This is a genomic window from Peribacillus sp. NJ11 (genome assembly GCF_030348405.1).
Lineage (GTDB): Bacteria > Bacillota > Bacilli > Bacillales > DSM-1321 > Peribacillus.
In genome coordinates, this window is record NZ_JAUCFO010000001.1 from 4,266,911 (window position 1) to 5,189,656 (window position 922,746).

Annotated in this window: 858 protein-coding genes, 42 pseudogenes, 7 riboswitches and 2 other annotated features (2 of these 909 only partly in view); of the genes and pseudogenes, 168 read left to right on the plus strand and 732 right to left on the minus strand. The window is 39.3% G+C overall.

Translation table 11 applies throughout. The features are described from left to right. Both parE and QUF86_RS20905 read right to left on the minus strand, forming a co-directional pair. A protein-coding gene (parE, locus tag QUF86_RS20900; RefSeq protein WP_289335506.1) for a DNA topoisomerase IV subunit B crosses the window boundary here: on the minus strand, positions 1-708 show its start. 1,278 nt of this gene lie to the left of the window's left edge; the window shows 708 of its 1,986 coding nt (coding positions 1-708); its start codon is at positions 706-708; its stop codon lies beyond the left edge, outside the window. Positions 709-1,092: 384 nt separating this feature from the next. Continuing rightward, positions 1,093-1,503 (minus strand): CoA-binding protein, encoded by a 411-nt coding sequence (locus QUF86_RS20905; protein WP_289316619.1) that lies wholly within the window; start codon positions 1,501-1,503, stop codon positions 1,093-1,095. Between the two features lie 501 nt (positions 1,504-2,004). Between QUF86_RS20905 and plsY the strand changes: the two genes are divergently transcribed. Beyond that, positions 2,005-2,592, plus strand: coding sequence for a glycerol-3-phosphate 1-O-acyltransferase PlsY (plsY, locus tag QUF86_RS20910; RefSeq protein ID WP_289316620.1), 588 nt, complete (start codon positions 2,005-2,007; stop codon positions 2,590-2,592). A gap of 52 nt (positions 2,593-2,644) precedes the next feature. Here the strand turns inward: plsY and QUF86_RS20915 are convergent, their stop codons facing one another. Beyond that, entirely contained in the window at positions 2,645-3,943 is a 1,299-nt protein-coding gene (locus tag QUF86_RS20915) for a globin-coupled sensor protein (RefSeq protein ID WP_289335507.1), read from the minus strand. Between the two features lie 330 nt (positions 3,944-4,273). On the opposite strand from QUF86_RS20915, the gene QUF86_RS20920 reads away from it, so the two are divergent. Then, on the plus strand, positions 4,274-4,423 hold the full coding sequence (locus QUF86_RS20920; RefSeq protein WP_230156354.1) for a YycC family protein: 150 nt from the start codon (positions 4,274-4,276) through the stop codon (positions 4,421-4,423). 159 nt (positions 4,424-4,582) lie between these two features. Here the strand turns inward: QUF86_RS20920 and QUF86_RS28675 are convergent. Together QUF86_RS28675 and QUF86_RS20925 are read right to left on the minus strand one after the other, a co-directional pair. After that, positions 4,583-4,702 (minus strand): annotated as a pseudogene (locus tag QUF86_RS28675) (PadR family transcriptional regulator); the annotation flags it as partial. A gap of 293 nt (positions 4,703-4,995) precedes the next feature. Further along, positions 4,996-5,484, minus strand: a complete 489-nt coding sequence (locus QUF86_RS20925; RefSeq protein WP_289316622.1) for an NUDIX hydrolase — start codon at positions 5,482-5,484, stop codon at positions 4,996-4,998. 88 nt (positions 5,485-5,572) lie between these two features. On the opposite strand from QUF86_RS20925, the gene QUF86_RS20930 reads away from it, so the two are divergent. Continuing rightward, the gene (locus QUF86_RS20930; RefSeq protein ID WP_289316623.1) at positions 5,573-5,869 is read left to right on the plus strand and encodes a HesB/YadR/YfhF family protein; all 297 of its coding nucleotides are present in this window, start codon (positions 5,573-5,575) and stop codon (positions 5,867-5,869) included. A gap of 37 nt (positions 5,870-5,906) precedes the next feature. On the opposite strand, the gene QUF86_RS20935 is transcribed toward QUF86_RS20930, so the two are convergent. The 7 genes from QUF86_RS20935 to acnA form a co-directional block, all read right to left on the minus strand. Further along, the gene (locus tag QUF86_RS20935) at positions 5,907-6,200 is read right to left on the minus strand and encodes a hypothetical protein (RefSeq protein ID WP_289316624.1); all 294 of its coding nucleotides are present in this window, start codon (positions 6,198-6,200) and stop codon (positions 5,907-5,909) included. A 25-nt stretch (positions 6,201-6,225) separates the two neighbouring features. Continuing rightward, the gene (locus tag QUF86_RS20940; protein ID WP_289316625.1) at positions 6,226-6,657 is read right to left on the minus strand and encodes an acyl-CoA thioesterase; all 432 of its coding nucleotides are present in this window, start codon (positions 6,655-6,657) and stop codon (positions 6,226-6,228) included. A 146-nt stretch (positions 6,658-6,803) separates the two neighbouring features. Then, a complete protein-coding gene (locus QUF86_RS20945) occupies positions 6,804-7,049 on the minus strand; it encodes a small acid-soluble spore protein Tlp (protein ID WP_289316626.1) in 246 nt (81 codons plus the stop codon). A gap of 64 nt (positions 7,050-7,113) precedes the next feature. After that, positions 7,114-7,257, minus strand: coding sequence for an acid-soluble spore protein N (locus QUF86_RS20950; protein ID WP_057275900.1), 144 nt, complete (start codon positions 7,255-7,257; stop codon positions 7,114-7,116). Between the two features lie 141 nt (positions 7,258-7,398). Continuing rightward, positions 7,399-7,527 (minus strand): FbpB family small basic protein, encoded by a 129-nt coding sequence (locus QUF86_RS20955; RefSeq protein WP_289316627.1) that lies wholly within the window; start codon positions 7,525-7,527, stop codon positions 7,399-7,401. 372 nt (positions 7,528-7,899) lie between these two features. Then, a complete protein-coding gene (locus tag QUF86_RS20960; RefSeq protein ID WP_289316628.1) occupies positions 7,900-8,433 on the minus strand; it encodes a TlpA disulfide reductase family protein in 534 nt (177 codons plus the stop codon). Positions 8,434-8,636: 203 nt separating this feature from the next. Further along, positions 8,637-11,348, minus strand: a complete 2,712-nt coding sequence (gene acnA / locus QUF86_RS20965; protein WP_289316629.1) for an aconitate hydratase AcnA — start codon at positions 11,346-11,348, stop codon at positions 8,637-8,639. Between the two features lie 385 nt (positions 11,349-11,733). On the opposite strand from acnA, the gene sspO reads away from it, so the two are divergent. Next, entirely contained in the window at positions 11,734-11,886 is a 153-nt protein-coding gene (sspO, locus tag QUF86_RS20970; RefSeq protein WP_289316630.1) for a small acid-soluble spore protein O, read from the plus strand. Between the two features lie 117 nt (positions 11,887-12,003). Here sspO and QUF86_RS20975 read toward each other — a convergent pair whose 3' ends face one another. Beyond that, complete coding sequence (locus tag QUF86_RS20975) at positions 12,004-12,267, minus strand: hypothetical protein (RefSeq protein ID WP_061462981.1); 264 nt, start codon at positions 12,265-12,267, stop codon at positions 12,004-12,006. Positions 12,268-12,383: 116 nt separating this feature from the next. Here QUF86_RS20975 and QUF86_RS20980 point away from each other — a divergent pair, with 116 nt between their 5' ends. Continuing rightward, positions 12,384-12,527: a small acid-soluble spore protein P gene (locus QUF86_RS20980; RefSeq protein WP_063233544.1), complete on the plus strand. Its 144-nt coding sequence runs from the start codon at positions 12,384-12,386 to the stop codon at positions 12,525-12,527. Between the two features lie 188 nt (positions 12,528-12,715). On the opposite strand, the gene QUF86_RS20985 is transcribed toward QUF86_RS20980, so the two are convergent. The 15 genes from QUF86_RS20985 to QUF86_RS21055 form a co-directional block, all read right to left on the minus strand. Next, positions 12,716-13,735 carry a thiazole biosynthesis adenylyltransferase ThiF gene (locus QUF86_RS20985; RefSeq protein ID WP_289335508.1) on the minus strand — a complete coding sequence of 340 codons (1,020 nt, stop codon included), beginning with the start codon at positions 13,733-13,735 and terminating at the stop codon, positions 12,716-12,718. Continuing rightward, positions 13,732-14,499: a thiazole synthase gene (locus tag QUF86_RS20990; protein ID WP_289316632.1), complete on the minus strand. Its 768-nt coding sequence runs from the start codon at positions 14,497-14,499 to the stop codon at positions 13,732-13,734. The genes QUF86_RS20985 and QUF86_RS20990 overlap by 4 nt, the downstream gene beginning before the upstream one ends. Before the next feature lies 1 nt (position 14,500). Then, positions 14,501-14,704 carry a sulfur carrier protein ThiS gene (thiS, locus tag QUF86_RS20995; protein WP_289318398.1) on the minus strand — a complete coding sequence of 68 codons (204 nt, stop codon included), beginning with the start codon at positions 14,702-14,704 and terminating at the stop codon, positions 14,501-14,503. Positions 14,705-14,718: 14 nt separating this feature from the next. After that, the gene (thiO, locus tag QUF86_RS21000; protein ID WP_289316633.1) at positions 14,719-15,843 is read right to left on the minus strand and encodes a glycine oxidase ThiO; all 1,125 of its coding nucleotides are present in this window, start codon (positions 15,841-15,843) and stop codon (positions 14,719-14,721) included. A gap of 1 nt (position 15,844) precedes the next feature. Then, positions 15,845-16,456 carry a thiazole tautomerase TenI gene (gene tenI, locus QUF86_RS21005; protein ID WP_289335509.1) on the minus strand — a complete coding sequence of 204 codons (612 nt, stop codon included), beginning with the start codon at positions 16,454-16,456 and terminating at the stop codon, positions 15,845-15,847. A 32-nt stretch (positions 16,457-16,488) separates the two neighbouring features. Then, complete coding sequence (locus QUF86_RS21010; protein WP_289335510.1) at positions 16,489-17,271, minus strand: energy-coupling factor transporter transmembrane component T family protein; 783 nt, start codon at positions 17,269-17,271, stop codon at positions 16,489-16,491. After that, positions 17,272-18,741: an ABC transporter ATP-binding protein gene (locus tag QUF86_RS21015; protein ID WP_289316636.1), complete on the minus strand. Its 1,470-nt coding sequence runs from the start codon at positions 18,739-18,741 to the stop codon at positions 17,272-17,274. A 12-nt stretch (positions 18,742-18,753) separates the two neighbouring features. After that, complete coding sequence (locus QUF86_RS21020; RefSeq protein WP_289335511.1) at positions 18,754-19,338, minus strand: ECF transporter S component; 585 nt, start codon at positions 19,336-19,338, stop codon at positions 18,754-18,756. Positions 19,339-19,351: 13 nt separating this feature from the next. Then, complete coding sequence (tenA, locus tag QUF86_RS21025; protein ID WP_289316638.1) at positions 19,352-20,035, minus strand: thiaminase II; 684 nt, start codon at positions 20,033-20,035, stop codon at positions 19,352-19,354. A 136-nt stretch (positions 20,036-20,171) separates the two neighbouring features. Then, a riboswitch (TPP riboswitch) is annotated at positions 20,172-20,300 on the minus strand. A 135-nt stretch (positions 20,301-20,435) separates the two neighbouring features. Next, positions 20,436-21,182, minus strand: coding sequence for an SDR family NAD(P)-dependent oxidoreductase (locus QUF86_RS21030; RefSeq protein ID WP_289335512.1), 747 nt, complete (start codon positions 21,180-21,182; stop codon positions 20,436-20,438). A gap of 52 nt (positions 21,183-21,234) precedes the next feature. Then, complete coding sequence (locus QUF86_RS21035) at positions 21,235-22,872, minus strand: AMP-binding protein (RefSeq protein WP_289335513.1); 1,638 nt, start codon at positions 22,870-22,872, stop codon at positions 21,235-21,237. Between the two features lie 18 nt (positions 22,873-22,890). Beyond that, the gene (gene menB / locus QUF86_RS21040; RefSeq protein WP_289335514.1) at positions 22,891-23,691 is read right to left on the minus strand and encodes a 1,4-dihydroxy-2-naphthoyl-CoA synthase; all 801 of its coding nucleotides are present in this window, start codon (positions 23,689-23,691) and stop codon (positions 22,891-22,893) included. 170 nt (positions 23,692-23,861) lie between these two features. Further along, positions 23,862-25,016, minus strand: a complete 1,155-nt coding sequence (locus QUF86_RS21045; protein WP_289335515.1) for an acyl-CoA dehydrogenase family protein — start codon at positions 25,014-25,016, stop codon at positions 23,862-23,864. 271 nt (positions 25,017-25,287) lie between these two features. Further along, the gene (locus QUF86_RS21050) at positions 25,288-26,613 is read right to left on the minus strand and encodes a sigma-54 interaction domain-containing protein (protein ID WP_289335516.1); all 1,326 of its coding nucleotides are present in this window, start codon (positions 26,611-26,613) and stop codon (positions 25,288-25,290) included. A 5-nt stretch (positions 26,614-26,618) separates the two neighbouring features. Continuing rightward, entirely contained in the window at positions 26,619-27,047 is a 429-nt protein-coding gene (locus tag QUF86_RS21055; protein ID WP_289335517.1) for a MaoC/PaaZ C-terminal domain-containing protein, read from the minus strand. A gap of 129 nt (positions 27,048-27,176) precedes the next feature. Here QUF86_RS21055 and QUF86_RS21060 point away from each other — a divergent pair, with 129 nt between their 5' ends. Next, a complete protein-coding gene (locus tag QUF86_RS21060; RefSeq protein ID WP_289335518.1) occupies positions 27,177-27,413 on the plus strand; it encodes a hypothetical protein in 237 nt (78 codons plus the stop codon). On the opposite strand, the gene QUF86_RS21065 is transcribed toward QUF86_RS21060, so the two are convergent. Then, the gene (locus QUF86_RS21065) at positions 27,410-27,766 is read right to left on the minus strand and encodes a flavin reductase family protein (protein WP_289335520.1); all 357 of its coding nucleotides are present in this window, start codon (positions 27,764-27,766) and stop codon (positions 27,410-27,412) included. The two genes, QUF86_RS21060 and QUF86_RS21065, sit on opposite strands and share 4 nt — an antisense overlap. 405 nt (positions 27,767-28,171) lie before the next feature. Between QUF86_RS21065 and QUF86_RS21070 the strand changes: the two genes are divergently transcribed. Then, entirely contained in the window at positions 28,172-28,957 is a 786-nt protein-coding gene (locus QUF86_RS21070) for a protein kinase domain-containing protein (protein ID WP_289335522.1), read from the plus strand. On the opposite strand, the gene QUF86_RS21075 is transcribed toward QUF86_RS21070, so the two are convergent. The 18 genes from QUF86_RS21075 to QUF86_RS21160 all read right to left on the minus strand — a co-directional run bounded on the left by QUF86_RS21075 (position 28,941) and on the right by QUF86_RS21160 (position 44,657). After that, on the minus strand, positions 28,941-29,072 hold the full coding sequence (locus tag QUF86_RS21075; RefSeq protein ID WP_289316640.1) for a hypothetical protein: 132 nt from the start codon (positions 29,070-29,072) through the stop codon (positions 28,941-28,943). The two genes, QUF86_RS21070 and QUF86_RS21075, sit on opposite strands and share 17 nt — an antisense overlap. A gap of 502 nt (positions 29,073-29,574) precedes the next feature. After that, complete coding sequence (locus QUF86_RS21080; RefSeq protein ID WP_289335523.1) at positions 29,575-29,772, minus strand: hypothetical protein; 198 nt, start codon at positions 29,770-29,772, stop codon at positions 29,575-29,577. Positions 29,773-29,979: 207 nt separating this feature from the next. Next, on the minus strand, positions 29,980-30,252 hold the full coding sequence (locus QUF86_RS21085) for an HU family DNA-binding protein (RefSeq protein WP_063233522.1): 273 nt from the start codon (positions 30,250-30,252) through the stop codon (positions 29,980-29,982). A gap of 187 nt (positions 30,253-30,439) precedes the next feature. Beyond that, on the minus strand, positions 30,440-31,957 hold the full coding sequence (locus tag QUF86_RS21090) for a cobyric acid synthase (RefSeq protein WP_289335524.1): 1,518 nt from the start codon (positions 31,955-31,957) through the stop codon (positions 30,440-30,442). 12 nt (positions 31,958-31,969) lie between these two features. Then, a complete protein-coding gene (locus tag QUF86_RS21095) occupies positions 31,970-32,506 on the minus strand; it encodes a cob(I)yrinic acid a,c-diamide adenosyltransferase (RefSeq protein ID WP_289335525.1) in 537 nt (178 codons plus the stop codon). A gap of 14 nt (positions 32,507-32,520) precedes the next feature. Next, on the minus strand, positions 32,521-33,084 hold the full coding sequence (locus QUF86_RS21100; RefSeq protein WP_289335526.1) for a nitroreductase family protein: 564 nt from the start codon (positions 33,082-33,084) through the stop codon (positions 32,521-32,523). Beyond that, positions 33,063-33,872, minus strand: coding sequence for a uroporphyrinogen-III C-methyltransferase (gene cobA / locus QUF86_RS21105; RefSeq protein ID WP_289316644.1), 810 nt, complete (start codon positions 33,870-33,872; stop codon positions 33,063-33,065). Before cobA ends, QUF86_RS21100 begins: the two co-directional genes overlap by 22 nt. A gap of 14 nt (positions 33,873-33,886) precedes the next feature. After that, on the minus strand, positions 33,887-35,302 hold the full coding sequence (locus tag QUF86_RS21110) for a cobyrinic acid a,c-diamide synthase CobB (RefSeq protein WP_289335527.1): 1,416 nt from the start codon (positions 35,300-35,302) through the stop codon (positions 33,887-33,889). A 16-nt stretch (positions 35,303-35,318) separates the two neighbouring features. Next, a complete protein-coding gene (locus tag QUF86_RS21115) occupies positions 35,319-36,443 on the minus strand; it encodes a cobalt-precorrin 5A hydrolase (protein ID WP_289335528.1) in 1,125 nt (374 codons plus the stop codon). Then, on the minus strand, positions 36,440-37,216 hold the full coding sequence (gene cobM / locus QUF86_RS21120; protein ID WP_289335529.1) for a precorrin-4 C(11)-methyltransferase: 777 nt from the start codon (positions 37,214-37,216) through the stop codon (positions 36,440-36,442). The genes QUF86_RS21115 and cobM overlap by 4 nt, the downstream gene beginning before the upstream one ends. Continuing rightward, on the minus strand, positions 37,213-37,920 hold the full coding sequence (gene cobI / locus QUF86_RS21125; protein ID WP_289316648.1) for a precorrin-2 C(20)-methyltransferase: 708 nt from the start codon (positions 37,918-37,920) through the stop codon (positions 37,213-37,215). The genes cobM and cobI overlap by 4 nt, the downstream gene beginning before the upstream one ends. After that, entirely contained in the window at positions 37,913-39,127 is a 1,215-nt protein-coding gene (cbiE, locus tag QUF86_RS21130) for a precorrin-6y C5,15-methyltransferase (decarboxylating) subunit CbiE (RefSeq protein ID WP_289335530.1), read from the minus strand. Before cbiE ends, cobI begins: the two co-directional genes overlap by 8 nt. Continuing rightward, positions 39,090-40,223, minus strand: a complete 1,134-nt coding sequence (locus QUF86_RS21135; protein ID WP_289335531.1) for a cobalt-precorrin-5B (C(1))-methyltransferase — start codon at positions 40,221-40,223, stop codon at positions 39,090-39,092. Before QUF86_RS21135 ends, cbiE begins: the two co-directional genes overlap by 38 nt. Positions 40,224-40,228: 5 nt before the next feature. Next, complete coding sequence (locus tag QUF86_RS21140) at positions 40,229-40,876, minus strand: precorrin-8X methylmutase (protein ID WP_230156409.1); 648 nt, start codon at positions 40,874-40,876, stop codon at positions 40,229-40,231. A gap of 15 nt (positions 40,877-40,891) precedes the next feature. Then, the gene (gene cobK, locus QUF86_RS21145) at positions 40,892-41,659 is read right to left on the minus strand and encodes a precorrin-6A reductase (protein WP_289335532.1); all 768 of its coding nucleotides are present in this window, start codon (positions 41,657-41,659) and stop codon (positions 40,892-40,894) included. Next, entirely contained in the window at positions 41,656-42,600 is a 945-nt protein-coding gene (locus QUF86_RS21150; protein WP_289335533.1) for a sirohydrochlorin chelatase, read from the minus strand. Before QUF86_RS21150 ends, cobK begins: the two co-directional genes overlap by 4 nt. A gap of 18 nt (positions 42,601-42,618) precedes the next feature. Beyond that, a complete protein-coding gene (cobJ, locus tag QUF86_RS21155; protein ID WP_289335534.1) occupies positions 42,619-44,274 on the minus strand; it encodes a precorrin-3B C(17)-methyltransferase in 1,656 nt (551 codons plus the stop codon). Between the two features lie 14 nt (positions 44,275-44,288). After that, complete coding sequence (locus QUF86_RS21160; protein ID WP_289316654.1) at positions 44,289-44,657, minus strand: (2Fe-2S) ferredoxin domain-containing protein; 369 nt, start codon at positions 44,655-44,657, stop codon at positions 44,289-44,291. 149 nt (positions 44,658-44,806) lie between these two features. Then, positions 44,807-44,995, minus strand: a riboswitch (cobalamin riboswitch). Between the two features lie 205 nt (positions 44,996-45,200). Next, a riboswitch (cobalamin riboswitch) is annotated at positions 45,201-45,396 on the plus strand. Between QUF86_RS21160 and QUF86_RS21165 the strand changes: the two genes are divergently transcribed. The 5 genes from QUF86_RS21165 (at position 45,380) to QUF86_RS21185 (ending at position 48,255) form a co-directional block, all read left to right on the plus strand. Continuing rightward, the gene (locus QUF86_RS21165; RefSeq protein ID WP_289335535.1) at positions 45,380-45,538 is read left to right on the plus strand and encodes a hypothetical protein; all 159 of its coding nucleotides are present in this window, start codon (positions 45,380-45,382) and stop codon (positions 45,536-45,538) included. It overlaps the preceding riboswitch by 17 nt. Positions 45,539-45,571: 33 nt before the next feature. Further along, positions 45,572-46,315, plus strand: coding sequence for an energy-coupling factor ABC transporter permease (locus QUF86_RS21170; protein WP_289335537.1), 744 nt, complete (start codon positions 45,572-45,574; stop codon positions 46,313-46,315). A gap of 1 nt (position 46,316) precedes the next feature. After that, positions 46,317-46,628, plus strand: coding sequence for an energy-coupling factor ABC transporter substrate-binding protein (locus QUF86_RS21175; protein WP_289316656.1), 312 nt, complete (start codon positions 46,317-46,319; stop codon positions 46,626-46,628). Further along, entirely contained in the window at positions 46,615-47,391 is a 777-nt protein-coding gene (gene cbiQ / locus QUF86_RS21180; protein WP_289316657.1) for a cobalt ECF transporter T component CbiQ, read from the plus strand. Before QUF86_RS21175 ends, cbiQ begins: the two co-directional genes overlap by 14 nt. A gap of 18 nt (positions 47,392-47,409) precedes the next feature. Further along, a complete protein-coding gene (locus tag QUF86_RS21185; protein ID WP_289316658.1) occupies positions 47,410-48,255 on the plus strand; it encodes an energy-coupling factor ABC transporter ATP-binding protein in 846 nt (281 codons plus the stop codon). A 102-nt stretch (positions 48,256-48,357) separates the two neighbouring features. Here QUF86_RS21185 and QUF86_RS21190 read toward each other — a convergent pair whose 3' ends face one another. The 8 genes from QUF86_RS21190 to QUF86_RS21225 all read right to left on the minus strand — a co-directional run bounded on the left by QUF86_RS21190 (position 48,358) and on the right by QUF86_RS21225 (position 60,082). Then, positions 48,358-48,579 (minus strand): YozQ family protein, encoded by a 222-nt coding sequence (locus tag QUF86_RS21190; protein ID WP_289316659.1) that lies wholly within the window; start codon positions 48,577-48,579, stop codon positions 48,358-48,360. A 232-nt stretch (positions 48,580-48,811) separates the two neighbouring features. Further along, on the minus strand, positions 48,812-50,239 hold the full coding sequence (locus QUF86_RS21195; protein WP_289335538.1) for an alanine/glycine:cation symporter family protein: 1,428 nt from the start codon (positions 50,237-50,239) through the stop codon (positions 48,812-48,814). Positions 50,240-50,706: 467 nt separating this feature from the next. Beyond that, positions 50,707-52,281: a class I adenylate-forming enzyme family protein gene (locus QUF86_RS21200; RefSeq protein WP_289335539.1), complete on the minus strand. Its 1,575-nt coding sequence runs from the start codon at positions 52,279-52,281 to the stop codon at positions 50,707-50,709. Between the two features lie 27 nt (positions 52,282-52,308). Further along, entirely contained in the window at positions 52,309-53,484 is a 1,176-nt protein-coding gene (locus tag QUF86_RS21205; RefSeq protein WP_289335540.1) for an acyl-CoA dehydrogenase family protein, read from the minus strand. Positions 53,485-53,653: 169 nt separating this feature from the next. Beyond that, the gene (locus QUF86_RS21210) at positions 53,654-54,559 is read right to left on the minus strand and encodes a LysR family transcriptional regulator (protein ID WP_289335541.1); all 906 of its coding nucleotides are present in this window, start codon (positions 54,557-54,559) and stop codon (positions 53,654-53,656) included. A gap of 123 nt (positions 54,560-54,682) precedes the next feature. Further along, on the minus strand, positions 54,683-55,921 hold the full coding sequence (locus QUF86_RS21215; protein ID WP_289335543.1) for an MFS transporter: 1,239 nt from the start codon (positions 55,919-55,921) through the stop codon (positions 54,683-54,685). A gap of 295 nt (positions 55,922-56,216) precedes the next feature. Next, on the minus strand, positions 56,217-58,208 hold the full coding sequence (locus QUF86_RS21220; protein WP_289335544.1) for an alkyl/aryl-sulfatase: 1,992 nt from the start codon (positions 58,206-58,208) through the stop codon (positions 56,217-56,219). Positions 58,209-59,203: 995 nt separating this feature from the next. Then, positions 59,204-60,082, minus strand: a complete 879-nt coding sequence (locus QUF86_RS21225) for a LysR family transcriptional regulator (RefSeq protein ID WP_289335545.1) — start codon at positions 60,080-60,082, stop codon at positions 59,204-59,206. Positions 60,083-60,336: 254 nt separating this feature from the next. Here QUF86_RS21225 and QUF86_RS21230 point away from each other — a divergent pair, with 254 nt between their 5' ends. Together QUF86_RS21230 and QUF86_RS21235 are read left to right on the plus strand one after the other, a co-directional pair. Beyond that, positions 60,337-60,966, plus strand: coding sequence for a chromate transporter (locus QUF86_RS21230; RefSeq protein ID WP_289335546.1), 630 nt, complete (start codon positions 60,337-60,339; stop codon positions 60,964-60,966). Between the two features lie 86 nt (positions 60,967-61,052). Then, on the plus strand, positions 61,053-61,595 hold the full coding sequence (locus tag QUF86_RS21235) for a chromate transporter (RefSeq protein ID WP_289335547.1): 543 nt from the start codon (positions 61,053-61,055) through the stop codon (positions 61,593-61,595). A 199-nt stretch (positions 61,596-61,794) separates the two neighbouring features. On the opposite strand, the gene QUF86_RS21240 is transcribed toward QUF86_RS21235, so the two are convergent. The 4 genes from QUF86_RS21240 to hutG all read right to left on the minus strand — a co-directional run bounded on the left by QUF86_RS21240 (position 61,795) and on the right by hutG (position 65,867). Next, positions 61,795-63,111 carry a Na+/H+ antiporter NhaC family protein gene (locus tag QUF86_RS21240; protein WP_289335548.1) on the minus strand — a complete coding sequence of 439 codons (1,317 nt, stop codon included), beginning with the start codon at positions 63,109-63,111 and terminating at the stop codon, positions 61,795-61,797. 173 nt (positions 63,112-63,284) lie between these two features. Further along, positions 63,285-63,393, minus strand: a riboswitch (SAM riboswitch). 335 nt (positions 63,394-63,728) lie between these two features. After that, complete coding sequence (locus QUF86_RS21245; protein ID WP_289335549.1) at positions 63,729-64,400, minus strand: SOS response-associated peptidase; 672 nt, start codon at positions 64,398-64,400, stop codon at positions 63,729-63,731. Positions 64,401-64,460: 60 nt separating this feature from the next. Beyond that, on the minus strand, positions 64,461-64,616 hold the full coding sequence (locus QUF86_RS21250; protein WP_155727292.1) for a hypothetical protein: 156 nt from the start codon (positions 64,614-64,616) through the stop codon (positions 64,461-64,463). Between the two features lie 294 nt (positions 64,617-64,910). Then, positions 64,911-65,867 carry a formimidoylglutamase gene (gene hutG, locus QUF86_RS21255; RefSeq protein ID WP_289335551.1) on the minus strand — a complete coding sequence of 319 codons (957 nt, stop codon included), beginning with the start codon at positions 65,865-65,867 and terminating at the stop codon, positions 64,911-64,913. 124 nt (positions 65,868-65,991) lie between these two features. On the opposite strand from hutG, the gene QUF86_RS21260 reads away from it, so the two are divergent. Beyond that, on the plus strand, positions 65,992-66,894 hold the full coding sequence (locus QUF86_RS21260; protein ID WP_289335552.1) for a LysR family transcriptional regulator: 903 nt from the start codon (positions 65,992-65,994) through the stop codon (positions 66,892-66,894). 239 nt (positions 66,895-67,133) lie between these two features. Here the strand turns inward: QUF86_RS21260 and QUF86_RS28680 are convergent. The 5 genes and pseudogenes from QUF86_RS28680 to QUF86_RS21290 all read right to left on the minus strand — a co-directional run bounded on the left by QUF86_RS28680 (position 67,134) and on the right by QUF86_RS21290 (position 71,240). Then, a pseudogene (locus QUF86_RS28680) lies at positions 67,134-67,681 on the minus strand (SF0329 family protein). 289 nt (positions 67,682-67,970) lie between these two features. Beyond that, a complete protein-coding gene (locus QUF86_RS21275; RefSeq protein ID WP_241588816.1) occupies positions 67,971-68,726 on the minus strand; it encodes an amino acid ABC transporter ATP-binding protein in 756 nt (251 codons plus the stop codon). Between the two features lie 20 nt (positions 68,727-68,746). Beyond that, positions 68,747-69,460, minus strand: a complete 714-nt coding sequence (locus QUF86_RS21280; protein ID WP_241588817.1) for an amino acid ABC transporter permease — start codon at positions 69,458-69,460, stop codon at positions 68,747-68,749. Positions 69,461-69,472: 12 nt separating this feature from the next. Continuing rightward, on the minus strand, positions 69,473-70,180 hold the full coding sequence (locus tag QUF86_RS21285; RefSeq protein WP_289335555.1) for an amino acid ABC transporter permease: 708 nt from the start codon (positions 70,178-70,180) through the stop codon (positions 69,473-69,475). Positions 70,181-70,367: 187 nt separating this feature from the next. Further along, on the minus strand, positions 70,368-71,240 hold the full coding sequence (locus QUF86_RS21290; protein ID WP_289335556.1) for a transporter substrate-binding domain-containing protein: 873 nt from the start codon (positions 71,238-71,240) through the stop codon (positions 70,368-70,370). Positions 71,241-71,617: 377 nt separating this feature from the next. Here QUF86_RS21290 and QUF86_RS21295 point away from each other — a divergent pair, with 377 nt between their 5' ends. Further along, positions 71,618-72,802: an acyl-CoA dehydrogenase family protein gene (locus QUF86_RS21295; protein ID WP_289335557.1), complete on the plus strand. Its 1,185-nt coding sequence runs from the start codon at positions 71,618-71,620 to the stop codon at positions 72,800-72,802. Positions 72,803-72,946: 144 nt separating this feature from the next. Here the strand turns inward: QUF86_RS21295 and ggt (QUF86_RS21300) are convergent, their stop codons facing one another. The 4 genes from ggt (QUF86_RS21300) to QUF86_RS21315 all read right to left on the minus strand — a co-directional run bounded on the left by ggt (QUF86_RS21300) (position 72,947) and on the right by QUF86_RS21315 (position 78,800). Further along, on the minus strand, positions 72,947-75,022 hold the full coding sequence (ggt, locus tag QUF86_RS21300) for a gamma-glutamyltransferase (protein WP_289335558.1): 2,076 nt from the start codon (positions 75,020-75,022) through the stop codon (positions 72,947-72,949). Between the two features lie 224 nt (positions 75,023-75,246). Beyond that, on the minus strand, positions 75,247-77,241 hold the full coding sequence (locus tag QUF86_RS21305; RefSeq protein WP_289316680.1) for a TRAP transporter permease: 1,995 nt from the start codon (positions 77,239-77,241) through the stop codon (positions 75,247-75,249). Then, on the minus strand, positions 77,234-77,740 hold the full coding sequence (locus tag QUF86_RS21310; RefSeq protein ID WP_289335559.1) for a DUF1850 domain-containing protein: 507 nt from the start codon (positions 77,738-77,740) through the stop codon (positions 77,234-77,236). Before QUF86_RS21310 ends, QUF86_RS21305 begins: the two co-directional genes overlap by 8 nt. Positions 77,741-77,825: 85 nt before the next feature. Further along, positions 77,826-78,800 carry a TAXI family TRAP transporter solute-binding subunit gene (locus tag QUF86_RS21315; RefSeq protein ID WP_289316682.1) on the minus strand — a complete coding sequence of 325 codons (975 nt, stop codon included), beginning with the start codon at positions 78,798-78,800 and terminating at the stop codon, positions 77,826-77,828. A gap of 452 nt (positions 78,801-79,252) precedes the next feature. Between QUF86_RS21315 and QUF86_RS21320 the strand changes: the two genes are divergently transcribed. Beyond that, the gene (locus QUF86_RS21320; RefSeq protein ID WP_289316683.1) at positions 79,253-80,170 is read left to right on the plus strand and encodes a LysR family transcriptional regulator; all 918 of its coding nucleotides are present in this window, start codon (positions 79,253-79,255) and stop codon (positions 80,168-80,170) included. Positions 80,171-80,367: 197 nt separating this feature from the next. Here the strand turns inward: QUF86_RS21320 and QUF86_RS21325 are convergent, their stop codons facing one another. Next, the gene (locus QUF86_RS21325; RefSeq protein WP_289316684.1) at positions 80,368-82,410 is read right to left on the minus strand and encodes a sigma-54 interaction domain-containing protein; all 2,043 of its coding nucleotides are present in this window, start codon (positions 82,408-82,410) and stop codon (positions 80,368-80,370) included. A 268-nt stretch (positions 82,411-82,678) separates the two neighbouring features. Here QUF86_RS21325 and QUF86_RS21330 point away from each other — a divergent pair, with 268 nt between their 5' ends. Next, on the plus strand, positions 82,679-84,100 hold the full coding sequence (locus QUF86_RS21330) for a YfcC family protein (protein ID WP_289316685.1): 1,422 nt from the start codon (positions 82,679-82,681) through the stop codon (positions 84,098-84,100). A 35-nt stretch (positions 84,101-84,135) separates the two neighbouring features. Continuing rightward, positions 84,136-85,308: a beta-aspartyl-peptidase gene (gene iadA, locus QUF86_RS21335; protein WP_289316686.1), complete on the plus strand. Its 1,173-nt coding sequence runs from the start codon at positions 84,136-84,138 to the stop codon at positions 85,306-85,308. Positions 85,309-85,876: 568 nt separating this feature from the next. Here iadA and QUF86_RS21340 read toward each other — a convergent pair. The 9 genes from QUF86_RS21340 to QUF86_RS21385 all read right to left on the minus strand — a co-directional run bounded on the left by QUF86_RS21340 (position 85,877) and on the right by QUF86_RS21385 (position 94,095). Further along, positions 85,877-86,095, minus strand: coding sequence for an aldo-keto reductase family protein (locus QUF86_RS21340; protein ID WP_289335560.1), 219 nt, complete (start codon positions 86,093-86,095; stop codon positions 85,877-85,879). 4 nt (positions 86,096-86,099) lie between these two features. Beyond that, positions 86,100-86,255: an aldo/keto reductase gene (locus QUF86_RS28685; protein WP_353957674.1), complete on the minus strand. Its 156-nt coding sequence runs from the start codon at positions 86,253-86,255 to the stop codon at positions 86,100-86,102. A gap of 742 nt (positions 86,256-86,997) precedes the next feature. Beyond that, positions 86,998-87,327: a carboxymuconolactone decarboxylase family protein gene (locus QUF86_RS21355; protein WP_289316688.1), complete on the minus strand. Its 330-nt coding sequence runs from the start codon at positions 87,325-87,327 to the stop codon at positions 86,998-87,000. A 582-nt stretch (positions 87,328-87,909) separates the two neighbouring features. Continuing rightward, the gene (locus QUF86_RS21360; RefSeq protein ID WP_289335561.1) at positions 87,910-88,902 is read right to left on the minus strand and encodes an NAD(P)/FAD-dependent oxidoreductase; all 993 of its coding nucleotides are present in this window, start codon (positions 88,900-88,902) and stop codon (positions 87,910-87,912) included. 209 nt (positions 88,903-89,111) lie between these two features. Beyond that, entirely contained in the window at positions 89,112-89,360 is a 249-nt protein-coding gene (locus tag QUF86_RS21365; protein ID WP_289316690.1) for a ferredoxin, read from the minus strand. A 45-nt stretch (positions 89,361-89,405) separates the two neighbouring features. Next, on the minus strand, positions 89,406-90,200 hold the full coding sequence (locus QUF86_RS21370; protein WP_289316691.1) for an alpha/beta fold hydrolase: 795 nt from the start codon (positions 90,198-90,200) through the stop codon (positions 89,406-89,408). 587 nt (positions 90,201-90,787) lie between these two features. Next, complete coding sequence (locus QUF86_RS21375; protein ID WP_289335562.1) at positions 90,788-92,068, minus strand: MFS transporter; 1,281 nt, start codon at positions 92,066-92,068, stop codon at positions 90,788-90,790. Positions 92,069-92,675: 607 nt separating this feature from the next. Continuing rightward, complete coding sequence (locus QUF86_RS21380; protein WP_289335563.1) at positions 92,676-93,092, minus strand: DUF2690 domain-containing protein; 417 nt, start codon at positions 93,090-93,092, stop codon at positions 92,676-92,678. Between the two features lie 442 nt (positions 93,093-93,534). Beyond that, positions 93,535-94,095 (minus strand): HPP family protein, encoded by a 561-nt coding sequence (locus tag QUF86_RS21385; RefSeq protein WP_289335564.1) that lies wholly within the window; start codon positions 94,093-94,095, stop codon positions 93,535-93,537. 398 nt (positions 94,096-94,493) lie between these two features. On the opposite strand from QUF86_RS21385, the gene QUF86_RS21390 reads away from it, so the two are divergent. Then, positions 94,494-95,516, plus strand: coding sequence for an NAD(P)H-dependent amine dehydrogenase family protein (locus QUF86_RS21390; protein ID WP_289335565.1), 1,023 nt, complete (start codon positions 94,494-94,496; stop codon positions 95,514-95,516). A 365-nt stretch (positions 95,517-95,881) separates the two neighbouring features. Here QUF86_RS21390 and QUF86_RS21395 read toward each other — a convergent pair whose 3' ends face one another. The 26 genes from QUF86_RS21395 to QUF86_RS21520 form a co-directional block, all read right to left on the minus strand. Further along, the gene (locus tag QUF86_RS21395) at positions 95,882-96,637 is read right to left on the minus strand and encodes an IclR family transcriptional regulator (RefSeq protein WP_289336274.1); all 756 of its coding nucleotides are present in this window, start codon (positions 96,635-96,637) and stop codon (positions 95,882-95,884) included. 337 nt (positions 96,638-96,974) lie between these two features. After that, positions 96,975-98,705 carry a sensor histidine kinase gene (locus QUF86_RS21400; protein WP_289335568.1) on the minus strand — a complete coding sequence of 577 codons (1,731 nt, stop codon included), beginning with the start codon at positions 98,703-98,705 and terminating at the stop codon, positions 96,975-96,977. Positions 98,706-98,728: 23 nt separating this feature from the next. Next, the gene (locus QUF86_RS21405) at positions 98,729-99,190 is read right to left on the minus strand and encodes a GAF domain-containing protein (RefSeq protein WP_289316697.1); all 462 of its coding nucleotides are present in this window, start codon (positions 99,188-99,190) and stop codon (positions 98,729-98,731) included. After that, a complete protein-coding gene (locus QUF86_RS21410; RefSeq protein WP_098371816.1) occupies positions 99,180-99,833 on the minus strand; it encodes a response regulator transcription factor in 654 nt (217 codons plus the stop codon). The genes QUF86_RS21405 and QUF86_RS21410 overlap by 11 nt, the downstream gene beginning before the upstream one ends. Positions 99,834-99,931: 98 nt before the next feature. Next, the gene (locus tag QUF86_RS21415) at positions 99,932-100,582 is read right to left on the minus strand and encodes a sensor histidine kinase (RefSeq protein WP_289316698.1); all 651 of its coding nucleotides are present in this window, start codon (positions 100,580-100,582) and stop codon (positions 99,932-99,934) included. A 199-nt stretch (positions 100,583-100,781) separates the two neighbouring features. Continuing rightward, complete coding sequence (locus QUF86_RS21420; protein ID WP_098371814.1) at positions 100,782-102,287, minus strand: nitrate/nitrite transporter; 1,506 nt, start codon at positions 102,285-102,287, stop codon at positions 100,782-100,784. Continuing rightward, positions 102,280-102,567, minus strand: coding sequence for a hypothetical protein (locus tag QUF86_RS21425; protein ID WP_289316699.1), 288 nt, complete (start codon positions 102,565-102,567; stop codon positions 102,280-102,282). Before QUF86_RS21425 ends, QUF86_RS21420 begins: the two co-directional genes overlap by 8 nt. Continuing rightward, on the minus strand, positions 102,554-102,865 hold the full coding sequence (locus QUF86_RS21430; protein ID WP_289335569.1) for a hypothetical protein: 312 nt from the start codon (positions 102,863-102,865) through the stop codon (positions 102,554-102,556). Before QUF86_RS21430 ends, QUF86_RS21425 begins: the two co-directional genes overlap by 14 nt. Positions 102,866-102,870: 5 nt before the next feature. Continuing rightward, positions 102,871-103,062, minus strand: a complete 192-nt coding sequence (locus tag QUF86_RS21435; RefSeq protein ID WP_289335571.1) for a hypothetical protein — start codon at positions 103,060-103,062, stop codon at positions 102,871-102,873. Further along, positions 103,052-103,579: a QcrA and Rieske domain-containing protein gene (locus tag QUF86_RS21440; protein ID WP_289335574.1), complete on the minus strand. Its 528-nt coding sequence runs from the start codon at positions 103,577-103,579 to the stop codon at positions 103,052-103,054. Before QUF86_RS21440 ends, QUF86_RS21435 begins: the two co-directional genes overlap by 11 nt. A gap of 11 nt (positions 103,580-103,590) precedes the next feature. Then, positions 103,591-104,151 (minus strand): 4Fe-4S dicluster domain-containing protein, encoded by a 561-nt coding sequence (locus tag QUF86_RS21445; protein WP_061462858.1) that lies wholly within the window; start codon positions 104,149-104,151, stop codon positions 103,591-103,593. Then, positions 104,152-106,320, minus strand: coding sequence for a molybdopterin oxidoreductase family protein (locus tag QUF86_RS21450; RefSeq protein WP_289316702.1), 2,169 nt, complete (start codon positions 106,318-106,320; stop codon positions 104,152-104,154). Beyond that, positions 106,307-107,389 (minus strand): hypothetical protein, encoded by a 1,083-nt coding sequence (locus tag QUF86_RS21455; RefSeq protein WP_289316703.1) that lies wholly within the window; start codon positions 107,387-107,389, stop codon positions 106,307-106,309. Before QUF86_RS21455 ends, QUF86_RS21450 begins: the two co-directional genes overlap by 14 nt. Positions 107,390-108,140: 751 nt before the next feature. After that, positions 108,141-109,130, minus strand: coding sequence for a 5-oxoprolinase subunit C family protein (locus QUF86_RS21460; RefSeq protein ID WP_289335576.1), 990 nt, complete (start codon positions 109,128-109,130; stop codon positions 108,141-108,143). Further along, positions 109,127-109,885: a 5-oxoprolinase subunit PxpB gene (gene pxpB / locus QUF86_RS21465; RefSeq protein WP_063233465.1), complete on the minus strand. Its 759-nt coding sequence runs from the start codon at positions 109,883-109,885 to the stop codon at positions 109,127-109,129. Before pxpB ends, QUF86_RS21460 begins: the two co-directional genes overlap by 4 nt. Before the next feature lie 27 nt (positions 109,886-109,912). Next, positions 109,913-110,704, minus strand: a complete 792-nt coding sequence (locus tag QUF86_RS21470; RefSeq protein WP_289335578.1) for a putative hydro-lyase — start codon at positions 110,702-110,704, stop codon at positions 109,913-109,915. Between the two features lie 79 nt (positions 110,705-110,783). Next, entirely contained in the window at positions 110,784-111,923 is a 1,140-nt protein-coding gene (locus tag QUF86_RS21475; protein WP_289318402.1) for an NRAMP family divalent metal transporter, read from the minus strand. A gap of 119 nt (positions 111,924-112,042) precedes the next feature. Continuing rightward, positions 112,043-112,804 (minus strand): 5-oxoprolinase subunit PxpA, encoded by a 762-nt coding sequence (gene pxpA, locus QUF86_RS21480; protein ID WP_289316707.1) that lies wholly within the window; start codon positions 112,802-112,804, stop codon positions 112,043-112,045. Positions 112,805-113,257: 453 nt separating this feature from the next. Then, positions 113,258-114,385: an N-methyl-L-tryptophan oxidase gene (gene solA, locus QUF86_RS21485; protein ID WP_289335580.1), complete on the minus strand. Its 1,128-nt coding sequence runs from the start codon at positions 114,383-114,385 to the stop codon at positions 113,258-113,260. A gap of 92 nt (positions 114,386-114,477) precedes the next feature. Further along, complete coding sequence (gene hutH, locus QUF86_RS21490) at positions 114,478-116,037, minus strand: histidine ammonia-lyase (protein WP_289335581.1); 1,560 nt, start codon at positions 116,035-116,037, stop codon at positions 114,478-114,480. Between the two features lie 82 nt (positions 116,038-116,119). Further along, on the minus strand, positions 116,120-117,505 hold the full coding sequence (locus QUF86_RS21495; protein ID WP_289316710.1) for an MFS transporter: 1,386 nt from the start codon (positions 117,503-117,505) through the stop codon (positions 116,120-116,122). Positions 117,506-117,830: 325 nt separating this feature from the next. Continuing rightward, a complete protein-coding gene (locus tag QUF86_RS21500; protein WP_289335583.1) occupies positions 117,831-117,983 on the minus strand; it encodes a hypothetical protein in 153 nt (50 codons plus the stop codon). A gap of 246 nt (positions 117,984-118,229) precedes the next feature. Further along, positions 118,230-119,528 carry an imidazolonepropionase gene (gene hutI, locus QUF86_RS21505; protein ID WP_289335585.1) on the minus strand — a complete coding sequence of 433 codons (1,299 nt, stop codon included), beginning with the start codon at positions 119,526-119,528 and terminating at the stop codon, positions 118,230-118,232. Beyond that, positions 119,525-121,201 carry a urocanate hydratase gene (gene hutU / locus QUF86_RS21510; protein WP_289316713.1) on the minus strand — a complete coding sequence of 559 codons (1,677 nt, stop codon included), beginning with the start codon at positions 121,199-121,201 and terminating at the stop codon, positions 119,525-119,527. The genes hutI and hutU overlap by 4 nt, the downstream gene beginning before the upstream one ends. A gap of 192 nt (positions 121,202-121,393) precedes the next feature. Then, complete coding sequence (locus QUF86_RS21515; RefSeq protein WP_289335588.1) at positions 121,394-123,001, minus strand: helix-turn-helix transcriptional regulator; 1,608 nt, start codon at positions 122,999-123,001, stop codon at positions 121,394-121,396. A gap of 209 nt (positions 123,002-123,210) precedes the next feature. Next, positions 123,211-124,530, minus strand: a complete 1,320-nt coding sequence (locus QUF86_RS21520; protein WP_289316715.1) for an MFS transporter — start codon at positions 124,528-124,530, stop codon at positions 123,211-123,213. A gap of 480 nt (positions 124,531-125,010) precedes the next feature. Between QUF86_RS21520 and QUF86_RS21525 the strand changes: the two genes are divergently transcribed. The 3 genes from QUF86_RS21525 (at position 125,011) to QUF86_RS21535 (ending at position 127,746) form a co-directional block, all read left to right on the plus strand. Beyond that, positions 125,011-125,616 carry a TetR/AcrR family transcriptional regulator gene (locus QUF86_RS21525; RefSeq protein WP_289335590.1) on the plus strand — a complete coding sequence of 202 codons (606 nt, stop codon included), beginning with the start codon at positions 125,011-125,013 and terminating at the stop codon, positions 125,614-125,616. 145 nt (positions 125,617-125,761) lie between these two features. Further along, positions 125,762-127,192: an FAD-binding oxidoreductase gene (locus tag QUF86_RS21530; protein ID WP_289335594.1), complete on the plus strand. Its 1,431-nt coding sequence runs from the start codon at positions 125,762-125,764 to the stop codon at positions 127,190-127,192. Beyond that, complete coding sequence (locus tag QUF86_RS21535) at positions 127,189-127,746, plus strand: MFS transporter (RefSeq protein WP_289335596.1); 558 nt, start codon at positions 127,189-127,191, stop codon at positions 127,744-127,746. Before QUF86_RS21530 ends, QUF86_RS21535 begins: the two co-directional genes overlap by 4 nt. Positions 127,747-128,031: 285 nt before the next feature. Here the strand turns inward: QUF86_RS21535 and QUF86_RS21540 are convergent, their stop codons facing one another. Both QUF86_RS21540 and QUF86_RS21545 read right to left on the minus strand, forming a co-directional pair. Further along, entirely contained in the window at positions 128,032-128,916 is an 885-nt protein-coding gene (locus tag QUF86_RS21540) for a DMT family transporter (RefSeq protein ID WP_289335598.1), read from the minus strand. Next, complete coding sequence (locus tag QUF86_RS21545) at positions 128,917-129,867, minus strand: DMT family transporter (protein ID WP_289335600.1); 951 nt, start codon at positions 129,865-129,867, stop codon at positions 128,917-128,919. A gap of 117 nt (positions 129,868-129,984) precedes the next feature. On the opposite strand from QUF86_RS21545, the gene QUF86_RS21550 reads away from it, so the two are divergent. Continuing rightward, on the plus strand, positions 129,985-131,328 hold the full coding sequence (locus QUF86_RS21550; RefSeq protein ID WP_289335601.1) for an aminotransferase-like domain-containing protein: 1,344 nt from the start codon (positions 129,985-129,987) through the stop codon (positions 131,326-131,328). A 515-nt stretch (positions 131,329-131,843) separates the two neighbouring features. Here QUF86_RS21550 and QUF86_RS21555 read toward each other — a convergent pair. From QUF86_RS21555 to QUF86_RS21605, 11 genes are all read right to left on the minus strand, one after another. Further along, positions 131,844-132,443, minus strand: a complete 600-nt coding sequence (locus QUF86_RS21555) for a nitroreductase family protein (RefSeq protein WP_289335602.1) — start codon at positions 132,441-132,443, stop codon at positions 131,844-131,846. 110 nt (positions 132,444-132,553) lie between these two features. Continuing rightward, positions 132,554-133,531, minus strand: coding sequence for a ring-cleaving dioxygenase (locus tag QUF86_RS21560; RefSeq protein ID WP_289335603.1), 978 nt, complete (start codon positions 133,529-133,531; stop codon positions 132,554-132,556). A gap of 495 nt (positions 133,532-134,026) precedes the next feature. After that, complete coding sequence (locus QUF86_RS21565; protein ID WP_289335605.1) at positions 134,027-134,950, minus strand: DMT family transporter; 924 nt, start codon at positions 134,948-134,950, stop codon at positions 134,027-134,029. A 146-nt stretch (positions 134,951-135,096) separates the two neighbouring features. Further along, positions 135,097-135,249, minus strand: coding sequence for a hypothetical protein (locus QUF86_RS21570; RefSeq protein WP_289316725.1), 153 nt, complete (start codon positions 135,247-135,249; stop codon positions 135,097-135,099). Positions 135,250-135,357: 108 nt separating this feature from the next. Further along, a complete protein-coding gene (locus QUF86_RS21575) occupies positions 135,358-135,801 on the minus strand; it encodes a MaoC/PaaZ C-terminal domain-containing protein (RefSeq protein WP_483313931.1) in 444 nt (147 codons plus the stop codon). Positions 135,802-135,996: 195 nt separating this feature from the next. Beyond that, positions 135,997-137,463 carry a GntP family permease gene (locus QUF86_RS21580; RefSeq protein ID WP_289335606.1) on the minus strand — a complete coding sequence of 489 codons (1,467 nt, stop codon included), beginning with the start codon at positions 137,461-137,463 and terminating at the stop codon, positions 135,997-135,999. A gap of 254 nt (positions 137,464-137,717) precedes the next feature. After that, positions 137,718-138,512, minus strand: a complete 795-nt coding sequence (locus tag QUF86_RS21585) for an enoyl-CoA hydratase/isomerase family protein (protein WP_289335607.1) — start codon at positions 138,510-138,512, stop codon at positions 137,718-137,720. Positions 138,513-138,699: 187 nt separating this feature from the next. Beyond that, positions 138,700-140,253, minus strand: a complete 1,554-nt coding sequence (locus tag QUF86_RS21590) for an acyl-CoA synthetase (RefSeq protein ID WP_289335608.1) — start codon at positions 140,251-140,253, stop codon at positions 138,700-138,702. Between the two features lie 447 nt (positions 140,254-140,700). After that, the gene (locus QUF86_RS21595) at positions 140,701-142,071 is read right to left on the minus strand and encodes a sigma-54 interaction domain-containing protein (RefSeq protein ID WP_483313932.1); all 1,371 of its coding nucleotides are present in this window, start codon (positions 142,069-142,071) and stop codon (positions 140,701-140,703) included. 316 nt (positions 142,072-142,387) lie between these two features. Then, the gene (locus tag QUF86_RS21600; RefSeq protein WP_289335611.1) at positions 142,388-143,371 is read right to left on the minus strand and encodes an alpha-ketoacid dehydrogenase subunit beta; all 984 of its coding nucleotides are present in this window, start codon (positions 143,369-143,371) and stop codon (positions 142,388-142,390) included. A gap of 12 nt (positions 143,372-143,383) precedes the next feature. Then, positions 143,384-144,379: a thiamine pyrophosphate-dependent dehydrogenase E1 component subunit alpha gene (locus QUF86_RS21605; RefSeq protein WP_289335612.1), complete on the minus strand. Its 996-nt coding sequence runs from the start codon at positions 144,377-144,379 to the stop codon at positions 143,384-143,386. 511 nt (positions 144,380-144,890) lie between these two features. Here QUF86_RS21605 and QUF86_RS21610 point away from each other — a divergent pair. The 3 genes from QUF86_RS21610 to QUF86_RS21620 are packed head-to-tail and all read left to right on the plus strand — an operon-like array spanning position 144,891 to position 148,947. Next, positions 144,891-145,370, plus strand: coding sequence for a MarR family winged helix-turn-helix transcriptional regulator (locus QUF86_RS21610; protein WP_289335613.1), 480 nt, complete (start codon positions 144,891-144,893; stop codon positions 145,368-145,370). Further along, positions 145,367-147,091, plus strand: a complete 1,725-nt coding sequence (locus QUF86_RS21615) for an ABC transporter ATP-binding protein (RefSeq protein WP_289335614.1) — start codon at positions 145,367-145,369, stop codon at positions 147,089-147,091. Before QUF86_RS21610 ends, QUF86_RS21615 begins: the two co-directional genes overlap by 4 nt. Next, complete coding sequence (locus QUF86_RS21620) at positions 147,088-148,947, plus strand: ABC transporter ATP-binding protein (protein WP_289335615.1); 1,860 nt, start codon at positions 147,088-147,090, stop codon at positions 148,945-148,947. Before QUF86_RS21615 ends, QUF86_RS21620 begins: the two co-directional genes overlap by 4 nt. Positions 148,948-149,074: 127 nt before the next feature. Here the strand turns inward: QUF86_RS21620 and QUF86_RS21625 are convergent, their stop codons facing one another. After that, complete coding sequence (locus QUF86_RS21625) at positions 149,075-149,527, minus strand: MarR family winged helix-turn-helix transcriptional regulator (protein ID WP_289316735.1); 453 nt, start codon at positions 149,525-149,527, stop codon at positions 149,075-149,077. A 124-nt stretch (positions 149,528-149,651) separates the two neighbouring features. Between QUF86_RS21625 and QUF86_RS21630 the strand changes: the two genes are divergently transcribed. Together QUF86_RS21630 and QUF86_RS21635 are read left to right on the plus strand one after the other, a co-directional pair. Further along, positions 149,652-150,092, plus strand: coding sequence for a GNAT family N-acetyltransferase (locus tag QUF86_RS21630; RefSeq protein WP_289335616.1), 441 nt, complete (start codon positions 149,652-149,654; stop codon positions 150,090-150,092). Between the two features lie 40 nt (positions 150,093-150,132). Next, positions 150,133-150,563 (plus strand): annotated as a pseudogene (locus QUF86_RS21635) (DUF6198 family protein); the annotation flags it as partial. A 302-nt stretch (positions 150,564-150,865) separates the two neighbouring features. On the opposite strand, the gene QUF86_RS21640 reads toward QUF86_RS21635, so the two are convergent. Together QUF86_RS21640 and QUF86_RS21645 are read right to left on the minus strand one after the other, a co-directional pair. Beyond that, the gene (locus tag QUF86_RS21640) at positions 150,866-152,134 is read right to left on the minus strand and encodes an erythromycin esterase family protein (protein ID WP_289335618.1); all 1,269 of its coding nucleotides are present in this window, start codon (positions 152,132-152,134) and stop codon (positions 150,866-150,868) included. Positions 152,135-152,164: 30 nt separating this feature from the next. Next, positions 152,165-152,536, minus strand: a complete 372-nt coding sequence (locus QUF86_RS21645; RefSeq protein WP_289316738.1) for a hypothetical protein — start codon at positions 152,534-152,536, stop codon at positions 152,165-152,167. Positions 152,537-152,789: 253 nt separating this feature from the next. Here QUF86_RS21645 and QUF86_RS21650 point away from each other — a divergent pair, with 253 nt between their 5' ends. Further along, positions 152,790-153,278: a divergent PAP2 family protein gene (locus QUF86_RS21650; RefSeq protein WP_289316739.1), complete on the plus strand. Its 489-nt coding sequence runs from the start codon at positions 152,790-152,792 to the stop codon at positions 153,276-153,278. A 302-nt stretch (positions 153,279-153,580) separates the two neighbouring features. On the opposite strand, the gene QUF86_RS21655 is transcribed toward QUF86_RS21650, so the two are convergent. The 12 genes from QUF86_RS21655 to QUF86_RS21710 form a co-directional block, all read right to left on the minus strand. Then, on the minus strand, positions 153,581-154,291 hold the full coding sequence (locus QUF86_RS21655) for a GntR family transcriptional regulator (RefSeq protein ID WP_289316740.1): 711 nt from the start codon (positions 154,289-154,291) through the stop codon (positions 153,581-153,583). A 255-nt stretch (positions 154,292-154,546) separates the two neighbouring features. Then, positions 154,547-155,608 carry a YeiH family protein gene (locus QUF86_RS21660; RefSeq protein WP_483313661.1) on the minus strand — a complete coding sequence of 354 codons (1,062 nt, stop codon included), beginning with the start codon at positions 155,606-155,608 and terminating at the stop codon, positions 154,547-154,549. 41 nt (positions 155,609-155,649) lie between these two features. After that, positions 155,650-156,399, minus strand: a complete 750-nt coding sequence (locus tag QUF86_RS21665) for a PIG-L family deacetylase (protein ID WP_289316741.1) — start codon at positions 156,397-156,399, stop codon at positions 155,650-155,652. A 140-nt stretch (positions 156,400-156,539) separates the two neighbouring features. After that, on the minus strand, positions 156,540-157,892 hold the full coding sequence (locus tag QUF86_RS21670; protein ID WP_289318405.1) for an aminotransferase: 1,353 nt from the start codon (positions 157,890-157,892) through the stop codon (positions 156,540-156,542). Positions 157,893-158,042: 150 nt separating this feature from the next. After that, positions 158,043-159,806 carry a sulfoacetaldehyde acetyltransferase gene (gene xsc, locus QUF86_RS21675; RefSeq protein WP_289316742.1) on the minus strand — a complete coding sequence of 588 codons (1,764 nt, stop codon included), beginning with the start codon at positions 159,804-159,806 and terminating at the stop codon, positions 158,043-158,045. Between the two features lie 181 nt (positions 159,807-159,987). After that, positions 159,988-160,818: a phosphonoacetaldehyde hydrolase gene (gene phnX / locus QUF86_RS21680; protein ID WP_289335620.1), complete on the minus strand. Its 831-nt coding sequence runs from the start codon at positions 160,816-160,818 to the stop codon at positions 159,988-159,990. Positions 160,819-160,910: 92 nt separating this feature from the next. Further along, positions 160,911-161,366, minus strand: coding sequence for a hypothetical protein (locus QUF86_RS21685; protein WP_289335621.1), 456 nt, complete (start codon positions 161,364-161,366; stop codon positions 160,911-160,913). A 173-nt stretch (positions 161,367-161,539) separates the two neighbouring features. Further along, on the minus strand, positions 161,540-162,952 hold the full coding sequence (locus tag QUF86_RS21690; protein ID WP_289316745.1) for an amino acid permease: 1,413 nt from the start codon (positions 162,950-162,952) through the stop codon (positions 161,540-161,542). Between the two features lie 365 nt (positions 162,953-163,317). After that, on the minus strand, positions 163,318-163,938 hold the full coding sequence (locus QUF86_RS21695; protein ID WP_289335622.1) for a YitT family protein: 621 nt from the start codon (positions 163,936-163,938) through the stop codon (positions 163,318-163,320). 537 nt (positions 163,939-164,475) lie between these two features. Continuing rightward, positions 164,476-165,177, minus strand: coding sequence for a twin-arginine translocase subunit TatC (tatC, locus tag QUF86_RS21700; RefSeq protein WP_483313961.1), 702 nt, complete (start codon positions 165,175-165,177; stop codon positions 164,476-164,478). Positions 165,178-165,340: 163 nt separating this feature from the next. After that, positions 165,341-165,553 (minus strand): twin-arginine translocase TatA/TatE family subunit, encoded by a 213-nt coding sequence (locus QUF86_RS21705; RefSeq protein WP_289316748.1) that lies wholly within the window; start codon positions 165,551-165,553, stop codon positions 165,341-165,343. A gap of 69 nt (positions 165,554-165,622) precedes the next feature. Further along, positions 165,623-167,365 carry an alkaline phosphatase D family protein gene (locus QUF86_RS21710; protein ID WP_421155222.1) on the minus strand — a complete coding sequence of 581 codons (1,743 nt, stop codon included), beginning with the start codon at positions 167,363-167,365 and terminating at the stop codon, positions 165,623-165,625. Between the two features lie 883 nt (positions 167,366-168,248). Between QUF86_RS21710 and QUF86_RS21715 the strand changes: the two genes are divergently transcribed. Beyond that, the gene (locus tag QUF86_RS21715; RefSeq protein ID WP_289335624.1) at positions 168,249-169,511 is read left to right on the plus strand and encodes a beta-propeller fold lactonase family protein; all 1,263 of its coding nucleotides are present in this window, start codon (positions 168,249-168,251) and stop codon (positions 169,509-169,511) included. A 599-nt stretch (positions 169,512-170,110) separates the two neighbouring features. Here the strand turns inward: QUF86_RS21715 and QUF86_RS21720 are convergent. The 6 genes and pseudogenes from QUF86_RS21720 to nikA form a co-directional block, all read right to left on the minus strand. Further along, positions 170,111-170,587: pseudogene (locus QUF86_RS21720) on the minus strand (ATP-binding cassette domain-containing protein); the annotation flags it as partial. 77 nt (positions 170,588-170,664) lie between these two features. Continuing rightward, positions 170,665-170,859 carry a hypothetical protein gene (locus QUF86_RS21725; RefSeq protein WP_289336277.1) on the minus strand — a complete coding sequence of 65 codons (195 nt, stop codon included), beginning with the start codon at positions 170,857-170,859 and terminating at the stop codon, positions 170,665-170,667. Next, entirely contained in the window at positions 170,789-171,010 is a 222-nt protein-coding gene (locus QUF86_RS21730; RefSeq protein ID WP_289336308.1) for a hypothetical protein, read from the minus strand. Before QUF86_RS21730 ends, QUF86_RS21725 begins: the two co-directional genes overlap by 71 nt. A gap of 19 nt (positions 171,011-171,029) precedes the next feature. Further along, positions 171,030-171,860, minus strand: a complete 831-nt coding sequence (gene nikC / locus QUF86_RS21735) for a nickel transporter permease (RefSeq protein ID WP_289324740.1) — start codon at positions 171,858-171,860, stop codon at positions 171,030-171,032. 2 nt (positions 171,861-171,862) lie between these two features. Next, positions 171,863-172,801, minus strand: a complete 939-nt coding sequence (nikB, locus tag QUF86_RS21740) for a nickel ABC transporter permease (RefSeq protein ID WP_289335626.1) — start codon at positions 172,799-172,801, stop codon at positions 171,863-171,865. A gap of 37 nt (positions 172,802-172,838) precedes the next feature. Next, positions 172,839-174,470, minus strand: a complete 1,632-nt coding sequence (nikA, locus tag QUF86_RS21745) for a nickel ABC transporter substrate-binding protein (protein ID WP_289335627.1) — start codon at positions 174,468-174,470, stop codon at positions 172,839-172,841. 154 nt (positions 174,471-174,624) lie between these two features. After that, positions 174,625-174,813: riboswitch (cobalamin riboswitch) on the minus strand. Between the two features lie 591 nt (positions 174,814-175,404). Here nikA and QUF86_RS21750 point away from each other — a divergent pair. After that, entirely contained in the window at positions 175,405-175,572 is a 168-nt protein-coding gene (locus QUF86_RS21750; RefSeq protein ID WP_289335628.1) for an aspartyl-phosphate phosphatase Spo0E family protein, read from the plus strand. Positions 175,573-176,071: 499 nt separating this feature from the next. Here the strand turns inward: QUF86_RS21750 and QUF86_RS21755 are convergent. The 4 genes and pseudogenes from QUF86_RS21755 to QUF86_RS21770 form a co-directional block, all read right to left on the minus strand. After that, positions 176,072-177,053 (minus strand): annotated as a pseudogene (locus QUF86_RS21755) (2-hydroxyacid dehydrogenase). 24 nt (positions 177,054-177,077) lie between these two features. After that, entirely contained in the window at positions 177,078-178,376 is a 1,299-nt protein-coding gene (locus QUF86_RS21760) for an MFS transporter (protein WP_289335630.1), read from the minus strand. A gap of 558 nt (positions 178,377-178,934) precedes the next feature. Next, on the minus strand, positions 178,935-179,117 hold the full coding sequence (locus QUF86_RS21765) for a hypothetical protein (protein WP_289335631.1): 183 nt from the start codon (positions 179,115-179,117) through the stop codon (positions 178,935-178,937). A gap of 350 nt (positions 179,118-179,467) precedes the next feature. After that, the gene (locus QUF86_RS21770) at positions 179,468-180,388 is read right to left on the minus strand and encodes a patatin-like phospholipase family protein (protein ID WP_289335632.1); all 921 of its coding nucleotides are present in this window, start codon (positions 180,386-180,388) and stop codon (positions 179,468-179,470) included. 654 nt (positions 180,389-181,042) lie between these two features. On the opposite strand from QUF86_RS21770, the gene QUF86_RS21775 reads away from it, so the two are divergent. Beyond that, positions 181,043-181,546, plus strand: coding sequence for a DinB family protein (locus QUF86_RS21775; protein ID WP_289335633.1), 504 nt, complete (start codon positions 181,043-181,045; stop codon positions 181,544-181,546). Between the two features lie 213 nt (positions 181,547-181,759). Here the strand turns inward: QUF86_RS21775 and QUF86_RS21780 are convergent, their stop codons facing one another. The 3 genes from QUF86_RS21780 to QUF86_RS21790 all read right to left on the minus strand — a co-directional run bounded on the left by QUF86_RS21780 (position 181,760) and on the right by QUF86_RS21790 (position 184,813). Further along, positions 181,760-184,174, minus strand: coding sequence for a heavy metal translocating P-type ATPase (locus QUF86_RS21780; protein ID WP_289335634.1), 2,415 nt, complete (start codon positions 184,172-184,174; stop codon positions 181,760-181,762). A gap of 77 nt (positions 184,175-184,251) precedes the next feature. Next, on the minus strand, positions 184,252-184,458 hold the full coding sequence (gene copZ, locus QUF86_RS21785) for a copper chaperone CopZ (RefSeq protein ID WP_289335635.1): 207 nt from the start codon (positions 184,456-184,458) through the stop codon (positions 184,252-184,254). A 16-nt stretch (positions 184,459-184,474) separates the two neighbouring features. Beyond that, positions 184,475-184,813, minus strand: coding sequence for a metal-sensitive transcriptional regulator (locus tag QUF86_RS21790; protein ID WP_289336278.1), 339 nt, complete (start codon positions 184,811-184,813; stop codon positions 184,475-184,477). Between the two features lie 339 nt (positions 184,814-185,152). On the opposite strand from QUF86_RS21790, the gene QUF86_RS21795 reads away from it, so the two are divergent. Next, positions 185,153-185,407, plus strand: a complete 255-nt coding sequence (locus QUF86_RS21795; RefSeq protein WP_289335636.1) for a nitrilase-related carbon-nitrogen hydrolase — start codon at positions 185,153-185,155, stop codon at positions 185,405-185,407. A 47-nt stretch (positions 185,408-185,454) separates the two neighbouring features. Here the strand turns inward: QUF86_RS21795 and QUF86_RS21800 are convergent, their stop codons facing one another. From QUF86_RS21800 to QUF86_RS21810, 3 genes are all read right to left on the minus strand, one after another. Then, positions 185,455-186,342 (minus strand): S8 family peptidase, encoded by an 888-nt coding sequence (locus tag QUF86_RS21800; RefSeq protein ID WP_483313933.1) that lies wholly within the window; start codon positions 186,340-186,342, stop codon positions 185,455-185,457. Between the two features lie 273 nt (positions 186,343-186,615). After that, positions 186,616-186,876 (minus strand): dihydrofolate reductase family protein, encoded by a 261-nt coding sequence (locus QUF86_RS21805; protein ID WP_289335638.1) that lies wholly within the window; start codon positions 186,874-186,876, stop codon positions 186,616-186,618. Positions 186,877-187,049: 173 nt separating this feature from the next. Then, positions 187,050-187,946, minus strand: coding sequence for a LysR family transcriptional regulator (locus QUF86_RS21810; RefSeq protein ID WP_289335639.1), 897 nt, complete (start codon positions 187,944-187,946; stop codon positions 187,050-187,052). Between the two features lie 116 nt (positions 187,947-188,062). On the opposite strand from QUF86_RS21810, the gene QUF86_RS21815 reads away from it, so the two are divergent. Together QUF86_RS21815 and QUF86_RS21820 are read left to right on the plus strand one after the other, a co-directional pair. Next, complete coding sequence (locus QUF86_RS21815; RefSeq protein ID WP_430102539.1) at positions 188,063-189,106, plus strand: YeiH family protein; 1,044 nt, start codon at positions 188,063-188,065, stop codon at positions 189,104-189,106. Positions 189,107-189,638: 532 nt separating this feature from the next. Next, positions 189,639-189,815: a hypothetical protein gene (locus QUF86_RS21820; protein WP_289335640.1), complete on the plus strand. Its 177-nt coding sequence runs from the start codon at positions 189,639-189,641 to the stop codon at positions 189,813-189,815. Positions 189,816-190,429: 614 nt separating this feature from the next. Here QUF86_RS21820 and QUF86_RS21825 read toward each other — a convergent pair. From QUF86_RS21825 to QUF86_RS21885, 13 genes and pseudogenes are all read right to left on the minus strand, one after another. Further along, the gene (locus QUF86_RS21825) at positions 190,430-191,614 is read right to left on the minus strand and encodes an acetyl-CoA C-acetyltransferase (RefSeq protein WP_289335641.1); all 1,185 of its coding nucleotides are present in this window, start codon (positions 191,612-191,614) and stop codon (positions 190,430-190,432) included. A gap of 225 nt (positions 191,615-191,839) precedes the next feature. Continuing rightward, complete coding sequence (gene meaB, locus QUF86_RS21830) at positions 191,840-192,874, minus strand: methylmalonyl Co-A mutase-associated GTPase MeaB (RefSeq protein ID WP_289335642.1); 1,035 nt, start codon at positions 192,872-192,874, stop codon at positions 191,840-191,842. Beyond that, positions 192,875-195,055 carry a methylmalonyl-CoA mutase gene (gene scpA, locus QUF86_RS21835; protein ID WP_289335643.1) on the minus strand — a complete coding sequence of 727 codons (2,181 nt, stop codon included), beginning with the start codon at positions 195,053-195,055 and terminating at the stop codon, positions 192,875-192,877. It abuts the gene before it with no gap. Further along, a complete protein-coding gene (locus tag QUF86_RS21840; RefSeq protein WP_289335644.1) occupies positions 195,052-197,133 on the minus strand; it encodes a methylmalonyl-CoA mutase family protein in 2,082 nt (693 codons plus the stop codon). The genes scpA and QUF86_RS21840 overlap by 4 nt, the downstream gene beginning before the upstream one ends. Before the next feature lie 150 nt (positions 197,134-197,283). Next, entirely contained in the window at positions 197,284-198,834 is a 1,551-nt protein-coding gene (locus QUF86_RS21845; RefSeq protein ID WP_289335645.1) for an acyl-CoA carboxylase subunit beta, read from the minus strand. A 39-nt stretch (positions 198,835-198,873) separates the two neighbouring features. Continuing rightward, positions 198,874-199,365 carry an acetyl-CoA carboxylase biotin carboxyl carrier protein gene (gene accB, locus QUF86_RS21850; protein WP_289335646.1) on the minus strand — a complete coding sequence of 164 codons (492 nt, stop codon included), beginning with the start codon at positions 199,363-199,365 and terminating at the stop codon, positions 198,874-198,876. Positions 199,366-199,573: 208 nt separating this feature from the next. Further along, on the minus strand, positions 199,574-200,929 hold the full coding sequence (gene accC, locus QUF86_RS21855; protein ID WP_289335647.1) for an acetyl-CoA carboxylase biotin carboxylase subunit: 1,356 nt from the start codon (positions 200,927-200,929) through the stop codon (positions 199,574-199,576). A gap of 120 nt (positions 200,930-201,049) precedes the next feature. After that, a pseudogene (locus tag QUF86_RS21860) lies at positions 201,050-201,334 on the minus strand (electron transfer flavoprotein subunit alpha/FixB family protein); the annotation flags it as partial. A 141-nt stretch (positions 201,335-201,475) separates the two neighbouring features. Continuing rightward, a complete protein-coding gene (locus QUF86_RS21865; RefSeq protein ID WP_289335649.1) occupies positions 201,476-201,724 on the minus strand; it encodes an FAS1-like dehydratase domain-containing protein in 249 nt (82 codons plus the stop codon). A gap of 68 nt (positions 201,725-201,792) precedes the next feature. Beyond that, positions 201,793-202,935 carry an acyl-CoA dehydrogenase gene (locus QUF86_RS21870; RefSeq protein ID WP_289335650.1) on the minus strand — a complete coding sequence of 381 codons (1,143 nt, stop codon included), beginning with the start codon at positions 202,933-202,935 and terminating at the stop codon, positions 201,793-201,795. A 139-nt stretch (positions 202,936-203,074) separates the two neighbouring features. Then, on the minus strand, positions 203,075-203,857 hold the full coding sequence (locus tag QUF86_RS21875) for an SDR family NAD(P)-dependent oxidoreductase (protein WP_289316775.1): 783 nt from the start codon (positions 203,855-203,857) through the stop codon (positions 203,075-203,077). A 221-nt stretch (positions 203,858-204,078) separates the two neighbouring features. Beyond that, positions 204,079-204,555, minus strand: coding sequence for a 2,4'-dihydroxyacetophenone dioxygenase family protein (locus QUF86_RS21880; RefSeq protein WP_289335651.1), 477 nt, complete (start codon positions 204,553-204,555; stop codon positions 204,079-204,081). A 188-nt stretch (positions 204,556-204,743) separates the two neighbouring features. Continuing rightward, complete coding sequence (locus QUF86_RS21885; RefSeq protein ID WP_289316777.1) at positions 204,744-205,532, minus strand: SDR family NAD(P)-dependent oxidoreductase; 789 nt, start codon at positions 205,530-205,532, stop codon at positions 204,744-204,746. Between the two features lie 145 nt (positions 205,533-205,677). On the opposite strand from QUF86_RS21885, the gene QUF86_RS21890 reads away from it, so the two are divergent. Beyond that, complete coding sequence (locus QUF86_RS21890) at positions 205,678-206,583, plus strand: LysR family transcriptional regulator (protein ID WP_289335652.1); 906 nt, start codon at positions 205,678-205,680, stop codon at positions 206,581-206,583. Positions 206,584-206,684: 101 nt separating this feature from the next. Here the strand turns inward: QUF86_RS21890 and QUF86_RS21895 are convergent. From QUF86_RS21895 to QUF86_RS21915, 5 genes and pseudogenes are all read right to left on the minus strand, one after another. Next, positions 206,685-207,303, minus strand: a pseudogene (locus tag QUF86_RS21895) (CoA-transferase). Between the two features lie 117 nt (positions 207,304-207,420). After that, positions 207,421-208,101 (minus strand): annotated as a pseudogene (locus QUF86_RS21900) (CoA transferase subunit A). Between the two features lie 328 nt (positions 208,102-208,429). Then, the gene (locus QUF86_RS21905) at positions 208,430-208,588 is read right to left on the minus strand and encodes a hypothetical protein (protein WP_289335653.1); all 159 of its coding nucleotides are present in this window, start codon (positions 208,586-208,588) and stop codon (positions 208,430-208,432) included. Between the two features lie 345 nt (positions 208,589-208,933). After that, the gene (locus QUF86_RS21910; protein WP_289316780.1) at positions 208,934-210,223 is read right to left on the minus strand and encodes an MFS transporter; all 1,290 of its coding nucleotides are present in this window, start codon (positions 210,221-210,223) and stop codon (positions 208,934-208,936) included. Positions 210,224-210,338: 115 nt separating this feature from the next. Continuing rightward, a complete protein-coding gene (locus QUF86_RS21915) occupies positions 210,339-211,394 on the minus strand; it encodes a TauD/TfdA family dioxygenase (protein WP_289316781.1) in 1,056 nt (351 codons plus the stop codon). Positions 211,395-211,873: 479 nt separating this feature from the next. Here QUF86_RS21915 and QUF86_RS21920 point away from each other — a divergent pair, with 479 nt between their 5' ends. Beyond that, a complete protein-coding gene (locus QUF86_RS21920) occupies positions 211,874-212,647 on the plus strand; it encodes an SDR family NAD(P)-dependent oxidoreductase (protein WP_289335655.1) in 774 nt (257 codons plus the stop codon). A 128-nt stretch (positions 212,648-212,775) separates the two neighbouring features. Here the strand turns inward: QUF86_RS21920 and QUF86_RS21925 are convergent, their stop codons facing one another. From QUF86_RS21925 to QUF86_RS21960, 8 genes are all read right to left on the minus strand, one after another. Then, complete coding sequence (locus tag QUF86_RS21925) at positions 212,776-213,723, minus strand: alpha/beta hydrolase (protein WP_289335656.1); 948 nt, start codon at positions 213,721-213,723, stop codon at positions 212,776-212,778. Positions 213,724-213,905: 182 nt separating this feature from the next. Then, entirely contained in the window at positions 213,906-214,904 is a 999-nt protein-coding gene (locus QUF86_RS21930) for a TauD/TfdA family dioxygenase (RefSeq protein ID WP_289335657.1), read from the minus strand. Between the two features lie 161 nt (positions 214,905-215,065). Then, entirely contained in the window at positions 215,066-216,367 is a 1,302-nt protein-coding gene (locus QUF86_RS21935; protein WP_289335658.1) for an MFS transporter, read from the minus strand. 94 nt (positions 216,368-216,461) lie between these two features. Then, positions 216,462-217,517 carry a TauD/TfdA family dioxygenase gene (locus QUF86_RS21940; RefSeq protein ID WP_289335660.1) on the minus strand — a complete coding sequence of 352 codons (1,056 nt, stop codon included), beginning with the start codon at positions 217,515-217,517 and terminating at the stop codon, positions 216,462-216,464. Positions 217,518-217,560: 43 nt separating this feature from the next. Next, positions 217,561-219,081 (minus strand): long-chain-fatty-acid--CoA ligase, encoded by a 1,521-nt coding sequence (locus tag QUF86_RS21945; protein WP_289316787.1) that lies wholly within the window; start codon positions 219,079-219,081, stop codon positions 217,561-217,563. A 442-nt stretch (positions 219,082-219,523) separates the two neighbouring features. After that, positions 219,524-219,826, minus strand: coding sequence for a hypothetical protein (locus QUF86_RS21950; protein ID WP_289316788.1), 303 nt, complete (start codon positions 219,824-219,826; stop codon positions 219,524-219,526). Positions 219,827-220,002: 176 nt separating this feature from the next. Continuing rightward, entirely contained in the window at positions 220,003-221,253 is a 1,251-nt protein-coding gene (locus QUF86_RS21955; RefSeq protein WP_289335662.1) for an ABC transporter permease, read from the minus strand. Continuing rightward, positions 221,246-222,145 (minus strand): ABC transporter ATP-binding protein, encoded by a 900-nt coding sequence (locus tag QUF86_RS21960; RefSeq protein WP_289335664.1) that lies wholly within the window; start codon positions 222,143-222,145, stop codon positions 221,246-221,248. The genes QUF86_RS21955 and QUF86_RS21960 overlap by 8 nt, the downstream gene beginning before the upstream one ends. A 433-nt stretch (positions 222,146-222,578) precedes the next feature. On the opposite strand from QUF86_RS21960, the gene QUF86_RS21965 reads away from it, so the two are divergent. After that, entirely contained in the window at positions 222,579-223,337 is a 759-nt protein-coding gene (locus tag QUF86_RS21965; RefSeq protein WP_289316791.1) for a GTP cyclohydrolase II, read from the plus strand. 577 nt (positions 223,338-223,914) lie between these two features. On the opposite strand, the gene QUF86_RS21970 is transcribed toward QUF86_RS21965, so the two are convergent. The 6 genes and pseudogenes from QUF86_RS21970 to QUF86_RS21995 form a co-directional block, all read right to left on the minus strand. Beyond that, entirely contained in the window at positions 223,915-224,142 is a 228-nt protein-coding gene (locus QUF86_RS21970) for a hypothetical protein (protein ID WP_289316792.1), read from the minus strand. 1,108 nt (positions 224,143-225,250) lie between these two features. Continuing rightward, entirely contained in the window at positions 225,251-226,264 is a 1,014-nt protein-coding gene (locus QUF86_RS21975) for a bifunctional metallophosphatase/5'-nucleotidase (protein WP_289335666.1), read from the minus strand. A 47-nt stretch (positions 226,265-226,311) separates the two neighbouring features. Continuing rightward, entirely contained in the window at positions 226,312-226,539 is a 228-nt protein-coding gene (tatA, locus tag QUF86_RS21980) for a twin-arginine translocase TatA/TatE family subunit (RefSeq protein ID WP_289316794.1), read from the minus strand. Positions 226,540-226,596: 57 nt separating this feature from the next. Next, positions 226,597-228,042 carry an alkaline phosphatase PhoX gene (locus tag QUF86_RS21985; RefSeq protein ID WP_289335668.1) on the minus strand — a complete coding sequence of 482 codons (1,446 nt, stop codon included), beginning with the start codon at positions 228,040-228,042 and terminating at the stop codon, positions 226,597-226,599. A gap of 406 nt (positions 228,043-228,448) precedes the next feature. Next, positions 228,449-228,799 (minus strand): annotated as a pseudogene (locus QUF86_RS21990) (DUF6434 domain-containing protein); the annotation flags it as partial. A gap of 1,004 nt (positions 228,800-229,803) precedes the next feature. Next, positions 229,804-230,787 (minus strand): tRNA dihydrouridine synthase, encoded by a 984-nt coding sequence (locus QUF86_RS21995; protein ID WP_289316796.1) that lies wholly within the window; start codon positions 230,785-230,787, stop codon positions 229,804-229,806. Between the two features lie 797 nt (positions 230,788-231,584). On the opposite strand from QUF86_RS21995, the pseudogene QUF86_RS28950 reads away from it, so the two are divergent. Together QUF86_RS28950 and QUF86_RS28955 are read left to right on the plus strand one after the other, a co-directional pair. Further along, a pseudogene (locus tag QUF86_RS28950) lies at positions 231,585-232,108 on the plus strand (site-2 protease family protein); the annotation flags it as partial. Between the two features lie 70 nt (positions 232,109-232,178). Beyond that, positions 232,179-232,652, plus strand: a complete 474-nt coding sequence (locus QUF86_RS28955) for a hypothetical protein (RefSeq protein WP_483313934.1) — start codon at positions 232,179-232,181, stop codon at positions 232,650-232,652. A gap of 799 nt (positions 232,653-233,451) precedes the next feature. Here the strand turns inward: QUF86_RS28955 and QUF86_RS22005 are convergent. The 10 genes from QUF86_RS22005 to QUF86_RS22050 all read right to left on the minus strand — a co-directional run bounded on the left by QUF86_RS22005 (position 233,452) and on the right by QUF86_RS22050 (position 246,223). Continuing rightward, entirely contained in the window at positions 233,452-234,942 is a 1,491-nt protein-coding gene (locus QUF86_RS22005) for a sodium:solute symporter family protein (RefSeq protein ID WP_289335671.1), read from the minus strand. Continuing rightward, positions 234,939-235,139, minus strand: a complete 201-nt coding sequence (locus QUF86_RS22010) for a DUF3311 domain-containing protein (protein ID WP_053346183.1) — start codon at positions 235,137-235,139, stop codon at positions 234,939-234,941. The genes QUF86_RS22005 and QUF86_RS22010 overlap by 4 nt, the downstream gene beginning before the upstream one ends. A gap of 141 nt (positions 235,140-235,280) precedes the next feature. Further along, entirely contained in the window at positions 235,281-236,906 is a 1,626-nt protein-coding gene (locus QUF86_RS22015) for an amidohydrolase (RefSeq protein ID WP_289335672.1), read from the minus strand. A 43-nt stretch (positions 236,907-236,949) separates the two neighbouring features. Next, a complete protein-coding gene (locus QUF86_RS22020; protein WP_289335673.1) occupies positions 236,950-238,569 on the minus strand; it encodes an amidohydrolase in 1,620 nt (539 codons plus the stop codon). 83 nt (positions 238,570-238,652) lie between these two features. Beyond that, on the minus strand, positions 238,653-239,972 hold the full coding sequence (locus QUF86_RS22025) for an aspartate aminotransferase family protein (RefSeq protein ID WP_289335674.1): 1,320 nt from the start codon (positions 239,970-239,972) through the stop codon (positions 238,653-238,655). 45 nt (positions 239,973-240,017) lie between these two features. After that, entirely contained in the window at positions 240,018-241,478 is a 1,461-nt protein-coding gene (locus tag QUF86_RS22030) for a CoA-acylating methylmalonate-semialdehyde dehydrogenase (protein WP_289335675.1), read from the minus strand. A 184-nt stretch (positions 241,479-241,662) separates the two neighbouring features. After that, positions 241,663-241,944, minus strand: a complete 282-nt coding sequence (locus tag QUF86_RS22035) for a cupin domain-containing protein (protein WP_289316804.1) — start codon at positions 241,942-241,944, stop codon at positions 241,663-241,665. Between the two features lie 45 nt (positions 241,945-241,989). Further along, positions 241,990-243,408, minus strand: coding sequence for an MATE family efflux transporter (locus QUF86_RS22040; RefSeq protein ID WP_289316805.1), 1,419 nt, complete (start codon positions 243,406-243,408; stop codon positions 241,990-241,992). A gap of 42 nt (positions 243,409-243,450) precedes the next feature. Continuing rightward, positions 243,451-244,923 carry an aldehyde dehydrogenase family protein gene (locus QUF86_RS22045; protein ID WP_289335676.1) on the minus strand — a complete coding sequence of 491 codons (1,473 nt, stop codon included), beginning with the start codon at positions 244,921-244,923 and terminating at the stop codon, positions 243,451-243,453. Positions 244,924-244,936: 13 nt separating this feature from the next. Further along, positions 244,937-246,223, minus strand: coding sequence for an NAD(P)/FAD-dependent oxidoreductase (locus QUF86_RS22050; protein ID WP_141993366.1), 1,287 nt, complete (start codon positions 246,221-246,223; stop codon positions 244,937-244,939). 186 nt (positions 246,224-246,409) lie between these two features. Between QUF86_RS22050 and QUF86_RS22055 the strand changes: the two genes are divergently transcribed. Then, entirely contained in the window at positions 246,410-247,642 is a 1,233-nt protein-coding gene (locus QUF86_RS22055) for a MerR family transcriptional regulator (RefSeq protein ID WP_289335677.1), read from the plus strand. A gap of 160 nt (positions 247,643-247,802) precedes the next feature. After that, positions 247,803-248,053: pseudogene (locus QUF86_RS22060) on the plus strand (DDE-type integrase/transposase/recombinase); the annotation flags it as partial. 361 nt (positions 248,054-248,414) lie between these two features. Here the strand turns inward: QUF86_RS22060 and QUF86_RS22065 are convergent. From QUF86_RS22065 to QUF86_RS22075, 3 genes are all read right to left on the minus strand, one after another. Further along, entirely contained in the window at positions 248,415-249,059 is a 645-nt protein-coding gene (locus QUF86_RS22065) for an Ig-like domain-containing protein (protein WP_289335678.1), read from the minus strand. 291 nt (positions 249,060-249,350) lie between these two features. Then, a complete protein-coding gene (locus tag QUF86_RS22070; RefSeq protein WP_054397148.1) occupies positions 249,351-249,767 on the minus strand; it encodes a hypothetical protein in 417 nt (138 codons plus the stop codon). 232 nt (positions 249,768-249,999) lie between these two features. Next, positions 250,000-250,239, minus strand: coding sequence for a hypothetical protein (locus tag QUF86_RS22075; RefSeq protein WP_289335679.1), 240 nt, complete (start codon positions 250,237-250,239; stop codon positions 250,000-250,002). 546 nt (positions 250,240-250,785) lie between these two features. Here QUF86_RS22075 and QUF86_RS22080 point away from each other — a divergent pair. Then, complete coding sequence (locus QUF86_RS22080) at positions 250,786-251,268, plus strand: DUF456 domain-containing protein (protein WP_289316811.1); 483 nt, start codon at positions 250,786-250,788, stop codon at positions 251,266-251,268. A 259-nt stretch (positions 251,269-251,527) separates the two neighbouring features. Here QUF86_RS22080 and QUF86_RS22085 read toward each other — a convergent pair. The 4 genes and pseudogenes from QUF86_RS22085 to QUF86_RS22100 all read right to left on the minus strand — a co-directional run bounded on the left by QUF86_RS22085 (position 251,528) and on the right by QUF86_RS22100 (position 254,383). Then, positions 251,528-252,069 (minus strand): annotated as a pseudogene (locus QUF86_RS22085) (recombinase family protein). 307 nt (positions 252,070-252,376) lie between these two features. Continuing rightward, positions 252,377-252,574: an IDEAL domain-containing protein gene (locus QUF86_RS22090; RefSeq protein ID WP_289316812.1), complete on the minus strand. Its 198-nt coding sequence runs from the start codon at positions 252,572-252,574 to the stop codon at positions 252,377-252,379. Between the two features lie 552 nt (positions 252,575-253,126). Next, a pseudogene (locus tag QUF86_RS22095) lies at positions 253,127-253,813 on the minus strand (IS110 family RNA-guided transposase); the annotation flags it as partial. 297 nt (positions 253,814-254,110) lie between these two features. Next, positions 254,111-254,383 carry an HU family DNA-binding protein gene (locus QUF86_RS22100; RefSeq protein WP_289335680.1) on the minus strand — a complete coding sequence of 91 codons (273 nt, stop codon included), beginning with the start codon at positions 254,381-254,383 and terminating at the stop codon, positions 254,111-254,113. A gap of 934 nt (positions 254,384-255,317) precedes the next feature. On the opposite strand from QUF86_RS22100, the gene QUF86_RS22105 reads away from it, so the two are divergent. The 3 genes from QUF86_RS22105 to QUF86_RS22115 all read left to right on the plus strand — a co-directional run bounded on the left by QUF86_RS22105 (position 255,318) and on the right by QUF86_RS22115 (position 256,858). Beyond that, positions 255,318-255,746, plus strand: coding sequence for a MarR family winged helix-turn-helix transcriptional regulator (locus tag QUF86_RS22105; RefSeq protein WP_056529680.1), 429 nt, complete (start codon positions 255,318-255,320; stop codon positions 255,744-255,746). A 77-nt stretch (positions 255,747-255,823) separates the two neighbouring features. After that, positions 255,824-256,465, plus strand: coding sequence for a nitroreductase family protein (locus QUF86_RS22110; RefSeq protein ID WP_289316825.1), 642 nt, complete (start codon positions 255,824-255,826; stop codon positions 256,463-256,465). Between the two features lie 99 nt (positions 256,466-256,564). Next, positions 256,565-256,858, plus strand: coding sequence for a putative quinol monooxygenase (locus tag QUF86_RS22115; RefSeq protein ID WP_289335681.1), 294 nt, complete (start codon positions 256,565-256,567; stop codon positions 256,856-256,858). 616 nt (positions 256,859-257,474) lie between these two features. Here the strand turns inward: QUF86_RS22115 and QUF86_RS22120 are convergent. Together QUF86_RS22120 and QUF86_RS22125 are read right to left on the minus strand one after the other, a co-directional pair. Then, positions 257,475-257,624: pseudogene (locus tag QUF86_RS22120) on the minus strand (IS110 family transposase); the annotation flags it as partial. Positions 257,625-258,095: 471 nt separating this feature from the next. Then, a complete protein-coding gene (locus QUF86_RS22125) occupies positions 258,096-258,302 on the minus strand; it encodes a hypothetical protein (RefSeq protein WP_289335682.1) in 207 nt (68 codons plus the stop codon). Positions 258,303-258,364: 62 nt separating this feature from the next. On the opposite strand from QUF86_RS22125, the gene QUF86_RS22130 reads away from it, so the two are divergent. Next, on the plus strand, positions 258,365-258,922 hold the full coding sequence (locus QUF86_RS22130) for a tyrosine-type recombinase/integrase (RefSeq protein ID WP_289335683.1): 558 nt from the start codon (positions 258,365-258,367) through the stop codon (positions 258,920-258,922). 41 nt (positions 258,923-258,963) lie between these two features. Beyond that, positions 258,964-259,326, plus strand: coding sequence for a tyrosine-type recombinase/integrase (locus tag QUF86_RS28695; RefSeq protein ID WP_353957701.1), 363 nt, complete (start codon positions 258,964-258,966; stop codon positions 259,324-259,326). Between the two features lie 552 nt (positions 259,327-259,878). On the opposite strand, the gene QUF86_RS22135 is transcribed toward QUF86_RS28695, so the two are convergent. From QUF86_RS22135 to QUF86_RS22240, 21 genes and pseudogenes are all read right to left on the minus strand, one after another. Beyond that, the gene (locus tag QUF86_RS22135) at positions 259,879-260,436 is read right to left on the minus strand and encodes a DUF5381 family protein (protein WP_283901614.1); all 558 of its coding nucleotides are present in this window, start codon (positions 260,434-260,436) and stop codon (positions 259,879-259,881) included. 13 nt (positions 260,437-260,449) lie between these two features. Then, complete coding sequence (locus QUF86_RS22140; RefSeq protein WP_289335685.1) at positions 260,450-261,247, minus strand: hypothetical protein; 798 nt, start codon at positions 261,245-261,247, stop codon at positions 260,450-260,452. A gap of 9 nt (positions 261,248-261,256) precedes the next feature. Then, a complete protein-coding gene (locus tag QUF86_RS22145; RefSeq protein WP_289335686.1) occupies positions 261,257-262,504 on the minus strand; it encodes a hypothetical protein in 1,248 nt (415 codons plus the stop codon). A 465-nt stretch (positions 262,505-262,969) separates the two neighbouring features. After that, entirely contained in the window at positions 262,970-263,272 is a 303-nt protein-coding gene (locus tag QUF86_RS22150; protein ID WP_283901611.1) for a WXG100 family type VII secretion target, read from the minus strand. Positions 263,273-264,088: 816 nt separating this feature from the next. Further along, entirely contained in the window at positions 264,089-264,382 is a 294-nt protein-coding gene (locus QUF86_RS22155; protein ID WP_289335687.1) for a hypothetical protein, read from the minus strand. Between the two features lie 2 nt (positions 264,383-264,384). Beyond that, complete coding sequence (locus QUF86_RS22160) at positions 264,385-264,618, minus strand: hypothetical protein (protein WP_289335688.1); 234 nt, start codon at positions 264,616-264,618, stop codon at positions 264,385-264,387. 29 nt (positions 264,619-264,647) lie between these two features. Next, positions 264,648-265,427 (minus strand): sulfite exporter TauE/SafE family protein, encoded by a 780-nt coding sequence (locus QUF86_RS22165; RefSeq protein ID WP_289335689.1) that lies wholly within the window; start codon positions 265,425-265,427, stop codon positions 264,648-264,650. Positions 265,428-265,478: 51 nt separating this feature from the next. Then, positions 265,479-265,706 carry a sulfurtransferase TusA family protein gene (locus tag QUF86_RS22170; protein WP_230162787.1) on the minus strand — a complete coding sequence of 76 codons (228 nt, stop codon included), beginning with the start codon at positions 265,704-265,706 and terminating at the stop codon, positions 265,479-265,481. A 36-nt stretch (positions 265,707-265,742) separates the two neighbouring features. Continuing rightward, complete coding sequence (locus QUF86_RS22175) at positions 265,743-266,870, minus strand: MBL fold metallo-hydrolase (protein WP_289335690.1); 1,128 nt, start codon at positions 266,868-266,870, stop codon at positions 265,743-265,745. A gap of 48 nt (positions 266,871-266,918) precedes the next feature. Further along, positions 266,919-267,041, minus strand: a pseudogene (locus tag QUF86_RS22180) (DsrE/DsrF/DrsH-like family protein); the annotation flags it as partial. Between the two features lie 7 nt (positions 267,042-267,048). Further along, entirely contained in the window at positions 267,049-267,621 is a 573-nt protein-coding gene (locus QUF86_RS22185; protein ID WP_289335691.1) for a sulfurtransferase TusA family protein, read from the minus strand. A 54-nt stretch (positions 267,622-267,675) separates the two neighbouring features. Next, positions 267,676-267,972 (minus strand): rhodanese-like domain-containing protein, encoded by a 297-nt coding sequence (locus QUF86_RS22190; RefSeq protein ID WP_289316842.1) that lies wholly within the window; start codon positions 267,970-267,972, stop codon positions 267,676-267,678. 21 nt (positions 267,973-267,993) lie between these two features. Then, positions 267,994-268,359: a rhodanese-like domain-containing protein gene (locus QUF86_RS22195; protein ID WP_289335692.1), complete on the minus strand. Its 366-nt coding sequence runs from the start codon at positions 268,357-268,359 to the stop codon at positions 267,994-267,996. Positions 268,360-268,386: 27 nt separating this feature from the next. Further along, complete coding sequence (locus QUF86_RS22200) at positions 268,387-268,866, minus strand: DsrE/DsrF/DrsH-like family protein (RefSeq protein ID WP_289335693.1); 480 nt, start codon at positions 268,864-268,866, stop codon at positions 268,387-268,389. A gap of 118 nt (positions 268,867-268,984) precedes the next feature. Then, positions 268,985-269,290 carry a monooxygenase gene (locus QUF86_RS22205; protein ID WP_289335694.1) on the minus strand — a complete coding sequence of 102 codons (306 nt, stop codon included), beginning with the start codon at positions 269,288-269,290 and terminating at the stop codon, positions 268,985-268,987. A gap of 38 nt (positions 269,291-269,328) precedes the next feature. Beyond that, entirely contained in the window at positions 269,329-269,589 is a 261-nt protein-coding gene (locus QUF86_RS22210) for a metal-sensitive transcriptional regulator (RefSeq protein WP_289316846.1), read from the minus strand. Between the two features lie 284 nt (positions 269,590-269,873). Continuing rightward, positions 269,874-270,275 carry a YybH family protein gene (locus tag QUF86_RS22215; protein ID WP_289316848.1) on the minus strand — a complete coding sequence of 134 codons (402 nt, stop codon included), beginning with the start codon at positions 270,273-270,275 and terminating at the stop codon, positions 269,874-269,876. Positions 270,276-271,020: 745 nt separating this feature from the next. Beyond that, a complete protein-coding gene (locus QUF86_RS28700; protein ID WP_483313935.1) occupies positions 271,021-274,557 on the minus strand; it encodes a GH32 C-terminal domain-containing protein in 3,537 nt (1,178 codons plus the stop codon). A 30-nt stretch (positions 274,558-274,587) separates the two neighbouring features. After that, a complete protein-coding gene (locus QUF86_RS22230) occupies positions 274,588-275,574 on the minus strand; it encodes an ABC transporter permease (RefSeq protein WP_289335695.1) in 987 nt (328 codons plus the stop codon). A gap of 2 nt (positions 275,575-275,576) precedes the next feature. Further along, positions 275,577-277,073 (minus strand): sugar ABC transporter ATP-binding protein, encoded by a 1,497-nt coding sequence (locus QUF86_RS22235; protein WP_289336280.1) that lies wholly within the window; start codon positions 277,071-277,073, stop codon positions 275,577-275,579. Between the two features lie 144 nt (positions 277,074-277,217). After that, on the minus strand, positions 277,218-278,204 hold the full coding sequence (locus QUF86_RS22240) for an ABC transporter substrate-binding protein (protein ID WP_289335696.1): 987 nt from the start codon (positions 278,202-278,204) through the stop codon (positions 277,218-277,220). Positions 278,205-278,493: 289 nt separating this feature from the next. Between QUF86_RS22240 and QUF86_RS22245 the strand changes: the two genes are divergently transcribed. Next, a complete protein-coding gene (locus QUF86_RS22245; RefSeq protein WP_289335697.1) occupies positions 278,494-279,267 on the plus strand; it encodes a DeoR/GlpR family DNA-binding transcription regulator in 774 nt (257 codons plus the stop codon). 407 nt (positions 279,268-279,674) lie between these two features. On the opposite strand, the gene QUF86_RS28960 is transcribed toward QUF86_RS22245, so the two are convergent. The 5 genes and pseudogenes from QUF86_RS28960 to QUF86_RS22270 all read right to left on the minus strand — a co-directional run. Continuing rightward, positions 279,675-279,890, minus strand: coding sequence for a helix-turn-helix domain-containing protein (locus QUF86_RS28960; protein ID WP_483313962.1), 216 nt, complete (start codon positions 279,888-279,890; stop codon positions 279,675-279,677). Then, positions 279,882-281,093: pseudogene (locus QUF86_RS22255) on the minus strand (sigma-54 interaction domain-containing protein); the annotation flags it as partial. The pseudogene QUF86_RS22255 and the gene QUF86_RS28960, both read right to left, overlap by 9 nt. A gap of 114 nt (positions 281,094-281,207) precedes the next feature. After that, the gene (locus QUF86_RS22260) at positions 281,208-281,540 is read right to left on the minus strand and encodes a PfkB family carbohydrate kinase (protein ID WP_289335698.1); all 333 of its coding nucleotides are present in this window, start codon (positions 281,538-281,540) and stop codon (positions 281,208-281,210) included. Further along, positions 281,524-282,627: a spore germination protein gene (locus QUF86_RS22265; protein WP_289335699.1), complete on the minus strand. Its 1,104-nt coding sequence runs from the start codon at positions 282,625-282,627 to the stop codon at positions 281,524-281,526. Before QUF86_RS22265 ends, QUF86_RS22260 begins: the two co-directional genes overlap by 17 nt. A 3-nt stretch (positions 282,628-282,630) precedes the next feature. Beyond that, positions 282,631-283,157: pseudogene (locus QUF86_RS22270) on the minus strand (spore germination protein); the annotation flags it as partial. A gap of 884 nt (positions 283,158-284,041) precedes the next feature. On the opposite strand from QUF86_RS22270, the gene QUF86_RS22275 reads away from it, so the two are divergent. Continuing rightward, the gene (locus QUF86_RS22275) at positions 284,042-285,676 is read left to right on the plus strand and encodes an acetolactate synthase large subunit (RefSeq protein WP_289335700.1); all 1,635 of its coding nucleotides are present in this window, start codon (positions 284,042-284,044) and stop codon (positions 285,674-285,676) included. A gap of 27 nt (positions 285,677-285,703) precedes the next feature. After that, the gene (locus QUF86_RS22280; protein WP_289335701.1) at positions 285,704-287,137 is read left to right on the plus strand and encodes an aldehyde dehydrogenase family protein; all 1,434 of its coding nucleotides are present in this window, start codon (positions 285,704-285,706) and stop codon (positions 287,135-287,137) included. Between the two features lie 577 nt (positions 287,138-287,714). Here the strand turns inward: QUF86_RS22280 and QUF86_RS22285 are convergent. From QUF86_RS22285 to QUF86_RS22330, 9 genes and pseudogenes are all read right to left on the minus strand, one after another. Next, positions 287,715-287,813, minus strand: a complete 99-nt coding sequence (locus QUF86_RS22285; protein ID WP_289335702.1) for a hypothetical protein — start codon at positions 287,811-287,813, stop codon at positions 287,715-287,717. A gap of 402 nt (positions 287,814-288,215) precedes the next feature. Beyond that, entirely contained in the window at positions 288,216-288,644 is a 429-nt protein-coding gene (locus QUF86_RS22290; protein ID WP_289316855.1) for an Rrf2 family transcriptional regulator, read from the minus strand. 205 nt (positions 288,645-288,849) lie between these two features. Further along, positions 288,850-289,233, minus strand: a complete 384-nt coding sequence (locus QUF86_RS22295) for a YkvA family protein (RefSeq protein ID WP_289316856.1) — start codon at positions 289,231-289,233, stop codon at positions 288,850-288,852. Between the two features lie 391 nt (positions 289,234-289,624). Beyond that, on the minus strand, positions 289,625-290,740 hold the full coding sequence (gene menC, locus QUF86_RS22300) for an o-succinylbenzoate synthase (protein WP_289335703.1): 1,116 nt from the start codon (positions 290,738-290,740) through the stop codon (positions 289,625-289,627). Between the two features lie 108 nt (positions 290,741-290,848). Then, complete coding sequence (locus tag QUF86_RS22305) at positions 290,849-291,679, minus strand: GNAT family N-acetyltransferase (protein WP_289335704.1); 831 nt, start codon at positions 291,677-291,679, stop codon at positions 290,849-290,851. Positions 291,680-291,827: 148 nt separating this feature from the next. Then, positions 291,828-293,312, minus strand: coding sequence for an amino acid permease (locus QUF86_RS22310; RefSeq protein ID WP_289324632.1), 1,485 nt, complete (start codon positions 293,310-293,312; stop codon positions 291,828-291,830). 232 nt (positions 293,313-293,544) lie between these two features. Continuing rightward, entirely contained in the window at positions 293,545-294,399 is an 855-nt protein-coding gene (locus QUF86_RS22320; RefSeq protein ID WP_289316860.1) for a MurR/RpiR family transcriptional regulator, read from the minus strand. A gap of 276 nt (positions 294,400-294,675) precedes the next feature. Beyond that, positions 294,676-295,184, minus strand: a pseudogene (locus QUF86_RS22325) (FMN-binding negative transcriptional regulator). 202 nt (positions 295,185-295,386) lie between these two features. Beyond that, the gene (locus QUF86_RS22330; RefSeq protein WP_289335705.1) at positions 295,387-296,289 is read right to left on the minus strand and encodes a DMT family transporter; all 903 of its coding nucleotides are present in this window, start codon (positions 296,287-296,289) and stop codon (positions 295,387-295,389) included. Positions 296,290-296,449: 160 nt separating this feature from the next. Between QUF86_RS22330 and QUF86_RS22335 the strand changes: the two genes are divergently transcribed. Next, on the plus strand, positions 296,450-297,826 hold the full coding sequence (locus QUF86_RS22335; RefSeq protein ID WP_289335706.1) for an aminotransferase-like domain-containing protein: 1,377 nt from the start codon (positions 296,450-296,452) through the stop codon (positions 297,824-297,826). Between the two features lie 352 nt (positions 297,827-298,178). Here the strand turns inward: QUF86_RS22335 and QUF86_RS22340 are convergent, their stop codons facing one another. Further along, complete coding sequence (locus QUF86_RS22340) at positions 298,179-298,352, minus strand: YjcZ family sporulation protein (protein WP_289316863.1); 174 nt, start codon at positions 298,350-298,352, stop codon at positions 298,179-298,181. 486 nt (positions 298,353-298,838) lie between these two features. After that, positions 298,839-298,997, minus strand: coding sequence for a hypothetical protein (locus QUF86_RS22345; RefSeq protein WP_156324934.1), 159 nt, complete (start codon positions 298,995-298,997; stop codon positions 298,839-298,841). Between the two features lie 1,456 nt (positions 298,998-300,453). Here QUF86_RS22345 and QUF86_RS22350 point away from each other — a divergent pair. Then, positions 300,454-300,870: a PaaI family thioesterase gene (locus QUF86_RS22350; protein ID WP_289316865.1), complete on the plus strand. Its 417-nt coding sequence runs from the start codon at positions 300,454-300,456 to the stop codon at positions 300,868-300,870. Positions 300,871-301,080: 210 nt separating this feature from the next. Here QUF86_RS22350 and QUF86_RS22355 read toward each other — a convergent pair whose 3' ends face one another. Further along, positions 301,081-301,653, minus strand: coding sequence for a hypothetical protein (locus tag QUF86_RS22355; protein WP_289316866.1), 573 nt, complete (start codon positions 301,651-301,653; stop codon positions 301,081-301,083). 552 nt (positions 301,654-302,205) lie between these two features. Between QUF86_RS22355 and QUF86_RS22360 the strand changes: the two genes are divergently transcribed. Next, entirely contained in the window at positions 302,206-302,961 is a 756-nt protein-coding gene (locus tag QUF86_RS22360; RefSeq protein WP_289335707.1) for a hypothetical protein, read from the plus strand. A gap of 108 nt (positions 302,962-303,069) precedes the next feature. Here the strand turns inward: QUF86_RS22360 and QUF86_RS22365 are convergent, their stop codons facing one another. The 10 genes and pseudogenes from QUF86_RS22365 to QUF86_RS28965 all read right to left on the minus strand — a co-directional run bounded on the left by QUF86_RS22365 (position 303,070) and on the right by QUF86_RS28965 (position 315,184). Next, on the minus strand, positions 303,070-304,668 hold the full coding sequence (locus QUF86_RS22365) for a long-chain-fatty-acid--CoA ligase (protein ID WP_289335708.1): 1,599 nt from the start codon (positions 304,666-304,668) through the stop codon (positions 303,070-303,072). A gap of 75 nt (positions 304,669-304,743) precedes the next feature. Beyond that, on the minus strand, positions 304,744-305,148 hold the full coding sequence (locus tag QUF86_RS22370) for a PaaI family thioesterase (protein ID WP_101221671.1): 405 nt from the start codon (positions 305,146-305,148) through the stop codon (positions 304,744-304,746). Positions 305,149-305,230: 82 nt separating this feature from the next. Next, the gene (locus QUF86_RS22375; protein ID WP_289335709.1) at positions 305,231-306,415 is read right to left on the minus strand and encodes a thiolase family protein; all 1,185 of its coding nucleotides are present in this window, start codon (positions 306,413-306,415) and stop codon (positions 305,231-305,233) included. Positions 306,416-306,529: 114 nt separating this feature from the next. Continuing rightward, a complete protein-coding gene (locus tag QUF86_RS22380) occupies positions 306,530-307,678 on the minus strand; it encodes an acyl-CoA dehydrogenase family protein (RefSeq protein WP_289335710.1) in 1,149 nt (382 codons plus the stop codon). Between the two features lie 155 nt (positions 307,679-307,833). After that, positions 307,834-309,006 carry a thiolase family protein gene (locus QUF86_RS22385; protein ID WP_289335711.1) on the minus strand — a complete coding sequence of 391 codons (1,173 nt, stop codon included), beginning with the start codon at positions 309,004-309,006 and terminating at the stop codon, positions 307,834-307,836. Between the two features lie 98 nt (positions 309,007-309,104). Further along, positions 309,105-310,382, minus strand: a complete 1,278-nt coding sequence (locus QUF86_RS22390) for an MFS transporter (RefSeq protein ID WP_289335712.1) — start codon at positions 310,380-310,382, stop codon at positions 309,105-309,107. Positions 310,383-310,478: 96 nt separating this feature from the next. Continuing rightward, a complete protein-coding gene (locus QUF86_RS22395; protein ID WP_289335713.1) occupies positions 310,479-312,089 on the minus strand; it encodes a long-chain-fatty-acid--CoA ligase in 1,611 nt (536 codons plus the stop codon). A 672-nt stretch (positions 312,090-312,761) separates the two neighbouring features. Beyond that, positions 312,762-313,073, minus strand: a pseudogene (locus tag QUF86_RS22400) (adenine deaminase C-terminal domain-containing protein); the annotation flags it as partial. A gap of 52 nt (positions 313,074-313,125) precedes the next feature. Continuing rightward, positions 313,126-314,688, minus strand: a complete 1,563-nt coding sequence (locus tag QUF86_RS22405) for a benzoate-CoA ligase family protein (protein ID WP_289336282.1) — start codon at positions 314,686-314,688, stop codon at positions 313,126-313,128. A 337-nt stretch (positions 314,689-315,025) separates the two neighbouring features. Next, positions 315,026-315,184, minus strand: coding sequence for a PaaD-like zinc ribbon domain-containing protein (locus tag QUF86_RS28965; RefSeq protein WP_421157058.1), 159 nt, complete (start codon positions 315,182-315,184; stop codon positions 315,026-315,028). A 567-nt stretch (positions 315,185-315,751) separates the two neighbouring features. Here QUF86_RS28965 and QUF86_RS22410 point away from each other — a divergent pair. Next, positions 315,752-316,159: an Hsp20/alpha crystallin family protein gene (locus tag QUF86_RS22410; protein WP_289335714.1), complete on the plus strand. Its 408-nt coding sequence runs from the start codon at positions 315,752-315,754 to the stop codon at positions 316,157-316,159. A 64-nt stretch (positions 316,160-316,223) separates the two neighbouring features. On the opposite strand, the gene QUF86_RS22415 is transcribed toward QUF86_RS22410, so the two are convergent. The 8 genes and pseudogenes from QUF86_RS22415 to QUF86_RS22455 form a co-directional block, all read right to left on the minus strand. Beyond that, positions 316,224-319,355 carry an AAA family ATPase gene (locus QUF86_RS22415; RefSeq protein WP_289335715.1) on the minus strand — a complete coding sequence of 1,044 codons (3,132 nt, stop codon included), beginning with the start codon at positions 319,353-319,355 and terminating at the stop codon, positions 316,224-316,226. Next, entirely contained in the window at positions 319,352-320,497 is a 1,146-nt protein-coding gene (locus QUF86_RS22420) for an exonuclease SbcCD subunit D (RefSeq protein WP_289335716.1), read from the minus strand. Before QUF86_RS22420 ends, QUF86_RS22415 begins: the two co-directional genes overlap by 4 nt. Before the next feature lie 163 nt (positions 320,498-320,660). Next, complete coding sequence (locus QUF86_RS22425) at positions 320,661-321,089, minus strand: DUF2621 domain-containing protein (RefSeq protein WP_034312903.1); 429 nt, start codon at positions 321,087-321,089, stop codon at positions 320,661-320,663. Between the two features lie 80 nt (positions 321,090-321,169). Continuing rightward, positions 321,170-321,475, minus strand: a complete 306-nt coding sequence (locus QUF86_RS22430) for a DUF3219 family protein (protein ID WP_289335717.1) — start codon at positions 321,473-321,475, stop codon at positions 321,170-321,172. Positions 321,476-321,600: 125 nt separating this feature from the next. Further along, positions 321,601-321,816, minus strand: coding sequence for a sulfurtransferase TusA family protein (locus QUF86_RS22435; protein ID WP_289335719.1), 216 nt, complete (start codon positions 321,814-321,816; stop codon positions 321,601-321,603). A 52-nt stretch (positions 321,817-321,868) separates the two neighbouring features. Then, positions 321,869-322,925 (minus strand): annotated as a pseudogene (locus QUF86_RS22440) (YeeE/YedE thiosulfate transporter family protein). A 205-nt stretch (positions 322,926-323,130) separates the two neighbouring features. Continuing rightward, positions 323,131-323,607 (minus strand): CcdC family protein, encoded by a 477-nt coding sequence (locus tag QUF86_RS22445; RefSeq protein WP_289324595.1) that lies wholly within the window; start codon positions 323,605-323,607, stop codon positions 323,131-323,133. Positions 323,608-324,237: 630 nt separating this feature from the next. After that, entirely contained in the window at positions 324,238-324,945 is a 708-nt protein-coding gene (locus tag QUF86_RS22455; RefSeq protein ID WP_289316882.1) for a cytochrome c biogenesis CcdA family protein, read from the minus strand. A 257-nt stretch (positions 324,946-325,202) separates the two neighbouring features. Between QUF86_RS22455 and QUF86_RS22460 the strand changes: the two genes are divergently transcribed. The 3 genes from QUF86_RS22460 to QUF86_RS22470 all read left to right on the plus strand — a co-directional run bounded on the left by QUF86_RS22460 (position 325,203) and on the right by QUF86_RS22470 (position 327,737). Then, positions 325,203-325,376, plus strand: a complete 174-nt coding sequence (locus QUF86_RS22460) for an aspartyl-phosphate phosphatase Spo0E family protein (RefSeq protein ID WP_289316883.1) — start codon at positions 325,203-325,205, stop codon at positions 325,374-325,376. A gap of 548 nt (positions 325,377-325,924) precedes the next feature. Continuing rightward, positions 325,925-326,323 (plus strand): DoxX family protein, encoded by a 399-nt coding sequence (locus tag QUF86_RS22465; protein WP_289316884.1) that lies wholly within the window; start codon positions 325,925-325,927, stop codon positions 326,321-326,323. A 1,018-nt stretch (positions 326,324-327,341) separates the two neighbouring features. Then, positions 327,342-327,737 carry a hypothetical protein gene (locus tag QUF86_RS22470; protein WP_289335721.1) on the plus strand — a complete coding sequence of 132 codons (396 nt, stop codon included), beginning with the start codon at positions 327,342-327,344 and terminating at the stop codon, positions 327,735-327,737. Between the two features lie 678 nt (positions 327,738-328,415). Here the strand turns inward: QUF86_RS22470 and QUF86_RS22475 are convergent. The 6 genes from QUF86_RS22475 to QUF86_RS22500 all read right to left on the minus strand — a co-directional run bounded on the left by QUF86_RS22475 (position 328,416) and on the right by QUF86_RS22500 (position 331,537). Continuing rightward, positions 328,416-329,540, minus strand: coding sequence for an NADH-dependent flavin oxidoreductase (locus QUF86_RS22475; protein WP_289335722.1), 1,125 nt, complete (start codon positions 329,538-329,540; stop codon positions 328,416-328,418). A gap of 93 nt (positions 329,541-329,633) precedes the next feature. Beyond that, complete coding sequence (gene trxA / locus QUF86_RS22480; protein ID WP_289316887.1) at positions 329,634-329,948, minus strand: thioredoxin; 315 nt, start codon at positions 329,946-329,948, stop codon at positions 329,634-329,636. Positions 329,949-329,992: 44 nt separating this feature from the next. Next, positions 329,993-330,382, minus strand: a complete 390-nt coding sequence (locus tag QUF86_RS22485) for an IDEAL domain-containing protein (protein ID WP_289316888.1) — start codon at positions 330,380-330,382, stop codon at positions 329,993-329,995. Between the two features lie 100 nt (positions 330,383-330,482). After that, a complete protein-coding gene (locus QUF86_RS22490) occupies positions 330,483-330,902 on the minus strand; it encodes an RrF2 family transcriptional regulator (RefSeq protein ID WP_289316889.1) in 420 nt (139 codons plus the stop codon). Between the two features lie 162 nt (positions 330,903-331,064). Next, positions 331,065-331,274, minus strand: coding sequence for a spore coat protein (locus QUF86_RS22495; protein ID WP_289335723.1), 210 nt, complete (start codon positions 331,272-331,274; stop codon positions 331,065-331,067). Beyond that, a complete protein-coding gene (locus tag QUF86_RS22500; protein WP_289335724.1) occupies positions 331,271-331,537 on the minus strand; it encodes a hypothetical protein in 267 nt (88 codons plus the stop codon). Before QUF86_RS22500 ends, QUF86_RS22495 begins: the two co-directional genes overlap by 4 nt. A 165-nt stretch (positions 331,538-331,702) precedes the next feature. Here QUF86_RS22500 and QUF86_RS22505 point away from each other — a divergent pair, with 165 nt between their 5' ends. Further along, positions 331,703-331,918, plus strand: a complete 216-nt coding sequence (locus QUF86_RS22505; RefSeq protein WP_289335725.1) for a spore coat protein — start codon at positions 331,703-331,705, stop codon at positions 331,916-331,918. Between the two features lie 769 nt (positions 331,919-332,687). Here QUF86_RS22505 and QUF86_RS22510 read toward each other — a convergent pair. From QUF86_RS22510 to yneA, 6 genes are all read right to left on the minus strand, one after another. After that, on the minus strand, positions 332,688-332,903 hold the full coding sequence (locus QUF86_RS22510; protein WP_034312934.1) for a YneF family protein: 216 nt from the start codon (positions 332,901-332,903) through the stop codon (positions 332,688-332,690). Positions 332,904-332,987: 84 nt separating this feature from the next. After that, entirely contained in the window at positions 332,988-333,428 is a 441-nt protein-coding gene (gene sirA / locus QUF86_RS22515; RefSeq protein ID WP_289316892.1) for a sporulation inhibitor of replication protein SirA, read from the minus strand. Between the two features lie 299 nt (positions 333,429-333,727). Further along, on the minus strand, positions 333,728-335,731 hold the full coding sequence (gene tkt, locus QUF86_RS22520) for a transketolase (RefSeq protein ID WP_289335726.1): 2,004 nt from the start codon (positions 335,729-335,731) through the stop codon (positions 333,728-333,730). 227 nt (positions 335,732-335,958) lie between these two features. After that, the gene (locus tag QUF86_RS22525; RefSeq protein WP_289316894.1) at positions 335,959-336,192 is read right to left on the minus strand and encodes a DUF896 domain-containing protein; all 234 of its coding nucleotides are present in this window, start codon (positions 336,190-336,192) and stop codon (positions 335,959-335,961) included. 65 nt (positions 336,193-336,257) lie between these two features. After that, entirely contained in the window at positions 336,258-336,914 is a 657-nt protein-coding gene (locus tag QUF86_RS22530) for a YneB family resolvase-like protein (RefSeq protein ID WP_289316895.1), read from the minus strand. Positions 336,915-336,933: 19 nt separating this feature from the next. Further along, on the minus strand, positions 336,934-337,245 hold the full coding sequence (gene yneA, locus QUF86_RS22535; protein ID WP_289335727.1) for a cell division suppressor protein YneA: 312 nt from the start codon (positions 337,243-337,245) through the stop codon (positions 336,934-336,936). 155 nt (positions 337,246-337,400) lie between these two features. On the opposite strand from yneA, the gene lexA reads away from it, so the two are divergent. Beyond that, positions 337,401-338,024, plus strand: coding sequence for a transcriptional repressor LexA (gene lexA / locus QUF86_RS22540; protein WP_289316897.1), 624 nt, complete (start codon positions 337,401-337,403; stop codon positions 338,022-338,024). A gap of 250 nt (positions 338,025-338,274) precedes the next feature. On the opposite strand, the gene QUF86_RS22545 is transcribed toward lexA, so the two are convergent. Further along, the gene (locus QUF86_RS22545) at positions 338,275-338,889 is read right to left on the minus strand and encodes a glucosaminidase domain-containing protein (protein ID WP_289335728.1); all 615 of its coding nucleotides are present in this window, start codon (positions 338,887-338,889) and stop codon (positions 338,275-338,277) included. A gap of 352 nt (positions 338,890-339,241) precedes the next feature. Here QUF86_RS22545 and QUF86_RS22550 point away from each other — a divergent pair, with 352 nt between their 5' ends. Beyond that, positions 339,242-339,529 carry a hypothetical protein gene (locus QUF86_RS22550; protein WP_289335729.1) on the plus strand — a complete coding sequence of 96 codons (288 nt, stop codon included), beginning with the start codon at positions 339,242-339,244 and terminating at the stop codon, positions 339,527-339,529. A gap of 201 nt (positions 339,530-339,730) precedes the next feature. Here the strand turns inward: QUF86_RS22550 and QUF86_RS22555 are convergent, their stop codons facing one another. After that, entirely contained in the window at positions 339,731-341,263 is a 1,533-nt protein-coding gene (locus QUF86_RS22555; protein ID WP_289336283.1) for an esterase/lipase family protein, read from the minus strand. A 1,011-nt stretch (positions 341,264-342,274) separates the two neighbouring features. Beyond that, positions 342,275-342,499 (minus strand): helix-turn-helix transcriptional regulator, encoded by a 225-nt coding sequence (locus tag QUF86_RS22560; RefSeq protein ID WP_289316901.1) that lies wholly within the window; start codon positions 342,497-342,499, stop codon positions 342,275-342,277. A 134-nt stretch (positions 342,500-342,633) separates the two neighbouring features. Between QUF86_RS22560 and QUF86_RS22565 the strand changes: the two genes are divergently transcribed. Both QUF86_RS22565 and QUF86_RS22570 read left to right on the plus strand, forming a co-directional pair. Further along, positions 342,634-343,272, plus strand: a complete 639-nt coding sequence (locus tag QUF86_RS22565) for a LexA family protein (protein ID WP_289316902.1) — start codon at positions 342,634-342,636, stop codon at positions 343,270-343,272. A gap of 239 nt (positions 343,273-343,511) precedes the next feature. Beyond that, the gene (locus QUF86_RS22570) at positions 343,512-343,688 is read left to right on the plus strand and encodes a hypothetical protein (protein ID WP_289316903.1); all 177 of its coding nucleotides are present in this window, start codon (positions 343,512-343,514) and stop codon (positions 343,686-343,688) included. A gap of 271 nt (positions 343,689-343,959) precedes the next feature. Here QUF86_RS22570 and QUF86_RS22575 read toward each other — a convergent pair whose 3' ends face one another. Then, the gene (locus QUF86_RS22575; protein WP_289335730.1) at positions 343,960-344,649 is read right to left on the minus strand and encodes an N-acetylmuramoyl-L-alanine amidase family protein; all 690 of its coding nucleotides are present in this window, start codon (positions 344,647-344,649) and stop codon (positions 343,960-343,962) included. 540 nt (positions 344,650-345,189) lie between these two features. Continuing rightward, positions 345,190-345,951 carry an alpha/beta fold hydrolase gene (locus QUF86_RS22580; protein ID WP_289335731.1) on the minus strand — a complete coding sequence of 254 codons (762 nt, stop codon included), beginning with the start codon at positions 345,949-345,951 and terminating at the stop codon, positions 345,190-345,192. 267 nt (positions 345,952-346,218) lie between these two features. Here QUF86_RS22580 and QUF86_RS22585 point away from each other — a divergent pair, with 267 nt between their 5' ends. Next, positions 346,219-347,133, plus strand: coding sequence for a phosphotransferase family protein (locus QUF86_RS22585; RefSeq protein WP_289335732.1), 915 nt, complete (start codon positions 346,219-346,221; stop codon positions 347,131-347,133). A 272-nt stretch (positions 347,134-347,405) separates the two neighbouring features. Beyond that, positions 347,406-347,654, plus strand: coding sequence for a CotD family spore coat protein (locus QUF86_RS22590; protein ID WP_289336284.1), 249 nt, complete (start codon positions 347,406-347,408; stop codon positions 347,652-347,654). Between the two features lie 69 nt (positions 347,655-347,723). On the opposite strand, the gene QUF86_RS22595 is transcribed toward QUF86_RS22590, so the two are convergent. Further along, the gene (locus QUF86_RS22595; RefSeq protein ID WP_289335733.1) at positions 347,724-348,185 is read right to left on the minus strand and encodes a GNAT family N-acetyltransferase; all 462 of its coding nucleotides are present in this window, start codon (positions 348,183-348,185) and stop codon (positions 347,724-347,726) included. Between the two features lie 1,097 nt (positions 348,186-349,282). Here QUF86_RS22595 and QUF86_RS22600 point away from each other — a divergent pair. Beyond that, entirely contained in the window at positions 349,283-349,714 is a 432-nt protein-coding gene (locus QUF86_RS22600) for an ATP-binding protein (protein WP_289335734.1), read from the plus strand. A 196-nt stretch (positions 349,715-349,910) separates the two neighbouring features. On the opposite strand, the gene dnaN is transcribed toward QUF86_RS22600, so the two are convergent. Continuing rightward, complete coding sequence (gene dnaN / locus QUF86_RS22605) at positions 349,911-350,936, minus strand: DNA polymerase III subunit beta (RefSeq protein ID WP_289335735.1); 1,026 nt, start codon at positions 350,934-350,936, stop codon at positions 349,911-349,913. Between the two features lie 656 nt (positions 350,937-351,592). Here dnaN and QUF86_RS22610 point away from each other — a divergent pair. Continuing rightward, positions 351,593-351,922 (plus strand): DMT family transporter, encoded by a 330-nt coding sequence (locus QUF86_RS22610; RefSeq protein ID WP_289316911.1) that lies wholly within the window; start codon positions 351,593-351,595, stop codon positions 351,920-351,922. 25 nt (positions 351,923-351,947) lie between these two features. After that, positions 351,948-352,295, plus strand: a complete 348-nt coding sequence (locus QUF86_RS22615; protein WP_289335736.1) for a DMT family transporter — start codon at positions 351,948-351,950, stop codon at positions 352,293-352,295. 220 nt (positions 352,296-352,515) lie between these two features. Here QUF86_RS22615 and treR read toward each other — a convergent pair whose 3' ends face one another. The 3 genes from treR to treP all read right to left on the minus strand — a co-directional run bounded on the left by treR (position 352,516) and on the right by treP (position 356,465). Beyond that, complete coding sequence (gene treR / locus QUF86_RS22620; RefSeq protein WP_289316913.1) at positions 352,516-353,229, minus strand: trehalose operon repressor; 714 nt, start codon at positions 353,227-353,229, stop codon at positions 352,516-352,518. 31 nt (positions 353,230-353,260) lie between these two features. Continuing rightward, positions 353,261-354,931, minus strand: a complete 1,671-nt coding sequence (gene treC, locus QUF86_RS22625; RefSeq protein ID WP_289335737.1) for an alpha,alpha-phosphotrehalase — start codon at positions 354,929-354,931, stop codon at positions 353,261-353,263. Between the two features lie 82 nt (positions 354,932-355,013). Then, positions 355,014-356,465 (minus strand): PTS system trehalose-specific EIIBC component, encoded by a 1,452-nt coding sequence (treP, locus tag QUF86_RS22630; protein ID WP_289335738.1) that lies wholly within the window; start codon positions 356,463-356,465, stop codon positions 355,014-355,016. Positions 356,466-356,827: 362 nt separating this feature from the next. Here treP and QUF86_RS22635 point away from each other — a divergent pair, with 362 nt between their 5' ends. Both QUF86_RS22635 and QUF86_RS22640 read left to right on the plus strand, forming a co-directional pair. Next, the gene (locus QUF86_RS22635; protein WP_289316916.1) at positions 356,828-357,412 is read left to right on the plus strand and encodes a CGNR zinc finger domain-containing protein; all 585 of its coding nucleotides are present in this window, start codon (positions 356,828-356,830) and stop codon (positions 357,410-357,412) included. Positions 357,413-357,798: 386 nt separating this feature from the next. Then, positions 357,799-358,353, plus strand: coding sequence for an HPP family protein (locus QUF86_RS22640; protein ID WP_289335739.1), 555 nt, complete (start codon positions 357,799-357,801; stop codon positions 358,351-358,353). A gap of 135 nt (positions 358,354-358,488) precedes the next feature. Here the strand turns inward: QUF86_RS22640 and QUF86_RS22645 are convergent, their stop codons facing one another. After that, complete coding sequence (locus tag QUF86_RS22645; RefSeq protein WP_289316919.1) at positions 358,489-359,601, minus strand: DNA alkylation repair protein; 1,113 nt, start codon at positions 359,599-359,601, stop codon at positions 358,489-358,491. A 98-nt stretch (positions 359,602-359,699) separates the two neighbouring features. On the opposite strand from QUF86_RS22645, the pseudogene QUF86_RS22650 reads away from it, so the two are divergent. After that, a pseudogene (locus QUF86_RS22650) lies at positions 359,700-359,797 on the plus strand (IS6 family transposase); the annotation flags it as partial. Positions 359,798-360,136: 339 nt separating this feature from the next. Here the strand turns inward: QUF86_RS22650 and QUF86_RS22655 are convergent. The 8 genes and pseudogenes from QUF86_RS22655 to QUF86_RS22685 form a co-directional block, all read right to left on the minus strand. Then, positions 360,137-360,931: an XdhC family protein gene (locus tag QUF86_RS22655; RefSeq protein ID WP_063234629.1), complete on the minus strand. Its 795-nt coding sequence runs from the start codon at positions 360,929-360,931 to the stop codon at positions 360,137-360,139. A 26-nt stretch (positions 360,932-360,957) separates the two neighbouring features. Further along, positions 360,958-361,824, minus strand: a complete 867-nt coding sequence (locus tag QUF86_RS22660; RefSeq protein ID WP_289316920.1) for an FAD binding domain-containing protein — start codon at positions 361,822-361,824, stop codon at positions 360,958-360,960. Next, positions 361,821-362,285 (minus strand): (2Fe-2S)-binding protein, encoded by a 465-nt coding sequence (locus QUF86_RS22665; protein WP_034312987.1) that lies wholly within the window; start codon positions 362,283-362,285, stop codon positions 361,821-361,823. Before QUF86_RS22665 ends, QUF86_RS22660 begins: the two co-directional genes overlap by 4 nt. Then, complete coding sequence (locus QUF86_RS22670) at positions 362,282-364,441, minus strand: xanthine dehydrogenase family protein molybdopterin-binding subunit (protein WP_289335740.1); 2,160 nt, start codon at positions 364,439-364,441, stop codon at positions 362,282-362,284. Before QUF86_RS22670 ends, QUF86_RS22665 begins: the two co-directional genes overlap by 4 nt. Positions 364,442-364,576: 135 nt before the next feature. Next, a complete protein-coding gene (locus QUF86_RS22675) occupies positions 364,577-365,176 on the minus strand; it encodes a nucleotidyltransferase family protein (RefSeq protein WP_289335742.1) in 600 nt (199 codons plus the stop codon). A gap of 386 nt (positions 365,177-365,562) precedes the next feature. Then, positions 365,563-365,788, minus strand: a pseudogene (locus tag QUF86_RS22680) (IS4 family transposase); the annotation flags it as partial. Positions 365,789-365,872: 84 nt separating this feature from the next. Beyond that, positions 365,873-366,076 carry a LysR substrate-binding domain-containing protein gene (locus tag QUF86_RS28710; protein WP_353957675.1) on the minus strand — a complete coding sequence of 68 codons (204 nt, stop codon included), beginning with the start codon at positions 366,074-366,076 and terminating at the stop codon, positions 365,873-365,875. Further along, positions 366,027-366,236 carry a hypothetical protein gene (locus QUF86_RS22685; RefSeq protein WP_289316922.1) on the minus strand — a complete coding sequence of 70 codons (210 nt, stop codon included), beginning with the start codon at positions 366,234-366,236 and terminating at the stop codon, positions 366,027-366,029. The genes QUF86_RS28710 and QUF86_RS22685 overlap by 50 nt, the downstream gene beginning before the upstream one ends. Before the next feature lie 578 nt (positions 366,237-366,814). Here QUF86_RS22685 and ftsZ (QUF86_RS22690) point away from each other — a divergent pair. Next, entirely contained in the window at positions 366,815-367,828 is a 1,014-nt protein-coding gene (gene ftsZ / locus QUF86_RS22690) for a cell division protein FtsZ (protein WP_289316923.1), read from the plus strand. 438 nt (positions 367,829-368,266) lie between these two features. Here the strand turns inward: ftsZ (QUF86_RS22690) and QUF86_RS22695 are convergent, their stop codons facing one another. From QUF86_RS22695 to QUF86_RS22710, 4 genes are all read right to left on the minus strand, one after another. Continuing rightward, positions 368,267-369,409, minus strand: a complete 1,143-nt coding sequence (locus QUF86_RS22695; protein ID WP_289335743.1) for a M20 peptidase aminoacylase family protein — start codon at positions 369,407-369,409, stop codon at positions 368,267-368,269. 19 nt (positions 369,410-369,428) lie between these two features. After that, the gene (locus tag QUF86_RS22700) at positions 369,429-370,847 is read right to left on the minus strand and encodes a YfcC family protein (protein WP_289316925.1); all 1,419 of its coding nucleotides are present in this window, start codon (positions 370,845-370,847) and stop codon (positions 369,429-369,431) included. A 29-nt stretch (positions 370,848-370,876) separates the two neighbouring features. Beyond that, positions 370,877-371,983 carry a mandelate racemase/muconate lactonizing enzyme family protein gene (locus tag QUF86_RS22705; protein WP_289335744.1) on the minus strand — a complete coding sequence of 369 codons (1,107 nt, stop codon included), beginning with the start codon at positions 371,981-371,983 and terminating at the stop codon, positions 370,877-370,879. An 84-nt stretch (positions 371,984-372,067) separates the two neighbouring features. Beyond that, positions 372,068-373,384, minus strand: coding sequence for a MarR family transcriptional regulator (locus tag QUF86_RS22710; protein ID WP_289335745.1), 1,317 nt, complete (start codon positions 373,382-373,384; stop codon positions 372,068-372,070). Between the two features lie 499 nt (positions 373,385-373,883). Here QUF86_RS22710 and QUF86_RS22715 point away from each other — a divergent pair, with 499 nt between their 5' ends. Beyond that, positions 373,884-374,345 (plus strand): VOC family protein, encoded by a 462-nt coding sequence (locus QUF86_RS22715; protein WP_289335746.1) that lies wholly within the window; start codon positions 373,884-373,886, stop codon positions 374,343-374,345. A 106-nt stretch (positions 374,346-374,451) separates the two neighbouring features. On the opposite strand, the gene QUF86_RS22720 is transcribed toward QUF86_RS22715, so the two are convergent. Next, the gene (locus QUF86_RS22720) at positions 374,452-375,354 is read right to left on the minus strand and encodes an aldo/keto reductase (protein ID WP_289335747.1); all 903 of its coding nucleotides are present in this window, start codon (positions 375,352-375,354) and stop codon (positions 374,452-374,454) included. A 424-nt stretch (positions 375,355-375,778) separates the two neighbouring features. On the opposite strand from QUF86_RS22720, the gene QUF86_RS22725 reads away from it, so the two are divergent. Further along, on the plus strand, positions 375,779-376,321 hold the full coding sequence (locus QUF86_RS22725; protein WP_289335749.1) for a TetR/AcrR family transcriptional regulator: 543 nt from the start codon (positions 375,779-375,781) through the stop codon (positions 376,319-376,321). Between the two features lie 181 nt (positions 376,322-376,502). Continuing rightward, positions 376,503-376,796, plus strand: a complete 294-nt coding sequence (locus tag QUF86_RS22730; protein WP_289335750.1) for a ribbon-helix-helix domain-containing protein — start codon at positions 376,503-376,505, stop codon at positions 376,794-376,796. Between the two features lie 87 nt (positions 376,797-376,883). Here the strand turns inward: QUF86_RS22730 and QUF86_RS22735 are convergent, their stop codons facing one another. Next, positions 376,884-377,306, minus strand: a complete 423-nt coding sequence (locus tag QUF86_RS22735) for a VOC family protein (protein WP_289335751.1) — start codon at positions 377,304-377,306, stop codon at positions 376,884-376,886. A gap of 214 nt (positions 377,307-377,520) precedes the next feature. Here QUF86_RS22735 and QUF86_RS22740 point away from each other — a divergent pair. Further along, positions 377,521-377,867, plus strand: a pseudogene (locus tag QUF86_RS22740) (potassium channel family protein). Positions 377,868-378,509: 642 nt separating this feature from the next. Here the strand turns inward: QUF86_RS22740 and QUF86_RS22745 are convergent. From QUF86_RS22745 to QUF86_RS22805, 13 genes and pseudogenes are all read right to left on the minus strand, one after another. Then, positions 378,510-379,772, minus strand: coding sequence for an MFS transporter (locus QUF86_RS22745; protein WP_289316933.1), 1,263 nt, complete (start codon positions 379,770-379,772; stop codon positions 378,510-378,512). 401 nt (positions 379,773-380,173) lie between these two features. Then, positions 380,174-380,410 carry a chromate transporter gene (locus tag QUF86_RS28715; RefSeq protein ID WP_353957676.1) on the minus strand — a complete coding sequence of 79 codons (237 nt, stop codon included), beginning with the start codon at positions 380,408-380,410 and terminating at the stop codon, positions 380,174-380,176. A gap of 157 nt (positions 380,411-380,567) precedes the next feature. Next, complete coding sequence (gene ggt, locus QUF86_RS22755) at positions 380,568-382,184, minus strand: gamma-glutamyltransferase (protein WP_289316934.1); 1,617 nt, start codon at positions 382,182-382,184, stop codon at positions 380,568-380,570. Between the two features lie 242 nt (positions 382,185-382,426). Next, positions 382,427-382,871: pseudogene (locus QUF86_RS22760) on the minus strand (Lrp/AsnC family transcriptional regulator). An 18-nt stretch (positions 382,872-382,889) separates the two neighbouring features. After that, a complete protein-coding gene (locus tag QUF86_RS22765) occupies positions 382,890-383,018 on the minus strand; it encodes a hypothetical protein (protein WP_289335752.1) in 129 nt (42 codons plus the stop codon). 115 nt (positions 383,019-383,133) lie between these two features. After that, entirely contained in the window at positions 383,134-383,367 is a 234-nt protein-coding gene (locus tag QUF86_RS22770; RefSeq protein WP_289335753.1) for a SunI/YnzG family protein, read from the minus strand. Positions 383,368-383,481: 114 nt separating this feature from the next. After that, a complete protein-coding gene (abc-f, locus tag QUF86_RS22775; protein ID WP_289335754.1) occupies positions 383,482-385,110 on the minus strand; it encodes a ribosomal protection-like ABC-F family protein in 1,629 nt (542 codons plus the stop codon). A gap of 433 nt (positions 385,111-385,543) precedes the next feature. Then, positions 385,544-386,413 (minus strand): cation diffusion facilitator family transporter, encoded by an 870-nt coding sequence (locus tag QUF86_RS22780; RefSeq protein WP_289316937.1) that lies wholly within the window; start codon positions 386,411-386,413, stop codon positions 385,544-385,546. A 196-nt stretch (positions 386,414-386,609) separates the two neighbouring features. After that, a complete protein-coding gene (locus tag QUF86_RS22785; protein ID WP_289335755.1) occupies positions 386,610-387,608 on the minus strand; it encodes a sensor histidine kinase in 999 nt (332 codons plus the stop codon). Then, the gene (locus QUF86_RS22790; protein ID WP_289335756.1) at positions 387,605-388,276 is read right to left on the minus strand and encodes a response regulator transcription factor; all 672 of its coding nucleotides are present in this window, start codon (positions 388,274-388,276) and stop codon (positions 387,605-387,607) included. The genes QUF86_RS22785 and QUF86_RS22790 overlap by 4 nt, the downstream gene beginning before the upstream one ends. Positions 388,277-388,299: 23 nt before the next feature. Continuing rightward, entirely contained in the window at positions 388,300-389,265 is a 966-nt protein-coding gene (locus QUF86_RS22795) for an alpha/beta fold hydrolase (protein ID WP_289335757.1), read from the minus strand. Between the two features lie 212 nt (positions 389,266-389,477). Further along, positions 389,478-390,029 (minus strand): dihydrofolate reductase family protein, encoded by a 552-nt coding sequence (locus QUF86_RS22800; protein ID WP_289335758.1) that lies wholly within the window; start codon positions 390,027-390,029, stop codon positions 389,478-389,480. Positions 390,030-390,229: 200 nt separating this feature from the next. After that, positions 390,230-390,889, minus strand: a complete 660-nt coding sequence (locus QUF86_RS22805) for a nucleotidyltransferase domain-containing protein (protein ID WP_289335759.1) — start codon at positions 390,887-390,889, stop codon at positions 390,230-390,232. Between the two features lie 351 nt (positions 390,890-391,240). Here QUF86_RS22805 and QUF86_RS22810 point away from each other — a divergent pair, with 351 nt between their 5' ends. Further along, positions 391,241-391,567 carry an antibiotic biosynthesis monooxygenase family protein gene (locus QUF86_RS22810; protein WP_289335760.1) on the plus strand — a complete coding sequence of 109 codons (327 nt, stop codon included), beginning with the start codon at positions 391,241-391,243 and terminating at the stop codon, positions 391,565-391,567. A gap of 566 nt (positions 391,568-392,133) precedes the next feature. Here QUF86_RS22810 and QUF86_RS22815 read toward each other — a convergent pair. After that, on the minus strand, positions 392,134-392,703 hold the full coding sequence (locus QUF86_RS22815; protein WP_289335761.1) for a GNAT family N-acetyltransferase: 570 nt from the start codon (positions 392,701-392,703) through the stop codon (positions 392,134-392,136). 149 nt (positions 392,704-392,852) lie between these two features. Further along, complete coding sequence (locus QUF86_RS22820) at positions 392,853-393,617, minus strand: class I SAM-dependent methyltransferase (RefSeq protein WP_289335762.1); 765 nt, start codon at positions 393,615-393,617, stop codon at positions 392,853-392,855. 456 nt (positions 393,618-394,073) lie between these two features. On the opposite strand from QUF86_RS22820, the gene QUF86_RS22825 reads away from it, so the two are divergent. After that, complete coding sequence (locus QUF86_RS22825) at positions 394,074-395,858, plus strand: laminin G domain-containing metallophosphoesterase family protein (RefSeq protein WP_289335763.1); 1,785 nt, start codon at positions 394,074-394,076, stop codon at positions 395,856-395,858. A 283-nt stretch (positions 395,859-396,141) separates the two neighbouring features. Here the strand turns inward: QUF86_RS22825 and QUF86_RS22830 are convergent, their stop codons facing one another. From QUF86_RS22830 to QUF86_RS22860, 7 genes are all read right to left on the minus strand, one after another. Next, positions 396,142-396,567, minus strand: coding sequence for a cytidine deaminase (locus tag QUF86_RS22830; RefSeq protein WP_289335764.1), 426 nt, complete (start codon positions 396,565-396,567; stop codon positions 396,142-396,144). Positions 396,568-396,601: 34 nt separating this feature from the next. Next, positions 396,602-396,754, minus strand: a complete 153-nt coding sequence (locus tag QUF86_RS22835) for a hypothetical protein (RefSeq protein WP_289335765.1) — start codon at positions 396,752-396,754, stop codon at positions 396,602-396,604. Between the two features lie 92 nt (positions 396,755-396,846). Continuing rightward, positions 396,847-397,743: a DMT family transporter gene (locus QUF86_RS22840; RefSeq protein ID WP_289335766.1), complete on the minus strand. Its 897-nt coding sequence runs from the start codon at positions 397,741-397,743 to the stop codon at positions 396,847-396,849. A 601-nt stretch (positions 397,744-398,344) separates the two neighbouring features. Next, positions 398,345-399,109: an ABC transporter permease gene (locus QUF86_RS22845; RefSeq protein WP_289335767.1), complete on the minus strand. Its 765-nt coding sequence runs from the start codon at positions 399,107-399,109 to the stop codon at positions 398,345-398,347. Positions 399,110-399,189: 80 nt separating this feature from the next. After that, positions 399,190-400,005 (minus strand): ABC transporter ATP-binding protein, encoded by an 816-nt coding sequence (locus tag QUF86_RS22850; protein ID WP_289335769.1) that lies wholly within the window; start codon positions 400,003-400,005, stop codon positions 399,190-399,192. A 27-nt stretch (positions 400,006-400,032) separates the two neighbouring features. Continuing rightward, positions 400,033-401,088, minus strand: coding sequence for an ABC transporter substrate-binding protein (locus tag QUF86_RS22855; RefSeq protein ID WP_289335770.1), 1,056 nt, complete (start codon positions 401,086-401,088; stop codon positions 400,033-400,035). Between the two features lie 437 nt (positions 401,089-401,525). Then, entirely contained in the window at positions 401,526-402,770 is a 1,245-nt protein-coding gene (locus QUF86_RS22860) for an MFS transporter (RefSeq protein ID WP_289335771.1), read from the minus strand. A gap of 171 nt (positions 402,771-402,941) precedes the next feature. Between QUF86_RS22860 and QUF86_RS22865 the strand changes: the two genes are divergently transcribed. Beyond that, a complete protein-coding gene (locus QUF86_RS22865) occupies positions 402,942-403,826 on the plus strand; it encodes a LysR family transcriptional regulator (protein ID WP_289335772.1) in 885 nt (294 codons plus the stop codon). A gap of 158 nt (positions 403,827-403,984) precedes the next feature. On the opposite strand, the pseudogene QUF86_RS28720 reads toward QUF86_RS22865, so the two are convergent. Then, a pseudogene (locus QUF86_RS28720) lies at positions 403,985-404,095 on the minus strand (type I restriction enzyme endonuclease domain-containing protein); the annotation flags it as partial. 65 nt (positions 404,096-404,160) lie between these two features. On the opposite strand from QUF86_RS28720, the gene QUF86_RS22870 reads away from it, so the two are divergent. From QUF86_RS22870 to QUF86_RS28725, 3 genes are all read left to right on the plus strand, one after another. After that, positions 404,161-404,373, plus strand: a complete 213-nt coding sequence (locus QUF86_RS22870) for a hypothetical protein (protein ID WP_289335773.1) — start codon at positions 404,161-404,163, stop codon at positions 404,371-404,373. Between the two features lie 65 nt (positions 404,374-404,438). Further along, a complete protein-coding gene (locus QUF86_RS22875; protein ID WP_289335774.1) occupies positions 404,439-404,570 on the plus strand; it encodes a hypothetical protein in 132 nt (43 codons plus the stop codon). Positions 404,571-404,608: 38 nt separating this feature from the next. Beyond that, positions 404,609-404,731, plus strand: coding sequence for an ATP-binding cassette domain-containing protein (locus QUF86_RS28725; RefSeq protein ID WP_353957678.1), 123 nt, complete (start codon positions 404,609-404,611; stop codon positions 404,729-404,731). 659 nt (positions 404,732-405,390) lie between these two features. On the opposite strand, the gene QUF86_RS22880 is transcribed toward QUF86_RS28725, so the two are convergent. The 11 genes from QUF86_RS22880 to QUF86_RS28970 all read right to left on the minus strand — a co-directional run bounded on the left by QUF86_RS22880 (position 405,391) and on the right by QUF86_RS28970 (position 415,220). Continuing rightward, positions 405,391-406,779: an Ig-like domain-containing protein gene (locus QUF86_RS22880; RefSeq protein ID WP_289335775.1), complete on the minus strand. Its 1,389-nt coding sequence runs from the start codon at positions 406,777-406,779 to the stop codon at positions 405,391-405,393. A gap of 1,707 nt (positions 406,780-408,486) precedes the next feature. Continuing rightward, the gene (locus QUF86_RS28730; RefSeq protein WP_353957704.1) at positions 408,487-408,651 is read right to left on the minus strand and encodes a helix-turn-helix domain-containing protein; all 165 of its coding nucleotides are present in this window, start codon (positions 408,649-408,651) and stop codon (positions 408,487-408,489) included. 217 nt (positions 408,652-408,868) lie between these two features. Beyond that, positions 408,869-409,042, minus strand: coding sequence for a hypothetical protein (locus QUF86_RS22885; RefSeq protein ID WP_289335776.1), 174 nt, complete (start codon positions 409,040-409,042; stop codon positions 408,869-408,871). A gap of 884 nt (positions 409,043-409,926) precedes the next feature. Further along, complete coding sequence (locus tag QUF86_RS22890; RefSeq protein WP_289335777.1) at positions 409,927-410,451, minus strand: DUF1036 domain-containing protein; 525 nt, start codon at positions 410,449-410,451, stop codon at positions 409,927-409,929. An 843-nt stretch (positions 410,452-411,294) separates the two neighbouring features. After that, on the minus strand, positions 411,295-411,576 hold the full coding sequence (locus QUF86_RS22895) for a hypothetical protein (RefSeq protein ID WP_289335778.1): 282 nt from the start codon (positions 411,574-411,576) through the stop codon (positions 411,295-411,297). Between the two features lie 147 nt (positions 411,577-411,723). Next, positions 411,724-411,987, minus strand: coding sequence for a hypothetical protein (locus QUF86_RS22900; protein WP_289335779.1), 264 nt, complete (start codon positions 411,985-411,987; stop codon positions 411,724-411,726). Beyond that, positions 411,957-412,124: a hypothetical protein gene (locus QUF86_RS22905; RefSeq protein WP_289335780.1), complete on the minus strand. Its 168-nt coding sequence runs from the start codon at positions 412,122-412,124 to the stop codon at positions 411,957-411,959. Before QUF86_RS22905 ends, QUF86_RS22900 begins: the two co-directional genes overlap by 31 nt. 1,174 nt (positions 412,125-413,298) lie before the next feature. Next, positions 413,299-413,760 (minus strand): M15 family metallopeptidase, encoded by a 462-nt coding sequence (locus tag QUF86_RS22910; protein ID WP_289335781.1) that lies wholly within the window; start codon positions 413,758-413,760, stop codon positions 413,299-413,301. 81 nt (positions 413,761-413,841) lie between these two features. Continuing rightward, positions 413,842-413,991: a hypothetical protein gene (locus QUF86_RS22915; protein WP_289335782.1), complete on the minus strand. Its 150-nt coding sequence runs from the start codon at positions 413,989-413,991 to the stop codon at positions 413,842-413,844. An 844-nt stretch (positions 413,992-414,835) separates the two neighbouring features. Continuing rightward, the gene (locus QUF86_RS28735; RefSeq protein WP_353957705.1) at positions 414,836-415,021 is read right to left on the minus strand and encodes a zinc-ribbon domain-containing protein; all 186 of its coding nucleotides are present in this window, start codon (positions 415,019-415,021) and stop codon (positions 414,836-414,838) included. Between the two features lie 82 nt (positions 415,022-415,103). Continuing rightward, positions 415,104-415,220: a zinc-ribbon domain-containing protein gene (locus tag QUF86_RS28970; RefSeq protein ID WP_483313936.1), complete on the minus strand. Its 117-nt coding sequence runs from the start codon at positions 415,218-415,220 to the stop codon at positions 415,104-415,106. Between the two features lie 201 nt (positions 415,221-415,421). On the opposite strand from QUF86_RS28970, the gene QUF86_RS28975 reads away from it, so the two are divergent. Both QUF86_RS28975 and QUF86_RS28980 read left to right on the plus strand, forming a co-directional pair. Further along, positions 415,422-415,775 (plus strand): hypothetical protein, encoded by a 354-nt coding sequence (locus QUF86_RS28975; protein WP_483313937.1) that lies wholly within the window; start codon positions 415,422-415,424, stop codon positions 415,773-415,775. After that, a pseudogene (locus QUF86_RS28980) lies at positions 415,676-416,095 on the plus strand (DDE-type integrase/transposase/recombinase). The gene QUF86_RS28975 and the pseudogene QUF86_RS28980 overlap by 100 nt, the downstream one beginning before the upstream one ends. A 106-nt stretch (positions 416,096-416,201) precedes the next feature. Here the strand turns inward: QUF86_RS28980 and QUF86_RS28740 are convergent. The 3 genes and pseudogenes from QUF86_RS28740 to QUF86_RS22930 form a co-directional block, all read right to left on the minus strand. Further along, positions 416,202-416,270: pseudogene (locus QUF86_RS28740) on the minus strand (DUF3967 domain-containing protein); the annotation flags it as partial. 451 nt (positions 416,271-416,721) lie between these two features. Then, the gene (locus tag QUF86_RS22925; protein WP_289335783.1) at positions 416,722-417,333 is read right to left on the minus strand and encodes a hypothetical protein; all 612 of its coding nucleotides are present in this window, start codon (positions 417,331-417,333) and stop codon (positions 416,722-416,724) included. Between the two features lie 579 nt (positions 417,334-417,912). Continuing rightward, a complete protein-coding gene (locus QUF86_RS22930; protein ID WP_289335784.1) occupies positions 417,913-418,224 on the minus strand; it encodes a hypothetical protein in 312 nt (103 codons plus the stop codon). A 162-nt stretch (positions 418,225-418,386) separates the two neighbouring features. Here QUF86_RS22930 and QUF86_RS28985 point away from each other — a divergent pair. Continuing rightward, positions 418,387-418,554 (plus strand): annotated as a pseudogene (locus QUF86_RS28985) (NADP-dependent oxidoreductase); the annotation flags it as partial. Here the strand turns inward: QUF86_RS28985 and QUF86_RS22940 are convergent. The 4 genes and pseudogenes from QUF86_RS22940 to QUF86_RS22955 all read right to left on the minus strand — a co-directional run. After that, positions 418,542-419,099 (minus strand): annotated as a pseudogene (locus tag QUF86_RS22940) (transposase); the annotation flags it as partial. The pseudogenes QUF86_RS28985 and QUF86_RS22940 sit on opposite strands and share 13 nt — an antisense overlap. 385 nt (positions 419,100-419,484) lie before the next feature. Continuing rightward, entirely contained in the window at positions 419,485-419,967 is a 483-nt protein-coding gene (locus tag QUF86_RS22945; protein ID WP_353957706.1) for a caspase family protein, read from the minus strand. A gap of 8 nt (positions 419,968-419,975) precedes the next feature. Further along, a complete protein-coding gene (locus QUF86_RS22950) occupies positions 419,976-420,206 on the minus strand; it encodes a caspase family protein (protein ID WP_289335786.1) in 231 nt (76 codons plus the stop codon). 906 nt (positions 420,207-421,112) lie between these two features. Next, complete coding sequence (locus QUF86_RS22955; RefSeq protein WP_289335787.1) at positions 421,113-422,957, minus strand: S8 family peptidase; 1,845 nt, start codon at positions 422,955-422,957, stop codon at positions 421,113-421,115. A gap of 235 nt (positions 422,958-423,192) precedes the next feature. On the opposite strand from QUF86_RS22955, the pseudogene QUF86_RS22960 reads away from it, so the two are divergent. Next, positions 423,193-424,298, plus strand: a pseudogene (locus tag QUF86_RS22960) (IS3 family transposase). 990 nt (positions 424,299-425,288) lie between these two features. On the opposite strand, the gene QUF86_RS22965 reads toward QUF86_RS22960, so the two are convergent. The 5 genes from QUF86_RS22965 to QUF86_RS22980 all read right to left on the minus strand — a co-directional run bounded on the left by QUF86_RS22965 (position 425,289) and on the right by QUF86_RS22980 (position 430,776). Next, positions 425,289-425,855: a hypothetical protein gene (locus QUF86_RS22965; RefSeq protein WP_289335789.1), complete on the minus strand. Its 567-nt coding sequence runs from the start codon at positions 425,853-425,855 to the stop codon at positions 425,289-425,291. Positions 425,856-425,953: 98 nt separating this feature from the next. After that, positions 425,954-426,166, minus strand: a complete 213-nt coding sequence (locus tag QUF86_RS28745) for a peptidoglycan-binding domain-containing protein (RefSeq protein WP_353957679.1) — start codon at positions 426,164-426,166, stop codon at positions 425,954-425,956. Further along, on the minus strand, positions 426,108-426,341 hold the full coding sequence (locus QUF86_RS22970) for a hypothetical protein (protein ID WP_289335791.1): 234 nt from the start codon (positions 426,339-426,341) through the stop codon (positions 426,108-426,110). The genes QUF86_RS28745 and QUF86_RS22970 overlap by 59 nt, the downstream gene beginning before the upstream one ends. Positions 426,342-426,758: 417 nt before the next feature. After that, positions 426,759-428,993: a DUF8189 domain-containing protein gene (locus tag QUF86_RS22975; protein ID WP_289335792.1), complete on the minus strand. Its 2,235-nt coding sequence runs from the start codon at positions 428,991-428,993 to the stop codon at positions 426,759-426,761. Positions 428,994-429,009: 16 nt separating this feature from the next. Further along, positions 429,010-430,776 (minus strand): S8 family peptidase, encoded by a 1,767-nt coding sequence (locus tag QUF86_RS22980; RefSeq protein ID WP_289335793.1) that lies wholly within the window; start codon positions 430,774-430,776, stop codon positions 429,010-429,012. Positions 430,777-430,937: 161 nt separating this feature from the next. On the opposite strand from QUF86_RS22980, the gene QUF86_RS22985 reads away from it, so the two are divergent. The 5 genes from QUF86_RS22985 (at position 430,938) to QUF86_RS23005 (ending at position 440,086) form a co-directional block, all read left to right on the plus strand. Continuing rightward, complete coding sequence (locus QUF86_RS22985) at positions 430,938-432,170, plus strand: hypothetical protein (RefSeq protein WP_289335794.1); 1,233 nt, start codon at positions 430,938-430,940, stop codon at positions 432,168-432,170. Then, the gene (locus QUF86_RS22990) at positions 432,139-434,565 is read left to right on the plus strand and encodes a lanthionine synthetase LanC family protein (protein WP_289335795.1); all 2,427 of its coding nucleotides are present in this window, start codon (positions 432,139-432,141) and stop codon (positions 434,563-434,565) included. The genes QUF86_RS22985 and QUF86_RS22990 overlap by 32 nt, the downstream gene beginning before the upstream one ends. A 184-nt stretch (positions 434,566-434,749) precedes the next feature. Beyond that, positions 434,750-436,900: a hypothetical protein gene (locus QUF86_RS22995; RefSeq protein ID WP_289335796.1), complete on the plus strand. Its 2,151-nt coding sequence runs from the start codon at positions 434,750-434,752 to the stop codon at positions 436,898-436,900. Positions 436,901-437,539: 639 nt separating this feature from the next. Then, the gene (locus QUF86_RS23000) at positions 437,540-438,460 is read left to right on the plus strand and encodes a patatin-like phospholipase family protein (RefSeq protein WP_289335797.1); all 921 of its coding nucleotides are present in this window, start codon (positions 437,540-437,542) and stop codon (positions 438,458-438,460) included. A gap of 303 nt (positions 438,461-438,763) precedes the next feature. After that, positions 438,764-440,086: a hemopexin repeat-containing protein gene (locus QUF86_RS23005; protein WP_289335798.1), complete on the plus strand. Its 1,323-nt coding sequence runs from the start codon at positions 438,764-438,766 to the stop codon at positions 440,084-440,086. 1,005 nt (positions 440,087-441,091) lie between these two features. On the opposite strand, the gene QUF86_RS23010 is transcribed toward QUF86_RS23005, so the two are convergent. The 7 genes and pseudogenes from QUF86_RS23010 to QUF86_RS23035 form a co-directional block, all read right to left on the minus strand. Continuing rightward, the gene (locus QUF86_RS23010) at positions 441,092-441,820 is read right to left on the minus strand and encodes a glycoside hydrolase family 25 protein (protein WP_289335799.1); all 729 of its coding nucleotides are present in this window, start codon (positions 441,818-441,820) and stop codon (positions 441,092-441,094) included. A gap of 809 nt (positions 441,821-442,629) precedes the next feature. Next, complete coding sequence (locus tag QUF86_RS23015) at positions 442,630-442,995, minus strand: hypothetical protein (RefSeq protein ID WP_289335800.1); 366 nt, start codon at positions 442,993-442,995, stop codon at positions 442,630-442,632. After that, positions 442,949-443,923: a diadenylate cyclase gene (locus tag QUF86_RS23020; RefSeq protein WP_289335801.1), complete on the minus strand. Its 975-nt coding sequence runs from the start codon at positions 443,921-443,923 to the stop codon at positions 442,949-442,951. The genes QUF86_RS23015 and QUF86_RS23020 overlap by 47 nt, the downstream gene beginning before the upstream one ends. A 127-nt stretch (positions 443,924-444,050) precedes the next feature. Next, on the minus strand, positions 444,051-444,863 hold the full coding sequence (locus QUF86_RS23025; protein WP_289335802.1) for a hypothetical protein: 813 nt from the start codon (positions 444,861-444,863) through the stop codon (positions 444,051-444,053). 736 nt (positions 444,864-445,599) lie between these two features. After that, positions 445,600-445,701: pseudogene (locus tag QUF86_RS28750) on the minus strand (peptidoglycan-binding domain-containing protein); the annotation flags it as partial. Continuing rightward, the gene (locus QUF86_RS23030; protein ID WP_289335803.1) at positions 445,697-445,822 is read right to left on the minus strand and encodes a M15 family metallopeptidase; all 126 of its coding nucleotides are present in this window, start codon (positions 445,820-445,822) and stop codon (positions 445,697-445,699) included. The gene QUF86_RS23030 and the pseudogene QUF86_RS28750, both read right to left, overlap by 5 nt. Next, positions 445,768-446,202 (minus strand): M15 family metallopeptidase, encoded by a 435-nt coding sequence (locus QUF86_RS23035; protein WP_289335805.1) that lies wholly within the window; start codon positions 446,200-446,202, stop codon positions 445,768-445,770. Before QUF86_RS23035 ends, QUF86_RS23030 begins: the two co-directional genes overlap by 55 nt. Positions 446,203-446,659: 457 nt before the next feature. Between QUF86_RS23035 and QUF86_RS23040 the strand changes: the two genes are divergently transcribed. Beyond that, positions 446,660-447,499 (plus strand): SMP-30/gluconolactonase/LRE family protein, encoded by an 840-nt coding sequence (locus QUF86_RS23040; protein WP_289335806.1) that lies wholly within the window; start codon positions 446,660-446,662, stop codon positions 447,497-447,499. Between the two features lie 456 nt (positions 447,500-447,955). Here the strand turns inward: QUF86_RS23040 and QUF86_RS23045 are convergent, their stop codons facing one another. The 9 genes from QUF86_RS23045 to QUF86_RS23085 all read right to left on the minus strand — a co-directional run bounded on the left by QUF86_RS23045 (position 447,956) and on the right by QUF86_RS23085 (position 460,053). Further along, positions 447,956-448,891, minus strand: a complete 936-nt coding sequence (locus tag QUF86_RS23045) for a patatin-like phospholipase family protein (RefSeq protein ID WP_289335807.1) — start codon at positions 448,889-448,891, stop codon at positions 447,956-447,958. A gap of 288 nt (positions 448,892-449,179) precedes the next feature. After that, on the minus strand, positions 449,180-450,364 hold the full coding sequence (locus QUF86_RS23050) for a hemopexin repeat-containing protein (protein ID WP_289335808.1): 1,185 nt from the start codon (positions 450,362-450,364) through the stop codon (positions 449,180-449,182). Between the two features lie 1,511 nt (positions 450,365-451,875). Next, a complete protein-coding gene (locus tag QUF86_RS23055; RefSeq protein ID WP_289316952.1) occupies positions 451,876-453,288 on the minus strand; it encodes a DHA2 family efflux MFS transporter permease subunit in 1,413 nt (470 codons plus the stop codon). Positions 453,289-453,993: 705 nt separating this feature from the next. Further along, the gene (locus tag QUF86_RS23060) at positions 453,994-454,992 is read right to left on the minus strand and encodes an ROK family glucokinase (protein ID WP_289335809.1); all 999 of its coding nucleotides are present in this window, start codon (positions 454,990-454,992) and stop codon (positions 453,994-453,996) included. A 484-nt stretch (positions 454,993-455,476) separates the two neighbouring features. Continuing rightward, a complete protein-coding gene (locus QUF86_RS23065) occupies positions 455,477-456,616 on the minus strand; it encodes an ABC transporter ATP-binding protein (protein WP_289335810.1) in 1,140 nt (379 codons plus the stop codon). A gap of 134 nt (positions 456,617-456,750) precedes the next feature. Further along, a complete protein-coding gene (locus QUF86_RS23070) occupies positions 456,751-457,719 on the minus strand; it encodes a sugar phosphate isomerase/epimerase family protein (RefSeq protein ID WP_289335811.1) in 969 nt (322 codons plus the stop codon). A 62-nt stretch (positions 457,720-457,781) separates the two neighbouring features. Further along, entirely contained in the window at positions 457,782-458,834 is a 1,053-nt protein-coding gene (locus tag QUF86_RS23075; protein ID WP_289335812.1) for a Gfo/Idh/MocA family protein, read from the minus strand. A gap of 23 nt (positions 458,835-458,857) precedes the next feature. Next, positions 458,858-459,583 (minus strand): ThuA domain-containing protein, encoded by a 726-nt coding sequence (locus QUF86_RS23080; RefSeq protein WP_289335813.1) that lies wholly within the window; start codon positions 459,581-459,583, stop codon positions 458,858-458,860. Between the two features lie 269 nt (positions 459,584-459,852). After that, positions 459,853-460,053, minus strand: a complete 201-nt coding sequence (locus QUF86_RS23085; RefSeq protein WP_230162930.1) for a hypothetical protein — start codon at positions 460,051-460,053, stop codon at positions 459,853-459,855. A gap of 1,168 nt (positions 460,054-461,221) precedes the next feature. Here QUF86_RS23085 and QUF86_RS23090 point away from each other — a divergent pair. From QUF86_RS23090 to QUF86_RS23110, 5 genes are all read left to right on the plus strand, one after another. Next, a complete protein-coding gene (locus QUF86_RS23090; RefSeq protein WP_289316957.1) occupies positions 461,222-462,214 on the plus strand; it encodes a LacI family DNA-binding transcriptional regulator in 993 nt (330 codons plus the stop codon). A 149-nt stretch (positions 462,215-462,363) separates the two neighbouring features. Further along, positions 462,364-463,593, plus strand: coding sequence for an ABC transporter substrate-binding protein (locus tag QUF86_RS23095; RefSeq protein ID WP_289335814.1), 1,230 nt, complete (start codon positions 462,364-462,366; stop codon positions 463,591-463,593). A gap of 46 nt (positions 463,594-463,639) precedes the next feature. Continuing rightward, on the plus strand, positions 463,640-464,473 hold the full coding sequence (locus QUF86_RS23100; protein ID WP_230162282.1) for a carbohydrate ABC transporter permease: 834 nt from the start codon (positions 463,640-463,642) through the stop codon (positions 464,471-464,473). Beyond that, positions 464,473-465,294, plus strand: coding sequence for a carbohydrate ABC transporter permease (locus QUF86_RS23105; protein ID WP_063234577.1), 822 nt, complete (start codon positions 464,473-464,475; stop codon positions 465,292-465,294). The genes QUF86_RS23100 and QUF86_RS23105 overlap by 1 nt, the downstream gene beginning before the upstream one ends. Before the next feature lie 52 nt (positions 465,295-465,346). Further along, positions 465,347-467,020 carry a glycoside hydrolase family 13 protein gene (locus tag QUF86_RS23110; protein WP_289316959.1) on the plus strand — a complete coding sequence of 558 codons (1,674 nt, stop codon included), beginning with the start codon at positions 465,347-465,349 and terminating at the stop codon, positions 467,018-467,020. Positions 467,021-467,426: 406 nt separating this feature from the next. Here the strand turns inward: QUF86_RS23110 and QUF86_RS23115 are convergent, their stop codons facing one another. Beyond that, positions 467,427-468,191 carry a hypothetical protein gene (locus QUF86_RS23115; protein WP_289316960.1) on the minus strand — a complete coding sequence of 255 codons (765 nt, stop codon included), beginning with the start codon at positions 468,189-468,191 and terminating at the stop codon, positions 467,427-467,429. A gap of 1,034 nt (positions 468,192-469,225) precedes the next feature. Here QUF86_RS23115 and QUF86_RS23120 point away from each other — a divergent pair. Continuing rightward, entirely contained in the window at positions 469,226-469,912 is a 687-nt protein-coding gene (locus tag QUF86_RS23120) for an ArsR/SmtB family transcription factor (protein ID WP_289335815.1), read from the plus strand. A 93-nt stretch (positions 469,913-470,005) separates the two neighbouring features. Here the strand turns inward: QUF86_RS23120 and QUF86_RS23125 are convergent, their stop codons facing one another. The 6 genes from QUF86_RS23125 to QUF86_RS23150 all read right to left on the minus strand — a co-directional run bounded on the left by QUF86_RS23125 (position 470,006) and on the right by QUF86_RS23150 (position 474,990). Then, positions 470,006-470,893 (minus strand): DMT family transporter, encoded by an 888-nt coding sequence (locus QUF86_RS23125; protein ID WP_289335816.1) that lies wholly within the window; start codon positions 470,891-470,893, stop codon positions 470,006-470,008. Positions 470,894-471,183: 290 nt separating this feature from the next. Continuing rightward, positions 471,184-471,570 carry an SMU1112c/YaeR family gloxylase I-like metalloprotein gene (gloA2, locus tag QUF86_RS23130; protein WP_289335817.1) on the minus strand — a complete coding sequence of 129 codons (387 nt, stop codon included), beginning with the start codon at positions 471,568-471,570 and terminating at the stop codon, positions 471,184-471,186. A 642-nt stretch (positions 471,571-472,212) separates the two neighbouring features. Further along, positions 472,213-472,389: a small acid-soluble spore protein H gene (locus tag QUF86_RS23135; protein WP_289316964.1), complete on the minus strand. Its 177-nt coding sequence runs from the start codon at positions 472,387-472,389 to the stop codon at positions 472,213-472,215. A 264-nt stretch (positions 472,390-472,653) separates the two neighbouring features. Further along, positions 472,654-473,085, minus strand: a complete 432-nt coding sequence (locus QUF86_RS23140; RefSeq protein WP_289316965.1) for a CBS domain-containing protein — start codon at positions 473,083-473,085, stop codon at positions 472,654-472,656. A gap of 355 nt (positions 473,086-473,440) precedes the next feature. Further along, on the minus strand, positions 473,441-474,184 hold the full coding sequence (locus QUF86_RS23145) for an SDR family NAD(P)-dependent oxidoreductase (RefSeq protein ID WP_289318421.1): 744 nt from the start codon (positions 474,182-474,184) through the stop codon (positions 473,441-473,443). 53 nt (positions 474,185-474,237) lie between these two features. Further along, positions 474,238-474,990, minus strand: a complete 753-nt coding sequence (locus QUF86_RS23150) for an SDR family NAD(P)-dependent oxidoreductase (protein ID WP_289335818.1) — start codon at positions 474,988-474,990, stop codon at positions 474,238-474,240. Positions 474,991-475,257: 267 nt separating this feature from the next. Here QUF86_RS23150 and QUF86_RS23155 point away from each other — a divergent pair, with 267 nt between their 5' ends. Further along, entirely contained in the window at positions 475,258-476,397 is a 1,140-nt protein-coding gene (locus tag QUF86_RS23155; protein ID WP_289335819.1) for a LuxR C-terminal-related transcriptional regulator, read from the plus strand. 156 nt (positions 476,398-476,553) lie between these two features. On the opposite strand, the gene QUF86_RS23160 is transcribed toward QUF86_RS23155, so the two are convergent. The 6 genes and pseudogenes from QUF86_RS23160 to blaOXA all read right to left on the minus strand — a co-directional run bounded on the left by QUF86_RS23160 (position 476,554) and on the right by blaOXA (position 483,753). Then, positions 476,554-477,693: a Ger(x)C family spore germination protein gene (locus QUF86_RS23160; protein ID WP_289335820.1), complete on the minus strand. Its 1,140-nt coding sequence runs from the start codon at positions 477,691-477,693 to the stop codon at positions 476,554-476,556. Further along, positions 477,693-479,201 carry a spore germination protein gene (locus QUF86_RS23165; RefSeq protein ID WP_289335821.1) on the minus strand — a complete coding sequence of 503 codons (1,509 nt, stop codon included), beginning with the start codon at positions 479,199-479,201 and terminating at the stop codon, positions 477,693-477,695. Before QUF86_RS23165 ends, QUF86_RS23160 begins: the two co-directional genes overlap by 1 nt. Then, positions 479,173-480,276, minus strand: a complete 1,104-nt coding sequence (locus tag QUF86_RS23170) for an endospore germination permease (RefSeq protein ID WP_289335822.1) — start codon at positions 480,274-480,276, stop codon at positions 479,173-479,175. Before QUF86_RS23170 ends, QUF86_RS23165 begins: the two co-directional genes overlap by 29 nt. 291 nt (positions 480,277-480,567) lie before the next feature. Continuing rightward, a pseudogene (locus tag QUF86_RS23175) lies at positions 480,568-481,413 on the minus strand (BCCT family transporter). A gap of 464 nt (positions 481,414-481,877) precedes the next feature. After that, a complete protein-coding gene (locus QUF86_RS23180) occupies positions 481,878-482,627 on the minus strand; it encodes a TerC family protein (protein ID WP_289335823.1) in 750 nt (249 codons plus the stop codon). A gap of 319 nt (positions 482,628-482,946) precedes the next feature. After that, positions 482,947-483,753, minus strand: coding sequence for a class D beta-lactamase (gene blaOXA / locus QUF86_RS23185; protein ID WP_289335824.1), 807 nt, complete (start codon positions 483,751-483,753; stop codon positions 482,947-482,949). 197 nt (positions 483,754-483,950) lie between these two features. On the opposite strand from blaOXA, the gene QUF86_RS23190 reads away from it, so the two are divergent. Continuing rightward, a complete protein-coding gene (locus QUF86_RS23190) occupies positions 483,951-484,130 on the plus strand; it encodes an H-type small acid-soluble spore protein (protein ID WP_289316969.1) in 180 nt (59 codons plus the stop codon). Positions 484,131-484,175: 45 nt separating this feature from the next. Here QUF86_RS23190 and QUF86_RS23195 read toward each other — a convergent pair whose 3' ends face one another. Continuing rightward, complete coding sequence (locus QUF86_RS23195; RefSeq protein ID WP_289335825.1) at positions 484,176-484,949, minus strand: GH25 family lysozyme; 774 nt, start codon at positions 484,947-484,949, stop codon at positions 484,176-484,178. Between the two features lie 445 nt (positions 484,950-485,394). Between QUF86_RS23195 and abc-f (QUF86_RS23200) the strand changes: the two genes are divergently transcribed. Then, positions 485,395-487,032, plus strand: a complete 1,638-nt coding sequence (gene abc-f, locus QUF86_RS23200) for a ribosomal protection-like ABC-F family protein (RefSeq protein ID WP_289335826.1) — start codon at positions 485,395-485,397, stop codon at positions 487,030-487,032. Between the two features lie 529 nt (positions 487,033-487,561). Here abc-f (QUF86_RS23200) and QUF86_RS23205 read toward each other — a convergent pair. Beyond that, entirely contained in the window at positions 487,562-487,750 is a 189-nt protein-coding gene (locus QUF86_RS23205; protein WP_289316972.1) for a hypothetical protein, read from the minus strand. Positions 487,751-488,212: 462 nt separating this feature from the next. On the opposite strand from QUF86_RS23205, the gene QUF86_RS23210 reads away from it, so the two are divergent. Then, the gene (locus QUF86_RS23210; RefSeq protein ID WP_289335827.1) at positions 488,213-489,049 is read left to right on the plus strand and encodes a DUF2935 domain-containing protein; all 837 of its coding nucleotides are present in this window, start codon (positions 488,213-488,215) and stop codon (positions 489,047-489,049) included. A gap of 238 nt (positions 489,050-489,287) precedes the next feature. Here the strand turns inward: QUF86_RS23210 and QUF86_RS23215 are convergent, their stop codons facing one another. Then, positions 489,288-489,626, minus strand: coding sequence for a hypothetical protein (locus QUF86_RS23215; protein ID WP_289335828.1), 339 nt, complete (start codon positions 489,624-489,626; stop codon positions 489,288-489,290). Between the two features lie 326 nt (positions 489,627-489,952). Between QUF86_RS23215 and QUF86_RS23220 the strand changes: the two genes are divergently transcribed. Then, a complete protein-coding gene (locus QUF86_RS23220) occupies positions 489,953-490,420 on the plus strand; it encodes a DUF2306 domain-containing protein (protein ID WP_289335829.1) in 468 nt (155 codons plus the stop codon). A gap of 599 nt (positions 490,421-491,019) precedes the next feature. Continuing rightward, positions 491,020-491,418, plus strand: coding sequence for a large conductance mechanosensitive channel protein MscL (gene mscL / locus QUF86_RS23225; protein WP_289324493.1), 399 nt, complete (start codon positions 491,020-491,022; stop codon positions 491,416-491,418). Positions 491,419-491,867: 449 nt separating this feature from the next. On the opposite strand, the pseudogene QUF86_RS28990 reads toward mscL, so the two are convergent. The 19 genes and pseudogenes from QUF86_RS28990 to QUF86_RS23315 all read right to left on the minus strand — a co-directional run. Next, positions 491,868-492,068, minus strand: a pseudogene (locus QUF86_RS28990) (YjiH family protein); the annotation flags it as partial. Between the two features lie 187 nt (positions 492,069-492,255). Beyond that, positions 492,256-493,206 (minus strand): sugar phosphate isomerase/epimerase family protein, encoded by a 951-nt coding sequence (locus QUF86_RS23230; protein WP_289335830.1) that lies wholly within the window; start codon positions 493,204-493,206, stop codon positions 492,256-492,258. Between the two features lie 738 nt (positions 493,207-493,944). Further along, complete coding sequence (locus tag QUF86_RS23235; RefSeq protein WP_289335831.1) at positions 493,945-494,265, minus strand: DMT family transporter; 321 nt, start codon at positions 494,263-494,265, stop codon at positions 493,945-493,947. Between the two features lie 33 nt (positions 494,266-494,298). Beyond that, positions 494,299-494,628, minus strand: a complete 330-nt coding sequence (locus QUF86_RS23240) for a DMT family transporter (protein WP_289335832.1) — start codon at positions 494,626-494,628, stop codon at positions 494,299-494,301. Positions 494,629-494,657: 29 nt separating this feature from the next. Next, positions 494,658-495,530 (minus strand): Cof-type HAD-IIB family hydrolase, encoded by an 873-nt coding sequence (locus QUF86_RS23245; protein WP_289316980.1) that lies wholly within the window; start codon positions 495,528-495,530, stop codon positions 494,658-494,660. 123 nt (positions 495,531-495,653) lie between these two features. Then, complete coding sequence (locus QUF86_RS23250; protein WP_289335833.1) at positions 495,654-496,436, minus strand: DeoR/GlpR family DNA-binding transcription regulator; 783 nt, start codon at positions 496,434-496,436, stop codon at positions 495,654-495,656. A 26-nt stretch (positions 496,437-496,462) separates the two neighbouring features. Continuing rightward, positions 496,463-497,476, minus strand: a complete 1,014-nt coding sequence (locus QUF86_RS23255) for an ABC transporter ATP-binding protein (protein ID WP_289335834.1) — start codon at positions 497,474-497,476, stop codon at positions 496,463-496,465. A gap of 69 nt (positions 497,477-497,545) precedes the next feature. Then, positions 497,546-498,349 (minus strand): ABC transporter permease, encoded by an 804-nt coding sequence (locus tag QUF86_RS23260; protein WP_289335835.1) that lies wholly within the window; start codon positions 498,347-498,349, stop codon positions 497,546-497,548. Next, positions 498,346-499,200, minus strand: coding sequence for an ABC transporter permease (locus QUF86_RS23265; RefSeq protein ID WP_289316984.1), 855 nt, complete (start codon positions 499,198-499,200; stop codon positions 498,346-498,348). Before QUF86_RS23265 ends, QUF86_RS23260 begins: the two co-directional genes overlap by 4 nt. Positions 499,201-499,316: 116 nt before the next feature. Beyond that, positions 499,317-500,150 (minus strand): alkaline phosphatase family protein, encoded by an 834-nt coding sequence (locus tag QUF86_RS23270; protein ID WP_289316985.1) that lies wholly within the window; start codon positions 500,148-500,150, stop codon positions 499,317-499,319. Further along, on the minus strand, positions 500,140-501,252 hold the full coding sequence (locus QUF86_RS23275; protein WP_289316986.1) for an ABC transporter substrate-binding protein: 1,113 nt from the start codon (positions 501,250-501,252) through the stop codon (positions 500,140-500,142). The genes QUF86_RS23270 and QUF86_RS23275 overlap by 11 nt, the downstream gene beginning before the upstream one ends. Before the next feature lie 581 nt (positions 501,253-501,833). Next, a pseudogene (locus tag QUF86_RS23280) lies at positions 501,834-502,277 on the minus strand (Tn3 family transposase); the annotation flags it as partial. Positions 502,278-502,476: 199 nt separating this feature from the next. Next, positions 502,477-502,641, minus strand: a complete 165-nt coding sequence (locus tag QUF86_RS23285; protein WP_289316987.1) for an aspartyl-phosphate phosphatase Spo0E family protein — start codon at positions 502,639-502,641, stop codon at positions 502,477-502,479. Between the two features lie 234 nt (positions 502,642-502,875). Then, positions 502,876-503,664: pseudogene (glyA, locus tag QUF86_RS23290) on the minus strand (serine hydroxymethyltransferase); the annotation flags it as partial. A gap of 95 nt (positions 503,665-503,759) precedes the next feature. Then, positions 503,760-503,853, minus strand: a riboswitch (glycine riboswitch). Continuing rightward, a riboswitch (glycine riboswitch) is annotated at positions 503,854-503,954 on the minus strand. Between the two features lie 162 nt (positions 503,955-504,116). Then, positions 504,117-505,118: an agmatinase gene (speB, locus tag QUF86_RS23295; RefSeq protein ID WP_289335837.1), complete on the minus strand. Its 1,002-nt coding sequence runs from the start codon at positions 505,116-505,118 to the stop codon at positions 504,117-504,119. Positions 505,119-505,546: 428 nt separating this feature from the next. Then, positions 505,547-507,019 (minus strand): aldehyde dehydrogenase family protein, encoded by a 1,473-nt coding sequence (locus QUF86_RS23300; protein ID WP_289335838.1) that lies wholly within the window; start codon positions 507,017-507,019, stop codon positions 505,547-505,549. 269 nt (positions 507,020-507,288) lie between these two features. Beyond that, positions 507,289-508,467, minus strand: coding sequence for an iron-containing alcohol dehydrogenase (locus QUF86_RS23305; RefSeq protein ID WP_289335839.1), 1,179 nt, complete (start codon positions 508,465-508,467; stop codon positions 507,289-507,291). Positions 508,468-508,556: 89 nt separating this feature from the next. Next, on the minus strand, positions 508,557-510,029 hold the full coding sequence (locus tag QUF86_RS23310; RefSeq protein ID WP_289335840.1) for an aldehyde dehydrogenase family protein: 1,473 nt from the start codon (positions 510,027-510,029) through the stop codon (positions 508,557-508,559). A gap of 142 nt (positions 510,030-510,171) precedes the next feature. Further along, a complete protein-coding gene (locus QUF86_RS23315; protein WP_289335841.1) occupies positions 510,172-511,527 on the minus strand; it encodes an APC family permease in 1,356 nt (451 codons plus the stop codon). Positions 511,528-511,576: 49 nt separating this feature from the next. On the opposite strand from QUF86_RS23315, the gene QUF86_RS23320 reads away from it, so the two are divergent. Further along, complete coding sequence (locus QUF86_RS23320; protein WP_289316993.1) at positions 511,577-512,482, plus strand: MerR family transcriptional regulator; 906 nt, start codon at positions 511,577-511,579, stop codon at positions 512,480-512,482. 980 nt (positions 512,483-513,462) lie between these two features. On the opposite strand, the gene QUF86_RS23325 is transcribed toward QUF86_RS23320, so the two are convergent. After that, entirely contained in the window at positions 513,463-513,669 is a 207-nt protein-coding gene (locus QUF86_RS23325) for a hypothetical protein (protein WP_289316994.1), read from the minus strand. Between the two features lie 304 nt (positions 513,670-513,973). Here QUF86_RS23325 and QUF86_RS23330 point away from each other — a divergent pair, with 304 nt between their 5' ends. The 4 genes from QUF86_RS23330 to QUF86_RS23345 all read left to right on the plus strand — a co-directional run bounded on the left by QUF86_RS23330 (position 513,974) and on the right by QUF86_RS23345 (position 517,905). Continuing rightward, a complete protein-coding gene (locus QUF86_RS23330) occupies positions 513,974-514,483 on the plus strand; it encodes a DinB family protein (protein WP_289316995.1) in 510 nt (169 codons plus the stop codon). 42 nt (positions 514,484-514,525) lie between these two features. Continuing rightward, the gene (locus tag QUF86_RS23335; protein ID WP_289335842.1) at positions 514,526-514,690 is read left to right on the plus strand and encodes a hypothetical protein; all 165 of its coding nucleotides are present in this window, start codon (positions 514,526-514,528) and stop codon (positions 514,688-514,690) included. A gap of 837 nt (positions 514,691-515,527) precedes the next feature. After that, positions 515,528-517,033: a DHA2 family efflux MFS transporter permease subunit gene (locus QUF86_RS23340; protein ID WP_289316997.1), complete on the plus strand. Its 1,506-nt coding sequence runs from the start codon at positions 515,528-515,530 to the stop codon at positions 517,031-517,033. Between the two features lie 290 nt (positions 517,034-517,323). Next, positions 517,324-517,905 carry a YitT family protein gene (locus QUF86_RS23345; protein ID WP_289335843.1) on the plus strand — a complete coding sequence of 194 codons (582 nt, stop codon included), beginning with the start codon at positions 517,324-517,326 and terminating at the stop codon, positions 517,903-517,905. Between the two features lie 187 nt (positions 517,906-518,092). On the opposite strand, the gene QUF86_RS28760 is transcribed toward QUF86_RS23345, so the two are convergent. Further along, a complete protein-coding gene (locus QUF86_RS28760) occupies positions 518,093-518,278 on the minus strand; it encodes a DUF2512 family protein (protein WP_353957680.1) in 186 nt (61 codons plus the stop codon). Between the two features lie 399 nt (positions 518,279-518,677). On the opposite strand from QUF86_RS28760, the gene QUF86_RS23350 reads away from it, so the two are divergent. Both QUF86_RS23350 and QUF86_RS23355 read left to right on the plus strand, forming a co-directional pair. Next, the gene (locus QUF86_RS23350; protein ID WP_289335844.1) at positions 518,678-519,064 is read left to right on the plus strand and encodes a hypothetical protein; all 387 of its coding nucleotides are present in this window, start codon (positions 518,678-518,680) and stop codon (positions 519,062-519,064) included. Positions 519,065-519,254: 190 nt separating this feature from the next. Continuing rightward, positions 519,255-519,653: a DoxX family protein gene (locus QUF86_RS23355; RefSeq protein ID WP_289335845.1), complete on the plus strand. Its 399-nt coding sequence runs from the start codon at positions 519,255-519,257 to the stop codon at positions 519,651-519,653. Between the two features lie 116 nt (positions 519,654-519,769). Here QUF86_RS23355 and QUF86_RS23360 read toward each other — a convergent pair whose 3' ends face one another. The 3 genes from QUF86_RS23360 to QUF86_RS23370 all read right to left on the minus strand — a co-directional run bounded on the left by QUF86_RS23360 (position 519,770) and on the right by QUF86_RS23370 (position 523,093). Then, positions 519,770-520,426, minus strand: coding sequence for a class D sortase (locus QUF86_RS23360; protein ID WP_289335846.1), 657 nt, complete (start codon positions 520,424-520,426; stop codon positions 519,770-519,772). A gap of 1 nt (position 520,427) precedes the next feature. Continuing rightward, positions 520,428-521,840, minus strand: coding sequence for a processed acidic surface protein (locus tag QUF86_RS23365; RefSeq protein WP_289335847.1), 1,413 nt, complete (start codon positions 521,838-521,840; stop codon positions 520,428-520,430). A gap of 284 nt (positions 521,841-522,124) precedes the next feature. After that, positions 522,125-523,093, minus strand: a complete 969-nt coding sequence (locus tag QUF86_RS23370; protein WP_353957681.1) for a sulfite oxidase — start codon at positions 523,091-523,093, stop codon at positions 522,125-522,127. Positions 523,094-523,998: 905 nt separating this feature from the next. Between QUF86_RS23370 and QUF86_RS23375 the strand changes: the two genes are divergently transcribed. Beyond that, positions 523,999-524,463, plus strand: a complete 465-nt coding sequence (locus QUF86_RS23375; protein WP_289335849.1) for a hypothetical protein — start codon at positions 523,999-524,001, stop codon at positions 524,461-524,463. A gap of 613 nt (positions 524,464-525,076) precedes the next feature. On the opposite strand, the gene QUF86_RS23380 is transcribed toward QUF86_RS23375, so the two are convergent. Further along, positions 525,077-525,391: an MTH1187 family thiamine-binding protein gene (locus QUF86_RS23380; RefSeq protein ID WP_289317007.1), complete on the minus strand. Its 315-nt coding sequence runs from the start codon at positions 525,389-525,391 to the stop codon at positions 525,077-525,079. A gap of 1,370 nt (positions 525,392-526,761) precedes the next feature. On the opposite strand from QUF86_RS23380, the gene QUF86_RS23390 reads away from it, so the two are divergent. Then, on the plus strand, positions 526,762-527,079 hold the full coding sequence (locus QUF86_RS23390) for a hypothetical protein (RefSeq protein ID WP_289317008.1): 318 nt from the start codon (positions 526,762-526,764) through the stop codon (positions 527,077-527,079). 541 nt (positions 527,080-527,620) lie between these two features. On the opposite strand, the gene QUF86_RS23395 is transcribed toward QUF86_RS23390, so the two are convergent. The 14 genes and pseudogenes from QUF86_RS23395 to QUF86_RS23465 all read right to left on the minus strand — a co-directional run bounded on the left by QUF86_RS23395 (position 527,621) and on the right by QUF86_RS23465 (position 541,520). Then, positions 527,621-528,958 (minus strand): YjiH family protein, encoded by a 1,338-nt coding sequence (locus tag QUF86_RS23395; RefSeq protein WP_289335850.1) that lies wholly within the window; start codon positions 528,956-528,958, stop codon positions 527,621-527,623. A 100-nt stretch (positions 528,959-529,058) separates the two neighbouring features. Continuing rightward, positions 529,059-529,277 (minus strand): annotated as a pseudogene (locus tag QUF86_RS23400) (urocanate hydratase); the annotation flags it as partial. Positions 529,278-529,797: 520 nt separating this feature from the next. Then, positions 529,798-530,007: pseudogene (locus QUF86_RS23405) on the minus strand (phage major capsid protein); the annotation flags it as partial. Between the two features lie 227 nt (positions 530,008-530,234). Beyond that, complete coding sequence (locus QUF86_RS23410) at positions 530,235-530,825, minus strand: YdeI/OmpD-associated family protein (RefSeq protein ID WP_289335851.1); 591 nt, start codon at positions 530,823-530,825, stop codon at positions 530,235-530,237. 524 nt (positions 530,826-531,349) lie between these two features. Further along, positions 531,350-531,490: pseudogene (locus QUF86_RS23415) on the minus strand (iron chaperone); the annotation flags it as partial. Next, a complete protein-coding gene (locus tag QUF86_RS23420) occupies positions 531,454-531,891 on the minus strand; it encodes an SMI1/KNR4 family protein (protein ID WP_289335852.1) in 438 nt (145 codons plus the stop codon). The gene QUF86_RS23420 and the pseudogene QUF86_RS23415, both read right to left, overlap by 37 nt. 180 nt (positions 531,892-532,071) lie before the next feature. After that, on the minus strand, positions 532,072-532,827 hold the full coding sequence (locus tag QUF86_RS23425) for a class I SAM-dependent methyltransferase (RefSeq protein ID WP_289335853.1): 756 nt from the start codon (positions 532,825-532,827) through the stop codon (positions 532,072-532,074). Between the two features lie 255 nt (positions 532,828-533,082). Beyond that, positions 533,083-534,171, minus strand: coding sequence for a DUF4179 domain-containing protein (locus QUF86_RS23430; RefSeq protein ID WP_289335854.1), 1,089 nt, complete (start codon positions 534,169-534,171; stop codon positions 533,083-533,085). After that, the gene (locus QUF86_RS23435; RefSeq protein ID WP_289317014.1) at positions 534,168-534,689 is read right to left on the minus strand and encodes a sigma-70 family RNA polymerase sigma factor; all 522 of its coding nucleotides are present in this window, start codon (positions 534,687-534,689) and stop codon (positions 534,168-534,170) included. The genes QUF86_RS23430 and QUF86_RS23435 overlap by 4 nt, the downstream gene beginning before the upstream one ends. Positions 534,690-534,942: 253 nt before the next feature. Further along, positions 534,943-535,290 carry a VOC family protein gene (locus QUF86_RS23440; RefSeq protein ID WP_289335855.1) on the minus strand — a complete coding sequence of 116 codons (348 nt, stop codon included), beginning with the start codon at positions 535,288-535,290 and terminating at the stop codon, positions 534,943-534,945. A 454-nt stretch (positions 535,291-535,744) separates the two neighbouring features. Continuing rightward, positions 535,745-536,602, minus strand: a complete 858-nt coding sequence (locus QUF86_RS23445) for an MBL fold metallo-hydrolase (protein WP_289335857.1) — start codon at positions 536,600-536,602, stop codon at positions 535,745-535,747. A gap of 712 nt (positions 536,603-537,314) precedes the next feature. After that, positions 537,315-538,523, minus strand: a complete 1,209-nt coding sequence (locus QUF86_RS23450; RefSeq protein ID WP_353957682.1) for an LVIVD repeat-containing protein — start codon at positions 538,521-538,523, stop codon at positions 537,315-537,317. Between the two features lie 1,135 nt (positions 538,524-539,658). Next, positions 539,659-540,510, minus strand: a complete 852-nt coding sequence (locus tag QUF86_RS23460; protein WP_289335859.1) for an aldo/keto reductase — start codon at positions 540,508-540,510, stop codon at positions 539,659-539,661. Between the two features lie 26 nt (positions 540,511-540,536). Beyond that, positions 540,537-541,520: an aldo/keto reductase gene (locus QUF86_RS23465; RefSeq protein ID WP_289335860.1), complete on the minus strand. Its 984-nt coding sequence runs from the start codon at positions 541,518-541,520 to the stop codon at positions 540,537-540,539. Positions 541,521-542,007: 487 nt separating this feature from the next. Between QUF86_RS23465 and QUF86_RS23470 the strand changes: the two genes are divergently transcribed. Beyond that, positions 542,008-542,910 (plus strand): AraC family transcriptional regulator, encoded by a 903-nt coding sequence (locus QUF86_RS23470; RefSeq protein ID WP_289335861.1) that lies wholly within the window; start codon positions 542,008-542,010, stop codon positions 542,908-542,910. Positions 542,911-542,989: 79 nt separating this feature from the next. Here QUF86_RS23470 and QUF86_RS23475 read toward each other — a convergent pair whose 3' ends face one another. From QUF86_RS23475 to QUF86_RS23485, 3 genes are all read right to left on the minus strand, one after another. After that, on the minus strand, positions 542,990-543,682 hold the full coding sequence (locus QUF86_RS23475; protein WP_289335862.1) for a DUF4405 domain-containing protein: 693 nt from the start codon (positions 543,680-543,682) through the stop codon (positions 542,990-542,992). A gap of 70 nt (positions 543,683-543,752) precedes the next feature. Next, on the minus strand, positions 543,753-544,448 hold the full coding sequence (locus QUF86_RS23480; protein ID WP_289335863.1) for a cytochrome P460 family protein: 696 nt from the start codon (positions 544,446-544,448) through the stop codon (positions 543,753-543,755). Positions 544,449-545,074: 626 nt separating this feature from the next. Continuing rightward, positions 545,075-545,587, minus strand: coding sequence for a GrpB family protein (locus tag QUF86_RS23485; protein WP_289335864.1), 513 nt, complete (start codon positions 545,585-545,587; stop codon positions 545,075-545,077). A 143-nt stretch (positions 545,588-545,730) separates the two neighbouring features. Between QUF86_RS23485 and QUF86_RS23490 the strand changes: the two genes are divergently transcribed. Continuing rightward, positions 545,731-546,048, plus strand: a complete 318-nt coding sequence (locus tag QUF86_RS23490) for a dihydrofolate reductase family protein (protein ID WP_353957707.1) — start codon at positions 545,731-545,733, stop codon at positions 546,046-546,048. A 244-nt stretch (positions 546,049-546,292) separates the two neighbouring features. On the opposite strand, the gene QUF86_RS23495 is transcribed toward QUF86_RS23490, so the two are convergent. From QUF86_RS23495 to QUF86_RS23530, 7 genes are all read right to left on the minus strand, one after another. Next, entirely contained in the window at positions 546,293-546,682 is a 390-nt protein-coding gene (locus QUF86_RS23495) for an SRPBCC family protein (protein WP_289335865.1), read from the minus strand. Between the two features lie 3 nt (positions 546,683-546,685). Then, complete coding sequence (locus tag QUF86_RS23500; RefSeq protein ID WP_289335866.1) at positions 546,686-547,009, minus strand: ArsR/SmtB family transcription factor; 324 nt, start codon at positions 547,007-547,009, stop codon at positions 546,686-546,688. A gap of 128 nt (positions 547,010-547,137) precedes the next feature. Next, on the minus strand, positions 547,138-547,410 hold the full coding sequence (locus QUF86_RS23505) for a hypothetical protein (protein ID WP_289335867.1): 273 nt from the start codon (positions 547,408-547,410) through the stop codon (positions 547,138-547,140). Positions 547,411-548,581: 1,171 nt separating this feature from the next. Beyond that, the gene (locus tag QUF86_RS23515) at positions 548,582-548,812 is read right to left on the minus strand and encodes a hypothetical protein (RefSeq protein WP_289335868.1); all 231 of its coding nucleotides are present in this window, start codon (positions 548,810-548,812) and stop codon (positions 548,582-548,584) included. 15 nt (positions 548,813-548,827) lie between these two features. Further along, entirely contained in the window at positions 548,828-549,508 is a 681-nt protein-coding gene (locus tag QUF86_RS23520) for a hypothetical protein (RefSeq protein WP_289335869.1), read from the minus strand. A gap of 1,542 nt (positions 549,509-551,050) precedes the next feature. Beyond that, entirely contained in the window at positions 551,051-551,266 is a 216-nt protein-coding gene (locus tag QUF86_RS23525; protein ID WP_289317055.1) for a hypothetical protein, read from the minus strand. A gap of 97 nt (positions 551,267-551,363) precedes the next feature. Continuing rightward, positions 551,364-551,558, minus strand: a complete 195-nt coding sequence (locus QUF86_RS23530; protein ID WP_289317056.1) for a hypothetical protein — start codon at positions 551,556-551,558, stop codon at positions 551,364-551,366. A gap of 94 nt (positions 551,559-551,652) precedes the next feature. Between QUF86_RS23530 and QUF86_RS23535 the strand changes: the two are divergent. After that, positions 551,653-551,874, plus strand: a pseudogene (locus QUF86_RS23535) (tyrosine-type recombinase/integrase); the annotation flags it as partial. 105 nt (positions 551,875-551,979) lie between these two features. Here the strand turns inward: QUF86_RS23535 and glnA are convergent. The 4 genes from glnA to hflX all read right to left on the minus strand — a co-directional run bounded on the left by glnA (position 551,980) and on the right by hflX (position 556,517). Next, positions 551,980-553,314 carry a type I glutamate--ammonia ligase gene (gene glnA, locus QUF86_RS23540; protein WP_289317062.1) on the minus strand — a complete coding sequence of 445 codons (1,335 nt, stop codon included), beginning with the start codon at positions 553,312-553,314 and terminating at the stop codon, positions 551,980-551,982. Positions 553,315-553,353: 39 nt separating this feature from the next. Next, positions 553,354-553,758 carry a MerR family transcriptional regulator gene (locus QUF86_RS23545; RefSeq protein WP_053345434.1) on the minus strand — a complete coding sequence of 135 codons (405 nt, stop codon included), beginning with the start codon at positions 553,756-553,758 and terminating at the stop codon, positions 553,354-553,356. Positions 553,759-553,943: 185 nt separating this feature from the next. Beyond that, a complete protein-coding gene (locus tag QUF86_RS23550) occupies positions 553,944-555,212 on the minus strand; it encodes a methionine gamma-lyase family protein (protein WP_289317063.1) in 1,269 nt (422 codons plus the stop codon). 12 nt (positions 555,213-555,224) lie between these two features. Continuing rightward, the gene (gene hflX, locus QUF86_RS23555; RefSeq protein WP_289324462.1) at positions 555,225-556,517 is read right to left on the minus strand and encodes a GTPase HflX; all 1,293 of its coding nucleotides are present in this window, start codon (positions 556,515-556,517) and stop codon (positions 555,225-555,227) included. Between the two features lie 129 nt (positions 556,518-556,646). On the opposite strand from hflX, the gene QUF86_RS23560 reads away from it, so the two are divergent. After that, positions 556,647-557,255 carry a trimeric intracellular cation channel family protein gene (locus QUF86_RS23560; protein ID WP_289335870.1) on the plus strand — a complete coding sequence of 203 codons (609 nt, stop codon included), beginning with the start codon at positions 556,647-556,649 and terminating at the stop codon, positions 557,253-557,255. A 36-nt stretch (positions 557,256-557,291) separates the two neighbouring features. Here the strand turns inward: QUF86_RS23560 and spoVK are convergent, their stop codons facing one another. From spoVK to QUF86_RS23600, 8 genes and pseudogenes are all read right to left on the minus strand, one after another. Further along, positions 557,292-558,248: a stage V sporulation protein K gene (gene spoVK, locus QUF86_RS23565; RefSeq protein ID WP_289318428.1), complete on the minus strand. Its 957-nt coding sequence runs from the start codon at positions 558,246-558,248 to the stop codon at positions 557,292-557,294. A 407-nt stretch (positions 558,249-558,655) separates the two neighbouring features. Continuing rightward, positions 558,656-558,889, minus strand: coding sequence for an RNA chaperone Hfq (hfq, locus tag QUF86_RS23570; protein ID WP_289317066.1), 234 nt, complete (start codon positions 558,887-558,889; stop codon positions 558,656-558,658). A gap of 3 nt (positions 558,890-558,892) precedes the next feature. Further along, positions 558,893-559,813 carry a tRNA (adenosine(37)-N6)-dimethylallyltransferase MiaA gene (gene miaA / locus QUF86_RS23575; RefSeq protein ID WP_430101820.1) on the minus strand — a complete coding sequence of 307 codons (921 nt, stop codon included), beginning with the start codon at positions 559,811-559,813 and terminating at the stop codon, positions 558,893-558,895. A gap of 524 nt (positions 559,814-560,337) precedes the next feature. Then, positions 560,338-561,660, minus strand: a complete 1,323-nt coding sequence (locus tag QUF86_RS23580; protein WP_289335873.1) for a sensor histidine kinase — start codon at positions 561,658-561,660, stop codon at positions 560,338-560,340. 565 nt (positions 561,661-562,225) lie between these two features. After that, complete coding sequence (locus QUF86_RS23585) at positions 562,226-562,852, minus strand: hypothetical protein (protein ID WP_289335874.1); 627 nt, start codon at positions 562,850-562,852, stop codon at positions 562,226-562,228. 235 nt (positions 562,853-563,087) lie between these two features. Further along, entirely contained in the window at positions 563,088-563,372 is a 285-nt protein-coding gene (locus QUF86_RS23590; RefSeq protein ID WP_289335875.1) for a hypothetical protein, read from the minus strand. Beyond that, positions 563,369-564,075, minus strand: a pseudogene (locus QUF86_RS23595) (response regulator transcription factor). Before QUF86_RS23595 ends, QUF86_RS23590 begins: the two are co-directional and overlap by 4 nt. Positions 564,076-564,196: 121 nt before the next feature. Beyond that, entirely contained in the window at positions 564,197-564,652 is a 456-nt protein-coding gene (locus tag QUF86_RS23600; protein WP_289335876.1) for an SMI1/KNR4 family protein, read from the minus strand. 1,206 nt (positions 564,653-565,858) lie between these two features. Between QUF86_RS23600 and QUF86_RS23605 the strand changes: the two genes are divergently transcribed. Then, entirely contained in the window at positions 565,859-566,296 is a 438-nt protein-coding gene (locus QUF86_RS23605) for a helical membrane plugin domain-containing protein (RefSeq protein WP_289335877.1), read from the plus strand. Positions 566,297-566,331: 35 nt separating this feature from the next. Then, on the plus strand, positions 566,332-567,513 hold the full coding sequence (locus tag QUF86_RS23610; protein WP_289335878.1) for an NAD(P)/FAD-dependent oxidoreductase: 1,182 nt from the start codon (positions 566,332-566,334) through the stop codon (positions 567,511-567,513). Positions 567,514-567,600: 87 nt separating this feature from the next. Here QUF86_RS23610 and chbG read toward each other — a convergent pair whose 3' ends face one another. The 5 genes from chbG to QUF86_RS23635 are packed head-to-tail and all read right to left on the minus strand — an operon-like array spanning position 567,601 to position 571,696. Next, positions 567,601-568,332, minus strand: coding sequence for a chitin disaccharide deacetylase (gene chbG, locus QUF86_RS23615; RefSeq protein WP_289335880.1), 732 nt, complete (start codon positions 568,330-568,332; stop codon positions 567,601-567,603). After that, positions 568,329-569,672 (minus strand): 6-phospho-beta-glucosidase, encoded by a 1,344-nt coding sequence (locus tag QUF86_RS23620; RefSeq protein ID WP_289335881.1) that lies wholly within the window; start codon positions 569,670-569,672, stop codon positions 568,329-568,331. The genes chbG and QUF86_RS23620 overlap by 4 nt, the downstream gene beginning before the upstream one ends. After that, positions 569,669-570,016 carry a PTS sugar transporter subunit IIA gene (locus QUF86_RS23625; protein ID WP_289317078.1) on the minus strand — a complete coding sequence of 116 codons (348 nt, stop codon included), beginning with the start codon at positions 570,014-570,016 and terminating at the stop codon, positions 569,669-569,671. The genes QUF86_RS23620 and QUF86_RS23625 overlap by 4 nt, the downstream gene beginning before the upstream one ends. A gap of 17 nt (positions 570,017-570,033) precedes the next feature. Continuing rightward, positions 570,034-571,383 (minus strand): PTS sugar transporter subunit IIC, encoded by a 1,350-nt coding sequence (locus QUF86_RS23630; protein ID WP_289335882.1) that lies wholly within the window; start codon positions 571,381-571,383, stop codon positions 570,034-570,036. Positions 571,384-571,387: 4 nt separating this feature from the next. Then, entirely contained in the window at positions 571,388-571,696 is a 309-nt protein-coding gene (locus QUF86_RS23635; RefSeq protein ID WP_289317080.1) for a PTS sugar transporter subunit IIB, read from the minus strand. Between the two features lie 288 nt (positions 571,697-571,984). On the opposite strand from QUF86_RS23635, the gene QUF86_RS23640 reads away from it, so the two are divergent. Beyond that, positions 571,985-572,701 (plus strand): GntR family transcriptional regulator, encoded by a 717-nt coding sequence (locus QUF86_RS23640; protein WP_289336289.1) that lies wholly within the window; start codon positions 571,985-571,987, stop codon positions 572,699-572,701. 357 nt (positions 572,702-573,058) lie between these two features. After that, positions 573,059-574,948, plus strand: coding sequence for an asparagine synthase (glutamine-hydrolyzing) (asnB, locus tag QUF86_RS23645; protein WP_289335883.1), 1,890 nt, complete (start codon positions 573,059-573,061; stop codon positions 574,946-574,948). A gap of 102 nt (positions 574,949-575,050) precedes the next feature. Here asnB and QUF86_RS23650 read toward each other — a convergent pair whose 3' ends face one another. The 3 genes from QUF86_RS23650 to QUF86_RS23660 form a co-directional block, all read right to left on the minus strand. Further along, complete coding sequence (locus QUF86_RS23650; protein WP_289335884.1) at positions 575,051-575,659, minus strand: methyltransferase domain-containing protein; 609 nt, start codon at positions 575,657-575,659, stop codon at positions 575,051-575,053. A 163-nt stretch (positions 575,660-575,822) separates the two neighbouring features. Next, positions 575,823-576,182, minus strand: coding sequence for a PqqD family protein (locus QUF86_RS23655; protein WP_289335885.1), 360 nt, complete (start codon positions 576,180-576,182; stop codon positions 575,823-575,825). After that, complete coding sequence (locus tag QUF86_RS23660; protein ID WP_289317084.1) at positions 576,172-578,064, minus strand: OPT family oligopeptide transporter; 1,893 nt, start codon at positions 578,062-578,064, stop codon at positions 576,172-576,174. Before QUF86_RS23660 ends, QUF86_RS23655 begins: the two co-directional genes overlap by 11 nt. 443 nt (positions 578,065-578,507) lie before the next feature. Here QUF86_RS23660 and QUF86_RS23665 point away from each other — a divergent pair, with 443 nt between their 5' ends. Then, positions 578,508-579,161 carry a cupin domain-containing protein gene (locus tag QUF86_RS23665; protein ID WP_289335886.1) on the plus strand — a complete coding sequence of 218 codons (654 nt, stop codon included), beginning with the start codon at positions 578,508-578,510 and terminating at the stop codon, positions 579,159-579,161. A gap of 384 nt (positions 579,162-579,545) precedes the next feature. Here QUF86_RS23665 and QUF86_RS23670 read toward each other — a convergent pair whose 3' ends face one another. The 28 genes from QUF86_RS23670 to QUF86_RS23805 all read right to left on the minus strand — a co-directional run bounded on the left by QUF86_RS23670 (position 579,546) and on the right by QUF86_RS23805 (position 612,405). Further along, positions 579,546-579,968 carry a DoxX family protein gene (locus QUF86_RS23670; protein WP_289335887.1) on the minus strand — a complete coding sequence of 141 codons (423 nt, stop codon included), beginning with the start codon at positions 579,966-579,968 and terminating at the stop codon, positions 579,546-579,548. A gap of 627 nt (positions 579,969-580,595) precedes the next feature. Next, entirely contained in the window at positions 580,596-582,536 is a 1,941-nt protein-coding gene (gene mutL / locus QUF86_RS23675) for a DNA mismatch repair endonuclease MutL (protein WP_289335888.1), read from the minus strand. Positions 582,537-582,559: 23 nt separating this feature from the next. After that, a complete protein-coding gene (mutS, locus tag QUF86_RS23680) occupies positions 582,560-585,193 on the minus strand; it encodes a DNA mismatch repair protein MutS (protein ID WP_289335889.1) in 2,634 nt (877 codons plus the stop codon). Positions 585,194-585,445: 252 nt separating this feature from the next. Next, entirely contained in the window at positions 585,446-585,985 is a 540-nt protein-coding gene (locus QUF86_RS23685; RefSeq protein ID WP_289317089.1) for an outer spore coat protein CotE, read from the minus strand. Between the two features lie 212 nt (positions 585,986-586,197). Next, positions 586,198-586,626 carry a YlbF/YmcA family competence regulator gene (locus tag QUF86_RS23690; protein ID WP_289317090.1) on the minus strand — a complete coding sequence of 143 codons (429 nt, stop codon included), beginning with the start codon at positions 586,624-586,626 and terminating at the stop codon, positions 586,198-586,200. A gap of 1 nt (position 586,627) precedes the next feature. Next, entirely contained in the window at positions 586,628-588,172 is a 1,545-nt protein-coding gene (miaB, locus tag QUF86_RS23695; RefSeq protein WP_289317091.1) for a tRNA (N6-isopentenyl adenosine(37)-C2)-methylthiotransferase MiaB, read from the minus strand. A 389-nt stretch (positions 588,173-588,561) separates the two neighbouring features. Next, positions 588,562-589,602 carry an L-threonine 3-dehydrogenase gene (gene tdh, locus QUF86_RS23700; protein WP_289336290.1) on the minus strand — a complete coding sequence of 347 codons (1,041 nt, stop codon included), beginning with the start codon at positions 589,600-589,602 and terminating at the stop codon, positions 588,562-588,564. Between the two features lie 237 nt (positions 589,603-589,839). Continuing rightward, positions 589,840-590,238: a hypothetical protein gene (locus QUF86_RS23705; protein ID WP_289335890.1), complete on the minus strand. Its 399-nt coding sequence runs from the start codon at positions 590,236-590,238 to the stop codon at positions 589,840-589,842. Between the two features lie 40 nt (positions 590,239-590,278). Beyond that, complete coding sequence (locus QUF86_RS23710) at positions 590,279-591,145, minus strand: 2-oxoacid:ferredoxin oxidoreductase subunit beta (RefSeq protein WP_289317093.1); 867 nt, start codon at positions 591,143-591,145, stop codon at positions 590,279-590,281. Next, positions 591,132-592,889, minus strand: a complete 1,758-nt coding sequence (locus QUF86_RS23715; protein WP_289317094.1) for a 2-oxoacid:acceptor oxidoreductase subunit alpha — start codon at positions 592,887-592,889, stop codon at positions 591,132-591,134. The genes QUF86_RS23710 and QUF86_RS23715 overlap by 14 nt, the downstream gene beginning before the upstream one ends. Before the next feature lie 230 nt (positions 592,890-593,119). Continuing rightward, positions 593,120-594,043: a dipeptidase gene (locus tag QUF86_RS23720; RefSeq protein ID WP_289335892.1), complete on the minus strand. Its 924-nt coding sequence runs from the start codon at positions 594,041-594,043 to the stop codon at positions 593,120-593,122. A gap of 138 nt (positions 594,044-594,181) precedes the next feature. After that, complete coding sequence (gene spoVS, locus QUF86_RS23725) at positions 594,182-594,442, minus strand: stage V sporulation protein SpoVS (RefSeq protein ID WP_029281188.1); 261 nt, start codon at positions 594,440-594,442, stop codon at positions 594,182-594,184. Positions 594,443-594,616: 174 nt separating this feature from the next. Further along, positions 594,617-595,414 carry a TIGR00282 family metallophosphoesterase gene (locus tag QUF86_RS23730; protein WP_289317096.1) on the minus strand — a complete coding sequence of 266 codons (798 nt, stop codon included), beginning with the start codon at positions 595,412-595,414 and terminating at the stop codon, positions 594,617-594,619. Positions 595,415-595,571: 157 nt separating this feature from the next. Next, a complete protein-coding gene (gene rny, locus QUF86_RS23735; protein WP_289317097.1) occupies positions 595,572-597,131 on the minus strand; it encodes a ribonuclease Y in 1,560 nt (519 codons plus the stop codon). Between the two features lie 350 nt (positions 597,132-597,481). Next, positions 597,482-598,528, minus strand: coding sequence for a recombinase RecA (gene recA, locus QUF86_RS23740; RefSeq protein WP_289317098.1), 1,047 nt, complete (start codon positions 598,526-598,528; stop codon positions 597,482-597,484). A 347-nt stretch (positions 598,529-598,875) separates the two neighbouring features. Then, positions 598,876-600,108, minus strand: coding sequence for a competence/damage-inducible protein A (locus QUF86_RS23745; protein WP_289335893.1), 1,233 nt, complete (start codon positions 600,106-600,108; stop codon positions 598,876-598,878). Between the two features lie 22 nt (positions 600,109-600,130). Then, on the minus strand, positions 600,131-600,715 hold the full coding sequence (gene pgsA / locus QUF86_RS23750) for a CDP-diacylglycerol--glycerol-3-phosphate 3-phosphatidyltransferase (protein WP_034313524.1): 585 nt from the start codon (positions 600,713-600,715) through the stop codon (positions 600,131-600,133). 162 nt (positions 600,716-600,877) lie between these two features. After that, positions 600,878-601,786 (minus strand): helix-turn-helix domain-containing protein, encoded by a 909-nt coding sequence (locus QUF86_RS23755; RefSeq protein WP_353957683.1) that lies wholly within the window; start codon positions 601,784-601,786, stop codon positions 600,878-600,880. A gap of 8 nt (positions 601,787-601,794) precedes the next feature. Further along, positions 601,795-602,586: a DUF3388 domain-containing protein gene (locus QUF86_RS23760; RefSeq protein WP_289317100.1), complete on the minus strand. Its 792-nt coding sequence runs from the start codon at positions 602,584-602,586 to the stop codon at positions 601,795-601,797. 239 nt (positions 602,587-602,825) lie between these two features. Continuing rightward, the gene (locus QUF86_RS23765; protein WP_289335895.1) at positions 602,826-603,083 is read right to left on the minus strand and encodes a DUF3243 domain-containing protein; all 258 of its coding nucleotides are present in this window, start codon (positions 603,081-603,083) and stop codon (positions 602,826-602,828) included. A gap of 80 nt (positions 603,084-603,163) precedes the next feature. Beyond that, the gene (gene ymfI, locus QUF86_RS23770; protein WP_289317102.1) at positions 603,164-603,889 is read right to left on the minus strand and encodes an elongation factor P 5-aminopentanone reductase; all 726 of its coding nucleotides are present in this window, start codon (positions 603,887-603,889) and stop codon (positions 603,164-603,166) included. Positions 603,890-603,908: 19 nt separating this feature from the next. Beyond that, a complete protein-coding gene (yfmH, locus tag QUF86_RS23775) occupies positions 603,909-605,195 on the minus strand; it encodes an EF-P 5-aminopentanol modification-associated protein YfmH (RefSeq protein WP_289317103.1) in 1,287 nt (428 codons plus the stop codon). After that, positions 605,195-606,481, minus strand: coding sequence for an EF-P 5-aminopentanol modification-associated protein YfmF (gene yfmF, locus QUF86_RS23780; protein WP_289317104.1), 1,287 nt, complete (start codon positions 606,479-606,481; stop codon positions 605,195-605,197). The genes yfmH and yfmF overlap by 1 nt, the downstream gene beginning before the upstream one ends. Before the next feature lie 221 nt (positions 606,482-606,702). Further along, positions 606,703-607,662, minus strand: a complete 960-nt coding sequence (locus QUF86_RS23785) for an ABC transporter permease (RefSeq protein WP_289317105.1) — start codon at positions 607,660-607,662, stop codon at positions 606,703-606,705. After that, positions 607,663-608,706 (minus strand): ABC transporter permease, encoded by a 1,044-nt coding sequence (locus QUF86_RS23790; RefSeq protein ID WP_289317106.1) that lies wholly within the window; start codon positions 608,704-608,706, stop codon positions 607,663-607,665. Next, a complete protein-coding gene (locus QUF86_RS23795) occupies positions 608,699-610,234 on the minus strand; it encodes an ABC transporter ATP-binding protein (protein WP_289317107.1) in 1,536 nt (511 codons plus the stop codon). The genes QUF86_RS23790 and QUF86_RS23795 overlap by 8 nt, the downstream gene beginning before the upstream one ends. Before the next feature lie 201 nt (positions 610,235-610,435). Beyond that, on the minus strand, positions 610,436-611,527 hold the full coding sequence (locus QUF86_RS23800) for a BMP family lipoprotein (RefSeq protein WP_289335896.1): 1,092 nt from the start codon (positions 611,525-611,527) through the stop codon (positions 610,436-610,438). Between the two features lie 152 nt (positions 611,528-611,679). Further along, positions 611,680-612,405: a GntR family transcriptional regulator gene (locus QUF86_RS23805; protein ID WP_289317109.1), complete on the minus strand. Its 726-nt coding sequence runs from the start codon at positions 612,403-612,405 to the stop codon at positions 611,680-611,682. Between the two features lie 316 nt (positions 612,406-612,721). Between QUF86_RS23805 and QUF86_RS23810 the strand changes: the two genes are divergently transcribed. Then, the gene (locus QUF86_RS23810) at positions 612,722-613,021 is read left to right on the plus strand and encodes a DUF6509 family protein (RefSeq protein WP_289317110.1); all 300 of its coding nucleotides are present in this window, start codon (positions 612,722-612,724) and stop codon (positions 613,019-613,021) included. 30 nt (positions 613,022-613,051) lie between these two features. Here QUF86_RS23810 and QUF86_RS23815 read toward each other — a convergent pair whose 3' ends face one another. From QUF86_RS23815 to QUF86_RS24320, 103 genes are all read right to left on the minus strand, one after another. Beyond that, positions 613,052-615,382 (minus strand): DNA translocase FtsK, encoded by a 2,331-nt coding sequence (locus QUF86_RS23815; RefSeq protein WP_289335897.1) that lies wholly within the window; start codon positions 615,380-615,382, stop codon positions 613,052-613,054. Between the two features lie 240 nt (positions 615,383-615,622). After that, entirely contained in the window at positions 615,623-615,850 is a 228-nt protein-coding gene (locus QUF86_RS23820) for a YlzJ-like family protein (protein WP_289317112.1), read from the minus strand. Further along, entirely contained in the window at positions 615,847-616,596 is a 750-nt protein-coding gene (locus QUF86_RS23825) for a ClpP family protease (RefSeq protein WP_421157044.1), read from the minus strand. Before QUF86_RS23825 ends, QUF86_RS23820 begins: the two co-directional genes overlap by 4 nt. A gap of 123 nt (positions 616,597-616,719) precedes the next feature. Then, positions 616,720-618,390 carry a ribonuclease J gene (locus QUF86_RS23830; RefSeq protein WP_289317114.1) on the minus strand — a complete coding sequence of 557 codons (1,671 nt, stop codon included), beginning with the start codon at positions 618,388-618,390 and terminating at the stop codon, positions 616,720-616,722. 276 nt (positions 618,391-618,666) lie between these two features. Beyond that, positions 618,667-619,536 carry a 4-hydroxy-tetrahydrodipicolinate synthase gene (dapA, locus tag QUF86_RS23835; protein WP_289317115.1) on the minus strand — a complete coding sequence of 290 codons (870 nt, stop codon included), beginning with the start codon at positions 619,534-619,536 and terminating at the stop codon, positions 618,667-618,669. A gap of 49 nt (positions 619,537-619,585) precedes the next feature. Continuing rightward, positions 619,586-620,812 carry an aspartate kinase gene (gene dapG, locus QUF86_RS23840; RefSeq protein WP_289317116.1) on the minus strand — a complete coding sequence of 409 codons (1,227 nt, stop codon included), beginning with the start codon at positions 620,810-620,812 and terminating at the stop codon, positions 619,586-619,588. An 89-nt stretch (positions 620,813-620,901) separates the two neighbouring features. Next, entirely contained in the window at positions 620,902-621,957 is a 1,056-nt protein-coding gene (gene asd, locus QUF86_RS23845; RefSeq protein ID WP_289317117.1) for an aspartate-semialdehyde dehydrogenase, read from the minus strand. A 214-nt stretch (positions 621,958-622,171) separates the two neighbouring features. Beyond that, positions 622,172-622,774, minus strand: coding sequence for a dipicolinate synthase subunit B (locus tag QUF86_RS23850; protein ID WP_289317118.1), 603 nt, complete (start codon positions 622,772-622,774; stop codon positions 622,172-622,174). Next, positions 622,771-623,673: a dipicolinic acid synthetase subunit A gene (dpaA, locus tag QUF86_RS23855; RefSeq protein WP_289318432.1), complete on the minus strand. Its 903-nt coding sequence runs from the start codon at positions 623,671-623,673 to the stop codon at positions 622,771-622,773. Before dpaA ends, QUF86_RS23850 begins: the two co-directional genes overlap by 4 nt. 227 nt (positions 623,674-623,900) lie before the next feature. Next, positions 623,901-624,167 carry a YlmC/YmxH family sporulation protein gene (locus QUF86_RS23860; protein WP_289317119.1) on the minus strand — a complete coding sequence of 89 codons (267 nt, stop codon included), beginning with the start codon at positions 624,165-624,167 and terminating at the stop codon, positions 623,901-623,903. A 170-nt stretch (positions 624,168-624,337) separates the two neighbouring features. Further along, complete coding sequence (locus QUF86_RS23865; RefSeq protein WP_289317120.1) at positions 624,338-625,564, minus strand: M16 family metallopeptidase; 1,227 nt, start codon at positions 625,562-625,564, stop codon at positions 624,338-624,340. Positions 625,565-625,611: 47 nt separating this feature from the next. Then, a complete protein-coding gene (locus tag QUF86_RS23870; protein ID WP_289317121.1) occupies positions 625,612-626,571 on the minus strand; it encodes a polysaccharide deacetylase family protein in 960 nt (319 codons plus the stop codon). 156 nt (positions 626,572-626,727) lie between these two features. After that, the gene (gene pnp, locus QUF86_RS23875) at positions 626,728-628,845 is read right to left on the minus strand and encodes a polyribonucleotide nucleotidyltransferase (RefSeq protein ID WP_289317122.1); all 2,118 of its coding nucleotides are present in this window, start codon (positions 628,843-628,845) and stop codon (positions 626,728-626,730) included. 320 nt (positions 628,846-629,165) lie between these two features. Then, positions 629,166-629,435 (minus strand): 30S ribosomal protein S15, encoded by a 270-nt coding sequence (gene rpsO, locus QUF86_RS23880; protein WP_053345367.1) that lies wholly within the window; start codon positions 629,433-629,435, stop codon positions 629,166-629,168. A 147-nt stretch (positions 629,436-629,582) separates the two neighbouring features. After that, positions 629,583-630,533 (minus strand): bifunctional riboflavin kinase/FAD synthetase, encoded by a 951-nt coding sequence (gene ribF, locus QUF86_RS23885; protein ID WP_289317123.1) that lies wholly within the window; start codon positions 630,531-630,533, stop codon positions 629,583-629,585. A 33-nt stretch (positions 630,534-630,566) separates the two neighbouring features. Further along, positions 630,567-631,487 carry a tRNA pseudouridine(55) synthase TruB gene (gene truB / locus QUF86_RS23890; protein WP_289335898.1) on the minus strand — a complete coding sequence of 307 codons (921 nt, stop codon included), beginning with the start codon at positions 631,485-631,487 and terminating at the stop codon, positions 630,567-630,569. A gap of 167 nt (positions 631,488-631,654) precedes the next feature. Further along, positions 631,655-632,023 (minus strand): 30S ribosome-binding factor RbfA, encoded by a 369-nt coding sequence (gene rbfA, locus QUF86_RS23895; RefSeq protein ID WP_289317125.1) that lies wholly within the window; start codon positions 632,021-632,023, stop codon positions 631,655-631,657. 17 nt (positions 632,024-632,040) lie between these two features. Further along, a complete protein-coding gene (locus QUF86_RS23900; protein ID WP_057913375.1) occupies positions 632,041-632,322 on the minus strand; it encodes a DUF503 domain-containing protein in 282 nt (93 codons plus the stop codon). Further along, positions 632,319-634,475: a translation initiation factor IF-2 gene (gene infB / locus QUF86_RS23905; protein ID WP_289317126.1), complete on the minus strand. Its 2,157-nt coding sequence runs from the start codon at positions 634,473-634,475 to the stop codon at positions 632,319-632,321. The genes QUF86_RS23900 and infB overlap by 4 nt, the downstream gene beginning before the upstream one ends. Before the next feature lie 19 nt (positions 634,476-634,494). Next, on the minus strand, positions 634,495-634,800 hold the full coding sequence (locus QUF86_RS23910) for a YlxQ family RNA-binding protein (protein WP_061144653.1): 306 nt from the start codon (positions 634,798-634,800) through the stop codon (positions 634,495-634,497). 4 nt (positions 634,801-634,804) lie between these two features. Then, complete coding sequence (rnpM, locus tag QUF86_RS23915) at positions 634,805-635,080, minus strand: RNase P modulator RnpM (RefSeq protein ID WP_061462443.1); 276 nt, start codon at positions 635,078-635,080, stop codon at positions 634,805-634,807. Positions 635,081-635,097: 17 nt separating this feature from the next. After that, positions 635,098-636,225: a transcription termination factor NusA gene (gene nusA / locus QUF86_RS23920; protein ID WP_289335900.1), complete on the minus strand. Its 1,128-nt coding sequence runs from the start codon at positions 636,223-636,225 to the stop codon at positions 635,098-635,100. Between the two features lie 46 nt (positions 636,226-636,271). Beyond that, positions 636,272-636,745, minus strand: a complete 474-nt coding sequence (gene rimP, locus QUF86_RS23925) for a ribosome maturation factor RimP (RefSeq protein WP_289317128.1) — start codon at positions 636,743-636,745, stop codon at positions 636,272-636,274. Positions 636,746-636,938: 193 nt separating this feature from the next. Then, positions 636,939-641,261, minus strand: coding sequence for a PolC-type DNA polymerase III (locus QUF86_RS23930; protein WP_289335901.1), 4,323 nt, complete (start codon positions 641,259-641,261; stop codon positions 636,939-636,941). A gap of 168 nt (positions 641,262-641,429) precedes the next feature. Beyond that, entirely contained in the window at positions 641,430-643,130 is a 1,701-nt protein-coding gene (locus QUF86_RS23935) for a proline--tRNA ligase (protein ID WP_289335903.1), read from the minus strand. A 274-nt stretch (positions 643,131-643,404) separates the two neighbouring features. Next, positions 643,405-644,673 (minus strand): RIP metalloprotease RseP, encoded by a 1,269-nt coding sequence (gene rseP, locus QUF86_RS23940; protein ID WP_289335905.1) that lies wholly within the window; start codon positions 644,671-644,673, stop codon positions 643,405-643,407. A gap of 7 nt (positions 644,674-644,680) precedes the next feature. Continuing rightward, entirely contained in the window at positions 644,681-645,841 is a 1,161-nt protein-coding gene (dxr, locus tag QUF86_RS23945) for a 1-deoxy-D-xylulose-5-phosphate reductoisomerase (protein WP_289335906.1), read from the minus strand. Between the two features lie 43 nt (positions 645,842-645,884). Continuing rightward, positions 645,885-646,682 carry a phosphatidate cytidylyltransferase gene (locus QUF86_RS23950; RefSeq protein ID WP_289317133.1) on the minus strand — a complete coding sequence of 266 codons (798 nt, stop codon included), beginning with the start codon at positions 646,680-646,682 and terminating at the stop codon, positions 645,885-645,887. Positions 646,683-646,707: 25 nt separating this feature from the next. Beyond that, the gene (locus QUF86_RS23955) at positions 646,708-647,481 is read right to left on the minus strand and encodes an undecaprenyl pyrophosphate synthase (protein ID WP_289317134.1); all 774 of its coding nucleotides are present in this window, start codon (positions 647,479-647,481) and stop codon (positions 646,708-646,710) included. Between the two features lie 399 nt (positions 647,482-647,880). Further along, a complete protein-coding gene (frr, locus tag QUF86_RS23960) occupies positions 647,881-648,438 on the minus strand; it encodes a ribosome recycling factor (RefSeq protein WP_289317136.1) in 558 nt (185 codons plus the stop codon). Positions 648,439-648,441: 3 nt separating this feature from the next. Continuing rightward, a complete protein-coding gene (gene pyrH / locus QUF86_RS23965) occupies positions 648,442-649,164 on the minus strand; it encodes a UMP kinase (RefSeq protein ID WP_057913387.1) in 723 nt (240 codons plus the stop codon). Between the two features lie 125 nt (positions 649,165-649,289). Then, a complete protein-coding gene (gene tsf / locus QUF86_RS23970; protein WP_289317137.1) occupies positions 649,290-650,174 on the minus strand; it encodes a translation elongation factor Ts in 885 nt (294 codons plus the stop codon). A 308-nt stretch (positions 650,175-650,482) separates the two neighbouring features. Then, positions 650,483-651,196, minus strand: coding sequence for a 30S ribosomal protein S2 (gene rpsB, locus QUF86_RS23975; RefSeq protein WP_289318433.1), 714 nt, complete (start codon positions 651,194-651,196; stop codon positions 650,483-650,485). Positions 651,197-651,348: 152 nt separating this feature from the next. Then, a complete protein-coding gene (locus tag QUF86_RS23980; protein WP_289335907.1) occupies positions 651,349-651,987 on the minus strand; it encodes a hypothetical protein in 639 nt (212 codons plus the stop codon). Between the two features lie 476 nt (positions 651,988-652,463). After that, entirely contained in the window at positions 652,464-653,231 is a 768-nt protein-coding gene (locus tag QUF86_RS23985) for a FliA/WhiG family RNA polymerase sigma factor (RefSeq protein ID WP_289335908.1), read from the minus strand. A 129-nt stretch (positions 653,232-653,360) separates the two neighbouring features. Then, positions 653,361-653,864 carry a chemotaxis protein CheD gene (locus QUF86_RS23990; RefSeq protein ID WP_289335909.1) on the minus strand — a complete coding sequence of 168 codons (504 nt, stop codon included), beginning with the start codon at positions 653,862-653,864 and terminating at the stop codon, positions 653,361-653,363. Continuing rightward, a complete protein-coding gene (locus QUF86_RS23995) occupies positions 653,857-654,495 on the minus strand; it encodes a chemotaxis protein CheC (RefSeq protein WP_289335910.1) in 639 nt (212 codons plus the stop codon). Before QUF86_RS23995 ends, QUF86_RS23990 begins: the two co-directional genes overlap by 8 nt. 4 nt (positions 654,496-654,499) lie before the next feature. Continuing rightward, positions 654,500-654,955, minus strand: a complete 456-nt coding sequence (locus QUF86_RS24000) for a chemotaxis protein CheW (protein ID WP_289335912.1) — start codon at positions 654,953-654,955, stop codon at positions 654,500-654,502. 109 nt (positions 654,956-655,064) lie between these two features. After that, positions 655,065-657,104 (minus strand): chemotaxis protein CheA, encoded by a 2,040-nt coding sequence (locus QUF86_RS24005; RefSeq protein WP_289335913.1) that lies wholly within the window; start codon positions 657,102-657,104, stop codon positions 655,065-655,067. 19 nt (positions 657,105-657,123) lie between these two features. After that, positions 657,124-658,221, minus strand: coding sequence for a protein-glutamate methylesterase/protein-glutamine glutaminase (locus QUF86_RS24010; protein WP_289335914.1), 1,098 nt, complete (start codon positions 658,219-658,221; stop codon positions 657,124-657,126). A 10-nt stretch (positions 658,222-658,231) separates the two neighbouring features. Then, positions 658,232-659,098, minus strand: a complete 867-nt coding sequence (locus QUF86_RS24015; RefSeq protein ID WP_289335915.1) for a MinD/ParA family protein — start codon at positions 659,096-659,098, stop codon at positions 658,232-658,234. Beyond that, the gene (gene flhF, locus QUF86_RS24020; RefSeq protein ID WP_289335916.1) at positions 659,082-660,239 is read right to left on the minus strand and encodes a flagellar biosynthesis GTPase FlhF; all 1,158 of its coding nucleotides are present in this window, start codon (positions 660,237-660,239) and stop codon (positions 659,082-659,084) included. The genes QUF86_RS24015 and flhF overlap by 17 nt, the downstream gene beginning before the upstream one ends. After that, complete coding sequence (gene flhA / locus QUF86_RS24025; RefSeq protein ID WP_289335917.1) at positions 660,236-662,272, minus strand: flagellar biosynthesis protein FlhA; 2,037 nt, start codon at positions 662,270-662,272, stop codon at positions 660,236-660,238. The genes flhF and flhA overlap by 4 nt, the downstream gene beginning before the upstream one ends. A gap of 40 nt (positions 662,273-662,312) precedes the next feature. After that, on the minus strand, positions 662,313-663,395 hold the full coding sequence (flhB, locus tag QUF86_RS24030; protein WP_289335918.1) for a flagellar biosynthesis protein FlhB: 1,083 nt from the start codon (positions 663,393-663,395) through the stop codon (positions 662,313-662,315). Between the two features lies 1 nt (position 663,396). Next, positions 663,397-664,173 carry a flagellar biosynthetic protein FliR gene (gene fliR, locus QUF86_RS24035; protein WP_289335919.1) on the minus strand — a complete coding sequence of 259 codons (777 nt, stop codon included), beginning with the start codon at positions 664,171-664,173 and terminating at the stop codon, positions 663,397-663,399. Between the two features lie 3 nt (positions 664,174-664,176). Next, positions 664,177-664,446 (minus strand): flagellar biosynthesis protein FliQ, encoded by a 270-nt coding sequence (fliQ, locus tag QUF86_RS24040; RefSeq protein WP_230158060.1) that lies wholly within the window; start codon positions 664,444-664,446, stop codon positions 664,177-664,179. Between the two features lie 14 nt (positions 664,447-664,460). After that, a complete protein-coding gene (fliP, locus tag QUF86_RS24045; protein ID WP_289318434.1) occupies positions 664,461-665,126 on the minus strand; it encodes a flagellar type III secretion system pore protein FliP in 666 nt (221 codons plus the stop codon). After that, on the minus strand, positions 665,119-665,778 hold the full coding sequence (locus QUF86_RS24050) for a flagellar biosynthetic protein FliO (RefSeq protein ID WP_289335920.1): 660 nt from the start codon (positions 665,776-665,778) through the stop codon (positions 665,119-665,121). Before QUF86_RS24050 ends, fliP begins: the two co-directional genes overlap by 8 nt. Before the next feature lie 15 nt (positions 665,779-665,793). Further along, positions 665,794-666,156, minus strand: a complete 363-nt coding sequence (locus tag QUF86_RS24055; protein ID WP_063231856.1) for a chemotaxis protein CheY — start codon at positions 666,154-666,156, stop codon at positions 665,794-665,796. Between the two features lie 17 nt (positions 666,157-666,173). After that, the gene (gene fliY, locus QUF86_RS24060) at positions 666,174-667,391 is read right to left on the minus strand and encodes a flagellar motor switch phosphatase FliY (RefSeq protein WP_289335922.1); all 1,218 of its coding nucleotides are present in this window, start codon (positions 667,389-667,391) and stop codon (positions 666,174-666,176) included. Beyond that, positions 667,381-668,379, minus strand: coding sequence for a flagellar motor switch protein FliM (fliM, locus tag QUF86_RS24065; RefSeq protein WP_289317152.1), 999 nt, complete (start codon positions 668,377-668,379; stop codon positions 667,381-667,383). The genes fliY and fliM overlap by 11 nt, the downstream gene beginning before the upstream one ends. Before the next feature lie 52 nt (positions 668,380-668,431). After that, entirely contained in the window at positions 668,432-668,860 is a 429-nt protein-coding gene (gene fliL, locus QUF86_RS24070; protein WP_289335924.1) for a flagellar basal body-associated protein FliL, read from the minus strand. Next, on the minus strand, positions 668,857-669,072 hold the full coding sequence (locus tag QUF86_RS24075) for a flagellar FlbD family protein (RefSeq protein ID WP_289318435.1): 216 nt from the start codon (positions 669,070-669,072) through the stop codon (positions 668,857-668,859). Before QUF86_RS24075 ends, fliL begins: the two co-directional genes overlap by 4 nt. A gap of 49 nt (positions 669,073-669,121) precedes the next feature. Next, positions 669,122-670,387: a flagellar hook protein FlgE gene (locus tag QUF86_RS24080; RefSeq protein WP_289335925.1), complete on the minus strand. Its 1,266-nt coding sequence runs from the start codon at positions 670,385-670,387 to the stop codon at positions 669,122-669,124. Between the two features lie 75 nt (positions 670,388-670,462). Then, positions 670,463-670,528 carry a hypothetical protein gene (locus QUF86_RS28765; RefSeq protein WP_353957708.1) on the minus strand — a complete coding sequence of 22 codons (66 nt, stop codon included), beginning with the start codon at positions 670,526-670,528 and terminating at the stop codon, positions 670,463-670,465. A 330-nt stretch (positions 670,529-670,858) separates the two neighbouring features. Further along, a complete protein-coding gene (gene flgD, locus QUF86_RS24085; protein ID WP_289335927.1) occupies positions 670,859-671,494 on the minus strand; it encodes a flagellar hook assembly protein FlgD in 636 nt (211 codons plus the stop codon). An 8-nt stretch (positions 671,495-671,502) separates the two neighbouring features. Then, on the minus strand, positions 671,503-672,813 hold the full coding sequence (locus QUF86_RS24090) for a flagellar hook-length control protein FliK (protein WP_289335928.1): 1,311 nt from the start codon (positions 672,811-672,813) through the stop codon (positions 671,503-671,505). A gap of 28 nt (positions 672,814-672,841) precedes the next feature. Then, positions 672,842-673,462 (minus strand): MotE family protein, encoded by a 621-nt coding sequence (locus QUF86_RS24095; RefSeq protein WP_289335929.1) that lies wholly within the window; start codon positions 673,460-673,462, stop codon positions 672,842-672,844. 4 nt (positions 673,463-673,466) lie between these two features. Next, positions 673,467-673,913 carry a flagellar export protein FliJ gene (fliJ, locus tag QUF86_RS24100; protein WP_289335931.1) on the minus strand — a complete coding sequence of 149 codons (447 nt, stop codon included), beginning with the start codon at positions 673,911-673,913 and terminating at the stop codon, positions 673,467-673,469. A gap of 2 nt (positions 673,914-673,915) precedes the next feature. Next, positions 673,916-675,235: a flagellar protein export ATPase FliI gene (gene fliI, locus QUF86_RS24105; RefSeq protein ID WP_289335932.1), complete on the minus strand. Its 1,320-nt coding sequence runs from the start codon at positions 675,233-675,235 to the stop codon at positions 673,916-673,918. 2 nt (positions 675,236-675,237) lie between these two features. Next, positions 675,238-676,002: a flagellar assembly protein FliH gene (gene fliH, locus QUF86_RS24110; protein WP_289335933.1), complete on the minus strand. Its 765-nt coding sequence runs from the start codon at positions 676,000-676,002 to the stop codon at positions 675,238-675,240. Then, on the minus strand, positions 675,995-677,014 hold the full coding sequence (gene fliG / locus QUF86_RS24115) for a flagellar motor switch protein FliG (RefSeq protein WP_289335934.1): 1,020 nt from the start codon (positions 677,012-677,014) through the stop codon (positions 675,995-675,997). The genes fliH and fliG overlap by 8 nt, the downstream gene beginning before the upstream one ends. A 12-nt stretch (positions 677,015-677,026) precedes the next feature. After that, positions 677,027-678,625, minus strand: a complete 1,599-nt coding sequence (fliF, locus tag QUF86_RS24120) for a flagellar basal-body MS-ring/collar protein FliF (RefSeq protein WP_289335935.1) — start codon at positions 678,623-678,625, stop codon at positions 677,027-677,029. 95 nt (positions 678,626-678,720) lie between these two features. Then, positions 678,721-679,029 carry a flagellar hook-basal body complex protein FliE gene (gene fliE, locus QUF86_RS24125; RefSeq protein ID WP_483313938.1) on the minus strand — a complete coding sequence of 103 codons (309 nt, stop codon included), beginning with the start codon at positions 679,027-679,029 and terminating at the stop codon, positions 678,721-678,723. Between the two features lie 22 nt (positions 679,030-679,051). Continuing rightward, on the minus strand, positions 679,052-679,510 hold the full coding sequence (gene flgC / locus QUF86_RS24130; RefSeq protein WP_289335937.1) for a flagellar basal body rod protein FlgC: 459 nt from the start codon (positions 679,508-679,510) through the stop codon (positions 679,052-679,054). Continuing rightward, on the minus strand, positions 679,510-679,905 hold the full coding sequence (flgB, locus tag QUF86_RS24135; protein ID WP_289335938.1) for a flagellar basal body rod protein FlgB: 396 nt from the start codon (positions 679,903-679,905) through the stop codon (positions 679,510-679,512). The genes flgC and flgB overlap by 1 nt, the downstream gene beginning before the upstream one ends. A gap of 758 nt (positions 679,906-680,663) precedes the next feature. Next, positions 680,664-681,443 (minus strand): GTP-sensing pleiotropic transcriptional regulator CodY, encoded by a 780-nt coding sequence (codY, locus tag QUF86_RS24140; RefSeq protein WP_053345318.1) that lies wholly within the window; start codon positions 681,441-681,443, stop codon positions 680,664-680,666. 106 nt (positions 681,444-681,549) lie between these two features. Continuing rightward, on the minus strand, positions 681,550-682,959 hold the full coding sequence (hslU, locus tag QUF86_RS24145) for an ATP-dependent protease ATPase subunit HslU (protein WP_289317165.1): 1,410 nt from the start codon (positions 682,957-682,959) through the stop codon (positions 681,550-681,552). Between the two features lie 12 nt (positions 682,960-682,971). Further along, positions 682,972-683,499 (minus strand): HslVU peptidase proteolytic subunit, encoded by a 528-nt coding sequence (gene hslV / locus QUF86_RS24150; protein ID WP_289317166.1) that lies wholly within the window; start codon positions 683,497-683,499, stop codon positions 682,972-682,974. 20 nt (positions 683,500-683,519) lie between these two features. Continuing rightward, positions 683,520-684,422, minus strand: a complete 903-nt coding sequence (gene xerC / locus QUF86_RS24155) for a tyrosine recombinase XerC (protein WP_289335940.1) — start codon at positions 684,420-684,422, stop codon at positions 683,520-683,522. Positions 684,423-684,481: 59 nt separating this feature from the next. Beyond that, positions 684,482-685,789 carry an FADH(2)-oxidizing methylenetetrahydrofolate--tRNA-(uracil(54)-C(5))-methyltransferase TrmFO gene (gene trmFO / locus QUF86_RS24160; protein WP_289317168.1) on the minus strand — a complete coding sequence of 436 codons (1,308 nt, stop codon included), beginning with the start codon at positions 685,787-685,789 and terminating at the stop codon, positions 684,482-684,484. A gap of 401 nt (positions 685,790-686,190) precedes the next feature. Then, a complete protein-coding gene (topA, locus tag QUF86_RS24165; protein WP_289317169.1) occupies positions 686,191-688,266 on the minus strand; it encodes a type I DNA topoisomerase in 2,076 nt (691 codons plus the stop codon). 266 nt (positions 688,267-688,532) lie between these two features. Beyond that, entirely contained in the window at positions 688,533-689,399 is an 867-nt protein-coding gene (gene dprA / locus QUF86_RS24170; protein WP_289317170.1) for a DNA-processing protein DprA, read from the minus strand. A 132-nt stretch (positions 689,400-689,531) separates the two neighbouring features. Continuing rightward, positions 689,532-690,434, minus strand: coding sequence for a succinate--CoA ligase subunit alpha (gene sucD, locus QUF86_RS24175; protein ID WP_289317171.1), 903 nt, complete (start codon positions 690,432-690,434; stop codon positions 689,532-689,534). Positions 690,435-690,452: 18 nt separating this feature from the next. Further along, positions 690,453-691,613, minus strand: a complete 1,161-nt coding sequence (gene sucC / locus QUF86_RS24180; protein WP_289335941.1) for an ADP-forming succinate--CoA ligase subunit beta — start codon at positions 691,611-691,613, stop codon at positions 690,453-690,455. A 488-nt stretch (positions 691,614-692,101) separates the two neighbouring features. Continuing rightward, on the minus strand, positions 692,102-692,374 hold the full coding sequence (locus QUF86_RS24185; RefSeq protein ID WP_289317173.1) for an EscU/YscU/HrcU family type III secretion system export apparatus switch protein: 273 nt from the start codon (positions 692,372-692,374) through the stop codon (positions 692,102-692,104). Then, complete coding sequence (locus QUF86_RS24190) at positions 692,371-693,198, minus strand: hypothetical protein (RefSeq protein WP_289335942.1); 828 nt, start codon at positions 693,196-693,198, stop codon at positions 692,371-692,373. The genes QUF86_RS24185 and QUF86_RS24190 overlap by 4 nt, the downstream gene beginning before the upstream one ends. Then, complete coding sequence (locus tag QUF86_RS24195) at positions 693,198-693,674, minus strand: hypothetical protein (RefSeq protein ID WP_289335944.1); 477 nt, start codon at positions 693,672-693,674, stop codon at positions 693,198-693,200. The genes QUF86_RS24190 and QUF86_RS24195 overlap by 1 nt, the downstream gene beginning before the upstream one ends. A 59-nt stretch (positions 693,675-693,733) precedes the next feature. Beyond that, a complete protein-coding gene (locus tag QUF86_RS24200; RefSeq protein WP_289335945.1) occupies positions 693,734-694,288 on the minus strand; it encodes a hypothetical protein in 555 nt (184 codons plus the stop codon). 13 nt (positions 694,289-694,301) lie between these two features. Then, positions 694,302-695,087 carry a ribonuclease HII gene (locus QUF86_RS24205; protein WP_289317176.1) on the minus strand — a complete coding sequence of 262 codons (786 nt, stop codon included), beginning with the start codon at positions 695,085-695,087 and terminating at the stop codon, positions 694,302-694,304. Positions 695,088-695,274: 187 nt separating this feature from the next. Next, a complete protein-coding gene (gene ylqF, locus QUF86_RS24210) occupies positions 695,275-696,147 on the minus strand; it encodes a ribosome biogenesis GTPase YlqF (protein ID WP_289317177.1) in 873 nt (290 codons plus the stop codon). A 17-nt stretch (positions 696,148-696,164) separates the two neighbouring features. After that, complete coding sequence (lepB, locus tag QUF86_RS24215; RefSeq protein ID WP_289317178.1) at positions 696,165-696,725, minus strand: signal peptidase I; 561 nt, start codon at positions 696,723-696,725, stop codon at positions 696,165-696,167. Positions 696,726-696,944: 219 nt separating this feature from the next. Beyond that, complete coding sequence (rplS, locus tag QUF86_RS24220; protein ID WP_034313702.1) at positions 696,945-697,292, minus strand: 50S ribosomal protein L19; 348 nt, start codon at positions 697,290-697,292, stop codon at positions 696,945-696,947. A gap of 130 nt (positions 697,293-697,422) precedes the next feature. Then, positions 697,423-698,157 (minus strand): tRNA (guanosine(37)-N1)-methyltransferase TrmD, encoded by a 735-nt coding sequence (gene trmD / locus QUF86_RS24225; RefSeq protein ID WP_289317179.1) that lies wholly within the window; start codon positions 698,155-698,157, stop codon positions 697,423-697,425. Then, on the minus strand, positions 698,157-698,675 hold the full coding sequence (gene rimM, locus QUF86_RS24230) for a ribosome maturation factor RimM (RefSeq protein WP_289335946.1): 519 nt from the start codon (positions 698,673-698,675) through the stop codon (positions 698,157-698,159). The genes trmD and rimM overlap by 1 nt, the downstream gene beginning before the upstream one ends. Positions 698,676-698,685: 10 nt before the next feature. Then, on the minus strand, positions 698,686-699,072 hold the full coding sequence (locus QUF86_RS24235; RefSeq protein ID WP_230158129.1) for a YlqD family protein: 387 nt from the start codon (positions 699,070-699,072) through the stop codon (positions 698,686-698,688). Positions 699,073-699,296: 224 nt separating this feature from the next. Further along, entirely contained in the window at positions 699,297-699,527 is a 231-nt protein-coding gene (locus tag QUF86_RS24240) for a KH domain-containing protein (protein ID WP_289317181.1), read from the minus strand. Positions 699,528-699,539: 12 nt separating this feature from the next. Continuing rightward, positions 699,540-699,812 (minus strand): 30S ribosomal protein S16, encoded by a 273-nt coding sequence (gene rpsP, locus QUF86_RS24245; protein WP_034313715.1) that lies wholly within the window; start codon positions 699,810-699,812, stop codon positions 699,540-699,542. 152 nt (positions 699,813-699,964) lie between these two features. Beyond that, on the minus strand, positions 699,965-701,305 hold the full coding sequence (ffh, locus tag QUF86_RS24250) for a signal recognition particle protein (RefSeq protein WP_289317182.1): 1,341 nt from the start codon (positions 701,303-701,305) through the stop codon (positions 699,965-699,967). A gap of 11 nt (positions 701,306-701,316) precedes the next feature. Further along, the gene (locus QUF86_RS24255; protein WP_061462382.1) at positions 701,317-701,649 is read right to left on the minus strand and encodes a putative DNA-binding protein; all 333 of its coding nucleotides are present in this window, start codon (positions 701,647-701,649) and stop codon (positions 701,317-701,319) included. A gap of 269 nt (positions 701,650-701,918) precedes the next feature. Next, entirely contained in the window at positions 701,919-702,935 is a 1,017-nt protein-coding gene (ftsY, locus tag QUF86_RS24260) for a signal recognition particle-docking protein FtsY (RefSeq protein WP_289317183.1), read from the minus strand. 26 nt (positions 702,936-702,961) lie between these two features. Next, entirely contained in the window at positions 702,962-706,525 is a 3,564-nt protein-coding gene (gene smc / locus QUF86_RS24265) for a chromosome segregation protein SMC (protein ID WP_289335948.1), read from the minus strand. A gap of 20 nt (positions 706,526-706,545) precedes the next feature. Continuing rightward, positions 706,546-707,289, minus strand: coding sequence for a ribonuclease III (gene rnc / locus QUF86_RS24270; protein ID WP_289318437.1), 744 nt, complete (start codon positions 707,287-707,289; stop codon positions 706,546-706,548). Between the two features lie 240 nt (positions 707,290-707,529). Further along, positions 707,530-707,763, minus strand: a complete 234-nt coding sequence (locus QUF86_RS24275; RefSeq protein ID WP_034313729.1) for an acyl carrier protein — start codon at positions 707,761-707,763, stop codon at positions 707,530-707,532. Between the two features lie 57 nt (positions 707,764-707,820). After that, entirely contained in the window at positions 707,821-708,564 is a 744-nt protein-coding gene (fabG, locus tag QUF86_RS24280; RefSeq protein ID WP_289317185.1) for a 3-oxoacyl-[acyl-carrier-protein] reductase, read from the minus strand. Continuing rightward, complete coding sequence (gene fabD, locus QUF86_RS24285) at positions 708,561-709,508, minus strand: ACP S-malonyltransferase (protein ID WP_289317186.1); 948 nt, start codon at positions 709,506-709,508, stop codon at positions 708,561-708,563. Before fabD ends, fabG begins: the two co-directional genes overlap by 4 nt. Positions 709,509-709,538: 30 nt before the next feature. After that, the gene (gene plsX, locus QUF86_RS24290) at positions 709,539-710,525 is read right to left on the minus strand and encodes a phosphate acyltransferase PlsX (protein WP_289317187.1); all 987 of its coding nucleotides are present in this window, start codon (positions 710,523-710,525) and stop codon (positions 709,539-709,541) included. A gap of 24 nt (positions 710,526-710,549) precedes the next feature. Continuing rightward, the gene (gene fapR, locus QUF86_RS24295; protein ID WP_289317188.1) at positions 710,550-711,107 is read right to left on the minus strand and encodes a transcription factor FapR; all 558 of its coding nucleotides are present in this window, start codon (positions 711,105-711,107) and stop codon (positions 710,550-710,552) included. A 118-nt stretch (positions 711,108-711,225) separates the two neighbouring features. Beyond that, on the minus strand, positions 711,226-713,277 hold the full coding sequence (recG, locus tag QUF86_RS24300; protein WP_289317189.1) for an ATP-dependent DNA helicase RecG: 2,052 nt from the start codon (positions 713,275-713,277) through the stop codon (positions 711,226-711,228). Next, positions 713,274-714,158 (minus strand): L-serine ammonia-lyase, iron-sulfur-dependent, subunit alpha, encoded by an 885-nt coding sequence (sdaAA, locus tag QUF86_RS24305; protein WP_289317190.1) that lies wholly within the window; start codon positions 714,156-714,158, stop codon positions 713,274-713,276. The genes recG and sdaAA overlap by 4 nt, the downstream gene beginning before the upstream one ends. Positions 714,159-714,195: 37 nt before the next feature. After that, complete coding sequence (gene sdaAB, locus QUF86_RS24310; protein WP_289317191.1) at positions 714,196-714,858, minus strand: L-serine ammonia-lyase, iron-sulfur-dependent subunit beta; 663 nt, start codon at positions 714,856-714,858, stop codon at positions 714,196-714,198. 223 nt (positions 714,859-715,081) lie between these two features. After that, positions 715,082-716,752, minus strand: coding sequence for a DAK2 domain-containing protein (locus QUF86_RS24315; protein WP_289335949.1), 1,671 nt, complete (start codon positions 716,750-716,752; stop codon positions 715,082-715,084). 18 nt (positions 716,753-716,770) lie between these two features. Beyond that, a complete protein-coding gene (locus QUF86_RS24320) occupies positions 716,771-717,133 on the minus strand; it encodes an Asp23/Gls24 family envelope stress response protein (protein ID WP_289324360.1) in 363 nt (120 codons plus the stop codon). Positions 717,134-717,386: 253 nt separating this feature from the next. Here QUF86_RS24320 and rpmB point away from each other — a divergent pair, with 253 nt between their 5' ends. After that, the gene (gene rpmB / locus QUF86_RS24325; protein ID WP_034313767.1) at positions 717,387-717,575 is read left to right on the plus strand and encodes a 50S ribosomal protein L28; all 189 of its coding nucleotides are present in this window, start codon (positions 717,387-717,389) and stop codon (positions 717,573-717,575) included. Between the two features lie 205 nt (positions 717,576-717,780). Here rpmB and spoVM read toward each other — a convergent pair whose 3' ends face one another. The 17 genes from spoVM to QUF86_RS24410 form a co-directional block, all read right to left on the minus strand. Beyond that, on the minus strand, positions 717,781-717,861 hold the full coding sequence (spoVM, locus tag QUF86_RS24330) for a stage V sporulation protein SpoVM (RefSeq protein ID WP_034313769.1): 81 nt from the start codon (positions 717,859-717,861) through the stop codon (positions 717,781-717,783). Positions 717,862-717,983: 122 nt separating this feature from the next. Beyond that, positions 717,984-718,637, minus strand: a complete 654-nt coding sequence (locus QUF86_RS24335) for a thiamine diphosphokinase (protein ID WP_289317194.1) — start codon at positions 718,635-718,637, stop codon at positions 717,984-717,986. 102 nt (positions 718,638-718,739) lie between these two features. After that, positions 718,740-719,387 (minus strand): ribulose-phosphate 3-epimerase, encoded by a 648-nt coding sequence (gene rpe, locus QUF86_RS24340; RefSeq protein WP_289317195.1) that lies wholly within the window; start codon positions 719,385-719,387, stop codon positions 718,740-718,742. Between the two features lies 1 nt (position 719,388). Further along, positions 719,389-720,270 carry a ribosome small subunit-dependent GTPase A gene (rsgA, locus tag QUF86_RS24345; protein ID WP_289317196.1) on the minus strand — a complete coding sequence of 294 codons (882 nt, stop codon included), beginning with the start codon at positions 720,268-720,270 and terminating at the stop codon, positions 719,389-719,391. A 23-nt stretch (positions 720,271-720,293) separates the two neighbouring features. After that, positions 720,294-722,324: a Stk1 family PASTA domain-containing Ser/Thr kinase gene (gene pknB, locus QUF86_RS24350; protein WP_289317197.1), complete on the minus strand. Its 2,031-nt coding sequence runs from the start codon at positions 722,322-722,324 to the stop codon at positions 720,294-720,296. Between the two features lie 5 nt (positions 722,325-722,329). Further along, a complete protein-coding gene (locus tag QUF86_RS24355) occupies positions 722,330-723,079 on the minus strand; it encodes a Stp1/IreP family PP2C-type Ser/Thr phosphatase (RefSeq protein WP_289317198.1) in 750 nt (249 codons plus the stop codon). Positions 723,080-723,083: 4 nt separating this feature from the next. Then, the gene (gene rlmN, locus QUF86_RS24360) at positions 723,084-724,178 is read right to left on the minus strand and encodes a dual-specificity RNA methyltransferase RlmN (RefSeq protein WP_289317199.1); all 1,095 of its coding nucleotides are present in this window, start codon (positions 724,176-724,178) and stop codon (positions 723,084-723,086) included. Further along, on the minus strand, positions 724,178-725,530 hold the full coding sequence (gene rsmB / locus QUF86_RS24365) for a 16S rRNA (cytosine(967)-C(5))-methyltransferase RsmB (protein WP_289335950.1): 1,353 nt from the start codon (positions 725,528-725,530) through the stop codon (positions 724,178-724,180). Before rsmB ends, rlmN begins: the two co-directional genes overlap by 1 nt. Continuing rightward, complete coding sequence (gene fmt / locus QUF86_RS24370; protein ID WP_289335951.1) at positions 725,517-726,476, minus strand: methionyl-tRNA formyltransferase; 960 nt, start codon at positions 726,474-726,476, stop codon at positions 725,517-725,519. Before fmt ends, rsmB begins: the two co-directional genes overlap by 14 nt. Further along, positions 726,473-726,958: a peptide deformylase gene (gene def, locus QUF86_RS24375; RefSeq protein ID WP_289317202.1), complete on the minus strand. Its 486-nt coding sequence runs from the start codon at positions 726,956-726,958 to the stop codon at positions 726,473-726,475. The genes fmt and def (QUF86_RS24375) overlap by 4 nt, the downstream gene beginning before the upstream one ends. A 95-nt stretch (positions 726,959-727,053) precedes the next feature. Further along, positions 727,054-729,465, minus strand: a complete 2,412-nt coding sequence (gene priA / locus QUF86_RS24380) for a primosomal protein N' (RefSeq protein ID WP_289317203.1) — start codon at positions 729,463-729,465, stop codon at positions 727,054-727,056. Between the two features lie 6 nt (positions 729,466-729,471). Continuing rightward, positions 729,472-730,680 (minus strand): bifunctional phosphopantothenoylcysteine decarboxylase/phosphopantothenate--cysteine ligase CoaBC, encoded by a 1,209-nt coding sequence (gene coaBC, locus QUF86_RS24385; RefSeq protein WP_289317204.1) that lies wholly within the window; start codon positions 730,678-730,680, stop codon positions 729,472-729,474. A gap of 262 nt (positions 730,681-730,942) precedes the next feature. Beyond that, positions 730,943-731,149, minus strand: coding sequence for a DNA-directed RNA polymerase subunit omega (gene rpoZ / locus QUF86_RS24390; protein ID WP_101224607.1), 207 nt, complete (start codon positions 731,147-731,149; stop codon positions 730,943-730,945). A gap of 3 nt (positions 731,150-731,152) precedes the next feature. Next, positions 731,153-731,767, minus strand: a complete 615-nt coding sequence (gene gmk, locus QUF86_RS24395) for a guanylate kinase (RefSeq protein ID WP_034313809.1) — start codon at positions 731,765-731,767, stop codon at positions 731,153-731,155. A gap of 10 nt (positions 731,768-731,777) precedes the next feature. Then, positions 731,778-732,041 (minus strand): extracellular matrix/biofilm regulator RemA, encoded by a 264-nt coding sequence (remA, locus tag QUF86_RS24400; protein WP_034313813.1) that lies wholly within the window; start codon positions 732,039-732,041, stop codon positions 731,778-731,780. Between the two features lie 54 nt (positions 732,042-732,095). Further along, complete coding sequence (locus QUF86_RS24405; RefSeq protein WP_289317205.1) at positions 732,096-732,971, minus strand: YicC/YloC family endoribonuclease; 876 nt, start codon at positions 732,969-732,971, stop codon at positions 732,096-732,098. 155 nt (positions 732,972-733,126) lie between these two features. After that, the gene (locus QUF86_RS24410; protein ID WP_289318438.1) at positions 733,127-735,805 is read right to left on the minus strand and encodes a calcium-translocating P-type ATPase, SERCA-type; all 2,679 of its coding nucleotides are present in this window, start codon (positions 735,803-735,805) and stop codon (positions 733,127-733,129) included. A 415-nt stretch (positions 735,806-736,220) separates the two neighbouring features. Here QUF86_RS24410 and QUF86_RS24415 point away from each other — a divergent pair, with 415 nt between their 5' ends. After that, positions 736,221-737,942, plus strand: a complete 1,722-nt coding sequence (locus QUF86_RS24415) for an Rqc2 family fibronectin-binding protein (protein ID WP_289335953.1) — start codon at positions 736,221-736,223, stop codon at positions 737,940-737,942. A gap of 57 nt (positions 737,943-737,999) precedes the next feature. On the opposite strand, the gene pyrE is transcribed toward QUF86_RS24415, so the two are convergent. The 42 genes from pyrE to QUF86_RS24625 form a co-directional block, all read right to left on the minus strand. Next, positions 738,000-738,635 (minus strand): orotate phosphoribosyltransferase, encoded by a 636-nt coding sequence (gene pyrE / locus QUF86_RS24420; protein WP_421154907.1) that lies wholly within the window; start codon positions 738,633-738,635, stop codon positions 738,000-738,002. Then, entirely contained in the window at positions 738,632-739,345 is a 714-nt protein-coding gene (pyrF, locus tag QUF86_RS24425) for an orotidine-5'-phosphate decarboxylase (protein WP_289335954.1), read from the minus strand. Before pyrF ends, pyrE begins: the two co-directional genes overlap by 4 nt. Then, the gene (locus QUF86_RS24430) at positions 739,317-740,258 is read right to left on the minus strand and encodes a dihydroorotate dehydrogenase (RefSeq protein WP_289317208.1); all 942 of its coding nucleotides are present in this window, start codon (positions 740,256-740,258) and stop codon (positions 739,317-739,319) included. Before QUF86_RS24430 ends, pyrF begins: the two co-directional genes overlap by 29 nt. After that, positions 740,255-741,034 (minus strand): dihydroorotate dehydrogenase electron transfer subunit, encoded by a 780-nt coding sequence (locus tag QUF86_RS24435; RefSeq protein ID WP_063231913.1) that lies wholly within the window; start codon positions 741,032-741,034, stop codon positions 740,255-740,257. Before QUF86_RS24435 ends, QUF86_RS24430 begins: the two co-directional genes overlap by 4 nt. Next, positions 741,031-744,237: a carbamoyl-phosphate synthase large subunit gene (gene carB, locus QUF86_RS24440; protein ID WP_289335956.1), complete on the minus strand. Its 3,207-nt coding sequence runs from the start codon at positions 744,235-744,237 to the stop codon at positions 741,031-741,033. The genes QUF86_RS24435 and carB overlap by 4 nt, the downstream gene beginning before the upstream one ends. After that, a complete protein-coding gene (locus QUF86_RS24445) occupies positions 744,216-745,322 on the minus strand; it encodes a carbamoyl phosphate synthase small subunit (RefSeq protein ID WP_289335958.1) in 1,107 nt (368 codons plus the stop codon). Before QUF86_RS24445 ends, carB begins: the two co-directional genes overlap by 22 nt. Beyond that, positions 745,319-746,605, minus strand: a complete 1,287-nt coding sequence (locus tag QUF86_RS24450; RefSeq protein ID WP_289335959.1) for a dihydroorotase — start codon at positions 746,603-746,605, stop codon at positions 745,319-745,321. The genes QUF86_RS24445 and QUF86_RS24450 overlap by 4 nt, the downstream gene beginning before the upstream one ends. After that, positions 746,568-747,503, minus strand: a complete 936-nt coding sequence (locus tag QUF86_RS24455) for an aspartate carbamoyltransferase catalytic subunit (protein WP_289317212.1) — start codon at positions 747,501-747,503, stop codon at positions 746,568-746,570. The genes QUF86_RS24450 and QUF86_RS24455 overlap by 38 nt, the downstream gene beginning before the upstream one ends. A 200-nt stretch (positions 747,504-747,703) precedes the next feature. Continuing rightward, the gene (locus tag QUF86_RS24460; RefSeq protein WP_289335960.1) at positions 747,704-748,993 is read right to left on the minus strand and encodes a solute carrier family 23 protein; all 1,290 of its coding nucleotides are present in this window, start codon (positions 748,991-748,993) and stop codon (positions 747,704-747,706) included. 177 nt (positions 748,994-749,170) lie between these two features. Beyond that, complete coding sequence (gene pyrR / locus QUF86_RS24465) at positions 749,171-749,716, minus strand: bifunctional pyr operon transcriptional regulator/uracil phosphoribosyltransferase PyrR (protein ID WP_289318440.1); 546 nt, start codon at positions 749,714-749,716, stop codon at positions 749,171-749,173. Between the two features lie 193 nt (positions 749,717-749,909). Further along, the gene (locus tag QUF86_RS24470; RefSeq protein WP_289324343.1) at positions 749,910-750,827 is read right to left on the minus strand and encodes an RluA family pseudouridine synthase; all 918 of its coding nucleotides are present in this window, start codon (positions 750,825-750,827) and stop codon (positions 749,910-749,912) included. After that, the gene (lspA, locus tag QUF86_RS24475) at positions 750,820-751,290 is read right to left on the minus strand and encodes a signal peptidase II (RefSeq protein ID WP_289324342.1); all 471 of its coding nucleotides are present in this window, start codon (positions 751,288-751,290) and stop codon (positions 750,820-750,822) included. The genes QUF86_RS24470 and lspA overlap by 8 nt, the downstream gene beginning before the upstream one ends. A 237-nt stretch (positions 751,291-751,527) precedes the next feature. After that, positions 751,528-754,296: an isoleucine--tRNA ligase gene (gene ileS / locus QUF86_RS24480; protein ID WP_289335961.1), complete on the minus strand. Its 2,769-nt coding sequence runs from the start codon at positions 754,294-754,296 to the stop codon at positions 751,528-751,530. Positions 754,297-754,690: 394 nt separating this feature from the next. Further along, positions 754,691-755,206: a DivIVA domain-containing protein gene (locus tag QUF86_RS24485; protein ID WP_057913479.1), complete on the minus strand. Its 516-nt coding sequence runs from the start codon at positions 755,204-755,206 to the stop codon at positions 754,691-754,693. Between the two features lie 85 nt (positions 755,207-755,291). Further along, positions 755,292-756,065, minus strand: a complete 774-nt coding sequence (locus QUF86_RS24490; protein ID WP_289335963.1) for a YlmH family RNA-binding protein — start codon at positions 756,063-756,065, stop codon at positions 755,292-755,294. 138 nt (positions 756,066-756,203) lie between these two features. Further along, positions 756,204-756,470: a YggT family protein gene (locus QUF86_RS24495; RefSeq protein WP_289317218.1), complete on the minus strand. Its 267-nt coding sequence runs from the start codon at positions 756,468-756,470 to the stop codon at positions 756,204-756,206. Between the two features lie 6 nt (positions 756,471-756,476). After that, positions 756,477-756,941 carry a cell division protein SepF gene (locus tag QUF86_RS24500; RefSeq protein ID WP_289324338.1) on the minus strand — a complete coding sequence of 155 codons (465 nt, stop codon included), beginning with the start codon at positions 756,939-756,941 and terminating at the stop codon, positions 756,477-756,479. Between the two features lie 21 nt (positions 756,942-756,962). After that, on the minus strand, positions 756,963-757,634 hold the full coding sequence (locus QUF86_RS24505; RefSeq protein WP_289317220.1) for a YggS family pyridoxal phosphate-dependent enzyme: 672 nt from the start codon (positions 757,632-757,634) through the stop codon (positions 756,963-756,965). Beyond that, positions 757,635-758,462, minus strand: coding sequence for a peptidoglycan editing factor PgeF (gene pgeF / locus QUF86_RS24510; RefSeq protein ID WP_289324336.1), 828 nt, complete (start codon positions 758,460-758,462; stop codon positions 757,635-757,637). It lies immediately after the preceding gene. 55 nt (positions 758,463-758,517) lie between these two features. Next, a complete protein-coding gene (locus QUF86_RS24515) occupies positions 758,518-758,787 on the minus strand; it encodes a YlmC/YmxH family sporulation protein (RefSeq protein ID WP_053345249.1) in 270 nt (89 codons plus the stop codon). A gap of 231 nt (positions 758,788-759,018) precedes the next feature. Then, entirely contained in the window at positions 759,019-759,798 is a 780-nt protein-coding gene (gene sigG / locus QUF86_RS24520) for an RNA polymerase sporulation sigma factor SigG (protein WP_034313871.1), read from the minus strand. Positions 759,799-759,948: 150 nt separating this feature from the next. Next, positions 759,949-760,668 carry an RNA polymerase sporulation sigma factor SigE gene (gene sigE / locus QUF86_RS24525; protein WP_053345247.1) on the minus strand — a complete coding sequence of 240 codons (720 nt, stop codon included), beginning with the start codon at positions 760,666-760,668 and terminating at the stop codon, positions 759,949-759,951. A gap of 58 nt (positions 760,669-760,726) precedes the next feature. After that, positions 760,727-761,653 (minus strand): sigma-E processing peptidase SpoIIGA, encoded by a 927-nt coding sequence (gene spoIIGA, locus QUF86_RS24530; RefSeq protein WP_289335964.1) that lies wholly within the window; start codon positions 761,651-761,653, stop codon positions 760,727-760,729. Positions 761,654-762,177: 524 nt separating this feature from the next. Beyond that, on the minus strand, positions 762,178-763,335 hold the full coding sequence (gene ftsZ, locus QUF86_RS24535; protein ID WP_289317223.1) for a cell division protein FtsZ: 1,158 nt from the start codon (positions 763,333-763,335) through the stop codon (positions 762,178-762,180). 44 nt (positions 763,336-763,379) lie between these two features. Further along, positions 763,380-764,678 carry a cell division protein FtsA gene (ftsA, locus tag QUF86_RS24540; protein ID WP_289317224.1) on the minus strand — a complete coding sequence of 433 codons (1,299 nt, stop codon included), beginning with the start codon at positions 764,676-764,678 and terminating at the stop codon, positions 763,380-763,382. A 262-nt stretch (positions 764,679-764,940) separates the two neighbouring features. Continuing rightward, positions 764,941-765,306, minus strand: coding sequence for a small basic family protein (locus QUF86_RS24545; protein WP_289317225.1), 366 nt, complete (start codon positions 765,304-765,306; stop codon positions 764,941-764,943). After that, on the minus strand, positions 765,306-766,016 hold the full coding sequence (locus QUF86_RS24550; protein ID WP_289317226.1) for a DUF881 domain-containing protein: 711 nt from the start codon (positions 766,014-766,016) through the stop codon (positions 765,306-765,308). Before QUF86_RS24550 ends, QUF86_RS24545 begins: the two co-directional genes overlap by 1 nt. Positions 766,017-766,058: 42 nt before the next feature. Beyond that, positions 766,059-766,751: a DUF881 domain-containing protein gene (locus tag QUF86_RS24555; RefSeq protein ID WP_289317227.1), complete on the minus strand. Its 693-nt coding sequence runs from the start codon at positions 766,749-766,751 to the stop codon at positions 766,059-766,061. Beyond that, a complete protein-coding gene (locus tag QUF86_RS24560; protein ID WP_289317228.1) occupies positions 766,738-767,520 on the minus strand; it encodes a cell division protein FtsQ/DivIB in 783 nt (260 codons plus the stop codon). Before QUF86_RS24560 ends, QUF86_RS24555 begins: the two co-directional genes overlap by 14 nt. Positions 767,521-767,657: 137 nt before the next feature. Further along, positions 767,658-768,566, minus strand: coding sequence for a UDP-N-acetylmuramate dehydrogenase (murB, locus tag QUF86_RS24565; RefSeq protein ID WP_289317229.1), 909 nt, complete (start codon positions 768,564-768,566; stop codon positions 767,658-767,660). A 354-nt stretch (positions 768,567-768,920) separates the two neighbouring features. Beyond that, a complete protein-coding gene (spoVE, locus tag QUF86_RS24570; protein WP_095389937.1) occupies positions 768,921-770,021 on the minus strand; it encodes a stage V sporulation protein E in 1,101 nt (366 codons plus the stop codon). A gap of 161 nt (positions 770,022-770,182) precedes the next feature. Next, complete coding sequence (gene murD, locus QUF86_RS24575; RefSeq protein WP_289317230.1) at positions 770,183-771,535, minus strand: UDP-N-acetylmuramoyl-L-alanine--D-glutamate ligase; 1,353 nt, start codon at positions 771,533-771,535, stop codon at positions 770,183-770,185. Then, on the minus strand, positions 771,536-772,513 hold the full coding sequence (mraY, locus tag QUF86_RS24580; RefSeq protein ID WP_289317231.1) for a phospho-N-acetylmuramoyl-pentapeptide-transferase: 978 nt from the start codon (positions 772,511-772,513) through the stop codon (positions 771,536-771,538). 93 nt (positions 772,514-772,606) lie between these two features. Continuing rightward, positions 772,607-774,079 (minus strand): UDP-N-acetylmuramoyl-L-alanyl-D-glutamate--2,6-diaminopimelate ligase, encoded by a 1,473-nt coding sequence (locus QUF86_RS24585; RefSeq protein ID WP_289335965.1) that lies wholly within the window; start codon positions 774,077-774,079, stop codon positions 772,607-772,609. 158 nt (positions 774,080-774,237) lie between these two features. Beyond that, the gene (locus tag QUF86_RS24590; RefSeq protein WP_289317233.1) at positions 774,238-776,160 is read right to left on the minus strand and encodes a stage V sporulation protein D; all 1,923 of its coding nucleotides are present in this window, start codon (positions 776,158-776,160) and stop codon (positions 774,238-774,240) included. A gap of 115 nt (positions 776,161-776,275) precedes the next feature. Then, positions 776,276-778,432 carry a penicillin-binding protein gene (locus tag QUF86_RS24595; RefSeq protein WP_289335966.1) on the minus strand — a complete coding sequence of 719 codons (2,157 nt, stop codon included), beginning with the start codon at positions 778,430-778,432 and terminating at the stop codon, positions 776,276-776,278. Positions 778,433-778,434: 2 nt separating this feature from the next. After that, a complete protein-coding gene (gene ftsL, locus QUF86_RS24600) occupies positions 778,435-778,791 on the minus strand; it encodes a cell division protein FtsL (RefSeq protein WP_289335967.1) in 357 nt (118 codons plus the stop codon). A gap of 33 nt (positions 778,792-778,824) precedes the next feature. Beyond that, positions 778,825-779,757: a 16S rRNA (cytosine(1402)-N(4))-methyltransferase RsmH gene (rsmH, locus tag QUF86_RS24605; RefSeq protein ID WP_289335969.1), complete on the minus strand. Its 933-nt coding sequence runs from the start codon at positions 779,755-779,757 to the stop codon at positions 778,825-778,827. A gap of 52 nt (positions 779,758-779,809) precedes the next feature. Then, positions 779,810-780,241 carry a division/cell wall cluster transcriptional repressor MraZ gene (gene mraZ / locus QUF86_RS24610; protein ID WP_053345229.1) on the minus strand — a complete coding sequence of 144 codons (432 nt, stop codon included), beginning with the start codon at positions 780,239-780,241 and terminating at the stop codon, positions 779,810-779,812. Positions 780,242-780,582: 341 nt separating this feature from the next. Further along, positions 780,583-782,211 (minus strand): bacillithiol biosynthesis cysteine-adding enzyme BshC, encoded by a 1,629-nt coding sequence (bshC, locus tag QUF86_RS24615; protein WP_289335970.1) that lies wholly within the window; start codon positions 782,209-782,211, stop codon positions 780,583-780,585. Between the two features lie 110 nt (positions 782,212-782,321). Next, positions 782,322-782,714 (minus strand): DUF3397 domain-containing protein, encoded by a 393-nt coding sequence (locus tag QUF86_RS24620; RefSeq protein ID WP_289317238.1) that lies wholly within the window; start codon positions 782,712-782,714, stop codon positions 782,322-782,324. Between the two features lie 4 nt (positions 782,715-782,718). Beyond that, positions 782,719-783,603: a 2-dehydropantoate 2-reductase gene (locus tag QUF86_RS24625; protein WP_289335971.1), complete on the minus strand. Its 885-nt coding sequence runs from the start codon at positions 783,601-783,603 to the stop codon at positions 782,719-782,721. A 457-nt stretch (positions 783,604-784,060) separates the two neighbouring features. Between QUF86_RS24625 and QUF86_RS24630 the strand changes: the two genes are divergently transcribed. Then, positions 784,061-784,549 (plus strand): N-acetyltransferase, encoded by a 489-nt coding sequence (locus tag QUF86_RS24630; RefSeq protein WP_289317240.1) that lies wholly within the window; start codon positions 784,061-784,063, stop codon positions 784,547-784,549. Between the two features lie 42 nt (positions 784,550-784,591). Here QUF86_RS24630 and QUF86_RS24635 read toward each other — a convergent pair whose 3' ends face one another. The 4 genes from QUF86_RS24635 to QUF86_RS24650 all read right to left on the minus strand — a co-directional run bounded on the left by QUF86_RS24635 (position 784,592) and on the right by QUF86_RS24650 (position 786,965). Beyond that, positions 784,592-785,212: an RsfA family transcriptional regulator gene (locus QUF86_RS24635; RefSeq protein ID WP_289317241.1), complete on the minus strand. Its 621-nt coding sequence runs from the start codon at positions 785,210-785,212 to the stop codon at positions 784,592-784,594. Between the two features lie 78 nt (positions 785,213-785,290). Next, complete coding sequence (locus tag QUF86_RS24640; protein WP_289335972.1) at positions 785,291-786,055, minus strand: enoyl-CoA hydratase/isomerase family protein; 765 nt, start codon at positions 786,053-786,055, stop codon at positions 785,291-785,293. Between the two features lie 149 nt (positions 786,056-786,204). After that, positions 786,205-786,378, minus strand: a complete 174-nt coding sequence (rpmF, locus tag QUF86_RS24645; protein WP_034313929.1) for a 50S ribosomal protein L32 — start codon at positions 786,376-786,378, stop codon at positions 786,205-786,207. 65 nt (positions 786,379-786,443) lie between these two features. Continuing rightward, positions 786,444-786,965, minus strand: a complete 522-nt coding sequence (locus QUF86_RS24650; protein WP_048684570.1) for a YceD family protein — start codon at positions 786,963-786,965, stop codon at positions 786,444-786,446. Between the two features lie 218 nt (positions 786,966-787,183). Between QUF86_RS24650 and QUF86_RS24655 the strand changes: the two genes are divergently transcribed. Beyond that, positions 787,184-788,389 carry a nucleotidyltransferase gene (locus QUF86_RS24655; RefSeq protein ID WP_289335973.1) on the plus strand — a complete coding sequence of 402 codons (1,206 nt, stop codon included), beginning with the start codon at positions 787,184-787,186 and terminating at the stop codon, positions 788,387-788,389. 92 nt (positions 788,390-788,481) lie between these two features. On the opposite strand, the gene QUF86_RS24660 is transcribed toward QUF86_RS24655, so the two are convergent. Continuing rightward, positions 788,482-789,507 carry a SepM family pheromone-processing serine protease gene (locus QUF86_RS24660; protein WP_289335975.1) on the minus strand — a complete coding sequence of 342 codons (1,026 nt, stop codon included), beginning with the start codon at positions 789,505-789,507 and terminating at the stop codon, positions 788,482-788,484. After that, positions 789,497-790,294: a patatin-like phospholipase family protein gene (locus QUF86_RS24665; RefSeq protein ID WP_137018809.1), complete on the minus strand. Its 798-nt coding sequence runs from the start codon at positions 790,292-790,294 to the stop codon at positions 789,497-789,499. The genes QUF86_RS24660 and QUF86_RS24665 overlap by 11 nt, the downstream gene beginning before the upstream one ends. 311 nt (positions 790,295-790,605) lie before the next feature. Between QUF86_RS24665 and ylbJ the strand changes: the two genes are divergently transcribed. After that, complete coding sequence (gene ylbJ / locus QUF86_RS24670) at positions 790,606-791,823, plus strand: sporulation integral membrane protein YlbJ (protein WP_289317245.1); 1,218 nt, start codon at positions 790,606-790,608, stop codon at positions 791,821-791,823. 41 nt (positions 791,824-791,864) lie between these two features. Here ylbJ and coaD read toward each other — a convergent pair whose 3' ends face one another. Together coaD and rsmD are read right to left on the minus strand one after the other, a co-directional pair. Then, entirely contained in the window at positions 791,865-792,350 is a 486-nt protein-coding gene (gene coaD / locus QUF86_RS24675) for a pantetheine-phosphate adenylyltransferase (protein ID WP_289317246.1), read from the minus strand. Continuing rightward, entirely contained in the window at positions 792,351-792,926 is a 576-nt protein-coding gene (gene rsmD / locus QUF86_RS24680; RefSeq protein ID WP_289336292.1) for a 16S rRNA (guanine(966)-N(2))-methyltransferase RsmD, read from the minus strand. A gap of 456 nt (positions 792,927-793,382) precedes the next feature. Here rsmD and QUF86_RS24685 point away from each other — a divergent pair, with 456 nt between their 5' ends. Continuing rightward, positions 793,383-793,772, plus strand: coding sequence for a DUF7147 family protein (locus QUF86_RS24685; RefSeq protein WP_289335976.1), 390 nt, complete (start codon positions 793,383-793,385; stop codon positions 793,770-793,772). A gap of 52 nt (positions 793,773-793,824) precedes the next feature. Here the strand turns inward: QUF86_RS24685 and QUF86_RS24690 are convergent, their stop codons facing one another. Then, a complete protein-coding gene (locus QUF86_RS24690) occupies positions 793,825-794,100 on the minus strand; it encodes a YlbG family protein (protein ID WP_048684554.1) in 276 nt (91 codons plus the stop codon). A 138-nt stretch (positions 794,101-794,238) separates the two neighbouring features. On the opposite strand from QUF86_RS24690, the gene QUF86_RS24695 reads away from it, so the two are divergent. Next, positions 794,239-794,562 carry a hypothetical protein gene (locus tag QUF86_RS24695; protein ID WP_289335977.1) on the plus strand — a complete coding sequence of 108 codons (324 nt, stop codon included), beginning with the start codon at positions 794,239-794,241 and terminating at the stop codon, positions 794,560-794,562. A 207-nt stretch (positions 794,563-794,769) separates the two neighbouring features. On the opposite strand, the gene QUF86_RS24700 is transcribed toward QUF86_RS24695, so the two are convergent. The 5 genes from QUF86_RS24700 to QUF86_RS24720 form a co-directional block, all read right to left on the minus strand. Then, complete coding sequence (locus tag QUF86_RS24700; RefSeq protein ID WP_289318441.1) at positions 794,770-795,219, minus strand: YlbF/YmcA family competence regulator; 450 nt, start codon at positions 795,217-795,219, stop codon at positions 794,770-794,772. A 60-nt stretch (positions 795,220-795,279) separates the two neighbouring features. Further along, the gene (locus QUF86_RS24705) at positions 795,280-795,705 is read right to left on the minus strand and encodes a hypothetical protein (RefSeq protein ID WP_289317250.1); all 426 of its coding nucleotides are present in this window, start codon (positions 795,703-795,705) and stop codon (positions 795,280-795,282) included. A gap of 60 nt (positions 795,706-795,765) precedes the next feature. After that, positions 795,766-796,008: a YlbE-like family protein gene (locus tag QUF86_RS24710; RefSeq protein ID WP_289317251.1), complete on the minus strand. Its 243-nt coding sequence runs from the start codon at positions 796,006-796,008 to the stop codon at positions 795,766-795,768. A gap of 12 nt (positions 796,009-796,020) precedes the next feature. After that, positions 796,021-796,452, minus strand: a complete 432-nt coding sequence (locus QUF86_RS24715; protein WP_289335978.1) for a YlbD family protein — start codon at positions 796,450-796,452, stop codon at positions 796,021-796,023. 261 nt (positions 796,453-796,713) lie between these two features. Further along, a complete protein-coding gene (locus tag QUF86_RS24720) occupies positions 796,714-797,748 on the minus strand; it encodes a CAP domain-containing protein (protein WP_289317253.1) in 1,035 nt (344 codons plus the stop codon). A 344-nt stretch (positions 797,749-798,092) separates the two neighbouring features. On the opposite strand from QUF86_RS24720, the gene QUF86_RS24725 reads away from it, so the two are divergent. After that, a complete protein-coding gene (locus QUF86_RS24725) occupies positions 798,093-798,455 on the plus strand; it encodes a YugN family protein (RefSeq protein ID WP_289317254.1) in 363 nt (120 codons plus the stop codon). A gap of 111 nt (positions 798,456-798,566) precedes the next feature. Here QUF86_RS24725 and QUF86_RS24730 read toward each other — a convergent pair whose 3' ends face one another. From QUF86_RS24730 to cyoE, 7 genes are all read right to left on the minus strand, one after another. Further along, on the minus strand, positions 798,567-799,028 hold the full coding sequence (locus QUF86_RS24730; protein ID WP_289317255.1) for a DUF420 domain-containing protein: 462 nt from the start codon (positions 799,026-799,028) through the stop codon (positions 798,567-798,569). 207 nt (positions 799,029-799,235) lie between these two features. Next, complete coding sequence (ctaG, locus tag QUF86_RS24735; RefSeq protein WP_289335979.1) at positions 799,236-800,138, minus strand: cytochrome c oxidase assembly factor CtaG; 903 nt, start codon at positions 800,136-800,138, stop codon at positions 799,236-799,238. A gap of 138 nt (positions 800,139-800,276) precedes the next feature. Next, the gene (gene ctaF / locus QUF86_RS24740; protein ID WP_289317257.1) at positions 800,277-800,612 is read right to left on the minus strand and encodes a cytochrome c oxidase subunit IVB; all 336 of its coding nucleotides are present in this window, start codon (positions 800,610-800,612) and stop codon (positions 800,277-800,279) included. 3 nt (positions 800,613-800,615) lie between these two features. After that, complete coding sequence (locus tag QUF86_RS24745; protein WP_289317258.1) at positions 800,616-801,245, minus strand: cytochrome (ubi)quinol oxidase subunit III; 630 nt, start codon at positions 801,243-801,245, stop codon at positions 800,616-800,618. Further along, complete coding sequence (ctaD, locus tag QUF86_RS24750) at positions 801,245-803,116, minus strand: cytochrome c oxidase subunit I (RefSeq protein ID WP_289317259.1); 1,872 nt, start codon at positions 803,114-803,116, stop codon at positions 801,245-801,247. The genes QUF86_RS24745 and ctaD overlap by 1 nt, the downstream gene beginning before the upstream one ends. Positions 803,117-803,140: 24 nt before the next feature. Then, positions 803,141-804,223, minus strand: coding sequence for a cytochrome c oxidase subunit II (gene coxB / locus QUF86_RS24755; protein ID WP_289335980.1), 1,083 nt, complete (start codon positions 804,221-804,223; stop codon positions 803,141-803,143). A 261-nt stretch (positions 804,224-804,484) separates the two neighbouring features. Next, positions 804,485-805,423: a heme o synthase gene (gene cyoE / locus QUF86_RS24760; protein ID WP_289317261.1), complete on the minus strand. Its 939-nt coding sequence runs from the start codon at positions 805,421-805,423 to the stop codon at positions 804,485-804,487. Between the two features lie 607 nt (positions 805,424-806,030). Here cyoE and QUF86_RS24765 point away from each other — a divergent pair. Beyond that, on the plus strand, positions 806,031-807,017 hold the full coding sequence (locus tag QUF86_RS24765) for a COX15/CtaA family protein (protein WP_289317262.1): 987 nt from the start codon (positions 806,031-806,033) through the stop codon (positions 807,015-807,017). Between the two features lie 192 nt (positions 807,018-807,209). Here QUF86_RS24765 and pyc read toward each other — a convergent pair whose 3' ends face one another. Beyond that, a complete protein-coding gene (gene pyc, locus QUF86_RS24770; protein ID WP_289335981.1) occupies positions 807,210-810,647 on the minus strand; it encodes a pyruvate carboxylase in 3,438 nt (1,145 codons plus the stop codon). Between the two features lie 605 nt (positions 810,648-811,252). Continuing rightward, positions 811,253-811,534, minus strand: coding sequence for an Fpa/YlaN family protein (locus QUF86_RS24775; RefSeq protein ID WP_034313996.1), 282 nt, complete (start codon positions 811,532-811,534; stop codon positions 811,253-811,255). 220 nt (positions 811,535-811,754) lie between these two features. On the opposite strand from QUF86_RS24775, the gene QUF86_RS24780 reads away from it, so the two are divergent. Further along, positions 811,755-812,258 carry a peptidyl-prolyl cis-trans isomerase gene (locus QUF86_RS24780; protein WP_289335982.1) on the plus strand — a complete coding sequence of 168 codons (504 nt, stop codon included), beginning with the start codon at positions 811,755-811,757 and terminating at the stop codon, positions 812,256-812,258. 56 nt (positions 812,259-812,314) lie between these two features. Here QUF86_RS24780 and QUF86_RS24785 read toward each other — a convergent pair whose 3' ends face one another. After that, entirely contained in the window at positions 812,315-813,646 is a 1,332-nt protein-coding gene (locus QUF86_RS24785; RefSeq protein ID WP_289317265.1) for a PhoH family protein, read from the minus strand. Positions 813,647-813,912: 266 nt separating this feature from the next. On the opposite strand from QUF86_RS24785, the gene QUF86_RS24790 reads away from it, so the two are divergent. From QUF86_RS24790 to QUF86_RS24800, 3 genes are all read left to right on the plus strand, one after another. After that, complete coding sequence (locus tag QUF86_RS24790) at positions 813,913-814,515, plus strand: YhcN/YlaJ family sporulation lipoprotein (RefSeq protein WP_289335983.1); 603 nt, start codon at positions 813,913-813,915, stop codon at positions 814,513-814,515. Positions 814,516-814,675: 160 nt separating this feature from the next. Next, complete coding sequence (locus tag QUF86_RS24795; protein ID WP_081112824.1) at positions 814,676-814,876, plus strand: YlaI family protein; 201 nt, start codon at positions 814,676-814,678, stop codon at positions 814,874-814,876. Then, positions 814,860-815,291 (plus strand): hypothetical protein, encoded by a 432-nt coding sequence (locus tag QUF86_RS24800; protein WP_289317267.1) that lies wholly within the window; start codon positions 814,860-814,862, stop codon positions 815,289-815,291. Before QUF86_RS24795 ends, QUF86_RS24800 begins: the two co-directional genes overlap by 17 nt. Positions 815,292-815,328: 37 nt before the next feature. On the opposite strand, the gene QUF86_RS24805 is transcribed toward QUF86_RS24800, so the two are convergent. Genes QUF86_RS24805 through typA form a run of 3 tightly spaced genes read right to left on the minus strand, consistent with a single transcriptional unit; the run spans position 815,329 to position 817,796 of the window. Continuing rightward, entirely contained in the window at positions 815,329-815,613 is a 285-nt protein-coding gene (locus QUF86_RS24805; protein ID WP_289317268.1) for a hypothetical protein, read from the minus strand. 4 nt (positions 815,614-815,617) lie between these two features. Next, positions 815,618-815,926, minus strand: a complete 309-nt coding sequence (locus QUF86_RS24810; RefSeq protein ID WP_289317269.1) for a YlaH-like family protein — start codon at positions 815,924-815,926, stop codon at positions 815,618-815,620. A gap of 22 nt (positions 815,927-815,948) precedes the next feature. After that, the gene (typA, locus tag QUF86_RS24815; RefSeq protein WP_289317270.1) at positions 815,949-817,796 is read right to left on the minus strand and encodes a translational GTPase TypA; all 1,848 of its coding nucleotides are present in this window, start codon (positions 817,794-817,796) and stop codon (positions 815,949-815,951) included. 124 nt (positions 817,797-817,920) lie between these two features. On the opposite strand from typA, the gene QUF86_RS24820 reads away from it, so the two are divergent. Further along, complete coding sequence (locus QUF86_RS24820) at positions 817,921-818,103, plus strand: YlaF family protein (RefSeq protein WP_289317271.1); 183 nt, start codon at positions 817,921-817,923, stop codon at positions 818,101-818,103. Positions 818,104-818,242: 139 nt separating this feature from the next. Here the strand turns inward: QUF86_RS24820 and QUF86_RS24825 are convergent, their stop codons facing one another. Continuing rightward, entirely contained in the window at positions 818,243-819,046 is an 804-nt protein-coding gene (locus QUF86_RS24825) for an inositol monophosphatase family protein (RefSeq protein WP_289335984.1), read from the minus strand. 413 nt (positions 819,047-819,459) lie between these two features. Continuing rightward, positions 819,460-819,657, minus strand: coding sequence for a hypothetical protein (locus QUF86_RS24830; RefSeq protein ID WP_034314018.1), 198 nt, complete (start codon positions 819,655-819,657; stop codon positions 819,460-819,462). 200 nt (positions 819,658-819,857) lie between these two features. On the opposite strand from QUF86_RS24830, the pseudogene QUF86_RS24835 reads away from it, so the two are divergent. Beyond that, positions 819,858-820,076 (plus strand): annotated as a pseudogene (locus QUF86_RS24835) (DUF1054 family protein); the annotation flags it as partial. 94 nt (positions 820,077-820,170) lie between these two features. Beyond that, positions 820,171-820,788 carry a YktB family protein gene (locus QUF86_RS24840; RefSeq protein WP_289317273.1) on the plus strand — a complete coding sequence of 206 codons (618 nt, stop codon included), beginning with the start codon at positions 820,171-820,173 and terminating at the stop codon, positions 820,786-820,788. 317 nt (positions 820,789-821,105) lie between these two features. On the opposite strand, the gene trpA is transcribed toward QUF86_RS24840, so the two are convergent. The 9 genes from trpA to QUF86_RS24885 all read right to left on the minus strand — a co-directional run bounded on the left by trpA (position 821,106) and on the right by QUF86_RS24885 (position 829,580). Next, positions 821,106-821,885: a tryptophan synthase subunit alpha gene (trpA, locus tag QUF86_RS24845; RefSeq protein WP_289317274.1), complete on the minus strand. Its 780-nt coding sequence runs from the start codon at positions 821,883-821,885 to the stop codon at positions 821,106-821,108. Continuing rightward, complete coding sequence (gene trpB, locus QUF86_RS24850; protein ID WP_289335985.1) at positions 821,878-823,083, minus strand: tryptophan synthase subunit beta; 1,206 nt, start codon at positions 823,081-823,083, stop codon at positions 821,878-821,880. The genes trpA and trpB overlap by 8 nt, the downstream gene beginning before the upstream one ends. Positions 823,084-823,087: 4 nt before the next feature. After that, positions 823,088-823,702, minus strand: coding sequence for a phosphoribosylanthranilate isomerase (locus QUF86_RS24855; RefSeq protein ID WP_289335986.1), 615 nt, complete (start codon positions 823,700-823,702; stop codon positions 823,088-823,090). 10 nt (positions 823,703-823,712) lie between these two features. Continuing rightward, on the minus strand, positions 823,713-824,489 hold the full coding sequence (trpC, locus tag QUF86_RS24860) for an indole-3-glycerol phosphate synthase TrpC (protein ID WP_289317277.1): 777 nt from the start codon (positions 824,487-824,489) through the stop codon (positions 823,713-823,715). Beyond that, the gene (gene trpD, locus QUF86_RS24865; protein WP_289335987.1) at positions 824,490-825,512 is read right to left on the minus strand and encodes an anthranilate phosphoribosyltransferase; all 1,023 of its coding nucleotides are present in this window, start codon (positions 825,510-825,512) and stop codon (positions 824,490-824,492) included. A 29-nt stretch (positions 825,513-825,541) separates the two neighbouring features. Continuing rightward, entirely contained in the window at positions 825,542-826,147 is a 606-nt protein-coding gene (locus QUF86_RS24870; RefSeq protein ID WP_289335988.1) for an anthranilate synthase component II, read from the minus strand. Further along, the gene (trpE, locus tag QUF86_RS24875; protein ID WP_289335989.1) at positions 826,144-827,538 is read right to left on the minus strand and encodes an anthranilate synthase component I; all 1,395 of its coding nucleotides are present in this window, start codon (positions 827,536-827,538) and stop codon (positions 826,144-826,146) included. Before trpE ends, QUF86_RS24870 begins: the two co-directional genes overlap by 4 nt. Before the next feature lie 170 nt (positions 827,539-827,708). Next, positions 827,709-827,946, minus strand: a binding site (T-box leader). Between the two features lie 35 nt (positions 827,947-827,981). Then, positions 827,982-828,212: a binding site (T-box leader), on the minus strand. A gap of 76 nt (positions 828,213-828,288) precedes the next feature. Continuing rightward, entirely contained in the window at positions 828,289-828,564 is a 276-nt protein-coding gene (locus QUF86_RS24880) for a UPF0223 family protein (protein WP_289324287.1), read from the minus strand. Between the two features lie 56 nt (positions 828,565-828,620). Further along, positions 828,621-829,580, minus strand: coding sequence for an NAD(P)H-dependent flavin oxidoreductase (locus tag QUF86_RS24885; protein ID WP_289317282.1), 960 nt, complete (start codon positions 829,578-829,580; stop codon positions 828,621-828,623). A gap of 412 nt (positions 829,581-829,992) precedes the next feature. Here QUF86_RS24885 and QUF86_RS24890 point away from each other — a divergent pair, with 412 nt between their 5' ends. Further along, a complete protein-coding gene (locus tag QUF86_RS24890; RefSeq protein ID WP_289317283.1) occupies positions 829,993-831,450 on the plus strand; it encodes an aminotransferase class I/II-fold pyridoxal phosphate-dependent enzyme in 1,458 nt (485 codons plus the stop codon). Positions 831,451-831,640: 190 nt separating this feature from the next. On the opposite strand, the gene QUF86_RS24895 is transcribed toward QUF86_RS24890, so the two are convergent. Next, positions 831,641-831,766, minus strand: coding sequence for a GapA-binding peptide SR1P (locus QUF86_RS24895; RefSeq protein ID WP_072272684.1), 126 nt, complete (start codon positions 831,764-831,766; stop codon positions 831,641-831,643). Positions 831,767-832,171: 405 nt separating this feature from the next. Here QUF86_RS24895 and QUF86_RS24900 point away from each other — a divergent pair, with 405 nt between their 5' ends. Continuing rightward, positions 832,172-832,606 (plus strand): DUF1885 family protein, encoded by a 435-nt coding sequence (locus tag QUF86_RS24900; RefSeq protein WP_289317284.1) that lies wholly within the window; start codon positions 832,172-832,174, stop codon positions 832,604-832,606. 26 nt (positions 832,607-832,632) lie between these two features. Here QUF86_RS24900 and QUF86_RS24905 read toward each other — a convergent pair whose 3' ends face one another. The 7 genes from QUF86_RS24905 to QUF86_RS24935 form a co-directional block, all read right to left on the minus strand. After that, positions 832,633-833,466 (minus strand): polysaccharide deacetylase family protein, encoded by an 834-nt coding sequence (locus QUF86_RS24905; protein ID WP_289335990.1) that lies wholly within the window; start codon positions 833,464-833,466, stop codon positions 832,633-832,635. Positions 833,467-833,514: 48 nt separating this feature from the next. Further along, on the minus strand, positions 833,515-833,772 hold the full coding sequence (locus QUF86_RS24910; RefSeq protein WP_353957684.1) for a hypothetical protein: 258 nt from the start codon (positions 833,770-833,772) through the stop codon (positions 833,515-833,517). A 274-nt stretch (positions 833,773-834,046) separates the two neighbouring features. Continuing rightward, positions 834,047-835,459 carry a dihydrolipoyl dehydrogenase gene (gene lpdA / locus QUF86_RS24915; protein ID WP_289317286.1) on the minus strand — a complete coding sequence of 471 codons (1,413 nt, stop codon included), beginning with the start codon at positions 835,457-835,459 and terminating at the stop codon, positions 834,047-834,049. A gap of 3 nt (positions 835,460-835,462) precedes the next feature. Continuing rightward, a complete protein-coding gene (locus tag QUF86_RS24920) occupies positions 835,463-836,821 on the minus strand; it encodes a dihydrolipoamide acetyltransferase family protein (protein ID WP_289317287.1) in 1,359 nt (452 codons plus the stop codon). A gap of 121 nt (positions 836,822-836,942) precedes the next feature. Continuing rightward, positions 836,943-837,920 carry an alpha-ketoacid dehydrogenase subunit beta gene (locus QUF86_RS24925; protein WP_289335991.1) on the minus strand — a complete coding sequence of 326 codons (978 nt, stop codon included), beginning with the start codon at positions 837,918-837,920 and terminating at the stop codon, positions 836,943-836,945. 3 nt (positions 837,921-837,923) lie between these two features. Further along, positions 837,924-839,039, minus strand: coding sequence for a pyruvate dehydrogenase (acetyl-transferring) E1 component subunit alpha (gene pdhA, locus QUF86_RS24930; protein ID WP_289335992.1), 1,116 nt, complete (start codon positions 839,037-839,039; stop codon positions 837,924-837,926). Positions 839,040-839,682: 643 nt separating this feature from the next. Then, positions 839,683-840,342 carry a YkyA family protein gene (locus QUF86_RS24935; RefSeq protein WP_289335993.1) on the minus strand — a complete coding sequence of 220 codons (660 nt, stop codon included), beginning with the start codon at positions 840,340-840,342 and terminating at the stop codon, positions 839,683-839,685. A 212-nt stretch (positions 840,343-840,554) separates the two neighbouring features. On the opposite strand from QUF86_RS24935, the gene QUF86_RS24940 reads away from it, so the two are divergent. Together QUF86_RS24940 and def (QUF86_RS24945) are read left to right on the plus strand one after the other, a co-directional pair. Beyond that, positions 840,555-840,710 (plus strand): YjcZ family sporulation protein, encoded by a 156-nt coding sequence (locus tag QUF86_RS24940; protein ID WP_289335994.1) that lies wholly within the window; start codon positions 840,555-840,557, stop codon positions 840,708-840,710. A 238-nt stretch (positions 840,711-840,948) separates the two neighbouring features. Beyond that, a complete protein-coding gene (gene def, locus QUF86_RS24945) occupies positions 840,949-841,503 on the plus strand; it encodes a peptide deformylase (RefSeq protein ID WP_289317291.1) in 555 nt (184 codons plus the stop codon). A 52-nt stretch (positions 841,504-841,555) separates the two neighbouring features. Here the strand turns inward: def (QUF86_RS24945) and QUF86_RS24950 are convergent, their stop codons facing one another. Beyond that, complete coding sequence (locus QUF86_RS24950; protein ID WP_289335995.1) at positions 841,556-842,323, minus strand: Cof-type HAD-IIB family hydrolase; 768 nt, start codon at positions 842,321-842,323, stop codon at positions 841,556-841,558. Positions 842,324-843,266: 943 nt separating this feature from the next. Between QUF86_RS24950 and QUF86_RS24955 the strand changes: the two genes are divergently transcribed. Both QUF86_RS24955 and rnjA read left to right on the plus strand, forming a co-directional pair. Further along, complete coding sequence (locus tag QUF86_RS24955; RefSeq protein ID WP_289317293.1) at positions 843,267-843,476, plus strand: DNA-dependent RNA polymerase subunit epsilon; 210 nt, start codon at positions 843,267-843,269, stop codon at positions 843,474-843,476. A gap of 3 nt (positions 843,477-843,479) precedes the next feature. Continuing rightward, positions 843,480-845,150, plus strand: a complete 1,671-nt coding sequence (rnjA, locus tag QUF86_RS24960; protein WP_289324277.1) for a ribonuclease J1 — start codon at positions 843,480-843,482, stop codon at positions 845,148-845,150. A 52-nt stretch (positions 845,151-845,202) separates the two neighbouring features. On the opposite strand, the gene QUF86_RS24965 is transcribed toward rnjA, so the two are convergent. From QUF86_RS24965 to QUF86_RS25000, 8 genes are all read right to left on the minus strand, one after another. Next, positions 845,203-845,862, minus strand: a complete 660-nt coding sequence (locus QUF86_RS24965; RefSeq protein ID WP_063231996.1) for a potassium channel family protein — start codon at positions 845,860-845,862, stop codon at positions 845,203-845,205. A 62-nt stretch (positions 845,863-845,924) separates the two neighbouring features. Then, positions 845,925-847,055 (minus strand): N-acetyldiaminopimelate deacetylase, encoded by a 1,131-nt coding sequence (locus QUF86_RS24970; RefSeq protein WP_289335996.1) that lies wholly within the window; start codon positions 847,053-847,055, stop codon positions 845,925-845,927. Positions 847,056-847,123: 68 nt separating this feature from the next. Beyond that, on the minus strand, positions 847,124-847,834 hold the full coding sequence (gene dapD, locus QUF86_RS24975; RefSeq protein ID WP_289317295.1) for a 2,3,4,5-tetrahydropyridine-2,6-dicarboxylate N-acetyltransferase: 711 nt from the start codon (positions 847,832-847,834) through the stop codon (positions 847,124-847,126). Between the two features lie 125 nt (positions 847,835-847,959). After that, entirely contained in the window at positions 847,960-848,844 is an 885-nt protein-coding gene (locus QUF86_RS24980) for a transcriptional regulator CcpC (RefSeq protein ID WP_063231999.1), read from the minus strand. A 183-nt stretch (positions 848,845-849,027) separates the two neighbouring features. Then, entirely contained in the window at positions 849,028-850,563 is a 1,536-nt protein-coding gene (locus QUF86_RS24985) for an MDR family MFS transporter (RefSeq protein ID WP_289335997.1), read from the minus strand. A 120-nt stretch (positions 850,564-850,683) separates the two neighbouring features. Beyond that, on the minus strand, positions 850,684-851,121 hold the full coding sequence (gene cbpB / locus QUF86_RS24990) for a cyclic-di-AMP-binding protein CbpB (RefSeq protein ID WP_289317297.1): 438 nt from the start codon (positions 851,119-851,121) through the stop codon (positions 850,684-850,686). A gap of 122 nt (positions 851,122-851,243) precedes the next feature. Continuing rightward, positions 851,244-851,390 carry a hypothetical protein gene (locus tag QUF86_RS24995; protein WP_089362373.1) on the minus strand — a complete coding sequence of 49 codons (147 nt, stop codon included), beginning with the start codon at positions 851,388-851,390 and terminating at the stop codon, positions 851,244-851,246. A 122-nt stretch (positions 851,391-851,512) separates the two neighbouring features. Next, entirely contained in the window at positions 851,513-851,752 is a 240-nt protein-coding gene (locus QUF86_RS25000) for a YkuJ family protein (RefSeq protein WP_034314086.1), read from the minus strand. A gap of 183 nt (positions 851,753-851,935) precedes the next feature. Here QUF86_RS25000 and QUF86_RS25005 point away from each other — a divergent pair, with 183 nt between their 5' ends. Together QUF86_RS25005 and QUF86_RS25010 are read left to right on the plus strand one after the other, a co-directional pair. Continuing rightward, positions 851,936-852,895: an MBL fold metallo-hydrolase gene (locus QUF86_RS25005; RefSeq protein WP_289317298.1), complete on the plus strand. Its 960-nt coding sequence runs from the start codon at positions 851,936-851,938 to the stop codon at positions 852,893-852,895. Positions 852,896-852,988: 93 nt separating this feature from the next. Further along, the gene (locus QUF86_RS25010; RefSeq protein WP_061462251.1) at positions 852,989-853,222 is read left to right on the plus strand and encodes a glutaredoxin family protein; all 234 of its coding nucleotides are present in this window, start codon (positions 852,989-852,991) and stop codon (positions 853,220-853,222) included. A 95-nt stretch (positions 853,223-853,317) separates the two neighbouring features. Here QUF86_RS25010 and QUF86_RS25015 read toward each other — a convergent pair whose 3' ends face one another. From QUF86_RS25015 to QUF86_RS25030, 4 genes are all read right to left on the minus strand, one after another. Beyond that, positions 853,318-853,797, minus strand: a complete 480-nt coding sequence (locus tag QUF86_RS25015) for a DUF3993 domain-containing protein (protein ID WP_289335998.1) — start codon at positions 853,795-853,797, stop codon at positions 853,318-853,320. A gap of 181 nt (positions 853,798-853,978) precedes the next feature. Beyond that, positions 853,979-854,206: a hypothetical protein gene (locus QUF86_RS25020; protein WP_289336000.1), complete on the minus strand. Its 228-nt coding sequence runs from the start codon at positions 854,204-854,206 to the stop codon at positions 853,979-853,981. Between the two features lie 76 nt (positions 854,207-854,282). Continuing rightward, entirely contained in the window at positions 854,283-855,488 is a 1,206-nt protein-coding gene (locus QUF86_RS25025; RefSeq protein WP_289317301.1) for an EAL domain-containing protein, read from the minus strand. 210 nt (positions 855,489-855,698) lie between these two features. After that, the gene (locus QUF86_RS25030) at positions 855,699-857,555 is read right to left on the minus strand and encodes an SLC13 family permease (RefSeq protein ID WP_289336001.1); all 1,857 of its coding nucleotides are present in this window, start codon (positions 857,553-857,555) and stop codon (positions 855,699-855,701) included. Positions 857,556-857,718: 163 nt separating this feature from the next. On the opposite strand from QUF86_RS25030, the gene QUF86_RS25035 reads away from it, so the two are divergent. Continuing rightward, the gene (locus QUF86_RS25035; RefSeq protein ID WP_289336002.1) at positions 857,719-858,582 is read left to right on the plus strand and encodes a metallophosphoesterase; all 864 of its coding nucleotides are present in this window, start codon (positions 857,719-857,721) and stop codon (positions 858,580-858,582) included. A gap of 153 nt (positions 858,583-858,735) precedes the next feature. On the opposite strand, the gene crcB is transcribed toward QUF86_RS25035, so the two are convergent. Together crcB and QUF86_RS25045 are read right to left on the minus strand one after the other, a co-directional pair. After that, positions 858,736-859,107 (minus strand): fluoride efflux transporter CrcB, encoded by a 372-nt coding sequence (crcB, locus tag QUF86_RS25040; protein ID WP_289317304.1) that lies wholly within the window; start codon positions 859,105-859,107, stop codon positions 858,736-858,738. Further along, a complete protein-coding gene (locus QUF86_RS25045; protein WP_289317305.1) occupies positions 859,104-859,484 on the minus strand; it encodes a fluoride efflux transporter FluC in 381 nt (126 codons plus the stop codon). Before QUF86_RS25045 ends, crcB begins: the two co-directional genes overlap by 4 nt. A 117-nt stretch (positions 859,485-859,601) precedes the next feature. Between QUF86_RS25045 and QUF86_RS25050 the strand changes: the two genes are divergently transcribed. Together QUF86_RS25050 and QUF86_RS25055 are read left to right on the plus strand one after the other, a co-directional pair. After that, a complete protein-coding gene (locus QUF86_RS25050) occupies positions 859,602-859,970 on the plus strand; it encodes a hypothetical protein (RefSeq protein WP_289336003.1) in 369 nt (122 codons plus the stop codon). Between the two features lie 287 nt (positions 859,971-860,257). Beyond that, entirely contained in the window at positions 860,258-860,764 is a 507-nt protein-coding gene (locus QUF86_RS25055) for a YkyB family protein (RefSeq protein ID WP_289317307.1), read from the plus strand. A 62-nt stretch (positions 860,765-860,826) separates the two neighbouring features. On the opposite strand, the gene QUF86_RS25060 is transcribed toward QUF86_RS25055, so the two are convergent. Together QUF86_RS25060 and corA are read right to left on the minus strand one after the other, a co-directional pair. Next, positions 860,827-861,732, minus strand: coding sequence for a chemotaxis protein (locus QUF86_RS25060; RefSeq protein ID WP_289336004.1), 906 nt, complete (start codon positions 861,730-861,732; stop codon positions 860,827-860,829). Positions 861,733-862,364: 632 nt separating this feature from the next. Next, entirely contained in the window at positions 862,365-863,339 is a 975-nt protein-coding gene (corA, locus tag QUF86_RS25065) for a magnesium/cobalt transporter CorA (RefSeq protein ID WP_289336006.1), read from the minus strand. A gap of 158 nt (positions 863,340-863,497) precedes the next feature. On the opposite strand from corA, the gene QUF86_RS25070 reads away from it, so the two are divergent. Further along, on the plus strand, positions 863,498-864,640 hold the full coding sequence (locus QUF86_RS25070; RefSeq protein ID WP_289317310.1) for an aminotransferase A: 1,143 nt from the start codon (positions 863,498-863,500) through the stop codon (positions 864,638-864,640). 100 nt (positions 864,641-864,740) lie between these two features. Here the strand turns inward: QUF86_RS25070 and QUF86_RS25075 are convergent, their stop codons facing one another. The 7 genes and pseudogenes from QUF86_RS25075 to QUF86_RS25105 all read right to left on the minus strand — a co-directional run bounded on the left by QUF86_RS25075 (position 864,741) and on the right by QUF86_RS25105 (position 870,785). Continuing rightward, a complete protein-coding gene (locus QUF86_RS25075) occupies positions 864,741-865,106 on the minus strand; it encodes a hypothetical protein (protein WP_061462238.1) in 366 nt (121 codons plus the stop codon). A gap of 65 nt (positions 865,107-865,171) precedes the next feature. Beyond that, positions 865,172-866,056 (minus strand): annotated as a pseudogene (locus QUF86_RS25080) (NAD(P)-dependent oxidoreductase); the annotation flags it as partial. Positions 866,057-866,077: 21 nt separating this feature from the next. Further along, the gene (locus tag QUF86_RS25085) at positions 866,078-866,863 is read right to left on the minus strand and encodes an SDR family oxidoreductase (protein WP_289336007.1); all 786 of its coding nucleotides are present in this window, start codon (positions 866,861-866,863) and stop codon (positions 866,078-866,080) included. A gap of 322 nt (positions 866,864-867,185) precedes the next feature. Further along, positions 867,186-868,904, minus strand: coding sequence for a phosphoenolpyruvate--protein phosphotransferase (gene ptsP, locus QUF86_RS25090; RefSeq protein WP_289317312.1), 1,719 nt, complete (start codon positions 868,902-868,904; stop codon positions 867,186-867,188). Beyond that, entirely contained in the window at positions 868,904-869,170 is a 267-nt protein-coding gene (locus tag QUF86_RS25095; protein ID WP_230157562.1) for a phosphocarrier protein HPr, read from the minus strand. The genes ptsP and QUF86_RS25095 overlap by 1 nt, the downstream gene beginning before the upstream one ends. 200 nt (positions 869,171-869,370) lie before the next feature. Further along, positions 869,371-870,156, minus strand: coding sequence for an ABC transporter permease (locus tag QUF86_RS25100; RefSeq protein ID WP_289336009.1), 786 nt, complete (start codon positions 870,154-870,156; stop codon positions 869,371-869,373). Then, positions 870,156-870,785, minus strand: a complete 630-nt coding sequence (locus tag QUF86_RS25105; RefSeq protein WP_289336293.1) for an ABC transporter ATP-binding protein — start codon at positions 870,783-870,785, stop codon at positions 870,156-870,158. Before QUF86_RS25105 ends, QUF86_RS25100 begins: the two co-directional genes overlap by 1 nt. Positions 870,786-870,972: 187 nt before the next feature. Between QUF86_RS25105 and QUF86_RS25110 the strand changes: the two genes are divergently transcribed. Then, positions 870,973-871,797, plus strand: coding sequence for a thermonuclease family protein (locus QUF86_RS25110; protein WP_289336010.1), 825 nt, complete (start codon positions 870,973-870,975; stop codon positions 871,795-871,797). A gap of 473 nt (positions 871,798-872,270) precedes the next feature. After that, positions 872,271-872,765 (plus strand): sigma-70 family RNA polymerase sigma factor, encoded by a 495-nt coding sequence (locus tag QUF86_RS25115; RefSeq protein ID WP_289336011.1) that lies wholly within the window; start codon positions 872,271-872,273, stop codon positions 872,763-872,765. Positions 872,766-872,812: 47 nt separating this feature from the next. Here the strand turns inward: QUF86_RS25115 and QUF86_RS25120 are convergent, their stop codons facing one another. Continuing rightward, positions 872,813-873,007: a hypothetical protein gene (locus QUF86_RS25120; protein WP_289317316.1), complete on the minus strand. Its 195-nt coding sequence runs from the start codon at positions 873,005-873,007 to the stop codon at positions 872,813-872,815. A 455-nt stretch (positions 873,008-873,462) separates the two neighbouring features. On the opposite strand from QUF86_RS25120, the gene QUF86_RS25125 reads away from it, so the two are divergent. Further along, positions 873,463-873,639: a YkvS family protein gene (locus tag QUF86_RS25125; protein ID WP_064505160.1), complete on the plus strand. Its 177-nt coding sequence runs from the start codon at positions 873,463-873,465 to the stop codon at positions 873,637-873,639. Positions 873,640-873,844: 205 nt separating this feature from the next. Then, on the plus strand, positions 873,845-874,471 hold the full coding sequence (locus tag QUF86_RS25130; RefSeq protein ID WP_289336012.1) for a hypothetical protein: 627 nt from the start codon (positions 873,845-873,847) through the stop codon (positions 874,469-874,471). A gap of 44 nt (positions 874,472-874,515) precedes the next feature. Here QUF86_RS25130 and QUF86_RS25135 read toward each other — a convergent pair whose 3' ends face one another. The 3 genes from QUF86_RS25135 to QUF86_RS25145 form a co-directional block, all read right to left on the minus strand. Beyond that, positions 874,516-875,559: a YkvI family membrane protein gene (locus QUF86_RS25135; protein WP_289336013.1), complete on the minus strand. Its 1,044-nt coding sequence runs from the start codon at positions 875,557-875,559 to the stop codon at positions 874,516-874,518. 302 nt (positions 875,560-875,861) lie between these two features. Further along, positions 875,862-877,556: a M3 family oligoendopeptidase gene (locus tag QUF86_RS25140; protein ID WP_289336014.1), complete on the minus strand. Its 1,695-nt coding sequence runs from the start codon at positions 877,554-877,556 to the stop codon at positions 875,862-875,864. A gap of 224 nt (positions 877,557-877,780) precedes the next feature. After that, entirely contained in the window at positions 877,781-878,218 is a 438-nt protein-coding gene (locus QUF86_RS25145) for a MarR family winged helix-turn-helix transcriptional regulator (protein WP_289317320.1), read from the minus strand. A 156-nt stretch (positions 878,219-878,374) separates the two neighbouring features. Here QUF86_RS25145 and QUF86_RS25150 point away from each other — a divergent pair, with 156 nt between their 5' ends. The 3 genes from QUF86_RS25150 to QUF86_RS25160 all read left to right on the plus strand — a co-directional run bounded on the left by QUF86_RS25150 (position 878,375) and on the right by QUF86_RS25160 (position 882,099). Next, positions 878,375-879,901, plus strand: a complete 1,527-nt coding sequence (locus QUF86_RS25150; protein ID WP_289336015.1) for a PAS domain-containing sensor histidine kinase — start codon at positions 878,375-878,377, stop codon at positions 879,899-879,901. A gap of 107 nt (positions 879,902-880,008) precedes the next feature. Next, positions 880,009-881,232: an MFS transporter gene (locus QUF86_RS25155; protein ID WP_289336016.1), complete on the plus strand. Its 1,224-nt coding sequence runs from the start codon at positions 880,009-880,011 to the stop codon at positions 881,230-881,232. Positions 881,233-881,367: 135 nt separating this feature from the next. Continuing rightward, positions 881,368-882,099, plus strand: coding sequence for a ZIP family metal transporter (locus QUF86_RS25160; RefSeq protein ID WP_289317323.1), 732 nt, complete (start codon positions 881,368-881,370; stop codon positions 882,097-882,099). 332 nt (positions 882,100-882,431) lie between these two features. Here the strand turns inward: QUF86_RS25160 and QUF86_RS25165 are convergent, their stop codons facing one another. Beyond that, positions 882,432-882,674 carry an aspartyl-phosphate phosphatase Spo0E family protein gene (locus tag QUF86_RS25165; protein ID WP_289317324.1) on the minus strand — a complete coding sequence of 81 codons (243 nt, stop codon included), beginning with the start codon at positions 882,672-882,674 and terminating at the stop codon, positions 882,432-882,434. A 509-nt stretch (positions 882,675-883,183) separates the two neighbouring features. After that, the gene (locus QUF86_RS25170; RefSeq protein WP_289317325.1) at positions 883,184-885,343 is read right to left on the minus strand and encodes a PAS domain-containing sensor histidine kinase; all 2,160 of its coding nucleotides are present in this window, start codon (positions 885,341-885,343) and stop codon (positions 883,184-883,186) included. Positions 885,344-885,621: 278 nt separating this feature from the next. Here QUF86_RS25170 and QUF86_RS25175 point away from each other — a divergent pair, with 278 nt between their 5' ends. Continuing rightward, positions 885,622-886,647, plus strand: coding sequence for an acyltransferase family protein (locus QUF86_RS25175; RefSeq protein WP_289317326.1), 1,026 nt, complete (start codon positions 885,622-885,624; stop codon positions 886,645-886,647). 203 nt (positions 886,648-886,850) lie between these two features. Further along, positions 886,851-888,611 carry a B12-binding domain-containing radical SAM protein gene (locus QUF86_RS25180; RefSeq protein ID WP_289336294.1) on the plus strand — a complete coding sequence of 587 codons (1,761 nt, stop codon included), beginning with the start codon at positions 886,851-886,853 and terminating at the stop codon, positions 888,609-888,611. A gap of 45 nt (positions 888,612-888,656) precedes the next feature. On the opposite strand, the gene QUF86_RS25185 is transcribed toward QUF86_RS25180, so the two are convergent. Continuing rightward, positions 888,657-888,800 (minus strand): hypothetical protein, encoded by a 144-nt coding sequence (locus QUF86_RS25185; protein WP_289317328.1) that lies wholly within the window; start codon positions 888,798-888,800, stop codon positions 888,657-888,659. After that, complete coding sequence (locus tag QUF86_RS25190; protein ID WP_185148035.1) at positions 888,800-888,958, minus strand: hypothetical protein; 159 nt, start codon at positions 888,956-888,958, stop codon at positions 888,800-888,802. Before QUF86_RS25190 ends, QUF86_RS25185 begins: the two co-directional genes overlap by 1 nt. A 123-nt stretch (positions 888,959-889,081) precedes the next feature. On the opposite strand from QUF86_RS25190, the gene QUF86_RS25195 reads away from it, so the two are divergent. Continuing rightward, a complete protein-coding gene (locus QUF86_RS25195) occupies positions 889,082-889,417 on the plus strand; it encodes a DUF3905 domain-containing protein (protein WP_289317329.1) in 336 nt (111 codons plus the stop codon). A 70-nt stretch (positions 889,418-889,487) separates the two neighbouring features. Here the strand turns inward: QUF86_RS25195 and QUF86_RS25200 are convergent, their stop codons facing one another. From QUF86_RS25200 to QUF86_RS25265, 14 genes are all read right to left on the minus strand, one after another. Further along, the gene (locus QUF86_RS25200; RefSeq protein ID WP_289336017.1) at positions 889,488-890,465 is read right to left on the minus strand and encodes a quinone oxidoreductase family protein; all 978 of its coding nucleotides are present in this window, start codon (positions 890,463-890,465) and stop codon (positions 889,488-889,490) included. Positions 890,466-890,480: 15 nt separating this feature from the next. Beyond that, the gene (locus tag QUF86_RS25205; protein ID WP_289317331.1) at positions 890,481-891,260 is read right to left on the minus strand and encodes an enoyl-CoA hydratase/isomerase family protein; all 780 of its coding nucleotides are present in this window, start codon (positions 891,258-891,260) and stop codon (positions 890,481-890,483) included. A 17-nt stretch (positions 891,261-891,277) separates the two neighbouring features. After that, the gene (locus QUF86_RS25210; protein ID WP_289336018.1) at positions 891,278-892,057 is read right to left on the minus strand and encodes an SDR family NAD(P)-dependent oxidoreductase; all 780 of its coding nucleotides are present in this window, start codon (positions 892,055-892,057) and stop codon (positions 891,278-891,280) included. Between the two features lie 29 nt (positions 892,058-892,086). Then, the gene (locus QUF86_RS25215; RefSeq protein ID WP_289336019.1) at positions 892,087-892,845 is read right to left on the minus strand and encodes a 2-phosphosulfolactate phosphatase; all 759 of its coding nucleotides are present in this window, start codon (positions 892,843-892,845) and stop codon (positions 892,087-892,089) included. 4 nt (positions 892,846-892,849) lie between these two features. Then, positions 892,850-893,911, minus strand: a complete 1,062-nt coding sequence (locus tag QUF86_RS25220) for a phosphotransferase family protein (RefSeq protein ID WP_289336020.1) — start codon at positions 893,909-893,911, stop codon at positions 892,850-892,852. A 30-nt stretch (positions 893,912-893,941) separates the two neighbouring features. Continuing rightward, positions 893,942-894,343, minus strand: a complete 402-nt coding sequence (locus QUF86_RS25225; protein WP_289336021.1) for an acyl-CoA thioesterase — start codon at positions 894,341-894,343, stop codon at positions 893,942-893,944. 15 nt (positions 894,344-894,358) lie between these two features. Continuing rightward, positions 894,359-895,138, minus strand: a complete 780-nt coding sequence (locus QUF86_RS25230; RefSeq protein WP_289336022.1) for an enoyl-CoA hydratase/isomerase family protein — start codon at positions 895,136-895,138, stop codon at positions 894,359-894,361. Beyond that, a complete protein-coding gene (locus QUF86_RS25235; RefSeq protein WP_289336023.1) occupies positions 895,135-896,022 on the minus strand; it encodes a 3-hydroxyacyl-CoA dehydrogenase family protein in 888 nt (295 codons plus the stop codon). Before QUF86_RS25235 ends, QUF86_RS25230 begins: the two co-directional genes overlap by 4 nt. Positions 896,023-896,065: 43 nt before the next feature. After that, complete coding sequence (locus QUF86_RS25240; RefSeq protein ID WP_289317338.1) at positions 896,066-896,629, minus strand: TetR/AcrR family transcriptional regulator; 564 nt, start codon at positions 896,627-896,629, stop codon at positions 896,066-896,068. Positions 896,630-896,701: 72 nt separating this feature from the next. Further along, positions 896,702-898,312: a long-chain-fatty-acid--CoA ligase gene (locus QUF86_RS25245; RefSeq protein WP_289318446.1), complete on the minus strand. Its 1,611-nt coding sequence runs from the start codon at positions 898,310-898,312 to the stop codon at positions 896,702-896,704. 37 nt (positions 898,313-898,349) lie between these two features. Beyond that, positions 898,350-899,123, minus strand: coding sequence for an SDR family oxidoreductase (locus tag QUF86_RS25250; protein WP_289317339.1), 774 nt, complete (start codon positions 899,121-899,123; stop codon positions 898,350-898,352). Further along, positions 899,120-900,349: an acyl-CoA dehydrogenase family protein gene (locus tag QUF86_RS25255; RefSeq protein ID WP_289336025.1), complete on the minus strand. Its 1,230-nt coding sequence runs from the start codon at positions 900,347-900,349 to the stop codon at positions 899,120-899,122. The genes QUF86_RS25250 and QUF86_RS25255 overlap by 4 nt, the downstream gene beginning before the upstream one ends. A 91-nt stretch (positions 900,350-900,440) precedes the next feature. Further along, positions 900,441-901,769 carry an ATP-binding protein gene (locus tag QUF86_RS25260; RefSeq protein ID WP_289336295.1) on the minus strand — a complete coding sequence of 443 codons (1,329 nt, stop codon included), beginning with the start codon at positions 901,767-901,769 and terminating at the stop codon, positions 900,441-900,443. Positions 901,770-901,971: 202 nt separating this feature from the next. Further along, the gene (locus tag QUF86_RS25265; protein WP_289317341.1) at positions 901,972-903,324 is read right to left on the minus strand and encodes a TrkH family potassium uptake protein; all 1,353 of its coding nucleotides are present in this window, start codon (positions 903,322-903,324) and stop codon (positions 901,972-901,974) included. Positions 903,325-903,564: 240 nt separating this feature from the next. Here QUF86_RS25265 and QUF86_RS25270 point away from each other — a divergent pair, with 240 nt between their 5' ends. Next, positions 903,565-903,756, plus strand: coding sequence for an alpha/beta-type small acid-soluble spore protein (locus QUF86_RS25270; protein WP_034314196.1), 192 nt, complete (start codon positions 903,565-903,567; stop codon positions 903,754-903,756). A 56-nt stretch (positions 903,757-903,812) separates the two neighbouring features. Here the strand turns inward: QUF86_RS25270 and QUF86_RS25275 are convergent, their stop codons facing one another. The 4 genes from QUF86_RS25275 to QUF86_RS25290 all read right to left on the minus strand — a co-directional run bounded on the left by QUF86_RS25275 (position 903,813) and on the right by QUF86_RS25290 (position 908,754). After that, positions 903,813-905,060 carry an anti-sigma factor domain-containing protein gene (locus QUF86_RS25275; protein ID WP_289336026.1) on the minus strand — a complete coding sequence of 416 codons (1,248 nt, stop codon included), beginning with the start codon at positions 905,058-905,060 and terminating at the stop codon, positions 903,813-903,815. After that, positions 905,057-905,800, minus strand: a complete 744-nt coding sequence (sigI, locus tag QUF86_RS25280) for an RNA polymerase sigma factor SigI (protein ID WP_289324234.1) — start codon at positions 905,798-905,800, stop codon at positions 905,057-905,059. Before sigI ends, QUF86_RS25275 begins: the two co-directional genes overlap by 4 nt. 352 nt (positions 905,801-906,152) lie before the next feature. Continuing rightward, the gene (locus tag QUF86_RS25285; protein WP_289317344.1) at positions 906,153-906,935 is read right to left on the minus strand and encodes a TerC family protein; all 783 of its coding nucleotides are present in this window, start codon (positions 906,933-906,935) and stop codon (positions 906,153-906,155) included. 259 nt (positions 906,936-907,194) lie between these two features. Beyond that, a complete protein-coding gene (locus tag QUF86_RS25290; RefSeq protein WP_289336027.1) occupies positions 907,195-908,754 on the minus strand; it encodes an aldehyde dehydrogenase family protein in 1,560 nt (519 codons plus the stop codon). 890 nt (positions 908,755-909,644) lie between these two features. On the opposite strand from QUF86_RS25290, the gene QUF86_RS25295 reads away from it, so the two are divergent. Next, positions 909,645-910,838 (plus strand): FtsW/RodA/SpoVE family cell cycle protein, encoded by a 1,194-nt coding sequence (locus QUF86_RS25295; RefSeq protein ID WP_289336028.1) that lies wholly within the window; start codon positions 909,645-909,647, stop codon positions 910,836-910,838. Between the two features lie 117 nt (positions 910,839-910,955). Here the strand turns inward: QUF86_RS25295 and nhaC are convergent, their stop codons facing one another. Together nhaC and QUF86_RS25305 are read right to left on the minus strand one after the other, a co-directional pair. Beyond that, the gene (nhaC, locus tag QUF86_RS25300) at positions 910,956-912,335 is read right to left on the minus strand and encodes a Na+/H+ antiporter NhaC (protein ID WP_289336029.1); all 1,380 of its coding nucleotides are present in this window, start codon (positions 912,333-912,335) and stop codon (positions 910,956-910,958) included. 368 nt (positions 912,336-912,703) lie between these two features. Beyond that, positions 912,704-914,278, minus strand: coding sequence for a peptide chain release factor 3 (locus QUF86_RS25305; protein ID WP_289317348.1), 1,575 nt, complete (start codon positions 914,276-914,278; stop codon positions 912,704-912,706). A gap of 909 nt (positions 914,279-915,187) precedes the next feature. Between QUF86_RS25305 and QUF86_RS25310 the strand changes: the two genes are divergently transcribed. Continuing rightward, positions 915,188-915,391 carry a cold-shock protein gene (locus QUF86_RS25310; RefSeq protein ID WP_061462203.1) on the plus strand — a complete coding sequence of 68 codons (204 nt, stop codon included), beginning with the start codon at positions 915,188-915,190 and terminating at the stop codon, positions 915,389-915,391. Positions 915,392-915,491: 100 nt separating this feature from the next. Here QUF86_RS25310 and QUF86_RS25315 read toward each other — a convergent pair whose 3' ends face one another. Genes QUF86_RS25315 through QUF86_RS25325 form a run of 3 tightly spaced genes read right to left on the minus strand, consistent with a single transcriptional unit; the run spans position 915,492 to position 918,707 of the window. Beyond that, the gene (locus tag QUF86_RS25315; RefSeq protein WP_289336030.1) at positions 915,492-917,453 is read right to left on the minus strand and encodes a DUF6449 domain-containing protein; all 1,962 of its coding nucleotides are present in this window, start codon (positions 917,451-917,453) and stop codon (positions 915,492-915,494) included. After that, a complete protein-coding gene (locus QUF86_RS25320) occupies positions 917,428-918,327 on the minus strand; it encodes an ABC transporter ATP-binding protein (RefSeq protein ID WP_289336031.1) in 900 nt (299 codons plus the stop codon). The genes QUF86_RS25315 and QUF86_RS25320 overlap by 26 nt, the downstream gene beginning before the upstream one ends. Beyond that, positions 918,324-918,707: a GntR family transcriptional regulator gene (locus QUF86_RS25325; protein WP_289336032.1), complete on the minus strand. Its 384-nt coding sequence runs from the start codon at positions 918,705-918,707 to the stop codon at positions 918,324-918,326. The genes QUF86_RS25320 and QUF86_RS25325 overlap by 4 nt, the downstream gene beginning before the upstream one ends. Positions 918,708-918,877: 170 nt before the next feature. Here QUF86_RS25325 and QUF86_RS25330 point away from each other — a divergent pair, with 170 nt between their 5' ends. Beyond that, positions 918,878-919,294: an organic hydroperoxide resistance protein gene (locus tag QUF86_RS25330; RefSeq protein ID WP_289336033.1), complete on the plus strand. Its 417-nt coding sequence runs from the start codon at positions 918,878-918,880 to the stop codon at positions 919,292-919,294. 54 nt (positions 919,295-919,348) lie between these two features. Here QUF86_RS25330 and QUF86_RS25335 read toward each other — a convergent pair whose 3' ends face one another. Beyond that, a complete protein-coding gene (locus tag QUF86_RS25335) occupies positions 919,349-920,665 on the minus strand; it encodes an MFS transporter (protein WP_289317353.1) in 1,317 nt (438 codons plus the stop codon). 224 nt (positions 920,666-920,889) lie between these two features. On the opposite strand from QUF86_RS25335, the gene QUF86_RS25340 reads away from it, so the two are divergent. Continuing rightward, entirely contained in the window at positions 920,890-921,711 is an 822-nt protein-coding gene (locus QUF86_RS25340; protein ID WP_289336034.1) for a glycerophosphodiester phosphodiesterase, read from the plus strand. A gap of 295 nt (positions 921,712-922,006) precedes the next feature. On the opposite strand, the gene QUF86_RS25345 is transcribed toward QUF86_RS25340, so the two are convergent. Further along, a complete protein-coding gene (locus tag QUF86_RS25345; protein ID WP_289336035.1) occupies positions 922,007-922,213 on the minus strand; it encodes a hypothetical protein in 207 nt (68 codons plus the stop codon). A 320-nt stretch (positions 922,214-922,533) separates the two neighbouring features. On the opposite strand from QUF86_RS25345, the gene QUF86_RS25350 reads away from it, so the two are divergent. Continuing rightward, positions 922,534-922,746, plus strand: the 5' portion of a protein-coding gene (locus QUF86_RS25350) for a hypothetical protein (protein ID WP_289317356.1). The gene runs 75 nt beyond the window's last position; the window shows 213 of its 288 coding nt (coding positions 1-213); the start codon lies at positions 922,534-922,536; its stop codon lies off the right edge, out of view.

Genomic DNA, 922,746 nt, shown 5'->3' on the forward strand with positions numbered 1-922,746 from the left:
TTTTTCCTCATTTAAGTAATCCACAAACGCTTCAATTCCATTTTCATAGTGAAAAGTTTCATTATGGTCGTTTCGTTCATCCGTCAATTCTATCTTCATGCCTTTTAAAAGAAAAGCTGATTCGCGAAGACGCTCACATAGGATATCATAATTGAACGTTGTCACCGAAAATATTTTTGGATCGGGCTTGAAGTGGATTTTGGTACCAGCTTGATTGGTTTTACCGATTTTCTCCAGGGTCGTTTCCGGCTTACCGCCATTGAAAAACCGTTGTTCGTAAATGAACCCGTCCCTTTTGATCGTCACGACAAGCCATTCAGACAACGCGTTAACGACCGAAGCACCAACCCCATGAAGGCCTCCGCTCGTTTTATATCCGCCTTGTCCAAATTTACCCCCGGCATGAAGAATCGTCAAAATGACTTCAGGCGTCGGTTTACCCAATTTATGCATACCGGTAGGCATTCCACGGCCTTTATCTGACACACTTACACTGTTATCTTTATGTATTTTCACACTAATTTGGTCTCCATATCCAGCCAAAGCCTCATCTACGGAGTTATCGACAATCTCGTACACTAAATGATGAAGTCCGCGTGCATCAGTACTGCCGATATACATACCGGGACGTTTTCTGACCGCTTCGAGTCCTTCCAGTACCTGAATTGCATCATCATTGTACTCGATTGTTTTTACTTTCTTTGCCACAGAAATTCCCCTTTCCTTACTAAACACAATTTCCGGGCCAAATCATACTGCAATGAAATGACTCACTAGCTTAACAAATTCATTCATACGTTAATATCATATAAAAAGTATAATACTTTCACGAACAAAGAACAAGTGTTCTATTTTTTTCGTCCCTTTTATTAGCGTTAGCACCTTTGTTTGGAACTGTTCACTTTTTTGAAAACGTATCATAGCTACCTTTCTAATTGTAGCGGTAAATTTTCATTTGGCAAATATACTTTTACTATTTTAATCAAATTAAGCTTAAATGGCTTAAATTTGCCCTGAAGCTCAATCCCCACTATTTCTCTGGTTGAGACACTGCCATCCTTAAAAAAGAGCGGAAGTTCCGCTCTTTTCATTTTACTTAGTAAGGGCGTGTTCGACTTTAATGCATCGATTCATGATGACAGTATATCCTTTTTCTTTCAAAAAATTATAGGCTTCTTCATTTTCCACCCCTAGCTGTGCCCAAAAGATATCAGCATCGATTTCTGCAAATTCCTTGGCAATCTCCGGAAGGAACTCTGAACGGCGGAAAACATTGACGATATCGATGTGCCCTTCAATATCTTTCAGGGCTTTTACTGCCTTGACACCCAGCACTTCAGATACAGCAGGGTTTACCGGGATGATTTCATAACCGCTTTCCTGCATGGCCTTTGATACCATATAAGAAGTTCGCTCAGGGTTATTTGATAAACCAACGACAGCGATGCGCTTTGATTTTTTCAACATCTGACCCATTTCTTCTCTGCTTGGATTCTCTATCATTCTTTTCAATCCCCTTTATAATAAAGTGTAATATTTGCATAAAGAGTATTCCTTAACACGGGTATTATTTAAGAGAAAAGTTGTTTATTACCATTATTAAGAAAGACCATTATACAAGAAAGAATATGTTTCGAAAAGGTGTGACCCACTTATCTTAACTGTCTTTCTGTTCATACAGACTACCACGTATTGTAATAATTTATACAAGGAGGCTTCCTTCAATTTATATTTACGAAAATAAGGAAGCGCAAACCTTTAACCCTTCATGAACTTAACGTATATCAAAAGATATAAGTTCATCAAGGAAAATTCATTTTTTCAGTGGATTTTTTTTTGGACAGCCGTACCATTTTGTCACGAAAATGTTACAATAAGAGAAGCTTAACAGGTAGTTTAAGGCTGTTTTTAGCTATTTCTACACGTTTATTTTTGAAAAAAGGAACAATCAGCTTCTTAAACGTGATAAAAAAGAAGATTTTTCTTTAAAGAAAGGATCATAGAATGTTTACATTTATCACTCTACTGTCAGCCTACCTGATCGGTTCGATTCCTTCCGGTTTAATAATAGGTAAAACCTTTTACAAAATCGACATTCGGGAACATGGCAGTAAAAATCTAGGCGGGACAAATACCTTCAGGACACTAGGTGTCAAAGCAGGGCTTACCGTTACCATCATGGATATACTTAAGGGTACCCTAGCAACGTTTCTTCCGTACTTGCTTGGCGTGGAAATGCATTTATTGCTAGCCGGCGTTTTTGCAGTCATCGGTCATATGTTTCCCATTTTCGCTAACTTTCGTGGCGGGAAAGCGGTGGCAACTTCAGCTGGTGTCATTCTTGCTTATGAACCATTGTTTTTTGTCTTTGCCGTTATCATATTCTTTATATCCTTATACATATCCAAATATGTCTCGCTTTCTTCCATGATTGCTTCTCTACTTGCTCTCATCTACAGTTTAGTGTTTCATGCCGGTGATTGGCCGCTTATTATTGTAATCGGTATATTAACGATTTTCATTTTTTACCGGCATCGTGCAAACATCAAGCGGATTATCAATAAAACTGAACCAAAAGTAAAATGGTTGTAAGAGGATCATATGTCCATCGAAATAAGCCCGTATACACGGGCTTATTTCCATTCTACAATTGATTTGCCGTGTTATTCAGTATACTGGCATGCCCTGACACCTTTTCCGTAGAGTTTCCGATTTCCTGAATGACTGATACTAATTCCTGAATTGTCCTTTCCATTTCAGTTGAATCCGTTATATTCCCTTCGATCACTCCGATTATTTCATTGAAGGCCTTTTCGGTTAACTCAGATTCTTCCTCGCCTGCTTTAACGACCGCCTTGACCCTTTGGACAGATTCAACAACTTCTTTCATATATTCACCGGAAGTATGGACGATTGCGTCTATTTCAGTGATTGAATTTTTAGTCTGTTCAGCAAGCTTCCTGACTTCATTCGCAACAACTGCAAATCCTTTACCATGTTTACCTGCACGCGCTGCCTCGATGGCTGAGTTCAATGAGAGTAAATTTGTCTGGTCGGCCATCCCCTGTACAAGCTTTACAAACTCGGTAATGGTTAGGAAGGATTGGTTTAACAAATCGATGTTTTCATCAACATTTTTCATGAATATAACAAGGTTTTGTATCTTTTCCGTCAAGATCTGCATACGATCCTGACCCTCTTCAGCTATCGTTCTTGAACGAAGGGATAGATTAGCACGCATTGCGATCTGCGCTTTGACAAAATGCCCATTTTCTATCAATTGTTTAACGGATACATCCGTTTCTTTACTTAATAATAGTACTTCTTCACTAATCAATGAGATTTTCTTTTTCACTTCCTCCTTGATTTCTTTGTATTTATTTTCCCTTGCTTTTAAATTTTCCGCTTCATAGGCTTCAATGACTAACTGCTGTTCGAGATTGAGTATTTTTCCTATCGCTGATATCAATGCACGCTGCTCTTCTTCATTCTTGGTTTGCTCAAAGACAATCTTTTGCAAAAAATTCTGTACATTTTGAAAACCGGATGAATACCAGCGTGGCTCTAATCCAATTCGATAATGAGTCTTCGCCACCTTCGTTCGCAATGCAACAAATTCATCGTCGATCACACCATTGAATAATGATAGCATATGAGAAATTAACGTTTTTCTCAATTTTCCCACTGTACTGTGCTCCGTGATTATCCCTTTCAATTCCGGAACCTGCAGAATCGTTTGGTAAAAGGAATCCACAACACTTTCGACCTTAGGTTCGATTGCCTCCCTAAAAGCATGAATCAGCTTTAAATCGAATTCTTTTAAATCAATGATATTTACCTGAAGTCTCACCTGTTCACTGCTTACATCCAATATACCATCCGTCTCTTTTGCCTTTTGAAGCCAGATTGCTTTTTCCGGCTTCGCTTTCGTGAAAATCCCCATTTCCTACTCCCCCTGATCATGTAATTCGCGTTAAGGTCAATCTTAACCATCAAATCAACATGAACCTTTATACCTATTTTATTGAAAATAAATAAAAATACATAAATTACAAATGGTCTTTATAGTTCATCCGGACTACCACTTATCTTATTCTGACTTCAACCACACTCTATGTCAAGGTAAAATATACTGAAAATTCTTACAATAACTTCCATTCATATGTAAAGCATGGATTTTGTTTGATCGAGAAATGGTCAAGTAAGGATTGTATAATTGTAGAACAAAGGCTAAACTGGAACTAGCTAATAACCATCGATAGGAGAAAGTGCCATGAAACCATTGCAAATATCACCGGAAACGGCATTAAAGTTATCCAAGTCGCTTAACTTGCCTTTAGAACAAATCATGCATATGCCTACCCCCATCTTGCTGAGAAAGCTTGCAGAGGCTGAAGCAAAAGAAAAAGAAAATACAAAATAGCTGCAGAAATCTGCAGCTATTTTTGTGTGTGTCCATATGTTTGCGAAACGACCTTACGGATAAGTTCTTGAAATCCGTTCCATTCCTTCCATTATTCTTGAAACTGAGTAACACCTTATTTGGTCGCATAATAGTATTTCCTTTCGATCCTTCTAAAGAATCCCGCAAGTAACTTTTTAATTTCTCTTTCTCTTCCAGCCTTTTTAAAGTTGGGTAAAGCATCCCTTCTTTATAATGTAAATAACTTTCACTTAATAACTGTTTGAGCTTTTCGATCATCTCATACCCTTACATATCCTTTTAAGCTAATAATGATAATAATGAAAGCAACACCATTTTTAACAGCTCCGTTTTCCGCAAATCAGCAGCATCCTCTATATAAGGTAATTAAATAAATGGTATTATCGCTATATCTTCATACAAAATAGTTTTCGGTTTTGTCCTTTTGTATACGACGATATATATCTTCCTTACCTCATTAAATGTACCTATATTCTGAATACTCCTATGCCACTTTTTGATATATAGCTTACTAATCGGAATACTGCAAAAAAACCGCATATGGGCGGTTTTCAATTGGTGAGCGTCAATTCTTTTGCCAAATCAGGCAAAGGCTTCTTTTTGACGGATATTAAGTGTTCATTTTCATAGATACAGGCAAATTCCAGTGGTGGGTCATCCTGTAAAATATCTTTTAGATAATACTTTATATTGGACACCACTTCATCTGCCTCCATAACCCATTGATATGGCTTCCAGGCAAGTTCTCCTTCATCACAGGCACCAAGCCCGCCCCCAGCATCTTCAGCTCGGTAAACATACATTCCACCCGTTTGATTCCATGTCACAATCCCTCGAAAGGCCAACCCCTTGACCTTCAATCCAGTTTCTTCAAGAATTTCGCGCTCCATCGATTCATCGATGGTTTCACCTTGTTCTAATTTCCCACCTACTCCATTCCATTTATGCCTATTCGGATTCTTTTTGCGAAATAGCATCAACACTTCAATTTCGTTGGATATTTTTCGAGTTATGAAACAAATATTATATATGATCTCCATAGTTGTTTCCTTTCTAAAACGCACATTATTCGCATCTACTTCATAATTACTTTATACTTAAATAACGAACCTCAGGAAGGAGAATTTTATGAAACTGACCATTTCCGATCAGGCAGCTAAGTGGTATATTGATGAACTGGGGCTTCAAGAAGGCTCTCATTTGCGCTTTTATGTAAGGTATGGTGGACATAGTTCCGTCCAAAGCGGCTTTTCATTAGGTATCATGCAAGAAGAACCAGAAACTACAGGAGCCGTAACAACATTGAATAAGATTAATTTCTATGTAGAAGAGAAAGATATCTGGTACTTTGATGGTCATGATTTAATTATTACCTTAAACGAAAAACTGTCTGAACCTGAATTTCACTATGAAAAAGGTGCTTGACAATGTGCAGCGGTGTAAACTGCTGTTTTTTCTTGTTTCAATCGAGCAGACGCTCTTTAATCTCTTCCGCCTCAAGAATTTCCTTTTGCTTGTCCCCTAATAGATCGAAATGAGAGTAACCATCCTTCCTGTGGTGAATCCACTCTTTTTTAAGGCCGTATTTCTTACCCCACTCCGATAAACGCCCTAAATCTTTGCAGCCCACTTTTGTAACCGTCTTGCAACCAGGAAATCGGTCATCGATCCAATAATGAGTTAAAAAAGCTATTTGGCCTTGATCAATTCGCTGTTTCCAGGTTACGACGTCTACCCGTTTAATCCCAAAAGCCATTTCTTGATCACCTCAATAATTGTTATTAAACCAATTCATCCTGCTTTTTATTTTTTTCATAGGCCTCATGCCAATCAGGAAACATGCGTTTAATGGATATCGGGCGGAAGCTCTCCTTTTTAACGCAAACGTGAGAAGAATGACCTGTAGCCGCCACTTCATTTTTCCCATTAACAATCTCATATCCATAAATGACCCGTAAGCCGTCATACTTTTCAATCCAGGTTTTAACCTTTACCTTATCACCATATCGGACAGGGGTTTTATACGAAGCCTGAATATCCATAACAGGTGAGAGGATGCCATCCGCTTCCATATCAGCATAATAAAAACCTAAATCATTTATCAATTTTGTCCTGCCCAGTTCCATCCATATAAAATAATTCGCATGGTAAACGACACCCATTTGATCCGTCTCTGCATACCGCACTTCAATTTCGTTTTCTGCTATGAACATTTTGTTTCCCCACTTTCATGTCTATTGCAATAAACATTTTACCATAATAACTATTCAAATTTCATTTAAGCTGTTTCAACGGTCTGCTTCGCAATATAAAGAAGGGGAGAAAGATTTCGCGCCTCTTTCTCCCCATTACCCATTTGCTACATATTATCGTTACTATAACCGCTTTCCCGTGCTTCTTGCTCTTCTTGCATTTCTTCCTTCATCCCATCGATGCTCTTTCTTCTTCGTTCATTTTTGTCCTTAATTGCCTCTTTTTCCGCCCCTGAAGAGAATGATAACGTTTCATTTGCTGCGATTATGTTTTCTTCTGTATTTTGAATCGCATCCTGAATTTTTTCAACATTATCCAAACGGTTATCCTGATTGTGTTTATATGAGCCCATTAATTTCACCTCATGTTATTTTGTTTACATAATATTATTACGATTACTTTATTAAATCCCTTGATTACTCACCTTTAGTTTGAATGACTTGAGGATGTTTCCCTGATTTGTCCTGCATTTTCTTCCCGTTATTCCCACCTGCTGCTATTGGTTGTGTCCCCAGATGGCTTGGTCTAAAGTGTTTGGAATCTTTTTTTGGATTACCCATTCTATATCGCCTCCTTCTCTTATCATGGATATAAAAGAGGAAATTCATGAATGCCAGTTTTTGAAAAATCCAAAAAAAAGAGCCAGCACTCTGAAGGGACCTTCATGGCACTGACTCTTATTTCGAAATCTTTTGCAAAACTTATTCAGCTTTAAGCATATGTTTTTTTTCAAGACGTTCCTCAAGTCTTTCCATTTGTTCCAGATCCATCAGCAATTCTTTTTTGTTTTCTTTAATTAATTCTTCAAATGTCCTTTTTCTTTTTTTCATGGTTTTCACCTACTTATATTTAGTATATTATTCAGCATTGCCAAATTAATGTAAAATTATGACTATATGGTCTCAATCCATAAATTGTCATAATTATCAGATTTTTAATCCGATAAAAATTCAATTACTACACTCTCTATACTTTAACCCTTTTTTCATGAACATTAACCATATTTTTTTATTTTTTTTGATTTTTCCATTAACTTTTGACAACTTTGTTAACATTACAAAAAAGGGAACCTCATAAAGGTTCCGCTGGATTGTATTCAATCTCGAAGAATATCGAGTTTACCTAGAGTATGAAGAGAAATCCATATGACCATTCCAAGCCACCTTTTGTAGACAAACTAACTGAACCTCAAAAAGGTTTCGCTATTGCATGCTATTGATGTTACGTTCCATATCTTTAAGTTGCATGGCAGAAATTACCTTGTTCCTGATAATGCCTTTTTTGTCGATGAAGTAAGTTGTCGGAATGCTAAGAATCTTATAGCGCTCATTCACTGGATTTTTTGCACTTTGACTATCCAGCGGTATGGTAAAAGTAATTCCATTATTGTCTACAAAGGATTGTACATCATTTTCCGGGTCTATATTGACAGCAAGAACAACAACATCATCACCCGCTTGTTGTGAATATTTCTCCATATCCGGCATTTCCTTCTTACAAGGCGGGCACCACGTTGCCCAAAAATTCAGCATTACCTTTTTCCCCTTATAATCCGATAATTCAACTTGTTTCCCATCCAAAGTTTTCAGGGAGAAATTCGGTGCTTTAGCTCCAATTTTCAATCCGCCCAGTGAATCCTTTTCATCATTTTCCTTCGGTTCATTATCCATCGCCTGCACGATCGCTATCGTAAAGAGTGACAGTAAGACAACCGAGGCAATAATTTTTTTAAGCATACTCGTCCCCCTAGTCCCATTACAATAAAAATATTAGTCCATTTCCAGAAATAGAACTACTTCCCTATTTCATCTTATCAATAAATGGACAGTCGGAAAAGTGAAATTCCTATCATTTTATCATGGTATCCCCTGTTTTCATAAACTTGACACAAAAAAAGCGGTAAACCTATCAAGTAGGTTTACCGCTTCCTAAGCAGAAATTAGCCTTTTAATTTATTGCGTAATACCATTTGAAGGATACCACCGTGACGGTAGTAATCGATTTCGATTTCGGAATCGAAACGAACAAGTACATCAAATTCTTTTACGTTTCCAGCTTCATCAGTAGCAGTAACTGTTACGATATCACGTGGTTTAACCGTTTCGTCGATTTTAACTGCAATCGCTTCTTTACCAGTCAATCCAAGTGTTTCAGCGTTTTCGCCTTCTTTGAATTGAAGTGGAAGAACACCCATTAACGCAAGGTTAGAACGGTGAATACGTTCAAAGCTTTCAGCGATGACTGTTTTGATGCCAAGAAGGTTAGTACCTTTCGCAGCCCAGTCACGAGAGCTTCCCATACCATAGTCTTTACCAGCGATGACTGCAAGACCTGTTCCATCAGCTTTGTATTTCATACAAGCATCATAGATAGCCATTACATCGCCTGTTGGCCAGTAAGTTGTGTATCCACCTTCTGTACCTGGAGCAACTTGGTTACGGATACGGATGTTTGCGAACGTTCCGCGCATCATCGCTTCGTGGTTACCACGACGAGAACCGTAAGAGTTAAAGTCACGTGGTTTCACACCGTTTTCACGAAGGTAGATACCAGCTGGTGTATCTTTACCGATTGCACCTGCAGGAGAAATGTGGTCAGTTGTAACTGAGTCACCGAATTTACCTACTACACGCAAACCGGAAAGCGGGTTAACTGAACCTGGTTCTGGTGATAATCCTTCAAAGAATGGAGGATTTTGAATATATGTTGATTTAGAATCGAAAGCATAAATCGCTTCGTTGCTTGTTTGGATTTCATTCCAACGTTTGTTATCGTTGAATACTGTTTCGTATTCTTTACGGAATAATTCCGGTGTAACTGTTGCTTTAACAGCAGCGTTAACTTCTTCTTGTGATGGCCAGATATCAGCAAGATATACATCGTTACCATCTTTGTCTTTACCAAGTGAATCATTGTTAAGATCGAAGTCCACAGTACCAGCAAGTGCATATGCAACAACCAAAGTTGGAGAAGCAAGATAGTTTGCTTTCACTAGTGGATGAATACGACCTTCAAAGTTACGGTTACCAGAAAGTACTGAAGTTACTAGAAGATCTGCTTCAGCAACTGCTGCTTCGATTTCGTCCGCCAATGGACCTGAGTTACCGATACATGTTGTACAGCCGTAACCAACTACGTTGAATCCTAATTGATCAAGGTATGGTTGAAGACCTGCATCACGAAGGTAACCAGTAACAACTTTAGAACCTGGTGCCAATGATGTTTTTACATAATCCGGAACAGTCAAGCCTTTTTCAACTGCTTTTTTAGCGATAAGACCTGCTCCAAGCATTACGTACGGGTTAGAAGTGTTCGTACAGCTTGTGATTGCAGCAATTGCAATCGCACCTGTTTTCATTACCGTTTCTTTACCATCGGCAAATTTAACAGTTACTTCTTTATCCAATTCGGAATTGTCCATGCCAAAACCTTGGTTGCCCATAGGTGCATTGATAGCGTCATGGAAAGATGTTTTCATTTGAGAAAGTGGAATCAAATCTTGCGGGCGTTTAGGGCCTGAAAGGTTTGGTTCAATTGCTGAAAGGTCGATTTCCACAACATCATTGTATGCTGGATCTTCGTTTTCAGGAGAGTAGAACAATCCATTTTCTTTGCAGTAAGATTCAACCACTTTAATTTGTTTTTCATCACGGCCTGTTAAACGCATATAATCGATCGCTTCTGCATCAACAGGGAAGAAACCAACTGTAGCACCGTATTCAGGAGCCATGTTAGCGATTGTTGCACGGTCAGCAAGTGGAAGGTATCCTACTCCAGGGCCGTAGAACTCAACAAATTTACCAACTACGCCGTGTGCACGAAGAACTTGTGTCACTTTCAATGCAAGGTCAGTAGCTGTTGTACCTTTAGGAAGTTGGCCAGTCAATTTAACTCCAACTACTTTTGGAACCGGGAAGTAAGAAGGCTGTCCTAGCATGCCTGCTTCTGCTTCGATACCGCCGACACCCCAACCAAGAACACCAATACCGTTGATCATTGTAGTATGTGAATCTGTACCGAATACAGAATCAGGGAATACTTCGAAGTCGCCGTTTGGAGTTTCAACAGCATGAACCACGTTCGCAAGGTACTCAAGGTTAACTTGGTGAACGATACCAGTTGCCGGTGGAACTGCACGATAGTTGTTGAATGATTTTTGAGCCCAGCTTAGGAACTGGTAACGCTCTGCATTACGTTCGAATTCAAGATCCATATTGGCATCAAGGGAATCCATTGTACCTGCTTTATCAACTTGTACAGAGTGGTCAATTACAAGGTCAACCGGAATTTCCGGGTTGATTTTGTCTGGATCTCCACCAAGTGCTGCGAATGCATTACGTAAAGAAGCTAAATCCACAACAACTGGAACACCAGTGAAATCTTGTAGGATTACACGTGATGGCTTGAACGGAACATCTATATCTTGTTGCTCGCTTGTTCCCCATTTAGCAAGGTTCGCAACGTGTTCTTTTGTGATGACTCTTCCGTCTACTTGGCGAAGTACCGCTTCAAGTAATACTTTGATGGAATATGGAAGGCGTGATACTTGGCCATCCCCTGCATTTTCAATAGCGTCTAGGCTGTAGTAGTTGTAGCGTTTTCCTTCAATTTCAAAGGACTTACGCGCTTGGTATACGTCATTTTTCGTCATGAATATTACCCCCTATTAAACTGTCAGAACTTATTCTGCACATAAAAGTAAAACCTGGTTCACTGAAACCATGTTTACTATAAATATAAATAAAAAAGTTAGTTTGTCGAATTTTCTCTCTCTTCTCCCACCCTAACTCTTCCTTCAACTTAATACTAATATAGAAATGAGTATAAGTAAATAACAAGAAAGTTATTGTTTTTGATAAGTTTCTCTTATAGAAAAAAATTCCCCACATGTTAAAGTGCATTTAGGAAGCCTTACCAACGTGGTTTTCATTGAAAATACTACCATTTACGACCTGATAAATTATACCAGTAAAACATATTAGTCATACATACATAATCATTCCGCATTATCACATTCTATGGGTGGAGGTGTCGAAATGACAAAACAAAAGGCAAATCATGTTATACCAGGAATGAATGCTGCAAAAGCGCAAGGTAATGGAACAGGTTACAATGATGAACTGGGAAATGAACCCCCATTATCGGAAATGCAAAGGCAAAATAATAAAAAAAGAAAGAAAAACCAATGATCTCCCTCTTTTCTAGGCTTTAAATAGGATAGGCTTTTTGAAATTGCAGATGTACTGCTCTTTTCAAAAAGCCTATTCCATTATAAAAATCAGGAAAATCCCGATAGACCTAGGCACTCAATAGTCCTCTGAATTGACCTCATTGACGATAGCCTGAATATCCTGCTCGAATTGCTTCAATTGTTCTCTCTGATGCTCGGAAGCGGTGACTAAAGCAGATTGTATTTGCTGATAGGCCTCATTCACTTCCTGCTTCACATGTTTCAATTCCGTTCCGTAATTCGGTGCGTTTTTCTCGATCGATGAGTATACATCAAATACTTGTTGATAACTTTGCTGGGCTTCCTGGAAAGTCCTTCGCTTATCCTGTTTATCCTGCATTTGGGTTCAGCTCCTTAAATATAGTGTCCATCCATAGCATGTACGAGGTTTGCAAATATATGTATGTGAATAAAATTTCACGGACTGATTATCTTAAGTAGTAGGAGGGATCGCAAATGAACAAAAATGATGGTAAAGATATTCGAAAAAATGCACCTAAAGGAAATAACCCAGGTCAACCTGCACCGTTAAGCGGTTCTCATAAGGTAAAAAATAGACAGCACACCCGTCAGAAGCATAACAGCAGTCATGATATGTAAGCTGCTTATATAATCGATCCAAAGCGAAGCGGTGCCGCCCTTAAAGGCAGACACCGCTTTCGTTTTATGTTTTCACTGCAATCAAGTCGCAAGAAGAATGTTCGATAACTTCCTATTATAATGCCAAATTTATTTGGCACCTCTTTCAATACGCTTGTTCATATCAGGTCAGTGCCATTCTCGTTTCTTCACCCAACATAACGATGATATAATGTTTTGGCTTCTGCAATATCTTTTGTTCCATGGATCAATGCCCGTCCATCTTTAAAAATAACCAACCGATGGGTTCCGTTCGTAAATGAAAGTAAGTAAGGATTTCTAACGATTTTCCCACCTTGTGCAAGAAGATTTTTTTCCAGTTCCGCTAGGTCTCTTTCAAGTTTCATCGCCGGCCGGATCTGAACAGAATCCCTCCCGCATAATACGGCAGTCTTTGTTTGATTTGAAAAGGAAAGATGTGGATAAGTACGATTTTCCCCGCATGACAAACAACTGTCTTTTTTTAATTTCGTTACATCAATGGACGAGTGCTCATTTTTCCAAAGGTCGAATGATACAATCTTGTTTCTAAGGGATGCATAATCTTCGACAAGGATTTTTAATGCTTCCGCCATTTGATGGGCAACGACCGTTTGAACGGCAGGGCTAATGATCCCAGCCGTATCACAGGTCAGCCCTCCAATTGGAACCGTTTCAAGCAAACAATTCAAACATGGGGTCACCTCTGGAATCACCGTGTAACTTATCCCATAACTCCCTACACAGGCTCCGTAAATCCAGGGTATTTTATATTTTTGTGCACTATCATTAATGATCATCCTGGTATCGAAATTATCAGTGGCATCCAATATTAAATCCACGTCTTCAACGAGCTTCGCCAGTTCATCAACCGAGACATCCGCCACAAGCGATTTTACGGTAACATCTGAATTTAACGCATTCAAACGATTCTTCGCTGCCACTGCTTTAGGTATTCTTTTTTCAGCATCTTCTTCACAATAAAGCTGTTGTCTTTGAAGGTTACTCCACTCCACATAATCCCTGTCTACAATGGTCAGCTTCCCAATTCCTGCTCGTACAAGGCCTTCCGCACTTCCTGTACCAAGAGCACCCGCTCCAATCACTAAAACGTGTTTTTTGCGAATTTTCAATTGCCCTTCTTCCCCTATAGGGCTAAAAAGTTCTTGACGTGAATAACGTTCATTCATCCAATGCTCATTCCTTCAACTGGACTGCTTGCAATGGCGTATTCATTTTTTTCAATTCTTCCTGCTTCATACCCTAATCGACCTGCTTCAATGGCAAGCTTCATTGCTTTCGCCATTTTGACGGGGTCTTTTGCTCCGGAGACTGCAGTGTTAAGCAATACGCCATCCGCCCCTAATTCCATGGCGATTGCCGCATCGGAGGGCGTTCCAATCCCTGCGTCAACAATAACCGGAACCTCTGATTGTTCGATGATGAATCGTAAGTTCAGTGGGTTTATAATGCCTTGACCAGAGCCAATCGGTGAAGCACCAGGCATGATTGCATGACATCCCACTTCTTCCAGGCGTTTAGCAAGCAACACATCATCCGAGGTATAGGGTAAAACAGTGAATCCCAGTTTCACTAATTCTTCAGCAGCTTTTAAGGTTTCAATCGGATCGGGCAGAAGGGTTTTTTGACAGCCGATGACTTCTACCTTAATCATGTCACATAAACCTGAAGCCTTAGCAAGGTGGGCTATACGCACTGCTTCTTTAGCCGTTTTAGCTCCTGCTGTATTGGGAAGGAGTGTATATTTTTTCAAATCAAGCTTTTCTAAGAAATTAGGCTGACTGGCTTCAAAAATGTTCATTCTCCGGACCGCAAACGTTAATATTTCCGTCTCTGAAACCTCCACTGATTGCTTTTGAACATCGAAATTTGGATATTTCCCAGTACCTAATAATAACCTTGAAGAAAATTCATAAGAACCTATCTTTAACATTTCATCCGCCTCCTACAAAATGTACAATCTCGACCTTGTCTCCATTTGACAAAAGTGTTTCACTTAGATTTTCTTTTGTTAATATTTCATCATTCAATTCAACGATCACTACTTTTTGATGTAAATTAAAGTGTTTCAAAAGCCCTGTAACTGTTGATTCATCAGCAGGTATCCGTATTTTTTCCCCGTTAATAATCAATTCCAATTCATCCACCTCCATTAAGAAAAAAGGGTCTGTATCGAACGATCCAATCGAAAAGCGGACCATTCAGGATTTGTCTTCCTTTCCACCATATCCGCTATAAGTACACCTGTAATTGGAGAAAGCAGGATGCCATTCCTGAAGTGCCCCGTTGCAATGAAAAGTCCTTTACATGCTGGGTGCTCACCAAAATATGGCAATCCATCCCCTGTTTGGGGGCGTATACCTGCCCATGTCTTTTCCCACTCGGTTCCTTTAATTGCCGGAAGCAATTGCGTTGCCTTTTCTATTAACGTTGAAATCCCTTCCAAACTTACCTTTTGATCGAAAGTGTTCGCTTTAACCGTTGCTCCGACAATGATTCTTCCGCCAACTTTGGGCACAAGATAGCAGCCATGTGAAAAGATCGTTTTTTCAAGTAATGGACGATCAGTCAGGACGGAAAAGCACTCTCCCTTTACCGGATATGTATCGAGGTTTATCCCTGATTTTTCAAGGAGGAAGGCACTCCACGCACCACTTGCCACAATTACATTTTCACTTGAAAATTCGCCTATATTTGTGACCACTCCTTTTACACATCCGTTTTCCGTACATAAATCAGAGACATGGACAAATTCCTTTATATCTACACCAAGGGAAGCTGCAGATTTAGCAAAAGCGAGCGACAGCCTGGTGGCTGAAACTTGTCCATCCTTCGGAATGAACATGGCTCCCTTAATCTCATCCGAAAGAAGCGGTTCCATTTTCCTTATTTCGGCAGTCGATAACCATTCCGCATCTAGTCCCGCATCTTGCTGGACTTTGATCATGTCCTTCAATTCGGCTACCTGATCATTCGTTAGCGCCACCTTAAACATACCCTTATTCACTAATTCGATGTCAATTCCACTTAAGTCCTTTAATTCTTCCGACAGTGCAGGAAACATCCCCCTGCTTCGGCTTGCCAAACTAAAAAGCGGGTTATCAGCATCTAATTCGGCTTGTGCTCCTAACATCCCGGCTGCAGCACTGGATGCTTTACTGGCAATTCTATCTTTTTCCAATAAAAGGACCTTTTTACCTCGTTTGGCTAATTGAAAAGCAATGGATCCACCAATTACTCCTCCCCCAACAATGATTGCATCATATATGGAATTCATTTTATATCTCCTTTCCTAAAGACTTCGAATATTCTTTAACGGCTCTAACCGGGTTTTCAGCTTCAAGCACACCTGACATGACCGCAATTCCGTGTGTGCCCGCATCCTTTACAACTTGGCAATTGGAAGGAGTTATTCCGCCTATCGCAATAATCGGAAGATTGACATTTCTTGTGATTGCTTGAAGTTCCTCCACTCCCTTAGGAGGTAGGCCGCGTTTTGAATTTGTTTCAAAAACATGTCCATAGATCGCGTAATCGGCCCCGTTACGGAAAGCGGCTTTCGCTTCATCCATGGAATGGATCGAACAGCCAACACTCATCCCTGGAAATGCTCCTTTTACGACTCCTGCATCTAAACTATGAAAAGCCAATTGCACACCAAATACTTTGTGTACCCAGGCTACATCCACCCGATCATTTATGATGATCTTAGACAGCGGAATCTTATTATCATGTAATAGGGTCACTGCCCGATAGAGTTCTGATGCATTCATGTGCTTTTCCCTTAGATAGAAGAAATCAACATGTTCCTGAATCCTAGAAGCGATTTCTACGAACTTTTCAATTGGCTGTTTCCCAGTAGAAATAATATGCAATTCTAGTGCATTCATACTAAGAACCCCTAACTAGTAAAGTTGCAATCTCATAAAATCAAAGATAGTAACGGGAATTGAATCGATAGATAAAACCCAGCCAACAGCAGGATGAAAAAATACAGAATGAATCCATGGTCCTTTCTTGAAAACCCAAATTCATAATAGTATGTTCGATCCCGCGTGTCTGTAAATCGCTTGGCCTCCATCGCAACCGCGATTCGGTGAGCACGTCTGATGCTTCCGGATAACAACGGGATGGAATAAGCTTTCATTTTAAAATATACCGATCTAATCCCTTTTTCCCTTTTGAAACCACGTACCTTCATTGCGTTTCGTATCGTTTGGAATTCCTCCATCATGATGGGGATGAGCCTTAATGCCGCCATGAAACTATAGGCATATTTCGGTTTAAGCTTTACTTGCTGCATTAAGGAATAAAACAAGTTCACTGGTCTCGTCGTTAAGGAAAAAGTTAAACCTAGTGCCGCGAAAAGCAAAGCTCGAAAGCCTACCAGTAATCCCCTCATGAAACTTTCTTCAGAAATCGATATGAGACCCCACTCAAACCAAACCGTTTCACCTTGTCCGAATAATATCATTGCGGAAGAGGTGGATATAAAAATGAAACAAAAAGGGATCGACAAAAGTAAGATGCGTTTTATCGAATGCCCGGTAAAAAACAAAAATAAAAGTAAAACGCCAATGGTAATATTCATCATGTAATTCAGGTCATGAATGAATAGCGCCACGATGCATAACACGAGCAATACACAAAGTTTAAGGCTTGGATTAACCTTATGGAGCCATGTTTCTGTATTTGTAACATTCATCTACATGACACTCCTTTTAACTTTTGTCTCCATAAATCCTGATTGCGTGATGTTTTCATCCCTTATTACGTATCCGTCTTTAACCGTCCAGATCCTGGTTGCAAAGTTGTTTGAAATATGATCGTCATGAGTTACCATGATCACTGTTGTTCCGCGCCTTCGGTATTCCTCAAACCATTCCAGTAATGCAAAGGTATTTTTCGAATCTTGGCCAAAGGTTGGCTCATCCAGGAGAATGATTTTTTTGTCTATTACGATTGAGGCAGCTACACTTAAGCGACGCTTTTGACCCATTGATAATTGAAACGGATGTTTATCCCGATGTGCCTCAAGGCGGAACACTCCAAGCAATGATCGGACTCTCTCCTCGATTTCTTGTTGCGGCCTTTTTTCAATTCTCAATGAATAAGCAATTTCTTCATATACAGAATTTGCAACGAACTGAAACTCAGGATTTTGAAAAACAAACGTCATATGATCCGTTAGATTTTTCACCCTTCTAATAGGGGACCCCATTAATTCATACTTACCACTCGTTTTTATGAACTGCATCAGTGAATGTAAAAGAGTACTCTTCCCCGCGCCATTTTCTCCACTGATTACAATCCATTCCCCTGAATTGACCTGCAGCTCTTCAACCTTGATTTTCGCTTCCTTTTTCCGGAATCCGCTAAAACCTTGCACATGCATAAGGGGGGAACCAACACTAAATGGGTTTTCACGAATGAGCTCATGGTCATGTACATACTCATCCCAAACACCAGGGAACCAAATTCCATGTTCTTTCATTTCATTTTTATATAGGGAAAGAATGGTATCTTTTGGACCATCAGCTATGATTTGACCGTCATCATTAAAAAGCACGATTCGTTCGATGAATTCTAAAACATGATCAATTTTATGTTCCACGATAATAACCGTCTTGTCTCGTCCGACTCCCTTCAACAAGTCCCAAATTTCTTTTGTTCCTTCCGGATCGAGCATGGCGGTTGGTTCATCTAAAAATATCACTTCCGGTTCAAGGGCCAATACTGAAGCAATGGCCAGACGCTGTTTCATCCCGCCTGATAATGTATCAATACTTGTATGGATATCTTTTAGGTTCAATCCTACCTCATGGATATGTTTTTGGATCTTCTCTTTCATTTCTTTCTTAGGGACGGAAAGATTCTCAAGGACGAAGGCAATTTCCTCATCCGCAAATGGCATGCAAAACTGACTATCAGGGTCTTGAAAAACATATCCCCATGAAGAAGGACACTTCAATTCTTCCGCCTTCATCGGAACTTCGATGGAATTCGGAATTAATCCGCTTAATACTTGCAAAAGAGTCGACTTACCACATCCTGATGGTCCCAACAATAGAACTTTTTCACCTTTATCAAATGAGACGGATAAGTCCTTGAAAATCAAGGACTCATCACCTGGAAATTTCATTCTTAACTTCTCAACATGAACGATTCGTTCCATGGCCATCAACCTCTACTTTTGGTCCAGTTCTGCATAATCTTTACTTGAAACTGGACGAACAAGATTAGTTACTCCTGTTGCTTCCAGGACTTTAACTAGATAATAAGCTGTTACACCTGCAAAGAATATGGAACCCAAGAACCTCGCAATCATGAATAACGATAGATTCCAAAGGGAGAGCGCACCTATTTCCCCGTATGCAAAATCCATGATGACTGATCCCAGGCAGGAAGCCACCGCAGCTAAAACGGCCACCGACATATTGAATTTTTTATATCTGAACGCCATGAACAGCAGTTCAGCGAACAAACCTTGGACCACCCCATATAAGAGTACGGTCAACCCCCATGGTGAACCCAGAAAGAATTCACCGGAAGCTGCAGCTATCTCTGCCAGAAGTGCTACACCCGGTTTCCGTAAAATCAAAAAGGCAACGGGGCCAGCTATAAACCACATTCCATAAATAAGTTGATCTAGATGTAATCCGAATGGTTTAACGGAATAATAAATCGAACCCCAAAGGATATAAACGATTCCAAATGCTACGGCAATCACGATAGTGACTAATATATCCGTTAATTTCAATCCTTTTTTCATGTTTCATTCTCCTTTATACTTCCAGTATTTCCTTATGAACAGGCCATGTCTCTAAGCGATAAGCCATTTCCCAAAATGAGTATTCATATTGGCTGCTAAGGATAAAATGTTCCTTCATTCTTTCCTTATCTTCATCTGTTACTTTTTCAGCAATCTCATCAAGCCTCGCAATTTGTTCTTCCACCAAAGAGCGGAACCACTCTCCTCCGTAAGCCGCTATCCATTCTTGATAAATCGGCTCTTCCGGTTCACACCCTTGCAGCTTTTCGCCAATTTCATAATACAGCCAGTAACATGGCAAGATAGCTGCAATAACATCCCCTAAATGTCCAGAATACGCCGCACGATACATATGGGAAGTGTAAGCATAAGCAGTCGGGGCGGGTTTGAAATTTTCCCTTTCTTCTTTTGTGATGCCTAATCTCTCAGAAAAATTTTCATGAAGCTTCAACTCCGCTTCATATGTTCCTTGTGCGTGGCCGGCAAGCCTGCTTGTTGTATGTAAGTCTGTTGCCTTTACTGCTCCTAAAGCTTGAACTCTAGCAAAATGAGATAAATAATAGGCATCTTGCATGACATAAAAACGAAAACACTCTAATGGCAATGTGCCATCTCCAATTCCTGCAACAAACGGGTGATTAAAACTAGCTTCCCAAATATGATCAACTTCCTGGCGGATTTCCTCTGAAAACTTCATGTCCATTACCTCCAAATTCTATTTTTCAATGAATGATACGGGATAAAAAACTTTAATCACCTCTTTTTTTGCAAATAAAAAACCACTTTCTTTAACGTAAAGAAAGTGGTTGTACTTGAAATAATACAGAAACGTATTGTCCCAGACCCCACTTCCCTACGCTGGTATAAACCAGATCAGGTTCTAAGAGTCTTAAAGTCATACTTTAATCTCAGCTTCTCAGGTAAAATCAAATTTCACCTATAAAGCACCCCTAGTGGTACAAATTGTATATATAATTCATTTGCCTTTATATTAACACGATAAATCCAATTGTCAAACGATTAGAAAAAGTTTTCAAGCTATATTGCTTTAGGATTACTAGCCTTTCAATCTTGCATACCCGCCTAACCACGATCAATTAAACCATTGTTAATCCACCATTTACGGAAAGAGTTTGCCCCGTAATATACCCTGCATCTTCCGAAACGAAATAGGCAACAGCACTGGCAATGTCCTCGGGTTGAGCTAGCCGACGAAATGGAATAGCTTTTTCCAAGGCGCTTGCTATACCATCATTATAAGAGCCTATTTCTTGAAATAGAGGAGTATCAGCAGGGCCTGGTGCAACACAATTGATGTTGAGTTTGTGACGTGCCATTTCTCTTGCTATCGTTTTTGTGAAGGCAATCACCCCTCCCTTAGCAGCCGAATAAACTGCCTCTCCACTTGATCCGACCCTAGCTGCATCTGATGCAATATTTACTACCTTGCCGTAACCATTTTCAATCATGAGAGGTAAAATTTCCTTGCAAGTATGGATCTGCCCAAGTAAATTAATATCGATAATCCTTTTCCAAGTGCTGGGATCACTTTTTAAAAAAGGTTCCACCTTATCCCAGCCTGCATTATTAACCAATATATCTATTCTTTGATAATGGTTCACTGATTCTTCAACGGCTTTTTTAACACTTTCTAATTTCGTTACATCACAATGGACCGCTCTGGCTTCAAAACCCGACTTTTCGATTATAGAAACCGTTTCCTCTGCATTTTTATGATTTATATCAGCCACGATGATGTTAAAATTGCGAGAAGCCAATTTTTTTGCAATCTCTCTGCCAATTCCGCTTCCGGCACCTGTGATAAATGCCATTCTTTTATTCATCATATTCCCCTCCACTTTCACCATTTAGTCAATATGGATTTATTTAAGCTGCTTATATATTGTCTATTATCTTTTCATTTATCATTTCCCGGAGCCGGAATTTCTGGATTTTCCCGCTTGCCGTACGAGGAAAGTCATCCATTATTTCAAGAAATTCAGGCCAATATTGTTTGGCCAAACCCTTTTCCGAGAGAAATTCCTGCATGGAATCCATCGTGATCGGGCTCTTCCCCATTTTCATGCTGATACATGCACATGCTTTTTCCTGAAGACGAGAATCTGGAACAGCGATAACCTGAGCGCTAGAAATATCCGGGTGTTCATACAATACATTTTCTACATAAGCGACTGGAATATTTTCGCCACCACGTATGATTATGTCTTTGTTTCTTCCAGAAATCCGGATAAATCCATCTTCATCAATAAATGCTCGATCACCGGTAATGAACCATCCGTCACTATACTCAGCTAAAGTATCATCGATCCGTTTAAAATAGCCGACAAAAAGAGCCGGACCCCTTACTAATAAAGAACCTTCTATATTCGGAGCACAGATCTCCCCTTCAAGATCCACTACTTTTAGCTCCATCCCCGGAAAGGGAATTCCGTCGGTATTCATCAGTTTTTCTTCTGGATCCTCAAGTCTCGTCAAGGTTACCAAGCCATCTTCCGTTTGTCCCCATCCTGACAATATCTTGAACGGTACTTTTTCCACGGCTTCCTTTACTAAATGCCTGGGAATCGGGGCACCTAAAGCTACGAAGACTCGTAGCGAATTGAGGTCATAACTTTCTATCCCTTCCATTTGAACCGTATCTTGCAGAAAAGGAGTAGCTCCCGCCGTAAACGTTATCTTTTCCTTCTCAACCCATTCAATAAACTCTCTCGGATTCCAAATGTCTTGATAGACTCCCGTACCTCCAATATGAGTAGGGAGCCTAACTCCATAACCAAAACCTGTTTGATGAGCGAACGTTGACGCCATGAAAAGAACGTCATCGGAGGTTAAATGTAAGTGGTCAATCCAATAATCCGTTGATATACAAAGAGTATTATGTGTATGCATTACTCCTTTTGGACTTCCAGTGGTTCCCGAGGTAAAGATAATTTCAGTCACATCATTGGGGTCATGTGTGATTTCATCCAAAATGGATGAATCCATCCGGTCTTCCCAAGTTTCCTCAAATAGTGAGGAGAACAGTTTCATCCCCTTCGGCGCCTTGTCCCCAATCACATATATATGTTTCATTGATGGCCATTGATGGCTTAGTCTCTCAATCATGTCAGGGTAATAAAACCCACGGAAATAATCTGGTACAACAATCATTTTTGATTCTGCCATCCCAACCATATAGCCAATTTCCCTATCCCGATAAATCGGTATCAAGGGATTGCTAATGGCACCGATTCTTGTAACAGCATAATGTAAGATTATAAATTCATTCCAGTTAGGCAGTTGAAAAGAGACAACATCCCCTTTACCCAATCCTATATGCAAGAGACCCAAAGCGATTCGATCGACCAACTTACCAAGCTGCTTGTAAGTAAAACTACTTTTTTTATCGATAATCGCTATCTTATCTGGATGCTTTACTATAGCATCATTCAAATAATCCAAGATCGTTCGGTTTGGCCAAACGCCTTGATATTTCCCCACATATTCCTGAGTCAAAATCGTCTCCAATTTCACCAGTTTCCATCCCCCTCATCAACCTCTGAATTTTTTAAAATCTACAGGCCTCTTTTCCAGGAAGGCATTTTTTCCTTCTTCCGATTCTTGTGTATTGTAAAACATCGCTAAACTGCCCATCGATAGCTGAGAAATCCCTTGAATGTTTGCACTATCTGCATTAAAGGAATATTTAAGCATCTTTAGCGCAGTTGGACTCTTATCAAGGATCTTTCTTGCCCATTCTTCTGCTGCCTCGTGCAGTTGTTCTGGGGCAACGATTTTGTTCACAAGTCCCATTTCCTTTGCTTCTTGTGCAGAATATTGTTCACACAAATACCAGATTTCCCTTGCTTTCTTTTCTCCGACAATTCGTGCTAAATAAGCTGAACCAAAACCTGCATCATAACTACCGACCTTTGGCCCGCTCTGGCCGAATTTTGCCGTGTCAGATGCAATTGTTAGATCACAAATGACATGAAGGACATGTCCGCCTCCGATGGCAAACCCATTAACCGCTGCAATGACCGGCTTAGGAATGTTGCGGATCGTTTGGTGCAGCGTTTCGATTTCCAGTCCCATTCCACCACCTAAACCACCCGAATGATCATATCCTCCTTCTTCTCCCTTTTCTTTTTGATCCCCACCTACACAAAATGCCTTCTCACCTGCTCCAGTCAGAATCACTATACCAACACGATTATCATCCCAAGCGTCCCGGAAGGCCCAAATTAATTCCTGAATGGTTCTGGCACGAAAAGCATTGTAAACTTTAGGTCTGTTCATTGTTATCTTTGCAATTCCAGCTTTTTTTTCATAGATTACATCTGTTAATTCCATCGTTTTTCATTCCCTTCATTGTCCTAGTCCATTAAGGATGATTTGCCCTGTATCACATTAATTCTCTGTTCAATACGAACTTAATCGGTACCTATTTCGACTGTAAATATTTTCTATTTCTTCTGTATCGTTTCGGTTTCAACTGAATCAAAAATACTAATCCCATTGGATTAATGAGAACGGAACTCCTTTCCTATTATGTCCTTTGCAATGACCATCATATTGGCTTGTGCAGTGCCATCACCAATTTCCAACCCAATCACGTCACGCAAGCGTTGCTCAAGAGGCATTTCCTTCGTATAAGCATAATGACCATTCAACAGTAAACATTCATGGATAGCTTCTACACTATATTTAGGACCTAACCACTTAACAGAAGCCGATTCTTTACTATGATTCAACCCTTGGTCACGAAGCCAAAGTCCTCGATAGGCTTGCCACTTCACCAGTTCTAATTGGGTATAGTGGGTCACAATGGGGAAGGAGACCCCTTGATATGTCGCCAACGGTTTACCAAATGAATGTCTGATTTTTACATGTTCGATGGTTTCATCGATACTTTGTGAAGCGGTGCCCACACATTGCAGCCCTATTAACAGCCGACTTAAATCAAACCCATTCATCACTTGGGAAAACCCTTTATTTTGAAGACCGATCATATACTCTTCCGGAACCTCGACATCGGTTAAATATATCGAACCTCTTCCAATCGGGATATTCCCCATGTCTGTGTACCCTCTACATTCAACTCCTGGAATATCGGCAGGAACCATGAAAGCACTTATCCCTCGATTTCCCCATTCAGGTTCCGTTTTTGCAAATAAAACAAAGGCATCTCCACACATAGCTACACTAATTCCAGACTTTTCTCCATTAAGCACATACTTATTTCCTTTATGGACAGCTGTTGTTTTAATTCCACCTGCATCCGTACCGGCGGATGGCTCCGTAATGGCAATGCCAACAATTTTTTCACCACTTGAAATTTTGGGAAGCCACTCTTTTTTCAGTTCCTCGCTAGCGTGATTATTGATAATTTCACCGATTAATGCATTCAACATCACTGCGTAAGTAAGATTGAAATCACCACGACCTATCTCCTCAGCAGCTATCCCAGTTGTCACACAATCCGCACCGCTTCCTCCATATTCCACTGGAATCCGAAGGCCATTCACGCCAAGATCCCCCAGCCTTTCCCACAAATGTTTTGGAGTAATCCCTTCGCGATCCCATTTTGTATAATGTGGAAGCAACTCTTCCTTAGCAAATTCTTTCAATATTTTACGAAAATAATCTTGCTCTTCCGTAAAAGAAAAATTCAGCATATCATTCCCTCCTTGTTTAATTACTAATTTATCTGATACCTATATTTTGGACATGCTATGAAACATGAAACCTCTTACATGAAAAACTATTATTGCAAATTGTGTGCCAACTAGAATTCGCTACAAATTTGGCTATTGTTTCCTAAAGCTTTCGCAAGTTTGCATTTTTTCGCAATACTGCAAATCGAATTTGCGAAACTTCACAAAAAAATACACACTTTATAAGTGTGCCCTAATGGTTAACCTGATTACCTTTCATTGGATGATTCTGCTATTTCAATTTGTATTTGGCAATTTTCCTATATAAACTAGCAACATGAATTTTCAGCTTTTGAGCTGCTAAAGAACGATCCCCTTTCGAATCTTTTAATGCTCGCTGAATGGCTGATTTTTCAGCATTACCTACAACTTCATCCAACGTACCGGACATGGAATCATCCATTCCAGCTGAGGGAACCTCCATTTTGAAATTAGGTGTAAAATATAAAGAATCCAGTGTTAGGGTCCCTCCATCCACGATATTCATTCCGCGTTCGATTATCGCTTTGATTTCACGGATGTTACCAGGCCAATCATATTGGATAAGCCAATCTTGGAGTTTAGGATCAATTTCTTTCACATTGGACCCTAACTTGATATTGAAATACTCGACGAAATGATATGCCAGAGGAAGAATATCTTCGTGCCGCTCCCTTAAGGAAGGAATTTTCAATTCAAAAACATAAAGTCGATAATATAAATCTTGGCGGAACTTCCCTTCTTGAATAAGGGTTCTTAAATCCCTGTTCGTCGCCGCAATAATACGAATATCAACATTTTTAGTCCCCGTCCCGCCTAGTCTTTCCACTTCCCTTTCCTGTAAAACTCGTAAAAGCTTACCTTGAGCCTGATAAGGCAATTCAGAAATCTCATCTAAAAACAACGTACCATTTTGGGCTAATTCTATTTTTCCAGGCTTACCTTCTTTTTTCGCCCCGCTAAAAGCACCAGCTTCATAACCAAAAATCTCCGATTCAAATAATTCATCTGGAATCGCAGCACAATTGACCGGCACAAAAGGCTGTGCTTTTCTTGTACTCAAACCATGGATCGCTTGTGCAAAAAGTTCCTTTCCCGTTCCCGTTTCCCCTGTAAGCAATACGGTTGAACTGCTAGTAGCTATTCTGGCGGCCAGTTCTTTTACCCTCTCTATCTCCTTACTCTTTCCAACAATCTCTTCAAAGCTATATCGACTTTGAACCATGGAATTTTTCTTGGCTTTATTCTTCTCCAAAGAGTTCGCAAAAAACACTATATCACTGTATTCCAGTTCATCTTGGCGGATGATTATTGTATAAAGGGTATCAGCTTCTCGTCGAACTACCCTTATGAAACAAGAGTGTCCGCTGATCACACCAGAAAATACATGTTTGTGGGCAAGACCTTTCAAAGAAAAGGTGGAAGAAGTGTGAATGACCCTTGTTATGGACTCTCCTATCAAATCAGTCGGCATAATCATGAAATATTCATAAAAATCAGCAGTGGCGCCTATAACTCTTCCATTTTCATCAACTTCAATCGATCCCCAATTCCTTAACACGTTTTTGACATTTTCCATTCACATCACCTAATATCTTGATTACTTAAAACAAAAATTACAACTTGCCCCTTAATGACTTCAATTCCTTCCTGATTAAAACAAGTCACCTTTTGCGTAACCCAATCTCTATTCAAATTAATATCAATGATCTCCAGCTCAGCTGAAATCATATCGCCTATATGTACTGGATGATAAAAGACCAATTCCTTTTGTAAAAGTATACAGGCACTACCAGGGAGTTTTTCACTGATCACTTGAGTGATAAGGCCTTCCGTTAACAAACCAGGTACAACCGGCTTGCTGAAATTACTTTTCCATGCTTCTTTATTCACTTGATAAATCGGACTGTAATCTTTTGTTAGTTCATTACATAATTTTACGTCAGATTCATTAAATGTGCGTTGCAAACTAGCAACCTGGCCGATGAACAAATCAGTGATTGTTAAACTCATGACATCGCTCCTTAACTTTTCAGAATATTCAATTTTAATATAATACTAACTATACATAACTTTCCAAGCAAATACTATAAAATGGTAGTTTATTTGTTGTTTTACTCGTGAATTTGGATGGGTTTACTTGTGAATTCAGCAACTTTACTCGCGAGTTTCGTCGGGTTACTCGTGAATTCAGCAACTTTACTCGCGAGTTTCGCCGGTTTACTCGTGAATTCAGCAACTTTACTCGCGAGTTTCACCGGTTTACTCGTGAATTCAGCAACTTTACTCGTGAGTTTCGTCGGTTTACTCGTGAATTCAGCAACTTTACTCGTGATTTTAATGCCCATAAGAATCCCCCTTATTTTACGAGTTGTTTAGCAGACCCCATTTTCCCTTGATAGAAAGTAAACGCTTCCAAATCTTCGAAATGTGATTCTTGGATTTTCACCTATGAACAAAATATGATCACCAGCATCATACTCTTTCCATGGTTTGCATTCCATCCAGGCGACACTTCCATTTATTTTTGGCGAAATCCCATTGTTATCCCAGTCAATTTCAAGTGTTTCCTGTTTGCTGCCCGCAAATTGCCATGCAATGGATTCTTGTTCATCCGACAAAATAATAATGGTAAATGATCTATCTTTCATGCTATTGCAAGCTTTTGCTTCTTTATGAATTGACACTAAAGCAAGCGGGGGATCCAATGAAACCGAGGTGAATGAATTCACAGTAATGCCCTTTTGAACTTCACGATCGTAACTCCGGTTGGGAATTTACCAAAGCAATTTCTTAACTCTCGCCCATCCTTCTTTTCACCTCCTGCTCTTTTATAATGAATTCATTATAGTAAAGGTAAAAATTTAAAAAATCCGATAATTTCATAATATGAAATTACGTAAAATTTTTAATAGTTTTTTAATACTTTTTTCATTGATGGGAATTCTTACGATTGGTATTTTTTCAATATTTTATTGGATATCGATAAAGGAACACCCCGAAGAAAAGAGTTTCATTACCGCATTACCAAAAATCAGTGTTAAACTATCCATGAACATTCATATTTCCAGCTTAGTTAATCAGTATGGTGTATTCTTGACTCAAATAAAATGAAAGTGGTGAGGGAAGTTTCAATTTTGCGTTCCATTCGAAAGATCTATCAATTTTTTGTGGATATACCTTTAAAAAAAGGAGTGGTTTTGAATAACCGCTACAAGGTAACGTCTGTAATAGGAACAGGTAGCTACGGCATTGTTTATCTTTGCAATGATTTGAAAACGAATGAAAATATAGTGATCAAACAGCTCCGGACAAGTAAACGCCGCAGCAAAAAAGAGCTTGAACAGTTTGAGAGTGAAATCTCCATATTACGAATGTTAAACCACAAAAACATGCCCAAATTTCACGAGAAATTTTCACAAGACGGAAATGTTTATTTTGTGATGGATTTCATTGAAGGGGATAATTTAGAAGATCATATTTTCTTGAATCATATAACGTTCACTGAGAAAGAGTCTCTACTTTTTCTTGATGACCTGGTCGGGTTGGTATCCTTTCTACACAACCATGACATTTTCCATCAAGATTTACGTATACCAAATATTTTACTTAAAGACCATCATCCCATCTTGATAGACTTTGGTTTGTCTAAACGGGCCGTTTCGGCCAATCTCGCAAAAGAATCCATTTTGGAGATGAAAAGGCAGGATTTTTACGATTTGGGGGAAATACTCTTATATGTACTTTATACGACGTACGCTTCCAAAAGTAAAAAGGCTCTTCCTTGGACAGAAGAGCTTTCGTTAGAAAAAGAAACCGTGCATATACTGAAAAGGTTATTAAGCATCCAAGAACCTTATTCAGATATTAAAGAACTCTCAATGGACCTGCATGCTGCATTAGAGTCTAAGAATTTGAATTAGCTGCTACTGCCTCGTCCTTTTCTTTTGTAGCGGTCGCTTCCACCCATGGGAGATCGTTTATACCCTCTGCTGCTACTGCTGCTGCCTCGGCGATAATGACCATGTCTTCGCTCACTGCTGCCTTGGGAAAGTTGTTTGATTTTTTTCATTATTTTCTTCAACATATCTTTCACCTCTTTTATATTGATTTTAAAGCTTGTTATTCATTAGCCTAACATAGTCACAGTATAAACCTTATTAATATGTACTATAAATTTTTTTCATTTGAGTTAATTCCATTACTGCCTTACTTTTCTGGTGGGGTGAGATTATTTTCATTGTTGGTGAAATGATAATGCCCTTACTGCCATCCATTTAAAAGGACATTATTAAAAAGAATCGATAAACCGAATTGTATATTAGACCTCTTCTCCTTAAGTGGACTAATTAGGTATGCCTTGCTGTTTCATCTTGAACGAAGGCTTTACATAAATGAAATATATCAAAACAATCATTGACCAAATCGAATTTCCAATAAAAGGCTGTTGATTGTGTGATATTAATAAAGTCAAACTAATCATTCCGAACAGGGCTGAATATCCAATCATCATCCAAAATCCCCACATTTCCAACCTCATCTATCCGTAGATCATCACGATGGATATAAGCGCCACTAATACTCGAATCAAGCGTTCCGGTACATCAGCAAATCCAAATCTTGTCACCAAGCCTATATGATTGGCATTAGGATCATAGAAAACTAATGTAAACAGTAAAATGCTCGCGCCGAAAATATAAAAATAACCAATAAAAGAAACTCCTATTGGCCTTTTCATAACTATATCCCGCCTCATAAAAAGAATAACAGATCGTTATCGACATTTTCCATTTCAGTGGATTCTTGGTAACTCAAGAATAGCATAAACCGGGTTAATTGAAAATAATCTACCGTTTTGGCGAATCGCCCTGCTCATGAATGAGTATCAGGCAGTAAATAAAAAACCTGGCGAATATTTCATCGCCAGGTTTTTCTTCGTTCATTTTTATTTTACAGCTTCTTTTAATTCCTTACCTGCTTTAAAAGCGGGTACTTTACTAGCTGCAATTTGGATTTCTTCGCCAGTTTGCGGGTTTCTTCCTGTACGAGCTGCACGGTCACGCACTTCAAATGTACCGAAACCAACTAATTGGATTTTTTCTTCTTTAGCAAGAGTAGCCGTGATTGTTTCAAACAATGCATCCACTACTTTTTTTGCGTCGTCTTTTGTCAGTTCAGCTTGTGCTGCCACACTACTCACTAATTCTGTTTTATTCATATGAACACCTCATCCTTTTATATTCTTTAAAGTATGTAGAGAAGACAACATAACATATCTTATATGCGTCTGTCACTTAATATGGCTAAATAAAAGGAAGTGTAACCCTATACTGATTTGTTTTTTAGTCATTTTTTAAGGATAAGGGCTTTGATTAACTCATAATTTGATTCTGTCGGACCATTTTTCAACTTTCTGTAGTTTCCAGCTGCAGCCATTGATAGATGGTATCCATATCAATGTTTTCTTCCAAATGGGAAGCCAAGAGATTGTACGCTTCCTCCCTACGCTCCGAGTCGCTTTGAACGTTTTCATTCACTTCATCCAACCCCTTGTTCCGCCGAATTTGGTTAACTAGTAATCTAGTGAACAAGCGATTATGGAAAATCCCATGAAGGTATGTTCCCATTACCTTGTTGTCAGTGGATATGGCTCCATCCTCTCTTCCATCCTTCAATAAAAGAAAGGGCCTTAATTGTGACTTCAATGTCGTTCTGCCTAAATGTATTTCAAAACCGTTAAGATTCATTTGACCTTCCATTATCCCAGCAGAAAGTACACCTTCCATTTGTACTGTTTTCTTTTCTGCTTGAAATACGGTTTCCACCGGAAGAAGCGAAAGCCCTTCTGCGTTCTCACCATTACCTTCTACAGCGTCAGGATCGAAAAGTTTAGTCCCAAGCATTTGAAAACCGCCGCATATACCAAAGATCATCGTCCCTTGTTCACGCAGTTGATTGATGGCTCCATCCAACCCCACATGTTTCATCCACTCTAAATCTTCCATCGTGTTTTTTGTACCCGGCAAAATAAGAAGGTCAGGATTACCTAACTCATTGACACTGCTTACTAGCCGGACACCTACTCCAGGTTCATCAAAAAAAGGATCCACATCTGTAAAATTGGAAATCCGCGGAAATCTCAAGACGGCTACATCAATCGGAAACTCAGCCTTTTTAGGTTTTTTAAAACGTAAGGAAGAAAGTGCAAGTGAATCTTCCGCTTCAATATTCACATCTAAATAGGGAAGCACCCCGAGAACCGGAATCCCGGTTTCCTTTTCCAACCATTCAATGCCATCGTCCAACAGTTCTCGCATGCCACGAAATTTATTGATGATGATCCCCTTTACACAATCGCGTTCATCTTTATCCAATAAGGCAAGCGTCCCCACGATTGACGCAAATACTCCACCACGATCAATATCGGCCACTAAAATGACAGCCGCATCCGCGAGTTTGGCCATTCGCATATTCGCAATATCCCGGTCCTTAAGGTTAATTTCAGCCGGACTTCCTGCACCTTCGAGTACGATGATGTCATATTCATCTTGAAGCTTTTCCACCGATTTACGGATGATGGGCATGGCTTCTTGGACAAATTGATTCCGATAGCTTTTTGCATTCATATCAAGAAAATGCTTACCGTGCACGATGACTTCCGAAACCATATCCTGCTTCGGTTTCAGTAATATCGGATTCATATCCGTTGTTGGCGTGATCCGTGCTGCCTCCGCCTGTACTCCTTGAGCCCTTCCGATTTCACCGCCATCCAAGGTTACATAAGAATTCAAAGCCATGTTTTGTGATTTGAATGGGACAACACGTAATCCTTTATTGGAAAATACCCGGCAAAATGCCGTACAAATCAAACTTTTCCCTACATCGGATGACGTCCCTTGTATCATGATGGATCGTGCCTTCATTCCGCTCACCCCCTAAAACTCTAATCCTTTGACAGCACCGATACCCTCGTCATAATAATGCTTGGTCGCCTCAATGGATGAAACCAAATCCGCCATTTCCATAAGCTCTTGCTTGGCATCCCTACCGGTAATGACTAAATGCATATGAGCGGGACGATTACGAATCGCATCGATGATTTCAGCCAATGGCAAGACATCTTCTATCGGGAATTTGGAGATGGCTAACGCATTGTTCAACTCATCCAGAACAAGTAAATCAATGTCCGGATCACTAAGGGCCTGTTTCGCCTTTTCCCAAGCTAACTGTAATGCGCTGCGATGCTCTTCAGGTGTTTTGGTCCATGTAAAACCAATACCTAGCTGTTCCATTTCAACTCCTAATTTCTTTAAAGCCAATGCTTCCCCATATGTACGCTCTGGAGATTTTATGAACTGAAGAAATTTGACATTCATTCCTCTGCCGATCGCCCTTAAAGTCACCCCTAATGAGGCAGTTGTCTTCCCTTTCCCATTTCCCGTATAAATAAGGAATAATCCTCTGCGTGCCACTCACTCACCTACCTTCATAGCCATACTGTTTTCTCTATGTATGAAGTCCTTTTAGTAGCAGGAGCTGGTTGGTCGGCTTTAGGGTATCCGACAAAAATGGTGCCGATCACTTTTTTATTTTCCGGTGAACCGATGAAACCGTGCAGGCGTTCATCCCTGACAAGACCCACTCCCCTAGTACGCCAAACGAATCCAAGACCAAGTTCTTTTGCGGCAAGCCACATCGAATGGACGGCACAACAAGAAGCAAAAACATTGTCTTCGGATGAATCCGGATCGTCAGGCAATATATCGGAAGTCACGACAATGATAAGCGGTGTCGTCTTTACGACTTCCAGTGAACTATCAATCAATTTTGGTTTGGTCGGGAAGCGTTCATGTAAATACTTTTCTGCCAATCTTTCATAACGTTGTTTCGCTTCTCCCTTGATCACATAAAAACTCCAAGGTTCACGTAAACGGTCATTAGGGGCATAGGTAGCCGCTTCCAATAACTGCCTTATTTTTTGGTCTTCTACTTCTTTTTCTTCGTAATTCCTTATTGCCCTGCGTTCCTTCAATTCTTGAATGATGGACATTCCGACTCATTCCCTTCAAAAGTGGACTCTGATTCAATCACTCTTTCAAACCATTGGATTTTCTCCCTTAATTGGACGACATCGCCTACTAGAAAGATTGACGGATTTTGAATTTCCTCTTTTATAGCCAGCAAAGAAATCGAACTCAATGTACCGGTAATCGTCCTCTGTTTATCTGTCGTACCCCATTCGATGACAGCCACTGGCGTTTTACCGTCCCTGCCATGCTCCATCAATTTTTCACAGATAAACGGCATATTACCTATTCCCATATAAAAAGCGATGGTATCGATGCCTTGGGCCAATGCCTGCCAATTCAGGTTATCCTGCCCCTTGTAATCACGGCCATGTCCTGTCACAATGGCATAACTTGAGGCATGTTCACGGTGGGTAACCGGGATGCCCGCATAAGCCGGAGCTGCGATTCCCGCTGTGATTCCTGGGACGATATCAAATTCAATTCCGTTAGCAGCCAGTATCTCTGCTTCCTCACCGCCCCGACCAAAGACAAATGGATCTCCACCTTTTAGACGAGTGACGTTTTTCCCCTGTAAGGCTTTTTCCACTAAAAGTTCATGTATTTCATTTTGAATGAGATGATGTTTCCCTGGTGATTTTCCGCAATATACCAGTTCTGCATTTTCTTTTGCATAGGTTAATAGTTCTGGATTGACAAGCCTGTCATATGCAATGACATCCGCCTTTTGGATACATTCCAGCCCATATACCGTAATCAGTTTCGGATCTCCGGGACCCGCACCGACCAGATGTACTTTTCCCGGTTTCATGCTCGCGCCTCCTCTTAATCTTCAAAAAATATCTTTTCCATGTTGATGGTTTCTTGTGTGAATCTGTTTTTTTGTTTTAAGCAAGCATTGATCCAGTTCTTTGCCAGTATTGGATTGGAAGCAAAATGAAAGTGAGTATACCCTGCAACAAGGTTACCTAATACACACCCCTCTTGTTTGGAACCGAATCTGCCTTTGGCTTCGTAAGCATGTGTAAGATCATCATCCGCTTCAAATGTCGAGTAGTGGAATTCATGGCCTTTTGCCTGTTCAGTTTCACTGATCAAAAAATTGCTTGGAGTTCCTGTAATTTCACGATACCCAAGTGCCGCAAGTTTTTTCTGCATTTTAATCCTGCCTGGTATCATTCCTGCCATCTGATGCGTTTCTCCTGAAGTTGTTTCAATCGATTTGCTCAAAAACATGAAACCCCCACATTCCGCCAGGGTCGGCATCCCCTTTTCAATGGAGGTTCTGATGGATCTGATAGCACCCACGTTCCCGGAAAGTTCATCCGCAAATTCCTCAGGAAAACCGCCTCCAAGGTATAAGCCATCCGCATCCAATGGAACTTCTTCCCCTTTTAATGGAGAAAAATACTTGATGTTCGCCCCATATGCTTCAAGCAACTCAAGGTTTTCCTGATAATAGAAATTGAAGGCTGCATCTTTTGCGACAGCAATGCACACGTCCTTTTCATTTTGGGGTTGAAATATATTTGAGTTTCCACTGGAAACTGCCCTTGTCTTTGACAAACGGTATAACTGATCGATATCGATCGTTTCCATGACCAATTGTGCAAGCTTATCGAAAAACGGGTTAAGTTCACCGCGTTCAATTGCAGGAATCAAGCCCAAATGACGGCTAGGAATATCAATATCCATTTCCCGTTTCATATATCCCAGCACCGGTACATCGCATTCTTGCTCAATGGCTGATTTGACGATTTTGTAATGGCCTACACTTCCCACTTGATTGGCAATGACCCCAATGATGTTCGGACCAGTCGAAAAGTCCTGAAATCCTTTTACGATGGCAGCCGCACTCCGTGCCATGCTGGCACAATTGACTACCAACAGGACAGGGCTTTGCGTGATGACGCTGATTTCAGCGGTCGATCCTGTATTGGATAAAGGACTTTTGCCATCGAAAAAGCCCATGACTCCTTCGATGATCGATATATCAGCTCCAGTAGCTGCTTTGTTAAGAATTTCCTTGACGGTGTCATGTTCGAACATCCAACTGTCAAGATTACGTGAAATTCGTCCTGTAACTGCGGTATGATAGGTTGGATCAATATAGTCAGGACCACACTTGAACCCTTGAACTGTATAGCCTTTCTTCTGAAGGGCTGCCATGATTCCGATGGTCAATGTCGTTTTTCCGACACCGCTTCCGGTACCGGCAATTACCAATCTTCTATCGTTCATATAGGTTTCTGCCTCCTTAAAAAGGAATGATCCCAACTGATATGGTTACGTTCCCCGATTTTTTCTTAACCAGTTCCAATTGTTCGGCTTTCGTATAAATCCTGACAGCCGGTTCACTCACACCATATGCACCTGTATATTTAAATACTGTATCGGATGGCGCTTCGATCTGAGCTTGATTAAGCTCTTCCGGTTCATAATAAACAAATTCCCAGCCATATTTTTTAACAACTTCAATTAAGCCAATTTCGTCTTTCTTTAAGGAAATGGTACAGATCGCTTTAACGCTTTTTAAGGAAAACGATAATTCCGCTAGTGTTTCTTCAATCACCTGCTCAATTTCGGCAGCCGCTGTTCCTCTATTGCACCCGATACCGAGAGCAATGACTTGAGGGCGGTAGACGATCCCATTTTCCAAGATTTTCCTTTCCGACTGGCTAAGCATGCGGTGAGTCACGACCAGGGCTGCTTGTGGCTTTGCTTGAAGCGCTTCTTCAATGGACGGGTATACGATTATCCGTTCAGGTAATGCCGTTTCATACGACCACCAGTTCCGTTCACCTGACTCCTGTACAACGGCAACATGCTCTTCATTTACAACGGACGCACTTACTGGCGTCAATTTTTCTGCAGAATCCCAAACCCAGCCAAAACGCTGGCCGAATAAGTCGACAGGAATCGTTTTTTGTACATCCGAAGCCGTAGTGATTATAGCTTTTGCGTCAAGGGCAGCAGCAACTTCCTTAGTCAGTTCATTTGCTCCCCCAAGATGCCCTGACAGTACACTGATGACATTTTCCCCTTTGTCATCAATGACAACCACACCTGGATCCGTTTTCTTATCCTTCAAAATTGGTGCAATCATCCGCACGACTGCACCGAGTGAAATAATTAAAATGATTCCTTTATATTCCTTGAATAAAGCTGGTAAAAGCATACGGACACTTCCCGAAAAAAGCTGGATCTGTTTATGCTCTTCGTCCCCTTTTTCAAATTTGCTCATGTAATAAAGATCGGAATTCGAAAAAACGGTATGTAATTTTCGTGCCAGCTCGACACCATGCTTTGTAATCGCCACGATCGCATAAGTATGTGACCGTTTAATGGGAGCAAGTTCCTCTTCCTTCAATTCAATGATCATGGCTTAACACCTTTTCTGAAACCGTGGGTAAAACTCGCATCATATAGTTTGGAACGGTATTCATCTTTATCATGGATAGTAGGGTCTAACGCCCATCCAGCCAAAATCATTGCATGCTTGCGGATACCATTTTTACGCATATCATCATCTAAATTCACTAAAGTGGTACGGACGATTTTTTGGTCCGGCCATGTTGCCCGTTGAATGACTGCGACCGGAGTATCATCCTGCCAACCGGCTGCCTGGAGTTCTTTAACGATTTTTTTAGTCAAGGTCGCACTCAAGAAGAGGGCAATCGTACAGTGATGACTAGCCAAATCACGTAACTTCTCAAATTCCGGAACAGGCGTACGTCCTTCAGCCCTCGTCAATATGAGTGTCTGGGTTAAATCCGGGATAGTCAGCTCTGCTCCTATTGCCGCTGCCGAGGCAAACACCGAACTTACGCCAGGGATCACCTCATAACCAATACCTTCTTTCTTCAATAGGACAATTTGTTCCATGATTGCGCCGTACATGGCAGGATCCCCTGTATGGATCCTGGCAACCAGCTTTCCTTCTTTAACTCGATTAACCATAATGCCAACAATTTCTTCTAAATGCATTCCAGCCGTTTTTAGCACCTCGGCATCCGGTTTTGCCTTAGCAATCAATTCCTCATTCACTAATGAATCCGTATATAAAATCACATCCGCCGTTTGAAGAATGTTCAATCCTTTTACAGTAATCAAATCCGGATCTCCTGGGCCAGCACCTACGATAAATATCTTCATTTTCTCACCACCATCAATGTTAAGTATTCTAGTTCAAGTCCTTCCAATTCACTCACTTTCCAAATCACTTCTTCATCGGATGTGACTTTGGTAACGACCGAGGCCTTTTCAAGCAAGTCTAAATCTTTTAAAACAGTAATCATTAAATCGATGACTTTTGCCACTTTAATGAACACCACGGCATCATGATCTTCAATTGCCTTCTTCATCGCTTCATAATCATCCCTTGCCGGAACAATCGCGACATGATCATCACCATCCGCCAAAGCGATGCCCAACCTTGACGCCGATCCATTAAACGAAGAAATACCCGGGACTGTCTTGATTTCGACTTCGGGATGCAGCTCCTGCATCAATTTCATCATATGTATGAACGTACTATATAAAAGAGGATCACCTTCCGTAACGAAAGCAACATCTTTTCCTTCGTATAACTTTTGCCAAACCTTTTCAACCGTTCCGTTCCATTCCCGATCCAAAATCGCTTGATCTTTCGTCATCGGAAAAACAAGGCCCAGCATATCCTTCTCTTCAGGACGGATGTAAACCTCAACGATGCGGTGGGCGTAGCTTTTACTGCCTTTTCTTTTTTTTGGATATGCAATGACCGGAGATTCCTGAATCACGCGAAATGCCTTTACTGTAATTAGCTCTGGATCGCCCGGGCCAACGCCAAGGCCATATAATGTACCAAGATTACTCATTCATGTCTTCCTTTCTTTGTGCAGTAATGATATAAACCGGATTAAGTGGTACAAATCTGTTCATTCCCAATATTGGCTTACTTCGGGAAATTTGCGCATGCATGATGGAAGTGTGAAAACCAGCTTCCGCAAATGCCTCATTAGCCCGGTAAAGATTCTCAATCGTTGCAGCATTTAGAACGATCCTGCCGCCCTCTTTTAGCCGTTTACAGCAAGTATTGATTAGATCTACCATTTCGCCGCCAGTCCCCCCAATAAAGATCGCATCAGGATCTGGAAAAGTTTCCAATCCTTGCGGAGCTTTACCATGAATGGCTGTTATATCGGTACGGAATTTACGTTGGTTTTGATAACAGTTTTCTAAGTCAGGCTCATTTTTTTCAATTGCGAAGATTTGTCCTTCGGATGCAAGCTTAGCCGCTTCAATTGCCATTGACCCCGTACACGTCCCAACATCCCAAACTATGCTGTTTTTTCTGAGCTTCAGCGCATGCAGGCTTAATACTCTAATTTCCTTTTTGGTTATGAGTCCTTTATCCGGCTTACGTTGTGAAAATTCTTCATCTTCTATCCCTAAAGACCAACTTGGACCTTCAGATTTTCTTTTCAAAATGACCACATTCAACGGGGAGAATTCCCGCTCCATCATTTCCTCAAGTTCATACCAGCCTGAGTTTTCAGTTTCTCCTTGAAGATTTTCAGCCACGAATGCCCGATATTCAGTCATTCCGAATGAAAGGAGATATTTAGCCAGTTGGTTGGGAGTATTTTCGATGTCAGTAAGCAAGGCAACTTTCGCTTTCCCATCAATCCTTTGGGCTAGCCCTTTCATACTGCGGCCATGAACACTAACTAGAAAAGCATCTTGCCAGCTTTCACCCATTTTTGCAAAAGCAAGCTGAATGGAACTGAAATATGGGTAAACCTCCATGTTGATTTTGCTGGAAAGATAGCCTCCCATTCCATAAAACAATGGGTCACCGGAAGCCAAGACAACCGTTGGACGAGTTTCATCCTGCAATTGTTCTACCACTTTTTTCAAACCGCCCTTTATGACAATCTTCTTGCCGGAATAGTTCGGAAAGAAGGATAAGACCCTCTCACCCCCGACCAGCACTTCACTTTCTTCTATCCATTGGGCATATTGAGGCAGTAAGCTTTCCTGACCGTTATCCCCTATCCCGATTAATTTCATCGATTGACTCAATTCCAACAGCCCTTCCCAGTAATTGTCCTTTCAACGAATAAATCGCCGTTTCCATTTCAATGCCACCCTTCACTTGCTTTATAGCAGAGTGACAGCAGGATTCACATAGTTTATTAAAAAAATCAAAATTATTGATTGCTGACATCATATCCCCGACTTGTGACGCTGTATTTGCATTCTTGATTTCAAGAACAAGATCATCTTCAGCTCCGACGCTTTGGGCTATTTCCGATAGAAAACCGAAGTCGACCGGAGCGCTTTTTGAATGCACCATCATCACACCTTGGGCAACTTTGGAAAATTTACCCATCATACCGATCAGTGATACCTTTTTAATTCCCTGCCTTTTACATTGCTTAAGTGAGAAGCCTACAAAATCACCCATTTCAATAAAGGCTTCCTCAGGTAAATCCTGAAGAAGGCCCATTGCATACTTTTCACTGCGCCCGCCAGTGGTTAAGACAAGATGCTCACACCCACTCGCCTTGGCGACACTGATAGCCTGGACGATACTTGCCATATAGGCGGAACTGGAAAAAGGGACGACGGTGCCCCTTGTTCCCAAAATGGAAATGCCTCCTACAATCCCAAGGCGGCCATTTAATGTTTTTTTCGCTATTTCTTCACCTGCAGGCACGGAGATAACGACTTTCACTCCTCTATTAATCTTAAATTCTTCCAAGGTTTGTTGCACAGTGGTTAATATCATTTTGCGCGGTACAGGATTAATGGCCGCTTCCCCTACAGGAACGGGAAGCCCGGGTTTGGTCACTCGCCCCACACCAATCCCTCCATCCAAGATGATCCCAGGTGCATCCGACCAGCTGACAGTAGAAATGATATGTGCCAAATGGGTGGCATCTGGATCATCTCCGGCATCTTTAATCGTTTCTGCACTAACCGAATTTTCCGATATATCATATCTCTCAATGGTGAAAGTGGCATCACGGCCGATAGGCAAGGAAATCGTAGCCTCCTCAAGGGCATCCCCCGTTATCAAAGCGGTCAATGCCGCTTTAGTCACGGCTGTCGAACATGCCCCCGTCGTATACCCATGGCGCATTTGTGAGGGATCTTTTTTTACTTTCTTTTCCATGTTTATTAACTATCAGCTAAAAGGGAAATTGCGTTCAATGCTGCAACCGTGACAGTACTTCCACCTTTTCGGCCAATATTCGTAATGAATGGCACTTCTGTGATCTTAGCCAGTTCCTCTTTCGATTCCGCTGCAGAAACGAACCCAACAGGCATTCCAATAATTAAGTCCGGCTTTGCAATCCCTTCTTTAATAAGGCGAATGAGCTCAAGTAAAGCTGTAGGTGCATTGCCAATGGCATAAATGCCCCCTTCATTTTCCTTTACGGCTTTTTGCATCGAAATGATCGCTCTTGTCGTATTCAAACGTTTTGCTTCGACCATCACATCTGGATCTGAAATGTAGCAATGAACGTCCCCGCCGTGTTTTTGAAATCTTTTTTTGCCTGTACCGCTCTCGATCATTTGCACATCCGCAATGACATGTCTCCCTTTGCGAATGGCTTCCACACCAGCTTGAATGGCATTTGGATGGACGATGACACTTCTTCCCAATTCAAAATCAGCTGAAGCATGAATGACCCGGCGGACGATCTTCCATTCATCCTCAGAAAAATCATGATCGCCCATTTCTTCAGCTATCATTGAAAAACTATAATCATATATTTTGTCTGGATCTACCGTTAGTGGTTTGAAATCCGTTTTAAAATCCATCTTGCATTCCTCCTATTATTTATTCAACTGATTATTCAACTCGGCAATGACATGATTAAAACTGGAATGAACATTTTGATAGTCAACATCTGGCCTTGATATCATAATCGTCTCTATTCCACATTCCAACGCGGCTTCCAATTTCTCATCAACCGCACCGACCTTGCCACTTTCTTTCGTTATCATCAATGTGACGCCATACTGTTTATATAGGGCTTTATTTAATTCTTTGGAAAATGGACCTTGAATCGCAACGATATTTTTTTGTTCAATGCCTAGCTGAGCACATTTTTCCATATTATCCATGCGTGGCAGCATTCTTGCTATGACTCTGGTATTCTCGAGCCCTACCAATTCTTTTGCGAACACCGCTAGGGTTTTACTTCCGGTCGTGAGCATGATGACTCCCCGTTTTGCAGCAGCCAGCTTGGCAGCTTCCTCATAATCACGGACAACTATCAATTTGTCATTCTGAAACCGTTGGCTTTCACGCTCATAACGAATATAAGGAACATTTGCTGCCTTTGCTCCGTTAAGAGCGTTTTTGGATGCTTCTTCCGCAAATGGGTGACTTGCATCAACTACAGCCTGAAAACCTTTTTCAGAGATTAAAGAGGTCATATCCTCTGCAGTTAATCGGCCAATCCGGGTGGATATCCCTGCATCTTGCAAACTCTTCGCCGCCGACTCGGTTACAACAGTTGCCAAAACCTTGAATCCCACCTGCTGCATCTCAATCGCTAATTCCCGCGCATCACTTGTACCCGCCAAGAACAAAATCATTTTGACGTACCCACCTCTTGCCCATCGTGCTGATGGTCGTGGTCATGATGGTCGTGGTCATGATGGTCATGGTCATGGTCGTGATGGTCGTGATGGTCGTGGTCATGGTCGTGATGGTGATGATGGTGGGCATGTCCATGTTCCTCGACATATTTTCGATAGTTTTCCAAATCACGTGCCCCACTTGATCTGCCTTCACTAGCTTCAATTACTCGTTCTTGCAGAATGTTCTGTAAGGTTGGATGATACCCAAAATACTTCGCCAAAATAAATTCCCGATCAAGATATTGCTCTTGATAGCCTTTCAGCATATCCTCCATTCTTTCCATTAACACCCCCGTGAAGAGGAAATATGGCAGCATCACTATTTTTTTTGCCCCCAACCGGATGCATCGTTCAATGCCTTCATCAACATGCGGGTCTGTTACACCCATGAACGCTGTTTCGACCCATTTAACGTTTAATTTTTCCCATAATAATCGTGAAATTTTATATATATCACTATTTGCATCAGCATCACTGCCCCCTCGGCCAATTAGCAATATTGCTGTCTCAGCCTGTTCCGAGGATGTATCGAAGCCGGCTTCCTCAAGTCGGTCTGTCAGGATCGTCAATACATCATGGTGGACCCCGATCGTTTGACCATATGTGAATTTCACTTCTGGATATTTGGTTTTCCCATCCTCTATTTCAGCTGGGATATGTAATTTCGAATGTCCTGCATGCAACAAAATGATCGGTATGACGATAACTTCCGTAGCCCCTCGTTTTACACAATTATCAATGCCTTTTGATATATTCGGTGTCGCAAATTCCAGGAAGCACGTTTCTACCAAAAAACTGTCATCCATTGCCGGAATCATATTTTTAATAAAATGAACGACTTCTTCGTTTCCCGAAGCCAGGCGGCTTCCGTGTCCTACAAACAAAACTGCTTTCATTTACTTTCCCCCTCTTGATTAGTCTTCACAAGGCGCAGGCTCTATGTTTATTTTGGGAGCAATGTCCTGATAAGAAAAATTCTGTATCTTTTTTGAACGTTTGAAGTATTTAAAAAGCCGCTCATTTGGATGGGCATTTTGCTTATACTCCCCGACAATGTCCGTAATCAATTCAACAAGCCGTTCCGGTTCAATGCCTTCAGCTACCGGCTGACCTGGATGGGCCGTTCTTCCAACCGGTTTAGCTCCAAGAAATAAGTCGAACTTCCCTTTTCGGAAGACAATCCCGATGTCATCCATCACGGCACTATAACAAGCCATTCCACACCCATTAAATCCGATGTTCAGTTCCTTAGGCATTTTCATTCCGCCAAGCACCCGGTGTATTTCATCCGCATATGGTATGGATTCCGCTTTTTCACCATCACAGAAATCACAGGCTTTTAACGTCAGTACATCTCCAATCGGCGATAATAGAAAGTTTGCTGATTGCAATTTCCCCGTAATGACTTCCGGGTCCGTTGTCGGGATCTTTAAAACGATCTTATGATTTGGCGTGTATTCCATCGTTCCCTTTTCCCCGACAACTTCCGCAAGTGTCATCATTTGTTTGGGAGTGAATTGTTTATTCGCCACACCTGGACTTACGGCAAGTTCGAATACCGACTCCATTTTTTGCTGGACAATCGGCTTAATGGATTGCTGAACGGTTTGACCCTTCACTCTTGACAAGGCTTCCATTGCCATTTCAAAAGAAGTGGACTTCTTTTCTGGAGCTTTTGTAAGTAATCCAACTCCTCCAGCAGACTTCGTAGAGGTTTCTTGCATGGAATCGGCTTCTTGATCTAATGCCCACGGTTCCGCTTCTTTTTGCAGACGCTGATGCGGCTTCAATGTTTGCTTTTCCGAATTCAATGTATATTTCCTCTGATAGCCTCTTGGTGTGATTATTTTGTCATCGTATAAAAAAGTGGATGAATTACCGATAATGACGGTGGTCAACATTCCAATATCGTGATTCAACATATCTTTCAAATTGGTTATGACAATATCCTGCCGATCGCGATAAGCACTTTTCACCAACCCGACAGGTGTATCTGGCGAACGGTAGCGAAGGAGAATTTTCTGTGTTTCAACAATTTGCCTAGTCCGCCTGCCGCTGCGCGGATTATAAAGCGCAATGACAAAATCAGCCATTGCAGCTGCTTCCACCCTTTTAGCGATTAGGTCCCAAGGAGTTAAATGATCACTGAGGCTGATCGTACACGAATCGTGCATGACTGGTGCCCCAAGTAAAGACGCACAAGAGTTGATTGCAGAAATACCAGGAATGACTTCAATGCCCACTCCAGTTTCTTCTTTCCAACCTTTTTCAATCAATACTTCATAAACCAACCCTGCCATCCCGTACACTCCGGCATCCCCACTGGAAATGACAGCCACTTTTTTTCCCAACTCCGCTTGTTTTACTGCTTCCTGAGCACGTGATACCTCTTCAGTCATCCCCGTACTAATGATCGTTTGATCTGTAAGCAGTCCCTGAATGAGTTCAACATAAGTTTTATAACCAATGATGTAGTCACTTTCTTGAAGGGCTTCGACAGCACGTTTGGTAATGTGTTCAAAATTCCCTGGTCCAAAGCCCACGACGAATAATTTACCGTTTGTACTCATTAAGACATCTCCTTTTACGATTTGTTCTTTGAAATACCCGTATGAGCAGGAAAATCCGGATTAGGCGTCATTTCCCCATCACTGAATTGGTAGATCATCTGTGGAACATATTCCCCATCTTCGATATTGCTGACAATCTCCCGACCGAAATCAGGCGTATCCACTCTATACCATTTCCCTTGGGGATAGGCAATCACAACGCAGGCATCCTTACATCTTCCGTTACAGCGTGTCCTTGTTGTATGAATTTTCAAATCCAGTCCCTTTGAAGTAATTTCATCGCGAATCGCTTGAGTTACTTCTTCCCCGCCCTTTTTCATGCAACTGCTTCCATTGCAAATCAACAAATGCGTATTTGTACCCTTCAAGTTCCAAGTAGTCATCTTCTTCCTCCTGAGTTCAGGGAAAAGGCAAAATAAAAAACCTTAACATAAGAGTCAAGGTTTAAAAAACTATATGAATGAGGAGCCCTCCGCAAATATGCTGAATCTCCCAAAATCGTCATAGTCCTTCTACCTTTCCCTCCGAAAAGTATCATACAATTTCAAAAGCAGGTTTCCTGGCTTACGCTTCATTTTACTTTGTCCCTTCCCGGCTTTAAGCCAGTGGTTATCGACAATTCATCAGCGTTTACAGTAGCGGGGGCTGCATCGGATTTTCACCGATTTCCCTATTATCCCTTGGAAATTCACACAAGAGCACTTTTAAAATGAAATATTTGGTTTTATTATACAATTATAGCTAACCTTATCTATCATATAACAACTTTAGCAAAATTCAATAGTTTATTCCGACTGTTTAGAAAAGTTTAATAGTGTAAATCCAGCCATAAGCCTTTCCTCTCTGCATTCTTAGTCAAAAAAAAAAAAAAAGAGAGTGTAGCTGGAATTATTTCTTTATGGTACACTATACGAGAATTTTCGAAATAATTACATAAGTTTTATGGTGTTGAATTTCTCGGAATTCAGCTTAAAAGGGAAGCCGGTGAAAGTCCGGAGCGGTCCCGCCACTGTAAAGGGAAGTCCTATTACGTTAACATTAATCCACTGTCAAATGAGATGGGAAGGATGTAACGGGACAATGAACCTAAGCCAGGAGACCTGCCATGAAGCGTGAAACTGTTTCAACCTACGAGGATGGGTGTGCGGATCAGGCAGAATGGCCCATATTGGTTTATGCTGCAAAATTCCTGTTCATTACGCACTTCTTTCTTTTGAGAGAAGTGCTTTTTATGTTGGGCGCCGCTTTTCTTCTAAAGTTTTGATCAGAAAAATTAAAGGTGTTGAAAGGAGAAAGAATGAAAAGAGTCAATTGGAAAATTCTTTATTTTGTCATTTTACTGCTTCTTGTCCCAAAACGTGCGATGGCCATGCATATCATGGAGGGCTTTTTACCAATTGAATGGGCCATATTTTGGTGGGCCGTGACCCTTCCATTTTTAATCTTGGGTTACCGGTCCATTAGGTCCAAAGTAAGGGAAAACCCAGAAACAAAAATGATGCTCGGTCTATCGGGTGCATTCGTATTCATATTATCTGCCTTGAAGATTCCTTCCGTTACTGGAAGTTCTTCACACCCTACCGGAGTTGGTTTAGGTTCCATATTATTCGGGCCATTGGCCATGAGTGTCTTAGGCTCCATCGTTCTATTATTTCAAGCTGTTCTACTGGCTCACGGTGGATTGACGACATTAGGGGCCAATGCATTTTCCATGGCTGTATGCGGACCTTTCATTGCTTACTTTGTCTTCAAGGGCGCAACTAAATTGGGGTGGTCTTTTTCGCTGGCCGTTTTCTTGGCAGCTGCTTTTGGCGATTTAGGAACCTATGTGGTAACTTCCGTTCAACTTGCACTTGCTTTTCCATCCGAGGTAGGTGGATTCATGGCCTCATTCAATAAATTTGCAGGAATATTTGCCCTGACCCAAATTCCCTTGGCAATCAGCGAGGGATTATTGACAGTGGTTGTGATGAATTTCCTAAAAAAATACAATCTAGGCGAATTGAAATTGCTGCGAGTTTTATCTAAGGAGGCCCGTTAACATGAAAAAAAGTTTATTGCTGCTTTTCCTGGTCGTCATTCTTGCCACCATACCGTTAATCACCCAGCAAGGAACGGAATTTGGCGGTGCCGACGGCGAAGCTGAAGAAGCCATCACTAAAATCCAGCCGGAATACAAGCCTTGGTTCAATAGTATTTGGGAGCCGCCAGGTGCAGAAACCGAGAGCTTATTATTTGCGCTGCAAGCTGCAATCGGAGCTGGTTTCATTGGATACTTCATTGGCGTAATGAGACAAAGGAAAAAACAAACCAAACAAGAAATGAACGAAAAATCGAAACATGTTACTCATTGATAAATATGCCTATTTCAATGGGCTAAAGGATGTACATCCGTTGGAAAAGATGATTTTTGCACTCTCCCTTATGCTGTTTTCGTTAACGGTAAGGGATTTGGCCGTTTCGCTCATCACTTTTATGGTGATGAGCGCTTTAATCCTTTTTGTGGCAAAAATCCCGCTTTCGTATTATCTGAAATTACTCTTATTACCAGGATTCTTTCTATTATCAGGCACACTTACCATCCTTTTTTCTATCTCCAGTACATTTACTTCGATGCCGAATATTTGGTGGTCCTGGAAAGTCGGAAATTGGCAAATTTTCATCAGCGATGGCAGCATTGGTACAGTGATCAATTTGATCACTGTCGTATTTAGCAGTATAAGCTGTTTATATTTCTTAACCTTGACTACACCCATTACCGTCATTCTATCCGTACTGCGAAAACTTAAAGTGCCTTCCTTATTGATCGATCTAATAGAATTGACCTATCGCTTCATCTTTATTTTTTTAGATACAGCTTTGGCCATCCACCTAGCACAAGCTTCACGACTGGGATATGGTTCGGTAAGGCAAGGCATTCGATCTCTCGGGTTACTAACCTCATCATTATTTTTGGGAGTATTCCAGCGCTCTGGGCAATTGACGATGGCCATGAACGCAAGAGGATATCAGGATAACCTTTCTTATATCGAGGATACTTACACCTTTTCCTCACGCAATTGGCTAATCGCCATTGTAATACTAGGAAGTTTAATCCTTATTTATGGATATATGTAAATTGGAGGCAATTCAAAAATGGAAGAGCATATCTTTAATATAGAGGGCCTCACGCATCAATATGCAGATGGGACGTTCGCGATAAAAGATCTTTCACTACTGATTCAACAAGGTAAAAAGATTGCATTATTAGGCAATAATGGAGCCGGCAAATCGACTCTATTCCTCCATTTAAATGGTCTTTTACAACCAACATCAGGAACAATCAGATTTAAAGGCAAGAAAATGAAATATGACCGTAAAGCATTATTATCATTACGAAAACAAGTCGGAATCGTTTTTCAAGATCCCGACTCCCAGCTTTTTTCCGCTAATGTTCAACAGGATATATCGTTTGGACCGATGAATTTAGGATGGGATAGAAATGTAGTCCAGGAGAAAGTGCAATGGGCGATGGATCAAACGGAAGTAACGGAAATGAAAGACAAACCTACCCATTTTTTGAGCTTAGGGCAAAAAAAACGTGTCGCCATTGCCGGGGTACTAGCCATGGAACCCGATGTCTGGCTCTTGGACGAGCCTACCGCTGGATTGGATCCTTATTTCTCCAGACAGATCATGGCTCTGTTGGACAGTATCCACCACCCAGACAAAACGATAATTCTATCAACTCATGATGTTAATTTAGCCTATCAATGGGCTGATGAAGTCGTTGTCATGAACGATGGAAAGGTCATATACCAAGGGGACCCTGTATCCGTTTTTCATGATGAAGACATTTTGATGAAGGCTCATCTCGAGAAGCCGTGGGTTTTTGAAATGTTTCAAGCCCTTCTTCAATCAAGAATACCCGGAGAAAAGGAACTTGTCCCAAGAACGAAGGAAGAGTTGCTTCAAAAAATCGAGACAGAAAAAATTTATTAATTAAAATCCCTAGCTTGTTTCATCATTCAAAAAGCTAGGGGATTAAATCGTTGTATCCTTAAAATATCAGCCGGAAATTCTTGACCCTAACCAATAAACAAGTCATTTCCTTTCTTCCTCAGATCCTTCTTTTTTAATCTCGATATCCTTTCCGTTTACATCATCAATGACAGCTTTTATCTCGCCTTCCGCATAAGTATCCGAAACTTGTTCGTGGGTTGTGGCCAATCCAGAAGATAAAGTATCTTCCCGTTTATAGTCACTGGCATCATATGTTCTTCCTGCGATTTCTGAAGATTCATTTTTTGATTGCTTGCTATCCATTGTTTTCACTCCCAGTTTTCAATTTGTCCAATCATCGATTGACAGCAGTAATCGATTGACAGCAGTAATAGAGACAAAGGTATTTTGTGTAAAAAACAAAGCAATATTCAATAATGATAAAAAAAGGAGGAAAAAAGGCTGACTCTACTTATTTTCAATCAATTGATTTCACAAAAAAAACTTACAAGCAAAATCCCTTTTCAAGGATTTTACATGTAAGCTTAATAAGAGGTTAGGCCTCCTTCTTCACATCCATATTATCGTTTGGGTCACCCCAACATTCCACATTCTTCAAACCTTTAATATTGTTCACATGGAAGACAGGATTTTTCCCACATTTCTTTTGCTTTTGATAATCCGCCAGTGCAGCAAATGCAATCTTCCCTAGTAATGCTATGGCTATCAGGTTGATAATGGCCATAAGGGCCATCAGCAAGTCAGCCAGTCCCCAAACAAATTTCAGTGAGGCAAGCGAACCGAATATCACCATCCCTACAACTGCGATACGATAGATGTTTAACCAAACCTTATTTTCATTGATGAAGCCGATGTTCGACTCCCCATAATAATAGTTACCCACAATGGAACTAAAGGCGAATAACAGTACAATGATGGCAAGGAAAATACCAGCCCAAGATCCCAATGCGGTTCCAAGGGCATTCTGGGTAAGGACGATTCCATCCGTTTCCTTCGATGTATAAAGACCTGAAAACAAAATGATGAAGGCAGTCGAACTGCAAATGATGAGCGTATCGACAAAAACACCTAGAGACTGAATGAGACCTTGTTTGACAGGATGACTGACATCAGCTGTCGCGCCAGCATTAGGTGCACTACCCATCCCGGCTTCGTTTGAAAACAAGCCGCGCTTGATTCCCTGCATCATGGCTGCTCCCAGTACTCCGCCAGCCACTTCTTTTATTCCATCGAATGCACTTTCAAAGATCAAAGCAAAGACACTCGGTAACTCGGTAATATTCATGATGATGATGATCAACGCCACTATCACATAGGCTCCTGCCATGATGGGAACGATGACTTCAGATACCTTTGCAATCATTTTTATCCCGCCAAAAATGATGACAGCCGTTACGATAGCCAGGATGATTGCCGTAACCCACTTTTCAATTCCAAATGATTCGTTGAATGCGCTTGTAATCGTATTGGCTTGTACCGAATTGAAAGCAAGTCCAAATGTAAGCGAAATCAACACAGCGAACGTGATCCCCATCCAACGGGCATTCAATGCTTTTTCCATATAATAGGCAGGACCGCCACGGAATGCATCCCCATCCTTGACCTTATAGATTTGAGCAAGTGTACTTTCAATAAAAGCCGAAGCAGCTCCGATCAGTGCTATTAACCACATCCAGAAAACTGCTCCTGGACCTCCCATCGTGATTGCGATGGCGACACCTGCAAGGTTACCCGTTCCTACCCGTGATGCCGTGCTTATGCAAAATGCCTGAAACGATGTCACACCTTTTTTATCAGCTGTGGCCCCTTCGCCCAATAGCCTGAACATTTCCCCTACCATTCGGAATTGGACAAACTTCGTGCGGACGGAAAAATAAAGACCCAATCCAATCAACATGATGATCAATATGGAAGACCATAACACATCATTTGTCTCACTAATAAATTTTTCTAACATCTCCATTAAAACAAACCCCTCTACTTAACTCTAAATATTATTTCAAAAACATATACAACTATAATTTATTTCCCGATTCATCAGGGAGATAAACAAATGAAGCCCATAAAAAAAGGAAATTCCAGAATGAATCTCCAATACAATAATATATTATATCCTAACTCACATTTTTTTTCATTCATGATTTGGTGGAATCAATCGAAAAAATATAATATTTCAATATCATTCTCTAATAATAATAATCTTTCTGACTCACTATATTTAACATTCACTACATCGTTAATTAAATTCCATTGTTATCCTTAATATTCAAAAAACACCTTAGATATAGTGCATAAAAGCCTCACACGTCCCGGTTCCAGGTTAACGTGCGAGGCTTATATTTGCATTCATCTGCTCTCTCTTATATTCTAGTTTGCTGTAGGTCTCAATGTTGAAATTAGGTCTTTTATGATATCCTTGTTCTACCTCTCCTAGATGGTTAGAATACCTTGTGCAAACACCTTTCTTAATTCTTTCTTATCAATTTTTCCAATCGGCGTTAATGGAAACTTATCAATAAAATAGGCTATTTTAGGAACCATATACTTAGAGGTTCTTTGTTTGCAGAAATCAATTAATTCCTCACTAGTACAGGTCAATCCTTCTCGCAGTGTTACCACGACACAAACTACTTCTCCCCAATCTGGATGGGGAACGCCTATGCAAGCACTTAATGCAACAGAAGGGTGCTGGTTCACCACTCGTTCCACTTCTGAAGAATATACATTCATCCCGCCTGTAATGATCATATCTTTCTTCCTATCTACAATATAAAGGTAACCGCTTTCATCCCATTTACCAATATCACCAGTGTAGAACCAACCATCACGGATGTATTCCTGAGTAAGATCAGGTCTTTGATAATAGCCTACCATCATTGCTGGTGATTTTACGATAATTTCTCCAAACTCGGATGGTTTTACATCATTTCCATCTTTATCAATCAGTCGAACTTCGGTAAAAATGCACGGTTTTCCACAGCTCTTCAAAATTTCCGAATTGTTATGATAAGCCCATAAATGAGCGCTTTTCGATAATCTTGTAATGACAATATTACACTCTGTCATGCCGTATTGCTGGCGCATGATAGGCCCGAATACTTCAAAAGCTTCTTTAAGGCGCTTTTGTGAAATTGGTGACGCGCCATAGAAGATATTGCGCATGGAGCTCATATCATATTCCATCTTCTTTGTCTGATCAAGGAGTCTGTATAACATTGTCGGTACCATGAATGTCGTCGTAATTTTATGTTCCTTTATCGCCTGTATGAATGCTGCAGCGTCAAATGAGCCCATCACATAAACATGGACGCCCGAAACAAGGGATCTCCAAAGTAATGAACCGGCAGAATGCACAATTGGCGTACTTAGCAATACCCGGTCTCGGTCATCTAGCGGGTCTTCGATAGCCGCAGAAAGTATGGCGGCGCCGAGTCCTTTCTGGGAATGCATGACGCCTTTGGGTGTACCCGTCGTCCCGCCTGTGTATGACAGAAGGGCAATGTCTTTTGCTTCAGCTAATGGCAAGTCCATATTTTTTATTTCACCGGGCCATTGAAACTGTTCAAACTCCTCCGGATAATTAATATTAAATCCAGGAAGCCCAATGATATGGACACCATCCTTCTTCATTTCTTCTAAATACTCAAATAAGGTGTCAAAGTGTGTCTGCGTAGCTATTATGACCACTTCTGGTTTTGCTTCCTTTAAAATGAATTTTATTTCTCGTTTCCCCAGTTTTTCACTTAATGGCACTAGGGTAGCTCCACATTGCTGGATAGCCAAACCAAACATCACACTTTCCAAACTGTTTGGGATGATAGACGCTATGCGGACACCCCTTCCGGCACCCAAGCGAAGTAAATAAGAAGAGATAAGTTCTGTTTTTCTCCATAACTCTTCGTAAGTTATCGTTTCTCCGTTTGGCAACAAGGTAATGGCCGGCAGTTCTCCAAATCGTTTCATTCCTTGATTCAACAGTGACTGAAATGTCAACTTATTCAGCATAGATCATTTCCTCCCTCGATAAAGGTTTTACCCTTTTAATAATGCTTTGGCAATTGTATTTTTTTGAATTTCTGAGGTTCCGCTTAATATCCGATACATTCGTGCACTCCTGTACATTTTTTCTACCGGATGCCCTTTTACCAAGCCTTTAGAGCCAAAGATTTGGATAGCCTTATCGGCCACACGGCTATTTACTTCTGAAGCAAACAGTTTAGCCATGGAGGTGCCGGCCCGATCCTCTTCTCCTTGATCGATTTTTTCAACCACATCATAGACCATGCACTTTGCCGCGTAGATTTCCGTCGCCATTTCTGCGAGCATATGCTGAATTGCCTGGAAGTCACCGATAGTCCGGCCGAATTGGACTCGCTTTTTAGCATGTTCAATAGATAAATTGAGGAGGTGTTGAGCCATCCCGATGAAGCCGGCCGCATGGGAAGCGCGATTTGTGTTTATTCTTTTCAATCCGAGCAGTAACCCTTTTCCTCTTTCTCCGATTATATTGGCGGCAGGAACTCGACATTGATTGAAATTCAATTCAGCATGTATGCGTTCTCCTGATAGTGGGACTTGAATGTCTCCTAGTTCAAACCCCGAATGATGGGGTGTTTTTTTATCTACCAGGAAAGCAGTGATTCTATCTTCTTTTTCTCCTTTCTGAGTTTCTTTCGCTATGACAATGGCGAAATCAGCATAGGGGGCCGCACTGATAAAATGCTTTTTACCATTTAATATATAATCATTCCCGTCTTTAACGGCTGTTGTTTCGATAGCAAAAGCATCTGATCCAGCATTTGGTTCTGTAAGGGCAAAGCAGCAGCTAGCTTCTCCCGTCACCACGGGCATCACATATTTTTCTATTTGCTCCTGTGTAAAACTTTCCAACATCTGACCAATTCTTAGCGGCCCGCCAATCTCCCCTATAACCTGCCCCCATAAAACCGCTCCGGAACGGGCCAATTCTTCCTTAAACATGCATAGCCCTTTTAAGCTAACATCTTGTCCCCCATATTTTTCAGGGAGGTTAATCCCGTAAAAGCCCAATTCCCTGGAGCGTTTTCTTACCCATTGTATGGCTTCCATCGGGATATCCTCTTCAGCGTTTAATTCATGCTCCTGTTCGTAGGGAAGCAATTCATTTTGAATAAAATCCTGTAACTTTGTTTGAAGCACCTCTAATTTCTCTTCCTTCATAGTTACCATAGTTTTCCCCTTTCACCTTTGAATTTCGCATTTAATTTAATATTCAAAATGTTATAAAATTAATTTTAAATGTAAATTATATTTAAGTAAATTAAAGAAATATGATACAAACATAAGAAATATTGATGTAAATGCAAAAAAATATTAGTTTCCCAATTACCATAGGAAACTAATATTTAAGAGTAGTGTAGAATTCGAGACATTTAATAAACTCTCTTGCAGCTTTTGAAAAATGTTGCTTCTTAGAGCGAACGTAACCGAATTCCATTGAATTATTTTCTAGCTCCACCAAAGGAATAGCCACAAGTTCCCCGCTTAGGAAATAGGGATCGCTGTTAATTCCAATATCATACGAAAAGGAAATGGCTAATCCTTCAGCGACCGTTTTTTTGATAATCTCTGTATTATTTGTGAAAAACAAAATATTCATCTCACCGTAAAGAGTAAAAAATTCTTTAATAAATGTCTTCATTCTCGGTCCATTGTAGACGACTAAATCTTGGTCCAGCAGCTCTTGTGGGGTTATGCTTTTCCGGTTCACTAGAGGGGAATTCTTACTGACCGACACAATCACTTTTGCTTCCATTAGGGGCTGAAATTCCAACTCATTTTCTTTCGGTTTAACCCTTGGAATATTTAATAGTCCGATGTCTATCTTATAATTCAGTATATCTTCGGTTATCTCTTGTCCCCCTTTCTCTTCAATCATAATTTTCACCTCGGGATACTTCTTCTTAAATAACGCTAATGATTTAGGTAAAACCGTAAGAAATAAACCTTGTGTAGATGATAGGCGTAACTCTTTTTCCATCGTATCTGAATGTATTTGGGCACTGTCTCTTATTTCTTCCAATTTGCTTAATACTTCAAGAGCTTTCTGGATGATTTCCTTTCCATCTTCTGTAGGAATGGTTCCTAATCGTGACCTCTTGAAGATTTTTATACCTAATTCCTTCTCCAAACTCGTAATGGCCATGCTGATTCCAGATTGAGAGATATGAAGGCTTTCTGAAGCCGTGGAAATCGAGTTAACCTCGGCTACCTTAATGATATATTCCAATTGTTCAATATTCATGGTTCATTCTCCTTCTATCCTAATACAAATATAATACCTCTAACGGAAAGCCCTTTCAATTATAGAGAAGGAGAATCAGAACCCATCACAATATCTGACCAAAGCAGGGCTCCATTCCTAGTTTTAAACTATGGTAGTTGTTTTTTCGTATTCTTTAGCTGGCTGTGCCCGATTATTTTTAATAGATACGGCAACAACCGTTCCCAATAGCGCCGTTATTACCAAAAACAGGAAAGCTGCATTATAGGAGTCATTAAACAAACTGATAATCAAACCGAGGGCTAAAGGAGAAACCGCACCTGCAATTTGACCGGCAAAAGTTACGAGTCCGGAGGCAGAGCCCGTAAGTTCCTTTGGTGAGTATTTTATAATGATCGTGTATAGAACGGTTCCAAAGAAGGACAGCGCTACGGAGTTGAGAGTGAGATAAGTGATGATAAGTGCTATAGACGTGGCGTTAGACATTAAAAAGAGAAATATTGCCGATAATAAAGCACCTGCAGCGGCAAGATACTTCTCCCGGTTAGCCATATGCTTATCCAGAAGCCAACCGCTTACATTAAACATCAAGAAACCAAAAATATAAGGGATTGCCAATAAACCCCCGGCGGCTATTAAATCAACCCCTTTTTCCTTAACCAAATATATAGGCATCCAAGTGATCAGACCATAGTTGATAATATTTGATATAAACTTGAAAGTTATGAGTTTCCAAATGTTTTCGATTTTAAATAATAGTTTCAGAGCAACCTTTTTTTGTTTCGGTTTGTCTTTTTTAACCTCTTGAGTTTCTTGAGGCTTTAGAATGAACCAAATTCCGAAAGAAATTAATATCCCTATAATTCCGGCAATGGTAAACATGCCCCTCCAACCGAAAGCCACCACCATGGAAGCGGCAAGTGCAGTACCTAATATCCCGCCAATATTCTGGGCAGACAAGAAAAACGAATTTGCCCGGCCCCGTTCTTCTTCCGGGAAGTTATCTCTTATAGTGGACATACTGGCAGGATAGAAAGGCCCTTCACCTAACCCGAACAGGAAACGGATGAATAATAAAGACATAAATGACCAAGCAAACCCCGACATTACCGTGAACAAAGACCAACTGAATAAAGAAACAGTAACCATGACTCTGGCTCCGTACTTATCGGTCATCCATCCACCAAGCGGTTGCATGAGAGAGTAACTAATAAAAAATATACTGATTAAAAAACCTGTCTGGGACGTATTGAGATGAAACTCATCTGCAATTGGAATAATACCGACATTTATGGCAACACGATCAAAAAAGCTTAAAATCATTCCAACAAATAAAAGGCCGCTAATCATTAATTTTCGTTTCTTACTTGCATACAGCTGCATTCCCCATCACTCCATCTTTTATATTTTCACAAAACTCCCCCCTTACAGGAAGCGCTTACAATTCCTTTCAAATTACAAGACTTGAAATTTTTCTTTTTATGGTTATTGATTTTTGTTCTGTGACTTTTAGGAGCGTTTCATTCATTAATAAACAATGAATGAATTTATTAAAACGAAACTGGAAGCCTACAGGATTAATTGATACATTCAAACCCACGAGACTATATATTAGACTCGTGGGTACAGATATTGGTCACCGATCCATCCTGCTTACAGAATATAAAGTGATAGATTATCACGGAGTAACGATATTAATCTTTGGTTGAAATTGATCCAGCAAAGACAAGAAATCTTCGAATTTTTCTTTATTACCGGAAATGGAAACTTTCCCGGCCGCCTCCATTTTGGATAAATCTTCACGTCCTAGAGCAATCTGATAGAAGGTTATTCTATCTAAAGTTAATGTTGCATCAGGGGTGGACGCCATTTTCCCTTTTTTGAAATTTAACACAGAATTATCCAGATCAATCATGTAATTAGTTTTCGAATCTGTAAATGTCATATTGAATGTCATTTTTTTATTTTCCGCTTTTGTTCCGTTTAATTTAATGGATAAGAATTTCAGGAAATCATCCATTGGCATATTGAGAAGCGTATCGAGATTCATCATTCCGCCACTTCCCTTCGAGTCTGCCACACCATTCCTTAACTCATCTGCGCCGGTAAGATAGAAGTTACGCCACACAGAAGATTCAGCCGAGTATCCTAATTGCTCATAAGCTTTAGCAAGTAAATTTTTTGCTTCTGTATTTTTGGGATTGGCCATGACTACATGCTTTAAGACTTGAGCAACCCAGCGATATTCCCCTTTTTTATAATCAAGTTTTGCCCGCTTGATGACCTTCTTTTCCCCACCCATATATTCTATATATTTATCTCCCGATTCCACTTGTGGTAATGGATCCAAGTCGGATGGATTACCGTTGAAATATCCTAAATAAAAGTTGTACACCGCTTTTACGTTGTGTTTCAATGTTCCGTAATACCCCCGATTGGCCCAGACTTTATCCAACTTTTCAGGAAGCTTTAACTTTTCCGCGATTTCATCTGGTGTGAGACCTAAATTAGCTAATCTTATGGTTTGGTCATGAATATATTTGTACAAATCACGTTGACTTTCCAACTGTTCCAGAACACGGTCTTTCCCCCATATAGGCCATGTATGGGCGGTAACCATAGCATCTATATCTTCATTTCCAAACAGATCAACTGTTTCATCAAGTGCCTTTACCCATTTTAAGGTATCTCTGGTTTTAGCTCCCCTTAATGTATAAATATTATGTAACGTGTGTCCGGTATTTTCGGCTACCACCAAAGTTTTGTAATCATTGATATAGTAATGCATCTCAGATGGAGCTTCTGAATCCGGCGTCAATAAAAATTTAAATGTTATTCCGTCTATTTCCACCGTTTGAATATCATCCTTTACTTCAATTGTTGGAGGTAAATAGCTAAAAGTTCCGTTACTTAATCCCGGGCCAATACCAGAAGTTACAAATCCTTTTTCATTTGCAGGTAAAAGATTTCCGAACATATAGCCTGCACGCCGAGACATTATATTACCTAAAAGAATGTTCTCACTTAGCGCTTCTTGGTTAAATCCTTCTGGGACAATAATGGGCACCTTTGCTGGATTTTCAGCGTATTGAGCAATGCCTTTTATACCACCAAAGTGATCCGCGTGACTATGACTAATAACTATTGCACTTACTGATTTTTTGGGTCGATGTTCAAAATACAGTTCCATGGCTGCATTGGCTGTTTCAATTGTAGAAAGTGTATCCAAAACGATTAATCCTGTTCTTCCTTCAACTATGGTAAGCACTGATAAATCCTGTCCCCGAACTTGATAAACTCCATCTACAACTTTAAATAAGCCCGTTATATTTTGTAATTGAGCCTGTCTCCACAAGCTAGGGTTTACAGTATAACTTGCCGGCTGATCTTCTTTGATGAATGAATATCGATTGCTATCCCATACTACGTTACCTTTTGAATTTTTAATTGGATTCATATTTAAAGGTGAAATAAATCCCTTATGTGCATTTTCGAAATCTTCCTTATCTGTAAAATCCAACTGTTTATAAACAGCCTTATTTGCTGAAATTGTTGAATGTGTTGCGGGCATTGGCATATCGGGCGCAGCATTTGTAACAGAAGGTCCTACTAGTAAAACAAAAACAAATGGAACGGAAACAATTCCTTTAATAAAAGATTTATTAGACATTCCATACCCCTTTCCCTTTTGAGTTTTTAGATATCAAAGTTGTAATTTCTTCCTTATATTGAAACGATAATTCTTCTATTTTTTTAAATATTTAGAATAATGTAACTTTATTTTATAATTGATTTGTCATTAAGTAAATTTACTATTTTTCATAGTAACTTCAATTTTATTTATATAAAATCCACTTGTATCCATTAATACAATTCGCTTTTTAGCTATGGCTCGGAAGCTAAAAAGCATACATGCATACTTAATTTCCGGTATATTTTGAACATAAAGATATTATGAGATAGTTTTTTCTATAGAAAATATGTAATGCCCCATTTTGTTATACATTTCATATAAAGGTGCGTAAGCTGTATATCAAAATGCAAAAAGGCCCCTCTCTATTGAGAAAAACCTTTATCCAATGTAAAAACCTCTAACTTTTTATATTGTAGAAGTCTTTGCTTTTGCATCTACTAATTTGAACCTTTAAGCTGGTTTAACGAAGATTGAGAACTCAATTCTAAAAATTAGAAGAAAGCCCGCGGCAAAAAAGAAGGAATACACAAAACCAAGTGATACGTTTTCGTATGCGATTGTCAAGCACACTAGTGATAAATGGCCTCCCTGCTATATTCATAAACGATGCGCTTTGGCTCGTCATTAATCCTGATCGGCCAGGAAGTACCTACATTAAAACCTGAAGGCTAGTCATTAAAAAAGTATAGGCACAGCCTTTTGCCATGCTTTGAGCGATGGTTATCCAGGTAGGGGCATGAAAATCGTGATGGAAGCCAAGACCATGCCTGTTTTCAATACGCTATATCCCAATTTCATCTCTGCAATTCTAGTTACGTAACCTGGCATCCATAGTCCCAGCCACATCGTTAACCAAAACCATGAAAACGCTGCCAATAAACTGTTTTCAAAAATTATTTGAACACTTTGTCACCTACCAAAATTTTCACTTAAAATGTAACCAAACGATGAGAGGTGACGTAATTCATTCACTATCGAAGAAATTCCACAAAATTTGACACCCCTATTTTATTAAAACGCTTGTTTTTCCTGACCAGCCACAGATTTCTTGTTATATCTATTCTGGAAATACCCACTTCCCGCAAAAAACCTTGTTCCAATTCCCTGGCAACCGTCAACCTTGGCAAAATGCTGATCCCAAGTCCAGCCTCAACCGCACTTTTTATCGCTTGAGTACTACCAATCTCCATGTAGCTTTCTATTTTTTCTAAAACCCCATGCTCCCTTAACATGTTTTCTACGATAAGTCGTGTCCCTGATATGGATTCACGCCATATCATCCTTTCATTTCCCAATTCCTCTAGCTGGATTTCTTTTCTGTCTTTCCATGGGTGGTCAAATGGACAAACCAATATCAATTCGTCTTCGGCGAACTTGTCTACAATAAAATCGGTGTTTTCCACAAGTCCTTCCACCAAGGCCAAATCAATGACATCGTTTGATAAATCCTCAAGAACCCGGGGGGTATTTTTTATCGTTAATGTCACTTTTATTTCAGGCTGTTGTTTTTTGAATTTCCCAAGCAAGCTCGGCAACAAATACTCGCCGATTGTCAAGGATGCACCTACTATGAGGTTAGCATTGTACTCGCCAGTTGATTGCTGAATCACTACTTTTGAATGGTTAAAGTCATTTACAATAGCGTTTGCAAAAGGGTATAACAACTTTCCTGCTTCCGTCACTCTCAGCCTCCCTTCCTCACGGTCGAATAACAAAGTATTATAAAAATTTTCCAATTGATGAATCTGTCTTGTTGCCGCGGGTTGAGATAAGAAGCTTAACCTCGCTGCCTGGCTTATACTTCCTTCATCCACCACTAAACAAAACATTCTTAGATTTTCTATTTTCAAGAAACCGACCTCCTTGTCTTTAAATGGTTTAATAAAATGATAGCATCATATAGCTAAATGGTGAAATGGGAAAACGACGCTATTTCCCCTGATTAGGTGGACCTATTCATTCTTTGGTGAAATTCTATATAAAACGGATAAAGTTTCTGGGTATAACGTTTTGTTATACCCGATGATTTTGTTGCAATTTACCCAGTCCTTTTTCTTTGATATGTTAATGATAAGAATTAAACAGAGCAGCAAAGGAAGTGAGGATGTCAATGAAAGGACAATGGAAAACACTGTTCCAATTATTTTGGACCTTTTTTAAAATGGCACCTGTGACATTCGGAGGCGGTTTTGCGATGATCCCCTTAATCGAAAAAGAAGTAGTGGAGAAGAGAAAATGGCTGTCAAGCGAAGAAGTTACGGATGTTTTTGCTTTATCTCAATCCGTACCGGGAGCTGTCGCCATTAACTCCGCCACCTTTATCGGCCATCGAATTGCCGGAATGAAGGGCGCAATGGCAGCCATGATTGGTGTTTCATTACCTACATGTTTAATTGTTCTACTCCTCGGCATTTTGTATTTTTTCATTCACGATAATCCGAAGATAGAATCCGCTTTCATATCGATTAGAGCTTCCATAGTGGCCATCATCGCATATGCGGCTATCAAGATAGGAAAAACGGCTATTGTTGACAAATCAACTTTCTGTATTTTGATAGTTGGAATCCCAGTCCTTTTCTTCGTTCACCCTGTTTTGGCTATATTAGCAGGAGCTATAACAGGTATTGTGACCATCTCTATTAAGAGGAAATTAGGTTTCGATGTCAAGATGGACCGAAAAGAAAAGAAAATAGAAGAAAATGATTTCGAATACTTCATGGGTGCTGGCATATAGGTTCCATGAAAGATCAAAGTTATTTTCTGAAGGTTATAGGAATAAACGATCTAACTAATTTTCAAGAAAGTGAGTGATGTATAATAATGGAATTGTGGGAGTTGTTTAGCACCTTCTTTATTATAGGCTTTATATCGTTTGGAGGCGGATACGCCATGATTCCGGTAATAGAATCGGAAGTCTTACAGCATGGGTGGATGACGACGCAACAATTTACCGATGTAATCGCTATTTCCGGCATGTCTCCCGGGCCTATCACCACTAATAGTGCCATTCTCGTAGGCTATTCGACTGCTGGATTAGCAGGAGCCATATCATCCGTTCTCGGAATCTTGCTTCCTGCCATTATACTCGTAACCGTTATAGCCACCTTCTTCAGCAAATTGAATCATTATCCAGTTATTCAATCGATGTTTTATGGATTAAGACCCGTTGTCACTAGTTTAATCCTCTTTGCAGCTATCAGCTTTGCACTTTCCAATCATTTGATAGCCCTGAACTTTTCATGGCATACGATAAGCTTATTACTCGTTTTTGGATTATCGTTATTTGCCCTATTGAAATTACGCTGGCACCCAGCCTATGTCATTATTCTTTCTGGTTTAGTTGGTGTTGTCCTCTATTCATAACGACTAGCTCACACAACCATTATGCGTTGGGTTAATCAATATGAATCGTAATTCCTAAACATTGATAACACTTAAACTGATGGAAGATCGAGGGTACATCGCTCTTTTTAATTATTTTTCACCAATGTTTCCATACACCTTACAAAGTAAAACCCTGAATCTAATGATTCAGGGTTTATTTTCATGCTTATTCTCATTATTAAGAAGTACGTTTCTTCGTTTCTTTATCTACCGGCTGAAATCGCGGATAACCAATCAAGATGGCTATGACTCCACAAAGGCCAATTAGTATTGGGTAATATGAATACGGCAAGATGCTTAACGGAGAAATATGTGCTACCCCAGCTGCAACAAGCAGTTGTGCCCCATATGGAATTAACCCCTGAATGCAGCATGCAAAAACATCAAGTAAGCTCGCCGATTTACGCGGATCGATTCCATACTTTTCAGCAATATTTTTGGCAAGTGGCCCGGCAATGATAATTGATATCGTGTTATTTGCCGTGGAAAGGTTCGTCAAACCAACAAGCCCGGCAATGCTGAATTCAGCCCCTTTTTTAGTTTTGCTGTTTCGGGTTACGAGGTGGAGAAGATAATCGATACCGCCATTATGCTTGATTACAGCTACCATTCCTGCGATTAAAATGGCCAGGAAAGAGATTTCATACATTCCCGCCATCCCTTCTCCGATTTTTTGAATGACACCCAACGGTTGATAACTTCCATCCGCCAAGCCGATAATTCCGGCAAATACGATTCCGATGGATAGGACCAGGAACACATTGACACCTGCCAATGCAGTGATCAATACACAAAGATACGGAAGGATCTTCACCCAATTATAAGAATGTTGAGCGATGGCAGCTTGTTCACCCATTGTTAAAATTCCAAGGATGACACATGTGATGATGGCCGCAGGTAAAACAATGAAAAAATTCACTTTGAACTTATCCTTCATTTTCGTTCCCTGCGTACGAACTGCAGCGATTGTCGTATCTGAAATGAAGGAAAGGTTATCCCCAAACATCGCACCACCAATAACGGCCGCCATTGAAAAGGCAAGCGAAATATCGGTTTGCTCACTAATTCCCACCCCAATAGGTGCTAGTGCTACAATCGTTCCCATGCTCGTCCCCATGGATAGAGAGATAAAGCAAGCGATGATGAAAATCCCTACCATTAATAGATTTTGCGGAAAAACCGCTAAGGCAAGATTCACCGTAGATTCAACTGCCCCCATGCCATTTGCAACTTCGGCAAAAGCGCCTGCCAAAAGGAAAATGATAACCATTAACATAATATTGGCATCCCCGGCGCCTTTACAGAAAATTTCAACCTTTTGATTGAAAGACTCTTTCCGATTCATTGCCAATGCAGCTGCCGATGCAATTGAAATCGCTACAATCACCGGAAAAGAATAAAAATCTTTTGTAATGATTCCGGACCCTATAAATAAAATCAAAAAAACGACAAATGGGATCAATGCCCACGGATTCCCTTTATTGTTTGCACTCATGATGTACACCTCTTTTTATTTTTCCCATGACATGTGTCACAGCACTTATTCTTCTAACATTTTTCGTAAATAACACCTTCATGGAAGCTATAGCTAAAAATACTTTCAGCATAAAAAAGACCTCTTCCATTAAACACAACAAGAAGAGGTCTTTTAATTTATAAAAAACGCCCTCCTTATCTTTCAGGCAAAAATCAGCCTGCTGGATTTGGCACAGCACTCCTATTAAAGTCTGCTGCCGAGACATCTTCGGGCCAGTCCCTCCGTCTCTCTTGATAAGAAGATTTAAATTATATAATGATATTATCAAATGCACCGGTGTCCAAGAGAAAAGAAGCAGGCTGGTAACTTGCTATAACCGCTCCAAGTTTACCTCTGTCCACTCTCGGAAAGTGACATCGAAAGCCTTATTGAAAAGCAAATATAAGAGTACAGCATTTTATGTATTTTCGCAAGGTTTAGTTTAAAAGTATTTCAAATGTGGACCTTAATATTTTAAACGGACTTTTACATGTACAGTAAATAAGGTATTTGGGTTAATTGTGATATTTGGATGAAATCTCAAATAATGTCATTTGTCTGGACGGAACTAAAATAAAAAGAGGTCAAAGGACCTCTTAGCAAATTTGTTGTATTAGGTTTGGTGAATTATTTTTAGTTGAGTTCACATCAGTCGATACCTCAAATGCTTCCATTTGTTCAGAATCGAATGATTTTAAATACTGCTGTAGAAAGGCAGGATCATTAATGGATGGATTCAACCAATCTTTTTCATCTTCAGGTTTAAGGATGACAGGCATGCGGTCATGAATGCTGGTCATTAGCTCATTAGGAACGGTTGTTATAACTGAGCACGAATAGATGTTGATTCCTTCTGGAGATTTCCAGGATTCCCAGAGACCTGCCATTCCAAATGGCGCATGATTTTTAAGCTTTATTCGCATGGGTATTTTTCGCCTGGGTTCCTTCTTCCACTCATAAAATGAATCAGCGATTATCAAGCATCGTTTCTTCTTATACGCATTCTTGAAGCTTGCCTTCTCAGCAATGGTTTCCGCTCTGGCATTGATCATTTTGTAGCCCAGTTTTTCATCTTTTGCCCAGAAAGGAATGAGTCCCCACCGAAGATATCCAAGTCGATTCCTTGCTCCGTCATTAATGACGGATAGCACGGAGTGGGAAGGTGCAATATTGTAGCTGAATTGGTATTCTTCATCAAAAGGTCCTTGAATATTAAACCGTTCTTTTATTTCTTCAATGTCCGTGAAAAGCGTGAAACGTCCGCACATAATATCGCCTACCGTTTTAGGATTTATTACAGTGTAACAAATAGGACGGGCAGGTACAAATCAGCGTTCTAAAATCCTGATGTCGGTAAATGGTTGATTAAATAATTCGCTGGAAATCAAAAGTGTGCCCAGGACTTCTCTCTCATCTTCAGCTTTAATGATTTCTGACAAAATTAAGGTACTGCCATTCCTGACCGTTACATTATATTCATTCATAGGATCCCCCTCATTAGGCTAGATGGTTGTTATTATAAACCAAAAACCCACAAGTATCATTATTGACCTTTAGTAGAGTCGTAGTTAATCCACTAATGATGAGTCTATATAGGAGTACACCGCTATTTACATATACATAAAAAAGACTGTCCATGAATGATCACAGACAGTCTGGTCAACAGGTTTTTCACTTCAACAAATTTTTACCGGTGATGATAATGGGGATAGCAAAAAGGTCGATGAGGAATGCCTCTTGTTATTCCGTGGGAGTTACCCATAATCCATGTCCATTTATTATTTAAAATTCAGCAAAACCTCATTTATTAAATGTGCTGCCAATGTAACCGTTTTATTATTTTCGTCCAACGAAGGATTCACTTCCGAGATATCAAAGGAGAGGATCTTTTCATTTGATACGACATGCCTAATAATCGCACGGACCAATTTCGGATTAAGTCCAAACGGAGAGGGTGCACTTACCCCAGGTGCGTAGGCTGAATCAATAACGTCCGTACATAATGTAAGAATAATGAAGTCATTTTTCTTAACGAATTCATTTATCCGCTGCTTGGTTTCATCCATTTCGTTCAATGACAAATCTTCTTCCAATATGTAATCGACCTTATTCCTCTCAGCAGTTTCAAACAGGGCCTTCGTATTTCCCTGTTTCTGAATTCCGACACATAAATATCCACAACTTTGATCCTCATCCAAAATCTGCTTAAACATCGTTCCTGATGAACTTTCTTTTTCATAAGGCCTCATATCAAAGTGAGCATCAATATTAATGATTCCTAACCTAGCCTTTGGGCCAATGTATTTTCTAATCCCAAGATAATGGCCATAAAAGGTTTCATGTCCTCCGCCAAGTATGATAGGAATCGCTTTACTCTCCAATATTTTGGAAACAGCTGATCCCAGTTGAGTTTGGGCAGCCTCCATCTCTGGACCTTCACACGTTACATTTCCAGCATCCAACAGCTCGGTTTGGGAAGATAAATGACATGGTAATTTTGCCAAGGACTGCCTAATGTGATCAGGACCCTCTGCAGCACCAATCCTGCCTTTATTCCTTTTGACTCCTTCATCACATTTGAAGCCAATCATTCCAAAGGTTCTGGATGCTTCGGAAGAGATGGGTAATTCCGAAATCGGTGCCAAACGCACTCGTTGGTGATATCTAAAGCTGTCCATGTCAGTATGGGAATCAACCCTTCCATTCCAATAATCCAAATTCGGTTTAATATACATAATTTTCTCCTTTATTTTAAAAATTCCGAAATATCTTTTTTAAAAATTATAAATGAGATAATATATAATTACCAATACTAAATTTTAATATATCTATAGTTTAAAGCTATAGAAAGGAGAATATATGGATTTGCGCCAACTTCGTTATTTCACTACCATTGTCCAAGAAAAGAATTACTCCCAAGCTGCTAAAATACTACATATATCTCAACCTTCCTTAAGCAATGCCATAATGAAATTGGAAAAAGAAGTTAGTTTGCAGCTTTTGGAACGTAATACAAGGGGGCTAGAGCTTACGGAAGCAGGGGAGATTTTTTATACGAGATCTGTTGACCTGTTAAGAAAATTCAATAATATGCAAGTGGAACTTGAGGAAATGAAAGATGTTGGAAGTGGAACAGTATCAATAGGTTCCATTGAATCATTCAAATTTTGGTTCCCGAAGTTAATCAGGAACTTTAAAGTCAATTATCCTAATATTCATATAAAAGTCAGGGAAATATTAGGGGAAGAGAAAGTTATCGATTCGTTAAATCGGTATAATGTTCATTTCACCATCACGAACCAGCCCATTAATAACGAGGAAATCGTGTCCATCCCCCTATATAATGAAAAATTCATGCTTTTGATCCATAAAGATGATGAGTTAAACAAAAAAGAGTCCATCACTTTCCAAGACCTTGCAAAGAAAGAATTGATCATCAGTACAACTGGATTTCAAACAAGAGATGATATCTTAAAAGCATTTAAGAATGAAAATGCAATTCCCAATATCTTATACGAAATAGAAAGGCTTGAAGCAGCTTGCAGTTTGGTGGAAGAAGGACTTGGGGTTACAGTTTTACCGGAAAGCTATATAAAATCCGCTGCAACACGCAATACTGCAATTCGTGCAATAGATTCGAATTCTTTGGAAAGGACTGTTTACCTGGCCTATTTGAAAGATCGATATCTGTCTCCTGTAGTATGTAAGTTAGTAGAAGAAATACTTAGCTTTTTTAAGTGGGATGTTAGGAACGATGCCTAAATGCTGATTCTCTAATTTAACGGAAAAGACACCATTGCTCATTTTGATTTACTTTATATAAAGAAAATACTTTAGACTTCCTGTCAATGAGCTAGGTTTCCCACTCATATTTGCAGGAGGTTCATGTGTTTTCACTATCCATATTGTTTTTCCTCACTAATAAATAACGTCCTAACGCTCACACTTCCACGCCAAGTAAAATACTTGTTCAATAAAAATTCATTATAGCATAGCGCTTTTTAGGAAGTTCTTATTCCCTCTGCTTCACATCGCAAGTTATAAAAATACTGGATAAGTTCCTTTTCATTCAGGATAGATTTTTTAAGTCCCTTGTAACGTACGCATCCCAACTCTTCTATCTAACAGAGAAAGAATCTTTATAATCATATCATCTGATTTTAAGGAAATTTCTATTGGTAAATTAAAATATTCTTCAACCGCATTAAAAAAGTCATACTGTGCAAAAATCCCCTCTGCTTTAATCATTTCATGTGCTTGTATCCCTATCCTCATAGTTCTGATTTCCATTATAGACATCGTATTCAATACTTTTGGCTTTTCTTATTTCATTTTCTTTTCTGAACATTTTTCTATCAGATGTTATCGTATACATATTTAGGATTTCCTTTTTATCAACAGTAATAAAAGCTCGTCCTAAGCGGTCGTGAGCCTTTCGATAATTCGTAACAGTAAACTGAACTCTATTTGTTAGAGAGTCACAGATAAAACTCTCTAACTTTTTCTTTACTTTACTCCATGGTTGATTACGCAAGTTTTTATTCTCCATTACAGTTTTCAATTTCCACAAAAGTATATTTCTTTCATTATTCTATTCTGCTTGTTAATGAACTGTAGAGGTATATGTTTAAAGAGTCAAAATCTACACAAGTTTAGCCATCTTTATTTTTGCGTTCGGTCACTTCTTGAAATGCTTGTTCACTTGCAGAAAATGATGATGCAAGTAAATGGATAAAGAATTCTTTCAACTGATGTATTTTTGCTTAATTCAATTTTTGAATTTTTACTATCAATTCACTTAACGACATTCTGAAACCCTCTAACAAATGTAACATAACCTAAATATAAAAAATATAATCCTCCGGCAAGACTCTTTTTAAGAACCTCTTCGTTCTTTCTTCTTTTGGATTCACAAAAATTTCTTTAGGCGATCCCTCTTCCACTATTACACCTGCATCCATAAAAATCACTCTGTTTGCAACATCCTTTGCAAAAGACATTTCATGCGTGACGACTAACATCGTAGTTCCTTCTTTGGCAATTTGCTTCATCACCGTCAGTACTTCACCGACCAATTCCGGGTCCAATGCCGAAGTTGGTTCGTCAAATAAAATAATGTCAGGGTTTAAAGCAACCGCTCTCGCAATGCCCACCCTTTGCTGCTGCCCGCCTGAGAGTTCACTAGGGTAAGCATCATATTTTTCTGACAAGCCTACTTTATCCAATGCTTTTTTACCAATCTCATATGCTTCTGCTTTCGCAATCTTCCTTCCAATAACCAGTCCTTCCGTTACATTTTCCAATGCGGTTTTATTAGTGAAAAGATTATAATTTTGAAAAACAAAGGCTATCTTTTGCCTTATTCCATGAATCACTTTTTTAGATGCCGTTTTAAGACTTACATCAATATCTCCAAAAACGGCATGTCCTTGATCTGCTTTTTCAAGAAAGTTAATGCATCGAAGTAAAGTTGTCTTACCTGAACCACTTGGACCCAGAATTACCACCACATCTCCCTTGTCTATATTTAAATCCACACCTTTTAAAATCTCATTCTCACCGAATGATTTATGAATATTTTTAATCTCTAGCATTTCGGCCACACCTCCTCATTTCAGATACTCACGGCTTTAAACCTGCTTACTCGTTTTTCATACCTTTTAAACAAGTATTCCACCAAACTACATAAAATTAGGTAAACAAGAAAGATATCAATATATGCTTCAACATAATTGTAGCCAACATTGGCAGCTACCTTGGCTTTTAAAGTGATTTCCTGCAATGACAAAGCATAACCTAATGATGTCGCTTTAATCAGATTGACTGTTGCTGTACATATATTCGGTAATGCCACTACCAATGTCTGTGGAATGATAATTCTTCTAAATGCTTGCACAGTTGTTAATCCGACAGCATACGAAGCTTCAAGCTGCCCCTTACTCACTGTGCTAATTGCCGAACGAAACACCTCTGTGAGAATAGCTGTCGTATTCAACGAGAAAACAATGAATGCGTACCATATCGGATTAACATCGTATACATTCATTTCGACAGCATACTTTTCAAATATCGAAGTCAGCATTAATGGCACACTGCTATATATAATGAAAATTTGGATAATGACGGGCGTTCCTCTGACAAATGAAACGTATATCTGTGCTAAGCGATTCAATACCGGGATTTGATTTATTCTTGATAAAGCAAGTAAAAACCCTAATGGCAAGGCTATGATCAAAGCAACAATTGTAATGAATAATGCGGTCGGCACCCCCGATAACGCTACAAAAAAGGTTTCCACTAAAAACCTATAATCCAGACCTTCTGACATTCTGTCACCCCTCTATGCAGTTGTTATCACTTGTTTTCCTTTACTGAATGCCTTTTCCAATTTTAAGAACAGTTGTTCAATGGCAATCGACAATGTCCAGTAAATAACCGCCAATGCAAGATAAATTTCTAATGCATGTGTATTATAGTTCCCGGCGATTATAAGCTCTGCCTTCCCCATGATATCTATCAAGCCGATTGTATATGCTAAAGACCCTTCTTTCATTAATTCAAGTAAGCTGTTACCGAAGTTTGGTAATGCCACTACGAAAGCCTGGGGTAAAATAATTCTCCGGTAAGCTTGCGTATTGCTTAATCCAACGCTTACTGCCGCTTCAAATTGCCCTCTATCAATAGATTCAAGCGATGTTCTGATCACTTCTGACATTGCAGCCGCAAATTGAAGCGAAAAGGTTATGACTACAAATACTGCTTTATCAATATCATTAAGATTTATGCCAAAATTCCCTGCAATTGCAGGGATACCATAATAAGTCAAAAAAAGCAGAACTATAGAGGGCGTGCATCTCAGTACCGTTGTATATCCATAGGCAATTTTCCTGGCGATTTTACTATTTCCAAGTTTCATGACTGCTAAGATGAAACCTATGATTGTCCCGAACAAGACCGATAGACCCGTAACGATTAATGTTACTTTTAGAAAAGGAACTAACATTGGTACCGACTCTACTATGTAAGCTATATCAAAGTATTTTTCCATGTTTCACCTCCATCTGCTTTCATTGAAGATTCCAATTTTCAAATCCAATCATTCTATTGAAGGCCAGTACCTTGAAACTTGCCATCTCTTAAAATACCAAGAGTTATCCAAGAAAACCCATATTAAGAAAATGACAAGTCATAACCTATTGATTGACATTTTAATGCTTGTTTTGCTAAGGACTTCGTTATCTCTCTACAGTTCCCAAAACTTCGAATAAATCTCGGCCATAAAACTTTTTGCTTAACTCATTCGTCTTCTTTTCGTCTTTAATTTTTTTAATCGCTTCATCATAAGCATCTGCGAATTTTTGTTCTTTTTTGTTGAATAATGGCCAGGTTTTAATGACTGCAAATTCATTGTAAACTAGATCATCCACTAAATTATGATAGGGGCCATCGTCGGCCACTTGCTTCTTAAAAGCTCCCTCGATCGCTATTCCACCGTCGACACGGCCTTCATTTACCCATTGAATTACATCTACAGTGAATGCATCTCCGGCTTTCAATTTCACCTTATTGTCTGGATTCGCCTGATTATACTCATCAACGATCGTGTATTGAGCGTTGTTTGCTGCGATTGGTGCTAAGGAGAAGCCCGCTGAAGCAAAGTCCTTGAGATTTTTGATCTTTGAATTTTCTTCCTTTAAAACAAGGCCCGCACTGCTTAATCCAAGGAATTCTTTAGGAAAGATGAACTTCTCAGTCCTTTCCTCTGTCCAGAAAGCATTTTTAACCCCCACTTGATATTTACCTTGTTCAATGCCTACTAACAGGTCATCGCTTGATGTGCCAATATATTCGAATTCGTATGCCGGTAGTAATTCATCAACCAATTTCATAACTTCCACATCATATCCAGTTGGATTTCCCTTCTCATCCAGCCAAGACATAGGTTTTGACGCTTGGTCATATGCTACTTTTACCTTTCGGACACCTGAAGTGCTACCTGAATTTGCATCGGCTTCATTACTCGTTGATGTACCTGATCCACACCCCGCTAATATGGTTACCAACGCTAAACCGATAGTTAAAACATGGCGAAATTTTTTATTTTTCATAGTGAATCCCCTTTCGTTTTACGAAGTTTTTTTACTTGCATTTGTATTTCCTGAAATTCAAAGGAAATACATACATCACCTTCACCACTCAATACCAACTATTTCGGTAGGTTAAGTAAGTCATTTGGTTATAAACATAATAGATGGATACTTTTGTAAAGTCAATGTGTATATTTAAAATTTTCAAGCAACTGCACACATCTGTTTTATTAAAAGAGTTGTAGTTATATGAAAATACAAAGAGTCTTTCCGGAGGCATCGTTTATCTGCAAATCCTTAATTTCCTTGACAACTAAACACACCTTAATTATTATTTAAACCAATAAGATTAATAGGGATTAAAACAAAAACAGAAGGTAATAGAAGGAGGGAACCGTGTGATTAACCTATTCATTAAGACGGAAAGTCAAAAAGCGTGGCTGAAAAAATTATATGAAGTAGAATCAAAATTCAAAAATAATTCTGCTCAAATTGATGAATTGGCCTTTTTTCCGAAAGAACATATTCAAGATTTAATTCGTATGGGATATACAAGTTCAACTCTTCCCAAATCCTATGGTGGCGGAGGGTTAAAAGTTTATGACATGATTCTCCTTCAAGAAACATTGGCTAGTTTTGATTCAGCGACTGCGCTATCCATTGGTTGGAACCTTGGAGTGATAGGAGACCTTTTTGAACAGGAAAGTTGGACAAAAAAGAACTTAGATTTTATCGCTGGGGAAGTTCTAAATGGCGCTTTAGTGAACCGTTCCGTTAGTGAAGCGCAAACAGGCAGTCCGACTCGCGGGGGACGCCCCGGAACGAAGGCAGTAAAAAAGGGAGATTACTGGGTTATTTCCGGACGTAAAATCTATACAACCATGTCCCCAGTTTTAACTTATTTCCTAGTTTCAGCATGGATCGAGGAAAGGCAAAAGGTTGGATTTTTTCTCCTGCATAAAGATCTGGACGGGCTCTACATAGATGAAACATGGGACGTAATTTCAATGAGGGGGACAGGAAGTCATGATTTGGTCCTTAAAGATGTTGAAGTGGATGATTCAAAACTTGTTGAGTTACCTGAAATGCCAAGTGGAAACAGATTCAATGCGTGGATCCTTCATATTCCAGCCTGTTACCTTGGCATTGCGCAAGCTGCAAGGGATTACGCCATACACTTTGCCAATAACTATTCTCCAAACAGTATAAATGCACCTATCAGCCAGCTGGCTAATGTCCAACAACTGTTAGGAGAAATTGATTTGGAATTAATGAAAGCCAGGCATTTCTTATATAGCGTTGCCGAGGCTTATGATGATGAATCACGAAGAATTCATTTCACAAATGAGCTGGGGGCTGCAAAACATATTGTTACAAACGCAGCCATTACAATTGTCGATAAAGCCATGCGAATAGTCGGGGCAAAAAGTCTTCAACGCAATAATCCACTCCAAAGGCACTATAGGGATGTAAGAGCTGGTTTACACAATCCTCCGATGGACGATGTAACGATAAAGAATTTAGCAAAATTGGCAATTGAACAGACAAAATCCAATTTAAGCGGCCATCCACTTTTGAAATGATCAGATTTGATAAAAGAAACGCTATGAACTATAAATAACCCCTGAATTCTCTTTTCATAGAGAATCCAGGGGTTTTCCATTTTTTGAGTCATACAGAATTCGATTTTATTCTTGGAGCAGGCTAGGCTCCCTCAAGAAAAGAAATTAATTGGTGACACTACCATCATCGTCTGGATCCTCAATATCCGCCGGATCTTTTTCCAATAGTGCCTCTTTGTCTTTTTCGTTCCATTTTGCTTTATATCCTAGGGATTTCGCTACTCTTAACACCGGTAAATACGATTTTTTATCTGGTTTAAATGTTTCTAAGTCCCCTGTTCCAATTGCACCCAAACCAAGTAGCAATTTGTCTGATTGGATATAGGGTTTTTCATCTATCAGTTTCATTTGTTCAGCTGTATAAGGATAAACGGCTCCATTCACTTTTAAGGTAAACGGTCCTTTCTTTTCTTCTTTTATTTCTTTTGGCTGTTTCGATTTATAGGATACATTATACACTCCTTGAACAGTTCCTTCTCTCGTATTATCGGCTCCGCCATACATTTTCCCCTTTTCATAATCAAAAATAACAGCTTGCACATTTCCGATATGTTGGGGTTTTTCTTCATAAACATGGCCTTTTGCCATTAACTCTAACCTTGTATTTTGTTCAATTCCCGGTTCCCATCTAACTGTCGGATAACCCGCAGAGTAAACACGTGGCGCAAGTATCGCATCTTGAATTAGCATTTTATGATCAAGCACGTTCATAATCGTTTCAGATACCGATGCTATTATCGTCGCTCCGCCTGGTGAACCAATGGCCATGAAGGGATTACCATCTTTTAATACGAAGGTCGGGGACATACTGCTTCTCGGTCTTTTTCTTGGTTCCACCTGGTTAACTCCACCCGGTGTGGCATCAAAATCGGTCATTTCATTATTAAGCATGAATCCATAATCAGGTACCATGATACCTGATCCGAACACTTGCTCGATTGTAGTCGTATAAGCAACCATATTTCCCCACTTATCCATTACAGAAAAGTGAGTCGTTTGTCCGATTGGGGTTTTCTCTTCTTTTACCTTCTCCATTGATGTGGGTTCTTTGCCCTCATACTTCCATGGATCACCTGCTTTGACATCAGCTGTTGATCTATTTGGATTAATTAGTTTTCTTCTTTCTTTTATATAATCTTCATCCAATAGTCCCTTTGTTGGTACATCATAAAAATCTTCATCTGCCATATAGGCAGCGCGATCGGCAAATGCTAGATGCATGGCTTCAGTTAGATAATGAAGATACTCAGGGGAGTTTGCCCCCATCTTTTGTACATCGAATCCTTCCATTAGCTCCAGGATTTGTTGGACAGTCAAGCTGCCTGAACTTGGTGAAGCTGCCCCCACCACTTCAAATCCCCTATATTCCGATCTAATTGGCTCTCTCTCTTTCACCACATAGTTTTCCAAATCCTCGGTTGTCATCGTTCCTTCACGTTTTTGAACTTCTTTCGTAAGGGCATCCCCGATTTCGCCTTTATAAAAAACGTTAGAACCTTGTTTTTTTATTAACTTAAGAGTCTGTGCCAGATCTGGCTGAACAAGGGTATCTCCCTCTTCCAATGGTTTTCCATTTGGTACAAAAACGTTTGCAGCCGCTTGGTTATTTTCAAGTTTTTTTACATTTTCACCGATATATTGAGCTGTTGCCCAATTGACTTTCACCCCATTTTCAGCTTGTTTAATGGCCGGGCCCATAACTTGTGATAATTTCAATGTACCATATTTATCAAGAGCCGTTTCCATCCCCTTTAGGGTTCCAGGAACAGCAACCGCTTTCCCGGACGTGTGCCGTTTACTAAAAGGAATAGGTTTTCCCTTTTCATCTAAAAAAAGTTCAGGCGTAACATTTTGCGGTGCCATTTCGCGGCTATCGATCATCGTTATTTTATTTTCCTTTTTATTATAAATCATGATAAAACCACCGCCGCCGATTCCAGACATCATTGGCTCAACTACATTTAATGATAATTGAATGGCAGCTGCTGCATCGACTGCATTTCCACCTTGTTTTAGTATCTTTATACCCGCTTCAGCTGCTAAAGGGTGGGAAACTGATACGATTCCTTTTGTTGCTCCCCTTCCCATTGACTCATCCACTCCAGGGACACTTGCAAAAGCTGGTGTGATCATACAAAAGAAACTGAAAGTAACTAAAATAAAACTTTTTAAAAACTTCATGAATTAGTCTCCTTTCAAAATAAAACAAATTAGGGTTTTATCATAAGGCAAGTGGAAGTACGAACAGATGACTTTAGTAGGAATATGCTGGTTGATCTCGATATAAAGGCAGAATGCACATTCCCATTAGGCGTTGCGTTCTCAATGATGTTTTTCACTTCAAAAAATCACCCCCCAAATGGTTCAGCTCTAACCTTCTCCTTCCGGTTTGATAATCCGAAGGCTCAATTCTTCTCTAGACTTTGCTTATGATCCAGGATATTGGGAGTGTCGTGTTTGTCACTCTTCCAAAGGTATTGTAAAGCCAGTAATACGATAAATGCAGATAACCCAACGATATCCGATATCGTTTCAGGATAGATTAATAGTAAACCAACGATTATGGCGAGGACTCTTTCTAACCAGTGCATCTTCCTCATCCAGTAACCTATAACACCCGCACCAATTGCAATCATGCCGGACATTGCTGTAAGAACGACCCAGGCAACCTCCATCCAAGTTGTATCGATCATTAGCATTTGTGGGGAGAGAACAAAAATATATGGAATGATGAATGCCGCGATTGCAAGTTTTGATGACTCAATCCCCGTTTTTATCGGTTCACCTCCTGCTACCCCCGCCGCTGCAAATGCCGCTAATGCAACTGGAGGGGTTATATCCGCAATAATGCCAAAATAGAAGACGAATAAATGTGCAGATAAATCAGGAACACCAAGCAAAATTATCGCAGGTGCCGCAATCGTCGATGTGATAACATAGTTGGCGGTTGTAGGTGAACCCATTCCCAAAATAAGTGCTGCTACCATCGTTAGCATCAGTGTTGGAATCAAATATCCACCAGACAAATCGATTAAACCATTAGCCAGCTTCAGCCCTAACCCTGTTTTCGTAACTATTCCTACAATAATGCCGGCTGCTGCGGTAGCAGCTGCCACCGCAAGTGCTGTCCTGGCTCCATCCACCAATGCATAAATGATATCGATGAATTTCATGCGGACATCCTTGTTTATGAATCCTACGAGAACCGAAATAAGGATGGAATACAAGGCTGCATGTGTAACCGTGATATTCAGCATGAGCAAGATGATAATGGCGATGATCGGAATTAATAAATAAAATTTGCCGAACACTTCCTTTTTACTTGGCATTTCTTCCTTCGTCAATCCACGCAATCCCAGTCGTTTCGCTTCAAAATGGGTCATGATCCAAATTCCTGAAAAGTAGAGGATAGCTGGAATCGCAGCCGCCTTTGCTATATCCCAATACGTTATCCCGTTCCCGATGAACTCCACCATTAAAAATGCCGCTGCCCCCATTATCGGAGGCATCAATTGACCGCCTGTCGAAGCCGCTGCTTCCACTGCCCCAGCGAATTCCTTCTTATATCCAAGATTTTTCATCATTGGTATCGTAAATGCACCTGAAGTGACAACATTAGCTACAGAGCTCCCGCTGATCGTTCCTTGCAGAGCACTGGAAAAAATCGCAACCTTTGCGGGTCCCCCTATCCTTCTACCGGCAATAGCCGTTGAAAGATCATTGAAGTATTGACCAACACCCGTTCGGACAAGAAAGGAACCGAACAATAAAAATAGGAAGATGAATGTCGATGACACCGCTAACGGCGTACCCAAAATGCCCTCTGTCGAGAAGAACATCGTTTGTACCAAACGTTCCAGAGTTAAACCGCGATGGGCTAGGAAGCCCGGCATATACTGTCCAAAAATCCCATAGAAAACGAATAAAATTGCGATGACCATTATCGGAAGCCCTACTGCACGCCTCGTTGCCTCTAAAACCAACAGAATGGCCATTAAACCAACTGCAAAATCCAAAGCTCCTAAGCGCCCGACATTCATGACGATATCCTCGAAAAATAATGGCCAATAGGCACCTACCCCAATACTAAGGATCGCTAAAAGGATATCGTACCAGGCAATTTGAAACTTTCCTTTTTGACGCTTTTTCCGGTTAGCAGGAAATAGTAAAAAAATCAGGGAGAGTGCAAACCCTAAATGTATCGTCCGTTGGATTTGTGCTGTAAAAACACCAAAAATAGCAGTATATAATTGGAATAGAGAAAAAGCTAAGAGTCCAAAAAATGCAATGTGTCCCAAGAATCCAGTTAATTTCCTTGTCCCAGCTTCAGGATCGTACTTTTCCAATAACTCCTGTTGTTCCGCTTCGGTTAAATACTTCACTTTTTCTTTATCAGCCATTAATCTTCACTCCTTTCAACTGTTCCCATATTGAAATTTTTTCTGATGAAATCCTGACCCATGTTCCTGGCTTAATAAAGTCTGCCAATGTATATGTTTTTTCATCATATACTAATCGATGGTTAGCTCTGACTTGTCCTAGCCGTAAATCTATATAAGCGAAACTGCGATTCATATTTTTTATGAAGTAGGTCCCGTCTTTCTCTTCGAATACTTCCTCCCCCTCTGCATTAGAAGGCATACCGACTGCAAAATCGTAAAAAGCAAGTTCGGTTTGTTTGATTTGCCTACCGGAAAAACGATATGATTCCAGTACATCCGAGAGGTGGATGGAGTGTGTATACTTAATTTGGAAATTTTTTTCACTTTTCAATGGCAAGTACGCGACTAATTCCCCTTGGTCCTGGTAGGAAAATGCAATGACATGTTTATACGGAAAAAATAATAGAAAAGCGATGATCAGAGGTATACCAAACGCCATGAATTTCTTGAATTTCATAGGTACCCCTTTCAAAATAAGAAATCCCATTCAGAAAAAAATGAAGCCGATAGGCCACAATAAGCGAGCTACCGACCAAATTGCCTTACTTGGAAACACCTTTTTCTTTAAAGTATTTTGCTGCGCCAGGATGAACTTCCATATCCCCTAACCCTTCAAGTGCAGTTTCTGCTGTAATGAAATCGCCTTTTGCATGTGTGATTTGATCTGTATTGTCATAAACAGCTTTAGTCATTTCATAAACTAAATCTTCATCCAGATCCTTTTTAACCACTAACATCGCTTTAACAGCAACTGTTTTTACCTCGGATTTGATTTTGTACGTACCACTTGGAATCGTATCTTCAGCGTAGTATGGGTACTTGTTGACCAATGCTTGAATCTTGTCTTCTGCAATAGGCAGGATGATAATATCATTTTGGACGGATAGCGCTTCAACTGCACCAGTCGGTGTGCCGGCCGTAATGAAAGCTGCGTCAATATTGCCTGCTTGGATTCCTTCCGCCGACTCATCGAAAGATAGATTTTGCCCTTTAATATCTTTCTCTGACAACCCATGAATTTCCAGAATTTGCATAGCATTGATGTAAGCACCAGAACCCGGTGCACCCACTGATACCTTTTTACCCTTCAAATCCTCGACTGATTTAATTCCACTTTTTGCAGTCGTTACAATTTGAACCGTTTCAGGATATAAAGTACTGATCGCTAATATATTGTCTATGGGCTTCCCGTCGAACATTTCCTTGCCTTCAAGTGCATATGCAGCGATATCCGTTTGCGAAAAAGCGATTTCAGCTTCTCCAACTCTTAAAGTTTCCATATTTTCAGCAGAGGCACCGGATGTCTGAGGTGTTATATTCGCTTTTGTTTTATCGGAAATGATTTTTCCAATTTGTCCTCCGAGTGGATAGTATGTACCTCCCGTTCCACCAGTCAACAGACTCAGGTTTTGGTTTCCACTGCCGGATCCACCTGTTTTACTGTCACCGCAGGCCGTGATAATACTGGTGACCGTCAAAATAATAACCAATATAAAGCACTTATGAAATTTTCTCATAAAACTCCCCCTCATACGTTTTCATCATCTACAAGAAATGATATTGTTATTATTCTACCGAGCACCTTACTTTTCCTTTTTTTACAAAATTAGACACCACAATCAAAAGCACTAGTAATCGATTAAGAAGTTTTATCTAAATCAAAAAAAAAACAGTATAAATGAGCAAAAAAGCCTATTAAAACCAAGGAAATCCAGTTATTTATTGGGAGTATTTTACCTTTTATTACTTATTATTCCTTTCTTCAAGGATAATATTGACTCTTCCATTTTAGAAATATATTATTGTTATAAACTTATAAGTCTATATTATAAAATGACCTTCCTTGCATTTTTCTAGCATTCAATAATTATATTCAGGTATTTTTTGAGAGGGAATATTAGAAGTCCACCCTTCCTTTTACCAGCTATTTAACAGTGTATTTTCAAATCAAACTGAAGTGGGTGATTGTTTGAATTTCCTGTCCCTCCGCTATTTCATAGAGGTTTCTAACCATCTTAGTTTCAGTGAGGCTTCCAAAACCCTGCATATCTCCCAGCCCGGACTTAGCCAACAGATTTCATCCCTCGAAAAACAATTAGGCTTTAAACTATTAAATCGAACGACAAGAAAAATCACTTTGACGGAAGAAGGAGAGTACATCTATAAAAAACTTGCTCCTTCCTTTGAAGATATCGAGAAAACAGTGAATTACATAGTTGAAAATAAAACCATCCCCAAGCCTAAAATGAAGATTGCTACCGTCCCCTCTGCAGCTAGCATATATATCCCGAAGTTATTGAAAAAGGTAGTGGAGGAATACCCTGAAACAGAATTTTACGTGCATGAAACAACATCCTCAAGAGCTGTGAAACTCGTAAACCAACAAAATTATCATATCGGATTCATCCGAACGCCCATACACAATAACATCATCGCAAATGAAGGATTAAGCATGATTGAATTCCTGAGGTTTCCTTTACAATTAGTTGTTTCCATTGATCATCCACTAGCCCAGAAGGATTCCATACACTTATACGAAGCAAAAGACGAACCTTTTATCCATTATGATGCCGTTCAAGCACACTCCCTTCAATTCCTTTTGGAAAAAGCTTGTCTGACTGCTGGATTTTCACCTAAGGAATTATGTAAAGGATCCGAATTACTGACGATCGCCAATCTTATATCCAATAACTTAGGCGTTGCTCTCATGCCTGAAGATATGGTGAGCTTGTTGGGAAAAAGCAAAGTTAAAGCCTTGAACATCGATAACTCTGAATTATCCAGTTCCATTTCCGCAGTTTGGAAAAACACGGATGCATCAATGCTGACTAAGCATATTTTGAAAACATTAAAAAATGAACATGCTTTTAACGATATATTTGGCTAAAATAGCAGCGAAACAACTCGGAATGAGAAGATCAAAAGTAAAGGTTTTACGCATTATGAAGTAAAAAAAGCCCAATTTCTCGTTTATGACGCTGAGAAATTGGGCTATACTAATTTTTCTTCTATACTCCGCTAAGTAATATCATTTTCAAAACGTTCAAATATTCGGACCACCCCTATAGGTAGTGCCTAAGAATATCAATGTATCCCATGCTCTGACTTAAGAAAATATAAATACTCTATTCCGGCAACGGTGATTTTCGTACCGGCCCGTCCTCTGCCTTTGACGACAAACCCTTCGCTTTCTAAAATATTTAAGCGGCGTCGGATCTGCTGGGGGGACAAGAAAATGTCGGAATCTTGACTGTTACTTGAAATCAGTTCTCTACTTGCCGCTTTTCCTTTTTCGTTGCATTGCTTGATTACTTCCAGGATGAAAGCACGCTCCTGCATTTCCAGCATACTTTCACATGCGGGATATTCAGAAGGCACACTGTTTCCCGTAAGCCCGTGAATGAACGGAAGGTCACTTTTCGTCACGACATTTCCCTCACAGACAGTCAGCATGTAATCAATTGTGCTTTTCAGTTCTCGTATGTTGCCGGGCCATTCATATTGCATGAAATACTCCAGAACTCCTTGCTCCACCTTTACCCACTTCCCGCTTTTTGTGATGAGATGCTTTATCAAAAGCGGAATATCCGCTCTTCTTTCTTTAAGTGAAGGAATGTTCAGATTGAGTACATTCAGCCGGTAAAACAAGTCTGTTCTGAATGAACCGTCCCGCATCTTTCCTTGAAGATCTTTATTCGTTGCGGTAATCACTCTAACATTAATGGGAATGATTCTTTTTCCGCCAATCCTGCGAATTTCCCCCTCCTGCAGAACTCGAAGCAGATGGGATTGAACGGTGAGACTTATGTCGCCAATTTCATCTAAAAAAATGGTCCCATTATCCGCCATTTCAAACAGTCCTTTCTTGCCTCCCTTTTGTGCTCCTGTAAATGCCCCTTCTTCGTAGCCAAACAATTCGCTTTCAAGTAGCGTTTCTGTTAATGCGCTACAGTTCACAGCCAGAAACGGCCCGTTTTTTCGCAAGGAATGCTCATGAATGGCATGAGCAAACAGTTCTTTTCCTGTACCTGTCTCGCCCTGAATCAAAATCGGATGCTCCGATAAGGCAAGCTTCTTGGCAATTTGTTTACGCTTTTTCATTACTTCATCCTCGCCGATAATATCATCAAAGCAGTATTTCGTATAGAATCCTTTATTTCGCATTTCTCTTTGTGCTGTCTTTTCTATTTCTAAGGCTTGATGTACACTTTTGAAGGTTGCAACGATTGTATGTTCTTTGATCATTTGCAATCGAAAAATTACGACATCCACGCTGTCTATTTCGAAGAACTTGCTTTCATCATTACCTTCCATGATGAATTGGGTAATATCCCGGCGATTCATTACTTGCTCTAGATACTTATTAACCACCTCTTGTGCCTCAACATGGAACAATGCCGCAAGCTGGTTATTGAATACTGAAATCAGTCCTTCTCCGTTAACGACCAATATTCCATCATCGACTGTTCCCAACACATTTTGGATGTGTTCGCTCATTTGCTTGGCATCCCGCTCTGCATATACGAGCTTACGTTGTAATTCTATGATATTGCTAATATACCTTTCTGAAATCTTCGAGGATATATCCTTGTGCAAACCACAACTTTCTACTACTTCCAGAATTGTTGTTATATCGAAAAGACGCACGCCTATATCGATTACTTCTTTTATATAAGGTGGACACAGATGTGTTTCTCCTGGTGAAACGGCAATTTGGACATCCTCATAAAACAATATACCCTTCCGAAAAGGGATAAATTGAATATGATCGACACCAAGCTGATATAAGGATTCAATAAGATTTATAGTTGCATCATCATCATCATTCACCAGAAGAACTGATGAACCATCTGGTATTCTTAAAAGTTTGTCAATGTACTCATGGTTAACCGTTCTTTTTCCCACAATTATTTTCCCGGCATTTACGCTATACATACCCTTTTTATTAACATAAGCGGCATCTGATGAATACAAGATGATTTCATCTTCCAGAGAATGCGGTAAACCCTCATCTGCAGCATGGCTTTTGACATGAACATAGTCTCCAAGCAATTGTTCCAGCTGTTCCTGCAAGGCTTCCTTTGTTTTTGTGCTTCCCGCTATAAGTGTAAGTGAGGATCCTGACATAAAAACACCTACCTGTCTTTAAATTGGTTCTATTATATCACCAAAAAAGACCAATAAAGTCCTTATACTCTAATTCCGACAATTAAGTTTCCGTAAATATCAATCTCCCCTTAATGGCACAAGATTTGCATATATAAAGGATTGAAGTGCCTATGGATAAGGAGGGGACGGCATAATACTAGGAAACTGATGATATCCCATAGGCCGGGAATATATTGTAAGCGTGTTAATTCCATGCATTTATTTTAAAGACAAAGGAGAGACACTGATGAGCCAAATAGAAGAGAAGGTTGTTTCGCTTGGAACAGCGGGAAAAAAAGAGAGAAAAATCAATGTTTTTGTATTGCTGCTCTGCATTCTCGCAATAGCAACTCTATTCACCTACATTTTGCCTGCCGGGGAATATGCACGGATCGAAGCCGATGGACGGACAACTGTAGATGCCAGTTCTTTTAAATGGATAGAATCTGCACCGGTCGGAATGTTCGATATGATAAAAGCTATTCACACCGGAATGGTGGAAGCCGGAAATATTATCTTTTTCTTATTGATTATCGGAGGATTTTTTGGTGTTTTAAGAGCAACAGGAACGGTTGATGTACTTATCGCTACAATGGCTCGGAAGTTGGCGACGCGTGAAAAGCTATTGATTCCTGTCGTGATGCTGTTTTTCGCAGTAGGCGGCTCCTTAATGGGGATGGCGGAAGAAACACTTGCATATCTTCCTCTTATCATTCCGTTGGCGTTGGCCCTGGGATTCGATACAATTACAGGAACCGCCATCGTCATAGTGGGGGCATTGTCAGGGTTTACGACTGCCATCATGAATCCATTCACAGTAGGACTTGCGCAAGGAATTGCAGAATTGCCGATGTTCTCGGGCATAGGGTTGCGCCTTATTTTATTTTTTATCGTCTATATTGTTTCTGTTCTTTATATCTATCGTCATGCAATGAAGGTAAAGAAAAATCCTTCTATAGGAATATACGGAAAATATACAAAAGAAGAAGCGAAAAAACTGCTGCAATCAAGTGCAAAGTTAACAGCCAGACACAAGTTCATCTTAGGCGCCTTTTTAATTAACTATATCGTCTTGGCGTTTGGAGTCATCAAGTTCCAATGGTACATGACAGAAATAGCTGCCTTATTCATTGTATTGACAATCGTTATTGGAATCATCGGGAAACTGTCTGCAGATCACATTGTCAACTCCTTTACCAATGGATCTGCAGCCTTGCTCGGCGGCGCTCTGATAATCGGCGTATCACGCGCCATTCTTGTCGTATTGAATGAAGGACATATCGTTGACCCAATGCTGCATCAAGTAGCTGAATCCATCCAGCATATTCCGGCCTATTTAAGCGTTGCCGGCATGTACAGCTTCCAAACCATTATCCATTTCATTCTAGCGTCAGGCACCGGTCATGCGATGCTAACCATGCCAGTTATGGTGCCGCTTGCAGACTTATTGGATATTACACGCCAAACTGCAGTGCTGTCTTTCTCTTTTGCGGACGGAATTGGAAATATGATTTTCCCGACCGCTACCACCTTGATGGCGGGCTTGGCAATCGCAGGCATTCCTTGGACAAAATGGGCGAAGTGGATTCTGCCGCTGGTGCTCATTCAATATCTCATCGGATTAATAGCTGTCATCACAGCTCACTTCATCGGATATGGTCCATTCTGATATAGATCACGACTTATTACAGGAGGAGAAACGCATTGCTTACTTTAATCAAAAATGGCGAGATATACTCACCCAATTACTTAGGACGGAAAGACATATTAATTACAGATGATAAAATCGCATTCATAGATGATAGAATCGAGATTCCTGACAACTTTGCTCCTATTCAAATCATCGATGCGACTAATCTTTTGATTGTTCCGGGTTTTATAGATTCACATGTTCATATTATTGGCGGAGGCGGCGAGGGCGGATTCAAAACCCGCACCCCCGAGCTGATGCTCACGGATATTACAACTTCAGGTATTACTACGCTGGTCGGCTTACTTGGTACGGACGGAACTACACGTAGAATGGAAAGCCTCCTTGCCAAGGCACGGGCCCTTGAAGAGGAAGGTATTTCCTGCTTCATTCATACAGGCTCCTATCAAGTACCCGTTAAAACATTGACAGGAAAAATCGAAGACGACATTATTCTAATCGACAAAATTATCGGTGTCGGGGAGATTGCCATCTCCGACCATAGATCATCAGAACCCACATTCGAAGAAATTATAAAAATCGCCACAGCGGCACGCAACGGCGGGATTCTATCAGGAAAAGCCGGTATATTGGAAGTTCATGTAGGGGACGGAAATGGAGAGCTTTCATTGTTACATGAAGTCGCAGATAAAACCAACATTCCCATACGGCAGCTCCATCCGACACATATTAACCGAAATGAAAAATTATTCAGGGCGGGAATTGATTACGCGAAACGAGGCGGATACGTAGACTTCACTACAAGCACCATTCCTCAGTTTTTAGAAGATGGCGAAGTGAAGTGCAGCATGGCCTTACGCATCATGCTTGAAGAAGGGATTCCAGTCGGACACATCACCTTCTCTTCAGACGGGCAAGCAAGCCTTCCATTTTTCAACATTCATGGAGAATATGCAGGCCTTCAAGTAGGAAAAGTATCATCCTTATATCACGAAGTCCGTGATTCTGTTTTAGAAGAAGGCATCCCTCTTGAAACGGCACTGAAGGTCATCACCACGAATCCCGCACAAGTGCTGAAGCTTTCAAACAAGGGCAGTATACAAATCGGGAAGGATGCTGATATCGTATTGTTGCAAAAGGAAACATTATCAATCGCCACTGTAGTGGCGAGAGGAAAAGTTATGGTAGAAAAAGGTGTTCCGTTGATAAAAGGAACATTTGAATGAGGAGACAGGATACCCGTTTATCGGAATCACGTCGTCTCACAGTGATTCGATTCCGTAATAGGTATCCATCGCAATGTTGAAAATGGCATGCCACTCGCCAATTTGGAAATCTGCATTTCGACCGGTATCGGGTACGCAATCATTCTGGCTACCGAAGAAAAATCATAGCGGGAATGCTGAATGACCAGTCCGTTGCGGATCCGAGGTGCGGGAAATTCTCGGCAGGAGCAAAGAATCATCTATTGGTAGATTTATGTCCACATCGGTACTAGCGTTTCTCCTAGGTCCGTTGCAGGTGCAGGAGTAATAGATAATGAAGATATTTCATTCCGCCATTCCAGGGTAATGTCCACATCAAAAGCAGCAAGGAAAGACTCGAGTTGTTATAAATTTCTTGACCCGATAATGGGTGCTGTTATTGCAGGCTCCGACATAACCCAGACAACTGCAAGTGTTTAGGTGTCAATGCCATGTTCTGCAGCATACCCATTAAATCGGTCAGCTCAGCGATATTCATTTCATCCAAATAGCGATCAGAATATCGTTTATCTTCCACTAACCGTCTTTGCTATGTTCGTTTATCCACCCCATGTTTCCCTTTAAGAAGTCCAGCTCCTAAAGGGCTATAGCTATAGAATACTCCAACCTGTTCGGAAGCGGGCAGAGGTAAAATTCCGACCTTAGCTTGACGTTTAACCAAGTAAAACATAGGTTGTATTACTTCAAAACGGGCAAATTGTCCTTTTGTAGAAATCCTCATGCCTTTATAATTTGCTAAGCAACCCAATTGCTTACCCCAGGATAGAGAATTTCCCCTTGTGCTTTTTAAAGTCATCAAGTGGACGATGTGTTTCTTCCATAGGAATATTTTCGTCGAACATATGCACAAAGCGAAAGTCAATGCAATCCGTTTTTAAGTGTCTTAAGCTATTTCGAACTTCAAGCATGACCGCCGGATAAAAAGTTGCAAGTACATCTCGCCCCTACAATCGGCCATCATTCCCCCAGTATTTGTTCAGAACGCCCAAGCTATTTACGTTTGCCATATCAAAAAAGTTAATGCCAACTTCCCGACATCGCTTAAACATGGCTTTGGATGTTTCTTCATCAGCGTTTCCGACAAAAGACATCGTACCAAAACATAAATTCGTGACTTGATGCCAGTTTTCCCTACAGTGGGATAATTCAAAGTAACCCCTCCCAATCATTTTTTTTAAACAAATAAAGTATTAAATGTCTATGTTTGCCCCAAAACTTAAAGTGGGGCAAACTCATCATTAATGATTTGACCGGATTTCTGTTCCCTCTTTGTAGGCATAACAGCTGCGATGCCATAAAGTACGCCTTTGATGTTCACATTGATCATCATATCCATTCATCGATTTTTTTCTTAAATGGAATGATTGTGGCATCACTCCTTCATTATTCACTAATACATCGATTTTCCCAAACTCATTAAGCGCATACGAAGCCAGTACTTCCTTTTGTTCATGCCAAGCCACATAAGCTTACAGTCGAATTGAAGAAACTACTGCCAAAGAACTTGCATCTAAAGGGGCAAAGTTGGTGCCAGCGGCTCGACGTGAAGATTGATCAACGAAATTCCCGTAATAATGACAACTTTACCTTGAATATTAGCCATATTAATTAACATCCTTTCTTAAATAAATGACTTTTAAAATTTCATTACTATTTTTCTTTCGAAAACAATTCTTTAGCAACCATGATTGCAGACATTGCTTTTGGCCAGCCGGCATAAAAAGCAAGATGGGTAATGACTTCAATAAGTTCTTCTTCAGAAAGACCGTTTTCCTTTGCTTTGTTTAAGTGAAATCCTAGTTGTTGTGTATTTCCACCGGTTATTAAAGAAGATACGGTAATTAAACTACGGTCACGGGGATTGAGTTCCCCACGCTCCCATATATCCCCAAACAAAACATCATCGTTTAATTGTACAAGCTTGGGAGCAATATCTCCGATCATTTTCTGTGCTGGAGTAGGTTCTATTGAATTTGACATTTAATATCCCTTCTTTCATTTTTTACTCTTCTATTTTGCCGTAGGTAGTTAAATTTGATGCCCAATAAAAAACATATTGATAAGATATCGCTTTTCTGGAATTTGTCATTGAAGAATTAAAAGGAGATGTGAAAATAAACGCAGGAAAAAATCAAGGATTAAATAAAGAGGTTATTCTTAAATTCTTTGGATCAGCTATCGGAGGGGTAGTGGAATTCTACGATAGCTGACCCACCCTAAGTCGTGGCAGAACAAGTAGGGATTTCGTTAGATAGGAACCTATAGTTATTTTCTATTAATAGCCTATTCAATACTATTTTTTACTTACGAAGAAACATATTGTGAAGAATCGCTATGGGGGACCTTACTTAAACGATCTAAAAAGTCGAATTCCTATCTTTGAAGAAATTCGACTTTTATTTTTGAATGTGTAGCTTTGAATGTAATATTCGTCTTGACGTAGCGTTTATGTAAGCAGGACCTATAATGAAGGCAATTGGACTGATTATTATTTATATAAGCTGTTACCAATTAGTACCTTACTATATTAAATTTATTAAATCTTTATATTCCCTTTTCAGGTTAATTAAATAAGGAAGTACTATGCATCGGCTGAACTTTCGCTTTGGGATCAATGTAGGCTTTAGCATTATTGACAGCCGTAGGACCTTCACCAAATCCAGAAGCAATCAATTTAACCTTTCCATCATACGTACAAATATCGCCGGCTGCATAAATGCCTGAAATATTCGTTTCTTGTTTGGAATTAACGATAATTGCATTTTTATTGATGTTTAGACCCCATTCTTTAATCGCGCCAAGAGAAGAGACAAAGCCGTAATTAATAATTAAATCATCTACGTCCACCACTTCTTTTTGTTGAGTCTTTACGTGTTCCAAAACAATTTGAGTAATCTGATCCGACCCTACCAGTTCGGAGGGAATATATGGTGTTTTGACCTCAACAGAGGAATTCACTAATTGTTCTACACTATGTTCATGGGCACGAAATTTTTCTCTTCTGTGTATCAATGTTACTTTTTCAGCAATGGGCTCTAACATAAGGGCCCAATCAACTGCAGAATCTCCACCGCCTAGAATCGCAACTTTTCTTCCTTTAAATTGGTTCATATCATTCACGAAATAATGCAAATTCTTATTTTCGAACTGTGTTGAATCTTCCAATTCTAGTTTGCGGGGCTGAAAAGCTCCATTCCCAGCAGTAATAATTACTGATTTAGAGAAATGAGTATCGAGGTTTGTAGTGATCTTAAATGTTCCATCAGCTTGCTTTTCCATCTGCTCAACTGCTTCTTCAAGACAAATTGTTGGTTTGAATACTTTCATTTGTTCTTTTAAATTATCTATCAATTCCTGAGCCCTTACTTTTGGAAATCCAGCTATATCATAGATGAACTTTTCGGGGTATAGAGCCGTGAGCTGTCCTCCCAATTGAGGAAGACTCTCAATGATTTTCACCTTTGCTTGCCTCATTCCCCCATAAAACGCCGTAAACAAGCCAACTGGGCCGCCGCCAATAATTGTTATGTCATAAACCTTATTTTCTTCTGTCAAATTAATCACTCCTTGTTCTTCATGTTGTTGGTTGATCATACTGAACTTAGACCCATTAAGGGATAGACCTGTACAAGTAACCCTTCCATTTCCCCGTTCCAAAAAATAATAAATGTTGAATTTCCACCCTTTAAACCAAACTAGAGATGTTATCTCCATAGTTAAAAAAATCTAGAAATCTATAATTGCAACCATCTTATCTAGAAATGTTATTCAAATTTATTAGGATTACCATCAAAGGACACTTGAGCTATTTTAATAGATTCGGTCGGACATCCTTCTGAAGCATCCAGCATATCCTCCTCGAGTTCATCAGGTATGATTGCTGCCCCATCATTATTATCCAATATAACAAACGCTATACCTTCATCATCGTAATCATAAATCTCCGGAGCTGTAGCACCACATGCTCCGCAAGCAATACAAGTTTCTTTATCCACGATTGTATATTTAGCCATTTTCACTATCATTCCCCTCTTTAATCTAAGCTTGTTTTTTTTTCCTTATTCACTTTTGTTCAAAAATTCTAGAATGCTTGAGTTAAACTTCTCTGGATTTTCTTGATAACACAGATGACCGCCTTCTGGAATTATAACTAGCTGGGAGTTCATTAATTTTTCATGAATTGCTTCCGACTCCTTTATAGGAGTTACAGTATCCAACTCACCACAAATAATAAGAACGGGAACATCTATATGAGATAACAAATTCATTTGATTTAGATGATAAAGTGAATATGCTACCGAACGATATCCTGCCGGCCTTACCTGTGTCATAATCTCTTTTACGCGCTTATGGACTTTTTCTGATGCATAGGAAGATAGCAATGCTTGTATCCTTTTTTCCGCTATCTCCCCAGGAGAAAGGTTTTCAATTGAAAATAATCGATTTTTCAATTTCATCTCGTTTTCTTCTGGGGTTAGGGCAGCAGCCCCTCTTGTCGAATCGGCTAATATAAGTTTATTAATCTTATTAGGGTACAGGCTACAGAACTCTATCGCAATTGCTGCTCCCATTGAATGGCCGAGCAGATGGATTTTTTCCAACTTTAGCTGATCAAGCATGCCGTTCAGAATACGTGCAAACTCTTTAAAATTTCTAAATTCTTCTGCCGGATCTGAACTTTTCCCATAACCCGGAGCATCCCATGCAATTACCGTGAAATGTTCCTTTAAATCATGAATTTGTTCCATCCATGACTGAGAATTATTACTCATACCATGCAACAATACTAAAGGTTCTCCATTACCTTCTATTTGATAATGAATACTTAAATCTTCAACTTGTACATAAGGCATGCAATCAGTCCCCCTTATTTGTTTTTGGCAAAGGCAAATCTATAAAACCTTTTTACAGAATTAAGTGTACGGTCTTGTAAGCGAGCCACAAATTCCTTATTCTAAAAGGTTTCTTTTGCCACTTTAAATATCCTCAATAAATTAAACCTCACAAACCTAGTTGTTTCACATACAAAACATTGTTTTTTATATATTAACAATTTTAAAATGTAATCGCTTTATTGTCAATGTAAGTTATAAAAAAGGAAAAGTGTATTGGTTTTAACGCTCTGTTTTTTTATAGTCAACAAAAGATGATTTACACATTTATAATACTCAACTTGTTCTTTCACTCGTGAGTCTAAAAATATATCAACCCATTGGCACTCTATCTTTAAGACTTATATGGCTTCTCAGTAAGAATCCGGCACCCCTTCTTACTGAGAAACCATTTCTAACTACGGTTTATTGAACACCAATTCCACTTGAACTGAGACAGGCTATTCCACATTCGGTTCTTCTTTTACGGCGGGTGTCTGCGCATGTACTTTCACAACATTTGCGCTGTTTCTGCCAATCGTGTCGCTGCTGTCCCTTGATCCATCCAATTAAAAAGTTACTTTATTTCCGGTCGTATTACTTAGGTGATATTCAGCAGCCTCTCTTTTAATCATAAACAAGTAAGCCACAAACCCAAGCATAGCTGCCACAATCAGCATGCCGATGGAAGGACCAAAATCACCGCCAGACAAATCGCGACTCCACCCCATAATATAGCTTGAAAAACCACCCATAATATTTGTGAAACCCATTAAACCGGCTGCGCGGCCAGCTGTTTCAGGTGTCGAAAATTTGATGATGAAAAAATTGGTCAGATGAAACATTCCTCCCTGGGTTCCCATAGCGAGTCCCATAGAAACGCCTGCGACAATAGGATTTGGTGCAATAACGGCAATTGTCAAAAATACAGCTGTTAATATGAAAAGAATCGTCGCTAGCAAACTCGGGCGTTTCGTTTTGTCCGCCAGAAATCCACCGGCCAGGACAAATCCAAGAGCAAATAGCCACGATAATGAAGTAATCCCCGTCATTGCTTCTCTTTCAAATCCTTTGGCTTCAACGAGATAGGTTGGCAGCCAAATGCTGATTCCAAAGAATAGAAAGGACGACATCAAATTGCCAAACCAGACAATCCAATAACGATAATCCTTAGCGAAGAATTGCTTCTGCTCCGCATCATTTGCTTCGTCTTTTTGGCGAATGTAGGAGACCTCTTCTTTACTGAGACGTGGATGTTCTTCTGGCGTATTGCGAGTCAAGAAAAGGAACATTGGAATATTAATGAATAAATTAAAGGCGGCGAGAACAAAGAATGCAGCCTGCCAATGAAAAGTTGAAATTATAAGAATGAGCATAACAGTACCCACTGCTGGGCCTAAATAGTTGCCGGTAATCCAGAATGACTGTGCCCGACCAAGCTCTCGTTTATGAAACCAATTCGAAATAAATTTTCCCGATATCGGAATCATCATCCCTTCCCCAATTCCGAGGATGACCCTACTAATTAAAAACATTTCATATGAAGTAGACAGCCCCCCCATAACCATGGTCGCTGTCCAAACCAGCAAACCTAAAACGGCTGTTTTCCGTGCCCCTAACTTGTCAATAATACCCCCCCAAAAAATGTTGGAACACGAGTATGAAATCATGAATATAAAGGAGATTAAGCCAATTTTCGCATTTTTATCCGGGCCAGTTAAACCAAGGTCACTTAAAAATCCCGGATCAGTTTGGATAACAGAGATACCCACTTTATCAATCTGACCGAAAAACCAGAAGAAAAAAATAGGAACCGCAATGTACAACCACCTTTTTTGACCTTGTAACATGTTATTACCCCCTTTTAATACTTTTTTGAATACGCTTTCATTATTAGTGATAAGATAATGCCTCACATACTATTAAACTTATCCAACTCCCCCTTTCAAAATAAATAGCAGCAACTTCATGTTTTATATAAAAAACATTGTTACCAATATTTAATGTTATATTGAATTTTCTAAATAGTCAATATTATTCAGATAATATTTTTTCAATAAAAAAAATAGTTTTATATGAAAAAAACAAAAAAAGTATTGTTTCGTTGACAACAACACGAAACAATACCGTCTTCACCATTATTGATTATGGATTCTAAGATCGCACCAACACTACGCGGCAAGGAGTAACCGGATTTACAACCATCCATACAACTCGAGATCGCAAAAAATAAAAACGTGCCTATTTGTGGACACGTTTTTCATATGAAGGAAGGAATAGTTCCTTCCTGTATTTTAATTCGCATATAAGCATTGGTCGCTTAATGTATCTCCTTTACCGTAAATATAGGCTTTAGAGCCGGATGTATAGGAAGAATTGTCGTACTTCCATTTGTTTCTGAGGCCCATGTTTCCGCCTGCTCCATATGTTTCATTGCATTTCTTCTTATATAACCTACTAATAACGACTGGTGTTCGCAGAAATAATTAGAGCCCCAGTTGAAGAATAAATACCTGCTTTGGCCAAAGCATTATACGGATCTAAATTCCATAATTGTGAAGTATAACAGGACGTCTGACCTCTCATTATCCAACCGTTTCCACCGGAACTAGCACAACTTGTATATGCTCTCTTAGTCGTGCCATTAAAACTATCAACCCAAACATTTGCATAATAATCGTACGGAGCAGTTGAATAAAACTTTAAGTATCCCCAAGCCGTATGACAATACGCACTTCCTTTTAACTGCACATATCCAATTTTCACACCGTTTTTATAGATATATTCTGTTTCATAGGTGATTGGACTTTTATTCGCACAGCCTGTCGAATAAGGATTTGTATTATCATAGGACAGGGCATATGCTTTATTCATGGGTGCAATCGCAAAAAACAGTCCAAAGACAAGAGTTACTGCCATCCCAATATTTAATAATTTTTTAATAATAACCTCTCTCCTTTCCTTCTTCTAGACTCCACCATACAATAATTGGAATTTCCATGTACTATGGAATTATTTACCATTTGTATAAATATTACCATTTTTCGGCTAACTACGAAGTAAACGGATAATCCCACATGCCCAGCATGGATATGGCGGCTTCTGCTAATAGTAAAAAAATCCGACCTATATTGGTCGGATTTTTTTTATTTAATATAAGTATAATCAATGTTTTTGAGTTTTTTATAACTTCCAGTTGTATTTTCCCCAAGACAGGTCCTTTCGGAAACTCCTTGCCAAAATACACCCTCACTTCCCGATTTATATATAATTATATATTTCTAATCATCTAAATAATACAGACCATATTAGTTTTTCATAACCAGTGTTTTGGATATTGTCTAGTTTGAAATAAGTTATTATAAATCATCGATATTAAAACTAATAATATGGTACCTATTACAATCGATAGAAGGAATCCCCACCCTGCTTGAGAATTGACAGCCACAAGGGCACTTGCTGCTGCGGGAGGATGTACAGTTTTTGTAAGGGTCATTATAATTAATACTATAGCTAACACTAGGCCGATAATGAATAGGCTCTTGCCAAATATGCTCCAAATAATAAGTGCTGAAGTTGTCGAGATTATATGTCCTCCAATAACATTACGAGGTTGGGACAAGAGACTATTATGGGCACCAAAAACAATTACACAGCTGGCCCCAAGCGGAGCTAATGCCATAGGATATCCTAAATAGACAGCTATGAAACTAATAATGATAATTGTAATGAGCCCACCTATAGCTGAAATAAACGAATCAATATAATCAATATTATCTTTTGATCTAGCTTCACCCTTCATTTTCTTTAAATACGCTGTTAAACCTATGTTTGGTTGATTACTCCATCTTTTCTCAAGGCTTTTTTCAAAATCCATAATTTATGTTTTCCTCAAGCTTTCTATGTAATTTGATACGTTCCGAAGTTTTTATCTATAAAGTTATCTTACAGGAAAACAAGAAATGTTTAAATATATCTCTGAATTTTAATTTTTAGGGATTAATTCTTTACTTTGCTCGGTTAGAATAGCGACACGCTTTGGAATGGTTGTTTTGCTTCAATCCCTTGCAACCGATAGCCACTTCGTTCAGGCACAAAAAGTTGGGACTTTTCTTAATAAAACCTTTTGAAGCCTCTTTTACATACATCCGCCCATTCATTACTGTCATTCCTTTTATAACGATAATTTATAAATATATAAAAATTAACTATTTTTATTATTTATCTATCAATGTTAGCCTTTTCTTATACGTTATTTGAAAGGATGAGAGATGAATGGCTAAACAATATTCTAAATTTACAGTATTCGGACTCGGCCCCATTGGTATTGAAATTCTACGCAGTGCTTATCAAACCAATCCACAATCGATTATCGGCGTTGTCGATATTGATCCCGATAAGGTGGGTAAGGATATTGGTTTACTCATCAATGAAAAAGAAACGAACAAGTGTGTAGTAACCCACATACAGGAAGTGAATTCTGCAGCTGACCACCCTATTGCCCTTCATGCAACCGGTTCAAACGCACAAAAAGTATGGCCACAAATCAAAGAGCTTTTAGATCATGGTTTTTCAGTTGTTTCCACCTGTGAGCAGCTTTCTTTCCCTTGGCATCGCTACCCTGTACTTGCAAAGGAAATAGATGATTACGCTAAAGCAAAAGGACTTAGTGTCATTGGAACCGGAATCAATCCAGGCTACATAATGGATACTATGGCCATTTCTTTTTCAACAATATTGACGACGGTTAACAAAATCAGGGTCAATCGTAAAGTGGATGTATCCAAAAGGCGCCTTCCCCTACAAAAAAAAGTCGGAATCGGTATGACCAAAGAAGAGTTTGAATTTTTAGCTGAACAGGATAAAATTGGTCATGTAGGACTTGAGGAGTCTGTAAGATTGATTGCTTATGGGCTCAATTGGAAACTTTCAAGCGTAATCAATATAATTGAACCAACGATTGCAAGTGAAAATATTACAGTTCCCCTAACTCCATTAAAACCTGGGGATGTTAAGGGGCTCCATCAAATTTCCACGGGCAAGACAACGGACGGAAAGGAAATTTCACTGGATTTAACGATGTCTGCAGGTATTAAGCAAGAAGATGAAATCGTTATTGAGGGAAACGAAACCCAGAGGTTGATTGTCCCAAACGGCATTTTTGGCGATACCGCAACCGCAGCAATGATTATCAATACCGCAAAGCAAATTGATTCCCTCCGTAAACCAGGTTTACTTACAATGGCTGACATCGGCGTGCCGAGAAATATAAATCAATTAGACTTTGTGCGTATTTAGGGGCTAACTAACGATTATCCATTTAAGTGTAACCAGATTCCAAAGTAGCGATATTAGCAAAGGTGAACCATCTCGGATGGTTCACCTTTGCGTCTTGGGTCAGTTAAATTTCACTTCCCTATGTTCATGAAATGGTTGATGATAAGCCCCTCCTTAATAAAGCTGCTATCATTACACCGTTACTACTGAGCATGTCAAAATGACAAAAAAACCACCATAATCCGGTGGCTTTGCAGATTATTCCTTTTTTTAAAACCGGGGACCCCTACTTTTTTGTCTACTATCATATGTAAGTCATCCTAATTAAGTAAACTAATCGATTTCGTAAATGATGATAGTTTGAAAAAAATCATTTTCTATTTTCCTTAATGAACTTGAGAACCAAGTTTCATGGAAATTGCCTTGGCAGCATTCGTTACTTTGTCAATCAATTCAGGCAGGCGATCTTCCTGAAACCTTGCTTCAATACCGGCCACACTAATACCAGCTACTATTTGACCTTTGCCATTGAGTATCGGTGCACTCACCGCTTTTGTATAATCTTCAAGTTCTGATGAAGTTATCGTGTAACCATTCATTCTAGCTTCATCCAAAGCATGACGGAGTTTAGTTTTATCCGTTATCGTTCCCATGGCGATTGGTTTTAATTGAATACTTCCCAAATAATTTTCACGCTCTTCTTCTGGCAAATTTGCTAAAATGATTCGAGAGTCGCCAGCGTACAATGGCGAACGCCTTCCAATAGATGTATAAAGACGAACAGGATGCAGGGTGTCCACCTTTTCGATGTACATCGCTTCATCCTTATCCCTCACAATTAAATTCACTGCTTCTTCAACATCATCCCGAAGGTCTTTCATGATGGGATAAGCGATTGACCTGATATCCAAACGCTCCCCTACCAGTTGACCAAACTGCAAGAATATCAGTCCAAGTGAATAATGGCCATCATCGTCCTTTGTTAAAAATCCCATTTCTTCCAATGATCCCACCATACGGTGTAACGAGGTTTTCGGCAAATGGGAAAGCTCCATCATTTCATTAAAGGTCAGTTTCGGATGATTTATGAAAAGTGTTAGGATTTGCATGGATTTCACGACCGTTTTGTTATGTGCCTGCATGATTTCTCCTTTCATGATACATGTTTTCCTTAACTATCATTCTATTATAAAACATGGAAGAAAGGATGTATTGTAGTATAGCCGTTTCCATATGTGGTTTTTTCGAAAATGCTCTGACCATGCTTTCGCATTAGATTTTCTGACTTACTCTCATTCTGATCGAATCATTTCATCATCACCCAAGCATATGAATCACCCTTAGGTTTTGATTTCCCCACGCATTGCAAACTGGAATTACCAATGGGTTATTGGCTAATCAAGCTCATAGTAAGAGCCTGATTTGGGAGGTGCTGCAGCGTTAGCGAGTTAATTTGCTTGAGAATTACGAAAAATCCATTCACCACAAAGGCATTTTCAACATTACTTTTGTCCCTTTCCCTTCACCAGAATGAAGGATAAGGTTGCCATCGGAAGCTCTGGCTCTTTCCTCCATACTGAATAAACCTACCCCACGGGTAACTTTTTCTATGTCAAATCCTTTTCCTTTATCTTCAATTTCCACTAGAACTTCTTCCTCTATTTCCCGGATTGTCACTGTAGCTTCTTCGGTTTGAGCATATTTCCGAATATTTGTTAATGCTTCTTGGATAATACGGTAAATGGTAATTTCTTTGTTTGTATTCAGACGGCAATTCAAATAGCAGTCAAAATGGACCTTGATATGATGATGCTCTGAAAATTGCACCAATAAAGATCGAATGGCAGGGAACAGACCAAGATCATCAAGTACGGATGGCCTTAATTCCCACGATAGATGCCGGAGTGCTTCGATAATTTCGGTCGCTTCATCCTGCATCTGATCTAACAGGGGATGATCCATTTCAGTCTGCAGTCTGTTAATTGTTATGAGGTGGCTGTATAAGTTTTGACCGATATCATCATGAAGCTCTCGGGAAATGCGTTTTCTTTCTTCTTCCTGCACATCAATGATTTTCCCGGTCATTTTCTGAATCTCTTCTTCCGCAAGCTTACGCTGGGTCACTTCATGACGAATCGCCAAATATTGGTAAGGTTTATTGAACTCATCAAGAAATGGAACGATTGTCGTATCCACCCAATAATAAGTACTATCTTTGGACTTATTTTTAATCTCGCCTTTCCATACTTCCCCTGCTGATATTGTTTTCCAAAGATTGTTGAAAAACTCTCTCGAATGAAAGCCCGAGTTAATAATTCGATGATCCTGTCCGATCAGCTCTTCTTTTGAAAACTTTGAGATCCGGCAAAATTGATCATTGACATATTTGATCGTCCCTCTTTGATCGGTTATTGCCACAATTGAGGAAGAATCCAAAGCAAATTGAAAATCGGCCATTTTATTAACGGATTTTCCTAATTCCTCTAAAACTCGTTTATATTCGGTTATTTCCTTCCGGATTGCCAAGTATTTATAAGGGTTCCCGTCTTCATTTAAGAAAGGGACAATTGTGGTATCCACCCAATAATAGGTTCCATCCTTCGCTTTGTTCTTAATTTCACCCCGCCATACACTTCCTGATGAAATTGTTCGCCAAAGATCTTGCATAAATCCCTTTGAATGAAAACCTGAATTGATAATTCGGTGGTCCTTCCCAATGAGCTCTGCTGCTGAATATTTGGATACCTCACAAAATTTCTTATTCAAGTATATTATCTTGCCTTTTTCATCGGTAAATGCAACAATCGTTGATTCATCAAGTGCGTAAATTAAATCAACCAGCTCATTTATCGGATAGGTTTGCTGCTGGTTAATCCGTGATTGGTCTTTCACTTTATGGACCACGATTAAATAATAGAGCTCTTTCGCAAGCTGAAAGGAGTTCACTCTGAAAAAAAGCGAAAAAGCATGACCATCCTGGTGAATTCCAAAATGGTGGATAATTTCCCCTTCCCCACTTGACTGAAGGTTTACCCCTGGTATAAGATTCAGGAGCTTTTCCCCATTCAATTCTTGATGTTCATAACCAAAGTTTTCATATACTTGTTGATCCGCAAAAGAGATGACTCCTGATTCATTGACAAGGATTGTCGCATCGCTAGATCCAGGAGAAATCCCTTTTTTCATTTCCAAATGTTTATTCAAGTCCATACATAATCCTCCTTGTTGCCTTGTTAAATCGAGCTGTTCATTTCCTTTTCCAATTTTTTCGCTGCATCAAGGATCGTATGCTGGTCACTTTCAGAAATAGGCTGATCTGTTCGTTTACCTACTAATAATACCCCTTTAGGAACACCTTTAAAATGAATGGGAACTGCGAAAGCGCAATTGAGATTTTCCGCAAGCATGATGGGGTACTCTAAGGCTTTGCCGTGAATATTATTTGGAAAACCCTCGATTTTCATCGGCCTCCCCGTTGATATGACCTTACCTGCTATTCCTTTTCCATATCGAACAGTTATCCTTTTGTATTTATCATTTCTGTTTCCGGCGGCATAATGCCAGCTTATGTCAGGACCTTTCCTGTTTTGTAAGGCAAGGCCTACAAAGTCACAGTTCATTTCTTCTAATGCATGTTCACACGCTTCTTTAAACGGTTGATCCTCTTTCGATTTACTGCCCCCGCTAAATTCCATACCCTAATAACCCCTTTTTTAAAGCGAATGCAACAAGCTCATGCCTTGTTTTCATCTTGAGCTTTTCCATTAGGTTTCCTTTATGGCTTTCAACCGTTTTCACGCTTATGACAAGCTGTCCTGCAATCTCTTTGTTTGAAAACCCTTTCGCTATCAAGGTCAGTACCTCTTTTTCCCGGTCAGACAACAGATTGAAAGAATCAGCTGCCCCCTGCTTCACACTGCCTAAGTATTCTTCCATTACCCTTTTTGTTGCAGATGGATGAAGGTACGCATTTCCGTTCGCTAAAGATCGGATGGCTACCAATAATTCTTCATGTGGTGCACTTTTTAAAATACAGCCTGAAGCCCCCGCTTGAATAGTTCTGAACAAATATTCATCATCATCATGCATGGTAAGTATTAATATGGCTACCTCAGGCATTAGTTTTTTTAGTTCGGAAGTCGCCGATAAGCCATCTTTCCCATGAGGCATGCTTAAATCCATGACTACCACATTAGGCTGAAGCTCTAGTGCTCGTTGTATTCCCTCGTTCCCCTCTGAAGCTTCCCCTATCACTTCCATATCCGCATGATTGTTTAATAGCATCTTTAAGCCCATTCTTACAACGGCGTGATCATCGCAAAGCAAAATTTTTATCAAAGCGGCTCCCCCTTAGCTTTGTTCGTATTTCTATCGTTATTAATGAATATGAAACAACAATGGGGATTGCAAAATTCGCAAACCCCTTGTTTAGCATTTTAATATAATGGCAGAGAAATCTCTATAGATGTCCCGTCATCTATTTTCGAAACAATGGTACAATTTCCGCCGATCAAATGCATTCTTTCACACATGGCAGCAAGCCCGCTCAACTTATTCATAGCGGCTTCAACCTCAAACCCTTTCCCTGAATCTTTAATCAAAACCAATAACCTGCTTTTTTCCCATTTAAATATCATACATGCCTTCGTTGTGTCAGCATACCTTGCTATATTCACCAATGCTTCTTGGCAGACCCTGAAAAGTGTAATGCTTTCTCTATCAGAGATTTGCGATTCAATACCATGGTTCTCCAGCTCAACCTCAAGGCCGTAGGTTGAAGTGTATAATTTTATGTAGCTTTTTATAGCTGAAATAAGCCCAAGAGTTGTAAGGGTAGGAGGATGCAATTCTACAGCCAAAAGCCTGATTTCTTGAATGGCCTTTTCCAATAACTGATTCATATCACCTGCATAGCTTTTCATGGCAGGCTGTTCGATTGCCGATTCAATGAGCTGCATTCCAGAAAAGAGACTGGAAAGGGACTGCCCCACACCTTCATGAAGCTCCATGGCAATTCTTTTAATCTCTTCTTCATGTGTTTGTATGATATAAGAACTGAGGTTGTTTTTGAGTGGCTTAGTATTCATTCCCACCCTCCTTCTTCGATTGTCGCTGATTATTGGCCATTCAAAATATGACATGCTCTCCCAATTACACTTTCGGTCTAGCGGTTAAAACACTGACGTATACCTTCTCTCCCACCGGAAACTTAGCAATTAAAATTTCTCGTTCTTGAAAACTCCAATTCAGCCTTCAAATCCAATGATTTCATGCACGCAGTTCATTTTATGCCTTTTTCACTCTATGACTTGAAATGTCACTAAACATTCCTGCATATTGAACGACATCCCCCGCATCATTCTTTATCGAACTAATGGTCAGCCATTGTAGATATTGCTGTCCATCCTTTCGGCTATTCCAGATTTCACCTTGCCAGAACCCGTTTATCTCAATGGATTTCCACAAATCCTCATAAAAAGTTTGAGGCTGTCTGCCTGACTTAAGTATACTAGGGTTCTTCCCTATTACTTCATTTTCCTGATAACCCGTAATACTGCAAAACGAAGGGTTTACTGAAATGATTTTGCCGGTGGTATCGGTAATAAGAATCCCTTCTATTGTATGATCAATCACTTCTTTGGCAAGCCCCATTTTGCCTTGGAAATACATCCAGACAACTAAAATCAAACTTGCAAGGGCAACTTCTGACAATGCCATGAACCCGATTGCATAATGTCCTGTGATATTGAATAACAAGGATAAAATTAATGGCGGAAAAAAACCTCCCAAACCGCCCATTGCGGAAACAATACCATTCACAATACCAGCCTGCTTTTGGAAATACATGGGCACCAGTTTAAAAATGACACCATTTCCCATTCCCGCACAGAGGGCAATACTCAAACAACCAAAAGTGTACCAGCCAATCGATGGAGCAAAGGATAGAATCATCGCTGAAACCGTATACACTCCGAAAACGAACATGAGCAGAATGAGGGAATGAAAGCGATCTGCAAGCCATCCGCCAATTGGTCTCATTAGGGTAGCAAGAACAATAAAGCCTGCTGTCCTCAAACCGGCGTCAACTTTATCCAAACCAAAGTTCGCTACAAGAAAATTTGGCAGATAGATAGTAAATGCAACAAAAGAACCGAATGTAATAAAGTAGAATAAACTTAGCAGCCATAGTTTTTCATTTTTGTAGACACTCTTCACTTGTTCTAAAAGCGGTGTTTTTACTTTCAGCTCTTTTTTATCCCCTAACAGAAAGTTACCTGCGATAAAGACAGCCAAAATCACAAGATAAAGCTGTACAGTTGTTGACCAGCCAAAATTCTCAGCTACAACAGGTGCAGCAAAAGCCGATACTGCCGTTCCAAGGTTCCCTGCACCGTAAATGCCGTTTACAAAGCCATGTCGCTCCTTTGGATAATACTTAGGTAAAGAGGTTACTCCAACAGAGAATACGGCTCCTCCAATACCAAGGAAAAGTCCTCCAATCAATAAGTCGGCAAGGGAATCGGCGATACTGATATAATAAACAGGGAACAATAGTAAAATAAAGCTAATCAGGAAAATTTTCCGTGCCCCGAACTGATTGGCGTAAAAGCCAAGGGGGATACGAAGTACTGATCCCAATATAACCGGAACGGCTGTCACCAGTGCAAGCTGGCCTTCAGGTATAGCAATATCTTCTTTAATAAAAGGCATCAGGGAAGAAATTAATACCCACACCATAAATCCTACTACTAAGTTTAAAGTCTGTAATGGAAGCTGTATTTTCCTAATCATTCTGATCACACTCTCTTCTAATTACATATTGTAACCCTGTGCTTTCGTCAAAAGCTGACCACTCATTTTTATTTTTAGCCATATTGCATGCCAAAGGGACAGCGAAAAAATTATGGTGGTCAAAATATATCCGTAGATGTGTCATGTCAGGACAAATCTCCACCTTAACAATCGTTTTAGAAACAAAGTGCGCTTTATCCTGCCCACCATCATCCAAGATTGCCACTCTAGCTTTTTCCGAGACTAATGATTGTAAACCTTCCAATTTAATGTGTTCCACATGTATTGCACCCTCTCTTTGAACTGTATACATATACTTGATAACCATGCAAATATTCCCATAATCTATCATCTGCATGATTCTCGATAAATTCAATTGTTTCTTCTTCAGATTCCCAACCACTCATTCCCTTTACTTCTGCAACTACAATATCTAACCCATCTATTGACTTTTCATCCAAATACCAGTTAAGGCGGGAGCCTTTAAATAGGTCTGAAAGGAGCTTATCGATTTCAGAAGAAAAGTTTACGGATGCTACTTTTACAAAACATAAATCAATGTAAGTTTCACTGTTCATTTGATTCACGCCTTTTCGTATTTAGTTTTTTTATACGTAAATAACGCTAAGGGAAACACAACAATGTTCAATCCACCAAATATTAGAACATTTATATAATTTTCATAATAAAATTGGTGAACCATGAATTGGGTGAATACAATATTCATCATCAAGAAGGCACAAAGCAACGCGACACCGATAAACTTAAACTTCATAACGCTTCACCCTTACTGCGTATACCGCCCCATTTTCCACTTTCACCTGAATCTCAGGCAGCGGCCTTCTTGGCGGCCCTGCAGTCGGAACGCCTGTTTTAACATCAAATTTCCCATGATGGCAAGGGCAGATCATCTCGCCCTCTTCCTTCACCCAGAAAACTGGGCAGCGAAGATGTGTGCATGCATTTTGGTATGCTACGTATTTCTTTTCTGACAATCTGATCAAAATAGCATCATCATGATCACCTGGAAATTTAAAATTCTTTGCGTCACCAATTGCAAGTTTGCTTACATCTGTGATTTTTTTGTGAGGATACTCCTTCTCCCCAAGCCCCATCAATTCTTTAGCCGCTACCGCCCCCCAAGGGAGGGAGGAAATGGCGAATACGCCAGCAGCACCCACCAATGTTTTCATGAACCCACGTCTGTCAAGCTTTCTTTCATTATTCCGTTCAATATTATGAGTGTAATTATCTTCATTAAAGGGAATTTTATTATTTTTATCTGACGGCATCTTAATCCCTCCTAATATAGCTTGGTTATCCCCTGTAAAATACCTGGGAGATTTACCTTAACGTTCGTTTCACTTTCAAGATAAGGAAGGCTAGTCACCCATTTTCCATTATCTAGATTAAATTGTTTTCTCTTATTTTCAATTTCTTCATCTGTCAACCATTGAAGTGTATTGGATGGGCAAACACTTGCACACATTGGCGGGATACTGTCTTTTGTCCGGTCGATACATAAATCGCATTTGTACATTAAGTTTTGTTCAGTGTCAAATTTCGGTATTCCATATGGGCAAGCAATCGTACAATTTTGGCAGCCGATACATTTTTCAACGAGTGCTGATAACACGGCCCCTGTCTCATGGATTTGGATTGCCTGGGCCGGACAACTCCTTGCACAGGCAGGATTTACGCAATGAAGGCACATAAGAGGCATCGTTTGCCGATTGACCAGAGGGTTTACATCATATACATAGTTTCTGTTCCGCTCTTCATGCCCTCCGCATTGTGTACAAGCCGCTAGACATGACCTGCATCCTATGCAGTTTTCAAGTTCTAAGTAGAGCCTCTTTTTCATTTATTGCACCTTCTTTATTTCGACTTTTTCCATTTGGGCTGCACAGACCTTAAATTCCGGCATACGGGACATTGGATCAAGCGCTGCAATGGTTAATAGATTGATAGATTGCTCGTGCCCAAAGTGGTATGGAACAAATACAGTGTCTTCACGAATTGCTTCTGTAATTTTCACTTTATAGATTGCCTCACCTCTTCGGGTATACAGGCGGACCTTATCCTCATGGTCCATATTGTATTTTTTTGCTGTATCCGGATGTACTTCCACGTAAGGTTCCGGACACATATCACGAAGGAACTGAATTCTTCTCGTCTGGTTCCCTGATAGATAGTGGTAAACGACACGTCCAGTTGTTAAACGAAGCGGATATTTTTCATCTGGCTCCTCAGCAGGGGGACGGTAAGGAAGTGCACAAATTTTCGCTTTACCGTCTGCATGATAGAATTTTTTATCCAAGAACATATGCGGCGTTCCCTTGTCATTTGCATCCTTACACGGCCAAAATACCCCGTCCTGTTTGTCAATCTTATCCCATGTGGCGCCGTAATAATCGGCATTTCCGCCTTTACTGGCCAGTCTGAATTCATCTGCCACATCTTTTGCAGTTTTCAAATGGGAAAAATATCTTCCTCTCCCAAGACGTTCTGCAAGCTCTACTTGTATTTGCCAATCGGGCTTAGATTTTCCGATTGGTTCTTGTGCCTTATTTATCTTAATAATTCGCCCTTCAAGGTTTGTAACTGTTCCTTCATCTTCTGACCACGTTACGGACGGCAGGATCACATCCGCAAACTCTGCTGATTCAGAAAGATAGAAATCCGAACACAGCATAAAATCCAGGTTTTTCATCGCTCTTCTGACAAAATTCAGGTTAGGCGCAGATACTGCAGGATTAGAACATAGCAGATATAATCCGCGAATCGTTTTTTGCTCCATCAGTTCAAACATTTCATAAGCCGAAACACCAGGCTTAGGCATTTCTTCCGGAGTGATATTCCATACGTTACAAACTTCTTCCACATGTTCAGGATTCGTAATTTTCCGGTATCCTGGCAATAAATCCGCTTTCTGACCATGCTCGCGTCCACCCTGTCCGTTTCCTTGACCAGTGAAAGTTGCTACACCAGACTTCGGACGGCCAATCTTACCTGTTACAAGCGCCATGTTTGTATATCCAGATACATTGTCAACGCCCTTATGCTGCTGTTCAATTCCACGGGCAAACATGACAACTGCATTCGGTGATCTTCCATAAATCTCTGCTGCGCGAATGATCTTTTCCGGTGCAACACCTGTAAGCTCACTCGTATATTCCGGCGTAAAATCTTTTACAAGCTCTTTTGTTTCTTCAAATCCATTTGTATGATTATTAATAAATTCTTCATCAGCATAACCATTTTGAATTAATTCATTTAAGATTCCATTAGCAAGGGCAAGGTCCGTTCCCGGTTTCAAGTCAAGATGAACATCCGCTCTTCTCGCAACAGGCGTTTCGCGGGGATCCGCCACGATAATGTAACCGCCTCTTTCTTGAACGTTCCAGACTCTGAACATAGAAGTTGGATGGCATTCTGCTGTGTTGCTTCCTGCAAGAAATAAGCAATCAGTTTCATGAATATCTGTCCAAGGTAATGTTGAACCTCTATCTACGCCGAAAGAACGAAGGAATCCCCCGGCCGCACTAGACATGCAGAATCGGCCATTATAGTCAATGTAGCGCGTGCCAAGAGCCACACGTGCAAATTTCCCTGTTAAATAACATTTTTCATTCGTCATTGATACGCCGCTGAAAACGGATAATGAATCTTTTCCATATTTTTTTTGAAGCTCACTGAATTTTTTCGCGATTAAATCATATGCTTCATCCCAGCTGGCTTCTCGGAAGCCTTCCTTTGTTCCCTTTAATGATGCATCATCACGAATAAGCGGTGTTAAAATGCGATCATCATGGTTCGTCTGCTGGTAAGCTGTAACCCCTTTTGGACACATTTTCCCAACAGTTACGGGCCAGTCATAACGTGGTTCAACCCCAATGATTTTATTTGTCGCTCTATTTACCCTTAAATTCATTCCGCACTGCATTCCGCAATAAGCACAATGGGTTTTGACCAATGTTTCATTAGGGTGTATCACATTCTTTTCTTCTTTGAAAAACTTATCCTTTTGCATTCTGGTTTGCCTCCTTAACTTTTACCTCATGGCTGGGAAACCCGGAAAATTGGGCAATCCGGTATTTTCTTCGACAAGGAAGGCACATTTCAGCGAGGTGGTGGCCATCCTTCGTTTGGAATTCTATATCATTCTTACCGAGAACCTCTATGACATCTTTTGATTGTTCTGTTGAAACAAACTCATTACCGCAGACTTTGCATTCTTTCATGGATTGTTCCGCATAATGCTCTCTGTAGTTTCTGGCAAATACACTCAGTGGGCGGAAAGGTATGTGAGCAAGTTTTCCGAACGGAAGATAAATCAGTGTAATAATGACTGACCACTGGTGAATCAGGGACATGGCTGGCTGTCCTGCACCGTGCAAAAAGATGTTCATGAACGTTAATGCCAATCCTGTAACGCTGACCAATAACAGCATGAATAATGGAAGGAAGTCATACATGAATTGTTGTTCTGCTCTTGCCTGCATATTTTTCAAGCGGCGGTAAAGAGCCATGCATACTCCGGCAATGACCATTACAGCAGTAATGTTCAGAGCGTTATATGATATGTACGCAATGATCCCATTAGCTGGTACTGTCATTACCTGGATCCCCATTGCGATGATGTTGTAGTAACCGTTGTCGTCCATGGTGAAGTACATCCATCCAAATACGAGGGGAAATGTCACGAAGCAGGAAAGAATGCATCCCCAGCCCATTAGAACGTGCTGAGTCCATCGGTAAATTCCCCTGTTCCAGATGAAATTGTATGTTGCTAAATGTTCAACTGTAGTTTTAGGCGTTGATTTTCTAAATAGAATCTTGATTCCTTTCTTTATAAAAACCTTTGTTGGCGGCCTTTCTCCCCATGCGATAAATCTGTAAAAGAAACCCCCAATAAAAATAAACGTCCCCACCATATATCCATAAAGGTTTAAATCTACATGTGTAAACATTCTCGTACCAATAAACGATAAAAAAACAAGTCCGCAAACTGCTAGAAACATAGACTTGGCAAAATGTGATGCAAAAGCATCATCAATCGATTTTCCTGTTTTTTGATTTACTGCGACTTTTGCCTGCATTACTATTCCTCCTTATCACAAACAATTACCATACCCTTATTGTAAGGTCTTCCCCGATTGTTCTATATCGGGGAACTTCCCTATCCTAAGGGGAAAATTCCCCTATCTTTTAAAATAAAAAAACAGTTCTGATGTGCAGAACTGCCTGTACTATATTTCAATGTTCAAGTTTTCTCTTTTCCAGTTTTTATATTTTATTTTGCAATGGAGGAAATGCTGATGGAAGTTTTTCTAGAGGTTAGTATGATTAAGGGATGTTTGTTGTTTTTGCAGTCTTTGCATATGATAAAATCGATTACCGAAAACAAATGTTTTTTAATGAAAATAAGTACATAGAGGTGAAATTATTGAGACATAATCTCACAAAAAGATATTAGTATTCAAGATTTTTATTGACTGAAAGAAGAACTGCACATACATAGTAAAAGTGGGATAGAGAATTCTGATAGATCGAAACATTTAATCAGATAGGAGCGATAAAAATCCACATAGAAATTCAACGGTTAATACTAAACTTAAACGCAAGATAAAGTAATTCTTGATACAGTCATTACCTTAATACTTGTTGGAGTCACATCAGCCATCAAGTATTAAGGTAAAATAAAGCAACAATTTATTTGAAAAACTCCCTTGAATAAAGAAAATAAATCGAGGCTCCATCTTTCACTTATTATGTATTAACAAAAAAAGAAAGTACCCTTTTAATAAGAGTACTCTCTTCCTTTTGTTACTTCTTGATGAAGTAACTATATTACATGATGTTTTTTAGAGCTAATGAAATCGAAACCTTTAAATCTTTTAATTGTTGTTCTTTTTGAAGGAAATGCTGCTCGGCTTCTTTTAAGGTTACTCTTGAAAATTGAATAGCTTCCCCTGGTTTGACCTGAGCAATTAATGGTAAATCTGCAGTAATCACTTGAGCTATCTTAGGATACCCTCCCGTTGTTTGGCTATCCGCAAGAAGAATGATAGGGTTTCCATCAGGAGGAACTTGAACAGACCCGTTAGTTACTGCTTCAGACAATAGCTCCCTTTTATCCTGTAACTCTAACAAAGGACCTGATATTCTATAGCCCATACGATCAGATTGGTTTGAAACTTTAAACAAATTCTCTGCAAAACTAACTTTACTAGAGTCCGTAAAATAATCATACTGGCTTCCATCTATGAAACGAATAACTGGCATGCGACTTGGCATAAACTCCTTTTCATTGACAAACCACTTTGGAGCGATAAACGCTTCTTTAAACTCCCGTTTATCTAGAATCGTAGAAGTTTCATTAAAATCCACAACATCATCTACTTTTAATGCTCTTCCCTTATAGCCCCCAATTTCCCCTCTTAGATATGTACTTTTACTATTCATAACTGTAGAAATAGCGTATCCTCCCGCTACAGACAAATAAGTCCTACAACCTGTTTTACATCCCGCGAATCGAAGAATAGAGCCTTTTTTTACATAAACAGGCTTCCACATTGGAACAGCTTGACTGTCAATAGTAGGTGATAAATTTCCACCTGTTATCGCGATCAAGCAATTTTTTTCTATTTTAAGAGTCGGACCCATTAACGTAATTTCTATGGCCGCTTCACCTTCTTTATTGCCAACTAACATATTGGCAATTCGTAGGGAATATGCATCCATTGCGCCGCTTACAATCACTCCATGTTGCTGAAACCCTTTTCTTCCAAGATCCTGAATACTAGTTAATAATCCCGGTTTGATTACGCACAGGCTCACTGTAACCCCTCCTTAAGAATAATTTCATTATACTCTTGATTAGAAATTGGATGGAATTTCACAATGTCTCCTGCTTGTAATAGGCTTGGAGGATTTACATCTGGTAAGAATAGTTTGGTTGGCGTTTGTCCAATTAATTGCCACCCTCCAGGCGTAGATATTGGATATACACCCGTTTGCATACCTGCAATTCCAACTGCTCCTGTTGGTATGGTCATTCTAGGAGAAGATCTTCTAGGTGTTGCAATTTTTTCTGATAGTCCACCGAGAAACGGAAAACCTGGAGCAAATCCAATCATATAGGCTAAGTACTCACCATTTGAATGAATATGGATGACTTCATCAGTAGTTAAATTATTATAACGAGCTACATATTCCAAATCCGGGCCATATTCCCCCCCATAACATACAGGAATAGAAACAGTTCGATGTGTCAGCTTTTTATCTTCTTTTAACCACTGTAGTTTCCTTTCCATGATAGAACGAACCACTTCATATGGAGAAATAAATTCATCATTATTGCTTTGTTTTTGTTTCTTATAGATAACTAGAGGATCATAAAAAACTGTCAAATTTGTAAAAGCCGGCACACATTCTATAAATCCAACAAAAGGTTCATCTTCAAGCAAATCCATAAACATTTTAATTTTTTTGTGAATGTCGTATTTAATTTCATTCCCAAATGTAATCACGATTGCGGAATCGCCTAAGGGAGACAGTATGCATGTAGTTTTATTCAAAAGCTTTTCCGGCATAGAGCTCAACTCTTTCTGTTAGTAATATTATAAAACGCCTAATTTTTCATCACGGATATCCGTTATAAACATATGTCCTGGTGCATGCGTAATCATAATCGCCGGTTTTGTTTCCATTGCGATAGATTGAGGCGTTACTCCACAAGCCCAGAAGACCGGCACTTCTCCTTCACGTATCGTTACTGCATCACCAAAATCAGGTTGCTGTATGTTAGAAACACCAATCGCCTCCGGATCTCCAATATGGATTGGACCACCATGAACAGCAGGAAAACGTGATGTAACTTGAGCCGCTCGCACCACATCTTTCTGAGGAATCGGACGCATGCTCGCTACCATTTTCCCGTGAAATATCCCTGCTTCAACACATGAAATATTCGTTTTATACATCGGTACATTACAGTTCTCTTCAATATGACGAATGGAAATATCGTTGTTTAAAAGGGCATGTTCAAATGTAAAGCTGCAACCGATTAAAAACCCAACCATATCATCTTCCCAATAATCTGAAATATCCGTTACTTCTTCCATTAATTCACCATATTTATATATCCTGTATTTTGGAATATCTGTACGTATATCACCAGACTGAGCAGCAAATTTAGGAATAGGAGAACCAATTTCTGTTACGTCTAGAAGTGGACAAGACTTAGGATTACGCTGACAAAACAATAAAAAATCAAAAGCATGCTCTTTTTTTAAGATGGCCAAGTTTGCTTGTGCATATCCGTTTGCCATTCCAGCAGTTGGCTTAATCAATTCATTGTTGCGGATCAATGCGCGCAATTCAGCCGGGGTAGCTTGAGAAAGATCGATCATTAATATTCATCTCCTATTAAGAACTGGGAGTCAGTGACAAACTCGCACGCCACTTCCACCCCGTTTTATTGATGTATCATTAAAAAAGAGCGGGCAGTTGTTTCATTAATGTATATACGCCCATTAACGCCATGACGATTACCACAAATACACCTGAAATCGTCAACCATAAAGGATGTTTATAATCACCCACAATATTCTTCTTATATGCCGCAATTAAAAGTGTACCAAGTGCAATTGGTAAAATCAGACCATTAATTGCCCCTACTACAAGTAGTACTTTAACCGGTTGACCAATTAATAGAAAGCAAATGGTCGATACGACTATAAAGCCAATGATAATCCAGTTAGCCTTTTTATTTATTTTTTCGCTGAATGTTCTGATAAACGAAACGGAAGTATATGCAGCACCAACTACTGATGTGATTGCTGCAGCCCACATGACGATACCAAACATTTTATAACCTACATTTCCAGCAGCAAGTTGAAAAACGGATGCCGCAGGGTTTTCTGAATCAATTTGCAAGCCTTTAGATACAACACCTAGAACTGCTAAAAATAATGCAACTCGCATAACTGTGGTTATTAAAATACCCATTACTGAACTCTTTGTTACTTGTGGCAGTGCTCCGACACCTTTCACTCCTGCATCCAATAGACGATGACCGCCAGCAAATGTAATATAGCCACCCACAGATCCTCCAACTAATGTAACGATTGCGATAATATCAATCTTATCAGGTGCAAATGTCTTCACAACTGCTTCTCCAACTGGAGGAGCAGTTGTCCATGCAACATATATCATCAAGCAGATCATAAAAATGCCTGCAATTTGTGTAAAGCGGTCCATGGCTTTTCCTGCTTCTTTTACTACAAATATTAATACTGCAATAACTGCACTAATTGCTGCTCCAGTTGTTGGGGAAATTCCAATCATCGCATTTAGACCAAGTCCAGCTCCTGCGATGTTCCCTATATTAAATGCTAGCCCCCCCATAACTATGAGTGCCGCTAGAACATAACCTAGTCCTGGAAGAACCATGTTTGCAATCTCTTGTCCTCGTTTTTCAGATACAGCAATAATGCGCCATACATTTGTTTGTGCAAAAATATCAAGAATAACTGAAATAAGGATAACAAACCCAAAACTTGCTGCAAGACTTTGGGTATAAACAGTTGTCTGCATTAAAAAACCTGGTCCTATGGCTGATGTTGCCATAAGAAATGCTGCACCTAGCAATAAGGTCCTGTTAGTTTTTGGCTTAGAATGATTTTTTTTCGGGTCAGTTGAATTCTTGATTTGCTCCAATGGAATCTGCCTCCTAGATGTTTGTGATTTTATTTAGAAATAGACTTAACTGTAATTTCAGATATTTCTAAGGATTTTTTTACATGACGAGCAAAGGTTAAAGCATGTGCTCCGTCCCCATGAATACAAATTGTATCTGCCTTTAAAGTCACATCAGTTCCTTGCTGTGACAAAACCTTTCCTTCTTTAACCATTCGAATTACTTGTGCAACAGCATCATCATCATTTTCTATCATTGCATGCGCTTTCATACGAGAAGTCAAAGAACCATCTTGTTGATATGTCCGATCTGCAAACACTTCACTAGCCGTTTGTAATCCAATGGTCTGTCCAGCACGTATTAATTCACTGCCCGACAAGCCAAATAAAATGAGCTCAGGATTAATTTTGTATACAGCTTCAGCTATGGCAAGAGACAACTCTTTATTCTTTGCCGCCATATTGTACAAAGCACCATGTGGTTTAACATGTTGCATATTCCCGCCTTCAGATTGCAAAAAGCCATTTAATGCTCCAATTTGATAGACAACAATATCATAAGCTTCCTGTGGTGAAATATTAATATTGCGGCGGCCAAAACCTATTAAATCTTGTAATCCAGGGTGGGCACCAATTTTTACATCTTTCTCTAAAGCAAGTTGAACCGTTTTTCTCATAACGGTCGGATCGCCCGCATGAAATCCACAAGCAACATTGACAGATGTTACATAATCCAAAATCTCTGCATCATTTCCAATTCGATATGTGCCAAAACTCTCTCCTAAATCACAATTCAAATCAACTGTATTCATTGTAGACTCCTCCTATTTACAGAAATTTCGAACAAAAAAAACTATAAATATGTAGATAAAAAAATAAGTATTTCACTTTCATTAAATTCCGAAATTCGGAATTTGTGTTTCATATTTCGGAATATTCTTATTCTAGCATGTTTTTTTTATTTCGACAATACAATTGTTAGCTAACCTAACATATGTTTATGTATTTTTTCATTTATCTTGAATATCATTGATGTTTACTTCTAATATTATCTTTGATTAAACAGAAGATTATGTACATAGATGTAATATCAATAAACCGGCAAAAACATATACTAAACCTTTTTTTGCTGATAAAAAAAGTCGTTGATTCCTATGATAAGGAATCAACGACTTTAATTTTCATTCTATATGTTGGTTCAAGTTAAACTTGCGACTTTGTATTTTCATTACTATGGCGAAATATCTTTTCAAGTCTTCTCATTTTTAATTAAATCGATTTATAGAAAATAGTGAGATATCATTCTCACTTTTACCTGAAATAATAAGGTCACTTAAAATCTCTCCAATAACACTGCTGAATTTAAAACCGTGTCCAGAGAAACCCGCTGCTATAGCAATGTGTGGGTAATAAGGATGTTTATCCACTATAAAATGCTCATCAGGGGTCATGGTGTAGATGCAAGTTTTCCCATATTTCATTTTTTGATCAGTAGGCATATATTTCCGTAAAAACTTCACCAAATCTCCCTCATCTTCATCCAATTCACCAAAACCCTCAATATAGCCATCAGGATTTATACGGTTTCCTCCATCATGTCTCCCTATTTTCAATCCAGAACCATTTATACTAGGAAAGCCATAGTATGTACCCACTGAAGTATCAAAAGTAAAAGCTGGAAAATCATTATGATTATATAATTTCTCATTTGCATGAAACCAGGCAAATGTTTTTCTAATGGGTTCTAACGGCAGATGTAAATCTAACATCGCCAGTATTTTCGGGGCCCATGCCCCAACTGCAACCACTAAAGATTCTGAGTGGAATGTCTGTTCATCCGTTTTAATCGTGACCCCATTGCCATGAACAACTATCTTTCTTACCTCGCTGTTTACAATGATGTCGGCACCATGGGATTTCGCAAGTTGTTGATACGCTCTTAAGCACTCTTCACTTTTCAACACGCCCGAAGTCGATTCAAAGCACCCAATGTAGTCTTCTGGCAGTGTTATTCCAGGCCATCTATCATGAATTTCATGTGAATCCAAGATTTTCATAGGTAAACCATATTCCTTTGACCCCGCTTTCACTTGTTTAATGAAATCCGAATTGTCGCTTCCGGCATTCAGGACCCCTGTTGGAAGGAATAATTGTTTCCCCGTATCTCTTTCCAATTCACCCCATAGCTTTTGGGATTTAAGTGCCAAAGAAATATACTCCCTGCCTTCACCATAAGCATGTCTAATAATTCTTGTTGCCCCGTGATGGCTGCCCTTATTATGGGGAGGAGCAAAGGAATCTATTAATAATACTTTTTGTCCACTTTTTGATAGATAATAACCTGAAGACATACCCATAGATCCAGCTCCAATTACAATTACATCATAGTGCATCTTACATCCCTCCTCCTTTTAATATGATCCTTCATATTAAAAAAAGGAAGCCATTACCTTATTAAATAAAGGAAAACAGCTTCCATATGGTTTTAGAACTCTATTTCCCCGATCGCCATTTCAACGAGCTTCACTATTTCACCTTCATGAATTTGCCTATGAATCGCTTCAATGTCAGGATGGAAAAAGCGATCTTCTTCAACCATCGGCACTTCGCTCCGAACTAAATGATATACCGCCTCCGTAGCCGGTGACGGTTTCAAGGGTAGATGAAAATCCATCGCTTGTGTTGCCATCATCAGTTCAATGGCTAAAATATATTCAAGTTTCTTCGAAATCCGATAGGCTTTCTTCGAAGCGAAATAGGCAAAACTTATCACGTCTTCTTGATTTGCGCATGTAGGGATATTATCTATTGTGGCTGGATGCGAGAGCACCCTGATTTCATTTAAAAGCCCGGCAGCTGTATATTGTGGAATCATGTAGCCACTATTTAAACCTGGATTAACCACTAAGAAATTAGGTAATTCACTAAGGTGATGGTTTACAAGGCGATCTATTCTGCGTTCTGTTATTTTTGCTAAGTTTGCTAACGCAATGGAAATCGTATCCGCGTATATCCCAACAAATGACCCATCAAAATTCCCAGCCATTAGTGCAATTCCATCTTCCTCTTCCGGAAAAATCAGAGGATTGTCACTTACAGAGTTCATTTCATTCTCAATTGAAACAGCAGCGTCTTTCAATACTCTTTTTATGGCTCCATGGACTTGTGGAATGCATCGTAAGCTAAGTGCATCTTGTAATCTATGTTCCTTGTAAGTATCAATGATTTGGCTGCCTTCAAGAATCCTTGTTACATTTCTGGCTGTCTTAGCCTGTTCCTCATGTTTTTTCAATGCATGTGGACGGGGATCAAATGCTTTTATTGTACCTTTTAGCACTTCTAATGACATAGCTCCCGTAATGTCCGCGGTTTTTGCTGCTTGCATGCTATTGTATAAAGCCAGGACAGCCATCGCAGTGACGGAAGCAGTTCCGCTTATTAAAGCAAGTCCTTCCTTACACCCAAGCGTAACTGGCTTCAATCCAGATTGTGCTAACGCATCCTTCCCCGGAAGAAGCTCATCATTGTACCACGCCCGTCCCTCCCCGATCACCAATAAGGACATGTGGGCTTCAGGAGACAGATACCCCACTGACCCCTCACCTGGAACATAGGGAAGTATATCGTGATTTAACAGTGAAGCGATAAGCTTTAAAACTTGTAAACGGACCCCTGAATAACCCTGGCCTAAATTCACGAGTATCATCAATTGAATGGCTCTTACGACTTCTTTTTCAAGAGGTTCCCCTACTGAAACAGCATGTGAACGAACAATATTCCGTTGAAGGGTTTCTGCGTCTTGTGGAGAAATCACTTCTGTCATATTACTGCCAAAACCTGTCGTTACACCGTAAATCAATCTATTATCTTCTAAAAACTTTTCTATTAAGCTTCGTGATTTATCCACCCTTTCACAATATACCTCAGTGAAAGTAACTTTTGCACCATATCTTGCAACCGCTATTATCTCTTCGATTGAGACTGCACCATCACCTAGTGCAACCTCTTTAATATCTTTAGGATGTAAAAAATCGGTCGTTATCATCCTTACACATCTCCTCACCTATGACTCATCAAGAAGGAGAAAAAAAATTTGGTCCTTCTCATTTATTAACTGGAAATTAATCTTATGTTATTTTCTTATTTTCTGTAAAGGGAATATCGGTTCCCTTCGAAAAGTTTCCCGCTTCTAGCAAAGGGTCACTTGCTTCATGCAAAGAAAGATTCTTCGTTTCAGGTGCCCAGGCTATCGATACGATCAAGCCAATCAGCAGAATTGCTGCCATTCCTGCCATTGAAGCACTTAATCCAAATGAACTTAAAGAAACAGGCAGCAGAAATGTTCCAATCGCAGAACCAATTCGACTAATTGCCGTAACCATACCTATTCCAGACCCACGAATCTCAGTTGGAAAAAGCTCTGCTGGGTATACTAATGTAAGGTTTGATGCTGCTGACATGAAAAAAGTAAAGATCAAGAAGGCTATCAACATTAAGAATTGAGAACCATTGTGTAAGAAGCTGAGTGAAAACAATGAAACGGTAAGTATCGTGAAAGCCCCGATGGTAAATCCTCTACGAGAAAATTTTGCAAGCAACCAAAGACCAAAAATTGCCCCAACAAGCAAGAATAGATTTAACATGGTATCGGCAAAAAAGTTTTGTTCAAAACCCATTGTACTTAGTATGGACGGAAGGAAAGTGTAGATTGCAAAGTATGGAATAACAAGAGTTAATTTGAATATTCCACCAAAAGCCGTACGCTTACGAAGCTTTTTACTGAAAAGTCCACGAAATCCCAGAGTCCTTTGATTTTCAGTGCCAGTAATCGTTTCTCCCATTTCAACGTTTGATCCAAGGTGTTTTTTTACAATCTGGCGAGCTTCTTCGACACGCCCCATGCTGACAAGCCATCTTGGTGATTCAGGGGTTCCTATTCTTAAGATTAAAACCAGAATAGCGGGAATAGCAGCACTAACAAGCATCCAACGCCATGAGTCTGAACCAACCTGTCCCAGGTAATGACCAACAAAGTTTGATGCTACATATCCAAGCGTCCATACTACGTTTATAGACGCGAGAAGCGAGGAGCGATACTTTTTTGGTGAAAACTCGGCGAGTAAAGTCGTACCGACAGCGTAATCTCCACCAAGTCCAAAACCAATTAACAAACGTAAAATGAAAAGCTCTTCTGGACTACTAACAAAAAATTGTAAAAGAGTAGCAACCGTGATAAGTAAAAAGTTTACGAGAAAGATTTTCTGTCTGCCTACACGATCAGAAAGTCTTCCAAGTATTAAAGATCCGGCAAACAGACCGATTAAAGCGGAACTGCCGATCAGTCCTGTCCACATAGCATTCATGTTCATTTGAGGCCCGAATACTGTCAATGCCATCGCAATGATCCCAAGGGAATAGCCATCACAGAAGCTTGAACCGAATGTAAGTCCAGCAATTCGAAAATGAAACTTATTAAATGGGGCATCGTCTATAGTGAATTTTTGTTCGTTCAAAGAATCCCCTCCATTTTTTGATTTATCAGATTTATGTATCAAAAAACTATTACTGTAATACTCCGGCAGTGTCCCTGAAATTAAATGAACAGATTTCAGTTCCACTAAATAATGATATTTTACTGACTTTACCTAACAAGGAATGTACACCTGCATGCATGTTAGAAATTAATTTACAGTTAGCTTTTCATTTTATGATTAAGCTTAATACTAAAAAGAAAATCCAGCAATGAATTATGAAATAATAATCTTTCTATAATTTATTTCATATTTTTCTACCTTTTTTGTCTTTTAAGCTATGAATATATAGTTTCTCTTCTTAATTTTAAGATTCAACTAACCATAAATCATTGAAATAAATGACTTCACTAAGGATTTTACAGCCTTCTATTACCTCGAATTTTTCCCTAGCTTCCTTTTCTGAGGTAAACTCAAACATTTTTATGCCATTTTTCAAATGGATAGTGATTATCCACATAAAATTCCCTCCACATGGAAGATTCATTTCCACGATTTACTTAAAATACTTTCATTAAATCTCACTGTAAAGCAGTAAAGTATTTAACGCTGGCAATGGGTAGGATGATAAACCACCATCCTACGATTCAGCACCATTACATTTGATAAATACTTCTAAAAGCCCATTCCATCCCCTGAATTTTTCAGCGGATGGAATGGGTAGACATTGATTAAGAATCGAGGTCGTATCTTTTTTTAGTGATTTTTAAAGGCCCGTCAGGCTTTTGGAATCATTCTTCACTCTATCATTCACAACTTGAACACCGTTTTTCCATACAGTCTTAACGTGATTAACCCCAAACAAATATTGCAATTCCTGATAGTTTTCAACATTCCATAAAACGACATCCGCTTGTTTTCCTACTTCAAGCGAACCTATCTTTTCTTGTCTGTTGATTGCACAAGCAGCATTGTATGTTGCCGCCGTAAGCGCTTCAGCAGGGGTAAGCCGCATCGAGATGCATGCCAGATTCATGACAAGTGGCATAGAAGTCGTCGGTGAGGATCCGGGATTGCAATCGGTAGAAATGGCAACAGCTACACCTTCATCAACCATTCGGCGTCCTGGGGCCGCATCTTCTCTTAAATACAAAGCTGTGGCTGGAAGCAAGCAGGCAATGGTTCCTGACTTAGCCATGGCTTGAATTCCCTCTTCGGAAGCCTTTAATAAATGCTCAGCTGAAATCGCCCCTATTTTGGCAGCTAGTTCCGCTCCCCCGTATGGCTCAATTTCATCGGCATGAATTTTAGGGATCAAGCCGTACTTTTTCCCCGCCTTTAAAATCCGCTCTGATTGTTCAGGGGTAAAAACCCCCTTTTCACAAAATACATCATTGAATTCAGCAAGCTTTTCTTCAGAGACGATTGGAAGCATATCATTAATCAGATGATCGACAAATTCATCCTCACGGCCTTTATAATCCTTTGGAACCGCATGGGCTCCCATAAAGGTAGGAACTAAATCAATCGGATGCTCTTCCTGTAACTTCTTCATCACCCGCAACTGCTTCAATTCGGTTTCCAAATTCATTCCATAACCGCTTTTACCTTCTACTGTAGTCACGCCATGAGCGAGAAACGAATCAAGGCGTCGTTTGGTTTGTTCCATCAACTCTTCTTCACTTGCTTCCCTGGTCATGCGGGTGGTTGCATGAATGCCTCCACCTCCATTCATGATGTCCATATATGTTGCACCTTCAAGACGCATTTCAAATTCACGCTCACGACTCCCGCCATATACCACATGCGTATGGGGATCAACAAGCCCTGGTGTCACCAAATGGCCAGAAGCATCGAAAACTTCAGCTTCATGCATTCTATCAGCATAAAGTTCTTCCAATTCCTTGGTCGTACCTACAGCTTGAATCAAACCAGACTCCATCCATATACTTCCATCTTTTATCAAACCAAGCTCCGACATTCCCTCTTTGGAACGAGGACCTTTCCTTTCAGAGGTAAGGGTGGCAAGTTGAGCGGCATTTTTTATCCAAATTGGTTTTGTCATTGTTTATCAATTCCTTTATCAAGCATCGGGATATTAATACCTTTTTCACGAGCTGTTTCCTCTGCCAGTTCATACCCTGCATCAACATGACGCACTACGCCCATCCCAGGATCCGTTGTCAACACTCGCTCAATCCTTGCTCCTGCTTCTTTTGTGCCGTCTGCCACAATTACAACACCTGCATGCATGGAGTAACCCATTCCTACGCCGCCGCCATGATGTACGGAAACCCAGGTTGCACCGCCCACTGCATTCACCATTGCATTTAAGATAGGCCAGTCAGCCACTACATCGGAACCATCCTTCATGGCTTCCGTTTCACGATTCGGCGAGGCGACAGAGCCTGAATCCAAATGGTCACGCCCAATCACTATTGGTGCCTTCAATTCACCGCTTGCAACCATATCATTGAGGATTTTACCAAAACGGGCGCGCTCCCCATAACCAAGCCAGCATATGCGGGAAGGCAGACCTTGGAACTGAATTTTTTCTTGAGCCATTCTGATCCAGTTACATAAATGTTCATTATCAGCGAATTCGCGTAAAATCGCTTGGTCTGTTTTATAAATGTCTTCTGGATCACCAGATAAAGCCACCCAGCGGAATGGACCTTTACCTTCACAAAATTGTGGACGGATATAAGCTGGAACGAAGCCTGGGAAGTCAAAAGCATTCTCTACCCCTTCATCTTTCGCAACTTGACGGATATTGTTGCCATAATCAAACGTCACGGCTCCTTTTTCCATCATTTCAAGCATCGCTCTTACATGTTTGGCCATTGAAGCTTTAGAGAGTTTAATATACTCTTCTGGATTCGCATTCCGTAATTGTGCAGCTTCCTCCATTGACATACCAGATGGTGTATATCCATTTAACGGATCATGGGCGGAAGTTTGATCTGTCAAGACATCCGGAATAAAGTTTCTGGCGATCATTTCAGGAAGAAGATCGGAAGCATTCCCAATCAAACCAATCGATAATGCTTTTCCTGCAAGTTTTGCTTCTTTGGCTAAACGAATGGCCTCATCCAAAGAATCCGTTTTCACATCGGTATAACGAGTCTCAATCCTCCTGTCAATTCTTGTCTCATCTACATCGATCCCGATACAGACACCACCGTTCATCGTAACTGCTAGCGGCTGTGCTCCTCCCATTCCGCCTAAACCTGCCGTTAGAGTAATGGTGCCTTTTAACGAGTTATTGAAATGTTGTTTTGCAAGCTCGGCAAAGGTCTCGTATGTACCCTGGACGATTCCTTGAGAACCAATATATATCCAGCTGCCAGCTGTCATCTGCCCATACATCATCAATCCCTTTTTATCAAGTTCATGGAATGTTTCCCAGTTCGCGTAAGCAGGGACGATATTTGAATTTGCAAGCAGGACACGTGGTGCATCCGAATGCGTTTTAAAAATGGCCACCGGTTTCCCTGATTGGACCAATAAAGTTTCATCTTCTTCAAGCTCTTTTAGTGATTTGACGATTGCATCAAAGCATTCCCAGTTACGAGCTGCTTTCCCAATCCCTCCGTATACCACCAAATCTTCTGGACGTTCAGCGACTTCAGGATCCAAATTATTCATTAACATTCTAAGCACTGCTTCTTGTTGCCATCCTTTTGTATGCAATTCTGTTCCAGTATAACGGATAACCTTGTTTGTAATCGTGTTCATTTTCATTTCCCCCTTGTTTTTGTTATATTTTCATTCTATAAGAAAAATTCAGAATAATTCATTATAATTTAATGATTATTTTATAAATTATTTCAAGTTTTTGTAGTTAACTTTATTTTTTTATGAATAATATTGAAAATTATATTGTTATGAAATAAAAAAGGACGATTCAATATTACTGAATCGTCCTTTTTATAATCCAGACCGATAAGCTGATGGAGTACAAGCTTCAAGCAGTTTGAATTTTGCATTAAAATAGGTCTGATGTGAATAACCGGCTAATTGTGCGATTTCCTCCAATGATAAATCCGTTTCCTTTAATAGGCGTTTAGCTTCCCTAATTCGAACTTGATGCAGCGTATTGCGAAAAGACTCGCCGGATTCAGCCGCAAAACGACGGCTGAGTGTGCTTTTATTGACACGCAGAGTATCTGCACAGGTCGATAGATTCCACTGGGAATCCCAATAGTTGGACTCGATCAGCTCTCTTGCTTTTTCGCTAAGAGTGCGTGCTCCTTCCTGTAATTGCCCGTGATCCTGAAGGAGCAAATGGGTGGTGAACGTATGCAGTTCTTTTACTATTTGATGAATGACTGGTTTATGTACGATTTGCTGAAATACATCATAGTATATTGCTTCTAGAGACGCATTTTGCAAGTTGTATGATTTCATATGCCTTCGGATCTGTGCGAGTACGCTTGTAAGGCGAATACGAACGATTTCCGGGTCAGGGTATGGTTGTTGAAAAGTTAGGAATTCACGTTCGATCCAGTTCCTGATGGCTTTCGCATCCCGTCTTTCGAGCATTTCTATCCAAAGCCTTTGTTCAAGAGGAGTGAGGAATGGATCCATCTCTTGAGGGGAAGTTTGTTGACTTTCCGCTAAAATGATATCATATCCATCGAAAAAGATTTGCCTCGTAAATTCACGTGTTTGCTGGTACATCCTTTTCAAAGACTCATCAGGCGTTGCCACTTTTATTATGATGGCAAGAGGCTCATCCATTCTTTCTTTCCAGTGAGCCAGGAACGCTTGATATTCTTCCTTATATACATCAATTTCCTTTGTTTCCTGGACGCATAAAATAAAATCCGATAAAGCGAATATTTGATGCTTCCCAGTAAAAGAATATCGTTGCAGTTCATCATATACTAAAGGGAGGGCCCTATTATCAGGTGTCAAAAATGCCACCATGGTTATTCGACTATCATGCCTCCGGTCTGTCAAGAAGAAATCTGGATAACCAATATCAAGTGTATTCTCTTCATCCATGGTGCTTGTCGAGGAAAAACCTTGACCATTTCTTAATTGAAAACGCAATTGTTGGATATGCTTTACCAAATCCGCTGAAGAAAAAGGACGGAATAAAACATCATCCGCTCGAAAACGTAAGGCCCGATAAGCTGTTTGAAAGATTCGCTCAGATGAAATCCCTAACCAACGAATTCCCCTCCGCTTTAACGAAGCGCCCATCGCCTCACTTTCATTCGTCCAAATATCCATATCTAAAATGACGAATTCCGGATGCTGATTGCGCATGCCCTTTTCAAATTCTTCAATCGTTTTCCATAGGATCAGTCGGACTCCCGTAAGGTGGGATTCAACTATCCAACGAATTCCTTGAGCCTCTATCTCATCTTTTGCCACCAAATGAATTTCCACATCATCACCCATTTCTCTCGCTGATATCCTTTTCATCGAATAAATGTGACGTTTGAAAGAAAAGGAATCCCTGTTCTTTACAAAGCAACTTGCATCTCCTCTCCATTCTAATCCTGCCGAATCCTTCAAACAAGTCATATTGAGAAGAACCTGCGATCAAGATTAAATTTGGACATGCTCAAAATGGGAAGCATCCATATCTATTTCGTTTACTTCCATCATTTAAAAATTACTTTTCTTTAATAATATGACTATATGAAAAAAGAAACACCATGGACCTTTGTGATTTCCACTGATGTTTCTATTTTAGTACTTTACGCTTTAATTCAATTTTCATTTAGAATTTTTTATAATTGCTTAATATTGACTTGAACTTCTTTTCCAATATTTTCATCTGAAACATTAGTCAATTTTAATGATAATAAAGTTATGACTCCCATCACAAGTAATCCAGATAATATAAACATACCTTGAGTAAATGCAACAGTTCCAAGAATCATCGGTCCTACAAAACCACCTAAAGCCGCAAATGAATTGACTAGGGCTATGCCAACTGGTGCAGTCGACTCAGTAAAGAAAAATGTCATATAGGCAAAAAAACATCCACTGAAACCGTATAACCCGAAAGATGTAATCGTTAACATAAGCACCATCATAAAGACACTATCTGAAAAGCCGCACCCGATAAATCCGATAACTGATATCATGAGACAAACAAGCAAGTGTGGTTTATGTTCATTGGTCCGATCTGAATTCCAGCCAACAAATATAATGGCAGGTATGCCGACTAATGATGGAATCATCGCTAACCAGCCTATTTCTAAATTGGTTGTTGCATTTTCCGATAAAGATTTAATGATGGTTGGCATCCAGAATGACAATCCATAGATAGATGTGTACCCTGCGAAATAAAAAAGGGCCAACTTCCAGATTTTCGAATCTTTCAGCATATCAAGCTTAGTGACTTTATTTATTTTCGAGCTAGCTTTTCTTTCCGCACTCAATTCCCCTTCTAACCAATCACTTTCTTCCTTAGATAACCATTTAGCGTTAGTCGGTCTATTAGTTAAATAGAAAACAACAACAATTCCTATGATAATGGCCGGAATGCCTTCAAGGATGAACATCCATCTCCAGCCTGCCATACCAAACCAGGATATATTGTCAAGAATCCACGTCGACACAGGCGCACCAATCAATCCGCCAATCGGTAAGGCTAAAAGCAGGACCGCTGTTGCCCTTCCTCTTTCGCGGGCCCTGAACCAATAAGTTAAATATAAGATTATACCTGGGAAAAAACCAGCTTCGGCGACACCTAATAAAAAACGGAGAATGTATAAATGCATAGTTGTTTGCGCAAAACCTGTTAATATTACCACGAGCCCCCACGAAATCATTATACGGGCAATCCATATCCGAGCTCCCACTTTATGCATGATCATGTTGCTTGGAACTTCAAAGAAGAAATAGCCTATAAAGAAAATACCAGAAAGTAATCCAAAAACCTCAGCGGATAAAGCTAATTCCGCATTCATTTGTAAAGCAGCATAGCCTAAATTGACCCTGTCCAAATATGCAATGATATAAAGGATCAAGATGAATGGAAGAATGCGTTTCATCGTTTTACTGATCGTCCTTTTCTCTATTTCACCACTGGAATGATTCATGATTATTTCCTCCCTTTTCAAGCTACATTTTCCACATGAAAAAATGCGATTCCCGCTGATCATTTCTTTCCTAGCTTCCCGACTCTCCGGTTCATTCCCGGTACCTTCAATACCACCTCCTCTCCATTTACATTTACTGATTCCCAACAATAGTACAAAACGCATATCATCCAGGTAAAAAAGAAATACCTTTTCTACCTGACAGTAACTGATTGGAAAGGGATCTTACGAACTCTAACCACCCTTTTTAGGTATTCTCCTTTTTTTTAAAAATCCTCCTGATTTTACTAGATTGACATCACCCCTACTGACCAAGAAACATCGTAAGCGCTTTCCCGACATGCCAAATGAATTAGGAAAGCGTTGTGAATATTCATAATCTACGTTAAATTAAATAGACCATAAATTTCCTAAACCAGACTGTAGTCTGATAGTAAACTATATAGGAATATTCTGTCAATTATCACTAGGAGGTTTTTTATGATTGAACCTAAAAAAAAACAGCTTAGGGGAGAAAAGACTCGTGAAAAAATTTTAAACATCTCTTTAAAGCTATTTAGCGAAAAGGGTTATGATAAAGTTACAGTAGACGAAATCGTGAAAAAAAGCGGCACGTCGAAAGGGTCATTTTATCAACACTTTTCAGCGAAATCGGACATTTTTTTAGCGAGGTTCACAGAAGTCGATGATTACTATCGTGAAGTCTTCCATTCGTTCCCAGCCGATATGGACGCTACCGAGAAATTGTTTGTTTTCATACGCAAATTGATGCGTTTTCTGGAAGAAGAGATGGGCAAAGATCTAATGAAAGTTATTTACAGTTCCGCATTAGATTCAAAAGAACATACATACTTTACAAATTCAAATCGCTCACTCTTACAAATTATTCGTTCATTAATTGAAGAGGCGAAAAAACAAAACAGCATAGGCACGGAACAGTCAATAAATGAGATTTCAACACTCCTCACCCAAAGCCTGATGGGTATCATCTATCATTGGGGTTTAAACAACACAGAACGAAGCTTGGAATCTTTATCCATACCTCTAATCGAAACTATCATTAATGGGCTGAAAATGAAGCACTAATGCATAAAAAGTTCAACATTATTTAAAGAATATTAAACCCAATCTCAATGAATGGCGAGGTAACTCAATTATTCAATAAAGTTCATGCATTAATATATCTCTTGAGTGTCAAGCATATTTAACGAGGAGTCGAAAGCTAGTTATTATGAAACGATTTTTCTTTATCATCCCATATGCAATATTATTTGGTTTATCCCTGCAGGCTTTTAATTTCAAGCTTGACCACCCCATTGCAGAAGATATCAGCCGTCTGATGCCAGTTAAAATGAAAGCAATAAAAGCAGAAGATAGTGAAGAAGCAATCAAAAAGGTCCTTAAAGAAGCTGTAAAAAACGGTGATTCCATTTCCATTGCCGGAATGCAGCATAGCCAGGGGGGACAGACATTATATCCAAACGGGATCCTGCTAGATATGAAACATTATGACAAAATCCTTGATTTGGATGTAAAAGAAAAACACATCACGGTTCAAAGCGGAGCAACCTGGGCTGATCTACAGGAATATATCAACCCATATGGACTTGCACTGAAGGTCAGTCAATCTCAAAACATATTCACCATTGGCGGTTCTTTGAGCGTTAATGTCCATGGCCGTGATATCCGCCATCATGCCTTGATAGAAACCGTGGAATCTTTTAGATTGCTTAACGCGAAAGGACAAATCCTAACGGTGAGCCGCGAAGAAAACTCGGAGCTCTTCTCTTCGGTTATTGGCGGATATGGTTTGTTTGGAGTAATACTTGATGTTACACTCCAGCTAACCGATGACGAACTTTATAAAATTAAAACGAAATCACTCAATTATGATGAATATACTTCGTATTTTAAAAGAGATGTCCTTCAAAACGATGCTGTTAAAATGCATCTGGCAAGAATATCGGTTGCTCCTGGCTCCTATTTGGATGAAATGTATGTAACGGATTATTATTGGGCAAATGACCAAGCACAGCTATCGAACTACAATACTCTCAAACGGGAAACAATCGTTGCCGTGCCTAAATTCTTTCTTGGCCTATCACGTTATAATGACTGGGGGAAAAAGAGGTTTTGGGAAACTCAAGAGACCTACATGGCCAATATTGATGGTAACTTGGTTTCCAGGAATAATGTGATGCGGTCGGACTCTGCCTTTATGGATTACAGCAATCCCTCCAAAACAGAAGTGTTGCAAGAATACTTCGTTCCGATAGATCAATTTACTGATTATATCGATGATCTAAGAAAAACTTTATCACATGAAAAAGATTTCAATTTATTAAATATTACAATTCGTTATGTGGAACATAATGATGAATCACTCATGTCCTATGCCAAGGATGATATGTTCGCTCTTGTTATGCTAATCAATCAAGGGACAGATAACGAAAGTAAGGAAAATACGGGAAGGGTCATCCGTAATATGATTAATGTGACGCTTGACCATAACGGCAGCTACTATTTGCCCTATTATGGTTATCCAACCAAGACACAATTATTTGAAGCGTATCCGCGTGCTGAGGAATTCTTTCAATTAAAGAAGAAATATGATCCTGATAATCGCTTCATGAATCTTTTCTACAAGGAGTATCAGCCATGAATTATAAACGTTTTGTTATTTACCAAGGCACTGTTGGTATGGCTGCCAGCATGATTTTCCCTTTTTATATTTTGCTAATCAAGAATGTAGGTACCAGCTATTCGCAATTCGGATGGGCATATGGAATATTCTCACTGACAGCAGCACTTAGTTACCCTTTAATCGGAAAATTCGCTGACAAAGCCGGTGACAAAACATTTCTCATTATCTATTCATGGGGGATGGCACTAATCCTTCTTGCCTTTCCTCTCGCATATGAAATTTGGCATGTCTATCTCCTGCAGATTATAATGGGGGTCCTTGGGGCTGTACAAAAAAACACTGAAAAAACGGTACTTGCAAGATATGTTACGAAAACTACAGCGGGTAAGGAAATTGGAAACTACCATGTTTGGACATCCATTGGTACTGCAGCTGCCGTGATAGCAACCGGATATTTAGTCGACTTTTTAACGATTGGAAGCATCTTTTACCTTGCATCCTTAATGTTTGCCTGGTCTGGATTTATTATAATGAAGATGGACAAAAACGCTTCACTATCTAATGCGGAATAAATAAAAACATAAGGATTATTGCTAGTTAGTGATAATTTTCAGTAGAAGAAGCATATGCTTTAACCTAAGTAGATGCTTCTTCTACTATATAAAAGTATATAAATCATTTGCGGATCAAAAACCAAAAACCACATATTCTTTCAAAAAATGAATTTCCATCCTACAAAGATAAAATATTATCTACTTCTCTTTTCTCACTTTTACTGCGGTATTTTTACGAAATTCTAAAATCTGCGGTTTATTAGTACAATTAAAGACTACGGACAATAGCACATATATTAAATACTACTTTCTTATCAACTTGGTTATTATTTTTTTGTCTGAAAAAACCAATGACATCATAATTATACCCATCCCAATCATCTGATGAATAGACAACGCTTCATGTAAAAAGAAAAAGCCTAAAATCATTCCGATGACAGGCACTATATAATTACTGAATGACGTAAATAACGCGCCTTCTTGCCGAATCAGCCTATTAAATAACGCATAAACTACTCCTGCATGGAAAATGCCTAAAATCGCTAAGTAGATAGATTGAGATCGTTCTAAATCCAATTTGAAAGATTGCTCAAATAAAAGGGACATTGGGATGAGAAATGCACTGGCAATCAATAATATATTTCTCATATGAATAACGGAAGATCCCTCGTTTAATTTCTCCATGATAATCAATGATAATCCAAAACTCATGGCAGCCAATATCAATAGGATATTACCCTGAATACTGGTGAAAAGGTCATGGAATCCTTGTGTTGGCCAGGAAAGGAAGACAATACCTGCAAATCCGAATAGTATACTTGTAATCTCCGGCATTGTGCTTTTTCTTTTGTAAAATGTTATTAAAAAGAGGATGGTAAAGACAGGAACCATTCCAATCAACATCGATGCGACACTGCTTGGTACCGTTTTCTGACCTTGCGCAATAAATACGAATGGTAGTACAACTTCGAAAACCGCAATGATTATATACCATTTATAATAACTCCTATTTACTCTTCGCTCTTCTTTTGATAAGAAAAAACCAATGAAGAGTAAACAGATACCACCGATACATGCTTTGATGGCTGACAAAGTAATAACCCCAACATTATCTATAACTAATGCAATAAAGAAGAATTGAGATCCCCATATACAACTAATCACCAGTAATAACACATATTTATTCATTCACTTTACCTCTCTTTTCAGATCGCCAATAGCCTTACTGATATGCTTTGACCGATTTCCACCAAAATAGTTCGTGCCGATTACACCAACAAGAATAATCATTGCACCAATAACGTGATAATAATGTATGGATTCATGTAAGAATATCACCCCTGCCATAACCGTAATCAATGTTGCTAAATTACTGAAAACGCTCATCTTAGATGCTGGTAATATAGATAATGCATAGTTTGATAAAAAAGCAGTAAGCAGTGACGATAATGCACCAAGATATATGATTGAAATGAGAAATGCACTACTTGTATAGGGTAAAAAAAAGCTACTAAAAGATTGGTTAATGATATGATTGATGATGGCCATACTATTAAAAGCAAAAAAACCATAGAACGTCATCACATAAGTTAACGTAAATAGTGAATATCGCTTTGTTAACCTTCTTGCTACCACATTATAAAGAGCCGCAGCAATCGAAGATAATAAGATCAGGATCGTTCCTTTCAAACTGTGAGCCTCAAGTTGCAAGTCATTCATGACAAAGATAAAGATAACCCCCATCACAGATAAATAAAGAAAAAATTTCTGACTTTTACCAGCGTATTCCTTCAAAAATAATGAAGCTGATAATAACGTGAAAATTGGTATGGTCGCTTGGATGATACCCGCTTCTGAAGATGAGGTATAAACGAGACCAAACACTTGGAATGTAAAGAATAAAATTGGATAAAGGAACACCAACGGAAGAGTTTTCAAAGTATCCTTTGCACTCATTTTCACTGATGTCCTCCTATACAGCTTAAAAATTATAGCGATCAAAAAAGCCATCGTAAATCGATGTGCCAATGTGTCTAACGGACTCGCTTCCATTAATGATATTTTTGTAAAGATAAATGAAAATCCAATAATAATGGCATATAGTATCGCCGCAAAATAGGCTTTTTTATGTTCTGGCATATTGAGTAAATCCTCCTTTTCAACACCCGGCCGGTTGTTAGTATCGTATTAAAAGTTCGACTACGATACAATACAAATAAAAAGCATCTGTAACGGTACAGTTTTTAGGAGGTATTCATGTTAAAATACGTAGCTTTGTTTAATGAATTTGAATCTCTCATCCAGAATGGACAGCTCAAAGCAGGCTTTAAACTCCCATCAATTCGTCAACTAAGCGCTCAACATCATTGTAGTAAAAGTACAGTCTTGAAAGCCCTGCAAGAATTGGAAAAGAGGCATTTAATCTATGCGGTACCTAAAAGTGGATATTATGTCGTTCAAAAAGAATTTAATGGTAAAAGTGAACCAACTGCGGAAATCGATTTTGTTACCTCCGCTCCCGCTTGGCATCAATTTCCGTATCATGACTTTCAACATTGCATCAACAAAGCCATCGATACCTATCAGCAAGAATTGTTTATCTATGGCACTCCAAAAGGACTACCCTCTTTAATTAAAGTGATCCAAAAGCAATTAGAGCAATATCAGGTTTTCGTAAAGGAAGAACAGATTTTCATTACTTCTGGCGTGCAACAAGCACTTTCCTTATTAACGCTTATCCCCTTTCCAAATGAACGTACCCACATACTTGTTGAACAACCTAGTTATCATTTATTTGTGGAGCAATTGAAAGCGTACAAGATTTCCGTGCTAGGAATCCAACGAACTGCAGAAGGTATTGATTTAGGGGAATTAGAACGGATTTTTAGTGGTCAGGAAATTAAATTCTTTTATACGATGCCTCGTTTTCATAATCCTTTAGGGACTTCTTACTCTAAAAAGGACAGGGAAGAGATACTAAAACTTGCTGTAAAGTATGGTGTTTATATTGTCGAAGATGATTTTTTAGCAGATTTCGAAGAAAATATGAAGGTAGACCCTATTTTTTCCGAGGATACACATCACATGGTCATTTATTTAAAAAGCTTCTCTAAAATAATGTTTCCAGGATTACGTATAGGTGTTGCCGTATTGCCTAAACCATTAGCGAACAGCTTCCAACTATATAAAAGAACATCTGATATCGATAGTTCCATGATTTCACAAGCAGCCCTTGAAATCTACATAAAAAGCGGTATGTTTGAACGCCATAGAAACAAAGTGCGCCTGTCCTATTTAGTGCGTGCAAACTTGCTATATGATGCTCTAGAAAAGCACTCGACTTCAGGCTTTCATCGCCCAGCATCCATATGTATGAACGCTCATATCGTACTACCTCATCGTTTAAATAGTGCTCAACTAATCAAAAACTTACATAATCAACAAGTACTGGTAGAGACGATAGAGCAAAATTATATAGATGGCTTTCACCAGGAAAAAATATTAAAATTAAACGTTTCCAATACAAATATACAAAAACTTGACCAAGGAATAGCACTCATTTATAAAGAATTGAATAACAAGCAGAACTATTACTTATAAAGCTTTTACATAAGGTATAGTCACTTTCCACTCAGAACATTTATCAAAAAAGCAGTAAAAATATTTTTTCTGATAACAACGCAAAGCCATTAATATCTGTAAATTACATCCATTAACATTTGTAATTCTGAAAAGCATATGCAAAATGAGCTCAACTAAAAAAGAGCTAAATAGAGTTGGCTCTCGGTTTGTATACAAAAGGGGGGCGGGATGGTCTCTTCCCGAATCATTTTGACGATTTTATCGAGGGGATCATTACCATAATTTCAAAACAAGACTTGGCTATATTCCATGATTTTTTACTGGTTTTATATGGGATGGAACTCTCGCTAGGTTGAAGAAATTTGCGACACTCCTGCCGAATAACTGGCTAGCCGGGACACCAAAGACGCTTGCGGCGAGGGAATGTTTTTTAAAGAAAAAAACTGTAGACAAACTCGCTTTTCTTCGAGTTTGTCTACAGTCTGAGAGCCCGTTAGACTTGGCTTTAATAAAGTTTCTCTTACTAGTCCACTTTATTTATAATATTTTATACGATCCTCAAGTGGTTTGAATTCTTTATCACCCGGTTGAGCTGTTGGATTACCGTATGGCATTTGCGCAATCAACTTCCAATTACTTGGAACATCCCATGCTTTTTTCACTTCATCATCAATTAGAGGATTATAATGCTGTAAAGTTGCTCCCAATCCTTCTGCTTCAAGGGCAGTCCAAACAACTAATTGATGCATTCCTGATGTTTGTTGTGACCAGATTGGGAAGTTATCGGCATAAGTAGCAAATTGTTCTTGAAGTGATTTCACAACAGATTCATCTTCAAAGAATAAGATGGTTCCGTATCCCGCTTTAAATGAATCCATTTTTTGTTGAGTGCCAGAGAAATCTCCCTCACCGACCGCTTTCCTTAACGCTTGCGTCGTAATATCCCATAATTTATCATGTGCTGAGCCTGATAAAACAATAAGGCGGGAAGATTGGGAATTAAAAGCCGATGGCGTGTGTTTAACGGCAAATTCAACAATTTCTTTTATTTTCTCATCAGATACTTGGACCTCTTTATTGATTCCATAATATGAACGTCTCTCTTTAATGGCCGTGTAAAAATCTTTTGTCATGATTCATTCCTCCAGATCATTTTTTCTATTTCAAATGATTATTCCATGTTTTATTTCTACCTGTTTTAGTATGGGCATAAACCAATATATCATTCACTTAAGGTTACCAATTATTCTTTAATGAATTCCTTTGTGCTTCTCACTGTATCAATGGGACGGACCAATTTTTCGATTTGATCCCTTTTAGGTTCTAAGAACGGTGGTAAGGATAACTTTTCCCCAAGGGTTTCATATGGTTCATCCCCCATAAATCCAGGACCATCAGTGGCAAATTCGAATAAAATTTGCGGCGCCACCCGTACGTAAAGCGACTCAAAAAAGTGACGATCAACATAACCAGACGTTTGAAATTGGAAGCTTTCCATTCGTTCGATCCATTCTTCCAGAACGGAACGGTCTTCTACCCGGAAGGCTGTATGGTGAACAGTCCCAAAACCTTGCCGTGCCTGAGGAAGGCTCGAATTATGCTCGACAATTACTTGTGCTCCATTCCCGCCTTCCCCTACTTCGAATAAATGAAAGGATTCTTCTTCGGCTATTTCTTTGAATAATAGAACTTTTTCCATCATTTCTTTAAAGTAATCGAAGTTGGCGATACGAATGAAAATTGGTCCTAATCCTGTAATGGCGTACTCCAGAGGAATCGGTCCTTTTTGCCAGGGGATTCCAGCTGCTACCCCTTCATTGTTTTCATCTGAGATCAATTGATATTGCTGATCATCAAAATCGACAAAAGAAATGACCTTTTTACCAAATTGTTCTTGGATTCCTGTATTCCCCACTTCTAAACGGTCGAAACGCTTAACCCAATACTCTAATGCGGCATCATTCGGTACACGGAAGGATGTTTTTGAAATCTCATTGGTCCCATGCACACCTTTTGGAATACCAGGGAAATCGAAGAAAGTCATGTCAGTACCTGGACCCCCAACATCATCTGCAAAAAATAGGTGATAGGTTTGGATATCATCTTGGTTAACTGTTTTCTTGACTAAACGCATACCTAAAATATCAGTGAAAAATTCATAATTCTTTTCTGCGCTGCTTGTTATGGCCGTTACGTGGTGTATACCTTTTAATCCATTCATACTTGATTCCTCCCATTAAAACGATTCAACTTATGGTTGTTCAGCTTTTTCATTAGTTCCCTACATTTTCCCTTCAAGCAGAGTGGTCTATTCATTAAAGGAGTTTGTATAGGGTTTTACACTTTTTAATATCTCGAATTAAATTATCTTTACTTAAAGGTAATTTATCATGAATTAAATTTACTGTCAACAGCATTATCTCATATTAATATATCTCAACATCAAAATAATTTCAGGCAAAAAAAGCACTGTCAATTTCACTTTCTATATATAATAGGAGAAATTAATTCTAAATATTCTACGCTAGAATATCCATTCTAATGCAAATGCCCTTCTGTATAAGGGTTAATGTCATAGCTATAAATGCGGCAAAGACAATCAATCACTTCTTTGGCAAAATTGGATTAGAATAAGTAAAACTATTAATGCGATTCAATACGAAAGCCCCCAGGAAAAAACAAAATCTTTACGTGAGGGCTATTTCGTTTTGGTTTCTTATTTTACGTGATGCAATTCCGCTTGTTTTCCGGATGAAGAGTTTGTGCCATCATTTTCTTTTGACTTCTTAGAAGAAAGATAAACTCCTGCGAAAATAATCAGCAGGCCAATAATTACGTTAGGATTAATCGCTTCTCCAAGCAGGACGTAGCCCCAAACCATAGCTGTTGCAGGAATAAGGTATGTAACCGATGCGGCTAACTCTGGGCTGCCATTTTTATTGATGTAGAAATAGATTAGCTGGCCAAGCCCAGAGCCAAAGCACCCAAGACCGACTATGGCGAAAATCGTCAGCGGTTCCATCAACATCACTGGCTTAAACGGCTCTGTTATTAGCATCCCGATCAAACCGATAACGGCACCCGTAAGCAGCGTAAACGTCGTAATGACCAATATGCTGGTACTGGAAAGAAATCTTTTCGTAAAATGACCAGCAAAACCATAACAGATGGACGCTAGCAGCATTGTCCCAATCCCGATGAATTCCTTTCCGAAAAGCTGACCGATTTGAAAATCCATCAATACTAGAATTCCGAAAAAACCAATTAGAATGCCCATCCATTGTCGGGCGGTTAGAACGTATGAAAAAAGGATAAATCCGATGATCCCCGTCCAGATGGGTGTGGTTGCATTTAGAATCGATGCCGTGCTGCTGTTAATCTTTGTTTCACTTAAAGGTATTAATCCCCATGCTAATCCGCAATTGAAGATTCCGACAACGACCAGTGCTTTCCACGGCAATTTCCAGTTGATTTCCCTGCGCTTCCACCATAACACGGGAAGCAGAACAACAGCACCCGCAAAACAGCGGAGAAACACAATGCCCCAAATTCCCGCTGGCGGGAGCATCCACTTCATAAAAACAAATGATAAACCCCATATCAAACTAAGGCCGATTAAAGCCCCGTATAATCGAAGCATGATGTTCCCCCTTCCTACTTTCTTATTATGACAAAAATTGTTAGGGATTTCATATAAAATCTTGCTATATAAGATAAACTTGAAATTTTTTTCTGCAAAAATCGAAACAACACCCTATAAAGGCAAGATAAAGATGTCTTAAAAAACTAAAGAGGCTTGAGTTCATCAAAGAAGGCAAGCCAGTGTGCAGGCTTGCCTTCTTCTGAAAAATGAAGTAAAAAAACGCAGCTTGTTATTTCGTTTCTTCCGCCTACCGCCCGTTTAAATTCCGTGCTAAAGTTTGGGATAATACCTTTCACTTCGAATTTCCTCTTATACCCAAAAGCTAATTTGATATTGATAGTAATAATAAGTACGTTTTATCTGCTCGAATATTTAAGTTTGTCGCCTAATAAATCAAGTGATTATTATATTTTTACTTCGGCATCAGAATTGACCATTATTTTCATATTGGCGATGGCTACAGTTTCTCCGTTTTGTTTTTTTATTTCTTGGATGACTGTTACAACACCTTGATAGCCCTTTTCAAAAAGGTCAATCACCTTTAATTCTACATGTATCGTGTCCCCAATAAAGGTAGGGTTTGTAAATCGAACTTTCTCCAAACCATAAAATGCAACGACGATTTCTGGTTCAAATTGAAATAAGCCGGTTGCAGCCGAAAGTATAAGCATTCCGTGGGCTATCCTTTGCTTAAATCGTGTATTTGCTGCATACTCCTTATCAGTATGGAGGGGAAACCAGTCACCGCTAAATGCAGAAAACATTACTAGATCTGCTTCGGTTATAGTACGTCCTTTCGACACCCATGTTTCTCCGATTTCATATTGATGGAAATATTTATTAAACATTATTCCAATCTCCTTTATTTGGGCTTAAATTAGTTGGCGGAAAATTCAGATATTAAATACTATATACTATATAATTTAGTGATAGTTTTTAAAATCAACACTATAAAAAATGTTTTTCGAAGACGTACTATTCGATGTAAATAGCGTTTAAAGCTAGAAATCGAAATGTATTTTCCAATGCTCACCGGCAAATATTTAAACGATGGCAAACAAGCTGAATATACCAATTACAAAGAATACAGCAAGTGTCTTTATAATGGTAATAACAAAAATGTCTTTATATGCCTGGCGATGTGTGAGTCCAGTAACAGCTAGAAGAGTAATTATAGCTCCGTTATGTGGCAAAGTATCAAACCCACCTGCTGACATAGCAATGACACGATGTAAAACTTCCAACGGAATGTCAAAATGAGCAGCTGTTTGTATATACGTATCCGCCATTAGGCTCAACGTAATGCTCATCCCGCCAGATCCTGAACCAGTAATGCCGCACAAAACATTTGTCATGATTGCCCCATTAATTAAAGGATTCGAAAACATTCCAGTAAGATAATCTTGTATCACAGTAAAGCCGGGTAACGCAGCAATCACACCCCCAAAACCATATTCGGTTGCCGTATTCATGGTTGCAAGCAATGCCCCACTAATCCCTATATTAATACTCGAATTGAAATTTAATTTGACAGCTTTTAAGTTTAATAAGACGGTTGCTATTATTCCGAGAATAAGAGCCATCTCTACAGACCAAACACCAATAACTTTAGACATATCAACATTTCCATAATCTTTTAACCCAATTGTAGAAAAATCAAATCCTTTGGCATACCAAAGAGGAAAAGACTCAGTAAAAAACTTATTCATCACTCCAACTAACACCAACGGAATAAAAGCAAGCCAGTCTTTTCTACTTATAGCTTTTTCAGAATCCATTCCCAACTTATTAGTCGTTTCCAGCGATATAGCAGAACTAGCTGCCATTTCTGCTTCAGCAGCTTCCTTATCAATAGCTTTATCCCCAATTCCAAAATACCCTTCACCATTTCTAGCTGCCTTATGTCGACAATGATTTAAGTATAAAAGGCTCAAGGAAATGATAAATATGGCCCCAATAATTCCTAATGTCGGTGCAGCATAGATGTCAGTTTTAAAGAACCCCGTTGGAATGACATTCTGAATTTGCGGTGACCCTGGAAGTGAATCCATGGAAAAGGTAAAAGCACTAACTGCAATTGTCGCAGGAATTAAACGCTTTGGAATATTAGCTTCGCGAAACAGCTGAGCAGCAAATGGATAGATGGCAAACACTGCAACAAACAAACTAACTCCGCTATAAGTCAAGATTGCGCCCATTATCACAATGGCTAGAATGGCTTGTTTAGCCCCGATAAAACGGACAATAATTTTAGCTATGCTCTTTGCAACACCGCTTATTTCAACCAATTTCCCAAAAATAGCACCTAGTAGAAAAACCGGGAAATATAATTTAACAAATTCAACCAACTTAACCATAAATATATTAGAGAAGAAAGGTAAAACATGTCCAGGATCCGTTAAAAATACAGCAAACAAAGCGCACAACGGTGCAAAAAGTATAACAGAAAATCCTCGATATGCTAGAAACATAAGTAATCCTAGTGAAATAATAATAATCATTACATCCATATTGATTTCCCCCTTTTTCTCAAAATATAATATGTTATCATTTGTTGCTGGTTTGAATGCATTGCCCCAAGACTTCTTGGGCATCATAATTCACTTTTCTAGTGAACATAGTAAAGAACTCTAATTAATTTCCCGAATAAATCCATTGTTTTTTTAAAATAACTTTATCGATTTAGTTTATAAACAAAAATTAGTCACAGCAGAATCTTCTTTTTTTCAAAAATTGGACTTGACTCTGGTTTTATCATGAAGGATTACTTATCAACGAAGTTAGGCTCTCTTTTATTAATAAAGGCTTCAACGCCTTCCTTAACGTCCCTCGTCTGAAAAACATGGCCAAAATTTTCAGCTTCAATCACAAGTCCATCCTCAAGTGTTTGTTCATAACCATAATCAATAGAGTGCTTTGCAAAAGTTAAAGATTGTAAAGAATAATTGCAAATACATTTTGCGATTTCCATTGCTTTTTTTATGGATTCCCCCTTTGGCACGACATGATTAACAAGTCCTATTTGTTTGGCCTCTTCAGCATTCAGTGGCTCACCAGTAAAGATCAATTCTTTTGCTTTTGCTTTACCTATCAGTCTAGGAAGTCTTTGAGTTCCCCCAGCCCCTGGAAACAACCCCAATTTAATTTCAGGAAGCCCAATCCTAATTTGTTCCTCCGCAATCCGAATGTCACAACTTAAGGCAAGTTCACATCCTCCACCTAATGCTAATCCGTTGATTGCAGCAATGGTTGGTCGAGATAGACGTTCAATTTTATTAAGTGGTTCCTGAAGCCAAAGTGATTTCCCCTTTCCTTCTTCGACTCCTTTTCCTATCCATGCTGGAAATTCTTTAATATCTCCACCAGCAACAAAAGCTCTTTCGCCTTCACCTGTAAGGATAATGACCTTAACATTGTAATCGCTTTCAATTTCATCCACCACAAGATTCAATTGTTCTATAACATCTGCGCTTAATACATTAACAGGTGGATTATCAATAATAATCGTTGCAATATTACCCTGTTTCGACCATGAAACAACTTGATTTTTATTCTTCATCGGCTTTCCTCCTCAACCTTATGTGTACTTGTGGGGTTCCAGATGTTCTTGCATTGCTGAAAACGTGCATCAGTGGGTAAACCAGTTATCTTTATAGAATCCTTTGTGGTTATGTGCATTTTATAAACAAATTGAAATAATGTATTTAAAAAACCTGTACCTTTTTAACCTATGGGAAATTCCTTATTTATTCCATACCACTAAACTGTTTTCGAAGAATAAACTTTTGAACCTTTCCGGATGGGGTACGTGGAATTTCATCAACAAATGTGACCTTTCTAGGTTTTTTGTAGCTAGCAAGATGTTCCTTACAGTAATTAACAACATCTTCTTCCGTAAGTTTGGCTCCTTCTTTTTTAACAATAACAGCACATACAGCCTCAATGTATTTCGGATCAGGAATACCAATTATAGATACTTCCTTCACTTCCTCATGGCGGTATAAGACATCTTCAATTTCCGCTGAGTAAATGTTTTCACCACCGCTTCGAATCATATCTTTTTTTCTGCCTGCAATTGATAGATACCCATCATGATCGAATTTTCCCATGTCTCCTGTTTTACACCACCCATTCACAAATGTTTCCATTGTGGCATCAGGTTTCCTCCAATAACCCTCAGAAACCGCTGGACTTTTAATAGCAATTTCACCAATTTCACCAACAGGCAAGGGCGTTCCATCCTCATCGATAATATTAATTTCTGTAAGTGGCATCGGCTTTCCAACGGTATGGCCTTTTGTAAAAGCATCCTGTGGTTCAAGCGAAGCCGCAATTGGTTGTCCTTCAGTTAACCCGTAAACTTGAACAACTCCAATTTGAGGAAACCTCTTTTTTAATTGTTCTAATGCCCATGGCATTAGCGGGTCACCACCTGTATAAATAGTTTTTAAAGATTTTAGCTGATACTCTTCAATTTCAGGCAAATTTAGCATTTCATAAATCATAAAAGGGAATAAAAAAGCATCGGTCACATTTTCCTGTTCAATAACGGAAAGAATTCTTCCAATCTCGAATTCTTGGCTTTTTGTAATTATTACGCTTCCACCCATCATAAGAATAGGAAGTGCGATATCTTCCATCGCTCCAACATGATATAGTGGTCCTGTCGTCATCGCAACTTCTCTCCCTGTAAATTTCCATTTCAGCGCTTGTATCGTGGAAAACCAGAAAGTTGTATCATGAGTCCAAATCGCACCTTTAGGTCTTCCCGTTGTGCCTGATGTGTACATAAGCATGACCGGATCGTTTAATTTAATGTTATCGACTTTGACCTCATCTACCGAACCACTTTCTAAAACACTCCATGACTCAGACCAACCTGGGATTGAGCCATTTCTATGAGGAAGACAAAAATATCGCTCAACAGAAACATGATTACAAACTGATTCCAGCTGATTGGCTAAGTTCGAATGGAAGCATAATATTTTTGTCTGTGAATCATTTAATGCATACTCAAGCTCAGCACTTGATAGCCTAAAATTAAGTCGAACGGCAATTGCGCCGATTTTCGCAATGGCAAAATATAGACTAAAATATTCGAGACAGTTGTAAAGTAAAATACCGACACGATCCCCTTTTCGAACTCCTAATTCGTAAAGCTTGTTTGCATACGCATTTGATATATGGTGGAGATCCATGTACGTCATTGACTTTTCTGCTTCTTCTTTTATTGCTATTTTTCCATGATTTATATTATTTAAATCATTTGCCATTTTTCTTGTTATAAAACCGACATCCAATGAAATTCCTCCTTTTCAATGTAAGCAGATTCAAATTACAGATATCGAAGCGCTAAATTCAATAATGTTCAAAGTAATTCTTACTAAACAAGTGCCTCTTAAATACCATTAAATTGACCACTCGTCTTTATCGATTCCTTTCCTCCTTTCTTCTAATTTGAATGCAAGATTCATTCCAAAACGTAAACCCCCCTTTACTGACTCACTTTTCCTAATTATTGAGGAATATCTAATTATTTATTTTCTGATTTTTCAGAAAAGAATCAAAAAAAATCAACTGAAGTTAGATCAGTTGATTTTTTATTCATTAATTTTCATAATTTAAATAAAAATTAAATCTGTTCTATAGCCTTTTTTCTCCTTTAATGTGAACTTTATCTACACTAATACGGAAATTAAAATTAAATCCGGGATTTCGGAATGAATTCTGAAATCCCGGATTTATTTTTATTGGTCAGAAATTCGATATTTTTTTATTTTATCGTAAAGGGTAGAATTCCCTATTCCAAGAGTTTCCGCAACCCGCTTTTTATCAAACTTAAACCTCCTTAACGCTCTTTCGATTGCCTTCTTTTCTGTTTCTTCCACAATATCCTTTAAACTTTCTTCTTTCATTTTAACCTTAAGACCTTTTAGATAATCAGGTAAAACATCTTTTCCGATTACTTCGTCATTTGATAGGTGAACACCTGCATCAATCACATTCTCTAGTTCTCTGATATTCCCTGGCCAGTTATATTGCTCTATTAATGAAAGCACCTCAGGATGTACAGAGGTTACTCGTTTTCCTATTCGAGCTGTGACTTTTTTAAAAAAATAATCTACAAGTAAAGGGATATCTTCAATTCTATCTCTTAAAGGAGGAACAAATAATTGGACAGCATTAATTCTATAAAATAGGTCTTCACGAAATAGTTTTTCTTCAACCAATTTTTCTAAAGGGCGATTTGTTGCAGCAATCACTCGAACATTTAGTTTTTTTGGATAAAGCGAACCTACAGGCTCAAATTCCTTCTCCTGAAGAACCCTTAATAACTTGACTTGCATTTGCTGAGGCATATCACCAATTTCGTCAAGGAAAATAGTCCCACCATCAGCAAATTGAAACTTTCCTATTTTACCTCCCTTGTTTGCCCCTGTAAAGGCACCTTCTTCATAACCGAAAAGTTCAGATTCTAACAAGTGTTCCGGAATTGAAGTACAATTTATTTTCACAAGTGGTTTGTCGCTTCTCCCACTTAACTGATGAATGCTATGTGCTATTATTTCCTTGCCTGTACCGCTTTCTCCTCTAATTAGTACAGAGATATCACCTCTAGCAACCCTTTTCACACGTTCTTTTAACTGTTGTATTTCTTGTGAATTTCCAATTAAATTGTGTAAGGAATACTTTACTCCATTTGTAACATCTCTTTCATTTGTGTAAAAATTATGTTTTGTCAGTATTTCCTTAATGTGGCTATTCATTTTGTTCCAGTCATCTAGATCACGAAACATTATTGTCCCAATCGCACCAATTATTTCCTTATTTTCGATAATAGGAATGCGATTAGCGATAACAAAATCACCACGAAGAAAATGTATATCAGCGATTTCCGATTTACCTATTTGCACTACTAGGTGTAGCCTTGTATTTTCAATTATATTCGTCACATGTTCACCAATCACTGTACTGCGTTCAACATTTAAAAATTCACAATATTTATTGCTAATATATTGAATTTTTGCGTGACTATCGACAATTACAATTCCATAATATGTACTTTCAAACACCATATCTAATAGTTTATTATTGGATAATTGTCCAGTATTCATCATTATTTCTCCTTTACCTAGAATGCTTTCCCATATAATACCACGCATTTCTATTTAATATATATTTATGAAGTGAAAATTCCCCAAAAATCACTGCTAAATAAAGTGTTCATTAAAAAGAATTCGGTGGAGTTTTATATATTCCCTCTCTAGCGTAATCAAACGGATTATTTTTTCACTATAGATGATTTATATAGCGCAAAAAAAAAGCCTGGCAACCTTTTTTATAGTTGCTAGACTTAAGTTCATTTTTAAGATCAATCCCAATATAAACAACAATTTATACGGATGCGCAAGGTCGTTCCTCCATGCCGATCATTTAATAGGCAACCAGATCCCGCAGTGCCTTTTCCACTTTTTCAGGATTCACCATGAAGGATTTCTCTAATGATGGTGAATATGGCATTGCTGGAACATCCGGACCCGCAAGTCTCATGATTGGGGCATCGAGATCGAAGAGGCAGTTTTCTGCAATGATCGCCGATACTTCACTAATGATGCTCCCTTCCTTATTATCTTCAGTAATCAATAGGACTTTTCCTGTTTTAGATGCAGCTTCCATAATGGCTTCTTGATCTAATGGATAAACGGTTCGTAAATCAAGTATATGAACAGATATGCCATCACTGGCCAGCCTTTCAGCTGCCTGTAACGCAAAATGAACACAAAGGCCGTAAGTAATCACTGTAACGTCCTCGCCTTCACGTTTTACATCCGCTTTACCAATGGGTAAAACATAATCATCAGACGGCACTTCTTCTTTAATAAGACGATAGGCACGTTTATGTTCAAAGAAAAGGACTGGGTCGTCATCGCGAATGGCTGCTTTCAATAACCCTTTCACGTCATACGGTGTTGAGGGCATGACAATTTTAAGTCCCGGTTGATTGGCAAAAATGGCTTCAACGGATTGTGAATGGTATAACGCCCCATGTACGCCCCCACCGTATGGTGCCCTGATGACGATTGGGCATTGCCAGTCATTATTGGAGCGATAACGGATTTTTGCAGCTTCTGAAATGATTTGGTTGATTGCAGGCATGATAAAATCAGCGAATTGCATTTCCGCAATCGGCCTCATTCCATACATGGCCGCACCGATGCCAACTCCTGCGATTGCGGATTCAGCAAGCGGGGTATCAATGACACGCTGTTCCCCGAATTGTTCGTATAACCCTGAAGTCGCTTTAAAAACGCCGCCTTTTACCCCTACGTCCTCACCTAATACAAATACACGGGAATCACGTTCCATTTCTTCCCGCATCGCCATTATCACCGCATCTATATAAGATATCACTGCCATTTTCTTTCCTCCTTACCTTTCTGCGTAAACGTATTTTGAGAGCGTGTCTTCATTCGCAAATGGAGCATTTTCTGCATAATCCGTCGCTTCGTTCACAACTTCCATTATTTCCTCGTTCAATTTTTTCTCCATTTGATCATCCATGATTCCTGTTGCTTTTAAATAGGCACCGAATGTAATGATCGAATCTATTTTTTTTGCCTCCGCTACTTCATCAGGCGACCTGTATTGACTATCATCATCATCGCTTGAGTGTGGTGTAAGCCTGTATGAAACCGTTTCGATTAAGCTTGGGCCTTCACCACGCCTTCCTCTCTCAGCCGCTTCTTTCACCACCCGGTATACTTCAATCGGATCATTTCCATCAACCGTCACCCCTGGCATGCCGTAACCAATGGCCCGGTCCGAAACTTTCTTGCAAGCCAATTGCTTTTCTATTGGGATGGAAATGGCATACTGATTATTCTCGCACATCAAGATGACCGGAAGCTTATGTACACCTGCGAAATTCGCTCCTTCATGAAAATCACCTTGGTTTGATGAACCCTCTCCGAATGTAACGAATGAAACAATTTCTTTTCCTTCCATTTTTGCAGCGAGTGCAATCCCCACTGCATGTGGCACTTGAGTGGTAACTGGCGAAGATCCCGTCACGATCCGATTCTTTTTTTGCCCAAAATGCCCAGGCATTTGACGCCCGCCTGAATTTGGATCTTCCGCTTTTGCAAAACTTGATAACATCAAATCCCTGGCGGTCATCCCAAACGCAAGCACCACTCCTAGATCCCGATAATAAGGAAGGACATAATCCTTTTCACGATTCAATGCAAACGCTGCACCCACTTGCGCTGCTTCTTGTCCTTGACAAGAAACCACGAATGGGATTTTTCCAGATCTGTTCAACAGCCACATCCGTTCATCTATACGTCTTGCCAACAACATAACTCTATACATCTCAAGCACTTTTTCGTCACTGAGACCTACCTGTAGATGACGGTTTTCAACCATATGTCATCATCCCTCCTATTACCTAATAATTAAAACATTTCCCCGTTAAAACCAGAATATTTCCCTCATATTGGCACCTTATTTAAAATGGGGCTCTGTATCACAAATTACCAATCTTTCTTATTAGCTGTCTGTTTGTCTCGCAAACTTAAGTCCTGTTATGTTCTACGGAAGAAAAATTCTATTATGTATACATGCTTGCCATTTAACACCCGTACATTCTCATTTACGTTATCATCTACTATTATTACCTGGTACTAACTCAATATTATCCTAACACTTATCAGTTCACATTTTCAAGTTAATTTCACATTGTATGGTTTGTTTTCACGCGAAAGCCTCGCCTGACTTTAAAACTCATTTCCATGTATGCACCAAAGTCCAGAAAACCCCGGGGTGTTGAAGTCGTTTTTTTGTTGACGAAGCGGAAAGATAGATGTAAATTAAAATGATTCATAAAATTAAATGTTCAATATGGAACAGTTCGAAAAAGAAAGAATGGTGATGTTGAGTGAAGAATGAAAAACAGTTGATGCGTTCCGTACAACTTTTGCGTTCATTTTGGAACGTGCAGAAAAATATAATGCGGTTCGTTCAAAAGACAACGGCAGAAAATGGATTGACAGTTCCGCAATATTCCATTTTGATGGCCATCACTCTTCAAACGGAGATGACTCAAAAAACCGTTGGGGAGAAAACATTTCTTCCAAAAAGCACCTTGAGCCAAGCGGTTGATGGCCTCGTTCGGGCAGGTATGCTCCATCGCGAGCTTGTGGAGGGCAACCGGCGTGAGATTCAGTTGTCAATCACCGAACAGGGGAAAAATTTATTACAAACGATCCATTTTCACGAAGGAAGCATTCATCAAATTTTCCAATCGGCCATTGAATTACTTTCGGAAGAACAGTTTGAAGAGCTGCTTGAAACGCATCTTCAAATTACAAACTTTTTAGAAGCACAAGCTACCGAACAGGGAGAGTGTACAAAATGATAAAAATACTGAAAAATTTATCCGTTTATAAGTGGATTATTTCAGCAGTCATCGGACTGGTTTTTATTCAATCGATGTCGGACCTCTTTTTGCCTACATTAATGGCCGATATTATTGACAAAGGCGTCGTTCGAGGAGACATTCCATACATTTGGAAAATTGGTGGTTTGATGCTGCTGGTTTCCGCTCTTGGCGCTTGCGCTTCCATAATCGCAAGCTACTATTCGTCCAAAGCGGCTATGGGAATGGGACGCGATCTCCGGCTGAAAGTCTTTAATCATGTTGAAAAATTTTCCTTACAAGAATTTGATGAAGTAGGTACCGCATCATTGATTACTCGGACGACCAATGATATAACACAAGTCCAGCAGGTGGTTATCATGATGCTACGTATGGTTATCAGTGCACCTATCATGTTAATCGGCGGTTTGATCATGGCAGTATCCATGGATGCAAAATTATCTCTTGTCATTGTTGTCACAATGCCTTTGTTGATTGGGTCGATCCTGCTTATTCTATATAAAGGTGTGCCACTCTTTCAAACGGTGCAAAAACGATTAGACAGGTTGAACCTTGTATTACGGGAAAATTTAACTGGTATTCGCGTCATTCGTGCCTTCAATCGTGAAACACAAGAGAAGGAACGTCTTAAGAAAGCGAATAAAGAATTGACGGATGTCTCGATCAAGGTCAATAAAATCATGGCATTCATGATGCCTGTAATGATGCTAGTAATGAACTTGACGGTTGTTGGTATCATTTGGTTTGGTGGAATTCGTATTGATAACGGCGGTATGCAGATCGGGGACTTAATGGCCTTTATCCAATATGTTATGCAAATTATGTTCGCCCTCGTTATGGCATCCATGATGTTCGTTATGGTTCCACGTGCGGCCGTGTCGGCAACAAGGATAAACGAAGTCCTTGACATGAAACCTTCATTCCTGGATGAGGGTACAGAAAAGGCAGATCGTGAACATGGTACACTTGAATTTGAACATGTGACGTTCAGTTACCCAGGTGCAGAAGAACCTGCATTATCGGATATTAGTTTTTCTGCAAGTCCTGGTGAAATCACCGCAATAATCGGTGGAACAGGCTCAGGGAAAACGACGCTCGTCAATTTGATCCCTCGCTTCTATGATATTTCAAGTGGAACGATTCGCGTCAATGGTGTTGATATTCGTAAGTCATCACAAGATGAAGTTCGCTCAAAAATTGGCTTTGTACCACAAAAGGCCATCCTCTTTACTGGTACTATCTCTGAAAACATTCGCTTTGGAAAACAAACAGCCACACAAGATGAAGTCGAGCATGCGGCTCGGATCGCCCAAGCGGAAGATTTTATCAGCAAAATGAAAGACGGCTATCAGGCAGAAATTGAACAAGGCGGTTCAAACCTATCAGGAGGGCAAAAACAACGACTTTCGATCGCACGGGCACTCATTCGGAAACCCGATATTTATATATTCGATGATAGTTTTTCTGCACTTGACTTCAAGACGGATGCCAACCTTCGCGCAGCCCTGAAAGATGAAACGAAAAATTCGACAGTACTACTCGTTGCCCAGCGTGTCAGTACGGTCGTGGACGCTGACCGAATCATTGTGTTGGACGAAGGCCACATTGTAGGTATGGGAACACACCAAGAGTTGCTTAGTACAAACGACATTTACCGTGAGATCGCCTTATCACAGCTCACAGAGGAGGAAATTGCATGAGTAATCAAAAAAAACCTCAAAGCGGCGGTCAGGTTGGGCATGGTCCCGGTGGCGGTAACATGATGATGATGGGTCAAAAAGCAAAAGATTTTAAAGGAACACTAAGACGCCTCTTGGCCTATTTAAAACCGCGGCGCAACAAATTGATTTCCGTGTTCTTCGCTGCAATCATGAGTACTATTTTTATGATTGTTGGACCAAAGATCATGGGAAATGCAATTACAGAATTATTCGAAGGAGCTTACGGGAAATTCCAGGGAATACCAGGAGCAGCTATTAACTTTGATAAAATTGGCCAGATCCTTCTACTGCTTGCCGGACTTTATGCCTTAAGCAGCCTTTTCAACTATGTACAACAATACATTATGTCAAGTGTTGCACAGGACACAGTATATGATTTACGAGAAGATGTTAACGAAAAGCTCGCGAAACTTCCTCTCAAATATTTTGAAGGACGTCCAAACGGGGAAACACTTAGCCGAATGACAAATGATATTGATACGATCGGAAGCACCCTTCAGCAAAGCTTAACGCAGTTCATCACTTCGATCGTAACGATTTTGGGGATTATCATCATGATGCTTTCGATTAGCCCGTTATTGACATTAATCTCGATAGTAAGCTTACCTTTGTCAATATTTGCAATCCGGCCTATTTTAAAAAGATCCCAAAAACATTTCGCCGATCAACAGCGTACACTCGGACAATTAAATGGCCACATTGAAGAAATGTATACTGGCCATCAAGTCGTTAAAGCATTCGGACATGAAAAAAAGGCGAGTGCCCAGTTTACCATGGTTAATGAAGAGTTGTATAAAGCGGGAAGCAAAGCTCAGTTTATATCCGGTATCATCATGCCCATGATGTTCTTTATCGGAAATTTGAGTTATGTACTCATCAGCGTTGTCGGCGGAATATTGGTAACGCAACGTTCGATCTCGATTGGTGATATTCAGGCATTCATCACATATTCAAAGCAGTTCACCCAGCCGATCACACAGACAGCTAACATCGCAAACATTATTCAGTCGACGGTTGCAGCAGCTGAGCGTGTCTTTGAGCTACTTGATGAAGAAGAGGAAATGAAAGAAAAAACCACAGCTAATATAAAGAGAGCAAATGGTGCTGTCACTTTTGAACATGTGGACTTTGGCTACGGGAAAGAAATGTTAATTAAAGATATGAACATCGATGTCTTGCCTGGACAGACGGTCGCAATTGTTGGACCGACTGGTGCTGGAAAAACGACCATGATAAATCTCCTGATGAGATTTTATGAACTCAATGGCGGAAAGATTAATATTGATGGTCTTGATACACGGAATATGTCCAGGAGTGATCTTCGAAAAAACTTTGGGATGGTGCTTCAAGATACCTGGCTCTTTAATGGCACGATTAAAGAAAATATCGCTTATGGCAAAAATGGAGCAACTGATGGAGAAATTTTTGCAGCTGCCCGCACGGCACATGCCGACCATTTCATTCGGACACTGCCAGATGGGTATGAGACAATCTTAAACGAAGAAGCTTCTAACATCTCACAAGGACAAAAGCAGCTTTTGACAATCGCCCGAGCTGTTCTAGCAGATCCACCAATCATGATATTGGATGAAGCGACGTCTAGTGTTGACACTCGGACCGAAGTCTTTATTCAAAAGGCCATGAACCGACTCATGGAAGGACGAACTAGCTTTGTCATTGCCCATCGTCTCTCAACGATTAAGGATGCAGATTTGATTCTAGTTATGGATCAAGGAAAAGTGATAGAGAAAGGAACACATTCAGAACTTTTAAGGGTGAATGGTTTCTATGCAGATCTATACAATAGTCAGTTCACTGAAAATGTAGCTGGATAATATGAAAGAGGCTCAATTTCCAAACGAAATCGAGCCTCTTTTTATCAATTTATCTCCACAACCAGCTTAAGTGCTTTAACTAATGCTCCAATCAGTCATCCATGAAGCGAATAACTTATAAGATGTGTCAATACTCCCTTTTATTCCCTTTTTTTACAAATTCCCAATCTACCTCAATATTTTTTCTGACCCTTTGAAGAAGATGAAAAATCAATTCCGTTTCGTCCCTAGAAAATCCGGTTAATGCCACCTTGTCGGTATACTCCCCTTCTTTCTGTAAAAAGGGATATACTTTTTCACCTTTATCAGTAGGATATAACTTTTTGATTTTTTTGTTGTCAGCATCATCTTTCTTTTCAATAAAACCTTGTATCTCAAGTTTTTTAATTGCACGAGCTGCTGTCGTTCGGTCAACCTTTATCATTTCTGCTACCTTTTCTTGAATGATTCCTGGATTTTCACATATTCGTACAAGATACAAATACTGCCCTTTTGTAAGGTCTAATTCTTTAAATTCGATATTACTTATAGAATCCAATGCCCTTGCTATCATTCCAATTTCACGGAGTATTTCCTTCATTCAAAAAGCCCCTGACTTTTTTTGTTGTATTTACAACAAAAATATTTTCGTATATACTATAAAAAGGATATACATATATTATGACTTGTCTTACTGAATAAATCTAGAAAAGGGATGAAGAACATTGGATTCAAAGAGAATAACTACAGAAAATGATTTAAAAATAGCCTTTCAAATCAGAAAAGAAGTATTTGTCGAGGAACAAGGTTTCCCTTTAGAAAGTGAATTTGATGAATTTGATACACTTAATGCTATATCTGAACACATATTAGTCTATTATAATGAAAAACCAGTCGGAACTGGTAGGTTAAGAGTTGTTGATGGTTTAGGTAAATTGGAGAGGATTTGCATCTTAGAGCCTTACCGTAAATTTGGTCTTGGAAAAATAATAATTAAAACGTTGGAAGAAATTGCAAATAAAAAGGAAATATCCCAGATTAAATTACATGGGCAAACACAGGCAGAGGGTTTTTATAAAAAACTTGGCTATCACACTTCATCCGATGTCTTTATGGAAGATGGCGGTCCACATCTTTTGATGATAAAAGAATTAGTTAATGAATAAGTGTGTTAAATGTGAGTAAAACAAATATTAACCTTTACTGATGGGGATCATACTTTTAACCCTTGGTTGTTCTTTAACCATTCAATCAGACCTATCATGATATTTTTAAATTCGCTTTTAAAAAGGCAATGACCAGAATTATTGGGTCTACTAACTGCTTTAATATTAGGTCTTGGTATCGATATATGGCTTTTTTTACTGAATAACTTGGTAAAGCCAGAACAACTGCTCATTAAACATGTTTGTTTAACGTTTGGGTTAATGGTTATTGGACTAGTAGGAACGGCTATCTACTTACATGCACAAATTTCGCCCCAAATCCTGTAGACCTTTTGATGCTGATCATTCAAGATTTAACTGGAAGAAATACACCATATTCAAAAACATTCATTTATCTTTTCTTCTTAGTTATGGCAGTCATTTTCAGGACCAATCGGTTTCGGAACTTTATTAACCGTCTGTTTAGGAGGCCCTTAATTATTCACCTTATTAATTGGAGGTTCATTTAAAAAATCCAGTCCATCCGCAAATAGATATCAAGATAAAAACCATTCTTTATAGAATGGTTTTTATCTTAAATATTTTAATCCCTTTGTACGAACGATTCATTAGCTATTCATAAAGCTTCAAAAACAGAAGTGATCGAACGCAAAGACTTTGGTTTCCGTCGAGATGATAAGACCACATTAGGTAGCATTAAGAATTAGCACGAACAAAAAGGCAAAGCCCTTTATAACTCGACATGTTATACAGGGCTTGTATATTTATATTTTTTACATAACGGGTGCTTTTTCATGAACAAGCGGGTGAAGGGCCTGAGTTTCATCAATGTAAACAAAAGCATCATATCTATCTGACATTACAGAAGGTACATAGTTTCCATATTGTTCATATTCCGGTCTGTATACAACTCCAATCGCCCGATGTCCAATCCTATCTTGGAATAGCTGACGATTTTCATCGGTGAAAATGAGCAACTTATCATACGCCCCCGAAAGATGCATTGCCTCCTCCCAACTTCCATTCGTTGCCCGGGGTACTGTTTTTATTTCAAATTCCATACCCCATTCATCTGCTGCAATAACAGTTCCACTGTAGGTTCCGAAACCTGTGATAAATACATCTTCAGTTGGGTTTTGCTCACGAATGACCTGGCCGACATTAATCATCCCTGAATCCTTCATATCAGTAGCGCTGGCATCGCCGACATGGGTATTATGTTCCCATACAATCGCCTTGCCTTCTGAACCGTAAAAATCCATAATTTCATTAAGTGCATCCACCATATGCATATCTCGAATATTCCATGATCTATCGTCATGAACCACCATAGTCCTGTAATAATTTTCGGCATTATACGCTACCAATGCATTCACTTGAAGATTCAAATTCAATTCCTCGTGATGGGGGTATTTTTCTTTTTTTCTCTGAATGGTTGTCAGTAATTTGGCTACTTCCTCTATGCAATCTTCAGAAAAAATGCCTGCGGAAACTGCGTACTCTTCGTTATTCCGATTAAATGGCTCAAAGCATGTGAATGCCTGTCTGGCAGCTTCGAGGTCAGGTGAATCTATTTGTTTTAAGTAATGGATGACTTCATCCATGGATTCCCAAAGACTATAGATATCTATCCCATAAAATCCAACTTTCGTTTGTTTTTGTCCAGACTCATTGTATTCTTTCATCCATTCAATCAGATCGATCATTTCCTCGTTTGCCCACATCCAGGTCGGCCAGCGGTTAAAACTTTTAAGAACATCGTGTGCGGATTTAGTTACTTGATCATAACCTTTAACATATCTATTAATTGCCTGGCATGCGGGCCAATCGCCTTCAACGGCTACAAAGGTGAACCCTTTTTCTTTAATAAGTTTTTTTGTTATTTCAACTCGGGCCGTGTAAAATTCGGATGTTCCATGTGATGCCTCTCCCAGCAAAACAAATTTTGAATTTTTAACTTGTTGAACGAGCTTACCCCAATCACCATCACTTGTAAGCGGGACTGAATGTTCGATTATTGATTGAACCAGATTATGATGCACTGTTTTTCCTCCTTATTCTTCTTACCACCATTACCGTTTGTACTCAGCATTATAAGAATTTGAACCTGCGTGCACTGACAGCAAAGTATCAGCGTATCCTACCAGTCGATTTACAAGTTCATCACATATAGAGTAAACCAGTTGAAAGTTTTCTTCCTCAAATAGAACAGGGTCATCCAGAATGACCGTTGTGTTAATGAACATATCTTTGTTTCCATATAGATTGTAATGAACTATAGCCTTTCCAGCAGCACCCCCAGTAACTGGATCCTTAAAGCCGGGAATGAAAACAAACCATTCTTCAGCAGTAGCAGACCTGAAGTTTTTTGTGAAAGACAATTGCTTGGTTACAGTCTGAATCCTTTTTAACTCTTCCGGATTTATATCCTTGATCTTGTTCATTCCATAGCCACCTTAACACCGTGTTAATAATATTCCGTTATAGATTTTCCTTAAGGGACCAATCCTATAAATATTAATATGAAACAACGCCTTTCCCCGTAAAAACTGAAGCAAAATAACACAAGTAGACTTTTAATAAATGCTGATAAATCATGGATGACTTCCGCATATTAAGATTATATTTTGGGTATCAAAAGAGAGAAGACAAATTCCCGGATTGGATTGGGACTGGTCTGGAGTGGAGGAGTTGCTCATGGAAAAGATGAATCGGGGAATTTTAACGGCGCTGTCGGCAATTGGCATTGCGCAAGGATTGAAAATTTTAACGCATAATAGGCTTACGGGAAAGTGGGACTTGAAGCAGGCTTTCACAACAGGCGGCATGCCTAGTTCGCACTCTGCGGGTGTGGCAGCACTGGCATCCTATGTGGCAGCCAATAAAGGATGGTTGCATACGGAGACATCACTTGCGACAGTGTTTGGCGTGATTGTGATGTATGATGCTCAGGGGATTCGGCGCCATACAGGCGAAATTGCAAAGCTTGTGAATGATCTTGAAGATAATCTGGCGAAATTTTCTGGTGAGTTTCCAAGTTTTGAGTATGTGGAGCGTGAGAAAGAACTGAATGAACTGCTCGGACATCAGCCTGTGGAAGTGGGAGCAGGTGCGCTGCTTGGAGTTGTACTTGGGCTTATTTCGGCTAAATTGGAGGATGGTAAGACCACTAATTCGGCTGAATAAAAAAACCATCTCATTAAAGGTGTTCTTTCTTAGTTATCCATCCGGAAAAATGTACAGTCACGAATAATTTTGTTGATCATATTTAATAAAAAAATATGTCGATGTTATTAATGTAGACAATCTCTCCAATCTTTGTGTACGTTTAATACTATAAAATAATTACGTGGATAATGGGTTTAAATAGAATAATTTGACTGGTGTTTTTAAACTGTTAAAAACCAACCATCTTAATGATTTGAGAACCGAAAATGACCTAAACCACTCTAAAGGCTTAGGTCATTTTTTGCGTCGGAAAAATAAAATCAGTTATTCTTCCGCGACATTTTCATAGCGAATGAGTACATATCCGACCTGAATAAACCTTTATAATATTCTACTAAATTACCATCAGAATCAAAAATCATTCTTTCTGTAATCAGCAAGCACATCGTTTCTGTTATACCTAAATGTTCAGCATCTTCTTTTGTTGGAAAGCCGCATGTTATAATTTGTTCCGCTTCACAAAAGTTAATGTTAAGATCACCTTCGAGCGCGTCATATAATACTGTGGTGCTTAAATCGAATTTCGTCAATTTTTGTCCTAAGTCCAAAGAATAATAATGTAATTCTATCGCTATGGGGACATCTCCCTGCAGCCGCAGCCTTTTAATATGGTAAGATTCATCTTCAAAACCATTTGCATCAGCTATATTTTCTGGTGTCAAAACACGGCCATGGTCCAGTAATTTAATCCCCATGCTTTTAGTGGTTTCAGTGAAACTTATCATCTTAAGCCATTCCTGTACAGGTTTAAGGGAAACGAACGTTCCCTTCCCATGCCTTTTTTCCAATATCCCTTCACGAACCAGGATGGATACGGCTTCCCGTACAGTGCTCCTGCTGACAGAATACATATCCATGAGTTCCCTTTCGCTCGGGATTTTGTCCTTATAGTAACCTTCTAAAATCTGGTTTTCCAATATGGTTTTTAATTGTGCGTGTAATGGGATTGGATTTTTAAAGTCTAACTCCATAAAATTTCCTCCAAACAGAAAAAGACATCGTAATGTTCGTATCAGTTCTTATATTGTAAACCAAATAGTTATAATTTTCAAACACGCCAGCGTTCATTTTTTTCCATAAATTAGAAAGTCGCAAGTTTCCTTTACTCCTTTTCCAATACATCACGTTCAAAAACCGTTTTCTTTTGAAGAATAAATAAGCCCGAATAATACCGCGTATTCAAGGTTTATCAGGCCTGCTTAGTGGGGCCACAATGGATAAATATATTAAACGATAAAGTATGAGATAATCGAAAGCAACAAAGAGGTAATGGTCATGGCTAAAAGAGGACGCATGGCTTTTGTGCGAAGTGCCTGCAGGCTGACATTCAGTCCAAGACCGATCATGGCCATCGTTAATATGAATGTAGTCGTTTTCGAAATACCATCCATTACAATTGGAGACACCGTAATATAAGTTCCAAACACATAACTTCCTATTAGACTCATGATTATAAAACCAACGAGGAACCATGGAAAATCAATTTTGGCATCATGGCCCATTTTCCCGGATGTACGTTTTTTCATCCAATACATAAAAATGAAACATAAAGGGATAAGTAAAAAGACACGGCCCAATTTCGCGAGGAGTGCAATCGCTAGCGCATCTTCACCAGCCGGGGCTCCTGCCAATGCAACATGGGCGATTTCATGGAGACTGATCCCGGACCATATACCATAATCCAAAGCAGAGATCGGAAGGATCGGACGTAAAAGGGTATAAATAATGGAGAAAAGTGTTCCCATTAAAGCGATTATCCCAACGCCTATGGCTGTATCTTCTTCCTTAGCTTTCACTATTGGAGATATTGCAGCGATGGCTGCTGCACCGCATATCCCAGTTCCAACAGCAAGAAGAAGGGAAATGGAGGCATCTGCCTTAAACCACTTTGCAATCAGGACCATCACGACTATAGCAAATGTTACTGTCCCTATATCACGGACCAACAATGGCAAACCCTGATTGAAAATCACATCGATATTTAATTTCAATCCGTATAAAATAATGGCAAAACGCAAAAGTTTTTTAGCGGAAAATTCAATTCCCGTCCGGAACCTTTCTGGATATCCAGCGATTTGACGATAAATCACGGCAATGATGATCGAACACGCAAGAGGGCCGATTCGATTGAATCCTGCAATCTTGGACAGCCCCAAGCCTAAAAGTGCAATAAAAAAGGTGAAAGCGATACCGCTCATCCACATTAGCACTCTATTTTGAAGCGGTGATTTCGAATTTTGCTGTTCCTGAATTGTTTCTTCCAGTGGTTCATATTTTTCTAATTCCATACATTCCTTCCCCCTTTCCGGATAAACCAAAGCATTACGAATCATCTCATTCTTTCTATCGTTTGAAAAAGATCGTTGTCTTCCATATCATTAGGAGAATTACCTTTGATAAAATACTCGAATTTCTTTAAAAAAGGCAAGCTTGGAATTTGATTCCCCCACAATTCAGGAACGGCTAGAGTCTGGGAACGATGGGACCTTAGGGCACGGATCTTTTTCTGTAAAGTCCCTGCTATATTCACTCTTGTGATACTGCTCAGCCCGTTTTCCTTTAACCATTTTTCATGAAAAGCATGCCAAAGGACAAAGTACAGGCTATGAACCTTAATAGCGGGAAAAACGGGATCTGGATAAAAACCGGGATCACCGGATTTTAAAAAAGCCAATTCTGCTGCACGACCAATCGCACAATGGTCTGGGTGTCCCCCATATTTCTCATGGAATGTGACTAGTGCATCCGGTCGAACTTCACGAATCACCTTTACGATTCTCTCTGCTAATAAATCGATGGATTCAAATTCAATGGTTTTATCCCTTACATGTAAAAATCGAAGGTCGTTGATCCCTAACTCTTCACAAGCGCTGTTTAACTCCTTTACTCTTAATCCAGGCAATGACTCTCTCGTTGCAAGAATCGGATTCCCCATCCGCCTACCCATTTCGCCTTTTGTCGCACATAGTAAAGTTATATGAACACCTTGCTCGGACATTTTGGCAATGGTTCCGCCACACAAGAATGATTCATCATCGGGATGTGCAAGAACCACTAATAACCTTTGTTGTGATTGCATATTTCCTCCTACTTCGGATCCAGTTTCCCCACACTGTGAAACCCAATATGAAAAAATGGACATGGATGTCAAAACGGTTAGACATATCATGCCCATCTTCAAATTCGTCTATAAATATAGCACCCTAAAGCTAATCATCTTTAGCATAATTCATATAAAACGGATTTAACCGTTTCTATGACAAAGCGTAAATCTTCAACGGTCGAAGATAAAGGCGGTGCAATGATCAATACATTTCCATATCCAGGAACTGTATCACCATTACGACCGATGATAAGACCCTTTTCCTTGCAAGCCCCTATTATTTTACCCATGAATTCATCGGAAACTGGCGTTTTTGTCTTTTTATCTTTCACTAATTCAATACCATATAAAAACCCAACTCCCCGAACTTCCCCTACTTTATCCAGGGCTGTCAATTCAAAGAGCTCACTTAGTGTCGATTCACTAAGTTCAGATACTCGTTGCACGATTTTTTCATTTTCTAAGATTTCAATGTTCTTTAGCGCAACTGCGCAAGATGCAGGATGGCCTCCATATGTTGACACATGCCTGAAATGATTTAAATTTCCATTATCCTTGAATTTCTCATAAATCCTGGAATTCACTGCCGTTGCTCCAAGTGGAAGATAACCACTAGTCAAACCCTTTGCCATCGTTACAATATCCGGTTGAACCCCATCGGAGTGCATGAACCCAAACATTTTTCCGGTTCTTCCAAAACCTGAAACCACTTCATCCACAATTAAAAGAACATCATGCTTCTTACAAATTTCCGAAACCCTCGTTAAGTATTCCTTCGAAGGAATAAGGACCCCGCCACCAGAAATGAATGGTTCAAGAATAACACCTGCTACAGTTTCAGCTCCTTCAAAGTTAATGACCTGATCGATATATTCAGCTGCAAGCAAATCGGAATTTTCAACGTTTTCCCCAAACGGACTTCGATAACTGTACGGTGGTGGCACATGCAGGAAACCTGGAACCGCCGGATCATATTTCACTCTCCGATTAGCCTGTGCTGTTGCACTAAGCGCGCCGAAAGTATTACCATGATAAGCTCTATACCTTGAGATGAATTTGTATTTACCCTGATTCCCATTTTGAGAATGATATTGCCTTGCTATTTTAAAAGCTGTTTCATTCGCCTCAGAGCCGCTGTTCGTAAAAAAGGTAGTATAAGAGCCCTTTAAATGTTCACTAATTTTTGCAGATAATTCGATTGCCGGCTTATGGCTTAACGTTAAAGGGAAGTAAGATAAGTTAATCATTTGTTCATAGGCTGCCTGGGCAATTTCTTTTCGTCCGTGACCCAGGTTCAAGCACCATAAACCGGAAACCCCATCTAAATATTTATCACCTTTAGAATCTGTGAACCATGAGCCGGATCCTTCTGTAGCCATCATGGGAGCATCCTTCTCATTATAGCGATGCATCGCATGCCATAAATGGTCTTTATCCATTTGAACAAGGTCTTTCGTTTCAGTTTCCATCTTCACTATTGAAACCCCCTTATTTTTCATTGAATGCAATTAAGTTAAGTTCCCATGCTGTTACAGATCTTTTAGGCGAATTGGTGATGATACGATGACCCGAATAGTTCACCAAGTCATCGCACAAGTCATATCACTCTTTTCACACCATTATTTATCCCAGTTTTTATGATCTAAGTGAGAATATTTTTCTAATAATCTAGTAGGCATTTTTAATGCATCTTTTCTAAAAGGAGGAGCTAATTGTGTTCCATCCACTTGTATATCAATCACAGTCGGTTTGTTTGATTTTATTGCTTTTTCAATGACAGAGCCTAACTCCTCAGGTTTTTCCACTCTTATACCAACAGCACCCATAGATCGCGCAACTTCTGCAAAATCAGGATTTTGGATATCCGCCCCTACAAAACGGTTATTATAAAAATCGACCTGGTTCTTTTTCTCTGCGCACCATGCATTATTATTGAAGACACATGCAATGACCGGTATGTTTTCTTCAACAGCCGTACTCACTTCATGTAAGCTCATACCCCACGCTCCATCTCCAACAATGGCTATAACAGGCGTATTCGGCTCAGCTAATTTGGCACCTAGTGCGGAAGGGTAAGCAAATCCCGTATTCCCGAATGTAAGCGCAGCGATATGCCTGCGGCTCTGATTGAATTTCAAGTAAGCGTTTGCAGTTGATGATACATTACCGATATCTGTAGTGACGATGGCATTTTCAGGCAACACTTTAGTCAATTCCAGTAGGGCTCGACGCGGATTGATCGGGGTTCCATCGATCATCGCAAGTTTCACCAATTCTTCTTCCCATTTTTGTTTTTCATTCGTTATTTCGACTATCCGCTTTTTTTCTTGTTTTAGATTAGGTTTACTTGCCTTCAAGCGTTTCAAGATTTCACGACTCGCTTCACGGGCATCTCCGATGATCCCGACTTCCACAGGGTGCGTCCTCGCTATTTGCCTTGGGTTAATGTCTATTTGAATGATTTGTGCATCTTTAGGAAAATAATCAATGTCATAGCATGGTAACGTTCCAAATACCGATAATCTTGTACCGACCGCTAAAATGACATCCGCTTTCTTAAGTGTATTCATGGCAGCCTTTGAACCCATGTAACCGATTGGGCCGACTGACAATGGGTGATCAGCAGGAAAGGCATCATTATGCATATAGGAGACAGCTACCGGAGCTGTTAAATATTCTGCAATATTCTTAATTTCCTCAATGCCATCTGAATCAACGGTTCCCCTACCGGAAATAATGACAGGATACTCAGCCTTAGCTAAAATTTCAGCCGCTCTATCCAATGATGCAGAAGATCCGCAGCCGCGTTCATCTACGCGATATTGATGTGGTTGCAGTATTTGATCTTCCACTTCACCATAGAAATAATCACGGGGGATATCGAATAAAACCGGCCCCCTCTCTGCATAGGCAATCCGAAATGCTGTCCTAAGGCAATCAGCGACCCTGCCTGGATGTGTCACTCTAACCGTTTCTTTCGTGATGGCCTTGAATATGGAAACCTGATCACATTCTTGAAAACCATCCCATCCAACCGTTGGTGTACCAGCTGATGGAGAGATGACCACCATAGGAGTATGAGCTTGATTGGCCGCTGCAACAGAGGTGACCATATTGGTCATTCCAGGTCCGTTTTGCCCGATGACAACCCCTGCAACACCTGAGACCCGACAATAGGCATCTTCCATATGTGCAGCACTTTGTTCATGGCGGACACCAATGAAACGGATACCTGCAGTTGGCAATAAATCAAGCATATCCATGAAAGCGGATCCCAGGATTCCCGAGATATGTTTAACTCCCTCAGCCACCAATGTCTCAACGATGGCTTCACTTGGTGTCATTTTAACTTTCGTTCCTCTTAACATTTTTGTTTCGACCATAGCACATTCTCCTTAATTATATTTATTTCTGATAATGACGTTGCAACGTCCGTACCAGTTATAAGATGTATAATACTACCATTGGATGAAACAGTCAATGAATAAATTGAATATTTTGAATTTAAACAAGATCATTATCCATCAAAGTCACAAACTTATGCATTACATCAATGATTTTTCTTTAAACAATAAATATATCCTTTTTTTCTGTCAATCTGTAGTTGATCCTGTCGATGATCTCCAATAAATCGCCTATTTCATCAATTACGAAATCGGCACCTGCATTCAGAAAACGGTTTTCTGCATGTTTCATCCGTTTTTGCAGATCATATGGGTCCATATCGTTGATTTCTGTTTCTGAAAGACCGATTTCACTTCCGCCTTTCAATACGGCAACAGTCCACATTCCTGCAGAAATGCCTTCTTTGATGTCACTGATCGTATCGCCGACTTTAACAATTTTACTGAGGGGATACACTTGGAGATTCATCGCCGTCTGAAAGCACATCCAAGGGGCAGGCCGTCCTGCAGGCACTTCGTTGGATGCAACAATGGAATCCGGGTGATAGCCCCATTTTTCCGCCTCTTCTTTAACAACATTAATCATTTCACGAGTATACCCTGTTGTCGAACCGATTTTTATTCCTTGCTGCCTTAAACGGCTGACTAATTCAATTACGCCTGGTATTGGCTTGGCGTTCTCCTTAAGAACCTTAAAAAGCAAAGCCTCAAAGTCCTTATATAACGATCTAAGCTCAATTTCATCCGGTTCTTTTCCATATTTCGAAATCCATAACTTGGATATTCTATTGATTTTCAAGAGTTCCCTTAGATGATCCATTTTCAATAACCCCATAGGTTCCCTTGCTTCCTCAATGGTAATATCAATCCCCCTTATCCTGAATATCTCGACAAATGCCTGTACCGGTGCAAAACAACCATAATCCACCGTAGTTCCTGCCCAATCAAATATTACTGCTTGAACTTCTTTGCATTTTTTTGCACTTTCCAATCTATACTCCCCTCCTCATCCTTACCTCCTTCAAAACCACCATAGACACCCGTAAATTCTCCACTGGTGTTCAACCCGGGTATAAAGTGAATTCATTTCATTTCTTCCAAAAATAGCTGTAGGTCTTCTTTAGTAGCTTCAGAGAGTCGTTTAATTTTTTCCGGGTCTTTATCAGGATTCCCTGACTCCCCAATTAATGGGTATAGGTTTTTCTCAATTCGTTCATACCAATCGGGATATTCATCTTCCACTTGCTTTTCTATCGAATCCCAGGCAGAACTGATCTCTTTTCCCACTTTTTGAATTTCCTCAACATCCGCCTTTGTGCTTACTTCTGTTTCCAATGCGTTAATGGATTGAAGCACCTCGCTGACACCTTTTTTAATAACCTCTGCATTTTGGGCTTCACCTGGATTTGGATCCGACTTTTCTTTTATTACTGGATTTTTTTCTTGTTGGCCTTCTTCCGGTTTAGCTGAATCGTTGCAGCCTGATAACAATATGGCTCCAAGGATGAACCCATTAGTTAATACACGGAAACCATTCAACATAATCCCTCCTTCATGATTTAAAAGACAGATGCCATCTAGTTGGCACAACTCTCTTTTTCTATGGGAATCATATTCTAGGTGAAATGTGATTGAAGAATTTTGTCTGAGGAATTCCATAGAAGTAAACGAAGCATTACTTTAAGTTAATAATGGATGGTATAGAGCTAAAGCTATAACTTTTCAGAATTAGGGGAACCAGAAACAATATTTAATTCATTCTCGATATATTTCGCTTTTTTACGTCGTATGAAAAAGAATGAACAGATAATGATCAAGCTAAATAGCATGGTAAAGATAAACTGTGGACGCTGTGAATCGATAAATGCCATTAATATCAACACGGAAATCATGGAAAGAATGGTTGCATACGTCAAATACGGGAACAGCCACATCTTGATCTTGAAAATTCCGGGATTCTCTTTCTCCATTCTCTTCCTTAATCGGAGATGGGAAACCGCAATGGCCAGATAGACAAGAATTCCGACCCCACCCGAGGAATTCACTAAAAAGAAAAAGATTTTATCAGGTGAAACGTAACTGAAAATGGTGCTGATAAAGGCAAATAAAGTAGAACCGACTACAGCAAATATAGGGACACCATTCTTGCTCACTTTTGAAAATACCCTTGGAGCGTCCCCCTTTTGTGCAAGTGAAAACAACATGCGTGAGCTTGTATATAATCCTGAATTTAAACAGGAAAGCAATGCAATGAGAATAACTATATTCATGATTAGCGCAGCAGAAGGGATTCCTAGCATTTCAAGTACGGCAACAAATGGACTTTTCAGCAAGGAAGCTGAATTCCAGGGTAAAAGCGTCACTAGTACGGCTATGGACCCAATATAGAAAATCAGGATTCGCCAAACCACGCTATTCAATGCACTTCTAACTGACTTGACCGGATCACTCGTCTCACCAGCAGCTATCGCAGGAATCTCCACTCCAACAAATGCATGAAAAACGATTGCGACGCCAACAAGTACAGAACTTATCCCATTTGGAATAAAACCGCCAAAATTCAAAAGATTGGAAGTTCCGGGTGGTTTTATCGTTGGGATAAATCCTAAGATCACTGCCACACCCAGACACAAAAATAAGATGATACTGATTATTTTAATGATAGAAAACCAGTATTCAAACTCACCAAACGATTTTACGGAAAATATATTCGTCAGTTTCAATAGGATTATCAATGATAGACTTATGACCCAGACGGGAACGGAAGGAAGCCATCCATGTATGATCGCAGCTCCAGCTGTTGCTTCCAATGCAATTACGATAACCCAAAAGAACCAATATAACCAACCTGTAGTGAAACCGGCCCATTCACCAATCCCATCCCTTGCATATACGGCAAAAGATCCAGTATCGGGATTCACTGTAGCCATTTCCCCCAGCATCCTCATGACTAAAACAACGATCAAGCCTGCCAAAACATAGGATAAAATCGCCCCGGGACCCGTTTGACCAATAATGATACCGCTTCCTACGAATAAACCAGCGCCTATGACACCACTCAAAGATATCATCGTTAAATGTCTTTGTTTCAGACCTGGTTTCAGTTCTTCCTGTTGATGTTTCATACCCTCCACCAACTTTCAATATTTTGGGGAATCAACTAAAATAATCGCTAAAAAACAAGGCTTTACAGCTGCCTGTCCTTTACATGTACACAAAGATAGTGGGAACTTGGAAACATGGTATATTCAAACAACACAGGAACACTATGAACTAAAGAGTCTATAACTCACTTCTTCCCCCTTCCTCAGGCTATTTTAAAATTCGAAGCGAACATAACATCACTACGTCATGATGTTAGTACCACTTTCTATGTGTATAATACACTCTGACATTTTTAAAGTCAATTTAAAATCTGAATATTTAGATAACGAAATAAAAAAAACAAATGGCGGCCATTAATACAGATCTCTTCAAACCTCTAATTTTTTCATTTTACTTCTTTCACACTGGAATTTTCATCGAACGCACTATCCGTTCCTACCTTTCGGGCCTTCGGCTTCCTATCCAGCATTTTTTTTAAAAGGTATGAAAAAAGCAATGTATACGCAACACCCTTAATAATCGATGTATAGCCATAAACGAGAAGACCCAACACCAGTACGATAAGATTAATGATCCTTATTGTCACTGCAATATCTATTTTTTCATTTTTATGATGTAGAATTAAGGCGAGCACGTCAAAGCCAACAGTGGAGGCATTTGCTGTTATACATAAATAGTATCCTATCGCTATCAAAATCGACGAAAAGATAATCACTAAAAAGATATTTACATCAAAATTAATATTCAATGAATAAAAAAAATTGAAAAAAAGCATATAGCTAAGGGAACTTACAATCGACTTAAAAAAGTACTCTTTCCCTAGAAAAACTAAACAAATGATTAATAGTAATCCTGTAACGAAATTGGCGAGCATGGCAATGTTATAACCCGATAATGCATGCAATAATAAGGCCGAGCTAGTTACGCCTCCATTAATAATTTCATTGGGAACGATTAAAAAGGCATAGGCAAAGGTCATTGAAATGTTTCCTGCGATAATTTTCATTAAATCCCTCATAAACTTCTCACCATCCCTTTCAATATTTTGATTATGCTTTTCCCCCCTAGATATATATTTATACTTGAACGATGTAATCAACATTCATTTCTGCATCCCAATTTTTCCGGATCATTCACCTTTCTAATCAAATTAATTTTCAAAATTCCCCCTTACCTCATTCCTGTTGGAATGGGCGAAATGAAGATTACTGGTTTTATGTTCAAGTGATTACATTTATTCGCTAACCAGAATCCTCGCTCCTTCTAAAATATAAAATAAAACATGCCCCATTTTATCAGGAGCATGTTTTTACGAAAGACAAAGATACAAATCCAAAAGATCTGGGAACCTGACAATTTTAAAATGGGTTACGCAATTCAAAAAGTCCACTTAGAGGAAGCAAAAGCTTATTTTTTAAGGGTAAGGCACTTACTTAATCCATCAAGTATTATTCCGCAATAAAAAAAGTTGAGGAATCGCCCCCTCAACTTTTAAGTATGTTCCATTAACTATTTCCCAAGAAATGTTTTTTCAGAATGCATTTCATGTTACAGGTAATGCTGACTCATCTTTCATCAGCCTTTTTCGATAAACCATATTGGACAGCTGTACACTCACTTCATAAAGCACAAGCAATGGGACGATAACCAAAATGTCCGAAATTATATCAGGAGGCGTAATCAAGATTGAGATGATGACCAGGACGAAATAAGAAATCTTACGCGACTTTTTCAACACTGTTGGATTGATGATTCCTAATCTGGTCAGGAACATGATCACAAGCGGCATTTCGAATAAAACCCCGAATGGTAAGATTAAATTAATCATGAACCGAAAATACTTTTCCGCTGTGAACATCATCTCGAACTGCCCTGCGGATAGGGAAGTGAGGAAACCCAGCACTATCGGGAACAACACAAAATATCCAAATGAGATACCTGTTATGAATAGAATGAACAGCCCCGGAATGAACCGAAATGTAACTTTTCTCTCTTCAGGTTTTAACGCTGGAGCCACAAAGCGCCATAACTGATAGGCAGCTAGCGGAATTGTTGCGGCTATTGCGCAAACCGCGGCAATTATCATATATACCCACAGAATTTCACTTGGACCAAGCACAGCAAGCTTCCCATCTAAATCCTTAATGAGTAGTTCATAAATATCCTGTACAAATATGAAACTCACTATGAAGAAAACAAGAAAGCCTATCAGTGTTTTAATGATTCTTCCTCGTAGTTCCTCCATATGCTCGATAACGTGTAAATCCTTGCTCTCCACTTTCACTCCTCCTTTTCAGACAATTTCCAAGCCATATTATCTGGATTAAAATGGCTTAATGAATTCCTCCTCGAACTCTTCTCATGAAAAGAAGCAGGCGAGTCTTTCCGCCCGCTCTATCTCATAAAATTCATCCCTCTTTTTTAACCGCTCTTAACGCAGCTTTATTCTCGTTTTCATCCTCTTTATCTGAATCATTCACCAATCCTTTGGTTGCACTTTTGAATTCCGATAACGTCCGACCAAATGCACGGCCGATTTCCGGCAGCTTGGACGGTCCAAAAATAATCAGTGCAATCACGAGGACGATGACTAGACCGGGTATCCCTATATTAGAAAGCATTCTTATTCACTCCTTTGATCTTCTCATTTTTCTTTATCATATCCTTGTCAAGCATCATGATTGTTCCTATCAATTAGTGACTTTACCCTGCTTGTTCATTCTTTGTTTTTCATGTGCGCGATTATGGGCACGTGTCCGATCTTCCTCGACTTCGTTCGTTTTTTGTACACCTTCCATAACTGCTGCTGATGCAACCTTTCGCAACCCAGTTTGATCTTTATCAAAAACAAAGGAGGCTCTTGTCGATATATCTGCACCTGGTTCTGTCACGAATGGGACTACACGGTAGTCCGCCTTCCATTGTTCTGGTGTTACTTTGCAACGGACATATCCCCGATAATCATTAAAGAACTTTATATGTGGATTTTGACTTAGTATTTTATCCGTATCCGCACGCTTATCTGCTCCATTTCCACCAGATGTAATGGATGTGCCGACAAACTCCACTCCGAAAAGCTTTGAATTTGGATCATTAAAATCCGTCTTTAAATTGGCCGCCCAGCTTGCATGTACATCACCGGTCAAAACAACCAAATTTTCCAGGTTGTTACTTTTTATTACATCAATCAAACGATCGCGTGCAGCCGGGTAACCATCCCAAGAATCCATACTGAATTTGGGAGCGGTAGGTGTTCCATAATTCCGTTGTGAAAAGAAAATCTGCTGCGGCAGTACATTCCACTTCGTTTTTGATTTCGAAAGATTATCAGTTAGCCACTGTTCCTGTTCTGGACCTAGTAATGTTCGTTTCGGATCAAGTGACTCAGGCGTTTGCGGTGAACTGACATCGCCGTTTGCCTGATCATCCCGGTATTGACGTGAATCCAGTACAAAGAAAGAGGCCAGGTCTCCATAAGTGAAATTTCTGTATAACCGCATATCCGCTCCCTTAGGCAATGACGATTTACGAAGGGGCATATGCTCATAGTAAGCCTGATAAGCGGCTGCCCTTCTCTTGATGAATGCTTCAACCGATTGTCCTTTTTCCGGGATGACATTTGCATAATTGTTCTCAACTTCATGATCATCCCAAGTCACGACCCATGGGAAAGCCGCGTGTGCCGCCTTTAAATGGGTATCAGAGCGGTATTGAGCGTATCTATTTCGATAATCCTCAAGCGTAATGATCTCCGGACCATTATGTACACGGACATTACCTGTTGAAGAAACATATTCATTTGCACCATATTCATATATGTAATCGCCAAGGTGAAAAACAATATCCAGATCTTCTTTTGCCAAATGTTTATACGCCGTATAATAACCATGCTCAAATTGCTGACATGAAACAAACGCGAATGACAAGCTCGAAACACTTGAACCTATTGACGGAAGTGTTTTCGTTTTCCCAGTCTGACTTACTTCCCCACCACTTTTAAAACGGTAAAAATAGACCTTATCAGGTTTTAACCCGCTTACTTCCACATGAACGGAATGGCCCAGTTCAGGCCTGGCTATTTCCTTGCCCTGTTGTACAATCTTTCTGAAATTCTCATCCTTTGCCACTTCCCATTTAACGGAAATGGCTTCTTGTGGCATTCCTCCGCCATTCAACGGATCAGGTGCCAACCTTGTCCATAAAACTACACTATCCGAGAGTGGATCACCTGAAGCTACACCGAGAGTAAATGGATAATCACTGAACTTCGGGGCTGCATTCACTTCAATCCCGCCCATTGATTGGGCAAGGGCAAGACCTAATGAAAGTCCGGCAAGCTTACTTGCTCCCTGGATAAAGTTCCGGCGGTCCATATTCTTACCTAATTCGCTCCAATTCTTGATTAAATCATCCATTGCTCTATCATTATTCATTGATCTTTCCCTCCTATTGTTTGAATCTGGTTCAAGTATAAAAGGACAATTTTAAAGGTGTATGAAGAAGTGTAAAAACAACACATACCCAATTAGGAATTTTCATGCAGGACTTATGGATCCCTTTGAACAAAAAAAGGAGCAGATTCACGCATACACTTACATAGACCTACAAACTTTTACAAACAACGACAGTCTTTCAACCTATTTTTCTTCATGAATCATTTATTTATTCGTTACAAATAACTGGGTTTAAGCTCAATTAGGATGCAGCAATTAATGCTTCATATTATTTGATAATCGTATTTAAAAACCGAAGGATACGATTATCGTTTAAGTTTTATTCACTTTTATCTGCGAATCATTTTCGTACCCTAAACAAGTTGGATAGTTTTCTGATTTTTAATAATTAGCACTCTTTGCTGATACCGAGTATTTGTTTGTTTCGCTTGACATTAACTTTCTTCAGAGCTGCAATACTCAATTATCATTTTTGGTCAAATTTTGTTAAGAGTCTATCACCATATCAAATTCTAATTAAAATGGGGACAATACAATTCACTCTACACATGAACCGCAAAATTTTTATTAATAATCAAACCAATATCCTCATCTATACGTTTATTTATAGTGAAGGGAGTCCGACTTGATTGAAATTTCAAAGGAAGGTGGTTAAGAACCAGCATATTGACAGGTATTCGATTCTCCTGTTCAACCATCTGGCTTAATGGATCATATTTTAACAATTATCAAGAAAAATATTTAACGAGGTGAAGAAATGTTGAAAAAAATGAAGTTTATTATTGTATGGATTATCGCCTTACTATTTATGGCTATTCTACCAAATGTAATTGGTGCTTCTTCTACTTTAGGTAAAATCCCAGTGTCAGAGATAGGCTTTGACAGCCACATCACCAACAATTCCCTTGCCGTAAGTCCGGATGAGCAAATAGCGGTTGTCTCAGACAGCCGTGAACAATCCGTACTAGTCTACGATCTTACCAAGGGCAAGTTGCGCAAAAAGATCGGCGGCTTTGGTTCACCGAGAAATATTGTGTTTATTGATGGAGGCTCAGAATTTGTCGTCTCAGACAGCACGCTCGGTATGCTTCGTTTTTACAGAACAAAAAACTTCACCTTGAAAGATGAAGTCGCCGTTGGTCCAGGTGCATTCGGGACTGCTGTCAGCCCTGATGGAAAGACATTATATGTGAACAATCAAGCACACAGTTCCGTCACTGTCGTGGATTTGGAAACACGAAAACCGATGGCAGTCATTACCGGTTTCGCCCAACCAAGACAGGGCATTAAAGTCTCTCCAGATGGAAAATACATCTTTGTCACGAACTTTCAAGGAGATAAAGTAACCGTCGTTGAAGCCGCAACACAGAAAATCATTCGTGAAATATCAGGATTCTCTATGATTCGCGGAATCTCGATCACCGCTGATGGAAGTACATTGTATGCCGCGAACAGCGGACGTAACAGCATTTCTGCAGTTGATACCCTAGACGGCAATATAAAGAGTGAAATCAAAGTGGGGCGTGAACCATATGGTGCTGCTCTTTCGCCTGATAACAAGCTCCTTTTTGCAAGCAATAAAACTGACAATACGATCGACGTAATCAATATAGCTGATCACCGTGTAGTTAAAACAATTGACGGTTTCAACGAACCAAGACAAGCAATTGTCTTTAGCCACGACGGGGAACGGGCTTATGTATTAAATCGGGATCTCTCTATTGCGCGTGTGAATGTTAAAACCTTCTCCATCACGGATATAATTCAGGATGAGTCAAAAAAGTACAAGCTTAAAACGCTAAGATCAAACAAAGTAGGGAAATATTTAGCAGACCAAGATGGAATGACACTTTATTATTTCACAAAAGATGATTCTAGCGTCAGTAATTGCAAAGGTCAATGTAGTGAAATTTGGCCGACTTTCCATGCAGATAACATCATCACCACTAGAGGTTTCGATAAAAAAGAGTTTAAAACAATCATAAGAGATGACGGTCAAAAGCAAACAACGTATAAAGGGCATCCACTTTATTACTTTGTGAAAGATAAGCAGGCAGGTGATATAAATGGACAAGGCGTCAATAATGTCTGGTTTGTTTTAGGCAAAAAGGTTTTTGAGGAATAATTATTTAGTTTTGCACAAAATGATAGAAAACTCTAAAAAAAAACATTCATATAATGAACAGAAGAAAAAAAAGGTTTGTGTTTCACAAATAATGGTCCTAGGGTATAATAAATGTCACTTTTTTATTCTGGAATTTGCATAGCGCATATTTTCCGTAAAAAACTACCGAGAACCCCTTATACAAAAACTGATTTTTAATGAAGTACCGTTATACCAAATCGAATAAGCTGTTGCTGTTGAATAAAGATTGTTAATAATAGTTTCTTATTCTTGAATAAAAATCTAATAAATCAAAGCCACCTTCTAGGTGGCTTTGATTTATTAGAATAAGGTACAGGTTTATAATCTTCATTAAATCCCTACTTGATGGTGATAGGTTCTGCCGACAAAACACAGATATTATACGCTATCGCGTTTCTCACTATAGACCCCATTAAAGAATAAAACGGTTCTTAGTTTATTGATAATAGCCACGGAGAAGGGAATCCCATATAGATATCCCAGTAAAATAGATGGAATGGCTTTAAACCGGTGTTAAACCCCTGATTTTTCAGATATTTCATTACCAACCTAATTTCCACATCACAACCTATAACGTATCACAATATTCCCGGATATGTAGGCAACACAGAAGACAATAACTTTTTAGAAACAGGATGTTTTAATCGTTCAAGTTGTTCCATATCTTCCAACCATTCTACAACCTCACCCTTGTACATTACCGCTAGATGGTCTGCGATGTAATTGACAGCCTGTAAATCATGAGAAATAAAGAGATATGAAAGTTGAAACTCTTCTTTTAATTGTGCCAAAAACTTTAATATCTGTACTTGAACTAGAACATCTAGAGCACTTACAGCCTCATCAAGTATAATTAACTTTGGCTTTAAGGCAATCGCTCTTGCGATATTGATTCTTTGTAACTGCCCTCCACTGAACTGATATGGGTATTTATGAATATCTTCCTGGCATAACCCAACAATCTCCAAAAGCTTTCTTACTTTCTTTTTCACTTGAACAGACGAGAGCCTTTCGTAATTCCTTATCGGCTCAGCAATGATTTCCCCTATAGTTAGTCTAGGGTTAACAGCGCTATAACAATCTTAAAAAACAACTTGCAGATTTCGCCGTACCTCCTTTAATTCTTTTTCTTTTAAACAATAAAGACTCTTCCCCAGAATAATTTTGCCCAGATTGGGTTTTGCATAATCATTGCGATTTCACTGCCCCGTACTTTCTTTATGTCTTCAATGGAAACATTTAAAAGGTCTATATTATTAAACTTGATGCTCCCTTGCACCACCTTTGCCTTGTCTGGTAAAAGATTTAGCAAAGACATGCATGTCATCGTTTTCCCTGATCCACTTTCTCCGACAATGCCCAACACTTTCCCAGCCTCGAGTTAAAAAACTGACATCATTGACAGCCTGAGTCACTCCATACGGTGTCGATACAATAACCTTCAAATTTTCTACAGTTAGAATGGGGTGTTGTCCCATCTTCCATCCATCCTCCCTTCTATTCCTTTTTTAGGTCTAGAGCATCCCTCAAAGCTTCGCCAAACAAGTTAAAAGCAAACACAACGATGAAGATCATCAACCCAGGGTAAAGCATCAATGAAGGGGTTTCTCTAAAAAATGGCTTACTATCATTGATCATCATTCCCCACTCTGCCTCTGGCGGTTGTATGCCTAGACCAAGAAAAGAGAGTCCAGAAATTGCTAAAATAACTCCTCCGATGTCCATAAAGATTAATACAACAACTTGAGAAATGATGGCAGGTAAAATATGTTTGATGACAATGACTCTCATTGGTGTCCCACATATTTTGGCTGCTAAGACAAAGTTTTGCTCCTTTACACTAAGAACCATTCCTCGAATGACGCGTGCATAAAAAACCCATTGGACAAGCACCATCGCCAAGATCAGATTGCCAAGACTCGGTCCTAAAATTCCGATTAAAGCTAAGGACAGCAGAAAGCTTGGAAATGCCATGAGAATGTCACACATTCTCATGAAGAGATAATCAACTTTACCCCCTATAAAGCCTGCATAAATACCAAGTGGGATACTAATAATCATCATTAATCCCATGACAAGGAAAGCTGTTCCCAACGAGGTTCGTGTTCCATAGATTAATCGGGACAATATACATCTCCCTAAATGATCAGTCCCCAATGGAAACTGAGAGGAGGGCCCTTGCAGCTTCTGAACGATATCAATCAAGTTCGGATCATTAGGAGCCAAAAAAGGAGCAAAAAGAGCCAATACTGTCAGGAAGGAAATAATCATGATACTGATCATCATGAGCATATGTGTCATCAGCATTCTTTTCATGTTTTGCACCATTCTTATTTCTCTCCTTCCCAGCGTATACGGGGATCCAGGAAAGAATAAGTAAGATCCACAAGAAGATTGCAGAGCACAAAGATCACACCCATAAACAATACACACCCCTGAATCATTGGATAATCTTGATTTAAAATAGATGTGACAAATAACTGTCCCATGCCGGGCCAAGAAAAAATTGTTTCAACAATGACCGCTCCGCTTAGCATGTTCCCGAAGCTCATTCCAAGTCCAGTTATCACAGGTAATAAGGACATTTTTAAGACATGTCTGATAACGATTAGTCTTTGGCGTAACCCTCTCACTCTAGCATACACAACGAATGGCTCATTCAAATTTCCTAGCATACTAGCTCGAAGCAATCGCATATACGTCCCTATATAGGCAAAGGCCAATGTCAAGGAAGGAAGCACTAGATGCGCCAAGGTCCCCCTTCCCAATACAGGAAATAAATCTAACTTTACAGATAAAAAATAGATCAAAAGAAACCCAAACCAAAAGGTTGGCATAGAGACACTTACAAAGGCTGCTATTCTGCTAAACTGATCAACAAATTTCCCCTTGTAAATAGCAGAAATCATGCCTATAGGTAAACTAATAACAACAATTAAGATAAGCGAAGCAAATGTTAATTGAACTGTTGGGAAGAAATGTATCACAATTTCTTCCCATACGGAGTTATTGGACACGTAAGACATCCCTAAATCCAATTGCAACACTTTTCCCAGCCATCCAAAATACTGGACATATAAAGGCTTGTTTAAACCAAGCTCAACTCGAAGGGCTGCCACTGTCTCATTCGTAGGAGGAATATGTGACGCCCTTAAGTAAGCTACTGCCGGATCTCCAGGAATTAAGTGAAGCAAGATAAAAGTAATGAGCGAAACTCCGAATAATATTGGAATTAAACTTGTGAGACGTTTAAAAATAAACCAACTCATGTAGCACTCCTTAAGTTGTTTTTAAGTATCCCCTATTTCAATTAACATCAATTGAAGTTAAAGGGACCTCAGCTTCTTGAGGTAAAAAATCTACTCCACTAATGTTTTTTTGATACACCGCTATATTAGACTGATAAGATATCGGTAAATAAATGGCTTGTTCGTGCAATGTCGTTAATATATCTGAATACAGTATTTTTCTATCTTCCTCGTCAGTAGTTAATAATACCTTCTTAATTTTCTGGTCTATTTCTTTTTTTACTGGCAACCCTAATTGAGCGTTATAATCTGGACTACCATTTTCCGAATTAGTCGTCATAGAAGCTAAATAGGAATGTGGATCAAACGGTACTGACCATGTTGCTGTAAATAATAAATCAAACTTACCTTGAAATGCCGTTGTCCAAAAAGTATTAGTTTCCTGACTGGTCAACTTAACATCTATTCCCAGTTTTCTAAAATCACCTTGTGTAAATTCTGCGATTGACTTTTGGATGTTATCTGTACTATTAAACAGTAATTCCAATTGCAATTCTTTTCCGTCTTTTTCTCTAAATGGTTTCCCCTTCACTTGTTTCCATCCAGCTTCATCCAATAACATTATTGCTTTTTCTGCATCATATTCATATGGCTCTATATTAATTTTCGTGTAAGGCAAAATAGGTGGAAACAAAGTATCAGCCTTTTTTTCCATACCATAAAAGATCTTATCGATAACAGCTTGTTTATTAAAAGCATGTTGGAGAGCTAACCGAACTTTAAGATCTTTAGTCGCTTCTCTGTTTGAGTTAAGAAGCAGCGTTCTTGTAGCTGTAGGTTCTGACAATTTGGTTTCATATTGCCCTGAATTCTTCAAAAATTGGAATGAATCTTGGCTGATGACCCCGTTTCCAAATATAAAGTCGAGTTCCTTTTTCTCAAAAGCTAACACTCTTGACTCTCCATCAGTAATGACTTTAACAACCACCTTATCTACTTTAGGCTTAGTGCCCCAATAATGTTCGTTCCTTTTGAAAACAGCAAACTCATTTTTCTTATACTCGCTCAATACCCACGGTCCTGTGCCAATCTGAGACTTGAGTCCGTCCTTAAATGTGTTTTGGCTGTCAGGAAAAGCAGCTTCTCCTACAAATCTCAAAGGTCTGATGTAAGTTAGTTCTTGAAGAGTTGGATAATACGCGTTGTTCAAAATAAGTTTAATAGTATATTCATCTATTATTTTTGTACCTTTGATTTGGTTAATTAATCCCACCCATTCATGTTGTTTGCGATTATCTAAAATGGTATCAAAGTTTTTCTTGACGATTGAAGCATTAAATAGCGAACCATCGGAAAATTTAACATCTTTTCTTAGATGGAATACATATTCTTTTCCATCTTTCGATATATCCCAGCTCTCCGCAAGCCAAGGCTGAATTTCTCCACCTTTACCGTAATAAACAAGGGATTCATATACCATAGCCTGGGAAAAAAACTCATTTGGAAAATATGTGTGTGGATTTAAGTCACCTATATCCCCAGGCCATGAAAAAGTAACAACTTTTTGCTTTTCATTATCTGATGTATTTTCTTGATCTATTGTTGTGTTGCTGCAACCTGTAACTAAGATTGTGAATATTACTAGTAGTCCAACAAAAGAATGGAATAAATTAGACCGTTTTATAAACATGCTTTCTCACCTTCAATTATGGAATTTTAACTATTTGAAAAATCACGAAATACAAAAAAGCATTTCCAACCAGATTTAAAGGTCAGAAATGCTTATATATTAAGAACAAATTCGTCTTCTAGCACTCTAACACCTCCCTATCTCCCGTAGGTTAACAGCATTTCTAGAACAGGCAGGTCTTCTGACTTAGGTTCATCATCTCCATGCGTCTTCCCGGATATTATCCAGTGACTTTCTTGCATAGGACTCACCCTTACAGCGGCGGGACCGTGCCGGATTTTGCACCGGCTTCCCTTTTAAATATTCGCTATTAAACGAATATACCCATTCCAATAAAATATGAAATTTTCCCTCATCTTCAGTAAAATATAGAGCTTGTCCATCTTAAAATTATTAAGTCAAAACCTTTTGATGCTTCTTAACACTTTAATAGTTTCATCTCTAATTAATTTTTGATAAACTCAGCAACTAATCATTTCCATCCTAGCAATAAACGAAAAACAGTTAGTAAAAAAGAGAATAAATATCTATTCTTAAGCATTTAACAAATATTAAAAACTCTCCTATATTATACGGTTTTACGATTACAACTCTCTAAAAATGGATATTAATTATATGAAAATAAAATCAAAAGTTTACCTAATACAAATTATATTCCTTATCGCAAATTTATGCCATATCAAATTAAGATCCTGATGTTTTTTAACGGTTCGTTTTGTACGGAGGCAATAATCTTATACATACAGTTATTTGTAACGACATATATGAATGATAGTGTGTAGATTTTTCATTTTCAGATTTGTATTGCCTCCCTCCCGAATAAGCTATTTTTTATAAGTGAACACTCACTTTTCATTTGAAAGCAACCTAATTTAGGTAATAATAGATTCATAAAAAAAAAAGAAAGTACTTGAGGGATTCTACATTGGAGAGTATGGAAGAATTACATGAAAAAATTGAGATATTGAGGAAAGAATTAATAACTACGGGATTGATATATGGATTTACTTCCTCAAAAACATTACATAAAAGCCAGGAACTAGATAAACTGTTGAATTTACTTGGGCATGAAAAAGAATCAATTGGTTTAGAATATGTCTAAAATCCGGAATGAAACCTGATTTGATTTTTCTACTAATACTTCATGGGATCATTACAACTGCAGGAACTATTACCCCCGGAGTTATTTTGAAATTACTTTTAATAATCACTGTGCAGTTCATGCAGCATATTTCCTTTACTTAATCACCTCGTATTCTTTTCTTGGACTCTTGGACTTATTTTTTCTGTAAAATTTATTTAAATGATCATCCCTTCTTACCTAATGCTTCTTAGTTTAGTTTTCTACGTTTTATTTTGTTTATTGGAATTGTGCCGTGAACAAATTGTTTAGGGTCATTTTGATCACATTCTTTCTCCCCATTAAAAAGCATCCAAAATGAATGGATGCCTTTTTATCGAATTTTTCTTTTATGTCCTGCATTTAATAACAAACAATCTATCTCATCTAAGTTTATGAATGGTGTGAGTTTTCAAATATCAACGATTCATTTAAATTGTCATGGACAACCTAATATTTCTGCTGAGTTAATGAATTTTTACTATTTTAGTGACTGAAGTCCTTTCAATTCAGGGACAACATTGCTTATCTCCCTTCCAGTAACCGCTGCAACCAGGTTCTTCGCCGCAAGCATGGCCAAAAATCGTGTTTGATGAGTAGCTGAACCTATATGCGGCAGGGTAACCACGTTCGGCATGGCTAAAAGCGGATTGTCAGGCGATACGGGTTCCTGTTCAAATACATCCAAACCAGCTGCAAGGATTTCCTTAGTTCGCAGTGCTTCTATGAGGGCCTTTTCGTCCACCGTCTGACCGCGGGATGTATTGATAAAGATCGCAGATTTTTTCATCAGTGCGAATTGCTCCCGACCCATAAGATGCCTCGTTTCCGGAGTATAAGGGACCATTAAAAGAACGAAATCGGCTTCCCGTAAAAGGTGCTCTAAAGAGGAATAGGTTGTACTGAGCGTTTCCTCCACTTCGAATTTCCTTCGCCGATTATGATATAAAACTTCCATGTTAAAACCGAATTTTCCTCGTCTTGCAATAGATTCCCCAATCCTCCCCATACCGATGATGCCCAATGTTTTTCCATGAACATCAACGCCAAAGAGGGGTTCATCGCCTTTATTTCCCCACTTGCCATCCTTTACAAGCTTGTCCAGTTCCGTTATACGACGGGCTGCTGAGAGCATTAAGGCTAAAGCTAAATCGGCCACGGTTTCATCGAGAACATCAGGTGTATTTGTACCGATTATGCTTCTCTTTTTCATTGCCTCTAGATCAAAGTTGTTGTAGCCTACCGAGATATTGCTGACAGCCTTTAGACATGGTGCATGGTCCAGAAGTTCATCATCTATTTTTTCTCCGGTGATGAGCAGTCCCTCCGCATCGGAAATTTGCTTAAACAGCTGGCTTCTGGTAATGGGTTCAGCGCCGTTCCCATTTTTCATACTGGCAATACTTCGAAATATATGCCTCTACCTCGGCCGGTACTGGTCTTGCAATATACACTTTTGGCATCAATTTATGTCCTCCTCGGTTACACTATTCTTGAATAGGATGTTTTACAATAAACCAATAACAGATTGCGGCGCATCCGGCGATTAAACCGCCAGATATAAATGCAAGGGAGTAAGAGCCAGTAGCATCCACTATCATGCCTGCCACAACAGGGGAAAAGGCTCCTCCAAAATAACCGCCAAAATTCTGAATTGCACCTACAGAAGCAACCATAGAAGGAGGGGCAATGTCACCGGCAAGTGCCCACGCGCTGCCTGTAATGGCAGAAATAAAACAAAGAGCAAGGGTCAGTAATGTTAAGGTAATTGCGAGCCCTTTGACAAATGGAACTGCACATACAACAATTGCGGCCGAGATGGCACATATACTAATTAAGGCACGCTTTGCTTTAATAGGTGTAGTAATTTCCTTGTCAACCAATTTTTTAGTAAGATATCCTCCGAAAATATTGCCAAAGATTCCGCCAAGCCAAGGAATACCAGCATATATACCCATTTCTTTAAGTGAGACATGATGGACATCAAACAAATAAAGGGGAAGGAAGACAAGGAAAATATTCCAGATCCAAATGGTACAGAAGAAGCCCAGAATCATCCCCCACACGCTTCGATATTTAAATAACGAACCCCATTTTATGTTTGATGATTGAATGCCTTGCTCTACTCCACCACCTTCCGACTTAATGTATTCAAATTCCTCCTTGGAAAGTTTTTGGCTTTTTTCAGGATTTTTATAAAAAATAACAAAACCGATTGCGAAGATGATGCCGATCACACCCGTTATATAAAACAACGCTCTCCACCCAAAAGTCACCATAATGAAAACGAGAAGTGGCGGTGCAATGGCTGGTCCCCATTTGGACGAAGAATCCCAAATTCCAGTTGCCAAGCCTCGTTCCTTTTTAGGGAACCAATACGATGTGATCTTAGCCATCGTAGGAAAACACGGTGCTTCTCCCACTCCAAGTAAAATCCGTGCAGCAATAAATGAACTCATTTTATGAACGGCTCCCGTTAAAATGGTCGCACCACTCCACCAAATAAGCGCGATTGTATACACCTTTTTGGTCCCGAACCGATCGATCAGCCATCCGGAAGGAAGCTGCATTAATGCATAACTCCAAGAAAAAAAGGTTCCCAACAACCCGATTTCGGTCACGCTTAGTCCGAGTTCCTTCATCATTTCGGGAGCTGCAATGGAGAGGTTGGCCCGATCAAGATAGTTGATTATTCCCCCAATCAATAACCAGATGACAACTGTCCAGCGAAATTTCCGGCCAATATTTAATGGCTTTTCTTGCTTTGTTTCCACTCTTGCTTCCATACCTTATCCCCCCTTGTTATATAAAACGCCATAATTGGCAGCGTTTCCAAAATAAGAAAAAGCCAGAGTTAACGCTTGGATAATATGTATATACAAGGAGGTTTTTGTTTTATAATATAAAACTCAGTTTTTGTTTTATGACAAAAAATAAAAAAAGATAATTCTGTTTATTCTGTAAAGTATCGTATTATGAGGATTTGTGATTGTCAATCTTTATTCTTATTTTCAGGATTATATTCCTAGTTAACGTTTTATGCCAAATGGCGAAAATTGATTGACGGTTTTTTGAATAGTAAAATCATAACAAACTTTAGCCCACGATTCATTTCCATCTCTAGTTTTGCTACCGGAAGGGCTTAGAGACCATTGTCTCTCAAAAATCTCGGGCAACGTTAACCGGCGGTTAAGTTTTTTTATTATTTTTCTATAAGAAAAGCAAGGGCTCCTGATACATGCGGGACGTCCATAGACGTACCTGATAAAGCAGTATGTAGTTTACCAGATAAATGGGACATTAATTGTTCGCTTGGCGCTGCTGAATCCACTTTTCTATTGGTATTACAATATCTTAATGGAAGCTAGGATGGTTAACGGAGCTTCCACTACTTCCTGATAAGCACCCGGAATACTGTTTTCATTTGTTTTGGAGATTCCATCCCTTCGTACATTTACTACAACTATATTTTTTATGAAGGGCTGGCTCATCGTCCAATCCTCACAGTGACATTGAGTTACTCCCACCTCTTCTCCTTGAGGATCTGTTCATTAAATTTCATAATTTATAGCGGAAACGATTTATTCGATTGATCCATCTCCTGAATCTGGTAAGGGAATTCATTTATGGTATATATTTCTTCCAACGTTGTTTTCTTTTTTTAATCTTTTATTTCCGTTTATCCATTTAAAAAATTCTAAAATAATATCTCTTGTTAATTTTTTATGATTTCGTATTTCCATTTATTGCTTTTAAGCTCAAGACAACTATGCCTCATATTAAACTATTGATCGTTAGTTCAATAAGAAAAAGAGCCGTTGTAACAGCTCCTTGTCCCACTCTTTCACCCTTTTGAAAAGATAGGGTAATGTTTCTCCTACTTATTTTTTACTCTTTGCATCCGTTTGTGCTTATATTGTTCAAAATCCCACTCAGACAAAAATTCTTTTGCAGAAGTATAGCCTGATTTATAGAGAAAGTCGATTTCATCCTCATTCAGTTCAAAGTCCGTTGCGTTGATGCCGCCAGTAGGAATTTGAATCGTGCGTTCAATCGTTTCTTCGTTCATATGTCGTAAATCATGGGCTTGAAGCATCGTTTTAAATATATTTTTGAAAAGGTGGATTGGCGTTGGTATAACCGGATCTATGTTAACTTCATCTTTCACAAAATGGAATCCGAATGTTGGAAAACGAGGATTGTCTGTATCAAATATCCATATTGGGAAGTTACTAAGTAAACCACCATCTAAAATGTAGGATTTTTTCCGGTCTTTTGATTTCCAAATAACCGGACGGAAGAAAAATGGTAGAGAGGCACTCATCATTACGGCAGTTGAAACTTTTAAATCAGCAGGAGACATCCCATAGCGTTCCAAATCATCTGGCAAAATAAGCATCTGACCATTCGAAACATCAGACGCAATTATCTTCAACTTTCCATCTGGAAGATCTGCGAATGTCTTAATCCCTTTTTCTGAAAGAAGAGAATCCACCCATGTTTCCAAATAATCGTTTTTGTAAATCCCAAGATGAACCATTAGTTCCAAAAAGAAGCCCAAAATGGGAATTCGATTCAGAATTGTCCTGCCTCGAATCTTTGAGTAATTGATTTCAGTAAACCGTTCTCTAATTTCATGGCTTTTATAGCCACTAGCCAAAAGAGCAGCTATTACTGCTCCTGCTGATGTCCCAGCAAGTCTTTCCCATTCGACTTTTTCCTCTTCCATTGCTTGAATCGCTCCAATAAAAGCAATTCCCCTGGCCCCCCCACCTTCAAAAACGGCATCTGCTTTCATTTTTTTCCACCTCTCGATAAGAGTTATTATTATTATTAACAATATTTTTAAATAAAGCGAATTTTCACACTCTTAGATACCAAAAATCAGCCCCGTCAGTTGAAGAATAAAACCGCTTGCCATCCATGATTGGAATTAATGACGGTTCTATTTTTCTAACAAATTAATTCGCTAACAGTAGCAAGAATCACATGAGTTTAAAAGGTTGTGTTTTTTAATCTGTAACACAAATTCTGTAATGTCATGTTCTTTGACCTTGCCAGCTTTTCAGGTTGTTCGCAGAATTAACCGTACTTCTAATCTCTGTTTAAGCTTTCCATCCCCGATTGACAATTGGTTGCATATCTATCCAATTTCCTTTTTTATTTTTTATCACCTTTATTATTACTTCATGTCTGTGGATTCCCTACTTGAGAAACCCTTAATCATTTACTCTGGCTCTACTGCAAATATTATTAAAAGAGGATAGACTCCCTTAACGCAACTTTGATGGTAATCAAACTTAATAACAGTAGTAGGATAGCATCTATTATCATGGTATGCATAAAACGAGGCATTTGCATGGACAAATTATCATATAAGGAATTAGCTTTGATAAAGGTATTCTTTAAATTATGTCGAAAGGGATTTAGTAACAATGGAAGGAGTGAGAAAATGGAAAAGGACCGTGCCAAGAAAATGTATGATTACCATGTTTGGGCTAATCAGCAAGTGTTCCAAAACCTAAAACAATTACCGGACGGAGTCTATGGCGACACGATAAAAAGTGTCTTTCCCTCCATTAAGGAAGTCCTGGTTCACCTTTACGCAACAGATGTCACATGGTTGGAGATAATGAAAGGAAGCACCATTCAAGATACTTTTAAGAAAGTTGAAAGCCGACGGGAAGAATTGGATGGAGTTTCAATAAATGAACTTGAATCCTACTATGATGAACTTGCAAAGGATTATGACGTTTTTCTTGCTACGCAGCCTGATCTTGAACGGACCATTGTAACCGAACATCCCAAAATGGGGGCTTGTGAGTTTGTACTTGCCGACCTCATCCATCATGTAGTGAATCACGGGACCTATCATCGCGGTAATGTGTCGGCGATGCTCCATCAACAAGGCGAGCGTGGCACACCTACAGATTATGTATTTTACTGTTTAAAATAAGATCGGTATGGCACCTCGAAAACAAAGGAACATCAATTAGGGGTAGCTGTAAATATCTAAAGCTCATTCCAGATGAAAGCAGATGATCCCCTTTCCAGGATCATCTGCTTTTTTACTATAAGGAATGACAATCCGATTGCTCGAGGCGTATGGCAGATAGAAAAAAAGCATTGATATAAGTAACAATGCCTTCAATATATGGTTACATGCTCTTCAGAGCTTTACACGTTGGAGGCGAAGTGCATTTAATACGACTGATACAGAACTGAAGGCCATGGCAGCACCCGTTAACCATGGGGCAAGCAGTCCGATTGCTGCAATTGGTATCCCGATTACATTATAGGCAAAAGCCCAGAATAGGTTTTGTTTGATATTCCTCATCGTTTTCCTGCTCATTAGGATTGCATCTGCAATACTGTTCAAATCCCCCCGGATCAGAGTAATATCAGCAGCTTCCATGGCTACGTCCGTCCCGGTTCCTATCGCCATTCCTATATCGGCTAGTGCAAGCGCGGGTGCATCATTTATCCCATCACCGACCATTGCCACTCTTTTACCAGCGGCCTGCAGTTTTTTCACTTCTTCCGCTTTCCCTTCAGGAAGGACTTCTGCAATCACTTGGTCAATGCCAACTTGATGGCCGATGGCATTTGCTGTCCTTTGATTATCCCCTGTTATCATGATTACCTGGATATCCATCGCTTTTAACCTTTTAATCGCCGTTAGCGAGGTATCTTTTATTGTATCCGCAACCGCAATGAGTCCTGCATATTCCCCTTCAATGCTGGCGAGCATTGCGGTCTTCCCTTGCTCTTCAAGTTCTACCATAGCTGTTAGCGCCTTAGTAATATCCACGTTGTTTTGCTTCATCAATTTACGCGTTCCGACGAATAACACTTTTTGATCCACTACAGCTCTCACCCCGTATCCAGGAATCGCTTCAAATTCCTCAACCGCAGCAAGTGCTATCCGCCTTTCCTGAATTCCTTGAACGATTGATTGGGCAAGAGGGTGTTCAGATTGTTTTTCAGCGGCACCGATAAGAGATAAAAACTGTTCTTCCTCCATACCATTCTCGATGAGGACATCGGTTAACACTGGTGTACCATTCGTTACCGTTCCCGTTTTATCCAAAATGACCGTATCAATATGGTGAGTGGTTTCCAAGTGTTCCCCGCCTTTAAATAAAATACCGAATTCGGCGGCTCGCCCTGATCCTGCCATGATGGATGTAGGAGTGGCCAGACCTAAAGCACAAGGACAGGCTATGACTAGCACCGCAATCATCGCTTCAAAAGCTGGTGTGAATTCTCCTGGGTTAACCCAGATCATCCAAACCAGAAAAGTTAACAGGGCGATTCCGACAACAATGGGAACGAAGACGCCGGAAATTTGGTCAGCAAGCCGTTGAATCGGAGCTTTGGACCCTTGCGCATCTTCGACGACTTTGATGATTTGGGAAAGAGCTGTATCCCTTCCGATCTTTGTCGCTTTCATTTTGAGAAAACCATTTTTATTCAGTGTTGATCCGATCACAGGATCCCCGTTTGTTTTATCTACCGGAATGCTCTCACCCGTTAACATGGATTCATCGACTGCAGAGTTCCCTTCGATCACTTCTCCATCGACAGGGATCTTTTCACCCGGCTTCACCAAAACAGTATCCCCTACTATGACTTCTTCAAGCGGTATTTCACGTTCTTCCCCATTCCTTAACACCAATGCGGTTTTGGCCTGAAGCCCCATCAATTTTTTGATGGCCTCGGAAGAACGCCCTTTTGCTTTTGCTTCAAAAAGCTTCCCTAAAAGAATGAGGGTGATAAGAATCGAACTAGTTTCGAAGTAAAGTTGTGCTGTATTGTGATGGGAACCGCTTGAGATGATCGCCTGATAGACACTGTAAAAATAAGCAGCGGATGTTCCCATTGCAACCAATACATCCATATTGGCACTTTTGTTTTTCAAGGCTTTATAAGCACCAACATAAAACTGCTTCCCAATGATGAATTGCACAGGGGTGGCAAATGCCATTTGCACCCAGGGATTCATGAGGAAATCAGGCATATAGATGAACGAAGTAAAACTGAAATGACTTACCATCGCCCATAACAATGGAAAAGATAAAATCACCGAAAAAATGAAGTTATTCTTTTGTTTTTGAATTTCTTTCTGACGGAAATCCACTGAATCCCTATTATCTTCCTTGATGATCGCCCCATACCCCAACTTCTCCACTCGTTGAATGATATCAAGTGGTGAGGCTTCAGAAGGATCATACTCGACGGTCGCATTTTCGAGCGCAAGATTCACATTAGCCATACTCACTCCATCCAACTTATTTAACCCTTTCTCAATTCGGGTTGCACAGGCAGCACAGGTCATGCCAGTAATCGTAAATTCCTTTTTCTCTTTCACTACATCATAGCCAAGGTCTTGTATTTTCTTTTCAAAGTCATGGGTGCTTAATTTTTCCGAATCATATTTAATGACCGATTTCTCAAGGGCCAAATTAACGGTGGCTTCCTCAACGCCTTCCATCCTGTTTAACCCTTTTTCAATCCTGGTTGCACAGGCAGCGCAAGTCATGCCTGAAATCTGCATACTTGTTTCTTTTATTTTGCTGCTCACATCATCCCCGCCTCCCTATACCACTATGGGGTATAATTCTTTGTAAAAAAGAAGTGCTTTAACAGCACCCACAAATCTTACTCGACATCGTAGCCTTGATCATCGATCGTTTCTTTTATTTTTTCAAGTGATAGTTTTTCATTATCAAACGCTACATCCACTTTGCCTGCATCCAAATGCACTTTTACGCTTTCAACACCTGCCAATTTACCTACATTCCCTTCAACTGCATTCACACAATGACCACAAGACATTCCACTTACATTCAATGTAACATTTTCCATTTTAACCACTACTCCTTTATTTTTTCATTAATTTTTGTATCGTTACAAGCACTTCATCAATAACCTCTGTATCCCCATCATTCAGGCGTTCGACCACACAATTCCTTAGATGGCCTTCTAATAAAATCTTGGCCACACTATTCATCGCGCTTTGTGTAGCTGCTATTTGGGTAATCACATCATCACAGTACGTATCTTTTTCAATAAGACCCTTAATACCGCGAATTTGACCTTCAATTCGATTTAACCGGGTCGTTAAATTCTTTTTTACTGCTTCTGAGTGATGACTCTTTCGGCCGTGGGAAGAGGTCGTACAGCATTCTTCTTCATTCACAGAATCTTTACCATTCAACATTTCATCCATTTCCCATCCCTCCTTGGAATTAATATACCATACCCTCCTATCCTATGAAAAGAGAAAAGCTATTGTGTCAATATTTCTTTATTCTTTGCTTTATAAGTATATCTATTCCTTAGTCTGTTTAACAAAACTACACACAAAATACCCCATGCGAAGCTAAACAAAAAAGGATGAACTACATGTGTCTACTAGGGATGCAAATAAAAACACTCATCTCTGGAGAAATGAGTGTTTATGGATCTTAATACCCTACGCTGGCAAAATCCCGATAAAGTTTAACGGTTAACGGGCGGTCATAATCAAGTTAAAGTATTCGAACCTGAAGGTGTGGAAATGGGGATTATTATTTGTTACGATTTACGATTCCCTGAAATTATTCGTGACTTAGGATTACAAGGTATTCAAGTGTTACATATCGTAGCAGAATGGCCACTCGTAAGGGAAACACATTGGAATATATTACTTCGTGCGCGCGCAATTGAGAACCAAATGTATGTTGTTGCATCAAAATATTGCGGGCACACAGTTAGGAGTGGAATTCGCAGGTTCCTCACAAATTGTAGATCCCTGGAGAGTCCGAGTTCCTAACACAATATGCAATGAAATTAGGATCATATACTTTTCTGTTCTCTATCTTACCTAAACTCCCTTAAAACTTTTTTTATATTTTCTAATTTCTGGTGATTTAGTTTCAGCATTCCATGCCCTTCTTGAGTCTTTGGTTTGCCCAGCGAAACTGTATTATTTAAGAGTTCATTAAATTCTTCTAACTCTGTTAATTTACGCCCAAGTATTGTTTCAAATTTATTTATCAAAAGCGCAACAGCCCCTGACACATGTGGGGCAGCCATGGATGTACCTGATAAGACGGCAAATTGGTTACCAGGAAAGGTTGATATCACTTTCTCCCCAGGGGCTACTAAATCCACTTCACCATTAGAATTACTAAATCTGGAAATGCGTTCACGCCGGTTAACTGAGCCTACTGCCACAACTTCCGGATATGCAGCTGGATAACTGTACTCGTTTGTTTCGGCCTTACCATCGCCTTCATTTCCCGCGGCACACACGACCATTATATTAGATTGAACGGCGTTTATAATCGACGAATGTAAGGCCGGATCATCATCCGGCCCCCCTAATGACATCGAGATAACCCGTACTTTTTCGCCATTAGGACCTGTCCAATTGACAGCGTAATTAATAGCTGACGTAATGTTTTCTGTTGTTCCTTCTCCTGATCCATTTAAAACCTTAAGTACCAGCAACTTCGCTTTAGGTGCTGCACCTACAACTCCAAAACCATTTTCTGCTGCTGCAATGGTTCCGCAAACATGAGTCCCGTGTCCGTTATTATCGGCAAATTTGACAGGATCACCATAATAATCGTCCGTGAAATTATATCCACCAATAATTTGACCAATCAAATCAGGGTGATCTGACTGGCATCCTGTATCGATTACGGCTACTACTATGTTCTCACCCTTAAACCCTTCTCTCCAAATAGAGCGTGCACGAATCATTCTAATACCTCGTGGAACTTCCAAGGTATTTTCTGTTATTCCTTCTACTTGGAAGGGTACTAATTGAACATTTGGCAATTCTATCCTCTCCCTTCATATTAACCCTAAGACGGGCAGAAACACCTCCTTTTGTAATAACAATTGAGGGGAATCCACACTTAAAACCCGTTTAGGAACGCTGAATCCAATAACATTGATTACAGCCTTTCTTTATCCTATGAATGGAGACAAGCTTTTGCTATAAACCTTAGTCTAATTTGATATTTTAGTTTACTAAAACAAAATACATTTAACAGATTTAGAAAATACATAATTTTTATAATCACTATAAGGATAATTCATGTCAAATCCACGAATGACATCATAAGTTCCTTTTCCCATAACAACAGTGTAAATTCTTTCCAGGAGTGAATTGTAGCCAGAATCTCCTTCTACTTCTGTTGATTCTAACCACTCCAATGTACCATCATCATTTGCAATATAGCCATCAATTGAAGTACCAATGTATAGAATAATGTTACGCTGTTTTTTCATCAACCAACTGATCCTATATTCTTACTCATAGACCCCACCCCCCGTCAATTCTCATTACACCTATTAAAACAAAACCCCGGATAAGGGACACTTTCTTATGTGTGTCCGTTATCCGGGGTATAGTTCAAAGAGCTTTGTCTTTTTTTATATTTTTGTTAATTTATAAAATAGAGCTATTGCAATAATTGGTTCTTTAGATATTTTTCTATTAACTCAATAAACAAGTTCATAGATTTCGTATGCAATTCCACAGATTCTGTTATAACTGAAAAATTTCTTTTTATCGGTGTCCCTTTTACATTTAATACTTGAATGGTACCAAGCATTCTTTCTTTTTTTACAGTAAGTTCAGATAAGTAACTAATGCCAAGCCCGGCTTCAACTGCTTCTTTTATAAGTTGTGTGCTTCCGAACTCCATTAACTTGGAAGGACGTATTTGTAAAGATTGAAATAATGTTTCTGTTGCCTCTCTTGTACCAGAACCTTCTTCACGGACAATCCAATTCTCTTGTTCTACCTGTCTCCGTGTAACTTCCTTATTGAAATAAATTGGATATTTACCCCCTGCCACGATATACATTTGGTCGGTGGAAACGGATTTTATATATATATTTCGAAGAGAAATTTCCCCCTCTACAATTCCTACATCGATCTCATGACTTGTGATTGCTTTGGCAATATCCCTTGTGTTGCCAATCTGTACCGAAGGGAAGATATTAGGAAATAGTTTTTTCATTCTTGCAAGTATATGTGGTAATACATACTCTCCAAAGGTATAGCTGGCACCAATTTTTAATGGTCCTGTTGGCTCGTTATTTAATTCATTCACTAATATTGACATTCGTTTATATAAACCTGTTATTTCTTTAGCATGTAAATAGACTATTTCTCCTGCTTTAGTTAGCTGGACAGATTTGTTTGTTCGCAGAAGTAATTTTGCACTTACATGTTTTTCCAATTGTTGAATTTGCTGGCTGACTGCAGGCTGAGTCATATGAAGCTCTTCCGCTGCTCTGGAAAAGTTTCTTTTATCAGCTACAGATATAAATACAGATAATAGTTGATCCATATGTTCCCCTTCTCACTATCGTATTTACTTATTATTACTATAATAATCATTTATTTTCCTTATTGTAAAACATTAGTTACGATAAATTATAAATAATCCAAATAAGGGGTTGAAAAATATTGGAACAAAAAGCGTTAATAACTCCCAGTCCAAATAAGCAAAAAAAAGCGGCAAAAAAGCTAAATGTTTCTTTGATTTCTGGAATTGGTTTTACATTGATCATAGCCGTGTTAGGTTTTATTTTGGCAGCGTTGCCAGGTCTAAATCATATTGGACCTCTTGCGTGTGCCATTTTACTAGCTGTAGTTTATAGACAGGTTTTTGGATATCCAATAAAATTACGTACTGGTATTCAATTTTCATCAAAAAAACTATTAAGATTTGCCATCATACTTTATGGATTAAAGCTTAACATGATTGTGATATTTCATCAGGGTTTACCTCTATTGCTAAGAGGGACAATAACGATCATTTTTTCAATTGTTGTTCTTATGATCATTGCAAAATGGCTGAAGGCAGATTTTAATCTTTCTTTATTATTAAGTGTCGGCACAGGCATTTGTGGTGCGGCTGCCATCGCGGCCGTATCGCCAATTATAAAAGCAAAAGATGAAGATACGGCTATGGGAGTAGGCATCATCGCATTAGTCGGCACAGTGTTTTCAATAATCTATACGTTAATATATCCTTTTTTATCAATTGGTCCTATGAACTACGGAAATTGGGTTGGCATCAGCCTACACGAGATAGGCCATGTTGCATTAGCTGCTGCCCCGGCAGGCCAGGATGCTCTTGCTCACGCATTACTTGCCAAACTTACACGAGTATTCCTATTAATTCCGGTTTGCATTATCCTCATGCTTTGGATGAAAAAGAAAGGAAAAATAGAAGGGGAGGCAAGATTCGAGTTTCCATGGTTTTTAATTGGCTTTATCGTTATGAGTTTTGTGGGAAGCTATATCATTGGTAATAAGGTATTGGTATCACAAAAAGTGATGTCTTATATTGCAGACTTCACGTCATTTATGTTAACAATGTCAATGACCGGATTAGGATTAAATATTAGCTTGAAAGAATTACGTACCAAAGCAATACGTCCACTTATTGCCATTATTATTACATCAGTTCTTTTATCATCGCTAACGTATATTAGTCTTTAACAAAGAATAAAAAGGTAAATTTTTACCCACTGCAATACATATATGACCGTCATGAATATGTTCAAACCGAATATTTTTTTCTTTTTTTAACTCATTATAGATGCATGGATCATAGCAAAATCGTAATTTCCCTTGTTGTAATTCTGAATAATATCTGTAGGGTTTTGCTCAACTAACTCAAATTCAAATGTTATTTCACTATTTTTTGAATTAAACTTTACCATGATTTCTTGAAGTATAAAAGAAAAAGTAGGCCCAGTAATTAAATGAGTTTATTGATATTTTTATAATCATAAACTTCTTTGTTTAGTTCTTTAATGGTGTTTAGTAAAGTTATTGCTTTCGAAATAACTATTTTACCTTCGAAAGTGGGAGTAACTCCTTGTTTTGAACGGATTACCGCACGATTGCTTACAAGGTCTTAACAGGTCATTTCAACGCATTCCTGTCATCATATTTTTTAGCATAAAATTAAAATATTTAGGGAATAAATAATTACGTTAATCTGATAAAAAAGGAGATGATTATGATTATGAGTATGATTAATAACCCATTGAATAAAGAGAATGACGAAACCTCTGTAGAGTCAGTTGGAGGTGAAGCTGCTATCAACTCTCCTAATGGGCGATCCGACGCCCCTCCAATGACTCAGTCAAAAGATCCTGAATTCGATCTTTTCGGCACAGGATTAAATGGGTATCCGTTTTAATTCAGTAAAAAACATTACTAAATTAAAACCCATTATTAGTAAGACAAGATTCAGTCAACTTACTAATAGATGAAATATCTAAGTATATAGATATAAGTAAGGCTATTCAGGACGAGTCGTTATCTTATGTCGAACGTTTCCAAAAAATCTATGAATAGTCAGTTAAATGTGTAATTCATAAATCTGATGTGTTTTTATATGCTCTTAAAGAATCTTATCCATTTTGTATGACACCCTTTCAGTTGCACGACAAAAACGCTAGAATAACTTACAAACTTGCTGGCGGTACATTTTTTATTATTGTTTAACCTCTTTGAAGTTCAATCAAAAGTAATAAATGCGGAATGAAACTAATAGCCTGAATTTTGTAAAAATAATGTGAGTCTAAATCATGAACTTTGATTATAAAAGTTTAAAGGACCATCTGAGATGGTCCTTTAAGCATGTAGGCCTACCATTATCCAAAGGATCCTGGTGCAAATATGTCATGTTAGAAACATAGAATCTCCATATCCTTTCATCTATGAATTATGAGGCTAATCCAAATAATTCATGTATGAATTGTAGCTGTAAACTATTCATAACCATCACCTCGTTTTATTTTATTCACATGTTCATAGAGCCTCAATGATTACTGAGATTCCTTGTCCTCCTCCAATACAGAGGGAGGCTAGTCCAAACTTCTTTCCTCGATTCCTTAACTCTAGGGCCAATGAATATATAATTCTAGCTCCACTAGCCCCAACTGGATGACCTAATGCGATTGCTCCACCATTGACGTTAACTTTTTCCCGTTTCAATCCAAGCTCTCTCTCTACTGCAAGATACTGGGCAGAGAATGCTTCATTGATTTCGAACAAATCGATATTTTCAATATTGAGTCCTACTTTCCGTAAAGCTAATTGACTAGCAGGAACTGGTCCGATGCCCATAATATTTGGGTCTACCCCCGCAATCCCCCAGGATATGATTCTTGCCAATGGCTTCACATTGTGATTGTTTTGAAGGAAGGATTCACTTCCAAGTATTAAGGCAGCTGCCCCATCATTAATACCACTGGCATTACCTGCCGTTACGGTCCCATCCTTTTTAAAGGCTGGTTTCAGTTTCGCTAATCCTTCAATTGAAGCATTTTGGCGAATATGTTCATCTTCTAAAATGGTTATTTCCTTGCCTTTTTTGGTGAATATCGTGACAGGGGAAATCTCTTGTTGAAATCGCCCTGTCAGTTGGGCCTTTGCTGATTTTTGGTGTGATTGGACAGCCAAACTATCTTGATCGTCTCGGGTTAGTTCATATTTTTCTGCAAGAGTTTCCGCTGTTACTCCCATCCCACACCCTATATATTCATCGCTCAAAGTCGCCCAAAGCATGTCGTCCATTTGTGGAGACTGTAAACCCGTACCAAAGCGGACATCTCGTAATACGTGAGGAGATTGACTCATATTTTCGGTTCCCAGGGCTAGGGCGACTTCAGCATCCTTTAAAATAATCGACTGAGCTGCCGATACGACCGCTTGCAATCCAGAACCGCATAAACGATTGAGAGTTAAAGCGGGGCTCTCGATAGGAATACCAGCTTTCAAAGCAATATGCCTGGATAGGTAGGAGGCATTTTTCGAAGTATGTATCACATTCCCTGCAAAAACATGCTCAACCTCTTCAACTGAAATATTACTTTTTTCAATGGCTCCTTTACTTGCGATGACTCCAAGATCGATGGCAGAAACATCCTTTAATACCCCTCCAAAACTCCCGAATGGCGTCCTAGCTCCACCTAAAATATAAACATGACTCATAATTCATTCTCCTTTATTGAAGGTTGTTTGATTCGATTTGAGGGATGGAAAACATCTTTTCCATTTCTTTATTTTTACTTCTGATTTTATACTGTTATTAGGGACATGATATTAATTAACGGTATATTGTATATTTTAAAGGTTCCGTTAATTAACTTTTGTAAATAAACGTCAAAATAAAAGATGCATGAGTACAATTGATTGCGAACCCATTCCTTCTTTTTCCTATCCATTTTCATCATAAATGTTGAATAATTGTTGGACTGCGAGTGTGGGAGAAGTATGGCCGTTAAGAAGCAATCCTTCCATTTTAGTAATGTTTTTTTTCATCGATGGATTACCATAAAATCTCGCCTTTAATTGGTCCTCTATCATAGAATGAACCCAGTCAATCATTTGTTCTTTTCTTCTTTTTCCAATGAATCCATTCCTACTGGTAACTTGTTTATATTTCTGAATGACCTTCCAAATGTGAGATACGCCTTCACCCGTTAAGGCAGACACAGTAAATGCTTTTGTTTCCCAACCCTCGGTGATTGGCTGTAAGAAATGAAGGAGGCGATTGTATTCCACCTTTGCATTCATGGCAGCTTGTTTGTTTTCGCCATCCGCTTTATTAATGAAAATAGCATCAGCTAATTCCATCACCCCTTTTTTCATTCCTTGTAGCTCATCCCCTGCACCAGTCAGCATAATAACTAGGAAAAAATCCACCATGGACCGGACGGTTATTTCACTTTGGCCAACTCCGACGGTTTCCACGATTATTACGTCATACCCTGCTGCCTCACAAATAAGAAGGGTTTCACGGCTTTTTCTAGTGACCCCTCCTAACGTCCCACTCGACGGTGACTGTCGAACATATGCATGTGGGTGGCGTGAAAGATGCTCCATTCGTGTTTTGTCACCTAGAATACTTCCTCTAGATACACTGCTAGTTGGGTCAATGGCTAATACCGCTACACGGTGATTTTGCTCACAGAGCATCATACCAAAGGATTCAATTAACGTGCTCTTACCAGCCCCAGGAACGCCTGTAAAGCCGACCCGAATTGATTTTCCTGTATATGGAATCAGTTCTTTCAGCACTTTTTGTGCCATTTCCATGTGTTTGGGTAAATTGCTTTCAACTAAGGTGATCGCTTGAGCAATAATTGCACGATTTCCATTCATCACACCCTGCACATAATCATCAACCGTAAGGTGTCTTCGTCTTGTCGATAAGAGTTGCTTGGATTGAATGCTTTCTTTTTCTGTCATTTAAGTAACCAATCCGAGACGACGATTTAATTCTTCTATAACCTGTTGTGCGGCAATCGGGATAACCGTTCCTGGTCCAAATATGGCAGCTGCTCCTTTTTCTATTAAGTAACTGTAATCTTGAGCAGGAATAACACCGCCAATCACGACGGCAATATCTTCACGGCCTAAATGCTTCAGCTCTTCCACGACTTGAGGAAGTAATGTTTTATGACCAGCCGCAAGAGAGCTCATCCCTAGAACATGTACATCATTTTCCACGGCCTGTAAGGCTGCTTCCTCTGGGGTTTGGAATAAGGGACCAATATCAACATCAAAACCAAGGTCTGCAAAAGCAGTCGAAATCACTTTAGCTCCACGGTCATGTCCGTCCTGTCCCATCTTTGCAATCATAATTCGAGGGCGTCGGCCTTCATTCTCTTCAAATTGATTGGACATTTCACGGACAATTTTCACTTGTTCCTCTTCCCCAAACTCTGCACTGTACACTCCGCTAATCGAACGAATAACTGCTTTATGTCTCCCTACTACTTGTTCATATGCAATCGAAATTTCTCCTAGGCTTGCTCTAGCGCGAGCTGCATTTACCGCTAGCTCTAAGAGGTTTCCTTCTCCAGTTTCAGCCGCTTTTGTAATCGCTTGAAGTGCTGCTTCTACCTTTGCTTTATCTCTTTCTGCCCGGAGCTGCTCTAAGCGGCGAATTTGCGCTTCACGGACAGCAGTATTATCAATATCTAATATCTCAAGAGGGTCCTCTTTTTCTAAACGGCATTTATTCACTCCAATGATCGATTCTTTACCAGAATCAATATGCGCTTGTCTTCTAGCAGCCGCTTCTTCAATTCTCATCTTTGGCAGGCCTGTTTCAATGGCTTTTGCCATTCCGCCAAGTGCTTCGATTTCTTCAATATGTTCCCAGGCTTTTTCAAGTAATTCAGCCGTAAGTGACTCCACGTAATAGGAGCCGCCCCATGGGTCTAATACGTTGGTTATCCCCGTTTCATCCTGAAGGTATAATTGGGTATTTCGAGCTATTCGGGCAGAAAAATCGGTCGGTAAGGCAATCGCCTCATCCAGTGCGTTCGTATGTAGGGATTGTGTATGACCAAGAGCTGCAGCCATCGCTTCAATACAGGTACGTGAAACATTATTGAATGGGTCTTGCTTTGTTAAGCTCCATCCAGATGTTTGCGAATGGGTTCGAAGTGCTAACGACTTTTCATTTTTCGGGTAAAACCTTTTCATTAGCTTCGCCCAAATTAAACGAGCTGCGCGCATTTTAGCCACTTCCATATAGTAATTCATTCCGATTGCCCAGAAGAAGGAAAGACGTGGAGCAAATCGATCAATATCAATCCCTGCTTTTAAACCCGTTTTGACATACTCTAATCCATCTGCAAGGGTATAGCCCAACTCTATATCGGCCGTAGCCCCCGCTTCTTGCATATGATAACCGGAGATGCTAATGGAATTAAATTTCGGCATATGCTGGGACGTGTATTCAAAGATATCTGCTATAATTTTCATTGACGGTTCTGGAGGATAAATGTACGTATTACGAACCATATATTCTTTTAAAATATCATTTTGAATTGTTCCAGAAAGCTCCTCTTGGGGAACTCCTTGTTCTTCAGCTGCCACGATGTAAAAAGCCATGATGGGCAGGACAGCTCCGTTCATCGTCATCGAAACAGACATTTGGTCTAATGGGATTCCATCAAATAAAATCTTCATGTCTAGAATGGAATCAACGGCAACGCCGGCTTTTCCCACATCGCCTACGACTCTAGGATGATCCGAATCATACCCACGATGTGTAGCTAAATCAAAGGCGATCGAAAGCCCTTTTTGTCCTGCAGCTAAGTTTCTGCGGTAAAACGCATTACTTTCTTCCGCCGTAGAAAAGCCAGCATATTGACGAACCGTCCAAGGTTGTGATTTATACATAGCTAGGTAGGGACCTCGAAAGAATGGTGCAATTCCCGCCACATAATCTAAATGATTCATTCCTATTGTGTCCATATTTGTATAAAGTGACTTTACATCAATTTTTTCATAAGTCGGAAAAGCTAAATTATCAAAATACATTCCAGAAAGTTTCTCGGCATGTTTACTCCACTCGCTAAATTCTCCTTCTATTTCATCTGTATATGCTACTTGGGTAAAATCTGGTTTTGTCATGAAACAGCCACTCCTTTCTCCTGTAGAAGTTGACTTAATATGTCATAGCAATTTGAGCCAACATGAACAAATTCAGCTATTCCAGCCTCTTTAAATCTGACTTCATCTACTTCGCTAGGCTTTCCTGCTAATAATACGGTTATTTGTGCATCCGTTTTTTTAATAGACATTGCAAGTGGAATGGCAGCTTGTTGATAGTCTTCATCTTTTCCACAAATGATTACAAAATCTGCCATGGACGCAACGATTGCCTCGGCTGCTTCTTTTATAGAACCAAATCCATTGTTTTGAATAACATCGAAACCTCCTACTTCAAAAAATCCTGTAGCAAAATCTGCTCGCACTTTATGATCTGAAATAGGTCCTAAGTTTGCTAGATATACAATCGGTCGATTTCCAGTTTTCTCTGCCATTTTATCAATGGATTGACGAAGTTCTTCAAACTGAAGTGCACCTCTGGTTGGCTTGATTGCTTTAACACAAACCGCAGCTTCTGACTTCCTACCTGTTGCTTTGGCTATTTCACCTAATGATGCACCTTGTTTTGCTGCTTGGATCGCGGTCTCTGTTTTATTTGAGCTTACGGCTAAACTTCCTACCGATATATGTGCTCGGCCTACTACTTGATTAATATGATCATTAATTTGGAGCGTTTCATTTAACGCTATCCAATCTACCTCTTTTTCTGCCAAATTCACATACATATTGGTACCAACGAATATATCTTTTCGGTGAGCGATGTTCCTCACTCGCTTTGAAGCTGTTTGTTGAACAACATTTTGTGGGAATTCTTTTATTAATGACTGGAAAATCCCACCTTTTCGCTCTGTTTCCTGGAAAAGTCCCCATGCCTTTTGGGCAACCTCATTTGTCAGTACTTCTACGTACCAAGAGCCACCGGCTGGATCGATTGTCCTCGCAATATGAGCTTCTTCTTTTAATATAATGGAGGCATTCCGTGCAATTCTTCGTGAAAAAGCGGTGGACTTTTGAATCGCTTCATCAAAGCAACTAACATGAATGCTGTCAGCTCCTCCGACTGCTGCAGAAAATGCTTCTGTTGTAGCACGCAGCATATTCACATAGGGATCAAAAACAGTTTTTGTCCATGCAGATGTTCGTGCGTGCATCGTCATCTTCTGGGCTTCTTCATTCCCACCAAACGTTTCTACAATTCTGGCCCAAAGAGTTCTTGCGGCCCGAAGTTTGGCAATTTCCATAAAATAACCGGAACCGATTGAGAACGAAAAACGGATACTGCTGGCGGCTTTATTTATATCAATTCCTTGGGAAGTTAGTGCTTGTAAATATTCGACACCTGTTGATAAGGAAAAAGCTAATTCTTCAACCGCACTACTTCCACCGTCATGATAGATATTTCCATGGATTAGAACTGTTTGTAAATGGGGGGTATTCTCATTTGCCCATTTTGTTATGTCGGCCATCAATGTATAACAATCTTCCAACTCATAAGCCAATGTTCCATTTGCTACCAGTTCCGCGACTGGATCCATTCCTATACACCCATGTAATTCCTCCACTTGTCGTCCGGACTGTTCTAGATGAGCAATAATCAAAGCGAGGATTGGCAATGAATTTGCACCAGCTCCTACGTGAATAGGAACATTTTCAAAGTCAATACCTTTTAGTGCATCGGCTATATCGGTTACCCCTGAAATCGATAGTCCTGCTTTCCCTACTTCTGAAGTAGCTTCACTCGCATTTATTCCACGTTTCGTTGGTGTATCAAGGACAATATTTAATGAAGTTTGCCCCTCGCTAAGGTCATGCCGTGCTACTTTATTAAAAGAAGTGGGTATTCCAACATTGATTTCCTGATTGATTTCCCATCCATTTATAAGCGTTTTAGTGCCGCGAGTAAAAGGAGCCATACCTGGCAAAGACTGCAGAAAAGGAAGATTGGCGGCATCCTCCTTTCGATACATCGGCTGAAGTAAAATTCCTTCATATGTTTCTGTAATAAGTCTTTTTTCAAAAGAAGCTCCTTTTAAAGATTTTTCTGTTAGGTCACGCCACTGTTCATAACTTGGGATCTCAAATTCTGAAAATCGGTCCACTATTTTTTTATCCATTTTAAGTTGCGGTAAGCATAAATCACCATGCTATCGCTCTCTCCCTTCTATACCATTTTACGATAGGCGTTTTTTCATCTTTACACGTTTTTCTTCTATTAATATAGGTAGTTCATAAACTATTAAAGAAAAGGTTTATAAAGGGATATTTCCATGCCTTTTCTTAGGTAATGCTTTCTTCTTGTTTTTTAGCATTTCCAATGCACTAGCGATACTTTTTCTCGTATCCCTTGGGTCAATTACATCATCAACAATGCCATTAGCTGATGCGACGTAAGGATTGGCAAACCGTTCGCGATATTCATTGATTTTTTCTTGCCTGAAGGCCTCCGGATCTGTACTTTCACTAATCTCTTTTGCAAAAATGATATTGGCCGCTCCAGCTGGTCCCATAACCGCAATTTCTGCATTAGGCCAAGCAAATACTAAATCTGCCCCGATTGCTTTACTGTTTAAGGCAACGTAAGCCCCACCATATGCTTTTCGAAGAATCACGGTAATTTTGGGAACCAAAGCTTCCGAATAGGCATATAAAATTTTCGCTCCATGCCGGATAATCCCGCCATGCTCTTGTTGAATTCCTGGGATAAATCCACTCACGTCTTCAAACGTAATTAATGGAATCTTAAAGCAATCACAGAATCGGATAAAGCGAGCACATTTGTCAGATGAATCAATATCAAGACCACCAGCCATCATCTTCGGATTATTTGCGATAATACCGACTGTATCGCCGTTTATACGGCCAAAGCCAATGACAATGTTTTTAGCGAATTTCGGCTGAACTTCCATGAAATTTTGATCATCGACAATTAAATAAATCACCTTACGCACGTCATAAACCTTCGTTCCGTCAATCGGGACAACATCAAGAAGTTCATCAATTCTTTCATCCAAAGGAATTTTATTTACTGGCTCTTTGTAAGGTGGCTTTTCTTCATAGTTTGATGGCAAGTAGCCAATTAATCTCCTGACTTGGTTTAATACGTCTTCTTCTGTTGGTCCAGTAAAATGGGCATTTCCACTTATTGTGGAATGAACGGACGCGCCACCTAAATCCTCACTATTAATTTTTGCTCCCGTTACCGACTCAATTACCTTTGGACCTGTAATAAACATTTGACTTGTTTTTTCTACCATGAAAACGAAATCTGTAATCGCAGGAGAATAAACAGCCCCCCCGGCACAGGGTCCCATAATCACGGAAATTTGTGGAATTACGCCTGAATAAATGGAGTTTCGATAGAAAATGTGTCCATATCCGTCTAGTGATAAAACACCTTCTTGAATTCGTGCTCCACCTGAGTCATTTAACCCGATTATAGGTGCTCCATTTTCTGCTGCTAAATCCATGATATTGGTAATCTTCGTCGCATGCATTTCGCCAAGGGCTCCGCCGAAAACAGTAAAATCTTGAGCAAAAAGGAAAATAAGGCGCCCACCAACCTTACCGTATCCTGTAACAACCCCTTCTCCAGGAGCCTCACTGGATCCATATTCAAGGCCGCGATTTTCTATGAATGGGTTTATTTCAACGAATGTCCCTTCATCCACTAATATTTCGATACGCTCTCTAGCAGTAAGCTTCCCGCGTTCATGCTGGGCATCAATCCGTGTATAACCGCCCCCCAGCTTCACTTTTTCCCGTCGTTCTTCCATGATCTCGATTTTATCGAACATATCCATGCTGTGAGTCCTCTCCTATCAGTGTTTAAATTTTATTGCTTATGCTGTTTTTACGAGGAACAAGGGCTGACCATATTCAACAACCTGGCCATTTTCCACAAAGATTTCAACAATTTCACCACTAACTTCCGCTTCCAGCTCATTCATAAGCTTCATGGCTTCCACAATACATAGCACTGTGTCTTCTTTTATTTGATCTCCCACTCTTACATAGGCATCAGAATCAGGTGATGGAGCCGCAAAAAATGTTCCCACCATTGGCGAAGTAATTTTATGAACCGATGTGTCCTCAGTAATTGTCGATGGTGTTTGTATTCCTTCCTGCTTTTGAACGGGGGCGGCTTCCACTTTCACAGGTGCGACAGCAATAGTCGCTGGGACTTGTGTTTCTTCTATAAGCGCTACTGGTTCGACATTCATTTGTTTGCTAATCGTTATTTGCTGATCATTTTCACCTTTAATCGTTAATTCTCCAATTGAAGAACGGTCCACTGCCCGAATTAATTCTTTAATGTCATTCATTTTAAACATGAGGAAACACTCCTTCTACAATTTATTTTCTGTTATTTTTTCTTTACTCATTTCATATTTCTTAGAATCTATGAAATCTCAACCCCATAGGTTCAGTCCCGATTTTCCGGTCATTCTCATCAACAATTGCAAAAAATTGTTTTTCCACCATTACCTCTTCTCTTTACTAAATAATCTAGTGCTACTGAATACTTCAAAGCACCACTAGTTACTTAGTGGAAACCGTTAAATCATTCATCTCTAAAAATTTCGTGTTAAAATTACCAGCTTTAAAATCCGGATGCTCTAATAAGCGAAGGTGGAAAGCGATTGTTGTATCAATTCCTTCAATGACGAACTCGCTTAAGGCTCGCTTCATCCTTGCAATTGCTTCTTCCCGATTTTTTCCATGTACGATTAATTTGGCAATCATCGAATCATAAAATGGTGAGATCGTATATTCTGGATAAACTGCGCTATCGACTCGGATTCCAAATCCACCTGGAGGTAGGTATAATCCAATTTTCCCAGGGGATGGCATAAAGTTTTTATCAGGATTTTCTGCATTAATCCGGCATTCGATCGCCCAACCATTGATATGAATATCTTCTTGTTTGACAGATAGCCTATGACCTGAGGCAACTAGTAATTGTTCTTTGATTAAGTCTACTCCTGTTATAAGTTCTGTTACAGGGTGTTCAACTTGAATACGGGTATTCATTTCCATAAAGTAAAAATTTTTATGTTTATCTAGTAAAAATTCAATCGTACCTGCACCTGAATATTGTACGGCCTTCGCGGCTTTTAATGCCGCCTCTCCCATTTTCGTTCTTAGTTCTTCATCAAGTGCAGGGGATGGCGCTTCTTCAATTAGCTTTTGATGGCGTCTCTGGATTGAGCAATCACGTTCCCCTAAGTGCACGACATTGCCAAAGGAATCACCCATAATTTGGATTTCAATGTGTCGAGGCTCTTCAATGTACTTTTCTAAATAAACACCTGCATTACCAAAAGCTGTAGATGCTTCTTGCTGCGCCATTGAAATCGCTTTTTTTAACTCTTCCTCGCATTCAGCAACCCGCATCCCTTTTCCACCACCACCAGCAGTGGCTTTAACAATAACGGGATACCCGATACTTCTTGCTGTAAACTCAGCTTCCTCAATATCTTCAATAATCCCATCAGTACCTGGAACAATTGGTACGCCAGCGGCTTCCATCGTTTCTCTCGCTACCGCTTTCGCCCCCATCTTACTGATTGCCTCAGGTGATGGTCCAATAAAAATGATATCGTTTTCAATACATATATTAGCAAATTCTGCACTTTCAGCTAAAAATCCATAGCCAGGATGGATAGCATCTGCATTTGATACTTGAGCAACAATTAACAAATTTTTCATATTCAAGTAGCTCTTAGATGATAGGTGTGGTCCAATGCAATAGGCTTCATCTGCTAGACGTACATGCAGAGCTTCACGGTCTGCTTCAGAATATACAGCGACCGTAGATATCCCCATTTCCTTACACGCCCTAATGACTCGGACAGCAATTTCCCCTCGATTAGCAATAAGAACCTTTTTAAACATATACAATTTCCTTTCCAAAAGTTTATTATTGTCTATCAATCACTCCATTGATAGCAGTTTTTTATTGAGAAGAGATGCACTTATTAATCAGAAGTAATGCATGTTCTATCCTGGATTTCTTTAAGAATTTACTAGTACTTTTGTAATTTCTTTCGTTAGAAGCGGGATCACCTCAAACAAATCCCCCACAATACCGTAGTCCGCTACTTGAAAGATAGGGGCTTCGGGATCTTTGTTAATCGTAACGACAACTTTAGAGTTAGACACCCCGGCTAAATGCTGAATGGCACCTGAAATTCCGCAGGCAATGTACAAATCAGGGTTTACGACTTTTCCCGTCTGTTCGATTGGAAGTGAGTAATCTCAGTATTCAGCACCTAGCACATCCGCCAATTCCTGAAGCGGTTATGTTCCATCCATTCGGTCAGCAACGAGCTATAAGATTGGATTTACAAATCGCTTGATGGCAAAACCGCTTCAAAAATCCCAGAGACTTTTATGTCACCTTCACTGTTTTTCGCCTGTACTTCACCCACAACTACGTTGTCAGCCTTTTTCTCTACCACTTTGCCAACAAACCTCCATTTTCTCTTGAAAGCCATAACCGCCATGGTAATCAATGATTTGCAAGAAAGTGAGCGGAACAGGAATACCATCATAACCAGCATCCTTAGCTGACTCCAAGCTGTAGAAAATTGGGTTATCATCCCCTATTGCAATCGCCAATTCTTTTATTTTTCCTTTTTCCAATGCCATGCTGTAAGGCTCTAACTCGTGCCCAAGTAAATCTTTCACCTTTGACTAGCCCATTCGCCTCTTTTTAATTGATTACCATTCCTGTTTTCGTTAATTTTGAGTTTTTTCTATGCTTTAAGTAGCTTTCCGGCAATAACAAGACGCTGAATCTCTTGCGTCCCTTCATAGATTTGGGTGATTTTAGCATCTCTCATATATCGTTCTACCGGGTATTCCCTTGTGTATCCATATCCGCCGAATACTTGAACAGCCTCCACCGCTACTTCCATGGCGGTGTCTCCAGCAAATAGTTTGGACATTGCAGATTGAAGGCCGTAAGGAATTCCTTGATCCTCACGCCATGCTGCCTGATACGTCAATAAACGGGCAGCTTCGATTTTTGTGGCCATATCGGCTAATTTGAATTGAATAGCTTGAAGTGAGCTAATCGGTTTTCCAAATTGGACGCGATCCTTTGCAAATGCGACAGCATTATCAAATGCTCCTTGAGCGATTCCAACAGCTTGGGCAGCGATTCCGTTCCGACCGCCGTCGAGAGTCATCATGGCAATCTGGAACCCTTCACCCACTTGGCCCAAAAGATTGTCCTTTGGAACGCGGCAGTCCTCAAAAATGACCTCTGTCGTGGCGGAAGAGCGAATGCCTAGCTTTTTTTCCTTCTTTCCTACCGAGAAACCTGGGAAGCCCTTTTCCACAATAAACGCAGAAATGCCTTTATGCTTTAGTGCCGAGTTTGTCTGTGCGAAAACGATATAAGTGTCGGCATAGCCTCCGTTGGTGATAAAAATCTTCGATCCGTTCAAGACCCATTCATCTCCGTCTAGAACGGCTGTTGTTCTCATTCCACTGGCATCAGATCCGGATCCAGATTCCGTCAAACAATACGCACCCATGTTTTTTCCTTCCGCCATGGCCCGCAAATATTTTTGCTTTTGATGTTCCGTTCCAAACTTGTAAACCGGCCATCCGGCTAACGATGTATGTGCGGAAAGTGCGGTCCCAATTGAAGCGTCCACCCGAGACAATTCCTCCACCGCGATCACATAACTCAAGTAATCGGCACCTGCACCTCCGTACTCTTCTGGCCAAGGAATGCCGCATAAACCAAGTTCCGCCATCTTGTGCCAAATCTTGATATCAAAGTATTCCTCTTCATCACGTTGAGCAGCAGTAGGTTCACATTCGTTTAGAGCAAACTCTCGCACCATTTTTTGCATCATTTGATGTTCCTTAGATAATAAAAAATTCATCATTAGTCCCCTTTTTTGATTTTGTTATTCCAAACATGATATCTTCTGAAAAACTATGTAAGCTATTTGCCATAGTAAATCTATAAAGATAATACTTTTAAAAACTCCAACCCTTTCAAGGATGGGACTTTAATTCTATTTACACTTTTTGTTCGATAAGCTTTCGGGTATAGATGGTTACCCATTTCCTTGGCAGCAATCCCACAGATTTAGCCATGAGTTTATTTTTAAAGCCTGGAATGATCACAGTTTTATTCTTCATTAAACCTTCAAATCCGCACTTGGCAACAGCTTGCGGTTCTATTAAGTTCTTAATGAAAATTTTTGTTCTTGTTGAAGCCAACCCTTGCGTGAGCGGCGTTTTGGTAGAAGGGGGACATAATACAGAAGCTTGAACTCCGGTTCCTTTAAGTTCTTCCGCAATTGCTTCCGTAAAGAATAAGACGTAAGATTTGCTGGCACCATACATCGACATTCGTGGAGTTGGCTGAAAGGCTGCTGTTGAAGCCACGTTTAAAATTTTACCTTGCTTTCGTTTCACCATGTCATCCGCAATAAGTCTAGTTAAATACGTGAGCGAGATCATGTTGAGCTGCAGGTATTCCATTTCTTTTTGAATATCCAATTCCGTCATCAACCCTAATCCGCCAGCTCCAGCATTATTAATCAAAATATCGATGTCGATTCCTTCGCTTTTCAAGTATCGATGCAAGCTCTCTACGGTTGTATGACTGCTCAAATCGCCGGCAAAAATATTCACTTGCACGCCATATTCCTTTTTTAAACTCTCGGCTTGTTGTTCCAACAACGCCGAATCTCTGGCAACTAATACCAAGTTATAACAATGCTCTGCAAAAACTTTTGTGAATTCATATCCGATCCCTTTTGTAGCACCAGTAATCAAAACCGTCTCTGCTGTCATTTATCATTATTCCTCCTAACGTTATTATCTGTTAAATTAGAATATTGGAAATTTTAAAAATATTATCATGTTAATGATTATACTTATAAGTTTTAATTAAATAAAATTAAAAATATTAATATATAAATTATTATTACTAATATTAAAAGAAAAGGCCCCAAAAAAAGAGAAAAGCCTCTTCGTCATTTGGACGCCGGGCTTCTCCTTTTTTATAAATCTAACTAAAATTTAGTCACATCAATAGGTTCAATTCCTTCAGCCGCGCAATGTTCATAGTATCTTTTCAGGAATGTTTCCCAATTGTCTCTGGCAACAATTTCTCCTTCTTCACCCAAATAGTCTAATGTTCCTTCTACAATATTGAAAGTTATAACATCTTCATCCCCTACAGCTATCGGCGTATGTTTGGAGCCTGCAGGCTCATAAACCATGTCACCAGGTTTGGAAATCCAAGGCTCCTCGAGATATCTCCAAGTCCCTTGGACGGTATATACAATGACTGTTCCAGGATGGAAATGGGCCGGAAGCTGCATTTTCGCAGGAACACATAATAACGTAACCGTCTGTCCTGTCACAGGGTTGGCTTTAAGCAATTTAAATTTCGAATCTCCAAAATATGGAATCCAAGGCAATTCATCTACACTAACATTACCTGCATGAAATACTTCTACTTCTTTTACATCTTTTAAATTACTCACTTAAAATCCCCTCTTCCAATAAATATTTATTAAATTCGCTTATTGTTTTCGCTTTCATCAACAAGCAAATTAAATAGTTCAAATTTATTAATTTCAGTATATTCTTAATTATAAATTAAGTAAAATCGATATTTTTTAATTGCAATTAAGAATGATTAATTTACGCAACCACGTTATTTGGATGAAATTTACTTAGCCCCAAGTCCACCATCAAGAGTCAAAATATGTCCAGTACAATAATCAGATGCTGCTGAAGCAAAGTAAAGGAGTGCACCTACCAAATCATTGTCACTGCCTAATCTTCTAACTGGAACTTGTGAGGCAATGAAAGGGCCTGCTTTGTGTACAAGCGTTCCCGGTATTTCTGGGTTATTCATTCCTGTAGTGAAAACTCCAGGAGCAATAGAATTTACATACACTCCATGTCGGCCCCACTTAACTGCTAGATCCTTCGTTAAAGTCATCACTGCACCCTTACTAGTTGTATATCCGACAGAATCAACAGCTTCCGGGTCAACACCTTTAAAGCCGATACTAGAAGAAATATTAATGATTTTACCGTATTCATTATTAATCATATGTTTTCCAACTGCCTGACACATCAAGAATGTTCCTGTCACATTTGTATCCAGCATAGCTTGCCATTGTTCTAAAGGCATATCCGTAGCAGGAGACTCAAAAACTGTTCCGCTGCTGTTGACTAAAATATCGATTTCCCCAAAATGAGAAACCGCTTTCTCCACACCTTGAACGACAGATTCCCGATCTGTGACATCCAATGATAGAACAAGTGCCTGTCTTCCTAACGCCTCGATTTCTTTTACAACTGCTTCGCAAACCTCTAAACGCCGTGAACATACTACAACGTTTGCTCCGGCTTCTGCCAACGCCAGTGCCATTACACGCCCTAACCCGCTGCCTCCTCCGGTAACGATTGCTGTCTTACCATTTAAATCAAACATTTGGTTCAATGACATTTTAGTTCTCCTCCCGTTTTTAGAATATTCAAAGATTTTTAAATATTGTTGATATTGATTATACTAATAAATTATAATTAAATAAAATTAAAGATTTTAATGTGGTAAGTAAGTATTACTAATATTTAAAAAAAGGAGAACAGTCATGAATATTGAACAATTACTATATATCGTAGAAGTCGCAAAATACAGTTCTCTGTCTATCGCAGCACAGAATTTACATGTGACTCAATCCAACATCAGCCAGTCCATAACCAACTTGGAAAAGGAGTTGGGGATTAAAGTTCTTAAGCGGTCACGGGGACACGGCGCTGTCCCAACCGATGAAGGAAGAATCATTCTGAAACTCGCCTATGAAGTACAAAAAAAACTTGAGGAAATAAAAGTGACTGCTAACTTATTGAATTCCACGGATGTGGGGGAACTAAAAATATCGTCATTACCCGGATTGATGACGTTCCTGGTAAAAGCGATAGCATCGTTTAGACATGATTATCCGCACGTAAATTTGGAGGTTGCCGATAAAAGTGGATCTGCTGTAATTGAAGATGTTCGACAGCATAAGACTGACATTGGACTGATTACGTATTCAAGTGATTTGAACATAAACATGGAGGGAATAGCTTATGAAGCATTAATCGAAGGGAAGCAGAAAGTATATGTTTCTAAGCATTCTCCCTTAGCCATCATTGGTACTATAACTCCGCATGATATACTTGATCAAACTCTCGTGACATATAAGGGTGAATTTATGCAGTATTTTGTACAAGATTTCTTTCATAAATATAAGCCATTGAAAATCTTATTCACTTCAAATAATATGGATGGAGTTCTCCAAGCCATCAATGAAAATTTGGCAATTACATTTGCTCCTGATTTCGTAATGAAAAACTATCCCCTTATCATTAATGGCGATATCGTTCCAATTGATTTGGTGTATCATCCGACTGTAAATATTTCTTTAGGATTAGTTCGATCAGAGAATAAACATTTGTCCACTTTTGCCAACAAATATATTCATTATTTAAAATCAGAAATTATTAAGAATTAAAAAAGAAAAAAAGAGAAGGTTCTTCGTCTCAAGGTGGGCGAAAAAGCTTCTCTTATTACAAATCTATCTTTACCCTAACAGGAATTAGCAGTGTTATCTCTTTACCTTGTAATAGAAGCCTTTTGGCGATCCCCTTTACCACATGTCAAATTGGCGCTGATCGTAAAGGAAGCCTCCGTTTTTTCCATCACTACATCAAGTGAAACACCTTCTTGAGTTTCCACAAGAATCATTCCCTCGGGAGTAAAATCAAATACAGCCAAGTCCGTAATCAGTCGATTTACAACCTTTTGACCTGTCAATGGAAGGGATCAGTTTTTTTTGAACTTGAATTCATTGTACTAATTGGTGTGCTCCATTATGACCACAATTCTTTTGGCACCATGGACAAGATCCATCACACCCCCATCCCTTATCCGGGATCATCCAATTTGCCGAGTCACCTTGTTCGGAAACCTCCATCCCACCCAATACAGCCAGATCAATGTGTCCCCCACAAATAGTCATAGCAAAGGACTCAGCACTGTCATAGAAAGATCCACCGATTACCGCTGTAACCGTTTCTTTCCCTGCGTTAATAAGATCAGGATCTTCCATCCCTTCACCTGGATAAGGTCCGATGCCAAGCAACCCATTTTCGGATTGCGATAATTCATGTAATTCTTTCGGTATTTCGTTCGCAAGTAAAGTAGGCATTCCAATTCCTAGATTCACGATCATCCCATTTTGAATCTCTTGAACCGCACGCTTAATGATTTTTTCCTGGTATCCATTCTGTTAATCCTCCTAAAAAATTGCATTGTAATTTTTTGCGGTAAGTTACCCTTTAAAGGTAAGTTAAGTAGGTATGACGGTACGGCGTTCAATTTTTTTCACATAATTTTTTCCTTCCAATATCCTTTGGACATAGATCCAAGGTGTATAAATCTCATCCGGATCAAGAGCAACCACTTCAACCATTTGCTCCACTTCGGCAATCATAATCCTGCCTGCCGTTGCTGCGAGTGGATTAAAATTCCGCGCTGTCTTCCGGTAAATAAGATTTCCTAACGGTTCACCTTTCCATGCCTTGACGAAGGCAAAATTCCCAACAATTCCTGCTTCAAGAATATGCGTTCTGCCATTAAATAATCGGTGTACCCACGCCAGTCGGGGTATAGAAACCAGGAATGCCAGCTCCTCCTGCCCGAATTCTTTCCGCCAGTGTACCTTGGGGAACAAGCTCTACTTCCAATTCTCCACTTAAAAATTGCTTGTCAAAGATCTTGTTCTTACCTACATAGTTTGCCACCATTTTCTTAATCTGTTTATTGGTAAGCAGTAAACCCATTCCCAATCATCCACCCCACAATTGTTACTGACAATCGTTAGATCTTTTGTTCCCTTTTCACGCAATGCTAGAATTAGATTCTCGGGAATTCCCGACAGACCAAACCCACCAACAATGATGGTTGCTCCCTCTTGAATATCTTGAATCGCTAAATAAAATGTTGTGTTTAACTTTCCATGCCCAGCCAATTTGCATAGATAGGAAACAGCCTTCTTTAACTGGTATGTCCTGATCGTTCTTTCAATCAGATAGGACTTCTCAGTTGCAGTTAGAATTATTTCTTTTTCAACGCACGCCTTTCTAACTCTTCCAGCTTTTTTAGAAAGTCATTTTCTGCTTCAAGGAATTTGATTCTCGCTTCGGCCTTCCTAAGTTGATCCTCTACAGACTGTGGCTTGGAAGAAGGGCGTCCTGTACTTCCTTTCCAAAGCCTTCCTCACCATACCTTTCAAAGGCATCACGCAAGCGCTGTAGACAACTGTTCCTTACCAATTATTTCGAGATTAAATCCATGTTCTATGAAAATTTGAAAGGGGATTTCCCCTTTTTATACTCCTTAACAACTTTTGTTTTAAATTCCGGATTATAGGAAATAGAACGCTCTGAAGCACTTATGATATTTGGATTCTTTTCAAGTTCTTTAATTTGAAATTCAGTATATATATTCTTACTCATAGAAACCCTCCGTCCATACTCATTACACCTATTGAAACAGAAAAAAAACCGGATAAGGGACACTTTTTTATGTGTGTCCGTTATCCGGGGTATAGTTCAAATAAAGAAGGCCCTTTACAGTTCAAATCATGTTACGAAACTAACTAAATTACTTAATCCTCCACTTCAATATGATCATCAGCGTAAGTCTCGCATATCTTATCCTGACAACTCCAGCACTTACTGCGATTTCGCTCCATAATAACTAATTCTTCATGACACAATACACAACAGTCCATCTCAGAAACGGCCTTTTCATTTTTACACATAGTTTATTTCCCTCCTTGATTCACCTATTAATGATTTTTATACAATAACTTGTTCCTCAGGTTTTGTCGTTGTTTGACTTTGGTTCACGGGACGGACAATGGTCCAAAACAATAATCCGATTACGAACATAACCAAAGAAGTTACTTGGAAGCCATAACCATATCCAATTGCCTCTGTACCTGCATACTGGATAAGATACCCGAAAATGAGTGGAGCAATAATGCTTGTTGAACTTGATAGAGCCACATAGGTCCCTTGAGCCTTTCCAATGTTTTTGGGAGAAAAGAGTTCCATTAATATGGCGGGTGCGAGTGAAAGAATAACAATCGCAAAACCTGGAGCAAGGATGAAGAATAGAATGGAAATAGCACTAGAATTAAAGGCATTTGCAAGAAATAAACAAATAGCGGATAGCACCATCGTAATCCCTGCAACATTTATTCGTGCTTTACGAATATCTCCTGTTTTGCGATAAAGCCGATCCGATAACAAGGCAAATACAATTTGGCAAATGGCAGCAAATAGAAAAGGTAAAGACACCGCAAGTTTTAACATTTTCCCATCAAAATGTTGAATTTCGGTAAAATATGCAGGAAACCATACCGCTTGAACGGACAATAACCAATAGGCACAACCTGCACACAAAACGGTAAAAATAAAATTTTTAGATAAAAGATACGGAAGAAACTGACGCCAAGAAACATTAGAAGAAAATATTGAGTGCTTATCTTCTTGATCAAAAGTATACGAACCAATTTCTTTTGGGCTTTCTTTTCCAAGAATCAACCATAAAACTAGCACCATTAATCCAACAATCCCCATTGCTATAAAAGCAGATCTCCATCCATATCCATTGATCAAGGAGATTAATAATGGCGAAGCAATCGCGGGCCCGATTGTTGCTCCAAAGAGAACAGCGCCAAAGCCTATACCATGTCTATGTTTAGGGAACCATTTTCCTATTATTGAAGTTGATATAGCAACTGCAGGACCTTCTCCTGCTCCCAAGACCATTCTTGTTATTACTAGCAGAGACAGACTGGAAACAAAAGGTGTGGTAAATTGAACAATCAACCAGACAAACGAGATCCAAGTAAACATTTTTTTCGTATTTCTTGAATCGGCCATTCCCCCTAGAATGAAAGAGGAAAAGGTAAAGAACCAAAAAAACGAACTGCCGACAATTCCCCATTGTGAAGGACTTAAATGTAACTCTTTCATTAGAGGAACAGAAACCAAACCAATGATAATTTTATCAACCTGGTTGATCATACCTGAAGCTACAAGAATTAATAATATGATCCAAGAATATTTAGGTGTTTTCAAATTAATAATCTCCCCTTCTATTCCGTTAACATGAATCAATTGGTGTTTTAAAAGTTTTTAAAGGTAAATCTTCCGTGTTTAACCTCGTCTAAACTCTTTATATTTATTAATCCCATTACCTCATTTTATCTGCAATACCTCCAGCTGTTTTTTCACGTACCGGAATACCGCCGCGACCCACATTACCTGTTTTCTCATCAATGAACATCGCGAAGTCTGGCGCAATTTCTCGCCCATTTGGCATCGTGAGCCACAATCTTAATAAATGACGTTTGCGTTCAGGTTCTTCATAGTCTTCGTATACAGTACGTGAATGAAGAACAGAATAATTATTAACAAATTGCATATCACCCGGTTCCATCATCATATCAATATGCATGTTTTCATCATAAAGGAGGGAATCTATTAAGTCATATGCTTCAGTTTCAACTTTTGACAAATATCTACCTGTTTTCGCTTGTGCCGATTCGACATATCCGCGGTTATATCTGCAGCTTAATTTACCTGCGTAATAACTAAAGACTGGTGATGAATAAACAGGAGATTCACCTGGTGTTTCCTCACCACGACGATCCAAGAAATATGGAAGATAGAGAATTCCAAGATACTCTGGGTACCTATCCAGAATTTCATTGTAAACCGCGATGGAACTTACGATACTACTGTAACCGCCAGCTTTAGCTTTTCGAAGACTTAATAATCCGACTACGTCAGATCCATCTGGGTGAAAGGGAAGATGAGCATTCGTTTGGTAACCACGTACATTTGAATCATTGATGTCGAGACCTTGGTCAACAACATGCCCTAATAGATCACCTTTTGCGTTTTGTGTTACCGGGATGCCCAGGTGGACTCCGAGACCCCAGTAAATGATGCTTGCTTCATCATCTGTATACTTTTCAATTGGTAAGCCACGAATTAATAGAAAACCTCTCCCATTTTCCAGCTCGTTTATAAAGTAGGCTATTTCGTCAGAAAGATCCGGAATTGGAAAGTCCTCCTTGTTAAAATCAGGTGCCTTTAACCCTTTTTGTTTTACATAGAATAAAGCGCTTTCAAGAACTGCAATCGTTTTCTCTGACAAATAATAAATCCATGAATCATCTTTTGTTAAATCAATACCTTTCCAAGCCACTGGTCCTTGAATTTTTTCCTTTAAAATAGACGGCACCGAGAATCCTCCTTCGTTTACTATTGCAATTTTACCTATAGTTCCTAATGAAAAAAGTTTGGGCTGTTTTCCTACTTTAAAAGCGACTGCCACTATCTTTCAAACCCTTATACAAACAATTATTGCTTAATAAATGATGTTCCTTGTTCCCCCCTTCCTTTCCATGGAAGCGCTTTAAATAATTTCTGACTGTTATAATTGTTATTCCGTTAATTATATTCATAATTTTCAGTTAAATAAAATTAAAATTTTTAATCTGCAAATAAACTTTACTAATAAATGGAAAATACAACACACTTGTACATGCAATCTTACTACACATATCATTATATTAATAAAACTTAAGTGCAATTTAATATTTTTAATTTTATATAATTATCATTTATAGGTAGAATCAAAGATAGAAATGATTAAATATTCTAATAAATAACTTTCAAGCAGAGTCTAATACAAGTTAATTCGAAACAGGAGGTTGAACTATGGACTTAAAATTATCTGGAAAAAAAGCACTTATCGTTGGAGGAAGTAGGGGGATTGGCAAAGCTATTGCCCGTCAGTTGGCTTTGGAAGGTGTAGATTGTACGATTTGTTCAAGAAACGAATCTTCACTAAAGAATGCAGCAGACGAATTGGCCAAAGAAACCAACAGAAGTATTTATCCAATCGTGGCAGACACTAATGATCCTGACTCTATCCTAAATTTAGTTGAAAAATCAGCAGCAGAAATGGGAAGCATTGATATTTTAATCAACAGTGGAGCCCGTGTTGGAGGACATGAACCAGAGGAATTTAACAGCATTAAAGATGAACTTATCTTGAAAGATTTTGAAGAAAAGTATTTGGGCTATTTTCGTTGTATCCGGGCTGTTGCTCCTTATATGATTCAAAATAATTGGGGACGTATTATCAATATAAGTGGACTGGCAGCTAGAATTGGCGGCAATTATTTTAGTTCCGGACCTCGTAATGCATCTGTTGTCCATATGACAAAATCCGCTTCATTAGAATTAGGAAAGCACGAAATTACTGTCAATGCTGTTTATCCAGGGATTGTCGATACGGAAACGTTTAGAGGCCGTGTCACTAATGAGGAAGCTATACGCCAGGCAGCATCAATGAATGCCCTCGGCCGCTTGATTACACCAGAGGAAATTGCTCATGTCGTTACTTTCCTAGCCTCACCTTTGGCGGCATCGATAACTGGCGATGTCATTTCGGTAACCGGTGGAATTGGAAATACCGTTTATTACTAAATGCCTAGGGTTGCTATTGTTACTGTTTCGTTGATTATCAATAATTTCTATTTTTAAAAATAAATAAGTTATTTTAAAAAGCGAGCCTCACTAAATTCTGAGGCTCGCTTCATTTAGTACATTTTCTTTCAATCTATCCCTATTTTATATTTTAAGGAACTCAAGAACTTCTCGATCCTAGAAACAGTCAATTCTATGTTCTTTGAGAAAATGGCCATTTGTACAAAAAATCCGTGGACCATCCCGGGTTCACATTCATATTCAACTTGAACACCAAAATCTTTCAGACGTTCAGCATAGGCCATTCCTTCATCCCGAAGCACATCATTTTCCGCTGTAATAACAATTGCTGGCGGGAGACCACTTAAATCTTGAGCTACCAAGGGGGAAGCATACTCATTACACCTGTCCTCATTATTCCTTAAATAATGATCACGGAACCAAATCAAGTGTTCGCGATCAAGACCAAATCCTTTTGCAAAGGTTCGATGGGATTCCGTATTGAACTCAAGATTTGTCGCAGGATAGATTAAGACCTGTGCAGTGATTTTTGGACCTTTTTTGTTTCTCGCCATCATCGTAACTACAGTCGCTAGATTTCCACCTACGCTATCCCCTCCAACTACCAATCGAGAAACTTCTCCGTTAAATGAAGTCCCTTTTTCAAAAACCCATTGCAATGCGGAATAGGCGTCTTCTACTGGAGTAGGAAACTTATACTCTGGAGAAAGACGATAGTTTACGGATACAACAATACTTTCCGTTCGATTCGCTATCATTCGGCAGCTAGCATCCGTTGATTCAATGTCTCCTAGAACCCATCCTCCACCATGGTAGTAAATAAATAGAGGGAAAGGACCTTGCCCTTCCGGTATATATACCCTGCATTTGATTGTTTCATCCTGGCTTACCGGAATCATGAAATCCTCAACTTTTGAAAGCGGTTCTAGTTTTACAGCAGGTCGCGGTGCTTTAGAAAGCAGCTCTCTTACTGACCTATGATCCATCGTATGAATAGATGGCAGCTGATAAAATGCTTGTAAATATTTTTCTGCTTGCGGATCTAAATTTGCCAAAAAACATCATCCTCACTTCAGGTTATTTTTAAATTACCCAGTCTAAATGCGAAACCATTATTCCTGGTCACGAAACTCTCAGATTAACTTCAAAATAAAAACATAAAATGGTGATTTTATTCATCATTTTCGTTGAATAAAATCACCATACAAGAAATATTGGTGATTTTATTCACCGGTTTTTATCTAATTACAGGTGCTCCTCCTATATAAAACTCGAAACCTGGGGCAATTTTTCGGCCATTTGGCATCATGAGCCATAATCTTAATAAATGACGTTTGCGGTCATCTTCTTCATAATCCACAAATAGTGTCCGTGAATGAAAAACGGTATAATTATTAACGAATTGCATATCACCCGGTTCCATCATCATATCAATATGAAAGTTTTTATCAGCAGTAAGGGAATCTATAAAATTAAATGCTTCGATTTCCTCTTTCGACAAAGAGATACCTGTTTTCGTTTGTGCTGATTCGACATATTGACGCATATATCTGCAGCTTAATTTACCATCATAATAGCTAAAGATCGGTGATGGAACTACTGGAGATTGACCTGGTGCTTCTTCCCCACGAAGATCATGGGCAAATGGACGATAGAGAATTTCAAGGTACTCTGGGTGATTATCCAAAACTTCATTATAGATAGACATCGCACTAGCGATACTGCTTAAACCGCCAGATTTCGCTTTACGAAGACATAGTAATCCGACAACATCAGCGAGATCTGTGTGATAGTCAAGACGTACATTCGTTTGGTAACCTCTTACTTTTGTATTATCATTAAAGTCTTTACCCATGTTTTTGATATTCCCTAAGAGTTCACCCTTTTTTCCTTGAATGATCGGTAGGCCCAAGTGAAGTCCAAGACCCCAGTAAATAATACTAGCTTCATCGTCGGTATATTGATCCATTGGTAATCCACGAATCAATATAAATCCTCTCCCATTCTCCAGCTCGTCAACAAAATAAGTAATTTCATCAGCGAGATCAGGAATTGGGAAATCCACCTTGTTAAAATTGGGTGCCTTTAACCCTTTTTGTTGAACATGTAATACAGCCTTGTCAAGAGCTGCAAGGGTTTTCTCTGACAAATAATAAATCCATGAATTATCTTTTGCTAGTTCGATACCTTTCCAAGCTGAACGCCCTTGAATTTTTTCCTTTAAAATAACTGACATACATATTCCTCCTTTATATTTGTTATATCGCTGTAATTGACCGAATATTTTGAATTTGTTATTCATGGTACACTTATTAATTATTAATTAAATGAAATTATCATTTGTAACTTAATTAAGTTAGATTAATATAATCTTACTAAGAATCTTTCAATCTACATTTATATCTCTTTAATACTCACTTGCTCATCTGTTTCAATTATTGTGTGGCTTTCCTTTGCGGGACGTACACCGATCCAAAACAATAATCCGATAATGAGCATCCCTAAAGAAGAGGCTTGAAATGCGTATCCGTATCCGATAGCTTCAGTCGCTGCATTTTGAATAAGATAGCCAAATACGAGTGGAGCAATAATACTTGTAGTACTCGCAAGTGCAATGAACGTCCCTTGTGCCTTTCCAATATTCTGGGGAGAAAAAAACTCCATCAATATTGCGGGTGCGAGTGAAAGAATGACATACGCAAAACCCGGAGCAAGGGTGAAGAACAATATGGACATCGCCGTGGAATTCGCGGCATTTGCTAGGTATAAGCATAGAGCGGATAACATCATCGTTAAACCGGCAAGATTTATTCGTGCTTTGCGAATATCTCTGGTTTTACGATAGAGCCGATCTGATAGAATGGCAAATCCTAATTGGAAAAAGGCTGCAAAAAGAAAAGGTAAAGACACGGCTAATTTTAATGTTTGACCATTAAAATGTTGAATTTTGGTAAAATAGGCTGGTAGCCATACCGCTTGTACGGACAATAACCAATAGGCACCCCCCCCGCACAAAACGATCAGAATAAAATTTTTAGATAATAGATGCGGAAGAAACTGACTCCAAGAAACTTTAGAGAGACTGGATGATTGCTGCTCCTTTTGCTGTATCGACGGCCAGCCGATTTCTTGAGGACTTTCTTTACCAAAAATCATCCATAAAACCAGCACAATCAATCCCAGAATACCCATCGCTATAAATGCAGATCTCCATCCATAATGATCAATCAAGGAGATTAATAATGGTGAAGCGATCGCAGATCCCCCTGTCGTTCCTAATAGAACCGCACCAAAGCCGATGCCGTGCCTATGTTTCGGGAACCATTTTCCCATGATTGCCGTGGATAGAGCGGGGGCAGGACCTTCACCGGCTCCCAAAATCATTCTGGTTAACAAAAGCATAGACAAACTGCTAACGAAAGGGGTGAAAAATTGAACTATCAACCAAATCAATGACATCCAAGTTAACATTTTTTTCGTGTTTTTTGAATCGGCCATGCCGCCAAGAATAATAGAGGAGAAGGTAAAGAACCAAAAGAAAGAACTTCCTACGACTCCCCATTGAGATGGACTTAAATGTAACTCTTTCATTAAAGGAACGGAAACCAATCCAATAATTATTTTATCCACTTGGTTGATCATCCCGCTAAGAACTAGAAATAATAAGATAATCCAAGAATATTTTGGAGTCCTTGTCATGTAAATCTCCCCACGTTTTCCTATATAAGGAACACCTTTTTCTGAACTCTGAAAAGGTGTTCCAACTCGTTCTTACTAAACGTTTTATAAAAAATCACTTCAGGGTTTCTACAATACCGCCTGAAGTTGTTTTACGTTGCGGTACACCGCCGCGACCTGGTTTACCCGTATTCTCATCAATAAACATCGCGAATTCCGGGGAAATTTCCCGACCATTTGGCATCGTGAGCCACAATCTTAAAAGATGACGTTTGCGTTCCGGCTCTTCATAGTCTTCGTATTGAGTACGTGAGTGAAGAATCGTATAATTATTGACGAACTGCATATCCCCTGGCTCCAACATCATGTTATAATGTAAATTCTCATCATGAAGGAGGGAATCCAGTAAGTCTAATGCTTCAATTTCCACTTTTGACAATTGGATGCCAGTTTTTGCTTGTGCTGATTCGATAAATAAACGGACATATCTACAGCTCAGTTTACCATCATAATAATTAAAGATTGATGATGTAAATACTGGAGGTTCTCCCGGCGCTTCCTCTCCACGGCGATCAAAGGAAAATGGACGACAGAGAACTCCTAGATATTCCGGGTTCTTCTCCAGAATTTCATTGTAAACAGTCATCGAACTGATGATACTGCTGTGACCTCCAGATTTCCCTTTTCGCAGGCTTAATAATCCAACAACATCAGATCCATCAGCATGAAATGGAAGATGCAGTTTCGTTTGGTAACCACGTACATTAGAATTTTCTAGGCTAAAACCTTGATCTTTGACGTGCCCTAAGAGGTCACCATTTGCGTTTTGCGATACCGGAATGCCCATGTGAAGTCCGAGACCCCAGTAAATGATGCTTGCTTCTTCATCTGTATACCTTTCAATAGGTAATCCACGAATTAATAGGAACCCTCTCCCATTCTCCAGCTCTTCAACAAAGTAAACGATTTCTTCATATATATCAGGAATCGGAAAATCCTCTTTGTTAAAATCAGGTGCTTTTAAACCCTTTTGTTTAACATGAACTAAAGCGTTCTCAAGAGAGGCAATCGTTTTTTCAGACAAATAATAAACCCATGAATCATCTTTAGCCAGATCAGTGCCTTTCCACGCTACTTGCCCTTTAACTTTTTCCTTTAAAATGGTTGACATAATTAATCCCCCTTTAATAAGTTGGTTCATTTCTTACTTCACTTCACTTCACTTCAGTCAATTCTCTTAACTCTCTGCGCAAAATCTTCCCTGTTGAGTTCTTTGGCAGCTCTTTAAAAAATTCTACTCGTTTAGGAAGCTTGTACTTCACCAGTTTATCCTGACAGAATTGGATAATGTCATTCATGGTGATCTGCTCATCCTTAACTACGACAAAAGCTTTAACACTTTCTCCGTATTCCCCATCTGGAACTCCGATTACGGCCGCCTCTACCACAGCAGGATGTTGATACAGGACTTCCTCCACTTCACGAGGATATACATTGTAGCCTCCAACAATAATAATGTCCTTCTTGCGGTCAACAATGTAGATGTATCCTTCTTCATCCATTGTTGCGAGATCACCAGTGTAAAACCACCCGTCATTAAAAGCAGCTGAAGTAGCTTCCGGCATCCCAAAATATCCCTTCATTACATTTGGCCCTTGAACAACTAATTCTCCGACTTCTCCTCTCGGCAATTCTTTTCCTAACACATCTACAACTTTGCTTTGGACAGCTGGAATATTCAAGCCGATAGAACCTGGCTTGCGAGTTCCTTTTAAAGGATTAATAGCGACAAGAGGAGCAGTTTCCGAAAGCCCATAGCCTTCCAAGATAGAAACATTAAACTTGTTTTCAAATTTATGCAGCAGCTCTGCCGAAATTGAGGCACCTCCAGAGATACACATGCGAATAGATTGGCAATCCTCCGCAATCGCTTCAGGCAATTGATTGATAAAACTGTACATCGTAGGAACTCCAGCAAACACGGTTGCCTTTTTTTCTCGAATGGTGCTGACCACGTCATGAGGGCTGAATTTAGGCTGGATCAGGACTGTTGCCCCACAAGCAATTGGCGCATTCAGACAAATTGTCATACAGAATACATGGAACATTGGCAGAACAGCTACGACACGATCTTTAACATCGAGTTCTAGTAATTTTGAAATGGAGTCCGCATTTGAAGCCAAGTTCCGATGCGTTAACATTGCACCCTTTGGTTTCCCGGTTGTTCCTGATGTGTATAGAATGACTGCAAGATCTTCATCATCAATGTAAGGGCTTCCACAAGCATTAATGCTTGTGCTTGTTTCCATGAGATGCTCCCATGTCGACTCCTGATCCTCGGCTTCGGTATAAACCACAAGCTTCAGATTTTCCAATTGCTTTTTTACTTCTGATAACATCGGTTCTACAGATACATGAGTAATGACCGCTTTGGCTTGACAATTGTCTAATAAGTAGTTGATTTCCCCTTGGGTATAAAAAGGATTGATCGGAACAACAAATGCACCAAGCCGTAAAATACCGTAGTACGCAATGAGAAATTCAGGGCTATTTCCTAAAATAAGAGCCACTCCATCTCCCTTCCTGATTCCTTGTACATACAGACCAGCAGCCAATTGATCCACCTTCTGATTTAGTTCTTGATAAGTAACACTTTTATCTCCATAGATATAAGCGATACTTTCTGGGAAATTACTTGCGCTTCTTTTTAGATTTTCGTTTAAGTTATAACTCATTAAATGAATTCCACCCCTTTTCTCACATAGGAGGCATTGAATACCTACTATTTTGAATATTTAAACTATTATTACATTTTAAGTATACTCATAAATTAAAATTAAATAAAATTAAAGATTTTAATTTGTATGTAAGTATTAATAATATTAAAAAGGAACTTCAGGATAACAGAAGGGCTACTTCGATGATCTCTCCATCTACTTCTAAGTAAAAAAACACAGCCCCAGTAAAGTGAACTACGCCTCATTTTTCGGACAGTATAACAAAGCGCCTATGCGGCTAATAGGTGGTCCCGGTATTGTACCGGGGCTTACACCTATTGAAACAGAAAAAACCCCGGATAAGGGACACTTTTTTATGTGTGTCCGTTATCCGGGGTATAGTTCATGTTTCCTCAGCGTTTTTATTTTCATTTAATTTAAAGATTCCAAAATGTGATACTTACTGTTCTTTTGAAATATTATTATTCCTTTTCTTTTTCACTAAAAGAATGATGGCAATGATAAAGGCTACAACGCTATAAATCCAGGTAAACATAAAGGCAAGGCCCAATCCGATATTTGCATCCATATAATCATTTTTCACATGATCTATGGCTAAATATAGAAGCGGTGCACCTCCAATGATGAGCAGGATGACAAAGAGAACATTCATTTTCGGATTCCTGGTTGATAAAATAATAATGATGAAAGATAGCAAGAGAAACGCTTCTGAAGCTATCGTCAAAGTTACTGTATTACTCATGATAATTCACTCCTAATCATGGTTGCATAAATGAATTCATTTTACATGTGTTCCCTTATATCTATGTTACTTTTCGTTCCTTTTTCATTAATCTCATAATATTTTTTATTTGAATGGTATTATCTTATTAAAAAACCTGAATACCTCCAACAGGAAATGAAGGATTCAGGTTTATTTTAATTTTTCTTTGATAATTGCAGGGCATTCTTGATGCTTTTCAGTGATTTTGAGCTGCCGTACATCAAGACTCCGCCACGATAGATTTTTGCTCCGATTATTCCAAGTAAAACAATGGTTAGAATTAACACTGCAATGCTGATGGCGATTTCCCAGAATGGAACATCAAGCATGCCTACGCGCAAGAACATGATCATAGGCGTGAAAAATGGAATGAATGATGTTATCGTAATATAACTCGCTGACGGATTCCCCAGTCCAAACATCGCAATCATGAAGGCAATGACAACTAACATGGTCATCGGTGAAATCATTTGCTGGACATCTTCAATTTTGCTGACAACGGACCCAAGGCATGCCGCAAGAGTCGCGTACAGAAAATAACCAAGCAAAGCGAAAATGATTGCATAAATGATCGTTGAGATATCGGTGCTGCCGAAACCAAAAAACGAGAAGAATCCTTCATCCATTCCTGTCAAGTTTTGTTTAATCGAGAAATAACCCACTCCAAAAAATAAAATCATTTGAGTAAGACTAAGCAAAGCAACACCCATTATTTTGGCAAACATCTGTGTGACTGGCGGAACACTTGAAATCAGGATTTCCATGACTCGGGATGTTTTCTCAGTTGCCACTTCCATGGCAATCATCGTTGCATACATCAACACACCGAAGTAAATGACAAATAGGAGCACATACACGAGACCGCGTGCCTGATTGAGATCCTCTTCCGTTTTTGCATTTTTCTGAAGCGCAATCGTATCAAATGCTGGTGGCGTATTCAATTGAGCGATTTGCTGCTCTGTCAAATTCAATTCCTTCGCAGTTATTTGACCCTTCAATTGGGTAAGCGCTAAAAGCAAATCATTACTAACCGCAGAATCTGAAATTTGATTCGCTTTATACGTTCCCTTGAAGCCTGGGGCATCATCCTTTTCGATTACCAGATACCCAACGATTTCTTCTGCGCTGACCATTTCCTCCGCTTTCTTTTCATCCTGGGCGGAAATGATCGAGATTCCATCGTTCACACCTGCTACCGCATTTTTATATGAAGCAAATAAGCCAGCTTCAGTCTGATCGATGACGGCAACCTTTTCCTGATCATCACTATCGAATGAATCTATAAGTTTCGAAATATTCGTAAGGACAAGAATCAATGCCATCATAATGATTGTAGAAATGATGAAGGATTTCGTTTTTAATTTTGATAGATATGTATGGGAAAGGACAATCCAAAATTTATTCATAGACAGCACCTACTTTTTCAATGAAAATATCCGTCAGCGATGGTTCTTCCAATTCGAATTTCCGAACGAAACCCCTTGGAACAAGATCACGAATCATGTTCTCAGCTACATCTTCACCAGTGACTTGAAGAATTTTCCCTTCCATCGTGTTCTTAACTTTTGTTACACCTGAATAAGTATCCAAGAAAGATAAATCAAAATCAGCTTTAATTGACACATTTTTTTTACCAAAAGAACGCTTAATTTCTTTTAATTTACCAGCTACAACAGGGGAACCTTTATGCATGATGCAAAGATGCTCACACATCTCCTCAACATGCTCCATGCGATGGCTCGAGAAAACGATCGTAGTGCCTCCGTCCTTTAAGTCGATGACCGCTTTCTTCAGTATTTCCACATTAACCGGATCCAGCCCACTGAAGGGTTCGTCAAGGATAAGTAATTCAGGTTTATGAATCATGGAGGCGATCAGCTGGATTTTTTGCTGATTTCCCTTTGAAAGCTCTTCAACTCGCTTGTCAATATACTCGGGGACCATAAATCGGTCCAGCCAATACTCCAACTCTTTCAAGGCATCCCGTTTGTTCATCCCTCTTAATCTTGCCAAATACACAATTTGATCGCGCACCTTCAGTTTTGGATATAGCCCTCGTTCCTCGGGAAGATAGCCAATCAATGAACTGGTCGTATAATCTATTTTCTTACCATCCCAGACCACTTCCCCTTCAGTGGGGTCAAGCAGGCCGAGAATCATCCGGAACGTGGTCGTTTTCCCCGCTCCATTCCCACCTAAAAAACCGAACATTTCTTTCTCGGGAATAGTTAAATCAAGCTGATTGACAGCTGTGAAATCCCCGAACTTTTTCGTAACTTGATTGATTTGTAAAGCCAATGTATAACCTCCTAATATATGATTCTTATCCCATGTTAACGGAAAGGTTTTCCAATTTCAACTATCACCAAGGACCAAATAACTCCTTTTCACCTTCGATTATATGCATGTTCCAGAAAAAAATTTCACTATCTAGCCCCTTGAATAAAACAATGGGTACAAACTGCAGTTCTGCGTCATTGAGGTTGTTGTATGAGTTTTTGTTCAAGTTTTACAGTATATAGATAGGGTTTTTCACACCAAAAAAGGGATTTTTGCTCTTGTCTTTCGCTGTTGTTAAATTTGGGAAATTTTTCTTCTATTTATAAAAAGATTCACAAAGAATGGATTGGGTACAATATGAAAAGAACTATTAAGCGTAGTATAAATTGTCCAAAATATTATTTTGCCAAACAGTATACTAAATATTTTGAAGCAACAGGAGGAAGTTTATATGATTAATGAAAAAGTGGCTTTGATATTAGAGGATAAAATTAACGTTATTAAAAGTGATGAAACATCCATTTATTTAGTCGGACCTATCAAATTACCCGTTAACTTAGAGGGCGAAACAATTACATTCCAATGGTATTGCTGGTTAAGATGTGAGAATATGGCAGGTCATTTTTGTAATGAAGGCTCTTATAATATAGAAAAGATCATTGAAACTTTAGCCTCTTCAAACTTAGCGGAAATGCAGCAATCGAGTGTGTTACTGTATGGAGATTTTCAAAGTTCCTCCGATGCCCTTATCCGGATGCATAGTATTTGTCATACTGGGGATATATTTGGCAGCAAACGCTGTGATTGTGGCTTTCAATTAAAGCAGGCTATGAAAATGATTGCGACTCATGGATCTGGTGCTTTATTTTATTTAGCGAATCACGAAGGAAGAGGCATCGGATTATTCAGTAAAGCCATGGCTTATGTTCTGCAAGAAAAAGGCTTGGATACGGTGGAAGCGAATTTGGAGCTTGGATTTGTAGATGATGCACGTAACTATGATGACGCCATTCGAGTGTTAAAAAACCTGCGCTCTAATCCAGTGACTCTTATCACCAACAATCCGAGAAAATTAGAAGCCCTTCAAAACTCAGGTGCCAATGTTGCAGGCAGAGTTCCGTTGTGGGGAGATATTTCCGAGTTTAATGAAAAATATTTAAAAACTAAAGTCGTTCGTTCCGGTCATTTAAAAGATATTAAAAATGAATGACTGATTTGTTTCATATGAAATTGGTTATACCCCTGAATAGGTTTTACGAATCCGAATTGTTGGAATAACCAGGGGAACCACAAGAATTGTTGAATGTATCCTGTAAATATCCTTTAAAAAATCATTTGTCATGGAAATCAAATGTGTAAAAGAGTATTTGATAAAAAGTAAGAAAAGATTTTCGATTCGACCAAACTAGTTGTTGAAGAAGAAATTTATTCCATAAAGACATATCCAATACAGAGTTCCTCACAATGTCATTCAATTCAATCGCAGATTTTTGGATGAATTAAAAAAAGAGGGCATATCCCTCCTCTTTTTATATCATATTATATGTTGTTGTTATATACCCTATGTCCAAATAGCTACAAGTTTGATGACCTTACCTTCCTTATTTGCTTATGCTGCTCAGGAATGGGAATCATCCCTATAACAATTGTGGTGGTCCTGCCAAATCGCAGTGATTCCTTGTCATTATTTCTTTATTAAAAATTGGATTGTAGAAATCTTTTAATTGAAGATGAGCTTGAGTTAAATTAATAAAGAAATCCTTAATGTTTTTCCTAACTCTTCTCTGTTAATTTTGGACTTTTCCATTAATGACAACACGCTTCCCATTTGTAGGTTGCTTTATCATCCTTCCATCCTTGATGTATACAGTGTAAGTATTATTGACTTTAGCATCTAATCTTGCTAGGTCTCCCATTCCTGCTATGATATTTTTGACAGCTTCCTTCTTCAGATTATTCATAAATTGCTTTTTCCATTGTTCCCGTTTGTTTTTTTGTTTATTTTCATCAACCATCAGGATCCCATCCTTCTTGTTTGATTTATGCCTTCTCCGATATTAGTGTATTATTTTTTTATCATCTTGTTACACATATGCTTTTCCTTATTGTGTTCTTTTTATAACATAAAAGAGCTCACCCTAGTGATAACAAGAAAAGAAAATACATAAAAACAGGATGCAACGGAAAGTTGCACCCTGTCTGAAAAAGGGGTTTGCTTCATTTCGAATCAGCATAAATTCTCTGCGATAAACACCTCATCTACATTAGAGTAAATACTGGTATCTGACTAGAGTTTACCATCCAAAGCAACCATCCCCTATATCTTAAAAGTATTATCAACTTTCAAAGCATAAATGACAATTATTGAATGAGTTTTCTGCTTTTACGTGCAAGAGAACCATCTCCTTGCTCGAATCGATTTTTTAATGAAGCTTCCAGTAGTTAAGTTAAACGTCTTTAACCGACACCTCATTTACTATATGATGTGAATCATACGTAATCACTAGCCCCTTCTTCTTTATTTATTATGACCATCAGCGGGCAAAATATAATTGGTTGTTTATGGATATCGAGAATTGTTTAAAATCAGGTTATCTCTATATGAATGAACTCATTAGTACTATTTCAATCGATTTTCAGCAAATAAAAAAGACTGCACCGTCTACACAAATCGAAAAGGAATAAATTATTTTTCACTCCGATTATTTAGGAACTTTTGTAGATGAATAAAAGCCTATAGTGATTCATTAGTTAAGGGGATTTTTATTTGTTCCATTATTTACGGAATGGAATGGGTCTTCTTTGGTATTGTCTTTTTTATCAGTTAAAGAAGTTTATTTTCATGGTAATTTAAGTAAAATCCTTCACAATCTCCATGGCATAAAAAAACTAACGAACCTTTTTAATTAAGTAGCGGAATTAAGCTAAAGGACACAGATAAAATCTACACTAAGCTCGACGCTCGACCGTGGAAAGTGAGTGAAATGATCAAAAATAAAAAGGCCGCCAGTCAGTTAGTTTTCACTGACTTTCTGGCCCCCCCCCTTGCATTCCATAACTAAGAAACGACAAAGCGAATAACCTCGCTTTGTCCATACCTCAATTATGAAGACTTTATTTGGATTATTGCGCATTCAACTCTGCACGATAATCGTCTATAATCGCTTGTATCTCCGGATCTGCCGGAACATTTGTGACGTCGTAGAGGAATCCATCGGATTCGACCAACGTCATTTTGCCGTCAACGACTTCAAAAGCCAAATCCAGGCGGCCCAAATAATGTTCTTGTTCTCCGCCGGCTTGAGTAATTGGCACCATCACCTCTCCGTTGAATTCGTATTCGGGAGTTTTGATGACCTTGTGTGTATCTGCGCCGATTACCGCCGAAACTCCGGGAACCTGAGCCAACTTATGGTCTTCAGGGTTTCCGGCATGCGAAAGGACAATGTTAATGTCCGACTTTTCATTCACTTCAGGAAGCAACGCATTCAACGCTTCAACCGGTTCGATGAAATCGAGATCTGCTACATCATCCCAACCGCGAATTTCCGGCTTCATCGAAGTAAGGCCGATCATGCCGACTTTAACGCCAGTGAAGGTATAACTCTTCCAAGGCTTGACATTCTGTATGTACTTTCCTGTTTCCCTGTCAATGACATTACCAGTAAGGATGGGGAAATTCACGTTGCGGTGGTAATCCTTTAACTGTTCATAACGGCTGTCCGGTGTGCCCTCTCCGGCAGGGTAAACGCGGAAATCGTTGTTTCCGAGAGCCATCGCATCATAGTTCAAAGTTTTCAAAAGAGACGTCTCCAACTCACCTTGACCCGCCTGAAACTCGCCGCGCAGGAAGACATCCCCGCCATCGACGAGAAGAACATTCTCCTCTTCATTGCGCACATTTTCAATGATGGTGGCATATTTCGCAATAGAATTGTGATGAACGGTTCCATCATCCAGCGTGACGATGTCATCCAAATGACCATGAAAGTCATTCGTCTGGAGAATGGTGAGTTCAAACTTCTCTCCCTCCTTGAGCTTTTCCTCCGCATCTGCCGTAACGGGCATTCCGACGAAAGCGGCAGCCATCGCCAGCGAAAAGCAGCCCGTCAATAAATTATTTTTCATTTTATTCATACTATTTCCTCCAAGCAATTACGCTATTAAATTGTAAAACAAGTTATTTAGTTTCCAGTCTTTTCGGATTTTTCAAGCGCTACTAGTTTATTTTTTTCTTCAGAGTTAGTTCTTTCCTCTTTGTCATTGCTGATCAAATCATTTGTTGCTTTTTTAAATTCTTTTAAAGTGTTTCCAAAAGACCTTCCAATTTCCGGTAATTTAGAAGGACCAAAAATGATTAACGCAATGACTAGAATGAGAATTAATCCAGGAATGCCAATGCTAGATAACAAACGTCTCACCTCCTATACAATGATGGTTTGTTAGTACTTAAAAAATGCGATCATTACTTATAAAATTGGCATACCATGACGTTCTAAAGCTGCTGCTTCTAATAAAGACATGCCTTGTTCTTCTGCGAATGCAGTAAGTTTATCCGAAACAACAGGAGCAAGACTAGCTGGCGGTAGAGCCTGGTTCATAGCTCGTCTACGGGTAGAATTTCTGCGTGCAAATGGTCCCCAAATCGCAAAGGTGATACCTGGTGTTTGCATATTTACAAAGAAAGTATTTCCATCTGGAGAAAATGTAGGGCCAGCAAATTCAGAACCATTCATCATATTTTCAGCGAAAGTATAAATTTTTCCGTCAGGAGTTAATCCGACAATACGGTCATTACCGCCACCATCTTCGGCGATCCAAAGATCTCCCCAAGGTGTGATTGTAATGTTATCTGGTGCTTCTAAATCATTTTTATCAGTAGACTCATAGAATAGTTCTAAGGTATTTGTCGCTGGCGTGTAGCGATAAACACGGCCAAGGCGTGCTGAACCTGCACTTGTATCATCAAACCATAAAGTACCTTCAGAAAAATAAGCCCCTTCTAAGCGGCTAAACTGAATACAGCCTTTATCCTTAGCATCTTGCTGTGCGATTTCAGGATTTAATTTTTTCCAAACGATCCCGAATTTTTGTCTAGTACTAAATTGACTTGCAGCTGCAGCTGGTAATTCATCAATCGCTGCTGCTTCAAGGGTACCGCCCTTTTGAAGGGAACCTAGCTTTTGGCTTCGGTCATGTGGTGTAAAACGGTACAAGAAGCTTGGACTTGCGTCTTCCGTTAAATACCAAATTCCTGTTGAAGGGTCAACATGCCCAGCTTCATGGGAGAAATAACCCATATCACGGATCGGTGTTCTTGACATTTCGTTTTCAGGATCAAGCGGATTTACTTCAAATACAAAGCCATGTCCCATATCACGAGTTTCTTCCATTGTTAACCAAGTACCCCAAGTCGTAGCTCCACCCGCACAGTTACGGATTGTCCCTGAACTTGATACATACTGATCAATGACATTGTTATTTTGTCCAACGATTAATGTGGTTGTGCCGCCGGCAGCACCAGCGCTCCAAGGTTTTTTTCCGTTTACAGGGTAATCTGAATTTGTTCCATTTTCATGGTTTCTTACAAGAATGGTTGTACCCTTCTCTCCTTTATAGGCAGCCATTCCATCGTGAGCAGAAGGGACAAGGTCACCATTAGGCATGATATCACCAGTTCGTGAAAGCATTTTGTAATGAAATCCCCTTGGTAGATCAAGAACTCCATTTGGATCCTTTACTAGTGGGCCATATCCACCAAATCCGCTTGTTGGATTGCTAGATTTCGCTGCAAATCCTTTTGTAGTTCCCGCAAGAGAAAATAGCCCCGTTGAACCAAGTGTTAATGCTAAAGTACTCATTCCACCGACTTTTAAGAAATTACGTCTGTTTAAACCGCTATTGCTAGATATCATCAACATTACCTCCAAATTTTTTTTGAGGAATGCTATATTCCTAATAGCAAACTCTACCCTCAAAATTAACAGACCTTTTTAAATGCTCTGTTAATCCCATGTGATTTTATTCCTTCGCATGAAAAATAAACCAAAAGTCACGGTTTATACGAATAAAGAGGATGGTTACAACCAAATTTTCACATGAAATAGGTGGTATGAGTCCAAATTGGAGAAAAAACTAAGGATTTTGTCATAAAAAGACCGATGCAGATTATTAAAGCTTATTAATAGTTTGTAAATATATGAGATACACACTATTGCAAACTAGATAAAAATAGCCTTTGATGAACGTGTCAAACAAATGCTTATTTCTGCCTGCCGAAAGTCAAATCACACAACAGTAGAAATGTTGAGATGTGCTTAACTAATTAAAAGGAGTATATTTATTGCTTCCAGGAAGTTTCTTGATTTCATTCCAGGCTTCAATCGATTCTTCACGACTTTTCCCTTGATTTATCGGGTCAGCAAAAAAGTCACTAATGAATTGATTGTATTCAAATTGAGGTGCAATGTTTTTATTGTACGAGGGGTCTTTCTTTCGCTCTTCTTCTTCATACCAAGCGTCTACAACATCACGATACGTTTTTCCAACGTTGTTTTTAAAATAGTTTTGAATATAGGTGGAAAAATGAAATTTCCGGATAACTGTCTTAAAGAATGCTCTTACATTTTGACTACAACGATGGTTTTCTGTAATGACTGTATCAAAACTCATAAATTACACCTCCATATTTAATTTACTTATTTTTAATACAGAACAATTGTTCTTATTTGGCGAAATATTCATAATCAAAAACAACAAAGTTTACGAAAATAGCCTTAAAAATAAAATAAATGCCCTTCTCTAATCAGAAGGGCAACTATTAATTATATGGATAGTCCAAAAAACTTTGCAAAAGTCGATTTCATGACTAGAATGTACTGATAAAAAAGCAGCAGAACACTTTGATAACTCGTTTAAAATTAAAATATAAAATAGAAAAAATGTGAGTAAAGTAATATTGGGAATCTTAGTACAACTACCTCTTTTTTTTAATTTAAGATTTTCGCCACCAATTCACCTGTATTACTTCAAACTAAATATCCTATTACAACGAAAAAACCTTGATACCATCAGGGGTACCAAGGCTCAGTTATAGTACCTGTGAGGGATACGAACCCACGACCCCTTCCCTGTCAATTTGTACTTTTGCAACGCAAGTGGAGGTGTAGTAAAAATAAAAAACCCTACCTTTCCTCTCAATTGATAATTATTGATAAGGATTGCACAGAAATGGTACAGAATTTCTAGAACAATGGAATTAAGAGAATTTATTTGTATAAATAAACATTGCAATCTTGAATTATATGAATTTCAAATTAAAAGTACGTAAATGGGGAAGACCATTATTTTCTTCAATATTTTAGATAAATTATCAGCCTACAAGTTAAAAACACAGCTAAAATGGCGTCTTAAATGAAATATTGCTAACAGAATCAGGTGATACTGGTTCCGTTAGTTTTTTTGTAAAATCACCAACACCCCTTATGTTGTCAATTACAGTCCAACCTAATTTAGATCACTATAATAACAAACATATAAAGCAAAAATTGGCGGGAAAGAGTCCGGTTCAATACCGCCTTCACACCAGCCAATTAACTGCTTTGTATAAACTCTAACTTTTTGGGGTCACACCAGTTTAACCTCCTACTTCGCTTTTACCTTGAATTGGGACACTTCTACTGTTCACCCATTCCATCAAGATTCTTTGACCCAAAGTTATCGAGCAATGCACGCACTTCATCTGTTGACTCTGTGCTCATTAATTGATTTCTTAATTCACTTGCCCCTCGAAACCCACGGACATATATCTTAAAAAAGCGATGAAGAGCCTTGAACGGACGTAGCCCTAATTTTGAATATTTATCATGGAGATCCAGATGCAACCTTAAGAGATCAAGCAATTCCTTACTACTATGATCTTTCGGCTGCTTTTCAAAGGCAAATGGATTATTGAAAACACCACGCCCAATCATAATCCCATCAATACCGTATTGATGAGCGAGTTTTAAGCCAGTTTGACGGTCAGGTATATCCCCATTGATCGTCAAGAGTGTATCTGGTGCCACCTGGTCACGAAGTTTCTTAATCTCCGGGATTAGTTCCCAATGAGCATCTACTTTGCTCATTTCCTTTCTTGTACGCAGATGAATGGAAAGATTAACAATGTCTTGTTTCAATATGTGTGTTAGCCAGTCGTGCCATTCGTCTACATCCGTGTAACCAATCCTTGTCTTTACACTTACGGGCAATCCTCCTGCTTTTGCTGCTTGTATTATTTCTGCCGCAACTTCTGGACGACGGATAAGGCCACTTCCCTTCCCATTCTGTGCCACATTAGGTACAGGACAGCCCATATTGATATCCACACCCCGATAGCCTAGTTTCGCCATACCAATACTCATTTGCCGAAAGTATTCAGGCTTATCCCCCCATATATGGGCTACAATTGGTTGTTCATCCTCTGTAAAAGTCAAACGCCCACGCACACTATGGATGCCCTCTGGGTGACAATAACTCTCCGTGTTTGTAAACTCTGTAAAAAACACATCAGGTCTGGCTGCTTCACTCACTACATGGCGAAAAACAACATCCGTCACTTCTTCCATTGGTGCCAGTATAAAAAAAGGTCGTGGTAAATCACGCCAAAAATTATCTATCATATTCAAATTCAAATCCTCTCAAAATGGGATACCAGGCCAACCCCTTATCCCAAAATTAAAAAAGCAAAATGTACCTGCTTCTTTTACACTTATACCATGCTTAAACACTTTTTATCAAACTGCTCAAAAATGTTTATTTTCACGAAATCGGGGTTTGTATCGGAAATATTTATTATAACTTCACAAACTCTGTACCACAACCAAAATATCTCCTGCTGAAATCCACCCCATCAACCAGCATTCCACTGTTCGAGTTAAAATAAAGGTTTGCTAAAAAGACTGAAAATAAAATTGGAAGAACACTGGATTGACAAGGGGTTAACAGGATAAAGACCCCGAAATCGCAAAAGTATTTTTTAACGAAATCAGGGTCGGACTGGCAAATGTTTATTTAAACTAACAAGAGCGTTTTTTAATTAGACAGCTTCAATTCCAAATCCGTCACGACTTCTACATGTCCAGAGTGTATGTGGCAACACATGGGGTGCTCGGGAAATAATTTTTGATTAATAAATCATCCTGATGAATATTCGTACACCGCTGCAAGTGCTACATTACGAAAAAAAGGGGTTGTTTTCAATGATGGTAAGTTACGCAAGAATTTCAACGATTACGATATAATAAGGATATTAGCAAGTTGAAGTAAAATCAATCAGGACATCAGATAGAAATACTTAGTTGAATAACTAGGATTATCTGAATTCCCATTATCTCTAGGAGGTACATATTTGAAACAAACTAAATCGAATAAAGGTTGGTTAAGTCTTGGGGCAATCGGTTTATTTTTTCTTGGGAAAATGAAATGGTTGTTTGCATTATTAAAAATAGCAAAAGTAGGTTCGTTGATTTCTATTTTTATCTCATTAGGAGCCTATGCCCTGGTTTACGGTTGGAAATTCGCTGTAGCTCTTATCTATTTAATTTACATCCATGAAATGGGTCATTTACTTGCTGCTAAGAGAAAAGGAATCAAAACATCTAATGCTATTTTCATACCGTTTGTTGGAGCTTTAATTTCCCTCAAAGAAGAACCAAAGAACGCAAATCAAGAAGCTTATCTTGCCTTCGGAGGTCCTTTATTAGGTACATTAGCTTTTCTACCAGCCATTCCCCTATTTATGATGACGGAAAATCCATTTTGGCTTTTAGTTATTACACTTGGAGCCATGATTAACCTATTTAATCTAATGCCTGTGCATCCTCTTGATGGTGGACGTATAGTGGGAGTCATCTCCACAAAGCTTTGGATATTAGGGATTATCGGAATGGTTGTATATTTGTTTCTCCATCCAAATCCATTTTTAATTCTTTTCTTATTATTGGGTATTTCTAAGTGGTGGAAAGAATTCCGTAGCGAGACAACCAGAAATCAAAGAGACAACATCATTGAATTGAATCAATTTGGTTTAAGGCAACTAGAACAATATGCAGGTGCAACAGATGAAGAAAAAATTCGCCTGGTTAATATTTGGAATATGGAATTAAGCCAACTACATGAAAAGTTTAACAACATGAAGAATTGGCATATCCCGCTATTTGATGATAATAAGCTAAAAGAAAAACAGCTGACCGAGGTAAAATTAAATATTTATAGATCCTTAATGGATGCTGCTAATTCGAATGAATACCAGTACGGACCGACCGATTTTGAAAATATAGGCACGCATGAACGAATAGTAGCAACGCTCTTTAAAGAAGTGCAAGAACAAACTGAAATTAGGAATAAAGAGAAATCCTATTACTCATCGAGTCTCAAAACAAAAGTCATCTGGTTTTCATTATACATTGGGCTTGCCATTTTCTTAATGATAACAAGCTTATATGCAGGTGATTTAATGGAACAATATAAAACGTTTTTGCCTTAATTTATTATCTAAGGGGACCTATTATGATGGTCCCCTTTTAACTTATACTATTTATTGTTGTTTAAGCATTGTAAATCATTAATATTGATTTTGTACAAATAAAAGAGACCGCTTGTGTTTAACGGTTCAGTTTTCGAGTACAAAAAGAGAATTCGCATAAGTATTAGCACGGATTTAATATATAAATTTGTTGCTTTATTTTTGTTGGTATATCAATGTTTATTCAGCTTTGGGAGTCAAAACGACACCTTAATTACAAAACAAATTGGCAACAGTCGGATAGACAGCAGACTTAGTATAAAACTGTTGTTAATTTGAATGTTAATCCGTTGACCATATTAAATTTAAAACTCATTTTTTATCACAAAAAGTACATTTAATGTAAAATTTTAAATGGTAAATAAGAAACACAGTAGACTATTATAACGAAGTAAGAGAGGAAAATAGTATGGAACAATGCTCTTTTTGTAAAATAGAAAAACTTGAAAATGAATAATAGCACAAATGCTCTGTCTTCTAATTCATATGAAAGTTGCTGCAAGTATTCATTCATGAAGGCATCCCCTTTTTCATTTTCAAAAATGAGCATGCAAACAATAGAAGAACGCAATTCATCTGAGGAATTGCTAACGCTTTTTATCATTTGTTCCTTTATCAACACTTCGGTAATTTTGGTCAGTAAAAGCCCTAATGACTTACATCCTTTTGGATCTCCGGATATGCCGATAAAGGGCGGTACATATTAGTCATGTTCAATATGTACCGCCCTTCATTTTTAAAAGTTTTTTAATTTTTGATCTTAATAACGTATACTTTCTGCGTTTTGTTGGTGGGACCCCTTTTTAATCGGTATATTTTTTGAAGCTAAACTTACAATAATGGTTATTACAATATTTATAAATAATGCTATTGCTCCTGTACTAATGTCGTTAATAGTGTGTGGGACTGTTGGAAAAAAGGTTGCGATTTTTATATTAAAAATCGTAGCATACAATACAATGAGCACTCCTGTAATAATTCCTGTCATTGCGCCATATTTATTAATATAATTTTTAGGGGAAAAGCTAAGGAATAATGCAGGTGCCAATTGTGCGATAAGACTGTATGACATGATGTTTAACAGTGCAAGTGCTGCCCCGCCAGATACGGTGAAAATTAAAGCAGTCAAAGAAAGGATAATGATGAATATTTTTGAGGCTACTAATTGTTGTTTTTCGGTAGCTTTTGGAAAAATAACATTGTAAACCCCTTTTGTTAAGCCAACAGATGCAGACAATAACATAACAGATGCTGGTACTAAAGCCGTTAGTAAACCAGCTGCTCCAACTATTCCAATGACCCAAGGATCAAATGTTTGAATAGATAATCTTAAAAGAGAAAGATCTCCATCAGCTCCTTGTAAACCAGGGATTTTTACGATAGCTGAAAAGCCAATAAAAAAAACAAACAGTAATAATATAGTGTATAAAGGTAGGGTAATTGCATTTTTGCGAAGTGATTTTTCACCATTTGCTGAGAAAACCACTGAGAAAGAAGTCGGTAATAAATAAAAAGATATTGCATTTAAAAGAATAGTAGAGATAAACCACGGTATACTTAGTCCCTGATTGGCTAACGTTAACAATTCAGGTTTAACATCCTGAACAGACTTAAACATTTGCTGAATTCCGCCAAAATAGTGGATAGGGATGTATATACCTAAAAAAATAACTACACCCAAAATCATAATATCCTTAAGCACAGCTGTCCAAGCTGAGCCATGAATACCAGAGAATATTACATATGTTGTAATAACTATTGCACCTATAACACTTGCAACTACAGGTGAAATAGCTCCGTAAGAAGCTTCTGAAACAATGATCCCTAACCCTTTCATTTGTATACAAATATATGGTACAATCGATAAACTTCCCACAATAGCTACTATAATCCCCATTGCACGACTATCGTATTTAGATGCAAAATAGTCAGGTTGTGAAAGAATTCCATGTTCTTTACCGTATCTCCAAATTTTGGGTGCAATCCAATAAGATATGATATATGCTAGAAATATATACGTTGGCACATAATATGCAGCGGCACCTTTGGAATACGCCCAACCACTTGCGCCTAGAAAAGTAAAAGTCGTATAAACCTCTCCAGCTATTAATAGAAATAAGAACAAGGTTCCAAAACCTCTGCCACCAACTGAAAATTGCTGCAAATTCATTTCTTTTCCTCTTTTTGCTGCTATCCCTATATAAAGAGCTAGGATTAAGAAAATGAAAATAATAAATAATGATATATTCATTCTGTCTCACTCCCTTGATTATCAGGATCAAGCTTATAAACAATGGTTAAAATAATCGAGGAAAGTACCATCCAAAATACAATCCAAAATAAAAGAAAAGGCATTCCTAACACGTAAGGCTCAATTTTATTTGCAAATGGCAAGAATCCTACAAACCCTATAAAAGGGATTAAGAGTAAGAGTTTAATATATTTCAAAATATGCTCGACCTCCTATTTCATAGTTTGAATTTTTATGGATTAAGAGCAAATATCATAAAAGGATTTGTTAATAGAATTATGTGAAATTAATAGAATTGTAATGAAACTCCTTTTATTAACAAATCCTTTTGCTTAGATCTAATTTTTCATTATTAAACCATTCTCCTTTTGATAGATAATTTCTCCATCAATAATCGTTGTCTCCACTTTCAAATCCTTAATACGGTCTGGTTCAGCTTTTAAAATACTGTCATTTAATATAACTAAATCAGCTAATTTCCCTACCTCTAGGCTGCCTTTTATATCTTCTTCAAAACTTGCATAAGCGCCATTCCATGTGTAAAGTTTAATAGCTTCTAGTACACTAATGGATTGATTAGTGCCAATTTCGGCTCCAAATTGGCTTTTTCTATTAACTGCAGTATGAATTCCTAATAAAGGGTTATAGTCAGTAACCGGTGCATCTGAACTACCCGCTGCAACAATATCTTTATCTATATAATCACGAGCAGCGTACATATAATTAACACGTTCGCCATAATTGTGAACATATATCTCGCCATATTCATATGGAAATGGTGGATTTGGAATAGGGATGACTTCAAGTTTTTTCATTCTTTCTTGTAAATCTGGGGTTGAAATCCCTGCATGCTCGATTCGATGACGGTGATTTTTCCTTGGAGCTTCTTTTAACGCTCTTTCTACGCAATTTAAATACATTTCAATGGCTTTATCACCTTGAGCGTGTACGGTAATTTGATAGCCTTTTTTATGTGCTTCACCTAGAACTTTGTATATTTCTTCCTCACTATAATAAAGAATCCCGGAATTGTTAGGATCGCTGGAGTAGGGTTTTCGAGTTGCAATCGTTGGGCCAGAGCTACTTCCATCTAAAAATATTTTAGCCGGCCCGACTCTAAATTTCTCATCCCCTGTACCGGTTACTATCCCTGCATTCATCATTTTATTTACAAATTTATCGGATTCATTTATGGTACCAATTATTGCATATACCCGAACACGGATTTCTTTGTTTTTTATAGATGTTTGTAACAAACGATAACAATTAGAATCAAAAGTACCTGCTTCATGAATACTCGTGATACCCCCTGAAATGAAATGATCCGACGCGATTTTAACAGCTTTCATAAGTTCATCATCTGTATAGCTCGCTACATCATTCATCTTCATATTTGCAGCTTCAAATAATTTACCTGTAAGTTCCCCCTTCTCATTTTTTTCAATTACTCCACCTTGAGGATTCGGTGTCTTTTCGTCAAATCCAGCCTTCTCCAAAGCTGCTGTGTTTACGATACAGATATGTCCACATGTACGAGTAATGATGATTGGATGATCAGTTGAAATGGCATCTAGCTCAGCAATCGTTGGATACCGCTTTTCCTTTACTGTGGTTTCATTAAACCCCCATGCTCTTATCCATTCACCTTTCGGGGTTTCCAACGATTTTTTCTTAAGCTCATTCAGCAAAGCTGCAACAGAGTCAATGTGACTTTCTTTACAACTGATATTCAACTGAAAAACCCCATATAAAACCAGGTGTGTGTGAGAATCAATAAATCCAGGAAGAAGAGATTTGCCTGCTAAGTCAATAACTTCAGTCTTCTCCCCAATGAATTCCTTCATTTCTAAATTTGAACCGACCCCAATTATTCGATTATCCTTTATTGCTACAGATTCTACTATTGAGTTTTGTCTGTCTGATGTAATAACTTCACCATTGATAAATACTAGATTTGCATTCATAAATACACCATCCTTTTTTCATTTTTATGCAAACTATGATATATTAAATTTTCACTGATTGTTCTTCTTGATAGATAATTTCACCATCAATAATAGTTGTTTCTACTATTAAATCTTTAATTTGGTTTGGATTGACACTTAAAATGCTGTCATTTAATATAACTAGATCCGCCAACTTTCCGACCTCTATGCTTCCTTTTATCTCTTCTTCAAAACTCGCATAAGCGCCATTCCAGGTGTATAGTTTAATAGCTTCCATTACGCTTATAGATTGATCAGCACCAAACTCCATTCCAGACTGGCTTTTTCTATTGACAGCAACATGAATTCCTAATAAAGGATTATAGTCAGTAACTGGCGCGTCCGATCCACCTGCTGCCATGATGCCACGATCAATAAAATCACGAACAGCGTACATGTGATTAACACGATCACCATAGTGTTGGACATATATCTCTCCGAATTCATATGGAAATGGGGGATTTGGAATAGGAACCATCTCGAGTTTTTTCATTCTCTCTTGTAAATCTGGTGAAGAAATTCCCGCGTGCTCAATCCGATGACGATGGTTTTTTCTTGGTGATTCCTCCAACGCCTTTTCTACACAATTTAAATACATTTCAATGGCTTTATCACCTTGTGCATGTACAGTGATTTGATAGCCTTTTTTATGTGCTTCACCTAAAACCTGGTAGATTTCTTCCTCACTATAATAAAGAATGCCATAATTGTTAGAGTCACTGGTGTACGACTCACGGGTTGCAATTGTAGGCCCGGTGCTACTTCCATCTGTAAACAATTTAACTGGTCCAACTTTGAATCTCTCATCTCCGGTACCAGTTAGCACACCAGCTTCGACCATTTTATTAACAAATTCATGGGAGTTATTTACCTGACATATCATTGCATATATTCGGACACGAATATCCTTACTCTTCACAGCTTGTTGAAGTAAACGGTAACTCTCAGGACCATTTCCACCTGCCTCATGTATACTTGTAATGCCCGCTGCAACGAAATGATCTGATGCAATTTTCACAGCCTTCATCAGTTCACTTTCTGTATAACTTGCAACCTCGTTCATACCCATATTTGCTGCTTCAATTAACTTTCCTGTAAGCCTTCCTGTCTGATTCTTTTCAATAACTCCCCCATTAGGATCCGGTGTGTTCTCGTTAATTTGCGCAATTTCTAATGCTTTGCTGTTCACCACGCTTATATGGTTGCAAGTACGGGATACAATAATGGGGTGTTCAACTGAAATTTCATCCAGCTCAGCGATTGTTGGATAACGCTTTTCCTTCACAGTGGTTTCATTAAAGCCCCAAGCACGTATCCATTCACCTTTAGGAGTTTCTAAGGCTTTCTTTTTCAGGTCATCTAACAATGCCTCGATAGAATCGATATGTTCAGCTTTACAACTTACCGCCAACTGATTCACCCCATAAAAAATGAGGTGAATATGAGAATCAATGAATCCAGGAAGAAGCGTTTTTCCTTGCAGGTCAATTACATCCGTTTTTTCTCCTATAAAACTCTTAACCTCCTGATTTGAACCAACAACTGCGATACGATTATCTTTTATTGCTACAGCTTCGACTACTGTATTCTTTTGGTCTACTGTAATAACTTCCCCATTTATCAATACAACATCAGCTTTCATAAACTCATCCCTTTCGTAATTACTCTTTTAGAGTGATCAGTTCAGTATTTAAAGCTATATCTCTCAGCATGCTATTTCGCTTTTTAACAAGATTTAACAATAAAAGTAAAGTCTTCTTCTGTGATGCTTAATGGAGGAGAAAGCTGCAAAATATTATTGTAACCTGCAACAGTGTCACCATTTTTACCAATAATTAAACCTTTTTCTTTACAAGCATTGATGACTTTGTTCACCTTTTCAATGGCAGCCGGTTCTTTTGTTTGCTTATCTTCCACTAGTTCAATACCTAAAAGAAGGCCTTTTCCACGAACATCTCCTACGTTTGGATGCTCTTTTACATCCTCTAGTTCATATAACAGTCGTTCACCCAATTCTTTGGAACGTTCAATAAGTTTCTCATTCTCCATAATTTCCAAATTCTTCAAAGCTAGGGCGCAAGCAGCAGGATTTCCTCCGAACGTATTCACATGGCGGAAGCGATCATAATCTTCACTGCCTATGTATGCCTCATAAATCTCTCGTCTGACTGCTGTTGCTGACAAAGGAAGATACGCACTTGTAATACCTTTTGCCATTGTAATGATATCTGGTTTGACGCCATAGTTCATAAATCCAAACGGCTTCCCTGTCCGGCCAAATCCACATATAACTTCATCACAAATGAGCAACGCACCGTGCTTCTTGCAAATTTCTTTTACTTTTGCCATATATCCATCAGGAGGCATTAAAATTCCGCCCCCGGTAATAATCGGCTCCATAATCACGCCGGCTACTGTTTGGCTTAACTCCCATGTCATGACACGTTCGATTTCATCAGCACTTGCCAGTGTATGAACATCATCTGGATTGCGATACGTATCAGGCGGTGTTACATGCAGAAATCCTTGCCCCAATGGTTCATATTTGTACTTTCGTTGTGCTTGACCTGTTGCTGCAAGAGCCCCCATTGAATTACCATGGTAAGCGCGATAGCGTGAAATAAACTTATAGCGTCCATGATCCCCTTTTTGCTGATGATATTGACGAGCAATTTTAAACGCCGTTTCATTCGCTTCCGACCCACTGTTAGAAAAGAAAATGACGTAATCACCACCAAGCCATTCATTTAATTTTTCTGCTAACTTAATAGCAGGAACATGGCTTTGTGTCAGAGGAAAGTACGGCATTTCTTCAAGCTGTTCAAAAGCCGCTCTCGCAAGCTCTTTGCGGCCATACCCAACATTCACACACCAAAGACCGGACATACCGTCTAAATAACGATTTCCATCAATATCCGTCACCCATGCCCCTTCTGCTTTTGTGATAATTAAATTCGTTGGACTAGGAGCTGCTCCTCTCATTGCATGCCAAAGGTACTTTTCATCTGCTTTTTGCAAATTTTGTGTTTGTTCTGTCGCTTGCACAATCACCAACTCCATTCTATCCTTTTATGATTTTACATCACCCTTTTAATAACGAGCGGTAAGCATTTTCTTGCGAGTATAGAATTCTACGCCATCTTTTCCATTTGCATGGAGATCGCCATAGAAGGATTTCTTATAACCTGAGAATGGGAAGAATGCCATTGGTGCAGGAACTCCAAGATTGACCCCAAGCATACCTGCATCAATTTCTTCACGGAATTCACGAATGGCTTTAGCACTATTAGTGTACAGGCATGCACCATTTGCGAATGGCGATGCATTAGCAACTTTTATCGCTTCCGTCAAGTCTTTTACGCGTACAACAGAAAGAACCGGTGCGAAGATTTCATCCTGCCAGATTTTCATTTCCTGTGTCACATTGTCAAAAATCGTTGGGCCAACAAAATAACCTTGGCCGTTTGCTGCATCGTCTTCACGTCCGTCACGAATAAGTGTCGCTCCCTGCTCAACACCGGATTGAATGTAGCCGAGTGTCCGCTCTTTATGTCCTTCACGAATAACGGGACCAAGGAAAACACCTTCTTCCAGGCCATTGCCAATAGTAATAACATTAGCCGCTTGAAGCAGTCTATTAACGAGCTCATCTGCAACGTCTTCTTCCACGACAACAACAGCCGCCGCCATGCATCGTTCACCGGCTGAACCGAAGGCAGCATTTGTAATTTCTTTCGCTGCAGAACTAAGGTCCGCATCTTTTAATACGATCGAATGATTTTTTGCCCCTGCAAGAGCTTGTACACGTTTGCCGTTAGCTGCTGCTGTTTTATATATATACTCAGCCACAGGTTGAGAACCCACGAAAGATACAGCCTTCACATCCTCATTGTCAAGAATGCCATTAACAACGTCATGTGCACCATGCACAACATTTAGTACTCCATCTGGAAGACCTGCTTCTTTAAACAGTTCAGCTAAGCGATTAACCAGTAACGGTGTTCTTTCAGATGGTTTTAATACAAACGTGTTTCCGCATGCAATCGCGAGTGGAAACATCCAGCATGGAACCATCATCGGAAAGTTAAATGGCGTTATTCCTCCGATTACTCCGATCGGGTAACGATACATCCCCGATTCAACACCAGTAGCAATATCCGGAAGTTGCTGACCCATCATTAAAGTTGGTGCACCTGCGGCAAATTCAACGCATTCAATCCCGCGTAACACTTCACCGTAAGCTTCTTCATAACTTTTTCCGTTTTCTAGCGTAATGAGTTTAGCTAACTCATCCCAGTTTTCAACTAATAATTGTTGATAGCGAAATAGAATACGAGCACGTCGAGGTACAGCGACCTTCCTCCATGTTTTGAATGCTTCATTAGCAGTTGTAACAGCTCTATCTAAATCTTTTCTAGTCGAAAGCGGTACACGAGCAATGATCTCTCCTGTTGCTGGATTTGGTACATCTTCAACTTGTTTACTTGTGGATTCTATCCATTGTCCGCCAATATAATTTTTCATCGTTTGTACATTTTTCGTTACTGCCATGGTGAAACCTCCTATTTTTAGATAACCGTCCTATGTATTTATTGCACCTTTAAAAGAAAGCGCATTCATCAGACGGTATGTAAATTTATTCACTTAAATTTCACTACATTTCGTCAACATCTAGTATAAATATTGACAACAGGTGCAGTCATCTGCTTAGCATTTACCCACTCCCCATTTCACATTATTTCAGATTGATCTCATGGTTCATTTTATAATTCTTTTTCAAAAATACTGGACAATCCCATTCACAGACAAGGTCCTTAGCCAAGGAAACGACCCAGTCCTTTGTAATATGATACTTTTCTCCATCAACAGTAATAAACACTTCACCGTCTGTCACAAAGAAAACTTCCTGTTCTTCTAAATGCCACGTTCCTTTATCCGGTTCACCTACCCATGGTTCCCACGTGTCAACACCTAGTTGTTGTGCTTCTTCTGCTGTAAGTTTTTTCGCAAAAAACATGATGATCCTCTCTCTTTCTTATAGGTAATTTTGAAGGAATAGGTTTTATAAACGTACTGTCTTAACATTTGTATCATTTAAACGTTTGAACTCTTTTTTCATAAAGTATATGGCAATGAGAAGGCCTGGAATTTCTGCAGCAGGAGCTGCGTACCATATACCTTCTACACCCCAGAATTTCGGGAAAATAAATAGAAACGGGAACATGAACAACAGCATTTTGCTAACACTAATAAACGTTGCGGACCAGTTTCTCTCTTGTGCTTCGAAATAACCGGAGATAAGCAAGCTGACTGCATTAAGCGTAAACAAAGAATTGAATACAACTGTCGTCCAAATGCCCAGTTTCTGCAATTCAGGATTACCAACGGAAAAAAATGACACAATTGGATCTGCAAAAATGATTAGTATAGCTGTCACAATCACAAAGAAGGCAACCGTAAAAATGAGTCCCATCTTAATTGCTTGTTTAACACGATCAAGGTTGCCTGCACCGTAATTATAACTAATGATCGGTTGAAGTCCTGTCATCCCACCGAGCGCTGCTAAGGCGAGCATATTTGTAATGTAACCGTTTTGAATAGTGAAAGCGGCAACGTGCAGCCCACCACCGTAGCTTTGCAGCATGTTGTTGAAGAAAATAATGGCAAAAAACATCATGAACAGACTCGAGAAAGATGCAAAGCCCGTCCAAGCCACTTCACCGATCGTCTTGAGATTAATCATCATATCTTTCATTTTTGGCTTAAGTTTTGTTTTACCAAACCAGAAATAACAGATCAGGAAAACAGGAATCGATTGCGAAATCGTATTGGCCCATGAGGAACCCATCATCCCCATGTCATACTTCGTTACCATAATCCATTCTGTAATCCCACCAACAACTGCTGCGACTAACCAACTGTTCATTGATAATACAGGTTTTTCATCGATATTTGTTAAAACACTTAATACAACGGCCAATATCGTTAATGGCAATGAAATCCAGAGCAGTCGGCTATATTGCACCGCATATGGAAGCGCTTCATCACTTGCTCCGAATAAGGTCATAATTTGATTTTCAAAGACCACTCCAATTACAGCTAGCAAAATGGAGAAGAAAAGAGTAAACCATAATGTTTGTCCCATAATACCTCTAGCTTCTTCGATTTTCCCTTTACCAAGTCGAAGTGAAATGACCGCTCCGGCTCCCACACCCAAAAGAACGCCAAGCATACGGGTAATAACCATGACCGTAAATCCAATTCCAATCCCTTCGACTTCCAGCTCCTGAAAGCCACTGACGAAATAGCCATCGACAACCGCTGCAACTCCTAGAATCGCGTTAGCCATAATTCCTGCCAAAGCAAATCGTAAATATAGTAACGGAATACTTTTGGTTCCCAGCACTGAATCATACGCTGGCTTATTCATTACTTCTACTTGCTCTTTCTTCGATGACGGACGGTTGTCTGCTATTTCCATGAGCATGTCCCCCTATAAATAATTGATGTAAGTTAAGCTCAATTAATTCGCATACCAACCTACAGGCTTGGCATGCTGGTGGATATTGATTTGCTTCGTTTCCATAAAGTGCTCCAGCCCAGCAGCACCTAGCGCTCGGCCGATTCCACTTTGCTTATATCCTCCCCAAGGACCTTCAACATAAGCGAGATGATAACTATTAATCCAAGTAATTCCCGCACGCAATTTACTAATGACACGTTTTGCTCGATCCATATCTTCAGTAAATACAGCACCGGCTAATCCATAAATGGAATCATTCGCTTTTTGGATGGCATCTTCCTCATTTTTAAATTTCTGTACAACAAGGACTGGACCAAAGATCTCTTCCTTAACAATACGCATATTCGCATTTACGTCAGCAAAGATCGTTGGCGCAATAAAAAATCCTCGATCAAGCCCATTTTCTGTTAAGCGCTTACCACCACAAACTAATTTTGCACCCTCTTCGATTCCGCTCTTGATGTAATGTAAAACTTCATTCATATGAGGCTCGTTTGTGAGGGCTCCCATTTCAATGTTTTCGCTTTCCCCGTTGCCAACTACAATTTTGCTTGCACGCTCGGCCAATCTTTCAACAAACTTATCGTAAATGGACTCCTGTACAAGCAAACGAGATGCAGCTGAACAAACTTGCCCAGCATTGTGGAAAATACCAAACATCGCATTCTCGACTGCAGTTTCAAAATCCACATCGTCGAACACAATAAGTGGAGATTTACCACCCAGTTCAAGTGTGATTTTTTTCATATTGCCCGCAGCTGCGCGCATAATGCTTTGGCCTGTTTTTGTTCCGCCGGTAAAGGCAACCTTGTCAACATCATGGCTCTCGGCAAGCTCATTCCCAACTTTTGATCCAGGTCCCAATACCAAGTTTGCCACTCCTGCCGGAAGTCCAATCTCTTCGATAATTTCAAATAATTTGAATACGCTTACAGGAGTGACCTCAGCAGGCTTAAGTACAATTGTATTCCCTGCGGCGAGTGCAGGAGCAATTTGCCAAACAGCTAACATAAGCGGGAAGTTCCAAGGTACAATAAGTCCACAAACACCAATCGGTTCATGAATAATAATTGTTTCCGAAGAATCAGCACGAGTGTAAGATTCCTTTTTCATGCCTTTGATTAAGTCAGCATAATATCGGAAGCATTGAATCGATACCGGAATATCCGCATAAGTGGTTGCGCGAATAACCTTACCGTTATTTGCAGTTTCCAAACGAGCAATTTCAGCTGCCTTCTCTTCAAGACGGTCTGCAATCTTATAGAGATAGTCAGCTCTTTCTTCAGCTGATAAATTCGACCAGATCCCGCTGTCAAACGCTTTACGAGCCGCCTTGATTGCAATCTTCGCATCGTCTGCTGATCCATCAGCAGACGTTGCGATCACCTCTCCGGTTGCAGGATTGATAATGTTTCGTCTAGCACCGGATAACGCTTCTACCCATTTCCCGTCAATGAACATGTTAATTTTCATAAACAAGTCTCCTTTACGCAATAATATCTTTCAGTTTGAAACCAATATGTGCTAGATTTACCAGCATAGTTTTCTGATTATAGAACGGGAATGATTTGAGGCGTTCCTTTTCAAATCGATATCCACCTGCACTCCCCGTAACGATCCATTGTGCCAATAACTTACCAAACAATGTCGAGAGGGAAGCGCCGTGGCCCGTATAACCCGTTGCGAAATATGCTCCTTCTTTGGATCTGCCGATAACCGGGAACGTATCAATTGTAACCCCGATAAAACCACCCCAACGGAAATCAATCTTGCTTCCTGCTAGTTTTGGCATTATTTTAACCATGGCATCGTAAACACTTTGATAAACGGTATCGCCTAAGTTTGGACGAATATCGCCACCGCCAAATACGATCCGATTATCTGGTGTACGTCGGAAATAGTAAAGGAAATTGCTTGTATCAAAAACCATGCGATCTTTAGGAATGACGGTACTCACCAGTGATTCTGGAAGCTGTTCAGTAGCAATAATACGTGCCGATATTGGCAGTACGCCTTTGTTCAGTTCATTCATGATTTTTCCGGAGTAACCATCTGTAGCGACAATAATGTCTTTCGCAGTAACAGCACCTTTTTCTGTTACAACTTTCACACTGTTTTGACCGTACTCAATAGATAGTGCTTTCGAATGCTCAAAGATTTTTGCACCAATCGATTTAGCTGCTTCTCCCAAACCAATTGCATAGTTCAGTGGCTGGAACGAGTAACTCGAGTTGTCGACTAAGCAGCCATAATAAAGTGGGGAATCGATCTCTTGATGCAACTGACTTCGATCAAGCACGCTTGATTCGTACCCGAAATTTTTGTTTAAGTATTCGCTTTCATGTTTCAACCCTTCAAAATGCTTGACTTTGTAAGCCGCCACAATGTGACCTGTCTTTCTAAAGTTACAGTTGATTTGATGCTCGTCAATGATTTTTTTAACCAGTTCAACACTAAACAGGGAGAGATCGTTAAGCTGTCTCGCCTCGTCGACACCATACTTTTTGGCAAGCTCCTGCACCGTTGGCTTATAGCCTGGCAATACCATCCCGCCGTTACGACCGCTGGCGCCATATCCGATCGTTTCTTGCTCAAGGACAATGACACTCTTCCCTAATTTTTGCAAATGATAAGCAGAAGAAAGACCTGTGAAACCTGCGCCAATAATGACAACATCCGCCTCTTCATTTCCTTCAAGAAGCTTTTCTTTTTCATAGCTGTTTGCAGTCGCTGCCCACAGTGAGAGAGCATCCATTCGATCCATCTTATCCATAGCTAGTTCTTCTCCTTTTGTGACATGTATGCTATAATACAGTCGAATTTTATTCGCAATATTCACACTTCTTGAGTCCATCATATGACTTGGAGTTTCCTCCATGTCAATAGCCATTTGAGAGTTTTTTGAATTCATTTTCGTAAAAAAGTGGAGTAACTCCACTTTCTTCATTGGGGGGCATCTATGAAAATTGGTACATTTGCAAAGCTTTTTCATGTTACGACCGATACCGTTCGTTATTACATTGAACAGGGATTATTAATACCAGACAAAAAAAACACCCAGTATCAAATGAACCAATTGTGTCTTGACGACATGGCTTTTATTACTGAGCTGAAAAAATTTCAGTTTACACTGCTAGAAATTCAACAAATTTTATCGTATCGGCGTGTCACAAACTTCTCGGACCATGAGGATATCGACTACTATAACAACTTACTCATTGATAAAAAAAACTCGCTGACCAAGAAAAAAGAAGACATTTCAAAAGCTATCCAATTGATTGAAAAGGCGGTTCAAACCAGCTCTCCTTCATCCAAAGAAGAGAATTTTACAGGGATCCCACTTTCCTTTGTAAATCTGCTCTATTGTCCGAAGTGCCACATTCCACTTGAAATGAAAGATATAACGATTAAAAAAGTCTACATTCAAACCGGGAGTTTAACTTGTACCTGTGGATACGAGGCAGCTATCGAGGAAGGTATTATCATTACCGCGAACTTGTACGAGACGTCTCCTTATCCATCTTATTTTTACGATAAAGAAACGATTAAAGAGATCAATCCCAAAATGATTAACTTATTTGAAAAAAGTAATTTTTGGTTTCAAAAAGTTCTACAAAATGTAGATTTAAAAAACAAGTTAATCGTGGAAACAAACGTTGACGCTTTTGTGTCACTACCCAAATATATCGATGTTCTTGAAACGAGCGCATCCTATGTATTCAGTGGCTATTCGCTTGCGATGCTCAAGAAGGTTAGAAAAAGAATTGAGCGTATGAATCCGAAGCCAAATGTCCTTTATATTTTGAATTCTGATTTAAATCTTCCATTGAAACCGCTTAGCATCGATGTTTTTGTGGATAGTTTTACAGCAAATGATTTTTCACTGCTCAATCCGCAGTTCCCAATTCATGTTCTAAAAAACTATTTCCATAGCAGTTCAACAATTGTCGGCGGGTACTCCTATTATGATAACTCGGCCAAATCCTTGAAAAATATTTCAGCCTTATATCCAAATTCCCACGAGCATATTTTATATCCAAAATACATAGAAGAAAATATATCAGTCAACGGATTTCAAATTACGCAAAGTGAAAATATCGGTTTCTGTACAGATCCAGGACCTTTTTTTGATTATCATGTAATAGACGAAAAATTCCACATGCTAATGTATTTGGCTAGTACGAAAAAATAGCACACAAAAAGAGGCTGTCCGAAAAGTAGGCTAGTTCACGGATGAGACAGCTCCCATGTAGCTAAAATGGTTCTGGTACGAAAACTTCAAGATTATTGCAAGTAATCTCTAAATCTTGGACATACTGATACTATTACTCTAAAAAAGGTGCGTGATCAGTATGGAAAAGCGAAATTTATTTAAATGGAAACATGATCATCATGACAAACGAATCCGTCGTCATCTCAAGCAAACCAATGACTATTGGAGAGTCGATGAAACATATATCAAAGTAAAAAGTCAATGGATGTACCTTAACGTGCTGTCGATTCGAAAGGCAATACCATCGATTTTCACCTAAGCAAAACAAGTAACCACAAGTCTGCAAAGCTATTCTTCAAGAAAGCTTTGCAGACTTTAAATCGTAGCCGGTAGATTGTTTGATGGATGTATTTAATGTAAACGTAGACATTTCAAGAAAAACGATATTTGGTTCAGAAAATGGAAAAGAAAATCGATGGCGATATGGTTTGGTCACAACATATGGGACCCGCTTTTTAGGCAAAGGAAATAATAAAAAGTATCGTCTACCAAATGGAGGAATAGACGTCGTTCTAATTTATATATCCTTACAGATGAATGATTTTATATGCAGCAGCTCTTTTTTGTATTAAGCGTTGAATCTGTTCTAATAATCTAGTGCACCAACATTATTGTTTAATAGAATATACAAAAAGAAGAACGGTAATACTTGGAAAAGTATTACCGCTTTTGATATTGTCTTTGGTTAATATTAGCTTACCTTCGTTGTTTTACTTTTACTCTTGTTACCTGATTTATCTTGAGCGTATACCTTTATAGTAGAACCCTTCTTTTGTGCCTTGATTTTCACTTTATAATTTCCTCGGCTATCTACTACACCTTGTCCGATTTTCTTGCTTCCATTGTAAATATAAATGGATGCGCCTTTTTCACTCTTACCAGTAACCGTTACAGTCTTACTAGTTATTTTATTAACCGTTGGGATCGGTGGAGCTGTTTTGTCTATTACCTTAACTGTTTTGCGGGCGCTCTTATTTTCTGAAGCATCTAAGGCATAAACGGCAATAGAAATTCCTGCTTTTTGCTTCGAAATCTTCATGGTATACGAACCGCTTTTTGATGTGGCTTCTCCAATTGTCTTGGTTCCCACCACCGCATATACTTTTGCATTGGTTTCGGCTTTACCAGTTATAGAAGTCGAAGAATCATAGACGGTATTGACACTTGGGGCAGATGGAGCTGTTTTATCGATTACTTTAACCGGCTTACTTGCGCTCTTATTTCTTGCTACATCAACCGCATAAATAAGAATAGACGTACCAGCTTTTTGTTTAGCAATCTTAATGGAATAAGCACTGTTTTTCGCTGTTGCTTCCCCGATTTTATTGCTTCCCACCATCTCGCTTTTCAGCTTCTTCCCCCTACAAAATCACCTTTCTGAAAGTAACTGCCCATAATTTCACATAATTCTACTAGCTTCTTTTTCGATACCGCACATGTTTTTGAGTTCATATATTCTGAAATTTCAATTCCCCAATGACTTGATACCTCATAAACGTAAGGAGAGTAATGATATTTCTTTACATTTTGCAAGTCAAACTCAAAAGTCAGCTCCAGAGAGATTCTCCAAGGAGGCTTCTTTTTCTTGTTTTAGTTTAAAGTCGGCTCTCCATTTTCTTAGAGTACATTAATTTATTAGCATTTTATCTAATTCACGAACTTTATCATATGACTCCAATAGTTGTTCAGGTATTAATGTTCTCCCATAATCCCAAGCATTAGTTTCTATTTCAGATTTTAGCTTTTCTTTTTCTTCTTCGTGACCATACATTAAAATCCTTAAATCATGTTTGTTTTTCTTAAAATCTAAATAATAACCAATCATACGATAAAGAATAATTTTAACAAAGTCTTCCTCTGTCTCTTTAATTCTAATTTTCCCTTTATAACCGTTAACTTGAAGGTAATTGAATTTTATAGTATTGGTCGATACGTTATAACTCATAGGTGCACTTAGATTATTGTCAAATTCATAAATAATATCCAAATTGTGCTCATTTAATGTGTTATTAATTATCTTTTCGATATCGCTTATATAAAGCATTTAACTATCACTTCCCTTTTAAAGACTTACTTCATTATAGTTGTAGATAAGGTTTTTCTTCCTTTATTAATATAATAAACTGTTGAGATATTAAAATCACACAGTTAAAAACAAAGGAAATATTTACTATATAATACTGAAGTGGAGGGTAAGTCCTACGAGAAGTGTGATTAATCCCCTAATAGGAAAGGAATTTGCTTTTAATTACTCTTCCATACTTTCCTCCTTCTATTTATTTCACTTTAAAACTTTCTATCATTGGTTGTAATTCTTCTTGATATTGTTCTACCATCATTTCAAGTGAAGGCATTGTATTATACTTTTCAAGCCAAGAAACGTAATGAAGTGCTACATTATGCGCAATATCAAAGTAGGGGACAGGATCGTTGTAACCACTCTCTCTGTGAGCTGAAAATTTATCTCTGAAGTCTTTCATCGTTTGCCAATATTTTGCATAGTCTTCATGCGTCATGTTCAGAGCTTCCAAGAAGTATTCCCGTGCATGGTATTTGGTAGTAAAGGTAATCCAACACATTATAGTAAAGTGGATTTTACCTAAGAATATGATTATGTACCTTAGAAAAGCCAAAAATACGGTCTTATTTTTAACATCCATCGTGATCTGAATAAGCAAAAGGCTTTACCTACAGTACCTTGAAATATTAATTATTACAAATAATTGTCCTGTAATACGTTTTAATCCTTCTCTATCCGCCACCAATTGAGTAAATAATACATAAGAACTATATCTTTAAAAACAAAAAAAGACCCAAATCCTTGTTATATCAAGGATTTGAGCATTTGTTAGTTGATGACCTGTGAGGGATTCGAACCCGCGCCCCTCCCTGTCAATTTGTTTCATTAAAACTGGTAAGTGCTTTTGTTTAAAAAAGGTTGATGTTGAAGTATTAAGTCTGCTTCTTTTTATATACAAAGAAAGAATAAATGGTTTTTGTCCCTAAATAGAAATATAATTTAGTAGATATATGATAAGTAAGTATGAAAAGGTGGAGTTTTATTGGATATTTTATGGTGGGGATTAACGATCGTCTTATTTGCTTTAAGTTTTGTAGGAATTGTCTATCCTATTATTCCCTCGGTTGTTGCCATTTGGGGAGGATTTGCAGTTTATCAATTCCTCATTGATTCTGATGAGTTATCCTTATGGTTCTGGATCAGTATGGTTGTGTTGAGCGGTGTATTAATCGCGGCAGACATTATCGCAAATAGTTATTTCGTCAAAAAGTATGGGGGGTCAAAAAAATCCGAGACAATAGCAGCTATTGCCACGATTGTTGGTTCATTTGTCTTCCCTCCTTTTGGAATAATTCTCGTACCATTTTTAGCAGTCCTCGTTTCGGAATTAATCATTCAAAAAGATATAAAGAAGGCTACTAAAGTTGGGTTTGCTACTATAATCGGTTTTTTAGGCGGCAGTTTAGCCAAAGTATTACTTCAATTATTGATGATCGTTTTTTTTATTTTAGCGGTAATTTTTTAATTACTTATCAACGGCCAAATTAGGAAAAAGCTGACTTTCAACAGTCAGCTTTTTCTATGAACAGAAGTCCCATTGACCTATCCGGTACAAGATAATAAGAGAAAAAAGTGATGGAGGAAAAGGAACTATTAGTGAGTAAGTAGATTGAAAGGATGCCACTTTAGGCGATAATTTGCACTTATTTTAAGTGCCATTTTGCACATGCAACTTTAAAACCCAGCTACCTTCATAAGAGAAGATTAGCAGGGTTTCTTCATTATTACTGCTTTTCTAAATATCGATAAATCGTTGTTCGAGATACGCCCCAACTTTCTGCGACGTCTTTAATCGGTGTACCATTTTCAATTAGGGACTTCATCATTTCAATATCTTTCGGTCCAAATTTTTCAGGACGTCCACCAAGACGACCACGTGCTCTAGCTGCAGCTAGTCCGGCAGCCGAACGTTCCTCAATTAAATTACGTTCAAATTCCGCAAACAAATGAAACATCAATTGGCCAGTGGCATTGCTTTTTTCCATTGTTAAATTTTCTTGTAGACTGTGGAAGCCTACACCACGTTCATTTAAGCTATTCACAATTTGAATTAAATCTTGCATATTGCGTCCTAATCGATCCTATCGCCAAACTACAATCGTATCGCCTTCACGTGCATACTGAAGTGCTTCCTCTAAACCAGGACGCTGTCTTTTTGCCCCACTCATTTTATCATGAAAAATTTTGGAACAGCCATATTGCGTAAGTCCATCTGTAAATGTAAATTTTGTAATCCCGTCGACACACGTGTATATCCAATTAACACTCAAATCACTCTTTCTTATTTTCCCTTTTATATTTATTGTAACAGAAGATAAAAATAGATAGGTTATTGAACGTAGAATATTGAACAAAGTTTTGTTACGCTAAAGGCAATAAAAAACGTCCTTTACAAATCGAACAGTGGTGTGTTCAGAAAAGGACGAGTTTTGGAACAAATAATAATTTATTTATAATATCGTGCTTAATCGATAAAAATCAAATAAACGCCAATCCCTTATAGATATGGGATTGGCGTTTTGGCGTACTTCTTAAAGTTACAAATATGTTAAGTTCATTTTATAAACAACATTTCAAGAAATATTTTTCAATTCCTCTGTTAATCGTAGGAATTCTTCTTTGTTTTGATCCTGTAATGACTGGTCAATCTCTTTTCGGATTTGCTCTTTTCGGAAATCAAGAAGGGCTTTGTTTATCACCATTTCAGCAAATTCAGAATCCTTGACGTTTATTTCAGGTTGTGGTGGTGTATTAGCCAAATTCTTTTCCATAGGAAACCAACTCCTTAACCTTTTTTCTATTATACCAAAAGTTTTCAGATTATTCAAATAATTAGACAAGCAGCTCCAATGAAATAATCCGTTTGCTCAATGAAAATGAGTCAGTGAAAAATATAATTGAAAAAACAGGTAATAAGAATGACTATCTATAATATAAAGAAGAAAATATGAATTTGTGTAATTGTACAATTGTGTAGTTGTGTTAGAATTACAAAGTACAAATAAAGACTACATCCCGATTAAGGATGTAGGCTGGTGATACTTCTGGTTGTTACTTTCCAATTATCCAGTTGAAAAGCCTATATTCTTTAAATATATATAAGAACAATTAGTTGCCTAAATATAAAGCCTGTATCTTAGATTACCGAGTAATCATTGATACAGGCTTTTTTTATACTCCTTCTTGAACTAAACCAGCTAATAGGATGTCAATATCTTTCTCTAAAATTTTCATTTCCCTTATGATATACTATTTTTGGCCACGCCAAATACCCCTCCAAAACCCTTTTGGAAGGATTTTTCTCTGTTTCACAAAACCGTTAATTAGGCTAAATCTAGGAACGTTTCTTTTCTCTTTAATAGAGCGTAAATCCAATGAAGAACTTATTCATACAGGCAACGATTGACACTTTGGCCGGTTTTCCTTCTGATTTTTTCTTATCATAGAATTCTTTAAGCTTTTTGTTCCTTGAACTTCTTATGCCGCATAGTACGGCAAGATACAGAGAATGACGTAGTCTGCTCGAACCTCTTTTTGTCATACGATTAATGGTTGCCGTAAACTTACCCGATGAGTGAACACTTGGATCTACTCCAGCGAAGGCAACCAGTTTTTTCGGATGATTACCGATCGATTTCACCAATTTCAGAGATAATGGTGGCTGCGATTTTTTCTCCGATACCGGGAATCGATTGGATGATCTTATATTCTTCCAGTTCATTTGCCAGGGCCACTATACGATCTTCCAAATCAGAAAGGTGTCCCTGGTAATGAAAAAGCAACTCAATATACATACGAAGATTGATTACGTGACTTTCATACACGCTTTTTGAAATGGATTTCGAGATGCGGAATCCATTATTTTTTTGCTTTTTCCCATGCCCATTCACCCGATCGGCTAGAACAGAACTCTATAACACTCTCCGCTAGTCTACTTTCTCCGGCTTTTAATACGCCTCTGAAGTAGGATATTACTTTAACATCGATAAAGAAACCTCTGAATATATATCCTAATTTGTTCCGTTACTTTTAGCTTTATTAAAATCTTGCAATAGCATTTGATGTTCTAGTCCTCTCGCTATTTTTTCACCTCAATTTTCTGCTGTAAAATCTTCGACTTTATTTCAAATCCACAAGCCTAAAAACACTTTTCCCATTGCAGGGTGTAAGTCTATCCATCAAGTTACTGGTGTAGATTGTCGGTATGCTGCTCTAGCTTTCTACTATCTCAATAACCAACGTTTAAATAGAAAATACTCTGGAGACTCATCTCCAGAGTATTTTCACACTATTATAAATATATATATTTATTTAACGGCTTCTTTTAATTCCTTACCTGGTTTAAAAGCTGGAACTTTAGAAGCAGCAATGCTTATTTCTTCACCAGTTTGTGGGTTTCGGCCAGTTCTTGCTGCACGTTCACGTACTTCAAACGTACCAAATCCAATTAATTGGATTTTTTCTTCCTTAGCAAGGGTGTTAGAAATCGTTACAAATAACGCATCAACTGCTTTTGCAGCATCTTTTTGTGTCAGTTCAGCTTGTGTTGATACAGCTTTCACTAATTCAGTTTTATTCATTTAGACACCTCAATTTTATATATACAATAGACCCAAACATAACAAATATCCCCTTTGTTTTCCACTTCAAGGAAGGAAAGAAACTGGACTGACTGTTAATAATCAGTATTATGTAAACTAAAATGAGCTCACTTTTCTGTAACCTTATATTGAGCATAGTAAACAGAGCAAACCACAAATGTTGAACTTCCGTACTTGGACCTGTAAATTCAATTCATATTCATTATTGCATCCTGCGAAGAAATCCCGAAAGGACTATTATAATACTCCTAGACCACAGTTTATAAAAAAGCAACCGTTTTATATCCAAACGGTTGCTTTTTTTCATTGCTATAAACGATTCCAAATTCTCTTTAAATCTATTGGTACGAATACTTTATCCCCATGTGTTCCTTATGTATGATGAGATGTGAAAAGTATGGTTCTAAACTTAACCCTTCTGTTTTATGTCTAGCTGGATTTATTGATGATAGGAGCCCATTCAGTGCACTTACACCATTAGATTTAAATCTCCACACACATAACTTACAAAGAACTTGAATACCATTTACAGGCATCATACTCAATGAAATTTAATTGATTGAAGTAGCATACAGAAAAGGATGGAGCATTCGCTCCTTCACTTTCTGTATTATGGCACATAAATCGAAGAATAGTCTTGGTCTACGACTATCAGATGAACTTTTCCACTTTATTTAAGGGCAGTTTTATTATACTTATACCTTGGCTAAAAGCTCCAAAGGTTTACTGAGCTTTCTTGAAAAGATTGCCTAATCAAAAAGGAGATAGAGCAACATTTTGGTATAGATCATATTTAAGCAAAAGTTGCAGTACTAAAATACTTGCTTTATTATTTAGGGTATAGTATATTAATTGACGCATCAACTATTGAGCTATCAATCATTTTGTCTAACGTATGAAAAGAGGGTGTTTCTTGACGAATTCATGTTCTAATGAATCTTTTATTTTATATATAATGAACTGCCTTAACAAACAGATAAGTTCAAAATTTGAAAGTTGTACCGGCATTAGTCAATCAAGACATGATATCTTATATCAGCTTTATCAAGTTGATGAAATTAGTCAAACAGCACTTCAAAAAGAGGTTAACATTGACGGTGCAGCGATTACCCGGCATTTAAAACAACTTGAAGCGACTGGGATGATTTTAAGACGCAAAGATCCGGAGGATAATCGATTTACTCTTGTCTGTCTTTCAGATCATGGCCGCAAACAAATTATTCTCTACCAAGCTGAAAAGGCTCGTTTTGTCACTTTGATGCTTAAAGATTTTAAAGAAGAAGAACGTCAAGAGTTAACAGATATGCTGACACGCATTCAAAAAAATATAAGCCAAGTCTAACACTTGATTCGTTACAATTTGAAATGAGAATAACTATAAATTAAACTACTAAAGTTAAAAAGAGGAGACTAACAACTATGACTACTACAGCACAATTAACAAATGATTTCAAAGAAATTGTCACTGGACGCCGCTCCATAAAAAATTACGACAAATCCGTAAAAATCAGTAGGGAAGAAATGGAGGAAATACTTACCTTAGCGACACTTGCTCCTTCTTCAGTTAATATGCAACCATGGCGCTTCCTTGTAATTGATAGTCCTGAGGGAAAAGCAACACTTGCACCTCTTGCTCGCTTTAACCAAAATCAAGTCGAAACATCTTCCGCAGTAATTGCCGTATTTGGTGATATGAACAATTTTGATAACGGCGAAGAAATCTACGGTAAAGCTGTAGATTTAGGGCTTATGCCTTTAGAAGTAAAAGAAAACATATTAGCCTCATTTACTGGATATTTCGAAAAAATCACTAGTGAAGAAATGAAAGAGGTCGTTCTAGTTGATGGTGGCCTTGTATCCATGCAACTAATGCTTGCCGCTCGTGCTTATGGCTATGATACAAATCCAATCGGTGGCTATGAAAAAGACCAAATCGCAGAAGCTTTTGGATTAGATAAAGATCGATACGTACCAGTTATGCTAATTTCAATCGGTAAAGCAGCAGATAATGGCCATCAATCAGTTCGTCTTCCAATTGATAAAGTCGCACAATGGAAGTAATGTAATAAAGAATTCATTAAATTTCAACCGAGTATGTTATTTTTACTATAATTATATATTACGTTTATTAATGCTTAACAAAAGAGAGGATGACGTTTAATGATTATCATTCATGCCGTATTCAATATTAATCCAGCAAAACAAGATGCATTTCTAGAGGAGATTCAACCGCTAATCGTAGCTTCAAGAGCGGAAAGTGGAAATGTTTCTTACACTCTTCACAAAGCTACAGAAAAAGACAATGAATTTACAATGGTTGAAGTTTGGCAAGATCATCTAGCGGTTACAAGCCATAATTCAAGTGAGCACTTCACCTCGTTTGTTGGTAAAGCTAAAGAATTCCTCTCTTCACCTTTAAATGTTAACGCATTTGAAGGACAACCATTAAAATAATGAGTTAAAATGTATGGGATTTCCTATATCCCATCTTATAAAACAAAGAGTTGCTGCTTCGGTAAAACAAGCTGCAACTCTTGTTTATTTCTATTCCATTTTCTCGAACATCACGCGCTTATTCGGCGTACATAATCTGTGTGACAATTTCCATGGAAAGAGGAATGCAAATAGTTCCATTTATTTATCGAATTCAGTTTTCCAAAGCATCCGCCAATGTTGTATTAATCGGTTCTTCTTTATTTTGCTTCTCCATTAAATTGGAGATTTCGTTGTTTGACACTTTTTGATTTTTGTTGTTAATTATTTTGATGTTCATGCGAATTCTAAAAGGAGGGCTGAAAGTGTATATGCTTCATTCACCCAGGATGGGTATCATCCACAATGAAGCGAAATATCTAGGGATGGCCGGCTAATTTTTTGACGATTTTCTTCTATTATAAAATAATCTTTTTAAAGTCATTTTCATACTCTTTAACTAGTTTATAAAAAGACGTCTTTTTAACCCCTAATTCCGACATGGCTTTAACAGCTGTCATCTCTCCTGCTTTTTATAAATCATAGACTTCTTTAAACTCTTCCGTTACTTGAGCTTTCGGTCGCCCAAAGGCACACCTTCAATTTCTTTTAGAAATTCTAAAAAATGCTCTAACTCCTCTTTGATATGCTTCATTGAAAAGCTCTTCCCATAGGGTTTAGATTGATCTAAGAATGCCTGAACTTGACTCTCTCCTTTTGCCACATCCAGACCAACAACTGGATTCATTATCTTTACCTCCTCTACTTATTAACCAGTACCCCTAGTCCTCCATGTAGTGTCATAGCTTCGCTTGTTATACGAGATCTGCGTCCCAACCAGCCTCAAACATGTTTCTACAAGTAGGGGGCGGACAGTTTAGTTCACGGGATCAAGCCCCACGCACCCGTACGTCCTACCCTGGCTACTGATATAATAGATTCTATTAAAAAAAGGTCAACCAGTAAAAACTGGCTAACCTTATAATACGAACGCACCCGTTAGCCATCCATGAATCGCAAAAATCGGCGATTCACCACAAAGAATGAAAATGGTTAGGAAGTGTCAATACTGATACTGACCTTAATCCAGTCAACCCTAATCTATAGACTAATTAATTAACGCTCTCCTCTTTTTTTAAAACGATTGAGCAGGGTCTTCTTAAGTATTGTCATTTTTCATTTTTAAAGAAACTTATTTTCATGGTAGTTCTATAAGCTCTTAAAGTCCACCATCTAAACCGTCAATTTTCACCCCTCTACTCCAATCACGAGTGATTTTTAATTCATTATCTTTAGTGGAGATAGTTAGCTCTCCTTCTTTATTATAAACTTTAGATGACTCCTCGTCATAAAGCTTTAATTTTATAGTGTATTTATAATCAATTGTACTATCATCATTTTTACTTTGTTCTTCAAGGTTAAGCAAAGGCGGCAGCACGCCTTGTAGAATTAGAAATACAAAATGGGACATTTACCAAAGAATCCGATATGTCTTTTGAGCAATTCTCCCAGGACTGGCTTAAAACGTATGGCCGCAGTGGTGTGAAGATTAGCAGCGTAAGAGCTAGCGATAAGGAAATGAAGCATTTTATTAGTGTTTGGGGGCCGTATCCTATAAGCCGCATTACTAAGAAAATGTATGAAGAAAGGCTCCTAGAGTTAAACGAAAAATACAGCCAAAATTATATGGATGGTATTCATGCTTCCGGAAGAATGATTTTTCGGAAAGCATTAACTCAAGGGCTGATAAAAATTAATCCTACTGAGGATTTCAAAATGCCTAAAAAGCAGCAAAGTGTTGAGGAGCTGGAGAAAGCAGAAGAGGAAATTGTCTTTCTTGAAAAAGAAGAGCTTGCTCATTTTCTTAAATTAACCTATACAGATGGACTAGAAATGGATCCTCTTATCTTCACGGTACTTTCCTATACCGGATTACGAATAGGCGAATTATTAGCCTTAAAATGGGGTGACTTTAACGAAACACAAGGCACTTTTCGAGTTACTAAAACTCTTTATAACCCTAACAATCATTTTGAAAAATATTAGCTTTTAACGCCAAAAACAAGGGCTCTGTCCGTACGATTAAGATTGATGAAATGCAGCTCAACATGTTAAAAAAGCACCGGATTAAACAGAATGAGATTAAATTAAAAAACGGCCTCGTTTACCAGGATAACGGATTTACTTTTGCTCGAGAGGATGGGCACCCCCAATTAAGAAAAGTAGTGGAGACCCGGCTTAAACGACTGCTAAAAAAGGCAGAGATTAAAAAAAACATAACACCTCACTCATTCTGGCATACCCACACATCTTTATTAATAGAGGCAGGTGTAGGAATTAATGAGATACAGCAAAGATTAGGACATACTGACATAAATACCACAATGAATATCTATGCTCATATGAACTCCAATATGGAAGAAAAGGCCTCCCAACAGTTTAGCAACTGATGAAAGACCTTCTCCTATAGTTAGCTTTTTTATGTCATGGGTTGCCCGTTATTTTGGATAACGAGGACAAATCTGAGGACAAGAAAAACATCATATCAAATGAAACATTGATATAAAAGGGTTTTTAGACCCTAATTACATCATGCCGCCCATGTGGTTTCAAAGTGTAATATGTTTAACAACAGTAGAAAGAAACAGCATGAAATCAAAGTTTTACTCGTGCTAGCTGTACATCTTTAACTTGGATTTAACATAATTTATTATATTTCGTTAGCAGATATTCGATATGGAATTACTCACAAATCAACAAAGCGATGCAAATTCTACATGCATCGCTTTGTTGTAATGATTACACACTCTACATGACTTGTAGAGACCGCAAACAAATTGATGTAGAAGTTGTTTTTACCGCTCAATTTTTGTTTAAACTCTTTGACATAAAAGTACTAGCATATGAACAATCCTTTTTACATTGTGTATCATCGATAATGAAAAAGACAATTGGACGCGTATCACCAGCTTTGGACTGAGATCTTTTAATTTGAATGATCGTTAATCAATTTTCTGCTCTTGCCGCTCGTATTTGGCTACTCTTTGCAATTTATCTAAATCCACCTTACGATCCCATACTTTTTTTGCATTTTCTGTAATATAGGGATAAAGATATTGATCAACGACAACCTGATAATCCAGGTCATCAAGTAAATTATACGTACGAATTTTTATGGTTTTGTTATCAAGGGTGTCGATGACTATATCATTGATTAAATTCAGTGGATTTCTTACTATATCGATATTCCGGATATTCTTAATATAAACTGTACCTTTCTTCGACTTAATCGTACCATTTTCACCTTGGACAATCGTGAACAGGACCTTTCCTGGAATAAAACCTGGAAGTGACCAAAGCGTTAGGTAAAGGTAAATAGGAGTAAAGATGAGACCACCACCAAGGTAAAATAAAGAATACTTGGACTCAAATTTCAAACCGTGTATGATTAAGAAAAAACAAGCAATTAAAAAACCTACAGTCGCAAAAAACATCCACCCGTACATGAACTTTGACCCTTTTATCTGAATGGCGTTATTTTCTTTCTTAACGTTTACCAAATAATGTACCTCCTTATGCTGGAAGAATCTTGTTGGTCAATAATAGTTGATTAATAGATGCCTCATTTGCTGTCTGAATACTCAGGTCAAGGTTGTTGTCCCTTGTAGCTAGCCAACATTCATTCTTTCCTGGAATCATAAAATAAAAATCTTTTAAGTCAGGGTTATTCTCTGAGTTATACGTTAAGCTTACTAAACTGTCCATTTTACCGTTTCTATTTGAAATATCATTTAAAAACTCTAAGATACTAGTAGAATCTCCCTTTTTACTTACCCATTTCTGAACAATTGACTCCGGTAAAGAATGAGATTGACTTACATCTTCTAAAAGTTCTTCAAATTCTTCACTTTTTAACTTAAGAATAACTTCACCTTGCTTTTCTAACGTATGGAAATGGAAAAAACCGCTTATAACTGAAAGGATTTCTTCTTTCTGGAGCTTAGAAATAGAGTGAACTTGATGATCGTACAATACTTTATGTAAATAAACCTCTTCATTTTTAAAATGAAAGGAAATACTATCTTCTCCTTTAAAGTCTGGCTGATGTTTAGAAGCCTTTACGGTACCTTCTGCATTATTCAACGTATGAATATAGGCAGCAAATTCATCTTTTAGCTTATATTGATTAGCTACTTCCTTTAACATATCTTTTGCTAACAAAGAACGAGAAGCAATTTCTAGCATTAATTTCAACTCTGCATCTTGAAGCGTTTGAAAATACGCTTCCTTAATCGACATTCCTTGTTCAAAAAGTCCTTCACTATAAAATGAAAAAATTAACTCTTCAATACTTAATTGAATGGTATTCATAGATCCTCCTTAAAAAAATGAAAATTTATCCTCAATAAAATCCTTTGCTCCATCGGCAAGGGAACTGGCTGTTTCTTTTGCTTTCGATAATCCATTACCAATCTCCCTAACCTTCCCTAGTGGGTCAGCAATAGTATCTTTAATTTGATCATTTATGAAATCGGCACCCTTATTAACACCTTCAACAACTTTCCCAGCATTCTCCAAACCACCTTTTATCAGTTCAAGCCCATCATGTATAGGTTCTTTAATGACAATCGCTGCTTTCTCTGCTATCCCTGCCGTAAGTTTAGCCGCTTGCTCTCCAACAAGTCCTCCTACAAATGAACCTGCAGCGGCTCCTACAACCGTACCAACTGGGCCTAATAAGCTTCCTAGAGCACCTCCTACAAATGCTCCCGCAATGGAACCTCCAGAAATCGCTACGGTATTATTCACTGCATTTCCTACCGCTTTTGCATTTTCTCGCTTTAAGACCTCTGGATTATTTCCATATTTCGCATAGTTCCCAGAAATTCCCAGTCCCATTCCTCCTACTTCCATTACTCCTGTTACTAGTACTGCACTAACAGCGTTGGTTTTGGCAAATTTCGCTCCCGTCTGAAGAAATGATTTAAACGTTGTAGAGTCCAATGCTCGATACTTAATCCCTTCAAATAATGCCTTTGAACTATCTGTATACTTAACAACATCACCAGGAAGATATTTAGCAACCTTTTTGTGAACTAAATCAGCAAATGGAACATCTCTATATTTTTTCAATAAAAAGGTTGGATTTAAATAGGCTCTTGCTACATTACGAAATTTGGAATTATCGACTACATCTGTTAGTTTATTTAGGGCATTCATATGTTTATACATATAGACATCATCACTATTTTTGATGAATTGCGTAAAACCTAGCCCATAAAATGCCAGCTGCTTTGATACTAAAGCACCCATCGCAGTGAGCGCTCCATATTTCTCATGCAGTTTATAAAGTTGACCGACTAAGTTATCAGCATCGGAAAATTTATTGGCGGTCATTCGAAGGTCGATCTCCATTTCACTCAGAAGGTCAACTAATTGATTTCCTGTTCCCCACGGATCTCCTACTTGATAAAAACAATGACTATACTCTGCTGGAGCACTACTAATTAGGTTCACTAGTTCCAAATGAAGACTCTTGTATTCTTCTTCAATTTTTGACAAGTGCGAGACAAACTCATTTGCTAAATCTTCTAAACGATCTGGGTCTACTGAAATTTTATTCCCCACTGTATCATCCTCTTTTCTTTTCCTTTATGAACTATTTCATCTATATACTATGAAAAAAGTGATGTCCTAATAGAATAATCTGTAAAGGCAGGATAAATAGGTCGACACAACCCGGTACCCAATTTTCATCCATTCCTTGCTTACCGTCATCTTCTTTTTTTCTTTCCTTGTCTCTACTTATTACGAACCATTTTAAACCTCTCAAAACAATTATCATAATCGGCAAGTACAGTTATAAAACTTTAGCGGACATAAGATAGACTTAAAAAAGAGTAATTATTTGATGTACCAAAACACCAAATTGAATGAACAAAATAAAAAAACCACCGCAGCCGGGGAGTAAACTACCATCTTTATTTTGCTTATTCTTATCCGGGAGGATCCAACCTTCCTCTTCCAAACTTTTACGATCCCTATTCTTCGGTTTCATATGACACCTCTTTATATCCTTCATTCATTTTGTTTCTACTCATCCTTCATACAAGCAAGGCGCTCTAATTCTCTTTGTCTTTCAATCTCTTCTCTCACTCTGTCAACATCATTTGCTGCGCTTTCTAATTCTCTACTTATTTGATAAAGATTGTCTGAATGTCTTTGAAATAGGACAGCGGCTTCATCTAGTATTGAATCAAATTTTTTCCGGGCTTCGCCATCCCATTTCTCCGTATTTGTATGTATACTCTGCATTAATTTTGATTCATCTAATTTTAACTCCTCAGAAGATTCCTGAAACACTTTTGTTAATGCTCTGACTTTATCCGAATTCATCTTTTCACCTCATTATTGAATCAACGTACTTTTTCTCTATTTATTCTCAAATACCATTTTAATACAACAATTCCCTATTTTAGATAAGTAAATGTTACTATAATTACTAAGTCACTTCCATAGGCCCCCAGTATTGAAATAAGATATAGATATAGGAAGAATGTTTTATTTTATTAACATAACGAGTGTAGTTGGCAAATATGCCATTATATAACGAGGAAAACTGCAATTTCCCTCATGCAGAGGAAGAAGGTTTATCCATTTCTGCCGTTAAAAATGAAGATGGTTGGAAAGCTATAGAAGTATTCGGTTGAGGAACTTTTGAGTAATAGATGAATTGAGACTTGCAGTTTCATTCAGGAGGGGAACAGTTTGGTTCCTTATTTAGGCAAAACAGCTCTCTTTTTAAAGTAAAACTACGCATTTGCTTCATTTCGATTCTTTTTTTGCCTTTCTTCTATCTGTCTTAACACTCTCCAAATCGTGATGAGAGAATAAAACAGCAGCAGCATCGAGTGCCCAGCTTTACACTAAAGTTATATTCCTCGTATGAATACCACTCCTCTATCCTAGAATCCCTATGATTCTTAAGATAGGGGTGGGTATTTTTATTTCTGATCCCGTTGCGTTATTGATAGATAAAGAATCTGCTGATGACTTGGAATTTGCTTATGAACCATTTAAGTGGCGAAGATATGAAGTGGAAAATGATTGTTACCCTTGCAATAACCACGGGAATGCGACGAGGAGAAATAGCTGGTTTAGAGTGGGATCTAAGTCCTGATAATTATGAGAGTCAACAAACTTTCGGATCCTTTAGGGCACTGGTTTTTCCTTTTTAAAACTCATATACTCTTCATCTATAAATTTATATGGTATTTCTGTTTCATTTTTTGTTTTCAATTTTAACTTATTCAATAAACGATTTTTAAGTTTTCTATCTTCAATCTCCTTTTCTATTTTTTCATGACACGCCCTGCATATTATTTCATAATCCACTTTATAAGTTTCAACTTTAGCAAACATCGATTGTATATTCAAATGCTTTGCAATACAAGTCCTATGTTGTCCATCGGTAAATTCGAAGTGTCCACAATCTCTAGGGTGCATTCTTATCTTTCCCCGATTTCATGCCTTATCGTTTCATCGGGATTATATGTTTCTGTTTCTCGATGTTCGTCCATATACCTAGCAATTTCTTTTCGTAGTAACTCGTTATATGCTTCTGCATTCATTTTTGAAGGCTTTGTTATAGGCTCCATCGTTTCAATAGCTGCCAGCAATTCCTTTTCTATAGCAGCTGCCTTTTCAAAATTGTTCATGAAAAGGGAACAAGCAAACTCCAAATTTCCCTTCAAGGAAGCAGTAAAGTGCCTCAAAACATGATCCCTATCCAAGTTTTCACAGCCGTCGCTAAAATCAAGAGAGCAAGTATGACTTGCAGGACTTTTACATTCATTTTTTTACCGGCCATTGCCCCAAGCGGAGATGCAATTAAACTAGCAACAACCATGATTAATGCCGGATAGTAATCAACTTGTCCCGTTGAGATTTTCCCTACTGTTGCACCAATGGATGAAATGAATGTGATGGCTAAGGAAGACGCGATCGTAACCCTTGTTGGAATTCTTAAAACGATGAGCATGATGGGAACTAATAGGAAGCTCCCTCCAGCCCCGACTATACCAGCACCTAAACCAACGATTAAGGCTAGGATGGACGCAAGCCATTTGTTAAAGGTTACTTGATCCAAAGGAATGTCATCTATGCCTTTCTTCGGAATGAACATCATGACAGCCGCTATTAACGCCAAAACGCCATAGACGATATTCACTCCGTTTTCCGACATCGATTGTGATCCAAAACTTCCAATAACACTACCTATTAACACGCTGATCCCCATATAGAGAATGAGCGTGTTATTCAAATGTCCGCTCTTCCGATAGCTCCATACACCTCCGATGGAAGCGAATAAGACTTGTACAGCACTTATACCTGAAACATCATGGGCACTGAACGCCACTAAACCGAAGATGGGGGGAATAAACAGCAGCATTGGATAATTTATTATCGAGCCACCGATGCCGAGCATTCCAGAAACGTATGAACCTATAAAACCAATCAAAAAGATGGTCATGATAAAGGTGATATCCATTGTTAGTGCCTCCCTTAAAAGAAGGGAACCCTCATGGTTCCCTTCTTTTTATCAGCCTTTTCTGATCCAAAATTTCAGTATATCATTTTCTTCAGCCGTTTCCATCAGTTCATGGCCACCGGATCTTGACCAAGCCGCTAAGTCGGCTTTAGCTCCTTTATCGGTTACATGTATTTCCAGCACTTGCCCGGTTTGCAAATCATTCATGGCTTTTCTCGTTTTAACAATCGGCATTGGACAAGCTAGTCCCTTAGCATCTAATACTTTATCTGAATGCATTTTTCATCTCTCCAATTTTTCAATTTTTTATTAAACTTAACGAACGGCACAGCGATTTGGTCCGATTTCCATTTCGCGCTGTTTTTCATCATCAGGTTCGATTTTCCCCATATTGGTTTCGCGAATTTCTTGATAAGCGTTTGGTTGAGGTGGTAAATTACCTGTTACCAGCGCTCTGAATTCCGTTTCATCGGCAATGTTCAATCCATGATTGTCTACAAACAGCGCATCCAACTTTTTAGCGACACTTCCGTCTTCATTCAATTCATCGATGATCATGAAATGAGATGGCAGTACGATTAACTCGTCTGATAATTCCCTATAACGTGTATACAGTGTTTCTCTTAAGTCCCCTACCCAATCCTCAGCCAATCCAGCTAGGTCCGGTCTGCCAATGGAATCGATGAATAGTATATCCCCGGAAAGCAAGTATTTTTGATCGACCACAAATGAAGTGGATCCAATTGTATGGCCCGGGGAATATAATGCTTGGATATCAATCGATGTATGACCGATCGTTATCACTTTACCGCTTTCTAATGGCTGATATTCAAAAGTTACTTCAGCCGCATCTTTTGGCGGCAGCCAGTAATCTGCATTTGTTTTTTCCGCTATTCGTCTTCCACCTGAAATATGATCGGCATGTAGGTGCGTATCAAGAACATGCGTAATTTTCACCCCGATATCATCGGCGAAATCAAGGTATGCATCAATCATTCTAGTAGAATCAATAACGGCAGCTTCACCATTGGAAACGGCCATGTAAGATAAACAGCCCTTACCAAGACGAACGAATTGGTAAATTTCTCCACCATTGGTCAATTCGCCGATTTTCACTGGTTCCAAGTGTTCACTCCATGCTTTCATGCCGCCCTTTAAATAAGAAACATCCAATCCAGCTTCAGATAGCATTTCAGCTACCATAATAGATGAGCCTTCCTTTGCACATACTACCAGGATTTCTTTATTGGACGGAATTTGATCGAGAATTTCTTCTACGCCATCCAGTAGATCGAAGTAAGGGATATTAAGGAATTCAACATTCTCACCTTCAATTTTCCAATCGTTAAAGTCACTTTCATTTCGAACATCCAAGATGAATAAGTCCGTTTTATTGATTACTTTCTTTGCTACCTCAGCGGCTGTCATTTGCTTAAACGCCATCTTTTATACCCCCTATAGTATTTAATATTTCAAAAATTTTTACCTTCATTAAAAGGTTAATGTAACATCAGCATCTATAGCGAACTCTAAAAATGTGACCGCTCCACCTACTTCAATGCCGTCAACGAAAGCTTCTTTTTCCATGCCCAAAACGTCCATGGTCATTTGACACACCCTTTTATTCATTTACGGATTTTTGTATAGGACCACTCCATTGGCTCATGCCAGGTTCAACATTGAATACCTGTTCAAATCCAGCTGCCGTCAGTTTTTGTGCAGCAAGATCACTTCGGCTGCCAGTTCGGCAAACTACGAAAATCTCTGACTCTTTATCCAGTTCACCCATACGTTGTTCCAATTCACCCAATGGAAGGGATTTAGCTGCAGGAATATGATTAAAAGCGTACTCTGCAGATTCTCGTACATCCAGGATGATCGTATTACGATTTTCTTCCATTACTTGTAGAAGTTCTTCATTTGAAATGATTTTTTCATGCTTCTTCAATTCTGTTTCTTCTCCGCTTGCTTTCCGAAGATAATGTTTTAGTGTGGTTCCTTCTTCAACGGTACCCAAATATTGATGACCTGTACTTTCCGCCCAGGCTTTCATATCGGCAGTTGACCCTTTATCAGTCGCTTGAACTTCCAGCACTTCCCCTGCTTCCAATCCGTTCATGGCTTTTTTCGTTTTTACGATTGGCATTGGACAAGCTAAACCTTTAGCATCCAAAACGGAATTTGTTTTAATCATTTTTATTTCCTCCTTGCATTAAAATAGGGATAGGGGTATATTTAGATTTAAAAATTATTCTATGGGACCTTCCCATTCATTCATACCTCCCATCATGTTCACCACTTTATATCCATGATCCTCTAGTAACTGTGCAGCCCTTGAACTTCTTCCCCCTGATCGGCAGACCATGATATACTCGTTTGATTTATCCAGATCCTGCATTCTAAATTCCACTAGCCCCAACGGGATATTCAAAGCATTTGGTATTTTCCCTGCCTTTACTTCATCGACCTCCCGCACATCAATAATATGGACTGGCGAGTTTCCCTTCAATAATGCCTTCACTTCATTCGGTAAAATTTCTTTCATCTTTTGGAGACCCTCCTTTTATTAGCGCCAAGAACTCATGCCGCCTTTTACGTTGGTGACTTCTTTAAATCCGAGTTTTTTCAATGCTTTACTTGCATGACTGCTTCTCATCCCGCTTTGGCAGATCACAACTACTTCTTTATCTTTTGAAAGTTCTTGCGCCCTTTTACCAAGATCATTTAAAGGTATATTTCTAAATTCCTTAATGTGGTTGCCCCTATATTCATTAGGCGTACGGACATCAATGAATTGCTTATCTCCTTTGTTATTCAACTCCGCTTTTAACTCAGTCGCATTTATATTTTTTATCCCTTTTGCCGGGACAAATCGCTGATATAGAAACCAAACGATGACACCCAATATGATGATATTAAATATAGTTCCCATTTAGCCTAATCCCTCCTGTACCCATATTTAAATAAATAAGTTTACATTTCCATCCTCTGCTTCAGCTAAATAAGCCGCAACACCAGCATACTCAATTCCATCCAATAATTCCTCTTGCTGCAAGCCCAATAAATCCATTGTCATCGTACAGGCTATTAGTTGGATTTCCTGTTCTTGGGCCAACTCAATTAAATTCGGGAGTGACATGGCGTTATGTTTTTTCATCACATGTTTGATCATTTTAGGACCCATTCCTGCAAAGTTCATGTTGGATAGACCCATTTTTTCAGAACCACGGGGCATCATTTTTGCAAACATTTTTTCAAGAAATCCTTTTTTTAATATCATCGGCTCATCTTTCCTTAAAGCATTCAATCCCCAGAATGTATGGAAAATGGTCACTTCATGATCGTAAGCTGCCGCACCATTGGCAATGATATATGCAGCCATTGCCTTATCATAATCACCACTAAATAAAATGATCGTCGTTCTTTTCTTTTCAGTCATATATGTTTTCCCCCTGAATGATATTTAATTCCACTTATACCCTAAGGGGTATAAGTTATACTAAAAAATATAGTTCGTCAACCCTATTCACTAAAAAATGAACGGAATGGGGTTTTCTTTATTTAATTGGTCCATGATTGATTTGAGTCAAAATTTCATTCACTTCGAATATTTTTCCATTGACCTTCTCGATGCCAAACCCTTTTAACCGAGCTGTGTGCATAGTCAAGTACTTACATGCGGATTCCTTCGTTTCAAACAGATAAATGCCACCAGCTTCCTTTGCCTCACTGTCTTCGGTCCAAATCTTCCAGATCAAGCCATCTTCATCATTAATGCTTTTTGCTAAATCAGTAAATTCTTTTACCATTTCTTGACCAAATGGTCCCTCCATTTTAAAATCCACTTGTAAAATATAAGACATGAATAACACTCCTTTTTTTACGGTCAGGTCAAATTCTTTTACCTGCTTTTAATCAGTAACTCAACCGCTTCCTTGACTAGATGTTCAGTGCCTTCGCCTTTCTCGACGTTTTCCCGAACGCATTTCTCAAGATTGTCACTTACAATAACGCCCATGGTCCTATCGATGGCATTACGTGCAGCAGACAACTGAGTGACGACTTCCCTGCAATCTTTTCCCTGCTCCATCATTCCAAGAACACCTTTAATTTGTCCTTCAATCCGCTTCAAGCGATTAATGACATTTTTATCATACTCCATACTCTACCCACCCATCTATTTACAAAGACAATCACTAATCTCATAACTGGTTACCTTAATTCCTTTGCCAATTATGAAGCGCAGCCCCAAGTTCACTTCCAATTTATTAGAAGCAATGACTAGAATTGTGCGCTTTACTCGTGAGTTTGGACATTTTACTCGTGAGTTTATGCGTTCTTAACTTATGAGTTCATATTATACCTATAGGGGTATGTTGTCAAGCCGATTAATTCATACTTTTATTAAAAAAATAAAAAGCCACCTAGTACGGCAGCTTTCACTAATTACTTTAATTCTTCAATTATTTCAGCACCATAAGAGTTGTCGATTATACAGCGCCATGTACCCGTGGAATCCTTTTTAAATACATATGTCGCGGTTCTTTCCATAGAGAATTCGGAATCGTCTTTTTGATTGGCACTAAGCTGGGCTTTTGCCACAACCAATGCCGTATCACCCGTTTCGATTATTGCCATCTTTTCTTGATTGACTATTAAACTATGATTAAAGTAATCAGCGATAGCAACGAATGCCCGACGTATTTCTTCTTTCCCTTTTGCGAAAGTTCCAGGTTTGACAATTAAAGTTGCATCCTCTGAATAGAAATCCATCAAATGATCGAAATCCTCGTTATTTATTGCCCTGTCTGCATTTTTTATGACTTGTTCTAGTTCATGATTTTGCATATTCACCCTCCTATTCAACCTCTCGCAAATGAGACCGGTCTTACTAATAAATATTCGACTGCCTTGTTGGGGTATCCTGCTCATAAAGTGAATAAGAAAAATAAACAATACAGTGATGCCATCTCTTCTATCATCAAGATTCAACTCACGACAAGAACTGTAAATTCCAGGAAATCACCCTAGTATCACGAGAGAACCCGTCCGCACTTCCTCTAGATATACTTCTGCCCGTACTATTTTCAATTGGTGCTTGAGTTTTTTGCTACCATCATACATTATAGTGAATGTTTTTATGATAATGTTTTTTTTCGCTTTGATACAAGAAGGTATGGAAAAGGCAAATCAATTCACAGATAAAGCTATTGATGATTTGGTGTGATTAGATGCGTGAGGTTGGCTTCTTTCTAGCCCCTTCAATACCTTGCCTTCTATAGCAGCATTACTTGTATGGCTTATACATAACAGTCATTACGCCCCTAGGTTTGGGGAATACATTCGGGTTTATAGTTTACTAGTTAACAGAATTTAACTTAGAAATAAAGTTATAAAAAGGTACAAAAATACGTCTTCAAAAGTCTATAGGAGTTCGTGAACGTTTGTAATGTACTTTGGCAATTTAACGGATGTGAAAATTGGCTGTTTTGTGAAAAAATAGACCCATCCGTAAAAGTGTAATTATATGAACGACACTGATGCTTATTTTCCCTGATAAAGAGCTGCTGGCTATGCCAACAGCCCTTACTTATCATTTTTTATTTTGTGTCTCTAAAGAAAGATGATTAAAGACAGTAGTTGAATTCCATACATTTAACCCTACACGCCCATTGTTAAAAGTCGTATCAGACTTTTCTAGGATCAGATTATCATCCAAATAAGTTTGGATGAGACTGCCTTTTGCTGTAACTTTTAATTTGTATGTTTGATTAGGATTAAATACCATATGTTCTTCCTGTAGAACTTCAATCTTCCCATCTACAATTTTAAACAATTTCAATATATCATTACGTACATCCACTGTAGCTATATAACCATTTTCGGCTTTTTCATCTGCTCGGAATAAAAGAGCTCCAGCTCCCTCGTTTAATACCTTCACCTCGGTTTTGTATGTGAAATCACTTGCGGTTTGAGAGGCAACTATAAAGCTGTCAGCATCGCTGCGGCCTTGTTTCCCTTCTCTAGTGTCTCCCCATTCACCATTGATTGTAGTCCATCCAGATAGATTGGAAACAATCGGACTGATTCCCCATATACTTTTTAATGTATACATTTCAAGAGTGTCTAAATGAGCAGTACCGCCAAGGCTATAAAGTTCGACACCCTGATTCTCTGGTGATGAGAAAATTTGATCAGTTAACACTTGTTTTCCTTCATTAACAAACACTTCGATGGACGAACGATCTAGAAGAAATTTCAATTTCACTTTTCCATTTGTATTTTGTACGGGGGCTTCGTGTATTTTTTTTACATTCGGGCCAAAATCATATCCTGAATGGGTTCGGTCAATAAACACTGTTTCATTGCTAGGATTGTATCCGATGGTCGTATATTGATCGTTACCATTTCTTACTTTAAATCCAACTTCACTTGCTTTATTTGCTGAAAATTCCGCTTCGATTTCTAACGTATCTCCCTTAACATTTTTCAATAGATTTTTACCAGGGATAATAGATTGGTTGCTTAACTTAAGACCTTTATCTCGTAAGGTTATTAATTGTTGTACAGGTGTTTGTTTCAATTGTAACCCCTTCTCTGTCTGCACTAACGATAATTCACGTGGAACAGTGGTTGAGCTTCTCCATGGGGAAGTTGGGGTGTCGTTCGCATATTGCCAGTTACTCATCCATCCCAACCATAACGGCTTGCCTTTATTCCCAGTATTGTTCCATGTCACACCTGCATAAAAGTCTGCCCCATAATCCGTCCATAGAACCTTGTCTGACGAATTATTATTCGTGAATTTTTTTCCATCAAAGTCACCCACAAAGTATTGCATTCCTGAACCCCCGGCTGCTGCTCCATCATTTATACTTACAGACAACACCCACTTTTTCTTATTCGATTTCCCTTCAACCGGCACCTGAATTAATTCTGGACATTCCCACACTCCGCTATAAGATCCTTGTGTCCCTTCTGTCCATTCACCATTTATAAAGTCCCATTCCTTAATTAAGCCCTTTTTCTTACCTACGAAAGGTGTATCAGCCTTAGTTGGATCATTGTCAACAACAATAGGCAGTGACCCTTGATTGTATACATGAAAATCGTCCACATTAATGTGTCCCCAACCTCCAGTTTTATTGTCCACCACTTTCATATAGACGGTCTCTCCAATATATTTTGTAGCATCCCATGTCACACGGCGATACTTTTCATCCTCCGCCCACTTGGTGTTTTCTGCACGAATTAATTCCTTATTATCAGAGGCGCGGACGAGCGCTACATAAAGGTTTTTATCATATCCCCCACCAATCAAGAAATTAATTTCGCCGCTTCCCCCCAGTGTAAAATAGGAAGATCGAATCGAACCGGTTGCATCATCCCCTTTTTCTGCTGTATATCCCCATAAATGATATTTATCCTGTTGTCCGAATGAACCACCCCAATAAGAAGTAGCTTTTGTAACATTTGCTGCCCCAAAAGCATCACCGTCAAGAACGTTCCATCCCTCTAGACTTCCTGACTCGAAATCAGGATTAGCAATATTTTGTTCCTTTGCCACAATGTAATTTTCTTTATTCACGTCTTGAAAGGTTACATTTGAATTACTTACAGTTAAACCAAAATGCCCGCTCTCATACGTTGTATCAACCTGTTCTATGATTTCTTTATTATCTATCTGTACCTTTATCTTGCTGCCATTAGTATAAACAGAAACATCATACACTTGATTTGAATCAATATTTATGGATTTTTCAGCTAAGATAGTAGGTCTATCGTTTTCAATTTTTAAAAGACTAACCTTACCCTTCCCAGCATCCAATTGGGCAATGTACCCATTTTCACCGTTTTTGTCAGCTCTGAAAAGAAGTCCACCTCTCGCACTTTTCCCATTTAGTATAACGTTCGCTCTATAGCCAAATTGATCACCAACCTGTGAAGATACGTAATTACCGTTTGTTTTAGAATTCCCTACCTTCCCTTCCAACGTACTTTCCCATTTTCCATCTATAGCTTTCCAGCTAAGGATATTTGTTTTAAAGTTTGTCGCATTTTCAAAGAAAACATTCCTAAAAACAGAAACAGCATTTCTATTATATAAGCCAAAATTTCCACTTTCATACGAATTATCAGTTATTTTTATAACCGGTTTGTTTCCTATAGAAAGTTTTATGAAATCCTTTTTAGTTTCCACTCTCAACTTAGTTGAATCTTCATCCATCACTTTAATTTTCTTTTCCTGAAGGACGATTTTCTTTCCATCAACCAATTTGCTTAAAGTCACTTTCCCGGATTTGGCATCCACTCCAGCAAGATAAGCATTTTTTAAGGTAGAATCAGAACGAAAGACCAGTTCCCCGGAACCCTTTCGACCATTTTTTTCTCGTACACTTATATCCGCTTCATAAACAAAGTCACTGCCTGTTTGTTTGGATAACACTGATCCATCCTTATCTAGGCTTGTGGCTTGCACCGATGTGGGATCAACACCAAATGAACTCCCGTAGCTCCAGTCCTTTAAATTGGGTGAAGTGTAAATCATAACATCGTTTTTAGCTGCAAGCGTCATCACCCACTTTTTTGATTGGTCATGCCAAAAAACCTTTGGATCGCGCCAATCAGAAATAGGAGGATTCGGCATAACCGGGTTCCCTTCATATTTTTTCCATGTTCTTCCTTTATCATTGCTATAAGCAAGACTTTGCACTTGCTTTGACCCATCAGCATGAGTAAAAATCGCCACCATTGCTTCTTTTCCAAATCCTGCAGTATTGTTATAATCAATCACAGCGCTTCCTGAGAATATCATGCCATTTTCATCTGGATACAGAGCAACAGGCAAATGCTCCCAGTGAACTAAGTCTTTACTAACCGCATGTCCCCAATGCATAGGACCCCATTTAGAACTATAAGGATCGTTTTGATAAAAAAGGTGGTATTCCCCATCATAATAGACCATCCCATTCGGGTCATTCATCCAACTTGCTTCAGGTGAAAAATGAAATTGATTTCGGTTACTTTCATTATAATAATTTGAATCGGCTGCAAATGTCGGAACAACTGGGATTAATGCTAGAGTACAAATTACACCACATGCTAAAAGTTTGTCTATTGCTTTTTTCAACGGCCTCACACCTTTGCAATTTGTTTTACTTTATAATGATTGAGACTGGCTTCTTAATCGGTCAATAAGTACAGCAGCAATGATCACACCGCCTTTAACAACGAGTTGCCAGTAATATCCAACATCCATTAACGTTAGTCCATTGCTTATTACACCCATTATTAAAACTCCTATAATGGTCCCTTGTATCCTCCCAACACCACCCGTTAAACTCGTGCCGCCTAATATTACTGCGGCAATAGCATCAAGTTCATACCCTAAACCTGCTGTTGGCTGTCCAGAAAATAATCGACCTGCCAGAACAACACCCGCAAGACCCGCTAATAGCCCGCTTAACGAATAAACTTTCATTAAAGTACGCTCTACTTTAATACCTGTAAGACGTGCCGCTTCCTCACTTCCACCAATTGCGTATACATGACGACCAAACATAGTATATTTCAAGACAAAGAACATACCAATATACACAATAACCATGATATAGATAGGAGTGGGGATTAAAAACAGCCGACCAGCTCCTAAAAATTTAAACAAATCTGACTCCACAACAATAGGGTAGCCACCGCTAATCACGTATGCAAGCCCTCTTACATATGTGAAACTTCCAAGGGTGACAATAAAGGACGGCAATTTAGTTTTTGCTGTAAAAAATCCATTTACAAGTCCAAAGAAAGCCCCCACTAATAGTCCAGCAGAGATTGACACCAACGGATGTACTCCCCCTTGAGAAATCATTACGGAAACAACACCTGATAAAGCAACAATGGCACCTACAGATAAATCAATTCCGCCTGTTAAAATGACAAGCGTCATTCCAGCTGCCAGTACGCCATTTATTGACACTTGTTTAAGTACATTTAACAAGTTCGACATCTCCAGGAAATTTGGTGCAGTAAAAGCCAGCACAACACATAATAATACTAAAATAATGAGCATTCCTAAACGATTCCAAATTTGTAGAGCTTCCTTTCCATATCGGGCTTTATCAGTGGCCACAACCGTTGTATTCGTTTTCATTTTCATTGCCCCCCTGTAGCAAAAAACATGATTTTTTCTTGTGTTGCTTCTTGCCTTGTTAAATGCCTTTGTAATTTACCTTCATGCATTACTAGAATTCGATCACTAATTCCCAAAATTTCAGGCAGCTCGGAGGAAACTACTAACACTGCCAATCCAGCTTCAGCTAACTTTGATACAATTTTATGAATCTCTGTTTTTGCCCCAATGTCCACACCTCTAGTTGGTTCATCGAGAAGTAGCACCTTTGGACCAATCGAGAGCCACCGTGCGATGACAACCTTTTGCTGGTTTCCACCGCTTAAATTGGCAACAAGCTGTTCAGACGAAGAAACCTTTACTCCTAATTCTTTTATAAGGTAATCTGCTTTTTGATCAATTTCTTTCCAGTTCAATTTACCAGCTTTGCGAAATTTTTTTAATTCATTCATAATAATATTTTCTTTGACACTCATGTTCAGAAACAATCCTTGCTCCTTTCGACTTTCCGGCACATGGGCAATTCCATGTCGGATTGCATCATTCGGAGAGGTAATATTCACTTTTTCTCCATTAACCAGAATTTCACCACCTGTTTTTTGAGAAGCTCCAAAGATAGTTCGAATTAATTCGGTTCTACCTGCCCCTACAAGACCGGCAAGTCCTACAATTTCTCCAGGATATATTTTAAACGAAACATTTTTCACAACCCTTTTATCAGATATTCCATTTATTTCGAGGGCGGGCTTCGTGTCATCGACACGAGATGTAGCTACTTTTGTGTGCCTCTTAAAAAGGGAGTTTAATTCCCTTCCGACCATTAACTTTACAAGATGCTCAGGATTTGTTTCCTTGATTGGTCCGCTATTTATCCACTCGCCATCTCTTAGAACGGTATACCTGTTTGAAATTCGAAAAATTTCATCCATTCGATGAGAGATGTAGACAATAGCAACACCTTTCTTTTTTAAATCCTCAATTATCTCAAATAACTTTTCAATTTCTTTATCAGTTAACGACGCCGTCGGCTCATCCATAATTAACACGTCTGCATTATATGAAAGAGCACGAGCAATTTCTACAACTTGTTGCTGTGCCACACTTAATGTGGATACTATCGTTTTGGGATTTAATTCAGATCCCATTGAATGTAAAATTTCTTTTGCTTTATGATAAACATCATCCCATTTAACCATGCCAAATTTATTTTCAGGAAATTTAGTACCCATTAAAATATTTTCACTTATTGTCAAATTTGGAGATAGCTTCAGTTCTTGGTGAATCACACTAATTCCTTGTTTCTTCGCTTCCACTGGACCACTCCAAGTGACAGAATTATTCTTATATATGATGCTGCCACCATTTGCATCAGGCTGATAGATACCTGATAATATTTTAATAAGTGTAGATTTCCCTGCTCCATTCTCCCCCATTAATGCATGAACTTCCCCCTTATAGAGTTCAAGATTAATATTTTTTAAAACAGTAACTCCTGAAAATGTCTTACTGGTCCCTTTCATTTTGAGAATGGGAGAGGGAGAGTCAGATACCGAAACAACATCATTCTCAATTAATTGTACACTGTTCACATTATTGTCCCCCTTAATGAATTAATTTCTTAAAAAAGATAAGACCTTCTAAGGAAGATCTTATTCAGCATCTCATTACCAACCTTTATAGTTGTTCACATTCTCTTGAGTAACTAATTCAACAGGAACTTTGACTAACTTATCGACTTTCTTTCCATCCAACACATCTTTCCCAATTTCCAATGCTTTTTTCATCATCTCATCTGGATGCTGTGCAGAAGTAGCTGTTAAACTTTTTTTCTCTTTTAAAGCTTCGACTGCTTCTGGAGCACCATCTACACCCACTATAAAAAATTCCTTCTCACGTTCTGCTTGTTCTTGAGCAATCTTTACTCCAAGTGCTTCAGGATCATTAATAGCAAAAATTGCATCAATTGAGCCTTTCGAATGTGCTTGCAAGATATTTTCTGTTGCAGATAACGCTTTTTCTCTATTTCCTTCTCCATTTTGTTTAGCAATCACCTTAATCTCTGATTTCTTAATCGCTTCTTCAAAACCTTTTATACGATCAGTAACTGCAGATACCGGTGGTCCTTCAATTATTGCTATATTTCCTTTCCCTTTTAATTGTTTGATCATATACTCACCTGCAATTTTGCCTGCTTGGTAATTATCAGATGTAACGACACTGTCCACTCCGCCTTCTGCAGCTACATCAACTGCAATAACCGGGATACCCGCTGATTTGGCTTGTTGTACTGCCGCAGCAATTCCTTTTGAATCGACTGCATTTAAAAGAATTAAATCAACTTCTTTTGTAATGAAATCTTCAATTTGAGAAGTTTGCTTCGCCAAATCATAGTCTGCACTCACCGTAATTAACTCAGCCCCCATTTCTTTTGTCGCTTCCTTCGCTCCTTTTGACATAGAAACAAAGAAAGGATTAGAGAGCGTTCCTAGTGTTAACCCTATTTTTAATTTTTGGTCACTTTTATTTTTTTCAACACTTCTCGCACTGTTTGATTGTGAATCTGATCCTGTATCAATTACGCTACAAGCAGTCAAAACAACCAGAAACAACATGATAATCAGAATAAATGACGATTTTAGATAAGTTTTCATAAAATCCTCCTGTTTTTTGAATTTCGCCTGTTAATGAGTTAGATTCTTAGTTAAAAAATGTATCACCTCCCCACTATATATTTGGAATCGCTTTCACAATTGATCATTTATGATTTTTTTTGACCAACTATGATTATATATGACCATTTTATGAGAATCTTAAATAATTGTCAATGTTTTCTAAAAATTTAGAATTCTTTTAAAAATAATGTATTGCTCTGCTTAATCGTGTACAATTATGATGTACACTGTGATATTACGATGTACACTGTTATGGAGGTAGATTTTTTTGTACAGTGAAGAGAGAAAATTAAAAATTATTGATTTTATTACTAACTATTCTAGAGCCTCAGTCCAAGATTTAAGTGATTTTCTAAAAGTATCGCAATCAACGATTCGAAGAGATTTGAAAGAACTTCAAACAACTAACCAGATTCAAAGAACTCATGGGGGAGCTGTTTCTTTACAAGCTGTTAATTTTGAACCAAAGATTATGGATAAAGAAGTTGAATATGTACAAGAAAAAAAAGCCATCGCAAAAAAAGCTGTCGAATTTATAGACGATGGAGATACAATTCTTTTAGATGCTGGAACAACTACTCTGCCAATCCTCGAAGATCTTCAACAGTTTTCCCAGTTAACAATAGTCACCAATTCCATACTGATTATGAGAAATTTCAAACCCTCTGCAGGTATAGAAATATTGTTTTTAGGCGGAAGCCTGCGAAATGAAACGCTTGCATCGGTAGGACCGTTTGCTGAGCACAACTTGGAAATGATCCGTGTGGACAAAGCTTTTGTGGCGATAAATGGTGTTCATTTAACTGAAGGTTTGACAACACCAAATTTAATTGAAGCTAGGATAAAAAAATTGATGATCCAGAATGCACAGCAAGTCATCCTATTAAGCGACTCTAGCAAAATGGGAAAGGTTTCTTTTGCAAAGGTTGCAGACTTACAGGAAATTGACAAATTTATTGTGGATGATAGACTCCACCCTTCCTTTAAAAAATCATTGGAAGACCTTGGGGTTGAGGTTATTTCTGTTCAGACTCGACCTTGAAGCTATTTAACAGAAAAAACACTCCTTAATCTAAGAAGTAACTGACGATTGACCCTTAGACAGTGATTGAAATTGAAAAAAATTCATTTTTATATCGAGTCATTTATTTGTTCTACCTGCGGCTGGAGTGTTTTACAAGTTACTCATAAGAGGAATTACAGACAAGAAACTAAGTGAATTACAGAATACTCAATTCATATTTTAAAAAGGGATAAATTTAATATCTTCCTACCGGTAGAATGGTTTGTTATAAAAAAAAGAAAGCGTTGTCAATCAATCGCTTTCTTTTTTTCTTTTTCTAATATTTTAGAAAAGATATTCAACCATTTTTTAGAAAACTCTATCAATGCTATATATCTTATTTTCCTAGAGAATTAGATTTCTTTCTAATTGTTCTCATCAATGTTTCACACGTTAATATTATACTTTTTGATTTTGTTATATAAAGTAGCCAGGGAAACTCCTAATGTCTTTGCTGCCTCTCTCTTTTCTTTAATATCATTGCCAAATTTACTTAAAGTCTCTTGAATGAATTTCTGTTCCGTTTCTTCTATTACTTCATGCAATGTTTGAACAGATTGTTTTTGATCTAACTTTAAAAGGTTCTTTTCTTGTTTCATCATCAACTCTGGTAAATGATGAATTTTAATTTCTGTGCCTTCAACCATGCAAATTGCATAATTAATAACGTTCTTTAATTCTCGAACGTTACCTGACCATTCATACGATTGTAGAAACCTTAAAGTTTGTTCATCAATGGTGTACATAGACGAATCTGTAGGTGAATGTGTTATAGCCGATTGAATTAACGAGTAAACGAGATCAGGTATATCCTCTGTTCGTTCTCGAAGAGGTGGTATCTGTAACCGTATCACATTCAATCTATCAAATAACGGTCTAAAAAATTGATTTTTATTTACAAGATGGTGCAAATCGCGATGTGTTGCAGCAATGACCCTTCCATCAATATCACGCACTATCATTTCTCCAACTCATCGAATCTTCCTTTCTTGTAGAACCTTTAATAACTTAGCTTGAAGATCATAAGACATATTACAAATTTCATCTAAAAAAATCGTTCCATGATTAGCTATTTCAAATAATCCAGCTTTAACACATTTTTTTACATTTGTAAATGCTCCTTCTCCGTACCCAAACAACTCGCTTTCTAAAAGTGTCGAATGTATTGCCGTACAGTTTACAGATATGAAAGGTTGATCTTTTCGGTCACTTTTATTGTGAATAGCTTGAGAAAATAATTCTTTTCCTGTACCACTTTCTCCAGTAATTAATATAGGCAAATCCGATTCTGTTACGTTTTCCGCAGCATAAAAAACTCCTTTTAACCCCGTATGTTTACCGATAATTTGTTCAAAGGTATACTTTGCTTCGTATAGAGATCCCATCTGTCTTTCTAACTGCTTTAATTTTTCACTTTGTTTCTTCAGCTCTTGAGAGAACCTATGAACCTCAGTCAGGCTCTTACAGACAGATACAGCTCCAATGACTTCATCATTGACAATAATAGGAGCCATATCTACCATATACTCTCTATTCTCCGTTTTTCGGTAGACGCCTATCCTGCACTTTTTATCTTCCAATGTATCTGGCAATTGTGCACTAGGATGATATTCACGTAATGGCTTTCCAAGAATTTCAGAAGATACCCCAGTAATTCTTGTATATTCAGGATTAATTAATTTAACAAGACCTTGTCTGTCGATCACGAGAATATCGTCATTAATAGAATTTATGACGGCATTCCACCACTCCACTTCTTTTTCAGAAGAAAAAACCTTTGAATGATTTTTAAATAATACACCCATGGATTAGTAAACTCCTTTCTTTTATATTTCATTCTTTCACCCTTGTTTTTGCCCGTTGAGTAGAAATAAAGTTTAATACATATCGTTTTCCAGGTGCTGCCTGAATAGCTCCTTTTACGGAAGCAGTGAGTGCTTCACTTGCATTTGCAAAAGTAAGTAATCGTTGATCACTCTTTCACATAGATTTTCATTAGATATTTCCAGTGACACTAGTTCGGATAAGAAACCTCCGATAAATGCATCACCTGCCCACGTTGTATCTGAAACAATTACTTTAAATCCTTTGTCTTCATATTCCTCTCCATTTTTCAAATAAATATTTGCGCCATCGCTTCCTTTTGTATATACGACTACTTTCACGTTACCGACAAAAAGGGATTTAATCGCTTCTTTTTCCTTATTATGCGTAATGAAGAGGGGGCGTATATTGTTATGTGATTGTTTCATATTTTCCTCCCTTTACTCTTGAGATAATAAGCAGGAGAAGCGGGAGTAAACCAAATAAAAACAATGCGACATTGCCTATGATATCTCCAAGTTTAAATAGGTCATTGATATTTTTCGGAATCATGGCAATGATGTATAGAATGGGAAGCAACCCAAACATGAATGGGTGAATGCTCTTTTTTGAAAGTTGAGCCAGCCCTAAAGCAGCTGCATAGAATGTTATGGTAAATGTGGCGAATATTTGCATGATCCATACTACCAGTAATAAAGATTCAAACCGTTCAAAGATCAAACCGGCGACTTCAAAACTTCGTATAAGATCAAGTGTCGGCCATGTTCTCGTGAGCACTCCATCCACAGATAATGCTCCGATAACCATGACGACCGTTATCACGTAAAACATCAAGGGAATGAAAACTCCAACAAGCAGGACTTTTACTGCTTTTTTGGGCTGATTCATAAACGGGATAAGCAGTAACATGATTTCAGGTCCTGTAAAAGCGAGAGCTGTCGTTTTTACTCCTTTTAGTACAGGGATGACTCCTTCTCCTAATACCGGGCGCAGATTATCGATCTCGAATATTTTAAAGCTCATAAAGGTAACGACCAAAAAAAGGATTACCGTCAAAGGTAAAATAATTTCAAAAAGGCGGGCAATCGGGTTAATACCACCAATGATCAGATAGAGACCTACCCACATGAAAATCATCATAATTGCCCATGTCGGGGTACCTTCCAGAAGCAAATATTTTATTACTTCCGCCATTGCAAGAATCTGAAACCCGGAAGTTGTAAGAAAATAAAATATTATAGCTAAACTATGTAACCTCCCCATCCATTTTCCTACAATTTCATTGCTGTATTGATAAAAGGTTTTTTCAGGAAACCGTTGGCTTAATTTCACCATGATAACCCCCGCCATTATGGTGATAACCCCTCCTAAAATAACGCTTATCCATACATCTGGTGTATGGACCTTCACCGTAGATGATCGGGGCAGGGTGAGTAGTCTTGTACCAAGTATATAGTTGATAACAATGACCGCTGCCTGAGGAGTTGTAATTTGGTCTTTCGGACTGAGAATCATTCGTTAACCACCTTTCAACGATAGGTTATCATTTACGTATGTTTTTTTTTTATGCCTCATCTTTGGACGGAGTTTCATCATCATGAGTGGCATGCGAACCATCAAGTCTTTCCATTCACTTAAGCGATAAGGAACGGCTGGACTCATATAAGGCACACCAAAGCTTTTTAATTTCACTAAATGGCTGGCCATGAAAAGAAAAAAGAGACGTATAAACCAAATGTGGCAGCACAAAACATAGCTGGTAATAGTCTTCTGGTGATTGTAACATCATGCTTAATGTTACTGGTTACTGGAGCTACCAAAGCAAATGGCTTCCCATCTAATAAGATGGCCACTCGCCCTTCCATCAAAGCAGCAATCACACGATTAGGACGCTCTGTATTCTGTACCTGCGGAAAAGGACTAAGGTAATTATCTTCGATAAGTTGCTCTACATAACCTGATTCCGGTACATTATCAATATCAATTTTCTTAATTCGGTTTTCTACCTCTTGAACTAATTCGGGATCAACAATACCTTCTATGTAATATTCCAAGAACTTTAATTATGTTAAGTGAATACTAAAATGTTTCATAAGAACTGATAAATCTTTCTATTCAAACGTCTAATCACTTATGGAATGCCTATGGGCATTCCAGTTAAATTACATAAGTGAGCGATCAGGATGTACAAAGAACCATAATACTATAGCCATGATAATTGGAATAATACTAACTAATAACACGCCTTCCCCTCCAATAGGTTGGGCATAAAACCCTATTACATCATCATGGTCATGCAATATGTAAGCAAACGATTCCTCATTCTCCCATTTTCCCTGTCACTGCGTAAGAAGCGTATCTCTCAATAAGATATATCTATTGGTCATCACCTTCGTTTCTCTATCAATTTTTCTTCTTCGACTAATTCTGGGAACATGGCATTCCGAACAAAAAGACCTTCTTCATCAAAATCATGTTTTGAACCAAACCCAATTACATCTCGCATATACTTTGCGTTTTTAACAATATGTTCGTAGTCATCCCTTGAAAATGGCTTCCCTCCAGTTTCGTCGTTAAATAAATATTGCCGAAATTCCTAAAAAATAGCGCCCCCTGCCTAGTTCTGGATAATTCCGTAGTATGGCCTGATGCTTCTGATTTCGATCAAATATTAATAAATTGATAAGAAAAAGGACAAGTGCTATTACAACAAGTGCAACAGTAATAAATGAGATGATAATTAATCGACTTGCGATATCCATTTTACCCAACCTAGTTATGACTATTGAGGTTAATTTACTTGAACCTGAATTTCTTTATACAGAGTTGCAAATGTTCGAAATGGTTTTAATATACGCAAGTACATAATTTCTAGTAGGCAAAGCCAACATATAGGGAAAGAAATTGAAATGGTTGAGGAGGGAATAATTTGAAGGCATCTGATTTGTTCGTAAGATGTTTAGAGAATGAAGGGGTTCAGTATATTTTTGGGATCCCTGGTGAGGAAAATACGGATCTTATTGATTCTCTAATAAGTTCTGATATTAAATTTATCTTGGTTCATCATGAACAAGCTGCAGCTTTTATGGCAGACATCTATGGCCGGCTAACTGGAAAGCCTGGCGTCTGCTTGGGTACATTGGGACCGGGTGCAACAAATTTATTGACAGGGATAGGAAGTGCTTATCTGGATTATTCCCCTGTTGTCGCGATTACAGGTCAGGCGGGCCTTGATCGAATTCATAAGGAGTCGCATCAATATGTGGACATTATTGGGGTTTTTAAGGAAGTAACGAAATGGAATCAACAAATTAAGGTGCCGCATACGATTCCGGAAATTATCCGTAAAGCATTTAAGACTGCAGTCATAGAAAAGCCGGGAGCTGTTCATATCGAACTCCCCGAAGATGTGGCGATGATGGATACAGAAGGTGAACCTCTTCCGGTTACACCAATGCCTAGATCCCGCCCAGCCGAGGAAGAAATCAAAAAAGCCGTCGAATTAATAAATCGCGCAAAAAAGCCTATAATTCTAGCTGGTAATGGCGTAGTCCGCGATGGAGCTGCCGAGTCCTTACGGAAATTTGCAGAAGAGAAGCAAATTCCCGTTGTGAATTCGTTCATGGCCAAAGGAGTTTTACCTTCCAACCATCCATTGACCCTTTTTACAGTAGGGATGCAAGCAAGGGATTATGTTCTATGCGGGTTTGATTTGGCCGATCTTATTATCACCGTCGGTTATGATTTCGTCGAGTATTTGCCAAAGTATTGGAACGATGAGGCAATGAATCCGATTATTCATATTGATGCTCGACCGGCTGAGATTGATGCTTATTACCCAGTTCAAGCTGAATTGGTCGGGAACGTTTCGGAGGGACTTGAAGCCTTGTCCACTGGTGTAGTAGAAAAGGAGCTTTGGCCTGAAGTGAAAAGGTTAAGGTCTCAAATCATAGAAAAATTTCATTCTTCGGATGATGTATCAGGAAGTCCTATCATCCCTCAGCGAATTATCGCCGATTTGAAAAGGGCGGAAAAGGGCAATGCCATTGTCATTTCGGATGTGGGAGCCCATAAATTATGGATGGCTCGGATGTATCAGCCGGAAATGCCTAATCACACTATCATTTCTAATGGCTTTGCATCGATGGGAATTGCCATTCCTGGCGCAATTGCAGCAAAACTGGCAAAACCTGATAAACCTGTCATTGCGGTTACAGGGGATGGTGGATTTCTGATGAATGGGGTTGAATTGGCAACTGCAAAACGTCTAGGTCTTGCCTTCGTGATAGTCATTTTCCATGATTCAAAATACGGCTTAATTGAGTGGAAGCAATTGAATAAATTTGATCGTACGAATGCGATTGAATTTACAGACCCAGACTTTTTAAGCTTCGCTAAAAGTTTTGGTGTTAAAGGAGTGAAAGTAACCCACTCCGATGAATTGCTTCATGCATTAGAAGAAGCAATTTCGAGTCAGGAAATTGTCTTGATTGATGTGGATGTCGATTATTCGGAAAATGTAAAGCTCTCGAAAACACTAGGTGATTATATTTGTAAACTATAAAGGCAGATATTATTGGAGGGATTTCAGATGAAGAAAAAGTGGCAATTGTGGATTGGTGGTAAATGGCGGGAGGCAAAATCATATGAGCCATTATATAATCCCCATTCAAACGAAGAAATTGCACAAATCGGACAAGCTGAACCAGCGGATGCCATTGAAGCAATTGTTGAGGCAAATTCCGCTTTTCAGAAATACCGATCCTACCCGGCACATGCACGAGCCGAAATTTTAGTAAAAGCGGCAGCGATCATGGAAGAACGTAGTGAAGAACTTGCGAAAATCGTTTCTCTAGAGGCCGCGAAAACGATTCGAAATGCTCGTGAGGAAATCAATCGTACAGTTCAGACCTACCGTTTTTCTGCAGAAGCGGCAAAGAACAACTATGGAGAACAAATTCCGATGGATGCAGCACAGGGTGGAGTAAACCGTTTTGGTTTCACGATTCGTACCCCGATTGGCGTCGTAACGGCAATTACCCCATTTAACTTTCCATTTAATCTTGTTGCCCATAAAGTTGGTCCAGCTATTGCGGCTGGAAATTCTATTGTATTAAAACCTGCCGAACAAACGCCTCTTAGTTCGCTCGTGCTTGCAGAAATTTTTAAAGAAGCAGGCCTTCCAGAAGGAGTATTGAACATCATACCGGGCAAAGGGGATGTATTAAGTGAAGCGTTGACGACCCATCCACATGTAAAAAAAGTGACATTCACAGGCAGTGTAGAGGTCGGACACCTTATCCAGCAGCAGGCAGGCTTCCGCAAGCTTACCCTTGAACTCGGATCCAATTCGCCGTTCATTATTGATGAAGGAGTCGACATAGATAAAGTCATAGAACGAAGTGTGATGGGCTCTTTTACGAATAATGGGCAGGTGTGTATATCGATTCAAAGAATTTATGTCCACAATTCACTGTATCAACAATTCTTAGAGCGATTCGTCAGTAGGACAAAACGACTTGTCATCGGATCCCCTCTCGAGGAAAGCACTAATATTACTGCGGTCATTTCGAAAAAATCATTGGAACGGTTACAAAGTTGGATTGACGAGGCAGTACAGGAAGGAGCAAAAATTGAGTGCGGCGGTACAGTGGAAGGCAATGTACTATTGCCTACCGTCTTAACCAATGTAAATCGTGACTCAAAGGTATTTCGTTTCGAAGTATTTGGTCCGATTGTCTGCATTTTCCCATTCGATACGCTGGATGATGCCATCACTGATGCAAATGATTCGCGTTACGGATTGAACTCAGGAGTGATGACACCGAGTATAGAACGAGCTTTTTATGCGGCAGAACGCTTGGAAACAGGTGGGGTCGTCATCAATGATATCCCAACATACCGAATTGATAATATGCCTTATGGTGGTTGGAAGGACAGCGGCGTTGGCCGGGAAGGCGTCAAATATGCAATGCATGAAATGATGGAGCAAAAGTTTATCAGCTTTAAAATAAGCGACAATTGAACATAGGGGAAATTATAAACCCGTAGTATATGAGACGGCGATATCTTAAAGATTTCGTCTTCTTGTTTTGTCGTAAATTAATGTTTTTATTGTAGTCTTTGTTCTTATTATTAATGGGCACAATCAGAAATTATAATTTCCTTAACGTTACAAATCCGGTTTTTCCTGCCTGTACCCCTATAGGCTTAACTCATCGCTGTTAATTACAATAAATCATTCATCCTGGCAAATCCAGCCCGCAAAAAATCCAGGAGAATAAAATCTGGTTATATTCGAAAAGCCGGCTTCTGCCAAAAGCCTTTCAATTTGATTTTCAGGTACAAAGGAAAATTTTCGTAATGCTTTTGTTAACAAGCTCGTCAAGTTTGGATGAATTGTATCTCGCATCTAAAAAAAAGGTTTTCCAAACATTTATTCTGTCTTGAAATTCTGCATCACCTCGGTCTCCGTACGCACTAACGAGAACGAAAGGAGCCCCTGATTTCAAATTACCCTTAATGGTTCGGAGTAGCTTCACCTTCTCATGTTCATCATCAATGAAGTGAAGAACCAAGATACAACTTGCCGCATCGAACTTCTAGTCTGAAAGTGGTAAGTCGTCAATTGTTCCATGAAAGAGTCTGACGCGACTTTCCAAGCCTAGCTGAACTACTTTATTTTCAGCAATCTTAAGCATCTTTTCAGAAGGATCAACTCCAGTGAATGATCATTTTGGGTTAGACGGGCCCCATGCCGAAAGTTCATTTCCGCCACCTGCACCGATCACAAGCAGTGATGCCTCTTTTTCGCCCATTTTAGCTCGATAATAGGATTGAACCATCTCAAATAAGGTATCATATGTGGGAACCGAATTTCGAGTGTTTCTCTCGTATGCAAGAGCCATTTCAGAATTAAATTCAATTTCTTCATTGGTCGATTATGCAATGCCCGTCAATACTCACCTGCCCTATATCTTTATTAACAGCAGGCATCCCGGCATTTTGGATGACTATTCGTGAGGGTCCCAACATTTCACCCCATGTTTAAATTAAGTGTTTTACAGACACTTAATATCTACAATTAATATAAAAAAATAGAATCATAAACCTTCATGGTTCTTTGTTGATTTGATTTGTTTAGCAATATCAATAATATATCGATTATTTAGTTCATCCTTCATCTTTTTTTCTGCTTCAATCATCACATTTTCAATTAAACAATCTTCATTATTAAAAACCTCATGTTCCAATGAACAATTGAATAAAGTTGCCTTACCTTCGATTGCATGAATTACATCTAAAAAAGAAATCTCGTGAGATTGTCTTACTATACTATATCCGCCATTAACACCAGGATTGGATTCAATTAGTCCTGCTTTAACAAGCTTTGTTAAAATCTTAGAAAGGTATGTTGGTGAGAGCTCCTGTAATTTGGCTAATTGTTCTACTCCAATAGACTTTCCCTTTGGAGTTATAGTTAAATATACCATTGTGTGTAAAGCATAATTAGTGGCTCTTGAATATTTCATGGTTTCTCTCCCTTATAAATACATTAAAGACCCTCAATGTCTGTAATTGATTATAATTTAAGAGGAGATCAATAACAAGGTATTGATCTCCTCTATTCGTAAATCCGACTCAATCAACTAGGAACCTCTTCACCTTTCCTGCCCCGATAGCTGCATATAAATAAGAGCCGATGAACAGCTCCTCCGTCATGAAGTAAAGCACCTGTTAGTTGAGTAAGCGATAAATATTAATAATTGCCCATATTAAAATTAAGCCCCAAATCAATACTATTATTGAACCGACTATCCAATTCTTTGGCTTACCGTTTTTCATCATTTTTTCTGCCTTACATTCACAGTCGGTTAAAACAGTCTTTGGTATCATCTTTAATGCAATAATTATCCCTAATGGCACGAGAATTACATCGTCTAAGTAACCAAGAATGGGTATAAAATCTGGTATTAGGTCAACCGGACTGAATGCATAAGCTACAACACAAGCCGTAAACACTTTTGCATACCAAGGCACCCGTTCATCTTTACAAGCAAAGTAAAGGATAAAAATCTGTCGTTTTAAATTTCTCGTCCAAGTCTTAATTTTCTTAAGCATCTTATCTCCTATAATGGTTAATATTTTATTACCATTATAACAAAATAAGATTTACAAAAGATTATTATTGCCCTAACCTCCCTCAATGAAGATAGCAAAAGCTGACTTAAGGATAGCCCCGATCTTAAGCTAAAGCTCCATTAGGTCATTAAGGAATTCGATTTTAGTTAAAATAAAAGACTCAATATATCAAATATACATAGTCCTATAAGCCAAAAAGAGATTCCTATTTATCAAGATAAGAAGGAAGAAAAGTTAGTACGATAAACTATAGAAATACCCCTCACTACATAAAAAGGCATGTTCCCTTTTTAGGGAATCATGCCATTAATGAAAGGAAACTAGATGTTGAACCAAGGAACTGCCCTAGACGTGTCTTTTAAACCCTATTCTAACTTAAATTAAAAGTTTGACTATGTATTGTATACTTATTGATTTTTTCCAAACTTGGTTCATAGCCAATTCCGGGCAATTCTGGAACCATGATCATTCCGTTTTCCACTGTAACTTCAGGGTCAATAATATCTTCTGCCCAGTAGAGGGAGGAAGCTGCGGTATCTCCAGGAAGAGTGAAGTTTGGTAGGGATGTGATTGCGATATTATGCGCTCTTCCGATGCCGGATTCTAGCATCCCCCCACACCAAAGTGGAATTTCATGTTCAAGACATAAATCATGGATTTTCTTGGATTCAGTCAAACCTCCGACACGGCCAATCTTGATATTAATAATTTTACAGCTGCCTAATTTAATCGCTTTCCTTGCATCCTCTAATGAGTGAATGCTTTCATCCAGGCAAATAGGTGTTTTTAACCTTGACTGTAAATCTGCATGGTCAATGATATCGTTATAGGCAAGCGGCTGTTCAATCATCATTAAATTAAATTCATCCAAGGCGGATAGCCGGTCTATATCTTGTAAGGTATAAGCTGAATTTGCATCTGCCATGAGAGGGATTTCAGGATATACTTTTCGGACCTTGTCTATCAATTCAACATCCCAGCCCGGTTTGATTTTTAGTTTAAAACGCTTGTAGCCTTCACCGAGGCGAGCCTCGATCATATCTAGAGTCGAATCAATCGAGTCCTTTATTCCGATGCTTACCCCCACTTCAATTTCTTTCTTTGTTCCACCCAACACACTCGATAGAGAAGCATTTTGCCTTTTCGCATACAAATCCCAAACAGCACCCTCTAAAGCAGCTTTTGCCATATAATTACCGCGAATATGAGAAAAATATTTTTCGGAGATTTCATCAGGATGCCGGATTTCGTTTTTTAGAATAATTGGAATTAGATAATCTTCGAGTATGTGCCAGTTTGTTTTAAGGGTTTCTTCATTATAAAGAGGGTCGAGCATCGCAACAGATTCGGCCCATCCGGATATGCCATCATCGCTTTTGGCTTCAACAAGGATAAAATCCCTATTGTATTCCGTCCCAAAGCTAGTTGTAAAAGGTTGAAGCAAGTCTAGCTTCAGATGCCTCAAAATAACTTGTTTAATTTTCATTAGAAAATTCTCCTTTTGGTTATAAAACCGTTAAAAAACAGTCTTACCATTTTGTATTTTAGGCTGACAGCAGCCTGAATTTTCGAACTCTCATTAAAATCAACTAGTTTATTTTCTTGATAGTACATAAAAATGAACGGGAATTTCTGTTTTAGAATTCTTTATAAAATCTGTTACCTGCCATCCTTGCTGAAATAGATTGGTGAAAATTTCACTAGTTTTCATTCGCCATTCTGTGGCCGCTTGAATATTTGTATCTCTTATTGTTCGGAAATCCTTTGGTATGGCCACAAAAGCTGTGCCACATTCCTGTATAGGCAACGGAAGAGTTAGAGAAGGAACAGGCAATCCTTTTTTATCGGTATCCCATTGAATTAGCGAGTTCTCCATCACATAGTCCAGCGCGATTCCCTGTCCTCTATAATCCGTTGTTTCCTGCTTTTCAATATGCCAATCGACAAGGAAGCGGTCTGTAGGAATTCCACTGTTTAACAGGTCATCCATTTCACCATAGCAGTTTGCGATATAAGTAGAACAGACCCCACCAAGCTTGGCTATATTTAAATACCCATTTACACTTTCCAACGGATCGTATGTCCAGGTAATAACGGAATAGCCGAGCTTTATCGCTTCCTCACGTTGTGCCAGCTTTAGCTTTTCCCCTATTCCTTTGTTGCGAAATTGCACATCTATACCTAGCATATGTGAACAAAGATAGGCTGATTGCCCATTGAATCCCGGAAAGCTGTATTGAAATCCAACCAGCTGTTCCTCCCAATAAGCTCCTAAAACCAAACCACCGTTTTTCACAGCTGTTATGGTTTGGTGTGAGGGGGTTGAATCGGTTTCTCCCCAAATGGTAGATTCTAGCTTTCTTACGTCCTCTAGCTCTTCAATTCGATGAAGGGAACGAATTACAATTTCCTGTGTTTTCGTCATGGTCATCCTCCTTGGAATAGCACAAGTGCCTTGATAAACCCAACCATAAGATGGAAAAGTTAGTTTCACAGCTGACGGCTTGTCGTGGCTAGGCACTGAAGCTATCATTTAAATATATTATTTTTAAATGGAATACTTTCCATAGAACTTATTCCACTTTACTGAAATCAGCCTCTTGCAATGGAATCATTTTTGTTCTCTTAAAGATTTTATAGCCTAGAAAAGCCAGGAAAAATAACGGAAGCCCGATATAAGAAATTAAAATTCCATACCAGTCAATCTCAGGGCCGAAAAAAGCAGAGTAATTTTGTCCCAGGATAGCCGTTACACATAAAATTGTGGCTAATATCGGACCGAATGGATACCATTTTGATACATAAGGCAAATCTTTCAAATCTCTTCCTTGTGCAATATACGCCTTCCGGAAACGATAATGTGTAATCGAAATTCCTAACCAGGATATAAAGCCGGATAATCCTGCAGCATTTAATAACCAAGTATAAATAGTGCCTTCACCAAAAAGAGAGGTTAGAAAAGCTGCCATCCCAACGATGGTAGAAAAGTACACAGCGTTCACTGGTATGCCGCCTGCATTCACTTTTTTTAGAAACGAAGGGGCTTTTCCTTCTTTCGCAAGCACCCAAAGGACACGAGAAGCTCCGTACATCGCAGAATTGCCTGCAGAAAGAACCGAAGTAAGGATTACCACATTCATAACGGAGGCAGCGATGGCAAGCCCTGCGTTTTGAAAAACTAGAGTGAAGGGACTTACCGCAATATCTTCAATATCCGAGCTTAACAAACGCGGATCATTATAGCTGATTAAAAATCCAATCACAATTATCGCCAAAACATAGAACAAGAGTAGTCTCCAGAAGATTTGCTTAATAGCCTTGGGAATATTTTTGCTTGGGTTTTCACTCTCCCCGGCCGCAATTCCTACTAACTCGGTGCCTTGAAAGGCAAACCCAACCACCATAAAGACGCTTATAACGGATAAAAAGCCTCCTTTAAACGGTGCCTCTCCTTTGGTGATATTTTCAAAACCTACGGCATCCCCTCCCATGATTCCTACAATCATTAATAACCCTACCGCTATAAAAATGATAATCGTCAAAACCTTTATTATGGCAAACCAGAATTCTGATTCTCCATATCCTTTTACCGATAAAATATTCAGGCCAAATATGATTGCAAGAAATAATGCGCTCCAAATGATGCCCGGAACAGAAGGCAGCCAATATTTCATAATCAGGGAGGAAGCTGCTAATTCAAGAGCGACTACGATTGCATTGTTATACCAATAGTTCCATCCGATCGCAAATCCTAATGCCGGGTCGACAAACCTTGATGTATAGGTACTAAAAGAGCCTGTAATAGGAATAAGGGCAGCCATTTCGGCTAAACTTGTCATCAGAAAGAAAACCATGATTCCGGCAATTATATAGGCAGCTACAGCTCCTCCAGGACCCGCAGTATGAATGATGGAACCGCTTGCTAAAAATAGTCCCGTTCCAATGGTTCCACCGATTGCAATCATGGAAAGATGCCTTGGTTTCAGCTTGCGCTCCAGTTGTTTTTCATCAGTAGCTGCTTGGCCACCGGTTTGTGATGTTTGTGCGATATTTCCCATAAAACACCCCTTCATTAATTTTTAAAGTGAAAAATTTTATTCTGCTGCCGCCATAATTACTGTGTTAATTAAAATTTTCGTTCCATAAATAAGTGCTTCTAGATTAAATTTCATATCAGGATGGTGCAGACCAGGCGTTAAATCGCAGCCTAAACCTATCATGGTTGCTGTAATATCAGGATTTTGGTCTGTATATTCACCTCCTTTACATGAATTTTAACTTCATTAAAACTCATTCATTAAACACTTCATAGCTTGAATATAGATTTTCTAATTTTTGCTGATGGGTATGGATCCGTTTTGCGTCTTTATCATGTATGCCTGCAATAACCAAGTCCAATAAGCTAATAACTGAAGCGATTGAATTGGTTCCGGTTTCTGCGTTCTCTTCAGTTGTCAGTGCAATATCAGAGATACGACCAACAGGTGACAGGAGGCGGTCTGTAACTGAGATTAAACAAACTCCTTGTTCTTTGGCGCACTCAGCAACTTTTAATGTTTCATTCGCATATCTCGGAAAGGAAAAAACAACTAATGCAGACTTGTCAGTGAGATTACAAAACTTTTCATAGAAGTCACCTGTTGGTGAACATAAACTTACATTTTCCCTTAATGAACTTAGCGTATAGGAGAACCAATAGGCGGCGGCATGGGAAATCCGATGCCCTGCAATTAATATTTGGTCAGCCTGTATCAGGACATCGACTGCTTTCCATATATCCTGAACGTTCGTATGATCTAATAGATGTCGTAAAATATGTACTTCGTTTTCTATCACTTTGGTAAATGGATCTTGCTTGTCATCCATGCGAAGAATGGCATCCCCATTGGACATATCTATTTGGGTTTGGTGCAGCAGCTGTTTTTGAATTCTGTCCTGCATTTTACTAAACCCTTCAAATCCTAATGAATAGGAAAACCGAATGACCGTTGTTTCACTAACCTCCGCTTTCCGACCAATTTGAAAAGCCGTTTTAAAGGCGGCTTCATCCAAATTTTCAATCAGGTAAGCGGCAACTTTTTTTTGACCTGTCGATAAATGGTGAAATTTTTCTTTCACTAATAATTTAAAAGGAAGATGTTCCATAATATAACTCCTATTCTGATGAATTAAATACTTCTTTATAAAAAAATGTTGAAGTTAATACTTCTGTATTTTATACATTATCACAATTAAATTAGAAAAAGAAGAAGTTTTTAGATTTTTTTGATAATTATTAATATCAGTTACGGCAACAAATTTGTCATTAAGATCGTATTAAGTTTTGGAATCCAGATTTTGATTATGATCAAGTTTTTCCCACAAAAAGAGTGTTAATCCTTAATGGATCAACACTCCCCGATAGTGCAGTAACATTCAAGGTTATTTTTTTAGGTTTCCTTTCATTAATAGTGAAATCTGTTGCTCATCTGTATTTGTAATCTGTTCCAGTTGATTAACGATCAGCTCTTGTCTTTGCAATGGATGGTTTTGACTTAACTTTGCTTTCCCTTCTATTTTGTTGATTTTTATTTTGAATCCTTGAACTCCTTTGTTCATGCCAGCGAGAAACACAGTATCTACATCTTGCAAACTGTATGAACTGTCAGGAGCTTCGTACTTCGACACCATATCATGTAGAGAGCTCATTAACTCATGTTCATTCTCTTGCAGTTCTACTTCTCCGTAAACATGAACGGTCACATAATTCCATGTTGGTACGGCATTATTCGTCTCATACCATGATGGGGAGATATAACAATGCGGACCATGAAAAATAGCTAAGACGGTTTGATTTTTGATGTCTTTCCATTGAGGATTAGGACGAGCAAAATGTCCATATTAGTATGAATTATCCTTGTTTAAAATTAACGGTAACTATATTCCCTCATAATATCGAAGGCAAGTGTTTCGTCATTAATTTTAAAATGTGCAGGAATATACATGTTTTTTCTCCTCTTAGAATTTTTTCTTATCATTAAGATTTATATAAGTTAACCGTTTTTTAACCACAATCCTCAATATTCATGACAACACCCATTACAATTCGATCGTTCCATAAGCCATATTTAGCTATCTGAATTGAACATGCAGTTAGTTTTTCTCTGATACAGCTCCTTTTATTGATACTTGAGCATTTTTGCCTAATATAACAGAAAAGACAACAATCACTGCTATTCCAAGAGTGAAAAATGTGATGGATTCATCTAGAAATACTGTTGCAAATAGAATCATCAAAAATGGTTGTAAGTATTGAATCTGACTAACTCTTGCTATTCCTCCCATAGCCATTCCGCTATACCAAGCAACATATGCTAGAAATTGACTAACCACTGCGAGATAAATTAAACTTACCCAAGCTTGTAAAGGGGCATGGAGCATATCAGTTGTAAGGTTTAGTCCTACTGGAATAATGAAAAATGGAGCACCAATCATAATTGCCCAAGCAATCACTTGCCAGCTACCTATTTCTTTCGCTAATTTCCCCCCTTCTGCATAACTAAGTCCCAGTATAATTACTGCTGCTAATAAAGCTAAATCGGCAAATTGCAATTGACCGAATCCAAGATGAAGTGCATACATAATGACAGCTAAAGAGCCGATCATACTTGAAACCCAGAATTTGCGAGAAGGGATTTCACCTGCCCTAAACATAGCAAATCCGGCTGTTGCTAACGGTAACAGGGCTAATTCCACAGCCCCATGAGAAACAGGCAAGGATTCCATTGCCCAAGAAGTGAGGAGAGGAAATCCTAAAACTGCACCAACAGCAACAATAAGTAGACTCTTTAATTGCCCTGAAGAAGGTAGTTTTTCTTTTCGAACGATCAATACCACAGCTACTAAAATAGCAGCAACAACTGTTCTTCCTAAACCGACGACCGTAGTCCCAAAATACGCTACAGCAATACTTGTAGCAGGGAGCGTTAAGCTAAAACAAATGACACCCACTAATCCCAAAAATAAACCTAATTTCGCTCTGGTTTCTCCCTGCATCTTACCCAACCCCAGTCTTTATATTTTGTATCAAATCTGTACCATCGTTTACTTATCTTAAAAACAGTTCTGATATAATTAACATACTATGAGTACATACAATAAAAATAAACCATTTTTTTACCTATCTGTCCTGGTACAGTTGAAGGGGGATCAATAAATGAACTCAAAATATATTAAGATAATGGAAGAAATTAAGCTTCGACTAGCAGAAGGTTCGCTAATTGCAGGTAGTAAACTCCCTTCTGTTCGTCAGTCATCCGAGTATTTTTCATGTAACAAAAATACAGTCATTAAAGCATACGCCGAACTTGAAAAGGAGCATTTAATTTATTCTGTTCCTAAAAGCGGCTACTATGTTGTGAATGAATTTCAAAAAGCGACGGAAGAAAATGAGGTGATTGATTTCTTGTCTGCAGGTCCAGATAAAAATGTTATGCCTTATGTGGAATTTCAACATTGTATGAATCAAGCAATTGACCAATATAAAGAAGAGCTTTTTACATACTCTGATCAACAAGGGCTTTACTCACTACGAGTACAGTTAGTGAAATATTTGCAAAATTTACAGGTGTTCACTCAACCTGAAAGGCTAGTCGTTGTGTCTGGCTCGCAGCAGGCCCTTAATTTATTGGTTTCTATGCCATTTCCAAATGGGAAAAACAATATTCTGATTGAACAGCCTACTTATTTCGGATTCATTGAGTCCATCAATCTGCATCAAGCTACTACTTTTGGGATTGAATTATCGATGGAAGGGATTGATCTTGATCGTCTGGAATACATTTTTCGAAATAATGATATAAAATTTTTCTATATTATCCCGAGATTTCACAATCCACTTGGACATTCTTACACGAATGGCGAAAAGAAGAAAATCGTTGAGTTAGCTGAAAAATACGATGTGTATATAGTGGAGGATGATATTTTAGGAGACCTTGATCCAAATCCAAAATCAGATCCTTTATTTTCTTTTGATCCTTCTGGGAGAGTGATTTATATTAAGAGCCTTTTGAAAATTTTTCTCCCAGGGTTAAGGATTGGTACTGTCGTTCTTCCTGCATTAATGATTAACAATTTTTTACGATATAAATTCAGTTCGGATTTTAATAGTTCAGCACTTTCTCAAGGTGCGCTAGAAATCTATTTAAAAAGTGGTATGTTTAATAGCCATCTCAAAAAAGTAAAAGAGGTATATCGTACTAAAATGCAACTCCTTCAAGAAGCATGTGAATTATTGCTGCCGGCTAATACTTCTTTTTCCAAACCAACTTCAGGATTCTATCTATCCATCAGTTTGCCCGAAAATGTGAAAGCAAAACAGGTAATTCATATGCTAAATGAGCAGCATATATATGTTGATGATGCCTCTAGAATGTTTTTAGCTGAATATAAAAAGGAAAATCTCGTTCGATTAAGCATCTCTCAAGTGAACGAAAGCCAAATTAAACCAGGAGTAGAGCGATTGGCTCACTGTATTGCTTTAATTGACAGTAGAAATAATCATATTACTCCAAATAACTTTTTCCTCATTTAGCATGGGTAAGTTTAAATTGAGGGTATCATCACAGGATTATGCCGCTTAAGTAAATATGATCAAAATGGTTGTTTATGTGACTTAGAAGTTGAGCAATCAATTGAGAGACCCAAATCTACAACTTTTAAATAAAATAAAACCCTCTCAAACCGATGATTTTTGGAGGGTCTTTTTATTTAACTTGTCTCCGAAGTCTTGAAAACTGCCACGTTATGAAACTAAACTCCCCATATAGTTGCATTAGAGGTTTAGCTCCTCAAATCATCACCTTCTTTCAAGCTATGTAACAAAGGGACAGATTAATTGAAGAAGCCGACCAATAAAGAGTCGGCTTTTTTTTCATATACTAATTTTAGCAGAAACCGCCATACCCTTGAACGGCACCATGACCGCCACCGTTACCGAAGCAAGCAGCTCCAACAATGATTAAGAGTATGAACAATACAACTATAAAGGCGAAACCTCCACCAAATCCACCAACACCGTTATCACAACCACAACTTGATTCATGACCACAACTTGACAATAGAAACATCTCCTTTTTTGTTTAAGGGGGAAAATAATTAAATGGGTTACACCACCTTATGTTCTAATTAAGATAATGACACAATAATACCCAAAAACTTATGCGAAATTCACATTCCTTTTATTGACCATCCTTACGAACTGAAATCACCTGACACGGCATCGACCATATCTTCATGAGCCGATTCTTACGGTTTTCGGTGTTCGATTTGGCAGCAGCAGCCGTAAATGGTACAGGAACCTACTGAGTGTAGGCGAAGCATCATACAGTTAGTCGTTATCTCATCATTTAATGCCGAAGCGAAACGTACAGAATGTAAGGAAGCGGTTCTTTCCTTTCTGTACAGTCTGTAGTGCCAAGAAGGAAGTTCAATAAGAAAAAGCGTCCATACTTTCTCGTAGAGACGCCCCATTGTTAAAAATTTGAATGGTAAAAAACAAAATTAACCTATCGTTCAAGTCGTGTATTCTTAAAACAAGAAACTATTTATTCCATCATCTTCCTCATATTCTGTATCTCTATATTAATCTTCCGTATTTGCTTGTCAATTTCATCAATTTGAAGGTCAGTGGCTCCCTGTTTTCTTTTTTCCAACAGTTCATCTCGTAATCTTTTTAAAAAAACCACTCTACCTAACAAGCCCATCTCATACCCACCTTTGTTTATAAATTTCTTTAACCAAAGAGGACTAGTTTAAATTTGTTAACTTTCTGGACCATTGCCTCGAATGAATGTTTATTTCCCCATTCATATTTCCTTTATAACTAACCACTTCAATAAAACTCTTTTCTGAGCTCTAGTCAGACATAACAGAAGGTATTTTAATAAATATAATTGGTAATGGAAAAAAAAGCAATTGGCATGTCAGGTTAAGTAACATAGTTTCAATGACCATAATAATCAACTAATATATTTTCTGGTTTAACTAGTACGATGAAAGACTTTTTAGTAACTATCAAATTATATCGACCGAGGGATAATTTCTTATTTTTTAAATGCAGTTTATCTATAACTTAAAATGGAAAAAGACGTTTAATTACAAATAATCAATAGAATTGATCATTACTTTTAACACAATAGAAATTATATACCATCGTGGAAAGAACAAGATTATAAAGGAGAACCCAGGATTTAAACCTAAAGGGTGCTGCAGGTTAGTGGGATACTTTAAAAGTTTTGGTACTCCTATTAGTACGATATATGCTTTAAGCAGGAATTAAAATTCATTTTTGGCCATGCGAAATAACCCTCCAAAACCCTTTTTGGAAGGATTTGTCTCTATTTCACAAAACCGTTAATTAAGCTAAATCAAGGAGCGGACTTTTCTTTTAATAAAGCATAAATCCAATGAATTAGTTTATTAAAACAGGCAACGATCGTCACTTAGGCCGCCGTTTTTCTTGTTGAACATTCCCCCCCCACCCTTGAGCCATTTTAGTTAGGGTATCCATAGGGAGCATTTTCACACTAAAAATTTTAAATATCAATTTATTTTTTAAACAAATTATGGTAATTAATGATATTATTAACACTAAGAATAGATAATCAGAAGGAGTTTTCAATTGTGTCTAGGAGTGCAGATTATACAATACAGGTTTCATGTATCAATTTAATAAGACTTTGTTAGAAGTGTTAGGGGATACTGAAGACTCTGAAATAGCTATTGAGGGAATTATTGAAGATATTGAAGTTAAATCAGAATTACAAACTACGGCAATACAATTCATGAAGGATAACCAAGTCTTCTTTTTATAATCATGGTTCGGGATAAGTCCATTCCGAACCTCTTTTTATAGACAATTCGAAGAAAAGCCAGTTTGCCAACGTTAATTTCCACTCCAGGCACTCGCTTTCCGCGGGCGGTCCGCCCTCGGCGCTCTTTGCGCCTGTGGGGTCTCCCTTGGACACGCTTTTCCCGCAGGAGTCTCGGACCTTCCGTTCCAATCAACTTGAATGTTATTATAGAAAAAAACTGTAATCCGCTCCCTTCTTCATTGTTTAATTACTTTATTTGTAAAGTTAACAACTTCATTGACATTTAATATCAAGGTATATGTTAGAATATTCTGTAGTTTCAACTTATTCAAAGGGGGGCAATTTAATGGGGGAATTATTTAAGGAAAACGAACTTTTACAAGTTTTAACAGAGGGAAAGCAGCCTCCGAATTGTGATTTAACGTTACAGATTAAAGCAAATTATGCCCAGGATGGAATTGCTAGGGGACTATGGAAAGTAGATGAAAAATTTATAAACGGAAATGGTGTAGCAATGGGTGGATTTGTCACTTCTGCAGCAGATATTATTATGGCTTATGCGATATCATCTAAATTAAGTATCGGACAATCCTTCGCATCCATTGATTTACATACTACCTTTCATCGACCAGTAACGTTAGGAGACGTAAAGGTTGAAGCAAAAGTAGACCGAATCGGAAAAAAAACTGCTTATGTACTCGCAGATTTATTTCAAAATGATAAAAAAGTGGCAAGCGTTGTGTCATCAGTTATGGTCCTTTAAACCGGATAAAAAAGCATGTTGCACAAACAATCCCTTCGTAACATGCTTTTTTCGTTTAGATAATTCGATAATATCTCTTCACCAGTTGCAATTAGATAAACTTATTTCAAGGAATTAAAGAACTCTGAAGAACGGCTCACAAGATTCACCGCTTCGCCTAATCACTTCATTGTAATCTCCATTATATATTTTCTTTGGAAAGACCCATCATCAAACTAACCATCGCAGCACAGGACTTTTGAGATCCATGGTGAAGAGACCGTAATCAATGACAACCATTTCATCATTCTCGGTAAATCCGACATTAGCTATACGCAAATCTATTGGAATGATACCGTACCTTAGGAACTTTAATTCCAACTTGATAAGTTTCGGATATTCCATGATTGCACGTGGCATATTAATGTCCATCTTCTTCATGATGATCCAGCCAGTCCCATACTCCTTAACCGGACATAAATACTTTTTGACTTCCTCATTACAGTTATTATAAATATAGGCTTCATTTGCAGTGCTTATTAATCCTACTTCTGACAATGCAATTTTTAATATATAGCCATTATTTAAATCAAAGACGACCCGGTTAAATCCATGTCCAACCATTTTATACTTGAACTTTAGCGTTTTTCTAGCAGTAGACACCTTTTGTCTTGCGGTTTTATAAAATTGAAATGGCCCCATTTGAGATATCCAGGACTCAATGGCCTTAATCTCTTGCCGGGACAGCATTATACTTTTATTCGGCTGATGTATCCGTTCCTTACCATTGTTAATTGGCCACATTCCCTAAACGTCTCCTTTTTAATTTTTTTAGAAGATGGATTCCAGGGAGATGAAAAAACAAGTAAATAGAAGAATCTATAATAAGCAAAAGATTTAGTGTTGGAAACCCCAATCCTGAATGCTGAGAAAGCAAAAATAATGTCCAGGAAAGAGCAATAGCAGCAGTTTCACGCATAAGTCATTTTCATCATCCATGGATCCCTTACCAAGCATGTCTTCAGTTTCTCTTTCCTAATATGATATGACTTTAATATAAAATGGCTTGTACTGTAGCTGAGATACATTATCATGGACAGGAAACATTGATTATTTGGGCGAGCAAATGAAAAAACAAGCTTTTTTTCTCTCTCCATCCTTTCTGTGATAGGAACAGGTAACATGTCTATTGTTCTAGTAATCAAAAGGGGCAATATGGAGGTACTCTTTCCTTCATTTGCGAAAAAAATGGTATATTATAGTTTATGACTTCAATGGTTTATGACTTCAATGGTTTAAGACAAGGAGTGATGAATTATCCGTAAAAGATGGATCATTTCAACAATTGTTGGATTATTGCTTATTTTTTTAAGTGTATTAGCCTTCAATTATATCGACAGCGATAATAAAACGGAAAAAAGGAAAATTGCAGAAGCCAAGGGGGACAAAATTCCTGAGGTTCAGGAATATGGCGGGACCAAGCTTGAAAAAGTCGGAGATAAGGTCCGCCAAAAAGATTGGGGAACATTCACATTACTAGAAACGAAGTCTATATATAAGTCATTTGAATTGGCTCCCATGGTCATCACAATCAACGATATCCGCAGGATTCAATTATCTTCACTCACAGATGAAGTAAAGGAGGAGCTCAAGTCCTATACAGGTTTGAGTTTTGAAGAAGCTTATTCGATATACTATAAAGAGAATTTATCCATGGAGGAAATCGACCAACAGACTGTGTTGTCTAAAACGGATATTGGTGAAGAGGTTTCTTATCTGGAGATCACTTATTCTGTGGAAAATAAAGATTCGAAGGAACTTCAGTTCTTCAGCATGGAGCAAGTTACTTTCAATGATGATCTTACATATAATGTGCCTTCTAAAAATTTCATCCACTCCGGGGATACTTTTATGGGGACAAAAAAAGTAAGTCGATCAGATTACCAGCCCGGAGAAACTAGAAAAGGCACAATCGGCTTATTAGTTGATCCTGATGAAAAATTCAAAGGGCTCGATTCCTTTTCATTCACTACCGATGATATAGCAGATGGTGAGTCTCACGAATTATTGGTGGATGGGACTTCATTTGAAATCCCCCTAAATGGAAAGTAGTTTTATAGACTATAGGGATACGGTAAAAAACCCTATATAAGGGGAACTTCGAAAAAAGCTTTCCCTTATTAGGGTTCCATACAAACTCTCATACTATAACAGTTATGCTTATCTCCCCCCGACAGTGGGGCTCTGAGTTTCTTCTTCCAATAATAATCGCCGTAAAACTTTCCCTACAGCTGATTTCGGCAGCTGTTCCCTGAACTCAAATCTTCGCGGCACTTTAAATCTGGCCAATCGCTGCAGGCAAAACTCCCTGATTTCCTGCTCTGAGACAGACTTTCCTTTCTTTAAGACTATGGCCGCTTTTACCGTTTCCCCACGGTATGTATCCGGCACACCATATACACATGTCTCTTTCACGGCTGGATGCTCATAAATACTATCTTCGACTTCGTTTGGATAGACATTATAGCCGCTTGCAATGATCATATCTTTCTTCCTGCCCACTATATAAAAATATCCATCCTCATCCATCTTCGCTATATCCCCGGTGTATAGCCAGCCGTCCCGCAATGCCGTTGCCGTTTCCTCTGAATTTTTCCAATATCCCTTCATTACTTGCGGGCCTTTAATGAGCAGTTCGCCTATTTCGCCGGTTGGCAATTCATCAATGCCTGTTTTCAGATCAACGATTTTGGCATCGGTATTAGGGTATGGAACTCCGATACTTCCTGGCTTTTTTTGTCCTGTAACTGGATTGCGGTGGCTTGTAGGTGAAGTTTCCGACATTCCGAATCCTTCCGATATCGAAACACCTAATTTTGTTTCGAACTGATGAATGATCTCCATAGGGAGCGGGGCTGAACCACAGCTGCAGTATTTAAAGCAACTTAAATCGTCCGCCGTTAAATCCGGATGATTCAGTAAAGCAATATACATGGTCGGGACCCCAGGAAAAATGGTTGGCCGATGTGTGCGAATCAAATCGACCACTTTGTTTATTTCAAATTTTTCTAATGTGATATAAGTCGATCCGGCATATATGGCACTATTCAATCTCCCATTTCCAAACACATGGAATAATGGGGTCAATCCAAGCATCCGTTCGCCAGGCCTTTGGAGTTGAAGGGCATCTGCCGTAAAGGCAAAGTCTTGGAAGACATTGGAGACCAAATTAAAATGCGTAAGCATGACCCCTTTCGATTTCCCTGTAGTCCCTCCTGTATATTGAAGTACGGCCAGAGCTTCCTTTGGGTCGATGGCCAAAGCAGGAAGTGCCATATCTATCCTTGATAAATCCGTTCCGGTTTCGATTAATTTTTCGGCAGAAATGAACGTTAACCTGTCAGAAAAACCCGTTAGCACTAATTTTTCCTGTTGTTCCTCACGCCCAATGAACCAATCGGCTTCCGAATCCCGTAATATATAATCCAATTCACTTGACTGATAGAGGGGGTTTACTTGAACGACCACACCACCCAAACGATGAATGGCATAATAGGCAATGATATATTCTAGACAATTTGGCAGCATGATCGCTATACGATCGTTCATTTGAAATCCACGGTTGTATAATTTCACGGCAAAACGATCTGAGGCATCCTTCAATTCCATATATGTCATTTCCCGTTCTCCATCTATGACCGCTTTGCAGGTTGGGTAATGTCGGGCCGAACGTTCTAAAAGTCCGTATAATGACATCAATGGAATGTCAATTTCTGCAGGAGTTTCAATTGGATAAAATCCATGCCAAGTTCTAGTCAATTTTTTTCACACCTCATTCTTTTCTAATTAAATGAAATATAGCCATTTATCAGCCAATTTTGATCTTCCTTGCTTTCATTTATCACGAATGATTTTAAATATTCCTGTGCCCTTTGCAATGATGTTGCCTTCAGTATCCTTTATTTCTCCTTCAGTAAAGGCAATTTTGTACCCTTTTTGAAGGACTTTTGCTTCCGCAAATAATTCACCGCTCGATATGCTGGCTAAATAATGTACAGTTAAGCTTGTCGTTACAACTTTAGATTTGGTAACGGAACGAGTCACCATTCCTAGAATGGTATCCAGCATGGTAGCATGAATGCCGCCGTGCAGTGATCCGTTAACATTAAGTAAATGTTCTTCTATGTTTAACTTTATCGTAACATTCCCTTCTTCAAACCGAATGATTTCAAACCCTATATGTGAAAAGAATGCACTACTTTCGAATTGATTGCGAATATCCTCCACTTCAACAGGCAATCTTCTTCCCCCTCACTTTTGCGCGATTCAACTTATGGAAAGGAGCAGAAACACATTGGGTTTCCACACCTTTATCGTTGGCCTATATCGTTTCAACCATGATGGCCATTCCCTGTCCGCCGCCAACACAAAGTGTGGCAACTCCATATCTTTCTTTCCTGCGAATCAGTTCATATATTAGCGTTGTCACGATCCGGGCTCCCGTCGATCCGACTGGGTGTCCAAGTGCTATGGCTCCCCCATTCACATTAACCTTATTTTCATCAAGCGATAAATCCCGGATTACGGCCAATGCCTGTGAAGCGAACGCCTCATTCAGTTCAAAAAGCCCTATCTCCTCTAGCTTTTTTCCGGTGCGTTCCAAAAGTTTTCCAACGGCTGGTACTGGACCAATTCCCATCACTTCAGGGGAAACTCCCGCAGTCGCCCAATCCACAATCTTTGCGATTGGCTGTACTTGTAACCGTTCAGCTTCACTAGCTTTCATTAATACCATGGCAGTAGCCCCGTCATTACGGCCACAGGCATTCCCTGCAGTGACGGTTCCATTTTCCTTGAATGCCGGTTTTAAGCTTGCAAGCTTTTCCATTGTGGTCTCCGGGCGGGGATATTCATCCGTTTCAATGGTAACCGTACTCTTCCTGTCAAATAGCTGGACAGGAACTATTTCATCCTTGAACTTTCCTTCTTCCATCGCTTTTGCCGCTCTTCTTTGACTTTCCACTGAAAAGGCATCTTGTTCTTCCCTGGAAATGTTGTATCGCTGTGCGACATTTTCAGCGGTGATTCCCATCCCCAAGTTTTCCCCATAAATTTCTTGAGGTTGCTGGCCTGCTTCAGTATTAGAGTCCACTAGTTTGGTCCGGTCTCCCCCAAAACGGGCACTTCTTAAATAAAGGGGGGCACGGCTCATGCTTTCCGTACCGCCGGCAACGATTATATTGGCTTGGCCTGAGCTTATTTGCTGTGCAGCTGATGTGATGGCCTGCATTCCAGATGCACATAATCGATTTACCGTAAAAGCAGATACAGTATCGGGAATCCCTGAGCGCAGCGCTGCCACTCTCGCTACATTCGAGGATTCGGTCGTTTGCCTAACCTCCCCGAAAATGACTTCATCCACTTGTTCAGCTGCAATATTAGCCCGCTTGATCGCTTCTTTGATGGCTATGCTCGCCAAATGACCGGAACTAATCTCTTTAAATGCGCCTCCGTACCTTCCAATTGGCGTTCGCACAGTACTCACGATTACAATATCTTCTCCCATTTCGTTCCTCCCCCTTGAAATTACAGATACATGAGCAATAGAATACCTGCCAGCACACTTTTTCTAATAGCGCTCAAAGTTCTTTACGTTTTTGCTAATTAATGCAAAAATCGCCTAACACTCTTCCAAGACATTACGAGCAATGATTAATCGTTGGATTTCATTCGTTCCTTCATAAATCTTCGTTATGCGGGCATCACGATAAAAACGTTCAACTGGATATTCGGCCATATATCCCATTCCGCCATGAATTTGAACCGCTTTATCCGCCACCCGATTAAAAACTTCTGAAGCGAACAGTTTTGCCATTGATGCTTCCTTGATCACTTTTTTTCCTTCATCAATCTTTTGTGCCGCCATCATCGTCAATGCTCTTGCGGCTTCCGTTTCGGTTGCCATATCAGCAAGCATCCATTGAATTGCTTGGTTGTCCGCGATTGGTTTACCGAATTGAATGCGCTCTTTTGCATATTTAGCTGACAATTCAATCAATTTCCCGCTTGATCCCACTGCTCTTGCAGCCAATCCTACCCGCCCTTCACCTAAAATTTTAAGGGCAGAGATATATCCCATTCCAACCTCGCCGATAACATTTTCTTCAGGTATGATACAATCCTCAAAAATGACCTGTGAGGTATATGATCCCCTTAAACCCATTTTTTTGTCCTTTTTGCCGACTGTCAAACCGGGAAAATCTCTTTCTACTAAAAAAGCAGTAATCCCTCCCTTTGCCCCTTTATCTTTATCCGTTAAAGCGAATACTGTATAAACATCAGCTATCGGCCCATTCGTGATGAAATGTTTCGTCCCGTTCATCACCCAGTAATCACCCTTCTTTTCTGCACTTGTTGCCAAATTGGTTGCATCCGATCCCGCTCCGGGTTCAGATAAAGCAAAGGCGCCAATTTTAGTGCCTGCTGCCATTTCAGGCAAGTATTTATTTTTCAAATGTTCGGATGCAAGCTTTACCAGACCTGTACTGCCAATCCCGGTGTGAGCGCTTATTAATGAAACAAAACCATTATGGGTCCTTCCTAACTGCTCCAATACGGTAGCCTTTCCAACCGCATTTAAGCCAATTCCACCGTATTGTTCGGGAATGCTTATCCCAAATAAGCCAAGGTCTTTTGCTTTTTCCACCAAATGCTGCGGGATGGCATCTTCTTCTTCAATTTGTATGGCGTAAGGCTCCACTTCCCTTTCAACGAAATTACGGATCATTTCCTTCATTTGCTGCATTTCCTTGGTTAAAGTGATTGTCATGAGTTACTCCTCCTTAGATCTGTTCATGTAAAGTGAGCCATGGATAAGGTTTTTTCATATTATGGGGCTTCATTTGAATGTCGTGTTATCACCTAATCAGTCAATTGACCAAATACTTAATTTTCTAGTTAACTAGAGTCCTCACACTAACAAAATCAGGCTTCACGCTCAATTATCGTAGCAATCCCCTGCCCGCCTCCAATGCAAGCTGTAATAAGAGCAAATCTTTCCGCAGAACGCTTCAATTCGTAAACCGCTTTCGTAATGAGAATTGCGCCAGTCGCACCAAGTGGGTGTCCGTGTGCAATGGCTCCCCCATTCACATTCACTCTGGCGGGATCCATATCAAGCTCCCTATTACAAGCAATGACTTGAGCGGCAAAGGCTTCATTAATTTCTATGATGTCCATATCATTTAAGGAAAGCCCTGACTTTTCCATTACCCTTCTTATAGCGGGAACAGGTCCTATTCCCATATAATTTGGATCTACCCCTGCAACTGCCTGAGCCCTGATCGTCGCTAAAGGCTTTATCCCCAATTCCTCCGCTTTGTCCCTCGACATTATCACCAGCGCTGATGCGGCATCATTCAATCCTGAACTATTTCCTGCAGTCACGGACCCACCTTCTAAAAACGCCGGAGATAATTTGGCTAGCCCTTCCTTCGTTATTTGCGGTCGTGGATGTTCATCCAATTTAAATTCGCCGGCTTCACCTTTTCTGACCGGAATGGAAACTGGCACAATTTGTTCATTAAAACGGCCCTCTTCCAGGGCTCTGGCCATATTTTTTTGGCTTTGTAGAGCGAATTCATCCTGTTCTTCCCTGCTGACCTCATATTTTTCAGCTAAGTTTTCAGCTGTGATTCCCATTGGGGGATCGCCAATTTCTTTTGGGGACAACCGGGATTTCCTGAACTGCGGTGGCTTTGCACTGTATGTTTTTTCCGGACGGTCCATCAAGTAAGGCGCCCTGCTCATACTCTCTACCCCACCGGCGATATAGACATCGCCTTCGCAAGCACGGATCGCTTGTGCAGCCAGATTGACAGCATTTATTCCCGAGCCGCATTGACGGTCAATAGTCAGTCCCGGAAGATGAATGGAAAGGCCAGTTTCCAACGCGGTTAACCTGGCTATATTTCCACCCCCGCTCAATACATTCCCCATGATGACATCATCTATCATTTCAGGGTCGACATTCGCTCGTTTTATCGCTTCTTTCATCACTTCTGCTCCAAATACGTGGGCAGGTACAGACGCAAGTGCACCTCCCTGTTTTCCAATAGCTGTTCGTACTGCAGAAACTATGACGGCATCTCTATTCATTTCAACATCCGCTCCTTTTCCTTTTCTTTCATAACATTATTTGATGGCCCTTCCTTCATTTCACTAGTTTCATTGAATTTAAGCAGGTTCGACCCTGCTTATGAGGACTTAAGATCAAAGTTATCCGAACTTTTATTTTTATGATTCCCTTTTGATTTGGCAGGTTTTACGAATATCGCAAATAGGATGCCAAAAGCCAAGACTAGGATGGCCATGAACAATATCGATAAGTTATAACCCAATAGTTGATTTCCTCCAGCTAAACTTATGATATAGCCAGTTAATAGAGGTGCGACAATGCCTGCTAAATTTCCAGACGATGTTAAAATGCTCGTCATCAATCCCCCCCGCTCTTGCATTTCATTGATCATGATCGTTGGTCCAATCGGTAAAATGGCGTATGTCAGGCCCTTTGCCAAACACATGGCGACTATCACCCAGATTGGATTTTGAAACACCATGATCGAGGAAAAGAACAATGCACCAAGAATCATTGCGCCCGCGACCACAAATACCCTTGATGACCGCCAATTCTGATTCTTTTTGAATAAATGATCGGACACCATCGAAACACCCATATAAATGCATACGGAAACGACTCCGATTATGGCAACACTGCTCCCCATCTGACCGGGAGTCATTTTTACGGCTTCCACTAAATAAATCGGGAGCCAAACTGAAAACCAAACAACTAATATATAAGTTGAAAAATATGCGAGGGTAGTAAATAAAGCAGTAGGTGAAGCCAGTAGCAACAAAAAGTCTTTCACTTTTATTTTTTCAAGTTTTACTTTCTTTTTCTTTTGTACATTTTCATATACTTCAACTGGATTCTCCTTTGTTAAAAATTGAAAGAGGAAGAACCAAATTAGGCTTGCTGCACCAAGAGTGGCAAAGGCAACCTTCCAACCGAATATCGTAATTAAGGAAACGAGGATCGGCGCCACGATCATCGCACCAACCGTTCCTCCGCCAACCACTACCGAATTGGCAAAGCCTTTTAATTTCGGCGGAAACCACTTATCTGCATGACTATAAGCAATTGGGCTATAGGGCCCTTCGAATGCGCCCAGTAAAATCCTGTATAAAATTAATAATGGAAGTGCGGTAATGGCTAAAACACCAAATTGCAAAACAGTCCATGTCAGCATGATGAATCCAAGCACTTTTTTAGCACCCAGCCGATCAGCCCATGCTGCCCCAAAAATCCCCGTTACTGGATAGAGCCAATAATAACTGCTTCCGACAAGACCCCACTCCGCATAGGAAAGATCGAATTCCTTCATGATAGGAACAGCTGCAAGTCCTACGATCGATTTATCTGCAAAATTAATCACGGCTCCAAAGAACAATAGAATGAGAACAACCCAACGCATAATGAATCCCCTCCTCTTCTTTATGTGTGTTTGACATTCCATCCACTGCAGGTTTCAACCTGAATGGTTGGAATGATCAAACGAACTGCATCCCCCTTAGTCTTTTCTTCCTTCCTTTTCAAGTTCTTCTTTAACTAACAATCTTTTTAATAGTTTACCCACCGTATTTCGCGGCAGTTCTTTTCTCACTTCAAATACTTTCGGCACCTTATAAGGCGTCAATTGGGAATAGCAATAACCTTCTATTTCTTCAAGGTCTACGGAAGCGCTTTCTTTAGGGACGATGAATGCTTTCACAACTTCGCCTTTTTCTTTATGGGGAATACCCACCACGGCTGCCTCTTTAATTGCCGGATGTTCATATAGAACACCTTCCACCTCCTGCGGGTAAATATTGAATCCTCCGACGATGATCATTTCTTTTTTCCTGCCGACAATGTAGAAATATCCTTCGTCATCCATAACAGCAAGATCGCCGGTATATAGCCAGTCATTCTGTAAGGCTTTTTTTGTTTCGGCTTCGTTATTCCAGTATCCCTTCATGATTTGCGGGCCTTTTATCAGCAGCTCCCCGACACCTGTGTTAGGCACTTCATTATTTTCATCGTCAATGATCATACAATCCGTGCCTGGAAAAGGGATTCCAATGCTTCCAATTTTCCTTTTTCCGAAAGGCGGATTACGATGAGTGGAAGGTGAAGCTTCCGACAAGCCGAAACCCTCTCCTATTTTGGCACCAGTCAACACCTCAAATCGCTTGATCACTTCAACTGGAAGGGGGGCCGAGCCACAAGAACAACTTTTTAAACAATCCAGTCCATAGTTTTCAATTCCTGGATGATTGACGAAAGCATTATACATCTTTGGAACACCTGGAAAGAAAGTCGGGTGATATTTTTTAATGTTTGTAAGGACATCTTGAAGATCGAATTTGGGAAACAAGAGAATGGCTGCTCCAATATAGATACCTAGATTCATCGCACTTGTCATTGCATAAACATGATAAAGTGGCGTAGCTGCCAACACGATTTCTTCACCAGGTTTCAAGGAATCCCCATACATTTCAAAGCTCTGCACGACGTTGGAGGTTAAATTATGGTGAGTGAGCATGGCCCCCTTAATCTTCCCAGTTGTGCCGCCTGTGTATTGGATGACTGCAATATCTTCATGAGGGTTTATGATTTCGGACTCTTTAATGGCCTCTCCGGATTGAATCAACGTTTGAAGGGAGTATGAGCCATTTTGATCATCTTCCGTTTTCATGCAGACATCAAATTCATATATCGCTTTCGTTTCTTCGATTGTATCCGCGGCCGTATGATCAAATACAATATACTTAGCATCCGAGTCTATTAAAATTTGCAAAAGTTCCCTCGGTTTATACATGGGATTCATCTGTACAACTATCAGACCAAGAGCCTGCGCGGCGTAATAACTGATTATGAAATAAGGGTGGTTGGCCAGCATCAGACCAATCCGTTCACCTTTAACAAAGCCCATTTCACGCCATTTCCCTGCAAGTTTATCTACCTGCATTTTAAGATTCATATAATCCAATAAATCGTCTTCATAAATGATGGCTGTATGGTGAGGAAACTTACTTGCTGTTATATCAAGCAGGGAATAGACGGATATTTCCGGTAGCTTCATAGTTTTCATTCTTTCAACATACCATTGCTCCCATGGTTTATTTATCGTTTTTCGCACCATTTATCCCTCCACACATAAACGAATGTCATATCGTACATGTTTGATTTATACTTATTTATTATGCAACTTCCATGCCAAGTCCTATAAAGGAGTAAAACAGCAAGATTTTTCGTATAACTCAATTCATTTATGAATTTTATTCACAAATAAAGCCTTTCTGTAGAGGATTCATCGAAATGCCAATAATTCATTATTGAATTTTCACAGGCTCTGGTTGGTTTTCTAACGATCGTGAAAAGTAGGTTTTTACCATATTATAGATTATACCTACTCACAAATCATAATTTTGATTATATCCATGGTGTATTATTAAATTTGAAAAGCCCATCTAAGGATGGGCAAGTTCATTGTTTATTGAAAGTTGGCTTACGAGTAAATAAATAAAAAATCTATAGCTTATCTCCTTAATTAAAACACTCAAAAATTCCAGGGTGGGCGCATCCCTAAATAATACATATGGCAGTAAATATGAACGAATATAGATTGGGATAATCGGCATTTTGAAGTATTTCTAAACATCGATTTGGAGTTCCCTGGGAATTTTTATATGAGCCACATTAACGAAAATCAGGCTGCCGTTTCCCGAAATACTTTGGTGAAACGGCAGCCCCGCAAGCCCGCTAATATCATCTGTTCTTTTCTACGCTTTCCTTTCATTTAAAAAGTTCGTCATGGATGTGGAAGGAAATAAGATTCTATGTTTTTCACATCGTATAGCCCAAAGGGTTTTAAACGCAGCCCAGGAAGAAAGTAGCAAGTTAAAAATAATAATGTATACAAAATGGCTTGAAAAGGATAGCCTCTCGCTTGAAGCATCTTTAATTATTTTTCATTAAATTCTACTGCCCTATTAAATGAAGGATCAGAAGTCACCGTAAGCTGTAATGGAATTTCAAGTATTATTTCATTTCCATCGACAATTACGATTCCTCCTCCCAGTTCATGGACACGTGAAGCAGCTTTTGCCATCGCCTCTGGATTTCAGACATTCATTTTCAGTCCACATTCAAGGAGATGGAATCATCCTTCTTGTTTACGATTGTGATTTGATCTCTGGCTCTCTTAATTTAAATCTTTTTATCTTTCCTGTCGAAGTCTTTGGTAACTCGTTCACGAATTCAATGTCGCGAGGAACTTTATATGACGCTAACACTTTTTTGACAAATCCTTTTATTCCTGCTTTTACTCCTTCACCTGATTCCGCACTTTCTTTTAATACTATGAAGGCTTTTGGTTTTATTAAACCATTTTCATCCTTTACAGCAACAACAGCAGTTTCCAGTATATCGGGATGTGATAAGAATGCGTTTTCTATTTCTATTGGCGATACCCAAATTCCATTTACCTTCATCATGTCATCATTGCGGCCCGCGTACCAATAGAAGCCACCTTCATCCTTAAAGTATTTATCTCCTGTCACCAGCCAATTACCGAAAAACTTCTTTTTGTTTTCATCATCAAGATTCCAATAAGAGGCTGCAATGCTTTCTCCCTTAATTAAAAGGTCTCCCACTTCATTCACCTGAGTTTCATGACCTTGTTCATCCACAATTTTAGCTTCATAACCGGGAACGATTTTTCCTGTGCTTCCTTGCCGAATATCATCTACTTGATTGGAAATGTATATATGAAGTGATTCGGTCGAACCAATTCCGTCTATAATATCCAATCCAAAAACTCTCTTCCATTGTTCAATATAAGTAGCCGGCAGTGCCTCTCCTGCTGATACGCAAAGTCTAACTGAAGAAAGATCATAGGTTTCCTTCGTCTTCTCAAGGTAATTGAGCATCGATCCATACAGGGTCGGGACACCAAAAAAAATGGTTGGACGATACTTTTCTATCGTCTCGAACACCTTTTCTGCAGTCGGTCTGTCCGGCATTAAAACAGTAGTAGCCCCGACTCCAAAAGGATAATACATCGCATTTCCCAAACCATAAGCAAAGAAAAGCTTCGAAGCCGAAAAAGTAATGTCATTTTCGGTGATTTGCAAAATGTTTTTGGCGTAGTTTTTGAAAGCTTCTTCCATATCGGTTTGAAGGTGTATAACCCCTTTTGGCTCACCTGTACTTCCTGATGTATAGAGCCAGAACGCTTGATCATTAATGTTGCTAAAACAAGGCGGCAGATCTTTATTTTGTCTGCGAGTAAGATCCTGAAAAGAATGTTCGTTATCTTCCTCGAAATTGTGATCAACCCCATCAACCAAGATGACATGCCTTAAGAAAAGTAATCTATTTTTAATAAGCTTTAACTTCTCCCACTGTTCATAAGTAGTGACCAACACTTTTGAACGGCTATTATTCAAAAGATACTCATAATCCTTTGTAAGCAAAAGCGTATTGGATGGAATCGGGATTACCCCAACTTTTATTGCACCGAAGAAACTAATGATAAATTCTGGAGAATCATGTAATAAAAGTAGGATGCGCTGTTCCATCTCTATGCCCAGATCTTTTAATGCCGCACCAAATTGATTGACAAGGGTGTCGATTTCTTGATAAGGATAAGATTGATTTCCATAATAAATAGCGGTTTTTTCTCCTCTGCCTGCTTCAATATTTTTCTGTAAGAAATTATAGGAAGCATTGTACATCGAGCCTAACCCTCTAATTTTACATTCGGTTTTTATCACACATTTATCCTCCTCAAAAAGTTACTGGTTTTAAAAGCGTCATCCCACCGTCTTCTTTTATTCCAAAAAGAAGAAGGCTTCCATTACAAAGCCGGATAAATTCCTTAACCTTCCATTTTCATTCATTTGGAAACGCCATACGAACTAATTTGAGCGAATTCCCTTCCTGACAATGCTCTTTTTCATTCAGTTAATCAAGGGTAAGTGATTCCATCAAGCTATGAAACTTATATTCTGATAAGCCATCCTCCTTAACAGGTATTGACACCCATTCATATCGGTTGGCTCATGAGGTCGATCAGTAGAAAGAACCTTTCCATCGTATATTTTTAAAAAAAGTTTTACAGTTTAAGCAATAGTATTGCCTAACGAGCTGTGCAGTACCGAAGGATGAATATAATTCCACATGTTTGCCATCACAAAATGGACATGTCGGATTTTCCTTTTCAACGGAAATAAAGAAATACTTTAATGCAGGTTTACGAACATTTTATACCTTCTTGATTTTTTTGCCATTATCATTACCTCCTAACTATATATCTAGTAAATCTATAATAAACTAAGTTTCAACTTGATAAATTCCAAAAGTGATCAGTGGGATTTCAGAAATGATACGGTTCTTCTGAATTTGTAACAAAGTTTGCTTAAGAGGAAACAGATCGAAGGTATTTTCAGAATTGAAATGGTGAATTATTTTAAAAATACATTTAATATGACATTTGAAATTGTATTAACTTTAATGGCAGTAGGGTGCGGGCATGATCGATCAACACGATTGTTTATAAAAAAATGACCAATTCATTTAGAATTGGTCATCATTTTTTTATTGAATTCTTTCTACTTTTTGATTCCCTTTTATACCCACATACCATCGTTCCTTTGCTTTGATTACTTTTCTACTGCTTTTTATATTTTTTGAACCACGTTTTCGGAAATCTTTTTATCATCATCCATTTTCACTTTTTCAAGCACCATTTTCTTACTCCAACATATAATGTAACAAAGGAAAACCGGGGGTATCAACATGCAAGACAATCAACATGTAAAGCAAATGAATGAGGTTGAAAAGTTTGATGAATGGGTAAAAAAATTTTTTCTGGATCCGGAAACTTGTGCGTTGGATCATCAACTTTTTTCAATTGATATATACGAAAGTGACGATGAGTATATGGTGGAAGCGGTTTTAGAAAATCATGATTTGAAAGATATTAAAGTTTGCTTAAGTGATAATGAGCTATCGATCATCGTTGACGATACTCATAAACCATTTCTTGAAAATAAAGCGGATACAATACCCACACAGAGAAAAATCCCTTTCCCCTTTTCGATTTGCTCTCGAAGAATTACCGCTGAATTCTCAAATCCGATATTGGTGATTCGCATCCATAAGTTTTCCCCCGGAATAACAGCTGATGATATTAACATAGAGTAGTTCATTCATAATAAAAAGAATGGCCTAGGGAGCCACTTTCTCCTTAGCCATTCTTTTTTTTGATTTATCCAGCAAAGTAAAAGGAAGTACGACTTCCTTTTTGTGTCGAAATGACTTGGAGCTGGGCATCGATTCTTTCTTTCAGCTCTGGAACATGAGAAATTATCCCGACTAATCTCCCGGTACTTTGTATATCCATCAATGCTTCTATCGCATGATCAAGAGATTCGGGGTCTAGCGTACCGAACCCTTCATCGATGAACATCGTTTCGAGTGAGATCCCGCCTGCATTCTGCTGGACAACATCCGCAAGACCCAAAGCAAGTGCAAGGGATGCCTTAAAGCTTTCGCCTCCCGAAAGGGTTTTGACATGCCTCTCCTGTCCTGTATATTGGTCGTACACGGATAACTCCAGACCGCTCTGGATATTCCTGCGTGTAGGATCCAGCTTTCGCAACAGCTGATATCTGCCGCTTGTCATTTTCAGTAATCTTGAATTGGCTTCTTTTAGGATATCATCTAAAAAGGCTGCCAATACATACCGTTCAAAAGTTATTTTGAAGGAGTTTTGGCCTTTGGAAATCTCAGACAGGTGACCGACGATACTGTACCTTTCATCCAGACTTTTCTGATCTTCCCTGATTTGCGCCAATTTCCTTTCGATTTCTTCGTTAGTCCGTTTTTCTGCATGTATTTCATTCTGATTTTGGCGTAACGACTCCAATTCCACATCTATGAAATCAAAAGTCTTTTTCAATCCTTCAAGGTCCGGTTTGATCATATCTTTCAGCTTCATTTCCAAATCATGAAACAGACTTAAAACACTTTGCCAATTTTGATTATACTGCTGGATTTGGTCCTCCAAATTTTCAAGTGCCGCTTCCGATTTTTTTGCGGCTGTATATTCTTTATAATTGGAAAAGCCTTGATTGGTCAGATCCGTAATTAACTTTTCCCGTTCTTCTTTCAATTCTTGATTTAAAGCCTCTATATTTCCAATTAGAGATTCTTTTTTTGCATTGATGACCGATTCTTTTTCTTTAACCAATTGAAGGTTTTTTTGTGCATCTTCCAAGGCAATTTGTAAGTTTTTCTGTGTTTTTACAGCCATTTGGTAGGCTGCATCATATTCTTCCTCTGTCCGTATTCCATCTGGAAGGGAATCGGTTAATCCTGTCAGTTTTGTAGAGTTCTCAATATACCTGGTTTTCCCTTGGTCCTCTTTTCTTTCTAGAGAGGCCAGATTCTCCTTTAGCTTGGATGCTTTCTCTTTTAATTCCAGCAACTTTCTTTCCAGATCATTAAATAAAGACTTTTTCCGCATCAATTCATTTAACTGCTCTTGGAGCGCTTTTCCTTTTTCAGCAAATTGTTTCAAATGACCAGCAAGATCTTCAAACCTAAACTCCGGCAGGTCATTTTGTAAGTCCCTAAGCTTTTCTTGTGACGAATCGACTAGTGCATCATATTTGGATTTTGCTTGATAAAATTCACTTTCGGCTTGGCTTTTTTGTTGTTCTGCAGTTTTCAGCTTGTTTTCTTGCTCTTTCAGTTCCATATCCGTTGGCATATCCTCATGCATTCGGGCTGGGTCAGGATGACTTAGCGAACCGCACACAGGACAATTTTCTCCTGGGTGTAATAAGGTAGCAAGCATGCCCGCTTGGCCTGATCGCCAATTTTGATTCAGAGCATCCAGTTTTCCCTTTTCCTGAATATGAATTCCTTGAATCTCTTGAAACCGATTATTCTTTTCTTCCAGAACCCGCTTCGCATTCTGAGTCTCGGAAAGAACTTCTTGAAGCTTTTTCATTTTCAATAACGATTGATAATTTCTTTCAGCTTCGATTTCCTTATCGCGATGAAGAACCGCCGCTTTTTCCGCTTCTGTTTTTTCACGAGCAACTCTCTCTGCTTCCTCTTCAATTGCCAGATGTTCCGAAACATTTTTTTCACGAAGCCCTTTACTGCTTCTCCACTCTTTTTCATCCAATGCAACTTGTGCTTTTAAGCTTGCAAAAGTCATGACAGCATCTTTTACCTGGTCAAGCTGATGTACAGTCCGTACGGCCTGATCCCTCTGGTTTTCCTTCAGCATTTCCTGCTCATAGGAAGCCTGCTTCTCTATACGCTCAGTCCGTAACTTCTCGGCCTGCTCACTTAACTTTTGAAGTTCAGCATTCGCATCTTGTACTTGTTTGCCAATTCGCAAATAGTATTGTTCCTGCTTTTCAAGCGAAGCCGCTTTGTGTGCCATTTTAATTTGGCCTTTCACTAGTTCCATTTCAGGCTGTTTTGCTTCAAGGTCCTCCTTTTCTTTTCGTAGCTTTTCTTTTTCCGAAAATCTATTTATTAAATCGACCGCCTTTGAAAGCTCTTGATTTACTTGATCGCGAGCTTTCTGCTTTTCCTGTATTTGTTTATTTACACACTCATTTTTTTCTGTTGCTGCCAAAATGACTTCCTGTAACAGTGGTAAAACCTGTTGTTCGTTAGGCTCTTCCGCTTGCAATTGTGCCTGCAATTCTTCATGGTTGCCTGGTTTGATACCTTTCATTAATTCAATTCGCCGCTGAGCGCTTTTTTCACTTTTCTTTCTAAGGATGGAAGCCTCTTCTTTTAATTTTTCTTCAATTCGTTTATAAAGTTCAGTATGAAATAATTTCTGGAGAATCTGTTCCTTATCTTTGCTGTCGGAAGTTAACAGTTTTCGGAATTCATTCTGTGGAATCATCAGGATTTGCCGGAATTGATTGGCATCAAGTCCAATAAGTAATTTGATTTTTTCCTCAACCTCACGCACATTTGCCCCAAGTAATTTTTTCCCTTCCGCCAATATCTCATATAATTCAGCCTTTGCTCCAACCGTCGTCGTTCCTTCTCCTGATTTTTTCTTTCGTTCCTGCTGCGGTGACCGGGTCACCAAATACGTTTTCCCACGCAGGGTAAATTGCAGCGAGACTTCCGTCAACATATCATCTTCGGCAAACTGACTTCGTAAATCTTGCCCGCTTCGGTCTTCTCCACTGGCTTTTCCATATATAGCAAAACTGATCCCATCAAATATCGTTGTTTTCCCTGCGCCTGTCTTTCCAGAGATGACAAACATGGTCCGTTCTCCAAGGGAATTAAAATCGATGGTTTCCCTTCCTGCATATGGTCCGAATGCCTGCATCGTTAAAATATGAGGTCTCATTTCAATGCCTCCTCTTTCTTCACGGCCTCAATTACCGAAACCATCAAATCCTGCTTTTGAGAATCAAAGTCCCTATCTGTCATTTCTTGATAAAACGTTTCGAACAGGTCCAATTCTGATTTTCGTTCATCCTTTATAGAAGAGAAGGATTTTTTTCTTCTAAGGTCGGTCAAATCCCATTTTCGCTCTAGATGAAGTATATTCGGGTAAATCTGGCGCAAGCGATTAATCGGATCGATGAGCGAACCCTCATCATTAAGTGTTATTTTCAAGTAGTCATCCTTTTTTTGCGATTGATAAAAAGAAGGATCGAGTAACTCTTCCATCGTTCCGGATATTTCCCTCATATCCAGCTTGGGTGCCAATGATCGATAGTTTATTTCGAAGCTTCCATCTTCGTGCATATCGACAATGGAAAGCGACTTTTTTTGCTTGGCCTCTGAAAAAGAGTATTTTAATAGTGATCCAGAGTAAAACACCTTAGGATGACGTATCGCATCTGGACTATGTAAATGTCCAAGTGCCGTATAATCGAACGCATCGAATAAGTCAGATGAAACACAGCCAGAACCACCCACCGACAAGACTCGTTCTGAATCGCTTGTTTTTCCGCCTAATACAAAAGCATGTCCTACGAAGACATTCGGTTCATCCTTATTGAAAGTCTCCGTAATCGTTCCGGTTATCCGCTTCATCGCTTCTTGGTGGGAATGGATACTGTCATCTTCAAAAAGATGGCGAACCGTTCCAGGTTCTGCATATGGAACACAATAAAAATTCACACCCTTGATGCGAACCGGCTCACATGCCTTTGTCAATTTCCCATGAATGTATAACTGGCTATGACGATACCATGATGAACCGAATGCAAGCCTTTCCGCAGAATCATGGTTTCCTGATATTGCAACGATCGGTGTATTCATTTTCACATTAATCGTATAGAGGATTTCATCAAGAAGCTCTACCGCTTCAGTCGGCGGAACGGAACGATCATATAGGTCACCGGCAATCACAACCGCATCAGGTTTTTCTTCCTCGACAATTTCTATGAATTGCAAGAGTGCATGCCTTTGGTCATCTGTCATATGCACCCCGTGAACGATTTTTCCTAAATGCCAATCGGCCGTATGGATAAATTTCATAGTTTCACTCCGTCCTCATTTTTACTTACTATTATTATATCAAAAATTTAACGAATAGCATGGTTTGGGTACAAACGTTCTAATTTTTACCACACTGCCCTATTATTTTCAATTATTTAGAATAAAAAAAGGCAAACTCCAAAAGAGTCTGCCTTTTTCAGCATTAGCTGAATAAGTGTTCATATGGACCCATATTCACTTTTCTTTCAGCTAATTTTTTTTGTAAAAATTTATGGTCACGTTTTGGTGTGGCAATGATATAGCCGCGTATCACTAAATCTTCCGTAATATCTCCCGCTTTTTCTTTTAATGCCAATTCACCGATTTTCCCCGCAATTTTATGACGTGCAACATCACGAAAAAGTTCTGGTACAGGGCTCACTAAATCTTCGAGTAATTCTTTTTGCTGCTTTGACCATAAGTGCTTTGTTTGGTCCAAATAGTATTCTTCCCAATCCATATCGGATTTCCCATCTTCTTTGGGAAATCTTTTCAGGAACTTCCGAAACATGAAAAAGCCACCTATGCTCATCAATATAATTAAAAGGGCTACCCAAAATAGAATAAACCATAAAAACCATCCACTAAGCAAAGTACCACCTCATATGTATAGAATGATCGTCACTATTATTATAGACAGTAACCCATATCTTTACAAGACTGGCAATGTAATCATTCGGGCTCGTTCACTTCCAACAAGACCAGCGAAAAATCCCCTACGGCATTTTCTTCATAAAGGTTCGTGACCGAAGTCGCATAGTTAAAGATCTCTGCTCGAAACTCCTCGTTTGTCTGAGGGATCTTTAAATCAAATACCATTTGATAAAGCAGTGTTGTAATATCATGATATTCACTATGTGTAACCTTGAAATTGAAACTGACTTTTCTGACTTCCTTACCTTCAGAATCCTTTACAGTTTCAGAAAGAAAATCAGTAACATGCAGGGGAACATCGTTTAAAATGACCTCGTCTACCATTATCAGCATCTCCTTAAAAAGTAGTTAAAGACATGTTATCACTAGAAACTTTCAGCGCCAATGATTCAGCCTTGAAAAATTCGAAAAACGTGCACAGGAACCCTGGCACGTTTTCTTTGATCAATTTAATTTCCCTTTTTGACGATGATACGCCATTTAGCGTCATCGATTTGCTCAAACTCCGTGATTTCATGACCTTCAGTTGCGGCCCAACGCGGAATGCTCTCCGTTGCTTGTGTGCAATCGAAATTAATGATCAATTCCTCTCCTTTTGCCATATCCACTATCTTTTCTTTTGCTTCCACTAAAGGGAATGGGCATACCATTCCAGTCGTTTCCAATACTTACGCCATTTATATTCCACTCCTTGATTAATGTTTTTTGCCTTTTACCTTAAGCCGCTTTTGATGTAGCTGCTGCCTGCTTTTGCTTACGGATAATCGTGAAATAAGTTGCTACCCATGTACCTAGTAGGAAAAAGACAATCGCGATCCAGCCTTGCCAAGCAAATAACGCCGAGTTCACCAGACCATTACCGATTGTGCACCCTCCTGCAACACTTGCACCGAACCCCATGATTACACCACCGATTGCATTTTTACGTAACGTCTTTATATCAGGCAAGCGCCAACGGAATTCCCCACTTCCTTTGGCAGCAATGAAGGCACCAAGGAAAATGGCCAATACCAAAAACGTACCCCAATCGATTAATGCATCATCGCCTGTAATAAGGAAGGTTAGAATGTTCGCGGAAGGTACTGTAATTCCAAGTCCGAACATTCTGCCTGTCATAGCACTTAGCGGCCATGCCATGATTGCAATAAGGCCAACCAATAAATGCTGTAACAAAGGGATGCCACCGTTTTTCGAATAAGATGTGGGCCAATCCCGTTTTTTTCGGTTTCATTTTAAAGATTGGCAGTTTCGGTTTTCTCAATTCACGAATCACCAAGATGACAACCAAAAGTGTCACAATAATCACAAGCACCCACGGCGAAACGTTAAATGTTTCATGAATGTACGTATCACTCGTACGATAGGACAACAAATTATCCCCAGCAACTTTCCATACACCATATTTCGTCATGGCAGCCCCTAGCTTATATCCAAAAAGGGCAACCCAACTCCCAATCATGCCCTCTCCGGCACGATACCATGTTCCAGTGGCACAACCGCCTGCCAGAACCATTCCAATACCAAAAATGAAGCCACCCACGATTGTTCCCAACCATGGAAAACCATCATTTCCAAACTGAATGACCCCTGAATCATTCAATGCATAAACACCAATACTTTGTATTGCTATAACAACGAATGTAGCTAAGAACATCCGTCCATCTTTAGCTAAAATCAAATCACGATATGCACCAACAACACAGAAACGGCCTCTTTGAAGCACAAACCCCAGCATTAAACCACAAATAATCCCGAACACAATCATTTGTAACATTAACCGTTTCCTCCTTAAGTAAAATAATTATATAATATAATCCGGATGGAATTACTTGGTTTTTGATTGTGTTTTATAGAATCTAGTAAACATGAATGTCTTCATTGACTCTAAAGGTTCCCAGGCAAATTAAAAAACCTAAGTCATTTTAATATCGACTCAGGTTTCCTGGATTGTCCCTTTTATCCATTCTCATTTACTTTTATCACACCATATTACTTCCACTAAAACTGGCTGCTTTAACTTTTTTGTATTGGTATAGCATGGCAATTCTCCATGGAACGATCATGGCAAAAGCAAGTAAGAAAAACATTCCGCTCAAGACACCGATTTCAATCGTACTTCCCAGCATCAGTTTCGCCACCAGCCGAACCACCATGAGACCAATCAATATGAATATGAAAGCTTTAGAGCGCTGAATATAAATTTTTTCATCTCTAACTTCGAATTTTGATGTTTTAATTAATAGGATGGAAAATAACATCCCTGCAACAAGAGCCTCCAAAAATTCGTATCGAGTCACCCGGAACATAGGAAAAATAAACATCAAAGCACCCGTACTCATAAAAAGCGGCGGTAAGATGATTTTCTTTTCGTTCACTGGTTTTTTTGTTTCCTTCATCCGGAACATGAAAACACCCATAGCCATCACAATCGCTATACCTGTTGATATATATATCATCTCTTAACCATCCCTTTTAACTAAAAATAGGTAAGTACCATTAAAAATTATATATGACTTCAATTTATAAACAAAGTATATATTACCTACTTAAGATAAACAAGGTGAGGGTTTTTAATTACGCGCCCTATTGAATCATTCAATTCCCTGCTCTCGTCAAAAAGATTGACCATAAAATCTTTCGTCCCGGCTTCTATAGCTCGACAACCATTTTTTTGCTGACCCATAGCAGAGCACATTATACCCTTTTTAACGGCGTCCAGACGGCTAATGATTGGCGGTAATATCCATCGTCACTGGGTCAGGATTCAAATTTCGATATTATTCAATGGCTTCTCGCCCACACCAATCACTACTTGTCCTGATTTTGATAAAATATTTGAAAGTATCATTCTCATAAACTTTGGCATCATCAACTATTAATATTTGGGCCATGGCCTTTCATCTTCATTTCAAACAACAGTATTATAAAACCTTATTAGAAATGTAGTGATTCTATAATAAGCAAAGATTATGTGACTTTAGACACAAAATAACAAGAAAAACGAATAAAAAAATAATATACCAATATTAAGTCCTGACGAAGGGTAATGCCATTTGAATATTTTTGAAAAAATAGCTTTTTATGGACTAAAACCCCGTAAAGCCACCGAATAGTCTAGACAGGACTGCAATTATTTTGGTCATCCAATCAAAAAACAAAATCACACCCATTACAATCATTAAATATCCGCCAATCTTCATGATGTATTGGCTGTACTTTTTGATCCATTTCAACTTTCCGACAAAGAAAGATAATATGAAAAACGGTATGGCAAATCCTAATATATAGGCAGTCATATAGCTCATGGCAGCGCTAGGGTTAGTTGCACCCAAAGAAACGACCGCACCTAATAGTGGACCTGCACAAGGCGTCCATCCAGCCGCAAAGGCAAGTCCGATTAGAATGGAACCAATATATCCGCTAGGTCGGTTTTTAAATTCAAAGCGACTATCTTTCATCAATGATTTCGGCTGAAAGATTCCAACAACGAATAAACCAAAAATGATAATCAGGATGGCACCAATCTGACGAATCAATTCTTTGTAATTCGAGAAAAAAGAACCTAGATAGGTCGTACTAAAACCAATTGCAATGAAAACCAGAGAAAAACCAAGCAGGAAGAATAAAGTATGCAGCATACTTCTTCTTTGGAGCATGGCGTTCTCGGATTTGATTTCACCAACGCTCATACCAGTGATATAAGATAAAAAGGCTGGATATAGCGGTAAGCAGCATGGTGAAATAAAACTCAAAAAGCCTGCCCCAAAAGCTAAAAACATATTTATATCATTCAAATGAGCTCACTCCTATGTATGTCAACCTATAAACATTGTAACAAATAAGATAAAAAAATACATTTATGGAACTGTGAATATTTCATGACAACTAAATGGCTGACATCGGAATGGGCCACGGGTTAAATTTTCATTAAGTTAACTTATTTGAATTCATTGGTCCAAGTCGATATAATTGTTATATTCATACAAATTTTACAACGAAAACATAAATAAAAGGTACCTTGAAAAAAAGTTGGGGCCAGAAAGGAAATATAATGGCTAAGAAGAATGAATTTCTCGAACAGATCGAATTAAAGAGAAATGAGCTTATCAAAATTGTTGCTAAAGATGGTTTAAACTCCCATGTTGCCGTTGAATATAGCCAGCAACTTGATCAATTATTAAATAAATATAATGAACTTTTTTATAAAACTGGTACAGGTCTTTAATCCCCTAATCTCTTACCGGTTCATCTCCCATTGATAACCACCATGTCATTATATGCTTAATTTGAACGGACTATCTCCTCTTTTTCCTTTTCGTTCCACAAATGAATACATAAGCATATCCTTTACTATCCTAAAAAACAGGCAAACGCCATCGGCACTGCCTGTTTTCTTGTTTTTTCATTTAATATCATGTACATGAATTACGTAGCAATATCAACATCTGATGTCGGTGCATAGTTTGTAACGACAAGAATAATAGGAGACCCTGCCAAGATGGAAGAACCGTCCGGAAAAGTAATCACTAAACGACTATGAATGTGTTAGGGTTTCTAATTTATTGTAGGCCTCCAAGCTGAAATCACCCGGTTTTTTCAGTACCTTTCCCGATGAAAGAGCCTTAAGCGTTAAAATAAAGTTTGACAAATCACTCAAAAGATATTATCTTTAATTAAAGATAAATTAATTCGAGATATTACAGTATTTTTTTTAAACACAAATCTCGAATTAAAGATATCTAAATTTAAAACAAATTCCAGGAGGAATCATAAATGATTGGTATCGGTTTATTAGTTATACGTGTAGTAATTGGATTATCGTTTGTTGGACACGGGGCGCAAAAACTGTTTGGATGGTTTGGCGGTCATGGCTTGAAAGGTACTGGAGGCTGGTTTGACTCAATTGGCATGAAGCCGGGAGTTACCATGGCCCTATTTGCTGGTCTATCAGAGCTTATTGGCGGAGCCTTATTTGCTTTAGGTCTCCTTACACCCTTTGCAGGTATATTGATTGCACTTACAATGCTCGTTGCGATTGTTAAAGTTCACGGCGCAAATGGCTACTGGGCAACTCAAAACGGTTATGAATATAATCTTGCCATCCTTGCAGTGGCGATTGGTGTAGCGATGACCGGAGCTGGCCCATACTCACTTGATTCCTATCTATTTTAAGGAAATCGCTTGGATATGCTAATGCCTATTATCGAAAACACGGAGTGGATTAATCCACTCCGTGTTTTTTCATTTCCCCCATTTTCTCTATAAAACAACAGATCATACTTTCTCCAAACCTAATCTTCGGTACGAATGCTTAAGCATCAAACTTCGAACCATTGAATTTTAAACTTTATATGCTTATTTATATTGGCATAAATACTAGTTTCCTTTTTCACCTCTTATACGTAAACATTTTCTCGTATATCCCAAATATAAAATAGATGGTTTCAATTATGACACGCAAACCGCCTTTGCATCATGGATGTACGGTAGGATTTATAACCGTAAATGACTTTCTTTGTCATACTTTAACTTTAAGTTCCTCTAACAAGCTGGGTTAATGCCATTAAATTATGGTGTTCTATCTATTTCATTCTGTTCCTCCTCTTCCGTTTAGGTATGAATTTTTCACAGGACTAGTGCCTATATAAATAAAATATAAATTTTGGATAAAAACAAAAGTTCCTAATTTGAAATATCATGTCTAAAAACTAAAACTAAAAATCAGGAAAAATAGAGTACAGTAATAATGAGAATGATCATAACCTCATGTTTTTTTATCTCCGGAGTGTCCTCACTAAATCAAAAGATCCGCTATAAGTTAAATATTCCCTCAGATACAGTTAAAGTGCTCCAATTCAATCTGAGGATAATAGAAATCAATGGTACTTTAATTTAAATACGATAGATATTTAGACTCTAGTAAAAAAATATGAAATTACTACTAAGTTAAACAATATAAATCCCCGAGTGATGACATTATTATTTACTGTTTTATAAACTTTACTTCGATTAATGATTCAGAAGTTAATAGCCCATGGCAAATCAGTACTTTTGATATATCGCTGCAACAACTTTAAAATTAGGTGGAACTGTATATAAAGTAAAAAGTAATCGTTCAAAAGAAGATAAATTTTATATATACGGTAATTTTCAATGGTTAAAAACACCTTCATATACTTTAGTGGATAAAATGACAATTGGTTTCCCTTCAAGTTCAGGACTGTACCTGCCATCCAGTGGAGGAAAAGTAAAACAACACCAGCACAGATATTCTCAAGATCAACAAGGAAATGGACGTTGGATTGATTATGCAATCAAGTATTCTCCAAGTAATTGGGAACCAAGTGCCGGTGTGGCTGGTTCATATGATTTAAAAGCTTCTACTAGTAAAACCAAGCATAAAGGGTATATTGGACAATATGTATATGTTCCCACATCCAAAAATGGTAAAATAAACATTAAAATAACTTATGGTCATAGAAGAATTGCTGGTACACCTTCTGTGTCAGTTTATCCGGCCGGTTTATCTATTACACCAACAACAGCTACAGATACAAGGTCATATGCATTAACACTATCTTATTGATCTGTTGTTAGAATGGGGGGACCATGAGGCAAATCATTATTAATTTCATTTTCATTTTAGTAATATCAGTAATCTTATTTTTTATCTTTAGCTATGATGCATCTTTAGATAGTGATTTTATGTTGTCACTTTTACTTATCATTACTCTCCAAATATCTTTGATTTTAGCTATTCTTTTGAAAAGAAGATAACATCAGAAGAGCAGCCATTAATGGTTGCTCTTCTATGTTATTGAATAGCGGTCTTCTTAAGTTGGTCCACTACAGACTGTGACTTGGAAGAGCTGTGTGCTCCTTCCATATCCACGGCGTTCCGTAAAGGTAGCCCCCTTTACTCACAGAATTTTCCGAATGTCTCTGCCGTTGAGACTTAATTGCTCGTCAATGAAAATTCGTAAGTCTTTCCCCTTTTTATTTTCCGAAACAGCTTAGAAATAGAATACTCGGTTATTCATTCCTTTAAGGATTCAATCTGAAAATCACTATATAGATTCTTTACTCTTTTCAATGACCCTTCCATAAACATAAAAACCCCCGGATAAGGAACACTTTTTTATGTGTGTCCGTTATCCGGGGTATCGGTCAATTCGATTGGGATTTTCATTATCCAAGTACAATCATTCCATACTATTTTGCACACTATTAGCATCGTTTAATTCATTAATATATGAACGTCTACCTATTCAATGCCTGGAAACCAGCCTGGGGAATGGATGATCGCTTGCCATAATGGATCTGGTATATCAAGTTGCTGCTGATTATCCTTGTTTATTTTTGTCACGATTTCTGTCTCTTTTCCTTGTTCCACTTTTTGTACCCACTCTGGATCGATTATGAGTTCACGTCCTAATGCGATTAATGGAACGCCAGATTGAAGTGCTTCGATCGCATCATCCGCTGTATAGATGGAACCAACACCGATGATAGGAACTTGATCTCCGACACGTTCTTTTATAATTTCTATCCGAGGTCGGTCAACCTCTGCTCCCCGTCTTGCTTTCGACCAAAATTCCATTAATGAAACATGGAGATAATCCAGTTCCTTTGTCGCAAGTCCATCAATTAATGAGAGTGTATCATCCATAGTGATTCCTGGTGTTTCCGGCTCCTCCGGTGAAAAACGATATCCTACGATGAACGGATCCTTGGCATGTTCTGCAACAGCCTTTTTCACTTCATCCACAACAGCTAATGGGAAATTCAGCCGTTTTTCCAGAGATCCTCCCCACTTGTCTTCACGACGGTTTGAATGTGGCGAAAAGAATTGCTGAAGCAAGTAACCATTCGCACCGTGAATTTCGACACCATCAAATCCCGCTTCTATGGCACGTCGGGTGGTTTCACCAAAATCCAGAATGATTGATTCAATTTCCTTTTCAGATAGTGGACGCGGAACTGCTTTCCCTTCTCCTTCCGATGGAATATTGCTTGCACTGACTACATCGCCATTTGGTATTAATTCCGGTGGAACCTCGCGTCCACCATGAAAAATCTGGAGGATTGCTTTTGCACCTTTCGCTTTAATCGCTGAAGCTAAACGACTTAGGCTAGGAATCAATTCATCTTGATCACCGCCAAATTCACCATGAAAACCTTTTCCATTTGCCGTCACGTAGGTACATGCCGTTATAACCATGCCTACCCCGCTTGACCGTCGTTCATAATAAGTAATTTCGGCATCGGTTACAGTGCCGTCAGGATTCGAAGAGAAATTTGTCATAGGCGCCATCACCAACCGATTTTTCACCTCTATCCCCTTTCCTAAATTGAACGATTCAAATAATGGTGTATATTTAGAATTCATTTATTAATCCTCCATTTAGTTACCCACCCTTTACGGTGTTGGTTGGTATAAGTCCTTACATTACAATACACAGCACGCATGTTAAAATCTTAATCATGCATGTTTTGCAATTAATTCCGCAATGGCTTCTTTTGGCTGGAAGCCAATTGCCTGATCTACCTTTTCTCCATCTTTGAATAGGATAAGAGCTGGAATCCCCATAACTCCATATTCGCTTGTCGTATCTGAATTTTCATCCACATTAAGTTTTACGATTTTAACCCGATCACCCATTTCAACATCAATTTCATTAAGCACTGGGGCAATCATTTTACATGGACCGCACCACGGTGCCCAAAAATCAACCAGTACCAACCCTTCCTTGATTTCACTAGCAAAATTATCATCCGTTACATGTTCTATTGTCATGTTCATTTCCTCCTTGTATTATCCGAAATATTTAAGGTTTTAACTCATCTATTTAAATCTAATTTCCCGATTCTATTTCCCTGGATAAGAAACTCCTCGGATTTCCTGGCATTTATTTTTGGATGGATTTTGATGGATTCCAATTTACCGGATAACTCCATAAACCATGTTTCATCCTTGGAAAGCAAAGCTAAATCAATTAATGCCAAAAGATGACTATCGTTACTGATTTCTAGATCCGGCAGCTTTTCGGTCCATTTACTCGGGATCCAAATCGATTTCCCTACCGTTTTTTCATTGTCACTTTCCACCACGTTCACTTTAACGATTTCTCGATCCGCGCTTACTTTTTCAATGAAACCATGGATAAGTTCCCCTTCTCTTGATCTTCCCTGTACCCAATCCTCATTTTTGAACTGATTATTTTCAGCCATATCCTTAACACCCCTTTTATGTTCAATTAATATTAAAACTATAGTTATTAACTGTATTAATAAAATATACATTTTGTGCAAAGAAAAAACTAAATCAATATCACGGACATTGTTTAATTTTTTCCAAAAAAGTGCTAAGTGTTATATTTTCTAAATATTTTTCAAAATATAACTCAGCTTCATCGAATATTTGATCCATGACCACCTGGGTGTTGGAAGATATGACACATTTTTTCTCGGGATCACCTGTACACCACTTAGGCTTCAAAGTTCCATGTGATACCGTTATATAAATATCCGCCAAACTCACCTCTTCAGGATTACAGTCAAGAATATAGCCTCCGCCCACACCTTCTTTAGTCTTAACAAATCCTTTATTCCTTAAGCAGCTCATCATTTTCCGAATCCTTGCAGAGTTTGTACAAACGTTTTCTGCGATAGACTCACTGCTTGCCATATGATCTGGTAGATAAGCTAAATAGACCAAACTATGCACAGCTATTGTAAAATCACTATTCACTTTTGCATCCTCCTCAAGGGGATTACTGTAATATTAATATTTACAGTTGATAAAGTCAACTTAAAAAACTCAACAGCCTACTCATCTTTGTTGATTAGTTTATAAATGCAGTGAAATTCCCCCTATCAAATAATAGAAGGCTTTTGTTGGAAAATGAAAACCTTATTTTTGAGAAAGATTCAATGCCGTATTAGCCGCTTTTAAATTCACCTGCGACTGCTCACTTATATCCTGTGGATGATGTGTTTTTACAGCAGATCTCAGCTGTTCCCGTAATGCAGCCCTCAATTCAGGTGAAGCTGTTTCTGTTATGGCGAAAGCCGTATTTCTTATTCCTGATTTGGCAGAATTCAGAAAGTCAGTAGCAATCACCTGTTCTGTCTTACCGCCATATTTTGCAAAAAGTTAGTCATTATTTTTTCCTCTCCTTGATTAACCAGGATTTCCTGTAATCTTTGAGTTTGCTCTCTGCCGCTGCTCATGTCCTGTAAAAGAATGTTTTTCAATTCCGTATCTTGGACTAATACGTTCATTGTAGAAGCTTTTGATAGACAAAGGCTTTTGAAATTCAATATTTCATGCAATTCTAACGTTTCATGCAATCCTACTTTTCCACTAAGTATCTCTCCTTTCATTTAAATTCACTTACTTATCTTTCGTTGTTCAAAATGTCTTATTCATTACTTTTCATTTTTTTATAAAAGGTTACAACCATTAGAAAAACAACATGTAGCCCTCTATATACCTGAGAGTTGAATAGGGAAAATCACCTTTGTTACATAGACTGAGGAGGTGATTGAATGGAAAATGAAAAGTTGGCCCTTCACGAGACCATGGAAACCCATGAAATATTAAATTTTAAAACAATATGCTTAATGAAATCCAAATTAATGCAAGGAATTTGTTTTGACAATGATTTAAAAGCATTAATGGAAAAAGACGTACAGCAATCTATAATAGCCAGTAATGAGCTTAAGACTTTTTACGAAGGTGCCCGAACAAACTATATGCAATGAGGTGAGCTTTAGCATTTCCCTTTATCTTGTCCCATTTTAATAGTTTGATTGTACTTCTTATTTCTATATACCTGCTTCTTACACTAACTATATAGCACTAACTTTAAATTACTTTAACCAATTATATAACCTTACCAGATTTATCAGGTAACGTAACTCAGTCTTTTTAGATCTATATAGCTGATTTTAATCATTATCTCAATTATTTATATTCATTAACGAACTGTTGGGAAATGCTTTATTTGATAATGGTGTGTAAATATCGCTCTGATACTTGAATATCTCCTTGTCCTAAAAGTCGTGAGAGACTATAGATATCTATATTACCAACTCTAAAACACTTCACAGCCCTTCCCGTTGACAATAATACTCGTATCGCTAACATTCTCGAAGGGTAATTCCCGTTAATCCATAGTTCTTAGCCCAGTATTAGATAAAGTGGAAATTATAACCTTAATACGCGCTTCTATGACCGTCTTAGTATCGAAAGCATTAATCATGTCTCTGACTTCATCTTGGGTAAATCCTTTTGCTAAACAATGGTAATCATACTCTTTTAATCATATCTATTAATTCCAAAACAAAAACCACCTTTTCTGAATCATTCATTCAGAAAAAGTGGCTTTAGGAACAACAATGAAAGATAAACCAAAATTTTATATAAAATCGGCGGAAGGATTCAGCCTGAATGAAGCTACCATTTCGATATTATATAAAATTTTGCATCCAATCTTCCAATAACATTGATATATCAAGGTTTCATGCTATCTTATTTTGTTTGTTGTTTATTCATGGCGCTCATCATTTGATTAATTTTCTTTTGGGATGGCTTCATACCCATTTGCATCATCATCATTTTTAACATCTGTTCGTTAATTGGCGGATTTTTCTTTAAGTAATCCATCATGTATTTACGAGCGATGAAAAATCCCAGCACTACTCCAGCAATCAATGCCAGTACGCCAACTAGAATGTAAACCCACATACTATTTCCTCCTTCGTGTTGTCTAACATCAGTGTACTAGACCAAAGGTTATTATACAATACCCGCTACCCAAAAGTCCCCCATTTAGACAAATTTTCTTTCTTTTATCGGTTTTAACCAACCGTATTTTTCGTGTTCAAAATCAATGGCTAGAAAACTCGCTTCATATTTTCGAATGCACTCAAAGAAGGCCGTTTCCGCTTCATAGTCTCCTTCAGCTTTAAGCATAATGGAATCATCCTGGATGATTAAAACGGCTTTACTGGATCCGTTTGTTTTTTCTAAATAGTATTTTCCATTTTGAGACCAAAAATTCATCTTTTTTTGCAAACGTTGTTCAATAGCTACCTGCAACTGGATAATAGGGACTGTTTTGGTGACATATTCGATTTGTTTTTGCAAAATACTCTTCAGTCTGCCCCTAGCTTGAATATACTCCAAAAACAAATTGAAAAACAGCTTTTCTCTACCATAATAATGATGGGCAAATTCATCTTCGATTAAAAAAATTTCATAGGTTCTCATCAGCCAATGCCTCCTAGCATTCCTATTTTGGTTTGGTCACCAGAACAATTAACAATCAGGACCTTTCCATCTTTCTCCACTCTTGATGACTTTCCCCTTTAACTGACACATTCAAACGAAATTTATTTATTCTCATTATATATTGACAAACTGAAAAGATATGTTGTTTGCTGGAGAAATTTTCTTCTTTTTTTGTCGAATGGAAGATTCCCCATAGAATAAGAGCACTTTCAACATACAATACGAAGTTTTGATAAAAAAACTGACACCAAACTAGTTGGTGTCAGTCCCCATTACGATTATTTTAGCATTTCTTTAACACGAGCAACTACATTTTCTACTGTGAAACCAAATTCTTGCATGATTTTACCGCCTGGTGCCGAAGCTCCAAAATGATTGATGGCCAATATTTCACCCTCATCACCTGCATAACGATCCCAGCCAAACGGTGAAGCCACTTCAATGGCCAGACGTTTTTTCACTGCCGGATTGATTACACTTTGTTTATATTCTTTAGATTGAGTTTCGAATCGATCCCATGATGGCATGCTGATTACCGAAACATCAATTCCTTCGTTCGCTAAAGCTTTTTGTGCTTCGACAGCCAAGTTCACTTCGGAACCAGTCGCAAGAAGTAATGCATCGGCTACTTCTTTCTTAGAAGCGGAGATGATGTAAGCCCCTTTTGAAACACCTTCATACGCAGTTTCGGAAGAGTCTTTTATTGTTGGCAATCCTTGACGAGTCAGTACAAGGGCAGTTGGTTTATTTGTAGACTCCATTGCCACTTTCCAGGCTGCTGCCGTTTCATTGCCATCAGCCGGACGGATGACCCCTAGGTTAGGCATTGCCCGTAATGATGCTAATTGTTCGATTGGCTCATGTGTCGGTCCGTCTTCCCCAACAGCAATGCTGTCATGGGTAAATACATACGTTACAGGAAGTCCCATCAGTGCTGCCATTCTTATAGCAGGACGCAAATAATCAGAGAATACGAAGAATGTTCCTCCGTACACTTTTAATCCACCATGAAGGGTCATACCATTTAAGGCCGCACCCATAGCGAATTCACGTACACCAAACCAAATATTACGACCACTGTAATTACCAGGTAATAGGTCTGTCTCACCTTTAATGGCAGTATTATTAGATCCGGCTAAATCTGCAGAACCACCAATGAAGCTAGGCACCCTTTTGGCAATCGCATTTAACACTTCTCCACTTGAAGCACGGGAAGCTAATGTTTTTCCTTCTTCATAGACCGGAATTTCCTGATCCCAGTCAGCAGGCAGTTCACCTTTGATTGCCAGCTCCAATTGCTCGGCTAACTCAGGATGTGCTTCTTTGTAATTTTTGAACAATTCATTCCAAGCTTCTTCTTTTTGAGCGCCTGCGTCCACAACAGATTCATTGAAGTGTGAATACACTTCTTCTGGAACATGGAAATCCGCTTCGAATGTCCATTTATATGCTTCTTTAGTCAACTTAAGCTCATCTGCACCAAGCGGAGCGCCGTGAACAGCTGATTTACCTGAACGGTTTGGTGAACCGTAACCAATAACCGTTTTGACTTCTATTAAAGTTGGGCGTGCTTCGTCGGTTTTCGCTTCTTCAATTGCTTTGGCTATTTCCTGAAGATCGTTCCCATCCTCAACGCGGATATATTGCCATCCATAAGATTTGAACCGGTTTGCTACGCTTTCACTAAATGATTGACTTAAGTCGCCGTCAAGGGAAATATCATTAGAATCATATAAAACAACAAGCCTTCCAAGTTGTAGATGTCCAGCTAATGAAGCGGCTTCAGCAGAAACCCCTTCCATTAAATCTCCATCTCCACAAATGCTATATGTATAATGATCGACTACATTATAAGAATCACGGTTGTAGCTTTCTGCCAAGTGGCGTTCTGCCATTGCCATGCCGACTGCCATTGCGATACCTTGTCCAAGCGGTCCCGTCGTTGCATCTACACCTGCAGTATGTCCGAATTCAGGATGTCCCGGAGTTTTACTTCCCCATTGGCGAAAGCTTTTCAAGTCATCGATAGATAAGCCATAGCCCGATAAATGAAGAAGGCTGTATAACAGCATAGACCCATGACCAGCTGAAAGAACAAAGCGATCCCTATTAAACCAATCCGGATTTTTCGGGTTATGATTCATATATTCAGTCCATAGTTTATACGCCATCGGCGCTGCCCCCATCGGCATACCTGGATGGCCGGAATTAGCCTTTTCAATTGCATCAATCGATAATGTACGAATCGTATTGATAGAAAGTGCATCTAATTTATCTAACATATCGTAAAACATCCCTTCCTGTAATGTACCTCTTTATATTATAGTGACCAGCATAATATCACAACTAAAATCACTATTTACTAACCCAATATTACAATTTTCTACAAATTAGAGAAGGCCCCTATTTAGATTAAGCTAAATAGGGGAATACATACATGAATGCACTCTCTTTTTATTCCTAAAAAAAGAATCCTCAAATGGAGTGTTCCATGAGAATAGTCCAAGCATTAATGTAAGTTTCTTTTTTCTTTAATACTCTTTATCTTTTGAGGAGTGACGTCATTACCTTCTGGATCAACGACTTTCACATGCTCCAACGTATCGGACATGGACCGTCTGAATGTCTCCAAATACTCACTTCTTAATTGGGTTTGCTCTTTCGCCTCAACTTCCGTCAAACCTTCACCCTTGGCCTTTTTTGAAAGTTCATTAATACGGGCTAATTTTTCTTTTGATAGCATAATTTCGCTCCTTCGTAATCTGCGGATATTGTCATGGTATTAAAAAAAAAGCGAAATTACAAGTTCTATGATTGACTTTCCTCTGTATTTAGTTGATGTTCGAGAAAACGCCTGTTTACAGTGGCTTTAGATACATTGTATCCAAAGCCCCTTAAAGTGGCTGCGATTTCTGCAAATGTCAATCCATTGGCCCGGAGTTTAATAATTTCTTCAATTGGAATCTCCATACGGTCCCTTCCAGTGGAATTCCTTTGGTTATGAAGATTTTTTTGCGGACGGTATCCCTTTTCAACGGCTCTTATCATCCCGCGTTTTATTTTTAGATTATGTAGTTTCCTTTGATATTCTTCTACAATACCAACTATCTGGATGACCATGGCATCCGAATCAGATAACTCAAGTTCTCCATCGTGTGAGAGCGTATAAATTTTCACGTCTTCTTTAAGGATGACATGGAAAAGGGCTATTTTGGCATTTCCCCTCCCCAGTCTAGTTTCGTCCTGGATTAATAGAACTTCAGCTTCTTTGGTTTTAAATAGTTCAAGCATGTCAAATATGCCATCCCGATTTAACTCATAACCACTTGCCTGTTCTTTTATTATGGAAACAACTTCCACATCCATCTTTTCCGCCAATTTAACTAATTCATCTTCCTGCCTTGCCAATGATGTTTCCTGGGATTCTTTTTCTGTGCTAACCCTACAATAGATTACTGCCTTCATAATACCCTACCTTCACTACTTACTGCTGACTGGCCAAATTCTGAACAAGATCGTCCCCTTTAACCGGTATGACAATGACTTGACCAGGTTTAATCGTATCCGCCCTGACTCCATTATGCTCTTCTATCCAACCAATGAATTCTTTTTTTGTCAAATCAGCTTCTTCATACTCTTCGGCAATTTCCCATAGGGTGTCGCCTTCACTTACTTCTATAGAAAGGAAATCCTTTTTTTGATCATTGTCTAATGTACAAGAGAATAAAATTGAAAAGATGAATACCGATCCCGCTAATAGAATCGTAGAAATATAATTTTTGTATAATTTTTTCATAAATATCCCTCCAAAGCGAATGTTCGTTCGTATGTTACGTCCAAATTATAATACGAACGTTTGTTTCAGTCAACAACAAAATTCGAACTTATGTTTGTATAGAGTTGGGGGCCATGCTATAATGTAGCAAAGAACATTGGAGAAGAGGTGCACATATGACTAAACTATCAAAACGGCAGCAAGATATCCTTGATTTCATTAAAGAAGAGGTCCGCCAAAAAGGGTATCCACCTTCCGTACGGGAGATTGGCGAAGCAGTTGGACTTGCATCAAGTTCAACAGTACACGGACATTTATCCCGCCTGGAAAGTAAAGGCCTGATAAGACGTGACCCAACCAAGCCGAGGGCCATTGAAATACTGAATTTGGAGGAAGCGAACAATATCCCCAAAGTTAATGTCGTGAACGTTCCGTTACTTGGAAAAGTAACAGCGGGCATGCCGATAACGGCCATCGAAAACATAGAAGAATACTTTCCGCTTCCCGAAAGCATGGTTCCGCATGATGACCATGTATTCATGCTGGAAATCATGGGTGAAAGTATGATCGAAGCAGGAATTCATGATGGAGATTATGTCATCGTGAAACAACAAAGCAGCGCCAATAATGGAGATATCGTCGTGGCCATGACGGAAGATGATGAAGCCACTGTAAAACGATTCTTTAAGGAACCGGATTACATAAGGCTTCAGCCTGAGAACTCGAATATGGAACCAATTATTTTAAGAGATGTTTCGATACTTGGAAAAGTTATAGGCTTATATAGACAAATACACTAAAAGCGCTAACCGCGCTTTTTTTGTTTGTTTAATTTATGTCCCGAATTCTCTCATTATGCATATGGAAGACTAGGTTTTGATATATTTTTTTGATAGAATCGAGTTTTCCTAAGATTATTAACATCCTTTCTCATTTATGCCGGATGAAAGGGAAACTAACGTCTTTCTGGATATATGTATTTTGAAAAATAGGAAACCCTCATTCCAATAAAAAAAAGGGAGCGTTAAAATCCCGCTCCCTGTTAAAAGTTCATTTCACTCTTAATCTTTGGTTCACTTTAATGAGGTTAAGATCGGCCAACCCATTCCACTGTTGAATCTGTACCTGTGTAGAACCATATGCTTTGGCAAGCGCAGAGACAGAGTCCCCCTTTTTGACTATATGATAGACCTCTTCGTTGCTTGCGTCATATTTAGTTAAATCACTTGTTTCGATAAGATTCACCAGTTTTTCTATATATTTCGGGTCCGAGGCGTAGCCCGCATCGAATATTGCTTTAAGTGCCTTTTTGTAATCTTTTTCCCCAATGACAGCTGTATACAAACTTCTATTCCATGAAGTCCCCTTTACATATAGATAGGCAAGATCTTGTAGACTTTCTGCCCATGTTGGATATTTTCTGAATTTGGACCATACTTGAACGGGCGCATCGTTGACATATTCGATTGTTTGAATAATGACAGAATCTCCTTTATAGTCACCTTTTGTACCGAATATATTTTTCCCTTGATTTGCTAAGAAGCTTGTCCCATAACCACTCTCCAAACAAGCTTGTGCAATGACAACAGAAGGTAATATTTTAAATTCCTTTTGAATTTTTTGGGCATAAGGAGCAATTTCCTTAATAAACGATTCCTTACTCATTAGAACCTCCCATTATTAGTTGGATATCTTCATTCTTATCGTATTCTAAACTATGAGAAAGGTTACAGCTTGTCCAGCAAAAAAATGTTATTAATTGTTTTTCACTAAGATCAATATGGTGATAACTTACTAAGTACGGCTTCAATTTGGATTATCATTCTCCCTCTCTAGTAAAAGCCATCAAACCCATTAATATTCAATGGATTGATGGCTTTTTAATTGAACGCTGAAAATTTCAAAACCATTTGCATCAACTTTATTTGATCAATCATTTAATGAATTACTATGTATAAACCTTTTATAAATGGTAAAAATTAATTTTGTAAAACTTCTAATATAAGGTGGTGACATTATGGACTACCCAACCATCCATACAAACTTTTGGGATGCAGTGATAGCCATTCCTACCATCATGATTCTTACTCAACTTATTAAGGTCATTTTTCATATTCCACCAAAATTCATCCCTACCATCGCTTTGGGTATTGGCTTATTCATTTCCATTTTCATTAGCCACCGACATCATTTGGTTGCAGGAATTTTCATGGGCTGGTTTTATGGCTATGCAAGCATTGGCAATTATTCAGCACTCAAAACTTGTATTTTAACTTATAGGGAATCTTATCAAAAGACGGATTAAATCCTAGATGGCACTCGTTGGATTTCATGAATCTTTTTTGTTGCAGGGGGATCTGACTTGCTAAATGCCCTTCGATCAACCGCTAACTTAGGACCAATATGAAATACGGCCTGGCTGTTTCCTTTTGCTGAATCATTTCAATACATTTCACCCCAAAAAAAGACCTCTCAATTAAGAGAAGGTCTTTTCTAATCATTTTTACTATTTTTCTATATAGACCGAACGAATCAATGTACGGGTTCTTTCAGTACCATTCACATTTTTTTCCTTGACATCAATCGTTACATTATAAACACCTGATTTAGGTACTTCTGGAAGAGTACCAGAAAAATTTCCGGCGTCCATTACCTTAATTGAGCTTTTTTCACGAATTTCATTACCGTTTTCATCTATTAGATGAACCGAAAATGTTGTGCTGATTGGCCTTTTGTTATCATTCATTGGATTCTTTATTAAAAATTTTGCATCTTTTTGCTTAACTTTTCCGGCCATACTTAATGTAATGGGATTCTTTTCGTTAAAATGTGCTGTGAACAGGTATGCGTCTTTTGGCGATTTAGTCTTCAGTCGAACTCTCCAGTCACCAATTTCAAGGTTATTTCTATTAAATGTTTGGATGGTGGCACCATTAAAAAAGGAAGTTTCATTTTTTGCATAATGAACTTTTAAGGAAGGTGCATACTTTTTATTGGAAGGAGAAATTAATTCGACCTCGACATCATTTGAAGCTGTATATATGGTTATATTACCTGGGGCTGCTTCATTTACATGGAAAATTTTTTCGTTCCAGACATTTTGTTGCAGGACATCTCCCAGGACGGTTTGAGAGAGTGCGGTTGTGATGACATCATCTTCAACCCGTTCTTTATAATTGACATTTAAACCAGGAATCCCAGCAGTAGAAGTGCTTCTTAAATAGGGTTCAATTCTTGAAAATACTGCTGAACCTACTCGAATATTGTCGTGATCATAGTTGGGATCCGTAAATAAATGTGATGCGTAGGGAATTTTTGTACTCCAAACATTCACTAGACCATCATTTTCTCCATATGAAGATAAATATTGTCCACCCATTGATAAAGCTGAAAGAACCGGCCCCCTATTCATACCGGCCACGGTGAAATACATATTTTTACGGGAGTTAACATGGTTATCCGTGACAGATCGAAATTCCGCCATTTTACCAACTTGTAAAGAATAAGTTCCTTCATCTTTTTGACCCAATAGGGAACCAAGCCAGCCTGCATACCAGCTATAAGCCAAATCAGCTAGGTTAGAACCGTGATGAGGGGCCGCTAAAGTGATGACCCTTCCGACATATTGGTGCGCTCCATAGTGTACTAGAGCCGCTTGGGTGTCTGGTCCCCCTTTACTGTGGGCTATTATATTTACTTTTTCGCCGCCGAAATGGTTACTGATTTCTGCAAGCATTTGAGCTAACAGCCTTCCATTAGCATATTGGCTCACTGATCCATTTCCAGCTGAATCATAAAGCTGAACAAAAACCGTTTGGTAACCGGCTTCATATGCTTTGGTATACATATCATTGACACCATGATAGTCCGTTTCACCGTACCAGCTGGTTGAACTGCCATTTTTCCCTTGGACAAAAACGATCGGAGGTCTATTTGTGTCAAGATTGGGAGGGATACTTCCCAAAAACCAATCCCCTGGGTTGAAAGTTTCGGACGGCGGCTTCAATTTTCCTGCTGAGGAAATGTTAGGCTTAGCCATAATTAATATGGTAAGAATGAGGACAAGAAAAACGACATAATTGATTATCTTCTTTTTCAATTGCTATCTCCCCCTATATCCTATGGAATTTTTCGAATTCGCCTATTATCAATGCCCTCCTTCACAGGTCTTCTATAGCATTCATTAGTTTATATTTGTACTATTGCATGCCATTACCTGCTGAATTCATAAAAGATGGGAGAAAAAAACTAGAAGAAATTCATTAACATAGAGATAAAGTATGAAGATTTCCTTGAATTCATTTTCATTTATGTAGATGTTGATGGGGTTTACCTTGGCGATACTGATTTAGTTTGTTTTCCTTACTTGGGTTTACCTGGTCTACCACATTACATACCTGATTGGGCTCCAGAACAAATTATTAAGTAAATACTTAACAGCGATTGTTATATAAATACAAAAATAGAACAAGCCCTTCTCCTGCAAGGGATAGAGGGCTTGACTTTTTTATGAATATCCTTATAAATTTCCCCTTCGAATGTGCCACTGTCCAATTGCCCCTAATCATGATTCTTCATCAATAAAATTTCCCCATTACAATTGGGTCCCCCATCGAAATTGCATTTCCATCAAAATCACCACCATCATGTTCCGATTGGAGGTTTACATGCAAGCGACCCTTTTTTTGGTTAAAAACTCCTTGTAGCCCCCTCCTCCCACATACCCGTAATTCACCCTGAGAACTGGATAATTAATTTCATTTATAAGCTCGTCCTTTCGATTGAACAAATTTGAATACACCGTCGTGTACGATAATATCATCAATGACCTCTCCACGAATTTCCTTTCAAATCGCAAAGGTGCTAACGGCAGCTCCTACTGCAACTTCAGAGGACCTAATTTCCCTTTCCACTTTTTTCACCTTCTTTCCATCCTCACTTGAATCATCATAATCATGAATTTTGTCCCTTGGCAGGTCAGTGCTATTGATTAAATTTTTCAACCCAGGAATGGTCACACTAGTAACGGAAACTGATAACCTTTAAATATTCAACTACATTTGAAGTGTAGGTCAGGATCAAAAAAAATGATATCGTCGATCGAGAATCCTACACATTCAGCGAACATATACGCCTTATCAATTCGCAAAGGAATCTTATATTGTTCATAATCAATGTAGGTCCTCTTGGCCATCTTTAGCACTTTAGCCATTTCGTCTTGAGTTAATCCTTTATACTTCCTCGCTTGTTTAAGTGTGAACTTAACGTTTGTCATATCTTGTCACCACCTGTCTAAAAAAATGATATCACACTTGAAGTATAGTTTCCAACAAATTTTTGTAAAATTCACGCACTTCAAGTTTACTCACTTTCACTCATAGTGTATATTCAAGTGAGAGGTGAAGAAATATGCACATTGGTGAACGCATTAAAATGTTAAGAAAAGAAAGAAAAATGACACAAGAAGATTTGGCAAATATATTAAAAGTGGCCCCAACGGCAGTATCAGCTTGGGAATCCGGACGGAATAAACCTTTAATGGATAAATTGAGCATGATGTCCTCATGCTTTGAAATCCCGCTGTCCCACCTTATTGAAGGAGCACCAATCGTTAGAAACGATCCTACAATGGAATTTTTAAATGAAAAGAATGTAAGATTAATTGGTGTCTACGGAAATATCCCTGCTGGAGAGCCTAATTTCACCAACGAATATATAGAAGCGTATATGCCGACATTAAATTCCATGCTAAAATCGAATAAAGAGTATTTTTTCCTTAGAGTGAAAGGCAACAGCATGAACAAAGAATTCAGTGACGGATCATTGATCCTTGTTGAAAAAACAACCTACGTCGAAAGCGGAAAAATTGGTGTGGTTTTGGTAAATGGTCACGATGCCACAGTCAAAAAAGTGAATATTAATGAAGAAAATATCACACTCATGCCCTGCAGCACGGATCCTTTTTATGAAGAAAAAACCTATAACATCAAAAATGATAGAGTCCGAATTTTAGGAAAAGTGGTTCAAGCCATTAAAATATACGATTAATATCCATACTAGGGTTTCAATTGCGGCAATGAATAAATTAATGACAAGCAATAATACATTAATTAGATTCAATTCGTTCAGTTCAGGCCTGTATTCCCTGATACATATTAGGTACAAATCATTTTGGTTTGTGCTTTTCAGTATTGTTTTTAGATGATTTGCCTTTTCCAAAAGATATAAATTTGTGTCAACCTATTAAAAAAGCATACCTTACATTAATAAAGGAGTGAAATGATTGCATGCAATATGATCGATATGATACCAGGATACCGTCTCCTGGGCATCATTCCCATATTAGCAACTTTACGGATACGATGAAAAGTTCATCACCAACTTATACAATTCCTACAGAACCAGTTTTCTTTGACCATTTACTGATGAATTTAGGAAAAACAATAACTGCCGTACCAATCTAAAAATAATAAGAATCTTTGTTTATCAGTTTTAAGAATGGTTTTTAATAGACTTTGTAAAAAATCTACTATAGGTTAATAATATTTTAGTCATAAAATACAATTCCTCTCTTTTTTAACAAAGATTTTCTCTATTATCGAAAGAATGGACATGATTATTTCTTAACTTGAATATTCCAGAACCAGAAAAAGCCCTCTCTTTTAGAGAAGGGCTTCCCTGCGTGGTGTGCTTACTGGAAGTTATAAATAATTTAACCAGTCAATTATTAATTATTCATTTCACCCGCAATTTCTGGTTTACTGTAATGGTGAACTGACTGTCAAGACCATTCCAATCTTTAATTTGCTGAACAGTACTGCCATAGGTCATACTTAAGGAATATACGGTGTCCCCACTAACGACATTGTGGTATACAGCAGTACTTTTCTTTGTAAGATTGAACCATTTAACTAAACCGTTTACATGTCCGCGAGCCAGTGATTCGATAAAGGATGACGTTTTCAATTTGGCTGCGTCATTGACATTATCGATAAATCCATTTTCAGTCAGGAGTGCAGGCATATCCGTTTCACGGAGTACATGTAGATCTCCTGTTTTTTGTCCTCTGTCTTGGATGTTGATAAGCTTCATGACCTCTGAATGAATATAATCTTGATACGTTTTCGTTACCTGATTAGTGGACGTATAAATGTAATCCTCATACCCAGTGCCGCCGCCAGCATTAATGTGGATGGAGAGGTAGAAGTCAGCTCCCCAAGCGTTCGCTTGATTCGTCCGATCGTTTAAAGAGAGGGACGTATCTTGGGTCCTGCTCATTTTTACAAAAACGTTATTATATTCTATTAATAAGATGTCTTTGATTCGAGTTGCAATGGATAAAGTTAAATCCTTTTCTTTCAATCCATTCCCCACCGAGCCTGGATCCGTACCGCCGTGGCCGGGATCAATAAACACTTTTACCATTTTGATCACCTCTATTAATCTTATGTTACGTATAAACAAATGCTTGTACACATAACCATCGGATTAAAGAAATTTCATAATAATAGAGATTCTTCTTCGTTTTCCTTACAAGCTGTCTCTATTAACAAGAAATGAGGCCTTCCTTCTCCCTTTCGTTCCAAAAAAAATACACCAATGCTAGTGTACTTTTACAATCACCCTATGGACGAGAATCTTTCGACTTCTTGAAAAAGATTCATTCCATTATTTCACTTTGGTAAATTCAAACAAGAGTAATTGCCATCAAGCTTTCAACAAGGTGATGGAAGGAGATAGAGGGCTTAAGGATTATTTTTAAATTGAATTGGATTAGAGACAAAGATGAACGACAATTAAAAATTGTTCAGAGCTAAACTATAATAAATAAAAATAGGACCTTAAGGAGGTCCAATACTTTTTGAATATTATCAACGTTTAGAATGAACATAGGCTAAACATAGTTTAACCTTTATCTTTAACATAGCATTTAAACAACAATACTTTAAATAAAAGTCTTTGCATTTATTGGCTATGGTTTGTTATTTTTTCTGCACAATCTTTTATTGAGTCAATCACTACAGTTGGTTCGGTTAATTGTGGAAAATGTCCACTTTTTTCAGTGACAATGTGTTTGCTGTTTCTTGACAATGAAAGTAATTCCAATTGATTCTCAAGTCGTTTTTTTCGAACTTCCTCTGGCATCATTCGATTTTCTTGTCCACCTGTAATGACAAATACAGGTATATCGGGAAAATCATTAAATTGATGGATTTGATTTATAGTTTTTTTCACAAAATTAACTTCATTGAATTGTTTATGTGAAGATAAGGAATCCAACATCTTGAAGATCTTATTAATGATTTTTACTGCCTTGCCTTGATATTCATTAAGGCTTATATCTTTTGGGTGGCTGGATTCCAAAAAAACAATTCCTGCTACTTCATTTGGGTAAAGTCTGGCATATAAATTAGCATATAAGCCGCCTAACGAATGTCCAACCAATAAGAAAGGAGGTTTAAAGCCCACTAATGTAAGTGCTTCACGTAAAGTGTTAACAATATTTATCCCGTCTTGGTTTTCCTTCGGTTTATCGCTGCCAGCAACACCCAAACGATTATAGGAAAATACTGATGATGATTCCGAAATTGCCGGTAGGATTTTCATCCACCCCTCTATCGGTCCCGAACCACCGTTAATCAAAACTATATTTGGTTTTCCGTTTCCACTAATATTATATTGTAAGGTCCCTTGCGGTGTTTCCACTTTATATTTCTCTATTTTCAATGTATGACACCTCACTTTGTTTACATTGCGTTACGTGTGTAACAAGCGATTGGTTTCATTTATTGAAGTTCTAGCCAAATACTAATGTGATTCTAAGAAATACAACTTTTACGAAAGTAATAGGAAAACTCGACATTGGTATCATTCAATTGGTTTTCAATTTATATTTTTTATAAATCAACCTTACCTTTAACATTGCCAAAAAGAAAAAGTGCTGAATGATACCCATATAAAATGTGAACTTAAACCCTTAAAAGGAGTGGACCTATGAATAATGAATGTAGTAAGTTTGAACAATTGGTTCAAAAGTTGGATCCAGGAAATAAGCTCATTCGCACATGGGAATTAAAAGGCGGGATTTCTGCACAGGTGACAGGACTTGAATTGTTACAATCTACAGGGCAAATCATAAAAATGGTCATTCGTCAGCATGGTGATAATGACTTGAAACGGAATCCAAATATTGCGGCAGATGAACACAAGCTCTTAGGGATATTGAAATCTGCAGGTTTGCCTGTACCGATTCCCTATTACTTCGAATCCTGCGGGGTTTTTTCCAAACCATGTATACTTATCGAGTTTATTGAGGGCAAGCCAGAGTTCACCCCCTCAAATCTTAATGATCATATCTTACAAATTGCAATCAATCTAGCAAAGATCCATCGTGTTGATTGTGCAAATCTATCTTTATCATTCCTGCCCAAACTAGAAAATTCATATGTAGAAATGTTAAATAAAGAAAGGGTAATCAAGGACGAAGGATTAAATCTGAGCTTAATTAGAGATGTGTTAAAATCATTCATGCCATTATCCTCAATGAATAAGGAAGTGATCCTTCATGGTGATTATTGGCCTGGAAATATATTATGGAAAGAGGATAAATTAGTTTCCATTATTGATTGGGAAGACTCAGGCTTAGGGGACCCTTTGGCTGACCTTGCCAATAGCCAACTCGAAATTTCATTTCAATATGGAATGGAAGCAATGAATGACTTCTCCAATCAATATAAATCCATGATGCCTGAAGTGAATTTTACCAACTTACCCTTCTGGCAATTATTTGCTGCATTACGATTATCTTCATTTCCTGAATGGGGCTTGGAAAAAAGCAAGGAAAATATCTGGCGGGAAAGACACAAGTCATTTGTTCATCAAGCGATTACCCAGATTGGCAAAAATTAATAACCGTTTAATGAGTGAAAGATATTATTCCTTAGATAAATTCTCTTTCCCCAACTACGGGAAAGTTTATGATCTCGTAATCTATTTTAAATACAGTGTCATGATGCAGCCATTATTTTTGATAAAGGCATTTATACTAGTCCCTTTATCAATTATTTTCATAAACTAACAATGAGTTTCAAAAAAATATAGGAGGTGTTGAAATGTATAATAAGCCTTGGAGACATCCGAAAGGCGGTCAATGTCCACCACAATATTGCGCACCTCAAACAATGCCTACTCAGTATAATCCGCCACAAACCTCTCTAACAAAGCAATATGTTAAAACCAATGTCATTAACACTGTGATTCCAGTTTTTCATCCGACACATACAACTACCGTGAATAAGCACTTCATCACGTATAAGCATAATTTTCCGCATACCCGAAGTGTCGTGGCAGAGTGTTATACCCAAAGCCAAAGATTTATTTGTGGAGTTCCTCAACCCCCCTGTTTTTCAAAGAGAATGTTAAGAAATTAATTAAAAAACCCCGATTCGGGGTTTTTTTCCCTTCCTCCAAACCTCTAAAAAATGGGAAATCCAAAGTGGTTATAACTGTCTAAATGCAAACTCCCTATATCTTTTAAAGTGTTGCTTCTTATAAAACTCTTTTGCATCATTGTTTCCAAACCAATAATCCAGTTCAATTAAATCTATATCATTCTTTTTCGCAATTTCATATACCTCATTCATTAGTTGCTTACCATAACCTTTTTGGGTTTGACTTTCAACGATACTAAGCTGATGCACATATACAGATTTATACCCATATTTAAAAGCATTTTCTGGATAGCTTTTTATTTCAATCCAAGCGTAACCGATCGGTTCCTCATGTTCTTTTAATAGAAGAAAAACAAATCTGTCATTTTTAATCAAATTTTTAAAAGTTTCTTCCATTGCGCTATACTTATATTCTTTAAAATACTTAGGATATAGTTTCTCATGCAGGCTGTGAACAGTTTGATTTAATTTTGCAATTACTACATGATCCCAGGTTTGACTAACATACATAATAATTATCCCCCTTTAAAGCATGAACGGATACGGCGATTAACGACACGTGCCAAATGGACAGTGGACAGCATTAAATATATGAATATACTTTCTGTGGAGTTAGTTCACGAAGCCAAAAATGCAGTTCCACCGATACCGACTCTGGAGACTACAAACACCCTCCACCCCAAGTTGCTAAGTTAATAAAAATATGGATATTGAAGAACTTGTCTAAATAACGTATATTATTTTTTTAATTAGCAGATATGGAGGCTTCTGATGAATCTCCCAAAGTTTTTTCCGAAAGCTCACTTGTCTGCTGCTGGTTTATTAAGAAAGTCCAAGCCATACCACATTCAAATGAAATACTAACGTTTATCATAAGCATTAATTAATTTTTTATCACTTTACTATTCCGAAGATTCATAGAAAAAAGATTCCGCTGCCCCGAATAAGGGACAAGTCCATCAAAATTCAATCCATCCGTGAACTTAGTGTTATAATTAGTAGTAATCAGAAGAATAAACAACATTTTGAAAGACTTTAGTGCCTTTCATTAAAGCAGGCTTACCGGAAATTTTAGGGCGAAGAAACAAAATTTCTTTAATAACTTGATGAAGTCTCACAATATGTTGCTGTTTAGGAATGTCAGATAGGATTCTAATGTAATTCCCTTTTAATTTTAAAAGGGAACCTATTATAATGGGCTTTTATTACCCTTGGCAATCCGTATGACATAGGAGGAATAATATTGAACAATATGAAAGAAAAAAGCCAACTTTAGCGAGAGCGTTTAAATGCTTTACAGCGGTATCAAATACTTGATACACCGCCAGATGGCGCTTTTGACAGGGTTACAGCCCTGGCATCGCAACTACTCAATGTCCCTATCGCAATAACAAGCCTCGTCGACACGGATCGGATTTGGTTCAAGTCCCATCATGGTTTGGATGTGGAGAAAATAGATAGGGAGCCAGGGCTTTGTGCTTCGGCCATTCTTAATAATGTTCCTTATATTCTTAATGATGCTAGTTTAGACCCCCGATCATTAGCGAATCCTTTGGTTGCAGGTGAAAACGGATTTCGTTTTTATGCAGGCATCCAATTGAATACCCATGATAACCACAACCTTCCTAGTGGAAATCGATTCTAATATTCCTATGGTATTATTGGGCGATGATCATAAGATTCGTCAAATCCTCGTTAATCTAGTAGGAAATGCCATTAAATTTACGAATAACGGGGAAATTAACATTGCCGCCGCTTTGATTCCCGATGAAAAAAAACTTGATTTCATTCGTATATCCTTCACTGTGAGGGATACAGGAATCGGTATCCCAACTGACAAAATCAATGGATTATTCCATTCTTTCAATCATATGCATCCCCAAGGATATGAAGAAATGAACAGAGGAACCGGATTGGGGCTTTCCATTTACAAACGTTTTACGGAATTGATGGACGGACGCATTTGGCTTGCTGGGACAAGCGAAAAAGGTTCTACCTTTACCTTCGAAATAAAGTTGCCGGCATTAAGCCAGGAATGAAACCCTATAGTAAACTATTACTTCAATCGATATGAATTACAATGGGCCAAGACTTTTATAAGTTTTCTACTGGGTCTCTTTTCTTTGTTCTTTTTTATGGTGGATGCTATTGACCATTCCCCATCATAATTTTCTATTAATTGCTGCTCCGTTAATCGATTTAACCTTTTATTCGTTTCCTTTATACTTTAATCCTTTATTTTGTTCTCACTGGTGAAATAAGATGACGATATGAAGAATTACCGCTTGGCTCGATTAAGACAGGTCTCATTGGACCACCAAAACTTAGTCTGACCTCTTTTTCTTTTATCGCTTTTAAGGCATCCATTAAAAAACTTCCATCTAGTGATATACTTAGCCCCTCCTCTCCTGTGATTGCCATGATGCTTTGCGTTTCTTCTATTTCCCCTAGTTCTGCTGTAGTAGAAGAAATTCTTAACTTAGTATTATCCAGGATTTCCAGATGTACATTGTTATTCCTCGATTCACTTGCAAAAAGGCAGGCTCTGTCAATACCTTTTAACAGTAGATTTGTATCCAAGGTGATGATCGTTTTTAAATCTTTTGGCAGCAACCCTGATACATTAGGATAATTACCTTCAATCAGCCTAGAAAAAAGTGAGAAGTTGTTTGATTTAAACACCATATGGCTTCTCGAGATGAAAATATGTATAACACCCGATTGATTATTAATTAACTTGGTTAACTCATTAAGGCTTTTACTTGGAATGATGAACGAACCATTCACCTTCGATTCTAACGCAAGTTCTCTTACCGCTAAACGATGGGTATTTGTTGCAACACAAGAAAGTATGTTATCCCTGAATGTCATATTGACGCCTGTCAGAACGGGTCTGGCCTCAGTTTTAGAAACGGCAAACGCAGTCTGCTTAATGATTTCCAGTAATTCAACACTTGGGATTTTAAAATGACCATCTTCATCAACTTGAGGAAGGTTTGGGTATTCCTCCGAATGGAATCCATTTAGATTCGTTACAATTTCATTTGATATAATGGTAACTGATTGATTTTCGTTCAGCTTTACATGGATATCATCAGGTGATTTTTTAACGATCTCACTTAAATATTTTGCCGATAATACGACAGTACCCTTTTCGTAAACCTCCAATACCCTTACTCCATCAATCGTTAAAGGAATGTTTTTTTCAATGACAATATCGGAATCACTGCCAATAAGAATTAAGCTATCGTCATTAGCCACTATCATTATTCCTGATAAAATGGGTATTGGTGTTTTTTATGGAAACTGCATGGCTGACTTCAGAAATCGCTTTAATGAAACACTCTTTTTTTATTAAAAATTCCATGAAAGAAGTTCACCCCATCATAATCGTTTAATGAACTTAATTCGACAAAATTCCTAAAAATCCCTGTTTGACCTTATTATTAAGCCAGTCTTGTAAAAGAAAACTCCCCAGCAACATTTCTATAATAGGAAGGGCAAGCATGCAATGCATATCTCATAACGATACTCTTAATCTTTCTATACATATTTCCAAATTTCCATACTTTAACTGGAAGATGTGGAATTACAAGAGTACTAGATGCACTTGACAAGTAACCTGCAGGTATCGTTAAATCTAAAAAGACCGTCTGGACGGTTTTGTGATTATATGTTACTCATGGATTCAATTGACTAAAAGGAATTTGTTCTTTTATCGTAAGAACGGCTGCAAAACAAGCTTTAATAGCTGAAGTGGCTAATTATATCCTTTTTCAACTAGGATAGGATATATTTTTTAACGATAGAAAATATTAGACTCGCAATAAGGTTTTAGTTTAATATGGGGACTTTAGATGATAAGATGCTTGGGAATGTGATTGAAAAGAGTAATGAATATACAGGAGGAGATTATCTTGAATCCTTATGCATTTTTGGCAATAGCCATCATAAGTGAAGTTTTTGGTAGTTCGATGTTAAAAGTATCAAACGGATTTAAAAAGTTATACCCTTCCATTGGTGTGGTAATGGGAATGGGGTTGGCTTTTTATTGCCTGTCTTTATCTCTTATATCCATTCCGCTTGGGACGGCTTATGCCATTTGGTCGGGAATAGGGACTGCTTTAACTGCTTTAGTGGGAGTTATCGTTTATAAAGAAAGCTTTAACCTGAAAAAATTTTTAGGTCTAGCCCTAATCATTGGAGGAGTGGTTGTTTTGAAACTCTCCAGTGGCGGATCTCATTAACATTTTAATAATCGGAGGTAATAATATGAAAGGGTACATAGCCTTAGGAGTATCAATCATAAGTGAATTATTTGGTACGACAATGCTTAAGTTCTCTGAAGGATTCACACATTTATTCGCTTCATTTGGGGTTATTATAGGATTTGGAATAGCATTTTACAGCTTATCTTTATGTCTTAAAACAATTCCGTTAAGCTTGGCATATGCCATTTGGGCAGGAATAGGGACAGCTTTAACAGCATTAATTGGCGTATTATTATGGAATGAGCCATTTAGTATCATTACGTTGGGTGGCTTGGTATTGATCATTGGTGGAGTGGTTTTACTAAATGCTTCACACACCCCGATACAAGCAGGAGAAACGTCAAACTAATGGTTTGACGATCCTCTTTCCCCGCTCGTTGAACAAGAAAAAGAGCTGATGTCCTCTTTACTCCTTACATTTTCACCTTACACCTTGAACCGCATTAGAAAAGGCCGCCATGGCGACCTTCTCTTTTTGAGTATTGAATTTAATGCTTAGACCTTTTTTCTGATAACCTAATTGGTCATCACATTTCTTCCTTAGCCTTTTCAGCTTATGGCTTAGGCTTTCACCAAGTCCTTCGTGCAAAGTCCGTGAACTTGAATTTATCAGGTCTATGCCTTGATTCGCTATATTGAAACAAGCTTCCATCGATTAAATGGACGGTACTTTTCACAACTGCCACCATATCGTAGTCTTCTATGTCCAATAATTGTTTATCTTCTTCACTGCATGGCTCCACGGTAATTTCCTTATTGGAAAAACCAATCTGGAGCCCGAGTTCCTTTTCGATATAACCATAAATTGAATCCTCACAAATTTCCTTTGTCAGGTTAGTTACGAACTCACTATTGAAATAGTCTTTGTCCAAAATGATTTTCTTCCCATTAATTTGTCGAACCCGGAACACTTTCCATACTTCCTCACCTTCAGTTAAGTCAAGAAGCTTGATCATGCTTGAGTCGGGGGTCTCAAGCTCCATGGTATGGATGATCGTTTTGGAATGCAGATTCAACTTTTCCACCATTTCTTTATAGGAAATCAAGCCTGCTACAGGAAAATTAAATTTGCTGAAATCCAACACAAAGGAACCCTTGCCTTTGATTTTATGGATATACCCATTTTGTTCGAGCAAATGTAAGGACTTTCTCACAGTATCCCTGGATATGTCGTACTCTTCCATGAAGCTGCTTTCGGAAGGAAGCTTTGAATTTGTCGGAAAGGTTCCTTCTTCGATTTTTGAAACAATATCACCATAAAGCGATAGGTATTTGCTGTTCATTTCATCACCACAATATATTTTTTGTTAGTCCCTACTCGTCCTTTTTCAACAAATAGACAACCGATTCATAGGGACGAAGGATAATATCATTTGCAAGGTCTTTCGAATCGATATAATTTGAAAGTAGAAGCTCTGACTTGAATCCGGATAGGTCAGCATCTTTTGGAATTTCAAAGGACGCTTCTTTTGCATAAAAGTTATTGATGACCAAAAGTTTCTCATCTTCATAACTGCGTATATAGGAGAACAATTGATCATGATCTCCTAGAATTTCCTTATAGTCCCCATATGCAATGATATCATGTTTCTTCCTTAAGAATATAAGTTTTTGGTAATGATGAAAAATGGAGTCCTTATCCTTCAGTGCTTGTTCAGCGTTGATGATCCTAGCATTATCAGGCACTGTAATCCATGGCGTCCCTTTTGTAAAGCCTGCATGCTCCGTATTTTCCCATTGCATGGGAGTTCGCGAGTTATCACGGGATTTAGCTTGAAGGATTTCGATTATTTCCTTTTCATCCTTGCCTGCCTCTTTTAAAATATTGAAATAATTAATCGATTCCACATCCCGATATTGTTCAATATCATTGAATTTCGGGTTGGTCATCCCTATTTCTTCCCCTTGATATATATAAGGGGTCCCCCTGAGCATATGAATGGCTGTTGCCAGCATCTTGGCCGATTCCTTTTGATACTCTTGATCATTTCCAAACCTGGACACGATCCTTGGCTGGTCATGGTTACACCAGAACAGGGCATTCCACCCATTTCCCTCTTGCATCCCATATTGCCAGCTGCTTAGGATATCCTTTAACTTCCTGAAGTCAAAATCTGCAAGTGACCACTTTTCCCCATCCTTGTAATCCACCTTTAGATGATGGAAACTGAATACCATGGATAGCTCCTTTTCATCTGGAGATGAATATTTGATGCAATGGTCAATGGTCGTCGATGACATTTCCCCCACTGTCATCACCTCTTCATCCTTACCAAAAGTTTCTTCATTCAGCTCTTTAAGGAATTGATGAATTTTTGGGCCATCTGTATAAAAGCAACGTCCATCTCCATCTTTGTCATTTTCAAATAAATCGGGTTTCGATATAAGATTGATGACATCCAACCGGAATCCTTTGACACCTTTACCCATCCAAAAGTTTACTACATTGAAAATTTCCTCCCTTACTCTGGGATTTTCCCAGTTAAGGTCAGCTTGTGTCCGATCGAACAAATGAAGATAGTATTCATCATGTTCCGCTAAATATTCCCATGCAGAGCCTCCAAATTTCGAAATCCAATTCGTAGGGGGCTCTCCATCTTTCGATTTCTTGAAAATATAATAGTCTTTATATTCTTTCTCTCCAGCCAATGCTTTTTGGAACCATTCATGCTCCGTTGATGTATGGTTGAATACCATATCCAGCATGATGTGGATATCCCGTGAATTAGCTTCCTTCACCAATCTCTCGAAATCATCCATTGTCCCAAACGCAGGATCTATAGATGTGTAATCCCCTACATCATATCCATTATCATTTTGAGGTGAACGATAAAAGGGGGTCAGCCAAATATAATCCACTCCCAGTTTGTCAAGGTAATCAAGTTTTTCAATTACACCATTTATGTCACCGATGCCGTCACCGTTTGAGTCCTTAAAAGACTTCGGATAAATTTGATATATGGTACTTTTTTTAAAATCCTTCAATTTATATCCTCCTCTGCTGTCCCGGATGTATCTTTTTGGTCAGTATGGTAAAAAGGAGGGAGAATGCTCTCCCTCCGCAATATTAAGCATTTAATTTCGTTGGTTTCGTTCTTGTTTTCAAGTTCATTTGTGGACGCTTGGAGAATGCTATAGTCAAAATGAATGGGACAACGAAAGCAACCAACATCGCGAGTGCAAACATTCCCATATGCTGTGGCTGGATGGAAAGGATACCTGGAATACCTCCGACACCGATTGAGTTTGCCATTACTCCAGATCCGACAGAAACGATTCCTGCGAAAAGTGAACCGATCATACCGGCTAAGAACGGAAAGCCGTACTTCAGATTAATACCGAACATGGCTGGCTCTGTTACACCGAGATAACATGAAATCGTGGCGGGAATCGAAACTTGTCTTTCCTCCTTATCCTTTCTGTTGATGTAAATCATCGCAAGCACTGCTGTACCTTGTGCAATATTGGATAAGGCGATCATCGGCCATAGGTTCGTTCCACCCAATTCACTCATAAGCTGAAGATCGATTGCGTTTGTCATGTGATGCAGTCCTGTGATGACAAGCGGTGCATAGGCAAACCCGAAAACGGCAGCAAATAGCCAGCCCACTGATGAATTCAATCCGGAATATACAACCGTAGAAATGACTGAACCGATTTTCCATCCTAAAGGCCCCAGAATGGTATGGGCAATGATTACAGTTGGTAGTAAAGCAAAAAATGGAACGACGATCATGGAAATGGAATTGTGTACTTTATCTCTTAAGAACCGTTCTAAATACGCTAAAACGAACCCTGCAAGTATAGCTGGGATGACTTGGGCCTGATAGCCGATCATATCGACCTGGGCAAAACCGAAATCCCAAAAAGGTATGTCACTTGCCTTTGTGCCTGCAACTGCATATGCATTAAGAAGTTGTGGGGAAACCAGAGTTAACCCAAGGACGATGCCGAGAATTTGAGTCGTGCCCATTTTCTTTGAGATGGACCAGGTAATCCCAACTGGAAGAAAATGAAAAATAGCTTCACCTATCAGCCAAAGGAAGGCGTGTACCCCTGCCCAAAATTGGGAAATATCCACAAGGGTCTTTGTGCTATCATCGAACATTTTAATATCGCCAATGATATTGCGGAATCCAAGAATGAGTCCGCCAACGACTATGGCAGGAATCAGTGGGGTGAAAATATCCGCAAGATGTGCAATCATTCGCTGCAGCCAGCTCATATTCTGTTTAGCTGCATTTTTCACATCTTCTTTTGACGCTTCCTGAAGACCAGCTATGGAAACGAATTCATTATAAAACGATGATACTTCGTTCCCGATAATGACCTGGAACTGGCCAGCCTGTGTAAACGTTCCTTTCACAAGCTTAATCGATTCGATATTCGTTACATCCGCCTTGGAGGGGTCTTTCAAAGCAAAACGCATTCTTGTCGCACAATGCGTAACCGTCGCAATATTCTCTTTCCCTCCGACATGTTGAAGCAAATCCGTTGCTGGTTCTGTGTATTTACCCATTTCACTACTTCCTTTCCCTAGAAAGCAAAATATAGTTGTTTTTATAACCTGTACGTATAGGTTCTGTATACGCTTTCATATTATCCTGTACGTACAGGTTCTGTCAAGAACTTTTTTCCTCTCTTGCATTTATCTTTTAAAACGATTGATTCTCACGGGCTTTGATTTACCGATCTGGAAATTGATAAAAAAGTTGTTAACACGATTCATGTTATCCCGTAAAAGTTGCATGCAATACAATAAGTTCTTCCTAACATGATAAGTATCTCTGAGAAATGCCTAAATAGGGTATAATGATGATATAACCTCTTAAATAACATTTCAATGGTTAGAATATAAAAGGCAAACGGGGGATGAATTTTATGTCTGAAACTAATAAATTCCCACTTATATCCGGTTATCTATCTCTGGATTTAGTGAACACAGAACTTGTAAGTCGTGGTCAACGTCAAGACTTATTGCTTTCAGAAGGCGATGCACTGGACTGGATTCAGGTAATAAAAGGGGAAAACTCATTTTGGGATGATCAGCTAATCCTAAAAATAAAAGAGAGAATCGGACAGGTATTAGAAAGTATTCTAGAAATGCGTACTATTTTAAGAATACAATTTGAATCAATAGCAGATGGGAATCCAATTCCTGATGAATTTATCGCTTTTTTAGAAAAAAAAATCAAAAAATCACCTTTCACTTATAAATTAATGGATCAAAAACTGATTGCCATACCTGTTGGAGAAGCCGAAGATATCCTGCAAGCTTATATTGCCTTTGACTCATTAAGTTTAATTGAAGAAAATAAGCTGTCATCATTAAAGCGATGCTCGAATGATGATTGCGTCCTGTTATTTATCGATGAAAGCGGAAGACGCAAATGGTGTTCAATGAAAATATGCGGGAATAGGAAAAAGGTAGCCCGATTTCAACACCGGAAATCTGATGATGAATGAAGAATCTACCTTATTAAATAAGTTTGTCAGTCTGTAAACAAATTTGATGTAAACTGGTTGCCTGCAGTTTCATTATAAAACGGTTCCAGTTAATTTCAGAAATCCGCTCCCTTTCCGCCGACTGTCTGTCAAGCCTCCTCAAAGCGAGCGACTGTGGGGTCTTGGCTGTCCAGTTATTCGGCAGGAGTGTCGCAAATTTCTTCACATCCATTTAGGATTTCATACAACAGTAAAATGATTCGGGATGAAATTATTCTGAACCTCCTCTTGTCGACACATTGAGTTGGCTTTTTTTATGGCTTTTAAAACTAACCATTAAAATTAACTTTGACAGGTTAGTTTATTTCATGTAAAGTCTAATTATATAAAATAGGGGAGGGTTCACTTTGGACCGTATTTCAGTAGCGAGGCATAAAGAAAAACGCTTTTTTCATATTCGTTATTTATCGAAGATGAAGGGAAAAGGAAGAAGCCCTTTACAGATAAATGTAAAGGATGCAATAACGGGGTTGATTGGGGGATTTTTAACTATATTCGCTTTAATTCTCTTAACAAAAATAACATCAGCAGTGTGGTTAATGGCTCCATTTGGTGCCAGCTGTGTACTGGCGTTCGGTCTGTGGAACGCACCATTATCACAGCCGCGGAATATTATTGGCGGCCATTTTGTTTCAACATTCGTAGGTTTAACTTCCTATCATTTTTTTGGCGATGAACCTTGGGCAATCGGCTTGGCTGTCGGATTAGCAATTGCGGTGATGATGCTGACAAAAACGACGCACCCGCCAGCTGGGGCAGACCCGCTAGTTGTCATGCTTGGCCAGTATGGCTGGAGTTATTTATTTACTCCTGTTTTAACTGGTGCTGTGATAATCGTTTTACTGGCATTGTTAATTAATAATTTGCGCAGCAATCGGAGCTATCCAACTTTTTGGATTTGATTGCTTTTTAATGTGTTATTTGCAATGTTTCACTATCATGAAATAATTAAAAACGAGGAACTCTCAGCTCCTCGTTTGTCAGATATAAGTGCTCGTAATCCTGTTAATTAAGATTTCCCAAACTTTTTAGTATCCTTATCTTCCATCGTTTAGTTTTACATGCGTTTCGGCAACTTCCACTCCGTTTATGAGAAGGGAGATTTGATGGATCCCCATGTAATGTCGACGTGTCGTTAGGTCTTTCCAATTGTGAATCCTCACTTTTTCAACTTCTTCACTACTTGAGAAATCCCTATCTGCCAAAAGGAAAATTTTACGGGAAGTTTTCTGATTTGCTTTCACAAAATCGATGGCATACTCGATGCGAAGTTTCACAGAGTTCTTTTCTTGAACTCGAAAGCCGAAATGAAGTTCACTCGTTTCCCCAATAAAAATCGAGTCTGGTTCATTTCTAATAAATGCGTTTGTAATGATATACGGATTATTCAATATATCCGTATATCCAAATAAAGAAAGGACTTCTGGATCTGCTTGACGAACTAAGGTCCTGCATCCCCGTCGAATAATCCAAATCGTGTTGGGTTCTCCGCTTTCACGCCAGCGCTTGGCTGTTTCTATTACGGTTTTTGGATGGTCTTTGGCAATATCATTCAAGTTATTGGCAACACTTTTGCGAACATATAGGGATGGATCGTTTTTCAGGTTCTCAAGTAATTCCAGGACGGGTGCCGGATCGGATTTGAACATCGGTAAAGCTTGGCCCCAAGGTAACCTGGGCCTGCACCCCTCACTAGCCAGCCTGCGGACATGCTCATCATCATGATTGGTCCATTCCTTCATCTTCTCGATCATAAAAACGGGATCAAGCAAGATAAAAGCACGGATTGCAAATTCAGAGGAGGACCTTGCTGTAAAATGCTCCAACGCATCTAGCGATAACGGCCAATCTTTCTTATTCAATCCATGTACCTCTACAAAATCCGGGAAAAATAAATATCTAAAACCCTCACAATCCTTATCAAGCCGATACAAAATATCCAAAGCCTCTTGATAATCACTTGGAAGATGCTTTCCAAGAGTAATGGAAATGTGCCTAATTCGTTCCTTTAACTTTCTTTCGTCCCAATGCTCATCCATAACTTTCCCAATGAACGATTCAGTAGAAAAAGACGAATACACGCCTCTTACTTTTTCACTGAATTCTCGAATGAACGTTTCATTATATAAATCCTTTAAGGGTTCAGCCATTTTTTTCACTTCTTTTCTTCAGGTTAAATTTGCTTTTGGATACTTGCACTACCTATCAGCTATCATTTCAAACTATGTTATGCACTCTCATCCATAGAGCGATGCATATCATTAAAAAAGGACAGCTTACTTTACAGAACAAGTCTGTCCAAAATCAAGTGAAGTTCATTCATCATTATTTGGAATGGCTGCATAATAGCTTATTCTATAGGAATCTATATACCTCTTTCCAATAGATGTATTCTTTGCACCAGAACCCGTTTCCCATAAGTCCATCTAATATCCCCATACAAAATCCCTCCCGGAGTTTTCTTTTGTGTATAGTATGATAGTAGTAGCGTATAAAGTAAAATATTCCTACCATATTAATGAATTAATCAAAACGACAAAAAGCCCACTCTGAAGAGCAAGGGCCTGCTTCTAGCTTTTATCAAAGAAAAAGGGTCAGTCCCACTGAGTTTATACTTTAACACAGTGGGGACTGACCTCATTGTCTATTAGACATTTTTATTTTAGCTTTATATGACCTTTCTACTTATCTATTTAATTGTTTCACTTTTACAGGCTTTTTTTCCTTGCTTAATTTGATGATTTGACCGATAATACTGATTGCAATTTCTTCTGATGTTTCCGAGTCAATTTCCAATCCGATTGGAGAATGGACCTGCTCCAACTGTTCTTGCGTGACCCCTTCACTTTTTAACTTTTCAAATATGCTTATGACCTTGCGCTTACTGGCTACCATCCCAACATATGCAATCGGAAATTGCAGTGCCGTTTTTAATACAATATCATCACAATCTTTTGTAACAATTACCACATATGATTTTTCATTTAGGTTGGCTGCGAGCAAAGCCTTTCCAATATCCTCGTTCACAAAAAGGTTTGTCGCATTCGGAAAGCGTTCCTTTGTACAATAACCAACGCGATCATCGACAATGCAATAAGGATATTCGAGGAAATCAGCGAGCTTTGCCAACGCATGGCCTAAATGACCGGCCCCAGCCAGAATGAGTTCAGGCCTGCTTGTATAGACTTCAATAAAGACCCGTAACGTGCCGCCACAATTCATCTGAATTCCGTCTTTTGCATGTTTATTCAACTTATATTCAACGATTTTCGATTGGCCATTTTGGATCGCCTTTACACTATCTTCGATCACATAGTGTTCAGCCAAGCCCCCTCCGACAGTCCCTTCAATGGTACCATCCCGGTAGACAATCATTTTTCCAACATGCCTGGGAGTCGAGCCCTTTGATTCAATAATCATGGCTAAAGCAAAGGTTTCGTTTTGACGCGTCAGCATGGCCACTTTTTCCATCAGCTGCATGAAAAGCTCCCCCCTATCTTTAAACATTAATTCGGTTGATATTGCTTCATGCTAAGAAAATAACGTAAAAGATGTAAAGCAACGGTTTTTCTGTAAGCCGCAGTGGAGCGTTGATCGTCGATTGGTCTAATGATCTTATCGAAGGCTGCCACAATTTCAGCGATGTCTGCATCGGCTAATGGTATCGTTTTTCCAACCAGCTTCTTCTCAATATCAATGGAACGAACCATCGTAGGTCCGACCGCCCCGAAGGCAAATCGAATGTCATCGATTCGATCTTTGCTTATCCGGACGAAACCCGCAAACGATACTTTGGCAATGGCATCTGCGTTGCGGTTACCGACTTTCTCGAAAACGACATGTGAATCTCCTAATACGAACGGCAGAATAATCTCCGTTACTATTTCATTGTGAAAGCGTTGAACCTGTCGTGGACCTTGAATGAAATCGCTAATCGCAACCATGCGATCACCATTTACGGAGCGCAACAGAAGCTTTGCATTGTATACATATAATAAAGGAAGCATGTCACCGGCTGGAGAGGCGTTGCAAATATTACCGCCTAATGTTCCCCGGTTTCTAATTGCCGGGGCAGCAATTGTTTTAATTGCATTCTTTAAAGCAAAAGGAATCAACGGATTTTCAAGTAATTCACTATAGGTACAGCAGGCCCCGATGTGGAGATCCTTGTGATGTTGATACACCTGCTTTAATTCGGAAAGATGATTAATAAAAACAATCGGTTTAGGGATTTTTGGAGGTACTCCCCTTCTACTTTTGTGAAGAACCATAACATCGGTGCCTCCGGCTATGATTGCACAATCATCTCTATTCAATTGGCTCAAAGTTTCGTCTAAACCCTCGAAGCGATACGCTGTTATTTTCTCTATCATAAGCCATCACCTTTTTTAGCTGCTAGGTTAATCGCCTCAACAATCATATTGTAGCCCGTACATCGGCACAGATTTCCGGAGATGCCCTCACGAATTTCAGCCTCTGAAGGATGAGGATTTTCAGATAACAAAGCTGCACTTGCCATAATCATTCCCGGTATGCAATAACCGCATTGCACTCCCCCGGCTATGGAATAGCTTTCATCTAAAATTTTAAATTGTTCCGTTTCAATGATGCCTTCGATCGTTTGAATATCGGCACCAGCAATCGAGCCAATTGGAATAAGGCAGCTGTTTTGCAGGAGGTTATTCACAAAAACACTGCAGGCTCCGCACTCCCCTTCACCACAGCCTTCCTTTGTTCCGATTAACTCAAACTCATCTCTTAATAAATCTAGTAATCTTGCTGTAGCAGGGGCGTCAGTTTCTACCGTTCTTCCATTTAGTGTGAATTTAATCAACCCTCTTCACCTTCTTTCATCCAAAGACTTTCAATAATGACTTCCGGTGTAATCGGAATTTGCTGAAAAGAAGTTTGCAGGGCATCCTCGATCGCAGCTTGGACTGCTGGAGCGCCTCCGATTAAAGTCAATTCACCTGCGCCCTTCGCCCCGTATGGACCATCAGCATAGGGGTTATCAAAGACCTTGCTTTCAATTGAAACAACATCCAATGAAGTCGGCGGTCCATAATCCGATATGCTTTTTTGTTGGATTCTACCTTGGTTTGACGTCATCTTTTCTAGATAACCGTATGCTAGCCCTTGAGCCAAACCACCGTCAATTTGGCCTTTCATAATCCGTTCATCGATGACCTTCCCAACTTCATAATTGCCGTATACTTTTTCTAACTTTATATTTCCTGTTAACGTATCAACTTCTACTTCAACGATATTAACGCCCCATGAATAAGCCGGGTAGGCATCTCCAGTGAAGGTTTTCTCGTCCCAAGGAATCATTTCACGGTGAACATAGTGCTCAACTACTTCCTGTTCCACCCCTGTTTGCCACTGATCCTTAAGTTTTTTTGCGGCCCGTTCAAGCAATTTTCCGACAATCATCGTCGTCCTGGAAGCTACGGTCGGACCCGAGTCGGGAACCTCTTTTGTGTCGGGATAAGGGTACAAAATATCTTCGAACGGGAGGTTAAGTTCTTTGGCGACAATTTTACACAACGTCGTCAAAATACCTTGTCCCATATCAGAGTTTGAGATTTTTAGTGATACCTGGTCGTCCTTTGATTTAACCAGCTTCACCGTTGCTTTAATATGATCTCTTTCGCCACTGCCTGTAAATCCACAGCCGTGGAGGAACAACGAAGTTCCTATGCCTTTTTTATAGCGCTGATTTTGTTGATTTAAGCGCTGAAAGTCTTCTTTTTTCTTTTTGTATTCTGACACGTTGAGTACGTCCTCAATCATTTCTTCCACTAATATCGGGTCGCGGAATTTGCCTTTGGTGATGGTGGGGTCTCCTTGTTTGACTAGGTATTTTCGTTTATATTCAAGCGGGTCGATTTTTGCCAGTTTACTAAGATGTGCAATATGACTTTCGATTCCGGCAAAGCTTTGTGGAGCACCAAAGCCTCTGAAGGCGCCGTTCGGAACGGTATTGGTTTTTAAGACATAGCCTTTTGCATGAAAATGCGGAATTTTATAAACACCGGCACCGTTTATTAATGCGCGCTGCAGCACGACAGAGCTCAATCCCACATTTGCCCCTCCATCGAGAAAGATGTCAACACACATGCTCAGAATATTTCCTTCCTTATCAAGGGCCGTTCGATATTTGAGTTTGGCCGGATGTCTTTTCGTCGTAACCAGCATATCCTCAGAACGGTCGAACACGAGCATTACCGATTTTTTGACTGCTCTTGCGGCAACGGCTACGTGACAAGCCATCATCGAAGGATAATCTTCTTTGCCGCCAAAACCGCCGCCGGTAGGACTTTGAACAACTCTGACTTCATCGTCACCACAGGCTAACGCGCTTAGCAATGCATTTTTTATATAATAAAGACATTGCATCGATCCCTGGACGACAATTTCATCATCCTTATAAACGGCGAGCATTCCTTGCGGCTCAAGGTAGACATGCTCCTGATAACCCGTATCATATTCTTCTTCGATGATTTGATGGGCTCCCTGCTCGATAGCTGAAATGTTCTCTAAGCTTTCCCCAAATTCATAGCTTGCCAAAACTAAGGATGCTGATTTTTGCTTGATCGCTTCGTCCAATGTATAGATAGCCTGATGTTCTTCAAATTCAACCTCCACTTCATTTAACAAACTGTACAGGATATCCAGGTCTTTGCCCGTGAGCATGAGAATCGGCTCACCAATATAATTGACCCACTCATTGGCAAAAATGGGCTGATCTTCTTTGATAATTTTGACATAATTCGGTCCGGGGATATGCTCTGCTCCAACAGCTTCATACCCTTCCGGAAGGTTAGGTAATTGAATGGATATGATTTTTCCATGAGCAATTGGCGATCGATACAAAACACCATAAACCATATTTTCCAATTTCACGTCACTAATATAGGGCAACTGGCCCGATACTTTACCTTTATGGTCCTTTTTGGGCACTGAGGTGCTTATGTCTTTGAGATTCATTGCAACAACACCCTTCGACTCATTTTTTTAAAGGGACATATTCTGAATAGAAACCTCTTCCTACGATTTTATAAATGAGAATGATCTTTTATGATTCATTTCTATTCAAGATTTTCGTAGATTTTAATTATATTTTTACTTCGAGAAATTTAAAGCTTTATCATAATCAATGGCTTTTTGGTAATCCTCCGGTGTATCAATATCCATTAATACTCCCGCATCATCTACATTCATGTATTGCTTTTCGTAACCGCCCAGGACCACACGTAAATTACTCTCTGGATTGGTTTCGAGAATTTTCTGTTTCACTTCGCTTGATAATTTAATGGGATGGCCGCCTTTATAGTCAAAGCTGGGAATAACCACGTTTCCTTTGTGTTTTGCTAGTAGCTGAACAGTCTCTTTTTTTACAAACGGACAATCTCCGGGTGTTATAAAGAAGGTTGGGGCATTTACTTCGTTGCAGCCCTTTTGAATGGAATGAAACATTCCCTGGTTAAAGTTTTCATTATAAACAAACTTGATCTGAAATGAATAGGCATTTTCACTGATGATTTTGGCAATTTCCTCTTGGATGATTTTCGCTTGAAATCCAGCTACGACGATGACCCTGCTGCATAATCCTTCAAATTTAGAGATCGTTTGCTCCAACACGCTCATTTGCCCCATCGGCAAAGTCATTTTAAATGCATTCGCTCGGCTGGAATATCCAGCGGCTAGGACGATTGCTTCCATGTTTGTCACCTTCTTCCTATCATTTTTCTTAATTCTCACAATAAAAGCACAAGCGGAGTAAGGATTTTCTGTATGGACTATTAAGAGAACATTGATTGTTTATGTTTTGAATTTTTAATTAAAGAATCTGGATAGTGTTTTTTCTTTATATGCGTAAAAGCCTCATTATATTACTTATTAACCAACTTGATACTATTTTTAAATTATCAAAAGATATAAAGAGACAATACATAGTCCTTATTTTAAGAGAAAGAGTGTCAAGTATTGACTAAGGTTTAATCGAAGAAGCTAAAATTATTGAATTATCAGAGAATGATAAATTTTTTAGAATATAAAGAAGCCTTTGCTCTAATGAGCAAAGACTTTTTTTTGACGAGTTTCTTCTATAGTACACCCGTCGAAGCCTCTAATCGACTACATATTTGCGCAAGTGATGTACGAACGCTTCTTGGCTGAGCCAAACACAAAGAGAGATGAGTTCATCTGCTTGATACTTACTAGATCGCTGTACAAAACCATTTGTTTGGCGATTTCTTGTAGGACTATTGGAGATAAAAAGCGTTGTAATTCTTGTGCGGAAAGTGTTAGTTCACTAGAGATGATAGGATCTATAAAAAAACACCATCCTTTCACTCGTATAATTAGGGGTATTAGATTAATCAGTTTCGATTCAATATTATTATATATTTTTCGCTATCAGATAAAGCTGGGATTCTCTGATAATAGTTGTTGAGAAATATCTATAAATCTCTTAATTGCAGGATTTGAGAAAGAATCTTCCTTATACATTAAATAAGTCTCTCTCTTCAGCTTATCATCTTGCGGAAAGGGAATTTCAACCAAAACCCTGTCATTCAATTCTTTCTGGACTGCGGACTTTGACAAGAAGGAAATCCCCATGTTCTACTGCATCATCCCAACTAGGAAAGTAATACAATGCGTTTTTCATTAACTCAGGATTTGACTTCTTTACCTCTTTCTTCAGAGGTGGCTTCCCTTCTTTTTCTACTAATTCAGAAATTTGATTCACGACTTCTTCAACACTCATATTCACTTCCATGTTTTTCCTCCTTCTCGTTCTTGGTTATATATTTTCCCAATTTTTGCACATACAACTTTAAAACCCAGCTACCTTCACATGAGAAGATTAGCTGGGTTTCTTAATTATTTACATCTACTTATTTATAGAACCATTCGGATTCGACTATAAAAGCGACTCTTCATTGTTCAGCAATCGCGCGATTGCCAATAATATATTTTGGAAAATAAGTATCAGTTTTAAACTCATTTTAGTACACTTTTAATTATTTTTGTATCAGAGCCATCTTCATGAATACGTATTTGTTTGTAATAATGTATATATATTGATTTAAAAGTGGAATTACCTTAGAATAAAAAACAAAGATTACCTTTTTAGGATATCGAACCCACCCACCTTTTGCAAAGAATGGAAGGGTTCAATGAAAGGCATTGTCGTTAGAAGTCTCCTTTACGGGACTGCTAACGACAATGCCTTTTTCTTTAACTAAATCTAAATATAAGAAAGACAAAACATTTCGAATAAAATGAATGAGTGTTTCCGCTATTTATTTGAATAATTTGAACAAGGTAATTTCAATGACTAGGAGGTCCTATAAAATGGAGTTTGTTACAAGTGTAAACTCATCAGTCAACATTAAAGTAATTGGTATTGGCGGCGGAGGAAATAACGCCGTTAACCGTATGATCGAACATGGAGTTAAAGGTGTAGAATTTATAGCTGTTAATACAGATGCACAAGCTCTTAATTTATCAAAAGCAGAGATCAAGATACAAATCGGTGCAACATTGACAAAAGGTTTAGGATCAGGGGCAAATCCAGAGGTAGGTAAACAAGCAGTTAAAGAAAGCAAAGAGCAGATCCAAGAAGCATTAAAAGGTACAGACATGGTACTCGTTACAGCCGGAATGGGCGGCGGTATAGGAACGGGTGCTGCCCCTGCTATTGCTCAAATTGCCCGTGAGCTTGACATACTAACCATTGGCGTTGTAACACTTCCGTTTGCGTTTGAGGGCAATAAGCGTGCAACACAAGCAGCAGGCGGAATCGCCTCAATGAAGAAAGCAGTGGACACATTAATTGTTATTCCAAACGATCGCTTATTGGAGATTTTACATAAAAATACACCCATTCTTGAAGCATTTCTTGAAGCGGATAATGTTATTCGCCAAAGTATCCAAGGTATATCGGATTTAATTGCTGTACCAGGTTTAATCAACATTGATTTTGCAGACGTGAAAACAATCATGTCCAATAAAGGGTCTGCCTTAATAGGCATTGGCAGAGCAACAGGTAAACATCGCGCTGCGGAAGCTGCAAAGAAAGCCATTTCCAGTCCTTTACTTAACACTTCCATCGACGGAGCCCAAGGTGTGCTAATGAAACTCACAGGCGCCAATATAAGTCTATATGAAGTACAAGAGGCAGCAAATATTGTTACTTCTGCGGCAGACTCAGAGTTAAATATGATTTTCGGTTCTGTTATTAATGAAAACTTAAAAGATGAAATTATAGTAATTGTCATTGCTACTGGCTTGAATGATCAGGAGGTTCCAACATTAAAAATGTCTGCACGTGCTTCAATAACAGAAATGGAAAAACGACTGTCATAAGAGTTCTGATGCAAATTTTACCGTTTAGTATTTGACCGAACTGGAAGTGTAATACCATTGTAATTAACCATAATTAAACCAGCGTCTAATGTTGCTTTTGTATAATGTTTGATCAAACTAATACTAATAACCTAAACGAACAAAAAGAAAGAGCGTGTTTTGAAAAAGAGTTTGATCAAAACACGCTCTTCTTATATTAAGTTGAATCATCTTTGTAATCTTTCCTCAATTAAAAAGCCCGATTGTTGAATATTTAATTTGAAGAAAGTAAAATTACAATTTGGTGACCTAACGTTAATGTGTTCAAAAAAATTCTCTGCCAAGACCAATCTTTAATTAGCAAAGGCCACTAACTTTAATAACAAAAATAAGTCTAATTCCTAGCAATTTAAGCATTTTCGGAGAACTTAGCGGGCTAGAAATTTAGTGGTGACTTTTTTACTTGTTATATTTAGAAAAGGTTTCAATGACTGCCCTGGTTAATATTTCAATACCTGTGAAAATGGCTTCCTGATTAAATGCCATGTTGGGATGGTGTAACCCTGGCTTTAAATCGCAGCCCACTCCAAGCATCGTGGCTTTGATTGCAGGTCTTTCCTTTGTATAAAAATGGAAATCCTCCCCGCCGGGGGTAATGATGGGCTTAACGAGCCCTTTAGCCCCTAAGGTTTTTTCGATTGCCTTCTCCATAAATCGTTCCGCTTCTTGGTCAATGCATGCGGCATAAACTCTTTCTTTGTGCTTGAAGCTAATTTGACATTGATGGAAGACCGACATTTTCGTCAAGACATCGTCCACCTTCTCGATCAATTCATCCATCGCTTCATTCGTTTGGGCGCGTAAGTCAAGACTGAACTTGGAGGACCCAGGTATAATATTCGCATTTTCCCCTCCTGCAGAAACCTGTGTCATTTTTACTGAATAGGATAATTGCGGGTTTAGCCGTATTCCTTTAAGCTGTTCAACGATGTCAGTGATCACTTCAATGGCATTTAAAGTCAAATGGGGTCTGGCACCATGCCCGTCAAATCCGTGAATCTCACCGAACACTGTATCGGCTGACCCGTGAATGATTCCTGAAGCAGCTTGTCCATGCTTAATTTCCTGTATGGGGCGCAAATGAAGACCATAGAGAAAATCAATATCATCCAATACCTGTTTTTCAATCATCTTTAAAGCACCTTCACCAACTTCCTCGGCAGGCTGAAAAATAAACTTCAACGTACCAGGAAGATTGGTCTTCATTTTTCTTAATAACAGCAAGACACCCAATACAATCGTCATGTGAGCATCGTGCCCACATGAGTGGTTGGCACGTATTGTCCCGTCGACCTCCTGAAGGAGAGCATCCATATCAGCCCGCAATCCGACCGTTAACTTATTTCGCCCTTCCTTTGGATACCAATTGCCCACGATCCCAGGCATATCCCCAAAACTTGTCACCTCAAGATCGCTTTTCATGAGAATCTCTGAAATATAAGCTGTAGTCTGATATTCATTCCAGCTCACTTCAGGATTCTCATGAAGATGGTGGAAAATCTCCAAAACTTGAGGTTTAATTTCATTCAATAATTCCTTCATCAAACCACTCCTTATTCTCTCAGGAGATACCGAGGGCCACTGCTGCAATTAATGCGATGCAAGCAATCAAAGTCCACCCGAGAATTAATTTCCAAATGAATTTTACCCATCGCTCATAGGGAATCCCAGCGATGGCCAAATATCCCATTAACGCTGATGACGTTGGGATGATGGAATTCGTAACCGAATCCCCATATTGGAAGGCAAGTACGGCAAGCTGTCTTTCCAAACCCAATATATCCGTAATGGGAACCATGATCGGCATTGTTGCCGCAGCTTGTCCGCTACCCGAAGAAATGAATAAGTTCAGGATTGCTTGGGTGAAGAACATGCCTACGACATTCAACGTTTGCGGTAAATGACTTATCCCGGACGCCGCCATGAAGACCAATGAATCTATGATTTTCCCTTCTTCCAGCACTACTGTTATAGCCCTTGCAAAGCCGACGATCAATGCCCCAAATGTTACCGCTTTGGCTCCCTCGATAAATGAATCGAATATTTTCCCAAGCTGTAAACCGCCGACAAGCCCGCTAACGATACCCATAATCAAAAATGAAGCGGTGAGCTCGGTTAAAAACCAACCCCATTTAAACACGCCATAAATGTTAAAAGCCAGCCCAAAGATCATCGCTATGAAGACTAGCTTGTGACGCGCCGTCAATTCAGGGAAATCGACCAAACCAACCGTGCGTTTTTCTTTTTGTTCAATATCGTAGATTACGCTTTTTTCAGGATTCAGCTTTACCTTATTTGCATAACGGCTAACATACCAAATGGCAAATGCCAGTACAAAAATATAGACTGCAAAGCGAAAACCGATTCCAGAGAATAAAGGTACTTCAGCCAGTGATTGTGCCACCCCGACCGTAAAGGGATTGAGCATGCCTCCGAAAAACCCGCTGGCTGCCCCAAGTGTAATCATGGCCGTTCCAGTAACTGCATCAAAGCCCATCGCCCTTGCTATAGCGATACCAATTGGTACAAAGATGATGGTCTCTTCTGCCATCCCCATGCTAAAACCGCCAATTGAAAAAATCAGCATACTCAACGGAATTAAAAGCTTCTCCCTCCCCTCAAGTGATCGGACCCCTTTGTAGACCCCCGCTTCAATGGCCCCAGTAGTGCGTATGATCCCGAATGCACCACTTACAAGAAAAATGTAAAAAATAATTTGGGCTCCCTTTTCCAATCCCAATGGAATGGAGGTGAAAAGGTCAAAGAAGCTCACAGGGTCTTGTTCAATAGCATGATAGCTTCCGTCGACTACAAGCATTCTACCCGATTCTTTATCTTCAACCCGGTCAAATTCACCGGCCGGAATTACATACGAGGCTAGTCCTGCCAAGATGATTATGATGAAGATAAGCGTGTATGTATGCGGTACTTTCAACCTTGTCTTTTTCTTGACCGGTACACTATTTTTTTCGGTTTCCATCCATTCACCTCATCATGTACGAATTATATTTAAACCTGTTCTTTTTTTATGGTTAATTGCTCAAGAATTTCCTCGTTAATTATTATTCCAAGCCCAGGTTCCTTTGTTAGATGGACGTATGGAATTTCATAATCAAGATTTCCAATATCGAGACTGAATAGCAGAGGACCCGTCAATTCAGTACTGGTAATGTTTTTTCGTGAAATGGCTGTATGGTACCCTGCTGCGGACCCGATTGATGATTCTACCATTGAACCGATTTGGCAGCTGATTCCTGCAAATTCTGCTGTTTTTGCCAATTGGATAGCCTGATAGATTCCGCCGCATTTCATTAGTTTAATATTGATTATATCTACGGCATTCTTTTTAATGATTTCTTGTAAATGGGTTCCGTGATGGATGCTTTCATCAGCCATAAGTGGTATGGTCGTTTTTTCCTTAAGCTTTGCAAGACCGTCAATGTCCCCCATTCTAATCGGCTGTTCCAACCATGAAAGGTTAAATGGTTCCAGAGCCTTCACTGCTGGAAGTGCATTGGCATAAGTTCCCCATCCTTGATTGGCATCGACCCGAATTGGAACCTTCTTCCCGACTTGTTGTCGAACCGCAGCAATCCGTTCCACATCTGAGTCAATATCCCAACCGACCTTAAGTTTTAATGAACTATAACCTTGGTCGACGGCTTCCTGTGCTTTTTCAGCCATAATCCCCGGTTCGTCAATACTTAAAACCTTAGCGAAAGAGAGGGATTCATGGAATTTCCCACCTAATAAATCATAAATCGGTAATTTGGTATATTTCCCCATCAAGTCATAGCAAGCTATATCAATGGCCGCTTTTGCGGAGGGGTTTCCAATGATGGCAGAATTCATGATATCGTGTATCTTTTCTAAATTAAAAGGATTTTCCTGTTTTACAACCGGTAACAGGACATGCTTCAGTACTTCGAATGTCGCATAAAACGTTTCCCCAGTCACATGTTCATCAGGCACTGCCTCCCCATATCCCACCATCCCGTTATCAGCTATTAATTTTACGATAATAGAGGGCATATGCTTGTATGTTTCATAGGAAATGACAAATGGCTCTTTTAATGGCAAATGAGTGGCATGAATTTCACAACGTTCAATAAACAAAACTAACCTCCCCCTTCACTGTCGCTATATGTCGTTAATAAAAACAATATATACCAATCTACTTTTTCTGTAAAGTCTGAAAATTTAATTTTCAGTAATTTTCTTGAATTTTTCCGCAGGTACATATAAATTCCGAGGTCTTCCTTGCCCATATGGGTGTTCCTCTCCAATTTTGTTGAGACAGCCTCCTTCAGTGAGTCTTTTAACGAATCTTTCTGCCGATCTTCTGGTACAGCTCATGTATTCCTCCAGCTCTGCTGCAGAAAAAGCCCGAAAATAATTTATCGAAATGAACTGATGAATCATTTTTATATTTTTCGCACTCATTTTTAGTTCCCTGGCTAGTTTTTGAATGGATTCATCTTCATTTTTCAATTCCACCTGTCGATTTCCTTCAAATAATGGTCCCTGAAGTTTTTGATCTTCATCAACTAAGCAAGCTACTGTTTTTCTCTTTAGAAATTTATTGGTAAAAAATAATGCTTGTGCCGAATGTTTTTCCGCCTCTTGAATCGTATATCCAAATCCAATGCCAATTTGGAAGAAAGTTTGAAACTCTTGTTCCATTTGTCCGATGATTTCATCATAAATTTCTGATTCAAACGCCTGCAATGCTCCGCGTGTAGTATAAATCAAATGTGGATTTAAGTATTCAAGAGAAACACGAGCCTGTAATCTCTTACTCACTTTCTGTAAAAAATTTAAAAATAGATCACTTTCTTTAAGATTTTGTTGATAATCTTGAATGGAAATGACAGCAATCTGGGATTCTTCCGTTTTCTTTAGCTTCAACAAGGAAATACCTTTTGTGAGACTGTCCATTAAAGTATGTTTGGGCTGAACCATATATCTACAAGGAATTGATAGCCTTTGAAGCTCCTGATAAACAGCATGAATGCTCGTTAGTGCGAAATGGGTTTTTCCTTCCTTATGCATATTTCTGTGGAATTGAACGAATTCTGCTATGTTTAGGATCTGGGTATCTTCTTCCCTCTTGTATATCCAAGGGTAATCCTTCACATAAAGGGGTTTTTCTGCGATTTCTGATTCTTCCAATACCCTCATTAACCGGTTTTTGTCCGGTAAATCGATTGAGATTTCGTTTATAGTAACCTGTTCCCTATGAGAAATCGATAACAACGAAAGCGCAACTGTCAATTCATCAAAAGGGACATAGATAGCTTCTATTAAATTCCGTTTAACTTGTTCGTATCCATAATAAAAAGGGATGGAACCTGAAAACAGTACTAGATCGGTTTGTTTGCCCGCATTTTCAATTAATAGACTTGTTTCTTCCGGCATATCATATTGAAAGGAAATGAATTGAACCTCAGGAAACATGGGAAAGTGGACAGATAAGGATTCCAAAAAATACTTTGAGCCTATAACACCGATTTTCATGTTGTTTCACCTCTAAAATGAAATATTATTTTTATTATAACGCTAGAATCTTATTAGTAGCTAAAAAACATTCACCAAAATCATGCTTGCAAGTGGTAGTCCATCACGTTCCCCAAGAACTTATGAAAATGGTAATGTCAATTACGATAAACTAACATCGCCCATATTTGTATTTTTTAGTATATTATGAATAAGGAATGGAGAATCGGGAGAAATAAGGAAGTATTAATGACTTTGTCATTTCCTCCTTACAACCCTATCCTTCTTTTCCGTTTGATCATGATAATTGGAACCATTTCTGCTATCCTTTTAGTTTACTTTAGTCAGAAAAGTACATGGAGTAGCTTTTCCATTGGCATGCTTATTTCACTTAGCATGGTGTATTACATTTCTGCGGAATTATCGGGATGCTTTTTCGGATTACCGGCTTTTAGCTTCCACATATAAAGTATTCATTTCTAATTCACCAACAAAACATTTGTTCTGAAGGGAGTTCAAGATGATCAAAGGTCTCTATGAAGCACATTTACCAGTATCAGATTTGCAAAGGTCGATTGATTTTTACCACAAACTTGAATTAGAGCTTGCCTATCGAAGCGAGAGGGTCGTTTTCTTCTGGCTTGAGAAAGGGAAAAGTTGGCTTGGTCTTTGGAAAACGGACCAAGTGGAAATCCCCTATCATCCTTCCATCCGTCATGTGGCTTTACAAATTGATTTAGGTGACATGCCATCTGCGAAGGATTGGCTGAAAGATAGAGGAATTGACATTCGCCCATTCTTTAATTTTACGGAAGGACAGCAGCCTTTAGTTCTCGATAATAACCCTCAAGCTCATGCTGCCGTTTATTTTGATGACCCAGACGGAAATGTCCTTGAATTGATTGCTCCATTAAGGTTGGACTTTGAAGAAAGTTTTGGGGAGATGTCATTAGAAGATTGGTATAAACGATTCCCAATATAAATGGAGAGATGATTCCCAGTTGTTTGTTGCAGTTTAAGAATGGGGACCTCCTTACGGAAGTCCCCATTGATCTAGGCAAAGGATTCTTGTGCAAATATATAGACCATTACGGGATATCATGTCCCATCGAGCTAGTTAAAATGTTAAACCACTGTTCTTTTTTCATGCTAAGGTTTAGTGAATCAATGGCGCTGTCCAGACGTTCTTTCTTACCGGACCCAACGATAGGAACGATTTTTGCAGGATGTCTCAACAGCCATGCATACATAACTTCATCTATTCCTTTAGCACCGATTTCCTCTTTTACGATTTCTAACGTTTTTCTTAAGCGGACAGCCTTTTCATTCGATTCCTCAAAGATGCTTCCTCCTGCAAGCGGTGACCATGCCATCGGAGCCACTCTCATTTCCTGACATAAGTTAATGGTTCCGTCTTCGAAGTTTTCAAGATTGTATGCAGAAAGTTCCAGTTGATTCGTCACAAGAGGAAAATCAAGGTAAGATTGAAGCATATCCCATTGCGTTTTTTTGAAGTTCGATACTCCAAAGTTACGGACCTTTCCTGATTCTTTTAATTGATTAAATGCTTCAGCCGTTTCCGCCGGGTCCATTAGGGGATCCGGACGATGGATAAGTAATAAATCAATATAATCAGTTTTAAGATTTATAAGAGATTGTTCAACAGACTTTATTATGTGAGTTTTATCGGTATTGTAATGGTGACTTTTATGAGAAGGACGGTTTTCTGATCGGATGACTATGCCACATTTTGTGACAATCTCCATTTTATCGCGTAAAGATGGCTTTAATGAAAGTGCGTTCCCAAAAATCCCCTCACATGTATAGCTACCATATATATCAGCGTGATCGTATGTAGTGACCCCCCGATCCATTCCATGTTCAATAAGAGATAGGATTTCCTCGTTGGAAAGTTTCCAATCTGCCAATCTCCACATACCGTGAACAATGCGCGAAAGACTAAGATCTTCAGTTAGATTGACTCTTTGCATGTTTTTTCTCCCCTTTTATATCATGATCAGCTAGTTAATTAGTTGTTTGTTATGGCTTACCTGTGTTCTTGTTTTTATTTTTATGCCAGTATTTTTCGCTACTGCCATGAACCTTAGTATAATTTAAAATTCCGAAGAATCATAATCTTGAGTGACCCTTTAATGCCACATTTATTTGGCTTAGCTTCACCCTTTCATGGATTCCTTTTAACAATGGAACTTTTTATACTCTTAAGACTATTACTATTGCACATTACAGCCCTACTTCTCTAAAATGTTCTTAAAATGCGTGAGTGTACGTTATTCAATGATTTCCCCAGCTTTTTACACGCTATTATTTTTGGAACCAATTTGATGAAAAAACATCTAAAGGTATAATAAATAAAAGACCGTCTGGTCAGTTGTTTTATAAGGAGCGAACCATATGGAATCAAAAGCCAGTATCAAGCGTCAACATATCTTAAAATCTGCAACAGAATTCATTCTCCAAAATGATTTTAATTCATTAACTTTAGACTCTGTGGCAAAACAAGCAGGAGTCAGCAAAGGTGGATTATTATATCACTTCCCAAGTAAGGAAGCTTTGATGATCGGTTTAGCGGAATGTATTTTCGAAAAATTCAATATACGGTTTAATGAGCATGCAGAGAACGTAGACCCTATTGAAAAAGGTAAATGGTGTCGTGCATTAATCGAAGTTTCCAAATGGGATTTGGAACATAACGCCGAATTGAATATTGGAATAATTGCTGCCTCCATGTTAAATCCCGATTTATCTGAGAGCATTTCACAAAGGTATCAATATGTTCAAAAGAAAGTGGAACAGGATAATATTGATCCGATAACAGCAACCATTATTCGATTGGCAATTGATGGTCTTTATTACTCAGAACTTTTCAATATAGCCCCGTTGGATGAAGACTTACGTGAAAAAGTGATTCAGCAATTAATGACTATGACAAAATAGGCAAATCTATATTTTCATCAGAATGTTTAGAATAAAAAGCGTCACCCACTCTTTTTTAAATATACATCCCATGATTGGGGGGTTCCTTTATGCTCTCTGATTCTTTCGATTCTGTACAAGCCCATTCCTACATACATATCCCTGCATTAATATTTGTTTACCTTCAATTGTAGGTATATAATTGATAAAAAGACTAAAGGTGGAACGACCTATTAATTCCGAAACGAGAAAACCAATAAACATTACACTCAATCCGTATTTGAATAATAGACTTACTAATCTGGTTGAAGAAAGAAATATCCCCATCGAAAGACTGATGGACAAAGCTGTAGACTTGCTGCTTGAATACATGGAAGATAACGATACCGTTAATGCGCAGATGAAATACAGTAATAACGAAGCGATTGAAAAGAATAAAGAAATGATTGCAAAAAGCAGGGAATTCATTAATAAAAAACAAGCACTTAACCTCTAGGTAAAGTGCTTGTTTCATTTTATTAACCTGTTTGCTTTCTGCATTAATCCCCTAGATTTGGAGATGGTGCTTCCAACACTGAATACATTATTCGTTGATGTCCCACTGCGGATTCCAAACTACTTCCCATAGGTGTCCATCCGGGTCTTGAAAGTGTGCAGAGTATCCTCCCCAGAAAGTGTCATGTGCCGGATCGGTTATAATCGCGCCAGCTTTTCTTGCTTGTTCCAATACGATATCCACTTCTTCCTTGCTACCTACATTGTGACCAATGGTAAATTCAGTAGGACTTGCCAGGGACAAAGTGACCTTGGCCTCATGTGCTATATCCTCTCGACCCCATATGGCAAGCTTAAGGCCAGCTTGTAGATTGAAAAAGGCAACGGCGCCATGCTCAAATTCTTTGCCCACTATCCCTTCTGTTTGAAACCCCAGGCCATCCCGATAGAATTCCAGTGATTTTTCCAAGTCATCCACACCTAATGTAATGACAGTAATACGTGGTTTCATGATCGGCTCCCTTCTTACTTTATCCCCTATCATTCATTCCCAATTAGACAATAATAAAATTGAGACTCAATCAAAGTCCTTGTTCAAACCAGACCAAAATGAAAACGTTTTTTTTGTAAATCTGAACTGGCTTCCTGTATAGTAGAATGATTAACTAATCAAGACGAATAACATTTACTACTTGTATTGAAACCGAAAAGAAAAGCGATTACCAATGATTTCATTTATCCTCACCTTGAAACGTTCTTAAAAGCGCTTTGGTCCGCTTTTAAATTGAAGAACTTCCAAGTTCTTTTCGTATTGGTCATGGTTATGTTATTTTCCGGCACCATCTTCTATGTTAAGCAGGAAGGTTTAACTGTAATTGAATCCCTTTACTTCTGTGTTGTCACTCTTAGCACGGTTGGGCACCCGAGTTTTGAACCGCAGACAAACTTCGGAAAAGTGTTTACAATGATTTATATTGTAGGTGGCACCGGATTGTTCATGGGCTTAATAGGATACCTTGCATATTCCATCATAAAGAAACCGGAAAACGAGAGCAACAGTAGCAAAATCTAAATGAATAGGAATAGGAATGCTTATCAAAATTGGCATTCCTATTTGATGTCCTAATTCAAACCTTCACTACTAGTACTCTGCACATCATTGATCTTACTATACGTATAAAATTGTCTCTTTTCCCCGTGGATTTACTACAAAAAAACAGGTGCTTTAAGGACCCAAATTCCTCTATTTATTCGTCCTTTCTGTTGTCAAGTGTTTGTCTACGATTTGCAAACTAAACGATAGACTTTACGCAAGAGTTATACTGGGCCTTACCTCTTGAGGGGATACCCCAACATTTTTGTCTCTGTCAGTTCCACCCAAATCGGAATCCCATTACTGTAGTACCATCTAACAGTCAGATGAATATATTTTCAGGCTGATAATGCTTTCACTTAAACAAATTTTCATTGCCATATTTGATCCACATCTCTTTTAGATTAGTATCAGTATGTTCAGATTTAAAGATTAATTTGCACTTGTTGTGAAGGTTTTGCACCAGAACGCTACACAAAAACCCTCGATAATTCCTATTGGAATCGTCAAGGGCACTAAAGCGTCTATGAAAGATATTCTATTCTGGATTTAACTTAATTGAACCGCCGTTACCAGACGGTTTTTGGAAAGGTCGGTTGTTAGCTTTCCTTTTTTGAATTTCTATAAATTTACAACTTTAGAAGATGATGATATTTTTTTAACGGGTTTATCAGGTTTAGTAAAAATGCTGAAAATAAGACTGGCAATTAATAATAAAGTGGCAGTCATTATAACAGAGTAATTAAATCCGGTCTTAATGTTATCGCCTGCAGATTGGACAACAAAACCTGTTACAGCTGGGCCAATAATTCCTGACAAGTTTGCAAGCCCTAGCAAAACACCCGACATTAATCCTCTTCGTTCAGGAAGTAAGTGATTCACAATCTGGGGTGCAAGTGGGAACATACCATTTACAAACGCCATTCCCAAAAATAAGGCAATAATTGCTCCAAATTCATTTTGGATTAATGTTGTAGAGTAAAAGCATACAGCTGCTAATATTAGAGATGGTCCAGCAACAAGCACACGGGATTTTCGAAGATTTTTTGTCTTTTTAAGTAACCGATCTGAGATAAATGAGATAAGTATACCACCAATAGCAGAACCAAGACCTATGAACATAACTGCATAGCCCATCTGTGTTTGTGTTAAATGCACAATTTTAACAAGATAGGTCGGCATCCATATAAACGACCATGTGAGAATCCAGTAAGCCATGAATAGAGCAAGGCAAGTAAAGATAAAAGTTGAAGATAGAAAAAGTGGATATATCTCTGACCATTTTACTTTTTCGGAAACTATGGTAGATTCACTTTTCACTATATTTCCCTCATTTTTCCCTTTAAAAGTTAATAGCCACAGAACTGCCCAAACCAGGCTTAATACTCCTAAAAAAACCATTACCATTCGCCAACCATAAATTCCAATCATGTAAATAAGAATAGGGACCATAAATTTAGCGAGCATGCTTCCTGTATTCATAATGGAAATCGCAAGGCCTCGCTGTTCAGGAACGAAATGTTTGCTTATATGGCTAATAGCAGTTGCATGAAACGGTCCTTCAATTGCACCTAGAAGGACACGACACATAACTAGCATTGGCAACCCGTAAATTGTCAATGCTCCAAACTGTACTATTGACAAACCAATAGCCATGAAAACGAGCATTTTACCCGTTCCAATTCGATCTGACAATGCAGCTCCAACTATAGACATTATTGAAAAGAACCAAAAGAAGCTGCTTCCAACTATACCCCATTGACCATAATTTAGATCCAAATCTTCCATAATAGGAATAGCTGCGTACCCGATAATCGCCTTATCTGTAAAGTTAATCAAGTAAAGAACAGACAAAAAAGCTATAACAACCCATTTTAATTTCATAACAGTAAACACATCCTTTTTTGATAATAAAATGATATTGGTTCAATACATGAGACAACTTAGATAAGGAAGCACAATAGACTTTATTAATTTTAATTAAGATCAATACGGCTGGATTTTTTATCATAATTTAAAAATGAAAGCGCTTTAAGTTTTGATAATTATGAATATAAAGTGTAATACTCATCTGTGATTTTAGTAGTAGGGTTTAAGAACATACCCTATTGTGTAATCTGTAGAGCCTATAAATAGAGACTCTAGAGATTACACTACAAATTGATAGCACCATATATGAGTGAAGCAAATACTACTAATCCAGGGTGTACTTTCACTTTTTTTCTTTAATAAATAACTGCCTATTCCTATTTGAAAGTAAGATTAATAGAATGATTGAAATGCCATCATTCCAAGAAGCACCGCAATTGTCGGTTTAACATAAGCGTCATGCGTTTAACTTGCGGATAAGTTCCAAATTTATACAGAAGAACCATTAGAGTTAGCATGAGTATTAGAGACGGAGCAACTGTTGCAAATACTGCTGCCAGGAATGAGCCAAGGTATCCACCTTCTTGAAATCCGATGTAGATTTCCATCTTTGTTGCGATTGGACCAGGTAACGTATATCCAATCCCTAACACTTCGCCAAATTCCTCATTGTCATCTATTTAATCGCTCTACTACCTCTTTTTGAACGAGAGGAATCGTTGTAGGTCCCCCACTATATCCAAGCATGCTGCTGCGAAAAACGCGATAAAAATGTCTAGTTGTTTAATGAAATTAATCCTTTACTGTGGATTACCAACTGGCAATTGCCCCATCTGTCCTTGATTCTGTGCCACCAATCAGTACACCTGTTTCAGGATTTCGCCATATAATTTGACCCCGTCCAAACGAACCTGAGTCTACCGCCACTTTAATATCATGTCCTTTTCGTACTAATTCTTCTGCAATGTGGGATGGGAATGTTTTTTCTACTTCAACTGTTTTTTCATTCTTCCACTGCCATCTTGGTGCATCTAAAGCAGCTTGAGGATGTAAGTGAAAATCTATTGTATTCATAATGACTTGAACATGCCCTTGCGGCTGCATATATCCTCCCATTACACCGAATGGTCCAACAGGTTGATTATCCTTCGTTAAAAATCCTGGAATAATCGTATGGTATGTTTTCTTACCGCCCTTAAGGCAGTTATAATGAGTAGGATCAAGGCTGAAATCATGTCCTCGGTTTTGTAAGGCAATTCCTGTTCCGGGTACTACAACCGCAGAACCGAAGCCCATGTAATTACTTTGGATAAAAGATACCATGTTGCCCTCTCCGTCTGCTGTTGCAAGGTACACTGTTCCTCCACGTGGCGGTACACCTGGAGCCGGCATGCATGCTTCACTTCCAATCTGTGCTTGACGCTGCTGGCCATACGAAGTACTTAATAGCTCTTCTGCAGTTACACCCATATGCTTAGGGTCTGTAATGTATTGCTTGCCGCAAGTATAAGCAAGTTTCATTGCTTCGATTTGTTTGTGGTATGTATTTGTTTCTTCTTTTGCTGTAAAATCAAATCCTTTTAGTATGTTTAGTGCCATAAGAGCTACGATACCTTGTCCATTTGGTGGGATTTCCCAAACATCATAGCCGCGATAGTTTACCTTAATGGGATCAACCCACTCTGGTTTAAAGTTTCCTAAATCATCTTTTGTTAAATAGCCCCCGTAAGTCGCAGAAGCTGCTGCAATTTTTTCTGCAAGTGCCCCTTTGTAAAAGCTTTCTCCGTTTGTTCTTGCGATTTCTTCTAGTGTGTCAGCGTGGTCAAGAGACGACCATATTTCTCCGACTTCAGGTGCTCGTTCCTTAGGAGCAAAGGTCTCAAACCAAGCTTCGAACTCTGCTCCTGTACATTCCTGTTTATATTGTTCAAATGCCTTTTTCCAAAAGCGACCTAGCGTAGGTGAAATAGGAAAGCCGTTTGCAGCATATTCAATTGCTGGCTTCATAACTTCTAAAAGCGGTAGTCTGCCAAAACGTTTTGATAATTCTACCCAAGCTGCCGGAGCACCTGGTACAGTTACCGGCAGCCAGCCGTACTTTGGCATACTTTCGTGTCCATTTTCTTTTACCTTCTCTATAGAGATATTCATAGGTGCTGGACCGCTTGCATTTAGTCCGTGTAATTGTCCTTTAGTCCAAACAAGCGCAAAAGCGTCCCCCCCAATTCCGTTTGAGGTAGGCTCTACTACTGTCAAACAAGCAGCTGTTGCAATGGCTGCATCAATAGCATTACCGCCTTTTTTCAAAATATCTAACCCTGCTTGTGCAGCTAAAGGCTGAGACGTAGCGACCATTCCATTCTTGGCATATACTACATTTCGTTGTGATGTGTAAGGTGAATAATGTGGATCTAACTGTAAAGCCATTATAATACCCCTCCCTTTAAACGTAATATCACTCATTTCCAAGTAAAAAATAACAAAACGAACGAAAAAAATGTTTTTTCTAACGTTTGTTAATTAAAATGCAATTTTTTATTAACAATTGCACGATTTCAAAATAACTATATACTATTTTCCGGAAAAACAAAACATTTTTTTACAAAAGTTTTTAATTTTCAATAAAATCACTTAAAAAAAATAAACTCCCCGATTATAAGAAGAGTTTATTATAGTTTTAATCCTGATCTGCTTTTGAAACGACGTAGTAAAATATGACTTTCCACTCGAGAAATACCTTCTATTCCGTATAGTTCAATATTGATAAAGAATTCCAAGGAAGAAAAGTCCTCAACTAAAACGTGCATATGTAAAGTACTAGGTCCTGTAACAACTTGCAACATTTGGATTTTTAGCTAGTTTTTCTGCAACTTTCACTAAGTCTGCAGGTTCGCAATCCACTTCAAAAAAGGCCGATACTTTTTTACCTACAGCTTCAGCGTTGACAACAGCGCTGATTTTTTCAATAACACCCTTTTCCATTAGTTGCTGCACACGATCACGTACAACATTGCGTGATAGATTTAGTTCTTTTCCTATATCTATCCGAATACGAAGTCGACCATTTTGCATTAATATCTCTAAGGTTTTTTTATCAGTATCGTTAATTTCCATCTGCTTCACACACCTTGCCTAGTGATCGGGATTCCTAAGACAAGCATCTTGAATTGGTATCCCTTTTTCTGTAATCATGTACCTTAAATCATTATTATCTTTTGCAACCTCTACCCGAATGCCATAATGGTGCAGACTATTTGCCAATAGATGCCCCCACCCTTTTAATAAATCGAATACACTTTTAAATCTGTCTACTAATTATATCTTCCTTATTTAACAGCTTTTAAGCTTTAGTGTAAACTATAAATCTATCGTTTACTTAATAGTAACAGAACGAGACCGTCGTACTTTCATTAATAAATGATGTTAATCTGTTCTTAAGTGAAACGGCATTCGAAGTGAACAATATATATTTCTCTTCAGTTGTTTTGATCATGATTCTGTCCGTGGCAGGATACGGAGAACCGATTCTAATCGCACTCTTCCCTTCTCCCCCGTACGTATCATCATTAGTTATTGCTAAGTCCTTAAAGTATCTGGTTAATTTTAACATTCCCTAACCGTTTTTCACCTTCATGTTTTGAGGAACCAAATTCTTTACTTACTATAGCTTTTTATCCATTAAAAGGCCCTTCTCGAATGAGATGGGCCTTTTAATGGATTGCATTTAACCTTCAAGCTCCTTTTTCTTTTTCAAGAGTTGTAGGAATTCCCTATCCAATTCCTCTTTTTCCTCTTCATTCATAACGCTGGACAGTTTTCCTAGTGTCTCGATGATTTGCACTTCAATCATAAGGAATTCAGCCTGTTTATCTTGATGACCTTCCTTGCCCGTATTCAAATTTGTTGATTCATGATTTACAGCCCTTACTCTCGGAGTTTCATCTTCAAATGAAAGTGCATGTGTTGCAAGTGATTGAATCAATGAACGATCATGAGTCACAAAAATGATGGTTCCTGGATATGCTTTTAACACTTCGGTTAAAGCCTCTTTAGTATGAATATCCAAGTAGTTTGTTGGTTCATCCAAAACCAGTACATTATAGTTTCCCAAAAAAACTTTTGCTAAAGAAGCCCTGACTCTTTCCCCACCGCTTAAGACTGTTACTTGTTTGTGAACGTCATTTCCTTTAAAAGCTAATCGTGATAATACTGTGCGAATAAAGGCTTGATTGTAGGGACTCTCCTCCAAAACATTTTCAAGTACCGTTTTACTTTCATTCAAATTTTCTTGTTGTTGTGCAAAAAAACCTACCTTTGCTGGCTTCGCAACATATAAACCTGCATGTCGTTCCACTATCTTTTTCAGCAATGTGGTTTTTCCTGAACCATTTTGACCATTGATGGCGAGTCTGCATGCTAGGGGTACATCTCCATAAATATGTTGTTTCAGCATTCTAGATCCGACGCTCAGGGAACAGCCATTAAATCGAATGACCCTTTTGCTGTGCAGAGATGGAAATTCTGAAATATCAAAAATGATGGGGGTATCTTCCTTAGGTTTTTCTTTTTTTGCTAACTTATCGATTCGAGTTTCAATCGCTTCAGCAGAACGGTTCAATTTCGCCTTCTGTTTTCCAGAGCTGCGTTTATGGAGCCTTGCTTCTGAATTGCCCATTCGTTTAGGGGCTTTCCTGATTGAATCAGATTTGGCTTGGAGGTTTTGTGCAGCCTGTTTCAACCTATTCTTTTCGCGAGTATACTCTTCATATTCCTTATTTTCCTTTTCTGTTTTTGCTTGCTTTTGTGAGGTATACGCTTCGTAATTCCCTTCAAATACAGTAACTTTGCCTTTCTCAACTTCCCATATTGTCGTACACAGATTATTTAAAAATGATTGATCATGTGAAGTAAGCAATATAGCGCCATTAAATGACTTTAAATCCTTTTCCAATTGTTCAATTCCGAATACATCTAAATGGCTGGTAGGTTCATCCGCGATCAATACATTCGCATTGGAAGTCAGCGCTGCGGCAATTTTTCTTCGAGTACGTTCGCCGCCACTTACCATTTCTTGATTCTCATTGGGCAGTTTCCATATGCTCGTTAACTCCCCGCTTATTTCTTGTTCAGTTTCTTCTATCTGTGGGATATAACTGACTGTCCCATAGCTCTCTATATAACCGGAATCAGGTTCCTTAACGCCTGCCAAAATAGAAAGCAGAGTCGTTTTACCCTCTCCATTTTTACCAACCAAGCCAATACGGTCATGACTGTATAGATGAAGTGAATCAACGGAAATGACTTCACGATTCCCGTAGCTTTTCTTTAAATCATTAGCTTTTAAAAATAACATGAAAAATCCCCCTCTATTTTTCTAGAGAGAGATCGCCTGTTACTAAATTAATATACATAAACCAAATATACCTCTCCGATTTCGATAACGGAAAAAGTATTTGTATATGAATTAGTACCTATAAACGAACAGACGAATCCCATCTCTAAACATAATCATTAAAATCTCACAAGGGTATCTAAAAAGAATCTTGTTCAAATGAAAAAGTGATGCTCACTTTACTCACCAATATCAGGAGAGCTAACAAGCGTACTTCCATTGAACATCCTAACCGTTTACACCCAGTGAAATAGATTTAGATTTACTGTTTATTAGATAAGATTACTGCTTCATTGTATGAGGTACCTTTTCCTTCCAATGTAATGAATTAATGATTGCATAGTATCATATGTTTGTAAAGCATGATTGATGCCCGTTTTCCTTAAAGTTCATGTTAATTGGGCTCTACATGGACATGAACATCGTAAACTCCATGATCTTTCATCATCACTTTTTCTACATGGGTCGCTATATCATGAGCTTCTTTAATATCTAACGTAGAATTGACAAGGATGACAACATCAATCACTTCATTATTCCCGTAATTTCTCCCTTTAATTTCTTTTATCCCCTTGACCCCATCCACATTTGTAATTACATCCTTATAAAGGTGAATTTTATTTTCATCGAATCCGTCAGAAAGTTCATGAGAGGCTTGACTGAATATATCCCAAGCTGTTTTGCATATTAATAGTCCAACAATGATTGCAGTCAGGGAATCCAGCCAAGGCATGTCTAATTGGGAGCCGAAAATCCCTATAGCTGTTCCGATACTTACCCAAGCATCGGAAATATTATCTTTTGAAGCTGCCATAACGGCTTTACTATTAATTTTGAGAGCAAGCTTTTTATTATATCGGTATACAAAATACATGGCTATTGCAGATAAAACGCCTACATATCCTGCAATAATGTCAGGTGATTCCTTTCCACCTTTAAGCATGGAAGCAACTGCATCTATTAAAACTTGTACACCAACGGCAAACATGATAAATGAAGCTACCATTGAAGCAATCGTTTCACTTTTCCAATGACCATAACCATGATCTTTATCCGGGGGTCTTTGAGCTAGCCTTAAACCGATCAATACAGCAATCGATGCGATAATATCAGTGGTATTGTTCAAACCATCCGCTTTTAAAGCGGCTGAGTCGCTTATGTATCCTATAGCCAGTTTCATGATAGATAGACAAATATAAGCAATTATACTAATGATTGCACCACGTTCGCCTAATTTGAGGTCATTATACTTCTGTTCTTCCATTCAACTTCCCCCCACAATTAAGTACATGAATATAATATCAACTTAAAAATGGGTGGGTCTATAGCAACCTTTTTGTATCGTTTTATATAAGTAAGTGATAGATAACTATGTTGCACACGGCAAACTATCTGAAAAGAATAATATTGAAGTACCCTTGACGATGCCCTCACCACAAAATAACGAATTTTAGTGAGATTTATATCGTTTTTTCGACTGTAAAACAAAATAAAGTTCCGCTTTCATTTGATTGTAAATTATATTTTATATGTAGTGTCTTAGCTATATCCTCAATTATTTTTAAGCCAAGCCCCTTACTTTTACTATCAATATCAAAACCAATCCCATTATCCTTGATACTTACCACATTATTTTCAATGGTTATCACAAGTCTATCAGCCCTCGAGTGATTCAACACATTTTGGAAAACGTTATCAAATAACCTTTGGAGCCATAAGTCATTACTTATCCATTCCAACTCTCCATTTAATGGATGATATATTAATTCAATGCCATGCATGTTATACAAATAATCCCATTTCTTAACCATCGTTTCTAATAAATCGTGCATATTCACTTCATCATTCAAGATATAAGAATTATCTAGCGCATCTGTGGATTGAATATTATATTCATTTGTTAATTCGGAAATATAATTTATTTGTTGATATAGTGATTGTAATAGTGGAGCTTGATCTTTATATTGACCTTCTAAATAAAATAATTGTAATCTTACTGCTGTTAAAGGTGTATTGATGTCATGCCTTAATTTATTTAAGAGTTCTTTTTTCATTTCCTTTTGTTGTTTTAGTTCCAATTCCCGATAGGTCGTTCTTTCAATTAGCAAGTTCACCGATTTAGTTAATTTCCCGATTTCATCATTGCCTTTAACCTCTAATTTATTCGGAATCTCCTCATCACTAGCTAAATTCCTGATGGTTTCATTCAATATATTTATTTTATTTAATACCGAGTTAATAGATTTGGAAAATAAGAAGGCTAACAATAATAATGATAAAATAAATACTCCCAGCATTGTAGGATATGCAAAAGATTCATGAAAAGGAATGTCATTATTTTTGGTTTTAAAGGCCATATCATAAATTACTGACATAAGGATACTGATTAACAGTAATATGAATGGCACGCTAATAACGGCGATAAGTAACAATATCTGGTATTTTTTCTTTAATTTCATTTCTTTATATAGGTATTCAATCTATACCCTTCTCCATATATATTTTGGATGATCTCACCGGTATTATCATTGATTTTTGTTCTAACTTTTTTTATATGTACATTAATGATATTTTGATTTCTATCTTCGAGCTGCCATAAATATTCAAAGAAATGTTCTTTCGTTAAAATACGATCCCTATTTTCATATAAATAGAAAAATATTTTACGCTCTATCGCAGTAAAAACCACTTCATTTTGCAAGTCATTATTGAATACCTTTTTATGCTCGGCATCAATATATAAATGTTTAATTTGCGTGAAAGTACCATATTGATTATCCAGCAATTTCTGCATTCTTAGTAATAGCTCCCTAGGATCAAAAGGCTTAGTCATATAATCCTCACCAATTGTCAAACCTTGGAGTTTGCTATCCATATCATTTCGGGCGGATAGAAAAATAACTGGAATGTTTAATCCTAGACTTTTTACTTTCTTGGTAATTTGATAGCCATCATCTCCTGGTAGCATAACATCCATAATGACTAAATCCATCTCATGGATTAAATCCATAATATCTTTTCCTTCTTTTATCCAACATACATTGTACTCTTCGCGTTGCAAAATTTTTTTCAATAAATCACCAATCATCAAATCATCTTCAACAATTAAAATATTATATCTTTTCATCACAGGGCCTTTCTTTTTTCAATTCATTTAATAAATTCCATGGCAAGATCATAAATCTCATCAGGCTCGTATAAATAAATACTGTGCGTCCCTTTCAGCTTTATTACATCGCCTTTTAATAGTTTCTCTGCAAACTCCTCATAATCTTGATTTTTTTGTTTTGTATATGTTGAATTTTTATTTTCATCGGCAATCGCATCTAAAAATAAAATGGGTGTTTCTTTTGGAACCGGCAAGTTAACTGATTTTTTCCCATTATTGTAACTCTGTAAAATCTCTTGCTCCATATCATCATTAAAAAACTGTTTGTAAGATAGTGCTTTATACATTTCTTTTTCATAGTCCGTTAAGAATGATTGCCTAATCACTTCGGGATTATAAGTAGCAGAAGGAACAAGACGGTGCAAACCCATTTTCGTTAAAATATTCACACCTCTTACAGTCAATGAATCAACCAGGCCCATTTTATGAGTTACATATTGGTGCGGTAAACCAATATCCAAAGCAATAATTCCCTTTACTTCACTTGGGTATTTTTGTGCCCAGTAAATCGCTTCGATACCTGATACTGAGTGTGGAACCAAAATATAAGGAGGTTTATTTCCACTTCCCATTAACGATTTCCTACTTTGCTCCAATATTGTATCTATATCCCTATCATCATGAAAAACATCACTGTTTCCATATCCAGCTCTTTCAATTACTGCAATCTTATTTTCTTTTGTAAACTTACTATATAATCCTTTCAATTCATAAACAGGGGCAGCAATTCCGGAACCGGACATAAAAACGAATGTATCCTTACCGCTGCCTTCAGTATATACATTAATTTTTTTGTTATTAAAATCAACGGATATTCCTTCACTAATTAATGATGATTCCTTGCCCTTCTGATAATTATGGTAAATAAAAACAGCTATAGCTACAAATAAGATAATAGCAATGAAGGTAAAAAATAAATTCTTTGATACTTTCAACATTTTTTCCATATAGAACACTCCTTCCAAGATATATTGAAAGGATATATGTTAAAAATAAATTTCTAATTAATTTTCATTGTATATTTTCACTTTTCACTTAAGAAAAGTTCAACTTCCAATGACCAGTGAATTTACAGCAGAAAAAGGCTGCGCCAGCGCAGCCATAACTATTGAAGGAAAGCTATTTACGAATGAAGTTTTAGTAGCCCTCCGCCATATTCCTAAGTATAAATAATATTATATGTGGGTTTGATCACTCCGTTTGGATATTGTTTCATTTCAACTAAATCTAATTTTAGACTCGGCTTAACGCTGCCGAAAAGAGGGATGCCTTCACCGATAATGACTGGATTCACTTTCAACACCAATTGATCAATGAGTTTATGTTTTAATAACGTTCCAGCCAGTTCACCGCCCCCGCAAAGCCATAGCTTTCCGTCAGCTTGCTGCTTGAGGTTTTCAATAAACGCCACAGCGTTTCCTTTGATAAGTTCTACCTCCTCATTCGATTCAAACTGAAGGGAGCTCGAGAATATATAATGTTTCAAACCCTTATAGCCTGGTTCACCCGGTTTAGCTCCGAATTGAAATCCAAATTCATATGTTTTACTTCCCATCAACACCGCTTCATAATGCTGGATATCAGATAAAAAGTCTGGGACATGATCTCCTTCAAATAAGAAAAAAGAATGATTGATATCCCCTTCCAACATTGCTTGATCGGCAATGAAATTGTCCTGTGAAACGGCTACATGATATACCAATTCTGCCACCTATTCATCCCTCCAAAAGTGATTACACTAATGTTATTTCCTGAACTCCAAATGTACGATGTCCCTTAACCTTTAGCAAAAGTATCAGATAGCCATATCCATTATTCGTTTGATATGGTCTTCATTTGCTTCTACACCCACTTGTGTGCAAAGGTATTTATTAAGTCTAAGGAACTCTGGGATCATACCTCTTAACGTTTTCATGATTTCATTTGTATTACGGCCACAATCCCAACCTCCAAAAGGGATAATTGCTTTTCATCTAATTTACTTCTTTCACCTTCGATTTTCGTCCATACTCCATAGGGTCCATCTACGTGTTCTTCCATTTCCATATACCAACCAGACACAATCAACCATCGTATCCTATCAAGATTGGATAGTGCATGAAATATTTCTTCCCTCATAATAGCTCGGTAGGTTTCGTGGACAAATGCAAGCAGCTTTCCTCTCCAATGGTCAACTTCTTCCGGTGAGGGTTTATACACTTGCTTAGCGGATTCCTTAATAACATGGCTCATAATATTTAGGGGATCATAAAGGACTTCAACCTCTTTTAACCAAATGGAAGGTACCATTTCCTCAGGTGAGTGATACCAGCTATCCACTTTCACAAAGGACTCATAATGAGAGACGACGTACGGTGATGAAGGATTGTAGTCTTCGTGAAATGAAACATATCCCCAGTTATTGGCTCTATTCCTTTTTTCCTTTAAAAAACCTGCTTTCCGTTCTGGTATAACAATGGTATGCAAATCGATATCAGAGTAATTATCATAGTTTCCTTTTGCTAATGAACCGGCTAGGTAAATAGCCAAAACATCTGGATCTGCCGATAAATCTTTTAATGCATTTCCCAAAAGAATTTCGCGATGTTTCGGTAAAAATGCACCCCTTTCTATATGTTTACTGACGAATCCCGCACAAGAAAACCATCTCCTTTTTTTGTAAAACCTTCAAATTAATATATTCGTGAATCAGAAAAAAATCCCTTCTTCCTATGAACTGCGGATTAGTGAACTTTCTGTCTTATGGTAGTTTCTTGGCTGGAGATCAACGCCCACCATCACCTTCATTGGCTGTCTGAAAATGGTTACTTTCCGGGAATGGCTTTTCATATTGCAATCAGCTTTATCAGGAGACAGACCCTCCCCATGTTCTTCCGGATGTGTTATTATTTTGAATATTAAGTTAGAAGGAGGCATTATTTCATGTTTTTTGCAAATACACCTGAACCGCCCTATTACGCTTGTATTTTCACTTCTGAAAGAAGCGATAAGGATGACACAAGTTACAATTCAACCGCTGATTTCATGGATGAACTTGCCGCTCAACAAGATGGCTATTTAGGAGTCGAAAGCGTAAGAGATCAAAACGGGTTAGGAATTACCGTATCCTATTGGAAGTCCTTGGATGCCATAAGGATTTGGAAGGAAAATGCTGCTCACAAGAAGGCACAAGAAAAAGGTATGAAAGATTGGTACTCGTCATACACTACCCGAATTTGTAAGGTTGAAAGAGATTATACCAGCAAGTGAGGAAACTAAAATTTAGTACTTGAATCGTTTTTTATGGTTTTTCAGTTTTAGAAAAAGACCGCTTTTTTTAGGGTTTGTAAATTTGAACGTTGATTTCCATTCCAGGCACTCGCTTTCCGCGGGCGGTCCGGGAGCCTCCTCGGCGCTCTTTGCGCCTGTGGGGTCTCCCTTGGACGCGTTTTCCCCGCAGGAGTCTCGTACCCTCCATTCCAATCAACTGGAATGGTTTTTACTTTAGGCTGTTCTCATCCCGAACCATGTTTAAGACTAGTTAATCCTTTATGGATTTTCACTATTTTATGAAACGCTTATTAGATTGAAAATTTGCGACACCCCTGCCGAGTAACTGGCAGACAGTCGGCGAGAAAGGAAGCTGATTTCTGAAAACAACTGGAACGTTCTTTAAAACTGAAGGCAAATTTGATTACCATGCAGTTTGTCTTAAGTCTGAGGCCGCTAAAATCTCCTTTTAAAGAATGGTAATAATCCCCTTGGTAAAATTGAAAAAGGGTTTCAGGATGACTGCATTCCGAAACCCACTTTGTCGATAAACTGTGACCGCGTACTTAGCGGTCTTCACAATGAATGATGTCATTAAGATCTTCTTTTATGAGTGAGTACATATATAAATCATCGAATTTGCCACAAGTATATTCATAGTGCCTTAGCAATCCTTCTCTTCTAAACCCTTGCTTTTCCACTAGTTTTTGGGATGGGAGATTATCCGGTTCAATCAAGGCTTCAATCCTTTCCAGGTGAAAGTGACGATAACCATACATAACGACGGCTTCCAACGCTTCACTCGCAATGCCTTTTCCCCATTGATCTTTAGTTAATTCATATCCAATTTCAGCTCGATGATGTTTGGTGACCATATTCAGAAAACCACAACTTCCTATAACCTTACCGGAGTTCTTTAATGTAATTCCCCATCTGATTCCCGTACCCTCCCGGAATATAGATTCATACCAATTAATTTCATCGCATACGTCATTCATTGTTTGGCATGGTTCTAACCCCATTGGCTTCACTACATCTGTATCAGATAGATATTTAAACATATCAACCGCGTCTTCTATCGTTACTTCCCTTAAAATCAATCGTTCTGTTTCAATAAGCGGAAATACCTTCTCCATCCAATTTCCCTCCTCTAAATCCCCTTTTCCATATATAACTATTTTAATCATTACCTAATTAAAGCCGATAATCAACGCATTATTGCTTAAAAATTAATGTTAATAACTAAAAAGGCGTCCCTACTTTCGTAGAAACGCCTTTTTCCCGTTTATTTGATTCCTTCATTAAAAGAATTTATTGTTTCCTTTACTGCTGAAATGATTAAAAACATGGGCCTTCGATTTTCATCTAACATTTCAGGAACACTTTTTAACATTTCATCTGAAGGCATCGGTTCCTTTACTGCTTTAATGCTGAAACCAGCACAAATCAAGTCATTCATATATGTTGAAATCGTACGGTGATACTTTACTACGTTTTCGGTTAAGAAGGTTGTTTCTCTCACACCTTCGGATTGATAGTTGTCAACTGGCCAATGCAGATGATTTCCGTGATCATCTACATACCATGCTTGCTCGTTTCGAGAAGTAAAGATTGGATGTTCAACCGAGAAAACAAAAGTGCCTCCAGGCTTTAGACAATCATGGACCTTTTTGCAGATTGCCTCATACGACTCAATGTAATGAAAAGCCAACGAACTGATGACCACATCAAATTCAGAGCCGGAAAAATCGATGTCTTCAATTGGCATCTTAATATACGAAATGAAACGGTCATCCGTTTTTTCACGAGCTCTTTGAAGCATATTGTCCGAAATATCCACACCAATCACGGAACTAGCTTGTTGCTCACGGGCAAATCGGCAATGCCATCCGAAACCGCAGCCCAAATCAAGTACACTCTTATTGCGCAGATTTGGCATTAGTTCTTTTAATACATGCCATTCTCCCGCAGCTTCAAGTCCCTTGACTGATCGTGGCATTTGCTCATACGCAGAAAAGAAATTTGTATCATCATATTTGTTTTGTTTCATTATTCATACATCTCCTATAAATTAAGATAGCCTCCTAAGATTAATACCACATCTATTTCAGGAGGCTACCTATCTCCTTCTTACCATTTCTTTCACCTCGTTATCTTGATGAATCACTGTCCTTATAGTAGCACATCGCTTGTCTACCTTCCGGCTGTCAGAAGTTCAATTTTATATTGAATCTTCATATTGATCCTATTTTCAATTACCTAGTAATCCTTGATTAGAGCGAACCTTCAAAAAGTCAAATTGAATCCACTAGGACTTATTTCCTAATGGATTTTGTAGGAATAAGTCTTTTTTACTCATCGTTAATAAGTTATCAAAAAGATAAGCAAACTATACCATATTGCAGCTTATACGGGATCTACCTAGGCTTAGTTCACTACAAATTATCCAGGTAGTAAAAAGAAGAAATGTATATCGCTTAATCAAAATTAATGGGGTGAATGTTTTATGAGAATGAAAAAAGCATTAATAGGTCTCTCACTCTTATGTATGATTGTTCCTGGTATTGCCAAGTCGGCTGATTCCGTTGCTGAAAATAATCGAAGCAGTATCGTGGCAAATTGGAAATTCACAAAACAACATGTTAAAAGCGGTTCAATCGATAAAGGTAATTTAATTATAGAAGATACGAGCAAACATGGAAATGATTTAGAGTTAGTGACGATAGGTGATCCTGCCTCGCCTGAAGTAAAAAATATGATTCAATGGTCTGAAGAAGATTATCATGATCTCGAAAAAGTGGATAGCTTGGCGTTCGCTAATTACGAAAACGCCCCTTCAGGGAGATATTTCGAAACCAAAAAGGGTTCACCTATCAATTCGGAGAAATTCGATAAGGGTTTTACCATTGAAGCGATTTTTAAGTTGCCAAGTGATTTTAAGAGTGTCATGGGGCTTTTTTCTAGACAAGGACAGGCTGCCGATCTTAATAAATTGGAAGGTGAGAAGAAAATCCTTTCTGCTTTAACTGTATCCAGTGATCAAAAAATCCAATGGACCAGCCATCCATCTAATTTAAATTACAATGTAAGCAATTGGTCTCGATCATTAAATGCTGATGAATGGTACCATTTGGCGGTTGTTAATGACGGTAACACGACGACTTTAACTTTGAATGGCGTTAGTGATTACGGAAAATCAGAAAAAGTAATAGGTATTGCAGCAGTTAAAGGTAAAGGCTGGAACATCGGAGCAACTGAGTGGGGAAATAAGTTCAATGCTCTATTCAAAGGGAATATCCAGGAAATAAGAATTGCTAATAAGGCTTTGACTGAAAAAGAATGGCTTGTGCAGGATGCTCGTGACGATGAGCCATTTGAAGGATCAAACAAGGCTTTACCCTTTCTAACGAATAAAAAGAATTACAATTTCCTTTTCATTCCAGATACCCAGAAATATTCAAGCCAAAATCCAGAGATTTTCAATAGCCAAATGAACTGGATTTCCAATAACACTAAGAAGAACAATATCGTTATGAATACATTTGTTGGGGACATTGTCGATAGTGATTCAGAAAAACAATGGCAGATTTCCCTCGGAGCCATTTCCCATCTGGATAAAAATCAAGTTCCATATATGATGGCTGCAGGGAATCATGACTATGCTGACGGAGATCCTTTCTTAACACATTATGGGCCGCAGCGTTTTACGAATAAAAATTACTATAAGGGGTCGTCTCACTCTGGGTATAGCTCATATGCAATAGCTAAGGCAGGGAGTTATGAATACTTAGTCTTAATAGTGGATATGAAAAATTTGCATAAGGACTTGGAATGGTCAAAACAGGTTCTGAATCATCATAAAGATAAACCCACCATCCTCGTCTCACATGATATTATTTTTCCAAAGCTTAAGGATGATAAAACCAATGCCGTCGAGTCATCTAATGGCAAACTGATTTGGGATGAACTTGTAAAGAACCACAATCAAGTGTTCATGACTGTAAATGGACATTATTACGGGATAGCACATCGTGTAAAACAAAACACAGCAGGAAATGATGTCATTCAAATGCTAGTCAATTACCAAACGAATTATCGAGGGGGAAATGGCTGGCTAAGACTAGTAGAATTTGATGAAAAGAAGAACAAACTGTTTTTCCGTACCTATTCCCCATTTGTCGATGAAATGTCTAAAAAAGAAAAATCCTACGTCGATTATAAATTTTTAACAGGTGAAAATAATTCATTTAAATTAGATTGGGACTTTAAAAATAGATTTAATTTTAATTAATTTAAAAGACGAAAAAATCCAATTCCCCAGGTATAATTAACGATCCCATCAACCTGGGGGGATTCCTTTATTTTGGAGCCCAATATAATGTTGAATCGTTCAAACCGTCATGCTCTAATCATCATTTTGTTTTTTCCAAAACCAGTTATCTTTAGATTTAGATGTTATTATCTCTTTTTCATTAGCGTAATCTCAATATCTTTTAAGACCTGAAACACCTTTCTCTTTTCTAAATAAGCTCGCACCCTATCAAAGACTCAACCGACATTGCACTTTCTTGAATTTATTTTTCAGTCCATTTTTCCTTATATTCATCATAAGCTGCAGTCCAATGATACGGTTGCACTTCTGCTAATGTTTTGAAAGTTAGGTCGTGTCTTGGTAGACTAACTGCCACTTTAACTGACGGACCCCAGTAAAAAAGCCTTTCTTGACATATTCCACAAGGAGAAAGCACTTTAAATTCTGACTTCTCATCATCACGAACTACACATATCGAATGCGTAATTTTCTTATTCAATTTATGAGCCTCTAATATGGCTCCTGTTTCCATACAAAGATTTGTTGAATCATTTATTATATCAGGAGCTACGCTGGTTAAAGCCGTACCATCTTCTAACCAAACTGCCGCTGCACCGCCCCATCCTTCAGGGTATCTTTCCTTTATTAAGTCAATGACCATTTCGTACAGTCTTTGTTCAATATCCAAGTGATTGCCTCCCATGAATCTTTAGGATCCCATGTCATTTCCGACTACTTTCCCAGGACTTTAAACAGTCTTTGATAAACCAAGCACAGTCTGCAACCTTGCGAGTAGCTATTTGATGATTAACAACTTCAAGCAGCTTTTCGATTGCTTCTTTCATATCTGTATCCATGAATTTTCGTTTTACCAATTTTACCTCCCCACTTTTCTTTAAAACATTGCATCCTTTATATCCATCATTTCATCTCCAACTCCCGCTTTCCCGTGTTTGGAAAAACGTTTTCATGCTGCTTTTTTCATCACTGATTTGTACTTTCCGAACCCATTAACGACAAGGACCCCTAATATCGCAATCACGCCGCCTATGACCGAAAGAGTACTGGGTACCTCCTGCAGCCAAACCCATGCGATGAAAATGGCAATTACAGGTTCAATGTATAACAGACTAGATACGGAGCTGGCCTTTCCTAACGAGAGTGCGACTGCCCATGTAACATAACCGATGGCTGCTGGGAAAATACCAACAAAAATCGCTGACAAGTGACCTTCCAGTGTAGCTTGTTGCATTTCTTGAAATAGGCCAGGAAAGAATATGAAAAATGGTATTGTACCGATCCATGTGAAATAAGCTGTCAATTCAATCGGATTATAGCGGCTAAACAACGGCTTTTGGAAAACAAAAAACACCGCAGAAGCAACAGCAGACATCAGCACTAGAAAGGCTCCTTCAGAAATATTTAGCGAAGGGCCTGCAGTACCCAATGTAATTAAGGTAATCCCTGTGAATCCTATTCCTAAACCAATCCATCCGAATAAGCCGAGGCGTTCTTTTAAAACGATAGCAGCAATGATCGCGATGAAAACGGGTGCTGAACCAATCAGCATTCCAGCGGTTCCCGCCGAAACGGTAAGTTCCCCGAATGTCACCCCGATATGGTAAATACTAATACCAATAAATGCAAGGATCGATATTCTCAACAAATCCTCTTTTTTCGGGAGTCGAAATTTCACGCCAGGCCATAGAGCATAAAGGACAAAAATCCCTGATGCGATAAGATAACGCACAAGTACCAAATGACCAGCTGAATACCCGCCATGTAAGCCTGCACGAATAGCAGCGAATGTAGATCCCCAAATAATAACTGTAATGGATGCCAATAAAAATGCTTTAGTGTTCAAAACCAATTCCTCCCATACCATTGACTATAACCTGAAGGTATCATGGATACGTAAGAACTTCAATAAAATTCCTATCTCGCTGTGAAGTGGCATAGTAAGAAAAGGACTTTGTGTTCACTCTGGGCTGTAATCATCGCTGAAGAAATTCTATTCCATATGGGATTGGATTGGAAATCTTCATTTAAAGATGGATTAGGTTTGAAAAGCATGCTAAACAAAAGGTGCTTCGTATAGGAAGCACCTTTTGTTCAGACTGTAGACAAACTCGATATTAAGATTGCCTACATTTTTTTGAGGGAGTGTAAAATATGAACGTTGATTTCCACTCCAGGCACTCGCTTTCCGCGGGCGGTCCGGGAGCCTCCTCGGCGCTCTTGGCGCCTGTGGGGTCTCCTTGGACGCGCTTTTCCCGCAGGAGTCTCGTACCTTCCGTTCCAATCAACTTTGTTTAAAAATTCAGATAGAAACCCTTTTGTCTACAAACTTGTTTACAATTACCTTTTCCAAATTTAAGCTTACTTGAAATATTGTCTTGAAGCTTTTACACTGTAACCGTTTTGTGCTGCAATACTGAAAAATAACGTTTAAAGTGTAAATTTAATTAATTATTTTCTGGTTTCCAAGATGAAAAGCGTCTTTCAATAATGCCTAATAAAGAAGTAAGAATGATTCCCGTAATCGTAATGACTAACACGCCAACAAACATGCGATCTGTTTGGAGATTTTGACCATTGCTTGTCAATTGATATCCGATACCAGCCGTTGAAGCGAATAATTCACCTACAACTACAGCAATTAATCCTTGACCTATACCTAAGCGAATACCGTTTAAAAGGAATGGTACCGTCGAAGGCAAAGCAATTGTTTTAAAAATTTGAAATTCACTTGCACTAAATGTTCTTGCTGCTTTTATTAAGTTTTGATCTAATGTTAACATAGCTTTTTGAGCGCTCATCACTATTGGAAAGAAGGCCATCAAAAATACTATAACAATTTTTGATGCGGGTCCTATTCCGAATGCAATGATGATCACTGGTAAAAGGGCGACTTTAGGGGTCACATATAGTCCTGAAATGAAGGGGTTAACTACAGCATTAAAGGTAGAATTCCAGCCCGATAACACACCAAGCGGAATTCCAATAAGTATTGCTAAAACAAAGCCTGCAATAAATTCGTAACCACTTACTTTCATATTTTCCCAAAAGGATACTTCTTGGACCATTAAAACTGCAGCTTGTGCAATTTCAATTGGTGAGCTAATGAACAATGGATTTATCCATTCATTTCGAGAGGCAACTTCCCAAAGCGACAGGAATAGTAAAACAGATGCAACACTGATAAAAAATGACTTCTTTTCTTTTTTCATTTTCTTCGCCTTTTGTATCTTATGCTTTGATTGTGTAAGCTGAATCGTACCCTTCGTCATATTATCCTCCTTTCACTTTATTATTTTTCTTTATTATCGAAACCTTGTTTTGAAGACTCCTGTTCAATAATGGACCATATATGATCTACAAACTCTAAAAATTCAGGGCTGCGCTTCACGTGGAGATCTCTCGGTCTAGGTATATCAACATCGACAACCTCCACTACACGTCCTGGTCTTGCCCCAAAAACAAAAACTCTATCAGCTAAAAATATTGCTTCATCAATTTGGTGTGTAATAAAAAGACTTGTCTTTTTTGTCTCATCCCATATTCTAAGTAACTCACCTTGCATAAATTCCCTAGTTTGTGCGTCTAATGCCGAAAATGGTTCATCCAGTAATATTAATGACGGGTTTACCGTTAATGCTCGAGCCAAGTTTACCCTTTGCTGCATCCCTCCTGACAATTCGTGGGGATAATGATTTTCATAACCTTTTAAACCGACCATTTCAATAAATTCTTTGGCCTCTTTCTTTTTCTCTGTGGTTACTTGCTTTTGCAGTTCAACTCCATAGAGAACATTTTCCAAAACTGTTCTCCAAGGTAATAGACTTGGGTTTTGAAAAACCATTGCCCTGTCCTTGCCGGGACCATCAATTTTTTGCTGATCTAATAGAATTTCTCCCTTACTTGGCTTCAGTAATCCAACTACTGTATTTAAAAAAGTGGTTTTCCCACAGCCGCTCGGCCCTACAATACATATAAATTCACCATCTTTGATATTTAAATTTATATTCTGCAGGGCAATCACTTCTGCACCAGTTTTATTGTTTACGTAAGTAACATCCAAAAAACGAGTCGACAATTTGAACTTTTCAAGTTGTGCATTTTCCATCTTGACTATCATCTCCTTTCCATCTAACTATTTTTTAAAAGCTTCTTCTATATAACTATTTGTCCAAATAACATCTTCAGTAGTATCCTGTTTAGTAGAAACCCCTGACAACTTGCCAAATTCAACTAATGGATCCTGGGCATTATCCCAAGCTTCTTGATTCATTTCCCCATAGCCTTTAAAAGTGTTTTTCATTCCGATTAGTGATTCCTCTAGAATATCAACATCAATTCCATCAAAATAAGAAACGATTGATTCGGCTGCCTCTCTTGGATTATTACGTGTGAATTCCATACCTTTCCCTATCGCCCGAACTACTTTCAAAGATGTTTCGTGATTTTCTTCTAAATATTCCTTTTTAGCAAAAACAGCTTCCCAGACCATATTCCCATACATTGGCTCTTCACTTGTATTGATTACAATTTCACCAACATCTTTACTTTCCGCTTGTAAACCCATCGGAGGTGATGCTATTCCCCCGTCAACAACCCCCTCCTGCATACCGCCAATCTTCGATCCATCTCCTGCCAATTTGACGGTTTTAAGCGTATCGGGATCAACACCATGCAATTGCATTAAATACCGGGTGTATACGTCTCCAGAATCGCCGACAAGGTTTGTACCAATAGTTGCACCATTCAATGAAGCAACTCTATCTTCAAATGATGAGTCTTTAGAAACATTCTTTTTCTTTTGATATTGTTTAGAGAGAGTAATTTGATAGGTTAGCGCTGAATTTAAAGATTGAATCGCCAATAATTCTTCACCTTTATCAAGAGGAGTAAACATACTTCGAGGACCTGAGACCGCAAACTGAGCTTCACCTGATAATACAGAAGCAATTACTTGTGCTCCTCCACCACCAGACACAATCTCAGCTTCAATTCCTTCCTCTTCAAAATATCCTTGCTCAATGGCTACGTACAATGGGGCAACCGACAACAACCGTGCAGGTTCTGTAAAAGTAAGCTTTACCGCTTTTCCTCCTGAATTCCTCTTATCTGTAGTAGTTTCGTCACTTGAACTGCATCCAGATACTATAAACACCAAACAAAGCAGAACGAACCATTTTTTCTTAAACATATTACTTACCTCCCTCAATCAAATATTTTTAACACTTCATTCACTAACTAACTATATTCCTCCTTTAATTTAGTTTTATATACAAAACACAATTTCATATACATATCAATTCTAAATCAGCTGTCCCATTTGGGTCAATTGTAATTTTGGAAAATTTAGATAATTCGGTGGATTACAGCACAAAAAAACACTCATTTAGATTGAGTGTCTGGTTCCTTTAACTCTCCGGATACAACCTACCTTTCATATATTTCAAGAGGCAAATCATCCGGATCGACTAATACAGTTCTATATAGTACTCGAAAAGGCGACGAATATATATTGCATTTGTTGAATGTATGTTCGGGTTATTATTAGCTGGTTTAGTTTATTATAAGATAAAAGGAGAGTACATATTATAAAAGGCTAATATGTGCTCCCCTTTATTTATTGACGATTCATGGGTTACCCGAGGTTTGTTTCAATGGGTTCTGAGGTCTTAAAACATCATAATGTTTGTATCGGTATTGGCGCTTTGAAAGGTATACTGAAAGTATAAGAGCAAGTAATAAGAATCCCGCAATCATGCCAATTAGTCCATCCCATCCGAATATGGACCAAAACACACCTCCGACTGTTCCGCCTACACTCGATCCAGCGTAGTAAAGAAATAGATATAATGAAGATGCTTGTGCCTTGTTATGTGAAGCACGTTGTCCGACCCAACTACTAGCAATCGAATGACAGGCAAAGAATCCAAAAGTAAACAATCCAAGTCCTAGTATCTTCACAAACAAATCAGAATCCAAAGTTAAACAGACTCCGACGAACGAAATCAAAAGATTAATGATTAATATTTTTTGCTTACCGTGTCGATCTACCAATTTCCCTGTCCAGGCAGAGCTAAACATTCCAACAATCATAACTATAAATATCCAGCTTACTAACGTTTGACTTAATGAATAAGGTTGGGCAATTAATACATAACCAATATAATTGAACAATGCTGCATTACTTCCTAAAAGCAAAAACCCCATCGTATATAAGCTAAGTAATTCTGGATCCTTGAGATGGTCAATTAATGATTTCCCTAACCTTCCAATCTCTAATTTACGATGTTGGAAATTTTTCGAAGGTGGTAAGCTAATCCAAAAAATCAATGTGGCCACTAAGCTTATTAGACCGATTCCGCCTATTGCTATGTGCCAACCAAGGTAGTCGCTCAGCATACCAGAGATAATTCTACCACACACAGCGCCAATTGCATTGCCACTGATATATAGGCCCATTGCGGTTCCAAGGCTTTTAGGCTCTATTTCTTCCCCAAGATAGGCCATTGCAATGGAGGGAAGGCCAGCCAATGCAATTCCTACCATAGTTCGAAACATCAGTAAAAGATGATAATTAGGGCTGAATGCTGTAAGAATACAAAGCAACGAAGCAACGATCATAGAAATAACCATGATGGGCTTACGTCCCCATACTTCAGATAAAGAACCAAAAACCAGCATGCTGATGGCCAGAGCTATTGTTGTGACCGAAAGTGACAGACTTGCAGTAGTTGGAGAAATACTAAACTCTTTAGTGAACTCTGGCATTAAAGGCTGCGCACAGTAAAGAATAGCAAATGTATTGAAACCAGCCGCAAAGAAAGCAAAGCTAGTTTTGCGAAAGACAGGTGTACCTTGTTGAATATATCTCATAATACAATCAACCTATACCATCTATATTGCATAAAAAATCATTCCTTTTAACAAATTCTGTTCTTGAATTTTATATTACCACCGATATCTTATGATGTATAATTCATTATAATAATGGTTTTAATGATTATATGGAATGAATGAACAGATTTATGAAAGAGGTGTCTATGGATGGAATGGCAACAGTTTGAATACTTCCAAACTCTAGCACGTATGCAACACGTAACGCGTGCGGCAGAAGCGTTATCAATCACCCAGTCTGCCCTTAGCCGATCTATTGCTCGTTTTGAGGATGAAATAGGAGTTCCATTATTTGAACGTCAAGGGCGTTCAATTAGATTAAATCAATATGGTCACATCTTTTTAAAGAGTGTGGATAGTATGATGAAGGAATTCCATAAAGGTAAACAAGAAATTCAAGAGTTGCTCGAGCCAGAGCAAGGACAAGTCTCGCTTGGTTTTCTACACACGTTGAGCACGAATCTTATTCCAGATTTAATCGCTTCTTTTCGTGTGCACTATCCAAAAATCAATTTTCAACTCACACAAAGCCCATCCCATACTCTTCTTGAGCAATTACAATTAGGAGAATTGGATCTTTGTCTAATTGCGCCTATGGGAATGAAAGCGCCAATCCAATGGGCGCAACTTTGGACGGAGGAACTCTTTGTTATAGTCCCTAGAGGCCATAAATTCGCTAATTATGAAACGATCACGTTAGAAGAAATTGCAGCAGAATCGTTTATTCTTTTAAAAAAAGGATATTCCCTCCGCATAACTGTCGAGCAATTGTTTGAGGAAGCAGGGATTACACCTAATATTACATTTGAAGGAGAGGAAGCAAACACCGTAGCAGGGCTTGTAGCTGCCGGGCTGGGAATCTCAATTCTACCGACCCTGAAAGGGACAGACCAAAGTGAAATATCGCAAATACGTATTCAATGGCCGCAGTGCCAACGGGTAATTGGAGTTTCTTGGGTCGAGGGAAGATATTTATCACCTGCAGTTCGACAATTTAAACAATTTGTCTTTGATCATTTCTCCGGAGAGGAATAAGAATTTCTGTAAAGGAAGTTTTATATAAAATAACTGACTGAGTTACTAATAGAAAAACTATAGCAGTATGTAAAATATATAGTTTTTCCTTTTTTATATACAGTTATGAATTAAGGGGATTTGAGGGATATTCGCTTGAAAAGCCCGTTCGGGTGCCTTTAAATTAGGAGTTTATGCGATATAAGTAATTTTTGAAGGTCAGGTGGATAACCATACTTCATTAACAGTCTTCTGATAGTAATCCTTATTTTAGCTCTTGCTGATGATCTTTCCAATCAATATTTATATTGATTGGATAGCCTTAGTCCCGAAAATAAGGTTGCTGGATCAATCAATGGCCAATACCAGACAACATCAAGTCCATGAGCAGAAATTGGAACAGCTGGTTAAGTCCATGCCTTTCTATATCGTTGAATATGTAGACAATAAATTGGATACTCGGTCTCCTTCCACCCTCTTGAATTACGTTCTTGATTATAAATTATTTTTGGAGTGGCTGATTGCGGAAGGCATTGCTGAGCAGGAGCATATCAGTATAATATTTTAGCATTGTTACGGACGCTACAAAACCAAGAACAACTAACAATGCTTTTAATTACACAGGATCTTGGAGTGATTGCAGCATTAGCAGATGATGTTGCAGTAATTTATAATGGCGAAGTAATTGAATATACCGATGTTTATACTTGCTTTGATTCTCCTAAACACCCACATACGAAACAACTACTCGAAGCAGGATTGTAGGGGGCCACTAAAAAATTTGAAACGAATTGATTTACTTATTGGATACTCTCGGATTAGAACCATCTTTGCTCCAGCGCTATCCAGAAGAATTGAGTGGTGGTCAACAACAACGTTTGGCCATTGCTAAAGCAATAGCCACTAAACATCTATACTTATATTAGATGAAGTAACAAGTAGCTTAGATCTAGTATTACAAAAAAAAATATTACAACTGCTTCAACTATTGCTGAGAAACAACAACTGAGTTTATTATTTATTACACACGATATACAAGTAGCTCGTTTTATAGCTTCACAAATTCTTGTATTAGATCAAGGTGAAATTATTGAACAATTTTCCAAGCTTCAACAGCCTTGTCATTCGTTAACTAAACAACTATTTCAATCTGTATTACCTAGTCATCCATCTAAACGTTAATAAAATCAATTCTTTTGTAGTTGCCAGCAACATACACAAAACTTCCTTTCTATATTATAGGGAGAGAATGAGCATTGGAATTCCCAATGGCTTGTATTTAAAAAAATTTTGATTTCTATAAATTGTTTTCAAACATCTATATTTTCTCTATATAATGGTCGCAAAGCATTCTCAATCACTTATCGTACCTCTACCTCAATACGAATGGGTTCTGATTTTGACAAACAATCATATAAAACATGTAACTCTCTTTAGGTATAGTACTCCCTTATCCCTTATAGAGACACCTACCATTCTACATATTGGGACAAATTAAGATGTGCTAACGAGTATTATTATGACTCACTAAGGCCTTCCAAATGAAAAAAGGGAACCACCAGGCTCCCTTTTTGTTATATTGAACTTAATGTTTTACAACTTTAGTAGTTGCCTTTGAACTAGTATTCCCTGCTTTATCCTTTGTAGTTATTGAAAGTGTAGTTCCTTTTTTCTGTGCTTTAATCTTGACTGAGTAGCTCCCCTTAGAACTTGCTTTTGCAGAACCTAACACTTTATTTCCACTTTTAACAGTTACAGTTGAATTAGCTTCTGCTTTACCAGTAACAACTTTATCATTGTCATCGACTTTATTTACTGTTGGCTTATTTGGTGCAATAATATCTACAACAGTTACCGTTGTACTTGAACTCACATTCCCTACACTATCTTTAGCTGTGCTTGCCAATTTAGTACCTGCTTTTTGAACTGCAATTTTAACAGAGAACGTTCCTTTAGATGTTGCTTTTGAAGAGCCTAACATTTTACTTCCACTTTTAATAGTTATAGTTGAATTAGCTTCTGCTTTACCAGTAACAACTTTATCATTATTGTCAACCTTATTTACTGCTGGCTTACTTGGTGCAATAACGTCCACAACAGTTACCGTTGCACTTGAACTCACATTTCCTGCACTATCTTTAGCTGTAATTGTCAGTTTAGTACCTGCTTTTTGAGCTGCAATTTTAACAGAGAACGTTCCTTTAGATGTTGCTTTTGTAGAGCCTAACACTTTACTTCCACTTTTAACAGTTATAGTTGAATTAGCTTCTGCTTTACCAGTGACAACTTTGTCTTTGTCGACCTTATAAACAGTTGGCTTAGATGGGTTAACATTGTCTACAAATGCTGTTGCGGTAGCATAAATGTCGTATTCAGTATTATCGTCAATGTATTCGTTATCTTGGTCTATAACTCCCACATAGTAGGTTCCTTTTTTAGCTTGGTACGCTTGTACTTCAACACCATCCTCAAATTCACTACCTAAATATTCTAAGTTACTATTTGTAACAAAATCTTTTTGCACAGCCGCAAATACTAGATCAATAACATATGAGTCAGATAATCCAGCCACTAATAAAACTCCACTACTAGGAACATCTATTTTATGAAAATCCACATCATTCAAAGGAAGCAATTGACCGATTGTTCCTTTTTCGTATGATGCGTTGTCTGCTGAGTCAAAGTCATCATTGTACTCAGTTTCAAAAATATATTCATCGCCGGAAGAACTACTCATTCTACTCATTTTGTTAGAACCTTTAACTGATTGCGGTTGAGAACCATTTACTTCTTTTTCAAGTTGTTTAAATGTTTTAGAATCAACGAAACCTTTTTTAAGTGTTTTTTCCACTTGACGTTCAATAGCTTTCCTTGCCAATCCGTTTTCGTTTCCTTCGGCCTTCACAACACCTACAGACAATAATGAAGCAAATAGGCCTACAGCAACCAAAGATAAAACACCTTTATTACGCACGTTCCCCCCTCCGATATTCGTTATTAAGAACTATTTACTTTTACATACTAATACATAAGTCCCTGAATTACCATAATTTTCTTTATCTTAATTTTGACAAGAAACGCCATATAAGAGAGAGAGTAGTAGGTGTTTGAAATAATTATCCTTGATTGTAAGACCGTACTCATACTATTTTTTAGCTAATTGAAACTTAGTAAATGGCAACATATCCTCTATATCATCAAGATAAGTATAAGGGCTGCGCTGTAATAGCTGATAGTTCTGAAGATTGATCCGTAAATGGGGGAGCGTAGTCTCTAGATTACACTTTTTATATTTTAAGTTTTTTTATTTTACATAAGATAAATTATAGGAAGTTGTAAATATATAAAATCCACTGTCTCAAATTGACAAGTAATCTTGTAGTAGTGAGACAGAATAAAAGTGTTCAAAAAAAGTACACATCTTACACGTATCATTTCACAGAACATTCACACTTGTTCATTGTATAATATAGGTACTCCTTATTTTGATCTCTGAATCTGAATACGATTGTCCAGGACCAGTCTCATTCAGAGGTAAAAGCCTCTAAGCCATTTCCTTAGAGGCTTTTATTGTATCTCATTGCAACGAGTAATCTTATATTTTGAGACGAAATAAGAAATTTTACACTAATTGACATTGTTATTTTTGTATTTCTTCTGTTGATGGTGTATCCGCTTTATCTATAGTGATATCTACTGCATCCACTACTTCCTTAGTCATTGGTTCAGCTGCCTCAGTTTTATTTTTTACCTTTCCAACCTATTTTCCGTGTTTTTCCACTTCTTTATTCGCCTTTTGAATTTCTTTTTCAAGTTCAGCGACTAACTTATCAGCTTGTCCAGCCTTTTCTTCTGCGTATTTAAGTGTAGCATTAAGTTATTAATTGTATTGTTAGCTGTAGCAATCTCTTAAACTTTTGCGTCATATTCAGCTGTTTTGATGGCCAACTGATCCTTAGTGGCTTGGTGGTTAGCTGTTTCAGTATTTAATTTTGTAACCAATGCTACAATTTGTTTACTTAAATCAGACATTTGATTATTCAGTTCATTAATTTTATTATTTAGTTCTATTTTTTGAGCTTCTAGATCAGCTTTTTGATCCTTTAGATCAGCCTTTTCACCCTCTAGATTAGCAATTGAAGCATTTGCTAGTCCATTTCATGGTTAGCATTAATTTTTAGTGAGTTAATTTTTTCTATAAATGATCCTTCGTTTTCTTTGAATTGCACTAAGCGATTTCCAAAATCTTTAACGTCCTTCTTAGCGTCATCTAGAATTGGAGATCCTGTGAATGGTAATCCTAAACCCACTAATCAAATTGTTGAACCTGTGATAATAACTCCTGCAATCTTACTTGTAAATAAACCTATTTTATATTTCCCCCTGTTAGTTAAATGATAGTTTGGTTAAGTTTCCACCAGATTAATTAAGATAATTTGTCAATAAACAAGGACCTTGCAAACTAGTTGCAGGTCCTTGTTGCTTATGCGGACCCGTGCTGAAGCCAATGATTTCACGGTTAAAGAGGTCGACAAAGATACATACATAATGCCATATGTTTTTGACTCTAACATCTGTTAAATCGCTCATGATCACTTTTTTCACTTCTGCCTGCTGAAACTCGTTTCAATTCATTTCCCTAGGCTGACTCATTGCAAGATGTTTTCTGCGGTTTAAACAGTCAGTCGTGTACGAAAGAAACAAGTCCTTGTTCATTCATAATGCGGCGTCTGGACGTAGTGAATCCACGTTTGTGCAGCTCAACTTTAATCTTGCGAGTGCCGCAGGAATTCCGATTTTGTTCGAAAATATCAATAATTGCGCCTGTTACATCATCTTCTGACAGCTTAGTCTACTTTGTAACAGGCCTTAGTTCATAATCGATCCCATAACTTAAATTCAATATATAATATGCTAGTTTCAATATAACAACTCAATCCAATATGTTGATTGTACTAGTTGATGTTTTCTATATTAACCCAAACGAAACTCCTTGATATACAAGGAGTTTCGTTTGGGTTAATATATTTGTTCCAATACAATAAAATCGACTTAGATGTCCTTTACACTGTCAAGCGCACAGAAAGTATCCTAGTGCCTTGATTTTCTAATATAAAAGATTTAACACCTTGTGCCATTCCAAGCGTTGCCTCCAAATGCTTCTCCACTGCCATATGATCCTCTAAATGATGTTGCTTCAAATGTAAATAAAAATCTTCCGCTTCCTCCACCTTCATCTATCCATTGTCCTCCTAATGTATTTCCCCAAAGCGCACCGCCAACAATTCTACCCGTTATGGTTCTACCTTGGGCGTCTTTATAATTATATGTGCCGCTTACACTGAAGCCTGTTTGGCTAAAATACATTTTTCCACCACGGCGTCCCTTCTAGGAGTGCGAGACTTGGGAACGGTTGGCACATTGCACTCAAGTAGTCGGGAGTATAAATCCAACCTCTCCACCAATCTCCATCTCTTGCAACCGGAAAAAATGTATTGATTTACCAGTTATTAGACCTAGCCTGTTCCACGTGCCACTAGGCTCAACTGCGGTAGTGTAATCTCCAGGATTAATAAGCCCTAAGACAACTCTGCTTTGAATTTGCTGAGTTAAGTCTAACGGCATGAACCATGTTCCTTCATTAGTATTCAGCCTGAGCCGTGTCCATTGGTTGAGACATCCGGCTTTAAAAATCTGCTGTCGCAATTCGTGAGTAAGTTCGCTTTGATTGAACAACTTAATCACTCCCCTTTTTAAATTTTAAATGGTCACATACGAAATGGGTAGCATGAGTCTTATTGTTCTTTGTGTCTGCTTTCCTTTTGTTACTACACTTACAGAACGAGTACCTGAGCCATCTCTTAAAAAAAGAAGTCCTCTAATACGTCATTTCCTACATGAATGACCTTCATCAATTTTTTTCGATCCGGATTGGACCGAAGGAGATAATATAGGCGGACTGCTCCGCAATACTCGAGGCTTTTCCCTCCTTCACCCAATACTCTGTTAGCAGTACAACATAAAACAGGGCTAGCAACACATGCCGATTAAGCCTTAAAAATCCTATATCTCTAAAAATGATAAACACTATCCATTGACTAGATAATGAATGAATAGCGTATTATCTTTCCCTTAATTTAAAACCCAATGTGAAGCTCTCGTCAAACGGGCTGATGATCTCCTTCTTCAGCCCTAGATTTCTACTGTTGGTACTGCCCGTGTTCCAGCACCAATGGAAAGAATTACTAGGGATTTGGGTGAAGCACTCGCCAGACCACTTGTGTCCGATATCGTCCTCTGCGTAGTAGAGAAACTCGTGATTCTTGATCGGCATGCTCACCATGTCCCCCATTCTCACGTCCAACACATTCATCTTCACCATCACCTGCTTTCCGGGGTCCACCTTGTACCAGCCATGCTTCTTCCATTGGACACGCCCCTCACAGTTGTTCTCGTAGTCGGCATAGACAACCCACAAGGTTGCATTGGTCTTGTTATGGAAATAGAGATCCCTCGTCTTCACACTACCGCCGATAACAAAGGGGGCTGAGGGGGGGGAGCAGTCTGCTCTACCCCAATATTGAGATGGATAAAGAAGTGAATACGGACCATTATTCAGGATTGGTCTAATTAATTTTTTATACAAAGTATATTCCTCCTGTTATCAATCAACTTTTTCTTTTATAATATTTGGCCATAGATATTTTGGATAATTGTCCATATACAATTGGGTGAATATCTACCATACATAGTAAGGGCAAGGCTTATATGGTCTTATTAATAAAAGTATTGCTTCAGGAGAGGAATTACTTTAAGGGATTCAGTCTACAATTCTCCAACGTTAACAAAAAAAATATAGTTATTTTTTTAAATCAAAAAGAAAGAGTGTGATAAAAAAGTCAGCGTCTATGTTAAAGATGGGTATTAAACGGCTATTGATGATAAACAGCAAACCGATTTGCCTGTGACATAAATTAATGTAAGTGCCATTCAAGTTACAGCAAGGAATAAGCTCGCAGCACCGGTTGTTATTGGTAAAGACCGTATTCGTCTACAGAGGTAATCGATAACTCTATGTTTTGCCATGAGGAAGATAGGATTAAACTTATATGAGAGCTTAGATGGGATGCTTGTCCAAGTAGACAATGCAAAAATTGTTGCACCGTATAATTACGGTGAGGTTGTTGTTATACTGGGAACAATAGAAACAAATACAAAAACGGGTGGTCTAGGTATATCTTAAAATGACTTTAACCCTGAAAGAATTGATCGACATTAATGACAAAAACTTTATACTAAAATGGGAAATCGATTTTAAGGGTCGATGCACCCAGTTTCATACGTTGTTTTTGTGGATGCGCTAATACCCGTTAATACTCCCATTCTATCGTTTCAATCAATGCATAAAAGCCCTTCATTTAGAAAGGGCTTTTATCAAAATATTCGTCCTATTATCCTTACTTCAAACGCTTGTTACTACTCGGCCTTGTTAAACATGTAAAGGAGATGGAATTGGCGCTACATTGATATCACTTTCAAAGGCAGGCTCTAAAACCATGTCATATTTTGAGGTGTCCATGAAAAGAGTGTCCCCATAGACAGATCCATTGCCATTTGCTATTGCCAATTTGTGCACACGGTAAGAGGCTTGCCATCTACTAGTAACGGCGTCTGCTCGGCGGTTTGCAATGATTCGCATTTTCTCGGTTGCTCGCTGTTCTCTTGATAAGGTCGGACTTAACCCTTGAAAATCGGCTTTGATTAAGTCCATGGTAGCTTGGTCGATTGACCCACTTTGTACGGCAATATCAAAAAGCAGGGCATAACCTCGCCTACTCCAAAGTCCAAATTCATTTTTCCAAATTCCTGCTAGGTCATAATACCCTTCGGCGCTCTGTACTTGCCTATCCTGACTTTCTTAAGCGCGTCCCAAGTTCATAAAGTTTGTTTTCCATGGCTCAATAACTCTATGTTTGTTTGTAGGGTCAGTGATTTTTTTTCCAAAGGTTTTTAAGTCTGCATAAACGTTTGCAAGAATGAGATTTCGCCAATAATCATAATCAGCTTGCTTGCTGAATGCTCCCCTTGTTACTGTCGGGTGCTTGTTTATTAAATCCTGCCAAACTGGGGAAAGCGTGTTTTTGGGTGCGGTCAAACCAAAATTAAACTGAAGAGCTCCCACGAAAGCCCTGCGCCATCAAAATTTCCTGCTGTAACCCCAAAGGTATCAGGTTCGATGGTTGACGTTTCATAATAAGACGTTAAAGCAAGCATTTTTCTTTTAAGGGTTGCCAATGGTAAAACAGTGTTTGTTGCCAATTCATTTCACCTACTTATAAGAATTTTTTACATCAATAAACTCTGCTTTAGTAGTCTCCGTTCCAATTAGATTTTGATTTTCAATCTTTTTTACGCTTGTCCCAACTTCAACCTAAAAAAAAACGCCTTCCGAGGCAAGGTTTCTTATTATGTTTTCTTTGGTTGAATCGTGGAAAATTTGATTTGTCTCTATCGCAAAAACTAAAGGAAATAAGGCAAACATTCTATTTTAGTATTACTTTTCCCTGTTGTCGAGTTAGTGAATTATAATTAAGTGCTGTCCACTATCGGTAAAACTCTAAACCTTATTTAATTACCTCACATTTCCATTGTTATTAATAGAAATAGTGTTTTGTTCTTTATCCATTGGCTTGGGTTGGTGAGATCATATAGAAAGGGCAACGGTTCCTTTTTGCTGTTTCAGCATCCTGATGTACCGCATCAAAGTCAATGCCCACAACAAAGTTATTCTTGCGGATTGCTGTTGCCCTACTCATATTAAGGATATCTGGAATTGGTTCTGGTTACTTTAAACATACTTATCCTCTAACTTAGGAGCTTTTTTAAGCTACTTCCAGTTGAAAATGGCAACTATTATGGAATTAGTACCAAAGGGTTCTGGATGGTCAAGTTCTATAGTTTATCTTCCTAGCCCTCGATAAACTCCTTCCCTTTAACAGTTAGGGGGAGGCGAACCGTCTTAATAAAAAATACAGGCATTGACTAAACTTATTAGGCCCGGTATTAGGATCTATATTCCAGCTTACATAGGTATAGGGTTAGAAAACTATAAACATCTAGTCCAAATAAAGCAGATTACGAACAGACCATACATTGACGGGAGACAGTGGAAATCTATCCAAGATATAAATCAAGACCCCTTCTCCTAATCGAGAGGGGCTTACTCTATCTCTGTTTTAAACCATCCTTCAGTTTTTTTCTATTAAAAACATCTTCATCATATTTTTTCGTAGTGCTTTATATTCCTCATTTTCAATCTTTTACTCCACTATAAAATGATTAACTAAACGAGTTGGAGTTAGTTATGGTCGAACAAATGTAGTAACTTGCCGGGCGCAGTTATTTTCACCCCATACACTACCAACTAAGACCTGTACTAAAAGACATGTTTAAAGCCTTTGTGGCGCTTTTACGTTGTCGTTTCCGGTACTGTTTATACAGTTATTGGAGCAGTTCCCCATGTGTTTTTGAAGTTGTCAAAATTTCCGTAAGTTGATTTCAGTCTGCTTGGTGTACTTCCCCAATCTGGAAGCTGGAAGTGCGGCTTGTCCACGGGGGATCTCCAATTTCCGCCCCATTCAAGACCGATGCTGACACCGATCTGACCAACCTTTGTGAAGAAATCGCCGGATTCATTATAATTGCCCTCACCGTCATTTCTGTAAAAGTCAAAGGCAACGCCCCACTGGTGCATACTGGAATAGGTGCTTCCCCTTGCATTTGTCACTATATCTCCGGGTCTTGTGCGTCCCTGTGCATACAAAGCATCCTGTTCTGCTACACTTCTAAAACATTCACCAATTGCAATTTTAAGACCCTGATTTGCACATTCCTGAATCAATTTCTTTGCTAAGGCCTGTAAACTTGGATGACATTGTGTAATATCTCTTCCCATATATTTATCCCCCTTTGGATTATTATAAGTCCGTCAGCTGACATCAAGTCTCTTTACATTGCAAAATAAATTCAACCAGTTTCACCCTTTGTTCGGCATATAGCAGTGTGTCATCATTTCATCCGCAATTTCTGCAAGTACAATGATAAACGCCCATACTTCCTTTGTATGTTGATTTTTCAACCATCCATTAACGGCAGTGATAGTAGCAATGGAAAGAATTATTTTCATCGATAAAGGATCCGTAGGGCCTTCTTTCCACCTGTTAATTTCCTTGACATATTCGACCAATTTCTTCTTGAAATCATGGTGTCCTGAACATCTTCTATACAGTTTACCTCTTATAGTTTGACCGGTGAGAAATATTTAATACGTGAATCTTGTCTACACCTTGTCCACCCTGACTAAGTTCTTATATAAGATTTAAGATGTCACGAAATGGTAATAAATGATTTTTTTATAATCCAAATGTTTCAGCTGGACTCTGTTACCTTCCTTAACCCCATTTACCAAGTTCCTCATTATTAATTCATATTTGAATCTCTCCCATTTTGAAAAAAATATCCCCTTGTTATTAAAAGAAAAATAAAAAAGACCTAAATAAAATATACTTTCCTCTTAAGAAAAGTATATTTTATTTAGGTCTTGCCTGCTTTACTAGTAATAGCCTAATTGGCGAAGTTCATCCAGTTTAGCTTCACGTTGTAATGACCATCATCGGGAAGAGAACTTTGGTAACCACTTTAAAATACCTCTGTCGCGGATTGCCATTTCGTTCAACTCCTTGAAGTAATATAAACAAATATATTCAGTTATCTAACAAAAAATCGAGAAACCAAAGGTAACTAAAATTATTTCCAAATCTTAAAGCGATACTCTAATACGGGTCTGAATTGGATAAGAGAATCCGGCGTCATCCCAAACAAATTATTCGTGCAAAGTAGATGAAACGGACATAAAAGTAAAAGGATAATGGATGTACATGTATTGTCACGCTTTAAGGTCCTTATATCAATTAAACAATAGGCTCTTTAAGCATATCACTGAAAGTGATAACAGTTTTCCCTTATGCTCCTTACTTTCTATCGTTATGACTGTTCTCATAACAGTTCGGACATCCACTACGATTACCATTTCTATTGTATATTCGTGCACCCCATTCGTGAATGCACTTTTTACATAAATAACCACCAAACTTTAAAGTAAGAGTTTGCAAAGTAATCTTGTGGGCCTTTTTCATTTTTAGTTGGATACCATTCATTCGCAAGTGTAGGATTTACATCAGCTAAATTTTTAGGTGTATTTATTCTTCTGTTTCCACTTGCATTTCCTTCTTTGCATTTTCACCATACATGCTGTCTTCCTTTTGGAGGAACATCACTAGACTTTATATCACCGTTTAATTCATAGTCCCATTCATTGGCCAATTCTGGATATACACTTGCTAGACTTTTCTTCATTTATACCACTCCAAAAAAAACACAGATTCTTAATTCATTCATAAACAAAATTTACAACAATTAGACTATGGAGGAGTGTTCTTACTTTTCCTTCTTGTCAACTACTGTAGCTTCGAAAGAAGGCTTGAGCAACCACGGTTCTGTTGCAAAGTTCTCTAAACCACGTTACATTTTAGAAAAAATGAGTTGGAGCACGACAAGATGAGATATTTTAAAGGAAAACAGTTTAAGAAAGATATCATTTTAGTAGCCGTTGGCTACTATTGTCGTTTTTCTCTAAGCTATCGTGATGTGTCTGAAATTCTGAAGGAACGTGGTATTTCAGATCATCCCACAACGATTATGCGCTGGGTACATGAATATGGCAATCTGATGTATCAGATTTGGAAAAAGAAAAACAAAACGGTACAGTTATCTTGGCGTTTGGATGAAACCTATATTAAAGTCAAAGGAAAATGGTGTGTTATTTATATCGTGCCATTGACAAAGAGGGGCAAACGCTTGATATTCAACTGCGTAAAAAGAGAGATACACAAGCGGCATATGCTTTTATGAAAAGACTGGTTCAATGGTTCTGACTACAGATAAGGCTCCTTCTTTCATTTGCTCATTTAAAAAAATTACAGAGGATAGACTTTTACAAAAATACCTTTCATCGTACAACAAAATATCTCAATAATCTCATTGAGCAAGATCATCGACACGTGAGGCGCCGTTTCGCTCGTTCCTTAGGATTTCAAAGTCTTCGTCATGCCTCACGTACGATAAAAGGGATAGAAACGCTTCATGCCATATACAAACAAAGACGAAGTCTTCAATCAGACTCCGTCTTTTCGGCGTATAACGAATTACAGAATTTATTAACGGTTTCATAAAATTTGACCACAATTTCCCCATGTCTCTATGTGTAAAAAAACTTTGCAACAGACCCCTGCCAATCTGTTTGCCTTTGGGCACTCCTTTCTTTTATGGATGGCTGAATCAACGCTTCCACCACGGCCTCTTTTCTTCAGCTGCAGCAATCAAGCGTTTTATTTCTTGTTGCTCACGGTCAGCTCCATAAGATGCTTATGACAACTCTGAATGTACCCATCACGCTCCTATAACCAATCCGTGCAGCAAAAATAAATATAGAGGTAACGCTCCCTCTCCTGGCAGCGTAGAGGTCAGGGGTTTGAGCCCCCTATGCTCCATTCAAAAAAGAAACGGGGAAATCCTTAATATATAAGGGTTTCCCCTTTTTATTTGTTAATGTCTTGCAACCAATCAATTCCTTTTTTAAATAATTCCAAAATAGGCGTATTTCTTGTAAGTTCAAATGGTCAAGTTGATTTTATTTCTACACGGGATGTATAAATTTGAAAAGGTCTGTTTTTTTGTTTTACCCTATTACCCTCTTCAAATTCCAAGTGTCAATATAAACAAATCTGGCAATTCTGATTGAACACTCCCCAGCCGATTTGTTTCAGAATCTGTTCAGTTGCGCTAGAAATCCTAGCTATTACTGTCCCTGACCTGGCCAGACTGCTCCACAACTTCCTTCAGGAACAGAGCAGCGGGCGACAAACGCCTCGGCATGTTCATGTGCCTGCATATCCGCCAAGGCATCGGAAAAGAATTGGTGTCCCTGACCTGCCCAGTAACCTTCGTTGGTAACTCCATGCATAACCAGCGGGTGATCCTCCCGCGGGCATATGGCGACGTAGATGTCGTCGGGCTGATCCGCAGGCCCACTCCAGTCCTCCTCAAGCGGTTCAATTGGGGTATCGGTGGGAATCGTCAGAGCAGTCAGCACCAGAGAGATGAGCCCTCCGGCTTCCTTGAAAATCATTTCCAAGAACCCGTGGCCGAGGGTATGGAGACCCAGTTCCTTGGCCACTTCGGCCAGGTCGCTATGCCCGCCCTGTTCATCAATTCCCCCGCCATCGGGCGGAGGCGGAAGGCTACGGCGATCATCGCGACCGGTCTGTTCGCCTTCCTGATATACCTGAAGAAGATCGGGAGCAAACGGACGGAAGTGATCGACCTCGGGCTCGGTAAAGCCGGCCAAATATCCTTGCTCCCATGCATTTCCTAATACACTATCATCTGTATAAGGATTCTGAATTGCCATAGTAAGTAACCTCCAGAAAGATTTTGTCGACTAACTTTTCTTGAAAATAGGGGACAACTGCGCAGCTCAAGGAAGTAAGACTGCAACATTTTGCTCGAATCGTACCACAGCCAGACCTTCAACCATTTAGGGTTCATCAATGCTTTCTATGGATTCAATCTAGATGACTGAGCACGGTCAGCATATCTGGCTAAAATGTCCGCGTTTCCCCAAAAGTTAAAATTGGAGCTAATTTCGAAAATAAACATCTTATTGTACGTTGCAATCTTGTCCATAAGCCTGTTCAACTATAGATGTTAAGATAGGTCCCGCTTGTTCCATTACTTGGTTTGCCCATATCCAGTTTCCACTTTGGTGTCCCTTAATCGCTAAGGCTTAACCTTCATATTTGGAAAGATCCATTTCTTTTGGTATCACAGCTTCCATTTTGTTTCTGTCAATGTGACAGAAAGACAGTGTGACTCTGGTACTAGAATCTGGAATTTTCCGTTTTTTACAATGCCAACAAATTGGTCACTTCCATATTCGCCTATCTAATACTCCCCTACTTATATATTATGTTTTTTTGCAACCCCCTACTTATATGTTTTTTGCAACTATGAAATATAATACCCTTATTCTACTCAATTTATTTTTCAACCAACTGGAAAAATATAAACTTCCTGAATCCGAGATGTCATTAATTAATAATTGGTTTTCTTTTTTGAAAACAGCATGAATTCTAATGAAAATTGGTTCAAATCTGATGCCATTTCCTAGGGATATTGAAAGATTCCTTGCAAAGTTTATTATTTGTTGTTTCCCAACGTCCAAAGCAATAAATTTTTCTGATGGCTCAAGTTCTGGTTTTGCAATACTCCATTGACCTGTCCACCCAAAAGGTTGTTTCATTTCATCAGAAAAAATATCTACTGCTGCATTAGCATAAAACGCTACTAAATTATTATTCTTATTCGCATGCTCGGGAAAATGTTCTAAATAACCCTATTTAGTGAAGGCGAATTAAAGAAAGGTGAAAAGGTACTGATTCATGGGGCAGCCGGTGGGTTTTGTATGATTGCTGTCCAATTGGCCAAATGGGAGGAAGCACATGTCATTGGAACCTGTTCAACGAAAAATGTAAATTTTCTGTACTCATTAGGAGTTGACACTGTAATTGATTATACCTCTGAATCATTTGAGAAAATTGTCCAAGATGTAGATCTAGTTGTCGATACTGTGGGAACTGATACATTAGAACGTTCCTGGTCCGTCGTAAAAAAAGGAGGAAGACTTCTAAAAAGAGTATTACCGCTTGCGCGATTACTTAGTAAATCATATTCCAATTGGATTTTCACTCCTCCCGTATTACTACTCCCACCTGAACCTTGATAGTCAGTGGCGAAATGATCAGCAGTTAAAACACTGTCGCATCTAAAATACGGATACGATTGAAAGAAGAAATCATGTGTGCAGAAAGCGATTGATTTGAACAGAGTTTTTGTGTGAGAAGAGAAGTAAAGACTTCTCGAAGAAATGTGACGGTTGCTGGATTAAAGCGTTGATTCAGTCCTTCTGGGCTCATTAGTACCCCAGTATAAGCTTCTAACCGACTGCACAATTATGTAAGTGATGTGCTAGCAATTTCCGACTGAGCCATACGCAAAGGGCAATGAGTTCGTTTGTTTGATACTTACTAGATCGCTGTACAAAGCCAACTTGTTTAGCTATGTCTTGTAGGACTACTGGAGATAAAAATATTGTAGCTCTTGTGCGAAGAGATTCAGTTCATTTGAATGATAGGATACATCAGAAACGCCTTCCTTTCTCGTAAACTTCTTTCGATAAGCATAGCGTTTTTTCCTTATATGGGTACAAATTCATCTTAACACTTGGAACCCTTTGGAATAAGTATGGCAAGCGAATTTAAGAATCACGAACGACAGAAATCACTACCAGCCCCTTCCGATGGTATTGCTCGAGTTGGGGTGCCATCTTCCTGAGCCGTCGGGACGATTTTCCCCGTCGCCATCATATTTGTCCCAGCGTAGATTGCCGTTTGGTTCCACGCCGAAGATTTGACCGTTTCCGCTGTAGACTACGTATATAAAACTCATCGTCATTCCTCCCTTAATCAATCTAATTATTAAAAATAATAATATTTAAAATTAACTAAATGACAAATGGTTGATTATCAAAAGTTGGATTACTCTTTCCAATATCTGGAAGGTTTGGAGTTTGATCAGGCGGCATGGATTCTACAATTTTCCTGTGGGATTTTTGGTAGTTCCCTTCATATACTCCACTTCTCCATACTGATAATAAATTTGCAGTGAATAATCCATTAAAAGCTCCATCTGCTGAAAGTTGATTGTCTTGGCAACCAGATATTAATTTAACTGAGCACTTTAATTCATTATCATTTCTTTCATTAACTTGAGTCTTTCTTTCAGCATAAAAACTTCTATTTTTTTCAAAGGTTCTATTTCTAATACCAAGTGGCATAAATCGATAGGTTATATGATTTACTGGATCAATATTGGAGAAATCATTTAAACCGTAATAATGAGCTCTAGTTATTGTTCCACTATGACAAGAATCTGATAAGACAATAATTCTTACATCTTCCTTAAAAAAATGCCAAAGAGCGTGTATTTCGTAGTCTAAGAATTGCCCATCATATAAACACCGGGTTTCGTCAAAACCGTCGGCTTCATCATTTTATTGATCAGAACACGCCCACCATGTCCGGAATAAGAAAGGAAAAAAATATCTCCACTTTCTAAAGGTAATGCGGCTTTTTTAACTTCATTAACAACATTATCGATTGTAGCATCGGCTGTTAAGAGCGTATTGGTATTATCATAATGTAATGATTTTGCTATTAATTCCATATCTTCAGCATCTGCTTCGCAGGTATTTAACTTCCCATCCTAACCAGAATAATTTTGTGGATCAACTGAATTTAATCCAATATGTAACGAGTATCCTTTAGGCACTTTATTTGACCTCCAATTATAGAATTTTCACACTAATATCATTTGCTACTATTATTGAAACTATTCAGCTAAAAAAGCGGAAAGAAAAACTCCAATAGTTAAGTTGTGATTACAATAATAAAATTCTTCCAGAGTTATTCAGTTTTCCTGATTTATTGGCGGCACCAAACTTTAATCTCGGACTACTGCTACATCGAACTGGCTAAAGGCTAGAAAGTTCCTGTCGGGTATTTCTTCACCCCATTGCATTGGGCAGTCTTATTAGCGAAATCTCTAAGTAGACTAATCTCTAGATGTTACATGTCCGAGAATCGTTGCTGATGCAAGTCATAAAAGTACTAAACCAAGGCATTTATCGTTCACAGATTGTCCATCGTATGAAGAGATCCTATAGTATCTTCATAAAAGGATGAAACCACTGGGATTTCATCCTTTAAATTTTTAATTTTTAATTTAATTTTACTAATAACGGAATCCGTAGGAACAACCCAGCTTTAGAAAAATTCTATACTTTACACAGCATAGGTCGACGAAATTAATTTATCATTCTTTGATACGGCTTTCTTCTTAAATTTGACAAGTAACGGAAACTGTACTGCAAGCATCAACGTCCTTTATTCTTGGCTATAACCGATACATTTCTCTCAGTAGCGGTTTCAATTGCTCGAGTATCCATCTCTAGTTGACTTTGTTCCATAATTCTTTGTAATCTTGAATCTATATTTGTGGGAATCTGTTCCAAAGTCTTTTTAGACGCATAGTTTTTCTCTCTGCAAATCAAAGTAGCTGTGGAACACTCAGTTATGAAGGCGATACTGGCACCATCTCTTTTACTACTTTGATAACTTTACTTGCGTCAATTCTTCCTAGACCGTATCGATCATCCCATCCTTCGTCTGCTGGAGGATTTCTTCTTGCTGCTTGCGCTATAATATCACGAATTTGGTCAATAGTGAGACTAATATCGTTAGCTTGAGCTTCAGCAAGCATCAACGCTATAACGCCTGTTACTGCTGGTGCCGCCATACTCGTACCTGACTTTTGAGTCGTTCCATTAAGAGTACCGGAAGCTGCTGCAATTACTTTATGGCCTGGTGCGCTAATTTCCGGTTTTTGTCGACCATCACGTGTTGGTCCAGCACTTGAAAAGGATGAGAGAGGAGCATTAGGAACGTGGGCGTCATAGGACCCCACTACAATACTTTTATGTCCACAAGAGATTGAACCTAAGGTATGGGTATTATCATGAGGTGGTGCAAAACTAGATTGAAAATCAGGATGATCCCGTTCAATCCAAGCATGAAAAACACCGTGATTTACTTTAGTACCATGAAGCCGAATGATCCAGGTACCTGTAGGTAATCCCCTCTCTAAAAAGACACCAATTTCATTGTCACCATTGGTAGAGTCGCTTTTCCGATTGGCCACAAAAACTAGAGTTTCCCCCTTATCATCCAGTACTCCATTTTCCCCAAGCTGAATCTTACCTACGCTATCTCCATCAGGTGTAATAATCTCGACAGCAAATTCATCCTCACCGTTATACCAAACTTCAAGTTCATTGAATGTAAAATCTCCATTTTCAACTTGCCAGTGAAGATCAACAGAGTCTCCTTGGCGTACTGTACCCTCAGCATGAATACCATCGTTATATGAATTTGCCGCCGCAATAACTATTGCCCGATTAGGTTTTTCAATTAATAACCCGTCTATCGCCTGTTCGACAAGAGTTGTTCCGTCATGTGGACCACCATTTGTCCCTAAGCTGAGATTGATCACACAAGGACTTTCTCCAGCTGCATCAAAAATGAATTTTACCGCATCAAGAAGTTTCTTAGAGTCTCCAAACATGGAATTAACAACATCTTCCACTCCCCTTGGAATGTCACTTCCAAGTTCCACAAATACTAAATCAGCATTCGGAGCCACACCAGGGATACCAGTTCCGCTACCATTTCCGGCAGCTATATCCATGACATGTGTACCATGTACATAACCGTTTGGAGTGGGTGGATTGCTTGGAAAAGGTCCACTTTCAGGGTAACCTAGGGCTTCATATGGCTGGGGAGAATTCAGGGCATCATTGATTTCGTCCCTAGTGAAGACCCTGCCATTTTGATCTGAACTACCAGTGACTTTCTCATCACCCTGATCCCAGAGGGCGAGTATCCTTGTGGAATTGTCTTGATTTCGAAAGTTTTGGTGAACGAAATCACAGCCATAATCTACTAAACCAACGACTATCCCCTCTCCTCCATGTTCCTTTGCCGTGCCTGGCGGCAGGAAATCACTCCCGGCTTCAATCTCTTCCGTTGTTTTATTTAGTAAGGGTTTAACTGGTCGAGTGGCTTTCAAGCTTAACACACCGGGTGATTGTCGTATGTTCTCTAATTCATTTACGGACACTTTACTTGTCACGATTCGACCGGATTTATCTGGTGCTATAGAGATATCATTAGTTTGGTGGACACCGGCAAGTGCGCTCCAAGCTTCAACGTCCTTAACTTTTGCGATAACCGATACCTTACTCTCAGCATCGGTTTCAAAAGTTCGAGTATCCACCTCCCGTTGACTTTGTTCAATAATTCTTTGTAATCGCGGATCTATATTTGTGGAAATCTGTTCCGTCGTCTTTTTTAAACGCATAGTTTTTCCTCCTTCTAATTAGGTAGATTCATGAATGTCCATGTCTTCAAATTAAGTATGAATCATCATTGCTGCTTTTATGTGCATTTTTAAGAATTGGGGTTATCTGCCATAGTGGTATATGTAACATAGCTCTAATATAGAAATCTTGTTTATTCTTTTTTCAAAAGCCGACCACAGTTGAACTGCACCCCAATTGTTAGACACCATCTAACAATTGGGGGTGCTATTTTTTATGACAAAATATTCATTAGAGTTAAAATTAAAAGCTGTCCTTGCTTATTTAGAAGGAGTTGACTCATTTAGAACTGTCGCAAAACAATTTAATACCAGTTTGACTCCTTTAAAGCATTGGGTGGCGCATTATAAAGAACATGGTATAGAAGGGCAAATGTCTACCTATACAAATTATGATATTAGCTTTAAGATGGATGTACTAAACTATATGAACGATTTTGGAGTGTCTAGTACCCATGCAGCTGCTGTGTATAACATTGCTTCTCCTTCTACTATTAATAAGTGGCTAAAGCAAAGCTACTTCTGTCCGTCGTAAATCTCGCACGGAGTACCTATTATTATTGGATAAACACCTTCGGGCGTCAGGATAAATACGAAGAAATTAAGCCAGTTATCAAAGAGATATTTCATACGAATAAAGGGAGATACGGGTATTGACGCATTACATTGGAATTACGTAATAGAGGGATTCAAATGAACCATAAAACGGTTCTTCGATTGATGAAGGAGTTGGGGCTAAAGTGTCTGGTCCGTATGAAGAAATACCTTCATACAAAGGTAAGATTGGAAAGGTTGCACCCAATATTCTCAATCGCAATTTTAAAGCAACAAAGCCCAATCAAAAATGGGTCACGGGCGTAACTGAGTTTCATTTATACGGTGAGAAGTTGTATTTATCACCTATTCTAGACTTATTTAAATGGAGAGATCATTGCTTACAATATCGAATCACGTCCTATTTATCCCTTAGTCTCCAAGATGCTCGACCAAGCCTTTATTCGATTGGAATCCAAAGATTCCCCCATTCTTCATTCGGATCAAGACTGGCATTACCAAATGAAATCTTATTCACAAGCCCTGAAAACACATGGTCTTACTCAAAGTATGTCCCGAAAAGGAAATTGTTTAGACAATGCGGTCATAGAAAACTTCTTTGGCTTACTAAAATCTGAATTACTTTATTTACAGAAGTTCGAAAGCATGGAGCATTTCAAACAAGAACTTGAGGATTATATCCATTATTATAATCACCGACGAATCAAAGTGAAATTAAAAGGTATGAGCCCAGTAGATTACCGGGTTCATGCCCTCAAGGCTGCCTAATTAAATAAAGTGTCTAACTTTTTGGGTTCACTTCAAGTAAATAGCAGTCGGCTTTTGCAGTATACTTCCAAAATCATTTTATTAAGCACTTCTTTTGTCTTTTGCTTTATCAAGAGCTAGATTTGTATATAAGATAAGATGTTGTATTCGAAGGGTTATAGTTATGTCCGAACTGAATCATCAGCAAGACTCTAGTAAAAATTTTTATAATCATAAATACTTGTTTATTCCGGTATATAACAATTTAATATAACCTCTTGGTTTGGAAATTTTAATTGTAATTGAAGGCAAAAATACTTAAGCATAGATTGGAAATATCCATAGTCCATGATTGTTACATTATTTTTGAGAAATTCGGTGGAGTGTCCTGAACTCATTCTACCCCACACTCAAGTTTTTTGCGGAATTTTCGGAGAAAAAGCAGAAGCTAAAGATTAGTATGTTTGAAGGTATAAAGATAAGGCAATTATAAATATCTCAATAATATCGTGAAGCAAGATCATGGTTTCATAAAGAAAAAAGGGTCATTCCAATTAGGATTGAATCGTTTCATAGTAGCAACCCTGATTTTAAGAAGCACCGAAGCTATTCATATGATGAAAAAAGGGCAACTTCACCATAGGGAGAAATCCGCCCAAAATAATTTAGTTTCATCCCTACTTATAAATGTTTTACCTTCATGGCTTAATTAGACGAATTTATAACCATTTTCATCTGAATTGATCTAGGAAAACGTCAATCATGGGCGATCATAGATAAGCAGATTATTGAGAAGATCTAAAAAAATCTAGCCCCATCGGGATGGCATCGGTCGTTTCAAATTGCGGCTGTGCAACAGCAAACTCATTGTTAATCAGGGTACGGACCTCGTTATTCTTGGTCATATCGTCGTGGAACAACATGCGTGTCACGGACTTGAACCAAAAAAGTCCTACCTGGTGATTAAAGTCACGCCGCGGTGGCCCTAGGTTAGCCTCCATATAGCTGTTGTCAGAATAAGTATGCAAAGTTTCGGCCAATTTTAGTGCCGCACGAAATTAAACTCCCAACAGTAAGATTTGACTTCAAATCTTCTAGTGCATGTGGTCGAACAATGACGCCAGCATTAATTCGTTGTCTAGCGTGGTCTTCAATTAAATCCTGATGAACGCGCCAGGAAACATGACGACAACAGATTTCCTCAATGAATTTCGTCCGTACACTTTCAGTATTAACACCATGATCTAGGAAAGAGCTTTCTGCAAGTACTGGATTCACGTAATCGTCAGCTGTGATCGGTTCTGATAATAAGTCTTGACTCAATACTCGATTACGGAAATGCGTCAGTTCATGAGCCAGAACTAGCATGGCCTCAATGTGCTTTTCGTCTCCAGGTTTCGATAGAGTAAGCAAATCATCACTGATAAGTATAAATCCCCTAATCCAATTGGGCTGTTGAACTATACCTGTAATTGCCTGAATAGTATGGTTACTATTCATCACAACTATGGCTTGATCTATCCTTGCTTGATGAATAAGATCATTTAGTTGGTCCTTAAGATGTTGAGCTTTCGACAATCGAACAATTCCGACCAGATTATGGTTGTCCAATTCATGCAACGCAAAATCGGCCGTTTTACCGGCCCAGGTTAAGAACGAAAATCCCCGTAATTGGTTCAGCAAGTCTGCAATATCGGTGTCCAATCGCTTTTTGGTGACGAACGAAGTAATCGGTCCGGAATTAGTAGGGAGGTCGGAAACTCTGCGTCCAAAGCGGCGGAAGTCTTCCGTCCCACCACCCCGTCAGCAGGAAGTAGTTGGCGATCAAATTTAAATCGGGAGATCGCATTGCTTGTTTTTGGTCCGAACCTGGCCGTCGACTTCATCATAAGTTGTCAAATAACCCAAGTCGACTAGCGCCTGTTGTACCATCTTTACTGCCTTTGTATCTGTTTCGATTTCCTGTCCGTTTTTGGGTGGCATTGTTCGGTTACCGTTCATACAATTTTCCAGTGTAGTAGTGGCATTGCCCCTGTTTATAAATCGCGGTGAATTTAACTCCATTTAAACACCACCAAATAGGGTAAATAATAGCTAGCCTTTTACTATAAAGAGTATGGTAGCCCATATAATAAAAGTTTGCCCTGCGTTTGTGTAATTGATAAGTGAAAAATTCCCTGCCTGACCAATCCATTTGACTGGTTCTATAAGAACCTCGGGCTTTGTATGAAAAAATTTTTCGAATTTATGGAAATGTTACAATACCCCCCGATACTATTAAAAAATTAACGCAGTTCTCCGCTGAATATGAAAAGAATCAATTTTAATCATTCATTTTTTCAAAATGGATTCTTTTTATATTCGAAAAAATGCGATTTGTGAGATCTTTTTGATCAAAGTTTATCATTTGATTCGAATTAGTTACGAAACGAAAAGAGCTGGAAGATGCGCCGCTGGACTTAACAAATTATATTATCCACTTCATACTATTGTAGACGAATGCAACAAATTACCGGAATTGCTACGCATAAATATATCAGCTGAACCATTTTCACGAAAGAAGGCTACAGGAGTATCGACTGAAACAAATGGAGTCTCAATCCAATCAGTCCATTCTGAGTGATTCCATACCTTTTGAAGTACTTTATCATCTTTACCCACTGCAAAAACTTCCAAACGATTAACGTTACTTGAAGCAACTGATACACCCCGAAGTGGAGTTTCACCTAATATTGACCAAGAACTCCAAACCGAGCCGTTCCATGATTTATGATTCAGTTTTGACTCAAGTCCAATGACAAATATATCTATTTGATCTACTCCCATCGACACAGCCATCGGTGCTGAAAAACAAACACCACCGAGTGACTCCCATTTACTCCATTCTACTCCATTCCAATACTTATGCCACATTTCACTATTTAATCCGACCGCAAAAACATCCAATCGATTCTCACCCCATGAAGAGACAGCAGCACCGTACTGGCAAAGACCTCCAAGACTTGTCCATTCCTCTGATACTCCGACCCCCAATTCTTTACGCCATACTGAGTTATCTGGGCCAAGCACAAATACATCTATTTTATCAGCTGATCTCGCAACTGCCGAAGGTGCTGAAAGACATGCGCCACCTATCTTGCTCCATTCACTCCATGAAGTTTCGTTCCAACTTTTACGCCAAAGAGCACTATCCAAACCTACTGCAAAAACATCAATCTTCTTTTCGTTAAGTAAAACAGCTGAAGGATTGTGAACCACCCTACCCCCAATATTTTCCACAGGATTCCACTCAAGACTCTCTCCTTTTAATATCTGATCGAAAGCAGCTTTTGCTTGAATAATTCCAAATCCCGAAAAAGTGTCCCATCCCTCTTCGCCTACGCTTTTAGCCGTTTTCATAAGCACTTGTTTTGCTTGTTCTTGCGTTAAAGTTGGTTTAGCTTGCTTAAGCAAGCTTACCACACCGGCAACAATCGGGCAGGCTGCTGATGTTCCGCCGTCTATAGGATTATATCCCATAAAATGAGCAATGCCGCAGAAATCCGGTTTTTTGGGGTCTAATGCAGACGGCCCCATACTGCTGTATCCCAACACCTTTCCTTCGATACTTGCGGCTCCCACAGTCATTACACTTGGGTGACCGTTCGCTCCCCAGATGCTTTTACCTTCACCAATGTCGTTCTGACATCTCCAATCTGGACAGGATTGTCCACAGTTCCCAGCGGAAAACAGGACAAGAATCCCTTCATTAATTGCTTCCTCTACCTTACGTGTGAAAGGATGGTTCGGATCTGTTGCATACCGTTCTTCCCACACTTTCTGATACATTCCCCAACTATTTGATAAGATATGAGGGGTACCGTCTGAACGGTGTTGGTTAATTGCCCAAGAAAAAGCTTGAAGTGCATTACTTATCATACCCGTTGTGTTACCGTTTGGATCAGCAATTCGCAAGTCATATAGTTGAGCTTCTGGAGCCATGAACAATGCATCTATTGCAGTCATGTTACCATGCCTCTTCCAGCTCCAATCTGACATCGTACCCCAACTGTCAATAGGAAAACCGCCAATTACATTCGGAACAGTACCGTTTATCGCACGCCCAATCGCTTCAATTCCACCATCTACAATTCCGATGACAATTCCTTTCCCTCGAAATCCTTGTCTCCAAATTTGATCGATACCTAAGTAAACAGCGGCATCAAAAACATTCCCTTTAGCTGTTTGTGTGTTACATTCAAACACTCCATCTATTACAGAGGTATCCATAACTGTTCCCGCAGAAGAACCACTGGGAAACGGGGCAATCATTGCGTCTGGGTAGACATCTATTACATTTGGATGGGATTTTATTTCTTCGATCCCCCTTCTATTGATTTCTCCACGAACGATTACGGCTTTTTCCTCAGCTACAGACATAGCTCCTACTAGACCCTCCTTGGGTTTTATGTTAACCGGGTGAAATTCACGATCTAGGCTAAATCCATAACTGTCCAAGGTCGATTCTGCAGTAGACATTGCAAAGGTTGACTTGTTTTTTTGGGGAATACGCATTTCAATAAGAACATGAACAATTTCTTTTTCGGTATTTTCGTTTGATGGGTTTGACAATTTATTTTCTAAAATGGGGTTACTTTTTATATTAGAAAAAGAATCGGATTTATTTTCTGACATTTTTGTACTTCCGTGGTAATCATTCATATTAAAATTTTTCATTTCTTTATTCCTCCAATTAGTCACTTGTCGAACGCGCTCGTAACATTTCCGCACCAGAACTACTGGAAAACGGAGCAACCATTGCGTCTAGGTATACATCAAATACATTTGGATGGGATTTTATTTCTTCGATCTTCCTTTTTTCGATAGCTCCACGAACGATTACGACTTTTTCCTCAGCCCCAGATATAGCTCCTTCTAGATGCTTCTTCGGCTTTATGTCAACCGGGGAAAATTCACGATCTAGGCTGAATCCATATCTATCCAAGGTTGATTCTGCAGTAGACAGTACGGAAGTCAGTTTGGCTTCTTTGGGAATACGCATTTCAACAAGAATATTCGCAATATCTTTTTCATTTTTGTTTTTTTCGTTGGAAGGGTTTGATAATTGATTTTCTAAACTTGGGTTACTTTTCATATTAGTAAAAGAATCGGTTATACTTTTTGGCAATTTAGTACTTCCGTGGTAATCATTCATATCAAAATTTCCCAATTCGTTATTGCTCTGATTATTCACTTTGTCGAAAGCTTTCTTTGCATGAATCATCCCCGCTCCAGCATTTGTATCCCATCCCCTTATTCCCAGGTCTTTAGCAGTTTCGATTAGTGCTTGTTTCACTTGTTTTGGTGAAAGTGCCGTATTGGCCTGCTTACATAATGCGACAACCCCTGAGACGATCGGACATGCGGCCGAGGTTCCAAGTTCCATAATGGGATGATATCCTTTAAAATGAACTGGTGCACAGACATCTGGTTTGTGGGGATCTAAGGCGGCAGGTCCCTGACTGCTATATGTGGCTACGTTTTCTTCAAGGTCAGCAGCACCTACAGTGATAATCAGCGGATGGCCATTTGCTCCCCAAATATCTTTACCTCCACCGACATTTCCATTGCAATCAGCGTCTGCATGACCACACGGTTCTCCGCAGTTCCCTGCCGAAAATACCACAACGATGCCTTCCTCAATGGCTTCTGCTACGATCCTATTAAATGGATGATTAGGGTTTGTTGCATAATCCATACAGTCGCTTGGATTATAAATTCCCCAACTGTTAGATAGAATGTGTGGTGTACCATCCTTGCGGTGACGCTCAATTGCCCAATGGTAAGCGGCAAGCGCATTTGATAAAAGGGCCTCTACCTCTTCTTGCGGTTTTTCCGCAATCCGCAAATCATAAAGGTTAGCCTCTGGTGCCATAAACAACACATCACTTGCCGTCATATTACCGTGAAGCGGCCAAGACGACTTTTTTCCCCAATTATCTGTAGGAAAACCGTCGATTACTCGGTTAACCTGTCCGTTTTCCGCCCTACCTACGGCTTCTATCCCGCCATCAACTATCCCAACAACAATTCCTTTCCCCGTGTACCCATTACACCAAATTTCATGAACTCCAAGATAGCGTATTACATCGGAAACAGTACCTGTCAGTTTTGGCACTACTGGACACATCGAGGTTTCAGTTGGCGGCATTTCAGGAACAAACGGCTTGATCACTGGGTCTGAATAGACTTCTAAAACTTTTTCATGAGCCCTTAGATGATCCATCTTCTCTTCCGTAACCTTTCCACGAATAATCACTACATTTTCATGATTCAATTCCATAATTAGTCCTCCACCTTGTGTATGTGGTGGTAAAAGGATCGGGCTGAAACTAATATCCCTCTGAAATCCATTCAAGACAAAAGGATTTAATTCTTCGACCATAAGCGAATGATGATTTTCGTGAGATACAATCATTTCAACCATGACCGAAATCAAACGATCAGTATCTGATTCCACATAAATCTCTCCTTTTATTTTTTTTGTTCACACATTATTGAACCCAATTGGCATCTGATTTATCCCATCAAAGTTAGGAAAATAATTCCTCAGCAAGATGTTTAAAACAACTTTGGATGGAAACACTATAAATTAGTAATTAAATTTAAGGGGGAATATTCGTGCAAACTGGTTCATTAAAAAATATAGAGCTTATGGTTTTTCGATCGAATCCAAATTATGGGATCGCTATGCTCGAACAATTACCTTCCCAAATAAAACAAGGGTTCCCTCATTTAGAGAACGATGAGAACCATTATGCTATCCTTTATCCGCTTTATTCGTTGCAACTTGACATAAAGTCTATTTGCAAAAATACAGCGTTGCTTTTCTATTCTCTGCAACAGCCAAGTATATTACCTTCTAGTCTTAAACTAATGTTCGGGGATAACTTTCTAGAATCAATCGCTAAGATGGTTTTAGACGGGATTTTAGAAATCAAGACCAATGGCTCTTTTATTTCTGGAACAGCTGCGTATCCTCTCCTTTTCGAATCTATATTTGAAGGGAAAATGGATTCATTGATCCCCCGACTATCTGTTGAGGCTTTGAAATATGCTGATTCACTTGATGGAGCCGATTTTAAAACGTTAATAGCCCGCATGTACTTCTATAATCGGATTCCCAACTCGCCAGAATGGGAAAAAATGTATCCGTCTTCCGAATCCATTTTCAAAACTGTTGGTCTTGATAGCAGGGAAAGTTTTCAATCCCTGTTTGATCAAAAATGGTCTTACCACAAGCAAAGTTCTATTCAGTCTGGTTGGTTATCGTTTTCTGCTAAAGAGAAACACACTTCCCAGACAGAAAACCCGAGTAAGTTCAAATTGTATATTAGTCCTTTTCCTAAACCTCACTTGATACGAGAGGTTTTCCAAGCAACAGCAGACGTACTTGGAGATATGAACGTACAGAATTTTAAGATTGGTCAAGATGTCATCGGCTTATTAAGACCAGATAAAATGGTTGCCTACTTTTCAAATTTTGAGGATTGTGAGGAAGCTGCTCTTCGTATTCGACAAAAAATAGATGGTACACCTGCTCATGGGGTACCATTTACTGCTGATTTTTCTAACGATGGATTACTTTCATGGGGAATGGACCCACCACCAACAAACTCGTTGCCATGGGGACGGTTTAGCTGGCGTCTATGGATAGTTACCCAACTGACCAATTTCCTTCTGGAATCGAAACTATATCGAGCAAACAATGTGGAACCTTGGAAATATGCACTCGAGCGTTTACAAACCATGGGCATTGATCCTTCCACATGGGCTCCACCTCACCATTTATTTACTAGTACTTTATTAGGAGGTATTGATCATGGATATTCAAGAGGCTTTAATATTGCCTGAGGATGTGGAACTTATTCCTGCAAAGGAGCTTTCTGATGACATAAGAGCCAAAGTACAATGTAGTGTGGACTCTTATGTACTCTCACGCCCACGCTCCCGAACTCAGTCAACAATCGTTGACCCGGAAGGTGCTGCGCTGCTCCAAGAATTTCGAAATCCATTGACCATTTACGAGGCTGTTACCCGCTACAGTAAATTGAAAAAAAAAGATCCCAACAAAATTATGGAACTGGCTTTTCCCTTGCTTATTAACTTTAGGAATTCCAACATTCTCGTACCATCTAATTCGGAGCAAGCAAAACCAATCCAACCATCGTTTACTGAGGGAACCCAGTTTAACGGACTCGAACTAAAAAAGTGCATTCAACTGGTAGAAGACAGTGAAATTTATCAAGCAAAAGATAAAGAGGGCAATCTAGTTGCACTTAAAATTATGCGGCCTTGTCATAACAATGCACTTTTTCAAGTGTATGAGCGGGAAACGATTATCCTAAAACATCTGGATGGTACGTTTACTCCAAAATATATTACCACTGGCGTTACTGATAACCGCAGCTACATTGTAATGGAATTTTGCTCAGGTGAGCATGTCGCCAGAGTTGCGAAACGATTTCGCGATCTTCCTATGAAAGAAAGTCGTAAAAAACTGCTGGATCTTTGCCAAAAAATTGTATCAGCTTATGTTCATCTACATACAAATAATGTAATTCACGGAGATGTCCATCAAGGAAATCTTCTGTTTGGGGAAGACGGTTCGCTAAAAGTAATTGATTTTGGTCTTGGTCGACTAGAAGGTACAGATAAAGATTTTTACCAACCATTTTGTGGAGGACATTTCTTTTATTCTTCACCTGAGTATACAAAGCATGAACAGATAACACCTAGGGAACGGAAAGCTACATTTGCTTCGGAACAGTATTCACTAGCGGCCATGTTGTACTTCCTGATCACTGGTGAAAATTATCAAAAATTCTCGTTGGATCGTAACGAATTGTTCCGACAAATACGGGAGGAAAACATATTACCCTTTGCCGAATACGGACAAGAACCTTGGCCGGAAATGGAAGAAATTCTAAAAAAATCCTTACATAAAGAGCCTGCTGGTCGGTTCCCTTCTATGGCTCATCTAGCTAAACAATTAAACACGGTGAAGGTGGGTAATGAGTCTTTTACATCCATAGAAAAGGAGACTATGAAAAAAACGGAATATGTCGGTTTTAATCTTGCTCACAATTTCCTGGATACCATCCTTAAGCGAATTGATACTCCAACGGAAAACTTGTTCGCCGTCACAACTGGAATGCAATTACCATTATGCTCGATACACAGTGGGATGACTGGAATTGCCTATGCACTTTATCGCATTGCTAGTATCCAGGGAGATGCCAGTTTACTCGCATTGTCAGATCGCTGGCTTCATAAATCGATCGCTAGTATGGGAATATCTAACGCCTTTTATTCTAATGAGAATCATATGGTCCCTGAGGTATTAGGTCGTATTTCTCCGTTCCATACTCCAAGCGGGATTTATATGGTGCAAGCACTCATCAGTCATGCAATGGGGGATTTTGTAACACAGAATTCCGCTCTTGATAAATTTGTCATGACATCTTCCGCACCTTGCGATAATTTGGATCTCACACTTGGAAAATCAAGCACGCTCCTTGCCTGCTCACTTTTAATGGATACAACGCATGACAATGAATCAGTAAACAACAGCTCATTGCTTGCATTAGGAGATGCAACCATGCAAAGCATGTGGGAGAAATTGAATCGTTTCCCTACGATTCAGGACTGTCCAGAAATGAAACATCTAGGTATTGCCCACGGATGGGCTGGTGTGATATACGCCACCATGCGCTGGTGTCAGTCAACAGGTAAACCTATCCCTGATTTCATCCCAATTCGTCTACGTCAACTAGCCGAACTGGGGGAACCTGTAGGCCGCGGTTTACGCTGGAAAAGCATTTGGTCTCATCAAGAAATTCCTTTCAATTATATGTCAGGTTGGTGTAACGGAACGGCTGGAATGGTTCATTTATGGACTCTTGCTCACAAAATGCTCAAAGAGCAAACATACCTGGATCTTGCAGTAAAGTCGGCCTGGAATGTCTTGGAAGATCCTGCTCAGATCATTGGACTTTGTTGTGGACACGCTGGGCAAGCTTACTCTCTACTTACTTTATATAAGCACACTGGTGAAGAGATTTGGCTCCAGCGGGCCCAAGAATTGATGTTAAAAGGAGTTCACACAGCCACTTCAGCCCCACAAGAATTGCCAAATAGCCTATTTAGAGGTGAAATTGGTTTAGCCGTATTAATTGCTGATCTCGCAAAACCAAAATCCGCTTGTATGCCGCTGTTTGAAGCAGAGGGATGGAGAAACCAAGTTTGATGTATTAAATATGGTACGAATACCTCTCAAAAATCATTGAGGGGTGTTCGTTTTTGTAATATGGTTTTTATTTTCATGATTTGTAAAATTTTTACTAAAGAGTATATTACATTAAATATATACTCATACTTTGTTTGTAGTCCCCTACAGGTGTCTTCAAAAAAATCTTGAAAGGATGTTTAATATGCAAAACTTTAATTGGTCAAATCTTTACAACGCAGGGCAAAACGCTGGACAGGCTTTCTCTGCTCAGCCTATGGCTACTAACCTTGCGGCTGGGCCTCAATGTCCCCCGCCGCAATGCCCGACGATAATCTCTGGAGTAGTAACGACTGGGCCTCAATGCCAGTTTATCTCTGCCGTTTCACCACTTTGTAACGTTGGGCTAAGCGCTGGACAGGCTTTCTCTGCTCAGCCTATGGCCGCTAACCTTGCAGCTGGGCCTCAATGCCCGATTGTCTCAGCCTTTGTTACTCCTGTAACACCAGGGATCCCAAATCTTATTTCACAACTAGTTTGCAACGCTGATCAAAGTGCTGGACAGGCTTTCTCTGCTCAGCCTATGGCTGCTAACCTTGCGGCTGGGCCTCAATGCCCGATTGTCTCAGCCTTTGTTACTCCTGTAACACCAGGGATCCCAAATCTTATTTCACAACTAGTTTGCAACGCTGATCAAAGTGCTGGACAGGCTTTCTCTGCTCAGCCTATGGCTGCTAACCTTGCGGCTGGGCCTCAATGCCCGATTGTCTCAGCCTTTGTTACTCCTGTAACACCAGGGATCCCAAATCTTATTTCACAACTAGTTTGCAACGCTGATCAAAGTGCTGGACAGGCTTTCTCTGCTCAGCCTATGGCTGCTAACCTTGCGGCTGGGCCTCAATGCCCGATTGTCTCAGCCTTTGTTACTCCTGTAACACCAGGGATCCCAAATCTTATTTCACAACTAGTTTGCAACGCTGATCAAAGTGCTGGACAGGCTTTCTCTGCTCAGCCTATGGCTGCTAACCTTGCGGCTGGGCCTCAATGCCCGATTGTCTCAGCCTTTGTTACTCCTGTAACACCAGGGATCCCAAATCTTATTTCACAACTAGTTTGCAACGCTGATCAAAGTGCTGGACAGGCTTTCTCTGCTCAGCCTATGGCTGCTAACCTTGCGGCTGGGCCTCAATGCCCGATTGTCTCAGCCTTTGTTACTCCTGTAACACCAGGGATCCCAAATCTTATTTCACAACTAGTTTGCAACGCTGATCAAAGTGCTGGACAGGCTTTCTCTGCTCAGCCTATGGCTGCTAACCTTGCGGCTGGGCCTCAATGCCCGATTGTCTCAGCCTTTGTTACTCCTGTAACACCAGGGATCCCAAATCTTATTTCACAACTAGTTTGCAACGCTGGGCAAAGCGCTGGACAGGCTTTCTCTGCTCAGCCTATGGCCGCTAACCTTGCGGCTGGGCCTCAATGCCCGTTAATCTCTTGCCCGATTATCAGTAACTTGGATCCAATTTCCTTACTTTGCAACGGTGGGACAAACGCTGGACAGGCTTTCTCTGCTCAGCCTATGGCTGCTAACCTTGCGGCTGGGCCTCAATGCCCGATTGTCTCAGCCTTTGTTACTCCTGTAACACCAGGGATCCCAAATCTTATTTCACAACTAGTTTGCAACGCTGGGCAAAGCGCTGGACAGGCTTTCTCTGCTCAGCCTATGGCCGCTAACCTTGCGGCTGGGCCTCAATGCCCGTTAATCTCTTGCCCGATTATCAGTAACTTGGATCCAATTTCCTTACTTTGCAACGGTGGGACAAACGCTGGACAGGCTTTCTCTGCTCAGCCTATGGCTGCTAACCTTGCGGCTGGGCCTCAATGCCCGATTGTCTCAGCCTTTGTTACTCCTGTAACACCAGGGATCCCAAATCTTATTTCACAACTAGTTTGCAACGCTGATCAAAGTGCTGGACAGGCTTTCTCTGCTCAGCCTATGGCTGCTAACCTTGCGGCTGGGCCTCAATGCCCGATTGTCTCAGCCTTTGTTACTCCTGTAACACCAGGGATCCCAAATCTTATTTCACAACTAGTTTGCAACGCTGGGCAAAGCGCTGGACAGGCTTTCTCTGCTCAGCCTATGGCCGCTAACCTTGCGGCTGGGCCTCAATGCCCGTTAATCTCTTGCCCGATTATCAGTAACTTGGATCCAATTTCCTTACTTTGCAACGGTGGGACAAACGCTGGACAGGCTTTCTCTGCTCAGCCTATTATGACCCTATCTGATTTAAAGGAAGGATTGAAAAAAGCTATCGAACAGATCGAAAATCTGGAAAAAACAAATGGGAGCACTAACTAACAAAGTAGATAAATAAAAAAGTTCAAAATACAGCAACCGTTTCTCGGTTTTTCACCGGGGAACGGTTGTAACATTCATGGTTGTAAAAAGTTATATAATCCTATACAAAATCGCTTAATTGTTCACCGTTTATGGTCTTTTCAGAAATACACTCTGTCTTTAAGTGTGAAAAGAACAACTTAATATAGACAAACCTGCGATCAAGGAAACACCATTTTGTGGTCGCCGAGCCAAGAATTATTGTATTTCCTAATATCTTAAATCAAGAGTTTTTATGCAGAGATTCCTTTTTAAAAACTTGTTAAGCATTACGTGTTATTACATTTACCTAATACTAGACCTGTGTTAGTTACAACAGCATTTTCTTCTAAACCTATTCCAAAAGTAAATGCAATAAAAAGAAAACCAAAGCCGTATTTATCACATACTTAAAGGCGCTTATTATGAAGTTCAAAGGCTAAAGGATGGTTTTTCTCTACTCTTCAAAGTTAATTCTTAAAATTTCCTCTTATTTGTTTTCCTGCCGCTTTCATATGTACTAAGTCACTGATATTAAATAAGAAAAGTAATAGTAAAAAAGGTTATATAGAGAACAATATTAAAGTCAAAATCATTTAATCCAAGGAGGTATTACTTAAAATGAAAGCAGATGCCGTTTTTGAAGGTGGAGGTGTTCGTGGGATTGGACATGTTGGAGCAGTCCAATTCTTGGAAGAACAAGGTTATGAATGGAATAAATTATTGGGCACCTCCTCTGGTTCAATTGTTGCTGCACTTCTAGCAAGTGGGTACTCAGGAAAAAAATTAATTGATATTATGAATAACTTAGATTACCAAAAATTCCTTGGAGACACATGGCTAGATAACATCCCTTTGGTAGGAGAAGGGTTAGAAGTTTGGTTTCAAATGGGCTTACATGATAATGATTATTTAGAAAAATGGTTAGAAAATTTATTAGCTAAAAAAGGCATTCATTCGTTTGCTGATTTACCAGATGATAACCTTAAAATTATTGCTTCTGATATTACTAATGGGAGAATGATAATATTCCCAGATAGTCTCGATTATTATGGTATACCTAAAGAAAAAATGTCCGTTGCAAAAGCTGTAAGAATGAGCTGTTCCATTCCGTTTTTCTTTAAACCAATCAAATGGAAAACAAGTAAGAATACTTGTTATATAGTAGATGGTGGTGTACTTAGTAATTACCCAGTTGATATCTTTGATAGATCAGATGGTCCACCTCGATGGCCAACGTTTGGTTTTCGTTTGTCACAAGAAAATATCCAAAGTAAACCAGCAGAAATTGATGGACCTATTTCATTTGGTAAAGCGATTGTTCGGACAATGTACCAAGCACATGATACCCGTCATATAGAAAAGCATTCAGAAGTTCGGACTATCTTTATACCCACAGGAACTATTACAGGCACTAAATTTTCTTTAAGCGAAAGGGATCGTAAGTTTTTATATGAATCAGGTTATCATGCTGCCCAAAAGTTTCTTGAAACCTGGGATTTTGATGATTATAAGACAAAATATAGGAAGAACTTCAATTGATTTAAAACGTTATTGCAGATTAGTTTAAGCTGTGGTCAAAAGTATTTTTCAGTCAAAAAAGACCCCCGACCAAAAGATCTGATGAACTTGAAATGAATATATTAACATTTTGAGAACTGAAGTACGTTCTCCCTATTGTTGCACAAACTTTCTAAAGATCATCTCATACTAATTTCGTATAGAAAAAGATGCCTTGATAATATCAAAGTGAAGGAGGTATTAGTAAGATTAGGTTTCTTCTGCACTTAAAATCTAACAAGTGAAATATCTCATTTTTATCTTTTTTCGAAAGGAGAAACAACAATGTCACCAATTAAAGCTGCTATTCCGTGGCCTAATGGCAAAGGGTACCTCTTTGATGGGGCCAACAACCAATACCTTAGATACGATTTCCATAGCGGAACGCAGGATCAAGCCCCTCAACCCATTGCCCCTATGTGGCCAGGTCTACGTCCAAATGTGCCTGATGCTGCAGTCTATTGGGGCTTCGGCAAGGTTTACTTCTTTTACGGCGACGAATATGTCCGTTTCGATATCGGAAACAATGCAGTAGACCCCGGCTATAGCCCCCCGCTTAAAATTGCCGGAAATTGGCCGGGGTGGCCAGGGCATTGGACTGATTTCATCGATGCCGCAGTCAACTGGGGAAACGGCAAGATCTACTTTTTTCGCAAATCTGAATATCTGCGCTATGATATCTCTCAGGACCGCGTCGACCCTGGTTATCCAATACCTATCAATCCCAACTGGCCTGGAGTCTGGCCAGACAATCTTGACGCCGTACTCTATCAAGGCGGAGAAAAGGCTTACTTCTTTAAGGGCAGCGAGTACCGCCGCTTTGACCTAACGACAAACAACGTTGATCAAAGCGGGCATATCAGTACTTTGACCTTGGATCGTGTACCGCCAGGGATTTGGACGCCCAGCCGTGACTTGACTCTAGATCAGGCGAATCTGATAATAGGTTACCTAATACAGAACGGAAAATTCTCCCTTAGTTCCACTCAGACCCCATATGCTGGTAATTGGATGAACACAATAGTTTCGCCTCAACCCGCTTCTAAAGTTGTGGTGAAACCTGCTAACATCGATGGTGTTGATTTTATCCATGAAGCTGGTCCTGCTCCAGTAATCGACAACTTAGATCAACGCATGCTAATCTGCCTATACCGCCTGACTCGGTGGGTAAATTCCTCGGAGCCGAACGTCACTGTTATTCGGCACATGGGCATTGGACATGGCAGTGGACCGCCCACCGACTGTCACAACCAGGGGAGGGCTCTCGACCTTTCTGGCCTTGAGGGCTCCAGTATGGGAGTGCCTTTCATCCGCAAGGTCTTACACGATTGGGGGACAAAACCAGTCATACTGGAAAATCCCATGCGCCTAAACCAATTGGCAGATCCGTTGGCACATGATCTCTTTCGGACGGTGTTCCTCTTCGCAACTTTTGAGTGCGAATGTAACGGTATCGGACCAGGAAACAAGTGGCCGCCAAAGGAAATTAGTGATGTAGGTGGTTTTGTAATACATCCCGATTACATTGACCATCCACCGCCCGCTCAGCAGTTACGGTTCAATCATCAGGATCACATTCATATGCAGATTGGCCCCACGAGAATTTAGCGAACCAGTAGTGGAGGAAATAAGTATCCGCCCGTAGAATGAACGGGCGATTTTGGTTTCATGCTATAAGGGCCTTTTACCAACAAAGAAACCTAAGTGAGCGTTAACCATTTATCTCTCTTATATAACATATTCTCTCTTACTCATGTTATATTGCAAACAGTCTTCCGCTTTTTGATCTGGAATGTAGTTTTGCTATGGCCTTTTCATTTTAGACCGACCCTACTAACCGTCCTAAACCACATGTAGTGTTTTTTAAAAATTGTATTTTAAGCAATGTAGAGTAAAATTATTGGAAGGATTCAATTAAACCCGCAAATAGTTACTTTTAGTTGAAGGAATTTAAGAAGCTAATGATCGTGGTTTAATGGATATCTGTGCTAGTAAAGGAGGTATGTTTGTAATAACAATGAAAAGCACCTGTAGAATCGATCTGTACGAGGTTAGATGGTTGTGAAGAAGAAAAACCGCTTTTTCCTTGGTAAGATTTTTTCGGAATAGTGATTGAAGCTTAACAGCTTATTGACTAATGAATTTGCGGCAAAGAGTATCTTGTGTTAAAGAAACTCTAAAAAGGTCAATAAGAGAAAATCAAATAATAGGCCCCGTTAAGAAAGATGAGGATTTTAAAGATATTTCTGGTTATTAAACTTGGGAAGATAAAGGTTAAAACCAATCTAGCTATTTAGAAATTAAGTGAGCTTGAGTATTTGTTTTAATTGAAACACTTTAAAGGACAAAATTATCACTTATCAATATCGAATGTAATAAATTATAGTATATTTTTCCTATAAAGAATAAGCCATAATATAACAAAAAGTTAGATAGAGCTTTTATATTATGGCTTGCACTATTTTTAGGTTCTTCAAGAATAGCTCTAGTTTGTTGAAAATACTAGAAGAAATTTTCGTTCAAATCAACATCTTTCGCTTCGAGGAGTTATCAAGCCTTTTAATATAGAGATATTTACCTAATTCAACAGGTTCCCTTAAACAATAGAAGGGGTTAGTTTTTTTCGCAAATAGCTTCTAAAGAAAGTGAATAGTTAAGGTCTACTTTTTCTGATTCGCACCCCCAATACCGACCGTCCCCATCTTCTCTATGTTGCCAAATATGCCAAGAAGTCCATCCTCCAAAATTATTAGGGCTTTTTTTGCCATCTGGCCAATATTTGGTGTATTCTGCAATCCATAAAGGCATATCTTTAATAGGATTAGCGGTAGGCAGTCCATTACGCATTTGCTCATTCCAAAAAAATGATGAACAATAAATACCTAGTCTTGTTTGAGTTGCATCCTCAAAATATCTTCTAAATTCTAAAATCCATTGAATTAATTCGGAAACTTTTAATAAACGAATAGATTGCCCTTCCCCTACATGCCCGGTATCATCTTCAATGTCCAGCATTGGAATTAAATCTCCAAAATCATTCCCATTTCCAGTACCAAAAATAATCTTATCTATAAATTGTTGTGCTTGGTTACGTGCATCTTGCAAATCAAGGGGAACTTTAGGTGTAGCGAAATAATATGTACCTACTTTTAATCCAGCGGCTCTTGCATTTTTTACATTCTGTTCAAACCTTGTGTCACCATTACCACGATGATCAGTACCATAAGTGCGGCATATCACCCAACTTGCACCATTTTCTTTTATTTTTTTAAAGTTTACAGTTCCTTGATATTGGCTAATGTCTAAACCAATCAGGTGCTTACTTGAATCGAAGGTTTGCATAAAGAACACCTCTTTTATTTTTTTGAACGAGTTCAAAAATATTATTTAGAACAGTGGCTAAAAAAGTAACATTATCTCATCAACAGTACCATCACATTTTCAAAAAATATGTCCCTTATTAATTTCTTTAAATTGATGCTTTTTCTATGGTGACTTGACTATTCACCAACTTTTGTAGCAAGTGAAATAAAGTTATTGTCATTAAGTCTTGCCCATGTGTTGGTAATATGGAAATTATTAAAACTTAATCTGTATTTTATCTATATATTTAAAATTATTATTCGAATACTAAAAGGTAAGTTTATTAGTTATTGTTAATCTACCTAGTTATAATCGAACCGGAAAACTTTTTTCAATAACTCTTTGTAGTCGTGGATCTACATTTGTTGAAATCTGATCAGTCGTCTTACTTCAATGCATAGTTTTCTCACTTCCATTTAGGTACTTACAAGATTATTACATATAAAGTATTGACTACCCCGACTGCCTTTATGTATGTTTTTTAAGAATTTAGTTTTCCTAATTCCGGTTTGTTTGTTCGTTCATAAACAGCTATGTATAAAATCCTGCATAAACGATAAATTTAGGACATGATAAAACCCCTTGGGGGACAAGAGGTCTTATGTTTCGGGAGTTCTGAAAATTGGGATTATGTTAACTATTTTTGTATATGATATGCATTTGTTTTTTTGCTTTTTAGTATGTTCAATCAAATTTGATGAATTTCTTGCACCACAACTCAAAAAAGATCCAGATCACTTAACTGTAAATCACCACAAAATGGAGGTCTGTTTTATTGTGCAAGTTCACTATAGTTGTTTTGTCCAAACTGAACCACCAAAACCTCCCGTTTTTTGTATTGCTCTTAATTTTCTTCCATCATCTTCCACGCGAAGAGTTATGCTACCTAAGCTGTTAGCCCTTGCGTAAGGAACATCTGTCCACTTTCCAGTAATAACTCCTGCTGGATCGAGAACTCCTCTAAAAACGTTAGCAAAATGATCGCCAACTCCTCGTTGACTCAATCCTACCCAGTATATCAGTGAACTATTCTGAATTTGTCGAATATAGTATTCACCACCATCATCACATACCCATGTACCAGTTAAATCAGTACGGAATAAGTATTCACGCAGGCGAGGCATAGGGATAATTTGACGAGGATAAGCTAGCATTTCCCAGTACAAGCCCTCGGCTTGCATCTCCTTTACTTTCTATACCATCTAAAATTGTACCAAAAGCATGGCAATTACCTTTAATATCTAAAATAACAGCTCCATCAATACTAGATAAATCATGAATAGTAGATGAATTAATGGATTGAGGTGAAATAATAGTAGATGAATATCTTAAACGGCTTATCTCCTTTTTGGCAAAGTCTTCATCTAATATTACTAGCAGAGCTCCACTTTTTTGCTTTGAAACTGACTTTACAATGGAAGTAAGGGAGTTAATTATTTCTTCAGAAATGGTTTCTTTTTCTAATGAACTGTACTTCTCAATCGCCATTTTTAATTTATTAATACTCACACCATCATCTGTATTATAGGGGAATTTAGCACACATTTTTTCGAAGTCAAAAATATGGAGTCCATCTACTTCACAACTCCAAGAAAACCATCCATTAAATTTAATAAAAATAGTACCAACTATTCCCTTTATGTTTTCCATATATTTATATCCACGAACTTTCCCTCGAGTATTAACTAATAATATAAGATTCTTCCCCGTTGTTTCTAAAAGTTTTCTTACCCTTTTATGTTCTTTTATATCAATTTCTTCTTCAAACTTAATATCAGGTTCTTCATATCCCACAAGTAAACAGCCATGACAATCATTATTCTCATATGTAGTGGATGAAATAATATGTACGTCATTTATTATTAAATTTAAATCATTGTCACATAGTTCTGCAGCCCTTCGTCCAATTTCATCATAATTTGAAAAGAACCATGATTTTTGCCATTCACTTATAAACTCTACAAAAAAAGGGTTATCCTGTAATTCATCCGAGAAGTGTTCCTCTAAGTCTAAAACTATAAATGTTTTTTTATGGAGTTTCTCGATATCTTCATGTATACGATAATTATTTTGTTGCTCCACATGAAATAATCTGCCATTAGTAAATTTTAGAAGCTGTTTCCCGAGACCCCCTTATAAATAAAAGCCCTTCTTATGAAGGGCGTTAAAAGTTACACTGTTAATTTCATAGCTCTACTAAAATGTATCTTTAATGGACTGGTACATAAATATCACTTTCAAAAGCAGGCTCTAAAATCATGTCATATTTTGCAGTGTCCATGAAAAGTGTACCCCTATAGACATTTCCACTACCATTTGCAATAGCTAATTTACGCTCACGATAAGAGGGTCGCCATTCACTATCAACGGCGTCTGCCCGTCGATTTGCAATTATTCGCATTTTCTCGGTTTCTAGCTGCTCCCTTGATAGGGTAGGGCTTAACCGTTGAAAATCGGCCTTGACTAAGTTCATTGTATCTGGCTTAATACCACCACTTTGTACCGAAATATCAAAAAGAAGTGCATAACCTCGTCTGGACCAAAGTCCAAACTCATCTTTCCACATTTTTGCTTGTTTATAATATCTTTCGGCACCCTGTAATTGCCTATCTTGCGCTTCAAGAGTGCGGCCCAAGTTCATAAAATACGTTTTCCATGGCTCTTTAACTTTACGTTCGCTTGTAGGGTCGGTTATTTTTTTTGCAAAGGTTTTTAACTCTGTATAATTGTTTCTAAGGATGAGATTTCGCCAAAGATCGTAATCTGTTTGTTTTGTAAACGCTCCCTTTGTTACTGCTGGGTTATTGTTTATTAAATCTTGCCAAATCGGGGAAAGGGTGTTATATTGCTCAATTTTTCCAAAATTAAACTGAATCGCTCCCCATGAAATTCCCGCCCCATCAAAATTTCCTGCCGTAACCCCATAGTTATCCGGTTCCGTGGTTGATGTTTCATAAAAAGAGGTTAAAGCAAGCATTTTTCTTTTGAGGGTTGTTAATGGTAAAATAGTGTTTGTTGCCAAATCTTTTCACCTACTTAGAATAATTTTTAGGCTAACAAAAAATAGCCCTTTGCTCTAAAACTCATGTTCCTTTTTCATTTGATTTTAAATATTTATAACGTTTTTCTTTATCTTAAATGGAAATAAAGCTTTTCCTAGGTAAGGTTTTAATTAATGTTAAAAAATGTTAAAAAAACAAAATTTTATTCTAATTTCTCTATCTTTCCTAATTTCGTTTAGGTCAACTTTTCCTGTAAATCTACATTCTAACTACAACTTGTTTATTGTAAGAATTTCCACTCAATTCACCTAGCAAAATCTTCAGGTTACTGAATATCCCGCAAACCACAATGGATATTGCCCAAATAATTCATTAAGATTTCTATGGTTGAAATCCAGATATGTGGTTTTACCAACCTTTTCTACCACACGAACCATCCATATTCTCGGCATTCATAAAAATTGATCTTTATTCAGGTCCCCCTTGATGGTTTCAAGATCAAGCGCGGGTTTTAAAATTGCCGTTAAAACCTCTAGTATTCATAACTATATTAATTTAACGGTTTGCCCCTTCTGTTGTTTTATAAAAACAAACGACTTTGCGGATTCTAAGACTGAAGCCCAATTTATATTTCCTTGATGTAGTGAAACATAAATTCCCTGTACATTTTCAGGATTTCACGGGTGCACTTTTATCTTACCCTTCTAATATTCATTCAATGAATTTTCAAAATAGAATATAAAAAATCTTCTTTCTCTAGTATCGATTAAGGGCTTCCCAAGTTATTGGACCAACTATTCCATCACAAGATCCGGTAAAAATCCCAGCCCTTGTCAGTGCTTCTTGAAGGTATTTAACTGACTCCCCGGTGTTCCCCTACACGAAGCAAAGGACGTAAGGAATTTGGGTTTATTTCCTGCATTTCTAAATGAGGATAGTCTTTAAATGAAGTCCAATCGCCTCCCCATTTAAACCCCAATTCTTTACCAATTTCGCCACTCTTATCCACTTGTCATTAACATCCCAAAGTGCTCGATTACCTTCATCACTAACTAGAACAAAGTCAATCGCTATTCCAAAATTATGTTTGGATTGCCCAGGTTTTACATATGTTACAATTGGCTTAGATGGATTCCCATATTCTTTTTCATTGTAAATAAACGATTCTCTCCCCTGGCCATATAAAGCTGCCTGTTCTTCCATTCCCCTAAATCCAGAAGTAATTTGAACAAATTTGTTCTCTTCATAAGCGCGTTTAATTAACTCCAGTGCAGATTCCTTAACCATTTGATTGATGCCATCTTTCATATTCATAATAGAGCGATCTATTAGAGTATTTAAGGCTACAGTTATTTTCAAAACCTCCTTAACGACTATTTTTTCTTAATTGACTTTATTTATTATTGGAAATAATTAAAGATTAGCTTAAGACTACTTCATTTTTAAGTTTAAAGGTGAATAAAATAATATATAAGGTAGCTTTCTATTCAAAGTCCAGGAGATAAATTCAAACTGGGGTCTAGATAAAATGTCCCCATAATCGAAAGGGACATTTTATAAGAATACCCATAATTTTCTGCTAGAAGGGTTAAACCTAGATTATGGCAACAGGTCCTAGGCATTCTAAATATAGAACATTTTCTAAAATGTTAAGAAAAATGTATTTTTAAATTTAAAGTTTTGTTAGCTTGCGGATAAATAAATATTGGAATGGGAATTCTTTAGAAATGAAGAAGATTGTAAACACGGATCTACTTGTTAAATGGAATCCTTCAAAATAAAAAAACGATTTAGTGTTGGAAAGGAGAATTTATCCGTGAGTTTCGAATCATTGAAAAGCAAAATACTAACTATACCACACGGATTTACAGCTCGAATAGAAGGTCCTTCTTGTGATAGAAAAGGAAATATTTACGCTGTTAACTTTGAAAGAACAGGCACGATTGGCATAGTAACCCCAAATGGAAATAGTAGTGTCTTTATGGAATTACCTACGGGTAGTATCGGAAACGGGACACGTATAGACCGTAATGGAACCTTGTTCGTTACTGATTATAATAAACATAATATATTCGCGGTTAATATTGAAACCAAAGAATTAAGGGTGTTTGCTCATAACCCTGCTATGAACCAGCCTAACGATTTAGCGATAACCGCTCAAGGAGTTTTATTCGCTAGTGATCCTAACTGGACAGAATCAACGGGACAATTATGGCGTATTAATAAAAATGGGGCCACTGATTTATTAGAAACCAATATGGGGACGACTAATGGAATTGAAGTAAGTCCTGACGATAAAAAACTATATGTAAATGAATCAGTACAAAGAAAAATATGGGTATACGATCTATCAAGTAAATATGAATTAAGTAATAAACGCTTATTTATAGAGTTTACTGATTTTGAACTTGATGGAATGCGTTGCGATATGGCAGGCAATTTGTTTATAACACGCCCTGGCAAAGGTGTGGTGGCAAAGATATCACCTGATGGTCATCTTTTAAGTGAAATTCAACTTACGGGTAAAAATTGTACTAACCTTACATTTGGAGGGCCTGATGGAAAAACCTGTTATGTGACAGTAGCTGATACAGGAAACATTCAAATGTTTCAAACAGATGTACCCGGAAGGTGTTGGAGTTTATTACATAATTGAAAGAGATGGTTCAATATTATCTCACAAAACATGAATTATTTTATTTAGTAAATTGATAATGTGTATGTACTTACTTTAATGTAAACGGTTAAATGATATAACATTAAGAGAGTTAGCTTTTTATCTAAAATACATAAAAACCTGGAATTTTAGAAGAATGTGCTGATTGATTCGAAAGAAGCATTACGGAGGTTACTCGAAAGGTTAACAAAAGATTAAAGGAATTAAAAGAAAGGGAAAAGCACTACATTCGTAATGGCGAAATTATTTAGTTAAATAACGAGGAATGATTCGATTAGGATCGAACGAAACATGACAGGAAAAGGACAGATTGAAATAAAAACAAACTACCCTTTTCATGAATGAGTGAGGTAAAAAGTAAAATTTACTTATTGAAATATTGCTGTTTATTTTCGAATGTAATCTGATTGTATATCCTGGTTTTTATATAGGTATCTAGGGTTCGGGCTTAATATTTCCTCCCCTGTATTCCACCTTGTATTCTTCAAAATTCCATTGATCAAGAAACTCTTCAGCTTTCTTGAATCCAGACAAGTATAAATACTTTATCTCCTTTTCATTTAAGGAAAATTCAGTCGTTGAAATATTTCCGGTTGGAATAAAAATTGTTCGTACAGCATCTTGTTCCTCTACATGACGAAGGTCATGAGCTTGCATCATAGTTCTAAACATAGCTTTAAACATTGAAACTGGTCCCTGTATAGGAGATGGGCCTTTTTGGATGGATGGTTTAGTTAAGCGAAAACCAAAGGTTGGCCATCGTGGAATGCCTTTAACATCAAAAATCCATACAGGATAATTACTGAGTATTCCACCATCAACGATATATTGGGGTTTGAAACGTCCTTTGGTGGTTAACTTGACTGGTTTGAAAAAAAAAGGGATTGATGTGCTCATTCTTACAGCCCTTGCCAAAGGAAATTCCGATTCCGATAGACCGTACTTTTCTAAATCGTCCGGAATGACCAGCATTCGGCCGCAACTAATATCAGAAGCAATAATTTTTAATTTGCCTGAAGGAAGATCTGCAAACGTATGAACTCCTTTTTTGGCAAGCAGATCATTAATCCATTGCTCTAAATAGTCATTTGAATATATACCAAGATTTAAACATATATTGATCAAATTCCCTAATACCGGGATATTATTTAACCAATTCTTTCCCAAAAGTTTTTGATAATCTAGATCCACCATAAAACCTTTAATTTCTTTTCCAGAATACCCACTGGCAAGTAAGGTTGCTATAATTGATCCAGCAGACGTTCCAGCCAATCGCTCCCATTCATACCCGTTTTCTTCGAGTACTTCAATCGCTCCAACAAAACCGATTCCCCGTACCCCTCCGCCTTCAAAAACAGCATCAACCTTCATTTAATCCTCCTTAAAAGTGGGACTTTTATAAAAAGCAATTTTATCGAAAATTCGTTTACAGTATTGATTTCTCTGATTTTTCTTTAGACATAGGAGCTAATATTAACAAAATTGTTCTAAACATAATTATCATTGTATAAAAGTAGAAAAAAACAATCTTGCATTATAAGTTAACGAACAAAAGAATATTTTATTGAAAACTTAATAAAATTCGAGATTAGGTAGACAAGTACCAAGATAATTAAATAAATTTTTAGAACTCAATCTTCTTGATTTAGGGATGAACAATCAAGTAGGTACTATTTGCATATGAATGTGATTCCGATGAAGGCTCCTTAACGGCTTCGCTGGTGGTGGCGGGTCAATATAATCTGGATGTATAACAAACCCGCCTACATCCCCTATTTCTTTTGGTGGCCACTTGTTCTGCAAGCCGATTCCATTACATTCGCACTCGAAAGTTCCAAAGCGGAATACCGTTAAAAAAAGGCTGTGCGCAAGCGGATCACTTATAGGATCCAAGCGCAAGGTTTTTCCACTAATGTCCTGCTTATTCCCCCAATCTTGTAGAACTTTACGGACAAAAGTCACCCCTGAACTGGTACCCTCAAGACCACTAAAATCAAGAGCTCTACCTTGATTGTGGCAGTCGGTAGACGGTCCATTTCCATGACCAATACCGAGGTGTCGAATAACCTGAATGACAGGTTCCGAGGCATTAACCCACTGAGTCAGTCGATAAAGACACACTAGCATGCGTTGATCCAAGTTATCTATCACCGGAGAAGGGCCAGCTTCATTTATAAAATTAACTCCATCAATGGTAGCAGGCTTCACCACAACTCTGGTAGTAGGTTTAGGTGATGTGATCCCGGTTAACCAATCACCAGTATAAGGGGTTTGTGTGGAACTTAGAGACAATTTTCCGCTCTGAATTAGATAACCCATTACCTCATTCGCCTGATCTAGAGTCAATTCATGGCTTGGCGTCCACATTCCTTGTGGCACTGGATCCAGGGACAAACTACTGATTTGTCCAACCTTATCAACAGTGCTTGTTGCTAAGTCAAATTGACGATACTCGCTGTCTTTAAAAAAATAAGCCTTATTCCCACCCTGATAAAGTACCGTATCAACTTTGTCAGGCCAGACATTGGGCCAGCCGGAGCTGATGGGTATTGGATAACCTGGGTCTACATGGTCTTGAGAGATGTCATATCGCAGATATTCTGAATCACGGAAAAAATATATTTTTCCATTTCCCCAGTTGACCGCGGAATCGATGTGTCCAGTCCAGTGTCCTGGCCACCCTTTCCAGTTCCCAGCAATCTTAAGAGGAGGAATATAGCCCGGGTCTACTACATTTTTGAATATGTCAAAACGGACATATTCGTCACCGTAAAAAAAGTAAACCTTGCCAAATCCCCAATAAACAGCAGCATCGGGTGGGTTGTCAGGCAGTCCAGGCCACATCGGGGCGATGGAATTCGGTGCTTAATCCTGCAATCCGCTGCGGAAATCAAATCTTATGTATTGGTTACTGGTACCATTAAATAAGTAGACCTTTCCATTTGGCCACGGAATGGCAGACTTTACTTGACTCATAGTTATTTCTCCTTTCAAAAAGAAGAACAGAATGTCTTATCTTATAAAATTCAAATATTTAACAACCGATCATGAAATTATATTGAATATTTGCTGAAAGTCCTTAATTAGTTTCTGTTGGGAACTAAGTTATATTCATGGTATTTACAAATTCAAATATGTATTATTTCATAGTTAGTAAATAAGCAATTCTTTAGCCTTTTTTTCGATGTGCCCATATAAACAAACACCATAACTAATAAATCGGACCTTCCTTTATCAGTTCCTACAAAGAATTTGTTTTTCCTGCCTTGTCATGAGAAATAGTTGGTAATTTTTATAATATATATTGCCCTATTAAATACTTGTCTATACGCCATTATTGATTTAAAATTCAGCTATCCAAAGACACCCTCATACTACAGCAGAACCAAAATACAGTGGCTATGGACACTTGCGAAACCAGTAGTTTAATACTAGTAGTCCAGTAAACGACAATACACATTTATAGGGTGTTTCACTTACTACTGGATCAATAACACCCTCTCTCCTGCTGAACTACAAAAGCAGGTTCGGCCACGCGCCAAAAATGATCTCCAGTAATCGTGTTTTATAAAGGCTTCCATGTTATAAATAAAATCTTTATATAGAATTTATTTAGGACCTCATACCTTTAGGGATGCTTTTGCCATCATTTCTCACTTAAATGGAGTGGATGTCTATCAGATTATGTAGAGTCTGGGCCATGAGTAGCTTTCCACTTCAGAGATATATTTGGAGAAAGTTTTAGAAAAAGAACGCCATGCGATTCATTTGTGGTTTGGAGAGTATATATAGAAGAAGATCTTCATATTCAGAGGGGTTTTTGTGATTTTTGGCGCGCTCTTAAAAGATCCAGTTTCGAAAATGGTTTAAAGATTAAGGATTTGAAAAATAGTCCAGATTTAATAAAAGATATTTTAACACCTACATTTAATTCATGTATGTTTTCTTCTTTTTATAAAGAAAGAAAATGATAAAAGAGGGAGAACAAATCATCGGGATGACTTGTTCCCCCTCTTTTTTAGAATCCCTTAGATAGGCATGACGAAGGAATGATAGGACATGTGAGGGAATGCCTCCAAGGGCGGCGTTGGAAAATGTTCATAACATAGTAAAAAATAGAGTTATTTCACGATGCTTTAATGTCCCTAACTTACTTCGTTTATTCGTTAACATACATTCAATATGGAACCCTGCGAATAAGCGGGTATTTGCGAGAAAATCGTATTAAACTGAGGGAGTTCAATTAGGTGAGCGAGCCTGGCGACGAAAATAGGATATTTAGTTAAAAAAGAATCACAAGTAGATGAATCTATATTGTGATTCTTTTCAAGCTTAAAAAACTCATATTCAAATATTTAATTCTTCTCCCCGAACTCTTTTCCTGCTGATTTTTGATCCTTTATTTTAAAAGAAATGAGGAAGCTAATTAACGAAAGTACAGCGATGACAATAAATGAGATTTGCGCGCCATACATATCAGGATGGACTATCTCGGGACGCTGCTGAGCATTTTCGGTAGCTGATGTCATCACAGTAACAAGTATTGCTGTACCTACAGATGCGGCAATCATTTTCATCGTATTATCCATTGCTGCACCATGGGCGATTAATCGTTTAGGCAGCTGGTTTAAGGCGGCCGTTGAAACCGGCATCATAACCATGGCTAATCCGAACATCCGTATACTGTACATAACCATAATAAATGTAAAACTTGTCGAAGGACCCACATCGATAAAAGTAAAGGAGGAAGCGGTTATGAGGAGTAATCCGCCAATAACCAACCACCTGGCTCCAATCCGGTCAAAAATACGTCCAATGAACGGGGACATTAACCCGGTAATAAGTGCTCCAGGGAGTATCGCTAATCCAGCTTCAAACGCAGTAAATCCTCGCATGTTTTGCATAAATAGCGGGATGAGCGTTTCGGCACCTATCAGACCCATAAAGGTAATGGCTCCAATAATGATAGCAATCGGGAATAATGAATACGTGAACACACGGAACTCCAGCATTGGATGCTTCAATCGCAATTGCCTGTTGATGAACCAAACAAGTGAAATTGTCCCAATGCCTAGGGATATGATGGTACTCTCGTCTGTCCAGCCATAATTACCTGCAGCTGTAAAACCATACAATAATCCACCGAAACCTACGGAAGATAAAACAATCGAAAGCACATCCACTTTTGGCCGTGTAACTTCTGTTACATTTTTTAAAGCGAAGAACGCAACTATGATATCAATAATAGCAATTGGAAGAATGATAAAGAATAAAACCCTCCATGAGTAGGTCTCCGTAACCCAGCCCGACAAAGCGGGACCAATAGCCGGCGCGAAGGAAATGACCAGACCGACCAGTCCCATGGCTGCACCCCGTTTATGAACAGGGAAAATCATTAGGAAGACTGTTTGCATTAACGGGAGCATGATTCCTGCTCCGCTCGACTGAATCATCCTTCCTAGCAGCAGCATTCCAAAATTTGGAGCTAGCCCCGCTACCAATGTACCAATAGCAAAAATCCCCATCGCGGAAAGAAAAAGCTGTCTGGTGGTAAAGCGCTCCAGTAAAAACGCGCTAACAGGGATCATGATCCCATTAACCAGCATAAAAACGGTTGTTAGCCACTGTGCACTATTTGCCGTAACATTCATCTCCTCCATTACAGGAGGAATGGCGGTAATCATTAATGTTTGATTCAAGATCGCAATAAATGTACCCGCAAGCAAAAGAGCAACAATTGTTGTCTGTTTACGATTTGTTGAACTCAATTATGGTCCCCCTTTACGATTTGGAAAAAACATACTTTTGTAGATTACACGAATTTACATCAGATTTCCAGTAATTTGCTGTTAAAATGAAAGCAATAAAGTCGGCCATTAAATAATTACTTTCCCTACAAATAAAAGGGGATTTCCTTTGAAGAACCAGCTGCAATTGATGTACTTTCTATTGGCCTAGTCATAGGGTTGCTGTCACAGACCGCAAAGTAGCAGATAAGTAGAGAGATGATGGGGAACACAGGAGCAAAGTGTATGCTCCTTATGTTGTTTATAGGGTCCGTTTCTGAATAGCTCTGTATAAAAAAACCTATTAAATAATTCCTTTAATGGAGTATTCCTTACTGTCATACATTCGTAGGACCAAGACTATTTTATCCTTGGTTATATATGATCTCATCTTTCAAGTAATTTTTCGTTTCTCGGTTTCTTCTTGTATAAATATTGTCAACTAAGGATAATGTCATTTTATAAAGCAGGTTACCTTGTTTCGTTAGTGGCTTGATGAATGGCCAGAGTGTTCTTAACTTTAGTCTTCCCTACCCATTTCGTCATTTACATTGTATCCCCTTGTAGAATATAAGTTTTGTGCTGAAATTAAAAAAGAGCACTTTGAAAATACCGATGCTCTTTAAATAGTAAAAAATAAAATTATTATTTATTATTTTCTGATTCTTATACCTTTTCATTGTGCTATCACAAATATAAAGGTGTATTTCCATTCCTGTTTAGTAATCTTTTTTTCACCAACCAAGCGCCTCCCATAATTCCTGCATCATTTCCTAACGTGGCATTGGCTAACTCCACTCCTTGCAATACTCTTGGAAAAGCAAAACGAGTAAATTGCTCTTTTAAAGGTACTAACAGTGCATCCCCTGCTTTGGAAACTCCTCCACCAATGATAATTTTCTCAGGATTTAAACCATTCGCAAGATGAGCTAATGCTAATCCTAAATAAAGGGTAACTTTCCCAATCACTCTATTAGCTAATTCATCACCCTCATTCGCTACTTCAAATACTAGCTCAGATGATAATATTTGATGTTCATTGTAAAAATCCCTCAGTCTACTTGGTGTCTCGGTAAAAGATAATTCTTCAATCGCTAAACGAACAATACCTGTGGCAGATGCTATGGTTTCAATACATCCCGTTTTCCCACAATTACAAGGTGCCCCATCCTCTACGAGAGAGGTAATATGCCCTATTTCGCCACCTGCCCCATTTATTCCATGTACAATTTGCCCATTGGAAATAATTCCACCACCAACGCCCGTTCCCAAGGTGATACATAATAAATCTTTTGACCCTTGTCCAGCACCTTTCCACATCTCCCCAATGGCTGCTGCATTTGCGTCATTATCAACTATGACTGGCAAAGATGTTCCCATTTCAAGAAGATCCTTCAAAGGAAAGTTATTCCACCCTAAGTTAACTGCGACATCAATAGAACCATTCCCCAAGTTAACAGGACCGGGTGCTCCAACCCCAATACCAATTAATTTCTGTTTTTCTTGCCCCAACTCACTTAATGTTTGATCTATTGATTTAGCCATCTCCTTAGGAATATTTTTCCCTTTTTCATTTATATTGGTAGGAATTCCCCATTTATATATAATCTCACCCTTTTGATTGATAAATGCCATTTTAATAGTTGTACCGCCTATATCTGCACCCACTAACCATTTTTCATCCATCAATACTCACCCTTTTTCATTCAAGTTGGCAAGGAACTGTATGCCTTAACCTTACGGCAAGTTAAGATTAAATTCGTTAATCTTGTAAAAGCTATCGACTATACAGCTTTACTTTTTTATATAGTAATTAAGAAGTTTAACTCCTATCTTTCCTTGTTCAATAGAAATTTTTCTATAGCTACGATAGCCCTTTGTTCATCGTCTCCATCTGCAGTAAATTTAAACTCCTTTGCCATGTCTAACTGTCAGGGCTATTCCCCCGATATTACTTTTCTCAACTACCTTTTTTCCTTTTTCACAATATTAATGTCACTGTTAAAAGATGATGCTCTTCCTACAAATTTCAGCACCAGATCGAGATTGGAGTCCATGACGAAGAAGTACGTCAATTTTTTTCTACCATTAATCCTCACTCTACCCTTACTAATTTATCTATATTTTTAATTGAAATTAAAAAACTTATTTCTCGTAGTTCATACATCTGTTATAAGACACCAGCTTCTCTTCTTTTATGTGTTTTCATAGGAAGTGGAATACGAGTCTCCGTTTTACTATCAAAGAAGTGTACCTTGTTCATGTCTATAGCTAATTTCATTTGTTGACCTGCTTTCACTTCTATACGAGCATCCACGCGCGAAACAAAGTTCTGATCATTAATTTGTGAATAAACCATTATTTCAGCACCCATTAATTCTGCCACTTCCACTTTAATATTTATTGTTGTATTCGGTGAGGCATCAACGAAAATCAGCTCATCATGAAAATCTTCTGGACGTACACCTAAAATTATTTGTTCACCTATATATCCTTGCTCACGTAATCCTTTCATTTTTCCCTCTGGCACCTCAATACGTACCGGTCCGATATGGAAGATACCCTCTTTTAAGGTACCAGTAAAGAAGTTCATCGCAGGAGAACCAATGAACCCGCCAACAAATACATTTGCAGGTTCGTCATATACTTCTTTTGGTGCACCCACTTGTTGAACAATTCCATCTTTCATAACAACAAGACGAGTTGCCATGGTCATCGCTTCTGTTTGATCATGCGTTACATAAATCGTGGTGGTTTGTAAGCGTTGATGTAGTTTAGCAATTTCAGAACGCATTTGGACACGCAGTTTTGCATCCAAATTGGACAAAGGTTCATCCATTAAAAATACTTTTGCATCACGAACGATTGCACGACCTAAAGCAACACGTTGACGTTGCCCACCCGAAAGGGCCTTTGGTTTACGCTGTAAGTATTGCTCTAGACCAAGGATATGGGCAGCCTCTTGTACACGACGATCAATTTCCTCTTTCGCGAATTTACGTAATTTCAGACCGAATGCCATATTGTCATAGACGCTCATATGGGGATATAAAGCATAGTTTTGGAAGACCATTGCAATATCTCGGTCTTTTGGTGCCACGTCGTTGACACGTTTACCATCGATAAAAAAATCGCCTTTTGAAATCTCTTCAAGTCCTGCAATCATGCGAAGAGTAGTTGACTTACCACAACCAGATGGACCAACAAAGACAATAAATTCTTTATCTTCAATCTGAAGGTTAAAATCTTTCACTGCTGTTACGTTTTTATCGTAGATTTTATAAATATGATTTAAACTTAACTCGGCCATTGTTTTCTCCTTCTTGAATCAGATTTTTTAATTTGTAATAGACTAGAATTTTATGATAATTTGATTTTGAAAAAATATTGTGATATGGATCAAGTAGATTCATACCACAACGATCTTTCAATAAAATTAACTTGTTATGCCCACCACATCTGTGAAGGTGATTTCTCAATTAAAACCGTTTGTAAGTTTGTCACTGCACGTTCGAAACCCTCATCAATAGACATGATCGCATCTTCATGCTCGATACTTACCACATAATCATACCCGTATGTGCGTAATGCACTCATCATATCTGACCATTCTTTTAAACTATGTCCACAACCAACTGAACGGAACGTCCATGCCCGCGAGCGAACTTCTCCATATGGTTGCATATCGGTTAACCCAAACATATTAATATTTTCTTGATCTAAATAAGTATCTTTGGCATGAAAATGATGAATGGCATTTTCTTTGGCTAAAATCTTAATGGCTGCCACTGGATCAATTCCTTGCCACCATAAGTGACTTGGATCTAAATTCGCTCCAATTGCATCACATGTTTGTTCTCGAAGTTTTAACAAGGTATAAGGTGTATGAACTAAAAATCCTCCGTGCAATTCTAATCCGATTTTCACGTTATTCTCTTTTGCATACTCTCCTACCTCTTTCCAATAAGGAATGAGCTTTTGTTCCCATTGCCAAGTTAAGATCTCACCATATTCATTTGGCCATGGAGTAACCGGCCAGTTTGGGTATTTAGCCCCCTCGTGATCACCAGCTGTTCCTGAAAAGCAGTTGACAACAGGTACATCAAGTAAAGAGGCCAGCTTAATCGTTTTACGTAAGGTTTCATTGGATTCTTTTGCAAACCCTTCTTCTGGTGAGATAGGATTTCCGTGACAACTAAATGCACTAATCGTCAATCCACGATCCGCTACTTTCTTTTTATAGCTTTCTCTCGCATTCGCATCTTCTAATAATTCATCTAACGGGCAATGATGGTTTCCTGGATAGCAGCCTGTCCCAATTTCCACGGTATGTAACCCAGCTGTTTGCACTTTATCTAGCATGTCTTCAAATGAATAGTTTGCAAATAGAACAGTAAATACACCCAATTTCACGTTGTTTTCCTCCTATAGGTCCCAAATTCTTAATATGGTAAGATATTTTTATAAAGCAGATTTTAAACTGCTGGCTCTTTTATCGCTAAAAAGGTACTTACAATTTGTTTGGTTTCATGAGATTCAATAGCGGCTAGAATAACAAATAGAGATTTTGCCCCTTCCTCTCCTGAAACGGCTGGCTCTTTATCCTCTACGATAGCATTTACGAATTGTTCAATCACATGTGAGTTGTCTTGGCCGCCCTCATCGTTTGATTGAATTTTGCCAAGCTCATAATTTGCAACCTCACCTGTTGCGTATTGAACGATTAAGGAATACGTTGGATGATCTTCTAAACGAAGAATTCCTTTCTCACCGTAAATAATCGTGGAGTTATCTTCTTGACCCACGTACGCCCAACTAGATGCGAGCGTTCCAATAATTCCACTTTCTGTTTTTAACACACATACTGCGTTGTCATCGACATTAGCAAAATCTTTAGCGTTCGTTTGCACAAATGCACCTACTTCAACGATTTCTTCACCAAGAATGTAACGAAGTAAATCTGTTTTATGCACACCTAAATCTCCCATGGCTCCAATAAACGCTTCATTCTTTTTAAAGAACCAACTCTCTTTACCGTCAACACTCCATTGCTCAGGTCCTCCATGACCAAATGCAGTACGGAAGCTATATATTCTTCCAATTTCACCACATTCAATAAGCTGACGTGCTTTTTGATGGGATGAAACGAAGCGTTGATTGTGACCGATCATAAGTTTTTTGCCACTTTCTTTTGCTGCTTGAATCATAGCCTGAGCTTCTTCTTTTGACGTAGCCATTGGTTTTTCACACAATACATGAACGCCTTTGTTTAAAGCTGCGATTGATATGGGCGCATGCAAATAATTTGGTGTACAAACACTCACTGCATCTACCGTTTTGCTTGCGAGTAATTCTTCATAATTTTTATATACTTTTGCACCATACTGCTTGGAAACTTCAATGGCGCGCTGTTCATTTATATCACAAACTGCTACAATCTCTACTTCTTTATTCATTTTATATTCTGGTAAATGACGAAGTTGAGCGATACTTCCACAACCTATAATCCCTACTTTTACTGTTTTCATAATCAGTTTCCCCTTTAATATCCTTAATTTTTCACTGCAATTCGTTCCAGTGGTGTTGCATTTCCGTATATAGGACGTTTTCTGTCAACTGGGTGTGCCCATTTCACGCCATTTATAATGACACGTTGAATATCTTTATTGTGATATGTTGGATACGTTTCATGGCCTGGTCTAAAATAAAAGACTTTTCCATTGCCTCGTTTATATGTGCAACCACTGCGGAAAACTTCCCCACCTTCGAACCAACTCGTAAAGACTAATTCGTCTGGAGCCGGGATATCAAAATGTTCCCCGTACATTTCTTCGCGTTCTAGCTCGATATATTCTGAAATACCTTCAGTAATCGGATGACTAGGATCTGTTACCCAAAGACGCTCTTTTTCATCTGCTTCGCGCCATTTTAAATCACAACTTGTACCCATTAATTTTTTGAAAATTTTGGAGAAATGGCCTGAATGCAATACGATTAAGCCCATTCCATCTAATACACGCTGCTTTACCTTTTTAACAATTACATCGTCTACTTCATCGTGAGCTAAATGCCCCCACCAAATCAGCACATCTGTTTCTTCTAATACAGCATCTGTTAAACCGTGTTCGGGATCATCCAATGTAGCTGTTTTTGCATCAAATCCGCTTTCTTTTAAAAATGCTGCAATAGCACCATGAATACCTTCAGGGTAGACTTCTCTTACAACTGGATTTTTTTGTTCATGTCGATTTTCATTCCATACAGTTACTTTTACCATCATAAATACTCCCTCTCATTTTGATTTGATGTATTGAAATTATTATCCGTAAATCTCCAACTTCACAATACATAAGCTGTCGATTTGACTGCCCAACCGCTTTCTAAAGTATTTGCTTTAGAGGTCTGCCTGCCAACCTATCACTCTATGGACTGCACTGAATTAAGTCGTTAAAAACAACGTAAACGTTTACGTTAATGGTACTGTAGTCTTCCTCATAGCGGATAGCGGATAACGGCTGTCAATGCCCGTGAGTTGTGGAACAGCCATTACATCACTTGAACAGAATACGGCTGTAAATGTTGGATAGTCCAAACTTGAACCACCCTTTCTATTCCACGTTGAAGACCATAATACCCATATGTACTCATTTGAATGGTTACCGTAACACCAACATCATTTATAGCGTCCTTAAATCCATTTACACGAGGAATTGTCGAAATGACATCTCCTTTTGTTCCGGCAATCATCCCAACATCAATTCCTGTTAAAACTTCACTTGTTAATTGTTTCGATACTTTGAGAACCAGTAAGCAATATATCTAGTACAACAGCCTTAGCCTGATAACCAATCTCGTCAATCACTTTTCTGAATGCCAGAAACAGATAAAACTGGCTTTCTTTGCTGCATCAATAATTGTAATTTCCACCAACTTTCTACGTAAACGTTTTCTAAAAACACACTAGCACATGTGTAAAACCTTTTCAACGATTTTTCAGATATTTTTGAATTTTATAAGATATTCTGTTACTGCAAAAAAAAGTGGTATCACCCCTTTATGGGTATATTTGTATAGTGTTTATGGAAAATGAGTGTCTAAGCTTGAAAAGCATGTACAGACAGAAAAATTACTATAAAAAAGGGAACTATTCTTGCACAAATAGCTACTTCAAATCAAAGGATAGAATGACTTATCTGGGGCTTAGATTCAAAGGTGAAAATTTTTTATTCGATTGATGATCAGTCCGGATAAACTATGCTTCTTCCTTCTTGAATAAAACCCGCGCCCGTTAGCTGAAAGAATGTTGTTTTACCTGTACAATTAGCATTAGCAATCTTTTAACTATCTCACGTGAACTTGCGGAAGTTGCGCTTACTTTTATCCACGAACTTGGGCTTTCTAAAGACACATCTTCTATCCTGGAGACTCTTCTTTTTATAGGCTGTGCTTCCTATGATTTCTTTCATTTCCCATCTCCAACGAGTCTGTTTCTCTCCCCTAAGATGGCAGAAATAGTCGCCTATTTTGTGTTGGTAATTTCGGTTTTCTGTGAATGTTTTTTTGATTTCGCTTATGTTAACCTCTCTTCACTCCAACTATTTGCAACTGTATATTTATCATTGTGTATGTGTGTAACATCACATCATATTATGTTTTCGTTTTCTATCTGGGGCATTTGTTTTCGAAAACCTTCATTTACATATACATCCACCTCTATTAACCCTTTTTTCAAAATATATGCTTCATATATTTTTCATTCACATAATCGTGAAATTAACGGATTAAATGTTTACATATGAAACAAGTCGTTTGACGAAAGTTAGAATATTCAAATTTTGAAATAAATTGTATTGAAAACGCTTTATTTATATGTTAAGGTTTTTTAGAAAACGTTTACGTAGAAAGTTGGTGAAACATGTCGATTACCATTAAAGATGTAGCAAAGCAAGCAAATGTATCCGTTGCGACTGTTTCTCGTATTTTAAATAATTTGCCTGGCTACTCGGATGAAACACAACAACGAGTAAAAAAGGTAATCAAAGAACTTGGTTATCAACCTAATGCCGTTGCAAGAGGTTTAATTAATCGCAAAACAAAAACGATAGGTGTACTCGTTCCCAATGTATCTGATTTATTTGCAAGTGAGGTTTTAGCCGGAATTGAGGAACAAGCTCATGAGTTTGGTTACAGTGTAATGATATGTAAAACCAATCATGATGGTAAACGAACGATCAACTACTTGCAGGCATTGTATGAAAAACGGGTGGATGGAATTATTATCGTCAGTGAATTTATCACGCTAGATTACTATAAAGCGATTGAAACAAACAATGTACCGGTTGTATTAGTGGCAACACAATCAGACTATCCCCTTCCCTTTATTAAAGTAGATGATTATCAAGCTGCTTACGATGCCACGACCTATTTAGTAGAAAAAGGGCATTCACATATTGGAATGATTGCAGGAACAAAAAGCGATATCATTTCAACAACTCCACGTGTAAAAGGCTTTACAGACGCATTAAATCACGTGGGAATAACAGTGACCAATGAAATGATCACGTATGGAGATTTTTCTTTCAAGAGTGGTATTAAGGGGATGGACGATTTATTGAAAAGTTACCCAAAAGTAAGAGCTGTATTTTGTGCAAGCGATGAAATGGCTGTAGGAGCCTTATCACTTTTATATAAAAAAGGAATTAGAGTACCGGAAAGTATATCCATTATAGGATACGATAATACAGCTACAGCTGAGAAGGCCATTCCCCCACTTACGACGGTAGCGCAGCCCTTATATAAGATGGGTAAAGATTCCATTCAACTTTTATTGGATCCATCTTTAAAAATAAACCAGCTTTATCCTCATCATATTGCTGAGCGTGATACAGTCCATTCATATAGCGAATAAAGGTTAAGTTACAAGTTGGGGTGATTACACTATTATCACTCCAATTATAAACGGCTTAACGTAAACGTTTACTATCATTGATGATTCCATTAGAGTAAACGTTTACTTATGCATAAAATAGACGAAATTTTCAGACGGGAGATACGTATATGAAGAATAAGTGGCGTTACCTCTGTACTACAGCATTTATAGCCAGTTTACTTACAGGATGTACTAATCAAACAACAGCTGATGAAAAAATCCATATTGAATTTTTTCAAAATAAGCCGGAAGCTGTAGCGACATTTGATCATTTAATTGAAAGGTTTGAAAAATTGCACCCCAATATTGATATTGAACAGAATAACGTTCCTGATTCCGAGACGGTATTACGGACGAGATTGGTGAAAGAAGATGTACCAGACCTTTTAGCGATCGGAGGCAATGCTACGTATGGCGATATTGCAGAAGAAGGATTATTTTATGATTTTTCAAAGGATTCAGCCATCAATAAAGTTATACCAGACTATGTTAATATGCTTAATTTATTAGGTAGAACGAATAATGAGGATAATGGAATTCCCTTTGCGACGAATGCAAATATGCTTTTATATAACAAGGATAAATTTAAAGAGTTAGGGTTACAAGTTCCCAAAACATGGGATGAGCTAATTAACGTTTCAAAACGGATTCAAAAACAAGGAGAATTACCTTTTTATTTTACGTATAAAGATGCTTGGACTGCAATGGTCTCATTTAATGCCTTAGCAGGAAACTTGCAAGGTGACAACTTTATCCAGGATCGCAATTCCAATAAAACAACTTTTACAGAGCATTACAAGGAAACTTTAGTAAAAATGCTTACATTGCTCGATTATGGTCATAAGGATAATTTTGGCCGTGACTATAATGCAGGCAATCGGGCGTTTGCAAATGGTGAATCAGTTATGTATATCCAAGGAAGCTGGGCAATCTCATCAATTAAAGCAATTAACCCAAATATAAAACTCGGTTCCTTTCCCTTACCTGCATCCAATGATTCATCTCAAAACAAACTCGTATCAGGTGTAGATACTGCATTAACGATGTCAAAAGATACACCACATAAAAAAGAAGCGTTAATGTTTATTCATTTTTTATTAGAAAAGGAAAATTCACAGTATTACATTAAAGAACAAAACAGTTTTTCTGCAGTTAAAAATGTTTTACAAAATGATGAAACTTTAAAAGAGTTAAACCCTTATTTTGTACAACAAAAAATCACTAGTTTTCCGGAACACTATTTCCCTGCTAGTATGCAAGCAGCCAATTTAATACAGGATTTTCTAATTAAAGGAGAAGTCAAACCGTTCCTTTCAAAACTGGATGATGAGTGGAATAAAGTCAAAGCGAGAGAATAACAAGGGGGAAAAACGAGTGGTTAAACAATCCAAAGCCTATTACTGGATGGTGCTTCCAGCATTTTTAATATTTTTTGTATTTCATACAGTTCCAGTTTTTCAAGGAATGATTTATAGTTTTACAAATTATAAAGGGTATGGGGATTTTAATTTTGTTGGCTTAAAAAACTATGTGAATTTATTCCAAGACCAACGTATTTTGGCTTCCTATGGCTTTACATTTAAATTTGCCATTGTTTCCACTTTACTCGTAAATATCATTAGTTTGGCAATTGCCATAGGACTTAATGCAAAGATTAAATTTCAAAATACACTTAGAGCTGTGTTTTTTGTGCCGAATATTCTAAGCGTATTAATCGTTGGGTTTATCTTTAATTATTTATTTGCATTTTTTATCCCTCAAATTGCTGAAAAGTTGGGCATCACATCTTTAACACAAAATATTCTTGGTAACCCAGATTTAGCATGGGTTGGAATTGTGATTGTGGCTGTATGGCAAGCCGTTGCATTTAATACCATTCTCTATTTAGCAGGATTACAAACGATTCCAACTGAATTGTACGAAGCTGCTAGTTTAGATGGTGCGGGAAAATGGAAAAGTTTTAAACACATTACATTTCCACTTATTGCATCTTTCTTCACCATAAATATGGTGCTTGCGATGAAAAACTTTTTGATGGTATTTGACCATATTATTGCAATGACAAATGGAGGTCCAGGTCAATCTACGGAAGCCATTTCGGTATTGATATATAAAGGGGGCTTCTCAGGGGGGGAGTTCGCTTATCAGGCAGCAAATTCTGTGATCTACTTTATTTTAATTGTGGTTATATCAATCCTGCAAATTAAATTCCTTCAAAAACGTGAGGTGGATATGTAATGGAAAGTAAAAAAGTAAATTGGCCTATAACCATACTGCTAATTTTTTGCTCACTGGTTATCTTATTTCCCCTCTACCTAACAGTCGTGACAGCATTCAAGTCACCAGATGAAATGAGTAAATCCCTTTTGTCTCTGCCTCATACATTAAGATGGGAAAACTTCGCTGAAGCCATTCGCCTGACGAATTTTTTTCAATCTATTAAAAATAGCTTTATCGTTACAGTTTTTACAGTTGCTCTTACATTACTGACAAATTCGATGGTGGCTTATGCCATTGCACGGAATATGCATAGACGATTCTTTAAGTTGCTTTATTACTATTTTGTTAGTGCGATGTTTGTACCTTTTCCGATAATTATGTTGCCTGTTGTAAAGCAAACTAGCCTATTCGGATTAAATAATATGACAGGACTTATCTTTCTGTATATTGTATACGGTTTGGCTTTTAATATTTTTATTTATGTGGGCTATATACGTTCGATTCCCAAGTCATTAGAAGAAGCAGCTTATGTAGATGGAGCAAGTATTTGGACAGTATTTTGGAAAGTTATTTTTCCATTATTAAGCCCAATAAACGCAACAGTCGGAATTTTAACATGTTTGTGGGCATGGAATGATTTTATGTTACCACTTGTTATTTTAAGTGATCGTGATTCGATGACATTGCCGCTTGTTCAATATGTATTCCAGTCACAGTTTACAACAAATTATAACTTAGCATTTGCCTCCTATTTAATGGCACTCTCCCCTATGGTCCTTGTTTATATCATAGCTCAAAAATGGATTATTAGTGGTGTGACAAAAGGTGCTGTTAAATAAGGGGAATATGAGACTGATTAAGAAACAAATTAGAAGTGAAAGGAAGATGAAATTGGAGAAAAAATGGTGGAAAGAAAGTGTTGTTTATCAAATTTATCCTCGGAGTTTCATGGATAGTAATGGGGACGGAATTGGAGATTTACGTGGAATTATTTCAAAACTTGATTATTTAAATGAATTAGGAGTTAATGTCGTTTGGCTATCACCTGTTTTCAAATCTCCAAACGATGATAATGGCTATGATATTAGTGACTATCAAGACATTATGGATGAGTTTGGTACCCTGAATGACTGGGATGAACTTTTGGAAGGATTACATTCACGCAATATGAAATTAATGATGGATCTAGTTGTTAATCACTCATCAGATGAACATAAATGGTTCATTGAATCCCGATCATCAAAAGATGATCCGTACAGAGACTACTATATTTGGCGCCCCGGCAAAGATGGAAAAGAGCCAAACAATTGGACATCAGTTTTTAGTGGTCCAGCTTGGCAATATGATAAAGAAACAGATGAATACTACCTTCATCTGTTTAGCAAAAAACAGCCTGATTTAAATTGGGCAAACCCTACAGTAAGAAAAGAAATTCATGACATGATGATATGGTGGCTTGATAAGGGCATTGATGGTTTTCGAATGGATGTGATTAACCTCATTTCCAAAGCGGAAGGATTGCCCAGCACTCCAGGCGGAAAGCGATACGACTGGGGTGGCGATTTCTTTATGAATGGTCCTCGTGTGCATGAGTATCTACAAGAGATGAATCGTGAGGTACTTTCGAAATATGACATGATGACAGTCGGCGAATGTCCTGGGGCATCCGTTGAAGATGCCACTAAGTATGCGAATAGTGAAGGTACTGAACTAAATATGATTTTCACATTCGAACATATGGATTTAGACTCAGGACCAGGCGGAAAATGGGATGTAAAGCCTTTAAAGCTGGACGATCTTAAAGAATGCATGACAAAATGGCAGAAAGGATTGGAAGGAAAAGGATGGAATAGCCTTTATTTAAACAACCATGATCAACCAAGAATGGTCTCTCGCTTTGGCAATGATACATCTTACCGAGTAGAATCCGCAAAAATGCTTGGAACATTCCTTCATATGATGCAGGGAACGCCTTATATTTATCAAGGTGAGGAAATAGGTATGACAAATGTTAAATTTGGTCTTGATGATTATAAGGATATTGAGATTCTGAATATGTACCGTGAAAAAGTTATAGAGGGTCAAGAGGATAAAGCTAAAGTAATGGAATCCATTTATATTAAAGGCCGTGATAACGCTAGAACTCCTATGCAATGGGACGATAGTAAAAATGCTGGTTTTACAACAAGTACTCCTTGGTTAAAAGTAAATCCAAACTATAGAGAAATTAATGTGAAACAATCATTAGAAGACTCGAATTCTATCTTTTACTACTATCAAAAACTAATTAAGTTAAGAAAAAAATATGACGTAATTGTGTACGGTGCATATGATCTTATTTTAAAAGAAAATGAGCAAATTTATGCGTATATACGTACTTTAGATAACGAAACATTACTTGTTATTTGCAACTTTACAGGGGAAGCAGCCTACTTTGAATTACCAGAACACATTAGCTGTGAAGCTAGACAACTGCTAATCAATAACTACGCGGATCAAAACAGTGATGAAATTTCTTCTAATACATTAAAACCTTATGAAGCGCGCGTTTATCTCTCGAAGTAACGAAAAAAAGTAACCTCGATCGTTTTTGACTTTATGCAGAGTTCACCTTTTTATGAACCTATTCTTTTTAAGCATATGCATCGTAAGGTTCGTGTGCGAGGACTTACAATTAATATTCTAAAACTAGATATACGGATACTTTCAGATTAAAAAGGCATGTGTATAGGAATAAAAAATAACTTTATATCCAAAAAACTTACCCATTAGGTAAGTTTTTCTTTTTTTTCGTTTTAAATTACCGATAACAATACTAGTGAATTTAAATGAGTTATTATAATTCATGTTTTTTGCCTTAACCATGTGGATGCAATAACCCTAGAATTTCCGGTTAATTTAACTCTTCTTTTTAATTCTTTAAAGAGCTCAATATTTTCTTTATCCCTCCTGCAAATAAAAAGCACCCAATTTAATGGATGCTTAGATTTCCTTTCTTTCGTAATCTTATTTCAAATTTATCACTGAAAAATTCATTGGCATTAAAAATAGTACTAATGTCTGAAATATCACCTATGTTCACAATTAAGGCTTCATCAACTTCTTGATCTGTGAGAACTATGCGATATTCATATTGATTTTCAAAATATTTATCTTTCCAAAAATAAATATCAGTCCCTTGATTTTTATAAGAGCTCATCCTAGCTGAGGAATTGATGTTATAATCATCATATTTTACCAAGCCCCCTCTGTAAGCATAACCTTTTTCATTGAGTGTTCTAGTAATTCTGTCAATAAATTGCGATGGGGTAACAAAAATTAAGCTATCTCCGAACTCCCTGATCATTTTATCGATTTGTTCATTAGGTAAATCAAATTTGGTATAGTAATATTTTTCATCCTCTTTAACCACTTTTAACATATCGCCAACAATTGCATACATACAATATAATGGTCTTTTTTCATTTATATTTTTTCTGAAATTCATTTTTTTAGTTCGCCCCGACATTATTAATTCATTGGTATCTTGAGTAAAGAAATTCATGGTTAATTCCGTAAAAACATGTGCTGCTTCAAATTTGTCTCCTACACCTTTTTCTCCTGAAGCACTTTCTATATCAATATACTTTTTGAAATTATTCATATATAAATCTCCAGACAAAAAACTTTCCACAAAAGGTGTGAACTTTATAAATCCAAAAACTTGACCTTTAAATCCAACGTCTGATATTTTCATATTCTTCATTCCCTCCTATTTGACTACTAAATTCTACAAAAGGGACTATTCACCGGTATTTATTCTAAGACTATTAAGGAACGTTTACGTTAGTGAACATGTAAGAATGTATGCCTAGTTTACAAAGAATATACTTCAGTAAAAAACGCTTATCCAAAGGTAGACAGTCCTTCTTCTTTACAGTCTTCTTTTTAACCTCTCCTGATTTCATAATCTCTCCCCAATAAAAAAGCACCCAATTTAACGGATGCCCCCAATTTATCTCATTCATTTTATCAATAAAATCCTTATATAAACGACTCAAAATATAATGTTCTTGACACCTGGGTCTTTCCCCTTTTCCATTTCATTATTATTTCTGGTTAGACTAAAAACACTTCTCCTGCTTCCAAATTAAAACCACGGTTAACCGTTTATAAAAGTTATGTTAAAAAACATTCACTAAAAGCAAAGACCATTAATTTCTTTCGAGTGAGGATTCTGTTGGTGAAGTTGTCCTTTTTTCATTTGCATTACTTTAATGCCACTTAATTAGGATACATTCCCTGGCTGTTAATGCCGCATCTGAAGTAGGATCTTCCTTTTACATCAAAAAAAAACCTTCGAATATAGATCGTCAAAAACCTTCCAGTATTCTGGAAACAATTGAACCTTTTTCATTACCCGTCAAGCCTTTCGGTGAAGTGAAATTCAATAGGGTGCCAACGGATTTTAAGTCTTCATGGATAGGTCAAATCTTTTATAATCTATGATTACTCCCTTCACTGCGATTTGGACCATTTTATCGGCCGTTTTCATTCTGCATATATGCCGCGAAAAAATACGAAATAAACACTATCCGCTTTTATTGTGGGGTCCAATATCCTTTTTCAAATTTAATTAAAGCAGAAATCGTGAATTACCGAATATCACTAGGACAGCGGTACTGTATAATGGAAGTATAAGTTTACCTATTTTTAATGCTAATTAATTGGCGTTCAGCTTATTCAAACTAAAACTTAACTAATCTATCGGCAGAAAGGTTGGTAACTATTTTGAGTATAAATCCAAATATGGTGGAGATAGCCTCCCTCCTTGGGGAAACGTCACGTGCAACAATACTTGCAAGTCTGCTGGATGGGCGTTTTCATACGGCAGGTGAATTAGCATTGATGGCTGTAATAACACCGCAAACCGCCAGCTTTCACCTCTCAAAATTAGTGGAAGGTAACCTTGTTAATGTTGAAAAACACGGGCGACATCGTTACTATCAGCTAGCAAATGGAGAAATTGCGCGCATTTTAGAATCATTTCTTGCCATTTCCCCACCGCCTGAAGTTCGGTCGTTAAAACAATCAAGCCAAGTTAAAATGCTTCAGGAAGCCAGAACTTGCTATGATCATTTGGCCGGAAAACTAGGAGTCGATCTAACTGAATCGATGTTGAAAGCCGGATATTTAAAAAAAGAAGAGAGAGAATTTGCAGTTACACCCAAAGGAGATCATTTTTTTTCTGAATTCGGTATCGATTTACTTGATTTAAGAAGAAAACGCCGTTCATTTTCCCATTCATGTTTAGACTGGAGTGAACGTCATCATCATCTTGGTGGAGCTTTAGGAAATGGACTCCTTACACATTTTTTTGATTTAGGCTGGATAGTCCGTGTTCCATCTATTCGCGCAGTAAAAGTAACACCTGAAGGGAAAGAAGGATTTAAAGAAGTTTTTTGTATAGAGGTATAATATGATAATCCCTCATTAGTGGATAGAAAAGGGGCTCTTTCTTTTTCACCATGAGGGAATTTCTGTCCTTTGCAGCTTAGAACAATCCTACGATTACTCTAAAGCTTTTTTAACTAATTTATTTTCCTTTTGGAACTGGCCATTTACAAGATAGATGCCTATGATAATAAACAGTCCGCCAATTAGGAGTGAAGTGTATATCTTTTCACCTAATAGTGCCCATCCTGATAATACACCGAAGAAAGGTGCCAAAAATAAAAAGGCACTCGTTTTTCCCGGATCACTCTTTTGTAAAAGGTAATACCAAACTGCAAATTGCACAATCGATGACATGATACTTAACCATAATAAAATGAATAACGAATTTCCACTAATTATGAAAAATGGTTTCTCAAGAGTAAAGCTGCCAAGTAAAAGCAGTAAACCACCAAAAAGCATCTGATAGGCAGATAAAACCCATGTATCGAAAATCGCTCCCCATTTTTTCGCCAATAAAGTGGAAATGGCCCAGAAAATAGCAGAAAGAATGCCGAAAAGAATGCCAATCTTAAATTCAAGTTGCGCTCCCATCGTAATAATTACTCCCACTAATCCTAATAAAACTCCAATCCATTGATATAGTTTATAGCGTGTTTGTGAAAAAATTGTACCGAATACAACAACGAGTAACGGGTTCGTGAAAGTAAGAATTGAGGATTCACTTGCTGTAATAGTGCGTAAACTCAGGAAAATGCACCCCATTACTCCGGCTGTTTGAAAAGTGCCAATAATAAGCATTTTTATCCAATCCCCTTTAGAGTTTGGATGCGGTCTTCTTAACAAGATTACGATCATCGCCATTATGAACCCGGCAAGTGTGAAGCGTAATGCTGCTAATAATAATGGCGATGAATAAGGTAGACCAATTTTAACTACCGCAAAAGAAGAACCCATTAAAAATGTCGTTAAAAGTATCAACAATGTAAATTTGAAAACATTCATTTTTTTATCTCCTGACATATTTAAATGACCGATCTATAGCTATTATAGCTGGTGATTATTTCAGCTATTATCGAAATATGGAATGCAAGTGGAGATAAATTTATTAGTATCGACATATCATAGGGAAGCTTCATAGTTTAATTGGCATAACTAACTTCTTTAAATCATCGTATTCATCTATTGAAATCAACTAAAAAAAATAAAGTTTACCTCAATTCCCGAACCATCACCTCTCCTATCAGACTTCATGCCTTAAAGTTCACTCATCATCCTAGCTAAGCTTGTAATTCCTACTTTTCATATATTTCAAGTGGCAGATCATCCGGATCACAAAAAAAAGTAAATCTTTTTCCTGTTAACTCATCAACACGGATAGGTTCGACTGGAATGTTTTCTTTTTCCAAATCTTTAACAGCTTGATTAATATCTTCCACTTCAAAAGCAAGATGTCTTAGCCCTTTAGCTTCTGGATAACTTAGACGATTGGGGCTTTCAGGAAATGAGAACAATTCCAGCTGATATTCCCCTCCGACCATTAAATCCAATTTATACGACTTCCTTTCTGCCCGATATGTCTCCTGCACGATATCACACCCTAAAATGTTCACATAGAAGTTTTTTGATTTTTCATAATCGGAACAAATTATCGCTACATGATGTATTTTTTTTACCTTCATTTGCTTCCTCCCTAAAAAGACTTTGGTTAGTATGTTAACGTAGCGTCCGCCCCTATGGGATTTGATTCCGTCAACTAAATAGTTCGCCCCTACTTGTAGAAATTGGTTGTGACTAGATCTCGTTTAACAAGCGAAGGTGCGATACTACATGGATGAAATAGGCGATTGATCCAGCTCTAAACCTACGTAACATTATAAGGCAGCAGCATGCATATTTGTACAAACTAAACTAAAATTCCAAGCAGTTTTGGATAAGGTATTTCCTGAGTGCTTTAGAGTTCAGTATTTAGATGTTTCTGGTACATTCAAAAGACTTTAAATCGAATTATCAAAAGAGGTGCAATCAGGCTACGATAGTCATTGAATAAGGCTGTTATATAAGCCATTCGGGATTGTCGCAAAAAAGAAAACGACTGATGAAATCATTCACCGCAACAAGAGATTACGAGAGTTTTAGGATAGAACGTGAAGAAGGAATGCCCTTTAAAGTAGCATGTTGGATTCATGCGCTAGGTTAAGAAGTTGAAGCCTACGATATTCAGGACCTTTGCATCATGATAAAAACCCCTTGGTCTCAAGGGGTTTTTATACATTCAATTACGACAAGCCAGTGACCCAAGTAACACGCTCTCACTTGATGGCCTATTCTTTTAAATTGGATAAAGGGACCTCTTGTTCATTCTCTGGTTCATCAAGAGGATAGATTCTAGCTGTTTCATTATTTTCATCCACATTTTGAATATAGATTGGAACCTCATTGTGGGTTACATTAGCCATAACTGGTGAAGCCGCAATCTCTTTTGCTCGTTGTTTGTTCATTATATTGACCTCATTTTGATTTGAAATTTTTATAATGTTTATTTACAATTCTTTAATTATTTTTATCATTGGAGCCAGGAAACAAATCCGAAAATATTCTTTAAGAACCCTATGTTTCTGACTGTACCCGTTTCTCAATCGAATAAAGGAAAATCATCCGGACCGTTAAGAATAAAAGATGAACTTTCTCAACTTTAATTGGTTATCTCATGCGTCAGATTGGGTAAAACCCTAGACCGCTCATGGATCCATTTTTTGCATCGATTAATGTTCTAAATGAGTAGATTCAGAAATGTGACTTAACGCTTCACCAGCTTCATTAACATGAATATCCACTGTTACAAGATCACCAATAGCACAAATACCAACAATTTCATCATTTTCTACAATAGGAATACGACGGATTTGATGATCGGCCATCATACGGGCACATTCGTGTGCATCTGTATCCGGATCACAAGTGATTACATTCGAAGTCATAGAATCATGGCAATGAGAAGTATTGCAATCTTTACCGTCTGCCACACAATTCAAAATGATATCACGATCTGTAATCATGCCTATGACTTTCTTACCTTCACATACTGGAACGGAACCACAATTGATATCTCGCATAATTCTTGCTGCTGCTGTTACAGAATCATGTGGTGCACATACCTTCACATCTTTGGTCATAATGTCACGTACCGTTGTCATGTTTATCATCCGCCTTTATCAATAATTTTTATCGACTATGATATTTTTCACTGTTTTTTAAAAGTTATTCCTACTACTTGAAAAGTACCTCATTGTAAAACAACATTCGCGGCATAAACACTCTATGGATCAATATAATATAGTCCTATTATCGTAAAGGAAATACAAAAACGCCTGTCAACGGTAAATGGCTGACTGTAACGTTGTGGAAGGAATTTCAAGGAGTTAAATGTAAAAAAGAGCCCTTCCGTATGAATGCTCATCTTACGGAAAAAGCTCTAAAATAAATGTAACTAGTGCATCAAACGAAGTGTACCGATTGAGAACCACCGATTAATCCTTGGGTGTAAAAGCTTTATACTGCCGTATATCCGCCGTCTACAATAAGGCTTGTGCCTGTTACAAATGATGCATCATCACTTGCAAGGAAGAGAACAGCCTTAGCCACTTCTTCCGCTCTGCCTAAACGGCCGATTGGATGTAAATCGATTAAACCTTGTCGTATCTCACCTTGCGCTTCCGCAATAAGTGGTGTATCGATATAACCTGGGCAAACTGCATTGACACGAATGCCATCTTTCGCATAAGTCGAACCTAACGTTTGTGTTAATAGCTTAACCCCGCCTTTTGCTGCAGAATAAGCTGTTACCCCCGGCTTCCCAGCATGGCTATGGATGGAGCCTGTATTGACAATGGCACCACCAGTGGATTGTTTCCGCATTTGCTCTATCGCATATTTATCAGATAGGAAGACACCGGATAAATTAATATCAATTGTTCTTTGCCATTGCTCATAGCTTAACTCATGTATGTTTCCGTCTCTTGCAATCCCTGCATTTGCAAACATGATATCCAGTTTTCCATATTTGTTAACCGTTTCTTCGATCATATTCTTAATGTCATTTTCATTCGTCACATCGGTTTTAACAAAAAGAGTATCATACCCTTTTCCATTTAACTCATCTGATACAGCTTGTCCATGATCTGCAAAATCTGCAATGACCACCTTTGCTCCTTCTTCTGCAAATAATTGAACCGTACTGGCTCCAATCCCACTTGCTCCCCCTGTTACGATCGCCACTTTGTTTTCAAGTCTCATATATAAACACTCCTTAGTTTTGTTTTCTTATTTCCGCTAGAATGGTAGGGATTTTAGCGAGCAGTTGCTCCGCCATCTATCACAAATTCGGCACCCGTCGTATAAGAGGATTCGTCCGAGGCAATGAAAAGCACTGTATTCGCCACATTGTTGACGCTGCCCAGATGTCCCAACGGGAATTCTTTACCCAATTCATCTTTTGTACTGCCCGTTTGTTCAGATGCATAGTCCGCCATCCCGGTATCGATATATCCTGGATGGATCGAGTTTACACGGACTCCTTTTGAAGCAAACTCGATGGCAGCATCTTTAGTCATTGTCCGGACCGCTCCCTTACTTGCACCGTATAAAACATGACCAGGTGCTCCAATCAAGCCTGCAATGGAAGAAGCGTTTATGACTGAACCTTTATTTTGTTTCGCCATCAGTGGCATAATATGTTTCATTCCCAAGAATACGCCGGTCACGTTAATTGACATGAGACGATTCCATTCCTCCAGTTCAATTTCCGCAACCGGTTTAATGATATAAATACCCGCATTGTTGAATAGAACATCCACCTTATCAAAAGTATCGATCGTTTCCTTTGCAACCCTTTTCCAATCTTCTTCATTGCTGACATCATGACGGATGAACAGGGCCTCCCCGCCAATTGCCTGAATGTCTTTTACAGCTTGATCACCGGATTCGTGGTTTATGTCTGTGATGACGATTTTTGCTCCCTCCCTAGCAAATAGCAAAGCTGTTTCTTTCCCGATTCCTGTACCCCCGCCAGTAATGATTGCCACCTTGTTTTCAAGTCTCATGATTTCACCAGATCTCCTTTACTTATTTTCTGATACTGCCATCCTTAGAGGTTCTCACTAGACAAGTATTCCTATACAAGCAAATGAAGCTGACTTTAACAATTGTCAATCCTTTTAAATGGAATGCCGCTAAAAAAGCTTCATTGTCTGTCTATGCCTTTATTTTACTCCTCGTAATTTGAAATACTATCCTATAATATGCTGTATAATAATAGGGTAAGTATCCCCCTTATATAGGGGTATTTCGTTTAAGGAGAAGAGACTCGTATGACCCAGCCCTCTCATGCTTATGAAGAGATATCGTTTCAGCAATTCATATTATTCATAAAAAGCCATAACAAACAAATTGAAGAAAATATCAATATTTATTTGAATCTAGAGCCCCTTATATTAGAAAATGAACGTAAGGTGATACAAACATTACTGGAATCATTTCTACTATTTTTATCTGCCCCAAAAATCGAAGACATAAATGAAACATACGATAAGCATCTGGAAACTTGGCTTCAATCACATCTACCCATTTTAAATGTGAACCATTTCAGCATGTTCCGATTGATCTTTGAGAAGTCCATCGTTACCTTAATGTCCAACCTGAAACATGCCCATACCATTTCCATTTTAATGTTCTTATTATCCATTTTCTCTCATCTCATCCATAGCTATAACAAATGGATGGTTGTCGAACCAACGCAACTTTCAAAAACCCACGAAGAAAATGCTGAGCTTAAAAGGCTGAAACTATTAGACCAGTTAGATGAGCTTCTAATTAACTCATCAGGAATTAAGGATTTTGCTCATATCCTAAAAAAATGTGAAGAGTTCTTTCACTATAAAAGATGTGTTTTTTATGCTTATATTCCTTGGTCCAATCAATTTTACGGCACCATTGGATTGGAGCTGCCCAAGGTTCAAAGCATGAGAGGACAACTCAGCTTAAAGCAATCCTTTGTTTTCAATTCAAAAAAGCCTGTATTTTTAAAGAATCCCAATCATTATATTAAAAAGGAACATATAACGTTGTTTAATCTTTCATCTGTCATATTTGTGCCGATTGTTCATGACCAGCAAGTTTTCGGCTGGCTGACCTTTGATCAATTAGGAGAGGAATTCGATTATTCAAAAGATGAACTGACTTTACTTGAACAGGTCGGAAAACGGTTAGGTTTATATTTATCAAGAAAGGATGATGAGGTTTCCATTGATACCGATCTACAATTGACGGAACGGGAATCCATGATTTTAAATTTGCTTGCAGAGGGGTATAACAATAAAAAGATGGCCGAATTATTGCAATTAAGCGAGCATACTATAAGGGATTATGTAAGCAGTTTAATGACAAAGTTTAAAGCCAAGAACCGCACACAAGTCGTAGTCTATGGATTTCGTTTTGGTCTTTTAAAGTAAAATCTGATTTACTTTAATCGGTATGTAAGGCAAAATAAATCCTTACATAGTTAGTTGTTGAATATATCATTTACAGAGGCTGCCATATCATAATCATTGGAAACGACTTTGAAGAAAGATTCTGTCATGGCAGCCTGCGATCCACTTCTGTAGGTATCAATTCATGTACTCATATTTATAATCGCCTGTTATTTTAATAGCAATATCCACATGAATATTACGAATGGATTCTTCATTAAGGCTAAAACCTTCTTTGGATACTTCTTTCCATTTTTTCAAATCCTTTCTGTAGATAACTCCTTCTAAATTATAGATGTCTATATTTTTTTCAAGAGCATATTTGTACGTATGCCTAATTTCTTTCTCTAATGCCCTCTGTATTTTTTCTTTAAGGTGGGGTAAGGAGATGTTTTCTTCCATATCCGTTACGGCACCTTCTACTTCAATTGAAATATCGAATTCGACTGTATCATTTACATAGATAGGCTTTATATTGAATTTTGGCCTCATTAGAGATATTTGAACATTTTTGTTGTTGTTGATTTTTATTCCAATTGGGGACCTTACCGTTTTTTTTGTTAACCATCTCATCCCCCCAAGATGTTTATTTGCTATCTCCCCCTTTAGCTGATTATTTTTAATAAAATAGGCCCCTGATAGTTTTACGGTGTTCTGTGTTTTTTCTTTTGCTTTCCATACCTCAGTTTTCAACGAAATCTTCGGTAGTTTTATTGTCATTCCTGTTTCATAATTTTGCGTATAAAATCTTTGGATCCGGATGGGTTCGACAAAGGATCTTAATTTATAAATATCCTTCGGATTGAAAATGCTTGTTTGCACTGATGAGCCGAATAGACTATTGACAAAGAGAATCTTTTCTAAAGAATCATCGGTTCCATATAACCAAGTTGTTTCCCTAATTTGCTGAAATCTTAAAATGGGGTCGTTTACGTTGTCCAATCCATGTTTTAGTAAGCTTTCAGAGAAAATGATCAATTTAACATGAGCCCAATAAATATACTGGTTTGACCTTTTATAAATGTCATTCATGGCCTCATTCATTGTTTTCCCGCGTCCTTTGGCGACCCAAACAGGTGTTGGTTTTGGTTCCAAGCCTTCTTGTTTAGCCACACCGGCAAAAGACGTCACCTGCACATAAATGACATACTGACCATTTTGATAATCTATTCCCATTGCACTTATATATTGAATATCTTGAATATCCTTGGTATCCCAGCAGCCACTTAAAAGAGCAAGGCTCAATACAAATAGTATAATTCTAAGGATCATTTTCATTAGCGATTTCCTTTTGTTCTGTCCTTAGTTTTCAGCATTTCGGCTCGTTTCTTTCTAAAGAGATATGGCTTCACAAAGACACCGCCCCCTAGAAGATCTTTCAAGGATAGTGGTGATATAGGCGCTAAGTAGGGTAAACCATAAATCTGCAGCCTTGATAAATAAAGGACAATAGAGAATACACCGAGAAAGAATCCGAATAAACCTAAAACAGAAGAGAGAAATAATACAAAAAACCTGGCCATGCTTACAATTCCACCTAAAGATTGATTGATTAATGTATAGGTGGCTACCGCAGTAGTACCTGCCACCACCAACATCGTCGGGGATGTAATCCCGCCCCTAATTGCCGCATCACCTATAATTAATCCACCCACAACAGCCAGTGATTGACCGATTGCTTTTGGGAGTGTGATCCCTGCCTCCCGAAACAGCTCAAATAAACCCAAAATCAAGAAAGCCTCTTGTTGAGGTGATATAGGCAACCCAAATCTAGATACGGTTATCGTCGCCAAAAATGGAAAGGGGAGCTGGTCTAATTGAAATGATATTAGTGCTATATAAAAACCTGGCAGAAATATTGATACCACCAGTCCGATAATGCGAAAGAAATATTCGAAATTTGTATAGTAAGATGGAGTATGACGATCTTCCGCGGCTTTTAACAAGAGTGTAATATTACCTGGCCCAATTAAGGCAGTTGGTGACCCATCCACTAAAATGGCAAAGCGCCCATTATTTAAACTGGCTACAGCATAATCCGGCCTCCCTGTATAATCAAAAAACGGGATCAGGTTGAATTTACTGTCTGATAAAAATTCTTCAAGCTCAGTAGTTCCCAACAAAATATCTGTGTTTATTGAGGAGATTTTCCTTTTTACTTTTTCAATGGTTTCTGGATTTACAACATCCCTCACATATAATAAATTGATTTTTGTCTTGCTCCTTTTCCCAATGGTAAATGCTTGATTTTCGAGTGATGCAGTTTTATATCTTTTTCTAATCAACCCTAAATTAACAGAGATATCTTCGATAAATCCATCACGTGGACCTCGGATGGAAATTTCACTACTTGTTTCCTCGGGACTTCGATTTGGGATGCTAGGTAGGGAAAACATAAATAATAATTCCAATTCTTCAAATAGCATCAGGACCATCCCGGAAAATACGTATTCCTCCACATTTTCTTTTAAAGTGGAGGAAGGGAAAACCCTACTGACTTTAAATTCTTCTTGCGGATCCTCTATAACCTCTTCTTCCTTCAGTTTAGAATTTATGAATACACTATCAAGCCGTGCTACTGATTCCCACAATTTTTTGACATCGACCAACACCTCTGAATAAATCAAAGTGCAAATAAGGGGCGGATCTGTTTTCCCTTCAGATGTAATGGTATGCTTTTTGAATTTTACATCCGAGCTCATTCCGAATAATTCATTGAAATACTCCAACTTTAGTTGGACCTCCGAAGAACTCCCCTTATTTGCCTTGTTCAATAGAGGCTCCATTCTTTTTCACCCTTTCTTTCAAAAAAATGACCATGTTAATGAAAAAAGTTATAACCAAAATGCTGATCACACTCAATTTAAAATAATATCGTTCCGTAAAATTCCTGTATGCTGGAATGTCGATTGGTATACAAAGCGCAATGATTAAGGAGACTGATATAGCAAGCAATACAATATTTTTTATTTTCTTTGATTTAATTTGAAACAGTTCACCCATTAGGAATATCGATAACGATACTCGGATAAATGCACCTGAAAGCCATTGGTATATTGATAAAAAATCCAGGCGGTTCAAATACTTACCCATGGTTAGTAACCGCCATTGAGCGTATGCAGGATTACTGATTTTTGCAGCCTGTACCGGACCAAATTCTGTAATGGAGCCTATTATGGGTCCCATACTGATAAACAAAAGAAATAAACCTAAAAAAAGTAAACTCCTGAACTTTATTTCTGTCTTTACAAACTGTTGAATCAAAACGAGAAGAAATATCTCTGTAAAACCTCCACCTAGTATTACGACCCCGTCCCAAACAGGTGTAATTCCATTTTCAAAAATAGGGAAAAGCAAGGAGTAATCCTTATACTGTATATTTGCCGTCATTATCATAAATCCAAGTGCCACAACAAGGGGCAAAACCAATCCTCCGGCAATGGCTATTGTTTTGATTCCAGCCTCGGCAGCAATAAAACATAGGATGATGAAAGGTATAAATAATATATATTCTGGCGTTTGAATCATATAAGTACTGTTTACCCAGGAAAATGTGCTATATAAAGTGACAAACAAGTTTAATAAAATATATAAGAAAAGAAGGATTTTTATGGACCAGGCGGTGAGCGGGTGACTGTGAGTATGAAGCCAACCTATGATATGCTGTTGCTTTGTTTTATTTATTATCCAATAAACCATGGGAAGCCATAATAGAAAAAGTATCCCGGTGACTAAAGTACTGATCCATGAATCTCTTCCGGATGCACCAAGCAGTGAAGGCAAAACGATAACATGGTTCATCAACCCAATAGATAGAATCAGTACCATTGTTGCTTGAAAAGTAGATATACTTTTTATCATGTGACACATCCTCTCTCTTTTAATATGAGGAGGCATTTTTGTTTTTATTCATACGGTGCATCATCTCTTTTATGGACAGATAGTAATTGAACGCCCCTCCCGTCAATAAGCTCCGCTGAATCAACCGCCATTTATCATCGGCATTGCGATAAGTAGTTTAGAGAATTTTTTGTTTTCAAATCAAAAAAGTTTTGTCCGGTTTCATCGAACGCCAACAGGCACCAGCTTTTTTTTAGCTGGTGCCTGTTGCATTTATCCCGTATACTGTATCCTCCCAGTTTGAATGATACTTTAAGATGTTAGCTTTGTAGGTTCTTCATTGATGGTTTTTTCTATACTGCTGCTTCCTGCCTGATCCTCTTTTATCCATTTAATGAGTGATATCGATGCCATCGCCATTATTAAGATGAGTGGAACGGAAGTAATGACTACTACTGATTGAAGAGCATGCAGTCCTCCACCGAACATCATGGAAAACACTACAAGCTCTATGACCAACGCCCAAAATATTTTGTGCCATCCAGCTGGTTCTTGATCTAATGACAACTTTTTTGATGCAGCGCTTGCTAATGTGAATGACGAAGAGTCCAGTGTAGCAGAAAGAAAAATAAGAGTGATAATGATAATGGCAAACAAGGCAATACTGCCGCCGGGAAGCCCCTGGTAAATGGCAGCAATGGCTGCTTCCCCACCTTTCTTCTCTAAGATGTCAATGACTGGAACAAGTTTATTAAGTTCAAAGTAAAGACCTGTATTACCCATGATGGAAAACGCCGCCCAACACCCTACTGTTCCTCCAATACATTCAGCAAAAATGACTTGTCTTATCGTTCTTCCTTTTGAAGTTTTCGCTACAAATATGCCCATATAAGGAGCGCAAGCAAACCACCATGCCCAGTAGAATATCGTCCAAGCTTCAGGAAAGCCAGAATTGGCAACAGAGTCGGTTTAGAAACACATACGAAAGAAATTCTGTAACAAAATCCCAACGCTATCCGTAAATCTGGATATTATAAACAAAGTTGGACCAGCTAAAAGAACGAATGCAGATAGTGCTAAAAAAAGGTACGTATTGATGTTAGCTAATCTTTTACCTCTTATACAAAATTCAGGAATACAAGGAAAGTCGCTCATCATTTATCCATTAGCCAATCAAAAGCATCACGGTTAGTGCGGAAATACTGTAAAGATTTAGACCTTTATAATTGATTCATTTAAAAATTTTCCGGTTAATGGCACGTTCTACACGTCTGCAGAGCCATAAAAATAGAAATTTACGGAATGTGGATCCTAGCCAATCAGACCTGATTATCGATTTAAATATAAAAGGGTACTATGCCCTATGCCCTTTCTTACATTTCCGCAGTGCTGCCAAAATCTGAAATACATTATTTACTGAAGTTCGACAGCATGGAGCATTTCAAACAAAAGGCATGAGCCCAGCAGATTACCGGGTTCATGCCTTCAAGGTTGCCTAATTAAATAAAGTGTCTAACTTGGGGTCACTTCAAATTTGATGTCGGTCTTAAATCCTAATTTAGCAACATAACGTTAATAATAATTAACCCGAACTATTTCAACTCTTTTTTATTCTGATAACATTAGTCATTTTGCTTATCGTTTTTCACTGTTTTTCCAGATAAAAACCATCCGCCTATAGCAATAAGAAGCATGACTGACCAAAAGATTATATTCCAAATCGGTCCTTCAACAAAATCGTGAGGGATAATGTGCACAGATGGATGCGCAAGGGTATGCATTAATAACTTAACCCCTACCCAACCAACGATTAACATGGCTGCCGTTTCGAGGCTAGGTCGCTCCGTCAGTATCTTAACGAAGTACCCTGCTGCAAACCGGATGACGATTAAACCTGCAATTGCTCCTAATAAAATAACAATGAATTTTGCCCCATCCATACCTCCTATATCACCCATTGGTGTATCTGGCAAGGCAATGACAAGAGCGACTGCAGCTAAAATGGAATCAATAGCAAAAGCAATATCAGCTAATGCAATTTGTGCAACGGTCATACGGTAGCTTTTCCCTTTTTCCTCTTTGTCCCCATGGTCCTTTTTTAGTAAATGCTTTAATGCAATGAAAATCAAATACGCAGCCCCGATTGCCTGAACTTGCCAAACATGGAAAAGGTACGAAATAATAAAGATTGCACCAATCCTAAAAATAAATGCCAATAGCAATCCAATATTGATCGCTTTTTTTTGCTGTTCTTTTGGTAAATGCTTTGACATAATGGCTAAAACCAATGCATTATCAGCAGATAATAAACCTTCTAAAAAAATTAAAATAATTAACACCCAGCCATATTCCAATAATAACGATAGTTCCATAATACCCCCTATAAGCATGTTTAAGTATGTGTAATTACCTTCAAACCCTCCAACACTTTCTCTTCAATATTGTCCCATGTATCAACTTCCTTATTCAACACTTCCGTCCTGTTAGCTCCATAAGAAAAAGAGCTGCCGAAGCAACTCCCTTATTGAAGTAAAGCATCCGTTAACTCTATACTATATTCTTTTATGCTTACACTTAGTTCCCATTGAAAAAGATTGGAATTTAAATTTTCAATTTGACTAATCCAAATATTTCATTAAGTTCGGTAAGCATCACCCCGGTTGAATTACCAAATGAGGTATTAGTCCCTACCTACTCTGCCATTAAATGATATTTCTTTAAAATGTCCATTGTGATGTTTTTAGCGTCTGCTGAGGTACCGGAGATATTCGTTACAAAGACATAGTCACGATCCTTTGTTTCAATAAAGCCAACATACCAGCCAATGTTTGACCCCTGTCCTGTTTTTCCGTAAAGCGTATAGTTGTCCCCTTCAGATTGGATCATCATCCGTTTTACGGTTTTCATGACATCCTTATCAAAAGGAAGTTTCTCTGTATATAAATTTTCCATAAAATCCGCTTGTTCAATGGGTGAAATTTTGAGTGAACTACTTAGCCAAAACTGATCGATTCCTCCACTAATATCTTCGTTGCCATATGAAATCTTATGAACCCACTCCTCCATTCGACTCTTTCCAATGTCACGGGCCATGGCTTGATAGTACCAAACAACGGAGTTCCTTAGACCAGACCCAAGCGTATGATCCTGGTTCCAAACCTCAATTTCCCGTTTCACTCCGTCCCAATATTTAATGTCATATTCATCTTCAACAGCCCCTACCTGTAATCCAATGAGTGCATTAGGCACCTTAAATGTCGATTGCGGCGCAAAACTTTGTTCAGCTCGATCATTATTATGGATGAAAGTCCTGCCTTTTTTCATTTCACGTAATATGAAAGTTCCGTCGCGTTCAGCAAAAAATTCATCGACGTCAAGCTTCTTAATGTTTAGGTTAACCGTGGCAGCATTGGCTTCACTTGGTTGTTGCAAGCATGTAAACAGAACGGCTGCACCAATTAGTATTAAAAGGACTGCCAGGACCTTAAGTCTTTTCATATTAATCACCTCGAATTCATTTTTACAATCATATCCATTCTAGCAGATTAACCCAATATTTTTAAGATTAAGAATTGTCACCTTTTTATTAAGTACATGAAACGCTAGAAGGGTTAATTTTTTACTATCCTTAAAAACGAATAAAATTCAGTCTTTCCCCAAATAATAAGTAGACTAATAAGCAGGGAGGGATTTATGTGGATGTTAATCGTGTAAAACAGATACTTTCTTCTTCATCTGACATTGAGGTGAGATATAATGGCACTTCAGTATGGATTGATAATTTAAATGAAGATGGAAGAACGGCAACAGTTCATCTAAGAGGACCATTAGAGGAAAGATCAGAAGTAGCAATTGACGAACTTAAAGAAATATAAGGAATATCAAAAATAAGCTCCTCTCGTAATGAGAAGAGCCTTTACTTATTTCAACCTTAATTTTTGACCGATATAAATTTTGTCGGGGTCTTTAATTCCGTTAAGACTAACAAGAGATTTTACCGTTGTTTTATGTTTTTTTGCAATGAAGCTAAGCGTGTCGCCTTTTGTTACAGTATAAGTTGTGGATGTTTCGTTATTCAATGCACGGGAGTTGTGCGTCCTAAAAATATTTATTGTATTTGTAAAATCCCTATAGGCTATATTCAAATCCACCTTTGTGCTGATCCCGCTTATCTTACCTGAATCAGAATGCTGCCAAATATCTGTGCTGCGTCCCAACGTGCTGTTGTATCTGGCAATCCACAAAGCGTAGTTCGTCAACCTTGATTCATCTAAAGTATTTTCGAGAAAGTATTTACCTGTATACAGCATAGCCGTGTATCCAGCCTCTTCAATAGCTTCTAAAAAAGCTATTGCTGCATCTGTCAGCGTTTCTTTCTTTGCCTTTTTTTTATTTTCTTCAAGATCAAGAACAACAGGATAGTTTAGAGCAATAGAGCTTATCGAATCCAGAAAATAAGCAGCCTCAGCCTTTGCTTCTGCAACAGTAGCAAACTTTGCATAATGATAGGCCCCGACTTTCAATCCCGCTGTCAAAGCTTGAGGGGCATTTTCTTTAAAATAAGAGAGTTTAGAATAACTCGTTCCCTCGGTTGCTTTAATAAATACAAACTTCACGCCGGCCTTTGCAACTTCATTCCAATCAATAGTACCTTGCCAATGTGAAACATCGATTCCCTTTATATTTTTTTCCATATTAATATCCTCCTCAAGGGAACAACCCTATGGTTGTGAATGATTTTATCACACAGCCCTTATAAACACCCCATGCTACAGGACTATTACCCACCTTATAATAAGATACATGATTGAGTAAAAACATTAATAAATCGTTAAATTTAGTTTGAAAGTAAACTATTTATGCTGCTTACTTTTGTTTTCAAAGATTATTTTATGCTATACTGATTTCATTAATAGCAGAAGGGATGATGGGTGGCCGATGATTAACTAATCTTATTTTTAAAAATTTGAAATCACATATTTCAAATCAAACGAAATAGGATTAGTCTGCCCATTTTCTATAAATTGTCGAGCTATATTGAAAATAGCTCTTATTTGATCATGCACAGCTACGACTAATCCTTCCAAATGAACTGGGAGGATTTTTTTTATTCTCCCTTTAAGGAGAGGGATGGATTATATGAAAGAGCTATTAAAATTAGCCAATATTAGCTATGAAGTAATGGACCTTACCATTTTTGAAAATGTAAACGCCAGTGTTCAACAAGGGGATATCATCGGTGTCATCGGCAAAAATGGTGCCGGTAAATCTACGTTGTTACAATTGATTAATAATGACTTAGTGCCTGCACAAGGACAAATTCAATGGCTTCAGCAAGACTTGAAAGTTTTTATGGTCGAACAAGAAACTGAATCACATTCTTTCGAAGATAAGACCCCTTTTGAAGTCAAATTACTAGATAAAATGCATGTACCAAGCCATGACTTCGCGCAATTAAGCGGTGGAGAAAAACTGAAAGCCCGACTTGCAAAAGGTCTTTCAAAAGATGCAGACCTTTTACTATTGGATGAACCGACAAACCATCTTGATGCGGAAAGTTTAGAATTCCTCAATGGACAAATTAAAAATTATAAAGGTACCATTATTTTTGTTTCGCACGATCGTTATTTTTTGGATGCTGTTGCAACGAAAATTTGGTCGATCGAAGGTAAAAAGATAATTGAACACAGAGGGAATTATTCAAGTTATATGGAGGTTCGCAAACAGAAAAGACTTACGCAACAACGTGAATATGAAAAACAGCAAAAAATGGTTGAACGGATCGAAGGACAAATGAATGAAATCACTTCTTGGTCGAAAAAAGCCCATGCCCAATCGACGAAAAAGGAAGGAGTTAAAGAATACTATCGCGTAAAAGCAAAGCGAATGGATGCACAAGTAAAATCTAAACAAAAGCGTCTTGAAAAAGAGCTTGAAAAAGCAAAAGCTGAGCCTGTTGAGTCAGATTATACTGTCCGCTTTTCAATTAAAGCAAACAACAAATCCGGCAAACGTTTTTTGGAAGTTAAGAATTTAACTAAGTCTTTTAACGGGCGAACACTATTTAAAAGCGTCAATTTCACGATTCAGCATGGTGAGAAGGTTTCAGTAATAGGTCCCAATGGTAGTGGAAAGACTACATTATTAAAAATAATTCTTGGACATGAAACTTTTTCGGGCGATGTATGGATTTCACCATCTTCAAAAATTGGCTATTTGACGCAAGAAGTGTTTGATTTACCTCTTGATCAAACACCAGCACAGCTATTTCATAAAGAAACATTCGAGGCAAGAGGTAGAGTTCAAACTTTAATGAAGCATTTAGGATTCATGACATCTCATTGGACAGAACCCATTAGGAATATGAGTATGGGTGAGCGTGTGAAATGTAAGTTAATGGAATATATATTAAAAGAAAAAGTTGTGCTTATTTTGGATGAGCCGACAAATCACCTAGACTTAGCTTCACGGGAACAACTTGAAGATACCTTAGCACAGTATACTGGAACACTGATCGTCGTTTCGCATGATCGATATTTTCTCGAAAAAACGACAAGCAGCAAACTCGTCATTTCGGATAATCGTATACAAAAGCAATTGTTTGAATCATCCTCAAAAAGAGATGATCTGGAGGAACTACGATTAACACTTGAAACAGAAAGACAAGAAGTTTTAGGAAAGCTCAGCTTTATGACTTCAAAAGATAAAGCGTACACAGTACTCGACAAGAAGTTTAATGAGCTTACGAAAAAAATAAATGAACTTCGTGACAAATGACTACCGATGTTAATGTCCCCCCTGCCGGTGCTCTAGGATTGTCCATAGATGTGATTGTGATTTAGTGACCCAGTAACTTATTTCGGCTGTGGCCTCTTCCTTAAATCGGCCACAGCCGAAATAAAATAAAAAACTCATTTTGTCCCCTCCATATCAATTCAAAGATTATTTATTCTACTAGAGAAATTATTCTATTTTAACTATTTCACTAACATGTTTTCTTACATTTTGTTGTGAGTAAATATAGAGGTATTTGCTAAGAAGCATTGTATCTTCTATTCCCGTTTCACCTTGAATGACGGATTATGTGAGAAGCGATTATGCTTACCATAAAATTATTGCTTACCCTAAAGTAGAAACAGTTAAACGGGTTTCTTCCTAAACTAACCAACGGTAATTCCCTTTGAAAAATAATTCTGGAGCATCTTTTGCATTTACTCTTTATTTTTTGCAAATTGTTTGTGTCGATGGCCATTTCCTCCAGATGGGTTTAACCCAAGCTCATCTAACATTTGAACCAAATTTTTTCTCATAGTTCCTTCATAGCTTGAATTCTTTTTACTTCGTGTAGGATCTCTTCATCATCGTGTATATGGCCTTTTGCATTGATCACGGTAGTATAGGATTTCTTCATTTGATGTAAACCAGGAGTGATTCCAACAATCACCACTTTGGCTCGTTCATTTACATATTGGAAAGGTGCATAATAGATTTCCATTTTTTTCTTTCATCTCTTTCAAGCAAGAATGGCTCGCTCCGTATCATTTCATCTGTATGGGTAAAGAATTAATTAAGTCCTTATATTGAATGAATTTAGAAAAATTAGCTATCCCCATAAAATATCCACTTTTTTCTTTATCGTATTTGCATCATATCAGAAAAAAATATTCACCAACTATCATATACAGTTTGGTATGAGCCCTTTAATTATCCATTAAGAATCTTTAAATAGTATCTGCTAAGATACAGGATTTTGGGTGACAGGCATGTTCATCATCTAGCCGGTACAAGTCCTTTAAGGATACTTGTTGAGCTCTTTCTTTTTTACTTAACTAATATAAGGCCATCATTTAATAGACAAGATAGATTTATTTGTATCTTTATTTGTAATGAAGGTAGTATAAAATGTCCCACTTGTTAATAAGATTTTAAGGATGGTTTAATAAAGGGGGCTTTAGTTATGAGTGAGAACACACCGGAAGCTAATATGCGAAATAACTCTGCGATGTTTGTAGAACGTTCCTTAGATGAGATTCGTTTTTGGTCAAGAATAATGAAGGAACACTCGTTATTTCTAAGACTTGGTTTTAGATGTGAAGATACACAGCTAATTGAGGAAGCCAATCAGTTTTATCATTTATTTGAACGGATAGAACAGCAATCCCATTCATTTACAAATCAAACTGACCCAGAACAGATTAGAAGATTTAATGCGGAAGTGCAACAAGCTGCTACAGGCATATTTTTTTTCAAAAGGAAGGTATTGGGATTAATACTTACCTGTAAATTGCCTGGTGCAAACAATTTCCCACTTTTGGTCGACCATACAAGCCGGGAAGCCAATTATTTTAGAAAGAGATTAAAAGAATTAAATGAGGGTAAATTGAAACCACTTGAAGATGCTATCATCAAAGAAAATGTATTCTTTTTAAGGATAATGGCTGATCATGCAAAATTTATCGGACATCTCCTTGATCCATCGGAAAGAAAGCTTGTAGATATGGCACGAAACTTCAGTAATGATTTTGACCAATTAGTCTTTCAGGCTGTTGACTTAGAGTCCATGAAACCGCAATCTCAAACCGTCCCTCTTTTGGATCAATTTCTAGATCAGAATCGTGTTTCAGTAGTATCACTTCGAGACTTTAAGAAAACTGCCAGAGATTTAATCGAAGAATGCAAAATCAAGAGCATTATCCATCCACTATTGGCAGATCACGTTTTCCGTGAAGCCGAACGTTTCCTTGCAATTATCGATATGTTTGAATCCCATCTTACTGGTGAAACATACAATTAATTAAGTATGGAATATTGTTTTTTATTAAATTGCATTTATCGAATTTGGATATTCCAAACCAATTAGGCCCCTCTCGAATAAGAGAAGGGCTTTTACAATGTTTAGCAGTTAACATCTTAGGCAGCCACTAACTGCCTCCAACCATTCACAATACTCTTCTTGGTATTTCTGTAATCCACATTATAGGGGGCAATTTTTCACGGTTGTAATAATTCCCTGTTATGTCGGACTATACTTTTCATTTTAGGTACTTTTTAAGTTTATCTTTATCAGAAACATGAATCCATGGTAAATCTAGATTATCATCATTAATACCAGGTTGGATAACGCGGCTATATAAAAGGTCGTAAATACAATCATTCATTAACTGGATATCATCGTCTGATATTTTCCGGTTAAATGTTATTGTAGCGGCTCCTGTTTGAGTTATCCCTCCTATTAAACCCCGTTGTTTTAATGAACTTCCAATCACTTCTCGGATAGCCACTAGACTAGTCAACGGGAATACTTCAAGGTGTTTAACAATCATTCTTAAAATATCCTCTTTAGATAAATCCTGTTCAATATTTTGTCGCAATTACTCCACCCCCATTTGTAAAAAACATTCTTCAAACGAACCTTAATTTCCTCCTTTATCCATAAAAAGAACGACATTCTGATGCCGCCCTCCTCTTTATTCTCAATGATATAAATAAAAAACCAGATTACTGGGACTTTCAGTCACAAATACAGCGCCTGGCCCCTTTCTTGATTGCTTAATAGAAATTTCCGGAAAGAAGGATACTCGATTGTATAGAAACTCAACCTCTTCATAAGTGGTTTGATTTTTGCAGATTAAATTCATGGTAAATATTTGAATTGTGATAACATATTAATTAATAATCAATAGTTACGAGGGGAAAGTTGCTTATCTTTAGGATCATTCTGTTCATTCATATTTTTGCTGGAGCAATCTGTCTTATTAGTGGAATAGGTGCTATGTCTTCAAAGAAAAAAAGAGGTAAGCATACAACCTTTGGTGAAATATATCATAGCGCGTACGTTGTTGTTTTTGTCACATCCCTGACAATGGCAATTTTGAATTGGGAAAGCAGTGCCTATTTATTTTTCATTGGGATATTCTCATATTCTTTCGCATTTATAGGCTATGTATCTGCTAAGAAGAAATGGAAAAACTGGATTACATCTCATATAAGCGGGATGCTCGGTTCCTATATTGCTATTTGTACAGCAATTCTTGTAGTTAATGTATCCAATATAACTATCTTGAATGAATGGAATCCATTAATTTTTTGGTTTCTTCCAACCATAATAGGTTCTCCCCTAATATTTTTGGTTGGACTGAAATATAAAAAATTCAAATCAATTTAAATGCAGTCAAAAAAGCTACCCCAAAAGGACCAATTTGATCCTTTTGATTTTTATCGAATCTCAACAAAATAATTAACAAAGCACAAAACAAAAAAAGCCCTCTCGATTAAGAGAAGGGCTTTTAACAATGGAGGAGTACCACTTAGGGGGTAGTACAATAATATAATTATCGCCATTCAAATCCATTTATATTCATCCTCTTTGTTATGAAGTAAACAAATTAGTGAAAGCTGCTTTACCTTCATTCCAGACTGTGATGATTGCTGCCTTACTCTTACCCCATCTACCTTCCATAACATTTTTCATTGAATTCACTTTTTGTTATATTTGTAAAGCTTTAATTAGTGCTGATTTCTAGGACCATTAAATCCATCCATAATCTGCTTTAATTAGGGCCTTGTTACGTTTTTTGATGATAACTGGAGTTCTATCCCCTTTGATTGGATTGCTGTCATTGCATTGCTACATATTAAAGGATTCAAAAGATTAAACGGATGCTTGTTCCTATCTTTGGAAATAATAGATACCTCTTACTCTATTCAATTTTCACCATGTTTCTGATATGCTTTTATCAATTAAAAAAGAAAGGTGTAGTTATGATGATAAAGGAATTCAGGGAGTTTATAACTAAAGGAAACGTTCTCGATCTTGCTATAGCTGTAGTGATGGGTGCTGCGTTTGGGAAAATCGTTTCATCACTAGTCGAAAATATTATCACACCGCTAGTTGGAATTATATTAGGGGGGATCAATGTTTCTTCGTTAACCATTAAAGTTGGAAACGCAGTTCTTAAATACGGTATATTTGTTCAAGCTGTGATTGATTTCTTGATTATTTCGTTTGCGATTTTCATGTTTATGAAGATAGCGAATTCTATTATTAGAAAAAAACAAGCCAAAGAGGAAGAGGTAATAGAAGTGGTACCGGCAACCGAGCAGTATTTAAAGGAAATCCGTGACCTTTTACAAAAAAATTCAAGGCAGGACGAAACATTATAAGTCCATACTGAATCAGTACAAGTGTAGAAATAGTCAAAAATCACTTGTAGAATAAGATAAAGCCCCTCTCTTAATTGAAAGTGGCTGGTTTAATGCGTTAGTTATTAATGTCTTCTTGACCTACGTATCCGTTACTTCAACAAGACATGCGACTCTTATTAAAGAACCGTGTGTTGAAAGTCTTAAAGCAAAGTGACAGTAATGATGGCAATCAAAAGAGTCTCTCTATTAAGAAGGGAATACTGAAAGAACTAATGAAATGGCTGTTAAAATGACTAACGCCAGGAACCATACTTGAGGTAAAACTTAAAGATACCTAATAACAGGGTTGGAATGGAAAGCTCAATGGTTGAAAAGAATGTGACATTAGATATCCAGATCGTTCACCACTAAAGCCAAGTGACATTTGCATATTATCAAGTTCCGAAATGCAGAGAAGACAGTATAACTGTTGCAATAGGCATTTCTACTACTAATAATGTAGGTAAGAACATTTCTGCTATCTCAATTGATACTGCTTTTGCTACAACCATTGGCTCAGGTATTTGAAGTAAGTACGAAAATGGATAGAATACATAGGCGATAATGTCAAAGACTGGTGTATAGTTCAAGTTCGCAATAATAAGTCCAATCAACCCAATAGAGAGCATAAGCTGGAACTGCTGCACTAATTTTAAACATATCACCTTTATATGAACAAATTTATACAACAATCAGCTATTTCGAAAAAATAACAATAGATTATGAGATAATTTAAGGCATCCTCTTCACTTTGTAAAAATGGGCAAGAGTAAGGCAATGAAGCTTTACTCTTGATCCCTGCTTTCTACATATTATTTATCGGCAATATTTTTCGCGTAAAGCAAGGGTATACTTAACCGATTGTTCTGTACCTTTTTCTTGATCTTCAATCATTTGTTCTAAAAGTTCTTTTGGAGGATAATAGTAATCCAATGGTTTAATGACACTTAAATCATAAGGAGGTTGTTCAACTTTGAAAGCTCCTTCTCCAACCGCAAATACTCCGCCTGCACCAAGCTCTCTCTTAAAATTGATGGCATATGGAAAACACATTTCAACGTTGATTCTAGTTAGGGTAGATTTCTCAACCAGTATTTTAAAACATTCTTCTGTATCAATATTGCCTGTGCCTACTGGTACACCACATACCCTATAATCCTCGCCATCATGAATGATAATATGATCTTTAAAATGGGTTGTGACTGCATATGGTGCTAATTTTCTTACAGCTTCAACCGGATCTTCCCATGCCATCATGCCGTTGCCCACATCACAATGAGCCCTAACCCAAGGGCTGTTGACTTCCTTAATAATTTGAATAACCTCATCTGTTAACTCTTCCTCATGATTTTCCACAGCTAGTTTTATCCTGTATTTCTCTAATAATGGTACAATTTGTTTGATATCTCCTGGTGCTTTTTTCAATCTTTTCGGATCATACTCTCCTAAGCATGTATACGTGCGAATCACATCCGCTCCGATTCTATGTGCTGCGTCAATGACCTCTTTTAGATGTTCCGGATCGCTTCCATTTGTGTCTATTTCAGCGAAAAATCCATACTTTTGAATTTCCTTTCTTACTCTCTCTAAATACTCCGGTTCAAATGATTCTAAAGTGCCCCATCCTGGCAACCCTGGCCATGGAACAATATTGATCATGACTCCGTCTAATCCCAATTCAGCTGTTTTTCTGATAAAACCGAAAATATCCATTCGACCTGTAATAAACTGCAAGTGATAGCTTTCTGTTTCTAATCCAATTTTCATTTTTTTACCCACCTTTAATTAATTATTTATTTCTTTTGTTTCTAAATTTTGTTGATTTTCTTTTTTCTTGTTTACGATTTTAACTAAATAACTACTAATAATAAAACCTATGACCGCGAATGCAATCATTGTTAAAAAGACATGTCTGTAGCCTTCCATTCCTGGAGATCGATCTAACATGCTTCCATATAGAATAAATGCAAACATAGAAGGGGGCATATCCTACTAAGCAGGCTATAGAAACTGCTGCACCACTTATTTCTCTCGGGATTCCTACTTCTTCAATAGGAGCAAAGAATACAGCTTTTTGAGTAATGATAATCGCACTGTAGGCGAAGAGGTTATACCAACATATACATTAAGAGCTTGATGAAGTAAGAGAATAAATATAATCATTCCGATGATCGATGCTGCAAAAACCCCCCTCAAATATTCAGATGGAGATTTGAACTTTTTATCAGCAAGAAATCGCCTACCGGTCCGCTTAACATACCATTTTGGTAATTTTGATGAGGTATACTAATCAATTTAAGCATACATGGAAGAATACAATTCTTTACCAATGGAGCCTAAATAGAATGACTCCCGTACCATACGGGAGTCATCTATTAGCTTCTTAAATTAAAGGTCTTTTTTTTTAGTCCTTTATCCAATCTTGAATAGTTTTCATATCTTCTCTCCTCCATTGGTATCGTACCTTTTTTCTTTATCCACTTATTCCTATTTAAAACTCTGATTTTAATGTCCAGAAGTCATTTTGATACCTATGGCCCCTGCAATGATACACATTATAAATAGGTTTAATCTTAAACTTCTGGGTTCATTAAAAAAGATCATTCCTGCTAAAACACTTCCAACTGAGCCGATACTGGTCCAGATTGCATAAGCAGTTCCCACTGGAAGAGAAGTTAATGACAAGGATAGAAAATAAAAGCTTAAACTCCCCAAAAAAAGGCACGCTACAGAGGGGAGCAATTTTTTAAACCCGTCTGCACGTTTCAGGCTTATAACACTACCAATCTCGGCAATTCCGGCAATAATAAGAAAAAACCAAGCCATTGAATCATCCCCTATATAAATCAGTTCAATTCTTTAATGTTCAGGTTGTGCTGGATTGACTTTTATTCCAATTATACCCAATATCATTAAAGCCATAAAAAATACTTTCAGTGGATTAATGGTCTCACCCAAAAAAAGCATCCCAGTTACTACAGTTCCCACTGTTCCCAGTCCAGTGAAAATGGCGTAACCAGTTCCTAAGGGTATTGAATGTAAAGCTTTTGAAAGTAAAAAGAAACTAAAGATAATAATAACAACCGTTACTGTACTAGGTATAATTTTGGTGAATCCGTGTGAATATTTAAGACCGATCACCCAGACAATTTCCAAAAGTCCTGCCATTATGATATATATCCATGCCATTTTATCGCTCTCTCCTTTGGCATTGACACTTATTTTTGAACCACGAAGTTCTCCATATATCGATAAATCGCATAAGCTACCCCATTTTCATCATTTTTAAGGGTTGTCGTTGTACAAACAGTTTTTATGACATCTTTTGCATTTCCCATCGCTACGCTGTATCCAACTTTCTGGAACATGGATAAATCATTGTTGCTGTCCCCGATTGCCATAGCCTTATCTAATGAGCCATTCATCAAGAAAGCCAATTTTTCAAGGGCCATTCCTTTTGAAGCTCTTTTACTAGTAATTTCAATGTTATGATCAGCAGATGAAACAACCATCAACTCATCAAACTTTTTGAATTGGTTCCAGGCTTCCTCTAATTTCTTTTCATCAAAAGAACATGCTAAAATGTTATAAAATTCTTCCTCCTTTTTTAAGATATCATGATAGTTTTCAACTAAAACATATCCAAACTGGTCAAATTGCCTTTCCGCTATTTCAACTAATTCTTTCATATCTGGATTCAAATCTGCGCTTTTCAAACTTTTAATCTCATTATGGAAATGTTCTCTTCCCTTTTTAAGAGTATAAATGGCCTTATCAGTAAACACTTCGTAATAATAATTCCGTTCATCTAACCATTGGAGAATAGATTCGACACGATCTTTAGTTATCGTAATAGAAGAAATGCACTTTGCGCTTTTTGAATGAATGGTTGCGCCATTTGTCCCGATTATAAATGGGGAAATCCCCGCTTTTTCACATATTGTTTGAACGTCAAAATATGCCCGTCCTGTTGAAATAACTACTTCAAAGCCTCTATTTTGGGCATATTGAATCGCCTTTATATTTTCTTCACTAATTTCATTCTGATCGTTTAATAATGTTCCGTCTAAATCTATCGCAATGAAACTCATGCTATATAGCTCCTTTTCTCATTCTATCTATTAATTTCTTTCTAGCTTTTTACCAGCTATCAATAAAAATACAATCAAAAAAGAGAGTATCCCCTCTTCCATCTCGATATATCCTTTTATGGGCTATGCTTGAATCCAATTGACTTCCCTTAATTTTGAATCATTTCTCCATTCCTCTGGAAATGGTTTCTCGCAGACAATCACATCTACTTTTTCTAGAGGACAAACTTTACAAAAGGTGTCGACACCAATTTTAGAGTAATCCGTTAGCAATATAACTTGCTTTGATACCTCGACCATCTTGCGTGAAACTAATGTTTCACGTAAATGATAATTACTAACACCACTTTGAATGGAAACACCACCAGCTGAAATGAACGCTTTATCAATATTAAATTGATTTAACATTTGTTCAGTGAGACCCCCGCATATAGATTGATGCTTTGGATCAATTTGTCCTCCTAGTAATAGAATTTGTCCTGTAAACTTATTTTGATTGAGCAATTCGGTTAACACGGACGACACAGGAAGAGAATTGGTTAAAATGGTAATGTCTTTTTTATTTTCAATACACTGGGCAAATTCAAGCATGGTTGTACCCACATCAATGGCAATCACATCTCCGTTGGAAATGAGTTCTACTGCTTTTTTCCCAACCTTGATTTTCGCTTCTTGATTCACCGTTGTACGCTGTGTAAATGGAGGCTCCTCAAATTCAAAGACTGTTTTAATCGCTCCACCGTAAACCCTCTTTAACAGTCCTTTTTCCTCTAATATCATCAAATCGCGTCGAATCGTTTCCTCTGAAACATTAAATTGATCAACTAATTCGATAACTTTTACTTTTCCCATTTTGTTAAGTTCTTTTAAAATTTCATTCTTTCTTTCTTCGGGTAAAACAGACATATTTCTCCCCCTCGATCATTAAGAAATTATAAAATAATGCATTCTTTCTTCGGTACAAGAATATGAACTCGTGCTCCTTGCTCAAACATTTCCCCACGGTGGTGAAGATAGTCTACATGAAAAGCGGACTCCTCTGTTTCTACTTCATATCTTAAAATATTCCCTGCCATGGAAACATCTTTAATAAACCCATTAATTTCCCAGTTCCCTTGTAAGTCCAAGCTGTCCTCACCAACAGAAACTAATTGTAAAACTTCTGGACGAATGGCGACTTCATTCCCTTTTAATTCTGTGGTGCGAACAAGTTTACGGAAAACTTCCATATTACAGACATTATAATTCCCGATAAATTTTGCAACAAATGTATTGACTGGAGAAGTATAAATTTCTGATGGAGAACCGGATTGTACAACTTGTCCTTTATTCATGACAAAAATTCGATCAGACATCGTCATTGCTTCTTCCTGATCATGTGTAACAAAAATAGTTGTAATATCTAATTCTTTCTGTATTCTCTTTAATTCTTTTTGCAGACTTTTTCTAATTTTAGCATCCAATGCGCTTAACGGCTCATCCAGAAGCAGTACTTTCGGCTCCATGACAAGCGCACGGGCAAGAGCAACCCTCTGCTGTTGTCCACCAGATAATTGATGAGGATAAGACTCTTCTTTTCCTATTAAATCAACCATATCAATCATATTTTTCACTTTTGACTTAATATTTTTTACCTTCTTCATTTTAAGGCCGTACGCGATATTATCAAAAACGTTCATATTCGGGAAAAGCGCATAAGACTGAAACACCATACCGACTTCACGCTGACGCGGTGATAAATCAGTAATATCTTTTCCATCAATTAAGATTCTTCCTACATCAACATCTTCAAGTCCCGCAATGGAACGTAATAATGTACTTTTTCCGCACCCGCTTTGCCCAAGAAGTGTAGCAAATTCACCTTTTTTTAATGTTAATGAAATATTATTTAAAACGACTTGATTTTCATATCCCTTAGTAACTTGGTCGATGGTTACATAGCTCATTAGTTTTCACCTTCTAAAGTAGTATTTTTATGACGGTATTTTTCTTAAAAAAATGAAGGAATTCGCTTCTTATTTTGACACCATAGGATTTTTTTTGTTTCTAAACGTAAGCTTTAATACAGTCCCCGTTAAAAGTAAAATCATTGAATAATAAGTAATAACAATTGCACTTGTTAAGTGACCACTGCTGTTTAGTTTGTCGGATAGATAAATTTGAAGGGTTTCAAATCGGCCCCCGACAAGCAAATTGGCAAAAGCAAACTCACTAAATAAAAGAGAGACTGATAATAAGGTAGACACTAAAATTCCAGATATAATATTTGGAAACACCACTGTACGAAACGCATTGAATTTTGTGGCACCGAGTAATTCAGCTGCATCAACAAGTTGTACTGCATTAAGCGTACGAAGGCTGTTACGAATTCCTTGATACATAAATGGTAGAATGGTTATGAAATAAGCACCAATTAAAATCCAAGGTGTTCCGGCAATTTGAATCGGTCCAGCAGAATATAGCTTGATTAACCCAACAGCTCCAACAATGGGAGGAACTCCATAAGGAAGCATGGCTGCGGCTTGGAGCAATCCTTCCCATTTACTGAAATATACCGTGATAATAAAAATTGTCGGAAGCATAATAACAACACTAAGACCTACTGACATGACAATTAAAAACAGCGTTCGTCGAAAAGCATCATAAAACCGTTCATCTTGAAACAATTCAATATACCATTTCATTGTATAACTCTCAGGTAAAATGGTATGATCCCATTTACCAGCGATCGAGAATAAAAGTGTTCCTACAAGCGGAATTAATAAATATATAACTAGTAATCCAACAAACAATTTATGAAAAGTCAATGAAGACTTCATCGTAAATCCCTCCTAACGCTACGCATCATTCGTTCATTGAACCACATCGCCCCTATCATGGTCGTTGCTAGAAGAACTCCCAAAGCACTACCTAGCTGCGGCTTTAATGCAACGTCACTAGCAACTAGAGAAGCAATTTGCAATGACAATATGTTATAGTTGCTGCCGACCAATGCATAGGCTGTAGCGTAGGCTCCCATCGCATTAGCAAACAAAATACTGAATGTACCTACAATACTAGGTAAAAGAACTGGAACCCCTATTCGAAGCCAAAATGAAAATGTTGACCCTCCTAATAATGAAGAGGCTTCTTTCCATTGTTGTTTAATTCCTTGATAAGACGGGTAAATGAGCATAACGGCAAGCGGAATTTGAAAATAAATATAAACAAGAATGAGGCCTGTCCAGGAATATAAATTAAAATCTGCAAACAGGTCCCAACCAATCTTGGCAAAAAGCAACGTAAACAACCCATTGTTTCCAAGTAATATAATATATGAAAATGAAAGGGGAATCCCTTCAAAGTTCGACGTCATATTGGTAATCATCAGTAGTCTGTTTTGTATTTTTTGAGAGAACTTTGTAAACGAATAGGCTGCAATGACTGCTACAATCACAGAAGTTATAGCAGAAAATAAGGAAATGACAAGGCTATTTTTAATGGCTTGTAAGTAAAATTCACTTTTAAATATGGTTAAGTATTGATTAATCGTAACTTGAATTCCATCATCTGCATAAAAACTATTTTTAATCATTGCCACTAATGGTCCTATTTCAAATCCAATCACAAACATAATAAATGGCAGTAAAAGAGCTAATAAGTAAACTTTTTGTTTTTTTATTTTTCGCAAGACTTCTCGCTCCCCTATGTTCTCTAACAATTTGGGAATTGGTCTAACAGTACATTCGTTAAACCAATTCCAGTCAATCTTCATTCTTCATTTTAATGTTGAATAGTGTATATTTTTTAAAGGGTAACTTTTCCTTTCAGACCTGGAAATTGATATGAAATCATTTTATCGGACGGCTCAATATTTAATAGTTCACAAACGAGAGGTGCAAAAGCTAATTGCGGAACCACTTCACCATAAACGCCAGGCTCAACTTTTGGACTAATGATAAAGAGCGGTACATCACGTTCACCATCAGTTATGCCGCCATGGTTGCCATATTCACTCATGCCATGATCCGATGTAATTAATATGTGGTAACCTTCTTTGATCCAAATTGGCAAAAGTTGTGCCAACAAGCTTCCCATTTTTAGGATTTGCTCACGATATTCTTTTGATTCCGAGCCAAAAATTTCTCCTTTTACATCTACACCGAGCGGATGAATATATAAAAAGTGAGGGTCATACTTTCTGCGTAAAGCTTCTGCATCCATTAACACATGACTATCTGGATAGTCATCGTCCCAATAAAATTTTCCGTATTGAATAGGATTGGATGTATCTTCTTGCTCACGGTCTTCAATAAAATGGAATGGCGCACGATTATAAAGTTCGCTTACCCAGTAATAGGATACTGTTCCGTTTCTTAACCCGTTTTCTTTCGTAAGATGAAAGAGACTTTTCTCAGTAGATAAACGAACGGCTTGATTGGACGTAATCCCATTCATTGAAGCCGGCGTACCTGTTAACAACACTTCATATAATGGACGGGAAAGACTTGGAAGCTCCGACTTAACTTTGTAAAGTGACGCTTGATTCGTTTCAACTAAATGCTGAATAAATCCCAGCGCTTCGCATGCTTTATCGTATCTCATACCATCAACAACAATTGCTATTACTTTATTTGACATGGACTAACACCTCTTCTTGCCAAATCTGCGGTAAATTTTTAGCCGTTTCTTCCCAAGCTTTGTAATCTTCAATTGGTTTTGCATTTTTGTACTGTTCTTCTGGAACCATTTTTTCAGCTACTTCTTTCGGAAGTTCTACATCGCGAATTGGACGGGCAAATCCTTTAGCTAAATTAATTTGTCCTTCATCGCTTAAGATATATTCTCTAGTTGCCATCGCCGCATGCGGATGCTTTGCAAATTTGTTAATAATAGTTGCGTAGCCGCTTACGACTGAACCTTCAGTTGGAATGGTGACTTCAAATTGATCGCGGTTAATTTGGTCAGCGTAACCAAGAGCATTGAAATCCCAAACAAGGGCAACTTCCACTTCCCCTTTTTCGATGTTAGCCGGCTTGGCATCAGTTAAGCTAAGGCGGCCTTGCTTGGCAAGCTTAGCAAAAAAGTCAATTCCTGGTTGGAGATTTGTTTCATCACCGCCGTTAGCGATAGCGGCAGCAAGTACGGCCATTTGATTCTGTGTACCACGCTGAACATCTCCAACAGTTACTTTATAATCCCCTTTTAATATGTCATCCCAAGATTTAGGCGGGTTATCTACTAATTCTTTATTAGTAAAGAATGCAATCGTTCCTTGGTAGCCAACAACCCAATCTCCATTGTCATCTTTTGCCCACTCAGGTACCTCGTCCCAATAGGAAGTTTTATATGGCATCGTTAATTTTTTTTGTTCCGCGATTGGCCCAAAGGAAATCCCTACATCGCCGATATCAGCTGTTGCACTCTCTCCTTCAGATTCCATTTTGGCAATCTCTTCGGCACTGGACAAATCTGTATCATTGTGTTTCAATGTATATTTTTTCATCACTTCATTCCAAGTTTCTCCCCAGTTAGCCCATGAATCAGGCATACCGACACTATTAATAGTCCCCTCTTCTTTTGCCTTTGTTTCAATTTCTTTCAGGGTTAACGAACTTGGATCCTTAACCACTGGAGCAGCCTCCTCATTAGTAGCTCCACAAGCAGCTAATCCCAGTACACTCACTCCTAACATCACAGCTTGAATAGACTTGTAACAATTCTTCTTGAATGTGCGATTCATAAAAAGTGCCTCCATTTAGTGTGGAATCTTTAATGTTTATTACTGTTTGTTACGGTTTAATCATAATCTGAAAACATTAATTCCACATAAACCAAATATTAAGATTTTGTAAATCAGCTCTTTATTTCTCCAACTCATCAGCTTTTATCTTCATAAGTATTAACAACAGTCCGCAAACAGGATCAAGTAAATGCAAGTCTATAAAAGAGAAATGTGAACAACTTTTATTCAAACATATCACCCTTTTACCTCTCTTTTTAGCTCGACGTTAACAAAGCTCCCGGTTAGCTAAATAACTTTTCATGCAAAAAACTCTCTTGATACAAGAGAGTTTTACATAGATTTTATTAAACAGATAGAATTATCAATGTGGCTATAAATAATAATTGTTTTGGGCGGAGTTTTCTGGAAGGTAAATTTTACTGGAATCATAAAATTATGACAGGGATTCCTTCTTTATAGCTTTAGGTTTAGGATGGCAGATATTTTAGGATATTGGCTCTGATCATGCCTTTACTGTTAATAATGCAATAGATTAAAAATAATAAGTATTTTATCAATGATTGAAGGTGTTTCGTTCCGTCCCCTTGTTTCCCAAAGAAAATAGTTCTTGTGACTCCATTCATGGCTTCTCCTTTGTTTAAGCCTTTTTGAATCTTTTTTCTTAAAAGTTCACTAGTAAGGTAATTAAGAATAAAAATAGTCTTTTCGATTCAACCCATTTCACGTAAAGCTGCAGCCAAACTGTTTTGCCTAGAGTTAGAGTCTATTTCCCCCTTAATAAGTGATGCTGAGATAGTACCTTCTTTTATAGAATGAGCTAATCGTAAAACACCTCATAATTTTCTTTAATAATTTTTATAGTTATTTGGCCACGTAAAATGGACCCTTAATTTGAATACCCGCTTGCTTTCTCTTATGAAAAAAGCTTTGAATCTGACAAATCTCTGATTCTTGGTACAGCTAAAGCCCAATAGGTGAGTTAATCCAAAAATTTGATCTGTATAGCCAGCAATATCGGTGAATAGCCGGTTTGAAATAAAATAAATAATCGTTAAGTAACCATTTTAAAAGAACACAGTTAGTATATTCATACATTCTAATTCAATTAAAAAAATCCCTGTTATTCAACGGGGACAATGAAATAAGAGAGATATTTATTTGGTATTTGACACAAAAACTGTGACGGAAAGAGTGTAGGGAAAGATTTCGCAGAATAATGGATCAGTTGAATTTAATTATTTGATATTTATACAACCATTCATCTAACTCTTGACTAGTTTTAATCGTATCGGAATGAGAAAGTCCTTTTAACATTCCGATGACAATCAAACGGCCTTTCAAATAATTAATCTTAGTTTCTATTTCTGATAGTAATTTTGTGTTCATTACTTCGCCCCTGTTAATTTGTATAATTGTTCTAATGATACTGACGATTAACATTATAAATGAGTAGATGCTGTCTACTTGAGCGGGTTAAGTCTACTTTATATGTCTTCTTCAACTACACTACTTTTTCAATACCCCTTTAATTTATCCACCCTTTTCTTTAAAAAAAACAAAAACAATCAATGTGATTATGCATATATCAAAAAGACTCTCTAATTCTATTCCCAAGCATTCAGCAACTGCTTTTGCTGCAATGTATGCATAAGTGGACCGCCTTGAATTCCTGGGAATACGGATTAATTAATCGCTTTGATAATTACTTCATCGTTCGTTAAAATGATGCCCCCCGCGGTCCTCTTAATGATTTATGAGTGGTACTTGTCACAACATCTGCATATGGGATTGGGGATGGGTGAAGACCAGCCGCCACCAGCCCTGCTATATGAGCCATATCCACCATAAGTTTTGCTCCAACTCGATCGGCTATTTCTCTAAATCGAGCAAAATTAATCGTTCTTGGGTAGGCACTTATCCCTTCAATAATCAATTTAGGTTTTTCTTTCTTTGCTATTGCTTCCAACTCATCTAATCAATCAATTGGGTATCTTCTCTAACTCCATAAGAAACAACTTCAAACCATTTTCCTGAAACACTGACTGGACTTCCATGAGTTAAGTGGCCGCCATGTGAAAGGTTCATTCCCATCACTTTATCACCAGGCTGAAGCAGTGAGAAAAAACCACTAAATTTGCTTGTGCACCTGAGTGAGGCTGAACATTTGCATATTTAGCTCCAAACAGCTTTGTTAAGCGCTCAATAGCTGCTTGTTCTACCACATCGACAAATTCACATCCGCCATAATAACGTTTTCCTGGATAACCCTCTGCATATTTATGCCCATAGCTTCTAATACTCTTGGCTGACGAAGTATTCTGATGAAATCAACTCTAGTGTTTGATGTTGCCGTTTCCGTTCGTTTTCAATTGCCTCAAAAATGGTTCGATCATATTTCTGCAAGCTCATTCTTATTTCCTTCTCTGTTTAGATAACTGCTGCCACTCCATAACATGTCCCCTGGTTTTGCACGCAAAACAGGACAGAAAAGGGTAATGGCAACATTCCCTTCTCTGTCCTTTTACCTGAGAGTTTAACTCTATACTGAAAAGAGTCTTCCCCTTTGGTGGCGTTTTAAAAACGCACTCTCCAGAGTTGCGTCCCATTGTGGTTCTTTTACCTGAGAGATTTGTTCCAAGGGTTTTTTTGGAACTTGCTCCTTGGTGGCTGTCTATATTGCACTCTCCCACAATCGTCATCCACTATATATATTTGAACACTCTATATGTTTACTATTGAAGATTATTTCTATAATTGTTTTTTATGGAATCTCCTCTTTATTTATACATATTCAGGAAACTAAGAAAAGAAAAACGGAGGAAAGTCATTTTATATCAGCAAACGCTTTCAAATTTAATAGACTAATGCTTCTTTATGAAGTTCTGCTCTTGATGATCGCTGATTATATCCTGGTTTTTCTCTTTTTCTTTCAAAACATAACTAAGCAAGTCTAATGAGAGACGCGCTGCTACTTGTCCAGTTATTCCAGCATGGTCGTAAGGAGTAGCTACTTCTACCATATCAAAACCGATTACTTCTCCTCTTTTTGCAATTCCATGGAGTAATTCATTGACTTCATCATAAAGCAGGCCTCCAGGAGAAGGTGTGCCTGTCGCAGGGGCGATCGATGGGTCGAGACCATCAATGTCCATGGTAATATAATATTTTTCACCTGCTGGAATAAGTTCCAGAACCTGTTCAAATCCCATCTTTCTCATTTGGCGGGGAGACAAGATGACACTTCCGTATTCTCTGGCAGCATCGACATCTTCTTTTTTACTGCTGCTGATTCCACGAATGCCCAATTGGAAAATCTTTTGAACATGATTCATTTCCGATAAGCGGCGGATGCAGCTTCCATGTCCAACCCGCATTCCTGAACGGTGATCTGCCCAGTCTAAATGTGCATCAATCTGGATCACATGAAATGGCCCGAGTTCACCCAAGCCCTTTCCTACTGGAATTGTAATGGAATGATCTCCACCTAATACAACCGGCATTGCACCTTTTGAAACTATTTTTCGAATGGCTCCTTCCGTATTATCATGGGATTGCATCATATCCCCATGTACCATGTCCACATCGCCGCAATCAACGACTTTCCATTTCGGGCCAAGATACATGATATCATTTTCAATATCATAGGCACCATCTAACCCGAAACTATATAATGTAGAGCCTTCACGAATTCCCCTTGGACCCATTCTTGCGCCTGACTTCCATTGTGTTCCCATATCATTTGGAACTCCAATGACAGCAACATCTGCGTCTAACTGGTCTAAATCAGGACATACGGGATATTTCCCGAAAGTACAGATTCCGGTAAAAGGTAAATTAAGATGTTGTTTTTTATTATTCGACATGAACTTTTCCTCCCACTTGTATTACGTTCTTCGAAAATAATATAGATGCAAGCTTCATGCCATCCTATAAAACTAGGTAAAACTGAATAGTGTTATCAATAATGACTACCAGGAACCAACATATTTTCTGATTACTCGAAACTCCTTAGTAAACGCCACAGAGAAAGGAGCACAGGGAATATAAATTCATATCAGTAAAATATTATTCTTGTCTTATTTAGGTTTTAAATAAGACAAATCTTGATGAACTGGCTTTTTACTCGTAAAATAAACACTTAGGAATCTGTTCCAGCCCATCTTCAGAAATAATATTTGAAATTAAAATATTTGCGAATTTCAAAAAAATGCTTCCTCTATTATTAGTCATACATTTTTTCGAGGTGTGCATACTCACTCTCTTTTACTCATTTATCTCTACTTCTCAATTTTTAATGATCAAACCACTTGGTTGGCTCCACTTCTAGATTAATGTTGATTTGTTTTACCTCACTGAACTCATCTAAACCAAAAGTTCCTAATCCACGGCCAATTCCGCTCTGCTTATAGCCTCCCCACGGCGCTTCATTGTAGGCTAGATTATAGGCATTAATCCATGTAATTCCGGCTCTTATTTTCTTAATCACTCTTAAAGCCTTAGCACCATCTTGTGAAAATACACCAGCTGCAAGGCCATATGGCGTATCATTGGCAAGCTGGATGGCTTCCGCTTCGTCCTTAAACTTTTGAACGGTAAGGACTGGCCCGAATATTTCTTCCTGAACAATTCTCATGTCAGGTTTGGTATCGACAAATATCGTCGGCTCAACAAAATAACCATTTTCCAGCCCATCGCTTGTGATACGCTTGCCGCCACAGGCTAATTTCGCCCCTTCTTCTATGCCAAGTTGAATATATTTAAGTACCTCATTCATATGTTCTTCACTAACAAGTGCGCCCATTTCTGTAGACGGTTTATCACCAGGACCGACTCGGATCTTTTTTGCTTTCTCTATCAGTCTATTGATAAACTCGTCGTGAATGCTCTCTTCAAGCAGCAAACGCGATCCTGCATTACAAACTTGACCGGCGTTTACAAAAATCCCATATAAAGCATAATCGACTGCTGTCTCAAAGTCTGCGTCGGCGAAAACGATGTTAGGTGACTTGCCGCCTAATTCGAGTGCAATGTTTTTAATATTTCCAGCTGCTGTTTTCATGATGCTTCTGCCCGTTGATGTGCTCCCAGTGAATGAAACCATATCGACTTTATCGCTTTCCGCTATTTCATTTCCTACGGTTCCTCCACCGCCCATCACTAGATTGGCAACACCATCTGGTATGCCAACTTCTTTGATAATCTCAAACAATTTGGTAGTGGTAACCGGAGTTACCCCTGCTGGTTTAAATACAATCGTATTTCCTGCTGCAAGGGCAGGGGCGATTTTCCAAGCTCCCGTCAGCAAAGGAAAATTCCACGGAGCTATCAGTCCGCATACCCCTACCGGCTCTCGAACAACCATGGCCTGTACTGGAGCGGAAACGGGATATGTTTGGCCATCCGGTTTTGTGACTAAACCGCCATAGTAGCGAAAACAATCTGCTGCGTCAGCAATGTCAAACTCTGACTCTTTAAGAGGTTTTCCGGTATTTGCTGTTTCAAGTTGGCTAAGCTCCGAGGCGTTTTCTTCAATCTTTTCCGCTATTTTAAATAAGTAGGCAGCCCGCTCAGAAGCCGGTAAGTCCGACCAAATCCCAGAATCAAATGCCAGTCGTGCTGCATCAATGGCCATCTTTGCATCTTCTGCATTTCCGCTGGGTGCCTCTGCAATGATCTTGCCGTTTGCGGGGTTTACAACATTACTCTTTTGTTTACTTAAAGAATCCATCCATTCACCGTTAATAAACATTTTCAACTTATGCAATTTGGAAAACCTCCAGTTCGTTATTCTTCCCTTTAGCAATCTCATATCCATAAATAGCTAATAATGATCTGTAACAGGTTTGGTCATACGCATGCTTTCTGTAAACCATGGTGGCCACCGAATTAAAACTCCTATCAAGCTGGCCACCAATTCAAAAAATTTTGTTCCACATTCATTTAGTATTGAGTCAATTTAGATCTTTGCTCTATAATTGAAGATTTTGAAATTAGCTCCTATATTTCCAGGAACCGTTTACATGATTATCAATCTTAAATTAATGTTGTGTTTTTCACTTCATATGTGTTTTTAAATAATTCCAAATAATCTTCGCGTGTCAATTCCCGTGAATTAGTCTGTGTACACAAATGAACCGCTGCCCCTTCAGCTAGGAAAGGGAAATCTTCAGGTCTGACATTACTCAGATCTCGAAAGTTAGGAATGCCAATTTTTCTTGCAAGCTCTTTTAACAATACAACACCTTCATGGGCCGTTTCTTCTATTGTTTTACCTCCTCTATATGCTCCAAGCTTTGTAGCAACAATGGCATGCTTCTCGGGGTTTGATGGAATATTAAACTCAAACACATGTGGAAGAAAAATGGAATTCGCAACTCCATGCGGAGTATCATAAAGTCCTCCAAGTGGTTCAGCCATAGCATGTACTGCACCAAGATCCGAGTTATCAAATGCTATACCTGCAATTAAACTGGCTACGAGCATATTTTTCCGTGCCTCTAAGTTATTGCCATTTTCCACAGCTAAAGGAAGATACTTAGCAATTAATTCAATTGCATAAAGGCTGAGAGCATCTGAAATTGGTTCGGCAACATTGCAAGTATAAGCTTCTATAGCATGTGTAAGTGCATCCATTCCTGTAGCAGCAGTTATAGATTTCGGAAGAGTTAGAGTTAATTCAGGATCCAAAATTGCCAATTTTGGAGCCAATTTAATATCAAGTATAGCCTCTTTTTGTTTTGTAACTGTATCTGTAATAACAGAGCCTGTTGTAACCTCACTACCAGTACCTGAAGTTGTGGGGATACATATGAGTGGAGTTATTTCTCGCTCTAGTAAATTTACACCGTAACGATTTTTAAGTTCTCCTCCATGTGTTAAAAGTGTACCGATTGCTTTTGCTGAATCCATTGAACTGCCGCCCCCAAGACCAATCAATAGATCTATTTTCTCGTCTTTAAATTGTTGATAGGCTCTTTGGCAGTCTACATCTTTCGGATTAGGAGTGATATTATCAAAGACAATATAATTGACCCCTTCTTGATCTAACGAATTTATAACCTTTTGTAAAATCCCAGTTTGCGCCAGTCCCTTATCAGTAATAAGAAGAGCCTTTTTTCCACCTAGCTCTTTTGCCCTTTTCCCAATATTTTTAACTTTTCCGTTCCCGAACTCTATAGATGTAGGTAGATTGAAATTAAAATCCCATAGCATAATTAATTTCCCCTTTCAATTTTTCAAATAGCGTAAATATCGGACAATGATTCACTCTCTTTTACTCGCTTATCTCTACTTATCAATTTTTAATGATCAAACCACTTGGTTGGCTCCACTTCTAGATTAATGTTGATTTGTTTTACCTCACTGAACTCTTCTAAACCAAAAGTTCCTAATCCACGGCCAATTCCGCTCTGCTTATAGCCTCCCCACGGGGCTTCATTGTAGGCAAGATTATAGGCATTAATCCATGTAATTCCGGCTCTTATTTTCTTAATCACTCTTAAAGCCTTCGCACCATCTTGTGTAAATACACCTGCTGCGAGGCCATATCGCGTATCATTGGCAATCTGGATGGCTTCCACTTCGTCCTTAAACTTTTGAACGGTAAGGACTGGCCCGAATATTTCTTCCTGAACAATTCTCATGTCAGGTTTGGTATCAACAAATATCGTCGGCTCAACAAAATAACCATTTTCCAGCCCATTGCTTGTAATACGCTTGCCGCCGCAGGCTAATTTTGCCCCTTCTTCTATGCCAAGTTGAATATATTTAAGTACCTTATTCATATGTTCTTCACTGACAAGGGCGCCCATTTCTGTAGACGGTTTATCACCAGGACCGACTCGGATCTTTTTCGCTTTCTCTATCAGTCTATCGATAAACTGATCGTGAATGCTCTCTTCAAGCAGCAAACGCGATCCTGCATTACAAATTTGACCGGCGTTTACAAAAATCCCATATAAAGCATAATCCACTGCTGTCTCAAAATCTGTATCGGCGAAAATGATATTAGGTGACTTGCCGCCAAGTTCGAGTGCAATGTTCTTAATATTTCCTGCAGCTGTTTTCATGATGCTTCTGCCCGTTGAGGTGCTGCCAGTGAATGAAACCATATCGACTTTATCACTTTCCGCTATCTCATTTCCTACGGTTCCCCCAACACCCATCACGAGATTGGCAACGCCATCTGGTATGCCAACCTCTTTAATAATCTCAAATAATTTAACAGTGGTATTCGGCGTTACCTCGGATGGTTTAAACACCAATGTATTTCCTGCTGCAAGGGCAGGGGCGATTTTCCAAGCTCCCGTAAGCAAAGGAAAATTCCACGGAGCTATCAGTCCGCATACCCCTACCGGCTCTCGAACAACCATCGCCTGTACTGGAGCGGAAACGGGATATGTTTGTCCATCCGGTTTTGTGACTAAACCGCCATAGTAGCGAAAACAATCCGCTGCGTCAGCAATGTCAAACTCTGACTCTTTAAGAGGTTTTCCGGTATTTGCTGTTTCAAGTTGGCTAAGCTCCGAGGCGTTTTCTTCAATCTTTTCCGCTATTTTAAATAAGTACGAAGCCCGCTCCGAAGCCGGTAAGTCCGACCAAATCCCAGAATCAAATGCTAGTCGTGCTGCATCAATGGCCATCTTGGCATCTTCTGCATTTCCGCTGGGTGCCTCTGCAATGATCTCACCGTTTGCGGGGTTTACAACATTACTCTTCTGTTTACTTAAAGAATCCATCCACTTACCGTTTATAAACATTTTCAACTTATGCAATTTGATAAAACCCCCAGTTCATTATTCTTACTTTAGAGATCTTACATTCAGAAATAGATAGCGCTTTCATATTTCTGTGTTTTCAATGTATTCACACCTCCTTAAGTTACTTATACTTACACCTTTTTAGCGGAATAACAGATTATATTTCCTCTACCTTTTGAGGGATTATCTCTTCTTCAAAATGAAACTCAGGAAGGGGATTGTGAAAAAATTTTGTCATATAAAGAAGATATGCTAAGCCACATACCACCCAGATGCCTCCAAGGATCAATGCCTCCATTTCTAGATGTGACCATAACCACATAGTAAATGCTGCGCCCATGAGCGGTAAAAATAAATAACTTATGCAGTCGTTAAAAGAACGTTTCTGACTTCTTATAAAATAATGGGCGATGACAGAAAGATTAACAGATGTAAAAGCAATGAGCCCTCCAAAATTGATAAACTTGATGACTTGCTCCAGAGTTAATACGACACCTAGTAAAGAAATTATCCCTATCACGATAATACCGTGTGACGGTGTTTTAAATTTGGGATGAATATAACCAAATTGTTTAGGCAATACAGAATCCCGGCCCATTGCATATAACACACGTGATGCGCTTGTAATTGAAGCAACTCCTGAAGAAAAGTTACCAATAATTACTGCAGTTATAAATAATGATTTGAATAGGTTTCCTCCAACTAGTATAGCGATTTCCATGGCTGCTGAATCAGTGTTTTCAAATGAAAAACCCGGATAGACCAATTGTGCTAAGTAGGAAGAGCCAATATACAAAACTCCTATAAACAGCAACATTATGATAATAGCTCTTGGGATAGTTTTTTCAGGATTGATTGTTTCCTCTGACAAGGTAGTAAGTGAGTCAAAACCAAGAAAACTAAAACAAAGAATTGAAGATCCTGCTAAGATTACTGAAAAGGGAACCTCTGAATTGAAGAATGGTTTACTCGAGAAAAGAGTGCCTGTCCCTACTCCATCTAATAAATTTTTGACGGTTAATATCCAGAAAAAACAAACGAAAATGATTTGAGCAATAACGAAAATTTTACTTGCGGATGCTGATGTCTTTACCCCTAGTATGCTCGGTACAACTATGATAGTAGTTAAAAGAATAATCCACACAAAATGCGGAATCCCTGGAAACACTGCACTTAAAAAGACAGTGGACATCAAACACGTCACCATAGGCGTTAACATATAATCAAGCAAAATTGTCCAACCAACAACAAACCCAACTTTAGGATTAATAGATTTTTGGGTAAATGTATAGGCTGAACCAGAGATAGGGTATGCCTTTGCCATCTTTCCATAGCTGAGCGCTGTAAAAAATATTGCTAGAAATGCAATACTATAAGCACCCGTAATTACACCATGTGAGGTTACGCTAGCTATTCCATAGGTATTAAAAAATACCATGGGGTTATTCCAAGCAATCCCTAAAAAAACAACCTGTGATAAAGTAAGTGTTCTAGCAAGTTTTTTCCGTTTCATAATCAGCTCCCCCACATTTTTAAAGAATACTCAGAAGATTTCAATAATTGTGTATTTTGATTATAAAGGTTGTTGTAACACAAAGGTCAACACCTGTATTATATTTTTTAAGGGGGCGATTTATCTGAAAGAAAAATTAACTATTGGTGAGATGGCTAAGTTACGAGGGATGACTACGGAGACCTTGCGCCATTATGATCGGATTAATTTATTCAAGCCGAAATATATCGATTCACATTCGGGATATCGCTACTATTCTATTTTCCAGTACGAGGTTTTAGGAACCATTAAAGAATTACGGCAACTTGGAATGAGTACGGACGAAATAAAGGATTATTTCAATGAACGTAATTTCCGTAAGTCTTTAGACATTCTTAAAGTTAAGCACGCAGAACTTGTTTCAAAGCTTAATGAATTAACCGACTTGGAAGAAAATATCCAGAAAAAGATTGTATATTTGGATCATATATCAAGAGAAAAAGAACTACAAACGGTCATGTTGCACAACATAGAACGCAGAAAATTAATTACATTGAATGAAAAAATCAATAATAATATAGAGCTCTGTTATGGAGTTATAAGGCTAGAAAATATGCTTGCAGAAAAGTCACCGATTCTGGCTAGTAACAGACTAGGAATTCTCATCCAGGAAGCAGATCTTAAATCTAAACGTTTTGAAGAACCATCAGTCATTTTTGTTGTGGCAAAAAGTAAAGAAAAAATACCAAAGCAATACCAAAAAATCATTCCTGCTGGGTTGTTTGCGTGTATCCGTTATAATGGAGAATTATTATGGAACCGAAGTGAAAGCTTGAGTAAAATAATTGATTATCTTGATGAAGGTGGTTATCAAATTATCGGCGATGCGCTGCAAATTATGCATGTTGATATTACAATCACTGATAAACCAAACGAGATTACCTTTGAAATTCAAGTTCCCGTTCAAAAAGTCTGACCTATATGCGCAGGACAAATGTTTATGTATGGTTTAGACGAAAGATATAGTAGAAGTTTTGATATGAAATTGAACTAGCTAATGGCTAGTTCTTCTTTTATAAGAGATGCTGATGAAATAAACAATTAAATGAGAATCTTAACTCTTCGTTTTATAAAATTCACATATTACACTAATGTTTAATAGGAATATTTTATTAATTTATATACGGTGTCCTACCACATCCGCCATCAAGCTAAGTAAGAGATAATATAATAATGTGTTCTCTTTAATTTGCAATGGTAACACCAAAAATGCGCATAAAAAAAACATCAAACAGGTTAAAAAAAATACAAAATACTAAAATATAAAAGACCGTTTTCTTGTTATAACGATGACATTTCCTTCCCCTTTTTTCTCCAAAAGGTGAGACAGACGGAGTCTACTTCGAATGGTTCATTTATAGTACCAATTTGCAATGGCGCAGCAGGTATTGGATTTATTTGCTAAACAGAGTTTTTATACGGTAAGCGTATTGGTGAACCTTTTCTCTCCTCGTTTACTCAATATGGGAAGCTCATCGGAAAATAAATGGATGAATCCGACCTGCCCCGTCCAAGAAAGGGAGTATTTTTATAGAATTCCTAAGCATATAAACGAGAGAGAAATTCTACGCTTTTACACAATTTCTGATGAAGAATTGCAACTAGATAATCACAATGGACATTTTCGGAAGTATGCAACTAATAAGAACTTATGTATTTAAAGCCTCTAAGTTAGCAATACTTTATTTCAGGCTCTAGAGATGTTGAAAGAAATGGGGTTAAAAAGAAGTAGAAAATATAAGGACTTTTAAGAGGATCTTTTACTCCAAATCTCACTGTATACAATTTGAATCACAATGATATAAATTTGAAACGTTTTTTTGTCTCTTTGTAAAGTTCAAATTCCCAGATTCACCTCTCTTACTCCAAATAAAAAGCATCCCCGAAAGGATGCACTTACATTGATTCATAGTTTTTAATTTCAAATTCATTCTCAGGCCGATTAATCGACTTTCCCAATTTTTTAATAAGCTCTTGGTAATCCTTAGTATCATTAGGATCTATACCTTCTCTGACGTTCAGTATCTCATATCGGTCATACTTCTCTGGAATAAGTTTTCCGTCAGCATGGATATAAAGCCTATATTTAATTCTCAGATTCATATTACCATCTCCTTTACTATCAGTTCGATATAAGGAGCTAATTTCCTGCAAGAAATAATACCTATATATGGCAAAAACTATTCATTTTATAATCAGAATGCTCGTAGCTCGTATTATCTCTTTTCTAAACATGTATATTCGCGATTTCAGCAGGGGGGAAGTATGAAGTAACTTCATCCCCTTACCTAAGGATTGTTGTATATAAAATAGAAAAACCAGATTAATATACTTTCACCTGAATTTTTTTTGTTATTCAGGCATAAATTGTTCAATACGAAAAAAAAGAGAAGTGGAGGTTTTTTATATGACACACCCCGAACCAGTTTTAAAAATGTACAACTACCACGTGTGGGCAAATGGCGTTATCATTGATCGTTTAAAAGAACTTCCACAGCACATTTATCATAAGGATATTCAGAGTGGTTTTTCTTCGGTATCAAAAGTGTTGTCTCACATTTATCTCACAGATTACGCTTGGTTTGACATTATCTCAGGTAATAGTATGAATGAAGCAATGGCGGCTTCTGATCAATTAAAAGAAGTGGTGGAAAAGAAAAGTATTGAGGAAATGAAAAAAATATTCCTAGACTTATCTGAAAGAAACAAAGCACTTCTGAACAGTCAAGAAGATATGGATAAGGTAATTGTGGTGGATAACCCGTATGCAGGTTTGCTTGAAACTTCTATTTCCGAGTCGGTATTACACGTTGTCACTCACGGATCATATCATCGAGGCAATATAGCTACCATGTTGCGGCAAATGGGGCACACTTCCGTTATGCAAGATTTTGGGCTTTACCTTTATTCAAAATAGCACGCCAAACTATAAACCATTATCCTATAGGGGGATGTATCGATGGATGAACTAGTTGGCTCTTGTGTGCACTGTGGTCACGATGTATATTGCACGGCTGGTTTTCTGAACGGTATTCTGTTAGATAACAAGAAAATCTTATGTTTTAATTGTAGGGAAATGTTAAATCCATTGATTGAAGCAGAAAGGTCCGGGGAGCAACTTTGAATAATCCATTTTCCGATTTGCAGGACCCAAATAAAATTAGAAGTTTTACTAAGTGAATAGTATGTGGGAAATGTGTAATCGCGCTTTTTAGTAAACCGGACAAAGTTCTTTTATATAATTGAGCATTGTTTGAAATTGTTGATTAGTGGATACCCGTTTTGAGTTGAATCCCACCTTTTTTATAAGGCTACAAATAGGTCATGCCAATGATTTGGCATGACCTATTTTGCCCGATGAACGGTCAGATTGACCTTGTTGGTCGTTTGCATCGAAAGCAATCTTTAATATTCTAAATAGATTAGCGCCAATATCACATTCTAAAAATTTAGCATAGTTTTTTGTACCAATCACGTCTATAATTTTATCGTTACTAACTATTTCCGTATGGTAATCTTCCAAAATGCGTTAAAAGGCATGATTTTAATCACGCCTTCTTACCAATTAATTATTTTTCAGTAAATATGTTAGAATGTGTTTAGATTGTTGAAATAATTCTTTTGATTCGTTTTCCATGACTTTGCCCGAATTGAACGGACTTTTAAATGAGCTTTCGAACCGTTACTGCAGCGAAATAAAAATCGTATCACTCCTCTGATTTATCACCTTTATTTCCTGATATTTTCTTAACAACATCCAAAAGAATACACCCTTAAATATTGTCCCTGTGAGTTGTGAAAAAAAGAAAAAACACCTTCAAAAGCCGTAATGGAGGTTATACACCTTAAGATGGTGTATATTGGTTGTAAAACTTAGTGAAGTCGCATTAGCGTCTAATACTTGAAAATATAGCAGGAAATACAATATGTACTAACTCAACAAAAAGGACGTGCCATAATAATGAATCACGATAAAACAGCAATCACTAAAGTTCGTACAGGCCCCATGTTTGCAGTGATGCTGGCTGGTGCTCTCGTCGCTTTCTTAAATCAGACTCTAATCAATATCGCATTGCCACAATTAATGAATCATTTTGAAATATCAGCTGCAACAGCTAATTGGCTTACAACTATCTTTTTACTTGTCAATGGGATTGTCATACCGATTACAGCTTTCTTAATGGAACGATTCAACACAAGGCAATTATATCTTGCTTCGATGGGACTCTTTGCTTTAGGAACTTTTCTATGTGGAGTTGCCCCTAGCTTCTCCGTCTTATTGATCGGACGTGTGGTTCAAGCTGCAGGTGCAGGGATTTTATTCCCTTTGATTACAAATGTAATTTTCACTTTATTCCCTCCTAACAGACGCGGTTTCGCAATGGGTATATTTGGTATCGCCATGAATTTTGCACCAGCCGTGGGACCGACGTTATCAGGATGGATCATACAAAACTATTCCTGGCGGGTTCTGTTTTTCATCATTTTCCCATTTGCCCTTCTTGACTTCATATTTGCAATTTTCATCATTAAAAAAGTAGGGAATACTAGCAGACCCAAACTCGATAAAACGGGTGTAATTCTATCCACTATCGGATTTGGCGGAGTTCTATACGGATTTGCTACAGGCGGTACCAAGGGCTGGGGCAGTTTCGAAGTCCTGACAATGTTCCTTGTTGGAGGAATCAGTTTAGCTTTATTTGTCTGGAGGCAATTTACTGTAAAGCATCCTATTCTGGAATTTAGAATTTTTCGTTACCGGATGTTCACATTAACGACAATCATCAACATCATCGCGACTATGGGTATGTTCTCTGGAATGATCATCATGCCAATCTATATGCAGAATATCCGTGGGTTCACTCCGATGGAATCCGGTCTCATGCTATTGCCTGGCGGTATTTTAATGGGAATCATGTCTCCTATCACAGGTAAGCTGTTTGATCGATTTGGTGCGAGATGGCTTGCGGTAAGCGGACTTGCCATCACTATTATTACAACCTATCTTTTAACACGGCTTGAAACAGATACGTCTTATTCTTATGTGGTGTGGGTATATACCATTAGAATGTTCGGCATGTCGATACTGATGATGCCTATCTTCACAGCTGGATTAAATGAATTGGCACTTAGCCTGAATAAATATGGAACAGCCATGGTCAATACGTTGAGAATGGTGGCAGGTGCCGTTGGCATGGCATTTTTTGTGTCTGTCATGACAAATCAGGGAACGAAACATGTACAGGAAATTTTAACTCAAAGAAACATATCACCAGAAAATACATCTCAAATGACCATGGCCATTAAACAAGGAAGCGTAATGGGAGTAGATGATGCATTCATGATAGCTACATGGTTAACCATAGTTGCGTTCATACTGGCCTTTTTCATACGGCGAACTTCACCACAAGAAGATACCATCACAAATCGTCTATCAAAAAAAATCAGCTTGAATAAGCAAAGTTAAACCTAACCTAGTTTCCAAGGTTTAATAAATCCTCTTATTTACGGACTTGCCCCATTAAGACATATAATTACTGAATAAGGGACACTTTTTATGAGTGTCTCTTATTTTTGCCCTGATTACATGGCCTCAAGGTGACGGCCTTTATTTTAATCCTGCTGAACTCAGCATATCATCTGAAAAACAAAGCCAACAATATACAAATAGCAATCGTAATTTCCAATCAGCCAAGTATATATTTAAATTCCTCTCATATATTTTAAGATAATGATTTGGACAAGGGGAATATTTTTATGAAAAAGTTTGTTACTCTGCTTTTTTCAAGTTTTTGTATTGGAATTGGTCTTAACCTGTTTATAATCCCCATTCATCTATTAAATGGCGGGATATTTGGAATAAGTTTGTTAATCAAATATGTTTGGGGTATTCAGATTGGGCATACCATGATCATAATCAACATTCCCATATACCTTCTATCTCTTCTATACGATAAGTCTTATTTCTTTAATGCCCTACTTGGGTTAGCTTTTACTTCAACCATTATTGATTGGCTAACACCTTTAAACGGTTTGGTTCATCTACCGATCATAACGAGTGCCATTATCGGTGGAATGACGATTGGGATTGGTGTTGGTTTTATGCTGAGACAACATATTAGCCCCGGTGGAGTGGATTTGCTAGCACTATTAATCTCAAAATCCACAGCAACTAATCCTGGAATAGTTATTTTTATTATAGATTCACTAATAGTAATTGCGGGAATTATTATATTGAAAGACTTAAAGTTAATGTATTCCATCCTCACGATTTCCTGTGTCGGGATATGCGTCATTTTAATCAATTCTTTTAAGTCAATAAATTTTTTTATAAGATAAGCCATACCTACAATTGCTGCAACAGGGCCAAATACAATGTTCGCAATGTTACACTATTCATATCCGCCAACACTTTCAGGGATAAAAGCAGCAAAGCTAATCATGGAACATTCTTAAAATAACATCAAAAAGGCAGTGGTTAAATTAGCCACTGCCTTTTACAATAAAGAAAACTCCAAAATCACCTTCAAGCGGTGGACTTTTCGACTTTCCCTGATGTAATTAAAAATCTGTGAGTAAAGTATTCTATTACACCAAGTAATAATCCTACAATAATTGCTCCTATGAAAGTGATGGAAGCATTCCATAAAAGATTAGAAAGAATATACACAATCAAAAAGGTAGCTACAAAATCCGCTCCAACACTTATCATTTTGATTCACTCTCTAGATAAGGGTGTAATTGCTTTACTTCATGTTTACTGGTTTATGCAACCCTCACTAGATTGAAGAAATTTACAACACTCCTGCCAAATAACTGGAGACGCTTGCGGCGAGGAGGCTTGGCAGACAGTCGCACGTTTACTCGTGATTTCGCGCTGTTTACTCGTGAGTTTTGCTATTTTACTCGTGAGTTTGGCATGTTTACTCGTGAATTCGTGCTGCACTCGTGATTTCGCACTTTTACTCGTGATTTCGCGCTGTTTACTCGTAAATTCAGCATGTTTACTCGTGAATTTCGTGCTGCACCCGTGATTTCGCACTTTTACTCGTGATTTCGCGCTGTTTACTCGTGAATTTTGCTATTTTACTCGTGAATTCGTGCTGCAACCGTGATTTCGCACTGTTTACTCGTGAATTTTGCTATTTTACTCGTGAGTTTTACTATTTTACTCGTGAGTTTGAGCTATTTACTCGTGAATTCAGCATGTTTACTCGTGAATTCGTGCTGCACCCGTGATTTCGCACTTTTACTCGTGATTTCGCGCTGTTTACTCGTGAGTTTTGCTATTTTACTCGTGAGTTTGAGCTATTTACTCGTAAATTCAGCATTTTTACTCGTGAAATCGTGCTGCACCCGTGATTTCGCACTTTTACTCGTGAGTTTTGCTATTTTACTCGTGAGTTTGAGCTATTTACTCGTAAATTCAACATGTTTACTCGTGAATTCGTGCTGCACCCATAATATAGGCTGTTCACTCGTGGGTGCGGATTTCTGAAATCAACTGACGTTTTAAATGAAAAAAACTGCATGCAAACTCGTTTTTCTTCGAGTTAGCCTACATTCAAGCGATTCTTAAAGAATCGCGTCACGACTGTTGAAGTTCAATAATTTTTTATAGAATGCATTAATAAAAGGGAAGTGGAATATGATTAAAATGTCAATCTAAGGGAGGGAATGAATAATAAATGAAAAAAATAAATATTATATACTGGATTTTCACAGGGCTTTTGGCGGCATTAATGGTTTTAGGTTCCATTCCGGATATAATGTCTGTTCCCGATGCAGTCGCTTTATTTAATCATTTAGGTTATCCTACCTACCTTCTACCCTTTCTTGGTATTGCCAAATTATTAGGTGTCGTGGCGATACTTATTCCTGGTTTTCCGAGAATTAAGGAATGGGCCTATGCCGGTTTTGTATTTGATTTGACTGGTGCTATGTATTCAAGCATATCAGTGGGCGACCCTGCCAGTGAATGGCTTCTATTCATTATTGGATATATTTTGATTGCCGGCTCTTATATTTTCCATCACAAAAAAGTAAAATCCGCTTCATTAAGTAATAAGAATAGCTTAACAGTATAATAAATTGGCAACCACCTACACATTTAAGGAGAATTGGATACTAAAAGAGTCCCAATAAGATTTACTTTATTGGGACTCTTGCTTATATTTCAGAACATTAGGTGTTATAAAAAATCTTAACTTACTGTTTTTGAAGACAAATAAGCGACAAGTATATAGCGTTCAGGTGCAGATCCGATAAAATCAAAGGGATAGCAGGTACTGACGGTTAGCGTTGCTCTTGGTTTTGGTACGATTACGGTTCGATCATCCTCATCCACAATTCGAACTTTGTTGACTTTGTATGTGAACTCTCCTGCAGATGTTCTTACAATCAACAAATCTCCCTCGCCTACTTGCCCGAGTTTACGGAATACCGTATCTCTATGACCGGAAAGAACGGAATTGTCATTTTCACCTGGTAGCACACTTTCTGCAAAGTGACCAACGCCTTTCTCCAATTCATCCTCATTTGTTCCATGAAAAATAGGTAGTTTCGCTTTTAATTTTGGGATATAGAGTTCCCCAATTTCTTCACCTGTTTTAGGCCGGACAGGATAAAGCTCCTTCGTTGTTGCTTTCTTACTTGTTGGTTTCTGCACTGTTTCTGTTTCTGTTTCTGTTTCTGCTTCTGTTTCTGTTTCTTTTACTTGGCTACTTGGAGCGTGAGTCTTGTAAAGAAAGTATCCTTTTGCAAACTTATACATATTAGTTGTGGAGAACCAAAACCCAAATAAAATGATAACAATAGAACAAGAAAATAGAAGCAACCGCTTTTTTTTAAATTGTTTCATATTAAGCTTTCCTGATTTTTCGATACATCAAGCTTCCGAACAAGACAATGAACAGTCCTAAAAGGGCATTAGGGATATAATCGGAAGCGGTGTTTGGAAGTTTAGCCCCTTTTACCGTTTGATGTTCCGAATTCTTATGAGTGCTGATGATCTTTTGTTTAACTGGTTTAGCAACTGGTGCCTTTTCAATCGTCTTTGTCACTTCTTTAGCAGATTCCTTTATTTGTTGGCCTGCATTAGTAACAGTGTTAGAATCGACCATATCACCCGTAATCAAAAGATCGGCTAAGAACTTCCCGTCAGTTGTGTATATCGCTATTTTCAGGTTAGCACCCTTCAACTCTTCCAATTTCATTAAATCCAAAAGGGATACAGGTGATTCCGTGCCACTTTTCACAAGGGAATAGGATACTTTTAGCTTAAAGATGGAAAGTAATTCTTCATAGATAGATGCCATTTCAGCTATCTGTTCTGCTGTAAGCTCAGTTGCTACTTCAAATTCCTCAAAAGCCATCATGCGGTTGCCCAATTCTTCAAGTCGCTCGACTGTTGCCGGATCGGAAAGATGCTCTTCCAAAGACATTAAATGGTCTTCAAGTCGCAATAGTTCCTCTTCCGTAAGACCGAGTTCTTCTTCGAAAATAGGAAGCAGATCCTCGACAACTTCACCTTCCAACTCCCCACCAGTAAGGGTCCAAACAGTTTCCTCAAGATTATCTATGTAAATATAATCGTTAATATCTTCACCATTTTCTTCTAACATTTGAAGAAGGGATCCTTTATCCAGTCCATAATTCTCATTAAAATAATCTAAGTTGCTTAGGTCTGCCTTTATGACGTCACCTAAGAATTCGCTAAGCTCTTCGACAGACTCAAATTCTTCCATGCTAAAATCATATAAGTCTAATGACGCTTCAATTTTTTCTTTTGTTACTTCGAAGCCTCTTTCCTTGCTAACCCTGGCTAAATATTTGACTAATTCCTGGTCAAAGTTTGGATCGCGTTCAAAATCTCCCTCTTCTGCATAGAAATATACAGCTTCATCAAGGTTCCAGATAAAGATATAATCGTCAAGTTCTTCGCCATTTTCGTGTAATAGTTTAATTAGGCCTTCATGGGTTAGGTTATTATCCTCATAAATGGCATCTAAATTACTTAAATCCGCTTTAATAACTTCGCCTAAAGCATCTTTAAGATCATCAATAGATTGAAAGTCTTCAATACCCTCATCGTAATAAGAAAGAGAATTTTCAATATCATCCTTCGTCACTTCAAAGCCCCTTACATGGCTTACCTCTTTTAAATACTTTGTAAGTTCTTGCTCAAAATTATTGCTTTGAGCTGCCGATGTTAATTGTGGGAATAAGCTAATTAACAACGTAATTGAAAGTAAAATGGTCAACAGTTTTTTCATACTTTTCTCCTATTCATAACATTTCTATGTTTCTAGAAAATTATATAGGAATAACCATAACTTAACAACGAGGTTATTTTTCCCAAAAGGAGAAAAATGATATTTTTCTTACTTTGCCAACTAACTTTTAATAAGCATTTACCTCAAAACAAACTGCTTAAAATTACGGGAGATTGATTAATTCTCTTATTGAGCAAAATATTCCTGAATATATTCATCTATTTTGTTATGAAGCAAACATTTTGAAAGTTGTTTTACCAGATTTCTTTAAAATAAATTTCTAATTATTCTACCTTAACCTGAATTTTATCAATCGCATTATACCCATAACCCTTTTCATTCCAAAAAGGTAATAAAGGTTGAATTTGACCAAATGAATCTGTTGCTCTAGATATTATCGTATATTCACCTTTTTCTAATATAGTCCATTCAAATGACCAAGTAACCCATCCATAACCTACATTCTTACCAAGTGAAATATCGGCGTTTCTCCATGTATTTCCACCATCAATACTTATTTCCAGCTTTGTAATAACTCCTTTACCTGTCCATGCAATCCCTTTTATTGAATGCTTACCAGTATTTAAAATTTCCATATCCAGCGGTTTTTGTATAGTCGAATTTATATTTATCGTAGTGACTGGAAATGCATCTAGGTCATTGTCCTTATTTGGATAATACATGTAATCAATTGTTTGAAAAGGGCCAGTGAAATTAGAATTACTAACACTTATTTGTTTTATCCATTTAACAGATGCCATTGCATACCACTGCGGAACTATTAACCTCAGTGGATAACCATGTTTAAAAGGAATTGGCTGGTTATTATACTCATATGCAATGATGGTATCCGGGTGCAGTGCTTTCTCGATAGGCAAACTCCTAGTGTAGGTGTAAACCTCATCTAGATCGGTTCTGCTTCCATAATCATAACCCTCCACGACAACTTCTTTTGCCCCTTCTCTAATTCCAGATAGTTCAAGTAAGGTCCGTAAGGGTACACCCCTCCAAATGCCTTGGCTAATTGCTCCCTTTCCCCATTGTTCTCCAAAAGTTTTAGGTTCGAAGAGATTACGCTTGTCTCCCGAACATTCAAGGACAACTTCCACCGTTTTTGAGGGGTATTGAAGAATGTCTTGTATAGACAGTAGTAATGGAGCTGAAACTAGCCCAGTTATGGGGAGCCAATAGTTTGAATAGGAAAGAGTCGGATATGAAAAGTGGTTCCTTCTATAAAATAATTGATTTTCCATACTATCATCATTGATGAATTGAATGGGTGTCTCCTGATTTTCCGGTAGCAAACTACGTGTCGTTAAATAGGGTTTCACTTTACGATGTTTTGTCATAATTCCCTCCTAATTAGATTGAATCATAATAGATGTATACGTTAGTAGAGTCCAATTAGGTTATTTGATTAAAATTCCTTTATTCGTAATCATTTATTTGGAGCTTCGAAAGCTTTACTCCCCATTTACAAGCTTTTTTATTAAATATATTATTTAAGGTCATTTCAAAATTTTTATTAATTACAGAATGAGTGTTAGGGCCATGACAAGGCCAATTTTATATCGACTATTTAACAATGCGCCAAATTATCGAAAAAGTTATTGTAAGTATATTTTTTATTTGAAATAATTATAATTGGAATAACTGGCATAATCGGGAAGAACGGCAGCGGTGTAGGTTTCCCTATCATATTTTTAGTAGGAGTGTTTCAAATGGATAGTACTATACAATCATCTTTTGATAATTTACTGTCTCAAGATAAGGACTTACAATACTAAGCCTACAATCATATTCTTGATACTACTAAAGAGAGGTGAAGTGGGCTTATGACGTATGGGATCAATTGAAGCTGGATTTGTTTGCGATAGTCGAAATTGTCATGAACATAATGTTTGTTCATTACTTTAAGAAGATTTATAACTAGGAAGCACCTTTTTTGGTGCTTTTTAATTTTGATTCAATCATACATCCTCCTCACAGCTCCACCAACTCTATTGTAAGTATCGATTCATTCCCATTAATTCTTCATCTTTCAAATATTTAAACGAGAATCAGAAATAAAAAATATTTTTGCCCCTTAGCAGATTCTTTGTACTAATCTCTATTTCTCCTAATAAACTTAATAAAAAAACTATTTAGGAGGGGTCCAATGTTTAATAAATCTACGAATAGAAGTCTGAATAGTAATACTCCAACTATTTGTAAAATAAATGACGTCACTTACCAAAAGTACCATCTATATAAGAAATCATATGATCGGGAAGTATTGGTAATAAAAGATTACGGTGAAGACCGTGGTGTTACCAATAAAAGTATTGCGTTATTCGAAGCAGTTAAAGACCAATTTGACCGTTTTAAAATTGCAAAAATTGTTAAAGAAATTAATGACGACAATATTTTGGTCGATAGCGACCTCATCCTTATAGACAAAAAAGGAAATGAGTTACACCTATCTGGTTGTAGTTGCGGGTATGCTGGAACTGGTTCACATGGGACAGTTGAAATTTTGAATATGGCTGGATTCGAGATAGATAGAAGGTTTGTGATTTGCTCAAAAGGATTCACCCTTTTTCATCCAAATGAAGAAAAAGAACTTTATGGCGAACGTTTATAATTTTCAGTGAATATAGAATAAATACTGGAACCATTTTTCAAACAATTGTACTTTATAGGATTCTTATCTACACTACTGTTCTTTTTCATCTTTTTTTGAGCCTCATTTGTCATTATCACTACCTATTCTCATAGCATGAAATATATACACTTGGGCACGGCAGGATGCAAACAACAGCAGGTGCCTAAGGAACTCGAAGAAAAAAATGTGGATGGATATTCAAAATACATGGATTATGCCAATAAAAATACGAAATATCATGCATGTGGGCAGCCTGTCGGTTCCCTTTCATTTTATAAAAAAGCCTTGGTAACTGAGACACTCAGTAATACCAAGGCTTTAAAGCTATTTATACATGGACATATATTGTTCGCGTTCCCATGGGTAACCTTCGACCGGAACATACTTCATAGCATAATCAGCCCCCAATTGACTGTCAAGTCCACAAGGCTCGAATTCCATGTCTCTTAAGGATTCCCATGGTTCCTACAGTCCCCCTAGTCAAAAAATCAGCTCTCATAATGGACTAACTATCCTATGAAGTATTATCTTAATCTAATGCTCAGTTCTCCTGTTTTTTTAACCATTTCACTGGAGACCCTTACAGAAGCTGTTATTCCTCAAGCATGCCCTTCACCCGTTTTACTTTGTCTTCCATCTTGCGTTCTTTATCACGACGGTCATCGATTCGGATATTCGTACAAACTCTAGCAAGACCTTTTTCAAAAGGTACTTCGTGCATCGCTTGGATCACTTCAAACAATTTAGGCAGGTCGCCTTCAATGATTGTATTCATGGGTGTCAGTTGAAAACGAATTTCTCCCTTTTTTTCATATTCCTTTAATACTCTTTGAATATCTGCCACATAGCTGCTAACACTTGGAGTTTGTGTACCAACTGGAATAACCGTTACATCAACTATTGCCATTCTTATTCACCAATCCTTTTTATGTATTTCACTAAAGAAGCTTACTGTCATCTTCCTAGACGGATGTTTTTTACTAGTATAACTCAAACTTGGCACATACGTAATTAAATATAAGCTTTGAGCTAGTTACCACTTTATTGTTTCATAAATACATTTTTCGCATTAATTTTCCCTTACAAGTAGTGAATACTGCTACTTCACATATGCTGTGTGTATGTGGCAATACATGAGATGTCGGAATTTTTTTTTGAGAAGAAAGTTTATTTTACAGAATCATTCGGTACAATATCCACATTTCACATAAATTCAGATTGGCTGATCGTGCATCCAATCCAATTGATACATGTTTGATTGGCCAATTGCTTAAATTGAATTTTCTTTGAGGTTTCTTTGTTTATTTTAAAATCAAACATGAATTCAGATTCCTTATTTCTGCTTTTTATCGAATTTGGAAATCCCCCTATCTCACCTTCTAATCTCGAAATTTTTGGACTTTGCAACAGGCAAGGTCTATATTTATTCCTAACATCTAGTCCATTGATATTGATTCAATTGCATACTTTAGAACTTTCGGTGCCTTTTTAATTCCCTCTGTTCCAATAAAACTGCTCACACTCGCTATTAATATGCTTGAAGAAATAAATTTGACTACATAAAAAATTCCTGATCCAATAATTAGATCTAGGATTAAAAATCTTTTAATTGTTGAGCCTTTAATTATATAAATAACGATTTGATTGTTTTTTTTCCTACTCAGCTTTGTCACACCCTTATCTTTTTCTAAATGGTATGACAAAGAGAGGTTGTCATATACTTTGTTATTGCCAATCTATTATGGGGTAATACAATCCAACTCCTCTGATTGTTCCACACCAATCCGAAGAGCTAACGAAAGAAGGTATATAGTTAATTTTTCCGATTACAAAAAAAACCTTTATTGTCTGTTGAAATGCTTTTCCTTGGACTAATACAACCATTGCAAATTCAGTCGATCTAGATTCACTTAACGAAGAACTTCAAGAAGAAGTCAAGGAGTTAAATAAAAACGCTTTGCCTGATTTACCGGTTGTTTCGTCAAAGATGGTATGAGAAGTTTACTTTACTAATTGATGTTGTTCACGAATCAACGAGAAAGGCTATTAGGGGAGACTTTCCACAACTACCGCAGTAATTATCCTTTTTCAAATACATGGCATCCTTTTTACTTTTATCCGCAAAGATTACTATCCTGCCTTCAACCGCTCTTCGAATATCTTTGAACATGACGTACGCACCATAAGTTTCCATCGTACTATAGAAGTGTTTTTCAACTTACTTACCTACATCTACGGTATAATAGACCTATAAGATTTTATAGGAGGTGTTAAAACATGGTTAAACTAAAAAAAATTACCGAAGTATTAATTGATGTAAGAGAATCTGCTTTAACAATAGATTCAAAAGAATCTTGGAAAAAGATCACCAAAAAATACGATATGCTTATAGTTGGTGAAAAATTCAACAAAATTAGCACTATAGAACTGGGACATTCATTAAAATCAACCTATAATTATGAAATCGCCAATGATGAAATTCTTGAATTGGTTCCTAGAGCATGTAAAGAACTTGGAATGAAAACAGGGGAAATGAGATTATTAAAAGAAAAAGACCCCAGAAAAATAGATGCATATTCTATTGATTTATTTTAATAGTTACTAGTAGTCTCTGTTGTTATTCGGTTAAAAATCAGAAAATTCAGTTATCAACGAGGGTGATTTTCCTTTTAGTTTCATGTTTTTTAACAGTTCGATAACCTTTAAATCCTCACATTCCATCTTTGTGAGGGTTTTTAGTTAGCCGTTTTCTCCTAACTCCTTTCAATTTGTTTCCCCGTTCTCCATATGCATGAATATTTGAAAAAGCCATTCCAGTTGTAGTATGTGACGTATATGGGTGAAGAATTAATACTAGATCAGAAATTTAAAAAGATGCGCGAAAATAGTACTAATCACGAAATGGTTTCTTCATGTATATGATTAGTAAATAAAGCACACTTTTTAAGCGTGCTTCATTCATTGGATTTTCCGCCAGTATGAGCAGTTTTTTTTTTCGTGATGAAGCCATGTATATCCTACAGGTTGATTTCCCTTTCGAGTAAAAACTATCTTTTACTGGTCGACCTTATAATACAATTGCATATGTTCGATTTATGATCGATAAGTTCTCATATGATTAATTCGTTGTTTCGTACTAAAGCAGCAATATTGCGATAGGTGCTGTAATAATTAACGTAATGAGCGTCCGTTCAAACCAGATTACAACCAACTTCGTAATGCTGATTGGGATTTCGGTTGATAGGATACAAGGTATCGTCGCTGAAAAGAACAATATGGATGATACAGAAACCACGGCAATAATAAACTTAGTTACCAGAGGTGCTTTAACTACAAGAAGCGCCGGCAGGAACATTTCCGCAATTCCTATAGCTGAAGCTTTTGCAGCCAAAAATGGTTCAGGTATTTGTAATGCCCAGGTAAATGGGTAAAAAAGATAGCCAAGTAAATTAAATACTGGAGTATACTCCGCTAATACAAGGCTGATGAGCCCAACGGACAAAATGGACGGTAGAATGCTCATAGTCATAAGAAAACCGTCCTTTAAGTTTTCCCATAAATTTCTGCCAAGACTTACGGAATTGTTTGCTCCCACCATCGCACTGTTCCAGGCATTTTTGAAAAGTCCTTCTTTGATTACTTCTTCTGGATCCGCATTATCCGAATAATATTCGTCGCTCATTTTATTCAATGGCCAAATACGTACGGTAATAGCAGTGACAAGATACGTTATCCCTAAAGAAACCCAAAAGAAAAGGGACCATATGTCCATAAGCCCGAGAGTTTTTGCTACAACGATCATGAACGTTGCCGAAACGGTTGAAAAACCGGTTGCAATAATGGCAGCTTCTTTAACGGTGTACTTTCCTTCTTTATATAGTCGATTCGTAATGAGCATACCAATCGAGTAGCTTCCTGCTAAATCAGCAACCATATCAACTGCTGAGCGCCCTGGCGTTTTAAATATCGGCCTCATGATTGGCTGCATCAGTACACCCAAAAATTCGAGAAGCCCGTATCCAATGAGTAGCGCCAAAAATATAGCACCAAAGGGAACGACAAGTCCAACAGGTATGACAAGTTTTTCGAAAAGGAAAGGACCCATACTTGGGGCCATTAACCATTCGGGTCCAATCTTGAAATATATTAAGATCGCAACAACAGCGCCTATTACTTTTAAGAAAGAAAAAACTATTGATACCTTATCTTTATTCCAGCTTTTTGAAATAAACGGATAAACAGCTCCCAATAGAATGACAATAAGCGCATAAACAGGAACGGCTGACGGCAAGGTTACTTTGATCCATGTTACTATATGATCAATTGGTATGCTTGAAACATCATTTATGGTAATAGGAATAAAAAACATAAAACTTCCTATTAAACTATATATAATAAACTTCAATATATTCGTAGTTGATTGAATTTGCGGCTTCTCTTGTTTCGTATTTGTCGCCACATTTGGTGATCCCATAATTATTCCCCCTATTATATAATTCATGCTGGGTAAATTCTTGGCGCTCAAACGGGCAAAGCCCCGTGGATTGCCGTTTCTTCGATCATACCTGATCAGTTCATGTATCAAGCATTGGAATGTTAATTCCTTTTTCACGTTGTTTTAATTTTCCAGCTCATATCCGGCATCAGCGTGACGCACTACACCCCATAAGAAACTGTGGTCAATGCGTGACTCTGCTTCTTTCGTACCGTCTGCCACAATAACCACTCCTACATGTAAAAGAGTAACCCAATCCGGCTCCGCCGCCGTGATGGACTGATACCCATGTAACGCCTTCATCCAAGAACTATTTTATTTTTTGTATCCGCTTTCATTTTATAGACCTCCTTGTTATTTAACATTCATTGTATACTGAAAATTCTAATAATATATGTATTGTTTGATGATTATTTTATAATTTATTTACAAAAATTCATCTATTAACGTTCATTTTATAATCTATATTAAATTAGAGCGAAATTTAATTGCAGAATGTGTAGTTTTGGTGCAAAAAACTTAAACTGATGGAAATATGAGTCTATGAGACTTTCCCATCCTTACCTACTAAATAGGTTTCTATACTCAATTAAATGAGATTATAGGACTACAAGAACGATAAGGATACACAACAAAAGTATGATATAACAAAAATAAGCCCTCTCCATTTGGAGAGGGCTTTTTATCATGCTGCAAACAATATAGTGAAAGTAGCTTCACCTGCCTTTTTATCAGCTGTTTTCTTTTTAGCTTTCTGGAATTTATATAATGCCGACTCTGTACCTCTGTACGCCATCCCCATTTGTCCCACATTTTAGATCCTTCAATAAACCAATAGGCATACCTGATCCAGTACCAGTAACGTATCTACGTTCAAGACCAACTGACATTGCCTCTTAAATCATCGTGCGGACATACCGTTCATCCCACACAGGACCAACTTTTAGCATCTCATTAGATAGTGGCATAAATGCCGTTAATTTAAGTTAGCTGATTTTTTTTTTACGGAACGTAGCATTTAATTGCCCGACCCCCGTTAGTTCAAAAAAAGTGTACCTTTCAGCAAAAAGCCAAAGGGTACACTTTTGTGTGCAGTATTTTTCTTTTCTTAGCTGGTAATGCGTAAGCCTGGTACACGTAGTTTGCTTATACTCTACGAATCAAATTATATGATTGAGTGTTACCTGCGATTCAAAAAGGAGTTCGAATGAACAATATCTTAAAGTTTGATTAATTTGTTTTCTCATCGAATAAATTAATCATTTAATCCCTTTCCATTGAGAATTTGCTGCATATATTTTTCTACCCTTGACACTCGAGTTTTGGATTGTTTGGGTGCAGAAAAATAAAGAATGTATGCTCTTTGCCGTCCCGGCGTCAATGCTTCAAAAGCAGTTTTCAAGGCAGGGATTTCATCGAATTTATTTTGAAATTCTTCAGGAATTATGAATTCTGCCTTCTTTTTAAAATTCACTTCCAAACCAGATTTTTCAACTTCAATGGCTTCATAAATATACCCTTTCAAGATGGTTTCCATTTCAACTATTTCTTGAACATTGGTGAACCGAATCTGGCGCGCCGCCTGTACATTCTCCGTTTGTTGGATTAGAATCCCATGGGCATCCTGTAACAAGGATCCTTTGGGAAACAGAAGCGCACAATATTCTTTAAATCCATGTATTAAAACTATGTTTTTTTTCTCAAACGTGTAACAAGGATGCATCCACTTAAATTCTTCGGTCAACTCACAATCAAGAATGATCTTTCTCAATTTCCCGAATTCTTCCTGCCACTTTTTAGCTTTACTTAAATATTCATCAACCTTAGGATTCATACTATTTGTCATCAAGGAACACCCCACTTCAATTTTTCTATCAGTTGTCAGACAAGAACGATCATTCTCAATTTCTCCAATTTCTTTATAATGGGAGATTAATTGATGTCGTATCAAGCAGACCTCGCTTGGAAAGTTTCAGAGAGCTTATGTCGCTAATCTGCCCGATAGTTGAATAAGAAAATAGATCGTGCTAAATGTTAAGCTAATTCGTCACTATCCTTATCACACACATATAAATGGTGTTCAATCCAGTTTGTATTACTACCATCCTACTGAACTAATGTGTAAGCGGGTTCGGGATGAGCGAATTCATCAACTCCTTAATTCCCTTCGTTCAGCCATTTACCGTTGACGAATGCCGCGTTTTTCATTCTGCTGCACATTTGACTTTTGACAAACGAAAATAAAAAAGTGTAGTGTTCGCCACCCTTAATAATCCGATTCCCGATAAACTTCATTTGCTTTGGGAACGGTTTTAAAATCAAATCCTAAAACCAAAACAACCAAAAAAGTGGTTGCTTTTAAGCTCATAATTATTTCCGCCAAAAAGTTGAACAGTCTGCCTTATCGAAAATATTAAACTCGATCATTTTCTCAAGTAATGAGAAATTAACCGGCCTATCCCACAGGATATGTACTAACTGCTTGGTGTGATCATAACCAGCCTGCACAATTTAATAAATTCTTTTAAGTTAGAAGCTAATTCTTCTAATTCTTCTAATTCTTCGGTTTCGTGATACCAAATATAAATTTTACTATCCATTATCGTATCAACAATCCGAAAACATAATTTGTCCCCTGTACCATCTTCACCAATAGATATTAGGTCATCAGCCATGCCTTCATCTCTCACATCTTGATTTTGTCTTACAATATCATCCCAGGTTCTCTTTAAGTTTTTGGAGTCTTTAATAGGAGACAGAGTCCATTCATCAATCTGAGCATTGTTAGATAGTTTAAAAAGTTCTTTGTATTGTTTGGGAAAAACAACTCCTAATTGTTCTTCTGCTGATTTTATATCTAAATCCGTAACACCAGGTTTTCTTGTGTCAATCAAATCGATTACATCATTCATTTAATACGTACCATCCCTTCATATTCTTTTACATAAAACTTCTTGATTTTTCTTCAAAAACCTTCTTCAGCTAATCCTGCCCCTTTAGTTTATTAAGCAAAGGCCACCAAATGGCAGCCATGGATCTCAACTAACACACCTGTTAGTTGAACAGATGATTTCTAATCAAAATATTCAACTTTACTTTTTTAGTTTAAAAACTATAAAATCAGCACATCTAAAATCTTCTTCAAATGAAGGATATTTTTTTAACATCTCTTTTGATGGCTTCGGTTCTATTATACTTTCTAAAATAAAACCTGTTTTGATTAAAGTGTTTATATAACTTGTTAATGTTCTATGGAAGAATAGCATTTTTTCTTTATCTCCTAAACCTTGTTCATACACACCTTCATAAAAATATTTATCTACGTTCCAATGCAACTTTTTACCGTCTCTTGTTTTCTCCCAACCACTTTCTGGAGTAACAAAACAAGGATGTAAAATCGAAAATATAAAACAGCCTCCATCTACTAATAGACGATACATTTCTTGAAATGCTTTTTCGTAATTTCCAAGATCTTGAATAACCATATTGGATACTATTAAATCGAAACTTTTATCTTCTAAAGGATTCAAGTCTTCACAATTACCCTGCCTATAATCAATTAACAAATCATTTGGAGTTCTTCCTTTAGCAATTTCTATCATCCGTGGTGAATAATCCACAGCAGTTACAGTCGCTTCGGACCTCGCTAAAATTCGACTTAAATACCCCTCACCACACCCAGCATCTAAAACTTTTTTATTACTTACTGTTTCCATAAGTGATAATAAAGTTGGATTTAAAAAAACTTCTTTATGAAGGTCTCCTTGTTCGGTATGATTTGCAGAATATGTATCCGCGAAACTATCCCACCTTTTAATCGCTTCTTCTGTACCAATATTTTGATTCAATTTAACTCCTCCCTGTTCTTTTGCTTTAAGTTCATTCCCAATACTTCGATAATCTTCTTCTTCTAACCTGCCCCTTTAGCTCCATAAGAAAAAGAGCTGCCAAAGCAACTCCCTAATGAAGTAAAGCACCCTTTAGTTCATTAAGAGTAGGTTTTCTATAGGGGAACAACGTTCCCCCCTTACTTGTTCACACTACCCGTTAGTTGAACTGTTAGTAAAAATGAAGATTATACTAAACCATCAAGGAAACACGCGCTACTTAGTTAATGGTATTTTAATTTCATTACCAACTTCAAGAATGCAGTCTTGGCGATCCTTAACTGGAGCAAAAATCATAATATATTCGTCATCTGCGCCGGCTACTTCACCTTTACTAAAAACCGGTTCAACTTTTTCACCAGCTGATTTTAGGAATACACCGGATTTTTTATCATCTACGATATAACCGTATTTTTTATCAAATCTCCTTGCATTAAGGAATTGATGTTCCAATTTACTCATCACTCTATATTTCATTCCGGTTTCATCCCTCATAAGCTTAGTATCTTTTCCTGTAACAACAACTCTTGTTTCTAGTGCTGAAAACTCTACCTGCTTAATCTTGTATGTTACTTTTTCAAAAACGAAATCTTTATTTACTGCTACTGTTTCTCTTTCTGAGATGGCAGATTTATCGAGCTTGAAACCGAGTGGCCATATCGTTTGTACGTTACGTTTCTCGTTTTTATCATATATTGTTAAATTTTCAATTTCTAAACGAATGTTTTGTCCTTCATATTGTTTTATTGATTCAAAAGATAATGCTTCAGCTACTTTATTTTTTTTACTATCGTAATATCTGCTTCCCCAACCCACATTATCTAATGATTTCTTTTGTTCATTTCCAACAATCAAGTTGATAGAACTGTCACCCTCAAAAAGGTCGACATAAAAGTTTTTTAAATTTGTTTTTTTACTTTGATAGGTCAATAAGAGTTTTGTCTCCTTATCATCCATCATCACACTCTCAAAATGCACTGTTATGTCATGCTTTTCATCATAAAATGTTTGATCAACAGCTTGACCATGTCCTAGATCAATTGCAGTTCTTACACCTTTATCATCAATATGCTTACTCGAAAATATTTTATCATATACCTCTTGAATAGCTGCTAATACGGGTGTAAATGTTAATGTCGAAACAACAATCAAGCAAACTGCTGCAGCTATTGAAAACCTTTTGTATAGTTTTCTTTTCTTATTGCTTCGTTGCTCTAATTTTGCTTTTTCTACGCCAAGTTTTGTTCTTTCGTGTAATTCTTTTGGAATCTTAATTTTTTTTAACTCTTGCTTTATATTACTCACGAAAGATCAGCCTCCTTAAATTGTTTTCGAAGTTTACCTAACGCACGATATAACACCGATTTTGCTGATCCTATAGGCATATTTAACAAATCTGCTATTTCTTTAAATGAATAACCCTCATAGAACTTTAAAATAACGATACTTTTTTCATCTTCATTTAACTGATCTAGTAATTCTTGAAGTGTTATTGAAAGTGGAATATCTTCATCCTCAAAGCTAATGCACTCATCATACTCTGGTTTAAGTTGAACCACATTTTTATTCTTTCTAACTAAATCAATGGAACTAGTGATTGCTATTTTTATTAACCACGTCTTGAAATACTCTGGATTTTTCAATGTTTCTATTTTTTTGAAAGAACGATATGCCACCTCTTGAACCACATCTAAGGCATCACTTTCATTTTTGACATATACATAAGCCATTCGATAAATATCTTCTTCATATTGTTGGAAAAGTTTTAAAAAGGCTTTATCATCACCTTTTTGAGCTTTTTTCACTAATTTAATTATTATCATTCACCCTCTCCGTTTTAAGTCTACACACATTAGACAAACTAGAGCTTCATTTGGCTTAGATTTTTTTCTTTTTTCTCAAAAAAAATTTTAGACCATAATAAACAAAGATTAAATGAGCTTGACTCTATCTATTTGTAATCCTTCTTGCACTATTCTGCCCCGTTAGTTGCATAAAGAAAAAGCTGCCTTAAAGACAGCTCCGATCTTCAGCTAAACCACCCGTTAGCTCAATAGCAAAATGAATTACAACTCGTTATTTCTCCCAAAGCTCGATCAGTCGACCTTCAGGATCTTCAATCCAAATAAACTTTCCAAATTCACTAATTTCTTTTTTCTTTGCAAGAGGTACACCAATATGTTCAAGATGCTTAATAGTCTCGTTTAGATTATGTACTTGGAAATTTAACATCACTTGTTGTTCTGTTGGAAAATAACTGTCATTCTCGGTAAAGAAAGAAAAGATAGTCTCATTTTCTAATTGGGGTTTTATCACAGTCCCATTCCAATTTTCTATTTCAATCTTCAACACTTCACTGTACCATTTTTTTACATCTTCAAGATTCTTAGTTCTCCAAAATATTCCTCCGAAACCTTTTATCATCGTATCTAACTCCTGTCTGTCATCAAATTTTTAGCTATCCGATACATTAGATATTCGAGATTTAAATTTAAGTTCCTTGTTCAACTATACTGCCCCGATAGTTGCATAAGAAAAAGCTGCCTTGAAGACAGCTCCGATTTTCAGCTAACGCACCCGTTAGTCCATGAATCGCAAAAATCGGCGATTCACCACGAAGAATGAAAATGGTTAGGAAATGTAAATACTGATACTGACCTTAATCCAGTCAACCCTAATCTATAGACTAATTAATTAACGCTCTCCTCTTTTTTTAAAACGATTGAGCAGGGTCTTCTTAAATATTGTCATTTTTCATTTTTAAAGAAACTTATTTTCATGGTAGTTCAATAAGAAAGGCATCGTCTCCAATTTTATAAAATGGCCCACCGTTAACTAAATAGGAATTCTTATAAACCTTGAGGGCTGATCTCTTAAGCTAATTATTTATTTCGAACCCGTTCACAAAGTATCCAATCGTTTCAAGCTCTTCTTCATTTAGCTCTCTGTTTAGCTTGAGTTGATAAGATTTCTTTATATCTTCAAAGCGTCCCTCATATTGATCTGTCAAGGTGGCTACAGTCCTTAATAGTATTGCTTCTTTCTGATATTCATCCTTCGATATTGGCTTCCAATGGGATAGGACATAGATTTCAGCATCAAATTGATCGATTGTGTCTAATAATTGAATCGTACTTTGAGTCGTATAATTCCTTTTGTTTGAATAGATATCTGCATAAATAGAGTCGCCAAGGAATAGTATTTTTTCTTCTTTGATATAGACAATGATAGAGTCTGGGGAATGATTGCCACCTACATGCTGCAAAAGACAAGATACTCCTCCTAGATCAAGCTCCATTCTCTGTTCAAAGGCTAAATCTGGTAATGAAATGATAATATTTCTTTCACTTCCAAATTCTTCTTTGATTGCATTGGCACAAAATTCAATTTCCAATCCCGATTTCACTCGTTCTTCTAAAGCAGAATCTGTCCATTCGTACGAGACAAGGTTCTTAATTTTAGATTTCGTTTGAATAGAAGCAACAGACAGCATATTCAAAGCAGACAAACCAAAAATATGATCCCAGTGCCAATGTGTAAGCACAACGATGCTTGGAAGTGGAATACCTTGTTCTTTAAGCTCTTTAAGAAAACAATTAGCATGTGCTTCTGAATTTCCTGCATCAATCATTAACGATCTGTTATCTCCAACCACTACACCTAGAATAGGTCTATCCGTTTCTGAAACAGGTGTTTGATACCAACATCGATTGCTGATTTTTTCCAAAGTTTGCATATACTTTCCCCCTAAAGATACTATCCTTCAGTAATTCCATAAGTATCTTAATAAACCCTTTGTCGCATTTTTAAAAGTATATGCTTATATTTCGTGAGTTACTGCAAATGATATCAAACGTACCCAACGCTTTTATGAAGGATGGGGACTACATCTGGAGAGTGGCCCAATTATTCAATATAATGAATAAAATGATTTCCCCGATTCGAAAAAAAGCTACAGTACAACTTATTACGATTTTCAACTATTGCGCCCTTTTTACAGCACAGTGGACTACTTGTTTTGGCAACCCTTCGAGGACGGTGGCTATAAAAAACCTTAATAAATAAAGGAGAGTACATATTAGCCATGTATACTATGTACTCTCCTTTTTCTTTTAGTGAACTAACGCACCCTATAGTTTAAGTACATTTCTTCACAATCTTGTTCCACAAATAGAAAAGAGTTGCCAAAGCAACTCTCTTATTGAAGTAAAGCACCCGTTAGCTTAATAAGGTGTTTTATATTTTTTATGCAAAGAATAGGTCTGTTATATGAATCTTACAAGCTAGCCAACCCTTGCTACATCAAGGTTGTATAAAATCCTGAATAAACGATAAAAAACGACTAAGAGCCAAACCCCTGATACACATGGGTTTGGCTTTTTTAGCTACTTCCAATAATGTGATTTTATGTTAACTGCACATGAATACGGTATTCATTTTAGACTCTTTTAGACTGGATTAGGCGGAATAAAAACAGCCAATCCGAAAGGACCATTTAAAACGCCTGCACCAAAATCTCTTATACGTATAGGATCATTAGGAACGATACTATCATAAATTTCTACCGTACTATTGTTAAAATTGGCTACGTACAGAGTCGTATCTGTAATCGCCAATCCCTGAGGACCAATTAAATCTCCTGCACCAAACTCCCCTACATGTACAGGATCATTAGGAACGATAATATCATAAATATCTACCCTACTATTGTTAAAATTTGCTGCATACAGAGTCGTGCCTGTAGTCGTCAATCCGGTAGGCCCACTTAAATTTCCGTCATTAACCTGCCCGAGTAGGGAAAGAAAACCAGGTGAAGAAATATCAAAAATTGCTACCGTGTCATCGCCAGAATTTGATACATACAGAATGTTGCCTGTAATCGCTAATCCGTTAGGATCATTGAAAACGCCTGGCAAATCCCCTCCACCAAACTTACTCAAAGGTATAGGATTCGAAGGCAAAGAAATATCATAAATTACTAAAGAATTATCACCAGAATTTGATACATACAGAGTGTTACCTGTAATAGCCAATCCGGTAGGTTGACTTATTAAACCTACACCAAAATCCCCTACACGTATAGGATTCGGAGGAAGGATAGGACCACCCGGAAGGATAATATCAAAAATTGCTACATTGTTATCGAATTGATTTGCGACATATACAGTGGTACCTGTAATCGCTAATCCGGTAGGGCCACCGGTAGGCCCATTTAAAACGCCTAGAGAATCTACTGAACTAAACTTCGTTACAAATAAAGGATCCTGAGAATTGGAAATATCAAAAATTGCTACCGTGTTATCGTTACGATTAGATACAAAAAGAAATGTAGATATCACAGGAGGAAGAGTTCCGATTAAATCCAGAACGTTTTCAAACTTGAACTCCAGCAGCATTTCCTTTTTGATGACGTCACGAAGGGTTCTTTGAACACTCGAGTCAACGGCAAAAAGTTCGGCTAACGACACCACTGCAGGAGAAAGTGCGGTTCCTGTAGGTAATGTTCCTAGAACAAATTGAAGCTTCTCTGCCTCGGCATTCATGATGTGAGCCAGAGCTAGTTCTTCCAGAGCAATGGAACTTAACAGTAAAGGAATCGTCTGCTCTACCGTAACAGAAATGGCAGGTGTTATATTAGGTATATTTGGAAAAGACAATATACATGCATCCTTTCTAGGAAACCGTCGAATCATCTGATTCCATATATAGATAGGTCTCCTACTTTTATGATTTGAACGTTCATAATTTTAAAAGCAATATCATGAACAAAGAATTTACTAGTTATTCTCTCCATTTTATGTAACAAGCGTTTGGATGACTGAGTACTTGCCTTGCTGTAGAAGTACAATCTTTGTTGAAAGAGCTCTTTTATTTCATTTATGGAACACCTACGTGAAATAACGTTAGAAACCTCAGGGTGAAACCTAAAAAGATACTGCCAGCAATTTTGGTTGTCCTGGTGAAGAAGATTGCAATAAAAACAACTTTGAAGAAGCGATTTCTTTAGCAAAACAAATGAATGATGGATATCCTTATAAATTTAGCAATTTCGTTTTGGCTGAAAAAGCAACGGAATTGGAAGTAGAAATCGTTTGGACTCAAAAGGGTAGCGAAGGCAGACCTTTAAAAGAAACATTTACATTCACTGCTGAATAACAAGAAAAAAAAAGGCCGAAATAATCGGTCTTTTTTTTGAACTAACGCACCCGTTAGCCATCCATGAATCGCAAAAACCGGCGATTCACCACAAAGAATGAAAATGGTTAGGAAGTGTCAATACTGATATTGACCTTAATCTAGTCAACCCTAATCTATAGACTAATTAATTAACGCCTCCTCTTTTTTTTAAAACGATTGAGCAGGGTCTTCTTAAGTATTGTCATTTTTCATTTTTAAAGAAACTTATTTTCATGGTAGTTCATTAAGAAGTAGGAATTTACTATTTCCTTTTTCATATTTTGAAAGGAGTAGATATCATTAACCACTTTAAATAATTCCCCGTTCTTGGAGAAAATTGCACTTCCGTTTGGGATTGCATTATTGATATTACAGAGTAGTTAAGAAGGTTAAGCTTATTTTTTAAAACAAGGTTTTGTTAATCATTATTGACTTTTAAACAAACAAAAGAGACCACTTATTGTGGTCTTCCTTTATGCCCAATGGAACCAAGCACCTGTTAGTTTAAGTACAGTCATTTACAAACTACAACCCCTATCCTAATGTTTTAACGAAGAAATGCCGAAGTTCCTAAAAGGAATCGACTATTTCTTCACTTCATTTTGGAAGAGAGCGTTAAATATCAAGTTTACGGGTACTAATCCATTTCACAATTTCAGGATCGTTATGAGAAAAGAACAAGCTTTTTTTCGTATCTAACGTAGCAATCTTCTCCACATCTTCTTGGCCTAATTCGAAGTCAAAGATTTTGAAGTTTTCGATGATTCTTTCCTTACGAACAGACTTTGGAATCGCAACGACTCCTCTTTGTGTCAACCAACGTAAAATCACCTGTGCAACAGTTTTATTATATTTTTCGGCTATGGACACTAATATTTCGTTCTGGAACATGTTATTTTTTCCTTCAGCAAATGGACCCCACGACTCTATCTGAACATTGTTCTCTTTCATATGTTTCGCACTTTCTATTTGTTGATTAAAAACATGAGTTTCAACCTGGTTTACGGCAGGAATTACTTCATTGTGGACAATCAAATCCACTAGACGGTCCATTTGGAAGTTACTAACTCCAATTGCTCTAATTTTTCCTTCACTGTACAATTCCTCCATTGCACGCCAAGAACCAAATACGTCCCCAAATGGCTGATGGATTAAATACAAATCCAAATAATCCAATTGTAGTCTTTTCAGTGATTTTGTGAATGCGTTCTTTGTACTTTCATAACCTGCATCCTGAACCCATAGTTTTGTAGTAATAAACAATTCCTCTCTTGGCACACCACTCCGCTTGATTGCTCTGCCGACTGCTTCTTCATTCAGATAAGAGGCAGCAGTATCGATAAGACGATAGCCTGCCATAATAGCGTCATAAACGCTTTGTTCACATTCATTTTCATCTTGTATTTGAAAAACCCCAAAACCTAGTATAGGCATCTCAACACCATTGTTCAAAATTACTTTCTGCATATGAAATCCTCCTGTTTTCATTTTCTTTATTTACCTACTCTGTTTGCGTATTCTGCCGGATAGCGGTCTCCCGAAATCTCGATCTTCGAGAGCGCATTGTTCAAATCATTCAATTCCTCATGGGTCAGCTCAACATCAGCTGCCCCAAGATTTTCTTCGAGACGCTCTAATTTCCGCGTACCCGGAATCGGAACAATCCATTGCTTCTGAGCAAGTACCCATGCTAATGCGATTTGAGCGGGCGTTGCATCTTTTCCTACAGCAATCTTCTTTATCAGTTCGACCAATACCTGATTTGCTTCGATATTTTCAGGTTTGAAGCGAGGAACAATGCTGCGGAAATCGGAACTACCGAACGTTGCATCCTTATTAATTTTCCCAGTAAGGAATCCCTTACCCAACGGACTGAAAGGAACAAAGCCGATTCCAAGCTCTTCAAGGGTAGGCAGTAGTTTATCTTCAGGACTTCTCCACATCATTGAGTATTCACTTTGAATGGCAGTGAGTGGATAAACCGAGTGTGCACGACGAATCGTTTCAACCCCTGCTTCAGAAAGCCCCCAATGCTTTATCTTACCTTCCTTGATTAGGTCTTGCATTACTCCGGCTACCTCCTCAATCGAAACACTTGGGTCCACCCGATGCTGATAGTAAAGATCAATAGAGTCAACCTTAAGCCGTTTAAGCGAGCCTTCGATTGATTTCCTAATACGCTCCGGCTTACTGTCAAGCACCTGCTTGCCATTTACCATTTGGATACCAAATTTAGTCGCGATATTCACTCTTCCCTTGAAAGGAGCAAGCGCTTCTCCTACCAACTCCTCATTTACATATGGACCATATACTTCGGCAGTATCGAAAAAAGTAACACCTCGGTCAACTGCCTCATGAATCATGGAAATCATATCTTTCTTGTCCGAAGCAGGACCGTAACCATGGCTCATGCCCATGCATCCAAGTCCTATAGTAGAAACTTCTAAGTCACTTTTTCCTAATTTACGTTTTTGCATTACTTATATTCCCCCCTCTTTTATAATTGTCACTTTGCTGTTATATTTTATCCGCAACCGATGCGGAGTTAAGTTCACATTGGTGGCATTAAGAAAATCTCATTGGGTTATCCATAAAGCTAGAAAAGATCAATCATGCTGCGACCGCAGCAGCACTAACAGATTTTCAGTATTGACGAGCCGCCCACAGAAGCAGCTACTTTGTCTAAAATACCTGAAATGACAAATTGAGATGTACCAACTTAAAAACTGAAAAGAGTTAACATATATATTTTTAGGTATTCAGGGTGCGCTTCAACTCCTTTATCTATATTGCGGAAATATAAATATTAAAAAGAACTTTGACTCCCTTATTATGCAATAAATAAATAAGAAAGCCTTATAGCATTCCTACCAAATCATTGCCTAATCCTCTCACTTCACTTACACTCCAGAGGAATATGTATTAGAATGGAGCTAGAAAGATTAAGGAAACAAGGAGGTTTATATGTCTGAACAAATCTATAAACAGCGGGCTGATCTCACCCAACTCATTGAGAGTCACACTGGCAAGGACGGGTCTCATCCGACTGCCATTCCTTCTTTATTTTTCTCTCGTTTCTCTAATGTTACCGGTCCAAATTACGGAGTTTACAAGCCTTCCTTATGCATTATCGTTCAAGGTAAGAAGGAGGTATTACTGGCACAGGAGCGCTATATATACGGTCCAGCCGATTACCTTGTTGCCTCTGTTAACTTGCCAATTACCGGAATAGTCACAGAAGCCTCTTCAGAAAATCCATATTTGGCACTGAAACTCGAATTTACACCAAATCAAATCTTGGAGGTTTTACAGGATTCTCAACTTGCTGTTAACCAGAAAGAACATGCTAAAAGAGGCATGTATGTAAGTCAAATAGAAATAGCTCTGTTGGACGCGGTAACCAGATTATCTCATTTGCTAAACAATCCTAATGATATACCCGTACTCGCACCTCTTATCACGAAGGAAATCATCTATAGGGTTTTACAAGGGCAGCATGGTTTTACTCTGGGGCAAATTGCGTTAGAAGGAAGTTCCACCTATCAAATCGGCGGCGTTGTCGATCATATCATGAATAACTATGACCAGTCTTTTCGGATTGAAGACCTTGCGGAAATTGCAAATATGAGCGTTTCATCGCTTCATAGACACTTTAAAGAGGTAACAGCGATGAGTCCCATTCAGTTCCAAAAACAACTGAGGCTACAGGAAGCCCGTCGCCTATTATTATCCGAGTCAACAGATGCCACTGAAGCAGCATTCCGCGTAGGCTACGAAAGCCCATCCCAATTCAGCCGTGAATATTCCCGCTTGTTCGGATTACCACCAAAAGAAGATATTAACCGCCTGAAGGGAAAATATGCATAAAAAAGTGCGTTAATCCGCTTATGGATTATTGCACTTTTTTATAATGAAGATTTGCCTTGATTAAACTTTTTCCAATATTCTATTTGATATTCCTCTCTTTTAAACCTGTATCCTGCTTCTGAACAAATTTCAGAACATAATGAGTCCCGCTGATATATATTCCCATGATAGCTAGATGATCTATTAAAAATCCCATGGAGGAATCATCAAGGTTCCAACCAAATGGATTATATATGGTTAACTTGTAAAGCATATCTCTCTCGAAAGAAGCCTGAACCCCATAAACGACAATCAACACCGCTATGACACGAAATGCAATGGCGCGGATACGGCTGGTGCTTTTAATTCCCGTCATCTTTCGTACTGAATTGATAATTGTTGCCCAGGACATCCCAATATGCACAGCCATGAAGATAAATCCCCAATATGAAGTCATAACATGTATCTGCAATAGAACCATGTCATTGTTTATAGGAATAAAAGGTATTATGTCACGAGATATGGGCACAGCACTTATCATGACTACAGCCATAGATACAAGAAAAAGTAGATTGACCACTATGCTTAGAATGCGTCGTACATTGTGCTTTCCCTTAAAAATCGTCTTATACCATCGTCGATTTAAAATATTGTGGGTAATAAACAATAAACACAATAATGCTCCTACCAGTTCATGTATTGTATTTCCGGTAATCTGGTAAGCCATTGCAACTAACATCAGAACTGTCATAGAAAGATCAATGACCAGCCTGATTAACATATTTGGATTCAAGAAGTTCTCCTCTTTCTAATTAATTTATACCTGGGTCGGTTTTCCGTCGATGCTAAATCCCTATGTCTTATTATTTAAAATGAACCATTAAAAGAACCTTCTGGATGATTCCCGCTTTTTCTGCTTCCATTAAGCTGTTTCCATGCAATATATCCTGAGAGTCCTCCAATTTATCGTCTACCGCTTTTACCTCCCAGTGTTCGGTGGGAATACCTGCAGTCCGTGATGCTGTACTGCCATCCTTTGATCCAGTAAATTCCCCAAGGTCAAAACTTTTCATTTCATCCCTCGTGTTCACGAAGTCATCCCGTTCCTGGTTCGCGTGACAAGTAAAGCATCGACCGATTTCTTCCTTGTAATCCACCGACTTGTCTCCATTGAATTCCTGGTACAGCCAATCTCCATTACGCATCTCAGTTGGGTTCTCATCAGCCCAGCCAGCTCGCTTTTCCATCACGAAAATTTCACCAAGCTCTTCATCCCTATAGATTTCGAGAGTGATTATGGTGCCGTCAGGGATTGGCTGCCCATTCTGCACCGCTTCTATCGCTTCCCGGCTCGTGTAGAGTTCCTCTCTGACATTTCCCCGATGCACAGTCGTATAGTTTACACCCTTATCGTAGTTCTCAGGGAATTCAACCAGTTCACGATTGGATTCTGATTGTTGTTCCTGTTGGGAAATACCATTTCTGTCATTATTGCCGTTGCAAGCTGAAAGAGTGATGGTCATGACCAAAGCCAGGGATATTAATAATCGTTTTTCCATCTTTTCCCTCCTGGTTCCGTTACAAATTATTACTATACAAAACTCGTAATCGTCCTCCCTGGCTATCCCTATCAAGTTCAATCCCCAGTATTTCACTGTATATATGCTTGTTTCTTCGAGGAATGCTGAATAGCCAGAATCAGAATAATTACCAAAACTCCAACTTACAGTGAACTTGTAATTTGAATTAATTATGGCATTAGCCACATAAACACTATTTTGTTAACGAGGGAAAAAACGGAGTTGTATTATTCATACGAATAAAAAAGTAATGTATAAATGTAGAGGTATCCTCATTATGCTACAGATGACAAAGCGACCGCTGTCCTATTTCTCTTAAATCAGTGCCTAATCCTCTTACGTTTCTAACTAAATTGAAATTGACATTTCCTTTTTATGAAGAACCAAAAAGCGGATCAGTTAAAATTTCTTTTAAATAACCAAAAAGAGTCAATAAGAGGGATCAGCATTTGTATTTTACTCAGAGGTATTCAGGGCTTAAAATATAGTTTGGAAAATGAACATAAACTAACCTTCCCCTATAGTTGCATAAAGAAAAAGAGCTGCCTAAAAGACAGCTCTAATCTTCAGCTAACGTACCCGTTAGTTGAGTTACCAAAATACTATTATTTTTTTATACTTTCTAAGATGGACTTAACAAAATTGGTTTTATCATCTGCATATTTATGTTTATTATTTTTATTAACCGTTGATAATATCTGTTTCAGCTTTTTATATTGTATTCTTGCTGTTTCGTTATTTCTCAAATAATCTCTAAAATCCAATTGTTCAAGTAAATATTTATTTCCACTTTGATACATATGAATTTGGTGTGTTCTTGGTTCACCTTTATTAAAGTAGTATCTATCTGGTAATAGATTTGTCCCTTTATATGAGTATCCAAGTGTTTCTAATGCCGTAACACACTTTTCACCATCTTGAAATTCCTTAACTTCAATTGCAATATCAATAATTGGCTTTGCACTTAAATGTTTTATTGCTGTACTCCCAATATGGTGAACAGCTAAAATATTCTGACCAATTACCTCTTGAATCCTTTCTTTCTCTAATAAAAATTCCTTTTCCCAATTATTTGTCCATGGAACTAAAAACACCTCACCTTTTGGTAATCCAAGCATTTTATTGCCTCCATAACTTAAACATTTTTCACCGTTTATTCACTCTATTTTATAACACCATTACAACTTGTGACTATTTTCTTATTCAACTATCCTGCCCGGATAGTTGAATAAAGAAAAAGCTGCCTTAAAAGACAGCTCCAATCTTAAGCTTACGCACCCGTGGAAAAGAACAACTGGATTTTACTGTAGTAGTGGAAAAGCTTAAACATTTATTCTCAATTGATCGACTACTCTTAGAAGGCGGCGGAGTTTTAAATGGCACCTTCTTGAATGAAGGTTTAATTGATGAATTGAGCTTGATTATAGACCCAATTGCAGATGGCTCTACTAATTCTTTGACATTGTTTGAAACAAGTCCTCATCTAAAAAAACAGCCTCCAGTCAATTTCTTTTTGAAAGAAATCGAGAAACTGGATGATGGTGGGCTATGGTTGAAGTATGTAACAAAAAATAAATAATCATTACAGAAAGTTAATAGAAGGAATAAACCGATAATAGACACTAGGTTCGTACAATTAGCACTTATACTAGGAGAAATCATTTGGTTAGGCTTTGTTGAGGATGAATGGTGTAATTAATTAAACATAAAATAGCTGTCGACTTTGTCGACAGCCCTGAGAATACGGCTCATTCCTATACTGATCCGTTTGCTTTTGCCTATTTTTAGCTAAGCTAAACTAAAAAAAACAGGTTCCGAGGTTCTTACATTTCCCCTAATACTTTTTTAAGTTCTTCAGTCATATTCGCCCAACCATATTTTGCACCATTGAACGCTTGATCTTCTTTTTCGAATCCAGTTTGTTCAAGGTGTAAGGAGGTTATTCCATCCTCTTGCTTCAATGTCCATGTGACTGTAGTGTTTATCGGACCACCTACCCAAGTGTAAGATAACTTATTAGGCTCATCCACTACTAATACTTCACAATCTACAATTAAATTCCACTGCTCATTTCGGAATTGACATTTATGTCCTACGATTGGTTTAAAGTTATTTTCCATTATCCATTTTGCAAGAGTATCCGAATCTGTTAATGCGTTCCACACTGTATTGATTGAACTTGTAAACTGAAAATCTAATGATAAATCTGTCATTATTCATTCCTCCGATAATATTTTTTTTAAAAATGCCACTTTTCCCATCCAAAAATCCTCGTAAAAGGATACCCAATCTTTAATTTCCTGTAGGGGAGCTGCAATTAGCCGATACCTTGTTTCTCTACCGACTTTCCGGTCAGCAACTAGACCAGCTTCTTTAAGGATAGCCAAATGTTTAGAAACAGCGGTACGCCCCATTTGAAATTGTGCGGTTAATTCGTGAAGAGGTAACTCTCCTGCATCTGCCAACAAACGTAGCAATTTACGTCTTGTTGGATCAGCAATGGCTACATAAACATCACGCTCTTGATTTTTCTCGCTCAAAATCCCCCCCCTTTATAAATCGGACACCAATTGGTGTCCTTATTATAAGACACCAATTGGTGTCATGTCAATTTTTATTATTGACATAAGGACATTAGTTTTATTCACTTATCATCAAGTATACTTTTTCAACTAACCTCCCCCTTTAGTTCCATAAGACTTATTGTAGAAGTGACATATACTGTGACAAAAAAAGAAGATTGAATTAATCCTCCCTCAATAGCTTCAACGATTTTTCCATCTTTACCAGTTTCAACAGAAACACCTACTTGAATGTCCTCTCCCGCTTCGACCTTCCACGTTTCCCTATTCTTTATAATCACATAGACTGCTTCGCCATTTTTAATCGCTCCTGTTGCTAAAAAGTCAGGGACTTCGCCTTCTGAAAGTGTTAAATTCATGTCTTGTTGAATATTTGTTTGGCTTGTTTCTAGTTTATTGATAATTTGACCATAAGTTAGAGCTATATCTTTGTTGTATTTACAGAAGCAAAGATTGGGCTAAATAAACTAGTTGTTAATGCAACAGAAACAGTAAAAGCACTATTGGGGGTTTCTTCTCTTCCACTTCTAAGAATAAATACTTATGAAAGATTGTCTATTTCTAGTACGATTTCCCTCCTTTCATCAAGCACTTTAAACTTTTCTTGTATTAAAATAGTTTTATTTTGCTCCCTTCTTTCTCAAAAATAAAAAGCCATCCCCTTATTGAGATGACTTGCTAAAAATTATTTTCTTTTCATTTGTAATTTAAGAATCATCTTTCAAGAAAAGGCACTCCCGTGATGTTTCTTTGATAGGAACTAACTTTCCATAATCGACCAACTGTTTAATATTTTGCCTTGTACAGCCTACTTCCTTAGTGGTTACGATATCTTTTTCAATAAACTGTTTAAGCTCTTCTATATTATTGAAATAGGACTTTTAGTCATTCATCTTTCCACATCCTCCACTTTAGGTATAAATAAATATCGTAATCCCGTAATCCCTATTAAGGACAGACATAACTATAGTCAAATTCTCCATCCAGTATGGGTTCTTCAAATTAATGGTATAGAGATTAAAAACAAGCAATCCAATAATCATTAATAAAAACCAATTACTTCCTGTTTTTTGCTTAGATTTTAAGAAAGACCCAGATTGGACAGCTGCTATTGCGGCTTACGTGTGGATTCAGCAGATTATAATTAACAATGCAACTAGTTTTGTATAGATCATGTGACTTACAATGATGAAAATGATATTACGGAGTTATTTAATAAGGTTCATCCTATAATTTAGGTTGAGATACACAACTTGTTACTAAAATTTTAAAAAATGAATTCATGTTAATATATGAGTTGATTACATTTGTAAAGAAAGGACTGTTTTGTATGACAAAACGAGTACTGATGAGAGGGAAAATTGGATAAGAAAAATATATTATTCTTTTGAACAGTGTACGTAATACTAATAGGGAAATAAAAGGAAAGGAAAGGAAAAACAAAGCAAGACAGGGGAATGTAAAAAGTCATACAAACCTCGGAAGCCGATTTATACGTCTGGAGTCTTGTATCGAGAAAAGCTTATTTAACTAGAATTTTTTATCAATATCACTATTCATGAAACATATTAACAATATAATATTAACAAATATTACACCTGCCAAAGAAAAAATCCCTTGTAATAAATATCTAATATTATAAAAAGCTTCCGTTCTATCTTCTTTAGCCAATGGATAGATTGATTCTAGTAGACTAGGAATTTGCAAACTTCCAATAATTATAACCAGCATAAAAATTATAATTATATGTTTTTTTTTCATTTAAACTTCCATCCTTTATTTATAGGTATATACTTTTTTAAAAGCTACGCCATAAGCTTTTTTTGCCGTGCCTGTTCCTTGTTTAGACCAACTAAAGGAATTCCATGGCATTTTATATACATCATATAGTTTAGTTTTATATACAGGATATGCTGTGAATTTTAAAGATTTAACACTTTTCCCATTTACTTTACTTGGAACTTTAAAAGTACCGGAAATTGCTACAGATGTAGTACCCGTAACACTCCACCCTATAGATCCTGATAGCGCAGCATTACTAGCACCAAAATTCGCACTAACTGTTGTGGCTACTGATTTTGTCTGCTTAATTACCAATACTACTCCTGGACCACCAATAGAAGTGGCAAGACCGCTAGATCCTGTTACATCAGGCCCTCCTCGTACATTTTGAACTTTATATTGATTAATTATAGCACGTGCTTTTGTATTAGTGTCATTTTCGATATCAATATTCTCTTCTAATAATGACTCATCAAGAACAATTAACTCCTCTACATTTGGATTACTTAGATACTCATTAATGATGGTGTATTGTTCACTAACTGTCATGGTATCATCTACGGTCAAAACTGTACTTGCTACATTGTTGTCATTATAAATTGATTCATTTTTCTCTTGAGCATCTCCCACACGCGGTAAGATTCCTCCAGCTAACAAAACAACCGATAATAGCATTATCATAATCCTTGATAAATTCTTAAAAATTTCGGCCCCCCTTTTTTTAGTACATATGTATTACGTTCCTAGATTTTTATGATACATATGTAATATTCTTTTAACTTTTTATGGTACATATGTAATACTATACTAAATATACAAAAAGGGAAAGAGTTAAATGAGAAATGATAGAGCACTTTCTGTGTGGAAGAATAATATATTTCTTTCAACTTGGATATCATTCATTCTAATAAAAATGCCCATACGCAGTTTAAGAGAATGGGCATTTTAGCGTGGATTTTTTTAACGCTTAAAATTACAGTAAATTTATCCTCAAACAATTTAGAAATAGTAGCTTTTCCTACGATCATATTTATAGAAATCCCTCGTGCCTTCTGAAAATTACATAAAGCAGACTCGGTACCTTTTCCGAAGAAACAATCCAGCGTAAAGTGCAGTAGAATCCATGTAAGATTGCCTTTAAACCTTTTAGACTGTGACAATGGCAACTCTAGTCTCAGGTCCCCATTTTCCATACACAACTAACTTTTTCACTGTAAATCCATTCAAACAACGCAGATATCTATGCTCATATGTCAAAGGAACTCGAAGAAAAAAGTGTGGACGAATAATTAAAATACATGGATTATGCCCAATTAATTATGAAATAGTTTAAAATGTGGTCAGCCAGCCCGTTCCCTTTCATTTTAGAAAAAATAAAAAAAGCCTTGGCAACTGAGAAACTCAGTAATACCAAGGCTTTAAAGCTATTAATACATTGACATATATTGTTCGCGTTCCCATGGGTGAACTTGTGTACGGAACATACTTCTTAGCATAAACAGGCATCATAAAACATCACAAATGCTTGTTTGACAGTTTTTTCGAAAATTGATTCAGCATGAACAAGAGTAAAAAATCATAATTAATCGGGCAGTTTTTTAGTGTGTACTATCTATCTTTAAGTTTGTTAGTTTCTCTGGCTTCTTAACAGGTTTCTTCTTCTCATCACGGCTCATCATTTTCACCCCAATAAAAAAAGCACCCAAATTAATGGATGCCTACTTTTTAATCTTATTAATGTTATCTTGTAAAATTTGTTGATTTTTTTCGATGTTTCTTTAACTTTTGCTAATGGATCGAATGAACTTGAATTTAGCAGCTTATCCTTGTCAAATTTCAATCCTTCAGGACCAACTATATCAACTATATCTTTTAACTTCTCTTTATCTACAGGAACTTGCCGTTTTATTTGTTTAATAAATCAATTAGTTCTTGTTTGTTCTCTGCTGAAAGTTGATGCCCACTTTCTAACCATTCCTTAACTAATTTAAACATTCCGTGAGGTTGTAAACTTATCTTTTCATCTCAGCCTTGTTCCATGCTAATATCCATTTTTCCATTAATCTCCACTTTGTAAAAATCAGAAGGTGCGTTGTAATAGTTTGCAAAGTCCTCTTGATTCCAACTCATAATATCATCTCCCTTTGCCTACCTAATTCGACAAAAAGGACTTTTCTGCAAATAAAAAGCACCCAAATTAATGGATGCCTTCTCCTTTTATTCACTACTCTTGACGTCTTTTATTAAATCATCTCTAAATGACTTTGCATCTCTTTCAAAAACTTTTTCAAACCTTTTTTCATACTCTTCGTAGGTTATTTGACCTTTTTCAGTTAGTAATTCTACCATAGCTTTAACCCTCACTCTACTCGACACTAATTCGTTTGTCATATTGGACAATAAAATACCGATTTTCTCATAATCATCATTCATTCTGTCATCCCCTTCGTTTAACCAATACGTAACCAATACGACAAAAGGAGGCGTTTTCCTGCATATAAAAAGCACCCAAATGTATGAGTGCCCAAATTTAATTAAATTCATAGCGATTATCATATGTTCTTTCTAATTTGCTCAAAACGTAGTATTCCTTTTTTAATGTTTGCAACTGATTCTCCAACTCTGAATTTATGCCGTTTCCCATTTTCTCTATAATTTCTTTTTGGGCTTTTTTATTATCAAACATCTTTTTTAGCACTTTCGCATGTTCATCAAATATATCCACCTTTTCTCCCCCTTTAGTTTTCACACTATTTATATTCAACTAAAAGTCAAGGATTCCCATTTGTTTATTCACTCTAAGCTAGGCACATGCCAAAGCCTTTTCTCGGATACTAAAACGCGCCGTTATTCCGGAAATTCAATACATTGTTTACGTCATACCCACGCTTTCTTACTACTTTGAATCTGGAGCCACAATGAAGTATATTCAGGAACGTTTAGGCCACGGAAGCGCTCAAATTACAGCCGATGTATATGCTCATATCTCTAAAAAAATCGAGAAAGATACCATGAGTAAGTTTGACGATTATTTAAATTGAGTCAGAGGGGTAAAAAAGGGGTGAACTTCCTATCTCTAATTCATATTAATTATTACCTCACAAATAAAAAACCCCTGACACCAGAGGTGCCAAGGGTTTGAGATATTAATACATTGACATATATTGTTCGCGTTCCCATGGGTGAACTTGCGTGCGGAACATATCCCACTCGATTTCTTTTGCTTCGATGAAGTGTTCAAGTAAGTGTTCGCCTAACGCTTCTTTGATTACTTCATCAGATTTTAATGTTTCCAATGCAGCATATAAAGTAGCTGGAAGATCAACGATGCCTACTTCTTCACGTTCTTCTTTATTCATAACATAGATGTTGCGGTCTACTGGAGCTGGAGGAGTCAAGTCGTTTTTGATACCGTCAAGACCAGCTTTTAGCAGAACAGCAAGTGCCAAGTATGGGTTTGCTGCTGGATCGACACTACGTACCTCTACGCGAGTACTCACTCCACGTGAAGCTGGGATACGAATTAATGGGCTGCGGTTTTTAGCGGACCATGCAACATAACAAGGAGCTTCGTAACCAGGAACTAGACGTTTGTATGAGTTAACAGTTGGGTTTGTTACCGCTGTGAAGCTTGGAGCATGCTTAATGATACCAGCGATGAATTGCTCAGCTGTTTTACTTAATTCCAATTTTCCTTCTTTATCATAAAATGCATTTTGGTTTCCTTTGAATAGAGAAACGTTACAGTGCATACCAGATCCATTAACACCGAACAATGGTTTTGGCATGAATGTTGCGTGTAAACCATGTTTACGGGCAATCGTCTTAACAACCAATTTAAATGTTTGGATGTTATCACAAGCTGAGATTGCATCTGCGTATTTAAAGTCAATTTCATGTTGTCCTGGAGCTACTTCATGGTGGGAAGCTTCGATTTCAAATCCCATTTCTTCAAGCTCAAGCACGATATCACGACGGCAGTTTTCTCCTAGGTCAGTAGGTGCAAGGTCAAAGTATCCGCCTTTATCGTTCAATTCTAGAGTAGGCTCTCCTGCTGCATCCAGTTTGAATAAGAAGAATTCAGGCTCAGGTCCAAGATTGAAATCTGTGAAGCCCATTTCTCTTGCTTCTCCAAGAACGCGTTTTAGGTTAGCACGGGGATCCCCATCAAAAGGTGTTCCATCCGTATTGTAGATATCACAGATCAAACGTGCAACTTTACCTTTTTCCGAAGTCCAAGGGAAGATAACCCATGTATTTAAATCAGGATATAGGTACATATCAGACTCTTCGATACGGACGAAGCCTTCAATGGAAGATCCATCAAACATCATTTTATTATCAAGTGCTTTTTCTAATTGACTGACTGGGATTTCAACGTTTTTTATCGTCCCTAAAATGTCAGTAAACTGTAAACGGATGTACTTAACATTTTCTTCTTTCGCTAAACGAGTGATGTCTTCACGTGTGAACTTTGCCAATTTCTATTCCCCCTAATAATCATTCATAAATCATATTTTTTATTGGAAAAAACGAGACATATCCCCTTGTCGAAGAGATGTTCGATGCTTGCTTCCTTGTAAAAGCTCGGCACGCAGAAGCTTGCGAAGCTCCTCGTCACTAAGGTCCTGTCTTATTTTTTCCGCTTGTTCTAAATCTTGAGTTTTAGGTAAATTCTGTTCCTTTACAGTGAAAATCTTTTTTATGCCGGCTAGATTGACTCCTTGTTCGATTAAATCTTTAATCTCAAGCAGTCGATCGATATCGTTTAAAGAAAAAACCCGACGATTTCCATCTGTTCTCATAGGAGTAATAAGTTGATGCTCTTCGTAATACCGAATTTGGCGTGCAGACAACTCAGTTAGCTGCATGACGATTCCGATGGAAAAAAGAGGCATCGAACGCCGAATGTTGTTGCCGCTCATTCTTAGCATCCTCCTTTTTTTATCTTAAAATAATCATATATCATGTTATTAAACTTGTCAATATGATGTTACATTTTATGACGTGTTTTTTTCGGAAAAATTAAATGATTTGTAACTACTCAAATATTATGACTATTGTTTTTTTTGCAGGAACCCAATTTGTTTGGATTCCCATTATGCAACATTTATAATTGAATCAGTTTTTTATCCATTAGCGCATTCACGGCAGTCAATACAGCAATTTTAACATGGGCGTAAGTCAAGCCACCCTGAACGTAGGCTACATATGGAGCCCTTGTCGGACCATCTGCCGTCAGTTCAATGCTGGCTCCCTGTATAAAAGTGCCCGCAGCCATGATTACATCGTCTTCATATCCTGGCATATAGGCCGGATATGGTGTCACATGGGAATTGATCGGTGATGCATATTGGATGGCCTGACAGAAGGCAACCATTTTATCCCGGTCATCAAATTGGACGGATTGAATCAAATCAGTGCGCTTCGCATCCCATTTAGGATAGGTATTCATACCTATTTCTTCTAAAAAGGCTGCTGTGAACATGGCTCCTTTAACAGCTTGGCCCACGACATGTGGTGCAAGGAAGAATCCTTGGTACATTTCCTGTAGACTATAAAGCGACGCACCCGCTTCCGCACCTATTCCGGGTGATGTTAATCGATAAGAGCAAGCTTCAACCAGGTCCTTTTTACCAACAATGTATCCACCTGTTTTCACTATCCCGCCACCTGGGTTTTTAATGAGTGAACCAGCCATCAAATCCGCTCCGACATGACATGGTTCTTGCGTCTCAACAAACTCTCCATAACAATTGTCCACGAACACGACGATTTCCGGGTTAATGTTTTTAACAAAGGAAATCATTTCCTTAATTTCATCAATCGTAAAGGAAGGACGTGTAGCATACCCTTTTGAACGTTGTATGCCGATCATCTTCGTATTTGGCTGAATGGCTTGTTTGACGGCTTCGAAATCAACTGATCCAGTTTCCGCTAACGGAACGGCCTTATAGCTGATTTGAAAATCGCGTAAAGATCCGATACCCGATCCCCTGATACCGACAATCTCTTCCAAAGTATCATACGGCTTTCCTGTTATGTATAACAATTCATCACCTGGGCGCAATATCCCGAACAGGGCAGTGGAGATGGCGTGTGTGCCTGAAATAATTTGCGGGCGCACCAATCCAGCTTCTGCACCAAAAACATCTGCATATATCAATTCAAGCGTATCGCGGCCCATATCATCGTATCCATACCCTGTAGTCGGGATGAAATGGGAATCACTCACTCTATGTGTTTGATAACTTTGTAATACACGAAATTGATTTTCTTCAATACGTTCGTCCACTTGCTTATGTAACGGAGAAATCATTGCTTCCACTTCCTGGGCAATGTTTTTCAACACTTCTCCATTTGTTAACTGCTGATACATCAAAATTCCCCTTTATAATGAATATTTCTCCAGCTGTCCGGTTAATGGATGATCAGCTAGACAAAAACCTTTGCATTCATATCTTTCCGATTCTTCATTAAAGGAGAGAGTGCGCAATATGGTTTCATTTTTCAGCTGTGATAATAGTTTACCCTCACTTGACGGCAGGAAAACATAATACGGGACCATTTCTTCAATCACGTACTTTTCAATTTCTTCCATGATTTGATTCAGGTCCGATTGTTCATAGGCACTGATCATTAATGAAGCACGACTGCCTGACCTTACGAAATCAGCGTGAATCCTATCTTTCTTATTATACAACGTTAGCTGTGGAATGGAAGGGACTTCTAAGTCATTTAGCAAATCATGCACCGTTTTCTGATGATTAAAGTAATCCGTGCTTGATGAATCCACCACATGGAGCAATAGATCAGCTTCTTTCACTTCTTCCAGGGTCGAGCGGAATGCGGCGATTAATGATGTCGGCAAATCTTGAATGAATCCAACCGTATCCGTCAGCAGCACGGTAAATCCGCTAGGAAGAATGGCTTTTCGCGTCATGGGATCCAGTGTAGCGAATAACTGGTTCTCTTCGAATGAATCCGCCTCCGTCAAACGGTTGAACAGCGTTGATTTACCTGCATTCGTGTATCCCACAAGGGCAATTTGAAAGGTCTTATTACGTTTCCTTCTATCACGATAGCGTTCACGATGCTTCACTATGCCGCTTAATTGTTGCTTGATTTCATCTATTTTCCCACGAATGTGGCGACGGTCGCTTTCCAGCTTCGTTTCTCCTGGTCCCCTGGTGCCGATTCCGCCTCCAAGCCTGGACATTTCCGTCCCCTGTCCGACCAAACGCGGTAATAAATATTGGAGCTGAGCAAGTTCAACCTGCAGCTTCCCTTCTCTGGAACGCGCCCGCTGAGCAAATATATCCAAAATAAGCTGTGTCCGGTCAATGATCCTTGCCTCCAATTGTTTCGAGAGGTTCCGTATCTGGCTCGGGGAAAGTTCATCATTAAAGATAAATAAATCCGGCTCAAGCTCCTCTTCCAGATTCCGAAGCTCCTCCACTTTTCCCTTTCCTATATATGTAGCCGGATCGACGCTTTCCCTTTTCTGGGTAATGGTCATTAACACCTCACCATTGGCCGTCTTCGCCAATGAAGCCAGCTCATCGAGTGAATATTCAAAACGTTCGTTAGCCTCTGTTGTTTGACATCCAATCAACACGGCCTTTTCCTTTATTGTTTGTTCCAAATCACATGCACCACCTTCTCGAAGATTTTTGTTAATCATAACAAAAAAAGTGAATATATAAAAATTTCCTGAAAACAAAGCTTTTACCCGTTTTAAAAATTCCGATAACATGCTAAAATCATATTTGGCTTTACCATCAAAATCGAAAAGACATCGAGGGACATTCATATGACATGGGAAGTATTAAGCTTCATAGGTACGATTGCATTCGCCATTAGCGGGACCATCATAGCCATGGAAGAAGAGTATGATATTTTAGGAGTATATATTTTAGGAATCATAACCGCCTTTGGCGGAGGGGCAATCCGTAATCTGCTTATAGGTGTCCCCGTTTCAGCGTTATGGGATCAAAGTTTCTATTTTGCCATCGCTTTAATATCCATCACCATCGTTTTTGTTTTTCCCACAAACCTTTCAAGGCACTGGGACAGATGGGGAAACCTCAGTGATGCCATTGGCCTTTCAGCCTTTGCCATCCAAGGTGCGATGTATGCCGTGGAACTTAATCATCCGATAAGTGCCGTCATTGTGTCTGCTGCATTAACCGGTTGCGGCGGAGGGATAATCCGTGACGTGCTTGCCGGAAGAAAGCCATTGGTCTTCAGGAAAGAAATCTACGTAGTATGGGCCATCATTGCAGGCTTGGCTTTAGGCAGTGGTGTAATATCCCAGTCTTGGCAGCTTTATTCGCTCTTTGTCGTCATTACGATATTGCGAATCCTTTCTTACACTAATAATTGGCATCTTCCTAATAAAAAATGGGTGCCGAAAACATAAATTGAAAAGCCCGCCATCTTGGTGGGCTTTTCTATGTCATTCTTTCTCATCATCCTCAAAAATCAAATCTTGGCTGGTAAGCGTCAGTAAATCTGTTTTTTCAAACGAATCCTCCAGTAAAAGCCGCATCGCCTGCGCCCTGATCGACTTTTCAAGTACATTGCGAATATAACGTCCGTTAGAAAATGAAATAGGCCCCCGGAATGATCGTAATATGATTAAATGTTCTTTTAATTTCCTTTCGGCATCCTGACTCATTAGATATTCCCTTTCCTGCAGCATCCGATCGGCTATTTCCATTAACTGATCGATCGTATAATCCGGAAAATCAACAACAAGCGGGAACCTGGAATGAAGGCCAGGGTTAAGGCTGAGGAAATAATCCATTTCCCTAGAATATCCAGCAAGGATCAATATGAATTCATGCTGACGATCCTCCATATGCTTGACAAGGGTATCTATGGCTTCTTTACCAAAATCCTTTTCGCCGCCTCTTCCCAAGGAATACGCTTCATCAATAAATAAGATCCCTCCAATGGACTTTTTTATTAAATCCCTTGTTTTTTGGGCGGTGTGACCAATGTATTCCCCGACCAAATCTGCTCTCTCCGCTTCAATTAAATGACCTTTCGATAATACATTCATTTTTTGAAACAACTTACCGATTAAACGTGCAACCGTCGTTTTCCCTGTTCCGGGATTTCCTTTAAACATCATATGCAGTGCTTGTCGGCCAGTCTTCAGCCCCTTTGCCTCACGTTGTTTATTGATGTAAATCCAGGCATATATTTCTTTAATCATCCGTTTCATTTCTTCCATTCCGACCAGCGATTTCAGTTCATCTTCAATCTCTTTCAACGCAACATGCTGCTGGGGGATTTCTTGCACCAAAATTTCTTTTATCGGCAGATCCTTTTGTAGCGCTTTTCTGTTTTCAGCATTAAACACAATATTGATTTGCCCGTTATTTTTCATACGGATCGGTTGTTCCAATGCATTCACCTCTCCATCTTGGCCCCTGACTCCACAATTTTCATTCAATTTATGATGGTAATAGGCATATGTAGCATAGCCAAAACTATCCCATCGGAGAATTTCATTATATCTTTTCGTGAATACCCAAGATTTCAGTATAATTAGCCATATTCCCTTCCAAACGGCGACTTATTCTGACAGGATTCTTTCCTTGGAGTATTTTTTACGACAAGATTCATTCCCGATCACCAATTTATATGGAAGAATGTCATTTCCTGCGGTTTCCCGGAAAATAATCCGTCCCTTAATATATATTCAAAACAGGTGCGTAAAATTATCGATTCTTTGAAAAAGAACCGATAAATGCAAGCAAAAAAAAACAGGTCGCTATAAGCGAAACCTGTTTTTCACACTCATATATATGATTATTCCTTCACTTCGTAATCAATCTGAACATTACGTTGTGGAGCAAATGTAGAGATCGCATGTTTAAAGACTAACTGCTGTTTGCCCTCCGATTCAAATAAAACGGTAAAATTATCGAACCCCTTAACTTGTCCCCTAATCTGGAACCCGTTTAATAAAAATACCGTCACATACGTACCATCTTTCCGTAATTGATTAAGAAACTGATCTTGAATATTTACTGACTGTTTCATGTATTAGTCCTCCTCTTTTCTCTCTAAATTTATGTATTCGCCTTCACTGAAAAGCTTTCCTGCTATAAATCCAGATATTTCATGTATTTTTTTTGAAAAATCCTCTAGATCGGTCATATTAAACCAAATGACATCCATTTTATTTCGAAACCAAGTTAATTGCCTTTTGGCATATCGACGGGAATTCTGCTTTAAAGTTTCAATCGCTTCATCCAGTGAAGCTCTTCCATCAAAAAAATCATAGATTTCTTTATAGCCTATAGCCTGAATTGATTGGCAATCCCTTAAACCTTTTTCATGAAATGACTCCACCTCTTGAATCAGGCCTTCTTCCACCATCCCATCAACACGTTGATCGATGCGTTTGTACAGCTTTTCTCGTTCCATTGTCAATCCAATGATGCACGTATCATATTTCAATTCTGTAGGCTGTTCATTCAGCTGCTCACTCATCGTTTTACCTGTACAATGAAAAATCTCGAGTGCCCTGATCACCCTTCTTACATTATTAGGATGAATCCGATTCGCGCTTTCTGGGTCAACCTTACGTAATTGTTCAAAAACAGGATCGATCCCTAACTCCCTTACCTGTTTTTCGAGTCCTTCCCTATAAACAGGGTCGGATGGTGCTTCTGAAAATTGATAATCATAAATGACCGATTGTATGTATAATCCTGTTCCACCGACGATAATAGGGAGTTTACCTCTACTTTGGATATCCTCGATACAAGCATTAGCACGCTCCTGGAACTCTGCCGCACTAAATGGTTCATCAGGGTCCTTGATATCAAGTAAATAATGAGGAATTCCTTCTGTTTCTTCCCTCTTGATTTTTGCAGTCCCAATATCCATCCCTTTATAAACCTGCATGGAGTCTCCGCTGATAATTTCACCATTAAATAACTTTGCCATCTCAATGCTCATCTTTGTCTTGCCAACAGCAGTCGGTCCAATGATAACGAGAAGTTTTCCTTTTTGTTGTTTCACATTCTCACTGCCTTATATGATTTTTTCCCTATCTTATCATAATCCCGATGGAAGCAGCTAAACATCTACCCATTATGTCCAATTCAGGTTCTTTTATTCACCTTTTTATCGGATTAATCGTCATCTGGAATCACTTAATTCACATTCAATACTGATCCATTAAAAAGGTTGTAATGCCTTCTTTTTTCATATAGTACAGCTTTATTGCCTTAGATTTCCAGAGTATAACATACCGAAAATACAGCTGAAGTTCCCAGCTGCATTTACGCATTTAGCAAGATATAGGACACCGGCTGAAAATATAAAATGCTGTATGGGTACCTCTTAAGTAAAAATAAACATGCGCTTTTCAATAATTACAGAATATAATCCCGAGAACGGTAAAAAAATTTGCAAAAAAAAGTATGATTCCTTCTTTTTTATGAGGAATCATACTTTATTATCAATATTGTGCTTCCCTTTTAGTCCATTCTTCCATTTACAGGTATCATCATCGTAACGGTCGTTTCTTTTTCAGTGGATTTTACATGAATTTCTCCATCATATCTGTTAACCAAGTCTTTAACGATGAACAATCCTTGCCCGCGTATTTTTCCCTTTTGTGCTTTTTTGGTAGAAAATCCGCTGGCGAATATGTTCTCCTGATCTAATTCGGAAATCATCGGTCCCGTATTAGTGACCATAAACGTATACTTCTCATCATCAGCTTTGCAGGCAATATTCATTCGGCGTTCATGCTCTGGCAATTCAATCGTTGCCTCGATAGCATTATCGATGACATTCGATAATAGTTTAATCAAGTCGATTGTTTTGACCCGATTGAAGGATTTTGGTGAAACATCAATCTCGATATCGATGTTATAATTCTGGGCCGAGAGCCTTTTCGTCTCTAACAGGACTGATAAGCCCGGATGTATCACATCCAATTTCATCGATTCAATCGAGTGCACTTCTTTTGAAAGGCCAGTTAAATAATCGAGCGCTTTTGAGTTCTCCTCTAATTTAAGCAGTCCATGTATCACCTGAATATGATTGGAAAAATCATGCCTTAATGAGCGGACTGAAGCAATGAGCGATTGAAATTCCGAATGGTACGTATCTTCCGTATCCCCGACTTCACGTGTCAGTTCTTTTTGATACCATTTTTGAAGGACAAAAAAGGTAACCAGCAACATGATAACAAATCCCCCATTATATACAAGGATGGCAATGCTGCTTTTCAATACCTTTCCGTTAATGGCATTAATATCTTCTGCGCTCACATCAATGCCCAAAAAACCAATAATGGTGCCATCTTGATTTTTCATTGGCACACCCACAGTCAAATACTCCCCATATTCGGGGTCTTCCAGAATCCCGGTAATAAAGCTTTGGCCTTCATACGCCTGTTTGACCTGCTCCGAAGGAACAGTACATACGCCACCGATAGGAAAATCGCCTTTATGATCTTTAGAAAATCCAGTAATCATGGCTTTGGATACTTTCGGGTTATCAACCATGATTGTATAAACATATAATGCTCCTATTTTTTCACGGGCATCCTCTAAGTAAGCTTTTATATCCCTATATTCCCGGCTCTTTACTTGGTTATCGAGAAATCGCTGATAGGCCTCTACATCCATTGAGTCGGCAATAGATCTAGCAGCTACCAAGTTTTGATTAGCAACGGATTTTTGCACAGAATTTTTAATGCTTAAATATGTAGAAAACATATTTAGAAGAATGAAAACAATTAATAAAAGAATACTCAAATAAAGAAATGCCCTTAACTTTTTATTTTTCATAGGATTAAACTTACCTCATCTCTAGCAGCTAAAAGTTAACGAACCTATTTTGAGTTTACTATATAAAGGGACAAAGAAATAGAGAAAAATCTAATATTCTCCATAACTGCAGGTATATAATACTATAATTTATCAAGTAATTAACAGATTACCCACTTCTTTTTTGATAGTTTCGCCACTTTTTTGATCCTGATAACTTTTTAAATTTTAATCTACATTAAATCCAATACTAAATATTTCTAATAAAACATTTTTTTACCTATATAGTTTATTATATTAATATAATTTCATATAAGAAAATGGAAAATCAAAAGTCGTCGAACTCGATATTTCCTCATGAAATAAATAATTTTACCCTTTATATGAAAATATTACAAGAATCTAGAGGTTCCATCCGTAAAATCAAACCAAAATTTACATTTTTCATATTCAGGTGCAAGAACCCTCTTTCAATAGTACATATTAACCGATTTATCATTATGGGAAACGCCAATTCAAAAGAGAAGTTTTCCTTTTAATGAAAAATGGAATCAGAGGATTATCCCCTGATTCCATTATGATAGCTTTATTTAATCGCATTGGTGACTGCCCGCTCATACATTTTTTTAGTTACTTGATAATATAGCAGTTGAAGAAGAAAATATGTAGCGATGACCATGGCCGAATAACTAAACAAATTGGAGCCCAATAAATTGCTTAATGCCACGTAGGCAACTATGGCATGCATCATCCCTATCACAAAAGGAGCGAAAAAGAGGATGCGTATTTCCGCACTTAAAATTTGCCGTATTTCTTTTTTTGTTAGACCCAATCGATGAAGGGCATGAATTTGGATCTTCTTATCTTCTAAATTCGTAAAAACCCGCAGGTACATCATGCTTCCTTGGACGATAAAGAATAATAAACTGACAAACAAACCGATAAATAAGATCAATATGCTTCCTTGTTTCATTTTATGATAAATAGGTGCTCTTGTTTGCAATTGATGGTCAGGATTGTTAGACATTTTTTCGATTTTCCCAGAGGTTTCCATCGATTCTTCCCAATCTTTCACTTCGTACCCGCGTACTCTTACCATCTCTTTTAAAGGCATATCAGCAGTTATTTCATTATACAGCTGATCATCGACCACCATCAGTGTGGTTGCTGATTTGATGGGAGCGATTATGGAATGATTGCGCTGACCCGCCATTGTAACCCGTATGATTTGTTTACCATAGTGAAGCTCCTTTTGCTCGCCATTTTGGACGAATTGATAATCCAGTCCCCCTCCAACGCTTCTTTTCCAGATAACTTTGCGGAATCTAATTTTCGCAAAGTTGCCGCTTTGTTATAATCACTTTCCGAGATTAATAATGACCTATTTTCACTGGGTTCTCCCGTTCTCATATGGGGAAGCATGTGAGTAATGGGCACACCTGTCATATTTACTTTGTAAAGGATCTTGAATCCATATATTCAAACGTCAAGCTGGGTTCTTGCTTCATCCTTACTAACTGATTAAGAAAACGGTAATGCCTTATGTAATCTATCGCTAAAAATAGTAACATCATAAACAACGCGAGAATAAATAAATAGATGATATTGGAGATCGATATCTGATTTCCCGCTTCCAAAACGGCTAATGCATAAGCAATAATAAGAAGGCTTCCCAATAGGACAGTATAAAATATAAAATAAAGACGGTCTTTAATGTAGGATTTTAGCTTCACTTTTCTTCACCTTGCGCTATTTTTAGTCGATATCCTTTTCCCCTACTGGTTGTTATGGCATGCGTGGCGCCAATATCCTCAAGTTTTCTCCTCACTCTAGTGACATTGACAGTCAATGTATTGTCATCAACAAATGAATCATCATTCCAAAGTGCTTCAAGTAAATCATCACGCGAGACTATGGTGTCATACTGTCGTAGTAAACAACTCAATAATTTCAACTCATTTTGAGTTAACGTTACCTGATTGTGTTGATATTCAATCATGCTTTTTCCGTATAAAGCGTTAATCCATCCATTTCCTTTACTTGTTGTTGGAATGAAGATATTTCAGCATATTCACCATAAACCCTGCGTAGGGCGCTCTTTATTTTCACTAGTACCACTTCCAAATGAAACGGTTTTGTTAAATAATCATCTCCCCCATATTCAATGGCCATGACTTGGTTCATTTCATCTGTCCTTGCAGAGATAAATATGATGGGAACCTTTGAAACCGTCCTTATTAGTCGGCACCAATGGAAACCATCATAATATGGCAGATTGATATCCAATAAAACCAAATCTGGCCTTATCTCCTGGAACTCCGCAAATACTTTGTCCAATTGCTTAACTTCAAAAACCTCATATCCATATCTTTTTATATAATTGACCAAGATTCCAGCTATTTTGACATCGTCTTCAATCAATAAGATTTTATACATTTTCTTCACCTCTTTAACATAACAATCCTTACTATCACTCTTGCATATCATCAATCTTGTTATTGAATTTACAATAAAAAACCTTGAATGGTCTGAGCCAATCAAGGGGATTCAAATAAAATTAGATTTCCTCCGGGATTTTCAATCCCTCAATGAAGGACTTAAAACTCTCTGCAACTTTATAAATATTTTCATCCTGGCTTGATGGATCGGAATACCACCCCTGATCCCAGAAGTAAACTCCCTTTTCCTCTTCGTTATCTATCAGCAAGATTTTACCTGCACACGTATCATTGCCTATGATAATGCAATTCTTATGTAAGTCTTCTCTGTTTTCTTCATGCCATTTCTGTAAATCCAGTTCTTTATCCTGAAGCTCTAACCCATAAAGTACATTTAAGCAAACGAGTGTGTCTAATGCATCTACATAAAACTTACTGTTTTGCACTGCAGTTGTGCCGCCATTATGGGTAAGAAGAAATTGTTTATAATCCGCAGGGATTTCAAATCCCACAAATTTCTGAAAATTATTCACTGCTTCTTGTGTCGCTTTTCCATATCCCTTAATTCTAACCATTCTACCAACTCCTATTCAGTTTATTGTCGCAAAAACAATTGATAATCTTATTCTTTAAGGCCATTTCACCTGCTTATAAAATGGGCCGGGTCCTACACAGTCAAATGGCATTGCACTCTGGTAATCTAAACTTTCCTTTTTCTTATTGAATGTCCTTAACAATAAATTATTCATTATTAGTTAGAAAATAACACTTTTTTGAATATATTAACATAATTTTACTATCCTTTTCAGTATTTTCTGATATTTTTTTTGACAATTTCGTTGCTTTTCATTAATAAAATAGCTTTTTTAAAAAAGAGTTTTTGTCGAAAAATCGATAAATCGTATAATTCGTAGATTAATTAGGAGTTTTCGATGATATATCTCCATTTTCGAAGATATATTCCCGATTTCGCAGATAAATGAAACTTAGCATTAAATATTATTCAATAAAAAAGGCGCCCAACCATCATCTTCGAGGTTGTGCGCCTTTTCCCTATCTATTTATTAATCCCATTACATCTCATACAATTTTATAGTCATCATAAGTAATTAATAACCTGCTCATAGAAACTGTCTCAGCACGAAGCTTATTCTTATCACGGCAATAAGCTATTATGGAACTATCAGGAAGTTTAGCAGTGCAATTCCATTTTCTGTATTTCTCACAATACCTGGAGGATATTTCAATAACTTCTCCACGGATCTTTAATATCCTGCGTTCTACCAAGGGCATCATCTCCAATTCGATAATATTATTTACCCTAAATCAGATAAAATATTCTTGGGTTTCATACTTGCATGGCAACTTAAAAGATTATGGACATTATAGTACAACAAACATACATGTGAAACTAAAGATGTCTATTTAGGATTGATCACGGTGTAATAGCTGCATGTAGCCGTCATTAATTACTTGGACAAGCTATAGTACAAGCCACCCCTTATAGTAAAGTGAATCACAATCGTTATCTTATATAAAAAAAGTTAAATGTCCCTAATAAACGGCGATATTTAAGGTATTAAAACCAGAATAATCTTAATATTTTTTTGGAATATTAAGATAAATCGCAAAATCCACCTACTAGCTCTTAATAATAACTATAAAATTATATTCCTATCACAAAAAATATATTTGAAATTAAGGGATTAGAGTCGTATGATTAGTAGTATCGGCGGAAAACACATAAAACAAAATAATTAAGTTTAAAAGGGGAATTAGATATGGTAGATGTAGTCTCAAAACCTGAACATGAAACATTTAATATTTCTGCAAACCAAGAACAATTGGATATCCTAGATCAGCTTTTAAAGCCTGAGGTTCAGGAATCCTTGAACACTTTAGTTGAGCAGTTACCAAAGCTGACTGAGTTAGTGAATATTTTAACAAAGTCTTATGAATTCGCTCAATCAGTAGCGACTGATGATGTTTTGAAAAATGATACGGTCAGCGCCATTTCGGAGATCGCAGGACCTGTAGTCGGTTCAGTGAAAGGGCTTGCGGCTAATGCCATCGAAGCTAAGGATCGTGCTGAAGTGAATAATGATGTGATTGGTCTTTTTGGTCTGTTAAGAATGATGAAAGATCCGCAAGCACAAAAACTTTTCCGTTTCGCCCAAGCTTTTCTTGAAGTCTCTTCAGAACGTAAAAACCAAAAATAATTTGATAAACTTTCAGTAAGAACGGGGGATTAACTATGTCAAAACAAATCGTCATCTTAGGTGCAGGTTATGCTGGATTACTATCTGCCTTATCCGTACGTGAATATTACAAGAAGGATGAAGTGCAGGTTACAGTGGTGAACCAATTTCCAACGCACCAAATCATCACCGAATTGCACCGTCTTGCAGGCGGATCCATTTCTGAACAAGCTGTTTCCATTCCTTTGGAAAAACTTTTCAAAGGAAAAGATATCGACCTTGCCATTTCCAAAGTGGAGTCTTTCTCAGTCGATAAAAAAGAAGTGAAGCTTTCCAATGGCTCCACTTTATCTTATGATGCCCTGGTTGTTGCTTTGGGAAGCCAAACAGGATTCTTCGGCATTCCGGGACTTGAGGAAAACAGCATGGTCTTGAAATCCGTAAATGATGCAAACAAGATTTACAAACATATCGAAGATCGCATCCGCGAATATGCACAAACGAATAATGAAGCCGACGCAACAATCGTAATCGGCGGCGGCGGCTTGACGGGCGTCGAGCTAATCGGTGAAATCGTGGATCATTTCCCTAAAATCGCCAAAAAGTTCGGAGTGGACTTCAAGGACTTGAAAATCAAGCTTGTGGAAGCTGGTCCAAAAATCCTTCCGGTCCTGCCTGATCACTTAATCGAACGTGCCATGACAAGCTTGGAAGCACGCGGCGTTGAATTCTTGACAGGTCTGCCTGTTACGGGTGTTAAAGGAAACCAAATCGAATTGAAAGATGGACAAACGATAACTGCCAATACGCTTGTTTGGACAGGCGGAGTCGCAGCTCTTCCTATCGTAGGCGAATCAGGCCTTGAAGTGGATCGCGGCAAAGCAACCGTTAATGAGTATTTGCAATCCAAATCCCATAATGACGTTTTCGTCGTCGGGGACAGTGCCGTTGCATTCCCTCCAGAAGGCGGCCGTCCATACGCTCCTACTGCACAAAATGCTTGGCAAATGGGTGAGCTTGTTGGATACAACCTATATGCAGCCTTTGAAGGCAAGAAACTTGAAGAATTTTCACCAGTAAACTCAGGTACACTTGCGAGCCTTGGCCGTAAGGATGCGGTGGCAACCGTTGGGGCCAATAACACTTCCCTTAAAGGTCTGCCGGCTACATTGATGAAAGAAGCAAGTAATGTTCGCTATCTATCACACATCAAAGCCCTATTCAGTTTGGCTTATTAATTTTAGATAAAGCAATCATGAATTATAAAGGACCATTCATCATTTGATGAATGGTCCTCTTTGTAATTAAAGGGCTACAATTTAAAATCAAATCTTAACTTGGTTGATGCTGAATCTAAGGAAAAATCCCTCTGGTAATTTTGCATTTGTCAAAATCCGGAGTTCTTTTATGCGTTTATCATTATAAGAGGAAACTTTCATCAATTCTTCATCCATATAAGCAGGATGAGTCATTATCTCTACGCTTTCCCCATCCATTACCCTTCCCTTCAGGTTTTGAAAGTAGTCTTCAACCACCATTTCTCCATAAAAGTCATCCAGGAACACATCTGTAACGGTTTGAACCCCAGCAAGGTGCTTTCCGGCATTACGCACTGGCAATCCGTATTTATCGGATAGCTTTTGAATAACTGGCAGAAACTCTGTTATCCCGTGTACATGATGATGGCTGTCGAAATGAGTCGGTAACAGACTGAATTCCAAGAATCTTTCGATCTGTGCTGACCACTCCCTCTCCAATTCGCTCAAGGAAATACCGGCAGGGTCACCATATACCAAACCTTGCTTCTTAAAGAAACCAGATTCGTCAACTAAGCTCGGCACGTCGCTCAACAAAGGTTTTCCCCATGTCAGCACTAAGTGTATACCTACTTTCAACGACGGTGTCTTCTTTGCGATTTCAATCGCATGCTCCGTTGCTTTCGCATTCATCATGATCGTTGCCGAATTGACAATTCCATATTTGTGGCTATCCAAAATCCCATAATTCACCGCTTTAGTTAACCCGAAATCATCTGCATTTACAAGGACCTCAATCATGATAAATTATCCTGCAACTCCTTTTTATCAAAAAACTGAGGCAGATAATCTTTATGTGCCTCAAGCATTTCGTCTAAGATAAGTTTCGCTACCCGATCACTTGGAACGAGTGGATTAATCGTCATGGCTAGCAATGCAGTATCATAGTCACCTGATACCGCAGCTTCGATGGCTACCCTTTCAAAGGATTTGATTTGCTGAATTAAACCGCGAACGGCGACTGGAAGCTCGCCTACATTGATTGGCTTGGGACCATCCTTAGTTATCACGCAACTGGTTTCAATAGCCGATCCATACGGGATGCCTTCAATCGCACCATGGTTGACGGTATTTACCGCTTGAATATCACGCTTATCCGTATGCATCGAGCAAATCAACCGTACAGCCGCATCACTGTAGTACGCACCTCCGCGCTCTTCAAGCTGCGGCGGCTTGATAGCCAGATCCTCGTCTTTGTAAAGCTCGAATAATCCTGCTTCAAGTCTTTGAACGACCTCAGCACGTGTTTCCCCTTTTTCAGCATCCTTCAATTCTTGGGCCAGTACATCACCCGTTTTATAATAGTAGTTGTGGTATGGACACGGAAACAGGTCCAACGCTCTAAGGAATTCCGGCTCCCAGCCCATTGCATGGATATTCTTCATCGTGACGGCTTTAGCTGGATCTGTAATCAGATTGATGATTTGATCTTTGACACTCTCCCCATCAACGAATACATCCAAGCCGTAAACCATATGGTTCAAACCAGCAAAGTCGATCCGGACTCTTGATGGCTCGACATCCATCAAATCCGCAACACCTCGTTCCATGCCAATCGGAACATTGCAAAGGCCGATGATCTTGGAAATATTACTGTGACGCAGAACTGCTTCCGTTACCATTCCTGCAGGGTTCGTGAAGTTAATCAGCCATGCATCCGGACATAACTCCTCCATTTCACGAGCAATATCCAGAATGACGGGAATCGTTCTAAAAGCCTTGAAAAGCCCGCCTGGTCCATTCGTCTCCTGTCCAATCACTCCGTGTTTCAATGGAATCTTTTCATCAAGAGCCCTTGCTGCGAGCTGACCAACCCGCAGTTGGGTTGTTACATAATCCGCCCCTCTAAGCGCTTTCTTTCTGTCTAGAGTGAGATGGACATCAATATTCACACCGGCCTTTTCAATCATCCTTCTTGCCAAATCCCCGACAATTTCAAGCTTTTCCTTCCCCGCTTCGATGTCCACGAGCCAAATTTCACTCACGGGAAGTTCTTCATGATATTTAATGAAACCTTCGATCAGTTCTGGCGTATAGCTCGATCCTCCGCCAATCGTGACAATCTTCAGCCCCTTGCTCATTCGGCAGTCCTCTCCTTCACAACATTTGCATGTAAGAATTCTTCGCGTAGATCGATCATTTCCATTGCAAGATCCTTTACTGTCATCGCCGTCATTAAATGATCCTGTGCATGCACTAGGATGATGGGAAGATCAAAATGGTCCCCGCCCGCCTCGGCATGGATTAATTGAGTTTGGTATTTATGGGCCTGCAGTAATTCCGTTTCGGCCTCGGCGATTTTCAAACGGGCAGAATCAAAATTCTTTTTCTTTGCTTCCTGCAACGCTTCCATTGCAAAGCTTCTCGCATTCCCACTATATAAAATCAATTGAAAGGATAGCTGGTATAATTCTTCTTTTTCCATTTTTCATCACTACTTTCTTAAACGCTTAGCGTTTCTGAATCTTTTGTAAGCTTTGTTTCATTTTTGGTGTCTATCTTCACTTGAGCATAAACGAATGGTAAATAAATAGCTGTTGAAATGACTAGATTGATAGCAGCCAAGACCGCTCCAGATACATGTCCGCCTGTGGCCAGGAATCCACCCACAATCGGTGGGGTAACCCACGGGATCTTAGCGACGATCGGGAAAACCATTCCGCTGCTTACCGCTATATAAGAGATCACCGTTGTAATTACCGGACCGAGAACAAATGGGATGAACCACATTGGATTCAGCACGATAGGCAAACCGAATAAAATAGGTTCATTAATCTGGAACACCCCTGGAGCCCCACCGAGTGCAATCATCTGTTTATAACGTTTCCGACCGGCAATGATCATTGCGATGATGAGGCCCAATGTTGCACCAGATCCGCCTAAATAAACAAATGCATCCAGGAAAGAACCTGCCAATACCCCGTATTGGTCCATGTCTTTGACACCTTGTGCATATAAATCAATATTTTTCACTCCAGAACTTTCAAAAAGCGGTGTCGTTATCCCTCCAAGGATATTTGGACCGTGCAAACCGATCATCCATAATAAATGAACAAGAAAGACTAGTAAAATAGCGAATGGCAATGAATCTACAGCACTTTGTAAGGGGGATACAATCACTTTACTAAGCCAGTCATTCAGTACCTGACCATCCGTAGCTTTACGGAATAGCAGTCCGAACACACCAGCGACAAAGATTGTTGCCATACCCGGAACTAACTTTGCAAATGAACGGGCTACCGCTGGAGGTACTCCATCAGGCAATTTAATGACTAAATATTTAACTCGGGAAAGTCTCACAAATATTTCGGTTGCTATTAAGGCTACGACTATTCCTGTAAATAGGGCCGTGGCATTAAAATAGTTCACGCTTACGAAACCCCATGCCCCTCCTGTAACATCCTTATCATCGATGGTTAAAGTGACATTTCCGATTTGAGGCAATAATAGGAAGAAACAGGCCGCGGAAACCAGCATCGCTTCAAAACCATCGTCACCGTATGACCTTGCTAGTTTATAAGAAATGCCGAATACAGCGAATACCGTCATGAATGCAAAAGTTCCAAACCAAATATCACCGCCTAGCGTATTCCATGCAGGACCGAAAATGGCCTCCATCATTCTTCCGTAAGGCTTGATGACTTGCCCAAGATTATTGAACAGGACGGCGAATGACCCGATCATTGTAATCGCTATCATTCCAATCAATGCGTCACGAATCGCGAGCAGATGCCGGTTATTTCCTAATTTTACAGCGCCGGGCATAATATACTTATCAATAAAAGTCATCATATCCTTATTCTCCTTTTATTAAAGTAGTGGCTTGTTTAAGTACTTCTTCACCATTACATAGTCCATAGAACATTGGATGGATGGTTGCGACCGGAATTCCCTTTTCTTTTCCCGCTTCCTGTAACTTGGAAAGAAGATATCGAACCTGCGGACCTAATAAAATTACATCAGCCTTATCCATTTCATTGTTCACCTCTGTAGAACCAACAGCCCATATATTGCACTCTACCCCTTGTTTTTTAGCGCTTTCCTCCATCTTGGTAACTAATAAACTAGTAGACATCCCTGCCGAACAACATAATAAGATATTCATCTAAAGTACCCCCCTTTTTAATAATTGATTATTCAGTATTTTCAAGAAAAATTAAACCGTAATTTTGTAATGAACGATGTTCCTTTGCTTTATCACTTCCCTTGAAACATTTATAATATGGGTATTATTACCTCCATACATACATTGTAGTTACAAATCAAAAAAATATCAACACAAATTTTAATTTGTTACTACAAATTTGTGATTTAAAGTTGATTATTGAACTTATCCGAGATAATCTATATGTATATATTGGAATGAGTATAGGAGGAATCATCTGTGGAAACCATGAATAAAGAAGCGGCATTGCATTCCATAGTTAAGGAATCGATCATCGATCTCATAAAAAATGGCGAATATCAAACAAATACAAAATTACCGACTGAGGCTGAGTTTTGTAAAATATACGGAGTAAGCAGGACAACAGTTCGCACGGCCTTACAGCAATTGACCGTCGAAGGCTATATCTACCGTGTTCAAGGCAAAGGGACTTTCGTTTCGGAAAATAAAGTGAAGCAATTCCTTTCAAGCACGGTTGAAAAGTTCTCTGAGCAAGTCACGATGCAAGGAAAAAATCCTTCCACAAAGGTCATTAGCTTAAAGGTGATTGAAGCAAACGCTACCCTTGCCAAGCTTTTTAAACAAAATATTGGAGACCCAGTAAACAAACTGGAACGGATACGTTACGTAAACGACATCCCCCTTCAATATGAAATTGCCTATCTCCCATGGTATAAAACTCCCGGGCTAAATATCGAAGCCTGTGAACACTCACTCTTTAAAGTACTTGAAACACAATTCAATTTAAAAGTAAAAAAAACGGTCGAACACTTGGAGTTTTCACTAGCCGACGATTCCATTTCTGACAAATTGGATGTACCCAACGGTTCACCTTGTTTTTCATTAGAAACTTACACATATGAGAATGATGGATCGGTCATTGAATTCTCTAAAACTCTCTTTAGAGGCGATCGTGCACACTTTGTCATCGAACGGAACTATTGATTAATAAATACAAGGAGTCGGATAAGGCAGCCCATTTTTTTCGGCATTTTCGATCTATTGCAGTTGGATTGTCCCTTATGCTCAGGTTAATGTTAAGTGTTTTTTAATATGCGTTTAGAGGCAATCATATCGATTGCCTCTTTTTTTTACTGATTGGATTCATTGTGACCACAATAAAAACATACTTACAAATTAATTCATCAAATGAGTAAAATTGACAAATATGGTATTATAATCTAACCTAGTAGACTAGAGATATTCTACTACTTATGTTGATATCCAAACTTTATACCTATATTTCTTGATAAAAGTTACTGGGGAATCTCTTACCATTAAATAATTAGGCGGGTGGATTTTATGTGCGGTTTTGTTGGATGTATTCAAAAATATCCGAAAGCCATAAATTCAAATATGAAAGACACGATCAAGAAAATGAACACGATCATCACCCATAGGGGCCCGGATGATGAAGGTTATTTTTTTGATGAATTTGTGAATTTTGGATTTAGGAGATTAAGCATAATCGATATAGATAATGGTAACCAACCTCTTTCATATGAAAATGAAAGATATTGGATCATTTTTAATGGCGAAATCTATAATTATATTGAACTAAGGAAAGAACTCACTGATGAAGGATACGAGTTTACTACGGATTCTGATACGGAGGTAATATTGGCTCTCTATAGTAGCCAAAAAGAGCAAACCCTCCAGAAACTGCGCGGCATGTTCGCTTTTATCATTTGGGATAAACTCGAGCAAAAACTTTTTGGTGCAAGGGACCATTTTGGAATCAAGCCTTTTTTCTACTGTGAACAAGATGATGTCACATATTTCGCATCAGAAAAAAAGAGTATCTTGACAGCAATGAATGAAGAGTTGGACGTGAATTCATTACAGCATTTTCTCAGTTTTCAATATGTTCCCGAACCATCCACCCTTTCCAAAAACATTAACAAGTTATCTCCTGGACATTATTTCACTAAAGAGCCCGGAAAGAAAATGGAGATAAAAAAGTTCTGGAAACCTATTTTTCGCCCTTCCAATATAGAAGATTCAAAGGTCATAAAAGAAATACAAGAAACTTTAATGGACTCCGTGAACGTACATATGAGAAGTGATGTACCGGTTGGATCTTTTCTATCAGGAGGGATTGATTCATCATTTATCTGCTCCATCGCAAAACAGATTAACCCTAAGATCAAAACTTTCTCTGTAGGATTCGAAAGAGATGGATATAGTGAAATAAACGTTGCACAGGAAACGGCAGCCGCTCTAAATGTAGAAAATATAAGTTATATCATAAGTCCTGAAGAATTCTTGGCAGAACTTCCAAAGATTATCTGGCATATGGATGACCCTTTAGCTGACCCAGCTGCCGTTCCGCTATATTTTGTCGCACGGGAAGCTAAAAAGCATGTCAAGGTCGCCTTGTCCGGGGAGGGTGCAGACGAGTTATTCGGCGGATATAATATATACCGGGAGCCCCATTCCCTGCGCATGTTTTCCTATATACCAGCTCCGTTGAACAACGTGTTGAAGGCACTTTCCTCTGTTTTGCCAGAAGGGGTTAAAGGAAAGAGTTTTATAGAGCGCGGAGTTACACCTTTGGACGAACGATATATTGGAAACGCAAACATATTCGGCGAGAAAGAGAAAAAACTTTTATTAGTGAATTATCGCAACGGATTAGAAAATGAAAAAGTGACAAATCCCATCTATCAAAGTGCATTAGAATATGATCCTATTACCCAAATGCAAAACATTGATATTCAAACTTGGCTAAAAGGTGATATTTTATTGAAAGCAGATAAAATGTCCATGGCGAATTCTTTAGAGGTAAGAGTTCCATTTTTGGATAAATGCGTTTTCGATACGGCTTCAAAACTTAGCGTGGATCAAAAGGTAAGAAATGGAACGACCAAATACATGCTCCGAAAAGCTGCCCGTGGGATAGTGCCGGAACATGTATGGAGCAGAAAGAAGCTAGGCTTTCCAGTTCCTATACGCCATTGGTTAAAGGATGAATTATACGATTGGGCAGTAAGGTTAATCCAGGAGAGCCCAACTGACCACCTTTTTAACAAACCGCAAATTATGAAATTACTTGAAAACCATGTAAATAATAAAACGGACAACAGCCGGAAGCTCTGGACCATTTTAACCTTTATGATTTGGCATCAAATTTATATAGAAAAACAATATGAGCCACAGCCTCAAAAGATTTTACAATATGCTGTACATTAAACATCCCTTATGCTTTTTCATTCATTTCACCCAAGCATCCATGAAACATTGCTTGGGTGTTTTTTATATTTACTTGATTATCATTAAGAAACTAATATCCATTCAATTTATCAATTGGTATATGACGAATTTCTCAAAAGGATTAGATTCAGTCAAGCCAGGTAACATCACTTCGTCTTTCATCTCGAAGGCGGTTTGATTTTCGAGGAAAAAAATATAATCCTGTGAAGGATAAAATAAAATCAGCTCGATTTGGCGCGGTTCTTTTTCAAAGGAAAGCAATATGTTATTGATGATTTTCATGAAAATCTGTACAGAGAACGGATTAAAGAAATAAAAACGATTGTCTTTCGTATCAATATCATATTCTTCAGCCAAACAACATTGGAATTCTATATTGCCATAGTTTTTTTTACTTTTCTTCATGTAGCCATTCAGATTCTCGATCGCTTCTTTATAGAAATTTTCATTCATCTCCACGCCAACCACAGATGATTGATATAAGTGATGGATAAAAAAATTCAACCGTCCTTTACCGCATCCAAAATCCACAATGCGATCATTTCGTTTCAGTGGATATTTTTTGAATAAATGTTCTAATGCGGGATATGGCGTAGGCTCGTATCGGTGATAATGCAAAGAATCATTGAAATTTTTTTGTTCACCTTCCGTTTTGATGTTCAGTATTTCATCATAATTCGTTTCTTCCATTGTTATATGCACCTGCTTCATGTTTTTTTCAATAAAGGTGATCTTATCCAGGGTAAAGTCTTGTTATATGAATGTCCAGACAATTAATTGGATTTTGCTTTAGTTACATATTCATTAAAATAAAAAAAGCTGAAGCATCAAAAAGAGCTTCAGCTTTTTTTCATTATTCTTCTTCATCCCATATAATCCAGTCATGAACCTCCAGGATTTCCAGAAATTTCATCAATCGCGGTAAGGCTGGTTCCGCTTCCTCACCAAAGTGTTCACTCATCGCTTCAGAAATCTGATTGACATTGCTTTGGAACTCCATTTGTTTAATGGCAAATGCCCCAAACTTATCAAGCTTGATTTTCCGGACTGATGGTTGTTTAAAGAAACGAATCGTAATTCGTTCCAAGAAATTGGTCCGTTGAATGACTAAAAAAGTTGCTTCCGGGGATTCTTGTTCCATAGTGACGCGTCTTTCCAAAAGAGGAACCATAGTTAACAGGTTCCTCTTTTTTGATTGGCGTTTACGAAGCATCTTCTTTTTTCCCTTTGCTAGATACGAACCAAAGCAATCCAGCTAGAGCAAGGAATAGTAAGAAAGGTATCAAATTGCTGGCTAATTTAGCCGCAGCCGGGACTTGGACACCTGCTGCAATCAATATGGCAATAAGTACACCAATCAATGATTCACCTGCTATTAAACCAGATGCAAATAATACACCTCTATCAACACGTGCTTTAAGCGCTTCTTTTGTTTTCGAGAAGAATTCAACGAAGAAACGGATAAACCCACCGATCATGATTGGCGCACTAGTATGAACCGGCAAGTATATGCCGACTGCAACAACAAGTGAATTCAGACCGAAAAACTCTAATGTTATGGCAATAGCCGCACCGATAAAGATAAGGGTCCAAGGTAAATCTCCCCCAAGAACACCTTCAGCAAGTATTTTCATTAGTGCCGCTTTAGGTGCAGGTAGTTCTGCAGATCCCATCGTATAAGCGTTATCCATTAGAACCAGGATAAAACCAATGACAGAAGCAGACGCAACGACACCGATCATCATGGCAACTTGTTGTTTCCATGGTGTTCCGCCCACGATATACCCTGTTTTTAAATCTTGAGAAACATCACCTGAAACCGCAAGTGCTGTACAAATGATCGCAGCAACGGTTAAAGCGGCTACCATTCCTGTCGTCCCAGTAAAACCAGTAGCTTTATAGACAATCGCTACAATCAATAGTGTGGCTATCGTCATTCCAGAAACCGGGGAAGAAGAACTTCCGACGATTCCAACAACCCTTGAAGCCACCGTCACGAATAAAAATCCAAAAATCGCAATTGCAATCGCACCAATGATACCAACATCAGTTATTGGTGTGAAAGCAATGATTAAAATAACAATGATCGTTCCCAGCCAAACATATTTAGCCGGTATGTCTTTTTCAGTACGAATTGAACCTGATTTAAGTTGCCCTTTATTGGCTTTTACTCCTTTAAGAGTATCAATAACTGAACTGAAAAGTATAGGTAATGTTTTGATCAATGTGATCAATCCGCCAGTCGCAACGGCACCAGCACCTATATAACGTATATAATTATCCCAAATTCCCCATGCATCCAATTCACCAATCGGTACATCAGAAGGGAAAATGGCTGTTCCATTGCTGCCGCCAAAAAAGCTGATGGCCGGTATTAGAACGACCCAGGCTAATAACCCCCCACCTAGCATTTGTCCTGCAACACGCGGTCCAATAATATAACCTACACCCAAAAGGGAAGGAAAGGCATCAAGACCAACCACTGCATTTTTAAAATTCGTGATTCCTGTTTCAACCTCTGTCTTGAAGAGCTTAAACCCATCACCAAGTCCTTTAACCACACCGCCGATAACCAAACCGGCTCCGATTAATTTCGCGCTTGTACCACCCTTTTCTCCTGACTTCAGGACCTCGGCACATGCCGTACCTTCAGGATAAGGTAATGTTTCATGTTCCCTTACAATCAAAAGCTGGCGAAGGGGAACCATCATGAAGACCCCTAAAAATCCTCCAGTTAATACAACGAAAATGATGAATGCTTGACTCACGTCCATGTCCCACATGAATAATGCTGGAATGGTAAATACAGCACCGGCACCAATAGCCTCACCTGCCGTGGTCATCGTTTGCACAATATTGTTTTCTAATATTGAATCCCTGCGAAAAACCCCTCTTAAGATAGCCATTGAAATTACCGCTGCGGGTATTGAAGCAGAGACAGTCAACCCAATAAGTAGGCCTAAGTATGCATTTGCCGCCCCAAATACGATTGCAAGAATGATCCCTAGAATAATTGCAGTTGCAGTTAATTCCGGTAGAGATTTAGATGCAGAGACGTACGGAACGAATTTACTCTCTTTTGAATTGTTCGACAATTTTAGCCACTTCCTATGTTTAACTTTAAAATCACAGAGAACATTATATCACTGTAATTTAAAGACACGCAATGGAAAAATACTGCTCGTTAAAAGTTTGATTATATCAAAAATTCAGTTTAGCAGTTTCGGTTTTATAGTATATAAAAATAATATTTATCTAATATTACACCAAATCAATGCATCTCTTTCATACTATGGCGGGATCACAAGGGACTCCTAAACCTTCTTCATCTAATTGTGTTTTATAGTCAATTGATTCATTTGCATTCAATTCAACAGGCTATTATATAATAATTTAATCTGTGTCCTTTCCTAAAAGATAGGCAGGGATCATATACGATCATTAGGACCATAGGCAAATAACCCTGGGTTTTTGCACATTACATTGAAATCTAACATATCCTGCAAAATGAACTCATTAGAAAAGGAATGATACATTCATGGTCTCCTATATGGACTATACCTCACCATCCACACAATATTTTTTCGATGTTAATCAAAGCAATTTAATGAAAAAAGACAATCAAAACTATATAAATGTTTTAGGTATCAAACAATTGAACACACTCGAAAATGTTTCACTATTAGATATTTACCTTAGTAAGAACAATGTCGTAGAACCGCATTATCACCAAAATGCTGCAGAGCTAGTGTATTGCATTACTGGAGCTGCAACCGTTTCATTACTTAATCCTTTTACTAAGCAAATACAAAATTATCCCATTAAACCCGGTCAAGTAGCCAATGTTCCACAAGGTTGGTGGCATTATGAAGTGGCTAATACTGATAACACTCATCTGCTGGCCATTTTTAATGCACCAACACCTGAGGTGATCCTCGGTTCGGATATCTTGAAATTGACACCTGCAAATATTATGGCACATACGTATTGCATGGATGAAAACCAATGGAAAAAAGCAATTGCACCGGTCCAACCATCAACATTCATCGGTCCGCCAGCAAACTGCCACCGAGCGCCCGAAGAAGACATTCAGCAATATCCGCAATATATTAATCACTATGATAACCAGTTGTATACTGCCCCTGCACCCAACTATCAATTCCAACCTAATCCCCAGTATTATTATTATTGAAGATAAGTGTCGGGAACTCACTAGCCTATGCTTGGGCTCCTTTTATCTGACCCTTTAATGGGTCGTTTTTTATTTCCCCCTCACTCTTCCAACCTTCATCAAGCTCACCCTTCTTTCTCCAAAGTAAAAAGCACCATCGGTTAGGATGATGCTTCCTTCTTCTTATCCATATAATCTTTACGCTTTACTATATCCTCTTAAAAAAACAACCGGTCTCTAGGCAAGTCCTTAATTGGAGTGATGGCTTCTCTTTTAACTAAGTTGTTTAAGTTTTGTCTAGAGCACTGTAAGATTTCTATTGCTTCAGTGGTGTTCAAAATATTATTTTCTACAGTAGAGATCTATTGATGGTACGAAGGGACTGCCGTTATTTTCACCACCTTCCTAAAGTTTGCGGCTCTTCGGACGTAGCGCCCACGAAGCGATATTTAATGCAGCATATGTCAGCGGTAGGATAATAGAAAACCCATAATCACCATAATCGTTAGCAAACGCATGAGATAAAGCCGCACCAGTCATTAAAAAGAAGATACCAGCGTGAACCCATTCTTTAAGCCGAGGAACACCTGGCACAACCAGAGCGATGGCTCCAAGCACTTTCCAAATCCCGAGAATGGTCAAGACGTATAATGGGTAACCAAGATTCGTCACTAACTCGATGTTTCCCCCATATTGCATAAGTTGCCCGATACCACTTAACATAACAGCTGCTGCGAGTAGTAATGTGACTGACCAATAAGCAATCATTTTTCCTCGAGGCTGGGTTTCTACTTTCGCGGTTGTTTCCGCACCGATAATCTTACTCATTTGTTTCCTCCTCCTAATTGTTTCAAGTGAAACTTATTCAGGTTCCAAACTTTCCAAATGACTAACTCCTAATTACTGAGTTACAGTAAACTTGGTACCTAAAAAAAGTTTATGACCGCATGAAAGATAAGAGACGTAGGTAAATAAAATAAATACCCAACCTGGATTCCCCCACCGAATTAAATACTTCGTTTCAAAGTTCATCATGAATCGCCCTCTCATTTTGAATATAAATCATTCGACAAGAGGAGGCTATTCCTTTTAATTTATAAAAGCACCCAATGAATGGATGCTTAAAATAATTTGTTTAACTTTCTTCAGTAGTAATCGGAATCAGGATCAAATTCAGAAAATAGCAAATCCGACAGCGCTTCTAAATGATCCATTACTCTTTTCTGATATTCTGTATTAACAGAATTTAGTAGTCCTTTTTTTGCACTTTTGAAAGTAAGATTAGCAACTGTTGCCCCTATAATATAAAAACATATTTGAATTATAGAAACAGTATTATTTAATATTAAACTAATAAGCCCCCCACCGTTTGTAATTATTAGACAATAAATAACTAATTTTAACTAAAAAAGCAATGGAGAACCCTGCTACATAAAGGTTCTCCATTGCTTTTAATTACATGATCCGTTTAAACATTTTCTCCATTTCATAAATGGAGTAAGAGATGATGATTGGTCTTCCATGAGGGCATGTGAAGGGATCGGTTGTCCGTCTTAGTTCATCCAATAGTGCTTGAATTTCATCATTGCGCAGATGGCGGTTTGCCTTAATGGAGGCTTTACAGCTCATCATGATAGCTGCTTCTTCGCGCAATTTTTTGATGTCGACCTTTTTCATCGATAGCAATTGTTCTATCATTTCTTCAAGGATTCCCTGTTCAATTCCTTTAGGGAACCATTGTGGATGCGATCGGACAATATAGGCGTTATAGCCAAACTCTTCTAAATAGACTCCGACTTTTTCCAACTCATGCCGATATTCATTTATCCGGATACATTGGTCGGTCGAAAATTCAAGGGTGATGGGGACTAGCATATCTTGTAGTTCGTTTTCGACCCGTCCGACTTTTTCTTTAAAATATTCGTATTTGATCCGTTCCTGGGCAGCATGTTGGTCTATGATGTACAAACCTTTTTCGTTTTGGGCGAAAATATATGTTCCATGCATTTGTCCAATTGGGTACATGGGAGGGATTCGACTATCCGGTTCATTCCCCTCGATTTCTTCCTCTTGTTCGACAGTATAGGTTGTATACTTTTCAGCCGACTCGAAAAATGGTTTGCTTTCATCATCTTGTAAGACCGGTATATAGGTATCTGCCATTTGTTGCTGCTCGTTGCTGTAGATTAATTCCTTTATTGGTTCGTGATTGAAATCTTCAACGTGGTCCATATGTTTCTTTTCGTCCTGCTTTTCCCGGATCAAGGTATCCTTCAAGAGTGAAGCTTCTTTCCTGGCTTCTTCAAGTACGCGCTTCCCGCTTTCCACGACATGGTCCAATTCCAGCGTAGTTTGCTCACTTTTCACTTGTTCCGGCTTTGGTGCAGGTGTATATCCACTTGGAATTAGAGATATCTTTTTAAAGGAAGATTTAATCGTTTCTGATACGAGACTGTACAATTCCTGTTCCTTGCTGAGCCTTACCTCCATTTTGGATGGATGTACGTTGACATCGACAAGAATCGGATCCATTTCAATATTCAACAAAGCGATTGGAAAACGGCCAATTGGAAGAAGTGTATGGTACCCATCCAAGATCGCTTTCACGAGTGCATAGTTTTTAATGAAGCGGCCGTTTATCATGGTTGATATATAATTCCTTGAAGCCCGGGTGATCTCAGGCATAACGATATATCCGGATAATTTGAAGTCCAAGGAGCTTGCCTGAATCGGAATCATCTTTTTGGCGATATTCGTACCATAGATTGCAGCTAGCACCTGCCTGACATCCCCGTTACCATTCGTATGCAGGATACGCTTCCCATTGTGTGATAACCGTATTGAAACATCCGGGTGCGAAAGTGCGAGCCTATTAGCGACATCCGTAATATTTCCTAGCTCGGTATGAATGGTCTTCATATATTTCAACCTTGCAGGAGTATTGTAAAACAAGTCGGAAACCAGGATATCCGTTCCTTTACGGCTGGATGAAGCCTCGAGTTCCTTAACCATGCCGCCTTCAAGAAGTATGCGCGTCCCTACACCTTCCCCCGTGCTGCTTTTCAATTCGAAACGGGAAACTGAAGCAATACTGGGCATTGCTTCACCGCGAAAGCCAAGTGTTCGAATTCGGAAGAGATCATTTTCATCTTTTATTTTACTTGTGGCATGACGTTTAAATGCTGCCTCTATGTCATCGGCCAAAATCCCATCGCCATTGTCCACGATCCGGATGGAACCAAGTCCAGCCTCCACCAATTCAATCTCTATTATGGTACTGTTTGCATCTATTGAATTTTCCACTAGTTCCTTAACGACTGAGGCTGGGCGTTCCACAACTTCGCCAGCTGCGATTTTATTGGACAAAGCCTCGTCAAGCTGCATGATTTTCCCCATTATTATCGCCTCGCTTTATTTTCTCATTTAAGTTTCTTTTGTAATTTATAAAGGATATTCATCGCCTCAAGCGGCGTCATTTCAAGGATATCGAGTGATTTAATGTCATCCAGCACCTTTTTTTCCTTAGGTGAAGAATTCACTTTCCCTTTAGGAGCCTCTTCCCCAAAGAAGGAAAGCTGTGCCTCATTGGCGGATGTTTCAGGAGGGGCTTCAGCTTCGGCAATTGGTGCTTTGACAACAGCAGCGGGCTGTTCAGCCATCGCCTTTGCTTGTCCATTTTCATTCTCTAATTGCGCTAAAATGGCTGCCGCCCGATCAATTAACTGCTTCGGTAAATCAGCAAGCTTTGCAACATGAATCCCATAACTTTTATCCGCTGGACCTTCTTTAATTTTATGAAGAAAAACGACATTTCCATTTTGCTCAATAGCACTGACATGGATATTTTTCAATTTAGGCAGTTCTGATGCCAATACCGTCAATTCGTGATAATGAGTCGAAAAGAGGGTCTTGGCTCCAATTTCCTCATGAATATATTCAATGATGGCCTGGGCAAGCGCCATTCCATCGTAAGTTGATGTTCCCCGCCCGATCTCATCAAATAATATCAAACTGTTTTCTGTCGCATTCATAATCGCATTTCTTGCTTCAAGCATTTCGACCATGAATGTACTTTGACCGGAAATCAAATCATCAGCCGCGCCAATCCTAGTAAATACCTTATCAAAAATAGGCAATTCAGCTATACTTGCGGACACGAAGCATCCAATTTGCGCTAGAATCGATGTTAGCGCAATCTGACGCATATACGTACTTTTCCCCGACATATTGGGCCCTGTGATCAAGAGTAACTCCCGTTCCCCATCCATAAAGCAGTCATTGGGGACATACTCCTGTGATTGAAGGACTTTCTCGACCACTGGATGCCTGCCTTCCTTCAGGACGATTCTTCTATCATCAGAAAATACAGGCTTCACATAATGGCGTTCTTCGCTAATCGTCGCAAAGCACTGCAGGACATCCAGTTCACTGACGCCTTTCGCTAAATCCTGTAAGCGCGGGATATAGCTTTTGACCTCTTCACGAAGATTAAGGAATAGGTCATATTCCAAACTGACGCTTTTTTCTTCTGCTTGTAAAATCAAAGCTTCCTTTTCTTTTAATTCAGGTGTGATATAACGTTCGGCATTCGTTAGTGTTTGCTTCCGTTCATAACGCCCTTCTTCTAGCAGATGCAAATTGGCTCGTGTGACTTCAATATAATAACCAAAAACACGATTATATCCGATTTTCAATGATCTGATCCCTGTGCGTTCCCGCTCTTCGCGTTCCAGCTGTGCAATCCAGGTTTTCCCGTTTCTGCTGGCATCCCTGTATGTATCCAGCTCCTTATGGAAACCGTCCTGAATGATATTCCCTTCCTTCACGGACAATGGCGGGTTTTCTACAAGCGCCGTTTCAAGCAAATCCGTCACTTCTTCACAAGGATCCAATTTATCGGCAAGAATTGAAATATCCTGATTGGAAGCCATTGACTTCACGATTTCACGAATGATTGGCACCTGTTGCAATGAACGTTTCAATTGAATCAAGTCTCGAGCGTTTACATTCCCGAAGGCGACCCTTCCGGCAAGCCGCTCCAAGTCGTACACTTCCTTCAGCCGTTCACGTAAGTCTTGCCGTTCGAAGTATTGATTTTTCAGGGTTTCAACAAGGCTTTGCCTCCGCTCGATCTGTTTTTTATTAATGAGCGGCCTATCAATCCATTGCTTCAACATCCTTCCGCCCATGGCTGTTTTCGTTTCATCAAGCAGCCATAGTAATGAGCCTTTTTTACCTTTGGAACGAATGGTTTCCGTCAATTCCAAATTGCGTTTGCTATAATAATCAATTTTCATATATTGTGACGTTTCATATGCAAGCACTGGCTGTAAATGATCCAGGCTGCGCTTTTGAGTACGGTATAGATAATTCAATAAACGTGTGGTCGTCGTTGCCAGTTTCTGGTCTTTTAACAGATGAAGCAATGCAACGAATGACTCGCTTTGAACCAAATTATTCTCTAGGGATAAAGCGGCAGCGCCCCGTTCTTGCAGCTTTTTTTTCCATTCTTCATTGAAATCTTCAGCTATGACCACTTCGCTCGCACCAAGGATGGCAAATTCATTCAGAACTTCTTCAAAACTCTCAATCAAAGTGACCTTGTTTTCCCCGGTCGATAAATCATTGTATCCAAAGCCAAACTGCCCATCCGTAAAATAAGTGATGGTGGCAATATAATTATTTTCCTTTTCTCGAAGACCCTTACTATCCATTTTCGTTCCCGGAGTAATCAGCTGGACAACTTCCCTGCGTACCACACCTTTGGCTTGCTTGGGATCTTCAGTCTGTTCACATATAGCTACTTTAAATCCTTTTTCTATCAATATATCAATATAATTAGCAGCCGAGTGATACGGAATGCCGCACATCGGAATTCTGTCTTCACTACCACCTTCTCGGCTCGTTAATGTGATTTCGAGCTCCTGGGATGCATTCAGTGCATCGTCAAAAAACATTTCATAAAAATCGCCTAAACGAAAAAATAAAAAGGCATCCTGGTACTCTGCCTTAATTTTTAAGTATTGCTGTATCATCGGAGTATATCCAGCCATTCCTTCAAAACCTTTCCAAACTAAAATCTATTACTCATTTATGTCCTTCATTATAACATACGGGAAAGCAACATTGCCTGAATTCGAAATTGAATGGTAAATCAATTATCCTGTGAGATTAACTGTTGTATGCTTGCAGTATCTGCAAACTTTTTTTGGTTTCTCATCGTTATGCCTGCAAGGGTCCTGTCCGACTTCAAATTAAATAAAACCGGATGAAGGGAATGTCATCCGGTAGTTACTTTCTATATTCTATTCGTCTTCGAATTCATCAAGGAAATCCGGATCTAAATCTTCAAATTCCTCATCATCGAAATCAGAGCCCCAGTCATCCTCACAGCGGCCATCTGGACTAACAGCGACACAAATTTTCGTTTCGCCGACGACTTCCACAAAGAATTCCCTTTCCACATGGACAATGATTTTTTGTCCACATGGGGAGATGCAAGCTTCTAAACAATTCGGCTGTTGGACAACTGTTGCAAAAATTTCATGGTCATCAAGACAATCGGGATCACGGTATTTCAGCGAAATCACGTCGGTATATTGCACTTTTTCAGTTACAACTTCCGTCTTCGAATTATGGTTATAAGAATACCAGACGTTGATTTCGTAGCTGCCGTGAATTTCTACCTTTTTGCCGACTTTCTTTGCATCGTATTTATGGTTGATGATCCAACAACCTAGAATGCTAGAAGGATGATGAGCCGGGCAAATGGTGTGAGAGGACTTTGTGAATTTACGTCCTTTTGCCACCACCGCTTTAGTAATTATCTCTCTATATTGTGACATGCTAGCGAACCCTCCTCATACAGTTTCCATTCATCCTATGCGTGGTAAAAGTCTAGTGTGCGTAGAATTTTATTTGTTTGAAAACTGCAGTAATGTTTTAAACCTAGGTTATTTTATGCGCATGTTTTGGGATATGTGTCACGAATGGGCGCTGTATAAGGATTTACGCAATATAAAAAAGCCCTTCTGAAATCAGAAGGGCTTTGCCATATTCATGAACAGCTTCCGCCGCCGGCTTGTACTTGTGAACCAGTCTCCCCGCGAAGGACGTCGCCTTCGGTCGATTCAATGATCAGGTCCGTCACCTTATTCGATACTTGTGATGAGACCATTTGTAAGAGATCATTTACATCAACTTGGGATTGCTTGAATTCTTGGACGATCGGAAGTTCATCCAATTGTTTTTCAAGTGCATCAATTTTGGCCTGAACTTGGCTGTATGCTTTCTCTTTTCCGTAATGCTGGAAGTTTACCGCCTGTTTTTGCAAACTCTTGATACTTGCGATCATTTCACGGATTTTTTGGTTTTCATTGATGTGAGCTTCTGCCCGTTTAAAGAAATCGACTTCTTCCGTGCTGGCAATCATTTCAGCAAGCTCGGCCGCTTTTGACAGGATGTCATCTTTAGTATATTTCGTCATATTACTCCACCTCAATCGCCGTTGCTTCTTCAACCATATCCCCATTTAATGACCATGTTTTCGTATCGGTGATTTTCACTTTTACGATTTGGCCAATAGCGGATTTTGGTCCTTTGAAGTTCACGAGCTTATTTTTCGTTGTATAACCTGCTAATACTTCCGCATTCTTCTTGCTTTCGCCTTCAACAAGCACTTCAACAATCTGTCCATCATACTCTTTCATTTTCAACGCGCACGTATCATTGACAAGGGCATTCAAGCGTTGCAGGCGTTCCTTTTTCACTTCCATCGGTACATTATCCTGCATTTTCGCAGCCGGTGTTCCCTCACGTGGTGAATAAATGTAAGTATATGCTGCATCGAAACCAACTTCGCGGTATAAAGACATCGTTTCTTCAAAATGCTCTTCCGTTTCATTCGGATAGCCTACAATTATGTCAGTTGTTAGCGATGCACTTGGGATAGCTTCCTTAATCTTTCTTACCAGCTCTAAATATTGCTCGCGTGTATATTTACGGGCCATGATTTTAAGTGTGTCCGTACTTCCAGATTGAACAGGAAGGTGGATATGGTCAACAAGATTTCCGCCTTTAGCCAGAACTTCGATCAAGTGATCATCAAAGTCACGGGGATGACTTGTCGTAAAACGAATACGCGGAATATCGATTTTGCGGATTTCATCCATCAAATCACCGAAACGATATTCGATATCCGTAAAATCTTTACCATAAGCATTCACATTCTGTCCAAGCAGAGTTATTTCTTTGTAACCCTGAGCCGCTAAATGACGGACTTCCTGTATGATATCTTCAGGTCTGCGGCTTCTTTCTTTCCCCCTTGTGTAAGGTACGATGCAGTATGTACAAAACTTATCGCAGCCATACATGATATTGACCCATGCCTTCGTTTTGCCTTTACGCACCTTCGGAAGATTCTCGATTACATCACCTTCTTTAGACCAAACCTCAATGACCATTTCCTTAGATAGATAAGCTTCATTAAGAATTTGGGGCAGCCTGTGGATATTATGCGTTCCGAAAATCATATCTACAAAATGGTGCTTCTCAAGAATCCGCTTTACAACTGACTCCTCTTGCGACATACAACCGCAAACCCCAAGCAATAGATCCGGCTTTTCCAATTTTAATGATTTTAAATGCCCCAATTCACCGAACACTTTATTCTCTGCGTTTTCCCGAATTGCACATGTGTTAAGTAAAATGACGTTAGCATCATCCACCGTGTTTGTCGGCTCATAACCAAGTGCCGTAAAGATGCCCGCCATGACTTCAGTATCATGTTCGTTCATTTGACAGCCGTATGTACGAATGTAAAACTTTTTGCCTTCTCCCATCCCACGGAAACCTTCAGGAATTGCAAAGTCATCATGATATTCTACTTCTTCTTTTCCTCGCTTTTTCGCATCTTTTAAGGAAGGCGGAATATAAACGGCTTGAAAGTACTTACTGAAGTCCTTATCGGATTTTTTGTCCGCTGGATTTTCAGCCTGTACTTGTTGTGATTCTAAACGTTGTTTCTCGTTCATAGTTAATCTCCTTTCAAAATAGTTAGTTTATTTCTTTCCCCAACTATTTCAAGACCTATCTTCTAATGGTTTTTATACGGATTCCTTATTAAGAATTACCAGTAAATATTAGCTTTTAAGTGTGATATATCCACATTACCATAGTATAAAGCTTTTAACAGCAAGAAACAATCATTCTGTCGTGCCTTCTTCAATTGTAAGAAACTTTTCACAAATACGGAAAATAAGAACATGAAAAAAGAGGCTTGATTCGTATATTCACTATGACGAAATTAGCCTCTTCTTATTCATTTATTGGATGACCCCTGGCACCTTACCAGCTTTTCAAATCCAGATAATCCTATTTCCAGTTGATTCAAAACCTCTCATTTCCCCTCCTTTTCAGATGGTTAAGGTATCAGAAGCACCTTACCACACTGACCTTTGATCATCAGTTCAAATCCCTTCTCAAAATCGCTTAGCGGAAAACGGTGTGTAATCATTGGTTTTACATCAACCCTACCACTTCCAAGCAGACTGGAAACCTGTTGCCAGGTTGAAAACATTTTCCTTCCGGTTATCCCTTGGACAGTAAGACCCTTGAATACAATATCGTCCGTTATATTAAGAGTGACGGGCTGAGACGGCAGACTTAGAATCGATATCCTTCCACCGTTTGTCGCCATCTTAAAGCCTTGTTCGATAGCTATCGGATTACCGCTCATTTCGCAAACCACATCCACCCCATCCCCATTTGTCAGACCTTTCGTGATTTCCAGTGGATTCTGTTTAATTGAATGAATGAGGTCTGTAGCCCCCATCTTTTTGGCAAGCTGAAGTCGATAATCATTAATATCAAGAGCGATTACTTTATCAGCACCTGCAGCCTTCGCTACGGCAACTGCCATAAGCCCAATTGGACCACAGCCGATTATGGCCACCGTTTTACCCAGCACCTCGCCAGCAAGCACTGAATGGACGGCATTTCCCATCGGTTCTTGGATGGTAGCTATATCGAGTGGCATATCATTTGGATTTTTCCATAGATTTTTGGCGGGCAGAGCTATATACTCTGCAAAGCACCCCTGTTTATCGAGACCGATAATGTTGGTGTTTTTACAAATATGGAATTGTCCGGTTAAGCATTGCCTGCATGCACCGCAAACTATATGTGTTTCGGCAGATACACAATCACCAACCGCTACAGTTCTCACACTTGCCCCTATCTCGATTACTTCCCCAGCAAATTCGTGCCCAAATACGTATGGTGGATTCACCCTTCCCTGCGACCATTTATCCCAGGTGAAAATATGAATATCCGTTCCACAGATTGAGGTCAATTTCACTCGAATCAAGACTTCGTCATCACGAATTTCCGGAATATCAACAACTTGTAATTGTGCCCCATAACCTCGGTGATGTTTGACGACTGCTTTCATTTTCCCTCTCAACATGTGCACTCCCCCTGAAATAGGGCTGTTCTTTTCATCTACCTTAATATGTAAAGATATGAAAAACTAATTAAAAAAATACCATAATCGCTTTTGTACCAGCCTTCTCACATTAATTTTGATGATTTTGGTGCATTTGTACATTTTTGTTAAATGGGTCATGTTTCTATAGCATCTTGTCCGCTCTCGAATAAGATATCTTGTACAACCAAAATAAACGAAGGAGTGACTTATATGTCATGTAACAATAATCACCATCATGATAATAATAATAACGACAGAATCGCAGACAATTTTTGTCGTGCTGTGAGGGGCTGTAATAGGCGCGACCGCGACCGCGACCGGGATCGTGACCGGGATCGGGATCGGGATCGGGATCGGGATCGCGATAACGATAGAATCGCAGACGATTTTTGTCGTGCTGTGAGAGGCTGTAATAGGCGCGACCGCGACCGGGATCGTGACCGGGATCGTGACCGGGATCGGGATCGGGATCGTGACCGTGACCGCGACCACCATTGTTGCAGAAGGAACCGTTGCAATTTCTTCGGCGGCTGTGGATGCTAATAACGGTTGGTGGTAAGCTAATCCAGAGAGTATAGTGCTTCTCTCTACTTGAGCTTTCCAATTAATCACAAAAAAGGTTCACCCCATCTTAGGGGTGAACCTTTTCGTTTTACATAAATTCTGCAACAAGCTTATCAAAATGTGCTTGATCCAGTGTAAGATCTGATTTATTTAACGCTTCTTCAGCATAACCCGGCACTAATTCCTGGTACGAAGGACGTGAAGAGTCTTGATAAATAATCCCTGTCACAAGTCCGTCATGTTTCATCAAAGTCTGCATCGCCTGTTCTTTATTCGATGAATCATAGCCTTCAATCGTGTTCAATTTAGTTAAGTTTTGTTTAAACCAATCATACGTATTAATCTTATTGTAAGTTACGCATGGAGAGAAAACATTGATAAAGGAGAATCCTTTATGGTTTATCCCTGCTTCAATGATTGCCGTCAGGTCTTTTAAGTCAGTGGAAAAGCTTTGGGCTACAAACGTAGCGCCAGCTGACAATGCTAATTCCATAGGTGAAACAGACTGTTCTATTGATCCTTCTGGAGTGGATTTCGTTTTAAATCCAGCAGCCGACCTAGGAGAAGTCTGGCCTTTTGTCAATCCATAAATTTGATTATCCATGACTATATAAGTAATGTCGATATTACGACGGATCGCATGAATGGTGTGTCCCATCCCGATCGCAAATCCATCTCCGTCACCGCCAGAAGCTATAACGGTCAATTCACGGTTGGCCATTTTCACTCCTTGGGCAATTGGCAGTGAGCGGCCATGGATTCCGTGGAAACCATATGACTTGATGTAACCAGATATACGCCCTGAACAGCCGATACCGGAAACTACAGCCAAATTCTCCGGCTCCAATCCTACATTTGCTGCCGCACGCTGCATGGCAGCCTGAACGGAGAAATCACCGCAGCCAGGACACCAGTTAGGTTTTACATCATTACGAAACTCTTTAAACGTTGCCATATTCGAACATCTCCTTGCATTGTGTGTGAATTTCATGCGGGAGGAATGGGTTGCCATCATATTTTAGGATGCTTTTAATTTTATTAACGTGTCCGACATTCATCTTGATAATATTAGCCAATTGTCCAGTCGCATTATTTTCAATAACTACTACTTTCTTGGCACTTTGCACCAATGATAGGACTTCATCAGCTGGGAAAGGATGTATCAACCGGATTTGCGCATGATTCACTTTCATTCCATCTGTTTCTAACCGGCCGATCGCTTCATCAATCGTCCCGCGTGTTGAGTTAAAACCAAGAATTAATAAATCCGCTTCTTCATGCGGTGTGTTTTTGTATACTGGCGTATGGAATGTGTTTGTAAGATTATTAAGCTTACGCATCCGTTTATCCATTTGCACTTTACGATTCAAAGCCGTTTCAGAAGGTCTGCCAGTTTCATCATGTTCAACACCTGTAACATGGTGAATTCCATTTTTCATTCCAGGAACTACACGTGGGGAGACCCCGTCTTCAGTTACTTCATAACGCTTGAAGTATGATTTGTTTTCATCCTCTTCAATTTCAAAGTCCACCAATTTACCGCGTCTTATCTCCACTTTTCCGTAATCAAGCGGCTGAACCGTCTGTTTACCTAGTGATAGCTGTAAGTCGGATAAAATGATAACTGGACATTGATATTCCTCTGCAAGGTTGAATGCTTCTGCCGTATCATAAAAAGCTTCCTCGACTGTACTCGGAGCCATGACGATTTTAGGAATTTCACCATGTGTACCATAAATCATGGCCATTAAATCGGATTGCTCCTGTTTTGTAGGAAGTCCCGTAGATGGACCGCCACGTTGAGTATCGACAATGACAATTGGCGTCTCGGTGATGCCCGCTAGACCAATCGCTTCCATTTTCAATGAAAGTCCAGGTCCAGCTGAGGCTGTGATGGCACGTACCCCACCATAGTTTGCACCAATCGCCATTGTAGCTGCTGCGATTTCATCTTCAGTCTGTATGACCGTCCCACCCAATTGAGGAAGTTTTTTAATTAGGTATTCCATAATTTCCGAGGCCGGAGTAATCGGGTAAGCTGCCATGAAGCGGCAACCGCCTGCAACTGCGCCTAAAGCGATAGCATCGTTTCCGATCATGAACAATCGTTTTTGGCCATCTGCCTTTTCCAGCTCCATTGCGCCCAGTTTTTCTCCAAGCATCACTTCCATTGCTTTGTAGCCAGCAGTAATGGCATCCATATTCTTCTTAACGATTTCTTCACCTTTACGGCCGAATATTTCATCCACCACATCGTTGAATACGGAAATTTCCATTCCCAGAACAGCACATGTCGCACCGATAGCGACCATATTTTTCATTAATGATGTTCCTAATTCCGCTGCTATTTCCGTAAATGGAACAATATATAATTCTGCCTTTGTATCTTCTGGGCAGACAGGTTTGAATTTTGCATCTGCGATTATGATGCCACCTTCATGTAATTCTTTATAATTGACGTCAATTGTTTCTTGGTCAAAAGCAACTAAGATGTCTAAATCATCAGAGATAGCACGAGTTTCCGTAGTACTTACACGAATTTTGTTATTCGTGTGTCCACCCTTGATTCGGGATGAGAAATGACGGTAGCCATACAAGTAATAACCTAAGCGATTGAGGGCAATACAGAATATTTCTCCTGTACTTTCAATACCTTCACCTTGTTGTCCGCCAACTTTCCATGAAAGTTGATTGATCATGTCTTACACTCCTTTAGGACGTTCGTATATAAATGCATTTAAAACGCACCTCTCTTCAGAACATTCGACTATGTATAATTAATCGTTCTAAAATAGAAAAGGTGTACTAAACGCTTTCAATTCTATCGGTTAAATCATTAAATTGCAACCTTTTTGCTTTTATTTTTTATATTTTCAGAATATTTATTCATATCTATATAGTAAGAATTAAAAGTCACTTAAGATATTTCCTATTTAAGCGGAAAATTACGAGTGAAATTACCAAAAAGGAGGCCTTTTACAAACTCACTTGAATAAAGCCTGTTCAGTTCATTGATAAGGTTATGATAATCCTTATATGACATTAATTCTTCTACCATATGATCGATTCCATCAAAGTCAGAGCCTAATCCAATTTGTCTTTCCCCGCCCAAATTGCATATATGCTCTATATGTTTCAAGATATCCTTTATCGAAGCCGAATCACCATTTGATAGAAATTGAGGGACAAAAGTTACCCCTATCACACCATTTTTTTGTAAAAGGGCTTTTATCTGGCCGTCTTTCAAATTTCGCGGATTCGAACAAAGATGATAGGCATTCGAATGTGAGGCAATTGGGAATTTTGCCAGTTTTAGGGTGTCCCAAAATCCAGCTTCAGATAAATGAGATAAATCACACCAAATTGACTTCTCATTCAAAAGCGCCACCACCTCCGTTCCAAACCCTGTCAATCCGCCGCCTCTTGATTCTAGTGCCCCATCAGCTACCAAGTTTGCGTAATTCCAAGTTAGACCTACTGAGGACACTCCAAGATGAATTAGGGTTTTCAGTTTCAACAAATCATTTCCAATGCAATCGCACCCCTCCAAAGTTAGCACCGCACCTATTTCCTTTTCTTTTAGAGAATCGATGTCTGCCTTGGTTTTTATAAATTTCATTTCCGGCTCTGATAAAATCTTTTCATGAAAAATATCCACCATTGCCAAAGCCGCTTGAAATCTCATATCAGGGTAGACCTTTTCAGGAATATATATTGCAAAACATTGGACTTTTCCTCCTTGATCCAATAATCCCCGCTTCGTTATATGTAATTTATCACTATCCAAAAAAGTAATATCCGGATCTATGAACATCTTCATCAACACATCACAATGTGCATCAAAAATCTCCAATGTAATCCCCCTTCCTGTCCCTGTCCCTTTAAGGATCATATACTCCATTATAAAGGGACCCGGGTTTTTCGTCATTTGGATTTCAGGACAAAAAAGAGCCTGCTCGCCATCCGACAAACAGGACACCCACTCATGAAATTATCTTGGTTCAATGATTAGCTTTATTGCCGTTCTCTCTTCGCCGTCAATAAGTATATCTGTAAAGGCAGGAATACAAATCAAGTCAACTCCACTAGGTGCGACAAACCCTCTTGCGATTGCTACTGCCTTGACGGCTTGATTTAACGCACCTGCACCGATTGCTTGTATTTCGGCTGCCCCTCTTTCCCTGAGCACTCCCGCTAGTGCGCCTGCTACAGAATTAGGATTAGATTTTGCTGAAACTTTTAATATTTCCATTCCTAGTCCTCCTTGTTTTCCCTGCCTATTCTAACTTGGCTCAATAGTTATAACACTTTCCACTGCTACTATATTCATCAAGTAAAACTTGTATGACAAAGAAAACCGGGATTGTCCACCATTTATTAAGGAATGAAAAAATGGATGGCCAGTTTGACTGTCCATCCATTCAAATCAATTATAAAAGGGGTGATCTTCGTTAATCAAAATTCTTTCTATTTTTTTAGCCCTGCCAGTTTTATCATCAATTTCAAGGAGAACTCCACTTAATAGGGTCCGCCCCTCTTTAGGCACTTCGAAACGGACAGGGAGGCTAGTTAAGAACCGATGAATGACTGCCCCTCTGTCCATACCAAGGATGCCATCATACGGTCCTGTCATGCCTACATCTGATATGTAAGCGGTGCCCGCAGGTAAAATACGGTTATCTGATGTCTGGACGTGTGTGTGTGTACCAACAACGGCTGTAACCTTACCATCCAGGAACCACCCCATAGCTTGCTTTTCACTTGTAGCCTCTCCATGAAAATCGACAAAAATGATTGGTGTCCTTTTTTGAGCCTCCGCCACTAGTTCTTCCGCCTTTTTGAACGGACAGTCCAAATCCGGCATGAATGTTCTAGCTTGCAAATTGATGACCGCTATTTCCTGCTGATTCAATTTTAAAAATTTCATTCCTTCTCCTGGTGCTCCATCTGGAAAATTCGCTGGACGGACGAGATATTTCGCATCATCAATAAAATTAAAAATGTCGCGATTATCCCATGTATGGTTTCCCATGGTCACCGCCTGCGCTCCCCACTCTAAAAAACTGCGGTAAATCTTTTCTGTAATTCCCCGGCCACTTGCAGCATTTTCCCCATTGATTACCGTGATATGCGGACGATACTTTTCTTTTAACTTAGGAAGGTATTCTTGGATCATATCACGACCAGGAGACCCCACGACATCTCCAATAAATAGCAATTTCATTGTAAAACCCTTTCTAGATTACATTTCTAATGATATGAATTATTCAAGTATGTATTGTAACATAATATCGGGTAATTATAGGAATCACGCTTAACGATTAGTATTAGAAAAAAGAAAAAACGAAGTGGTTTGCACCACTTCGTCTTTCATTAACAATTTATTTGGCGTATTCGACTGCTCTTGTTTCACGGATGACCGTAACTTTTATATGACCTGGATAATCGAGCTCTTCTTCAATCCTTTTTCGGATATCACGTGCGAGTCGATGAGCCGAAAGATCATCGATTTGTTCTGGTTTCACTAGAATCCGCACTTCACGTCCGGCTTGAATCGCAAATGATTTTTCCACTCCGTCATAGGATTCGGAAATTTCCTCAAGTTTTTCAAGTCTTCTAATGTAATTTTCAAGCGTTTCACTTCTAGCACCCGGTCTTGCAGCTGATAATGCATCAGCGGCAGCCACAAGAACTGAAATGATGGAAGTTGGTTCCGTATCGCCATGATGTGAAGCGATGCTGTTAATGACCGTTGGATGCTCTTTATATTTGGTTGCTAATTCAACGCCAATTTCAACGTGACTGCCTTCCACTTCATGATCAATCGCTTTCCCAATATCATGCAATAAACCTGCACGGCGGGCAAGAACCTCATCCTCACCAAGCTCAGCGGCCAGTAAACCTGAAAGCTGGGCCACTTCAATTGAATGCTTAAGTACGTTTTGCCCATAACTTGTACGGAACTTCAAACGCCCTAGTATTTTGATGAGATCTGGATGGAGACCGTGAACTCCAACTTCAAAAGTTGTTTGTTCACCAATTTCACGAATATGTTCATCTACCTCACGTCTTGCTTTGTCAACCATTTCTTCAATTCGAGCCGGATGGATCCGTCCGTCCTGAACAAGTTTTTCAAGAGCCAAGCGTGCCGTTTCCCGTCTAATTGGATCAAATCCAGATAAAATGACAGCTTCAGGAGTATCATCGATAATAAGGTCAATACCTGTTAGCGTTTCTAACGTCCGGATATTTCGTCCTTCACGTCCGATAATCCGGCCTTTCATTTCATCGTTCGGAAGATTTACTACAGAAACGGTGGTTTCTGCAACATGATCAGCCGCACAACGCTGAATGGCAAGAGAAAGAACTTCTTTTGCTTTTTTATCAGCTTCTTCTTTGGCACGGGTATCACTTTCTTTAATCATAAGCGCTACATCGTGAGCCAGCTCGTTTTCCATTCGGTCTATAATGATTGCTTTAGCTTCTTCACGAGTTAAACCGGAAACACGTTCAAGCTCTGTTTGCTGCTTACGAACCGTCTCGTCCACTTTGCTTTCCATCTCTTCAATATGCTGTTGTCTTTGGTTTAGAGAATCTTCTTTTTTCTCCAAAAGGCTTTCACGTTTGTCTAACGTTTCATCCTTGCGGTCCAGATTCTCTTCTCTTTGCAATAACCGATTTTCTTGTTTTTGTAATTCGTTCCTTCTTTCACGGGATTCCCGATCCGAATCGGAACGAACTTTATGAATTTCATCTTTTGCTTCCAACAAGGCTTCTTTCTTAAGTGCTTCCGCTTCACGTTTTGCATCCTCAAGGATGTGTTCCGCAGAGCCCTTTGCCCCTGCTATTTTACTCTCAAATTTTGATTTGTGAATAAAATAACCAACAACTGCACCGACGATTAGGCCAAGCAAAGTGAAGATGATTGTCATGGGTTCCATCGTTTCACCTCCCCTTGCTATGAACTTTTTACATAAAATGTTGAACTGTCGGCAAGTACATTGCACATAAATTCAATATACAGCACTTAATTTTCAAAATTTTAGTTTGAAAAATTGTAAAATATACATATTAATTGTATAGTTGAGAATTTTTATTGTCAAGCGTTTGTCCCTTATGTATCAATGATTATTCAAGTTTTCTTAATATCAACCATCATTAACTACAGCATTCATAATGGAAGAAGTCTGGATATCTGTTTTCAATGCCATTTAATCCGCTGAAAATTTCGCACTTTTCTCACAATATATAGAAAAGGCCTAAGCGAACAAGCTTAGGCCTTTTCCTACCATTAATCAAGTAATTCAAAATGCTCTTCTGTTTCATTTTCTTCTGGTGGTAATTCATGCTCTCCATCAAGATTATAGTGATCTCTGATTTTCTGAGAAATTTCCAGAGCGATATCCTGATTTTCTTTCAAGAACAGCTTCGCATTTTCGCGGCCTTGTCCGACACGCTCTTCATTGTATGAGTACCACGATCCGCTTTTAAGGACGATATCAAGATCTGCACCCATATCGATGATTTCACCTTCCTGGGAAATCCCTTGACCGTACATGATGTCAACTTCTGCTTGACGGAATGGTGGAGCAACCTTGTTTTTTACAACTTTGATTTTGGTTTTATTACCGACGATTTCATTACCTTGTTTTAATTGTTCCGCACGACGCACTTCCAGACGAACTGTTGAATAGAACTTCAATGCCCGGCCTCCCGGAGTCGTTTCTGGATTTCCAAACATAACACCGATTTTTTCACGTACTTGGTTAATGAAAATGGCAATGGTATTTGATTTATTAATGGCACCAGACAGTTTTCTAAGTGCCTGAGACATCATCCGGGCTTGAAGACCCATATGGGAATCTCCCATTTCGCCTTCTATTTCAGCTTTAGGAACAAGTGCTGCCACCGAGTCAATGACAATGATATCTACCGCTCCACTTCGAACTAACGCTTCAGCGATCTCTAAGGCTTGTTCACCAGTATCAGGCTGCGAAAGCAGTAACTCATCAATATTCACACCAAGTTTTTCTGAATACGCTGGATCTAAAGCATGCTCGGCATCAATGAATGCAGCCGTGCCTCCAGTTTTTTGTACTTCTGCAATAGCATGTAATGCAACAGTCGTTTTACCGGAGCTTTCAGGTCCATATATCTCAATGACCCGGCCTCTTGGATATCCGCCCACTCCCAATGCTACGTCCAATGCTAAAGAACCGCTTGAAATCGTTGAAATCCTACGATCAGTCTGTTCCCCAAGTTTCATAATAGAACCTTTACCAAATTGTTTTTCAATTTGTTTTAACGCCATATCTAAAGCCGCTTGACGATCACTCACTCAATTTCCTCCTCTATATTCAAATAATCGGCTGTCCGATTAAAGGTGTACTTACGTTAGCAATTTATTTGAGATCAAGGTTTGCATCCTGTCTCAAAACCTATCTTTACTATATACTCTTTTTACTATTTTGCCAAGCAAAAAGTCGAACATTCATTCGTTTTTTTCTTGCGGGATATTCTTTGTAAAAAAGCTTTTTATCTTAATGAAATCTCCATTTCCTTTCACTTACTCCCTAAAAAAAACATTTTCATTGAATTAACTTTTTTCTTTTTTCCCTTTTTTTCAAGAAACAAACTTCTTGAACCAAATAAAAAGCAGAGCTGTAAAAAGCTCTGCTTCAGCGTTCATAAATCCCTTAATAGGTAATGACATCCGTACTTCACACTGCGAATACGGTTCTGTGCCCTGCTTCCGGAAAGGTTCAACTCTTTGAAATGAGTGTTTCCATCCCGATATGAAATGCCGATAAATACTGTCCCTACAGACTTGCCTTCTTGTTCATCCGGCCCTGCGACACCCGTAAAGCTTATGCCTACATCCGCATCGAGCTTTTTCCGGACATTAGAGGCCATTTCCATTGCACACTCACCGCTGACCACCCCATGCTCAGAGATGGTATCATCACTGACGCCGAGGACATTCGACTTCGCATCATTCGTATAGCTGACAATACCGCCTTTGAAGACTTTACCGGCGCCTGGGATGGTTGTCAGTTGTTCTTGGAACATCCCTCCGGTCAAACTTTCGGCTGCCGCGATCGAAAGCTTGCGGACCGTCAATTCTTTTACAAGTTCCTTTATTAGCGAAGTATTATCACTTCCATAATAGAACTTACCTACCCTGCTAAGAATTTCTTTTTCCGCTTCTAAAATAAGCTCTTCGCATTTTTCTTTAGAAGAGTCTTTAGCGGTGATCCTTAACGTCACTTCCCCTTCGGCTGCCAACGGAGCAATTGTCGGATTCGTTTGATTGACAAGGAGATCTTCAATCACCGTTTCCAGTTCGGCTTCACCTATCCCGTAAAACCTAAGAACCTTGGAATCGATCCGTTCATGCTTTTCCAATTTATTCATGATCGATTCATAACCATAACTTAAAAACATCGGCTCCATTTCACTTGGCGGCCCAGGCAGGAGCATATATGTAATCCCGGATTTGGACAAGACCATTCCCGGTGCCATGCCATGATCGTTTGCCAACACTTCACTGCCTTCTAAGACAAGGGCCTGCTTTTTGTTGTTTTCCGTCATGGTCCGCTCCCGTTTTTGGAAGTAAGCTTCAATGGATTGCAAAGCTTCATCATTAAAAACCAGCTTTTTCCCTATATGGCGAGCAATCGTTTCCTTCGTTAAATCATCTTTGGTAGGACCGAGTCCACCGGTAAAGACAATCAAGTTCGCCCTTGATTCAGCGATTTCTATAGCTTGTTGCAATCGGCGGTAGTTATCCCCAACCACAGTATGGTAAAAAACATTGATCCCCATTTCCGCAAACTGCTGCGATAAGAATCTTCCATTAGTGTTATTGATTTGTCCTAGAAGAAGCTCTGAGCCCACTGCAATGATTTCTGCATCCATCTTTTCAAAACCACCATTCGTTTTACTTAGAATTAACAAATACTTCTTTGTTTTTTATAAAATAATCCAAACCTGACCATATTGTAAAGATCAATGCAATCCATAATGCGATATTAGCAAACGGAAGTGAAATGAGGGCAAATGGAAGGTTATGCAGCAATAATGCTGAAATGGAAACAATTTGTGCCCATGTTTTAATTTTACCAAGCTGGTTCGCTGCAACCACTTCGCCAGTACCCGCTAATACCAAACGCAATCCGGTAACGGCAAACTCACGACTTATGATCACGATGGCAATCCAAGACTGACCGTACATTAAATCCAGATCAACCAAAACAATTAGGGCAGCCGAAACCAGAAGCTTATCAGCCAATGGATCTAAAAATTTCCCTAAATCAGTAATCATATTATATTTTCTGGCAAAATGGCCATCGATCCAATCCGTAGTAGACGCGATAATAAAGAGGATGGCTCCAGCTAGGTGCGCCACTGGCAAACTGTATTCTCCCCAAGTCAGCGTCCCCCATGAAAAAGGTACGAGCATGATGATTAAAAAAACTGGTATTAAACAGATTCTTGCTACTGTAATCTTATTAGGCAAATTCAAAACTTTTAACCTCCAAAATTTACGCCTGCCATTTAGGCAATGCGTTTTAGATCTTAACATAATGCTTATATGTATAATTTAACTCAAAATACAATCTAATATGCCGGGTGGACCATTTCCCGCCTGAATTATATAGAGAAAAAATAGTCATCTATAAGATGACTATTCGGCTTTCGTAAATTGTATCGTTACCAATTGCGTATTCACTTCAGTCGGTGAAATGGAATACTCCAGCTTCTCATCATTCACAAAAATTTCCGTTTCATACGCTCTGCCAACATTGATGACAGCTTCTTTTTCATTGGTGAAATCAATTTCCTGGCTTTTGTTCTTGTCGATAGTGCCCTGGAATAGTAATTTACCTTCACCATTTTTTATGCCGACCCATGGTGAGCCTTTGGAAGTCACCTTTAATTTAAAGGTATCCGTATCTTTTAATTCATACGTACTATTTTTACCGCTGGAACTGATGACGCTAAGTTTTTGCTCTTTCTTTTCATCTTTAACATCTGATTCATCTTCATTCTTCTTATCTGATGAATCTGGTTTTACGTCATTCTGTTTCTTGTCTGCATTCTCTTTTTCTTCGTTAAACCCATCACTTTTATTGTAGCCCACGGCTTCATTCTCTTTAGCGGTCTTTTTATCATCATTATCTGGGTTACCCATATAGTTCAATACCAGTACCCATATCAAAACGGCCGCACCAATTACTAAAACGACCGCCAAGATCTTCGGTAACATTTCTACAACCTTCGAATCCCCTGCCGGTATCGTTTTTCTGGATTGGACCCTTGAAAGCTGTTCTGGCAATTCCTCGCTATAGACTGAAGGCACTTCACTCTTATATTGTTCAAAAATCTCTTCTGAATCCAACCCGACCGCTTCACAATATTGCTTTATGAATGCCCGTACATAGAACTTTCCAGGCATCATACTGTAATTTCCCTCTTCAATGCCAATGAGGTAACGCTTTTGAATCTTCGTTAATTCCTGTAAATCTTCTAGGCTAAGACCTTTTGCTTCCCTAGCTTCCTTTAATCGATTACCTAACTCAGTCAAATAAAACACCTGCCATTTTAAAAGTCAAAGGAACCAAAATCGGACCCTGAAAACTGGTCTTTTTGGTCTACAACTTCATATGTTATTTCTTCTTCTGGATTGTTTCGCAATTCAATAATATAATCAAAGTCTTCTAGGGTATACTCCGTATTTTGGACAAAAACATCCGGATGTTCAATGACTTTAACAGCATCAAGCCTCATTATCTCGCGAATCAACTGCCAATGACGCTCATTTGCACGGCGAGTAGAAACAATTCCATCTAAAATGAACAAATTATCATTATTATATTCATCCTCAATAAGCTGACTGCGGATAGTCTGCTTCAAAAGGGTCGATGACACAAACAACCATCTCTTATTAGCACATACACTAGAAGCAACGATAGATTCAGTTTTCCCGACACGCGGCATGCCTCGTATCCCGATTAATTTATGACCTTCCTGTTTAAATAGCTCGGCCAAAAAATCGACAAGCAAGCCTAGTTCATCACGGACAAACCTAAAAGTGTTCTTCTCATCAGCATCGCGCTGAATATAACGGCCATGCCTGACTGCGAGACGATCACGCAATTTAGGTTCCCGCAGCTTAATGACCTTTATCGTATCCATCGTATGGAGGATTGATTCGAATCTTTCTATATTACGGCTGTCTTTCGCCAACAAAAGTAAACCACGCCTGCCTTCATCGACCCCGTTAATAGTGATGATATTGATGGACAGCATACCCAGCAGGGAGGAAATATCCCCTAATAAACCAGGACGGTTCACTTGAATTTCATATTCAAAATACCATTCTTTATTCTCCACGATAACACTCCTTAAGCCTAAAAGCTTTTACCCAACATCCGGGGCAAAACTTATCCACCGTAAATTTCAAGATCTGCACCCATTAATTATTATTGTCTAGCTTCTATAATATAGCATTTCGTGATAAGTTAAAAGGAAAAACCCTATAAAAATATTCATTTTTATATAAGAGGATAAATAGTGATCAACTTCAATCCAAAGGCCCTGTTAATTAATAACAGGGCCTTTGGATTGATATTTTACTTTGTTCCATTGTTCCCGACTAACTTGACCATAACGCTTGCCATGGCATGTTTTTCTTCATCGCTTGCGACCGACCAAAGATCAGCAAGTACTTTCTCTTGATCATTCTGGGGCTCAACCTGCTTAGCTAGGTAATCACCGATTTCGTAAGCCAAGTTGTTAACAGCACCTTCTGACAAACCTTGTTGTTCACCTTGATTTAATCTGTCGCCTAAGAAATTTTTCCATTGATCCCAATTGTCTAGTACAGACATGAATGGTCACCCTTTCCTTCAAAATAGTACAAAGATATTTTGTGAAGGAACCGAGGAAATTATACATGTCTTTAAAAAAATCATGTGTACCATCCACCATTGACGCCTAAGATTTGTCCAGTTATATAAGATGACTTGTCAGAAAGCAAATAATATACGGCCTCGGCGACTTCTTTCGAATTGCCCATCCTGCCCATTGGGATATCACCTTTGATGATTTCCAAATCTTCAGCACTGAAGGATTCGAGCATGGAAGTGGAAATCGCACCGGGGGCAACGGCATTCACCCGGATTCCATTAAGGGATACTTCTTTGCTAAGCGCCTTGATAAAAGCATTTTGACTGCCCTTGACCATTGAATATAATACTTCACAAGATGCACCCGTCTGCCCCCAAATGGATGTGACCGCAACAATAGCGGCCTGTTCTTGGTACATCAGCTTAGGAAGAAGTTCCTTTGTTAATTGGAAAGGGCTCGTTACATGCAACTGGACCATTTCATTGACGATTTTCTCATCCATGTCCGATATGAGCCCATAATAACTATTGCCACTATTTAGGACGATTGCATGAAGGGCAAAAATATTTTCCGCCAATTTCTTGTAGCCGTCCGGTTCAGCCAAATCTGCTTGAACCGGAATAAGTTCTACTTGATGAGGCTTCAGTTCTTCAATTAGTTCAAGGATCGCTTCTTCATTGCTGTTATAATGTAAATAAAGTGAATAATTCTCCTCGGCGAGCTTTATAGCGATTTCTCTGCCGATTCCTCCACTGGCTCCAGTAATAAGGGCAAAACGTTTCCCCACATTCCCGCCCCCTTTTATATTATTTAGGAAGTACCTGACAGACAGTCATCCGTTCTTCGGATATTAAGTCATTGGCGACGTTCCTGATATCTTCCATCTTTAGTTTTTCCAATACTGACACCACATCGAACAGGTTCATATCATTGAAAGCATATCTGGTGAATTGGTTCGCTATATATTCCGGCGAATTCAGAGAACGAAGGAAAGAACCGATTTTTTTCTTGATCGTCCTTTGCAGGCTTTCTTCATTCAAGCCGGTTCCGGCTTTTGATTTTTGCAGGATAGCAAATAAAGACTCGGTCAACTCATCAGGTTTTGCACTGTCCCCGCCAATTAACGCAAACCCAAAACCTTGTTCCTGTGTATAATCATAGGAGAAGCTTTGATCGATCAACCCTTTCTCGTATAGCTCCTCATGCAAAGGTGAACTCTTGCCAAACAGCATTTCCAAATAAATATTGGTCGCCAATTCCCTTTTCAAAAGCTGTGAACCGGATTGATGGACATTGATGGCCTTGATGCCCAGCATCACTTTCGGTGTCTGGACATTCATTTTTAAGATTTCCTTATCCTTGGCAACGGTTTCCGGCTCTTGGTCAAATTTACGTTCCACCTCAGGCTGTTCGTTGTACCCTTTATTATTTTGATTATCCCGAATCAGCTTCATGGTACTTTCGACTTCTACCGGTCCTACAACGAATAAGAGCATGTTACTAGGATGATAAAACGTATTATAACATTCGTAAAGCATATCTTTGGTAATATCAGCAATCGATTCCACAGTACCGGCAATATCAATTTTCACTGGATGTTGATGATACATATTGGCTATCGTCCCGAAATATAACCGCCAGTCTGAATTATCATCATACATATTGATTTCCTGCCCAATGATCCCTTTTTCCTTCTCTACCGTCTTTTCCGAAAAGTAAGGATCCTGGACAAAGTCGATTAAAGTCGTTAGATTCCTATCGAAATCGGACGTGCTTGAAAATAAATAAGCTGTACGGGTGAAGGAAGTAAAAGCATTTGCAGAAGCTCCCTGCTTTGAAAATTGCTGAAAAACATCGCCATCTTCCTTTTCAAAAAGCTTATGTTCAAGAAAATGGGCAATACCATCGGGTACTTTAGAAAATTCCGTTTGATTCAATGGTTTGAAATGGTTGTCGACTGAACCATAATTGGTCGTGAACGTCGCAAATGATTTATTGAACCCACTTTTCGGAAGAATATATACTTCGAGGCCATTATCCATTTTTTCATGGAAAAGTTCCTCTTTCAATTGAGTGAATGCTATTTTCTCCATTACCCTTGCACCTCCGCTTCTGTTAGGAAGTAAATCGTATCAAGCTGAATCTTTTGACCTACGGCAATGATTTCTTCCTTTGTCGTCCGTTCTGTTTTTGCAAACCACTCGTCGAGTGGTATATTCTGCCCGGAAACCACATTATGATATAAAATTTCTACCAGTCCTCTCGAAACGTCTATCGTTTCAAGGAGCTGGTTCTTGACGACCGCCTTTGTCTGTGCCAGTTCTTCTTCGGAAAAGTTCCCTTGCTTCATTTCCTTCATTTGTGCATGAATGATCTCCAGTGCCTGCTTGTAGTTGGCATTTTCGATGCCGGACATGACCATTAACAGACCTTTATGGCTTTCGAGCCTTGAAGCTGCGTAATAAGCAAGGCTGGCTTTCTCCCTGACATTAATGAAAAGCTTTGAATGTGAAAACCCACCAAAAATACCATTGAATAGCTGAAGTGCATAATAATCCGGATCACCATATGCAACATGGGTTCGATAACCGATATTCAATTTCCCTTGTTTCACATCCGAATTTTCTATGATTTCTTTTTCCTTCTCCATCTCCACTACCTTGCCCGTCTTCCTAGGCAGGCTCACCGGCACTCGTTCTTTTAGTGACACATACTTATCAGCTAGAGCCTCCACTTCTGCTTCATCGATATCACCGATCACATATAAATCGATTTCATCCTCAGTCAGAATTTTTTTATAATAAGCGAAAAGGGACTCAGGCGTTATCGTTTCCAAGTCTTGTATGTTACCGCTCGCTTCTAAAGCATATGGTTCGTTTTTGCACATTTCCTCTACAAGCCGTGTAGCTGAATATCGCATTTTGTCATCGGAAATGGATTGAATCCGCTGTTTTAAAGAACGGATTTCATTGGAAACCGTTTTAGAGTCAAAGGCTTCGCCATTCGTCTTCGGATGAAAGATCACCTCTGATAGTAATCCAAAAGCCTTTTCCAGAAGCGGCGTTGAATCACTGAGGAATTTTTCATTGACGATATCGATCGTAAAACTTATGATTTGATATTCACCTTTTTTAGCTACATCGACATAAAACCCTGCCCCATATAAATCATCAAGATAAGATCGAAGCTCGGGTGTTGTAGGATGTTTACTTGTATTGCTTTGTAACACATATGGCAGCAATGCACGATATGTAACTTCCTCTTTTGTCAAAGGGGCTTTCATCTTCAGCACGAGAGTATTCGTTTTATATTTATCCGTACGGACCACATGAAGCTTGTAGCCGCTTTTTTCCGTAATTGTATCGGAAGCAATAGACATGAATAATCCTCCTCATTATATAAATCACCTTTATTAGCTTATTGTTTGTAGATCTGAACCCTTTTAAACATCTACTTAAAATATACATGTGAAAGGAAAAATCATGCAAGTTACAGCTACTTTTTTTGGTTTTTCACCAGACCTCCATCAATAACGGCCCAAGCTTCTGCTTATATAAAAGGAAAAACCGGTCAGCAAAATTTGCTGACCGGTTAAGTAACTTATCTTTTTCCTTTGATGTATGGCTGTCCGGATGCTTTTGGAGCATCTGCACGTCCAATGAAACCAGTTAGTGCAATGATCGTCAGAACATAAGGAGCGATCAAGAGGTAAACCGATGGAATATCCTTGAAGAAAGGAAGGCTCGAGCCAACGATACTTAAACTTTGAGCCAAACCAAAGAATAACGCTGCACCCATTGCCCCGATTGGGTGCCACTTACCAAAAATCATGGCGGCGATGGCCATGAAACCTTGACCATTAATTGTCGCATGATTGAATTCATTCGAAAAGATGGTAGCATAAATCGCTCCTCCGATACCGCCAAAGGCACCTGATAATAAAACGGCGGCATATCGGATTTTCGTAACATTGACACCCATCGTGTCAGCAGCCATGGGATGCTCCCCAACTGCCCGAATCCTTAAACCAAATGGTGTTTTATATAGTACATACCAAACGACAAATGATATTAGAACCGCTATATATACGATATAATAACCATTTGCGAAAAAGATAGGTCCTATAAATGGAATATCACTTAATAATGGAACATCAATCCTTGGGAATGTTTCTGTGATTCTGTCAGTTTGTCCTTTGTCAAAAATCAGCTTTACCAAAAACATGGTTAGACCTATTGCCAGTAAGTTGATGGCGACCCCACTAACCGTTTGGTCCGCCCTGAACGTAATGCATGCCACAGCGTGTAGAATGGAAAATAGCAAGCCAGCGATCATTGCCGCCAAGACTGCAAGCCAAGGAGTCCATTCCCCAAAGACATCAGCGAACATTAAGTTAAAAACAATCCCTGTAAAGGCACCAATGACCATCAATCCTTCTAAACCGATGTTTATGACACCTGCTCGTTCAGAAAATACTCCTCCGAGTGAAGTAAAAATAAGTGGAGCAGCTAGAGCAATCATAGAAGGAATAATAATTTGTAATACTTGGTAAAAATCCACTTATTTCACCCCTTTCTTAAATCGAGCGGCAATCCAACGAATAAAATAACTGGATGCGACGAAGAAAATAATCAATGCTATGACAATATCTACAATTTCACTTGGTATGCCGGTTTCTAGCGGCATATTTAAGGCCCCTGCTTTCAGTCCCCCAAATAATAAGGCTGCCAGAACAACACCAATAGCCGTATTCGCTCCAAGTAAGGCTACTGCAATCCCGTCAAAGCCCATACCTGTGAATCCACCTTTGACCGCTGCATAACCAAAAGTTCCAAGGCCTTCCATAGCACCCGCAAGTCCTGCAAACGCACCCGAAATAACCATGGAAAGGATGATGTTCTTATTTACACTCATCCCTGCATATTCGGAAGCGTGCTGATTAAAACCTACCGCTTTCAGTTCAAAGCCCGTTTTTGTCCTTTCAAGAATGAACCACATGATGATGACGCAGATTATCGCTACCACTATCCCCCAATGCATCCGGGAAAAATCCGTAATGCTTTCAAAAAAAGGAGACCGAAGTGATGCTGTATCAGCAATTCTTTCTGTTTTATCCAGCTTTTCAGTCATTACGTTCCGGATTAAGTAATTCGTTACATATAAAGCTGTATAATTCAACATGATAGAAACGATTACTTCATGCACACGAAACTTCGCTTTTAAATAACCAGGTATGAATGCCCACAAGGCACCGGCAGCTGCCCCAGCTAAGATTGCCAACGGCAAATGTATGATCCTAGGAAGCTCGAAAGCGATTCCGACCCAAACTGCCGCAAGCCAGCCAACAATCAATTGCCCTTCAACGCCGATATTGAATAGGCCCGTACGAAAAGCAAAAGCCACTGCCAAACCAGCTAGGATATAAGGAATGATTGTCCTGACGGATTCCCCTACATAATACGAATCCCCAATAATCCCATTTATCATGGATCCATAGCCGGCAATTGGGTCATAGCCGCTTACTAACATGATTATGGCCCCAACGACTAAGCCGAGGATAACCGCTATTAACGGACTGGTTAATTTAGATAAATACTTAGACATTTTGTTTTCCACCTGCTTCCGTCCGTTTACTGCCGGCCATAAGAAGACCCAGCTCCTGTTCAGTCGTTTCTTTCGGATCGACGATTGCGACGATTTCCCCTTCGTATATAACGGCAATTTTATCGCTTACATTCATGATTTCTTCCAATTCAAATGATATGAGGAGTACCGCTTTTCCTGCATCCCGCTGTTCAATCAGACGTCTATGGATGAATTCGATCGCTCCTACATCAAGCCCGCGAGTAGGCTGTGCGGCAATCAGCAAATCCGGATTCCTATCAACTTCCCGGCCGATGATTGCTTTTTGCTGATTCCCTCCAGAAAGAGCCCTTGCCGGGGTATATTCACTCGGAGTTCGAACATCGTAACTTTTAATCAAGGAACGGGCTTTTTCAAATATTTTTTTTGAATTCAAGATACCAGCTTTTGAGAAAGGCTTTTGATAGTAGGTTTGCAAGACAATATTTTCCCCAATGCTGTAATCGAGAACCAAACCATGCTTATGTCTGTCTTCTGGAATATGGCCGACGCCTGCTTCAGTGATTTTACGCGGCTTCAGATTCCTGATTTCTTTTCCATTTAGCTTTATGGAACCTGCTGTTGTCTTCCTTAGGCCAGCCAATGCTTCGATTAATTCGGATTGACCATTTCCATCTACACCGGCGATTCCGACAATTTCTCCTGCACGGACAGCTAAATCCAAGTTCCGAACTGCCGAAACTCCCCGGGAATCCTTGACTTCCAGTTCCCGAACCTCGAGAACTATATCAGAAGGTGCGGCTGCCGTTTTTTCCGTTTTAAAAAGAACTTCCCTACCGACCATTAAGCTGGCCAATTCGTTAGGGTTCGTTTCGTTGACATTCACTGTACCAATTCCTTGCCCTTTGCGTATAACCGTTACCCGGTCACAAACCTCCATGATTTCCTTTAGTTTGTGTGTAATTAAAATGATGGATTTACCCTCTTTGATAAGGGCTTTCATAATATTAATCAATTCCTTGATTTCTTGAGGAGTCAGTACAGCGGTCGGTTCATCAAAAATCAATATTTCCGCACCTCGGTAAAGCGTTTTAAGAATTTCGACCCGCTGCTGCATCCCTATCGAAATATCGGCAATTTTTGCATAAGGATCAACACTAAGCTGATATTGTTCTGATAGTTTCCTAACTTCCTCACTCGCTTCTTTTAAATCGATCTTACCCGCTTTTGATGGTTCTTTTCCTAAAATTATATTTTCCGTTACTGTAAAAGGATCAACTAGCATAAAATGCTGATGGACCATTCCAATCCCTAACTCATTAGCAATGTTTGGACTTGTAATCTTGACTGGCTTACCATTCACACGAATTTCTCCCTGCTCAGGCTGGTATAAGCCAAATAAAACATTCATCAAAGTAGATTTACCCGCGCCATTTTCACCTAATAATGCGTGAATTTCCCCTTTTTTCACCTGAAGGGTAACGTTATCATTTGCCACGATGCCTGGGAATTCCTTACGGATATTGAGCATCTCAATTACATATTCCACGTATTATCAACTCCTAAAATGAGTGTAAATATCTTAATTATTTAATTGCTGATCCTAACATTTTGATTTTTTCAAAAAAACCAAATGAAAAACTACGATTCTATCATAGTTTTTCATTCGATATTTTAGTTGCAAAGAGCAATTGGGGAAAAGAAAGAATAGAGGGCAAGTCTGCCTCCCTATTCTTTCTTAAATTACAGCTTATAAATCAAGTTTTTCGAATTCCTTATCCGTACCTGGAACAACGAAATCACCTGATTTAATTTTTTCTGTCCATTCTTCTACCGCTTTTAAAGATTCTTCTGTAACGTTATCTTTTGTATCAGAAATGCCTACACCATTTTCTTCGATACCGTACTCAATTACTTTTCCACCTGGGAAGTTTCCTTCTTTCGCTTTCTCGGAAAGGTCTTTAACTGCTACGTCAACACGTTTTAACATAGAAGTCAGTGTGATATTGTCGTCAGTTCCTGGCACTGCTCCTAATTTAGCTTGGTCGCTATCTACACCGATAACATATATTTCCCTCTTAGGATCTTTTTGCTTTTGCTCTACAGCTTCAGTGAATACACCTTTTCCAGTTCCTCCAGCAGCATGATATATGATATCGATGCCTGAAGAATACATGGAGCCTGCAGTGGATTTACCGATGTCGGCTTTATTGAAATCACCGGCATATTTAACTTCCACTTTCGCATCCGGATTTACAGATAAAACCCCAGCCTTAAAGCCAACTTCGAATTTCTTGATTAATTCAGATTCAACTCCGCCGATAAAACCTACCTTGTTTGTTTTCGTTTGCAATCCTGCAATTACACCTACAAGGAATGATCCTTGCTGCTCTTTAAAACTAATGCTGGCAACATTCTTCTTATCCACAACTGTATCCACGATTGCAAATTGTGAATCCGGACGTTGGTCAGCCACTTCACCAACAGCTTCGGCTAAAAGAAAACCGATACCATAGATAAGATTGTAATCTTCACGTACAAGCGTATTCAGGTTTTTAGCGTAGTCAGCATCAGATTTGGATTGCAGATAGTTGTAGCCATCTTTACCTTTTTCCAAACCATTGTCCTTACCGAATTCCTGAATTCCTTTCCAAGCGGATTGGTTGAACGACTCGTCATCCACGCCGCCAGTATCAGTTACCATGGCAACTGTGAAGTTATCTTTCTTGTCTTTACCCTTTGAGGATTCTTTATCATCATTCTCTGAATTACCACATGCTCCCAATAGCGTACCGGCTGCAAGAACAAGTGAAAGAGCTAGACCTAATTTGCGCTTTTTCAATTTTTATCCCCCTAATTTACATAGTTTTTTGAGCAGGAATGTTCTGAAAAGTCATTCATGTTTGCGTTTTCACTTCTCGTTAATTTTTTTTACATGCATCTGATCGACTTTACGCAATCGAAACAAACGCTTGCATTCACACGTATGCAGAGTTACACACGTTTACGAAGAACATGAAAGCTGAACATATTGGCTTTAAAGTAGTTAACAGAATACAGGATAGGCTGGTCCCAATCATCCAGATGCATCTGCTTTAGAACGAGTAATGCGGCTTCTGGCGAGCATTTAAGGATAGGAGAAACTTTCTCGTGATATCCAATAGGTTCAATCTCTGCTACGGCATGCGTAATTTTTCGATTCGCATCTCTTTCCAAAATATCCAAAAGAGACTCATCATTACGGTCGAAATTTTCTGATAGTATTGATTCAGGAATTTTGTCGACACAGTAGACAACCGGCTCCCCATTCGCTGTCCTTACACGTTCGATGATGACGATGCGTTCATCTGTTGAACAAGAAAACCTGCGAATATCCTCTTCTGTAGGTTCTTGGGCCGTCAAACTTAAGAAAATCGTACCCGGATTCATTCCTGCCTCTTCAATCATGTTCGTGACACTTTTTAATTGCTCGATACCTGAAGTGAACCGAGGTTTTGGATTGACAAAAGTCCCAACTCCATGGCGGCGAATGATGATGTTTTCTTCTTCTAAAATTCGCAGCGCTTCACGAAGTGTCGCCCTACTCACTCCCAATTTTTTGGCAAGATCGAATTCTGAAGGGAATTTTTCATTTTCCTGATAAACTCCTGCTTCAATATCCTGCTTCAGGTAATCAATGACCTGCAAATATAAATGTCGACTATCTGATTTTATTGACATACAGTTTCCCCCAGCTAATTTCTTTCTTAAGACATCAGACCTCTGATGTTGAATCATTCCTACTAATCGAAAATAATATAACATTTTTTTTGATATAAATAAATAGTGTTTTACTATTTACTTTAAAAGAATTTAGGAGAAATTACCCTCATCTGTGTCTTTCAATCTAGGAATGGCCACGGAATTTGCACGATTATTCTCCTAAATCAGACTAAAAAAAATTTTGAAAATGTAAACTGAAAATAGCCAGCTTTCTTTTCAAGATACTGTTTTCCTGTATAATAAGATTTATCTTCTTTGAAGGGATGTACACATGATGTTAAAGATTACAGAATACACGATCGAAAAATTGAATGATCCATTCGGAATTTTAACCGGGGAACGTTACGAGTTGTTCTTGGATATTGAAGTGCCTGAAGAGGATGAGCTCTTTTCAGAAAATGGTTTATATATCCGGGTGCTTTTTGTAGTGGAAGAACAAATAGGCAAACTGATTAAATATGATATTTTTGAAAAAGGGAACGAAGGCGCACTCGAATTCGATTTAGAGGAAGATGAAGAATCGATGATTGCCGACTTCTGCCTTAAACATTTAGACGAGGCGATGAATAATTAAAAAACCGGGCTGCAGCCCGGTTTTTTTTTCCTATGATAAATGCGCTTCATCCTGTTCATCTTTAGTAACCAATACATTTCGTGGTTTACTGCCTTCATACGGACCGACAATTCCCCTCGCTTCCATTTCATCAATCAACCTGGCTGCCCGCGTGTAGCCAATCCGGAAACGGCGCTGCAGCATGGAAACCGATGCGGTTTGCATTTCTATGATCAAGGAGACGGCATCCCCGTATAAACTATCTTCGACTTCACCATTTGAAGTGTCCGCAATTTCATCAGGTATCATCTCTTCATTATATTGGGCTTTTTGCTGTGAAATGACATATGTGACAACTTCCTCGACTTCATTGTCGGATAAAAATGCCCCTTGGACCCGAACCGGTTTTGAAGCTCCTGCAGGCAGGAAGAGCATGTCACCCCGTCCCAACAGTTTTTCGGCTCCGCCCATGTCCAGAATCGTTCTCGAATCGGTCATTGATGAAACACTAAAAGCAATCCGAGATGGGATGTTCGCTTTAATGACCCCTGTAATAACATCGACGGAGGGCCGCTGAGTGGCAATTATCAAATGGATGCCAGCTGCCCGGGCCATTTGTGCAAGTCGTGTGATGGCATCCTCTACATCATTTGAGGCGACCATCATGAGATCTGCCAGCTCATCGACAATGACTACGATATAAGGCAGGAGCGGTTGCTTGGCATCTTCTTCAATGTTATGCCGGTTAATATAATCGTTGTAGCCTTCAATATTACGCGTACCAGAATGAGAAAATAGCTCGTAGCGCCTTTCCATTTCACTGACCACTTTTTGCAAAGCCTGTGCAGCTTTCTTTGGATTTGTCACTACGGGTGCGAGTAAATGGGGAATTCCATTATAGACATTGAGCTCCACCATTTTGGGATCGATCATCATCATTTTCACTTCATGCGGTTTTGCCCGCATCAAGATACTCGTGATAATCCCGTTGATACAAACGGATTTCCCGCTGCCAGTAGCTCCAGCCACTAGTAAATGCGGCATTTTATTGAGCTCAGCCTTAACCGCTTCACCAGAAATATTCCGCCCTAAGCCTATTTGCAGTTTTGCGTCAGGCTTGTCAACTTCTTTGGCTTCCAAAACTTCCCTTAAAGACACCATCGCCACTTCGGAGTTAGGAACTTCGATTCCAATAGCCGATTTTCCGGGAATCGGAGCTTCGATCCTAATATCCTTTGCGGCCAGTGCAAGCGCCAAGTCATCGGATAGGCTGACAATCTTACTTACCTTCACCCCTACATCCGGATGCACTTCATATTTGGTTACGGCTGGGCCTAAATGAACTTGAGTGACCCTCGCTTTCACTCCAAAGCTATGAAAAGTGCGTTCAAGCTTTGCCGCATTTTCATGGATCAATTGGTACTCTCCGCTTTGGTCCGTTTTCTTGGGCTGCAATAATAGTGAAAGGGGCGGTAAAAGATATTCTTTATTTTCCACTTCTGTGAAATTCATTGGCAGAACGGCATCATCCTGTTCCTCTGTACTTTCAGCTGCAGGTTCCATTGCAACGGGAATTATTTCAGTTTCGTCACTATATGCTTTATCAGCAAAGCTGGAAATGATACGTTCCGTCGCCATTTGCTGTGTTTCCTCTTCTTGATGAAGGGGCTGATCCGTTTCTTCCACCAAATCTTTTTCTCGCTTCTTCTTTTTCACGGGATTTTTTTTCTTTTCTTTTTTGTCTTCATTCCACGTTTTCATATCATCTCTGAATGCAGCCCATTGCTTTTTGAAAAAGCCGCCAAGACCCATGAAAAACTTCCCGAGGGTTTCACCTAAAGTTTTCCCGGTCAAAAGCACGGCACCTACAATGATAAAAAGGAATGAAACGATTTTCGATCCAGCTTCGTCGAATAAAAAGTATGAGGCTGCAAATAATATCGCTCCAATCATACCTCCTCCAAGGTCCTTTGTGCTTGCCTTGCCGGTCACTTCCATCCAGAATAGTTCCCATGTATTCGAGATCACGCTGGGCTTAGTAAACGGGCCTCCATCTGCAAGCATGTTAAACAGCGTCACATGACTTAGCAAGAGCATGCTCGCGACAAGGAAGTACATCCCGATGAATTGCCGTTTTAACAGGTAAGGAACCTCCCTCTTTATCATCAAATAGAATCCAGTAGCAATCGCTCCCAACAAAAAGAGGATATACCATTCCCCCATGAAGAAGCGGATTAAAAAGACCGTCCCATTTCCCACTGCTCCAAGCTTGGCAATGGCTATGATGGCCAACCCTATTAAAGTAAGGCCAATCAATTCATATTTAAGCGTTAGTTTTAACTTCTCTGTACTTTTCTTATTTCTGCGTTTCTTCTTTGCCATAATATCACCTGATTCTTCATGAAACTATTCTAACTTTCCTATTCAACATCACAACCTGATTTCCCTTCACGAAACAAACGTTCGTTTGCTGATTATACCAAAAAAATATAACCCTGTCCTTGATATATATCCCATTTCTTCTTAAGTCGGACAATATGTCCAGATAATGAATAAAAGCAGCCAAGAGGCTGCTGATTATCATTCCAGTATATCATAATTTACCTTAGTTAGTCGTTTTTACTAGGTATTCATTTGTCCGAACACATTGATGACTGCCCCCGGCTGAATGTGTACATTCATATAATCTTCAGGATCCGTGCTCACAATTCGATCAATGCGAAACGTGCGTCCACCGTCATGTTCAACCATTACATGTACACCATTATAGATCATTTCTATTAAATTCGCCGTTTTCTCATGGTGATGGGGGAAAATGATTTCTTCAGGAACGATCGTATAAAGTGTCATTGCAGAAGCCCCTCTTCTGTCCCGGCAATTTTGGGCCTTCTTTCTTCCATGAAGGTATTTAGTTTTCTCATGGCTTGGCCTACTCCTCCTACATCATCGATCATACCGATTTCAACTGCCTCGGCCCCGATTACATTCGTGCCTATATCACGGGTTAAATTTCCTTTAGCAAACATTAAATCCTTAAAACTTTCTTCCGTAACATTGGAGTGCCGTGTAACAAATTTAATGACCCTTTCCTGCATTTTATCCAAGTATTCAAAGGTTTGAGGCACGCCAATGACTAGACCTGTCAAACGAATGGGATGAATCGTCATCGTTGCCGTTTCCGCTATAAAGGAATGGTCACACGAAACCGCAATCGGCACACCGATTGAATGGCCTCCCCCAAGTACAATCGAGACGGACGGCTTGGACAGGGAAGCCAGCATCTCTGCGATGGCTAGTCCCGCTTCGACATCTCCTCCTACTGTATTTAAAATGACAAGCAGCCCCTCAATATTGGGATTTTGTTCAATTGCCACAATTTGTGGGATAACATGTTCATACTTGGTCGTTTTATTTTGAGGAGGCAGCTGCATATGTCCTTCAATTTGTCCAATGATCGTCAAACAATGGATTTTTGAGTCCTGAGATAGTTGCGGGACATTAGTAGCCCCCAGCTGCTGAATCTTTTCGATTAATGTTGAATTTTTACCTTCCTGCCGGCCTTCATTTTCATTTGGTAATGGTGCATTATCCACTATGCCAACCCCTTTCTCTTAAGCCTATAGCTTTATTATGTCTCGAGTCTCGGACTTCATTCTTCAAGATATAAGAGGTTTGGCACAGAAAAAAACCCCTGACATTTCAGATCAGGGGTTTTTTACTTAATATTCCATGATGATCGGTAAAATCATTGGCCGGCGTTTCGTTTTTTCATAGAAGAATTGGTTTAATGCATCACGCATTTCCTGCTTCAACGTAGACCAATCGAAAGGTTGGCGCGATCCATTTTTCTTCACGATTTCACTTACTATTTCGGTTGCTTCCCCAATCATTTTTTCTGATTCACGAACATAAACGAATCCCCTTGAAATGATTTCAGGACCTGCTGCAATACTTTTATCCTGACGGTTCAACGTGACGACTACAATCAAAATGCCATCCTGGGATAACAAGCGACGATCACGAAGGACGATATTACCCACATCTCCAACACCACTGCCATCAATCAAGATATTTCCTGCTGAAACTTTGCCGGATAGACCCATTTTATCGCCCTTTAATTCAATGACATCGCCTTTTTCGGCAATTATGATGTTTTCACGTTTAATCCCCGCGGCAATCCCAACCTTTTGATGGGCATATAAATGGCGGTATTCCCCATGCACAGGAATGAAAAATTTAGGATTCATCAAATTGATCATCATTTTCAGTTCTTCCTGGCTACCATGACCTGTTACATGCACTTTATATTTATTCGCAGATACCACCTCAGCGCCTACCCTGTATAGCAAATCGACGGTTTTGGATAAGATAAGTTCGCCGCCCTGTAGGGGTGATGCACTGATCAAAACTGTGTCTCCCTTTTTGATCGTTACCTGCTTATGAGTTTGTTTTGCCATTTTTTGAAGTGCCGCAATGGGCTCCCCTTGATGACCTGTCGATAACACGACGATTTCACGGTCGTTATACTGGCTAATTTCGTTTATTGGGATGATCAGCTCTTCTTCGACCTTTAAATAGCCTAAATTCAAGGCTGTTTCATATACGCGTTGCAGGCTTTTGCCTACAACTGCCACTTTCCTGCGACTAGCTGCAGCTGCATTGAAGACATGTTGAATCCGGTTGATGTTCGAAGCGAAGCACGCAACGATGATCCTTCCGGAGGCAGCATGGAAAACCTCTGTAATATCTCTGGCCACAACTGCTTCTGATGGGGTATAACCTGGCCTCTCGGCACCAGTACTATCCGAAAGCAAGCATAGGACACCTTCTTCACCGATACTAGCCATTTTACCGATTTCCGGTTTATACAGATCGGTTGCCGCTTGATCGAATTTGAAATCCCCTGTATATACGATTGCACCTTCACGCGTATGGATCACGACTCCGACAGAATCGGGGATACTATGGTTAGTCCGGAAAAAAGACACGGCTGCTTGAGGAAAACTTAAAAGGGAATCTGAATCGATCTCAGTAAATATTGCCCTGCCGTTAAAGCCATCTTCCTTTAATTTCGTTTTGATTAAAGCAAGTGTAAGCTTTGTTCCATAAACTGGAACAGGTAAATATTTCAAAACATAAGCAAGCGCTCCCATATGGTCTTCATGACCATGGGTAATGAATATCCCCTGCACCCGTTCCTTATTATCCATCAAATAAGAAATATCAGGAATAACTGCATCGATTCCCAGCATTTCTTCTTCTGGCAGCATTAACCCCGCATCAAGAAGGTAGATGTCCTCGTTCACCTCAACGACGTACATATTTTTACCAAGTTCCCCTTGTCCTCCAAGAGAAATGACTTTTATCCCACTACTTTTATCTTTACCCAATCGAATATCCTCCTTAAAAAATCCCGTTCATAATTTCCCAATGATTTCATTATAACCGATGTTCAAAAAACATGACAACACTTACCATTTTGTAAAGGGACTTTTTCATTTAATCCCTAAAAAAGCTTTTCCATGTTTATGTATGAGACAATCAACCCTGTATATTGCTATACAGTTTCGATCTATCATTTAAGAAATTGGATAGTATATCCCTTTCATATACATCATTATGTAAAAACAAGCCAATCTTCAACGATCAGCTTGTTCCTTGTCTTTTTATTTTTTTAATACCTTAGTTAAAGCCAAGCGTTCCTGCTCCGTCAATGGCACGATTGGAAGTCTGACTGATCCAACGTCAATTCCATATAACTGAAGCGCTGTTTTGACAGGTGCCGGGCTAGGCGCTGCAAACAAACCTTTAATAAGCGGTAACAGTTCCTGATGCAGCCGAGCCGCCTCTTTCAAGTTCCCGATGATAAAAGCCTCCACTATTTTCTGTAACTCTTTACCAGCAATATGTGAAGCAACCGAAACTACACCCACACCACCAATCGCTAGTACAGGCAGTGTTAAAGCGTCGTCCCCACTGTATAATGCAAAATCCTCATCCGTTCCAGCTATGATTTGGGTCATGGCGTTTAAATCCCCGCTCGCTTCCTTCACGGCTACGATATTGGGAATTTTTGAAAGGCGGATGATCGTTTCCGGTTCTATGTTAACCGAAGCGCGCCCAGGAATATTATATACCATTACAGGGAGAGTCGTACTAGCTGCAATAGCTTTAAAATGCTGGTACAGACCTTCCTGATTCGTTTTACTATAATACGGGGCCACCAGCATGATTGCATCGGCGCCATTTTGTTCTGCTTTTTTTGTCAACTCGATGGATGCATACGTATTGTTGCTTCCTGTACCCATGATGATGGGCACCCGTTTTTCAACAACCTTGGAAACATGACGCAATAGCGCAATCTTCTCCTCCGAAGATAAAGTTGGAGATTCCCCTGTCGTTCCCGAAAGCACAAGCGAATCCGTTCCATTCGTTAATAAGTAATTAACCAATGAAGTCGTTTTTTGAAAATCAACATTTCCCTTGCTATCGAAAGGGGTGACCATTGCGGTTGATACTCTACCAAATATCATCATCTAACACCTCTTTAATTTTTAAAACCTTTATTTATTAAAAACCCTATGATTATTGGACTTCACTTTCATGCAGTTGAAATGCATAGTGCAGGGAATTAACAGCTTCGATTAAATCTTCTTCCTTAACGAGCACCCAAATAGTCGTATGGCTGTCCGCTGACTGGAGAATGGCAATTTCCTTCTCGGAAAGCGCTGTAACAATCTTAGCCGCAACGCCCGGCACACCGTTGATGCCTGCACCGACTACGGACACCTTGGCACAATTTCGTTCAATGACCGGTTCATGACCAAGCTCGGCCAAAATCGAGAGGGCAAGCTCTGTCATCTCTTCCGAAACTGTATAAACTACGCCACTTGGATAAATATTTATAAAGTCAACTGAAATGGAGGCATTGGCCATTGCTTTGAAAACTTCTGCCTGTAGATTATATTGATCTTTTTTCGCACGCACCTTGATTTGAGTGATTTTTGGCACATGGGCAATCCCGGTTACGAGCCTTTCACGTATGTCACTACCCTGGCTTCCCTTGTTCACACTTGTAACAAGTGTTCCCAAACCTTCGCTGTATGTTGATCTTATCCGAATCGGCACTTTGGCCTGCATGGCAATTTCAACAGCTCGCGGATGAATGACTTTCGCGCCTTGATAGGCCATGTTGCAAACTTCCGTATATGAAACGATTGATAATGGACGGGCTTTATCGGCAATACGTGGATCTGCCGTCATGATTCCTTCAACATCCGTAAAAATATCGACCCGTTCAGCTTGCAATGCTGCACCTAATGCAGCAGCTGAAGTATCACTTCCACCACGGCCGATGGTCGTGATGTCCCCATTTTTAGCCGCTCCCTGGAATCCTGCTACAACGACAACATCCTTCACTTCCAGTTCTTTCATGAGACGGTCACATTTCATTTCGATTATTTTCGCACTTGAATAGTCGGTATTCGTCAAGAATCCCGCTTGAGCCCCAGTATAAGCGACGGCATCAATACCGTGTTCTAACAGCATGTTGGTAAATACAACAGAAGATATCGTTTCTCCTACTGACATAAGTAAATCCTGTTCTCGTTTTGAAAGGCTGGCTTTTGCTCCATTTACTAGTGAAAGTAAGGTATCCGTTGCATAAGGATCGCCTTTTCTTCCCATTGCAGAAACCACAACCACCACTTTATAGCCTTCTTTAATCGCATTTTCAATATGTCCTTTGGCAAACGATCGGCTTTCCTCATCCCGAACGGATGTCCCACCGAATTTCTGGACGATGATTTTCATAATATGCACCCCAAATATAAGCCAGCTTCCCGATTCGGGAAGCTGACAAAAACTCTCTATCCTATTGGTAATTAATTAAGAATAAATTATTACTTAACGGTAACCAAACCTAATTTCAAAAGGCTTTCAGCAATTTGAACAGAATTCCAAGCCGCTCCTTTTAATAGATTATCGGAAACCACCCATAAATGGAAGCCTTTATCTTCATCCAAATCTTTGCGAATCCGACCGACGAATACATCATTCTTGCCGACGGATGAAGCAGGCGTTGGGTATACTTGTTGTTCCGGTTCATCTTCCAACACTATTCCAGGTGCCGTTCTCATTAAATCTTTGATTTGAGAAGCAGCTATGCCATCCTTTTCAACTTCAATGTAAACAGATTCCGAATGACCCGTTACAACAGGAAGCCTTACGCATGTTGCAGCTACTGAAAGGTCTTGCATATGCATGATTTTCTTTGTTTCATTAATCATTTTCATCTCTTCGAAAGTGAACCCATTATCTTGGAATTTATCGATTTGGGGAATGACGTTAAATGCGATTTGATAATGCTTTTCGTCCCCTTTTACCGGCAAAATTTTCGGATCTATTTCTTTTTCATCAAGCAAGTCGCGAGCTTGTTCCTTTAATTCATTTATCGCTGCAGCCCCCGCACCCGAAACAGCCTGATAGGTAGAAACAACAATTTTTGATAAGCCATATGTCTGGCGGATAGGTTCTAATGCCACAACCATTTGGATGGTTGAACAATTCGGGTTCGCAATGATCCCATTATGATTTTTCAAGTCTTCTTCATTTACTTCAGGAACGACTAGCGGCACATTTTCATCCATGCGGAATGCGCTCGTATTATCCACCACTATCGCTCCGCGTTTCACTGCTTCTGGAGCCAATTCCTTAGACACGCTTCCTCCAGCACTGAATAAAGCGATATCGATGCCTTCAAAGCTTTCAGGTTTTGCTTCCTGCACTTCGATTTCTTCGCCCTTAAACGTAAGTTTGATTCCTGCGGAACGAGCCGATGATAAAAAGATGATTTGTTTAATCGGTAAGTCCCTTTGTTCGAGTGTTGAAATCATTTGTTGTCCTACTGCTCCAGTTGCTCCCACAACTGCAATACGCAATCCCTGTGTCTCAGTCATTTATACATACTCCTTTTCTATCTCTTAAAATTAGTTGTTTTTTTGGATTTACTACTTCTTGTTTAGAATATCATTTATTTTATCACATTAACATTCCAAAGGGTCGCACTTTAACAAAATATTCTGGTAGCGGAGTGGTTTTTTATAACTTCAAGCTACAAATTTATGCATATATGCCAGTCATTAGAAAGCGGGAGCGTGCCAGAAAACTCGTTCAGTCTAAATCATCCTTGAACCTTTCGACGATGACCGGTTGAATCTGTTCCCTTTCCAGTGCTGAAATGATCGTATCCCTAATCATGCTCATCCTGGCAACCATGGAACTTGGCTTGCCTGTTGGATTATCCTGGCCATATGGAACAAAATAAATATCTTTTGCTGCCATCAGCCTCATTAGATTGACACCATTTAACCCAAGTGCATCATTTGTTGATATCGCGACCACGACTGGACGGTGATTTCTCATCGTCGCTTTTGCAGCCATAAGTACAGGCGAATCGGTAAGAGCATTTGCCATTTTACTCATTGAGTTACCCGTTAAAGGAGCGATCACCATACAATCCAGTGGCAATTTAGGTCCTAATGGCTCCGCTTTGACGATTGTATCAACGACATGATTCCCCGTCAATTTTTCAATTCTTTCGACCCAGTCCTCGCCCTTTCCAAAACGGGTTTCCGTGTTCTGTACAGTCGATGTTACGATTGGAATGACTTCCGCCCCTTCATTTACAAGTTTTTCTATTTCCGGAAACACTTCATCATATGTGCAATGTGATCCTGTTAATCCGAAACCAATCCTTTTCCCTTGGAGACTCATAGTTTTTTCCCCTTCCTTTTCAAGCACTCGTCTTGAATCAATAACCCCAGTGCATTCGCTAATATCTGACCAGCCGTTTTCGGGGCAACTATCCCCGGTAAGCTCGGTGCCAACAGCGCTTTAATTCCCCTTTTTTCAGCGTAACGAAAATCCGTCCCCCCCGGTTTTGAAGCAAGGTCGATGATTAATGTATGAACTGGCATATTAGCTATGACTTTTGCGGTAATTATCGGAAAAGGAATCGTATTGATACATATATCAACATTTTTCATTTCTGCAGCAAGATCATTTAAATGAAAAGGGGTTAATGCCATTTCACTGATCCTTGCAATATCCTTGCTTTTTCTTGCCCCCACCTTTACTTTTGCTCCAAGGGCCTGGAATGACCGGGCTACACTCATACCGACCCTTCCCAGTCCGAGAACGGCTACATTCGAACCATGGATAGTAAAATCCGTATGTTGAATGGCCATCATGATCGCACCCTCTACAGTGGGAATCGAATTATAAATAGCCACATCATCACGTTCGAACAATAGAACGAGTTTGCGATCCGCTTTCTTAAATATCCCATTGAGGTAATCGTTACTGATTCCTGCATAAAAAGTACAATGTGCCGGGGTATTTTTTATCATTTCTTCAGTCAAAACAACCTCTTCACTGGAAAAGATCGTCTCCACTTTCCCATCTGAATCCGTGCCCCGGACAGGTAAAATAACTGAATCTATTTCCTTGAAATTTATTTCTTCCATTTTTTCCTTAACCGCTCCGGTAAAAGCATGGTCGAGCTGTTCAAAACCTACCAATAATAGCTTCGCATCAAGCTCCGTCAATTTACGGACAACTTCAAGCTGACGCGCATCTCCACCAATTACAGCAATTTGCATGCCTGTGAGCATTAAAACCGTCACCTTCTTTATATAAAAGATCCTAAACATTCCTCGCTTCATGATAAATTTCCCTCAAGAAGCAATTCGGTTTTTACTACATTCTCTAGTTACCCTGCCATCTTATGTTTTCACTTAAAAAACGGTGATAAGAAAAGAAAAAACGCCTTAGCTATTGACAGCTGAGGCGTTTCGAAAGACCATTTCCAGAAAAACCAAGGAGTATGGTACGAGCGTTCTTATCCGTCCATATGCTCTCCATCTTTATGTAGTCCTTCCTGAAAATCAATGATGACCATATCCGTACCGACTTTTTTTATATGTTCCCATGGCACTCTTATTTCACTGCCATTCCTTAAGAGGCCGAACCATTTGACAGAAGGGATGATCAACGTGGTAATTTGTCCAGTTTCATCTATTTCCAAATCCGTCTGACCAAGGATTCCTAATCTTTCCGCTCTATTCACATCGACTATTTCCTTACCGCTCAGTTCACTCAATCTCAATTTCAGTTCCCCCTTTTTCACCTTCTATTCAATCTATATCCGAAAAAGGTAAACTTAGAATGCATTTATCCAAATATTGTCCATAACACTGGACCCCTCCATTTTCAAAGGCATTTAATAAAAAAAGCCTGCCCCCCATTAATATAAGGAAGGTGCAGACTTGTTCGTTTTTATTTGTCCCAGTTTTCCAGCGGGCTCACTAATGACAAGGAATGTTCAGTAAAGATCTGGTTTGCCAGTTCATTGACGGTATCCTCTGTAACCTCGTCAATCTTGATGATGATATCATCAAGGGAACGGTGCTCACCCAACATAAGCTCATTTTTTCCGTTTCGGCTCATGCGGCTATTCGTGCTCTCAAGGCTGAGCATCAAGCTTCCTTTAAGTTGCTCTTTACTATTTCGTAATTCCTTTTCCGTAATGCCATCTCTTTTTAATGTATCCAGTGTTTCCTGAATGGTTTCATACAGGCTGTCAAGTTGATTTGTGCCTGTCCCCCCATATACTGTCACCATACCGCTATCTTGATAGCTGGAATGATAGGAGTAAACGGAATAGGCAAGGCCGCGTTGTTCCCTCACGTCCTGGAATAGGCGGCTACTCATGCTTCCTCCAAGAATATTATTCAAGGTGATTAAGCTGTATGTTTTTTCATTACCGATTTCCAACCCTTTGTAACCAAGGCATAAGTGGGCTTGTTCCGTATCTTTTTTACGGGTGATCCTATTTTCATGGAAGGAAGGTTTGACCAATTCAAGTCGGTCTTCCCCTCCTTGATACGAACCAAAGTAGCTTTCGACTTCTTGAATCAATTTTTCATCCACATTCCCGGCGATGGATACCACCACTTTATCAGGTGTATACATGTCATGGACGTATTTTTTTAATGTATCACTATTGAATGTTTCAAGCGTATTTTCCGTTCCTAGTATAGGATAGCCAAGAGGATGATTTTCATATACTGCCTTGCTTAAGAGATCATGAACAATGTCATCCGGTGTGTCTTCGTACATTTTGATTTCTTCGTAGACCACATTTTTTTCTTTTTTCAATTCTTCCCCATCAAATGTTGAATTGAAGAACATATCAGCAAGGATTTCAAGCGCATAGCTTGCATGGTTATCCATTACTTTAGCATAATAGCAGGTATACTCTTTTGAAGTGAATGCATTCACCTGTCCGCCAATACTATCGAACGACTCGGCAATTTCACGCGCATTTCTTGTAGTTGTCCCTTTGAAGAACATATGCTCCAGGAAATGTGAAACCCCATTCAATTCAGGTGTTTCATTTCGTGAACCTGTTTTGATCCATACTCCAATTGCTGCTGAGCGGACAGTTGGAATATTTTCCAATACAATTCTAACTCCATTTTGACACGTGTATTTCTTAATCAACTAACATTCCTCCCAATCATTCTATGCTGCTATCGTTAACCAATACATCATGGATTCGATCGCTCTTCATCTACTGCTTCCGAAACGGTAACAACATCCAAGTCTTTCTTTTTTATTTCGATTATTAACGTTTCCAATGACTTTGCAGTAGATTCCGTCGGATGCATTAAAATAAATGCTCCTGGGTGTACCTTAGAAAGCACTCGTTGTTGAAGGACTTCAGGGCTTGGTTTTTGCCAGTCGATCGTATCCACACTCCACATGACAGTTTCCATACCGAAAGAATCCGCGATTTTCACCGTTTCATCCCGATAGCTTCCACTTGGTGGTGCGAACCATTTCATTTTCAAACCTGTCACCGCTTCAATGACTTCGTTCGTTTTTCGAATTTCCTCACGTGTAGCTTGGGCGGATATGTTTTTCATATCGGGATGTGAATAAGAATGATTTCCAATTTCATGCCCGCCACCCACAATCATCTTGGCCAAATCTGGATTTTTCTTGGTCCAATTACCTTCAAGGAAAAAAGTGGCTTTGACATTATTCTTTTTTAATACAGCCAACATATCTTGTAAGTATTCATTCCCCCAGGCCACATTGATTAAAAATGAAACCACTGGCTTTTCTGGATGGGCCCGGTAAATCGGAGCAGGATCCAAATCCTCTATATGTATCTTTGCAGGTACCTGCTGAAATACCAGCTTATCCTTATCGAACACACCCACCTTCTTCATGGCTTTATACGAATCATCAATATTTACCTTAAGTCCATTATATGCAGGAACGGTTTTCCAAACCGAATCTATTCGTGCATCCTGTGGTGCAATCTCATATTTTTTTGTTGATTCTTTTATTTGTAAAAGAAGCTCATCTTCTTGCTTCATTGAAGCAACTGAATGATCTGTTAATTGGGTCAAATAAATTTGTGTATATGGATTTTGCACTAATAACCATGATATACCTGCAATGGCACTTATCGCAACTATCTGCTTCCATTTATTATTCATTTTTTACGCCCCCTTCATACCAAAATGTATGAAGAAAACGGACAAGGTAGAACATGACAAACTTTTAATGCCATTACAACTATGCTTATCCCAATGCTTTTAAACAAAAAAAGCATGCAGATTCACAAGGAATCGCATGCCGGATTTTGATTTCTATTACGATTGAGAAGGGTTAGCTGCCTCTTTTTGCTCTTTCAGGACCGCTTTACGGGAAAGGTTTACCCTTCCTTGCTTATCAATCTCAGTTACTTTAACCAATAATTCATCGCCAAGTGAAACGACATCTTCCACTTTTCCGACTCTTTCTTCAGCCAGTTCAGAAATATGTACCAAACCGTCCTTACCATTGAAGATTTCAACGAATGCACCGAACTTTTCGATACGTTTAACTTTACCTAAGTATAGTTCACCCACAACGACTTCACGTACGATATCCTCGATGATTTTCTTCGCCTTTTGAATCATTGGTTCATCTGTAGAAGATATGAATACCGTTCCATCTTGTTCGATGTCGATTTTCACGCCAGTTTCTTCAATGATTTTATTGATATGTTTTCCGCTCGGTCCAATGACATCACGGATCTTATCCGGATTTATAGACATTGTAACGATTTTTGGGGCATATTTGGATAACTGCTCGCGCGGTTGATTGATTGTTGACATCATTGATTCCAAAATATGCATCCGGCCATGTTTGGCTTGAAGTAAAGCTTCTTCAAGGATTTCTCTTGAAAGTCCCTCAATCTTAATATCCATTTGTAGGGCAGTTACACCTTTTGAAGTCCCTGCGACTTTAAAGTCCATGTCTCCCAGATGATCTTCCATACCTTGAATATCCGTTAAGATTGTATAGTGCTCACCTGTTTTGACAAGTCCCATTGCAATACCGGCAACAGGAGCTTTCAATGGAACACCGGCATCCATCATTGCCAAAGTGCTTGCACAGATACTTGCTTGTGATGTTGAACCGTTTGATTCAAGTACTTCAGACACTAGTCTGATTGTATAAGGGAAATCCTTATCGTTTGGAATGACCGGCTCCAATGCTCTTTCACCAAGTGCACCATGACCAATTTCACGGCGTCCTGCCCCACGGATAGGACCAGTTTCACCAACACTGAAATGCGGGAAGTTATAGTGGTGCATAAAACGTTTTGACTCTTCGGTTCCAAGCCCGTCCAGAATCTGTACATCACCAAGTGCACCTAATGTACAGATCGATAGCGCTTGGGTTTGTCCGCGTGTGAACAATCCAGAACCATGTGTACGAGGCAGAATCGTAACTTCCGATGATAATGGTCTGATTTCATCAGGATTACGGCCATCCGGACGCACTTTTTCTTCCGTAATTAAACGACGGACTTCGGATTTCACCAATTTATTCAGGATTTCTTTGATTTGTTTTAATTTAGCTTCATCAGTTTCTTCTTCATAATGAGCCAACACACGATCTTTCACTTCTTTAATCGCGTCTTCACGAGCATGTTTTTCCTGAACTTGTACAGCTTTGTTCAAGTCTGCTTCACATAGACCCTTCACTTCTGCTTCCAGATCTGCATCCACTTGATATAAAGCGATCTGCATTTTTTCCTTGCCGATTTCAGCAACGATTTTCTCTTGGAATGCAATGATCTTCTTGATTTCATCATGTCCAAACATGATTGCTTCAAGCATGGTTTCCTCTGGTACTTCATTTGCTCCGGCTTCAACCATGTTGATAGCATCTTTAGTACCTGCAACCGTCAAATTGATATCACTTTTTGCAAGTTGGTCAACAGTAGGGTTAATCATGAATTCATTATTGATTCTTCCTACTACAACTCCGGCAATTGGACCTTCGAACGGAATGTCGGAAACTGAAAGTGCAAGGGATGAACCAAGCATCGCTGCCATTTCCGTAGAGCAATCTTGATCGACACTCATGACCATGCTGATGATCTGAACATCGTTCCTGAAGCCATCAGCGAATAACGGGCGTATTGGACGATCAATTAAACGGCTTGCAAGAATTGCCCTTTCACTCGGTCGGCCTTCACGTTTGATGAAGCCCCCTGGAATTTTACCGACTGCATAAAGTCTTTCTTCGTAGTTAACCGTCAAAGGGAAAAAGTCGACATTTCTCGGTTCCTTCGAAGCTGTTGCTGTACTTAATACAGCAGTTTCTCCATAACGGACTAAAACTGCCCCGTTCGCTTGTTTGGCCAATTGCCCTATCTCTACCGTTACATTACGGCCGGCCCAGTCAAATGAATACGTATGTTTTTCCTGTCCCATTTATTAAACCCCTCTCTGAATCTTCACTTAGAGGCTTAGTTTACCTAAACCTGTATTGGATTAAATCATTTATATGTGAAAGTAACTGAACTCGAGTTAAAACCAAACTATTCCTATTATGCACGAAAAAAACAAGCATTAACAGTAAAATGAATAAAAATTTCATTCATTTGATTATGTATATCCTAATCATCTATAAATGGAAAAGGACCCGGCACCTGCCGAGTCCCAAGGACGAAGGCTCAGCCTTTAAGTAGAACACGTCCAAATCATTTGATTAACATCAAAAAAGCGGGAAATTTCCCGCCTTCCTGAAAAAATTATCTACGTAGACCTAATTTGTTAATTAGTGTACGGTAACGAGTAACGTCTTTGTTACGTAGGTAAGTTAAAAGATTACGACGTTTACCTACCATTTTAAGAAGACCGCGACGTGAATGGTGGTCTTTTTTATGTGTGCGTAAGTGACCGTTCAAGTTGTTGATTTCTTCTGTTAATACTGCGATTTGAACTTCTGGAGACCCAGTGTCAGTATCGTGAGTTCTGAACTCAGCGATAAGTTCGTTTTTGCGTACTTGTGTAATTGCCATGTTATTATTCCTCCTAAAATTCTGTAAAATCACCTATTACCGAGCCAGCGTCGGAGTCTCGACTAGCCAAGCAATGGTTATTTTCATACATACAATAGAATACACGTTTTTCATTAAAATTGCAAGTCCTGTCTATCTACTGCCCTTTTATGCTTCCAGCTTTGAAAAATAGGATATTGCATTTTGCTTATCCGTTTCGATCTGAGCGACTAATGCTTCAAGTCCGGAAAATTTCTGCTCACTCCGAAGTCTTGTATGCCATTCAACCGTAACCTGGCTGCCATAAATATCTCTCGAGAACTCCAAGGCATGTACCTCTACAGTTGGATATTTAGGTTTTTCTTCGTGGAACGTTGGTTTGTAACCGACATTGCAAACTCCATCATACCATTTACCGTTTATTTTGATCCTTACAGCATAAACGCCAGCAGCAGGGAAGATATAATCGTCGCTTACTTCAATATTAGCTGTGGGGAATCCCAACTTCCTGCCCCGCTTTTCACCGTGAATGACATGACCTTTCGTCAAATAGCGTCGGCCAGCCAAATGATAAAAGTCGGAAAAGTTGCCATTACCGAGAGTTTCCCTAATTCTTGTCGAGCTAACCTTCTCATCTTCAAGTGTCTGTTTTGCAACGACCGTCTGCGAAAACCTTCCTTGTGCGTAAACAGGCAAATCTTCCATCGACCCTTGACCATAGCGGCCGTATGAATAATCAAACCCTGCTACTACGTGACGGACATTTAGACCGGCAATGTATTCATCAACGAACCGTTCCGGCAGTACCGAAGCAAATTCCTTGCTGAAATGGACAATGAATAAATAATCTATCTCCATCGACTCTATGATATCCACCTTATCTTCAAGTGGAGTGATATAGCGGATATTTTCCGTTTTCCTCCCTAGTACTGCAGAAGGATGGGGGTCAAATGTCATGACTGCTGACTTAAGATTCATTTCATCGGCTTTTTGCTTGGCGGTTTGAATAACAATCTGATGTCCTTTATGTATACCATCAAAAAATCCAAGCGCCATTACAAGCTCAGGAAAATCATCCGATTTAAATTGATGAGGATGCTCTATTGCGATCACTTTCACCTTTCAATCTCCTCTTTCCGACGGTAAAACGGTCTATAATTCTTGTGCCAATACTTTTACAGGTTTAATTAATCCCACTTTTGTCGGATGTATTTGATAAATGGCAATGGCCTTATCGGATGTGTCAACCATCACAAAAGGCTTCCCTTTTTCAACAACGACATCCTCTGTTTGTTCCAATACCGCACCGTTAAGTACTTTCTTTGCTACTTTATCACTAATCTGAAATTTGGGCAAATGAAATAATCCCCGCTCCAAAGGCAATAGAAAATCATCCGTTCTTCCGGTTTCCATGAAGGATTCCACCTCAGCAAATGTAAAACAGTCCTCTTGCTTAAAACCTGCTGATTCAATACGGGTCAAATCTGACATATGTGCAGGAAACCCAAGTGCTTCACCCATCATGACTGCTAGCGTCCGAATATACGTTCCTTTGCTGCACTTGACGCGAAAACGAAAAGAAATGGTTTCCCCTTTGAATTCAGAACGATCATCGAGTAGGGTAATATCGTAGATGGATACCTCCCTTGTCGGCCTTTCCACTTCCACCCCTGCACGAGCATATTCATATAACTTCTTCCCGTTTACCTTTACGGCTGAAAACATCGGCGGCGTCTGTTTAATTTTCCCAGTCAATGATTCCAACACTTCTAGGATCCGTTCACGCTGAATCACTTGATCAATCTTTTTCTCTTCCACTTTTTCACCGCTTGCGTCTTCAGTTGTCGTTGAAAAACCAAGGGTCACTTCCCCTTCATACGCTTTACCGGATTCTGTCAAATATTCAGCGATTTTAGTTGCCCTGCCAATACAAATAGGTAAAACCCCTGTTACATCCGGATCTAAAGTACCTGTATGCCCAACCTTTTTTGTCTTTAAAATTTTTCTTAATTTAAAAACACAATCATGGGATGTCAATCCCTTGGGTTTCCATAATGGAAGAATACCGTTCACGCTTTCACCTCATCATTTATAAAACACCCTAAACGTTATCATGTAGCAAAATGGAGTCCATTCCGAAAGGTGTTTTTTACTTTTTTACATATTTCGTTTTCAAAAAAAAGAGACCGACTTCAAGAAGTGCAAAGCACTTATTGAGTCGGCCTCCTTTTACTGCTTGCTTATTCTTCGTCTTTTTCAGCCGGTTTTTCCTCTGAATTGATTTGGGAAATCAACGACTCGATACGATTACCATAATCGACCGATTCATCAAATTCAAAAAACAGCTCAGGGGTTTTGCGCAGGCGGATTCTTTGCCCAATTTCTGAACGCATGAATCCTTTGGCCTTTGCTAGGCCTTGAAGGGTTTTCTCCCGTTGTTCCTGGTCACCCAAAACGGAAATATAAACTGTTGCCTGTTGTAAATCGCCTGTGACCGCGACATCCGTCACGGTAACAAATCCGATTCTTGGATCTTTAATCTTTCGGCCGATAATTTCACTCAGCTCTTTTTTCATTTGTTCGCCAACACGATTTGAACGAAGGCTCATAATATCACCTCGATAGCCTAAAGCCAGTCTATATCTGTTATTGTTCGCTCTAGTTCCGGAAAAGAATCTAGAAATTTAAGGGCATTTTGAAGTTCCCGCTCTGTAGCCTTCCTTGAGGACGTTACGGTTACGATAGTAATCTTTGTCCGTTGCCATAAATCCTGAAAATCGGTCTCGGCTACAGAAATATTGAACTTCTGTTTAAGCCGTGTCATGACACGCTGAAGCACGGCCCGTTTTTCTTTCAAAGAATGGGTGTCATGGATGATGCATTCACATTGGACGGAGCCAACGATCATTTACGTTCGATCTCTTCCATTACATACGCTTCGATTACATCGCCTTCTTTAAGGTCGTTGTAATTTTTAATGGTAATACCGCACTCATAGTTTGTTGCCACTTCTTTTACATCATCTTTAAAGCGTTTCAATGCATCAATTTCACCTTCGTAAATGACGACACCTTCACGAATTAAGCGAATTCCGCTATCACGTGTAATTTTTCCTTCTGTAACATATGAACCGGCGATCGTACCAACTTTTGATACTTTGAATGTCGTACGAACTTCGGCCTGACCAATAATTTTTTCTTCGAATTCAGGGTCAAGCATCCCTTTCATAGCCGATTCGATCTCTTCGATCGCTTTATAGATGATGCGGTGAAGGCGAACATCAACATTTTCCGATTCAGCTGCACGCTTAGCATTCACGTCAGGACGAACGTTAAATCCGATGACGATTGCATTGGAAGCTGTAGCAAGGATGATGTCAGACTCTGTTATTGCACCGACGCCAGTGTGTATGATTTTCACTTTAGCGCCTTCCACTTCTATTTTATTCAGGGAAGCGGCTACTGCTTCCGCAGAACCTTGAACATCCGCTTTTAGAATGATGTTCAATTCTTTAATTTCCCCTTCTTTCATTTGCTCGAACAATGTATCAAGCGTTACACGGGATTTTTCATTACGTTGTGAAGCAAGTTGTCTCTGCGCACGCACTTCCCCAACTTGACGGGCCGTTTTCTCATCTTCAAAGACGATGAAACGATCACCGGCCTGCGGCACTTCATTCAATCCAGTGATTTCAACCGGTGTTGAAGGACCTGCATCCTTAACACGGCGTCCAAGATCGTTAAGCATAGCACGTACACGTCCGAATGTATTACCGATAACAATCGGATCTCCGACCTTCAACGTTCCGTTTTGAACTAACAAAGTAGCAACCGATCCGCGACCTTTATCCAAACGCGCTTCGATAACCGTACCATTCGCTTTACGAGTTGGATTCGCTTTATACTCTTCCACTTCACTGACAAGAAGAATCATTTCAAGCAAGCTATCGATACCTTCACCGTTTTTAGCTGAAATAGGTACGAAAATTGTGTCTCCGCCCCATGCTTCAGAAACTAAGCCATGTTCTGTCAATTCTTGCATGACACGGTCCGGATTAGCAGCTTCTTTATCCATTTTATTAACAGCAACGATAATTGGAACTTCTGCCGCTTTAGCATGGTTAATCGCTTCAATCGTTTGAGGCATAACACCATCATCCGCCGCTACGACCAGGATGGTGATATCAGTAACTTGTGCACCGCGGGCACGCATCGTTGTAAACGCAGCATGTCCTGGTGTATCTAGGAATGTTATTTTTTTATCGTTTACTTTAACTTGATAAGCACCGATATGCTGAGTGATCCCACCTGCTTCACCTTCTGTTACTTTTGTATGGCGTATAGAATCAAGCAATGTCGTTTTACCATGGTCTACGTGCCCCATGATCGTCACGACAGCCGGACGTTCAATCAAATCTTCAGAAGCGTCTTCAGTGACTAGTGACTCAAGGTCAGTCAGGTCAACACGAATTTCTTCTTCGGCCACTACACCGTATTCCGCACAAATCAATTCAATTGCATCTTTATCCAAAGTTTGGTTGATTGTAGCCATGACACCAAGCATAAAGAGCTTTTTAATGATTTCAGAAGGTTCACGGTGAAGTTTTTTACCAAGTTCCATAACCGTCAATGACTCATAAAACGTAATTTTCTCTGGAAGCTCTCTTTCTTTACGTTTTGTAACGGGAGCCTGAGGTGCTTGTTGTCTTTGTTTATTATTCTTATTCTTATTATTGCGACCCCTGTTAAACTGCCCAGTTGGTTTTTTCGTACCTACTGGCTTAACTGGTGGTTTCTTCTTCAGTTTTTCTTTATTTACTGTGCTCTTTTCATCCGCTTCAGCTTCGTACTTCGCAACCGTAGCGTTAGCTTTTGGTTCAGCAGCTTGGCTTTTATCTTCATTTTTAGGTTTAATTGAATCGTTTAATTTATTTACAGTTGAATCGTCTAATGCTGTCATATGGTTTGTTACCTCTATATTCATTTCTTTAAGTTTATTTATTACATCCTTGCTTGAAACGTTCTTTTGTTTTGCATATTCATATACACGCAATTTTGTCATACGTTCACCCCCGTAAAATTTAATCGAGCAGCGTTCGGAGTTTTTGTGCAAAACCTTCATCCAGAACTGCGACGGCAACTCTAGCATCCTTACCTATCGCATGGCCGAGCATAGACCTGCTTTCGACTCTTTTTAAAGGAACCTGATAAAATGCGCACTTATCAGATATTTTTTTTTCAGTGTTTTTTGAAGCGTCCGCGGATAAAATAACAACTTTGGCATTACCGCTTCTAATCTCTTTAACCACTAATTCTTCACCCGAAATTAGCTTGCGTGCTCGATTGGCCAAACCTAATAGAGACATCCATTGTTGTTGTTGGGTCATGGTGTTAGTTTTTCTCCTTATTCACTAATTCAAGCAATTGTTCATAAAGGGAAGAATCGATTTGGGTACTAAGGTGATTAGCCAGCACATTTTTCTTTTTGGCCAGCTCGATAACATCCCGATCAAGAGTCAAATAAGCTCCCCTTCCCGATTTCTTTCCGGTCGGATCAAGGCTGACTTCCCCTTCTTTAGATCGAACGATGCGAATGAGTTCTTTTTTCGGCTTCATTTCGCCTGTAGCCACACATTTACGCATCGGGATTTTTTTTCGGCTATTCATCTTTTTTCACCTCTGAATTACTCATTATCCTCTTCGAAATCTGTTTCCTCTTCATTAACACTATCTCTGCTCAAAAGGAATTCCTGTTCTTCCACTGGATAAATACCAGCTTCGCGGGCTTCCGTTTCACTCTTGATATCAATTTTCCAGCCTGTAAGTTTGGCAGCTAAACGGGCATTTTGTCCACGCTTACCAATTGCCAGGGAAAGTTGATAATCCGGAACGATTACGGTAGTCGCCTTTTCCTCTTCTTTTACGATGACTTCAAGTACTTTTGAAGGGCTTAAAGCATTCGCAACGAAAATGACCGGATTCTCCGACCATTTAACGATATCGATCTTTTCACCTTTCAATTCATTGACGATGGCCTGAACACGTTGTCCTTTTTGGCCTACACAGGAACCGACAGGATCGACTTCTTCGTTATCGGAGTGCACGGAGATTTTTGAACGGTCGCCTGCTTCGCGGGCAACTGACTTAATTTCCACTGTTCCATCGAAAATTTCAGGCACTTCGATTTCGAATAAACGTTTTAAAAGACCAGGATGTGAACGGGATACAAAAATTTGCGGGCCCTTGGAAGTCTTTTCAACTTTAGTGATGAAAACTTTAATGCGATCATGAGGTTTATACTGTTCATTCGGCATTTGCTCATTAACCGGGAGCAAAGCTTCGATTTTACCTAGGCTCACATAAATGAATCGGGAATCCTGGCGTTGAACGATGCCAGTCATGATATCCTCTTCACGATCAATGAACTCGGCGTAAATGATGCCTCTTTCTGCTTCACGCACCCTTTGAGTAACGACTTGTTTGGCAGTTTGTGCAGCAATACGGCCGAAATCCTTTGGTGTTACTTCCATTTCGACAATATCCTCTAACTGATAGTTGGGATCAATTGCTCTTGCTTCATCAACAGAAATTTCCAGACGTGAATCGAATACTTCGTCAACAACGTCTTTTCTGGCAAATACACGCATAGTTCCTTTACCAAGATTCAAGTCGATACGTACATTTTGTGCTTGGTTAAAGTTACGGCGATATGCCGATATAAGAGCAGCTTCAATCGCGTCGATCAAAACTTCCCTGGAAATTCCTTTTTCGTTTTCTAAAATATAGAGAGCATCCAATAACTCATTGCCCATGGTGATCCCCCTTACGGATATTTAAATATTTAATGATTTGCTTGACTTAAGAGAAGGTAATCGCCAATCTTGCTTTGGCCACCTTTTCGAATGGTATGACAATCGTTTTCTTTCTTGTCTTGATTCTGACTTCGAGTGTCACTTCTTTACCATCGAAACTGGTTAAGATTCCTTCGAATTCTTTTTCATCTAAAATGGGCTCGTATGTTTTTATGTAAACATTTTTACCGATAGCTTTAAGGAAATCCTTCTCTTTTTTCAGAGGCCTTTCAGCTCCGGGTGATGAAACTTCGAGAAAATAATTTTGTGGAATCGGATCAACCTCATCAAGCTTTTCACTGAGTTTTTCACTCACATTTCCGCAATCTTCAATATCTACGCCTGTTTCTTTATCAATGTACACTCGAAGGAACCAGCTTTTACCTTCCTTCACATACTCCACTTCGACTAATTCAAGCTGCAATTCATCAAGAATTGGTAATGCTAATTCTTCTACAACTTCCGTTACCTTTTTACTCATTTGTTTCCTCCATACGTGCGTTGTATGCGCTTGGTTTCGGATTCAAAATTAAATGGTCAATACAACACGAAAGAGTGGGTTTCCCCACTCTTGCCATTGGTTCCTCTTAGTATTTCCAATAAAAATATACCATAATCAAGATATTTATGCAAATATCATGTCTGTTTCTTCCTTTTTTCCATCAGTTTCCTCTTTAAAATAAAGATAACTGATTTTGTTCAGGCAATGATTCCAGACATCCTTGTTTATCAAGGTATTCAAGGATGGTCTTCGAAACCTTCCCCCGTTGCTGTAGGTCTTCTTTCGAAAGGAATTCACCATTCTTGCGTGCGTTGACGATATTGATGGCGGCGTTCGTTCCAAGACCAGGTATTGAATTGAAAGGCGGAATCAAATTAGTTCCTTCAATTATGAATTGATCAGCACTGGATTTGTATAAATCCACTTTAGCGAATGCATAGCCGCGTTCACACATTTCCAAAGCTAGTTCAAGAACCGTCAATGTATTCTTTTCCTTTGTAGATGCATCCAATCCCTTTACGGTAATTTCTTCCATTTTCGTTTTGATTGCTTGCGATCCCCGTGTCATGGCGTCGATTTCAAAATCATCGGCACGTACCGTGAAATAGGCTGCATAATACAATAAAGGCAGATGCACTTTAAAATAGGCAATCCGGACAGCCATTAAGACGTAAGCTGCAGCATGGGCTTTCGGGAACATGTATTTAATCTTCTTACATGAATCGATATACCATTCCGGCACCTCATTTTTCCTCATTTCCTCTTCGAATTCCTCCGAGAGCCCTTTCCCTTTACGTACAGATTCCATTATTTTAAACGCTAGGGAAGGATCTAGACCTTGATAAATCAGATAGACCATAATATCATCCCGGCAACCGATAACCTCACTTAGTGTACATATCCGGTTGTGGATCAGCTCCTGTGCATTGCTCAGCCATACATCCGTACCGTGAGAAAGCCCTGAGATCTGAACAAGCTCGGAAAATGTTGTAGGTTTCGTATCTTCAAGCATCTGCCGGACGAAACGGGTTCCAAATTCGGGAATGCCGAGCGTACCCGTTTTACACATGATCTGTTCTTCGGTAACTCCTAATGATTCGGTACTGCTGAATATTTTCATTACTTCAGGATCATCAGTAGGAACGGTCTTTGGATCGATGCCGCTTAAATCTTGAAGCATCCGGATTACAGTCGGATCATCATGTCCAAGTATATCGAGTTTCAAAATATTATCGTGAATGGAATGGAAATCAAAGTGAGTTGTTTTCCACTCGGAGTTCCTGTCATCCGCCGGGAACTGAATAGGTGTGAAATCATAAATATCCATATAATCCGGAACAACGATGATTCCGCCTGGATGCTGTCCTGTCGTCCGTTTCACCCCAGTACAACCGGCAACAAGGCGATCAGTCTCAGCTCCGCGCATATGGATGTTATTATCAGCGGAATATCCCTTTACATATCCATAAGCCGTTTTTTCAGCGACCGTACCAATTGTTCCCGCACGATATACATATTCTTCACCGAATAAGACTTTAGTATAGTTATGGGCCTTTGGCTGATATTCACCGGAAAAGTTCAAGTCGATATCGGGAACCTTATCCCCTTTAAATCCAAGGAAGGTTTCGAACGGGATATCATGCCCGTCTTTTGTATAAGCAATGCCACAATCGGGACAATCTTTATCTGGCAGGTCGAATCCCGAACCTACTGAACCGTCATTGAAGAATTCGGATTTCTTGCACTCCGGACATACATAATGCGGTGGAAGCGGATTTACCTCCGTTATTTCAGTCATCGTTGCAACGAAAGATGATCCAACCGATCCCCTTGAGCCAACTAGATAGCCATCATTCAATGATTTTTTTACTAGTTTGTGAGAAATTAAATAAATAACGGCAAATCCATGGCCAATGATGCTTTTCAATTCTTTCTCAAGACGGGCTTCCACGATTTCCGGCAGGTTCTCTCCATAAATCTTCCTTGCCATGCCATAGCTCATCTCACGCATCTCTTCTTCGGCACCTTCGATTTTAGGTGTATATAGCTCGTCCTTGATTGGCTTGATTTCTTCAATCATATCAGCGATTTTATTCGTGTTGGTTACCACGACCTCTTTGGCTTTCTCAGAACCAAGGAAGGAAAATTCCCGTAGCATTTCATCCGTAGTCCGAAAATGTACGTCAGGCAGCTTATGACGATTCAGCGGGTTTGCTCCACCTTGTGAATTTACAAGGATTTTCCGGTAAATTTTATCATTCGGATCCAAATAATGCACATTTCCCGTTGCTACGACAGGTTTATCCAATTTTTCACCAAGCTTGACGATATTGGATATGATCGTTTCTAACGATTTATCATCCCGGACATATTCAAGCTCAATCAAATGCTGATACACTTCCTTCGGATGGATTTCAAGATAATCGTAGAATTCGGCGATATCGACGACTTCCTCAAAACCCTTCTGCATCATCCCTTCAAAAACTTCCCCTTTATCGCATCCCGACCCGACCAAAATTCCTTCACGATACTTTTTAAGTTGTGAGCGTGGTATCCGGGGCACACGATAAAAATAATCGATATGCGCTATTGAAATTAATTTGAAAAGGTTTTTTAAGCCTGCCTGCGTTTGCGCGATCAACGTACAATGGGACGGCCGGGAACGCTGATAAGCATTCCCTTTACCCATATTGTCATTAAGCTGATCATGATGGGTAATCTCTTTTTCCATTGCATCCTTCAGCATTTTCAGCATAAGGTAACCTGTAGCTTCGGCATCATAAATGGCCCTATGATGTTGAGTCAAATCAATATCGAACTTTTTACATAATGTATTTAACCGGTGATTTTTAAACTCCGGATATAAGAACCGGGCAAGTTCCAATGTATCAAGAACAGGATTGGAAGCTTTAGGATAACCCATGTTTTTATAACCTATATTCAAAAAGCCCATATCGAAGGCTGCGTTGTGTGCAACCAAGATTGCATCGCCTGCCCAGTTCTTGAACTTTTCTAGTACTTCCGAGACTTCTGGAGCATTTTCTACAAGATCATCAGTGATTCCAGTCAAGTCTATCGTCGTATTCGATAATGGGTGGTGCGGATTTGCAAATGACTCGAATCGATCAATGATGTCACCGTCACGAATTTTCACTGCAGCAAATTCAATGATCGTATCATAAACGGCAGACAGACCTGTCGTCTCAACATCAAACACAACGTAGGTGGCATCTGCCAAAGGAATATGTGCCTCATTATAAACAATGGGCACCCCATCATTCACAAGGTTCACTTCGACTCCATAAAGGATTTTGATACCATTCTTTTTCCCGGCACTATAAGCTTCAGGGAATGATTGTGCACCTGCATGATCCGTAATCGCCACTGCCTTATGCCCCCACTTGGCAGCCTGGGCTACAAGCGCAGAAGTAGGTGTCACTGCATCCATCTGACTCATTGGGGTATGCATATGCAGTTCTACACGCTTTTCACCTTCAGGTGCCTTATCCTGCCGTCCTTGTTTAGATATTTCATTAATATCATTTGCAATCATTACCAGGTCACGTACGAAAGTATCATTTTGGATACTGCCTTGGGCACGTACCCACATCCCTTTTTTCACTCTGGCAAGTATGGCAGCATCCTCTTTATCACGCGAAAACATTTTGACCAATATCGAGCTCGTATAATCGGTGACTTTAAAAGTCAACAGGCTCCGGCCGCTTCGTAACTCACGTACTTCTGCATCAAACACGAAGCCCTCGATAGCAATCCTGCGCTCTTCATCTATAATCTGTTCGATTCTGCGGAAATCCGCATCTTCTTTAATCGTATAACCAATTTTAACAGGTCCTTCGTAGACGCCGTCGTCCCCGCCTTTTTCCGATTCTTTCTTCTGCATTTCCACTAAGGCAGCAAGTCCCTTTTCAGCGTCTTCCTTTTGTTTCTCTTCTAGAAACTTCTGGTAATCAGGATTCGAAACCGTCTCTTTCACTTCCGCTTCCAGAGTCAGCGGGGGAAAACCGAATGTTTGGTAGATATTAGAAATGATGCTGGAGTATTTTCGTTTTAACTGGCCAGCCTCCGTATCATTCCGGGCGCTTACAATAAGTTTATATCCATTCACGGTGGGCTCTTGTTCATTCAGAAGTGATAACAGTGCTGGAGACATGCCCTCAAGCTCGCCAATGCAGTTTTTCCAATACTCTTTTACCAATTGTTCCGTCACTTGCGGGTTGGCCACATTCAAGTTGAAAGTGACCTTCGCAATATGGGAAAACGTACTTGCTAAATGAGTAGCAAGTCTTGTATGAACACTGCAAGGAATTAATGCAGGTATATTAAAGGCAAAATGCCATGTTTTGGATTCCCTCTCGATTGAGAGTTTATCAATTTCGGCACCTATGAAATAATTCACAAAGGCATCCTCAGTCAAGTCCATTTGCTGGAGCAAGAGTTGAAATCTCTCTCTACCGCTATTTGGATTTTGATCCATTTCCTCTCTCCCCTATCTACTATCTCTCAAGATATTATTCACTTTCATTTTCACTACGATATCAGAGGCTATTATAACATATCACGAATGTTTCACTAGTATCTAAATCCATGAAAAGGAAAGGCATCATCCAATTGAATGATGCCTACCTATTTTTAAATTTATAATTTATCCTAGTATTTCGTGAAGTTTTTGAGTTAGTTCAGATCTTTCAATTTCAAGAACCTCACCCGTTTTACGGATTTTCACTTCGACGATACCCTCGGATGCCTTTTTACCGACCGTCACCCTTACAGGAAGACCGATCAGGTCAGAGTCAGCAAATTTTACGCCAGCACGTTCTTGACGATCATCCATAAGAACATCCATGCCTTGTGCCTTTAGGTCATTATATAAATCTTCTGCTAGCGCAGCCTGAGCCTCATCCTTCATATTGATTGGAATCAAATGAACTTGGTATGGCGCTAAATTCGATGGCCAGACCAAACCTTTTTCATCGTTGAATTGTTCAGCCACAGCTGCAAGTGTACGGGAAACACCAATACCATAACAGCCCATGATCATAGGCTGCGACCGTCCATTCTCATCCAGGAATGTCGCATTCATAGCTTCGGAATATTTAGTTCCCAGTTTGAATACATGGCCAACCTCAATTCCTTTGGCAAATTTAATTTTTCCGTTTCCGTCCGGTGATGGGTCACCCTCTTGAATGAAACGAAGATCTATATAATTAGTCACGTTAAAATCACGATCGGGATTTACGTTCACATAATGATGGTCTTCATCATTTGCACCACAGATACCATTAACCATTGCTTCGACGGCAACATCGGCAATCACTTCCACTTCAGAAGTGACATTGATTGGTCCAAGAGATCCAATTGTACATCCTAGGACTTCTTTCGTCTCATTTGGATCGACCAATTCAACGATTGAAGCGTTATAGAAATTCTTCAGCTTGATATCATTGACTTCATGATCTCCTCGTACCAATACAAGCACATACTTTTCATCCACTTTGAACAATAACGATTTGATCAGTTTCTCTGCTTCGGTATTTAAGAATGAAGCCACTTCTTCAATCGATTTTTGACCAGGTGTATGAATTTTTTCAAGTGCGATTTGTGCTTCGGAGCTTTTTTCATATATTACACTCACCGGTGCCATTTCAATATTTGCTGCATAATCTGAAGTATCAGAATAGGCAATGGTATCTTCCCCTATTTCAGATAGGACCATGAATTCATGTGTATCCTTTCCACCCATCGCCCCCGAATCGGCAATGACGGCACGGAAGTCCAACCCACAACGGCTAAATATATTTGAATATGCCGCATATAAATTTTTATAAACAGCATCCAAGCTTTCTTGATTGGCATGGAAGGAATAAGCATCCTTCATGATGAACTCACGTCCACGCAACAATCCGAAACGTGGTCTTTTTTCATCACGGAATTTGGTTTGGATTTGGTAAACCGTTAAAGGAAGACGCTTGTAGGATTTCACTTCATCACGAACTAAGCTGGTAATCACTTCTTCATGTGTGGCACCAAGCGCAAATTCACGGTTGTTGCGGTCCCTAAGGCGCATCAACTCTGGACCATAGGTATACCAGCGTCCAGATTCCTGCCAGAATTCGGCTTGTTGTAGAGCCGGCATCAATAGTTCTACTGCGCCAGCATTCTCCATCTCTTCCCGAACGATCGCTTCAACCTTTTGAAGCACCCTTTTTCCAAGCGGCATAAAACTATAAACCCCGCTGGAGTTTTGTCTCATAAATCCTGCACGTAATAGAAGCTGATGACTTTTGATTTCAGCATCCGCAGGCACTTCTCTCAATGTAGGGATTAACGTCATACTCTGTTTCATATCTGCACCTCTTCAATATTTCCTTTTAATTAAACTCTTCAACGGTAAAATTCATACCGCAGCATGATTACGGTCATATCATACAAAAAAGACTTTCTGCGTTATTCAGAAAAGCTAATTTAATATACTCATTCTCGATTATACTTACGATTTCCCTAGAAAACAAACTATTTCCCCAAAACCGTTAAAAAACTAGGAAATGACTTTTCTTTCTTCAGAAAAGAAACAGCCAACAGAAAAATCTGCTGGCCTGTTTACCTTACCCAAACATGTCTTATAAGAAGAATCGCTGAATGTCATTCCATGTAACGACAATCATCAATAACATTAGCAATGCAAAGCCGATGAAGTGAACCATTCCTTCTTTTTGGCGATCGATCGGTTTCCCTCTTAAGAATTCGACCACAAAGAATAACAATCTTCCTCCATCCAATGCCGGTAGCGGCAGCAGGTTCATGATTCCCAGGTTAATGCTGAGCAGCCCTGCCCATTTCATTAAAGTGAATAAACCTTGTTTCGCTACTTCTTCAGTTGATTTATATATTCCTACAGGACCGGATAGACTGTCAATCGTAAATCCACCCGTTACGAGGTCACCAAGGATGATGAAGATTTGTTTTGTCCAGAAATACGTTTCTGTAAAACCATATTGTATGGCTTTAATCGGTGCTTTTTCAACTGGAGGGTAAACACCGATAATCCCGATTTTCTTACCTTCCCTCTCCACTTCTTGTGGAACAACCGGCACTTCTAATGTTTTCCCGTCCCTGTCAACGACAAACTCGATCTCTTGTCCGGGGTTCTTTTGAATGCTTTCCTGAACATCCCCCCAAGAAGACACTTCCGTCCCTTCTATGGATTGAATGACATCCCCAGATTTTAAACCGGCATTTACAGCCGAACCATCTGGAGTCAACTCACCAAGTTTCGCTTCATCCACCACGACTCCTTGAAACAAGCCGATCAACACAAAAATGACAAAAGCCAAAACGAAGTTCATTGCCGGACCAGCTACAATCGTAAGAAAACGATGCCCAAGCGACTTTGAGGCAAATTGCCGGTCAAATGGAGCAATCTGGTTCTCCACACCATTTTCAACGATTACCGCTTCTTTATGGATGGTAAACGTTTTTAATGTATCTTCCTCGCCCTCTTCATAACCAGTAAGGATAAGTTTATGATCAAGGTCGATCACTTCAACTTCCACAATACGAATATCAGGATATTTATCTTTGTTGTTCAAAATGATTTTTTTAACATTCTCTTCATTATCAAACATTAATCCTACTCGATAGCCGGGCTTCAATTCGATATTTTCTGCGTCTTCACCAGCCATACGCACATATCCGCCCAATGGAAGCAATCGAATGGTATAAACGGTTTCCTTCTTTTTATATGTGAATACTTTTGGCCCGAAACCTATTGCGAACTCACGGCATAAAATTCCGGCACGCTTTGCAAACACTAAGTGTCCAAGCTCATGGAAAAATACAAGAGCGCCAAAAATGATGATGAACGCTATAATCGTTTCTAAAGTCTGCATGTTCCGGTCACCTATCTTTCACTAAAGATTCTATAAACTGCCTAGTCATATTATCCACTTCCTGAATCGTTTCTAAATCAGGAAGGGCTATGACGGAATGCTGATTCAGCGCTTTTTCAATTAACGTTTCAATTTCAAGGAAGGATACCTTTCCAGATAAGAACGCAGAGACTGCCGCTTCATTGGCGGCATTCAATACGGTAGTCATCGTTCCGCCCATTTTACCCGCTTTATAGGCGAATTGCAAACAAGGATATCTGGTGAAATCCATATCGCTAAAATGCAGTTTGCCCACTTCAGCAAGATTCAGGCGTTTACGCCCTTCTAGCGGCATACGGTCTGGATAAGTAAGTGCATATTGTATCGGCACTCGCATATCCGGTGAACCCAGTTGCGCTATCACGCTGGAATCATGAAACTCAACCATGGAATGGATGACGCTCTCCTTATGTAGCAATACATCAATTTTATCGTATGGAAGATCGAATAGCCAGTGGGCCTCAATCACTTCCAAACCCTTATTCATCATTGAAGCTGAATCGATCGTGATTTTCGCTCCCATTGACCAGTTCGGATGGTTCAGCGCCTCTTCCACCGTTACACCCTTCAATTCTCCCCTGGTCCGATCGCGAAAACTGCCTCCTGAAGCAGTGATGACAAGACGTTCTATATTTTTTTCCCTTTCACCCTGCAATGCCTGAAAAATAGCGGAATGCTCACTGTCAACCGGCAGCAATCTAACCCCCGCCTTTTTAGCTTCACTTATAACCAAATGACCTGCCGTTACCAAAGTTTCCTTGTTGGCGATAGCAATATCCTTTTTAGCCTTTATTGCTTGAAGTGTCGGATAAAGGCCCACGCTTCCGATGACGGCATTGACCAATATCGTCGCTTGATCATACACAGCAACAGCAGTCAATCCCTCATCGCCATACATGAACTCGATATCCTTGCGGCTGAAGAATTCACTTTTCAAAACATGATAATCTTCTTCCGTCTGGACTGAAACTAGTTTCGGTTCAAACTCTTGTATATAGGCCCTGACCAATTCTATATTCTTTCCAGCAGAAAGCGCCACTATCTTGAATTGATCGGGATGGGACCTTACCACATCCGCTGTTTGTTGACCAATCGAACCTGTCGCGCCCAAAAGGCTGATACTTTTCAAATTGCTCATCTCCTAATTCATTAAACAGTTGCCTATATTTATATTATAAAACATGCAATAAATGCAAAATCGGTAAAATGAATATCACGCTATCAAGCCTGTCCAAAATTCCACCGTGTCCCGGGAGAAGCTTCCCGGAATCCTTAACCCCATAATGACGTTTATACGCCGATTGGACGAGGTCGCCCAATTGGCCGAATACCCCAATGATCAATGAAATCAATAATAATTGTAATAATGTGTAGTCAAGACTGGAGAAGGCGTAAAATAGCACACCCACTACCATCGCGGAACATAATCCGCCGATAAATCCTTCAACCGTCTTGTTTGGACTTATTTCTGGCCATAGCTTTCTTTTACCAAGTGATTTACCTATGAAGTATGCTCCGGAATCGGTTGCCCAGATTGTAAATAATGTAAGCAAGATATAGATCAGACCCAACCCTAAAGAGTCACGTGTTTCGAATAGGTAGTAGAAACCCATTCCCAGGTATAGGACCGAAATCACTAAAAATCCTGCATCATCAAAAGTAAAACGGTTTTTTGAAACGACTGTATAAAGTAATAGCAGCAAAACCCCGATTAAGAAGACTTGCACTTTATCGTAATTTATTTCCGCTAAAAAAGCGGTATGTTCATTAGGCAATAAAAGTACCCACAATAATATGTGAGAAAGAAATGCTTCAAAAGATAGTACACGTAAATTTTTCATTTTCATCAGTTCATACAAACCAATGGACCCCAACAGATAAACCGTCAGTAAAAAGGGAATGCCCCCTAAAATGACTAGTGGAATGAAGATAGCGGCAACTACGACCGCCGTAATAATTCGTTGTTTCATTATTCCATTTTCCTCGCCTTCTACATTAAACGCCACCGAATCTTCGTGAACGCTTTTGATACTCCTCAACTGCCTGCAATAAATGCTCTTCACTAAAATCTGGCCATAGCACCTCTGTAAACCAAAGCTCAGTATAAGCCGCCTGCCAAAGCATGAAATTACTTAAACGGATTTCACCGCTTGTACGGATCAGTAAATCCGGATCCGACAAATGTTTGGTCATCAGATAACTGGATAGCATTTCCTCAGTTACATTTTCCTTTACTATACCATTCTTAGCATCTTGAATGATGCTATTCACTGCAGATACAATCTCCCCACGGCTTCCATAGTTAAGGGCAAAATTCAGAATCATCCCATCATTATCCTTCGTATCTTCCATTGCCCGTTTAACGGCATTTTGAGTATGTGCAGGAATGAGTGATATGTCCCCGATCGTTTCAACTCTTACATTTTCGGAAATGAGCTCAGGTAAAAATGTCCCAAGAAATTCCTGGGGAAGCTTCATCAAAAAGTCGACTTCACTTTTCGGACGTTTCCAGTTTTCAGTGGAAAACGCATAGACTGTCAAAGTTTTGACCCCTAATTTATTGGCAACTTTCGTAATTTTACGAACGGTTTTCATTCCTTCATGATGACCCGCCACACGTGGCAATGCACGCTTTTTGGCCCAACGGCCGTTTCCATCCATTATGATGGCGATATGCTGAGGAACATCAAACTGTTTAATATGCTGAATCCTATTTGTTACATCGGAAGAAGCATCTTTATTAACGAAACGCTTCCAAAGTGAATACATATGTTAGTCCCCCATCAGGTTGTACTTATCTCTCTACAAAGGCAAAGTTTTCGTGCACTATGTATATCAAGCTTTCTGCCGCTTAAAAAGAATCTATATTATAATATCAAAAAAAAACTCGTTCTCATATTATTATTATGAAAATTATTTCTTCATTAGAAGCTAGAAAGGGAGAAATCATTACTTCTTTTATTCTAAAACCGGTTATGATTACAATGAAAAATGCAAAAAAAGGACCACCTCCAACGTTTGCATGCAACATACTAACTCAAGGAGTAATCATTATCGGAGAAACCTTATTATAACAGTTTTCTCTTTTAAGCACACCTATATGTTAGAACCAAGACATGACCCTGTATGGATTCGGCCCTCTTTATTTTAAAAATTCTTAAATGGAAATTATACTTCCAAAATTTCTTTTTCTTTATCTTTTGTAATCTCATCGATTTTCGTGATATTGCCATCTGTCATCTTTTGGATGTCATCAGCATAGCCACGTAAATCATCTTCAGTGATTTCACCATTTTTTTCAAGCTTTTTCAAATCATCATTAGCATCGCGACGCACATTACGGACAGCTATTTTTGCTTCTTCCGCTTCTTTTTTGACAACTTTCACAAGCTCTTTTCTGCGTTCTTCAGTTAAAGCCGGGATGGCTATCCTGATGATCGATCCATCATTAGAAGGATTTAAGCCTAAATCCGATTTCAAAATCGCCTTTTCAATTTCACCCAATACCGTCTTATCATATGGTTGAATGACCAAAAGTCTTGCTTCCGGGACAGAAATACCAGCCACCTGATTAACTGGTGTCGGCGAACCATAATAATCAATCGAGATTCTATCAAGCAATGAGGCATTTGCCCTTCCGGCACGGATGCTGGCTAATTCACGTGTGTACGCTCCAATGGCTTTTTCCATTTTCGTTTTCGCATTCGAAATAACTTGTTTCGGCATCTTTTATTTCCCCCTTACAATAGTTCCAAGCGTTTCGCCTAGAACGGCTCGTTTAATATTACCTTTTTCCATAATCGAGAAGACAATCAATGGTATATCATTGTCCATGCATAATGAGGACGCAGTCGAATCCATTACTTCCAATCCTTCTTTAATTACATCAAGATAGGAAAGTTCATCATACTTCACTGCATTTTTGTCCTTAACCGGATCTGCATTGTAAACGCCATCCACATTATTCTTCGCCATCAAGATGACATCAGCTTCAATTTCAGCAGCGCGCAGGGCGGCAGTGGTATCCGTTGAAAAGTATGGATTACCTGTACCAGCTGCAAAAATCACCACTCTTTTTTTCTCTAGATGCCTGATTGCACGGCGTCTGATATATGGTTCTGCAACTTGTCTCATCTCAATGGAAGTTTGAACGCGCGTTTCAATTCCAAGCTGATCTAGGCTGTCTTGTAATGCCAATGAGTTCATGACTGTAGCAAGCATACCCATATAATCGGCATTAGCACGATCCATACCCATTTCACTGCCTATTTTCCCGCGCCAAATGTTTCCGCCGCCGACAACAACAGCCACTTCCACATCAAGCTCAGCCACTTCCTTGACTTGTTCAGCAATAGATTTAATTACTGCAGGGTTAATTCCAAATCCTTCTTCACCGGCTAATGCTTCGCCACTTAGTTTTAGAACGACACGTTTATATTTAGCGTTACTCATGAGAACCTCCAACTATGTAATCTTTTCGTTCGTTCATCATGCTTTCTTGCAATACTACCAAAAATTCATGACATTTCAAAAAATAGGGAACACCAGAGTGTTCCCTATTATTAATTATCTGACAATTAGTCTTTTTTAACTTGGTTCATTACTTCTTCAGCAAAGTTTTCTTGACGTTTTTCAAGACCTTCCCCTACTTCATAACGAACGAATGATTGGATTTTTCCGCCTTTTGATTCTACGAATTGTCCCACTTTTTGATCTGGGTTTTTAACGAAAGCTTGTTCGTTCACACAGATTTCTTCGTAGAATTTATTGATACGGCCTTCAACCATTTTTGCAACGATTTTTTCCGGCTTGCCTTCGTTAAGCGCTTGTTGAGTAAGAACTTCGCGTTCGCGATCTAATTCGCTAGCATCGACTTGGTCGCGAGAGATATATTTTGGGTTAATTGCAGCGATATGCATTGAAACGCCTTTAGCTGCATCTTCGTCAGTTGTACCTTCAAGAACTGATAGTACGCTGATACGTCCACCCATGTGAAGGTATGCACCAAATGCGTCGTTATCTGTTTTAGTAACGACTTGGAAGCGGCGAAGAGTTAATTTTTCCCCGATTTTAGCAACTGCAGCATTAATATGATCTGCAACTTTTGCACCATTTTCCATTGTTTGCTCAAGAGCAACTTCAACGCTTTCAGGTTTGTTAGCAAGAAGGAATGCAGCCAATTCTTTAACAAGTGCTTGGAAGCCTTCGTTTTTAGCAACGAAATCAGTTTCTGAGTTCACTTCAAGAATAACCGCTTGGTTTCCTTCTACAACGATAGAAGTTAAACCTTCAGCAGCAATACGGTCGCCTTTATTAGCAGCTTTTGCAATTCCTTTTTCACGTAGGAAATCGATTGCTTTTTCCATATCGCCTTCTGTTTGTACAAGTGCCTTTTTACAGTCCATCATACCAGCACCAGTTTTTTCACGCAATTCTTTAACTAATTGTGCAGTGATTGCCATAATATATATCCTCCTCAAATTAAATGCAGTTTATTCAATCTTTACCCATTATTGCCAAAAAATACTTGTTATCATCAAAGAATAATTACGAGCCTTGGCAATATTCCAGAAAAACCATCCACTTATTCAGTCAATTTGACTGAACTCAATACCTGATGACTTTCTAACCTTGAAAATCGACCATACCTTCAAAAAGAACATTCCGTACAGTGATTTATGTATGCTTATTTAGTGCAAAAAAAAGGGATAAAAGGCATTATCCTCTTATCACCTTTTTTTCTTACTGAATAAGCAACCTTTTTTACTTATTAAGCAGTAGTTGTTTCAGTTGCTGTTTCTTCGCCTTGTTTAGCTTCTAAGATAGCATCTGCCATTTTACCTGTTAATAATTTAACAGCACGGATTGCATCGTCATTCGCAGGAATGACTACATCGATTTCATCCGGATCACAGTTTGTATCAACGATACCAACAAGTGGAATGTGTAATTTGTGTGCTTCCGCAACAGCAATACGCTCTTTGCGAGGGTCGATAACGAAGATCGCATCTGGAAGAGTCTTCATATCTTTAATTCCGCCTAAGAATTTCTCTAAGCGATCCCATTCTTTTTTAAGTTGGATAACTTCTTTTTTAGGAAGGACTTCGAAAGTTCCGTTTGCTTCCATTTTTTCGATATCTTTAAGACGAGAAATACGTTTTTGGATTGTTTCAAAGTTTGTTAAAGTTCCACCTAACCAGCGTTGGTTTACATAGTACATACCAGAACGGATAGCTTCTTCTTTAACAGATTCTTGAGCTTGTTTTTTAGTACCAACGAAAAGAACAGTTCCACCGTTAGCAGCTAGTTCTTTCACGAAGTTATAAGCTTCTTCAACCTTTTTAACTGTTTTTTGAAGGTCGATGATGTAGATGCCGTTACGCTCAGTGAAGATATATTTCTTCATTTTCGGGTTCCAGCGACGTGTTTGGTGTCCGAAATGCACACCAGCTTCAAGCAATTGTTTCATAGAAATGACTGACATTTTATTTCCTCCTAAATGGTTTTGTTTTTCCTCCGCACCGATCATTTTCATACAGAAACTGTCGAAACAGCACCATCTGCAAGAATCACGGGGCGTGTGTATTAACACCATTTCATAATATACCATAATGATTCTGCTCAATCAAGAAATATTTATCTATTCATGCGAAACTTTAATAATAGCTCTATTTCCGTTTGACCACGACCTAAATTTTTGGCGATTTCTTCAATTGAATGACCTTGATCCGCTAACATATCCACTTGTTCATTTAATGTTCGCGCATTTACCGAGGCCTGTAACATGTCCGAAAATTCTTTACCAGTCCGTTTCCCTTCGTTTGGAAGGGAAGTGGCTGCTGATGAAAGCTCTAATTTGTCTTCAACTTTTACGGGTAAAGTATTGTCACCATGTTCTTCAGGCATTATTTTGTAGGCGGTGATCGCCTGCTTTTTAGAGGCGGTACAACTTCCCTCTTTAAACGCTTGCAGCATGTTTTGCTGTTGTTTTACTTCTTTATCTTCCATGGTTTCTTTTATTGACCCATGTTCTTGACTTTTTTGTCCATACTCGTGATTCATTGCAACCGAATTGCTGAATGCCTTTACCAATGTCTCGTTGTCCTCTTTCATTTCCATCAAATAACCAGACATAAGTTGTTCCATTTCACCAATGATTGCCTTTTGATCTTTTTCCAGCTGACTTAAACGATTTTGTCGAAGATATAAAACGATGATGGCAAAAATGGTGAATATATTTAATACAAACAACAAAAACATAAAAAATACTGACATGTTGCCTCCTAATTAACCGGAATATTCAACCCTCGGTTGGGGATCTTCTTTCACTGTTGTTTTTTTCTTGATTACTTTTTGTTTATATTTTTTTGGTGACTGGCGCCTGTCTGCATTTCCTTTTTTTTTATGAAAATGGGCGTGGATGCTTTCGCATCCTGGATTCGTGGAAGTACATCTCAATCGGTTTTAAGCTCATAGGCTACCCAACTTCCTTTGAAAACCCTTTTTCATTTCAAATAATCGAACAAAACCGAGCGAAAGTGTGTTTTCATTGGATTACCATATGAGGATGAATTTGAACTGCACTTCTAGTTCAATCATTCTGTGATTTCGAATGGATTATTGATGCGGGTGTCTCTGAATTCTTTCAATCTGGTCTTAACATTAGGAGGCATGTCTTCGTTAAATCGAATTTTTCCGATCAACGGGATGCATCCCCTGAAACAATACCCATTTTCAAACTGATATCATGATTAAAACTTTTGATCATTCATCGCGTTTCTTAATTTATATATCGCTTTCGAGTGAATCTGGGAAATCCGGGACGTAGATAGACTCACTACTTGTCCAATTTCGGTCAATGTTAGTTCCTCTTTATAAAAAAGCTGTAAAACCAACTGTTCCTTTTCATTAAGGGTTTCTATGACTTGGGCTAATTCCACATATAGTTCTTCCCTTAACACATGTTCCTCAGGTAAATCCGCTTTTTCATCTTTAATATGAAAATTCGTGCTTTCTTTATCGTCTTGTTCTTGGGGATTTTCATCCATTGATAATACATTGGCAAAGAAATTCTCATTTAATGCAGCATATACTTCCTCTTCCGGGATATTCAATTCAGCTGCAATCTCGTTTGGAGAAAGGTTCCTCATGTATTGCTGCTCTAGCTTTTCTATTGTAGATTCAATTTTCTTGGCTTTATCTCTTGCACTCCGTGGAAGCCAATCCTCTTTTCTTAATCCATCTAAAATAGCACCACGAATTCTAAATGAGGCATATGTATCAAACTTCAGGTCACGCTTCGTATCAAAACGTTCCAGGGCATCGAATAACCCCATCATCCCTAAACTCCTTATATCATCTCGGCTCACATTTTTAGGAAGACTCACTGAAATGCGTTGAACATGATACGATACGAGTGGGATGTATTTCTTAACCAAAATGTCCCCGGCCAGCGGATCTCTGCAACCAACCCAATTTTTCCAACATAACTGCTCTTCTTCGATGGTAAGATGAGACATTGGACATCCTCCTAACATTGTATACGTCTTGTGATCAAAACGGCCCTTATAGGCCATAAAAGAAACAATAATTCGATTGAAACTGTCAGAGTTTTGGCTGTTCTTTTTTAAGAAAAGCCTGATACGTTCCTATATGTTTTTTGTCCCTTTAGTAACGGTCCGTATATTTAGCAAACAATCTTTCAAATTAAATTCGATCGTTCTCCCGAAATTCCCGCCTACATCTTCGGCAATGACTCGAATGTGCAAGTCAGATAACTCTTTCCGGACAGCTTCAACATTCCGGGGTCCTATTCTCATTAAATCCCCTCCGGAGGCAAATTGAAACATTTGCGCACCGCCAGCCAACTTCGCTTTTAGGAATGGCATTCTCGCGCCTTCTTGTACTAATAGCTGCACTAATTCCTTTATCGCCGTATCTGCAAATTTGGCAACGTTTATCTGTCCCGATTTAGCAAGTGAAGAGTCAGGCAGCATGATGTGGGCCAAACCTCCAATTTCTTTTTTTTCATCATAAATCACAACACCAACACACGACCCTAACCCAGAAGTACGAATCGAATAGGGAGTTTTTATAATATTCATATCCGCTATTCCAACCTTAATAACCTTGACCTTTAACAGTTCAGTCATTAGGCGACACTCCTAAAGCGGAAAAAATGATATCAAAAAAATCGGGATCGGGTAAGAGAAAGAAATGACCCTTAATGGATTCAGCAAATAGCTGGTCTTTTTCAAGTACAGTATCAATGACAATGGCTGCGTCACTTACTTGAGATAATCCCAATAATCCATAACTGATCGATGCCCCTACCATATCGATACTCAATGACGGAACGGATGGATAGATATTCAATCGGGTGAAATCAGAGAGTGATGAGAGATAGAATCCCGATAAAATATTCCCTAATTCCTGAAGGCAGGAGAGTGCCAATTCATTATAAGGTGTGGAATCTATCAAAAAGGTTTCAACACCAGTCAGCTGACGAATCAAGTATTCAGCTACTGGAAGCGATAGGACAAAAAACATACTCCCGGAAGCATCACCTTCTATTCTAAGGAAAACACTGGCAACGACGTGATCGGCCCCGCCGGCCATTACCATCATTTCATCAAAGGAAACGATTTGGACATTAGGAACATTCATATCAATTTTCCTATTTAGGATGGCAGAAAGCGCCGTTGCTGCGTTCCCTACACCTATATTGGCAATTTCCTTCAAAATATCGAGTTGAAGAGGATTGATTTTTTCAATGAACGACATATGATTATCCTTCTCTTAATATATTTTCAGTCAATTCTAGACTCAAAGCCTTTTCCAAATTAATTAGGACGAGCAGACGCTTTTCAATTTTAGCCACCCCGCTAATGTATTCTGAAGCCACATGTCCCACAACTTCAGGCTGCGGCTCGATACTATCCACTGGAATATCCAAAACATCATTGGCAGAGTCCACTATTAATCCCACTTCCATATCATCCAGAATGACAATGATGACCCGTGTTGAACCATCGTATTCCACCTCTTCGAAACCAAAACGGACCCGTAAATCAATAATTGGAGTGATTACACCCCTTAAATTTATGACTCCCTTAACAAACAGTGCAGCCTTTGGAACTCTGGTAATATGAAGAAGCTTTTCGATACCGCTTACCTTATCCACTGGAATGGCATATTCTTTATCCTTAATTTGAAATACGATTACTTTCATATCCTGCGACATCTCATTCCCCTCCTCTAAAAAAACTCATGATGACAGGTTACTCTTAAAGCAAACCTAAATTCGAAATTATGAACCAACTTCCCATCACCCTGCCCTATTTATCTATCATTCAATGAATCAATGTGTTGCAATCTATGATTAAGGCAACTTGGCCATCACCAAGAATCGTTGCCCCCGATATTGAAAATGCAGTTGTTAAATAATTACCTAGTGATTTCAATACGATTTCCAGCTGCCCGATAAATGAATCAACGACCAATCCCGCTAATTTATCGCCTTTTCTTACAATGACCACAGAGAGGAACTCTTCATCTTCCTGGCTGAAAGGCACTTCAAATATATCTTTCAGGAACAGAAGTGGTAGAACTTTCCCCCTGAAGTCAATAACTTGTTGATTATGGGCATTCATGATATCTTCTTTTTTTATGATCGCAGTTTCTATAATAGAAGAAAGCGGTATCGCATATTTTTCATTTTGGATTGCAACCAGCATGACAGAAATAATGGACAATGTAAGCGGAAGCTGAATAAGGAAGATGGAACCTTCATTCTCCTTGGAATCGATCGTGACAGTTCCACCGAGAGACTCAATAGTATTTTTAACTACATCCAGCCCCACACCGCGCCCTGAAACATCCGATATGGTTTCCGCTGTCGAGAAACCCGAAGCGAATATCAATTCATAGATTTGCTTATCCGAGAGGGTGGCGGCAGTTTCCTTAGTTAAGATCCCATTGGATAGCGCCTTGTTCAAGACCCGCTCTTTATTGATGCCTGCACCGTCATCATCGATTTCAATGAAAACATGATTGCCGCTGTGATATGCTTTTAAAAGGATTTTACCTTCTTCAACCTTTCCTTTTGCCAGACGTTCTTCAGGTGTTTCAATCCCATGATCCATGGCGTTCCTTAATAAATGGACGAGAGGATCACCGATTTCATCAATGACTGTACGATCAAGTTCCGTTTCAGCTCCGATGATTTCCAAATCGACTTTCTTGTTTAAATCCCTTGCTAATTGACGAACCATTTTAGGAAAACGATTGAATACCGTTTCCACTGGCACCATCCGCATATTCAATACGATTGTTTGTAAATCACTTGTTATACGGGACATTCTTTCGACTGTTTCATGCAATTCCTGATTATCCAAATCACTTGAAATTTGATCAAGTCTGCCTCTATCGATTACAAGTTCCTCGAATAAGTTCATTAGTATATCAAGCCGCTCAATGTTCACTCGAATGGTCTTGCTTGATGCCGGCTTAGCGGGTGACTGTTTTTTCTTCTCATTAATATCAGTTGGAAGCACTGCATGATTAGTCTCTTGTTCCTGAACTTCAGCAACTTTATCCACTTTAACATTGGCAGCATGTCGCAAGCCTTCAAGGTCAAGGGTATTTATAACAACGTGATCCACTTCAGAAACCTTCATGATTTTTTTCTTTATCACTTCACTCGATTCTGTTGTTACCATGGTGACAGTAAATTGCTGATCGAACTGTTCTTCTTCCAAAAGTTCTACGGGTGGGTGTGACTTGATTACTTCACCTGATTTTTCAAGCACCTCAAATACCATAAAAACCCGAGCAGCTTTTAAAAGACAGTCCTCACGCAAACCTATCGAAATTTCAAAGCTATTGAAGCCTTGATCATAGGACTGCTGAAGTACTGTCCATTCAAATTCATCGTACTCTCCCGCAATCATTTCCTCCTTTTCAAGAGCGACAGAAGCTGCAACCTCTGCAATGGAGGTAGACACGGGTGACTCCCCTTTTTCAATCAATTCCAGCTGGTGGACAACACTCTTCACATTTCTTTTTCCATCTCCACCTTCAGCAATGGACATGACCATCGCCTCTAAATCATCAACTGCTAAAAATAACACATCGAACAATTCAGGCGTAAGAATGATTTGACTGTTTCGGATCGCATCCAAAACATTCTCCATCTTATGGGTTAGATTGGCTAAGTCATCATACCCCATTGTTGCCGACATCCCTTTTAGGGTATGGGCGGAACGAAAGATTTCGTTGACAATCGAGAGGTCTTCCGGGTTCTTTTCGAGTACCAGCATCTGTTCGCTGCACATTTGTAAATGTTCTTTACTTTCTTCTATAAATACCTCTAAATACTGGTTCATATCCATACAATCCCACCTCCACGTGTTAAAAATAGCTTATTATCGCTTTAGCTATTTTTTCTACATCCTCTATGCTATCTATTAAATTGGTATTGATTGCGGCTTTCGGCATACCAAAAACGATTGATGTCTCCTGAGATTCGGCTATCGCTTTTAAAGGACCCTCTTGTTTCAGCTTAGTAAGCCCCAGCGACCCATCCATTCCCATCCCGGTCATGATAACGGCTATTTTCGCAAGATCATTCATTTCACTTACCGACTCAAATAGCACATCGACTGACGGGCGATGTCCATTACGCAATTCGGATTGATCCAAAAGGACTGCCCAGCTCATTCCGACTTTCCTCACTTTCAAGTGAAAACCTCCGGGTGCGATGTAGGCGACACCTTTTTGGATCAGTTCACCCTCTTCAGCTTCCTTCACTTTAATCTTGCATAATGAATTCAGGCGTGTTGCCAAGGATTTTGTAAAACCGGGGGGCATATGCTGGACAATGAGTATGGGCGCATCAATTTCTTCTGGAAGTTCCGTCAAGACGGTCTGCAGAGCTCTTGGACCTCCTGTAGATGTACCAATGACTATTACCTTCCTATTTCCATAGGACCATATTTTTTCATTTTTTTCAATTTTAATCAATTCTTTTGAATCTATTTTACTATATTTTCCCCAGACCAATGGACTTTTTTCCATATTTATTGCATTTTTTTGTAGTTTGTGAACATTTGCCCTGCTGGCTGCCATAACTTTTTCATGGAGTTCTTTCTTGATTTTATGTAAATCCAATGAAATGGCACCTGAGGGTTTAGCCACAAAGTCAAAGGCCCCATTGTTCATGGCAGCAAATGTATTTTCCGTTCCTTCTTTCGTTGTGCTTGACAACATGACTACAGCTGTTGGACATTCATTCATGATCCGGTTTAATGCTTCCAATCCGTCCATAACCGGCATTTCCACATCCAAAGTCACGACATCGGGTTTTAAAGACTTTATTTTATCTAAGGCATCTCTCCCATTCCTGGCAGTCCCGATGACCTCAACCCTGCTATCTTCTGCTAAAAACTCTGAAATTAACTTTCTCATAAACGCAGAATCATCCACTATCAGCACTTTTACTTTACCCATGTAAGGAGACCTACTTTCCTAGAAAATATCTCTTCATATTTCGGAGAAAATGGCTTTTTTGTAAAGTCAATTCTTCCCCAAATGAATGATTCGCATATCTCGATGCAATGTCCAAAATAGCTTTGGATACATCGGCTTCAGAATCGACAAGGATAAAGGGCATTTGTTTGGTAACAGATTTTGATACTGTTCTATCGTCTGGTAAGAACCCTAGAGCAACCGTTTCCAGACCCAAAAATTTCATCAGTGCATTTTGGAGACGATTTATCGTTTTTTTGCCATCCTTGCTAGTGAAAACCCTATTGCAAACAAGGAACAGTGGAATCTCTTTATTTACGGAATGAATATATTTAATCGTGGAGTATGCATCCATAATAGAAGTAGGTTCAGGCGTCGTGATAACGACCCATTCATCCACACATAAAAGGAATTTCATAGAATTCTGTGTGATACCTGCACCCATATCAAATAAAATATAATCGTAGTTAGCCAACAACAAACTGAATTCTTCATTAAAACGGGTATACGAATCTTCATCAAACGCAAAGAGATTCTTCAATCCTGTTCCACCTGTAATGATTGAAATATTCCCCGGTCCGGTCGTAATGATATCATTCAAACTAAAATCATTTTCAAAGAAATCAATAATACTGCAAGGAGATTGTCCCCCAATCAAAATATCAATATTCCCCATACCGATATCCATGTCGAACAACAGGACCCTTTTCCCCCTTTGGGATAAAGCAATGGAAAAGTTCAAAGAAAAGTTTGATTTTCCCACTCCACCTTTACCGCTTAAAACGGCAATCGTCCTGGCCATTGATTGATTTTGGCGGGCTTCCAATCGTCTTCGTAAGTTCTCAGCTTGATCTTTCATATTTTTTAGCCCCAAAAGTCATTTTCAATAACTGTGATGATGTAGCTATTTCAATATCGTCTGGCACATTCTGTCCATCTGTTATAAAAGCGGCTCCTACTTCATGAGTGTGTATAAAATTGAATATAGCCCCGAAAGTGGAGGTTTCGTCCGCTTTTGTAAAAATGACCTGTTTAATCGGTATCGTAGCAAACTGTCGATAAATATCTTCCATATCCTTTTGTTTAGAGGTTAATGACAAAACTAAATAGGTTTCCATCTCAGCTGTAAAATGGATAATTTCATTAAGATCCTTAACGTATTGAGGGTTACGGAAATTTCTCCCGGCCGTATCAATAAAAACATAATCATAATGGGAGAAACGTTCAGTTGCCCTTTTGAAATCTTCCAAATTATAAGCGACTTCAATTGGAACGTTTAAAATCTTTGCATATGTCTTAAGCTGATCTATTGCAGCAATCCTGTACGTATCCGTCGTAATGAAAGCCACCTTTTTATCATGCTTCAGCATGGTTTCCGCAGCTACTTTTGCAAGGGTTGTCGTCTTTCCCACACCTGTTGGACCAACAATATTAATATACTTTTTTTGCAGCCCAGGTTTTCCGTTTTCAACCTTTTCCAAAATCCCGAACATGGCTTCTTCCAACCAAACTTGAACCTCTTCATCTGTGGATTGTTGTTTGAAAACGAACCATTTCTCAAATAGTTCATCCATGATTTGAGACCGAAGTGATATATCCACTTCCTGCTCTGTTAGGTAATCGTGGATTTTTTGCAGTTTCCCTGGATATTTTCTATCAGGTGAATAGATTTGTAAATTCTTGATCATATCTTTCAAACCTTCGATTTCTGTTAATAAATCAGCACTTTCCCTATTACCTTCATTCATATCAGTGGCATGACTTGCCACTTCCGGTTTCGATGGCAACTTTTTCGATTTCTGTTTGATTTTCATTTGGATAGGCTGGGAAACCGGGTCTATGGCTGCAATCACTTCAATATTCCTCTTTTTGAATAAACCTAGGAAGCCACCATTATATACAGCCTTTGAACTTAAGATGACCGCATCACTGCCTAGTTCACCCCTTATTCGCTTCATCGCCTCGTTCATAGATGGTGCCAAATATTTCTTTACCTTCAATCGACATTCACCACCCCTACACTTTGTACTTCTACATTCGATTCGAGTTCATTGTATGAAAGAATCGGTACATTGGGAAAATAACGTTCAGTTAATTGCCGTACATACATCCTTACCGCTGGAGAGCAGAGTAAGATCGGTTGGTGATCCATTAACGTCAACTCTTCCAATTTGGCTGCAATTGCCTCCAATATGGATTGCGATATAGTTGGATCCAATGATAAAAAGTTACCATGTTCGGTTTGCTGTACACCATCCGCGATGGTCTTTTCCACTTTGCCCGATAATGTTATGACTTTAATTCTATTTTCATCCGTAATAAAAGAATTCGTAATCTGTCTAGCTAAATTCTGCCTTACATACTCAGTAAGCAAGTCTGTGTCCGTCGATAACTTGCCATAATCAGCAAGTGTTTCGAAAATGATCGGTAAGTTCCTTATAGAAACTTTTTCCTTCAATAATTTTGCCAATACCTTTTGTACATCTCCTATAGACAACGGATTCGGAGTGACTTCCTCTACTAGGATAGGTGAGGATTCATGGAGATGATCGATCAATTGTTTCGTTTCCTGCCTGCCCAATAGTTCCTGTGCATTGGCCTTTATGACTTCCGTCAAGTGTGTGGATACTACACTTGGCGGGTCTACAACTGTATATCCCATCATCTCTGCATGTTCTTTCATATCATCCGTGATCCATTTGGCGGGTAAACCGAAGGACGGCTCTATCGTATCGATTCCTTCTATTGAATCATCCTCAATCCCGGGACTCATGGCCAAGAAATGATTAAGGAGCAATTCCCCCTTTGCCATGACACTTCCCTTAATTTTCAGCCGATACTCATTAGGATTCAACTGAATGTTATCACGTATTCTGACGACAGGGATCACAAGCCCCAATTCAATTGCAAGCTGCCTGCGAATCATGACGACTCGGTCCAGTAGGTCTCCACCTTGATTGGCATCCGCAAGCGGAATCAATCCATATCCAAACTCAAATTCGATCGGGTCGACACTTAAAAGGTTAACGACGCTTTCTGGACTTTTCATTTCATCGGTTTCCAGCACTTCTTCCATTTCTAGCATTTCCCTTTCGTCCTGCTGCGGTATCCTTGAAATCGTATACCCTCCAACGACTAATAAAGCAGCAATCGGTAAGGTGAATAAGTCGGAAATGGGCGTGAATAACCCTAAAAGGAAAATGGTCGCTGCTGTCAGGTAAAGCATTTTAGGAAATTGAAATAACTGTTCAACAATATCCGCACCGAGGTTTCCATTCGAGGCTGCCCGGGTTACGACTATTCCCGTAGCTGTGGAAATCAATAAGGCAGGTACCTGACTCACGATTCCGTCACCAACCGATAACATGGAAAAATGTACGGCGGACTCTCCAAAACTCATGTCCAATTGCATGACGCCAATGATCATACCGAAAATCAAGTTAATGATGACTATGATGATGCCCGCGATGGCATCCCCTTTAACAAACTTACTCGCTCCATCCATGGATCCATAAAAGTCTGCTTCGTTACTAATTTTTTCCCTTCTGGCACGTGCTTCGTTTTCGGAGATCATCCCAGCATTTAAATCTGCATCAATGGCCATCTGTTTCCCTGGCATCGCATCCAGTGTAAACCTTGCCGCTACCTCCGAGACCCGTTCGGATCCTTTCGTGATGACGATGAAATTGATGATGACCAAAATGATGAATACAACTAATCCTACAAGCACGTTACCTCCGACTACAAACGATCCAAAGGTTTCTACAACTCCTCCAGCATCACCATAGGTCAAAATGGCACGAGTCGTCGAAACATTCAACCCCAGCCTGAACAATGTCAATAAAAGTAGCAAGGAAGGAAAGATTAAAAATTCGAGAGGTTCCTTCATATTCATCGTAGTCAATAGAACCAGCAGCGCAAGAGAGATATTTAAAAGGAGTAAAATACTTAACAACCATGTTGGCAATGGAATGACCAACATGGCAACGATCATGATGACGCTCGATATAACAACCAAATCTCTTGCTCGCATGTTTTTTCTCTCCTAACTAACGGGTTACCCTATTACTTCTTTACAGTTTACCTTTGGTTTTATATACAAAGGCCAGTATTTCAGCGACCGCCTTAAAGAACTCCTCAGGTATTGCCTGGCCTATTTCAGCTTGATCATATAAAGACCTGGCCAAAGGCCGATTTTCCACCATGATCACATCGTTTTCTTTAGCAATGAATTTAATTTTCTGAGCAACAAAATCAACGCCTTTTGCCACTACATACGGAGCCTCTGCCTTATCTTCATCGTATTTTAAAGCAATTGCAAAATGCGTCGGGTTAGTGATGACGACATCCGCATTGGGAATTTCCTGCATCATTCTTTGAGCGGCCATCTGCCTTTGCTTTTGCTTAATCTTGGATTTGATAAGAGGGTCCCCTTCGGAATTTTTATACTCATCCTTAATATCCTGTTTCGACATCCGGATGTTTTTTTCAAAGTCATATTTTTGATACAAATAGTCCAAAAGAGCAATGAACAATAAAGCCACGGCAGCATAAAATCCTACTTTAATCGTAATATCCGCCAATGTTGCCATCGCTGCTTCCACAGAAATCTGTGATAAAATCATAATCTCGTCCATGCGCTGCCAAAGTACATAAAAGGCAACAAAACCAACAAATGATATTTTAAGAATGGATTTCAATAATTCAACAATGGCCCTCATTGAAAAAATTCGTTTGAACCCTTTAATGGGATCCAATTTTTCAAGTTTGAACTGAATGGATTCAGTCGAAAACAAAAAACCGATTTGCATGACATTAGCCAATACTCCAGCCACTATCGCTGCCGTAAAAACCGGTCCAAGAATAAGACCCATCTCCTTTAAAACCTCAATCATGATAATTTGTATATTCTCCTCGCTGAATCCAGGCAAGGTAAAATGCTGCAGATATTCTTTCATGAGACCGAGCAGGTGATTATACATGTACGGTCCCATAAGCAGTAGCACTGAAAGCACGGCAATTAAATTAACAGAGGTATTTACATCCTGACTCTTTGCCACCTGACCTTTTTTCTTCGAATCCTGACGTTTTTTTGGAGTCGCCTTTTCGGTCTTCTCACCAGCGAAAAACTGTAAATCCAGCTGGAACCTCTCCATATTAAACGCCTCCGATCAACTGCATTAGTTGGCGCATAGTCAAAAGCAAGAAATTGAAGAGTTGGGTGACAACCGTCATCATCATCCCCATCACCAGTACGATAACCGCTAAGCCGGCTATGATTTTCACTGGAATTCCGACAACGAACACATTTAATTGAGGGACTGTCCTAGCAAGGATCCCTAGCGTGACATCCACTAAGAAAATACTTCCCACTACAGGTATGGACATTTGAAAAGCAATCATGAAAGCTTTGCTGAAAGCTTTGGCCAAATATTCTATCAGTGTATTATTTCCGAATGGTACAAATAATTGGTCAATCGGGATGAACTGATAACTATAAAAGATTCCATCCAAAAGCAAATGATGGCCGTTAGTACTCAATAGGAATAATAAAGCGATTGTATAAAGATATTGTCCCATCAACGGGCTTTGTGCCCCAGTTTGGGGATCGATGATATTGGCAATTGAGAAACCCATTTGAAAATCAATCAATCCTCCAGCGATTTGAACGGCCGATAAAATCATATAGGCAGCAAACCCAATGAAGAGCCCAACAACTGCTTCCTTTATGATTAATAAATAAAATGTGACATCCAAGTCCAGAATCGGGGCTTCAATGGTATAGTACATGATCCAGGCAAGGAAGATCCCAAGCCCCACTCGATGTTGTACCGGTATTGAACGGTACGAAAAAATCGGCATAGCCACGAAAAACGTAGTGACCCTGACCACAATTAATAAAAAGGCGGGAAAGTGCGGAAATAATTCCTCCATGCCCTACCCTACAAATCGATTCAGATTACCGAATATTTCATTTGCATATGATAATAGATGGCTCAGCATCCATGGAGCCAATAGTATGAGACCCAATAAGACGGCCACGATTTTTGGAACAAAAGCCAAGGTTTGTTCCTGAATCTGTGTAGTCGCCTGAAAGATGCTTACTAATAGCCCTACAATAAGAGCGATTACCATCAATGGGCCTGCGATAATCAATACCATATAAATTCCTTTTTCTGCTACATCAATAACAAACTCTGCACTCATTTTTTCTCACCTGCTTAAAAACTCTGTAATAATGACTTCACTACTAAATACCATCCGTCAACAAGAATGAAAAGGAGGATTTTAAATGGCAGTGAAATCATGACCGGCGGCAACATCATCATACCCATCGACATCAAGACACTTGCAACGACCATATCAATAACCAAAAATGGAATGAAAATCATAAAACCTATTTGAAAAGCTGTTTTGATTTCACTGATTGCAAAAGCTGGTACAAAGGCAGTCAAGGGAATGTCCTGTATCGTTTCCGGCTTATCAAGCTTTGCATACTCCAAGAATAACTCCAAATCCTTTTGCCTTGTATGGGCACTCATGAATTGCTTAAAAGGTATCGAGGCCTGTACATATGCCTCTTCTAAATCTATTTCTTCATTAAATAACGGGGTTAATGCCTTTTCATTCACTTCCTGAAAAGTCGGTGCCATTATGAAGAATGTCATGAAAAGAGCCAGGCCGACCAACACCTGATTCGGCGGCATCTGCTGTGTAGCTAGCGATGTTCTCACAAAACTCAGGACAATGATGATTCTTGTAAAACAGGTCATCAAGATCAATATGCTTGGAGCCAGCGATAAAACGGTCATTAGAAGAACAAGTTTGACGGAAGTAGAGACATTAGTGGGATCACTGTTATTAAAAAACTCCATGAACTCATTCATTGTCTCGCCCTTTCCTATCAAGCTCATTTAACAGCTTCTTCCTGCTATCAGACATTTGATCGAGTTGATTTTTGAACACTGTAGAGAAACTTGCGGTTTCGGATTCTCTTTTCTTCAACAACTTATGTTTCACCTTAATTGCAAATTCTCCAGGCTGGATCATTTGATCCATCTTATCGTTGTAATCTTTCAAAAGCTGCTCATATTCCTCAGGATTATCTATTTCTTTCAAGAGTTGAATATTTTCGCCAACCCCGATCACCAATATTCGCCCGCCGACTTTAACAAGCTGGACAGAACGATTTGCTCCAAGGCTCGTACCGCCTAAATTCTCCACTGAATTTGCCTTTTGATACGATTTACTTTTTTTATTGATGAACTTTAATAGGATATAAAGAAGCGCAACTACAAAAATGGTAGCAAAAATCATCCTCAGAAACTCCCAAACGGTTATCCCCACTTTATTTGGATTCGTAGCCTGGTTGGTAGATTGCGAGTCTTTTGATTCATCCTTATCCACTTTTAAATCATCTGGCTGTTCATAAACATCCTTCACCGTTTTTTCAAGATCTTCTGCATGGGCCTGTATGGCCCCTGAAAAGATTACTGCTATCAGCAGTGTGGCCTGAAGCCATTTTTTAATAAAAAACAATATGCAGACACCCTCTTAACTTAATGCTTTATTTATGGCTTCCAACACCCGGTCTGCCTGGAATGGCTTCACGATAAAGTCTTTTGCTCCCGCCTGGATCGCATCAATGACCATGGCTTGTTGCCCCATTGCTGAACACATAATGACCTTAGCTTGAGGATTTACCTTTTTAATTTCCTTTAATGCTGTAATTCCATCCATTTCAGGCATGGTAATATCCATCGTTACAAGATCCGGATGCGTTTCTTTATATTTTTCCACTGCTTGGGCACCATCCGCTGCTTCCCCTACTATTTCAAAACCATTTTTAGAAAGGATATCCTTTATCATCATTCTCATAAATGCTGCATCGTCCACAATTAAAATTCTGTTAGCCATTATTTTCGTCCCCCAAATTACCTGATTTTATTTAATCTTTCACTTTGACTCATGATATCCGTAACACGCACTCCAAAATTTTCATCAATCACCACTACCTCACCTTTTGCTATCAAGCGGCTGTTTACCAGGATATCCACTGGCTCGCCTGCTAATTTATCCAATTCGATGATAGATCCGGATGACAGCTCCAAAATATCCTTGACTGAGCGCTTCGTTCTCCCAAGCTCTACAGTTACTTGCAAAGGGATATCCATCAGCATACTGAGATTTTTCGATTCAGACTCTTGAAGCTGATAAGGCTGAAAACTAGTGAAACTGGCAGGCTGAACATTTACCGGCTGCCCTGTTGGTACGGATGAAACCCCAAAATGCTGCGGCACATTCGGTATTTGGTTTGTAGGTTGGGGTTGGTAACCCCCTTGTCCATAAAATTCATTAGCCGATTGAGTAGACCGGGAGTTCTGGACTGCCGCCGGCTCCTGAGATGGAATGTTTGTTACTGGATCACTTAGTGCCTTTTGCGTTTGCATATCGGTAGGTTCGCTATCGCTTGTTCCCTTTAATAATTCAGAAACTAACCCTTTAGCAAATTCTACTGGCAACAATTGCATAATACTGGAATCAATTAAGTTACCGACACGAAGACGGAACGAGATTTTCGCAAATAAATCCTCGTCCGGTATCGCATTTTCACCTTGTCCTTTTATAAAGTTAAGTAAATCTATGCTAGGAGGAGAAATATCCACCTTTTTACTAAAAATGGTCGACATCGATGTCGCAGCAGAACCCATCATCTGGTTCATGGCTTCCTTGACCGCACTCAATTGAATTTCTCCCAGCATGTCAGAAGGATTCTCCCCATCACCGCCAAGCATCAAATCTGCAATGATAGCAGCATCGCTCTGCTTGATGACAAGCATATTAATACCTGAGAAACCTTCTGTATATTGCACTTGAATCGCTACATATGGATGCGGAAATTCTTCCGCGATCTGTCCCCTTTCAATTAAGGTAACCGTCGGGGTGGTGATATCCACTTTCTGATTCAACAAAGTGGATAGGGCAGTGGCCGAACTTCCGAAGGAGATATTACCAATTTCACCAAGGGCGTCGAGTTCCATCATTGATAAATAATCGTCAATCGAAAGAGAGTTCACCTCACCTTCTATATCACTTGTACCTTTTAAAAGGGCATCTATCTCGTCTTGTGAAAGCATTTCATCACTTACCATCTTCGTCTCCCCCTTTCAAGATTTCAAGAATCTGGATGGCGTGTTTTTTACCCACTTTTCCTGGCTGCCCACTGTATTTGGGGACCCCTCCAATTTTAATCGTCAAAGGTTCATCTATTGCCTTATTTAAATCAATGACATCACCAACATCAAGCAGCAATAAATCCTGGATGGTGATATCCGTAGAACCAAGTTCGGATATTATGGGAAGGTCTGCGTTTCGGATACGCTTTTCCAAAATCATGATTTCCTCTGGGATTTTTTCCTTTTGGGAATTTTCCATCCAATAATGAGCAGATAACTTTGGTATGATTGGTTCTAATACGACGTGCGGAATGCAAATATTAATCATTCCACTCGTTTCGCCGATTTGTGTATTCAAGGAAATGACAACAACAGTATCATTTGGCGAAACCAGCTGAAGAAATTGTGGATTCACCTCGAACTCTGTCATCTCCGGTTCGATTTCAACAATCGTACTCCAAGCCTCCTGTAAATTTTCAAAAGCCTTCTCGAATAAATTCGACATGATTTTCGTTTCTATTTCCGTTAAACTATCTACCTTATTCACGCTTATGCCTCGCCCACCCAAAACTCGATCCATCATGGAATAGGCGATATTCGGGTCGACCTCAAGAATGATACGTCCATCCAAGGGTGGCACCTCAAACACATTCAGGATGGTCATTTTCGGGATTGATCGAATAAACTCTTCGTATGGAATTTGATCTGCCGAAGCAACGGATATTTGAACATATGTCCTAAGTTGAGCCGAAAAGTATGTGGTCAGCAACCTTGCAAAGTTCTCGTGTATCCTGGTCAAACTCCGGATTTGATCCTTTGAAAACCGAAGGGCTCTTTTAAAGTCGTAAACCTTCACTCTTTTTTCTACTTCTACTTTCTTTAAATCATCTGCATCCATTTCACCTGTGGAAATGGCCGATAACAAGGCATCGATTTCATTTTGCGATAATATTTCCCCGGACATTAACACTCACCTCCAAAGCTTCCCCTTCTTATTTAATGTCGCAAGGATGTCCTTATTGAAGAATAGAGGAGGTTATATAAACCTTTTCAACTTTTCCTTCTTCCATTAATTCGTTCATTCTAGTCTTTAGCGCTTCCTGAAGCTTTTCCTTACCTTTTTTACCGGTCAACTCTTCCGCTTTCATTTCGGAAAGTTCGGTAATGATGATATTTTTCACTTGAAAACTTCTTTTTTCCAACTCCTCTTTTGCCTTTTTATTTTCTGTTTGGACCATAAATGAGATTTTAATATAATCATTGCCGGCAAGATTCGTTGTAATTTCGGGAATTTCAACTGATGATTCGACTATTTCGTCAATGCTGGGTTTTTCTTCGGCAGATGTGGGGTCAGATAACTTTGTCACAACCACGACCGCTATGACACCAACAAGCGTAATGACCACGAGTATAATCAACATAATGGTCCATAGATTTTTTTTCATGATCTTTCCTCCACATCATTACGAAAACCGAGAATATTCACGGTACGATAAAATTGTATAATGGCTTCAACCATTTCCTCTTCCTTCTCAAGCACAACGATTTTCTTACCATTTGTAAAAGTAATGGTCGTATCTGGCAATGACTCGACTGTATTTATGTACAATGCATTGATATGAAAGCATTTTCCATTGAGCCTTGTGACTTTGATAATGATATTTAGGAGCCAAAGCAATAAGCCCCTGGCTCCTCCCTCCCTTAACCTATCGTTTTAAGTTGACCAATTCTTGTAAAATTTCATCCGATGTCGTGATAATCCGGGAATTCGACTGGAAACCACGTTGCGCAACGATCATTTCAGTAAACTCTTCGGATAAATCCACATTGGACATTTCCAAAGAACCTGATGCAATCACCCCGCGGCCCTCACCTGCAATATTGATGTTTGCAGTACCTGAATTGATCGATTCCTGAAAAGTATTACCACCGGTTTTCGTCAAGCCTGATGAATTGGAAAACTTGGAAACGGCCAGTTGGCCTAATGTTGTGATCAGACCGTTGGAATATACGCCATTTATTTCCCCTGATGAACCAATATTAAAGCTCTCCAGTTTCCCTTCTTTATTACCATTCGGATTGACAAGAGCAGTCGTAGAACCTTTAACTTGAGTAATGTTCGAGAAATCAAAATCCAATTTAACCTTTTGAACGCTTTCGTCAACTGCTGTATTCGAGTCATCCTCTTTGCCGGTTGAAATGTTAATGGTTTGACCAGCCAGGGTTTTATCAGCTGCCACTAACTGACCATTAGCATCGAAGTTCAACGAAGTGAACGATTTTGGTTTAGTAGCTGAAGTATCCCCCAAAGTAGCAGGTTCTTCATCAAAAAGCTCCCATTTATCATCACCGGTCTTTTGGAAATAGATAGTTGCCGTTTGTTCTTTACCCTTCTCATCCACGACTTTCATTTGCTGGCTAAATACGGTACCATCAATTGCGTCAGCAGCTAGATTTTCACTTACTGATATTTTAGTAGAGGTTACAGCAGGTAAAATCGCATTGACGTTAACAGCAACGTCACCGATTGTTTTTGATCGTTTTCCGTTTTCATCAACCTTAAAAGCCTGTACCTTCAAACCATTCGAGTTGACAAGCGTACCATTATCATCCAGATAAAAGTTTCCTGCACGTGTATACGAAAGTGCATCGCCTTGTTTGACGATGAAATAGCCATCCCCTGATATACCTAAGTCAAGATCGCGGCCAGTGGTTTGCAAGCTTGACTGTGTATGTATGGTATCGATTGTAGCAATCGTTGAACCCAACCCAATTTGTTTAGAATTGGTTCCACCTTTATTGGCTGTTGCTGCACTTGCACCAGATACCGTTTGGTTCATCGCATCGCTGAATGTCACGCGGCTTTTTTTGAAACCGTAAGTGTTGACATTGGCGACGTTATTACCGATAACATCCAATTTTGTTTGTAGGTTTTTTAATCCGCTTATTCCTGAATACATTGAACGAAGCATGTAAAAGCTCCCCTTTCATATAGCGACTGCTTCTGTCATTCCACAGTCCAGGCTTCCTATTCTAGGTCAAGCCCATTAATCCAAAATTATAGTTCCATTGATGTTCGTGAAAATTTGAGATGATGCTTCATCCCTGTCCATGACTGTGATGACTTTGTTATTTTTTCGTACTTACTATGAGTGCCGCATTATCTGTAATTATAAGAGATTCGGTCACGCCCATCTTTTTGGCCTCATTAGCTTTATCGGCTATTTTCCCCCTCGGTTTGCGGTGCTATTTCTATATTTCTTTCATACATCCGCATTTGAGCATGTTTACTAATGGTCAACTTTTCATAAGTGGAAACAGCTGCTTGAAAATGCTGTTGAAAACCTTGTGGACGATCTACCTTTGCCGCAAAGGTACTTTTGTTTGTGACATCATCTGAGCGGAATTTGCTTGAAAACCAAGTTCATTCATATTCCCGCTCCTTAAACTTCAGCGATTTTTATCAATTGCTCTGATGATAGCTTGGTGTTGTTTTCATCATCCACTTCAATTTGCAGCTTGCCATTATTTAGGGATACCGAGATTACGACAGCAGACGACTCTCCATTTTTTTCATCCATCCAGGAAACACGCTTGCCTATTAATTCACTTGCCGCCGTCAAGCTATTCGTCGTGGAACTTGATTGTTTCATCGCTGAAATATTTGCGGGTTCAAGCTTTGTGCCATCTTCCAGAAGGAAATGAACACCATCACCTTTATATTGGATCGACTTAACGATGCCTGTCCCTTCTTCTATCGCAAGGTCATCATCACCTTCATCCAATTTGTGCCAAGTGACTTCCTTACCGACAAAAGAGTTATAGTTCATTAAACTATTTTGTTGATTGATCCCAATTATTTCTTCCATTTGGGCTCCCATATTCATCATTTGTTCCAGAGAAGAAAAAGTGGCCATTTGGGCGATGAATTCCGTATTGTCCATCGGACTTGACGGATCTTGGTTTTGAAGCTGGGTAAGCAGCAATTTCAAGAAATCATCTTTTCTCAATGCATCCCCGGTTTTTCTGTTTTCAGTTTGGGATTTTGATAATAATAGTGACTTATCGATGGTCGTCATTTTTCCACCTACACTTCCAGATTTAACAGAGCATCGGCAAGGGATCCCGTAAACTCGCTTTCCGTCTCATCATTGCTTTCTTCCTTACTCTCTTGTTGCTCATTATGTTCATCCGCGTCTTTCTGGCTGAATTTCTCGGAGTTAAAAGCATTGAAGGACTGTGATATTTCAATTTTTTCTATCTGAATGTTTTGGCCGCTAATTGCTTGTTTTAAGCCATGAATCTGTTTTTCAAGTATATCTTTTGCCTGAGCAGTAGTAGCCATAATCTTGGCTGACAGCATACCATCCTTTTGAATCAACTCGATTCTAAGGGCGCCCAAATGTTCGGGATTCAATCTGATCAACAGTTTATTTACTCCGTTAGTTCCGCTAAAGTTCGCTTTACTCAAAATATTTTCAAATTGTTTGATAAACTCTTCTTGACTTACAGTTTGCTCACCTTTGGAAGCTGTCAAGACAAATTGCTCCAACTTTGTCATGAGAAAAGGCATAGAACCTTGATGGTTACCGCTATCCCCATTCTGCAATGTCACACCGCTTCGGATTGTCCCTTCTTTACTTACCTTGTCACTCCCGGATAATTGTGAGAATGCGCTTTTCAATGTTTCCATTGTTTTATTTTGCCCTTTTACCACAATGTCGGAATGTTCAAATTCTGACTTTTGTTTTGACTGATTGGACAGCATTTTCTCCAGTTTACCCGTCATACCTTCAAGCAGGTTTTTCAATTGTTTCTGGATAGCTGCTTCATCTTGTGTCATAGCCTTATTCTCCGAGAGAAGATATTGAATTTTCACCAATTTCAAAAGATTCACCACACCAGATAAAGGGAGCCCATGCGATTCTTCATCACTCAAGACTGTAACTTTTTTTAGGATTGAATAAAGTTCCATGACATTGGCTGATAACAAACTTTGTGGATTCAGGCTCAAGTCATCCTGTTCTTGTTCTAAATCCATTTCCTCGATGCTCGCAAAGAAATCCGTAAGGGCACCCTCATCATTTCCGGTTACTTTTTTTAATACCAGTAAAAGAAGGTTGCTAAATTCTTCTTGGTTGTTTACTGAACGACTTTCAACAATACTCTCTTCACCTGAATCACTTAACCCTTCAAGTTTCAAAAAAACAAGCAAATCCTTTAAAACGGACAATCGTTCTTCAGTGATGCCACCTAATTCCGATGGAAGGGATGGTTCCACCTCTACGACAGACTGAAGGACTGAACCAAACCCGGTATAAGTTTGCTGATTTTGCTTAAATGGTATCTTTTGACCTAATGATGCCAAGGTAAGTAAAGAATTGATGGCTGAATTCATATATTATTCACCTCCGTACTCTTTTCTCTTAAGAACTTTGTTCCGTTAGTTTCTTCGTTAACCTTGCAGCATCAGCGGTTGTCATTTGCTCCAATACCTTAGCTAAAGTGGCTGCCTTCATACTTGAGAGAATCTCCACTGCGTCTTCATCATTCATTTCTGTAATGATGGGTGCAGACTTCTTGGGAGCCATGGTTTCATAAGTGCGGATTATATCTTTGAATGCCTGTTTACTACCATTCTGACTATCCTTAAGAAGATTCATTTCTGTTTGAAGCTGCTGTTTTTCAGCTTCTGCCTTTTCAATGGCCTTGTCACGTGTATCAATGATGCCCTCAAGCTTGTCTATCTCTTTTTCCTTGTTTTCAATCTCGGTTTCTAATTTTTCGAGCTTCATCAAAACTTTCTCATCATTCTTGGATGGATTACCTTTCTCTTCACCATTTTGATTCGATTCAATGAATGGTATTTTCCCTGACATTTCCTTTGCCTTTTCCACAACATCGACCCCTGCAACTGTAAAAACGATCAACGCTACAGTTACCGCAAAGACTAAAGGAATGAAGATGACAAGAAACCATTGAAACTTACTTATTTTGCTTTCTTCCAATTCTTCCAATCCAGTAGATTCATTACTTTTTTTACGCATTTTATCACCTAAAGCCTTTGCTTAAGAATTGCCGGATTGATATTTCATCCATTTGTTTATTCTCAGCTTCCTTAATGACATCCAGAAATTTATAAAAATCATTTTCTTTCATTTTCTCGTACTTTTTAACCTCAATATTCCTTGCCATCAATATATCCCGTTGAACATTCATCTTGTATCGCGCTTCAATGACTTCCTGTTGACAATGGCTTAAGAGTTTCTCCAAGTTGTCCATAAATAACTGATGGTGACGAATTTCCTGAACGGATAATCCATTTCGCAGCTTTTCCTGTTGAAACTCGAGCAAATCTTCTTTTTTCCTTAAAAGCTTATATAACTTTTCTGCCACTTCTTCAAATTTTTTTAAAGCAGTATTATATTTAGCTAGTGCATCGGTTTTTTCTTTTTCTTTGATGGTCAGGATCTTCTCGAATTTGTATTGATAAATCATAACTAATCACCTTTCTCCATCAATTCGACAAGGGCGTTAATACTATTATCTTTGGGAGCTTTTTCATGGGTGCCTTGCTTTAAAAATGAAATGATTTCCGGATAGCGGGTAATGGAGTTATCAATTTGTTTGGAAGACCCTTTCTTATAAGCTCCTATATTAATCAAATCTTCCGATTCCATATAGGTTGATAAACTTGCCCTTAATTTTTCTGCGGAGTTTTTATGCTTGTCCCCAACAATATTATTCATGACACGACTTATGCTCTTTAATACATTGAGGGCTGGAAACTGACCTTTATTGGCTAAGTTACGGTCTAGTATGAAGTGACCATCCAAAATCCCCCTGACAGCATCAGCAATCGGCTCATTCATATCATCACCGTCGACTAGAACCGTATAAAACGCTGTAATGGTACCTAGCTGATTTGTTCCCGTTCTCTCGAGTAATCTTGGAAGGATGGCAAAAACGGATGGCGTATAACCTTTGGTCGTCGGCGGTTCTCCGATAGCAAGTCCGATTTCCCTCTGGGCCATCGCAACCCTCGTGACTGAATCCATCATCAGCATCACGTTCAATCCCTTATCACGAAAATGTTCGGCGATGGCCGTTGCCGTTAAAGCACCTTTTATCCTCATCAACGCTGGTTGATCAGATGTTGCCACTACAACGATTGATCGTGCCAGCCCTTCAGGTCCAAGATCTTTCTCAATGAATTCACGAACTTCCCGGCCACGTTCTCCAACAAGACCGATTACGTTTAAGTCAGCCGTCGTATTTCTTGCTACCATTCCAAGTAACGTACTTTTCCCTACACCGCTCCCTGCAAAGATACCAACACGTTGACCTTTTCCAACTGTTAATAAACTATCAATCACTCGCACCCCTACATCTATCGGTTCATCAATGGGAGGTCGTTTCATCGGATTTGGCGGATTTTGAACCACAGGAACTGTAGCTAGACCTTTTGGAAGCCGTGAATCATCAATCGGATGTCCCAATGGATCGACTACCTTCCCAATAAGTCCACTTCCCACCTTTATCTCAAGGCTCCGTCCGCTTCCTTCCACGATACAACCCGGTGCAATATCGCTAACTGCTGTAAATGGCATTAAAATAACCATTTCATCACGGAAACCGACAACTTCAGCTAATATTCTGTTTTTCTTTTTTTGTATACCCGTATAGATATAACAAACATCGCCTACAGAGCTTTCAGGGCCTTGAGATTCTATCATTAACCCTACGACATGTTTGACCCGTCCATAATGTTTGAATGGATCAACTTCATCGACTAAGGGTAATAGGTCTCTAGTTTTCATCTTTACTCCCCTTCCAGCAATTCAGTTAGTTTCACTTTTATTTCCTGCAACTGACTGTCGACACTTGCATCCATTCTTCCTTTTTCGGATTCGATAATACAGCTATTTTCTTCAAGTTCATCATCCGGAAAGATATATAACTCGGTATCCTTTGGAAAGATTGCCATCAACTCTTCCTTATGAGAGAGAATCGATAGATATTGGACCAGGTGGATATGCAATTGCACTTCACGGTAATCCCTCACCTCTTTGATGGCTCTCTTGACTATGGATAGAAAAGACACTTCATCGTTTTCAAGCTGGTGCCCGATAATTTTCTCCGCCACCTTCACGGCAAGATTCAAAATAACGGTTTCAGATGATTCGATATGCTGCCGATAATCTTTTTTAGAGGACTCTACCACTTCTTTTGCGAAAGCTATTTCCCCTGCAATCTCGTTATAACCCTTTTGGATCCCATCTTCGACTCCTTGCCGATACCCTTCTTTTTGAGCTTGTTCGATAAACATCACTTTTTCTTGATTTTCCCAATGTTCTCGTTCTAACTGGATTTCTGCAGCTATCGTTTGGGCTTTTTGTTTAGCATCCAGTAATAACATTTCGGCTTCCTGCTTAGCATCATTCAGAAATTCATCAGATTGAAAATGTTGAACGTTTCTCCGTTCATCTGCATCATCATTTTGAAGAAAGTAAAAAGGTCGAACTTTTATCGCTATCTTTTTGCTTTTCTCCTGATGGGCCTGCTGGGATTTGATAATCCTAGACAATGATATCATCCCCTCCACCGCGGGCAATCACAATATCTCCATTTTCTTCCAGATGACGAATGACAGCAACTATTCTGGATTGTGCTTCTTCTACATCACGCAAACGTACAGGCCCCATATATTCCATTTCTTCCTGGAACGTTTCGACCATGCGTTTTGACATGTTTCGGAAAACGATTTCCTTCACTTCATCACTTGCCACTTTAAGAGAAAGTTTAAGGTCTTCATTATCAGAATCCCTTACTACACGCTGAATCGCCCTGCCATCAAGGGTCACGATATCTTCAAAAACAAACATTCGTTTCTTGATTTCCTCAGCAAGCTCTGGATCTTGAATTTCGAGTGCATCCAAGATCGTTCTTTCCGTGGAACGGTCAACACCATTCAACACATCCACAACCGCTTCTACTCCACCAGTCTGTGTATAATCTTGGGTCACGGTCGCAGAAAGTTTCCTCTCGAGTATTTGCTCGACTTCATTGATGATTTCCGGCGACGTGCTGTCCATTAAAGCGATCCTTCTTGCAATATCGGCCTGCACCTCTTGGGGAAGTTCTGACAATATTTGTCCAGCCTGTGTGGGATCAAGATAGGACAAAATTAATGCAATAGTCTGCGGATGCTCGTTCTGGATGAAATTCAAGATCTGTCCAGAATCTGCCTTTCGGGCAAAGTCGAATGGACGAACTTGTAAGGAAGATGTTAAACGGTTAATGATGGCGGCTGCCTGATCAGTACCTAATGCCTTTTCAAGTACCTGCTTCGCGTATCCTATCCCGCCCTGTGAGATGTAATCCTGTGCTAAAGCAATATTATGGAATTCTTCCAGAATTTCTTCTTTATCATGGGAGTCCACTTTCCTCACTCCCGAAATTACAAGAGTCAATCTCTCAATTTCCTCTTCAGAGAGATGCTTATATACAGATGCAGAAACATCCGGGCCTAAGGAAATAAGGAGGATGGCAGCTTTCTGTTTGCCAGTCAATCCAGTCTTTTTTTTTCTTTCTGTCACTTTCCCTACCTCCTAGTCTTCTGCTATCCAGCTTCTTAATAATTTTGCAAATTCATCTGGCTTTTCTTTTGCAAGTTTCTCAAGCTGTTTTCGTTTTAAAGATGCTTCCGTTTCCTTCTCCTTGTTTAAATCCGGAACATCAAATACAACTTCTTCCTCTTCAACCACGTACTCCTCTTCCATTTCAGCTTGCTTTCGGGAACGGAAGAATAAGATTAAGAGAATGATAATGACTAGTAAAAGCACTCCACCGACGATGTATGCCCATATTGGTAACGATGGACTCGTTTCAGCTTTTGGCAAATTCATTTTTCCGTTAAAAGGTTGAACGGAAATCGCAATTTTATTATTAAGCTCCTCGTCCGTCAGTTCTTCCCCTTCATCTTTTTTCTCGATTGTCGTGCGTATTATCGTACCAAGGATTCGGGAAATATCATCTACACTCTGTTGAGATAAAGAATTTGGATCGTCAGCAGTGGGCGGTTCAACCATGACCTGAATGCCTAAATCCTTAACTTTATATGGGCTTCCGACTATTTCCTTCTTGATTCGATTCACTTCACTATTTATCTTTTCATCCACTTTTTCATAATCACCGGATCCGGTTGTGCCTTCAACATAACTGGATCCCAATGAATCAGAGGAATCCTCACTTTGCGGAACGCCTCCTGCACCTGCTGCGTCCCCACTATACGATTCATTGATCCTTTGCGCAGAAATCTCAATTCCAGCCATATTTTCTTCATCGACCGGTTCAACTAAATTCTCTTCCCGGTTTTCTTGAGTGAAATCAACGTCTGTCGTGACAGAAACAACCACTTTGTCTCTCCCCATTATCGTTCCAAGCATATTTTGTACCTGTCTTTGAATATCACGTTCTATTTCTTTTTTAATTTCGTTTTGGGTAGCAAAAGCCGACGCAAAAGAAGAATTTTTATTTTCAAGATCGAAGTACTCAAAGTCTTGGTTCATAATGACGATATTATCTGTAGGAAGATTAGGGACACTTTTTGAGACCAGATGATAAAGGGAATTGATTTGACTTTCTTCAAATTTATAACCGGGTTTTGTATTCAATACAATGGATGCTGACGCTTCCCCAGCTGAATCACTGACGAAAACTCCTTTATCAGGAAGAGTGATCATTACACTGGCATCTTCTACTCCATCAATTTTTTTTATTAAACTGGCCAATTCCGTTTGCATCGAGTCCAGTTTAATGACATTGAATTCATTTTCAGTCATCCCGATACCAGCACTTTGACTAAAAAAAGAATAGTCGATACTGCCGGATTCCGGAATTCCTTCAGCTGCCAGTTCCACTTTCAGTGAATCCAGGCTTTCTTCAGGAACCATTATGGTCGTACCATTTTCAGATACTTCGTTCTTAATCCCTTGACTGTCTAAATTTTCTTTGATACTCCCCGTCTCCGATGGAGTTAAATTGGAATATAAGGGCACCAGCGTCGTACGAGTGGTTAAAATTGAAACAGCCGTAATGATGATGATAATCAATGCTGCTGAACCAATCATCATGATTTTTTGTTTTTTACTGCGGCTCGTCCAGTAAGTAGTTAATTTGTTCTTAACATTCACTAATACTTCATTCATTTAAATCCCCCGGTCAGTCTATGAATTTATGAGTGGGGGATTCATTTTCCCCCTGGTCATTTTTCTCAATATTAATGAGGTCTTAAAAATGAATGCTATATACTCATTCTCATCATTTCTTGGTAGGCTTCAACAACCTTATTCCGAACCTCTAATGTAGCCTGCATGGTAACACTGGCTTTTTGTGAAGCTATCATCACCGAATGAAGCTCAACATCATCTCCATTAACCAGTTTGGTTGTAAGGTCATCAGATGTCGTTTGTGTTTCGTTGACTTTATTTATTGATTCTTTTAATACCGACGCAAAATTCCGATTTACTTCGTATGGTGTATTAGTATTGTTCTGATTTTTTTTCAGCACATTACCTGGATGGTCCATTGGCGAAAGAGAAATCCCCTCCATATCAACACTCTCCATTCAAATTTTATTTTCCGATTTCCAACGCTTTCATCATCATTCCCTTTGATGCATTTAAAACTGTCACATTTGCTTCGTATGAACGTGTTACATTCATTAAATCGACCATTTCCCTAAGCGGGTCGACATTTGGCATTTCAACATAACCGTCTTCATTGGCATCTGGGTGTTCGGGATTGTAATCCAGTTCAAAAGGTGTGTTGTCTTTAACTATTCCAGTCACCTTTACTCCATTCCCGACCTCGCTTTTTTTTCCGGATGCTGCGTTTAAAAAACTTAAAAAACCTTCTTCCTTACTTTGCATCACAACCGCTTTTCTTGTGTATGGTTTCCATGTTTTCGATTCCGCGTCATATTCTCCCCTGGTCGTATCGGCATTAGCCATATTCGCAGATATTACATCCATCCTTAACCTTTGACTGGTCAGACTAGACCCAGTCATATTTATACTTTGGAAGATTCCCATCACTTACCTCCTCTAATTACATTCTCCAATGATTGAAACTTACCTGAAAGCCTGTCAGTGACTGCATTATAATAAATCTGATTGGCAGCAAGATCCGTCATTTGCTTATCAACATCCACACTATTTCCGTTATTGTTATATTGGACGTTTTTCTGCGTCACGATGGGAGAAGCATTACTGCCCTCTGATTTGAAGTTGAAATGTCGTTCATCGGTTCGATATGACTCCAGGGAAGCTTCCAGCTCTGCTTTAAAGGATTGTGTTTTGTCGACCCCTTTAGCTTTATAGTTAGGCGTATCCGAATTGGCTATGTTCTGTGAAATGACTTTTTGTTTTGTATTAGAATAATTAAGAGCATTTTCTAGTGATTGAAAAGTATTCGAAAATAATTCCATATCGATCACCTCTTTCTTTATTTAACAGATAAATACTTTATCAATAAATTAACCCAATGCATTTATGGTTTAATTTTAAAGAAACATAATAAGTATGTCCATAAACGACACAAAGACTTTAGACCTATTATAGTCGAAATTTGTCACAAATTGCTCGAATTTGACGTAATTTTTAGTATTATTCTAGGATTAATATTACGTTATATTACATTTTATTATGATATTCTACATTTTAACCAAATTTTACTTCTATTAGCTTATTTATCATATCGAAAAACCGATCTATATACCTGATACTTTAGAACTAATTTTCACATTTACTTTCAAGTAATTATTTCCATTCAATTAATTTCACCCTTCTAAATAAAGAGTTTATTAAAAAACAAATGGCAAATGCACTATTTCGTTTTTTTTTAAAAACGGATCTTTTCAAAGTTATTACCCATTCGACAAATTCCCCTTTAACAATAAAGAAGGACTGAAACTCTTTACCTATAAGTAATTAATTACATAAAATTAATTAGCACCAGCAACTTTTAGTTTTCATCATTTCAATAGTTATAATAATATAATTACCCTTTTAAAGAAAAATTTAACTATATTTGCTTCTCGTAGAAAACACGCTTAATTCGCATTTCCATTTAAGATCTTTAATTCGAATTACCTCTTTTTGCTTGTTTGTCTTGTCCTAGCCAGCTTCACATGGAAAAAGTTCACAAAAAAAGGCAGCCCTTTTTCAAGGGCTGCCTTTCTGTATGTTAATTATTTTTAAGCTTTTCTAATTCAAGAAGGAATTTATCGTTCAATACTTTGATATAAGTACCTTTCATCCCAAGGGAGCGTGATTCAATGACTCCTGCACTCTCTAGTTTCCTAAGCGCATTTACGATTACGGAACGAGTGATGCCTACACGGTCTGCGATTTTTGATGCTACAAGCAGACCTTCATTACCTTTAAGCTCTTCAAAAATGTGCTCAATAGCTTCCAATTCGCTGTACGATAACGAGGAAATGGCCATTTGAACGACAGCTTTACTACGAGCTTCTTCTTCTATCTCTTCTGATTTTTCACGAAGGATTTCCATACCTACTACAGTCGCACCATACTCAGCCAAAATTAAATCGTCATCGTGAAATTTTTCTTGTAATCGAGCAAGAACCAGAGTTCCTAAACGCTCTCCCCCACCCATAATCGGTACGATCGTTGTTAAACCAGTTGCGAAAAGCTCTTTGTTTTCCACTGGGAAAGCAGTGTATTCACTTTCGATATCAAGATTGGAAGATGTTTCGGGAATATTGAATAGGTTTTTTGTGTACACTTCAGGGAATTGTTTATCTTCCAACATTTTGTACATGCGTTCATTTTCGATTTGCTGACTTACCGCTATGCCTAGCAATTTCCCGCGGCGGCTGACGACGAAAACATTTGCTTCGATAACTTCACTTAAACTTTCGGCCATTTCTTTGAAGTTAACTGCTTTACCTGCTGCTTTTTGGAGCATTGCATTGATTTTTCTTGTTTTTGCTAATAAGTTCATTTGATTTGTTCCTCCTAAAAATACCATGGTTCACAATAACTATGAAGTTGTATTTCCGTAATTTTATGTTCGTTGCATAGGCAAATTATTGCCAATTGTTTCTGAATTAAAGGATAAACTGGCTTAAATCTTTGTTCCGGGCGATAGAACCAAGCTTACCTTCGACATATTGGGGCGTAATTGTAATCTTCTCCATCGTAATTTCCGGTGCTTCAAACGATAAGTCTTCCAGCAGCCGTTCTAAAATGGTATGAAGTCTTCTTGCACCAATATTGTCTGTGTTTTGATTCACTTCGAAGGCCACTTCAGCTATCTTACGAACAGCATCGTCAGAAAATTCAATTTCTATACCTTCAGTTTCTAATAAAGCAACATATTGTTTTAACAAGGCATTATCCGGTTCATGAAGAATCCGTACAAAGTCGTCTACAGTCAGTTTGTTCAATTCTACACGGATTGGAAATCTACCTTGTAATTCAGGGATAAGGTCGGATGGTTTAGCCATATGAAAGGCTCCTGCTGCAATGAATAAGACATGATCCGTTTTAACTGAACCATATTTAGTCACGACTGTCGAACCTTCAACAATTGGCAGGATATCCCTTTGGACACCTTCTCTTGATACATCCGCGGATGAACTTCCAGACTTCTTACTGGCAATTTTGTCGATTTCATCAATGAAGATAATCCCATTTTGCTCAGCACCGTATACTGCATCGGACGTGACTTCATCCATATCAATCAATTTTGCCGCCTCTTCATTAGTTAAAACGATTCTCGCTTCACTTACCTTCAATTTGCGCTTCTTGCTTTTCTTCGGCATCAAGCTTCCTAAAGCGTCCTGCATGTTCATCCCCATTTGTTCCATTCCCGAACCTTGGAGCATATCAAACATTGAAGCAGCCTGTTCTTCCACTTCGACCGTTATCATTTCACTTTCTAACTCACCATTTGCCAGTTTTTCAGCGACGATTTTTCTTTTTTCCTGCAAACTTAAATCTTCGGAATTTTCTTCCGAATCCTGTTCATCTTGATTGTTATTGCCTCCAAAAAAGACTTCAAGAGGATTCTTGAAATTACTCTGTTTTTTGGTTGATGGCACTAATAGCTCTATTAAACGTCTATTTGCATTTTCTTCAGCCCGTTCCTTTACGCTGGCCATCTTTTCTTCCTTCACGAGGCGGACGGAAGTCTCCACCAAATCACGAACCATGGACTCTACATCCCGGCCGACATATCCGACTTCCGTAAATTTCGTTGCTTCGACTTTTACAAAAGGAGCACCTACCAATTTAGCCATTCTCCGAGCTATTTCTGTTTTCCCAACGCCAGTCGGTCCAATCATTAATATGTTCTTCGGAACGACTTCATCACGAAGTTGATCCGAGAGAAGGGAACGTCGGTAGCGATTCCGAAGAGCCACTGCCACTGCCCGTTTTGCTTCACGCTGCCCTACGATATACTGATCCAGTTTTTCAACGATTTGCCTCGGTGTTAAATTAGCTTTTTTTGACATTTGCGCTCCTCCTTACAACTCTTCCACGATTATATTCGTATTGGTAAATACACAAATTTCCGCTGCAATTTGTAAAGATGATTCTGCGATTTCCTTTGCCGTTAAATGGTCACTGGAAAATCGCATTAATGCCCTGCCGGCAGCCAGTGCATAATTCCCTCCCGATCCTATGGCGAGAATTCCGTCATCCGGTTCAATTACTTCCCCGGTACCAGAAACGAGCAGCAAATGGTTCTTATCCATCACGACCAGCATGGCTTCGAGCTTTCTCAATACATTGTCACTTCTCCATTGCTTTGCCATTTCGACGGCAGCACGCTGAAGATTGCCATTATACTCTTCAAGTTTAGCTTCGAACATCTCAAATAAAGTGAATGCATCTGCAACAGAACCTGCAAAACCTGCAAGGACATTACCATTAAAGATTTTTCTTACTTTCCTTGCTGTATGCTTCATCACTACTGAATTTCCTAAAGTAACCTGCCCATCACCGGACATGGCACATTCACCTTTATGATGCACTGCAAATATCGTTGTCATAAAGTGTCCCCTTTCAACATTTAAGGCCGCGGATGTGATGCATTGTAGACTTTTTTTAATTGGTCTTTTGTAACATGCGTATACACTTGCGTTGATGAAATTTTAGAATGACCAAGCAATTCCTGTACCGTCCGAATGTCCGCCCCATTATTCAATAGGTGTGTAGCAAAGGAATGCCTTAGCATATGGGGATGAAGACTTCCATCTGCGGCTGACTTTTTAATCAATTCATTCAATATATAGCGAACTCCCCTAGGTGTAAGAGGGTCTCCACGAAAATTAACAAATAAATAAACATGCGCCTTGGCGTCAGACGAAGTCATTTCCATCCTGGCTGTACGTATGTATAAATCTATCGCTTCTTGAGCATATCTACCAACCGGAACGTAGCGATCTTTTTTTCCTTTTCCATGGACAAGTACTGTACCTAAGGAAAGATCGATATCCTGCAGTTTAATCTCACAGCATTCACTAACGCGAATGCCTGTCGCATAAAGTAATTCCAATAATGCATTGTTCCTTATTCCTATCGGTGAATCTTTCTTTAAAGAAGAAAACAACAGTTTCATTTCCTTCTCATAAAGAAAACGTGGCAGTCTTTGATCCTTTTTAGGTAAAGAAACAAGAGAAAAAGGATTATCCTTCACATCACCTTCACGTAGTAAAAATTTATAAAAGCTCCGTAAGCAAGAAGTCTTTCTGGCTACAGTAAGCTTAGAAAGTTTTTTCTCATATAAATTCGTTAAAAACAACCGGACATCAAAATATTCAACAGACGTGATATCGGCAATGCCCTGTTCGTTAAGGAACAGGAAAAATTCTTGAATATCACGTTTGTAATTTTCAATGGTGTAATGTGAACTGTTTTTTTCAATTTGTAAATATTCGATGAAGGATGATAATGCCTTTTTTTGATTAATCATGGAAACACCTCGCAAAGGCTAATAAATAGTATCATACTTTAAAACAGCAGGCAAATATTTTACAAATTTTTCACAAAGTTCTGAATTGTGTCCAAAGCGCGTTTAGCATGTGTTTCGTTACGCTCTTTTTTGGATTTGATTCTCACTTCAAGGTCTGGAAGCAATCCAAAGTTGGCATTCATCGGCTGAAAACTCTTTCCATTTGTCGACGTAATGTACCTTGCCATGCTGCCCATTGTCGTCTCAGCAGGGAAAATGGTAGGCTCCAATCCCTGGACGATCCTTGCAGCATTGATGCCTGCAACTAGTCCCGATGCTGCCGATTCTACATACCCTTCGACGCCAGTCATCTGACCTGCAAAGAATAAATCATCCCGATTTTTGAATTGGTACGTAGGCTTCAGAACATTAGGTGAGTTTATGAAAGTGTTGCGATGCATAACTCCATAACGTACAATTTCCGCATTTTCCAATCCAGGTATGAGCTGCAATACTTCTTTTTGCGGCCCCCATTTCAAATGTGTCTGAAAACCAACAATGTTGTAGAGAGTTCCTGCCGCATCGTCTTGGCGCAATTGAACTACAGCAAAAGGGCGTTTCCCTGTTTTCGGATCTTCCAATCCAACAGGCTTCAATGGACCAAATAACATCGTTTTCTTCCCACGTGAGGCCATCACTTCAATCGGCATGCAACCTTCAAAAAAGATTTCTTTTTCAAATTCTTTAAGTGGGACTGTTTCAGCGGCAATCAAAGCTTCATAAAAGCGGTCAAACTCCTCTTCCGTCATCGGACAGTTCAAATAAGCGGCTTCCCCTTTATCATAGCGGGATTTCAAATATACTTTATCCATGTTGATGCTGTCTTTTTCAAGAATTGGAGCGGCAGCATCGTAGAAATACAAGTATTCTTCATCCATGATTTGCTTTAAGCTGTCCGAAAGTGACTGGCTTGTAAGCGGACCGGTTGCAATGACCGTAGGACCATCCGGAATTTCCGTCACTTCCTCATTAATGACCGTTACATTTGGGTGATTTTTGACCTTTTCCGTCACTAGACCGGCAAACTCATGGCGATCAACAGCTAAAGCACCCCCAGCCGGCACAGCGCAAGCATCTGCTGCGGACATGATGACCGAATCAAGTATACGCATTTCTTCTTTTAATACACCAACTGCATTTGTTAACGTATTTGCCCGAAGTGAATTGGAACAAACAAGTTCAGCGAATTTATCGGTATGATGGGCTGGCGTTTGTTTTACCGGGCGCATTTCGTATAGATCGACTTTAATTCCTCTTTTAGCTAACTGCCACGCCGCTTCACTTCCAGCAAGCCCAGCGCCGATTACACTTACTTTTGTTTCTTTCATTTTTCGAACCTCCATGTATAGATATGATAAGACAGGATCATTTATCATTAAAATTGCTTTCATAAAAGTTTCATTTTTAACGATATCTATGTATTTATACCCAAAATACCCATTCCTGTTATTAATTTAAAGCATATGCTGCAATCCATCTTTTCTAAAAAGGATAAGGACGCAAATAGGAATTATATCTTTAAAAGAATATACTTGTCCACTGAATTTTACATCACATGGCCCAAATAAAAAAGTTTCAAGCTTTATCCATTTTCTTCTTAGAAGTAATTCCACTCATTATCATGATATCATACTTCCCCGAACATAAAGAAACTCGGCAGATGCCGAGTCCATTTATATTAGGATTTCTCACTTGTAAATAAGGAAAGTAAACGATTTCACGGTCTTTTCTATGCTTGAGGCGTTTCTTTGAAATCACAATCCATGCACTGGACCTGGACGCCTTTTTTGAGTTTTTTCTCAACAAGTGTCCCTTCACATTTTGGACAACTCCGCGGTAGCGGTTTATCCCAAGAAATGAAGTCACATCCAGGGTAGGTATCACACCCGTAAAATATGCGGCGTTTTTTACTTTTCCTTTCAATGATGTTTCCTTCTTTACATTTCGGGCATTTGACACCGATTTCTTTAACGATTGGTTTTGTGTTACGGCAATCCGGGAAATTACTGCATGCCATGAACTTTCCATAACGCCCCATCTTAAAGACCATCTCATGTCCGCATTCTAAGCAATCTTCACCAGCAGGCTCATCTTTAATTTCTATTTTCTCCATTTCGACTTCGGCTTTAGCCAAATGAACGGCAAATTCTTTATAAAATTCATCGATGACCTTTATCCATTCGATACTGCCCTCTTCGACGCTATCAAACTCCTGTTCCATCTTGGCAGTGAACTCTGCATCAAGAATATCCGGGAAGAATTCACGTATTAATTCAAGAACGATCTCACCAAGCTCTGTAGGGATGAACCGTTTATTATCCAAGGTAACATAGCCCCGTTTTTGAATCGTATCCAAGGTAGGAGCATATGTAGAAGGACGGCCTATTCCCAGTTCCTCTAGCGTTTTGACAAGACGGGCTTCAGTATATCGGGGCGGAGGCTGTGTGAAATGCTGCTTCGGCTCGACATCTTTTGAAAAGAATTGATCTCCTTTTTTCACATCCGGTAAAGCATTTTCCTTTTCTTCCACTGAGTCATCGGACCCTTCAACATATACCTTCATGAAGCCCGGAAATTTAATTTTTGAACCATTGGCCCTGAAGATGACATCCCCGTTATGCAGGTCGATGCTCATCGTATCCATGACCGCCGAAGACATTTGACTAGAAACGAATCGTTCCCAAATCAATTTATAAAGTCGGAATTGATCTCTGGATAAGAACTCCTTGACTATACCCGGTTCACGCAATGTGCTTGTTGGTCTAACCGCTTCATGGGCGTCCTGAGCATTAGTCTGTTTTTTCTCCTTGCGCTGTTCAACCTGAACATAATCTTCTCCGTAACTATTTTGAATGAAGGTATGGGCTTCCTGTTTCGCAACATCGGAAATCCGGGTCGAATCGGTTCTCATATAAGTGATTAACCCGACTGTACCTTCCTTTCCAAGCTCGATTCCCTCATAAAGCTGCTGAGCGAGCATCATGGTTTTCTTTGCACGGAAATTTAATTTACGAGCCGCTTCTTGTTGCAGGGAAGAAGTTGTAAAAGGTGCAGCCGGATTACGTCTTCTTTCCTTTTTAGCCACAGCCCCTATCGTAAATTCGCCACCATTTAAAGAAGCGAGTACTTTTTTGACATCCTCTTCTGTATTTAATTCCTTCCGCTCGCCACCCAGGCTGAAAAAGGAACCTTCAAACTGTTCTTTTCCTTTTACAAAATCCGCCTTGATTGTCCAATACTCCTCCGGGATAAAATCTTTGATCTCTTTCTCCCGGTCTATGATCATCCGTACAGCGACCGATTGGACCCGGCCTGCACTTAAGCCTTTTTTCACTTTTTTCCATAAAAGCGGGCTGATATTGTATCCGACCAAACGGTCCAAGACCCTTCTTGCCTGTTGGGCATCAACCAATTTCATATTTATTGGCCTCGGTGATTTAAATGATTCCTTGATTGCCTCTTTCGTGATCTCGTTGAATACCACGCGGCAATCTGAATTAATGTCAACATCGAGACTGTGAGCCAAATGCCAGGCAATGGCTTCCCCTTCTCTGTCGGGGTCAGCCGCGAGATAGATTTTTTTCGCTTTTTTTGCAGCGGTTTTCAATTCTTTTAAAACCGGGCCTTTGCCGCGGATAGTTATATATTTAGGTTCATATTCATGTTCAACATCGACACCCATTTGACTTTTAGGCAAATCGCGCACATGCCCCATGGAAGCCTTTACTTTATATTTTTTTCCCAAGTAACGTTCTATTGTTTTCGCCTTTGCGGGCGATTCCACAATCACTAAGTATTCTGACATCCAATAAATCCTCCTCAAAGAGGTAATATAAATCTTCACTATTATTAATCATTCAAAAATCATTTGTCAACACCTCTTTACTTTTCAAAGCATGCTGATTTATTTATTTATAGGGAATTTGACAAGAGGTGCATTTGCAAAACTTATAACAGTTTTACAATATTTTCAACCTTTTTGTCTAATATTTCAACCCATCTTACTAAAAGAATACCTTATTTTTCTATTTTTTTCATTTGATTCTCCGTCTATCTTCTATATTATATCGTTCAAAATTCTTCTTCAATCTGCTTAGAACTCAAAACAAGTTTTGCACCATCCTGAATCAATTGATTGGTCCCTAGTGATTCGGGACTCGTTACGTTACCAGGAAGCGCAAATACCTCCCTGCCGTGTTCCAAAGCAGCTTGTGCCGTAATGAGGGAACCGCTTTTTTCTTTTGCCTCGACCACGAATACGCCCTGTGACAATCCACTGATGATTCGATTCCTAAGCGGAAACATCCAGGGTTTCGCTATCATTTCCGGTGGAGTCTCAGATATAAGTAACCCTCTATCGCTGATTTCCTCAGCAAGGGAAATATTGGATTTAGGATATATTTGCAAAAGCCCGCCTCCTAAAACCCCAATCGTATCTCCGCCTTCCCCCAAAGTTATCTTATGTGACTCTGCGTCGATTCCTGCCGCCACCCCACTTATGATCACGAATTCTTTCTTTACAAGGGGTAACAGAATCGTTTTTAAGGCCCCCAGTCCATACGAGGTTGGCTTACGTGTCCCAACAACACCTAAGGTATTCCTCCTCGCTAGAAGCTTCTTATCGCCCTTAAAATAAAGAACCCACGGAGGATCAAATATTTGCTTCAGCAAAAATGGGTAATCATCATCGAAGATGGTCAGACAATGAATTTGACTATCTTCGTAAAGTTTAAGTTTATCGATTACATTGAGTGAATATAAATCTTTGAGAAAAAGGTTGAGCTTATTTGAAGGGATAGGGAGCATTTTCACCCATTCAATGTGCTTTGTTGTAAAAAGGGAAGATAGTGATGGGTCATTGGACATGATTTTTTGGATTGTTTTCCATCCTGCTCCGCGACAATGATGGAGATGGATTAACTTTTCAATTTTATTCAATTGGAAACGCCCCTAATCGGATATTTTTAAAAGTAGGTTGATTGTGATGGACTGGGTAAACGAAATGTGTTTACCGAGGATATTGGAGGGAAATAAAGACCGACCCCAAAAAACAGGTCGGCCCAACTTAAATCAATGTGTTTTACAAGGTTCGTACATATCTTTTTCTTTTAGAACCGAAATCAAAGTTTCACCCATTACGGATGGAGTCTCAGCAACTTTAATTCCACATTCGTTCATTACGCGGATTTTCTCGTCAGCTGTCCCTTTTCCTCCAGAGATAATGGCACCAGCATGTCCCATGCGTTTACCGGCTGGAGCCGTACGGCCACCAATGAAACCAACAACTGGCTTAGTCATATTTTCTTTCACCCAGATAGCTGCTTCTTCTTCTGCCGTGCCGCCGATTTCCCCGATCATGATCACCGCATGTGTTTCCGGATCTTCATTGAACGCTTTCAGTACATCGATGAAGTCCGTTCCATTAACGGGATCCCCACCGATACCGACAGCCGATGATTGCCCAATTCCTGCTTGCGATAATTGGTGAACGGCTTCGTACGTTAAAGTTCCAGAACGTGAAACTACACCTACATGGCCTTTTTTGTGGATATATCCTGGCATAATACCAATCTTACACTCTTCCGGACTAATGACACCCGGGCAGTTAGGACCGATCAAGCGAGTTTTTTTACCTTCCATGTATCGCTTCACCTTGACCATATCCAGGACAGGAATATGTTCAGTTATACAAATAACAAGATCAAGTTCTGCGTCAACGGCTTCTAGAATCGCATCGGCAGCAAATGGAGCCGGTACATAGATAACCGATGCATTCGCTCCGGTTTCATTGACAGCTTCGGAAACTGTATTGAATACAGGTACCCCTTCCGCTTCTGTTCCGCCTTTACCCGGAGTGACGCCTCCAACGATTTTCGTGCCGTATTCCAACATTTGTTTTGTATGAAATAATGCTGTTGAACCAGTGATTCCCTGAACGATCACTTTCGTATCTTTATTAATATAAACGCTCATAATGTTCCCCCCTGCCTATTATCCTACAAGTGATACTATTTTTTGTGCTCCATCTGCCATTGATTCAGCAGCCGTAATATTTAAACCTGACTCTTTTAGAATCTTTTTACCAAGGTCCACATTCGTTCCTTCAAGACGAACAACAAGAGGGACATCCAGGCCAAGCTCTTTAGCAGCAGATACTACGCCTGCAGCGATGATGTCACATTTCATGATTCCTCCGAAGATGTTAACGAAGATGCCTTTAACATTTTGATCGGATAGGATGATTTTGAAAGCCTCTTTTACTTTTTCCTCAGTAGCACCGCCACCAACGTCAAGGAAGTTAGCCGGGTCTCCCATATAATGTTTAATGATGTCCATCGTTGCCATAGCAAGTCCTGCACCATTAACCATGCATCCGATATTTCCGTCAAGCGATATGTAACTTAGGCCATGTTTTGATGCTTCAATCTCTTTCGCATCCTCTTCATCCAAATCACGGTACTCCGCGATGTCTTTATGGCGGTAAATGGCATTATCATCGAAATTCAATTTAGCATCCAGCGCCATTACATTACCATCGCCCGTTACCACTAATGGGTTGATTTCAGCGATTGAGCAATCTTTTTCAACGAAAGCTGTATATAAGTTAACCATAAGTTTGGAAGCTTTATTTATAAGTGAAGCCGGAATATTGATATTGAATGCAATCCTACGTGCCTGGAAGCCAGTCAGGCCGACAACCGGATCGATTACTTCTTTGAAAATTTTCTCTGGTGTCTTTTCAGCCACTTCCTCAATTTCCGTTCCGCCTTCTTCAGAAGCCATCAATACGACACTGTTCGTAGCACGGTCAAGGACCAGCCCGATATAATATTCCTTCGTAATGTCGCAGCCTTCTTCAATAAGTAAACGCTTAACTTCTTTGCCTGCAGGTCCTGTTTGATGGGTCACCAGCGTCTTACCAAGAATCTCTTCTGCATATGTACGCGCTTCATCAAGGTTCTTCGCTACCTTAACTCCGCCGGCTTTCCCGCGGCCGCCCGCATGAATTTGAGCTTTGACGACAACAACTTCCGTACCTAACTCCTTCGCTGCTTCCACTGCTTCATCAACAGTAAAGGCAACCCGGCCATTCGGAACGGATACCCCGTATTGTCGCAATATCTCTTTCCCCTGATACTCATGGATATTCATTTCCCATCCTCCTTATCTACTAAAAAACAACTTTGAAATTTAATGCGCGATTTCTCTACTATATTACAACAAAATTCTCCTTCGTGCATAATTTTCTTTCACATAATTTTTAAAATATTATTATAATATACTTCCACAACCTTGTGTAAAGTGGGAAAAACTTTCTTCGCCGTTGTGTTTTTCCTTATGAAAAATCATCTATTTTGGTTCTGAACTTCTATTACAACAAAAGAAATTCCAGTTATAAGTCTAGTAAAAACACCTCCTATCAAAGCCTTTATCGCCATTTTAATCCAGACATCCTTTCATGAAAAATTTGGGTTTCCATTGTGTTGATTCATAGGAAAAGCAAAAGGACAAAGCTGTGGCTTTGTCCTTTTGCTGATAGTTTAGTATTTTTTTAATATAATGAAAATTCGTTATTGTTTTCCCTAAAATTCTACATGAACCAACATGAATCTCTTTAGTGAAATTAAATAATCAGACTCCTACCGATTCATGTCCTTGTCAATTTTATAAATGAATGCAAATACCTCAGCAACAGCTCCGTACAATTCTTCGGGAATTGTTTGATTTATATCTAATTGACCTAAAAGTGCAGCAAGCGATCCATCCTTTTGGACCGGTATATCCAGTTTCATAGCCTTTTCCAGAATATTTTCAGCCGTTTTACCTTTCCCCTTCGCCAATATGACGGGTGCTTTGGATGTCGTTTGATCATACTTTAAAGCAATCGCTTCTTTTCGTCTATTATTTTTCATATTCGAATATCCACTCCACTATATGGACCTGTTTCTGAAAAAGGAACGGATTTCAAACCTTTGTCCCTCTTTTTTCCATTTACGGGGTTTACAAATGAAACCCCTGATAATTTGTAATCCATTTTTTCCAGATTCTCTATCAGGAGGTCTAGATATTGATCAGCTGCCTCTTCAAGGACTGCACCATACCCATTAATGACAGTCACTTTTATGATTCGATTTTGAGCCTGCATGTCGATGACCATCTCTTTAAGGCGTTCTAATTCTAAATAAAATAGGACTCGGCAGTAATTCGGGTCTATCTTGCCATCTTTTGTTTTCCTTCCGCTCCATTGTAATGTTAGGTCCGTTTGAGTAGATCCCAGATTAAGCGGAAGTGTAAGGAGCAAATTCTGAATCGGCCCATTTTCCTGTGAAAGGATCTGTTGAGCAGTAATCCGATTAAGGATTTGTTCTGCCATCTCCTTTATGGCTCCCGGAATTTGCTCATTCAGCAATTTAAGCAGCAGTGGTTTAAGTGTCTCTAAATCCTTCGTGAACTCCGTCATATCATCTCCAGAACGATTAATGAGTGCATGTTCCAGCTGAAGACCAAGGATCTTGGTCCATTCTTTAAGTTGGTGTGCAACTGATGGCCCATTTGTGAAATCGATTGTTTGAAACTCAGCATCCAATACATGTGCAAGGGCCAGTTTCTCATTACCCATGACGGATAGAGCCTCAGGAAGCTGTTTAAGCGACTGAAAAAGCAATTCAGCCACCATACCCTTCGACTTAACCACCTGCTCTGTATCCTTATTCAAATAGCCTAAAAAGTCATCCACTACTTTTTTCCGCCTACTCCCTTTATTCCTGCCGTTGCTCCTGTAAAAGTACTCTCAAGCAAACGAAAGACAAAAAGAGAAAGTTTTTCTGCAGAAATATTTATTTTCTGAATCGATTGGATATCAGGTCTCATTTTTGCCTCTTCATGATCAACACCGTTCAATATGCGATTTATATTCAATTCTATATCTTCAACTTTACCAAATGCTCCGATTTTCACCTTGGAAAGCAATTGCAATCCTTGGTGTAATTTTTCAATCGCTGAATTCTTCAGAATACCGGACCTCGCCTCAGCTCCATCAATTAAATCCTCCAGAAAAACAGATTCCGTTATTCCCTTTGGAACAAAACCCGTCTTTTGAAGCAGGGAAAATGCGCCGGATTTCATTTCGGGTGTTGAATCGGAATCCAACCAAGCGGTCACTAGCTTTTGCAAACCGATTTGTTGTAGCTGGTTCCTTCTGGAAACATGCAAGGAATCCAATACCTCCATAAGCTTGACAGCCGTCCTCGTTTCCGAATCCCAACCCTGCATCAGCTGTTTAAGGCCACTGAGCAGTTTGTGGAAAGGTTCGCCTTTAGCCTGTGCAAATAATGCATCAATACTTCTTTTACAAAAGGCAATTGCTGAACGAACATTGTTTTTATGACTGGCAGACCAACTTCTTCAGCATCAGCAGCTTTTAGCCATTGCAAAGCGGACTGAAAAGTTTCCTTGGTTATCGGGAGACGATTTTTCAGGATATATTCGGCAAGCTTCGTTGCGGCAGGTTCGGGCGTCATGCCGAGATGAGCGGTTAATTGTTCAGCTGTTCCCTTTAAGCTGGAATAGTTCAAATTCGGGGAATCTAACGCTTTTAACACGACCTTCCCCTCATTTGGCTGCTGTACTTGAAACCAATACCTTTCACCTGTCCGAAGCGGGATATCGAGAGTGGCAATCATGTTTTGATGGCCAATCTGTACCTCAGCCGTCTGGTTAGGAGAAACCTTATTCACTTTCCCGAAAAGGATTTGCCCGTTTTTCAAACTTGCAGTTCCATGCATTACGGGTGAAGATACAGTTTGACCGCTTGTTATGGATTGCATCACTCATCCTCCCTTAGTCCTTCGTTCGTGCAGCGATTTCCTTTACTGGTGCAAAACTTCTTCTATGCCAAGGTGTAAGCCCGTGCTTGTCGAGCGCTTCTAAATGTTGGCTTGTCCCATAACCCATGTGCTTGTCGAAACCATATTCCGGATATTTTTCACCATATTCCTTCATCATCCTATCACGAGTCACTTTCGCGATAATGGAGGCCGCAGAGATGGTAATGCTTCTTGCGTCCCCCTTTATGAGTGAAAGCTGCGGAATCGGCACATCCAGTTCCATCGCATCGACCAACAAATGATCAGGAAGTTCTGAAAGATCGTTCACTGCGGCCACCATCGCTTTTTTCGTAGCTTGGTATATATTGATTTCATCAATTACTTCGCTATGTACAACACCTATACCTATGGATAGTGCTTCCTTAAAAATCATTTCATAAAACAATTCCCTTTTTGACTCTGAAATCTTTTTAGAATCATTCAGCCCTGGCAAATAAAAAGATTCCGGCAAGATGACTGCACTCGTCACAACTGGTCCTGCCAGCGGCCCTCTCCCTACTTCATCGATACCAGCAAGAATTGAAAACCCCTGTTTTCGCAATTGCCGCTCAAACTCCGTCATTTCCGTGAAAGCATCCTTTACCTGTTGTTCTTTTTCATAGGCTCTTTGCCATTTGCTCACTAAGTCGGTTACACCCTTTCGGCTGTCCTCCCGGCATTCCTGTAAAAATAAATCTCCAGGCTCACTTATTGTCTTTAACTTTGAGGAGATTTCCTTAATGCTCATTGCAGTTTTCATCATCTATCACCCATCATATTAATTATCGGCAGTCTTGCTTTCCTTCTACAGTTCAAACAAAAATACGGAGTGGAAAAGAGACATCAAAAAGAAAAAACCTTTTCGACATCCAACTCCAGCTCCGTATCAACCTTTTCACTGACTGTCTTCAAAAATCAGGTCAATGTCTTGTAATTTCTACTTAATGTTATTCGGGGATATTATCTTCTTCATAATCCTTAGGGACCTCAAACGTAAGCGGACCCATCTTTTCTGAACGGATTTCACGTACGACCAACTCTGCGGTTTTGTCATAATCAATGAAGCCTCCAGATGCTAAACAGCCCCTGAACTTTCCGACCGCATCGAATAGTTCGAGCGTTTCCTGAGGAATTGCATCCAAGTTATAACGGGATTTCAATCTATCCGGATATTCTTTTTCCAAAAAGCGAAGACCGTATAACGAAACTTCGTGCAAGTTTAAAATCGTATCTTTGATCGCTCCTGTCAAAGCAAGCTTCAAGCCTACTTGCTGATCCTCGAATTTAGGCCAGAGAATCCCCGGCGTGTCCAGCAATTCCAATTCCTTACCAACTTTTATCCATTGCTGTGCTTTCGTGACACCAGGTGTATTCCCTGTTTTGGCAATGTTCTTTTTGGCAAGTCGATTTATTAAAGTTGATTTCCCTACGTTCGGAATACCTACTATCATGGCGCGGATCGCTCTCGGCTTTATTCCTCTTGATTCCATCCGGTCATACTTCTCTTTTAAAAGTTTTTTAGAAGCAGTTGTAATCTGGTTTAAGCCGTTTCCTGCCTGTGAGTTAATGGCTATTGCCGTTTTCCCCTGCGATTTATAATATTCAAGCCACTTATTCGTTTTTACAGGATCGGCCATATCAGCTTTATTCAAAAGGATAACCCTCGGTTTATGCTGTATGATTTCATCGATCATCGGATTTCGTGAAGATGCCGGAATCCGGGCATCCACAAGTTCAAAGATGATGTCGATCAGTTTTAATTTCTCTGTTACTTCCCGTCTTGCTTTGGCCATATGGCCAGGGAACCACTGTATTGTCAATGGAATCCACCTTCCTACTATTCCGCCAATCGAAGGTCTTCGATCGGCCAATAAACTAATTTAGTTTTTCCTAACACTTTATCGTAAGGAACGACACCAACGCCAATATGGCGGCTGTCCTTACTGAAACGGCGATTATCCCCTAAGACGAATAGGTGGTCTTCAGGCACCGTTCCTTGTTCTATGACATCACTTAATGTAAAAGGTTCCGTCAAAGCCCCGCCATCAATCAATTGTTTTTTATATTCATCCAAGTATGGCTCAGAATAAGCTTTTCCATTCACGTAAAGAGTATCATCTTTATATTCCACTTTTTCCCCTGGCAATCCGATGACCCGCTTTATGTAATCCTTGCCTTCTGGAGCTTCGAAAACGATAATATCGAATCTTTTCGGTTCACCAATCGAATAGGAGATTTTATTAACGATCATGCGGTCCGTATCCTTTAATGTCGGCATCATGGAATTTCCGTCCACAACAATAGGAGCCAGGAGGAAATAACGAATCAGTGTCGCAGCTATAACCGCTATTATGACCGCCTTTGTCCATTCCCACAATTCATTTTTCTTTTTCGCCATCCTTACCCACCCTTTTAGAAAGCATATCAACAATTATTTTAACATGTTGCGGACGCTATAGCGAGCAAGATTCTATATGGTTTTTACCTTATCTGTGCATTGATGGTTTCTTAAAGTGCAAAAAGGGAGCCTGATAAACAAGCTCCCTTTTTGCATGATACTGTTTGGTTATTCACCTTATGTGGATCATGGTAAACCCGCATGAAGATATTCGAAGAATTAACGACGAATTTCTTTAATACGTGCTTTTTTACCACGAAGTTCGCGTAGGTAATAAAGTTTCGCACGACGTACTTTACCGTGACGGATAACTTCTAGTTTCGCAATTTTTGGTGTGTGAACAGGGAAAGCACGTTCTACTCCAACGCCGTAAGAGATCTTACGTACTGTGAAAGTTTCACTAACTCCGCCGCCACGACGTTTGATTACAACGCCTTCAAACAACTGGATACGTTCGCGAGTTCCTTCAATAACCTTTACGTGTACACGTACTGTGTCACCAGGTCTGAATGATGGAAGATCTGAGCGAAGTTGTTCTTTTGTGATTTCGTTAATAAGATTTTGCATCGATTTCAACTCCTCCTGGACGCTCTTGCAAATACTTATTGTTTGCAGCGGAACATCGTTATAAGACTGAGCATTTTGCCCAAGTCACAAGGTATATCCTATCATACTATAAACGTCGATGCAATAGAGATCAGTCTTCTTTTTTAATCTCGGACAATAATTTTTTTTCAACTTCCGATAGTTCATAGCTATCGAGCAAATCCGGACGTCGCATCCAGGTTCTGCGCAGAGACTCCTTCATCCGCCATTCATCGATTTTTTTATGATTTCCGGATATTAGCGGATCGGGAACTTTCATTCCCCGAAAATCTGCAGGTCTAGTATAATGGGGATGCTCTAATAATCCAGAAGAATAGGAATCAAGAATCGGGGAGTCAACATTTCCCAGAACGCCAGGAAGCAAGCGAACAACGCTGTCAATAATGACCATTGCACCCAATTCCCCGCCTGTAAGCACAAAGTCACCAATCGATATTTCATCCGTGACGACATGCTCCCGGATGCGCTCATCATACCCTTCATAATGCCCGCAAATGAAAATGATATGTTCTTCTTTTGCAAACTCTTCAGCTTTTTTCTGCGTGTAACGCTCTCCCTGAGGACAAAGCAGGACTACCCTTGGGGTTAGCTCCGCTTGCCCTTTAAGAGCTTCCACAGCATCAAAAATCGGTTGTGCCTTCAATACCATTCCGGCACCGCCGCCATACGGGTAATCGTCTACCGTCGAATGCTTATTATCTGCATAATCTCGGAAATTGGTCACCTTATAGCTGACAGCTTGCTTTTCTGCAGCCTTTTTTAAAATTGACGAACCGAATACCCCTTCGAACATTTCTGGAAAAAGCGAAAGCACATCGATTTTCATCAGTCTAAAAGTCCTTCCATCGGTGTAATGATGACCTTTTTAGCGGAAATATCTACTTCTTTTACAATTTGTTCAATATACGGGATCAAAATATCCTTACTGCCCGCTTTCTTAATGACCCAAACATCATTGGCACCAGGCGTAAGAACCTCAATGATTTCCCCAATTTCCATACCTTCATCCGTAAATACCGAACAGCCGATGATTTCATGGAAGTAGAACTCACCTTCGTCTAATTTACCAAGCTGTGCTTCCTTGACTTTCAGGACCCCGTTTCTAAAAGCCTCGACCTGTCCGACGTTATAATAGTTCTCGAACGTCAATAGGTTAAAGTTTTTATGGGTGCGGTGCGACCTGATGACAAGCGGCAAAGGCTTTTTCTCCGTGTCCCTAAATAAATACAGTGTATTTCCCACTTTGTATCGTTTTTCAGGAAAGTCTGTTGAAGAAATAACACGGACTTCTCCTAAAAGACCATGTGTGTTGACAATTTTACCTACATTAAACCAATTTTCCATTCTTTCACCTCTAACGAATTTCCGAGACGATTCCATCTTTAATGACAATGGTCTTCGTTGCCATGATTTCGTCCCAATCTGCCCCAATTTCCACATCAATGATACTTTGAACTTCCCGTTCCTTCAATTCGCTTCCGGTGGGAAGGATCTCCAACTGCTCCATTTGGAATTCAAGCAGTTTAATTTTTTCTTGCCTCTGGTTTATTTCTTTTTCGAAATGAGCACGGAGACTGGCAGGCTGGAGATTTCTTGTTTTTTCAAGTTTTTTCAGTTCAAAGCGAAGCTGTTCACTCTCTTTTTGAAGCTGAAGGCGTTTTGACTTGTACTTCTCGAGGAGCTGATTCTTGCTGGATTCCGTTAATACTTGGTTAACGATTACATTTTGGAGAATTTTCATTCCAGCACCTCCTATTATCTATGATTTCTTATTTCCTTCAAAAAATATGTATGATTGGGTAATCTTTTTGAAAAATGGGGGTCATTCTCCTAAGTATAACGTAAATCGGTAAAAGATGCGTCTTAAAAAGGCGTAAAGTTTAAACTCAGGGTCATAATCAAATAGGATCCAAGGCGGGATTTCACTTTCTTGAAGTACAAAAAAAGGAGGGGTATTAGCCCTCCTTATTCGGAAATCTCCAAATAGATTTTCTTCTGCTGTGAAGATCCTGCTGCATATACCACAGTCCGAATCGCCTTAGCAACACGCCCTTGTTTACCGATGACTTTGCCCATGTCCTCCTTATGAACGGAGAGGGTATAAACAATCCGGTCGGACTCTTCCTTGGAAGCCACGATGACCTCTTCCGGATAATCCACAAGTGCTGAAACAATCGTTTCAATTAGTGCTTTCATCAACTACGTCGATTACTTGCTGTTTTTTGCAACATGGAATTTTTCCATGATGCCTTGTGTTGAGAATAAGTTACGAACTGTATCAGATGGTTTAGCTCCATCTTGTAACCATTTAAGAGCAAGCTCTTCGTTGATTTCAACTTTAGCTGGTTGAGTCACCGGGTTATAAGTTCCAACCACTTCAATGTAACGTCCGTCACGTGGTGAACGAGAATCTGCAACTACAATACGATAGAAAGGAGATTTTTTAGCTCCCATACGTTTTAAGCGAATTTTTACTGCCATTTTAAATAAGCACCTCCGAATAGTTTCACACAAGATAGTATAATATCAAATGTCTTGTATGTTTGTAAAGGTTTTTTTCTTAACAGGTAAAAAAAGTGTTGAAATACATGGCTTTGACCCGTATTTCCGCCAGTTTCGACCTAAAAAAAACCTTACATGAACGGGAATTTGAATCCCTTTTTCTTACCTTTTTGCATGTTCGTAACCTGTTTCATCATCTTTTTCATTTCTTCGAATTGCTTCAGTAGACGGTTCACTTCCTGAATCGATCTGCCGCTTCCTTTGGCAATCCGTTTCTTGCGAGATGCATTCATGGTTTCTGGATGTTCCTTTTCCTGCGTTGTCATTGAACGGATGATAGCTTCGACATGACCGATCTGTTTCTCATCGATCTGAAGGTTGTCCATCCCTTTCATTTTATTCGCACCGGGAATCATTTTCAGAATATCATCAAGCGGTCCCATATTCCGCACCTGACCAAGTTGCTCAAGGAAATCATCAAAGGTAAAAGTGGCTGTACGCATCTTTTTCTCTAATTCTTTCGCTTTTTCTTCATCTACATTGGCCTGTGCTTTTTCGATAAGGGTCAATACATCACCCATGCCAAGGATTCGCGAAGCCATCCGTTCTGGATGGAATGCTTCGAGTGCATCCAATTTTTCTCCCATACCGACGAATTTAATCGGCGTGTTGGTGACTGAACGAATCGAAAGTGCCGCACCACCACGTGTGTCCCCATCAAGTTTCGTTAATACGACACCAGTCAGGCCTAGCTGTTCATTAAAGCTTTGGGCTACATTGACCGCATCTTGACCGGTCATCGCATCGACAACCAGGAAGATTTCATCAGGTTTTGTCAATTCTTTGATATCCTTCAGTTCACCCATCAAGTTTTCATCAACATGAAGGCGGCCTGCGGTATCAATCAACACATAATCATGATGTTCTTCCTTAGCTTTTTCAATCGCCTGTTTGGCAATTTCAACAGGACTAACCTGGTCCCCAAGGGAGAAAACAGGCATGCTTAATTGTTTGCCAAGTGTTTCAAGCTGCTTAATCGCCGCCGGACGGTAAATATCAGCCGCAACGAGCAATGGCTTGCGGTTGTATTTTTTTCTAAGAAGATTGGCTAGCTTTCCGGTGGTCGTCGTTTTACCTGCACCTTGAAGCCCTACCATCATAATGACGGTCGGTGGTTTCGAGGCAACAGCAATCTTGCTCTGTTCGCCGCCCATCAGATCCGTCAATTCTTCCTTTACTACTTTAATTACCTGCTGACCGGGGGTTAAGCTTTTCAGCACTTCCTGACCTACCGAACGTTCACTGACACGTTTTACAAAATCCTTCACGACTTTAAAGTTAACATCCGCTTCAAGCAGGGCCAATCGAACTTCACGCATCATTTCTTTAACGTCCGCTTCGTTGACCTTCCCTTTTCCACGGATCTTTTGCATCGTGCTCTGCAGTCGGTCGGCCAATCCTTCAAATGCCATATTGCCGCCTCCTAATCCAACTTCTCAAGCGTTGTGATTGCGTCTAGCAGCTTCTCTTTTGAAAAGGAATCCTTTTCTATGAGTCCCTTCATATTCGCAATCCACTGGTTACGCTCTTGAAATTTTTGAAATAACAATAGCTTAGCTTCATATTCCTCAAGCATCGCTTCTGTTCTTTTTATATTATCATAGACTGCCTGCCTACTGACTTCGTATTCATCGGCAATCTCGCCAAGAGAGTAATCATCCAGATAGTAGAGGGACATGTAGCTCTGCTGCTTCTCTGTTAACAACGATTGGTAAAAGTCATACAAATAATTAATCCGCGTTGTCTTTTCAAGCATCTTAGCAAGCCTCCCTGCTGTTAAGTGAAAACCCTTTACAAGTTTATATTGTAAAGCCTTGTTTATTTGATGTCAAGTTAAACTCCTTACCACTTGTTTGCAAATCATTATTTTTTTCTTTTTCCCGCTTCAAGGAGGATTTCCCCTCCTCTTTTTTAGGTAGTTCTTCCGCTAGATCACAGTGAGTCCCATAATGATCTTGAGGCCTCTTGAAAAGATGGTCAAAAAAACCAGAAGAGAAAGATCTCTTCCGGTTTACACTTTTTTTCTTAAACCTCTTCTTTATCGATGATATCAGCAAAAAGGCCATAAACATATTTCTCAGCATCAAATTCCTGCAGATCGTCCATTTTTTCACCAAGCCCGACAAATTTAACCGGAATGGCCAACTCATTGCGAATTGCCAAGACAATTCCACCTTTTGCCGTGCCATCAAGCTTTGTTAAAACAATACCGGAAACATTGGTCGCTTCCTTGAATGTCTTGGCTTGAATGAGGGCATTTTGTCCAGTTGTTGCATCAAGGGCAAGCAACACCTCGTGTGGTGCGCCGGGTACTTCACGTTCAATTACACGTTTCACCTTTTCCAATTCCTTCATTAAATTCACTTTATTCTGTAAGCGACCGGCAGTGTCACAGATTAGGATATCAGCTTTTCGTGCCTTGGCGGCCTGAATCGCATCGAACATGACCGCTGCAGGGTCAGAGCCTTCACCCTGTTTGATAACACTGACACCCACACGCTCTCCCCAAACCTCTAGCTGTTCAATCGCACCGGCACGGAAAGTATCCCCGGCAGCCAATACGACAGATTTTCCTTCTTCCTTGAATTTATGGGCAAGTTTTCCGATTGTTGTGGTTTTGCCTACCCCATTAACCCCTACAAACAAAATGACCGTCAAACCTTCTTCTTGTATATTCAAGCTTGAAGTCGCCTCTTCATCACCTTGGTAGATTTCAACAAGCTTTTCGGAAATGACGGATTGCACTTCCCTCGTATCAGAGATATTGCGGAGTTTGACTTCCATTTTCAATTGATCAATTAGTTCCATCACAGTATCAAAGCCTACATCAGCCTGTATCAGGATTTCTTCAAGTTCTTCAAAAAAGTCCTCATCCACCTTCCGATAACGGGCAACAAGTTCATTAACCCTTCCAGTAAAGGAATTCCTCGTCTTTGTCAAACCTTGCTTGAATTTTTCCCCAATGGATACTTCTGCTTCAACTTCTTTTTCTTTTTGTTCCTGGGTCGTAAATTTCTCTTTTAGCTTTTTGAAAAAACTCATTGTCCCACTTCCTCTAATTAATGAATTTAAACTTCAATAAAGTTTTCCGATTCTTCCATCCTGACGGAAACAAGTTTGGAAACACCTGACTCCTGCATCGTAATGCCATATAGGACATCAGCCTCTTCCATCGTACCTTTACGGTGGGTAATCACGATAAACTGTGTTTCCCTGCTGAACTTCCTTAAAAATTGGCTGAACCGGACGACATTCGCCTCATCAAGGGCTGCCTCGACTTCATCAAGGATACAGAAAGGCACCGGCCGCACTTTTAGAATGGAGAATAAAAGGGCTATGGCTGTCAATGCCCGTTCTCCCCCGGATAAGAGGCTCAAATTCTGAAGTTTTTTTCCAGGCGGCTGTGCAATGATATCTACCCCTGTATTTAGTAAATCATCCGGATTAGTCAGTTTCAGCTCAGCTCTGCCTCCTCCAAATAAAGCTTTGAAGACTTGTTCGAATTCTTCACGGATCGAATAAAAGGTATCCGCAAAGCGTCGCTTCATTTCATCATCCATTTCATCGATGACTTGGAACAGTGTATCTTTTGCCTGTTGAAGGTCTTCCTTTTGGCTTAGAAGGAATTCATAGCGTTCAGCTACACGGGCATATTCATCAATCGCACCTATATTTACCGTTCCTAATTCCTCGATTGCAAGCTTGATGAGCTTCACCCTTTTTTGAGCTTCTCCTATAGGCATCATCAATGGATACTGTTCTTTAGCACCTTCAAAGGAAAGCGTATATTCTTCTCTCAAGTGGTCGAGGCGATTTTCCAGTTCCACATCCAGACGAGTTAATTTTACTTCTTCATCCTTTATCACTTCAACAATGCCTCTATAAACTCGATTTTCTTCCTTCAAGGCCAGTTCAAGCGTTTCAACTTGTGTTAGAAGTTCATTTTTTTCGTGTTTTTTTATCGTGATTCCTTCAATTGCTCCATTTTTATCGAGCAATTTCTTCTGCGCCATATCTTCCAGGGACTCTTCCCCGCTTGAACTGTCTGTCATTTCATTGGTCAGGAGCCCCAAATCATCTTTATTTTCGGCAAGTCTGCTTGTTTCCTTTGAAAGATCCGCTTCAATGCGTTCCATCTTCTCTTTTTGGTTTTGTAACTGCCCGCGCTTAGAGGCCAGTGTTACCCTCAGTTCATTCGTTTCTTCAGCAAGGCTCTCTTTTGAGGATTGTTGAGATTGCTTTTGTTCCGTCATGTCGGAAATTAACCGGTCAAGCCCTTCAATTTCCGTTTTACATGATTCCAAAAGTTCTTCCAGCTCTTCAAGTCTTGCTGTTTTTTGCTGTTGTTCTTCTAAATATGAATTTTTATCCAAATCATATAGGTGGAGCCGGTCATTCACATTTCTTTCCTGAAGCTCCACTTCACGAAGTTCGCCCTTCAGGGTTTGTTCTTGTAACCGAAGGCTCTCTCCTGTTTTTCTCGTTTGTTCAAGCGTTTGCTCTTGAACACCCACATCCACTTTGAGCTGTTTGACCTGCTTTTCTAGCTGGTTCGTTTTCGCTTCCATGGCGGCAAGTTTTTGATTGAGCTCTTCCAATTCCGTTTTCCTCGAAAGTAAGGAAGTCGTTTTTTGCTTTAAGGCTCCACCAGTCATCGAACCACCTGGATTGACGATATCCCCTTCAAGTGTTACGAAGCGGAAACGGTGCTGCATCATTTTCGCCAAATCATTTGCACCCTTTAAATCTGTGGTGATTATGACGGTTCCTAACAGGTTTTCCGCAATTGCTGCATGTCTATCATCATATTGGATCAATGAGGAACCTGTCCCCACAAAAGCTGAATGGCTTTTCAGCATCGATAATTGGTTCACTGAAACCTCTCTTGCCTTTATGACTGACAAAGGCAAGAACGTTGCACGTCCATACCTATTTTTCTTCAAGAAGGAAATGGCTTCTCGTGCATGCTCTTCGCGTTCCACGACCACATGCTGCATCGCTCCGCCTAGAGCCGTTTCTATGGCCGTTTCATATTCCTTTGGAACCTTTATCAATTCCGCAACTGCCCCTTCAATGCCTTGAAGGGTTTCTTTCGCTTTCAAAACTTCTTTAACACCCTGAAAAAAGCCTGCATAATCCTCTTCCATTTCTTCAAGAAGTTCCTTACGTGATTTTGCCTGTTGAAGGAATTGATAGGCCTTATATAGGGTGGTTTCTTGTTTTTGATACGTATCTTTTGCCGCATTCAATTTATTCTGCTGATTTCGGAAATAAGTGACATGCTCTTCTAGCTGCTTGGTCACATTGTCCATCAGCTGTGAATATTCCACTTTTTTCGCAGTGATATCCATTCTTTCGGTTAAGAACTTTTCATTTTCCATATCAAGTTTAGCATTTTTATGTTCCTGCTGTGTTAGCTGCTGAAGCAGGTACTGTTTTTCGTTTTTAGCTGTGGCCTGCTTGTTCAACCACTCAATATAGTCACTCTTTTTCACTTCAATCATGGCTTCGATATCACTATTGAATAGGCCTAAGCTTTTTTGTTTTTCATGCAGGCTTTCCTGTATCCCTTTTACTTCCAAGTTCAATGCATTCAGGATTTCCGTTTCTCTTTCCTTTTGCAATGACAAACGCTCGACAGCAGCCTCACCTTCCACAATCGCTTTTTCAAGCTGTGACTTGTTTTGGGCAGCATTTTTTTTCCGTTCTTTCAAAACCTCTTTACGGCCTTCAAGCTTTTCAAGTTCTTCGCTGGCATTCAGAAGAATTTCCTGAAGTCCATTGATCGATGTCTCAAGCGTCGCAAGATTATCCCGAAGCTTTTTGAGATGCGCTTCCCTATCATGAAGCTGCCCTGCCATTTGCTGTTCCATTTCATTATGTTTTTCAAGTTCCTGGGACAGGTTTTCCCATTTTTCATAAAGTTCTTCAATTTCAAAAACGGTTAAAGCTACTTCTATTTGCTCAAGCTCTTCTTTCTTCTCCAAAAATTCCTTGGCGAGGGAAGACTGAATTTTCAACGGTTCCACCTGTGCCTCCAATTCATGGAGGATATCATGGACACGGTTTAAATTATCCTGCGTTTCCGTCAGCTTCGATTCCGCTTTTCGTTTCCTTGTTTTATATTTCAGGACACCGGCGGCTTCTTCAAAGATCACTCTTCTTTCGTCTGCCTTACTGCTCAGGATTTCTTCCACTTTCCCTTGGCTGATGATGGAAAATGCTTCACGCCCAAGACCAGAATCCATGAACAGGTCTATGATGTCTTTCAGACGGCAACCTTGATTATTAATGAAGAATTCACTTTCTCCCGATCGATAAACCCTTCTTGTCACACTGACTTCGTGAAAGTCAATTGGTAGGGAATTGGTCTCGTTATCTAGGGTCAATGATACTTCTGCAAAATTCAACGCTTTCCTCGTGTCACTTCCCGAAAAGATGATATCTTCCATTTTTGCTCCACGCAGCGATTTTGCAGACTGTTCTCCAAGCACCCATCGGACTGCATCGGTCACATTACTTTTTCCGCTTCCGTTTGGTCCAACCACTGCCGTGACACCAGGTACAAAATCAATCGAAATTTTTTCTGCGAAAGATTTAAATCCTACAACGTCCAAGCGTTTGAGGAACATGACCTTTCCCCCTCTACTGTTCAACTATCTTGTTGGTTTTTTTCTTTTAAAACGATCAATGCATGCTCGGCAGCATGCTGCTCCGCTTCTTTTTTGGACTTTCCTATACCAGATCCCAGCTCTTCCCCATTCAGAGAGACGGTCGAAACAAACTCACGATTATGGGCTGGTCCTTTTTCCTGCAAGATCTTATATTGCAGGACACCGATAGCATCACGCTGGATCAGCTCTTGAAGCTGGCTCTTATAATCCATCACATGAGAAAAAGCACCCTCGTCTATCTTCGGAAACACAACATTTTTTAAAAACTGTACAACTGGCTCTAATCCTTGATCAAGGTACAAAGCCCCAATATAGGCTTCGAATACATCCGCAAGCATGGCAGGGCGTTCTCTTCCACCTGTCATTTCTTCCCCTTTGCCGAGCAATACATATTCCCCGTAAGAAAGGCTATTGGCAAAAGCAACAAGTGAAGGCTCACACACAATGGCTGCCCTTAATTTGGTAAGTTCACCTTCGCTCATCATCGGATATTTTTGATATAAGTATTTAGAGATGGTCAGTTCAAGTACAGCGTCTCCCAAGAATTCAAGCCTTTCATTATCTTCATAAGGCTTACGGCGATGCTCATTCACATAAGATGAATGTGTAAAAGCTTGTTTCAATAAATTTTCATCTTTAAAATGAAAACCAAGACTTTCTTGCAACTGTTTGAATTTATTATCCTTGATTGATGGTTTACGATTATTTCCGTTCCTACGCATCACACAAAACCCTCCACAACGGTTCAAAAAACATATTTTTCCTATATATAAAAAGAAACCTGGCAGGAATTCCTGTCAAGCTTTCCTACGTACCATCATACATTATTATCCGCTTAAAGAAAACTAATGGCAAAAGACCACTGCCATGCAGGCGGAGCCTTATCGCCTCTGCATCAAACTTCTTTAAGTATAAGAGAAAGCCCCGTTAAAAAACGGAGCTTCTAGTCAAATGACAATTCATTACATAGTGCTTTGTATGTAATTCACAGCATCACCTACTGTGGCGATTTTTTCAGCGTCATCGTCCGAAATTTCCATATCGAACTCGTCTTCGAATTCCATGACTAGTTCAACTACATCTAGGGAATCGGCACCAAGATCTTCTTTGAAAGAAGCTTCAAGTTTTACCTCTGATTCTTCTACGTTCAAACGATCTACAACGATTTTAGTTACTCTTTCTAATACATCTGCCAATGTGTTCACCTCCCCTCAAAACATTATAAATTAATTTTGAAAAAAATCAAAGGAAACTTACATGACCATACCGCCATCTACATGAAGAGTTTGCCCAGTCATATATTTGCTGGCATCAGAAGCGAGGAAAGACGCCACTGCAGCGATATCTTTAGGGTCACCGAACCGGGCAAGCGGAATTTGGTCCAACATGGCTTTTTGGACGTCTTCAGGCAATTCCCCTGTCATATCCGTCGAGATGAAACCGGGGGCAATCGCATTGACCGTAATGCCTCTTGAAGCAAGTTCCTTTGCCGTAGTTTTAGTCAGGCCAATCACACCAGCTTTGGCCGCTACATAATTAGCCTGCCCTGCATTTCCGCTGACGCCGACGATCGATGCCATATTGATGATCCTGCCGCTGCGCTGCTTCATCATTTGTCTTGTGACTGCTTTTGTGCAAAGGAACACGCCTTTAAGATTCGTATTGATCACCGAATCCCATTCCTCTTCTTTCATGCGCATCAATAGGTTGTCACGTGTGATACCGGCATTATTAACCAGAATATCGACTCTGCCAAACTGTTCGACAACCTCCTTGATCATGCTTGTCACCGATTCACTATTTGCAACATCGCATTGGACGGCAAATGCTTTACGGCCCAATGCCTTGATTTCATCCACCACTTCATTCGCTTTAGCTTCGCTGCCAGAGTAGTTGATGGCAACGTCTGCTCCCTGACGGGCAAGTTCTAAAGCAACTTCCCTGCCAATACCTCGTGAAGCTCCCGTTACAAGTGCTTTTTTACCTTCGAGGATCATGCTTGTACCCCCTTCAATGTTTCAATAGTTTTAGTTAGTGTATCTATATCGGAAACCGAGTGAATTTGAACGGAACGATCAATTTTCTTAATTAATCCACCCAATACTTTCCCAGGGCCAACCTCGATGAACGTATCCACGCCCAATTCAAGGAGATTTTTTACACTGTCCTCCCAAAGTACCGGTGAATACAGCTGTTCGATTAACTTTTCTTTTATTTCAGCAGGTGCAGTAATCGGCTTGGCCGTTACATTTGAAATGACAGGAATTTCTGCCTGTTTGAAACTAACTTCATCAAGGACCCCCTGTAACTTTTCTGCAGCCGGTTTCATCAACTCCGAATGGAACGGTCCACTCACTTCAAGAGGAAGAGCCCGTTTAGCCCCGTTCTCCTTAGCTTTTTCACTTGCAAGTTTAACCCCTTCTGAAGTACCTGAAATGACGATTTGCCCCGGACAATTAATATTGGCTAATTGGACGGATTCCCCTGTGGCCGTTATTTCAGAAGTCACTTCAGATAGAGCTTCACGGTCCATTCCCAGTATCGCAGCCATTGAACCTTGACCATTCGGTACCGCAGCTTCCATGAATTCACCACGCTTACGCACAGTATAAACGGCATCTTCAAAAGAAATTGCACCTGATGCCACTAAAGCTGTATATTCACCTAAACTATGCCCTGCTGTATAATCGGGTTTGATTCCCGCTTCTTGCAACTCCTTGACAAAGGCATAACTCGTGGTCAATAGAGCTGGCTGCGCATTATAGGTTACCGTTAATTCTTGTTGTGTGCCGTTAAAGATCAGTTCGGAAAGTGGAAAATCAAGTTTTTCATCAGCTGTTCGAAAAATTTTCTGAGCACGCTCGTTTTCCTGAAATAAGCCATGGCCCATTCCTATTGACTGTGAACCTTGTCCTGGAAAGACAAAAGCAATTTTACCCATTTGTTACTCCCCTGCCTCTACTATGATTTATTATTGTTTTTCTATCGTCTTTGCAATGGTCGATATGACGTCATTGCCAACCATATCGCGAGTCTGGCGTATTGCATTATAGACTGCGTTCGCATCTGAAGAACCATGCGCCTTAATGACAGGGGCCTTCAAACCGAATAGGCCAGCACCGCCATACTCGGAATAATCCATTTTATTTTTAATGCCTTTTAGTTCAGGCTTTACCATTGCTGCAGCCAACTTACTCTTGATGTTGCTCATCAAGGCCGTTTTCACCATTTTAAATACACCCATAGCAGTACCTTCTAGTGTCTTCAACACCATATTTCCCGTGAATCCGTCCGTTACGACAACATCTGCCGGCCCATTTAGGAGGTCCCTGGCCTCTACATTACCTATAAAGGATATCTCCGGTGATTGCTGTAATAATGTAAAGGCATGCTTAGTCAGTTCATTCCCCTTTTTTTCTTCTGTTCCAATATTAAGTAATCCGACACGGGGCTTTTCAATTCCCCGCACTTTTTGGGCATAAACAGAACCCATTATGGCGAATTGAAGCAGATGCTCCGGTTTCGCATCGGAGTTCGCACCTACATCCAGAAGTACAAAACCTTTACCATCGATTGTCGGAAGGGTGGGAGCTAAAGCCGGACGTTCAATGCCTTCTATCCTTCCAACAACAAACAAGCCTGCAGCCATTAGCGCACCGGTATTGCCTGAAGAAATGCACGCATCGGCTTCTCCGTCAGCGACTTGTTGTGCCGCCAATACCATCGAGGCGCTTTTCTTGCGGCGAACCGCACGAACCGGTTCATCGGTACTTAATATTTTTTCATCAGTATGTACAACCTTTATTCGACCGTGTTTCGCTAAGTATTGGTTAATCTCGGCTTCATTTCCCACCAAGGTAATTTCCACATCGGAAAAAGTCTCGACAGCTTTCATTGCTCCCAAAACCTGTGCTTTGGGAGCATTATCGCCACCCATTGCATCTATTGTTATTTTCATTTTCTTTCATCCTTTACTAGAAAGTTAAGAGCGATACATTTCGAACTCGCCTTTAAAAACCAGTTCATTACCCACGTAGCTTCTGACCTCCACCACGGAGCGATCGTTGGTGTGGTCCACGTTTTTAACCTTCGCTTTAGCTACCACTCTTTCATTTTCCTTTACAGAACGAGTAAATAAAATGGATGCTTTTGCAGTTAATGCCAGTTCATCATTTATGACCGCTACAGCTAATGAATTTGCTTGGGCAAAAAGGTGATGTCCCCTTGCAATCCCATTCCGCTTAAAGACATGCTCTTTATTTATATCCAAAATCGAAATTGCATTGTCATCTAAATTAAGATCAATTACTTCCCCGATGATTTCATCCAAAGGCAATGCCCTGATTTCGTCACTGAATTTCTTCTCGGCCACGTTTTTAATACGTTCACGCAGTTCCGGTATCGATAATTCAAGACGGTCAAGCCTAATAGTCTGGACGCTCACCGAATATTTTTCAGCCAGCTCCTCATCCGTTACAAAAGGATTCTGTTTAATCGTTTCGATTAATAATTGCTGGCGTTCCTTCTTATTTCTTCGCATTTGAAGGTCACCATCCGTAGTATTATGACTAGGTACTAATAGTAGTATATATATTTTGAAAACAGATTGCAAGATATTGTGGAAAATCTCACAATCTGTTATTGGATTTTCACTCGGTTCAGTCTAGTTTTTCTCCCGTAAATACGCCCGTTCCCTCTAAATAGTTCCTAAGCGGCGCATACTCCGGGGAATGCCAAAAGCTTTGTGAGGCAATCAATTTTGCTGCATCCATCCTTGCCACTTCCAGGGTCCTATAATCATGGACCATGTCCGCTACCTTGAACTCAGGAAGACCGCTTTGTTTTTTACCGAAGAAGTCCCCAGGTCCCCGAAGTTCCAAATCTTTCTCGGAAAGGGCAAAACCATCGTTTGTCTCGGTCATGATTTTCATCCGTTCTTTGCCGACTTCCGTTTTCGGATCAGCCAGGAGGATGCAAAAGGACTGATCACTCCCCCGTCCAACCCTTCCCCGTAACTGATGCAACTGTGAAAGCCCAAAGCGCTCCGCATCATAAATGACCATTACCGTTGCATTAGGAACATTCACCCCAACTTCGACAACCGTCGTGGAGACAAGGATTTGTGCTTCATTTGCACTAAACTGCTGCATCACTTCGTCTTTTTCATCAGCTGGCAGACGCCCATGCATAAGTCCCACTTTATACCTGTTCGCAAAGTACTGTGTAAGCATTGCATGAACATCAAGAACATTTTGTAAAGAATCAAGTTTCTCCGACTCCTCAATCAATGGACAGATGATGTAGGCCTGTCTCCCTTGCTTTAGTTCCTTTTCGACAAAAGTCAAGATCCGATCAAGCATTTGGTGTTTCGCCCAATAGGTTTCGATCGCTTTACGACCAGCCGGCATTTCGTCTATCGTGGAGACGTCCATTTCCCCAAATACTGTAATTGCGAGCGTTCGTGGAATCGGTGTTGCCGTCATGAACAGGACATCTGGATTTGCACCTTTTTCACGAAGGATCCGACGCTGTTCCACTCCGAAACGATGTTGTTCATCCGTAATGACAAGACCGAGGTTCCGAAAATTCACTTCATCCTGTATCAATGCATGAGTTCCTATTAAAAGGTCGAGCTCCCCGGATTCCAGCATTTGCAATAGTTCCTTGCGCTTCTTGCCTTTTACCGAACTAGTCAACAATGCGACCTTTACTCCACTGGGTTCCAACATGGCTTTCAGGGATTGTGTATGCTGCTCAGCCAGGATTTCCGTCGGGACCATAAGAGCACCTTGGAAACCCGCTGTAATCGTCGCCTTCAGGCATATGGCGGCCACCACCGTTTTTCCTGACCCGACATCCCCTTGAAGTAGACGATTCATCCGATAGGGAGATTTCATGTCATTCAATATTTCCTCGACAACCCTATTTTGAGCATTCGTTAAAGGAAAAGGAAGAGTTTCAACGAATTTTCCCACTTGCTCCACGTCAAACTCCTGGCCAATTCCTTTTGACTGCTCTCGCTGCACTTTACGAAGCGCCTGCATTTTAAGTTGAAACAATAAAAATTCTTCATACACAAAACGGCGTCGTGCCTTTTTCACATCATTGGCCGATAGAGGGAAATGCATGGTACGAAGAGCATCGTTACGCGGCATCAGTTTGTATGTCGCCAACAATTGTGTGGGCAGATTTTCTTCGATCAATGTCTCATACTGGGAAAATGCATTGGAGATAAAGCGGCGCAGCCCTTTAACAGTAATGCTGCCCTTCACCGAATACACAGGTTCGAACTCTTTCTCCCGGCTATGATCACCAACATGGCATTCAGATCCTGTAATGGTTTGGCGATGCCGATCCCATTTTCCAGTTACCGTTACGCTTTCGCCTATCGCAAGCTTTTGCTTCAGATATGGCTGGTTAAAAAAAATGACATTTATTAAATATCTCCCAGTCAATAATTTAATAGTAAGCCTGGATTTTTTCTTACCAAAGTAACCTAAAGTGGGCACCGTATGAATCTTTCCTTCTACGGTAACCCTCTCATCATGCTCAACCGTTTCTAAATCCCTCAAACGGTAATCTTCATAGCGATAGGGAAGGTGCTCAAGGAGATCCGCGACGGTATGGATCTCCATTTCCTCCAAAGCTGCTGCCGTTTCTCCCCCAATGCCTTTAACTGCCGTTATGGGTTCCTGTAAAGTGGAGTTCACTTCTTATTCAGCGGCAAGCCAAAGATTTTCGCTTCCAACTCCCGTCCAGTCGGTGTAGCCGCTAAACCTCCTTGTGCAGTTTCCCTTAGAGCAGATGGCATCGTTAGCCCGATTTTGTACATCGCATCAATTACTTCATCACACGGTATGCGGCTTGTAATCCCCGCTAAAGCCATATCTGCGGCAACCATAGCATTAGCTGCCCCCATGGCATTCCGCTTCACACAAGGCACTTCCACAAGCCCAGCAACAGGGTCACATACAAGACCAAGCATGTTCTTTAAAGTGATGGCCATTGCTTCTGCACTTTGCGCCGGTGTCCCTCCTGCCATTTCAACGATGGCTGCAGCTGCCATGCCCGAAGCAGAACCGACCTCCGCCTGACAGCCCCCTGCAGCTCCAGAGATCGAAGCATTATTCGCTACTACGAAACCAAATGCCCCTGCTGTAAATAAGAACTCAATTTTCTGTTCCCGATTAGGTTTTAATTTATTTTGCAAAGCAAAGAGGGTTCCAGGTACAACACCCGCTGATCCGGCAGTGGGTGTCGCACAAATCGTTCCCATGGCTGCGTTCACTTCGTTTGTTGCCACGGCTTTGCTGACAGCATCCAGCAGCATTTCACCGGATAAGGAATTTCCAGATTTAATGTAATTCTGAAGAAGGACTGCGTCCCCGCCCGTCAGCCCGGAAACAGATCGCACACCTTGGAGTCCCTTTTCCACAGCCTGCTCCATCACATCCAGGTTGACCCCCATCTGATGGATGATTTGTTCACGGCTTTTTCCCGTTACTTCCATTTCCTGTTCTATCATCAGTTCTGATATTTTTTTCTGCTTTGAGTCAGCTAATTCTATTAATTCCGCTACATTCCGAAACATGATATCTTCTCCTTCCTAAGTGGAAACGATTGCCCTATCAATCAACAATCCTCGCAACTTGGGTGATGTTGGGGAGTGCTGTAATTTCATCGATGACGTGGTCCTCCAAGTTATGGTCCACTTCAATGGTCATCAAGGCCATCTTCCCTTTCTCCTTACGGGAGACTTCCATCTGGCCAATATTGATTTGATGCTTTGCTAAAATGTTTGAAACATTGGCGATAGCACCAAATCGGTCATCATGAACGACGAGTATGGCAGGGTTGTGGCCTGATAGCCTCAATTTAAACCCATTCAGTTCGATGATTTCAATCTTTCCCCCGCCAATCGATATTCCGACAAGTTCCAGTTCGCCATCATCATCGCCCACCGTTATTTTTGCTGTATTGGGATGTTCCGGTACGGCTTCTTCTTCGCGAAAAGTAATTTTCATTTTCTTTTTGCGGGCTATTTCCAGCGATTCTTTAATTCTCTCATCAAATGTATCAAAATCAAGTAAGCCTCCTACAATGGCTACATCCGTTCCATGGCCTTTATAGGTTTTGGCAAACGATCCGTAAAAAGAAATATGGGCCCATTTTGGTTCCCGGTCGAATAAATTCCTGGCAACCCTTCCGATTCTTGCAGCTCCTGCTGTATGGGAACTAGAGGGACCAATCATAACAGGACCAATTATATCGAATACACTTCTAAATTTCATGAATTGCTCCTCCTTCTTTAGAACTGAACCCAAGGGAAACACTGGGAGTTAGTTTAATAATAACGCCATATTTATTGTAATTCCAAGCGTGCTGTCCCTAATCCTTCATTTCATAAAAAATAAAACTGCATAGCCTAATGACATATGCAGTTTATTGCCTTTTATTTTTTTCTGGATCCTTCAAAGAGACGATTAAAGCTCTCTTATCTTCATGATTCTCTACTTATTCAATTGAAAAAATAAAAGAATATAAAGGTTGTTTCCCATTATGGACTTCAACTTCAACGTCCTCGAAATTCTCATTACAAAACGCAACAAGACCTTCTACATCTTCTGTTGTTGCATCTTCTCCATATAAAATGGTAAGGATTTCGGAATCTTCATCAATCATATCGGAGAGAAGGTCTTTTGCCGCTTGAGTCATGTCTTTATCCTTCACTTTGATGGTTCCTTCAGCAATTCCCATGAAGTCCCCGGTCTCAATTGCAAGACCGTCAATGTTGGTATCCCTGACAGCATAAGTAATCTGGCCCGTTTTCACATGTGAAAGGGCTTCGATCATCGCTTTTTTATTTTCTTCAGCATCAAGTGAAGGGTTGAAAGCCAACAATGCCGCCATTCCCTGTGGTACTGTTTTCGTTGGAATAACAGTCACATGATCACCAAGTACATCTGCAGCCTGATTGGCCGCCATGATGATATTTTTATTGTTAGGCAAGATGATGACATGATCCGCATATGCCTCTTCGACAGCCTTAACAATATCTTCTGTGCTAGGATTCATCGTTTGTCCGCCTTCGATGACGGACTTAGCGCCGATGCTTTTGAATAACTCGCTGATGCCAGCCCCCATCGCTACGGACACTACACCATACTTCTCTTTGTTGGACGGTTTCGTTTGAAGCGGTGTATTCGTTTCACCTACGATCGCAGTATGCTGTTCACGCATATTATCGATTTTCAGTTTGATTAAACTACCGTATTGCTGGCCATAATTCAGGCACGTGCCAGGCTGTTCAGAGTGAATATGTACTTTGACGACTTCATCATCTGAGATGACTAATAAAGAATCTCCGTATTCACTTAAATCATTTCGGAATTTTTCTTCATCGAACGAATTATTGGCAAGTTTTTCACTTTCCAATCGGACCATGAATTCCGTGCAGTAACCATATACGATATCTTCCGTGCTCATATGCCCTTGTACGTTCATGTGATGTTCGGCACTGATCATGTCATCCATGCTTGGGCCATTTGCAGATCGGACTGGAAGGGCTTCCCCTTTCAGCTCAGCAAGGAAACCTTCATAAACGAACACCAACCCTTGCCCGCCGCTGTCAACGACCCCCACTTCTTTTAAGACTGGAAGTAGATCAGGAGTGCGTTTTAATGAAGCATTGGCTTCCGTAACGATTTCTTCCATTACCTGAATAAGGTCTTGGTGATTTGATGCTGATGAAACCGCTTGCTTGGCTGCATCTTTTGCAACCGTTAAAATGGTTCCTTCAACAGGTTTCATTACCGCTTTATAAGCTGTCTGAACCCCTGCTTCAAATGCTTGGGCAAATTCCTCACTATTGATTTCCGATTTATGTTCAATCGCTTTAGCAAAACCGCGGAAAAGTTGCGAAAGGATAACACCTGAATTGCCGCGTGCACCCATTAGCAGTCCTCTTGAAAGGGATGTACCCACTTTCCCGATATGCTCCTGGACGTTATTTTGCACTTCCTTCGCTCCGGAAGTCATCGATAAATTCATATTCGTTCCAGTATCTCCATCTGGAACAGGGAAAACATTCAACGCATCAACCATTTGGGCATTAGCCGCTAAATGGTTGGCACCTTGAATGATCATTTCTGCAAAGCGCTTTCCGTTTAAACTTGTAATTGACACAAAACTTTCCTCCTATACCTAAGGGTTCGTCACACGAACTCCCTGTACAAAAATGTTAACGGAATCAACAGCTAATCCTACAGTTTTGTCCAGAGTGTATTTTACCTTTGATTGCACATTATGTGCAACTTCCGAGATTTTTGTTCCATAACTTACGATAATATACATATCGATATGAACTTCTTCCTCTTCTTGACGGACTATTACACCCTTAGTAAAGTTTTCTTTTCTTAAAATTTCGGCAATGCCGTCTTTAAATTGTTTTTTGGAAGCCATTCCTATAATTCCGTAACAATCCACAGCTGCGCCGCCTGCTACAGTAGCGACAACATCATTAGAGATATCAATTTGTCCATATTTCGTTTGTAATTCGATAGACATTTTCTTTTCCCTCCCAAAAAATCAAGTCAACTAAAGACATTTTACTATAATGTCCATGGTTTTAAAAGTAAATGTCATACGGCACTTTATATATTTCAATTTCCAAGTAGGTATGTCAAGGTTTTTTTCTTGAAAGTAATGAACTGAAGTATTGCATTCTATCGGTAGGTATGATAAATTATTAAAGTATTTTACAAAGACTTAAGACGACTGCGAATAACTTAAGCTTGTTGTAGTTAGGAGGGAATTTAACATGGCACGTAAATGTGTAATCACTGGAAGAAGAACTCGTTCTGGTAACAGCCGCTCTCACGCAATGAACGCTAGCAAGCGTACATGGGGCGCTAACCTTCAAAAAGTACGTATTTTAGTTGACGGTAAACCTAAACGTGTATACGTTTCTGCAAGAGCTCTTAAATCGGGCAAAGTAGAACGCGTATAATGTTACGGCATCCTCTTAGGATGCCTTTTTACTTGTAATGTCCTGCATTTTAATGGGGATGGTTTTAATTTCGTTGATAAGGTTCAGTCTGCATCAGGAAAAGAAGTCATCTCCCATTAATGGATGGCCAACCCCTATCATTCCCCCAGAAATCCCGAAAAAAATAACACCTCCCTGAATTTGAGAGGTGTCATGGAGATAAGTATCAGCCTTTTTTAAACGCTCCGAGCATAGCCCTTACCAAACTGCCCAGAACTTTTGGCAATTTAATCGTATAAAATTTCATCATGCCCCTCCTCTTTGCATCCCACAAATAAAGATGAAGTGGAATTTTTCTATTACAACATAAGCTTTTAAGCGGATATAGGATGATCGTAATTATATCCGAATCTGCTCTAAGCATGAATTTTAATCACTGCTTCTTATCACCATTAATATGCCTTTCTCAAATGAAACATTCCCAGATTCGGAAATTAGTTCATTGCTGATGCAAAGCGTCGAACCTATTTCCAAGCTTGCATCACTCAGAGGGTATTTGAAACCCGAAAGTGTAATGCCGGTGACTTCTGCCGTTACAGGGAGCAATGACAGGTATTTCTTATCTTGCAAAGCAGTGACTTCATATGACCCCGCTGTTTTTACTGTGAATATATTTTGCTTATCAACTATGTATATATCAATGTCACCGTGATAAGGGAGGACACTTTCTTTTTGGAGCAGCTGGATATTACCAAGAAAATGGTCCATTCTTCCTCCTGTAGCGCCCAATATGTGAATTTCACTTGGTTTTTTCCCTATTGCCCATTTAAATGCGATTTCTAAATCCGTTTCATCCTTTTCCGATGAATATAGATTGATCTGTTCCAGCCTTTGCTCGATTTTCTTGTATTCACCTTCCGAAACTGAATCAAAATCTCCAAATCCGCACTTAGGTTCGATACCTTCTTCAAGCAATGCCCATACTCCCCTGTCAACCCCGACCCATAGATCAGTCATCTCTATATACCTTGTTAAATCCGGCCAAAAACATTCCGGACCTCCAGCCATTATACTAATAATCATCGTAATCATCCTTTTCTATGTATATTCATATCCAAGATGTTTTGTATAATTGATAAAAAAAGCCGATCACTATCATTTGAATACGATAGTGTCGGCTTTATATCACTTTCCCCGAATCTTTTGAATCGCTGCGTGTCGATCTTCTTGATTATATATTGCCGAGCCGGCCACTAGGATTGTCGCCCCTTGTTCAATACATAGTTTAGCCGTTTCTTCATTTACTCCACCATCAATCTCTATTTCTAGATTTTGGTTATGCATTTCTGCCATCGCCTTCACTTCAGCAATTTTGGGCAGTACGGATGAAATGAACTTTTGCCCGCCAAAACCTGGGTTAACCGTCATCAGTAATACCATGTCAATATCTTCGATTATTGGTTGGATCAAGGAAGCTGGGGTGGCTGGGTTAAGCACCACGCCAGCCCTTACACCAAAAGATTTAATCAATTGGATCGTCCGATGCAAATGAGTGCATGCCTCTACATGTACAGTTATATAATCAGCTCCAGCTTTCGCAAACGCCTCGATATAACGATCAGGTTGTTCGATCATTAAGTGAACATCCAGCGGAAGCTTTGTCACCGGCCGGATAGCGTCGACAATCAGGGAGCCTATCGTAATATTCGGCACGAAATGCCCATCCATGACATCTACATGGATTAAATCCGCTCCGCCCCTTTCAACATCAATGATTTCTTCTCCCAATTTTGCAAAGTTAGCTGATAAAATGGATGGTGCGATTTTAACCATTTTAATACCTCGGCTTTCTATCTCTAATTTCTTCTAAGAATTGCATATAGTGTTCATATCGATAATGTGGAATTTCCCCTGTCTCAACCGCTTCCTTCACAGCACACTTCGGTTCTTTATCATGCAGGCAGGCCCGGAATTTACAGTCTTCCCCATGCTTATGCATTTCCGGGAAGCAATAGGATAACCGTTCAGCTTCCATTTCCATGAATTCAAGTGAACTGAATCCTGGTGTATCCGCGACAAGCCCAGAGCCAATATGAATCAATTCAACGTGGCGTGTCGTATGCTTCCCACGTCCTAGGTGTGACGAAATATCATCCGTCTTTAAAGCCAATTCAGGATTGATCGCATTCAGCAAGGACGATTTCCCAACACCTGACTGACCAGCAAATACACTCGTTTTCCCTTCTAAATACGGCACTAGTTCTTCAATGCCCCCAGCGGTAACTGATGATGTCTCCAGTACAGTATAGCCAAGTTTCTGATAGTCCTTGATATACTGAGACAGTTTCTTTTGGTTTTCAGAAGTAACCAAGTCAAGTTTAGTCACGACGATAATGGGTTCGATTTCGTTATCTTCGATAAGTACGAGAAATCGATCAAGCAAGGCTGGACTGAAATCAGGTTCCACTGCCGAAAAGACTAGGATGGCTTGGTCTACATTTGAAATTTGTGGCCGGATCAATTCATTCTTTCGCGGTTTTATTTCGGTCACGGTCCCATCCGTTTTATTTTCCGCTTGAAAAACAACATAATCACCTACAAGTGGCGTCACCTTATTTTTCCTGAATACTCCCCGTCCGCGGCATTGATAGACTTCTTCACCTTCAAGGACATAATAAAATCCACTTAATGCTTTGATAATTTTTCCTTCGGGCATAACCACACTCCTAATTATTAAATTTATTCTGGATAAGAGACGGCTTGGTCGATGATGACCTGATTGTCACGCATGACTTTATATCCTGCTTTCTTATCTGGGGAAACCGTTAATTCGATCGTTCGCTTGGCATCCTCCACGATAAAGAATGATTCTTTAGGCTCCGTCATGCTATTCTTGATATCCTCTATGAAGATTTGGATCTTTTGCGCTTTGCCTGGTTCAACCGGATCATACTCGATTTTGATTTCCTCCGTCACGTTCTTAGGAGGAATCTCTTCTTTCCCTTTCGAAATGACCACTTTCACCGTACTGCCCTTTTCCACCTTCGTAGTAGGTTCTGGAGACTGGGAAATGACAAGCCCCTCTGCAACGGAATCATCGTAAACTTCTTCTTCCACATCGATCTTTATTCCACTTTCACTGGAATAATCATTAAGGCCAGCTTCATTGAACCCTGTTAAGTTCTTCAAGCTCAATAGGTCTTCCCCTTTACTTACCGTTAGCTCAAGCTCCGTTTCGGATGGTACGATTTCAGTGGCACCAGAAGGCGTTTGTTCTATGATCGTACCGGCAGCACTGTCATCATATTTTTCGGTCACGCTTATGTTTTTGAAACCCATTTTATCAAGCAGTGATTTAACATCTGAGTAATCCCGTCCTTCATAGCTGGACAATGAAATCGTTTCTTTACCAATGCTTTGATAAATATCGATTTCTGCGCCTGCCTTGACCGTCTTACCTTCTTTTGGATTGGTTTTGATCACAAGGCTCGCTTCAACCTCTTCATCTTCAATCTCAATCGTGTCTCCGATGACCAAATCCAATTCAAGCAATTCAGTAATGGCATCATCCAATTCTTTCCCTTTAAGGTCAGGGATCGTCACTTCCTTGGAAACAAACAAAGATGGTAATAAAAGAGATGTACCAGCAATCAGGGCCAGAACTAAAAAGGTGGTCACCAAAATGGCAGGCATTTTCTTTCGTTCTTTATCTTTTTGTTTCGACTTCGTTTTTTGTTTTTTCTGTTTCTTCTGTTTCTTCTGTTTCTTTTTCGATTTACTCTCTACTTCTGATTCACTTTCCCCATCATCCGAATAGACTAAAGTATTTTTTTCAGGACCCCTTATGATTGTCTCATCGATGCTTGAAAGCTGATCATCCGTGATGACGGGGATGGCTTTTGTTGCATCATGATCTTCAGGAATCGCAAAAGGTAGTTCATTCGAACGCTCAGGATTAAGTGACGTCCGCATGTCATCTTCCATTGAGTCTACGCTCTCGTAGCGGTAATATGAATCTTTGGCTGTCGCTTTCAAGATAATATTTTCCACACTCTGAGGTATTTCAGGGTTCCAGCGTTTTGGCGAAGGAGTTTCCGATTGTAAATGTTTAAGAGCTATCGAAACGGCTGATTCACCCGAAAAAGGCAATCTCCCCGTCAGCAATTCAAACATTACAATGCCAAGTGAATAAATGTCCGATTTCTTATTGGCCATCCCGCCTCTGGCCTGTTCCGGAGATAAATAATGAACTGACCCTAGGACTGCATTAGTCTGAGTTATGTTCGTTGCACTTAGGGCCAGTGCAATTCCAAAGTCTGTAATCTTGACGGTTCCTTCTTTATCAATCAGAATGTTCTGTGGCTTGATGTCACGATGGATGATCCCATTATGATGGGCATGAGAAATTGCTGCCGTGATTTGCTTCATGATATCCAATGCTTCATCAACTGGAATTGGAAAATATTTTTGTATGTATTGCTTAAGTGTAAAACCGTCCACGTATTCCATTACAATATAATAGATGGAATCTTCTTCACCCACATCATAAATACTTACGATATTGGGATGGGCCAAACTGGTTGCCGATTGAGCTTCCCGATTAAAGCGCTTGATGAACTCTTCGTCATTATTAAAGTCCATGCGAAGGATTTTCAGTGCAACATCCCTATCTAAAATCATATCCCTTGCAAGGTAAACATTCGCCATACCGCCGCCACCGACCATCTGGATCAGTTTATAACGTCCGTTGATTCTTCTACCAATCAACATTCAATTCACCTGCTTTCACTTTCTTCAGTAAATTGAACAAGCACAAGGGTGATATTATCTTCCCCACCGTAGTGATTGGCCTTATCTATTAATGAAATTGCCTTTTCTTCAAGTGGCTGCCCATTGGTTACCGTTTCTTCAAGTTCCTGTTCATTCACTTTATTCGTCAAACCATCCGAACAAAGCAATAGTAAATCATTTTCTTCGAAGATGACCGTCGTAATGTCCATTTCAACTTGCATTTCTGTCCCCAAGGCTCGTAATAAAACATTTTTTCGTGGGTGGTTCTCAGCATCTTCCTTCGAAATCTGCCCAGAACGGACCAATTCATTAACAAGTGAATGATCTTCCGTGACCTGCTTAAAACCGCTCTCATTATACAAATAACATCGGCTGTCCCCGATGTTGGCAATGGTAGCAAACTTATCGGTGCAAATGGCAGCAACAATCGTGGTCCCCATGCCCTTACATTCCGTATTCGCTTCGGCATGTTCAAAAAGCAACTGATTGACCAAGAAGATTTGCTGTTTTAGCCAATCCTCGGCATCATTTGCCGTATCGATCCCGCGGGACACTTCCCAGCTCTTTTTCAAAAGGTCTATCGTCATTGCACTGGCTACATCCCCGGCACGGTGGCCGCCCATGCCATCTGCAACGATGGCAAGGCGAACGCCTTCCGAGTTCTTAAAAATTCCGCCATTATCTTCATTATGCTGGCGGACTTTTCCACGGTCTGTTTTAAATATTGCCCTCATAGGATCACCTCGTCTCTTCTTTGCGCTCCTTGGCCCGAAGCTGGCCGCAGGCTGCGTCAATATCACTGCCTTGTTCCCTACGGATCGTTACATTAATGCCGCGCTTTTTCAATGTTTTTTCAAACTCAAAAATTTGGTCACGAGGTGTACGTACATAGTTGCGTTCAGGTACATAGTTAACCGGTATTAAGTTGACATGGCATTTTATCCCGGTTATCAAATCCGCTAATTCTTCGGCGTGTTCCACTGTATCATTTTCGCCGCCGAATAGACCATATTCAAAACTTACACGGCGCCCTGTTTTTTCTGTATAGTATTTGATGGCTTCAATCAGGTCTGGCAGTTTGTAGGCCTTGTTGATTGGCATCAATTTACTTCTCAATTCCGTGTTCGGTGCATGAAGGGAAACAGCAAAGTTGATTTGCATGCTTTCTTCTGCAAACTTATAGATTTTAGGAATGATTCCACTTGTGGAAACCGTAATATGACGTGCCCCAATGTTCAAGCCCTTTTCATGATTTATATTCTTTAAGAATGACATCATATTATCGTAGTTATCGAACGGTTCACCGATTCCCATGATAACGACAGAACTAACACGTTCTTCCACTTCGTCAAGTGCTTGCTGAACTTTAACGACCTGGGCAACAATTTCCCCCGATTCAAGATTTCGCTTTAATCCGCCAAGTGTTGACGCACAGAATGTACAGCCAATTCTGCAGCCTACCTGTGTCGTCACACAAATGGAGTTTCCGTATTCATGGCGCATCAGCACCGTTTCAATCGAATACCCATCATGGAGTTCAAATAAAAACTTCATGGTTCCGTCATTGGACGTTTGCTGAATCAAAGTTTTCAATGTAGTGAAGGTGAATTGTGATTCCAGCTTATCCCGTAAAGATTTCGAAAGGTTGGACATATCTTCAAAACTGGAAACACGCTTTTTATAAAGCCAGTCATATACTTGATCGGCCCGGAATGCCTTCTCGCCATTTTCAATGAGCCATTCTTTAATTTGGTGTAGCTCCAATGAATAGATCGATGGTTTTTCTGGTGTTGTGTCTTTTTTTACTCTTGATGATTTAGTGATTTCTGCCATTACAGCACCTTCTTTCTAAAACTCGCAATAAAGAATCCGTCACTGCTAAAATATTGCGGAAAAACTTGCAGCGTATGACCCTCGATAAATGGCTGAACGCTTTCAGGCATTCTTGTAGACAAGGTTGCATCGCTTTCAAAATCAGGATGGCTTTCCAAAAATGCTGCAGCGACTTGGTCATTTTCTTCTTTATCCACCGTACAGGTACTATATACTAACCGTCCGCCTTGCTTTACGAGCGGGGCAGCCGCTTCCAATAATTGTTTTTGTATGCTTGAGAGTTTCATTATATCATCTTTTGTTTTTGTATACTTAACATCAGGCTTCCGGCGCATGACTCCCAATCCGGAACATGGTGCATCGATCAGGACCCTGTCAAACCCTTCCTTATTAAAGTGTTCTTGCACTTTTCTGCTATCGAGGGCCATTGTCTTAATATTGTTTCTGAGTTTCAGACGCTCCGCCTGCTCTTTAATGAGCTTGACCTTATGTTCATGAAGGTCAAGTGCATATACTTGTCCAGTGGTCAAGCCTTCTGCGATATGTGTCGTTTTCCCTCCGGGTGCAGCACAGCAATCGAGTACAGCATCATTTTCATTTGCACCTAATGCATGGGCGACAAGCATCGAACTTTCATCCTGAATCGATAAATATCCCAATTTATAGCTTTCTGAATGAGCAAGATTGCCTTTATAGCTGACGATTGCTTCGGGAACGACTTCACTCGCTTCAACATCATATCCTTCTTCCGTTAATATGCTGATTATTTCACTGCGTGAAATCTTCTTTAAATTTACCCGTCCCGTCTGTAATGGTGCAGTTAAGTTGATTTCACACATTTCCTTGGTTTTTTCATAACCAAATTGCTCTACCCAACGCTTGACCAACCAAATTGGATGACTTACTTCGATGGAAAGCCGTTCCAGATCATCTTTGATATCATCAAAGGAAGGAACACCATTTCTTTGAATATTACGAAGCACGCCATTGACCATTGAAGATGTACCCTTATGTCCACGCTTTTTGGAAATTTCAACAGCCTCGAAAATGATTGCATGATCTGGCACTTTATCTAAATAGACCATTTGATAAATGGAAAGTCTAAGTAAATTGATTACCCAGCTTTGCGTTTTTTTAGGTTGTTTAATATACGGGTTCAAATAGTAATCCAAAGTCATCTTCCGCTGTATGGTACCGTAGCTTATTTCTGTAAGTAAACCGCTGTCCACACCGGATAACTGGTGCTTGTTAATCAAGTTGTTCAGTAATAGGTTACTGTAGGATTGGTTTTTCTCTACAGATTCCAAAATATCGAGAGCGATTTCACGTACTCCCTTTTTAGTTTGCTTCATTCTGTTCTCCTAACTTCATGCCTGCTTTAATGAACGACCCGGCTCCGCGCAAGTAATCTTTCGCCGGCATTTTTTTCTTTCCCGAAGGCTGCAGTTCAGTAACTAGTATAGCCGTCTCATTACCTGTCGAAACGATGAAACCATCATTTTGCACATCAATTATCGTGCCCGGTACGGACAGATTGCCATCTTCCAGTTTCTTTGCCTGCCAAATTTTTAAAATGGATCCGTCCAAGGTTGTATACGCAACAGGCCAAGGATTCAGGCCACGTACATGGTTATAGATGTCTTCTCCTGATTTCGACCAGTCGATTTTTTCCTCCGACCGTTTAATGTTAGGCGCAAAAGTCGCTTGATCCTCATCTTGCTTGATCGCCTGTAACTCCTGATTTAAAAGTTTCGGCAATGTCTCTGCAAGTAAGTCGGACCCTACCTTGCTCAATTTATCATGCAGTGTACCGACATTATCTTCTTCCCCTATGGCAACTTCGGCCTGAGTCAATATATCCCCGGCATCCAATTTCTCCGCCATATACATGATGGTTATTCCAGTTTTTTCTTTCCCCTGTAAAATGGAATAATGGATGGGCGCCCCTCCACGCAGTTCAGGAAGAAGGGAGGCATGTACATTAATGCATCCGTACTTAGGTGCATCCAACAATTCATTCGGAAGGATTTGCCCGAAAGCCGCCGTCACCACTAAATCAGGATTCAATGCAATGATCTTTTCAAGCTCTTCTTTTTCACGGATTTTTTCGGGCTGATAAACGGGAATCCCCTGCTTTTCGGCTTCGACCTTAACTGGCGGCGGCGTTAGCACCTTTTTGCGGCCAACTGGACGATCGGGCTGTGTGACGACAGCAATCACGTCATACCCTTCATCAATGATTCTTTTCAATACCGGCACTGAAAAGTCCGGTGTTCCCATAAAGATGATTTTTGTCATTCTTCTTCAAACCTTTCTAACTCTTCTTCCGAAATATAGCGGGAAACCTTACTTGTGAATAAAACTCCTTGCAAATGATCGATTTCGTGCTGAAGGGCCCTTGCGAGGAAATCTTCCGCTTCTATTTCGAAAAAAGATCCTTTTCGGTCTTGCGCACGGACTTTGACGCGGTATGGCCGCGATACTTCACCATATAAACTCGGGAAGCTCAAGCATCCTTCAACACCCGTCTGTTCGCCTTCCACTTCCAGCACTTCTGGATTAATCAGTTCGATTGCACCTGATCCTTCCTCTATTTCGACGACGGCCACTTGCTTTTTCACGCCAACCTGAGGTGCTGCAAGCCCAACGCCATCCGCCTCCACCATCGTTTCGTACATGTTATTTAACAGCTTTGCCAATTTCTTATCAAAACTTGTTATTTTATCGCATTTTTGTTGTAAAATTTTTTCAGGAAACAAGACAATCGGTAAAATAGCCAAAATTAAAGGTAACCTCCTAGATATGAAAAACAACACTTCATTATATAAAAACGCAAGCTTGAACAGCTCGCGGTAATCATCCATCGCTTAAACAATTACATCATGATCTGTGGATTTAAATCTATTGAAATCTGCAGATGATTTTGAGCCGTTTCTTTTTGATAATGCTCTAAAAGTGTACGTAAATGCTGATTAAGGTCCGGCTCTCGTCTGTATTTTATCAGACATTGATAACGATATCTATTGTTGATTCGACTAATGGGTGAAGCAACCGGACCGAGAACGATAGAATCCCGATTCAATCGTGAGCCTAAATAATTGGTGATTTTTTCAGTGACACTCACCGTCTTCATTAAGTCTTCATGTGAAACGGTTATAAGGACAACGTAATAATATGGAGGGTAATGACTTTGCCTGCGCAGATGCATCTCCCGTTCATAAAAAGCATCATAATCCTGCAAGGCAGAAAGCTCGATGCTGTAGTGCTCAGGCGTATAGGTTTGGATGACCACTTCTCCCGGAAGCTGATGACGTCCTGCCCTTCCGCTGACCTGTGTCAGCAGCTGGAATGTCTTTTCCGAAGAACGAAAATCAGGCAGATGGAGCATCGTATCCGCTGAAAGGACTCCAACAAGTGTGATATTAGGAAAATCAAGGCCCTTGGCAATCATTTGAGTGCCTAGCAATATATCGGCCTTCCCTTCACCAAAGGCATTCAGCAACCGCTCATGTGAACCCTTCTTACTCGTCGTGTCGACATCCATTCGTATTACCCGTGCATCAGGGAGGATTTTCGCAAGCTCTTCTTCAACCTTTTGAGTGCCTGTACCGAAGAACCTTATATGTTCACTTTCGCATTCTGGGCAAACGGAAGGCATTCCCTCTTCAAATCCACAATAATGGCATTTCATTATATCATTAAAGCGATGATAGGTGAGTGAAATGTCACAATTAGGGCAGTTGATGACCAATCCACAGCTTCGACACATCACAAAGGAAGAATGTCCCCGTTTATTTAGCATCAAGACGGTTTGCTCCCCCTTCTCAAGCCGGTCTGTCAGCTTGGTGAAGAGCAGCTCCGAAAACATGGAACGATTCCCGGTTCTTAGTTCTTCCCTCATATCTACAATATCGACTGCTGGCAATGCATTTTTATTCATCCTCTGGCTAAGGGTCAGTAATTTATAAACGTTTTTCTTGGCTCGCGCAAAAGATTCAAGTGTCGGAGTGGCGCTACCAAGTATAACCGGACACTTATATGATTTTGCTCTTTCAATTGCAACGTCCCTGGCATGGTACCTTGGCGTTTCTTCTTGCTTATAACTGGATTCGTGCTCTTCATCAATGATGACCAGTCCCAGGTTTTCAAACGGAGCGAATACGGCTGAACGTGCACCCACCACCACTTTTACCTCTTTACGGTGAATTTTCCGCCATTCATCATATTTTTCACCTACGGATAAACCGCTATGCATGACAGCAACCTGCTCCCCGAATCGTTCCTTGAACCTCTTCACCGTTTGTGGCGTCAAGGAGATTTCAGGTACCAGCATGATGGCTTCCTTCCCTTTTTCAATGACAGAGGCAATTGCCTGCAGATACACTTCCGTCTTCCCGCTGCCGGTTACACCATATAAAAGGAAAACATCATGTTCATCATGATGTATTTTCTCATGGATGGGCTTCAAGGCAGCCCCTTGTTCATCCGTTAAAGTAAAGGGATTGGATTTTTCGAACACACGGTTCTCATAAGGGTCACGGTATATTTCCTGATCCATTTCCGCCAAGGCCCCTTTTGACACTAGGGCTTTGACCGTACCGCTTGAAGTATTGATCAATTCAAGCAATTCTTTTAACGGAACGGGCTCTTGATGTTCTATAAAGTATTGAAGGAGTTCCTGCTGTTTTTTTGCATGGCTGGAAATGGACGACGCCATTTCTGTCAGTTCCTTAGAGGAAAGCAAAGATTTAATGACACGGACGGTCTTCTTGTTAAGACGGTTTTTCACATTATACACGAGCTCTAGATTGCCATTTTGTATTTCCTTTTGAAAAAGGGAGGCATTCTCCCCTTCAATCACTTCTTTCCAAGATATTGAATCGTTCTTTCCGAAAAGATTTTGAATGAAGGGCGGGAGCTGATTCTTTTTATCTTCTATGACATTGATCACTTTTTCATACTTCGCTTTCATCGCTGCCGGAAGCATGGCCTGAAGCGCTGAAATTTTAAAACACATGGCCTCTTTGGTCAACCAGTCACCAAGCTTAAGTAATTCATCATTAAGGATGGGCTCCAAATCCATTGGTTCTTTTATATAGCGTAATTTCGCAAAGTCGCTTTCAGCTTTTAAACCGGTGATGAATCCCTGCACCATTCTTGGACCGAATGGCACGATGACTCGCATGCCGGGCTTAATGACTTGGTTCCACTTTTCAGGTATGCGATAGTCAAATTCTCGATCCGTTTGTTTAGCAGGTACATCCACGATGACGGATGCAATATCCATAAGACATCATTCCTTTTGCATGCGAGATACTTCTGCCAGGATGCTTTTAGCTATATCCGCTTTACTCATTTTTGGAAGTTCGGTAGCACTTCCATCTTTATCGTAAATGGTCACGATGTTCGTATCCGTTCCAAACCCTGCCCCTGCGATGGTAACATTATTGGCAACGATCATATCTGCATTCTTTTTCACTAATTTCCCTCTTGCGTATTCTTCAACGTTGTTGGTTTCCGCCGCAAATCCCACCAAGATCTGATGGGTTTTATTCTCACCGAGTTCCTTAAGGATATCCTTTGTCCGTTCAAATTCAATCACATTTTCCCCTGGCTGCTTTTTCATCTTTTGAGCATGATAAATCTTCGGTTTATAATCCGCCACCGCAGCCGTCATGATTACGACGTCACTGGTATCGAACTGATTGAATACCTCATCGTACATATCTGCTGCCGATTCCACAGGTATTACTCTAGCCTTGGAAGGTGGCGTCAAATTCACTGGGCCAGTAATCAATGTCACCTCAGCGCCCATTTCAATTGCCTGTTCAGCTAGGGCATAGCCCATTTTTCCGCTGGAATGATTCGTCACGTAACGCACCGGATCAATTGCTTCACGAGTCGGTCCTGCCGTTATCAAATATTTCTTTCCCTTAAGTGGCTGAGGCCGTGATTTCCGTTCACCGAAATAAAGATTGAGCTGTTCGACAATTGTTTCCGGTTCCTCCAATCGTCCCTTCCCTACATAACCGCAAGCCAAATACCCTTCACCCGGTTCAATGAATTGATATCCGAACGTACGAAGTGTCTCCATGTTTTTCTGAACCGCTGGGTGGGCGTACATATGGACGTTCATTGCCGGCGCTACCCAAACTGGTGCCTCCGTTGCCAGAAGTGTGGTCGTGATCATATCATCCGCGATGCCATTGGCTACCTTGCCAATGACATTCGCTGTAGCTGGAGCCAAAAGAATGATGTCAGCCCAATCAGCCAAGTCGATGTGGGCAATGACTGAAGAATCCTTCTCATCAAATGTATCTGTGTACACATCATTTCTCGAAAGTGCTTGAAAAGTGAGCGGCGTCACGAACTTACGTGCCGATTCACTCATGATCACTTTAACATGCGCTCCTTCCTGAGTTAATTTACTTGTCAGGGCAGCAGCCTTATATACAGCAATCCCGCCGGTGACACAAAGAAGTACTTTTTTATCGATAAGCATGCAAATTTCCCCTAACTATACATTCTATTTTTATCAATTATGAAGCATAACAGAAGAAATTTCATTTGAAATGCGCAATAAATATATGGATTTCCTTAAACAATCCATCTCTTTCCCCGCTAGATCAATTCTTCCGTACTTTTGAAAAATCAAAACAAACAGGCCTGACACCTTGGCCGCAGGAAGGAAGCAACTTTCCAAATGTAACGCATCCTGTTTGCTTTAGGGTGTCAGGCCCGATAGGTCAAGCTTATGTGTTCTCTTAGTTTTCTTCGTAAGAATTATCGTAAGTCAATTTACCTGAATGAATTTCTTCAAGGGCACGACCTACGGATTTATGGGAGACCGGTTTGGTTATAAGGCAATTATCTTTAATTTGCATTTCCCTGGCACGTTTAGCTGCCACTGATACAAGCGAGTATTTTGAATCGATTTTAAGTAATAGTGAATCAATTGATGGATATAACATAGTTTATTCCGCCTCCAACATTTTTTTATATAAAACAGCAACTCTTTCCCGACGGCAATGCTCGGCAATCACAATTGCATTAATTCTAGCACATGCGGCATCCACATGATCATTTTCTACAACATAATCATAAAGATCCATAAGTTCTATTTCTTCCTTGGCCACTTTCATCCGACCTTTTATCGCTTCCTCCGTCTCGGTGCCACGAGTAACGATGCGGCTTTCAAGCTCAGTCAAGCTTGGAGGAGCAAGGAAAATGAAAAGTCCTTCAGGGAATTTCTCCCTGACCTGTTTAGCTCCTTGAACTTCAATTTCCAGAAATACATCTTTTCCGGAATCAATTGTTTCACGGACATAATCCACCGGTGTTCCATAATAATTACCGACGAACTCAGCATATTCCAGCAATTTCCCTTCTTCGATCAGTGCTTCGAATTCCTCGCGTTTTTTGAAGAAATAATCCACTCCGTCCACTTCTCCATGGCGAGGCAGCCGTGTCGTCATCGAAATTGAATATTCAAATGCCGTTCCAGGCTGGGAAAAAATCGCCTTCCTTACTGTTCCTTTACCAACACCGGATGGACCGGACAAAACGATTAATAAACCTTTTTCTCTCATATTGTTTCAGTTACCCCTCTTCTACGCTGTCATCTCTATCTTGAAGCCGTGCGGCAACCGTTTCCGGTTGAACGGCAGATAAGATGACATGGTCGCTGTCTGTAATTATAACGGCCCTAGTTCTTCTACCATATGTAGCATCTATTAAGGATCCGCGGTCTCGGGCGTCTTGGATAATCCTTTTAATCGGAGCCGATTCAGGGCTCACGATGGATACGATCCGGTTTGCGGAAACGATATTCCCAAAACCAATATTAATGAGCTTAATTGACATTTTTGTCCCCCATTCATATTCTATTGTCACCTTGTTAGGTTCATCATAAACCGACTACTCGATATTTTGAACCTGTTCCTTTAATTTTTCGAGCAGACTTTTCATTTCCACCACTTCTTTGGTAATGGCCGAATCATTTGCCTTTGATCCAATCGTATTGACTTCCCTGTTCATTTCCTGAACCAGGAAGTCGAGTTTTCTTCCAATTGGTTCACTATGGGTAAGCGTCCTTGAAAATTGCTGTATATGGCTTTCGAGTCTGGTCAGTTCTTCATTTATATCACATTTATCAGCAAAAATGGCCGCTTCCGTCACGATACGGCTATCTTCAATCAATCCTTCCGTCAACTCGGCTAGCTTGATTTCCAACCGGGCTTTATATTTCCCGACGACTGAAGGTGCATAGTTTTTGACTCCTGCAACAATCTCACCAAACTTTTCAAGCTGGTGTTTCATGTCCAAGGCCAGTTCCTGACCTTCCAGAGTCCGCATTTTTTTCAGATTTTCCAATGCCCCCGTAACAGCTTTCAATAACAGGGATTCCAAATCTACCGGAACCGCAGGTACTTCTTCCGTCACGAAAATCGACTCAAGTTGCAGCATATCCTGTAATGTAAAGGAACTTTCCAGATTGTATTTTCCCTTGACTTCATCCATCAAACCCACATATTGATCAGCAAGATCCCAATCGATCTTCACCTTTTTGGAAACCAGGCTCTCACCTTCCACAGTAATGAAGATTTCCACCCGTCCCCTTCTTATGTATTGATTCGCCTTTTTCTTCACCTTTTCTTCCAAAACCAAAAGCTGGCGCGGCATTCGAATCGTATATTCACAAAAACGATGGTTCACTGTCTTAATTTCGGCAAAAACCTTGACGTGTTCGTTTTCCGCTTCTTCTCTTCCATAGCCCGTCATACTGGTAACCATGGTTCCACATCCTATCAAACATAATGTAGTAATTTGACGTTTACATTCATTTATATATTAGCTACAGCACGAAAACTTTAGCTTACAAATAAAATACTACAAAAATAAAAAGGCAATAGAGCAAGACTCTACCACCTTAAAGATTATATCATATTTCATTGTGCTTTTCTTGCTAAAAAGGTTCCAGCCAGTAAAAAAGTTGGGATCGATGCCATTCCTATTACCAATAGCCAATCCCTTCCCGAAATCGGTACCGTATGGAAGATTGTTTGCAAGGGCTGCACATACATGACGGCAAGCATTAATAATAGGGAGGACAGTACCGCCCCGACTAGATATAGGTTACCGAATGGGTTTCTCGAGAAAATCGAACGTTCACTTCGGCAATCGAAAACATGTATTAGTTGAGCTAATACCAGGGTAGCGAATGCGATTGTTTGTGCATAAGCAAGGTTATCCGGATTTGAACGGTATACCACATAAAATGCTATCAATGTAGATATCCCGATCAGAAAACCGCGTGAGATGATTTTCCAGCCAAGCCCTCTTCCGAAAACACCTTCGTTAGCATTTCGTGGATTTCTTTTCATTACATCTTCTTCTGCCGAATCCAAGCCCAACGCCATTGCAGGCAGTCCGTCCGTAACAAGGTTCACGAATAAGATCTGGATTGGTATCAAAGGCAGTGGCAGGGCACATAGCATCGCAAAAAACATGACCAAAATCTCCCCAACATTGGAGGCAAGCAAATAACGGATGAACTTCCTTATGTTTTCATAAATATTCCTGCCTTCTTTGATGGCCGATTTAATGGTGGCAAAATTATCGTCAACCAATATCAAGGAGGAAGCTTCCTTAGCGACATCAGTCCCCGTGATACCCATGGATATACCGATATCCGCTGATTTTATCGCAGGTGCATCATTGACACCATCCCCTGTCATTGCAACGACATGTCCTTTATTTTGCAAGGCTTTTACTATTTTCAACTTATGTTCCGGGGAAACGCGGGCAAATACCGAAACACTTTCAACAACTTCCTCAAGTTCCCCGACTTCCATGTCCGCCAATTGCCGTCCTTCAAGTACACGGTCTTTTCCTTTTAAAATACCAAGTTCTTTAGCTATTGCCTTTGCGGTTATGACATGGTCGCCAGTAATCATGACAGTTTTGATCCCGGCATCCCGGCATTCCTTAACTGCCTGCTTCACTTCCGGACGTGGGGGATCGATCATGCCCTGCAGTCCCATGAAGGTTAAATTGCGCTCAGCTTCGGTTTCATGAAGCAAAATCGTTCCTTTTGAAAGGGGTTTATAACCAACGGCAATCATTCGAAGTGCCTGTGAGGCAAGCTCATTCATGTCCTGTTGCACCCTTTCCATACTCCTCTGATTCAATATTTCCGACTTTCCTTCCCAAAGAATCGTGTCGGACTGGGCGATCAATACGTCAGGGGCCCCTTTTACGATGACGAAATGATTATCTTTTTCATCCTTCACTATGACACTCATCATTTTGCGGCTCGAGTCAAATGGAAACTCCTTGACTATCGTAAACTTCTTAGACAAGTGTTCCCTCGTCAAACCCGCTTTCATGGCTGCGACCAACATCGCCCCTTCTGTCGGATCACCGTCCAATATAAATTGTTTACCATTCTCGTTTAACTCAGCTTTGTTACAGAGCATGCCGAAAGTAATCATTTGAAGCAAGGCATTATGGTTTTTCGGTGCAACTGAAACTCCCTCTAAAGAAAACTCTCCGACAGGATTATAACCAGTACCGCCGACATTCCAAGTTTTCCCTCCACTCCAAACTTTCGTCACTGTCATTTTGTTTTGTGTCAGTGTACCTGTCTTATCTGAGCAAATCACCGTTGCGCAGCCAAGCGTTTCTACGGCAGGAAGCTTGCGGACTATCGCTTTTTGTTTGATCATACGCTGAACGCCTAAAGACAAGGCTACGGTCACAATGGCTGGCAAGCCTTCGGGAATCGCTGCAACAGCCAAGGATACCCCGGCCAAAAACATCGTATAGAGGTCATGCCCTTGAATGACGCCAGTCAGGACCACGATTACTGTTAATATTAAAGCCGTGACGATCAAAATTTTCCCTAGCTGCTCCAACCTCCGTTGAAGAGGTGTTTCTTTTGTTTCTGCAGTCTGCAGGAGGTCCGCAATCTTGCCCATCGCCGTGTTCATACCTGTAGCGATTACGATTCCGACTCCATTTCCTCTTGTCACCATCGTTCCCATAAAAGCCATATTTTCCTGATCACCGATACCTTCGACCTCATTCATCAACGGATCGGAACATTTAACTGCGGGAAGAGACTCGCCTGTAAGTGCAGACTCTTCTATTTCAAGGCTTGAATGGTCGATGATCCGTAAATCAGCACCAATTCGGTCACCGCTCGAGAACTTCAGGATATCCCCTACAACGACTTCTCTCGAAGGGATTTTCAGCCATTGGCCATCCCGAAGAACGTTAACTTGCGGTGCTGCCATTTCCTTTAGGGCATCCAGGGATTTTTCTGCCTTCCGTTCTTGAAAAAACCCAAGTAATCCATTCAAAAAAACAATCGCCATGATGGCAATCGCATCGATATATTCACCTAATATCCCTGAGACCAATGTCGCGGCAAGTAAAACTATGACCATGAAATCTTTGAATTGGGCGAAAAATAAAAGAATGGCAGACTGTTTTTCTCCTTCCTTCAATTCGTTAAAGCCATGCTTACGCAGCCTGTCCTTTACTTCATCATCGTCCAAACCGTGTGTAACGTTTGTTTGAAGCGCTTTCTCCATTTCTTGATTATTCATTTCCTTGAACTCCATCAAGTATCACACATCCCTTTGAATAGAATGAAATAGGCTCCTGTATACATCTCAACAGGCGCTCTTTGCTTTACTCATCCAACACCTGCCTGCTTACCGATACATAAAACAACCTGCTCTTCTTCCATGATTATTCAGACTCGTCCAAAATAATGCTATAATTAAACAGAATTGCGGAAAGAAGAACGATTCGGATAATATAATGAATGAATGAACGACCGCCAATCATGATGAATGGTCTAAATTTGCAATTAATCTCAGGAACCTAACAAAATAGCATCATTCAATATACCTGAACTGCAACTCCAGCTTTTCACCCAGTTCGCTACAGCTATAATGGGCAGCCCTGATGCATTGATAACGCCTAGCAAAATGAGTATCTTAGAAAATCTTATGTAAAGGAAGTAAAAATAGAATGTCATTTGATGGATTATTTACGAAAGCGATGACGGAAGAAATCGCTTCTTTATTAAAAGGTGGACGAATAAATAAAGTACATCAGCCTTATAAAAATGAAGTAATATTGGTTGTTCGTGCTGGAGGTAAGAACCATAAGCTCTTATTATCGGCACACCCAAGTTATTCAAGGGTGCAATTGACTGAGGAAAGTTATGAAAATCCTAAAGAAGCACCCATGTTCTGCATGCTTCTTAGAAAGCACCTCGAAGGCTATACGATAGAAGATATTTATCAGTATGAACTTGATAGGATGATCATTTTTGAGGTGAAGGGCCGCAATGAGCTTGGCGATGTCTCTCAAAAGCAATTAATCATTGAAATTATGGGGCGTCACAGCAACATTGTTTTAGTCGATAAAGAACGGAATATGATTTTAGACAGCATTAAGCATGTTTCCCATGCCGTGAACAGTTATCGGGCGATATTGCCAGGCCAGGAATATAAGGTGCCACCCGCACAAGCAAAGGATAATCCCTTCAATGCTACTGAGGACGATATTAGGAGGAATATTGACTTCAATGCAGGAAAACTAGATCGACAGCTTGTTGCCCATTTTTCAGGAATTTCACCATTGGTTGCAAAGGAAGCCGTTTACCGGGCTGGATTAGCCAACAGCACCACCCTTCCATTAGCTTTTTCAGGTCTTATCCAAGAAATCTCGGAACATAAATATGCTGCGACGATCAAACAAGATGGCAATAAAGAAGTTTTTTATATGCTTTCACTAGAGCATCTAACAGGAAAACAGCGTACGTTTTCTTCATTAAGCGAGATGCTCGACCGCTATTATTTCGGAAAGGCAGAACGAGATCGAGTTAAACAAAAGAGTCAGGATGTAGAACGTTTCATTTCCAATGAAATCGAAAAGAACTCAAAAAAAATCGGCAAGCTCGAACGTACATTAAAAGATACGGAACGCGGAGAACAGTATCAATTATTCGGTGAACTGCTTACAGCTAATCTATATCAAATGAAAAAAGGCATGAAGGAAATCGAAGTCGTCAATTATTATGATGAAGAACAGAATACGGTCACCATTCCGCTTGACCCCTTAAAAAATCCATCCGATAATGCACAAAAGTACTTCTCTAGATACCAAAAGTCCAAAAATGCAGTCGGTGTCGTTCAAGAACAAATTGAAAAGACAAAATTGGAATTAGCCTACTTTGAAGCCTTGCATCAGCAGCTCCAATCAGCTTCACCCAGAGATATAGAGGAGATTCGCGAAGAACTTCAGGAAGAAGGGTACATTCGGCAAAAAAAGAAAAAAGGCATGAAAAAGCCCGCAAATGCAAAACCGCAGCTTGAAACATATTATGCTACGGATGGAGATCTCATTTTTGTCGGAAAAAATAATAAACAAAATGATTATCTAACGAATAAGTTTGCACGCCGTGATGAAATATGGCTTCATACCAAAGATATCCCTGGATCCCATGTTGTGATTCGAAATGAATCACCAAGTGAAAAAACGATAAAAGAGGCAGCCGTATTAGCAGCTTTCTTCAGTAAAGCAAAGCAATCGAGCTCAGTTCCCGTTGACTTCACACAAGTTCGCCATGTTAAGAAACCTAATGGCTCAAAGCCCGGTTTCGTGATTTATGAGCAACAGCAGACCGTATATATTACACCAGATGCCGATATCGTCATTCGCTTAAAGGAAGCGGTAAAGGATTGAATGGTATATAAATAAATAGAGGTGACCCAATCCTGTGTGATTGGGTCACCTCTATTTTCATGCTGAAATCCAAGCGGTATCTGCTGGATTCTCCCGCCATTTTTTCAACTTTTCCAATTCATCTTCTGTGATATACCCTTTTTCATTAGCGACTTTTATCAAAGTCGAGTAGTCACTCAACGAGTGGTTAGTGATGCCCTCAGCATCGAATTTTTCTTTTCCCTTTTCCAATTCGTAAGTAAAGATCGAAACGACTCCAAGAACATCACAGCCAGCTTCTTTCAACGCGTTAACAGCAGTAATCACGCTGCCGCCGGTTGAAATCAAGTCTTCCACAACAACCACTTTTTGTCCTGGAACAGCGCGGCCTTCGATTTGATTACCCTTTCCGTGCTCTTTAGCTTTCGAGCGGACATAGCACATCGGAGCATTTAATTTTTCACTCACCCAAGCAGCATGCGGAATGCCGGCAGTTGCAGTGCCTGCGATCAGTTCAACCTCAGGGAAATGCTGTTCAATCAATCCTTTCAAACCTTCCGCTATTTCATTGCGAACCTCTGGGTATGAAAGGGTTAAGCGGTTGTCGCAATAAATGGGTGATTGAATTCCTGATGCCCAAGTAAAGGGGTCATTCGGCTGTAGGTACACTGCTTTTATTTCTAATAAATGTTCAGCTATCTTTTGATTTATCATGATATTCCCTCCCAAGCTGCTTTCATATCCAAATACGCCCTTAATGGATCTTTCGCCCCCGTTATGGCTCTCCCTACAACGATGGCATCCGCTCCAAAATCCCTTGCCTGTTCAGGCGTGGCAATTCTCTTTTGATCATGCGTCTGTCCACCTGCACTTCGGATTCCAGGTGTGACCGTTAAGAATTCATGTCCGATGCGTTCATGTATGTTCTTTACTTCATGTGTGGAACAGACGACGCCATCCAATCCAGCCTGTTGAGTAAGTTTTGCATAATGGAGGACCGAATCCTCCAGAGATCCGGCAATGTTTTGCTCATCATTCATTTGTTCTTGTGACGTGCTAGTCAGTTGGGTAACCCCTATGCAAAACGGACGCTTTTTACCCGCGGACGTTCCTTTATCAAGACCCTCCATAGCTGCTTCCATCATCTTTTGGCCACCCGCCGCATGTACATTGACCATGTCAGCACCTAAAGTTGCCAAACCTGTCATGGCCATTTTGACAGTATTCGGAATATCATGAAGCTTCAAGTCCAAAAACACATCGTGGCCTTGCTCTTTTACGAAAGAAATAATTGATGGTCCATTCTGATAAAATAATTCCATCCCCACTTTTACAGCAAGTTTTTCCGAGGGGAACTGTTTAAGGAATCTCTCTGTTTGAATGAGATCAGGGAAATCAAGAGCGATAATTAATGACTGCTTCATTCTGCTTCCAGCTCCTTCCGGTACATTCTGAAATATGGTCAAATCCCAGCTCATCCAACAATTTCGGTAAATCTTCGATGATGGTCGGGCATACGAAGGGATCCACGAAGTTCGCAGTTCCCACCGCCACAGCACTGGCACCTGCATAGAAAAATTCAATGACGTCTTCTGCTGTAGCGATTCCGCCCATTCCGATTATTGGAATCGATACTTGCTGGCTTACCTCATAAATCATCCGGAGAGCAACCGGTTTTATTGCAGGACCAGATAACCCACCCGTTCTGTTCGAAAGGATCGGCCTGCCAGTTTTTAAATCCAATCGCATGCCGACTAATGTGTTTATCATTGTCAACCCGTCAGCTCCGCCTTCTTCTACAGCTTTGGCCATTTCCACAATGTTACTGACATTCGGTGAAAGCTTTACATATACAGGAACCGAAGATACTTCCTTGACCGCCTTGGTTACCTCTTTGGCAACTTCCGGTACCGTCCCGAAAGCTATGCCTCCTTCTTTTACATTCGGACAAGAGATATTCAATTCGAGTGCTTTTACATTCCCGACCTTACTTATGTCACTGGCTACCTTTACATAGTCAGCTATTTGTGAACCCGCAACGTTGGCGATAATTGGGACATCATACCCACCTAGCCATGCCAGTTCTTCACTGATGACCTTTTCTAAACCTGGATTCTGCAGTCCGATGGCGTTCAGCATTCCCGAAGAGGTCTCCGCTACACGCGGAGTCGGGTTACCGAACCTCGGTTCAGGAGTGGTCGCTTTGATCATGATCGCTCCAAGAATATCCAAGTCGAAAAATTGACTGTATTCACGGCCGAACCCAAAGCATCCAGATGCTGGCATGACTGGGTTTTTCAAGTGTAATCCTGGTAACTCAACTGAAAGCCTGTTCATAATAGCACCTCTCCTGCCCGGAATACGGGTCCATCACTGCATACCTTTTTATAACTGAAACCAGTTGGATCATCCCCTGTATGACATACGCAGGCAAAGCATGCACCGATGCCGCAACCCATCCTTTCCTCGAGGGACAAGAAAAGCTTTTTCTCACGATAGCCCGCTTCCAATGCTTTTAACATTGGTGTAGGGCCGCATGAAAAGATCGTTGCAAACTCCTGCTCCAGGTTGTCAATCACAGTCGTAACAAATCCTTTTGTCCCATATGAACCATCCACTGTGGCAATATGGGTATCACCTAATTCACTAAACTCTTTTTCGTAAAAGATGGCTGACTTGGTCTGGAAGCCCAATACATGGATTACCCTGACTCCATTCGCAACCAACATCTGTGATAATTGATACAGGGGCGGGACACCAATCCCACCACCAACCAATAACGCCGTTTCGCCCTTCTTCGCTTCATGAACGGGAAATCCGTTGCCAAGGGGACCAAGGATATCGACCGCTTCTGCTTGTTTACGCTGTGATAACAACGTTGTTCCTTTACCTTCAGCCCGATAAATCATCGTGAACTGTTTTTCACTGCCATTATAAGAAGAAATTGAAATCGGGCGTCTTAACAATGGCTCAGTACCATCTGTTGTCTTGACTTGGACAAACTGGCCTGGTTGCTTCATCTCTGAAACCAATTCACCTTGCAGAGTAAGTTCAAAGATGGATGGGGCCAGTTCTTTATGAGTTAACACCTTCATTCTTTCCTTCTTGATCATATATAGCTCACCTCACGACTTATTTCCGTTTTTCCCATCGCTTCTGCCGAGAAGGTCATGGATTCTATCACTCTTAAAATGGCTTCTGCCGTATCGAGTGATGTTAAGCATGTCACTCCATTTTCAACCGATTCACGTCGGATTCTAAAACCATCGCGTTCCGGCTGCTTTCCTTTGGTCAAAGTGTTAATGACAAATTGTGCATCCCCGTTTCGGATAACATCCAGTAGGTTTGTACCTTCTTCGCCAATTTTACCGACAATTGCAGTCGGGATTCCGGATTGCTCCAATAGGGCAGCAGTTCCGCTGGTGGCTATCAGCTTGAAACCGATATTATGGAAACGTCTTGCTAAAAGCAGCGCCTCTTGCTTATCTTTATCCGATATCGTCAATAAGACCGAACCATGCCCTTCAATTTTGAAGCCGGAAGCGACCAGGCCTTTATATAAAGCCTTTTCAAGTGTGCTATCTTTCCCCATTACTTCACCAGTCGATTTCATTTCAGGTCCAAGTGAAATGTCCACACCTCTTAATTTCGCAAAAGAGAAGACCGGCACTTTCACATAGACCCCAGATTGTTCTGGCACTAATCCTGATTGGTAACCTTGGCTTTCAAGCGAGTGGCCCAAGATGACCTTCGTTGCTAAGTTAGCCATCGGCACATTCGTAATTTTACTTAAGAATGGAACGGTTCGGCTAGAACGTGGATTTACTTCAATGACATACACTTCTTCATTGCTGATGACATATTGAATGTTCAAGAGACCAATTATATTCAAGCCTTTTGCCAATCGGGTCGTATAGTCGATGATTACTTCTTTTTGTTTTTCCGTTAAATTTTGAGGCGGATAGACTGCAATCGAATCACCGGAATGGACGCCGGCACGTTCGATATGCTCCATGATCCCTGGGATAACGACCGTTTCGCCATCGGAAATGCCATCGACTTCGACTTCCTTACCCGTCAGGTAGCGGTCTATCAGGACAGGATGATCTGGATTTATTTTCACGGCATTTTTCATGTAATGTAGCAATTCCTCTTGTTTATAGACGATTTCCATCGCTCTTCCTCCGAGTACGTACGATGGCCTTACTAATACCGGGTAACCAATGTCTTCAGCAATGACGATCGCTTCATCAACCGATGTTGCGGTTTTACCTTTTGGCTGCGGAATGCCTAAATCCTTAAGTGCCTTTTCGAATTTATTACGATTTTCCGCCCTATCCAGGTCTTCAAGTGAAGTACCAAGGATCTTCACTCCTCTTTCAACAAGACCATCTGCAAGGTTGATCGCTGTCTGTCCGCCAAACTGGACGATGACCCCTTCTGGTTTTTCCAAATCGATGACATGCATGACATCTTCAAGTGTCAATGGTTCGAAATAAAGTTTGTCGGAGATACTGAAGTCCGTCGAAACTGTTTCGGGATTGTTGTTAATGATGATTGCTTCATATCCCGCTTCTTTAATCGCCCATACCGAATGTACGGTCGCATAATCAAACTCTACTCCTTGCCCTATCCGAATTGGGCCAGACCCCAGAACAATGACACTTTTCTTGTCAGTAACGATGGATTCATTTTCATCTTCGTAAGTTCCATAAAAATACGGTGTTTCCGATTCGAACTCGGCAGCACATGTATCGACCATTTTGTAAACAGGGATGATCCCTTGCTTTTTCCGGTACTCATAGACGTCAATTTCGGGAACTTCCCATATTTCTGCAATCGTTTTGTCAGAAAACCCTAGTTCTTTAGCCTTTTGCAATACTTCACTATCAAAGGAATGTTCTTGAAGTTCCTTTTCAAAGTCGATTATCTTTTTCAACTTATGCAAGAAGAATAAATCGATCTGGCTCCATTCGTGAATGGTTTCGATCGTCTTCCCCCTTCTTAATGCTTCGCCGATATAGAATAACCGTTCATCTCCAGCTTTTCGGATCCGTTTCTCTATTTTTTCATCCTCAAACTCGTCATTCAATTCAAGATGGTATATACCCGCTTCAAGGGAACGAACAGCTTTTAAGATGGATTCTTCGAATGTACGGCCGATTGCCATGACTTCTCCGGTCGCTTTCATTTGTGTCCCGAGCCTGCGGTTGGCGCTTTCGAACTTATCAAAAGGCCAGCGCGGAATTTTTGTAACGACATAGTCCAGGGCCGGTTCAAAGCTCGCATAGGTTTTACCTGTGACCGGGTTCATCATTTCATCAAGCGTCAAACCAACTGCTATCTTTGCTGCAAGCTTTGCAATTGGATAACCTGTTGCTTTTGAAGCAAGTGCCGACGAACGGCTGACCCTTGGGTTCACTTCAATGACATAATATTGATAGCTGTTTGGATCTAGCGCAAGCTGAACATTGCATCCACCTTCAATTTTCAAGGCACGGATAATCTTCAAAGACGTATTTCTAAGCATTTGATATTCTCTGTCACTTAAAGTTTGGCTAGGTGCGGCAACTATCGAATCGCCAGTATGGACACCGACAGGGTCGAAGTTTTCCATATTACATACAACTATTGCATTATCATTGGAATCACGCATCACTTCATATTCCACTTCTTTGAACCCGGCAATGCTCTTCTCTAGCAAACATTGGTGAACTGGACTGCTTTTCAGGCCACCCTCAACAATCTCAATCAGTTGCTCTTCGTTATCACAAATCCCACCGCCTGTTCCGCCAAGCGTGAAGGCCGGACGAACAATGACCGGATAGCCGACTCGTTCCACGAATGTATAAGCCTCTTCCAAGTTATGAATGATGTCGCTGTCTGGTACTGGTTCCCCAAGATCGTTCATGAGGGTACGGAACAGGTCACGATCTTCCGCTTGTTGGATGGCGGAAAGTTTCGTCCCAAGGATCTGCACATTGCATTCTTCAAGAATTCCCGCTTCGGCAAGCTCGACGGCCATGTTCAGGCCAGTCTGTCCACCCAAGGTAGGTAACAGTGCATCCGGGCGCTCTTTACGAATGATTTTGCTGACAAATTCCAATGTGATCGGTTCGATATAGACCGCATCAGCCATTTCACTGTCAGTCATGATTGTGGCAGGGTTGGAGTTGATCAGGATCACTCGATAACCTTCTTCTTTTAAGGCTATACATGCTTGGGTTCCTGCATAATCGAACTCGGCGGCCTGTCCGATGACGATCGGACCGGAACCAATTACTAGGATGCTTTTTATATCAGTGCGTTTTGGCATGTTTTTTCCCCCTTGGTGTTTGCAGCTTCAATCATTTGTAAGAATTCATTGAATAAGTAGTTTGCGTCTTCCGGCCCTGGTGATGCTTCCGGGTGATATTGTACGGTGAAAGCTGGAAATTTTTTATGGCGCAGTCCTTCAATCGTATCGTCATTCAATGCTGTATGTGTCACAATAAGATCAGTCTTTTCAATTGAAAACTCTTCGACTGTATATCCATGATTTTGAGATGTGATGGATATCTTCCCGGTGCGAAGGTCTTTAACCGGATGATTTGAACCTCGATGGCCGAATTTTAATTTTTCCGTATCCGCCCCGTTTGCAAGTGCGAATAATTGATGTCCTAAACAGATTCCGAATAATGGCACTTCCGTTTGGATTGTACGGATCATTTCAAGTGTCTCATGAACACTTTTCGGATCCCCAGGACCGTTTGAAAGCATCACACCATCTGGATGATATTGCATCACTTCCTCGGCAGTGACGTTATAAGGTACAACCACGACATCACAGCCGCGCTTCGTCAACTCACGTAATATCCCATGCTTCATGCCATAGTCTACAAGAACTACCCGCGGGCCTCTGCCCGGGCTAGAATAAGGTGATTTTGTTGAAACCTGTTTCACTTGATTAGAAGGAATCACCGTTGCTTTCAACTGGGAAACAACCTCTTTTGCATCTTTATTGATATTGCAGAGCGCTCCTTTAAGTGCGCCTGATTTCCTGATGATCCTTGTCAGCTTTCTCGTATCGATTCCGCTTATTCCAGGTATGTTCTTCATTTTCAGATATTCATCTAGGGATGTTTGGTTTCGCCAGTTAGAAGGAAGTTCTGCTGTTTCCTTAACGACGAATCCTGCTATCGCTGGATTGATGGATTCAAAGTCATCCCGGTTTATCCCGTAGTTCCCGATCAATGGATACGTAAGTGTAACGATTTGACCGCAATAAGATGGATCGGATAGAATCTCCTGGTATCCTGTCATTCCTGTGTTAAAAACGACTTCACCTATTTTTTCTACGTCCCCTCCGAATGCTTCCCCAAGGAAAACCGTTCCATCTTCTAAAATAAGCTGTCTTTTCATCCTTGAACACGTCCTTTTTCCCAAGCTGTTTTTCCTTCTGCAATTGTCATGACTGGCCAGCCATAACATTTCTTTTCATTAAAAGGTGTATTTTTCCCTTTTGAAGCAAACTCTTCATTATTAATTTCTTTTTCCGTTTCCAAATCTATGAGCACGATATCGGCAGTAGCACCTTCTTTAAGCTCTCCATATGGAAGGGAGAAACATTCAGACGGTTTGATTGTCAGGAAATCGACTAATTGCTTTAATGTTAAGACGCCCTTTTTGACCAATTCGGTAAAAAGCAACGGGAAGGCCGTTTCCAATCCTACTATTCCGAAAGGTGCTAGCTGCATTCCCTGCGCCTTTTCCTCAGCCGCATGCGGGGCATGGTCTGTTGCTATAAAATCGATGGTTCCGTCAAGCAGTCCTTCTATCAACGCGTCTCGATCTTCACGGCCCCTTAAAGGCGGGTTCATTTTATAATTCGTATCAAGTCCCGGTATATCATCTTCACACAATAATAAGTGATGCGGTGTAACTTCGGCTGTGACCCGGATACCGGCGCGTTTGGCATCCCTTACCGTTCTAACCGATTCCTTCGTGGATATATGACAAACGTGATAATGGCAATCCGCCGCTTCCGCAAGGAGGATATCCCGGGCAATATGTACAGCTTCACATACCGACGGAATTCCATTGATCCCCTGTTCCTTTGAGAATCTTCCTTCATGGACGGAGCCTTTATTGATTAAGCTATTATCTTCACAATGAGCAACTATGGCCATATCCTGAGCGGCTGCCCGCTTCATGGCCTCCAGCATCATCCCGGCTTCTTGAATTCCTACGCCATCGTCCGTAAAGGCGAAAGCACCCGTTTGTTTTAATGAAGAAAAGTCGGTCAATTCCTTGCCAGCTTCCCTAATCGTTATGGATGCATAAGGGAGTACCCGGACATGCGCCGTTTCTTCAATTTTCCGGTTAAGCGCTTCAAGGTTTTCCACTGTATCAGGAACGGGCCGAGTATTAGGCATCGCCGCTACCGTAGTGAAACCGCCTCTTGCCGCTGCAAGCGTTCCACTTGCGATTGTTTCCTTGTGTTCACCGCCCGGTTCGCGTAAATGGACATGCAGGTCAATAAATCCCGATGTAATGAGTAACCCTTCAGCATCAACTACCTTACAATTTTCCGTAGCCAGGTTCTCGCCGATTTTTGTGATGACCTTTCCTTCTATTTCAATGTCCGCTTTTTTGAATGAGTTTTGATTATCTAGCAATACTCCATTTTTGATTACGGTTTTCATGGATGATTCCCCCTTCGGATTGTTCAAGCACATTTTTTAATACGGCCATTCTGATGAACACGCCATTTTGCATTTGTTTGAAAATTCTTGAGCGGCTGCATTCGACTAAATCACTGTCTATTTCAACACCGCGGTTTATTGGTGCAGGATGCATGATGATCGCATCCGGTTTCATATTTTTTTCACGTTGTTTGGTCAGGCCGAAACTTTCCAGATAATCTCCGTTTGCCTGATCGTATTTTTCAATATGCCTTTCATGCTGGATTCTGAGCAGCATGACCACATCCGAAGTAGCTACCGCTTGATCGATGTCTTCATACCTTCCTAAACTGTTTGTTCTGTCAAACCATTCAGGCGGACCTGAAAATACGACATTCGCTCCTAATCGAGTTAATGCTTCTGCATTCGATTTCGCAACCCGACTATGCCTGACATCCCCGATTATCGCAATCTTCAGACCTTCGAAACTTTTAAACTCTTGTTTTATCGTCAATAAGTCCAGTAATGACTGGGTTGGATGATTCCCGCATCCATCCCCTGCATTGATTATCGGGATCCTTATCCTCCCTTTCAATTCGTCAAAATAATTATCCTGCTCATGACGGATGATCAAGGCATTGATGCCTATTGCTTCTAACGTTTTAACAGTGTCATATAAGGTTTCGCCTTTTAACACGGATGATGTACCCGCATCAAAAGGAATGACCTCAAGGCCCAGTTTTCTTTCAGCCATTTCAAAGCTTGATTTTGTACGTGTGCTTGGTTCAAAGAAGAGATTGGCAACTGTTGTCTGCTGTTTAGGATTCCATTCCGAGCCATTGGCAAATCCCTCAGCCTCGTCTAGAATTCTTTCAATTTCAGGTATAGTCAATTCATTCATCGTCAATAATTTTTTCATCGATCCTGCTCCTTTCACATTTGTGATGCGGGGCATAAAAAACACCCCGCCATTAAGGACAGGGTGTAGGTCATAAAGAAGCGTGAGGTCACGGAATGGTTATAAACACCTATCCCGTTCTCATTCATCTTTACGCAACACCCTTTTAAGCCTCTCTGGACTTCTTTTAAAAGGTGATCTATTGTTTAATGCAGTTTCACTTATTTTTCAAAGATGTCTCCTGATATTTTTTCCCGGTCAGGAAGAATCAAGTTAAGAAGGATTCCGACGATGGCTGAAAGTGCCATTCCGGAAAGCGATACCGTGTCCGATAGTTGAACGAACGCTCCCCCGATCCCTAACACCAGGATGACTGAAGCTATCATCAGGTTTCTTTTCTTGTCAAAATCAACCTTATTATCAATCAGCATCCTTAATCCACTTGATGCGATGATACCGAAGAGTAAGATGGAAATGCCGCCCATTACAGCTGTAGGTATCGAGCTGATGACTGCTGAAATCTTACCGTTAAAGCCAAAGATGATTGCAGTTAACGCTGCCCCTCCGATGATATACACACTAAATGCCTTTGTCATCGTAAGGACCCCAATATTTTCACCATATGATGTCAGCGGTGGACCGCCGATGAACGAACCAATCATGATTCCTGCTCCATCTCCTAAAATCGAACGATGCAAACCGGGCTTTTCCAAAAAGTTTCTGCCAACTACTTTGCTCAGTACCATCTGGTGCCCGATATGTTCTGATAAAGTCACGATGGCAACGGGTACCATGATGGCAATGACCTCCCATGAGAAGGTCGGTGTATAGGTTACATATGGAAACATGAATTCAGGCATTTCCCACCATTGTGCTGACTTGATTGGTTCATAATCTATTATTCCTGCAACAGCCGAACAGCTGTAGCCCACTATGATTCCCATTAAGATGGGAATCAAGTTAATGAATCCCTTAAAGAACACGTTGCAGATAATGGTTACCGCTAAAGTGATCAGCGCTATAACTATATATGTGACGCTGTATTTATCTTGTGGATCATACATTGCCATTTCCACGGCCGTCCCGGCAAGGCTTAATCCGATTACGATAATGACCGGACCCACCACAACCGGAGGAAGTAAATTCATTAACCAGCGCAACCCGACTTTTTGGATGATCAAAGCTACTATCCCATATATGAATCCTGCTGCAAAACAGCCGATCATGGCCGCCTCCGGACCTCCTAAAGCCTTTGCCGCGATGATTGGCGTAATGAAGGCGAAAGATGAACCGAGATAAGCAGGTATCTGCCCTTTGGTAATCAATAAGTAAGAAAGTGTGCCTAATCCGCTTGAAACCAGTGCTACCGCCGGACTTAACCCTACCAGGAATGGCACTAGCACCGTTGCACCGAACATGGCGAACAAATGCTGGATGCTTAACGTAATCCACTGGCCAACCTTTGGCACGTCCTCGACATCCAGTACGATGTCCCTTTTTGTTTCTTCCATTTTCGTATCCCCCTCATGAAAATTGCATCAAAACTGCAAAAACCCTCTTTGCAGTATATACAAAGAGGGTTTCTCAGAAGGTGAATGCCTATGCATGGCACAACTCTCCCGATTGACTCCCCTTTGCCAGCCTCTCTGGACTGTCTTTAAAAGGGTGATATGAAATTTTCATGTTGTTTAGTTTTCTAATATAGTAACTTGATCTACTTCATCTACTTCTGTTAAAGTAACGGTAATTTTTTCAGATTGGGAAGTCGGAACGTTTTTCCCGACGAAATCTGCACGTATAGGCAGTTCCCTATGTCCCCTATCCACTAATACGGCAAGCTGGATTTGCGAAGGTCTTCCCAAATCAACCAGAGCATCCATTGCCGCTCTAACGGTCCTGCCGGTGAAAAGGACATCATCCACTAAAATCACTTTCTTGTCGCTGATATTGACCGGGATGTCTGAACCTTTTACGATGGGTTCCCCATCATTGGTCTTTTTTGAGAGGTCATCGCGATAAAGTGTAATATCCAGTTCACCCAGCTCTATTTCCTTACCTTCTATTTGATTGATGCGCTTTGCAAGTCGGTCAGCAAGGAAAATCCCGCGTGTGCGTATCCCGATTAAAACGCAATCTTCAATCCCCTTATTTTTCTCAATAATTTCATGGGCAATTCTCGTCAAGGCTCTGCTAATGGCCTGCTCATCAAGTACTATGGCTTTCTCATTCAACATGTCGGCCACCCCGATTCCTTTTTTCTGATAGGTCTGTTTCAACAAAAAATCCTCATGCCAAGAAGGCATGAGGATTTTATCGCCATGGGTATAATTATCCCACATAGCGTATCCGTTTCCTTCTCAGTCTCTCTGAACTGTGTTAAAGGTTCTTATTAAGTTGTTATTATAATATATCAAAAAAACGTATTTGTCAATCCTTACTTCTACGTAATTGATTAATTAGATTTTCAAACTCTTCCGGAATCGGAGCTTCGAATTCCATATACTCATTCGTACGTGGATGAATGAAACCAAGAAGTCCCGCGTGCAATGCTTGTCCATCTAATTTCAGGGTCTTTTTCGGACCATATTTCGGATCTCCCGCTAGTGGGAAGCCAATGTATTTCATGTGAACACGGATTTGATGTGTTCTGCCTGTTTCAAGCTGGCATTCCACCAAAGTGAAACCATTGAAACGTTCGATGACCCGGAAATGTGTGACAGCATTTTTGGAATTTGAATCTGTGACAGTCATGCTTTGGCGATCTTTTTTATCCCGGCCGATCGGTGCATCAATCGTTCCGAAGTCATGAGGGATCACACCATGAACTACAGCTTGATACTTACGTGTGACCGTTTTGTCAACCAGCTGCTGTACAAGTTTTTCATGTGCCATATCATTTTTCGCAACCATCAATAGACCTGATGTATCTTTGTCGATTCGATGGACGATTCCAGGCCGCATGACTCCGTTGATTCCAGAAAGATCCTTGCAGTGAGCCATCAATCCATTTACAAGCGTGCCAGATACATGTCCCGGTGCCGGGTGGACGACCATACCGCTTGGTTTATTAACAACGAGTACATCTGCATCTTCATAATAGATATCCAAATCCATTTCCTCTGCTACCGCATCCAATTCCTCAAGTTCAGGAATCGTTACTTCGATTGTATCGCCAGGGATAGCTTTGTAATTCGTCTTTATAGCCGAGCCATTTACTAAAACATGGTCATCCTTAATCCATTGCTGGACTTGAGTACGTGACCATTCCTCATTCAAAGTGGAAAGAGCTTTATCAATCCTGACTCCTTTTAGTGTTTCATCGATGCTGTATAACCTTTTATCCATTATCTTTCTCCTTAGCGTTTTTTTCTTCTAAAAACATATGAATCACGAGCAGACCGACACCAATTGAAAGCGCAGCATCAGCAACATTAAATACCGGGAAGCTGTAGCTGAAAATATAGGTATGAACGAAATCCACTACTTCCTGACGAGCAACACGATCGATGAAATTACCAATCGCACCGCCTAGCATGAGAGCAAGTGCAACTCCAAGCAAACGGCTGTCCTTCGCCATTTTCTGAATATAATAGACAAGTCCAATAATGACAGCGATGGTGATGATGTAGAAAAACCACATTTGACCTTGTAGAATTCCCCATGCTGCCCCACGATTACGATGCGAGGTGATATATAGAAGGTTTTCAATAATTTCAATGCTTTCTCCGTACTCCATTTTTTTCACAATCATCCATTTTGTCAGCTGATCGAGAGCTATGACCAAAAGGGCAATCAAATAATAAAACACATGTTTTCCCCCAAACTAATCAAATCTTCACCTTTGAATTGTAGCATAAACTAGAAATAATGACTAATCCGAAAAACAGAAGTCAGTTATCTGTACCTGAAGAATTAAGGTCCGATTGAAAAAAGGCAACATTCCTTATGGAGGTTGTTATACTTTCAAAAAAGCTTTTAGCCTTTGCTCTATCATTTCCACAAAAAAGCCGGTCCCTTCATAAAGGGACCGGCTTACCTTTTGGAATTATTGATTCACATAATGCTCTTTAACGACTGTTGCACAACGCGGGCAAAGTGTTGGATGTTCTTCCACGTGACCTACTTCTTTCGAAACATTCCAGCAACGTTCACACGTTTCACCTTCTGCTTTGGTAACAAGAATCGCTATATCCTCAAGCTTCACCGCTTCTGTTGGGGCACTTGCCACATCGCCAGCGATTTCAAATTCGGATACAATGAATAACTGTTCAAAGCTTTCCTTGATGCTATCCAGCAGATTCTTCGTTTCTTCATTAACATATACCATCACTTTTGCGTTCAGTGATTTTCCGATGACCTTCTGGTTACGGGCTTCTTCTAATGCTTTTAGTACATTATCACGGACGTTCATGAACGCCGTCCATTTTTCTTCAATGACGTCAGCACCATTAATGGAAATTGCTTCAGGCATCAATGTCAACTGTACACTTTCTTCCGTTACACCCGGAATGAACGCCCATACTTCATCAGCTGTATGCGAAAGGATCGGTGACACCAATTTCGTTAAGCTGACCAATGATTCGTAAAGGACAGTCTGAATGGCCAACCGCTCTTTACCATTTGGTGCTTCACAATAAAGAATGTCTTTTGCATAATCCAGGTAGAACGAACTTAAATCCTGAGTGCAGAAATTATTAACCATATTATAAATTGTAGCAAACTCATAATTTTCATAACTTAGCTTCGACTGGGTGATCAGCTTATTCAATTTAACTAGCATGTATCGATCGACTTCAGGTAACTCCTGGACTGCCACTTTATCGGTATCTGGATTAAATCCATCCAAGTTCCCTAACAGGAAGCGGAATGTATTACGGATTTTACGGTACACTTCCGAAACTTGTTTTAAAATAGGATCGGAAACCCTGACATCCGATTGGTAATCCACCGAAGCAACCCAAAGGCGTAAAATATCTGCACCAAGTTGGTTCATGACCTTGGATGGCAGGACAACGTTCCCAATTGACTTACTCATTTTACGGCCTTCGCCATCCAATGCGAACCCGTGACTCAACACACCTTTATATGGTGCTTTGCCCGTAACCGCAACACTTGTTGATAGTGACGAGTTAAACCAGCCGCGGTACTGATCGGAACCTTCTAAATAAAGGTCAGCAGGGCGCTGCAGGTCGTCTCTTTCTTCAAGTACCGCTTGATGAGAAGAACCTGAGTCAAACCATACGTCCATGATATCCGTTTCTTTCGTGAAGATGCCATTCGGGCTGCCTTCATGTGTATAGCCTTCAGGCAGAAGGTCTTTCGCTTCACGCTCAAACCAGATGTTCGAACCATGTTCGCGGAATAGATTTGAAATATGGTTGATGGTTTCATCCGTAATGATCGGCTCGCCATTTTCTGCATAAATGACTGGAATTGGCACGCCCCATGCACGTTGGCGGGAAATACACCAATCCCCGCGGTCACGGACCATATTGAATAAGCGAGTTTCGCCCCAAGCGGGTACCCATTTGGTTTCTTCAATCGCTTCCAGAAGTTCACTTCGGAAGTCTTTGATTGACGCGAACCATTGTGCTGTTGCACGGAAAATCGTTGGTTTCTTCGTCCGCCAGTCATGTGGGTATGAGTGTGTAATGAACGTCAAGTTCAATAACACGCCTGCTTCTGTTAATTTTTCAGTAATTGGTTTATTCGCTTGATCATAAAATAACCCAGCAAATTCCCCTGCCTCTTCCGTCATGACTCCTTTTTCATCTACAGGACAAAGTACGTCCAAGCCGTATTTTTGCCCAATGATAAAGTCATCTTCACCATGTCCAGGTGCAGTATGAACACACCCCGTACCTGCTTCAGTTGTTACGTGCTCACCCAACATGATTAAAGATTCGCGGTCATAAAGAGGGTGTTTGGCAACAGCACGGTCCAACTCGCTCCCTTTTACCGTTTTCAGGATAGACGGGTTATCCCAGCCTAAAGTTTCTGTAACCGATTCAAGGAGTGCTTCAGCAATTAAGAATTTGTCATTTTCGACAGCCACTACTACGTAATTTAATTGCGGATGTAATGAGATACCAAGGTTAGCAGGAATCGTCCATGGAGTTGTCGTCCAGATGATGATTTTTACGCCTTCTTCGATTACACCTTTGCCATCCGTGACTTCAAAAGCAACATAGATTGACGCAGAACGTTTGTCTTGATATTCAATTTCAGCTTCGGCTAGGGCTGATTCACTTGATGGAGACCAGTAAACAGGTTTTTTACCTTTATAGATATAGCCTTTTTTCGCCATTTCACCGAAGACCTTAATTTGCTGTGCTTCATATTCAGGCTTTAATGTGATATAAGGATTATCCCAATCACCACGGACCCCTATTCTCTTAAACTGCTCACGTTGATTGTCAATCTGAACATAAGCATACTCTTCACAAAGCTTCCTGAACTCGGCAACGCTCATTTCTTTCCGTTTCACGCCTTTTTTTGTCAATGCCGTTTCGATTGGAAGTCCATGCGTATCCCAGCCAGGTACATACGGTGCTTGAAAACCGCTCATCGATTTAAATCGGACAATGAAATCCTTTAAAACCTTATTCATTGCATGGCCCATATGGATATCGCCGTTAGCATATGGAGGTCCATCATGCAAAATGAATAAAGGGCGTCCTTCCGTTTGTTCCTGCACTTTTTTATAGATGTTCATTTCTTTCCATTTTTCTTGGATTTCCGGCTCACGTTTCGGCAAATTCCCCCGCATTGGAAATTCAGTTTTAGGCATCAATAAGGTATCTTTGTATTCCATCATAAAATCCTCCATCCGTCTTTACAAAAATTCATTCGAACCAATGACTTGATATCCGGCCAAAATAAAAAGCCCTCTCATCCCTAAAAAAAGGGACGAGAAAGCTTAGCTTCCCGCGGTACCACCCTGGCTAGAAAGATCCACAAAGTGAATCCAACCTCTCGAGCATTCGTAACGTGAATGAAACGCTTCATTTACTTACTGCAAAAGCAGGTTCAACTCAGAACTCAAGGGTGATCTTCAATATCTTCGCTTATTCCGGGCTTTCACCATCCCCGGTTCGCTAAAAATAAGTGTGTGAAGAATTTACTTTCCCTGTCATCGCCTAATGTCATAATGAATAGTATTGTTAAAAAATTATATGCGAAAAAAGTGTTCAAAGTCAAGGAATCGTTTAAATTTCCTCTTCCACTCTCTCATTTAATTCAATTTCAGTCGCATCTACTTCATAATCCAGAAGATGATCCCAATCGTCATTGTCCAGCAAATCCAGCTGTGCACCGACAAGCATTTTGAAACGCGTCCGGAATACTTTGGATTGCTTTTTCAAATCTTCGATATCCATAGCAATTTTCCTTGCTTTCACAAGTGACTCATTGACGATCCGGTCAGCATTTTTCTCTGCTTCCTTTATGATCAGTTTCGCTTCTTTTTGGGCATTGCGCCTTAATTCTTCGGCTGCTTCTTGTGCGACAATAATCGACTTATTAAGTGTACCCTCAATTGTCGTAAAATGTCCCAAACGATCATATGTCTCGTTTAGTTTATCTTCAATTTCTTTCTTCTCCCTCAAAATCAGTTCATAATCTTTAATGACCTGGTCGAGAAATTCATTTACTTCATCTTCATCATACCCACGAAATACTTTGTTAAATTCCTTGTTATGTATATCTATCGGGGTTAAGGGCATTACGGCACCTCCAGAACGGTTTCTACTCTAGTATGTTAAAACTCTATATTCGACAATAAATGTACGAATCCTGCTTGATATTGAATTATTTTTGTCTGCCTAACGAGATTCTCCACTTATCCTTCTTGGTTTTCCCATCAATTGAAGCTATTTTACATCTGCCAAAACCTCTGATGGAAAGTGTATCACCCTCACGGCATTCTTCCGAGACGTTTTCCGTTTGCTTGAAATTCACCTTTACTTTTCCTGACGTTATCAAGGCTTGCGTTTTTTGACGGGACATATTCAGGACGGACGATAGCACACTGTCAAGCCTAAGAGAACTGACGGTGGATACTTGCTCTTCCCATTTTTCGTTAACTTGGATGATATCCCCCATCGGAATCCTTTTGATGGTAACGGAAGCGTTACCTATTCTCTCCAGGTTTCCTGTGAGATATAAATCCATCTCCTCGGCAGCTATAAATTGAATATGCTCCTCCGTCACTATTATATCACCAAATTTTTCACGTTTTACCCCAAGTGACATCAAGGTTCCAAGTATTTGCCTATGTTCAAGCGAAACAAACTTTTTTGGATAGGAGATATCGTATAAGGAGATATTGAAATCCGATGGTTCAGGAGAGTAATAATCAGGGTAAATGAGCACACGTTTTCGCTCTACGTAATCGCTCCCGCCATTAAATTGCAGTTTCGCATCCGGATCATTCCCTAATAAGGATGTAAGAATTTCCTGCTGACGCGGATCAAGGAAATCAGATAGTTTCGGAGCGTAGGAATTTTTAACCTGATCAATCCAATTCATTGCCTGGTCAATAAATTCTTTTTCCTCCGGCCTGAAATGCTGATAAATACTCATGATTGAATAAATGCTCCTTAGCTATCAAGTTAATGGTCGATCATAAGGAATTGATTAACTGGTTCTTCGTTGCTTGCTACTACACAGCGGAAATTCTTCCGACTGTGTAGTAATGATGCATGTCAGGTTAATTGTTGATCATCCTATTAAAGTCTGTAAGTAAAAGATTCCGTAACCGCTGGCAAAATTAAGCACCAGCAAGGCCACAAGAGGTGAAAGATCGATCATCCCAAGTGACGGTATGAACTTTCTGAACGGTTCTAAATACGGTTCGCAAATCTTTTCAAGGAATTTACCAATCGATGTCTCCCTTGCATTTGGGAACCATGACATCAATATGTAACCGATTAATGCCATTGAATAAATTTCTATTAAATAATATAAACCCTGAAGCACTAAACCCATTAACCATTACCACCTCGCTTCTTCGTACTCCTCTTCGGCCGCAAAGCCGGTAATATTACCGGAAACATCGACGTTGTCCGGGGTACATAAGAATATATCTGTTCCGATTTTTTGGATATCCCCGCTGATTGCATAGACAGTCCCACTTAGAAAATCGATGATTCGTTTTCCTTGATCATGCTGGATTCGTTGAAGGTTCACAACAACAGCACGTCTGTTTTTTAAATGATCAGCTACTTCCTGGGCTTCTGCATAAGCACGAGGCTCCAATAATACTACTTTAGAAGATTTCTGTACGCTTTGCAAACTTACGATATTCTGATTGGTATTATTCCCTGCAGAAGCGGGCTGCTGCTGTTTACCTGACTTCACGACTTTTGGTTCAGCCTCCTCTTCTTCCATCACTTCATCCTTGTACTCATACTCATCATCCAGAGCGAAATAAGATTTAAATTTTGATACGAACGACATCTATAGCGTACCTCCTTAAAATTATTCGCCTACAAGTGCAGTACCAATCCTAATCATTGTTGCGCCTTCTTCAATGGCAATCATGAAATCATTGGACATCCCCATGGACAATTCAGTGCAGGGGGCATGCTTCAACCCGGCATTTTGTATTTCCACCTGGATGCCCTTCAGTTTCCGGAAGCATTCCCGCAAAACCTGTTCATCATCCGTCAAAGGAGCCATCGTCATCAATCCTGCAACATTCACCTTATCAAAAACAGCTAACCCTTTTATGAAATCCATTGTCGCCTCAGAATTCAGGCCATGTTTCGATTCCTCACCTGAAACGTTCACCTGCACTAAACAGTTTATCGGCTCATTTGCGCGTTTTTGAATTTCTTCCGCCAAAGAAATGCGATCCAACGAATGGATATAAGAAATTTTATCGATGACATTCTTTACTTTTCGTGTTTGCATGGAACCAATATAATGCCAGTGGGGCTTGTCCTTCAGCACTTCATATTTATTCAAAAGCCCTTCGTCACGGTTTTCACCCAAATCAATTATTCCCGCTTCCAATGCTTCATTTGCCCTCTCGACCGAAACATATTTCGTCACTGCGATTAACTTTATATCTTTACGGTCCCTTCCACTATTTTCACATGCTATATTTATTTTTTCTTCGATGTTTTTTAAATTGTCCACTACTTTCACTTACCCTAAATCCTCCTTCCAACCGATAAAACTCATCAATCTACCTGTCTTCCCGTTATCACGGCGATGCGAAAAAAACAATTCATGATCACAGCTTGTACAGTATGATGTAACGTCGATCTGACTTTTTGGAATTCCTGATTTTTGAAGAATCAATGCATTAAGTTGCTTAAGATCTAACTGATATTGACCTTCACTGATTAAATTATAGGGCTTTTCGTCATTATCTACCAGCAAATTCTGCACTAAATCCATGACATGATCATCCACTACATAGCACTTTGAACAAATCGAAGGTCCAATAACAGCAAATATCTCCGTTGCCTTTATACCCTTATCTAGCCATGCCTCAACCATTTTTCGGGCAATTCCATTAACGGTACCCTTCCAGCCAGCATGTGCCACCCCAATCATACCATGTGCCGGAGCAAGAAAGTATAAGGGCACGCAGTCCGCATAGCAAAGGGTCAGTAAAACATTTTGATCCTTTGTATAAAATCCGTCAGTTGCTTTAAAGGCAGAATCATAATCCATTGCACCTCTTCCGCCATCGCGGCTGGTAACTTGATGGATATTCGTTTCATGTGTCTGCTCGGCGCCTATCCATTCATTAAGCGGAAACAACAGCTTATCGGCTAAAATCCTGCGGTTTCCCTGGACATCTTCAAGCTTATCCCCGACATGAAAACCGGTATTCAATGTTTGAAAATCCCCTGAACTGACTCCCCCATTTTTTGTGGTGAAGCCCGCTACGAGCTGGAGATTTTGTTGTCTCCAGCTGTCAATGAGCATATATTGGTCTTTTACTAAAACAAATGGCTCTTTCATGCTATAAACCTCTTTAGTTTTAGTCTAGTGTATCATATATTTACGCCATGTACCTTTAAAACCGTTCATCTTTCAGCTCTGCTTGAAATACCGTCTGATGTTCAACAAGAATGACATCTGCACCGATTTTTTTTATTTTGCGCCATGGAATCACAATATCCTGTTCCCTCCCGAAGAAACCCATTAGCCTTGTTCCATTTGAAACGATGATGGCCTCTATTTTCCCTGTGGCCGTATTGATTTCAAGATCTGACATATTACCTAATTTCTTTCCATCCGCTATATTGACGATATCCTTAATTTGAAATTCGGAAATCCTGGTCATATCACTCAGCTCCTCAAAATTTCATCATAGATGAAGGTCCTATTGCTATGTATATGACATGATTCACTCAAGGATGAAGAATACGATAAATAAACGTACATACAGTTTCCGATTCCCTTCTGGAAGGGATTTTCACAAAATAAAAAAGCCGCTATGGATAAGTTGCTGATAAGCGGGTAATCGACATTTTTGCCCTACCCGCTTCAGCTAACTTTTTCTCATGCTCAGCTTCTACTGTTGGATATTTTTATTCATTTGCTTAATTGCTGCTTTTTCCAATCGAGATACTTGCGCTTGTGAAATGCCAATTTCCTCGGCTACCTCCATTTGCGTCTTCCCTTGGAAAAACCGTTTGCGAAGGATCATTTTTTCCCGGTCATTCAACCGTCTCATACCTTCATTTATAGCTATTTCATCAATCCAGGTACTATCTTTATTTTTTTCGTCACTCAGTTGGTCGAGTACATAAATCGGATCCCCGCCATCATTATAAATCGGTTCAAAAAGTGAAACTGGATCTTGTATTGCATCTAGTGCAAAAACAATTTCTTCATGAGGTACTTCCAACACCTTGGCGATTTCTTCAGCTGTCGGCTCACGAAGGGTCTGACTTATGAGCTTTTCTTTCACCTGCAAAGCTTTGTAAGCGATGTCTCTTAAAGAACGGGATACCCGAATCGGATTATTGTCACGAAGATATCTTCTGATTTCTCCAATAATCATCGGTACAGCATACGTTGAAAACTTAACATTTTGACCTAGGTCAAAGTTATCTATCGACTTCATTAACCCTATACAGCCTACCTGAAATAGATCATCTACATACTCTCCCCGATTGTTGAAGCGCTGAATGACGCTTAGAACGAGTCGAAGATTCCCGTTTACCAGTTTCTCTCTTGCTGAAATATCGCCATCTTGCAGTTCTTTAAAGAGTTTTCTCATTTCTTCATTCTTTAAAACCGGTAATTTTGATGTATCCACACCGCAGATTTCAACCTTATTACGAGACAAAATTATTCCCTCCTCACAGGAGCGCTGTACAAAAAACAGTATTTCCGCGGGAGGAAAAAATATGCACATGGCTAGAACGGAAAATCATCATTATTTTTCAAAATAGCTAACAAAGTATTGATTTAATTGGCATTTAAGCTCTTTATTTTTTTACACCATTTTATTAAATTCTTTTCGAAGCCTCTTAATAATCCTTTTTTCCAAACGTGAAATGTAGGATTGGGAAATCCCCAACATATCGGCAACATCCTTTTGTGTTTTTTCTTCCCCACCTGCAAGTCCAAAACGGAGTTCCATTATCTGTTTTTCACGTTCGGATAACTGCGTAAGTGCTTTTGTCAGCAGCTTGCGGTCAACGTTTGCCTCGAGGTCCTTCGTGATGATGTCATCGTCAGTTCCAAGGACATCGGATAACAGTAGTTCATTTCCATCCCAATCGATATTCAGAGGTTCATCAAAAGAAACTTCAGAACGGATTTTGTTATTTCTGCGTAAATACATTAATATTTCATTCTCGATGCATCTCGAAGCATATGTAGCCAGTTTAATTTTCTTCTCAGGATTGAATGTATTCACAGCTTTGATCAAACCTATGGTACCAATGCTGATTAAATCTTCAATATTGATGCCCGTATTTTCAAATTTCCTGGCAATATAAACCACCAGCCTTAAATTCCGTTCAATTAAGATCGATCGTGCAGCTTCATCGCCCTTGGGTAATTTATTGATCAGTATTGCCTCTTCTTCCTTTGAAAGGGGCGGCGGCAGTGCCTCACTCCCTCCTATATAAAATATTTCGTCCGTTTTCAATCCGAGCTTGAACAATAGTTTGTACCAAAAATAAGTGAGCCGAAGAATGAATTTCTTCAAAATAATTCTCCCTTCTAATAAACGGATTATGGTTCAAATTTAAGAATGAATAAATGAATCAGGAGGCATTTTGCACCGGTATTCCGGTTAACATTTTCGGGTGAACGATAGATTGATAGCTATTGTCGGGAGAGAGTTGCTGAAAGGTAAACGAAACGAGACCCTGCTTGACATGATATTCTTTTTCCCCTTGAACGATTTTAATGTAATCCGGCTTGATTGCGGTTAACAACTGATGTTCATGACCCACGACTTTATAAGGGATGACACGCATTCTTCCGGTCCATGAATATTCGGGCTGTACTTCCTGCTTAATCAGGTTATCAGGGTTTTTAAAGAGCTCTAGCATGTCGTTTGGAATTCCTGCTTCCCCGCCTGAAAGAGAGATGATCATTACTGGGGAACGTGTAATCGGATCATATAATTGATTGCCGCTATCCACCAAACCAAGAAACGTACCTTCAAAATCAGAAATTTTAACCGAGACCGAAACCATTTGTTCATGTGTAAGCTTTGTCATCTCCATCCCTTCAAGTGTTCGCTTGGAAAATTGCCAAGCGAGCGGGAACCCAATCATTACGAATATCCAGCTGACAGGGTCACCAAAACGATTGATTCCTGCATATTGACCAGGGTCCTTGGAAACGATTTGAAATTCAAATAGGTAGTGAAGTCCCAGCAGGATACCTCCTGATAAAAACGTCACAAAATATAAAGTGGCCACCGATTTCATAAAAAGTTTTAACCTATTGAACCCAAAGGTTGCCAGCACCATGACCAGGGATACAAAAATCTTCATGTAAGCTCGGTCGGCAATTGCATAAAAAGGAGTGAACGCCAATACGATAATGAAGGAACCGATCAGCCCGCCGATGCATACCCGCCAAAGAGCTACCCTTCGTTTGAGAATGATGGCGGTCCAATATAAAAGGAGGCAGTCAAATAACCAATTCAATAACCAGATCACATCTAAATATAAGGTCAAACACCCTCCCCTCCTTTTATGAACTAACCTTCCACTAGCAAAAAGTATAGCGTACCTGCCCTTAGAAAGTGTGTCACTTTTTGTACTGAAAAACTTAAGAGTTTTTCAGTCATTTTTACCCTTTTTGTAGAAAAACAGCTATTGATATTTTCAATACTGTCTTAGAGACTATCCTGCTCCCTTTTACTACTGTCGATTTATGTTATAAAAGTTTAATAATTTATTGACTCTCTTATCTTGTTACATTTACCAAATATAAATGGCCCGACCCGGTAACCGTAAAGAAGGTGCATGACCAGGAACTCCATCAAGCAACGGAATCGGGCATTCCACCGAACAGAAAAATTCAGACACCGATCAAGGGTGCAATTTTCCAGATTTCGATTAGCCATTCGATCAGAGTGACAATGCCCGAGAAAGCCCCATCATCATTAAGGGTCAATGGACACAATTGCATTTTTATGAATTCCTTTTTCAGACGACAAAAAACCGTCCCCAAATGGGAACGGCATATGACGTCGATATTAACGGCGTCTATTACGGTTACGGAGGAAGGTTGGAATATCCAGGGCCTCTTCACCTTGATTGGCATTACGTGCAGGCTGTTCATTGACTTCTTCTCTCTTCACTTCACGCTTCACGTTTGACTGTGGCGTTTGTTGTGTCTGAGGTCTTGATTGCTGCTGTTGTCCGAGTGTCGGACGTCCTGTAGGCCTTATTGAAGCTTCAACCTCGTTAAAGCCTGTTGCAATTACTGTAACGACGATTTCATCTTTAAGGTTTTCATTGATAACCGAACCAAAAATCATGTTTACGTCTTGATCGGATGCAGTAGCCACGATATCGGCCGCTTCCTGGACTTCAAAAAGACTTAGGTTCGTACCACCGGTAATATTCATCAGTACGCCTTGGGCACCATCAATCGATGTTTCAAGCAACGGACTGGAGATGGCTTTTTTCGCCGCTTCTGCTGCACGGTTTTCCCCGGAAGAAATCCCGATTCCCATTAGTGCGGAACCTTTGTTGGACATGATGGTCTTAACATCGGCAAAGTCCAAGTTTATAAGACCTGGAACAGCGATTAAATCTGAAATCCCTTGTACACCTTGACGAAGTACATTATCGGCTTCACGGAATGCTTCAAGCATTGGCGTGCTTTTATCGACGATTTCAAGGAGACGGTCATTCGGAATGACGATCAGTGTGTCAACCGATTCCTTCATGGATGAAATGCCGCCTTGTGCCTGAGTTGCACGTTTTCGGCCTTCGAAAGTAAATGGGCGTGTAACTACACCGACTGTAAGCGCCCCTAAATCTTTAGCAATGCCAGCGATGACAGGAGCAGCTCCCGTTCCCGTACCGCCGCCCATTCCAGCCGTTACGAATACCATATCGGCACCTTTAAGCGCTTCTTCAATCTGCTCTTTGCTTTCTTCTGCAGCTTTTTTTCCTACCTCCGGATTGGCACCTGCACCCAAACCGCGTGTAAGCTTCCCACCGATTTGCATTTTAATTTCTGCTTTTGATAGATTAAGAGCCTGTGCGTCAGTATTGACAGAAATAAACTCAACACCCTGTACACCATGCTCGATCATTCTGTTTACCGCATTGTTTCCGCCGCCGCCAACACCTATTACTTTTATCGTTGCTAATTGTTCTAAATTAGAATCAAACTCCAACATGACAATCCTCCTATTTTGACGAAATTCCCGATTCTTTATGATTGTTATTCAAAAAAGTAACCCAGGATTTTTTTGAATTTAGATTCACCTTTTTCACCTTGTTTTTTAGCCGTGTTCTCTTTGCTTTTCTGAGAAACCTTCTGGCTGCGCTGGTCGTTATCTTCATGTGCTTGTCCAGCTGCTACAGGGGTTTTATTAGCGGTGTTTTTTTGCATTCTCTCTTTCTTGCATGCATGTTTAATCAGACCAACAGCTGTCGTATATTGGGGTTCCCTAACTCCGATGTAATTCGGCTCAGCTGTCCTAACGCGATTTTGGAACACATATTGAGCAAGCTCCAGAACTCCCGGCATCTTGACGACGCCTCCGGTCAACACGAAACCACCTGGTATATCCTGGAAGCCAAGTCTCCTCAAATCATCTTGAATCAACTCGAATATTTCGGTCACCCGCGCTTCAATGATATCCGAAAGCATTAGCTGGTTGCATTTCTGCTGCTGGTCGCTGCCGATGATAGGTATTTGAAATACTTCATCTTCAGACGCATCATCATAAAAGGCATGTCCATGCTTTACTTTTATTTTCTCAGCTTCTTCCATCGTTGTCCTTAGAACGATGGAAAGGTCTTTCGTAAGTGTTTCACCGCCTATAGGTATCACAGACGTATATTGTAAATAGCCTTGTTCGAAAATTGCCAGAGTCGTGGAACCTCCGCCAATATCGACAAGTGCAACACCAAGTTCTTTTTCATCCTTGGATAAAACAAGGGAACCTGCGGCTAATGGCTGAAGAGCGATATCTGTTATTTCTAACCCTGCCCTTTCCACACAACGCAGCGTATTATGTAAAATTGTCCGAAGACCTGTGATTAAAATCCCTCTCATTTCCAACCGAACACCTATCATGCCCCTTGGATCACTTATTTCATCAAGTTCATCAACTTTGTAATGAATCGGCACCACGTCGATTATTTCCCTGTCGGATGGTATCGTTATTAACTCCGCTGCTTCCCTAACACGGAAAACGTCATGCTCAGTAATCTCTTTATTTTCACTGGATACCGCTACTACCCCATGACAGGGCTGAAGCGTCACGTGATTTCCACTTATACCGACGATTACCTTTTTTATCTCCATCCCTATCATCCGTTCTGCTTGCTCTACAGCCTTTTGAATGGATTGGACGGTTTCATCTATACCGACGATCGAACCCTTTTTGAGCCCCTCTGATTTAACATTTCCCACGCCGATTATATTTAATGTGTCATTGACCATTTCCCCAATGATAACTTTTACACTGGATGTACCGATGTCAAGACTTACGTATATTTCATTGCTGTTCATTCCATGGCACCTCCTTCAGTTTTATACATGTATTAGTAGAATAACATTTTTATATCGAAAGACTTATTCATTATAGAATAACAGAACTGATTACAACAACTCGCGAATGTCATACTAAGCAGTTCATTTGTATTTCCCAAACAGAACTCGTAGATTCCTCACTTTAAGATGCTAATTGTTCGCTTCTCAACTTAACTGATATATTACTAAACTAGATACTGCCATAAACTATTCGTCATTTATAACTTAATTCCCTTTAAAATTATAGATTTTTTTTCTGCTTTTTCCGGGAAATGGACCATTTTTCAATTAGGATCCTTCTAATCAGGGCGATATTTTGAAAGAGCCTTACGCCGAACACGAAGATTGCGGCTAAGTATAAGTCTACACCAAGATGTACACCTAGAAAAGCCAAACCTGCGGCCAAAACAATATTAAAGAAGAATCCTGTTACAAATACTACTTCATCATAAAGATTTTGCAGATGCGCCCGTATGCCTCCAAACAAGGTATCAAAAGCAGCAAGCACGGCAATGGAGAGATAATTTGAATATTCTTGGGGAATATCAAAATCCACCAAAAAACCAAGGGTGATCCCAATTAAGAGTCCAAAAACTGGCAACCACATCACGATCCCCCCCCATCCATAATGGGTTCCATGTGTTCCACATTAATAGCATTTTGGTATGCCGGCAATGTTAATTCACCAGTCGGCACCTTAATCTGCACTTCAAAATTATCTATAAAGAAATCATCCATAAGTTCAGAACCTTCAATTCGCTGCTTAAGTTTCTTTGGATTAACGGTTATTGCCTGCATTTCGACAGGGTAATTGACTAGGGGATATCCGTCCATTTTCGGCTGTCCATTAATATCACGAATAACCGATGTCGATATATACCTTTGCCCTGAAATGGAAATTTCGTCAGCTCCAAACCTATACATTTCATTAATGAGCCGAATTATCAGCACTGGTGAAATATACTCGATTCTCTCACCAAGTAGAATATCTTCTTTGATAGGCTGAATAGACACGATTACCCCATTACCTTTTATTTCTGTCAACCCTGCGTCAGACTTTAATTCGGTCAGGGTGTCACGCAATACTTCTTCTTTACTCTCATTTTTCTTTGTTTCATAGGAGGCGATTTTCCCCTCAAGCTTACTGATATCCTCAATTAATTCCACCTGGGTCTGCTGTTCTTTCAATAAATCATTTTTCAGCTCCCACATATCCCTTGTATCGGAAATGACAGGCTGATTCACCAAATTGAATTGAATTGCGAGCATGAAGCCAGCAATCAACGTAACCAAACTAAAAGAAAGCTTTTTTTTCATTTCCAGTTTCTCACCAATCTTTCATCGAATCCGGCGATCTAATCACCCTCCAATAATTGGATCAAAAATGATATTCTTTTGTTTTTCCACTGTAAAGATAATATTCTCATTAACCAGCTGTTCCTTAATGCCACCGGGTAAGTCCAGGGAAGCACCCAGGACATCAGGGTCCCCAATCGCAGAAATGGTAAATGGAGCAGGATGCTGATGGCCATCGATTGTGATCACTGGCCCATTACAGATTATGTAGGAATTATGATTTAACCTTTGACCGTTAATCGCAACAGCCTCTGCACCTGATATGTATAGTTCATTGACGACCTTGAAGACATGCTGTTCGTGGACCAGGTAGTTATTGACATTGGCTTTTGAGTCCATATCTGTACCATCTTCAAGAGTCACCTGAAGGCCTGTGCCTTTCACTTTCACTTTTCCGAGAAACATTCGGTATTTCTCCGTATCCTTTGCCAAATTGAAAAAAAGCTGCTTTTCCTGTGCTAGGTCCTTTTCTATTTTGGATACATTTTCTTGCTTTTGAAGGAGTTCCTTCTGAAGGTCCCGGTTCTGTTTCTCTTGTTCGATCAGTTGTTGCCTGAGTTCATATTCCTGATTCCAGGCTTTGTCCTTCCCTACTCCTTTACCATCTTTGGTCAGATTGTAAGAGAAGGCAATCATAAATCCGAGAACTACGCAAACTAGGGGCAAAACCACCCGTTTGCCATTAATTTTCCTCATTAGTGTCTTCCTTTTGTTCAGCGTCTTCATATGCTTTAAAATAAGAACCCACTTCCAGATCAATGACTCCCTTTACATCAGGATCCAACTGGCTGACAATCGATGGATAGTGAATCATTTTCTCGTATAAAGTCCGGCTTGTCGCACTTACCTCAAACCCATCGTTCATAAACATGACGATATGATAGGCATCTGTTTTGGTTGGAGCATAATGAATTTCGGAAATGGCATTCTGAATCTCGACAGGAAGCTTGTCCAATTCTTCTAAAAGCAACTTTAATGCTTTACCCTCTTTGAAACCAATTAAAACCGGGGCAAATACTGGAATTTCTCCTGTTGCTAGCTCTTCCAAAACGGTTCCATTTTCCAAAATAGGGGCATACTTCCCATTATTGGACAGGTATGCCATCCTGTTATGCTCCGAAACCGTAATTTTAATGGCATTAGGAAATACAGGTGTTACCTTAACGCTTTTTATTTCCTGATTCTTTTTGATATTAGCCGCGGCTACCCCTGTATCAACCTTCCAGATGCTTCGATCCTTATTCACCTTACTCAATTTAATGATTTGCTTGGAAGTAATATAACGATTACCCTCCACCTGCACGGATTTCACATAGCTCAAAGGGGATAAAAAATATAGCACACAAGCAACCAGTATGAAGAAAAGGGAAAGCAAAAGAACAAGTCGCCTGTTTGCTTTACTTTTTCTTAATTGTTTTAATTTCGGGATGCGGTCCTCAATGGAAACGATTTTCCCCTTTTCCATCCCTTTCACCTCTTCCTGAAAAAATGGATGGTTTTTGGCACAGTAAGAAATCAATCAAACTCAAAATTTGGTTATAAATAAACTTTAAAGGTAACACATTATATCACAAAATTTGGATATAAAAAATAACTCCATTATTATTTCCGGCCGATAATTTCCACTTCTGTTTCCATTTCAATTTCAAACATATCATACACAGTATCCTTCACATGCTGTATCAAGGCTTGAACATCCGCTGCACTTCCATTACCTGTGTTAACGATAAAGTTCCCATGCATCGGTGAAATCTGAGCTCCGCCAATCGAGTGTCCCTTCAGGCCTGCATTCTCCACCAGTTTACCTGCATGATGCGGAAGAGGATTCCTAAATATGCTCCCGGCACATGGAAGATTATACGGCTGCGTTTCTTTACGGTAATTTTTGTTATTCTGCATTCTTTCAACGATTTCGGTTTTATCACCCTCAGTCAATTGAAAAATTGCTTCAAGTACGATTCCAGGTCTTTTCTTCTGAAGTAGGGAAGTACGATAAGAAAAATCCATTTCTTCCTTGGAAAGCCAAGCTAGGGTTCCATCTTCAAAAAGGACATGTGCCGCCTTGAGAATTTCACTCATATCGGAACCGTGCGCACCAGCGTTCATATAGACAGCTCCGCCGACCGAACCGGGGATTCCACTGGCAAATTCCAATCCTGCATACCCTTTTTTACTGATTTGTACGGACAGGCTGACAAGTGATACCCCAGCCCCTGCTTTAATCTCGGCGCCATTTATCTCGAGATGATCAAGTCCTTTACCCAATTTAAGCACGGCACCTTCAATTCCGCCATCACTTACAAGTAGGTTCGAGCCCCTGCCAATCGCCCTCCATGGTATCCCATGTTCTTTAATGACCTGCATCGTTTTTTCTATATTTTCAATGGAAGATGGCACGATGAATAAATCAGCCGGCCCCCCAATTTTCATAGTTGTATGATTCGCAAGCGGTTCCTGTTCTAGAACTTTGCCGATTTTCATTTCAGTTAATTGCTTTATCACTTTATCCATGATAAACCTCCTTGTTGTTCCAAAAATTCCAAGTTACGATTTTCAATTCCTCTTCCATGAGGTCACTTATTTTAGAAGATTAATAACACCTTTTAAGCAGAAAATGAACAGCAGCAAGCCCCAGTACGGCCTAACCCTCTTATACTATAGTCTAAACAAAGCCGTATTGCCAATATTTATTGTGGATTCCCCAACATTCATACATGGTAATATTTAAGCGGCATTTCAATTATTTCTAAATTCCGGCAAGGTCCCCTCCAAAATCTTTTTCCTGCAAGGGCTTTCAACGTAAAAAAAAAGGAGCCCTGCATTTAACAGGACTTCCCTTTTCTCATATCATATATTTTCCTGATGTCAGAATCTTGAATAACGACTTATATTCAGGAGCACTCCGATTGCCATCAACATGAGTGTCAGAGATGAACCGCCATAACTCAAGAGGGGCAAGGTGATACCCGTAACCGGCATCAATCCCGTTACCACCCCTATATTGATCATCACTTGAATGGCGACCATTGCAATGATTCCCACCGCTACAAGGCTCCCATATAAATCAGGGGCACCAAGTGCGATCCGTATGCCCCGCCAAAGCATAAGCGCAAATAACAAAATGACCAGAGAGCCTCCGATGAAGCCAAGTTCCTCGGACAGTATGGCAAAAATGAAATCAGTCTGAGGTTCTGGTAAATAGAAAAACTTTTGGCGGCTTTGCCCGAGTCCCAGCCCGAATAATCCCCCGGGCCCAATGGCATAGAACGATTGAATCATCTGAAATCCACTGCCCAAAGGATCCTCCCAAGGATCCAGAAAAGATGTGATCCTTTTTATCCGGTAAGGCGCTGACAAAATCAGACCGATAAAACCAGCCACCCCGATAAGACCCAAGCCAACAAAATGGCTGATTCTTGCCCCGGAAATAAAGATCATGACGATGCAGGTTCCTACCATTACCGTTCCCGTTCCAAGGTCGGGCTGTAACATGATCAATCCAAATGCCAAAAACACTAAACCCAAGGATGGAAGCATCCCTTTTTTAAAGGAGGTGATCAGCTTTTGCCGTTCGGATAAAAACTTAGCTAAAAAAGCGATCATCGCTAGCTTCATGAACTCAGAAGGTTGGACCGAAAAGGCACCTACACCAATCCAGCTCCTCGAACCATTTCTCGCCATCCCTATACCCGGCACCAGCACAGCCAGTAACATAATGAAACAAATGATGATCAAAATCTTGGCCCAAGTCCGCCACGTCCAGTAATCCACATTCATGATGAAAAACATGGCTATGACACCAACGCAGGCAAACAGCAACTGTCTTTTAGCAAAATAAAAGGAATCATCAAATTTATATGTTGCCCAAATGGCACTTGCGCTGTAAACCATGATTAATCCAACGGTCAAAAGACTTAAGGTGACGATAATGAGAATGAGATCAGGATTCGATTTTTTTAATGGCACGGACATCCACCTCTAGGAAGTTTTTCGAGCCTGTACGAATAAAAACATCATTGCTGATTGCTTGTCAGCACTTTAGTCAAAAAAAAAGCGATAACGGCTCATTATCGCTTTTTTCCAAGGTGTCAACGTAGAAGCAAGTTCACTTCTCTCTGCGAAAGCTCTTACTTAAGTTTATGCACGGCCTCCATAAACATGTCTCCTCTTTGCTCAAAAGTTTTATATTGATCCCAGCTTGCACAAGCCGGGGAGAGAAGAATGCAGTCGCCTTCATTTGATAATTCAAATGCAGCCGGTACGGCCTTTTCTACATTATCGACACGTTTTATATTCGCTATTCCTATTTCTTTTGCTACCCGCTCAATTTTTTCTGCGGTTTCGCCAAAAGTTATCAAGGCTTTGACATTTTTCATAGCCGGTTTCAACTCATCGAATTCATTCCCGCGATCCAACCCGCCTGCCAATAAGATGACAGGTTCCGTAAAGGATGTTAACGCTTTGGACGCTGCAAGAATGTTCGTCGCTTTCGAATCATTATAAAATTTACGGTTTTCGATCGTTGCAACAAACTGCAAACGGTGCTCCACACCATAAAATGTTTTCAGTACAGTCTGAATGGCTTCGTTGGCAACACCCTTCAGTTTCGCCGCTGATATGGCCGCGAGCACATTTTCCAAATTATGTTTTCCAGGAAGCGCTATCTCTGAAACATCAATGATTTTTTCTCCTCTGAAGTATGCGGCACCTTCTTCCACATAGGCTCCATTCTCATGTTTCACTTCAGTTGAAAAAGGTACAAGTTCAGCCTTGGTCTTTTTCGCCATGGATACAACGGGATCTTGATCTGCATTATAAATCATGAAATCTGAGCCTATTTGATTTTTCGCAATCGCAGCTTTTGCTTCGGCATATTCCTGTTTGGAACTATGATAATCCAAATGCGCATCATACAAATTTGTCAAGACTGAGATTTCAGGACGAAATTCCTCTATTCCCATTAACTGAAACGATGATAATTCAATGACGATCGAGTCATCTGATTTTGCCTTTTCAGCAACACCCGAAGCCACTGTCCCAATATTCCCAGCAATAAGTGGGGACTTTTCACCGGTCTTCAACATTTCGAATATTAATGTTGTCGTAGTCGTTTTCCCATTTGTACCAGTGATGCCTATGAAAGGGGCCTCACTGATCTGATAGGCCAATTCAACTTCCGTAATAACCGGAATCCCTTTTTCCAATGCCCCTTTTACGATAGGGTTCCGATAAGGGATTCCCGGGTTTTTCACGATTAACTCGAAACCCTCATCAAGAAGCTCGATCGGATGACTACCGCAGATGACTTTAATTCCTTGTTCAAGAAGTCCTTGAGCCTCAGGATTTTCCGATAATGGCTTCATGTCATTCACCGTTACGAAAGCTCCTAATTTATGTAGAAGCGAAGCTGCCGTCACTCCGCTTTTTGCCAATCCCAATACCAATATCTTTTTCTCTGAATACTTTGCAGTCTCTTTCAATTATATCCACACCTCTAAATAGATTCCGAGTACCGCACACAGCAGCCCCACTGTCCAGAAAGTCACGACGACGCGCCATTCCGACCAGCCGGAAAGCTCATAATGGTGGTGAAGCGGACTCATTTTAAAAATACGTTTTCCAGTCGTTTTAAAAGATCCTACCTGTAGGATGACTGAGAGCGTCTCAATGACGAAGACTCCGCCAATGATTACCAGGAGGATTTCAAGCTTCGTTAACAGGGCGATGGTAGCGATCGCTCCTCCAAGGGCCAAGGAACCCGTATCTCCCATGAATACCTTTGCAGGATGTGCATTGAATACCAAAAATCCGAGCACCGCACCGACAACCGCCACCGAAAAAATAGCGACATCGTATTGTGACTGACTCCAGGCCAATATGGCAAAAGCACCAAAAGCAATGGCTGATGTCCCTGAGACAAGTCCATCAAGCCCATCCGTCAAATTGACGGCATTCGAAAAACCTACCAGCCAGAAAATAACGATAAAGAGATAAAACCAGCCAAAATCAAAGGCAAAGTCAGTGCCTGGAATCGTCAATTCAGGATTAAAACGGTCTGTCTGTTTAAAGACGAAGTAAAAAATCACCGAAATCACAATTTGCCCAATCAGTTTTTGCTTAGAAGTCAGTCCCAGGTTTCGCTTCATGACCACTTTGATGAAATCGTCCAAGAAACCTAATAAACCAAATCCTAAAGTAACGAATAATAATAAATACGTTTCGGTCGAAGGTACCGAAAATTTCAAAGTCATGACCAATGTAGCGATGGTAACAGATAATAATATGACCAAACCGCCCATGGTGGGTGTTCCCGTTTTCTTCAGATGCGATTGTGGGCCTTCTTCCCTGATACTTTGCCCGAATTTCAATCTTCTTAAAAACGGGATGAAAATCGGCGAAAGAAGAACGGTTACTAAAAACGCCACCAAAATCGTATAAAAAATTACTTGTTCCAACATTCCTTACTCCCTCATTCCTAACACAATTCAAATATAAAATTCTGCTTGTTGTCTTTTCTTATTTGCAGCAGGGCAAATTCATTCACCGATTGTTCAAACTGAACCCAAACGACTTTGAATCGCCTTTTTTGCTTCTTCACGGTCATCGAAGTGAAGTACTTCGTCACCGACCAATTGATATGTTTCATGACCTTTTCCAGCTATTAATATAACGTCGCCCTCTTCCGCCTTGGAAACAGCATAAGCAATCGCCTGCCTACGGTCTTCAATTACCGTATATTCTTTGCCTGCTACGCCAGTTTCCATATCCCGCAGGATCTGGGCAGCATCTTCACTGCGTGGATTATCCGAGGTGAAAATCGCGTCAGTCGCCAAGCTGCATGCAATTTCGGCCATGATAGGACGTTTTGTCTTGTCTCGGTCCCCACCGCAGCCCACTATCACAAAGATTTTCTTTTGAGCAAACTCACCAACAGTTCTTAAAACATTTTCTAAACTGTCCGGTGTATGGGCATAGTCAACTATGACCGGGAAGGCCTGATTCGCTGTAATGAGTTCAAAACGGCCTGCAACACCATTTATTTCCTCGATGGATTTAATGGTCTCATCTAGATCGTTACCGGCGCACAGAGCAGCAGAGATGGCTGAGAGTACATTGTAAACACTGAATTTACCAATTAGCTTCAGCTGAATGTAACGCTCTTCTTTACCTGCTGTCAAGGTGAACGATGTTCCTTTTGCATCAATTTTTATATCCTTCGCCCTGATATCCGCTTCTTTGTCGATGCCGTAAGTAACGACTGTAGCAGCAGTCGCTTTAATGAAATCAGCTGTTGCCTCATCATCAGCATTAAGCACAGCATATTTAGGACGATTCTCTATGTAAGCATTGCCGAGCTGTGAGAAAAATAAGGATTTCGCCTGCCTGTATCTGTCCATGGATTTATGGAAGTCCAAATGATCCTGTGTGAGATTCGTAAAAACGGCAATATCATAATCACAGCCATGGACGCGCCCAAGTTCAAGTGCATGCGAAGAAACTTCCATAATGGCAGTGGAGACAGACGCTTCGGCCATTTCATGAAAAGCCTTCTGGAGCGTAACGCTATCTGGCGTCGTGTTCTTAGTTTCATATACCGTATCGGCAATTTTTGTATACATCGTGCCAATCAGTCCTGTTTTTTCATGTCGATCCTCGAAAATCTTTTCCAATAAGTGACTGGTCGTCGTTTTTCCATTCGTTCCTGTAATTCCAATCAAACGCATCTTTTGAGTCGGATGTCCATAAAATGCATCGGCAAGCACGGCCATCGCCCTGCTTGAATCCCTGACAACGATCACAGGAACATCGAGTTCAAGCGGCCTTTCCGCAATGACTGCTGCAGCTCCATGTTCTACAGCGAGTTGGGCAAAATCATGACCATCGACTGTATAACCTTTTATACAAACAAATAAACTTCCGTCTATGACTTTACGGTTATCATTTTCTATGGAGGTGATTTCAGGATTTTCTCCTTCATACGTAAATAAGGAGTTTAAATAAGATAGTAATTTGTGAAGCTTCATTTTTCCATCCCTCTCAACTTAATTTGAGGATTCATTATATGTGATTAGCCTTGGCTTGTCGAGAAACCAATTTCAATTATACGGGGTTTTCACGACTCCGTAAACAAAGCGGCTGATGATTCTTCAGCCGCTTTAACTATTCATCTATTATATTATACTTATTCTGTATTTTCGCCAAGATAAATTCTTATTGTAGAGCCTTGTTTTACTTTAACACCTGGATCCGGTGCTTGATTTATGACTTTATCCCCATTACCGGCAATATCCAGCTTAAGATCGATGAGCTGTGTTTGCAACTCTTTTTTACTAAGTCCAACAACGTCAGGTACCTCGACCATGACGGGATCCGTCCAGACCGTTTCCTTCTCAATCTGGTTTTTTCTTGGCTTGACGTCCATGGCCCTAAGTGAATCCTCCATGATATTCCCAACGATCGGTGCTGCAACGACCCCGCCGAATTGTACCGTTCCTTTCGGATTATCCACAGCTATATAGACGACGATTTGCGGATCATCCGCTGGAGCGACACCAATGAATGAGAGAATATAATTATTTTCAAGGTATCGGCCATTTTCAGCTTTTTGGGCTGTACCCGTCTTCCCACCAACTCGGTACGACTCCACGAATGCTCCTTTACCGCTCCCTTGAGCAACAACGGATTCAAGTGCTTCACGGACTTTCTTCGAGGTTGCTTCTGAAATCACCTTTTTCTTCGCCTGTGGGGTCTTTCGCATCAGCACTTCCCCATTTTTTGGATTCACCAGTTCCTTTGCGATATAAGGTGTATACAAAGTCCCCCCATTCACGGCCGCCGACACCGCTGTCACCTGCTGAATGGGCGTTACGGCAACACCTTGTCCAAACGCAGTGGTTGCCTGCTCAACCGGACCCACTCGATCCATATTGAACATGATTCCTTTTCCTTCTCCGGTTAAATCAATCCCCGTCTTTTGCCCAAAACCGAAATCATTTATATATTTAAACAGCTTGTCTTTACCAAGCCGGTTCCCTAATTCTACAAAACCAGGGTTACATGAGTTCTCGACGACTTCAAGAAAAGTTTGGTCCCCATGTCCTCCCCTTTTCCAGCAATGCAGTGTAGACCCTGACACTTCCACATGTCCTGAATCATAAAAATGTTCCTTTTGTAAGTCGACCTTCCCTTCCTCCAGCGCTGCAGCAAGCGTGATGATCTTAAAGGTTGAACCTGGTTCATAAATACTCCAAACTGGTAAATTGCGATTATACACTTCTGAAGGTACATTTTGAAAATTGGCTGGATCAAAAGTTGGCCTGCTCGACATTGCCAATATTTCCCCTGTATTCGGGTCCATGGCAATGGCAATAATACCATCGGGATTATATGTGGCCTCCGCATTATCGAGCTCCCTCTCCACGATTGTCTGGATTTTGCTATCGATCGTAAGCTTCAGGTTATCACCGTCAACAGGAGGCTTATAGTCATCTGCCATATTTTCAAGCCTTTTCCCTTTCGCATCAGAATAAAATTTAACAAATCCTCTTTCCCCACTCAGTTCCTTATCATAAGACAATTCAATACCCATCAGCCCTTGATTATCAGATCCCGTAAAGCCAAGAACATGCGAAAGATATTCACCAAAGGGGTAATGGCGCTTTGAATCTTCAGCGATATAAACGCCCTTTATCCCTAATGCTTTAATTTCCTTCGCCTTTTCATGAGATATCTTTCTGCCTTCCGGAATTCTGACGCTCATCGACTGTTTCGTTAACCATTGATAAGCCTTTTCCTTTGTCATATCCAATATTGAAGCAAGCTGTTCCGCCGTCTCCCCAGGATTCTCAATCTGTCTTGGGATGACATAGACTGTTGGCGCGGATATATTCGTTGCCAGCTCGACACCATTCCGATCCAGAATTTCTCCTCGTTTGGCTTCAAAAGGAATATTCCTGCTCCAGGAATCTTTAGCCAGCCCCGTCAACTTATCCCCTAGATAAAACTGCACAATTCCCAAACGGATATCAATGATAAAAAAAACAACGATACCTACTGCCAATGCGATTGCCAGCCGTTTTCGGACAGTAACATTCGAAACACGCAAAAACAGGCACCTCCATTTCATACATGCTTCAATATATGCTTGTCTACTCGTTGCTAGACTAAGAAACATTCAAAAAAATAACGATGGGTGTCCAAATGGACCCCCATCGTTATTTTCACTCTGTTTTCTCATTTGTCTGTATATCTTCAGCAGCCCCTTCAGGCTGGGATAATTCAATATTGAAGGTATCTCCTTCCTTCACCTTTTTTCCGGCCCCGAGACTCTGTTTACTCACATAACCAGTTCCTTTAGTTTTCAGATCCAGTTTTGCAACCTTAGCTAATTTCATGACATCGCGCAAGGACCATCCCTTCATCTCCGGAACTTTCATTTCGCCTTCGGTCCTCAGGATTATTTTTTCACCCTGTAAGAGTATACTCCCTGCTTTTGGGGATTGATCGAGCACTTTACGTCCACTCCCGATCGTACTTACATCATAGCCAAGTTCCTTCAGTTCTGCGACCGCCGAACTCTCGGTCTGGTTCGTATAGTCAACGATTTTATTTGCTTTTTGTTTTTTAACATCAGAAGGTTTGATGTTTAGATATTGCAGGCTATTTTGCATGACAGGATTAAATATCTCTGATAACGGATCAGCCCCAACATAAGATACACCTAACTTCGGCTGCTTGACCGCCACATAAATGACCAACTGCGGATCATCTTTTGGAGCCATACCTAAAAAGGAGAATACATAGTTATTTTTTCCTTCTAAATATCTACCTGTCGGGCCCGCAATTTGTGCAGTACCGGTTTTCCCCGCTACTTCATATCCATCAATGGCATATTTTTTCCCTGTTCCTTTTTTCGCGGAAATCACCGTTTCCAAATAATCACGGACTTGTTTTGCAGTTTCTGCCGAAATCGGTTCCCCTGTCACTTTCGGCTTTGTCGTTTTCAAAACTTTCCCGGTATCCTGATCGGAAATGCTTTTTATCACGTACGGCCGCATCATTTTTCCGTCATTGGCTATTGCGGATGCAGCTTGGATCTGTTGAATCGGCGTAACGGTCGAACCTTGTCCAAAGGAAGTAGTAACTTTTTCAAGCTTATACTTGTATTGAATTTTACCGGTTATCTCGTTCGGCAGGTCAATTCCCGTTTTTTTATCGAAACCGAACTTAGTCAAATACTCACGAAAAGTATCCGCTCCGATCTTATCCATTGCAAGAGTGGCAAATGCGACGTTTGAAGAACGTTGAACCCCTTCCAGAAAGGTCATGCTCTTCCCTCTTTCGATTCCGCTATGATCACCGATTTTGCCCGATCCGGCTTTATAGGTTCCCGCGACAAAACTTTCGTTTGGATTAAAGACCCCTTCCTCAACAGCCGCGGCAAGGGTGAATGTTTTCATGGTTGATCCCGGTTCGAAGCTTTCTTCAATAGCCAGGTTACGCCATGTATCCGTAAGCCCCACTTTCGTTGTCGGATGGAAGGTAGGCCTTTGCCCCATCGCGACAATCTCCCCCGTTTTGGGGTTGGACACAATCGCTATGATTTGCTCGGGATCGTATTTTGCTTGCACTTTGCTCATCGAATCTTCCAGGAACGTTTGTATTTTCTTATCGATGGTAAGCATGACATCACTGCCATTATCCGGAGCAACCACCTTTTCCTTTGAATCCGGTAAAAGCAGTCCCCATGAGTCACTGTCATATGTAAGCTTCCCGTCCGTTTCCTGCAATTCTTTATCGAGGTACTTTTCAATGCCGAACTTACCGGCCATTTCTCCCGTTACTTCATCTTTTTCTACATAACCAATCAGATGGGATGCGAAAATCCCATTAGGATAAAAACGTTTATTGGTTCTTCCAAATGTAATTCCCGGCAGTTCCAGTTTTTCTATATTCTGCTTGACGACCTGAGTCAAATCCTTGCCAGCACTGCCAAACTCTACCTGGTATGCCTTTTTTTTCGTAAGTCTTTCATAGATGTCCTGTTCATCCATGTCGATATATTTTGCAAGCTTGTTCGCGGTCATCTCAGGATCTTTGACATGCTCTGGTTCCTTTTCACTGAGTACAGCCCTTAAAATATAGGAGGAAGTATCCTCGGCGATGACATCACCTTTTGTGTCGAGTATGCTTCCCCTTTTTGCTTCTATGACCTGTTTCTTTTCATATTTCTTGTCGATTTTCGAAGCCAGTACCTCCCCGCCTGCTGTACCTGTTACCTGAATATACAAAAAGCGGCAGACTAATACAAAAAAGAGCAGGCCGAATAAGAAGAATAATCCGGCTGCCCCATGCTTCATATTTTTTTGTTTCTGCATTATCACTGCACACCCTTCACATTATTCTCATTTAACTTGAACCCTAGCGCTGCAGCTTTTTTCCAAATTCTTTCGTATGTACTAAGTTCAGCAACCTGCACTTTCAAATCATCATTCACTTTACCCTGTTCTTCAATTGAACTTTCCACTAGCTGGATTTCTTTATTCGTTTCATAAATTGCCGCTTGATTAGAGACTATCTTCACTCCCATAAAGGTAACCATTATAGCAAGGGCACATAGTAAGAAAACTTCACCAATGGATATCTTCGCTTTACGGATGACCACTGTTTGATGTGCTTGTTGCTGTTGTTGGTCTTCATATTGCTGTTCTTGCATTTTTTTGGCTATGGAACTCATTCATGTTCCCCCTTACTGATTTTTTTTCTGTAATTATTGCTTTTCGGCGATTCTTAGTTTAGCCGATCGGGAACGATTATTCCCTTCCAATTCTTCTTCTGAAGGTAATATCGGTTTTCTCGTTATTATTTTCATGGATGGTTTGAATTCATCCGGGATAATTGGAAGTCCAGGCGGAAGGTCTGGAAGGGCACTCGCTTTTTTAAATACCGTTTTACAAATTCTATCTTCAAGCGAATGGAATGTAATGACAGATATTCTTCCTTCTTTATCCAATAGCGATATAGCTTGCTCTAACGAATCTTCAAAGACACCAAGTTCATCATTCACAGCGATTCTTATTGCTTGGAATACTCTTTTCGCAGGGTGTCCGCCTTTACGTCTTGCCGGGGCCGGTATCCCATCCTTAATCAACTCAACAAGCTCAAACGTCGTTTCAATCGGTTTTATTTCACGTGCCGCTTCAATTTTCCTAGCGATTTGCTTCGAAAACTTTTCTTCTCCATATTGAAAGAAAATTCTCAGCAAATCATGGAATGACCAGTTATTCACGACATCATAGGCAGAAATTGCAGCACTTTGGTCCATCCTCATATCTAAAGGGGCATCATGGTTATAACTGAAACCGCGCTCCGGTGTGTCCAATTGCGGGGATGATACACCTAAATCATAAAGAATCCCGTCCACTTTTTCTATTCCCCGGGCATTCAACTCTTCTTTTAAGTATTTAAAATTATTAGGAACAAGAACAATGCGATCGCCATAGTTTTCCAATTTTTCCTTAGCATTCCGAATCGCCGTTTCGTCCTGATCAAAAGCATAAAGCCTGCCCTTGTCAGAGAGCTGTGAAAGTAAGTATTCGCTGTGACCGGCTCCTCCTAAAGTACAATCCACATAAATTCCATCAGGTTTGATGTTCAATCCATCAACCGTCTCTTTTAATAACACTGTTGTATGTTGAAACATGCTAGACATCCTTCCAATCGGTTATTGAGTGACTCTATTTCTGAGGGCAGCCTTAAATATCAAAACCAATCATATTTTCTGCTATCTCAGCGAAAGAATCCTCCGAAGCTGAAAAATAGTTTTCCCAAAGGGATTTGCTCCAAATCTCAATACGATTGGTAACACCAAGAATTACACATTCTTTTTCCAATTGGCCATATGAAGTAAGCGGCGTGGGGATATTAATTCGCCCTTGTTTATCAATTTCGCATTCTGTAGCTGCAGAAAAGAAAAAACGGGTAAAGGCTCGGGCATCTTTTTTTGTTAAAGGCAGGGCTTTCAGCTTTTCTTCAAGCAGCTTCCACTCTTCCATAGGGTAACCAAATAAACATTGATCGAGTCCGCGGGTAAGGACAAATTGCTCCCCTAGATTGTCCCTGAATTTCACTGGGACTATCAAACGGCCCTTTATATCGATGTTATGATGGTACTCTCCCATGAACATACCCATTACCCCCACATTCTAATCTCAATGTACCACAATCCCCCACCTTTCTCCACTTGTTTTTACTTTCTCCTTCCAAGTAAAAATTCCCTCCTTTTCTACTTAAGTTTATTTAGCCAATTTATTTAAAGAAATCTGCATTTCGCTCGAATGGACTCAGACTACGACGCAGTCCCACTATTACTGTCGAAGCACTGCCTGTCAAATGCCTGTAACCAGAAAAAAAGACAGGCTTTAGCACCTGTCTTTTTTCCACTTTTCAACCCTCCGTCAGGATAGGAAAGTGGGAACCCTTATTCAATATGTTTGGTCCACCACTTTTCCCCAAACGGATGGTTTTTCTACATGAATATCAATTTATGCTGATTATTGAACCGGTATTCCAGTTTCATGATATCCTGAATGAACTCTGGCCCATATTGATTCAGGTAATAAAAAACATTCCAAATCCTCTCCTGGGGTGATCCTAGGGGATACAGCGAATTTGCTATCCGTTCATATTTCTTCAATATCACCGAATGACGTTCCTTTGTTCGGTCACCGATTTTCCCATACATGAAATCCAATTGCTTTTGGATGAATTCGATGTTTTTGTTCAACATCGGTTCAAGTCCTCTATCTAAAGAGACCGCGTGGACAAAAAGCTTTTCATGGTTCTCTTCAAGCTGTGATTTCAGCGTCCCGAACAGGCTGTCAATCGTCTCATCTTTCACGGAATCGAGGTAACTTTTTACAGCATTAGCGGTTCCTTCTGTCAGAACAGTTTCCAAACTGAGTCCCATTTCTTCAAGATCCGTATGGACACTACGCTCTACAAGCGTGATGTTTAACCTAGGAATGATTGGTGGCATCTTCATGGAAAATAACTCAAATGCCTGTTTTAATTCTGCCCAATAGGCTATTTCCCCTGGCCCAGAAACGAAAGCCAATACAGGGAAAAGCATTTCTTGCATAAGCGGACGTGTAATGACATTGTTGCTTAATCGTTCTGGATGATTTTTGGCTATCTGCAGGAGTTCCTGCCAGGTAAATGATACCTCACCATTTTTCCCGCTGAAGCCGCCGTCCACACGCTCGAGTAAACATCGATCTTTTTTTTCTGGATCATAATAAAATAAATTCGCTGCCTGTTTATCCATTTCTATCATTTTTGCATACCCTTTAGCATGCATGAATGATTGTTGTTCCTCAACCAATTTAGCAATCCGTTCACTTTTATTAACCATCGATTCAAAGTAGTCCTTCTCGATTTGCCTTAATTCCGGATCTCCAGCATCAACTAGTAAAAGGCCATATTCTTTGAACCACTCATGTATCAACCTGGCGAAGAAGTCGACGAAGGTCTTCGATTGCCTAATGGTTTCCTTCATATCAAACAGGAGTTTATTCGTAAAGGCAGTTTCACCATATGTTTCAATGATTTCTTCGAACCACTTCTCTGCCTTTTCCGTTTCCAGTTCCACATCAGAAACCATTGTTTTATACGGCTGATAGGAAGGATAGGTTTTTTTGTAGGGTTTTCCGTTTTTCATAACATGAACATGATTGACTTCAGCCAAATCATGATCTTCTCCAGCTATCCAAAAAACTGGAATGACTGGCTGCCCCAGTTCTTTTTCCTGTTCTTCCGCAAGCTTAATAATCGAAATCACTTTATGAATGGTATACAGCGGCCCGGATAATAACCCAGCCTGCTGTCCTCCAATCACAACCACGGAATCATCCCTGCGCAACCTTTCAATATTTCCCTTAACGGCATCATTGCATGAAAAACGAGACATGTATTGTTTTATGTAATCCGACAATTCATCACGTAAAAAAGAGCGGTTCATCAATTCATCATATCTATTGCGATAAATGTCAGGCTTAGACAAGTCATAGTGAAAATAATCCTCTGTTTCAAGACGGTTTTGTAAATAGTCCGATGCAAAACGGTTTAAAGATGGTAACGCGAGATCTTTCATCTCCATTTCTGTTCTCCCTTTCTCTGCCAACTACAATTCTTTTTAGAGTATAACATTCCCGTTTAAGAAAACAAAAGAAGTTGCCCAGCAGCAGAAAATTGATGCGTTGTACTATGTTATGTAGTCAATATCTTAGTAATACTTGTAATAACACCGATGGAAAATAATAGAAGGTATGCAACGAAAAAGAAGGCGAAATTCACTCTCCAAAAACCCTTTAATACCTTATGGAAAATGATTTCTTCTTTCACCTTGTAATGGACAAGGACCACCGCGCATGCGTTGATGAGCATGATGAGCATGATCACCCAAAGAATTTGCTTATCCCAAATTGTAATGATCAAATAATGGACGGATATTACGAACAGCAGCGTACTCATGTCCATTGCAAATTGAACGGAGCGCCTATGGTTACCAGTGAATTGTTTGGCACTTATAAAAAAAAGTATATACCCTACGAATGGCAGGGTAATAAATATCGCGGCAAGGCTCGAAACTACGTTCGGCACACCCTCATCCCCCCTGAGACTCTTTTCCTTTGACCATCCTATATAGAGAAGACGTCAGGCAATCACTTTTCCCTTTACTCTTTGCCTCCGAGAGGACATGACCCAAAATAGCATCAATTTCCGTTCTACGGCCATTTTCTAAATCTTTTAGCATCGATGATCGATTTTCCGCTGTCGCCATACAAACGGATTTCACATGTTCAAATGACTCTGTTTTATTTCGCACTTCCAAAATATCGGAAATTTCTTCAAAAAGGTCTTGAAACAATTGATAGTAAAAAGCATTTGTGATCAAACCACCATTTTCAACTTCAAGTATCGCTGTTAATGGATTTATCACCGCATTGACGACAAGCTTATCCATCAGCATCGAGTGATAGTCCTCACTCTTTTTAAAGGGAAAATGATCGATCCTTCCATTCACTAAGGAGAGTTGTTCAAGTTCCCCTTTAAAGGAAGCGATCCTTGTAATGCCGAGCCCTGTATGCTCCACGGTGTTCCCGTCATGTTTCATTGCCCCATGCTCTACTACCCCCAAATAGATGGCTGGGGATTGAAGCCTCTTTAAATAAGAAATATGCCCAAAGCCATTCTGCAAGAATAGCAAGGGAACCTGAATACCATTGATCCAAGGCAGTATTTGCGGCAGGTGATATTGCTTGACAGCCACTATAAGAAGATCCTCACCGGATATCCCCTCATCCAAGCCCTTCGAAATGATGCCTGTCAGCAGCCGGCTTTCACCATCCTCAATAAGACGGATACCATCACGATTGATGATCGAGGCCTGATCCTCAGTATGGGTATAGAGAGTCACTCTATGTTTTTCACTCAAATGAGACGCAAACAGAAGCCCGATAGCCCCTCCACCAATGATTCCAATTCTCATATTACCCTTCCTTACTTTTTAAATATATTTACTATTTTATCACATTATCTTTTTTATCTTGCATCAATTTTCACATCAATAACTATAGAAAACGCCGCTAATCAGATTGAATGATCTAGCCTGCCCATCAACACGCTCGCAATAAAATCCCATTAATGCGCCAATGAAGATATATTTTCTTCTTAAAGCGGTAATTTAATGGTATATTAGATACGAAAAGCTTAGCCATTCTTTAGACTTTATAGGAACAAAAGATACCTCCAATCTCAACCGACGAGAAATCGAAGGGAATAGGGCGGGGGATAAAAGGCTGTAAGCATTTAGTCAGCAAGGATAAATCGGTCGATGACATTCTAGATTTAGCCTAAGCTGGAATTCCACAGGGTAAAGATCAGTGGGATGACTTTCAATGGGTATTATCGGAAGAGGTTTATCAGAATTAAGGGGGAGCTTTTTTATGGAATACAAGGTGGAACGATTACTTGTAAATTTTAAAACGCTTGAGGAATTCAAAAAATTCAAAGAATACGGGATACAGGAACTGTCAATGCTAGATGATTTAGAGGGTAACATCATTGAAAATGACAGCCAATCACCTTTTTACGGAATCTTTTATGGCGACAAACTTGTAGCCCGGATGAGCCTGTATAAAAGAAGTGCTAAATTTGACCAGTATTTTGACAATTCAAGGGACTTCCTTGTTCTTTGGAAACTTGAAGTCCTGCCTAACTATCAGAAAAAAGGTTATGGAAGAGCTTTAGTCGAATTCGCCAAAAGCCTGAACATGCCTATCAAAACCAACCCACGAGTTCATTCACAGGACTTTTGGAAAAAGATGGAATTTTCTGCAGTTTCCTACGATATGGACAGGGACCTTGGAGAAAACCCGCTGATTTGGAGCCCATTTACAGAACAAGAAAATAAAGAAATGGATACACAAGAATAAGGAAATGAAGAAAATGCGGGCGGATTTTCCCACCCGCATTTTTTATTTATTGACCCTCTCTAAATTGCCGTTTTTATCCATTTGGAAACTCACCTTAGGATTCATCTTTTCGTCCTCTTGTACACTTAGCTTTCTTGCACGCTCCATTATCTGCATCAAGGCACGATAATCTTCCTCTACCGCTTTCAGGTTTTCTTTAAGCAGGGCATTTTCTTCCTTTAATCGGACATTTTCCCGTTCAAGGAATAGGGACCGCTCAGAAATCCGTTCTTTTTCCTTATTATCTAGCTGAAAGAATTCATCCATTTTGGTTAAATATAATATAACTTCCTGGAGGGTAATAGATTCATTTTCTTCCTGCTGTGGCGTCTTTTGTTCAATAGTGTTATTTTCCACCACTGCACTGGAATCCCTTTCCACATCAGGATCAATGACTACCTGTTCTTTCCTTTGTTTCTTCGCCAGCTCTATCCCTGACTTATATTGCTTCCTTACAAATGAATTCCAACGGAATCCACATGCAGCCGATGTCCTCGATAACTGTTTCCCCACTTCTTCAAACGCCTTTAATTGTGTACTTCCTTCTCGTATATGCCTTAGCACCACTTCAGCCAACAAAAGATCCTCATCGTGAGTCCATGCATCTTGTCTCGCAATCGACATCTCTCTACCTCCCAGCAAGTTTTAATTCATAATATGCACATGCTAGGAAAGATAGAAGATATATAGAGCGTGTAATATTTATTTTTTCTTATTTAAAAAACGATCGACTGCAGCATGGTGCTCATCACTCGCCCACAGTTTAGAACATTCCCGAATTTCCGCATCCATTCTTCCTTTAAGTCCGCTGCCTTGCCATTTATGGACCAACAATCTTTTATAAGCCATCAATACCCCAGTCTCATGGCGAAGAAAATCTTCTGCGAAACTTTCCCATCCATCCATACCTTCTCCGACTATCTCATCTACAAAACCAAATTCCTTCGCTTCCTCAGCTTTATGTACTTTTGCATCCAATAATAGCTTTAGCGCTTTTTGCTCTGGTATTTTTTCAAGTAAAAGTGAAGCTCCACCCCATCCTGTCGTGATTCCTAGAGTTCCCTGTACAAACCCGAGCTTGACTCCGCTCTTTGCCAATCTAAAATCACATGCTGTCGCTATTTCGCATCCCCCGCCGACAGCACTTCCATTGATGAGCGCTAATGTTGGTTTTGGAAATACTGCTAGTTTATAAAGAATTTCACCCATTTTCGATAACATAGTAAAGGCTTCTGCTTCTGTATGCAAATCTTGGAATTCACTTAGATCCCCACCTGAACAGAAAGCCTCAGAGCCCACCCCTGTAAGGACCAGCAACTTAATTTCGTCATCGTGTGCCGCTTCTGACAATATCGACTCAAGTTCGTTCATAAATTGATAATTCACGGCATTCCTTTTCTCCGGTCTATTAAATAGTACCTTCATGAAACCGCGTTTATCCTTTTCAACCTTAATCACCTGATTCACGTAAACACCTTCTCCAAAATTATCATCAAACATCTATGAATTCAAAATATTCTGCCAAATATATTTGTAAAAAAAGCACAGAGAAAAATCTCTGCGCTTTGATTAGCGTGTTGCATCAAGAAAGCAAAGCTCTCAAGTAGGTCAAGAAATTATTTTGCGACAACTTCTTTTCCTTTATATGTTCCACATTCTTTACAAACGTGATGTGAAAGAGTCATTCCACCACAGCTCGGGCATTCTACCATACCAGGTACTTGAAGCTTGAAGTGCGTACGACGTTTTCTTTTTACAGTTTTCGACGTTCTTCTAAAAGGTACAGCCATTATTCCCACCTCCTTAAAAAATATAAAAAAGCTGGAAAAATCGGATTAACGATTTTTCGTTCCAATCAAGATTCTTTATTGTTGTCAAAAAAGTCGGCAAGCTTTGCAAATCTCGGATCAACCTTATGCTCATTTTCTTCTTCAGAAATAACAGCCCAGTCTTTCCCAGATTGAGGAGCAGCTTCGTTCGAATCGACATCCTCACAAAAAACCTGCATCGGAATTTCTAGCAATAAATTTTCTTTAATTACCGGTATTAGGTCTACAACGTCACCTTCCACAACAGTGACATCATCTCCGTAGAAATCAGTGCCATCTGCCTTTAAAAGAAAGGTTTCCTTTGTATCAATATCAATCGGATATTTAACGTCTACCAGTGTACGGGAGCAAGGTAATGTTAATTCACCTGAAAGATGCAAGTGAAAAGTAATCTCGGTCGAGCTGATATCAGCTCTTCCTGCTACTCTAATCGGAGAGACATCGCGAATTTGCGGGTCTCTTTCTCTAATGTCTAAGACATCCACCAGTTCATCAAACCGTAAATCTTTGTCCCGAATTTTTTGAAGTTGACTAATCGTCCATTTCAAATGAAATCACCTCAAGGCAACAAAAATAATTATAGCTTTCAATTATAAGTTTGTCAATATTTTTTCTTTACACTATAATGTAGTCATCCTAACTGATTGTCCAAGTTTAAGAATCATTTCAAACAAAAAATCAAGACGATTACTTATAGTAATTTTACTTGAAATACTATTTTAGCACTAAGTTTAAAAAATACAAAGTTTTTCTCTGAGGTGAACGAATGAAAGCTTGCGGTTTAGTTGTCGAATATAACCCTTTTCACAATGGACATGTTTTACATGCAAGAGAAAGTAGAGAAAAAACAGGGGCAGATGTTGTGGTGGCAGTTATGAGCGGGCCCTTTTTACAGCGTGGCGAGCCTGCTATCGTCAGCAAGTGGACACGTGCCGAAATGGCCTTGAATGGCGGCATAGATCTTGTCATCGAACTTCCCTATGCTTTCGCGACACAGAAGGCGGAGATATTTGCAAAAGGATCTATCTCTCTTTTGGAATCCCTTGGCTGTGACTCCTTTTGCTTCGGAAGCGAAGATGGCAGAATTGAACCATTCATCATCGCCCACAGAATCCTTTCGGATAATTCCGCTGCATTCGATGCTGCCATTAAATCTGCTATGGATGCCGGTAATAGTTATCCGGCCAGTGCTGCCCAGGCTTATCGATCGATCATCAATGGTGATGCGGCATTGGATTTGACGAAGCCAAATAATATTCTTGGAAAGGAATATGTAAGTGCTGCCATTTCAAACGGCTACTCCATTCGCCCTTATACAATTCAAAGGGTCGCTGCCGGATACCATGAAACAAAGTTGTCCCAAGACCCTATTGCCAGCGCAACGGGGATACGCAAAGCCATCCATGAACACCAGAAATTGGATCCTGTATCCAGTTATATTCCTCAACCGACAATGAGTGGTCTAGAGCAATATTTATTGCACTACCATGCCTTACATGACTGGGAAATGTATTGGCCCATGTTAAAATACAGAATCCTGTCTTCTACTTTAACCGAATTGGCAGGGATTTACGAAATTGAGGAAGGCATAGAACACCGAATAAAAGAAATGGCCAAACAATCTTCGGGCTTTTCTGAATTCATGGCCACTCTGAAGACAAAACGCTACACATGGACACGACTACAGCGGATGTGTGTCCATATATTGACCCATACATTAAAGGAACAGATGATTCACAATGACCAACCAGCCTATATCAGACTTCTTGGCATGAATGGCCGGGGACAAGAATATCTGCGCACTGTAAAAAAAGGCTTACCGCTCCCGCTCATTTCTAAACTTTCGTCCTATCAGAAGCAGGAGATCGATACGGATTTGCGAGCGGCACAGGTGTATGCACTGGGCTTGTCCGAACCGCATCAAGCTGCCTTGATGAAAAGGGAATATGAATCCCCCATCATTTTCAAATGAAGTATGGTTTAAGCCTGGCCCGTCCATCCTTAAGAGTAAAAATCTAATCATCAAAAAAAGCGCAAACAGTAGATGACTGCCTGCGCCTTTTTTCATTTTTCTTTTCCTTTTAGCTTCGTTAAATAGGCTATTGCATCCTCAAAGTTGTCAACCGGCACGATCTTCATGTCGGTGTCTATGTCCTTTGCTGCAATGAGTGCATCTTCATAATTCGAACCTGCTGCCCCGTTTTCATTTGGGGCAAAGAATATTTCGGCTCCAGATTTATCGGCTGCCACTATTTTCTGTTGAATCCCGCCGATTGGACCGACTGTCCCATCATCCGACATCGTTCCTGTCCCCGCTATATCATATCCACTTGTAAGATCGCCCTTTGTTAATTGATTATAAATTTCCAAAGAAAACATTAAACCAGCAGACGGACCGCCTATTTGTTCTGAATCTATGGCTATAGACGGTTTCGTGGTCACTTTTCGGTTATCATCAAGCGAAATGCCTATTCCAACTCTATTAGGGTCATCTTTAAAAGGCTGCAATGAAAGAAAGGCCGTTTTCTCCGTTTCCTCCCGCTTATACACTATTTTAACTTCATCTCCAGCTTTTTTTCCGTTAATGTAGTCCATGAATTCCTGTGCAGAATTGAATTTAACATCATCGACCTGAATGATTTGATCGCCGGCTTTCAGTTCTTTAGCCGCCGGCATTCCTTTAAGCACGTCCAAAACAAATACACCCAGGTACTCGAAATCGACTTCTTTCCCTGCTTTTTCATATGCTATCTGAATGGCGTTATTTTTAGAACCATCCATTAAGTGCAGCTGCCTGACATTATATTCTTCATCTGTTTCGTCTTCACTTCGAATGGAGGTCTCTGGATAAAGCTCCTGATATTTGCTCCACTTTGCCAGCATATAGGAATATATATTCGCCCGGCCCATCCTTACAGTGGTTAACATAAAGCTGCCTTTCGCTTCATCTCCTCCGGAAACCTCTATGATTGGCTCTAATTCTTTAGCCATTCCTGGTTTTGATACATAAAAAGGTAGGGAATAAAGGGCTGATGCTATGAGAAGTATAGCCACCACCAGGAAAGTGCGTACATACATTTTACGGCTCATCTTCAAAGGACTCCTTCCAAGTAACAATGCTTTGCTTAATTTGATCTATCTTTCCTCTTGCAGCTTCTTCTCCAATACTAATTATTTCCTGTACGTTTGTAAATGATTTCGAGCTGTATTTCTCAACCCTGGGGCGTATCATCACGTCTGAAGCAAACTCCCTGCTTTTAACCAGCTCCATTTGCAGGATATCGAGGCTTTGCATGATTACATCATAGATGGAGTTTATCTCCATATCCTGTTTCACGTGGGCTACATCCACTCCAATTATGATGTCCGCTCCCATATCCTTCACGACTGAAACAGGAACCCTGTCAACAACACCTCCATCAACAAGCAGTCGATTTCCAATTTTTTCGGGAATGAAAATGCCGGGAATGGAAATGCTTGCCCTAACAGCTGGAGCGATGGGACCTTCCTGAAATATGACTTTTTCCCCCGTTTTTATATCAGTGGCGACCACTGCCACAGGAATATCGAGTTCTTCAAATTTCTTACCATATGTAAATACCCTGATTAAATCCTTTGTCCGTTTACCTGAAATGAAGCCCATTTTAGGTATGGTGAAGTCCAAATAATACTTTCGCTTAAATGCACGGGACAACTTATACAGCCTCTCGATATCCGAACCCGCTCCATAAAAGGCAGCAACCATGGCTCCCATGCTGCTTCCAGCAATCATATCTATTGGAATGCCTTCTTGCTGTAATACCTTTATCACGCCAATATGTGCAAACCCCCTAGCTCCTCCCGACCCAAGTGCAAGCCCGACCTTTGGTTTCGACAAAGATATCCCCCCCGCCTATAACTAGTTCAAAATATTGAAATAACACTCATTCAAAGTTATGGTCTTAAACGGATTTATAGAAGCATATTATTTATATTGACAGTGAAACAAGCATGGCAGAAAAAAACTATGCAGCCATGTAAATGAAAGGCTACATTGAATTTTCCATTGTGCGGATTATCCTCATTTATACATGTCGGTACAATCCACATTATTCATGCACCTTACTTTTTCGAGAAAAGGATGTTCACATTTTATTATATACGAAACGAACTGCCCTTATTTAGTAACCTTCAAGAGGAGGCTGAATTTTGCTAAAATCAAAATCTAAAACAGTACTGTTAGCTACCTCCGTCACGATGATGGCAGTTGGCTTGATCATCTTCCCCCAAGAATCATTTGAAGCTTCCAAAAGCGGGCTGAATATGTGGTGGAAAATTGTTTTCCCTTCGCTACTACCTTTCTTGATTTTCTCGGAGTTATTAATCAGTTTTGGGGTTGTCAGGTTCATCGGCGTTATGCTCGAGCCATTTATGCGTCCCTTATTCCGTGTACCGGGAGTGGGCGGGTTTGTTTGGGCGATGGGACTTGCATCAGGGTTTCCGGCTGGGGCGAAATACACTGTAAGGCTTCGTCAGGAAGGACAATTAACACGCCTTGAAGCTGAAAGACTCGTTTGTTTCACCAATTCTTCCAATCCATTGTTCCTGTTCGTTGCAGTTGCCGTTGGGTTTTTCCACAATCCTCATTTAGGGATCATCCTTGCACTTTCCCACTACCTAGGAAATTTTTGTGTAGGCATCATCATGCGTTTTTACCGTTGGAAAGAAGACCAATCCCATACAAAAGTAATGACCAAGCTCCCCTCCATTAGACAAGCCTTTGGCCAGATGCATCGAACCAGAATAAAAGAAACAAGACCCTTTGGCAGTTTGCTTGGAGATGCGGTACTCTCATCTATTCAAACTTTATTGATGATCGGAGGGTTCATCATTCTCTTTTCGGTGGTCAATAAGCTTTTATTTCATATGAACATTACCGGATTGCTCGCATCGTGGGTCAGTGGGATTTTACATATTTTTAATTTCCCGGATTCCTTAAGCCCACCGTTCATATCAGGCATGTTTGAAATGACTCTTGGTTCAAAATTAACCAGTACGGTCGAAAATGCGAGTCTCTTTCAGCAAACTGTTATGACAAGTTTCATCTTAGCTTTCAACGGGTTCAGCATCCAGGCGCAAGTTGCCAGCATCATAGCCACAACAGACATTCGTTTTGCTCCCTTTTTTCTGGCTAGGATAGCACATGGCCTTCTGGCATCCATAATTACCGTCCTGCTTTGGGAACCATTCTATAAAGGCAACAGGTTCAGTGGCAGCCCGATACCCTCCTTCCCGGTCAGTGGATCAGGAGAACATGCAAGTTCCCTTTATCAGAATATGCTTGATTTCGGACCTATTCTGACCCTCGCCTTTTTAATCCTATACATCATCATATATACCAAAAGGCTATTCAAAGGCCTTTCTTAAACCGAAAAAAAGAGCATTGCGCATTGGCAATGCTCTTTTTTCTATTCTTTCTCGTACTTGTTGGCCAGAGCTTTCTGGACAACGGGTGGCACTAGTTCAGAGATATCCCCGCCATACTTCGCAACCTCTTTTACGATACTTGAACTCAAGAAAGAATATTGATTTTTCGTCATGATAAAGAATGACTCTATGTTACTGTTAAGGAATCGGTTCATTGAAGTTCCCTGCATTTCATATTCAAAGTCGGAGGTCGCCCTCAATCCCCTGATAATGGCATTTGCGGAAACGCTTTCAGCATAGTCGACCGTCAATCCTTGATAGAAATCCACTTTAACATTTGGCATATGGGCAGTCGCTTCAGTAATCAATTCCAGTCGCTCCTCCACTGTAAACAGTGAATTTTTGGCTGAATTGTTCACGATGACCACATATACCTCATCAAAAACATTAGCTCCCCTTTGAATGATATCAAGATGACCAAATGTTATTGGATCAAAACTCCCTGGACAAATCGCTATTTTGGACATTCATAGTTCCCCCTGTTCGAGTACGTTTCCCCATTGATAAATCGTAACGGCAATGACACCATAAACCTCTTTTCTCTTAACGGTAAAGTCACCAACTCTTTCTGGCAATGTAACATCATGACCATGCTCACAAACAATGTATCCCATATCGCTCAGCAATCGGTATTTATGTATTTCTTCAAGAATCTCAACTAGCTTTTGTTTCTTATAAGGTGGATCAAGAAAAATTAATTCAAAAATCATTTCCCTTTTCACCAAAGCTTTCAATGCACGCTCTGAATCATTTTTATAAACTTCTGCACGCTCTGAAAACTTACATAGTTCCAAATTGGCCTTAACCGTTTGATTTGCTTTAAAATCCCGGTCTACAAATATGGCTTTATCCATGCCTCTGCTTAACGCTTCAATTCCCAGTCCACCGCTCCCGGCGAACAAGTCAAGGACCAGCCCTCCTTCGAAATAGGGACCAATCATATTGAAAATGGATTCCTTGACTTTATCAGTAGTCGGCCGGGTTCCTGTACCCGGTACAGCCTTAAGTGGTCTTCCTTTACAAGTTCCGGAAACGACCCTCATCATTCTCACCACATTTTATGACAAATTTCTGTTACTTTCCTATCCTAACATATTAGAAAAAGCTAGCCAATAATAAAAGCCATTTCCTGCATTCCCTAAAGGAAATCAACTTATCACTTCGTATCGGGATAGAGATATCCATTCTTTTTATAAATCTTTTACATTTTGAATAATAAAGTGGTTTTTGGCAATAATGTGAATAACAACATTCCTTTTTAGGTGTTGTTGCCAACCGCGGAGAAGGCTTACGTTTCCCCATAAGTTCTTCCTCCGGTTTCTCCTCTCCCTTTGCCTTCTGGTCCTTAGTTAGACATAGAAGGACCCTGCAAATTTTTGCAGGGCTTTTTTTTATGAAATCAAAGTTTCTTTATCATGATTCGTCATTGAAGTTGTCCTTCTCTTTTATGAGGGATAATGATAAAGTAATGAATAATAAGTTAGTTAGGAGAGGTTTAAGTGATTCAACGTTTTATTGAACTTGGACAAGGGTATTCCGATATATATGAGTTACTGGAAGTAGGACGCAATCAGAAACATCGGGTTGCAAGGCTTTTGTCCCTGCATACTACAATAAATGATAAAAAGGTAACGTCATTGGTCATTGTTATGCAGCCTACAGATCCAGGGAAATTCCAGCCGCTTTATATTTGCCGGGAAGGCATACCTAACCCTCATGCCACCAAAAACAAACGCTATGAGCTTTTTGAGAGCTTGGCGGAGGAACTGGATAAACCCATTATTGAAATCGATGTGAAATCTTCGATGCTTTTTGCAGAAATCGAGTTGTACTACCAACACTTAATCGGCATTTTGCGAATGAATAGATATCTGCCCCCATTAGGCTGAAAGATTTGATGCCTGAATTGAAAAAGGCTGACTCCGCATGAGTCAGCTTTTTTTAAATTCCCATTTTATAATCATATTCTTTCGCTTTATCCGGTTTGGAGTTTTCGAATTCCACCTTCAAAAAAGGCTTGTATGAAAGGTCCACTTTTTTTACGAACGAATAATTATTCAGTTTTTCCACCAGTGGTTCCACTTCATCCATATTCGTATAAAGGACTACATATTTCAACTTTTTTGAAACATAATGGATATTTCCAAACTTCCTAAGCATTTTGGCTTGTTTTAATGTATGTAAATAGACGATGATTCCCTGTCTCGCTCCAAGCATATCAATAACTCCCTTTTATAAAGGTTTTAACTAAGTGTAGCATAGCAGAATCTTTACTTTCAACCAAGAAAAAAGATTATAAACGAAATTCTCTTACTATTATGAATATACATACTGTGAAGGGAGAAAAAAACTACGATGGATTTAAACCAAATTTGGGATCAATTTATAGATCATCTATTGGATAATGATGAAATTACCCAAGCATCGATAAAAAAATTCACAGGTATACCATTTATATATATCCATTTTCATCCGGCACAAAATGATAATAGTAAGCTTTCCTTCATAATAAAAAAAGCCGCTAGCCTTTCAATGCGTGGCAAGCAGCTTCATTGTGAAACCATTTTTGTACGGCAGGAAGAACATTTATATGTATTCCGTCATCGTTTTTATGTGCCGCAGCAAAAGATGTTTTGCTGCGGCAACCTTTGTCCGGATTGTATCCTATATCACAGTTAATCGCATTTGGAACTTATCCAGAAGTACGAAAAACTGGCATGAGGTTCAAGGAAGGATATTTAATACGTGCATCGATTCATTATCCCCCACTATCCAGGACGACGGTTCCATACATGACACAGCCACCGAACTCCGAAGTTATATCGAATTTCGATGGCTTATTGAAATGCCGGCCAAAAAATCAATTGTTATGATCTGGCTATTTCATTAAGCAGAGCATCCACAACTTCCGCCGGTTCCGCAACTTCCCGTTGAACATCCCCCAGATGATACAAAAAATGGATTTCCCGCTGGGGTTTTAACCTGTTCAGAAACCGCACGGCCTATTCTTCCGCTTATTTCATCAAGAACGGATTGCAATTCAGTCTCCGCCCTCTTAAACTCAGCAACCGTTGGATGCATATCCATGTCTCGTTTAGCTTCCCTGGTTTCCAAATTGATGCGTTTATAATCCGGATGATATTTACCGAACCTTTGAACATCTTCAAATAGATCCTTTAATGAAGTAAACTTGGAAATTTTCCTCTGGGCTTCTTTGTCGCTCTGTAATTTATATAAACTAAGGAGATAGTCTTCCCCTATTTCAGAATGTAGGATCATTTCTGCCAATCCATCAGCCTGTTGTAAAATGTCGATGATTTCCATAGTAGCAAGCATTAACAAGCTCACCTCCACAACCATTTTACCATTTCTCCCTTTCAGAAGCTAATGGTTTGATTAAATCGAGGAAGTGATATGTACCTCAAACTCTTTTTGCAGCCCTGTTTTTTCACCTGAACCATTCAAAATCTCCAGTTTAATTTTATGCATGCCATTCGGGACATCCTTTAAGATAAATGCCGCCGTCTTCATATCGACTTTCTTCTGATTATCAATAAATACGGACACAGTTGCCAATTGTTCAGAATTCGCTTCAGAAAAACCATAGTTTTTCAAGTAGCACTCTACATAGACAGAGTTGCCTTTCACAAAAGTTTTTACCCGAAAGTCCTCATCTGAATTTCGGATGCTCGATACAGTGGTGGCAGCTTTATGGGCAGTTACATCTTGTATGGCTACTTCTGAATTTTCAGGTTCCGGTATTTTCTTTCCACACCCCGACGCTGCCATCAACACTGTTAAAACCAAAATCAACTTTCTCATGCCATCGTCCCCCTTTTGCCTTTATTGTTCGCCAAAAGGAGTAATTTACTCTTATTTTCTTCATTCACTTGGAGCATTCATCGCTTGAAACATATGAAGCATCATGGAAGCCACTTGAACACTTTCCGAAAATTTAGAAACCCGATGTGGAATCGACTTCTCAAAATAATATTTCGCTTCGGTTTCAAATACATCCACTTCATGGGGATTACGCATTAACCTTTTGTACCATGCAGGGTTAATCCTCAAGTAATTTCGCATTTCTTCGTTTGTTTGAATGAATTCATATATATTCTGACGCATGAAAAACCCTCCTTAATCTTTGGTGAATACAAAAGGGTTAGCTCTCTGCTCTTTTTCTTTTGGGGGAGGACTGGTATCACCTGATTTATTCCCTTGGAAAGCAGATAGCACTCCTTGGATTGCACCGATGGCCTGATTGGCATTTGTAATATATTGTTGTATCTGGCCCATATCCATATTTTTAACTGCACTCATTAACGAACCGATTAACTCTGTACTTTGGTCGCCCTTTTCTACCGGCCGTGATGTGGATTCTGCATTTACTTTGGACTCATCAACCCCGCCGTCAGCCTGCCAGCGTGGATGATCTTCACCGAGTAAATACCATTCTTCAAAAAGTTCCTGCCATGTTGCTTGCTTGTTTCTCACTTCATTCACTAAATAAGGATGTTCCTTGACAAACTCCCGAAATCCATCCACGGAGGGCCGCTTTCTTTTTGCCATTACTCTCACCTCACACTTAGACATCGCCTATTGCACCATATGCTAAAGGTAAATAAAAAGTGCATAACATTCCTTTTCAAATGCAATTGGATTTCCCATGGCGATCGATTAACGTGCGAATTAATACATAGGCAAACGATCATCATCGAGGGGAAGGTTCACTGTGATGATTGGAAACTTTGCGCTATATCGACAGGGAACTTTTTTATTTTGAAAATATAATCCAGAACAAAAAAACGGACCCAAATCGGATCCGTCTTTTTATTTTTTTATGAAATTCTGAGTGTAATACTTTTTATAAACCCCAACACCCAGACCTGTAAATTCCTCGTTCAGCATCGCATCCCGATGCCCTTTACTATTCAACCAGCCTTCCATGACTGCAGCTGCGTCCACATAATGAGCCGCAATATTTTCACCTGCTGCCCTGTATTTAACATGACCTGCATCGAGACGTTTTTCCAAGTCCCCTTTTGTTTCAGAAACATGGGTTCCTTCAGGAGTGTCCCTCATTTCTCGGCTATGAAGGTAAGCAACCTCCGCAGTCGGACCATCCCATTCTAAAGGCTTCAAATCAAACCTGCTGCGCATTATATTCGTAATGTCAAAAATTTGCTGCTCATTGCCATCTTCCACTTTCTCCAATTCTTCTTTAGAAAGGTCCTTAACGGTCACAAGTTTACCATTATAGGTCAACTCATAAGGCTTTTGCTTTAAAAGCGCGGAATCATTCAAAAATCGGATGCTTGAAACAGTCCCTGTGAATTTATCCAAATAAAGCTGAACATGTATGTTCCCTAGTTCAATCAATGGCCTCATGTTCATATCTTCCTCCGACAATTCAAAACGATAGGAACTGTCGCCAACCTCAATATCAACAGTAGGTTCTACATATAAGCTTGAATAGATGGCATCAATCGATTGTCCTATTTTAAAAGGGGCGACATTGACATCATCACCGATTCCATAAGCAGATACCACTTTTTCATTTTCAACGGCTAATTGGAAATAATCGTTATAGTCCTTTTTATAAACCCACCAATCATATCCATATGCGGACATATCAATTCGATCTGGCTTACCGTATTCCTTTTCTATCTCTTTTGCATTTTTCCCAATTGTTACTGCCAAACCTTCCGTCACTTTAGTAACCCCTTCTTTTTCGGAAGAAGTACTTTTTTCATTTATATGTCCATTGGGGTTAACACCTTTGTTACCATCAATCAGAGGGTTTCCTTCATCCTCATCGCCGATATTAAGATAAATACCGATTACAAAAAAAATAATGATTAACACCAACACCTTACCAAAACTTCGCAGAGGAACACTCCCTCTCTCTATCTAATTTATGTATCTAATGCAAAAACCTTTCTTTCCTGATTATATCACTGTTCAATCATAATTTTCTAATTTACGATAGACTGCCCCTTCATTAAATTTATTTAAAAGTGGAACTTTTATGAATGATCAAAATACCCTAGTTGAGTTCATTGCAACTTCCACCATTTCGTACTATTATAAAATATAGGATAAAATGGTATATTATAAACATACTTGGAGATTTTTAATATATTCATGTACATAATATTTTCCCGGTATGTCATTTTAATTCTCAATAGTAAACATAGGAGGTAGTACTCGTGAAATTTGAAAGCTTTGGAATTGAAAACATCACAGCCGACTTAAACCGATTAGATGACCTAATGCCGCAATATGGTTTAATACGTGCAGAACAATGGGATTATGAAAGAGTCAGTTATGATCGTAAGTTCGAAGTAAAAGAAGGCACGTTTTACCTGCGAATACTAGGCTATGCAACAGAGGGCGATGTAGGCGCTCACAGGGCCGTCATCAAACTAATGGTTCCCCTATTAGGAAAACACTATTATCCACACGGAGTTGAATATGGCGAAGGTGAGGACTTCCCTGCATCACTTGTTAAACAATGTGAAAAAATCCTCGCTCAGATCAAAGAAGAGCTTTCAGAATTCAACGGTCTTTAAAAGCCGTTAGTAAAAAGTGCGGTAAAAGAGAGAGGATCATAACTGATGCTCTCTTTTGTGTATCCATTACAAAAGCCTGATGCTTTTTTTGCATCAGGCTTTTTCATTATTTTAAAATCCTAGGATCGCCTTTATTAAAGATGTTGTCTCGCCGCCATGATAAATGACATAAAGCAGGATGTAAACGGCTACTCCAGTTATCCCAGTGAAAAACCAAATGATGCTTGTCGCAGGGCCGATTTTTTTATGAATGGCGAATTTGCCTTTAAACCCAGTGGTAAGCATGATGATCCCCAAAACCGCACCAGTTGTAGCAAGTGTTATATGGAAGATCAAAAAAATCGTATAATAAATTTTAATGTCATCGGGTCCGCCAAATGACGTACTCCCAATGAAGACCGTCCGAGAAAGATATATAGTGAAAAAGATTACCGCAAAAACCGCAGCTACCATCATGGTTTTTTTATGGGTCTCGATTTTGCGTTGTTTAATTTGATACCAGCCTATTGCAACAGTGATGGCACTTAATACAATGAAGGCAGTACTTATTGTTGGAAGGATTGGTAAAGACATATGTATTGTAGTCCTCTCTATATTTATTAATCAACTACCATTTTATAAGAGGCACTCATAAAATTCAATAAAATCAAGTTTTATTAACAGAATGATCACTTTTATGGAATAGCCAAGTCGAATCACTAGCTATTTGCTTGGAAATCCGTTAACCAGGCTATGACATATAAAAGACTTGTCCGCCCCTAGACAAGTCTTTTCGTACAACTATTCTACAGTCTGAAAATCCGAAGGTATCGGGTCGATATCATTTTGCCCGCCATTCTCCTTTTTGAACCAAGCAAAGAAAATGACACCTAATACATAGCCTAATACGATTTCTTGAATCACCTTCATCAAAACCCCACCAAGCTGTTGATCTTCCAGCAATGGCAGCCCATTGAACATTTCTGGACCACTGAGCGTTAAACTCGACAGTGCTGAAGCCGGAACGCAAAGTTCCATGGCACTGGCCCAAGATTCCGCATTGGTAAACGTATCATACATCGGATCATTAGCAAAAATGATTAAAGCACAAGCTGGAGTCATTAAAATGCCACTACCGAAAATATAAGCTACTTTTTTTACACCTGATAGACTTTCACGTTCAGGCAGTCGATTTACAAGTGGGAACCACATCAATACTGCAGTCGCAAACAAAAGGACCGTGTATCCGGCATGAATCCACATCCCCGTTTTGATAAAGTCGAACACTAACGGAATATGGTACAACGAGAAAAGAACATTAAATAGTAAAAGGGCGACAAGAGGTCTCGTGAAAAATTGAAATAACGCCTTCACTCCCTTTGAATTAATGAACGTTCTCAAAAGCCAATCTGGAATCGCAATGATGAATAAAGGCGGAATCACAAGATAGAGCAATGCCATTTGAAACATGTGGGCACTGAACATGATATGGCTCAGTAAATCCAGCGGCGATCCTTTTACCACATAAAGAAGGATCATGGCTATTAAAAAATAAGTTATCTGTTTAACGGAAAGCGATGAACTGCCCGAAAACTTCTCCCTTTTTTTTGTCACCAGCAAAAAATAGCCAAGGGTTATAAGTACGAGGGCGGCAAAATAATAAGGACTCCATAAGGCGCGAAATCCGAAAATATCAATAGACAAAAAATCACCTCGTTCATGAACTTTTTACTTTCATTATACCTAAAATGAAACATGGTAACAAATATAGATAAACCTGGATTCTTTTTCTAGCACATAAAGAAAACCGGCTATCATTCAATAGCCGATTTTCTTTATGGTTTATAACCAAACGATCGTTGTGAAAACAAGGACAGTTATTAAGCCGACTGCAAGGCCAGAAAATAAAAACAATGCAATGGTTCCATGCCCTTTGTGCTTCATATGCATAAAATAATACAATTGGAAAATTACTTGTATAACAGCCAGTAGCAAAATGACTGGTTTAATGAACCAATGTGAAAACCCTTCAATTCCTACTGCAGCAAAAGCAAGCAATGTAAAGAAAATCATAAGCGTAAATGTTATCACTTGATGTTTCATCTCTTCAGCATTTTTCTTGCGGCGATATTTTAAATCGACATTCGGGTTCGCTGAATTTGATTGTTCATTCGCCATCAGTTATCCCACCATTCCCATTAAGTATACGACTGTAAAGATAAACACCCAGACTACGTCAATGAAATGCCAATAAAGACTCGCGACATAAAATTTAGGAGCGTTATATAAATTCAAGCCCCTTCTTGCATTACGAACCATAAGAGATATGATCCAAACCAAACCGAAAGCAACGTGCCCTCCGTGAAAACCAACTAAGGTATAAAATGCGGAGCCAAAGGCACTACTCGTAAATGTATGGTGGAATTCATGAACATAGTGATTAAATTCATAAATCTCGAGACCTAGAAAAGCAAAACCAAGTGCCACCGTAATCACAAGCCAAGCCTGCATTTGTTTAAAGTGGTTATTTTTCATATGATACATTGCATACACACTAGTCAATGAACTGGTCAATAACAGCATGGTTGCTACAAAAGTAAGTGGTAATTCGAATAAATCTTTTGCCAGGGCTGCATCACCATTTGGAACCTTATCCTTCAATGCAAGGTATGTTGCAAATAGTGAGGCGAATAATACCGTCTCTCCACCAAGAAACAACCAGAATCCCAAATACTTATTTTTACCTTCTAAAGTCGCTTTCTCGGGAGAAGCAGGCCAAGTGGCATCCGTGAATCTTTCATCTGATTGCATTATGCCTTACCTCCCTTGTCTTTATCGTCCATAAGGTCTTCTTTATGAATATGGAATCCATGATCGTCTTTGACGGAACGGATAAACATTGAACCAAACGTTATCAAAAGTCCAACAATCATTATAGGCAGGGTCCATGTCTTATCATCCATATTATATAAAGCACCGAATGCGGCTACAAATAAACCGAGAGCAATCGTTAAAGGAAGTATAGATGAATTAGGCATATGGATATCCCCTAGTGGTTCTGCAGGAGTCATTTCCGTTTTCCCTTCCATTTTTTCAACCCAGTAAGGATCTAATCCGCGGACAAGCGGAAGTTGTTTGAAATTATAAAACGGCGGTGGTGATGGAATTGCCCATTCAAGCGTACGTCCATCTCCCCATGGATCATTGCCGACTTTTTCATTTTTCACGGATGTAATGATTATATTGATGACCATAACCAAGACCCCAAATGCCATTAAGAAGGCTCCAACTGTACTAATCATATTACCTGTATTGAGTCCTTGATCGTCCAAGAATGTAAATACGCGACGAGGCATCCCCATTAACCCTAAGAAATGTTGAATGAAGAATGTTAAATGGAAACCAATAAGGAACGTCCAAAATGTGATTTGTCCCAATTTTTCACTTAACATAGTTCCAAACATCTTCGGCCAATAGAAATTGATTCCAGCCAGTAAACCTAATACAACCCCACCGACAATTACATAGTGGAAATGGGCAACAACGAAATAACTATCATGGTATTGATAATCAGCAGGTGCCGATGCTAGCATGATACCTGTTACGCCCCCCATGGTAAATGTAGGAATGAAGGCAACTGCATAAAGCATCGGAACCGTGAACTTGACGCTTCCTCCCCACATCGTAAAAATCCAGTTGAATATCTTAATACCTGTTGGTACTGCGATAGCCATGGTAGCCACAGCAAAGATTGCATTTGCGATTGGCCCCAGGCCAGTGGTAAACATATGATGGGCCCAAACCATGAAACCCAAGAACCCGATTAAAACGGTTGCAAATACCATCGATGAATAACCAAATAATCTTTTTCTGGAAAATGTAGCGAAAATTTCCGAAAAAATACCGAATGCAGGAAGAATAAGGATATAAACTTCCGGGTGACCGAATATCCAGAATAAATGCTCCCAAATAATCGTATTCCCCCCAGCTGCTACATCAAAGAAATTCGAGCCAAACATCCGATCGAACATCATTAACACCAATCCCACGGTAAGCGGGGGAAAAGCGAATAATATCAATGCGGAAACAACGAAAGTTGACCATGTAAACAGCGGCATACGCATATAAGTCATTCCAGGCGTACGCATATTAATAATCGTTACAAGGAAATTGATCCCTGCAATTAATGTTCCCAAACCTGATATCTGTAGTCCGAGGACGTAAAAATCAATGCCATGGCCTTCGGAGTGAAGGGAAAGTGATGCATATGATGTCCAGCCTGCATCGGGAGCCCCCCCTAAAAACCATGAAAGATTCAAAAAGATTCCTCCAAAGAAAAACAACCAAAAACCTAACGAGTTCAAAAATGGGAACGCAACATCACGAGCCCCTATCTGTAAGGGTACAACAGCATTCATTACAGCAAATACTAATGGCATGGCGGCCAGAAATATCATGGTCGTACCGTGCATGGTCAAAATTTCATTATAAAATCCGGCACTTACGAAGTCATTATTTGGGATTGCAAGCTGGATACGGATAAACATCGCTTCCAAACCGCCGATTACAAAGAATAACCCGCCAGAGATAAGATATAAAATGGCGATTTTCTTATGGTCTACCGTCGTCAGATAATCCCAAATCGTAGCGCCAAATCCTTTTTTATTAGCGTACGTACTCACGATTTAACCTCCTTAATCAATGTTCTATTTTTCTTCCACCTTAAGCTCTAAAAGATAAGCTGCCAGTGCATTAATATCTGAATCTGAAAGTTCTCCGTAAGTACCGGTCATCGTGTTACCCGGTTTATACTTCTCAGGATCCTTGATCCAATTTTTCACATTTTCTTCCGTATGTTCCAAAACGCCAGCTATTTTTTGACGTTCACCGAATGTAGCCAGATTCGGTGCCTGTCGAGCAGCCTCAGGCCTGCTGTCATTTGGTGTCACCGCATGACAACCTATACAACTTTGATTAAAGACATCTTCACCCTGTTTGGCTAGATCACCTTCCACGACAGGTTCTTTCGCCGCTTTCATATCTTTAGTCCAAGCTTCAAAGTCGCTTTTAGACTTCGTTACGACCTTAAAATCCATTAAGGCATGGGAAGGACCGCAAAGTTCAGCACATTTCCCGTAGAATAAGTTGTTCGAATCTTCCGCCTTTTCACTGTCGAATTCTAAGAAAAACTGATTGACCCCTTCTGTATTTGTATCCATCTTTCCACCGGCAGCCGGTATCCAGAATGAATGCTTAACATCTGAAGCAGTTAGATTGAAATACACTTTTTGATCGGTCGGCACAACCAAATCCTGACTTGTGACTACGCCAAGGTCCGGATATTCAAACTCCCACCAATAAAGGTTCGCCCTAACATTCACGACAAGTGCATCCTTCGTTTTTCCATCCTTATCTTTCTTATCCATTGCCTTTGTGTCAGCTAAGTCGAAAGTCGTGACGACGGTTGGAACAGCCAGAACAATTAAAAGAAGGATAGGAATAACAGTCCAGATAATTTCGAGTTTATGACTTCCTTCAATTTGTTTCGGTATTGTTTCGTCGCCCTTCTTCCGACGGAAGCGTAGTAAAACTACAACGAACAAAATAATCACAACAATAATAACCAGTACCATGATCAGTGTACTCAATATCAGTAAGTCATACTGAGATTGCGCAACATCGCCAGCTGGCTTCAGCGCGGATAGAAATGGTTCGCCGCAGCCCGAAAGGACAAGTCCTACAATACCCAGCAGAGCAATTAGGCGCCATTTGTGCAGCCTTTTTTTCATAGCTTCAGAAACCCCTCTTTCGTCAAAATTTTCTCACAAAAATAAAAATGGGCGCAATTGCGAATATTCTCTCTATGTCAATTTCTAAAAAGAAAGAATCCCTAATCTAAGGAATTATTAAAGATGATTCATGTAACCGCTCTTATGAATGACCCTGTTGAGGAGTTTTCCGTTAATATGTATGAATGGCGGTCAGTGCATTATTTATTTGTAAGCTGGAGCCTGTAAAACGAACAGGCCGCCAGCTTATATTAACCAAAACTAGATGAGTGTGACAATAACCATCGCTACAAATAAAATGGTCATATAATTTAAAGAATATACAAACATGGATGTTGCCCACTTAACATCATCTTTCTTTTTATACCCCTTAATTCCTAAAATAAGCCAACCTGTGCTCAATAATGCAGCAAGAATAACCAGCGGAGTTCCTAATGGAGTTAAAAAGAAAGGAACGAACATTAAACAGACGATCCATAACATAATCGATCTTTTTGCAGCCTTGAACCCTTTTACAACCGGAAGCATGGGTACACCCGCTGCACGATATTCTTCGACACGCCTCATTGCAAGTGCATAAAAATGAGGCGGCTGCCATAAGAACATGATCGCGAACAGGACCCAAGCAATCTTATCTAGGCCCGGGTCGACGGCAGCCCACCCGATAAGTGGAGGTACCGCTCCGGATATACTGCCTATAATCGTATTCGAGACAAATCTCCGTTTAAAAACCATGGTATATAAAACAACATAGGCGAAGACGCCAAATGCACCAAGTATGGCCGTTGTCATATTAGTCAACGCAAGTAAAATCAGCCCTGCAGCAATTAAGCCAAAACTTAACGCCAATACCTTTGAAGGCTGTACTTTCCCAGTTACCGTTGGACGGTTTTTCGTTCTTTCCATTAAATGATCGATGTCACGATCATAATAATTATTGAAACTGCAAGATCCCGCCATGATGAGAGCCGAACCTGCAAGTGTATAAAACACTACATCAAGATTACTTAAGAAGCTAAGCCCCGAAAAATGAAGGGCTAACCATACGCCGGTAAAAGCTGTAATTATATTTGAATTGACAATCCCCACTTTTATAAGTGCGAGAAAATCCTTCCAAGCTGTTGTTTCCGGTATATCTGATTGAAGGGCGGCTTTACTGTCCTTCATGACAGCTTCTGACAAACCCCTTGTTTCTGACATTTGTTTTCCTCCTTTAAATCATTCAGCACAGACGCAAATGCAGAAAAAATACTTACAAATGCTATAGAACATTATTTCATACTTTTTGATATTTGTAACCAAGGAAGCGTAAACAAAAAGTAAATTATTTACCAATGACCGTGGCCAATGGAATCCATAAAGAGCTATCATTCTTAATATCATGCTTAATAACAGTAAAATTTAGTAAAATCATTTCTTCAATATATTAAAACACATTTTTGGAAGCTTTTGTGAAAATTTTTCGGATATTTTTGACCAATTTGTGTCTCGAAAATTTCACTGCAGTTGTAAGATGGATGTCCATCAAGAACATGAATAGTAAGCTTTTATCATCATCCCCCAGGCTCTATCTCTATTTTGCTCCTACTTGAAGGTTTACACTCCCTTTATTTCTATCAAAGTCTCTTGTAACTTTCAACTATTTCAGGCATTTTAATTAATAGCTATAATATTAACTGAACTTGTAAAATCATTCTATTTTGTGTAATATCGAGGAAGTTCGACAAATATTTATGAAAAATCCTATGCTATTATTAATTTTATGGAACAACCCTAATTTGCTACAGAGAAAAAGGTGGGACTACTAGTGAAATCGTCTCTTAAATGGTTTGCTGTTTTAACTACGATTGTAATGCTTTTCATCTTACTGGGTGGAGCTTTAGTCACGAAGACGGATTCCGGCATGGGATGCGGAAGGTCCTGGCCATTATGCAACGGCCAATTGATTCCGGACAAAATCACGTTTGAATTGGTCATTGAGCTTTCCCATCGACTCGTTTCAGGTGCTGGAGGATTCTTGGTTTTAATTTTATCGTATATGTCTTGGCGAAAAATCGGCCATATCCGTGAAGCACGTTTCTTATCCGTCCTTTCTTTTGGTTTTCTGTTACTACAGGGGTTGATTGGAGCCGCTGCCGTTCTTTGGTCACAATCCGATTTCGTCCTGGCCCTTCATTTTGGGATATCACTCATTTCCTTTGCTTCCGTCTTTTTACTGACACTATTGATTTTTGAAGTCGACAAGAAGTTCGAAGCCGAAAAACTCATAGTTGACAAACGAATGAAATTCCATATTATTGGCGTATTGATTTTTTGTCTGGTAGTCGTATATACGGGTGCTCTTGTAAGGCATACAGAATCCAGCCTAATCTGTAAGGATTGGCCTTTATGTGTAAATGATAGCCCTGCGCTTCCCTCCAACCTTTATGAATGGGTGCAGATGGGGCACCGTGCAATAGCTGGCGCTATTTTCATTTGGGTATCATACGTTGCTTATATTGCAAAAAAATATTACAAGAATCAAAAAGTGTTATATGGCGGTTGGATTGCTGCATTCATTCTCGTTTTTTTACAGGTTACCGCTGGAGCCTTTATAATTTTCTCTAGGCAGAACTTGTATATCGCATTGGCACACGCTTTATTCATTGCCTGCTTTTTTGGTGTAATGAGTTATTTGATGTTACTGACATCAAGAAGTAAAAAAAATGCCCTAGCCAAGCAAAAAGGGAACGCTGCCCACACAGTCAAAGGACAGGATGAACATGATATAACACCAACGATACCCGCCCGTTAATGTCTGATTGTTCAAGCAAATAAGATAATAAGGTAAAACAAAAACCACCATTCTGGAGAATGGTGGTTTTTGTTTTACCTTAAGGAGAAATTCAATGACCGTACATCGCCTAAAAGAGGCTTACAGGGCAGCTTGAAACCTCAAGCATACCCAACATACCCCAAATCGTTCACAAGGCCACAGTCAGCGATATTACTTAGTTATTTCAATCAATAAATCACCAGTACTGATCGCTTCTCCATCATTTACATAGATGTCTTTAATGGTCCCGGAGAATGGCGCTTGTACGGTAGTTTCCATTTTCATCGCTTCCGTAATGATCAGGTGATCACCCTGTTTGACCTGATCGCCTTTCTCGACGACTACACGAATAACCGTACCTGGCATTGTCGCACCGATTTGTTCTTTATTTTTAGGATCAGCTTTCATTTTTGATATAACGGAAGATTTAATGTTTTCATCCTTGATGATCACTTCACGTGATTGACCATTCAACTCAAAATACACAACCCGTGTTCCATCAGCCAAAGGTTGGCCGATTGAAACTAATTTAACGATGAGCGTTTTTCCCTTTTCAATTTCAACTTCGATTTCTTCACCTAGCCTCATGCCATATAAGAAAGTCGCGGTATCAAGGTTGGAAACATCTCCAAACAGCTCAATTGTTTTATTGTAATCCAAGAATACTTTTGGATATAGGGCATATGCAAGCACATCGAAATCAGTGACAGGCCGTCCCAATTCCTTGAATAATTCTTCTTTAAGAGCAGCAAAGTCCACTTCTTCCAATAATTCACCCGGTCTTACCGTTATAGGTTTTTTCCCTTTCAGAATAACTTCCTGAAGCTCTTTCGGGAATCCACCGACTGGCTGACCCAGATAGCCTTCGAATAACTCTATGACTGAATCAGGAAAATCGATGGTTTTTCCTTTTGTCAGGACATCTTCTTCAGACAGGTTATTTTGCACCATGAATAAAGCCATGTCCCCAACGACTTTGGATGAAGGCGTCACTTTTACGATATCACCGAACATCGCATTGACGCGCTGGTACATTTCTTTCACTTCATGCCAGCGGTCTCCCAGTCCCACAGCTTTAGCTTGCTGCTGTAGATTACTATATTGACCGCCAGGCATCTCGTGTTTGTAAACTTCGGTATGAGGAGCATTCATGCCACTTTCGAAGTCATGATAGAATTTCCTGACCTCTCCCCAGTATTCTCCTAAACGCTCTAGTGAATCGACTTCCAATTTAGGTTGTCTGCTTGACCCCTCCAGTGCATAATGAAGTGTTTGTACACTTGGCTGTGAAGTCAGGCCAGCTAAAGACCCAATCGCCGTATCAACGATATCCACACCAGCTTCAATCGCTTTTGAATACATGTAAATCCCATTTCCGCTTGTATCATGAGTATGGAGATGGATCGGAAGGGAGGTAGTTGCTTTCAGTTCCGACACAAGACGGTAAGCAGCATCCGGTTTCAAGAGGCCAGCCATATCCTTGATCGCTAAAATATGGGCACCGGCATGTTCTAATTCCACCGCCATTTTTTTATAGTATTCGATATTATATTTGCTGCGTGACGGATCATTCAAATCCCCGGTATAACAAATGGCGGCTTCCGCAATTTTCCCGGATTGACGGACTGAATCTATAGCCACTTCCATCCCTTTAACCCAGTTTAAACTATCGAAGATCCGGAAAACATCAATGCCGGCATCCGCTGATTTTTCTACGAATTCACGAATGACATTATCAGGGTAATTTTTATAACCAACTGCATTTGAAGCCCTTAATAGCATTTGTAAAAGGACATTCGGTGCTTTTTCCCTAAAACTTAACAGCCTGTCCCATGGATCTTCTTTCAAGAAGCGATAAGCCACATCGAAAGTTGCCCCACCCCACATTTCCATTGAAAATAAATCAGGAAGGAGTTTTGCTGTAGGTTCAGCGATATCAAGGATATCTTTCGATCTAATTCTCGTCGCAAGTAAAGATTGATGTGCATCACGGAAAGTCGTATCTGTGATCAATACTTCTTTCTGTTCTTTAATCCAATTGACAAGTCCCTCTGCACCTTGCTGTTCAAGTATATTTTTTGTACCCGAGATAAGCGGCAGACCACCGACATTAGGAATTGGAGCTGGATCGAAAACAGGTTTTTTCTTTTTCTCGACTCCCGGGAAACCATTCACGGTTACATTTCCGATATATGAAAGCATTTTTGTCCCACGGTCTTTTCTGATTGGGAAGCTAAATAATTCCGGTGTTGAATCAATGAATGATGTATCGTATTCCCCATTTATGAAATTTTCATGTTTAACAACATTTTCAAGGAAGGGGATATTTGTTTTAATTCCTCGAATCCTGAATTCCTTAAGGTTACGAACCATTTTAGAAGCTGCCTGCTCAAATGAAAGCGCATGAGTAGAAAGTTTAACGAGAAGGGAATCATAATACGGTGTGATAACCGCACCTTGGAACCCATTCCCAGCGTCCAGACGGACACCAAATCCTCCACCGGAACGGTATACCATCATTTTCCCGGTATCAGGCATGAAATTATTCAATGGGTCCTCAGTCGTCACCCGTGATTGAATCGCATATCCATGCGTTTTAATTCCTGCTTGTTCGGGAATCCCGATCTTTTTGCCATGTAGCTCATGCCCTTCGGCTATCATGATTTGAGATTGAACGATATCAATGCCTGTAATCATTTCAGTAATGGTATGCTCAACCTGCACCCGTGGATTGACTTCAATAAAGTAAAATTCTCCATTTGCCACCAGGAACTCAACCGTTCCAGCATTTACATAATCAATATTTTTCGCCAACTTGACTGCTGCCTCACAAATTCTTTCCCTTAAATCTTCTGAAAGGGAAACGGAAGGTGCCACTTCCACAACTTTTTGATGCCGTCTCTGAACGGAACAGTCACGTTCGTATAGATGGACGATATTCCCATGAGTATCAGCCAATATCTGAACTTCGATATGCTTTGGATTTTGTATGAATCTCTCCACATAGACTTCATCATTGCCAAAAGCCGCTTTAGCTTCTGATTTTGCGCGATCATAAGCCTCTTCAACTTCTTCGATTTTTCCGACAATTCGCATTCCACGGCCGCCGCCGCCTAAAGATGCTTTTATAATAATTGGAAAACCGTATTTTTCACCAAATTCCCTGACTTCTTCAACACTGGTCACCGGTCCCTCGCTACCAGGGATGACCGGGATATTAGCTAGTTCAGCTTGGGTTCTAGCTTTCACTTTGTCACCAAACATATCTAGGTGTCTGGATTCTGGTCCGATGAAGATGATTCCTTCTTCCTCACAACGTTTCGCAAAATCAATATTTTCAGAAAGGAAACCATAACCTGGATGAATCGCATCGACTCCGCTCATTTTGGCAATCGCTATTATGCCTTCAATATCCAGGTATGCATCAATCGGTTTTTTGCCTTCCCCAACCAAATATGCCTCATCCGCTTTATATCGGTGATAAGAACCATAATCTTCCTTTGAATAGATTGCAACTGTATGAATATCTAATTCCGTGCATGCCCGAAAAATCCGTATCGCTATTTCTCCACGATTTGCCGCAAGTACTTTTTCTATACGTTTCCCCATTGCTACCACCCTAATCAATATGTATTTTTATTGAATATATAGAAAAAAAGCGTGATAGATTCACCACTTTTTATTCATAAGTTTATTTCCCGAGAATAAGGAGACCGACCTGATAAGGCTCTTTTTATTGCTGATGTAATTATTTCGATATATTTTCATGTTTTCGTTTTTTACCTACCATAAATACAAAAAAAGAATCCTTAACCATTAGTAAAAGAAAATTTAGTTATTATAATATATTATCAAAAAGTAAACAGTTGGATTTAACATACATTTAATATAACCATAATACTAAAATAAACTGAATACAATAAAAAAATAAAAAATTAAGTATATTCCCATGTAAAAACAAGGAATTCGCACTTTTTTCCGCCTAACGAATCCAATGTTAATTCAGCAAGGCATATTTCCCACCAGTCCTTAAAATGCTAGATTTGAAGGGATTTTCCATCGGAAATTCGAAAATAAAAAAACTCCATTGAGCTTCTGCACGTTCAATTAGTATGTCACATTCAAATATAGTATAACACTATTCACAAATGATGTATATAAATAAAAAACTCAAACAATCATCGAGATTTGTTTGAGTTAGTATGTTTTATTTATTATTTTTTTAATGATGCTTCATGCAAAACTGACAATTCCTGTTCAAGGGTTTCCAAAAGGGATTTGCCCTCAGTTTCCTCTACCAAGCCCAAGCGTACGGCAAAATCAATTTCTCGTGATAGGCCGAACATTTGTGTATCAAGTACCTCTTCATATAAAGGACATTGAGGCATAGTGAGATTTTCCATTTGAACTTTTATCAGTTTTAGAATCTTGTCAGCATCTGCTTTTAATAAAGCATAAGCTTTTTCTCGATGATTGACAAGCATATCAGATGCCATGTTAAATCCCCCCGCTCAGAGCGATTAAATCTTATCTTTAAATTCTACCTTTTGTTTTGTGAAAAAGCAAGGACATTGACAAACAATTTGCCATTGAGATAACACAATCACCTCTCTACTGATTATACCGGCCATGGAAATTGTTCACCTTCTTGAAGATGTGACATTTCAATTATAATTGATTATAATTATTAAAGAGCAACAGAAAGGAATGAGATATTTGGAACCCATCGTATTTATTAACGGAAAAGTGAAATATCCAATTACACTAGATCCTGGAGTATGGATTTTTGATGACCGTAAAGTTGAAATCGATACATATTTCCACGCTGAAAGAGTCCAAGTCAATGAATTAGAAGAATATACGATTGCCGCCTCCAAACATTGGCAAAAAGAAATACAGGAAGGCGCAACCATGCCACCCACATTAAAAACGGAACGAAAGTTCGAGAAGCAAAGATTGCTCGAAGGGACTTTCGGCATTCCTTTTGAACCTTTTTTAAGAAATGCCGAACCTGAAAACGGGGTAACGGAAGTGATCGTCACAACCGATGATAAGGAACTTACATTCCCGTTGGAAGCGGCACTTGAATTTTTCCTGGGCTTTTCCAAGGATGGAAAGCCGCTTAAAGTATCCGAGGGCGGCCCCATGGAAATTTACTTCGGTGATGCTTCCAACATCAATAATCCGATAAAAAATGTACGGTCTTTCACTGTTAAATAAGACTTAGTCCATAAAACTTTATAGCAATCGGCAAGGGTCATCCCTTGCCGATTGTATTATAAAAGCGTAGCAGCGAGTTGGGCCAATCCAGATCTTTCCCCTTTTATCAACTTAACATGGCCGGCAATACGCTCGGTCTTGAATTTTTCCACCACATAGGTCAAGCCATTATTATATTCATCTAAATAAGGATGATCTATTTGCTCCGGATCTCCCATTAATACAATTTTGCTCCGCTCCCCGACTCTCGTCAATATGGTCTTAACCTCATGTTTTGTTAAATTTTGCGCTTCATCGATGATGATGAACTGATCTGGGATGCTCCTTCCCCTGATATAGGTCAGGGCTTCTACTTCGATCGAACTCATGCCTGCTAAGATGGCATCCAATTCCCCAGGTTTTTTCGTATTGAACAAAAATTGCAGATTATCAAATATAGGCTGCATCCAGGGTCTTAATTTTTCTTCTTTTTCCCCTGGCAGATAACCAATATCTTTACCAACCGGCACAATGGGCCTGGCAACCAGAAGTTTCTTATATTGTGACAAATCTTCAGTTTGCATTAATCCTGTTGCCAAAGCCAATAAAGTCTTACCTGTCCCTGCCTTACCAATAAGTGTCACTAGCTGAATATCCGAACGAAGCAACAAATCAAGTGCCATCGTCTGCTGGACGTTTCTCGGTTTAATTCCCCAAATATGTTCCCCTTCGTACATCAATTTCTTAACGAACCTGCAGTTCTCATCCACAATCCCAATCGCAGAAGCTGAACTGCCCAGCGTGTCCTTCATCAACAGGAATTGATTTGGATAATATGAGTCTTTTGTCAGTTCTTCAAGTCCCAAAAAACTTTTTTCGTAAAACTTATTAAGATTATCAATCGATACATACACTTCTTTATGCCCAGCGTATATATGATCCATTTCTACGACACGATCATTTAAAAAGTCCTCTGCCTCAAGACCGATTGCATCAGCTTTAACCCTGACGAGTGTATCTTTACTAACCAAAATGACCGTTTTTCCATCTTCCTTCGTCTCTTCTTCCAAAGATAAATTTTTTGCGACTGCCAATATCCTGTTATCGTTCGTTTTCTCCACAAAAATTTCCTGAAGCTTATGAAATGAACGGTGATTAAGTTCAATCCGTAAGCTGCCTCCATTATGAAGCGGAATGCTTTGATGAAGCTTCCCTTTTTCCCGAAAGTTGTCGATCAATTTCGATACTTGCCTGGCGTTCCTTCCAATTTCATCCATATACCTTTTTTTCGAATCCAATTCTTCTAATACGACTGCCGGAATGACAACTTCATTATCTTCGAATGAATAAATCGAATACGGATCCTGCAACAGGACATTCGTATCTAAAACATAGATTTTTTTCCCCAATATGACGCCTCCTGCCTGCTCTTTAGGATATGCCTTACCATTTACTACACTCAGCAGTTATGTAGCGGACGAGACTGTTGATAAAATATATGTTCCTTTGCATAAAGATAGAAGAACATTTACAGACTATAAAGAAAACTTCCAGCTAAGAATGCTATTCCCAACATGGAGTACACCATGATGCGCTGCATTTTATACTTATATGCATCAGACTTAGTCGGTGTGGACAGGCTGTAACTAATGAAAAACATTAAGGAGGTTGTACATTGCAAAAAATCGTTTTGTCAATCGCTGCTGTTCTATTGATGACAGGTTGCACAATGGATAATAATAATAATGAAGCGTCTGAAAATAATGGTAAAAACAATATAACGAAAGTCAATAACACGACCATTAAGGAAGCAGACAGAACTACAGGTCAGCAAACAGCTTCAAGACTCACAGGTTTGGCTAATTCCATTCCGGAGGTTAACGATGCCACCGCAGTCGTACTTGGCAAATATGCCATAGTCGGAATAGATATTGACCAAGATATTGAGCGTTCACAGGTAGGAACGATTAAGTACTCAGTTGGAGAAACTTTAAAACACGATCCTAACGGTGCAAATGCCATCGTCGTCGCTGACCCGGATTTAAATGAGCGGATCAGGGAGGTAGCCAAGGATATTAAAGACGGTAAACCTGTAACAGGGATACTGAATGAACTGGCTGACATCACAAGTCGAGTCATTCCTGAGGTACCTGGTGATATTTTAACCCCAACGCCATCAAAGGCCATTGAAAGGGAAAAAAATAAACTTGATGATAATACGGAAAGAAAAGAACTTGATGAAGAGCAAAATGATCAATCCAATCACTTTAAAGAATGAATTTTTAGCAACCCGAAGTGAATCTTCGGGTTTTTCTCTATACCCGCCATGAACCCGATAGTGTTAACGTTCAATTGTTAGTTTCACTTTATCCTCGTTTTACCATAAAAATATTGGTATACTTAAAAGCATATTCAAATTGAAGTGAGGTTCAAATAATATGAAGGTTAAATGTGTAATATGCGATCAAATTGAATCGATCCCCGACGATAGCCCAGAAGCTAAGAAACTTCGCAACCGTCCTATACATACCTATATGTGCAATACATGCAGTCAACGCATAGAAGAGCGTACGAACGAACGGATTGCAACCGGAAACTTCCGTCTTTACCGGACAATCAAAAATGAAGATGAATGGTAGAATATTTTATAAAGTTTCCCTGATTGGCCTCATCAATGGAATCATGCTTGGATTGACAATGAAGTGGGTCGAAATGTTTTCTGGTAAACAAGTGTACAAGCTTTTATTGAATGTGGATTTCCTCCCTGTAATCGGAGCTGTTTCTTGGAATGAGGCATCGTTGTTCTTTTTCCATCTTCTTTTCTCACTGGCAATTACGTTTAGTTACGTTTATATCCTTTATCCTTTGAAAATTTTCAGGGAATGGAACAAATATACACTTGCCTTTTTCACGATTATTCCTGCCATCATGCTGTACTTTCCATTATCGGCGCTGTCTAAAACAGAAGTTGTCCTTCCTTCTGATTTGACAGCTTTCTTTTTGTGGTCACTATTACACCTTTTTTACGGACTTTTCCTCCCTAAAGCAATATAAAAAGAACCGTGCGGATATCGCACGGTTCTTTTTATCATCACTCGATATTTTTATACTTATCAGGCTCAAGCTGAATTTGGTCTAACATGATATCAATCAATTCAATCGGAAAACGTTGTTTTTTCATTTCATCTCCCATTAGATACTCGACGAAATAAAAAGGTTCTGTTTTTGAAACCGAATCGATGATTACCTGATGATCATCTTTCAACATCTGCATGAAAAACATTTCTGTATCGCGTGCAGCTGTATCATCAGGCCTTGCATCACAGACAACTTTGATTGTCAACCAATTGTATAAAGCATCCTGTAATGATTTCATCATCTTAAGCCTGTTCTTCTTTTCTCGAATTGTGAAGACGGAATCTATAAATCCCAAGAACAAGTGAAGCGATGATTAATGCTTCCCCCATGGGAAGAAACACCGCAAAGAAAGAAAGAAGGGTACATCCAAGTGCCATTACCGCATAAATGACCACATTTTTTAGCAAAGGTAACTTTTTGGCAAAACCTAACTGATAGACAAGGATGCATAATCCAAAGATCGTCAAATATAAATACCACATTCCTGCTTCAGGATTTTCATCCACTCTGTACAATGCTGCAAAAAATGATAATCGCTCTTGGATATCCAATCTTTTCTCCTCCTCTTGCTATTTATTTTTCTTCAACAGCAACTTTTTTTCTTTTAGCTGCTCTTTCACGCTCGTTTTTATCAAGAATTTTTTTACGAAGACGGATTGATTCCGGAGTTACTTCACAGTACTCATCATCGTTCAAATATTCCAGAGCTTCTTCAAGGGACATGATCCTTGGTTTTTTCATGGAAGAAGTTTGGTCTTTATTTGCTGAACGCATATTTGTCATTTGTTTTGCTTTAACGATATTAACAGTCAAATCGCTATCACGGTTATGTTCCCCGACAATCATGCCTTCATAAATATCCGTACCTGGCTCAACGAAAATAACACCGCGGTCTTCTACTTGCATAATACCATATTGTGTAGTTTTTCCTGATTCCATGGATACAAGTACACCTTGGCGTCTTCCGCCGACTTGACCTTGTGCCATTGGTTGGTAGCTGTCAAATGAATGGTTCATGATACCATATCCACGTGTAATCGTTAAGAACTCAGTTGAATAGCCAATAAGTCCGCGAGCTGGGATCGTGAACAATAAACGAACTTGACCGCTTCCACTATTGATCATATCCAGCAATTCACCTTTACGGGCTCCCATTGATTCCATGATTGAACCAGTGTGCTCCTCAGGTACGTCGATTTGTACACGTTCAACCGGCTCACAACGGACACCATCAATCAAACGAACGATAACTTCCGGTTTTGAAACTTGCAGTTCATAACCTTCACGTCTCATGTTTTCGATCAGGATGGAAAGGTGAAGCTCCCCACGACCTGAAACAATCCAGACATCCGGAGAATCAGTATTTTCGACTCTTAAGCTGACATCCGTCTGCAATTGGTTTTTCAAACGCTCTTCAATCTTACGAGCAGTAACGAATTTACCTTCACGGCCTGCGAATGGGCTGTTATTTACAAGGAAAGTCATTTGCAATGTTGGCTCGTCAATACGCAGGATAGGTAGAGCGTCAGGGTGTTCAGTCGGACAAACCGTTTCCCCTACGTTAATATCCTCCATACCAGAAACGGCTATTAAATCACCGGCAACGGCTTCTTGGATTTCAACTTTCTTCAAGCCAATATAACCAAAGATTTTCGTTACACGGAATTGTTTAACCTTTCCATCAAGTTTCATTAATGAAACTTGTTGACCTACATGCATTTTACCGCGGAATACACGACCAACACCAATACGTCCTACATAATCATTATAGTCAAGTAAAGCCACCTGGAATTGAAGCGGTTCATCTGAGTTATCAATTGGTGCAGGGATCGTTTCGACGATTGTTTCGAATAGAGGGGTCATGTCTTCTTCTTGTTTAGCAGGATCTGAATCCAAGCTTGCAGTACCAGCAATACCTGAAGTGAAGACAACTGGGAAGTCCAACTGTTCTTCTTCAGCTCCTAATTCGATGAATAAGTCAATTACTTCATCGACCACTTCATCTGGACGTGCAGAATCTTTATCGATTTTGTTCACGACAACGATTGGCGTGATCTTTTGTTCCAATGCTTTTTTCAACACGAAACGAGTTTGCGGCATACAACCTTCATATGCATCAACAACAAGCAGAACACCATCAACCATTTTCATGATCCGTTCCACTTCGCCACCAAAGTCGGCATGACCAGGTGTATCCAAAATATTGATTCTTGTATCTTGGTATTGAACTGCTGTATTTTTCGCAAGAATCGTAATTCCGCGTTCTTTTTCAATCGCATTAGAATCCATCGCACGTTCTTCCACATGTTCATTTTCACGGAAAGTACCAGATTGCTTAAGCAACTGATCCACTAACGTCGTTTTACCATGGTCAACGTGGGCAATGATGGCTATATTACGAATATTTTCTCTTAATTTCAAAAAATTCACTCCTAAAAAAGTTTGTGTATAACGTATCACTAGTATTAACTTACATATTATATCACAAACATACTAGAAACAAATACAGAAATTATGTACAATAGATATATTAGGGGTGATATTAATGAATATTAAATGGAATTTCTTAATATTAGCGTTATTGGCAACATCCAGCATTGGCTCCATTGGCATCTTCATTGCTGAAAAAAGCTTGATTGGAATATTGGCTGCAATCGTTGTTCTTTGCGGAGTTATGGGGTTCGGTTTCACTCAAAAGAAGAAATTGCGTGAAGCAGGGAAGTTATAATATAAAAAACTCGCTGACAGACAGCGAGTTTTTTTGTTAATTATTTCAAAGTGAGTATTTTATTCCATTTTTACCAAGACTTCGGTCATGCCATGGACATTTCGAAATTCCCTTTCGGCTTGCCACCGTCTTTAAGGTTCTAATGGCTGGAAGTACCTGATAAGTATTTATCGAATATTTCTTTGTGCAGCCCAGGTTTAGAAACGAAGAGTGAGTCACCCTCTAAAAAATCCAATTTGTCACCTTTGATATTACTAACTTCCCCGCCCACTTCCTCAACCAGTAAAACTCCTCCGGCAAAGTCCCAGGGCATGAGTCTCATGGTTATGTATGCATCAATCCTTCCAGCTGCCACGAATGCAAGCTCCAATGCTGCCGAGCCATAAGAACGGGTCCCTCTTGCATCCCGGACTAGCGGTGCCAGAAGACTCGGATCAATCCTACGGTTTTCCGTTACCCAGCTTGCATTAATGGAAACGATCGCTTTGCTTACCGATGCCTCTTCAAGAGATGGGAGCCTTTGATCATTCATGAAAGCTCCCTCCCCCTTAATCGCATGATATAATTCATCACTAACGACATCATAAATCATGCCAATTTTTCCGATGCCATCCACATAAACCCCAAGGGAAATTGCGAAATTCCGCTGTTGATGAATGAAATTCAAAGTTCCATCAATCGGATCAATGATCCATACCGTTCCTTTTAGGTCTTTAATATCATTGCCCATTCCCTCTTCCCCAAAAATCCGGTGTTCTGGAAAGACTTCGCCGATTTTTTCACAAAAAAACTTTTCTATCCCCTTATCCATATTAGTAACCAAATCATTGGGATTCGTTTTCATTTCAATATTCAACTTGGTTGTAAAGGACGCCCTTAGCCTCGTACCCGCCTCTTTCATCCATAACTTCGCATATGTATCCATTTCCTTAACCGATGCCATTATAATATCCCCGTCCTTTATGATCAGAAACTACATTAAAATGATCCTCTTCTAAAGATTAAAGCAAATATAGCTTACCTTCAAGTTTTTCACATCTTAATTTTTCCATTTTTTAAAACGTATCAGGAATGAAGGTTTGATTCATAATACGATTTCCCGATCATGGGTAAGCCGGCACGAATCCCTTCAAATTACCTTGACTTGAACGGTTCCTTTCCTTATTAAAGGAAATCCGACTCAACGATGCTTGATAATAAAATTCCGCCTAATATATATTGGGGAATTTAATGAAAAACGGACACATATTTTTTATTAAAATAAGTGTCCGTTCATCTATAATAAAATTCCTTGTATTGAAATTGATTCATTTCTTTTATTCAATCTCCTTAAAGATCTCTGCAGCCAATCATTTTTTACAAGGCTTTCAGTTTCAGCAATTCCAACCGGATGCGTTCAAGCCTTTGCTTGCATTGTGACCTCTTTTGGTCATTCTCTTCACCAATTGCTTCAAAAAGGGTTGCTAATTCATAGTCCATTTCCATTCTTAACACTGCAGCTCTATGTCTTTCAACTTCTTTAGCTTTTAATGCTTGGTTCATGACTTGTTTCATAATTAACATTCTCCCTTCATCAATTAACGTAATTTTCTGAATTTATTTTATTTTATCATATGACTTCCTACCACAAATAGCAACTAATTTGTGCTTTAACCCATAAGGAATTTTTTCAGGACCAATCCAAATCGTATTTTTTAAATTTTACTTTTACTTATGCTACAATATGTGCAGATATTACGGTAGGAGAGATGAAAATGAATATTGCAAGTTTTACAGCTGATGATTTTGATGTTTTTAAAATTGATGGATTGGAACCCCGAATGGATGCTTTAAAAGAACGTATCCAGCCCAAACTTCAAGCTCTTGGAGAACATTTTTCCCAACAACTGTCAGTGATGACGGGCGATGAAATGCACCCTCACGTCGAAAAGCATGCTAGACGGACAGTTAACCCACCTAATGATACATGGGTTGTCCGCAAAATCTAACTTCAATAGTTCGTCCTTGCTTGATTTTTATTTACCCCTACCTAAAATAATATAAACTTGAAGAAGGAGTTTTTATGTAATGCAATTTGAAGGATTCACAAAGAACGATTTTGACACATTTAATATAGAAGGTCTTGACGGAAGAATGAAGGCAATTCAAGAACGGATTCAACCGAAGTTCCAATCAATCGGGCAAACGTTGACGGACGACCTTTCCTTGAATCTTGGGAACGAAATGTTTTTGCATATTGCAAGACACGCCCGAAGAAGTGTGAACGCCCCGAAAGATACATGGCTTGCGATAGCGGCGAATAAACGTGGATACAAACAACACCCGCATTTTCAGATTGGATTATTTGACGATCATGTATTCATATGGCTTGCGTTCATATACGAATTGCCGAACAAAGAGCAAATCGCAAAGAATTTCTTGAAGAATATGAAGGAAATCAAAACGACCGTTCCGAATGATTTCGTTGTTTCGCTTGATCATATGAAGAAGGACGCAATATCAATGAAGGAAATTGACTTGAAAGAATCGCTTGAACGTTTTAGGGACGTCAAGAAGGCTGAATTCCTTCTTGGACGACACATTCCCGCAAACGACCCGATCTTGACGGACGGAAACGCATTCTTGAACGTTGCCAAAGAAACGTTTGAAACTCTTATTCCATTATATAAATTATCGTATAAATAAAAAAAGTGTTTCGCCCAAAGAATTGAATGAACGACTTGCCAAGATGACATGGGAGAAATTAGACGAAGAATTCGAAAAATTATACAACGAAAACAGCAAATAAAAAAAAGCCGCTTATGACCCATGAAAGATCAAAGTGGCTTTTTTACATTTCATTCAATTGTTTTATGAGTTCTTCAAGTTTCAATTCGGTAAGTCGTTCTTGAAGGTTATGACGTTTTTTCTCTTTCGGCCATCTGATCCGTATTCGGATTGAATTATCGTATGCACAATAAACTGGTTAGAAAAAAGGAGAGCCTTGAAGGCTCTCCTTTCCTTTATTTTCGCACCAATCCTTTGCTAGCTTGTATCAAGTCACTAATTTGATCTTCTTTACCAGTTTCAAAGCATTCGATGATTTTACTGCCGACAATGACTCCATCGCAGTATTGCATCGCATCACGAACATGTTCTGGCGTCGATATGCCGAACCCAGCAAGAACGGGAACGGGACTTAGCTCTTTCACCTTCTTTAAATAGCCCCCGAGCTCTTCCCCAAAAGCATCACGGGCACCTGTAATGCCTTTGACTGTAACTGCGTAGATAAAGCCCTCTGCCCCTGCGGTGATCTCAGTGATACGGTCTTTCGAAGACGTGAGTGTCACAAGTCGGATAAGCATGATCCCTGCAGTTTTGATAGATGAAAAGATGGCTTCTTCCTCAATCGGTAAATCGGGGATGATGCACCCGGAAATGCCTGCTTGAAGACAATCATCCGTAAACTCTTTAAGTCCATATGCCAGAATTGAATTCGAATATCCCATTAAAATAATTGGAATGTTAACATCATCTTGGATTTCCTTAACTTTTTTCAGGACATCTTTTAAAGTTGTTCCATTCTCCAAAGAACGGATGCCCGCCTGTTGGATAACCGGTCCATCAGCGACAGGGTCAGAGAATGGTATACCTAATTCAACAGCAGTTGCCCCACTTTCTTCAAGGAAAAGAAGCTGGGTCTTTAACCGTTCAAGACCGCCATCACCTGCCATAATATAAGGAATGAATGCTTTTTCCCGCTTTGTTAGACACTCTTCAAGCGCTTTTGTTAATTTATTCATGTTCATTACCCCCTATTAATGATTGGACCGTTTCTACATCCTTATCACCACGGCCAGACAGGCAAATCACCAGTCCTGTTCCTTTCTCCATTTCTTTAGCAAGTTTTAATCCGAAGGAAATGGCATGTGAACTTTCCAAAGCAGGGATGATCCCTTCTTCCCTTGAAAGCAACACAAGGGCTTTCAATGCTTCATCATCGGTAACGGAAGTATATTCCACCCTGTTGATATCTTTTAGGTAACTATGTTCAGGTCCTACCCCTGGATAATCCAACCCTGCTGAAATTGAATGTGCCTCCTGGATCTGACCGTCTTCGTTCTGCAATACATACATGAATGCACCGTGGAGCACCCCAGGGTTTCCCTTCGTCAAACTTGAAGCATGTAATGGTGTTTCCAGTCCATGACCTGCCGCTTCCACGCCATATAATTTTACGGATTCATCCTCAATGAAGGGATAGAACATCCCCATTGCATTACTGCCACCGCCTATGCATGCGACTACTGCATCCGGAAGGGAATGAACCGTCTCCGAATACTGACGCTTCGTTTCATTCCCTATCACGCTTTGAAAATCACGTACAATAACGGGGAATGGATGAGGTCCAAGAACAGATCCCATTATATAATGGGTGTCATCCACATTTGCTACCCAATATCGTAATGCCTCATTCACTGCATCCTTCAGTGTCCCGCTTCCCTGTGATACAGATATGACCTTGGCTCCCAAAAGTTCCATCCGGAACACATTCAATTTCTGTCTCCTGATATCTTCTTCTCCCATAAAGATGATGCATTCCAACTTCAGCAAAGCACATACAGTTGCCGTTGCAACCCCATGCTGTCCTGCACCCGTTTCGGCAATCACTTTTTTCTTGCCCATTTTCCGAGTCAGCAAAGCCTGACCGATCGTATTATTTATTTTGTGGGCTCCAGTATGATTCAAGTCCTCACGCTTCAGATAAATATCTGCACCACCTGCTAGTCTCGTTAAGTTCTCCGCAAAATAAAGAGGTGTTTCCCGCCCGATATATTGTTTCAGGTAATAGCTTAACTGCTTTTGAAATTCAGGATCTTTTTTAGATTGTTCATATACTTCTTCAAGCTCTGTAATAGCCGCCATTAAAGTTTCCGGAACGAAACGGCCTCCATATGCTCCAAAATGTCCAGTTTTATCAGGCTGTGTATAAGTATTCATCTATTCATTCCTCTTTTCCGGCTGTATATTTTGCCTCATTGATAAATGCTTTTATTTTTACATCATCTTTTAATCCGTTTGTTTCCACGCCACTGGCTACGTCAACTGCGAATGGTGAAACGGCACTAATCGCTTTTCCGACATTTTCCGGAGTCAACCCACCCGCTAGAATCACCTTCCCCCATGGCAAGTCCGCTTTTCGGATCATTTCCCAATCCAAAGTTAGTCCCTTACCGGAAGAACCCTTAGGAAGATCCACTAATAGATAATCTGCCGGGTATTCATGAAGGTTTTCAAGGTCTTTCTCTGACTCGATGGCAAAGGCCTTGATCACCGGCAGGGTCATTCTGCGGGCGAAGCTGGCAGACTCGTTACCATGAAGCTGAATATAATCCAATCCTGCAATTTCAGCACTTTTTATCACTTCTTGTTCAGTTTGATTGGCAAACACCCCGACTTTTTTAACATGTCCGGGTAGATTCGCCCCGAACTCACCTACTATATCCGGCTCGACTTTTCTGCTACTCTCGGCAAAAATGAAACCAATAAAGTCTGCCCCGGATTCAACAGCAGTCCGAGCAGCTGCCAATGTCTTTATCCCGCAGATTTTCACTAACATATTAATCTCCTTATATACTCATTTGCAATTCGGCCATCGTATAAGGAAGATTTGATGAAGTCATCAGTGTCTCCCCGACTAAAACCGCTTTTGCACCAGCTTCCTTCACACGCATAACGTCTTCTTTTGTCTTGATTCCACTTTCACTGATAATGATATGGCGTTTTGGATCAAGTAACTTCGCCAGTCGTTCCGTTACAGCCAAATCCACTTTGAAGGTCTTTAAATTCCGATTGTTAATCCCTATGAGCTCTGCATTTAGTTCGAGTGCTCGTTCCAGTTCGGCTTCATCATGGACTTCCGTTAATACTTCAAGCCCATTATTTTTTGCATATTGATATAATTCATGAAGACGTTCTTTAGAAAGTGCAGCCACAATTAATAGAATGATTGTTGCACCAGCTCGATAGGCACGATCGATTTGAATTTCATCGATGATGAAATCCTTGCACAACCTGGGAATCCGTATCGCCTCGCTTACGTTTCTCAAATCTGCAAAAGATCCTTTAAAGAAAATCTCATCCGTCAATACCGATATTGCTGCCGCTCCGCCGCTTTCATATGAAAGTGCCTGCTCGACTGGATTCACATTGATTTTAATGTCCCCTTTTGAAGGGGAAGCCCGTTTTATTTCCGCAATAACAGCCATTGATTTTGCCGTTTTCAAATTTTCTACAAGAGATGGTCTGACTATATTGATCAATACCGAATCATCTAAGTCCCTTTCTTTTAATTTTGCGACTTCCACCTTTTTCTGTTCGATGATTTTCGTTAAGATATTTTCCATTTACATGACCACCTTATTTCTATTGCCATAAGCAATGAGATTTTCTAACTTTGTAAGAGCCGATCCGCTATCCAGGCTTTCTTTGGCCATGGAGATTCCTTTTTTGATCGTAGCTGCCGTACCATGTGCGTATAATCCCAATCCAGCATTCAATAAAACGGTATCGCGATAGGCCCCTTTTTCCCCTTTGAGAAGGCGAAGCATAATATCGGCGTTTTGTTTGGCGTCACCGCCACGGATGGCATCATTTCCGTAAACCGGCAGATCCACTTCTTCAGGATGCAGCGTAAATTGGGTTATATCCCCTTGCTCCAATAGCACGAGTGAATTTTCACCCTGCAGGCTTGCTTCATCCATAAAACCGGCACCATTTATCACGACCGCGCGTGTCCTGCCCAATTTATGTAGGACTTCCGCAAATAACTCGAGCATATCGCGTCGATTAATTCCCAATAATTGCGTGTCGAGTTGAACTGGATTTGTCAAAGGTCCGATAAGATTAAATATTGTCGGGATTTTCAATTCTTTTCTTACTTTCATTATTCGTGCAATATTAGGGTGAACGGATGGGGCAAATAAGAATGTGATCCCATTTTCCTCCAGCAGTTCTTTTAACATGTCAGGCTCCAAGTACAAATTAACACCTAGCGCTTCCAATACATCCGCACTTCCCGTTTTACTTGAAATGCTACGGTTTCCATGTTTGGCAACCTTGACACCTGCCCCAGCCAGTACGAAGGCCGATGCGGTACTTATGTTGAAGCTTTGTGATCCATCTCCTCCCGTTCCGCAATTATCCATTACATTAAGGGAGCTTGTTTTTACACTTCTTGCTTCTTTTCTCATGACTCGGACGAGGCTTGCTATTTCACCTGCCGTTTCCCCTTTGGATTTTAGGGCTATGATGAAAGCTGCCATCTCGCTTTCGGTGATATCTTTAGAAAATAACGCTTGGGCTGCTCTACTCATCTCTTCTTCCGTCAATGTTTGACGCTCTGCTAACTTCGCTAAATACTCCTTCACCACTAAACTCCCCCAGTCGTTTTTTGTATTTATAAAATGGATTGTTCCTTCTCTGATTGAAAGGTTCCGGCAATCTTATAAAATTGATGTAATAGTTCCTTGCCGATTTTCGTCCCTATTGATTCAGGGTGGAACTGTAACCCGTATAGCGGGAAATCTTGATGTTTTAGGGCCATAATTTCCCCATCATCCAGTGCACTCGCCGTCACAGTCAGCTCATTTGGCAAACTCTCTCTTTCAACTACAAGAGAATGGTAACGCATTACCGGGAATCGTAAGTCCTGTTTCGCAAATACACCTGTTCCATCATGCTCGATAACCGATGTTTTCCCGTGCATGATTTGTTTTGCCCCAACCACGTTCGCACCAAAAACTGCACCAATGGCCTGATGCCCCAGACAAATGCCTAAAAGCGGAACCTTCTCATAAAAGCTACGAATGATCTCCATACTGATACCAGCATCTTCCGGTCGGCCAGGTCCCGGGGAAATGACGATTGCCATGGGATTCAATTCCTCAATTTCAGCAAGGGTGATTTCGTCATTCCTTTTTACAATGATTTCTTTTTCCACTTCCCCTAAATATTGATAAAGGTTGTAAGTGAACGAGTCATAGTTATCAATTAATAAAATCATTTTGTGTGAACCTCCATTAGTGCTCGTGCTTTATTTTGTGTTTCTTCATATTCCGTTTTTGGATCTGAATCATATACAATTCCTGCCCCTGCCTGTACATGGGCCTTGCCGTCTTTAATGATCATCGTCCGAATGGCTAATGCCATATCAAGATCCCCTCCATAACCAATGAATCCTATTGAGCCCGAATACATCCCGCGTTTACAATTTTCCAGTTCATTGATCAGCTCCATCGCCCTGATTTTAGGAGCACCTGAAACTGTTCCAGCAGGGAGGCAGACCGTCAGCGCATCCAAACTCGTGAATCCTTCCCTAAGCTTTCCGCTAATCTTAGAAGCAATATGCATGACATGCTGATATCTTTGAATTTCCATTTCCTCGGTCAGGTGGATCGAACCAATTTCGCAAACCCTTCCAAGGTCATTTCTTCCCAAATCAACAAGCATCTTATGCTCAGCAAGTTCCTTTTCATCCATCAGCAGACTTTCTTCCAATCCCTTATCTTCTTCGTCCGTTTTCCCTCTCGGCCTTGTACCGGCAATGGGATTAACGTGAACCATTCCTGATGAAACACTGATCAAGCTTTCTGGAGACGACCCTAGAATGGTATAGTCACCAAATTCTATATAAAACATATAAGGTGATGGGTTGGCTAAACGCAGACGACGATAGGCATCGAAAGGTTCACCATCGAAGTCCGCTTTAAATCTTTGTGATAAAACAACTTGGAACACTTCACCAGCCACAATCGCCGCTTTAACATCAAGAACCATTTTCTCAAATTCATCCTGACTGAAATTCGACTTGAATTCCAAATATTCCGACGATATTTCCTTTGACGGTTTGCTAGCCTGATTGATTTTTCCCTTCATCCCCAATAAACTTTTTTCACTATCTTCTTCCGCAGTCAAAAGATGGATTTTTTGTAAAACATGATCGAATATATACAGTTCTTTATAAAAGAGAAAATGAGCATCAGGCATTTGCAGAGAATCAGGCGGCACCGAGCCTATATTTTCATATAGCCGAATGATATCATAGCCCATATAGCCGATTGCACCTCCATTAAATGGCGGAAGATGTACGGGGGCCTCTCCTATCTCGACTAACAATTCATTTTTTAGAAACTCGATGATATTGATGTTCTTTACGATTTGGTCACCTGTTTCAGGGTCTTTCACATATACTTGGCCAGCGAGTGATGTCACCTCCAAGTATGGGTTTGAACCTAGATAAGAATAGCGCCCGTTGTCATGATGCGAATTGGAACTTTCCAATAAAAATTTCTGTTTCCCATCCAGCTTCTGAAATATGGCAATGGGTGTGTGAATATCCCCTTCAATTGTATCCATTTTGAAGCGGAGTATTTTTTTTTCATCCAAATTGTTCATCTCAATTTCCTCCCGATTCTTATACGATCATATAAACTGCCAAAGGGCAAACCCTTTTGACGAGTGCCGGAGTTTCCAGTTACTCTGAATATTTTTTGACTTTTCCTCTAAAAAGGTATTTATATTGAAAATCCCATAAAAAAATCCCCTGCAAACACAAATATGTGTCTGCAGAGGACGGTATACCGCGGTGCCACCTCAAGTTGGAAAAACGCATCATTTTTCCCTCTCAAGCAAGAAATGAAAGTTTCTTGCGAATACCCTTTAACGGTGGCAGCCGAGTTTCCCTACTTATTTCAAGAAACCACTCATAAGTCCATTCATCTTCTTATATCGTACCGGGTTCCACCTTTTCCGGCTCTCTGTGACGCATCTAAAAAGATTACTACTCTTATTCATAGATTTAATTATCATTTTCATAAAAACGCAAAAAGGGCCCACATCCAAAGGACGAGGAACCCGTGGTACCACCTTAATTAGCTAAATTAGCTCACTTTACGGCATTAACATGCCTATCTCCATTAACGATGAGATAATCGCCAAAGCCTACTCCGTCAATCCGTTTCGGTTTGGGGCTCGGAAGTCCATTCGCTTAAATTCGTTCACCAGTTTTCAGCAACCACTGGCTCTCTGCAGAACAGCATTAAGGTACTCTTCTTCGTCACTGCCTTTATCTTTTTCTTGATTATTATGTTAAAACAATCTTTTCAGTAAGTCAATGGAGTTTTCTAAAAATTATATTTTTAATTTTTAGTTTTTCATTTTTATCCATTCTCCGTCTTCGATTCCTTTTGCCTTCTTAATAACGAGATATGCTGAATAGGTGCTGGCTGACTCAAACTCATCCGTATACTTTTTTTCATCCGCCTTACCGGGGACTATTTCCTTGAATCTTCGATATGCTTTCATAAATTCTTCTTTTTGGATTTTATTTTCATAAGCCTTTTCTACCGCTTCAAAAAATTTAATAACATCTACTATTTCATCAGTAGTCCAATCAAGATCCATTGGATATTGATAATCCATACCCTAACACGCTCCTTCTAGATAGTATTTCATGTTGTCCGGGAGTCCATTTATCTTCAGTCTGCCCATTTTGAACGAATTGCTTCCGCTTGGCCGATAATCCGACTGAATAGTTCAGCAGTCGATGGTACATCATGAATCAGCCCCATCACTTGTCCAGCCCAGGCATATCCTTCACTTTCAACACCGTCGTGAATATAACGCTGGTTCGCTTTTCCACTTATGTAATCCTTCAATTGCTCATATCCGCCATTTTCTTTTTCTATTTCAAGGATCTTATCGGTCCAGTTGTTTGCAATTACCCTGGCTGGTGCACCAATGGACCTCTTAATGACAACGGTATCATTTTCTGTACCGGAAACCAAGGCATTTTTATAAAATTCATGCGCATGAACGCACTCCTTGACTGCTATGAATCGTGTTCCCATCTCGATTCCATCGGCGCCAAGTGCCAATGCTGCCATCAAACCGCGCCCATCGCCAAACCCCCCCGAGGCGATGACTGGAATTTTAACGGAATCCACAACTTGAGGAATTAACACAGAGGTTCCAATATCATCACGGCCTAAATGTCCGCCGCCCTCCTGCCCAACCACCATCACTGCATCTGCACCAAGCTGTTCAGCCTTCACAGCCTGCTTCCTTGCAGCAACAAGCACCAGTTTTTTCACCTGAGTACCTTTGACGTATTCAAGAAATGGCGAAGGGTTTCCGCCGGTTACGGAAACAACTGCGATATCCTCTTTCAATGCTGCTTCAAGCATGTGTTCATAAGGCCTTCCATGCTGCCCGATTGCAAAGTTCACACCGAAGGGTTTATCCGTCAATGATTTAGTTTTTCTAATTTCATCTATCAGTTGCTCTTGGTTTTCCAAGGACATGGCCGTTACCTGTCCAAGACCCCCTGCATTCGAAACTGCCGCAGCCAGTTCTGCATAAGCTAAATGAGCCAATCCCCCTTGTACGATTGGGTATTGTATCCCTAACAAATCGGTCACACGCGTATTCCACTTCAAACTCCTCATCTCCCTTTTCCTTTTAGTGATTTGTTTTATTTAGCTGCATTCTATATAACATAGCTTCATTATGGCAAATATTGCTTACCCGTTCAATTTTTAAACTCACGCATTCAATATTCATAAATGAAGAATTCTTGAGTCAATCCAGTTAATACTAGGCATATACACAATTATAATCGACTGATATTTTTATTGAGCCCCTAAACATCGAAGGCATTTAAAAATTGTTTATGTCAGACATTAAAGTCACGCTAGGCATTTATTATAAGACGTGCTATAATTCATTTGTTTTATGTCTATCCACAAGACCATTTGAATGGACTCGGAGAAACATACGATCGTTAATAGAAAGGGAGTATACCCTCCCCGATATTTCGTACCTATTATATTGAAAAGGGGCCACAAAGAATTGTCACAGAATGAAACACCCTTATACACTGCCTTATTGCAGCATGCAAAAAAAAATCCCGTTCAATTTCATATTCCAGGTCATAAAAAAGGAAAAGGAATGGACGCTGATTTCCGTAATTTCATTGGAGAAAATGCATTATCCATAGATTTAATCAATATTGCACCACTCGATGATCTCCATCAGCCTAAAGGTATCATTAAACAAGCTCAGGATCTTGCCGCTGAAGCTTTTGGTGCAGATCATACATTCTTTTCCGTTCAAGGAACAAGTGGAGCGATCATGACGATGGTCATGACAGTCTGCGGACCTGGGGACAAAATCATCGTTCCGAGGAATGTACATAAATCCGTAATGTCTGCCATTGTATTTTCCGGAGCTGTTCCCATTTTCATCAATCCTGAAATAGACAAAGACTTGGGCATCTCCCACGGAATCACCATCGATGCCGTTGAAAAAACTTTAAGGGAACATGGTGATGCAAAAGGTTTGCTTGTAATCAATCCCACCTATTTCGGTATTTCGGCTGATTTGCAAAAAATAGTCGAACTTGCTCATTCCCACAAAATCCCAGTTCTCGTAGATGAAGCACATGGTGTCCATATTCACTTCCATGAAGACTTGCCGATGTCAGCCATGCAAGCTGGAGCAGATATGGCTGCAACGAGTGTTCATAAATTGGGCGGTTCACTAACGGGAAGTTCCATATTAAATGTTAAGACTGGATTGGTTTCAGCAAATCGTGTACAAGCCATTTTGAGCATGCTCACAACGACCTCAACCTCCTATATACTTCTGGCTTCCCTGGATACGGCTAGAAGACAGCTGGCGACGGTAGGCAGGGAAATGATCGATGAGGCCATCAATCTTGCAGGATATATCCGTGAGGCCGTAAATGAGATTCCTTATCTATACTGTGTCGGCAGCGAAATTCTTGAGAGTAAAGCAGCCTTTAGTTATGATCCGACTAAGTTGATCATTTCCATTAAGGAATTGAATATTACCGGATACGACGTTGAGAAATGGCTTCGTGAAAAGCATAATATCGAAGTCGAACTATCTGACTTGTACAATATCCTTTGCCTGATAACACCGGGAGACTCAAAAATGGAAGCGGACCTGCTGATCGCTGCCCTAAGAGACTTATCGGATGAGTTTAAGGAAATGGCTGCTGAACATGAAAAAATTGAAGTCCTCCTTCCTGATACACCGCCACTTGCTTTATCACCAAGGGAGGCATTTTATGCAGAGACCGAAGTGGTTCCCATCGAGGAATCGGTCGGCAAAATCAGTGCTGAATTCATCATGGTTTACCCGCCGGGAATCCCGATCTTCATACCAGGCGAACTGATTACTGAAGATAATATCAATTACATCCGGAAAAACATCGAGGCAGGCCTACCTGTCCAAGGTCCAGAGGATCCAGAGATAAAATATTTGCGCATCATTAAAAACTGATTGAATTTCATCAAACCAGAGCAGATACCTGCTCTGGTTTTTTGCCCATTTTATTGATTCAACGTAATTGAGCAAAGTAATCTGGATGAAAATGAAAGAATTCCCCCCCGTTAACTTCGATAAAAAGGGTGCTCCAGGTTATAATCCTGAAACACCCTTCAATTCTATTAATCTAAAAGTCTTTTTCCATTTATTTTTCAGAGGCAGCTGTATCACAGCTTTGGCAGTTGTGATTGTGTGTATAAAGTACACTTACTTTTTCATCTTCAAAATGTTCAATCGTGCTATTGCAAGTTTGACATACGATAGTTCCCATTTTTACAACCCCTTCCTCTATATTGTATGCATCAATTACATAATGTAACCGCTTTATATGAATTATAATATAACACATTTATTATTTCAAGCTAAAAAGTATAACATATATACTTTTTTCCATTAAATTCAATATAGGTTCATTCCATTGATTTATTTCTTTCATTTTGAAACCGCCGATTGGAAGTAAACGGTTCCAATCATTGGAATTCTTATTATGAAAACGCGCATTTACAAAAAACGAACGGCTCTTGGAGCTCTTTTTTACAAATTCCACCACATTCCTTACTCAGCAAAACAAGGTGAAAAAGGAATTTTGCCTTTCAACTTACATATAGATTAGTATATAAAACAACCATAAAATGTTAATATATACTTACATTAGAAAGAACTAAGGGGGATCCAAATGACTGAAAATGCCTATATTAAACTTGTTCCTGAGTCCGTAAAAGCGACTGTAACCATTGAAGATGTGAAAGAATTGCTGAATTATTATCAAATGATCACAGCAAAAACAGGAAAGCAACTGGATTGGGAGTATGATAAGAAAGCATTTCCTTATGAAATGAAAGTACCTGAAAGAATGAAAGATAAGGCTATTTATCTCCAAGCCAAAGAGGATCGATACCACATGATATTGATAGGAGTTGACCAAGAAGTCGTTAAGGATGAAGATGGATTAGAGCGGATTCAATCCTATATCCAATTCACCCTCCCTGAAACAGCAACTTTCGGTGATAAGGGAAAAGCTAATGAATTGTGCAAGTTCCTAGCAAAGAAATTACGGGCACAGCTCCATCTATTCAATAATCGGGTGATGTATTACTATCCAAGGAAATAAAAAACCTGCTGTGACCAAGAATCAGCTCATGCAGGCGTTTCAATTAATTTTAGATCATGGAACTTATAACCTTTCTTTTGAAAACCTTTCACTATATCCTCTATCGCTTCACTCGTCCATTTCCGGTCATGCATCAGTAAGTTCGCACCATTTCCTAAATATGGGCTGTTCAACATGATATCAGTTAAAGCTTTTTTATCCTGATACTCTTTTTCCCAGTCATATCCATATGTCCAATTCATGACCAACATTTTTTCTTCCTCAGCAACTTTTTTTGAATGATCGGTATTCGATACAAAAGGCGCCCTGAAGTACTTAGGGCGTTCACCTATAATGCCCTCAACCAAATTGTTCAATTTAACGATTTCCCTCTCTTGTTCCTTTTCAGTCAATTCTTTTAAATTTACATGGGAATACGTATGATTACCGATAGGAAAACCCATATCATGAATTTCTTTTAGCATCGCTTTATTTTCATCTTTTTCAAGAAAGTGACCGTTCACGAAAAAAATCGCAGGTACTTCAAGTCGCTTAAGGGTTTTGGCAATTTCCAGCGAATATTTATCAGGTGCATCATCAAAGGTTAACAACACAACTTTCGGATTTGCATCCCCAATGGGTTTAAATGACCAATTATCTTTGTTCACCCGATATTCTGCCTTTACATTCCCTACGAGATTTATTTTTGATGTTTCTTTTTTCAGATCTTTTTCTGGCTGGCTTTCATCTTGAACTGTTGCTGACGTTTCCACACTTTCTTGATTCTCATTTTCGGTTTGATTGGGATTGTAATCGTGATCGTTACAAGCCATCAAGAAAAATGATATAGATGTAAATAATACTAATACTCTGTTAATCATGGTTCCCCCGTTGTTTCTTGTGTCGTTGCTGGCCATACGAAAAAAAATTCAATAAATGGGTACTAACGTTTCCAAAAGGATTTGTAAAATCCCATAACATAATAGGCTTATCACGGTAACAAGCATGGTTCGCTTATTGGACTTTAAAATCATTTTGCCAATGTAAATGGCTAAATAAGAGAAGACCAGAAACATGAATACTTTGAAAACAAATCGATCATTAACAGACAGCCATTCAACTAATGTATACCCACTCCAAACGATTAGTTGAAAGAGGATTACCAGATAATTTTTCAAGTGATCCACCCCATTTTAATATGAATACATCGGCCATAGTTTTTTATTGGCAAAAAATATCCTTTAGCAAACATCGCTCATCCTATTTTTTATCCTCTATTACCTTTTTAAAACCCTTTCAAGGAAAAAAGTTAGAAGACCTTTGTATAGCTTATGCCCTTTTTGTCCTTTTCATTTAACTAACGTAAAGAAAATAATGAATTAGGAGTAATCCTTCATTTTCATCTTCTTGCCAATACAAAAAAGCGTACTGCCTAATGCAGTACGCTTTTTTTAAAATCAATTACTTAATGATGTGAATAGGAGTTCCAAGGGCAACTTCAGCTGCTTCCATAGTGATTTCCCCTAAAGTTGGATGTGCATGGATTGTCATCGCGATATCTTCAGCAGTCATTCCCGCTTCGATAGCTAAACCAAGTTCTGCAATCATATCAGATGCGTTTGGTCCTGCAATTTGTGCTCCTATAACCAATCCGTCTTCTTTGCGAGTGATAAGCTTCACAAATCCGTCCGTATTATTTAATGAAAGAGCACGTCCATTTGCAGCGAATGGGAATTTAGAAGCAAGCGCTTCGATTCCAGCTTCCTTCGCTTCTTTTTCATTATAACCGACAGAAGCTAGTTCCGGTTCAGAGAATACAACAGCCGGAATGGCAAGATAGTCGATTTCAGATGAATGTCCTGCAATGGCTTCAGCTGCAATTTTACCTTCATAAGAAGCTTTATGAGCTAACTGAGGTCCAGAAACGATATCACCGATTGCGTAAATGTTTTTCACGCTTGTACGGCATTGTTTATCCGTTTCAATCAAACCACGGTCAGTCATTTTGATTCCAACTTGTTCTAAGCCGATTTCTGCAGTATTAGGACGACGTCCAACTGTTACTAAAACGTAATCGGCTTCAACTTTTTTCTCTTCGCCTTTTACTTCATAAGTAACGGTTACGCCTGTTTCAGTTTCTTCCACGCCTTTAGCATTTGCTTTGGTAACAATTTCAGCACCCTTGTTTTTAAGGTTACGTTTAACAAGTGCTGCCATTTGTTTTTCAAAGCCTGCAGAAAGAATTTCTTCCGTACCTTCAAGGATGGTCACTTTAGTGCCAAAACTTGCGAATGCTCCGCCAAGCTCGGTACCAATGTAACCTCCGCCGATTACCACGATCGAACTTGGAACTTCTTCCAAAGCAAGGGCACCAGTGGAATTAAGTACTCGTTTCGTATATTTAAATGACGGAATCTCGATTGGCGATGAACCAGTAGCGATGATTGCGTTTTTAAATGTATATGTTTGGGCTGAGTCATCATTCATAACACGGATGCTGTTTTCATCAACGAAATAAGCTTCCCCAGTTACAACCTCAACATTATTACCTTTTAACAGGCTGCTTACACCGCCTGTTAATTTTTTTACAACAGTACCTTTCCAAGCTTGTACTTTAGAAAAATCAACAGTAACTTTTTCTGCAAAGATACCCATGTCTTCTGAATGCTGAGCTTCATGGAAACGGTGTCCCGCCGAGATTAAAGCTTTCGATGGGATACAGCCTACATTCAAACAAACTCCGCCGATTGTTCCTTTTTCAACGACCGTTACTTTCTGTCCAAGCTGTGCTGCGCGAATTGCGGCAACATATCCCCCTGGGCCTGAACCGATCACTAAAGTATCTGTTTCGATTGGAAAATCTCCTACTACCATTGTTTACGCCTCCATTAACAATAATTCTGGGTCGTTCAATAACTTTTTGATATGATTCAATGCATGCTGAGCAGTTGCTCCATCAATCATGCGGTGATCAAAGCTCAGTGATAATGCCAGAACTGGAGCGGCGATAATTTCCCCGTCGCGTACAATTGCTTTTTCGGCAATGCGTCCAATCCCTAGAATGGCAACTTCTGGATGATTGATTACAGGTGTGAACCATTGACCGCCTGCGGAACCGATATTCGTAATGGAGCAAGAAGCACCTTTCATTTCGTTAGGAGCCAATTTACCGTCACGAGCTTTCGTCGCTAATTCATTAATTTCTTGTGAAATGGCAAAAGTTGATTTACGATCTGCATCTTTTACAACTGGAACAAGCAGTCCTTTGTCTGTGTCTGCCGCAATTCCGATATTGTAATAGTGTTTATGGATAATCTCACTAGCCTCATCATCAAATGATGTGTTAAGCATAGGGAATTCACGCAATGCACTTGTTAACGCTTTAACAACATAAGGTAGGAATGTAAGCTTGATTCCTTTTTCTGCAGCAATTTCCTTGAATTTCTTACGGTGAGCAACCAGTAGCGTCACATCGACTTCATCCATCAATGTTACATGTGGAGCAGTCTGTTTGGATTTAACCATTGCTTTGGCGATAGCTTTTCTCATACCGCTCATTTTCTCGCGAGTTTCAGGATATTGTCCTTCTGGAATCGAAACTTTTTGTTTTTCGGTTGTTTCCTTATCATTTTGTTGTGAAGCTTCACTTTGAGCTGCTGGTTGCTGTGGAGCCGTTTTGCCGTTTTTGAAAGCATCGATGTCTTCTTTCATGATGCGGCCGTTATCCCCAGAACCAGAAATCTCACGAATATTTACCCCTTGTTCGCGTGCATATTTCCTAACAGAAGGCATAGCGATAATACGTCGTGAAGGATCCGCCTCAACCTGTGGTTGTGATCCCGCGCCCGTTTCTGCACTATTTTCTTGAACCGGAGCAGCCTCTTTCTTGACTTCCTGTCCAGCTTCAGCAGTTGCTTGAACCTGGGCCTCCGTATCCTTTCCACCTTCTGCCTTCGCTTCTTCTCCATGATCCCCTTTAAACTGAAGATCTTCATATCCTGGAGCATCGAATGTTACAAGTACATCGCCAACAACGGCAACCGTTCCTTCTTGAACAAGGATTTCTTCAACGGTACCTTCCACTGGTGATGGGATTTCAACAACGGCCTTATCGTTTTGAACCTCACAAAGCACGTCATCTTCTTGTATCTTATCTCCTGGTTTTACAAACCATTTCACTATTTCACCTTCGTGTATACCTTCTCCGATATCAGGGAGTCTAAATTGGAATGCCACTGAGTTCAACCTCCTATATTAAATCATACTTAGTGCATTGAATAAAGTCCTTTATCTTGCATTACCGTTAATGCAAAATCACTTTCACTAGCAGGACGTTCATTCCCATTACTTAAGATTGTTAAAACTTCAAGACTTTATTTGCCGTTTCAATAATGTCTTTATAATTAGGGAGCCATACTGTTTCAGCTTGTGAAAACGGGAATACCGTATCAGCAGCAGCCACTCGCAGTACTGGAGCATCCAAGCTCAAAATGGCACGTTCGTTAATTTCAGCGACAACATTCGCTGCTATACCAGCTTGCTTTTGGGCTTCTTGAACAACGATAGCACGTCCAGTTTTTTCTACAGAAGCAATGATTGTATCAATATCCAATGGAGATACAGTCCGTAAGTCGACCACTTCGACGGAATGACCATCCTTAGCCAATTCTTCAGCTGCCTTGATGGATTCCTGTACCATCGCACCATACGTAATAATGGATAAATCCGTTCCTTCTCTCTTCACATCCGCTTTTCCTAATGGAATTGTATATTCCTCTTCAGGAACTTCCTGACGGAATGAGCGGTACAATTTCATGTGCTCAAGGAAAATGACTGGGTCATTATCACGAATCGCTGAAATCAATAAGCCTTTTGCATCGTAAGGAGTGGAAGGGATTACTACTTTTAACCCTGGTTGCTGAGCCATTAAACCTTCTAAGCTATCAGCATGCATTTCCGGAGTGTGCACTCCGCCTCCAAAAGGTGAGCGAATTGTAACCGGCGCACTGTAACGTCCTCCTGAACGGTAGCGCATACGAGCAAGCTGACCGCTTACGGAATCCATTACTTCATATATAAACCCGAAGAATTGAATTTCAGGAACAGGACGGAAACCTTGTAAAGAAAGACCAACCGCTAATCCACCGATTCCAGATTCAGCAAGTGGTGTATCGAATACACGATCTTCACCGAATTCTTTTTGAAGATTTTCCGTTGCACGGAAAACTCCCCCATTAAGACCAACATCTTCTCCAAAAACGAGTACATTCTCGTCATTTTTAAGTTCTGTACGTAATGCTTCTGTAATTGCTTGAATCATCGTCAATTGAGCCATGGCTTACTTCGACTCCTTCTCTTTATAAATTTCATATTGTTCTTTTAAGTTATAAGGCATTTCTTCATACATGTTCTCAATAAGGTCTGTAACCTTTTGCTTAGGTTCTGCATCAGCCTTTTTGATTGCTTCTTTAATATCGTCTTTTGCTTTTTCTATTGTTTCGTTCTCTAATTCTTCATTCCAAAGTTTTTTGTTTTCCAAGAACTTACGGAAACGAACCAATGGATCTTTTAGTTCCCACTCATTATCCATATCGGAAGTACGGTAACGTGTCGGGTCATCCCCAGCCATCGTATGTGGTCCATATCGGTAAGTTAATGTTTCGATCAATGTAGGACCTTCACCATTAATTGCACGTTCACGTGCTTCCTTAACAGCTGTATAAACGGCCAATGCATCCATACCATCAACCTGGATGCCAGGAATACCTGCAGCCACACCCTTTTGGGCTAAAGTTTTTGATGCTGATTGCAATTCAACAGGAGTCGAGATTGCAAAACGGTTATTTTGCACGATGAAGATAGCTGGCGCTTTAAATGCACCTGCAAAGTTAATACCCTCATAGAAGTCACCTTGAGATGTTCCACCGTCACCCGTATATGTGATGGCTACAGCTTTTTTTCCGCGTTTCTTCAATCCAAGAGCCACTCCGGCAGCTTGGATATATTGAGCGCCGATAATGATTTGAGGCGAAATGACATTGACGTCTTCAGGAATTTGATTTCCCTTGAAATGTCCACGGGAGAATAGGAATGCTTGCCAAAGCGGCAGGCCGTGCCAAACGATTTGCGGCACATCACGGTAACCAGGAAGAATGAAATCCTCTTTTTCCAAAGCATACTGTGAAGCGATTTGAGAAGCTTCTTGACCGGCAGTCGGTGCATAGAACCCTAATCTGCCTTGGCGGTTCAGTGATATAGAACGTTGATCCAAGATGCGGGTATAAACCATACGACGCATTAATTCCTGCAGTTGTTCATCACTTAAATCAGGCATTGCCGCTGCGTTAACGACTTCTCCCTCTTCATTTAAAATTTGAAAAGTTTCAAATTGATCTTCCACTTTCTTAAGCTGATCTTGAACATTAATTTTAGCTTGTTTAGTTTTTTGAGCCATTTTGGCACCTCATCCTTTCATTAAAAAGGTTTGCTATTATTATTCTATAAAGCAAAAATAGTTTGCTTTTTAGTTTCTTCAACAATACATTCTTTTATTTTTCCCTTAAGACCAATCCCTCAAACGTGGATATACTTAATATGTCTCAATCTTATTCTGTACCATAAAAAAAATCAAGGAAAATGATACAAGAACTTTTATAGATTAAGTTTACAAGATGAATTAACATCAAGTCAATCACTTGGAGTTCCTTATTTTTTTGATTTAATAGAATTTCCAACACTAAAACTTCTTCTCTGTATTAGTTTTGGTTTTACGACTGTACTATTAAATTTCCCGTATTTATCATTTTAGGGATGACGACGAATAATATTTCAAATCCCCCGTCGATCCCATCGATTCCAAAACCGCATTAACTAGAGGCATTTGAGCCTTTAAGATAATATTACAAAAAAATATTCAAACGCTTTCATATCAGTCAGCTGTTTGATTTTCTATTAACGTTTTTTTTTAGTACAGGTACTGAAAATTTTACATTCACTTGTTTCGACAAAAAAACTATTCTAAAATTTTTTAGTCTATAAATGAACTGGATGCACAAAAAATGAGCTGTGATTGAGGATCACAGCCCATCATTATTATATTATTTTGTAGAATCAGCCATTTCTATGCCGGAACTATCATAAAAACTTTCTTTTTTTTGATTGGATTTTTCCGTTAATGCATTAAATTGTTCATTCGCCTTCAAAACTTTTCCATAAGAGGTATTGATTTTCTTGATTTGCCCTTGTAATTCATCCATTTTCAAATCCTCTTTTTTAAACAGTTCATATAATTCGCGGTCATAAGCCAGACTTTGTTGATAGGCATCATACAAATTGTCGTAGGTGCTATAACGCTCACTCATGATCTTTTTCAATTCAGTTGCTTCTTTTTTAACTTTTTCATCCTCTATTTTCCCGATTTGTTCACCTATCTTATTGAATTGTTCTTTTGAGGATTGCATACTGCTTTGTTCCTTTTCTATTATTTCCTCCCGTTGGTCGATATTCTTGGTTGCTTCATCTGAAATCTCGACGATTTGTTCATACTCATCCAATCCAAGTTCAATGATTTTCTCATACTTTTCTTTTTCCTTTTTCTCCAAATCATTAAGCGGCTCTTGATGCTCGGTGAAATTACTTTCCTTTTCAGCAGTTTTCTCCAGGATCTTGTGGATCTTTTCTTCTGGTGAACCGTTAAAACAACCGGTCAAGATCACTAATGAAAGAAGTAAAATAACATATGGACCAAAACTCTTCAACATAGACAGCTCCTTCTGATAGTTCTTGAAGTTTCATATTTCTTTAAATTTCTGTTTATGCACGGACACTTGCACTAATCTTATTCCGAACATGAATTTATCATTACTGGGCGTTAGCCTACACCCTTTAAACCATACTGCATAGGCTGTAGGGACCGTTTCAAATCAGAGTGGTCAACATTTTAATAAAACAAAAACGGAGGTATGAAATTATGTATGGAGGTTACAACCAGGAATGTTGTTATCCGGTTTCCGTTGCACCCAGCTTTGGTTATGGTGAACAATGTTGTGGAGGCTTTGGAAGCGGCTTTGCCATAATCATTGTCCTGTTCATTTTGCTAATCATTGTCGGCGCGTGCTTATGCTAAACAGATAATTACTATTACCTTTACCCGAAAATGTTAACTATTCACCCTGATTCACAAAAAATGATTTATTTTTTTAATAGACCTTAACACGTAAATAAAATTATGGCTGGGATAGGAATTAATCGACTTGATTCCATCCCTTCCATTTTTCTTTCATTAGACTATCCATTAACTTTCAGCATTTTTTTTGTTAAAATAACCTATACATATTATAAGAAATTTTATGGGGTGAAAGATTATGCTTACCATGGATGATTTTGTTAATGAAGACGATCCAATCTTAAGGCAAGTCGCGGTAGAGGTTCCGCTTCCGGCATCATATGAAGATAAGCAACTTTTAGCCAGCTTGATGGAATATGTCCAAAACAGCCAGAAGCCCGATATTGCTGCTCTATACGGGTTAAGGGCGGGAATTGGCTTGGCTGCACCACAGGTGAATGTTTCAAAAAGGATGATTGCGGTTCATTTGAAAGAAAAAGATGATCAACTGTATAGCTATGCACTTTTCAACCCTAAACTCATTAGCCATTCAGTGGAAAAAGCATACTTGACAAGCGGAGAAGGCTGTCTTTCCGTTAATCGCCCCGTTTCCGGCTATGTACCACGTTATGCTCGAATAACCGTCGTGGGTACTGACCTGGAAGGGAAATCGGTTCAACTCCGCCTAAAAGGCACCGCAGCCATTTGCTTTCAACATGAAATCGACCATCTAAATGGAATCATGTTTTATGATCATATCAATCAGGAAGACCCCTATGCCGTTCCGGAAAATTCCATTGCGGTGGAAAGGTAACGTAATAAGCGACAAAAACTCCCGTCTTGTTGGTTAACGGGAGTTTTTGTTTTTAAATCAGTTCAAGTTCCTTCAAACCATAAAGTATGCCATCATCATCGACATCCTTCGTTACAAAGTCGGCCTCTTGTTTCACAAGTTGACCGGCATTCCCCATTGCCACGCCATATCCCGCCACTTTTAACATTTCTATATCATTTAAGCCATCTCCAAAGGCGTAAACATCCTCTAGAGCAAACCCGACTTTTTCCATTAATATTTTAATGCCTTCTGCTTTTGACCCCCCGAATGGAAGTACATCCGTCGAGTATTCATGCCATCTAATAAAGTGAAAGTCATCATATTTCCCAACATAGTTCCCTTCTTCATCTTCCGAGCAGAATAATAAGGCTTGGTATATTTCATTGTCCTCATAAAAGTCTGCCACATGTTCAGGGTGTGGAAACTTCAAGGTGCTTAAAGCTTCTTCAATTCTGCCATGATGTGGAACACTCGATTTCATTGTCTCCTCATTCATGAAAACGATCGGTATTTGATTGTTTTCAGCATGTTCGTGAAGCCGCTTTATCTCAGGTATGCTCAAAGGGTTTTTATAAACCACTTTCCCTTCAAAAACAACGTATTGTCCATTGAAACTTACGAATGTATCAATGCCAAGCTCTTCCCTTAAAGACTCGAACATGAATGGAGCCCTTCCTGTGGCAATCGCTACAAAAACCCCGCTATCCTGTAGTTGCTTTATGGCTTTTTTCGTTGAAGCAGGTAACTTTTTTTCATGATCGAGCAATGTTCCGTCAATATCAAAAAATACGATTTTCACTAACGATTCACTTCCAATTCATTCATTTTTAATATGTACCCATTTAATAATTGTCATCAAGATAAGTCAAGTAACTCTAGCGGATTTCCCTCAAAGTTACGTTTTTTATTCACGAATGAGCATATACTATTCCTAATAGAACTCAACTCAGGTTTTCCAAATTACACTTCTCCGTCCTTCTTGCCCCTAAATTCACAGTCACCTGTAAGAATGAGCCTTTTTTTTCAAAAATGGGCCAAGTACTTGTAAAGACATATTTACATTATTGAATAATCCTATACAATAATAACTAAGGGAGCGTGATCGCCATGTTAAAAAAGCTTCGTAAAAAGCTTGTTAAACAGTGGAATGATCTTTTAAGAAAAAAATCTATCGCATGATCTGCCACTCATATCCTGCCTTGGCCGTCATCCAAATGCGAATTTTTTTCGGACAGCCCTTCAAAAACTTGCGGAGGGCTTCTTCCTTGTTGTAAAGTTCTTGTTAAGCATTCTTTCTATCTTGGCTAGATATGGCCAGGTGAATACATATTCAATCAAAATATGAGTCGTTGTCTGTTCATGAAACGCTGTACCCGGTGGTACTATATTAATTAAGAAAGAAATCGTTTACGAAAAAAGACCCCATTTAAATTAGATAAAGTGAGTAACCGTTTTTTGCATAAAAACAAGCCGGCAGAAACTTTTCTTTATCGATTTAAGTTTCACACATAGTAAAAACGGATAGGATATAAGATAGAGGAAGCTACAATTGGATTGATACCCGAATCGGCCATCTATTTTTTTATATACTTTTTAGACATTGGTATATTTAATTCATCAAAACCCCTTCCGTTTTTATGGCGGAGCTGGGTTTATTTTTACATGATGTTGAAAAACATGAAAAAATTGTTGTTTTTATATATAATGAAAAAAGCAATGCAAACAAGTGAGGAGAGATTAAAATGGTTTTTAAGGTATACTATCAAGTAACCATAGCAGAGGTTCCCATCAGGGAAAATACTAAAACAGTGTTTATCGAAGGTGAATCCGTTCGTGACGTCCGTTTAAAATTAAAAAATGAACCTTATAACGTAGAAATCGTACTACCCGTAACTGGAGCATATTTAGAATATGAAAAACAAAATGAAGATTACAAAGTATTGGAGCTATAATTTATGAAATTTGTAAAAAACGATCAAACAGCTGTATTCGCCCTGGGCGGTTTAGGCGAAATCGGTAAGAACACATATGCTGTTCAGTTTCAAGATGAAATCATCGTCATTGATGCTGGAATTAAATTTCCTGAAGATGAACTTCTCGGTATTGACTATGTGATTCCAGATTACAGCTATTTAGAGAAAAATGTAGATAAAATTAAAGGTGTTTTCATTACGCACGGCCATGAAGACCATATTGGCGGGATTCCATATTTACTTAGAAAAGTGAATGTACCAGTATACGGCGGGAAGCTAGCTCTTGGGTTACTTCGTAATAAATTGGAAGAACACGGCCTTTTACGTCAGACAACCATGATTGAAATCAGTGAAGATGAAGTGATCAAGTTCCGGAAGACTTCCGTCTCTTTCTTCCGCACAACTCACAGTATCCCTGATTCTTATGGAATCGTCGTAAAAACCCCACCTGGACAAATTGTCCATACTGGTGATTTCAAATTCGACTTCACTCCAGTGGGTGAGCCTGCAAACTTGACCAAGATGGCTGAAATCGGTAAAGAAGGCGTATTGTGCTTACTCTCAGATAGCACAAATAGTGAAGTGCAGAACTTTACTATGTCCGAAAGCCGTGTCGGCGATACCATTCAAGACATTTTCCGTAAGGTTGACGGCCGGATCATTTTTGCAACGTTTGCATCGAACATCCATCGCCTTCAGCAAGTTGTGGAAGCAGCAGTGGCTAATGGCCGTAAAATAGCTGTTTTTGGACGTAGCATGGATTCAGCCATAGCAATTGGCCAAGATCTTGGATATATCGTAGCGCCTAAAGATACATTTATTGATGTGCAGCAATTGAATCGTATGCCTGCAAATAAAGTAACCATCCTTTGTACAGGCAGCCAAGGTGAACCAATGGCAGCCCTGTCGCGGATAGCGAATGGCACTCACCGTCAAATTCAAATCATTCCTGGTGATACTGTGGTATTTTCTTCTTCACCTATTCCCGGTAACACAATCAGTGTTTCCAGAACGATTAATCAATTATATCGTGCTGGAGCAGAAGTCATTTCAGGTCCTTTGAATGACATTCATACATCAGGACATGGCGGACAGCAGGAACAAAAACTAATGCTTCGTTTGATAAAGCCAAAATTCTTCATGCCAATCCATGGTGAATACCGGATGCAAAAACTCCATGCCCGCCATGCAGTAGATTGCGGTGTTCCGGAAGAAAATTGCTTTATCATGGATAATGGTGAAGTACTTTCCTTAAGTGAAAACACGGCACAAATCGCTGGTAAAATCCCTTCAGGTTCGGTTTATATCGATGGAAGCGGCATCGGGGATATCGGTAATATCGTGCTGCGTGATCGTCGGATTCTTTCCGAGGAAGGCCTTGTGGTTGTCGTTGTCAGCATAAATATGAAGGAATTCAAAATTTCATCCGGACCTGACATCATCTCACGCGGATTTGTTTATATGAGAGAATCAGGAGACCTGATCAGCGATGCTCAATCCTTGATCACCAAGCATTTAAATAAGGTGATGGATCGCAAAACTACACAATGGTCTGAAATTAAAAATGAAATTACAGATACTTTATCTCCATTCCTATATGAAAAAACTAAACGCCGTCCTATGATCCTACCGATCATCATGGAGGTCCAATAATCATAAAAAAGCCCAGCCATTGATGGCTGGGCTTTTTTGTGATACGCCTTGCTTATTCCACAATTTTTTTTTCAAAGCGATTGATGTCTGAATCTGCTCCGATGACAATCAATATATCACCTTTATGAATTAAATCGCTTGCCTGTGGGGAGACATTTATTTCGTTCCCTCTTTTAATCGCAACGATATTCAACCCATAGTGAGCGCGAATATCAAGGTCAAATATTGAGTTTCCATTCATCTTTTGGCTTGCAACAATTTCGACGATGGAATGTTCATCAGAAAGCTCCAAATAATCGAGAATATTATTGGAGACGATATTATGGGCAATCCTTCTCCCCATATCCCGTTCGGGGTGCACCACAAAGTCGGCCCCGATTTTTCGAAGAACCTTCTCATGATAATCATTTTGCGCTTTTACCGTAACATTTCCGACACCCAATTCCTTAAGCATGAGAGTCGTCAATATACTGGCTTGAATATTCTCGCCAATCGCTACAATGACGTGATCAAAATTACGAATGCCTATGTTTCTCAGCACATTTTCATCCGTCGTATCCCCTACCACGGCATGTGAAGCTATTCTGGCAAATTCATTCACTCGATCTTCGTCTGCATCGATAGCCAGAACCCCTAATCCTTCTTCAGCTAATGTCTTGACTATACTGCCTCCAAAACGGCCAAGTCCAATTACCGCAAATTCTTTTTTCACAATAAGCCCTCCAACATCATTCGTTCTCTCTTTAGAGCATGTTCTGTTCTGAAAAGCATTTTTTAAGATTCGTTTCCTTTAAATGTTATATATTCCGTTAAATGGTTAATCGCGAGTTCAATCGCGCTTTCATCAGGACTTAACTTAGCATGGTGCAATCCGTATTCCGATGAAACCCCTAGCCAAAACATGAAGCCAGGAATCTCTTTTAGCATATATCCAAAATCTTCACCCGTCATCGCTTCAGTACAGCGATGTAAATGAACAGCGGTGGACATCTCTGTAAATTCCATGAATTCCCGGGTCAACCGTTCTTCATTATACACCTGGTGATACATCGCACCATAGTCTATTTCTGCTAAGCACTCATAACCAACTTGTATCCCATCCACAAGCGCTTTTATTCTTGACTTGACCTTTACCATCGATTCGGGGTTAAGGGTGCGTATTGTGCCTTCTAAACGCGCTGTCTCCGCAATAATATTTTGAACGGTGCCTCCAGTAATCTTCCCAACTGTAATGACAGCTGAATCAAGCGGATTGACATTCCTGGAAACGATGGTTTGTAGCTGCCCTACAAGCGAGCAGGCTGCGATGACCATGTCTTTTGTTTCATGCGGATAGGCTGCATGCCCCCCTTTCCCTCTCAAATCGATGAATAATTCAGATGTATTGGCAAATAGAAGCCCTTCTTTAACAGCAATCGTTCCAACTGGATACTCTGGAGCAATATGTAAAGCAAGGATCATATCCGGCTTCCATTTTTTCATGGTTTCCGATTTAAGCATCGGTTCAGCTCCGCCAGGACCCTCTTCTGCAGGCTGGAAAATGAATAGTATGTCATCATCGATCGGATTTTCGGTGAAATATGTCAATAAACCCAAACCGATGCTCATATGAAAATCATGGCCGCAGGCATGCATATATTCCTCGTGATTGGATGCGAAAGGCAGTCCAGTTTCCTCTTTTATCGGCAGACCATCTATATCAGCCCGGTAGCCAATCATTTTCCGCGGGTTCCTTCCCTTCACTTTCACGAATATCCCTGTTCGCCAGGTTTCTATTTCCATTCGCTCCTGGGCCAGATTCGTTATGTAATTCAATAGGTATTGCTGCGTCTTGAATTCTTTAAATCCTATCTCCGGTATTTGATGCAAATCACGCCGGATTTCGGCAAAAGGATTTATTTTCATATTATTCCCTCCCTATACAGAAAGCGTGGATATAATTATCCACGCTTCAGGCAATATTCACTAAGAAATTATAGTTGACGAAGTTCTTGCATGATCTCTGTTTTTGATTTGGTTTTTTCATCAATTTGTTTAATGACCTTCGCCGGTATACCAGCAGCCACGGAGTAAGGCGGAACGTCTTTCGTTACAACTGCACCAGCTGCCACGACTGATCCTTGACCGATTTTCACACCTTCAAGAACGACCGCATTAGCTCCGATTAAAACATCGTCTTCCAAAATGACCGGTTGTGCCGAAGGTGGCTCGATGACACCTGCCAAAACTGCACCTGCACCCACGTGACAGTTTTTACCCACTGTTGCACGTCCGCCAAGTATTGCGTTCATGTCAATCATTGTACCTTCACCAATGACCGAGCCAATATTGATTGATGCCCCCATCATGATCACTGCGTTGTCACCGATCGATACTTGGTCACGGATTATTGCACCAGGCTCGATACGGGCTTTGATGCCTTTTAGGTCCAATAAAGGAATGGCAGAGTTACGACGATCATTTTCAACAACATAATCCTCGATTTTTGTTCCCGCTGCCTTGATTGCTTCTTCGACTTCAGACCACTCACCGAATACAACCCCTGTATTACCTGTAATGAAAGTTTTAGAAGCTGGACCAAAATCCATGCCTTCTAAATCGCCTTTGACATAGACCTTTACTGGTGTAGATTTTTTACTATTTGAAATAAAAGAAATAATTTCGTTCGCATCCATTTTATTCATTCCGGGAAAAACCTCCTAAATATGTATCATTACTCGTTTTAAATTTACCAGACAACTGCCTGCAAGACAAGTTGAATGTCACTCTAATATATTATTCTGCCCTATTGACATTTTCATCAGCGGGTCTATAACATTCCTTGGTCGCGAATATGTTCTTTCACCACTTCCGTGAATGCTTGGACTTGCTTTAACTGGAAGGCAGATTCATAGCCGCAAAGCCATGTATCTCGTTCGATTGAGTGGTTATGTCCATCTAGAAGAGGGATTTTAAAAACATTCGTATCTTTATCATGTAATGTGATGGCTGGAAGGATCGCATATCCGATACCATTGAACACCATTTGTTTGCATGTTTCGATTTGATCCACGACTATGGTGTTTTTTGGTGTCGTTTTAAATTGCCGATGCCACCAGTCCTGAATTTCCTGATAATAATTCGAATCGCTTTTAAACTGAATGAATGGTCTGTCCGTTTCGAACACTTGATTCAGTTCCTTCATTTCAGTATCCACCAAATAAAGCATATCAGTAAATAAATGCTGCTTTACCCCTTTCCAATCCGGGGCCCCCCTTATGATGCCAATATGTACTTGTCCTTCATACAAAGACTTTAAAATCTCACTGCTCCAGCCAGTGATTAATGAAATTTTGGCATACGGATATTTTTGGACGAACTTTTTCAATACTTGCGGCAGCCAATTTTGACCGACAATCGAGGCACAGGCTATTTTCAAAGTTCCATACACTTCATGATCCATGGCTTGAATACTTTCCCTGACCTTTTCCTCTTTTTCTATAACCTCATTGGCCAAACGAATTACCGCTTCACCTGCAGGCGTCAGCGACAGCCCTTTTTGTGAACGCAGAAACAGTTTTGAACCCCAATCCTTTTCTATTGATTGTAAACGCTGTGATAAAGCCGGTTGGGAAACGAACAACCGTTCAGCAGCTTTTCTCATATTCATTTCCTGAGCAAGTACGGATAATAAATGAAATTCCGAAAATGACATACACACCAACCTCTTGATAATTAATTCTTAGCATGATGATTTAATTTATTTTAAATTTAATTATCAACAAAGTCCGCTTATAATACAAGGGAAAAGAAACGGCGTGAATATCCTTTGAAGATCATATTTCCGGCAATTGATACTCCGAGTCGCATTTCCTTTACATACAATGGCAAGCTCCTTTTATGAGTCTGCCTTTCCCTCTCCTGCCTCCTTATTCTTTCTTAGTCTAGTAAGTAATATGAAACTGATAACGGAGAAGACTAGAACAATTAGATAAATCGTCTGTAAAGATAATGTAAGTCCTTCCTGCAAAACCTTTACCACACTTTGAGGAAGCGACATACGTTCCTCATTGTTCAACAGCATATTAGCCGTATCTATCGTCACCCCCGAGCCTGCTGGTGCATGCTCGTTTAAATAGGCTTGAAGTCTCGTATTCATGATTCCTCCAAGTAATGCAGCACCTACCGTATTTCCTAAATTCCGCATGAACATATTGGAAGCTGTTGCAATACCCCTGCGTTCCCAGCTGACGGTCTTTTGAATGACGACAATGAATGAAGTAGAAGTCAATCCCATCCCTACACCGACAAAGAAGGATCCCATGGCAGCAATAAGGGGTCCTGCTTCTGGCTTCATCCATACGAGGATCAAACTCCCAAGGATCAATGAGCACCCTCCAAGGAGGGAGGTAGATTTGAATCCTATTTTCATCAATAACCTGCCTGAAACCATTGATGCGATCGGCCAGCCGATTGACATGGCCGTCAATGTAAAACCAGCTACCGTAGGCGAGCGTTCCATCACACCCTGTACGAATGTTGGGAGGAAACTTGATAATCCAATCATCATAACCCCTGTAGTCAATGAAACAAGATTCGCAATCAGGATGGAGCGCTCCTGCCAGAGTTCAAATGGCATCATTGGTTCGGCAGCTTTCTTTTCCTGACGAATGAATAAGCTGAAGGCGATGATTGCCACTAATGCCAAGGAAATGACCGGAGCTGAAGCCCATGACCATTTTACTCCTCCTTCTACGAGTATCACCATAAGAGTGGATATGGATAACGTCAATAGCGTTGCACCGATGTAATCGATATCACGTTTTTTCTTTTCGATATTTTCATGAAGGAAAAACCAAATTCCAATAAAGGCTAGTAAGCCCAGAGGGATATTAACCCAGAATACAAGCTTCCAAGTCAGGGATTCAACGAGCAAGCCGCCTAAAGCTGGCCCCATGACCGCCGAAATGCCCCAAACGCTCGATAGGTACCCTTGAACGCGTGCCCTTTCCTCATTTTTATAGATATCACCAACAATCGTTGAAGCTACAGGAGCTACAGACCCCGCCCCAAAACCTTGTACAAAGCGATAAATGATGAGTTCCGTCATGGAATTGGCGAAGCCGCAAAGAAGGGAGCCAATTAAGAAAACAACGATGCCAAATAATAAGACAGGTTTTCTACCGAGAATATCCGATAGCTTTCCATATATCAGGACTGTCACGGCGTTCATTAACAAATAACCTGAAAACACCCAGCTGTAAAGTGAAAAACCACCTAAATCACTTACAATGGCCGGCATCGCCGTCGAAACGATCGTTCCTTCAATAGCATTCATAAACATAGCCAACATGATGGCAGCTAAAATGAAGGGGCGTTTCAATTTTTTATTCTGCACTTTTGTACTATCCAACGCTTGGCCCAATTTCCGCATCCTTTCCAAATAAACAATAACTTTTATAGATTTTACCACCAGCTGGATCAAATATGTAAAAAAAAGAAAACCCGCCAATTGGCGAGTCTTAAAGTTACGATCAATTTCAGCATTACATATTTATTCAGGTGCATTTTGTTTAAATACTTTTTTCAAGATTGCTCTTCTCGTTAAAATACCTTCAAATACATGATCATCATTCTCTACACAGACAAACGGATGATCAATCAACAATTCCACACCCTTAGTCAATGTATCTTCAATATGCAGGCGAGGTATTTCTATATTCATTATTTCAGAAACTTTTTTATTCTCAAGATTATCAAATTCAATTCGTTCCAGTCCCAAGATTGAATCAAGAATGACTGGTGTGCTAATTAAGCCATGCAATTTATACATCGGATCTAACACAGGAATGGCCGTATAACCGCTCTTTGTTAATACCAATAGTGCATGTTCTAAGTTATTGGTTACCTGCACGTGGGCCACGCGTTCAGAAGAAATCATTAAGTCTTTAACGCTGGATTCCAATAAATCCCCATCATGAGTACCGATCATGTTAAAACCCCTTACCATATGTTTTTATATACAGCTCTTTCTATAGTTTAACATATGTAAGCAGAAAAGGCTCATTCCCAGACCAATAAAATCCCAAACTGTGGGATTTTCGCAAGAGATCCTTAGCCCTTACTAGTTTTGATGTTAACCTGTTTAAAACCGCATTCCGGGCATTGATAAATCACATTTTGGTTGGATTGTGCCGTCAATACATTTTCCATTTCCCTTTCCTCACCGCATACTGGGCATATTACCATTGGATTTTTCATTTACATCCCTCCAATTAATAAGATGTCGTAAAAATCACTACTTCATTCAAAAAGTGAAAATTGAACGGCCTCATTTACAATAAAAAAGCCGCTTCCAAAGGAAGGCGGCTTTTTGTGATTTTTTAAGATTGAAGAAGATCAAAGATTTCAATGGTAATCATATCAATATTATCGAATTGATATTTTGATGATTTCCCTTTATCACTGTATACTTCAAGCTCGAACATTTCTGTTTTGCTGAAATATGTAACTTGGCACTTTTTCACACCATCTATTTCAAAAAAACGTTGAGCAGATTCAGATTCCTTTGCTTGCTCTTGAAGACTTTTCAATCTGGTAAGGATGCCCTGTAATTGAGACATACTCCCTCTCCTTTCTGAATAAAACCTTTTCGATAGGTTTCACTATACCATACTTTTCTATCCAGTAGCCACGCTGAAATAAATTCAGAATAATTTAAAACTTCATTCTTTACATGGAACTATTAACAGAATAAAATAAGGAATGGATTTTGTACATGAAAAATTTTCTGGGGGTAGATTCTATTGGGAAATATTAGTGAACTTGGTTATCGCATTTCATTGATTGATGGTTTTGATTTGAATAGAAAAAATCGTACAGGAACATATGTAATTGCCGATAAAGAAATCACTTTAGTCGAAACTTCCGCCAGCCCTTCCATCCCCCACTTAATGAAGGGGCTCGAAGATTTGGGAATCTCCCTCGAGGATATTACATATATCATTCTTACCCATATTCATTTGGACCATGCAGGTGGAGCCGGACTTTTTTTAGAGCATTGTCCGAATGCCAAAGTGATCGTCCATCCAAAAGGTGCACGGCATCTAGAAGACCCAACACGTTTGATCGCTGGGGCTAAAGCGGTCTATGGTGAAGAATTCGACGAGCTTTTCGATCCGATTTTACCTATACCATTTGATAGAATGCTTACTAAACATGATGGGGATTCCCTAAAAACAAGTGATAATTCCTCATTGACCTTTTATGACACCCCAGGACACGCAAACCATCATTTAAGCATTTTCGATTCCGTTTCAAAAGGCATGTTTTCAGGTGACACCGTAGGCATCTATTATCGTGAACTCGATGAAGAAGGTTTCGAATTTTACTTACCGTCAACATCACCAAACCAATTTAACCCAGATGCGATGCTTGCTGCAGCGGAATTGTACGAGAGCATCGGCGTCGAGCGTATATATTTTGGCCATTACGGGGTATCGGAAAATCCTAAGGAAGTATATAAACAACTTCATTACTGGCTGCCCAAATTTGTGGAGACTGCCAAATCGGCATATAGGGAATTTGCTAGCTTTGAGGAACAAGTAGCAGCAACCAGTAAAAATATTTTCACGGAAGTCGCGATTCATTTAGGCGAAAAAGGAATCACCACCGATCATCCTGTTTTTGAAATCATCGCCATGGACCTAAATGTTTGCTCCATGGGTTTGATAGACTATCTAGTAAAGCAGGAAAAGGATAGGTAGGAGAGTCCTTCAAGGTCTTTTCCTATTCAAATGTCTTGGCATTCTCTATAATGAAAAAGTAAACCCTACCTAAAGCATACATGGAGGAATGAAATGAAAGACGTTACGCTTTATACCCAACCTGATTGCCCTCCCTGCAAAATCATGAAAATGTTCTTTGATGATAATAATGTCGTATACAAAGAAAAAGATATTAAAGCAGATGGACATGCACGTAAAGAACTAACGAATAAATACGGCGCCTATTCCACACCAACGGTCGTAATCGATGGGAAAGCCATCATTGGTTTTGAACTGGACGAAATAAAGAAAGAACTGAATATATAACAAAAAGTCTAGAGAAGCTTTTCCTCCTCTAGACTTTTTCATTTTAGTCTCCATACTTTTCAATTTTGAAATACTTTCTTTTAAAGTACCTTATTTCATTTTTCCACTTCATACTTTACGTCCATTACCTTCCAAACGTCATTTTCCCTTTTTAAAGTAACTGATTCAACATGTTTTCCCATAGATACAGGTCCGTCCCCTGTATCTTTGAATTCCTCCTGAACATAAATGAACTCGCCGTTTTTCCCATATACTATTTCCGTATTCTTATCGTAACTGAAAAATGGGATATAATAGGGAGCGAAGTCCGAACCGAATGCGGTATAACCGCCATCGACTTTCACTACATTCGATTTAACAAACTTCTCGATGAACTCACCTGTGAAATGTGTATCCAACTTCCCTTCAATCTCTTCCTTCGTACGAACTTCCTCACTGATCGAGCCTTGATTCTCTGCTGCAGCTCGTACTAAAGATAGTACTTCCTCTCTATGTAAGCCCTCCGCTGAAGCTGTGAACCCTCCTCCTAAAAATAAAAGGACACTGGCAAGACATGCAACTAAATATTTACTCATTCCAATCATCTCCTAGTAAAAGAATTTCTCCTAATGGTTCGGATTTCTGCCTATGTCTTTCAATACCCGTCCAGAACAAAGCCAAACTACAAAATCATATTATCCGCGAGATCTTGATGCTATTGCCTATTCTTCACAATAAAAAAGAAGATTTCATGATATTGAAATCTCCTTCTTACGATCATTGAAAAGCATAGTAAAAAATAAAACCGGCAACCAAAATCGTTCCAACAAAAAGTGAAACGAATATCGGGTTCTTTAAATAAGGATGTTCTTTAACTGAATCATCGATAGTTGAATCATTTCTGGCTTTCACTTTCTGTGCCCTTGCTACAGAATAAGTATAAAAGAGCAGATATAACGCCATTACAGTAACGATCATGATTAGAATCCAGATGTACGTGCTCAAAATATGTCTCCTCCAAGCGCATCATTTCTGCTTATCGTTACACATTTTAAGCGATTGTATACATGAATCGTTTTACTTATAATAGGGCTTCATTTTCATATAAATAACTATACGAAAGATCAAAGAAAATGTATTCCTTATTATTCAGGGGATATGAAAAGGTCCGGATGGTTTCTCCCGTTTCGATATCACTGTATAAATCGGATAAAATCCCTTTTTTCTCATTACGCATCTTTACGATATTTTCGAGAAAATAAGGTCTCCAGCTCCAATTTTTATTCAAATAACTCGGTTGGACTACCCATTGCTTGTCCTTATGGAGGATATTGGGTGATTTTTGATACCCCTCTTCATCACAAATATAAAGCCGAAAACATATGGAATCCCATTTTTTCGCCAAAATACCGAGAAACTCTTCATGGGTGCCAACTCGCTTTTCCTGTTTTAAGAAATTTTGCATATTTTCGTTGAATTGCAAAGTCTTTTGATAAACGGCTTCAAGCTTCTTGGTCTCGAGTGAAATGAAGGACTGACATTCTTGATGGAACTTTTCACGAAGTAAATCTTTATTAATGAACTCGCCGTGCGGTTTCGCCAAAAAGTATCCTTGATAATATCGTCCCCCGTTCTTCCATGCGAAACGAAGTTGGTATTCGGACTCAATGTTCTCAAAAAGTAAATTGGCGCCGATTTTTCGTGCTAGCATGCTTAGAGAAAACAGGATGACCTGATAGGCATCTCCACCTGAAATGCGAAGCTGGTCCAGGTTAACTTTTAAAATATTCGGAGAAATCTGTGCGATTCGGTCTAATTGGGTATCTTGCCCTAAATGATCTAAAGCTATCTTAATCCCATATGTTTTAAAATAAGCAAGCACATGCTGCAAAGGATCGAAGTTTTCCGGACTAATCGTGTCTGATAATTCCAGCACGATCCGGTGCATTTCCTCTGGTTGGAAATGACGATGTAAAATCTCCATGAATTCTTCGCCATGATCCAGCATAAGCAAATTAGGATCTCTGTTGATAAAGATAAGAAAATCTTCACCATAGTCTTTTATTCTCTCTAAGGCAATTTCAAGTACGTAATTATCCACTTCCACCCTATACTCTTCCGGAACTGCAGAATCGTGAAAAAAAGGGCCAAGGCTTTTATATTCCGCTTGTTCCTCATAGCGCCCTAGAATTTCATACCCGATTACCTGATGTTGATCTGCACTGAAAATCGGTTGAAAGAATGGTGTCACCTTGTCTAAATTCTTTAATATCTTTTCTGTATCCATGATGCATCTTCCCCCTAATTACGAAAACACCAATATGCCAAAATTATACCATTAGTTTCTAGCATTGATAATAAATAATTTTAATTCCTACTATATAACTCTTTTTTCAGCCAATTAAAATTCGCCGATCATTCCATCCTTTTGAATGAAACTGAATGATTCTCCATTGAAAAGGCATTGTCCATATATGGAACAATGCCTTATGCCTTATCAAAAAGGGAAGAACCATGGAATCGTGATCACCATGATAACGCCAATGAAAATCTGTATGGATATCCCGATCATGATAAAATCCTTATACTTGTAATCACCTGCTGTCATGACAAGCGCGTTGGTAGTGGCCACCCTTGGAGTGGATAGCGCTAAACTGCCAGCAACGGCAAGGCATAAAAACACAGGAAGAGGATCTATCCCTTGATTCACTGCAGATGTAAGGGCAATGGGCGTCATGATTACCGTCGCAGCTCCATAGGGGATGAATTGGCTTAGGATAAGTGTCAGGAGGTAAAAGACAGCTAATATGCCGTGTGCCCCGATATTACTGAATAAAACGGCAAGCCAATCACTTATCATCCTCACTCCACCGGTATTATCCAATGCAGCCGTTATTCCGAACATAGCCGCAATCAATAGTACAGGTTCCCAGTTAATCTTTTGGTAAGCATCCTCCATAGAACGGACACATCCAGTGATCACCATCAACAATGCTGCGGTCACTACCGATAGTACAGCTGGGATGGAATCCATTGATAAAAGAATGACCATCAATGCAGTGATTCCCAAGCTAATCCATGCCTTGCCCTTGGAGTTGACCGGAGAGCCATCTTCCGAAGTACTTCCAATAACGATGACATCCTGTAAATCAGTGGAAATCCGCTCAATGTTCTCCCATTCTCCATGAATCAGGATTGCATCTCCCGGTTTCAGTCGTTCCGTCCCGACATCCGCTTGAATATATTCACCGTTCCGATTGATTGCCAGCACATTACACTGGTATTTCTCACGAAAATGCACATCTATCAAGGTTTGATTTTCATAATCCGAATTGGGAACGATCAATATTTCCGTCAATCCAAACCTACTGCTAAGAAAATGTTTTTTAATTTGTTCGGTATTGAAATGTTTAAACTCCAGTTCATAGTTAAGTGCCAATCTCTCAACTGCTTCTTCTTCTCCAAACACCAAAATGATATCTTCAGGATGAAGAACCTCATCCGCTCTGGCTGAAATCGTCAGCTGCCTTTGCAACAGCGGCAATTGCTTATCCTTTGGCTTCCGTTGGATTTCAATCAAAGTCAATTCATACTGGATAGGAAGCTGAAGGTCCGACAGCCTTTCTCCAACAATATCGGAAGTAGCGGGTATATGCAGATAATGCAACCGGTCATATACTTTGTACATGCCGGCAAGCTCCCCTGCGGACAGTCCCTTTACACTATTGTTCGCGGCAATCGTTTTCTCAGGTAGCAAGAGGCGTCCAAGTGTCAACATGAAGAATAACCCTGCTGCAAAAGCGATCAAGCCCACAGGTGTAAAGTCAAAAAATGATAATGTTCCTATTCCGTTTTGCCTTAATACATCAGCAACAATCATATTGGAAGGGGTACCGGTAAGTGTTAATAGCCCGCCAATACTGCTTGCATAGGCAAGGGGCAATAAATACCTTGTCGGACTTGTTTTTTGTTGTAAAGCCATGCTCATAACGAGAGGTAGCAGTATGGAAACAATTCCTGTTCCACTTAAAAATGCACTTAATATTCCAGCTGTCAGCATCACGATAAGCAGCGATTTCCATTCACTGCCCCCACATAAACCTAACAACTTATTTCCTGCCTTTTCCACTATTCCTGAATTTAACAGGCCGGCACCGACGATAAATAGCCCAGCCAGCATGATTACCACTTGATTCGCAAACCCGGCCACCAGTTCATCCAATGTAAGTATCCCCAGTAAACCCAGGATGGCTAGTGCACTAAGTGCAATTAAATCGGCGCGAAATTTCCCTTGTATAAAAAGCGCAATAGCGCATAGAAGTATAATCAGTGTAATAAACATTGGTTCGGTCATCATGTTACCTCCGTATAGATGTTCAATTTCAAACCGGATACGGTTTCATTAAACCCCAGTTTACATGTTTTTCATATGCGTACAGAAGATATTTTCTTCATTTTATGTATATTGTTTGTTAGTATTAGGAAGTAACATTTTTATATTAGATAGGTTGATTAATTTGAATAAACCCATATCCAGAAGAACATTTTTAAAGAAAAGCCTTGGTACATTGGCTACCGTAACCGGTTTAGGTATTGGCGGAAGCTATTATGCTCATAATCTGGAGCCGAAATGGTTAGAAATCAAGCATAATGTAATCAGCCATCCCCTTATTCCAAAAGGTTTTCATGGCATGAAAATGATCCAATTCAGTGATACGCATTTAGGCTTTCAATTTCAACTTAAAGATTTACAAGCAATTGTCAATAAGATAAACCAATTGGACCCGGATGTCATTTTATTTACCGGAGATTTAATGGACCAGCCTAATAAATACAAGGCCCAGCAGAAAATCCCTTCTGTATTGAATCAGCTCAAAGCGCCACTTGGAAAATTCAGCATCTACGGTAACCATGATCATGGGGGATATGGCTCAGAAATTTACAGCGATATCATGAAGAAATCACATTTTACCATGTTGCAAAATACCTCAACTAAGATTACCTTATTAACGGCTGAAGAAATATTCATTGCCGGGGTTGATGATGCCATGCTTGGAAAACCGGATTTTGAAAAAGCCCTTGCAGGCATCCCAGAAGGAGTGTTCACCATTATGCTTTCGCATGCCCCTGACCTTGCCGATACATCAAGGAATTACGACATCCAGTATCAAATAAGCGGTCACAGTCACGGAGGTCAAGTACAAATTCCCTTTGCAGGAGCCCTTGTAACTCCCCCCTACGCTGAAAAGTACCGAGAAGGCACGTATGAAATTGACTCGTTAACATTACATGTTAATAGAGGGCTTGGCACTACCCGGCTCCCATATCGTTTTCTTTCTCGTCCTGAGTTGACGGTTTACGAATTCCAGGCTAAAAAATGATAGTGTATAACACAGGTGAATTCCGCCAGACTCATTACCAAAACCTGTTCGACCAAAACAGCTTCTTACCTAAATCATCAGTAATGGATTCCTATGAATTATAGCATTAGAATTATATTTGAGAAAACCAGGTTTTTTTACCAGTAACGATCGTCATAAAGGCTTTGCCATACTTAAGTAGCCGCAAAGGAAAGTGCCGATACAACCTAATACCGACACCGTCATATAGATAAGGCTATCTATATAACGGTGTTTTCTTATAAGTTCGAGTGTTTCCATACTGAATGTAGAAAAGGTCGTAAAGGCTCCCAGGAAACCTATTATCAGGAAAACCTGCAAAGATAAAGCCCAGCTTTCTTTCTGTGGAAATACCATTCCTAAACCGAAAGAACCTATAAGGTTAATCAGTAAAATACTAAAGGGTATCGAGACTGCTGGCAATAGCCTATTAAAAATAATCTGCAAGACATATCTGGAGGCCGCTCCCAAAAAACCTCCTATAAAAACTGAAAGGACTTCAATCAAAGGGGCTCACCTCTCCGTCTATTAAAAAGGCCCAGTCCGAGGAAACCGGCAACCAAACCAAAGAAAAGCGTGGCCCCAAGATACAGTCCTGCAAAAGGCAGAGAAGTCTGCAGTAGATCCACCACTTCCTGGGAAAATGTGGACATCGTGGTGAAACCGCCGCAAAACCCGCTGCCCAGCGCTAAAAACCAAAATGATTTCTTTTTCGAGGCGAAATAGCCATTAATCATTCCAAGTAAAAAGCTGCCTACTATATTTATTAAGAGGGTTCCAAACGGAAAGAAGGAATGGCCAGTAGTCAAGATCACGCAATAACGTAATATCGCTCCCGCCGCTCCTCCAAAACCGACGGCAAAAATGCTTTTAAACCGTTCCATTACAGTCACCTCAAATTTTTCTCACAAGTAGATTCATTATAACAGATTAGGATGAAACAGGCTCCTTTCTAATAAAAATCCATACTATGTAAAGAATTAGAGAAAAGGAGGCTAATTATGCAAACACAGCATTATCCTTACTACCACTATCCTCAAACCATAATGCTACAGAACGAATACAGAAATGCATATGGGAATGAATATGGACCTGAATATTGGAATGACGAGCGCTTCTTTCCTTTCTTTCCTCTATTGGCGCCTGTAGCTTTTGTTGCAGGATTGGCAATTGGACCGTTGCTATTCAATAACCGTCCACCTGTCTATCCATATCCTCCTCCATACTTCCCAGCTTACCCTCCTTATCCCGCTTATCCTGCTTACCCTGCGTATCAAGGTTTTCAGGGCTACCCACAACAATTCGGCGCACAGGCACAGGCACAGGCACAGGCTGGGGTATCTGAAAATATCAATATATACACTCAATAAGGATTGGACAGAAGGCGTCATTAAACGCCTTCTTTTTCTTATCCCAAAAGGCGCTCGATTGAATTTTACTTCCTTATATATTTTGAAGTGGTATAATATGAAAATGAATAGTTGGTAAAGTGTTGGGAAATGATTGTCATACCCTAGAGATGTACATGCATTATTATTTTACTATTTTCAGCCTAATTGGCACACACGTCTCTATTTCAACCAATATAAAAACAGGTTTTTATTGAAGGAGTTCTGTAACGTCCCTTCTAACCTTATTAAGAAAAGGAGTTTCCATAATGAACCAAACGAAAGGACATTCTGAAAGGGATGAGTTTTCGATTAACTCCCTTGCCCAAGCCGTGTTTATTGTTAATAAGCATGCAAAGACTGCGTTGGAGCCAAAGAATTTATATAATTTAAAGCGGCTCGCATTAAGCAAGCTTATGCAAGAAGGAAAAGCGAAGAAGATTGGACTTCATTTCTCCGATAACCCTCGCTTTGCAGCACAACAATCCGACGTAATCGTTGAATGCGGATCATATGTTTTTCATTTACCTCCCACTAAGGAAGATTTGAAAAAACTACCCCACCTCGGCAGCCGGGCAGCATCCATACGGAACCCTAAAGCGTCGTTGTCATTATCCAAGGCAAAACAAATCCTGCAATCTTACGTTGGACAAGCAGGTGAAAAACAACCGAACCCTACCAATACCGAGAAAAGGTCTTACGGGCGTGGGTCGGTCAAGCAACCTTTTCACAATCCATTCCCATCTTCCTTTTTAGGAAAAGGTTCCAAGTATTAAGTATTTATTTCGGATAAATCAAACGGGCCGTGAGGTAATGCCTCATCGGCCCGTTTTCACATTTATAATGCAATTCTATCTATCAAATTTATAAGCTCCGTAATTTCAGGTTTGCTGATTTGTGCGTCAGCCCCCACGACTTGACCTTTATGACGCAAGCTGTCCGTAATCAAAGAAGAGAAAATAATCACCGGCAATACTGCGAGTTCACCGCTTTCCTTTATTCTTCTAGTCAAATGATGACCATCCATTTGGGGCATCTCAATATCGGTAATCACCAGTTGCACTTCTTCTTCGACCACTTTTCCTGATGCAATCAAGTTCTCCAGATAATTGATTGCATCAAGTCCATTCTCATAAAACTCCAAGTACTTGAATCCAGCCTCTGACAATGTATCGTACAGCAGCTTTCTCAGTAATGGGGAATCTTCTGCAATCAGGATTTTCTTATCTGAGTTTTGCCTGTTACCAAGCTTTTTAACCTGCTGGATGTTTACCCCTGATTCCGGATTGATTTCGACCACTATTTTTTCAAAATCGAGTAACAGTAACATTTCGCTATTTAATTTTATTACTCCGATAATCTGACTTTCAAGGCCTTGGTACATATCCGACGGCTTTTCGATTTGAGACCAGGAAATACGATGGATCTGTGTTACCGTATGGACATGGAAGACCACTTTTTGCTGATTGAATTCAGCCACTATGAATTTATCCTGCTCAGGAGTTTCTGATGGCGGAAACCCTAAAGCATCCGCTACATTCACAACTGGCAGGACTTCACCGCGAAGCTCAATGATCCCCTCCACATTTTGATGGGAATGAGGTACAAGCGTGATGGGGACAGGATTAATGATTTCCTTCACCTTAATTACGTTAATGCCGAATTTATTCCTTCCGATGCCGAATTCCACTATTTCAAGCTCATTTGTTCCACTTTCAAGTAATATCCCTTTATTTGCTTCCAATTTTCATCTCGCCCTTCTCTTACATATACATTTTATAATTCCATCAATCATTTATCCGGGCAGGCAAGTCCTGCTCTTGGATACATAGACCTAACATGGTTTTATAAATGAACTCATACCTAATAATTCGGTTACTTATGTCTTTTGTTTAGAGCAAAGATAAAAAAAGAATCAAGAAGTGATTATCATCTATTCAAGCAAAACAAAAAAGGGACCCAAACTGGTCCCTTCGATCATTTTTCACTACTGCCGTTCCGGCAATCAAATCATGAAGGCCTGTTCTCCGGTTTAACCCCCGCGATTATATAACTGACATAAAAGCTGATAGGATCGTCGCAAAATAATGCCCTGTAGCCCTTCAAAACCCTATTCGTTCTCCATTTATATCGGTCACTTTACTAGTCAGGAGTATTTAGTTGACCCTTCCTTGCCATTACGAGGAATGCAACTCCCATTAATGATATTCGCGCTAAAGCGTAACCAAAGCCCAGCATACTCTTCTCTTTCCTATGGATTACCAATAGAGCCAGTACACCATTTCAACAAATCTCATATTCATAAATTTGGTATTTCGCAAAATAAAGTCTCAAATGATACCGGTATCATTAAAGCAGCAAGTCAGTTAGTTGTTTTCAGCCCTTTCGTGACCTTTTCCTTGGAGTGAGCCAACCTTTTTTAACAAAGAATAAAAACATCATCAAAGCAATTCCGCCCATCATTCCAAGGACGAGGTAATAGCCATAGTGCCAATTCAATTCCGGCATGTATTCAAAATTCATCCCATATACGCCTACTATGAAGGTCAGCGGCATGAAAATTGTAGTGATTACAGTCAATGTCATCATCGTTGAATTCATATTATTAGAGTTCACCGACAAATAACTATCCCGGATATCGGAGGAGAAATCTCGGTAAGATTCCAGCATTTCAGTTAATTTAAGAAGATGATCGTACACATCAGTAAAATACAGGTGCTGATCTTTTAAGTAATTCAGACGCTCGGATGAAATCATCCTGTATAATAAATCACGCATCGGTAAAATGGTCCGACGGAGCCTGGACATATCCGTTCGTAAATCGAATAGCTGATCCATCAATTCGTTTATCGTTTCATTTTCAGTATTGTCCTCAATGCTCCCCAATTCGCTTTCCATTTTATACACAGGAGGGAAAAATTCATCGACGATCCTGTCAATTATCCTGTGCATCAAGAAAAAGGGACCTTGCTTCAACATTTTATTTCCAGGAATTTCTTCCCACACCTTTTCAAGTTCAAGCATTTCTTCCTTATGAAAAGTGACAATCCATTTTTCACCAACAAACATATCCAATTCAACTGCTCTAAATACCTTCTGCCTGAGAGCATGAATCACAAGAAATTGGTAGTCCTCATAAAAATCCATTTTGGGACGTTGGTTAAAATCATCCAGGCAGTCTTCAATTGCCAGCGGATGAAAGTGAAAATGATTGGATAAAAGTTCGATCTCCTTGTTTGTGGGGTTGGAAAAATCCACCCAATACCACTCGATATCCGTATTATCCATTTCTGATAGCGGCAAACCAAAACTGACTTCTTGGTTAGAAGTAATTGCGCAAGTCCTTATCATATGTATCAACCCTCAAATTTTTCTTATCATTCATTATACCTTTAATTCATTAATCTCAAAAAGTATTTCTCCCCCATCCAAACTAAATGATAAAATAGAATGAATCCGTCAAACATAGTACATAATCTCATGAAGTATGAAAAGGGAGGATATTCATAGTGGAACATTTAATAAACCCTCTAGTAAAAGAAGTTCAAATATCAGGGATCCGTAAATTCTACAATATGGTCGCTGAAATCGAAGGCACCATTTCCTTAACGATAGGACAGCCTGACTTTCCAACTCCAATGCATATTAAAGAAGCGGCAAAACAAGCCATCGATAATGATTATACCGTTTATACTCACAATGCCGGCTATCAGGAATTAAGGGAAGCTGCTTCTGAATATGTAAAGGATAAATACAAGCTTAGTTATGATCCATCGAATGAAGTTATAGTGACCTCGGGTGCAAGTGAAGGCATTGACATTACCTTTCGAACGATCCTCATCCCAGGGAACGAAGTAATATTACCAGGGCCGGTCTATCCAGGATACGAACCCATCATCAAAATGTGCGGTGCAAACCCGATTTATGCCGATACAACAAAAAATGGATTTCGTTTGACTGCAGATATAATTGAAAAGTACATAACTGATCAAACTCGTTGCATCGTCCTGCCATATCCATCGAATCCGACTGGGGTTACGTTGTCTTCCAAAGAATTATTGGACATTGCCGAACTGGTAAGGGGCAAGGACATCTTTATATTGGCGGATGAAATATACAGTGAACTTGTATTCGATCAGGAACATGTATCGATTGCCACGTTCTTAAAAGAACAAACCATCGTCCTGAACGGTTTGTCCAAGTCCCATTCCATGACCGGGTGGAGAATTGGCCTTCTGTTTGCGCCTGCAGCCGTGTCTCAGCATATCCTGAAGGTCCATCAATACAATGTGACTTGTGCCTCCTCCATATCGCAGAGAGCTGCCTTGGCTGCCTTGACCGCAGGTAAAGATGATGCCATTCCCATGAAGACAGAGTATGCACGGAGACGTGAATACGTATACAGTCGTTTACAAGCGATGAAACTGGAAATAATCAAACCAAATGGTGCTTTTTATTTCTTTATAAAGCTTCCGAAAGGCTACACCACCTCCCTCGACTTTTGCCTCAAGCTTGTTAAACAGGAAAAAGTGGCAGTAGTCCCTGGAGATGCTTTCTCTCCACTTGGCGAAGGGTACTTTAGGATATCCTATGCCTATTCAATGGAAACACTTGAAAAGGCTTTGGACCGTATAGAAGCATTTTTAGCTTGATTGAACCGGACAAAGAAGTGGCCTTCAATAAAACGATTGAAGGCCACTTTCCTATTCTCGAAGATTTCAGCTACTGATTGTATTACACCATGTCGGATAACTAATACAATCTCCGTAAAAAACGAATTTCCCGATATCCCTCTTCCTTATTCGTCGTGGTAAGGCTCACTTCAACGATCGACCCAAGTAAATCAGCCATCACTTCTTCAAATTCCTTTGCGGAGCGCGGCTTTGAAAGACCTAAACTTTTCAATTCGCGCATCAGGATCTGGAAGCCGGCATTCGTTTCGATATGACTGAATTTCACCGGCAAGATTAGCGGACTTTCATTCATTAATTTCAGATCCCAACGAATGGGCTTTGTTTGATGAATGGTTTTCTCACGTTTATACCCTTCAATCCTGACAATATATCGACCATCTTCTAATTCCTGGAATTTCATATTGATATCATCGAATTCGCCCATAACGATCACTCCTTTTTGTAAAGGCTGTCGCTATCAGCTTATTCATGAAAAAGATATGCTAGCACTTAATTATAGTGTTTATATAATGCCTGGGTACCGCTATTTTCCTCGCCAGCTTCTGCCAGCCCCTCATATAGGGATTTGCTCAGGCTTAACCCCGGAGCCTCCATTCCCATCCTTTCAGCTTCATCAAGTGCAATTTTCATATCCTTAATAAAATGCTTGATATAAAAACCTGGTTCAAAATCCCCTTTGACCATTCGCGGCACAAGATTGGACAGTGACCAGCTTCCGGCAGAACCCGAAGATATGCTTTTCAGAACCTGGTCCGGATCCAACCCCGCCTTTTTGGCATAAGAAATCGCTTCAGTTACTCCGATCATGTTAGATGCAATGGCAATTTGATTGCACATTTTCGTATGCTGGCCTGACCCAGCAGGACCTTGGTGGACAACATTACTGCCCAGGGTATCAAAAATGTGCCGGACCGCTTCAAACGCCTCACTATCGCCGCCAACCATTATCGTAAGCTTCGCATCACGAGCACCGATATCCCCTCCAGAAACCGGTGCATCCAATGATTCCATTCCTCTTTTCTTGGCTTCCTCTGCTATTCTCACGGCCAAGGATGGTGTGGAGGTAGTCATATCGATTAAACGGGCTCCTTTTTTCCCATTCTTGATAAGACCATTTTCCCCAAGATAAATTTCTTCCACATCGCTAGGATATCCTACCATTGAAATGATCACATTAGCTTTCTGTGCGATTTCCTTAGGTTCAGATGCCCACTTTGCACCCTGTGAGAGAAGTTCACTTGCCTTTGCTTCCGTCCTTGTATAAACGAATACCTCAAATCCTGCCTTAAGTAAATTGGCCGCCATACTTTTTCCCATAACTCCCAAACCTATGAATCCGATCACATCGTTCGATTGCGTCACTGCAAATTCCTCCCAATCATTTTGTTTAAAACCTTAAATGGACTTTATCATTCCTCCATCAACTAAATAGGACTGGCCAGTTAAATATGTATTAGCACCTGAAACAAGGAAAGTAACGAACTTGGCAAATTCCTCGGGTTCCCCATAACGGCCAAGTGGGATTTTATTGATGGATTGTTCAGTGACCTTCTCAGGTGTGACGCCTTGTTTTTCTGCATTCATTTTATCAAGGTGCTGAACGCGGTCTGTTGCGATCCTTCCAGGACCAACTGTATTGACCAAAATCCGGTCTGGAGCTAACTCGGAAGCTAACGTCTTTGACAACCCCACGATTGCAGTCCGGAATGTATTCGATAATATCAATCCAGGAATCGGCTCCTTAATGGATGAAGATGCAATATTTACGATTTTTCCGCCCTGTTTTTTTAGATGCGGCAAGCTCTCACGAATCGTCCTTATGAAGCTTAGTAAATTAAGTTCGAAAGATTGTTGCCATTCTTCATCATTGAAATCTGTAAATGATCCCCCCGGGGGCCCACCAGCGTTATTAATAAGAATGTCGATACCGCCCAACTCTTCAACAGTTTTCCCAACCAAGCTTTTAATATCTTCAGCCTTTGTTATATCCGTTACCATATAAGTCACTTTACCAGCCCCAAGCTGTGATAATTCCCTTTGCACGGCGGCTAGCTTTTCACCATCACGGCTGGCTAGCATGACATTTGCTCCTTCTTTTACCAATTCTACTGCCATCGCCTTTCCCAAACCTTGGCTTGAAGCTAAAATCAAAGCATTTTTCTTTTCCAAATGTAATTCCATAAAATATCATATCCTCCATTTCGTAAAATAAAATAATAATTCCATTATATCGTCATAATCGAAATGTGAAAAATCTGAATAATCATTCTCTGGTTTTTTTTATTCCCTGTTGTTAAACTCAAAAAAATTGCCGGTTGGATAAACCAACCGGCGACAAAGGGGGAAATGAGAATGTCAGCTGCCCTAATAGAGCCAAACAACTGTGCTTGCTTTTTATTTACCCCCATTTTGTTGCAATAAACATTCTTTATCAAAATGTTAAGAATAAATTACAGGAAAGCACCCCATCCGAAGGGGATGGGGTGCCGTTTATATCATTTATTTATTGCTTCAAAGCGTTAACTACTGCTTCTTTCACATTATCATTCGTATCCAGCACTAAAACTTCCTGAGATAGTTTTTTCATCTCTTCAAGCGAAAGTTGGCTGATTAAGGAACGTGCTTTTAAAATGGAAGTGGCACTCATTGAGAATTCATCAAGGCCCATTCCGATCAAGATCGGGATAGCCACTTCATCTCCAGCCATCTCACCGCACATCCCGGCCCATTTCCCTTCTTTATGAGCTGCATCTATAACCATTTTAACAAGGCGTAAAATCGCTGGATTATATGGTTGGTATAAATAAGATACTCTCTCATTCATTCGGTCAGCGGCCATCGTATACTGAATCAAGTCATTAGTGCCTATGCTGAAGAAATCGACTTCCTTAGCAAATATATCAGCCATCACTGCAGTTGAAGGGATTTCAACCATAATTCCGACTTCAATTTTTTCGGCAACTTGAACACCATTATCAAGCAATTCCTGTCTAACTTCAGCCAAGACGGCTTTTGCTTCGCGGAATTCAGCTAATGTTGCAATCATCGGGAACATGATTTTCAAATCACCGTAAATGCTTGCACGAAGCAGGGCACGGAGCTGGGTCCGGAAAATCTCCTGCTCATTTAAGCAGAGGCGAATCGCACGGTAACCAAGGAAAGGATTCATTTCCTTAGGAAGCTCTAGATAAGGTAACTCCTTGTCTCCGCCTATGTCAAGCGTTCTGACGACTACAGGCTTTCCTGACATTCCTTCCAGCACCGCTTTGTACGCCTCGAACTGTTCTTCTTCACTCGGGAAGTCATTTCTGCCCATATAAAGAAATTCCGTACGGTATAACCCGATGCCTTCACCGCCATTTTGATGAACGCCCTCTAGATCTTTCGGCGTACCGATATTGGCAGCCAATTCCACATGATGACCATCTTTTGTAACCGTTTGTTCATGAACCAGTTTCGCCCACTCAGCCTTTTGCAATGCATATGCTTCCTGTTCCTCTTCGTAGCGTTTCACGAGTTCAGGAGTAGGATTGATGTGCACTTCACCCTTTAAGCCATCAATAATGACCAAGTCACCATTTTCAATGGATGAGGTTACTGACTTTGCTCCAACGACTGCTGGAATTTCCAATGAACGCGCCATTATGGCTGAATGGGATGTACGTCCACCGATATCGGTCGTAAATCCTTTGACGTAAGCCGGATTCAATTGTGCTGTATCGGAAGGAGTCAAATCCTCCGCAATGATGATCACTTCTTCAGCAATCATGCTTGGATTTGGAATATGAACACCTAAAAGATGTGACAACACCCGTTTCGTAACGTCACGGATATCCGCTGCACGTTCCTTCATGTATTCATTATCCATTTGTTCAAACATAGTAATGAACATGCTTGCGGTTTCATTTAAGGAAAACTCAGCGTTGACGTTTTCCGATTGTATTTTATCCTGAATTGGAGTGATAAGTTCCGGATCAGCCAAAACAAGCAGGTGTGCGTCAAAAATAGCGGCTTTATCGGCCCCTAAGTCCTTTTCGGCTTTTTCCCTGATTATCTCCAATTCAACTGTTGACTTTTGAATAGCTTCCTTAAAACGGGATATTTCCGCCCCGACATCTTCTATGCTTCTTTTTTCAATCGATAAATCTGGCTCAGTAAGTCGATAGGCTTTAGCGATGGCTATTCCGTTTGAAGCTGCTATTCCACTAATCAAAGTGGACATTATTCTGCTAATCCTTCTCTATTCAACGTTTCAGCAAGTGTGTTCAGTGCATCATTTTCATCGCTTCCTTCAGCAGTAATCGTAATCTCTGCCCCTTTGCCAATACCTAGTGACATTACACCCATAATGGATTTAAGGTTCACTTTTTTCTCTTTATAAGCAAGGTTTATTTCTGAATCGAATTTTCCGGCAGCTTGTACCAGCAATGTAGCCGGCCGAGCATGTATTCCTGTTTCTGCAGTTACTGTAAATGTTTTTTCCACCATATAAATCAATCTCCTTTAGATAAATTAACAAAATAAGTTATGTAAGGGGTGTTCTCTAACCAATCAGTAAAGAAATGCCCTTTTCCTTATCAGAATAGCATTATCATCCCCAACAAACAAACCATAACTATCTGGTACCTAAAAAATAGTACAAAAATATAGATAGAACTGCAACCATTACTTTTCAGATTCTTCAATTATTAAATGGAAAGCTGTGCATTTTTGGTAAAAAAAGCTCTGAAACTAAGCATAATGAAAAGGACGACCGTTAATGAAACACTCCCGAGAATTCCGATAATTATGGCAATCTGGTATTCAATTGCGATGAGTGGGCTTATTCCCGACAGGATTTGCCCTGTCATCATTCCTGGAAGGAAAATAATTCCCATCCCGAGCATATTGTTCAAAGTCGGGAGGACTGCCGAGTCGAATGCAGCATCCACATATTTCTTCACAGCCCTTGCAGGAGTCGCTCCAAGCATCAACATCGCTTCTACTTTTTCACGATTACTGCTAATCCCATCATGGAGGTTTTTAAGCGCTAATGTCACACCAGTCATTGCATTCCCCACGATCATCCCTGCTATTGGAATGAAATACCTTGGCTCATACCATGGCGTGAAATGGATCACGACCACATTAAAATAAAACAAGGCAGCCATGGGACCTGACAACATACTTAGGATGACCATCCTTTTAATTTTCTTATTGAGCGTATAGGGCACTTGCTTAAAAATATTATGGATGGAGAACAAAGCCATTGCACATAGAAATCCTAAAGAAAGTAAAGGGTGGGGATTTTCAAAGATATATGTCAAAACGTATCCGGCAAGAATGAGTTGGACCGTCATCCGTACCGTAGCGAGCATGATTTGCTTTTCCCGTGAAATCCCTCGCCATTTAACGATAATGAGCAGTACTACAACAAAGACATAGGCTGCACAAAGTCGCCAGAACTCAATATCTATTATCCCATTACCCTCCATTAATAGTCACCCTCCTTGGCCTTTTTCAGAACGATCATCTTTTCAGCACATATGTCCGCAAGCTGTTTTGAATGGGTAATCATGATGACCGTTCCTTTTTCCCGCTTTACTTCGTCTAAAAAACGGCTCATGACCCTTAGCTCGGTTTCCTCATCGAGAGCTGAAGTCGGCTCATCCAGTAAATACACTTCTGGTCTCAATAAAAGTAATCTCGCTAGTGCCAGCCTTTGTTTCTCCCCTCCAGAAAGATTCTCCGCCCCCTCATCTAAAGACTTCTGCAATTGTACGGTTTCAAGTGCTTTCACCAATTCGGCTTTATCCTTTTTTTCCCGTTCTGTCAATTCCAGGCCCAGCTGGAGATTTTCTTCAATCGTTCCCGGAAAAGTGAACGGTGTCTGAGAAAGCATTGTGACTTTACGTCGGAGCTCTATCGGGTTGAAATTATCCAGCAACTGATCTTGATAATAGATTGAACCGCTATCCGGGTCATCCATCCTGTTCAATAATCGTAGCAGTGATGTTTTTCCTGCTCCGCTTTCCCCTGTCAAGCAAGTAACCATGCCATCGGATATTTTCAAATCATCAATATGCAGGATGCCTTTATACCTAATTTTTTCAAGCCTAAACATCATTTATCACGCCTGCCTCCCTTACTCCACCTTATCATTATAAGAAACTATCATGATATGGGGTAGCGATGCATATGAAAATTTTAATGTTATTTCATTTTCTTTCGCTTTTTTATAGGTTAGTATTATTCCTGCCGAATATATCCATGATGGACATGGAAAACACCTTTAAAATGGAGGACTTATCATGAACAGAAATTCCTTTTTACATTCTTATCTGCCTGTTTTTCTCCTGACTGCCATATGTCTGATCACTTTGACTGGCTGTCAGGCCGCATCAGATAACTTGATCAATGAATCGAAACAGGAAGATTCAATGTCCAATGAAGATATTCAATCCAGCACGAATTCTTCCAAAGAAGAGAAAGGCAGGACATTCACAGCCGAGATCGTCAGGGTTGTCGATGGAGATACAGTAAAAATCAAAATGCCAAATGGAAATGAAGAAACGGTCAGGCTCCTTTTGGTGGATACCCCAGAAACCGTGCACCCCTCCAAGCCCGTTCAGCCTTTTGGACCTGAAGCAAGCAAGTTCACCAAGGATTTAATGCCTGAGGGCTCTAAAGTGGAAGTAGAAACCGGCATTGGTGAAAGAGATAAATATGGCCGGCTGCTGGCCTATTTTTATGTTGATGGAAAAATGGTGAATAAACTACTGCTTGAAAAAGGACTGGCCAGGGTAGCCTATGTTTATGCACCGAACACTAAATATCTTGATGAATTGGAAGATATGCAGAAACAAGCCCAAAAAGAAGAAATCGGGATTTGGTCAATTGAAAACTATGCAACTTCAAAAGGATTTGATGATTCGAAGTCCGGAGAAGAATCAGAGAAAAAAACCACTGTCAATTCATCTTGCAATAACCCAGAAATTAAAGGGAATATAAACTCTAAAGGCAATAAAATATATCACATTCCTTCGGGCCAATATTACGAAATAACTAAACCGGAAGAAATGTTTTGTACCGAACAAGACGCACAGGAAGCTGGATTCCGAAAATCGCAGAGTTAAAAAAACAATGGTTTTATCAACATCCCCACATTGGATCACAATCATAAGTGTTTAGGGGGATACATATTGAAATACAAAAGGAATGAAGCATTTTGTTTCAGCTTTTCTCCCCCACTTCCTCTTTTTTCATCTTGAGCTACATGTGAAAGTGGACTTTGAGCTATTGCTGATGTTTAAAATAAATGATGATTCATTGAATTGCGATAAATCTATCGAAAAAAGAATGAGTGTATGGTTTCGGCACATCCAATATTCGGATGTGTCTTTCATTTATTCAAACCCATATTCAAAAGTACTCTCCAAACTTCTGAATCTTCCTTTCCCTTTCAATAAGTTTCTGGTTCAGCGCCTGAAAACCAACGTGTTTTCCTTACATTTCTCACTTATGCCCTTTCGCTATAACCGAACGAATTATTTATGGTAGAAGCACCCGGGAATACATGAAAGTGCACTTTCTAAAGGTAGCTTGCTCAATGGAAGATTTCTCAGCTCTAAAGACTGAATTTACCCCGATGATCCATCATATTATCCGCTCACTATCGATCTATAAGAATAAAGAAGAATATTTTCAAGTAGGTTTGATTGCTTTATGGGAATCAATCGGGAATTTCAATGAGGAATACGGACAATTCTCTAACTATGCCTATACTGTAATCAAAGGCAAAATCCTGAACGAATTAAAGCATCATCATAAATATGAAACCTGCACCGAACCATTTGATTCCTTCATACTAGAGATTAAAGATCCTTTTTCAATCCACGAAGAGGCCTTCCCCATCGAAAATATATTACCTTATACGGAAGGCTTGACAAAGAATCAGCAACGCTGGCTTTTACAGACGTACTTGGAAAATAAAACAGTGAGTGAAATTGCTGAGGTATATCAAGTTACTGCTGCAGCCGTCAAATCATGGAGAAAGGCCGCTTTAATTAAATTAAGGAAGCAAGTAGATTCCCATTGTAAATAATGAAGATAGGGTGGCTCACTCATGAGCCACCCTAAAATATCAGTCCATTAACTTCTCGCCTCTTCTAAATAAGTATAAATTATTTCACCGTTATGGAGAGCATTCCCCCGGAAATGTTTAAAGTCTTCCCTTTTTATAAGAACCTCACGAAAAGCTAAAAATTCTTCTTTTGTTATCCTGAATTCATCCATTTCTCGATTTGCCAGTTTATCGAGTACATCTTTCGCTTCTTCAGCATTCATAATATTATCCTCCTAATTTTTAAATATTCTATCCATAATCAGACAGGAGAAATTCCGTTTCCATTTTATCATAAGCATGCCACTTTATATAAATCAGAATTTTTTGAGGCTCACTTGCTACATATTTCTTTACGTATGCTTTAAAATAGTGCAAACTGTATAGTAAAATATCATAATGTAAAATGATTGGCATATTTTGTACATAGGATTACATACTGGTACGCATAACTGCGTTTTCAAGATATACCAAATTGTGCCATTTCATCACTACTGCTCCTTTACAAGAATTGCTACTCCCTTTAAAAGTTTAGCTTACTGTACCGACAGAAGAGATATCCAATTCTCTTACTTGCACTCCCCACGTCAAAATCTAAACGGCAAGATGTTCGAATAATCCAATTACTCCATAGTTACTTTTTGATCATTGTAAAACGAAATGGGAAAGGATGATTACCATGAAGAAAGCGGAAGTCGGAAATATCATTGAATTTAGAGAAGGCTTAAAAGGAATCGTCGAGAAAGTGAACGAGAACTCAGTAATCGTGGACGTCACGTATATGGAAAATTATCGTGATTTGGAACTTGAGCAGAAAACCGTCGTCAACCATAAAAATTATAAAATCATAGGATAATTCAATGTAATCAAACGGGATGGTTTCTCAATGACCATTCCGTTTTCACTTTTTAGTAATCATTCCAATTTAAGTTCCTGCTTTTTTGTAACAATTTTCAATTGATAACGTCATTTTATTAAAGGGGAAATCACCAGCATGTCTGATTGCTGTGATATCTTTTATAGGAATATTGGAATTCTATCAGAAAGACGAGGGAAATGACATGACTAGTTGGACACGTTATATTGGCTGTGCCGCATTCGCCGCTTTTCTTCTGACTGGCTGCGGTATGACCGCAGACGAAAATGCAGACCAGCCACAGGAGAATTCTGTTAACGAGGAGAACGAAGGCAATTCTTCACATGGAGATAATGGCAATAACGGAAACAACAACAAAGTAAGACTGATGGAGCAAAACCTGCAATATATAAGTAACGGGAAAGCAATAGAAAAAACAGCGTTCTTAAAAAGAAGTGATAATCAACCGTTCAGCCTCTATGTTTTGCAACAATTTAAATTAAGTGCCGAAGAACCAGGAAAAGACATCGTGTTCCTGACTGAAGATGACTCCATTTATATGAGAATCGAATTATTGACGGCTGATGTCAATTGGGATGAAGTGGAAAAAAATATTCATGCCCAGCTGAAAAGCCTTTCAGACACGATTGTGGATCCAGCTCTTGATGTCGAGAACGGCATGGGATTTGAAGTGAAAAGTGGGGATGATGTGATTACTTCCATATTGCTTAAGGATGAAAAAACACCCGTCCGCTTAACTATGTTCACAAAAAAAGATAAGGATTACCGGGATGCTTTTCTACAGATGGCTAAGACGCTGATGAAAGGATGAACATTCATTCAGGTACGGAGGGCTAAGGTCATGCCCCCCGTTCTTCATTTCTCCTTCCCTCCCTTGCTTTTCCAGACAAGCATTAAAAAAAGCAGGCTTATGTATCCAAAAACCGGATAAATATATCCTAATAACCTTCCATATCCAAATTCACTTATGATTAAAGCTATTAAAAAAATCACCGCTATGATCAGCATGCTTGGCATTTTAATATAACCGCTTATTTGCCTCTGTAATCCATATATGTTTCCGATGACCGAAGTGAATATCTCCCCGTAAATCACCAAAATGAACATCCAATATAACTGGCTGGCTGCCGTTCTCATAATAACCGCCGAAGGAATTTCATAATTATTCACATCAGGAAGTGTCATAAGTGAAAAATGCCCCGTTAATAAAATGATGGTCAGGAATATTCCCCCAAGGATTGCACCATGTTTAATGACCTTCTCATCTCGGACTTCATAGGCAACCGGAACCAGCACAGCCTGTGCCAAGGCCAGGTTAAAGGCTGTATAGGCAAATGGTGACAAAATCATTTTCAGGGTAATCACTTCATCTGGCACTTTTGTAAGGGTCTTGAAGAACTCTCCATTTCCCAAAGTCGAGAAAAAAAGGATCAAACTGAAACAGATCATGATTGGTACAACAAAAGAGTTTACAGTGAATACACCGCGCATTCCCATCATCAAGACCAAGGAAGCCAGGATGATCGTGGACCAGCTCCCTATACTTTTCGGAACGCCAAGTTGTTCTTCGAAAACCGCGCCTGAACCCGAAATCATGACAGCCGTCACCCCCAACAGCATAATAAGGAAAAAGATGTTGATGATTCCTGCAATTTTCTTTCCAAAAAGAAATTGATTGAACTCCTCATAAGAAGAAGCCCTGATCCTTGCGGAAATGAGCATGATTTTAGTTCCAGTGTAAATGAAAATATAACCTGCTATTAAAATCCCAATAAAGCCATAAAAGCCATAACGGGTAAAAAACTCGACAATCTCTTTTCCAGTTGCAAAACCTGCACCGACGACTGTTCCTACATAAACCGCTGCAATCTGGAAAATCCCTGACCACCTTGACAGCATACTCTCCCCTCCTCCCTACATATATATGTAAGGAAGAGACATTTAAGACAAGCCAAGCAATATTCCTTTTGTCGGCTGTTTTCCCCTGGACTTTATGGCATTAAAGAGTTAGTTAACTTTCCTATCATTGTGTGGTCTGAATTTCCCTGTTCACCTATTTCGAATTTCTCTGTGAGGCTTTAGCAGAGCTTTTTGTACCAAACCTTCTGAACGTAGGAAAGATTAAAAAACGCTTAAGGAGTAATCCCCAAGCGTTTTATTAAAGCATCCAAATGATTACCGAATCATTAAAACATTATCTTTTATAATGCTTTATCATCGACAGTGGAAAGCCATTCGTCTATCACCTTAACGACCGACTGTACTGTCCCGTCAACAAATGGAGATTTCAGATTCGCAGATTCAACGAGATCAAGGAAGGACTTGCTGCCTCCAAGTTGACACAGATTCAAATAATCCTTCCAAGCCGTTTCATCTTTTTCAGCTGACCTTTTCCAGAATTGGAAAGCGCAAATTTGGGCCAATGTATAGTCGATATAATAAAAAGGCGACTGATAAATGTGGCTTTGCCGCTGCCAATACCCGCCGTTCTCCAAGTATTCATTCCCTTCATAATCACGATGCGGCAAATATTCCATCTCGATCTTACGCCAAGCCTGCTTTCTTTCAAGGGGGGAGGCTTCAGGATTTTCATAAACAAAATGCTGAAATTCATCAACAGCTACCCCATACGGGAGGAATGTGAGAGCACCACTTAAATGGGAAAACTTATACTTTTCCGTATCTTCCTTGAAAAATAGCTCCATCCATGGCCAAGTTAGGAATTCCATACTCATCGAATGGATTTCACAGGCTTCATATGTGGGCCAATAATACTCAGGAATGTCGAGATTACGGCTGCGATATACTTGGAACGCATGTCCTGCCTCATGCGTTAAAACATCTATATCCCCGGAAGTACCATTGAAATTGGAAAAGATGAATGGAGCTTTATAGTCTTCTATAAAAGTACAGTAGCCCCCGCTTTCTTTTCCTTTCTTCGCCACAAGATCCATCAGGTCATTAGCTATCATATAATTGAAAAACTCATTCGTTTCAGGCGAGAGCTCTTGGTACATCTTTTTCCCATTTTCGATGATCCACTCCGCAGGGCCTTTTGGAACGGCATTACCAGTCTTGAAATGAAAATTCTCATCATAATAGTTTAAATTCTCCAAACCAAGACGTTCGCGCTGACGTCCCTTCAGCCGGGTAACAAGCGGTACCACTTCCTTTTTAACCTGCTTGCGGAATGCAGCAGCCATATCAGCATCATAATCAGTCCTTGTCATTCGATAATACCCAAGCTCCACAAAGTTTCCAAAGCCTAGCGCTATCGAGATCTCATGCCTCACCTTGACAAGTTCATCGAATATACGATCCAAATCCACCTGCTTTTCTTCAAAGAAACCGTAATATGCCCGACTTGCATTTTTCCTTAACTCACGGTCCGCCGACTCCATAAAAGGCTGAAGCTGGGCAAGTGTCAGCTCTTTTCCATCAAAGTGAATTTTTGCAGAGGCAATTAATTGCGAATATTCACTCGATAATTTATTTTCTTTTTGCAGTTGCGGTATGATTTCGGGTGAAAAGGTTTTAAGTTGGGCTTCTGCCAAGTCAAATAGTTGATTTCCCCATTTCACCTCAAGCTCCTGACGATAATTCGAGCGAACGAGTTCATAGTAAAATTTTGATGTTAATTCTTCCATTTCAGGGGAGAAGTCATCTAAATAATCATTCTCCGCTTTATAAAATTCATCATTGGTATCAATGGAATGTCGAATATATACCAAATTAAACATCGTACCTACATGATTTCGAATTTCATTTATTTCTTCCATGGCTTTTATTTGCTCATCAGCATTTCCAGCATCCGTAAACTTTTCCAAAGCGTTCATGAACCGGGTTTTAATCTCATCCATTTCAGGACGTTTATATTCATACTCAGTAAATTTCATATGTACACTCCTTTTCATGATATAACGACATTTTTTAATCCAAATTAATGTTATCCACCAATCGAAATCACTTTCAAGACACATTCTCATTAATAGCGGTTATCGTAATATAATTTAATTCGCCACAACGGTATTAAAAACCTTCATGTCCTTGAAACAAATTAGGTTTTATTAGCCATAAAAAAACCAGCACCTGCAGTAAACTCCGGGTGCTGGTTCTTAAGCTAATTTTGAGCGGAATACCCAATCTTTTTAAGCAATTCTATCACGGTTTCCTTTTCATCTTGCGTAAGTACACTCATGATATCATCGATTCTTTTTTCATGCTCGGGAAATACCCCTTCAATGAAGGCTTTTCCTTTTTCCGTAATTTTTGCAAAGGTTACACGGCGATCCTCTTTACATGCTATTCTCTGTAGATAATCCTTCTGTTCAAGTTTATCCACGACATAGGTAATGCTGCCGCTCGCTAGCAGGATTTTTCCTCCTATTTGCTGAAGAGGCTGATCGCCTTTATGATAAAGTAATTCCAGTACTGCAAACTCAGTTGGATTCAAACCCTCTTCGGCTATATGTTTATTTACCACATCATTGATAGATCTATGTGCTCTAGACATCACTATAAACAGTTTCAAAGACTGTTGGATGTTATTATTCTCCATAACTTCACAACCTTAAAGTTTTTAATTAAAATATCTTGAATTAAAAGTTATTATATGACATTATGACTTTTTTGTCAATCTGCCCTGTTTAGTATGCACTATTGTTTAATCACTCATTTTGATATACTTGAAATAAAAGCTAAAGTAGTGACAAACATGAAAACAAGGCATAAATTCACCGCATATCTACTTATTGTTATTTTACCATTAATTATTTTGTCAATCATTTATTGGACACATTTAGAACGTTCCATTCAAAAAGAAAGACAGGAACAAGCTGAATGGGCGGGAACCGTTTATCAAGAATACATAGATCAAGTTATAAGTGAAACGAAGGAAATCCTTGAGATGCTTAGCCTTAGCAGTTCGGTTCTTTATATGGATGATAAAAAAACCGAACTTCTTATGAAATGGATCAAAGATACAGATTCCAGGTATGCCGGAGTATATTGGCTAAATCAGGATGGCGTTTCCATCTCAGGGACGAATAAATATTTCCATCATTACTCTTTAATTGAACAGGGTGATATTGAGCTTGCAGTAAAAACTCAAAAAGCTGTTGTTATAGGAAAAAAGGATCCATATAAACCTGATTTCGATTATATTTCCATTTTTGCTCCCATCCTGGATCATGATAAAAAGGCGCAAGGATTTTTATTGGCACATATTAGGCTCGATGATATGGAAAAAACATTAAAAAAACTCAGCCCTGGTCATGCCTTTATCTTGGAAACAAGCGATAAAACCCGAATTCTAGATATAAATACCGAAGAATTCACTGGACATTCAACATGGGTGGATGTTCCTTTAACCGAAGTGGATTGGACTCTTTCGGTCAAGATGCCCGACAGGATTAATACAAATAACATGAATTTCTTTTTAATACTTGTCTTTTTCACCTTCCTTTTTACTCACATGATCTATAGCGTCATGGAGGAACTGATCGTTCGCAGGAATACCAAAAACCAAAAGTTATTAAACGATAGGCAAAAAATAGATTTTGTCGGCACATTGGCTGCCAGTACGGCACATGAAATAAAAAATCCACTTACCGGCATAAAGGGGCTGGTACAATTACTGGTTGAAAAACATCCAGAAGAACAAGATCAGTTTTATTACTCTGTCATCATGAAGGAAATTGAACGGATCAATAGTATAGTGAGCGAATTTTTGATTTTAGGGAAACCCATGACCCAGTCTTTATCCTTATATGATATTCGCAGTATCATTGCTGAATTGAGACCAATAATAGAATCAGAAGCACGTCACTTCAATATAGAAGTGGAATGGAACATCGTAAAGGAACCGATCATGGTTCATTGTACAAAGGACCAACTCAAACAAGTCATTCTCAACATTGCCAAAAACGGTTTCGAGGCAATGGAAGTTGGGGAAAAGTTAAGGATTCGGATTCATCATGAAAATGAATGGGCTAAAATCATAATTATCGACAACGGTCATGGACTGAATGAAAAAGATATCGGTAAGGTCTTCGATCCCTTTTATACATCGAAAAAGGAAGGAACCGGATTAGGGCTATTCGTGTGTAAACGAATAATTGAATCTTTTAACGGAACCATCGAGTTTTCAAGTAAACCTATAAACGGTACAACCGTTACAATCAGCTTACCTTTAATAAAAGACCAACCATTGAAGGGTTTAATTTTTAAAAATGAAGACTAGAGAACGATTCCGATTATTTTATAAGGGTGTCATGCATACGGGACATACTTAATGAATCTATTTATGGAATAGATAAAATTCTTAATCAGGAAGAAGGAAATATACATATGGGAAGTATCGCTGCCATTAAACCAAACCCGCAAAAACAAGATATGACTCTGAAAATCATGATCATCATAGGCATCTGCCATTTAATGAATGATTCACTTCAGGCCGTAGTTCCGGCCATGTTCCCAATCCTGGAGAAATCAATGTCGCTAACGTATACACAGCTGGGGATGATTGCATTCTGCCTGAATATCGTCTCATCCCTTCTGCAGCCGGCAGTTGGGTTCTATACAGATAAAAAGCCCCTTCCCTATGCATTGCCCATTGGATTGACCAGTACTTTAATAGGCGTCATCATACTTGCAATTGCCCCAAACTATACTGTTATCCTTGGTGCAGTCATCTTGATGGGCTTTGGGTCAGCCATTTTCCATCCGGAAGGTTCTAGGGTTGCCTACATGGCAGGCGGCCCTAAGAGAGGCCTGGCGCAATCAATTTATCAGGTTGGCGGGAATAGCGGGCAAGCCCTTGCCCCACTCATCACAGCCATCGTACTTGTTCCTTTCGGTCAAAAAGGCGCACTCTGGTTTGCCTTGGTTGCCTTAACGGCCGTTATCCTATTGCTGTATATTGCCAAGTGGTATTCTCAAAAATTAGTTCACTTCCAGCCTAAAAAGCTTGCTGCAAAAGTAATCAATAAAGAACGGTCCCATAAAGTGGCCAAAGCCTTGGTATTAATTTTATTCATTATTTTTGCCCGTTCCTGGTATGTATCTTGCATGACGAACTTTTATAGTTTTTATTTGATCGAGCAGCATTCATTCACGATAAAATCCGCTCAGATTTTCCTATTTGCCTTTTTAGCTGCTGGAGCTGTAGGTACGTTTTTCGGTGGCCCGCTTGCGGATAGATTCGGTCGTAAAAATGTAATTTTCTTTTCTTTCGCTGCAAGCATGCCAATAACCGCACTTTTACCATTCGTACCTCCTACAGCCGCTTTTATCTTATTATTGATGGCGGGATTCATTATAATGAGCAGTTTTTCTGTCACTGTAATATACGCACAGGAATTGGTCCCGGGAAAAGTCGGAACCATGGCCGGCTTGACTGTAGGCTTAGCCTTTGGAATGGGTGCCATTGGATCCGTTTCATTGGGTGCCATCGCAGATATAATCGGAATCGAATCCATGATTAAGATAGTGGGATTCCTGCCATTGCTTGGGATCATCAGCATATTGCTGCCGACTGATCTAACATTGAAAAAATGGTATGCACAAGAATGATTCGCAGAAGACATGCATGACTTCAAAATGGTTTTTTCCTGGAACCTATTTTTTATCATCTAAATACAATAAATTATTGTTTCGCCCAAAGGTTTACAAATAAGTAATGATAAGTACCATACAAAGGAGAAATATATGAGTGGAGTTTTATTAGGCAGCATCCTATCAGCTATGTCTACAGGGTTCGGTGCGTTACCAATCTTGTTCATTCAAGGTTCAATCACACATCGTTTCAGAGACACGCTGCTGGCATTTACCGCTGGTATCATGATGGCTGCTTCGTTATTGAGCTTGATTCCGGAGTCTTTAGCCACCGGAGGGTATACTCAGCTTGTCATTGGGGTTTTTCTCGGGGTAATGACATTAACGATCATGGAAAAAAACATTCCGCATATCGATCTCAGCCATACGAAAAGTGGTATTCAGTTCGATGAAAAGGCTTTGCTGATCATCACTGCCATTACGCTCCATAATATCCCTGAGGGTCTTTCTGTAGGTGTCAGTTACGCCTCGGATACAGCTGATACAGGTAACTTGATCGCTTTTGCCATCGGCCTGCAAAATGCCCCGGAAGGGTTACTTGTCGCCTTGTTTTTAATTAATCAAAAAATCGGTAAATTCACAGCGTTCCTGATAGCAACCTTGACCGGTACCATCGAAATAATTACGGGCTTATTGGGTTATTATTTAACCTCTTACATTGGGTTCCTGGTTCCATACGGCTTAGCTTTCGCTGCGGGAGCCATGCTTTTCATCGTTTATAAGGAATTGATTCCTGAAAGCCATGGGGATGGTAATGAACGCACCTCAACCTATTCATTCATTGTCGGTCTTTTGTTCATGGTAATATTATTGGAAATTTTGTAATCCAGACCTGACCATGGCTGGCTCCATTAAGTGAGTCAGCCCTTACTTTTTATTAATCAGTGTAATACATTCAGTTAAATTCCTGCTTCTAAACAAATCCGCTTGACATTGACGTTCCCGATGCATGAAGGACACCTTCTGGTGACCTCCCCTCGATGTATACCTCAAAGCAATAGTTATTCAAAAGATAATGATCGTCTTTTGTATATGATCTTTCTTGAATTGTTTTCATCAAATGTTTGTAAAGTTCATTTCCTACCTGTTCAATAACCCAAAAGGTGCTTATCTCCCCTACCGCTAATTTAAGAAGTGATGCATGCATTCAGATCCATTTAAAATGTAAAATCATCATTAAAGGGCTTCTGTACAATAACAACCATTTCTTCCCGCTTATTTCTCACTTCCACTGAAGAATGATGTTGAAGGATCAAATACTCATTTATAAGTTTATCAAGTTGCTCGCTTTGGCGAAGGGTATACTCATGACCTATTCCATACATTTTTGCCAACTCCATCATTTCCCAACGCTTCATTCGAATCTCAGAACAAATTTCCGTTGCACACTTAGAATTCATAACTACATTCACTACTCCTGCCCTTTTAAAGTTACATCATAAAAAGAAGTATTACAAAATATGCCTTATATGTAAATAGATTCGCAAAAAAAGACAAAACTTCTTAAATTGCGATAAAGCCTGACCCACCAGCAGACAGGATATGACGGAAATTCCGAACCATTATCCTCTTAATGATTTGATATGAAAAAGCCAGCTCCGAACATTCGATTCGAAAGGTCTTCAATTTTATTTCCATTGTTAGTTTCCGCTCAAAACACTTTGGTAGTTTACCACATTAGCAAACAAGGACAAATTTATCAATGAATAAAAAGATGGAATATCCCTTTAATTAGCGCAATATTTTTTCGATAGTACAACGTCAATTGTGATTCCAAGATGAAAATGATATAAAATGGAAGCAAAAAAAAGGAATCCATTGAATAAGGATCCCCCCATTTACTAAAAGAATTTTGCATGCTTTCTGATTGCTGAGCGAAAGTCTAGAATATTCCCTCCACTTATCTTCATTACTCGAATGGCAAATAAATATGAAAGCTCGTCCCTTTATCCACTTCGCTTTCCACTTCTATATAGCCATTGTGCTCTTCAATGATTTTATAGCTGACCATAAGCCCCAGTCCGGTTCCCTTGTCCTTCGTCGTATAAAAAGGTTCACCTAATTTTTTCAGCATTTCCGTTGAGATCCCCATGCCTTGATCGGTAATTGAAATACAAACATATTTCTCTGAAAATCGGATTGTTTTAATATGAACAGATCCGCCATCCGGCATGACTTCCAATGCATTTTTGATGATGTTGATGAACACTTGCTTTAACTGGTTCGCTTCACATAAAACCTTAAACTCATCTTCTTCGAAGTCTGTCTCGAATTGAATATTTTCCAGCAGGGCCTGAGCGGCCAGTAATTCCAGTGTCTCCCTCAAAATGGTATGAACATCCTGTTTGAAAATTTTAAGTGCCTGTGGCTTTGCCAGTACCAAAAATTCCGTGATAATTGTTTCGATTCGCTTAATTTCAGATGTAATCACATGAAAATATGTGGAAAATTCCCCCTTGACGCCATCCTCAAGCAACTGGATAAACCCTTTTAATGCAGTCATTGGATTCCTGATTTCGTGAGCAATCCCTGCCGCCAGTTCGCCAACGACATTCAAAGTATCCGATTTTCGGATCTGTTCCTGCATTTCGAGATTTTTACTCACATCACGGAAAATACTCAGATTCAGGTTCGAATATAAATTTTTCCTGGTTAAAAATTCAATATGCTTAACTCTTCCATCTTCGAATGTTATTGGAATGATGGATGAGTAGACCTCATGCTTGTAAACATTTTCAATATGCCCGTTTAAGGCAGGAGCATTTTCAGGGATTTTCTCGATGAATTCCTTAACAGATAAAGATAGCAGTTTGCGCTTCGATATTTCCAATATCTTCTGACCCGCTTCATTAATATCGGTGAACCCTTCATTGTTCCATAATATCAAGCCGTCTAATGTTCCCTCAAAAATCTTCCTGAATTTCTTCTCACTATCCCTTAATTCCTTCTCAATCAGCCAGCGCTCACTGACATTTCGAAAGATTGTTACGTTATACCCATCACCTTCATGTTTTTTGGCAGTCAATTCAAGTAATTTTATTTGGTGATTCGGCATTTTATAAATAAGTTCCCCCCTCACTTGGGTGTCCCTTTCAAACGTTTCCATCATCTGCCCAAAATGATGGTTGTTGCTGTACACGTATTTCCAGATATAGCTGCCTATCAATTCCTTTCTGCTGGATTCAAAAATTTTACATGCTGATTGATTGACACGAAAAATGATTCCGTCATCATTCCAGAATATGATCGCATCCATGGACTGGTCGAATAATTCCGCAAAAATCCGTTCGCTCGTCTCTAACTTCTTTTCTATTAAATTTGATTCTGTAATTCTTCGAAGTACCGACATGTATAATTCATTTCCTACTGTTGAACTTATGGAAAAAGTAAAATGATGGAGTTCATCCCCGATCATTATCTCTACCTCACCTTTGAAGTTCGACTCAACAAAGGCCCTTTGTATGCTCTCGTCCCAATATGCCTTATAATCTGGTGAAATGAGGTCCCTCATATTCATTCCAACAATCTCTTTTTTCGGGATGCCCATGATATGAATAAAGGCATGGTTCACTTCCATGATTATTCCTGAACTGTCGAATAGTATGATGCTTTCTATGGCCGTATCAAAAATGTCCAAAAACATCTGCCTTGACATTATTGTTTCCCGGGACGAAGAAACCTCCAATGTCACATCCGCCAAACGATAAAATTGCTGTCCTTCGGAAGGAGCCCCCATACTCATAAACTCTATTTGTTTAAGGGCTCCGGTATGAAGCTGGATCATCTGCCTTTCACTGTCAATCGGTTTTTTGGGGGAACCGGACTCATCCTGATTATTTATAGGGATGACCTCGAGAAAATCAGTTATCTTCATGGACGCCAGCTGATCTTTAGATGTTTCCAGCAGGGCACATGCCGCATCATTGACATATGTGAGCCTTAGTTCCTCATCAACCCTAATAAAAGGCTCTGACATTGAATTGAAAATGTTCAAAAACCCTTCGATCTGCTTATTCAATTTTAAAATTTCCTGTTTATATTCCGTTTCATTCTCGTAGTCGATATTCATATTGACACCCCTTATCAAAACCCATCCTTACCAATCTTTTTATTCGACACCCATCTTGATTTTCCTCGGTAATTTCGAAAATCGATGCAATCATCTAAATCCAAAATTATCCTATATGTCAAATTATAGTATGTTGAATCATTTAAAACTTCGCGTTAAGCTTAATTTAAGGCTATTATACTAAATTTAATAAATATTGATTTAATACTACGTAATTAGGGTATAAGGAATAACAATGCTTTCTAGCTACCTTAAAAATTCATTAAATGGAGGCAACTATGAAACAACGTGATTTTTTCTTCGATAACGCCAAGTTCATTCTAATGGCTTTTGTCGTCTTTGGACATTTGCTGAATACGTATATACATGACAGTGAAACGATTTACGCTATATATAAAACCATTTATTCCTTTCACATGCCTGCCTTTATCCTTGTTTCAGGGTTCTTTGCAAAAGGCTTTTATCAAAAAGGATATTTAGCAAAAATTACAAAAAAACTGATTTTACCTTACCTCATTTTCCAATTGATATATACCGTTTACTATTATTTCTTATATGAACGCTCTGCAATCACTGTAGATTTGCTTGATCCCCAATGGTCGCTTTGGTTCTTGATCAGTTTATTCTGTTGGAACATAATGCTACTTGGTTTTTCAAAGCTAAAGCCATCAATAGGCATAGGTTTATCCATTTTAATCGCATTATTGATTGGGTATATTGACCATATCTCCAATTACCTTAGTCTCTCGAGGACATTCGTTTTTTTCCCGATGTTTTTAATCGGGTACCATTTAAGCAAGGACCATTTAAAAAAGCTATTCACACCCAAGGTTCGTTTTGCTTCACTTAGTGTCATGATAGTGATTTTTATCGGGTTTTATTTAAATACAGATATCAATTATAAATGGCTGCTCGGTTCGAAACCATATGCCGAGCTTGAAGACGCGACAATCATATCCATGTTTAAACGCCTCGGATTTTATGGATTGAGCATAATTTCAGTGTTCAGCTTCCTTTCATTCATCCCGCGCGGACAATATTTCTTTACGAATTGGGGTAAACAAACCCTATATGTGTATCTGTTGCACGGATTCTTCATCCGTTTCTTCAGGGAAAGCACCATACAAGACTACTTCAGCAACAAAGAGAGCTTTATCATGCTCGCCGGCCTCTCTTTCTTGATCACCGTGTTATTGTCAAGCGAAATGATCGCTACAATGGCCCAGCCGATCATCGAGTTGAAGGCGACCAAACCAAAACGTTTCATGTCTAAAACAAAAGAGTATATAAAACAAGCATTTTGAAAGAAAACGGATAAAGCATTTTCTGCTTTATCCGTTTTTTAAAAACAATTCCATTTCGTTTCTCAAGCTGAAAAGATTTCCCTTCTTACCAATAACTCATTTTTCAAATGCAGCACGCTATGGTAAAATTACTAGTTGGTGCTTGTTGGCTTAAAAAGACATGTACACGAAAGGAGCCAGGCGTTTCTTTTACGCCCTTTAACATGAATATAATTATCAGTACTCTTAACGCAAAATATATCCATACATCGCTATCCATTCGCTATTTAAAGGCTTATGCCCAGCCAGATTATGATGTACAGCTGGCAGAATATACGATCAAAGATCCAATCATGAACATCGTTGGTGACCTTTATTCCAAAAAACCTGATGTCATAGGATTCAGTTGTTATATTTGGAACATCGAGGAAACAATGAAAGTTGTAGCCATGCTGAAGAAGATCAATCCAGAATTGGTTATCATTCTCGGCGGACCTGAAGTCACATATGATGTTAGTGAATGGCTTGATCAGATCCCCGGGGCTGATTTTATCGTAATTGGAGAAGGTGAAGTCACCTTTAAGGCTCTATTATCTGAAATTGAAGGTGCGAACGACTATAAAAAGGTCGGCGGCATTGCGTATCGACAGGACGGAAAAAAAATCATCCAGCCTCAGAACGGCAAGGTTGATTTGAAATCGCTGCCTACACCATACCGTTTGGAGGAAGACCGTAGTGATCTATCTAAACGTGTCACCTATATCGAAACTAGTCGAGGGTGCCCATTCAGCTGCCAATTTTGTCTCTCATCGATTGAAGTGGGTGTCAGGTATTTTGATCGTGAAAAGATTAAAGAAGATATCAGATACCTTATGGCTAATGGTGCAAAGACCATTAAGTTCGTTGACCGAACCTTCAATATCAGCCGAAGCTATGCCATGGAAATGTTTCAATTCCTAATTGATGAACATCTGCCCGGTGTGGTATTCCAGTTTGAAATCACTGCGGACATCATGCGTCCGGAAGTTATCCAGTTCTTGAACGATAATGCGCCTGCAGGATTGTTCCGCTTTGAAATCGGGGTACAATCAACGAATGACCATACGAATGATCTGGTTATGAGAAGGCAAAATTTCGAAAAACTGACGCGAACCGTCACAATGGTTAAAGAAGGGCAGAAAATTGATCAGCATTTAGACCTGATTGCCGGTTTGCCTGAAGAAGATTACCATTCCTTTAGAAAGACCTTCAATGATGTCTTCGAGCTCAGACCCGAAGAGATGCAGCTTGGCTTCTTAAAGATGCTCCGTGGTACAGGCTTAAGGATACGTGCCGATGAACACCAATATATATATAGTGATCATGCTCCCTACGAAATCCTAGGAAATAATGTATTATCCTTCGATGATATTGTCCGCATTAAACAAGTTGAAGATGTCCTTGAAAAATATTGGAACGATCATAGAATGGATCATACCACGGAATATCTGGTCAAAACGGTATTTCAATCACCATTCGACTTCTTTCAAGATTTCGGTACCTATTGGGATCAACAAGGCTGGTCACGAATCGGACATCAGCTTGAAGACTTATTCAGACGTTTACAGCAGTTTTTGGCTTCCCGCGAATCTGCTGAACTGAAAAACATAATCGGACTCATGAAATTGGATTATTTCTTGAATCAAAAATACAAACCACGTAAACCTTGGTGGGAAGCTTCACTTGATAAACATGGCCGGAAAGAGATTTATGAAGATATCCTGAATAAGCCTGATCAGCTTGGATCCTCTTTCACCGCTTTGGCACTTAATGAAAAAGAAATACACAAACACACCTTGCTCGAGGCACTTCCCTTTGATTTGGAAATGTATTTATCGGAGGGGACAATCGTCGAGAAACCATCGATCATGCTTGCCTATTTTGATCCGAGTGGTAAGGGCTCAATCGTCTTCCCACTCTCAAAATCCGGAAGCATCATTTTTTAAAGATAAGGACGGACCCCAGTAATGGGCCCGTCCTTTTTTATTTTTTTATTTATTATCACGTTTTTTATTTTCTTTTGCCAATATTTCATAAATTTTGGTCGCGTTCATATCGCCACTGAATTCGATTCCAAATTCAGTCCGTACATGTTCCCCTATCTTTTCCTGTGAGTTCCGTTTTTCATTATCCATTAACTTCTTCCTTTTCTGCCTTGCTTCGAATTGCGGTTAGCACCTTTCATTGGGTTTTCCTCTAATGCGAACTCATTGGAAAACTCATTTTCAGCTTGGTTCCTTTTTGGCGTTTTGCTTGCTTTGACAGCACCATCGACATTGGCTTTCCTTTTCATTTTCATCCACCCCTTTTAATATAGTTTACATTTTTAGAATGGGGTAAAACAGCCGAAAATTATTCAGGGATAATATAGGGACAGACGAGAAAAATAACCGTAAAACGAAAAGGGAGATACTATATGAAGAAGAAATTGGATTCACCAATTGTCGACGATACACAACCCCACCAAATTAATGCACCAAGCTTTAAAGGAACCGGCATAAAACCACAAGCTCCATTCGTCAATGATTACGGAGTCGTCATCGGAGACAGTAAATATGCATCTGAAAACTCACCACTCGAAAATTGGAGCGAAGATACCGACCCGGAAATCATGGCTGGAGACGAATGGATACACCCCACCAATGATATAGGCTGGAATTCAACCGAAAACCGTGAACTGTTAGAGGCTAAAAGAGCGCCGCAACCTCTCTTTATGCATCCTGATAAAGATGTTAGCGTTGAAACGGATTGAGTGGTTCTTAAGGAAGTGAAATCCCCTTATTAGCCAAGGGGTGTATCGCTTAGGTATACACCCCTTACTATCATTTAACCTGCAAAATCAACTTGCCTTTCGTTTGACGTGCGTTCATTTCTTCATGGACCTCTGCGGCCTTTTCAATCGGATATATGCCGCCGATAGTTAGCTTAAGCTCCCCTGACGCCACGTAAGAAAAAAGGTCTTCAATGCTAGGCAACAGCAAATCTGGGTGTTTCATGATCTGTGGCAGGAAAAAACCTACGACGGATTGATTGCGCTTCATTAATTGCTGTGGGTTCATCGTATAAGGTTCTCGGCTGGCATTACCAAAAACGACAAGACGGCCAAATGGTGCCAAACATTTCAATGTTTTCTTGAAAATATCCCCTCCAGCCATTTCCAGCGCCACATCGACTCCTTTTCCTCCCGTGGCTTCACGGACTTTCAGTTCCCATCCTTCTTTGGTATAATCGATAAGTTCATCTGCCCCCATCTCTTTAGCTAGCTCCAACTTTTCCAATGTGCTGGCAGTTGCAATCACTTTTCCAGCCCCGAAGATTTTGGCCAACTGGACTGCAATCGTTCCCACTCCCCCTGCAGCAGCATGGACCAATACCGTATCCCCCTGTTGCATGCGCCCCATTGTCTTTAGAATATGATAGGCGCTCAGGCCTTGAAGGGGTAAGGCAACAGCTTCATGGAACTGAATGGCATCAGGAAGCGGAATGGCGGAGAATTCATCAGATAGGGCATATTCTGAATACCCACCCGATTCAATTAAACTCACGACCCTTGTACCAGGTTTGATTTTAGTCACCTTTCCACCAACTTCCACCACTACACCCGCCACTTCCGCACCTGGAATGAACGGAAGCGGCGTAGGTACTACATATTGTCCTTCCCTCCTGGCTGTATCCGCATAATTGACGCCGACACAATCGATTTCAATCAGAACTTCATGCCCAGTTGGCACGGGCCTTTCCATTTCAGTCATTTTCAGTACTTCCGGTCCGCCGTATTTTTCAAATTGAATAGCTCTCATCATTGTCCCCCCTTATTAATTCCCCGTAAATCCCGGTTTTCTTTTCTCTTTGAATGCTGCCACCCCCTCTAGATGATCTTCTGTGGAAGCCATCAAGGTTTGCGTGATTCGCTCCTGTTCGAGTATTTCATCCAATGTAGCCGTAAATGAATGGCTAACGAGTTTTTTCATCATTCCATATGCTTTTGTTGGACCATTTGAAAGCTTTTCCGCTAGTTTCAATGTTTCTTCTTCAAGTTGATTGAGTGGATATAAATAATTAATTACACCTAACTGGTATAAGCGTTCCGCAGAAATCGGCTCTGCTGAAAAGAAGAGCTGCTTTGCAAGGTGGGGGCCTACTAACTTTGGTAAAAAATACGAACCCCCTCCATCTGAAATCAGGCCTACCTGTGAAAAACTCATGGCAAATTGACTATCATCGGAAGCCACTATCAAATCACAAGCGAGTGCCAAATTGAAACCGGCCCCTGCCGCAAATCCATGAACGGCAGCGATAACTGGAACCTCAGAAGCATCGAGTGCCAAAATGCATTCGTTCATTCTGCCAACATGATCATACAATTGACCTGCAGATGCCTTCCCCATCGACTTAACGTCTCCTCCTGCAGTGAATGACCGACCCGCCCCTTTGATGATGACAGCCCTTATATGTGGCGTTTGTTTAACATCCTTAATCGTTTTCGTTAAATTTGCAATCATATCAGGACTAAATGCATTCAGGCTTTCAGGACGATTCAAAGTCAGGATCAATACATTATCGATAACTTCTGTCAACAAGTGTTCTTTTAACATTTTCCCATCCCCTTTTTCTATTTGATCAACCAGCCGCCATCCACCAATATATCTGTCCCTGTCATATAGGAAGCCTCCGGAGAAGCAGCAAAGGTAATGACATTACTGATTTCCTCCGCTTTCCCCACTCTTTCCAGTGCCGTGTTCCTCTGAATGGACTTTACGAATTTTTCATTTTGCAATCCATCCTCCGTTAATGGCGTTTCAATAAACCCCGGAGATACGGAATTGACCCGAATGCCGACTGAAGCGAGTTCCAGTGCCAATGATTTCGTTAAACTGATGACCCCTGCCTTAGCAGAGCTGTAATGCGGGATGAATGCCCCTGCCTGATGTCCTGACAGTGAAGCGACATTCACGATTGCCCTGTTGATGGAACCTTCATTTCCACTGTTCGCTCCTTCTTCCATTACTTTCCCTAAGTACTTGGAAACTAGATAGACACTTTTCAAATTGACATGTTGAATCATATCCCAATCAGCTGCAGATGTATCCAAAAGCTTCGAGGACTTTGATCCGCCTGCGTTATTGATTAGGATGTGAAGGTCACGATATTGTTCCTTTACATACATGGACAACTCTTTTACATCTTCCTCGACGGTTACATCCGCAGGGAAAATATCGGCCATGGGAATCGTGTGCCTGGCATTGATTTCAGCTGCCGCTTTCTCCAGCTTTCCTTTCGTCCGCCCTACCAACAACACTTTTGCCCCTTCGTCCGATAAGCGCATCGCTGTAGCTTTCCCAATACCAGAACCTGCACCTGTCACCACCGCTATTGACTGCGAAAACCTCATTCCCTTCACCTCATTTCTGGATTTTGATACTACGTTTCCTGCCTTTTCAATTCCGCCTCGATTCTTCCATCCACCAACTCCGGAACAAGATCTATCGAACCTTTTTGGGCCGCCAATTCCAAATCGGCGATCAAGCTGTGTTTGTCAAACAGCTGTCCGACATATGATGATTGCAAGATATCAAGGGCATTTTCGCTATTCGTGCGATAAAGCGCAATTGCAGCCTTTGCTGCATCGTTGAGCATGAATGTACCTTGTGATCCAGCAATCAGGCAATCTATCAAATGGCCTGCACCGTAAAAGTCTTCCAGACTGAATTCACCTGAGTTTCCCGAACAAACGATGACGATCGTTTCTGTTTTATGATGTTTTTTTATTTTTTCCGCAACAGACGGATTATTCAGCAATGAAGCGATGTAAACCTTTTTGGCAGCGGCAGAATTTCTCAACGCTACCGTTCCGTTAGTCGTAGACAGTATTAGTGTTTTTCCGTGTACCAACTTACTCAATAGCGTCGGACTTGGGTACATCAAATCTTCAACCGGCTTTGCTTTAAGTTCACCTGCCACTAGAATATCCCCATGGCCCAATTCCTGGCTTTTCACTAAGGCATCAATTGGATCCATGACAGGAATCACCTGGCGTGCTCCATCATGAAGTGCTGAAATAATCGTTGTGGTCGCTAATAACACATCCAGGATGACTGCAACTTTTTCCCCTTCTTGAAGCTTTTCCCCATCTATCTCTTCTTTTTTTAATAACAAATGAATGTTTTGTACATACTCCATATTCTTAAACTTCCTTCGCAGCTACATTTGCTGCATGGCTGATTAAGCTTTTAACCGTTTTTCCGAGATTGGAAAAACGGGGGTCACTAGTCTGGCCTTTTTTATATCGGTAATAGATTTGCTGAAGGATGACAGCTAACTTAAAGTAACCAAAGGTTAAATAAAAATCGACGTTGGAAACATCCCTGCCGCTTCTTGCTGCATACGTCTCGATAAATTCCCTTCTTGTCAGGAAACCAGTTAAAGTCGTGACGGACGCTTGACCCACACCGATTTTGATAGGTTCCGGGTCACCGCTTTCCGTCCAATAGCTTAAAGCAACTCCTAGATCGGCTAACGGATCACCAACGGTGGACATTTCCCAATCAAATAAACCGACCATCTCTGTAAGGTCATGGTTAAACATGGCATTATTGATCTTATAGTCATAATGGATAATTGAAGTCTGGCTATGTTTCGGGATATTCTGTTGCAAATATTCGATAAGCGGCCGAACTTCTTTTATTTCATCTGTCTTTGCTCTCTCATAGCGGGAAATCCAACCGTTTACTTGTCTTTCAATGAATCCCTCCGGTTTGGAGATTTCCACTAATCCCGTTTTCTCATGAGGGATCGAGTGTAGGTCAGCAAGCCGATCGACCATGACATAAGAAAGCTGTCGGCACCTTTCAGGAGTAGGCTCGATTCCTTTGGGAAACTCATTGTCTATTACAATTCCATGTTTCCTTTCCATTAGGAAAAAAGGGGCCCCAGCAATAGACTCATCATCCGAGAATAGAATTGGCTCGGGAGCGGCTTGAAAATATGGGTTGATTGAGGCCAGAATATGATGTTCACGCTTCATATCATGTGCCTTTGGAGCGACAGGACCAAGCGGCGGCCTTCTGAGGACTGCCTCCCACTCCCCCATTTTCAGCTGATAGGTCAAATTGGAATAACCTGTGGAAAATTGTTGCAATTCTAACGGTTCATTTGGAAGGTCCAATACATTTTTTCTTAGAAAGCCTTCTAATGAATGAACATTCAGTTCCTCTCCGGGCCGAACAGGAATCGTATCGTCAACCATGTTCTTCCACTCCTTTAGACTTTTATCATTCTAATTATGAACAAGATGTGAGATGAGCTTTTCTTTAATCATTTCAGGAATTGGTTCACTATTTTGATTCAAAAAATTGAAACAGACTAAAACTGCACTCCCCTTGGCAATGACTTCACCAGTTTGTGAACAGAGAATATCATGGACCATTTCACAGCTTTTCGTCCCCACCTTCGTCAAGGATGAACGAATGGTCAAGAGTTGATTGAAATATCCCTGAGCAATAAAGTCGCATTTTGTGGAGGCTAACAAAAAATTCCACGATTCGACTTTCGTCGCTAGTCCCAAGGCTTCAAAAAATTTCATGCGGGCTTCTTCGAGGTAAATGAAATAGCTTGTGTTATTGATGTGGCCCAAAGCATCCGTTTCGGAAAAACGGACGTTGACTTCAAATTCATGCATAATACCCCTCCTTGTTTAACGATGTACAAAAGCAGGTTTACGCTTATCCAGAAAAGCGGAAACCCCTTCTTTAACATCTTCAGTTTGGAAGATTTCTTCAAAAAGATTCGTTTCTAGCTCTAGTCCTTGTTCAAGCGTTGCCTCACTTCCTTCATTAATCGCCTTCTTGATTCTTGAAAGTGCTTGTAGAGAGTGCCTCGTCATTCTTGAAGCCAAGATTTTCGCTTCCGATAAACCGCAGCCTTGCTCGACGACTTTATTGACAAGCCCGATTTTTTCCGCTTCTTTGGCATCAAGCGGATCACCGGTGAATATAATCTCCTTTGCTTTTGCGTTCCCTACAAGTCTGGACAAACGCTGTGTACCGCCAGCTCCAGGAAATAAGCCTAATTTCACTTCCGGCAGCCCAATTTGCACCTGTGTTTCAGCGACACGCATATCACAGGACAGAGCCAATTCGCATCCGCCGCCTAAAGTCAGTCCATTTAATACAGCAATCGTAGGTTTAGGGAACTTGTCTATTTTTGTTAAGACAGCATGACTTTCCCTTACCAATTCTTTCATATTGGGGTTTCCCATCATGTTAGGGAATTCTTTTATATCAGCACCAGCCGCAAATGCGATATTGCCTGCACCCGTTAAGAGTACTGCTACAGTTTCAGAATCCTTTGAAAGTTCAGTGAATATTTCTCCCAATTCTTTGAATACCTGTTTGCTGATCACGTTTAATGGAGGATTATCAATGGTTATGATCGCAAGCTTATTTTCTTTTTCCACTCTAATTAACTGTGTCATCGATTCTTCACTCCTTGATTTGGATAATCATACCAACCTTTTCCTGTTTTCCTTCCTAAATGTCCTTTGTTCACCTTTTCTTCTATACAAGCATTTGGCTTGTCTTCTGGATTTCCAGTTTCATTGTATCGTTGCTGCATGACAAAATATCCTACATCAATACCTGATAAATCCATCAGTTCAAATGGACCGATGGGATGGCCTAACGCTTTCCGGCAAATTAAATCGATATCCTTATAATCCACAATTCCTTCTTCATACAAATATAGGGCCTCACGCTGCAACGCTCCCAAAATTCGATTGGCTACAAATCCTGAAATTTCTTTCCTCAACAAAACTCCTGTCCTATTCATTTTCTCTGTGACTTCCATCGCAAGCTTAGCGGTTTCTTCAGAAGTTTGATTACTCATTACAACTTCAACACAATCCATTATTAGAGGCGGGAAAAAGAAATGCATATTAATGAACTTATCCGGACGATTCGTCACACCTGACAGCAGGCTATTGACAATCGTTGAACTATTCGTTGCAAAAATGGTTTCTGTTGGTGCCAATTGCTCCAGTTTAGCGAAAACTTCCTGCTTCACATCAAGTTTTTCAACAACCGCTTCAATGATCAAATCAGCTTCACTGGCCGCTTTCTCCAAATCGGTAGTATATTGAAGACGGCTAAATGCCGCCAACTTTCGATCTTCAGACAATTTTCCTTTTTGGACCCATTTAGTCAAAATGACGTCCAATTTTTCTTTGGCTGCATTCAACGCTTTTTCCTGAACATCCTGAAGAATCGTTTCGTAACCTCCAAGTGCAGCAAGCATCGCAATTTGATGCCCCATCTGCCCAGCCCCGATTACGGTTATTGATTGAATTTGCTTGTTGGTCATGCCCTCCATCTCCCCTCTACTAACTGGTTAGTATGTAACCTAGTCACGCTTCAATTCCATGCAGAATCATCCCCATAAAAATGGCTGCCACTTCCTGTTCGTTTTTTTCACCTTCTGGGTCAAACCAATGATAGCTCCAATTGGTCACACCCAAAATAGCAAAAGAGATGATGGATGCATCGAGATTGGAACGTAGTTCTCCGCTCTCGATGCCTTCTATCAGCACTTGCTCGATTTTATTACGGAAATCATCCCTCTTAGGAAGGACTTGTGCAAGTTTTTCGTCACTTAAATTTTTCATTTCACGGAAAAAGACCGTGGCGCTGGATTTTTTGGTTTTAATGCTTTTTAAGAGCATATATACCATATCGAAAAGCTTATCCTTACAGCTTTTCCCAGGATCCGAAATGATTATTTCCTGCTCACTAAGCAACTCATCTATATAAGCTAGATGAATATCCATAAGCAACTGCTCTTTGCTCGTAAAGTAATAATAAAACGTCCCCTTCGTCACCCCGACCGATTCGACGATATCAGAAATCGACGTTTCACTAAAGCCCTTCTTTTCAAATAAGCGTATGCTATGTTCTGTCATTTTTTCTTTCATGTATGCATCCTCGCAATCTGTTAAAATTTCAGCTGAATTGATATCATACGCTTTCGTACAATCAAAGCCTTCTTATCTCCTGGAAAGTTCTTCCCTTAAAGCTCGCCTTAAAATCTTTCCGACATTTGTTTTCGGTAACTCTTCACGAAATTCAACGAAATTCGGAACTTTATAGGCCGATAGGTTTGCACGGCAGTAATCAATGATTTCCCGTTCACTTGCCTTTTTATTATTTTTAAGTACAAGCACCGCTTTAACCGACTCCCCTCGGTAAGCATCCGGAACCCCGATGACAACCGCTTCCTGGACAGCAGGATGTTCATAGAGAACTTCCTCCACATCACGCGGATATATATTAAACCCACTTGCGATGATCAAATCTTTTTTCCTGTCGACAATATAGAGGTACCCTTCTTCATCAACTTTGGCGATATCCCCCGTATAAAGCCAACCATCCCTAAGAGTGACCGCCGTTTCCTCAGGCATATTCCAGTAACCTTTCATCACTTGAGGTCCTTTGACGACCAATTCCCCCATTTCGCCAGTGGGCACTTCTTTTGTCCCGTCTCCTAGGTCCATCACTTTATATTCAGTCGAAGGTATACCAATCCCGACGCTCCCAGGCTTCCTTTCAGCAAATACCGGGTTACAATGCGTTGTTGGCGAAGCTTCCGTAAGACCGTAGCCTTCCAATATCTTCGCACCTGATTTTCGTTCGAACTCACGTAGCAGTTCCACAGGCATCGGTGCACTTCCGCTGTTACAGACCTGAATTGATCCCATTCCATAATCTTCTGCCTTTGGATGATTCGTCAACGCTACATACATGGTCGGTACACCAGGAAAAGTGGTTGGCTGTTCTCGCTTTATCGTTTCAAGCACTTCTTCTATTTCAAACCTTGGCAGCATGATTGAGTCACCAGCAATATAAACGGATAGGTTCATTGCGGACGTCATTCCAAAAACATGGAAAAGCGGGATGACTGACAACGTTCTTTCAGCTCCCAATTTTAATTCATGCTTGAAGAATTCATATGATTGAACGACGTTAGCCAGAATATTTCTGTGAGTCAGCATAGCTCCTTTTGAACGGCCAGTCGTTCCTCCTGTATACTGAAGAACGGCAATATCATTTTCCGGATCGAATGATACTGGATTGATTTTTCCGTCCCCTGACTTCATGAATTGGTCAAATGAAACATCAGGCTGGAAATCTGCATCTGATGGCTGCAGGCTTACGGCGATAATATTTTTCACATTTGCATGCTGCTGGACACTTTTCACTTTCGGATATAATCCATCCAAAACCACGATCGTTTCGGCACCGGAGTCCTGTAAGATATGCTGCAACTCCCTTTCAACCAGCATTGGATTGATTTGGGTGATAATTGCTCCTGTCGTCAAAGATCCATAGTATGCAATGACGTATTGGGGACAGTTAGGTAGCATGATGGCGACACGATCACCTTTTTGGACGCCTTTTTTTTGCAGGGCTGAAGCAAAGGCTTGCGCTGCATGAAAAAGTTCCTGGTAAGATATCTTTCGTCCATAAAAAGTAATAGCTGTATTGGTTGGATAGGCCTGACATGCATTTTGAAGGATTCTTTGCATCGGAAACTCAGGAACTTTTATTTCCTTTGAAATTGAATCGGGATAAACCGACAGCCATTTTTTTTCATTCATCATTACATACCCTCCAGCCATATTTACTTACTTTTCTTTACATTGCATGTGAACCCCCATCAACAATCAAGATATTTCCACTCACGTAATCAGATGCCTTTGAGGCCAGGAAAACCGCTGCCCCTTTTAAATCATCATCACTCCCTAACCTTCTTAGCGGAGTGGAATCCAAGATAGGATTCTTTCCTTGCTCGAGAACCCCTTTCGTCATTTTTGTCGGAAAGAATCCTGGTGCGATTGCATTAACATTGATATTATGCTGACCCCACTTAACGGCTAAATCCTTCGTTAAAGTAATGACCGCCCCTTTACTCGTATTATATCCGACCGTATCGAGCACCCTCGGGTCGGTCCCTCCTAATCCGGCGACGGAAGCGATGTTTATGATTTTCCCCTGTCCCTGCTCAATCATGACCCTGCCTACAGTCTGGCTCATGATAAAGGTTCCGGTTACATTGACATTCATCACCTTCTGCCAGGCTTCAAGGGGCATGTCGACGGCCGGAGCCCCCCAGGATGCCCCGCTGTTGTTTACTAAAATGTCTATCGTACCGAATTCCCGGTAAGTTTCGTTAACGACTTCCTGTACATCCGACGGATTGGTGATATCGCACTTGAAGGAAAGCGCCCTGACCCCAAGCTTTTCGATTTGCGAAGCAACTTCGTCGCATGCTTCCTTCTTCCTTGAACAAAGAACGACATTAGCCCCTGCTTCGGCAAAGCCGGTAGCTATTTGTTCTCCCAATCCTCTCCCTCCACCGGTAATGATCGCCGTCTTTCCAGTCAGATCGAATAGGTCGGTAACTTTCATATTTTCACCTCATGCTTTTGTTGGTATTTTCGAAGTTCTATTTTAGCCACTTGTGAACGGTGCACTTCATCCGGGCCATCAGCAAGCCTTAACGTCCGTGCATTTGCCCAATGTGCAGCAAAAGGGAAATCATCGGAAATACCTGCAGCTCCAAATCCTTGAATGACCCTGTCCAGCACTTTCAATGCCATATTTGGTGCCACCACTTTTATCATGGCTATCTCCGCCTTGGCATCCTTGTTCCCGACTGTATCCATCATATAGGCAGCTTTTAAAGTCAGAAGTCTTGCTTGTTCGATTTCAATCCGTGAATCGGCCACCCATTCCATGATCACACCTTGTCTCGCCAAAGGTTTACCAAAAGCGACACGATTTTGAATACGCTTACATAATTCTTCAAGTGCTCTTTCAGCAGCGCCGATAAGCCTCATGCAGTGATGTATCCTTCCAGGTCCGAGTCTTCCCTGGGCAATCGCAAACCCTTTGCCTTCACCCCATAGTATATTCGATGCCGGAACCCTCACATTTTCAAAATTGATTTCGGCATGGCCATGCGGAGCATGATCATAACCAAACACTGGGAGCATTCTCTCGATTTTCACACCCGGTGTATCCAGCGGTACAAGAATCATTGACTGTTGTTCATGCTTGGACGCTTCAGGATCTGTCTTACCCATAACGATGGCAATCTTGCATCGGGGATCGCCTGCTCCTGACGACCACCATTTCCGGCCGTTTATGACATACTCATTACCTGCCTTTTCAATCCTGCACTCGATATTGGTCGCATCGGAAGACGCCACTTCCGGTTCTGTCATCGAGAAACATGAGCGGATTTCCCCAGCAAGCAACGGTTTCAGCCAGCGTTCTTTATGTTCATCTGAACCGTATCTCACCAACACTTCCATATTACCTGTGTCCGGCGCGTTACAGTTGAAGATTTCAGGTCCTATCATCGACCTCCCCATGATTTCACAAAGCGGTGCATATTCTAGATTTGTTAAACCCGCCCCATAACCGCTATCAGGTAAAAATAAATTCCATAATCCTTCTTCTTTTGCTTTTGCCGTTAATTCAGTTAAAATCGGCGGTATTTCACTCCAGCGGCTCTTCTGTGCTTCGAGCTGCTTTTGGTAAACGGATTCATTTGGATATACGTACTTTTCCATGAATTCCGTTAACTTCTTTTCCAGATTTTTCACCTTTTGAGTATGTTCAAAGTTCAAATTGAATTCCTCCTTTTAAACTGACTAACCGGTTAGTATGTTCTTTCTTTTACAGTATACACACAATTTTCAGATTTTTTCAATAATTAAATCATTTATTTTCATGTCGCTTTAGTCCTTGTACATTTTCATTTCCCCCGTGATCCTTTGGTTGGACTGTAGGAAATACACATACGATTTTCGTACCTTTTTTTAGTTCACTTGTGATGAAAACTTTTCCTCCATGCTTTTCAATGATTTTAAAACAAACGGAAAGACCCAATCCTGTTCCTGATGATTTCGTCGTGAAAAATGGTTCTCCCACTTTTTGAAGGGAGTTTTCCGGAATACCTTCCCCTTCATCCAAAATGCTTACAAAAACTTCCCCATATTTTTCATATATGCTCACAAAAATATTTCCGCCATCCGGCATCGATTCTATGGAATTTTTTATCATGTTTATTAGTACTTGCTTGATTTGGTTTTCATCAAAGTAAATGAAAATGGGTTCTGTATCATAATTTTTATGAATTTGAATATTGTTCAATACGGCGTTTGTCTCCAACAGGGTTATGACATGATTGCAGCTTTCCTTTAAATCCTTCTCAAGAAAAACCGCCTCGGCAGGTTTCGACAGCAGCAAGAGTTCATTCAGGACTTGCTCGATTCGATTTATTTCCGAAAAAATAATATCATAGTATTCCTGTTTTTCGGCACCGCCATCTTTAATCAATTTTACAAAACCCATTATAGCTGTCATCGGATTCCTGACCTCATGTGCAATCCCTGCCGCCAGTTGGGCGGCCGTTGATAACTTGCTTGATGTGATCGCCAAATGTTCGTTTAGGCTCACGAGCTTCTCTTCCGCATGTTTACGTTCATTAATTTCAGAAATAATGCCTGCCGTCCCTATGAATTTCCCAGCATCATCGTAAATTAGTTTAACGAATGCTTCAACCCAACTTGTCCCCTTTTTCGCATTTAGTTTAATGTCCGCACGAAAATATTTATTTCCCCGATGAAAGGATTCCGCAAAGGCCCTTAATACGTCTTGATAAGAAGTGTTATCCATATATTTAGAAAAGTGAAGCCCTAAAGACTCATTCACGGTTGCACCACTCATCGATTTCCATGCTGGGTTTAAATACAACCATTTTCCTTTATCATCCGTTTGGAAAATAACCTCATTGAAGCTATTGACCAATTCTTTAGAGTACTTGGAGAAAATGCGATAGCGTCCTTCGCTATCTTGCAATAAAGCAATCGTTTTCCGTTTATTATCATAGATAGCACCCAAACACCAAGCTATGGATAAAATGGCGATTAAATAAATTGCTGCAAAGGCGGAAAACCTCCGTTCTTCATGACCCAGCCATCCTAAATAGGGCAATATCAATATAAAAAAAAGGACAGGGACAATGATCCTTCCAATATATTTCATCACTTCTTCCACCTCCTTACCAAAATGTTTTAAACTTCATCCGATCGAATTCCAGCAAGTCAGGGGGCAAATTAATCATATACTGTATATAACAATGGTAAAAACCCACTCATAGGTAAATTTCAACATTTTATTCATGATTCCTGCAAACAAGACAAAAAACCTTTCCTCGATGGAAAGGTCACTGTTCAAATTAATTCATTTATCCAATGATGACGCGTTCCTTTGGATAATGGAAATTTTCCGTAACTTCTTTATGGCCTATGATATACAGAAGGGATGTTATCCCGACACGGCCAATGAACATAATGATCATTATGACAATTTTACCGGTATTACTGAGTTCAGGCGTGATTCCCATCGAGAGTCCAACTGAACCAAAAGCCGAACATACTTCAAAAATGATTTGCATCAAAGTAAAATTCTCAGTAATCGATAAAATGAAGACAGCCATTATGCAAAGGAGCGATCCCATGATCATAACTGCAGTTGCCTTTCGAATATCATCGGGATGAATCTCCCGCTTGAACACTTTAATGGAACGCCTTCCCCTCATGAAATTCCATAAAAAGAGAATCATTATTGCCAAGGTCGTTGTCCGGATACCTCCTCCGACTGAGCTAGGGGATGCCCCAATAAACATCAATATGCTCATCAATAAAAGGGTCGGTTCCGAGAAATCGCTCACATTCATTGTTGCTAATCCGCCGCTTCGCGTATTAGAAGACATAAATAAAGAGTAAAAGAACGATTCATGCCAGCTTTTATCTTTAAAGAAACCGTTCATTTCCAACAGGTAAATCAGGATCGTTCCCCCAATGATAAGGGAAAAGAAAGTGACTGATGTCAGCTTCGTGAACAAAGAAAAATGAAACTTATAAGTACGGGCACGATTGGACAAAAACTCTTTCAGCTCAATCAAGACAGGAAACCCAATGGCTCCAAGGGTAAGCAGGATAATCGTGATGAACTGTACAAAATAATCGTCTTTAAATGGAATCATTGAAATACCGGTAATATCAAAACCAGCATTCGTGGTGGCACTTACGGCTAAAAATAAGCCATTTAAAAAGGCTTCTTTCCAGTTTGGAAAATAATCCAGAAAGTAAATGCCTAAAACTAGAGCTCCAATCATTTCAATTACGACAAATATCTGAATGATTTGAATCAATAATTTAACAAGCCCCGAAAGATTCGATTGGTTTTGATCTGTCATGATCAATTGTCTTTCCTTCAAGCCGATTTTCTTACCCAAAATCAACCAGAAAAACGTACCAAGTGTCATTATGCCAATACCGCCAAATTGGAGAACAAACATTAGAATGAAATAGCCTACCTCATTATACACTTCGGGCAAACTAACAACTGTTAGGCCTGTTACACTTACTGCACTTACGGCTGTGAATAAAGCATCCATGAATTCAAATTCTACGCCTGGCTTAAGAGCAACCGGCAGACTCAACAGTACGGTCGAGATACTGACGGCCAAAAAATAATAACCGACGATAAGCTGAGCTGGTGTTAACTTTGATAATATTTTTTTGATAGCAAACATAAAGAGTTTCCTTTCTTACTCCTTTATGGTTATTTATGTAGGTGGAACACATAACCATTAATAATCTAGTTTACCCTTTTTTCATTCTTTTTTCCATTCTCTTTTAAAACTGACTTACTTTCAACAAAAAGGTAGGTTTACCAATAAGTTTGATGCCGCTTATATAAGTAAAACTCCTCATTCTACTTATACTATCATTACAGCGGCAAAAGCCGTTGAAAAAGTAAAGGGGAGATTCAAATGGCTAACAGCAGTAACAACCTTCTTGTTCCTGGAATCGAACAAGCATTAGAACAAATCAAATATGAAATTGCATCAGAGTTTGGTGTACAATTAGGGTCGGATACTTCAGCACGTGCCAATGGTTCAGTTGGCGGCGAAATTACGAAACGTCTTGTACAACAAGCACAATCTCAACTTAAAGGTCAATAATTCCTAATACAATTGAATATCCATGGCTAAGAGTCCAGCTGCATGCTGGACTCTTTTTACTTATTGTGTTCATTCCCATGTCCATTATTACCCTTATCCCTTTTCGACTTATTCCAATCTTGCTTACCTTGCTTACCTTGCTTACCTTGTTTTACTTGTTTTACTTGCTTTACTTGCTTTACTTGCTTTACTTGCTTATTTTTTTTTTCATACTTTATTGGATCGTCATTATTCTTTTCTTTGACCAATGGAACTCTTTTCTCATCGAACTTTTTAACATACTTTTCATTTTTCTGCTTGTCCTTTAATTGGTTGCTTTGATTGCGATCAGATTTTATTTTTGGCTCCCCGCTTTTTTCCTTGAAGCCATTTACCTCATTCCGTTTTCCATTTTCAGCCTTACTATCGGTTTGTTCCTTATTTTGGGCTGGTTGTGTACCCAGGTTTTTCCGTTCAGTTGGTTTGACTTCGTTTGACGGCTTTTGTTTTATTGCATTTGCATTGTTCTCTATTTCCTTTTCTCCATCCGATTTGTTTCCTGTATTCAGCGTTTCGCTCTTCACTTTCGGAATATCAACCTTTTCCTCGACTTTTTTATCCGGTGCAGGTTCCCTCATATTGACTTTTACCTTTTCTTTATCTTCATTCAACTTCTTTTCGACATACTTACCTGTGGATATGCCTTGTTCCCTTGCTTGGTCACGATCGCTTTTTGTTGCCTGAATCACTTTCATCTTTGTTTTAGTAACATTATCCTGCTCAGCTATTTCTTTTATCTCTTCTTTTAAATTCCTATCCAGTTTTTTATTCTTATCCAATAATGTTGTGGAAACGACTATTTGTTTATTTCCTTTCAAATAACCGAGTTGCTTCGTGGTTTCAACGATTCGGACTGTAACAGTCTTAATATCCTTGCCTTTCCAATCCTTCAGCTGGCCAATCACAAGCTTGCCGTCTTCATTTAAGCCAGTAAGTTTGAGAACTTCTAAATGATCGTCAAGCTCCAATTCAATGCTTGGATTCACATCTATTGTCATATATGCAGACACAGGCCCAGAGAAATAGGATGGAAGAATCGAAAATAGAATCAGGAAGGTGGAAGCAATGCTTAGCACGGCCTTTTTTTTGAGAGATGAATGAAAATTGGAAAAGGCTAAAGTGAACTTTTGTTTAGCAGGTGAAAAAGTGATTTCCTCACCCACTTCATATGCCCGTTCCTGCCTTTTGGCTTTTAGAAATTCACCCTCGGGGGTCAATAGGGTTACAAATCGCTTATTTACTGAAAGAATAACTCCTTTTTTCATCCATTGATAGCCCCTTTTATATAATCATTCAAGTACAAAAAATCTCCGTTTATTATGATTGCAACAGCAATGATGTACTTTCTGTTCCGTTCAATCGTTTTTCTGCTTACATCCACTTTTCCTTCGAGCTGCTTTACTGGCAGCCGCTTTTTTGCAAACAGGATTTCTTTCAGTTCGTCATCTTCCATTAACAATTTAGCGATCATGATGGCTCCCTTCCTTGCATCCGCATGTTTTGGAGAGTTTTCAACTAAATCCTCAAATGACAGACCAAAATCCTGTAGATGGCTTATATAAAGGTGAATTTCTTCTTTTCTTCTTTCCGATTCCTTTTGCTTCTCGTATTCATTGATGGAATTTTCATTATCGATATATATATGGCTTTGATCATTATCATCATTCAAAGTCAAATCCAATAGTACTTCTTTTCGCTTCGACTGGCTTCTTAAATAATCAATAACCCTTCGTCTAACGAGGGTTTCGGCAAATGCCAATAAAGAACGGCCTTTTTCCGGGGAATATTTATCGATTGCCTCATTAAAAGCAATCATTCCAATACTAAATTCATCATCTGATTCGTATATGTAACGTCTGCAAACCGATGAGACGGTCTTCGCAATAAAAGGTTTGAACGACTCTATAGTATCATTACGAAGGCTTATATCGCCTTCTTGAATTTTCAATACTGTTTCTTCTAAAGAACGCTTTTTTTTGAATGCTGTAAACAACAAACCAAGCATTTGCTCACCTCGCTCCTGTTGAACATAAAATACGCATCAACATACTTATCTTAAGCGGAGGGAGTCTAAAAGACAGTACCAAAAGAACTATTTTTGCGATATAAATGAAATCACATAATATATCAACATGATAAAATACTTAGTTTTTTCTCGTTTATTACAGTGCAATTACAGTAAAATTTCTTTTTACGGATTTTTTTGCAATCCAATGGGACAATTGTCATTTTTCTAACCGGAATTTAATATTCACATCTTTTAACATATCATTCGTAAAACTTACCTGCTCTTTTGAGGGTCACTCCAAAATACATTAAAAAGCAAAAAAAATAGGCGTGACAAGCACGCCAGTTTTTTAAGCTTCCTGTATTTTTTTCTCTTCTTTCGCTTTTTTTTCTTTTTTGCTTGAAATGATCCATGCACCTGCCGCAATTCCAATCAATACGGTCCAAAAAATCGATTTCCAAAGAGTTGATTCAGGGAAATGATGATCGATGACAGCCAGTGAAGGGTGCGCGAGTGTGTGTACCGCCAATTTCACTCCAACCCAACCCACAATCAAAAATGCTGCCGTTTCGAGTGAAGGACGCTGATGAAGTAACTTCACGAATGCATTTGCTGCAAATCGCATAATGATCAAACCAATCATACCGCCGAGGAACATGACAGCGAATTGCCCTCCGTCAATACCGCCGACTTTCATCCAGCCTGTTGCAGGAAGTGTAACAGCCAGTGCTACGGCAGCCAACATGGAATCGATTGCGAAAGCTATATCAGCCGCTTCAACCTTTACCACGGTCATCCAGAAGCCAGATTGCTTTTTAGGCTTCGTGATTTCCTTCTCACCTTTAACAGCGTATTTTTTGTAAATGTTCTGAAAAGCAATGAAAAGTAAATAAATCGCACCGATTGCTTGAATTTGCCACACGTCGACAAGAAAGGAAATAAGGAATAAACTTGCAAAGCGGAAAACAAAAGCTCCCATCAGACCATAAAACAAGGCTTTTCGCTGTTGTTCTTTTGGTAAATGCTTAACCATGACAGCCATGACGACTGCATTATCCGCAGCAAGTATCCCTTCCAACCCAACCAAGATAAGAAGGACCCAGCCATATTCCAATAATATTGATGCTTCCATCCATTCAACCTCCAATAGTTTGTATTCCCTCCCTATCGGCATTGGCAAAATAAAAAGACCTCTGCCGTATAGGCAAAGGTCTTGCTGAACATGAAAACATGTCAACAAAGCCGATGAATGTTTCCATTCACGTAATGACGACTTTGTTTTAGGGCGAACCCTAACGCTACTCCCCTTTGAAAAGGAAAATCAGTTATTAAGTATATTGATAGTATACGCGCTCGTTATGAAAATAACAATCTTTTTTTATTATTGGACCTCATTTTCGTTTCCCTTTGGTTAATTTAATCAATTGCAAATATTCTTTGCCAAAACGAATCCAGTTCGGTCTTGCAGAAAAGTAGTTCTGAAACAGCGATAAAAAACTCGTGTATTTCCCCTCATATGGATACCATTGGATTTCTGAATTCTTTTTACCTTTATCGACCATGATCGCTTTTTCATGACAGAAAATCTTCAATCCATGCTCGCCATGATAGCGGCCAATGCCACTTTGTTTGGCACCGCCAAATGGTAAATGATGATTAGCAACAGTAATTAGCACATCATTGATCGTCACCGCTCCTGTTACTAACTGAGACGCAATCCGGCTTGCTTTTTCCCTGTCCATCGTCCAAATGCTCGAATTAAGTCCATATTCACTTTCATTTGCTAGGGCGATCACTTCCTCCTCCGTGTCGAAAGGCATAACGGGCAACACGGGTCCGAACGTTTCTTCTTTCATGATTTTCATGGAATGATCGACATTGGACAGAATCGTCGGCGGAATGAAATGGGTCTGTCCCCTTTTCCACTCTTTCGGAGGTGTTCCTGTTTCAATTATCGCCCCCTTAGTCAGTGCGTCCTCCAGGTGTCCGGCCACAACATCAACCTGTGCCGGGAAAGTCATTGAACCGATATCATCCTTTAATTGCATCCCCTGCCTCATGGACTTCGTTTTTTCTTTAAGAAGCATTAGGAATTCCTTATAAACAGTACGTTCTACATAAACCCTTTCAACACTCATGCAAACCTGCCCGCTGTTCGTAAAAGCCCCCCAAAGAGCCCCGTTCACTGCCCGTTCCAGGTTAGCATCACGCAAAACGATCATCGGATCCTTCCCGCCAAGCTCCAGAGTCGTTGGGATCAGTTGTCTTGCTGCCACCTCACCAATCATTTTTCCGGTCCTTACAGACCCAGTAAAAAATATATAATCCGGTTTTCGCTCAGTCAACTCTGCACCCAATTCTTTTCCCCCATGGGCAAATTGTATCGTTCCCTCTGGGAAACCAGCTTCAAGAAACAGATTATCGATGCAAACCCCAACTAAAGGAGTTACTTCTGATGGCTTGGCGATGACTGTATTCCCCGCTGCTAGAGCATTAAGAATGGGGACCATCGAGAGCTGAAGCGGATAATTCCATGGTGAAATGACGAGAATCGTTCCCCGGGGCATATAATGGACATATGATTTTTTACCAATTAACATGAGTGGAGTGGTGACCTTCTGTCCGGAAAGAGTTTTCACTGCATGTTTCTCGATATGCTTGATTGCATCAATCGTTGGCATGATGTCAGCAACCAGCGCTTCAATTTTCACTTTTCCCGTATCTTTTGAAATGACTTCCGCTATTTCATCCATTTTTTCAACCATCAATAAACGAAGACGTTTTAAATGGTGCAGCCGTTCCTTGATGGGAAGGTTCGACCATGCTTTGAACGCATGTCTTGATTTCTTATATATATGAGGTATCGACGTCAATGGCGTTGGATCGATTTCCGCAATCTTCTCACCTGTTGCCGGAGAAAACACTTCCCACTTGTCATGTATTTTTTCCATAACTACTCCCCTTGCTTTTACCTTATTTTTATATGGTATTCATAATCATTTTTATACTTTGAATACGACCGACCATAGCCGAAATCCCTTCCCTGAAATCAGGACATACCATTCCAGAAGTAAATCCTTTTGGGCTGCAGTCTTGTCAAAACGCCCATTTCAAGTGCAATAATCAAGGGCTTCTTTTTCCACTCCTAAATAGGCCCATAATAAGAGCACATTGCTTAGTACCATTTGTATATGTACTTTTGGTCTTTTCTTATACAGATTCATCAACGAAAAGTTCATAAATTGCACTAGCCGTACAGAAGTTGAATCAGTTAAATGATAAGTTTTCCCTGCACCCTCTTTATATAATGCCAGACACAAAGTAGCCTGTATAATATTATTGATTGGAACCAGGTTCACAACCGTGATGAGATATATGGAAAAAAGGGAGGAAGCTTAGGCTATCAATAAAATTAAGGATGAAATGGGGACCATCGAATTTAATCGTTTCCCCTGTTTGGCTCTTAACACTCCCGAGATTATTGTGATAGAATCTCTTCTGCTTTAAAAAGTAGTTATGCTCCTTGTAATCCATCCCTCTCACCATTGAATAGTAATCTTCTCGGCATAATAGCACTGTCGAAAATGGAATATATAGTAAAAATTTTCATTATTAAAAGGAGTATTCACGTTAGCTATCGAAGGTAATGTATAGGAATCCGAAATCTCTGTAAGCAAGAGAGGAAATTTAGAAGTCAAGTTAATGGTTTTTGTGTTTAGTATTGGTATTTTGAGGATAAATTCATATTATCGAATAAAAATTATTATCTATATAACCGATTTTCCGTTACTATATAAGAAGGCGATTTTTTCGCGCATACATATTTGAGGTGAGCGCACAAGTGAAAAGAATAATTAAAGCATACGACTTCCCTATTTTCATCGCTGTCGTATTACTCTGTTTGTTTGGTTTAGTCATGATTTACAGTTCGAGCATGATTACTGCTGTTGCTCGATACGGCCAGCCCATGGATTTCTTCTTTGAGAAACAAAAAACAGCCTTTCTCATTTCATTCCTGGCAATGATCGTAACGATGATTCTTCCTTATAAGATGTACAAAAACAAAATGTTCTTGATGTTTATGATGTTTGGAATGGCCGGTATCCTTTTGCTGCTCTTTATTTTCGGCCATACAGCAGGAAATGCCACAAGTTGGTTTAAGGTAGGGACAAAATCGATCCAGCCCGCAGAATTTTCCAAGTTAGCCATGATCATTTACCTGGCAGCCATTTACGGAAAAAGACAAGATCGAATCAATAGTATTGATAAAGCCGTCATCCCCCCGATTTTCTTTCTGGTATTCATCTGTTTTTTAATCGGAATACAACCTGACTATGGAACGGCAGCAGTCATTTTCCTGATTTCAAGTACCATGATCATTTCATCCGGGATGTCTTTTAAGAGTATTTTCAAACTCTCTTTAATTACAGCGATATTCGTTGCCATATTTGCATTAGGAGTACTCGTGACTGGAAATTTCTCTTCCGTTCTCTCTGAAAATAAGGTGTCTCGTTTTACGGGATTTGCAGATCCTTTTGGAACAGCAGGAGAAAGCGGGTATCAACTCGTGAATTCATTATTCGCGATAGGATCCGGTGGCCTTACTGGTGTCGGACTTGGTGACAGTGTACAAAAATACGGGTACCTGCCTGAATCACATACAGATTTCATCATGTCTGTCATTGCAGAAGAGCTTGGGATATTCGGAGTCGGATTCGTTCTATTGACACTTGGTTTTATCGTCCTTAGGGGATATGTACTTTCAGCAAAATGCAAAGATCCATTTGGAAGTCTTTTATTGATTGGCATCTCATCCATGATTGGCATTCAAGTTGGCATCAACGTCGGCGGAGTGACTGGACTTATCCCTATTACAGGGATCACCCTTCCATTCATCAGTTATGGAGGATCTTCCTTACTGCTGCTCATGCTTTCTATGGGCATATTCCAAAATGTCGTAATGCGAATGAATTTACTTGAACAGAAAGAAAAGGTCGTGACCCTCCCAAAGGATGAGATCGCTTCTTCAAAATAAACGATCCAAATCCTTTACCCCTGACATTTTTCATGTCAGGGGTTTTTAGTCATACCCGTCTCTCCATAATGGTTAGGTTATAAAAAAACAGGCAGTCGAAACCGACCGCCTGTTTTTTCATTTATAATGGATACCTATTTTCGTAAAGCCTGCAATCAAACTAAGCAAAGGACAAAGTAAGCAAAAGAATGCAAATGGGGCATATTCAAGGGTTGAAACACCCAATACCTGTGTCAAGAATACACCGCAGACACCCCAAGGAACCAGAGGATTCACAACTGTTCCCGCATCTTCAAGTACCCTCCCAAGCGTTTTTGGCTGCAAGCCTAAATCTTCATATTTCTGCTGAAAGGCTTTCCCTGGCAATATAACTGACAAATACTGTTCCCCGACTAGGAAATTCACGCTGATTCCTGCAAAAACGGTAGCTGAAATCACTTTCGCTACACTCGTCAATGAATCCTGGACCGCATTTAAAATAGAAGGGATGACCCCCAACTCGAACAATAATCCGCCCATCGCCAATGCCAACATCACCATCGAAACGGAGAACATCATACTTTCAATGCCGCCCCGCGATAGGATTGAGTCAAGTTGATCCATTCCACTCTTAAGTACAAAGCCGCCGTATAAAATATCTGCTAGTTTTGCAACCGACAAACTTGGCGTTTGTATGAAAGCAATGACTGCCGCCGAAATGATTCCTGCTGACAATGTCGGAATGGCTGACACCTTTTTCAAAGCCATGACTAGAACGATGACAAACGGAATCAAACTCCATATGCTAATGTTCGTTTCCATTTCCAAGGCTTTGGTCATGGCTTCAATCTCATCAACACGAGCCAGTTTGACATTCGGTGAAAGGAAGTAAAAAATGATAAGTGATATTAAAAAACCTGGAATCGTTGTCCACAACATATTATTAATATGTTCAAATAATGGTACTCCAACTGTTCCCGAAGCAAGGTTGGTCGAGTCGGATAATGGAGACATTTTATCCCCAAGAAATGCACCGGAAATGATTGCACCGGCTGTAATCGCCAACGATAAATCCATCGCCGCCGCCATACCTATGAAAGCAACGCCGATCGTGGCTGATGTTGTAAGTGAACTCCCGATACAGAGCCCAATTAGCGAACACACCAGAAATGTGACCGCATAGAAATATTCACCAGAAATCCAGTCAAACCCATAGTACATGATGGTAGGGATTGTCCCGCTTGCCATCCAGATCGAAATTAGCATTCCAATGAAAAAGAATATATAGATGGCTCCCATACCTGAAACTGCACCTTTGACTATAGCCGCTTCCATAATCGTAAATGGCAGCTTCTTTATCGTTCCATAAACAAATAGAAATAGGATGGCCGCTAATATTGGAATATGGGGGGCAAGTCCATAATGTATGATACCAGTTGCAATAATTAAGAATAGAATTGCCAAAACCCCGATTGCTTCAGGTAAGGAGAGTTTTAGCTTTGCATCTTCTAGACGCATGATGTATTTCCCCGCTTTCATGTTGTATATTCTGTGAGGTAAGGATCGGACCTTTCCACTCCTCGTAATTACTGAAACGCTTTTAAGCACTAAAGTACTAGCTAAATATATAGGAGTTTCGGGAGATTGTCAAAGGAATATTTTAGTAGATTTCAATATTTTTCAGTGATATTCCTTTAAAATTATAAACCGCGAACCTCCACCACTCTATTTTATGGATATCTGTCTAATTCTCTTCCATCACAATGACTTTTATGTGACATGATAAATACTTGGGCTATTGTTATGCATTGGTTATCGATTTATTATCGTTAAAAAAATATCCAGATAATGAAAAAAAGCCCGTGTATATAACACGGGCCTCTCCATTATTTCAAATCCATTGGATTATATAGTTCAATGTCTGGATTTTTATCTTGGAACCAACGAAGTGCAAACTCATTTTCAAATAAGAATGCATATTTATCAAACCGGTCTTTAACAAGAATGCTTCTTGAGCTATGAAGATTTTCATCAAGCTTTTCATCTTCAGCCCAGCGTGTGATCTTACTACCCATGCGCTCCATCACGACTTCAACATTGTATTCATTCCTCATTCGATGCTCGAATACTTCAAATTGAAGTTGCCCAACCGCACCAAGCAGATATTCTTCCATCCGAACCGTTTTGAAGAGCTGAATTGCCCCTTCTTGTACGAGTTGGTTTATTCCTTTATGGAAATGTTTCTGTTTCATGACGTTTTTAGCTGTTACCCTCATGAATAATTCCGGTGTAAACTGAGGCAGCCTTTCAAACTGAAACATGTCTTTGCTTGTTGTAATCGTATCGCCAATTTGGTAGTTCCCGGTATCATATAAACCGATGATATCTCCGCTTACGGCTTCGTTTACGGTGTTGCGATCATCAGCCATGAATTGAGTAGAAGAAGAAAGGTTGATTGGTTTTCCTGTTCTGCTCAAGTTGACGCTCATTCCACGCTCGAATTTACCGGAGCAGATGCGAAGGAAAGCGATCCGATCACGGTGTTTTGGGTTCATATTCGCCTGGATCTTGAAAATGAATCCAGAAAAATCATTACTGACAGGACTCATTTCACCTGATGTAGTCATCCGTGCTTGTGGAGCTGGCGCAAACTTCAGATAAGCATCCAAAAACGTCTGAACACCAAATGTCGTTAAAGCACTTCCAAAAAATACGGGACTAAGTTTTCCATTCGCAATGTTTTCTTCGGAGAATTGGTTACCCGCTTCCGTCAAAAGCATTATTTCTTCCAAAGTTTGCTCATATAACTGGGAATCCTTAAGTTTATGATCCACTTCGAGTTCACCTTCGTCATTCAACGGAAGGAAACGCTCATCCCCTTCAGTTTTAAACTGTTCAATTCGATTATTGAACCTATCGTAAATGCCCACGAAGTCTTTTCCCATTCCAATCGGCCAGTTCATCGGGTATGTTTCAATACCTAATACCTCTTCAAGTTCGGCAAGCAATTCGAGCGGCATTTTACCTTGTCGGTCCATTTTATTGATAAAAGTGAAAATCGGGATACCCCTCATCCGGCATACTTTGAATAATTTAACCGTCTGGTCCTCGATCCCTTTTGCCGAATCGATGATCATCACGGCGCTATCAACAGCCATCAGTGTACGATATGTGTCTTCACTGAAGTCTTGGTGACCTGGTGTATCGAGAATATTAACACGGAAATCATCATAATCAAATTGCATGACCGAAGATGTAACGGAAATTCCCCGTTGCTTTTCAATCTCCATCCAGTCACTGGTTGCATACTTCCCTGTTTTTCTGGCTTTAACTGTTCCGGCATCACGAATCGCGCCACCAAACAGCAATAATTTTTCTGTCAAAGTCGTTTTCCCGGCATCCGGGTGAGAGATGATTGCAAAGGTCCGTCGGGATTGAACCTCGTCTTTTAATGTAGTCATAAAATTTTCCTTTCATTATTGGAGTCATCAATAAAAAAATTTATAGGAGGTTTATTGTATTTTTTACATTGGAATGGCAACCTTTCTTTGTATGCAAAGATCCTGATCATACACAATATATGTAAGAAGGAATATATCATAAGGCTTAAGCCTTGGCTACTCGGCATTCATTTCAATCAACCTTACTATTTTAACACGATATGAAGGAAAGATGTAGAGGTGAATGAATCACCATAGCGGGATTTGTACAGATAGCAAAACAAAAGACGCTTAATCAGCGCCCCTTATCCTAATTCATATGGTTATCGTTCATTTTTTCATGGTTTCCCAAACTTATCTTGCTGTTTTCATCGCTTTTTTGCTTTTCCAGCGTTTCTTTACTTCCTTGAATATGATGGGAGCAGCAAAAATGAGGGCCCTTTTTAATAATTTCTTCATTTTACATCAGTCCTTTCTTTCTTATCCTATACCCGATTATTTTCGTGAAAAACTTTAATGCCAATTGTTTTTGTAATTTGAAACATAAGGGAAACCAAGACTTTTAACCTCTTGGACTTGGAAATCCCCGTCAAATTAATCCAGGAAAATCCTTACCAGCATTACCGTTATACTTCCCCTCATAAAACATCCCTAATATTATTTTTCCCAAATGAAAATGTATAAATCACTTCCATTTGTTTTATCCTTTATAAAGGTGGGTATATACTAAAAAACTGGGAATTGCCTCAGAGGATGGATTTAGAAAAGGGTGAATATATCCTATAGGCATTCACACATTATCAAGCATCTTCATATGATTATTTTAACTTGAATGTAATGAGGGTGTTTGATAATGTGTGAAATTGATTTTTCCATCCAGGGGAAATCATCACCATTAATATTTTTAAAATTTTTAGGAGGATTCATCGAATGACAGTAACAGGTAAAGTAAAATGGTTCAATAGCGACAAAGGATTTGGATTCATCGAGGTACCAAACGAAGATGATGTATTCGTACATTTTTCCGCCATTCAAGGAGAAGGGTTCAAAAGCCTTGATGAAGGTCAAGAGGTTGAATTTGAGATTGAAGAAGGAAACCGCGGACCTCAAGCTAAAAACGTTGTAAAACTCTAAAGTATAGAAACATAAACATAAGTCATATGCATTGAAAAAGGATGCTTCCCATATTGGGGGCATCCTTTTATATTTCATTCATTCAAGTTTACCTGGCTTCTCATTCATTAAAATGATCCAAAATGAAGCCGGGTATATGTTCGCCAGAAAAACTCTTGATGTCCACATCCCTGCTATCTTTATAATAAAAGGCAGCTGAATACTCTCCGCCCCAACCGATTTGGGCATTATCAATGGCCGTTTCGATTTCCGAAACCGTGTTAATTTTCAAGTGGTTTTGCTGCTGTTCAATCTGTTGTGCAAGTTCACTTTCTGAATTCGAATTATAAATTTCCGGATTGGTCTTCGCAACCAAAATATATGAGATATCATCAGCCATTAACCGCGCTTCTTCTGCTTGCCCCGTATTTTCCATCCATTTTGAAAACTGAGTATAAGAAGAGTCCCATTTCATATAAATGATTTTGTTATTATTCAAATGAATGTCAATGGAGGCATAATCACCAAAAGAAGTTGTCATTTGGGCGAACGACTGATTATTCAGGTCCTCAGACAATGCCCGCACGGCTGCTTCCAGCTGTTGACCATCCGTGATCGTTACGGATTTGTCCACTTGTCCGCTCGCCGTTATCCTGATTTTAGAAACGTCTTTGGCGGAAACATTCAATAACTCATTAACTGTTTTTTTATATTCACTCGACTCATGAATTTTCGCCAATAGCGGCAGGTAAGAGTCGTAGTTTTGCAAATAATACTCTCTTGCTAACCGTTTTCCATTCTTGAGTTCATATATCAGAAATACGGATTGTCCGTCATTCAATTCACCAACGGAAACATTTTTTCCCTTTTCGATAATTTGCTGATGCAATAACCTGATTACGTCTATATTTTCCTTCTCTTTAAGATAAGTGGATGCGTTATCTGACGTACCATCTTCAAAAAATATGGGTGAATTGCCAATATATATTTGGCTAATCATCTTTTCATCAGGTACCTTGCCCTTATACTGAATGGGATCTATTTTTAAAATGAGGGCCAGTATAATAATAACCACCATAAATGCTACATAACCTTTCAGGTTGACCCGTATCCGCCAAGTCTTTTGCAGGACGATTTCCCCTAAATAAAATCCAAGCAAAGAACCGACGATATAACCGAAGAAAATCCACCCGGGTTTTCCTGTCGTTTCGCTAAAATAAAGTCCTGTAAACAACATCATGCATATTGTCAGGCCGAATTTAAATAATGGCTTAATCTTAGGAAAAACGAATGCCTGCGATACATGTTCCAGCTTTCTCCTCTCATAGAGAAAAAGAGAACAAAACAGAAAAAGAACGGTCAAAATACTGTAGATTAATGTATCAACCGAGAAAAGGGTGATTTTCTCCATCTCCGTTGCAGCTAATAAGGGTGAAATGCCATTCATATTGGCACTTAGATAATAATCTGAAGAAAATCCTGCTACCAAAAACTTCAGATTGGCTGCAAACAATATAAACAACCCCACCGGCAAAACAAGAATAATATAGGTGAACAGGCCTTGCAAGGCTGATAATCCCGTCACCATTCCAATTAAAACGGCAACAGAAAAGATCAAAACTTCCAAAATAAAAGTAATCCCCATCCAGGACCAAATATCCGGGATCGTATAAAGCCTTTCTATATCTATTGCCGAGTGGAATAATATCAATATTGAACCTGTAAATAAAATAGGCAAACCAATGAAGCCTATTCCCGTCCCTATCATATGAAAATAGATGTTGCGTCTAGTAATCGGTAAACTATGAATAAAATCTGAAGCTTGTTTCATCTGTAAAAACCGAAACAGGAAGATGGCAAGTAATACTGGAATGACGATGACCAAGACAAATTGAATCATCTGCTGACTGGAAAAAAGGTTTTCGAATTCCACATATTCATTATTCTCATTCAAAATAATCGTTAACATTTCCAGAGGCAGTGCAAATATGAGGCCGACGAAATATAGGAAACCGATCCAGCCAGTGCTTCTGAAAATATAGACAATCAGTTCTTTATTAAACCAGGTTATTCTGGATGACATAACCTATATCCCCCATTTCATAAATGAATATCTCCTCTAGGGTAAGGGGGAGAATATCGAATATTTCTGGCTGAAATTGATTAAAGTGCGATTTAATCATGGATTCTTTACCTTTAACAATGCAAACGATCACGCTGCCGCGTCTTTCCTTGTTAAGAATTTGAATTCCGTGGTATAAACCGTGGGGAATTTTATGTTTAAAGGCAATTTGCACTTTGTGTACATCCGCTTTTAAGTCGTCCAAATCCTTATGGATAACAAGCTCCCCATTATGTAGGATCCCTACATGATCGGCTAAATCTTCAATTTCCCGGAGATTATGGGAGGATATTAAAATCGTCATCTCCCTTTCTGAGACATCCTGAATCAATAACTGTTTCACATTCTTACGCATGACCGGATCTAACCCATCAAACGGTTCATCGAGGATGAGAACTTCCGGCATCGTCGAGAGTGCGAGCCAAAAAGCAACCTGCCTCTGCATACCCTTTGATAGTTTATGTATTTTATATTGGAAGGGTATCGGGAATACCTCCTGTAATTGGTTGAAACGTTCTTGATTCCAATCACTATAAATCTGGCTATAAAAACCTGCCATTTGCATGATCGTATAGTTAGCCAGGAAATAAGGTGTATCAGGGAGGAAGAAACAACGATTTTTCACATCACGGTTTTCAAACACATATGATCCATCAATAAGAACTTCACCGGCATCCTGTATCAGATTGCCTGAAAGCATTTTTAATAGAGTCGTTTTCCCCGCCCCATTGGAACCTAACAACCCGAATATGGATCCTTTTTGTATGACCAAGGTGACGTCCTTGATTGCTTCTTTTCCTTCATATAATTTACTCACCTGTTTTATTTCAATCATGAATCTCCCCCCTTTGCCAATGGACTGATTTCTTTTACTAATCTATAAATCTCATGTTTTTCGATACCGATATACAGAGCTTCAGCGAGTACCTTTGCAAGCTCGTGTCTGATCTTTTCTACTTTTAATGAATTTTTCAAAGATTTAGGAGGTGCCACGAAATTCCCTTTGCCTGGTAAAGTATAAATATAACCGTCAGCTTCAAGCTGCTTGTATGCTTTTTGGATCGTATTTGGATTGACGGTCAATTCCTGAGCCAATATTCGAATGGATGGGAGCTGATTATGTTCCTGTAAAACTTCATTGATCATTAGTTCCTTAAACTTATCCATCAATTGCTCATATATCGGCTTTCTACTTTGTACATCCAACTCAAACATCATCAACCCTCCTAGAACAATGGGTGTATTACACTTCCTAATACAGTTTATTATAAAACAATTTCTTCCAATTTAAAACAATAGCCTCCATAAACTCCCTATCATTTTGTTTAATAAGATTTATAGTAGGGAACTAATGATAGTAAGAATAAACAAAGGAGTTGTTTTCATTGAAACCATTATATACAGCTGCAGTTACCGTACACGGTGGTCGTGAAGGACATGTAAAGTCAGAGGACGGAATTTTGGATTTCGATGTGAGGTCACCGAAGGAATTAGGTGGTTCGGGTGAGCGCGCTACAAACCCTGAACAGTTATTTGCAGCCGGTTATGCGGCTTGTTTTGACAGTGCCTTGAATCTTGTTCTGCAAAAAGAAAAGAAAAAAGTCGATACATCCGTGACAGCAAATGTCACGATCGGTAAAGATGAGGAAGACAGCGGCTTTAAATTGGCTGTAAGGTTGGATGTTTCGATTCCTGACCTAAGCAGGGAAGAAGCCGAAGACTTTGCCAAAAAAGCTCACATGACCTGCCCCTATTCAAAAGCAACTCGCGGGAATGTCGACGTCACCTTGATTTTGGTATAAAGATTATGAAAGGGAATGGACCCGGCAGCGAAGCTTTGGTCCATTCCCTTTTCCTTATTTCACTTCTTCCAATCCCTTCATTTTCAAAAGAAAACCCAGACCTATTACGGCCATGATAATCAGTGACCCTAATGCCATCCGGCTCGCCAATGTACCGAGATCATGGAAAACCAACGTAATCGTTCCATATAAAAGCGGACCGATTATTGAAGAGACTTTTCCAGAGAATGCAAATAGTCCAAAAAATTGTCCCCTCTTCTCCTCTGGGGTCAATTCAATGATATATGTCCGTGATGTCACCCACATCGAACCCAGCGAAATGCCGAACATACTCCCTGCAACCCAGAACCAAAGAGCGGTTTGTGCGAAGACCGCTATAAATAAAGCGACCAAGAGCAGAATTCCCACATATGTCACAGCTAGCCGCGGTCCCTTCGACTGAGTGATGTATCCAAACATAAACGAACCGGCAATACTCGATACTGTCGATACCAAGTAAAGCAAAATGAAACCGCTTGAGGAAAATCCGACAACAGTCTTGGCATATACGGCCATCATGCCAATAGTGGTCGCAATTGCATCGTTTAAAAAGAAATAAGCAATCATGAATGTAAAAACCAATCGATAGGATTGCATCTCTTTAAATGTTGCTTTAATTTCCTTATAACCAGATAAAAAAGGTTGTTTGGCTTTTTGCTGTTTTGGAGTCTCTTTTAAAAAAAAGAATAAGGGAAGGGAAAAAACCAGAAATAAAATGGCCGTGGGCATAAAGGCTTCATGTGAACTACCTTTACTTATGAAAGGATAGATTGACAGTCCCACCAACGTTCCAAGGTATCCTACGGCCACTCCAAATCCTGATATAAGCGGCAATTGCTGTTTCGTACCTAAATCACTCATCATCGTATCATAGAAAACAAGACTTGAATGATAGAAAAACTTAGCTATCACAAATAAAAGAATGACGATCACTAAGGAAATTGGAATCCCCAGAAACTTTCCATCGAATGATAACCCTCCAAACACCCCCATTAAAAATGTACTTGCAACAGATATGAGCGTGAATATCATAATGTATTTTTTCATTTTTCCCGTTCGATCGATCATGACCCCGAACAGCGGGGAAAACAAAACAAGAAACAAACTGGCAATCGCATTTGCGTACGAGATGAAAGTACTGGCAATCTGATCAAGAACAGCATTTTCCCCAATCTGTTCCTGGAGGAAGAATGGAAAGAAAATCGTATTGATATTAGAGGAAAAAATCGTATTGGCAAAATCGTAAAAAGCCCATGAGAGAATGGGCAAGGAAAAATATAAACCAAAATTACCCTTCCATTTTTTAGACTTCGGTTTCACCTGCAATTCCATCTGCTTTCCCCCCTTATTGATACTTAAATTATATGTATTCCATACCTTTCCAATAAATCCTTTTATGTCTGAATAATCACATTGTGTAAAACATGATTTTTTCCTACCTAACATGTAAAATTATGAAATGAGGCTGTCAAATTGCAAATTTCTTTTATTTTCTTTAAGTTTGGGTAAATAATATCGAAGAATTTTAATTACTGTGTCTAAAAGGAGTGTGAAAGGTGATCGCATTTTTTCTTATTTTCTTGGTAACCATCCTTGTCTTGTTCGTTCTCTACTCTAAAAGAACAAAGAGTGATTTCCCTGAAAGCTTCTTAAAGCAGCATTCCCCCCTTAAAATTGGACATCGCGGTGCATCTGGATATTGCCCCGAGAATACAATGGCATCTTATATCAAAGCAATTGAATTGGGAGCTGATTGCCTGGAAGTGGATATCCATCTTAGTAAAGATGAAGTACTTGTGGTTCATCATGATCCCACCCTGGATCGAACCACAAGCGGCAAAGGGAACCTCCGTGATTACACCGCTGCCGAATTAAAGGAATTGGATGCAGGAAGCTGGTATCATACTCGGTATAAAAATGAAAGGATTCCTTTACTAAGTGAGGTATTGGAGAATTTCGGGTCAGAAGTTGGAATCTTAATCGAATTAAAACATCCATCTTCTTATCCCGGGATTGAAAAGAAACTTGCAGAAGAATTAGGGAAATTCCAAGAATATTCAACAGGTAATAATAGGATAATGGTTCATTCGTTCGATATGGAATCCATGAAAAGGTTTCATCAACTAATGCCGGACATACAAGTGGGCGTTTTGATAAAACGGCGCATTAATGACCAAAAATTAAAAGAGATTGCAGAGTTTGCATCATTTTTGAATCCAAAGCAAACGATTTTAAATACGAAGCTGCAAATGCGAATCCAAGAGCACGGGATGAAAGTATATACATGGACCGTCAACAATAAAAAACAAATGCGCATGTTTGAAAAGATGAAGTTAGATGGTATCATTTCCGACTTTCCTGATTATTTTTTGGATTGAAACTTTGAAATTAAAAAAATGAAAAAAACAATCCGCTAATGCGGATTGTTTTTTTCATAACATTGAAATGATTGTATCTCATGCGCATCCGTTCCATAATAGGCCCATCGCTGTTGACTTCGTCTCCATCGATAACCTGCCACGGAATTATAGCCCACATAAGTGGGGTAAAACCAAAATGAACGGCCATTTTTAAGCCAAACATACGTATTTTGGTATAAGCACCCTTTCATTGATCCAGCGTCAATTGCCTTATACATTCCATCGTGAAGTTGTGGAATAAATAAAGGCGGAGCTATATGAGGTGGGCCTCCTCCTTGCGGCGGCCGTGGCGGCGGCTCGCCCCGCCAGGCGGAGTCCTTACATCCATTATCTGATTTTCAAAAGGAAATGGCGCTGCCGAGTAATCATTTTCAATGTAACCGGGATGTGCATTTTGAGATAAATTATTTTCAGTACCGTTATGGTAGTTCTGTTGATCAAATGAATCGTACGGTTTCATATCTTTTCACCTCATGATTGAACTTCTTTTTATCCGAATGTAGACGAATGACCTGTGTGCAATCTTCGCTCAAATTACATCTCTGGATTCTAAAAAGACCTTTAACGTCAAATTATCACATCGGAAAATATTCCCTGTTTATTTTTTGAAAATACCCCTTATATTTTTTAGCTTCTTCCACTAGAATTTGATATAGTGTTCTTAATGATTTAGACTCAGTAAGATCAATAGTCATTCAAGGCCTTAAATCGTTACTTGCTTTATTACTTGGAGGCTAACCGAACTAAATTTTCTTATCTTAGAAAAAACGAGGGATTCCTATGTGGGAATTATTATTAGAATTCGATTATCAGACCGTTCGCCATGCGGTATGGGCAGGTTACTTATTTACCTTTGTCTTTCCACTGGCTGCTTTTTATTTCTTAAATAAAAAGCAATCGCTCTTGAACGATAAATATCAAGCTTCCGTTCATTCAGATAAAAGTAAATCCCCTGTTAATGCAGGCAGCATTTTTGATTGGCGCGGTGCACAG

Excerpts from the sequence above, each read along its gene's own strand:
- QUF86_RS25190 (WP_185148035.1), bottom strand. The coding sequence starts at position 888,958 with ATGAAAAGGAAAGCCAATGTCGATGGTGCTGTCAAAGCAAGCAAAACG.
- trpE (WP_289335989.1), bottom strand. The coding sequence starts at position 827,538 with ATGAACAATTTGGATGAAAAAAAAATACTCCGCTTCAAAATGGATACA.
- QUF86_RS21470 (WP_289335578.1), bottom strand. The coding sequence starts at position 110,704 with ATGATCGATCTTTCTCAAGCTACCCCGGCTGAATTGCGCGCATTGATC.
- frr (WP_289317136.1), bottom strand. The coding sequence starts at position 648,438 with ATGCCGAAACAAGTTATTTCGAATGCGAAAACGAAAATGGAAAAAGCC.
- QUF86_RS23315 (WP_289335841.1), bottom strand. The coding sequence starts at position 511,527 with ATGAAACGGAAAAAACTTGCTAGAACACTTACTTTATCACAGGTTGTT.
- ftsZ (WP_289316923.1), top strand. The coding sequence starts at position 366,815 with ATGGAGTTTGTTACAAGTGTAAACTCATCAGTCAACATTAAAGTAATT.
- QUF86_RS21455 (WP_289316703.1), bottom strand. The coding sequence starts at position 107,389 with ATGCAGGCAAAAGTCGCAGTAAATCAAAAAACAGGAAAATCGATTGAT.
- mraZ (WP_053345229.1), bottom strand. The coding sequence starts at position 780,241 with ATGTTCATGGGAGAGTACCATCATAACATCGATATAAAGGGCCGTTTG.
- QUF86_RS21420 (WP_098371814.1), bottom strand. The coding sequence starts at position 102,287 with ATGATTAGGAAAATACAGCTTCCATTACAGACTTTAAACTTAGTAGTA.
- QUF86_RS21100 (WP_289335526.1), bottom strand. The coding sequence starts at position 33,084 with ATGTCCATCATTCAAGAATTGAAGGAACGCAGGGCAATAAGGAATTAC.
- QUF86_RS21935 (WP_289335658.1), bottom strand. The coding sequence starts at position 216,367 with ATGACAAGGACTCCAAAATATTCTTGGATTATCTTATTATTTCTAGTT.
- QUF86_RS22465 (WP_289316884.1), top strand. The coding sequence starts at position 325,925 with ATGATTGGTATCGGTTTATTAGTTATACGTGTAGTAATTGGATTATCG.
- fliQ (WP_230158060.1), bottom strand. The coding sequence starts at position 664,446 with ATGAGTGCAGAGTTTGTTATTGATGTAGCAGAAAAAGGAATTTATATG.
- QUF86_RS24500 (WP_289324338.1), bottom strand. The coding sequence starts at position 756,941 with ATGTCGTTCGTATCAAAATTTAAATCTTATTTCGCTCTGGATGATGAG.
- rnpM (WP_061462443.1), bottom strand. The coding sequence starts at position 635,080 with ATGAATAGCCGAAAAAAAATCCCGATGCGTAAATGTGTGGCTACAGGC.
- QUF86_RS24635 (WP_289317241.1), bottom strand. The coding sequence starts at position 785,212 with ATGTCGATTGCGAGACAAGATGCATGGACTCACGATGAGGATCTTTTG.
- flhA (WP_289335917.1), bottom strand. The coding sequence starts at position 662,272 with ATGCGAGCAAGAGATTTGGTTGTTATATCGAGCGTCATCATGATCGTT.
- QUF86_RS23235 (WP_289335831.1), bottom strand. The coding sequence starts at position 494,265 with ATGGCTTGGTTTTTTCTTATTATTGCCGGAATTGCCGAGATTGGTAGT.
- QUF86_RS24205 (WP_289317176.1), bottom strand. The coding sequence starts at position 695,087 with ATGAAAACTGCAATGAGCATTAAGGAAATCTCCTCAAAGTTAAAGACA.
- lepB (WP_289317178.1), bottom strand. The coding sequence starts at position 696,725 with ATGGCGAAAAAGAAAAATGAATTGTGGGAATGGACAAAGGCGGTCATA.
- QUF86_RS24870 (WP_289335988.1), bottom strand. The coding sequence starts at position 826,147 with ATGATTTTATTAATTGATAACTATGACTCGTTCACTTACAACCTTTAT.
- trpB (WP_289335985.1), bottom strand. The coding sequence starts at position 823,083 with ATGAATACTTATACACAGCCTGATAAAACTGGACATTTTGGAGCATAT.
- hflX (WP_289324462.1), bottom strand. The coding sequence starts at position 556,517 with ATGATTAACAAAAATCTTCGAGAAGGTGGTGCATGTGATTTGGAACAA.
- QUF86_RS22955 (WP_289335787.1), bottom strand. The coding sequence starts at position 422,957 with ATGCGTTTAAAAAAGACGACGGAACAGATTTCCACAAATATAGATCCG.
- QUF86_RS22695 (WP_289335743.1), bottom strand. The coding sequence starts at position 369,409 with ATGAAGGAATTATTGAATGAAATTAAACCTCAAGTTTTGGAGATTTTC.
- remA (WP_034313813.1), bottom strand. The coding sequence starts at position 732,041 with ATGTCAATTAAGCTCATTAATATTGGTTTTGGGAATATCGTTTCCGCA.
- QUF86_RS23625 (WP_289317078.1), bottom strand. The coding sequence starts at position 570,016 with ATGGAAAAAGAAGAATTATACCAGCTATCCTTTCAATTGATTTTATAT.
- QUF86_RS21515 (WP_289335588.1), bottom strand. The coding sequence starts at position 123,001 with ATGACTTGTTTGAAGGATTCGGCAGGATTAGAATGGAGAGGAGATGCA.
- QUF86_RS23440 (WP_289335855.1), bottom strand. The coding sequence starts at position 535,290 with ATGATAAAAGGTTTCGGAGGAATATTTTGGAGAACTAAGAATCTTGAA.
- QUF86_RS21575 (WP_483313931.1), bottom strand. The coding sequence starts at position 135,801 with ATGTTTAATAAATATTTCCATCAATATGAAATCGGAGAAACATGGGTG.
- QUF86_RS23600 (WP_289335876.1), bottom strand. The coding sequence starts at position 564,652 with ATGGTTAGAATTAAGGGATATGGAAAAGCGACACAAGAAGCAGTGAAT.
- QUF86_RS21280 (WP_241588817.1), bottom strand. The coding sequence starts at position 69,460 with ATGTCAGAAGGTCTGGATTATAGGTTTTTAGTGGAAACCTTTTTTGTA.
- QUF86_RS21315 (WP_289316682.1), bottom strand. The coding sequence starts at position 78,800 with ATGAGAAAATTTCATAAGTGCTTTATATTGGTTATTATTTTGACGGTC.
- QUF86_RS22430 (WP_289335717.1), bottom strand. The coding sequence starts at position 321,475 with ATGGTAGACGAGGTCATTTTAAACGATGTTCCCCTGCATGTTACTGAT.
- QUF86_RS23420 (WP_289335852.1), bottom strand. The coding sequence starts at position 531,891 with ATGAATGATGTAATCGATTTGATTGACACAAGAAAACCTGGTGTTACG.
- fliL (WP_289335924.1), bottom strand. The coding sequence starts at position 668,860 with ATGAAAAAAAATCTATGGACCATTATGTTGATTATACTCGTGGTCATT.
- QUF86_RS21245 (WP_289335549.1), bottom strand. The coding sequence starts at position 64,400 with ATGTGCGGACGTTTCACGCTTTTCACGGACATTGAAGAAATAAAAGAA.
- QUF86_RS21970 (WP_289316792.1), bottom strand. The coding sequence starts at position 224,142 with ATGGTTGATGAAAATAAACAAAAAAACAAACGGGAACAATGGAAAAAG.
- QUF86_RS21805 (WP_289335638.1), bottom strand. The coding sequence starts at position 186,876 with ATGAAAAAACAGCGTAACATTATTCTATACATTGGTACTTCAATTGAT.
- QUF86_RS22210 (WP_289316846.1), bottom strand. The coding sequence starts at position 269,589 with ATGGAGTATGATAAAAATGTCATTAATCGCTTGAAGCGGATTGAAGGA.
- QUF86_RS24485 (WP_057913479.1), bottom strand. The coding sequence starts at position 755,206 with ATGCCCTTAACCCCGATAGATATACATAACAAGGAATTTAACAAAGTA.
- QUF86_RS21415 (WP_289316698.1), bottom strand. The coding sequence starts at position 100,582 with ATGAATACTAAGCCACTCAAAAACAACCTCAGTTCTTATATCATACAA.
- xsc (WP_289316742.1), bottom strand. The coding sequence starts at position 159,806 with ATGGTCGAAACAAAAATGTTAAGAGGAACGAAAGTTAAAATGACACCA.
- QUF86_RS22110 (WP_289316825.1), top strand. The coding sequence starts at position 255,824 with ATGACTACTACAGCACAATTAACAAATGATTTCAAAGAAATTGTCACT.
- rsmB (WP_289335950.1), bottom strand. The coding sequence starts at position 725,530 with ATGAAGCAAACTAAAAAGGGAGTACGTGAAATCGCTCTCGATATTTTG.
- nhaC (WP_289336029.1), bottom strand. The coding sequence starts at position 912,335 with ATGCGTCTAGAAGATGCAAAGCTAAAACTCTCCTTACCTGAAGCAATC.
- QUF86_RS21820 (WP_289335640.1), top strand. The coding sequence starts at position 189,639 with ATGAGTATGATTAATAACCCATTGAATAAAGAGAATGACGAAACCTCT.
- QUF86_RS23255 (WP_289335834.1), bottom strand. The coding sequence starts at position 497,476 with ATGAGCTATGTAACCATCGACCAAGTTACTAAGGGATATGAAAATCAA.
- QUF86_RS23870 (WP_289317121.1), bottom strand. The coding sequence starts at position 626,571 with ATGAATAATAAATGGAAGCAGATAGTTGCGATAAGTGCCATTGCAGGT.
- QUF86_RS22820 (WP_289335762.1), bottom strand. The coding sequence starts at position 393,617 with ATGAAACAAAACAAATATGATGATACAAATTTCTTTTCTGCGTATGAG.
- QUF86_RS24320 (WP_289324360.1), bottom strand. The coding sequence starts at position 717,133 with ATGTCTATCGAATTACAAACGAAATATGGACAAATTGATATCTCTAAT.
- QUF86_RS25160 (WP_289317323.1), top strand. The coding sequence starts at position 881,368 with ATGAGTGGAGTTTTATTAGGCAGCATCCTATCAGCTATGTCTACAGGG.
- QUF86_RS21140 (WP_230156409.1), bottom strand. The coding sequence starts at position 40,876 with ATGGATTTTAAAACGGATTTCAAACCACTAACGGTAGATCCAGACAAA.
- QUF86_RS23365 (WP_289335847.1), bottom strand. The coding sequence starts at position 521,840 with ATGAAAAAACTGTTGACCATTTTACTTTCAATTACGTTGTTAATTAGC.
- QUF86_RS22790 (WP_289335756.1), bottom strand. The coding sequence starts at position 388,276 with ATGAAAAGATATAATATTTTAATTGTTGAAGATGATTTGATGATTGGT.
- QUF86_RS23630 (WP_289335882.1), bottom strand. The coding sequence starts at position 571,383 with ATGATGACTTTTATTGATAAGTATATTATGCCCGGCGCTGTAAAATTA.
- QUF86_RS25320 (WP_289336031.1), bottom strand. The coding sequence starts at position 918,327 with ATGATTGAAATAAAACAGGTGAGTAAATTATATGAAGGAAAAGAAGCA.
- cyoE (WP_289317261.1), bottom strand. The coding sequence starts at position 805,423 with ATGTCAGAAACAAGGGGTTTGTCAGAAGCTGTCATGAAGGACAGTAAA.
- QUF86_RS22780 (WP_289316937.1), bottom strand. The coding sequence starts at position 386,413 with ATGGAAGAACAGAAGTATAATGACCTCAAATTAGGCGAACGTGGTGCA.
- QUF86_RS21405 (WP_289316697.1), bottom strand. The coding sequence starts at position 99,190 with ATGGAATTTAGCGGGGGCAGTAAATCGAAAGAGGATCAACCGTTTAAA.
- QUF86_RS23380 (WP_289317007.1), bottom strand. The coding sequence starts at position 525,391 with ATGGCAATAGTTGATGTAACGGTTATTCCAGTTGGTACACAAACTCCA.
- QUF86_RS23620 (WP_289335881.1), bottom strand. The coding sequence starts at position 569,672 with ATGAGCAAGGGGCTGAAGATTGTCACGATTGGCGGAGGATCGAGCTAT.
- QUF86_RS21375 (WP_289335562.1), bottom strand. The coding sequence starts at position 92,068 with ATGTTACAAGGTCAAAAAAGGTGGTTGTACATTGCGGTTCCTATTTTT.
- cobJ (WP_289335534.1), bottom strand. The coding sequence starts at position 44,274 with ATGAGTACAAACGGTAAATTATTCGTCGTGGGCTTTGGACCAGGGAAT.
- QUF86_RS23205 (WP_289316972.1), bottom strand. The coding sequence starts at position 487,750 with ATGGAAATCTATTATGCACCTTTCCAATATGTAAATGAACGAGCCAAA.
- QUF86_RS23390 (WP_289317008.1), top strand. The coding sequence starts at position 526,762 with ATGGTTAAACTAAAAAAAATTACCGAAGTATTAATTGATGTAAGAGAA.
- ftsL (WP_289335967.1), bottom strand. The coding sequence starts at position 778,791 with ATGAGTTCCATAGCCAAAAAAATGCAAGAACAGCAATATGAAGACCAA.
- spoVS (WP_029281188.1), bottom strand. The coding sequence starts at position 594,442 with ATGGAAATATTAAAAGTTTCAGCAAAATCTAATCCTAATTCTGTAGCA.
- QUF86_RS21115 (WP_289335528.1), bottom strand. The coding sequence starts at position 36,443 with ATGATCATTGAATTGAAGGAAGAGGAACTTGCTCCCATTAAACGGTCA.
- rsmH (WP_289335969.1), bottom strand. The coding sequence starts at position 779,757 with ATGTTTCAACATACAACAGTGTTATTAAAAGAGACGGTTGATGGATTG.
- QUF86_RS22735 (WP_289335751.1), bottom strand. The coding sequence starts at position 377,306 with ATGAAACCACGTATTACTGTCATTACATTAGGTGTGGATGACTTGGAA.
- QUF86_RS25240 (WP_289317338.1), bottom strand. The coding sequence starts at position 896,629 with ATGAAAGAAAAAATGACAGAACATAGCATACGCTTATTTGAAAAGAAG.
- QUF86_RS23670 (WP_289335887.1), bottom strand. The coding sequence starts at position 579,968 with ATGAGTAAGATTATCGGTGCGGAAACAACCGCGAAAGTAGAAACCCAG.
- QUF86_RS22675 (WP_289335742.1), bottom strand. The coding sequence starts at position 365,176 with ATGGAAGCAATCGTCCTAGCCGCTGGATATTCCAGCCGAGCGAATGCA.
- QUF86_RS20945 (WP_289316626.1), bottom strand. The coding sequence starts at position 7,049 with ATGGGCTCATATAAACACAATCAGGATAACCGTTTGGATAATGTTGAA.
- QUF86_RS22405 (WP_289336282.1), bottom strand. The coding sequence starts at position 314,688 with ATGTACAATGCTTCCTATAATTTCTTACAGAAAAATATTGAAGCAGGC.
- ggt (WP_289316934.1), bottom strand. The coding sequence starts at position 382,184 with ATGGCTTTACAGTTAGATCCACATTATTCACCTTACACATCACAACGA.
- tkt (WP_289335726.1), bottom strand. The coding sequence starts at position 335,731 with ATGTTAGATAAATTAGATGCACTTTCTATCAATACGATTCGTACATTA.
- QUF86_RS24800 (WP_289317267.1), top strand. The coding sequence starts at position 814,860 with ATGAAGATGAATGGTAGAATATTTTATAAAGTTTCCCTGATTGGCCTC.
- rnjA (WP_289324277.1), top strand. The coding sequence starts at position 843,480 with ATGAAATTTGTAAAAAACGATCAAACAGCTGTATTCGCCCTGGGCGGT.
- QUF86_RS25225 (WP_289336021.1), bottom strand. The coding sequence starts at position 894,343 with ATGCATGAATTTGAAGTCAACGTCCGTTTTTCCGAAACGGATGCTTTG.
- QUF86_RS25100 (WP_289336009.1), bottom strand. The coding sequence starts at position 870,156 with ATGGAGGGTAATGGGATAATAGATATTGAGTTCTGGCGACTTTGTGCA.
- QUF86_RS21195 (WP_289335538.1), bottom strand. The coding sequence starts at position 50,239 with ATGGAGATGTTAGAAAAATTTATTAGTGAGACAAATGATGTGTTATGG.
- QUF86_RS21950 (WP_289316788.1), bottom strand. The coding sequence starts at position 219,826 with ATGAGTAATACAGTAACTTTGACGATAGCTTCAGAAGCGTTTCTCTTG.
- QUF86_RS25125 (WP_064505160.1), top strand. The coding sequence starts at position 873,463 with ATGAAGAAAGCGGAAGTCGGAAATATCATTGAATTTAGAGAAGGCTTA.
- QUF86_RS22530 (WP_289316895.1), bottom strand. The coding sequence starts at position 336,914 with ATGAAGGCAGTAATCTATTGTAGGGTTAGCACAGAAAAAGAATCCCAG.
- QUF86_RS22715 (WP_289335746.1), top strand. The coding sequence starts at position 373,884 with ATGATCAAAGGTCTCTATGAAGCACATTTACCAGTATCAGATTTGCAA.
- QUF86_RS21110 (WP_289335527.1), bottom strand. The coding sequence starts at position 35,302 with ATGAACGATAGAAGATTGGTAATTGCCGGTACCGGAAGCGGTGTCGGA.
- QUF86_RS22795 (WP_289335757.1), bottom strand. The coding sequence starts at position 389,265 with ATGGAAAAAATGTTGAAAGTATCAAAGAATTTATTTTTTACCTTCATT.
- QUF86_RS21390 (WP_289335565.1), top strand. The coding sequence starts at position 94,494 with ATGGCTAAACAATATTCTAAATTTACAGTATTCGGACTCGGCCCCATT.
- QUF86_RS20915 (WP_289335507.1), bottom strand. The coding sequence starts at position 3,943 with ATGGGGATTTTCACGAAAGCGAAGCCGGAAAAAGCAATCTGGCTTCAA.
- QUF86_RS23640 (WP_289336289.1), top strand. The coding sequence starts at position 571,985 with ATGAATAAAGAAGCGGCATTGCATTCCATAGTTAAGGAATCGATCATC.
- rbfA (WP_289317125.1), bottom strand. The coding sequence starts at position 632,023 with ATGAGCCTTCGTTCAAATCGTGTTGGCGAACAAATGAAAAAAGAGCTG.
- QUF86_RS28960 (WP_483313962.1), bottom strand. The coding sequence starts at position 279,890 with ATGATGAAACAAGAAAAGAACCTTTTAAAGTTAGATCAAAAACAATCT.
- QUF86_RS23210 (WP_289335827.1), top strand. The coding sequence starts at position 488,213 with ATGAGTGAGAACACACCGGAAGCTAATATGCGAAATAACTCTGCGATG.
- QUF86_RS21395 (WP_289336274.1), bottom strand. The coding sequence starts at position 96,637 with ATGCAGGCACATAACAAAACGGTCGTGAAATCCATGCAAATCCTAACA.
- rlmN (WP_289317199.1), bottom strand. The coding sequence starts at position 724,178 with ATGGCAGAAATCACTAAATCATCAAGAGTAAAAAAAGACACAACACCA.
- QUF86_RS22150 (WP_283901611.1), bottom strand. The coding sequence starts at position 263,272 with ATGAATTCGGATAAAGTCAGAGCATTAACAAAAGTGTTTCAGGAATCT.
- QUF86_RS25135 (WP_289336013.1), bottom strand. The coding sequence starts at position 875,559 with ATGCTGTCAAGGTGGTCAGGGATTTTCCAGATTGCAGCGGTTTATGTA.
- QUF86_RS24745 (WP_289317258.1), bottom strand. The coding sequence starts at position 801,245 with ATGCAATCAGATGAAAGATTCACGGATGCCACTTGGCCTGCTTCTCCC.
- QUF86_RS20955 (WP_289316627.1), bottom strand. The coding sequence starts at position 7,527 with ATGAAAAAAAGAAAAAGGACATTTGAAGAATTAATTAAAGAAAACAAA.
- ftsY (WP_289317183.1), bottom strand. The coding sequence starts at position 702,935 with ATGAGTTTTTTCAAAAAGCTAAAAGAGAAATTTACGACCCAGGAACAA.
- abc-f (WP_289335826.1), top strand. The coding sequence starts at position 485,395 with ATGAAAGAGCTATTAAAATTAGCCAATATTAGCTATGAAGTAATGGAC.
- flgB (WP_289335938.1), bottom strand. The coding sequence starts at position 679,905 with ATGGAATTATTTTCGAATACTTTTCAATCACTAGAAAATGCTCTTAAT.
- QUF86_RS23305 (WP_289335839.1), bottom strand. The coding sequence starts at position 508,467 with ATGCTATGGGATTTTAATTTCAATCTACCTACATCTATAGAGTTCGGG.
- QUF86_RS22035 (WP_289316804.1), bottom strand. The coding sequence starts at position 241,944 with ATGTTTTTTGCGAAAAAACTTACAGCAGAAGAAGCACAACAACTAGGT.
- QUF86_RS21200 (WP_289335539.1), bottom strand. The coding sequence starts at position 52,281 with ATGCTGAATAAGTTGACATTTCAGTCACTGTTGAATCAAGGAATGAAA.
- QUF86_RS21030 (WP_289335512.1), bottom strand. The coding sequence starts at position 21,182 with ATGAATAAAAGAATGGCATTTATCACAGGTGCCGGAAGCGGAATTGGC.
- spoVM (WP_034313769.1), bottom strand. The coding sequence starts at position 717,861 with ATGAAATTTTATACGATTAAATTGCCAAAAGTTCTGGGCAGTTTGGTA.
- QUF86_RS22500 (WP_289335724.1), bottom strand. The coding sequence starts at position 331,537 with ATGAAAGGAGAGATACTTAGTGGAAAAGTAGGATTGCATGAAACGTTA.
- QUF86_RS22075 (WP_289335679.1), bottom strand. The coding sequence starts at position 250,239 with ATGACGCATGAAGACTATGCAAAATATTGGCAAACGATGAAAGACTTC.
- trpA (WP_289317274.1), bottom strand. The coding sequence starts at position 821,885 with ATGAATAAATTAACAAAAGCGCTTGAAGAGTGTCTAACAAAGCGGGAA.
- fabD (WP_289317186.1), bottom strand. The coding sequence starts at position 709,508 with ATGGGTAAAATTGCTTTTGTCTTTCCAGGACAAGGTTCACAGTCAATA.
- QUF86_RS23935 (WP_289335903.1), bottom strand. The coding sequence starts at position 643,130 with ATGAAACAGAGTATGACGTTAATCCCTACATTGAGAGAAGTGCCTGCG.
- trpC (WP_289317277.1), bottom strand. The coding sequence starts at position 824,489 with ATGGAAAATATCTTAACGAAAATCATCGAACAGAAAAAGGTGGAAGTC.
- QUF86_RS22100 (WP_289335680.1), bottom strand. The coding sequence starts at position 254,383 with ATGAATAAAACTGAATTAGTGAAAGCTGTATCAACACAAGCTGAACTG.
- QUF86_RS24410 (WP_289318438.1), bottom strand. The coding sequence starts at position 735,805 with ATGGAGTTCAAGGAAATGAATAATCAAGAAATGGAGAAAGCGCTTCAA.
- QUF86_RS23910 (WP_061144653.1), bottom strand. The coding sequence starts at position 634,800 with ATGACCCAACAACAACAATGGATGTCTCTATTAGGTTTGGCCAATCGA.
- cbpB (WP_289317297.1), bottom strand. The coding sequence starts at position 851,121 with ATGATCGGTACTCATGATGGGGATTTATTGGAATCCAGCGTTAAAGAC.
- QUF86_RS21770 (WP_289335632.1), bottom strand. The coding sequence starts at position 180,388 with ATGAAAGCAGATGCCGTTTTTGAAGGTGGGGGGGCCAGGGGAATTGCT.
- QUF86_RS23745 (WP_289335893.1), bottom strand. The coding sequence starts at position 600,108 with ATGGATGCAGAAATCATTGCAGTGGGCTCAGAGCTTCTTCTAGGACAA.
- QUF86_RS23325 (WP_289316994.1), bottom strand. The coding sequence starts at position 513,669 with ATGAATCTGAGAATTAAATATAGGCTTTATATCCATGCTGACGGAAAA.
- flgD (WP_289335927.1), bottom strand. The coding sequence starts at position 671,494 with ATGACGACCATCGATAAGTCACTATTATTATCAAAATCCCAAACTGAA.
- QUF86_RS25110 (WP_289336010.1), top strand. The coding sequence starts at position 870,973 with ATGAACAGAAATTCCTTTTTACATTCTTATCTGCCTGTTTTTCTCCTG.
- QUF86_RS21520 (WP_289316715.1), bottom strand. The coding sequence starts at position 124,530 with ATGAATCATTCCAGTGGTGAAATAGAGAAAAGGACGATCAGTAAAACG.
- QUF86_RS25165 (WP_289317324.1), bottom strand. The coding sequence starts at position 882,674 with ATGAATTCTAAGTGTGCAACGGAAATTTGTTCTGAGATTCGAATGAAG.
- QUF86_RS25120 (WP_289317316.1), bottom strand. The coding sequence starts at position 873,007 with ATGAATGCTGAAGAAGCGAAAGATGTACTCGATAAACTGGCAAATCGA.
- QUF86_RS21525 (WP_289335590.1), top strand. The coding sequence starts at position 125,011 with ATGATTGAACCTAAAAAAAAACAGCTTAGGGGAGAAAAGACTCGTGAA.
- QUF86_RS23150 (WP_289335818.1), bottom strand. The coding sequence starts at position 474,990 with ATGAGACTTGAAAACAAGGTGGCAATCATTACTGGCGGGGGTACAGGA.
- QUF86_RS22335 (WP_289335706.1), top strand. The coding sequence starts at position 296,450 with ATGAACTCAAAATATATTAAGATAATGGAAGAAATTAAGCTTCGACTA.
- QUF86_RS24905 (WP_289335990.1), bottom strand. The coding sequence starts at position 833,466 with ATGATTAACAGAGTATTAGTATTATTTACATCTATATCATTTTTCTTG.
- QUF86_RS23635 (WP_289317080.1), bottom strand. The coding sequence starts at position 571,696 with ATGAATATCTTATTATGTTGTTCGGCAGGGATGTCTACTAGTTTATTA.
- QUF86_RS25095 (WP_230157562.1), bottom strand. The coding sequence starts at position 869,170 with ATGGTGGAAAAAACATTTACAGTAACTGCAGAAACAGGAATACATGCT.
- QUF86_RS21355 (WP_289316688.1), bottom strand. The coding sequence starts at position 87,327 with ATGTCAAATTCAATAGAACCTACTCCAGCACAGAAAATGATCGGAGAT.
- smc (WP_289335948.1), bottom strand. The coding sequence starts at position 706,525 with ATGTTCCTCAAACGCTTGGACGTTGTAGGATTTAAATCTTTCGCAGAA.
- QUF86_RS23080 (WP_289335813.1), bottom strand. The coding sequence starts at position 459,583 with ATGGTAAAAGTAACTGTATGGAATGAAAATCGACATGAACAAAAAAAT.
- QUF86_RS23230 (WP_289335830.1), bottom strand. The coding sequence starts at position 493,206 with ATGAAAATTGGATTAGAAACAGAAAGCTATCACTTGCAGTTTATTACA.
- accB (WP_289335646.1), bottom strand. The coding sequence starts at position 199,365 with ATGTTTAAAATGAATGACATTAAAGAATTAATTCGGGCAGTGGACCGT.
- QUF86_RS22595 (WP_289335733.1), bottom strand. The coding sequence starts at position 348,185 with ATGTATGTTAGTCAAACCTGGGATCATGTAGTAATTGCAAAATTAAAT.
- QUF86_RS24880 (WP_289324287.1), bottom strand. The coding sequence starts at position 828,564 with ATGGATTATCAATATCCAATGGATCTTGATTGGACTACTGATGAAATA.
- QUF86_RS21800 (WP_483313933.1), bottom strand. The coding sequence starts at position 186,342 with ATGATTCGTGCACGCTCTATTTGGAGAGAAGGGTTTAAGGGTGAGAAC.
- QUF86_RS25025 (WP_289317301.1), bottom strand. The coding sequence starts at position 855,488 with ATGGATACAGAAAAGATATTAAAGAATTTAGACAAGGTGACACCATTC.
- thiO (WP_289316633.1), bottom strand. The coding sequence starts at position 15,843 with ATGAATTCCATATATGATGCAATCATTGTTGGGGGAGGAGTAATTGGT.
- QUF86_RS25210 (WP_289336018.1), bottom strand. The coding sequence starts at position 892,057 with ATGAGGTTTTCGCAGTCAATAGCGGTGGTGACAGGTGCAGGTTCTGGT.
- QUF86_RS21965 (WP_289316791.1), top strand. The coding sequence starts at position 222,579 with ATGATTAATGAAAAAGTGGCTTTGATATTAGAGGATAAAATTAACGTT.
- ftsA (WP_289317224.1), bottom strand. The coding sequence starts at position 764,678 with ATGAACAGCAATGAAATATACGTAAGTCTTGACATCGGTACATCCAGT.
- treR (WP_289316913.1), bottom strand. The coding sequence starts at position 353,229 with ATGAACAGCAAATACCTATCGCTTTATGGTGATATTGTTTCAAAAATC.
- QUF86_RS22845 (WP_289335767.1), bottom strand. The coding sequence starts at position 399,109 with ATGAAAAAAGAAAAGAAGTCATTTTTTATCAGTGTTGCATCTGTTTTA.
- QUF86_RS22030 (WP_289335675.1), bottom strand. The coding sequence starts at position 241,478 with ATGGCAGTAACGAAAAATGTACAAACGATGAAAAATTATATTGGCGGA.
- QUF86_RS22320 (WP_289316860.1), bottom strand. The coding sequence starts at position 294,399 with ATGGAACATCTTCCTTTTAAATTATTAGTGAAAGAAAAATTTCACCAT.
- hutU (WP_289316713.1), bottom strand. The coding sequence starts at position 121,201 with ATGAACACGATTACAAACAAGGTTATCCGTTATACTGGAACAGAATTG.
- QUF86_RS21445 (WP_061462858.1), bottom strand. The coding sequence starts at position 104,151 with ATGAAAAAGAGGCTCTACTTAGAACTTGAAAACTGCATAGGATGCAGG.
- QUF86_RS23460 (WP_289335859.1), bottom strand. The coding sequence starts at position 540,510 with ATGCAGAAAGTAATTTTGAACAATGGTGTTGAGATGCCTATACTAGGT.
- QUF86_RS24005 (WP_289335913.1), bottom strand. The coding sequence starts at position 657,104 with ATGGATATGAACCAGTATTTAGAGGTATTTATAGAAGAAAGTAAAGAA.
- QUF86_RS22685 (WP_289316922.1), bottom strand. The coding sequence starts at position 366,236 with ATGGAAGTGAATATGAGTGTTGAAGAAGTCGTGAATCAAATTTCTGAA.
- QUF86_RS21190 (WP_289316659.1), bottom strand. The coding sequence starts at position 48,579 with ATGGATAGCAAGCAATCAAAAAATGAATCTTCAGAAATCGCAGGAAGA.
- QUF86_RS22050 (WP_141993366.1), bottom strand. The coding sequence starts at position 246,223 with ATGGATAAGATGGATCGAATGGATGCTCTCTCACTGTGGGCAGCGACT.
- QUF86_RS25170 (WP_289317325.1), bottom strand. The coding sequence starts at position 885,343 with ATGAATATCGACTACGAGAATGAAACGGAATATAAACAGGAAATTTTA.
- xerC (WP_289335940.1), bottom strand. The coding sequence starts at position 684,422 with ATGATTAATCAAAAAAAGGCATTATCATCCTTCATCGAATATTTACAA.
- QUF86_RS23605 (WP_289335877.1), top strand. The coding sequence starts at position 565,859 with ATGGTAGATGTAGTCTCAAAACCTGAACATGAAACATTTAATATTTCT.
- QUF86_RS24985 (WP_289335997.1), bottom strand. The coding sequence starts at position 850,563 with ATGCGGAAATTGGGCCAAGCGTTGGATAGTACAAAAGTGCAGAATAAA.
- QUF86_RS28685 (WP_353957674.1), bottom strand. The coding sequence starts at position 86,255 with ATGCTTGAAGTTCGAAATAGCTTAAGACACTTAAAAACGGATTGCATT.
- ileS (WP_289335961.1), bottom strand. The coding sequence starts at position 754,296 with ATGGAATACAAAGATACCTTATTGATGCCTAAAACTGAATTTCCAATG.
- QUF86_RS24335 (WP_289317194.1), bottom strand. The coding sequence starts at position 718,637 with ATGATTATTAGTATAATGGCTGGAGGTCCGGAATGTTTTTGGCCGGAT.
- QUF86_RS23140 (WP_289316965.1), bottom strand. The coding sequence starts at position 473,085 with ATGACAACGGTACGTGACATTATGACCAAAGATGTGAAGGTATGTGCA.
- QUF86_RS23135 (WP_289316964.1), bottom strand. The coding sequence starts at position 472,389 with ATGAACAAACAACGAGCAAAAGAGATTGCGGCTTCACCAGTTATGGCT.
- yfmH (WP_289317103.1), bottom strand. The coding sequence starts at position 605,195 with ATGGAGAAAATAGCATTCACTCAATTGAAAGAGGAACTTTTCCATGAA.
- QUF86_RS22445 (WP_289324595.1), bottom strand. The coding sequence starts at position 323,607 with ATGATATATATATCAACAGGTATAGCGATTGTGATGGCTATGGGTGTT.
- QUF86_RS21705 (WP_289316748.1), bottom strand. The coding sequence starts at position 165,553 with ATGCTTTCTAATATAGGGATACCCGGTCTAGTCATCGTCCTCGTGATT.
- QUF86_RS25245 (WP_289318446.1), bottom strand. The coding sequence starts at position 898,312 with ATGAATGAAAAAAAATGGCTGTCGGTTTATCCCGATTCAATTTCAAAG.
- QUF86_RS25265 (WP_289317341.1), bottom strand. The coding sequence starts at position 903,324 with ATGTTTGCTATCAAAAAAATATTATCAAAGTTAACACCAGCTCAGCTT.
- QUF86_RS24630 (WP_289317240.1), top strand. The coding sequence starts at position 784,061 with ATGGAATACAAGGTGGAACGATTACTTGTAAATTTTAAAACGCTTGAG.
- QUF86_RS23470 (WP_289335861.1), top strand. The coding sequence starts at position 542,008 with ATGTCTGAACAAATCTATAAACAGCGGGCTGATCTCACCCAACTCATT.
- ffh (WP_289317182.1), bottom strand. The coding sequence starts at position 701,305 with ATGGCATTTGAAGGATTGGCCGACCGACTGCAGAGCACGATGCAAAAG.
- QUF86_RS22460 (WP_289316883.1), top strand. The coding sequence starts at position 325,203 with ATGGCTAAGAAGAATGAATTTCTCGAACAGATCGAATTAAAGAGAAAT.
- solA (WP_289335580.1), bottom strand. The coding sequence starts at position 114,385 with ATGCACTATGATGTAATTGTAATTGGAGCTGGATCTATGGGTATGTCT.
- QUF86_RS22375 (WP_289335709.1), bottom strand. The coding sequence starts at position 306,415 with ATGGGAGAAGATATTGTAATCGTGAGTACTGTGCGAACGCCAATTGGA.
- QUF86_RS23125 (WP_289335816.1), bottom strand. The coding sequence starts at position 470,893 with ATGAATGTTTTCAAATTTACATTGTTGATACTTTTAACGACATTTTTA.
- QUF86_RS23930 (WP_289335901.1), bottom strand. The coding sequence starts at position 641,261 with ATGGATCAAAATCCAAATAGCGGTAGAGAGAGATTTCAACTCTTGCTC.
- QUF86_RS21550 (WP_289335601.1), top strand. The coding sequence starts at position 129,985 with ATGTTAAAATACGTAGCTTTGTTTAATGAATTTGAATCTCTCATCCAG.
- QUF86_RS22310 (WP_289324632.1), bottom strand. The coding sequence starts at position 293,312 with ATGGGAAATATCGCACAAACATCACAAACCGGTGGCCAAGCAGCTACT.
- QUF86_RS23435 (WP_289317014.1), bottom strand. The coding sequence starts at position 534,689 with ATGATAATAATTAAATTAGTGAAAAAAGCTCAAAAAGGTGATGATAAA.
- rnc (WP_289318437.1), bottom strand. The coding sequence starts at position 707,289 with ATGCGTAGGAACGGAAATAATCGTAAACCATCAATCAAGGATAATAAA.
- QUF86_RS21620 (WP_289335615.1), top strand. The coding sequence starts at position 147,088 with ATGAGTAATCAAAAAAAACCTCAAAGCGGCGGTCAGGTTGGGCATGGT.
- cbiQ (WP_289316657.1), top strand. The coding sequence starts at position 46,615 with ATGTTACTCATTGATAAATATGCCTATTTCAATGGGCTAAAGGATGTA.
- QUF86_RS21215 (WP_289335543.1), bottom strand. The coding sequence starts at position 55,921 with ATGCAGCTGTATGCAAGTAAGAAACGAAAATTAATGATTAGCGGCCTT.
- QUF86_RS21885 (WP_289316777.1), bottom strand. The coding sequence starts at position 205,532 with ATGTCATTGAACCAAATGTTTGATTTAAATGGTAAGACAGCAATCGTT.
- QUF86_RS22550 (WP_289335729.1), top strand. The coding sequence starts at position 339,242 with ATGGACTACCCAACCATCCATACAAACTTTTGGGATGCAGTGATAGCC.
- sirA (WP_289316892.1), bottom strand. The coding sequence starts at position 333,428 with ATGAGAACCTATGAAATTTTTTTAATCGAAGATGAATTTGCCCATCAT.
- QUF86_RS22165 (WP_289335689.1), bottom strand. The coding sequence starts at position 265,427 with ATGGATATCACCTTTATCATGACCATCTTTTTGATTGGTTTTATAGGT.
- QUF86_RS21665 (WP_289316741.1), bottom strand. The coding sequence starts at position 156,399 with ATGCAATCACAACAAAGGTTATTAGTGGTTCTTGCACATCCCGATGAT.
- QUF86_RS24515 (WP_053345249.1), bottom strand. The coding sequence starts at position 758,787 with ATGACCAGGATTTCCGAATTTCAAATTAAGGATATCGTCAATATAGCG.
- def (WP_289317291.1), top strand. The coding sequence starts at position 840,949 with ATGCTTACCATGGATGATTTTGTTAATGAAGACGATCCAATCTTAAGG.
- QUF86_RS22710 (WP_289335745.1), bottom strand. The coding sequence starts at position 373,384 with ATGAAAATCGGTGTTATAGGCTCAAAGTATTTTTTGGAATCCTTATCT.
- QUF86_RS25235 (WP_289336023.1), bottom strand. The coding sequence starts at position 896,022 with ATGACCAACAAGCAAATTCAATCAATAACCGTAATCGGGGCTGGGCAG.
- QUF86_RS21585 (WP_289335607.1), bottom strand. The coding sequence starts at position 138,512 with ATGAAGAATAAAAATCAAGTTGTTTCATGGTCGAAACAGGGTAATATT.
- QUF86_RS23480 (WP_289335863.1), bottom strand. The coding sequence starts at position 544,448 with ATGGAAAAACGATTATTAATATCCCTGGCTTTGGTCATGACCATCACT.
- QUF86_RS23690 (WP_289317090.1), bottom strand. The coding sequence starts at position 586,626 with ATGACGAAATATACTAAAGATGACATCCTGTCAAAAGCGGCCGAGCTT.
- QUF86_RS21625 (WP_289316735.1), bottom strand. The coding sequence starts at position 149,527 with ATGAAGGAAATACTCCGTGAAATTGGAATGATAGCAAGGGCATTGGAT.
- sigI (WP_289324234.1), bottom strand. The coding sequence starts at position 905,800 with ATGCTTGGTTTGTTGTTTACAGCATTCAAAAAAAAGCGTTCTTTAGAA.
- QUF86_RS21905 (WP_289335653.1), bottom strand. The coding sequence starts at position 208,588 with ATGAGTAAGAATATATATACTGAATTTCAAATTAAAGAACTTGAAAAG.
- QUF86_RS24495 (WP_289317218.1), bottom strand. The coding sequence starts at position 756,470 with ATGGGTTTAGTGCTTCAGGGTTTATATTATTTAATAGAAATTTATTCA.
- QUF86_RS23090 (WP_289316957.1), top strand. The coding sequence starts at position 461,222 with ATGTCGATTACCATTAAAGATGTAGCAAAGCAAGCAAATGTATCCGTT.
- rpsB (WP_289318433.1), bottom strand. The coding sequence starts at position 651,196 with ATGTCAGTCATTTCTATGAAACAATTGCTTGAAGCTGGTGTGCATTTC.
- QUF86_RS25180 (WP_289336294.1), top strand. The coding sequence starts at position 886,851 with ATGAATATAATTATCAGTACTCTTAACGCAAAATATATCCATACATCG.
- QUF86_RS25215 (WP_289336019.1), bottom strand. The coding sequence starts at position 892,845 with ATGGAGTATGTACAAAACATTCATTTGTTATTAAAAAAAGAAGAGATA.
- QUF86_RS25230 (WP_289336022.1), bottom strand. The coding sequence starts at position 895,138 with ATGACACAGTTAATTAGAGTGGAAAAAGAAAATAAGCTTGCGATCATA.
- QUF86_RS22040 (WP_289316805.1), bottom strand. The coding sequence starts at position 243,408 with ATGGAAATAGCAGACAACCGTCCGTCATCGAAGAAAGAGCAAGTAGAA.
- pxpB (WP_063233465.1), bottom strand. The coding sequence starts at position 109,885 with ATGCCGGAAAAGCTTTTGAATAAAACTACATGCATACTGTCTCCCTTA.
- QUF86_RS25015 (WP_289335998.1), bottom strand. The coding sequence starts at position 853,797 with ATGAGTAAATATTTAGTTGCATGTCTTGCCAGTGTCCTTTTATTTTTA.
- QUF86_RS25075 (WP_061462238.1), bottom strand. The coding sequence starts at position 865,106 with ATGGGCGAATTCGATGATATCAATATGAAATTCCAGGAATTAGAAGAT.
- trxA (WP_289316887.1), bottom strand. The coding sequence starts at position 329,948 with ATGACAATAGAACATGTAACGGATGATAATTTTGCTAGTGAAATCAAG.
- QUF86_RS22910 (WP_289335781.1), bottom strand. The coding sequence starts at position 413,760 with ATGGGAAGAGATATTACACAATGTCATCCAAGTTTACAGGCCTTAGCA.
- QUF86_RS23045 (WP_289335807.1), bottom strand. The coding sequence starts at position 448,891 with ATGAAGGTTGATGCTGTTTTTGAAGGCGGAGGGGTACGGGGAATCGGT.
- pxpA (WP_289316707.1), bottom strand. The coding sequence starts at position 112,804 with ATGAATACAGTTGATTTGAATTGTGATTTAGGAGAGAGTTTTGGCACA.
- QUF86_RS22925 (WP_289335783.1), bottom strand. The coding sequence starts at position 417,333 with ATGGCAATTCAGAATCCTTATACAGATGATAGTGTATTAGGAAATGCA.
- QUF86_RS21185 (WP_289316658.1), top strand. The coding sequence starts at position 47,410 with ATGGAAGAGCATATCTTTAATATAGAGGGCCTCACGCATCAATATGCA.
- QUF86_RS24585 (WP_289335965.1), bottom strand. The coding sequence starts at position 774,079 with ATGAAGCTTCACAAATTACTATCTTATTTAAACTCCTTATTTACGTAT.
- QUF86_RS22290 (WP_289316855.1), bottom strand. The coding sequence starts at position 288,644 with ATGAAATATTCAAGAGCCACTAATTATGCTTTACACACAATGGTATAT.
- QUF86_RS25315 (WP_289336030.1), bottom strand. The coding sequence starts at position 917,453 with ATGTCATCCAGAATAACCTGGTTTAATAAAGAACTGATTGTCTATATT.
- QUF86_RS25260 (WP_289336295.1), bottom strand. The coding sequence starts at position 901,769 with ATGAAATATATTGGAAGGATCATTGTCCCTGTCCTTTTTTTTATATTG.
- QUF86_RS21230 (WP_289335546.1), top strand. The coding sequence starts at position 60,337 with ATGTCAATGAAAGGACAATGGAAAACACTGTTCCAATTATTTTGGACC.
- QUF86_RS21430 (WP_289335569.1), bottom strand. The coding sequence starts at position 102,865 with ATGAACAGTGAAACTTACATTGATTTATGTTTTGTAAAAGTAGCATCC.
- rsgA (WP_289317196.1), bottom strand. The coding sequence starts at position 720,270 with ATGCCCGAAGGAAAAATTATCAAAGCATTAAGTGGATTTTATTATGTC.
- QUF86_RS24095 (WP_289335929.1), bottom strand. The coding sequence starts at position 673,462 with ATGCGTAAAAAAAGTAATGAATCTACTGGATTGGAAGAATTGGAAGAA.
- QUF86_RS24080 (WP_289335925.1), bottom strand. The coding sequence starts at position 670,387 with ATGCTTCGTTCAATGTATTCAGGAATAAGCGGATTAAAAAACCTACAA.
- hslV (WP_289317166.1), bottom strand. The coding sequence starts at position 683,499 with ATGACAACGATATTTGCAGTGCATCATAAAGGTGAATGTGCCATGTCC.
- hslU (WP_289317165.1), bottom strand. The coding sequence starts at position 682,959 with ATGTCAAAAAAAGCTAATTTAACACCGAGGCAAATCGTTGAAAAACTG.
- QUF86_RS21710 (WP_421155222.1), bottom strand. The coding sequence starts at position 167,365 with ATGAATAATGATAGAGCAATGGATGATTTAATCAAGAATTGGAGCGAA.
- QUF86_RS24655 (WP_289335973.1), top strand. The coding sequence starts at position 787,184 with ATGAAAGCTTGCGGTTTAGTTGTCGAATATAACCCTTTTCACAATGGA.
- QUF86_RS22295 (WP_289316856.1), bottom strand. The coding sequence starts at position 289,233 with ATGCTTAAGAAAATTAAGACTTGGACGAGAAATTTAAAACGACAGATT.
- cobA (WP_289316644.1), bottom strand. The coding sequence starts at position 33,872 with ATGAAACCGGGAAAAGTACATCTGGTCGGTGCGGGTCCCGGAGATCCG.
- QUF86_RS21580 (WP_289335606.1), bottom strand. The coding sequence starts at position 137,463 with ATGGATGTAATGATTATTATTATTTCACTAGGATTACTTATGTTTCTA.
- QUF86_RS23065 (WP_289335810.1), bottom strand. The coding sequence starts at position 456,616 with ATGGCCGAGTTAAGTTTAAATCATATTTATAAAATCTACGATAAAAAC.
- QUF86_RS25335 (WP_289317353.1), bottom strand. The coding sequence starts at position 920,665 with ATGGAATTGCAGGTGAAACCGAAGTCTAAAAAATGGAAGGGTAATTTT.
- QUF86_RS22260 (WP_289335698.1), bottom strand. The coding sequence starts at position 281,540 with ATGAAACAATCACATAACAATATACGCCCCCTCTTCATTACGCATAAT.
- QUF86_RS23395 (WP_289335850.1), bottom strand. The coding sequence starts at position 528,958 with ATGGGATCACCAAATGTGGCGACAAATACGAAACAAGAGAAGCCGCAA.
- sdaAA (WP_289317190.1), bottom strand. The coding sequence starts at position 714,158 with ATGTTTCGGAATGTAGCGGAATTAATAGAATTAGCTGACTCAAAGCAG.
- QUF86_RS21600 (WP_289335611.1), bottom strand. The coding sequence starts at position 143,371 with ATGGCAGTGATATCTTATATAGATGCGGTGATAATGGCGATGCGGGAA.
- QUF86_RS24700 (WP_289318441.1), bottom strand. The coding sequence starts at position 795,219 with ATGCTTGCTACTATGGAAATCATCGACATTTTACAACAGGCTGATGGA.
- QUF86_RS24660 (WP_289335975.1), bottom strand. The coding sequence starts at position 789,507 with ATGAGCCGTAAAATGTATGTACGCACTTTCCTGGTGGTGGCTATACTT.
- QUF86_RS22525 (WP_289316894.1), bottom strand. The coding sequence starts at position 336,192 with ATGCTATCAAAAGAAAAATTAGCCCGTATTAATGAACTTTCAAAAAAG.
- QUF86_RS25055 (WP_289317307.1), top strand. The coding sequence starts at position 860,258 with ATGAACCAAACGAAAGGACATTCTGAAAGGGATGAGTTTTCGATTAAC.
- lexA (WP_289316897.1), top strand. The coding sequence starts at position 337,401 with ATGACTAAACTATCAAAACGGCAGCAAGATATCCTTGATTTCATTAAA.
- pyc (WP_289335981.1), bottom strand. The coding sequence starts at position 810,647 with ATGGGGAAACGTATAGAAAAAGTACTTGCGGCAAATCGTGGAGAAATA.
- QUF86_RS22485 (WP_289316888.1), bottom strand. The coding sequence starts at position 330,382 with ATGGCTGAAAATAATCAGTTCAAAAATGAGGATTGGGTACAGGGAAGA.
- QUF86_RS20990 (WP_289316632.1), bottom strand. The coding sequence starts at position 14,499 with ATGTTAAAGATAGGTTCTTATGAATTTTCTTCAAGGTTATTATTAGGT.
- QUF86_RS25140 (WP_289336014.1), bottom strand. The coding sequence starts at position 877,556 with ATGAAATTTACTGAGTATGAATATAAACGTCCTGAAATGGATGAGATT.
- QUF86_RS21235 (WP_289335547.1), top strand. The coding sequence starts at position 61,053 with ATGGAATTGTGGGAGTTGTTTAGCACCTTCTTTATTATAGGCTTTATA.
- abc-f (WP_289335754.1), bottom strand. The coding sequence starts at position 385,110 with ATGTTATTTTTAAAAGCTAATGATTTAAAGAAAAGCTACGGGAATCGT.
- QUF86_RS22240 (WP_289335696.1), bottom strand. The coding sequence starts at position 278,204 with ATGAAAACTTATCTAAAATCGTCATTTATTCTGATTATCATGTTGTTT.
- QUF86_RS24855 (WP_289335986.1), bottom strand. The coding sequence starts at position 823,702 with ATGTTAGTGAAAATCTGCGGGATAAAGACATTGGCAGCTGCTCGGACT.
- QUF86_RS22235 (WP_289336280.1), bottom strand. The coding sequence starts at position 277,073 with ATGAAAGGGACCAGTAAGACATTTTCAGGAGTTACTGTTTTAAAAAAT.
- QUF86_RS24090 (WP_289335928.1), bottom strand. The coding sequence starts at position 672,813 with ATGAATTCAGCCATCAATTCTTTACTTACCTTGGCATCATTAGGTCAA.
- QUF86_RS21475 (WP_289318402.1), bottom strand. The coding sequence starts at position 111,923 with ATGGCAACATCAGCCATAGGACCAGGTTTTTTAATGCAGACAACTGTT.
- QUF86_RS22055 (WP_289335677.1), top strand. The coding sequence starts at position 246,410 with ATGAAAATTGGTACATTTGCAAAGCTTTTTCATGTTACGACCGATACC.
- QUF86_RS24830 (WP_034314018.1), bottom strand. The coding sequence starts at position 819,657 with ATGAAACAAGTCATGAACCAAGCATTAAAAGCTAAAGAAGTTGAAAGA.
- QUF86_RS22850 (WP_289335769.1), bottom strand. The coding sequence starts at position 400,005 with ATGGAAAATGCACAACTTGAAAAGTTCAAATTGTCGACTCGTTTTTTG.
- QUF86_RS21650 (WP_289316739.1), top strand. The coding sequence starts at position 152,790 with ATGGAAAAGATGAATCGGGGAATTTTAACGGCGCTGTCGGCAATTGGC.
- QUF86_RS22045 (WP_289335676.1), bottom strand. The coding sequence starts at position 244,923 with ATGAAAATTAACATGTTCATTGACGGGAAATGGGTAGAAGCGTTATCC.
- QUF86_RS22330 (WP_289335705.1), bottom strand. The coding sequence starts at position 296,289 with ATGCAGGGAGAAACCAGAGCGAAATTAGGTTTATTTTTGGGATTAGTG.
- QUF86_RS24795 (WP_081112824.1), top strand. The coding sequence starts at position 814,676 with ATGAAGGTTAAATGTGTAATATGCGATCAAATTGAATCGATCCCCGAC.
- cobM (WP_289335529.1), bottom strand. The coding sequence starts at position 37,216 with ATGAAGATATTTATCGTAGGTGCTGGCCCAGGAGATCCGGATTTGATT.
- pdhA (WP_289335992.1), bottom strand. The coding sequence starts at position 839,039 with ATGGCTCAAAAAACTAAACAAGCTAAAATTAATGTTCAAGATCAGCTT.
- QUF86_RS24555 (WP_289317227.1), bottom strand. The coding sequence starts at position 766,751 with ATGAGGAAAATTAATGGCAAACGGGTGGTTTTGCCCCTAGTTTGCGTA.
- QUF86_RS24980 (WP_063231999.1), bottom strand. The coding sequence starts at position 848,844 with ATGTCATTTTCGGAATTTCATTTATTATCCGTACTTGCTCAGGAAATG.
- QUF86_RS22870 (WP_289335773.1), top strand. The coding sequence starts at position 404,161 with ATGGCCAATACCAGACAACATCAAGTCCATGAGCAGAAATTGGAACAG.
- speB (WP_289335837.1), bottom strand. The coding sequence starts at position 505,118 with ATGTCGAATAATAAAAAACAACATCTTAATTTACCTTTTACCGGAATC.
- mutS (WP_289335889.1), bottom strand. The coding sequence starts at position 585,193 with ATGGCTGGATATACTCCGATGATACAGCAATACTTAAAAATTAAGGCA.
- QUF86_RS23955 (WP_289317134.1), bottom strand. The coding sequence starts at position 647,481 with ATGTATTCACTTTGGAAGCGTTTCGTTAATAAAGATGCTTCTTCCGAT.
- QUF86_RS21330 (WP_289316685.1), top strand. The coding sequence starts at position 82,679 with ATGAGCCAAATAGAAGAGAAGGTTGTTTCGCTTGGAACAGCGGGAAAA.
- QUF86_RS25185 (WP_289317328.1), bottom strand. The coding sequence starts at position 888,800 with ATGGATAATGAAAAACGGAACTCACAGGAAAAGATAGGGGAACATGTA.
- QUF86_RS21995 (WP_289316796.1), bottom strand. The coding sequence starts at position 230,787 with ATGATAGATAATTTTTGGCGTGATTTACCACGACCTTTTTTTATACTG.
- QUF86_RS21655 (WP_289316740.1), bottom strand. The coding sequence starts at position 154,291 with ATGGAGTTAGACTTTAAAAATCCAATCCCATTACACGCACAATTAAAA.
- QUF86_RS21175 (WP_289316656.1), top strand. The coding sequence starts at position 46,317 with ATGAAAAAAAGTTTATTGCTGCTTTTCCTGGTCGTCATTCTTGCCACC.
- fliJ (WP_289335931.1), bottom strand. The coding sequence starts at position 673,913 with ATGATTTATCAATACAAATTCGAGAAGATCCTGACCATCAAAGAAAAA.
- QUF86_RS23160 (WP_289335820.1), bottom strand. The coding sequence starts at position 477,693 with ATGAAAATGATCCTTAGAATTATACTATTTGTATTGAGCCTTGCTCTT.
- QUF86_RS21365 (WP_289316690.1), bottom strand. The coding sequence starts at position 89,360 with ATGGCTAAATATACAATCGTGGATAAAGAAACTTGTATTGCTTGCGGA.
- QUF86_RS20950 (WP_057275900.1), bottom strand. The coding sequence starts at position 7,257 with ATGGGTAATCCAAAAAAAGATTCCAAACACTTTAGACCAAGCCATCTG.
- QUF86_RS21890 (WP_289335652.1), top strand. The coding sequence starts at position 205,678 with ATGAATATTGAACAATTACTATATATCGTAGAAGTCGCAAAATACAGT.
- QUF86_RS23250 (WP_289335833.1), bottom strand. The coding sequence starts at position 496,436 with ATGTCTGTTTTACCCGAAGAAAGAAAGAATGAAATTTTAAAAGAACTT.
- QUF86_RS21080 (WP_289335523.1), bottom strand. The coding sequence starts at position 29,772 with ATGAAAAGGCCAATAGGAGTTTCTTTTATTGGTTATTTTTATATTTTC.
- QUF86_RS21955 (WP_289335662.1), bottom strand. The coding sequence starts at position 221,253 with ATGAATAAATTTTGGATTGTCCTTTCCCATACATATCTATCAAAATTA.
- QUF86_RS24415 (WP_289335953.1), top strand. The coding sequence starts at position 736,221 with ATGTCATTTGATGGATTATTTACGAAAGCGATGACGGAAGAAATCGCT.
- QUF86_RS23685 (WP_289317089.1), bottom strand. The coding sequence starts at position 585,985 with ATGTCACAATATAGAGAGATAATTACTAAAGCGGTGGTGGCAAAAGGA.
- QUF86_RS22995 (WP_289335796.1), top strand. The coding sequence starts at position 434,750 with ATGCAAAACTTTAATTGGTCAAATCTTTACAACGCAGGGCAAAACGCT.
- QUF86_RS23650 (WP_289335884.1), bottom strand. The coding sequence starts at position 575,659 with ATGGAAGAAACGAATTATGATGAAATACTGAACATCAAAACGGAAGGT.
- QUF86_RS24255 (WP_061462382.1), bottom strand. The coding sequence starts at position 701,649 with ATGCTTGAAAAGACAACGCGGATTAATTATTTGTATGACTTTTACCAA.
- QUF86_RS21660 (WP_483313661.1), bottom strand. The coding sequence starts at position 155,608 with ATGGAATTAGAAAAATATGAACCACTGGAAGAAACAATTCAGGAACAG.
- menC (WP_289335703.1), bottom strand. The coding sequence starts at position 290,740 with ATGAAAATTAAACAAGTTATTTTGAGGCATCTGAAGCTAGACTTGCTT.
- QUF86_RS28735 (WP_353957705.1), bottom strand. The coding sequence starts at position 415,021 with ATGAATGGTATCCAACTAAAAATGAAAAAGGCCCACAAGATTACTTTG.
- QUF86_RS22285 (WP_289335702.1), bottom strand. The coding sequence starts at position 287,813 with ATGCTTAAGATTGCTGAAAATAAAGTAGTTCAGCTAGGCTTGGAAAGT.
- QUF86_RS21725 (WP_289336277.1), bottom strand. The coding sequence starts at position 170,859 with ATGACATGCATGTCTTTGCTAAATCTTTTACCAGACAAGGCAAAGGTG.
- QUF86_RS21790 (WP_289336278.1), bottom strand. The coding sequence starts at position 184,813 with ATGTTGAATGGTAAAGATTCTGTGAATGAAGAAGAATGCTGTACGACC.
- QUF86_RS24955 (WP_289317293.1), top strand. The coding sequence starts at position 843,267 with ATGGTTTTTAAGGTATACTATCAAGTAACCATAGCAGAGGTTCCCATC.
- QUF86_RS23345 (WP_289335843.1), top strand. The coding sequence starts at position 517,324 with ATGAAAAAGTTTGTTACTCTGCTTTTTTCAAGTTTTTGTATTGGAATT.
- nusA (WP_289335900.1), bottom strand. The coding sequence starts at position 636,225 with ATGGGCAATGAGTTATTGGATGCTCTCTATATTTTAGAAAACGAAAAA.
- QUF86_RS22915 (WP_289335782.1), bottom strand. The coding sequence starts at position 413,991 with ATGAAAATAATTCTTTCCATTGCTACTATCACTGCCGTTAATGGATGG.
- QUF86_RS25030 (WP_289336001.1), bottom strand. The coding sequence starts at position 857,555 with ATGACCGAACCAATGTTTATTACACTGATTATACTTCTATGCGCTATT.
- QUF86_RS22860 (WP_289335771.1), bottom strand. The coding sequence starts at position 402,770 with ATGAGATATATTCAACAAGGTACACCTGTCTTTCGCAAAACTAGCTTT.
- cobI (WP_289316648.1), bottom strand. The coding sequence starts at position 37,920 with ATGAGTAATCTTGGTACATTATATGGCCTTGGCGTTGGCCCGGGCGAT.
- QUF86_RS23560 (WP_289335870.1), top strand. The coding sequence starts at position 556,647 with ATGACATGGGAAGTATTAAGCTTCATAGGTACGATTGCATTCGCCATT.
- sdaAB (WP_289317191.1), bottom strand. The coding sequence starts at position 714,858 with ATGAAATTTAGAAGTGTATTCGATATAATTGGTCCTGTTATGATTGGT.
- dapD (WP_289317295.1), bottom strand. The coding sequence starts at position 847,834 with ATGAATAAAATGGATGCGAACGAAATTATTTCTTTTATTTCAAATAGT.
- QUF86_RS23180 (WP_289335823.1), bottom strand. The coding sequence starts at position 482,627 with ATGGAACTATCGTTATTATTGGAATATGGCTGGGTGTTAATTATTTTA.
- QUF86_RS24000 (WP_289335912.1), bottom strand. The coding sequence starts at position 654,955 with ATGTCGCAGGATATGAAAGTAATCGTATTTCAAATTAAGGATAAAGAA.
- QUF86_RS25050 (WP_289336003.1), top strand. The coding sequence starts at position 859,602 with ATGCAAACACAGCATTATCCTTACTACCACTATCCTCAAACCATAATG.
- menB (WP_289335514.1), bottom strand. The coding sequence starts at position 23,691 with ATGGAATTAACAGATGTAATCTATGAAAAAAAAGCTGGAATTGCAAAG.
- QUF86_RS21285 (WP_289335555.1), bottom strand. The coding sequence starts at position 70,180 with ATGGAAAAATACTTTGATATAGCTTACATAGTAGAGTCGGTACCAATG.
- QUF86_RS21055 (WP_289335517.1), bottom strand. The coding sequence starts at position 27,047 with ATGAGTTTAACAATCACTGATTTGTTCATCGGCCAGGTTGCTAGTTTG.
- QUF86_RS24455 (WP_289317212.1), bottom strand. The coding sequence starts at position 747,503 with ATGAAAAAATTATTGACGATGAATGAATTGACTATACCTGAAATTGAA.
- QUF86_RS20980 (WP_063233544.1), top strand. The coding sequence starts at position 12,384 with ATGAACAAAAATGATGGTAAAGATATTCGAAAAAATGCACCTAAAGGA.
- QUF86_RS23805 (WP_289317109.1), bottom strand. The coding sequence starts at position 612,405 with ATGTCAATAAAATCAGATAGTCGACATTTATATTTGCAGGTCATTGAT.
- QUF86_RS21530 (WP_289335594.1), top strand. The coding sequence starts at position 125,762 with ATGAAACGATTTTTCTTTATCATCCCATATGCAATATTATTTGGTTTA.
- QUF86_RS21160 (WP_289316654.1), bottom strand. The coding sequence starts at position 44,657 with ATGACTACTTGGAACTTGAAGGGTACAAATACGCATTTGTTGATTTGC.
- QUF86_RS23520 (WP_289335869.1), bottom strand. The coding sequence starts at position 549,508 with ATGCTATTATCGGTTGTTTTGTTAGCTGGAGGAATCTTACCGCGTGTG.
- QUF86_RS22350 (WP_289316865.1), top strand. The coding sequence starts at position 300,454 with ATGGGGGAATTATTTAAGGAAAACGAACTTTTACAAGTTTTAACAGAG.
- QUF86_RS23665 (WP_289335886.1), top strand. The coding sequence starts at position 578,508 with ATGGTCTCCTATATGGACTATACCTCACCATCCACACAATATTTTTTC.
- QUF86_RS23810 (WP_289317110.1), top strand. The coding sequence starts at position 612,722 with ATGTTAAAGATTACAGAATACACGATCGAAAAATTGAATGATCCATTC.
- tenI (WP_289335509.1), bottom strand. The coding sequence starts at position 16,456 with ATGAATGCACTAGAATTGCATATTATTTCTACTGGGAAACAGCCAATT.
- QUF86_RS21565 (WP_289335605.1), bottom strand. The coding sequence starts at position 134,950 with ATGCTTCGATTATACGGGGCTTTAATCGGCCTTAGTTTGATATGGGGT.
- QUF86_RS23005 (WP_289335798.1), top strand. The coding sequence starts at position 438,764 with ATGTCACCAATTAAAGCTGCTATTCCGTGGCCTAATGGCAAAGGGTAC.
- QUF86_RS24185 (WP_289317173.1), bottom strand. The coding sequence starts at position 692,374 with ATGAAAAATAATAGACGAAAAGAAGCGATTGCTTTAAAGTATGATCAA.
- QUF86_RS21615 (WP_289335614.1), top strand. The coding sequence starts at position 145,367 with ATGATAAAAATACTGAAAAATTTATCCGTTTATAAGTGGATTATTTCA.
- QUF86_RS22975 (WP_289335792.1), bottom strand. The coding sequence starts at position 428,993 with ATGAAAAATTTTAATATGAATGATTACCACGGAAGTACAAAAATGTCA.
- QUF86_RS21275 (WP_241588816.1), bottom strand. The coding sequence starts at position 68,726 with ATGCTAGAGATTAAAAATATTCATAAATCATTCGGTGAGAATGAGATT.
- blaOXA (WP_289335824.1), bottom strand. The coding sequence starts at position 483,753 with ATGAAAAGACTTAAGGTCCTGGCAGTCCTTTTAATACTAATTGGTGCA.
- QUF86_RS22140 (WP_289335685.1), bottom strand. The coding sequence starts at position 261,247 with ATGAATACCATTCAATTAAGTATTGAAGAGTTAATTTTTTCATTTTAT.
- QUF86_RS25195 (WP_289317329.1), top strand. The coding sequence starts at position 889,082 with ATGAAGAAGAAATTGGATTCACCAATTGTCGACGATACACAACCCCAC.
- QUF86_RS23275 (WP_289316986.1), bottom strand. The coding sequence starts at position 501,252 with ATGAATCGCACATTCAAGAAGAATTGTTACAAGTCTATTCAAGCTGTG.
- QUF86_RS23085 (WP_230162930.1), bottom strand. The coding sequence starts at position 460,053 with ATGATTGCCGGAACAAAAGGAGATGTCATTTCGACAATTCCTCGTGTA.
- yneA (WP_289335727.1), bottom strand. The coding sequence starts at position 337,245 with ATGAAAAAATTATACAAAAATTATATTTCTACGATTCTATTAGCGGGA.
- gloA2 (WP_289335817.1), bottom strand. The coding sequence starts at position 471,570 with ATGAAGGTAAAAAAAATACATCATGTAGCGATAATTTGTTCCGATTAT.
- QUF86_RS24435 (WP_063231913.1), bottom strand. The coding sequence starts at position 741,034 with ATGATCAAGAAGGAAAGAATGAAGGTGTTAACTCATAAAGAACTGGCC.
- QUF86_RS20920 (WP_230156354.1), top strand. The coding sequence starts at position 4,274 with ATGAAACCATTGCAAATATCACCGGAAACGGCATTAAAGTTATCCAAG.
- fabG (WP_289317185.1), bottom strand. The coding sequence starts at position 708,564 with ATGATCCTCGAAGGTAAAAAAGCACTTGTAACGGGAGCTTCACGAGGT.
- QUF86_RS22415 (WP_289335715.1), bottom strand. The coding sequence starts at position 319,355 with ATGAGACCTCATATTTTAACGATGCAGGCATTCGGACCATATGCAGGA.
- QUF86_RS23730 (WP_289317096.1), bottom strand. The coding sequence starts at position 595,414 with ATGAAATTGCTATTTATTGGAGATGTCGTGGGGTCTCCTGGTCGTGAT.
- QUF86_RS24900 (WP_289317284.1), top strand. The coding sequence starts at position 832,172 with ATGACTGAAAATGCCTATATTAAACTTGTTCCTGAGTCCGTAAAAGCG.
- QUF86_RS22175 (WP_289335690.1), bottom strand. The coding sequence starts at position 266,870 with ATGGCGTTTAAGCAAATGACAGCCGCTGAGGTAGCAAAGAAAGTAATC.
- QUF86_RS23260 (WP_289335835.1), bottom strand. The coding sequence starts at position 498,349 with ATGAAGTCTTCATTGACTTTTCATAAATTGTTTGTTGGATTACTAGTT.
- meaB (WP_289335642.1), bottom strand. The coding sequence starts at position 192,874 with ATGACAGAAAAAGAAAGCATTCAATCCAAGCAACTCTTATCGACAAGA.
- corA (WP_289336006.1), bottom strand. The coding sequence starts at position 863,339 with ATGATAAGGACTTGCGCAATTACTTCTAACCAAGAAGTCAGTTTTGGT.
- QUF86_RS21305 (WP_289316680.1), bottom strand. The coding sequence starts at position 77,241 with ATGGCTGATAAAGAAAAAGTGAAGTATTTAACCGAAGCGGAACAACAG.
- rpmF (WP_034313929.1), bottom strand. The coding sequence starts at position 786,378 with ATGGCTGTACCTTTTAGAAGAACGTCGAAAACTGTAAAAAGAAAACGT.
- QUF86_RS22660 (WP_289316920.1), bottom strand. The coding sequence starts at position 361,824 with ATGATAGAGAAAATAACAGCGTATCGCTTCGAGGGTTTAGACGAAACT.
- rpsO (WP_053345367.1), bottom strand. The coding sequence starts at position 629,435 with ATGGCAATTACACAAGTACGCAAAAACGAACTTATCGCTGAGTTCAGA.
- QUF86_RS23270 (WP_289316985.1), bottom strand. The coding sequence starts at position 500,150 with ATGTCAAATAAAGTAATAGCAATTGTTGTTGATGGTATGAGATACGAT.
- flgC (WP_289335937.1), bottom strand. The coding sequence starts at position 679,510 with ATGGGAATCTTCCAAAGTATAAATATGACTGGGTCTAGTCTGACCAGT.
- QUF86_RS23360 (WP_289335846.1), bottom strand. The coding sequence starts at position 520,426 with ATGAAACAATTTAAAAAAAAGCGGTTGCTTCTATTTTCTTGTTCTATT.
- QUF86_RS28745 (WP_353957679.1), bottom strand. The coding sequence starts at position 426,166 with ATGATGAAGTCGACGGCCAGGTTCGGACCAAAAACAAGCAATGCGATC.
- QUF86_RS22700 (WP_289316925.1), bottom strand. The coding sequence starts at position 370,847 with ATGGAAACCGAAAAAAATAGTGTACCGGTCAAGAAAAAGACAAGGTTG.
- QUF86_RS20940 (WP_289316625.1), bottom strand. The coding sequence starts at position 6,657 with ATGTTCATAGCAGAAAACGAAATTGAAGTGCGGTATGCAGAGACGGAT.
- QUF86_RS23950 (WP_289317133.1), bottom strand. The coding sequence starts at position 646,682 with ATGAAACAACGAATTATTACGGCGGTCGTAGTTGCCGCTATCTTCATT.
- QUF86_RS21050 (WP_289335516.1), bottom strand. The coding sequence starts at position 26,613 with ATGGAAAATGTCAAAAACGTGTTAAGGAATTGGGGATCGATTGAAGTT.
- mutL (WP_289335888.1), bottom strand. The coding sequence starts at position 582,536 with ATGGGGAAAATCATGCAGCTTGACGAGGCTTTGTCCAATAAAATCGCA.
- QUF86_RS24695 (WP_289335977.1), top strand. The coding sequence starts at position 794,239 with ATGGATTTAAACCAAATTTGGGATCAATTTATAGATCATCTATTGGAT.
- QUF86_RS22505 (WP_289335725.1), top strand. The coding sequence starts at position 331,703 with ATGGAAAATGAAAAGTTGGCCCTTCACGAGACCATGGAAACCCATGAA.
- nikB (WP_289335626.1), bottom strand. The coding sequence starts at position 172,801 with ATGAGTTGGTTTATTTTTAAACGTCTCACAAGTTTAATTCCAATATTA.
- QUF86_RS22115 (WP_289335681.1), top strand. The coding sequence starts at position 256,565 with ATGATTATCATTCATGCCGTATTCAATATTAATCCAGCAAAACAAGAT.
- QUF86_RS23145 (WP_289318421.1), bottom strand. The coding sequence starts at position 474,184 with ATGAGACTTGAAAACAAAGTGGCGATCGTAACAGGGGGAGCAAGTGGG.
- QUF86_RS22655 (WP_063234629.1), bottom strand. The coding sequence starts at position 360,931 with ATGCAGCTGATGGAAAAAGTGGCCATGCTGACGCGTCAAAACGAAACC.
- QUF86_RS21595 (WP_483313932.1), bottom strand. The coding sequence starts at position 142,071 with ATGATGAATACTGGACAATTATCCAATAATAAACTATTAGATATGGTG.
- QUF86_RS21310 (WP_289335559.1), bottom strand. The coding sequence starts at position 77,740 with ATGAAATTCAAGAAATTCATGGCGTTTGGTATACCTCTGATCATCGCT.
- QUF86_RS23155 (WP_289335819.1), top strand. The coding sequence starts at position 475,258 with ATGACCCAGCCCTCTCATGCTTATGAAGAGATATCGTTTCAGCAATTC.
- QUF86_RS23410 (WP_289335851.1), bottom strand. The coding sequence starts at position 530,825 with ATGACAAATAGTATGAATCCTAAGGTTGATGAATATTTAAGTAAAGCT.
- QUF86_RS23165 (WP_289335821.1), bottom strand. The coding sequence starts at position 479,201 with ATGGAGCCTCTATTGAACAAGGCAAATAAGGGGAGTTCTTCGGAGGTC.
- QUF86_RS21085 (WP_063233522.1), bottom strand. The coding sequence starts at position 30,252 with ATGAATAAAACAGAATTAGTGAGTAGTGTGGCAGCACAAGCTGAACTG.
- QUF86_RS22825 (WP_289335763.1), top strand. The coding sequence starts at position 394,074 with ATGAGAATGAAAAAAGCATTAATAGGTCTCTCACTCTTATGTATGATT.
- QUF86_RS22565 (WP_289316902.1), top strand. The coding sequence starts at position 342,634 with ATGCACATTGGTGAACGCATTAAAATGTTAAGAAAAGAAAGAAAAATG.
- QUF86_RS25175 (WP_289317326.1), top strand. The coding sequence starts at position 885,622 with ATGAAACAACGTGATTTTTTCTTCGATAACGCCAAGTTCATTCTAATG.
- QUF86_RS23050 (WP_289335808.1), bottom strand. The coding sequence starts at position 450,364 with ATGTGGCCTGGACTGCCTGACAACCCACCCGATGCTGCTGTTTATTGG.
- tsf (WP_289317137.1), bottom strand. The coding sequence starts at position 650,174 with ATGGCAATCACTGCACAATTAGTTAAAGAATTGCGTGAAAAAACTGGT.
- QUF86_RS24240 (WP_289317181.1), bottom strand. The coding sequence starts at position 699,527 with ATGAAAGCACTAATTGAAACGATTGTTTCAGCACTTGTGGATTATCCG.
- QUF86_RS24235 (WP_230158129.1), bottom strand. The coding sequence starts at position 699,072 with ATGAAAATTCTCCAAAATGTAATCGTTAACCAAGTATTAACGGAATCC.
- QUF86_RS23820 (WP_289317112.1), bottom strand. The coding sequence starts at position 615,850 with ATGACACTTTATACGATCGTTCCTGAAGAAATCATTTTCCCCCATCAC.
- QUF86_RS24470 (WP_289324343.1), bottom strand. The coding sequence starts at position 750,827 with ATGGATAAAAGGTTATACAGCATCGATGAAACACTAAAAGGAGTCAGG.
- ggt (WP_289335558.1), bottom strand. The coding sequence starts at position 75,022 with ATGAAGTTTTTAAAAAGTTTTATTTTAGTTACTTTCAGTTTCTTTTGT.
- QUF86_RS23465 (WP_289335860.1), bottom strand. The coding sequence starts at position 541,520 with ATGCAAAAACGTAAATTAGGAAAAAGTGACTTAGAAGTTTCTACTATA.
- sucD (WP_289317171.1), bottom strand. The coding sequence starts at position 690,434 with ATGAGCGTTTATATTAATAAAGATACGAAAGTGATCGTTCAGGGAATC.
- accC (WP_289335647.1), bottom strand. The coding sequence starts at position 200,929 with ATGTTTAAAAAGGTTCTTATTGCTAATCGAGGGGAAATTGCTGTCCGA.
- QUF86_RS23850 (WP_289317118.1), bottom strand. The coding sequence starts at position 622,774 with ATGAGTCTCCAAGGGAAAAGGATTGGTTTCGGATTAACAGGATCACAT.
- QUF86_RS21555 (WP_289335602.1), bottom strand. The coding sequence starts at position 132,443 with ATGACAAAAGATTTTTACACGGCCATTAAAGAGAGACGTTCATATTAT.
- QUF86_RS24595 (WP_289335966.1), bottom strand. The coding sequence starts at position 778,432 with ATGCAGAAACAAAAAAATATGAAGCATGGGGCAGCCGGATTATTCTTC.
- fapR (WP_289317188.1), bottom strand. The coding sequence starts at position 711,107 with ATGCGAAGAAATAAGAAGGAACGCCAGCAATTATTAATCGAAACGATT.
- QUF86_RS24970 (WP_289335996.1), bottom strand. The coding sequence starts at position 847,055 with ATGAAAATAAATCCTTTTGCCGAAATCCGGCGTGATTTGCATCAAATA.
- QUF86_RS22410 (WP_289335714.1), top strand. The coding sequence starts at position 315,752 with ATGCAAGACAATCAACATGTAAAGCAAATGAATGAGGTTGAAAAGTTT.
- QUF86_RS23980 (WP_289335907.1), bottom strand. The coding sequence starts at position 651,987 with ATGTCAGTATTTTTTATGTTTTTGTTGTTTGTATTAAATATATTCACC.
- dapG (WP_289317116.1), bottom strand. The coding sequence starts at position 620,812 with ATGAAAATCATCGTCCAGAAATTCGGTGGGACATCCGTTCGGGATGAG.
- QUF86_RS23195 (WP_289335825.1), bottom strand. The coding sequence starts at position 484,949 with ATGGAAAAAAATATAAAGGGAATCGATGTTTCACATTGGCAAGGTACT.
- QUF86_RS22785 (WP_289335755.1), bottom strand. The coding sequence starts at position 387,608 with ATGAAATTAAAGAAAAAATACCAGATATTGTTACTTATCGCCGTTATT.
- copZ (WP_289335635.1), bottom strand. The coding sequence starts at position 184,458 with ATGGAAAATGTTACATTGAATGTAAGTGGAATGTCTTGTGGTCATTGT.
- QUF86_RS20985 (WP_289335508.1), bottom strand. The coding sequence starts at position 13,735 with ATGAATGAACGTTATTCACGTCAAGAACTTTTTAGCCCTATAGGGGAA.
- QUF86_RS23330 (WP_289316995.1), top strand. The coding sequence starts at position 513,974 with ATGACACACCCCGAACCAGTTTTAAAAATGTACAACTACCACGTGTGG.
- QUF86_RS22590 (WP_289336284.1), top strand. The coding sequence starts at position 347,406 with ATGCCTACTCAGTATAATCCGCCACAAACCTCTCTAACAAAGCAATAT.
- rplS (WP_034313702.1), bottom strand. The coding sequence starts at position 697,292 with ATGCAAAATCTTATTAACGAAATCACAAAAGAACAACTTCGCTCAGAT.
- QUF86_RS21985 (WP_289335668.1), bottom strand. The coding sequence starts at position 228,042 with ATGATATCTAGCAATAGCGGTTTAAACAGACGTAATTTCTTAAAAGTC.
- gmk (WP_034313809.1), bottom strand. The coding sequence starts at position 731,767 with ATGAGAGAAAAAGGTTTATTAATCGTTTTGTCCGGTCCATCCGGTGTT.
- cobK (WP_289335532.1), bottom strand. The coding sequence starts at position 41,659 with ATGATTTTGTTCTTGGCGGGTACAAGTGATGCGCGGGAATTAGCGATT.
- plsX (WP_289317187.1), bottom strand. The coding sequence starts at position 710,525 with ATGAAAATAACAATAGATGCAATGGGTGGCGATAATGCTCCCAAAGCA.
- topA (WP_289317169.1), bottom strand. The coding sequence starts at position 688,266 with ATGTCAGAATACTTAGTGATTGTGGAATCGCCCGCAAAGGCGAAAACA.
- dapA (WP_289317115.1), bottom strand. The coding sequence starts at position 619,536 with ATGATGATATTTGGTAGAGTATCAACCGCAATGGTCACCCCTTTCGAT.
- nikA (WP_289335627.1), bottom strand. The coding sequence starts at position 174,470 with ATGTTTATAAAACGGTCTAATTTATTCCATTCTTTTGTTGGACTACTA.
- QUF86_RS23610 (WP_289335878.1), top strand. The coding sequence starts at position 566,332 with ATGTCAAAACAAATCGTCATCTTAGGTGCAGGTTATGCTGGATTACTA.
- QUF86_RS24715 (WP_289335978.1), bottom strand. The coding sequence starts at position 796,452 with ATGGCAAAAAGAAAGCGGCCCTCCGTGGATGGATTTCGGGAGTTTGTC.
- QUF86_RS21220 (WP_289335544.1), bottom strand. The coding sequence starts at position 58,208 with ATGTCTAATAAATCTTTTATTAAAGGAATTGTTTCCGTTCCATTTGTT.
- QUF86_RS24015 (WP_289335915.1), bottom strand. The coding sequence starts at position 659,098 with ATGAAAGATCAAGCTGAGAACTTACGAAGACGATTGGAAGCCCGCCAA.
- QUF86_RS22385 (WP_289335711.1), bottom strand. The coding sequence starts at position 309,006 with ATGAATAGAGATGCCGTCATAGTTTCTGCAGTACGAACAGCTATTGGA.
- infB (WP_289317126.1), bottom strand. The coding sequence starts at position 634,475 with ATGACAAAATTGCGTGTATATGAATATGCAAAACAAAAGAACGTTTCA.
- QUF86_RS24705 (WP_289317250.1), bottom strand. The coding sequence starts at position 795,705 with ATGAGAAAGTTGATTTTGGTTTTAACAGTGTTGATGGCAGCGTCGGGG.
- QUF86_RS22070 (WP_054397148.1), bottom strand. The coding sequence starts at position 249,767 with ATGCTTTATATAAGCGATATCGAAAAGATAATTAATAACACATTAAAT.
- trmD (WP_289317179.1), bottom strand. The coding sequence starts at position 698,157 with ATGAAAATCGATGTGCTTTCGCTTTTTCCAGAAATGTTCGAAGGGGTA.
- QUF86_RS22015 (WP_289335672.1), bottom strand. The coding sequence starts at position 236,906 with ATGAATGCAAATCTAGTATTTATCAATGGTGAAGTTATTACATCAGAC.
- QUF86_RS25130 (WP_289336012.1), top strand. The coding sequence starts at position 873,845 with ATGACTAGTTGGACACGTTATATTGGCTGTGCCGCATTCGCCGCTTTT.
- QUF86_RS24805 (WP_289317268.1), bottom strand. The coding sequence starts at position 815,613 with ATGAAATCATTACAGGATGCTTTATACAATTGGTTGACAATCAAAGTT.
- rpoZ (WP_101224607.1), bottom strand. The coding sequence starts at position 731,149 with ATGTTATATCCATCAATTGATTCACTATTACTTAAAATCGATTCAAAA.
- QUF86_RS24730 (WP_289317255.1), bottom strand. The coding sequence starts at position 799,028 with ATGTCTTTACCAATCCTTCCAACAATAAGTACTGCCTTCATTGTATTA.
- pnp (WP_289317122.1), bottom strand. The coding sequence starts at position 628,845 with ATGGGACAGGAAAAACATACGTATTCATTTGACTGGGCCGGCCGTAAT.
- QUF86_RS22815 (WP_289335761.1), bottom strand. The coding sequence starts at position 392,703 with ATGGAGAAGGTATTTCCGCTTATTGAAACAGAACGATTGATTTTAAGG.
- rimM (WP_289335946.1), bottom strand. The coding sequence starts at position 698,675 with ATGGAAAATTGGTTTAATGTAGGTAAAATTGTCAACACACATGGTCTT.
- QUF86_RS21605 (WP_289335612.1), bottom strand. The coding sequence starts at position 144,379 with ATGGTTGAAAACCGTCATCTACAGGTAGGTCTCAGTGACGAAAAAGTG.
- QUF86_RS21450 (WP_289316702.1), bottom strand. The coding sequence starts at position 106,320 with ATGCAAAAGGATAAGTTTTTCAAAGAAGAAAAGAATGTGATACACCCT.
- QUF86_RS23370 (WP_353957681.1), bottom strand. The coding sequence starts at position 523,093 with ATGGAAAATCAATTATTTTATAGAAGGAACCACTTTTCATATCCGACT.
- QUF86_RS21545 (WP_289335600.1), bottom strand. The coding sequence starts at position 129,867 with ATGCCAGAACATAAAAAAGCCTATTTTGCGGCGATACTATATGCCATT.
- QUF86_RS24355 (WP_289317198.1), bottom strand. The coding sequence starts at position 723,079 with ATGAGGGCAATATTTAAAACAGACCGTGGAAAAGTCCGCCAGCATAAT.
- QUF86_RS23545 (WP_053345434.1), bottom strand. The coding sequence starts at position 553,758 with ATGAGCGGCAACAACATTCGGCGTTCGATGCCTCTTTTTTCCATCGGA.
- QUF86_RS25205 (WP_289317331.1), bottom strand. The coding sequence starts at position 891,260 with ATGTTAAAAGAACACTTGTTGACAGAAGTTATCGATAATGTATTGATC.
- coxB (WP_289335980.1), bottom strand. The coding sequence starts at position 804,223 with ATGAAAAAAAGGCTGCACAAATGGCGCCTAATTGCTCTGCTGGGTATT.
- QUF86_RS23010 (WP_289335799.1), bottom strand. The coding sequence starts at position 441,820 with ATGCAAACCTTCGATTCAAGTAAGCACCTGATTGGTTTAGACATTAGC.
- mraY (WP_289317231.1), bottom strand. The coding sequence starts at position 772,513 with ATGTTGGAACAAGTAATTTTTTATACGATTTTGGTGGCGTTTTTAGTA.
- QUF86_RS21670 (WP_289318405.1), bottom strand. The coding sequence starts at position 157,892 with ATGGAAACTGAAACGAAAGACCTTGTTCAAATGGATAAAGACCATTTA.
- QUF86_RS22265 (WP_289335699.1), bottom strand. The coding sequence starts at position 282,627 with ATGATTCTCAGTCCGAAAGACCAAATTACAACTCCTCAGGCAGCGGTC.
- dpaA (WP_289318432.1), bottom strand. The coding sequence starts at position 623,673 with ATGCTCACAGGCATGCAAATTGCTGTAATTGGTGGAGATGCGCGTCAG.
- QUF86_RS24940 (WP_289335994.1), top strand. The coding sequence starts at position 840,555 with ATGTATGGAGGTTACAACCAGGAATGTTGTTATCCGGTTTCCGTTGCA.
- QUF86_RS24430 (WP_289317208.1), bottom strand. The coding sequence starts at position 740,258 with ATGAACAGGCTTTCAGTTGAGTTACCAGGATTACACTTGAAAAACCCA.
- chbG (WP_289335880.1), bottom strand. The coding sequence starts at position 568,332 with ATGATTGAGGTCCTTGTAAATGCAGATGATTTCGGGTTAACTAAAGCG.
- QUF86_RS20905 (WP_289316619.1), bottom strand. The coding sequence starts at position 1,503 with ATGATAGAGAATCCAAGCAGAGAAGAAATGGGTCAGATGTTGAAAAAA.
- QUF86_RS23100 (WP_230162282.1), top strand. The coding sequence starts at position 463,640 with ATGGTGCTTCCAGCATTTTTAATATTTTTTGTATTTCATACAGTTCCA.
- QUF86_RS21135 (WP_289335531.1), bottom strand. The coding sequence starts at position 40,223 with ATGGAAAAGAAAGTAAAAAAAGATCCCTCACAAATGCGCCATGGGTAT.
- priA (WP_289317203.1), bottom strand. The coding sequence starts at position 729,465 with ATGGATATTGCATCCGTCATCGTGGATGTACCTGCTAAACAAACGGAT.
- QUF86_RS21795 (WP_289335636.1), top strand. The coding sequence starts at position 185,153 with ATGGGGATTATTATTTGTTACGATTTACGATTCCCTGAAATTATTCGT.
- QUF86_RS22560 (WP_289316901.1), bottom strand. The coding sequence starts at position 342,499 with ATGACAAACGTTAAGTTCACACTTAAACAAGCGAGGAAGTATAAAGGA.
- QUF86_RS22195 (WP_289335692.1), bottom strand. The coding sequence starts at position 268,359 with ATGGGAACTATATTTAATATCATCATATTGGGTGTCATCGTTTGGTTT.
- hutG (WP_289335551.1), bottom strand. The coding sequence starts at position 65,867 with ATGTATATTAAACCGAATTTGGATTATTGGAATGGAAGGGTTGATTCC.
- QUF86_RS22545 (WP_289335728.1), bottom strand. The coding sequence starts at position 338,889 with ATGAGTAAGGAATCGTTTATTAAGGAAATTGCTCCTTATGCCCAAAAA.
- QUF86_RS28760 (WP_353957680.1), bottom strand. The coding sequence starts at position 518,278 with ATGATAAGTGTTGGAGCGGATTTTGTAGCTACCTTTTTGATTGTGTAT.
- QUF86_RS23515 (WP_289335868.1), bottom strand. The coding sequence starts at position 548,812 with ATGAAAAAAAAACATATAATTATAATTTTTATGCTGGTTATAATTATT.
- QUF86_RS22510 (WP_034312934.1), bottom strand. The coding sequence starts at position 332,903 with ATGTGGGTTTACATTCTAGTTGGCGTACTGGCATTGATTGCTGGAGTA.
- QUF86_RS21260 (WP_289335552.1), top strand. The coding sequence starts at position 65,992 with ATGGATTTGCGCCAACTTCGTTATTTCACTACCATTGTCCAAGAAAAG.
- QUF86_RS24775 (WP_034313996.1), bottom strand. The coding sequence starts at position 811,534 with ATGGCATCTGATATGCTTGTCAATCATCGAGAAAAAGCTTATGCTTTA.
- QUF86_RS22865 (WP_289335772.1), top strand. The coding sequence starts at position 402,942 with ATGGAATGGCAACAGTTTGAATACTTCCAAACTCTAGCACGTATGCAA.
- QUF86_RS25200 (WP_289336017.1), bottom strand. The coding sequence starts at position 890,465 with ATGAGAGCTATTCAATTTGAAAAATACGGCGGACCGGAAGTACTGAAA.
- nikC (WP_289324740.1), bottom strand. The coding sequence starts at position 171,860 with ATGGTGCAAAACATGAAAAGAATGCTGATGACACATATGCTCATGATG.
- QUF86_RS22570 (WP_289316903.1), top strand. The coding sequence starts at position 343,512 with ATGCAATATGATCGATATGATACCAGGATACCGTCTCCTGGGCATCAT.
- fliM (WP_289317152.1), bottom strand. The coding sequence starts at position 668,379 with ATGTCCGGGGAAATATTATCGCAAAATGAAATCGATGCCTTGTTATCG.
- QUF86_RS21560 (WP_289335603.1), bottom strand. The coding sequence starts at position 133,531 with ATGAATGGATTAAAAGGTATACACCACGTAACGGCCATAACAAGCAGC.
- QUF86_RS22205 (WP_289335694.1), bottom strand. The coding sequence starts at position 269,290 with ATGTCTTATATTTTACAAGTGGATTTTAAAATGGAGGGACCATTTGGT.
- QUF86_RS22470 (WP_289335721.1), top strand. The coding sequence starts at position 327,342 with ATGACAATTGGTTTCCCTTCAAGTTCAGGACTGTACCTGCCATCCAGT.
- QUF86_RS21325 (WP_289316684.1), bottom strand. The coding sequence starts at position 82,410 with ATGTCAGGATCCTCACTTACACTTATAGCGGGAAGCACAAAAACAAAG.
- QUF86_RS23355 (WP_289335845.1), top strand. The coding sequence starts at position 519,255 with ATGAAAAAAATAAATATTATATACTGGATTTTCACAGGGCTTTTGGCG.
- QUF86_RS21760 (WP_289335630.1), bottom strand. The coding sequence starts at position 178,376 with ATGGAAGCAAGAGTGGAAACAAAGCAAGAAAAGCCATTAAATATTGGC.
- fmt (WP_289335951.1), bottom strand. The coding sequence starts at position 726,476 with ATGACAAAAATCATCTTTATGGGAACACCGGACTTTTCAGTGCCGGTA.
- QUF86_RS21695 (WP_289335622.1), bottom strand. The coding sequence starts at position 163,938 with ATGAAAATTATCGCAGGAAACATTTCAATGACCTTTGCCTATGCCTTT.
- QUF86_RS21750 (WP_289335628.1), top strand. The coding sequence starts at position 175,405 with ATGGAAGAATTACATGAAAAAATTGAGATATTGAGGAAAGAATTAATA.
- hutI (WP_289335585.1), bottom strand. The coding sequence starts at position 119,528 with ATGACAAAACCAATTTGGATAAAAAATGCCGCTCAACTTGCCACCCTT.
- pyrR (WP_289318440.1), bottom strand. The coding sequence starts at position 749,716 with ATGTTGAATGAGAAAGCCATAGTACTTGATGAGCAGGCCATTAGCAGA.
- QUF86_RS23580 (WP_289335873.1), bottom strand. The coding sequence starts at position 561,660 with ATGAAAAATAAAAAGTTAAGGGCATTTCTTTATTTGAGTATTCTTTTA.
- QUF86_RS25155 (WP_289336016.1), top strand. The coding sequence starts at position 880,009 with ATGGGAAGTATCGCTGCCATTAAACCAAACCCGCAAAAACAAGATATG.
- QUF86_RS21645 (WP_289316738.1), bottom strand. The coding sequence starts at position 152,536 with ATGAACAAGATCAAGGATATAAATCCGGAAGAGTTAAAAAGGATTCAG.
- hutH (WP_289335581.1), bottom strand. The coding sequence starts at position 116,037 with ATGATAACGACCGATTTTTTACATCCTAAAGATATTAAAGAGGTTGCA.
- murB (WP_289317229.1), bottom strand. The coding sequence starts at position 768,566 with ATGGATAAAGTGATAAAGCAATTAACTGAAATGAAAATCGGCAAAGTT.
- QUF86_RS21240 (WP_289335548.1), bottom strand. The coding sequence starts at position 63,111 with ATGAGTGCAAACAATAAAGGGAATCCGTGGGCATTGATCCCATTTGTC.
- QUF86_RS22215 (WP_289316848.1), bottom strand. The coding sequence starts at position 270,275 with ATGCAAAATCATGAACTAGAACAAGTCATAAAAAATGCAGACAGGGCA.
- pyrF (WP_289335954.1), bottom strand. The coding sequence starts at position 739,345 with ATGAAGCAGTCATTAATTATCGCTCTTGATTTCCCTGATCTCATTCAA.
- QUF86_RS23060 (WP_289335809.1), bottom strand. The coding sequence starts at position 454,992 with ATGGATGAAAAATGGTTAGTGGGTGCAGATATAGGCGGTACAACTATT.
- QUF86_RS22725 (WP_289335749.1), top strand. The coding sequence starts at position 375,779 with ATGGAATCAAAAGCCAGTATCAAGCGTCAACATATCTTAAAATCTGCA.
- QUF86_RS22895 (WP_289335778.1), bottom strand. The coding sequence starts at position 411,576 with ATGGACTTAATCAAAGCCGATTTTCAAGGGTTAAGTCCGACCTTATCA.
- QUF86_RS25220 (WP_289336020.1), bottom strand. The coding sequence starts at position 893,911 with ATGGTTGACGATACGATTCCTGTTCGGCCCGGAGAGGAACTGAATGTT.
- QUF86_RS23245 (WP_289316980.1), bottom strand. The coding sequence starts at position 495,530 with ATGAGTTTCATTGCGATAGATTTAGACGGAACATTATTAAACGATCAG.
- QUF86_RS22280 (WP_289335701.1), top strand. The coding sequence starts at position 285,704 with ATGAAGAAAAAGTGGCAATTGTGGATTGGTGGTAAATGGCGGGAGGCA.
- fliE (WP_483313938.1), bottom strand. The coding sequence starts at position 679,029 with ATGGAGGGGATTTCTCTTTCGCCAATGGACCATCCAGGTAATGTGCTG.
- miaA (WP_430101820.1), bottom strand. The coding sequence starts at position 559,813 with ATGAGCATTGAGATGGCAAAGTTATTTAATGGTGAAATTATCAGCGGA.
- trmFO (WP_289317168.1), bottom strand. The coding sequence starts at position 685,789 with ATGAAAGAAACAAAAGTAAGTGTAATCGGCGCTGGGCTTGCTGGAAGT.
- QUF86_RS22855 (WP_289335770.1), bottom strand. The coding sequence starts at position 401,088 with ATGTTTAAGAAAAAATGGTTCGTTCTGCTTTGTTTGGTGTTTATAGTA.
- tatC (WP_483313961.1), bottom strand. The coding sequence starts at position 165,177 with ATGGAGGAACTACGAGGAAGAATCATTAAAACACTGATAGGCTTTCTT.
- QUF86_RS22355 (WP_289316866.1), bottom strand. The coding sequence starts at position 301,653 with ATGTGGCCAATTAACAATGGTAAGGAACGGATACATCAGCCGAATAAA.
- QUF86_RS22305 (WP_289335704.1), bottom strand. The coding sequence starts at position 291,679 with ATGACGAAAACACAGGAAATTGTAATTCGTTCCCTTCATCGAATTGAA.
- QUF86_RS24820 (WP_289317271.1), top strand. The coding sequence starts at position 817,921 with ATGAATATTAAATGGAATTTCTTAATATTAGCGTTATTGGCAACATCC.
- QUF86_RS21435 (WP_289335571.1), bottom strand. The coding sequence starts at position 103,062 with ATGAAGTTTAAGTTTATCGGTGTCGCGTTGCTTTGTGCCTTCTTGATG.
- QUF86_RS22745 (WP_289316933.1), bottom strand. The coding sequence starts at position 379,772 with ATGAAATTAAAATGGGTTGTTATAGCTTTTTTGTCTGTTCTTTACTTG.
- QUF86_RS21010 (WP_289335510.1), bottom strand. The coding sequence starts at position 17,271 with ATGAATGTTACAAATACAGAAACATGGCTCCATAAGGTTAATCCAAGC.
- QUF86_RS20975 (WP_061462981.1), bottom strand. The coding sequence starts at position 12,267 with ATGCAGGATAAACAGGATAAGCGAAGGACTTTCCAGGAAGCCCAGCAA.
- QUF86_RS22005 (WP_289335671.1), bottom strand. The coding sequence starts at position 234,942 with ATGAATATATCATTATTTATTATTTTCATTTTCTTAATCCTAGCTCTT.
- asd (WP_289317117.1), bottom strand. The coding sequence starts at position 621,957 with ATGACTGAGACACAGGGATTGCGTATTGCAGTTGTGGGAGCAACTGGA.
- miaB (WP_289317091.1), bottom strand. The coding sequence starts at position 588,172 with ATGAACGAGAAACAACGTTTAGAATCACAACAAGTACAGGCTGAAAAT.
- fliI (WP_289335932.1), bottom strand. The coding sequence starts at position 675,235 with ATGAAAACTAGAGACCTATTACCCTTAGTCGATGAAGTTGATCCATTC.
- rseP (WP_289335905.1), bottom strand. The coding sequence starts at position 644,673 with ATGCAGACTTTAGAAACGATTATAGCGTTCATCATCATTTTTGGCGCT.
- yfmF (WP_289317104.1), bottom strand. The coding sequence starts at position 606,481 with ATGTCTATTGCTTCCGATACAATTACGGAAAAAAGCGGCTACAAGCTT.
- QUF86_RS28970 (WP_483313936.1), bottom strand. The coding sequence starts at position 415,220 with ATGAAGAAAAGTCTAGCAAGTGTATATCCAGAATTGGCCAATGAATGG.
- QUF86_RS24010 (WP_289335914.1), bottom strand. The coding sequence starts at position 658,221 with ATGGGTAAAGTAAAAGTGCTGATAGTGGATGATTCTGCGTTTATGAGA.
- QUF86_RS22670 (WP_289335740.1), bottom strand. The coding sequence starts at position 364,441 with ATGAATCTCAAAGACATAAGCACCTCAGTGCCCAAAAAGGACCATAAA.
- QUF86_RS21210 (WP_289335541.1), bottom strand. The coding sequence starts at position 54,559 with ATGAATATTGAACAATTGGAATATATCATTAAGGTAGCCGAGGTTAAC.
- QUF86_RS21920 (WP_289335655.1), top strand. The coding sequence starts at position 211,874 with ATGGACTTAAAATTATCTGGAAAAAAAGCACTTATCGTTGGAGGAAGT.
- sucC (WP_289335941.1), bottom strand. The coding sequence starts at position 691,613 with ATGAATATCCATGAGTATCAGGGGAAAGAGATATTGCGACAATACGGG.
- QUF86_RS24490 (WP_289335963.1), bottom strand. The coding sequence starts at position 756,065 with ATGAGTATTTATCAGCATTTCAGGCCGGAGGAAAAAGAATTTATTGAC.
- QUF86_RS24550 (WP_289317226.1), bottom strand. The coding sequence starts at position 766,016 with ATGAAAAAAAAGCTTTCTTTTAGTTTGGTTACGTTGATTGCTGGCTTC.
- QUF86_RS22185 (WP_289335691.1), bottom strand. The coding sequence starts at position 267,621 with ATGATTAAAACAAATTCCGTTTTGGATGCTAAAGGTTTAGCTTGTCCA.
- QUF86_RS22170 (WP_230162787.1), bottom strand. The coding sequence starts at position 265,706 with ATGCATTCAGATAAAGTATTAGATGCTAAGGGACTAGCTTGTCCAATG.
- QUF86_RS23170 (WP_289335822.1), bottom strand. The coding sequence starts at position 480,276 with ATGATAAAAAGTATATCTACTTTTCAAGCAACAATGGTACTGATTCTA.
- acnA (WP_289316629.1), bottom strand. The coding sequence starts at position 11,348 with ATGACGAAAAATGACGTATACCAAGCGCGTAAGTCCTTTGAAATTGAA.
- QUF86_RS24995 (WP_089362373.1), bottom strand. The coding sequence starts at position 851,390 with ATGAAAAATCCAATGGTAATATGCCCAGTATGCGGTGAGGAAAGGGAA.
- QUF86_RS21775 (WP_289335633.1), top strand. The coding sequence starts at position 181,043 with ATGGAAAAGGACCGTGCCAAGAAAATGTATGATTACCATGTTTGGGCT.
- QUF86_RS22950 (WP_289335786.1), bottom strand. The coding sequence starts at position 420,206 with ATGGAATTAATAGCAAAATCATTACATTATGATAATACCAATACGCTC.
- pyrH (WP_057913387.1), bottom strand. The coding sequence starts at position 649,164 with ATGAGTAACGCTAAATATAAACGTGTCGTTCTAAAACTAAGTGGCGAA.
- ptsP (WP_289317312.1), bottom strand. The coding sequence starts at position 868,904 with ATGTCCACTTTGATTAGTGGAATAGCAGCTTCAAACGGAATAGCCATC.
- QUF86_RS24445 (WP_289335958.1), bottom strand. The coding sequence starts at position 745,322 with ATGAAAAGACAGCTTATTTTAGAAGATGGAACGGTTTTCCTTGGGGAA.
- rny (WP_289317097.1), bottom strand. The coding sequence starts at position 597,131 with ATGGAACCCATGACAATCATCTTCACTTTGCTTGGCCTAATCGTCGGT.
- mscL (WP_289324493.1), top strand. The coding sequence starts at position 491,020 with ATGATAAAGGAATTCAGGGAGTTTATAACTAAAGGAAACGTTCTCGAT.
- rpsP (WP_034313715.1), bottom strand. The coding sequence starts at position 699,812 with ATGGCAGTAAAAATTCGCTTAAAACGTATGGGAGCTAAAAAATCTCCT.
- QUF86_RS23445 (WP_289335857.1), bottom strand. The coding sequence starts at position 536,602 with ATGCAAACTTTGGAAAAAATCAGCAATCGATGTTGGTATCAAACACCT.
- coaBC (WP_289317204.1), bottom strand. The coding sequence starts at position 730,680 with ATGCTTATCGATAAAAAAGTACTTCTTTGTGTCACCGGCGGGATTGCT.
- QUF86_RS25345 (WP_289336035.1), bottom strand. The coding sequence starts at position 922,213 with ATGAAACCGTACGATTCATTTGATCAACAGAACTACCATAACGGTACT.
- QUF86_RS25290 (WP_289336027.1), bottom strand. The coding sequence starts at position 908,754 with ATGGAAAAAATACATGACAAGTGGGAAGTGTTTTCTCCGGCAACAGGT.
- QUF86_RS21930 (WP_289335657.1), bottom strand. The coding sequence starts at position 214,904 with ATGTCAGTTATTTTAAAGGAAAAAATTCAAGGGCGTTCAGCTTGGAAA.
- QUF86_RS23710 (WP_289317093.1), bottom strand. The coding sequence starts at position 591,145 with ATGGCAACGTTTAAAGAGTTTCGTAATGATGTAAAACCTAACTGGTGT.
- QUF86_RS24825 (WP_289335984.1), bottom strand. The coding sequence starts at position 819,046 with ATGGCATCGGTTAAGGAAATGGATACATATGCGAAGTTATGGATGAAA.
- QUF86_RS22190 (WP_289316842.1), bottom strand. The coding sequence starts at position 267,972 with ATGAAAGAAATTTTACCGAATGAAGTGAAGGCATTATTGAAGGGAAAC.
- carB (WP_289335956.1), bottom strand. The coding sequence starts at position 744,237 with ATGCCAAAACGCACTGATATAAAAAGCATCCTAGTAATTGGTTCCGGT.
- QUF86_RS23095 (WP_289335814.1), top strand. The coding sequence starts at position 462,364 with ATGAAGAATAAGTGGCGTTACCTCTGTACTACAGCATTTATAGCCAGT.
- QUF86_RS24545 (WP_289317225.1), bottom strand. The coding sequence starts at position 765,306 with ATGTGGTTGCCAGTTTTTGGACTCTTAATTGGGATCACCCTTGGTTTT.
- rsmD (WP_289336292.1), bottom strand. The coding sequence starts at position 792,926 with ATGAGGGTCGTTTCCGGAACTTGTAAAGGAAGACCACTTAAGGCTGTA.
- QUF86_RS24895 (WP_072272684.1), bottom strand. The coding sequence starts at position 831,766 with ATGGGAACTATCGTATGTCAAACTTGCAATAGCACGATTGAACATTTT.
- QUF86_RS24450 (WP_289335959.1), bottom strand. The coding sequence starts at position 746,605 with ATGAAAACCGTAATCAAAAATGGAGTATTGCTAGATAATCAAAACTCA.
- fliP (WP_289318434.1), bottom strand. The coding sequence starts at position 665,126 with ATGAATGAGTTCATGGAGTTTTTTAATAACAGTGATCCCACTAATGTC.
- QUF86_RS21875 (WP_289316775.1), bottom strand. The coding sequence starts at position 203,857 with ATGACAGCAGAGACGGTTTTGATTACTGGTGCTACAAAAGGGATCGGA.
- QUF86_RS21205 (WP_289335540.1), bottom strand. The coding sequence starts at position 53,484 with ATGGTAACTATGAAGGAAGAGAAATTAGAGGTGCTTCAAACAAAGTTA.
- QUF86_RS21370 (WP_289316691.1), bottom strand. The coding sequence starts at position 90,200 with ATGCCTTATGTACAAGTTGAAGATTTAAGTATTCATTATCAAATAGAA.
- QUF86_RS21385 (WP_289335564.1), bottom strand. The coding sequence starts at position 94,095 with ATGGATTTTGAAAAAAGCCTTGAGAAAAGATGGAGTAATCAACCAAAC.
- QUF86_RS23485 (WP_289335864.1), bottom strand. The coding sequence starts at position 545,587 with ATGCTTGGATTACCAAAAGGTGAGGTGTTTTTAGTTCCATGGACAAAT.
- QUF86_RS21020 (WP_289335511.1), bottom strand. The coding sequence starts at position 19,338 with ATGAAAAAAGGATTGAAATTAACGGATATATTAGTCACTATCGTGATT.
- QUF86_RS21165 (WP_289335535.1), top strand. The coding sequence starts at position 45,380 with ATGAAGCGTGAAACTGTTTCAACCTACGAGGATGGGTGTGCGGATCAG.
- QUF86_RS24560 (WP_289317228.1), bottom strand. The coding sequence starts at position 767,520 with ATGGAAAAGGGGAAAATCGTTTCCATTGAGGACCGCATCCCGAAATTA.
- QUF86_RS21975 (WP_289335666.1), bottom strand. The coding sequence starts at position 226,264 with ATGAATAAAATGAAAAATAATTTATTGACGGGCTGCTTTTCGCTGGCG.
- treP (WP_289335738.1), bottom strand. The coding sequence starts at position 356,465 with ATGGGTAAATACACAGAACCAGCAACGGATTTGCTTCAACATGTCGGA.
- QUF86_RS22645 (WP_289316919.1), bottom strand. The coding sequence starts at position 359,601 with ATGGCTGAACCCTTAAAGGATTTATATAATGAAACGTTCATTCGAGAA.
- QUF86_RS25305 (WP_289317348.1), bottom strand. The coding sequence starts at position 914,278 with ATGACTACATTAAAAGACGAGGTTCAATCCCGACGGACCTTTGCAATC.
- pgeF (WP_289324336.1), bottom strand. The coding sequence starts at position 758,462 with ATGAAAGAGCCATTTGTTTTAGTAAAAGACCAATATATGCTCATTGAC.
- QUF86_RS23585 (WP_289335874.1), bottom strand. The coding sequence starts at position 562,852 with ATGGCGGGTCAGCGCAATCATTCCATAATCGCTCCCATCAAATCAGCA.
- QUF86_RS25105 (WP_289336293.1), bottom strand. The coding sequence starts at position 870,785 with ATGTTTAGGCTTGAAAAAATTAGGTATAAAGGCATCCTGCATATTGAT.
- QUF86_RS20960 (WP_289316628.1), bottom strand. The coding sequence starts at position 8,433 with ATGCTTAAAAAAATTATTGCCTCGGTTGTCTTACTGTCACTCTTTACG.
- QUF86_RS24690 (WP_048684554.1), bottom strand. The coding sequence starts at position 794,100 with ATGCTTGGAGCGAGACAGGGAATCATCGTCTATTTACATACATTAAAA.
- pknB (WP_289317197.1), bottom strand. The coding sequence starts at position 722,324 with ATGTTGATTGGTAGAAGAATCAACGGACGTTATAAACTGATCCAGATG.
- rimP (WP_289317128.1), bottom strand. The coding sequence starts at position 636,745 with ATGAGTAAAAAGGTAACGGAAGTTGTAGAAGAATTAGCATTACCAATT.
- QUF86_RS24200 (WP_289335945.1), bottom strand. The coding sequence starts at position 694,288 with ATGCAATCCATAACAAGCGGTCAAACTGTATCTTCACCCGTAATGCAT.
- QUF86_RS23115 (WP_289316960.1), bottom strand. The coding sequence starts at position 468,191 with ATGAAAATATCAGACGTTGGATTTAAAGGTCAAGTTTTTGGATTTATA.
- QUF86_RS23240 (WP_289335832.1), bottom strand. The coding sequence starts at position 494,628 with ATGGCATGGATATATATCATAATGGCAGGACTTTTGGAAATTGTCTGG.
- QUF86_RS25270 (WP_034314196.1), top strand. The coding sequence starts at position 903,565 with ATGGCTAACAGCAGTAACAACCTTCTTGTTCCTGGAATCGAACAAGCA.
- QUF86_RS25285 (WP_289317344.1), bottom strand. The coding sequence starts at position 906,935 with ATGGAAGCATCAATATTATTGGAATATGGCTGGGTCCTTCTTATCTTG.
- lpdA (WP_289317286.1), bottom strand. The coding sequence starts at position 835,459 with ATGGTAGTAGGAGATTTTCCAATCGAAACAGATACTTTAGTGATCGGT.
- QUF86_RS23285 (WP_289316987.1), bottom strand. The coding sequence starts at position 502,641 with ATGAACACAAAATTACTATCAGAAATAGAAACTAAGATTAATTATTTG.
- QUF86_RS25000 (WP_034314086.1), bottom strand. The coding sequence starts at position 851,752 with ATGTCTCAATTACAGGGCATCCTTACCAGATTGAAAAGTCTTCAAGAG.
- QUF86_RS23015 (WP_289335800.1), bottom strand. The coding sequence starts at position 442,995 with ATGCTAGCTTATCCTCGTCAAATTATCCCTATGCCTCGCCTGCGTGAA.
- QUF86_RS20930 (WP_289316623.1), top strand. The coding sequence starts at position 5,573 with ATGAAACTGACCATTTCCGATCAGGCAGCTAAGTGGTATATTGATGAA.
- QUF86_RS23525 (WP_289317055.1), bottom strand. The coding sequence starts at position 551,266 with ATGAATGATGATTATGAGAAAATCGGTATTTTATTGTCCAATATGACA.
- QUF86_RS22770 (WP_289335753.1), bottom strand. The coding sequence starts at position 383,367 with ATGTTAAAATTAACCAGATACTTTAAGGACTTAGCAATAACTAATGAT.
- scpA (WP_289335643.1), bottom strand. The coding sequence starts at position 195,055 with ATGACAAAACCAGATTTTACCCAAGTAGCATATACAGATGAAATAGAA.
- QUF86_RS21945 (WP_289316787.1), bottom strand. The coding sequence starts at position 219,081 with ATGAGTTATAACTTAAACGAAAATCTAAAAAGAAGCGCAAGTAATTTC.
- QUF86_RS21845 (WP_289335645.1), bottom strand. The coding sequence starts at position 198,834 with ATGGATATGTTCGATAAAATCGAGATCATGGAAGAACGACGGGAAAAA.
- QUF86_RS21090 (WP_289335524.1), bottom strand. The coding sequence starts at position 31,957 with ATGAAGGCACGATCCATCATGATACAAGGGACGTCATCCGATGTAGGG.
- QUF86_RS23550 (WP_289317063.1), bottom strand. The coding sequence starts at position 555,212 with ATGTATCAGCAGTTAACAAATGGAGAAGTGTTGAAAAACATTGCCCAG.
- rpmB (WP_034313767.1), top strand. The coding sequence starts at position 717,387 with ATGGCACGTAAATGTGTAATCACTGGAAGAAGAACTCGTTCTGGTAAC.
- QUF86_RS22600 (WP_289335734.1), top strand. The coding sequence starts at position 349,283 with ATGATAACCACAACCTTCCTAGTGGAAATCGATTCTAATATTCCTATG.
- QUF86_RS25275 (WP_289336026.1), bottom strand. The coding sequence starts at position 905,060 with ATGAAAAAAGGAGTTATTCTTTCAGTAAATAAGCGATTTGTAACCCTA.
- QUF86_RS24710 (WP_289317251.1), bottom strand. The coding sequence starts at position 796,008 with ATGCGTCAGAATATATATGAATTCATTCAAACAAACGAAGAAATGCGA.
- QUF86_RS25115 (WP_289336011.1), top strand. The coding sequence starts at position 872,271 with ATGGAAGATTTCTCAGCTCTAAAGACTGAATTTACCCCGATGATCCAT.
- QUF86_RS23075 (WP_289335812.1), bottom strand. The coding sequence starts at position 458,834 with ATGAAAACAGTAAAAGTAGGGATTATAGGTTGTGGAAGTATCGCTCAA.
- QUF86_RS21535 (WP_289335596.1), top strand. The coding sequence starts at position 127,189 with ATGAATTATAAACGTTTTGTTATTTACCAAGGCACTGTTGGTATGGCT.
- QUF86_RS22230 (WP_289335695.1), bottom strand. The coding sequence starts at position 275,574 with ATGAAAACGAATACAACGGTTGTGGCCACTGATAAAGCCCGATATGGA.
- QUF86_RS21730 (WP_289336308.1), bottom strand. The coding sequence starts at position 171,010 with ATGGGACAACACCCCATTCTAACTGTAGAAAATTTGAAGGTTATTGTA.
- QUF86_RS24840 (WP_289317273.1), top strand. The coding sequence starts at position 820,171 with ATGCAATTTGAAGGATTCACAAAGAACGATTTTGACACATTTAATATA.
- fliF (WP_289335935.1), bottom strand. The coding sequence starts at position 678,625 with ATGAATGAAGTATTAGTGAATGTTAAGAACAAATTAACTACTTACTGG.
- QUF86_RS22615 (WP_289335736.1), top strand. The coding sequence starts at position 351,948 with ATGAAAGGGTACATAGCCTTAGGAGTATCAATCATAAGTGAATTATTT.
- QUF86_RS21045 (WP_289335515.1), bottom strand. The coding sequence starts at position 25,016 with ATGCTGAATTTTTCTTTTACGGAAGAGCAAGATTATTTTCGTAAAATA.
- QUF86_RS22475 (WP_289335722.1), bottom strand. The coding sequence starts at position 329,540 with ATGAATTCTAAATATACACCATTATTTGAATCGTTCAATTTAGGAAAG.
- QUF86_RS22155 (WP_289335687.1), bottom strand. The coding sequence starts at position 264,382 with ATGCACCCTAGAGATTGTGGACACTTCGAATTTACCGATGGACAACAT.
- QUF86_RS25325 (WP_289336032.1), bottom strand. The coding sequence starts at position 918,707 with ATGTTTGAGTTGGATGTACAAAGTAGAAAGCCGATATATGAGCAATTG.
- QUF86_RS20935 (WP_289316624.1), bottom strand. The coding sequence starts at position 6,200 with ATGGCTTTTGGGATTAAACGGGTAGACGTCGTAACCTGGAAACAGCGA.
- QUF86_RS21400 (WP_289335568.1), bottom strand. The coding sequence starts at position 98,705 with ATGGACTTGAATAAACATTTGGAAATGAAAAAAGGGATTTCTCCTGGA.
- QUF86_RS22130 (WP_289335683.1), top strand. The coding sequence starts at position 258,365 with ATGTCTTTTGAGCAATTCTCCCAGGACTGGCTTAAAACGTATGGCCGC.
- QUF86_RS22970 (WP_289335791.1), bottom strand. The coding sequence starts at position 426,341 with ATGGAGTTAAATTCACCGCGATTTATAAACAGGGGCAATGCCACTACT.
- QUF86_RS23105 (WP_063234577.1), top strand. The coding sequence starts at position 464,473 with ATGGAAAGTAAAAAAGTAAATTGGCCTATAACCATACTGCTAATTTTT.
- hfq (WP_289317066.1), bottom strand. The coding sequence starts at position 558,889 with ATGAAACAGTCAGTAAATATTCAAGATCAGTTTCTTAATCAATTACGG.
- QUF86_RS22585 (WP_289335732.1), top strand. The coding sequence starts at position 346,219 with ATGAATAATGAATGTAGTAAGTTTGAACAATTGGTTCAAAAGTTGGAT.
- rpe (WP_289317195.1), bottom strand. The coding sequence starts at position 719,387 with ATGGTTAAAATCGCACCATCCATTTTATCAGCTAACTTTGCAAAATTG.
- QUF86_RS22635 (WP_289316916.1), top strand. The coding sequence starts at position 356,828 with ATGTCTGAAACTAATAAATTCCCACTTATATCCGGTTATCTATCTCTG.
- QUF86_RS21810 (WP_289335639.1), bottom strand. The coding sequence starts at position 187,946 with ATGGATCAACTATTATCTGTATTTATATCTGTAGCTGATAAAAGAAAC.
- QUF86_RS28975 (WP_483313937.1), top strand. The coding sequence starts at position 415,422 with ATGAGATATTTTAAAGGAAAACAGTTTAAGAAAGATATCATTTTAGTA.
- flhB (WP_289335918.1), bottom strand. The coding sequence starts at position 663,395 with ATGGAGAGGTTCCAGCTGGATTTACAGTTTTTCGCTGGTGAGAAGACC.
- QUF86_RS22885 (WP_289335776.1), bottom strand. The coding sequence starts at position 409,042 with ATGAAGGTGGAGGAAGCGGAAGATTTTTATTTACATTTGAAGCAACAT.
- plsY (WP_289316620.1), top strand. The coding sequence starts at position 2,005 with ATGTTTACATTTATCACTCTACTGTCAGCCTACCTGATCGGTTCGATT.
- ftsZ (WP_289317223.1), bottom strand. The coding sequence starts at position 763,335 with ATGTTGGAGTTTGATTCTAATTTAGAACAATTAGCAACGATAAAAGTA.
- sspO (WP_289316630.1), top strand. The coding sequence starts at position 11,734 with ATGACAAAACAAAAGGCAAATCATGTTATACCAGGAATGAATGCTGCA.
- QUF86_RS22345 (WP_156324934.1), bottom strand. The coding sequence starts at position 298,997 with ATGGGCTTGTTAGGTAGAGTGGTTTTTTTAAAAAGATTACGAGATGAA.
- QUF86_RS25310 (WP_061462203.1), top strand. The coding sequence starts at position 915,188 with ATGACAGTAACAGGTAAAGTAAAATGGTTCAATAGCGACAAAGGATTT.
- QUF86_RS21250 (WP_155727292.1), bottom strand. The coding sequence starts at position 64,616 with ATGAATGAATATAATGTAACGGTCAGGAATGGCAGTACCTTAATTTTG.
- QUF86_RS23495 (WP_289335865.1), bottom strand. The coding sequence starts at position 546,682 with ATGACAGATTTATCATTAGATTTTCAGTTTACAAGTTCAATCAATACA.
- QUF86_RS23335 (WP_289335842.1), top strand. The coding sequence starts at position 514,526 with ATGGATGAACTAGTTGGCTCTTGTGTGCACTGTGGTCACGATGTATAT.
- coaD (WP_289317246.1), bottom strand. The coding sequence starts at position 792,350 with ATGTCCAAAATAGCGATTTGTCCAGGGAGTTTTGATCCAATAACATTT.
- QUF86_RS23375 (WP_289335849.1), top strand. The coding sequence starts at position 523,999 with ATGTTTAATAAATCTACGAATAGAAGTCTGAATAGTAATACTCCAACT.
- QUF86_RS21150 (WP_289335533.1), bottom strand. The coding sequence starts at position 42,600 with ATGAAAGCAGTTTTGTTTGTAGGACACGGAAGCCGCCTGGCTTCGGGA.
- QUF86_RS24625 (WP_289335971.1), bottom strand. The coding sequence starts at position 783,603 with ATGAGAATTGGAATCATTGGTGGAGGGGCTATCGGGCTTCTGTTTGCG.
- QUF86_RS23340 (WP_289316997.1), top strand. The coding sequence starts at position 515,528 with ATGAATCACGATAAAACAGCAATCACTAAAGTTCGTACAGGCCCCATG.
- QUF86_RS22390 (WP_289335712.1), bottom strand. The coding sequence starts at position 310,382 with ATGCGTTGGGTTGTTCTCATTCTATTGTTCTTTGGAGCCGTGATTAAT.
- QUF86_RS20925 (WP_289316622.1), bottom strand. The coding sequence starts at position 5,484 with ATGGAGATCATATATAATATTTGTTTCATAACTCGAAAAATATCCAAC.
- codY (WP_053345318.1), bottom strand. The coding sequence starts at position 681,443 with ATGAACTTATTAGCAAAAACAAGAAAAATCAATGCAATGCTCCAAAAA.
- QUF86_RS23990 (WP_289335909.1), bottom strand. The coding sequence starts at position 653,864 with ATGACTGAACTGTTAAAGGTCAAGGTTATTAAGGTTGGAATAGCGGAT.
- QUF86_RS21380 (WP_289335563.1), bottom strand. The coding sequence starts at position 93,092 with ATGAATAAAGCATATGCCCTGTCCTATGATAATACAAATCCTTATTCG.
- QUF86_RS23900 (WP_057913375.1), bottom strand. The coding sequence starts at position 632,322 with ATGATCGTTGGCTCCGTCCAATGTGAATGCATCATCCATGACACCCAT.
- pyrE (WP_421154907.1), bottom strand. The coding sequence starts at position 738,635 with ATGATAAATCAAAAGATAGCTGAACATTTATTAGAAATAAAAGCAGTG.
- fliY (WP_289335922.1), bottom strand. The coding sequence starts at position 667,391 with ATGGTAAGTGATGAAATGCTTTCACAAGACGAGATAGATGCCCTTTTA.
- QUF86_RS22810 (WP_289335760.1), top strand. The coding sequence starts at position 391,241 with ATGTTTTTTGCAAATACACCTGAACCGCCCTATTACGCTTGTATTTTC.
- QUF86_RS23815 (WP_289335897.1), bottom strand. The coding sequence starts at position 615,382 with ATGGCAAAGAAGAAACGCAGAAATAAGAAAAGTACAGAGAAGTTAAAA.
- QUF86_RS25010 (WP_061462251.1), top strand. The coding sequence starts at position 852,989 with ATGAAAGACGTTACGCTTTATACCCAACCTGATTGCCCTCCCTGCAAA.
- QUF86_RS25145 (WP_289317320.1), bottom strand. The coding sequence starts at position 878,218 with ATGGAGAATAATAACATCCAACAGTCTTTGAAACTGTTTATAGTGATG.
- QUF86_RS21690 (WP_289316745.1), bottom strand. The coding sequence starts at position 162,952 with ATGAAACATCAACAGGAAGAACTGAAACCAGGTCTGAAACAAAGACAT.
- tenA (WP_289316638.1), bottom strand. The coding sequence starts at position 20,035 with ATGAAGTTTTCAGAGGAAATCCGCCAGGAAGTTGATCATATTTGGGAA.
- QUF86_RS21170 (WP_289335537.1), top strand. The coding sequence starts at position 45,572 with ATGAAAAGAGTCAATTGGAAAATTCTTTATTTTGTCATTTTACTGCTT.
- QUF86_RS25045 (WP_289317305.1), bottom strand. The coding sequence starts at position 859,484 with ATGGAACGGTTTAAAAGCATTTTTGCCGTCGGTTTTGGAGGAGCGGCG.
- QUF86_RS21440 (WP_289335574.1), bottom strand. The coding sequence starts at position 103,579 with ATGCCGTCAGATAAAAATAATAAAATTCCCTTTAATGAAGATAATTAC.
- QUF86_RS25150 (WP_289336015.1), top strand. The coding sequence starts at position 878,375 with ATGAAAACAAGGCATAAATTCACCGCATATCTACTTATTGTTATTTTA.
- QUF86_RS24460 (WP_289335960.1), bottom strand. The coding sequence starts at position 748,993 with ATGGAAGAAACAAAAAGGGACATCGTACTGGATGTCGAGGACGTGCCA.
- QUF86_RS23505 (WP_289335867.1), bottom strand. The coding sequence starts at position 547,410 with ATGAATTTAACACTTTCAGAAGGCGAAGTCCCTGACTTTTTAGCAACA.
- QUF86_RS22575 (WP_289335730.1), bottom strand. The coding sequence starts at position 344,649 with ATGGTAAAAGTGTTTATTGATCCCGGCCACGGCGGTACGGATCCAGGC.
- QUF86_RS25250 (WP_289317339.1), bottom strand. The coding sequence starts at position 899,123 with ATGAAAGTTACCGACCTATTCGATCTGACTGGAAAGACGGCGATCATT.
- fliR (WP_289335919.1), bottom strand. The coding sequence starts at position 664,173 with ATGGAGGAATTATTTCCGCACTTTCCCGCCTTTTTATTAATTGTGGTC.
- QUF86_RS21825 (WP_289335641.1), bottom strand. The coding sequence starts at position 191,614 with ATGAGTCATGTTTATATTTTAGGTGGAGCTAGGACGCCATTCGGGAGT.
- QUF86_RS23715 (WP_289317094.1), bottom strand. The coding sequence starts at position 592,889 with ATGATCAATCAACTTTCATGGAAAGTTGGCGGACAACAAGGTGAAGGT.
- QUF86_RS22555 (WP_289336283.1), bottom strand. The coding sequence starts at position 341,263 with ATGGCTAAGCCTAACATTTCCTCAGCAGGAAAATTGAAGCCGCCGTCC.
- QUF86_RS24405 (WP_289317205.1), bottom strand. The coding sequence starts at position 732,971 with ATGGTTACCAGTATGACGGGCTATGGAAGAGAAGAAGCGGAAAACGAA.
- QUF86_RS21290 (WP_289335556.1), bottom strand. The coding sequence starts at position 71,240 with ATGAAAAATAAAAAATTTCGCCATGTTTTAACTATCGGTTTAGCGTTG.
- QUF86_RS22720 (WP_289335747.1), bottom strand. The coding sequence starts at position 375,354 with ATGCAAAGAGTCAATCTAACTGAAGATCTTAGTCTTTCGCGCATTGTT.
- QUF86_RS21940 (WP_289335660.1), bottom strand. The coding sequence starts at position 217,517 with ATGTCAACCATTTTAAAGGAAAAAGTTAAAGGGCAAGTAGCGTGGAAA.
- QUF86_RS22380 (WP_289335710.1), bottom strand. The coding sequence starts at position 307,678 with ATGACAATCACTTTAACCAAGGAAATGCAGCAAATGAAGGAAATGATC.
- QUF86_RS21015 (WP_289316636.1), bottom strand. The coding sequence starts at position 18,741 with ATGGAACGAATCGTTCATGTTGAGAAGTTAAGAATGAAATTTCCAGGT.
- QUF86_RS22200 (WP_289335693.1), bottom strand. The coding sequence starts at position 268,866 with ATGACTGAAAAGAAAAGAACGACGATCATTTTATTTAGTGGTGATTAT.
- QUF86_RS21500 (WP_289335583.1), bottom strand. The coding sequence starts at position 117,983 with ATGTGGATAATCACTATCCATTTGAAAAATGGCATAAAAATGTTTGAG.
- QUF86_RS24925 (WP_289335991.1), bottom strand. The coding sequence starts at position 837,920 with ATGGCTCAATTGACGATGATTCAAGCAATTACAGAAGCATTACGTACA.
- QUF86_RS23790 (WP_289317106.1), bottom strand. The coding sequence starts at position 608,706 with ATGTCTAAGTATTTATCTAAATTAACCAGTCCGTTAATAGCGGTTATC.
- QUF86_RS21540 (WP_289335598.1), bottom strand. The coding sequence starts at position 128,916 with ATGAATAAATATGTGTTATTACTGGTGATTAGTTGTATATGGGGATCT.
- QUF86_RS23655 (WP_289335885.1), bottom strand. The coding sequence starts at position 576,182 with ATGCTTCGTAAACGCCAATCAAAAAAGAGGAACCTGTTAACTATGGTT.
- QUF86_RS24055 (WP_063231856.1), bottom strand. The coding sequence starts at position 666,156 with ATGGCTAACAGAATTTTAATTGTGGACGATGCAGCATTTATGAGAATG.
- ctaF (WP_289317257.1), bottom strand. The coding sequence starts at position 800,612 with ATGGCGAATGAACAATCAAATTCAGCGAACCCGAATGTCGATTTAAAA.
- QUF86_RS23000 (WP_289335797.1), top strand. The coding sequence starts at position 437,540 with ATGAAAGCAGATGCCGTTTTTGAAGGTGGAGGTGTTCGTGGGATTGGA.
- QUF86_RS23995 (WP_289335910.1), bottom strand. The coding sequence starts at position 654,495 with ATGTCGTTCATTGAAAAAATCAATCCTCTTCAACTCGATATTTTGAAG.
- QUF86_RS23765 (WP_289335895.1), bottom strand. The coding sequence starts at position 603,083 with ATGTCTGTACTAGACAATTGGGATCAATGGAAAAATTTCTTAGGCGAC.
- QUF86_RS22930 (WP_289335784.1), bottom strand. The coding sequence starts at position 418,224 with ATGAAACAACCTTTTGGGTGGACAGGTCAATGGAGTATTGCAAAACCA.
- bshC (WP_289335970.1), bottom strand. The coding sequence starts at position 782,211 with ATGGAGATGAAAGATCTCGCGTTACCATCTTTAAACCGTTTTGCATCG.
- QUF86_RS28710 (WP_353957675.1), bottom strand. The coding sequence starts at position 366,076 with ATGGGGATTTCCTTCTTGTCAAAGTCCGCAGTCCAGAAAGAATTGAAT.
- QUF86_RS25085 (WP_289336007.1), bottom strand. The coding sequence starts at position 866,863 with ATGGAATTACATTTGGAAAAGAAAAATGCTTTGATTTTAGCTTCAAGC.
- QUF86_RS22420 (WP_289335716.1), bottom strand. The coding sequence starts at position 320,497 with ATGAAATTTATCCATACGGCCGATTGGCATTTAGGAAAAATCGTTCAC.
- QUF86_RS22020 (WP_289335673.1), bottom strand. The coding sequence starts at position 238,569 with ATGAAAGCTGATGTTGTATTGATAAATGGGGAAGTTATTACAGTAGAC.
- QUF86_RS23985 (WP_289335908.1), bottom strand. The coding sequence starts at position 653,231 with ATGTCTCATCTTACCATCGAAGAAGAGCAGTTATGTTGGAAAAATTGG.
- asnB (WP_289335883.1), top strand. The coding sequence starts at position 573,059 with ATGTGCGGTTTTGTTGGATGTATTCAAAAATATCCGAAAGCCATAAAT.
- QUF86_RS22990 (WP_289335795.1), top strand. The coding sequence starts at position 432,139 with ATGGATATTCAAGAGGCTTTAATATTGCCTGAGGATGTGGAACTTATT.
- QUF86_RS21870 (WP_289335650.1), bottom strand. The coding sequence starts at position 202,935 with ATGAATTTTTTATTATCTAAGGAACATCAAATGATGCAAAAAATGGTG.
- QUF86_RS22090 (WP_289316812.1), bottom strand. The coding sequence starts at position 252,574 with ATGGAAAAGAATTTGGCTAATACACCACCACAACCTGAAATAAACGTC.